Origin of the sequence: Rhodococcus opacus B4 (assembly GCF_000010805.1) — a bacterium.
GTDB lineage: Bacteria > Actinomycetota > Actinomycetes > Mycobacteriales > Mycobacteriaceae > Rhodococcus_F > Rhodococcus_F opacus_C.
This window is the reverse complement of the sequence record NC_012522.1, coordinates 2,225,580-3,148,325: the sequence shown is the minus strand read 5'-3', so window position 1 is coordinate 3,148,325 and position 922,746 is coordinate 2,225,580. Positions and strand designations below refer to the sequence as shown.

Sequence of the window (922,746 nt, the reverse complement as noted above, 5' to 3'; positions counted from 1 at the left end):
CGTACGAGCAGGCCCTGCAGCTGGCGCCGACCGACGCCGAGCGTCGCTACCTGACCGGCCGCCTGCGCGAGCTCTGACAAATCTCGAGATTCTTCGCAATAGGTGTCGATCGCGGACGGCATCTTTCGTCGGTTGGTTGAAAGCCCACCTGGATGAAAAGGAGACCTGTTGTGAACACCGACACGACCCCACCGGCACCATCCGTCACCGACCAGGCCACCTACCAGGCCGAACTGGACGCGTTGCGGGTGCGGGAGAAGGCGCACACCCATGAAGGCGACGCGATCGCGGCGGCCCGGCGGCGACTGCCGATGGTCGAGGTAGACCCCACCATCACCCTCGTCGGCGCGGACGGGCCGGTCCCGCTGCTCGATGTGTTCGAAGGCCGCAGCCAACTGATCGCGTATTTCCACATGTGGCACGCCGACCAGCCCGTGGCGGAACAGTGCGAGGGGTGCACGTTCTTCAACGGCCAGGTGCGCGAGCTGTCGTACCTGCACTCCCGCGACGTCACGTACGCCACGCTGTGCCAGGGACCGTACGACGTGAGCGTCCGCTACCGCGACTTCATGGGCTGGGACATCCCCTGGTACTCCGCGCAGGACGCGGCGGATGCCCTGCTCGGCGACCGTCAACGGTCCCCGGCGCCGCTGGTCTGCTATCTGCGGCAGGACCGCAGAGTGTTCGAGACGTTCTGGACCAGTGGCCGTGGCCTGGAACCGATGGCTCCGACGTACGGGCTCCTCGATATGACCGCGTACGGCCGGCAGGAATCGTGGGAAGACTCGCCCGCCGGGTGGCCGCAGCGGTGGGAGCGCCGCACCAGGGACATCATGCGCACCGACGGACGGCCCACCGCGCAGTGGTCCAGGCTGCACCCGTGAGTACTTATCAACCGCCCGACGTTAATAAGTACTCACGGGCTGGAGGCACACCGGAAGGCTATGGACCCCATAGATGTTCATGTCGGTCTTGAGTTTCACCTCGCCCGCCGGGACGGCGAGCTCGAGGGCCGGGAAGCGGCGCAGCAGTCCCGCGAAGCCGGCGCGCATCTCGAGGCGGGCCAGTTGCTGGCCCAGGCACAGGTGGACGCCGTGACCGAAGGACAGGTGACCGCGGGCCTTGCGGTGGAGGTCGAGGGTGTCGGGGTTGTCGAAATGCCGGGGGTCGCGGTTGGCGGCCAGCAAGGAGACGACGACGGTCGATCCCTGCCCGATCGTTTCGCCGCCGAGTTCGATGTCTTCCGTGGCGTAGCGATAGAAGATGTCGGCGACGGCCAGGTAGCGCATGAGTTCCTCGACGGCATTGGGCATCAGCTCGGGGTCGGCGCGGAGCTCGGCCAGCTGCTCGGGGTGCTCCAGGAGCGCGAAGGCACCCAGTGCCAGCATGTTGGCGGTCGTCTCGTGGCCCGCGAGCAGCAGCAGGAACGCGATGCCGATCAATTCCTCGATGGTGAGGTCGTCGTCGCGGGCCAGGTCGGACAGGATGTCCTCGCCGGGCGTGACGCGTTTGAGCGCGACCAGTTCGGCCAGGTACGTGGTCAGTGCGCCGTACGCGGCCATCTTCTCGTCGAGCGCCTGGTCCTTGACCAGGAACTTGGCTGTGTTGACCTGGAAAGTGTCCCGGTCCGCGTAGGGGACGCCGAGCAGTTCGCAGATCACCAGTGACGGCACCGGCAGCGCGAACTCCTGGACCAGGTCGACCGGCGGAGTCAGGCGCGCCATCTCGTCCAGTTGCCGCTCGACGATGTCGGCGATGTGCTCTTCGAGTTGCTTCATGCGTCGCACGGTGAAGGCGCCGGTGAGCTTGCGCCGCAACCGGGTGTGGTCCGGCGGGTCCATCGCGATGAACAGCCCCGGCACCTGCGGGGACGGCTCGGTGGCGGCGGGCATGCCGGGCGTCTCGTACGGCACGTGGACAATGCCGAGATCCGAGCGGGAGCTGAACCGGGTGTCGGCGAGGAGCTGGCGGACCGCGTCGTAGCCGGTGACGAGCCAGCCCTCGTGACCGTCCGGGAAGATCAGGGGACTGACAGGTCGAGCGTCGCGCAGCCGGGTGATGTCGCCGGGCGGGTCGAACGGGCCCGCATCGCGCTCCATGGGGAGGCCGTGCGGGACGGAAACGGTGTGGGTTTGCTTGACGGTCACAGGTTTTCCCTTTCTCCAGAGCCGGAAGTGGATCAGGAACGGCGGATCGTGATGCCGCCGAACGAGGTGTGCGCGCGCACCTCGGCGGTCCTGTCGGACGCGGCGGGCCGGGCGATGTCGTCCAGCAGGTTGTGCACCCGCCCGAACTTGGACTTCACGTCCAGCCGTGCGGCGGTGCCCTCGGCGATGCCGATTTCCAGGTCGCCCATCGCGGTCCCGACGTCGACCGAGCCGTGGGCCACCTCGGCGATGCGGATGCTGCCGTTGGCCGTCCTCGCCTCGACATCTGCGCCGGCGCGGTCGACGGAGATGGCGCCGTTCGCCGAGCGCACCCGGACGTCCCCGGCGACCGCGTCGATCGTGGTGTCGCCGTTGGAGTTCTTGACGACCACGGAGCCCGCGGACTCGCCGATGCGGATCTCCCCGGAGCCTGTGCGGATCTCGGCATCGCCCGCGACGCCGTCCGCGGAGACGTCACCGGCCGCGGTCTTCACGCGCAGGGGGCCGGTCCGCTCGAGCCGGACGTTGCCGGCGGCGGTCCTGAACGTGCACTCCCCGAGCCGGCCCGTGCCGCTGACGTCTCCTACCTGCAATGAACCGGATAGTCGTGAACCGCTGGGCAATTCGATGGACACGTTCACCGAACTGGTCTTGCGGGAGAAGTCGAAGGCGCGCGCTTTCGGTCCCGTGACCTGAAGAACGCCGTCCGCGTAATTGACGTGGACCTGTCGGGCGGCCCGGACGTCCGAGTCGTCGGATGTGTCGCTCGGGTGCACGTCGACGACGGTGTCGGTCCGGTCGCTCGCGGTGATCCACAAATTCCCGACGCCGAGGCCGATCGTAACGGAAATCGGTTCGGGTGTATCGAAATTGGGCATGGCGGTCCCTTCGTCGTGGGTAGGTGACACGTCCCGCAGATCAGGGACGTGGCGGAGAGGGATGCACGGCGTCGGCCGCGCTCGGCTCAGCAGGCGGTGCGGTCGCGATGTCTCACATACGAGATCAAGTGCATGGCACCACTATGGCACCACGATGGCACCAGCGCAAGACCGGGATGGCTCACGCTGGGTGTGGAGCGGCACCACGGAGTGGATTGGCTGCCGGATCGCGACCCCGCGCGATCATTCGCCGAACAACGCCCTCTCGTCCGCGACGTCGTACTCGGCTACCGACGCCGCGAGCATCGCCGCGCCCTGCTCGTCGCTGGGACCGCTGCTGCGGAACGCGTCGACCGCGGCCTGCGACTCCCAGCGCTCGAAGATGTTGATGCGGCCGGGGTCGATCAGGTCGGCCGAGATGGCGAAGTCGAGGCAGCCGTCCGCGCCGCGCGCCTGTTCGACGACGCTCACGCAGCCCGCGAGGTAGGACTCGCGCTGCTGCGGTTCGACGGTGATGTGCCCTGCGACGATGACCATGGGTTCGCGCTCCTCGTTCGTGGTCGGACGCGTGTTCCGGAATTCGGGCGGTCGCCGGGGGCGCGGAATATCTCCGAGGACGGTACTGTTGAACGCGTCGACGGTGTCGGACATACCCCGGGTACCACATTAAAATTGTCGCCGAGAGCGACCACTTGCCGAGAGGCGATATGACGGCACCGTCGCAGAAGCCGCCGGCACCTTCGGGTGCCGGCGGTTTTCGTTGTGCGGTGGACCCTACTGGTCCTTCTTGTCCTTCCCGAGGCGCGCGGCGAGCATCGCCTTGCCCAGATCGCCGCCCTTCCGGCTCACGGCCTGGGCGCGGCGGAAGAAGTCGGCCAACTCGGCGTCGCCGTCCATGTCGGCGTCGGAGATGTAGCCCTCGAGACGCAGAGCGTTGCTCAGTGACGCTTCGACGAACCAGATCAGGTTGTAGTCCTTGTCCCGTAGTCCCGTCACCGAACCGGCTTCTTGTTCACTCATCAGTGCGTCCTTCCCGAGAAACGGCCGACTGTCTTGTGGTTTCTGCCTACCCGTGAGGTTCATCGTAAACGTGAGGCGCGCCGGGCTCAGGCGAATGCCCAGTTCATCAGGACGACGTACAGGCCGGTCCCGACGACGATGGAGAGCACCGCGTTCTTGCGCCACAGGTGCACCGCGGCCGTCGCCGCCACCGCGATCAGCTCGGGGATCCCGTGCGACGGGGCGGTGACGGAGACGTTCTTCAGCGAGTACGCCACCAGGATCAGCATGATCCCGGCGGGCATGTACACACCCAGGTAGCCGATGAGCGCGGACGACCGCAGCGGCATGACGATCGCGAACGGGACCGCCCGCAGGGCGAAGGTGACCACCGCCATGATCGCGACGGCGGCGACGATGTAACCGGCGTCAGGCATCGGTGGGCACCTTTCTCCGGGTGACGTGGTATCGGACGACGAGCAGGCTCACGAATGCGCCCATCGCGATCGGCAGCATGTGCTCGGCGTCGACGAGTCGCGCGATCAGGGCGCACGACACGGCGATCGCGGGAACCGCGAAACCGCTCTGCGCCCGGACCGCCTCGATGGACAGCACGACGAACAGTGCGGTCAGTGCGAAGTCGAGTCCGACGATGTTCTCCGGGATCCACTGCGCTGCAGTCGCTCCGAGGATCGCCCCACCGATCCAGTAGGCGTGGAGATACAACTGCGAGTACACCATGACCCGGCCGGTCATCGACCTCCGGTCGCCGGTCACCGACATGGCGTACGCCTCGTCGGTCAGCGCGAACATGCTGTAGAACCGGGCGAGCCGGCCCTTGACCCTGTCGAGGGGAAAGCTCAAGGCGTAGAACACGTGCCGGAAGTTCACCAGCAGCGCGGTCAGCGCGATGTAGGGGAGCGGAGTCAGGGTGGCCACCATGCCGACCGCGATGAATTCGAGGGAACCGGCGTAGATCAGTGACGTGAAGACCATCGCCCACCAGGGGTTGAGGCCCTGCTGGACCACGAGCACCCCGAGGGCGATCCCCAGCGGTACCAGCCCGATTCCGACGGGCAGGGACGCCTGCAGGGCTCGACGCCATTCCGGGCTGTGCCGGCGGTCGTGGTCGACGACGGCGGTCGTCGAAAAGGAGGCTGGATCGATCACCACGCAAATCTATAGCAACTCGACCGGTGCGCGATTGCGGTCGAATGCCCACAACTTGCCCTGTGCGCAATAATATTGCGATGGACGACATCGATCACGCAATTCTGGACCACCTGCGCAATGACTCCAGTCTGACCAACACCGAGTTGGCGGATCTCGTGGGTCTGACTCCCTCCCCGTGCCTGCGCAGGGTCAAGAAGCTGGAGGCGGACGGGGTCATCACCGGCTACCGCGCCATCGTCAGCGACGAAGCGCTCGATCGGGGATTCCAGGTGATCGTCACCGCCGAGATCGGCGTCAACGACCAGGCGACCATCGAGCAGTTCGAGTCCCGGGTCGCCGCCTTCGACGAGGTGATCGAATGCCGGAGGCTGTTCGGGATTCCCGACTACTTCATCCGGGTCGCGGTCCGCGACCTTGCGACGTACGAGAACTTCATGGCCACCAAGCTCAGCGGACTGCCGGCGGTGTCGCGGGTGACGTCGCTGATCACGATGAAGACCATCAAGAGCGCCGACTGACCGGAGGCGAATCGGGTGTGCGCCACGCCCGGTCCCTTATTCTGGCGATATGCCCGACGACCTGCTGATCGCGCGGAATCCGGAAGTTGGCTCGACGCTTCCCTATCTGGTGCGGGTTCCGCTGGGCCCGGGCGGCATCGTGGTCAAGGCGAGGCAGCCCTGGCCCCGCGAATCCAAGGTGTACTGCCACCGGGCCGACGAGTGGCCCGCCGACGCCGAGATCCTCGAGCGGCTCCAGGTTCGGTCGTGCACCCGGCGAGGCCCCGCGATCGACCTGGTGCTCACCCGCGCCCGGGAGAACCGCTCTCAGCTGGTCATGACCCGTGCGCGGGGCCGGGAGATGATCTTCTGGCAGTCGCCGCGCACTGCCAAGCAGGCGCGGCCCGCCGTCACGGTGCCGACGGCACGGGCTCACGGCCGCGTACTCGACATCGTCGTCGACACCGCCGAAAAGTACCCGTACACATTCGGGAAGCAGCAGGCGAGCACGGTGCGGCGACGGCTGTCCGCGGGAGACTACGCGGTCGAGGTCGGCGACGAGATCGTGGCGGTGGTGGAACGCAAGACGCTCGAGGATCTTGCGGCGAGCCTGCTGTCCGGGCGGATGACGTACGCGGCGGCCGAGTTGAGCGCACTGCCCCGGGCGGCCGTGGTGGTCGAGGACCGGTACAGCCGACTGTTCAAGCTCGAACACGTCAGCGGCGCCAAGGTCGCGGAGGCGCTCGCCGAATTGCAGGCCCGGTTTCCGGCGCTGCCGGTGACGTTCTGCGAGACGCGGCAATTGGGGCAGGAATGGACGTATCGATGGCTGGGTGCCTGCCTGCACGAGTGGGAATCCGCGCGGGCGACGACTGATCTCGAAACGACGTTCGCGACGGCGCCTCCCGTGGTGCCCGCGGACGTGGACGCGCCGCGCCCCGGGGTCGTCCGAGCCTGGGCGCGGGCTCAGGGTATCGAGGTGTCGGAGAAGGGGCGGATCCCGGCATCGGTGATGCGGGCGTTCTCGGCAGCCCACGCGGTGTGAGACCGCGCACCCGTCTCCCGCAAAGGTAAAGAGTCCTTTACTATGGGTGGCTCATCCCCCTCCTGCAGAGAGAGCCATGACCAGCGCTTCGCGCCCCCGAAGACCCAGCCCGCCCCAGCGTGACCCCCGCAGCACAGAACGCACGGCGCGGGTGAACGCACGATGACCCTCCTGAGCATCTTCCTCGGCGCGGCCGTCGTAATACTGATCACCGCCCTGACCGGCTATTTCGTCGCGCAGGAATTCGCGTACATGTCGGTCGACCGCTCGCGGCTCAAAGCGCGGGCAGAGGCGGGAGACGTCGGAGCGGCCCGCGCCCTCGCCGTCACCCGCCGCACGTCGTTCATGCTGTCCGGCGCCCAACTCGGCATCACCGTCACCGGCCTGCTCGTCGGATATGTCGCCGAACCCCTGATCGGGCGCGGCCTCGGCGAGCTTCTCGGCGGCGTCGGCATCCCGACCGCGGTCGGGATCGGTGTCGGTGCCGTCCTCGCCGTCCTGTTCTCCACCTTCGTCCAGATGCTGTTCGGTGAGCTCTTCCCGAAGAACCTGGCGATCGCGCGCCCCGAACCGGTGGCAAGGTGGCTCGCGCTGTCGACCACCGTCTACCTGAAGCTCTTCGGCTGGTTGATCTGGTTGTTCGACCAGTCGTCGAACCTGCTGCTCCGCGCGCTGCGGATCGAGCCGGTGCACGACGTCGAACACTCGGCGACCGCGCGGGACCTCGAGCACATCGTCGCCGAGTCCCGCGACGCCGGTGAGCTGCCGCGGGAACTGTCGACCCTCCTCGACCGGATCCTCGACTTCCCCACCCGCACTGCCGGGCACGCCATGATTCCCCGCGCCCACGTCGACACCGTCCGGGCCGACGAACCCCTGAGCAGCGTTCTCGAGAAGATGGGCGCCGGCCACACCCGCTATCCCGTCGTCGGGACCTCCTCCGACGACCTGCGCGGCGTCATCCACCTCCACGACCTTCTCGGCGAAGGGCCCGACGGGGCGGCCGCGTCCCGGGCCCGGACGGCCGTCGTCGTGCCGACGTCGCTGCCGCTGCCCGACGTGCTGGACCAGCTGACGGCGGCCGGGGACGAGATGGCCCTCGTCGTCGACGAGTACGGCGGTTTCGCCGGCGTCGTCACGATCGAGGATCTCGCGGAGGAACTCGTCGGTGAGATCGCCGACGAACATGATCCCGACGGTGACGCGTCGGTGACGGGCTCGGAGTCGGAGGGCTGGACGATGCCCGGCGAACTGCACCTCGACGAGGTGGAGCGGGTGCTCGGGCACGACCTCCCATCCGGTGACGTCGAAACGCTCGCGGGCGCCGTCGTCGCGGAGTTCGGTGGTCTCCCCGTCGTCGGGGACGTCGTCGCGATCCGGTTGAACCCGGATCCGGCCGACCTGATCACCGACGCCGGCCCACCCGTCCGCAGCCTCGTCGCCGAGGTGCGGGCGGTCGACAAGCACGTTCCGTCCTCGCTGTTCGTGAGGCTCCGCGTCCTGGAAAGTGACACGACCGATGAGTAATCCCTGGGTCGTCGTGGTGGTCACCGTCGGGTTGATCGCGGCGAGCGCGTTCTTCGTGGCGATCGAGTTCGCGCTGATCGCCGCCCGCCGCCACCGGCTCGAGGACGCCGCCCCCACCAGCCGGGCGGCGCGGGCCGCCCTGCGCAGCGCGTCCGAGCTGTCGGTGTTGCTGGCCGGATCCCAGCTGGGCATCACCGTGTGCACGCTCGCGCTCGGTGCCGTCACGAAACCGGCCGTGCATCACTGGCTCACCCCGGCGTTCGAGGGGTGGGGTGCCCCGCTGTGGCTGGCGGACGTCCTCGGATTCGTCCTCGCCCTGATCATCGTCACGTTCCTGCACCTCGTCGTCGGCGAGATGGCACCGAAGTCGTGGGCGATCGCGCACCCGGAGAAGTCGGCGACCCTGCTGGCGATCCCGATGCGCGGGTTCATGTGGGCCACCCGCCCGCTGCTGCTGGTGCTGAACCAGATGGCGAACCGCTGCCTGCGACTGTTCGGCGTCGAACCGGTCGACCAGGTCGGGACGGGCCAGGACCCCGATGCGCTGCGTCACCTCGTCGAGCACTCCGCGACCGTCGGCACGCTCGACGAGCGGTACCACGGCCGGCTGACCGGTGCCCTGGAACTCGAATCGCTCGCCGTGCGGGACATGGTGCGGCCGAACACCTCCCCGAGCAGTGTCGCGCCGGACGCGACGGTGTCGGAGATCAAGGCGGCCGCGGATCGTAGCGGTCACCTGCGCCTGCTCGTGCGCGACGAGGACGGGATCCGCGGTGTGGTGCACGCGCGGGACAGCCTCCGGGCCGGCGCCGCGGTGACGGCCGCCGACCTGATGCGCCCGGTGCTGACCCTCGACGCGGACGCCGCCGTGTACGCGGCGTTGCACACGATGCGCGAGACCCGCAGCCATCTCGCGATCGTCACCGACGACGGGCAGCTGATCGGGGTCGTCACGCTGACGGACGTCCTCGCGCGCCTGCGTCCGGCGGCGGGGGCGCCCGCCTGACCGGTGGTGGACGCCCGCGCCCGGCCTTCGTGCCGGGCGCCGGAGGCGGTACCCTCGCGGGGTGAATTCACGGATGGATGTGGTCGCGCAGGTGCGCGGCTCCGTCGTGGGTTCACTGTCCGGCGCGGTCAGCGTCGCCGCGCACGGCGTCGCCGGCGGCGGAATGCCTCCGAGCGACGGTTCGGTGGTGCTGCTTCTCGCGGCGTGCGCCGCGGTCGGCGCGTCGGTCGCCGCCGTCCGGGTGGCCAGCCGCGAATGGTTGTTCGTGCTGTCGGTGCTCGCAGCGGGCCAGCTGATCGGTCACACCACGCTGGCATTGGCGGCCGATCATGCGCACGGCCTGGGACTGTCCACTCCGATGATCGCCGCGCACATCGCTGCCATTGCGGTGGCCGCGGTGCTGGTCCGGTCGGCCGAACGCGCCTGTCTGCGGGCCCTGGCGGCGTTGTCGCGCATCGTTCTCGCCGTCCTGGCCCCGTTGCAGGTCGATACCGGCACCTGGTCGGCGACCCCGGTGTACCGCGCGAAGCTGTCCTTGTGGCTGCTGGTCGCCGCGGGCGCCGGCACCCGCGGACCACCCGCGCTCGTCTAGTCGACCCCTTTCTTCACCGCCGTCCCCGGCACGCGCACCTCAGTCGTGTGAGTCGCCTGGTCCGGCGTGTCCCCACTCGGCGTCGGACGGCTCCCACGCGAGCCGCGGTGCCGACCCCTCCCGAGTCGGTGCGTCCCCGACGTGTCACCTCGAGTTGCCGGCGCACGCTTCCCGTGCGCCGCCTCGAGGGCGCTGGGTGCCCCGCCTCACCCGAACTCGAATCGAGATCTTCGTGTCCGTCCCTGAGCTCGAACGCGACAAACCGGTCGCGCCCGCCCCGTCCTCCCCGGCGTCGAAAGACTCCTCGCCGCCGCGCAGTTTCCGGCCACTGATCCTTCGCCTGCACTTCTACGCGGGGATTCTGGTGGCACCGTTCCTGGTGATCGCTGCCGTCAGCGGCGGCCTCTACGCCCTCGCGCCGTCCGTCGAGCAGCTCGTCTACCGCGACTACCTGCACGTCGACTCGACCGGCCCCGACCTTCCGATGTCCGAACAGGTGCGAGCCGCGCAGCAGGTTCGACCCGATCTCGCCGTTGCGGCGGTGCGCCCCGCGACGGAACCGGGTCAGACGACGCAGGTGCTGTTCACCGACCCCGGGCTGGGCGAATCCGAACGCCTCGCGGTCTTCGTCGATCCGGCCACCGCGCAGTCGAAGGGCGAACTGGTGGTGTACGGCAGCAGCGGGGCGCTGCCGATGCGGACCTGGATTTCGCAGTTGCACCGGCACCTGCACCTCGGTGAGCCCGGACGTATCTACAGTGAGCTCGCCGCGTCGTGGCTGTGGGTCATCGCGCTCGGCGGCGTGTACCTGTGGGTCCAGCGGTACCGCACGATCCGGGCCCGGAACGCGGAGGCCGCCAGGCTGTGGACGCTCGACCGGTCGAGCCGGGGCCGCAATCGCACCCTGAGCTGGCACGGAGTGGTCGGCATCTGGATCGCGGCCGGTCTGGTGTTCCTCTCGGCGACGGGCCTGACCTGGTCGCGGTACGCGGGGGAGAACGTCGGCGAACTCCGCTCCGCCCTGAGCTGGACCACTCCCAAGATCGACAAGACACTGGACTCGGCGCCGAACACCGGCGCGGCAGCATCGGGCGGTCACGACGGGCACGGCGCGGGGCACACCCCCACGTCGGATCCGGGAATCCTCGACAGCAACGTCGGCGAACTCGACACCGTCCTCGACGTGGCCCGGCGCAGCGGCGTCACCGGTGCCGTCGAGGCAACCGTTCCCGCAGACGCCGGCACCGCGTTCACGGTCACCCAGACCCGCCAACCGTGGCAGTTCTCGACCGACTCGATCGCCGTCGACGGGGCCACGGGCACGGTGACGGACGTGTCGCGTTTCGCCGACTGGCCGCTCGCCGCGAAGCTGACGTCCTGGGGCATCGCGCTGCACATGGGTCTGCTGTTCGGACTGCTCAACCAGCTGATCCTGGCAGCTCTCGCGGTGGCGTTGCTCGCCGTGATCGTCCGCGGCTACGTTCTCTGGTGGCGGCGCAGGCCCACCCGCGGCACCGCCCGGGCGGTGGGCAGGCCGCCGGCGCGGGGCACCTGGCGTCGAATCCACCCGGTCGCGGCCGTGACCGGAGTCGCGTGCGCCGTCCTCGTCGGCTGGTTCGTCCCGCTGCTCGGGGTCAGCCTGCTCGCGTTCCTGCTCGTCGACGTCGCGGCCGGTGCCGTCGGCCGTACCCGGGCCGGGTGATCGAAGGGGGCACCCGCGCGGTCACGGCTTGGGAACCGGGTGCCCCTCCGACGCCTGCACGACGACGATGCCGTTTCCGGTGAGGCACAACTGGTACGCCTCACCGGATCCGCGGCCGATCGCGGCGGCCATCTTCGCGGTCTTGCGGATGGTCGACTGCAGGCCGGTCGACCACAGCACCGCGCTCTGCATGTCGACGTAGGTGGGGGTGTCGACGTTCAGGACGACGGGAGTGCCGTAGACGGTGACGGCGAGAACACCCCGCCCGGTGAACGTCGTGTTGAACAGCCCGCCGCTGAGCATCGACGCGCCCTCGGCGCGGTTGATGTCCCAACTCAGGGAACTGTCGAACGCGAGGACGTTGGAACCGTTGACGGTCACCGACTCGTCCTCGAGTTCGAGCAGGAAGATCTCGTCGGCGTCGCGGGCGAGGAACACGTCGCCGCTGCCGGACACCTTCATCAGCGACATTCCCTCACCGGTGAGCGCCTTCTTGAAGAACTTCCCGACGCCGCCGCTGCCCTGGTAGGCGAAGTCGACGTCACCCTGGTACGCGACCATCGCTCCTTGCCGGGCGAAGAAGTGGCCACCGGTTCCGGCCAAGTCCACCTTGAGCATTCGCGGGTTCTGCAACACGAAGGTGCCCGGCTCGCCGTTGCGTTCGGCGTTCTTCATCAGGTCGCTGCGCATGACGAAATCCTATCGGCTCCGTCAACGAACCCATTCCGGCCCGGGCCCGCTGGCTTCCTCGAAAATCAGCCACGTCTTGGTTGCCTGCACACCCTCGAGGCTCTGCAACCGCTCGAGGACGACATGACGCAGTGCGCTGTTGTCCGGTGCGCGGACGAGGACGAGAACGTCGAAATCGCCGCCCAGTAACGAGAAGTGCTCGACGAACGGCAGCGTCCGCAGCTGGGTGGAGATTCCCCGCCACGAGTCCTGCCTGATCGACAGGGCGATGAACGCGGACGAGCCCAGCCCCGCCTTCGAGTGCGAGATGCGGGTGGTGAAACCCTCGATGATCCCGGCTTCCTGCAACCGCTCGATGCGGACGTACGCGTGGGCGCGGGAGATGTGGGCCTTCTCCGCCAGCGCCCGCATCGAGATGCGGCTGTCGGCGACGAGTTCCTTGATGATGCGTCGGTCGATCGCGTCGAGTTCGTACGTGCCCTCGGCCATCTGTCCATCCCTGCTGTGGTCGCTCACACTCCGGTGAGACATTCTGCCCCCGATGAGCCGATCTTAGGCCATTTGTCTCTGATTCCTGCCATTCGTTGTCGATAGGTCACTCAGTTGCGAGCATTGACGGACACAATGCATCTGGAGGTAGACGTGACGCTCGTAGAGCCGCCCCTGGCGAGGCCGTATCGGAAGTTTCTTCCCGCCGAGAGTGCGGTGCAGTATCTGGACTCGGCGGGCGGGCTCACGGAGAGCGAGGCCCGGTACCCGAGGCCGAGCGACGACCGCCTGGTGGAGATGCACCGGAACATGGTGCTGGGCAGGCGCTTCGATCAACAGGCGACGGCCCTGACCAAGCAGGGCCGGCTCGCGGTGTATCCGTCCTCACGTGGCCAGGAGGCCTGCCAGATCGCGGCGGCGATGAGCCTGCGCCCCGGCGACTGGATGTTCCCGACTTATCGCGACTCGGTGGCGCTCGCCGCCCGCGGCATCGACCCGGTCGAGATCCTGAGCATGCTCTCCGGCGACTGGCACTGCGGCTACGACCCCGCCGCCCATCGCAGCGCACCCCAGTGCACCCCGCTCGCCACCCAGTTGCTGCACGCGACCGGTGTGGCGTACGGCGAACATCGCCGGGGCCGGGACACGATCGCGCTGGCGTTCTGCGGCGACGGCGCGACCAGCGAGGGCGACTTCCACGAGGCCCTGAACTTCGCCGCCGTGTTCAAGGCACCGGTGGTGTTTCTGGTACAGAACAACGGCTTCGCGATCAGCGTGCCGCTGGCCCGGCAGAGCGCCGCACCGACGTTGGCGCACAAGGGTGTCGGCTACGGCATCGGGTCAGAGCAGGTCGACGGCAACGACCCCGTCGCCATGCTCGCGGTGATGGACGAGGCCGCGAGATTCGTCCGTGCCGGTAACGGCCCGGTCATCGTCGAGGCCCACACCTACCGGATCGATGCGCACACCAACGCCGACGACGCCACCCGCTACCGCGATTCGTCCGAGGTCGAGCAGTGGCTCGGCCGCGACCCGCTGGCGCGGCTGGAGAAGTACCTGCGGGGCAGGGGACTTCTCGACGACGCGTCCGCGGCCGCCCTCACGGCGGAGGCGGAGAGTGCCGCGGCCGAACTGCGGGCGGGTATGAACGTCGACCGCGTCGCCGACCCGATGGATCTGTTCCGGTACGTCTTCGCCGAGCAGACACCGCAACTTCGAGAGCAGCAAGCGCAGGCGGAAGCCGAACTGGCCGCCGAGTCCGAGGAGAACTGACACCGTGCCCACGATCACCATGGCCCAGGCCCTGAACACCGCACTGCGCGATGCGCTCGCCGCGGACGAGAACGTCGTCGTCTTCGGCGAGGACGTCGGCACCCTCGGCGGCGTCTTCCGCGTCACCGACGGACTCACCCGCGACTTCGGCGACGACCGGTGCTTCGACACCCCGCTCGCCGAATCCGGCATCATCGGCTTCGCGATCGGCATGGCGATGGCCGGGTTCAAGCCGGTCGTCGAAATGCAGTTCGACGCATTCGCCTACCCGGCGTTCGAGCAGATCGTCTCCCACGTCGCGAAGATCCGGAACCGCACCAAGGGTGCGCTGTCGGTGCCGATCGTCATCCGGATCCCGTTCGCCGGCGGCATCGGCGGCGTCGAGCATCACTGCGACTCCAGCGAAGGCTATTACGCCCACACTCCGGGCCTGAAGGTAGTGGCCCCGTCCACCGTCGAGGATGCCTACACTTTGCTGCGCGCGGCGATCGACGACCCGGACCCGGTGATCTTCCTGGAGCCGAAACGGCTGTACTTCTCCCGCGCCGACGTCGACCTCGCGGTGGGAGCGCCGCTCGGGCGGGCCGCGGTTCGCCGTGCCGGCCGGGACGCGACCCTCGTCGCCTACGGGCCGTCGGTGAGCGTCGCGCTCGAATCGGCCGAGGCCGCCGCGGCGGAGGGCCACGACCTCGAGGTGATCGACCTGCGGTCGATCGTGCCGTTCGACGACGAGACCGTCATGGCGTCGGTCCGCAAGACCGGCCGGTGCATCGTCATTCAGGAGGCGCAGGGATTCGCCGGCGTCGGCGCCGAGATCGCCGCCCGTGTTCAGGAACGCTGCTTCCATCACCTGCATGCGCCGGTGCTGCGGGTCAGCGGGTTCGACATTCCGTATCCGGCACCGAAACTCGAACGCCTCCACCTGCCGAGCGTCGACCGCGTCCTCGACAGCGTCGATCGGTTGCAGTGGAACGATTCCGCCGACACCCGTTGGGCGGTGACCGCATGAGCAACCAGGTCTTCCTGCTCCCCGACCTCGGCGAGGGACTGACCGAGGCCGACATCGCCGAATGGCGAGTGAAGGTCGGCGACACCGTCACCATCGACCAGGTGGTCGTCGAGGTCGAGACCGCGAAGGCCGCGGTCGAGGTGCCGATCCCCTTCGAGGGCAAGGTGATCTCCCTGCACGGCGACGAAGGCTCGACGCTGCAGGTGGGCACCCCGCTGATCACCGTCAGCGGAACTCCCGCCGCGCACGAGCAGTACCGCGAGGAAGAACGAGCCGGCTCGGGCAATGTCCTCATCGGCTACGGCACCAGCGAGGACACCCGGCAGCGGCGTCGGCGTGTGCAGCGTCCCGAGGTCACGCCGACACCGAGGTCCACGGGCGGCGTGCGCGTGATCTCGCCGATCGTGCGGAACCTGGCTCTGGACAACGCCATAGACCTGACCACGCTGACAGCCACTGGACCGGGCGAGGTGATCACCCGTGCCGACGTCGAGCGGGCACTCACCACCACACCCGGTGGCAAGACCGGTGACGCGCAGCGGATTCCGATCAAGGGCCTGCGGAAGGCGGTCGCCGACAAGCTGTCGACGAGCCGCCGCGAAATTCCGGACGCGACGACGTGGGTGGATGTCGACGCCACCGATCTTCTCGCCGCCCGCCGCGCGATCAACGCCGCACTGCCCGAAGACGACAAGGTCGGTCTGATGGCACTGCTCGCGCGCCTGGCCCTCGCCGCGCTGAAGCAGTACCCGGAACTGAACTCGACCGTCGACACCGCACGCAACGAGATCGTCCGGTACGGTCACGTCCATCTCGGCATCGCGGCGCAAACCCCACGTGGGCTGGTGGTACCGGTGATCGAGAACGCCGACGCGCTCACGACCGTCGAACTCGCGAGGCAGCTACATGATACGACGTCACTCGCGAGAGAGGGCACGCTTCCGCCGCCGCGGCTGAGCGGGGGCACGTTCACCCTCAACAACTACGGCGTGTTCGGTGTCGACGGCTCGACCCCGATCATCAACCATCCCGAGGCCGCGATCCTCGGTGTCGGTCGTATCGTCGACAAACCGTGGGTCGTGGACGGGCAGTTGGCTGTCCGGAAGGTCACCCAGGTGTCGCTGAGTTTCGATCACCGGGTGTGCGACGGCGGCGTCGCGGGCGGATTCCTGCGATCGTTCGCCGACTACATCGAGACACCGATCACCGTGCTGGGGAGGCTCTGATGACCGAGACGCACAGCGACGTCCTGATCCTGGGCGGTGGTTCCGGCGGCTACGCCTGCGCCTTCCGGGCCGCGCAACTCGGGCTGTCGGTCACGCTGATCGAGGCCGACAAGGTCGGCGGCACCTGCCTCCACCGGGGCTGCATCCCCACCAAGGCGCTGTTGCATTCCGCGGAGGTCGCCGACACCGCCCGCACGGGTGCGGCTTTCGGTGTGCGCATGACGTTCGACGGCATCGACCTCGGCGCGGTACACCAGTACAAGAACGACACGGTCGACCGGCTGTACCGGGGGCTGCAGGGGCTCGTCGCGCAACACAGGATCTCGCTCGTGCCCGGGCACGGAAGGTATGTCGGAGACCGGACGATCGAGGTGGACGGTGTCCGCCACACCGGGACGTCGTCGGTGGTGCTGGCCACCGGGTCGTACGTCCGGACGGTGCCGTCCCTCGAACTCGGTGAGCGCATTGTCACCAGCGACGACGCACTGAACCTCGGGTTCGTCCCGAAGAAGGCCGTCGTCCTCGGCGGCGGGGTGATCGGTGTGGAATTCGCTAGCGTCTGGGCGTCGTTCGGCGCCGAGGTGACCGTGGTCGAGGCGTTGCCCCGCCTGGTCGCGGCCGAGGATCCGTGGTGCTCGAAGCACCTCGAGCGCGCGTTCCGCAAGCGCGGCATCACTGCCCGCACGGGCGCGAGGGTCGAGTCGGCGAAGGAATCCGCGGACGGGGTTCTCGTCGAACTCTCGGGCGGTGAGACCCTCGACGCCGATGTCCTGCTCATTGCCGTGGGGCGCGGACCGCGCACCGCCGACAGCGGATTCGCCGAGAACGGCATCACCCTCGACCGCGGGTTCGTCGTCACCGACGAGCGGCTGCGCACCCACGTCGACGGCGTGTATGCCGTCGGCGACATCGTGGACGGACTTCAGTTGGCGCACCGCGGTTTCCAGCACGGTGTCTTCGTTGCCGAGGAGATCGCCGGTCTCGCACCCGTTCCCGTGGCGGAGCATCTCGTACCGCGGGTGACGTACTCGCACCCGGAGGTCGCGTCCGTCGGCCTCACCGAGGACGCGGCCCGGGAACGGTACGGCGACGCGACGTCCGCCGTGTACGACCTCGCCGGCAACGGCAAGAGCCAGATCCTGCGAACGTCGGGCGGGATCAAGGTCGTGCGGGCCGGGGACACCGGGCCGGTGGTGGGGGTGCACATGGTCGGCGACCGCGTCGGCGAACTCATCGGCGAAGCGCAACTGACCGTCGCGTGGGAGGCGCTGCCCACCGACGTCGCGCCGTTCGTCCACGCGCACCCCACACAGAACGAGGCACTGGGCGAGGCGATGCTCGCATTGTCGGGGAAGCCGCTGCATACGCACGGGTGAGCGCGCGGGAAGATCGCGCCCTGCCCCACGGTTGATATCGGTTGATACCGGAAACGACACAGGAGTACGCAATGACTCTTTCAGCGTCCGCGATCACAGAATCCGTCGCCGAGCGCCTGGCCCGCGAAACCGTCGTGTGGTTGACGACCGTCGGTCGCACCGGCGCGCCGGTTCCCACCCCGGTGTGGTTCGAGTGGTCGGGCACCGAGTTCCTGATCTTCAGCCAACCGGCCACCGCCAAGCTTGCGAATATCGAGAAGAATCCGCAGGTCGCGCTCAATTTCAACAGCAGCGCGCACGGTGGTGAGGTGTCGGTGTTCACTGGGAAGGCGCACGTCGACCCGGACGGTCCCACGGCAGAGGAGTGGGCGGCATACGTCGAGAAGTACCGCGGGGACATGGCCGGTCTGGACTACACGCCCGAGAGGTTCCGGCAGGACTACGCGACGCTCATCCGCGTCGCCCCGGACCGGTTGCGCGGCTGGTAGCCACTTCGGCTGAAATGTCCAGCAGTGTCCCGGCCCGGGATCTTCGTCAATCGACGGTTCCGTTGTCTTGGCGTACTGCGAATCCGACTGCACTGGAGTGTGTTCCGAGACATCAGCTTCCAGCAGCGTGTTCGAGTGCGCGTGGCCCACCCTGCTGACGCGCCGCCCGGGCGAGAGTGCTGCCACGGCGCGCGCATGCGCGCTCGTCCGGGTTCTCGCTGAGTGCGCGGCGCACCATCGTCATCGCGCTGACGCCGTCCGCGACGGCGTGGTGGATTTTGGTGTAGGTCGCGTACCGTCCGTCGCGCAATCCCTCGATCAGGTGGATCTCCCACAGCGGTCGGCTGCGATCGAGCGGGGTGCTGTGCAGACGAGAGCACAGGGCCAGCAATTGCGCTTCCTCTCCGGGCTCGGCCAGGGCGTCGTGGCGGACGTGATGCCCGAGGTCGATGCGCGTGTCCGATTCCCAGCCCCACTGACCCAGCGAGCCCACGATCGCCTGGCCCGTCTACCCAGTCTCGAGGCCACGTCCTGATCGGTGTCGGTGAGCGCGGCGTCGAGCAGCGCTCGCATATCCCGCGCATCGGCCCCCTCCGAGGCTGGAAATCTGCACGCCCACCTACATGCATCGGATGCTCACGAGACTCTCCGAGCAGAAACATCGAATCCAGCGGCGACATGGGAAGCAACATGCGATGACCTTTCGGACCTCGAGCCGAAGACCGATCAGGGTCCAATCGTGCTGGAAAACAGTTGGGGTAGTGCGTTTCTCGCACCACATCAGGGTGCGTCTTCCGTGCCGCCGACGGCCACCGTCCGATGAATTCTTCGCGATATCCATACGTATGAGCGGTTCCGGGCCGACCCCGCGGCCGCTCGTCATGCGCGCAGGCGCGGACCTCGGTGCGCCGCGTCGATGCGGCACGCGACCTCGGATTCGCATCGAGTTTTGACACGCCGGCGGCGGTGGACGGCGGCGCAGATCACAGACGGGCTGAGCGGCTCTCCCGGGAGCACTTCTCGTCCGCAGCAGTCACCCGCGTGCGTTGCCGGGCGGTGGCGGGCCGGGCGGTGCGGGTATTGATGTAGCGGATCATCAATGCGGCCCCGATGAACGATCCCAGGAGCAGGACTGTGATCAGGAGATCACCCATGACAAAGACTTCCCTTCAGGCGATGTCGTGAAACTGACCAGATCAGCGTCGACCGCCGGCGGGCGCGTGAGAAGAGGCCTGTCGCATTCTTCGCGAGATCCATATGCGCCCGCGATGAAGCGCGGACCCCTTCGCGACCTGAAGCGGCACAGGGCGGCTTTCGTCGACTACCAAGGTGATCGATAGTCGCGGTATGCAGTTCTCCGTTGTCCTGCAGTTGGCGGGCCTTATCGCGTTGAGTGCGTTCGGAACCATGCTCCTCGCGGTGGGGGCCTTCGGTTCGGGAGGACTGTGTCTGGCTGGGGCGACGTGGTGGTTCTGGCGTCTCTACCGGACGAGCGACTGATGGACCGCCGGCGGGGCAGGGCTCTGCCTCGATGATTTCTTCGTCCTGATCTTGACGTTTTCATGCCGCGGTACTCCGCAAGACTGACGCCACGTTTGCTCCGCTCGGTGGTGGAATGAGGTGTGCCCTCGGCGCAAGCAATAGTTGCCGCCCGCAGTCAGGGATGTGGTTGACATGACGATCGTTGACAACGCCGTGTACGTCGACGGGAGGCGTACCTGGATCGGGCTGTATCGGCCCGACCTCGTGGTGACCATCCGCCACGCTGAATTCCCTGACCTCAGCCGCGTGCACCACCGGCTCGAACGATCTCCACACCTGCTGAAACTGGGTCCGGAGGCGGTTCTGTACGCGATCTTGGACCAGTTCGTCGATGAATACCTGCCGGTCGCCGCGGGGCTGGAAAACGACCTCGACGAGATCGAAGACCAACTGCTCACCGGCAAGGAAGCGGTCGCCCGCAGAATTTACGAACTCTCCCGAGAGGTGATCGCGTTCCAACGTGCCACACATCCGCTCGTCGACATCCTCGAAGCCCTTCAACGCGGATCCGACAAATACAACGTCGACCTGGAACTTCAACGCCACCTGCATGACGTACTCGACCATTCCCTGCGCCTGGTCGAGAAGGCCGATTGGTTCCGAGCGCACCTCGAAACCGCTCTCACCGTTCACGCGACCCTGGTCGGGCAACAACAGAGCGAGGAACGGGACGAACTTCGACCACATGCCCGAACTCCACTGGACCGTCGGCTACCCGCTTGCCCTGGTATTGATGCTTGCCACCTCGGTGACCCTGTTCCGTGTCTTCAAGCGCCAGCACTGGCTGTAACCGAAGAATCCACATCATCCGCGGGATCGCCGACGGTTTCTCGGCGGATCAACGGCAGCGACGCCATCGATGCGCCACCATCTGATGCGGAGCAATCTTGCTCCTCGCCTAAACGGAGGAACTCGCATCATGGACTGGACACTCGAAGTGGTCGTTCTGCCCGTCAGTGACATCGATCGATCGGTCGCGTTCTACCGCGACAAGCTCGGCTTCCATCTCGATCACGACACCGCCAACGAGCACATGCACGTCGTTCAGCTGACCCCCACCGGTTCGGGCTGTTCGATCGTGATCGGTGATCTCCCATCGCAGACGGAGATGGCGCCGGGGTCGATGAGGGGACTGCAGTTGGTGGTCGCCGACGCCGCCGCAGCCCGCCAGGAGTTGCTCGATCGAGGTGTCGAGGTCAGCGAGATCACCGTGTTCGATGAGCGTGACGGGGGAACCTTTTTCGGATTCGCCGATCCCGACGGTAATACGTGGGCGGTCCAGCAGATCAAGGCGCGGGCGGAGAAGCCGCTGATTCCGGTCGAGGCCCGCGGGCGGTTCGGGGAGAACGCCTGAGGGTTCGCACGGCTCACGTCAGGGGGCAGGCGTTCCGGGTGTCGTCGACGAGTTGTTCGGCCAGGGTGACGGCGGCGGTCAGTTCGTCGGGCGTCGTTCCGAGCCGGCCGAGAACGGCGTGAGCGCGAGCGGTGAAGTCGGTGGGTGCGTTCGGCAGGGCACCGGCGGCGGTCACAGCCCCCTTCTCGTTGATCACCCAGCGCCGGGCATGCGCGTGGAGCGCGTGCGCGCACAGGCACACCGCGCGGAACAGGCACCCCGCCACATACGTCGCATCGGCCCGCGGGATCGCCTTGCGGGCCAGCATGGTGACGAAGTCCGCCTCCCACAGTCGCCGCACCAGGGCTTCGCGCAGGGGGTCCGGGTAGTGCTGCATGTCGGCGTGAAGAGCAGCGATGCGTCCGGACGGATCGGCGAGGATCACCGCCGACGCGAGTTCGCCCGCGTAGGCGAAGTCCGCGAACCCGAACGGGTGACCGGTCTGGGCGTGAAACCCGTACACACCCTGCTGGGTGTCCTGCCACACCGCGGTCACCCGGTCGAGGTCGCGGTACAGCCAGTCGACCGCCCGGCCGTCGATGGACAGCCACGCCCCGCCGTCGACCCACGGTCCCCACTCACCCGTCCGCGTCGCAGATGCCCCGGCGCCGGCGCATTCCTGCGCGAGGTGGGTCAGCCCGTCGGTGTCGAGGGCACCGCGGTAGTAGACCCCGAGGTCGTAGTCGGATTCCGCCGTGTGTGTCCCTCGGGCGCGGCTGCCGCCGAGGGTGACGCCGACGACGCCGTAGATGCCGCACAAGCGTTCGGCCAGGGGACGCAACACCGGGTCGTCGAATTCCACACCCCACATCGTCCCCCCCCCGGCCCGGCGCAGCGGATAAATTCGGTTCATGCTCATCTTGGGAACGACCGTGATCGGTGCACGCGACATCGGGCGTGCAACCAGGTTCTGGACCGAGGCACTCGGATTGACTGCGCTCCCGCCCGTCGGCGACAACGACTTCACCAACCTGACGCTGCCCGACGGCCGGCCACTGCTGGCGATCCAGCAGAGCGAACACGACGCGGAACCCGAACCTCGGCTGCACCTCGACCTGCACGCCCGCGACAGCGCGGATCAGGCCGCGGAGATCGAACGACTCGTCGGTCTCGGTGCGCGGCGTGTGCCGTGGGACCGGTACCCCGAGGACTCGGACTTCGTGGTGCTGGAGGATACCGAGGGAAACCGGTTCTGCGTCATCGACAACTCTCGCGCGCCGGAACAGTGCCGGCTCGAGATGCCCTGAGGTCGCCGCGACCGACCACTCGGGCCCTTTCGGCAGATCGCCCCAGAGCCGGGAGAGCCGAACAGCCGGCCCGGTTCACAGTCGCCCGGGGTGGTGGCACGATGCGAACATGACGGCGCGCGTTCGAGGAAACCTGCCGACCGAGGTCACGAGCTTCGTCGGCCGCCGCCGGGAGCTTGCCGAAGCCGGAAAACTCCTGAGGTCGGCCCGCTTGCTGACCTTGACCGGACCGGGCGGAGTCGGCAAGACCCGCATGGCCCGGCAGATCGCTGCCGAGGTTCGTCGGTCTTTTTCCGACGGCGTGTGGCTGGTGGAGTTGGCCGATCTTGCCACGTGAGATGGCGCCGTCGGTCATGGCTTCCACGCTCGGGCTCTTCCACACCACCACTGACCCGGTCATCGACCTCGTCGATCACTTCCAGGGCAAGCAGCTGCTGCTGGTCGTCGACAACTGCGAGCACATAATCGAGCCGGTCGCCGCGTTGCTGAGCAAGCTCCTCACGGCAGCGCCGACTCTCCGGGTCCTGGCCACGAGCCGACAGGTGCTTGGCGTCGAGGGTGAACTGGTCCTCCCGGTTCGGCCCCTGCCCACACCCGTGCCCGGGCGGCCGCTTGCTGCGGGTTCCGATGCCGTGGCCCTGTTCGCGGAGCGGGCTGCCGCGGCGCTTCCAGGCTTTGCGATCGACGAGGGTAACCGGGAGCTCGTGACGAGCATCTGCCAGCGCCTCGACGGCGTTCCGCTGGCGATCGAACTCGCCGCCGCCCGGTTGCGGGCCTACTCGCTGGAGGACATCCTCACGCGGCTCGACGATTCTTTCCACGTGCTGGTGAGTGCGTTGCGCACCACCCCGGAGCGGCATCGGACACTGGAATCGACGGTCGACTGGAGTTACCGACTGTGCTCAGCTGCCGAACAGGACCTGTGGGCGCGGCTTTCCGTGTTCGCGGACGGCTTCACGGTGGGCGCCGCCGAGGAGGTGTGCGCCGGCGATGCCGTTCCCCGAAAAGAGGTCTTCGAACTGATCGCCGGACTCGTGGACAAGTCGATCGTGACGAGAGACGGCGAGGCGCACGGGCGTGCGGCCCGACTTCAAATGCTCGGGCTTCTCCGCGAGTTCGGTGCCGAGCGGTTGCGTGAGTCCGGTGAGGAGCGAGTCGTACGGTTGCGTCACCGCGATTACTTCCGTGCTCTCGCGCTCCGGGGCAGCACGGATTACTTCAGCCCGCGTGAACTCGAGTGGTCGCGCAGTGCGCGGAGGGAACACGCGAATATCCGTGCTGCCGTGGAGTTCTGCCTGACCGAGTTGCAGGATTTCACGGCGGTTCTGGAGATCGTCTCCCCACTACAACTCTATCGGGTGGGGGCGAGTTTCGTCGTCGAGGAGTACCGGTGGCTGAGCACTGCACTGGATCTCGACCTCGAACCGAGCGAGATCAGGGCTCGCGCCTCGGCGGCGTGCAGCTATGCCGCATCACTCATGGGCGACGGCGACGAAGGGGAGCGGCGGGCAATCGAGTCCGAAGCTCTGGCAAAGCAGTTGGGCCTTCAGCAGGTCCTTGCCGACGCTGCCTGCAGCATCGCGAGAGCCAGTTTCTTCCGGGGCGACAGTGCTCGAACGCTCGAACTCGCACGGGAAGCCGCAGCTATCTGCCGGGAGGTGGGCAACGCTGCCGGGGCCTGTGAGGCCCTGTATCGGGCGGCCGTCACAGCGTTCGGCATGGGCGATCGTCGAGCATCCGAGTTTGCAGAGGACTCGCTCGCACTGGCCATAGAGCACGGTTCTCCTTTCCGCACCGCAAGTGGCCTGTGGATCGCTGGGCTCCAGGATTGGCGCAAAGGGGAGCAGGAACGAGCGACTGTACGGCTGCGTGAGGCCCTGACCCTCTTTCACTCGGTCGGTTTCGTCGCCGGAATTGCGATGTGTTGTGAGGCTTTGGCCGCTGTGGCCGCATCCGAGGGGGACTTCGAGCGGGCCGCGTGTCTGTGGGGAGCGGCCGATGCGAGATGGCGCGGTTCCGCGGCCATCTTCGCGAAGGCCGTGGTCCGCAGCCTCGACACGGAACTCGTCGACCAGGCAATCCGCCAGGCGTTGAGCGAAGCTAGTTACCACGCTGCGTTCAGTCGCGGTGCCGGATTCTCTGTCGAAGAGACACTCGAGTACGCGGTCGGTGGCCCGAGCCAACCACCCGCGGCGCGTCCCCCCTCCGAGCCTGTCCGGCTCACCCCTCGAGAGACTGAGGTCGCCGAGCTCGTCGCCGGCGGCATGAGTAACCGCGACATCGCCGGCAAGCTGGTGATCGCCCAGCGAACGGCCGAAGGCCATGTCGAACGGATCCTCACCAAGCTCGGCTTCCGCTCGCGTGCCCAGATCGCGGTGTGGGTAGCCGAACGTAGCCAGACGCGGGAGTAAGCGGAACCGCGTACAGGTATGGATACAGGTATTTACCCCCGAGTGATCGGCGTCTCGTCAACGCACGATGGTGCTCATGAGTTTCCGACAACAGGGTCAGTGTGACCAGCAGGAACATTTCCCCTCACACACCCCCGCCGAGGGCCTGCCTCAGGTAGGACGTAGGGCAGAACTGAACATCGCCGACTACCTCCTGCCCGGCGACACCGTGGTGATCGGTCAGGCAGCGGCGGAACCTCCGGAACTCGTCGCCCGGCTCATCGAGGCGGCGGGTGAGTGTGAGCGACTGACGGCGGTGTGCGGCTATTCGCTCAGCGATGCGTGGGGGAGGGTCACCGCCGGTCGGCCGCGGGTTGTCGGATATGCAGCGCACGGCCCTTTGCGGCCGCTGGCGGCCAACGGGCTGATGGACGTCATGCCATGCCACTACAGCCAGCTCGAACAGCACGTGGTCAGCGGTCGAATCCCGGCCTCTGTCGTCCTGCTGCAGCTGCCGCCTGCCGACGCGGACGGGTATCACAGTGTGGGCGCCTCCGTGGACTATGTGGCTCTCGCAGCGCAGTCGGCCCGGGTGGTTCTCGCGGAGATCAATGAGAACCTGCCGTCGACGCGTGGGCAATGGCGGCTGCATCGCTCGCAGATCACGGCATCGATAGCCACCGACCGTCCCGTCGTGGGCACTCCGTCCCGGCCGCCGTCTACGGCCGAGCGGATTCTGTCCCGCAACGTCGCGTCCATGATCCCCGACGGTGCAACGATCCAGCTCGGGATCGGCACGTTGGCAGACGCGATCGCGACCGAACTCCTTGCCCACCAACGACTGCGGGTGCACTCGGGCCTGGTCGGCAACTGGCTGCTCGACCTGCACGACGCTGGTGCCCTGGACACCGCGGAAGGGGCCTGCGTGACAGGGATGGCTCTGGGAGACCCAGCGCTGTATTCGTTCGTCCACGACTCCGACGCGATCCAGTTCGTGCCGATAAGCAAGCTTCTGTCGGCGACGGCAGTGGCAGAGTGCAACCCCTATGTCGCGGTCAACTCGGCGCTGGAGGTCGATCTCCTCGGCCAGGTCAACTCCGAGGTGATCAAGGGGCGCTACGTCGGTGCCGTGGGCAGCCAGGTGGATACCTTTCGCGCCACCCGTCTTGCAAAGTCCGGTCTCGCCATCGTCGCGATGGCGGCCACTAGTCCGTCCGGGGACACCAGCCAGGTCGTCGGCAGACTCAGTGGGCCGGTGACCTCGCTGCAGAGCGACATCGATCTCGTCGTAACGGAATTCGGCATCGCCGATCTCCGTGCGACAACTCTCCGTGAGCGCGCGGAACGCCTCATCGCGGTTGCTGCACCGGAACATCGCGCTACGTTGAGATCGACTCTCCCATCCTGAATCCGGCATCCAACCGCCGCGGCCATCCGGCCGGCGGTGGCCCGATCTCGAAAGGTAAACACAATGAAGGAACATGAATTGGCGGGCAAAGCGGCCCTCATCAGCGGGGGTACCGGCGGCGTGGGGCTGGAGGCCGGCATCCGGCTGGCGCGCGCGGGTGCAAGCGTCACCGTGACCGGTCGCACCCCCGAACGTGGAGAGGATGCGCTCGCTCGTCTGAAGGCGGTATCCGACGACGTCCACTTCGAGGCCGCCGACTCCGGAGACGCCGGCAGTATCGGCGCGGCCGTCGACCGGGCCGCCGCGCGGAGCGGTGGCGCTCTCGACATCGTCATCAGTGCCGGGGCCGAGGGGCAGCCCGGCGCGAAACCGTTCGCGGAGATGACCCCGGACGAGATCCAGGCGGCGTTCAACTCGCGCCTGTACCCACGGCTCTTCCCGGTCCACGCCGCGATTCCGGCACTGCGCGCCCGGGGTGGCTCGATCGTCATGCTCTCGACCGACGCCGCACGACACCCGACGCCGGGGGAATCTGTGATGGGCGCGGCAGGTGCCGCATACATCCTGATGACCAAAGTATTCGCCAGGGAGTTTGCCCGCTGGCAGATCCGGGTGAACAGCGTCGCCATGACACTCACGTCCGGCACGCCGTCCTGGGATCGCATCTTCTCGAACAAGAACTTTCAGCAGAAGCTGTTCGCCAAGGCAGCCGAACGGTTCCCGCAGGGGAGGCCTCCGACCGTCGACGAGGTCGCCGACGTTGTCGCATTCCTGGTCTCCGACGAAGCCGGGCAGATCAATGGGCAGACGGTAAGTGTCAACGGCGGGTTGTCCTTCGGCGGCTGGTGAGGACCGACCGCCACTGTGAATCCAGCCCGGGACCGACCTGAGACCGCGGTTCCTGCAACCGAACCACTTCACGACAAGGAGCACGCAATGTCGAAGAACAACGACCGGGCGAACGGCCTGGCCGACGCCGGTGACGTCCTCCCGTTGACGGGTGTACGGGTTGTCGACCTGTCTCAGGTCGGGGCCGGTCCCTACGGCACTTCACTTCTCGGCGACCTCGGCGCCGATGTCATCAAGGTCGAGCCGCTGGAGGGCGACAGCTTTCGGTATGTCGACAGCGCTTTCGGTGAGGGTGAGAGCGCGTACTTCTTCGGGGTCAATCGCAGCAAGCGATCTATGCATTGGACCTGAAGAGCGAGCGGGGCTACGAAGTGCTGACCCGGTTGGTCCGCGACGCCGACGTCTTCGTCGTCGCGTTCCGGCCGGACGCCGTCGAGCGAATGGGCATCGACTACGACACCTTGCGTGGACTCAGCAACCGCCTGATCTACTGCTCTATCACCGCTTTCGGGGAAACAGGTCCCCGCGCCCACCAGCCGGGTATGGACATCCTGGCGCAGGCGCTGAGCGGGTTGATGGGCGTCACCGGGGAGGTCGGTGGTGGTCCGGTGAAGGTCGGGGTTCCGATCGCCGACTTCGTCGGATCCTTCCTCCTCGGCTTCGGCGTGTGCGCGGCGCTGCGGCTGCGTGACCGAACTGGTCACGGCGACAAGATCAGCATCAATCTGCTCGACGGTCAAGTGGCGACGTTCGCGAACTACATCACGGTGTACGACAAGACGAGGGTCCCGTTCCGCCCACAGGGTGGTGGGCATCCGCAGCTCGTGCCGTACCAGCCGTTTCTCGGTTCGGATCAGAAGTACTTCGTCCTAGCCTGCCTCAGCGACAAGTTCTGGCAGAAGCTGTTGCCGATGCTCGACGAGTACGGCGACTTCCGCGACCCGAGATACCGGACCAACACCGGGCGAATCGAGCACCGCGGAGAGTTGTGCGAGCGCCTGCAGACCATCTTCGGCAAACGCCCAGCAGATTCCTGGTTGATCGACCTCGAAGCCGCCGGGGTGCCGTGCGGCCCGATCCACCGCCTCGAGGACGCACTCGAGGATCCCCAGGTCATCGCCAACGACGCGGTGATCAGCCTGACCCACCCGACACACGGTAGCTATCGCGCGCCGAACAACCCCATCCGATTCGCGGCGGCCGACACCGGCCCACGCGGCTATGCGCCCGACCTCGGCGAGCACACCGACGAGGTCCTGCACGAAGCCGGCTACAGCGACGACGATGTACGCGCACTGCACGCGAGTCGGGTCGTCCACCGCGCACCCGCCCAAATCACCAGCATCTCTCGAGTTTTGCGTCCGACCCACGGTCGCGACGAAGAACGAACGAAAGGAACACCATGTCACCCATTTTGAGGACGCCGCTCTGTGACCTGCTGGGCATCGATGTGCCGATCATGCAGGCCGGGATGGGGAACGTCGCCTATGGGCGTATCGCCGCGGCCGTGTCGAATGCCGGCGGTCTGGGATCGATCGGCGGAATCGACATCACGCCAGCGGAACTCGACGAGGAAATCAAGTTGTTCCGCACCCTCAGTGATCGGCCGTTGTGCGTCGATCTCGGCTTTCCCGCGAACGCGCCCAAGGGCCTGGACGACGTACAGATCCCGGAGCTGCCCGGCCCGCTCCAGACACTGAAGAAGGAACTGGGGGAGAACGGGATCGAGGTCGTGCCGACGACCGACCAGGCGATCAGCCTCGCCGACAACAAGAAGAAGCTCGAGCTGTCCCTCGATCACGGTGTCGAGATCATCGCCTGCGCGCTCGGCACTCCCACGTGGGTAGTCGAGGCCTGCCACGCCAAGGGCGCGAAGGTGATGAGCATCGTCGGTCAGGCCAAGCACGCACGCAGCGCCATCCGCAGCGGCACCGACCTCATCATCGTGCAGGGCACCGAGGGCGGCGGTCACACCGGCGATGTCGGCCTGATCACCCTGCTGGCTGAAGTGCTCGAGTTCTCCACGGTGCCCGTCGTGGCGGCCGGTGGGCTGGTGAAGGGCGCGCAGATCGCCGCGTGCCTGACCCTCGGAGCACAGGGAGTGTGGGTCGGTACCCGGTTCCTCGCCACCAAGGAATCCGGATCGGAAGACGAGTTCAAGGAGGCCGTAGTCGAGGCCGGATACGACTCGACGCTGCGCTCGCTGCTGTTCGACGGGCTGCACGTGCGGATGCTGCGCAACCGCTTCACCGAGGTGTGGGAGGGCCACGAGAACGAGCTGTCCCCCTACCCGGTCCAGCGGGTGCTGACGATGCCCTTCAAGTACGCCGCCATGCGCGCTCACCTGAAGTCCCACATGAGCCTGCCGTCGGGAGCAGGCGCCGGAATGATCAACGACCTACCCGGAGCCGCCGAGGTGCTCGACCGGCTCGTCGAGGAGACCGTCGATGCACTGCGCGTCGTCGGCAAGACCGTGGAGTACAACTGACATGGGACCGCTGAACGGGATGAAGGTCGTCGAGATCGGATCAATCGGTCCCGGCCCCTGGTGCGCGATGATGCTGAGCGACATGGGCGCGGAGGTCCTGCGCATCGACCGTGCCGACCACGTCGGTGCGCAGCCCGACGGTGCGCGTGCGATCGACTTCGTCAACCGGCGCGGGCGGCGCTCGATCGCCGTCGACCTGAAGAACCCGGACGGGGCCGAAGTCGTTCTTCGGCTGGTCGAACAGGCCGACGCCCTGATCGAGGGCAGCCGGCCCGGGGTCGCCGAACGCCTGGGCATCGGCCCCGAGGAGTGCCTGGCCCGGAATCCGCGCCTGGTGTACGGGCGGATGACCGGGTGGGGTCAGGAGGGCCCGCTGGCCCAGGTACCCGGACACGACATCAACTACCTCGCTCTGAGCGGAATGCTGCACGCCATCGGCCCGGAGGGCCGTCCGGTCCCGCCACTCAACCTCGTCGGCGACTTCGGCGGCGGCGGGATGCTGCTGGCGTTCGGGATCGTCGCGGGCGTGCTCGAGGCCTCCCGCTCGGGGAAGGGTCAGGTCGTCGACGCGGCCATGGTGGACGGCGCCTCGCTGCTGGGGTCGATGTTCCACGGGCTGCGGCAGATCGATGCGTGGCACGACCGCCGCGAGTCCAACCGGCTCGACGGGGGCGCGCCGTTCTACGGCACCTACGAGACCTCGGACGGCCTGTGGGTGGCGGTGGCCGGAAACGAGCCGAAGTTCTACGCGGTGCTGGTCGAGGCCCTCGGCCTGTCCCTGGACGAACTGCCGGATCAGATGGATCAGAGCGGTTGGGCGGACACCCGCAAGCGGTTCGCCGAGATTTTCCGGACCCGGACCCGCCAGGAATGGGTGACGAGGCTGCAGGCGCTGGAGACTTGTTTCTCCCCGGTCCTGACCCTCGACGAGGCACTCGAACACGAGCACGCCGTCGCTCGCTCGGCATTCGTCCCGCTAGACGGCGTGCTGCAGGCGGCGCCGGCGCCGCGCTTCGGGCGCACCCCAGGACAGGTCACCCTCCCGGCAGCACGGCCCGGGGAGCACACCGACGAGGCCCTGCGCGACTGGGGATTCGACGCGAACGAGATCGCGAATCTGGCGACGAAGAACGCGATCGAGCAGTTACGGGGTTCGCAATGACTCAGCACCCGAAAGGAATCGAATCGATGCCGCAGCCAGGAGACGCTCCCGGACAGGCGATACCGCCAACACCCATGAAGAGAATCGGCCCGGCCGTCGTGATCGGCACCGCGCTGGAGTGGTTCGACTTCTTCCTCTATTCGTCCATGGCAGCGCTGGTTTTCGGGCAGGTGTTCTTCCCATCGGGCAACTCCGCCGGGAGCACCTTGGCTGCATTCGCCACGTTCGCCGTCGGGTTCTTGGCCCGTCCGCTCGGTGGGGTCGTATTCGGCATCATGGGCGACAAGATCGGTCGCAAGACTGTGCTCTCGCTCAGCCTCTTGATCATGGGAGGAGCCTCGGGTCTGATCGGGTTGTTGCCCTCCTACGCAACGATCGGAGTCGCCGCACCGGTCCTCTTGGTGATTCTTCGGGTGATTCAAGGATTCGGTGCGGGCGCCGAGTTCGGGAGCGCCATCGCCGTGTCCTACGAGCATGCCGGTGCGAAGACTCGGGGCCGCTACACCTCGCTTCCTGCGCTCGGTGTCCAGATCGGACTGCTGGCCGCCTCATTGTCGGTTACCGCAGTCACCAGCTTCGGCGACGAGTTCCTGTACAGCTGGGGCTGGCGAATCCCTTTCATTGCCAGCTTCGTGCTCGTCGGAGTCGGTTATTGGATACGTCGTAACATGCCGGAGACCCCGGAATTCGAGCGTGTTGCAGCAGCTCGACCCCAACGTAGGAGCCGCAAAATCTTCGGTGATCTACTGCGATCCGATTGGCGTGGGCTGTTGGTTGTTGCGGCAGTGTATGCGGGCTACGCGGCGATTTCCTACACGTTCAAGACGTTCTCGCTCTCCTACCTCAGTGAGTTCCAGGATGTGCCGGCGAACGTGGGGTCGTTCGGCGTCGCATTGGCCAGCGCGGTGGCAATTGCCGTGGTGCCCCTGGTGGGCAGGCTGTGTGACCGGGTCGATATCCGGCGGATCATGCTGTTCGCTGCTGTCAGCGTTCTGTTGATTGCATTCCCGATGTTCTGGGTGCTCGATACCGGAAAGCCGGTATTCGTCTGGGCTATTTTGATTCTCGGCACCGGAATCCTGGCCCCGATCATGATCGTGGCGTCGAGTCCTTTCATGGCGCAGCAATTCCCCACCGACGTGCGAGCCTCGGGTCTCGGGGCCGGACGCGAGGTCAGTGGTGCCATCGCGGGCGGTCTCGCCCCGCTGGCGGCCTTGACGATCGTCACCCTCTCCCCCGGACACGCCACCTGGGGTGTCTCCCTCCTCCTGATGGGATGTGCGCTCCTCGTCGTTGTCGGTGTCCTGTTCGACCAGAAGAACCGCGTGCTGCTGCGAAGCAGTGGTACGAACTCGAGCCCTGAGAGCTCCACCGAAACGGCCAGTGAACGGGTTTGACCCCATGGTCGTGAAAACACTGTTACCGCAACACATAGTGCGCAACTCGCGCATTACGCACTGACACCGGCAGCAGCGATGCTGCCGAAATTGAAAGGACTTCCCATGCCCGGTCTGTACTTTGAAGAGCTCGAGCCGGGTTTGGTCATCGACCACCCGACCCGCCGCACCGTGACTGAGACGGACAACGTCTTGTTCAGCACGATGACGTTGAACCTGGCGCCGCTGCATCTGGACGCGGAATACAGTAAGGGTTCGATCTACGGGCAGCGTCTGGTCAACAGCCTGTTCATCCTCGGCCTGGTGTCGGGTATCTCGGTGCCCGAGACCACGCAGGGCACCACGTTGGGCAACCTCGGCTACGAGGACGTCAAGTTCCCCAAGCCGGTGTTCCACGGCGACACCATCCGGGTGCGCACCGAGATCCTCGAGAAGCGGGAGTCGAAGAGCCGTAACGATTCCGGCATCGTTCAGTTCCGTCATTACGGCATCAACCAACGTGACGAGGTCGTGTGTGAGTGCCGCCGCGCCGGGTTGATGCTCAAGCGCACCGCGACCGAATCGGTTACCGCCTAACCGGTTGCAGGCGTTTCGAGAAGGAGCGGGTATGACCAAGAGTCAGCAGGATGACACCGCACGGTACGCGTGGGTGCCGAACCAGTCGGTAGTCGAGCGCAGCCGGTTGCTGGCGGCGATGGGGCGCTGGGGTCACGAGAGCGTCGAGGAGTTGAACCGGTCGGCGGTTGCCGACCCGGAGCGCTTCTGGCGCGCCGTCGTCGACGATCTGGAGATCACCTTCGACGCACCGTTCGAGAAGGTCCGTGACGAATCCGACGGCAAACCCTTCCCGCGGTGGTTCACCGGTGGGCACCTCAACATCGCGAACCTGTGCGCACACCGGCACGCTGTCGGCCAACTCGTGGACAAGACGGCGGTGGTCTACGAGGGGGATAACGGGCAACGGCGCACGTTGACCTACGCCGAACTCGATCGTGAGGTGCGACGGTTCGCGGCGAACCTGACCCAGCTCGGCGTCACGCGCGGGGATCGGGTGGTGCTGTTCATCCCCGCGGTCCCCGAGGCTGTGGTCGCGTTCCTGGCGATCGCGATGATCGGAGCCATCTCGGTGCCGACCTTCACCGGATACGCACCGGACGCGCTGGCCACCCGGCTGCAGGACTCCGAGGCGGTCATGCTGATCACCGCGGACGGCACAACCCGCCGCGGCAAACACGTACCGATGAAAGACACCGCCGATCAGGCGCTGGAGTCGGCGCCGTCGGTGCGCACCGTGGTCGTCCTCCGCCACATCGGCACGGATGTGGCGATGGCCGCAGGCCGCGATGTCTACTTCGACGACCTGGACCCGGATCCGGCCCCGGTGGAGACGGCGGCGACCGAGGCGAACGACCCGCTCACCATCGTCTACACGTCCGGGACGACGGGTCGCCCGAAGGGGATTGTGCACTCGCACGCGGGTTTCGGGGTGAAGGCCGCGGTGGACTTCGCCTACGGGTTCGATGTCCACGCCGACGACGTCGTTTCCTGGATCACCGACCTCGGCTGGCTGGTCGGTCCACTGTTGATGACCGGGCCTTTGCAACTCGGCGCCACCATCGTCATGATCGAGGGCCTGCCCACCTACCCGACCGCAGACCGGATGTGGGAGATCGTCGAACGCAACGGTGTCACCGTTCAGGGTATCGCCCCGACGGCGGCCCGCGCGTTGATGGCGGGCGGGGGCGGGGCGGTGCGTGAGATGCCCACGCTGCGCTCGTTCGTTTCCACCGGCGAGGCGTGGGACGAGCCCACGTGGTGGTGGCTGTTCCAGGAGGTCGGGCGGTCTCGCCGGCCGATCATCAATTACAGCGGTGGCACCGAGGTCGGCGGCGGCATCGTGATCGGGTACCCGTTCCTGCCCACTGCTGCTGCCGCGTTCAACGGGGCGCTGCCGGGTGTCGATGCTGTCGTGCTCGGGGAGGACGGTGCGCCGATCGTCGGCGAGGTGGGGGAGCTCGCCGTGCGGAACACGTTCCCGGGCATGACCCATGGATTCTGGCAGGACCGTGACCGGTACCTCGAAACGTATTGGAAGCGGTGGGACGAGGTGTGGGTGCATGGTGACCTCGCCAGCGTCGACGCGGCCGGGGTGTGGCGGATCCACGGGCGGTCCGATGACACGATCAAACTGTCGGGTCGTCGGGTGGGTCCGGCGGAGATCGAGGCGGCGCTGCTGCGGGATCCGCGGATCGGAGAGGTCGCGGTCATCGGGGTACCCGACGAGCTGCGTGGTCAGCGTGCCGTCGCGTTCGCCGTGGTGCGCGAGGGTGGTGTCGATCTCGACGATCTGCAGGCCACAGCGCTGCGGAACGCCGGTAAGTCCTTTGCGCCGACCGTCCACACGGTGGCGACGCTGCCGAAGACGAAGAACGGCAAGATCATGCGCCGCGCCATCCGGTCGCGGTTCCTCGGGGAACCGGTGGGGGACATGTCGTCACTCGACCCGGCGACACCGCTCGAAGACATCCCGTTGCACAACATGAGCGAGAAGAGTGTCGAGGTAGTGCAGTGAAGACGTATGACGAGTTCCCGACGTTGGCGATCGATCGTCCGTCGGATGGGTTGCTGCGGATCGTGCTCGATGGGCCGGATCTGCATGCGGTCGGTGCGGACATGCACCGCGAGCTGGCGGACGTGTGGGCGGCGATCGCCCGGGACGAGTCGGTGCGTGCGGTGCTGATACGCGGTGCCGGCGACCGCGCGTTCTCCGCGGGCGGCAGCTTCGACCTCATCGACGCGATGGTCAAGGACTGGGACACCCGCACCCGCGTCATGAACGAGGCCCGCGATCTGGTCCGCAACATCATCGAATGCCCGGCCCCGATCGTCTCCGCGATCAACGGCCCCGCCGTCGGGGCCGGACTGGTCGCCGCCCTGCTAGCGGATGTGTCGGTGGCCGGTCGGCGGGCGAAGATCGTCGACGGGCACGTGCGGATCGGGGTGGCCGCCGGCGATCACGCCGCGATCTGCTGGCCGCTGCTGTGCGGGATGGCCAAGGCGAAATATCATCTGCTCACCAACGAGGTCCTCACCGGCGAGGAGGCCGAACGGATCGGGATGGTCTCGGTCTGCGTGGACGACGACGCCGTGCAGACACGTGCCCTGCAGATCGCCGAGAACCTCGCACGCGGATCCCGCAGCGCACTGCGGTTCACCAAGCACGCCCTGAACAACTGGTACCGGCAGGCGATGCCGCTCTTCGACGCCTCCCTCGGCCTCGAGTTCTATGGCTTCGGCGGCCCGGACGTGACCGAAGGTATTGCCTCGCACCGCGACAAACGTGAGCCGAGGTTCACATGAGCGGGCCCCTGGACGGGATCACCGTCCTCGGGCTCGAGCAGGCCATCGCCGCACCGCTGTGCACCCGGCACCTGGCCGATCTGGGTGCCCGCGTGATCAAGATCGAGCAACCCGGGGTCGGGGACTCGACCCGGCACTACGACCAGGCGGTGCGCGGGTTGGCAGCCCATTTCGTGTGGCTCAACCACGGCAAGGAATCGGCGGCGCTGGACCTGACGGCGCCCGCCGATCACGACGTGCTGCACGAGTTGCTCGAACGGGCCGACGTGATCGTCAGCAACCTCGCCCCCGGTGCGCTCGGCCGGCTCGGTCTCGGGGTGGACGCACTGGCCCGGCGGTACCCACGATTGATCATCGTCGACATTTCTGGGTACGGGCGCGGCGGACCACTGGACCACAAGCGGGCCTACGACCTGCTCATCCAGGCCGAGGCCGGGTCCTGCACCATCACCGGCCTGCCCGGGCAACCGGCCAAACCGGGGATTCCGATCGCCGACATCGGCACCGCACTGTATGCGTACTCGGCCATCCTGGCCGCGCTGTACGAGCGGGAGCGGACCGGGCGCGGCGCGGTCATCCCGATCGCGATGCTCGACGTGGTCGCCGAGATGATGGGTTTCGCCCTCAACCAGGTGATCCACGGCGGTGCCGAACCCGAGCCGGTCGGCATGGGCTCGCCGATGGTCGCCCCCTACGGGGCCTATCCGACCGCCGACGGGCGGACCGTGGTGCTCGGCACCACCAGCGACCGGGAATGGCGGCGCTTGGCGGCGGATCTTCTGGGCCGCCCGGATCTGGCCGAGGATCCGCGGTACGCCCGCAACGACGACCGGGTCCGGGAGCGCACCGCACTCGACGCGATCGTCGCCGCCTGGTGCGCGCAGCGCACCCTGGCCGAGATCCAGCAGGCCGCCGATGCGGCCGGGATCGGCAACGCCCGACTCAACGGGGTCCGCGGCCTCGCCGAGCACCCGCAACTGTCTGTCCGCGGCCGGTGGCGCAACGTCGACACCCCGGCCGGCCCGGTCCCTGCCCTGGTGCCGCCCGCCCTCGCACAGGGGTGGACGGTGTCAGCGGGCCGGGTCCCGGCGTTGGGCGCCGACACCGACGCCATCCGAATGGAATTACTACACAAGAAACTGGAGAAGACACCATGAGACCGCTTCGTTCGTTGTTGTTCGTGCCCGGGCATCGGGAGGGGTGGGCCGAGAAGGCCATTGCCGCCGGTGCCGACGGCCTGATCCTCGACCTCGAGGACTCTGTACCCGAGCACCTGAAGGACCAGGGACGCGCCACGGCCGCTCGGACCATCGCGCAACTACGGGACACCGGGGCGGATGTCGGACTGTACGTGCGGCTGAACGCACTGGACACCGGGATCACCGGCGACGACATCGCCGCCGTCGCCGTCCCCGGACTCGATGGCTTCGTGCTGCCGAAAACCTATGGGCCCGAAGACATCGTCCGGTTCGACGCCCTCGTCACCCATTTCGAACGGGCCAACGGCGTCGACGCCGGCAAACTCGAATTCATCTGCTGCCTCGAGACCGCGGAGGCGTATGCGAACTGCGAAAAGATCGCCGTCGCCTCGCCTCGGGTGGCGACCCTGTTCGCCGGGACCGCCCGCGACGCGGACGTCTCCAGATCGATCGGGTTCCAGTTCACCCCGTCCGGCGAGGAGACCCTGTATCTGCGCAGCCGGGCCCTGCTCGCCGCGCGTGCCAACGGTCTCGAATTCCCGTTGGTCGGGGTGTGGCAGGACCTCACCGACCACGACGGGGCGCGGAACTTCTCCGAACGCAACCGCGAACTCGGCTTCCGCGGCCAGGTATTGATCCACCCCTCGCACATCGCCCTCGCCAACGAGGTGTTCAGCCCGTCCGACGCCGAGATCGCGTTCTACTCGGGCATGATCGAGGCCTTCGAGGACGCCGAAGCCCAAGGACTCGCCGCCGTCCGCTACGAAGACATGCACGTCGACTACGCCCACATCAAAACCGCCCGAGAGATCCTGAGCCGGGCTGCCCACTGATCTAAGCCTGGATGCACCGATACGGATGAGTCCGTGGGTGGGTCGTAACGGCGAAATGCCCTGTCGTAGTGAAAGAATTGAACTTCTCACAGAAACAATTCGGCCACGACGAAGGGCATCTCGTAGGTGGTGCGACACGAGGTCGCATGCGTCAAGTGGCGCGTTGATTGGAGGTCGGCGGTGTTGTCGATGACGTAGCCCGGGTTTGTGTTCGATGGCCCGTCCCCACCTTGACGTGCGTCGCTGGTAACGGCGGGGTGCGAAGCTCAGGGGTAGAAGCCGAAGCTGTCCTGGATCCATCCCGGGGCGGCAGGTGAGGGGAAGGCCGGACGGGTGAACGTGAGTGAACCGCCGAAACGTCTCGTCAAGATGAGCCTCGGATAGATGGAAGCTTGGGCCGGGGTATAGGGCTGGCCGTTGAGAAGCGGCAGACGGCGACCGGGGGCATCTGACCGGTCGTATGAACACCGTCGCCCCGGGATCGAGGCGGCACCCACCCCGGCCGGGTCTTGCGCATGTGGAACGTGGAAACCCCGCTCTGGTCCGGACTGGTGGTTCGGTGGGCCGACCGTGAGGAAGGCTGAACGCCTGGGCGGGAACAGGATGGCCCAAGAAGCTAATGCCGGTGGCCGAAAGGCGACAGGAAACCGACCCGATTTGATGTCGTCTCCTCCGACGGCGGGGTTCGGATAACTGGCCGGATACGAGTGAACACTCGAACCCGTGGAGGGTGCTGACGTGGGCCAGGTGAGCCTTTGAAAGGGACGACGATGACAGCGCCAGAACTTGCGGACAAGTTGGACACCACTTCGGTGAACGGACCACAAGACGTCATGACGAACTGGGATGCGATCTCGTGGCGCTCGGTGGAGCAGGACGTACGGCGGCTGCGGCGGAGGATTTTCAAGGCGTCGCAAGAAGGGGATCTCAAACGGGTCCGCAACTTGCAGAAACTGATGCTGCGAAGCCAGTCGAACACGCTCCACAGTGTGCGGCGGGTGACGCAGCGCAACGCTGGACGCAGGACCGCGGGCATCGATGGAGAAGTCGTTTTGACTTCTTCTGCCAGGGCTGAGTTGGCGGTGGATCTGCACCGGCATACTGCGCTGTGGCAGGCCCGACCGGTCAAGCGTGTCTACATTCCGAAGGCGAATGGAAAGCAGCGTCCACTGGGGATTCCCGTGCTTCGTGACCGGGTGCAACAAGCTCGTGTCGCGAATGCGTTGGAGCCGGAGTGGGAAGCGCGGTTCGAACCACGCTCGTATGGGTTCCGGCCCGGGCGTGGCTGTCACGACGCGATCGAAGCGATCTACTGGACGCTCAAAGGACGCAGATCCAAGCGCCAGTGGGTGCTCGACGCGGACCTGTCGGCAGCGTTCGACCGCATCGATCATGAGCGGCTGCTGGCACATCTGGGAACCTTCCCCGCACGGGGGCTTGTCGCCGGATGGCTGGCTGCAGGAGTGATCGAGCAGGGCCGGTTCACCTCCACCGACGAAGGAACCCCTCAAGGTGGGGTGATCAGCCCGATGCTGCTCAACATTGCGCTGCACGGGATGGAGGAAGCCGCTGGAGTTCGCTACACACGTAGCGACCCCCATGGGGCGCACGTGGCAAGAGGAGCTCCGGTGCTGGTGAGATACGCCGACGACTTCGTCATCATGTGTCACACCAAGGGCCAAGCCGAACAGGCCCGGCACCGGTTGGGTGAGTGGTTGACGCCACGGGGCCTCGAATTCAACGAAGACAAGACACGAATTGTCCACGTCGACGCAGGATTCGACTTCCTGGGGTTCAACGTCCGTCGATACGACGGCAAACTGCTCATCAAACCCAGCGCAGCGGCAGTGAAGCGGATCCGGCATCGGCTCGCCGACGAGGTGCGTTCCCTACGGGGAACCAACTCCGAAGCGGTGATCCGCCAACTGACCCCGATCATTCGGGGTTGGGCTGGCTACTACCGGAGCGTGGTCTCCAAAGAGGTGTTCTCCGCCGTGGATCACTATCTGTGGCAACACCTCTACGGGTGGGCGCTGCGCGCCCACCCGAGAAAGTCGAGGAACTGGGTCGTGGATCGATACTTCGGCACGTTCAACCCATCCAGAACAGACCGATGGGTGTTCGGCGACCGCGACAGCGGGAAGTACCTACGCCAGTTCGCCTGGACGAAGATCGTCCGCCACAACATGGTCATGGGCACCGCGTCACCTGACGATCCTGCCCTGGACCAGTATTGGGCACGTCGGCGACGAAAGGCATACGCGCAACTCGGTGGTCTCACAGCCTCGCTGCTGCTCCAGCAGCGCGGGCTATGCCCCGTGTGCGGGACATTCCTTCTGCACGCCGACCACGCTCCACAAAGCCCACAAGAGTGGGAACAGTGGATCAAGGCCATGACGAGAGCGCTACGCGCTACTGCCCTCGTCTTGGGTAACGCCCATGGCGGCGATCGGGCCACACGCCTCACGCATGCCCACTGCCGACAACTCGAGCGACAGGGCAGTGGGTCCAGCGGAATCAGGGGACAGACGCCCGTGGGGCTTGCTTGAGCCGGATGCGGTGAAAGTCGCACGTCCGGTTCTGAGGGGGCCTCGGCGCCGCAAGGCGTCGGGGCTACCCGACCAACTATCTCACACCAGACCCGTCGCGGCGGCAAGGTTCGACGACCCCAATCTGATATCGACCGCGGGCATGGTCCCGGTGATGGCGTTGGCGCAGGCCAGCGGCCTGCTCACCCTCACCGATCAGCAGCTGAGCGTCCCGACCGACAAAGGCGCCAACCCCGGCCGCAAGGTCGGGTCCCTGGTCGGTGGGATGGTCGCCGGCGCCGACAGCATCGCCGACCTGGCGATCCTGCGGCACGGGGCGATGGGGACCGTTTTCGACCGACCCTATGCACCGTCGACGCTGGGATCGTTCCTCCGCCAGTTCACCTTCGGGCACGTCCGGCAACTCGACGCCGTCGCCTCGCGGTTCCTGAGCAACCTCGCCGCGAAGACCCCGCTGGTGTCGGGGATCGACACCGGGCGGGTCCTGGTCGATATCGACGATTCGATCATCGAGGTCCACGGCCACGGCAAACAGGGGTCCGGGTACGGGTACTCCGGTGTGCGCGGGCTGAACGCACTGCTCGCCACCGTCACCACCGACACCGCTGCACCGGTGATCCTCGGTCAACGCCTGCGCCGAGGAGCCTGCGGCTCCCCGCGCGGGGCCGCCCGGATGGTCGCCGACGCCCTGACCGCCGTCGACCGGCTGCGCACCCAGGCCGGCGGAGCGAGCGGGGACGGGGTGTCGAAAGTCCTGGTCCGTGGCGACTCCGCCTTCTACGGCCATCCCACCATCGGTGCCGCGACCCGTGCCGGCGCCGACGTCTCGGTCACCGTGCGCCTGACCTCCACCATCAAACAGGCGATCGCCTCCATCGACGACGACGAGTCCGCGTGGACGCCGATCCAGTACACCGACGCCGTCTACGACGAGGACACCGACACCTGGATCTCGCGCGCCGAGGTCGCGGAGATCGAAGTTCACCGCGTTCACCTCCCAGCGCAAGGCCCACCAGATACCCGGGCGGCTGGTGGTGCGCCGCATCCCCGACCTGCGACCGCCCAAGGACCAGGGACAGGGCACGTTGTTCGACATCTGGCGGTTCCACGCGTTCTTCACCACCACCGACCCCGACGACCTCGATACCGTCGACGCCGACAAAACTCACCGTCAGCACGCCATCATCGAGCAGGTGCATGCGGACCTGAAGAACTCCGCTCTCGCGCATCTCCCGTCGAACTCGTTTTCGGCGAACGCCGCCTGGCTCGCCTGCGCGGTGATGGCGTTCAATCTCACCCGTGCCGCCGGCACCCTCACCAGCGATCCGAAGCTGACGAAAGCGACCACCGGCACCCTCCGGCGCACCCTCGTCTCGGTCCCCGCGCGCATCGCGTATTCGGCCCGACGGTTGACGCTGCACCTGCCAGCCGACTGGCCGTGGGAAACACCGTGGAACACGCTGTTCGACAAAGCGTTCGGCCGCAATCACCCGATCATCGTCTAACATCCGCAACACCTGCCCACCCTCGACGCGAAAACCCCAGTGGAACAACCCGACACGAGAAGTCGGACGCTCAACCACGCCCACATGCCGCCCAATGCTGCACACCGAAACTCACCCCGACCGGATCAGCGAATCGGTGCATTCGGGCTAAGGCCCATCGGACACCGGAAAGATGCCGCCGACGATGCTCGATCACACAGCCTCCGCGCTCCAGCAACTGCCCGACGAAGTGGCCTCCTATGTACGGAAGATGATTCTTGCCGGGACGGTGCGACCAGGAGAGTTCGTACGCATCGAACGGATCGCGGAGGCTGTCGGAGTAAGCACTACTCCCGTCCGCGAGGGACTTCTGAAACTGTGCGGTGAGGGGTTCGTAGATACGGTCCCTCGCCGGGGCTACGTCGTTGCTCCGTTTACCAAACAGGATGTGCGAGACCTCTTCTGGGCTCATGCGCTGCTGGCCGGTGAACTCGCCTCGCGAGCTGCCGAGAATGTCGGCCCTACCGACCTCGACGAGCTCGCCACCATTCTCCGAGACCACGAGAAGGCGATCGCCCACGGTGACGCCGACGATGTCGCCGCACTCGGGCTCGCCTTCCATAGCAGGGTCAACGCCGCCGCCGGCTCTCCTCGGCTTGTCCGTCTCCTGGATTCGGTCACTGCGAACCTGCCGAACCTCTACGACGCCCAACTCTCGACCCCACAGGAGGCGCGCCTGCTTGCCGCTCTGCGCAAGCGCGCCGCCAGGTCGGCCAAGACGCTCGTGGAATCACACATCCTGGCCGGAGCGGACCACATGATCGCGGAACTCGATCGACGTGGTTTGTGGAGCGACATCTCGGACGCGGTCAGTCCCTGTACGAGACGGGCACCCCCGCCGAGTTACGCGGCGCCCGCGTAGTGGGCGGGACGCGGCAGCATCGGGCGGCAGACGGCGCGCGGGATGCCGCACACTTCGAAGAAGTCGATGACGATCGACCGGACCTGCGCCGAGACGACCGCCGAGGAGAACCCGGCCGAGATCTCCTGCTGCGGCAGTGAGCGCGCGAAGCGCTCGAGTTCGTCGCTGATCTGGATTTCGTTGGGCCTCTTCGCCGAGGTTGCGAGAATCATCTGACGCATCCGGTCCGCGATGTCGGCGAGTTCGGTGACAGCGTCAGCCAACTGCGGGTCCACCTGCTCGCCGTCGTACGTGGCGATCAGCGCCCGCCGCACCAGAACCCGGGTGTTGCGTGCGGCGTTGTCGATCGGGTCCGCGATCGACGCGAGCCGGCCGATGCGGCGACGTCCCCGCCAGTGGATCGGCGACATCCGTGCCACCTCGGATCCGGAGCGGAGTTCGACGCGCATGCTGTCGATCGTCGACTGCGTCGAACGGGCAAGCGCAAGAGCGTCCTCCAGTGCGGAGACATCCCCGGCTGCCAGGCCCTTCGACGTCTGCCGGAGGGCCGCGGCCACGCTGTCCAGCACCGCGGCGGCGCACCGACGCGTCCGCCGGACGGGATCGGTCGGCAACACGGACAGCGCCACCAGGCTGAGCGCACCCCCGATCAACGCATCGACGACCCGGTCGAACGGGTGCGCTGCGGTCGCGGATGCCATCGCCGCGACCAACGCTGCCGACGAACCCGACTGCAGCACGATCACCGAACCACCGTCGAGCAGCACCGCCAGCGACATGGCCACCGCCACCACGAGGCAGATCTGCCACGGGCCGTTGCCGATGTACCGCACGACGACGTCCGACACGATCGTTCCGATGGTGACGCCGGCGATGAGTTCGGCGGCGCGACGGCTGCGGGCGCCGCGCGCGACGCTCAGGCACACGACCGCGGCCAGCGGGGCCAGCAACGGCTGCTCGTGACCGGCCACCTCGACCGACACCCACCACGCCGCCCCCGCGGTGACCGCCGTCTGCGCGATCGGCATCAGGTATCCCGCGAAGCGAAGCAACGCGGTGCGCAGCGACGGCCATGCGGTGGCGCCGGCACGTCGGAGGAGGCCGAGTATCGAGATGAGCTGGAGCACAGTGGTACAGCTTTCTGGACGATCACACGCGGGCAGGAGCACATTCACCAGCGCCTGCCGAACCGACTGTCGTCGGTGGGCAAGCCTCCGCAAATCCTCTCCTGAAATTCTTACGCGCGTGTAAAAGTGGCCCCTTTCATTGCACAGATCACGTTCTGCCACCGGTTTCGGGCGATGCAGGTCACAGCTGGTGAACACGGTTTTGAATCTTCGTGATTCAAAGCACTCGCCGGGGAAGTGGGCAACCGTACGATTCCCCCACATATGCGGGGAAATCCTGTCTCCGTCAGTGAAGGGAATTACGCGCGTGCCCGAAGTGGGAAATAACGTAACCGGTGGTGTCGACGGCGAGCAGCAGATCCCGTCGGGCGCGCGGGGGTACGACGGATTCGGCGGACACATCGGCCGGACGAGCGCGGAGTCGACGCCGTGGTGGAATCCGGAGGCGAAGGCCCCGGCCGGCGCGCCGAACATCGTGGTGATCCTCATCGACGACATGGGCTACTCCGACATCGGGCCGTTCGGCTCCGAGATCGACACCCCCAACCTGAACCGGCTCGCCGACAGCGGCTACCGGCTGTCGAACTACCACACCACCTCGGTCTGCTCACCGGCCCGCGCCGCGCTGCTCACCGGCCTGAACCCGCACCGCGCCGGCTACGGCAGCGTCGCCAACTTCGACCCCGGCTTCCCCGGGCTGCGAATGGAACTCGCCGACGACGCGCTCAGCCTTGCGGAGATTCTGCGCGCGAACGGCTATGCCACGCACGCGGTGGGCAAATGGCATCTCGCGCGCGATACAAACCTCGCGCCGGGTCGCACCCGCGATTCCTGGCCCCTGCAGCGTGGATTCGACAGCTACTACGGCTCGCTCGAAGGGTTGAATTCGTTCTACTACCCGAACGAGCTGATCTCCGACAACTCCGTGGTCGACGTCGAGGAGTATCCGTCGGACTACTACGTCACCGACGACATCACCGACAAGGCCGTCGCCCGCATCAAGAGCCTGCGCGCCCATGACGCCGACAAGCCGTTCTTCCTCTACTTCTCGCACATCGCGATGCACGGCCCGCACCAGGCCAAGCCCGAAGACCTCGCCAAGTACCGCGGGCGCTACACCGAGGGCTGGGACGCGGTGCGGCGCAGCCGCTTCGACGCGCAGCTCGAGGCGGGGTTCTTTCCGCCCGGAACCCAGATGGCCGAACGCAACACCGAACCCGGCTACGACGCCCCGCCGTGGGACGAGCTCACCGAAGAGGAGCAGCTGCGGTTCGCCCGGTACCAGGAGGTCTACGCCGCGATGGTCGACAGCATCGACCAGAGCGTGGGCCGGGTGCTCGACACCCTCGACGAACTCGGCGAGACCGACAACACGATCATCGTGTTCACGTCCGACAACGGGGGCACCGCCGAGGGTGGTGCGGCGGGAACCCGTTCGTACTTCAGTCAATTCGTGCACGGACCGGTTCCGGCCGACTGGGTGCGCGACGTCCCGCACGACGACGAGCTGATCGGTTCGGAGAAGATCGGCGTCCACTACCCGCGCGGCTGGGGGCAGGCGTCGAACACCCCGTTCCGGTTCTACAAGGGGCAGACGTTCGCCGGTGGTGTCCGGGTGCCGTTCCTGCTGTCCTGGCCGGCCGGACTCGGTCGCGCCGACGGCGATACCGGACTGCGCAAGCACTACTCGTACGTCACCGACATCACCCCGACCCTCCTGGACCTCGCCGGACTGGAGACGCCGACCCACCGGAACGGACTGCCCGCGCAGGAGCGGGACGGAGTCAGCATCGCCGACGTCCTTCGGGACGCCGCGCAGCCCACCCCGCACACGGAGCAGTACGCAGAGTTCGGCGGTCACCGCGGGTTCTACCGGGACGGCTGGAAACTGCTGTCGCTGCACACGGATCCGACCCGGGTCGACGATCCGCAGTGGCAACTGTTCGACGTCGAATCCGACCCCGCCGAGACCGCGGACGTCGCCCACCTCTTCCCCGGGAAGGTGCGGGAACTCGCCGAGGCGTGGGATCGCGCGGCCTGGCACAACACCGTGTTCCCGATCCTCAACGACCGCAAGGCAGTGCAGCGCCGGCCCGACGAACGCCGGCTCGCGGAACCGGTGAAGATCCTCGCGGGCACACCGACGCTGGAACGCTATCGGTCCAGTGTGCTGATCCAGTACCGCGATTTCACCATCGACGTCGCCGCGCACGAGATCGCCGCAGGCGACGAAGGTGTGCTCGTCGCCCACGGCGATCCGCACGGCGGTTACGTGCTCTACGTCGAGGACGGCCGAATCGTGTTCGCGGTCAACAGCTACGGCCGCGTCGCGCACACTTCCGCGCCCCTCGGCGAGGGCGTGGTCGGTGTGCAGGTGCGGGCCGAGGCCACCGAATCCGTCCGGTGGAATTTCACCGTCGCGCTCACCGATGCGGCCGGGGCGACCACCGACGTCGCCACCCTCGACGACCAGTTCCAGCTCGTCGGCATGGCGCCGTGGACCGGCATCTCGGTGGGCGTCGACGCCCGCGGGCCGGTGCTGTGGGATCTGCGGGAACGGCGCGGGACGTTCCGGTTCACCGGCCGGCTGCGGTCGGTCACCTACACGCCCGGACCGGTGCGGGTGCCCGAACCGGTCATCCAGGAGGTCGAGGAACTGGCGGAGACGATGGCCGACTAGTCGGAACCGTTCGGGCCGTCGGAGTCCTTCTTGCCGTCGGAATCGCTCTTGCCGTCGGAATCGCTCTTGCCGTCGGAATTGCGGCGCCAGTGGGTGAACCGTTCCTTGATGTCGGCCGCGACGTCGCCGACACCGCTGCCGACAGCGTCGACGGTGGTGCCCAGTCCGCTGCCGATCTCACGAAGCATGCGGATCAGTGGGTCGTTGGAGGCGTCGAAATTCTGCTTGTACGTCTTCGCGGCCTTGCGGAATTCTTCGCTGATCTTGGCGTCGTCGTCCTCGTGGCGGCGCGGGTATTCCCCGCGCAGGATTGCCGCGTAGGCACCGCTGTCCACCCACTTCTTCAACTCGGCGGCCCGCAGCACCGAGAACGGGTGGGCGAGCAGTTCGATGTTGAGGAGCTTGAGGACGCCGTCGCGGAGGTCGCCGCTGGCGTCGTACTCGGCGGCCTGCGCCAGGAAGGCGTCGGTGTCGATCTCGCTGACCCGGGAACCGCCGGCCAGCTTCAGCTGCACGCGCAGGGCGGTGTGGACGTCCTGCCCGCACAGCAATCCGGCGCGGTCGCCGGACAGTTCGGACTTGCGCTGCCATTCCATGAGTGCGGCGATGATCGCTCGCAACGCCCACCCGCCGATGGGCATCCAGCCGATGGTCCCGGCCAGCCGCATCAGGTGCATGAGGATCGTGCGATACACCGCGTGCCCGGACAGCGCGTGACCGAGTTCGTGACCGATGACGAATCGCTGCTCTTCGTAGTTCATCACGTCGAGCAATCCGGTGGTGACGACGATGAACGGTCGGTCCATGCCGATGGTGAAGGCATTCACCACCGGGGTCTGCAGCACGAACAGCTCGGGTGTCTCGTCGGCGCCCAGGATCCGCACGCAGTCGCTGCGGAGGTCGTGGAGATCGCTGAACTGCCGTTCGTCGACGCGTACCGACGTGGCCAGGTACATCAGCCGGTGCTGGCGCTCCTGCAGCAGACCCGAGATGGTCCGGAAGACGGTGTCGAATCCCTTCAGTGTGCGCAGGGTGACGAGCGCCGCCCGGTCCGCGGGGTGCTCCCACGCCCGCGAGCTGATCTCCGGGAACGCCGTGCGAACGCGGTCTGGTGTGGTGGTCAAAACGATCCCCCTGGGTCGGTGTGCGCGGTGCAGAGCCCTCCCGGTCAGGGTAGCGCCGGCCGGTACCGGCGGCGGTCGTGCTGGGCAGTTTGCCAACCGTCGACCGCGGCGACGGCTCCGTGGATGCGCAGGATGCTCGAGTCCGGTCACTGGTATTGCTCATAGTGCGTTCCGATGTTCGACTGTTGCGAGAGATCTGCACACGAGAACTCGAAGATGCGATGAGGTCGGTTCCCACAGGTCCGGCTGCCCGTCACCGCCGATCCGCCTCGCTCACGAACTGGGCCGAGGAAGATCGGATTCGGTGCCAGGAACTCACAGGCAAGGACGACACAATGAACGACGCCCGCACGACGCAGCTCGCCCCGCGCTCGATCACTCCGGAAGCACTCGTGGAGATCGAGAAGCGTGTGTTGTGGTTGTCGACGTCGATGATCCACCACGCCAACCGGGTTCGGCCCAACCCCACCGGGCTCAAGGTCGGTGGCCATCAGGCGTCGTGCGCGTCGATCGCGACCATCATGACCTCGCTGTGGTTCGAGCAGCTCCGCCCCGGCGACCGGGTGTCGGTGAAACCGCACGCCTCCCCGATCCTGCACGGCATCAACTACCTGCTCGGCGAGCTGGACGAGAAGTACCTGACCACGCTGCGCGAATTCGGCGGCCTGCAGTCCTACCCGTCCCGGATCAAGGACCCGGACCCGGTGGACTACTCGACCGGCTCGGTCGGGATCGGCGCGACGGCCCCGATCTGGGGTGCCATCGCCCGCCGCTACGTGAACACCCAGATCGGTTCGGCGGGCACGGGACGGCAGTACTCCCTCGTCGGCGACGCCGAACTGGACGAGGGCGCGGTGTGGGAGGCGATCCTCGACCACTCGGTCGCCGAACTCGGGGAGATCGTGTGGATCGTCGACCTGAACCGGCAGTCCCTGGACCGGGTGGTCCCCAACATCGCCGCCGGCCGGCTCGAGGCGATGTTCGGCGCCGCCGGCTGGCAGGTGCTCACCGTCAAGTTCGGGACGCTGCTCGAGTCGCTGTTCACCCGTTCGGGCGGTCCGGCGCTGCGGACCCGGATTCTGGACATGCCCAACCCCGAATACCAGCGGCTGCTGCGCTGCGACGCCGCGCAGGTCCGGGACCGGTTGCCCGGGGACGGCCCCGACGCCCCGGGCATCGCGTCGCTGATCGCCGAGTTGGACGACGACACCCTGCTGCGCGCCATTCGCAACCTCGGCGGCCACGACCTCGACGCCCTCCGGCAGGCGTACGCGCAGATCGACGACACCCGTCCGACGGTGATCATCGCCTACACCATCAAGGGCCGCGGCCTGCCCACCCAGGGGCATCCGCAGAACCACTCGTCGCTGCTCACTGTCGAACAGTACGAACAGCTCGCCGCCGAACTCGGGATGGACCCGGCGCACCCGTGGGCCCGATTCGCCCCGGACAGTACCGAGGGCCGGGTCTGCGCCGCCTCCGCCGACTGGCTCCGCCGGGACCCGGTCGAGCTGGCCACCCCGCCCGCCGTCCCGGCCGATATCGGCCGCACCCCGTCCGGGACGTCGACCACCCAGGCCGCGCTGGGGCGGGCGTTGCTGGACCTGTCCCGCCAGGCCCCCGACGCCGCCAAACGGGTGGTCACCGTCTCCCCGGATGTGTCGTCGACGACGAACCTGGCCGGGTGGCTGAACAAGGTCGGGGTGTGGTCACCGAACGAGCGCCGCAACTGGTTCGACGACGACGCCGAAACGATCATGCACTGGCGGGAAAAGCCCACCGGGCAGCACATGGAACTGGGCATCGCCGAAACCAACCTGGTCGGGTTGATGGGGGAGCTCGGTGCCACCTGGAGTCGGTGGGGACAACCCTTGTTCCCGATCGGGGTGATGTACGACCCGTTCGTCGAACGCGCCCTGGAACCGTGGTCGTACGGCATCTATGCGGGCGGGCAGTCGATCCTGGTGGGCACCCCCTCCGGGGTGACGCTGGCCGCGGAGGGTGGGGCGCATCAGTCGATCAAGACCCCGTCGATCGGCCTCGAACAACCCGGGTGTGTGAGCTTCGAGCCGGCGTTCGCGATCGACACCGAGTGGACGCTGCTCGACAGCATCTCCCGATTGGGCCGGCCGGACGGGTCGTCGTCGTATCTGCGGCTCTCGACCCGCCCGGTCGACCAAACTTTGGCCGCGGTGCCGTCGGATCCGGCGGCGCGGGAGCGTCGCCGCCGGCAGGTCGTCGCCGGGGCGTACACGTTGCGGCACGCGGACAACCCGGCGGTGACGTTGGTGGGGATGGGCGCGATGATCCCGGAAACCCTCACCGCCGCGGACCGGTTGGCCGAGCAGGGCATCACCGCGGACGTCGTGTGCGTGACCAGCCCCGGACTCTTGTTCGAGGCGGCCCAGGCCCGCCGCGGCCTGACCGACGGCCCGTCCTGGATTCTCGATCAGGTGTTCCCCGCCGACCGGGCGGCGCCGATGGTCACCGTCCTCGACGGGCACCCACACACCCTGGCGTTCCTCACCGGCATCAACCACGTCCCCGGCGCCGCGCTCGGCGTCAGCAAGTTCGGGCAGGTCGGGTCCCTCGACGACGTCTACCGCTACCACGGCATCGACACCGACAGCATCGTCCGCGCCGCACTCGACCTCACCGACTGAAAGCTGTCGTATCCGTCATGAATTCACGGTGCGCGTGGGACGACGACCCGGTCGTGGCGGCATGGGAAGGGTTGCCGCGGTTGGAATCACGCGTGACCGCGGATGCGTGCGTCGTCGGGCTCGGCGGTTCCGGTCTCGCCGCCGTCGAGGAACTGACCGCCCGGGGGCTCACGGTCGTCGGCCTCGATTCCGGTCGCGTTGCCTCGGGCGCGGCGGGACGGAACGGCGGATTCCTGCTGGGCGGTCCGGCATCCTTCCTGCATTCGGCGGTCGCCGAGTGGGGTGCGGCGTCGGTGGATCTGTATCGGGCGACGCTCGCCGAACTCGACCACCTCGTGGACGTCCTGGGCGTCGACGTGATCGGGCGGACCGGGTCGATCCGGCTGGCCGGACTTCCCGGCGATCCCGTCGACGACGCCGAGGCCGCCGAGCGGGCGGCCGAACTGGAGGATTGCGACAAGCTCGCACAGGCGCTGCGGGACAATGCCATAGCCGTCGACACCTACGTCGGGGAACTGGGGCAGGGGATATTCCTTCCCGACGACGCGGCGACGAATCCGTCCCGCCGAGCATTGGGACTCGCCTCGATGCTGCGGAATTCGGCGAACCTGTACGAGAATTCGCCGGTGACCTCGCTCGAGCCCGGAGTCGTGCACACCGGGCACGGCACGGTGAGCGCACCGGTGATTCTGGTGGCCGTGGACGGGAGACTCGAGCAGGTACTTCCGGAGCTGCGTGAGCGAGTCCGCACCGCGCGACTGCAGATGCTCGGCACCGCTCCCGGACTGCCCCCGCGGTTGCCGTGCCCGGTGTACGGGCGGTGGGGATACGACTACGCCCAGCAATCCGCCGACGGCCGACTGCTGGCCGGCGGTGGCCGCGACCTGTTCGCCGACGCCGAGTGGACGACCGACACGGAGCCGACCCGACCAGTGCAGTCTCACATCGAGAGGGTGGCCGAGCGGATGGCCGGGCGACCGGTGTCGGTGACACGCAGATGGGCGGCGTCCGTCGGTTTCACTCCCGACGGTCGCCCATTGTGCTGCGAGGTACGGCCCGGCGTCTTCGCGGTCGGAGGGTACAACGGAACCGGCAACCTGGTCGGGCCCGTCGCCGCCCGAGCCGCGGTTGCACTGGCGCTGGACGAAATCTCGCCGCCGTGCTATCTGGTTGCGTCGGTAGCCAACTGAACCCGGCGCTTCCGCCCCTGCCGTGCGAATCCGGCGACGGTGACGGCGATGTTGCTTGCCGCTATGAGGCCGATTCCGGTCAACTGGTGCGCGGACAGCATCTGATGCAAAATCAGCCAGCCGGCGAGCGCTGCCCATACCGGGTTCAGGCTGGTGAGTGTGCCGAACAGCCCTGCGGGCAGTCGGCGCAGTGTGATGAGGTCGGCGGCGAAAGGTATGGCGGAAGCCAGAATTCCGCACGCCACCGCGAAAAGCAGCGACTCGACGGTCGGTGGGTGGTGGATGAACCAGACGACCGTCAACGGTATCCACGCTATCGCGGAGAGGGCGCCGGCGGCAGCCGATCCCTGCACACCGGGAAGACGTTGGCCCAGAGTCCGATTGAGCAGAATGTACCCCGCCCACGCCGCCGCGGCCGTCAGGGCCGACGCGATCCCGAGGTAATCGGTGGTCGGGCCGGGATCGGTGAGTACCAGGACGCCGATGCCGGCCACGATCGCGCAGGCGACATCGATGACGCGCCGCGAGGTGAGCACCGCCACGGCCAGCGGGCCGAGGAACTCCAACGTCACAGCCAATCCGAGACCGATGCGCTCGACGGCACTGTAGAGACTCAGGTTCATGACGCTGAAGACCACTGCGAGCCCGAGGACCGGCCGGAACTGCGCACCGGTCATCGACCGGAATCGAGGCCGCACCGCAGCGCCGAGGACCATCGCGGTGACGAGTTGGCGCACCGCGACAACCCCTACCGGTCCGATGACCGGGAATGCCAGTGCGCCGATCGCGGCCCCGGCCTGGTTGCTGACGGAACTTCCGACCATCGTCGCGATACCGGACGTCAGCTGACGGGACGCCGTCGTTCCCGCGGCCGGGCGCGGACCTGGCCGGCCCGCCAGCTGGACATTCGATCGTGGCTCCGTCACGACACATACGGTAGGTCCGGTGCTCGGATACGTAAAATGCATTCCCCGTAATGGATATACGATTTGGTTATGGATTGGACCCTGCGGGAACTGCGGTACTTCGTCACTGCCTGTGATGTCGGATCGTTCACCGACGCCGCTGCCGAACTCGGCGTATCCCAGGCCGCCGTCTCGCGCACCATCGCGAACCTGGAGAACCGGCTGGGTGAGCGCCTCGTCCGCCGGACGCCGCGTGGTTGTGAACCCGCAGCGCTCGGGCAGCACGTGATGCCGCAGGTCCGGCGGGTTCTCGCGGAGGTCGCCAAGCTCGACGAGGTGGTCCGCACGCGGCAGGCCATACTTCGGGTGGGGTACGCGTGGGCCGCCGTCGGCCGTCACACCACGCCGTTGCTGCGCACGTGGCCGAAGGCGCACCCCGACATCGACCTGCAACTGGTTCGGCACAACTCCCACACGGCGGGGTTGGCGGAAGGTGTCTGCGATGCGGCGATCGTGCGCATGCCCGTCGATTCGCGCAGATTCGATTCCGTCGTCATCGGCCTCGAGCGACGCATGGTCGCGTTCGCGTCCGACGACCCGGACTGGCGCCGCCGGCGGCAGGTGACGATGTCGGAGATCGCCACGCGCACAATCGTGATCGATCCCCGAACCGGCACGACCTCCAGCGAGTTGTGGACCGCAGGAACGGGTCCGGAACACTTCGTCGAATCCACCGATGTGGAGGAGTGGCTCGATGCCATCGCCGCGGGCCGGGGTGTCGGAACCACCGCGGAAGCGACGGCCTCGCACCATCCTCGCGACGGCGTCACCTACCGCCCCATCAGCGACGGCCCGCGGGTTCCGGTGCACCTGGCCTGGTGGCGCCACGACCCGCCCCCCGGACTCGCCGCGCTGATCGACACCCTCACCGGGATCTACACCGACGCGTCGCGCTAGCGGTGCGCGACGGTGACCCTCGTTGCGTCGGGTGAGATGCCGGCCCGAATTCCGATCGCACCGGCCTCGCCGCGGTTGGTGACGTCGAGTTTCTGCAGCACGCTGGCGACGTGGAACTTGACCGTGCTTTCGCTGATGCCCAGTTCGGAGGCGATGGCCTTGTTCCGTTTGCCGACCGTCAGATGTGCGAGGACCTCGAGTTCCCGGGGATTGAGGGTGGACAAAGGTGCTCGTCCGGGCGAGCGGCCGACGGCGTCGCTCGAGTCGAACGCGCCGGTCCTCCTGGCCCTGCTGGGTTTCTGGTACGCGAACTTCTTCGACGCCGAGACCCGGGCGGTCCTGCCCTACGCCAACGACCTCCTGCCCTGCCCGCGTACCTGCAGCAACTCGCGATGGAATCGAACGGCAAGTCCGTGCAGCTGAACGGCACCCCGGCCGACGTCTCCACCGGGGCGGTCTGGTGGGGTGAGCCCGGCACCAATGGGCAGCACGCCTTCTACCAGCTCCTGCACCAGGGCACCCACCTGGTCCCGGTCGACTTCCTGGGATTCGCCGAACCGGCCGCCGATCTACCGCTGAGCGACGGCACCGGCAGCATGCACGACGTCCTGGTCAGCAACCTGCTCGCTCAGCGCAGAGTGCTCGCATTCGGCCGGACCGCCGCGGATCTCGCCGCCGACGGGGTCCGGGGCGACCTGATTCCCCACAAGGTGATGGCGGGGAACCGTCCGTCGACCACGATTCTCGCCCCGAACTGAGTCCCGGCGTGCTCGGCCAGCTGATCGCGCTCTACGAGCACCAGGTGTTCACCGAAGGTGTGCTGTCGAACATCAATTCGTTCGACCAGTGGGGCGTCGAACTCGGCAAGACTCAGGCCCTGCAACTGTACCGGGCAGTCGGTGGGCACGGGATCGTCGAGGGAGTGGACGGTTCCACCGAATCGATCGTGCAGTGGTATCGGGCAATCCGCGACGGCCTTCCACGAACGTGATCGACGGCGTTGGATGTCAGCGCATCATTTCGCCACGGATGGCGTCCTGGACCTTCGCATGCGCCGAAGCGATGTTGCCCGCTGCGTCGGCGAGATCTGCGCTTCGGTTGAGCGAGTCGATCTGTTGCGACAGCTCCTCGAGGTGTCGCAACACGTCCGGGCCGGCGACGACCTTCGCCTGGCTGAGCAGGCCGTGCAATTCGTCGGTGCCGATCTCCTCCAACTCGGTAGCCGGATTCGGCGCCCCCGCGTGTGCTTGTGCCGCGAGGTGAGCCGTCCCTTTCAGCAACTCGGCGTAGATGGCGATCCGCAGCTTCATGAGCTGGTCTTTCCGCGCATTCTTGCTGCGTAATCGTTCCGCGATCCAGGGTGAGACGGCCGTGCCGATTATTCCGGCGATGCCCATCCACATAATCGGATTCACGCCCGCCCCTTTCTGCGCATCTGTCGTGCAGGGCATCCGTCGTGCCGAAATTCGGAACGCTCCCGCTCAGTTCTCGTTGTCGCCGAAGATGGCCTTGGCTTCGAGGTACTCGGCGAGGCCGAATTTGCCGAACTCGCGACCGTTGCCTGATTGTTTATAGCCCCCGAAGGGCGCATCGAAGGCCAGCGGAGCCCCGTTGAGGTGGACCATCCCGGTCCGCAGTTTCCGGGCGACGTTCCGTGCGCGCTGTGGGTCGCGTGAGGAGACCATTCCGGAGAGCCCGTAGGTGGTGTCGTTCGCGATGCGGATTGCGTCGGCCTCGTCCTCGTAGCCGATCAGCATCATGACGGGGCCGAAGATTTCCTCTCGTGCGATGGTCATACCGTTCGTGACGTTCGCAAAGACGGTGGGCCGGACGAAATATCCGGCGGAGAGTCCGTCCGGACGGCCGACGCCACCGGCGACGAGTGTGCCGCCCTCGTCGATGCCGGTCTGGATCAGACGCTGAACCTTGTCGAACTGCGCTTGTGACACGAGGGGACCCACGGTCGTTCCGTCGGCGTCGGGAAGTCCGACCACGATCTTCTCGGCAGCGGCCTTCGCGATCGCGCACGCTTCGTCCATGCGGTCGGACGGAACGAGGATTCGAGAGCCCGCGTTACAGGACTGGCCCGCGTTGACGACGACGCCCATCACGTCGCGGGTGATGACCTCGTCGAAGTCCGCGTCGACCAGCACGATGTTCGCCGACTTGCCGCCGAGTTCCTGCGCAACGCGTTTCACGGTCGGCGCAGCATTCCGGGCGACCTCGACACCGGCACGGGTCGATCCGGTGAACGACACCATGTCGACGTCCGGGTGCCTCGACAGGGCTGCTCCGACGGTGGGTCCGTCGCCGTGAACGAGGTTGAACACCCCGGCAGGCACACCCGCTTCGTGAAGTATCTCGGCGAGGATGATCGCGTTGAGCGGCGCGATCTCGGACGGCTTCAGCACCATCGTGCAGCCGGCGGCCAGCGCGGGCGCTACCTTCGCGGCGATCTGGTTGACGGGCCAATTCCACGGTGTGATGAACGCGCACACGCCGACCGGTTCGTGCACGACCGTCGTGGTGCCGATCATTTCCTCGAACTCGAATCCGCGGAGCGCGTCGAGGGCGGCGGCGAGGTGTGCCATGCCGCACGGTGCCTGAGCGGTCGCGGCGAGCCCGGCGGGTGCGCCCATTTCCTGGGTGATCGTCGTCGCGAGGTCGTTCATCCGCCGCCCGTAGACCTCGATGACTCTGCTCAGCAACTCGATTCGGTCGGCGCGGGTCGTCGATGCGTAGCTGTCGAAGGCTGTTCGTGCGGCCGTGACGGCCCGGTCGACGTCCTTCTCGTCGCCCAGCGCGATGGTGGCGATGGCCGTCTCTGTCGCGGGGTTGACGACGTCGAGCGTGTCGGTGCCGATCGGCTCGACCCACTCGCCGTCGATGTAGAACTTCCGGGTGTTCTGCATGGTGCTCCCTCGTTGTCTGCCGTCCGGGTGTGTGCGGCATGTGACAACAATGGCGTCTCGACGCTCGGACGTCTGTCCGCCGACGGGGCCTTCTCCGGGGTGAATGAGTTGTCCCCCGATCGGGGGAGGGGCGTAGTGGTCGATACCGTTTCGGTATTGAAAGATCCCAAACAAGTGTTGGACTTGAATTGAAGGCGCTCCTAGTCTTGGAGGCACAGCGCACCGACAGTGACGCGATTGCGAACGAGGAGAACGAAACCCATGATCACTGCATCGCCCCAGGAGATCGCCCACAAGCTCGGCTCCGGTCTGTTGTCGTTCCCGGTCACCCATTTCACGGACGACCACTCGTTCGACGAGGCCGCGTACCGTGAGAACATCGGCTGGCTCGGGCAGTTCGACGCCTCCGGGCTATTCGCCGCCGGTGGCACGGGCGAGTTCTTCTCGCTAACCCCGCCCGAGGTGGAGCAGGTGGTCCGGGCGGCCGTGCAGGAGGCGCCCGACGGGCTCCCGGTCATCGCGCCCGCCGGCTACGGCACCGCCACCGCCGTGCAGATGGCCCGCTCGGCCGAGAGCGCCGGCGCGCACGGCATCCTGCTGCTTCCCCCGTATCTCACGGAGGCGAGCCAGGACGGCCTCGTCGCTCACGTCAAAGAGGTTTGTGCCGCAACCACTCTCGGTGTGACGATCTACAGTCGCGCCAACGCCGTCTACACCGAGGCCGCCGTCGCGGAGCTCGCGGACAGCTGCCCGAACCTGGTCGGTTTCAAGGACGGTGTCGGCAACATCGAGCAGATGACGCGCATCTACGCGAGTCTCGGCGACCGGCTGACCTACGTCGGCGGACTGCCCACCGCCGAAATGTTCGCACTGCCGTATCTCGCGCTGGGCGTCACCACGTACTCCTCCGCGATCTACAACTTCGTCCCGCAGTTCGCCCTCGACTTCTACAACGCCCTCCGCAGCGGAGACAACGCATTCGTCGTCAATGCCCTCAACGACTTCGTGATCCCGTACTGCAACCTGCGCAACAAGAAGCAGGGATACGCCGTCAGCATCATCAAGGCCGGCATGAAGGTGATCGACCGGCCCGCCGGCCCCGTCCGTCCGCCGTTGACCGACCTCGATGCCGTCGAACTGGCCGAGCTCGCCGACCTGATCAAGAAGGTGAGCTGAGCCGCATCGTCCGCGATCTATCACCGGAGAACGCCATGACACTCACCGCAACACGTGCGCAACTCGCCCTCGATCTCGCTCGGCGCCATGCCGCGACATTCGACGCCGCTGTCGCCGTCAGCGTGGTCGACGACGCCGGAAATCTGATGTGCTGCTCCCGGACCGACGGTGCCGCCTCGGAACTGCTCGAATCCGCGACCCGTACTGCGCTCGGCGCCGCCCGGCGAATGTCGGGCACGCCTGACGGGCGCGGGGTAGAGCCGGCGCCCGGCGTGACGGTCGATTGCGGCGTGGTCCCCGCCTGGACACCCCACCCGGCCGACAAACCCGGTGCGGTCGGCGTACTCGCGGTCGCGACCTCCGTCAGTGGTGCCGGGCCACGCATCGTCGAGACCGTCATCGACGAGATCCGCCGGTTCGACGAGCGACACCGCCACAACATTTCGTGACACCGGTCCCGGCAGCGACCGTTGCCCCGCTGGAAAGGTCAACTGTGACTATCTCGACGCTCGCGATCCCCTACGGACTTGCCCGGTCATGGCTCCTCGCACCGGCGGTGGACGACGAACGGCTTCGCGCAGCACACAACTCGGACGCCGACGTGGTCATCATCGATATCGAAGACGGCGTGCCGGAGCGGAACAAGGAGCAGGCCCGCCTCATAACCAGACGCTGGCTCGAGGACGACAACGGCTGGGTTCGCATCAACGACGCCACGACTACGCACTGGAACGAGGACGTCAGCGCGTTGCAACACAGCAGCGGGCTTGCCGGCATCATCCTCGCCAAGACCGAGTCGCCCGAACAGGTGACCCGTACCGCCGCCGGACTCGGCGGCAACGTACCCATCGTTGCGCTCATAGAATCCGCGGCGGGGATCGAGGCCGCTCGGTCCATCGCCGCGGAGCGGTCAGTCGTCCGGCTCGCCTTCGGAACGGGTGACTTCCGTCGTGACACCGGAATGTCCGACACTCCTACTGCCCTGGCTTTCCCTCGATCACAGCTGGTGATCGCGAGCCGAGTCGCGGGGATAGCGGCACCGATCGACGGGCCCACCCTCGGCGAGAACAGCGCCGACGTCATTGCCGGCGTTGGCGCTGCGACAGAGATGGGTATGACCGGAAAGCTCTGTCTCGCAGAGAGTCACGCGGCGACGATCAATGCCGCATTGAGCCCGGGCCGGGACGAGATCAGCTGGGCACTCGCCATCATCGAACGTCTGGGCTCCGACGGCCGGAACATCGGCGACGGCAGTGATCTGCCCAGGCTCGCCCGCGCGCAGCGGATCGTAGAGCGCAGCCGCGCGTTCGACGCCGTGCGGTAACGCAGTGGGCTCCTCCGTGTGCCCGGCGGTCAGCCGAGGCTGAACGGCTGTCCCCACAGGGTGACGGTGCCGTCGACCGAGTCGGTCGAGACCGTAACGGTCGCATAGGAGCGTGCCTGCGCGTAGCCGGCGCAACCGGAGACGCCGAACGTCTCGTCGGAGTAGGTGAAGCCACCGCTGTTGCCTTCGAAATCGAAGTCGCTGGTATGCGCCTCGGCACCATAGTTGTCCGTGTACTCGACGTCGAGGATCGGCACGTTGGTGGCCTGGCCGGGGCCGAGGGTGATGCCGCTGCCGGCACCACCCTCGGCCGGAATCGCGGCGGCAGCGCCGCCGGTGGCCGCACCGATGAGGTCGGACGGCGCCATGCTCGCGCCGGCCTCGGCGTCGACGGAGCCACCGAAGTTGAGCTGGCACGCCACGATGTACCCGGCGTCGATGTTGCCACCCTCCGCGGTCCCGCCGTCGATGGAGACGTCGATGGTGCCCGATGCCCACACGTTGCGGTGCAGCGGGGTCGAACCCATCGACGGGCTGATGTTCGCGGTGTTGCCGGTCTGGCGCACGGTCACCACGGTGCCGTCGAGCAGCGTCTGGGTGATCGTGCCGTCCTGCAACGGAACGAAGGTGTCGGCGTTGGCCGCACCGGTGGAGAAGAGGCCGATCGCGACGGTGGCCGCGGCGACCACGCCGGCAGCCTTGGCGCCGTGGCGCAGGGTCTTGCTGTTCATTGTTCCCCTCTAGGGTGAATGTCGCTTATGCGAGAAGTCGTGAGTGGTGTCGGTGCGAGCAATCAGCCGATGCTGAACGGCTGCCCGTAGAGGGTGGCCTTGACGTAGTGGTTCCCCGGAATCTCGAGGACCGTGTACGCGCGGGCCTGGGCGTAGCCGCCGCAGCCCTGGAGCTCGATCTGCTGGTCGCGGTACTGAATCGCGGACACACCCGGCTTCAGGTCCGTCTTGGACTTCACCTTGGCGAACTTGACCTCACCGGCGCTGATCGGAATCGACAGCGAACCACCCAGGCCGAGCGAGTCGGGACCCAGGTCGGCACTCAGACCACCCTCGAGGCCGGTGATGTCGGCCTGGCAACCCACGATGTAACCGGTGGTCAGCGTTGCGCCTTCCTCCGGGATCTCGCCACCGAGTTCGGCGAACACGTCACCCGAGACCCATGCAACGCGGCCGGCACCGTTGGCGGCCAGCGACGGCGAAACCAGAGCGCTCTCCGCGTTGCGGGCGATCTTGGCCGTGACGCCTCCCGCGTTGACGACCTTTTCGCCACCCGGCAGCGGCACGAAGGTGTCGGCGTTGGCCGCACCGGTGGACATCAGGCCGAGGACTACAGCCGCAGCGGCACCGAGGCCGGCAACGCGGGCCCCACGGCGCAGCACTGACTTACGGATTGTGCTCATTCATTCCCTCATTCGTGATTGTGACAGCGAACCGTCAGCACGTCATCGCACGGGATCGGTGGCGATCCCGTGCGATGACGGAACATGTTGTCGATCAGGTGAATTTGCCCGCGGATTCGGGTCGACAGGTGGGCTGCCGGCGGACCGAGCGGGCTATCGCCGCAGTACCGCCTGGGCTGCCGAACGCCCGGTCCGGACTGCGCCCTCCATGTAGCCGGAGACCCAGTAGTCGGATCCGGCGACGAAGAACGGCGGTTCGTGCGCCGCGTGCAGCGGGCCGATGGCGGAGAGATCACCGGGAGCGTAATGCGCCATGTATCCCAATGAGTATGGCTTGATGGACCATTCCTCGGTGAACAGTGCCGTCGGGTGGGCGGCGGCCTCTCCGTACATCCGTGACAATGCCGTGCGGGCGTCCACGTCACGCGCAGCCTGATCTCCGGCGAGGTGAAACGACAACTGCGCCGGCGGCACGAGCGCGGACAGCACACCCGGCCCCTGCACCCAGGTGGACCCGAGAAGCCCATCGCCGTAGGCGGATCCGCTCTGACCCTGACTGCGCCAGAATGAAGTCTCGTACGCGGCGACCACTTTGGCCGTGAGCGAGTTGCGAATCCGGTGAAGCGATTCGAGGCGCTCGGACGACAGCCCGGTGATGGCGACCCGCCTGAGAGGAGCGACGGGAATCGCGCACACCACATTCGCGGCGACGACCGTGCGACCGCCGCGGAGCTCCACGGTGACTCGGTGGGGCTCGACGTGGAGAGCGGTGACGGCGCTCGACAGTTCGATTCGGTCTCCGAGCTCAGCAGCCATACGATGCGCGACCGTTGCGCTACCCTCCGCAACCGTCGACCGGGTCCACTGGTCGATGTCGTAATACCTCTCGAGGGCGGTCGCGCCGACCGAAGACATCTTGCGCAGCTCGGCCAGGAGCGACGTCCGGGCCGTGCCGTCCGCCGCCAGTCCCGCCTTGGCCAGCTCGAACATGCGACTCACCGCGGGTCGAGCCGCAACCTCGTCGAGCCACGTGGCGAAGGACAGGGAATCCAGCACGTTCGCGTCGGGATGTGCCCACGGATTCTCGGGCTGAACCTGCTTTGCGAGAGCGACCATCATCTGAGTCACACGCTCGTAGTCCGCAACATCTTCCTCGGTCATCCAGGCTGCCTGGTCACCACGGATGACCGTTCCATCGATATCCCACACCGTCCGGCCGGGTTCGGAGATGTAGCTGTCACGCAGCGACAATCCGAGTTCGTTTACCAGACCGATGTACGACGTGTGGGAACTCCCGACCAACTCGCCGCCGAGCTGAACGATCCGGCCGTCGTCGAGTCGGGTCTGTTTGACCCGGCCCCCGACGCGATCCCTGGCCTCGAGGACCCGGACATCGAGACCTCCATGCATGAGATCCCGCGCGGCTGAGAGGCCGGCGAGCCCGGCCCCGAGGACTATCACGTCCAGCATTGTTTCTCCGCTTCGTGAAAGTTCGAACCTCAGTGTGGTTCATGGTGTGTGAGGCCTCGACGCGACTGGAGGCCAGGAGTGCAGGAGTGCAGGAGTCGCCGCGCGAATGCCGGCGGCGCTGCTGCTCACCTGTCGATTTCGAGGACCGGCGCCGAATCACCACCCTTTCGGGTCGGCGCGGAGCAGCGCAGGTCGGAGATGAGAGCTGTCAGCCGGATATCATTCGCGTCTCGCCCCAGGAGCGAGAAGTTTCGAGGAATGAAATCGGCTTCCGCATGACGAGAACTGTATCTACCGGGGGTTATGGCCGTCAAGACCCGAATTCCCGCGAGGTGCGCACCGGTTTCCGGGTCGGGTGGACAGGGCCACGGTCGTACGCGACGCCGAGGAGGTTGTGTCCCGCTCGGCGGGGATGCCGTCCCAGCCCGGCCGGGGTGCTAGTAGCTTTGCGTGCATGTCCACTTCAGACGTGCGCGCGCAATCGGAAGCCTCGCCGAGCTCGGTCAAGACCCTCGCTCGCGGTCTGGAGATTCTGCAGCTCTTCTCGGAGGACGATCCGGAGTTGAGTCAGAGTGACATCGCGTCACGGTGTGGCCTGCCGATGCCGACCGTCCACCGATTGGTGGGAACGCTGGTCGGTCACGGGTTCCTCGAGCCGGTCGCGGGCGGTCGAAATCTGCGATTGGGCAGCACGCTGCTGCAGCTCGCGGGACCGCTGATCGCTCGCAGCGATCCGACCGTGGTGATACGTCCGAAGCTGCACGAGTTGTCGAACCAGTCGGGCGAAACCACGAACTTGGCCATGTTGCTCGGACCGTGGGTGGTCTACCTGGATGGGGTGACCGGATCGCGCATGCTCACGCCGCAGGCGACGATCGGTGCGCGGATCTCCGCGCACAACACGGCGCTGGGTAAGGCGTTGCTCGCCCAGTTGGACGACGCGGAGGTCAAGGAGCGGATCGGTGAAGGTCCGTATCATCGGACGACGAAGCGAACCGCAGCCGATTGGCCCGAGCTGAAGAAGCGGCTGGACGAGGTTCGCAAGACCGGGATCTCGATCTCGGACGAAGAGTACGAAATCGGCCTGACCTCTATCGCGATCGCGTTGCCGCCTCAGTCGGACGGGACCCTCCGCGGGATCAACATCTCGTTGCCGCTCAGTCGCGCGACCGAGGAATTCCGGGTTACGGCGATTGCCATGCTGCGCGACGTGGCAGCAGCGGTCTCGGCACGCTAACCGCTTCGACCTCGAGTCGTTCCAGGCCGCAACTGACTGTTGACGGCCAGTTCTTGCCGTCCGTACTGTTCTCGCTATGCGAAAGTCAATTTCTCTCCCTGAAAGTAACGGCGCAACGGGGAGGGCTGAGTCGGCCTTCTTGGTGACCCGTGAAGTGCGGCGCGAAGCCGACGGTATCTCGTCGTTTCGCTTCGAACGTGCTGACGGCGGCGCCTTGCAGGCCTGGGAACCGGGCGCCCATCTGGACTTCACCCTCCCGTCGGGTCTCACTCGCCAGTACTCGTTGTGCGGCGATCCCGCGGATGATCGCAGTTATCTGGTCGCGGTGCTCGACCAGCCCGAGGGGCGCGGTGGTTCCCGCGAGTTTCACTCCTCGATCGCCCCCGGAGCGACGATCGAGGTTCGCGGTCCGAGGAATCATTTCCCCCTCGTCGACGCCGAGTCGTACCTGTTCATCGCCGGCGGCATAGGCATCACGCCGATCCTCCCCATGGCCCGTGCCGTGGCGGCGGCGGGGAAGCGCTGGCGTGTTGTCTACGGCGGCAGGACGACCGAGTCGATGGCCTTCCTCGAAGAGCTTCGACAGCTGCGGGGTGACACGGACTTCGTGCCGGAATCCTCGCGCGGCCGGATCGATATCGCCGGCGCACTCGCTGACGCACCGGCCGGTACGCAGGTCTACTGCTGTGGTCCGGAACCGCTGCTGCGAGCAGTCGAGGAGTGCTGCGCGAATCGCGCAAATGTGGGCGCCGTGCATTTCGAACGCTTCGGAAGCGCTCGCCTTCCCGGCGACTCGACGCGCCGAACCGACGAGGCCGGCGCCCCGTCCGGGTTGGCGCGATTCGAGGTCGAGTTGGTCTCGACGGGGACGACGGTCGTGGTGGACGAGGGGGAGTCGATTCTCGATCGGGTGCTCGAGGTCGTCCCCGGCTGGCCGTGGGCATGTCGCGAAGGGTATTGCGGCAGTTGCGAAGCCCGTGTCGTCGAAGGTGAGCCGGAGCATCAGGACGATGTGCTCACGGACGAAGAGCGGGCTTTCAACGCCGTCATGATGATCTGCGTCGGGCGGTCCTGCTCGCCGCGCCTGGTCCTGGACATCTGACCTTCGCACGGGCGCCCAATTTTCATTGACACCCGCCAATCCGCGGAGCTATTCTCGTATAGCAAAAGTTACTTCCATACAGTGAAACCAAATGGAGTTGAGGCAAGCCTATGACTACGGCAGGCTTTGAGATCGCAAACCCCGCTCTCACGCTCGAGGACACGGCTGCAACGGCAGCCCGCTTGGCGCAGGAGTTTGCAGTCAGTGGCTGCGGAGTGCCGAGCAATCAGGGTTCACCTTCCGACGCCGACTCCCGCGAGGCATATGCGGCATACGGGAAGGCCGGGCTCATCGGGATGCACTGGCCGCAGCGTTACGGCGGCCGCGGGCTGGACGCACTGTTCACCTTCGCCGTCGAGGAGCAGCTCGGATACAACTGGCTGCCACTCTCGAGCTACCTCCTGTCGGTGAAAACGATTGGGAATGCACTCCTTCAGTTCGCCAGTGAGGAAATGTGCCAGATCTTCCTCCCGCAGATCGCGTCCGGCGACATGATCTTCTGCCAGGGGTTCTCCGAGCCCGAAGCGGGCACCGACCTCGCGTCACTTCGCACCACGGCGCGCCGCGACGGTGACCGGTACATCGTGAACGGCCGCAAGATCTGGACATCGAGCGCCGAACACGCCGACTGGGTTTACCTCGCGGTCCGTACCGGCTCCACCGAGGCACGTCACCGTGGACTTTCCGTCTTCCTCGTGGACATCACCACGCCGGGCATCGTCGTGGACGTACACAAGACGCTCGGCGGCGGAACTCTCGGCGAACTGACCCTGACGGACGTGTCCATCCCGGCCGATCAGATCGTCGGCGAAGAGAATGCGGGCTGGGAAATTCTCATGGGCACACTCGATTTCGAGAGGGTCACCAGTGAGAAGGTCGGCATCGTCCTGCGTCTTCTCGACGACATGGCCCCTCTGGTCACGTCGCCGAAGGATCGCGAGATTCTCGCAGGGCTCCGCGGCGACGCACAGATCGCGCGCCTGCACGGACGCCGGGCCACGGAGCGACTCGACGCACGACAGGACGCGAGCGCCGAGTCCTCGATGGCAAAACTGTCGATCGCCTTGCTGCTGCAGGAACTGGCAGACGCGGCCGTAGAGGTGCTCGGACCCCGCGCGCTGATCGAAAGCGGCCCGGGCGCAGTGCTCGACGGCAAACTCGCGGCACTTGCCCGCGCAGCGGCGGCGACCACCATCGCGGGTGGTGTTTCGGACATTCAACGCAAGAACATCTCCAGGCGAAGGGTGGGCGCAGCGTCATGACCGTACCGACCGCCAAGCCGCTCGCCGGGCTGCGTGTCCTCGACTACGCGCAGTACGTCGCGGGCCCGTTCGCGGCGATGATGCTGGCCGATCTCGGCGCCGAAGTCATCAAGGTGGAACCACCGAACGGTGACGCCTGGCGGCACTACGAGCCGTTGACTCCGGATGGCGGACGATGGTTCATCTCGCTGAATCGCAACAAGAAGTCAGTGGTCGCGGATCTGAAAACGGAACGGGGACAAGACTTCAGTCGTGCGCTGATCCGTACCGCGGATGTCGTGATCCACAACATGCCCCCGGAGCGGGCCTTGCGGTTCGGCTTGGATCGCGACACCGTCAAATCCGTCAACCCCGACGCGGTGTGGTGCTGTGTGTCGGCATTCGGCACCGACGGGCCCGAGTCGCAGACCCTGGGCTACGACTTGATCGCGCAGGCGGCGTCCGGACTCCTGCTCGCGGATGCGCGCAGTGGTGACCCGGTCCCACGTCGATCCGGTGGCATCGCCATGGCCGATCTGACCGCCGGCCTGCTCACCTTCGCGGCGGCGCTTGCCGGTCTCACCGACCGCTTCCGGCGACACGACGAGACCGGTGTGTCCAAAGGTTTCGAGGTGTCGCTGCTCGGGGCGTCGTTGGCGGTGCAGGTGCAGCGGTTCGTCTCGGTCGGTGACGGCGAGTTCGACGACGCGCCCGGAGTCTGCGACGAGACGAGACTCGAGCAATTGGCCGAAACGGTGACGGAGTCGGACGAACTGGAGCCGTACTACCGGTGCTACGCCGCGTCGGACGGATTCATTGCGCTGGCCTGTCTCAATCTGGCGCAGCGGCGGAAAGTCCAGGCGCTACTCGGTATCGACGACCCGTGGGCGGTCAACCCACAGGCAGTGCCCGCCGACCAGGGGGAACGGGAGATGCGAAGTTTGCTGAAACACCGATTCGCCGAGGTGATCAAGACCGATACCGTCTCTCATTGGATCGCGGCGTTCGAGGAACTCGGCGTTCCCGCCGGACCCGTTCGCGAGATCACGCAAGCGCACTCTCTACCGCAGGTGCGCGCCAACGGACTCGTGCAGACGATCGAACAGCCCGAGATAGGTCCCGTCAGCGTACTGGGATCGATCTTCAAGATCGACGGACATGCCCGACCCGACGCCGGTTCTGCACCGCGTCTCGGCGAACACACTCAGCAGCTGACCGAACTCGTCAGCGCAACACACACTTCGGAAGGGATCGCGACAGCGCGATGACTGAAAACGTAACGATGACGAAAGACGATGTTCGAGAGTTCGCGTCGTCGGTGAAGAATATTTGCAGTTCTTTCCCGACATCGGGATCCTGGGCGCCCGATCGTCCCTCGGACGATCGCGATGCCGCGGCGCGCGAGAACCTCTCGCGCGCAGGCTGGTTCGATCTCGCATCGGAACAGCAGGGAAGCGAGTTCCTCGGCGCCGGCGCAGTCGAACTCGGGCGGGCACTGGTCTCCGTCGACTGTATCGATGCGCTTCTCGGTCACGGCGTGGCCGTGGCATCGGGTGAGACCGGGGATGTCACCTTGGCGAGGTACTCACAGCCGGGTGACACCGTGTGGCTCTGTGGGCGCGGCGCGGCGCAGCTCGTCGAGGTGGTGGAAGCCACTCCCGTCAACTACATCGACGCACAGGGCGTCTCGATCGTGTCGACCACTCCGGTCACGCCGCAGGCCGTCCCGTCCGCGAGTGTGGACGCCTGGTACGCCGCGATGACGGGCTACACCGCTGGTCTGGCTGCGGGCGCGCTCGAGCTGGCACTGAACCATGCCGAGAACCGCATCGCCTTCGGAAAGCCGCTGTCCGCCCTGGATTCGGTCGCGAAAAAGCTCGCGGATGCGGCGACCGCGACGGAGGGGCTCCAGATGGCGGCAGAGGACCTGCCGAGTGAGTTCGTCGTGCGCCGTGCGGTCGGCACGGCAGCCGGTGTCGCTAAGGACTGCCATCAGATCCTCGGCGCACTGGGATTCACCCTCGAATTTCCCCTGCAGCGATACTCGCGGCGAATCAAGGCGCTGCGTTCCTGGACACCCCAGATCGTGGTGGCGCTGGAAGCAGCACGCGAGGGTGACCGATGACCCGGCACGATCCGCGCACCGTCGTCATCACCGGCGGAGCGAGTGGTATCGGATTCGGTATCGCTCGGCGGATGGTCGACGACGGTCACCACGTCGTCCTCGTCTCTCGTGACATCGACAAACTCCGTAGCGCTGCCGATCGGCTCGCGGACGCGCCGGGCACCTGTGCGGTCCACGCCGTCGATGTGCGGGATCACGACGGCGTCGCCGCTCTGTTCGAGTCGCTCCCCAGCGTGGATGCGCTGGTCAACAACGCGGCAGGCAACTTCACCGCGCCGACCGTGGATCTGTCGTTCGGTGGTTTCCGAGCAGTCGTCGAGATCTCCCTCTACGGCACGTTCAATGCTTCGCAAGCGTTCGCGAAGCGTCTGATCCGGGAGTCGCGGCCGGGGGTAATTCTCAACATCGTCGCGAGTTACGCGTGGACCGGAGCACCGCTGGTGGCCCACTCCGCCGCAGCGAAGGCCGGGATGATCGCCTTCACGAAGTCCGTGGCACGCGAGTGGGGGCCGAACGACATCCGCGTGAATGCACTCGCACCCGGCTTCGTCCCGACCGACAACGCGGTGGCCGGCATTCTCTCGACACCCGGGGCGAAGGAGCGAATGCTGGAACTGATCCCGATGGGCCGGTTCGGCACGCCGGAGGACATCGGCGACGTCGCGGCATTCCTGCTGGGTGACGAATCGCGTTACGTCACCGGGGCGGTTTTCGCGGCCGACGGTGGCCGATCGGTCGGAGTCTCCATGCACGACGGCGGGGACAGCTCCGCCGACACAGACCAAGCGGTACAAACCGCGGGAAGGGGTTGAATCATGACCGATACGGTTGCACCGGAGAGCTTCTCCGTGAGTACGGACGAGACGGCGCGAGTTGCAGAACACCTGGTGGAAGGGAAGACACTTCCCCTCGAGTGGTACACCTCTCCCGAGGTCGCCGAGGCGGAGAAGAAGGCGATCTTCGCTTCCAGCTGGCACTACGTCGGTCGCGCCGCAGATGTCGAAGAGACCGGGATGTTCGTCACCGCCGACATAGGTGACGTCCCCATCGTCATCGTTCGCGATCGGGACGGATCGCTGAATGCGTTCCACAACGTGTGCCGGCACCGCGCGGCCAAGGTCGTACTGGACGAGAAGGGCCAGCGCCGGACCCTGCAGTGTCACTACCACGCCTGGACGTACGGTCTGGACGGAAGTCTGAAGGGTGCACCGCGTTCGGCATCCGAGGAGTGCTTCCCACAACAGCAGTTGGGACTGCGCAAGGCGTCCGCGCAGACGTGGGGGCCCTTCCTGTTCGCGCATCTCGACGACTCCCCGGCCGATCTGTTCGACCAATTGGGTGAGGTGCCGGACCTGATCGCGGCTGCCGGGATCGACGTCGACGACCTGAGGTTTCACTTCCGGTCGGAGTACGACATCGCCTGCAACTGGAAGGTCGCGATGGAGAACTACCTGGAGTGCTATCACTGCCCGACCGCGCACCCCGGATTCAGCGACGTGCTGGACACCCAGATGGACGCCTATCAGCTCGAACTGGAGCACACCTTCGCGTGGCAGAACGGACCGCTGCGTCCGCTGCCCGTGAACGCGGTCCCTCGCACCGAGGGGTACACGGGACGAGACGGCGCGGTTCCGGAAGGTCGATACTTCGCCATCTTCCCCAACCTGAAGATCAACATCAATCCGGGTTTGCCGAACCTGTCGATCGGTCCGATGGTGCCGACGGGTCCCGACGACTGCCACGGGATCCTCGACTACTTCTTCAGCGCGGATGTCACCCAGCAGTGGATCGACGACATGCTGGTATTCGACGATCAGGTCGGCGTCGAGGATCGTGTGCTGGTGGAGTCGGTACAGCAAGGTATCCGTTCGGGGTCGCTGACCGAAGGGCGGATCATGCTCCAGTCCGAGGCGCTCATCGGCGGGTTCCAGAAGTGGGTGCTCGAGAAGTACTCGGAAGGGATCCGAGGCGCGTGACCTTCGAACTCGCGCCCGGTTCGGCCGCGGTTCGGTACGACTGCCTGTCCATCGGCGGACAATGGCGTCCGCCGGTGGACCCGGCGGTCGCCGAGGTGGTGAACCCGGCAACCGCCCGGGTCTGCGGCGAGGTCGCCATCGGCGGCGCAGCTGATGTCGATCTCGCCGTCGACGCCGCCCGAACTGCGGGGCTCCGATGGTCGCGCACGTCACCTCAGTTCAGAGCCCAGCTCCTCGAGGCGGTTGCGGAGCGCATTCGACTGCGACGTAACGAATTCGCCGAAGCGATCAGCCTGGAGATGGGCGCGCCGGCAGACAACGCACGCGACACGCAGACCGATCTCGCGATCGCCGTTTTCGAGTCCTACGCGACACTCGTGAACGAATTCGAGTGGGAGGAGACGCTGGGGAACTCGCTGATCGTCCACGAGCCGATCGGCGTCGTGGCGGCGATCACCCCCTGGAACTATCCGCTCTACCTCGCGTCGGTCAAGATCGCCGCGGCCCTCGCGAGCGGGTGCACGGTGGTCTTCAAACCGAGCATCGACGCACCGCTCGACGGGTACCTGCTGGTCGCCACGATCGAGGAAGTCGCACGGGAATGTGGTGCACCGGCCGGTCTGGTGAATCTCGTCCCCGGTCACGGGTCCGTGGTGGGCGCGGCGCTTGTCGCGCATCCGGACGTTGCCGCGGTCTCGCTCACCGGGTCCACGAACGCCGGCCGGCAGGTGTCGATCGCCGCCGCACACTCGATCAAACGAGTCGGGCTCGAACTCGGCGGCAAGTCCGCGGCGATCATCGTCGACGATGTCACGGACCTTGCCGGGGTGCTGTCCGGTGCCCTGGCCGATGTGTTCTTCAACTCGGGGCAGACGTGTACGTCGTGTGCCCGCATTCTCGTCCCTGCCGCCAGCTACGACGAAGCAGTGGAGTTGTCGGCCGAGATCGCGTCCCGTTGGACGATCGGCGATCCACGACTGGCAGGCAATCACATCGGGCCCGTCGCGACGCGTGCGCAATACGAATCCGTGATCGGTCATCTCGAATCCGGCCTCGCCGAGGGCGCACGTCTCGTGGTCGGCGGGGTATGCCCGCCGGACCGGATTCCGGCCGGGATGGAGAACGGATTCTGGATACTTCCGTCGGTCTTCTCCGAAATCGATCCAGAAATGACAATTGCAAAAGAAGAGATCTTCGGGCCGGTTGCCCTGCTGATTTCCTATGAAGACGACGACGACGCCGTGCGGATCGCCAACAGTTCGATATACGGGTTGAGCGGTGCGGTGTGGTCCGCTGACGACGATCGCGCACTGGCACTCGCACGCCGTCTCGAGACGGGTCGCGTAGTCGTCAACGGTGGACCGTTCAACGTGCTCGCGCCGACCGGCGGGTACAAGCAATCGGGTAACGGTCGAGAACTCGGAATGCACGGTCTCCGTGAATTTCTCGAGGTCAAAAACATTCAGCGCTGACTCCGGATTTCAGACGAAATTCTCGGTGTCGATTCCCTGTGAAGCCTTGTGGCGCCGGTCACTTCAGCGCTACTATGAATAACGAAAGCGGCTTTCATAGATTGAAAGTTTGCAGGCCGGGGTGGTGAGAACCTACCGACTCGAGGCCCTAGAAGGAGCGGATCCGTGAGTTTCGATGCAGTCAGTCGCCGAAAATTTCTCGCGCTCGGCGGCGTGGGCGCAGTAGCGCTCGCACTGGCGTCCTGTGGACGCACTACAGCCCCCGGCGCTCAGATGGTCGGACCCCCGTCCGGCATCCCGGGGGCACCGCCGGGCCCCGGCGATGTCGTGCACGGCCGCAGCGGTGGAAGTGTCGTCACCGCGTGGACCGCGGAGGGCAACTCCTACGACGCGCAACTCGGCTACGACCTGCACTCGTGGGAGGCCGTGACAAGCCTGCTCTATCTCCCGCTGTTCCGGTTCGAGGGACAGGCGGGAGGGCCCGCGCCCGCAGCGGCAGCCGCGCTCCCGGAGATTTCCGAAGACGGTACTCGGTACGTCATTCGACTGCGTCCCGACGTCAAGTTCCACAACGGACGTCCCGTCGTCGCCGACGACTACGTGTACGCCTGGCGGCGACTCCTCGATCCGGCGACAGAGTCTTGGGCGTCAGGCTATTTCGGCTCGATCGTGGGAAGTGAGGACTACCTCGCCGGCATCTCGACCGCGCTTCCCGGCGTCTATGCGCAGGATGATCTCACCCTGATCGTGGAGCTGTCGGCGCCGGACGTGACGTTCACGAGTTTGATGGCCCAGCCCTACGCGGCGGCCCTGCCGCGGGAGGAGGTCGAACGCCTCGGTGAGGAATTCGGCCGGACGCCCGTGGGCAACGGACCCTTCATGATCACGTCCTACGACACCAAGAACCGGCGGTCGGTGTTCGTCCGCAGCCCCTACTATCCGTGGCCCGGACTGCCGTTTCTGGACGAGGTCGTCTATCGATGGGGCATCGATCCCTCGATGCAGTTCCTGCAACTTCAGAACGGCGATGTCGACATCCTCGGCGAGGGGCTCACGCCGACCATCGCCGAGCGGGTGCAGGGTAATCCGGAACTGCGAGAGACGTACACGAAGTTCATCCCCGTTCTGGGGGCGGGCTGGGCGGCTCTCAACGTCGCGACCGACAAGCTCGCGGATCCGCGTGTCCGGCAGGCGCTCAATTGGGCCACCGACAAAGACCAGTTGGCCAAATACTCGCGCGGACTGCAGAAATCCTGGGGAGCGATAATTCCCGAGGACGAACCAGATTACCAACGAATTGTTCCGCCGTACTCGTACGATCCCACGCGTGCGAAGGCGCTCATGAAAGACGCCGGTGTCGATTCCCTCGAACTCGAATTCTTCTGCAATGACGACGACTATTGGAAATCCGCCAGCCTCGTATTGCAGCAGCAATGGGCAGAGATCAATGTAGACCTCAACATCACGTCGCTCAGTAACGCCGCATTCTGGACGGCTTTGGACAACGGCGAGGCGGATGTTTTCGGCAGGCAGTTCTACCAGGTTCAGCCGACGGGACTGGATATTCTCGCAAGCAATTTTGTGACAGGGGCGTCGTCGAATTTCCAGGGATATTCCAACCCCCGAGTCGACGACCTGGCGGGCCGTTCACTGGCGAGCCTGACCCGCGAAGAGAGCAACGCGCATCTTGCCCGCGCCGAAGCGATCGTGGCCGAGGACGCGCCGGGTGTGTTCATCGGCAGTCTGCAGTTCTACGCGATGCGGTCGCCGCGGGTCCAGAACTACCAAATGCGGGCCGAGACCGGCACCTACTACGACCGAATCTGGGTGTGATGTGAGTACCATTGTTGCGGCAGCCGTCCGGGACGAACACGTCGAAGTGCCGGCCGAACCGACCAAGACGGTTCGGCGAAGCAAGTTGCTCTACATCGGCCTTTCACTCCTCGGCCTTCTCATTCTCTTCGCAGTGGTCTCGCCGCTGTTCGGGTCTCCCTACGTACTCCACCGAGACGGCCTGACGGATCTGGGAAGCCCCCTGGGCATCCTGTCACCCGGCCACCTCGCGGGCACGGACTCGCTCGGCAGGGACCTGCTCGCCCGGAGCGCCTCGGGACTGCGGGCAACCCTCGTGATCGCCATCGCGGCCAACGTCACGTCGATGCTCGTCGGCACGGTGGTGGGCCTGATCGCAGGCTCGTTCGGACCTGTTGTGCAACAGGGACTCATGCGAATCGTCGACGTGTTCCTCTCGATTCCCATCGTGCTGTCCGGACTGGCACTGGCCAGCATCGTCGGCCGCGGAATGTGGGGCATCGTCGTCGTGGTGACGGCCCTCTACTGGGCGTGGACCGCGAGGCTCGTCTACGGCGAGGTACTGCGTTTGCGCGGTAGAGGATTCGTCGAAGCCGCCGCGGTCCACGGCGTCGGCAAGCTGACGATCCTGCGCCGGCACATCCTCCCGCACATCTCCACCGTTCTCCTCAACATCGCGGCACTCAACGGCGCGGCTGTCGTGGTGATCGGCGCCGGACTGTCCTACCTCGGCGCCGGCATCCAGCCGCCGCAGCCGGAACTGGGCAATCTTCTGGCCAGTGGGTCCACCGCGATCGACTACGCGCCACATCTGCTGCTGGTACCGCTTGTCCTGACCATCACCACGGTTCTGTCGTTCGTGCTCATCGCCGAGGGCATCAACCGTCGCAACTCTCTCTCGGAGCGGCAATCATGGCTCGATATCTGATCACACGGGTGCTCTATGGTGTGCTGACCATAGCGCTGGTGATTCTCCTGACCTTCATGATCCAGTACATGCTTCCCGGCGATCCCGCCCGCACGATTGCCGGGCCACGGGCAAGCGAGGAGGTACTCGCGGCTGTCCGGGAACGGCTGCATCTCAACGATCCACTAGTCGTGCAGCTCTGGCAGTACTATTCGTCGGTGTTCACCGGAGATCTGGGCGAATCCTACACACGACACCGCCCGGTACTCGACCTGATCCTGGAGAGACTGCCGGCCACCGCACTACTCGCGGTCACGGCACTGGCCGTGGAGATGATTCTCGGTGCGTCCCTCGGGCTCTGGGAGGCGCTGCGCCCCACCCGGAGCTGGGCCCTCGCGGCCACCAATGTCGCCCTGCTGTCGATTCCGCCGTTCGCGCTGGGATTCCTGCTTCTGCTCGCTTTCGGCTACCTCGTACCGATCTTCCCCGTGGACGGCGGCACCGGCTTCTCCCACCTGGTACTTCCGGCGCTCACCCTCGGGGTGCTCGGCGCCCCCTACTACGCGAACGTCGTCCGAGACGGCATGAAGGATGCGCTCGCCTCGTCGTTCACGCGAACGGCTGTCGCCAAGGGACTGTCGCGGCGCTACATCGTGTCCCGGCACGTCATCCGCAACGCACTGCCGCCGTCGATCACGATGCTCGGGATGGACGTCGCGATCATGTTCTCCGGAGTCGTCTTCGTCGAGGCCATCTTCGGCTGGCCGGGAATCGGCGCCCTGCAGACCGAGGCATTCGCCGACGTCGACCGCCCGGTGCTGACCGGCACGGTGATCGTGGCCGCCGTCCTCGTCGTTCTCGGAAATCTGGCTGCCGACGTCATCCGAGCATTTATCGATCCCCGAGCGAAAGTGGGCGCACTGTGAATGCAGCGTCGAGCGCTCCGAGCGCAACCGCGGGCGGCCCCGCCACGGCCGCAACGCGTGTCATCGGCAGTGATGTCGTCGTCAGCGATCTGTCGATCTCCTACGGCAGCTACTGTGCGGTCCGCGACGTCGGTTTCGAGATCAAAGCGGGCACCACGATGGCCCTCGTCGGCGAGTCGGGCTCCGGTAAGTCGACGATTGCGCTCGCCGCGAGCAGACTCCTGCCGCGCGGGACGACGATCGATTCCGGCTCGATCTGCGTGAACGGCAAGGACGTCGTGCGGATGCAGGGGAACGAACTGCGCGAGATGCGCGGCGACACGGTGGCCTATCTCGCCCAGGACGCGCTGGCGGCTCTCAATCCCGTGGTTCGCATCGGGCGGCAGGTGAGCGAGATCTACAGCGTTCGCGGTGGTGACAGGAAGGCCGTCGCGGAAGCGAAGGCGATCGCTGCCCTGGCCCAGGTGAACATCAACGATCCGGAGAGAGTGGTGCGGATGTATCCGCACCAACTGTCCGGGGGTATGCGCCAGCGGGTCATGATCGCCATGGCGCTGGCATTCGAGCCCGCACTGCTGATCGCCGACGAACCGACCACGGCGCTCGATGTCACGGTACAGGCCGAGATCCTCCAACTGATCGTCGATCTCCAGGCGCGAAATGGTCTGACGTGCCTCTGGATCACCCACGACATGTCGGTGGTCGCCGAGATGGCGGACTCGGTCACCGTGCTCTACGGCGGCCGGATGCTCGAATCGAGCGACGTGTACTCGATGTTCGACACTCCGCGGCAGCCCTACACGCGCAAACTGCTCGACTGTTTCGCCAGTGGGCGTTCCGCGAAGCCGAAAGAAGCGTTCAGCGCGATTCCCGGAAGCCCCTCCGCGCATTCGACCACGACCGGCTGCCCGTTCGCACCACGGTGCGACCGAGCAGACGGCGTCTGCGTCTCGGAGACGCCGCGGTCGGTGGAACTCGCCCCGGACCACTGGGTGGCCTGTCACCACCCACTCGACATCGGTACCGACGACGACGTCAAGACGCCGGCACTCGCCGCTAGCAGAGGTGGACAATCGTGAGTAACGTCGATACGCCCCTGGTCGAAGTCCGTTCGGTGTCCAAGAGTTTCGGCTCGGCCAAGGTGCTCGACGGGGTGTCCTTGCTAGTCGAGCGTGGCAAGACCACCAGCCTGGTCGGCGAATCCGGTTCGGGAAAATCCACCTTGGCGCGGATCGTCACCGGCCTGGAGACGTTCGATTCGGGAGAGCTGCTGTTCAGTGGCGCACCCCGGCCACGCCGGGGGAAGGCGGCACGCGAGTTCCGGCGCACCGTGGGGGTCGTCCTCCAGGACCCGTACGACTCGATCGATCCGAGATTCACGGTCGGTGAGGTCGTCGCAGAGCCGCTGCGCGCTCAGAAGCGTTACCGCGCAGGCGGAAAAGAACGGGTCCGCGAACTACTCGACCAATGCGGAATGTCGGAGGTCGGAACGGATGCTCACGTTCATCGGCTGTCCGGCGGACAGCGACAGCGAATCTGCATCGCCCGTGCGCTGGCGACAGATCCCGACTTCATCGTGTGCGACGAACCGACGTCGGCCCTCGATGTGTCCGTACAGGCCCAGATCCTGAATCTGCTTCTGCGGTTGCAGCGCGAACGGGGGCTCGCCTACCTCTTCATCACGCACGACATCGACGTGGTCCGGCGGATCAGCGACCGTGTCGCGGTGATGCACCGAGGCAGGATCGTCGAGAGCGGATCCGCGCACGACGTCACGCAGAATCCGCAAGACGCCTACACCCAGCGACTACTTTCCGCGGTCCTGGGTTCCTCACCGCACACACGGAAACTCTCGTATCCGTACTCGTCACACACCTCCTAGGACGGACATGTTCGAATTCACCGCAATCGATTCCTCGCTCGCGATGAGCGACGGGGTCCCGCTTGCGTTCACGTTGTATCTACCGGTCATCGACGGGCCGGTTCCGGTACTGCTCGAGGCGTTGCCCTACCGTAAGGACGATCTGCTCGAACGGGTGCACTACGAGCGATTCTGCACGGAGTTCGGATTCGCCGTCTGCCGGGTGGATGTGCGCGGTACCGGTTCGTCCGGCGGACTGGCCACCGACGAGTACCCGCTCAGCGAACTCGACGACATGGCGTCCCTGATCGAGTGGCTCGCCGGACAGGAGTGGTCGAACGGATCCGTCGGTATGTTCGGCTGGTCGTACAGTGGGTTCAATTCCCTGCAAGTGGCGGCCGCACGTCCGGCAGCGCTGAAGGCGATCGTGCCGATCTACTCCTCCGACGACCGCTTCAACGACGACGTGCACTACATGGGTGGCGCGATGCGTGCCCTCGACCTCGTCGACTACCCGTCGTTCATGATCGCGATGAACGCGATGCCACCGGTCCCGTCCCTGTGGGACGGCGACTGGCGCGAGGAGTGGCGCCACCGCATCGAGTCCAACGAGCCGTGGGTCTTCACGTGGCGAAGCGAGCAGCGCAGGCAGCCGTACTGGCAGGACGGATCGGTTCGACCCGACTACGCCCGCGTCACGTGCCCCACGATGATCGTGGCCGGATGGGCGGACGGGTACCGCAACAATACGTTTCGCACGGTAGAGGCCCTGGAGAATGCGGGGACCCCGTGGAAGCTGCTGATCGGCCCGTGGAGTCACATGGGCGCGGAGCTGTCCCTCCCCGGTCCCTGGATCGATCTGACCGCAGAGATGGCCAGGTGGTTCGATCGTTGGCTTCGTGACGAGCAGAACGGGATCGACGCCGAACCCCAGGTCACGATCTTTCACCGGCGCTCGTCTGCGCCGGAACCGGATCTTCGTGAGCTCAACGGGACGTGGCGGGATCACATCGGACTACCGCTCGCGGACACGAAGACACTCGACTTCGACCTCGGCACCGGTTGCGTCACCCATGCGGTGATCGGTGACGTCGGAACCGCTGCGTGGAACAGCTGCGCGGGATCGCTTCCCTGGGGCCAGCCGACGGACCAGAGGTACGACAATGCCGCGTCGATGACGTGGGATTGGCCCGCGGACGACCTTCATCTCTACGGTCACCCACGACTGCAGCTGCGAGTGCGCGCCGACCAGCCGGTCGCGTTCGTCTCCGCCAAGCTGTGTGACGTGACCCCGGACGGCACGTCGTCACTGATCACGCGCGGTGTGCTGAACCTCACCCACCGCGGCGGGTACGACAGCGACCCCGTGGCGCTGGAGCCCGGCGAGTGGGTCGATGTCGAGATCGAACTCGAAGCCACCGCATGGAGTCTCGACGAAGGCAGGCAACTCCGTCTCGCCGTCACCGGAAACGACTGGCCGAACGTGACGGCGCCGCCGCGGCCCGTGACTCTCGAGATCGACCGCGAGGCGTCGAACCTGCTGTTGTCGGTGATGGAGTCGATCGACGACCTTCCCGAGTCGACCCTGCCCCATGTGCATCCCGAGTCGTTGCAGACCGGCGACGGCGTGACCTGGAGAGTGGAGCGTGACGTGCTGGCGCGCACGACCACCTGCCGCACGGCACACGGTTCGCGGTGGACGAGCACCAAGGGCTTCGCCTGCAGCGAGGAGTACAGCGGAGAGGTCACGCTCGATCTCCGCACGTTCGATCAGCGCATCGAGGCGTTCGCCCGGTTCGAGGTCGACTATCCCGAGGGCCGGACGGCGACACAGTCGACGATGACCGTGACGACGTCGCCCACCCATTTCGACCTCGACGTTACGGTGGAGGCCTTCGACGACGGAGAACCGTTCGCGCAGAAGCATTGGCACCACACCGTTCGCCGGGACCTCGCGTGATCCCAGCCGACAACTCTCGACCGTCCCGATCGATTATCCCTTCCCGTTGGAGTGTTTGATGTCTTCTTTTCCTGTTTCCGGTGAGCTCGCTGTTCGCGCTGCCGAGGTCCTGGCGCGGCTCGGGGCCGACGCCCCGTCCAGTCCCGATGGTCCTGTGGTGTCGCGGAGTCCGATCACCGGTGAGGTGATCGGCCGGCTGGAGGCCAGTACCGCACGCGAGGTCGACGACGCGATCTCCTCGGCGGCGCGCACGTTCACCGACTGGCGGCTGGTGCCGGCACCGCGACGCGGGGCGGTCGTCGCCCGCCTCGGACAGCTGCTGACCGAACACAAGGACGACCTCGCATACCTGGTGACCGTCGAGGCCGGCAAGGTCACCTCCGAGGCGCTCGGTGAAGTGCAGGAAATGATCGACATCTGCCAATTCGCGGTCGGACTCTCGCGCCAGTTGTACGGCAAGACGATGGCCTCCGAACGGCCGGGACACCGACTGTCGGAGACCTGGCACCCGCTCGGGGTGGTCGGGGTGATCTCGGCATTCAACTTCCCCGTCGCGGTGTGGTCGTGGAACACCGCGATCGCCCTCGTCGCCGGCGACACCGTCGTGTGGAAGCCCTCGGAGATCACCCCGCTCACCGCGCTCGCCTGCGACGCACTGCTGCGCCGGGCCGCCGCCGACGTCGGCGCCCCCGCCGGCATCCATCACCTGATCCAGGGCCCGCGCGAGGTCGGGGAACGACTCGTCGACGATCCCCGCGTCGCCCTGCTCAGCGCCACCGGATCGGTGCGGATGGGCCGCGAGATCGGCCCCCGCGTCGCCGCCCGTTTCGGGCGGAGCCTGCTCGAACTCGGCGGCAACAACGGGGCCGTCATCACCGAACACGCCGACCTCGACCTCGCGGTCCGCGGCATCGTGTTCTCCGCCGCCGGCACCGCCGGGCAGCGGTGCACCAGCCTTCGCCGGCTCATCGTGCACTCCTCCGTCGCCGACGAACTCGTCGACCGCATCGGCAAAGCCTACGAGCAGCTTCCCATCGGCAGCCCCCTCGACGAGACCACCCTCGTCGGACCCCTCGTCCACCGGGCGGCGTTCACCGCCTTCGAAGACGCCCTCGCGAAAGCGAAAGCCGACGGCGGCGAGATCGTCACCGGCGGTGGAACCCGCTTCGCCGACCAGCTCGACGACGCCTACTACGTCGAACCGGCCCTCGTCCGGATGCCCGCGCAAACCTCGGTCGTGCACGAGGAAACGTTCGCCCCCATCCTCTACGTCCTGACCTACGACGACTTCGACGACGCGATCGCGTTGCACAACGAAGTACCCCAGGGACTGTCGTCGGCGATCTTCACCACCAACCAACGCGAAGCGGAACGGTTCCTGTCCGCCGACGGCTCCGACTGCGGCATCGCCAACGTCAACCTCGGCACCTCCGGCGCCGAGATCGGCGGAGCATTCGGCGGCGAGAAGGAAACCGGCGGCGGACGCGAATCCGGCTCCGACGCCTGGAAGACCTACATGAGACGTTCCACCAACACCGTCAACTACTCCACCGAACTCCCACTCGCCCAAGGCGTCAACTTCCTCTGACACCGGAACGTACCGAGCTGAACGATAGGGAATTGCGATGACGAATCTTCGATCCGACACCCAGTGGGACTCGGTGAGCGCCTGGGACGACGACCCGGTGGTCGCGTCGTGGAACGGTCTTCCGGTGTTGGAACAGAATGTCACGGCCGACGTGTGTGTCGTCGGCCTCGGGGGGTCGGGTCTCGCGGCGATCGGCGCCCTGGTCGAACGTGGGCTGCAGGTTGTCGGCGTCGACGCCGGGCGGGTCGCGGCCGGCGCGGCGGGGCGCAACGGCGGCTTCCTCCTGGGCGGCCCGGCGACGTTCCTCCACTCGTCCCTCACGACCTGGGGGCGGTCGTCGGTCGATCTCTATCGCGCAACTCTTCTCGAGTTGGACCGGCTTGCCGAGATGCTGGGTCCGGAGGTCATCGCACGGACGGGCTCCATTCGCCTCGCGGGATTGCCCGGCGAACCTGCCGACGACGCCGAGGCCAACGACCGGGTGGCGGAACTCGTGGATTGCACAGCACTGGCAAAGGTGCTGCGTGACAACGACATCGCTGTCGAAGAATACGACGACGAGCTCGGGCGCGGCCTGTTTCTGCCCGACGACGCGGCCATGAACCCCTCTCGCCGAGCTCTGGGGCTGGCGTCACTCCTTCGGGGCCGGGCCGGCCTGTACGAGTACTCGGCAGTCACCTCCGTGAAGAGTGGAAGGGTGACAACGGAACACGGTTCGGTCAGTGCACCTGTCGTCATTGTCGCGGTGGACGGCAAACTCGAACAGGTCCTCCCGGACTTGCAGGGGCGGGTCCGGACGGCACGCCTGCAGATGCTCGGGACGGCGCCGGGGCTGCCCGAGCGCCTGCCGTGTCCTGTGTACGGACGCTGGGGATACGACTACGCCCAGCAAGCGAAGGATGGGCGCCTGTTCGTCGGGGGCGGGCGAGACCGTTTCGTCGACACCGAGTGGACATTCGACACTTCACCAACTCCGGACGTCCAGGGCTACATCGAACGAGTAGCGGAACGTATGGCGGGCAAGCCCGTCGACGTCGTTCGGAGATGGGGTGCGTCCGTGAGTTACACCACCGACGGCCGTCCCCTCTGCTCCGAGGTTCTTCCCGGCGTCATCGCCATCGGTGCGTACAACGGGACGGGAAACCTGGTGGGTCCCGTCGCTGCGCGTGCGGCTGTGGCACTGGCACTGGATTCGACGGCACCCCCGGAGTACTTCTCCGCCTAACCGGCGAGGGGGAGGGCCGACGACCCTCCCCCTCGATTCGGAACCGCGCGAACACCGTACCGGTGTGTCACTCCGCGAATCGGTTGACGTCGAACAACTCCAAGGGGAACTCAGGGGTCGATCCGCGACTGAGATCGGCGGCGATCTCCCCGATCACCGGTGCAAATTTGAAACCGTGACCAGAGCACGCGGAAACGACCGTCACGTTCCTGTATGCGGGTGGATTTCCGATGACGAAATGCCCGTCGGGTGTGTTCGTGTACATACACACCGCGGCCCGCACGGGGCGCGAACCCAATCCAGGCAGGTAGCGACGAACGAGGTCCCGCAACGGAGCGGTGTCCTCGTCGTGGACCACACGATCCAACTCGTCAGGGTCGGTCTCGCGCCCGCCGAGATGGAGCGCGATCTTGACCGTCTCGCCGTCCATGCTGGGGAAGCCGTACCACCTCCCTTCCGGACTGTCCCTCAGAAATACCGGGAACCGGTCCGGCCCGAACTGCGTCGGATCGCCGGCCGGGAACCATGCGAGGATCTTGCGCTCCACGGTCAAGGGGAACTGGGCGGCAGGGAGAAGGCCCGGAATCCAGGCGCCGGCCGCGACCACGACGTGGTCGGCTCGAATGACCTCGTCGTCGAGCCGCACGAGCACCGTGTCACCGGGACCGTCCTCGATGCCCTGGACGCGGCTCCCGGTACGCACCGAGGCCCCCAGTTCGGACGCACGGCGCGCGGCCCCGGTGATCGCCAATTCCGGCCTTATCACGCCGGCGTCTTTCTCCCACAGGGCCGTATCTCCCTCCCGTAAACGCTGAGCAGGAAACCGGGTACCGAACTCGGCCGGGTCGAGAATCTCCTGGGTGAGGGCATGCACCTTGGCTGCTTCGAGGGAGCCACCCACGATCACGCCGGTCGAGGGGCCGATGCTGAGGCCCCCGGTCATCGTCAGAACGGGTTCGCCGATCTGCTCACCGAGTTCCCTCCACCCACGGAGTGCGGCTCGGAGCATAGGGACATACGCGGGATCTTCATGATATGCAGTCCGGAAGATGCGCGACTCGCCGTGCCCGGAGCCACGATCGTGCCCGGGAGTGAACTGCTCGAGACCCACGACAGGAACACCGCGCTCCGACAGCCTCCACATGATTGCGGAGCCCATGGTGCCGGTACCTATCACGGCGACACCGGTCCTCGTCGTGCTCATCGGGCACGCACCAGCGGGTATTCGCCGGCGGGGGAATTGGTCATGATCACAAGCCCTCTCGAATGTGCAGTGCGTCTGTCCCGGCAGGTAGTGGTGCCGTCGAGCGCATCCACTACCTGCCGACCAGATATGTTGCCATCCCGTGACTCCGCACCTGTGACGCCGAACGGCATGTGTTCGAACATTCGGTCAGACGTGAAGGAGTCGCCTCGCCACTAGCGGGAGTTGACACCCTGTTCAATTCCGAGCTGCGTCAGACTTTCTCGCAGCGAGGCGTCCTGCTGCGCGCGATACAGCGCCTCGGGGGTGTGCACTTCCCGTCCGAGAGCGCCTGCGAACCAGCCGATGGTGTAGTCGGCGCCGGTGTTCGTGCTGTCTTTCGTGCCGTTGCCGGACAGGTTCGACTGGAAGATCCCGGCCGCGCTGCGCGGAAGGAAGTCCTCGTACACGATCGGAGTGGCCACCAGCGTTCCCGACCGAACCAGTGCGGCCGGATCGCGATCCGCCACCCCGGAGGGGGAGTGCACGTCGCCCACGCGGTACGTGAAATACGCGAGCGCCTCCTCCTCGAGACCTGTTTCCGTGGTGGGGAAGTCGGAGGCGTCCCACACCGACCGGCCGGCGTCCTGCCACGACGAACCGTTGCGTGCGGCGGCATCCGTCTCCGCCATGAGCGCGTCGTACCGTTCCCGGCCGCGGGGAGTGAGCGCGATTCCGCGGGACTCGACCTCACCGAAGCGCACCCGCAGCGTGCCGTCGACGACCTCCCCGTTCGATTCACGGAACTTGCGGGGCTCCGCGAGGGCCCGGAACGAGGTTTGCCGGAGCAGAACGTCGGGGCCGGTCCATCTCGGCGGGCCCTGGATCTGGTCGATCATTTTCAGGCCCCGTCGCTGCATCCGGGTGTAGAGCTCGTCGATGTCCAGGACGCGCGGGGTCAGGTGATTGATGTGGGTTCGGGTGACTCCGCCGATGTCGGCGGCGACGGCCGAGACCTGCTCCAGTTCGGCGTACCACGCACGATCGGTCGGCTCGGACGACAACTCGAATGCGGAGGTCGCCAAGTGGACGAACGTATCGGCCTCGGCGGAGGGAAGACCGCGTTCGGCGATGGCACGCTCGGCCAGCGTGAGTAATTCCTCGCCGAACAGTGTGCGTCGGCCGAGGAACGTCTCGAGCCGGCTCTGCAGGTCTTCGGAGAAGAAGCGGCGATCGTCGACCGCGAGCATCGACGTGAACACCCGAAACGGGTTGCGTGCGAGCTCGTCGGCGTCGATCGGCCGGAAGGCCGTCGACACGACCGGAACTGCGCTCCGCGCTGCGTCGCGCAGGTCGTAGAACCCGACGGGGTGCATACCGAAACCGGCGAAGATCGTGCCGACCGCACGGAGTTCCCGGGGAGTGCCCACGCGGATCGCGCCGTGTCTCTCGGCCGTCACCCGGCCGATGTCGCCGAGCCGCTCCGCGTCGTCGCGGCCGGCGACGACGGCAGTGTTGATGTCTTCGCACACGTCGACGAGTGTGGCGTAGGCCGGTACCTCACGGCCGTACATCGAGGACAGAGCAGCCGCGAATCGCGCCCTCAGCTGCCAGGTGGGGATTACGGTCATACTTCTCATGCTCCGATCGGTGTCCCTGTTATGCGTTCGCGCGGATCTGGCCTCGCGCCACCATTGCGGCACGCACCCGCGACTGGGCGATGCGACGAGCGGCGTCGTGTGGCAGGGCGCCGTGCGCCGCGACCTCGTCGAGGACTTCGCTGGTGTTGGCCCGGAGGCGCTGGGAGACGAGGTCGAGTACGGCCTTCCCCTCCGGGCGGAACGGGGAGTAGCGGGCCTCCATGGCGACACCGGCCGCCACGATTCCTCCGGCGTTGGCGACGAAGTCCGGAACGACCAGTACGTCGTTGCGCGCAAACACCTTCAGTGCCTGCGGGCTGGCAGGCAGGTTGGCGCCTTCGACGACCAGCGTGGCCTTGACCTCGCGGGCCGACTGTTCGTCGATGACGTCCTGCAACGCGGCAGGGACCAGGACGTCGCAGTCGACGAAGATCTCACGCCCTGCGGGCAGGACGGTCGCGCCCGGGTAGTGCTCGACCAGGTGATCACCGAAATCAGCTTTCAGCTTCAGCAGCAGAGCGACGTCGAATCCATTCGGGTCGTGAAGGGCGCCCACCGACGTCGACACGGCCACGATCGTGGATCCGAACGCGGCGAAGCGTTCGGCCGCGGCGGAACCTACCGCGCCGAAGCCTTGGACGGAGATCCGTGCGTTCCCGAGGTCGACGCCCCGGCGTTCCGCGGCGACCTGAGCGGACTCGGCGACACCGAAGCCGGTCACACCGAGCTGATCGTAGGGAACGCCGCCGAGTTCGTGCGGGCTGCCGACCGCCGCGCCGCGGTCGCCGAGTTCGTCCTGAAAAATGGCCGCGTCGTTCTCGGTGAGTCCCATGTCGAGCCCGAGGACGTACTCGCGTGGTACTTCGTTGGAAAGCTTGCGGGCAAAGGCCCGGAGGATCTCTTCCTTGTTCGCTGCGTGCGGATCGCCGGCGATTCCCGCCTTCGCACCGCCGTGGAACATGTCGACGCCTGCCCATTTCCACGTCATCACCCGTGCGAGGCGTGCGATCTCGCCGACGGTGACGGTAGGGCTCATCCGCGTTCCGCCCTTACCGATTCCCCGGGCCGTGTTGTCGATGACGAGCACGCCCTTCATGCCCGAGCGGCGGTCGGAAACGACCACCACCTTCTCGGGGCCCCAGTCGTCGATCTGCGAGAGTAGGTCGGTCATGATCGGTGTGCTCCTGTGCTGCGTAGTGTTTGACCGTCGACCGGTTCCGGCCGACGGCGATATCGTGGACGTCTGTTCTCGACTCGAAGGATGACGCGACATGCTCAACCCAGTTCATCTGCGGACACTCGAAGTGGTGACCGAGACCGGATCGTTCGCGGCGGCGGCTCGCGAGCTCGGATACACGGCCTCGGCGGTGTCGCAGCAAATGGAGGCGCTCGAAAGAGTATCCGGTATGCGCCTTTTCGATCGTGAGGCACGTGGCGTCAAGATCACCGAGATGGCGAGAATGCTGACCGAGCGTGCTCGGGGAGTTCTGGCCGAGCTGTACGAACTCGACGCCGACGTGCGGGGGATCGCCACCGGGCGTACCGGTCGTCTCCGCGTCGGATGCTTCCCGACCGCGGGTGCACGCATTCTGCCGTCGGCGTTGTCGAACTTGCGTGAGACTCATCCGGCAGTGGAGGTGTCCCTTCGGATCGGGGAGCCGAAGGATACCGTGCCCATGATCGAATCCGGCGAACTCGACATCGCGTTCACCTACGAGTACGCGGCGCTGCAGCAGCGACGGTCCGATGTGGTAGTCGAAAAGCCGTTGATCGTAGAGGATCTGGTATTCCTGAGCCCCTCCGACGAGGGGATTCGTGAGGCGACGGACATCGAGCGTGCCAGCACGTTGCAGTGGATCTCGAGCGGCGCCGGGACTGCCGGTGAGCTGACGATGTACCGCATCTGTGCGGATATGGGATTCGTCCCCGAGCTGAATCTCAGAACCGAATACTACGATCTCGTCACGGAATTCGTCGGTGCCGGACTCGGAGTGGCAATCGTCCCCGCACTGGGAATCCTCGATCACCCGACTGTGTCCATCGTGCCGCTGCACTCTCCCTGGGCGCGTCGCACGGTCGCGTTGGTTCACCGTCGCAACCCCAGCAACCCGCTGATACCGGTGGTCGTCGACTCCTTCGTGGAAACGGTGACCACGCACGATTGGGGTCGGTACGTCACCGTGGCGGCGCTCTGACCGTCTCGAATTATCCACCGTGATCCCTTCCCGTAACTTGCGCGTGGTCACCGATGCATCAACCATGCACGACCGGGCGGGCGACTGACAGCGCTGGAGCGACCGACCTGGTGACCCTCAGGGCAAGTTCTGCTTAATGATGTAAAAGAGCAGGTCCGGGGATTGCCTGCCGCCTTCGGGGCCGGCCTGGGCACCCGCGGCCGCAGTATTCTTCGTGGTAACGGTCACGGCCCGGCGCGAGGAACAGTCGACCTTACGGTGAGGCATCGAGACTCTGATCCTGTGACTCTTGCCCGCTGATCGGCGCCACAGGATGATCTAGGAATGGCCGAACAGATCGACGATTACTTCACCTCTGTCGTGTCGGGGCTGGTCCCCGGGGAGAGCCGCCCCGGGGTCGGTCCGGAGGATCCGATCCAGCCGCCGTCCCCGTTGTCGGTGCAGGGCGCGCTGGACCTCTTCGACGCCCAGGTCGGCAGCAGGCATCTCGATCTGGCGGCCCGCTGGCTGCGGTCGCGAGGTCAGGGTTTCTACACGATCGGCTCTTCCGGGCACGAGAGCAATGCCGCCGTCGCGGCCGCGCTGCGACCCACCGATCCCGCTCTGCTGCACTACCGTTCCGGTGGTTTCTTCCTGGCGCGGGCGCAGCAGGTGGATGGCAGTGATCCACTGCGCGACATCCTCCTCGGGCTCGTGGCCGCGACGGAGGAACCGATATCGGGTGGCAGGCACAAGGTGTTCGGCCGGCACGACCTCAACATCATTCCCCAAACCTCCACCATCGCTTCGCATCTCCCACGCGCTGTCGGTGTCGCGTTCTCCATCGCCCGGGCCGCCAAGCTGCGCGTACCGTCGCCGTGGCCGGCCGACGCGGTCGCGGTGTGCAGTTTCGGGGATGCGTCGGCGAACCACTCGACGGCGGTCGGTGCGATCAACACCGCCGTCCAGTCGGCGTTCCAAGGGTTGCCGCTCCCGCTACTGCTGGTCTGCGAGGACAACGGGATCGGCATCAGCACGAAGACACCGCCGGGGTGGATCGCCGCGAATTTCGGGAACCGGGCGGGGCTCGCGTACTTCGAGGCGGACGGTTTCGACCTGCCGGCCACGTACGCCACGGCGACGCGTGCCGCCGACTGGGTCCGCAGGAACCGCAAGCCCGCGTTCCTGCACCTGCGCACCGTCCGGTTGATGGGTCATGCCGGATCCGATCTGGAGTCCGCGTACCGGACGTCCGCCGAGATCACCGACGACTTCGACCGCGACCCGGTGCTGTGTACCGCAAGACTTCTGATCGACCACGGCCACCTGAGCCCCACCGACGTCCTCGCGCGCTACGAGGACAAGCGCACCGAGGTCCTCCAACTCGCCCGGGAAGTTGCCGAGCTACCTCAACTGAACAGCCCCGCCGCGGTGATGAGGCCACTCACCGACAGTGCCGACCAGGCCGCCGCGGCCGTGCCGGAGCGTGTCGATCCGGTCCGGCGCGTGGAGTTTCTCGGATCCCCGCTGCCGGAGGAGGAAGGCCGGCTGACCCTCGCCCTGTCGATCAACCGTGCCCTGCTCGACGTGCTCGCCCGCTACCCCGAGGCGCTGGTGTTCGGTGAGGACGTGGCCCGCAAGGGCGGGGTCTACGGGGTGACCCGCGGCCTGATGAAGAAGGCCGGGTCGGCGCGCGTCTTCGACACCCTCCTCGACGAGCAGGCGATCCTCGGGCTCGCGCTGGGTGCGGGGGTCTCCGGCCTGTTGCCCATCCCGGAAATCCAGTACCTCGCGTATCTCCACAATGCGGCCGACCAGATCCGCGGGGAGGGCGCGACGTTGCAGTTTTTCTCCGACCGTCAGTACCGCAACCCGATGGTGGTGCGGATCGCCGGTTACGGGTATCAGAAGGGATTCGGCGGGCATTTCCACAACGACAACGCCGTCGCCGCACTGCGCGACATCCCCGGCGTGGTGGTGGCGTCGCCGTCCCGGCCCGACGACGCCGCGGCGATGATGCATACCTGTGCGGCGGCTGCCCGGACCGCCGGCACGGTGTGCGTATTCCTGGAACCTATTGCGCTGTACCACACCCGGGATCTGTACGAGGACGGAGACGGGCTGTGGTTGACCGCGTATCCGGATCCCGACATCCACGTGCCGATCGGCTCGGCCCGCACGTACGGTGAGGGCACCGACCTGACCATCGTCACGTTCGGTAACGGGGTGCGCATGAGCCTGCGCGTCGCACGCCGGCTCGAACAGGCGCACATCGCTGCGCGCGTAGTGGATATTCGCTGGCTCGCACCGCTGCCTGTGCACGACATCGTCCGGGAAGCGAACGCCACCGGCCGGGTCCTCGTCGTCGACGAGACCCGCCAGTCGGGGGGTGTGTCCGAAGGTGTGGTTGCCGCGTTGGTCGACGACGGTTTCACCGGGGCGCTCGCACGCGTGACGAGCGACGACAGCTTCATCCCCCTCGGCGACGCCGCACTCGAGGTCCTGCTCTCCGAGGAGACCATCGAGGCCGCGGCGGTCAAACTCGTGAGCCGGTAACACCGGCATCCCTCGCGCTTCGCTATGACGGCAACGTCAACCCGTATCCCCTCCGCCATTGCCAAGCCGTCGTTCCGTCGGGCATGTTCGAACTGCATCTCCCCACCGGCGGACAGGAACTTTTCATGAGTGGCGATCAGCTACCCCACATCGTGGTGATGGGGGTGACCGGCTGCGGGAAGACGACAGTCGCGCAGAAACTTTCCGCACTGACCGGGCACCTCTTCCTCGACGCCGACGATCTGCACCCGCCATCGAACGTCGCGAAAATGGCCGCCGGCATCCCACTGACCGACGACGACCGGGCGCCGTGGCTGGGACTCGTCCGGAACCGGCTGCAGGAGTTGTCCGGACAGGGACGGCGCGGTGTGGTGGCGTGTTCGGCGCTGCGGCGCGGCTATCGGATGATCCTCCGCGACCTCTCCGAGCCGGTGCTGTTCGTGCACCTCACGGGCGACCCGCAAGTGATCCGCGACCGGATGCACGCACGGAGCGGGCACTTCATGCCGCCTGCGCTGCTCGATTCCCAGTTCGCGCTCCTCGAGCCGCTCGACGCCGACGAGTTCGGTATCGCCCTGGATGTCGCTCCGGCGCCGGACCTGATCGCCCGGTCCGCTGTCGAATACCTGCACGAAGAACGAAAGGTCGTCACACAGTGAGTTCGCATCGGAGCTTCGACGTCGAGGGCAAGATTGCGCTCGTCACCGGGTCGAGCCGGGGAATCGGATTCGCACTCGCCAACGGACTCGCCGAGGCGGGCGCGGAGGTCGTGCTCAACGGACGCGACGCGGCAGCCCTGGCGCGCAGCCGCGACGAGATCGTCCGCGCCACCGGTGCGACAGTCCACACCTGCGCCTTCGACGTCACCGCTCCCGAGGAGGTCGCCGCGGCCGCGCAGCGGGTCGAGGACGAGATAGGTCCCGTCGAGATCGTCGTGAACAACACCGGCGTCCAGCACCGCAGCCCCCTGCTCGAGTTCGGCGACGACGACTTCCGGCGCGTTCTCGACACCAACCTGAGCAGCGCCTTCTTCGTCGGCCGCGAGTTCGCGCGGGCGATGGTCGAACGCGGGCACGGCAAGATCGTCAACATCTGCTCCGTGCAGAGTGAACTCGGCCGGGCGGGCATCGCCCCGTACGCCGCCAGCAAGGGCGGGCTGAAGATGCTCACCCGCGGAATGTGCGCCGACTGGGCACCATTGGGACTGCAGGCCAACGCCATCGCACCCGGCTACTTCGACACCCAGCTCACGGAAGCGCTCGTGAACGACGCCGAGTTCAGTGCGTGGCTCACGAAACGCACTCCGGCCGGACGGTGGGGCAGCACGGACGAACTCGTGGGTGCACTGCTCTTCCTCTCCTCGCCGGCGTCGGACTTCGTGAACGGCCAGATCCTGTATGTCGACGGCGGACTGACCGCCGTAGTCTGATCCTCACCCGACCGACACGAGCCCACCCGACCCGATGCGAAAGACGATGATGCCGAACACTGCAACGCCCCGTATCCACCTCGGACCGAACCCCGACGCCGCCCTGATGCGGGGGATCGAGAGGGGCGGTGGCATTCTCGCCCCGCTCGACGACGCCGAAGCCGTCGTCTGGGCGCAGGGCCCCGACACGTTCCCGGCGGAACTGCCGGACGCCGTGCGCTGGGTTCAGCTGCCCTCGGCGGGTGTGGAGCCCTGGATCTCCGCGGGAATCGTCGACACCGACCGGGCCTGGACGTCCGCGGCCGGTGCCTATGCCGGCAACGTCGCGGAACACGGAGTCCTACTGCTCCTGGCCGGGGTCCGTGCCCTCACCGAGCAGGTGCGCGCGACGTCGTGGCGCAAGGCCGAGTTCGACCCCCAGGTGGGCACGCTGCGCGGAGCGACGGTCGCCATCGTCGGCTGCGGCGGCATCGGCCGGGCGATGATCCCGCTGCTCGCCGCGTTCGGGGCCGACGTGCTGGCGGTGACTCGCTCGGGCACCCCGGTCCCGGGTGCGTCCGAGACGCTGCCGGCCGACCGGACGCCGGAAGTCTGGTCCAGAGCAGATCATTTCGTCATTGCCGCACCGGCGACGTCGGCCACTGCGCATCTCGTCGACGAGTCCGCGCTGGCCCAGATGAAATCGACGGCGTGGATCGTCAACGTGGCACGCGGTTCCCTCATCGACACCGAAGGTCTGGTCCGCGCACTGCGCGCCGGGTCGATCGGCGGCGCGGCACTCGACGTCACCGACCCGGAACCGCTGCCCGACGGGCATCCGCTCTGGACCCTCCCGAACGCGATCGTCACGCCGCACGTCGCGAATCCCGCGACCGGGCTGACCAGGTTGCTCGCCGACCACGTCGCGTCCAACGTCGAACGCTTCGCCGCGGGCGCGCCTCTGCTGGCCCCGATCGATCCGGCCCGGGGCTACTGAGGGCCGCGTTCGGCTTCCGAACTGGTCCTGATGTAGTTGGCCACGACACTGCGCAGCACCTCGCGCACGGCCTCCGCCGGCCCCGACAGCGGCTGGTTGGCGGGGGTCCCGAGGGAGACCTGGACTTCGATCGACGGTTCGATCCGGCGAAGTTCCAGGTTCTCCACATTCATGATCCGGCGTGCCACCGAGAACGGTAATACCGTCGCGCCCAGACCGTTTCGGACGGCCTGTGCCATCAGTGTCACCGATTCCACCTCGCCGACCACCCGTGCGTGCTCGAAGGCGTGCTCGTAGGCCTGCTCCACCACCTTGCGGATCGTGTGCATCGGGCCGGGCAGCAGCAGTGGCAGATCGACGAGGTCCTTGATGGCGACGGCCGTCCCGGAGTCGCCGGGCAGACCGGTGCCCGCCGGGGCGACGACCATCAATTCCTCGGTGAGCAGACGCTCGAAGTTGACTCCCTTGATCGGCCCGGCGTCGTACAGCAGCGCCATGTCCATCCGGCCCGTCATCATGGCCTCGCTCAGCACGCCGCCGAAGTTCTCGTTGATGTGCAGCAGGATGCTGGGGTAGCGCGACCGCACCGCGGTGAGGAGTGGCAGCGCGATCGAACTGACCGTGCTGTACGGCGCGAGTCCGACGGAGACACCGCCCGCCAGTTCCCGGCCGACGACGCTCACCTCGGCCTGAGCGCTCTCCACCTGCCGCAGGATCACCTGTGCGTGCCGGTACAGCGCACGCCCCGCGTCGGTGGGTTCCACTCCCTGCTTGCTGCGGATCAGCAGTTGCTGACCGAAGTGCGTTTCCAACGCCGTCATCTGCTGGCTGAGCGCCGGCTGCGCGATGTGCAGTATGTCCGCCGCCCGCGTGATGCTTCCGGCGTCGACTATGCGGACGAATGAGAACAAGCGTCGGGTATCCACGAGCGATCTGCCTTTCTGACGATGCGGCGACGCGAGCACGCCGCGGTTTCGACAAGGTTGCCGCGCGGAAACACCGCGGTAGCCAGATGCGAGACCCGATTCTGCCGTCTTTGCATCGTCGCTGTTCAAACACCATAGACGTTCGTTATCGCCTCACGTAAAACAGGTATTAACCGCCTGAACCGGAACCTGCGTAGCGTCCGTTTACATCGAAAGTTCACTGGAACGGCACCCGCGGTTCCACTGCAGGCCCCCCTTGGAGGCACCGTGACTGTCACGATCGATCTCGTCGCCGACCTCGGCGAGAGCTTCGGCGCTTGGACGATGGGCGACGACGACGCACTGCTCGACGTGCTGACGTCCGCCAACGTCGCGTGCGGCTTTCACGCCGGCGACCCCAGGACCATGGATGCGACGGTCCGAGGGTGCGTCGCCCGCGGAATCGGCATCGGCGCGCACCCCAGTTTCCCCGATCTCGCCGGGTTCGGTCGGCGCGCGATGGACCTCACCGCCGACGAGGTCCGCACGGACGTTCTGTACCAACTGGGCGCGCTGCACGCCTTCGCGACGGCCCACGGCACGTCGCTCTCACACCTCGCACCGCACGGTCGGCTGGGAAACCTCGTCGCGACCCGCGCCGACTACGCGTGCGCCGTCGTCGATGCGGTGGAGGCGTTCGACCCGCGGCTCATCGTCCTCGCCCAGGACGGAGAACTCGCTGATCACGCCCGTGCGCGGGGGCTCCGGGTGGCCATCGTCGCCATCGTCGACCGTGCCTACCGGGCGGACGGCACCCTGGTGCCGCGGTCCGAGGCCGGCGCCGTGATTTCCGACCGGGACGCACTGGTGTCGCGCACGGTGCAGATGGTGACCGAGGGGTTCGTCGACGCCGTCGACGGCACGCGCATCCCGATCGAAGCCGACACGGTGCTGCTGCACGGCGACGGCGCCGACGCGGTAGGCAACGCGCGCGCGATCCGGGAGGCCCTGATTCGCGCGGGCGTAGTCATCGCCCCCGTCACCGAGGTGCTCGAGGCCAGGGCCGAGAAGGAGTCCGCGTCGTGTCCGGTGTGACGAGCATCCGGCCGCACCGCGAGTTCGTCCTCGCGGATTGCGGGGACTCCGCGGTCCGCCTGACGTCGCTGTCCCCGGACGCCGAGGAGCGCTGGCAGGCGGTCCACGCGGTCGCCGCCGCGCTCGACGCCCGGGGCGACGACGTCGCGGTCACCGGCATCATCCCCACCTACGACTCGCTGCTGGTCGAATTCGATTGCGCTGCAACGACCCATGACGCCATCCGTGCGCTGGTCGAACGGCTGATCGAGCTTCCGGCGCAACCCTCGACCCGCGGTTCGCGACAGTTCGAGATCCCGGTCGTCTACGGGGGAGAATTCGGACCCGACCTCGACGACGTGGCGGCACACCTCGCACTCTCCCCGTCCGAGGTGATCCGACTGCACAGCGCCCGCCCGCTGACCATGCGCTGCTTCGGGTCCCCGGGCGGCGCCCCCATGCTCGACGGCCCCGCGTTCCCGCGGCCCGTTCCCCGCCGCACGATTCCGCGGCCGCACGTTCCGGCGGGCGCGGTGGCGGTCGCGGGCAGGCAGGCCGTCATCTCGGCGCGACCGGCGCCCGGCGGCTGGCCGGTGATCGGCCGGACGCCCCTGACCATCGTCGATCCGGCGACGGAACCGCTGTCCGACTTCCGTCCCGGCGACACGTTCCTCTTCGTGCCGATCACCGCGGCCGAGTGGTCGACGTACGAGGGGGTCCGGCATGGCTGAATCGATCACCGTCACGACCCCCGGGCTCACCTCGATCCAGGATCTCGGGCGCCTCCGGGGCTCCCGGTTCGGGCAGATGACCGGGGGAGCCTCGGACCAGTACAGCGCCGACGTGGCGAACGCGCTGGTCGGGAGTCACCGCACCGCGCCGCTGCTCGAAATCGTCGCCCTGGATTTCGGCGCCGTCGTGAGCGTCGACCTGCTCGTCGCCGTGACCGGCGCACCGGCGGAGGTACAGGTCGGCGGTGTCACCCGCCCCCAGTGGGAGCCGTTCGTGTGGACCGCAGGCGAAGAACTCACCGTCCGCGGGATCCACGACGGGCTCCGCGTCTACCTCGCCGTGCACGGATCGATCGCCGCGCCGTCCCTGCTCGGCAGCTGCGCCCCCGACTCGGTTCTCGGTTTCGGCCGGCAACTGACGGTCGGCGAGTCCGTCGCCATCGACGTCGACGGACCGCCGATCGACCACCCGTACTTCCGGGTCCCGCTGTTCCGGCTCGGCGCCGAGCCCGCATCCTTCACCGGACACTGGACCATCGACGTGACCGACGGTCCCGACGTGCACGAGTTCGGCGCGACAGCCGCCCGGCTGTACGACACCCCCTTCGTCATCGGGGACAACACGAACCACATCGGTCTCCGCCTGACGCCGGCCGATCCGGGGAGCGACGTTCCCCGGCGGGACCGATCGACGGAAGTGCTCTCCCGCGGGGTACCGATCGGCGCCGTCGAGGTTCCCGCGGGCAACGAGATCCTCGTCCTGCATCGGGGCCGGGGCGTGACGGCCGGATATCCGGTGCTCGCGGTCGTGACCGCCACCGCGCTGTCACGGCTCGGCCAGGCGCGCCCCGGCCAGGAGGTGCGGTTCAGAAAGGTTAGCGTCCCCGAAGCCGTGGACGGTTACCGGAGCCAACGACGCTCGATCGCGCTGCTGCGGTCCCGCGTGGCGAACGCCTTCGCCAGTCTTCGGATCCCCACTCACACAGACACGACATCCACCCAGCACCACTCTGTACCCCAGATGGAGTCAGCATGACCAACGCGATCTCACCCGACACGGCCGGGCACACGCCCCAACACGAGGTGCAACCCCGCCAGCTCCGCAAGGTCGTTCTCGCCGGCTGCGTGGGCATCTTCGTCGAGCTCTACGACAACGGCATCTTCGCCTTCATGGCGACCGCCCTGGCCATCGTCTTCTTCGACGTCTCCAAGTCGAGTGACGCGCTGATGCTCGTCTTCGCCGGTTACGCGATCTCGTTCTTCGTGCGACCTCTCGGCGCGGTCGTCTGCGGCATCCTGGGCGACAGGATCGGCAGGCAGAAGATGCTCGTCTTCGTCATCATGCTGATCAGCGTCGCCACCGCGGGAATCGGCATTCTCCCGACCTACGCCGCGATCGGCGTCGCCGCACCCGCGTTGCTGATCCTCCTGCGCATCCTGCAGGGATTCTCTGTGGGCGGCGAGGCGGCGGGAGCCATGACCTTCCTCGCCGAGCACTCACCGGAGGGCAAGCGCGGACTCATCACCAGCTACGCCCAGATCGCGTCCTTCCTGGCCCTGCTCACGGGCACCCTGGTGGCGTTCGCGATGTCGCCGTGGCTCAACGAGGCCGCCATCAACGGCGGCGGTCCGGCCAGCTGGGCCTGGCGTGTGCCGTTCCTCGTCGCGATCCCGATGGGCGTCATCGGCTGGTACATCCGGCGGGCGATCAGCGACACCCCGAACTTCGAGAAGCTCAAGGCGGAAGGCGGACTGTCCCGCAACCCGTTGAAGGAAGCGTTCGCGACCCCCGAGCATCGCAAAGCGATGCTGCTCGCGCTGTTCATCCCGCTGATGAACGGTTCCGGCTACTACGTGCTCTTCTCCTACATGCCGACGTTCCTCAAGGGCGAGAACATCGGCTTCTCCACCGGCACCGCCCTGCTCGTGACCGCGGCGAGTCTGGTGGCGATCTGCATCGCCATTCCCTTCATGGGTGCCCTCTCGGACCGCGTCGGCCGCAAGCGGGTCATCGCCGGTGCGGCGATCGCCATGGCCGTCGGCGCCATCCCCTGTTACGCCCTGATCGCGACCGGCAACTTCGCGCTCGCGGTGCTCGGAGCGTGCGTCATGGCCGTGATCTTCGCCGGCCACACCGCCGTCATCCACATCCTCATCGTCGAACTCTTCCCCACCCGGGTGCGGTACTCGGCGTACGGTCTGGGCTACAACATCTCCTCCGCAGTGTTCGGCGGCACCGCGCCGCTGCTGATGACCTGGCTGATCCCGCAGTTCGGGATCTACGTCCCCGCGGTCTACGCCGTCGTCACCGCACTGGGAACCCTCATCGCCGTCAGCACCGTCACCGACCGGGCGCACGTGCCGCTCCGTGACACGCTCTGACGGATCCAGACTCGGCCCGGTGGTCTCCTGACTACCCGAAGACCACCGGGCTGCACCAACTTTCACCACCAGCAAGGCAAGGGAGCGTCATGCCATTCAACGACTACCGGACCGCACTCGTCACCGGCGCCAACACCGGAATGGGCGCCGCGGTCACCGAGATCCTCACCAAGCGGGGTCTCACCGTCTACGGCGTCGCCCGCAACAAGGAGCGGCTCGACGAGGTGGCGGAGAAGACGGGCATGATCCCGTTGGCCGTCGACATCACCGACATCGACGCCCTGAGCGCCGCCGTCGAGGGGCGCGAGATCGACGTGCTGATCAACAACGCGGGGGTCTCGGCCACCGGCAACATCCTGGACGCGTCCGCCGACTCGGTCGACGCCATGGTCGACGTCAACCTCCGCGCGGTGCTGCACCTGTGCCGGCTGCTGATGCCGGGGATGGTCGAGCGGGACCTCGGCCACATCGTCAACATCAGCTCCATCGCGGGCCTGTACAACTTCTACGGCCACACCGCGTACCACGCCACGAAGGCTGCGGTGCACCAGATCTCGCGGCAACTCCGCAACGACACCATCGGCAAGCGCATCCGGGTGACCGAGATCTGCCCCGGCCGGGTCGAGACCGAGATCTTCGGACGCAATCTGGGCGGCTCCCCGGAGGCCATGAAGGAGGCGTGGGAGACGTATTACGAAGGCTTCGAATCCATCACGACGAAGGACATCGCCGACACGATCGAGTTCGCGATCGACGCCCCGCGCCACGTCAACCTCGGCCTGATCGAGATCATGCCCACCTTCCAGGTTCCGGGCGGACTCGACTTCGTCCGGCGCAACGATTGAGGCCCGCCGTGAGCACTTCGGTCCACGAATCCGGCGCAGCCCTTCCCGCCGAGACTCTCGGCGTCGTGGCGCACGCGGCCGGCGACCTGCGCATCGAATCGGTGCCCCTCCGGCGGCCCGAATCGTCCGAGGCGGTCGTCGAGATCGCCTACGGCGGGATCTGCGGATCCGACCTGCACTACTGGACACACGGCGCAGCCGGTGAGTCGATCCTGAAGGCCCCCATGCTGCTCGGCCACGAGGTGGTGGGAACGGTCGTGGAGGCCGCGGCGGACGGGACCGGCCCCGCCGCGGGCGACACGGTGGCCGTGCACCCCGCGACCCCCGGAGGTCGCGGCGCCAGGTTCCCCGAGGATCGCCCGAACCTCTCGCCGGGATGCACCTACCTCGGCAGCGCGGCGCAATTCCCGCACACCGAAGGGGCATTCGCGAAATACGCGGTACTGCCGTCACGGATGCTGCGGCGGCTGCCGGCGAACCTCCCTCTGCGCACCGCTGCCGTCGCGGAACCCGCCGCCGTCGCGTGGCACGCCGTGGCCCGCGCGGGCCGGGTGGAAGGCAAGAGCGCGCTCGTCGTGGGGTGCGGACCCATCGGCGCCCTCGTGGTGGCCGTACTCCGCCGGGCCGGTGCGCGCGAGATCACCGCGGTCGACGTGCACGAGTATCCCCGCACGGTCGCGCGGGCGCTCGGCGCGGACACGACCCTGGACGCCACCGACGCCGAGAGCATCGCGGCCGTCGACGCCGACATCGTCGTCGAGTGCTCCGGCAACCGCTTCGGACTCGAATCGGCCATCCGCGGCGCGACGCGCGGCGGCAGGATCGTCCTGCTCGGACTGCTCCCCACCGGTCTTCAGCCCGCGCCGCTGTCGCTCGTCATCACGCGGGAACTCGAACTCGCCGGTTCCTTCCGGTTCAACGACGAGATCGACGCGGTGCTCGCCGCGCTGGCGGACGGCAGCCTGAACGTCGGACCCGTGATCAGTCACGAGTTCGGAATCGCGGACGCGCTCGAGGCATTCGCCGTCGCGAAGGACGCGTCCACGTCCGCGAAGGTGTTGCTGGCTTTCTGATTCCAGCCATGCCGAATGGCTATCGCACGACAAGTTATCGGTCTTGTACAGGGGTGGTCCCCACCCGATAGCGTGGGTGTGAAGGTACCGCCCGATATCTCGGCCTCTTCCGTTCCCACGCCCTCTACCAGGAGGAACCATGTCCACCTTCGTTCCAGCAGCGCGAGTCGACCAGATGCGTGAGTCGCCGAGTGTGGCGGCTGCGCAACGGGTTCGCGAACTCCGGGCGTCGGGCCGGGAGATCCTCGACCTGACGGTCGGAGAGCCCGATTTCGACACCCCGGACCACATCAAGGCGGCGGCCGTCGCGGCGATGGAATCCGGACTCACCAAGTACACCCCCGTCAACGGCATTCCGGCACTGCGGAAAGCGATCTCGACGAGGATGCGGGTCCGCACCGGGGTCGAGTTCGCGGACAACGAGATCACCGTCGGCGGAGGCGCCAAGCAGGTCATCTTCCTCGCGCTGATGGCGACGGTGGAGGAGGGCACCGAGGTGATCGTGCCCGCGCCGTACTGGGTGTCGTACCCCGACATGGTGACCGTGCACGGCGGAACACCTGTCGTCGTCGACTGCCCGGAGGCCGACCGGTTCGTGCTCACCGCAGAGAAACTCGAAGCGGCCATCACCCCGGCGACCAAGTGGGTCATCCTCAACGCGCCGTCGAATCCGACGGGCGCCGTGTACAGCGAGCACGAACTGGCCGAGCTCGCGAAGGTCCTCGACCGCAACCCGCACGTGAACGTGCTCTGCGACGAGATCTACGACGAGATCGTCTTCACCGACTCGCCCGTTCCGAACCTGCTGTCGTCCGCGCCGCACCTGCGCGATCGGATCCTGGTCACCAACGGTGTGTCGAAGGCGTACGCGATGACCGGCTGGCGGCTGGGGTACGGCGTCGGGAACAAGAGCCTGATCGCCGCGATCAACAAGCTGCAGTCGCAGAGTTCGTCCTGCCCGTCGTCGATCAGTCAGGCCGCCGCCGCCGAAGCCCTCGCCGGCGATCAGAGTTTCGTCACCACATCCGTCGCGAGCTATCGCACCCGTCGGGACGTCACATTCGAATTGTTTTCCGGCATAGAAGGTCTGGAACCGGTGATGCCGCAGGGCGCGTTCTACCTGTTCGTCGGATGCTCCGGACTGGTCGGCCGGCGCACTCCCGACGGAACGCTACTCGAGAACGATCAGGACGTGGTGCTGTTCCTCCTCGACCATGCGTCGGTCGCCACGATTCAGGGGTCCGCGTACGGCGCCGAGTCCTATTTCCGCGTCTCGTTCGCCACGTCCGAGGACGTCCTGAGGAACGCGGCGGCCGCCGTCGAGAAGGCCGTCGCCTCCCTGTCCTGACCGACACCCCTTCCACGAAATACGGAGACACACCATGGTTCACGTCACCACCAAGATCGACCGGGCAGACAAGGCCGCGATCGCCCGGCTGGGCACCTTCTCGGCGGCCACCATCCACGAGGCGCAGGGCCGCAAGGGCGCGCTGGATTCGGGGATCAAGCCCATCGACCGCGACATGTCGTTCTGCGGATCCGCCTTCACCGTGGTGTGCCATCCGCGCGACAACATCATGCTCCAGGTCGCGATCAGCTACGCGCAACCCGGTGACGTGCTCATCGTGTCGTCCGGCGACCAGCCGGCGGGGCAGTTCGGCGACGTGCTGGCCAATGCCTGCGTGGCGCGGGGCATCAGCGCACTCGTCACCGACGGCGGCGTGCGGGACAGCCGGGAGATCCGCGAACTCGGGTTCCCCGTCTTCTCCAAGCACGTCTGCATCGAGGGAACGGTGAAGGAATCCCTCGGCCCCGTCAACCAGCCCTTGGTGTTCGGCGGCCAGATCATCTACCCCGGCGACGTGATCAAGGGCGACTGCGACGGGGTGGTCGTGGTCCGGCGCGACGAGGTCCAGTTCGCCATCGACGCATCCGGCGAGCGCGACGCCGCCGAGGCCGCCTACATCGAGCGGTACAAGAAAGGTGAAACCCCCATCCAGGTCAGCAATCTCGCTCAGGCACTCGCGGCGAAGGGGTTCACCGTCGACCAGTGAGCCGGCCGATCCCCGCCTCAGCTGTCCATCGGAGCCCGTTTCGGCGCCGGACCGCCTCGCCCACGGAGCGCTGGCGCACCGTGCTGCCCTGTCGCAGTTGCGCGACGCGACCGGCATCCTCGGTCTCGACGACGGCATGTAGCTGTTGGCGACGCCCCGGCGGGCGCTGACGGTGTCGGTGTCCCAGGCCGCTGACGGTCGGTGGGCGAACGGCCGCGCAGGCGCCACGACTCGCGGCGTCGTGCTCGCCGCATTCGACGCGATGCGGCACAGCCACCTGGATCCACTGGACGCACGGTCGAGGGGCGGGGATTCGGGAAGGCCGGTTCCGGAGCTGCGGGTTCTGTGCCGACGAGGGCTGCCGTGTCGTCGCGGTGTCGGACATCAGCGGAGGGTGCTACCGGGCCGGTGGACTCGACATCCCGGAACTCGAGGCGTGGGTCGCAGGGGACGAGCCGCTCGCGTCCTACCCGCGCGCGGAGGCCGTCACCAACCGAGACCTCCTCGGTCTCGACGTCCCCAACATTCTCGCGAACGCCGGGGGCGTGGTCGTGTCGTACCTCGAATGGGTCCAGAACCTGCAGGCATCCTCCTCGACCGGAAGCTCTGCGTGTTCATACAGAACGCCTCCCGCAGCGTATGGACCCTCACCGCTCACGTCGTCGGTGTCGGCCATGTCGCCGGAGCGCACGAGGCGCGGGGACTGTTTCCCTGAGGGCTGTCCGGCTACACCGTGGACACCCGCTCCGGGGTGACTTCGTCGAGATGATGTTCGTCCTCGCCGGGTGTGTCCGACCCTCCGGTCAGTTCGTCGAGGAGGATGTATCCCCCGTAGCCGAGGCCGGCGACGGCGAGGACAGCGGCGTACAGCCGGTCGAGCATCAGTTTCTCCGTATCGTTTTCGGAAACCCCCGAGCCGGCCAAGTATGCCGCGGAGCGGGCGGTCGGGACCCTACCCGTTCGGGTAGGTTTACGGGCAGGATTCGACTGACCGTACGGTAGGAAAACCGGCGGCTCCGCGTTCTCGGCAGCAGACCTACTTGACGGCGATGACGTCCACCGGACGGATGTCGGGGTCAGTGGCGAGTAGGTCGGGGGCGACGTTGCCCAGTGCGGTGGGGATGGCTCCGGTCAGGTGTGCCTGCCGACCGTCCTCGTTCGCGAAAGTGTCGAAGATGCCGTACGTGGTGTCGCTGACCTTGAACGCGTACCAGGTGACGGTGCCTTCCTCCGCCGCGGCCAGGGCGCGTCCCTGCTCCAGGAAGGCCGCCAGTTCTTCGCCCTTGCCCGGCTTCGCTTCGAGTAGTGCCAGAATCCCTCGGTCGATCGTCATGATGTGTCCTCCTCGTAGATCTCCGGCGTCGGTCACCTTTGACGCTACGAGCGTCGAGCCGCGGACCACCACCCCACTGAGGAAGTCACCTCGCACTGGCGCCGGACGGACGCGGGCGGCACGATCGATGGTGACGAACGGAGAGCAGCATCGTGAATCGAAACCAGCCGTTCGTGCGCGAGATGGCGATCCACATCGTCCACCTGCACCGAGCGGGGGAGACGGACAAGGCTCTGAACCTGCGCAAGCAGCCACAGGGCGTGACCGTCGATGACGAACAACTTCACCGCGCCCTCGCGCAGCTCTACGGTCTGCCCGACCAGTCGAACGAGGCGATGGAAGTGTGGGTTCGCTCGCAGTACCTGGCCGACGGTCGCGACAAGGGGTTAAGTTCGAGATCGAACGCCTCATGGGGGGCGCCGTGTCTCCTCACTGGTGAGGGCACCAGCGACGTTGAGAAGCAGATCATCAGCCGCGGGCTTACAACTGATGTGGTCGTGACCCGTCAAGTCGCAGGTCGAGGCTCCGGAAGCGTCGGCTTCCGGAGCCAAGCTTCGGTCGATCACGAGCGGCGGTATTGGTGGCGAGATAGTCGATATTCGTGACCTTCGTGTGATGGGGTTCGGTACTGAGAACATAGGTGCCGATAAGATCCGGATCGCTGCCAGGTGTCCTTATCTCAGGCATCGGGGACGGGCCGGCCAAGCGGGGGCACGCGCGGCCGGTTGGCGACTATACGCCAATCGACGGGTGAGGCCATCGCAGTGGCGACGCTTATGCATACGCCGGCATTCCGTCGTCTGAGCGGGTACTCGATCTCAACGCACGGATCGAAACTGCAACTGCCCTTCGAGCAGCAGGCGATGGGTACTGCTCGCGTTGCAGACCCGACTACACCAGGTCATTTGGGCGGCCGGTGCCTGGTAGCGGGATCTGAGTCGGATGGGGCTGACACAACATGGGGCTGAAGCGCGCGCTGTCACCACGACCACGTCGCCTCTTGCGAAGTCGACAACCCTGTCGGTGATTGGCCGGGTCCGGGTCGAATTTCCCGATACGGCGAACGCTGTTCGACGACCGCCGGAATCCGCACGTTACCCAGAGGAATAGACGAAACGTAGGCGATAAAGATCGGCGGAGTGCGTCTTGGGTTGATCAGATCACTTCAGCTCGGGATACAGCCCAGAGACCACGCAGTTCGAGTTCGGCGATCAAGTGATCGGCTCCGTCGAGGATGTGCGCTTCCATGAGAGCTCTGGCTTTGTTGGAGGCGCGTCTATTCAGGGCGTCGAGTAGAAGGGGGTGGTCGACCTCTGTGGTCGAAATGTGACCGTCGACAACGGCGTACAGGCGGTTTGGCAGGTTCGTGACTACTGAGTCCAACAGTTGGGCGAGCCGGGGTGAGTCCGCGGCGATGTTGATCTTGCGGTGAAACGCATGGCCTCGTGAGGCGATTTCGTCGCCGTCCCTCCGCATGATCGCTTTCTGATGTTCTTCGAGACTCATTCTCAGATCGTCGATCTGGTGACGGGTGATGCGTTTTGCGGCTCGCGACGCCAGTTCGCCGGCGAGCTGGGGCTGTACCCAGAAGAGATCGCGGACGTCTTGCCGGGTAAACGGAAGTACGAGGAACCCTCGTCGGGGGACCGTCTCGACGAATCCTTCGCTGCGGAGGGTGAGGAGTCCTTCTCGGACGGGCGTGGCGCTCACTCCGAAGGCGGCGGCCAGTGGTTCGATTCGGAGGAATTCACCGGCTCGTACTTGCAGAAATGATCATCTCGCGTACATGTGTGGCGACTTCCTCGGGGAGTTGCTGTCTTGTGGAGATGGGGGTCTGCAGCATCGTCGGTGGCGGCCTTTCCAGAGTCTTGGGCCGTGGGTCATCGCGGACGGGCCGAGGGCGCGTACAGCACACCGTCGCGAAGCAACTTGTCGATCGTCGGTCCGTCATACACCTCAGCGGCGACCGCACGCGTGTGTTCACCCACGCGAGGTGTGCAGCCGGTGCGGCTCGGGCGTGCACCGTCAAATCGCCATGGAGCGCGGAGCAGCGCCGGTCCCTCATCCTGCAGTTCGAGAAGTTCCAGGAAGTCGGTTTGCGGGTGCGTGGCGAAGTCGGACATGCCGAGTACGGGCGCATATGGGACATCGGCATCGGTGAGGATCTTTTCCCACTGGTCCGCGTTCCGCGTAAGGAACGCTCCCTGCACCACGTCAACCAGTTCCGCATAGTGCTGGACCCGATCTGGGTACCGCAAGAAACGTGGGTCATCGCGTAGGTCCGGTCGTTCTATGGCGTCGGTGAGGGAGCGCCAGAACTTTTGCGAGGACGACAGATGGATGGCGATTACACCGTCCGATGCGGTATGAAGGCAGAAATTCTGGGCCTGGGGATGGCGCGATTGCCGGTAAGGATCGGCGCCGTCGTCGTCGTACATCTGAGTGAGGGCGTCGACGGTCAGTGCACTCACTGCCTCGAGCATCGAAGTTTCGATTCGCGGCGCCGACCCGGTCTCCGCCCGGGTGACGAGCGCGGCGAGGATGCCGGTTGCGCCGACGAATCCGGTGATCAGATCGGCGATACAGGTACCCGAGAGTTGGGGTTCACCGGCGTCGCCCATGACGGTGTACATCCCTCCGAGGGCTTGCCCGATCGTATCGTAGGCGGCACGATCTCCCAGAGGGCCACCGTTGCCGAATCCCGTGACGGAGGTGTAGACGAGGTCGGGGTTGGCCTCACGACATGGGTCAGGGCCCAAACCGAGCGCAGCGAGTTTGCCGGGCCGGATGTTTTCGATCAGAACATCGAACTTCGGCAGGAGGGCCCGAACCAGTTCCACGCCCTCAGTCCGCTTGATGTCTACCGCGATACTCTTCTTCCCGGCGTTGTACTGGACGAAGTAGGGGCTGCGATGATCGAGGTCGCGCCGGAAGTCGTCACCTCCCTGCGGCTTCTCGACCTTCACGACCTCGGCACCCAATGCACACAGGATCGAAGTGCTGTACGGGGCGGAGATATAGCCACCGATCTCGAGGATTCGGATGTGTTGCAAAGGTTTCGGACTCATCGAGTACCTCGTTCTGGGAAGGATGCGCCATCCTGGGGGCCGCTGCATCGGCACGCCGTGAAAAGGAAGTTCAGATCATATATTACGCATCATAGTGCTTCTTGGCTAGGTCTACGAGTAGGTGTCCCGGCTTCGGGCAAAACTCGGAGTGCTTCGTTGCCCGGAAGAGGCCGCGTCGATATCGCATATCATGCGGGAAGTGGAGTAGTGTGCGGATGAACGAAGCGACCTGGTTGGGAGTTCAAGATGACGGTGGACGCACGGACGCATGGTGCGCGCAACGCCAATCGGCAGCAGGGTCTGCCCGAGCAGGTGGCCAGCTACGTGCGTGAACGTATTTTCTCGGGCGAGGTCAAGCCCGGTGAGTTTCTGCGCATGGAGCCAATTTGCGAAGCGGTCGGCGTCAGCAACACCCCCGTCCGGGAGGGTATGCAGCTGTTGCGGAGCGAGGGCTTTGTGCAGATGGTGCCTCGGCGTGGGTTCATCGTCGCGTCGTTCACCCGGCGAGACATTCGCGACCTGTTTTGGGCCCAGGCCCAGCTTGCCGGTGAGCTCGCGGCGCGGGCGGCCTCGAACATCAGCCCAGAGCAGTTGGCAAGGCTCGATCAGATCATGGCGGAGAACAAGGAGGCCGTCGCGGCCGGTGACAACCAGCGGATCACCGATCTGGGTCATGAATTTCATCGTCAGATCAACCTTGCCGCAGATTCGCACCGACTGGCGCTGTTGCTGGGGTCGGTGGTCAAGCACCTACCAAACCGTTTCTACGCCACGATCGAGCAGCAGGTCGACGCCACGGTGAATGAGCATCCGCAGCTGGTGGAAGCCTTACGGACCAGGAACACCCGCGCGGCCAGGTCGATGATGAAGAAACACATCGCCACCACTGCTGATCATCTGATCGCGAAGCTCGAGGAACAAGGCATGTGGAGCGCCGAAACCGCTAAGTAGCGGCGGAACATCGGGGGCGGGAACGCTTCGCCGATGGCGAACGCGAGGTGCAGCGAACGGCACGAGCCCCTTCCTGGGGGCGACGGCGACGAATACGCCGAGCACGGACGGAACGACATCGGTGACCGTCAAGGAAACGCCGGCTGGTGCCAGGGTGCAGCTGGCTATCGAGTGCGTCGGCCTGGTCGACAGCGCTGAATCTGTGCAATGCACGCAGTGCTCAAAGCCGGTGTCGGCGTGACTTGGCGCTTCTTTTCTCTGCTTCGTCGCCATGTCTGAGCGAGGGCGACAGTTTGCTCGCGATGACCGCTGTCCAGCGCCGTAAGTCGTCGCATCGCTGTAATTTGAGTCATAATGACCGGGCTGGTCAGGCTCACGATATTTCGGGGCTCACGCGGGCAGGCTCCTCGCCGACGCGGTGCGCGGCAATCCAGTTTCCATTCTTCGTATTTAGCAGTCCTTCGGTGGACGAGGGCTGAATGCAGCAAGTGCCTGGTCTGGGGTCGGAAAGTGTTACCCGATCGGATCACGTCCTGCGTATCTGCGGCTCGCGTCATCGGATGGCTGAAGCCGACCATCATCCGCTGAACCGGTAGGCGTCTACCCGCGTCCTGGGGCCACTGAATATTGCAGCCAACCATCATTGACACGCATCATATATTGTGTAACATGCGATATCAGTGAACTTGCACTGGCGGTCATACCGCCGAATCGAAAGGACTTCCCATGCCCGGTCTGTACTTTGAAGAACTCGAGCCGGGTGCTGTCATCGACCACCCGACCCGCCGAACCGTGACCGAGACGGACAACATCCTGTTCAGCACGATGACCTTGAACCTGGCACCGCTGCATCTGGACGCGGAATACAGCAAGGACTCGATCTACGGGCAACGTCTGGTCAACAGCCTGTTCATCCTCGGATTGGTCTCGGGCATCTCGGTGCCCGAGACCACCCAGGGCACCACCTTGGGCAACCTCGGCTACGAGGAAGTCAAGTTCCCCAAGCCGGTGTTCCACGGCGACACCATCCGTGTCCGCACCGAGATCCTTGAGAAGCGGGAATCGAAGAGCCGCAACGACTCCGGCGTGGTCCAGTTCCGGCACTACGGCATCAACCAACGCGACGAGATTGTGTGTGAGTGCCGCCGCGCCGGGTTGATGCTCAAGCGCACCGCGACCGAATCGGTCAACGCCTAACCGGTTGCAGGCGTTTCGAGAAGGAGCGGGTATGACCAAGAGTCAGCAGGATGACACCGCACGGTACGCGTGGGTGCCGAACCAGTCGGTAGTCGAGCGCAGCCGGTTGCTGGCGGCGATGGGGCGCTGGGGTCACGAGAGCGTCGAGGAGTTGAACCGGTCGGCGGTTGCCGACCCGGAGCGCTTCTGGCGCGCCGTCGTCGACGATCTGGAGATCACCTTCGACGCACCGTTCGAGAAGGTCCGTGACGAATCCGACGGCAAACCCTTCCCGCGGTGGTTCACCGGTGGGCACCTCAACATCGCGAACCTGTGCGCACACCGGCACGCTGTCGGCCAACTCGTGGACAAGACGGCGGTGGTCTACGAGGGGGATAACGGGCAACGGCGCACGTTGACCTACGCCGAACTCGATCGTGAGGTGCGACGGTTCGCGGCGAACCTGACCCAGCTCGGCGTCACGCGCGGGGATCGGGTGGTGCTGTTCATCCCCGCGGTCCCCGAGGCTGTGGTCGCGTTCCTGGCGATCGCGATGATCGGAGCCATCTCGGTGCCGACCTTCACCGGATACGCACCGGACGCGCTGGCCACCCGGCTGCAGGACTCCGAGGCGGTCATGCTGATCACCGCGGACGGCACAACCCGCCGCGGCAAACACGTACCGATGAAAGACACCGCCGATCAGGCGCTGGAGTCGGCGCCGTCGGTGCGCACCGTGGTCGTCCTCCGCCACATCGGCACGGATGTGGCGATGGCCGCAGGCCGCGATGTCTACTTCGACGACCTGGACCCGGATCCGGCCCCGGTGGAGACGGCGGCGACCGAGGCGAACGACCCGCTCACCATCGTCTACACGTCCGGGACGACGGGTCGCCCGAAGGGGATTGTGCACTCGCACGCGGGTTTCGGGGTGAAGGCCGCGGTGGACTTCGCCTACGGGTTCGATGTCCACGCCGACGACGTCGTTTCCTGGATCACCGACCTCGGCTGGCTGGTCGGCCCGCTGCTGATGACCGGGCCTTTGCAACTCGGCGCCACCATCGTCATGATCGAGGGCCTGCCCACCTACCCGACCGCAGACCGGATGTGGGAGATCGTCGAACGCAACGGTGTCACCGTTCAGGGTATCGCCCCGACGGCGGCCCGCGCGTTGATGGCGGGCGGGGGCGGGGCGGTGCGTGAGATGCCCACGCTGCGCTCGTTCGTTTCCACCGGCGAGGCGTGGGACGAGCCCACGTGGTGGTGGCTGTTCCAGCAGGTCGGGCGGTCTCGCCGGCCGATCATCAATTACAGCGGTGGCACCGAGGTCGGCGGCGGCATCGTCATCGGGTACCCGTTCCTGCCCACGGCCGCTGCCGCGTTCAACGGGGCGCTGCCGGGTGTCGATGCTGTCGTGCTCGGGGAGGACGGTGCGCCGATCGTCGGCGAGGTGGGGGAGCTCGCCGTGCGGAACACGTTCCCGGGCATGACCCATGGATTCTGGCAGGACCGTGACCGGTACCTCGAAACGTATTGGAAGCGGTGGGACGAGGTGTGGGTGCATGGTGACCTCGCCAGCGTCGACGCGGCCGGGGTGTGGCGGATCCACGGGCGGTCCGATGACACGATCAAACTGTCGGGTCGTCGGGTGGGTCCGGCGGAGATCGAGGCGGCGCTGCTGCGGGATCCGCGGATCGGAGAGGTCGCGGTCATCGGGGTACCCGACGAGCTGCGTGGTCAGCGTGCCGTCGCGTTCGCCGTGGTACGCGACAACGACGGCGTCGATCCCGACGATCTGCAGGCCACAGCGCTGCGGAACGCCGGCAAGTCCTTCGCGCCGACCGTCCACACGGTGGCGACGCTGCCGAAGACGAAGAACGGCAAGATCATGCGCCGCGCCATCCGGTCGCGGTTCCTCGGGGAACCGGTCGGGGACACGTCGTCACTCGACCCGGCCACCCCACTCGAAGACATCCCCGTATTCACGGGTTCATAGAAAGGGACAACCGATGAGTGAGACCGATGAGAGCAACGTCGAAGTCGTTCGCGAGGCGACCCGCGCGCTGGCCCGCAAGTTCGACAACAACTATTGGCTCGACAAGGACAACAAGCACGAGTACCCGTGGGAATTCGTGAAGGCCTTCGCCGCCGGAGGCTGGCTGGGCGCGATGATCCCGGAAGAGTACGGCGGCATCGGCCTGGGCCTCAAGGAGGCCGCCGTGATGATGGGCGAGATTTCCGCGTCGGGCGCCGGCATGAGCGGCGGGTCGGCGGTCCACTTCTACGTCTTTCCGCCGGCGCCGATCGTGCGCTACGGCTCGGAGGAGATGAAGCGTGAGTACCTGCCGAAGCTCGCCAGTGGCGAGATGCTCATGGCGTTCGGTGTCACCGAACCCACTGCCGGCGTCGATACCTCCCGCATCAAGACCAAGGCCACCAAGATCAACGGCGGCTGGGTGATCAACGGCCAGAAGGTATTCATCACCAACGCCAAGAACGCGCAGCGCATCCTTCTGCTCGCACGCACCTCGCCGCGACGCGACGACAAGCCGCTGCACGGCATGACCCTGTTCTTCGCCAACATGGACCCCGAACGGATCACGATCCGCGAGATCGACAAGCTCGGCCGCGCCGCGATCGACACCAACGAGCTGTTCATCGACAACCTCGAGGTCGCCGACCACGAGGTGGTCGGCGAGGTCGACAAGGGCTTCTACTATTTGCTCGACGGCTTGAATCCGGAGCGCATCTGCGTCGCGATGGAGGGCATCGGCCTGGGCCGCGCCGCCCTCGACCTGGCGACGAACTACGCCAACGAGCGCATCGTTTTCGACCGCCCGATCGGCAAGAACCAGGCCGTCGCACATCCCCTGGCCGATTCGTGGATCAGGCTCGAGGCCGCCGAAGGCATGGCCATGAAGGCGGCTGACCTGTTCGACGCCAAACAACCCTGCGGCGCCGAGGCGGCCGCGGCCAAGTACCTCGGTGCGGAGGCCGGCTTCGATGCCTGCGACCGGGCCTTCTCCACCTTCGGCGGCTACGCGTACGCGAAGGAGTACCACATCGAGCGCCTGTGGCGTGAGGTGCGGCTGCTGCGCAACGCCCCGTTCTCGCAGGAGATGGTCCGCAACTACGTCTCTCAGCAGGTGCTGGGGCTTCCCCGCTCGTACTGATATCCGACTCCCGAGGTCCTGCTGATCCGACAGGGGACCGCGGGCCCGGCCGCCGGCCGCGGCGAACGAAACCGCGGCCGGCGCCCTCCACGAGTACCACAGGAGGTGAGCGGACACTCCGCGGCACTCGGGTGCTGGTGCTGAATGGATCCGTGCTGTAAGTAGCGATGCCGGTGACTCAGCCCACGTTCGCCTCGGAGTCGGTCTCCCAAAGCCCGCGCTGGTCGAGTTCCTCGATCAGGTGGTCCGCACCGTCCAAGATGTGCGATTCCATGAGAGTCTTGGCCTTCTTGCCGCTGTGCTTCCGTAAGGCCTCGAGCAGGAGCGGGTGTTCCTTTTGCGTTGTGCCGAGGTGGCCCTCGATGGTGGCGTAGAAGCGGTTCGGAAGGTTCGCGACAATCGAGCCGAGAAGGCGGGCGAGGCGCGGAGAGTCCGCGGCCAGGTTGATCTTGCGGTGGAATGCGTGGCCCAATGAAGCGATACGTTCCGTGTCGCCCTGAGTGATCGCGTCCTGGTGGGCTTCGAGGATTGCCTCGAGCTCGGCGATCTGCTGGGGGGTGATGTTCTTCGCGGCCCGTGTGGCCAGTTCACCGGCCAGCTGGGCCTGTGCCCAAAAGAGGTCCTGTACGTCTTGCTTGGTGAACGGGGCAACTACAAACCCGCGTCGTGGGACCATCTCGACGAATCCCTCACTGCGCAGCGCGAGGAGCCCCTCGCGGACGGGCGTAGTGCTGACCCCGACGGCTTCGGCAATGCGCTCGATGCGGAGGAAATCGCCCGCCCGCACCTCTCCGGAGATGATCATCTCGCGAACGTGCGAGGCCACTTCTTCGGGAAGTTGCTGTCGTCTTGACCTGTCATTCAGAGGCATCGTCGGTCGCACCTTTCGGGTTCTGAAACTCGACATAATATACCATCGCTCATTTCGAGGTTCGGCACCCCATCGGCAAACTGGAGCGGTCACGGCTGTGAGTTCTCCGGGATAGCTCACGCATGTCATCGGTCGGCGCGATTGGTGGTCGACGCCTTCTTGTCGACGTGATCGCTTCTGTTGCAGCCCTTCCGGTATGTCGGAACACGCCGTCCACGGTATGCGGCGCGAAACCAAGACTGTCTTCACGCCGCACAATATATTGTGTAATATGCGTAACGAGACGTTCAATTGCCGGGAACCCCGCTGGTCCTCGGCCGATGCGCCGCAGCATCGTGTCAGCGATGCGATTGGCGGTATTTCCCCTCAAGCGAAAGAGTTGCGATATGAGCGGACCACTCGGCGGCGTCCGAGTTCTGGTGTTGTCCGGCATGGGCCCAGTGCCCTATGTGTCGATGTTGTTGGCCGACATGGGTGCACAGGTGGTGCGCGTGGTACGGCCTACTCATCGGGCGGCGCGGGCGCTTGCCCAGACCGATGGGCTGCGCGACGAGTACGACGTAGCCAACCGCGGCGTCGAGACGACAGCTCTGGACCTGAAGGACCCGCGCGGCGTGGAGGCGGCCCTGCGGTTGGCCGCGGCCGCCGATGTCTTCATCGAAGGCTACCGCCCAGGCGTGGCCGAGAGGCTGGGTCTGGCGCCCGAGGTGGTGCTCGGCCACAATCCGGCGATCGTCTACGCGCGGTTGACCGGCTATGGGCAGTCCGGCCCACGTGCTCAGGAAGCGGGGCACGACATCAACTATGTCGCCCAATCAGGTGCCTTGCACGCGTTGGCGCGGAGTGGGGAACGCCCTCGTCCCCCGATCAACCTGCTCGGCGACTACGCGGGTGGCGGAGCCATCGGGGCGTTCGGGATCGTCTGCGCGCTACTGGAGGCGACGAAGTCCGGGCACGGGCAGGTCGTCGACGTCGCCATGGTCGATGGTGTTGCTCTGCTGACCGCGAAGCTGCAGGGACTGCGGGCGGCGGGACTTTTCTCCGATGAGCCGGGCACGAACTGGATCGACTCCGGAGCACCGTTCTACGACACCTACCGGTGCGCGGACGGCCGCTACCTCGCGGTCGGTGCGCTCGAACCCGACTTCTACCGGGAGTTTCTCGCCGGCCTCGGTGTCGGGACCACCGACTGGCCCGACCAGAACGACCGCACGCGGTGGCCACACTTGCGGGAGTTCATCGCCACGGCCATCGCCGGGCGAACGCGGGACGAGTGGGAGTCCATCTATGCCGGCACCGACGCCTGCGTGAGCCCGGTGCTGACCTTCGACGAGGCCGCCGTCGACCCGCACAACGCCGAACGCGGCCTATACCAGCGAGTCGGTGGGGTACTGCAGCCAGCGCCGGCGCCCCGATTAGCCCGTACGCCCGCCCGCCGACCATCGGTGCCGCGAACCGAACAGGTCGCGGCTGTAGACCTGCTCGATTCCTGGGCTGCTCCTGACCTCCAGCCGAACAATCTCCTCGAGGAAGCAGGGGTACAGCAGTGAAGACGTATGACGAGTTCCCGACGTTGGCGATCGATCGTCCGTCGGATAGGTTGTTGCGGATCGTGCTCGATGGGCCGGATCTGCATGCGGTCGGTGCGGACATGCACCGCGAGCTGGCGGACGTATGGGCGGCGATCGCCCGGGACGAGTCGGTGCGTGCGGTGCTGATACGCGGTGCCGGCGACCGCGCGTTCTCCGCGGGCGGCAGCTTCGACCTCATCGACGCGATGGTCAAGGACTGGGACACCCGCACCCGGGTCATGAACGAGGCCCGCGATCTGGTCCGCAACATCATCGAATGCCCGGCCCCGATCGTCTCCGCGATCAACGGCCCCGCCGTCGGGGCCGGACTGGTCGCCGCCCTGCTGGCAGACGTGTCGGTGGCCGGACGGCGCGCGAAAATCGTCGACGGGCACGTCCGGATCGGGGTGGCCGCCGGCGATCACGCCGCCATCTGCTGGCCGCTGTTGTGCGGGATGGCCAAGGCCAAGTATCACCTGCTCACCAACGAGGTCCTCACCGGCGAGGAGGCCGAACGGATCGGGATGGTCTCCGTCTGCGTGGACGACGACGCCGTGCAGGACCGCGCCCTGCAGATCGCCGAGAACCTCGCACGCGGATCCCGCAGCGCGTTGCGGTTCACCAAGCACGCCCTGAACAACTGGTACCGGCAGGCGATGCCGCTCTTCGACGCCTCCCTCGGCCTCGAGTTCTATGGCTTCGGCGGCCCGGACGTGACCGAAGGTATTGCCTCGCACCGCGACAAACGTGAGCCGAGGTTCACATGAGCGGGCCCCTGGACGGGATCACCGTCCTGGGCCTCGAACAGGCCATCGCCGCACCGCTGTGCACCCGGCACCTGGCCGATCTGGGTGCCCGGGTCATCAAGATCGAGCAACCCGGGGTCGGGGACTCGACCCGGCACTACGACCAGGCGGTGCGCGGGTTGGCAGCCCATTTCGTGTGGCTCAACCACGGCAAAGAGTCGGCGGCGCTGGACCTGACGGCGCCCGCCGACCACGACGTGCTGCACGAGTTGCTCGAACGGGCCGACGTGATCGTCAGCAACCTCGCCCCCGGTGCGCTCGGCCGGCTCGGTCTCGGGGTGGACGCACTGGCCCGGCGGTACCCACGATTGATCATCGTCGACATTTCTGGGTACGGGCGCGGCGGACCACTGGACCACAAACGAGCCTACGACCTGCTCATCCAGGCCGAGGCCGGGTCCTGCACCATCACCGGCCAACCCGGGCAACCGGCCAAACCGGGGATTCCGATCGCCGACATCGGCACCGCACTGTATGCGTACTCGGCCATCCTGGCCGCACTGTACGACCGGGAGCGGACCGGGCGCGGCGCGGTCATCCCGATCGCGATGCTCGACGTGGTCGCCGAGATGATGGGTTTCGCCCTCAACCAGGTGATCCACGGCGGCACCGAACCCGAGCCGGTCGGCATGGGCTCGCCGATGGTCGCCCCCTACGGGGCCTACCCGACCGCCGACGGGCGGACCGCGGTGCTCGGCACCACCAGCGACCGGGAATGGCGGCGCCTGGCAGCCGACCTTCTGGGCCGCCCGGATCTGGCCGAGGATCCGCGGTACGCCCGCAACGACGACCGGGTCCGGGAGCGCACCGCACTCGACGCGATCGTCGCCGCCTGGTGCGCGCAGCGCACCCTGGCCGAGATCCAGCAGGCCGCCGATGCGGCCGGGATCGGCAACGCCCGACTCAACGGGGTCCGCGGCCTCGCCGAGCACCCGCAACTGTCTGTCCGCGGCCGGTGGCGCAACGTCGACACCCCGGCCGGCCCGGTCCCTGCCCTGGTGCCGCCCGCCCTCGCACAGGGGTGGATGGTGTCAGCCGGCCGGGTCCCGGCGTTGGGCGCCGACACTGACGCCATCCGGACGGAGTTCGCGGCTACTGCACCGAACGCCGCGGACATCGGTGTGCGGCCGTAATCGCAAGGTTTGACACCAGATTTCACACACGTTGGGAGAAGACACCATGAGACCGCTTCGTTCGTTGTTGTTCGTGCCCGGGCATCGGGAGGGGTGGGCCGAGAAGGCCATCGCCGCCGGTGCCGACGGCCTGATCCTCGACCTCGAGGACTCTGTACCCGAGCACCTGAAGGACCAGGGACGCGCCACGGCCGCTCGGACCATCGCGCAACTACGGGACACCGGGGCGGATGTCGGACTGTACGTGCGGCTGAACGCACTGGACACCGGGATCACCGGCGACGACATCGCCGCCGTCGCCGTCCCCGGACTCGACGGCTTCGTCCTGCCGAAAACCTACGGACCCGAAGACATCGTCCGGTTCGACGCCCTCGTCACCCATTTCGAACGGGCCAACGGCGTCGACGCCGGCAAACTCGAATTCATCTGCTGCCTCGAAACTGCGGAGGCGTATGCGAACTGCGAAAAGATCGCCGTCGCCTCGCCTCGGGTGGCGACCCTGTTCGCCGGGACCGCCCGCGACGCGGACGTCTCCAGATCGATCGGGTTCCAGTTCACCCCGTCCGGCGAGGAGACCCTGTATATGCGCAGCCGGGCCCTGCTCGCCGCCCGCGCGAACGGTCTCGAATTCCCGTTGGTCGGGGTGTGGCAGGACCTCACCGACCACGACGGGGCGCGGAACTTCTCCGAACGCAACCGCGAACTCGGCTTCCGCGGCCAGGTATTGATCCACCCCTCGCACATCGCCCTCGCCAACGAGGTGTTCAGCCCGTCCGACGCCGAGATCGCGTTCTACTCGGGCATGATCGAGGCCTTCGAGGACGCCGAAGCCCAAGGACTCGCCGCCGTCCGCTACGAAGACATGCACGTCGACTACGCCCACATCAAAACCGCCCGCGAGATCCTCGCATACGCATACAGCCTGAGCCGAGTGACCGACTGACCCGACGTGATATCCGAGCCGGGTGGTGCTGATATCCGGCTCGGCCTTGCCAGCCAGATTCGACGAATCTCGATCTTGGAGCAATCGCGGCCGTTATCCGATACTTCTGCTTTCGAGGGCCTCCGCATGCTGCGGGGGCCCTGGAAGTCGTCGCCAGGTGCGTCAGGCCGGGAGCTCCGCGGCATCGGAGGCTGAGACTCTCTCTATTTCCATTCCGGAAGGTCGGTATTGCGCCGATTCACCGCTTTGGCTGAATACTGCAAAAGCGATGCAGGTCAATCTGTTTCGATCCCATTGCAGGTGTGGTCGACGAAAGCGAAGAGAAGCTCATCTACGTTGACATCGCATCATATATAACGCATAGTGCTGTGAGTCACACGTTGCATGGAAGAGAAGAGGCTCGACGTGACCCAGTCACCAACACCACCCACCGCTGCCGGTACTCCGCCAGGTCGGAAGCCGAAGTCCGTCGGCCCCGCCGTGGTGGTCGGCACCGCTCTCGAATTTTTCGACTTCTACCTCTACGCATCGATGGCCGCATTGGTGTTCGGCCCGATCTTCTTCCCGTCGGAGAGTTCAGCGGTGAGCACGCTCGCCGCATTCTCCACGTTCGCGGTGGGATTCCTGGTTCGCCCCCTGGGCGGCATCGTATTCGGAATCCTCGGCGACAAGATCGGGCGGAAGGCGGTGCTGACGTTCACCCTCCTGCTCATGGGCGTCGCGACCGGCCTCATTGGGCTGATCCCGTCTTACGAGACGATCGGAATCGCTGCACCGGTCCTGCTGATCGTGTTCCGCCTCCTGCAGGGATTCGGTGCAGGTGCTGAGTTCGGTAGTGCAGTCGCCATGTCCTACGAGCACGCCGACAGCAAGTCGCGCGGTCGGCAGGGCGCATGGCCGGCGCTGGGGGTCAACATCGGTCTGTTGGCTTCCTCCCTGGCGGTGACGGCCGTGACGAGCCTCAGCGACGAGGCTCTGCACAGTTGGGGGTGGCGAGTACCGTTCCTGTTCAGCTTCATCCTGGTCGGCCTGGGCTACTGGATGCGCCGAAACCTGCCCGAAACCCCCGAATTCGAACTGCTTGCAGCCGACGCCCAGACGCGGAAGAAGGTACAACCATTCCGCAATCTGCTCAAGAATCATTGGCGCGGACTGACCGTCGTCGCGGTTTCCACGATCGGGCTCAACAGCATCAGCTACATCTTCAAGACATTCTCGCTGTCGTATCTCGCCGAGTTCCGCGATGTCGCCGCCAATGTCGGAGCGTTCGGCATCAGCCTGGCCAGCGCCGTCGCGATCGTCATCGTCCCGTTGGCGGGACGGTTCTGTGACGCCGCCGGTGCCCGCCGGGTCATGCTAATCGGCGCCGGTGGCATCGCCGTCCTCGCGTTCCCGTTCTTCTGGCTCCTCGACACCGATCGCCCGATCTACATCTGGGCCGCGCTGATCTTGACTGTCGGCATCGTCCAACCCACACTGCTGGCAGCGTCCGGTGCCTTTCTTGCCCAGCAGTTCCCGGCGGATGTCCGCACGTCCGGTCTAGGCGCCGGGCGAGAAGTCAGCGGCGCCTTCGCCGGCGGCCTCGCTCCGCTTGCGGCACTGACAATGGTCACCCTCTCGCCTACCCACTCCACGTGGGGAGTTTCCATCATCTTCGTCGCGGGCGCCGTCTTCATTGCCGGCTCTGCTCTCGGCGACCAGTACCGCAATGTCGCGACCCACGGCGACCGCATCGACGATCCACAGCAACGACAGCACGCAACCACCCCGTAGTAAGCAAACCGAGCGCAACGCCCCCACTGCCCGCTGCGGACCCGACCGGGTTCGCAGCGGGCACGAAGCCGCGCACGAAGGTGTCGAGCACGGTGTATGAATCTCGTCCGGCCGGGACAGCGGCGATCGCAATCGAACAGGTGTCAGCGTCGTAGACGGCCACGTGGCACCCGGCATTCGGTTCTCGAGTGGTGGGAGCTTGCTTGGTGCGAGGTCGGGCTGTCGCAAGTGAATCACGGGTGATTGTCCGCGATTCGGCTTACACCGTCCGATCCGTGGTTTCGCCGTCGGCACCGAGCTGCATCCTCGACATCGGACCTCGGGCGGCCCAGGCGCTACGAACGATCTATGTGGCTGGCATTTGTCGCCCGGTGCGCTCGTATATGCCGTCGGCGGCCTGGTGCGGTCGAGTGGTGAGCTGCACCTGCCGCGGCAGTATCGATACGGTGACGATCAACCCTGATGCGGCGAGTGCGATGCATACGAACACCGGGTGTAGGGCGGCGTCCAGCTGGGCCGGTGATTGCGGGTTACCGCCGTGTGCTGCGACGAGGGCGCCGCACCCGGCTGCGCCGACAGCTCCGCCGATCGAGCGGGCGAAAGTGGTGCAGGACGTGACAACTCCACGTTCGTGCCGTTCGACGCTTGCCTGCGCGGCGATGATGGTGGGGCTGGTGATGAATCCGAGTCCGGCGCCGATGACGAAGCACGCTGCGGCGATCTGCCATTCGGCCGTGCCCTCACCGAACAAAACCGTCAAACCGGCGCCGACGATGGTGATCGCCGTTCCCGCCAACGCTGTGCGGCGGAATCCGATTCGCAGGTAGAGCCGCCCGGACTGACTCGAGGCCAGCGGCCACGCCAACGTCAGCGGGGTGAGGAGGAAGCCGCCGGTGAGGGCGGTCGTTGCGAGGACACTCTGTGAAAACAGCGGGATGTAGGAAGTGAGCCCTGTGACCACCGCACCGATGATCGCCGAGGTGAGAACCGTGCCCAGAAGGTCCGCCGGCCGAGAATCCAGGGCGGCATGATCGGGTTGCGTACCCGCCACTCGACGACCCCGAACAGCAGAAGACAGACCGCTCCGATCATGACGATCGCGATCCACGTCGTAGACCCCCACGCCCAGCTCCGGCCGCCCTCCAGGATTCCCAGCACCAGAAGCCCGGCGCCGAGGGACAGCAGCGCTGCACCCAGCACGTCGGGTCGCCTGTACCTCTTCCGTGGTTCCGTATCCTCCTCGTGGAAGTTCCGGATGAGCAGCAGCGCCGCCACCGCGCAGATCGGAGCGTTGACGAAGAAGATCCCACGCCAGAAGCCGTACTCTGCGAACAATCCCCCGACGGCTGGACCCAGGACGGATGCGGCAGCCCACACACTGGCGATGTATCCCTGCGCTCGTGGCCGCTCGCGCAAGGTGTAGATGTCGCCGGCGACCGTCAGGACCGTGGGCTGGACGGCCCCCGCACCGAGGCCCTGGAGGGCACGGAACGCGATCAGCCCGGTCATGGACTGGGCGAACCCGCACAGCATCGAACCGAGGAAGAAGACACCGATCCCGAGCAGCATGACAGGCTTGCGGCCCACGGTGTCGGACAGTTTGCCGAAGAGCGGTGTCGTGACGGCGTGGGACAGCAGGTACGCGGAGAACAACAAGGGAAACTGCTCGAAACCTCCGAGGTCCTCGACTATCGCGGAGACCGCGGTCGCGATGACCGTCGTGTCCAAGGCGACGAGAGCATTGCCGAGCATCAACGCGGTAAGGACTCGCCGCCGCCGTGACCGCTCTTGCGTCTGTGGTTCGTTTCGTGTCGGGGTCACCGCTCGGTACGGTGTCCGCCGGTCAGTTCGGTACGCAGCTGGTCGCGGTGCGCCGGTGCTGCGACGGCGACCAGTCGCGCCGCGCGCTGGGCTGCCGTGGTCGCGCGCAGGTCCGCGACCCCGTACTCCGTGGCGATGATGTCGACGTCGCTTTGCAGTGACGTCGTCGGCCCAGTGAGCTGCGCGACGATGGAGCTCTTGTCGCCGGCCGGATTGGTGGCCGGTAGCGCGATGACCGACAGGCCGGATTTCGCCATCCGGGTGGCGCGAAACGAGTCGACCTGCCCGCCGACTGCACCGACGTAGAGATCACCGAGTGATTCCGCGTTCACCTGTCCGAGCAGATCGACCTGCAGAGCGGAGTTGACGACGACGAACGGGTCGCAGGATGCGAGTGTGGCCGGTGCCAGAAGTTCGTCCAGGTGCACGAAGTCGATACCGGTGTTGCTGTCGACGAAGTCATACAGTCGCCGGCTCCCGAGTGCCATACCGGTGGTGCACGACCCGGCCACGCTGATGTCGACGGCACCGGAGTCCACGAGATCGAAAATCCAGTCGCCGATCAGGTTGGACCGGATCCGCAATCCTGATCGTTCGCGAATCACCTTGGTGATCTCGGCGGGTATAGCACCGACGCCCAGCTGCAGACTGGCACCGTCGGGAATCAGGGTTGCCACATTTGCCGCGATGGTCCGGTCGACCTCGGTGGCCGGTCGGGTCGGGGAACCGGGGAGCGGGATGTCGGACGTGACGGTCGCGGTGATCTGGGACTGGTGGATGCGTCGGGAACTGTTGGTTCGGGGCATGTTCGGGTTGATCTCGGCGAGAACCACGCGTGCCGAGTCGAGTGCGTCGACGAGATAGCCCACAGTCCCTCCCAGGCTGTGGAAGCCTTCCGCGTCCGCGGGCGGCAACTGGAGGAGGACCACGTCGACCGGAAGGGTGCCGTTGCGAATGAACCGGACCAGACTCGAGAGATGGCACGGCAGGATCTGGAGTTGGCCGGTGGCCGCCAGCTTCCGCAGGGACCCGTGCGCGGCGTAGGACATCACGGTGGGGTGCCCGTCAGGCACGCTGTGCCAGATGTCGTCGAGAGCGTATCCGCACAGCGCCGTGAGGTCGTCGATGTCGCGGGCGGCGTCGAGGAAGCGTGCGACGAGGGTGCGCGGCTCGGCAGTGGCCTCGCCGATGGCGACGAGATCACCGGGACGGAGGAACTCGGAGATTGGAAAGTCGGGCATGAGTGGGGTTGTCCTTGTCTGGCTAGTTGCTCACGATAGGCCGGAATCGACGGCGCATGAAGTAGCGCGGAAAATCGCCGCAGACTACGCATCATATATCATCCATGTTACGGTATTGAGGTTCGCAATCCACGACGAGAGTGCTGGAGGTAGTGAGATGGGTGCCGGTTCGGAGACCGACTTGGATGGAAAGGTTGCACTGATCACCGGAGCCACCAGTGGCGTGGGGCTCGAGACCGCCGTGCGGCTGGCCAGGCGCGGTGCGACGGTAGTGGTGAACGGTCGGTCAGCTGAGCGTGGCAAGGACGCGATGGATCGCCTGCGTGAGGTCTCGGATCAGGTGCGGTTCGAGGCGGGTGACTGTGCTGACTACGACAGCATCGCCGAGGTAGCCGGTCGAGTGGTGCGTGACTTCGGGGCCATCGACATCGTGGTCAGCGCCGGCGCACAGGGGGAGTTCGGACCCACGCCCTTCGCGGAGATGACGGGCGAACAGCTCCAGCGCGCCTTCGTATCGCGCTTCTTCCCCCGGATCTACCCCGTGCACGCTGCGGTGCCAGGCCTGCGCGTCCGTGGTGGCGCCGTGGTCATGTTGACGACAGATGCGGCCCGAACGCCGACCTCCGGTGAATCCATCATGGGGGCCGCGGGCGCTGGGGTGATCCTGCTGACGAAAACGCTCGCGAAGGAACTTTCGCGTTGGCAGATTCGGGTCAACGGCGTTGCCATGACGATTACCTCGGGTACGCCGTCTTGGGACCGGATCTTCGCCACCGAGAGCTTCCAGCAGAAGCTTTTCGACAAGGCATTGAAGCGATTCCCGGCAGGCCGGCCGCCGGCGGTCGAGGAAGTGGCCGACGCAGTCACATTCCTCGCTTCCGACGCGGCTGGCCAGATCACGGGACAGACACTCTCGGTGAATGGGGGACTGTCCTTCGGAGGTTGGTGAACCCGGGATTTTCTATTGGGACGGACTCTCCTCCGACGGGATGCACTGCCGGGGCAGGTCCGGTGAGAGGGGGCGTGCGGACCACACTGTGACAATGACCTTTCGACGACCGTCGTTGTGGTTGACCGGGTCAGCGGACACCACGCAGGGAAGATGATCCATAAGACCTGACATGTGGGAACCGGAGTCGCGGGAGGATGTAGATGATGAGCACATCGGGCCACTACCTCTGAAGCGTGATCCACGCGATCCGCGTGTCAGTCCCCTCGAGCTGTTCTTCGACCTCGTCTACGTTTTCGGGATCGGGCAGCTGGTGCACCATCTGGTCGAACATCTCACCTGGACGGGACTGGCGCAGACGCTGGTGCTGTACGCCGCGGTGTTCCTCGCGTGGTCCTACACCTCGTGGGCCGGCTCACTGACCGACCCCGACAGGTCACAGGTTCGCATGATGCTGTTGGTGATCATGGTGCTCGGATTGTTCATGAACGTCGCGGCGCCGGAGGCATTCGGCGAGGCGGGGTGGTTGTTCGTCGCGACGTACCTCACGATCCAGATCGGACGAACGCTCTGGCTGCTGACCACCGGGCTCGACGACGTCATGCGCCGGCACTTCCAGCGTGCCCTCGTGTGGCTCGTGACAACCGCACCCCTGTGGATCACGGGCGCGGTAGTCGACGGTCCCGCGCGACTGATTCTGTGGGGTATCGCGACGGTGATCGACCTCCTCGGCCTCTTGGCTGCGCACCCCCTACCGGGTAAGCGATTCCACTCCGAACGTGTCGACTTCGCGGCCGAACATCAATTCGAGCGAGCCCGGCTCTTCTTCATCATTGCGCTGGGGGAAACGGTGCTGACGACCGGATCTGCCGTTGCCAGTGCACCCCTGGGACCGATGACGCTTTTTACTGGTGCAGTCGCAGTGATCGGCACCATTGCCGTGTGGTGGGTGTACTTCCGTCGTTCCGAACCCCGCGCGGTGAGTCAGGCCATTGTCGGCCGGGACCCGGTGCGGACCAGCCGCTATGCCATCAATACTCTCTTGGTGATGGTCGCCGGACTACTTGCGATCGCGGTCGGGGATGAATTGGTGATCGCGCATCCGATTGGTCACACCGATGCCGTGACCAATGCGTTTCTCTTCGGCGGCCCGTTCCTCTTCTTCGCCGCGCAGACCTGGTACATGCGGGCGGTGATGCGCGAGGTGCCGATATCGCGGCCGATAGCACTGGTCACGTTGGTCGTGCTGGCAGTGGCAACACTGCCGACCCCGCCCTACCTGGCGGGATGCGCCGCCCTGGCCGTGGTGCTCGGTGTGGCGATCGCCGACGGACGACGCGCGACGGCCGAGGAAGCGCACGCCGCTTCCCTCGGCATCGGGGAATGACCGGGGGGGGGGGTGGAGATCTCCGGCCCGCTCGGTCCTCCCTGCGCCATGAGGTTTTCCGAAGGCGCGGGCATGACGGTCGATCCGCGATCAGGCGTTCCACGTGATCCTGACGCCCCATCTGTACTGGGCGCTCCGTTTTCCATAAATTCTGCTAACTCGGGCGTCGGTCCGGGTGCCAAACGCTCAGCCGCGCGGGCCTGGCAGGGCGCCTGCTGCCCAGGGCGCGGAGTTACTTGAGCAGTCCTGAAGTCTATGTTGCGCACCAACTTTCAACGAAACCGGGCGGCGTGCGAACCGGCTGCGCCCCACTCAATCAGCACGCCTGTTGTGATGGTTGACACACCCACTGCGGCTTGTTAGCGTCAACGCATCATATTTGATCCATGATGCGACATAAGGCACCCTCGTTCGCCGAGTCGCCATCGATTCGGAGGCACCTCCATTGACATCAGACCCGTCACGCTCTGTACGGCCGGGCGACGCCGACTCCGTGTTGGCCCGCGGTGAGTGGCTGCCGTGGATCGACGGCCGCGCGAGCAGCCGGGACGGCCGGAAACTGCTGCCCGTCCTGGACCCCGCGACCGACAGGGAACTCGGCATCGTTCATCTCGCCGACGAAGACGACGTCGACGCCGCCGTGACCGCCGCGACCCGGGCATTCGAAACCTGGAGCGAGACCCCCGGGCGCGAGCGCAGTCACCTGCTGTGGGCGTGGGCCGAGCTGATCGACCGCCACGCGTACGAACTCGCCGCACTCGACGTGCTCGAGAACGGGATGCCGGCGCGACAATCGCTCGCCTACGTCCGCTGGGCAGCGGACACCATCCGTGAAACAGCGGGATGGGCAACCAAACTCACCGGTCTGACCAGTGATCAGGGCCCCGGTTTCTTCGCACACACCCTGCGGGTTCCGGTGGGTGTGGTCGGCACCATCTGCCCGTGGAACGCCCCCGCAGCCGGGTTCCTGCGCCAGGTCACGCCTGCCCTCACCGCCGGCTGCACGGTTGTCGGTAAGCCCTCGGAACTGACCCCGTTCACGGCGCTGCGGGTAGCGGAACTGGCCGCAGAGGCCGGCTTGCCGCCCGGAGTTCTCAATGTCGTTCCCGGTGTCGGCTCCGTGGCCGGTGAGCATCTCGCTCGCCATCACGGGGTCGCGCGCATCAACTTCACCGGGTCCACCGCCACCGGGCGCCGCATCGTCGAGGCCTCGGCCACGAACATGAAGCGGATGACGTTGGAACTGGGTGGAAAGTCCCCCGACATCATCTTCGACGACGCGGACCTGTCGGCCGCGGTTCCGGGTGCGGCGGCGGGCATCTTCACAAACGCCGGTCAGGTCTGTGTCGCCGGGTCGCGGTTGTTCGTCCAGGCCGGATGCTACGACGAGGTGGTGGATCGGTTGCAGCAGGAGGCGCGGCGGTTCACCGTCGGACCGGGATTCGAACCGGGCAGCGACATCGGACCCCTGATCTCGACCAGTCAGCGCCTGCGGGTCCAGGGACACGTCGACGGTGCCGTCGAGGACGGCGCCACCGTGGTTCTCGGGGGTAGGTCGGCGGACGCGGACTGGAACGCCAACGAGAACTTCTATCAGCCGACGATCATCGCCGACGTCACGCCGGAGATGCGTATTGCCCGCGACGAGGTGTTCGGCCCGGTGGTGAACGTCGTCCGGTTCCAGGACGAGGAGGAGGCACTCGCGCTCGCCAACGGCACGGAGTTCGGTCTCGCCGGCGGTCTCTGGACGGAGAATCTCAGCCGCGCGCACCGTTTCACCCGCCGCATCCGGGCCGGAATGTTGTGGGTCAACTGCTATGGCGCGTGGGCCACTTCCCTTCCGCACTCCGGGCAGAAGCAGAGCGGGTACGGCGCCAAGTACGGATTCCAGGCTGTCGCCGAACACACCGAAGAACGAACCGTCCTGATGAAGCTCTGAAAAATACTTCCCCACTGACTCTTTCGATACGGAGACATCCATGAAGACCAAAGCTGCGGTGCTGCTGGAAAACAGCACCGAGTTCGAGATCCGCGAACTCGACATCGACGAACCCGGAGTCGGCGAGGTGCAGATCAAATTCGTCGCCTCCGGACTCTGCCACTCCGACCTGCACCTGCTCGACGGCGACCTCACGCCTAGATATCCCATCGTTGCAGGTCACGAAGGTTCCGGCATCATCGAGAAGGTCGGCCCCGGGGTGACCAAGGTCGGACCCGGCGACCACGTCGTCTGTAGCTTCATCCCGTCCTGCGGAAGCTGCCGTTACTGCTCCACCGGCCGGCAAAGCCTGTGCGACCTCGGAGCCAACGCTGTCCTCGGCACCTTCCCCGACAGCGGAACCCGCTACCACGGAGGCGGCCTCGACTTCGGCAGCCTCTGCATGCTCGGCACCTTCTCCGAACGCGCGACGCTCTCACAGCACTCCGTCGTCAAGGTCGACGACTGGCTGCCGCTCGAGACGGCAGTCCTGGTCGGATGCGGTGTGCCGACCGGCTGGGGCACCGCGGTCTACGCAGGCGGCGTGCGCGTCGGGGACACCACGGTCATCTACGGAATCGGCGGAATCGGCATCAATGCCGTCCAGGGCGCGGTCAGTGCCGGCGCGAAGTACGTGGTCGCCGTCGACCCGGTGGCGTTCAAGCGAGAAACCGCCCTAAAGTTCGGCGCCACCCACGCGTTCGCGACGGCCGACGAGGCGGCCGAGAAGATCAACGAAATCACCTGGGGTCAGGGCGCAGATCAGGCGCTGGTCACCGTGGGTGTCGTCGACGAAGAGGTCGTGCAGAACGCGTTCGACGCCGTCGGCAGGGGCGGCGTCGTCGTGGTCACCGGACTGGCCGCACCGGAAAAGCTCACCATTCACGTGTCGGGTGCCGTGCTGACGAAGTTCGAAAAGACCATCAAGGGAACCATGTTCGGCTCCGGAAACCCGCACTACGACATCGTCCGGCTGCTCCGCCTCTACGACAAGGGCGACCTGAAACTCGACGAACTCGCCACCAAAAACTACCGACTCGAAGACATCAACCAGGGATTCCGGGACCTGAAGGACGGCAAGCTGATTCGCGGCGTCATCCTTCACGACCAATAGATCCGAGCGTTGTTGACCTACCAACGACGACTTCCTCACAACCACAACCCGAGAAAGGGAACACATGCCTTCCGACCACAAGCAATTCCAGGCCCGGCGCGTCGTGACCGGCGTCAACGGAAACGGAAAATCCACGATCGTACTGGACGAGAACACCACCACCCGTGCCGTCACCGACGGATTCACCGTCGCCGACGTCTGGCAGGCCGCCACCATTCCGGCGTCGGTCGATGCGAAGGACACCCTCGACGGCACCGTCGCTCTCGCACCTCCGGCCGAGGGTGTCGTCGTACGGCTCGCGACGTTCCCGCCGGACAGCGAGTGGGATGCGGCCGCGGGCTACGAGAGCGCCCTCGGCGACCTGCAAGCCGGGGACGCCTACACCGCCGACGACGCCATCAGCGGACTGCACGTCACCGAAACCATCGACATCGTCACCATCGTGACCGGCGAACTGTATGCCGTACTCGAGGACTCCGAGACGCTCCTGCGACCCGGGGACACATTCGTCCAACGCGGAACCAAGCACACCTGGAGCAACCGGAGTGACCGTTCCGCCACATTCGTCGCCACCATGATTCCCGCGACTCGCGATTGACCAGCGCGGCGGTGGGACCGTCGCGTCCCACCCGGCCCCACGCCAGCACTCATGGCACCGAAACATCGATACGACGAAGGAAGATCATGACGGTATCGCGTGACGCCGAGAGTGCGAGCGGCGCAGTCGGCAGCAGCTCGACAGGACGACACCGAAGTTCGAACGTCATCGTGGCGCTCTGCTTCGCCGCGCTGATCTGCGACGGGTACGACCTGGTCGTCTACGGAGCGACGGTGCCGTCGCTGCTGGGGTACGAACCGTGGGGTGTCACCGCGATGGAGGCCGGTGCCATCGGCAGTTTCACCCTCGTCGGGATGCTCATCGGCGCACTCGCGTCGGGGGCCGCCTCGGGTCGATTCGGGCCGCGACGGCTCTTTCTCGGTTCGATGGTCTGGTTCGCGACCGCGATGGGGTTGTGTGCGGTCGCGCCAAGCCCCGAGGTATTCGGGGTCCTCCGATTCATCGGGGGTCTCGGTCTGGGCGGGTTCGTTCCGGTGTCCGTTGCGCTGATCATCGAGTTCTCACCCGCCGGCCGGCGCCAATTCAACAACGCGCTGTCCTGTTGCGGGTACTGCCTCGGCGGGATCGCCGCTGCGGTCGCAGGGATCGTCCTGCTGCCCGACCTCGGGTTCCGATGGATGTACGCACTGTGCCTTCTGCCGCTCATCACAGTGTTTCCGCTGGCGCTGCGGTACCTCCCGGAGTCGCCGGCGTATCTCGCGAGCCGTGGCCGGGTGGAGGACGCCGACGCGGTCGCCCGCGACTTCGGTGTGGGGCGGACCGGCCCGGCGTCGAGTGAGTCATCCGACTCCGCGTCGATGCGCGCTCTCCTGAAACCCGCGCACCGGCGTGCAGCTGCACTGTTCACGGTCGCAGCCTTCTGCGGTCTGCTCATGACCTACGGCATCAGCACGTGGCTGCCCCAAATCATGAAGCAAGCGGGCTACTCGCTCGGGAGCTCACTGATGTTTCTCCTCGTGCTCAACGCGGGCGCCATGGTCGGAGTCCTCATCGCCTCGACCCTCGCCGATCGACTGGGGTCACGACAGGTCACGGCAACGGTGCTGCTGCTCGCCGCGGTATCGATCCTGATGCTCAGCTTCCGGATGCCACTGCCGATGCTGTACGTCTTCGTGGCAATCGCCGGCCTGGGTACGATCGGCACCCAGATCCTGATCATGGGCTATGTGGGCACGGTTTTCACGGGAACCTCGAGGGCTCCCGCAATCGGTCTCACTATTGGAATCGGTCGCGCAGGCGCAGTGGTCGGTCCGATCCTCGGCGGGTGGATCGCGGCCGCCACGCTCGGTTACCAATGGAACTTTTACGCGTTCTCGGTTTTCGCGGTGATCGGGATGGGGGCGATCCTGCTGGTGTCGGTAGGAACGTCGCGCCGCGGCAATCGCGACGCCCACGAATCAGTCCGCTCGGCGATAACGCCGAATTGAGTGGTGGATTCAGTATCTGGGTCTCCACACCCGGCGGACTATACGGAATCATGGACCACGGAGCCGCGCAGCGAGGTACGTCATGAACCGAGCGGTAACGGTCAGCCGTTTCGGTGGACCGGAAGTCATCGAAATAGCAGAGATTCCGATGCCCCACCCAGGACCCGGCGGAGCCCGGGTCAGGGTGGAGGCGGCCAGCGTGCACCCGGTCGATCTCGCGACCAGGGCCGGGCACTACGGCGAGACCCCCGAGCCGGCCGGACGATTGGTCTTGGGCTGGGACTATGCCGGTCGCATTGATGCAGTAGGACCCCACGTCGATACCGGAATCATCGGTATTACCGTAACCGGCTGGCGGTACTGGTTCGACACCCGCGAGGGGACGCAGGCGGACTTCGTCGTCGTTCCAATCGAATCGGTAACACCCTGCCCGTCATCGCTATCACCGGCCGCGTTGACGACTCTGCCACTCAACGGGAACACCGCATTCCAAGCACTCGACCTGCTAGGACTTCAGCGTGGCCACACCCTTGCAATCCTGGGCGCTGCAGGAAATCTCGGAGGCTTTGCCATGGATCTGGCGGTACACCGCGGCATCGCCGTTGCGGGTGTTGCCGGTGATGGCGACCGCGAGTTCGTGGAGGGGCGGGGCGGACGTTTCATCTCACGCACCTCGCGTGATGTTGGCGGCGACCTGCGGCGGGCACTGGGCGGCCCGGCCGACGCGCTCTTCGCGACCGCCCCGGTCGACCGGTCGGTTTTCGGCGGCCTGCAGCCCGGAGGTGTCGCTGTGAGCGCGGTCGGGGAGCGTCCGGCGAACAGCGGGCTCGACTGGCGGTTCTTGAACGCCCGCCCGAACACCGAGCAGACAGTGGAGCTGGTCCGGATGGCCGAGCGCGGCGAGATCGCTCTGCGCGTCGCGGGCACGATTCCGTTCGAGGATGCGGCAGAGGCACACCGCGCCGCCGCGAGACCGGGAATGCGCGGCCGATACGTATTGACATCCACAGAGAGAAGGTAATGATGGCCACGGTGGCGCACATGCCGCGAGTGGGAATCGTCGGGGCGCGAGGTTCCGTCGTTCCGGAGTCGGGCGAGTACATCCCGATCGAGAACCCGGCAACAGGTCAGGTGTGGGCGGAGGCGTTCGAGTCGTCGGCCGGCCACGTCGACGAGGTCGTCACGACCGCCGGGCAGGTCTTTCGCGAGACGTGGCGAGACATGGCCCCCGACGAACGGGGTCGGCTCGTCCGCCGCTGGGCCGAGTTGATCGCCGAACGGCGTGACGAACTCGCCGACCTCGAGACCGACGACGTCGGTCACCTGCGACGAGAGGCACTCGGCGACGTCGACGGCGGAGCCCGCTGGCTGACGTACTACGCGGGAATGGCCGACAAGATCGAGGGCCGATCGTTCGCGCAGTATCCGGACCGCGTCGCATATCAGGCGCGGGAACCGTACGGCGTCGTGGCCGGGGTCAACCCGTTCAACGGCAACCCGATGATGTTCGGCTGGAAGGCCGGGCCGGCGCTGATTGCAGGAAACTGCTTCGTACTCAAAGCGCCGGAAGTTGCGCCGATATCATCATTCCGAATGGCGGAACTCGCGCTCGAGGCAGGGATTCCGCCGGGCGTGGTCAATGTGGTCACCGGGCGGGGGGAGGTGACCGGTCGCGCGCTGACCGAGCACCCGGAGATCGGAATGCTCGTGTTCACGGGTAGCCCGGAGGCATCCCGGACGGTGATCGCACAGTCCGCCGCGACCATCACGCCGCTGAGCCTCGAACTCGGCGGTAAGAGCGCCGTAATTCTGCTCGAGGATGCCGATCTCGACACGGCGATTCCGTCGATCCTGCATTCGAACTTCGTCAAGAGCGGGCAGAGTTGCGCAGCGGGATCGCGCATTTTCGTGCCCGACGCGTTGTATGACGAGGCGGTGAACCGGATCGAATCGCTCGCCCGGTCGATCCGGGTAGGCCCGCCGCGCGATCCAGCGTCGCAGATGGGCGCCCTGATCAGCGGACGGCAACTCGAGCGGGTGGACTCGATCGTCACGTCCGCTGTCGGCCAGGGCGCGACCCGGCTGGCGGGCGGCTGTCGAGCGGACGAGGTGGCACTGGGTGAGGGGTACTTCTATCGCCCCACCGTCCTCATAGACGTCACTGATGACAACATCGTCGCCAGCACAGAGGTATTCGGCCCGGTCGCCAGCGTGCTGCGGTACTCCGACATCGACGAGGTTCTCGCTCGGGCGAACGGAGCAAGGCTGGGGCTCACTGCCCAGATCTGGGGCAACGACGCGCGCGCCATCCAATATCTGGCACGGAACCTGGAAGCGGGCACCGTGTGGGTGAACACCTACCGAGCCATCCATCCGACCATTCCATTCGGTGGGATGAAGGAAAGCGGATACGGCCGCGAGAACGGATTCGACGCGATCGACCTCTACACGCGATCCAAAGCCGTGGTGTGGGACCTGAATGAGGAACGAACCCTCCCGTACGGCGCGCGTTGACAGAAACTTCGACGGAAGGAAACGAGTGGCTCACACACAGGGGCGAGTGTCCGGCAAAGTGGCGCTCGTGACCGGAGCAGCGCGGGGACAGGGCCGCAGCCATTGCGTGCGGCTGGCGCAGGAAGGGGCAGACATCATCGCGATCGACGTCTGCCGGAACATCGACACGATCCCGTATGCACTCGGCACCGAGGCCGATCTCGCCGAAACCGTCGCGCTCGTGGAGGAAAGTGGCGGACGAATCTTGGCTCGTCACGCGGACGTCCGGGACCGAGAAGGATTGACCACGGTCGTGGACGAGGGAGTGGCACGTTTCGGCGCCCTGGACATCGTCAGTGCCAACGCGGGGGTGATGTCACCGGCCAAAACGCTGGAGTTGAGCTCCGATATGTGGCAGGACCTGCTCGACGTCAATCTGGTCGGTGTCTACAACACCTGCGCCACCGCGATCCCTCATCTCATCGCCGGCAAGGGTGGATCCATCGTGCTCACCAGTTCATGCTCCGGCCTCCGTGGCACCCCAAATTTGGCCCACTATTCGGCGGCCAAGCACGGCGTCGTGGGATTGATGCGCACGCTCGCCATCGAGCTCGCTCCCGAATTCATCCGGGTAAACACCATCCACACCACAATCGTCCCGACAGGAATGGGATTGAGCGATGCCGTCCTGGAACTGTTCCGACCGGACCTCCCCCGGCCGACGGTGGACGATGCGCGGGCCGGGTTCGCCCAGCAGAACTTGATCCCCGTGCCCTGGGTGGAACTCGACGACGTCTCGAACGCGCTGCTCTTCCTTGCCTCGGACGAGTCCCGGTACATCACCGGGGTGGCGCTGCCGGTCGATGCCGGCTCCATGGAGAAATGAGGAATGGTCAGGCCTTCAACCGATGCCTGGCGTCTCGCGCCCCGCGAGACATGTAGAACATCTGAATCAGCGATGCCGGGATGGGTGCTACCACGACGCCACCGGTCCCGGCAACATAGGAGTGAACTCCCGTGACCGATAACAAATCGAACGAAGTGATCGACGGCCTGGCAGACTTCTTCGCCACGTCGTACAGAACGCCGATCTTCCGGCGCCCCGACGAGGTCGGCCTGGACTACGAAGATGTCTTTTTTCCCTCCCTCGACGGCGTTCCCCTCGAGGGCTGGTTCATACCAGCGAAGACTGATCGCCTCGTCATCTGCAACCACTTCATGCCAGGGAATCGATACGGCTATCCGGGCCACCTGGAACCGTGGACGAACTTCGGCGGCTTCGAAGTCAGCTTTTTGCCGCAGTACAAGTCTCTCCACGACGCCGGCTACAACGTCCTAGCGTACGACCTGCGCAACCACGGGCTCAGCGGAGCAGGGAACGGCGGCACCGTCGGCATCGGTCTCCTCGAATACCGAGACGTGATCGGATCTCTGCGATACGCGAGATCACGCAAGGACACGTCGAATATGAAAACCTCGCTTCTCAGCGTATGCCTCGGTTGCGACTCGACGATCGTCGCCATCGACAAACATCCCGACGAGTTCAGTCACGTCAAGTCACTGATCGCACTGCAGCCGGTTTCTGCACGCCCATTCATCGAACGCGCATCGGAGGACGCCGGAATCGACAATGGATCCGAGTTGTTCGACGCGGCGATCCACAAACGCACCGGCTTTCATATCGACGAGCTGTCGCCGATCGAGCATGCGAAAGCGGTACAGCTACCCACTCTCGTAGTGCAAGTACACGAGGACTCCCTTACAAAGCCATCCGACGTGCAGACCATCTACGACAACATCGCGGCGCAGGACAAGAAGCTGTTCTGGATCGAGGACACCACCGAGCGGTTCCGCGGATACAACTACTTCGGTGAGCATCCCGAACTTATGCTCGAGTGGTTCGATTCGCACATCGACTAGGTCAATGAGACAATCGCCAGCGATGTCGACGAATGCAGTGCTGACGACCTCACTCGCGCCTCACCTTCGCATCACAGTCCTCGTGCGCGCGCCGACTTCCCAGATTGCTCTTGGTGGCCGGCGCGTGCGGCGATCGCGGCGTCAGGTGCGCGAAGGGTCGGCTTGGGGCCATAGGAACGCGAGCAAAGGCTCGAATGACGGGCTTCGTAACAACAGCTAGCAAGGCCCGTAAGGGTTTCGTCGGCCTAGTCATGCGTGCGGTCCACCACCCAGGCCGCGACCTGTGTCCGGGAGGTGATGCCCAGTTTGGTCAGGATGTGCTCCACGTGCCCTTGCGCGGTGCGGAAGGGATCACCAGGCGGGCAGCGATGGCCTGATTTGGTCAGCCCTTCGGCAATCAGGGCAGCAACCTGGCGTTCCCGCTTGGTCAGTCGCGTCGATGCGCCAATCGCTTGGTCAGAGGTGCTTGGTGGCTGCGCGTGAAAGGGACCTATGGACCGCCGCTTGGTCACCGCGAATGAGCGGTGTGTAGGTGCCTGTCTTCCCTACGGAACGAACGTCGGTCACCTCGCCTGTTCTGCGAGCTCGATCACGAGTGGAATACCGGTGTCGAACCAATAGCGGTGGAGGTCCTTGATCTTGGACCGGGAGGGGCGCCCGCGCAGATGAAGCCGGCATTCGCCGTAGTCGATGAGGTGCACGGTCTCGCAGATCGCTTCTCTGGCCTGCTGCAGCTCGAACGGGTCGCTGATCTCGCGCGCGACACCGGCAAAGGTGTGGCGTCGCAGTCGCACATATACGTTCGGGTTGCTTCGGATGTTCCACACCCAGGATGAAACGGCCAGAGGTCGCTCGAGTGCCAGGGCGGGCGGGCGTAGCATCACGACGTACACCTTGTCTTGACGCCGGATCGCGCGAACGTAGTTGCGACGTTGCTTGCCGCTCCTGCGTCCGGTCGTGGTGAGTACTCCGTGCCCGGGGGGTGTCGAAACAGCGAACACCCGGAGCATGACCGCGCTGAGGATGCGTCCATCCCTGGCCGATTCCAGCAGCCGCCCGTGCTTCGGTGCTTCGCTTCTGGCCGCGGCCCGGATGGCGGCGGCACGGACGGACACCGCGTTGTCCCCTGAGGTGGAGCCGTCGCTCGGGGTCTCTGCCATCATGACCCTTCTGGTGTCGTCCGCGGTCGCTTCTGCCCAGCATCACAGATCGTCCTTGCCTCCCGCAGCCAATGTCCGTACTGGCCACTGTGTGGCGATCTCCGATGGGACTAGAACCAAGAGTCTCGCGACCCTGAACCCGCTCGGATCTTCGACGCGGTCGAGACGCGCGGGATCCCGGTGCACAGAACCGGGGCGTGGGCGAGGCGGCTGTCATCAGCGGCGACGGCCAAATATGCCCAATAGGAAATGTGGTTTGGGCAAACTTTGCCAATGTCCGAGTGTGATCGCCCTCATAGCGTGGGCGGCGTGAGAGTTCCGATCGCCACCGGCTGATCTCGACTACCCCGCAAGCCCCATACAGAGGAGATGTCAATGCCCGAAGCTATCGAGGTCCGCAAGGTTCCCCTGCACAGCGTGTCCGACGCCGGCGAGCTGGCCAAGCTCATCGACGACGGTGTGCTCGAAGCGGACCGCGTCGTTGCAGTCATCGGCAAGACCGAGGGCAACGGCGGCGTCAACGACTACACGCGCATCATCGCCGACCGGGCCTTTCGCGAGGTCCTCTCCGCCAAGGGCAGCCGAAGCACGGACGAGGTGGCCCAGGTGCCCATCGTCTGGTCCGGCGGCACCGACGGTGTGATCAGCCCGCACGCAACGATCTTCGCGACGGTGCCGGCAGAAAAAGCGACGAAGACCGAAGAGCCGCGACTGACCGTCGGTGTCGCGATGAGTGAGCAGCTCCTTCCCGAGGACATCGGCCGCACCGCGATGATCACCAAGGTGGCCGCAGCGGTGAAGATGGCGATGGACAACGCCGGCATCACCGACCCCGCCGACGTGCACTACGTGCAGACGAAGACGCCGTTGCTGACGATCCACACCATCCGAGACGCCAAGAGCCGCGGCGAGACGGTGTGGACCGAGCACACGCACGAGTCGATGGACCTGTCGAACGGTGTCACGGCGCTGGGGATTGCCGTCGCTCTCGGTGAGATCGACATGCCTGACGATGCCGATGTCATGCACCGCCGCGACCTCTACTCGTCGGTCGCCTCCTGTTCCTCGGGTGTCGAGTTGGACAGGGCTCAGATCGTGGTTGTGGGCAACGCGCGCGGTATCGGCGGCCGCTACCGGATCGGGCACAGCGTGATGACGGATCCGCTCGATCAGGACGGCATCTGGTCGGCGATCCGGGATGCGGGACTCGAACTGCCCGAGCGGCCGCACACGAGCGACCTCGACGACCGGCTCGTCAACGTCTTCCTCAAGTGTGAGGCGAGTCAGGACGGGACGGTGCGCGGCCGTCGCAATGCGATGCTCGACGACTCGGACGTGCACTGGCACCGCCAGATCAAGTCGTGCGTCGGCGGTGTCGCGTCCTCGGTCACCGGTGACCCGGCGGTGTTCGTGTCCGTGTCGGCGGCACACCAGGGTCCGGAGGGCGGCGGACCCGTCGCCGCCATCGTCGACCTCGGTCAATAGTCCTCGGTCACAACGTGAATGAGGTTGCGCCGCGTCCGGAAACCGGTCCGCGGCGCAACCTCGACCACAAGTATTCGTTCCGCAACCGTGGAGAGGTTCACACGTGTCACACGCCATCGACCTTGTCAACGCAGACGACTCCGGCAAAACTTTCGACGACCTCGTCATGTGCGATGCGTTGACCCTCAGTAGCTTGATCAAGAGTCGCGAAGTGTCGTGCGTCGACGTCATGACAGCCTATCTCGACCACATCGAACTGCACAATCGCAGCGTCAACGCCATTGTCGCCCTGCGCGATCGGGGCGAGTTGCTGGCCGAGGCGCGCGAGCGGGACCAACAGCTCGCCGACGGGCACTACCTCGGCTGGATGCACGGGTTCCCGCACGCCGTCAAGGACCTCTCCGCCGCCAAGGGGCTTCCGTTCACCTCCGGATCACCCATTTTCGCCGATCGGATCGCCGATGCGGACGAGCTGTTCGTCACGCGGATCAAGGCCGCGGGCGCCATTGTCATCGGCAAGACCAACACCCCCGAGTTCGGGCTCGGGTCCCAAACGTACAACCCGGTGTGGGGGACGACGGCGACACCGTACGACACGTCACGCACCGCGGGTGGAAGCAGTGGCGGTGCCGCCGCGGCCCTGGCACTGCGGATGCTCCCGGTCGCCGACGGCAGCGACTACATGGGTTCGCTGCGAAACCCGCCCGCCTTCAACAATGTCGTGGGATTTCGGCCGTCGTGGGGGCGCATTCCGGAGCCAGGCTTCATCGCGCAGGGCGCGGTTGTCGGCCCGATGGGTCGGTCGGTGGCCGATGTGGCGCAGCTCTTGTCGACGATGGCGGGGCCCGCCGCCAACGCCCCGCTCGGCATCGACGAGGACCCCGGGGTATTCACACGGAACCTCGAGCGGGACTTCCGCGGAACGCGGATCGCCTGGGTGGGGGACTGGGACGGGTACCTGGCGACGGAACCCGGAGTTCTCGAACTCTGCGAGTCCTCGTTCGACGCGTTCCGGACCATCGGTTGCCGCGTCGAGGCAGCGCTCCCCGACTACCGGCCCGAAGACATCTGGCAGCTCTTTCTGCGATGGCGCTGGTGGGCCCAGCTCGGCTTGGTCGACCTCTACGACGACCCTCGGACACGTGCGCAGATGAAGCCCGAATTCGTGTGGGAGATGGAGCACGGAATCGCACTGTCCGCACTCGACGTCACCAAGGCAGCGGCAGCCCGCAACGACTGGCAGGCGGCCCTCACGAAGATGTTCGAAACATATGACTACATCCTCGCGCCCAGTGCTCAGGTATTTCCGTTCGACAAGTCCACGCACTGGCCCACCGAGATCGCCGGCAGACCCATGGATACGTATCACCGATGGATGGAGACCGTCGCGCCGTGGACGATGACGAGCCTCCCGGTTGCGGCGATGCCGGTCGGGTTCGATGTCCGCGGGCTCCCGATGGGAATTCAGATAATCGGACGGCACGGCACTGACCGGGACGTTCTCCAACTCGCCCACGCGTACGAGCAGATGACGAAGTGGACGGAGCGTGTGCTTCCGCCGGTATTCCGTTCGAGCTGAGGTGTACGGGTGGACGCGGTCGATCTGCCGGCACCTGCCGGCTACGCATTGACGATTCGAGAGCTGCTGACCCTGCCCAGCCTGGCCGGTTCCAAGCTCATCGCGGGGGCGGGTGGCCTCGAGCAGATGGTTCTGCGAGTCAACGTCATGGAGGTGCCGGACATCCTGCCGTGGGTCAAACCGAACGAACTGCTGATCACCACGGGGTTCCCTCTGCGACATGCAGATTCGGGTGAGCCGTTCGACACCGGCGCGCTGGTCGAACTCGTCGAGGGCCTCGCCCGGCGTGGCGTGGCCGCGCTCGGGGTCAAGGAGGGCCGGTACCTCGACGACCTCCCCGCGGCGATGATCGAGGCATCCGACCGACTCGACGTTCCGCTGTTTCTCATCCCGCGCGACATCGGTTTCGACGAGGTGATGTCCGAGGTGTTCACCCACCTCGTCGATCGTCAGGCGTTCGCGCTCGACGTTGCCGATCGCATGCACCGCGCCCTGACGAAGATCGTCCTCGAGGGCGGCGACCTGCCGCAGATAGCGGACGAGGTCGCCGCGCTGTTCGACGCTGCGGTGCTGATCTGCACGCCCGACGGTCGGGTCAACGCGACAGCGGGTGCGACGGTCAATCTGGAGGCGTTAGAGGGGTTGCCGCTGGTCGACCCGTCCGGCCGACTTCGCACCGAGCGCCTGCACCCCGGCCTGCAGTCCGTGCCGGGCACGGAGGCCGGCCAGATCGCCGTCGCGCCGGTTCTTGCCGGCGGCACCGACCACGGCGTCATAGTCGCCTTCGCGGGAGATGGCGGATTGGGCCCCGTGGCGGTGCAGGCGCTGGAGCGCGCCGCAACCGTCGTCGCGCTGGCGGTGACCAAGCAACTCGCCGTGTCGGCGGTCGAATCGAAATTCCACGGCGACTTCCTGCGCGATGTACTCAACGGGGACGCCGGCACGGTTGCCCAGATCGCGGAGCACTGCGCGCAGCTCGAATGGGACGTGAACCGCGCCATGGTGGTTGTGGTCGCGGAGCTCGACCCGGACCTCGCTCGCTCGACCGCGGGCCCTGCAGCACGGCCGCCGGTTGCCGGACGGATGCCGCAACAGAGACTCACCGATGCCTGGAAACAAGTGGTCCGGCGCAGGGATCGGCACGCACCGGTGGTCGGCTTCAGTTCCGAGGTGGTGGTGTTGATGCCGGTGGGTGGCAACGACACGAGGCCTGTCATCGACGATCTGATTGCGGCCGTCACCGGTGACCGAGGAGGCGGCAGGCATTCGTTCTGCACCGGCGTGAGCCGGGTCATCGACTCGGCTACCGACATTCCGCAAGCGTACGACCAGGCGCGTAAAGCAGTGACGGTCGGGCGGCGCATGCGCGGGAACGGCTCCGTCGCACACTTCGACAGCCTGGGCGTCCACCGACTGCTCTCCCTGGTCGACGACAGCGCCGAGCTCCGAGCGTTCGCCACCGAGATCCTCGGCTCGCTGGCCGGCGACACAGACGAGGCGATCGACCTCCGCCAGACGATGCAGGCGCTCCTGGACACCAACTGCAACGTCGCCGAGACTGCACGCATCCTGCATTTCCATTACAACACGCTGCGTTACCGGATCGGCAAGTTGGAGAGCATCGTCGGCCCGTTCACGACGGATCCCATTCTGCGCCTGGACGTCGCGCTTGCATTGCGGGTAGTGGAGATGGAGGGGTTGTGACCGACCACCACGATATCCAAGTGGGGCGGCAGAAGCATCGGCGATACTTGCTCGAGTGGTTCGGGATCTTGGTAGTTGTCTACCATCCCCGCACCCGGGCATCGGTGGAAGACTGAGCGCAGCTTGCAGGAACAGCGCCAATGCAACGTCCCGCGGATGAATTCGCCCTCACCGTCCACAGCTCTGTGATTGGACAGAAATGAACGCTCTGCTCTACCTCGGCATCGTCCTTCTCGTTGTCTCCAACATGCTGATCCCCCCGTCGATTCTGCGATTCTACACCGGGGCCGGCAGCCAGCTTCTGAGCTGGAACGTCATTCTGTCCTTGACCGGATCGGCGACGATGCTGGCGAGCGCGCTGACGTCGACGGATGCATCGATCGGGCAGCGTTGGGCCACAGCGCTTGCCGGACTTCTGTGCGGCGGCGTCCTGGCCGTGACGATTGCGGTGGTGATCAAGCCGCGATCCACCTGATCGAACCGCGGCTCCGCTATTCGGCGCGTTCCGCGACGAGTGCGGCGAGGCCGTCGAAGATCCGGGCCAGGCCGAATTCGAGCGCATCGTCCTGCCCGGACGAGGAGCCGGCGGAGGCGAAGGCCGCCGCCGCTTCGGGGTAGCGTTCGGCGTTGTCGGTGAGGATTCCCGACATGATTGCGTTCAGGGACTTCTCGGGTGTGTCGGTTTCGGCGCCGGGTGCCGTCGACTGCTGAGCGAGGCTGCGGACGTGGCCGGTGATCAGGACGACCGAATCCAGTCGTTCCCCGCCGGTGAGGCCGGTATCGCTCAGTGCCCCGAGACCTGTTTCGAGCCAGTCCAATTCGTTCGGCCCCATCACGCGGGGGCCGACGGCGACGTCCACGACCCACGGATGCCGTCGCAGACCCGCCCACATGCGCAGTGCCCACTCGTGGAGCGCTGCACGCCAGTCGTCGAGGTCGGACAGGTCGGGTGCGGGTCCGAGAGCGGCATCGAGCATGAGGGCGGTCAGTTCGGCCTTCCCGGGGGTGTAGCGGTAGAGGGACATCTTGGTGAACCCGAGATCCTCCGCGAGGCGCTGCATCGACAACGTGGCGAGGCCCTCCGCATCGGCCATCGAGATGGCGGTGGCGACGATCTGCTCGAGGCTCAGCGCCGGCTTCGGGCCGCGCTTCGGCCGGTCCGGCGATCCCCAGAGAAGCTCGGCGGTACGGGGCTGGGTGACCATCGTGCGCTCCTCCGGCCGACTCTTGATCCGGAATAGTGTCTACCATACACTGAACTGTGTCCATCAGACACAATTCATTCCGGAGGCTCACATGCCGCACGACACCGTCCTGATCTCAGGTGCCGGCATCGCCGGGCCGGCCCTGGCGTTCTGGCTTGCTCGCAGCGGATACGCCGTCACCGTCGTCGAGAAGGCGCCGGCCCTTCGGCTCGGCGGCCAGGCAGTCGACTTCAAGGGGGAGGTGCACCGGAAGGTGCTGGAAAAGATGGGGATTCTCGACGAGGTGCACCGCAGGCAGACCGGGAAGACCGACCTCCGGATCGTCGACGAACACGACAGGCACCTGGCGACCATGCCCGGTGAATTCATCGGCGGGGACGTCGAGATCCTGCGGGGCGACCTGACCGAGATCCTCTACGAGCGGACCGCGGATTCGTGCGAGTACCTCTTCGGTGATTCCGTCACCGCAATGACCGACACGGAGTCCGGTGTCGAGGTCACGTTCGAGAAGTCGCACGCACGCCGCTTCGACCTGGTGTTCGGCGCCGACGGCATCCACTCGGCCGTGCGCCGGCACCGGTTCGGACCGGAGGAGGACTTCGTCCGATTCCTCGGGTACTACTACGCCGTCGTCGGCACGACGGACGCGGTGGGTGCGGCGTCGTTCGACAGGGAACGCGCGACGGGTTTGATGTACAACGAACCCGGAAGGATGGTCGTCGTCGGTGGGCCGAAGGCCCCCGAGTTGCTCGTCTTCGCCTCCGACCCGATCGACTACGACCGCGGCGACGTCACCGAGCAGAAGCAACTGCTGGCCACCGCGTATGCAGGCGCGGGCTGGCGCGTGCCAGGGTTGCTCGCGCACCTGGACGACGCGCCCGACTTCTACCTCGACTCGATCGCACGGGTCGAGACCGATACCTACACCGCCGGACGCGTGGCCCTGCTCGGTGATGCCGCGTACGGAAACACGCTCGGCGGCTTCGGAACCGGGCTCGCCCTCGTCGGTGCGTATGTACTGGCGGGCGAACTCGCCGCCGCCGCCGGTGGCGACCACCGCGTGGCCTTCGGACGCTACGACGAGCAGATGCACCGGTACGCGAAGGTTGCCCGCACAGGCAGCGCCGGACCGTTTCTCGCGCCGAAGTCGCCCACTCGAATCACGCTGCGCAATTGGATGTTCAAGTCCAAGATCCTGTTCGGCGCGATGATGAAACTGACCGACTTCTTCGCCACCGGCATCGACCTGCAGGACTACCCGGCGCTGCGATCAGCCGGGCGTCCCGGCAATGTTGACCATCCATGAGATGCCGAATTGGTCGGTACAGGCGCCGAATTCGTCTCCCCACATCTGCTTCTCGAGGGGCACCGACACGGAGCCGCCGCCCGAGAGCTTGGCCCAGTAACCGCGGAGCAGGTCGCCGTCGTCGCCGCTCAGGCTCACCGCGATGTTGGTTCCCGGGTTGTGTTCCATGCCGGGCGGCGTGTCTGCGCCCATGAGGGTGAACCCGTTGTCGGATTCGAGCATGGCGTGCATGATCTTGTCGGCTCCCTCGGCGTCCGGGGCGCCGAACTCACCGAAGGTGCTCACCGCCAGGGTGCCACCGAAGACGTCCTTGTAGAACTCCATTGCCTGCCGCGCGTTGCCGTCGAAGCTGATGTAAGGGTTGAGACGAGAGGTCATGGGGCATGCTCCTTCTAGGTGCCGGAACCGACAGGAACGACGGTACAACGACCGACCGACACGATGTGGGGAACGGACGGCAGACCCGGATCAGTGCGCCGCGACGGTCGCGAACGCCGCCCACAGCACCGGGGAATGCTCGATCCTCCGTTCGTCCCGCCAGGCGGCGACCCGGTCGCGTTGCCACACGCAGAGCGCGCCGACCGCGTCTGGCAGATCGTGCGCCGCGTCGATCGAGCAGATGGCGTCCTGCAGCGGGCGCGCGTGTGGTGCGGCGCCGGCGATGCGCTGGAACGCGAGGTCCGTGGGAAGTGCCCAGCGGCTCGCGGTGACGAGTTCCGCTCCGCCGGCGATCATCGCCGAGACCAGTCCGAGGGCCTCGCTGAACCGCAGGTCGCCGCCGCTCTCGCAGGCGATGAGCGCAACCCTGCTCGGGATCGGCCACAGGTCGGCGCCGCGGACCGGTTCCTCGGTGAGGGTGTGTGTGCCCAGGAGGAGGTCCTTCGCCGACAGCGGCCGGTGCGCGCGCGTCGGCTCCGCGAACCCGACGGCGTCGGCGGAGCAGGCGAGGTGCAGTTCGGCGTGCTCGCTCTGACCGGTTTCGGGTGCCGCCGCCGTGACGTGCCCGACGTACACCAGCCGGCCCGCGCCCTCCCTCAGCGCCGCGCCGAGCCATTCACGGTCGGCGTCTTCGCGGCGGAAACAGTCCAGCGGCCCGTCAACCGCGGGGAGGAGCCGTCCCTCGGCTGCGTACGTCGCGACCCGCCGCGACAGCGGACTGTCCTCGGCCATCCGTCCCAGGACGGAACCGAGAACCGAATCGGCGCGGAAGCCCGGAACGCGGGGGTCGAGGACCGCGACGACGGGGAGCCGGTGGCCGTCCGTCCAGGTTCGGATCGGGCGACCGGGGGAGTGCACGATGCTGAGCGGGGCCAGCAGGCTGACGTCCGCGATGTCGACGAGACGCAGCCCGGCGTCGGGGGCGATCAGCTCCCAGGGCACCTGCGCGACCCGGGGTGACGGCTGGATCCGGAGGTGTGGGCGCACACCCCGGGTGAACAGTTCGTGCAACTGCCGGGCGAGGCCGAAGGGGAGAAATGTTCGCGAGAGGAGTTGAGCCAGGTCGTGTTCGGACTCGTAGGCGGCGAATGCGCCCGTGGCCAGCGACTGGTGCAGTCCCTGCGGGTCCGTGAGGTCGGGCAACGCCCGGGCCAGCGCGGCGACGGCCTCATCCACCTGCGCGGCGGGTGCGACGCCGACCCCGCCGGGGTGGGAGTCGTGGGTCCACCGCCACGACGTGTACAGGTCGCCGGCGTCGGCCATCCGCACGATCGCGGTGGGCTGCTCGTCCGAGGTCGGCGGGTGGGGCAGGTGAGTCGGCACCGCCCCAGCATTCCCTACCCCCCCGGGCGGTGGCGTGCGTGCCACGCGCCCGGGGGGGTAGGGAGGTCAGCCGAGGACGACCGAACTATCCGACCGTTGCGGCCGCGGACTCCTCCGCAGGCACACCGGTCCGGATGAGCCGATCGAATGCGCTCAGCGCCGCCGTCGCGCCGGCTCCGGCGGCGATCACGATCTGCTTGTACGGAACGGTGGTGCAGTCGCCGGCGGCGAACACCCCGGGGACCGACGTCTGGCCGCGGTCGTCGATCGCGATCTCGCCGCGATCGGACAGCTCGACGCTCCCCGCCAGCCACTCGGTGTTGGGCAGCAGTCCGATCTGGACGAAGACACCCTCCACGTCGAGCGTGTGCGCGGTGTCGGTCGTGCGGTCCTGGTACGCCAGGCCGGTGACCTTGCCGCCGTCTCCGACGACCTCCGTCGTGAGCGTGCTCAGGAGGATGTCCGCGTTGGGGAGGCTGCGGAGTTTGCGCTGCAGCACCTCGTCGGCGCGGAGCACCGAGTCGAACTCGATGAGCGTGACGTGCTCGACCAGTCCGGCGAGGTCGATCGCGGCCTCCACTCCGGAGTTGCCCCCACCGATCACGGCGACGCGCTTGCCCTTGAACAGCGGTCCGTCGCAGTGCGGGCAGTAGGTGACACCCTTGTTCCGGTACGCGTCCTCGCCGGGCACGTTCATCGAGCGCCACCGTGCACCCGTCGACAGGATCACCGTGCGCGCGAGAAGGGAAGCACCGCTTTCCAGTTCGATCTCGACGAGACCGTTCTCGGTGGCGGCGGGCACGAGCTTCGCGGCCTTCTGCGTGTTCATGATGTCGACGCCGTACTGGCGGACGTGATTTTCGAGTGCAGACCCGAACTGGGGGCCCTCCGTGTAGGGAACGGAGATGAAGTTCTCGATCGCCATGGTGTCGAGCACCTGGCCGCCGAAGCGTTCGGCGGCGATGCCGGTGCGAATTCCCTTGCGCGCGGCGTACACCGCGGCGGCGGCACCGGACGGGCCACCTCCGACCACGAGGACGTCGAACGGATCCTTCTGCGCGATCGCGGTGGCCGCGCGGTCGGCTGCGCCGACGTCGAGCTTGCCGATGATCTCCTCGAGGCTCATCCGGCCGGAGCCGAAGAGTTCGCCGTTGACGAAGACCGTCGGCACGGCCATGATCTGGCGGCCGTCGACCTCGTCCTGGAAGAGGGCGCCGTCGATCGCCACGTGGCTGATGCGCGGATTGAGCACGGCCATGAGGTTCAGGGCCTGCACCACGTCGGGGCAGTTCTGGCAGGACAGCGAGAAGTAGGTCTCGAAGTGGAAGTCGCCGTCGAGGTTGCGGACCTGCTCGAGCAGTTCGGGGGACTCCTTCGACGGGTAGCCGCCGACCTGGAGTAAAGCGAGTGCGAGCGACGTGAATTCGTGGCCGAGCGGGATTCCGGCGAAGCGGACCTCGATGTCGGTGCCACTGCGGCGGACGGCGAAGGACGGGCGCCGCGCGTCGTCGTCACGGCGTTCGTAGGTGACCTTGTCCGACATCGCCGCGATCTCGGTGAGCAGTTCGGCGAGTTCGGTGGACTTGGGACCGTCGTCGAGCGAGGAGACGAGCTCGATCGGCAGGGTCAGCCGTTCGAGGAGGGACTTGAGTTGGCCGGCGAGCGAGGCTTCGAGCATGCGGATCTACTCCATCGATCGGGAGGAAAGGGATCGGAAACCGGAAACCAGCTCTGGGCGGTCCGGAAAGTGTTGGTGCGACACCGATTGCCCCCCACGGGAGCGGAGCACCGGGAACCGCGCGCACGGGCTCAGAGGATCTGAGCCCGTGCCTACGGTCGACTGGGCTACGTCAGATCTTGCCGACGAGGTCGAGCGACGGAGCGAGGGTCTCTTCGCCCTCTTCCCACTTGGCCGGGCAGACCTCGCCCGGGTGCGAGCGGACGTACTGGGCGGCCTTGACCTTGCGGACCAGCTCGGCGGCGTTGCGGCCGATGCCTTCCGCGGTGACCTCGGTGAACTGGATGACACCGTCGGGGTCGACGAGGAAGGTGCCGCGATCGGCCAGACCCTCGTTCTCGCGGAGGATCTCGAAGTTCTTGCTGATCTCCTGGGTCGGGTCGCCGATCATGGCGTACTTGATCTTGCCGATGGTGTCGGAGGAACCGTGCCACGCCTTGTGCGTGAAGTGAGTGTCGGTGGACACCGAGAAGACCTCGACGCCGAGACGCTGCAGTTCTTCGTAGTGGTCGGCGAGGTCGCCGAGTTCCGTCGGGCAGACGAAGGTGAAGTCGGCCGGGTAGAAGAAGAAGATCGCCCACTTGCCCGCGACGTCGTCAGCGGACACGGTCGTGAACGCGCCGTCCTTGAAAGCGGACGCCGCGAAGGGCTTGATCTGCGTGTTGATCAGGGCCATTGGAACCTCTATTCGTAAGACTGGAAGCCGACAGCGACGAGATTATCCAGCAGATTGGAATAGGTCCAATCTATGAGACCTATTCCATAGATTGGATGGGGCTATCAATGACGGTCGAATCGGACGCCGTGCAGGTCAGCGCGGACATTCACCCACGAGGCCCGAAGTGGTCGCCGGACGTGCGGTGTGACCACCGTGACACCTTCGGCCCTGAATCTCCGCGCAGGGAACGGAAAGCGGCGTCACCGGGCCGGCACCACGCGGCTGTCGCGGACGGCGCGCCCGTACCGTTCCTCGGCTGCCGCGATCGAGGAGCCCAGCACGATCCGGCCGTCCGGCGTCACGGTGAGCCGCGGGGGAAGGGGCACCGGCAGGCCGGCGCCGGCCGCGACTCCGGCGAGTGCGGCACCGAGCAGGAAGGAGCCGTCGGTGTCGGTCGCGCCGGCCGGCGGAGGGTCGGGCAACTGCAGGGGCAGCCGTGGCGCGGTGTCGTGTCCGGCGCGGCCGAGGTCCACCGTCGTCCCCGCGCACTGTGTTTCGACGAGATCGGCCACCAGCCGGGCATCGCCGGAGGCGTAGGCGAGACGGAACGCCAATTGCATCGCGGGATCGGCGATCTCGCGGTTCCACTGTTCGCGCTGTCGGCCGTTTGGGAGGGTGTACCGCACGGCGTCGATGGCGATCGCCGCGGGTACGGCGAGTGCGGTGGCCCGTGCCCGCGCCGCATCGTCCGGTGTGCCGGAGGCGATCAGCGTGGACTCGAGGAGGGTGGCGTGCCAGAAGTCGACCTGCGCGCAGTGCAGGCCGAGCCCCAGCTCGTGGTACGTGGCGAACGCGGCGGCGAGAAGTCTTTCGCCCTCGCTCGATCGGCCCTCGGCGAAGGCGACGGTGGCGAGGCGCGTCTCGACGTCCGCGACGTCGAGCATCGCTCCGGAACTGCGGAAGTAGTCGAGGCCGAGCCGGTACAGCGTCGTCGCGCGTTCGGTGTCACCGCGGCCCTCGGCGAGAAACGCCAGCACCTTCGATCCTATTCCCGCCCGGTGGCCGATGCCGGCCCGTTCGAAATACGTCTGGCTCGACAGCAGCAGCGGTTCCGCCTCGTCGAGGCGCCCCGCGCGGACACGCATGATGCCCAGGTTCTGTTGTGTTTCGGCGACCGCATTGACATCGCCCGCCGTCTCGAAAGCGGCGAGCGCCTGCCCGGCGAAGTCGTCGGAGAGATCGAAGCGCCCGGTCTCGAAGTGGATGGCGGCGAGGTTCATCAGCGGATGGCCTGCCAGACCCGGGGCGAAACGCACTGCCGCATCGAGGGACTCCGTGGCCACGTCGGCCGCGTGCGCCCACTGCTGCCGGTGCATCGCGACCGCGGTCAGCGACGAGAGGCACGCGACCCGCAGGTCACCCTGGTCTTCGCCGCCGGCCGCGAGCAGTTCGCGCGCCTGCTCGAGCGCGTCCTGGGCGCCGTCGAGGTCACCGACGTGCTGCAGTGCCTGCGACAGGTTGACCAGCGCCGCCGGACGCATCCGGATCGCGTCGACAGGCATCACCTCTAGTGCCTCCCGGTACAGGTCGACGGCCCTCGAATGTTCGCCGAGTTCGTCGGACATGCTGGCCGCGTTGACGATCGCGCTCGTCCGGAGATCTCCGGTGGCCCCGGAGGCGACCCGCTCGAACGTCCTGAGCGCCTCGGCGACGTCTCCCCGCGAGTAGGCCGCGGCTCCCGCGGCGAGAAGGTCGCGGCCCGTCTGATCGTCCACGTCAGAAGTCCGAATCCGAGGCCGCCGCCTCTATCTCGGCGAGCAGTGGCGCGTCCGGTCCGTCGTCCGGAGCCGGCTCCGCCGCACGGCGCAACCGCAGGCGTGCCAGAGCCCGAACCCGCTCCCGAACGTCCGGACCTCCCACGTCCGCGGAACCGTTCACTCCGAATCCGGGCAGGTACACGTCCACGGATACGCCCGCCTCTGATCCGCTCGGTGCGGCCGCCTCGCCCGACCAGACGTCTCCCGACAGTTGCAGCGCGACGTCGACGGCGCCCGCTGTGGTTCCGACCGTCGCCTGCGGTCGCAGGTGGTCCGGAAGGGGTGCAGAGAGACCTGGTGCCGCAACGACACTCACCCGAACGGTGGTGGTCCCGGACGTGCGCACCACTTCCCACGACACCGCGCGCTCGGACGCGTCGACGAGTCCGGGTGGGTACCGGCGCCAATCGGAACCCGTGATGCCCCGCGCCAGGACGAGGGTGCCCGGCAGCGTCGCGGTCGCGGCGCCCGCGGCGAGTGCGTAGTCCTCGGCCCGCCCGGGACGGTCGGCGAGCGTGGGTCCGGTCGGTGCGAGCGCGTCGTCCCCATCGACGAGCAGATCGCACTCCTCGACGAGTGTCGCGATCTCGCGGTCCAACAGTCCCGCGTCGAGTGCCGGGATGCCGTCGACCGTCGAGGCCGGCCACCACCGCGCCGCCCAGTGCGCGAACGCAAGCCGGCGAGCGGCGGTAACCACCCGTGGTCGTGCCGGTTCGGCCGTGACCTCGCGCCCCGAACCGGCTGCCACGGCGAGCGCCACCTCCTCGCCGAACACCGCCCACAGCCAGGTCTGTGCCGAGTCGACGTCGTCGATCACCGCGACCGGGACGGTGTCTTCGGCGAACACACTCCACGACAGGTGCCCGCCGAGCACCTCCAGCACGGTCGCGTCGATGTCCGCTGCGTCGTCCAGGACGCTCGGTGTGTTCTCGGGGGCGATGGTCCACACCCCGTCGGGGGTGCGGACCATCCGCACGGTGCCGGTGGTCAACTCGCCCTCGACTCGGGAGCATCCGCCGCGTCAGTGAGCGGAATTACGCTGAGCGCCTGCTTGACCCGCATGCGGTGGTCGAGGATAACCGACCGCGCCACCCCGTCCAGGAGATCCCAGAGTTCACCCGGTTCGTGGACGGAGAGCTCGCGGACGTCGCGGCCGTGGAGGCGGACCCACAGCCGCCGGAGATAGGGCCGCCAGGGTTCGCGGAGTTCGGCGGCGATGGCCGCCAGCGGATTCGTGTCGGGCAGCGTCGCCGCGTCGGGGCTCACGGTCAGGCGGCGCGCCTGCAGGACGTACGCCTCGCGTTGCCAGCGACCGTTGATCGCCCGAACGGCGGTCGTGTCCGTGGCTGCCGGAGCGGGCGGCGCCCCGATCGGGTGGAGACGGGTCGCGAGTGCGGCACCCGTCGTCGCCGCGACCCGCAGGGACTCGTCGAGAAGCGCCCAGGGCGAGCAACTTCGGGCAATCTCGGTGGTGACCAGTTCGGGGATCGGCGGCAGCTCCGCCCGGTCGGTCGACGCGCGGAGCACCGTGAAGACGCGTTCGTGGACGGACCGGTCGAACGGGAGCCCGAGCGCCGAGGTGGACGCCGACGTCCCCAGACGCGGAGGTCCGGGCACGGGATGCGCCGTCAGGCCGAGGCCGCGGGCCGAGACCTCGGTCGTCCAGAGCGCAATGCCGTGGTGGGTGCCCGCGTGCCCGGCGATCAGGGCGTCGAGCGGCTGCCGTCCGTCGTCACCGTCCTGCTCGAGTCGCGCTCCGGGACAGGCCTCGAGGACCGCGGCCACAGCGTCGGCGTGGTCGCCGGTCGCGGCGCCCGACAGCGGTCGCCGTCCCCACGCGAGGTCGATGAGAGCGGTCAGTTCCCGCGCCCGCGCCGGGTCGGTGACGTGGGACTTCAAGGCCTGCGTGGTGCGGCCCGCGGCGAAGTCGTGCACGTCGCGCAGCGTGTCCTCGGCGGCGGACTCGTCGCGGAGCGGGTCGGGCAGGCCGGAGCTGGTGGCGAGTTCGAAGCACCGTTGGAAGTAGAGGTCCTGCGGGTTGCCGTCCGTGATGCGCAGCGCCCGGCGGACCCGCTTGAGCAGCGTGAACCAGGCCGCGGTGGCGCGCAGAATGTCGGCGGAGGCGTGCACCCGGGCGGCGAGCAGTTGCGCCCCGTCAGCGGTGACGATCGGACCGGCGCACAGCGGGTTCTGCACCGGGCGGATGACCAGCGGATCGAGGATGAGTTTCACCGTGCGGCTCAGGGGCCCGCCGTCCGGGCCACTGAGCGGTTCGACGCCGTCCAGCTCGCGCCACACCTCGTCGAGGACCATCGCGCGCGGTCGCCGAGCAGCCTCTGAGCCCCTCGGTCCCGTCCGCATTCGAGCAGGCTACCGCAGGGATGCCGCGTCGACGCAGCGAGAAATCTGGGATCGGTAGGGCGCGAGAAGTTCCTACCTTTCTCACATCGGCTCCGGACCGCGGGCCGAAGGAATCGACGACGGGCGCCGAGCGCCCCTCACGAAACGTGAAGGACGGATCATGAACAAGGTCATTCGGACTCGGAAGCGCATCTTCACCACCGGCATCGTCGCGGCGGCCGCCGTCGCGCTGCTCGCCTCGGGCTGCAGTGATACCAGCGACAGCAGTTCGGGCGGAAGCTCCGAGCAGTCCGCGGCCACGGCGGCTCCGGCAGGGGCGTCGGCGGCCGCGGTCGACGGCAAGGCGCTGGACGCGAACTTCGACGCGACCTGCGCGAAGCAGGGCGACACCCTGGCGCTCGCGCTGGCGGACACCGGCAACGCGACGTACGGCGACCTGGCGGTCTCCGCGACGATCACCGGAACCGACACCGTGCAGGCGGTCGGGATCGCCGGTAGCAAGGGCGGGTCGAACGGTCTCCCGTACGCCCTCGGCTTCGGGCAGGGCATGCCCGGCGGCTCCGCGAAGGTCGTCAAGGACGGCGACACCTACACGGTCACCGGCGAAGGCGTCGGGGCGCCCGACATGAGCAACCCGACCGCGCCGAGTTCAGCGAAGTTCGACATCACGTTCGCATGCTCGACCATCGTGGGCGGCTGAGCCCATCACCCGGGACGCGCGCGGACGCGGACGTCCGCGCGCGTCCCCCCAGTTCAGGAACGGAAAGGACACCTCGTGAAGAAGATCGTGCGTACCGCCGCCCTGGCGTTTCTCGTCGGCTCGGTCGGCTACTACCTCTGGTACGGACTCGGCGATCGGGGCCGGACGAACTACGGAATCGACGCGCTGTCGTGGGTCGGCCCGCAGATGATCTGGCCGATCGTCGCGGTCAGCGTCGTCGTGGTGTGTTTCGTCGTCACCGGCGACAGCGTGCTGGCCGCGTTCACGGGGCGCAACAGTGCCGCGTTCCGCAACGGAGCCGTCGGGATCGGAACGGTGCGGTCGGTGCACCAGACCGGAATGACACTCAACGACCAACCGGAAGTGCGGATCGACCTCGCCGTGGAGGGTGACGACGGCAAGATGTTCGAGTCGCACGCCGAAATGATCGTGCCGCTCACCGAGTTGGCGCTCCTGCGCCCCGGTGTCGTGCTCCCCGTCCGCTACCTTCCCGGCCGCACCGACAAGGTCGAGATCGACCGCTCGGGCGACGCGACGACAGCGCAGGAGGCGTTGAACCGATCCATGATTCGGCAGGGAGTCACCACGCCGGGCAAGCTCGACATCGCGGCCCGCGGCGTCCCCGCGCAGGCGGTGGTGCAGTCGCTCAGCGTGCCGGGGGAGATCCGCAACGGGAATTCGAAGGTGGAACTCGGGCTGGCGGTCACCCGGCCCGACGGCACGACGTTCACCACCCGCGTCGAGAAGTTTCTGCCGCCGCGCAGCGTCGGTCACGTCCAGGTCGGCCGGGTGGTGACGGTCCACTATCTGCCGGGGAACGAGCGGGAGGTCGTCATCGCGCTGCCCGCGAACGTGTGATCAGGTCCGGGGCGGAAGACCCAGTGACCGGACGAGGAGGAGGAGTTGCTCGCGCAGCGGCCCCACGTCGCCGACCGCGGCGGTGAGGGCCGCGTCCTCCTTCTCGAGGGTCAGCAGGTTCTGGTAGATCGCGCGACCCGACTCGGTGATCGCGACCCGCTTGCGGCGCTCGTCGCTCGGATCGGTCTCCCGGGTGACGTACCCGGCGCGTTCGAGGCGGTCGATGGTGCGGCTGATGGTCTGGTCCGTCACCCGCGACGCCTTCGCGATGTCCCGTTGCGAGGCGGGGTGTTCGGCGATCGTGTGCAGTGAGATGAGTCCCGCATGGGTCATGTTCTGCGACCGCAGAATGTCCTCCCACGAGTGCTCTACCAGCCGCGCAGCCGTGGACAGCAGCCGTCCGGTGGGCCACTGGTCCATGCCGTCGCTCGTCATGTCTTCGCCTCCATTTGCAATTTGCTCAGCTTGCTGAACAAAATAGGAACGTCGCAATCCGGACATCCAGTCGTCGAACCGTCCAGCATTGGAGAGCACGTGACCACAACTGCCCACCCACGCCCGGTTCGTCGACTGCGGTGGATTCTGCCAGCCGTGCTGGTCATCGTCTGGCTGGCCGTCGGCGGGTTCGGCGGTCCGTTCGCCGGCAAGCTCTCGACGGTCCAGCAGAACGACAGCACGTCGTTCCTGCCCGCGTCGGCCGAGGCCACCGAGGTGTCCCAGCTGCAGAAGGGCTTCTCCGACACGCAGTTCGTGCCGGCGATCGTCGTCGCCGAACGGACGTCGGGGATCACCGCCGCCGACACCGAATTCCTCGCCGGCACCGCGGCCTCGTTCGCCGGGGCGGAAGGATTCGGCGACGAGGTGTCACCGCCGATCCCGTCCGCCGACGGGCAGGCGTTGCAGATGTTCGTGCCCGTCGACAGCACCGGGGAGGTCGGCGACAGCGTCACGGAACTCCGCGACGCGCTCGGTGCCGCGCCGGACGGCCTCACCGTCCTCGTCACCGGACCCGCCGGTCAGGTGGCGGACCTGTCCGCCGCGTTCGCCGGCATCGACGGCCTGCTGCTCCTGGTGGCGGGTGTCGTGGTGATCCTCATCCTCATCGTCGTCTACCGCAGTCCGATCCTTCCGTTCGCCGTGATCACGTCCGCGGTCTTCGCGCTCGGACTGTCGAGCCTGCTCGTGTACGTGCTGGCCGATGCCGGCGTGATCGCGCTGAACGGCCAGAGTCAGGGGATCCTGTTCATCCTGGTGTTCGGCGCCGCCACCGACTACGCCCTGCTGCTCGTGTCCCGCTACCGCGAGGAACTGCGGATCGAGCAGGACAAGTACCGTGCCATGCGGACCGCCTGGCGGGCGACGCTCGAGCCGGTCGCCGCCTCCGCGGGCACCGTCATCGCCGGTGTGCTCTGCCTCCTGCTGTCCGATCTCAACTCCAATCGCGGTCTCGGACCGGTCGCGGCCATCGGCATCGCGGCGTCGTTCGTCGCGTCCATGACGTACCTCCCCGCGGTGCTCGTCCTCCTCGGCCGGGCGGCGTACTGGCCGAGCAGGCCCGCCTTCGACGCACGGCACGCCGAGAAGGACGAGGCCGCCGACCACAAGTTCTGGGCCGCGCTCGCCGCGCGGATCGGCGCACATCCGCGCCGATTCTGGGTGGCGTCCAGCCTCGTGCTGCTGCTCTTCGCGCTCCTTCTCCCTCAGTTCAAGGCCAGCGGTGTCGCGGAGTCCGAGACGTTCCTTCTCGACGTCGATTCCGTTGCGGGCCAGCAGATCCTCGGCGACCACTTCGACGCCGGATCCGGTTCACCGGCCGTGATCATCGCGAACGAGGGCGCCCTCGACGCGGTACTCGACGCCGGCCGGGTCGGCGGCGTCGGCGACCTCACCGTGCTGACCGCGCCCGGCAGCCAGGACCCACTGGTGGTGGACGGCCGGGTGGCGATCGAAGCCACCCTGACCGACCCGGCCGACTCCCTCGCGGCCGAGGACACCATCGTCCGACTGCGCGACGCCGTCCATCCGATCGACGGCGCCGACGCACTGGTCGGCGGCACCACCGCCACGGACCTCGATACCAAGACGACCTCGACGCGGGACCGCACCCTGATCATCCCCGTCTTGATTCTCGTGGTGTTCGCGATCCTGTGCCTGCTGCTGCGGTCGCTGCTCGCTCCGCTGCTGCTGATGGGTACGGTGGTGCTGTCCTTCGCTGCGACGCTGGGCATCTCGTCCCTGGTCTTCGAGCACATCTTCGGATTCCCGGGCGCCGACCCCGTCGTCCCGCTGTTCGCGTTCGTATTCCTCGTCGCCCTCGGAATCGACTACAACATCTTCCTCATGACCCGCGTCCGGGAAGAGGCCCGGCGCATCGGCACCCGCCGCGGAGCGCTGCGCGGACTGACCGTCACCGGGGGAGTGATCACGTCGGCGGGAGTGGTTCTGGCGGCGACGTTCTCGGCGCTGGCCGTCATCCCGCTGATCTTCCTCGCGCAGATCGCCTTCATCGTCGCGTTCGGTGTGCTCCTCGACGCACTCCTCGTGCGGTCACTCCTCGTACCCGCCCTCACCGTCGACATCGGCCAGAAGATCTGGTGGCCGAGCAAGCTCGCGTCGGCCCCGGAGCCGGACGAGACCGTCAGCCCCGAGCCGGAATTGGATTCCAGTCGTAGGTGATTGCTTCTTTCGCTGGTCTGAGGGCGTCGACTGGCAGCCCGGGTGGCCGGACGTTCCCCGCGGCATCCTCGACTGCATGCACGACGCCGCCTCCGCCGAGCACGATGGAGAGGGGCGTGCGCCCGGCCCATGCCGGCCGGTCCGTCCGCTCTTGCGCCCGGATGCATGCCACCTCGACGTCCTGCGTGAGTCCGATCGGCAGGAACGGGCGGATGGCGGTCCTCTCGACCTGCACGACGATCTGGCCGACGCTCGACTCCGGTCCTTATAGCGGACCGGGTTGGTTGCGAAACCAACCATCCCGTGCGTACAATTTTTTGTACGTAACCTGTGGGAGGTGCACTCATGCGAACCATGACCTATTCGGAATCGCGCGCGAGGTACGCCGAGGTCCTCAACGCCGTCGTCGATGATCGCGAAGAAATCGTGATCACGCGAGCGGGGCACGAACCGGTGGTGATGGTCTCCCTCGATGACTACGAGTCCCTGAAGGAAGCGGCCTATCTGCTCAGGAATCCGGAGAACGCACGTCGGCTGTTGGCATCGATCGATCGTCTGGAAGCCGGCGGGGGAACTGTCCGGGATCTAGCTGAATGAAACTTGTCTGGGACGAGTCCGCGTGGGAGGACTACGTCTGGTGGCAGGCGCAGGATCGCAAAATCGTCAAGCGGATCAACACGCTGGTCAAGGACATCGAACGCAACGGAAACGACGGAATCGGCAAACCTGAGCCCCTCAAACACGGCTTCCAGGGCTACTGGTCCCGACGCATCACTGACGAGCACCGGCTGGTGTACAAGATCGTCGACGACCAGATCCGCATTGCGGCCTGTCGTTACCACTATTGACACTGATCGAATTCACGACAGCGACGGACAATACGGGGCCGGCGCATCGGAGACACACTTGCCGAGGTCTACTCTCTCGCCGAGAGCGATGACGGCGACACCGATCGTGCCGCGCGAATCCTGGCTCGCCGCCGGATCGAGTCGGCTGACTCTGCTCTGTGCGAGCCCGGGTGGCGTCATAGTGGAACGTGAGGTGAACACGACGAAAGGAAGATCGTGGACCATAGTGCGCTGTTGACCGACGCTTTCGATCGCATTCAAGAGACCGTGCATTCCACGCTGGCCGATCTCCCTGCCGACGCCCTCACGTTTCGGGTGGACGCGAAGGCGAACACCATCGCCTGGCTGATCTGGCATCTGACGCGCGTGCAGGACGACCACGTCGCCGGTGTCGCGGGCACCGAGCAGGTGTGGACGTCCGGCGGGTGGGTGGAGCGTTTCGGCCTTCCGTTCCCGGTTGCCGCGATCGGGTATGGGCACTCCTCGGACGAGGTGGCCCGGGTGCAGTCCGGGGCCGGCCTCCTCCGGGAGTATCACGACGCCGTGCACGACCGCACCGTCGATTACGTCCAGTCGATCGGTGCGGACGACCTCGACCGCGTCGTCGACGAGAATTGGGATCCGCCGGTGACGCTCGGTGTCCGGTTGATCAGCGTGGTCTCCGACGACCTCCAGCACGCAGGACAGGCCGCGTTCGTTCGCGGCATCTACGAGCGCCACTGAGCCGCGGCTACTTCTCGTTCGCGGCGAGCCACGCCTCCACCCGACGCCGGGACCGCCGGCCGACGCGGTCCCGGACTGCCGGACTCAGCCGCGCCGCCCCGTGCATCGTCCCGTTCCCGGCCAGTGCCAGCGGCACGAACCAGGCGGGCACGATCGGCAACCCGAGTTCGCGCATGCCCTTCTTGCCCGAGAACAGCCGCTGAATGCTGAGCAGACGCTGGCGGTTGAGCCGCCGGCGCAGGGACTCCGCATACGGGTAGTGGAACGTGGCCCACGACTTCTGCAGCGAGTCGGCCAGCACCCGGGAGTTCTCGTCCGGGCCGGGTGCGAACATCCCGATCTGGCACATGTTGCGGCGGCCGGTGTTCTCGTCGTCGACCAGCCAGTGCTCGTCGATGCCCATCAGCCAGCCGATGTACCGCCACAGGTGCATGACGTCTCTGCCCTCGTCGGCCGAGACCCACACGCCGAGTGAGCGGAGTCCGACGAGGAACGTCGTCGAGAAGAGGGCGAGGGTGCCGGCCTGGTCCGACTGGTTGATCGGCATGCCCCAGTCGGAGACGTCCCAGTCCTCGTCCTGCAACAGGGTGAGATTGACGAAGGCGTGCATCAACCGGACGTGCACCGACAGTTGCCAGCCGCGGCGGTCGCGGTCCATGCCACCGGGCAGGACGCACTCGTACCACCACCGGACGGTCTCGGCGACTCGCTGACCGGCGCCGTCGCCGACGAGCCTGCCGGTGGCCACGAGTTGGCGGGACGTGGCCGCGCTGCGGTACCCGTTCATCAGCGAACCGGTCGCGAGGAGGTCGAGTCCCGTCATTCCGCTGCGCAGGCACACGGCGGCACCGCGTTCGAGCCGCCGGTCGTCGACCCACGACGGCCGGTGGTCGACGGCGTGGAAGAACGCGGTCAGTGGGGGTGCGGCGTCGGGCACGCTGCCGATGCCTGCGGACAGGGCCTGGGAGAACTGGGCCATCGTGACGGTCTCGTCGACGAGGATCGCCCGCGCCAGTGCGGCGCCGGTCTCGTCCTGGCTGACGACCGCTCTGGCGTGGAGTTCCCGTTCCGCCGCGGTGGGCGTCGGGTCGCCGTGCACGAACTTCGACAGCGTCCGCATCGAGCGGCGGCCCCACTCCGAGTCCAGGTCGAACCGCCGCGGCGGCGTGAAGTCGGAGAAGCCGGGCGCGAACTCGCGAGACTGCGTGTCTGTCATTGCCGATGCACTCGATTCGGTCGTCGAAAACTGCTGTGAGTTACAGTTCACTCCACCGAATTGGACGGGTACAAGTCGCATTGCGGAACGAATCGTGGAGGCTGAGCGAATGGCCACTGGCCAGCGGAAAAACCCTTCTCAGCAGCGTTCGCAGGAGACGGTCGCGCGCATCCTGTCGGCAACTGGTCAGGTTTTGCGGACCAAGGGATACACCGCCTGCAGCACGAACGCGATCGCGGAAGCCGCGGGCATTTCGAAGGGTTCGTTGTATCAGTACTTCGCGAACAAGGACGAGATCATCGAGGTGCTGATCGACCAGATCATGGAGGAGGCCACCGCCTCCCTCGGGGCCAATCTCGAGGAGGCCGTCGCGCAGGGGACGTTCCTGAAAGACGCCGCCCTGCAGGTCCAGCTTCTCGCGGTCCTCGACCGCTATCGCGACATCCTCGCGTCGTTGCTCAACGACGCCCCGCACCTGACGCTGTCGGCTCACCGTTCCGTCCGGATCGAAGAACGGTCCCGCGACCTCCTCCGTACGTATGTGACGGTGAACCCGTCCGCGATCGGACCGGGTGTGGACCTCGACGCGCTGCTGCTGGTGCTCACCGTCAGCTATCGCGAAGTGGGTCTCGAATACCTCCGCCGGGACCTCCGTGACCGGCGAAACGAGCTGGCCACCGTCCTCTACGACATGACGATGGGCGGCCTCGCCGGGGGCGCGGCAAATAGGGTGTAACGCGGAGGGGCTCTCGAGAGAAATACAGGTTGAGCCCATGGCGCTGTCGGACCCCGACCCGGCAGCGCCAGGGCCCTTTTTCTTTCTCACCCGATCGCTACCGGCGCCGCCTGGACGGCGAACCCGGCACCTCCAGCCACACCACCCGCTCGAGCGCGCGCAGGTCGCTCTCGATCCGCCGGAACAACTGGTACACGCCGATGAAGGCCAAGATGCCTCCCAAGCACAGCACGCGCACCGTCGCGTTGACGGCGTCGCCGGTGTTTCCGCCGACGAAGCTGAGCCCGGCGACGCCGATCAGCGGGACGGACGCCGCGACCGCGAGGTACCGGGGGAGGCTCCGGCCGAGGGCGCGAATGCGGTAGCCGTCGCTCTTGCGCAACTCTCCGTGCGACAACAGGATCGGGGACAGGCACCGCACGGCGTAGAAGGTGAGGATGAAGAACGGGTAGGCGAGGGCGACCGCCCCGCACACGGCGAGCGATGCGAGGAGTTGCGTGTACGCGCGGAACGGGATTCCGCCGGCGGTCAGCTGCAGCGCGACCGGGTAGGCGACGCCGGCGACCACCCACAGTCCGAAGCTGACCACGACCGCCCGGTCGCCGAGGCCGAGCGTCGCGGCCCGGGCCTTGCCCAGCACCACCGGACTGTACGAGCGGCCGTGACGGAGACCGCGCGGCACCGTGAACGCGAGGCGACACCAATACACGATCAGGACCGCGCCCAGCGGAAACGCGACACCACCGATCACCAGATGGACGAACTCGAGGTCCTGCTGCGCCTCGACCGGCAGCGTGGCGATGATCAGCACCTTGTTGTAGTAGTAGTTGTAACCGGCGGCCAGCAGGTTCGGGATGCCGACGGCGGCGATCACGATCGGCAGCGCCCACCGCCACATCGTGGACCGCAGGCTTCCCGGCGGAGGGTCGACGAGCTCGCGGGCGTGCGGATCGAGGCAGAGCGCGAACTGACGGGTCAGCTTCCGGCCGCTCGACCATCGGTCGTTCCGGTCCGGGGCCAGCGACTTCACGAGGACGCGTCGCAGCGCGGCCGGACAGTCTTCGGGCAACGGCGACCGCCCCGGGTCCACTCCCCGGCAACGCGATTCGAGTAGTGCCCTCGGCGACGGCGGCGACCCGGTTCCGTCGTCGTCGGGGAACGGCCGCGCCCCGGTCAGGAGTTCCCACAGCATGACTCCCAGCGCGAAGATGTCGCTGCGGGTGTCGAGGTCGGAGGCGGTCCGCGGGGAGCCCGGGTCGACCGCTTCCAGTTGCTCGGGCGACATGTAGGCGACGGAGCCGCCGATGAATCCGCCGGCGCCGGGCGTCTCGACGCTGTCGCTCGAACTGACGTTGAAATCGGCCAGCTTGGGGATGCCTTCGAGGCCCAGGAGCACGTTCGCCGGCTTGATGTCGCGGTGCAGGACACCGTGGTCGCGCGCGTACTCGAGTGCGTCGGCCAGCCGGAGCCCGATCCACGCGACCGTCTCCGGCCACGACAGGGCGGCGATGTCGTCCCGCACACTCGAGTACTCGGGCCGGATCTCGCCTCTCGCCTCGAGGATGCGGTCGATCGAATCGAGGAGCAGCTTCCCCGACCGCTGCTCGGGTGGGGTCTTGCGGACCAGCCGCACCACGTCGAGGAGGGTGCCGCCGGGCACGTATTCCATGAACAGCACCCGCAGCTGGCGGTCCTCCAGCAGGCGCTGGTCGAAGACGCGGACGATGTAGGGATGGTCGAGCTGGGCCAGCATCTGCGGCTCGTTGCCGATGTTGCGGGAGATCTTGAGCGCCACCCACCGCTGCATCGACCGCTGCCGGGCGAGGAATACCCGGGCGAACGCGCCGCGGCCCAGCTCCACCATGAGATCGAAATCGTCGAGACGCTTCCCGACGTCGAGGTCGTCCCGCGGTCCGAGTTCGGCGGCGGCGGTGCGGCGGTCCAGGGTGCGCCGGTCGTGTTCGAGGAGACTCTCGAACTGGGCCGCCTGCTGCGGGTATTCGGCGAGGTACTCGTCGGGTTCGACCTCGACGCCACTCAGGCGCCGAACCCGGTACTCGAGGTAGACGAGTTCCGGCGGCAACGGCGCGGCGAGCAGTTCCGGGAAGTCGAGGCAGTAGTCGGCGATGCGCTTCGGGCGGCCCGAGCGCAGCCACCGGTATTCGAGGTCCACCTTGATCAGCTCGATCAGCGCGGCACGCCTGATCGCGGCGGTGTCGGGCAGATACTCGGTGAGTGCGGCGGGCGAACCGGAGGATTCCCAATCCGCGACGAGGCGCTCGACGCCGCTCTCGACGACGAACACCGGTTCGGCGCCCGACGTCGTCGCCGACGGTGGCAGCTGAGTGTCCTGGCCCAGTTCGGTGGGCGGCCCAGAGGCGACCGTCGAATCACTCGGCGGGCGATCGTTCATGGCGGGTCGATTCCGGGCGGGCGGATTCCAGGTGTGAAGGGCATGCACTTGCCAGGGTATTCCTGACCGCGGGTCACGGGGTACGGAAAGGCCGCGCCGTCACGCGGTACGCGACGGGAGTCCGACGGTTCCGGTGCGGGTGGGTTCGTCACGACCGAGGAGGTTGCGTGGTCAACTCCGCCGGAGTCCATGCAGGCCAGGTGATTTTACCGGCTTCGTGTCCGTCGACGTACCGTGCGACGATCCGCGTCACGTCCGGAGCGGTGTTGTCGTACACGGTTGCGTGGTCGGAGCGGTCGATCGCTTCGGCCACCAGCGGCCACAGCCGCTTGAATCGTTCGCGGATCTTGTCCTCGGGCACCGAGTGCCCACCCTCGGCCACCCGTTCGACCACACGGGCTACCGACAACTCGACCGGGACGAGGATCACGTGGAGCACCACGACATACCCGGCACGTCGCGCCCGGTCGATCAGTTCGAGTTTCGATGGATGCGAGAAGACCGTCTCCGCGATGAACGACTCGCCACGCTCGATCAACGTGTCGCGGATGGTTGCCGCGATCCGCGCGGCCTCGTACGAGTGTTGTTCGGCGCTGCCCGGCCACCGGTCCGCGGCGATCAAATCGGCATTGACGAACGCACTTCCGGGTAGGAGCGGTGCAAGGCGTTGTTCGGCGAAGGTCGTCTTGCCGGCGCCGTTGGGCCCGACGATGAGATCGAGACGCCTCACAGAAGAATCTGCGTACCGTCAGGCAGGTACTTGACGACGCGGCCTTGCTCGTCGAGCGCGACCGTTGACAGCCCCCGACCTGCGCGTTCAGCAACGTGATTGCCGGTGGCCAACGATTCTTCGAGCGCCGCCGAGATCTCGGCGTTGAACACTACCCCTTCCTCGACGGACAGCTCGCTCAACGGCACTCGTCCGGTGAGAGCGGCCTCCACGCGGCGACGTGCCACGTGACGCTGATTCGACACTTCGCGGCCCACGCGGGCCCAGTGTTCGAGCTGCTGGCGAGCGGAGCGATTCTCCCGCTCACCTTCGGTCGACGCGGCATCGACGAGGTCCGACGAGAATCTGGTTACCTTGTCGGCAATTTTCTTCATAATTCCTCCTCGAGGCGCCGCACAACCACCGACGCCAAGTGTAGCAATTTGCTACAAGTCGCGGTATGTGCTGGTCACGCAGACTCGCGGTAGTCGAGCAGAGCGGCGTCGTCCGGTGCCGGCGGCTCGGTCGCGACCGATGTCAGAACCGGCCGAGTCTGCGTGCGCCGGGTGACCATCCGGATCGCCGCGGCGAGGACCGGGACGTACACGAGCACATAGATGTTCTGTAGAAGTACCGCGACCGGCCATGACGGTGGAAACAGGAACAGTCCGACGACGGCGAAGTCCGCGCTCCACCAGTATGGCCACGCCGCCGTCGACGCGAACAGCGCGGCCCACGCAAACCACCAGCGTCCGCTCCCCGAGACCGCGCGGTGCACGATGTACACCAGCAGCGGCACCAGCCACACCCAGTGATGGCTCCACGAATAGGGCGACACCACGGCGGCGGTGAGGCCACCGAGCACCACCGACAGCAGTCGCTCGCCGCGTTCGTACAGGCGCACCGACACGACCACGCTGACGATCGCGACGCCTCCGGCAAGCAGCAGCCACAACCATGGAGGCGATTGACCGTCCGTGAGTCGCGCGAGCACTCCGCGCAGCGATTGGTTGGACGGATGCGCGTCGTCGGCGATGCGGGTCGAGTCGAAGAATGTGGCAGTCCAGTACCGGCGCGAGTCGCCCGGCACCAGCACCCACGCGAGGGCGACGGTGCCCGCGAAGACGGACGTTGCGACCGCCGCGGCTCGCCAGTGCCGCAGCGCGAGGAGCGGGATCACGAAGTAGGCGGGCGTCAGCTTGATCCCGGCGCCCAGTCCGATGCCCACCCCGCGCAGGATGCTGCGCTCGGGACGGGAGAAGTCCCACAGCACCCACAGCATCAGCGCGAGATTGATCTGACCGTAGAAGAGCGTTGTCCGCACCGGTTCGAGGAACGTGCACGCCGCCGTCATCAGGAACGTGACCAGCACCAGGTGCGGCGTGGTCCGGTAACCGAGGATGCGCCAGCACAGGAGGATGCATCCCGCCAGCACACCCAGGTTGGCGACCATCCAGATGTTGTCGACGTACGCGCCCGGTATCCGTTCGAGCGGCACGAACGCGATCGCCGAGAATGGGGTGTACGTGTACAGCAAACCCAGCACGACGGGACCGCTGTAGAGCGGCATGCCGTGCAGGACGCGCCAGCCGCCGTCGCGGTAGACGTGCAGGTCGGCGCCGCCGGCGAGCAATCCGATCTCCGGTGTCCGCGGGTCGACGGTGCCGAGCACCAGAACGACGGCCGCCGTCGCGCACACCGCCAGCGCCACCACGATCGCCGGACGGCGAGGGAACGTCGGTGTGTCCATCCCGCCCCCTCCGCGCCCGAAGTGTCTCGACGGATTCGACGCTAACGACGCGCTGGAGACGTCCATCGCACCGACTGGCGGGTCGTCCGGATTCGTTACCGATCCGTACCGGCTCCGAGATGCCGTGGGTGTGAAGTCGAAAACCGTTGACGGAGTCGTGGGCGCATGCAACACTGAACTAGATGGTTCAGCATTCCGCATTCGACGCCACGTTCGCTGCGCTGGCAGACCCCACCCGGCGTGGGATTCTCGACCGGCTCGGCGAAGGCGCGTGCACGATCAGCGACCTCGCCGAACTCTTCGAGATGACGCTCACCGGCATCAAGAAACATGTGCGGCTGCTCGAAGGGGCGGGGATGGTCGTGACCGAGAAACGGGGCCGGGTGCGGTACTGCATGTTGGGGTCCAATTCCCTCGAGCATGAGGTGGCCTGGATCCGTGACTATCAGCGGTCGCTCGACGGGCGGCTGAATCGTCTGGACGAATTCCTCAATCGAACGGAAGGCACGTCATGAGCACCTCGCAGAGTCCCACGACCGCCACCCTCTCGACGCCCACGGACCGGGAAATCCACGTCGAACGCGTCTTCAACGCCCCGCGCGACCGGGTGTGGGCGGCGTTCACGAAACCGGAACTGTTGGCGCAGTGGTGGGGTCGCGGCAACCGCCTCGACGTCGAGCGCTGGGAATTCGAGCGCGGCGGGCACTGGCGCGTCGTCGAACACGCGGACGGCGACTCCCACGGATTCGAGGGGCGCTTCCGGGAGATCACCCCGGAGGAGCGTCTGGTGTACACCTTCGAGTGGGACGGCATGCCCGGCCACGTCATCATCGAGAACAACACGTACACCGACCTCGGGGACGGGCGCACCCAGCTGTCCGTGGTCAGCCAGTTCCACACCCCGGAAGAGCGCGACGGCATGCTGCAGTCCGGCATGGAAGGCGGCATGAACGAGAGCTACGGGGCGCTGGATGCCGTTCTGGCGCAGACCAGCTGGTAGCCGCCGACTATTCGACGAGCACGCAGCGCGCGCCGCTGAAGATGGTGGGCATGCATTTGTTGCAGTGGATGCACAGTGACTGGGTGCGGGGTTCGGACCGGATGCGGTTCACCAGGTCGGGTTCGCGCAGTAGTGCCCGGGCCATGGCGACGAATTCGAAGCCCTCGGCCATGGCGGTGTCCATGCCCGCCCGGTCGGTGACGCCGCCGAGCAGGACGAGCGGCAACGTCACCGCCGCACGGATCTGGCGGGCGTGCTCGAGCATGAACAGGTCGCGGTAGGGGTAGGTGTGGATCATCGACTTCCCGACCAGTTGGACGCCGAGGCGAACTGGCTGCGGCATGGCGGCCGCGAACTCCCGTACCGGTGCGTCACCCTTGAACAGATACATCGGGTTGAGAAGTGAACTGCCCATGGTGAGTTCGAGGGCATCGACGCTGCCGTCGCGCTCGAGCAGCCGGGCCACCTGGATGGCCTCGTCGAGCCAGAAGCCGCCGGGCACGCCGTCGTCCATGTTGAGTTTGGCGAGGATCGCGACCCGGCCGCCGACGGCGTCGCGCACGGTCCGGGCGACGTCGCGCACCACCCGGGCCCGGTTCTCCAGTGATCCGCCGTAGGAATCGGTGCGGCGGTTCAGCTTCGGGCTGAGAAACGCACTGGCGAAGTAGTTGTGGCCGAAGTGGATCTCGACGGCGTCGAAACCGGACTCGACCGCGATCCGCGCCGCGGTGCCGTGGGCGGTGGTGATCCTGGCGATGTCGGCGGCCGTGGCGCTGCGGATCATCCGCATGCTCAACGGGTTGAACGACCGGGACGGTGCGAGCGCGGGCAGTCCGGTGGACTTCTCGTTCGCGACGGGTCCGGCGTGACCGAGCTGCGCACTCGCGGCGGCACCCTCGGCGTGGATGGCGTCGGTGAGCCTGCGCAGCCCGGGCACCGCGTCGGGGCGCATCCACAACTGCCCGCGTTCGGTGCGACCCTCGGGTGCCACGGCGCAATAGGCCACCGTCGACATCCCCACACCACCCGCAGCGGGTCGGCGGTGGAACTCGATCAGTTCGTCCGTGACGAGTGCGTCGGGCGTGCGCCCCTCGAACGTGGCGGATTTGATGATCCGGTTGCGCAACGTGAGGGGACCCAGGGTGGCCGGAGCGAAAACGTCTGGTGGTGTGGTCATTCCCGGCCCCTTCGTTCTGTGCGGTCGACGGTAGGGCAGCAGGTCATGCGACGATCGGAAAGTGTCCGCTGAGCGGGAGACCGCGCTGTCTCACGGACGACCCCTCGACGTCCGTGAGACCGCGGCGGCGTCCGGTCAGCCGACGGTCTCGGGTGTCTTCTCCGGTGTGCCGTCGGCGGCCGCGGCGCGCTGCCGACGCCCGAGCACCCAGCAGGCCAGGGTGATCGCGCAGGTGAACGTGAGCGTCGCGAACAGCTGGTTGCGTGCGGCGTCGTCGAACAACGCCAGCACCGCGACCGCGGCGAGCAGCGCGAGGGCAACATACGACAGATACGGGAAGCACCACATTTTCAGTGGCAGATCCGTTCGCCCCGACTTCTCGGCGCGCCGCCGCAACACGATCTGCGACACCGTGACGAACGTCCACAACACCAGGATCGTCGACCCGACCGCGTTGAGCAGCAGCGGGAGAACGCGATCGGGGGCCAGGTAGTTGAGGACGACGGTGACGAACCCGAACGCCACCGACGCCAGCACCGCCACCCGGGGAACGCCGTTGCCCGACACCCGGCCGAACACCTTCGCGGCCGCGCCGCGCTCGGACAGCGAGTAGATCATCCGGGAACCACTGAACAGCATGGCGTTCAGCGACGACAGCAGTGCGATGACCACGACGACCGTCATCACGGCGCCGGCGCCGGGCACGTGCGCGGCGTTGAGGACCGCGACGAACGGGCCCGTCGCGAGTTCGTCCGCGGTCCACGGCAGCACCGTCACCATGATCAGGACCGAACCGACGTAGAACACCAGGATCCGCCACACGATGGACCGCACCGCCCGGCTCACGTTGCGCTTGGGCTCCGACGTCTCGGCGGCGGCGATCGCCATCACCTCGGTGCCACCGAACGCGAACACGACGATCAGCAGGCCGGCCGCGATGCCGGTGACACCGTTGGGGGCGAACCCGCCGTGGCCGGTGAGATTCGACAGTCCGGGTGCGTCGAAGCTCGGGATCCAGCCCAGGATCATCGCGCAGCCGACCGCCAGGAACGCGACGATGGCGACGATCTTCAGTGCGGCGAACCAGAATTCGAACTCACCGAAGCGGGAGACACCCGCCAGGTTCACCGCGGTCAGCACGCTCATGTACGCCAGGGCCGCCACCCATTGGGGAACGGCGGGTATCGACGCGGCGGTGATCGCGGCCGCCGCGGTCGCTTCTGCGGCCACGACGATGACGACTTGCACCCAGTAGAGCCAGCCGATGGTCCGGCCGGCGATCGGGCCCATCGCGTTCTCGGCGTGGACGGAGAACGCGCCGCTGTCGGGGTCGGCGGCCACCATCTCGCCCATCATCCGCATCACGAGGACGACGAGGAATCCGGCGATGAGGAAGGAGACGAGCACGGCGGGCCCGGCGACGGCGATGCCCGCGCCGGAGCCGACGAACAGTCCGGCGCCGATCGCGCCGCCCAGACTCATCATCACCAACTGGCGCGGTTTCATCGCCTGCTGAAGGCGCGTGGTGGAGGCCGGTGGGTCGTGCACTGTGTTCATGGGTTCTCCCGGTCCGTCAGACGAGCTGATCGAGTGCGATCTCGAACGCGGTACCGGCGATTCCGGTCGGTTGCGGGGAACGGGCGAAGCAGCGCTCGAGCGCCGTCGCGATCGTGGCGGAGACGTCACCGAAGATCGCCTCGTCCGACACCTCGACGTCACCCTCCATCAGCAGCGCGAACGCGCGGGCCATGCCGCAGTTGGCGATGAAGTCGGGGACGACGGCGACGCTCTTGTCGGCGTACTCGTAGGTGGGGCCGTAGAAGATCTCGTCGTCCGCGAACGGCACGTTGGCGCCGCTCGCCACCACCTCGAGGCCGCCGGCGATCAGCCTGTCGACCTGCTCGCGGGTCACCAGACGTGAAGCGGCGCAGGGCAGGAACACCTCGGCGCCGGAACTCCAGATCGTCTCGTTGATCTCCTCGAACGGCACCGTGCCGGAGGCGCGCAGTTCGTTGCCCTCCTTCGCGAGGAACAGTGCGCGGATCTGCTCGAAGTCGTAGCCGTCGGTGTTCGACAGCCCGCCGTTGCGGTCGAGGATGCCGACGATCCGGGCACCGGACTGCGCGAGGTAGTACGCGGCGGCGGCGCCGACGTTGCCCCAGCCCTGCATGATCACCCGCTTGCCGGCCAGGTCGCCGCCGTAGACCCGGTAGTAGTGCCGCACCGATTCGGCGACACCCCAGCCGGTGATCAGATCGGACACCGTGTACTTCGCCTGCGGATCGGGGGTGAACCGCGCATCCTCGACGACCTTCGCGACGCCGAGTCGCAGCTGCCCGACCCGCTGCACCCGCTCCCGATCGCTGGCCGCGAAGTGCCCGTTGACGACGCCTTCCTGCGGATGCCACAGCCCGTAGCTCTCGGTGATCGGCACGACCTCGGCCATCTCGTCGACGTTCAGGTCGCCGCCGGTGCCGTAGTACGACTTGAGCAGCGGGGTCACGGTCTTGAACCAGCGTCGCAGCACCTCGTCCTTGCGTGGATCGGTCGGGTCGAAGTCGATGCCCGACTTCGCGCCGCCGATCGCCGGACCCGAGACGGTGAACTTCACTTCCATGGTCTTCGCGAGCGACTCCACCTCGCGGCGGTCGAGGCCGCGGCGCATCCGGGTTCCGCCGCCGGCCGCGCCGCCGCGCAGCGAGTTGATCACCGTCCACCCGCGTGCGGAGGTCTCCGTGTCGTGCCACTCGAAGACGATCTCGGGGGCCTTCTCTTCGAATCGGGTGAGCAGATTCTTCATCGCTTCTCTCGGTTTCTCGGCTGCCGGGATGGTGCTTCCCGCTGTTACGGCGATCACTGTGGTGGGCGCCACTCGTGCGTCGCAACCGAGCGGCCGACAGGTAGTCGCGGTGAACACCACCGAGAAAGAAGTTCCGGAATCTTCTATTCAGTTTGTGCAGCAGAACCGGTGATCGTGGTGCTAATCCGGATCCGCGGTCGCTGTGCGGTAGGCCGGAGCCTTCGCCGAGCGCGGTCGGTCCAGCGTCCGCAGCAGGGGCATCGACCGGTAGGGGACGATCACCGACAGCACCATCACGCTGGTGGATCGGGCGACGACGCTCGACTTGTTCAGATCGATCAGGGTCTGCTGCAGCCCGAGGTGCGAGCCGGCGGCGATGCGGCACAGGATGTCGCCGGAACCGGTGGTCGCGAAGGCCTCGAGCACCCCGGGGATCGATTCGAGTTCCGAAGTCACGGAGTCGAGTGCGCCCTGCGCTGTCTCCAGCGTGACGAAGGCCTGCACGTCGAACCCGGCGGCGGCGAGGTCGAGGCGCGGCTCGTATCCGGCGATCACGCCCGACTCCTCGAGTTTGCGCACCCGCGCCTGGACGGTGGCCCGCGCGACCTTGAGTCGGCGGGACAGTTCGAGTACGCCCGCCTTCGGGTCGTCGTGCATGGCGTCGAGGAGGGCGAAATCGAGTTCGTCCAACTGCACAGCGTCCTTCATGGCAGGGCCTCTCCGAAGCGATTCAACTAGTCCGACTGTATATGAAATGCCCCTCGCAGGTCGTCGAAGGTGGCACTGCGGCTAGCTGCTGCTGGCTCGGTTGCCTATGTGGGCGACGTGGGTTTTCGTAGTGACCCAGGCAACAGCCACACTCCGTCCCTCGAACCAGGAAGACAGCGATGACGATCGAGCAGACCCTCACCGACAAGGAACGCCTGGCAGGTCTCGACCTCGGCCAGCTCGAGCAACTGGTCGGGCTCGTCGAATACGACGGCACCCGCGACCCGTTCCCGGTCAGCGGCTGGGACGCCGTCGTCTGGGTGGTCGGCAACGCCACCCAGACCGCCCACTACTTCCAGTCCGCGTTCGGGATGACCCTCGTCGCCTACTCCGGGCCCACCACCGGCAACCGCGACCACCACAGCTTCGTCCTCGAATCCGGCGCCGTCCGCTTCGTCATCCAGGGCGCCGTCGACCCCCAGAGCCCGCTGATCGAGCACCACCGCGCCCACGGCGACGGCGTCGTCGACATCGCGTTGTCGGTGCCCGACGTCGACAAGTGCATCGCCCACGCCCGCGCCCAGGGCGCCGTCGTCCTCGACGAACCCCACGACATGACCGACGAGCACGGCACCGTCCGGCTCGCCGCGATCGCCACCTACGGCGACACCCGGCACACCCTCGTCGACCGCACCCACTACACCGGCCCCTACCTGCCCGGCTACATCGCACGCACCTCCACGCACACCAAGCGCGACGGCGCCCCCAAACGCCTGTTCCAGGCCCTCGACCACGTCGTCGGCAACGTCGAACTCGGCCGGATGGACCACTGGGTCGACTTCTACAACCGGGTCATGGGCTTTACGAACATGGCCGAGTTCGTCGGCGAGGACATCGCCACCGACTACTCCGCACTGATGTCCAAGGTCGTCTCCAACGGCAACCACCGGGTGAAGTTCCCGCTCAATGAACCCGCGATCGCGAAGAAGCGTTCGCAGATCGACGAGTACCTGGACTTCTACCAAGGTCCCGGCGCGCAGCACCTGGCGCTGGCCACCAACGACATCCTCACCGCCGTGGACCGGCTCACCGCCGAGGGCGTCGAATTCCTGGCCACCCCCGACTCCTACTACCAGGACCCGGAACTGCGGGCGCGGATCGGTAACGTCCGCGCCCCGATCGAGGAGTTGCAGAAACGCGGCATCCTCGTCGACCGCGACGAGGACGGCTACCTGCTGCAGATCTTCACCAAACCCCTCGTCGACCGGCCCACCGTGTTCTTCGAACTCATCGAACGCCACGGCTCCCTCGGCTTCGGCATCGGCAACTTCAAGGCCCTCTTCGAAGCCATCGAACGCGAACAGGCCGCCCGCGGAAACTTCTGAGCGAGAGCCGATGTGCGACGACTTTCCCGCGGGATCGGTGCCGTCGCGAATACGATGACGCCATGAGCCCTACCGAGGCAGTGGTGGCCGGGGCCGGGCCGACCGGTCTCACGCTCGCTCTGGAACTGGCGCGGCGTGGCGTCGAAGTGCGGATCCTCGACAAGTCGCCCGAGCCGTTCCCGGGTTCGCGCGGAAAGGGGTTGACCGCGCGCAGCCAGGAGGTGATGGACGATCTCGGCATCGTCGACGAGATCGTCGACGCCGGATTCCGTCACCTTCCCAGCCGGGTCGCGGTGCGCGGGCAGGTGGTGAGCGACGGCGACCCGCACGCGGACCTGAGCCCCACGCCCGATCGGCCCTACGACAGCGGTCTGATGATCCCGCAGTGGCAGACCGAGCGGATTCTGCGAGAAAGGCTCTCGGAGTTCGGAATCGACGTGGAGCGTGGCGTCGAGGTCGTCGGATTCGAGCAGACCACCGACAAGGTGACGGTCCGGCTCGCCGGCGGCGGGACCATCATGGCGCGCTACCTCGTCGGCTGCGACGGCGGGCGCAGCGCGGTGCGCAAGGCGCTCGGAGTGTCGTTCGAGGGCACGGGCGGCATCGAGGGCATGCTCCTCGGCGATGTGGCCGTCGACGGTCTGGTTCCCGATCGCTGGTACCAGTGGACGCACCCGGAGAAGGGATTCGTCGCGTTGTGCCCGTTCCGCGGAATCAATTCCTGGCAGTTCCAGGGAGTGCCGTTCGCGGACTTCGACGAGGAGGGCAACCTGCCCGCGCCGTCGCTGGAGTACTTCCAGCGGGTTCTGGACGACGTCGCCTGCGATCCCGGGGTGCGACTGTCCGAACCGACGTGGCTGTCCACCTGGCATGTGAACGTGCGCATGGTGGACCGCTTCCGCGACGGTCGGGTGTTCCTCGCCGGGGACGCCGCACACGTTCACCCGCCGGCCGGTGGGCTCGGGATGAACACCGGAATCCAGGACGCCTACAACCTCGGCTGGAAACTCGCGCTGGTCCTGGCCGGGTCGGCGGATCCGTCGCTTCTCGACACGTATCAGGAGGAGCGGTTGCCGCTCGCGCGCTGGACGCTCGGGGTGAGCAGCGAGGGGCTGCAGAAGGTGGCCGCGAGCCTCGGTCGGGAAGATTCGCAGGGCCTGGGGGTCGCGGTCACCGAGGACGGCCAGCAACTCGGTTTCGGCTATCAGTGGAGTTCGCTGTCGAGGGACGGGGACGTGACGACGGGCGTCCGCGCGGGGGACCGCGCACCCGACGCGCCGTGCCTGAGCCCGGACGGCACCCCGCTGCGGCTGTTCGACGTCTTCCGCGGCACGCACTTCACCATTCTCGGGTTCGGCGGCGGGTCCCGGCACACCCTGCAGATCCTGGCCGAGGACGCACCCGACGACGTGAAATACGTGGTGGTGGGCGATTCCCGCGGGCCCGGCATCGACGTCGTCGACGACCGCGGCCTCGCGCGCAGCGCGTACGGGGCACATGGTGGCACGCTGGTGGTGGTACGCCCCGACGGTTACGTGGCACTCACCGCCGCGGCCACCGCCACCGACGACGTCCTCGACTATCTCGGTCGTCTGGTGGGGAGATCGTCGTGACGGAAGGCTGAACGATGCGGCACCAGGACGAGGAACGCGACTACGACGAGGCCGACCTCCACGTCGAACCCCCGAAGGACCACGCGGCCGGGCCGACCGCGGTCGCGGTGTCGATGAAACGCGCGCTCGAGCACATGGGTGTGGTCCGGACGGCTGAGACGCTGCTGCGGCTGAACCAGGCCGAGGGATTCGACTGCATGAGCTGCGCGTGGCCCGATCCCGACCCGGGTCACCGTCATGCCGCGGAGTTCTGCGAGAACGGCGCCAAGGCCGTGGCGGAAGAGGCGACGCGGGACCGGGCGACACCCGAATTCTTCGCCCGGCACAGCATCGCCGACCTCGACTGCCACAGCGAGCACTGGCTCGGGCAGCAGGGTCGGATCACCCACCCGATGGTGAAACGGCCCGGCGGCACCCACTACGAACCCATCGACTGGGACGAGGCGTTCGCGCTGATCGGCGACCAGCTGAACGCCCTGGACAGTCCGGACGAGGCGATCTTCTACACGTCCGGCCGGGCGTCGAACGAGGCCGCGTTCGCGTACCAGTTGTTCGTCCGCGCTTTCGGGACCAACAACCTGCCCGACTGTTCCAACATGTGCCACGAATCGACCAGCATCGCGCTGCAGGAGTCGATCGGCATCGGCAAGGCCAGCGTCACGATGGACGACGTCTATCATGCGAAACTGATTGTCCTGCAAGGTCAGAATCCGGGCACCAATCATCCGCGGATGTTGTCGGCACTGGAGAAGGCCAAGCAGAACGGCGCGAAGATCCTGTCGATCAATCCACTGCGCGAGGCGGGTCTGGTCAACTTCAAGAATCCGCAGACGCCCCGCGGCATGGTCGGTCCGGGTACCGACCTGTCCGACCTGCATCTGCCGATCGCGCTCAACGGCGACCTCGCGCTGCTGCAGGCGTTCGGCTCCCTGCTCGTCGGATGGGACGCCCTCGACCACGAGTTCATCGAACAGCACACCATCGGGTTCGAGCTGTGGAAGCAGCACGTCACCGACATCGACTGGGACGTCGTCACCCGCACGACCGGACTGTCGCGGGAACAGATCACCGACGCGGCCCGGCTCCTGCGCGATTCCGACGCCACCGTGTTCTGTTGGGCGATGGGGCTCACCCAGCACCACAACTCGGTGGCGATCATCAAGGAAGTCACCAATCTCGCACTCGCCCAGGGAAACATCGGGAAGCCCGGTGCCGGGCTCTTCCCGGTGCGCGGACATTCGAACGTGCAGGGCGACCGCACGATGGGCATCTGGGAGCGTCCGCCGCGGCATTTCCTCGACGCCCTCGCGAAGGAATTCGACTTCGACCCTCCCCGCGAGAACGGCTATGACACCGTCGATTCCATCCGGGCGATGCGTGATGACAAGGCGCATTTCTTCCTCGGGCTCGGCGGGAACTTCGTCCAGGCGGCCCCGGACACCGACGTCACCGCCGCCGCGCTGCGCAGGACCCGGATGACCGTCCACATCTCCACGAAGATCAACCGCTCGCATCTCGTGTGCGGCGACACAGCCCTCATCCTGCCGACCCGCGGGCGCACCGAGCAGGACGTCCAGGCCGGCGGTCCCCAGTTCATCTCGGTCGAGGACTCGACGTGTTCCGTTCACGCGTCCCGGGGACCGCTGAAACCGGCCAGTCCGCATCTCGATTCGGAGGTGGGCATCGTCACCCGCATCGCCGAGGCCACGATCGGCGACCGGTACGGCATCGAGTGGAAGAAGATGCGGGACGACTACGCGAACATCCGCCTGCACATCTCGCGGGTCGTTCCCGGCTGCGAGGGGTACGAGGTGAATGTCCGGCGGCCCGGCGGGTTCGTGCTGCCGCACCCGCCGCGCGATTCCCGGACGTTTCCCACCCACTCCGGCCGGGCCGAATTCGCGGTGTCCCCGATCGAGGTGCTGCAGGTGCCGCCGGGGCACGTGATCCTGCAGACGATCCGCAGCCACGACCAGTTCAACACCACGATCTACGGGCTCAGCGACCGCTACCGCGGGATCGAGGGCGGACGCCGCGTGATCTTCCTGCACCACGACGACATCGCGGCCCTCGGATTCGACGACGGCGACATGGTCGACCTCTTCACCCACTGGGCCGAGGACGACCGGGTCCGCTGCGCCCACGACTTCCGGATCGTCGAATACGACATCCCCCGCGGGTCGGCCGCCGCCTACTACCCGGAGACCAACCCGCTCGTTCCCCTCGACTCCACGGCGGCGGGCAGCAACTGTCCCACCTCGAAGTCCGTCGTCGTGTCCCTCGAACACGCCGGCCGGTACAACGCCGACTGCCCGCCGGGATCGAGTCAGGACGAGGTCGGCGCGGACTGGGCCCACAAGTCGCACCCCCAGCCGAAGCACCTCTCCTGACGTGAGTGGCAAAGTGTGCCCCGGCACGCTTTGCCACTCACCTGCGCAGGTGAGTGGGAATGTGTGCGGGGGTGCGCATCGGCGCTCACGTCACCGGGCGGGGCTGCTCAGCCTCTGTCCCGGTCGCGCAGATAGTCGGCCAGCGGGGCGTGCCGCTGTATCCGTGACACCGCGATCCGCCGCGCCATCACCCACATGATCGCGGAGATGAGCACGGCGAGAACGACACACAGCGCGAAGTCGGCGGTGCCGATCCGGGAGTGCACGTCCGCCGGACGCACGAGGTGCCACAGCACGGCTGGGACGATGAAGATCGCCAGCGAGAACGCCGGGAACACGCCGTACGGGACCACCAGCAGGATCAGCCACCGGACCACGACGGTGCGCCACCGGGCACGGTGGTCCCACCGCCACCCCAGGGAACGCTGGTGGTACGGGAAGAACACCCCGACCAGACTCGTCCCGGCCAGCGCGCCGAACGGGCACAACGCCACCGCGACCACCACCACCGCGGTGTACAACCAGTCCTGCTCGACGAAACCCACGAGGATCGCGATGGTCGCGCACAGCGGGGCGATCAGCATCCACAACGCCACGGCCTTGGCTCCCAGTAACGCGCCCAGCGTGTCGCGGTCGTCGAGTGCGGCGAGAACACGCTCACGATCCGGTGCCAGCACATTGGTGGCGGTGACGTCGGCGTACATCCAGCCGGCGAGGGCCAGGGCGAAACCCGACGGTCCGGTCCACTCGAACAACCAGTTCCGAGGCAGGAGAAACCAGGCACCGATCATCAGGACGGCGTTGAACGCCACGGTCGCGAGCGTGTCTGCCGGGTTGCGCCAGATCCTGATCCACTCCGCACGAAGAGCGGCCATGCCGTTCAGCGTAAAGCGTCGGGCAGGCTCGAGGAGTCGGTCGGCAGGATCCCGGACCATCGGGACGCCGGTCCCTTCCCCCTGGGACACCGGGTCGGACACAGTGGTGCGATCCGAGAGAAAGGCCGGTCGTGACCATCGACGACGAGGAGACAGCCGGGTCGGCGACTCTGATGGACACCCTCCCCGCCCGCCACCGGACGGTCCTGCGACTCCGAATAGTGCACCGACTACCGGTCGTCGAGGTGGCGCGTCTCCTCGGCACGAACGTCGAGGCCGTCCTCCTCCTCCAGCACGCGGCCCTCGACCTCCTCAGGCGGCAGCTCGCCGCGGGTGCGGTGTTAGACGGCGACAATCCGGCGAACCGGCGGTACTGATCGCTGGCGGCGGGATCCTGCGGTGCAGCCTCTTACAGGTCGTCTCGACCGCGTGCCGCCGCATTCGTGGAGTTTGCCGCCCCACGGGTCCATTCTGAGAAGGGCCGGAAAGGAGAGCCAGAATGATGACAATCATCACGAGAGTTGTGCTTCGCGAGGAGGGCGCCGAGCAATGGGACCGCGCAATGCATGAGCGGGTTGCTGTGGCGCGCGACAAGCCAGGCTGGGTATCGGCGCAGCTTCTGAAAGGAGTCGATCAGCCACTCGAACGGGCCATTGTCGGCGTCTGGGAAACGAGAGAAGACTGGTCGGCCTGGCATCATGACGAAGCCTTCCGCTCGACTCGTGAAGAGCTCGCGGGACTTGAAGCCGGCCAGATGGATTCCACGTGGTTCGAGGTGGTCCAGAACACTGCGACCGAAGAAGGCTGATCGGGCTGTCGGCAGCCACCGGCTGGAATGGAGCACGTGTGGTCCGGGCGTGCTGATCGAGCCGCGCCCGGACCACCCAGGGGTCCGGTTGTGCCGGATTCCCGGTGCGGCGGTGCAGATCCGGATTCGTCGAAGCATGCCCCTTTGAATGCTCGACGAAGTGAAATGAGTTCCGTGCCTATCGAACTCGTATCCGGAATGTTACGCTGCAGCGCCGTTGTCCATGTGTTGGCATGCTCGAGGACACGGACGGCAATAGGTGCTCATATCGTCGACTGTCCGCCGCGCAGGTACACCGTGGTGGTGTGGGTGAAGAATTCGCGCGCCGAGCGGCCCTGCTCCTTCGGACCGTATCCGCTCTTCTTCGCGCCACCGAACGGGACGTGGGGGTCGGCGCCGGCGGATTCGGAGTTGACGTGCAGGATGCCGACGTCGATGTCGTCGATGGCGTCCAGTGCGCGGGTGAGATCCTGGGTGAAGACGGCGGCGGAGAGTCCGAACTCGCTGTCGTTCGCGAGGGCGAAGGCGTCGTCGACGCTTCCTGCTCGCCGGACCGCCAGAACGGGACCGAACAGTTCTTCACGCCAGGCATCGGGAGCTTGCGAGGGCAACTCGAGTATGGTCGGCGGAACGAAATACCCTGTTGCCAAGGCGCCCTCGGAGTACTCGTAGCCGCCGGCGACCCGCCGCGCCCCCTGCTTGATAGCACGCTCGATCCCGGCTCGTATCGAGGTGCGGGCGGCGGCGTTCACCACCGGTCCCATCTCGGTGCCGTCGTCGACGGGGTTGCCGACGTTCAGTGCGTCGGCGCGTTTGCCGAGTTCGGCGAGGAAGTCGTCGGCGATGTCGTCGGTGACGATCAACCGGGAGGTGGCGGTGCATTTCTGCCCGGTCGAGCGGAAGGCACCGAACATCACCTGTTCGGCGGCCAGCTCGAGGTCGGCGTCGCCGAGGACGACGGCGGCGTTCTTTCCGCCCATCTCGGCCTGCACCGGGACGCCGCGGGCGGCGCCGGACGCGGCGATCTTGCGGCCGACACCGGTGGAGCCGGTGAAGGTGATCGCGTCGATGCCGGGATGTTCGACGATGCCGTTGCCGACGGCGCCGTTCCCGATCACCAGGTTCAGCACCCCGTTCGGCAGTCCCGCGTCGGTGAGGGCCTGCGCCAGGCGCATCGCCAGGAGTGGCACGGTGCTGGCCGGTTTCCAGACCACGGTGTTGCCGTAGGTCAGGGCCGGTGCGATCTTCCAGGCCGGGATGGCGATCGGGAAGTTGAAGGGGGTGATGACACCGACCACGCCAATGGGTTTGCGGGTGACCAGGATGCGTTCACCCCGTCGCGGGGAGGAGAATACCTCGCCTGCGTCTCGGTCGGCGTCGTTGCCGTAGTAGCGCAGGATCTGGGCGGCGCGCAGGACTTCGCCGATGCCTTCGGGCTTGGTTTTGCCTTCTTCGCGGGCGAGTTCGGTGCCCCACTCGGAGGCTGCGTTCTCCACGATCGCCGCGGCACGGACCAGGATCGCCCCACGCTCGTGCGCGGGGGTGCGCGTCCACTCGCGCTTGACCCGTTGAGCTGCGGCGACGGCCCTGTCGAGTGCCGCGGTGTCTGCCAGTCGTCCCTGGGCGACGACGACGTCCGGCTGGGCCGGGCTGGCGCTGACGACGGTATCGCCGACGCCGGCGAGCCATTGTCCGTCGACGAGATGGAGCAGGTGCGCGGGTGTGGTCATGAGGGGGTCGTCCTTCTTCGGGGGCAGGGTATTACAGAGCGGCGAACGCGTTCCGGAGGACCGAGAAGCCTTCGAGGAGGAGTTCGTCCGAGATCGACAGTGGGGGAAGGAACCGCAGGACGTTGCCGAAGGTGCCCGCGGTCAGGGTGAGCAGGCCGTGCGTCAGGCAGTAGCGGTTTACCGCGGCGACGGCCTCGCGGTTGGGGGTCTTGGTGCCGGGTTGGACGAGTTCGATCGCCACCATGGCCCCGCGGCCGCGGATGTCTCCGATGAGGTCGGTGGTGGCGGCGATGTCGCGCAGTTCACGGAACATGAGGTCGCCGATTGTCTGTGCCCGCTCGAGCAGGCCGTCTTCCTCGATGGTCTCGAACACTCCGAGCGCTGCTTCGCAGGCGGCGGGGTTGCCGCTGTAGGTGCCACCGATCCCGCCGGCGTGCGCGGTGTCCATGATGTCGGCGCGACCGGTGACCGCCGCGAGCGGCATCCCGCCGGCCAGGCCCTTCGCGGTCACGACCAGGTCGGGCACGACGCCCTCGTGCTCGGAGGCGAACCAGGTCCCGGTGCGGGCGATGCCGGCCTGCACCTCGTCCGCGACGAACAGGATCCCGCGGTCCCGGCAGAAGTCCGCGATCTGCCGCAGGAAGCCCTCGGCAGGGACGATGAATCCGCCCTCGCCCTGGATCGGTTCGACCACGACGCAGGCAACCGCGTCGGCGCCGATCTGGGAATCGACCAGCATCTCGAACTGGGCGAACGCCTCGTCGGCCGCATTCTCGGCGCCGCTCGGCCACCGGTACGGGTAGGCCATCGGCGCACGGTACACCTCGGGGGCGAAGGGACCGAAGGTGCTCTTGTAGGGCTGGTTCTTCGCCGTCATCGTCATCGTCATCAGGGTCCGCCCGTGGAAGGCGTGATCGAACGTGACCACCGCGGGTCGTCCGGTCGCGGCCCGCGCGTACTTGACGGCGTTCTCCACCGCCTCACTGCCGGTGTTGAACAGCGCCGTCCGCTTCTCGTGATCACCGGGGGTGAGCCGGTTGAGCGCCTCGGCGACCGCGATGTACGGCTCGTACGGGGTGGCGAGGAAACAGGTGTGCGTGTATTTCGCCAGCTGCCGGGTTGCTCGCTCGACGACTCGCGGGGCGGCGTTGCCGACGGTGGTCACGGCGATACCGCTACCGAAGTCGATGAACGAGTTGTCGTCGACGTCGACGAGGACTCCGCCACCGGCGGCCGCGGTGTAGATGCCCGCGCCGCTGGTCAACCCCGCCGGCAGTGCGGCGGATCGGCGGGCGGCAAGTTCCTGGGATCGGGGTCCGGGTACCTCGGTGACGATGCGGCGTACCTGCTCGAGCTGCGGTCCGCCGACGGGTGTGTGCACAGCAGTCATGTCGTGTCCTCCAGTCGGGTCATCGAGGACTGTATGAGCTTCGGATCGCCACATATATGGCACTGAGGCACAAGAGACGACGAATCTATGGCCGGTTCGTCTAACTCGTTCCTTCCCGGTTCCGCGCACACTTACTGACAAGGACCACTCGGGAGGAAGCTGCGATGGGCAAGGGCGCCGCACCGGCAGACCACATGTCATCACCACTAGCTACGGACGTGGACGACGCCGTGATTCGGTTGGTCCACGCCAACGCACACGACGAAGACGTCCCGCGCATGAACTTTCTGTCCGGAACGACGAGCGACCGTGTCGAGGCTGCAATCCTCTGGCCGGGGACGAGCCCGCTGCTGGCCGACATCGCGATGGTGTTCGAGCACTTCGGATTGCGTGTCGCTGACCGGGACACGATTCCGCTTCCCGAAGATCTTTCCGCCCGAGGGACATTGCACAAGTTCACTTTTCAGGCGCCACCAGAGTGGCTCAGTCCATCGGTGATCCTGGTGTCGGAGGCGTTCGAAGCGCATGCGCTGCATGGTTTCGAGATCGACGGTTATGCGAAGCTGATTCTCTCCGGTGGGCTGTCCTGGCGCGACATCGTTCTCGTCCGAGCGGCGAGCCGGTTCGTCCGTCAGGCCGGGCTCGGGCTATCCGAGAGCTACGTCATCGACACCCTCCTGCGGCACAGCGAGTTCGCCGAGTCTCTCGTGCGCTACTTCGGTGCGCGGTTCGATCCCGCACTCGACGACCGGGGTACGGCTGTCGCGGAGGCCGTTTCGACCATGCGTGACCACCTGGATGCCGCGACGACCTTGGACGAAGACCGGATCATGCGGTCGCTGGAGTCGTTCGTCACCGCATGCGTTCGCACGAACTGGTACCAACTCGACGCCACCGGCGCACCGAAGCGCCACGTCTCGTTCAAACTCGACTCGAGCAAACTCTCACTCACCGGACCCGTTGTTCCCCATCGCGAGATCTACGTCTATTCCAACGACGTCGAGGGCATCCATCTGCGCAGCGGGGCCGTCGCGCGGGGTGGGTTGCGGTTCTCCGATCGCCCGGAGGACTACCGCACCGAGGTCCTGGGGCTGATGAAGACCCAGACGGTCAAGAACTCCCCGATCGTCCCGGTAGGCGCCAAGGGCGCCTTCGTCCGGAAGAACCCGGACATCACTCCTGCAGATGCGTATTCGACGTTCATCCGGGGTCTGCTGGACGTCACCGACAACATCGTCGACGGTCGCACCGTCGCTCCTGAAGAGACGGTCACGTACGACGGCCCGGACACCTACCTGGTCGTGGCCGCAGACAAGGGGACGGCGTCGTTCTCGGACCTGGCGAACACGATAGCCCTCGACGCCGGGTACTGGCTCGGCGACGCGTTCGCCTCGGGTGGCTCGAGCGGATACGACCACAAAGCCATGGGCATCACCGCCCGCGGCGCGTGGGTCTCGGTGCGCCGGCACTTCGACGAACTCGGAGTCGACGTCGACGCCGAGCCGTTCACCGTCGCCGGCATCGGCGACATGTCCGGGGACGTATTCGGCAACGGGATGCTGTTGTCCGAGTCGATCAAGCTGGTCGCAGCGTTCGACCATCGGCACATCTTCATCGATCCCGACCCCGATCCGGGCCTGTCGTTCGCCGAACGCGTACGCCTGTCCACGCTTCCGGGATCCACCTGGGATCACTACGACCGCACCACCCTGTCCGCCGGGGGCGGAATCTGGCCGCGCACCGCCAAGAGGATCGCACTCTCCACCGAGGTCCAGGAACTGCTCGGCGTGCGGCAGGATCTGATCTCACCTAACGAGCTGATCAAGGCGATCCTGACCGCCCGCGTCGACCTGCTGTGGAACGGTGGGGTCGGTACGTATGTCAAGGCATCGACCGAAACCCACGCCGACGCCGCCGATCCGGCCAACGATTCGGTGCGAGTGGATGCAGCGCAGCTGCAGTGCTCGGTGGTTGGGGAGGGCGGCAACCTCGGGCTGACCCAGCGGGCGCGCATCGACTACGCGCTGGGTGGCGGTCGGATCAATGCCGACTTCATCGACAACGCCGCCGGCGTCGCCACGTCGGACCTCGAGGTCAACCTCAAGGTCGCGCTCGATGTCGCCGTGCAGGCCGGACGGATCGGCCAGGACGAACGCAACACCCTCCTGGCCGCCTCTCGTCCGGATGTCGCCGACGCGGTGCTCCGCAACGGCGAAAGCCAAACGCTCGCAATCAGCCTCGCATCTTCCCAGGCTCCGAGATTGCTGAACCGTCACGAGCGACTCATCGACAACCTCGAACACAACAACGGAATCAACCGGACCACCGAGGTGCTGCCGACCAAGAAGGAATTGGTATCGCGAATGCAGGCCGGTCTCGGTCTCACCCGCCCCGAGATCGCGGTCCTTCTCGCCCAATCGAAGAACGTCGTGCAACAGGATCTGCTCGAATCCGCTGTTCCCGACGAACCGGTCTTCGCTTCCGCCTTGACCAATTACTTCCCGTCGCGGATCCGCCGGCTTCTCCACGAGGAGATCCGGCACCACCGCCTGGCACGGGAAATCGTGGCAACGAAGATCGCCGACGACCTGATCAACCATGTCGGTCCCGGACTGATCTATCAACTCGAGGAACGTCTCGGCGTCAAGACGCCGGCGGTTGCACGAGCCTATGCCGTGGTCCGGGCGGTCTTCGACATCGACGAGTTGTGGACGGACGCCGAGCGGCGCACCGACGTCACTCCAGTCGAGCGTTGGAACCTCCTGCACACCCTCCAGCACTTCATCGAGCGCGCCGCGTCGTGGATTTTGTGCCACCGGCCGGCGCCACTCGACGTCATCGAGGAGATTGCTCGGTACCGTCCCGGCGTCCGCGAATTGGTCGCCGGTCGTCCCCGCCCGGCGACGATCGTGCAGACCACGGAGCAACTTCGGTTCCTCGCCGAGGCGTTCGCCCTGATCGAGACCGCCCAAAGGCGGCATTGCCCGGTCGAGACCGCCGCGGCCGTTCACTCCCGCGTCGAGACCATGCTGGAACTGAACTGGGTGACCGGCCGTCTCGATGACCACGTCACCACGAACTGGTGGGACGCCATGGCCGCCGCGACCGTGCGCGACGATCTGGCCGAGCGGCATCATGCGCTGGTCGGGGCGATCCTCGATCTCGACAGCGACGACGAGGACCACGTCCGCGCGTGGGAGGACCGCGTCGCCGACGCCATCCACCGCTTCACCCGCATGATCGGCGAACTCCGCCGTGACGGCGTGGTCGATGTCGCCCGCGCCTGCACCGCTGGCGCCGAACTGAGACTACTCGTGAAAAGTACCCGGGAAGACACGCAGTCCGGCTGAATGTACGCACCGCGGCCCGCGGACGTGCGTCGATGCCAGGTCGACCTACCTCACCTGACAAAGAATCGGTTGCGATTGTCAGTCCTCGTCACAAGTCGGGAGGGCGACCTTTGGGCACAGTACTTGGGGAGGACGATTGAAGGAGGAGATGAGCGCAGTGAAGCTTCCCCCGTTACAGTATGTGGCCCCGCGTTCCCTTGCGCAGGCATGTGATCTGCTGGCCGCCGACGAGGATGCGAAGGTCTTGGCAGGGGGACAGAGTTTGATGCCGCTGCTGGCGATCAGGCTTTCCTCGCCGTCGACCCTGATCGATCTAGCGCACGTACCGGACCTGGTGGGCGTGGACGAGGCCGGCTCGTACGTTCACATCCGGGCGATGACCACTCATCAACAGGTCATCGCTTCACCGATCGTCCGTGAGTACCTGCCGTTCATGGCTGAGGCGGGTGCGCACATCGCGCACGCGCAGATACGGTCGCGAGGAACATTGGGCGGATCGATCGCCCACGGCGATGGGGCTGCGGAGTGGCCCTTGACGGTGCTCACGCTCGACGCGATGGTCGAGGTCGAGGGTGTCCGTGGTCGGCGCACCATCGAGTCCGACGACCTCTTCGTCGGCCCGTACATGACGTCGATCGCACCCGACGAGATCGTCACCGACGTCTGGATCCCGAAGAAGACCGAGGGCTGGAGTTTCCAGGAGATCGCGCGCCGAGCCGGCGACTACGGTTTGGCGCTGGTGGGTGTGTCGACGGAAACCGGTCCCGACGGAACGTGCACCTCGGCCCGCATCACGGTGGGTGCGGCAGCCGGAACAGTGCAGCGCGTGCCGGCCGCCGAAGACTCGGTGGTCGGGAATGTCCTGGACGAGCGCACCGCGCGCCGTGCGGGAGAAGCGGCGCGGGAGTCGTTGAGTTTCATCTCCGACATCCACGGCTCGAGCAACTACCGGGGACACCTGGTTCAAACACTTCTCACACGCGCACTCATCGAGGCAGGAGCTCGCCGATGACATCGAACCGACAACCGAGTGACGTCGTCACCGTCTCCATGACGGTCAACGGCCGATCGACCGAGGGGCAGGCGAAGGCCCGTGAGACACTCGCGGACTATCTTCGTGACGAACTCGGTTTGACGGGAACGAAACTCGGCTGCGAGCACGGGGTGTGTGGCGCGTGCACGATCTTGGTGGACGACAAACCTGCGCGGGCCTGTTTGATGCTCGCAGGGCAAGGCGACGGACGCGAGGTGCGAACCGTCGAGGGACTCGCCGTCGGCACCCGCCTGAACGAGCTGCAACAGTCGTTCCGCAAACACCACGGGCTTCAGTGTGGTTTCTGTACCGCGGGCTTCCTGATGTCGGCGACCGCCCTGCTGGCGGCGAATCCGAATCCGTCCGAGCACGAGGTCGTCGATGCTCTGTCGGGAAACATCTGCCGCTGCACCGGCTATCAGACGATCGTGCAAGCCGTTCTCGAAGTCGCCGGCAACACGCCCAAGGAAGAGTCATGAAGTTCCAGCACCACGAGTCGCCGCCGATCACCCGGAAACTGATCGGGCAGCGAGTACTGCGCAGTGAGGACGTTCGGCTCGTGACCGGCCGGGGCCACTATCTGGCCGACATCTCGCTTCCCGGCCAACTCCACGCCGCATTTGTCCGGTCCCCGGCAGCGCACGCGCGTATCGCCGCTATCGATCTGAGCGAAGCGGTGGCGGTGCCGGGTGTGCATCTGGTGTGGACCGGCCACGACGTCGAGGAATTCTGTTCCGGTATCGAGGCTCAGTTCACAGCCGAGGGCTGTGAACTGATCACGATGCCCCTGATGGCGCGCGATGTGGTCCGCTACGTCGGCGAGCCGATCGCCGTCGTGATCGCAGACTCGCGGGCGATAGCAGAAGATGCCTGTGATCTGGTATCCATCGACTTCGACGATCTCGAGGTCGTTCTGGACCCTCGCGTGTCCATCGAGGGCGGACCCGTCGCGAACGGGGAGCGCCCGGACAACGTCGGCCTCCGCGGGAGAGCAAGCTTCGGTGACGTCGACGCGGCGTTCGACACTGCGGAGCACGTCGTATCGGCGCTGTTCCACCCGGGCCGGGTCTCGGCGTCGCCCATGGAGACGCGCGGCTGTCTGGCCTCCTTCGACTGGTCGACGCAGAAGGTGAAGCTGTGGACCTCGACCCAGATGCCGCACTACGTGAAGCTGTGCCTCGGGCTCTATCTCGGTTTCTCGGAGGCCCGGTGCGAGGTTCTCTCACCCGACACGGGCGGCGGGTTCGGGCAGAAAGCGCATATCTACCCTGAAGAACTCATCATGCCCCTCGTGTCCCGAGAACTCGGTACTCCGGTCAAGTGGGTCGAGGATCGCCGCGAGAACCTGCTCGCGGGTGCACACGCCCACGAGCAGTACGTCACCATCTCCTATGCCCTCGATGCCAACGGTCGCATCTCTGCCGTGCGAACCCACGCGCTGGTCGACGGCGGGGCCTACCATGCACCGCCACAGACGATGGCGGTCGAGGCCTGGTGCACGGCAGCCGTGACACCGACAGGCGTGTACGACATTCCCGCCGCCGAGTACGTCTACGAAGGGGCAGTGACGAACAAATGCCCGGTGGGGGCCTACCGCGGCGTCGGGTACATGGCGGGAACACTGGCGCGCGAATGCTTGATCGATGAGGCCGCACGCACACTGGGACTGTCCCCGTTCGAGATTCGTCGCCGCAACGTCGTTCGCGACTTCCCCTGGGTCAACCCGCAAGGTATCGCCTACGAGGAAGGGTCCTGGGCGCGCTGCATCGACAAGCTCGAGGAGATGGTGGACTACCCGGCTTTCCTCGAGCGGCAGGCGAAAGCGCGCGACAGGGGGGTGTACCTGGGTCTCGGAATCAGTGTGTTCGTCGAGAGCAGCGGTGAAAGCACCGGGATGATTCAGGCGCACGGCATGAACGAGACCTATCACGACACGGCGACCGTCAAGATGGATCCGACCGGCTCGGTCCTGGTGACGACGGGAATCAATTCTCAAGGGCAGGGACAGGAAACGACCATCGCGCAGATCGCATCAGATGTATTGGGTGTCCCGTTCGAGGCGATCACCGTAGATGCAGGCACCTCCACGAAAGGTGCTTACGGCAGTGGCACTGTCGGAAGCCGCGGCGCGGTCATCGCCGGCGGCTGCGTGAATCGGGCTGCCGCCGAGGTGCGAGAACAATTGATCGCTGTCGCAGCGCAGATGCTGGGCGTCGCCAAGGAAGATATCGAGTTGTCCGATGGTCAGGTCACGAGCAAGAGCGATCCAGAGGCCAAGATGGAGATCGCTGATGTGGCGATGGCTGCGCACTACGACTCCAACGCGTGGCCGGACGGGTTCGACACTCGCCTCGAAGCGACCCGGGCATGGGACACGTCTCGCCCCATGTTCTCCAACGGCGGTCACGCGATGATCGTCGAACTCGACCCCGAAACCGGCATCGTCGATGTCGAACGCGTGTACTCCGTCGAAGATTGCGGAGTCATGATCAACCCCATGATCGTCGAGGGGCAGATCCGTGGCGGCGTAGTCCAGGGCATCGGCCTGAGTCTTCTGGAACAGCTGGTGTACGACAACGCCGGTAACCTCACCACGACATCGTTCCTCGACTATCAGGTACCGACGATGGATGTCTCACCACCCTTTGAAATCCAGCACCTCGAAACTCCGTCCGCGATCTCGGCCGCGGGTATCAAGGGAATGGGAGAGTCGGGGTTGATCGCTGCCCCTGCCGCCGTACTCAACGCGGTGAACGACGCTCTGGCCGCGTTCGGTGCCACACTTCACGACCTCCCGGCGACTCCGGAGCGGGTCTTCAACGCAATCCAGGGCATCTCCACACCCGAGAAACCCCAACCGTGGCAGCAACTGTGGGATCGGGCAGGCGTCGCCGCCGCGGACCCTGGTGACGCCACCGTCGTGTAATCGATTCGGGACGAAACCTTCGGGTGATCGCAGGGATCCCCGTCGGGCGAGGCTGTGGATCCACTGCGACCCCACTCGCCCTGTCGCACGTCATGTGCACGGCTGTGCACACTACTCCACTGAGGATGCCACATGGAAAACCCTGAAACTCAGATCAAGTCGCGCGCCGAAGACCTGCCGGCATCTATTTCCTCCGGCACACCGGACGGCGACCTCGATCGAGGGCATCTGTCCGGACTGCGGGCCGGCGGATTGGCCATCGCAACATTCGGACCCGGAGTCGGGATCGTCACCGTCCCTGCGTTCACCTGGATGGTGGCCGGATCCGGCTCGTGGCTCTCGGTCCTGCTCGCCGTCCTGGGCACCAGCCTCGTCGGAATCTCGATTGTGCTGTTCGCCCGCCGCTCCGTGGGCACCGGGTCGCTGTATTCGTACATAGGCGAGAGCTTCACACCCTGGGCAAGAATCGTGACGGCGTCGGGAGTGGTTGTCGGATACGTCTTCGCGGTCGCGGGCCTTCTCGCGGGGACCGGAACCTATCTGGTCAGCTTCCTCGTGTCGGAAGGAGTTGTCGGCGACGCCGGCGACGGCGTGTACATCGCCACATACGTCGTCAGCGCAGCCATCGCAGCGGTGTTCGCCATCCGGGGACTGGATGCGTCGGTTCGCGTGAGCGTCAGTCTCGCACTGGTCTCGGTTCCGGTCGCCGTCGTCGTGCTGGTAGGGGCGATCCGGAACAATGGAATCGACCTCACGTCGCAGCTTTCCCTCAGCGGCTCCAGCTTCGGAGGAGTCACACAGGGTGTCGCGACTGCGGCGGCCTTTCTCGTCATGTTCGAGAGCAGCGCCGCGCTCGCCGCCGAGACACGCTCACCGCGAAAGACCATTCCGCGGGTGGTCATGGCAGTACCGATCGGTCTCGGCACGATCTTTGCGCTGGCCACCGTCGTTCAGTATGCGGCACTGAACGCCCTGCCCGCAGATGCGCTCGTGAATGCCTCTCCTCCCGCCGCACTCGCACGGGCGGCGGGGTTCGACTTTCTCGCGGAAGTCGCCGACCCCGTTGTCGCTCTAGGCCTCTTCGTTGCAATCGTGGGCTTCTTCAACTACGCACCACGCGTGGCAATGACCATAGCCAACGAGGGGCTTCTGCCTCGCGGTCTTGCCGCCGTCCATCCACGATTTCGGACTCCTGCGCGCGCGATCGGCGCCTTGGCCGTGGTTTCGGCCGCGCTTCCGTCGGCCTTCCTCGCCGCGAGTGACGAATCGGCATTGACGGTGAATGTGGTCGTCACAACGATGGTCACCTACTTCTGGGTGGTGCCGTATCTCCTGATCAGCCTGGCCGGCGCCCGGCTCGTCATACGTGAGCGACGCCTTCGTTGGCTGCTGCTGCCTGCGATCGCGCTCGGCGCGGTGATCATCGTGTGGATTCTGGTGGCGGGGATCGCCAACACGAGACCAGACATTCTGGGGATGTCGGTGTGGATTGCGGTCGGCATCTACATTGCCGTCGCCGTCGGGTTCTACATAGCTTCTCGTCGAAACCCGTTGTTCTCCAACGGTGAAAGCGCGGGCCTGCACGAGACACACGACGCGTAGTTCACAGAGAGGGAGGCGAGGATGACACGCGACGTCATCGTCGTAGGGGCGGGACTTTCCGGGCTCCGTGCGGCTCGTGATCTTCGAGCCGCCGGGAGATCGGTCTTGGTGATCGAAGGTGGCAGCCGTCTGGGCGGCCGGCTGTATCGGCGGCCGTCGGTGGTCGATCCGGCGGTAGATGTCGAAGTCGGGGGTGCATACTTTGCACCACACCACCACAAACGAATGACCGAGGAAATCGCTCGGCACGGCCTGTCGACTCGACCGGCAGCGCTGAGCGATCGGCGCCGAGGGCTGTCGGTTCCCGAGCACGAGAAGACCGCAACGAGAGCCGCTCTGCACACCGTGCTCCGGGACGCGCACCGCATCACCGTCGGGGTGGGACTGGAGTATCAAGGGCTCGACGATCTCGACATCCCGGCCCAGGACTATCTCGACGCCCTGAAGCTCATGCCGACAACGAAACAGTGGGTGAAGGCGTGGTGCAGCACGATCGTCGGCAGTGAACTGAGCACCGTGTCGGCGTTGGGACTCCTCATGCCGATCGCGGCGCACCAGCACCGTGTGTCCGGAGCAGCGCTGTCGCACAGTGCGGAGATCGCGACCGGCACGTCGTCCCTCGTGCGCGCCCTGGCCGGTGACGTGGACGAGATCCGGTTCAATGGCGTGATCACAGCCCTGCACCAACGCCACGACGGCGTCGAAGTGTGTGTGGGCGACGGCGAGGTGATGACCGCCCGGCACGTCGTGTTGGCGACGCCGTTGAACAGTTGGCGCGGTATCGACTTCGACCCTGTGCTTCCTGCGCGTCGCGCGCAAGTGGTGATGGACAGTCGGGGGTGCCGGTGCGTACAACTTCACATCCATGCCCGAAATGTTCCGGTCGGTCTGTTCCGTTTCGGTGACGGTGCTATTCCTGTCCTTTTCGATACCGGTGCGGACTCCGGAGGCGGACGAATCCTCACCGGATACACCGATGGCACGGCCATCGACCCGAAGGATCCGGAGCACGTGCACGCCGCAGTGCGGTCCTATCTGCCGGACGCGGAGATCATGGGCGTGGACTATCACGACTGGTCGGCCGATCCGTTGCACCGCGGCGCGGGTATTCATGCTCGGGTCGGCCGGCCGACCATCATGCACGAGCGCCTCGGTGCTGATCACGGCCGCATCCATTTCGCAGGATCTGATGTTGCCCTGAACTATCCGGGCTATATGGAAGGCGCGCTGGAAGCAGCCGAGCGCGCCGTGGAGGCCGTTCTCGCGTCCGACCGATGACGGCCGGCCGCGTCAGAGGTAGCCGGCGGCCGGGGCGCGCTACCCGTCGTTGGACTCGGATGTCTCGGTGTCGGTCGAGTCTCGAGTGTGCAAGGCGCGGTCGACGGCTTCGACGATCTGCTGGTAGCCCGTGCACCGGCAGATGTTGCCGGAGATCGCCTCGCGGATCTCCGTCGCGTTCATCTCGATTCCGCTGTCGTAGAGCGGTTTGAGTGACATCAGGAACCCCGAGGTGCAGAACCCGCACTGCAGTCCGTGGCACGCCGAAAACGACTCCTGCAGGGGATGCATGTGTTCGGTGTTCTCGCCCAGCCCCTCGACCGTGTCGACGACCTCGCCGTCGGTCTGCACCGCGAGAGTCAGGCAGGCACGAACAGGCTCACCGGAAAGCAGTACCGTACACGAACCGCAGACGCCGTGCTCACACCCCACGCGCGTGCCACGGAGCCCGAGGTGGTGACGCAGGAAATCGGACAACAGAAGTCGCGCATCGACTTCGCGGGTGTGTGTCTCACCATTGACTTCGACAGTGACGCGGTGTGTGCTCACGAGTTACTCCTTGCGCGTCGCGCGGCCTCGGTGACCGTACGCGAAACCATGGTGGCGATGACTTGTCGGCGATAGTTCGAGTCGCCGTGCAGGTTGGGCATCGGGGTCAACCCCGTGATTGCCGCAAGCGCCGTTTCGGCGATGATCGGGTCTTCGACTACTTCGCCGGTGACGAGAGCCTCTGCCTCGTGGCACCGGAGAGCGGTGGCGCCGCCACCGAGGACGGTGATCCGAGCGCGCCTGCACACGCCACCTTCGTCGAGGGTGAGGACCGCGGCCGCGCCGCCGATGGCGTAATCGCCGTGGCGGCGCGCGAATTCCGCGAACGCCATGCCCGTGCCCGCAGGCAGTCGCGGCACGTGAATCTCGGTGATCATCTCGTCGGGTGCGAGTGAGCTGACGAAATGTCCGACGACGAGATCCGGGATCGTCAGGGTGCGCTCGCCCCGAAGCGATCGCACGAGTACCTCGGCGTCGAGGGCCATCAGCGCAACAGGGAGTTCCGCCGAGGCGTCGGAATGAGCGAGTGATCCGCCCATCGTCCCGCGGGTACGGATCTGTGGGTGTGCGATCCAGCCGGCGGCCTCGCGCAGGAGGGGCAACTGCTCGGCGACGGTAGGGGAGGTTTCGAGCTTGTGGTGGCGCACCAGCGCCCCGAACGTGATCCGGTCGGTCCCAACGGTGATGTCGGCCAACCGGGGGATGCGGTTGATGTCGATCAGGAGGGTCGGGCGGGCGAGCCGATAGTTCATCAGCGGCATGAGGCTTTGCCCACCGGCGATCAGCTTGGCGTCGTCACCGCCGTCACGGAGCCGGGTCAAGGCATCGTCGATGCTCTCGGCTACTTCGTAGTCGAATGGAGGCGGCTTCATCGCGAACAGGCCCCGACGTGAAGAGGAATCATTGACTCACTATCTCTCCCCGGGGGCCCTCTGCGCTGCGCAGCGATCGACAATTGAGGTGGCGGAGATTGTCAGACTGCCACAACTCGCGCTCAGGGACTGCGGGGGAGGTCGGTGAGCGCGTTCGCAGCGGTGATGGCGCGGAGGGCAGCGTGCAAGCGCAGTGCAACCACCAGTTCGTCACGTTTGTCCAGAACACTGATTCCCAGTTGGTCCTCGACCGAACGCAGACGGTAGGACACGGTGCGTTCGTGGACGGCCAGTTCGCCCGCTGCGCGCACCGCATTGCACCCTGCCGCGAAGTAGGCGCGAAGCGTCTCGAACAGCACATCCGTGCGAGGGTCGGCGGGATCGAGCGCTCCGAGCTGCTGGGTGACGAAATCGCGGGCCGCCTGGATGTCTTTCATGAACAACGACTCCAAGGCGATATCGGCGTACCAGGTCACCGGGGTGCTCGACCAGCGGCCGACCCGGTAGGCGCGCCAGGCCTGCTGGTGACTGGTACGGAATCCAGCGATCCCACGCCCGGGGTTGCCGAAGGCGTAGAACGCCCCTTCATGCCGATCGAGTTCGGCTTTGAGGCGATGCACGTCCTCGTCGGGGTTGCGCAGTGAATACCACACCAGCACGGTGCCCGATGTGCCCGCCAAATGCACCCTCTTGGCAGAACCGAGTATCTCCGCAACCTGATCGACCAAGTGGTCACGGCGGTCTCCCCACACGACCGCGGCGAGGTGATTCTGCGCGAAGGGGTAATCGATCGGCGGAGGATTATCTGTTCGTCCCGCGATCAGTTCGCGCAGGCTCGTCCGCAACTGACGGTCCCGGGAGTGGAAGAAGAACGAGTACTGCGCGTCTTGGTATGCCCGGATCACCGCTTCCAGGACAGCGTCGTTCCAGTCGAACTGGAAGCGGGAGATCTGTTGCTGAATCGCTAGTTGAATCTCAGGATCGTCGATGAGGTCGGTTGTCTCGGACAGTAAGACATCCAGCATCGCCGCTTGTGCGACCCGATATGTCCGAATGAGTAGGTTCAGGTCGATCCCGGCTTGTGCGACCGCCCGCGCCTCCGCAGTCGCTTCGTCCAACGGAGCGCTACTCGGCTCCGCCGCGCCCTCCAGTCCGTCGATGATCGATCGTAGTGCGGCCGCGATTCGCTCGGTCTCGCTGACCGCAAGCGCCGGGTCGACGTCCGCGGTGAACTCCGGGACATCGGATCGCAGGCGCCGGCGAACCAGATCCGTCAGTTCCCCGATCCGGCTCCGCAGCGAGTGGGTTACCCCCTCGAGTGCCATCCTGTCGACCACGAGGAAAACTGTAGATGACCGATTCGGTGCTGTCTGGCCCGGTAGCATGGCGTGGTGTTCATCGAGCAGGGTCTGCGGCAGCTCACGGATGCCACACGCGAGAGAATCCCTGAAATCTATGAAGAGATTCGGCGCAGGCTGCGTGCGGAGGCACATGCGGAAGGCGCCCCGGACAACCCGCAGCTGTCCTCGGCCGAGTCCGATACGATCCTTGCCTCGCTGAACGATGTCCTCACCCACATCTCTGACCCGAACAGCCCCCTCACCAGGGCGTCGAATGAGGCACTCCGCGAGGTACGGGTTTCCGTCCAGGCGGGAGTGGGGTTGCACGATCTGCTCCACGCGTCCCGAATCGGTCAGTCGGTGACGTGGTCGTTTCTCCTCGACGAGGCATATCGGAGCATTCCGGATACGCAGGAGAGAGCGGCCGTGCTCAGGCATGCAAGCGCACGTCAGTTCGCATGGAACGATGCGGTCTCCACGGCGATCGTCGAGGCGTTTCAGCAGCAAAGCGCCGCGTATGCGCTGCAGAGCCACGAGCGCCGGAAAATGGCGACCCTGAACTCGCTTCTTGCCGGGCTCCCTGTCGATACCGCGGTTCTCGACTACTCCCTGCGCGGTCAGCACCTGGCGGCGATAGTGTCGGGAGCGACCCCTGAATCGGTCGCTCGCACCATCGGTCAGCACATGAAGATGTCGTTGAGACCGCTTGTGGCGTCGACGCCGAACGGGATGGGTTTCCTGTGGATTCCGTGGCCCCGCAGATCCGGGCAGCCCAAGGACGAACTAGGGGGCATGTCCGTACTCGACGGTGCTCACCTCGCCTTCGGAACCGTCAACGAGGGACTGGAGGGTTTCCGGGTCAGCCACCGCCAAGCGAATGAGGCTCACAATGTCGGGAAGGCCCTCGGGCTCCCCGTAACCTGGTACGAGGACACTTCGCTCGAGGCTTTGGCGTTGCATGACACTGCCGCGGCCCGTGCTTTCGTTCACGAAGAACTCGAGCCCCTCGGCGATATCGACGACCCGAGCAATGTTCTGATCGAGACGTTGCGCGTGTACTTCACCAACGGGGAGAACGCGGTGCTCACCGCACAGAAACTGGATGTACATCCGCGCACGGTTGCCTACCGGCTGAGGTCGGCCGAGTCGAAGCTGGGTGCCGAGCGCCTCCGCCGCGGAGAGTTCGCCGTGGCACTTCGGCTCGGCCGACTCGTCTCGGCCCTGCCGAGTGAGGACGCCGGTCCGGAGACCAACCCAGGACTTCCCACACCGGCGCTGTGACAGGCCTCGGGGCCGGCCATCTCGGTGACAGCCGGCCCCGTACTTCGTGCATCGTCAGTCGACCAAGAACCACACCTCTTTGAAGGTGCTGTGGAATGTCCAGTGCGAGGTGTGCCCCTTGGGGAGAAACGCCAGATCACCGGTGCGGATCAGGACTGGTTCGGTGTCGTCGAGCGCAATGCTGACCGACCCCTCCAGGACGTAGATGATCTCGTTCGAGGTCAGCTCGTACGACGTCCGTGACGGCTCGCAGGTAAAGACACCCGTCCCGAATGCGCCCCGGGAGTCGCCTTCGGTCAGGGTGAACCCGTGGCCGTCCGGGTCACCCTGATGGACAGTGACTCCCTCCGGCTGCCATTTCTCCATCGGAGCGGAAGTCGCTGAGACAACCTTGATCTCACCCATCTGCGTGCTCCTTCGCCGGTGAATCGTCAGGGGTGACCAGATGGTCTGCAAGCCAGTCCGCCATCTGGAACCGGGGCCGCGGACCAAGATTGTGACAGCAGTGGTCGCCTTCGTCCTCGACCACGATCGTCAGCGGGGCATTGACGGCGTGCTGACGCAGGGTCTCGAGAAAAGCGGAAGGAATCTCGTCGAGCATCCCGTGAAGCACATAGGTCGGACACGTCAACTGCTCGAGGACGTCTCGAGTCTCCAAAGCCTGGTGGACGTGCACGTGCGCCTCGTCGAGGGTCTTCACCTTGCTGACGTAGCGCCAACTCTCCATTGTCATGGGAGTCTCGGTGTCCCACGAATCCATGTCCGCGAACCCACCCCAGCACACGCATGCGGCGACACGCTCGTCACACGCAGCGGACTTGAGCGCATAGTTTCCGCCCAAGCTGCGCCCGAGGACACCGACCGCGTCGGATTGCAGGTCGTCTCGCGAGACGAGGTAGTCGATCACGGTGGAGGTGTAGCGCTCGAAATCACCGGAAAGCTCTCGGTGTACGAACATTTCACCCTGCCCGGGGCCGTCGAACGTGGCGGTTGCCATTCCGCGTGAGAGGAGGAGGTCTTCCATCAAACGGCTCTCCTCCTTGGTGCTCTCGAGGCCGCCCAGCAACACCACCACCGGGTGCGGACCGGCGCCGTCCGGCACGCGGAGAAACACCGGCATCGGCGTCCCGTCCACCGACAATTCGACCAGCTCGGCCGCCGGCTTCAGGTACGGTGCCGCTTTCCGGTAGAGCTCGACCTTCCGCCGTTGGCCGTGCGCGCGCTTGTCGTCGAACCACAAGAATTGCGCGTACTGCACGCAGATGGCAGCGAGGTAGAAGTATTCGCCCGCAGAGAGGGTGTGCGCTGCGCTTACGCACTCGTCGCCGAGGCTCTCGTAGTCGTCCGCCCGTGACATCCAGTATTCGAACCAGCCCTGGTCCGATGGTCGGTCGCGAGCACCGACGATGTCGGCATAGGGGACACCATCCAGGATCAGACGGCCCCAGTTCAGCATCTCGTGTTCCGGCGTCAAGACCGGAGGCTGCGAGGACAAAGTTTCCTCCTCATAATCAAATGTCGTCGATTCGCGCATCAGCGCTCGATCAGTAATTGTCGGCGTCCATCGGCCACAAGTCGTGTGCATGAGAGACCGATCAGAGACGCAGATTTGTCCATTTCGGTAGATCGAAACCCCCCGACCCCTGCGCGATACTGAAGCTCACGCGCGACCAAGGAAGAGTGATGACGAACCTAACTGAGCCCGCGGTGTCAACTCGCAACAAGAGCTGGATCGGTGAATCCATCCGGCGCCGCGAGGACGAGCGCCTGCTCACCGGCAAGGCGCTGTTCGCAGCGGATATCGATCTCCCACACCAGCTGCATCTACGTATCGTGCGGTCGACCTACGCCCACGCACGCGTCCTCGCGGTCGATGTCGCGGACGCGAAGAGGCATCCGGGAGTGCGGCTCGTGCTCACCGGCGACGATCTCGCGCATCTCGGCACCATCCCACTCCAGGACCTGGGCTACCACGAGGACTATCCCCAAATCGAGACCTTCACCCAGCCTCCCCTGGCAACAGATCGAGTGCTGTACGTGGGCCAGCCGGTAGCCGCGGTGCTGGCGGAGGATCCCTACGTCGCCGAAGACGCTGCCGAACTCGTCACCGTCGACTACGAGGTTCTCCCCGCTGTGCTCGACCCGGTGGAGGCGCTCGCGACCGACATCGAACTCTATCCGGGGGTAGGGAACGAGGGAGTTCGGATCGAGAAAGGATACGGTGATGTCGACGCCGCCTTCCAGAAGGCGGCACACATCGTCTCTCATGAGTACCGCACCGGCCGGCACTCGGGGGCGCCGATGGAAACCCGCAACTGTGTGGTGCAGCCCGACCCTGGTCGCGACGTGCTGTTCGTATCGGGGATCGTGCATGTGCACGACTCCCAAAAAGTTCTCGCCCGGATTCTGGGTATGCCCGACACCAGCGTGCGGATGCGGCACAGCGAGATCGGCGGGAACTTCGGTGTCAAAGGTGACATCTTCCCGGAGTATGTCGTAGCGGCGTGGGCGGCGCGGCACCTCGGAAGACCTGTGAAATGGGTCGAGGACCGATCCGAGCATATGGTGGCGACGTCTCACGCACGCGAGCAAGTCCACCGCCTCGAGGCCGCACTCGATGCGGACGGCCGCATCCTGGGACTGCGGGACGAGATCTTCCACAACCACGGTGCGTACTTCCGCCAGGCCGAACCGCTGGTCAGTGATATCACCTCCGTCATCGTCGTCGGACCGTATCGGATCCCCTCGTACTCGGTGACACTGCACGCAGTGCTGACGAACAAGACACCGGTCGCGGCGTATCGCGGCCCCGGACGGTATGAATCGACGTTCGCGCGTGAACGCCTACTCGATCTCGCGTCGCAGACCGTGGGAATCAGCACCATCGAGATCCGGCGTCGCAACCTTCTCACCGCGTCCGACTTACCGTGGAATCCCGGCATCGAGATGGTGCACGAGCCATACCACTTCGTCTCGGGTGACCCCGCCGAGCATTTGGAGAAGGCGCTGACGCATATCGATTGGGATTCCTGGGTGACCGAGACCGAGCAACTTCGCAGTAAGGGGAAGAGCGTCGGCATCGGAGTCGGAGTCCTGATGGACAAGGCCGGCCTCGGACTGTACGAAACCGGTGCCGTGGAAGTCAGCGCAGTGGGACGCGTTCGCGTCCTGACCGGCGCGTCGTCGGTGGGTCAGGGTATCGAAACCGTGCTCTCTCAAATCGCCGCCGAAAACTTGCAGATCGATCCGGAACGAATTGACGTCGTACACAGCGACACCGACCTGGTGCCGGACGGCGTCGGGTCCTGGTCGAGCCGGTCGACCGTGCTCGCCGGCGGCGCAGTGCGTGAAGCCGCCCTCGCTGTCGTCGCGAAAGCCAAACGCCTCGCGAGCACGATGCTCGACGTCCCTGAAGAACGGCTCCGGCTCGTCGAGGGTGCCATCGCCGATTCGGAGTCCGAGGCATCGATCAGTCTCTACGAGATCGCGGGCCGACGAGACCCGTATACGGCGCGTCTCGAGGATGACGAACCCGGGCTCGCCGCCCACGCGGTCTATCGCAACAACGAGATGAACTATCCGTACGGGGTCACCATCGTCCAGATCGAGGTCGATCCGGCGACCGGCGGTCATACTTTCCGGCGATTCTTCACCACCACCGAGGCCGGTCGAATGATCAACCCGATGACGACGCGCGGGCAGATCATCGGCGCCGCCGTCCAAGGCATCGGTGGAGCGCTGTACGAGGAGTTCGCGTACGAGGAAGACGGAACGCCTATCGCGACCTCGTTCATGGATTATCTCCTGCCCGCCGCTCAGGAGATGCCGGACGTCGACATTTTCGTCACCGAGGACGCGCCTTCGCCCGATAACCCCCTGCGAGCCAAAGGATTGGGCGAGGTCGGCATCATCGCGGTCGGCGCGGCAGTTGCGGCAGCACTCGATGACGCAATCGGCGACGGGCTCCACACCGATCGGATCCCGGTGACCCCGCAGCGGATCTTCGAACGCTGTCGGTCGAGGAACAAAACTGCCGACTGAATTGTGTCTGAACACAATAGGAACCACCACGGAGAAACACGAGACTGAGAACACACCCCGCAGACGGCAGCCATGAAAGCGCAGCCTCGCCGGGACCGTTCAACGAAAGGACACCCATGTCGCAGGTTCGTCACGTGTTTCTCTGGCGTGTAGCCGAGGGAAGCTCCCAGCAGGAAATCGTCGAGATCCTGAACACCCTTTCCGAACGGCTCCCGTTCATCGAGTACTGGAGCCTCGGCAGCCATCAGGGTGATCCGGGAGAGAACGGAGCACCGTGGGACGGTGCCCTGATCACCGACTTCGCCACCTGGGAAGCCCTGGAGAAGTACTCCACCGATCCCTACCACCTCGAGGTGGTGGCCACCTTGATGCCGATGTTCTCGGAGCGTGCGGTCGTCGACTTCGAAGTCGAGGGCAAGTAGATGAGCCAGGACATCGACACCAAACCGTCCACCAGGGCAGGAATTACGGTCGGCACCAGCCCGTGGGGTCCGGACGACCAGCTGGGTGCACTGAACTACCTCAAAGAGGACGTGCGGGTGGACATGCTCGCGCGGGCGGACGCCTCCACCCTCTACGATCTCAGCGTCGACTACTTCGTCGGAATGCCCAGCTTCCAAGGCGCCGGCGATCCCGGCTACCAGATCTTCCTCAGCCACACCCCGCAGGGAACCCTGGTCGACAACCTCAATGGCGCCGGCGACGCGGTCAACCGCCACGTCTGCTACTCCGGTGATGTGGTCTTCATGTACACCCACACCGGAACGCACATCGATGCCCTGAATCACTTCGGTGTCGATGGCGAGATCTACAACAATTTCGGTGTCGAGGAGAACCTGGGCAGCCGCTCCTGGACCAAGGGCGGCGCTGAGCAGATCCCGCCGATCATCACCCGTGGAGTCCTCATCGACGTGGCGAAACTGCATGGTGTCGAATGCCTCCCGGACTCCTATCCCATCACCGTCGACGATCTGCAAGGAGCGCTCGGCGCGGCCGGCCTCCAGCTGAACGAGGGCGACGTGCCGTTCGTCCGCACCGGACGCATGCGGTATTGGCCGGATGGAGCGAAGACGCTGGGGAATCCGCCCGGGCTCAGCCTCGACGCGGCACGGTGGCTGACCGATCAGAAGATCGCGGCCGTCGGTTCCGACCAGGAATGCGTCGAGGTCGGGCCCTCCGAGCACGAGGACAATTGGTTGCCCGGACACTGCCACTTCCTGGCCGAAACCGGTGTGCCCATGATCGAGTTGCTCAACCTCGAGGAACTGTCCGCGGACGGGGTCGACGAATTCTGTCTGATGGCGGCGCCTATCCGGCTACGCGGAGCGAGCGGCGCACCGATGCGTCCCATCGCTATGGCCCTGCGAGACTGAGGAGTCAAGGTGGAGATCTCGCGTATTGCCGTCGTCGGCGGCTCGATCGGCGGATTGACAACCGCACTGCTGTTGCGGGACGCAGGATTCGAGGTAGACGTCTACGAACGCTCGACGAAGCCGTTGTCCGGATTCGGAACGGGCATCGTCGTGCAACCCGAACTCGTCAAGTACCTCGTCGAGCGGACCGACACGGAACTCGACGCCATCAGCGTGCCTTCCTCCACGATGCGCTACACCGACGCCCACACCGGCGATGAGCTCGGGACCATCGACGCCGCCTGGCGATTCACCAGCTACGACGGGATCTACCGCCGACTCCACGAGGTCTTCGGGAGCGAGCGATACCACCTGGGCAAGACCGTGGTGGGTATCGGTCAATCCGCCGACCACGTGGATCTGCGTTTCGCAGACGGTACCGATGCCGGCGCGGATTTCGTCGTCGCCGCTGACGGTGGAAGCTCCGTCATTCGGCAGCGACTCATCGGACGAAAATCCGACTACGCCGGGTACGTGACATGGCGAGGCCTCGTCTCACCCGGGGCGATCGACCAGTCGAGCTGGGACTACTTCGACGATGCCTTCACCTACGGGCTGCTGTCGGACGGGCACCTGATCGCCTACCCGATTCCTCCCCGAGATGGCGAGGAGGGGAGGCGCCTGAACTTTCAGTGGTACTGGAATGTGCCCGACGGTGCGCAGCTCGACGAACTCATGACGGACTGCAACGGCATCCGCCTCCCCACCTCCGTGCATGCGCACCAGTTGTGTGTGCGGCAGCGCAAGACTCTCGACACCCGCGCCGACGAGCTGGCGCAGCCGTTCGCCGAGCTTGTCCACGCCGCGGAGAACGCGTTCGTGACGATTGTGAGCGACGCAGACGTCGAGGCCACGGTGTACGGCAGGATCGCCCTGCTCGGCGACGCCGCCATCACTCCTCGGCCGCATGCCGCAGCCGGTGCCGCCAAGGCAGCCAACGACGCGTGGACATTGGCGGACGCTCTGTCCTCGGAACCGGGACAGCGGGTCGAGTCGCTCGCCGTGTGGGAGCGAGCCCAGCTCGCCGTCGGACGCGCATATCTGGCGAAGGTTCGACAGATGGCTGGACGGCTGCAGACCGGTGGCGATTTTCCGCCCGGGGAACCCGCATTCCGGTTCGGGCTCCCGAAGATCGGCGAACCTGTTTCAGCAGGCCAGCCATAAAATTGATTCGTTATCCATACCCCTGCGAATAGGTAGTCTGATGCAGATCTCCAATGAATTCATCGTCCCCCTGCCCCCCGACGAAGCGTGGCCGGTTCTCCTCGATCTCGAACGTGTGGCTCCATGCCTCCCGGGGGCCACGATCACCGCCATCGACGGTGACGACTTCGAAGGGAAGGCCAAGATCAAGGTCGGCCCCATCACCGCGGAGTACAAGGGAGCTGCCCGATTCGTCGAACGCGACGAGGCGGGACACCGCGCTACGCTGCGGGCCACCGGTAAGGACGCTCGTGGCCAGGGGAACGTGTCCGCGAACATCGGACTCCGCCTCGTCGCACACGAGGGCGGCTCGCGGGTCCTCGTCGACACGGAGATGGATATTTCCGGGAAGATCGCACAGTTCGGTCGCGGTGTCATCAACGATGCTGCCGCAGCCTTGCTGGGGGTGTTCGCGGAGCGTCTGAGCGAACTCATGATCGGCGGCGAGGCAGCCGCCGAAGCCACCGCCACCACAGGTGGAGCAGCCACCAACGGCGCCGCGCCACGGACCGCCGGTCGCGGTACACCCGCACACCAGGACGAAGCACTCGACCTCGTGAAGCTGGCACGCGAATCACGAGCAGGAAGCACACCGGCCGCCGGATTCGTGCAGCCGGCCTGGATCCCGGCGATCATCTCCGGCATCGCTGCGATTGTCAGCGTGTTCGCGGCCGGATACGCGGCGGGGAAGAACAAGAGCAAGTGAGCGTCTCCCGCCCCGACCCCGGACACGATTCGCTCGACGTCGTCGCGATCCAACTCGAGTACGACCGCTCCGAGCCGTACAGCTCACGCATCCGCCGCGTCGACGACCTCATCGACGATGCGGCGGGCGCAGACCTGGTTGTGCTGCCGGAACTGTGGGCGCACGGTGGGTTCGACTACGACACCTGGACCGATCGGGCCGAACCACTCGACGGCACATTCCTCGAGACGATGTCGCGCGCCGCGAAACGCAACAGCATCTGGCTCCACGCCGGCTCGATCATCGAGCGGGAGAACGACACTGCGAGTGCTCGGTTGTGGAATACGTCGGTAGTTTTCGATCCGGACGGGGAGATCCGCGCGACGTATCGGAAGATCCACCGGTTCGGCTTCAGCGACGGAGAGCCACGACTGCTCACGGCCGGAACCGAACCCGTCAGCACGGGGCTCGCAACCGCAGCGGGAGCGGAGACAGTCGTGGGGTTGTCGACGTGTTACGACCTCCGTTTTCCCGAGCTCTACCGTGAACTCGTCGGAGCAGGCACCGAGGTGCTCGTGATTCCCGCCGCCTGGCCGAGAGCACGAGTCGAACACTGGACAGCACTCGGTCGTGCACGTGCGATCGAGAACCAGACGTATGTCGTCCAGTGCAACGTGGCGGGTGTCGACGGCGATGTCGCGCTCGGCGGCCACAGCCAGATCGTGGCCCCCGATGGAACGGTGGTCGCCGCCGCCGGAGATTCGGCGGACATGATCAGCGCAACACTGGAATTGGGAAGTCTACGAGAGTTGCGGCGCACCTTCCCGGTGCTCGCCGACCGGCGGCTGGGATAAGGGAACAATTCGCGACCACGACCGCCACAGTGCCGGGAGCCGTCGAGACAGGAGAAACGAGAATGCGGGACATCCTCGACGACATCGTGCGCGTGTGGCGCACCGGTCAACCCGTTGGTCTGGCAACCGTGATATCCACGTTTAGTTCCGCGCCGAGACTTCCCGGCAGTGCAATGCTCACGACGGCGCAGGGTCAGGCCGTCGGTTCGGTCTCCGGGGGCTGCATCGACGGCGCCGTCTACGACTACTGCATCGACGCGATGGAGACGCGTCGTCCGGGCCTTGCCGAGTTCGGGGTCAGCGACGACTCGGCATTCGCCGTCGGCCTGACCTGCGGTGGGACCATCGAAATCTTCGTAGAGGCCATCTCGCAACACACCTTCCCGGAATTCGCGGGATTCTACGACGACGTCCGTGCCGGAACTTCGGTCGCCGTCGCAACCACGATCAGTCACCCAGACGCGCATGCGGTCGGGAAGAAGCTCGTTGTACGCGACGCTTGGACGGAGGGCGGACTCGGATCCGAACAGCTCGATCATGCGGTCGCCCGCGACGCCCGCGCCCTACTGGCATCAGGGCGCAACTCCGCGCTCGAGTTCGGCGTCGACGGTTCGTGCGACGCACACGATGTCCGGGTTTTCGTTTCCGTCTTTGCCCCCGCACCACGGATGGTCATATTCGGTGCCAATGCCTTTGCGTCCGCGCTGACCGATCAGGCTCGACTGCTCGGGTACTCCGTCACGCTCTGCGACGCCCGGCCGCTGTTCGCCACGGCAGAACGGTATCCGACCGCCGACGAGGTCGTCGTCGACTGGCCGCACCGTTATCTCGACGGCGAGATCCGCGCAGGGAGAATCGACGGCCGCACCGCTCTCTGCGTTCTCACCCACGATCCGAAATTCGACATCCCGCTTCTCGGGCGGGCACTTCGCGACTGTCCTGCCGGCTACATCGGCGCGATGGGATCACGCCGAACCCACGAGCAGCGGGTGGTGAGTTTGACGGAAACAGGATTGACCGACGAGGAGGTGAGCAGGCTCGCGAGCCCCATCGGACTCGACCTCGGAGCGAGTACCCCGGAGGAAACCGCTGTGTCGATCATGGCCGAGCTCATCCAACTGACGCGTGGTGGATCCGGAAGTCGATTAGCTCTGACAAGCAACAGAATTCACCCCGCGCAACCGGTCCGAATGTGAGATGGATGTCCGCGAACACAGGTAGTGGCCACGGAAACGAACGGGTGAGGCAATGACACCGGTGCGTGTAGGGGAGATCGACCGGCTGGTCGGTATCGCGGTCCATCGGCTCGGGGTGCGGGAGGTCCGCTTCACCGGCGGCGAACCTCTCATGCGTCGCGATCTCGAGCAGAAAAGTATGGGAGCCATCGGTGGGTGAAGATTGCGACCCGTATCCGCAGATCTCAGCCCGCAACGAACTCGATTCCATTGATCATGAGAGGAAGGGCGAATACCTATGCATCTGAACAGTTTCCCGACTGCCGCCAGCCAGTCTTCTCCCTGGCTGTCGGAAACCCTGGCCACCGATACGTCCCTCAGTTCACCGCTGATGTCGGCGACCACCGCTGACGTCTGCATCGTGGGTGGTGGGTACACCGGGCTATGGACCGCAATCGAACTCAAAAACCGCGACCCCTCCCTCGACGTCGTACTTCTCGAAGCCCGTGTGTGTGGCAGTGGCGCAAGCGGAACGAACGCGGGTTTCCTCATGAATCTGTGGCCGAAATTCCCGGCACTGGTCGCGCACGTCGGCAGAGCCGAGGCCATCCGCATCGCGCAGGCCACCTCCGACGCGATCGAACACATCATTGCCTTCTGCTCGGAACATCACATCGACGCGAAGATCAGCCGCAACGGATGGTTGTGGACGTCCACAACCGAGGATCAAGACGGCGCCTGGAACGATACGCTCGACGCAATCGCGGACGCCGAGGGCAACCCGCTGCGAACAGTCGATCGAGACGCGGCAACCGAACTGTCAGGGCAGGCAACACGGGGAGGCGTGCTCGATCCCACGGCTGCGACGCTGCAGCCCGCGGCTCTGGCACGAGGACTGCGGCGTGTCGCGATCGAAATGGGTGTCCGGGTTTTCGAGAACACGCCCGTGACGGGAATCGACAGCAGTGACCAAGTCTCCATCGAGACAATCGAGGGGAAGGTCACCTCCCGATCCGCAGTACTTGCCATCAACGCCTGGGCAAGCGCGATCCCCGAGATCCGTCGGCGACTAGTGCTCACCGCCAGTGACAACCTCGTCACGACACCACTCGCAGAAGCGCAACTGGGCGCCCTCGGAACCGATGGGGTCGGCACGTCCGACTCTCGAAGACTGCTGAACTACTGGCGTTCCACGAGCAACGGAGCCGCCCTCTTCGGGAAGGGCGGAGTCGGATTAGGTTACGGCCATCGCGGTGCCAGCGCACTCTACGGAGCAGCGCCGAGACCGCGTGACCTCGAACGTCAGTTTCGTGCGACTTTCCCCGACCTAGCCGATGTACCGATTGCCGCTACCTGGCGGGCCCCTGTCGAATACTCGATCAACTCCTTGCCCTTTTTCGTCCCGGTTTCTGGTCAACCGCGAGTTTTCGTGGGCAGCGGATACTCGGGAGACGGTGTCGGCCCCGCCTGCCTGGGCGGCAGGATCCTGGCCAGCTTGGCGCTCGGAACCGACGACGAGTGGAGCCGATCGGGATTGACCCGACTCCCGCGCGGGTGGCTTCCGCCCGAACCGATCCGATTCGTCTGCGGACAATTGGTCCGCGCGGCCTTGACCCGCGCAGACAACGCCAGATCATCGGGTAAGCAGGTCGACCTCGTAACTGCAGCCATCACCAAACTGGACCCGACATCATGGGTGTGAAGACACTCGAGGTACTTCGGCGCGCTGCGGTCGGACGCAATATCCACCGGATAGGGCAGCCGGCAGAATCGTTCGGATCAATAGAAGTCGTGACGGATTCGCTCCACGGGCAGACGACACCGCACACCCCGAACGCAATCCTTGTCTCAACCCTCGACGAGGCTCGTGCACGGTGGCTCGGCCAACGGATTCCGACGTCGTCAGGACGATTCATTCCAACCCGACTCGAAATCGACTACCGGACGGCGATACAGCCCGACGATCGTCGGTTTCGAGTGCGCTTCATCGTACTTCGGGCAGACCGCACCGGCGCCGTACTGCGTGAGATCGTGCAGGACAGCAATACCCAGCGAGTGATCGCCGAGGCAGTCTCCGAAGTGGAGCTGTGGGACGCGAGTATGTCCGGTCGGCTGAAGATGAGCGACGAGCAGCTCGCGGCCGTACGTCGACTGTCGGAATAGGCAAACGCGAAGTCTGCCTTTGTTGCGATCGGCATATCCGAGTCCAGCCGCAGCGGACCAAGATCATGACGCGGCTCACAGCACGTGGCCGCCGTCGTGCTGGACACGACAGCCACGGGCGCCGGTCGCCCAACACCGAGATGTGCCCCAACAACGGAAGTACGTGATCAGATGACGCCCACGAAGGCGAAAACAACGTTGCCCACCCCTGCCGGGGATCTCCGAGGAACACTCACCACCCCCAAGATCACCGTTATGGTGGTGGCTGCAGCGGCTCCGATCTCCTGCATCGCCGGCATCATCCCTCTCAGCTTCGCGATCGGCAGCGGCGCGTCCACGCCCGCTGCGTTCGTCATCGCGGGCGTGGTGCTGCTCCTCTTCTCGGTCGGCTACGCGGCGATGAGCAGGAGGATGAGCAGCGCAGGCGGCTTCTACCAGTACATCGCCCGCGGGCTGGGCAAGCCACCGGCGGTCGCGGCGTCGTTCGTCGCGATCGTCGCGTACAACGCCGTCGCCCTGACCTGTGTGGCCGGGATCGGCTACTTCGGAAGCGTCCTTCTGGACTCGACCTTCGGGTGGACGGTCAACTGGGCGGTCCTCTCCGTGGTCGCGGTGGTCCTGGTCGGGTTCCTCGGCTACCGCGAAATCGACATCGCCGCACGCGTCCTGGTGTTCCTGCTGGCCGCGGAGGTCGCGATGGTGGTCATCCTCGACGTCGCGATTGTGTTCGAGAAGGGTGCCGATGCGTTCCCGCTGTCGATCTTCTCGCCCGCCAACGTGGTCAACACCGGCTCCCTCGGCCTCGGGCTCATGTTCGCCCTGCTGTCCTTCATCGGTTTCGAGTCCGCCGCTCTGTACGGCGAGGAGACCCGGGACCCCAGGAAGACGGTGCCGCGCGCGACGTACCTCTCCGTCACCGTCATCTCGGTCTTCTACTTCCTGTCGTCCTGGATCGCCGTCGGCGCCATCGGGCCGGACCACGTCCAGGCGGTCGCGTCGGAGCAATTGGTGACCACGTTCTTCAACCTCAGCGACGCCTACGCATCCTCGATGCTCACGACCGTCTTGGAGTTCACCTACCTGACGAGCCTGTTGGCGTCGCTCCTCGCCCTCCACAATGCGTCCAACCGGTATCTGTTCGTGGCCGGCCGCGAGGGTCTGCTTCCGCGCTGGATCGGCACCGTGCACCCTGCCCACGGGACACCGTCCCGCGCCAGCTTGGTGCAGACGACGGTCAACCTGATCGCCGTGATCGTCGCGGTGAGCGGCGGGCTGGATCCCTACCTCGATGTGGTCACGGCGATGACCGGGCTCGGCACCCTGGGCGTCGTGCTGCTGCAGCTCGCAGCATCGGCGGCCATCGGTGCCTACTTCGTGCGTCGTGGGGAGCGACTGGTCGGCACCCTCGCTGCGACGGCCGCTGCGTTTGTGAGCCTGTCGCTGCTGGTGGTGCTGATCGTCAAGAACTTCGACACCCTCACCGGCGTCTCCTCGCCACTCATCGACGCGCTGCCCTGGGTCCTGGTCGGCATCGCGTTCATCGGTGTGATCTACGGGGTCTGGCTCAAGGTGAACCGGCCGCAGGTGTACGCCGGAATCGCGACCGACGCCGACAACGAGGAGGACCAGTGACCGAGGACGCAGGCGTCGGGTCGCTGAAGGGCACGGTCGCAGTCGTGACCGGGGGAGCCTCCCCTCACGGGATCGGGCGTGCCACCGCCCGGCTTCTCGTCGCCCGGGGTGCCCATGTAGTGGTGGGGGACGTCCAGGACGACGCCGGACAGGCGCTCGAGGCGGAGCTCGGTCACAGCCTCATCTATCGGCACCTCGACGTCAGCAGCGAAGCCGACTGGGCGTCCCTGATGGATGCGGTCATCGATCGGTTCGGCAACGTGACCGCCCTGGTCTCCTGCGCTGGGATCGCGCTTGATGGAACCATCGAGTCCACGCCGATGGCCGACCACGACCGGGTGATCGCCATCGACCAGACCGGCGTCTGGCTGGGGATCCGCGCCGTCGCACCCTCGATGCGGTCTGCCGGTGGTGGTTCGATCGTCAACATCTCCTCCGTGGCGGGCGCCGTGGGGCAGCCATGCCTGGGGTCGTACAGCGCGGCCAAGTGGGCCGTGCGGGGCATTACCCGACAGGCCGCGAGCGAGCTCGCCGACAGCGGCATCCGGGTGAACACCGTCCTGCCCGGGTTCATCGACACGATGATGGGCGGTCAGGGCGCGGATCAGCGAGAGAGCCTCCGGCTCAACAAGGGGCATTCGGGCGCCACGGTGCCGATGGGCAGGATCGGAGAACCGGAAGAGGTCGCGCGGCTGGTGGCCTTCCTCGTGTCCGCCGAGAGCAGCTACTGCACCGGCGCGGACTTCGTCATCGACGGCGGCCTGCTGGCGGGCCCGCTCGCCGAGGCTGCGGACTGGGGCTAGGTCGCGGCGCAGATCGACCTGGTGACGGGTTCGGCGCGAGGCAGCACCGCGATCGCGGTGCTGCCTCGCGCGTTCTACGATTTCGATCCACTCGGAGATCGCCGGTGTCCACATCGGCTGTCGAACCGTTGTCCAGCGCGCGCTCGAAACGACTCTGCAACTCACGGGACCGGACGGGTCTCTCCCCATTGCGCACGGCACGAGAAGTTGCCCGTCCAACGCAGTCCCCACCTCTACCTCGCCGATCATGCGCCCCGACAAGGGCGAGCGCATCGCGGGCGTGCGGTCAGGTCGTCTCCCGGGATCGAGGTCGGTCGTGCAGATGACAGGCGAAGCACGGTGAAGGTAGCACGAGAAGCCGGTGTCAGTGAGGGTGAATCATCAAGAGCGGAGCGGGGGTTGGTCCTTCTGGTGCGTCGGGCTCGCAGTGACACACTCGATGCCTGCAGTGCCGACGGTGTTCTGTTGCCGGGCGTCGAACGGCCGTAGCGACGTGCTCGACCCGTCCGGTTCTGAACCACGGCAACAGAACTGTCGCGCTTCCTGTACTACCGCACTCAGCTTGCCCGCTCGAAGCCGGCGCCGCGTCGCGCGGATCCACTACTCTTTCGCCCCGCCCGTGTCCGACGGAACACGACCATCCCTCCGAGCACGATGAGGATCGAGATCGGAGCCGCCCACGTCATGTAGTTCGCCACTCCGGACTGTGGATGGATGATCGCGTTCACGTACACCCACGTGAAACCTGCCGCTCCGACTGCCGCTGAAACGATGACTCCGACGGTCAATTCCTTGGTTCTCGCCAGGAAGATGGTGCCGCCGACGGCGATCAAGATGTACGGGAGGACCCACATGTAGGGGAAGAGTGTGGCTACCGCGGTATAGATCTGAAGTGTGCTTCCCCCGGTGACAGCTGCCAGGATCGCGGGGAACAGGAAGGTCAGGACCGCGATGGCGACGATCGCCGTCACGGGCGTGTGCGTGCGGGGACTCACCTTGCCGAGGGTGCTGGGAAGAAGACCGTCAGCTGCCATGGTCGCGAGCACGCGTGGCGCATAGTTCATGAAGCCGATGAGGACAGCCAGGCAGGTCAACACCAGCGCGAGGTCGGCGATGCCTCCGAGGAAACTGAGCCCTGCATGATCGGCCAGTGCCGCGATCGGTGACTCGCCGGCCGTCATCGCACTCTGAACCTCATCGGTTGCCAACGCCGGAACCGAAAGAATCGTCGCAATGAGGCCGATTCCACCCACGATCAGCGGAACAGCGATGATGACCCGGGGAACGGTCCGCTTGGGATCAGCAGTTTCGGCTGCGGTCGCGGCGCTCGCCTCGATACCTACCAGGAAGGTCGCGGTGAGAACCACACCCATCGCGAAGCCGGTGAAGGTGAAATCGTCGAACGAGAATTGACTCTTCACATCGAAGTCCCCGCTGAAGAGGTTCGCCAGCAGGATCAACGCGACGACAGGTGCGGTGATGGCCATCAGGCCGATGCTGAGGCGCGCGGAGGTGTCCAGTCCCCGGTAGGCGAGAACTGCCGCTCCGAGAAGAGCCACCGCGAAGATCACGATCTGTCCGGGCAGTTCATTCGCTGCGGAGATTCCGAATGTCGTGCTGAGCAAGCTACCGGTGTACAACGCGAGCGCACCCAGTGCAGCCATCATTCCGACGACATAGCCCACCGCGAGCGAGGCGCCCGAGACGAGTTTCGGGAAGGGGCCGAGCGCGTGCCCGATGTACGAGTAGAGGGCACCGGATACGACGAACCGGGATGCGAACGGCGCGATAGTCACAGAAACACACGCCATGATCACTGCACCGACCAGGACCGAGAGCCACGCAGACGAGCCTGACACGCTCATCACGAACGCCCCCACAGTCGCAGCAGTCAAAACCGGACTGAAAACAACTACTGCGAGCCCGAGAGCTTTTCTTCCGCTCAGGGTTCCCTCTTCAAGTCCTGTCACTTCATGGACTGGGTGGTCTCCGGGAATCATCTCGGTCATTTGTTCTCCCGTTCGGGGTAGCTGGGGTGGGTGGTCCAACTATCGGCCTCGGCGGGACGTTGCACCATATACATCAGTTGAGAAAGCGCTCGCGATTCTTGTCTCTCGGTGAACAATTCGACGTGGCCACGTGCTTCGGCATCCCGGGCAGGCCTATCGCCGCGACTCGGCCCGGCTATCCATGCCTGATGCTGTGGAACGCGTCGGCACACCGATCCTGCGGGCTCTTCACCGTCGCGGTGGTGTGCGATGAAACCTCGAGCGGCAACGTGTGCGTGAGTTCGCTGTCGTATGCGTCGGCGTCCCAACCGAGTATTCGTTGCTCACGAATGAACGGAAGAGGAATCGCGGGGTTGCTGGTGTCGATCTCGCGTGCAAGCCGGTGGCCGTCGAAGACGGATTCCGCGATTACGCGGGGCTCGAGGCAGTCACCGATTCGCAGAACACGCGTGATTCCGTTCTCTTCGAGCAGCTCCGGACTTCGGGTCAGTTCATCGTAAAGCGATGAGCGGGACAGGCGTTGGGTGACCAGGACGACGCTGTCTACGGGCCATTCGCTCACCTTGCCCGAGTGGTAGCTGTTGTGCCCCCGCACCAGTCCACGTTCGATCGACGTGACGACGTGGCTCGGAACCAATTCGACATCCAACTTCAGGAGGTTGTGGTGGACGTGGCCACCTTCATCGGTGAAGAACAGGTAGCTGCCGATTTGGTCACTAGGCGAGACCAGCGTGACCGTCTTTCCCTCGGAAGCAAGTTTCTCCGCAATGCTCGATCCCATGAAATAGCCGTCGCAGTCGTAGACCAGAACACGGTCACCCGGTACCTCGATGCCGTCAAGCATGATCTGCTCAGGTGTGTAGACGAAGTCGGCGTCGGCTCCAGGAATCGGTGCGTGTGTGATTGGGTTCGCGCCGCTCGGATCCCACTCGGCGCCGGTCGCCACGATCACCGTTGATGCGCCGTAGTCGAGAACATCGTCGGCTGACAGATTCTGTCCGGTCAGCACTGCCACGTTCGTGAGCTTGTGAAGCTGGGACTCGCGGTACTCGACCACGCGTCTCCACGTGCGCAGTCCTGGGAGCTCGGAAATCCAGCTGACGTGTCCGCCGATGTGGTCGTCACGTTCGACCAAGTGGACATTCGCGAACCCTCGCTCGCCGAGGACCCGGGCACATTCCATTCCAGCCGGCCCGGCGCCGATGATCAGGATCGGCTCCTCCGTCATCTCGGATTCGTTGAATTGTTCGGGATGCCAACCTCGCCGGTATTCCTCACCGACGGTTGCGTTCTGAGTGCAGACGATCCGACCCCCGCCATTGTTGAATCGCGACACGCAGATATTGCATCCAATGCATTCGCGAATATCGTCACCATGACCTTCGAAGATCTTTGTCGGGATGAAGGGATCGGCAATCGCCGGCCGCGCGGCCCCGATGATGTCGATGACACCGTCCTTGATCGCCCGAGCCATCAGTTCAGGATCCGTGAAGCGTCCGACCGCAGCGATTGGCTTCTTCGCGTACGGCCTGACCTGCTCGATGTATGACCGCTGCCAAAACGGCTCGAAGAATCGTGACGAGCTGACGTCGTCCTCGAGGTGCCCCACCTGCATATCCCAGAGGTCCACCATATCGTCGAGAAGCTCGACGACGGCAATGCCGTCATCGCTTACCTTGAATGCGCGGTCGGACTCGTCGTTGAATGAATCGAGACAGAATCCGGCGACGATTGCGCAATTGTCGCCGACTGCTTCGCGCACCTGCTCGATCGTTTCACGCCAGAATCGGGTGCGGTTCTCGATCGAACCACCATATTCGTCTGTTCTGTGATTCCAGTACTTCCACAGAAATTGCAAGGGGAGTGAGAAACCTTCACGAGCTGCGATCTGCACGAGATCGAAACCGATATCACGTGCCCGGATTGCTGCCTCGACATAGGATCGCTGAATCCGCCGAATGTCCTGTTTGTCCAATGCGTAACACGAATGTCCAGACATTGAGCTGGTGACCTGTGATGGGCCACCAGCAGGAAGTCGCGTGACGAAGCCGGTGTGGTCGGCTCCCATGTAGACCAGCTGAACACCCGCGAGTGCATCGAACTGATGTACCCGCTCGACCATGAGCCTGAGATTGGCCTGGTCGCGCTGGTCGATCAGTCTCGCCTGCACCCAGGGGGCGTCGTCGCTCTCCGCGTCGACGGCGCAGTATTCGGTGTTGACCGCGGCCCAACCTCCCTCGGCTCGCATTCCCCGCAAGTAGGCCTGTGCGCCGGGGTACTCGACCCCGAGACCTGAGCAATGGGGCGCGACGTAGAAACGATTGCGGAATATTTTGTTGCCGACACGGATGGGCTCGAAGAGCGGGGCATGTCGTGGATCGGGAGCCATAGGGCCAAACATAGGAGCTCATGGAGGCGTAGTGGTCTACGCACAGCACCAAAGCTGAGCGTCGAACTTGTGCTCCAGGGCTAATGCCACGATGCGGGTGGTTCGTCCAAGCTCGGTGTGTCGGGTGAAACGGTCGTCCGCAGAGCTCGGGACCGCTCGTCTGCCGACCTCCTCGGTGATACTTCGGAATATTCGAAAGGACTTCATGCGCCTGATGAGAATTGGTGCGAGCGGGCAGGAACGTCCGGTTGTGCGCACCGACGAAGAACATTACGTCGACGTCTCTGACGTCTTCGAGGACTTCAACGAAGCATTTTTCGCAGACGACGGACTCGCCAAGCTTCGCGCGCTCGTCGACGATCGCGGCGGCCGACTCACCCGCTTTGCGGGGGAACGCATCGGTCCGCCAATTGCCCGACCTCATCAAATCCTCTGCATCGGCCTGAATTACCGTGACCACGCAGCCGAGGCCGGCAATGCGGTGCCGTCGGAACCTGTTCTGTTCACCAAGGCCCCGAATACCCTCGTTGGTCCTTGCGACCACGTCCGGGCTCCTCGCGGGTCATCCAAGCTGGATTGGGAAGTCGAACTCGGCGTCGTAATCGGAAAACGCACCAGCTATCTGGATTCGATCGACGACGCGCATGACGCGATTGCCGGCTATGTGCTGGTCAACGATGTCAGCGAACGGGGCTTCCAGATGGATCGGGGAGGCCAATGGAGTAAAGGAAAGTCTGCTGAAACCTTCAACCCCGCGGGCCCCTGGTTGGTGACACCGGATGAGATCCCCGACGTGAGAAACCTGGATATGTGGCTGGATGTCAACAATACTCGTCGTCAGCGTGGGTCCACCTCGAGAATGGTGTTCGACCCATGCCACATCGTTCACCATCTGAGCCAATTCATGGTGCTCGAGCCCGGCGACCTGATCAATACGGGTACGCCCGCCGGGGTGGGTATGGGATTCACCCCGCCGATCTGGTTACAGCCGGGCGACGTAATGGAACTGGGTATGACCCACCTGGGTGAACAGCGTCAAACCGTGTTATCACCGCGATAAAAAGGCTACAGGTCCTGACGCTGCTCACACTGCCGGCATCGCGAATCAGTTAGGGGAGATGGAAATGCGTTACTCAGTTCTGGGTACAGGCCTCATGGGAACGGCGGTCGCACACGCGCTGGCGAAGTCCGGCCGTGATACGGCCGTGTGGAATCGAACGATTTCCCGTGCAGAGCCACTCGCGAAGGTTGGTGTGTCGGTCCACGCCGACGTCGGCTCGGTATTCGACGCTGCCGACGCCGTGGTCCTCACGGTTTTGGATCTCGACTCCGCCCTGGAGACCCTCGATGGACACTTCGCCGCCCTCGAGGACAAAGCGGTCATCAATCTGATGTCGGGTACGCCCGCGCTCGCCCGGGAGATGGCCCAGCGTCTCGAGAAGGTCGGTGCTCGCTACCTCGACGGCACCATCCAGTGCTACCCGTCCGATATCGGCGCTGCCGAAGCGCTGATCAACCTCTCAGGAGACCGCGCGGTATGGGACGCCCACAGGGATGCTCTCGTGGCAGTTGCGGGCCGGAGTACCTATGTCGGAGAGGACCCGGGAGCGGCAAGCATTCTGGACGCCGCACTCGCCGGCACGTTCTACACCGCCGGACTGGGGGCGTTCTGTGAAGCGCTCGCCTTCCTTCGGGACAGCAACATCGACCCCACACGCCCCGAGGTCGCGCTCGACTACTGGTTCGACCTCTTCAGGGCGCAAGCGATGCAACTCGCGGACTGTGTTGCCAAGGAAGACTTCGCCACGTCGGAGGCGACACTTGCCGTGTACCTTGCCGCAGTACGACAGTGGCGAGACACCATGCTGGCCGCTGGTCAGCGCGGCAGCATCATGGCTGCGGCGCAGCAGAACCTGGAGACCGCCGATGCTGCCGGGTACGGGAGTTCCAGCTTCGCCGCGCAGGTGCTGACGATGTCGTCCCGGCCAGAGTGAGCGACACGAACGAACCAGCGCGGAAGCTTTTCGCGCTTTGACCTTCTCGATTAGATGTGTGAATTCCCATGAACTCTCGTGAGTATCGCCAATTTCGGCAGCGACGTCACGCTGCTCGGCGCCACGCCCACCGAGACCGCGTCCATCCCGACACCGAGGCGGAGCACCTCATCGAGTTCGCCAGTATGTGGGTGCCATTCGGGGGCGCTACCGAAGAGGACATCCTCGTGCGCTTCGGAATGTCGAGGCGCCGGTTCATCGAGCGGTTGTGGCAGGTCCTCGCGGAGTCGAACTGTGGGCAAGACGAGATACGCAATTTGGCGAGCGCATACCGAACCGGCGGTCCGGGCGGCTGACGGCGGAACGGATCCGCACTCGGCAGAAATGCCGGGCGAGTGGATTGCCGAATCCCATGGCGCTCCCAGCGAACCTGAGGCCAGCGCATGCGCGGGCGCAGGTGCGTCGGTGTGCGGTCGCGCTCGATGACGATCCCTGCTCCGGGCCTGGCCAACATCCACGTGCCGACGACAATCACCGTTCCGGCTCGCCGGATCTGGCTGCAGCGAAGGGCCGCCGCTCGAGCGCGGCCTCCTATTCTGCAACTGTGAGGGGGCGGGCATCCACGTGAGATGCGTCGGCTTCGCCGGCGCGGGTGACGCGCACGAGGGCGACTGCCACGCGGGCCGCGAGTAGGAGGGGCACGATGACCGCCAGGTACATTGCGCGCGGCGTCATCGCGCTGAGCGCGTATCCCGCGACGATGGGCGAGAGGATCGCTCCAGCACGCCCGATACCCATCATCGCGCCGTACCCCTTGGCCCGCGCGAGCACCGGGTACACCGCAGTCGAGGTGGAGGTGTAGCCCGAAAGGCCCGCGAAGATGCCACCGCCGAGCAGTGCGGCCGCAGACCGAACGCGCCGAAGAGGCTTGCTCCAACAACCGAACCGACGCCGACCATGATGCTTGCCAAGGCGCCACTGCCGGCGTCCCCGCTGGTCGCCTTGATGAGCTGCGGTCTCCAGGTGCTCACGAAGTAGTACCCGGCGGTGAGCATCGAGCAGTCGAAGACCAGTAGGAGCGTGCGCGCTCGCAGATTCCGGCCGAGGAGGCGGATCGGGCCTCGGGCTCAGCCACCACGTGGTCACCTGCCCGAGGTGCATTCTCACGTGCAAGGAATTCGGGGGATTCGCGGAGAAAGGCGACGGTCACGATCAACGACACAATCCCCAGCCCGGCGCCGATCCAGAACATGCCTTGCCAAGCCCCGTCCGCCAGGGCCGAAACACTCAACGGCCGGCCGTGGTCTCGGCGAGCCGCCTGGCCTGGGCGAATTGCGTGGCGGCTAGACTCGACCGGTGGACATCCGGGACGCCGAGTACCTCGTCGCCGTGGCGGATCATGGCAGTGTCACGAAGGCGGCGCGGGCGCTGTTCATCGCACAGCCTTCGCTGTCGCAGGCGATTCGCACGCTCGAGCGTGATCTGGGTGTCGAACTCTTCGAACGCACGGGGCGGGAGTTGCGCATCACCGCGGCGGGTGTGTCGTTCGCGGAGGCGGCGCGCCGGGTGCTCGCCGATGTCGAACGGGCCCGGGCGGTCGTCGACGACGTCACCGGCTTGCGGTCCGGCACCCTCACCATCTCGGTCCTCAATTCACTGGCTGCCGAGCCTCTTCCGCTACTCGCCGGTGAGTTTCATCGCCGCTTCCCGCACGTGGTGCTGTCCGCGGTGTCGGCGGATTTTCCCGACGGCGTGGGCAGGGCGGTCCGGTCGGGGGAGTGTGATATCGGGCTCACCGCATTGCCCGTCGACGAGCAGGGGCTGGAGTCGCGGGTGCTGGGGGAGCAGGAGATCGTACTCGCGCTGCACCCCGACCTCGCTATCGAACTCCCCGACCCGGTGCCGGTCGATCTGCTCGGTGATATTCCGATGATCGTCGAGATCGGCTTGCGTCCACTGTTGTCGGTGAACAACATCGCGGTCGAATGCGCGCACCGGCAGGCGGTCTGGGCGCTGGTGGTGCAGGGCGCCGGGGCGACCCTGCTCCCGCGGGGTGTCGCCGAGCGTGAACTTCCGGGGGTGGTGGTCCGCTCGCTCGTGCCTGCGGTGGTCCGCGAGATCGGGATCGTGCGGCGGCCGGATCCGCTGCCTCCCGCGGCGGCGGCGTTCGTCACCGTGCTCGACGCTCTTCAGGTCGTGAGTGTGTCGAGGAATGCGCGCCCGGCCGGCGACAACCGGGCGTCGTCGTAGATCACGCCGTACTCCACCGTGATCGGCGGTTCGAGGGGCGAGATCCGGGCCCCGCCGAGCGCCGCCCGCTCGGCGAGGGTGCGCTCGAGGAACGACATGCCGACACCCTCGACCACGAACGAGCCGACCGCTTCCCGCTGCTCGACGACGGCGGAGATGACGGTACGACTCCCCGACGCCTGCAGCGCCTTCTCGATCGCCGTGCGCGACGACGACTCCTTGGGCAAACCCACGACGGGCAGATCGGGAAGGTCGTTCAGCGGGAACGGGTTCCGCCAGGAGACGTCGGAGCCCGGCGGGACGGCCAGCCAGTATTCGTGGCGACCGACTGCCCGGGTCGTCAATCCGGGTGCGACGACCGGGAAATGGCTGAAGGCGATCTCGCAGTGCCCGTCCCGGATGAGGGATGCGACGACGTCGGAGGAACGCAGGTCGGCGATCCGGACGATCACACCGGGATTCTGTTTGCGAAACGCACCGATCTTTTCGGTGACCTGACCTTCCGCGACCTGCGCGGACGCACAGATGTCGAGTCGTCCGCGCGGTAGACCGGAAATGTCGACGAACGAACCCTCGGCGGCCACCAGGTCGCGCACGATCTGCCGGGCCGGACCGACGAACGCCTTGCCCGCCGCGCTGAGCACCAGGCCGCGGCCCACCCGGTGGAACAGTTCGACGCCGAGGTCACGCTCGAGATTGCGCAGCCCCTTCGACAACGACGGCTTGGTGACGCCCAGGGCCTCGGCCGCGAGCGCGAGGCCGTCGTTGTCGACGGTGGCGAGAAAATACTCGACGTGTCGCGACTCCACCAGTGCAGACTACTGCCTCAGATGTGACGCCCGCCGGTGACTTCGAGGACGGTGCCCGTCATGTAGCTGGACATGTCCGACGCGAGGAACAGCGCGACGTTCGCGATCTCCTCGGGCTCGGCTCCGCGGCCCATCGGGACCTCTTTGAGCTTCGCCTCGATGATGTCGGCGCGCAGGGCACGAATCATGTCGGTGTTCACCACGCCGGGCTGGATCGCGTTGACCCGGACCCCGAGGTGGGCGACCTCCTTCGCGGCCGCCTTCGTGAGGCCCACCATGCCGGCCTTCGCGGCGCTGTAGTTGGTCTGCCCGACCATGCCGACCTTGCCCGAGATCGACGAGATGTTCACGATCGAACCCTTGCCTGCCTCCCGCATCGCGATCGACGCGATCTGGGTGCCCAGCCACGCGCCCTGCAGGTGCACGTCGATGACGGAGCGGAAATCGGCGAGGGACATCTTGCGCAGCGTCGCGTCGCGGGTGATGCCGGCGTTGTTGACCCACACGTCCATGGCGCCGAAACTGTCGAGCGCCGTCTTCCCCAGGTTCTGCATCTGGTCCGCATCGGTCACGTCGCAGGCAACGCCGACGGCCTGGAAGCCGTCGGCCTCGAGTTTCGCCGCGGCGGTCTTGACGTTCTCGGCGTGCATGTCGCCGAGCACGACGGACGCGCCCTCACTCGCGAACTTCCGGGCCATCTCCAAACCGATGCCCTGGGCTGCGCCCGTGACGACGGCGACCCGTCCCTCGAGAAGTGTCATGAATTCTTCCTTCCTCAGTTGTCCGAAACGCGTCAGTTGTACGACCGCAGCACTCCGCGGCTGATGATCTGCTTCTGAATGTCGCTGGTGCCCTCACCGATGAGGAGGAACGGGGCCTCCCGCATCAGGCGTTCGATCTCGTATTCCTTGGAATAGCCGTAACCGCCGTGGATCCGGAAGCTGTCCTGCGTCACCTCCGAGCAGAACTCACTCGCGAGGTACTTGGCCATCCCGGCCGCGACGTCGTTGCGTTCCCCGGAGTCCTTGAGCCGCGCGGCATTCACCATCATCAGGTGTGCGGCCTCCACCTTGGTGGCCATCTCCGCGATCCGGAACGCGATGGCCTGGTGTTCGGCGATCGGCGAGCCGAACGTCTCCCGCGCCTTCGCGTACTTCACGCCGAGTTCGAACGCGCGCTGCGCGATCCCGCACGCGCGGGCGGCGACGTTGACGCGACCGACCTCGACGCCGTCCATCATCTGCCGGAAACCGCGGCCCGGGGCGCCGCCGAGAATCGTGTCGGCCGCGGCCCGATAGCCGTCGAACACCATCTCGGTGGTGTCGATGCCCTTGTAGCCCATCTTCTCGATCTTCCCGGGGATCGTGAGCCCGGGCAGGACCTCGCCGAAGCCGGCGGGCTTCTCGATGAGGAACGCGGTGAGATTGTCGTGGGCCTTCGGGGCACCCTCCTCGGTGCGGACCAGCACGGCCACCAGCGTCGACGACCCGCCGTTGGTCAGCCACATTTTCTGGCCGTCGATCACGTAGTCGCCGTCCGCGGCCCGGGTGGCCTTGGTCCGGATGGCGGCGACATCGGATCCCAGTCCGGGTTCGGACATCGAGAACGCGCCGCGCAGTTCACCCGTCGCCATGCGCGGCAGGTAGTGGGCCTTCTGCTCGGGTGTGCCGTGATGCGCGATCATGTGCGCCACGATGAAATGGGTGTTGATCACCCCGGACACACTCATCCAGCCCCGTGCGAGCTCCTCGACGCACAGCGCGTAGGTGAGCAGGGATTCCCCGATGCCGCCGAACTCCTCCGGGATGGTGAGCCCGAACAGGCCCATCTCCTTCATCTGCTCGACGATGGCCGTCGGGTAGCTGTCCGAGTGTTCGAGCTCCTGCGCCTGCGGAATGACGGCCTTGTCCACGAACTCTCGTACCGCCGACACGATCTCGTCCTGCGTGTCCGTGAGTCCTGCGGTCTGCGCCAGTCGTGTCATCGTTCCACCCGTCCCATGTTCATCATTTCTCCGTACTCTGTTCGGGGTGCGCCTCGTTCAGACGGTCGCGCAACGCGGACCGTAGGACCGTGCCCCGCGGGGACAGCGGCAACTCGTCGACGAAGACCACTTCGCGCACCTTCTTGTACGGCGGCACCGCGGCCGCCACGAACGCGATCAGTTCCTCGGCCGTGACGGACTCTGCCGCGTCTGCCACCACGAAGGCGACCGGCATCTCTCCGACCCCGAGGACGGAGCGGCCGACCACCACCGCATCGAGGATCCCCCGCCGGGACAGCAGCAACTGTTCGAGTTCCTGCGGATCGACGGTGTAGCCCTTGTAGAGGAGTGCGTCCTCGGGTCTGCCAACCATGTCGAATATCGAGTTCCATCTCGCCGGGAAATTTCATTGTTCGTGAATATGCCCGGACAATTCCTCCGGACACTGACACCTATTGAAGTGCCTCGGACCGCCGGGGTCAAAGACGCTGTAGGAAACCGACAGTTTCCCTCTTCCTATGGGTCATAAATGCCGTCTGTGCTGCGCGTTCTCGTTCGCGGGGCTCGCTTGACAGCGAGGCTGGGTTGCTGGATATTCACCTTCATGGCTGAACGCGAAGTGAGTGACGAAGACTTCAAGGACATTCTCGCGCAGACGAGAGTCTTTATTCAGAAGGAAGTAATTCCGAGGGAAAATGAAATCGCGGAAAAGGATCTGATTCCGGACGACATTCGCCGCAAGGCGGCGGAGATGGGTCTGTTCGGGTACGCCATCCCGCAGCAGTGGGGCGGGCTCGGACTCGACCTCACGCAGGACGTGGAACTGGCCATGGAGTTCGGGTACACGAGCCTGGCGTTGCGGTCGATGTTCGGCACCAACAACGGGATCGCCGGCCAGGTGCTGGTGAATTTCGGTACGGACGAACAGAAGTCGGAATGGCTCGAGCGCATCGCGTCCGGTGACGTGGTCGCGTCGTTCGCGCTGACCGAGCCGGAGGCCGGGTCGAACCCGGCGGGCCTGACCACCCGCGCCGTCCTGAAGGACGGCAAGTGGACGATCAACGGCACCAAGCGGTTCATCACCAACGCACCGTTGGCCGATCTGTTCGTGGTGTTCGCCCGCACCCGTCCCGCCGACGAGACCGGCACCGGCATCGCGGTGTTCCTCGTTCCCGCCGACACCGCCGGTGTCGTGGTCGGTCCGAAGGACAAGAAGATGGGCCAGGAGGGCGCCTGGACGGCGGAGGTCGCGTTCGACGACGTCACCGTCCCCGGATCCGCCCTGGTCGGCGGCAGTGAAGAGGCCGGCTACCGCGCCGCCATGACGTCGCTCGCCCGGGGCCGCGTGCACATCGCCGCCCTCGCCGTCGGCAGCGCGCAGCGTGCGCTCGACGAGTCCGTCGCCTTCGCGGCGGTCACGAAGCAGGGCGGCACCCCGATCGGTGACTTCCAGCTGGTGCAGGCCATGCTCGCCGATCAGCAGGTGGGCGTGTCCGCGGGCCGCGCGCTGGTGCGGGACGCGGCGCAGAAGTACGTCAGCGGTGAGGACCGCCGGATCGCCCCGTCCGTGGCGAAGCTGTACTGCACGGAGATGGCCGGCAAGGTCGCCGACCTCGCGGTGCAGGTGCACGGCGGCACCGGATACATGAGAGACGTTCCGGTGGAACGGATCTACCGCGAGGTCCGCCTGCTGCGTCTGTACGAGGGGACCAGCGAGATCCAGCGTCTGATCATCGGCGGCGGCCTCGTCCGCGAAGCCAAGAAAGCGCTCTGAACCCATGTACGAAGCAGTGATCTGTGAACCCGTCCGCACCCCCGTCGGGGGATTCGGCGGCATGTACCGCGACGTCCCTGTCACCACCCTCGCGTCGACGGTGTTGAAAGGTCTGATCGAACGAACGTCGCTCACGTCCGACGACATCGACGACGTCATCTTCGGTCAGGGCTACGCCAACGGCGAGGCGGCGGCCATCGGCCGGATCGCTGCGCTCGACGCCGGCCTCGACGTCACCGTGCCCGGCATCCAGCTCGACCGCCGCTGCGGCTCCGGGCTCCAAGCGGTGATCTACGCGGCTATGCAGGTGCAGACCGGGATGAGCGATCTGGTGATCGCGGGCGGCGCCGAGTCGATGAGCCAGACCGAGTTCTACAGCACCGGTATGCGCTGGGGCGTCAAGGGCGCCTCGGTGGAGTTCCACGACCGCTTGGCCAAGCCCCGCACCAACTCCGGTGGCGTGAACTTCCCCGTCGAGGGCGGCATGATCGAGACCGCGGAGAACCTGCGCCGGGAGTATTCGATCAGCCGCGAGGAGCAGGACGCGTACGCCGCCGAATCGCATGCGCGTGCCATCCGGGCCCAGGACGGCGGCCTGTTCGACGCCGAGACGATCCCGGTGACCGTGCCGGGCAAGCGCGGCAAGGACCCCGTCGTCCACACCACCGACGAGCACCCGCGCCGCGACGTGACGGCCGAGTCGCTGGCGGCGCTGCGGCCCATCCGCTCCCGCGTCGACCCGGACGCCACCGTGACCGCGGGCAACGCGTGTGGCCAGAACGACGCCGCCGCCGCCGCGATCGTCACCACCCCCGACAACGCGGAACGTCTGGGCCTGCGCCCGTTCGCCCGGCTCGTCAGCTGGGGCGTTGCCGGAGTGGAGCCGAACCGGATGGGCATCGGCCCGGTCCCGGCCGTGGACAAGGCCCTGAGCCGGGCAAAGCTCACCCTCAACGACGTAGACCTCCTCGAGATCAACGAGGCGTTCGCCGCACAGGTGCTGGCGTGCGCGAGAGAGTGGAAGTTCGACGAGTCCGACATGCGGGACCGGTTCAACGTCAACGGCTCCGGAATCTCGCTCGGACATCCGGTCGGCGCCACCGGCGGTCGCATCCTGGCCAACCTGCTCCGCGAACTGGACCGCCGCCAGGCCCGCTACGGCATCGAGACGATGTGCATCGGCGGCGGGCAGGGCATCGCGGCCGTGTTCGAGAACGTCAACCTCTAGCCGTTTCCACTTCGCCCGGTACCGGGCCGACCCGAAAAGAGTGTCATGCGCGTATTCCAGGGGATCGACGACGTCGAATCCGCAGTCGGCGAACATCTCGGCCACAGCGACTGGCTCGAGATCACGCAGGACCGCGTGAATCTGTTCGCCGACGCCACCGGCGACCATCAGTGGATCCACGTCGATCCCGAGCGGGCCGCCCAGGGTCCGTTCGGCGCCCCCATCGCCCACGGCTACCTCACGCTGTCGCTGTTGCCGAAACTCGGCGCCGAGCTCATGCGTGTCGACGGTGTAAATCTGGTGATCAACTACGGCCTCAACAAGGTTCGCTTCCCCCAGCCGGTGAAGGTCGGGGCGAAGGTGCGGGTCGGTGGCGAGATCGTATCGGTCGAACACACGAAGCAGGGCGCCCAGGTAGTCGTCAAGTACACCATCGAGATCGAGGGTGCGGACAAGCCGGCGTGTGTCGCCGAGACCGTCCGCGTCCTGGTCTCCTGAGAACGAGGAACAACATGCGTAGAGCAGCACTGGTCGCCCCCGTCCGCACAGCCGTCGGCCGCTTCGGCGGCGGACTGCGCGACGTGCCCGCCGAGATCCTGGCGGCGGCGGTCATCAAGGAGACCGTCGCGCGGTCGGGCATCGACCCCGAACTCATCGAGGACGTCGCGATGGGGCAGTCGTACGCCAACTCCGAGGCCCCCTGCATCGGACGGTGGGCGGCACTCGAGGCGGGACTTCCGATCTCGGTCGCCGGACTGCAGACCGACCGCCGCTGCGGCACCGGGCTTCAGGCCCTCGTGACGGCGTCGATGATGGTGCAGACCGGTGCGGCCGACGTCGTGCTCGCCGGCGGCGTCGAGTCGATGAGCAACATCGAGCACTACACCACCGGGGCCCGGTGGGGCACCCGCGCCGGATCGCTCAACCTCTACGACCGTCTCGACCGCGGCCGTGAGCGCTCCCAGCCGGAATGGCGGTTCGGGAAGATCAGCGGAATGATCGAGACCGCGGAAAACGTCGCGGCGCGGTGCGGAATCAGCCGCGAAGAATCCGACGCGTTCGCCGCCGACAGTCACGCCAAGGCCCATGCGGCCTGGGAGGCAGGCAAGTTCGACGACGAGGTGATCGAGGTCAAGATCACCGACCGCAAAGGCAACGTCTCCGTCGTGGCGCGGGACGAGGGCATCCGTCCCGATACCACCGCCGAGTCGCTGGCGCGGCTGCGCAGTGTCGTCAAGGACGGAGTCGTCACGGCCGGTAACGCGTCTCAGCAGAATGATGCGGCGTCGTCGATGCTCGTCGTCGCCGAGGACAGGCTGGACGAACTCGGGCTGGAGCCGATGGGCTTCCTCACCGGGTGGGCCGCCGCCGGCTGCGAGCCGGGACTGATGGGGCTCGGCCCGGTCGCGGCCACGTCCAAGCTGTTCAGCAGGACGGGTGCGAGCTTCGACGACTTCACGCTGGTCGAGCTGAACGAGGCATTCGCGTGCCAGGTGCTCGGCGTCTTGAAGGAATGGGGATTCGACGACCGGGACCGCCTGAACGTCAACGGTTCCGGGATCTCGCTCGGACACCCGATCGGCGCGACCGGCGCCCGAATGACGACCACCGCGCTGCATGAATTGCGGCGACGTGGCGGCGGCAAGGCGCTTCTCACGATGTGCATCGGTGGCGGGCAGGGAATGGCCGCCATCGTCGAAGGTGCCTAGCCCCGACTGATACGCGCGTCCGCCGGCTCCGACATCGGGTCGGCGGACGCGACTTCACGGTTCGATCTGACCGGTCGGCCATCTCTACGCAGACCCGCCATTGTTCGAGCGCCGAGGCAGGGTGGGCGAGTCCTACCGCCGACGCTCACCGCAGTTCCCGCGCGATCGCTCGGGCCGCGCGGCGAGCCTGCTTCGCCGCGAACCCGATCTGCGACGGCCTGGGCACGAACCCGATGAAACGCAACCTCTCGGCGGCCGGCTTTTCACCGGTGGCGTGCGGCCAACCTCGCTCGTCCAGTACGCCGAGGTGCCCGACCAGCTTGTCGAGTTGCTGGCGGAACCCTGTCGCGCAGACCATCGCCTCCGGGTCGATTCGCACACCGTCCACCAGCCACACGCCGTCCGCGTCGAGTGACTCGATTCCGCGAACGACCTCGATGGACCTGTCTCGGATCGCGGCGATGAGCTCCTTGTCGACGATCGCCGGTGCCACGCCGAGGCGGGCGCTGCGGGCGAAGATCCCCTCGTCGGGGATCGGCAATCCGAACTCGCGCAGGTCGCCGATGCTCCTCTCCCGGCCGAACCGAGCGATTGCGTCCGCGAGAGGGACCGGGGCATGGTAGAGCGGCGTCGCGATGAAGTCTCCCGGTATGCCACCAGGTCCCTGGCGGAGCATGATGTTCGGCGGTGTGCGAGCCGAAAGCCAGACCTTTGCCGCGCCTCCGGTGGCGAGGTCGTAGGCAATTTCCATGCCCGAGCAGCCCGCTCCCACCACGAGGACCCGTTTCCCGTTGTACTGCGAGGGATTCCGGTACTGCGAGGAATGAACCAGTGCACCCCGCCAGTCCCCGCGTCCGGGCCAGTCCGGGACGAAGGGCTCATGATCGAAGCCGGTCGCGACCACCACCTCGGCAGCGTCGAACGAACCGGCAGCGGTGGTCAACCGCCAGTGCCCGTCCGTCAGGTCGAGCCGTTCCACCGGGCAGCCCAGGCGCAGCTCGATCCCGTCCGCACGTGCGTGCCGCTCGAGATGCTCGATCACCTGTTCCCGCGTGGGAAAGGTCGGTGTGCCCTTGGGGTAGGGGCGGTTCGGCAGGTGGGAGAACTGCCTGCCGGTGTTCAGTCGCAGCCGGTCATAACGAGAGCGCCACGACGAACCGACTTGGTCGGCTCGGTCGATCAGCAACGGGTTGATGCCACGGTCGGCGAGGGCCACCGCCGCCGCGACCCCGGAGGTGCCGGCACCGACGATTGCGACTTGATGCTCGCTCATCGTGTGCTCCTTGGGTGTTGTCTTGTTTCATGCGGTTTCGGCGACAATGACGTTCATCGGGCCGGTGAGCGCGCGATGGTCGCGGTAGCGCCAGCCAGTGTCCTGCAGCCAGGCGATGCCTTCTCCGACGCTGTAGACGTCGCCGTGTTCGAGGTGGACCGCGAATTCGCCCGCCATCAGGGCGGCCGCGACCGGCTGGGTGTGGGTGGGGTCGGTCCAGAAGTCGGCAATCAGCAGTGTGGCGCCGGGTGCGGCGACGTCGCGAATATGTTGTAGCAGAGCACGATTCTGCTCCGGCGACCAGTAATGCACCAGATTCGCGACCAGGAAGGCGTCGTATCCGGCGGGCAGCGGGTCAGCCATCGCGTCGCCGGCGCATACGTCGACTCGCCCCTGAAGCCCGACCGACGCGATGCGGTCCTGCGCGGTCTGGGCAACCGCCGGCAGCTCGAACACGGTCGCGCTCAATTGCGGGCAGTGGCGCGCCACCGCGATGGACCAGGAGCCGGTGCCGCCGCCGATGTCGAGGAGTCGATGACTGCCGGACAGATCGACAGTGTCCGGCAGGGCGAGCGAGGGGCCGGCCGAGAACGCCTCGATACCGATCGAGGCGATGGGTTGCAGGGCGGCGTCGAGGTCGAAGATCTGGCGTTTCGGCCCGCGGGCGAGTGCGCCGGCCAGGTCTTCCCACGCCGGGAAGCTGATCTTGTCCCAGAACCGCAGCAGCGGACGCAGGTCGGCGGGCGATCCGCCGGCGAGGTACGCGGCCGCCGTCTCGGTATTGACATACTGTTCGCCTCGGCGTTCGAGCATACCCAGCGCGACCATGGCGTCGGCGCTGATCCGGGTGGCTCGGGCCGTAAGCCCGGTGCGGGCGGCCAGGCCGTGCAGGTCGGTGGGGCCCTCGCCCAACGCCTCGAACAAACCGAGTTCGCTGGCGGCGAAGAGGTGTTTGGCGGCCATGAACCCGGACGCCAGCTGCATGATCGGCTCCGGGTTAGGCAGGTCGTGGTCGGTTTCGGCGGAGGTATGGGCTGTCATCGTCATGAAACCAGCGTCGTCGTTGTCGGTTCTGCGTCATATCCCTGAATCCTGGGGAATTCACCCAGATTTCTGGGGTAGGCAGCCCTGACCTGCTGCGATACACTTCGGACATGGCGGAGAGCCTTCGCGTCCGCGATCAAATCTCGCGTGCCGCCGCCGACCAGCTGGACTGGGTGGGGTACAGCGCGCGAATGAGCGAGGCCCTGCGCACGGTGATTCCACATGACCGCTGCTGCTGGCACACCGTCGACCCGGGCACCATCCTGTTCACCGGCAGCGTCAACCGGAACGTGGGGTGTTCCGGATCCTGGTTGGCGCATTACGAATACGAGGTCGAGGATGTCGACAAGTGGGCGTTTCTTGCGCACAGTGGCCGCCTGGCGGGTGCACTCAGTCTGGATACCCACGGAGATTTGTCCCGCAGTGCACGGCACCGTTCGCACGAGGCGTACGGAATCGGCGACGAGCTGCGGGTCTCCCTGGTGTCGGACGGGGTCTATTGGGGTGCAGCGGCCTTCCTGCGCGATGCGGGCGCGCCGTGGTACACCGCCGAGCACGTCCGCGCGATCGCCGCGCTGGCGCCCGCGCTCGCGACCGGTCTGCGACGTTCGATGCTCCACGAGGTCGAGGCCGCCGTGACGACCGTGGACTACGGCCCCGGTGTGGTGGTCTTCGACGCCGCGGGCAACCCGGAATCGGTCTCACCCGCCGCGGAACGCTGGATCGACGAAATTGTCGAGGTCCCGGCGCCGTCGACGCCGTTCGAATCGAAGGTCGTGCAGGCCATTGCGGCCCGGGCGCGGGCGATCGAACCGGGCACCGATCCGCTGGAACTTGCCGCGCGCTCGCGGGTACGCACGCGATCCGGCGCCTGGCTGTTGCTGTACGGGACCAGGCTTTCCGGCGTCGAAGACGGACGCACCGCCGTCATCATCCAACCCGCGACGCCACATGAGATCGCGCCCGTCATTGCCATGGCCTACGGACTGTCCCAACGCGAATGCCATCTCACTGCGCTGTGCGTCCAAGGGCGATCGACAAGGGAGATGGCGCAGGCAATGTCGTTATCCGTCTACACGATTCAAGACCACATGAAGTCGATCTTCGACAAGACCGGGGTGCGCAGCCGCGGGGAACTTGTGGGGCAGATATTCCTCGAGCACTATGCGCCACGCTGGGAGCTTGCGGCATCCCCGCCATCCGGATGGTGGGCGAAGGGCATCAACTGAATTCGCCGAACTCTCTGCGGTGCGTATCTGCTTCACGGCCAGCGAACGGAGGTGGCCCCGATTCCCTCCGTTCGTCGCTCCGGCGACGGTAGGCGGGACTTCACGTAGTTGACGAGTAATGCGGCGAAGACGATCGCGCATCCGATGGCACCCACGGCGAGAGCGAGCCTGATCCCGCTTTCGGTGGGAAGTAGGTCCGGTGCCAGATTCGCCGCGAGCACCGCACCCGCGAGGGCGCTGCCGAACGAACCACCGACAGTGCGCAGCACCTGGTTGAAGCTCACTGCGCTACCGAGTTCGGTGTCGGCGACGCTTCGGGCGATCAGGGCCGGCATCGCCGCATATGTCATGCCCATTCCTGCCCCGAACCCCAGCATTCCGATCAGGATTTCCCACAGCGCGTTGTGGGCGACCCAGAGCAGCGCGCTCGAGGCCGTCACGAGGCCCGCGCCGATGAGCAGCAGAGTCCTCATGCGGATCCGGTGCGAGACCGCGCGGACGAGTCGGTTCGCGCCGAAACTGGCCACCGACAGGGGAAGCATCACGAATCCGGCCCAGAACAGGGGCAGCGCGATGCCGTATCCGGTGGAGGCGGGCGCCTGGGCGATGAGGCTGCCGATCGAGAGTCCGATGTACATCGCGGCGCCGAGGCCGATCGCGGTGCTGTTCGCGACCAGCACGTCACCGTTGCGCAGTACCCGCAGGTTGATCAGTGGGTACGGGGTGCGCAGTTCGACGAGTGACCACGCCGTCAGCAGTGTGGCCGCCCCGGCGAAGAATCCGATGGTCCACGGTGAGCCCCAGCCCCACCGGGAGCCTTCGCTGACGGCGACGAGTAGGGACGCGAGTCCGGTGCCGACCAGCAGTGCGCCCGGGACGTCGAGTGTGTTGCGCGGTGCCTGCTCGTCGGGACCTGCGGGAACGACACGCCAGACGACGAGGATGGTGGTGATCAGGAACAGCGCCGCGAACCAGAAGGCGAATCGGAACCCGAGAAGGTCGGCGAGGATGCCGGTCAGCGGGTATCCGAGTCCCAGGCCCGTCGTCACCGTCACCGACAGGCTGGAAATGCCGATCCGGGCCTGGTTCTCGGGGAGATAGCGGCGGGCCAGGGCGATCGTCACCGGAACGATTCCGTAGGTGAGTCCCTGCAACGCGCGGCCGATCAGGAAGACGGTGAAGTTGGGAGCGGCGGCGGCGACGATCGAACCGACGAGGATCGTGGTCAGGGAGCACAGGAGCAGGCGCTTCTTGTGGGGGCCGTCGCTCAGCCGGCCCATGATCGGTGTTGCGACCGCCCCGACCAGGAGGTTGACGGTGAGCATCCACTGGCCGGTGCTCACCTCGACGTGCATGTCGTGGGAGATCGTGGGCACCAGCAGCATGCCGAGTGAACTGACGATCGCGGTCGTCAGGGCGGCATACGCCAGGGCCGGCAGTAACCGGGGTCGCGTGGTGGACTCAGTCGACTGGGGCATCGTCCACCAACTTGTGCAGAATCGGGACGACGGAGTCGAGAGTCTTCTTCTCCTCGGCCGTCAGCCGCTCCGCGATGGCCTGTTCCAGCCAGTCCAGGCCTTTCGACCGCTCCTGCGCCAGCCTCTCCCGGCCGGCATCGGTGAGCTCGATCCAGATCCGGCGTCGATCCTGCTCATCGGGTGTCCGCGCAACCAAGCCGAGACTTTCGAGTTCGCGCACCGCGTTGGCGATCGCCTGGGGACTGATCTTCTCGGCCGTCGCGAGGGTCGAAGCGGACGTAGGGCCGTGCTTCGACAGGTACGCGAGCACGCCTATTTTGCCGACGGAGATCGTCCTGCCTGCGGTGAGCTGTCGCCAGATCGGGCGCAGCGCTTCCCGCAGGACCTGCGCGGTGGCCTGTTCGGTGATCATGCGCAAAGCGTACAACCAAATTGATCAATCTAATTGACTAAATGGGGAGGCTCACACCGGCTGGGACAAGGATCGCCCGCACCGATCACCGACAGCGATATCCTCGAGAAGACGCCGTCGAGAGGTGAGTCCACGGTTGTATCCGCGCTGGTCGCGCCGTCGGGACCAATGCGCCGGAACCACGAGCCGACGGGGTGAGTAGACCGTCCGATGGGTGAAGGTGATCCGCTCGACACTCAGCGGTACCCGCCGTCCCCGGCTGCCGAACTCGGTGGATCTGGTTTCGCTGACGTTCAGGAGATCGGACGCGGCGGTTTCGGTGTCGTCTACCGCTGCACCCAGTCGGAACTGGATCGCACGGTGGCGGTGAAGGTGCTCACCGTCGACCTCGACGAGGAGAACCGGGCCCGATTCTTCCGGGAGCAGCAGGCGATGGGGCGGCTGACCGGGCACCCGAACATCGTCAACATTTTGCAGGTCGGCGCCACCGACAGCGGCCTTCCGTACATCGTGATGCCGTATCACCCGCAGGATTCGTTGGAGGCCCGGGTCCGGGAGGGTGGTCCGCTCGCGCTGGAGCAGGTTCTGCGGGTGGGGGTGAAGATGGCCGGTGCGGTGGAATCGGCGCATCGGCTCGGGATTTTGCACCGGGACGTCAAACCGGCGAATATTCTGCTTTCCGAGTACGGGGAGCCGGAGTTGGCGGATTTCGGTATCGCGCACATCGCCGGGGGTTTCGAGACGGCCACCGGTGCGGTCACCGGGTCGCCGGCGTATACCGCGCCGGAGGTGCTCGGCGGTGATCCGCCGAGTCCAGCCGCGGACGTCTACGGCCTGGGCGCGACCCTGTTCAGTGCGTTGACCGGGCATGCCGCGTTCGAGCGTCGTAGCGGTGAGCAGGTGGTGGCGCAGTTTCTGCGGATCACCACGCAGGAGGTGCCCGATCTGCGTGAGCACGGGATCCCGGACGATGTGTCCGACGCGATTGCGCGGGCGATGTCCCGCGAGCCCGGTGCGCGCCCGGTCACCGCCGCCGACTTCGGGGAACAGCTGCGAGGTCTGCAACGCGACCACGGCTTTCCGGTCGACGAGATGGCGCTCCGTGCCGAACCCGATGTGCAGGTGAACCGAAAGCCATCGACCTCGCGCAGCGGACGAGGCTCGCCGGCGCACTCCACGCTGGGCGCGACGGGAAGTCTCCCTCTGGAATTGACCAGTTTCGTCGGCCGCCGACACGAGCTCACCGAGGCGAAGAACCTGCTGGCCGGGTCGAGGCTGGTGACGTTGACCGGGATCGGCGGTGTCGGGAAGACGCGGCTGGCGATGCGGGTCGCGTCCGCCGTGCAGCGCGAATACGCCGACGGTGTGCGGCTGGTCGAGTTGGGCGAACTGCGTGACGCGTCGTCACTGGTCGATGCGGTGGCCGGCGCCGTGGGGGTGCGGGATCACTCGGCGAGGCCGCTGCGGGAGGTCCTGATCGAGTTCCTCACCCCGCGTGAGGTGTTGATGGTGCTCGACAACTGCGAGCAGGTGGTGGACGCGGTCGCGGAACTCGTCGGCCCCTTGCTGCGGGTGTGTCCGCGGTTGCGGATTCTGGCCACCAGCCGCGAACCTCTGGTCATCGGCGGGGAGGCGGTGCTGCGGGTCCCGCCACTGGCTGCCCCCGATCCGGAACGGCGGCCCTCCCTGCGCGGGTTACCCAAATACGATGCGGTGACGTTGTTTACCGAACGCGCCAATGCTGCCGTTCCGGGGTTCGCGCTCACCGACGACAACGCGGCGACGGTGGTGGGGATCTGCCACCGGCTCGACGGGTTGCCGCTGCCGATCGAGTTGGCGGCGGCGCGGTTGCGGGCGATGTCACCCGAGCAGATCCTCGGTCGCCTCACCGACCGCTACACCCTGCTGACCCGCGGCAGCCGGGGTGCGCCGACGCGGCAACAGACGCTGCGGCTGTGTATCGACTGGAGTTTCGAATTGTGCTCCGCCGGTGAACAACTGGTGTGGGGGCGGGTGGCGGTGTTCGCGGGAAGCTTCGAACTCGACGCCGCGGAGCGGGTGTGCGGCGAGGGCCTCGACCCGGACGAGTTGTTGGACACGCTGACGTCCCTGGTGGAGAAATCGATCCTGATCCGCGAGGAGCGCGGGTCGGTGGTGCGGTTCCGGATGCTCGAGACTCTCCGCGAATACGGCTACGAGAAACTCGAGCAGACCGGTGAGGCTGTGGCGTTTCGGCGCCGGCACCGGGACTGGTACGAGGCGTTGGCGCTGGATGCGGAAGTCGAGTGGATCAGCGCCCGCCAACTCGACTGGATCGCCCGGCTGAAGCGGGAACAGCCGAATCTGCGGGAGGCCCTCGAATTCAGCGCCGAGGACGATCCCGCCGCCGGCCTGCGCACCGCGGCCGCGCTGTTCTTGTTCTGGAGCTCCCAGGGTCTCTACAACGAGGGGCGGCGCTGGCTCGACCAACTGCTCGCCCGCCGCAGTGGCCCACCCACCTTGGATTCGATCAAGGCGATCTACGGCTGCAGCGTGATGACCTTCGCTCAGGGCGACCTCGAGGCCGGAACAGCGCTCGTCGAGGAGGCGCGGACCCTCACCGCGCACACGAGCGACCCCGTGATGCGTGCTTACGTCGACTGTTCCGACGGCATGCTGGCCCTCTACAGAGGGGATCTCGCGCGAGCATGCTCGCAACTGGAAACCGCACTCGCGGAGTTCACCGCACGCAAGGATCGCACACTCGAAGTCAGCATCCTGTACCCGTTGGGTGTGGCCTACGGACTGTCCGGCCTGACGGACCAGGCGATCGAATGCCACGAACGTGCACTCTCGATCACGGAACGATACGGCGAGAAAATGTATCGGTCCCACTCGCTGTGGGCTCTGGGCATCGCCATGTGGCGACAGGGGGATGCCGATCGTTCGGTCCGGCTCCTCGAACAATCCCTGGAGCTGACGCGGCAGGTGCGCAGTCCCCGCGTCGTCGCGGCCGGACTCGAGGCGCTGGCCTGGATCGCCTCCGAGCGGCGCGACCCGACTCGGGCCGCAGTGCTGATGGGAGCCGCGGAAGGGCTGGCGCGGTCGGTGGGCAGCGCTGTGATCATACATTCCAATCTGCTTGTCTACCATCAGGACTGCGAAAATGAATCCCGGAAGGAGATCGGGGACAAAGCATTCGGAGCGGCCCACCGCAAAGGTGAACAGCTCGGCTTCGACGCGGCAATCGCCTACGCCCTCCACGAGCAACAGTCCGGCACCACCACACGAGACGCCGACGCGTCGACGCGACTGACCAAGCGGGAACGCCAGGTCGCCGATCTGATCGCCGAAGGCCTGACCAATCAGGCCATCGCCGACCGCCTGGTGATATCACCGCGCACCGCATAAGGTCATGTGGAGCACATCCTGGCGAAACTGGGTTTCACCTCCCGGACCCAGGTCGCGGCCTGGGTTGTGGAGCGGGCACACGATTAGGGCTGGGGCGGCGACGCCCGGTCACCGTAGTGCCGCTGCCGCGGTGGTGATGGTGACCGCGACGAGGAGGAGCACATAGCTGACCGCGTGGACACGGTCGGGCAGGCACGGTGGGCGCCGCCGCAGGACGACGATCACGGGAAGCGCGCCGAGAAGCAGTGCGAGCGCCGCGGCCACGTCGACCGATCCGACGAGTGCGGTCCCAGACGTCGACTCGGGTCCGCCGGCGGCGAGGAAGGTGAGGGCCGCCGGGAGGCTGATCGCGAGGGTCAGCGGGTTCGCGAGGGTCGTGGCCACACCCATTCCCTCGCCGGCGCGGCGCGGGAGTGGCACCGTCATGACGCTGCCGCCGACTCCGAGGAACGCCGCGGTCGCGCCGATCGGCAGTCCGAGCGGGGTCGGGATCGCGAACTGCTGCTGCGGATGCGTCGTCGGCGGCGCTTTCGGACGGACGAATCCCGGTCGCAGCAGGACGTCGACGATCGTCGCGACCAGGTAGATCACGAACCCCCACTGGATGACGGCACCCGGCACGTCGCGCGCGAGTAGTGCGCCCGCAATACCCCCGAGTCCGAGAAGCAAGGGGAGTCCGCGCGACCGCTGTAACCGCCGGAGCACCGTGCGGGGTGTCGCAGCGGTGGCGACGGCGGCGTTGATCAGCATGACCGCGGCGGACGTGGCGACTGCGACCTGCGCCGCCGTGTCACCCAGCCCTGCCTCGGCCCAGAGGATGACGGGGACCGTCACGAACCCGCCACCGAAACCGAACAGCACGGTGGTCACCCCGGTGACGAGGCCGATGAGAAGCAGGACGAACAGACTCACACCGTCCAGTCCACCGCAGGGAAGCCGGGACAACAATCGAATGCTGGTCGGGTTCTTTCGAGAGTCAGCCGGTAGGTTCGGATATGTGAGGAATGTTCCGCTCAGCGAGGTCGACGGTGTCGAGCGGGATGTGCTGGCGATCGCGACCGACTACTCGCCCGGATTCCTGCTGGACTGGCACGAGCACCGCCGGGCACAGTTCCTGTACGGCGCTACCGGAACGATGATCGTCGACACGGGCGACGGCACCTGGACGGTGCCCACCGCTCAGGGGGTGATGATTCCGCCCGCCACTCGGCATCGGGTGCGGATGCTCGACGCGACCACATCCAGCCTGTACATCGAGCCGGTCGCGGTGCCGTGGTGGCCCCCGTCGTGCGTGGTGGTCGAGGTGTCGTCGTTGCTCCGCGAATTGCTGCTCGTCGCGGCGGATCTGCCCGCCGCGTACGACCGCGCAGGCCGCGACGGCGCCGTCGCGTCGCTGTTGCTGTTGCTGTCGACCCTCGGAACATTGCCGCTGCATCTGACACTGCCGGCGTCGGCCGACCTGGTCGCGCTGTGCAGGGACTACCTCGACACACCAGAGGCCGGCGTGACGAACGCCGACTGGGCCGGCCGGGTGGCGATGAGCGAACGTGCCTTCACGCGAAGATTCGTCCGCGAGGTGGGTATCAGTCCCGCAGCGTGGCGGCTGCGGGCCCGTTTGCTGGCCTCGATCCCGATGTTGCGCTCGCAACCGGTGACCCGGGTCGCATCGACCCTCGGGTACGCGTCGCCGGCTGCGTTCTCGTACGCGTTCAGCCACGAATTCGGCATGTCGCCGTCCGCCGTGCGCCGCGACGGCATGTCTCGACATCAGTGAATTGCTTTGTCATGAAACGCTTTCCAGAGCACCTCAGCACCGCCGTCGGAAGTCGGTGAGGATGCGGTCCCGCAGCGCCGGGTCGAGTTCCTCGATCGACAGTTCGCCGAGGGTGTGCACCGTCTGCTTCATCTGGTCGACGTAATTGGCGCATCCGCCGCACTCACCCACGTGCGTTTCGAACCGGGCCTTGGACTGCGCCGCGAACGCATCCTCGAGGTAGACGGTGACGAGTTCGACGAGTTCCTGACAGTCCATCGTGGGTATCGGTTTCTTCAAAAGAGAGCGCCTCCTGCAGTCCCGCCGACCCAGCGTCTGCGGCTATTGCCACAGTGTCCGGAAGTGCCCGGATCGTTACACCGCATGGATCGGCGTGCGGATGCGGGGTGGTGACAGACGGCGTGGGCGTACGGTCGAGACCATGACCGAGGACAACCAGGTTGCGCCGTGGGACGACATCTACCGAGGCGACGCGAAGGAATTCGCGGGGCCGGTGCCGTGGAACATCGGTGAGCCGCAGCCCGAGATCGCCGCACTGATCGCGGAAGGCAAGTTCCGCAGCGACGTGCTGGACGCGGGCTGCGGACACGCCGAGACGTCCCTGCGGTTGGCGGCGCAGGGATACACCGTGGTCGGTCTGGACCTGTCGCCGACGGCCATCGCGGCAGCTCAGGCGGCCGCGGCCGATCGCGGTCTGACGACGGCGACGTATCAGGTGGCGGACATCAGTACGTTCACGGGCTTCGACGGCCGCTTCGCCACGATCGTCGACAGCACCCTCTTTCATTCGCTGCCCGTGGACCGGCGGCGCGACTACCTGCAGGCCGTCGCCCGGGCAGCCGCGCCGGGCGCGTCCTACTACATCCTGGTGTTCGCGAAGGGCGCCTTTCCCGAGGGGCAGGGACCGAATCCGGTGACCGACGAGGAGCTACGGGAGGCCGTCGCCGAATACTGGATCATCGACGACCTTCGCCCGGCGTTCATTCACGCGCTGCTCGGGCCGGAGGAGGCCGCGAACTGGCAGCGCGACGACAAGGGCCGGGCCATGCTGCCGGCGTGGCTGCTGTCGGCTCACCGCGACTGAGGCATCGAGCGGGAACGCATAGTGATGTGGGAAGGGTGAGCGCGTTCAGCCTTCCGATGGATGGCGTTGTCATTCCGGAACTTTCAGGACGATCTTGCCGATGTGCCGACCGCTCTCCATCATCCGGTGGGCGTCCGCAGCTCGCGCCAAGGGGAACACGTCGTGGATGATCGGACGGCAGCGGCCTGCGGCGAGCGCAGGCCACACCTTCGCCTGCAAGTCGGTCGCGATTACCGCCTTCTCGTGCGCGGTTCGTGACCGCATCGTCGAGCCGGTCAGGGTCGCGCGCTTGAGCGCGATGGTGAGCAGGTTCACCTGGGGCGCCACCTCACCGCCGAGGAAGCCGATCGACAGTAATCGCCCGTCCGTTGCCAACGATGCGATGTTGCGTTCGAGGTAGGCACCGCCCACGATGTCGAGGATGAGGTCGATGCCCCGGCCGTCGGTCAGGTCGAGGACGGCTTCGGCGAAGTCTTGTTCGCGGAAGTCGATGGCGAACTCGGCGCCGAGTTCTAGTATCGCCTTGCACTTTTCGGGGCCGTCGTCGGTGGCGATGGTCCGGATCCCGAATTCCGTGGCGAGCATGAGTGCGGTCGATCCGATGCCGCTGGTGCCGCCGTGGACGAGAAGCGTGTCGCCGGCTGCCGCTCGACCGATGTGGAAAACGTTGGCCCAGACGGTGAAGAAGGTCTCCGGAATGGCCGCCGCCTCGCTCGCCGTCATGCCATGAGGTACCGGGAGGGTCTGCGATGCCGATAGGAGGCAGTACTCGGCGTACCCGCCGCCTTCGGTGAGCCCACACACGGTATCTCCCACCGCGAAGCGGGTGACGCTGCTGCCCACGGCGACTATCTCGCCGGCGATCTCGAGACCAGGCGTCTGATTGACCACGGGCGGCATCGGATACTCGCCCCTGCGCTGCATGACGTCAGGCCTGTTGACCCCCGCGGCCTTCACGCGCACGAGTACCTCGTCGCCATGAGGAGTGGGGACCGGGGCCCGCCGTGGCTGTAGCACGTCGGGTCCTCCGGGCTCGGTGATCACTACTTCGGTCATGTGCCCGGGAATCAGTGGGTTGCTCACGGTTGCTCCAGTTCTGGTGAAAGGCGGGCCGCCCAGCGCGTCCGAGCGGCCCACCTGCGATCGAGGGGTCGGGTGGTGCAGGTCAGGCATTGCTGTCGGCGTCGATCGCGACGTCCTTCGTCTCCTTCAGGAGCAGCAGACAGGCTGTGCTGACCACGCCGAGGGCGGAGAGGAAGTAGGCCACGCCCATTCCTCCGTGGGCCTTGATCAACGGATCGGCGACAACGAGCGGGAGAGCACCGCCGAGGATGCCGGCCAGGTTGTAGCTCATTCCGGCGCCGGTGTAGCGGTATCGGGTTTTGAAGAGTTCGGGGAGATAGGCGGCGGCAGGGCCGTAGGGAATACCGAGCGCCAGCATCAGCAGGCTCATCGCGAGGAAGAAGGAGACTGTGCCTCCGGGCTCCATGACGGCGAAGGCGAGCGGGCCTGCGGCAATTCCGAAAACGGTTCCCGTGAGCAGCACTCGCCGCCTGCCGATCCGGTCGGACCAGATCGCAGAGCCGATGACAGCTGCGGAGAGGATTCCGGCGGCGAGGATGTCGACGACGAGAACTGTCTCCCGCGACAGACCGAGCACACCGGCCTCGCCCTGGCCGGCGTAGCTGGTGAGGAAGACAATCGCGATGTAGAAGGAGCCGAACGTCATCGACAGCATGCCGCCACCCAAGAGGATCTGGCGCCATTGGTCGTGCAGCGCGTCCGCGAAGGGCAGCTTGGCTTGCTCCTCGGCGGCGATGGTCTTCGCGAACGCGGGGGTCTCCGCAATGTTCAACCGCACCCAGAGGCCGACCGCGACGAGTACGGCGCTGGCCAGGAACGGGACGCGCCAGCCCCAGTCGGTGAAGCTCTCGGGGCTCATCCCCAGCCCGGTAACCAGGAAGGTTCCGCTGGAGAGTGCCATGCCGAGGCCCGGCCCGAGCTGTGGGTACATGCTGTAGCGGCCTCGCTTGCCGTGGTCGGCGTATTCCGACGTCAGGAGCGCGGCGCCCGCCCACTCGCCACCGAGAGCCAGCCCCTGTAGCGCCCTGAGCACCACCAACAAGATCGGGGCTGCCGCCCCGATCGCGTCGGCGGTCGGCATGAGGCCGATCGCGAAGGTAGAGCCTCCCATGATCAGGAGCGTGGTCACGAGAGTCTTCTTGCGTCCGAGACGATCGCCGTAGTGGCCGAACAGGGTTGCACCGAGGGGGCGGACTACGAATGCCACGCCGAACGTGGCGATGGCTGCCAGTGTGGCTGCGCCCGCACCGAGGGATGGGAAGAAGAGCGGGCCGAAGACGAGCGCCGCTGCGGTCCCGTAGATCAAGAAGTCGTAGAACTCGATGGTCGTCCCCACGAGCGATGCGGTAGCGATCCTGAACATCGATCGAGGCTGATTCTCTGAGGTGCTGCGCTCGGGCACAGGAAGTTTCGTGGTCATTGGGCCTCACGGTTGGGAGCTTCGCCGAGGAATCTGGCGATGTGGGGTGTGGCACGGACTGCGGGCTCGCCGCATCCGTTCCGTCTGCCCCTCGACTATCCCTGCATGTGACGGCCAACACACGATGACCGCCCCACAACATATTGGGTGGAGCCCTGTTGTTCGATCACAACCCTCGCTGGATTGGTGGGTTCGCTGCGAGTTCTCGCAGCGCGTCACGCACTGTGCGGGCGTACAAACGGGTCTGTGACCAATTCCCTGGTGATGCGGAAGGTCTGTTCCTACAGTTCGTTTCATGGTCAATTCATCGGGGCAGCCGCAACCGATTGCTCCAGACCGTGTTGTGCAAGGAAATGTCCACCCAACTCGGTCTGGCCGACTACCTCGGAATCGATCGCACGGTCCTCCCGTACGTGATCGATGCACCGGTGGACACGGGTCTCGTCGAGCGAGTGCAGCGTCCGGTCGACCGTCGCGCCCGGAAGATCGTTCCGAGGGTCTCGGAACTGCGCACTACACAGTTCTCGAACGGAATGTGCGCGTCGCCGAAGCGTCGGTTCTCCGCGTGCTCGACGGCAATGAGCGCGTTGTATTCCGCTCGCTACTCAGCAGAGTTGCACGTGGTTCCCGCGACGACCTGACCTGACACCGAACAACTCACGACACGAAGAGGTAGAGTGCACATGGCTACTCGTTCGAAGGTTCTCGTCATCGTCACCAGCATCGGCGAGTACGAGAAAGTTGGTTACCGAACCGGTTTGTGGCTCGGCGAACTTACGCATTTCTGGGATGTGGCCGAGGAGGCAGGGCTGGATTTGAGAATCGCCAGCATTGCGGGTGGCCGCGTTCCCATCGATCCGGAGAGTTTGTCTCACGACTTCCTGGGTGATCTCGGAACCGGGAAACGGTACGCGGATCGCGATTTCATGGACCTTCTCGAAGAGACTGTGTCCGTCGCGGACATAGATGCGGCGGACTTCGACGCGATCTACCTGACCGGTGGACACGGCGTGATGTTCGACTTCCCGCAGAGCCGTACGCTCGCCGAGCTGATCGCCCAGTTCTACGAGACGGGGAAGATCGTGTCCGCGGTGTGCCATGGTCCCACCGGGTTGCTCGAGGTCAAGCTCGGCGACGGCGAATACCTCGTGAAGGATCGCTCGGTTACCGGATTCACCTGGAAGGAGGAGGAACTCGCGCAGCGCAGCGACGCGGTCCCGTTCAGCCTGGAAGACGAACTTCGACACCGGGGAGCACGCTTCACCCTCGCACCGAACCCGTTCGATCCGTTCGTCGTCGAGGACGGCCGACTGATCACCGGGCAGAATCCGAGCAGTGCGCGCAAGGTCGGCGAGGCCGTGGTCCGGCAGCTCGGTTGAGTGCGACAGCCGGCCGGGAGTCCACGGGGCTCCCGGCCGATCGTGGGAACTACCGGGAACGATGTCTGAGCAGGTACGTTGACCACACCGAGTCTCGACGAACCGGGAGGCGCTCCGTTTCCGGCACTTCGATAGGGGTGACACCCGTGGTCGACCGACCGCACTCCGATGCACAGAATCTCACGCGAGAGCTTGCACGCCACGTCGAGGACGCCGTGCATGATGTGGCCGCACTGGCCGCAACCCGGATCTGCCAGCAGGTACCGAGCTATCGGAACAATTCGGATCCCGGTCTGCGTGAGGACGTTGCCGCTCACTGCCGAGATGTCTTCGACACATTCGCGCACAGCCTGGCGCGGGACGAGTTTCCTTCGCGCGACGACTACCGGGTCACCGGAAACCACGCCCTGCGCAGAGTGACGCAGTCGATTCCTCTCGCCGACTTCCTCCAGGCGTTCCGGATCAGCCAGTTGACTCTTTGGGAGAGCGTCCTCGACATTGCACGGAAGCACCCCGACCTTCAAGCCGCGGCGACCGACTCCGTCAGATTCATCATGGGGGTGATCGAAGCGGGCAGCACGATCGCCGCCGAAGGGTATCTGGAAGCACAGCAGTTCCTGCTCGCGGACGCTGCCAGGGCGGCCCGGGACCTCGTCGACGATCTGCTTGCCGGCAGAACTCCCACGGTGGCGTCGCGGCAAGCGACCCTACGGACAGCTGGACTCGACCTCGGCTCGAAGGTTGTCGTCGCGTCCGGTTTCGCCACCCAGGACGGCGGCAGCCGGCAAGCAATCGTTCGCGCGTTGGGAGCGGCGGGCGCGGACCACACGCGCGCCCGGGGCCTGATCGCCTTCCGGCACGGAGAATTCATCGGCATCTTCCCCGCAGAGGAGGGCAACAGCGAAGCAGTCACACGCAGTTTGACGCATGCCTTCGATACCCTTCGCGCAGAGCGAATCGAGCTCACGATCGGGATCAGCACGGTGCACCTCGGTCTCGAGGCGGTACCGCTGGCCTACTCCGAAGCCGTCACCGCTCGCGAGCAGTTGTCCGATCAACCGGGGGTCAAGCCGTTGAGCGACCTGACGACGTTCGAATACCTCCTCACCAAGCGGGACGAGACCGCGCGCCGGCTCATCGATCCCGCGGTCCGGCGTTTCGTGGAGGACGACCTCGCCGCGGATCGGGTGTATATCGACACGCTGGAGGCATACGCCAAGGCCAACCTCAACGCGAAGGCGGCTGCCGAGACGCTGTATGTCCACGGCAACACCGCCTACCACCGGCTGGACCGTATCGCGGAGCGAACCGGAAAGGATCTCCGGCGCTTCGACGACGTCCTGGATCTCCTCGTCGCCGTCAAGTTGCTCACCCCGCACGCACAGCGGCACCCGTCGGCGTAGATGATGCTCACGGACCGGATCCGTAGGGCCCGTGTGTTTCACCGAGGGGCAAAGGAGTATCTCGATGACCAGCATCCCGATCACCACCACGTCGCCCAGTTCGGGCGGAGACGGTACTCAGGACAGCTGTGATGCCGCCGCGCTCGGCGACCCGGTGGGCGAATCTCTGCGATCGCACCACGCACATTTCGCCAGCCGGCACGGCCGGGCCGCCACCTACCCGCCGGAGGTGGCGACCTTCTCCGCGGTCGCCGCCGGTCCGGGACCGCAGGGGTAGGCCGACCCGGCGCGGTTGCTCGGTGGGGGCGAGCTGGCCGACATGTTCAGCTGCGCGGCGACGCCGCCACCGGACTGGGAGCCGGTGTTCGCTCTGGAGGGGCGCCAGATGATCTGGGCCGGGACCACGCCGGTCGATATTTCGGAAGCCGAAGCAGGTGTCGTCGACCTCGGCGCGGACAGTGGGCCCGCGATGCGCGACTTGGTCGCGCGGACCCGACCGGGACCGTTCTGGCCACGCACTCATGAACTCGGTTGTCATCTCGGAATCCGGGAGAACGGCAGGCTGGTGGCGATGGCGGGCGAGCGGCTCCGGCCACCGGGATGGACCGAGATCAGCGCCGTCTGCACCGCACCCGAGGCACGCGGGCGAGGCCATTCCGCCCTCCTCATCCGTGCGCTGGCAGCGCGGATTATCGGTCGGGGCGAACGCCCGTTCCTGCACGTGGCCGAGACGAACACCGGCGCGATCGCCCTGTACGAGCGGCTCGGTTTCCGCACCCGCACGCAGGTGACCTTCCGCGGATTCCGGACCCCATGACCCGTCCGGGAGGGGGCATCACGACCTCGCACGTTTAGTGTTGCTACATGACGTGGGCGGTGCAGGACGGCGGCGAGGACGAGTTCGCGTACGTGTTCACCGGCGAACTCGCGCAGCGCGTGGTGGACGAGGTAAGCCCCCGGCTGGACTACAACATCAATCTGATGGATCGCAACGGCCGCATCATCGGTTCGGTCGACAGGACCCGTATCGGCACCGTGCACGCCGGTGCGCTCCACGCCATCAGGGACGGCCGGCGGGTTCTCGTGGACGCCGACGAACAGTCTGCGGATGTCCGAGCCGGGATCAATATTCCGCTGACGCTCGACGGGCGGATCGTCGGTGCCGTGGGGATCACGGGCGATCCGGCGGAGGTCGAATCGGTGTGCAGCGTCCTCGCGCTCACCGTGGAACTGTTGTTGCGGAATGAACAGCACCGGGACAGTTCGCGATGGCGGGAAGCGGCGGTGCGCGAACTGCTCCTCGGACTGGTGAACGGAACCGTCGGCGAGAACGGCCTGCTGGAAGCGTTACGCCACATCGGTTCACCGATGACCCCGCCGTGGAACATCACTGCGGCCGTTCCCGCATCGGGCAGCGGATCGTGGTCCCTTCCCTCCTCCACGTCCGTGGCGCTGCTTCGACGGATCCAGGGGGAGCCCGGCGTCGTCGCGGCCGAATTGCAGGGTGCGGTGTGGGTTTTGAGCAGTTCGGTGACAGACCGCACACTTGCCGCGACCTGGCGGCGGCTGCGCACCGGCGACGTCCGTCTCGTCACGGGCAGGCACGCCGCCTCGTCGCGTGAATTGTCCGTGGACGCCGCCAGGCTGGGCATGCTCCTGACCCGGGCGGCCCTGCTGCCGACGGGGGAGGTGACAGAACTCTCTGCACTGGTGCCCGAAATAGCTGTCGCACAGCAGTCCCGGGACATTTCACACGACACCGTGGAGCGGGTCCTCACGCCGCTGTCGACGACTCTGCGCGAGACCGCTCGCGCATTCCTCGAACACAATCTGTCGATCGCGTCGACGGCGACTGCTCTCCAGGTGCACCGCAATACGCTGGTTCAGCGCCTCGACCGGATCGAGCACGTGACCGGATTGAACCTGCGCACGTTCGACCACGCCGTCGCCATGCGTCTGACGCTCCTCGCGGCCGCGGCGCTCGAGGATCCATATCGCGGCGAGTAACGCTGCCGATTACGCCACGACCCGCCGGCAGGAGCAAACTGCACATAATTTTAAGCAAGAAACCGGCGATAATCTGTGCAGAACGCACATATGACGCCGGCCGTAGGTGGCCTACGCTCAGTTCATGCGAAAGCGCACACCTACCGTTGTCCTCGCTCCCGACTCGTTCAAGGGGAGCCTCTCCGCCGTCGACGTCGCAGCCGCGATGGCCGCCGGTGTCCGGTCAGCGCTCGGCGCCGACGTCCGGATCGTGCAGTGCCCACTCGCGGACGGCGGCGAGGGCACGTTGCAGACGTTCCTCTCAGCGGGTAATGCGGCACCCCGGCTGATCCGCGCTCACGACGCCCTCGGACGTCCGCGGAGCGCCCGCTACGGGCTGTCGAACGACGGCACGGTCGCGATCATCGAGGCTGCGGAGGCGAATGGTCTGCCGCACGTGGCGGACGTTCCACCGTCACCGTTGCGGGCGGACACCTTCGGCGTCGGCGAAATCGCGGCGAGCGCACTGGAAGACGGCGTCGACGAAATTCTTCTGTGCATCGGAGGCAGCGCCACCACAGACGGGGGCACCGGGATGCTCCGCGCGCTCGGAGTCCGATTCCTCGACGAAGACGGGCACGACGTGGAACCCGGCGGTGCGGGGCTCGGTGACATCGTTGCCATCGACGAGTCGCATCTGCATCCGCGGGCACGGTCGGTGCGCTGGCGCGTCGCGACCGATGTCGACAATCCCCTCTGCGGGGAGAACGGGGCGGCCGCGGTCTTCGGGCCACAGAAGGGCGCGACCGCCGACCAGGTCCGTGAATTGGATTCCGGACTCGAACAATTGGCGATCACTCTCCGCGATGCGTACGGGACCGACGTCCTGACACTGCGCGGAGCAGGCGCGGCCGGCGGCATGCCCGCCTGCCTGAGCGCACTCCTCGCCGCGGAACTCGTGCCCGGGAGCGACCTCGTCTCGGAAACGGTGGGACTGCGGTCCCTGTGCGCCGATGCAGACCTGGTGATCACAGGCGAAGGGGCTTTCGACGCGCAGTCGCTGCAGGGGAAGGTGGTGCAGGGCGTCGTTCGTCAGACACCGGCGGACTGCCCCGTGGTCGTGATTGCCGGTACGGTCCGCTTGTCCGCGGCCGAGATTCGCGCCGCCCGGATCGCGGCGGCGTTCTCCATCGCCCGTGGCCCGGCGGAACTCCACGAATTGCTCGACAACACCGCCGAACTCCTTCAGGAGGCAACCGCTCAGGTCGTCGGACTGATCGACAGTCAATGGAGCCGCCCCGCGTCGATGCCGACGCACCTGCGGGCGAGCTCGGACTGCGCGTCGTGACGAACATGTCGCGTCACACAACCACTCTCAACTCAGCCGCGAGGAGTCACATGCCCACCATCGATATCGAACGGTCCGCAGCACACACCGCACAGCCCGGTCTGCTCAGCACGTCCCGGCGCACGAAGATCGTATGCACACTTGGACCTGCTACCGCCACCGGTGACCGTATTCGCGAGCTCGTCGAGAGCGGTATGGATGTGGCGCGGCTGAATTTCAGCCACGGCGAGCACGCCGATCACGAGGAGAACTACAAACGTGTGAGGGCGGCCTCGGACGCGACGGGTAAGGCGGTCGGTGTCCTGGCCGACCTGCAGGGGCCGAAGATCCGGTTGGGCCGGTTCGCGGAGGGGCGCACCACGTGGGCGAACGGTGAGGAGGTGCGGATCACCGTCGAGGAGTGTGAGGGCACCCACGACCGGGTCTCGACCACGTACAAGCAGCTGGCCGAGGACGCCAAGCCGGGGGACCGGTTGCTGGTGGACGACGGCAAGGTCGGTCTGGTGGTCTCCGGGGTGGAGGGCAATGACGTGATCTGCCGGGTCACCGAGGGCGGCCCGGTGTCGAACAACAAGGGTGTGTCGCTGCCGGGGATGAATGTGTCGGTTCCGGCGCTGTCGGAGAAGGACATCGCGGATCTGGAGTTCGCGCTCGGGTTGGGTGTCGATTTCATCGCGTTGTCGTTCGTGCGGTCGCCGGCGGATGTGGAGTTGGTGCATGCGGTGATGGACCGGGTGGGTCGGCGGATTCCGGTGATCGCGAAGTTGGAGAAGCCGGAGGCGATCGACAATCTCGAGGCGATCGTGCTGGCGTTCGATGCGGTGATGGTGGCGCGGGGTGATCTGGGTGTGGAGTTGCCGCTCGAGCAGGTGCCGTTGGTGCAGAAGCGGGCGATTCAGATTGCGCGGGAGAACGCGAAGCCGGTGATCGTGGCGACGCAGATGCTGGAGTCGATGATCGAGAACTCGCGGCCGACCCGGGCGGAGGCCTCGGATGTGGCGAACGCGGTCCTCGACGGGGCGGATGCGGTGATGCTGTCCGGGGAGACGTCGGTGGGTAAGTACGTGATGGAGACGGTGCGCACGATGGCGCGGATCGTGGAGGCGGTGGAGAACGAGTCCACGCAGGTGCCGCCGCTGACGCATGTGCCGCGGACCAAGCGGGGGGTGATCTCGTACGCGGCCCGCGACATCGGGGAGCGCCTGGATGCGAAGGCGTTGGTGGCGTTCACGCAGTCGGGGGACACGGTGCGCCGGTTGGCGCGGTTGCATACGCCGTTGCCGTTGCTGGCGTTCACGCCGTTGCCGGAGGTGCGCAGCCAGTTGTCGTTGACGTGGGGGACGGAGACGTTCACCGTCGACCCGGTCGACAGCACGGATGCGATGGTGCGGCAGGTCGACAACGCGCTGCTCGGGTTGGGCCGGTACCAGAAGGGTGAACTCGTGGTGATCGTGGCGGGGTCGCCGCCGGGCACCGTAGGCTCGACCAACCTGATCCACGTCCACAGAATCGGCGAAGAAGACCACTAGGCGTCGGAAACGACTATCCCATGCCATCTTTGACGCTCACCGTTCGTCTGCTGACTCCCCACTCCGATCTCTGGGACTGGCAGACCCGCGCGCTGTGCCGAACCACCCGGTCGGATCTCTTCTTCGGGCCGGACAGCGAAAGCAGAGCAACGCGAATTCGCCGGGAGAGGCAGGCGCAGGAACTCTGCCAGGGTTGCCCGGTCCGACACGAATGCCAACGCCACGCACTCGAGGTCGGCGAACCCTACGGCGTCTGGGGCGGGCTGACCGAATCGGATCGGCGCTTCGGGCACGATCGGGCCCGACAGCACCTACCGGCGAACAGCAAGCCGAACAAGCGACTTCGCATCTCACCCCGACACCCCCGCCCCGGACGGCAGTGACGGGCTGAGTACGTCGGGCGCCCGCTCGGGCCATACCGGCCGAGTTGCGGCGCCTTGACGGCATGTATCTGGATATTTAGTATCTAGGTTATGCGGATGTCGCGAGGTGTCGAGTGGGCGATGCACGTTGTGCTGTCGCTGGCGTGGGTGGATGATGATCGTCCGGTGTCGACTGCTGCGCTCGCGCGCAGTTACGATCTGCCTGCGCCGTATCTGAACAAACAGTTGCAGGCGCTCGTGCGTGCAGGGATCTTGACCTCCGTTCCTGGTGCCGCGGGAGGGTTCGTGTTGACCCGCTCGGCCAAGCACATCAGCGTCCTGGACGTCGTCACCGCTATCGAGGGTGCCGAGGAGGCGTTTCGGTGCACCGAGATCCGCGCCCAGGGCGTCGGCGCAGACATGCCCGCCGGCCAGTTGTCGATGCCGTGCGCGGTGTCGATGGCGATGCGGAAGGCAGATTTGGCGTGGCGGCGGGAGTTGGCCGGTCAGAGCGTCGACGACGTCCGGATCGAGGCTGAACGACATGCGCCGGGACTCGCCGACCGGATGCGCCAGGCGTACGACCGGGGCTGATCGCAGGCGACACCCGTAGTTCTCAATCGTCCGTCCGAGGTTGGCTGCTCACGCGTAAGGAGAATCTAGATGTCAAATGTCCTGATTATTGGAGGCGGTTTCGCAGGGGTCTGGGCGGCGGCCAGCGCCGCGCGGCTGCGGCGCGATGCGGGCGTGCCGCGGACCGACCTCACGATCACACTGGTCGATGCCGGTGACGACCACGTCCTCCGGCCCCGCCTCTACGAGCGGGAGCCGGAGAACAAACGCTGCTCCCTCGACGGGCTGCTCGGCCCCATCGGAGTGGAGCGGGTCGCGGCCACGATCACCGCCATCGATACCACCACCAATCAGGCTCACGGGATCACCCGGACCGGTGATGCCACGTCGCTGAGCTACGACCGTCTGGTGCTGGCCACGGGGAGCCAACTCGTCACCCCCACCATTCCCGGTGCCCAGCATCTCTTCGACATCGACACGCTCGGTTCCGCCACCTACCTCGACGGGCACCTGCGCAGTCTGCCCGCGCGCCCGGACTCGGAGGGCCGGTACACGGTGGTCGTGATCGGGGCAGGATTCACCGGACTCGAGATCGCAACCGAACTCACCGATCGACTCCGCGAGATCGCCGGGGATGCGCCGATCCGGGTGATCCTGCTCGATCGCGGTGACGTCGTCGGATCCGGGCTCGGTGAGGGACCGCGTCCGGCGATCCTCGAAGCACTCGACACGCTCGGCGTCGAAGTCCTTCTCGGCGTGGACGTGACCTCGATTGACGAGCACGGAGTGCAGCTCGCCGACGGCACCCGAATCGCCGCGAACACCGTGATCTGGACGGCGGGCATGCAGGCCAGCCCGCTGACAGCGCACATCCCCGGCGAACGAGATCGCCTCGGCCGCCTCACCGTCGACGCGCATTTGAAGGTGGCAGGTCTTGCGGACGTGTTCGCCGCGGGAGATACCGCCGCCGCGTATGCCGAACCCGGCCACGTCGTAATGCAGAGCTGCCAGCACGCGCTACCGCAGGGAAAGTTCGTCGGGCACAACGCCGTCGCCGATCTGCTCGGCCGCGATCTCGTGCCGTTCGCTCCCGCCTCCTACGTCACGTGCCTGGCACTCGGACCGGCCGGGGCGGTCTTCGCCTCCGGGTGGGACCGAGAGGTGCAGATGACAGGCGAGGAGGGCGCGGTGGTGAAGAAGTCGATCAACACCGTGGCGATCTATCCGCCGGTCGGTGATCCGGAGGCCCTGCTGTCGCTGGCGGTCCCGGACGGTACCTGGCGCTCGGCCGAACTTGCGGCTCTCACCTGAGAATTGTCCAGGCGCTCGAGAGTACTCGCCGTGCTCGTGCGTCACAGTCCGACGGCGGTTTCGAGGAGGTCGAGTTCGGCGTCGAGTTGGTCGAGCATGGGGTGCAGATCCGGGACGGTGCGGCGGCAGCCGGTGAGGCCGAAGACGATCTGGTCGTCGCTGCTGGTGCAGGTGATGTTGAGTGCCTGCCCGGTGGTGGGGATCGAGAGCGGGTAGAGGGATTCGAGGCGGGCGCCGTTCCAGTACAACGGGGTTCGGGGTCCGGCGACGTTGGAGATGACGACGTTGAACGGCGGACGCAGCGGTCCCCGCCGGCCGAGGAACATCTCGACTCCGAGTGGAGCCGCGCCGAGAGCGCTCATCGCGAGCACCTGGGCGGGGCTCATCGCCTGCAATGCGGCCTTGCCCTCGTTCATGCAGTTGCGCACGGTCTCGAGGCGGTGCGCGGGGTCGGGAAGGTGGGTGGCCAGGTTGCACATGAGCACCCCGACCCGGTTGCCTCCGGGCGCGCGGTCACCGGTTCCGGTCTCCGGCGCGCGCAGGGACACCGGGACCATTGCGATCAGGGGGTTGTCCGGCAACGCGTCGCGGGTGTGCAGGTAGGCCCGCAGGGTGCCCGCGCACATCGTCAGCACGATGTCGTTGATGGTGGCGTCGGCGTGCTTGGCCAGCAGCCGGATCCGTTCGATCGGGAACGAGCGGGCGGCGACGTGACGGGCCCCGCTGATCGGCACGTTGAACAGGGTGTGCGGTGCGGTGAGCGACAACGCACCACCCTTGCCGTGCAGGGCACGGTCCACGGTGCCCAGCGCCGCGGGCAGCAGTCCGGCCACCTCGCCCGCCGCGGAGCGGGCCGCATCCCATGCCATGGCCGGAAGCGCGGACCCGGGACCCGGCGTGACGGCCACGCCCGCATCCGGCACGGCCGACAGCGGGTTGCGGGGCTGCCAGGGTGTGGGCATGTTCCGTCGGTGCGGGTCCTCGCTCATGCTGTCGCGGAGCAGTCGCATCGCGGACGCACCGTCGGCGAGGGCGTGGTGGATCTTGGTGTAGACGGCATACCGGCCGTCGGCGAGCCCCTCGATCAGGTGCATTTCCCACAGCGGACGGCTGCGGTCGAGCAAGGTGCCGTGCAACCGCGACACCAGGGTCATCAGCTCAGCCATTCCGCCCGGCTGGGGCAGCGCGTCACGGCGGACGTGATGTTCCAGATCGACCTCGTCGTCCCGGAGGGTGTCCCAGCCCCACTGGCCGAGCGAGGTCACCGAGCGGCGAGCCCGTTTACGGAAGGGCGCCGCCACCCGGTCGCCGACCAGCGCCGCATCGAACATCGCGCGCACGTCGGCCGCGGACGATCCCTCGGCCGGGGTGAACACCGCGAGGCCGCCGACGTGCATCGGATGCTCGCGGGACTCGCCGAGCAGAAACAGTGAATCGGTCGGCGCCATCGGGAACAGCATGTGGTGTCCTTACCGTTCCCGAAACGGATCTGCCTGCGCGGATCCGTTCCCCCCGGAACTGTTGTCCATATCAATGTTGCCGTGTGTAAAAGTAACGTTTAGGTGTGGTTCATGTCACAAACCGGTCTCGCTGTTTTAGTTGTACAGCACAGCCACCGTTTCCGCCACACACACAAAAAGGACATCCGCGATCAGACGCCGGTGTACACGGTCTTCCCCCAGGTGTAGAAGTCCACGGCGCTGCGGCCCTGCTCCCGGAACGTATTCGTGGACGAGTCCTTCACCCCGCCGAACGGCACGTTCAGGTCCAACCCGGCCGTCGGGCGGTTGATCTTGACGACGCCGGCCTGCGCCCGGGCGGCGAAGTCTGTCGAGCGCGTCAAGCTGTCGGTGCAGATGCCCGCGGTGAGTCCGTAACGGGAATCGTTGACGGCGGCGAGCCCGGCCTCGTAATCGGCGACCTCCAGGACCGCGACGACCGGCCCGAAGATCTCGTCCGTGACCGCCGGGTCGTCGAGCGGAAGATCGGTGAGCACGGTGGCCGGGAAGAAGAACCCGGCGGACGTGTCTCCGGCGTAGTCGCCATGCCGCAATGTGGCGCCCCGGAGAACGGCCGAACGCACTGCCTCCTGATCCTGCTCGAACTGCGCGCGGCTCACCACCGCGCCCATGCGGGTCGTGTCTGCCGAACCGTCGCCAGGAACGTACCGTGCGGCCTCCTCGACCAGCGCCTCGAGGAACGCATCGCGGATGCCCGGGGTGACGTACACGCGGGACGTCGCCGTGCAGGCCTGCCCGGTGAGCCCGAACGCGCCCGCGGCCACCACCTGTGCGGCGTTCCGGGCGTCGTCGAGCACCAGCACGGCGTTCTTGCCGCCCATCTCCAGTTGGACCCGGGCCCGGCGGGAGTTCAGGATGTCCTGCAGCCCCAACCCGACGGTGGTGGAGCCGGTGAAGGACAGCCCGGCGACGCGGGGGTCGCGGGCCAGGGCGTCGCCGACCACCCGTCCCTTGCCGTGGACCACGTTGAAGACCCCGGCGGGGAGACCGGCGTCCTGGAGGGCGCGGGCGAGGTGGGTGGCCGACAGGGGCGTCAGTTCGGCGGGCTTGAGAACCACGGTGTTGCCCGAGATCAGTGCGGGTGCGGTCTTCCACGCCGGGATGGCGATGGGAAAGTTCCACGGCGTGATGAGGGCGAAGACGCCCAGGGGCTCGCGGCGAGTCGTGATGCTGGTCCCGGGCAGCCCGCTGGGGAGCACCTCGCCGGTGGCCGCCCATCCCAGGGACCCGAAGAACCGCAGTACGTCCACGGCGCGCGTGACTTCGCCCCGGGCCTCGGCCAGGGTCTTGCCTTCTTCCCGGACGAGGTCCGCCGCCACCGCGGATCCCCGTTCCTGCAACAGGTTTGCCGCCTTGATCAGGATGGCGCCGCGGGCCGGTGCGGGGAGCGCGGCCCAGGCCGGCTGCGCCGCGGCGGCCGCCGCGACGGCGGCGTCCACCTCGGCGGTACCACCACTCGGTGAGTAGGCGGCGAGTTCGTTCGGGCGGGCCGGGTTCCAGCGCGCGGTGTCCGCTTCGCCCAGCCATTCGCCGTTCACGAGGTGCTGCGCGGTCGGGACTTCGTTCCGGATGTGTGAGCCGGTGGGCTCGGTGACGGTCGTGGTCATGGTGTCTCCTGGAGAGGTGGAGGGCTGAGCCCTAGAGGCTGCGGATCAGGCCGCCGTCGCAGCGGAGTGCGACGCCGGTGATGTACGACGCCGGGGCGCTGCACAGGAACGCGGCGGCGGCGCCGAATTCGTCGGGGGCGCCGTACCGGCGGGCCGGGATCGTCTTGCGCGATTCGATTTCGATGTCGGTGACGGTGACACCGCGGCGCTTGGCGGCGGCCGCATCCAACTCGGCCACCCGGTCGGTGGCGATCCGCCCCGGCAGCAACAGGTTGACGGTGACGCAGTCGAGGGCGACCTCGGCGGCGAGGGTCTTGAGGTACCCCGCCAGAGCCGCGCGGCCCGTGTTGGACATCGCCAGATTGGGCAGGGGCGCGGCAACTCCGGAGGATCCGATGGCCAGAATCCGGCCCCAGCGACGTTCCCGCATGCCGGGGAGGACGGTCGAGACGAGTGCGTGGTGCGGGCGGAGCAGGATGTCGAAGGCGGCCGCGAGATCGTCCGAGCCCAGGGTCGCCGCCGCGCCAGGTCTGGGCCCGGGACCGTTGAGGACCACGATGTCGACCGGCCCGAGTTCCGCTTCGGTGCGCTCGACGGCGGTCGCCGTGCCTTCCGGGGTGCTGAGGTCGGCCTCGATCGCGATGGCACCGCCCAGCGACGACGCGATCTGCTCGGCGCGCTCGCGCCGCCGTCCGGTGATCGCCACGCGTGCGCCCTCGGCCGCGAGGGCCCGGGCGACGGCGAGGCCGAGGCCGCCGGTGGATGCGGCGACGAGCGCCGTCTTGCCGCCGATTCCGAGATCCATCAGATCCTCCCGGCGGTGAGTGCGTCGAAGGCCTGCGCGGCCTCGGCCAGATGCGTTGTCAGACTGTCGCGGAGCACCTCCGGGAACGGTGCGGCCGGGGCACGCACCGCCGAGTCCCGGATCAGTCCGCGCTGTAGCAGCAGCTCCTTGCGGACGGAGAGGGCGATCCTGGCCTGCTGCTCGAAGTTGACGAGGGGCAGGAACGGTTGCAGCACTTCGCGTGCGGCCTCGTATCCGCCCGACTGCCAGGCCCGGACACAGGCCACCAGCGCTTCGGGGTAGGAGAATCCGGTCATGGCGCCTGCGGCGCCGGAGTTCAGTTCGTCCAGGAGGCCCTGCCCGCCGAGTCCGCCGAACACCGAGACCTCAACGGCAGCGGTGAGTTCGGCGATGGCCACGGACGTCGGTGGCGCCTCCGCCTTGACCGCCGCCACGAACTCGCAACGCCGCACGACGGCGGCCAGCGAGGCCGGGCGGATGGCGACCCCGCTGGCGGCGGGGTAGTCCTGCACCACGATCGGGGCGCCGGTCACGCGGTGCACGGCCTGCAGATGGTCGGTGACGACGTCGGCGTCGGCCGAGTTGGCCTGCACCATGAACGCCCGGATCCGCTCGCCGGCCGCGGCCCGGGCGGCACGGATCTCGTCGACGACGGGGCGGGTGGCAAGAGCGGTGACACCCACCACCAGCGGGAGATCGGAAGCCTCGGTGACCGTTTCGAGCACGAGGGCTCGCTCATCCGTGGACAGTGCCGCGGCTTCACCGAACACCCCGAGCACCGTCAATCCGATGGCGCCGATCCGCTCGTAGTGTTCTGCCAGATTCGCGAGGCTGTCGGTGTCGACATCCTGGGTGCTGCCGATGAACGGTGTGGCGACGACGCCCCACACCCCGTGTTCCAATGATTCGCGCATGATTCTTCCTTTCCGTTCGAGCTACGCGCCGGACCACACGGGCGCGCGCTTTTCCTGGAACGCCAGCACGCCTTCGGCGGAGTCCTTGCTGTCCAAGGCGGCCATGAGTGCCGGAAGTCGCAGTCCCCGAGCCTCGGCGGCGGTGAGATGGGCGGTACGCGTGACCATCTGCTTGACCGCCCGCAGCGAGGTGGGCGCGCACGCCCGGATCTGGTCGAGCCAGCGATCCACGGCGGCGTCCAGCTCCCCGGCCGGGACCACCTCGTTGACGAGACCCATGGCCTGCATCTCGGCGGCGTCGGCCTTGCGTCCGGTCAGGAGCATCCCCATCGCCTGGGTGTGGGGAACCCGGCGCACCAGTTGATGGATGCCGCCGTCGAGCGCCAGTCGACCGACACGCGGCTCCGTCAGACCGAACCGGGCGCTGTCGGCGGCTACCACGATGTCCGCGCCCAGAACGATTTCCATGCCACCGCCCAGTGCGTAGCCGTTCACCTTGGCGATCACCGGCACGTCCAGGGTGGTGCGCAGACTCAGTCCGCCGAAGCCGTTGGCGTCCAGTTCGGCCCAGTACTCCAGCCCGGTCCTGTTCACCGCGGAGGCCGTCATGTCGGCCCCGGTGCAGAAGGCCTTCGGCCCGGCGCCGGTGACGACGACCGCACGAATGCGGTTGTCCCGCTCCAACTGTTCCCAGATGTCGTTCAGGCGCGCCGTGGTGGGACCGTCGACGGCGTTCAGCACGTGCGGACGGTTGATCGTCACGGTGGCCACACCGTCGTCGATGGTGAGGATGACGCCGTCACCGTTCGTGGTCATGCGAGGACTCCCAGCGCCACGAGACGCGCGATCACGTCGTCGTCGAAGCCGTGTTCCCGCAACACCTCGGTATTGTGTTCGCCGAGGCGAGGTGCGCTGTGCCGGATCGACGGCGGGGTCGCCGAGAGCCGGATGGGGGCGTTCAGCATCTTCACCGTGCCGACAGAGGGATGTTCGGCTTCCACGATCATGCCGTTGATGCGGGTCTGCTCGTCGGCCAGCGTCTGCTCGAGCGTGTTCACCGGGGCGTTCAGCAGACCCTCCTCCTCGAGTCTTGCCGTCCAGTATTCCGTGGTGTTGGTCGCGAACCGTTCCCGGAAGATCGCCTGCAGTGCGGGCTTGTTGTCGAACTGGAGTTCCTTCGTGGAGAACTCCGGCCGGAGCGTGAGGTCCTCGTCCAGGCCCAGAGCGCGCGAGATGTGCAGGAGCGGGTCGGCCGTGAATCCGCCGACCATGCAGACGGCACCGTCCGTCGTCGGGAAGACTCCGGTGAAAGGCATTGCGCCCCAATTGACCTCGTAGCCCCGGTTGAGCTGCATGCACGCCTCCTGCATCTGCATGTGCAGCATGGAGTCGTACATGGTCACCTCCACCTTCTGGCCGGTGCCGTACTGTTCCCGGGCCCGGAGCGCCAGCAGGATCCCCTGCATCAGGTGCATGCCGGTGGTGTAGTCGCACAGTGTGGTCGGGTAGACGACGGGGGGCGCATCGTCCGACTCCCGCCGCCACATCACGCCGGAGTAGGCCTGCGCGATGGCGTCCTGGCCGCCCTTGTGGGAGTACGGACCTTCGGTGCCGAAACCGGTGCCGGACGCCCAGATGATCCCGGGGTTGTCCTTCTTCAGCTCGTCGTATCCGAAGCCCATGCGTTCCATGACGCCGGCCCGGAAGTTACTGACCACCACGTCCGCGTCGCTCATGAGCGTGCGCAGCACGGCCCGGCCGTCCTCGGTGCGCGTGTCCACGCTGATGCTGCGCTTGTTGCGGTTGATGGCCAGGAAGATCGGATTGTCCTGCCCGTCCGGATCCGGGAACGAGTTCCGGGCGATGTCACCGGCACCGGGGCGTTCGACCTTGATGATGTCCGCGCCGTAGTCGCCCAGCATCTGTGTGGCGCTCGGGCCCATGTAGACCTGGGTGAAGTCGACGATCTTGACGCCGGTCAGCGGAAGTTTCGGGCCGGCCGGGGCCGGGTCGTCGGCGAACGTCCGCGTCGAATGGTCTGCGCTGGTGACGTTCAGTTCTTCGGTGGTAATGCTCATGCCGGGACCGTCGCTTCCTGGTCGAGGGTGGCGTTGGCGGAGGGAATGTCGCCGGGATCTGCGCCGTGGCTGCGCATGCCTGCCTGGATGTCGACGGCGGCCACGCTGCGGACGGTCACGTCGTCCCGGACCGCGATGGCCGCCGCGACGCCGACCGCCTGGCCCATGGCCATGCAGGGCGGGATCTCGCGGGACATCTTCTGGGCGTCCGGTGTCGCCGAGTAGTGGCGGCCGGCAACGAGGAGCTGGTCGACGTCCTTGGGGAGCAGTGAGCGGTACGGGTAGTAGTAGTCGCGTCCGCGGGCGACGGAGTCGGCGAAGTGCCGTCGCGTGGTCACGTCTTCCTTGGTCATGACGTACTCGCCCTCGAGGAGGCGCGTCTGCCGGACCCCGAGCTGGGATGCGACGTCCACGATGTAGCAGTCGGCGAATCCGGGGAGGTGCTCCTTGACGTACTCCACCGCCTCGGTGATCCGGTCGCGGGCGGCGAACTCGGCGGCCGTGAGGTCGCCCGGGTCCGTGCCGTCGAAACCGCTCATGTGCGGGGCGTTGCACCAGACGACGCCGTCGAGCGGGGTCTTGAGCCACCACAGCTCCCAGGCGCCGCCGAGCAGGCGCTTGATCTTGCGGTTGACGGCCCGTGCCTCCTTGGGGTTCTCCTGTTCGAAGCGCTCGGCCGCGGCCGTGTCGACGCCGCCCAACCGGAAGACGAGGGTGGTGATGTAGCTGTCCTTGACATGGGCGGCACCGGCACGGGAAGCGACGTCGATGTCTCCGGTCGTGTCGATGACCACGTCCGCCAGGAACGCCTGCGGACCGGACTTGGTTTCGCACACCACGCCTTTGACGACGCCGTCGTCGACGATGGGCCGCGAGAACCAGGTGTGCAGCCGGAGGGTGACGCCGGCCTCGCGGACGAGGTCGTTGGAGACGCGCTTCCAGCCGTCGGGATCGAATGCGGCGGCGTAGCAGATGGGTTTCGGGTTGGTGTGGGAGTGGAAGTCGAAGGTCCCGTAGCGTCCCCATTTGTTCCACAGTTCCGTGGAGGCCGTGCGGTCTTCCCGGGGCGGGACGACGGCGAGGCCCAGGGCCTGGAGCCGCTCCACGTATTCGGAGACGATTCCGGTGACGGTGATGTCCTGGCCGTTGATCATGTCGTCGAGGACCAGCACCATGCCGCCGGACGCCAGGCCTCCGAGCGACGAGTAGCGTTCCAGCAGGGTGACATCGGCCCCGGAACGGGCCGCGGTGACCGCGGCGGCCACACCGGCGGGTCCACCGCCGACCACGAGGACCTGGGAGCGGTTGACGACGGGCGCCGCGAGGTCACGGCTGGTGACGCGCAGATCGAGAGTGGTCATGGGAGTCCTTATTTTCCGACGAAGATGCCGTTGACGCGGCGGGCAAGTAGGTAGAAGACGATGCTGAGGACGGAGAGAACGGCCACGTAGACCGGGAAGATCCAGTTGGCGTTCACGGATTGGAACCAGACGAGCAGGTAGGAGGCGGTGCCGCCGAAGAGCGCCACGCCGACCCCGTACCCCAGTGACACTCCGGCGCCACGGCAGTTCTTGGGCATGAGCGACGTGCTGACCACGTTGTACAGCGTCATGTTCAGCACCAGGACGATCGAGCCGCCCAGCAGCACGACCGCGAAGCCGCCGATCCCGGGTTGCACGTACATCAGCATCAGGAAGACTGCCGGGACGGCGAGGGCGCGGGTCCAGAGGAACCAGCGTGACATGGACTTGCCGTCCGTCAGCTTGCCGATCACCCAGCTCCCGATGACGAGGACGACACCGAGTGCCGTCGTCAGGGCGAACACGGCGGTGGGATCTTCCTTGAAGTTGCTGCGCGCGGCGGCGGGCAGTCCGACGTTCCACGCGTAGTTGTAGGCCTGGGCGGCGCCGACCACGAAGATGATGGCGAGGACGCTGAGCCAATGCTTGCGGACCCCGGTCCAGACTGTGCGGGTCGTGTTGTCCGACAGTTCTTCCGGACGCATGGTCTCGGGCAGTGCACGTCGCAGGTACACGACGACGATGCCGAAGACGGCGCCGATGACGAAGGGGATCCGCCAGCCCCACTCACCCATGGCGGCCCCGCCGATGACCAGACTGCACAGGAAGCTGACGAGGGATGCCAGGAGCACACCGAGGTTGACGTAGAACGACATGACGCCGGCGACGAGGCCTTCTCGTCCGGCGGGGACGAGTTCGACCGCGTGGGCGGTGGAGAGCGGCGCCTCGATACCGGTGGAGACGCCCTGCACGATGCGGCAGGCGACGAGGATGACACCTGCCCACGCCCCGATATGAGCGTAGCCAGGGGTGATCGCGATGATCAGGGTGGTCACGGCCATCGTGCTGATGGAGATCAACATGACCCGGCGGCGGCCGATCCGGTCCGCGAGCGTTCCGAGCATGACGCCGCCGAGCGGCCGGAAGGCGAAGCCGACGGCGAAGACGGCCAGGGTGTTCAGCGTCGCGCTGAGGGGGTCGGTGGAGGGGAAGAAATTCGGGCCGATGAACGCCGACAGGAGGCCGAAGACCATCCAGTCGTACCATTCGAGGGCGTTGCCGAGGCCGAGGCCGAGGAGGCCTTTGCGGACCTCGGGGGTAAGTTGTCGACGCGTATTCGGTGCTGTCACAGTGGTGTCTAGCAATGGACTTGTCCTTACGCTGGCACCCGGGGGTGCAAGAGGGTATGACGCATCATGAGAACGAGACGCGTTGTGTCCGGCCGGGGAGGCGGCCTGACGGTAAGGAGGTTGGGTTGACGGCAGGCGGTGGTCGCCGGGGTCACCACGGTGTGGTGTGTCAACCCAATTCGCTACGCATACCTCTTCGTAGCTGTCTGGTACCGGTGCGGGTGTGCGCCGCGGTCACCACGCGTGTGGTGCGTTGACCCAGATCGCTACGCATACCTCTTCGTAGCTGTTCTTGTACCAGTGCGGAATGTCCGAGGAGAAGGTGATCGAGTCACCTGCTTCCAGGGAATGGCATTCCCCGTCCAGATAGATGTCCTTGCGGCCGGAGATGATGATGCCGAACTCTTCGCCGCTGTGCCGGAACGGGGTGGCGCTGGTGTCGTGCCCGGGCGGGGTCTCGATCCATTGCGCTTCCAGGGCACCGCCGCCCTGTTCGGGGGTGAGCAGTTCGTAGACGGCTTCCCCCATCGACTTCTTGGTGACGCCGACGAGATTGCGCCGCTCGTGTTTTCGCACGACGGGCGACGTGGTGTCCGGTTGGCCGATGAAGAACCTGCCGACCGGGATGTCCAGCCCATGGGCCAGCTGGGCGAGTGTGGTGAAGGACGGATTGGCCAGACCGCGCTCGATCTGGCTGACGATCGCCGGGCTGAGTCCGGTGATGTCCGAAAGCTGCGCGAGGGTCAGGCCCTTCTCCTTGCGCATGGTGCGAATCTTGTTGCCGACGGTCGTCAACAGGGCACTCGTGGCGGGGGGAGTGGGTGTGGCACTCTCGGCCGTCATTGGCTTTTTCCTCCCGCTGGGTGACCTGACTCACAGAACTATAGTGAAGATCTTCAGCGAGTCAATGGCTCTTCTTAAATATTCTGAAAAACTTCACCGAATCCGCGATTTTCCAGGTCGACGCAGGGGTTCTCCCGACCGCGGGCGGTCAGAGTTCGAGGTACAGGAAGTTGTCGGCCCAGTTCGTCTCGCCGGCCGTCGTGGCGAAGTAGAAGATGCGCTCGGAGAATCCGCAGTCGAAGTACTGGGCGATCTTCGAGTCGCCGGGGGCGAGCGTGCCGAGGTGCGTGCTCGGATAGACGAGCGGAGTATGGACTGTCACGCCGGGGGCGGTGCCGTCGCCCTCGTTGGTGACGCGCACGGCGCACGCACTGACGCCTGAGATATTTGCCTGCGTGATCACGAGATCGGGTCCGTCTCCCAGAGAGCCGAACGGGGCGGCCGACGCCGTCGCGGTTCCGGCGGTCAGCAGTCCCGCGATCATGGCCCCCGCCACTGCGGTACGTCGAAGGTTGCGCATGTTGTGCCCTTTCCTCGGTGGTCCGGTCGATACTCGGCAACTCAGTAGACGTTGATCTCCGTGGCGCTGGCGAGGTGCGGGCGGTCGGTGGTCAGTGTGACCTCGACGCGACCGGATCCCGTCTCGAGGTGTGTCCACGGCTCCGCCGGGAAGTCGAGCACGCCGCCACTGACGTCGGCGGACCACGATCCCTCAGCGCCGGTACCCAGGTTGCGCCAGTGCAGTGTCGCGAATACCGAGCACAGCACTCCCGGCGTCGTCGACACACCGACGAACGTCGCGTTCAGCCGAACGTAGACCAGGCCGGGCAGCGCGTCGGTGGACACGGTGACCCCTCCGATTCGGCCGCCACAGGCAACGCCGTGCGCGACCGTCACGGTGTCCGGAATGTTCACCCACCTGTCCCTGGTTTGATCCGCCGCGGCCGGGGCGGCGGCACCGAGCAATCCAGCCAGCGCCAGTCCGGTCAACGCGATCGACTTGCCGAGCGTGAGAAGAGACATGGTGCTCCAGATCGCCGACGGTCAGTGGTCCCGACGGTACCTCGGAAAACGGCCTGCATCTCGTGGTTTGATCGAGTCATGACCGAGGAGAACGGGATTCCCACCGTCGTCACCGCCAGCCGCGTCATCGCTGCCCCTGCACGGGTGATCTTCGAATTGATCGCAGACCCGGCGCAACAGCCGCGCTGGGACGGCAACGGCAACCTGGCCGAGGCCGCCCCGGGGCAGCGCGTGCGCGCCGTGGGTGACGTGTTCACCATGACGCTGACCAACGCAGGCATCCGCGACAACCACGTGGTGGAATTCGAAGAGGGGAGTCTGATCGCCTGGACGCCGTCGGAGCAGGGCCATCCACCGCCGGGGCATCTGTGGCGCTGGGAGCTGGACCCACTCGACGAGAACCACGTCCGGGTCACGCATACCTATGATTGGTCGCGCCTGACCGACCCGAAACGCCTCCAGCGTGCCCGCGTCACCACGTCCGACTGGCTGCTGGCTTCGGCGGACCGGCTTGCCGAACTCGCCGAAGCGACCGACGGGCCTCCCGCCTGACACTCGACGACTGTCGGCGGCGGGCACTGTGCGCCACGCCGCCGACGACTCCGAGTTACCGCCCGGGTACGACGGAGATCGTTCCCTGGCACACGGCGTTCTGCGAATTGACGAACCACCATCCCGCGCCGGTCTGGACGGTGACGGTGAACGACACCGTTCCGGTTCCCGTCCAGGTCCGGTTGATCGGGATTCCCGGCTTCTGCTGCCACGCCGCCTCATCGCTGACGCTGTGGCCGGTCGCGCCCGTGGTCGTGTTGTGCCAGTCGACCGACACCCGCGTGCCGTACCAGTTGACTCCGATGCTCGGAATCAGACCGCCGGGCGGCGTGGGCAGTTCGTTTCCGCCGCTGAGCAGGATCGCCGGCTCCAGCGCCGACCCACCCGGCCGGAGCGACTCCCCGGACGAGGCATTGACGGTCCACGTGAACGGCGGCGCCCAGACCAGGGGATTCGCACTCGAGCACGTCATTGTCGTCGACGTCGGTGGTGCGGGCTGAGCATGTGCGACCGCACCCCCTCCTACCGCCACAGCGGTTCCCAACCCGACAGCAGTGAGTGCCGCAGCGCATGCGCGGCGCCCCAACTGGTTGCTCATGAGCCCTCCCATTTTCTTCATCCCCGAGACTCGAGACGTACCTCGCCCCCTGGAATTTCGGCAGCAGAGAAGAATTCGTTACAGATCGTGCGAGTGGGAGGTCCCGTCACCGTGGGCTTCCGGTTCAGTCAGTTGGATGCTGATGCAAGATCGTTCGCTGTCAGCGCGAGGATGTCGTCGGCGTGGCTGACGGCGATGAAATGACCACCACCGCTGATCGGGTGCCAGACGGCGCCCGGAGTCCTGTCGGCCACCGTCTTGTTGATGACCTCGGGGACCAGCGTGTCTGCGCTGCCCTGCCAGAAATGCACCGGGCGTGTCACTTTGGTCATATCGAACGGCCAGGCCTCGTAGAGCATCGTGGCGTCGACGACGAGTCCGTCTGCGCCGTGGTGAAAACACTCTCGCCCTGCCGCCAGGAACGCTGTGAGGACGTCTTCGTCGGCCAGTACCTCCTGGTCTGCCGCACACGCCGACTTCTTGATCGCCTGCCCGTAACGATCCTCGAAATGTGTGGCACTCATGCCGAGTAGCTCGTACATGAGCGTGAAACCGGGGTGGAAGTGAAGTGCCAGGCGACCGCCCAGTGCGTCCACACTGCTGAGATACTTCGCGGCCCAGTTCGGGCCGAATGTTCCGTAGTTGCCGCCGGCAATGCACACGACGTTGACGAGGCGCATCGGGTCCAGATACGCGGCCGCCGCCAGTGCCCACGGTCCGCCCTCGGACCATCCGGTCACCGCGAACTTGTCGGCGTCGAACGAGTCGGCCAGAAGCAGGAGGTCGTCGGTCCAGCTCTCGAAGGTGCGGCCCGGTTGCAGGTCGGACCCGCCGATGCCCGGCCGATCCGCGCAGACGAACCGCAATCCGTTGGCCTTCGCGTACGGATCGAACAGCTCGGCTTCCAATCGGCTCGACGGTCCGCCGTGGTTGTGCAGCACGAGCGGTCCATTCGGGTCGCCGGCTTCGAGATACGTGATGGTCCGGCTGCCGATCCGGATGCTTCCCTCGCTCGTCACGTGGACTCCTCACAGTGTTGGCCGGACGCCGAAACGCGGTTGGCGGCGTCGAGGTCCGCCGATCACCGGCGAGTGTCGAAACTGCAGGTACTCGGATCGCCTCCATATTAGGCTTGCGGGGTCGCTCGTCTGTCCGGTTCGGGCGATCGCCAAGCGCTTTCGAGCGGTGAGGGGTGTCCAGCGTGGTGCAGTCACGGGAGCGGCGCGATGTGCGCAGGCGCGGCGGTCGCAGATCTCTCGCCTTCCTCTCGATCGTCCTGGCCGGGGTCCTGCTCGCGGCCGGGTGTGGGCAGCAGGACACCGAGTCCGGCGGCGAATCGCAGCAGGACCAGACGACGTCGGAGACGAACCTGTTGCCCGAGGGCGTGGTGGTCGCGTTGGACGGGGTGCAGACCTACTTTCCGGAGATCGAGCGGCAGACCGCGACGAGTGAGAACTCCACCGCGGCCGGTGCCCCCGACGCGACGAGGATGGTCATCTACGAAGGCGGCGACGGGCGACGGGTCACGATCTCCGTCGATCGGTATCCCAGCCCCGACGCGGCGTCCGCCGCATTCGAGCAGGCGATCGACAAGAGTGAAGTCGTGCCGGGATTCGTGGCGCTGCCTGCGCCGGCCGGTGTCGGCGACAAGGCGTTCGCCGGTTCCGTCACGCAGGGCGTGGACACACACATCGGGTACGGCGCACTCGCCGGCGCATACGTCGTCGGGGTGACCTCGGCCGGTTATCCGGCAACCCCCGAGAATGCCGACAAGCTGGCCGGTCTCACCCGGGATGCGGTCGAGAAGGCCACCGCGGCATAGGGCTCGCGCCAACACCGCGTCAGGATTGCGGTCGCCGGAGTCAGATCGGCGTCAAGACCGGTCGAAGCCCCGCGCGACGGGAGTAGATCTGGAACTGAGATCCCCTAGTCGGCCCACCCACGGCCGTCGACGGATCCAGGAGGTTCCGATGACGCTTCATCTTCCCCACCTGTTCCCTCACGAGGAGCCGCGGCAGAACACGCTGCTCGACCTGTCGGCGCTCGGCGCGGACGGTTCGGGCCTAGAGGACGCGCTGCGTGCGGTGATGGACCAGCCGCAACTGCGGCTGGTCGGTATCCGGTGCCCCGCCGGCCCGGGGGTCGTCTACGACGCGATCGGGCTGATGGAACGAGTCCGCCGCGACTACGGGGTGATCCTGACGGAGCTGGTTGTGGCGGACGCGGACCGGGTCGATCTGCGCGAAGCAGTCGACGAGGCCCTGGACGAGGCCTGCGCCCGGAACCGGTTCCCTCGCCCGAGCGTCGTGTTCACCGGTCGCCCGGCTGTTTCCGCCTTGATGAAATCTTGACACCCGCACCTCTTGCGCCCGGTTGAACGCGCGTTTAGCGTATTAAACATGCGTTCAACCAGTGCAGCTTCCGGGGTCCCGCAACCCGACATGACCACCCGCGCCCGCGTGCGCGACGCGGCCATCACGGTGTTCGGCAACCACGGGTTCGGAACCGGAGTGCGCGCGATCGCCACCGCTGCCGGGGTGTCACCCGGCCTGGTGATCCACCACTTCGGTTCGAAGGACGGTCTGCGCGCCGAATGCGACGAGCACGTCCTACGGATCATCCGGGAGCAGAAGGCGGAGGCCATATCCACGCCCGGGCCGGCGGGAGCAATGCAGGCCCTCGCCGACATCGAGCAGTACGCCCCGCTCGTCGCGTACATCGTGCGGAGTTTCCAGGCGGGCGGAGGTCTCGGCGAATCCCTCTTCGAGCACATGGTGGAAGACACCGAGCAGTATCTCGCGCTCGGAGTGGCAGCCGGACGTGTCCGGCCCAGCCGCAACCCGAAGGCGCGGGCGCGCTACCTCACCCTCTACAACGTGGGCGCGATGCTGCTCTACCTGCAGATGCGCGCCGACAAGGAAGCTCCGCTCGACTACGCCACGGCCATCCGCGACCTCGCCACCGATGTCACGCTGCCCGCCCTCGAGATGTACACCGAGGGCCTGCTGCCGGATTCGTCGACGCTCGAGGCATATCTGGCCACCGAAGACGGCGCCGCGCAGGCGGGCGCGGCTCCCGCAGAACATACCGACTCCCCGGACTAGGAGCAGCTATGAGTGCGATCATCGAAGTGCGCAACCTGGTGAAGACGTTCGGACGAACCCGGGCGTTGGACGGACTCGATCTCGAGGTCGGCGAGGGGGAGGTGCACGGGTTCCTCGGGCCGAACGGCGCAGGCAAATCCACCACCATCCGCGTCCTCCTCGGCAGCCTGCACTCCGACAGCGGTGAGGCCACCGTGTTCGGCCGCGATCCCTGGCGCGACGCCGTGGCCCTGCATCTCGACATGGCGTACGTCCCCGGCGACGTGACGCTGTGGCCGTCGCTGTCCGGCGGCGAGACCATCGACCTCCTCGCGCGGATGCGCGGCGGACTGGACGAGACCCGCAAGCAGGATCTGATCGGGCGCTTCGACCTCGACCCGCGGAAGAAGGGGCGGGCGTATTCGAAGGGCAATCGTCAGAAGGTGGCCCTGGTGTCGGCGTTCTCGTCCGAGGCTCGCCTGCTGTTGCTCGACGAACCGACATCGGGCCTGGATCCGTTGATGGAACAGGTTTTCCGTGAATGCGTCGCCGAGGCCCGCGAGCGGGGTGTGACGGTGCTGCTGTCCAGTCACATCCTGTCCGAGGTGGAGGCGCTGTGCGAGCGGGTCACCATCATTCGGTCGGGACGCACGGTCGAATCCGGGACACTGGCGTCGATGCGGCATCTCAGTCGTACGTCGATCACCGCCGAACTGCTCGGCGATCCCGGTGATCTGAGCCGCATCGACGGCGTGGCAGACATCCAGTTCGACGGGTCGACGCTGCACTGCCAAGTCGACAGCGAACATCTCGGCGAGCTCATCCGGGTGCTCGGCGACACCGGGGTTCGCAGCCTCGTCAGCAAGCCCCCGACCCTCGAAGAACTCTTCCTGCGGCACTACGAGATCGACGACGGAACGACGACGTCGTCCGACACGGTGGAGAAGGTGCGGGCATGAGTACCGCAACGGTGTCCCGGTACCGGCCCGTGGAGCCGGCGCCGGTATCATCCTCGGATTTCAAGGGGACGCTGCACTTTCTGCGGTTGTTCCTGCGCCGGGATCGGATCGCGCTGCCACTGTGGATCCTGATCTTCGCGTTCGCGCCGGCGCTGTACGTCGCGAGCATCGCCGACATCTACACCTCCGACGCCCAGCTGGCGGAGTTCGCGGCCACCACGGCGGCCAGCCCCGCGCAGATCGCCATGTACGGGCCGATCTTCAACTCCAGCCTCGGCTCGGTGGGTGTCTGGAAGGCCGGCATCTACTACACGCTGATCGGGCTGGTGGTGATCCTGACGGTCATCCGGCACACCCGAGCCGAGGAGGAGACCGGCCGGGCGGAGCTTCTCGACTCCACCTCCGTCGGACGGTATTCGGGCCTGACCGCGGCGCTGCTCCTCGCCGGCGGCGCCTCCGTCGTCACCGGAATTCTCTGTGCGGCAGCGCTGCTCGCCCGCAACCTTCCGGTGGGTGGATCGGTCGCGTTCGGGACGTCGCTGGCCTGCTCCGGCCTGGTGTTCACGGCGGTCGCGGCCGTTGCGGCGCAGGTGAGTACCGGCGCCCGCGTCGCGCGCGGGGTCGCGTTGACGGTGCTCGGTGTGGCATTCGCGGTGCGCGCGGTCGGTGATGCCGGGTCCGGCACCCTGTCGTGGTTCTCACCGCTCGGCTGGGACCTGCAGATCCGTCCGTATGCCGACGAACGCTGGTGGGTCGTCGTTCCCAGCCTCGTCACGGCAGTCGTCCTCACCTGGGCGGCATACGCTCTCCTGCGCCGACGCGATGTGGGTGCCGGTCTGATCGCCGAACGCCCCGGCCCCACCGACGCGTCGCCGGCGCTCGCCGGAACTCTGGGACTGGCGTGGCGGATGCACCGCGGCACGCTCGCGGCCTGGACCGCCGGGCTCGGACTCTACGGCCTGCTCATCGGAAGCGCCGCAAAGGGAATCGGTGGCCAGGTCGGCGACAGCGAGACGATCCGGGACATCATCACGCGGATGGGCGGGTCGCAGTCGCTGGAGGAATCGTTCATCGGCTACGCGTTCACCATGCTCGCGATCGCCGCCGCGGCCTACGCGATCTCCGCGTCGCTGCGGCTGTACTCCGAGGAGAACGCCCAGCGTCTCGAACCCGTGACGGCCGGTTCCGTCGGCCGCGTCCGGTGGGCGTCGAGCCACATCCTGTTCGCGTTGCTCGGACCTGCGGTCGCGATGATTGTGGCCGGAGTGGCCGCCGGACTCACGTACGGTGCATCCATCGGCGACGTGGGGGGAGCCCTGCCCGACGTGATCGGGACGGCGCTCGTGCAGCTTCCCGCGATCTGGATGCTCGCCGGAGTGACGGTTCTCCTGTTCGGTACCGTCCCGAGGTTCACGCCGGTGGCGTGGGGCGTGCTCGTCGCGTTCCTCCTGATCTTCATGGTCGGGTCGATCGCGCAGTTCCCGCAGACGGTGCTCGATCTCGAGCCGTTCAGCCACGCGCCGAAGCTGCCGGGCGGCCAGTTCGCGGCCACCCCGATCCTGTGGCTGCTGCTCATTACGGCCGCGCTGATCGTGGTGGGTGTGGCGGCGTTCCGGCGGCGCGACCTGCGCTGAGCGTCGGCCGGTGTGCACACTGAAGAGATGGCACGTGTGCACACCGGCGAGTCCGTCCTGGCCCGAGCGGTGCGGATAGTCGAATCGTTCCGCTCGGACGATTCGCTGCTCACCGTGTCCGAGATCGCCCGGCGGTCCGGGCTCCACATCTCCACGACGTCCCGGCTGATCGACGAATTGGTGGGATGCGGCTGGCTCGAGCGGGAGAACCGGCAGGTGCGGATCGGGGTGCGCCTGTGGGAGGTCGCGTCGCGGGCGTCCCCGACCCTCGGGCTCAGGGAAGCGGCGATGCCGTTCATGGAGGACCTGCACGCCGTCGTCGGGCAGCACACTCAGCTCGGTGTCCTCGAAGGTGACGAGGTGTTGTTCGTCGAGCGACTCACCGCGCCGGGTGCGGTGGTCAACTACACGCGCATCGCAGGCCGGATGCCGCTGCACGTCTCTTCGTCCGGGCTGATCCTGCTCGCGCACGGGCCGTCGGAGCTGCAGGAGCGGATCCTGGGGGAGCCGTTGAAGGTTTTCACCGACAAGACGATTCGCACCCCGCGACAGTTGCGCGGGGTGCTGGCCGACGTGCGCAGGAACGGGTACATCCTCTGCGCCGGTCACCTGTACCCGGACACCACGGGCGTCGCGGTTCCGGTGCGGGACGGCACCGGCAGGGTGATCGCCGCGCTGTCGGTGGTCGTGCCGAACGACGAGAAGGCGTACGCGCAGATCCCCGTGCTGCAGGCGGCCGCGAAGGGCATCACCCGCGTCATGGCCGCGGCGTCGAAGTAGCGGTGGACTATCCGACCCGCCCGTGCCACGGTGGAATCGGAACCCCTTCTCCCGGAAAGCGCAGCGCCATGGAAAGCACCGCACAACCAGCCCCCTGGAATGCCCGGACTGCCACGCCCTCACCGCGGATCTCGAGGCCCACAAACACTGGCACTCCCGACTCGTGCACGACATCGCCACCGCGGTCGACAAGGATATCAGCCGACGGGCACACACCTCCTGACTCAGCCGGCCGTCACGGTGAGCACGACCTTTCCGCGTGCCTGCCCGTCGACGAGGCGACGGAGGGCCGTGCCGGCCTCGGCCAGCGGGTACGTCCGGTCGATGACCGGTGCGATGTCGCCGGACTCGACGAGGTCGCGGAGCACGCGAATGTCTTCGCCTTTCTCCTTCGAGATGAACACGCACAGTGTCTGACTCACGAAGGGGGACAGTGCGAGTGCGCGCAGTTGGCGATCGGTGCCGCCGAGCCACCGGCCGTCCGTTTCGCCGCCGACGATGACGAGTCGCCCGCGGGGAGCGAGGGCGTTACGTAGGCGCGTCAGGGACGCGTTGCCGCCGATGTCGAGGATGACGTCGTATCGCCGCCCGAGCCGGGCGAAGTCTTCGCGCGTGTAGTCGACCACATTGTCGGCACGGATCGAGCGCACCAGGTCGACCTTCGCCGTGCTGCACACCCCGGTGACCTCCGCGCCGTTCGCCTTGGCGATCTGAACGGCGAACGTGCCCACGCCACCGGACGCCCCGATGATCAACACCGACTGTCCCGGCTCGACGCGCCCGTGGTCGCGCACACTCTGCAACGCCGGGAGCCCCGAGATCGCGACCGCGGCGGCCTCCTCGAACGTCAGACCGGCCGGCTTGTGCGCGAGCTTGCCCGCCGGTGCGCACGCGTACTCCGCGAACGTTCCGGTGCCGATGCCGAAGACTTCGTCGCCCGGACGGAATCCGGTGACGCCGCGGCCGACCGCCTCGACGCGGCCGGCCAGGTCGGTCCCGGGGACGGCGCCCTTGGGTCGCCGGATCCCGTAGCCCGCGAGACGCACCGGGTACGGCAGGCCGGTCACGAGGTGCCAGACGCCGCGATCGACACCGGCGGCGTGCACCCGGACCAGCACCTCGTCGTCGGCGGGGACCGGTGTGGCGACGTCTCGCAGTTCGAGGATCTCGGGCGGGCCGTAGACGTCGTGAGCGATGGCCTTCATGGTGTCTCCACGCTCGGACTCCGTTTCTGGAAGGTCGACCTGATTACGTTGTAAGCTTACGCTGTAAGTAAAGCCTTACAACGTAAGCTGCGCGAGTGGAGACTGTGCGATGACAGCTGAGACCGATCCGGCGGAAGGCCGTCGAATGCCCCTGAGTAGGGAGCGTGTCCTGCGTGCCGCCGTCACCCTCGCCGACGACGGCGGTGTCCAGGCGCTCACCATGCGGCGGGTCGCGGAAACGCTCGGGGTGGAGGCGATGTCGCTGTATCGCCACGTGGCGAACAAGGACGACCTCCTCGACGGCCTGGTGGACATCGTCTTCGGTGAGATCGACCTGCCCTCGGACGGTTCAGACTGGAAATCCGCCATGCGCCGACGGGCCATCTCGGCGCGGGACGTGCTCACGCGTCATCGCTGGGCGACCACTCTGATGGAATCGCGGGCGACTCCAGGCCCCGCGACGCTGCGACACCATGACGCGGTGCTGGGGATTCTGAGGGCGGCCGGATTCTCCATCGAGTCTGCCGCCCATGCATTCTCGGTTCTGGACAGCTACATCTACGGCTTCGCGCTGCAGGAGACGAGCCTGCCGTTCGGCTCCACCGACGAACTCACCGAGGTGGCGGAATCCATCCTGGGCAGGGTGCGGCCGGACGAGTACCCGCACCTCACCGAGTTCGTTGCGCAACACGCCATGAAGCCCGGCTACGACTTCGGCGACGAATACGCGTACGGACTCGACCTGATCCTGGACGGGCTCGAGCGTGTGACGTCGCTCGGCATTCATCCAGCTGAGTGACCCCGATAACAGCATTACTTTCAACTATTGAAAATGGTCTGGTGACTCGTCTCCTGCTCGGACGATCCTCGAACAAACGCGAGATCGAGGAGTCGAGATGTCACAGAACCCGGTTTCTTCCGGCACGCCGGCGGACGCTGCCTTGCGGGTGGACGCCAAAGTGGTTGTCGCGGAGGGTGTTGTCGCGCTCACGCTGCGTCACCCGACGGGGCGGCGCCTGCCGGACTGGGCGCCCGGAGCGCACATCGACCTGGTGCTCCCCAACGGGCTGACACGTCAGTATTCGCTGTGCGGTGACCGATGGGACGCGCACAGCTACCGAGTTGGGGTGCTGCGCGAACCGTCCGGCCGTGGCGGGTCGGCGTACGTTCACGACGAACTCGCGGTGGGCGATCTCGTCGGGGTCGGCGGTCCGCGCAACAACTTTCCCCTCGTCCCGTCGCAGAAGTATCTGTTCGTCGCGGGTGGTATCGGGATCACCCCGCTGCTGCCGATGATCCGGCAGGCGGAACTGATCGGGGCCGACTGGCGGCTCGTGTACGGCGGCCGCACCCGCACGTCGATGGCGTTCCGAGAGGAACTCGCGGCGTACGGCGACCGCGTCGTCTTTCTGCCCCGGGATGAACGCGGCCTTCCTGACCTACCCGCGTATCTCGCCGAGGCCACGGATGCCAAGGTGTACGTCTGCGGACCCGGTGCGCTGCTCGCTGCCGTCGAAAAGTGTTGCGCGGACTGGGCTGTCGGGAGATTGCGGACCGAGCGCTTCGTGCCGAAGGATCGTGGTGCACCGCTGCGTAACGAACCGTTCGAGGTGGAACTCGCACGTTCCGGCCTCGCGGTGACCGTGAACCCTGGCGCCACCGTCCTCGACGCAGTGCAGGCGGCGGGGGTGAACGTCCTGTCCTCGTGCCGCGGGGGCACGTGTGGGACATGTGAGACCACCGTCCTTGCCGGCGCCCCCGACCACCGCGATTCCGTCCTCGACGACGACGAGCGGTCCGCCGGCGACTGCATGCTCATCTGCGTCTCACGGTCTTGCTCCGACCGTCTTGTGCTCGACCTCTGACACTCACCCCGAAGGGATCTCCCGTGACGATGTTCGCCCCCGCTCCGACCCTGCCCGTCAGCGACGCCGACCCGTTCGCCCTCGACGTCCTGCAAGACCCGCTGCAATTCCAGGCCGCCCTGCGGGACGCCGGTCCCGTCGTGTACCTGCGGCGGTACGACGTGTTCGCGCTAAGCCGCTACGAACAGGTTCATGCCGCGCTGACCGACTGGCAGTCGTTCCAATCGGCCGCCGGAGTGGGGCTGAGCAACTTCCGGTACGAGACGCCGTGGCGTCCGCCGAGCATCCTGCTCGAGGCGGACCCGCCGCACCACGACGCTCCGCGGGCGGTGCTGAGCAAGATTCTGGGCCCCCGCGCGCTGCAGAAGCTCCGGGCATCGTGGGTTCTGGACGCAGATGTCCTCGTCGACCAGTTGCTTTCGAACACAACCGAATTCGATGCGGTCACCGCCCTCACCGCCGCGTTTCCGCTGCGCGTCTTTCCCGACGCCGTCGGCATCCCCGACGCCGGACGCGAGAACCTGCTGCCGTACGGGGATCACGCATTCAACGCGTTCGGTCCGGCCAACAGTCTGGTGGAGAAGGGGGCGCCGCGGGTGGCCGAGCTGTCCGGGTGGGTCAACGAACAGTGCGCGCGCGAGGTCCTCACCGGTGACGGCTTCGGCGCGCAGATCTGGGCGGCCGCCGACCGCGGCGACATCACGCACGAGCAGGCCCCGCTGGTGGTTCGCTCGCTGTTGACGGCCGGTGTGGACACGACCGTCAACGGGCTCGCGGCCGTGCTGTACGCGTTCGCGCGGTATCCGGAGCAGTGGGCGCGGCTGCGGGAGAACCGCACGCTGGCCCGGACCGCGTTCGACGAGGCGGTCCGATGGGAGTCGCCGGTGCAGACGTTCTTCCGCACCGCCACCCGCGACACCGAGATCGGCGGGACCGTGATCCCAGACGGCAAGAAGATCCTGATGTTCCTCGGCGCCGCGAACCGCGACCCCCGCCGGTGGGAGAATCCGGACGTCTTCGATCTCGGCCGCAACCCCTCCGGGCACGTGGGATACGGAATGGGAATCCACCAGTGCGTCGGCCAGCACGTCGCCCGCCTCGAATCGGAGGCACTGCTCACAGCCCTGGCGTCGAGGGTGGAGTCCTTGGAAATCGCCGGGCCGGTGCGTCGCCACCTCAACAACACCCTGCGGTCGTGGGAATCCGTGCCGGTGAGGGTCCAGTTGTCGTAGCCGCATCACCATACGTACGTATGTATGGACTCAAAGAGGGGGTGTGAAGTGCGGAGTCAGGCTGGCAGGGGTAGTCACTGCTTCGGCTTCGACTCCGACCAGTCGCTGTCACGGGTGACGAGCAACTCCGCGGCCCGCACGGCGAGCCAGAGTTCGGACAGTGAATTCGTGTCTGCCAGATCGCGCGACGTGAGCGCCTCGACCTTCCGGATCCGGTACATGACCGTCTGCCGGTGAATGTGCATCGCCTGCGCGGTCTGCTGCCACGACCGCTGGTTCTGCAGGAACGCGTCGAGCGTGTCGACGAGCCTCGAATTGTGCTGCTCGTCGTAGTCGAGAACCGGGCGCAGGATCCGGTCGACCAGGGTTTGAGCGTCCGCCACGCTCGACAGCCCGACCCACGGGACGGCACTGCCGTAGCGCGAGACGATCGACCCCCGTCGTTCGGCGATCGACAGCGCCCAGGCGGCCTCCCTGGCGGCATCCTGAAACCGTGCCAGGGAACCGATGTGCCTGCTGATGCCGATGCGTGCGGTCGGGCCCAGCGCGCGGGACAGCACCGCGTCGGTCTCCGGGCCGTCCGGAACCATGACGTGTGCCGTGCCCATCCGCAGCAGACACAGATAGGGCATGGCGTGCCGCCACAGCGAGTTGTGGAGTTCGAGCATCCTGTCCGGCTCTTCGCTGCGTGCCGCGACCAGCACGGCGCACTCGGGTTTCAGTCCGAGTTCCGCCAGCTGAGCAGTGACCCCGGCGATGTCCATCCGGCCCTCGAGCATCTGGGTGAGAAGCCCTGAACCGTAACGCCGTTCGTGTTCGAGCATGAGCTGTGTCTGGGACAGTTCGATCGCGACGACGGTGGCGGCGTGCTGGAGCTGGATCGGATCGACGCCGACCTTCGGGTCGCTGAGCGTGACCAGCGCGGCGCCGGAGTGGCGGGGGATGTCGGTGAGCATCGCGGCCCGGTCGCCGACGGACGGAAGTCCGTACGCGCCGCCGGCCACGTTCTTCGACGCCTCTGACAACGCGACCACCGCCTCGCTGATCGTCGGATCCAGGGGCGGGGTGCCGGGAAACCAGGGTTCACCGGTGGCGCGATCGCACACTTGGATCTCGCAGCCCAGTTCGCGGGCCAACGCCGACAGCAGCTCGGCGGGCGCGGCGCCGCGCGCAGTGTGCCGGCGGATCAGGTCGTAGATCCGGACGGTGCGGCCGAGGCGTTGCGACTGATCGACGAGCGTGGCCTCGGCCACCGACCGGGAGATGGCGACGAAGGGGAGTGGATACCGGATCCACAGGACCGGAAATCCCAGCTCGTCGCTGGTGCGGGTGAATGCCGCCGTCAGCCGCGGGCAGTACATGTTCTCGCCGATGCCCAGCCCCGCTACCCCGGAGTCGGCGAGATGCCGCACCAGATCTGCCTGGTCTTTCGCCGACTTCGGGAACGACATGCCGTTGGTCATCAGGAACTCGCCGCCGGTGACCCAACGCCACGGTTCGGGGAGGTCGGACGTGTGGGTCCACGTGACCTCACGGCCGAGACCGGACGCCCCGGAGTACACGTCGAGACGCAGATGCGGAATCTCGACGAGCTCACCGACGGTGATTGTCACGGGCCCTCCTTCTGCGCCAAAGCCACATCCACTTTGTGCGATCGAATAAAGCGTAGCCACCGGTTTTGCGCATTGGCTACTCGTGTTCCGGCCGAATGAGCAGGCAGTCTGTGTTGGACGTCACAACCGGCAACACCCGTACTTGATCCAGTCCAGGAGCCCCAATGACTAGTTCCGGTCATCTCATAGACGATGCGCCGCTGACCTCCTTCCACAAGAAACTGACAGCGTTCTCCTCCGGCGGGCCGTTCATCGACGGCTTCGCGTTGTCGATCATCGGCGTCGCCCTGATCACCCTCGAACCGGCCATGGACCTCAGCGCCACCGAGATCGGTCTCATCGGCGCGGCCAGTCTGATCGGCATCTTCGTCGGGGGCGGTGTGTTCGGGTACGTGACCGACAAGATCGGCCGGCACTTCATGTACATCGCAGACCTCGTCGCGCTCGCGGTGTTCTCGGTCCTCTCCGCCTTCTGCGGGGAGGCCTGGCAGGTGATCCTGCTGCGCTTCCTGCTCGGCGTGGCCATCGGCGCCGACTACCCGATCGCCACGTCACTGCTCGCCGAATTCCTCCCGAAACGGCAGCGCGGACGACTGCTCGGAGCCATGTTCGTGGTGTGGGCCGTCGGCGCCGCCGCGGCGTATGTGGTCGGGTTCCTCGCACGGGGTCTCGGTCCCGACGCGTGGCGTTTCCTGCTCGCGAGCCCCGCGATCTTCGCGGTCGTCACGTTGCTGGCCCGGATGGGCACCCCGGAATCTCCGCGCTGGCTGATGAGCAAGGGGCGCATGGAGGAGGCCGACGCGTCCATCAAACTCGTGTACGGCGAGCAGTACGGTGTCGCGGACCTTCCGGAGGAACCCGTCGTCACCACCTCCTTCCTCCGGGTGTTCCAGAAGCCCTACCTGCGGCGCACCATCTTCGTGGCGATCTTCTGGACGGCCCAGGTGATCCCGCTGTTCGCGGTGTACACGTTCGCCCCCGACCTCCTCGAATCCTTCGGCCTGTACGGCGACGCCAACCTCTACGGCGGTTCGCTGCTCATCGCGGTCCTGTTCGTGGTCGGCGGCATACCCGGACTGTGGCTGGTCGAGAAGATCGGCCGGCGGAAGCTGCTGATCTGGTCGTTCGCGATCATCGTCGTCGCCCTGGCCGTGCCCGCGCTGATTCCCGACGTCTCGGCGAAGATCTTCTTCCTGGCCCTCGCGGTGTTCGCGATCGCCTCCGGTGCGTCGAGCTTCCTCGAAGTCGTCTACCCGAACGAACTCTTTCCCACCGAGGTGCGTGCCACCGCGGTCGGCGTGGGCACCGCGATCAGCCGGATCGGTTCTGCCGCAGGCACGTACCTGATGCCGGTGGCGCTGGTGTCGTTCGGCGCCGGCGGTGCCCTCATGATCGGCGCGGCGGTCACCCTGGTCGGACTCGTCGCGTCCCTCTTCCTCGCACCGGAGACACGCGGCGTGTCGCTGGCCGCCACGGCCTCGAAAAGCGAACCGGAGCAGGAGAAGTCCCCCGACCCCGTCACACACCTCTGACGCAACGTCACCCCACCCTTCCCGAGTGCAGGAGATACACGACATGCCACAACCCCGCGAAACCCTCGTCGGCGCACTGCCCGCAACCCAGGTTCCCCGTTATGCCGGCAAGGGCACCTTCGCCCGCATCGCCGACATCCACGAGGTCGACGACTACGACATCGCGATCCTCGGTGTCCCTTTCGACGGCGGTACCTCGTACCGTCCCGGTGCCCGCTTCGGTCCGATGGCGGTCCGGCAGGCCGCGCGCGCACTCCGGCCCGGCTACCACGTCGAACTCGGCGTCGCACCGCTCGAAGAGGTGCAGGTGGTCGACGCCGGAGACGTGACGGTGACGCCGTACGACATTGGCGAGGCCTGCCGGCAGATCGAGGCGCACGCATCCGAGATCCTCGGCGGCCGCGACCGGAAGATCGTCTCCATCGGCGGCGACCACACGATCGCCCTGCCGAATCTGCGCGCACTGCACGCCAAACACGGACCGATTGCCCTGGTGCACTTCGACGCCCACCTCGACACGTGGGACACGTACTTCAGCCAGCCCGTCACCCACGGGACCATCTTCCGCCGCGCGTTCGAGGAAGGCCTGCTGGTGGAGGACCACTCCATTCACGTCGGAATCCGCGGTCCGATCTACGACCAGGCCGACCTGAACGACGACGCCCGGATGGGATTCCGGATTATCCGCGCGGGCGATCTGGACGTGATGGGCATCGAGGCGGCCGTCGACGTGGTCCGCCGGCGCGTCGGGGACGTCCCGGTGTACGTGTCGATCGACATCGACGTCCTCGACCCCGCGTTCGCCCCCGGGACCGGCACCCCGGAAGCGGGTGGTCTGACGTCCCGGGAACTGCTGCGGATGCTGCGCCAACTCACCGGGCTCAACGTGGTGGGCGCCGACGTCGTCGAAGTGGCACCGGCCTACGACCACGCCGAGATCACCTGCGTCGCAGCGGCTACCGTGGTATTCGACCTCGTCTCACTCATGGTCGCGGGTGCGCAGCGCGACACCGTCGCCGCGGCCGCCGAATCCATCGGCACCTCGGCTCTCAGATACTGAACACCCGGACCGAGCGGTGCCCCGGCGACGGGGCACCGCCTTCTGTGCTCAGCTGTGCCGGTCGTGTCTCGAGCGGTCGGCTTCTTCCGTCGAGTAGGCGCATCGGCCTCGGCTCCCGGGTACCGAAGCGTGGCGCTATCCGCGTCGGCGATCGCCTGCTATCTCCTCGAGGAGCTCGGTGACGGGTTCGCCGCCGTCGGCGAGTAGGCGGGGCAGACCGCACTGTGCGCAGGTCGCCGCGACGGGGATGAGGACCTGCTTCGCGACGGTGGTCCTGCCCGCGGCGGCGAGGCACCGGGCGTACAGCACACTGGCCTCGAGGAGGGCCCGCGGTCGCCGGGCGGTTTCGAGTGTCCGTACCACCGCCTCCATCCGGGCACAGGCACTGTCATAGGAGCCGGCGGACAAGAGTAGCCGGATGTGGGAGTCTTCGTCGGTTTCGGTTGTGCGAGTGCGGATGCCGTCCGGTTGCTGTTCAGATTCCGATCGCTGCTGGAACCGGGCGCGGAAGTCGATGCCCGGGTCCAATCCGCAGCGAATCCGCTCGTTGTCGATCCTTGCCGCCAGCCGTGGCAGTGACAACGTCCGGGCCGTGGCGGCGCCCTCGTCCAACCGCTGCACGGCCGCGGACATGTCTCCGCGCAGCGCCTTGATCCGGGCCCCGGTGCCGTAACTGGCGAGCATGAAATCCACGACGCCGCCCTCGGCGCCGAGGCGGTAACTGGCGTCGAGCAGGCGCTCGGCCTCATCGATCATGCCCTGCTGATACAGCAGGTCGCCGAGCAGAGCCCCGGACAGTTGCGCCGCGTACGAGTGGACGCCGACGGAGGCGACAGCGAGGTCCCAGGCAGCCCGGAAGTGGTTCTCGGCGGCGGTGATGTCGAGGAGTTCGTGGGCGGCGATACCGGCGAAACAGTGCCCGATCATCCCGAAGTGCGGGCCGTGGGTCTGCTGGTAGAGAACCCGTGCCCAGTCCTGCTGTCGCCGGGCGGCATCGAAGTCGAAGGCGCAGATGTCGGCGAAGGAGGTGACGTCCGCTGCGCCGACGACGACGAATGGCGGAAGCGTGTCGGGACGTCTGAGGCATTCGCGGACCTCCTCGCCGACTTCGTCGATGGCATCGGCGTGGCACCGGGCGACATCGGCGACGACTGCCGCCTCAACTCGTAGATCGACCGTCTGCGCCTCGGTCAGGGTGTGCTCGTCGAGGGCGGCCTCGACGAGCACCAAGGCGCCCCGCATCGGCTCGAGCCGGTGCAGCAGGACGTTGGCCCACGCGACGATCAGCTGGAGCCGGGCGCGGCTCTGCGCGAGCGGTGCGGGAAGTTTCGCGACCAGCGCGAGAACCGTTCCCATCTTCGAACTTTCGATCAGACGCATCGCGTGCGACTCGACCAGGTCGACGGCACGGTCGTCATCGCCGGCGGCCAGGGCATGATCGACCGCCTCACCGAGCGCGTTGTGGTCGGCGAACCAGTCCGACGCTCTCCGGTGCAACCGTGCGAGCCGCTCGGGTGCGTCGCGCTCCAGTCGGCGTCGGAGAAAATCGGCGAACAGATGGTGATAGCGGAACCAGTCCCGGTCGTCGTCGAGGCTGCGCAGGAACAGATCCCGCTCTTCGACCTCCTCGAGCAGGGCCTGCCCGCGCGGCGTGTCCGCGAGGACTCCCGCGAGGTCGCCGCAGATTCGTTCCGGAATCGAGGTGGCCATCAGGAAGTCGAGAAGGTCGGGTTCGAGTGCGCTCAGCACATTCTCGGCGAGGAACTCACCGATGGCGTGATGTCGCCCCGACAGGTGGGCGATCAATTCTCCTGCATCGGGTCGATCGCGGAGCGACAGGGACGCGAGCTGCAGAGCGGCGACCCACCCGTCCGTGGACCGTGTCAGCGACGCAAGTTCGGATTCGGCCAGCGCGAGTCCGTTCACGTCGACGAGGAAGCGGGTGGACTCGTCGAGGTCGAAACGCAGGTCCGTGTCGGTGACCTCGACCAGTTCGTCGCGAACCTTCATCCGGCCGAGCGGCAGTCCTGATCGAGTCCGGCTGGTGACGATGAGCTGAAGGTGATGGCAGCCGTTGTCGAGCAGGTAGCTCAGGGCGGCGACGGTCGCGGAATCGGTGACCCGGTGCCAGTCGTCGATCACGACCGCCACCGGCAGCCCGCGGTCGTGGACCTCGTCGACCAGTGAAGTCAGCACGTAACGGTCGGCGTCGGCGCCGCGGTCCTCGAGTACCTGACCGAGATCGTGGCCCAGAGCGGGCTCGGCACGCCGGATCGCCTCGATCAGATGCGCGAGAAACCACACGAGATTGTTGTCGTCGTTGTCGACGGACAGCCACGCCACCGCCGTGCCTCCGGCGAGGAGCACGTCACGCCACTGGGCGGCGAGGGTGGACTTGCCGTACCCGGCGGGCGCGTGAATGAGCACCAGACGGCGCCGTCGCGCGGCCCGCAGAGTCTCGAGCAGCCGAGCCCGGCGCACCAGGGACTTCGGTGCAGTGGGTGGCCGGAACTTCGTCGCGGGAGTCGGCGGTGCACGTCGGCGACGTGGCGTGCCGACGGGTGTGTCCGCTGGCATGAGCACCGATTCCGGCGCGGGCCGGGTCAATGCGCCCCGCAGTTCGGCCTCGAGCTCCGCCGCTGTGCCCGGCCGGGCCGTGGGTTCGGCAGCCATGGCGTGTCCGATCACCGCGCTCACCGCACCGGGAATGGCCGGATCCCGCAGATCCGGCACCGGCTGCGTGGTGATCCGCACGAACTGGGCGACGAGGTCTTCGCCGCTGCGGCGCTCGAACGCGGCGTGCCCCGTCAGTGCGCAGAACAGGCTCGCGCCCAGGCTGTAGATGTCCGACGCCGGGGTGGGGCTCTGCCCTGCCAGCACCTCGGGGGCGGTGAACGCGGGCGAACCGGTGATGACGCCGGTACCGGTCTCGAAGCCCCCGGAAATCCGGGCGATCCCGAAATCGGCCAGCTGCGGGTCGCCATACTCGGTGAGCAGGATGTTCGCGGGCTTGACGTCGCGGTGCACGATTCCGGCCTGGTGGGCGGTCTCGAGCGCCCCGGCCAGCGCAACCCCCAGATGCAGCGTGTCGGCCCAGCTGAGGGGGCCGGTGCGGCGGATCGCGGCGTCGAGCGAGCCGTGCCGGTGATACGGCATCACGAGGTACGGTCGGCCCGCGGGGGTGGTGCCGACCTGCAGAATGGTGACGATGTGAGGGTGCCCGGACAGCCGGCCCATTGCCCGCTGCTCGCGCAGGAATCGTTCCAGGTCCTCGGCGGCCGGGTCCGCGGCGAGGACCTTGACCGCGACCGTGCGATCCAACTGCGGCTGACGGCAGCGATAGACGACCCCGAAGCCGCCACGCCCGATCTCTCGGATATCGGAGAAGCCGTCGGCTTCCAACTCCGCGGTGATGTTCCCGGCGTTGTCACGCTGGGTGGCCAACGGATCGAATTCGGCCATCGCACATCCCATCCCGGCCATTTCACCACGCCGATGGCCGGTTCGAGTCATCCCGCTCTTGGAGGGTTGTGATCCCAGAGTATCCCGCGGCTGATACCGGTGACGGGGAGTTGAATCGTGCACAGGCCCGATCACCGTGGCAGGGGTGTTTCACATCGGAACACAGACCGTTCGGCACCCGCTTTTATCTTTGACTCGACCACCGTGGCGGTCATCACATTGCGCAGGGGCGGCGACAAGGACCACAACGTGGACACTCGCCGGCCGGTCCGAATTCAGCCAACGCCGGCGGGGAAGAACAGCACATTGAAGACCAGAGCGGCCGCGGCCCCGTACACGAAGAAGTCGTAGTACTCCAGAGCCTGCCGAGGAGCGCGGCCGTCGCGGCGCGACCGGGCGTCATCGCGGGCGGCGACGATGTTGCAGTTGTCATGGGTTTCTCCTGAAACAGGCTCAGTGGTAGCAGGAACTATGTTGCGGCCGAGCCGCCGAGCGGCTTCACCTCGCGCAGCCGTGCCGGCCGCCGATCGCGGGGAGGCGGGGACGGTCACGTTCGCCTATGCCGGTGCATCGACCCGCGTAGTCGTGGGGGTGCTCGCTCGGGAGGTCAGGATGGCTCTCCCGGGGATTGAATTTCTGCTCTACAGTCAGGATTTCGCGCTCCCGGCCCTCGCCTGGGTTCTCGGGGGTGAGGTCGATGTGAGCCGGGCCGGCCCTGAGGGTGCAGGGGAGGGGTCACGCATCGATGTGGCCCACATCCCCGATCGCCTCGCGCAGTACGCGGGTAACCGTCTGCACCGCGGGTGACGGATTGGAGTCCTGCCAGGCCATGGCGATGGGGAGGGTGGGGACGTCGCCCGCGATGGGGCGGTATTCCACACCGTCCATCGTGAGGTGCGCCGTCGAATCCACGACCACAGCCACTCCGACCCCGGCGCCGACCATCGCGAGGAGGCTGTACGGGTCGGGCGCCTCGTGCGCGACGACGGGGGCGAATCCTGCTGCTGCACAGAGTGCGAGCGTGGCATCGCGAACCACCGAGCCGTGTTCGGCGGGATAGATGACGAACCGTTCGCTCGCCAGTTCCTGCGGTGCCACCGCACCGGCGTCCGCGAGGCGGTGCCCGGCGGGGACGGCGAGCATCAGTGCCTCTTCGCGGACGGTGTGGGTGGCGAAGCCTCGCGGGACCGGCAGTCCTACGATGCCCATGTCCAGGGTCCCGCGGGCGAGGGCGTCGAGCACCTCCCCGGAGTACATCTGGGGGCGCAGTCCCAGTTCGATTCCGGGGTAGGTGTCGGCGAGGGACCGGGCGAGGACCGAGAGCACCGTGTAGCCGCCGGCGCCGCCGAAGCCGACGGTGACGCGTCCGGTCTCCCCGGCGGACGCCGCCTGCGCGATGCCGCGCACGATCCCGAGCTGTGCCTCGATGACCCTGGCCGGGGCCACCAGCGCCTCGCCCGCGGCCGTGAGCCGCACCGAACGGGTGGTGCGGACGAACAGGTCGGTGCCCAGCTCCCGTTCGAGCGCTCGCACCGTCTGGCTGAGCGGCGACTGCGCGACGTGGAGACGCTCGGCGGCCCGTCCGAAGTGCAGTTCCTCGGCCACCGCGAGGAAGGCGTGCAGGTGACGGAGTTCCATGACGCTCCTCGGGGACTATGTGTCTGGATCACCTAAACAAGCTGAATTAAGTCTTGGACTCTACACGGAATCCGGACCATAGTGATGCACACCACCTCTACCTCGGTGTGACGAGCACGAAAGTCAGGGAGAACCGTGAATCCGAATCCCGGCCGCGACGCGGCACCGCCCGAATACAGCACCCGGCAGGCCCGTAAGGCGGGGGTCACCGCCTTCGTCGGCACGACCATCGAATGGTTCGACTTCTACATCTACGGCACCGCGTCGGCACTCGTGCTGGGCCGACTGTTCTTCCCCGACGCCTCGCCCGCCGTGGGCACCCTCGCCGCGTTCGCGACGTTCGCGATCGGGTTCGTGGCCCGTCCGCTCGGCGGGATCGTGTTCGGTCACTTCGGCGACAAGTTCGGCCGCAAGAACGCCGTGATCATCACGCTGATCCTGATGGGAATCGGAACGGTCGGCGTCGGCTGTCTCCCCACCTACTCGCAGATCGGGATCTGGGCGCCCATCCTCCTCGTCGCGCTCCGGGTGGTCCAGGGCGTCGCCATGGGCGGCGAATGGGGCGGCGCCGTACTCATCGCCACCGAATTCGCGCCACCGAACAAGAAGGTGCTGTACGGCGCGTTCGCGCAGCAGGGTTCGCCGGTCGGCAACCTGCTGGCGACCCTGGCATTCCTCGCGCTGACGTTGTTGTCGGACAGCGTGTTCGAGTCCTGGGGCTGGCGTCTGCCGTTCCTCGCGTCCGCCGCACTCGTCGTCGTCGCGCTGTACATCCGGCTGCGCATCTCGGAGACCCCGGAGATGAAGAAGGCCGTCGTCGCGCAGGAACGCACCCGGATGCCGCTCGTCGAGGTGCTGCGTTCGCACCCCGTCGAACTCGTCCTCGGCGTGGGTGCGGTGGTCGCGGGTGTCGCCATCACCTACGTGAAGACCACGTTCGCGCTCGCCTGGGCCACCGCAGATCTCGGCTTCGACCGCGGCGACTTCCTGTTCGTGATCACCATCGCGCTCGTCGCGCAGGTACTCGTCCAGCCGTTCGGCGCAGTACTGGCCACGAAGATCGATCCGTCGCGGGCGATCCGGTGGATGTTACTGCCCGAACTCGCGTTGCTGCCGTTGATGTTCCTCCTCGTCCAGACCGGTTCGGTGCCGCTGGCCGTGCTCGGCATGGTGCTGGCCACCGCGCCGCACGCGATGTACTACGCGGCGCTCGCCGGCATCCTCGCCCAGGTCTTTCCCACCGCCGTCCGCTACACCGGAATCTCGCTGTCGTACCAGCTGTCCACGGCGATCTTCGCCGGAACCGCCCCGATGCTCTGCCAGTTCCTGCTCACCCGCACCGACTCGATCTGGCCGGTGGTCGCCCTCGGACTCGGCTACGTCGTGCTGTCCCTCGCCTGCATGACGCTGCTGCTCCGCAGGGGCGAAGCCCGGCGAAACTCGGAAACCGGGCCTCTCCCCGTCCACACCTCGACCCGGAAAGATGCTGCTCACTCATGAATTTCGCTCACACCGATCCCGCCCTGCGCGCCGTCGTCGACCGCTGGACCGCGGCGTCGGAGCGCGACAAGCTGAACGCCCTGCTCGGCCGGCTTGGCGCCGACGCCGCCGGACGGCTCGACGCCCTCGCCGCCACCGCCGACAAGAACCCGCCCGTGCTCGAGCAGTTCGACCGGGACGGTGACCGCATCGACCGGATCTCGTACCACCCGGCCTACCAGGAGCTGTGCCGCGCCGCGTACAGCGAATACGGACTGTCGGCGCTCTCGCACCGCCGGGGCCTGCACGGCTGGGACGCGGTCCCGCCGCACCTGGTGAAGTACCTCGCGTCGTACGTCTTCGTGCAGGCCGAGTTCGGGCTCGCGTGCCCGGTGTCGATGACGGACGCCGCCGCCCGCACGCTGCGCATGTTCGGTAACCCCGACGTGTTCGGGCCGTGGATCGACGCGCTGACCTCCACGGAACCCGAGGGTGCGATGACCGGCGCGATGTTCATGACCGAACCGCAGGCCGGCACGGACATCGCGCGCACGGAGACCGTCGCGGAGCGCGACGGCGACGGGTGGCGGCTGACCGGGAAGAAGTGGTTCGCGTCCAATCCCGACGCCGACGTCGTCATCACGCTGGCCCGGTTCCCCGGCGGCGAAAACCACACGACGCGCGGCGTCGGAATGTTCATGGTGCCCAAGGTTCTGCCGAACGGTGAGCGCAACAGCTACACGATCGACCGGCTGAAGGACAAGCTCGGCACCCGGTCGATGCCCAGCGGTGAGGTGTCGCTGATCGGTGCGTACGCCCTGCAGGTGGGCGAACTCGACCGCGGGTTCCGGCAGATGGCCGAAATGGTGAACACGTCGCGGCTGTCGAACGCGATGCGGTCGAGCGCGCTCATGCGCCGGGCCGTGCGCGACGCCGTCGACCACACCCGGCAGCGAGAAGTGTTCGGCAAGAAGCTGTTCGATCAGCCCCTCATGCGCGCCACCCTGCTGCCGCTCGCCCTCGACGCCGAGGCGGCGCTCGCCCTCGTGGCGTACAGCGCGCAGTGTCTGCAGGCAGCAGACGCCGACGACGACTCCGCGCGCGGGTTGATCCGGGTCCTCACCCCGCTCGCGAAGCACTACATCTGCAAGCGGGCGCGGGTGGTCACCGGCGAGTCCATGGAGGTTCGGGGCGGCAACGGTTACATCGAGGAATGGGCGCACGCCCGCCTGGTCCGCGACGCCCACCTGGGCTCGATCTGGGAGGGGTCGAGCAACGTCATCGCCCTGGACGTGCTGCGGTGCATGCGCAAATTCGGTGCGCACCGCCAACTCGCGGACACGATGCGCGCCATCCTCGCCGGGCTCGGACCCGACTGCGCCGCCGGTGTCGAGATGCTCGTCCGGCGGTGGGACGACCTGGTCGAGGAAGGCGACGTGCTCGTCGCCGGCGACGACGACACCGCGCAGGCCGGATGCGCACGCTACGCGAACGAACTGGCCCGCGCGGCGATGTCGACCCTGCTCTACGACCTCGCCGACTTCGCGATCACCTCGGGCAGCGGCTACCGGTCGCTGCTCGTCGCCAACGCCTATCTCTCCGACGACGTCCCGGTGGCAGCCCTCCGCCACCTCGCGGCCGTCGTCGACGGCACCGACGTCAACGCGGCCGCCGCGCGGGTTGCCGCACCCCGATCCGACTCTGCGACAGGAGCTCTCCTGTGAACACCACCCAAGCCGGACCGGCGCCCCTCGCGGGTGTCCGGGTGCTGGACCTGTCCAAGATCCTCGCCGGACCGTACGCCACCATGTCGCTCGCGGATCTCGGCGCCGACGTCACCAAGGTCGAGCACCCCGACGGCGGCGACCCGACCCGGTCGTGGGGTCCGCCGTTCGTCGGCCCCGACGCCACGTACTACCTCGCGATCAACCGGGGCAAGAAGTCGGTGACGGTCGACCTCAAATCGGAAGAGGGACGAGACGTCATCCACCGGATTCTGGAGGAGACCGACGTCGTCGTCGAGAACTTCAAGCCCGGCAGTGGATTACAGCGGATCTTCGACTACCGGACGCTGTCCGAGCGGTACCCGCATCTGGTCGTGCTGCACATCTCCGCGTTCGGGGAGCAGGGTCCGCTGCGCGACGAACCGGGCTACGACATGATCGCGCAGGCCGCAGGCGGACTGATGTCACTCACCGGTGAGCCGGGCGGGGCGCCGATGAAGGCCGGATTCGCGATGGGCGACCTGGGGGCCGCGCTGTTCGGACTGATCGGCGTGCTCGCGGCTCTCGTGGAGCGGTCGCGGACCGGCCGGGGGCAGTACGTGACGACGTCCCTGTTCGAATGTCAGCTCGCGCTGCACGTGAACTGGGCGACCAACTACTTCGCGACCGGGGAGCGTCCCGGTGCGCTGGGATCCGGACATCCGAATCTCGCTCCGTATCAAGCGTTTCCCGCGAGCGACGGGTACTTCGTCGTCGCCGTGGGCAACGACACCCAGTGGGGGAGCCTGTGCGCGGCGATCGCGCGGGAACACCTGGCGACCGATCCGCGGTTCGTGCGCAACCGGGACAGGGTGGCGAACCGCGGTGATCTGGAACGAGAACTGTCCGCGGCGTTCGCATCGGGCACCGTCGAGCAGTGGTGCGACACGCTTACCGCGCACGCCGTGCCCGTGTCACCGATCCGGCACCTCGACGAGATCTACGCCGATCCGCACACCGCGGCGCTCGGAATGATCGGCACGGTCGACCACCCGACACTCGGCAGCCTGCAGCAGATCGCGTTCCCGGTCAGCTTCGCCGGCGAACGCCCGCACCTGACGTCCGCGCCACCCGTGCTCGGCGCCGATACCGACGCAGTCCTCGGTGCCCACCGGCCGCAGTCGGTGGTCGGCGGGTAACCCCGTTACCCGCCCTCGCGCAGCAGCGCGACGTCGGACACCATCCGGATGTGGTCGGCCATCGCCCGGGAAGCGCCCGCGGAGTCCTGGTCTCGAATCGCCGTCGCAATGCGCCGGTGCCCTTCGAGCGAGGCCCGCGGGCGTTCGGCTTGAGAGAGCGACTCGATGCGAGTCTCCCGGATCAGCCCCGAGATCTCGTGCATCAGCTTGGCCAGCAGCGACGAGTGCGCGGCGACGGTGATGGCCTCGTGGAACTGCTCGTCGCCGACGACGCCGCGATCACCCGCGGCGATCTCGGACTCCATCGTCGCCAGCGCGGAATCGATGGCCGCCATCTCCGCGTCGGTGCGGCGCTCGGCGGCGAGCCCGGCGAGTTTGACCTCGAGTGCCTCGCGGGCCTCGATGACCTCGGGGAGCCGGTCGGCGTGTTCCCGCAGCGCCTTGACCGCGCGTTCCTCGATGGGTTGCCGGACGAGTACGGCGCCGTCACCGTGCCGCACCGACACCACGCCCTGCACCTCGAGGGCGACGAGCGCCTGACTCAGGGACGCGCGGCTCACACCGAGCTGAGCTGCGAGTTCGCGCTCGGCGGGGAGGCGGTCTCCCGGCGTCATCCCGTGGTCGGCGATATGGGCGCACAGCTGCTCGACGATTACCTCGTACAGCCGCGGTCGCGCTACCGGACGCAGTTGCTCAGCCACTGGGCCACCCACTCTCCATTCCACTGAAACTACTCCACGGTATCTCGCACAGTCATGTAACCGCACCCACACTTCCGGTTGACAGTGATCCACAACACTGATTCGATGAAGTGGCTAGGCCAATCTGCCACTGAGTCAATTCGCTCGTCGGCGCCGGCCGAGACCAGTTGCCACTGCCACAGAACCGGAGACGTTCATGTCGACCGAGTTGATTCCCATAATCGCGCTTGCCGTCATGTTCCTGGCGGCGACCGTGCTGCCCGTGAACATGGGCGCCCTCGGCTTCGTTGCCGCCTTCTTCGTCGGAACCCTGTCGCTGCACATGAGCAGCGACGACATCATCGCCGGATTCCCCAGCAGCCTGTTCCTGACGCTGGTCGGCATCACCTACCTCTTCGCGATCGCCCAGAACAACGGCACCGTCGACCTCATGGTCCGCGGGGCGGTCCGGCTGGTCCGCGGTCGTGTCGCGCTGATCCCCTGGGTGATGTTCGGGATCACCGCGGTGCTCACCGCGATCGGTGCGCTCGGTCCCGCCGCGGTGGCGATTGTCGCGCCGATCGCTCTCGGCTTCGCCGCGCGCTACAAGATCAACGCTCTCCTGATGGGCATGATGGTCGTGCACGGGGCCCAGGCCGGCGGATTCTCGCCGATCAGCATCTACGGCGTCACGGTCAACGACATCGCGTCCAAGGCGGGATTGACCAACAGCCCGCTCACCCTCTTCCTCGGAAGCCTCCTGTTCAACGCCGCGATCGGGGTGCTCCTTTTCGTCTTCCTCGGCGGACGGGACCTCATCGGGCGCAGCGTGCACGACGACGGCCCCGAGGAAACTGCAGAAGCCGGTGGCGGCGCGTCGGGTGGAGGAGTGCCCGCAACCGGAGGCGCGCCGGGTTCGGGAGGCGCCACCGCGACCAAGGTGCGCCCGACGCAGACCGTCCCGGACGCACCGGCGCGATCCGGTGTCACGTTCGACCAGGCCCTCACTCTCGTCGGCCTCGCGGCGCTCGCCGTGTTCTCGCTGATCCTCGACCTGGACGTCGGATTCATCTCGATGACGGTGGCGGTCGTCCTGGCGCTCGCCTCGCCGAAGGCGCAGAAGGGCGCGATCGCGCAGATCAGCTGGTCGACGGTTCTGCTCATCGGCGGCGTCCTCACGTTCGTCGGAGTGCTGCAGGAGGCGGGCACCGTCGAGTACGTCGGCAACGCGGTGGCAAGCCTGGGCATGCCTCTCCTCGTCGCCCTGCTCCTCTGCTACATCGGGGCCATCGTGTCCGCCTTCGCCTCGTCGACGGCGATCCTCGGAGCGACGATTCCGCTCGCGGTGCCGTTCCTGCTCGCCGGTGAGGTGGGGGCGGTGGGCGTCATCGTCGCCCTCGCCATCTCCTCGACCATCGTGGACGTCAGCCCGTTCTCGACGAACGGAGCGCTGGTCCTCGCGAACGCCCAGAACGTCGATCGAGACCGCTTCTACAAGCAGATCCTGAAGTACAGCGCCCTCGTCGTGGCCATCGGGCCACTCGCGGCCTGGGCGATTCTCGTGGTGCCCGGCTGGCTCTGACCGCTGTCGGGTAGACCCCCGTCGACTTTTCATCCTTGACATCGGCGGGATCAGATGTTTCATTTAATTGGCTAGTCCACTAGGTCACTGAACCAACAATCCAGATATCGCGGCTCTCGCCAGGAAGTAACGGTGGTTGCACATGTCCTCGAAAACGATGGAGCGAACCGGTCCGCTGCAAGGCGTGGTCGTCGTCGATCTGACCCGCGCACTCGCCGGCCCGCACGCGGCGATGATGCTCGGTGACCTCGGCGCGGACGTCATCAAGGTCGAAACCCCGCACGGCGGCGACGACACCCGCGGGTGGGGCCCGCCCTTCGTGGACCCGGCCGACGGCGAGCGGGAATCCACCTACTTCCTGTCCGCGAACCGGAACAAGAAGTCGATCACCCTCGACCTCAAGGCGGACGACGGACGGGCCACCCTCGAGGCCCTCGTCCGGCGCGCCGACGTCCTCATGGAGAACTTCCGCACCGGTGTCCTCGACCGGCTGGGATTCACCACCGAACGCCTCGCCGAACTGAACCCGCGCCTGGTGGTCCTGTCCATCAGCGGTTTCGGTCACGACGGACCCGAAGGCGGACGCGCCGGCTACGACCAGATCGCGCAGGGCGAGGCCGGGCTGATGTCACTGACCGGACCGAATCCCGACGACGTCCAGCGCGTCGGCGTGCCCATCGCGGATCTGCTCGCCGGCATGTACGGGGCGTTCGGTGTCGTCGCCGCGCTGCAGGAACGCGAACGCACCGGACGGGGCCGCGTCGTGCGAACGTCGTTGCTGGCCAGCGTCGTCGGCGTGCACGCCTTCCAGGGGACGAAGTGGACCGTCGCCGGCGAGGTCGGCGAGGCGCAGGGCAACCACCATCCGTCGATCTCGCCGTACGGGTTGTTCCGCACCGCCGACGGCGCCGTGCAGATCTCGGTCGGCAGTGAGGGACTGTGGAAGCGATTCTGCGCGGGCTTCCACCTCGACCCCGACGCCCCCGGCATGGCCACCAATCCCGAACGCGTCGAGAACCACAAGCAGGTCCTGGAAATGGTCGAGGACGCGTTCGGCGCATACACGAGCGACGAACTCCTCATCGAACTCGACCGGATCGGGGTGCCTGCCGGACGCGTCCGGACCATCTCCGAGGTCTACGAATGGGAGCAGACCAGGTCTCAGGGACTGCTCGTCGACGTCGACCACCGCACGCTCGGCAACATCACGCTGCCCGGCCCGCCGCTGCGGTTCTTCGAGCCGGACGGCACCGAGGTCACCGAGACCCGGCACACCGCACCGCCGGTCCTCGGCGCGGACAACGACACCGTGATGTCGTGGCTGAAGGAGTGCATCTGATGGCCCGCCTGACCGCTCCCGAACTGCTCGACCTCGTGGTCGACGCCGGCACCTGGGAGTCCTGGGACACCGCGCCGATACCGGTCGCGGCGGACTCCGAGTACGCGGACGAGCTTCTCCGCGCGCAGGAGAAGACCGGCCTCGACGAGGCGGTGCTGACCGGCCTCGCCACCATCCGCGGCCGCCGAACCGCAATCCTCGTCTGCGAGTTCGGCTTTCTCGGCGGCTCCATCGGCGTGGCGGCGGGGGAGCGTCTGGTCGCCGCGATCCGCCGCGCCACCCACGAGCGGCTTCCGCTGCTGGCCCTCCCCACATCGGGCGGGACACGCATGCAGGAAGGGACGACCGCGTTCCTGCAGATGGTCAAGATCACGGCGGCGGTGATCAAGCACAAGGAGGCGCACCTGCCGTATCTCGTCTACCTCCGGAGCCCCACTACCGGCGGGGTGTTCGCGTCCTGGGGATCACTGGGCCACGTCACCATCGCGGAACCGGGAGCGCTCGTCGGGTTCCTCGGGCCGCGCGTGTACGAGGCGCTGTACGACGCGCCGTTCCCCAGCGGTGTCCAGACCGCCGAGAACCTGCACGCGCACGGTCTCATCGACGCGGTGCGACCGCCGGACCAGCTCGCCGAGATCGTCGACCGCGCGCTGCGCATCATCACCTCCAGCCGTGGTGGCCGGCCGGCGCCCGCCGAACCCGCCGTGCGCGAGAGTCTGCGGGACGTTCCCGCGTGGGAGTCGGTGCTCGCATCGCGACGCGAGGACCGGCCCGGAGTGCGCGACGTGATGTTCCATTCCGCCTCGGATGTCCTTCCGCTCAACGGAACCGGTCAGGGGGAGATCGACCCGGGTCTGATCCTCGCCCTCGTCCGGTTCGGTGACATGCCCTGCGTCCTGCTCGGGCAGGACCGTCGCGGGCAGACCACGCGGTCGCCGCTCGGCCCGGCCGCCCTGCGGGAAGCACGCAGGGGAATGCGGCTGGCGGCGGAACTGAACCTGCCGCTGGTGACCGTCATCGACACCGCGGGAGCGGCATTGTCGAAGGAGGCCGAGGAGGGCGGGCTCGCAGGCGAGATCGCGCGCTGCATCGCCGACATGGTGTCGCTCGACGTTCCCACGATCTCGCTTCTACTCGGGCAGGGCACCGGCGGCGGCGCGCTCGCGCTGATTCCGGCCGACCGGGTGCTCGCGGCCGAACACGGCTGGCTGTCGCCCCTCCCGCCCGAGGGCGCGAGCGCGATCCTGCACCACGACATCGAGCACGCGCCGGACATGGCCGCCAGGCAGGGGATCCGGTCTTCCGATCTCCTCATGAGCGGCATCGTGGACGAGGTGATCCCCGAATTCCCGGACGCAGCGGAGGAATCCACGGCATTCTGTACCCGGGTCGGTGCGGTGCTCCACCGCGAGCTGGCGCTCCTCGATGCGGCGGACACCACCCAGCGACTCTCCGAACGTGCGGCGCGATTCGACCGGATCGGTCTCTTGCAACCCGCACCTGCATGACCACGGTGCCGGGGATCCCGATCGGATCCCCGGCACCGTGTCCGTGCACCGATTGTGCGTCAGCATTCGACGAGGTTCACCGACACGTTCACGGCGAGACCGCCGGTGGACGTCTCCTTGTACTTCGAGCTCATGTCGGCGCCGGTGGCCCGCATCGTCTCGATCACCTGATCGAGGCTGACGCGGTGGGTGCCGTCGCCGCGCAGCGCCATCCGGGCGGCGTTGATCGCCTTGCCCGCCGAGATGGCGTTCCGCTCGATGCACGGGATCTGCACCAGGCCCCCGATGGGATCGCACGTCAGACCCAGACTGTGTTCCATCGCGATCTCCGCCGAGTTCTCCACCTGCGCGGGGCTGCCGTCGAGGATCTCGGCGAGACCGGCGGCGGCCATCGACGCGGCGGAGCCGACCTCGCCCTGGCAGCCCACCTCGGCCCCGGAGATCGAGGCCCGCTCCTTGTACAGGGATCCGATTGCGCCTGCCGCCAACAGGAATCGCACCGAGGTGCCGTCCGGATCCGCCTTCCCCGCCGGGGTGTAGTGCAGCGCGTAGTGCAGCACCGCCGGGATGATGCCGGCCGCGCCGTTGGTGGGGGCGGTGACGATCCGCCCACCGGACGCGTTCTCCTCGTTGACGGCGAGAGCCACCAGGTTCACCCAGTCCTCGGCGAACGCGGGATCACGGTCGGGGTCTTCGACGTTCAACCGCTCGTACCAGCCGCGAGCGCGTCGGCGCACCCGCAGAGTGCCGGGCAGATACCCGTCCCGGCCGATTCCGCGTCGCTGGCACTCGACCATCACGTCCCGGATGTGCAGGAGTCGCGCCCGGACCTCTGACTCGGGACGGAGAGCCCGCTCGTGTTCGAGCATCACCTCGCTGATCGTGAGCCCGTAGTGTTCGGTGAGGTCCAGCAACTCGCGCGCCGACCCGAACGACAGCGAGTTCGCGACGGTGCCGACGGCCACGTCCGGCTCGTCGCCGGTGACGACGAACCCGCCGCCGATCGAATAGTACGTCTGCGCGTGCAGTTCTGGTCCGTCCGCGCCGATTGCGGTGAGGGTCATGGCATTCGGGTGGAAGTCGAGGACGGTCAGCGGATGCAGCACCATCTCGTCCTCCGCGAGCGCGATGCTCACCTCGCCGCCGAGGCGAATCCGCCTGCTTGCCCGCACCGCGTCCAGCCGCGTTTCCATCTCCTCGGTGGCGATGGTCTCCGGCCGGTACCCCTCGAGGCCGAGGAGGATCGCGGACATGGTCCCGTGCCCGGCGCCGGTCGCCGCGAGCGAACCGAACAGGTCGACGCGGACACCCGCGACGTCGCGGAGAACGCCCAGTGCGGCGAGGTCGTCGACGAACGCGCCCGCCGCCCGCATCGGCCCGACCGTGTGCGAACTGGACGGGCCGATGCCGACGGAGAACAGGTCGAACACACTGATTGTCATTACAGTGCGGGGTAGAGGGGGTATTTGTCGGCGAGGGCGCGGACCTGGGCTGCCAGTCCGGTCGTGTCCGCGTCGGCGGGGGCGACGAGAGCCTGGGCGATCAGGTCGGCGACCGTCACGAAGTCGTCCCGGCCGAAGCCGCGCGCGGCGAGTGCCGGCGTGCCGATCCGCAGGCCGGACGTCACCATCGGCGGCCGCGGGTCGAACGGGACGGCGTTGCGGTTGACGGTGATGCCGATCGCGTCGAGGCGGTCCTCGGCCTGCTGTCCGTCGATGTCGGCGTCGCGGAGGTCGACGAGGACGAGGTGCACGTCTGTGCCGCCGGTGAGGACGCTGATTCCGGCTTCCTTGACGTCGGGGCGGCTGAGGCGCTCGGCGAGAACCTTCGCGCCCTCGAGGCAGCGTTCCTGACGTTCCGCGAAGTCGGGTTCGGCGGCCATCTTGAATGCCGTTGCCTTGCCCGCGATCACATGCTCGAGCGGCCCGCCCTGCTGGCCGGGGAAGACCGCCGAGTTGATCTTCTTCGCGATGGCCGCGTCGTTGGTCAGGATGATCCCGCCGCGGGGCCCGCCGAGCGTCTTGTGCGTCGTCGATGTGACGACGTGCGCGTGCGGGACCGGGGACGGGTGGAATCCGGTGGCCACGAGGCCGGCGAAGTGGGCCATGTCGACCATCAGGTAGGCGCCGACCTCGTCCGCGATCTCCCGGAACCGGGCGAAGTCCAGCTGGCGCGGGTAGGCCGACCAGCCGGCGATGATCAGTTGCGGCCGGTGTTCGCGGGCCGCCTTCGCGACCTCGTCCATGTCGATGAGGTAGTCCTGCTCGGACACCCCGTACGCCGCCACGTTGTAGAGCTTGCCGGAGAAGTTCAGCCGCATGCCGTGGGTGAGGTGGCCGCCGTCGGCGAGGGAGAGACCGAGGATGGTGTCGCCCGGCTTGATCAGCGCGTGCATCACCGACGCGTTCGCGGTGGCGCCGGAATGCGGTTGCACGTTGGCGTATTCCGCGGCGAACAGGGCCTTGACGCGGTCGAGGGCGAGCTGCTCGATGGAGTCGACGTGCTCGCAGCCACCGTAGTAGCGGCGGCCCGGATACCCCTCGGCGTATTTGTTGGTCAGCACCGAGCCCTGCGCCTGCATCACGGCGAGCGGCGCGTGGTTCTCCGACGCGATCATCTCCAGGCCGGTGCGCTGACGCTCGAGTTCCTTGCCGATCAGTGCGGCGACGTCCGGATCGAAATCCGCGAGGTCACGGTTCAGGACGCTCATGCGTTCACTCCGTTCTTCTCGGCGTACTCGGCGGCGGTGAGGAGCTCCCCGGCGCCGGACGGCTGGACGGCGAACAGCCAGCCCTCGCCGAACGGGTCGGAGGTGACCAGTCCCGGGTCGTCGACGGCGGCGGAGTTGACGAGGGTCACCCGGCCGCTCACCGGCGGGTACAGCTCGGAGACGGTCTTCGTGGACTCGACCTCGCCGCACGCCTCACCGGCGACGATGGTCGTCCCGACCTCGGGCAGATCGACGAAGACGAGTTCGCCGAGCGAGTCGACGGCGAGGGAGGTGATGCCGACGCGGACGGGCTCGTCGGGTAGAGCGGCGCCCGGCGCGATCAGGACCCACTCGTGGTCGTCGGTGTAGCTGCGGTCGTCGGGGAAGGCTGCTGGAGACATGGCTGTACCTTTTCGGGGCCGAAGGGAGTGGGAGGGTTCAGGAACGGCGGTAGAACGGCGACGGGGTGACGACGAACGGTTCCTTCTTGCCGCGGATGTCGACGGTCAGCTCGGTGCCGGGTTCACGGAACGCGATGTCGACGAACGCCAGCGCGATCGGATGCCCGAGCGTCGGGGACAGGGCGCCGGACGTGATCGTGCCGACGGCCGTTCCGCTGGTCGTGTCGTGGACGGTGTAGTCGGCGCGGGCGGCCCGGCGTCCGGTGCCCGCGAGACCGACGAGGACCCGCTGCGGGGCCTGCTCCGACAACGCCTGCAGCGCATCGCGTCCGACGAACTCCTTGTTCAGCCGGACCACCTTGCCGAGACCGGCCTCGTACGGGTCCGTGTCGAGGGTCAGCTCGTGCCCGTACAGCGCCATCCCGGCCTCGAGGCGCAGGGTGTCGCGGCAGGCGAGACCCGCGGGGACGCCGTCATGGGCCGTGGTGGCGTCGAGGAGCGCGCGCCACAACTGCACGGCCTGTGCGTTCGGCACGTACAACTCGAAGCCGTCCTCACCGGTGTAGCCGGTGCGGGCCAGGAGGACGTCGATGCCGGCGACGGCCGCGCGGGTGACCGCGTAGTACTTCAGTTCCGCGACGGTCTCCACCTGCGGGGCGGGGACGAGGGACCGCACGATGTCCTGGGCGGCCGGTCCCTGTACCGCGATCAGCGCGGTCTCCGCGGACTGGTCGTCGACGGTTGCCGAGAAACCTTCGGCGCGTGCCGCGAGTTCGCGGTACACGGCCGGGGCGTTCGAGGCGTTGGCGACCACGAGGAAGTGCTCGTTGGCGAGACGGTAGACGACGAGATCGTCGATCACGCCGCCGTCGGCGTTGCAGAGCAGCGAGTACTTGGCCCGGCCGACGCCGATCTTCGACAACTCGCCTGCCAGTGCGTAGTCGAGCAGTGCGCCGGATTCAGTTCCGGTAACGGCGATCTCACCCATGTGCGAGAGGTCGAAGAGTCCGGCGGTCTTGCGAACGGCGTGGTGTTCGGCGAGTTCGCTGTCGTATTTCAGCGGCATCTGCCAGCCGGCGAAGTCGGTGAAATGGGCGCCGAGCGCGGTGTGTTCGCCGAGCAGCGGGGACGCGGGTGTCGTGGTGACGGTCATGCGAAAGCCTCCTCGGGGGTCTCGGCAAGCGCCGAGGAATTTGCTCCTGCGGTCTTGATTGGCGGTTCGATATCGGTGGTGTTCTCGAAGGCTTCGGGCGCGGGGCACGAGCACACGAGGTTGCGGTCGCCGTGCACGCCGTCGATGCGGCGCACCGGAGGCCAGTACTTGCCGGCCCGCAGCGACGCGACCGGGAAGGCGGCCAGGTGCCGCGGGTAGGGCAGATCCCAGGTGTCCGCGGTGACCTGATCCGCGGTGTGCGGGGCCTGACGCAGCGGGCTGCGTTCGAGCGGCCACACGCCGTCGCCGACCAGATCGATTTCGCGGCGGATCGAGATCATTGCCTCGATGAAGCGGTCGAGTTCGGCCAGATCCTCGGACTCGGTGGGCTCGACCATCAGGGTGCCGCTGACGGGGAACGACAGGGTGGGAGCGTGGAAACCGTAGTCGATCAACCGCTTTGCCACGTCCTCGGCGGTCACGCCGGTCGCCTTCGTGACCGGTCGCAGGTCCAGGATGCACTCGTGCGCCACCAGACCCGAGGGCCCGGTGTACAGGACGGGGAAGTGCGCGTCGAGCGATTTCGCGACGTAGTTGGCGGCGAGCACCGCGGACTTGGTGGCGTCCGTCAGCCCGTCCGGGCCCATCAGGGCGATGTACGCCCACGTGATCGGCAGGATCCCGGCGGAGCCGTAGTTCGCCGCCGACACAGGAGTGCCGAGTTGGTCGCCGCCGAGCGGGTTGCCGGGCAGGAACGGGGCCAGGTGCTTGCGCACAGCGACCGGTCCGACACCGGGGCCGCCGCCGCCGTGCGGGATGCAGAACGTCTTGTGCAGGTTCAGGTGTGACACGTCGCCGCCGAACTTGCCTGGCTGGGCCAGGCCGACGAGCGCGTTGAGGTTGGCGCCGTCGACGTACACCTGACCGCCGGCCTCGTGCACCAGGTCGCACACCGTCCGCACGTCGGTCTCGTACACACCGTGGGTGGACGGGTAGGTCAGCATGATCGCGGCGATCGTGCCCTCGTGCGCCGCGATCTTCGCGCGCAGGTCGTCCAAGTCGATGTTGCCGTTCGACGCCGTCGCGACCACCACCACCCGCATGCCGGCCAGCACCGCGGAGGCGGCGTTGGTGCCGTGCGCAGACTGCGGGATGAGGCAGATGTCGCGTCCGTGGTCGCCGCGGGACTCGTGGTAGCCGTTGATGGCCAGCAGCCCGGCGAGTTCGCCCTGCGATCCGGCGTTGGGCTGCAACGACACCCGGTCGTATCCGGTGATCTCACCGAGCCACCGCTCGAGCCCGCGGATGAGCTGCAGGTAGCCGCTGGTCTGTTCGACCGGGGCGTACGGGTGGATGGACGCGAACCCGGGCCAGCTGATCGGCTCCATCTCCACTGCGGAGTTGAGCTTCATCGTGCACGAGCCGAGCGGGATCATGGTGCGGTCCAGCGCGAGGTCCTTGTCCGACAGCGCGCGCAGGAAGCGGAGCATCGACGTCTCGGACCGGTGCTCGTGGAACACGGGGTGCCGCAGGTAGTTCGACGTGCGCAGCAGCGACGGCGGCAGTTGCGAGACCGTGCCCGCCTGGACTCCGGCGCCGAACGCGGACAGGACCCGGTCCACGATCTCGTCGGTGGTGCATTCGTCGCAGGCGATCGCCACGTGGTCCGCGTCGACCAGTCGCAGGTTGATGCCGGCGCGGTCGGCGCGGTCGACGATGCCGCGGGCCCCGGCCGGAACGTGCACCAGCACGGTGTCGAAGAAGCTGTCGTGGACCACCGAGTGTCCGGCCGTGCGGAGGCTGCCCGCGACGGCGGAGGCGTACCCGTGCACCCGAGTGGCGATGGCACGCAACCCTTCCGGTCCGTGGTACGCGGCGTACATGGCGGCGACGTTGGCGAGGAGCGCCTGCGCCGTACAGATGTTGCTGGTCGCCTTGTCGCGGCGGATGTGCTGCTCGCGGGTCTGCAGTGCCAGCCGGTAGGCGGTCTTCCCGTCGACGTCGACGGACACCCCGACGAGGCGGCCGGGCAGCATGCGCTCGAGCCCACTGCGCACGGCCATGTAACCGGCGTGCGGTCCACCGAAGAACAGCGGAACACCGAAACGCTGCGCGGATCCCACCGCGATGTCGGCGCCCTGCTCACCGGGCGGGGTGAGGAGCGTCAGCGACAGCAGGTCGGCGGCGACCGTGGTCAGTGCGCCCCGCTCCTGGGCGGCGGCGATGAGCGGAGCCAGATCGCGCACGTGCCCGCTGGCCCCCGGCGCCTGGAACACGACGCCGAACAGGTCACCGTCCGGGAGTCCGCCGGTCAGGTCGGCGACCTCGACGTCGATGCCCACCGACCTGGCCCGGCCGCACACCACCGCGAGGGTCTGCGGCAGGCAGTCGGCGTCGACGACCACGCGGGGCGTCCCCGACTTCGCCTTGTTCGCGCGCCGCATCAGCAGCACCGCCTCCATCACCGCGGTCGCCTCGTCCAGCAGGGAGGCACCGGCGAGGGGGAGGGCCGTCAGGTCCTCGATGACCGTCTGGAACGTCAGCAGCGCCTCGAGCCTGCCCTGGGAGATCTCCGGCTGATACGGCGTGTAGGCGGTGTACCAGGCCGGCGACTCCAGCATGTTGCGGCGCAGTACCGCGGGGGTGATGGTGTCGGAATAGCCGAGGCCGATCATCTGCACACGGGTCTCGTTGCGCTCCGACAGCGTCCGCAGGTCGGACAGCACCTGCTGCTCGGACCGCGCCGCAGGCAGGTCCAGAGGTTCCGAGCTGCGGATCTGGTCGGGTACGGCGGCATCGATGAGCTGATCGAGCGTGTCGTACCCGAGGGCGCCGAGCATGCGCTCGGTGGCGGAAGCGTCGGGACCGATGTGGCGTGACGGAAAATCGCTGGCAGGCGGGGTGACGCGAGGTATCTCAGACAAGAGGTGACTCCGGTTTCGTTGAGTCCGGACCGCACCGGACATCGACAAGGGGGCACCTCCCCGCTCTGTCCTGAAACCTGAGAGTTTGGGCGCACCGCATGCGCGGCGTGCTCTTCACCTTCGGTAAGTACCGGCCGTGCGGCCGATTCTTTCTCCAGAGTTGCCTCTGCGCTGCGGTACTGGGGCCTGAGAGATTCCCGGGGAGGAAGTTGCTCCTACGGCGCCTCCGACAAGGAGGTTCTCCCGCTGCGCGTCAACGGCGTATTCAGTTGTGGTCGGCCAAACAGTACACAGACGGGGCGGGTTTGTCTCCCCAGGCTCCTTCGCGGTCGCCGAGCGGCGACGATCCCTGTTGCCTCGAGTCAAGATGCGCGCGAAGTCTGATTCGTTGACTCATGTGAGAGTGCGCGCGTGGAGGGGCGGGGTTTGGCCGGCCCGGCCTTGCTGGTGGTGATCGTGAGCAGTTCGGTGGTCAGTGCCTGGATCCGGCGCTGGAGGGCTGCAGGGTTCAGCTGGGCGTAGGTGTCGGCAAGGATCTCCTTGTCTTGTTTCCCGACCGCTTCGTGGTGTTCGGCGCGGCGGTGTGGGGTGGTCGCCGTGTCGTACTTCTTGGCGACCTTCGCGCCGCTGCGGACCTTCGAGACGAGTTTCTGCTGCGGGCAGAAGTAGTTCGCCAGCTGCGACTGCAGCACCCAGATCTTGCCCCGCAACACCAGTTCTGCTTCGGTGTCGTAGCGGTGGTAGCCGACGACGGTGCGCACGATCGCCCAGTTCTTCTGCTCCACGTGGCAGCCGTCGTTGGAGTTGCCGGGCCGCGACCGGGTGAAGGTGATCTTCCGTTTCTCGCACCACGCCAGGAGGTGATGATTGATGAATTCCGAACCGTTGTCGCTGTCCACGCCCAGGATCTTCGAATGGCATGATCTTCGCGATCTCGTCCAGGGCGGCGATCACCCATTTGCGGGCCTTGTTGCGCACGCTGCGGTTCTCGGTCCACCCGGTGGCAATGTCGGTCACCGTCAGCGTGTAGGCATGCTCACCTTCGGCGTTGCCGCCTTCGTGGCCGACCAGGTCGATCTCGGGCGTTCCCCGGTTTCGCGTCGTCCCAGTCCGCCCATGTGCGGATCGGGATCTGCGACTTGAGCAGCGACCCCGGCTTGGTGTGGGCTGCGGCCCCTCAGCTCGTGCTTTTTCCGTTCGGTGGCCAGGCGCCTGTCGATGGTGGCCGCCGACATCCCCATCAGCAACGCTGCGGTAGCGTCGTCGATGTCGAGTTCGTCGAAGCGGCGCAGCACTCCCACCAGCTCGGGCAGGATCGGGGCCAGACGCTTCCCGGCGGGCATACGCAGCACTGCCCAGCAGAAGATCAGCGCCGCCACCACTTTCGGCCCGTACTTCGGCGGCCGCGGGACGCGCGGCCTGACGATCCGCGGTGTGCACGCCTGGGCGAGTGCCTTACGGGCATGATTGCGATGCCACCCGGTCGTGGCGCACAGCTCGTCGAGGATCCGGCCCTTCCCGGACTTGTCGGCCCGCCGATAACGCGTCGCGACCGCCTTCGTCACAGCCTTGCGTTGACTCATCGTCAGTCCCATCGTCCGGGCCTATCCGACAATCCATCCTCGGGCCGGGTAGGCGCGCCGCACGCGCGCATTCCTCGATGAGGCAACCAACAGGGTTACGCGCGCATTTTCGATGAGTCAACGCGCGATCTTGCCAAAACGCCTCGTCATTTGGCATCCTCGACTGATCCTCGCTCGGACGTGACCGCACACGCCGATCGATGAGAGCCCAGATAGCCGTAATTGCAACGGTTGTCGTCGTGCGCTCGCCTTCCCCTCACTTTCCTCGTCGAGCGGTGCCGCCCGCGCGCCGCCCGACATTCCATACCGATCGGTCTCAGTCGATCGAAGGAGCTCCCCATGACCACATCTCCGCTCGCCCCGGCCACCCGCCGCCTGCTCCGTCTCGAAGTCCGCAATGCCCAGACCCCGGTCGAACGCAAACCGTCGTGGATGAAGGTACAGATGCGGACCGGCCTCGAATACCGGGACCTCGCCGCCCTCGTCGAACGCGAGAACCTGAACACCGTGTGTCAGGAAGCCGGATGTCCCAACATCTTCGAATGCTGGGAGGACCGGGAGGCCACGTTCCTCATCGGCGGGAGCCAATGCACCCGGCGGTGCGACTTCTGCCAGATCGACACCGGTAAGCCGGCCGACCTGGATCGGGGAGAACCCCGGCGGGTCGCGGAATCGGTGCAGACCATGGGCCTCCGGTACGCCACCGTCACCGGAGTGGCACGCGACGACCTGCCCGACGGCGGCGCCTGGCTGTACGCCGAGACGGTCCGGCAGATTCACGAACTGTGCCCGGGCACCGGCGTCGAACTGCTGATCCCCGACTTCAATGCCGACGCCGCGCAGCTACGCGAAGTGTTCGACACTCGCCCCGAAGTACTGGCGCACAATGTGGAGACCGTTCCCCGGATCTTCCGTCGTATCCGGCCTGCCTTCACCTACGAGCGGTCCCTCGAGGTGATCACGCGCGCCCGGCAGGACGGTCTGATCACCAAGTCGAACCTGATCCTCGGGATGGGGGAGACCACGGACGAGGTGATCCAGGCCCTCCGGGACCTCCACACCGCCGGCTGCCAGCTGATCACGATCACGCAGTATCTGCGGCCCTCGGCCCGGCACCATCCGGTGGAGCGGTGGGCGAAACCCGCGGAGTTCGTGATGCTCGACGGGATCGCCCGCGAGATCGGATTCCTCGGTGTCCTGTCCGGTCCGCTCGTGCGTTCCTCCTATCGGGCGGGCCGCCTGCACGCCGAAGCCGTCGCCGCGACCTCCGCGCACTGATGTCGATTCCCTTTCCGTTCCAGCAAGGAGTTCCCATGTCCCACCGAACTGCAGATGTCGTCATCCTCGGCGGCGGTTCCGGCGGCTATGCGGCCGCGATCCGCTCGGCCGAACTGGGCCGATCGGTCATTCTGATCGAAGAGAACGAACTCGGCGGCACGTGCCTGCACCAGGGGTGCATTCCGACCAAGGCGCTGCTGCATTCCGCCGAGGTCGCCGACAGCGCCCGCACGGCTTCGCAGTTCGGTGTCGACGTCACGTTCGGCGGGGTCGACCTCGAGAAAGTGCTGAGCTACCAGAACACGATCATCACCCGGCTGCACAAGGGGCTGCAGGGCCTCGTCGACTCGTACGGCATCACCGTCGTCAACGGCCGTGGACGGCTGGTCGGGCCCAACGGTGTCGAGGTGGACGGCGAGCTGATCACCGGCGCCGCCGTCGTCCTGGCGACGGGCTCGTCACCGAAGACGCTGCCGGGCATCAGCATCGGCGGCAGGGTCGTCACCAGTGACGAGGCGTTGGTGCTGCCGTCGGTCCCGAAGAAGGCGATCATCCTCGGCGGGGGCGTCATCGGCGTCGAATTCGCCAGTGTGTGGGCGTCGTTCGGTACGTCGGTCACGATCGTCGAGGCGATGTCCAGGCTGGTGCCGAACGAGGACGAGACGGTGTCCAAGTATCTCGAGCGGGCGTTCCGTCGTCGCAAGATCGCCGCGAAGACAGGCGTGCGGGTGACCGACGTGACGCAGGACGACAACTCGGTGTCCGTCACCCTCGACTCCGGCGACGTGCTCGATGCCGACGTCGTACTGGTCGCGGTCGGTCGTGGTCCGAACACCTCCTCGATGGGTTACGAGGAGACCGGAGTGGTCCTCGATCGGGGATTCGTGGTCACCAGCGACCGACTGCGCACCACGGTGCCGAACGTCTACGCGGTCGGCGACATCGTGCCCGGCCTCCAGCTCGCGCACCGCGGCTTCCAGCAGGGCATCTTCGTGGCGGAGGAAATCGCTGGGCTCCGTCCGGACGTCATCGACGAGACCGGCATCCCCCGCGTCACGTACTCCCACCCGGAGGTCGCGTCGGTCGGGTTGACCGAGACCGCGGCGCGGGAGAAGTTCGGCGACGAGATCCGGACGGTCGTCCACGATCTCGCCGGCAACGGCAAGAGTCAGATCCTCAAGACGTCGGGGGCGGTCAAGCTGGTGGTCGCGCCGGACGGTGTCGTGGTCGGTGTGCACATGGTCGGCGACCGCGTCGGCGAGCTGATCGGTGAGGCGCAGCTGCTGTACAACTTCGAGGTCGACGCCGCCCAGGCGGCGAAATACGTGCACGCCCACCCCACCCAGGGCGAGGCACTCGGGGAGGCGCTGATGGCGGTGGCCGGCAAACCGCTCCACGTCCACGGCTGACCCCCATGTGAGTGGCAAAGTGTGCTTGCGCACGCTTTGCCACTCACATGAGGTGTTCGGCATGCGAACGCGCAGTATGGGATTCATCAACTGACTGTGTTTACACTTCGGAACGGTTCGGTCATCGTTTCGTAACACGTCTGCGGAACAGTACGTCCCGAGTCAGTTCGATTCGGAACCATCTCGATGGTTTCTCCCTATGAACCTGGCTGGAGAGTTCCGGGACCGCGTCCCGGGCGCCGAAGGAGCAAGTACCCACAAACTCTCAGGCACCAGGACAGTCAGGGTCGGGAACTCTGGAGAGCAGCGTGTCGCCTGTAACGGCACGCTCACCGACGGGGCACGATGACCACTCGCACGAGTGTGTCTCCAAACTCTCAGGTTACGGAACAGAGCGGGTGTCAGCCGAGGCGATCCACCGGATCACCCTCACATCGCTCGAGCAATCGGCTCACCGGTTGCTCACTCTCCCTGGGAGATCCATGAATGTGACTGCTAGTGGGACATCCACGAACATCATGGCTGTCGCCAACTCGCCTGTTCTCTGGGTGGCCGTTGCCGGCATCTTCGTCGTCATCGTCGTGCAGTCGGCGATCTACATGACCGCGGTTCGCAAGGTGGCACCCGTCGCGGACATGTCGCCGGAAGACATGAAGGTGTCGTTCCGCTCCGGGGCCGTGTCGGCGATCGGACCGTCCCTGGCGGTCTGTCTCGTCGCGATCGCCCTCCTCGCCCTCTTCGGCACGCCCGCCGTTCTGGCCCGCATCGGTTTGATCGGCTCCGCCGCGTACGACGTGTCCGCGGCCAGCATCGCCGCCGAGTCGATGGGTGCGAAACTCGGCGCCGACACCTACACACAGAACGTGTTCGTCGTCGCCTTCTTCGCCATGAGCATCGGCGGCGTGATGTGGATGCTGTCCGCGCTCATCCTCACTCCACTGCTCAAGCGGGGCGACGCGAAGATCCGCACGGTGAATCCGGCGTTGATGGCGGTCGTCCCCTCAGCCGCTCTGATCGGCGCGTTCGCCTCGCTGGGCTTTCAGGAACTGACGAAATCCAGCTACCACATCGTCGCGTTCGCCGCCTCCGCCGTCGCGATGGGGATCTGCCTCTTCGTCGCCCGCACGTTCGGCAAGAGCTGGCTCCGCGAATGGGGACTGGGCATTTCGATCCTCGTCGCACTCACCGTCACCTACCTGGTCACCTCCTGATTCACGACTCGCACGGAAAGGACTTTCGATGACTACCGACGAAGCCGTAACAGTGTCCGGCACGCGTGAACTCGCCGAATTCGACAAGACCACGTCCCGCTGGGGTCGCCTCACGATGATCGTCGGGTTGCTCCTGTCGATCGGTGCGCCTCTGTACCTGGTGTTCTCGGGTGAGGTGGACGTCACGGCGGGCCAGTTGTGGACCGCGTTCGCAGCGGTCGCCGGGACCTTCTTCATCATCTGGCTGGTCGAACCCCTGACCTATTTTCCCATCCTCGGGCCGGCCGCGATGTACCAGGCGTTCATGATCGGCAACATCGCGAACAAGCTGTTGCCGGCCGCGCTGATCGCGCAGACGAACATCGGCGCGAAGCCGGGAACCAAGCGGGCCGAACTGGCTGCGGTCCTGGCTATCTGCGGTGCCGCGATGGTGCACCTCGTGTCGCTGGCGGTGTTCGTCGGGCTGCTCGGCACGTGGCTGATCAGTGTGATTCCCGCCGATATCGTGACCGTCACCCGTTCCTACATCCTTCCCTCGGTCCTGGGGGCGGTCCTCGTGCAGGCGATCGTGTCGATGAAGCAGCCCCGGGCCACTGTGGTCGCGCTGCTGGTGGCCGCGATCATCACGTTCGTCGTGGTTCCGGCGATGCCGAGCCTCGCGCTGTCGTCCACCGCCATCGCGGTGATCGTGACGGCGGTCCTCGCCTGGTTCCTCAGGAACAAGAACGACCAGAGCCCTGCCGGTCTCGCGACCATCGAGTAAGAATCGATGCGCGGAAATACCTCACCTTCACCTGATTCGAAAGTAGGCTCCATGACCGACCTGCCGATCGCGCTCACCGACGAGCTGCGGACGAAGATGCACGACCTCTACCGCCACCTGCATGCGAACCCGGAACTGTCGATGCAGGAACACAAGACCGCCGAGCTGATCCAGAGTTCCCTCGTCGCCCTGGGGATCGACACGTTCGTCTGCGGCGGCACCGGAGTGGTCGGTGTCCTGACCAACGGCGAGGGCCCCACGGTGGCGTTCCGCGCCGATTCGGATGGGCTGCCGATCGCGGAGGACACCGGCGTCGACTACTCCAGCACCGCCACCGGACACCTCGACGACGGCACCGAGGTGCCCGTGATGCACGGCTGCGGCCACGACACGCACGTCGCCACCCTGCTCACCGTCGCCGAATTGCTGGCCGGCGCGCGTGAGGCCTGGGCCGGAACGATCGTGTTCCTCTTCCAACCGGGCGAGGAAACGGCTGCAGGCGCCAGGGCGATGATCGAGGATGGCCTGTGGGATCGGGCACCCAAGCCGGAAATCGTCTTCGGGCAGCACGTCGGACCGATGCTGGCCGGCACCGTGCACGTCACGAGTGGCGATGCGATGGCCATGGCCGATTCGTTGAAGGTCACCGTCTACGGTCAGGGCTCACACGGCTCCCAGCCTCAGGATTCGATCGACCCGATCATCCAGGGCGTCAACATGATCAACCGCATCCAGACCATCGTGTCCCGCGAGGTGCACCCTCTGAAGCCGGCGGTCGTCACGGTCGCGACGTTCCATGCGGGACTGAAGGAGAACATCATCGCGGACCGGGCCGAGTTCACGATTAACGTGCGCACCCTCGACCCCGGGGTCCGTGAGAAGGTCAACGCCGCGCTGCGCCGCATCATCTACGCCGAGGCCGACGCGTCCGGGGCACCGAAGCCCCTGATCGAGGAGCTGTACACGTTCCCGCGCAACTACAACGATCCCGACGCCACCGCCGATCTCGTCGCCGAGCTGCGGAAGGTGTTGGGCGAGAACAACGTCACACTGTCGTCGCCGATGATGGGTTCGGAAGACTTCGGCCTGCTCGCCGAGGTGATCGGCGTGCCGTCGGTGTTCTGGATGTTCGGCGGTCACACCACCGACACGCTCGAGAGCGGAAAGCCTGTGCCGGTGAACCACTCACCGTTCTTCGCGCCGGTCGCGGAGCCCACCCTGTCCACCGGCGTCCGGGCGGCGATGACGGCAATCCTGTCGAAGGTCGGGATCTAGGCCCTCCGGGCCCGTGAGTGGTTGACGAGTCTCTGCACTCGTCAACCACTCACGGGCGGCGGAGCCGCCTCAGTGGGTGGTCAGCGGTGCGTCCGCGGTGGCGTCCACGGCGGTCTTCTCGAACCGCAACCGCGACACGGCGAGTCCGGCGAGGGCGAAGGAGGCGGCGACCAGGATGTACAGCTGCGTGGGCGACCAGTCCCGGTCGAGGAGGGCGCCCGCGACGATCGGGGACGCGATGGCGCCGACGCGACCGATGCCGATGCCCCAGCCGACTCCGGTGGCCCGGACTGCCGGGGAGTAGACCGACGGCGTGATCGCGTACAGCCCGGCGATGCAGCCGTTGGCGAACACGCCGATCAGGGCACCGAGCCCGAACGCGATGACGATCGATGCGGTGGCGGGGACGAAGACGACGAGCAGCACCCCCGCGATTGCCAGGTAGGCGATGAGCACCCGCTTCAGGGCGAACCGTGCCGACAGTGCGCCGAGCAGGGTGGCGCCGAAGATGCCGCCGAGGTTGAGGAGGACACCGCCGGTGACGCCCTGGTTCGCGGACATGCCCGCCTCGACCAGCAGTTTCGGCGTCCAACTGGTGACGAAGTAGAAGCCGAACATCGCCATGAAGAACGCGAACCACACCAGGAGGGTGCTGCGGCGCCGCTCCGGGGAGAGGAGCACGCGCACGGCGAATCCGGCGTCCGCTGTTGCGGCGGTGCGCGGTGCGGGCAGTTCGTCGAGGGGCGGCTGACCGGCCCGCTGCGCGAACGCGTTGATCCGGGCGAGGGCGTTGGCCGGGCGACGGACGAGCAGGAAGTCGATCGACTCGGGGAGCCGCGCGTAGACGACGGGGATGATCACGGCCGTGCACAGGCCACCGAACAGGAACACCGATCGCCAGCCGAGCGAGTTCTGCAGCACGACGGCGATGATGCCGCCGAGGGTGGCGCCGACGGCGTACCCGGTGGAATTGAGGCTCACGGCCAGCCCGCGCCAGCGGTTCGACGCGTACTCACTGGCAATCACGTTGCTGCTGGCGAGGATTCCGCCGATCCCGACCCCGGTGAGAGCGCGGAGCAGGCCGAGTTGCATCGCGTTCTGGCTGACCGCCGACAGCAGCATTCCCGACGACGCCAGCGCCAGGCACAGCAGGATCATGGCGCGGCGACCGATGGTGTCTGCCCACGGCGCCAGGAACAGCGACCCCGCGGCCATGCCGAACAGTCCGGCGCTGAGAAGGAGGCCGACGACGGAACCGGACAGGTCCCACTCCTGCGACACCGACTGCGCGGTGAATGCCATGACGAGGACGTCGAAGCCGTCGAGCACGTTGAGTAGACCGCAGATGGCGATGGCGCCCCATTGGTAGCGCGTCATCGGACTGTTGTCGATGCGTTCGCGTAGGTCTAATTGCATGCGCGGAACCTGCTCTTCCTCGGAGGTGGGCTGTGATGTGGCTCACGACTTCACCTACCGTGGCGGACAGGCCGCCCGTTTCCAACTCCGATTCCGAATGTCGGAATGGCTCCGCCCCGTGAGTACTTGTTAACCGCCGGCGGTTAACAAGTACTCACGGGTGCGAAGCGCATAGCGTCGTCGACGACCTTGCCGTGCCGCAGTGCCACCAGGTCGCGGAAGTAGTTCATCCGCAGGCGCCACGGTGCTTTCGACCCCTGCTTGGGGAACGACTCCACCGACCGCAGCACGTAGCCGGCGGCGAAGTCGAGGAACGGCTCCTCCTCGACCGCGCTGTCCCGCTCCGGGGCGCACTGCGCGAATCCGTTTGCGTCCATGTGCGCGAGCAGGCGGCAGACGTATTCGCACACCAGGTCGGCCTTGAGCGTCCAGGATGCGTTGGTGTAGCCGAGGACGAACGCGAAGTTGGGCACCCCGCTGAGCATCATCCCCTTGTACGCCATGGTCTCGGTGAGGTCGATGTCGTGGCCGTCGACGGCGAGTGTCATCCCGCCGAACGCGAGCAGGTTCAAACCCGTTGCGGTGACGACGACGTCGGCACGTAACTCGTCGCCGGACTTCAGCGTGATCCCGGTGTCGGTGAACGTGTCGATGTGATCGGTCACGATCGAGACCTCGTCGTTGCGGATGGAGCGGAACAGATCCCCGTTGGGCACGAGGCACAGTCGCTGATCCCACGGGTTGTACCGGGGCGTGAAGTGGGTGTCGATGTCGTAGCCCTTCGGCAGCCACTTCTCCTGCAGTTGCCGGATACGCCCCTTCATGAACTCCGGGTACCGCCGGCACAGTTGGTAGATCGCCGTCGCCACCGACGCGTTCTTCAACCGTGTCAGCGCGTAGGCGAGCCGCGTGGGCAGGTGGCGTCGCAGTTTGTTGGCCAGCTTGTCCTTGGCCGGCATCGAGATGATGTACGTGGGCGAGCGCTGCAGCATGGTCACGTGCGCGGCCTCGGCGGCCATCGACGGTGCCAGCGTCACGGCGGTGGCCCCGCTCCCGATGATGACGACGCGCTTGCCCGCGTAGTCGAGGTCCTCGGGCCACTTCTGCGGGTGCACGACCTGCCCGGCGAACCGGTCGATGCCCGGGAACTCGGGGGTGTAGCCCTCGTCGTAGCGGTAGTAGCCGCTGCAGGACATCAGGAAGTTCGCGGTGAACCGGACGGTCGCGCCGGTGTCGGTGCGCTCGGCGTCGACCGTCCACCGCGCGTCGGCGGTGGACCATTCGGCGCGAATCACCCGATGCCGGAACCGGACGTTCCGATCGATGCCGTGGTCGGCCGCCGTGTCCTTGACGTACTCGAGGATCGAGGGACCGTCGGCGATCGACTTGTCGTTCTCCCACGGCCGGAACCGGTAGCCGAGGGTGTACATGTCGGAGTCGGACCGAATGCCGGGGTAGCGGAACAGGTCCCACGTTCCGCCGATCGACTCGCGGCTCTCCAGGATCGCGTACGTCCGGCCGGGGAATCTGTCCTGCAGGTGGTACGCGGCCCCGATCCCGGACAGTCCGGCACCGATGATCAGCATGTCGAGATGTTCGACGGGAGCCTTCGCGCCGGCGGTGTCGGCGGGGATATCGGTCTGTGACATGAACACTCTCTCCCTGGGTGGGGCGGGGGCTATTTCGGGTCTACGGCGACGTCGTCGAGAGCGACATTACGTGCGCTGGTGGAGCGTCCGAGTTTCGCGACCTCCTCGTCCATCCGCGGCAGGATCTCCGGGACGTGTGGCAGCAGGCTGCGATCCCCGATTGGCGACGTCACCACCGCTTTCAGCCAGCTGACGAGCTCGACCCACCGCGGCACGTAGACGCGGCGCTTACGCCCGGCAAGGGCGTCGACGAACGCGTCGACGCATGCGTCCACCGACGTCGTCTTGCCGAGCGGTCCCGGCAGGACGGCGAGAAGTTGGTTGAATGCGGTGAGGTCGGCTTTTGCATCCTGAACGAGCGGTGTGTCGATCCACGACATGTGGGCCGAGCCCACGGCGACGCCGTGGTGCGCGACTTCGAGACGAAGGGTGTTGGCGAAATGCTCGATGCCGGCCTTGCTCGTGTTGTACGCGGCCAGTCCGGGTGCGGGCGCGAATGCGGCGAGCGACGAGACGACCAGGATGTAGCCCTTGCGCTCGATCACGGACGGTAGCGCGGCTCGGACGGTGTGGAAGACGCCGAGGATGTTGATGTCGATGACCCGCTTGAACGTGGCCGGATCGACCTGCATCACCGAGCCGTAACTGGCGATGCCGGCGTTCGCGACAACGAGGTCGATGCCGCCGAACTTCGCGACTCCGGCGTCGACGGCCTTCTGCACGGCGGCCAGGTCGCAGACGTCGGCGGCCACGTCGAGCGCGACGTCGGCACCGAGTTCGGCGGCGAGGGCCTTCAGCGGTCCGGCGTCCAGATCGATCAGGATCAGTTTGACGCCCTTGCGGGCGAGTGCGCGGGACGTTGCGGCTCCGATGCCCCGCGCGGCGCCGGTGACGAGTGCGACTTTGTTCCTGAGCGTGGGCATGGGATCTCCTGGCGTGTGATCTGGCACCGGACAGTGTCAGTTTGTATCTGGAACTGTGCGGTGTCAATATTGGGGAGTGAGTTCGCCCAGGCTCGACGAGACGGGCCGCACCTACCGCGGTGCGGGCCCTCGCCAGCGTCAGGAAGAACGGCGCGCGCGCCTCGTCGACGCCGCCGTCGAGGTGTTCGGGACCAGCGGATACCGGTCCGCGACGGTCGGGAAGATCTGCGCGACCGCCGGGCTCACCAAGCGCTATTTCTACGAGTCGTTCGACGACAGTGAGGCCCTGCTGCTGGCGGCGTACGCGAGCGTGACCGACAGTCTCCGGGACAGCGTCCTGCGCGGCGCGGTGGAGGGGGGCGCCGATCTGGACGCCCGGGTCCGTGGGGCGCTGACCGCGTTCTTTCGGTCCGTCGCGGACGACCCGCGGATTTCACGGATTGCGTTCCAGGAGGTCCTCGGCGTCGGCCCGGAGGTCGACAACGCCTACCGCCGCGTCACGCGGTCGTTCGTGGACGCCGTGCTCGTCGTCATCGGTCCGGCCGTCGACCGTGCCGCGTTCCCTGACTTCCACCTCCGCACCCTCGCGACCGGCCTGGTCGGAGCGGTGTTGATGATCGCCCAGCAATGGGTGCTGTCGGAGAACCCTCAGCCGATCGAGACGGTCATCGCCAGCGCGCACATCATCCTCTCTGCCGTCCTGGGTGAACTCGGCCCCACGTGAGTGGCGTTGCGTGCCGGGGGACTCTTCAGCACTCACGTGGGGGTGAATCTCGGCAAACCCCTGACGTGAGTCGCATTGCGTGCCGGGGGACTCTTCAGCACTCACGTGGGGGTGAATCTCGGCAAACCCCGGACACAATCACATATATGTTGTTAAATACCTGACATGCCCGGTGCTGTGCACTGCCAATCACCTTGGGTCCGCAACACGACGATCCGCGGGGTGCTCGTCGCGTTGCTCGGGGTCCTCGCGTTGGCCGGTCCGGCACCGAACGTCGCGCACGCAGACGGCTACGCGGACCTCCTCGACCTCACGCCCGCGAATGCCGCGGCGGAGTCGATCGGCGGTCTCGACCCCCGGCTGCCCACCGACTCGGCCCCGCTCGGTGCCGCGCTGGCCGCCGCCCGCTCCGACGGCGTCGCGCCGACCAGGTACTCCGCTCTGCTGCAACAGTATTGGCTGGCTCGAGGATCCGAGGCGTCGGGCATCGACCTCGCTGGGTGGGATCCGAACGCCGGGCTGATCGCCAACGCGGCGGTGGTCGACCGGGTGTACGAGAACTACGGCCGCTATCAACTCCAGCGCGCCGAGCTCTACTGGTCGGGCATGGCGGGGCTGGCGGGAGGCTCGTTCGCCGCGGGTTTCTGGGACCTCGACCTCGGCCGGACGGTGCTCGGCGTGGACGCCGTCCACACGCTCGGCACCGCCGTCGCGTCCGCGGCCGGCGGGTTGCCCGGCGAGGCGATGACGCTCCTGCCCTCGGACCCGAGAATGCTCGCCACCCTCGGCCCGGCGATGACCGCCGAAGACCTGGACTGGTATCAGAAACGCCTGCTGATGATGCAGAAGCACATCTACTTCGACATGGTGCCCATGCACGAGGCGTACCTGAACGAGGGCAGGGCCGCAATCGAGGAGATGGCCGCCGCGGGACTGCTCGACGAAAATGCCGAGATCGCCTGGAACGGCATCTTCGCCGGCACGCCCGGGGGATACGTCGATGCCCTGTTCCGGATGGCGTCGCGGGAACAGAATCAGATCATCGCCGACCAGTGGGACGTCACCGCGGCGGCGCGCCACGGCATCGGCCGGGCGCTCACGTACGCCACCACCGTCGCGGCACAGCCCTCAGTTCCCGGCTCGCGCGCGCCGGGCAGGGTGACGCCGATGTCGGTGACGGGTGACGTGAACGGCGCGGACTACCGTCTCCGGACACCGCTGCCCGGCTTCAACTGGGCCGATCGGGAGCCGCGCTGGCAGTACATCGTCAGCGACATCGCCTCGTCCTACCAGCGCCTCGCCGAGGGCCGCCCGGGCGAATTGCGCGCTCTGCTCGCGATCCCGTTCCGCGACTTCGTCGAGAGTCAGCGGGTGCTGCGTCGGGTGCCCGACCTCGCCCGGGACATGAGCACCGGCTGGGAGCTGTCGCCGGCGTAGCCGTAGGCGCTGCCGGTGCCTGGACGAACGGGACGCTCGTTCGATCTGACGCTACGAGCGTCCCGTTCGTCCGAGAGGGGCGGAGCACCGCCGGCTTTCCAATGGATGGATGTGACGTTGCGCACGCGTACCGGCGGTTGGCACGTTGAGTTCCACCACGCCAGGCCCGATCGCAGGAGAGCCGATGAACGTATCCGCCGTGACGCACGAAAGTCCGACGTCCGAGACGCCCCCCACCGCCGTCGCGAAGACGCCGAAGAAGGCGGCGCTCGCGTCGTTCCTCGGCAGCGCGCTCGAGTATTACGACTTCTTCATCTACGGATCCGCCGCGGCCCTGGTCTTCGGGCACACGTTCTTCCCGGCCGGCAACGACGCGATCGGCACGGTCGCCGCGCTCGCGACGTTCGGCGTCGGTTACGTGGCCCGGCCGGTCGGCGGAATCGTGCTGGGCCATTTCGGAGACAAGCTGGGCCGTAAGAAGATTCTGTTGCTGACGCTGCTCATCATGGGCCTGTCGAGTCTCGCGATCGGCTTCCTGCCCACGTACGAGCAGATCGGCATCGCCGCCCCGATCCTGCTCGTCCTGTGCCGCCTCGCGCAGGGATTCTCGGCGGGCGGCGAGGCGGCGGGCGCCAGCACGCTCACGCTCGAGCACTCACCCGAGGGGCGGCGGGCCTTCTTCACCAGCTTCACCATGACGGGTTACGCCGCCGGGATGGTGCTCGCGACCCTCGTCTTCATCCCCGTGGCCGCGCTGCCGAAGGACCAGCTCGACAGCTGGGGATGGCGAATCCCGTTCTGGTGCAGCGCCGTGATGCTCGTGGTCGCCTACTTCGTGCGCACCAAGCTCGACGAGACCCCGGTGTTCGAGGAGTCGCGTGAGCACGCGGAAGTGCAGAAGCTGCCCGTCGTCACCGTCGTGACCACCCAGTGGCGGGACGTTCTGCGGATCGCCCTGTGCTCGCTGTTCGCCGTCGGGCAGACGGTGTTCACCGTCTTCGGGCTCGCCTACGCCACCGGACCCGACGTCGGCATCGACCGGACCACGATGCTGTGGGCGTCGTCGGCGTCGATCGCGGGTTCCATCGTCGCGATACCGCTGCTCGCCAAGTTGTCGGACCGCGTCGGGCGCCGCCCCGTGTGGATCACCGGCGCTCTCGGGTGCGGCGTGACGATCTTCGGGTACTTCTGGGCCATCTCGGTCGGCTCCGTTCCGCTGATCTTCCTCGCTGCTCTGCTCACGATGACGTTGTTCTACTCGATGGTGAACGGCCTGTGGCCGAGCTTCTTCACCGAGATGTTCGCTGCGCCCGTGCGATATTCCGGGTTCGCCGTCGGCACGCAGATCGGTTTCCTCATCGCCGGTTTCGCCCCGGCGATCGGCTGGGCGCTGCTGGGGACCGGGGTGAACGCGTGGGTGCCGGTCGCCGTCTTCACGGCGCTCTGCATGCTGATCTCGTCCGTGGCCGCCTTCACCGCCCGCGAGACGTACCGGGTGCCGCTGGCCGAACTCGGGCGTCCGTCGACCTCGCGGGAGTAGCCGGAGGACAATGGGGCGATGTCACGGACACCGACAGGAGAATCGGTCACTGCCCGCGTCGTGAGGGTCTTGTCCTCCTTCGACGCGGACACACCGTCCCTGTCGGTGTCCGACATCGCGCGCCGGTCCGACCTCCCCGTCGCGACGGCGCACCGCATCGTCGGCGAACTCGTGAAGTACCGCCTCCTCGAACGCAACGACACCCGCATCAGCATCGGGGTGCGGATGTGGGAGCTGGGCTCCCGCGGCTCGCACACCCTCAGCCTGCGCGAGGCCGCGATGCCGTTCATGGAAGACGTGAACGCCGCGATCAAACAGCACACTCAGCTGGGCGTCCTCGACGGCAACGAGGTGCTGTTCGTCGAACGGCTCTCCACCCGCGGCTCCGTCGTCAACGTCACCAAGATCGCCGGACGACTGCCGGTGCACGCCTGCTCGTCCGGTCTGGTCCTGATGGCCCACGCCTCCCGCGACGTGCAGGACGAGTTGCTGTCGGAGCCGCTCGAACGGTACACCGACGCCACCGTCACCGATCCCGAGCAGATGCGGCGTCTCCTCGCCGAGGTGCGCCATCAGCATTTCGCGGTGGCCGCCGGTCTCATCACCCCCGGCGCGACGGGAGTCGCTGTGCCCGTGCGGGACAGCGACGGAGGACGGGTGATCGCCGCGCTGTCTGTCGTCATCCCGCACGACCAGGCGAACCCGCAGTCGGTGGTGGCGGCGCTGACGACGGCGTCGCGCGGCATCACCCGCGCGATAACGCGCGGATCGCGGCACTGACAGAAACCTTTCCATCCATTGGAGTCAGGCTGTGACGCCAGTCTCGGCTCGGCCACAGTGGGTGGCACGAACACACCGTCACCGGTCACGAAGGTTCAGTCGAAAGTGACTGCACACCAGACCTTTCAAACGTTCCGATCGAGTGGCGACTCTCCAGGGAAGGTCCACGTATGAGCTCGAAAACTGTCAAATGCGACCTGTTGGTCATCGGTTCCGGGGCCGCCGGCATGGCTGCCGCGCTCAAGGCTGCGAGCGAGGGCCACAGTGTCGTCGTCGCCGAGAAGTCGCAGTGGCTCGGCGGCACCACCGCCATCTCGGGCGGCTGGGCGTGGGTGCCGGGTAACAAGCAGGGCGTCGCGCAGGGCGACACCCGTCAGGAGATCGAAACCTACATCCGGGCTCTCGCCAAGGATTGCTACAAGGCCGAGATGGTTGACACCTTCCTCGACGAGGTCCCCGAGGCGATCGACTGGCTCGAGCGTGACACCGACGTCGAATTCGTCTATCCGGAAATGGCTCCCGACTATCAGATGGACGCACCGGGCGCGAAGCCGTCGGGACGCGCGATCTCCGGCAAGGTCGTCGACGCGCGCACCTTGGGCGAGAATCGGCTCCGGTTGCGTCCCTACCTCGACACGTACACCGTTTTCGGGTACATGCCCGAGGTCGGACCCGACATCGCGCAGTTCCTGCACGCCAACCAGTCGTGGAAATCGCTTGCCTACGTGTCGAAGAAGCTCCTCAAGACGTGGGTCGAGACGGTGCTCTGCCGCCGCTCGTTCGACCGGACCAACGGCAATTCGCTCATGGTGCGGATGGTCTCGTCCGCCGCGAAGCTCGGCATCCGGATGTGGACCGGGACGCCCGTGACGAAGATCCTGCAGTCGGAGAATGGCGTCGTCACCGGCGCGGTACTCGGGGGCGTGCACGCGGGAACGGTGGAGGCGCGACTCGGTGTCGTCATCGCGGCCGGCGGCTACTCCTCGGATGCGGCCCTGCGCGCCGAGTACTGGGGTCATGATCCGCACGGCGACAACCACTTCACCCCGACCGTCGGGCACGACGGCGACAACGTGCGCCTGGCCGCACCGCTCGGCGGGCACGTCGACACCGACGTCCACGAACCGGCCGCCTGGGCGCCGGTCACGGTGTTCACCGGCCTGCGCGGACAGCAACGGATCTTCCCGCACCTGCGGGCGTTCGGGCTCCCGGGACTGATCGCCGTGAACCGCAAGGGTGAACGGTTCGCCAACGAGTCGAGTTCGTACCACGACTTCGGCATGGCGATGATCCAGGAGAACGCCGGTCAGGACGAGACGTTCGGCTACATCATCGCCGACTCGAAAGCCATGAACAAGTATGGAATCGGCTACGCGAAGCCGTGGCCCATCCCGCAGGGGTACTTCAAGAAGACCGGATTCCTCCACAAGGCCGGCACGGTCGAGGAACTCGCCCGCAAGATCGGGGTCGACGCCGCCGGGCTGAAGAAGACCCTGGCCGAGTTCAACGCGGGAGCCGCGAAGGGGGAGGACCCGAAGTTCAACCGCGGATCCAACTGGTTCCACCACTTCAAGGGCGACATGGAGCACCAGCCCAACCCGAACCTCGAGCCGCTCGACAAGGGACCGTACTACGCGGCGAAGATCGAGATGGGCGACCTCGGCGCCTATTCCGGCCTCGCCGTCGACCGGCACAGCCAGGTCCTCGACGACGACAACCAGCCGATCCCGGGACTCTTCGCGGCCGGTTCCGCGGCGGTCAGCATCTTCGGCGGCGGATACCCGGGCTACGGCGCCAACATCGGGCCCGCCCTCGTCTTCGGATACACCATCGGCCGGGACGCCGAGATCCTCGCGTCGCTGCGCAGCGAATCCGCCACACCGACGGTCCTGGAAGAGGTCTGACGTGCCGTTCTACCTCGTCCGCTACGCCTACACCGGCGACCCGGCCGGCCGGGACGCGCACCGACCCGAACACAAGACCTACCTGGCGGCGGCCGCGGATCGCGGACTGATCCTCGGGTCCGGACCGTTCGCGGCCGGAGAAGACCCCGGCGCGGCCATGATCTACGACGCCGCGGACCGGCAGGACGTCGTCGACGTCGTCGAGGGTGATCCGTTCCGAAAACACGGGTACGTCGCGTCGTACGACATCACCGAGTGGATTCCGATTGTCGGCCCGTGGGCCGTCGCAGCAGTGGGAGGTAAGTCATGACGGGTCGAGTGGCAGGGAAGGTCGCCGTCGTCACGGGGGCGAACGGCGACCTCGGCGGCGCGACCGCCCGGATGCTCGCGAGGGAGGGGGCGAAGGTCGCGGCGCTCGACCTGAAACTTCCGGATGCGCCGTGGGATTCGAAGGCGATCACGCCGCTCGCCGTCGACGTCACCGTCGAGGCGAGTGTCGCCGACGCCGTCGCAGCGATCGTCGAGACCCTCGGCGTCCCCGACGTTCTGGTCAACTGCGCGGGCATCATCGGCAGGCCCGCCCCGTCGCACGAGGCATCGGTTGCCGAGTTCGACCAGATCTTCGACGTCAACGTCAAGGGTGTGTGGCTGATGACGAAACACGTGGTGCCGCACATGATCGAGCGGAAGAAGGGCAGCATCGTGAACTTCTCGTCGATCCACGGGCTGACCGGAGGCTCCAACGTCCCGCTGTATCACGCGTCGAAAGGTGCTGTGCGACTGCTGAGCAAGTCGGACGCCGTCACATACGGGCCCGACGGAATTCGGGTCAACTCGATCCACCCCGGGTCGATGCGCACGGCGATGAGCCGGCGGTCGGCGGAGGGCAGCGCGCTCGGGCCGGAGGAGTACTACCGCCAACTCGTCTCGGGCAACCCGCTCCCGCGGCAGGGTGAACCCGACGAGATCGCGTACGGGGTGCTCTACCTCGCCTCGGATGAGTCCGGCTTCACCACCGGCACCGAACTCGTCGTCGACGGTGGTTACACGGCACACTGACGCTGTGCACGCTCGGTCGCTGCGCCCGATGTCACAGTGGTTCAGTCGAACTGCACCGGTGCGACATTGGGCGCGACAGCCAACCGAAGCGCCTCTCCTACATTTCCAGCGGAATGTGCTCGGTGGCGGTGCCGTCGGGATTGAGTAGCTGCCCCATGCGTTTGACGGTGCGCAGCGTCACGGTGCGTGCGGTGATGCTCACGCCCGGGATCCGCTCCCCGAAGTGGCCCTCGAGCCGGGCGATCTCCTCGGCCGAACGTGACCACACCGAAACCAGGAGGTTGCAGTTGCCGGTCACCGCGGCACACAAGCGCACGTCGGGGAGGGCGGAAAGCTCGCGGGCAGTCTCGTCGAGGCGGTCGGCCGGTACGTTCATCCGGTAGGTGGCGATCAGCCGCCAGCCCGCGAGCTGCTGGGCGAAGTCACAACGGAAGAGGATCTCGCCCTGGCGGATCATCCGCTGCACCCGGCGCCGCGCAGTCGGCTCGGCGATGCCGGTAACAGCGGCGAGTTCGGCGTAACTGCGGCGGCCGTCGCCACCCAGTGCCCGGAGCAGGACGCGGTCCGGACTCGCGGACGCATCCGCGTGCGTCCAGGCCGGCTGCGGGCCGAGCTGAGCGCGTTGGTCCCTGTCCAATGCGCGCACGCGCCAGCTGCTGCCCTCCCGGTACCCGCGCAGAGACACCCGGGTGTTCACCGACAGCAACCCGTCGTGAGCGCCGAGGTCGTGGCTCAGGAAGCGTGCGAGCTCAGCAGGTCCGCGCATCGCGACACTGAGGAACAGATCGAAGTCGCCCGCCACCTGCTCGAGACTGAAGACCCGCGGATCGGCGACGAGCCGGTCGATCAGCTGCTCGATCGTGCCCGGTGCGCAGCGAACTTCCACGTAGGCGACGCAGTGGTCGTCCGACGGCGTCGGGTACGCGGTGACCCAGGACAAGCCGTTTTCCGTCAGGCGCTGCCAGCGGCGTGCCGCGGTAGTCGCCCCGATGCCCAACGCCGTGCCGATCTGGGACCAGGCAGCCCGTGGACTGGTCTGCAGGGCGTCGATCAGGGCCAGATCCAGCTCGTCGAACGGTGGTCGCCCACCCGTCGTGGGTGCCTCGCGCTCGCCGCGGCTGTCGGTTTCTGTCATCTCTGACGAGGTGATGACGGAATCCTGCGTTTTCGATCTGTCGACCCTCATGGTTCCTAGTCTTCACCCAGTGCGGGCACCGTGTCGGAGGCGGTGTCCCAGCATTGCCGGAACTGGCACAGCGAAGCCTGTGTCGAGGCGTCGACTTCGGTGCGTCGGTGGCTCACCGACCCTGTCATCTGGGAGAAACCGTGAAACAACCACCAGACGTGCGCCGCGCCCCCGAGCGCGGCACCCCCGATCGGACCTCACTGGACCGCGCCGCGCGGATCACGGTGATTCTTCTGTTCGCCGCGTGGGTCGTCGACTACATCGACCGCCTCGCGATCAACCTCGCGCTGCCCTCGATCGGTGCGGAATTCGATCTCGGCCACACAGAGCAGGGCATGGTCATTTCCGCGTTCTTCCTCTCCTATGCACTGTGCCAGATCCCCGGCGGACTGCTCGCCGACCGATTCGGTTCCCGGCGGGTGGTCTGCTGGTCGCTGCTGATCTGGTCCCTGTTCACTGCCCTGACCGGGACTGCCTGGGCGTTCGTCGTGCTGTTGGCGATCCGGTTCGTGTTCGGAGTGGGGCAGGGAGTGTTTCCCGCGGCGGCAATGAAGGCGGTTGCCGAGCGCACGGTGCCGCACCAGCGAATGACCGCGACCGGCTGGGCGCAGAGTTCCAACGCCTTCGGCGCGGTGCTCGCCCCGCTCATCGCGGCGCCGATCATCGCCCTGTGGGGCTGGCGAATGTCGTTCTTCGCGGTGGCCGGACTCGGAGTTCTGGTGTGGGCCGCGATCCAATTGTGGCTGCCCGCGGCGTTGCCGCAATCGGCCGACACGTCACCCCGCCCGGATGGATCGGACGCACAGGGGGGATTACGCACCGTTCTCGCTTCGTGGGTCATGTGGCGGTTCACGCTGATGTTCTTCGGCTACGGCATCATCGTGTGGGGCCTGAATTCCTGGATCCCCTCCTATCTCCAGACCGTGCGTGGCATCTCGCTCACGGGTTCGGGGCTGCTGTCCGCGATCCCCGCCCTGGTCGGTGGCGGCGCGATCATCGCCGGAGGCAAGCTCATCGACCGTCTCGGCGGCCGGCATCGGTTGATCGTTTTCCCCGCGATGACGGTCTGCGCGGTGTGCATCCTCTTCCTGAACCGGGTGACGTCGCTGGCCGAGTTCGTCGCGCTCCTGTCGCTGGCCACCGCGTCCGCCACACTGTGCTACATGCCGATCTTCGCGATACCCCTGCGTACCCTGCCAGGAGCGCTGGTCGGGACCGGCTCGGGGATGATCAACCTCGGCGGTCAGGCGGCCGGGTTCATCACGCCGATGGTGATGGGCGCATTGGTCGATCGCTATTCCTACACCGCGGCGTTCGCCTTCCTCGTCGTCGGTGCGGTCGTCGCGGGAGCCTTCGCACTGGGAACTCCGCAGCGTTCCGGCACTTTCAGTGCAGCCCTCTCCCGCCGCGGGCCGCAGCGGCAGCCGGATCCGGCACCGACCGCGAGCACCGAGATCAGGTGACGTCCGTTCCGAGCGGACCCATCGAGCCACGACAACGTAAGGACACCATCGTGACCCAGTTTTCCCAGACCGTCGTTCTCCCTCCCGGTACGTCCGCCGAGATCGGACTGGCGACACTGCTGCCCGAACTCGCCGATCTCTACCGAGACCTGCACGCACACCCCGAATTGTCCATGCAGGAGGCCAGGACCGCGGACATCGTCGCGAGGGTGCTGCGCGCGCAGGGCTGGGAGGTCACCGAGGGTGTCGGCCGTACCGGTGTCGTCGGTGTGCTCGCCAACGGTGAAGGTCCCGTGGTGCTGCTGCGCGCCGACATGGACGGACTGCCGGTCCGCGAGGACACCGGCCTCGGTTACGCCTCGACCGACACCGGGATCGATCCCGACGGGGTCACCGTGCCGCTCATGCACGCATGCGGTCACGACGTGCACGTCACCTGCCTTCTCGGTGCCGCCGCGATCTACGCCGCCGACCGCTCCCTGTGGCGCGGCACTCTCGTGGTCGTCTTCCAGCCCGGCGAGGAGACCGCACAGGGCGCTCGGGCGATGATCGACGACGGCTTCGTCGAGCGCTTCCCCCGACCGGACGTGTGCCTGGGCCAGCACGTTGGACCGTTTCCGGCCGGTGTGATCGTCACCCGCCCTGGAACATTGATGGCTGCCGCGGACAGTTTCCGGATCAGGCTCTTCGGCCGCGGAGGGCACGGATCAGCACCGGAGCACACCGTCGATCCCATCGTCATGGGCTCCGCCGTGGTGGGACGGCTCCAGGCAGTCGTGTCCCGTGAGGTTGCTGCGGGTGATGCTGCGGTGGTCACCGTGGGTTCCTTCCACAGCGGCCACAAGGAAAACATCATTCCCGACGAAGCGGAACTGAAGGTCAACGTTCGCACCTTCGATCCGGATGTCCGTGACCGGGTGCTGCCCGCGATCCGCCGCGTCGTGAATGCCGAGGCAGCGGCTTCCGGGGCGCCGAAGGATCCGGAATTCAGCCCGCTCAACGACTTTCCGTTAACGGTCAACGACGCGGCTGCCACCGAACGGGTCGTCGCGGCACTGGCCGGCGCCTTCGGTTCGGACCGCGTGTTGCCGATGCCACGTCCACTGGCCGGTAGCGAGGACTTCGGTGTGTTCGGCACCGCCGCCGGATGTCCCTCCGTTTTCTGGCATTTCGGCGGTTCCGACCCCGAGGCGTTCGCTCACCTGGACCTCACCGCCTCGACGTCCCTGGCAGTGCCGGAAGGGGTGCCGACCAACCACTCGCCACAGTTCGCCCCGATCATCGATCCAACCCTGGAGACCGGCGTCCGGGCACTGCTCGCCGCGGCGGCAGACTGGAATGCGGCGAGTTGACGAGTACTTTCGCCGCGCCCGATGTCACACCGGTTCAGTCGAACTGCACCGGTGCGACATTGGGCGAGGGGCTGTCAGCCGAAGTGCCGTGCCAGGCGCCGGTGCCGGTGCCCGAAGAACGCGCCCAGGACGCGGGCGAGCACCGGTGTCAGTGGCACCAGTGGGAGCCTCGGCTCGAACGTGATCCGGTCGTGGACGCCGGTGCTGCCGTCGTCGAACGGCCTGAGCGTGCGTTCGTGCTCCCACCGGCGCATGCTGAGCATCGTCGATTTCTCGTGGAACCGCAGGCCCGGTTCGAGTTCGGCGATGGTCAGATCGTCGTAGTCGAACGGGACCAGCCCGAACAGTCGCAGCCACGCACGCCCGAGCGGTTCACCGACCGCGACCGAGTCGATCGTGACCGACGCCTGACCGCGCGGGATGCTCATCGTCATCCACGGCCGCATCTCGTCGTTGATCCCCTCCGGGTCGACGACCCTCGCCCACACCTGCCCGATCGGCGCGCCGACGACGGAACTGCGTTCGATGATCACCGCCCCATCATCGTCGCGTCACGTGACGGGGTGCAACGGGTTCGCCGCGGGATGCGACTATTCGGCGGAGATCCGCGAGCCCACGGTGTGGACGACCGTGAGGCGGGGGTGCCAGGGCACGATCGCGTCGACGGAATCCTCGAGCGTGCTGATCGGGGGCAGCTCGGCAGGTCCGAGGACGGCGACGGAGGCGGTATGGCCCTGCCAGGACACGTCGGTCACTTGCGCTCCGGGTACGTCCTCTAGCCAGTGCTGCGCCGCTGTCGCGATCTGCCCGGCCCATAGCGATGCCAGTGAGTTGACCACCATCGGGATGGCCACGGCCACCAGGGCTGCCGCGAGCACCGTGTACGCCCGGCCGCGGTTGCTGCCCGTCGTCGTCTCGGCCCCGGCCGCATATCCCGCGGCGACGAACACGACACTGGCGGTGATGATCATCGCCAGAACGTTCGACGCGAACAGCACCGCCGCGCCCGCCGCGAGGGCCGGTGCCCCGGAACCCAGGCAGACCCCGACCACCGCCAGCGGCGGGACCAGGGAAATCGCGATGGCAACGCCGGGCAATACGTCGCCGACGTCCCGGCGTGCCGCCGCAATGGCGCCGACCAGCCCCGTCGCGAGCGCGGCCGTCAGATCCATCAACGTCGGTGACGTCCGCCCGAGCACCTGCGAGTTGGTGAGCACGTCGGTGGGATTGGGCACGATCTGGACGACCACGGCCCCGAGGACGACGACGAGCACCGCGCCGAGCGTGACCATGAGGACACTTCTCCCGATCAGGGAGGCCCGCCCGGTCGTGATTCCCAGCCCGACACCGAGGATCGGCGTCGAGAGCGGCGCGACGATCATGGCACCGATGACCGTCGCGGTGGAGTCCGCGACGACGCCGGACACCGCGATGAGCGCCGACAGGGTCAACATCACCCAGAACGCCGACCGTTTGGCTTCGCGATCACCGGTGAACATGTTGAAACGGTCATCGAGCTCAGCCGATGTTCGACGTTGCGTTTCCGGAATCAACATCTCGGATCCACTCCTGTCGGTAGCCGCCCTGCATGCCGGCTATTTCCGATCCTGGCGGTCACCGACCGCCCGTGGCCTCACCCGACGCGGATGAAGTGGTCGCGGCGCGGCCGTGATCCTCACCGTGGCTACGAGTGCAGCATCCCGGCGACGGAGACCCCGGCCCCCAGAACGGCGGTGAATCCCACGACCGACGCGGTGCGCAGCAGCGTGGGCCAGGTGTCGTTGCTCGCGCTCTCCCGCGCGGCGCCCTTCGGGAAATGGCGGATGCCGAGGTAGCCGACGATCGCACTGTCGATCAGGGCGACGAGCGTGAGGAGCGGTGCCCCGAGCCGGTACGCGGAAAATCCGATCGCCGCGGACGCCACCAGTACCGACAGGCCCGTGCGTTGCCACGCCAAGGCAGTGCGCTGCGGTTGGAGTCCCGGGTCGTGCGTCATCGCGAGTTGAGGGCGGCGACGACCGCGAACGCGGCCAAACCCGTCGACAGCAGGATCAGTCCCCCCGCCAGCCAGGCAAGGGGGACCGGCGCGGGGAGAGGCTTCTGGAGTCGCAGCGCGCGCTCGTTGCGCCGCCACGACCACAGCGCGACCCCGGCCAGAATGCCGCCGGTGCAGCACGCGATGATCGCGACCAGGTGGACCACCAGGTCGGCGTCGGTCACCGAGGCCAGGCTGGTCAGGGTGACGCCGCCGGCGACCAGCGCCAAGGCCGTCCGCACCCATGCGAGCGCGGTGCGTTCGTTGGCCAGCGAGAAGCGGACATCCGGTTCCTCGCCCACGGCGTAGACGGCGACCGGTCGCCGCCGGGGAAGGTCTACGTCACTGTTCATGAGGGTTCCCTGTGTCGATGAGATAATGATTCTGACACCTGATAGTTCTGATACAGAAGTAGGTTAGCGGATGGACGACAGTCGAGAAATTCCTCGCTCCACCGGAGCGGCAGGGAGCGGGGAGGGATGGGCTCTGACCGCTGTCATCACCCGGCTGCGGCGGGCGTTGCGGTCGAGTGTCCGAGAGGAGTTCGCCTGGGAGTCGTTGCCGATGGCTCAGGTCGAGTTCCTTCAGCGACTCTCCGGCGAGTCCGGCCTGCGGATCGTCGAATTGGCACGCAAGCATCGCATGGCCACCAACACGGTCAGCACTCTGGTGCAGCAGATGGTCGAGACCGGTCTGGTTGTGCGCGTACCCGATCCGAGTGACCGCCGGGCGGTGCGAGTGGAACTGACCGACGCCGGTCGCGAACGCCTGGATGCGTGGATGCGAGCGAACGAGCGGCGCATCTCCGCTGCGTTCGAGCGCCTCGATGTGGAGCACCGCACGGCGATCGGCGCCGCCCTTCCGGCTCTGGCGGCGCTGGCCGAACTTCTCGACAGCGAGTGAACCTCCGTCGCCGACGAAATGCCACCGGCAGGCTCGCGAGCGTGACCTGCGGATATAGGCAGATCCGTACGGTCCGACCGCGTTCTGCCGGTTGATCGGCACCGGGTGGGCCGATCTGATGGAGGCATGCACCTGTGGTTCCAATCACTACTGGTGGTGCCCCTCAATCAGCCGAGACATTCCCGGAGGTCGTCATGGTGACTACGCAGTCCCGCGAACACGAGCTCGGGCGACGCCCCAGGGGCGCTGTCGATCGGCGCTCCTGGGGCATCGTCCTGTTCCTGTTCCTCTTCTTCACCCTGAATTTCGCCGACAAGGCGGCAGTGGGCTTGGCCAGCAAACCGATTCGTGAGAGTCTCGGCATTTCGGCCGGCCAGTACGGGCTTCTCAGCAGTGCCTTCTTCTGGCTCTTCGCCATCGGTGCGGTCACGCTGTCGGCGGTCCTGCGGAAGATCTCGTATACCTGGGGCGCTGCCCTGTTGATGGTGACGTGGGTCGCGAGCATGGCGCCGCTGACGATTCCGACCTCGTTCGGAGTGCTCGTCGCATGCCGAATTACGTTGGGGTTCTTCGAAGGACCGGCTCATGCGCTTTGTCAGTCGATCGTCGCCGAGCGCTTCGCACCGGACAAGCGGGCGATCGCCGGAGCCGTCGTCAACGCCGGTTCCTCGGTCGGCCCACTGATCGCCGCGCCTACCCTGACGTGGGTGATCCTGACGTGGTCGTGGCACGCCGCCTTCGTCGTTCTCGTCGTGACCGGTGTGGCGTGGGTGATCGGTTGGCTCTGGTATGCGGACCGGTTGCCGTTCCGCAGGCCCGAGCCGGGCGTCGGCGACGACGCGCAGGCCGCTGCCGACCCCAACGGTGACATCGTGGTGCCCTTCCACCGTCTGCTGATGCTGCGAAGCTTCTGGGGTCTGGTGTTGCTGTCGTTTGCCGGGTACCTGATCTCCTCGCTCAAGGTCTCCTGGCTGCCCGCGTACATGAACGAGGGGCTCGGATACTCCGCGAGCACGGTGGGAACGCTCGTGACGATTCCGTACGTCGCCGCCGTCGTCGTCCTGCTGAGCGCGGGCATGCTGTCGGGCCGGATGCTGCGCGCGGGCCGCTCGTCGCGGGTGGCCCGGGGCTACCTCACGGGCGCGCTTCTCCTGTGCGGCGGCCTGTCGATGATCATCTTCAGCCAACTCGATCCCGGGCCGCTGCAGCTGGTGTTCGTGATCAGCGCGTTCGCGGTCAACAGCGTGGCCTTCTCCGTTGCCTTCGCCGGTGCGTCGGACTTTCTCCCCGCACATCAGCGGGTGGCATTCTTCGGTTGCATCATCGCTGCATACAGCGTCGCGGGCATCGTCGCACCCTATGCGCTCGGGCTCATCGTCGAACGTGCGGCGACAGCCGCGGCGGGGTATTCGACCGGCTTCATGTTCGTCGGCGCCGTGGTGGGTGTCCTCGGCATCGTCGGTGGCGTGATGCTCAACCCGGAGAGGGCCCGATCCCAACTGGTGAACCTGACGGCCGAGTATGCACGCAGGGAAGGGCGGTGAGTGCGATGGGTGGACCGCTCTCGGGCATTCGGGTCCTCGACTTCGGCCAGTACATCGCCGGTCCCAGCGCCGCGCAGACCCTCGCGGATCTCGGTGCGGACGTGATCAAGGTCGAAAGCCTCGGCGGCGATCAGGCCCGCGGTATCGGAACATTCGGCGAGGCGATGGTGCGGGCCTACAACCGGGACAAGCGCAGCATCGGGCTCGATCTCGCGCGGCCCGAGGGGAAAGCGATTCTGGATCGGATGCTGGCGAAGACCGACGTGCTGGTGCAGAACTTCCGCACCGGTTCCGCCGACCGACTCGGACTCGGCCCCGACGAACTGCGGAGCCGGTATCCGCGCCTGATCTACGCCAACGTGACCGGATTCGGATCCCGCGGGCCGTCCCGGCACCGCCCGGGACTCGACATTGCCGCGCAAGCGGAGTTCGGCTTGATGCACGTGACAGGCGAGATCGACGGCGAGCCACAGCGTCTCGGGTTGCCGGCCGCGGACGTCACCGCAGCCAATGCACTCGCGGCCGGGATTCTCGCGGCGCTCTACGAGCGGAAGTCGACCGGCCGGGGCGCGCACGTGGAGACCTCACTGATGGAGGCCGTGCTGTCGATGCAGGCCGCTACCTGGGGCGAGTACACCCTCACCGGTCGCGCACCCCGGCGCAAGGGCAACGGCCAGGCGCACGCCGCCCCTGCGGCGGATGTCATCCGGGTGACCGACGGAATGATCGTGCTCTCCGCCTACACGGCCGAAAAATGGTCCGCACTCTGCCATCTCGTGAACAGACCTGACCTGATCGACGACCCACGGTTCGTCGACAATCCCGCGCGGGTGGCGCACCGGGCCGAGATGCTGGTCGCTCTCGCCGAGGCGCTGGGAAGCCTGACCCGACACGAGGCCGTCGGCCTGTTGCAGTCCGCGCACATCGTGTGCGGCGCGATCCGTTCCTTCGACGAGATTGCCGAGGACGAGGACGTCCGGGCCTCCGAGATCCTCGTCGACGTAACCGGTCCCGACGGCGGCTCGTACACCAGCCCCGGCCTGGCGTTCAGCCTCGACGGCCGCCGCCGTACCGCCTCCACCTCCGCGCCCGAGGCCGGGCAGGACACCGTCTCGGTGCTGCGCGACCTCGACTTCACGGACGGCGAGATCGCCGCACTGGTCGACAGCCGCGTCGTCGCCGCACGCCACACGACACTCACCCTGGAAGGGGCTTCCTCATGATCGACCCGGACATCTTCGACTACGACTTCCCGACCTACCTGAAGACGATTGCCGAGTTCACCACGAACGAACTCGTCCCGACGGAGATCGAGATGGTCGAGGCCGGTGAGGTCCCCACTCGCCTCGTCGAACGCATGGCGGCGCTCGGACTCTTCGGCATCTCGATCCCGCGCGCCTACGGGGGCCTGGAGTGGACGATGGAGCAGCAGGTGCAGCTCACGTTCGAGTTCACGCGCGCATCCTGCGTCTACCGGTCGCGCTTTTCGACGGTGATCGGCCTGTGCTCGCAGGCGATCCTGGACCACGGCACCGAGGAGCAGCGCCGGCGGATGCTGCCGGCCATGGCGGCGGGCGAACTGGTCACCGCGTTCGCGCTCACCGAGGAACACGCCGGATCGGACGCCGCCCATCTGAGGACCACGGCCGAGCGACGCGGTGACGTCTTCGTGCTGAACGGGAGCAAGCGGTACATCACGAATGCGGCCTGGGCAGACGCGTTCCTCGTCTTCGCTCGCACCGACGCGTCGGACCCGGGCGCGGGTGGGGTCTCGGCGCTCATCGTGGACGCGGCGTCGCCCGGTGTGCGTACGGTCTTGCCTACGATCATGAACGGGCACGCGGAGGCACCGGTCGGAGAAATCTACTTCGACGACGTGGAGGTGCCCGCGGAAAATCTGCTCGGCGGCGTCGAGGGCCAGGGCCTGACGATGGCGCTGCGCGGCATCAACCATGCGCGCCTGCACGTCGCCGCGACCTGCGTCGGGCAGGCGACCCGGATGCTCGAAGAGACGACTGCACACGTCAACGGCCGCAAGCAGTTCGGTGCCCCGCTGGCCGAACTCGGCGCGGTGCAGGCGACGCTCGGTGAAAGCTTCGCGGAACTCGAGGCTGGGCGCGCCCTCGCCATCGACAGCGCCCGGTCCTTCGACGGCGGCGAGATCCCCCGGCACCGCATCGCCGCGGCCAAGCTGTACAACTCCGAGATGGCGAGCCGGGTAGCCGACCGCTGTGTCCAACTGCTCGGCGGCGAGGGCATCGTCGGCCCGCACCCGGTTCCCCGGATGTGGCGTGACGTGCGAGCCCTGCGCATCTACGAGGGATCGTCGCCCGTGCACCAGCGAAACCTCGCAAAGGCGATGATCCGGCAGGTCAGCGAAACGGGCACGCTTCCCAACTCGTATCGAGTCTGACTTCCCGGCGGGGAATGATGGGACCATGGACATCCGCCAACTCGAATACTTTCTCGCCGTCGTCGAGCATGGCGGAGTGAACCGTGCGGCCAGTCATCTCCACGTGGCGCAGGCATCGCTGTCGCAAGGCATCCGTCAGCTCGAACGGGAACTGAAGTTGACCCTGTTCCACCGGACGGGCCGCAACCTGGTCCTCAATCCGGCCGGGCAACTGCTGCTCGAGCCTGCCCGCAAGGTCCTCGACGACCTTCTGGCGGCGCAAGACATCATGCGCGGCGCCCGCGAGCTCCAGGTCGGGTCGATCACCATCGGAACGATGCCCGAGATGTCCAGCGAGGCCGTGGCCGCGTGGAGCGGATCGTTCACCCGTCTTCATCCCGACATCCGCATCGATTTGTCGGAGTACGCGAGTACCGCGGATTTGTGCGACGAGGTGCTCGCCGGTCAGTGCGAACTGGGATTCACGACCTTCCCGGTGCCGACCGACAATCTCGAGACGGTCCAACTCGGTGTCCAGCGACTGCTGCTGGTGCGGCCGCCGGGAACGGGTTCGGGCAACGCGACGGCACCGTTCGACCTGGCGCGTCTCGAGCAGGTCCCGCTGGTGACGAGCAGTTCGGCGCTGCGGGAGAACGACATCGTCGCAACCGCACTGCGCCGCGAATCCGTGGTTCCCCGGATCAGCGCCCGGGTACCGAACCGGCACGCGCAGATGACGCTGGTCCTCAACGGTGCGGCCAGCGCGTTCCTCCCGTTGCGGATGGCCACGGCCGCACACCGCCTGGGCGCCCACGTCTCGGAAACCAGGCCGGCGATACGTACTCCGTTCGGCATCGTGCACCGTCCCGGTGCCCTGAACCCGGCCGCGAAGAGCTTCGTCATACAAAGTCACGCAGACCTGGCTCGGTGGAACCGGCTGATCGCCGAGCATCGGCAAGCCGGCGCCCCGCTCCTCGAGGCAGCACTGCTCGCCGACGACGAAATCCACGCGCGCTGGGTGAGAGCCGATTCGACCGATTGATCCCCGGTGCGGCGACAACCATCATGGACCTGTCGTCGCCCCGCGGTCACAGAGTGGCCAACGGATCGGCCGAACCTATTGCTGCCATCGCAAATGGAACCTTCCACGGTGAGCATCCACCCAGGACGATCAGGAGGAGCGGATTCCACCCGGGACCGCGGCAGTCCGTAGTGAGGAGACACGCAGCATGGAGATCCGCCCGACGCGGCACGCGACCCAGGGAGGGCACCCCCTCGAGGGCATCAAGGTGATCGACTTCGGTCAGTACATCGCCGCACCGGCTGCGACAGCCGTGCTCGCCGAACTGGGTGCCGAGGTCGTCAAAGTCGAACCGCTGCACGGCGACCAAGCCCGCCGGATCGGGGCGTTCGGTGATGCGATGATCCGCGCGTACAACCGAGGCAAGAGGTCCCTCGCCATCGACCTGCGCGACGAACGCGGGCGGAAACTTGCGCTGCAGTTGGTGGCAGATGCCGACGTGGTGGTCCAGAACATGCGACCGGGTGCGATGGAGCGGCTGGGTCTCGGGCCGGAGGCGGTGCGCGAAGTGAACCCGCGGGCGATCTATGCGTCGGTCACCGGGTTCGGCATGCATGGCCCGTCCCGCAATCGGGCGGGACTGGACATCGCGGCTCAGGCGGAAAGCGGGATAATGTCGGTGACCGGCGAAGCGGACGGCGATCCCCTTCGGGTGGGGCTGCCCGTCGTGGATGCCTCGACGGCAAGTTCGCTGGCCCAGGCCATTCTGGCCGCGTTGTTCCGTCGCGAACGCACCGGGGAAGGCGCCGAGATCGACATCTCGCTGCTGGAGGTGGCGATTCACCTTCAGGCAGCCAACTGGGAAGAATACTTCGGCACCGGTCGCGAACCGAGGCGGAGGGGCAACGGCCAGCCGACGGTCGCACCGGCGGCCGACGTGATCCGAACGGTCGACGGGCACATCGTGCTGTCCGCGTACACGGATGAGCACTGGGGCATCCTCTGTCGCCTCATCGACCGCACCGATCTGCTCACCGATCCACGCTTCGACACGAATCCGTCCCGGGTCCGGAACCGTTCGGCGCTGCTGCAGATTCTCTCCGGCGCACTGTCCGCGATGAGCACCGAGAACTGCGTGAACTGGCTGTCGGACAACGGCATCGTCGTGGGTGCAGTCCGCGGGTACGAGCAGGTTCTCGAATCCGGCGACGTTCACGCGAGTGGCATCTTCCGCACGGATGTCCGCGCCGACGGCGGCGGGAAATACGTTGGCCTGCCGTATCGCATCGAAGGGCTGCCGCCCTCGGTGCCGGATCCCGCGCCGGAACTGGGCGAGCATTCCGGTTCCGTGCTGAGGGACGCCGGCGTGGACAGTGCCGAGATCGACGCGCTGATCGAGGCCGGGATCGTCGCGCAACCGGATGCCGTCCGGGCAGCCACAGTCTGACGTGTCCGTCCGCGGCCCTGTGACAGGCCGTGGGAGTACCCATAGCCCCATCCAATCGCACCGTTCGCATTCGCGTCTTTGTGCGCGATGCCGCGCGCTGATTGATTTGAGTGTGAAGTGAACCGAGGCGCGAAGGAGCCACAAATGCGGGATGCAGTCATCGTCGATGCGGTACGAACTCCGGTCGGCAGACGCAACGGATCCTTGGCGGAGATTCACCCGGCGGACCTGTCGGCGCATGTGCTGAAGGCGCTGGCCGAACGGACCGGTATCGATCCGGCCGTGGTCGACGACGTCGTCTGGGGTTGTGTGGGCCAGGTCGGGGATCAGGCGAACAACATCGGCCGCAGCGGCGTGCTCGCCGCGGGCTGGCCGACGTCGGTGCCGGCGACGACCGTGGATAGGCAGTGCGGGTCGAGCCAGCAGGCACTGCACTTCGCGGCCGCCGGGGTCATTGCCGGCCAGTACGACGTGGCGGTGGCAGGCGGCGTCGAGTCGATGTCGCGTGTGCCGATGGGCTCGAGTCGGCAATCCGGGCAACCGTTCGGACGCACCGTGCTGGACCGCTTCGGTGTCGAGACGTTCAATCAGGGCGTCGGAGCGGAGATGATCGCCGAGAAGTGGGCCTTCTCCCGCCGCCAACTCGACGAATTTGCCGTCCGCTCCCACGAGAAGGCAGCTTCCGCCGTCGATTCGGGTGCGTTGACCGCCCAGATCGCGTCGCTGCCCGGCGTGCTGGACACGGACGAGGGCATTCGGCGCGGGACCAGCGTCGACACGCTCGCCGGGCTGAAGACGTCCTTCCGGGAAGACGGTGTCATTCACGCCGGTAACGCCTCACAGATCTCCGACGGTGCGGGCGCGCTGCTGGTGACCACTAGTGAGAAGGCCCGCCACCTCGGTCTGACACCGATCGCCAGGATCCACACCGCCGTGACGGCCGGCGACGATCCGGTGATCATGCTGACCGGGCCCATCCCGGCGACCGCGAAGGCGCTCGAGCGTTCCGGTCTCTCGATCTCCGACATCGGCGCGTTCGAGGTCAACGAGGCGTTCGCCTCGGTCCCACTGGCCTGGCTCGCCGAGACCGGAGCCGATCCGGCACTGGTGAATCCCCTGGGCGGCGCGATCGCGGTCGGTCATCCGCTCGGCGGTTCCGGTGCAGTGCTCATGACGCGGCTCGTGCACCACATGCGGGACAACGGGATTCGATATGGGTTGCAGACGATGTGTGAGGGCGGCGGGATGGCCAACGCCACGATCCTCGAACTGCTCTGAACGATTTACCGAACAGAAGGATATTTCGATATGAAGCGAACAGTGTTCAACGAGGACCACGAGACCTTCCGCAAGGTCGTCCGTGAGTTCCTGGCCCGGGACGTCGAACCCCACTACGAGGCGTGGGCCGAGGCCGGTGTCGTGGACAAGACGGTGTTCCACCGGGCCGGCGAGATCGGCATCACCGGCCTGCAGATACCCGAAGAGTACGGTGGCGGAGGCATCGAGAGTTTCAAGTTCAACGCGGTTGTCACGGAGGAACTCGTTCGCTCCGGCGCGAGCCTCGGTGGACTGATGCTGCACACGAACGTTCTGCTCCCGTACTTCCTGGAGTATGCGACCGAGGAACAGCGTCAGCGGTGGTTCCCGGGAATAGTATCCGGTCACATCGTCGGGTCCATTGCGATGACCGAGCCCGGTACCGGTTCGGACCTGGCGGGTATGGCGACCACTGCGGTGCGTGACGGCGACGTCTATGTTCTCAACGGCGCCAAGACATTCATCACCGGTGGTATCAACTGCGATCTCGTCGTGGTGGTCGCACGCACCAGCAAGGGCGAGGACCGTCGGGAGGGGCTGTCCCTGTTGGTCGTCGAGGACGGAATGCCGGGCTTCGAGCGCGGCCGCAATCTGAAGAAGCTCGGTCTGAAAGCGCAGGACACGGCAGAATTGTCGTTCACCGACGTTCGGGTTCCGGTGACGAACCTGCTCGGTGTAGAGGGCGCGGCGTTCGGCTACCTGGGGTTCAACCTCCCGCAGGAACGGTTGGCCACCGCGATCAACGCGCAGGCCAGCGCCGAGGCGGCGCTGGCGATGACCGTCGAATACGTCAAGGAACGAAAGGCCTTCGGTACGACGATCAGCAGCTTCCAGAACACCAAGTTCGAATTGGCCTCGTGCGCAATCGAGATCGAGGCCGGGCGCACGATGGTGGACCGCGCGCTCGAGGAGCTCGACGAGGGTACGCTCACCGCCGCGGACGCGGCGAAGGTCAAGGTGTACACCACCGAATTGCAGGCCCGAGTGATCGACCGCTGCCTGCAGTTGCACGGCGGCTACGGCTTCATGATGGAGTATCCGATCGCGAGAATGTACGCAGATGCCCGTGTCACCCGGATCTTCGCGGGTACCACCGAGGTGTGCAAGTCGATTGTCAGCAAGTCCCTGGGCCTGTAGGAGAAATGATGCTGAAGACACGTTTCACCGAACTGTTCGGGATCACGCACCCCGTCGTGCAGGGCGGAATGCAGTGGGTCGGACGGGCCGAGCTCGTTGCTGCGGTTGCGAATTCGGGTGCTCTCGGGTTCATCACCGCGTTGACGCAGCCGAGCCCCGACGCGCTGGCGGTGGAGATCGCGCGCTGCCGTGAGATGACGGACAAGCCGTTCGGCGTCAACCTCACCACCCTGCCGTCGATCAATCCGCCGCCCTACGCCGAATATCGCGATGCGATCATCGAGTCGGGTGTGAAGATCGTCGAGACGGCAGGGAACAACCCGGAGCCGCACATGCCGGCCTTCCGTGCCGCGGGCGTGAAGGTATTGCACAAGTGCACCAGCGTCCGGCACGCGGTGAAAGCGGAGGCGCTGGGCGTCGACGCGCTGAGCATCGACGGCTTCGAATGCGCTGGACATCCCGGTGAGGACGACGTTCCGGGTCTCATCCTGATCCCCGCGGCGGCACGGGTACTGAAGACTCCGTTCATCGCCTCCGGCGGATTCGCGGACGGACGCGGGCTGGCCGCAGCGTTGGCACTGGGCGCCGAGGGCGTCAACATGGGCACGCGATTCATGTGCACGGCCGAGTCGCCGATCCACCAGACGGTCAAACAGCAGATCGTCGACGGGTCCGAACTCGACACCGAGTTGATCTTCCGGCAGCTGCGCAACACGTCGCGCGTCGCCAGCAATTCCGTCAGTCGGGAGGTGGTCAGCGTGCTTGCCGAGGGTGGGGTGTTCGACGATGTCCGCGATCTGGTTGCCGGTGCGCGTGGCAGGAAGGTGTACGAACTCGGCGACCCTGAGGCCGGTATCTGGTCGGCGGGCATGTCGCAGGGCCTGATTCACGACATCCCCACGGTGACCGAGCTGGTCGAGCGGATCGTCGCGGAGGCCGCAGATCTGATCCAGGGCCGCCTTGCCGGTCTGTGTGTGGAGAGGGAGGCCGTCCTCGCCGGGCCGTGATCGAGGGCCACTTCGCACGACGCTGCCGGGAGGAGCCATGCTGCTCCCGGCAGCGTCAGTGCGGGTTGGTCACCTGCCACCACGATTACCTGAGGAACGCATTGTGCCTTCGTCGTTGTCCCGGCCGAGCAGCGAGGCGATGATCGAACACGACCACAGGCCCTGGGCCGACGGCGCAGCAGGCACCGACCTGGAAGGAATTCTATGAGCGCATCATCTCCATTGGAGGGCACCGTCTGCCTGGCGGAGGAGATAGGAGGTCGTTGTGACCAACCGTGATGACGACGTCGTACTCGTCCGACGCCACGAGAGTGGGCGCATGGACATCGTATTGAACCGGCCGGAGCGGAAGAATGCCCTGACGATCCCGATGGTGACACAGCTCGCGAGTGCTCTCGGCAACGCACAGGAGGACGACACGGTCACGGCGGTGCTCCTGCACGGCGCAGGCGGATGCTTCAGCTCCGGGTTGGATCTCGCCGAGGTCCGCCCGGGCGAGCCTGCGATCTCCGCGGCGATCGCCGAGCTTCACGCCCGCCTGGCGGCATTCGGGAAGCCTCTGGTCGGGGCACTGGAAAGGGCCGCGGTCAACGGGGCTGCGGCGATCGCGCTGGCCTGCGACGTGCTGGTGGTGGGGGAGAAGTCCTTCCTCCTGGTCGGTGAGGCGGAGATGGGTGTCGCGGCTCCGAACAACGTGCGATGGTTGCTTGCGAAGTACGACGTGAACCAGGCCCTGCATCTGACGTTGGCGTGTGAGCGTCAGTACGGCCCCGACCTATTGCACCGCGGATTCGCATACGCCATGGAGCCGGACGAGAAGGTTCTCGCCAGGGCGACGGAACTCGCGGAGAAGATGGCGTCCTACCCCGACGGCGGTGGAATCGCCATGAAACAAGCGATTCTCGCGCACGACCGCCTGAACGTGTGAGTACTACACCGGCGCACTCCACCACCCCACACCAGAGCCGGCCCCCGTGCCGCACGACACGAAGGTACACATGACTATTCGAATCGAGACCGTTCACGAGGGTGTCCGGTTGCTGACGATGGACCGCCCGCAACGCCGCAATGCGCTCGATGCCGCCGACTACGAGGCGCTCGCGACAGCAATCGCCGATGCCGACGAGGACCCCGAGGTGCGCGTATCGGTCGTCACCGGGGCCGCTGGCGTCTTCACGAGTGGAAACGACATCGCGAACTTCCAGGAGTACCGGACCGAGGGAGCCGGCGCGGGAATGGTACTGCTCCGCGCACTGGTGTGCGCGCGGAAGCCGATCATCGCCGCGGTCGAGGGATTCGCGATCGGCATCGGGACGACGATGCTGCTGCACTGCGATTTCGCCTTCGCCGGCCGGGCCACCCGCTTCCGGGTCCCCTTCGTTCCGTTGGGACTGTGCCCCGAGGGCGGGTCGAGCTACCTGCTTCCGCAGGTGGCGGGACTGAAACGTGCTACCGAGTTGCTGATGCTGGGCGACCAGTTCGACGCCGACGACGCGGCGGAAGCGGGGCTGATCAACCGTGTCGTTCCGGACGGCGACGCCCTCGAGGTCGCGCTCGAGAGGGCGTCCCGACTCGCCGCGGCCCCCGCCGAATCGGTGGAGGTGACGAAGATGCTGCTGCGTCGTCCGATCCGTGATGCGGTGCTCGAAACTTTGGACGTCGAAGCCGTACACTTCGGGAGGCGGCGGCAATCCGAGGAAGCGCAGGCGGCTTTCGCCGGATTTTTGCGAAAGTGAATGCCGACGAGGGTGGTTGGCGTCGACGAAAGGTGGCCAGAAAGTGAATGGTGCACAGTCGGTGATCCGCACCCTCGTCGACTCCGGCGTGGAGGTGTGTTTCGGCAACCCGGGCACCTCCGAGATGCATTTCGTGGCCGCACTCGATTCGGTTCCCGCGATGCGCGGCATCCTGGGGCTATTCGAAGGCGCCGTGACGGGCGCCGCGGACGGTTATGCGCGCATCGCGGGCAAGCCCGCGGCGACGCTGCTGCACCTCGGGCCCGGCATGGCCAACGGGCTGGCGAACCTGCACAACGCGCGGCGCGCACACACGCCCGTGGTGAACGTCGTCGGCGACCACGCCACGTACCACCATCGGCTCGACGCTCCCCTCGAATCCGACATCGACGCACTCGCAGGCTGGCTCGAAGGCTGGTCGCGCCGGGTGGTCGACACCGCATCTGCGGGCAAGGACGCGGCAGATGCCGTTGCCGCGTCGATGGATTCACCGGGGCGTTGTGCGACGCTGATCCTGCCCGCCGACGTGTCGTGGGGAGAGGGTGGTGTACCGGCCCCGCCGGGGACGCCTGTTGCGCGTTCGACTGTCGCGCCCGAGACGGTGCGCGCAGTAGCGGCGGACGTCGGTGCGGACGGGCACACCACGATTCTGCTCGGTGGCGAGGCGTGCCGCGCGCGTGGGCTACGGGCCGCCGCCAGGATCGCGGATGCAACAGGCGCGCAGATCTTGGTCGAGACGTTCCCGGCCCGACTCGAGCGAGGGGCCGGACTGCCGGCGTTCGACAGGCTGGGATACCTCGCCGAGCAGGCCACATTGCAACTCCAGGGCGCTGCCCGCCTGATCCTGGCCGGCGCCGTGTCCCCGGTCTCGTTCTTCGCATATCCGGGCCGGGCGGGTGACCTGGTACCTGACGGTGTCGCGGTCACGACCCTCGCGGAGATCGGGGACGACGTGACGGCTGCGCTGGAGGCGGTTGCCGATGTGGTTGCGCCGGGAGTGGAGCCGACCGTGTGTCCGCCGCTTCGCCCGCCGCTGCCGAGTGGTCCGCTGACCGTCCGGAACTGGGCTGACGTGATCGGCGCGCTGCTCCCGGACCACGCGATCATCTCGGATGAATCGAACACCTCCGGTGTCGGCCTCGCGGCGGCACTGTCCGGTGCACCACGACACGACGTGCTGATGCTGACCGGCGGCGCGATCGGGCAGGGAATCCCCGTGGCCACCGGTGCCGCGGTCGCGGCACCGCACCGTCCGGTGGTCGATCTGCAGGCCGACGGAAGCGCGATGTACACGATCAGCGCATTGTGGACGCAGGCACGCGAGCAACTCGACGTCACCACGGTCCTGCTGAACAATCGCGCGTACGCCATCCTGCGGATGGAGCTGGAACGGGTCGGAGCGGAAGGCGCAGGCGCCGCCGCGAATTCGATGCTCGATCTGTCTGCTCCGAACATGGACTACGTCAAGATCGCCGAAGGTCTCGGCGTTCCGGCCTCGCGTGCCACCACCGCAGGGGAATTGGCGGAGCAATTCGCTGCCGCGCTCGCCGCGCCGGGACCGCACCTCATCGAGGCCGTGATTCCACCGCTGCTCTGATCGCTCGGCTCTCCGGGCGGAATCTCCAGGGTCCCATCGTCGCGGCCTATTCCAGCGTACGACAAGGCGTCTTGGACAGTACTCGGTCGACTCCTCTTGAATTGGTGGACTATCTCACCACTTCCGTCGTCACAGGAGTACAGATGCGTGCATGGCAGATCACCCGGCTGGGGCAACCCGAGGACGCCCTCGAACTCGTCGAGTCACCCGACCGGGTGCCCGCGCCCGGTGAGGTCGCGGTTCGGGTCAGTGCTGCCGCGTTGGGATTTCCCGACCTGTTGCTGTGCCGCGGCGATTACCACGACAAACCGGAGTTGCCCTTCACCATCGGTGGTGAAGCGGCGGGTACCGTCGTCGAGATCGGTCCGGATGTGGACGGTGTCGACGTGGGCGACCGCGTGATCGTCACGGCCGGGGCGACCGTCGGCGGCACGCTGGCCGACCGGCTCGTGGTTCCGGTGGATCGGATACTCCCGGCGCCGGACGGGATGCCGCTCGAGCAGGCAGCGGCATTCTTCGTCGCCTACCAGACTTCGTACATGGCGCTGTTCCGTCGAGCCGGGCTGCGCAGCGGCGAGACGTTGCTGGTCCACGGAGCGTCGGGTGGGATCGGCAGCGCCGCTGTGCAGTTGGGTAAGGCGGTCGGGGCGCGGGTGATCGCCGTCGCGGGCGGCCGCGCCAAGGCCGAGGTGTGCCGCAGGCTCGGCGCGGACGAGGTCATCGACCACCGGGAGGAAGATTTCGTCGCTGCCGTGAAGACCCTGACCGGCGGACGGGGTGCCGACGTGATCTACGACTCGGTGGGTGGAGACGTGTTCGACCGATCCCGCCGGTGCATCGCCGTCGAGGGCAGGCTCCTCGTGGTCGGCTTCGCCGGCGGCACCATTCCCCAGTTCTCGGTCAATCATGCTTTGCTGAAGAACTATTCGGTGGTCGGATTCCGCACCCGTCCCTTCCGGGACGATCCGGTCTACGTCCGCGAAGTACACGATGCGCTGTGCGATTTCCATTCGCGCGGACTGGTGTCCCCGCTGGTGGACACGGTCGACTTCGACGCTGTCCCGAAAGCGGTTCGCGAACTCGGGGACCGAACGGTGGTCGGGCGACTGGTCGTACAGATTCCCGAAGCGTGAAGATGCTGCGCTACAACGAAAACTGCAAGGAGAAGACGATATGGGATTGACCACTACTGCGGAACATCGCGCGCTCCGCGATGCGATTCGGGAGTTTCTCACCGAGACCAGTGAACCCGCCGAGGTGCTGGCCGTCCAGGAGACCGAACTCGGATACCGGCCCGAGATGTGGGCGACGATGGCGGAGCAGCTCGAACTGCAAGGCATGCTTGTCGACGAGGAGTTCGGAGGTTCGGGCGCGGGCATCGGCGATCTCGTTGTCGTGGCCGAGGAATTCGGGCGTTTCGCGGCGTGCAGTCCCTTCTTCTCCAGTTCCGTACTGGCCACGCTGGCAATCGCGGACTGCGCCCAGGAGCAGTGGCGCAGTGAGCTTCTGCCCGGCCTCGCCTCGGGTGCTCGGGTCGGCTGCCTGGCGTTCGCGGACGCCGACGGGTGGTGGACCGAGGGCTCGGAGCCGGTGCGGGCTCACCGGGATGGCGCCGGTTGGCGTGTGGACGGTCGAGCCCACCATGTGCTCTTCGGCCATTGCGCGGACACCGTCGTGGTGGCGGCACGGACCGAGGACGGGATCGGCGTCTTCCTGGTGGATCCTGCGGATCCGGGCGTCCGGCGGGAACGACAGCCGGTCCTGGATCTGACCCGCCCGCTCACGACCATCACGTTCGACGGCGCCGAGGCGCACCGGATCAGCAGTGCCACCGACGCATCGGTGGCGCTGTCCGCGGCACTCGACAAGGCGCTGGTCGTGCAGGCCGCCGAGAGGGTCGGCGGAGCGCGCCGGTGCATCCAGCTGACCACCGACTATGCGAAGACGCGTAGCCAGTTCGGCCGTCTGATCGGCGCGAACCAAGCGGTCAAACACGGACTGGCCGACCTGATCCGTGCGCTCGAACCGATTGCCGCTGCGGTCGATGTCGCCGCGCACGCCGCCGATACTCAGGCGCCCGAGTTGCCGGCGCTCGTGAGCCTGCTGTCCGTCGCGGGGAGTGAGCGCTACCTGCAGGTCGCCGGAGAATCCATTCAACTGCACGGCGCGATCGGCTTCACCTGGGAACACGAGGCGCACCTGCATCTCAAACGCGCGAAGACGGATCAACTCATGTTCGGGCCGTCGACCTGGCACCGCGAGCGTCTGCTCGACGGAGTCCTGGCGGCGATCCGCTCCGGGGCCGAGGCGCCGGCCCGTACCGACGAGCCCGCACCACTCGCGGAGTTGCGGGCCGAGGTTCGGGCCTGGCTCGCCGAGCATCACGCCGAGGGAATGCCTCTCGAATACGCCCAGGAACCGTTCGGCCACCAGGATTCCGATGCGGAGAAGCGCTGGATCGATCTGTCGCGCGAAGGCCGTTGGCTGTGCCTGTCGTGGCCGGTGGAGTACGGCGGCCGGGGCCTGGGGCCGGTCGAGAACCTGGTCGTGGAGGAGGAGTTCGCCCGCGCGCGCCTCCGGCGCCCGCATCTCGGGATGGGTGAGAGCCTGCTCGCGCCCGCGTTGCTGGAGCACGGAACAGAGGATCAGAAGCGGCGGTTCCTGCCGCGCATTCTGTCGGGGCAGGACACCTGGTGCCAGGGATTCTCCGAACCCGAATGTGGATCCGACCTGGCCTCGCTCCGCACCGCCGGAACCGTGGTCGGCGACGAGCTGAGGATCACCGGCGAGAAGATCTGGACCAGCTACGGCGACCAGGCAAACATGATGTTCCTGCTGTGTCGCACCGATCGGGAGGCGCCGAGGCACCGGGGCATCTCCTACGTACTCGTTCCCATGACGGACAACGGCATCGACGTGGATCCCATCAGACGGCCGTCGGGCGACAGCGGGTTCGCGCAGGAACGGATCGCCGACGCCCGCGCCCCGCTGAACAATGTCGTGGGCGGCCTGGGCAACGGCTGGAAGGTTGCGATGACGACACTGGGCGCCGAACGGGCGGGCCAGGCGGCGACGCAGTACGTCGGATATCGCCACGAACTCGGCGTGCTGGTGGAGAGACTCGAGAAAGGTGGTCGGCTGGACGATGCGGTCGTCCGGCAGAGGCTGGCGGAACTGGCGATCGAAGTCGAGCTGATGCGCGCGGTCGGTTCCGTGATCGGTGCCCGAGTCGCGGCGGGGCAATCTGTGGACGAATTGCTGGCGATCGACAAGATCAACTGGTCGGAGTATCACTGCATCTTCGGTTCGGCGGCCCTCGAACTCCTCGGAGCGTCCGCGCTGATCCGTCCCGACGGCGACGGCTACCGGCTCGATGCGCTGCAGCGTGTCTTCGTCGAGAGCCGGGGGCGCCGGATTGCCCGCGGTTCGAACCAGATTCAACGAAATATCATCGGCGAGCGCGTCCTGGGGTTGCCCCGGTAGCCGGTCACCCGGCATGTGCGTCCAGCCGCAGATCCATGCGTATCCCGTCCGCCGCACAGCGGGCACAATGGACGACATCGATGGGAGAGCAGGTGCGAGGCGATGAGCTGGTACGACGACAGGCCGCGGTTGACGCACGACGACCGCGTGACGGTCCGGCGGCGAATAAACCCGTGGGACGCCTATTAGTTGAGATGCATTGACAAGCAGACTGTTTCGCTGGGTATCCGGCATGCTGCCAGGCATATGATCTGTCGATTGTCGGAATAGGGGGCCAGTCTTTGCTCTCTGTGACGCATGCCATTTGAATTGACTCTCATGAGCGCAATCACACCCGCTGAGATGGAGATCTCCTCATGACTGTCACCAACGGCCCGAATCGCGCGGGCAAATCCGAGGTTGAAATGACCGAGGCAACCCATCCGGTGGAAGCCCGAACGGCACGCACCGCGTGGAGCATCACGTTCCTGGTGATGATCCTGCAAGCGGTGAACTTCGCCGACAAGGCGGTGCTCGGCATCGTCGCCCGCCCGCTGTCGGAGGACCTGGGCCTGTCGAACGCCGACATCGGGTTGCTCGGCAGCCTCTTCTACGTTCTGTTCGTCGTGACCGGTCTACTGGGAGGGTTCATCGCCGATCGGGTGAAGATCGTCTGGGTGCTCCTGGCGATGGCTCTGCTCTGGTCGCTGGTGCAGATCCCGATTCTGCTGGTCGGTACGTTCGGGGCGCTGATCATCAGCCGGGTCCTGCTGGGTGCCGCGGAAGGGCCGGCTTCGTCGCTCACGAACGTGGCGGTGTTCGGGTGGTTCCCGAAGAGCAAACGCGGACTGCCCTCGGCCGTGGTCACCTCCGGCTCGTCGCTGGCCAAGATCCTCATGGCTCCCGCGCTCACGCTTGTCGTCGCGGCGTACGGCTGGAAGTCGGGGTTCTTCACGATGATGGTCGTCGGCGTGGTCTGGGCGGCGGTATGGCTGGTGGTCGGCAAGGACGGCCCCTACTCGGTGAACACGGCCCGCGAGCGGGCGAAGGCGAGCAACGCCGACACGGTGAAGCGGGTGAGCATCCTCCGGATCGCGGCGCTGCCCACCTTCTGGGGCGGCGTGCTCGGCATGTTCGCCATCTACGGCATGGTCGCCGTGATCCTCACCTGGCTTCCGTCGTATTTCGAGCAGGGGCTCGGTTACAGCAGAGTCAACTCCGGGCTTCTCTTCGCGCTGCCCAGCGTCACGAGTATGGCAGCGATGCTGTTGAGCTCTTACGTCACCGACCGTCTGGCAGGGCGCGGTACGACGGTGCGTGTCTCGCGCGGTCTGGTGTCCGCCGGCGCGTTGCTCGTGTGCGGTGGCTGCCTGGCCGTGATCCCCTACACGACCAGTTCCTGGATCGCCGTGGTTCTGGTCGTCACGGGCTACGGCGTCGGCGTGGCGACCTTCCCCCTGATGTTCGTCGCCGTCAGTCACATCAGCCCGGAGCGTCAGGTTGCGTCGACCCTGGGCGTGTTCGTCGCGCTGTTCCAGACCTCCGGAATACTGGCGCCCTGGCTGACCGGCTACCTCGTGGACGCGGCATCCAATCCCGTCGACGGGTATACGACGGCCTTCCAGATCTTCGGTGTCGTGGCGATCGTGGGCGCGGTGGTGATGTTCCTGACCGTCGACCCCGAACGGGACCGTGCGCGGGTAGCGGCGATCGATCCGTTGACCAATGCCGACGGCGCCGCCGAGGACGCCGAAATGTATGCGGCGCCGCGCAGCGAGGACCCCGGACGCGCACCCGGAGCACAGTGAGCCCGACCTTCACCGCCGTCGATCGACGGATTCACGTCGAGCCGACGGCTCGGCTCGATTCACCCGTTCACCTCGAAAGGTACATCGATGTCCACGCAGTACAGCGTCGCCGGTAGCGTCGCGATCATCCGCCTCGACAATCCGCCGGTCAACGGTCTCGGGCTGTCGACCCGACAGGGGATTCTCCGGGACCTCTCCCGCGCCCTGAATTCGCCCGAGGTCGAGTCGATCGTGTTGACCGGCGACGGCAAGTTCTTCTCCGCCGGCGCCGACATCACCGAATTCGGCACACCCAGGTCCTCGGAGGAGCCGTCGCTACGGACCGTGATCGCAGCGCTCGAGGACTCGGCCAAGCCGGTTGTCGCGGCTCTGGAGGGGACGTGTTTCGGCGGCGGCCTCGAACTCGCACTCGGCGCGCACTACCGGGTTGCGGCGAAGACCGCGACGGTCGGCCTGCCGGAGGTGACGCTGGGGTTGGTGCCCGGCGCCGGCGGCACGCAGCGACTGCCCCGGGTGTTGACCGTGCGGTCCGCGGCCGAGATGATCACCGGTGGTTCGCCGCGTCGGGCGGGTGTGCTGGCCGCCGATCCGGGGCAGCGATTGTTCGATCGAGTGGTCGATTCCGATACCATCACCGCTGCAATACAATTCGCCGGAGAGATGGCCGTGTCGGGTAAGTGTCCACGGATCCGGGACCTGGAGGTGATCGGGGACGAGGACCTCGGACCGTTGCGTGCGCAACTGACCAAGCGCAGCCGCGGGTTCGAAGCCCCACTGGTGGCCCTCGACCTCGTCGAGCGGGCGCGCTCCGTCCCGTTCGCCGAGGGCCTCGACGCCGAGCGCGCCGCGTTCCTCGAATTGGTGGGCGGCGATCAGTCGGCGGCGCTGCGGCATGCGTTCTTCGCGGAACGGACGGCCCGGAAGATTCCGGGCCTGGACCCCGACACGACGGTGCGGCCGGTGCGAGAGGTGGCGGTGGTCGGCGCCGGCACCATGGGCGGCGGCATCGCCATGAACTTCCTCAACGCGGGCATCCCGGTCATCGTGCTCGAGACCTCGCAGGAACCTCTCGCCCGCGGTCTCGCCACGATTCGCCGCAACTATCAGGCGCAGGTGGACAAGGGGAAACTGACTCCCGAGGCCATGGAGCAGCGCATGGGGTTGCTCCGCCCCACCGTCGACTACGCCGATCTCGCGGACTGCGACCTTGCGATCGAGGCCGTGTTCGAGGACATGGACGTCAAGCGTGCGGTATTCACCGAGCTGGACGAGGTGATGAAGCCCGGTGCGATCCTCGCGTCCAACACCTCGACGCTCGATGTCGACACCATCGCCGCGTTCACCCGCCGGCCTGCCGACGTGGTCGGGATGCACTTCTTCAGTCCTGCGAATGTGATGACGCTGCTCGAGATCGTGCGCGCGGACAAGACGGCCGACGATGTTCTCGCGACCGTGTCGGCCGTCGGACAGCGGATCGGGAAGGTCACGGTCGTGTCCGGAGTGTGCGACGGGTTCATCGGCAATCGGATGCTGGCCCGGTATCGAGGGGCAGCCAACGCTCTTCTCGAGGCAGGGGCGTCGCCGGAGAGGATCGACTCCGCCATAGAGGATTTCGGATATGCGATGGGACCGTACCGGGTCGGCGATCTGGCGGGCGGCGACATCGGGTGGGCGATCCGCAAGCGCCGTTACGCAGAGAACCCGGACCTGCCGCGAGACGAGATCTCGGACCGGCTGTGCGAGATGGGCCGATTCGGGCAGAAGACGGGTGCAGGCTGGTACGACTACGAGCCCGGTCGTCGTGACGCCATCCCGAGCCCCGTCGTGGCGGAACTGCTCGAGTCCTACCACCGGGAGAAGCGCACCCGGCGGCAGGACTTTACTCCCGAGGAGATCGTGCAGAGACTGGTCTTCGCTCTCGTGGACGAGGGTGCGCGGATTCTGGACGAAGGAATCGCGTTGCGCGCGTCCGATATCGACGTGGTCTATCTGGCGGGATACGGCTTTCCCCGGCATCGTGGCGGGCCGATGTTCTACGCCGGCACCGTCGGGCTGGCCACGGTCGAGCAAGCCCTGCGGACGTTCGACGCAGGCGCCGAACCGGCACCTCTGCTGACGCGATTGGCGAAGGAAGGCAAGACCTTCAGCTGACACCGGCGTACGGCGGGCTCAGGCCTGCCGGTCACGCCACCGTAAAGCCGTCTCGAGGAGTGCGCGTGCAGCCGGCGACAGCACGCCCGGGCGATGCATGATCGCCAGGTCGACGAGCACCGGTGGCTCCATTGCGCGGGGGACCACACCGGACTCCCCGGAGTTGGCGACGACGGCGGCGGTGGTCCAGGCCATGCCGGCACCGGCGGCGACCAGCGGAACCACCGCCTGCCGGTGTGCCGTGACCACGCCCAGTTTCGTGCGCCGTGAAGCCCGTCGCAACGCGGCCTCGATGGTGACTCGACCGAGTGCACCGCTGGTGACGGCGATGACCGGCAGCTCGGGAAGATACTCGAAGGGCAGGGGATCGGGCAAGGCGTCGGCGGTCTCCTGGCGGAGCGCGACACACAGTTCGTCCGTTTGCAATTGGTGCGACTCGAGGCGAAATGCGGTGTTGGTGTCGGCGGTGTCGAGATAGCCGAAACCCAGTTCGACGCTGCCGTCGCGGACTGCGCGCGCGACATCCGACTCGGATTCGAACTCGCTGAGGCGGACGCTCACGGTGGGGTAGGCGAGCCGGAGTTCGCCGATCAGTTCGGGAAGCGGCGATTCGGACGGGCCCGCGGTGGCGCCGAGGTCCACGTGTCCGCCGTGAAGCCCGGAGAGTTCGGCAACGGAGGCTTGCGCGGTGGCCACATCCCTGAGGAGTTGCCGAGCCGGATCTACCAGCGCAGCGCCGACAGGTGTCGGGACCAACCCGCGGCCGACCCGGTGGAAAAGGGGCGTACCCATTTCGCGTTCGAGGACACGGATGGACTGTGACAGTGACGGCTGCGCGAGGTGGAGGGCGGCGGCGGCGCGGACGACACCACCGTGCTCGACGACGGCGAGAAAGTGCTCGGCCTGCCGGAACTCCATGCCCACCTCGTCGCTGCCGTGGCCCGCACCCGGACGGTCGACCGCTCCGGACGCGAAGCGTGTGTGCTTCTCGCGTGCACAGCTTATCCTCCGGACACATTGGCTACCCTCGGGCAGTGGACTCACGTCAGCTTCGGTATTTTCTCGCAGTGGTCGAGCACGGCAGCGTCACCAGGGCCGCCGAGGTACTCTTCGTCGCCCAGCCGGCCTTGTCGCAGTCGCTGCGGGGTCTGGAGAGCGAGCTGGGTGTCGAACTGTTCCGGCGCGTCCCGCGCGGAATGGAGTTGACCGACGCCGGTGTGGCGCTTCTGGGTCCGGCCCGGCAGGTGATGCAATCGTCGCAGCACGCGGATGAGGTCGTGCGGGGAATCGCCACGTTGGAACAGGGCTGGCTCGACGTGGCGAGCCCGCCGGGCCTCGCGGTCGAACCGCTCGTCTCACTCGTCGCGCACTTTCGGGCGCGCTATCCGGGGGTGTGGGTGAACCTGCTCGATCCGGGACCGAACGCCGACGTCGAGAGCCTCCTGCGGAACGCCCGATGCGAGGTGGGTGTCGACTACCTCCCCGCCGACGACGACAAGCTGTCGACGCACGGGCTCGGCCGACGCCGGCTCCTGTTGGGTCTGCCTGCAAAATCGTCCCACGCCCAGTCGGTGCCCTTCCCGATCGACGGTCTCGCCGATCTGCCGTTGGTGGCAGGACCGAGGGGCACCGCTGTCCGTGACGAGGTCGAACGCGTCTGTGCCGAACGCGGATTTGCCCCGCGGGTAGCAGTGGAGGTCGAGCACGAGCACAACGTGTATCTTCTGGTTGCCGCCGGTGCCGGTGCCGCGTTCCTCACGGAGTCCGAAGCCCGGCGCTCCGAGAGTCGCGGGGTTCGGGTGGTGCGGACCGAGCCGGAGCTGGGCCACGACTTCGGTCTCGTCTTCCGGTCGGGTCCGCTGTCACCGGCCGCCCGTGCTTTCGTCGAGCTCGCGGCCGCAGGCAACGAAGGGTGAAGGGCCCGTCGAGCATCCGTAAGTGACATCGCTGCGCTTCCCTCGGCTTGCGCCGCGCAACTCACGCCCTCCGCCAATTGGTCTGGGAGGCAACGGAGTTTTGACCGGAGGCGCCGCACGGACCGTGGGACATTCGAGCATCTGATGGACGCGCACGTCACGGAATTCCGCGGAGTGCGGGCGCAGGGCTCGAGCTGCGACGCCTACGAGGGCATCACGTCATTCCTGGAGCGCAACGGCGCAGAATGCTCGCGCCGCCTGCGACGACGAGGATTCCGGCCATTGCTTCCGCATCGTGTGGGAGAACCGAGAAGCCGGTGACCCCGCCGCAGCAGGCGACGGCGACATTCGGCCGGCCGTCACGAGGGGTTCAGCCCGAGTTCGGTGAGCACTTCCTCGGTGTGCTCGCCGAGACGGGGTGCGCCGAGACGAGTCGGTTGCCAGGGCTCCGTACCGACGCGGACGTGCGGCGCGGGTTCACGCACGATGCCCAGTCCCGGTCGCTCGACCTCGCGGATGACCTCGTTCGCCCGCACCTGCGGGTCGGTGAGCATCTCCTCGACGGTGTTGAGCGGCCCGCAGGGAATGTCGGCGCCGGAAAACAGTGTCAGCACCTGGTCGCGGGTCGCGCCCTGGAACATCGCGGTCAGCTGGTCGTTGATCGAGTTGCGTGCGGCGCGGCGATCGGCCAGTTCGGGGAACTCCTCGATCCACTCCGGCCGCTCGATCGTCCGGCAGAGCTGCCGCCACTGCGCATTGGTGGTGGCCGTGCAGATCAGCCACTTGCCGTCGCCGGCGCGCAGAATCTGCGCCACCCGAGTGTTTCGGTCGACCTTTCCCGTAGGGGGCGCGTCGACGAATGTGTCGGCCTGCATCATGTCCGGCCAGAGAAAGGAGATTGCGGTGTCCAGCATGGTGACCTCGACGTGGTCGCCCCGGCCGGTGCGGCCGCGCTGGACGAGGGCCGCGAGGATGCCCTGGGTCAGCGACATCGACGTCAGCTTGTCGGGGAGAACATTCGTCACCAATTGGGGAGTGTCTTCGTCCTGGGTGGCGGCCATCGACGACACACCCTGAATGATCGGGTCGTACACACGTTGTCCGGCATAGGGACCCGTCGCCCCGAAACCGCGCACCGACGCCGTGATCAGCGCCGGATGTCGGGCGCGGAGGTCGCCGAGTCCGAGCCCCAGCCGTTCGGCGACACCCGGGCGCCAATTCTCCATCACCACATCGGCCTTCGCGATCAGTGCATGAACGGCCCGGCTTCCCTCGTCCGACTTCAGGTCGAGCACGATTCCGCGTTTGCCGCGATTGGCGTTGTAGTACATCGCCGACATCCCACGGTGCATCGGAGCATTGCCACGAAGCTGGTCGCCGTCGCGGCTCTCGACCTTGATCACGTCGGCTCCGAGTTCGGCGAGCATGGTTGCCGCGTAGGGGACGGACAGCACGCCGCCGAGATCGAGTACGTTGACTCCGTCGAGCGGGCCCATGGTTCCTCCTGCGAATGGTCCGTGACGCGCGGGTGGCACGTGCTTACACATTCGGTGATCGCGGGGCTTTCGTCCAAGACCAAATTCCTCCCCGAGCGATCGGCCGGAGTGATGGGACGCGAATGGGGAGGTGAGGACGGTGATCGGCCCGGGACGAATCGAAGAACGATCCGCGCAGGCAGTCGTCTATCTCACACTCGCACAAGTTAAATATTCAACTTTAGGTGTGTGAAGATTGAGCGACGCGGAGGTTGCGAGTGGAGTGGCCCCGGAATTCTCAGGGGAGGGCGATCATGTCCGTCGACGAAGAACGACGCCAGATCGAGTTGGTCGTCGACCGGCTTGCCGTGGAGCACACCACCGTGTCACACGACATGGTCGAGCAGATCGTGCACGAGGTGCACGCGACATTCGACGGGGGAGTGGTGCGCGATTTCGTTCCGCTGCTGGTCGAGCGGTCCGCGAAGCGAAAGATCGCTGCGCTCATCAGTTTCTGACGCACGGTCACCTGCACGATCTCCGGAGTGAGTAGCTGGTGAACAGTTGCCGAACTCCCGGAGTTCGGCACGTGGGTGAGTTTCACCCGGACGCAGGCATGGGTAGTCGCGGTAGCGGCGCACGTTGCGCCGATTCGATGCCGTCACATGCCGAAGGGGCGAAAATTCGCATGAGCACATCTGACACGATGACCTTGCTGGCGCAGTTGCGCACAGTCCTCGACCTGACCCACACCGAGATCCAGCTCGCCGTAACCCGCACCGTCCAGGCCCGGACCGAGGCCGTGCGCCGCGAGCTGTCGGAGAATGCAGACAATGCCCGCGCCCGCGCCGAGGCCATCGAGGCCGCCATCCGCGAACTCGGCGGCGTCCCGGAGTTGATCGGCCCGTTCCTCGGGCGCGCGGGCGCCGCAGTGAAGGCGGTGGTCGAGCAGGCCCAGCCGTTCGACGAGGCCTTGCTCGGGGATCTCGCGCTCGAGCATCAACTCCTGGACCGTGCCCGCTACATCAAGGCACTCGCCGTCGCGGCGCAGAAGAAGGACGTCGAGAATTTGGCGTTCCGGCTGATCGCCGCCCATTCGGCAACCGTGGACTGGCTGACCACCGTCCTCGCCGAGGAGGCGTTGGGCGGGCCCGCGGCGCTGCGCCGCACCCCGTTGCAGGCGGCCGCCGGGACAGCGGTGCGGCTGGTCAACGCGCCGGTCGCCTGGTCGGCCCGCGGCCTGGACCGAGCCCTCGACACCGTCCGCGCAACCCCGCCGGCGCTCAGCGAGTTGCTGAGCAGGGGCGCTCACGCCGGCGACGTCGCTGTCACCACGCTGGCCGCATCCCGCGACGCAGCCCTCGAGACCGCGGAGCAGGTCACCCGCCGCGAAGGCGCCGATGGGGTCGCGGACGTGCTGCATTCCGCCCGCACCGCGGCGGGAGTCCTCGAACCCGGTGAACTGCCCATCGACGGGTATGACACCCTCAACGTCTCGGAGGCGGTCGCCGCGGTCAAGGAGCTGACCGCACCGGCGGATGTGCGCGCCATCGTGGCGTACGAGGAAGCGCACAAGAACCGGCACGGTGTCGTCTCGGCCGCGCAGACCCGCTTGGCCGCGATCGCTCAGGATGTCGCCGGCCTCAGCTGACCGGGCTCCCGTCGTCGCCGGTCTCCACGGTGAACACACACCGCGAGATCGGCGACGCACCGGCACTGTCACGAGTGCAGCGGCGCCTGCAGTACGGCAGTGTCGTCGCCGGGTGCGCTGACGCCGAGCAGGGTGGCGTCGGACATCGGCAGTGCCACGGCGAGGTTCATCGACATCCTCCGGTCGCCGCCGGCGATGAAACTGCCTGCGTTCATGCGACTTCCGTCGGGTCGCTGCAGCCAGACGTTGTAGGTGCTGCCCTGGGGGAGTCCGGCGACGTCGAGGCTGATACCGGTTCCCCAGGCCCGGTTCTCCACCCGAGCGGACGCCTCCACGCCCGCGGCGGGCGCGGTGAAGGCCACCGGTTGTCCGGGCGGGCTGCTCGGGACGAGGGTGCGGAGGAAGAATCCGCCGGTGAGCAGGCCGAGGGCGGTGACGGCGGCCGCGGCGACGACCGCGATCCGGCGATGACGCTGCCGGCTGCGTTCGTGGCCGAGCGTCGCGAGAATCGTGTCGGGTAGTGCGAAGGACGGCGCAGGCGGCGGCTCGTGTAGTCGGTCGGGGTCCGCGTGCCCCAGAACCGAGGCCACCGGGGTCAGCTCGATCAACTCGGCCCGGCAGTCCGGGCATCCGTCGAGATGGGCGCGCAACGCCACGGATTCGTGGTCGTCGAGGCGCCCGAGCGCGTACATGCCCAGCAAGGTGTGCATTTGTCGGCAGCGATCACTGGTCACCGTGCCACCCCATTTCTTCCAGTACGAGTTTGAGCGCCTTCAGCCCGTAGTACACCCGACTGCGGACGGTGCCCACGGGGATGCCGAGTTCCGCCGCGACCTCGCCGGCAGGCCGGTCGCGCAGATGAATCTCGACGAGTACGACGCGATGCTGCTCGGACAGGCGCCGCAATGCCTCCTCGACCTGCAATCCCACCAGCAGCTGTTCCAGCGGGCGCTCGGGCACCGGAACGTCGGGTGGCTCGGTGTCGGCGAGCTGGGGCCGGGAGGCCCGCGCCCGGCTCGCGTCGATCACCACGTTGCGGCAGATGGCATACAGCCAGGTCCGGACGGTGGAACGCCGCGGGTCGTACCGGTCCGCTCCCCGCCAGGCGCGGAGGAACGTCTCCTGCACCACTTCCTCCGCGCGTCCCCGATCGCCGAGCGAGCGATAGGCGAGGGCGAACAGTTCGCCGGCGTGATCGTCGTAAACGGTCCGCAACACCGCACTGTCGGCCAAATTCCCGACCGCCTCGTCCGCCCGCCTCCGCGACATGCGTAGCCGCACGACCTCACCTCCTGCAACACCGGAAATGTCGTCGGCCCGCCCGACGTCCGCCAGGGTGTACGGGCGTCGGTGCCGCGGCGTTCACCGTCGATTCTCACACCGGCGTGTTCGTGAAGTTCTCGGCCGCCGTGAACGCGGCCGGCCGGCGGCCCGTACTCCCCGGCGTCGTCCGCGATCGGCGGGCGGTTCAGCGAGAGAACGGAGATCTGATGATCGCGAAGCGCACGATTGTCGCGGTGGCCTGCGCGGGTGCTGCGGTTGCCGTGATGTCGGGCTGCAGCCAGGCGCCCGAGGCCCCGGCGGCTGCCCCCGATGCGGCGGCGACCGGCGCGTCCGGCACCGCGCCGACGCTCGGCACGCGGGAGACCGCGCTGGGCACCGTGCTGACCGACGGCGACGGCTTCACGCTCTACCGTTTCGACGAGGACACCGCAGACCTGGTGCGGTGCGTGGGCCAGTGCGCCGAGATCTGGCCGCCGACGCCCGGCGCGCCGTTGCCCCACCCGGACGCCGTCCTGCCGGGCACGGTCGGCACCACGACGCGTCCCGACGGCGTCGAGCAGGCCACCTATGACGGTCACCCTCTCTATCGGTTCGCGAAGGACACTGCCCCGGGGCTGACGAGCGGCGACGGGGTCAAGGGCACGTGGCACGTGGTGACGGTCGATGCCGCGCACGGGTGACGGCCACGAACCCTCCGTCGGTGGCCGTTCGGGCACGACGGTCACCCGGCGCGGCGCCCTCCTCGGTCTGGCGGCGGTCGGTGCGATCGCCGCGGCGGACGTCGGTGGGTTCCTGTTCGCCGGCGGCCGGCTGACCCCGGACACCGTCACCCCGTCGCGGTTCGTCGATCGATTCGAGCAGGTTTTCGGCCGGCACGAGGGGTTCCGGCGCAACCATGCGAAAGGGGTGAGTGTCACGGGGTGGTTCACCGCGACCGGTGCGGGGTCCGCCGTGTCCACGGCGAGCGTCTTCCGGGCCGGCAGCCGCCACCCCGTCACCGGACGGTTCTCGTTGTCGGGCGGGCAGCCCGACGCCGCCGACGCGGTGGACACCGTGCGCGGTCTGGGGTTGATGTTCCGGTTGCCCGGGGGAGAGCAGTGGCGGACCGCGATGATCGACAGTCCGGTGTTCCCCGACCGCACGCCGGACGGTTTCCGTGCTCGGCTGCTCGCCTCGAAGAAGGTCCCGGACACCGGCAAACCCGATCCGGCCGCGATGGCGGCGTTCCTGGCATGCCATCCCGAGACGGCGGCGGCGATGGACATCATCCGGCGTCAGCATCGCACTTCCGGTTTCGGAGACAGCACATTTCACGGGCTCAATGCCTTCCGATGTACCGACCGATCCGGGGCCTCCGTTCCGGTGCGCTGGCGGTTGGTGCCGGAGCAAGCCGTCCGGCAACCCGGTGCCGAGGAGGGTTCCGGCCGCGACTACCTGTTCGACGCTCTCGTCCGGGAGGTCACACGAGGACCGCTGCGCTGGCGGATGATCCTCACGATCGGGGAGGCGGGGGACCCGACCGACGATGCCACCAGGCCGTGGCCGGCCGACAGGACGTCGCTCGACGTCGGCACGCTGACCGTCGATGCGATCGACACCGAAGGCCCGGGCAACGCGCGGGACGTCAACTTCGATCCTCTCGTCCTGCCGAACGGTATTGCGCCGTCCGATGATCCACTGCTCAGCGCGCGGTCCGCGGTGTACGCGGAATCGTTCGACCGGCGGTCCGGTGAGCCGAAAGCGCCGAGCCGAGTCACCGTTGCGGAGGTGCCCGATGAGCGATAGCCGGACACGGTACGCGTTCACGTCGCGGCTGCTGCACTGGGCGATGGCGATCCTCGTGGTCGCCCAGCTCTTCCTCGGAGTCGCGATGGTGGCGTCGTTGGACGCCTACCACCTGTTGCGGACGGTGCATCAGCCGCTGGGGTTCGCGATCCTCGTCCTCGCGGTGGTACGCATCGGCAACCGGATCGTCCACCGGCCGCCGCCGTCCTCCGGGATGCGGCCCGCCGAGCGGATGGTCGCGACCGGGTCGGAATACCTCCTCTACGGACTCCTGGTGCTGCAACCGGTCACCGGGTGGGCGATGCTGTCGGCGGGCGGGTTCCCGATCGCGCTCACCGCGCAGCTGAGTCTGCCCGCGATCGCTCCCCGCGATCCGGACCTGTATGCCGTGTTGCGGCAGTCCCACACCGTGCTCGGGTACCTGCTGTTCGCCGCGTTCACCGCGCACCTGTGCGCCATCCTGTTCCACACGTTCGTCCTGCGTGACCGGATTCTCGGCCGGATGACGCTGTCGCGCCGACCCCGGCCCGCCCCGCCGCCGCAACGGCGAGATCCAGAGTTCAGGGTTTCCTGAATACAGGATTCTCTGTATCCTCGGGGCATGGAGACGTTGATCCACCGCGATGCGCTGGCCCGGTTCGGATACGCGCTGTCGGACACGACGCGCACGCAGATTCTGCTGAGCCTGCAGTCGGGTCCCGGGTATCCGTCCGAGCTGGCCGAACAGATCGGGGTGTCGCGTCAGATCTTGTCGAATCACCTGGCCTGCCTGCGTGGGTGCGGCCTCGTCGTCGCGGCGCCGGAGGGGCGGCGCACCCGGTACGAACTGGCGGATCCGCGGATCGGGCGCGCGCTCGACGACCTGATCGGCCTGGTGCTGGCCGTCGATCCGACCTGTTGCCCGGACGCCGAGTCCGACGGATGCTGCTGATGGCGTCGGAACTCGGAATGCCCTCTCCGCGTTCGGCTCTCACCGCGCACCGACGGCAGGTCCTGGGGCGGCGGATCCGGTGGTTCGTGGCCGCGACGATCAGCTACAACGTGCTCGAGGCGATCATCGCGCTGAGCGAGGGCGCCAGGGTGTCGTCGACCGCGCTGATCGGTTTCGGCCTCGACTCGGTCATCGAGGTGTCCTCCGCGGCAGCAGTGGCCTGGCAGTTCGCCGGCAAGGACCCGGAATCGCGGGAGCGGGTGACGCTGCGGATCATCGCGTTCTCGTTCTTCGCGTTGGCCGGGTATGTCACGGTCGACGCGATCCGATCCCTCTTCGGCATCGGCGAGGCGGAGCACTCGATCGTCGGGATCACGCTGGCGGCCGTCAGTCTCGCGGTCATGCCGGTGCTGTCGTGGGCGCAGCGGCGCGCGGGCCGCGAACTCGGGTCTCTCTCGGCGGTCGCCGATTCCAAACAGACCCTGCTGTGCACCTATCTGTCCGCCGTCCTGCTGGTCGGCCTGCTGCTCAACTCCCTGTTCGGGTGGTCCTGGGCCGACCCGATCGCCGCCCTGGTCATCGCCGCGATCGCGGTCAAGGAAGGCGTCAACGCCTGGCAGGGCGACACCTGTTGCCCGGCGCCGGTCACCACGTCCGGAACCGGCGGCGGCTGCGACTGCTGCGACGACTGAAAGGACCGACGGTTCATTTCCCCCCGACGATGCCGCTGTCGAGGAGTTTGGCGACGTCGGAGTCGGAGCTGCCGAGGAGGTCGCGGAGCACGCTGCCGGTGTCGTCGCCGACGGCGGAGGCGGGTGCCACGGTGGCGTGGTGTCCGTCGAACGACGCCGGGTGGCCGGAGGCGAGGTAGGTGCCGATCCGAGGCTGCTCGAGGGGGGTGAACATCGGGTTGTTCTCGAGTTCGCCGGATTCCACGAGTTCCTCGAACGTGCGGTAGCGCTCGGCGAGGACGGACGTCGTCGAGAGTGCTTCGGCGACTTCGGCTGCGGTGTGTTCACGGAACCAGCGCGTGAACAGTGCGGTGAGGACGTCGCGGTGGGTGAAGCGGTCGGCTTCGCGCGCGAAGTCGGCGTCGAGCGCCGTGGCGAGTGCGTCGACCGCGGCGGTGGTTCCGGTGACGGTGACGAGGTCGCGGAAGTGCCGCGGGGTGAGTGCCACGATCATGAATCGGGCGCCGTCGCTGGTGGTGAAATCCGTTCCGTACGTGCCGTAGACGGAGTTGCCGGTCCCTTGCCGTCCGGTGCCGTTGATCTGGACCTCGGTGAGGTACCCGAGGGTGCCGGCGGTGGCGAGCGCGACGTCCTCGAGTGGCAGGGAGATGCGGGTGCCCTCGCCGGTGGCGTCGCGGTGGCGGGCGGCGGCGGCGACGGCGAGTGCGGCGTACAGCCCGCACGCCACGTCCCACGCCGGGAGGACGTGGTTGACGACGCCGGCATGATCGGCGGGTCCGGTGATGGACGGGAAGCCGAGCCCGGCGTTGACCGTGTAGTCGACGCCGGGGGAACCGTCACGGCCACCGAGGATTTCGAGGGTGATGACGTCGGAGCGGAGTGCGGCCAGCGTGTCGTGGGAGAGCCAGTCCCGACCTCCCGCGTTGGTGACGAGAATTCCGCCACCCGTGCCGGGGGCCGCGACCAGTTGCTGGACGAGCCGCTGCCCCTCGGGGTTGCGCATGTCGACGGCCACGGACCGCTTGCCGCGGTTGAGTCCGGTCCAGTAGATGCTCTCGCCGTCGCCGGTGACCGGCCAGCGGTTGTAGTCGGCGGCGCCGCCGATGGGGTCGACCCGGATGACCTCGGCCCCCAGCTGGGACAGGGTCAGTCCGCACAGGGGGGACGCGATGAAGCTGGAGACCTCGACGATCCGAAGTCCGGCAAGGGGAGTGTGGGCGGTCACGAGTTCTGCTCCTTGATGGTGAAGGTCAGGCCATGAGGGCGGTGAAGCGCCAGTCGAGGACGGGGACGTCGGACGCTGTGGCGTTGTGCGCGAATACCAGTGAACGCAGATGCAGTACTCCGCCGCCACCGGGCAGCTCCTCGGCGCTCTCGATCTCGAGTTCGCTGGTGACGGTGTCGCCTTCGTGGACGGGCCCGGTGTGGTCGCAGGACTTCCAGCCCAGGACCGTGACGAGGTTCGGCAGGGCGCGGGTGGCCTGCCCGAGCGCGATGCCGATGGTGTGCCCGCCGTAGACGAGTCGTCCGTCGGCGCCGACCCGTTCGTCGTGGTGGGTGGCCGCGATGTTGAGGGTGAGGCGCGCCAGTTCGGGGGCGCTCGAGACCACGTCGCCGCTGCTCCGCAGCACGGACCCGGCGAGGCCGGCCGAGAAGTGCTGTCCGGGAACCTTGTCGCGGTACACGGAGAGATCCCACCCCGCGGGGGCGGCGAACGACTGCTCCGACTGCGGACCGATCGCGGACAGGTCGTCGGACTTGCGGACGCGGTCCTCGTCGGGGTTCTCGCTGAGCGGGAGCATCGCGCAGCGGTAGAAGTCGAGGACGGTGCGGCCGTCCTGATCGGTGGACGTCATCCGCAGCGCGGCCAGGCCGGTGGGTTTGCGTCCCGGTTTCGCCGAATTCTCCCGCAGTCCCACCACTTCGGTCCGCGTGTAGAGCGTGTCGCCGAGAAACGGGAAGTGATGGAAACGGAGGCCGCGGTAGAACAGGTTGGCCTTCACGTGGTGAGTGGCCAGCGTGGACTGCCCGATGGCGACGTCGCAGACGAGGCCGGGGTTCGCGACGGCGTCGGCGGATCCGGTGACGGCCCGGGACAGGTGCGCGTCGAGGGGCAGCCGCAGGCGGTCGCCGAGGATGGCCTGATGGGCGGCGGCGAGGCCGCTGGTCAGGGTGACGGCGGGGGCGGTGTCGAACACCTGGCCCACCTCGAGTTCGTCGAAGTACGGGCCACCGACGTAGGTCTGCGTGATCGTCACTGCGCACCTACCTGGGCGAGAACGCGTCGCGCCGCGACGGCGACTGCCTCGTCGAGCATCTGCCCGTCGAGTTGCGCGGCCCCGCTGCCCGCGGCCTCGGCGGCGGCGAGTGCGTCGATCACGCGTCGCGCGTCCTCGACCGCGGTGTCGGTGGGGGTGAAGGCCGCGGCGGCGGACTCCACCTGGGCGGGATGGATGACCCATTTTCCGTCGAACCCGAGCGCGCTGGTCCACGCGGCCGAGTGCCGGAAGGCGTCGTCGTCGGCGATGCCGAGGAACGGGCCGTCGATCGCCTGGATGCCCGCGGCGCGGACGGCGACGAGGACGGCGTCCTGGATCGCGATCCAGTGCTCGGGGAGGGCGGAGCGGGACCGGCCGAGGGCCGCCCCGAGGTCGGCGTAGCCGATGACGACGGATTCCAGCCGGGCGACGGCGCGGGTGATGTCGGCGATGTTCTGCACGCCGGCCGGGGTTTCGACGAGAGCCTGCAACCCGATGGCGGTGCCGGCGACAGCCTGATCGGCGCGGACCAGATCCTGCGCCGCTTCCACCTTGGGAACCACGATGCTCGTGAGCGCGGCGCCGAGGGACGCGCACAGGGCGAGATCGTCCTCCGCCCACGGCGTGGTCAGCGCGTTGATGCGAACCGTGACGGCGCGGGAGCCGTCCGATTCGAGCACGAGGCGGCGCACGAGGTCGCGGGCCTCGGCCTTCTTCGCGGACGCGACGGCGTCCTCGAGGTCGAGGACCACCTCGTCGGCGGTCGACCGGAGCGCCTTGACGGCCTTGCGTTCGTCGGATCCGGGGGCCACCAGAACGGCGCGCCTGCGGGTGAGGTTCTGCACGATGCTTCATTCCTAGCGTCCGGGAGCCCGGGTCGGGCTGATATGTACGGCCAGCCCGATAGGGCTGCGCTGCTGATGCTGGCAGCGGCGCAGCCATCATGTCAAGACCGATCGTTGACTTTAGGCAGACATTATCGGATTATGGCCGTACAAATGTTGTGCGAGTGCGAGGTGGAGTGATGGGCAAGCTGAACGAGGAAGAGGCGTACCTGGTCGAGACGGTGCGCGCCTTCATCGACCGCGACGTGAAGCCGACGGTGCAGGCGGTGGAGCACGCCAACGAGTACCCCGAGAAGTGGATCGAGCAGATGAAGCAGATCGGGATCTACGGTCTGGCGGTCCCGGAGGAGTTCGGCGGATCGCCGGTGTCGATGCCCTGCTACGCGCAGGTGACGCAGGAGCTGGCCCGCGGGTGGATGAGCCTGGCCGGGGCGATGGGTGGGCACACCGTCGTCGCGAAGCTGCTGTCGCTGTACGGCACGCAGGAGCAGAAGCAGCAGTACCTGCCGAAGATGGCGACCGGTGAGATCCGGGCGACGATGGCGTTGACCGAGCCCGGGGGCGGTTCGGACCTGCAGGCGATGTCGACGACCGCGAAGGCGGACGGTGACGATCTGGTGATCTCGGGGTCGAAGACGTGGATCTCCAACGCGCGCCGGTCCGGGTTGATCGCGTTGCTGTGCAAGACCGACCCGCAGGCGTCCCCGAAGCATCGGGGGATCTCGATCGTGCTGGTCGAGCACGGTCCGGGTCTGACGGTGTCGCGGGATCTGCCCAAGCTCGGCTACAAGGGGGTGGAGACGTGTGAGCTGTCGTTCGACAACTACCGCATTGCGGCGTCGGCGATTCTGGGCGGCACCCCGGGCAAGGGGTTCGGTCAGATGATGAAGGGCCTCGAGACCGGCCGCATCCAGGTGGCCTGCCGGGCGCTGGGGGTGGCGACGGCGGCGCTCGAGGATTCCCTGGCGTACGCGCAGCAGCGGGAGAGTTTCGGTCAGCCGATCTGGAAGCATCAGTCGATCGGCAACTACCTCGCCGACATGGCGACGAAGCTGACCGCGGCCCGGCAGCTGACCTGGCATGCGGCGGAGCAGTACGACAGCGGTGACCGGTGCGACATGGAGGCGGGCATGGCGAAGCTGTACGCGTCCGAGGTGGCGATGGACATCGCCCTCAACGCCGTTCGGATCCACGGTGGTTACGGCTATTCCACCGAATACGACGTGGAGCGGTACTTCCGGGACGCGCCGCTGATGATCGTCGGCGAGGGCACGAACGAGATCCAGCGCAACGTCATCGTCTCGCAGCTGGTGTCGCGAGGCGGTCTGTAGACCAGCGACCTGCACGTAGGATCGGTGCGCGATGAACGGTAGAGAACGAGAGACGGAACCGGCGTATCAGCTGGTGTCGAGGCAGCTCCGCGAGCACATTGCGGCGGGCAAGTACCGCGGCGGGATCAAGCTGCCCACCGAATTCGAGCTCGCAGAGCAGCACGGCGTCAGCCGGCAGACCGTTCGTCGCGCATTCCAGGACCTGGTGGCCGAGGGCATCGTCTACCGGGTGCCGGGCCGGGGAACGTTCGCCGCCGAGTCCGACGGCCGATACCTGCGGCAGCTGGGGTCGATCGAGGATCTGATGAATCTGTCCACGGACACCACCATGGAGGTGGTCTCGCCGTTGCGCCGCCGGGTCGACATCGAGGCCGCCAGCAGGCTCCGCCTGGACACCGACCTCGTCCACACGGTCGCGTTCCGGCGACGCCACGACGACACCCCGTTCGTGCTGACCACCGTCTACCTGCCCGACGAGATCGCCCGGCTCGTCGCCGACGCGCCCGAGATGTCCGAGGGCGCCGTCAGCTCGCACACGATCATCGGCCTGCTGGAGCCGCACCTGCGGAGCCCCATCGTCGAGGCCGCGCAGTCGATCACGGTCGCGGGCGCCCCGGCGGACGTGGCCCGCGCACTCGGCTGCCCCGAGGGGCATTCGATGCTGCGGGTGGACCGGCTCTATTCGGACTCGGACGGGCGGACCGTCGAATTGGCGGTCAGCTACTTCCTGCCCGAGCACTACACCTATCGCGTGACCCTCCGCCGCGGCGGACGCTGAGCGGGTTACGTATCGGCCGGTGCGGCGGCCGCACCCCAGGCTCCGAACTGCTCCACCACGCCCCACAGTGGGTCGGTGGGACCGACGTCGTACGTGCACTCGGCGGGCCGGGGGTCCGGCACGAACGCCCACAGGAGCGCCCCGGCCGCGCCCGCGTCCTTCTGCCCCTGAATCTTGGTGCCGATGTGCGTCGCCCGGTCCGCGATGGCGGCGCACGATCCGGCGAGTTCGCCGATCTCGCCCACCAGGAGCGGCTTGCCGAGTGCCGCAGCCTGTTCGAGGCGTCGCGCGAGCCCGTTCCACTGATCGCCGGGCAGCGGGACCCCGTCGGCCCCATAGTCGTGGTACTGCACGATGTCGACATACGGTGACGCCGAGACGAATTGGTACTCGTCGCCCTGGGTTCCGCACTGGCCGCCGCCGGTGAATCCCGCCGTGATCAGCGTGCGCGGATCACGGGCCCGCACCTCGGCGCCGGCGGCGTCGAAGAAATTCCGCAGCACCTGCGCCGCACCGGGCTCGCACGACCGGGTCCACCACGCGCAGTCGGCGTCGGTGCACGTGCTCGTCTCCGGCTCCCCGACGAGTTCCCACGCCGCGAGTGACGGCGAACCCCGGAATCGGTCGACGGCCGTCCGCGTCCAGTCCCGAAAGCTCATCAGCGTGCGGGGCGCACCCGGCGTCATCGTCGTCCAGCCGTCCGCGTACCACTGCCTGCCCTTGAACACCCCGTCCTCGCACGCCCCGTCCTGGGGTGCGAGTACGGGGATCAGCATCTGGTCGTGCGCCTCGGCCGCCGCGAACACGGCGTCCATCGGCCCGAAGTCCAGTTGTCCGGTGAAGCGGTTGATCGCCAGCGCCTGGAAGAGGTTGAAACGGGTCAGCGAGTGCGGCGGCAGCGCGTCGAAGTAGGAGTCGAGGTCGACCATCGCGCCGCAACCCCAATTGACCGACCAGTTCGTGGCCAGCTGGTAGGCGTTGAACCCGGTCGGCCACCACGGTTGCCCGTCGAGCGCGAACCCGTCGGACGAGACGGTGACCCGGGCCCCCGGCGCGGGAGCGGCAGCCGACACGTAGCCACCTCCCAGCGCCGTCAGTGCGACGGTCGCGATCACCGCGGCCAGCTTCGTGATGCGCGTCACCGTCATTGGATGAATAGTAGAGACCAGTCGGTACCAATGCAGGTCCGATCGGCTCCTCGAGCGACCGTCCAGTCCCCCTGACAGGGGACGACGCCTCGAACTTCACCCCCTCGACCCGATAGTGTGCACGGCGGGGGCAAGCGCACGTGATCACCGAGAATTCGCAGAGGTTTACATTGTCGAGTCCCGAAAACGACGCCGAGCTCGCAGGCCGCGTCCAGCGCCTGCTGCAGTTCCTGCGTGAGATCGTCCGGGCTCGCACCAAGCCGGTTCTCCGCGTCGACCAGCACGAACAGGTCGAATGGCTGCATCATGACGGCCGGACGATCCAACTCGATTCCGACGCCGCGCAGGGCGACATCGTCCTGCGTGTGCCCCTCATCGGAGTCGAGGATCCGCCGGACCTGCCCACCGTCCTGGCCGGCTGGGTGGACCAGTCGGCCCGCGCCGACAGTTCACGGTCCGACCTCGAGCTGAACCCGTCCGACGCGTACGCCGAGGACGCGGACGAGGAATACGACGTGCGCCGCGCATACGACGTCCGGCAGGCTTTCGACGCCTACGTGCCGCGCTGGCAGGCGTGGGCGAAGGCGGATCGGGAGCGCCGCCCGCACGCCGATCTGTACCAGTCGCTGCAGCGGATGCTGCAGGAACTGAACGCCCGACCCGAGTCGATCGAACTCGTTCTCGCGTCCGGACTGCTGACCCTGGCGGGCGCCGGTCCGGACGGCGGCGTCCAGACCCACCTGGTCACCCAGTCCGCGAGCATTCACCGTGATCCCCGGACCGGCGACCTGCTGGTGCGGCTGATCGCGGGCTCCCAGCCCCGGCTCGAAGATTCCCAGTTGTTCACCGGACTGGACGTCTACGACAGCGCGCACGCGATGCCGCTGCAGAAGCAACTGCAGGACACCGCCCTGTCGCCGCTGAGCGACGGCGTCGGCGCACTGCTCGCGGACTGGGCGCCGAAATCGCTGACGGCGTACGTCGCCGTCCACGACGACGCCCGGCCACCCTCCGGCGACGCGAACGGCACCATCACGCTGTCGCCGGCGCTGGTGCTGCGCAAGCGCAGCGCGTTCGCCCTGGTCGAGTATTACGAGCAGATGATCTCCCACCTCGACCGCGACGGCGCGACCGTCCCGCTCGGGCTCGCCCAACTGGTCGAGGCGATCGAACCGGCGGACCGGCTGTCGTGGCTCGAGCGCACGGGCGCCGCCACTTCGTCGACGCTCGCCGAGGACCCGCTCTTCCCGCTTCCGGCCAACGCCGAGCAGTCGCAGATCATCGAGCGGCTCGGCGGCGACAGCGGAGTGGTGGTCGAAGGCCCGCCCGGGACGGGCAAGACCCACACGATCGCCAACCTGGTGTCGGCGCTGCTCGCGCGCGGCCAGCGGGTGCTCGTCACGAGCGAGAAGGCGCAGGCGCTCCGCGTCCTGAGGGACAAGCTCCCGCCCGAGATGCAGGAACTGTGCGTCTCGATCACCGATCTGTCCCGCGGCGGCTCGGACGAGCTCACCCGCAGTGTGGCGACCATCGCCGAACGGAAGTCGTCGTTCAACCCGCACAGCGAGGGCCAGAAGATCGCCGACCTCCGCGCCCAGCGGGACGAGGCCGTGCAGAAGCGGGCCGTCGTGCTCGAGCAGGTGAAGGCTCTACGCGAGTCCGAGACGTACCAGCACGACGCCGTCGCCGACGGCTACGAGGGCACCGCCGCCGCCATCGTCCGCAAGGTCATGGGCCTGCAGGACGCGTTCGAGTGGCTTCCCGGACCGCTGCTGAGCGAGCAACCGCCGCTCACCGGCACCGAGGTCGAGACCCTGCGCCGGCTGTGCGTGACGGCGTCCCCGGAGCGCGCGCAGCGAGCACGCCAGACGCTTCCCGCGCTGGACTCCCTGCTGCCGAACCGGGCCGAACTCGAACGGCTCTGCTCGCGGGCGTCGACCAGCATCCCCATCGACACCCCGCAGTCGGCGCACCTGCTCGAGGTCCTCGGCGGCGTCGATCCCGAGACCGCGTTCTCCATTCGCCGGCACTGCAAGGAACTGCAGGCGCGCGCCCACGACGTCCTCGACCTCGACGGTCAATTCCAGAGCCTCGCCGACACCGTCCTGTCCGGCCGGGCCACCCACCTGTGGGGTCGCCTGGACGCGCTGCCCGCGATCGTCGAGGCGGCCGCCGCCGCCGACCGGTACATCGGTGCGCAGGACGTCCAGTGCGCCGTCATGACCAGACCCGCCCTGCAGGCGGTGGGCGCGCTCGCCGTGGCCATGGAGTCCGGCACCGTCGAGTGGAAGGCCCGCTTCCGCCGCAGTGAGGAGCAGAAGGCCGTCGAGGAACTCGGCCTCGACGCCACCGTCGACGGCGTCCCCGCCACGACCGCCGCCGCGGTGCGACTGGTGACCGAGCACCTGCGCGCCCACGACGCCGCGCAGACCGCCGCCACCCTGCTGGCCGATCTGCGGATTCCGGTGGACATGAACGGGTCCCGTGCCGTGCAGGTCGACAGCCTCAACATGATCGTCGGCCGGGTGGCCCGCGTGCGCGCCCTCCTCGTCGCCCGCGACGCGCTGGCCCGTGAACTGTTCGCGCTGTCGCCGAACGCGCCGCGGATCCGCAACCTCGCGGACGCCACCGCGGTGGCCGGGGCCGCCGAGGCCATCACCACCCGCGCCGACGTGGACAGTGCGCGTGCGGAACTCGACACCATCGTCACGGCCGTCTCCACCGAGGTCGACGCCGGACCGTCGCCGGAAGGCACCGCCCTGGTGGCGGCGCTCGATCAGGCCGACAACGCCGCCCTCTCGGAGGCCCTCACCCGCTACGCGATCGCCCGCGTCGAACAGCAGGATCAGCGGACCTTCGACGAGCTGTCCGACCGGCTCTCACCCGTCGCCCCGGCACTGTACGACCTGGTGCGCAGGACGGCGGCACTCACCGAGTGGGACGAGATGAGCTGGCAGATGTCGGAGGCCTGGGCGTGGCGCCGCGCCCGCCAATGGGTCACCGACCAGCACCGGGCCGGCCGTGAGCAGGAACTCGAAGCCGAACTCAACGCCGTCGACGCCGATCTCGCGCACCTCACCGCGCGGCTCGCGGCGGCCACCGCCTGGCGCGACTGCCTCGAACACCTCACGGCCGACCAGGTGCGGGCGCTGCAGACGTACCGCGAGCACATCTCGAGCATCGGCGCCGGCGCCGGAAAGTACGCCGAGAAGTACCGCAGCGCAGCACGATCCGCGATGGGGGAGGCGCAGGGCGCCGTGCCCGCGTGGGTGATGCCGCTGCAGCAGGTCCTCGCGTCCATCCCGCCCGTGCCGGGCAGCTTCGACGTCGTCATCGTCGACGAGGCGAGTCAGGCCGACATCACCAACCTGTTCCTGCTGTGGCTGGCGCCGCGGGTCATCGTCGTCGGCGACGACAAGCAATGCGCCCCCGCCGACATCCCCACCAGCGGCACCCTCGACGACGTGTTCACCCGACTGGACGCGTACCTGCCCGACCTCCCCGAGTACGTCCAGGCGACGCTCACGCCGCGGTCGAGTTTGTTCTCGATCCTGCGCACCAGCTTCGGGCAGGTCGTCCGGCTCCGCGAGCACTTCCGCTCGATGCCCGAGATCATCAACTGGTCCAGCACCCAGTTCTACGGCGAACTGCCGCTGGTCCCGGTGCGGCAGTTCGGCGCGGACCGGCTTCCGCCGCTGAAACATACGTACGTATCCGAGGCCTTCGTGTCGGGGAAGGACTCGACGCTCACCAACCAGGTCGAGGCCGCCGCCCTCGTCGATCAGCTCATCGAATGCCTCGTCGATCCCCGCTACGACGGCAAGACGTTCGGAATCGTCGTGTTGCAGGGGCAGTCCCAGGTCGACGCGATCCGCACCGAACTCGTCAAGCGGATCGGCATCGAACAGTGGGAGCAGCGGCGACTGCGCGTCGGGACGCCGCCGGACTTCCAGGGCGACGAACGGAGCGTCGTCTTCCTGTCGATGGTCGTGGGACCCGAGCAGAACTTCGCACCGCTGACCGCGAACCAGTACAAGCGGCGGTTCAACGTCGCGGCGACCCGCGCGCAGGATCAGCTGTGGCTGTTCCACTCCGTGACCGTCGACGAACTGAAGCGGGCCGACCTGCGCAACTCCCTGCTCAGCTACATGATGTCGACGTCGCCGGCCCCGGCCGACCCCATGCCGCAGGACGTCGACCGCGACGTGCGGATCCCACCGTTCGACAATCTCCTCGAACAGCGGGTGTTCAACGACATCGCCGAACGCGGCTACCACGTCAATTCCCAAGTCGAGGTGAACAATCGGCGCATCGACCTCGTCGTCACCGGCGGCACCATGAGGCTCGCCGTCGAATGCGACGCCGACGCGTTCTCCACCACCCCGGAACAGCGGATCGCGGACCTCGAACGCGAGCAGGAACTGAAACGGTGCGGCTGGACGTTCTGGCGCGTCCGCGAATCGGAGTACTACCTCGACCCGAAGGCCGCGCTGTCGAGCCTGTGGGACACGCTCGACAACCTGGGCATCGCCCCGCACGCGGTCGATCACGCGATGGCCATCGAGGCCGCCGCCGCCGAGCGCGCTGCCCGCGACGCCGCCGCCGCGACCGAGCGGGGCAAGCACGCCGCTCATGCCTAAGGCCCGTGAGTACTTATTAACGTCGGGCGGTTGACAAGTACTCACGGGCCGTAGGCAACGCGCCCGATTTCCAGGGCAACCCAGACCGCACCGTCCGGTCCGGCGACGATGCCGTGCGGTTCCGAAGACGGTGTCGGCAGGTCATATTCGGTGATGGCACCGTCCAACCCGATGTGCCCGATCCGGTTTGCGCCCCATTCGGTGAACCAGCAACCGTCGTCGAGATCAGCGACGATGGCGTGAGGTCGCGCCGAGCGGTCCGGTAGCGGAAACTCGTCGATCCGGCCGTCGACAGAGATCCGGCCGATCTGCCCGGCGCCGATCTCGACGAACCACAGCGCGTCGTCGGTTCCGCGGGTGATCCCCACGGGCCCGGCGGCGGAACCGGGCAGAGCATGCACCGCGACGTTGCCGTCGACGTCGATACGGCCGATCGCGTTCGCCTGGTTGAGGGTGAACCACAGCGCATCGTCCGGACCTGCCGTGATCGCCGACGGGAACCCACCGTCCGTGGGCAGCGGAAACTCAGTGATCTGCCCGTCCATGGAGATCCGCCCGATCCGGTCGGTATTCATCTCGGTGAACCACAAGGCACCGTCCGGGCCGGTGACGATTCCGAACGGGCCGCTGCCCGCTGTCGGAGTCGGGAAGGACTCGGTCATACCGTCGAGCGTCATCCGCCCGATCCGATGGTCACGGAATCGTGTGAACCACAGGGCGCCGTCGGGGCCCGGTGTGATTATCGTGGGCCCACAATCGGCGGTGTCGAGCGGATAAGTGGCGACCTCGCCGTGGACGGTGAGGCGCGCGATCCGACCGGCGTGGACGAGCGTCAGCCACAGGGCTTGGTCAGGTCCGGCCGTGATTGCATACGGCCCCGACCACTCGTCGGCGACAGCGAACTCCAGAATCATATGCCTCCGGCCTGTGAGTACTTCTTGACGTCGGGCGGTTAACAAGTACTCACGGGTGCGGAGCGCATCGCCCGGACTCGCTGCACCAAGAGGCCGATCAATACGCGCGGGAGGCGCGGCGCAACCTCGACGAGTAACCACCGATACGCGAGAATTCGCTGTTGGCGGGGGGTGCGCTCGAGAATGCGCTGCAGAGCGGCTTCCAGTTCGGCGTCGTGGATCCCGCGGGCGCGCATCGCCTCGAGGTTCTCCGTCGCGAAGGGGAAAGCCCCCGACCTGACGTGCATGCGGTTCATTCTCTCGATCGGGATCGTATGGGGAAGTGTCTCGCAGCGTTCCAGCCCCCCGGCGATGTAAAGGTTGATCATGGTGCGGATGCATTTTTCGCATTTCCCGCAGTTGTATTCGCTGTCCGAGGCCAAATTGCAGACACGCAGGTGACGCATCGCCAGATCGCTGTCCTTGATCGCCTCGGCCTTGTCGACCCGGCCGGCTTCCGTGCCGTCCTGAACGATCTCGACGCTTCCGCTCGACCACAGCGGATCGAGGTCCGGATGACTCCCGTGCGGGTCCAGAGTGCCCGTGTCGTATGACCCGGACGCGGCGACAATCACCTTTCGCAGGTGGGGTGACAGCAGGAGCGCCACATGTGCGAGCGCGGCGCCATGTGCGGTGCTCGCCCAGTTGTTTCCGTGTTTCGTGTGGAGAAACTGGAGATCGGTGCGGATCTCGATCAGCTCTACGCCCATCTCGGCGGCAACGTCGCGCGCGCCTGCCGATATGCGCTCGTACGGTTTCGGGCGTCGTGGATCGATGTCGAAGCCGTGTACGAGGATGAGATGCGTGATCTCGGCTCGATTCTTCAAGACGGAGTAGAACGCGTCGAGGCCTCCACTGAAGAAGCATCCGACGCCGCCGCCCTCACGTGCGGCCGGTGACGTCACGGGTGCGACGACGCTCGAGGTGCCGAGCTGGGGATACCACGAGCGCAGGAGGTCACGGGCCTGTTCGGCACCCGACAGCGCGGCGGGATCGACGGGCGTGTCGAGCACCAGGTCCTGTTCGGTCGTCATCGCCACGACGACGCCCGGGGGGAGCCATGGCGTCCCGGTCCGATCGAGGGGAACGTTGGCCGACGTTTCCACGGTGAATTGCTTGCCATCGATGGAGAACACCGACTTGCTGACGTTCACCCCGACCGGGTCGATGGTCGCTTGCACTGCCATGCCTTGATCCCTCTCTCCGCGGTGGTGATGCCTCGCACACGCGTGCCCGGCCGTGGCACCACCGAATCCCGATTCCACTCTCTGTCGTCGAAGTCTGCCGTAGTGGCCCGATTCTCCGGGACGTGACCCGAAAAGTAGCCCCGGCCCGGCTGTAATTTCTACCCTCTGGCGTCCTCGGGTCATCGGTGTCGGCGCTCGGAAACGTCGCCTGTCGCCACGCCCGGCAGGTGAGGTCACGATCGTTCTCCGGGTTGACCACGACAGCAGTGGTTTTGAGTGACGCGTTCGCGGCACCGACCGTCCGCACGATCCCAGCGGGTGGTCACACCGGCGTGTCGTCCATGCGCAGCGAGGAAGTGCCAGATCAACGGGGGCATATGCCTCGGGTCGGCGGGTTGATCACCGTGGTGCTCTTGGCGACCTCAGCCCGGCGTAGGGCACCAACCTGTGGGTGTGGGTCCGGATTCGCGGGAACAGTACGAAGTTTCGGTGTGTCGAGAGGCTAGGGAACCGACCAAAAGTAAAGCAGTTCCGTGGATTACCGCATCCATCCCGGCGATCTGTCCGTGGACGGTCGATGGGATGGCAAGTCTTCTCTCGATGCTCGGTATGGTGAGTCAGCTCGAATCAGTAACTGTGCCAACTCCCGAGGGATGATCGAACAGGAAAATAGGCGTACAGCGGTGTATTTCGCGGCATGACATGCCGCCACTGCACCTCGCCCGACCGAAGGACCGCTCCACCATGCCCGTTGAACGTAAGTCCAGTTTTGTTCTCCTTGCCGATCGCCGGTTGCATTACTGCTCCGCCGGAGATGGGCCGGTGTCGGTGTTCTTCGAGGCTGGGATGGGGAAGAGCCGATCGACGTGGTCGCTGGTGCAGCCACTGGTTGCAGAATTCGCTCACACCATCGTGTACGACCGCGCAGGGCACGGACTCAGTGACCCCGATGAGAGCGGACGCGATTTCGATCGGATACTCGACGACCATCTGGCCGTCCTGGACGCCACCGTCGACCGTCCCTGCGTCGTCGTGGGACACAGCTACGGCGGCCCGGTGGTGCGCGTGGCGGCGAACCGTCGACCGGACACGATCATGGCCGTCGCTCTGGTCGACGAAGTGTCGGAGATCTGCAAACCCGAGCGGATGATGGCTGCCATGCGGGGCGCCTCGGTGCTGTACGGAGCGCAGGTGGTTCTGGCGCGGTTGAAGCTTCTTCGCCCGCTGCTGGGCAAGTCCTACTACCGCTACCTGCAGGGGGAGGCGCTGCGGGAAGCAGTCGAGGAGGGCTCGACGATGAACTCCGTCCGCGCGGCGTGGTCCGAATGGCGAGCCTTCGGTGAAAGCTTTACCGCGCTCCACGACAGTGGCCCCCACATACCCGAGGTATCGCTCACCACGATCTCGTCGAACAGGATCCGATCCGAGAAGGATCGCGGTCGCGATTTCCTCGGCGCCGCGCACCGCCGAACAGCGGAACTCGCCCCGTCCGGGCGGCACGTCTACGCAGAGCACCGCAATCACTACATTCCGCTGGTCGAACCCCACCTCGTCGCGCGAGAGATTCGGGACTTGGTCGGGCAGGTCGGTGCTGCTTCGGGGTCCGGACCTCGGTGAGGCAGGCTCCCCTGGTCCCCGACCCCACTCGCGTGGTTCCTCGGAGGCCGACACGGTGCGGTAGCTTGCGTGAGTCACGCAGAGCTGAGCGAGAGACTCGAATTCTTACCTACCTCGAGGAGCGGCAATGGAACTGAAAGCTTCGGTGTCGGTTGACGACACGTACCGCTCGACGGCGGATCTGGTGATCGATGGCGAATCGTTCACCGTGTGGACCGAGTCCGACGTGCCCGTCGACGTCACCGGCACCCCGTGGCTGCCCACGCTTCGTGTGACGGCGATGCGCAAGGGTTTGCAGCTCGCAATCACCCCGGCCGTCGACAACACCGCGCTGGAGGGCAGTCTGGCTGCCCAGGACGTGCTCCTCGGTTGGTTCCCCGACAAGCTTCAGCGCACCTCGACACAGGCCGAGACCGCGGCACCGGTCCCGCTGGAGGAGGACGGGAGAGGGGTCGGGTGCTTCTTCTCCGGTGGCGTGGACTCCTTCTACACGGCACTGAAGCATCTCGACGAGATCACACATTTGATCATCATCCACGGATTGGATATCAGCCTCGACAACCATGTGCTGTGGGAGGAGGCGGTCGATCGGGCCCGGACGATGGCGGCCGAACTCGGAAAGGAACTGATCGAGGTCCGATCCAACGTACGCCTGCTCCACGCCAAGCACGGACCGCACTGGCAGAGTCAGGCACACGGCGCTTTCCTCGCCCACGTTTCGCTGCTGTTGTCCCCGCACCTGCGCAAGGTCTATATTCCGGCGTCCGACGACGAATCGAGGCTCGCCCCGCTCGGCACGCATCCCGATCTCGACCCACTCTGGTCGAGCAGTGATGTCGAGATCGTGCACGACGGCATCGAAGCGGATCGTGTTACCAAACTCGCCAGTATCAAGCAGTCCCAGGTCGCCATGAATCATCTCCGGGTGTGCTGGTGGAATCTGGCGAGCAAATACAACTGTGGCACATGCGAGAAATGCCTGCGAACGATGATCGGACTCCACATCGTGGGCGCATCCGGACAGTGCACGAGCCTGCCTCGGGAGATCCCATCGAGGGCGGTCCGCCGCATGTACCTGAACGCCGCCGGGGAGGGCGGCGAGCTGTTCGCTCGCGAGAACCTCGAGCGGCTGGCAGAACTCGGCGAAACCGACACCGAACTCGTCCGATCGCTGAACTACGCGGTCAACCGCAACAAGTTTCAGGAGTTCCTCGTGACCGCTCATTTCTACGTCATCGACGTGGGATTGGGGCTGGTGCGGTATCAGGCACGAAAACTCTTCGGGAGCGCTTCGCGCTCGTGAGTACTTATTGACGTCCCGCGGTTAATAAGTACTCACGGGCGCGGCAGCGCACGACTGTCACCGCGGAATTCGGCGATGACGTCGTCGCCGCGCCGGACGGTGACGTCGTAGAGGCCGTTGCGCCCGTAGCGGGCCCGCTCGACCGCCTCGGCGACGAGGGTGTCGCCGAGGCGGGTGGACGCCAGGAACCGGATGTCGGCGCGGGCGGCGACGGCGGGCAGGTCGTACCCGTTGCACGCCATCGCAAAGGCGGTGTCGGCGAGGGTGAAGACGAAGCCGCCGTGGGTGATGCCGTGACCGTTGACCATGGTCTCGCTCACGACCATCGACGCGACCGCGTGGCCGGGGTCGAGTTCGAGGATCTGGATGCCCAGCGCCTGCGATGCGGTGTCGGCCTCGAACATCTCCCGTGCGATTCGGCACTCCGCGGATGCGTCGACAGTCATGGTGCTCCTACTGGTTGTAGACGGATTCTTCTTCTTGGACGTACATGGTGACGCCGCCGGTGGCGAAGTTGCGCACGTCCTTGCCGGCCTGCTTCATCTCCTCGGACTGCAACCCGGACTTCATGCTGTCGGCGTCGGGGAAGACGAGGCTGGCGATCGCGTAGTACGGCGGCTTCCCGCCGTCGAGGGCGCTGCACTTGCCCCAGGTGAAGTCGGACAGGCCGGGGATCTTGCGCGCCAGCGGCATGTGGGTGTCGCGGTAGTAGGCGTCGAATGCCTCGGTGTCCTCGGGTTGGCCGTAACAGACGGCGACCTTGAAACTCATGCGTTGTCTCCTTTGGCGACGAGGGTGAGAACGTCGTACGTTGCGACGGGGTCGCCGTCCTGGTTGACCACGACTGCGTCCCAGCGCACCTCACCGTAGTCGGCGCTGCTGCGCGGGGTGATGAGCTTGGCGGTGAGGGTGACGGTGAGGCTGTCGTCGGCCTTGACGGGGGTGAGGAACCGGAGACTGTCGACGCCGAAGTTGGCGAGCACCGGACCCGGGGCGGGGTGGACGAACAGGCCGGCGGCGAGGGAGACCACCAGGTACCCGTGCGCGACGATGCCGCCGAAGAGCGGGTTGGCGGCGGCGGCCTCGGGGTCGGTGTGGGCGTAGAACGTGTCGCCGGTGAACTCGGCGAAGTGGTCGATGTCTTTGAGGGTGACCTGGCGGGGGCCGCCGACGATGGTGTCGCCGATCCGCAACTGCGCGAGGTTCTTCCGGAACGGGTGGACGCCGTCGTCGTGACGCTGCGAACCGCTGACCCACTTGTTCCCGACCGCGGTCAGGATGTCGGGGGTGGCCTGGACCGCGGTGCGCTGCATGTGGTGCAGGATGCCGCGGATGCCGCCGAGTTCCTCACCGCCGCCTGCGCGTCCGGGGCCGCCGTGCACGAGGACGGGCAGCGGCGAGCCGTGGCCGGTGGATTCCTTGGCGTCGTCGCGGTTGAGGACGAGGACGCGGCCGTGGAACGGGGCGAGGCCGAGCACGATGTCGCGGGCGAGGGCGGCATCGCGCGTGACGAGGGACGCGACGAGGCTGCCCTTGCCGCGGGCGGCGAGTGCGATGACCTCGTCGGTGCCGTCGTAGCCGATGACGGTGCTGACCGGGCCGAACGCCTCGATGTCGTGGGGTTCGGTGGCGTCCTTGTCGTCGGAGCGCAGCAGGATCGGCGGCAGGAACGCGCCCTTGGCCTTGTCTGCGCCGACGACCTCGAAGTTGTCGGGGTCCCCGACGACGATCTGCGCCGACTTGGTGAGTCCGCGAAGCGATTTCAGGACCTCGTCGCGCTGCTCGAGGCTGGCGAGCGCACCCATGGTGACGCCCTCGGCGTCGGGGGCGCCGACGACGACGCGCGAGAGCCGGGTTTCGACCGCGGCGATGACGTCGTCCATCAGGGCGGTCGGGACGAAGGCACGGCGGATGGCGGTGCACTTCTGGCCGGCCTTCACCGTCATCTCGGTGACGAGTTGCTTGACGTAGAGGTCGAATTCCTCGCTGCCCGGCTCGACGTCGGCGCCGAGGATGGACGCGTTGAGCGAGTCGGCCTCGGCGTTGAAGTGCACACCCTCGCCGACGACGTTCGGGTGCGCGCGCAGGGTGGCGGCGGTGTCGGCGGATCCGGTGAACGCGACGGAATCCTGCCCGCCCAGGTGGTCGAGCAGCCCGCGGGCGCTTCCCGACAGCAGCTGAACGGACCCCTCGGGGAGCAGTCCGGACTCGATGATGCGACGGAACACGAGTTCGGTGAGGTACGCCGACTGGCTCGCGGGCTTCACGATCGACGGGACGCCGGCGATGAATGCGGGTGCGAGCTTTTCGAGGAAGCCCCACACGGGGAAGTTGAACGCGTTGATCTGGACCGCGACACCGCGACGGGACGTGTAGACGTGCTGGCCGAGGAACGTGCCCTTCTTACCCAGCTGCTCGACCGCGCCGTCGAGGTAGACGGTGTCGTTGGGGAGCTCGCGGCGCGCCTTGCTCGCGTAGCTGAGGAGGGTGCCGAAGCCGCCGTCGATGTCGACGCCGGAATCGCGCTTGGTGGCGCCGGTCGAGGTGGAGAGGGCGTAGAACTCGTCCTTGCCCGCCATGAGGGCCAGCGCCAGCGCCTTGAGTGCGGCGGCGCGCTCGTGGAAGGTCAGCTTCGCCAGCGCCGGTCCGCCGACCTCGCGGGCGTGGGTCACCATCTCGCCGAGGTCGAGACCGGTCGCGGAGATGCGCGCCACCTCGGAGCCGTCGACGGCGCTCAGCAGCGGCGTTCCCTCGTCGGGCGCGGTGTACCAGCGTCCGGCAGCGTAGCTTTCCAGTAACTTGCTCACGACAACTCCATTTCACCGTACGTTCGGTCGGTTAACAGAATCGTCGGAGGAGGTGCTGGTTGTCAAGGACGGATCGCAAAGACGGCCCGCCACCTGCTCTTGCGCACCGACCGAAGATTCGGTTATTAATAGACGGCACCCCCGTGAAGGAGAAGACTGTGGCCGAAGTGTTTCTGGTGGACGGAGCCCGTACCCCGCAGGGTCGGTACGGCGGAGCGCTCGCAGGAGTGCGCCCCGACGATCTTGCCGGTCTCGTCGTGGCCGAGGCCGCCCGCCGGGCCGGGATTCCGGGCGAGGCCGTCGACGAGGTGATCCTCGGTGCCGCCAACCAGGCCGGCGAGGACAACCGCGACGTCGCGCGGATGGCCGTGCTGCTCGCGGGTCTGCCCGACAGCGTGCCCGGCTACACGGTGAACCGGCTGTGCGCGAGCGGTCTGACCGCGGTCGCGTCGGCCGCGCACACCATCCGCAGCGGCGAGGCCGACGTCGTGATCGCCGGTGGCGTCGAGTCGATGACCCGCGCGCCCTGGGTGATGGCCAAGCCGGGCACCCCGTGGGCACGCCCGGGAGAGGTGGCGGACACCTCGCTGGGCTGGCGTTTCACGAACCCGCGGTTCATCGCCGCCGACCGCGACGTTCCGGCCGGGGCCGGACCGGACGTCCGCAAGGTGACGCTGTCGATGGGCGAGACGGCCGAGGAGGTCGCCGCGCTCGAGGGCATCACCCGCGCGGAGAGCGACGCGTTCGCGCTGCGCAGCCAGGAGCGGGCGATCGCGGCGGTCGACGCCGGCCGCTTCGATCGGGAGATCGTCGCCGTGCCGCTGAAGGACGGCGAACTGACCGCCGACGAGACCCCGCGGCGGGGAACCACCCTGGAGAAGCTGGGTTCGCTGAAACCGGTGTTCCGCAAGGACGGCATCGTGACCGCCGGCTCGTCGTCGTCGCTCTCGGACGGCGCCGCGGCCCTGGTCGTCGCGAGCGAGGCGGCGGTGGAGAAGTACGGCCTGACCGTCCGCGGCCGCATCGTCACCAGCGCCAGCGCGGGCATCGCGCCCAACGTCATGGGTCTGGGCCCGGTCCCGGCCACCCGGAAGGCGCTGGCCCGCGCCAACTGGTCGATCTCCGACCTCGGCGCCGCGGAACTCAACGAGGCCTTCGCGGCCCAGTCGCTGGGGGTGATCCGGCAGTTGAAGCTGGACGAGTCGATCGTCAACGCCGACGGCGGCGCCATCGCGCTCGGCCATCCGCTGGGTTGCTCGGGTGCGCGGATCCTGCTGACTCTGCTCGGCCGGATGGAACGCGAAGGTGCCCGCCGCGGGCTCGCCACGCTGTGCGTGGGCGTCGGCCAGGGTGTCGCGATGCTGATCGAGGCGCCGTGAACACACTGAAGATCGAGGACCGTGACGACCGCATGGTCGTCATCCTGCACCGTCCCGCGCAGCGCAACGCCATCAACGCGGAGATGATCGGCGAACTGCATCAGGTGTGCGCGGCGCTGGAGGCCACGCCCAAGCCGATGCTGCTGACCGGTGAGGGCGACCACTTCGCCGGCGGCGCCGACATCGCCGAACTGCGCGAGCGCGGCCGCGACGAGGCCTTCGCCGGGATCAACCGCAACCTGTTCGACCGCATCGCGAAGCTGCCGCTGCCCACCGTCGCCGCGGTGAGCGGGTACGCGCTCGGCGGCGGCGCCGAACTGTCCTACGCCTGCGACCTCCGCGTCGCCGCCGAGACCGCGGTCTTCGGCAACCCGGAGCCGGGACTGGGCATCATGGCCGCGGCCGGCGCCAGCTACCGGCTGCCGGAACTGGTGGGCACGTCCGTCGCCAAGCAGGTCCTGCTCGGCGGCCGGAACCTCGACGCCGCCACGGCACTGCGCTGCGGGCTCGTGATGGACGTCGTCGCCCCCGGCGAGCATCTCGAGGCCGCGCACAAGGTGATCGACCGCATCACCCGGTCGGCGCCGCTGGCGCTCAAGCTCACGAAGGTGATCGTCGACGCCCCCGGCTCGCACCCGTTCGCCGACGACATCGCGCAGGCGGTGCTGTTCGAGAGCCGCGACAAACACGACCGCATGACTGCCTTTCTGGAGAAGAAGAAATGACGAGCACAGCACCGAAGAACGTCGGCGTCGTCGGCGGCGGCCGGATGGGCGCGGGCATCGCGCAGGTCTTCGCCACCCTCGGCTCCACTGTCACCATCGCCGAGAGCGGCGATCGGGAGGCAGCCCGCACGCGGGTGTCCGACGGGCTCGACCGGGCGCACGAGCGCGGCAAGCTCGGCGGCGCCGACCCCGCGGTCGTCCTGGGCCGGGTGTCGACGGTGGCCGCGCCCGACGCGCTGCCGGCGGACCTCGACCTCGTCGTCGAGGCCGTCCCGGAACTGGTCGACCTGAAGCTCGCGGTGCTGTCGGTGGTCGAGAAGACCGTGTCCCCGGCCACCGTGATCGCGACCAACACCAGTTCGATCTCCATCGCCGAACTCGGTGCCGCCCTGAACGATTCGGCCCGGCTGATCGGGATGCACTTCTTCAACCCGGTCCCGGCGTCGACGCTCGTCGAGATCGTGCGGGCCCCGGCCACCGACGCCGGGGTGGTCGAGAAGGTGCGCGAATGGGTGTCCCTGCTCGGCAAGACCGAGGTGCTGGTCAACGATTCCCCGGGCTTCGCGACCAGCCGGCTCGGCGTGTGCCTCGGGCTCGAGGCCATCCGGATGCTCGAGGAGGGCGTCGCCGACGCCGAATCCATCGACCGGGCCATGGAACTGGGCTACCGCCACCCGATGGGCCCGCTGCGGTCCACCGACCTGGTCGGCCTCGACGTCCGGCTCGCGATCGCCGAGCACCTCGCGAAGACGCTCGGCGACCGGTTCACGCCGCCCGCGCTGCTGCGGGACAAGGTCGCGCGAGGCGAACTCGGCCGCAAGAGCGGTCAAGGCTTCTACACCTGGTCCTGAGCGGCCACCCACCACAACCAGCAGGAGGCACATTCTCATGAGCACTGACGACGTGATCGGACTTTCCGTGGACGCGGGGCTGGCCACCATCACCCTGCGCCGGGCGGGCGCGTCCAACGCGCTCGACCGCGCGGTCAAGGAACAGTTGCTCGCCGCGGTCGAGAAGGTGGCCGCCGACGACAGCGTGCGTGCCCTGCTGCTGGCGGCGGAGGGGAAGAACTTCTGCGTCGGCCAGGATCTGGCCGAGCACGTGGCCGGGCTCGAGGCCGACCCCGCGCACGCGATGGACACCGTCGCCGAGCACTACAACCCCTTGCTTGCTGCCCTGGCCGGGGTCCGGGTGCCGGTGATCGTCGCGATCAACGGGGCGTGCGTCGGGGCGGGGCTGGGCATCGCGCTGGCCGGCGACATCCGGATCGCGGGGGAGGGCGCCAAGTTCGCGACCGCGTTCACCGGCATCGCCCTGGCCGGCGATTCGGGGCTGAGTCACACGCTGGTCGAGGCGCTGGGTCCGAGCCGCGCGACGGGCCTGATGATGCTCGGCGACCGGTTCACGGCCGCGCAGGCGCTCGACTGGGGCCTGGTGCACCGGGTGGTGCCCGACGCCGAACTCGGGGAGGCGGCCGCCGCGCTGGGACGACAGCTCGCGGACGGACCCACCGCCGCCTACGCGCAGGTCAAGGGGCTGGTCTCGGCCGCGTCCGCCGGGCTGTCCGACGCGCTCGAGCGGGAGCGGGTGGCGGCGGAGGAGCTGGGGCAGTCGCGCGACCACCGCGCCGCGGTCGACGCGTTCCTGGCCAAGCGCACGCCCACCTTCGAAGGGCGCTGATCCGCTCTCCGCACTTGTGCCGCGTGCCACAACCATGCATACTTGCACCAACCGATCATTCGGTAATAGAGGTAGGACATATGACCACGTCACACGCTTCCGATGAGCTGCAAACGCTCTTCGATGACACCATTGCCGCCGACCGGAGGGTCGAGCCGAGGGACTGGATGCCCGACGGCTACCGCAAGACGCTGATCCGGCAGATCGCGCAGCACGCGCACTCGGAGATCATCGGCATGCAGCCGGAAGGCAACTGGCTCACCCGCGCGCCGTCGCTGCGTCGCAAGGCGATCCTCATGGCGAAGGTCCAGGACGAGGCCGGGCACGGCCTGTATCTGTACTCTGCCGCCGAGACGCTCGGCGCCGACCGCGCCGACCTCACCGAGAAGCTGATCGAGGGCAAGCAGAAGTACTCCTCGATCTTCAACTACCCGACGCTCACCTACGCCGACGTCGGCGTGATCGGCTGGCTCGTCGACGGCGCCGCGATCTGCAACCAGGTCCCGTTGTGCCGCAGCTCCTTCGGGCCGTACGCCCGGGCGATGATCCGGGTGTGCAAGGAGGAGTCGTTCCACCAGCGCCAGGGGTTCGAACTGCTGATGACGATGATGCGCGGCAGCGACGCCCAGCGCGAGATGGTGCAGGAGTCGGTAAACCGCTGGTGGTGGCCGGCGCTGATGATGTTCGGACCGCCGGACGACCAGTCGCCGAACTCCGAGCAGTCGATGAAGTGGCGGATCAAGCGGCACACCAACGACGAACTCCGTCAGCGGTTCGTGGACATGTCCATCCCGCAGGCCGAGGTCCTGGGCGTGACGTTCCCGGATCCGGACCTGAAGTGGAACGCCGAGCGCGGCGCTCACGACTTCGGCGAGCCCGACTGGAGCGAGTTCATGCAGGTGATCAAGGGCAACGGCGCGTCGAGCGTCGAGCGCGTCGCCAACCGGCGCGCGGCACACGAGAACGGGGCGTGGGTGCGGGAGGCCGCGACGGCCTTCGCCCGCCGCGAGAGCAACAAGGAGAACGCACGATGAGCACGGACGACACCGCGGTGCGCGCGGACTGGCCCCTGTATGAGGTGTTCCTGCGGGGCAAGCGCGGACTCAACCACGTCCACGTCGGATCCCTGCACGCCGCCGACGACGAGATGGCCGTCCGGCACGCCCGGGACGTCTACACCCGCCGCAACGAGGGTGTGAGCATCTGGGTGGTGCGGTCCTCCGCGATCGTGGCGTCGAGCCCGTCGGAGAAGGACCCGTACTTCGCGCCCAGCGGCGACAAGGTGTACCGGCACCCCACGTTCTACGAGATCCCCGACAACGTTCCCCACATGTGATCCGGCCCTGACCTTTTCGCAGGCCGACGAGACTTCCGAGGATGTACCGATGACCGACCACGACAACGCCTACGACGGCCTCGTCGACGAAGACAGCCACGGCCAGTGGGCGTTCGGCACCAGCTTCGACGACCCCCTGGCCGGCGTCGACACCACCGTTCCGGACGACGTCGACCTCGCCGCCCTCGCGCACTACTGCCTGATGCTCGGCGACGACGCGCTGATCAGCTCGCAGCGTCTCGCCGAATGGAGCACCCGCGCACCGGAACTCGAGGAAGAGGTGGCGCTCGCCAACGTCGGACTCGACCTGCTCGGGCAGGCGCGGCTGCTGCTCGCCCGCGCCGCGGCCGCCGACGCGTCCGTCGTGCCGTTCATCTCGGAGACGAGCCCGATTCCCGCCGAGGACTCGCTCGCGTTCTTCCGCGACGAGAACCAGTTCCGCAACACCCGTCTCACCGAACTCGGCAACGGCGACTTCGCGCAGACCGTCACCAGGCTGCTGGTGTTCGCCACGTGGCGCCTCGCCCTGTTCGACCGCCTGCGCACCTCCCGTGACCCGGTGCTCGCGGCCGTCGCGGTGAAGGGCGTCAAGGAACTGACGTACCACCGCGACTACGCCGCCCGGTGGGTGGTGACCCTCGGGTGCGGAACCGCGGAGTCGAAGTCCCGGATGGAGACGGCGCTGGCGCACGTGTGGCCGTACGTGGAAGAACTCTTCACCCCGACCACCGAGGAACTCGCCCTCGCCGGCGTGGGCGTCGGCGTCGACCCGCGGGACCTCCGCGAGGAGTTCGATTCCGTGCTCGAGCAGGTGCTGAAGGCGGCGGAGCTCACCGCCCCCACGGGCCGGACCGTCGGCACCGTCGGTGGCCGCGCCGGACGTCAGGGGCTGCACACCGAGACACTCGGACTGCTGCTCGCCGAGATGCAGAGCGTGGCCCGGGCCCATCCGGAAGGAGTGTGGTGACATGACCATGGCAGTGCGCAGCGACGCCCGCCGCCTCGCCGAGTCCGTGCTGGACCCGGAGATGCCGATGCTCACGCTCGCGGACCTGGGGGTGCTGCGCGACGTCGAGGAACTCGCCGACGGATCGGTGGTCGTGACGATCACCCCCACCTACTCCGGGTGCCCCGCGATGGCCACGATGCGGGACGACATCGAGCACACCCTGCAGGACGCCGGATACGGCAGCGTCGAGGTCCGGACCGTCCTCACGCCGCCGTGGAGCACCGACTGGATCAGCGAGAACGGCCTCCGCAAGCTGAAGGAGAACGGCTACTCGACGCCGGGGCCCGCGCCGCGACGCACGTCCGGTCCCGTGCCGTTGACGCTGACCGTCAAGCCGCGGGCCGTCACCTGCCCGGTGTGCCATTCGGCGAACACCCGTCTCGACTCGGAATTCGGGGCGACCCTCTGCAAGGCGCTGTACCGGTGCCTCGACTGCCTCGAACCGTTCGATCACGTGAAGGAAATCTGATCATGACCACAGCGGTCTCCCCGAAACCCGGTGCGGCGTTGCGCAACAGGGCGTTCCACACCCTCACCGTCGCCGACGTCGAATCCCTGTGCGACGACGCGGTCGCGGTCACGTTCGACGTTCCGGCCGAGCTCGCCGACGAGTTCGCGTTCGGCCCCGGACAGTCGCTCACGCTGCGGCGCACGATCGACGGCGTCGAACACCGGCGCTCGTACTCGATCTGCGCGCCGGCCGGATCCGCGCCGCGCGTCGGTGTGCGCGAGGTGTCCGACGGCCTGTTCTCCACCTGGCTGGTGAACCAGGTGCGCCCCGGCGACCGGATCGAGGTGCAGGGGCCGAGCGGAACGTTCGTCGCCGACCCCGCCGCCGGCGGCCGCCACGTACTGATCGCCGCCGGGTCCGGCATCACGCCGATGCTGTCGATCGCCGCATCGGTACTCGCCAACCCCGACGCCGAAGTCGTTCTGCTGTACGGCAACCGGCGAACCCGGTCGGTGATGTTCGCCGAGGAGATCGCCGACCTCAAGGACATGTACGGGTCGCGTTTCGACGTCATTCACGTCCTGTCCCGCGAGCCGCGGGAGGTCGAATTGTTCACCGGCCGCCTCGACGCCGACCGGTTGCGGGCCATTTTCACGTCCATCGTGCCGCTCGCCGACATCGACCACTTCTGGCTGTGCGGCCCGTTCGGGATGGTCACCGACGCCGAAACGGTGCTCGGTGAACTGCAGATCGACAAGAAGCGCGTGCACCACGAACTGTTCTTCGTCGACGACGTGCCGCCGCCGATGGAAACCCACCGCGAACCCGGCGTCACCGGGCCGAGCAGCGAGGTCACCCTCGTCCTGGACGGCCGCTCGACCACCGCGACGCTGCCGCGGGACGAGTCGATCCTCGACGCCGCCGAGAAGTACCGCTCGGATCTTCCGTTCGCCTGCAAGGGCGGCGTCTGCGGAACGTGCCGCGCCAAGATCACGTGCGGTGACGTGGACATGCGCCGCAACTACGCGCTCGAGGACTACGAGGTCGACTCCGGCTTCGTGCTGACCTGCCAGACCTTCCCGGTCAGCGACACCGTGACCGTCGATTTCGACGCCTGACCTTACCCAGCCCGCCCACCCCGGAGACTAGAATGACCAGTATCGCCACCCCCTCGCAGGACATCGAGTTCGCCACGCGCGACCGGATCTCGACGCTGCAACTCGAACGTCTGCAGTGGTCACTTCTCCACGCGTACACCAACGTTCCGCATTACCGGAAGGCGTTCGACGACGCCGGTGTGCACCCGAGTGACCTGAAGGACCTGTCGGATCTGGCGAAGTTCCCGTTCACCGCGAAGGCGGACCTGCGGGCCAACTACCCGTTCGGGATGTTCGCGGTGCCGCAGGAGAAGGTCTCACGCATCCACGCGTCTTCGGGCACGACGGGCCGGCCGACGGTGGTCGGGTACACCAGCGGCGACCTGGACAACTGGGCGGATCTGGTGGCCCGGAGCCTGCGTGCGGGTGGGGTGAAGCCGTCGGACAAGGTGCACGTCGCGTACGGGTACGGCCTGTTCACCGGGGGGCTCGGTGCGCATTACGGTGCGGAACGGCTGGGCTGCACGGTGATCCCGATGTCCGGGGGCATGACCGACCGGCAGATCCAGCTGATCGAGGACTTCGAGCCGGACGCGATCATGGTGACGCCGTCGTACATGCTCACGATCGTCGACGCGATGATCAAGAAGGGCATCGACCCGGCGAAGACGTCGCTGCGCACCGGTGTGTTCGGCGCGGAGCCGTGGACCGAGGAGATGCGGTGTGAGCTCGAGAAGCAGTTGAACATGGACGCCGTGGACATCTACGGACTGTCCGAGGTGATGGGCCCGGGTGTGGCGATGGAATGCGTCGAGACCAAGGACGGCCTGCACATCTGGGAGGACCACTTCTACCCGGAGATCATCGACCCGGTCACCGGTGCCGTGCTGCCCGACGGCGAGGAGGGCGAACTCGTCTTCACCTCGCTGACCAAGGAGGCCATGCCGATCATCCGGTACCGCACCCGCGACCTCACCCGGCTGTTGCCGGGCACGGCGCGGTCGGTGCGGCGGATGCAGAAGGTCACCGGACGCACCGACGACATGATCATCCTGCGCGGAGTGAATCTGTTCCCCACCCAGATCGAGGAACTGATCCTCACCGTCTCCGCATTGGCTCCGCAGTTCCAGTGCATCCTCGACCGCCCCGGTAGGATGGACGAACTGACCGTGCGAGTCGAAGCCCGCCCCGACGCGTCCGCCACCGATCATCCCCGTTCCGCCGCCGAACTCCAGAAGCTGGTCAAGAACCGCATCGGAGTGAGCGTGAAGGTGGATGTGGTGGCCGCCGGCGCACTGGAGCGTTCGATCGGCAAGGCACGGCGACTGATCGACAACCGCTCTGCTCTGTGAGGTGATCGAAGGTGCGTCTCGGTGGTGAACACGCGCGTCCGGGCGACGGCCAGTTCGAACACTGGCGGCAGGCCGTCTCCACGGCGTTCGTCCCGCTCGCCGTCGTGTCCACCGCCGAGGACGGCGAGGCGAGGTTCACCGGCACCCTGCGCACCACCGCGCTCGGCGGATTGCAGCTCAGCGAGGTCGGGGGACGGGCGGTGGACGTCCGGCGCACCCGCACGTCCATCAAGAGGTCGGACCCCGGCCTGGTGAAGGTGGGCCTGCAACTGTCGGGCCGCGGCGTCATCGTCCAGGACGATCGCGAGGCCGTCCTCGGTCCCGGCGACTTCGCCGTCTACGACACCAGCAAGCCGTACGACCTGCACTTCGCAGACGACTTCAGCATGTTCGTGCTGATGTTTCCCCGTGAACTGCTGCGCATCGCCTCACGCGAACTGGGTACCGTGTCGGCGCGCCGCATCCCCGGCAGCACCGGCATGGGTGCGCTGGTCTCGCCGTTCCTGAAGAATCTCCACCACTCCGTTGTCACCGGCACGATGCCGACGACCCCCCTCGTCGAGGACGCGGTGGTCGACCTGCTCAGCGCGGCAGTGCAATCGGAGGCGCCCGCCGACGCCGCAACGCCCGGTGCGACGATGCTGCTCCGCGTGAAGTCGTTCATCGACGCGCACCTGCACGATCCGGCCCTCGACACCACCACCGTGGCGTCCCACCACCACGTGTCGACGCGGCATCTGCAGAAGATGTTCGAGGCCGACGGGCACACGGTCGCCGGGTGGATCCGGCACCGCAGGCTCGAACTGTGCCGACGGGACCTGCGGGACGACCGATTCCGGGGCGACAGCATCGGAACCATCTGTGCCCGGCACGGTCTCGTCAACTCTTCGCACTTCTCGCGGTTGTTCAAGGACACCTACAGGGTCTCGCCGCGCGCCTTCCGCGACCAGGAACCGCTGTCCCCCACGTGAGTGGCAAAGTGTGCTCCGGCACGCTTTCCCACTCACGTACCCGCTGTTCCCTCAGGTGAGTGGGAAAGTGTGTGCCGGCACGTTTTGCCGCTCACGTGCAGGGGGTCAGAGCACGGATTCCAGCCACACGGCCGTTTCGAACAGACGTTGTTCGGCGCCGGGACGTCCGATCAGTTGCAGTCCCAGCGGCAGGCCTGCGCTGTCGCGCTTCCCGGGAATCGTGACCACCGGCAGGCCCATGGCCTGCCAGGGTCGGCTCAGCACGGGCGTGCCCGTTGCGTCGTGGCCGCGGGGAGCGGCGCCGAGCGCGGCAGGTCCGAGGATGGCCTCGTCCTCGTCCAGCGCCGACAGCAGGCGCTGCCGCATCTCGCGGATTCCGGCAAGGGCGCCGGCGTAATCCGCCTCGGACGTCTGGGCTCCCGCACCGAACAGTTCGGCGAGGGGTGCGCTGATCTTTTCCGGCCGGGCGGCCTCGGCACTGCGTTCCCGGGCCGCCTCGTACGCCATCACGCTGTGGTGGTGTTCCGTCAGCGCGACGACGGTCGCGGCGGCATCGACTTCCCGGCACGAGACGCCGGACGCCTCGGCGGTGGCGGCGGTCTTCCTGAGCGCCGCCGTCATCTCGGTGGACACCTCGCCGAGTTCGAACCCGCTCCACAGGCGAAGCCGCCGCGGAGCAGAAGGCTCGAGCGTGGGCGCAGGGGCGCCGTCGCGCAGGGCGGTCCACGCGAAATGGAGGTCGGACACGGTGCGCGCCAGCAGGCCCAGCGAGTCGAGGCTGGGGCTCAGTCCGGTGATGCCGTCCGTCGAGAAGCTGCCGTGGGCGGTGACGAAACCCGCGACTCCGCAGAACGACGCCGGACGCGTCAACGACCCCGCGGTCTGCGTGCCGAACGCCAGCGGCACCATGCCCGCGGCCACCGCCGCCGCCGATCCGCTCGACGACCCACCGGGGGTGTGGTCCACGGCGCGCGGATTGCGGGTCGGACCGGGCTTGAAGTAGCCGAACTCGGTGGTCACGGTCTTGCCGGCCGGGAGCGCACCGAGTGCGCGTACCCGCGCCACACAGTCGGCGTCCGCCGCCGCGGGTTCCGCACTCGTCAGCTCACTGCCGCAGCGCGTCGGCATACAGGCGACGTCGATCAGATCCTTGACACCGACGGGAACACCCCACAGCACGCCGCCTGCTCCGCGATCCTGGATCCGGGCGGCCGCAGACCGCACCGCGTCGGGATCGAGGTGGGCCCACGCCCGGATCCTCGGATCGAGTTCCGCGATCCGCGCGAGGGCCGCCTCGGCCACCTCGGTCGGCGTCGTCGAACCCGCCGCCAGCTGCTCGACCAGGTCCCGAAGGGGAGAGCGTAGTTCCGTCTTCATCGGGTCGCCGCCAGCGTGTCGTCGTTCTTCGCCTCGGCCTGTCCGGTGAGCGCGCGGGTGCGCATGACCGAGAAGAGGCGGTCCGCGCGTTCCTTCGTCTCACCGGCGGGCGCGGTCAGCAGCGCGACGATGACGGACACCGCCAGCGACAACGGTGCCACGGCGAGCGCCGGATTGGAGAATCCCAGAACGGAATCCGGTCCCTGCACCACCGGGCTGAGGAGGATGACGGTGACCGACAGGGCCAGCCCGACCACGATGCCGGAGATGACCGCCCGTGCCGTCATCCGCTTCCAGTACATCGTCAGCAGCAGCGCCGGCAGGTTCGCGCACGCGGCGATGGACATCCCCAGCGACGCAAGGAACGCGACGTTCTGCTTCTGGGCCGCGAAGGCGATCGCGACACCGATGACGCAGGTCGCGACGGTCGCGACCCGGGCCGCGCGGTGCTGCGCCTTCGCCGACACCGACCCGTTCCGGATCACCTGCCCGTACAGGTCGTGTGCGATCGCACCGGACGTCGCGATCACCAGGCCGGACAGTGCGGCCAGAATGGTCACGAACGCCACGGCCGCGACGAACGCGAGCAGCACGCCGCCGCCGACGGTTTCGGCGAGCTGCGCGACCGCGAGGTTGCCTCCGCGATTCTCGGACTTGATCACCTCGATGCCGACGAGTTTGGCGGCGCCGTACCCGAGCACGGGAACCAGCAGGTAGAACGCGAAGAAGATCCAGATGGCCGTGTACGCGGACGTTCTCGCCTGCTTCGCGTCCGGGACAGTGAGGAACCGGATCATGACGTGCGGAAGGCCGAGCACGCCGAGGACGAGTCCGACGGTCTGCGACAACTGGTCGAACGACGCTGCACCGGATGTGCGCTGCGGCGCGACGAACGACTGACCGAACTCGGCGAGCGCGGTGCTGAACGGGCCGAACGGGTTGAAATCGAAACGCACCAGCACGAGCACGAACAGCACGACGGCACAGACCATGAGCAGACCGGTCTTGATGATCTGGATCCAGCTGGTGGCGAGCATCCCACCGACGAGCGTGTATGCGGTGGTGAGGGTTCCGATGATCAGCACCGCCACGGCATAGTCGAGGTCGAACAGCAGCGACACGAGCAGTGCGGCGCCGACCAACTGCGACACGAGGTAGACCACGCTGATCACCACCGTGCTGAGCGCCATCATCGAGCGCACGTCCTTGCCGGGGAAACGGGTGGCGAGGACATCCGCCAGCGTGAAGCGGCCGAGGTTGCGCAGTGGTTCGGCGATCAGCAGCATCGCGAGTACGAACGCGACGGGCACGAAGACCGCGAGATAGAACCCGTTGAAACCGGTCAGGGCGATCGCGCCGGTGACACCGAGAAACGATGCGGCAGAAATGAAGTCGCCGGCAATCGCGACACCGTTCTGTCGACCGGTGAGGCTGCCGCCCGCGACATAGTGATCGGCGGCGGACTTGTTCCGCCGGGAAGCCCACGCGGTGATCATCAGCGTGACGGCGACGAGCGCCGCGAAGAGTGACGCAGAGACGAGGTTCATGGCGCGTTATCCTTTCGCCCGGGATGCGGTTCGGACGTCGAGTTCGGCCGCGCGCGTCATGTAGTACCGGGCCACGACGATGGCGACGACGAATTGCGCGACAGCGTAGAGCCACGCCACGGTGACACCGCTGAACACGACGCCGTCCAGCAGCGAGGTGAACCCGCCGAGGATCGGCAGGGGCAGGAACAGTGCGAGGACCAGGGCGCTGAGCCGAAAGGTCAGGGCGGCACGGGTATCTGCGAGCTCCTGCAGGTCGGAGTCCTGCGGGAGGCGTTCGGGTGGTGACGAGATGTCCATGGCTATCTACCTCCGGCTGCGGCGGGAACGAGGGCGGGCGTCACGGTGATCGGATCGGACCATTCGTCGTAGAACAACCAGTCGGGAGACTCGACCGGGACCGACAACCGGTGGAATTTGCGTTGGAAGTAGACGAGGCTGTCGCCCTGTTCGCGCGTCTGGACGCGGTCGAGTTCGATGAGCATCACCGAATGCGACCCGACGGTCTTGCTGTCCGCGATCCGGCCGGCGAGAACCACATGGGCGGCGCGCAGGATCGGAACCCCGTCGCCGGTGTCTTCTTCCCAGATGTCCCATTGGAAGCGATCCGCCATCGCCACCTTCGTCGCCCCCGCGAAGTGCATGGCGAGTTCTTCGTCGTCGCCGGAGAGCACGTTGATGCCGACCCGGCCGTTCTCCCGGAATACGTTGTGCATCGCACTGTTCTGATTCACGCACACGAGTGCCGTGGGAGGGGAGTCGGTCACCGAGCAGACGGCGGTGACGGTCATCCCGCAGCGCCCGGCGGGGCCGTCGGTCGTCACGATGTTGACCGCGGCGGGTAGATTCGCCATGGCGGTGCGGAAGTTCAGTTGCATGGTAGTGAGTTCGGGCATTTCAGCCTCCAGACGTCGGAACAGGAAGTCGTGTCACCACGTGGCGCCGGCGATCCTGAAAAGAAGGATATGACGCGCTCGTGCGCTGGAACATTGGCGGCGACGCTACTTTCTCGCAGTAAGTCGCGTATGCGGGTAGGGGATTTCTTCAGTTGCCTATCGCTTCCGTTACGGTCGGTGTTGACTGGACGGGCAAGCAAGCCATCTGTGCGAGGCAGGATTCGATGGAGCAGCAGGAAACACGGGTTTATATCGTCGACGACGATCGAGAGTTGTGCGCATCGCTTGCGTGGCTGCTCGATTCGGTCAACATCACGTCGGAGTACTACTTCTCGGTGCAGTCGTTCCTCGAGGGCTACCGCCGCGACATTCCGGCCTGCCTCGTCCTGGACGTCCGGATGCCGGAGGTCGGGGGATTCCAGCTCCAGGAGACTCTCCTCGCCGACGAATCCCCGATTCCGATCATCTTCGTGTCGGCCCACGGCGACATCAAGATGTCGGTGCGGGCACTGCAGCGGGGTGCGCTGACGTTCATCGAGAAGCCCTACGATCCGCAGCACATGCTCGACGTCATCCAGGACGCGCTCCGGGTAGCGAGGCAACGATTCGGCGAGCGCCGCAACCGAACGGAATTGCAGGGGCGGATCGACGCGCTGACGGTGCGGGAACGGGAAATTCTCGCACTCGTGCTCGACGGGTTGCCGAGCAAGAACATCGCCAAAGAGCTGGGTATCAGCGTGAAGACGGTCGACGTGCATCGCACGCGTATCAAGGAAAAGACCGGAGCAGACAGCATCGCGGTTCTCGTGCGCGACATCCTGCAGGCCGGAATTGCGGTGACCTAGAAAGATTCAGGGAAGTTCGACGACGAGCCTCCCGGATCGAGCGCGCGACACGCACGCGGCGATTCTGTCTCCCGACTTCTTCTCACTCTTGGTGAGGCAATTGTCTCGGTGGTCGGGCTCGCCTTCGAGGACGTCCAGGACGCACGTGCCGCAGATGCCTTCCCGGCAGGAGGTGTCGATCTCGATGTCGTTCTCCTCGAGCACGTCGGCGATCGACTTTCCGGCCGGCACGTCGAACACCTCGCCCGTGTCGAGTTCCAGTTCGAACGCCGTGTCCTCCACGGTGGACACCGGCGCGGTGGCCTCGAAATGCTCGAAGTGCACCGAGTCCTCGCCGACCGCCGGTTCGGCAAGTCCGCGCACCCGATCCATGAAACCTTCGGGCCCGCACGTGTAGACGTGGGTGGCGGCCGACGCGTCCGCCAGGATCTTCTCGAGCGCCGAGTACTGTTCGTCCCTCGTGAGGCCGAAGTGCTGGTGCACGTCCTGCCGGAAATCCGAACTCTCCAGCAGGTCGACGAACGCGGCCTGCGCCCTCGTCCGTGCGAAGTAGTGCAGGTCGAACCGCTGCCCCTGCCGATGCAACGCGAACGCCAGACTCAGCATCGGTGTGAGGCCGATGCCCGCCGCGACGAGTATGTGCCGATCGGCGCCCTCGGCGAGCGCGAGCAGTGTCCGCGGCCCGCTGATCCGCAACTCGCTGCCGGACGTCACGTGATCGTGCAGTGCGGCCGAGCCACCGCGCGGACCGGCCTCGCGTTTGACGGCGACGACATAGGATTCGGGCTCGTGCGGCGGGCTGCACAGCGAGTACTGGGTGAGGACGTCGGTGGGGCCGAGGATGTCGATGTGGGCGCCCGCAGGGTACGGCTCGAACGGTGAGCCGTCCGTGCGGACCAGCCGGAACGACTTGATGTCCGGCGTTTCGTCGACTATCTCCGCCACTGTGACCGTGAACAAACTCATGATGATCCTTCTCGTCGCGCGGACGGGTTACCGCATGTACAGGCCGCCGTTGACGTCCCAGCAGGCTCCGGTCACCGACGCGGCGGCCGGGGATGCGAGGAGGGCGACCGTCTCGGCGATGAATTCGGGCGACCCCAGGGTGCCCACCGGAATGGTGGTGAGAATGGCCGCCAGCTTGTCCGCGGGCACCGTCTCGCGCACCACCGGCAGGTCCAGCGGTCCGGGGGAGACCGCGTTGACGGTGACACCCGACGGTGCGAGTTCCCGGGCGAAGACCTTGGTCAGCGTGCCGACGCCACCCTTCGCCGCCGCGTAGTGGGCCCCGGTCGCTGTGCCGCCGTTCTGGCCGGCCAGCGAGGCGATGTTGACTATGCGGCCGTAGCCGCGTTCGGCGAAGTGAGAGCCGAACACCTGGCAGCCGAGGAACGCCCCGTTGAGGTTGATCTCGACGATGTCGGAGAATTCCTCCGGCGCAATGTCCATCAGCGTCCCGGTCTGGGACCGGCCCGCGTTGTTCACGAGAACGTCCGCGCCACCCCAGCGCGCGACGGCCAGGTCGCGCACGGACTCGAAGTCGGACTTCTTCCGGACGTCGAGGACCGCGGCGACGGCGGTGTTCCCGGAGGAATCCAGTTTCACCGCAGTCTCTTTCGCGGCGGCCTCGTCGATGTCCGCGACCAGTACGCGATAGCCGCGGTCGTGCAACAGGCGGGCGATGGCGGCACCGAGTCCGCGCCCGCCGCCCGTGACTACTGCGACGTGATCCATGTCGAACTCCTTGTCGGGAAATACTGTCGGGAAATATTGTCGGGAAATAAGGGGAAGGTCAGAGGAGGTAGCCGGAGGCGTTGACCGCACCCTGCGAGTTGACGAGCCGGATCACCTTCAGATCCAGTCGCGGACCGGACTCGGTGTAGCGGATGCGGTGGGTGACGTCGGCGGCGAGCGTCTGCTGTTCGTCGCGTTTGAAACCGACCAGGATCTGCGCGGACTTCAGCGTGATCGAGTCCTCGGTCCGGTCCTCGACCGTGAAGCGGGACAGGGTGCGGACGGTCCGGGCCGCGGCCAGCGCCGACATGGAGTACCCGGACGTCAATCGTTCGATGCGCATGCGGCGCATCCGGGTGTCGTCGTTGACCATGTTCAGGGAACCGTCGAAGTCGTCGGTGTCCGGATCGATGGGAATGACGTACCGGCCGCCGTCGGTCCAGAGAGAGTCCCAGGTCTGGTAGTCCTTGGCGTCCAGCAGGGCCGCTTCGTGCCAGACGAGTTCGATCGCCTGCAGCACCCGCGTGTCGGACAACTGGGCGGTCATGAGATCAGTGCTCATCGGTCATCATCCTCTTCCACATTGCGTAGGCCTCGCGCATTCCGGTTTCGTCGGTGACGTGCGACGTGCGGTGTCCGTTGCTGTCGAGTGCTTCGCGGTTCAGGCCGCGGTTCACCATGATCGGCATTCCGGGGGCGCCACGGGAGCCGCGCTGGACCCGGTCCCAGGCCTCGGAATCGTCGGGGCTGCCGAACCCGAACGGGCCCTGGAAGTGTTCGTGGATCCGGAGGCGTTCCCGGTTGACGATCTCCGGCCCGCCGTCCATACCGAGGGCGATGTGCCGGATCTCGGTCTCGTCGACCGCGATGGGCCGCAGGACGCGGAAGAACGACATCGACATCGCGACGTTGGGGAAGATGTTGAGGTTGAACCCGGCACCGTGCATCGAGCGGACGATGCGGCGGACCTGGTCGGCGGGCATCGTCTTCGACAGTTCCTCGACGATGTGGTCGAAACGCGCCTGAATCTTCTCGCTGCCGTCGTCGTGGTCGAGATCGACGTGCTCGGGGACCATGATGGCGACGCTGTGACCGTTGCCGAGAGCGTGCGTGACGGCGTTGTCGTCGGTCATGAAGGAGAGCATGTCGGCGGTTTCGGCGTCGACGGACGACATCCAGGAGCGGTGCACGATCGGGAAGTGGTAGCCGTCGGTGGTGTTCTCCAACTGGATCTTCCAGTTCCCGCGGAACCGGAAGCAGTGTTCGCCCTGGGTCTTGATGGGGTAGCCGGCGCCCTGCTTCATGAACAGGTCGATCCACACCTTCGCGTCGCCGAGGAAGTCGTCGAGAGGTTCGACGTCGGGGTTGAAGCTGGCGAAGATCATCCCGGCGTACGACTCGACTCGCAGGCTCTGCAGGGGCAGGTCCTTCTTGTCGAGATCCTCGTCGTAGCCGTCGGGGTAGGGGATTCCGCGCAGACGTCCGTCGAGGGCGTACGACCAGCTGTGATACGGGCAGGTGAAGCCGTTCGCCTTGCCCTTGGGCACCTCGCACACGCTGGCCCCGCGGTGGCGGCACCGGTTCAGCAGGACATTGAAGTTTCCCTTGCGATCGCGGTTGACGATCACCGGCTGCCTGCCGATGGTCGCCATCTTGTAGCTGCCGGCTTCGGGGATCTCGCTCTCGTGGGCAACCCATACCCAGGTGCGGTAGAAGATCTTCTCGAGCTCGGCCTCGAACATGTCGGGGTCGGTGTACAGCGATCCGGCCACGCAGTCGTCGGTGGCGAGGTCCGCGAAGTCGGTTTTCGTGAAACTGGTGTCCGTGGGATCCAGCGAAGTGGTCATCACGTTCTCTTTCCATTCGATTCGAGCAGTCGCGCTGCCTCGTCGAGGCGGCTGGCGAACAGCTTCTCGGTCGTGAAGTGGCTGATGCGGGCGGTGCCGTTCCGGATTTCGCACTCGGCGGTGATGCGGGCGACGAGCAGTTCGGCCGAGTCGTCCTCGTACCGCGACAGCTGCTGCATCACCCACCGCCCGTGCGCGGCGGGTCCGTCCACGTCGATCTGCTCGTTGCCGAGCAGGTGCGCATTTGCCCGGAAATGGGAGCTCGGTGGAAGGTACGCGGTGAGCATTCCGACGATCTCCTCGCGCCCCTGCCGCCTGCCGAACTTGTGCGCGTAGTCGCTGCCGACGCCTTCCCACACCGCGTCGGGGGTGAACAGCGAGCCGAGTTCCAGGGCCGAGAAGCGCACGGCCGGAACGTCACACAGCTCCATGTAGCGGCACATCACCCGGTGCACGGCCTCGCGCTTCTCGATGTGCTCGGTCGCGCCCGCACGGTGCATCTCGCTCACACGCCGAGGTCGACGTCTTCGCGGACGGTGAGCGCGCGGCCGATGCGGGCCTCGATCTTCGCGTATCGCCACAGCGTGTACTCGCCGACCGTGGTGGTGCGGAAGAGGTTGCAGACGGCCTTGACGGTCTCCTGGGTGTCGACGTCGGCGAGGATGTAGCAGGTCCACGGCCAGCCGTCCGACGGTCCGACCATGTGGCTGTCGTCGTCGATGTCCCCGATCACCCGGACGCCGGGGGTTTGGGCCAGCGCGTCCATCATCCCGGAGAACGCCTTCCACACCAGCCCGCCCTGGCCGGTGGGAAGGTCGAAGAAGTTCTGGTTGATGCCGATGCAGAACAGAACCCGCAACGGTGTGGTCTCGGTGTCGCTCACGATCGTCTCCTCGAGTCGAAAAGGGTGGTCAGATGAAGCCGGGGAACGGCGGGATGTCCATGAGCACCGCGCCGGCGCTGTCGTAGATGCCGTCGCCGAGGAAAGCGTGCTGCGGGGTGACCAGCGACTCGCGCATGTACCGCTGCATCGCGTTGCCGTCGTAGATGGCACCGGTTCCCGACAACTGGAATGCGGTGTGCACCGCGGACGCTCCCGCCTTCGCGACGTGTGTCGAGGACAGACGGAGAAGTGCCGCAAGCTTTTCCGGGACGGGATCGCCGGCGACCACCGTGGCATACGCCTCGTCCGTGACCTCGTAGAAGAAGGCGCGTGCGGATCGCAGCGTGGCCTCCGCCTTGGCCAGGTCGATGCGGTAGTAGGCGCGGTCGGCGAGCTTGGGCGCCCCGGTGATTCCGGTGCGTCCCGCGCCGACCTCGAGCGCGTGGTCGAGCGCGGCGCGGCCCACTCCGAGATTGACGACGGCCAGCACCTGCGCGGCGTACGCGATGGACGGATAGCGGTAGAGGGGTTCGTCGAGGGTCGGGGTGCCGCCCCGGATGAATGTCCAGTCCTCAGGCACGACGACGCCGTCGACCTTCAGTTCGTGACTACCGGTTCCCGACAGCCCGAGCACGTCCCAGTTCTCGACGATCTCGACGTCCTCCGGCCACAGCAGGGCGGTGCGCGGCTTCCCCGATGTGGAGTCGCCGCCCCGGATGCCCACGCCGAGGATGTCGGCGCCCTTGCATCCGCTGGCGAATTTCCACTGCCCGCTGATCTTCAGACCTCCGGGCACCTGTTCGACGGGTTGCACGGGGAACAGGCCGCCGGCGAAGACGAGGTCGGGGCTGTCTTTGTACAACTCCGCTTGAGTCGCGAGGGGCAGCGCGGCCAGATAGACGAGGGCGGAGCCGAAACTCGCGACCCAGCCCGCCGACGCGTCCACGGCGGAGATTCGTTCGATCATCCGCAGAAACTCGCTCGGGGGCAGTGCGTCGCCGCCGAACCGGCGTGGGGTCGCGGCGCGGTAGATGCCGACCTGCTTGAACTCGTCGATCATGTCGCGAGGCACGAACTTCTGTGTGGCGAACTCTTCCCGCCGCAATGCGACGTGCTCGAGAACATCCTCGAACGACAGTGTCCCGTTCGCGGCGGAGTCCGTCGTGCCGAGGGTCGGTGCGGTGGTGGTCATCAAATGCTCCGATCGACGCGAAGTAGAAGGGGTGTGGCGTGTTTCGTGTCGAATTCACGCTATTGCGGTGGCGGGCATCACTCAATCGGTGCTTCCTCCCGCGCACGTGCAGAGATGTCGCCTCGGAGTAAAGGAATTCCCTATCGTGTCCGCGGTCGGGCCGCTCAGTAGACTCGAGACGAGCCCAAGGAGGCCGCATTGTCCGATCTCGCGCCGTCCGACTACGAACAACTCGTTCAGTCGCTCCGCTACTGCGTGCTGGTCCACGATGCGGCGACCAAGGACATCCTCTGGGCGAACAGGGCGGCGTCGGAACTGCTCGAGTTCACGGTCGAGGAGCTCAAACCGCTCAAGGCCCCCGATATGAGTTCCCCGGCGAAGCGCTACCGGCGGTCGGTGGGACGACGATGGCTGCAGGAGGCCGTCGACAACGGGGCTGCGGTCACCGAATGGGCGTATCGCGCGAAGAGCGGACGAGAGGTCCTGACGGAGGCGATCGCGATTCGGGTCGAGCTGAGCGCCCGGACCGTGGTGATGGTGCAGTTCCGCGACATCGAGCAGGAAACGTCGATGCGCCGCGACCTCACGCGCACCGAGGCCGATCTCAGCCGCACCGAGGCCCGCCTGGCCGCGTTCCTGCGGAACATGGCCGAAGGCATCCTGGTTCTCGACGACGACAGCCGCATTACGTATGCGAGCGAGGCGGCGTCGGAACTCCTGAAGGTCCCGGTGGCATCGCTTGTCGGCGAACGCTTCACGGAGTTCTGCCGGGCGGGGCAGTCACGGGAGAGCGTGCGCCGGGCTCTGGCCCTGACCACCGCTGACGGGGGATCCCAGAGTCTGCGTTACGAGGTGGAACTGACGTCCGAGGAGCGCCGGTGGCATGCGGGGAGTTGCCAGCACATCGCGATCGAGAACGATCTGAGTGGGCACCTGCTGCTCTTCCACGACGTCACCGAGCACGTCCGCACCGAACAGGAGCACGAACGGGACTCGCAGTACCTCAACTACCTGGCCCGCTACAACGCGATGGGCGACATGGCCATGGCCATCGCACACGAGCTGGCCCAGCCGCTCGCGGCCGCCACCAACTTCATCGCCGGAACGCAGAGCCGCCTCGGTGACGGGCAGAGCGGACGCGACGAAGTGAGCTGGGGCCTCGGGGAGGCGCGCAAGCAGATCGACCGGGCCAATCAGATCGTCCGGAGCCTGCGCGAATACGTGACGCAACTCGAGGAGTCCCAGCAGATCGTCGACCTCAACGACATCGTGGACGAGTGCGCGTATTTCATCGACATTCGAGCGCGGCAGAAAGGTGTTCGCGTCGAATACCTTCGCGCGCCCGGGACGGTCGCCGTCGTGTGTGAGCGTGTGCTGACCGGGCAGGTCATCCTGAACCTGTGTTTCAACGCCATCGACGAGATGGCGGAGTGGCCGGCGGACGACCGCGTCGTGACGGTCCGCACCGAGGCGACGGAGGCGGAGGGCGTCGTGAGTGTCGAGGACCACGGCAAGGGTCTCTCGCACATTCCGGACGGCCGCATCTTCGACGGCGCGTTCACCTCGAAGTCGACGGGACACGGAATCGGACTCGCGCTGAGCCACCGCATCATCACCCGTCAGGGCGGCACACTCGAGGCGCGGGAGAACGATCCGCACGGCGCGGTGTTCACGTTCACGCTGCCGGCAGAGCGGTATCACTGAGCAGGCTCGCGTAAAGGTTTCTTGGATTCCGCCCGGCACGATCAGGTTCTAGCGTTGTGGGAAAACCACCGCGGCCCCGGAGGTACCTCGTGGACTATTCGCATCACCATCGCACGTTCCTGACCTGCTACGCCGACACCCACCGCTACGGCTGGCATCACGTCGACCTCTTCGTGCACGACGAACACGGCAACGAAGTGAACTGGGTGCACTGGCAGGTGCGGGAGGACGGTCCGGACGGCGCCGACGTGGCCACCGCGCGCATCGAGCCGAACCTGCGGCGGACCACCGATTGGCAACGCGGAATCAGCGCCGACGGCAGCGAGTACTGGATCGCCGAGGCCGCCTGGGCGCAGTGACGCGCTCGCACGGCGAACGGCCGGTTCACCCAGGGAAATGGTGAACCGGCCGTTCGAATCTCGTCTTTCTGCGGCCTACGCGACACTCTCGGTGACGCGCTCGAACACGACCTTCCCGCCCAGCACGGTGGTGACGACCTGCATCGCCGGAATGTCGTGCGGGTCGACGGTCTCGAGGTCGCCGTCGAGGATGCACAGGTCGGCCACCTTGCCGGGCTCGAGGGATCCCTTCCAGTCCTCGGCGAAGTCCTGCCAGGCGGCGTTGATCGTGTAGGTCCGGACGGCGTCGGCGAGCCCGATGGTCTGGTCGGGTCCGCTCACCGCGCCGCTGGCCTTGCTCTCCCGCAGGATCATCGTCGAGATGCCCTGGCGCCAGTCGGGCGGGGTGACCGGTGCATCGGAACTGCTCATCAGGTGCACTCCGGATTCGACGGCGCTGCGATACGGCCACTCGTAGGCGGCGCGTTCGGTCCCGACCACCCCGACCTCGAGGTCGGCGATCGTCCACTTGATCGTCGGGTTCATGTTGACGCCGATGTCGTTGTCGGCGAGCCGCTTCAGGGTGGCCTCGCTGATGAAGTCGCCGTGGATCAGGTAGTGCCGGGCATCGTCGCGGGGGTGCGCGTTCTGTGCGGCGATGATCGCCTCGGCGACGGTGTCGATGGCGCGGTCGCCGGTGACGTGCACACCGATCTGGTAGCCGGCCTCGTGGCCGATGCGCACCATCTCGGTCACCTCGTACACCTGGCGCTCGTCGGTGTCGCCGCCGACGCAGAGGGAGCCGCAGCCGCCGCCGACGTACTCCTCGTGCATCCACGCGGTCTTGCTCGGCGGGATGCCGTCGGCGAACACCTTCACCCCGAGAACCCGGAACATCCGGGGGTCCACCGTGTCCGGGACCTCGATGCCGGTGAGGTTACGCCCGAAGTCCTCGGCCGATCCGGACATTCCGGTGGGCAGGAGGAGCAGGTTCACGCGGGCGCCGAGTTCTCCGCGGCGGGCGAGGTCGGCATACACCGCCAGGCCCTCCGCTCCCATCGCGCCGCCGGCGAGGGCCTCCCCGCCGGGTCCGATGGCGGGGTCGGTGAAGCTGGTGATGCCCTCGCTCTGCAGGATCGAGATCGCCGAACGCAGTGCCTCTTCCCGGCGTTCCCGGGTGAGGGCGGGCAGCACCCGCTGCACGAGGGCCTGCGCACCCTCCATGACGATTCCGGTCAGCAGGCCGTCCTCACCGGTGGGCATGAGGCTGCCGGGCGGCAGCGGGGTGGTCTCGTCGACCCCGGCGAGGGTAAGTGCCGCGCTGTTCACCCACGACGTGTGCCGGGAGAAGTCCTGCAGGAACACGGGATTGTTCGGGGACACGTCGTCGAGGTCCCAGCGGGTCGGTGTCCGCCCCTCCTCGGCGAGGCATTCGTCGAGATAGCCGTCGTCCCATCCTGTTCCGATGATCCAGGCGCCGTCCTCGGCGGCCGAGGCGGCCTCCCGCACGAGTTCGCGGACGTCGGCGATCGACCGGACCGCCGGGAACGAGACGTCGAGCGACAGCGGCGGGGTGTCGAGTCCGTACGCGATGGCGTGCAGGTGCGAATCGTTGATTCCCGGGAGGACCGTCCTCCCCCCGAGGTCCGTGACCACGGTGTCCGGTCCGATCAGGGTGTCGATCTCGGTGTCACTGCCCACCGCCTGGACGAGTCCGTCACGCACGGCCAGGGCCGTGGCGATCGTGAAGTTCTCGTCGACGGTGAAGACCTTGCCGTGGGTGTAGACGGCATCGGCGTAACTCATCGGTTCCTCCAGGTTGCTGTCGGTGGAAGGCCGATCACACGGCCATGGGTGCCATGCCCAGGATCATCAGTGCGGATCCCGCGGCCGCGGTCCTGACACCGGAGCGGCGTTCGCGGGGTGGGGTGGAGCGAAAGAGGTGCAGTGCCACCAGGGCCCAGCAGACGAGGATGACGACAGGAAGCCAGCCCGTCGAGACTCCGGCGCCGCCGTGATGATGACCCTGGGGCACCGATGCCGAGGCTGTCGGCATCGGTGCCGCCGTCGGAGCGAGCAGGAGCAGCACTCCCATGGCCGTGAGATCCACCGCGCACGGGATGGCGGTCCGGCGGTGCATCGTCTCGCCGGTGACGAACAGCGCGAGCACGACGAGAACTGCGCCCTCGAGCAGATGAATCCACGCAGGCACACCGGGAATCATCATGGCCACCATGGACGCAGCCATCGCGCCGTGCGCGATCCGGACCCGGCAGTCCGTGCCGTGGGACCGCCACAACGGCATGACGGCCCCGACGGCGCCGACGCACATCGCCGCGTGCACGGCAGGGATCTCGAACATCGTCGGACTCAGATCGTGGGGGTGAGTTCGTGATGTTGCCCGACGTCCGCCCGGCTCTGCCGGGTGACCCGGGCGACGACGAGTCCGGCCACGAAGAACAGGGCGATGACGACCAGCAGGATGTCGGCGAGCAGTTCCGAACCGCCGATCAGCGTGGTGAAGTTGTCGAGGACCAACCCGGTGACGGCCACCAGGCCCACGCATCCGAGCACCGGAGCGATGCGGGTGTGCCAGAGCCGGGTGTCCAGCCGGGTGCGGGCGAAGAACGCGATGATCGCGACGCTGGTGAGCACCATCAGCACCAGGATGCTGACGGTGGCCAGACCGGCCATCCAGGTGAACAGTTCCAGCACCGGATCCGCGCCGACGAGTGCGAACACCCCCACGACCACCGTCGCGGAGATCGTCTGGGCGATCGAGCCGACGTGCGGGGAACCGTGCTTGGCGTGGGTGCGGGACAGTGCCCGCGGGGCCGCACCCTTGCGCGCCAGGGCGAACACGTACCGGGAGATGGCGTTGTGGAAGGCCAGGAGCGCGGCGAACAGGCTCGTGACGAGCATGATCGCCATGACGTCGGCGGCGGGACCGCCGAGGAAGTGCGCGGCGGCGGCGAACGTCAGCCCGGCAGGGTCCTCGGCGGCGGCCGCGGAGACGTTGTCGCTGCCGAATGCGAGCACCACGGCCCAGCTCGCCAGTGCGTACACCAGGCCGATGACGATGACGGCCGCGTACGTGGCGATCGGAATGGTGCGGCGCGGGTTGCGTGCCTCCTCGCCGTAGATCGCGGTGGCCTCGAATCCGATGAACGACGCGATCGCGAACATCAACGCGACACCGGGGGATCCGCTGAAGAACGAGGTCGGGGTGAACGATGCGAAGTCGATGCCGGCGGCGCCGCCCTTCACCAGCACGCCGAACGACAGCGCGAGGATGATGCCGATCTCGAGTACCAGGAGTACCCCGAGGACTTTGGCGCCGAGGTCGATGCTGCGGTAGCCGAGCACGGCCACGAGTGCGATGAGGACCAGCGCCCAGAACCACCACGGCAGGTCGGGTCCGCCGTACTGGACCACCAGGCCCTGGATCGTCGCGGCTGCGAGCCCGTAGACGGCGGCCTGGATCGCGGTGTAGGTCAGCAGTGCGAGGCCGGCGGCGCCGAGCCCGCACGATTCGCCCAGGCCCTTGGCGACGTACGCGTAGAAGGCGCCGGTGTCGACCATGTAGCTGCTCATCGCCGCGTACCCGACGCTGAAGACGAGCAGGACCAGTGCCGCGATGAGATAGGCGGTCGGGGCGCCTGCGCCGTTGCCGATCGCGATCATGACCGGCAGTGCGCCGCCGATCGCGGTCAGCGGTGCGGCGGCGGCGATGACGAGGAAGACGATCCCGACGACGCCGATGGATCCGCGTAACTTACCGGCCCCGCCGGTGGTGGTGTCAGACATCGGTGCCCCCGTCCGAGTGGCAGCTGCCGCCTCCGGTCGAGCAATGCTTCGACGTCGTGCGGGGCACGTCCAGGGAGGGGTTGCGGTCGAAGAAACCGTTGGGCTTCAACGTGAATCCGGTGTAGTCGACAGGCATGATCGGCCAGTCCTCCGGGCGCGGGAAGTGCGTGAGGCCGAACGTGTGCCACACGACGAGATCCTCGTTCTCGAGATCGCGGTCGCCGGCGACGAAGCTCGGCAGTCCGGCGCCACCGGAATGCTGGTTCACGAAATCGCCTGCCGCGTACCGTTCCTTCTCGTCGAACTGCGTCACCCACAGGTGCTTGGTGGCGAATGTCGCGCGCGCCGCGATCGACGAGTCGTCGTCGGCCAGCAGGATCGGCTGCCCCTCCGGGTGCAGTGCGTACGCCACCGGCTTGCCCAGCCGGTTCAACTTGTTCGGGTTGCTGATGTGCCACACCCGTCCGACGCTGTTGTCCGCGAGGCGCTGCGCCTCCGACTCCTTCGTCAGCGGGGTGCGCTCGAGGGTGAACGCATTGCCGTGCAGGTTGCCCGGGCCCATCTTCACCCGCTTGGTCTGCACCTCCTCGACGGAGTTGCGGTCGCCGTCGATCATCATGTCGAGTCGGGCGCTGAACAGGTGCTGGTGGTACGGCGCGCCGAGGCCGGGGGCGATCTCCGAGGCGTACGGGTAGTCGCCGCCCGGGTGACCCGAGGTGAAGACGATTCCGGTGGCCTTGACCTCGAACTCGATGGTGCCGTCGAGGTAGAGGTACCAGAAGAAGCCGTAGTCGTAGTTGCCGATCGTGGTGAAGAAGGAGACGACCAGGCGGCGCTGGCGGCGCGTCTCGGCGGAACCGGCCCACAGGTCGGTGTGCTTCCACAGCACGCCGAAGTCCTCCTCGTGCATGCACACCGCGTTCTTCAGCGTCTTGGGGCTGCCGAACTCGTCGGCGATGACGGCGTCGAAGTAGGTGATGTCGCCGACGCAGTCGCAGCCGAGTTCGAGCGCGTTCGCGTAGCGGCCCACCATGTACTCGCCGGTGTCGAAGTAGTTCTGCCACGACCGCACCGGGGAGGGGTCGCCGTAGGGCACCACCATCTCGGCGATCGACGCGCGGTGGATGATCGGGCGGACCCGGTCGCCGTCGGCGAATCCGAGCTGATGGAGAACCAGTCCCTCGCGGGCGTCGAAGCCGACGCGGAACGACCACTTCTCCCAGTCGACGCGGTTGCCGTCGACGGCGAAGCTGGGGCCCTCGGGCTGGGTGATCTCGATGGGCTTCTGGGTGGTGCGCAGCGGCCCGGTGACGGCGAGGTCGTCGAAGTTGCCCGACTCCTCGGGGACCGGGACGGCGCCGAGGTCGAGAACGTCGGTGACGGTCCGGTTCATGACGTCGACGAAGCCGACGAGCCCGTCGATCGGGTGGGCCCAGGCGTGGTCCTTCGGGTGGTCCTGGCGGAACGCGAGCCCGCGGAGGATCCGCTTGCCCGTCTCGCCGGGGTAGTCGAAGACACCGGCCGAGAGGGGCGCGACCCGGACGTCGGCGACGTCGAGTCCGCGGGCGGCGAGTGCGGTGAGCCAGCGTTCGTCGGTGGACAGTACCTGCTCGACGAGCTCGAATTCCTCGTCCAGGACCGGCATCTGGCCGTCGCGGGTGGCGTCGAGGGTTACCGAGCTGATCACCGACCGCTGGGTCACCGACACCACGACGTCCACCGCGTTCGGCGACGAGATGTCGTGCAGCAGAACGCGGAATCGGCGATCGGTCTCGTTCGTCTCGGCCGGGTACAGCGTCGACTTGTCCGGTTCCTCGAGGCCGACGTAGACGAATCGCGTCTGCTCGGTCAGCGCGTCGGCGGCCTCGAGGATCTCGCGGAGCGATGCGATCTCTTCGACGGTCGGCAGCGACAGCGGGTGGTCGATACGCGCAGGGGAAAGGGTGGGCATGTCGCGATCCTTTGGTTCTACGGGTGTTGAATAAAAAGCTTAGTGATGTACGTTACAGCCGAGGTGCCCTCGTGTAAACAGTGAGTTTCCGAGTGCGGAAACTGACCGTTCGGTCAATGAAGGCTGTTTGTCAGGTTCTGGGACAACGATTTTGGACGAGCGTACAAAAATTCAGAGTGCGGCGAGGAACTGCTCGAGCATCTCGAGCTGACGCTCCGACGACGTCTCGCCCGGCGTGAGGACGCCGAGAATCTGCATCCCCATCATCATGTTGAGCAGTTGCTCGACCACGATGGTGACGTCGATGTCGCCGACGGCGCCCTCGTCGCGAGCCTGCTCGAGGAAGATCGCCATCTGCTCGCGCCAGCGGTCCATCGTCCGCCGGTTGGTCGCGGCCATCTGCTCGTCGTACATGGCCCGCGGCCACAGGGAGGCGGCGATCCGGGCCTCGAGGAGTTGCTCCTCGTTGATCGGCATCACTTCGCGGCACAGGATGCGCAGGGCGTCGAGACCGGTCGCGTCGCCGAGCGCCTCGGTGATCCGGCGATCGGTGGCCTCGGAGATGTGCTCGTACGACGTGCGGAGGATCTCGTCCTTGCCGGCGAAGTAATGGCTCAGGGCGCCGTTGGTGTACCCGGCCTCGGTGGCGATGTCGCGCATGTTCGCAGCTTCGATCCCGCGGGCGGCGATCAGCCGCCAGGCGGCGGCGGTGATGCTTCGCCGACGTTCGTCGTGATCCACGAGCTTAGGCACGACGCGTACCTGCCCCACCAGCGATCATGCGACCACGGTATCAATGCGCTCCGTCGAGATTGAGAACGACCACGCCCGACACGACGAGACCCAGGCCGAACACCTTCGTCGCGGTCAGCGGCTCGCCGAGGAAGGCGGCCCCGATCGCGGCAAGCAGGAACACGTACGGCATGGGGACAGGGAACCATGTCGGGAGCGGGGAGGCGTGCAGCGCCCCACCGCTCCCGACGGAGTCGCACTACGAGTACATGATGACGCCGCGGACGTTCTCGGCCTTCCGCATGGCCTCGTAGCCGTCGTTGATCTGGTCGAGTGTGTATGTCCTCGTGATCATCTCGTCCAGCTTCAGCTGACCCTCCATGTACAGGCGGAGCAGATGGGGGATGTCGAACCGGATGTTCGCGTTGCCGAACCACGCACCCTTGAGGGTCTTGCGCATCGCCGTCAGATCGAACAGGTTCAGGTCGACGTCGTTCTGCGTGACGTCGCCGACCGACACGTGGACGCACGTGCCGCCCTTCGCCACCAGGCTCATCGCCGGGGCGATGATGCGGCCGCTCGCGTTCGCGACGGTGATGAGCACCTTGTCTGCGAGTTGACCCCACGTCAGGTCCTGGAGGAGGGGGAGCGCCTCGTCGATGCTCGCCGCGGTGTGGGTCGCGCCGAAGATCTTGGCCTGCTCCCGCTTGAACTCCGACGGGTCGACGACCACGACGTGCCGGGCACCGGCGAGCGCCGCGCCCTGCACCGCCCCGCACCCGACGCCGCCCATGCCGATCACCACGACGGTCTCGCCGGCCTGGACGCCCGCGGCGTACACCGACGATCCCCAGCCGGTCGTGACGCCGCAACCGACCAGGGCGGCCTTGTCGAGCGGAATGTCCTTCGTGATCTTGACGCACGACGCCTCGTTGACCACCGTGTACGGCGAGAACGTCCCGATCAGGCACTGGATGGCGGCGTCCTTGCCGCGCACGTGATGCCGCGCCGTGCCGTCGGAGATCTGCCAGCCCTCGAGCAGGTGGGCCCCCAGGTCGCAGATACTGGACTGCCCCGTCGCGCACTGCCGGCACCGCCCGCACGCGGGGATGAATCCGAGAGCGACGTGATCGCCCTTCTCCACACTGGTGACCCCGGGCCCGACCTGGAGGACGACTCCGGCGCCCTCGTGGCCGCCGATGAACGGGTAGTACTCGAGCGGCAGGCTGCCGTCCCGGACATGCTCGTCCGAATGGCACATCCCCGACGCCGCCAACTGCAGCAGCACCTCTCCGTGCTTCGGTGGGTCGAGTTCCAGTTCTTCGATCTGCCAGGGTTGACGGGGCTCCCACAGCACTGCGGCCTGAGTCTTCATGTCTTCTGCTCCTGTCCGATGATGTCTGGGGCGCTCAGAGGACGATCGTGACGACCTTCTCCTCGGTGTTGGCTTCGATTCCGGCCCAGCCGAGTTCGCGTCCGGTGCCGCTGGTCTTCATGCCGCCCCAGGGCAGGGCTGGGTCGATGGGAGCCCATCCGTTCACGCCGACCGCTCCGGCCCGGACCTTCCCGGCGAGAAGGTGGGCGTGGGAGACGTCGCGCGTCCAGATGGTGGCGGCCAGGCCGTAGTCGGTGGCGTTGGCGATGGCGATCGCCTCGTCGGTGGTGTCGAACGGGATGACGGTGCCGACGGGTCCGAAGATCTCTTCCCGCGCGATCTTCATGTCGTTGTTCGCGTCGGCGAAGATGGTCGGCTGGACGAAGAATCCGTCCCCGTCCGGGCGGCCACCGCCGGCGACGACCCGTGCGCCCTCGCTGCGTCCGGCCGCGATGTAGTCGAGGACGGTGTCGCGCTGCTTCGCGTTGACCAGGGCGCCCATCGTGGTGGCCGGGTCGAACGGGTCGCCGAGGACCTGGGCGGACGCGGCGGCGGCGAGACCGTCGACGACCTGCGAGTACAGCGACCGGTGCACCAGGATGCGGGTGCCCGCCGCGCAGACCTCGCCCTGGTTGAAGAACAGTCCCATCGCGGTGCCATTGATGGCGGCCTCGAGGTCTGCGTCGGGGAGGATGATCTGCGGCGACTTGCCGCCCAGTTCGAGGGTGGTGCGCTTGAACGTGTCCGCGGCACGCTTGGCGATGATCCGGCCGACGCGGGGGCTGCCGGTGAAGCTGATCTTGTCGACGCCGGGGTGGGCGGCGAGCGCGTCACCGGTGACCTCGCCGAGGCCGGGCACGATGTTGACGGTGCCTGCGGGCAGTCCGGCCTCCTCCAGCAGCGTCGCGAGGTGCAGGATCGACAGCGGTGCGTCCTCCGGCGGCTTGACCACCAGAGTGTTCCCGGCGGCGAGGGCGGGGGCGATCTTCCACGCCGAGATCATCAGCGGGGTGTTCCACGGGACGATCGCGCCGATCACGCCGACCGGTTCACGGACGGTGTACGAGTGGGTGGGCTGGCCGAAGTAGCCGGCGGTCGGGACGGACTGGCCGGTGATCTTGTCGGCCCAGCCGGCGAAGTGCCGGAACGTGCCCGCGGCCATCGGGATGTCGAGCATGGTGGGCTGGCCGACGGGCTTGCCGACGTCGAGGGCCTCGAGCCGGGCGAGGATCTCGCCGTCGCGCTCGATGAGGTCGGCGATCTTGTTGAGGATCCGTCCGCGGGCTGCGCCGGGCAGTGAACCCCATTCACCGTTGAGCTGCGCCCGCGCCGCGGCGACGGCGTCGTCGATGTCCTGCGCTGTTCCGGCGGCCACGTCGACGAGGGGACGGCCGGTGGCCGGGTTCAGATCCGTGAACGTTCCGCCGTCCGAGGCCGGACGCCACTGCCCGCCGATGAACAGCTGCGTGGCGGCTCCATCAGGAAGCCCTGTGGCACTGACGTTCTCGTGTACTGCGGTCATGGCGTCAACTCTCCCGGTGGTGTTGTGATGGCTGTCACAAGCATGGGGGCGTAGGGGTGGTGCCGTCTTGCACGCACGCGCATGGTTGTTGCTCGTATGCGCACCGATTCGCCGTCCGGGCCGACGAGTCACGGTTTCCTGACAGTAAACAGCGCTGTTACGATGCGGACGTGACGACTCGACCCGAGACCGAGGTCCATCGCGACACGGGAGACCCCGCGCCCGTCGAGCGGGAGGTGCCGTCCGACACGCCGACCGGGCCCGATCTCGAGAAGGTGATCGCCAGGCAGGTTCGGGCGCTCCGCAAGGCCAGCGGACTGTCCGTCGGGGACATGGCGGCGAAGGTCGGGATATCGAAGGCCATGCTGTCGAAGATCGAGAACTCGCAGACCTCGTGCAGTCTGTCGACGCTGGCGCGTCTCGCTGCCGGACTCGACGTGCCCGTGACCTCCCTGTTCCGGGGTGCCGACACCGCCCGCGACGCCGTGTACGTCGAGGCGGGACACGGCGCGGTCATCGTCGGGCGCGGCACCCGGGTGGGGCACCACTACGAACTCCTCGGCGCCCTGCGCGGGCAGCACAAGCGACTCGAACCGGTGCTGGTCACACTCACCGACGCCAGCGAGACATTCCCGCTGTTCCAGCACGCGGGCACCGAACTGCTGTACATGCTCGAGGGCGTCATGGTCTACGGGCACGGCGAGGCCGAGTACACGCTCCGGCCGGGCGACTCGCTGCTCCTCGACGGCGAAGGTCTGCACGGTCCCAACGACCTCGTGCGGTTGCCCATCCGCTTCCTCGCCGTCACCGCGTACCCGGACCATCACGAGGAGTGACCCCGCCGACCGCGAATCCTTCCTTCCTCCGCGCCCTGTGCCGGGCGTAGAGTGGCGGGTGGTTCGAAAGGTCGTGGTAGCAATGTTGGCGACAGTTCAGATAGCGTCCGGCGGAAAAGCGGCGCTGCCCTTCGATCCCGTCGAGTCGGTGCACCTGGCCACCGCGGGCGCGATCGGGCTCTACTATTTCGATTACGGCACCGATGCGCGGATGAACACGGACGATCTCGGCGATTTCTACGTCGTTCAGATCCCGCTGTCGGGCACGGCCCGGATCACCTCTGGCGCAGAGGAGTTCGACTCGACCATGACGGTCGCGTCCATTCTGTCGCCGGGGCTCCCGGCGAGCATGGAGTGGCACGAGGGGCAGTCTCAGCTGATCATCCGACTGGCGCGCCGCACCCTCGAGGAACAGTTGCAGGAAATGCTCGGGAGTCCACTCGGCCAGCCCCTGCGATTCGAGCCGCAGATGGAACTCGAAAGCCCCGCTGTGCGCGGGTGGCGTGAGGCGGTGGAACTGCTCGAACACGAAGTCGCGAATCATGCGGCGATCACCGCAGATTCGGCAGCGATGGCGGAATTCGATCGAATCGTGCTGAGCCAGTTCCTGTCCGCCCAGCCGAACAACTACAGCGACACGCTTCGGGGTCTGGCTCAGAGCCTGACGTAATCGGCGACGCCCCCGCCTGCGGAGTCCGCGGGCGAGGGCGTCGATGTCGCTTGGCGCTCAGGCCTTCGCGGGGTCTCCCACCGCCTCCGCGGTGATGGCCTCCGCGCCGAGCACCGCGTCGGAGCCGTGCTTGGAAGCGCCGGTGAGGCCGACGGCGTCGAGCACGTACGCCGTCTCGCCGTGGACGGACACGTCGAGACCGTCGTATTCGCTTTCCTGGTCGGCCCGGATGCCCACGAACTTCTTCAGTGCGAGAACGATCACCAGGGTGACGACGAAGCAGTAAACGAGAACGGCTGCCACAGCGACACATTGGCGCCACAGTACGTCGAATCCGCCGCCGTAGAAGAGTCCCGCTGCGCCGTTGGGAGCCGCCGGATCCGCGAGGAATCCGATGAGCACGGTGCCGAGGATGCCGCCGACCAGGTGCACGCCGACGACGTCGAGCGCGTCGTCGTAGCCGAGCCGGTACTTCCAGGAGACCGCGAAGCAGCAGACCGCGCCGGCGGCGGCGCCGACCGCCAACGCACCGAGGGGCGAGACGGCGCCGCAGGCGGGCGTGATGGCGACCAGGGCGGCGATCAGCCCGGATGCCGCGCCGAGCGACGTGGCCCGGCCTTCTCGCAGCTTCTCGACGGCCAGCCACGCGCAGATGCCTGCGCACGCCGCGGCGACGGTGTTGAGGATGACGACAGACGCGCTGTTTCCGGCGGACAGTGCCGAGCCGCCGTTGAACCCGAACCAGCCGAAGAGCAGGATGCCGGCGCCGAGCATCGTCAGGGGAAGGCTGTGCGGGCGCGGCGAGACGGGGAACGTCTTGCGGGCACCGAGCACCAGGACGACGGCGAGGGCGGCGACGCCGGCGTTGATGTGCACCGCCGTGCCGCCGGCGAAGTCGATGGCACCGAGGGTGTTGGCGATCCAGCCGCCGATCACCGATCCGTCCTCGGAGTCGAACGCGAACACCCAGTGTGCGACGGGGAAGTAGACGAATGTGGCCCACAATCCGGCGAACAGCATCCAGGCGCCGAATTTCATCCGGTCGGCCAGCGCACCCGAGATGAGTGCCACGGTGATGCCGGCGAACAACAGCTGAAATCCGGAGACCAGCGCGGGCGGAAGTCCCGGTTCGGCCGGCGCCTCCAGCAGCGAACTGGAGCCGAAGAACTCGAGCGGGTCGCCCAGGAGGCCGAGGCCGCCGAGGGAGTTGCCCAGGACGGCCGAGTAGCCGAACACGATCCACAGCACGCCGACGACGGCGAACGCGCCGAACGTCATCATGGCCATGTTGAGCGTGTTGCGCACGCTGACCATCCCGCCGTAGAACATGGCCAGGCCCGGCACCATCAGGCTCACCGCCGTGAAGGCCGCCAGAATCCAGGCGGTGTCGGCCGCAGCGACTGCTTCGTTCATAGTCGTCCACCTTGATCGAGGATGGCGGGACGCTCGCAGCGTCCGCCGTTGGGAATCAATGTCTAGCGTCAGTGAACCAAAGTGCAGATTGCGGAAATAGTGCGCCGCGTGACGAATGGGTAACGGATTTGATCCTGAGGCCGTGCCCGCATTTGTTAGACAACGTATCGTGACAGTGGACAGCGTCGGTGAGGAGAATGTGTGAATACAGTGCGCGAGGCCCGCATCATCCGTCGTGCAGATCGCCGGATCACGCCGTGGGCCAACGGTGCGGGAACCACCGCGGAGATTGCCACCGGTGTCGCGTCCCGGTGGCGTCTCAGCGTCGCGACCCTCGGCGGAAGTTCGACGTTCTCGCCGTTCCCCGAGGTGGACCGCATTTTCACGGTGATCGGCGACCATCCGGTCTCGCTCGACTTCGGCGACACCCCGACCACGATTCAGCGTCTGCGCCCGACGCCCTTCGCCGGCGAGAACGGCCCCGTCTGTGCGGCCGCCGGGCCGACCGAGGCGTTCAACGTCATGATCCACCGGTCCACGACCGCTGCCTCGGTGAACATCGTCGACATCGGGATCGCCCACGAGGTGGGCGCCCACGATCGGGTGGCCGTCGCGGTCCTGGTCCTGGAAGGGCAACTGAGGACAGACCTCGGTCCCGTCGAACCCGGCGACTGCCTGCTCGTCGAGCGGGGATCCGTACCCCTGTCCGGACCCGCGTCGGTCGTGATCGCCGAGATCCTCCCCAGGTGAGCGGCAAAGCGTGCCGGGGCACACTTCGCCACTCACCTGGGGGGCAACGCATCAGGTGATGCACCGTGCATCACCACCCGTTCGTTCGCAGATTGTCGATCAGACTGTCGAGGCCAGGGTCGCGTTGTAGTACGCGAGCATCCGCTCGACGAGCACAAGACCAATCGTGCTCTGGAGAGACACGGAATCATCGCTGTTGACGGTGAGAGCGGGATGGATGGTGCAGGAGGGATCGGTGGTGAGCATCCAGGCGAACCGGTCGCGATCACGGTCATCTCGGTGATGACGGTAAGTCGGCTCAGCACTCGACCGGAGATTCGGGCGCGCGGCACTAATCGGGGGCGAGCGGTCCCGGCCAGGTCCCGGCACAGGGTCTCGGTGACGGCTGCCTCGGGTGAGTCGCCGAGATAGGTGTAGGCGTAATCATCGGTGAGGCTGTCGAATCGGGCACCGCCGGGGATGGTGGGCGATGTCGCGGATCCGATCGTCTTGCCCGCCCTGCGCGGCGAGGTCGGCGGGCGATTGCCCGTCGGAGAGCCACCCGGATGGGCTTGTCCACCACGAACTCACTCCCCAAGGGTCGTGCTTGGCGTTCAGGAGTTGGTTGATCTCGGCGACCACAGGCCGGACCTTCGCGGTCGCGGAGTCGAATTGGAAGCTGGGGTAGAGGTAGCGGCCGCCGATCTCGTATCCGACGATGTCTCCGCGTTCGCGCAACCGACTGGCGGGGCTGCGTCGGTTTCTGTCGCGAAAACGCAGGACATCGGCGACATCGCTCGCTTCGAGAAGCGGATGCTCGAAGATCGCCTGTCGGGCCGTGGTCTCGATCCGTGCCCGCGCGATCGACTCTGTCACCGCGTGCGCGGGCACCGCCGAGGCGATTGAAGCGCTGAGGGTGGGGCCGGAGGCGACCAGCGAGAGAAGGCCGTTGCGCACCGAACTCATACGTAATCGTCGCTTCTGTCGCATCCATCGTAGATTTCCCTATCGTGCGGTCGACAGGATCCGGCGCAGGCGCTCGATGGCCCGCTCGGTGGCGGGACGATCCTTCGCGACGAGCTGGTGCATGATGAATCCTTCGATCGCCGAGTACACCAGGAGCGTCAGGTCCTCGTCGGCGGTGATGCCCAGGCGGGTCAGCGCCTGGGACGTCGCCTCGATGTACGTGGCATACAGCAGTTTCACGTGCGGATCGAGGCGCGGCGTCCGCCGGGATTCGAGCATCAGCTCGTACTGGAAGACCTGAAGGTCGGGGTCGCGGGCGACGAGGTCCGTGAGGTGCTCGACGAAGTGGTCGAGTGAAGCACCGTCGGCGAGGTCGGCGAAGACACCCGCGCTCTTGTCCAGCGCGTAGCGGAGCGCGGCGTCGACGAGGGCGTCCGTCGACCCGACGCTGCGCAGGACGCCCTCGATCGAGACACCGGCCTCCCGGGCGACAGCCTGGGTCGTCAGCCCGCGCAGGCCGTCGCGGGCGATCACGGAGACCGTGGCGAGAACGAGGTCGAGATCCTGATCTCCCCGGTTCGCCGCACGTTGCGGGCGTCTCCCGGCCAGCGTCACGGCTCGACGCTCCCGTGGGCGGCGAGCCATCTCATCCCGGGCTCCCGGGTGCGGCTGATGCCCTTGTACTCGGCCATGTCCACCGGCAGGTCCTCGAGGACCCTGTACAGTCGTGCACCCCACTCCGGGACAGACGCGACGTCCCGGAACGGGAGCAGATACGTCCGGATCAGGAACATGACGGCGCCGGAGTGCGCGAGCCGGATCAGGTGCTGCACTTCGGTTCTCAGGAACAGGCGGTCGCCGACCGCGTCGAGCGGTCCGTCGGCCAGGGTGCGCCGATCCTTGCCCCACTCGGGGTACGTTTCGGTCGACGTGTCGAGTTTCCCGTCGACGGTCAGCGTCCAGTTGGTGCGCCGGTAGCTCTGACCGGGTTCGAGCCGCATCAGGAAGTTGTGGGCGCGGGTGATGATCTTCTCGCTGTGCACACGCGGGACGGGGCCGTGGATCTCGAGGAAGCTCATGCCCACGTCGAATCCGAAGGACCAGTCCGCCGCGAATGTCACCAGCCCGGCGTCGCCCCACAGCTGCCCCTCACGCTGATCGAGCAGTACGACGTCTTCCTGGATCTGGCCGCAGATGTACACCAGTGGCGGCGCCGGCAACGTGGCGAAGTCGCCGAACGTGAAGCTGTGCTCGATGCCGAGGAGGTCGTTCCGCCAGAACCAGGTGGCCCCGCGACGTTCGAGAGCCATGGAGTCGGGGTATTCGGCAGCGAGGGTGCGCATCAGGGTGAGCATCGCGTCCCACGCGGCGGGGACCATGTGGGGCAGGCACTGATGCCGCGACGGGTCCGCGGTGAGGATTCGTTCGCGCTCGGCGAGTTCCCGGTGGTAGTGGTCGTCGATGGCGATGCGGGTGCCGCCCCAGCTGCCGGCCACGGTGTCGGTGGGATTCCCGGCGGGCTCGACGTTGGTGCTGTAGCGGTATTGATCGCGGGGGAAGGGAAAGGGAAAACGCGCGATGTGCTCGGCGCGGAAGTCGGTCGATGTCACAATTCCAGCTCCAATCGGTCTCCTACGGCCCGCGACACGCAGGGCATGATCGAATCTCCGGACGCCTTCTCCTCGTCGGTGAGGAACATGTCGCGGTGCTCGACCTCGCCTCCGCGGACCGACAGCCGGCACTCGCCGCACACTCCTTGCCGGCACAGGTTCGGGACGGTGATTCCCTTGTCCAGTAAGGCTTCGAGAAGGCTGGTTCCCGACGGGACGGGGACGATCATCCCGGTGCGTCCGAGTTTGGCGGCGAACGGGTTTCCCTCGGGCAGTGAACCGGCGCCGAACGCCTCCGAGTGCACGCGGCCCGGAGGCCAGCCGCAGTCGCGGGCCCACTCCGCGACCGCGGCGATCATCTGTGCGGGTCCACACGTGTAGACGTGAGCTCCGAGTGGTTGGTCCGCCAGCGCGGGAACCAGGATCTCGCGTAGTTCGTCGGGCGACGACACTGTGACGAGCCGGTTGCCGCACAGCGCCGCCAGCTCGTCGGCATGCGCCCCCTGACGGTCGCGGAAGGAATAGATCACCTCGAACGACCGACCCCATTCGAGGGCGGCCCGCACGTGCGACAGGATGGGGGTCACACCGATCCCGCCCGCGACCAGGATGTGGTGCCGGGCGTTGAGGATCGGCGCGAACGCGCTGCGCGGACGGCTCACCCGGACGGTCTGCCCCGGCTGGAGGTCGTGGACCCAGCGCGAACCGCCGTGGCCGCTCTCGTCGAGCCGGACCGAGATCGCGTAGTGGTCCGGCTCGATCGACGGCCCCGTCAGTGAATACGAGTTGTGCCGGCCCTCGGCCCAGTTCACCGCGACATGGCTGCCCGGGGTGAACGTCGGCAGCGCGCGGCCGCCCGGGGCCGCGAGGACGACGTGCCGGACGCCCGGGCACAGTAGTCGGGCCTCGCGCACTGTCAAGGCGAGCGTGCCGGTAACTCCCTCGCCCGCAACCGTTTCGAGCGTCATCGTCATGGCAGTTCCTCCGCGTCGGCTCGGTATCCCAGGTACGCGCTGTGGCGTCGGGAGAAGTGGTAGTAGACGGTCAGCTGCTCGGAACACCCCGCACACCGCGTCGCCCCGCCGACGGCGATCGCGACATTCGGAGACGTCGTGTGGCAATGCGCGCAGAACACGTCACGCACCGGTGTGTCGGGGGTGCTGATCACGGCGGCAATCTCCGCGGGCAGTGCGCCCACGGAGATCACGCGGGAGCGCACTGTGGCCACCGTCCGTTCGGAACCAGCGACGACGAAACGCCAGCCGACGCGCGCCTCGGACAGCAGGTCGTCGAGCCCGGATCCGTCTACGTCGCCGACGACCAACGCGCGAGTCGGCACCGGGGCGACCCGCTCGGACAGTTCGCGCAGCACTCGATCGCTGACCGAACCGTCCGAGACGAGCGCATAGCAGGTGACGAGAGCGCCGGCCGCCAGGTCGTCGACGGCCGAGTAATCGGATCGCCACCGTGGGACGCTCGTCGACCTCATCGAGACCGCCATCGCGGATCAGGGCGCGAAGGAACGGTGGCCGACGAAATAGGCCAGCGCGCGGTCGGGGGTGGTGAAGCGGATTCGCGAGCCCTTGGGGAAGAAGATCGCATCCTTCGCCTTCGCCACCTCGACCTGGCCGGTGTCGAGATTCTCGAGGGTGAACTCCCCTTCGAGGACGACCTTCATCTCGTCGTACGCGTAGTAATAGTCGAGCGGGGCGTCGGTGCGCTGGAGTTCGAAGTAGCCGGCGGACATCTCGGAGCCGTCCGGGTTGGCGAAGACGTCATCGATGTAGCCCCTGGTGCCCGGGTACTCCGAGACCGGCATCTGCGGCAGGTTCTCGTGGAATCCGGCGGTGACACGGAACGCGGTGGCGGTGGGCTTGTCGGTCGTGGACATGGGTTCTCCCTGCAGATGTTGGGGACTACCGAGGTGTTACTTGCTGTGCCCTCACGTTGTGAAACGTGAAGTAGCAACAGGAAACCACACCGCATATTTCCTCGACGTAAATCAATTGTCCGATTCCGTAGAGACGCAGGTCATCGTTGCAATCGTGAGGGAAAGACCCAGGTTGCGGCGTGGATTGGTGATCCATCAACAACATTGCCGTAACGCGTTCGACATAGTAGAACTGTTTCATAGTGAACAACAGCGATTCATGAGGTGAAACGAACCGCTATCAAGCCCCGTGCCCGACCCTCCGGCCGAATGAAGGAAGCAACGTGACAGAGACAGCAAAGTTCGTGATCGTCGGTGGGGGACTCGAGGGTCTCGCCATCGCGTGGTCGCTCGCGGACCGCGGAGAGACCGACGTCCTGGTCCTCGAGCGCGGCACTTTGTGCTCGGGGATGACCGGCAAGTCGTCCGGCGTGGTCCGGTGCCACTACGGCACACCGTCGCTGGCAGCGATGTCGTGGTACGGCGTCGACATCTTCACCCGGGCCACCGAGATCTTCGGCGACGACATGGCGTTCCGGCAGTGCGGTTACGTCGTCGGCGTCGGTGAGAACAACATCGACCCGCTGAAGGCGAACGTCGCGATGATGCAGGGCCTCGGCATCGACGTCGACTACATCGGCCACGACAAGATGGCCGAGCTGTGGCCGGGACTGCACCTCGACGACTTCGCCGCCTTCGCCTACGAGCCCCTCGGCGGCCGCGGTGAGGCGTACATGGCCGGTATGGCCTTCGGCGCGTCCGCCCGCAAACTGGGCGTCAAGATCCGCCAGAGCACGCCGGTGGCGTCGATGCTGCAGAACGCCGACGGCCGCGTCTACGGGGTGACCCTGAGTAACGGCGACGAGGTGCACGCCGAGCACGTGATCCTCGCGACCGGTCCGTGGGCGCCCGAGCTGGGTGCCGGGGTCGGCGTCGACATCCCGGTGAAAGCGCAACGCGCGCAACTCGTCCTGATCGACCAGGGTGTGCCCACGCCGGAGGTGCCGGTGCTGTCGGATCTCGCCGGACTGCAGTACATCTGCCGCGAACCCAACGGCGAACTGCTCGTCGGGAACAGTGACCATGCCGCGCCGCAGTACATCGATCCCGACAACTACAGCAACCGCGCCGACGATTCCACCATCGAGAAGAACATCATGAAGCTGGGCAACCGGCTGCCGGACATGCCCGACCCGCGGATCACCTCGAGCTACGTCGGCGCGTACGACGTCACCCCCGACTACAACCCCATCATCGGGCCCGCCCCGGTCGACGGACTGTTCCTGGCCACCGGGTTCTCCGGTCACGGTTTCAAGATCTCCCCGGCGGTCGGGCGTCTCGTCGCCGACATGCTGCTCGACGACGGCACGACCACCCTTCCGAATGTCGAGCCGTCGGACTTCCGCTACTCGCGCTTCGAGGAGGGCGACCTCCTCTTCAGTCTGCACCCCTACGAGGGCGCCGGCGAAATGCGCTGACCCACACCCCACCTCACCCGCAGACCACCAGTTCAGGAGTTCACCATGGCTGTCGACACAGCTGACGCGTTCACCGCGCAGAACATCGTGACATCCCCACCGCAGACCTTGTCCGAGGTGGCCCGGGCCACCGAGACCACCTTCATCCTCGCCCTGTTCGTGACGCTGTCGGGCAAGCCGTGCGCGAAACTCGTCCCGATCGAGGCCGTCGAGCAGCTGCAGGACGACGGCGTGGGCTTCGCCGGCTACGCGGCGGGGCACATGGGACAGGAGCCCAAGGACTCCGATCTCGTTGCCGTGCCGGATGTCTCGTCGTTCACCCCGATCCCGTTCGTGAAGCCTGGACTCGCGATCGTGCACTGTGATCCGCACGTGGAGGGCAAACCCTGGCCGTACGCGCCGAGGGTGATCCTGAAGGAGACGCTGAAGAAGGCGTCCGATCTCGGCCTGTCCGTCAACGTCGGCGCGGAGATCGAGTACTTCCTGGTCAACCGCACCGGAGACGGCGCCCTCACCACCGCGGACACCGCCGACGTCAGTCGTCAGCCATGTTACGACGCTCGCGACGTCACCCGGATGTACGACCACCTGACCGAGGTGTCCCAGGCCATGAACACGCTCGGGTGGGGCAACTACGCCAACGACCACGAGGACGGCAACGGTCAGTTCGAGCAGAACTTCGACTACGCCGACGCGATGACCACCGCCGACCGGGTGATCACGGCCCGGTACCTGCTGTCCGTGATCGCCGAGAAGCGCGGGATGAAGGCCACGTTCATGCCCAAGCCGTTCTCCGACCGCACCGGGTCCGGCATGCACCTGCACCTGTCGCTGTGGAACGACGCCGGTTCGGTGTTCCCAGACGGTGACGACCCCAAGGGGCTGGGATTGTCGAAGACCGCGTACGCGTTCATCGCCGGCATCCTCGAGCACGCATGCGCTCTGCAGGGTGTGATCGCCCCGACCGTCAACTCCTACAAGCGAACCGGTGCCACCTCGACCAGCAGCGGCGCAACCTGGTCGCCGCGGTACGCCACCTACGGCGGCAACGACCGCACCCACTACCTCCGGGTGCCCGACAAGAACCGGGTGGAACTGCGCGGCGGTGACGGCTCCGCCAATCCCTACCTCGCCGCCGCCACCGCCATCGCCGCCGGACTGGACGGCATCGCCCGGGATCTCGACCCCGGCACACCCGGATCCGGCGACAGCCCCAGCGACATGCTGCCGATGACGCTGCTGCACGCGATGGACGCACTGGAATCCGATCCGATCGTGACGGGCGCCCTGGACGTCGCAGGCCCCGGCGTCGCCGAGTACTTCGCGAAACTCAAGCGCGAGGAGTTCTTCGCCTGGCACAACACCGTCTCCCCCTGGGAACTCGACCACTACCTGACAGCGTTCTGACAGACCTCCCGAAAGGAGACATCCATGTGTGGAATCGTCGGACTTCACTTGCGTGAGCCGTCCCTCTACCCACAACTCGGCGCCCTGCTCACCGACATGCTCGGGCAGATGTGCGACCGCGGACCCGATTCCGCCGGGATGGCAATCTACGGCGACCGAACCTGGTCACCGGAAGGTGAGTCCACGGTCTCGCTGCTCGACTGCCCCATCCCCGCAGGAGAACTCGCCGCAACGCTGTCGGCATCGCTCGACACCACTGTCACCGGAATCGACCTGACCCCGACGACGATCCTGCACGGCGTCGTCGGCGCGGAAGACCTCGCGGCGGCCGTCCGCAGTGTGGTGCCGTCGGCCCGAATCATCGGCTTCGGCGACGACCTGACCGTCCTCAAGGGTGTCGGCAATCCCATCGACCTGGCGCACCGGTTCGGGCTGCCGTCCGCCAGCGGCTGGCAGGGGGTCGCGCACACCCGGATGGCCACCGAATCCGCCGTCACCGCCGAGGGTTCGCACCCGTTTTCCGTCGGCCCCGACGAATGCCTGGTGCACAACGGGTCGTTCTCGAACCACATGAGCATCAAGCATCAGCTCGAGCGCGACGGCGTCGTGTTCGACAGTGCCAACGACACCGAGGTCGGGGCGCGGTTCGTCGCCAAGCAGCTCGCCGAGGGCGTAGACCTGGAGAAGGCGCTGCTGATGCTCAACGAGACGTTCGACGGCTTCTACACCCTGCTCGTCTCGACCGCCGACTCGTTCGCCGTGGTCCGGGACGCCATCTCCTGCAAACCCGCCGTCATCGCCGAGACCGACCAGTGGGTCGCGATGGCCTCCGAATACCGCGCCCTGGCGAACCTGCCCGGCGTCGACAACGCCCGAATCTTCGAGCCCGAACCGGAAGAGGTGTACGTATGGCACCGGTAGCCACCACCGAAGCAACTGTCCTTGACCTCGCGACGTCGAGCACCCGGGCCGTCAACGAGCGGCTCACCTCGCCCGAGGCGCCGAAGACGGTCACCGTCACCGGCCCCCAGGGCGCGCATGCGCTCGCCTGCGGCCTCGACTCCGACATCGACGTCACCATCGAGGGCCACGTCGGCTACTACTGCGCCGGCATGAACCAGCACGCTACCGTGACGGTGACCGGCAACGCCGGCGTTGGGGTCGCGGAGAACATGATGTCGGGGACGGTGCGTATCAAGGGCGATGCGTCCCAGTCCGCGGGCGCCACCGCGCACGGCGGACTGCTCGTGATCGACGGCAACGCCGCTGCCCGCTGCGGGATTTCGATGAAGGGCGTCGACATCGTCGTCGGCGGCAACATCGGGCACATGTCCGCGTTCATGGGCCAGGCCGGACGTCTCGTCGTCCTCGGCGACGCCGGCGAGGCGCTCGGCGACTCGCTGTACGAGGCCCGGATCTACGTCCGCGGCACCGTCGCCTCCCTCGGCGCCGACTGCATCAAGAAGGAGATGCGCGAGGAGCACCTGACCGAACTGCGGGAGTTGCTCGACGCCGCCGGGTTCGACGCCGACCCGTCCGAGTTCACCCGTTACGGCTCCGCCCGCCAGCTCTACAACTTCCACGTCGACAACGCCAGCGCGTACTAGGAGAACCGTCATGAACACCCCGAACCCGGCCCTGCGCGAATCGGCGACGTTCGACCGCGGCGTCATCTCCGAGATCCAGCGGGCCGCAGAGACCGGCATCTACGACATCCGCGGCTGGGGCGCCAAGCGCAAGCTGCCCCACTTCGACGACCTGCTGTTCCTCGGTGCCTCGATGTCGCGGTACCCGCTCGAGGGGTACCGGGAGAAGTGCGACACCGACGTCGTGCTCGGCGACCGGAACGCCAAGTTCCCACTGCACCTGGACATCCCGATCACCATCGCAGGGATGAGCTTCGGGGCGCTGTCCGGGCAGGCGAAGGAGGCCCTCGGGCGCGGCGCCAGCGAGGTGGGCACGTCCACCACCACCGGTGACGGCGGCATGACCCCGGAGGAGCGCGGGCAGTCGAAGAACCTCGTCTACCAGTACCTGCCGTCGCGGTACGGGATGAACCCGGACGATCTGCGCAAGGCCGACGCCATCGAGATCGTCCTCGGCCAGGGCGCCAAGCCCGGCGGCGGCGGAATGTTGCTGGGGCAGAAGATCACCGAACGCGTCGCTGGGATGCGCACCCTGCCGATGGGCGTCGACCAGCGGTCCGCGTGCAGGCACCCCGACTGGACCGGCCCCGACGACCTCGCCATCAAGATCATCGAACTGCGCGAGATCACCAACTGGGAGAAGCCGATCTACATCAAGGTCGGCGCCACCCGCACCTACTACGACGTCAAGCTCGCCGTGAAGGCCGGTGCCGACGTCGTGGTGGTCGACGGCATGCAGGGTGGCACCGCCGCCACCCAGGACGTGTTCATCGAGCACGTCGGCATTCCCACTCTCGCCGCGATCCCGCAGGCGGTCCAGGCGCTGCAGGAACTCGGGGTGCATAGGAAGGTACAGCTCATCGTGTCGGGGGGAATCCGCAGTGGTGCCGACGTCGCGAAGGCCATGGCCCTCGGCGCGGACGCCGTCGCGATCGGCACCGCCGCCCTGATCGCGCTGGGCGACAACAGCCCCCGCTACGCGAAGCACTACGAGGAACTGGGCTCGGCCGCCGGCTTCTACGACGACTTCCAGGCCGGGCAGGACCCCGCCGGGATCACCACGCAGGACCCGGAACTGTCGAAGAACCTCGACCCCGTCGAAGGCGGCCGACGGCTCGCCAACTACCTGCGGGTGCTCACCATGGAGGCGCAGACCCTCGCCCGCGCCTGCGGCAAGTCGCACCTGCGCAACCTCGAACCCGAGGACCTCGTCGCCCTCACCGTCGAGGCGTCGGCGATGGCCCGCGTGCCCCTCGCCGGAACCACCTGGATCCCCGGCGCCCTGTAGGCGGCTCCGCCGCCCGTGCGCCTTTTTGGTAGCTGGAACAACCAGAAAGGCGCACGGGCGCGAAGCGCCTGTCAGCCGAACTATGAGTAGAGGACCGAGAACATGACTTCCTTCGATTCGCTGTGGGCGAGCATCCTCGATGTGGGACAGCACAAGTCGACACGGGGGTACCGCCGATTCGCGTGGAACGACGCCGACCTGACGCTGCGCGAATGGTTCGGCGACTGCGCCCGGCAGCGGGGGATGAGCGTCGAGGAAGACCGCAACGGCAACCTGTGGGCCTGGTGGATGCCTGCAGGCTGGGAGGGTGATCCCCGCGACAGTTTCGTCACCGGATCGCACCTCGATTCGGTACCCGACGGCGGTGCCTACGACGGACCGCTGGGGGTGGTGTCCGCGTTCGCGGCGATCGACCTCGTCCGCGAGCGGGGGATCGTGCCGACGCGTCCGGTGGCGGTGACGGCATTCTCCGACGAGGAGGGCGCCCGGTTCGGTGTGGCGTGTGTCGGCTCGCAACTCTCCACCGGCGCGGTGGCACCCGCGCGTGCGCTGGCGCTGCGGGACAACGACGGCATCAGCCTCGGCGAGGCCCTGATCTCAGCGGGCCGAGACCCGAAGCATCTCGGCGAGGACCCCGACCTTGTCGACCGCGTCGGCGTGTACGTCGAACTGCACGTCGAGCAGGGACGCGCCCTCGATCTGATCGACAGTCCCATCGCCGTCGCGTCGTCGATCTGGCCGCACGGACGGTGGCAGTTCGTGTTCTCCGGTGAGGCCAACCACGCGGGCGCCACCCGGCTCGTCGATCGCCGCGACCCGATGCTCGCATACGCGTCCTCGGTCCACACCGCCCGGTCCGCCGCGACGCTGCACGAGGCGGTCGCGACGTTCGGCAAGGTACGGGTACTTCCCAACGGTGCCAACGCGATTCCGTCGGAGGTGCGGGCGTGGCTCGACGCCCGCGCCGCGGACGAAGAGACGCTGACGAAACTGGTGCAGCAGATCACCGTCGAGGCGCAGGCCTACGCGGCCGCCGACGGTATCGGCCTCGAGGTCGACGCCGAATCGGTGACGCCGATCGTCGAGTTCCCGCACGACACCCGCGAACGGCTTCGCCGCTCCCTCGCCCACCTCGGCGACATCCCCGTCCTCCCCACTGCGGCCGGGCACGACGCCGGCATCCTGTCGGCGAAGGTGCCCACCGCGATGATGTTCGTCCGCAACCCCACCGGCGTGTCCCACTCGCCCGACGAGTTCGCCGAATCGGACGATTGCAACCGCGGCGCCGAGGCGCTGGCGGACGTGATGGCGGACTGGGCCACTGCCAGGTGAGCGGCAAAGCGTGTCGGGGGACGCTTTGCCACTCACGTGCGGAAGACACTAAGGCTATACATAGTGTATGGATGCCTTGTACGATGCTGCCATGACCAATGACAAGCCTGCGCGCGCTCGCCGCGCCCTGTACGACGACGAACACGAAGCCTTCCGCGACAGCTTCCGGTCGTTCCTGGAATCGAGGGTGGTGCCGCAGTACGCCCAGTGGGAGCGCGACGGCATCGTGCCTCGCAAGGTGTTCCGTGAGGCCGGCGACCTCGGCTTTCTGGGCATGGAGATCCCGGAGGAGTTCGGCGGCGGCGGGGTCTCGGACTTCCGCTTCAACGCGGTGATCGCGGAGGAGATCGCTCGCACCGGGACGGTCTCGGTCGGCATCAACTTGCACAACGACATCTGCGTCCCGTACTTTCTCGCCTACGCCAACGACGACCAGCGGAAACGGTGGCTCCCCGGACTGGCGTCGGGCGAGCTGATCGCGGCGATCGCGATGACCGAGCCCGGTACCGGCTCGGACCTCGCGGGCATCGGCACCACGGCGACCCTCGACGGTGACCACTACGTGCTGAACGGCAGCAAGACGTTCATCTCCAATGGGCACAACGCCGATCTGGTGATCGTGGCGGCCCGCACAGACCGGGACGCGGATCGTCACGGCGGCCTGTCGCTGATCGTGGTCGAGCGGGACACTCCCGGGTTCGAGCGGGGCCGCAATCTCGAGAAGATCGGCATGCACGCGCAGGACACCGCGGAGTTGTTCTTCGACAATGCCCGGGTTCCCGCGGCGAACGTGCTCGGGAAGGCGGGCAGCGGTTTCCGCTCGCTCGTGTCGAATCTGGCTCAGGAGCGGATGACGATCGCCGTGGCAAGCGTGGCGTCCGCCGCGCAGGCGCTGGACTGGGCGGTCGGGTACGTGAAGGAACGACGCGTATTCGGGCGCAGCGTAGGCAGTTACCAGAACACCCGATTCGTGCTGGCGAGCATCAAGACCGAGGTGGAGGTAATGCAGGCCTTCGTCGACGGCTGCGTGAGAGAACTCGTCGCCGGCACGTTGACGCCGGAACGGGCCGCGATGGCCAAGCTCGCGGCCTCCGAGCTGCAGGGCACCGCCACCGACCGTTGCCTGCAGCTGTTCGGTGGCTACGGCTACATGACCGAGTACCCGATCGCGCGGGCCTACGTCGACGCACGCATCGGGCGGATCTACGGTGGCACGAGCGAGGTCATGCGCGAAATCATCGGCCGATCGATGGGCCTGTGACCATGAAGCGCACCATTTTCGAACCCGAACACGAACAGTTCCGCGAGGCGGTTCGCGCCTTCCTGATCAAAGAAGCAGTGCCCCACTCCGACGAGTGGGAAGAGGCGGGGATGGTCGACCGCGACTTCTGGCGCCGCGCCGCGGCGCAGGGTCTCGTCGGCTTCGCCGCGCCGGAAGAATTCGGCGGTGGCGGCCTGCGCGACTTCCGGTTCAATGCGGTACTGAACGAGGAGGTCGTGCGGACGGGGACTGTCGGTGACGGTTTCTCCCTCACCAACGACATCGTGCTCCCGTACTTCCTCGATATCGCAGACGAGGCACAGCAGAAACGCTGGCTGCCCGACATCGTGAGCGGTGAGCGCACCATTGCTGTCTCGATGTCCGAGCCGGGGACCGGATCGGACCTGCGCGCGATCAAGACGACCGCGCGCCGGGAGGGATCCGGCTGGCGGATCACGGGGTCGAAGACGTTCGTAACCAGCGGCATGCAGGCCGACCTCGTGATCGTCGCTGCACGGATCCCCGACGAGGACGGCGGCGGCTTCGGGCTTTTCGTCGTCGAGGACGGGCAACCGGGCTTCGAACGCGGTCGTAAGCTGTCGAAGATCGGTCGCAAAGCTCAGGACACGGCCGAACTGTTCTTTCAGAACGTGGAGGTGCAGCCCGAGAACGTACTCGGCGAAGCGGGCAAGGGTTTGCGCTACCTGATGGCGAACCTCGCGCAGGAACGGCTGTCGATGGCCGTGGTTGCCGTAGCGAGCGCCGAGTACGCCCTCGAACTCGCGTTGTCGTACGCGAAGGAGCGGCGTGCGTTCGGGAGCCCGATCGGCAGTTTCCAGGCGAACCGGTTCACCCTGGCCGAACTGTCGACCAAGGTCCAGATCGCGCGGATCTATCTCGACCGCTGCCTCGACGCCCACGGGAACGGTGAGCTCACCGCGGCCGATGCGGCCGGAGCCAAGTTCTGGACCACCGAGCTCGAATTCGAGGCCCTGGACACGTGTCTGCAGTTGCACGGCGGGTACGGCTACATGGAGGAGTACGAGGTGGCCCGGCGCTGGCGGGACTCGCGGGTGCAGCAGATCTACGGCGGCACCAACCAGATCATGCGGGAGATTGTGGGACGCTCCCTGGGACTGTGAGAACACCACACGAGGGCGGGCCGGGGAAGAATGCCCGGCCCGCCCTCATGTGGTTGCGAAAACTATTCTGCAGCAGCGCCGCTGGAGACTAACTCCTCGATCTCGGCGGCGTCGTATCCGGCGTCGACGAGGATCTGGCGCGTGTCGGCACCGGGCTTGCGCGGCGGCCCCGGCTTGGTGGCCGGTGCGCCGTCGAACCGGGGAGCCGGTGCGGCTTGCACGATTCCGTCGACCTCGATGAACGTTCCGCGCGCCACGTGATGCGGGTGTGCGGCCGCGTCGGCAAGTGTCAGGACGGGGGCGTAGCACGTATTGCGTCCCAGGAGCAGTGCGTCGAGTTCGGCCCGGTCGAACGTGGCGATACGCCGGCCGAGGACGTCCCGGAACTCGTTCCAGCGGGTGGTGTCGAACTGGTTGTGGCGCAGGTCCTCCGGGAGTTCCAGTGCGTCGCAGAGGTCCTGCCAGAACTGATCCTCGATGGCGCCGATGCTGACCCACTGGTCGTCCCGGGTGCGGTACACGTCGTAGAAGAACGCGCCCGCGTCGAGCAGGTGGGTGCCGCGATTCTCGGTGAACGTCCCCTCTCCGCGGAGACCGTGGAACATTGCCATCAGGGCCGACGCGCCGTCGATCATCGCGGCGTCGACGACGCGCCCTACGCCGGTGGTCCGCGCGGACATGATCCCGGCCAGCATGCCGACCGTGAGAAGCATTCCGCCGCCGCCGAAGTCGCCCACGAGGTTCAGCGGCGGGACCGGCGCTTCGCCGCGACGTCCGATCGCGTGCAGTGCGCCTGTGAGTGCGATGTAGTTGATGTCGTGCCCGGGCATCGATGCGAGGGGTCCGTCCTGACCCCAGCCGGTCATCCTGCCGTAGACGAGGGCGGGGTTGACCGCCATACAGTCGGCGGGCCCGACGCCGAGGCGCTCGGCTACACCGGGGCGGAACGTCTCGACGATGCCGTCCGCGTTCTCGCAGAGCCGGCGCACGATCTCGGCGCCGCGGGACGACTTGAGGTCGACCGCGATCGAACGGCGACTGCGGAACATGACCCCGTGTCCGCTGGCGGCCCAGGGGTTTCCGCCGGGGCGTTCGACGCAGATCACCTCCGCGCCGAGGTCGGCGAGCATCATTCCCGTGAACGGTCCCGGACCGATTCCGGCGAGCTCGACGATTCGGACACCTGCGAGGGGAGCGTTGGTCGTCTCTGCCACGTCAGCCCGCCTTCGCGACGACGGGCATGCCGCCCTTGTTGGCCGCGGCGTCGGCCCCGACCTCTTCGGGGTTCGCGACTGCCTTCGCCTTCTCCGACTCGGGGACCGCGATGGCGGCGTTGAACTGCTTCAGGATTCGGAAGGTGGCCGCCTCGTCGTCGTGTGGGAGGATGCGGCCGACTCGGTTGGACAGGGTCAGCAGCGGCTTGACCGCGGGGAGCACGAAACGCCACGGCGTGGGCTCGACGTGCAGGTCTTTGATGACGCTCGCCGGCAGCCAGGTCGACAACATGCCGTAGGCGAGCTTGAGCCTGCGGTCGGTGGTCATGAACTTGGCGACGGGTGCGGGCAGCACCTCCACGTCGCCGGGGGGATTCTCGACGCTGAACTTGATGACGGAATGGACGACGTCACGGCACAGGTCGTCGGCGGGCTGCTCGATGAGGGTGTGGAAGTCCGTCTTCTTCCGGGCGTCGTCGTAGCCGGTGTGCAGGATGTCCTCGGGAACCCCGATCACCCATCCCACGTAGCGGCTGAGGGCGAAGATGTCCTCGATCTCCCGGTCTGTGAAGCGGATTCCCGAGCTGTGCACCGCATCGATGAACTTCACGCCGAACTGGCCGGCCTGGGTCACCATGCCGTCGAGATTGTTGATCGGGATGCCCCAATTGGCCCAGTCCCAGGCATCCGACCGGCTCAGGCCGTGGCGGACTGCGGCGTGGATCATCCGGACCTTCGCGGTGAGCCGGAATCCCTCCTCGAAACGGCCCATGCCGCCGGGCGTGTACGCGGCGACGACGTAGCGGAAGCTCTCGACGAGGCGGGTGCCCACGTGGTCGGCCTTGCGCATCCGGCCACTGAACAGGACCGGGCGGGTGGCGCTGTACATCGAGAAACCGCCGGCGATGGTGGCCCAGGCCAGGATGGGCGGGACGATCGGCCCGGCCCGCCAGAAGGCGACGGCACCGCGGTAGAGCTGATCGAAATCCACCCAGTCGGGGATGCGGTCGAGCTGACGGAACAACTCCACCATGCCGGCCGGCGGGTCGTCCAGGGCATCGATGCCGTGTTCGAGCGCGATGTCGAACGTGCGCCAGTTGGCGCCCGTGGACTTGTCGCGAAAGTCGCGCATGGCCAGGTACGCGGGATCGTCCGCGAGAAGCGCGTGATCGGTCAGCTTCTCGGCAAATTCGCGGCCGTACATGGCGATTGCTCTGTCCCGGTTATTGATCCGGCCGAGATCGATGCCGCGTGGCAACCCCTCCGGTACGTCGAGTGCGCCCTCGCGTCGTGGTGTCTCGGTGGTGGCAGTCATCCCTACTCCTCACGTCTGAGCCGTGTATTGGGCCGAACAGGTGGGCATGCAGTTCCGCGCCGACCCACCGCTGTGACCTCCGTTACAAGCAGCGTAGGGCAAACTGAACACATTGTCTACACGCACTGTATGGTGCTGTTATCCAGTAGTCCTGCGAACTCGGAGCCGAGCTCGTTCGCAGGTGGTCATCACAACCCGAGAAACGAGGCGCACAGCAATGACACGACATCTGCTCGACCCCGCCACCGCTGGTCACGAAGCCCTGCACACCCTCATGGCGAGTCGATGGAGTTGCCGCGGCTATCGGCCCGAGCCCGTTCCGAGAGAGGTGATCGCGGCGATCCTCGATACCGCGCGGCGTGCGCCCTCGTGGTGCAATACCCAGCCGTGGCACCTCCACATCGCGGAGGCGGACGCGACGAATCGCTTCCGCGCAGCACTGGCCGAACACGTCGGGCAGGCGCCCGCCGAGAACCCGGACATCCCCTTTCCGGAGGCGTACGAGGGCGTCTATCAGGAACGCAGGCGCGCGAGCGGATGGCAACTGTACGAGAGTGTGGGCATCGCCAAGGGAGATCGGGTCGCGTCCGCGCGGCAGATGATGCGCAACTTCGAGTTGTTCGACGCGCCTCACGTCGCCATCGTCACCACCGAGGCAAAGCTCGGGACGTACGGCGCCGTCGACTGTGGGGTCTTCGTGAACAGCTTCCTGCTGGCCGCGCACAGTCACGGTGTCGGCACGATTCCTCAGGCCGCGCTCGCCAGCCAGGCACCCTTCATCCGCGAGTTTTTCGACATCCCGGAAGGTCGTCAGGTGCTCCTGGGGATTTCCTTCGGATACCCGGACGTGGACCATCCGATCAATTCGTATCGGACGGAGCGTCAGTCGAGCGACGAAGTCGTGACCTGGCTGGAGAGCTGAACCGGTCAGAAGATCCGCCGGGCCTTCATCTCGGGAAAGACGTCGGCGATGCGCACGACGTCACCCGTGGTGGGGGCGTGGATCATCTGACCGTTGCCGATGTAGATGGCGACGTGCCCGGGACCGCCGGACTGCCAGTTACCGAACAGCAGGTCGCCGGGTCTCGCCTGATCCATCGGAATCTCCTGCCCGACGTTCCACTGGGTCTCTGATGTCCGTGGTAGGGCGATGCCCGCGGCGGCATGGACCGCGAATGACGTCAGCCCCGAGCAGTCGAATCCGCCGCCGGAGGGGCCGTCGATGTTGCCGCCGCCCCACACGTAGGGCAGACCGAGGTAACGGACGGCTGATTCGACCACCCGCCCACCTGCGCCGTCGCCCAGCGGAATCCCGATGAGCGGCGCGAGCAGCTGCGCGAACGACGGTTCACTGCCCCGGATCTTCGCGACATACGGTTTGGTCTGGTTCTCGTAGTCGGGGCTGCCGGAGGGCATCCCCCCGGATCGCAGGACGGCACCCGATCCGGCGTTGTATGCCGCAATGGTGAGATCGAGGGTGTCCCCGGATACACGGCCCTGACGCTTCCATGCGTCGATCTGTTCGTGCATGTCGCACAGCAGATTTCCCGACGCCATCACGGGGTCGGCGATGCCGAGCACGTCGGCTTTTCCGTCCTCGTCGGCGTCCTTGCCGTAGATCGCCCAGGTGCCGGGCATGAACTGTCCGGGTCCGAGCGCGCCCGACGGGGACACCGGTGCGGTGGCACCGTACCGGAATCCGTTCTCGGCGGCATACAGCGCCGCGATGGTCGCCGGTGTGATTCCGTCGCAGATGGCTCCGGCCTTGCGCAGCCACGGTGCGAACAGTGCGATCGCACCGACCGGGGCGAGGGAGGCACGCGGAAAGGCGGCCGGAACCGGTTGCAGCACAGACCCCGTGCCTGTTGTTGCATCGCCCTCGTCGGCAGGCGGGCTCGACAGGAACACCGGTGCCGGTGACGCCGATTCCGGCACCGACGATGGTGCAACCGGCTGCGGGGACGGCGCGGGCTCGGTTGCCGGCGGCGGGGTGAGAGCGCCGGCCGGCAGATGCGGTTCGAGTGCGGCAGCTGCGGCGGCGGTGGCGTCGTCCACCGCCTGCTGCGCGGGTGCGCGCACCGGCTCGGGCAGCGCCGCGATCACGTCCGACACCTGCTGGTCGGCGCTCGGCGCCGAGTACGACTCGAGGGTCTGCGTCGCCTGATCCTTGATCTCCGGCGGCGCATCGGTGCCCTGGATGAACGCACCGGCGGCCGCGACCACGGCGACGATCAGGGTCGACGGATCAACGGACATCGACCGCACCTTCGAGCGACGCGGTGTTGTCGTCGTAGAACCAGCCGTCGGAAGTCTGGTCGAGACTGTCCTGGATGGCGAACTGGGCGCTCTCGGGCAGAGTGTGCATGATGCGGCGGACGCGTTCCTGGCGGCGGGCGACCGCCTGGCGGAACGGCATGCCCGGGGTGGCCTTCATCTGCGGGACGATGCCCTCGACGTCGTCGACACCGCCGGCGTGGTGGCCGGCGTCGACCATGGCCTGTTCGGCGGCCATGGTGGCTTCGTCCTTCTCCTCGGACATGCCGATCGGGCCGATCATGGTGCCGCCCAGGAACTGCTTGACCACCGGTTCGTCCGAGGTGAGTAGCACTTCGCGGGGTCCGAACATCACCAGTTTCCGGCGGAAGAGCATGCCGATGTTGTCGGGAACGGTGCGGGCGAGGTTGATGTTGTGCGAGACGATCAGGATGGTCGCGTCGATCTCGGCGTTGATGTCGATCAGTGTCTGGGAGATGTAGGTGGTGCGGACGGGGTCGAGTCCGGAGTCGGGTTCGTCGACGAGGATGATCTGTGGGTCGAGCACCAGGGCGCGGGCGAGGCCGGCGCGTTTGCGCATACCTCCGGAGATCTCGCCGGGCAGTTTGTCCTCGGCCCCGAGCAGGCCGACGAGTTCCATCTTCTCCATCACGATCGTGCGGATCTCGGATTCGGATTTCTTGGTGTGCTCCCGCAGCGGGAACGCGACGTTGTCGTACAGGTTCATCGACCCGAACAGGGCGCCGTCCTGGAACAGCACCCCGAACAGCTTGCGGATCTCGTACAGCTCCTTCGAGGAGCACTCGAGAATGTTGGTGCCGTCGATCACGATCGACCCCTGCTCCGGACGGAGCAGACCGATCAGCGATTTCAGGAACACCGACTTACCCGTGCCCGACGGCCCGAGCAACGCACTGACCTCACCGGCCGGAAGAGTCAACGAGACGTCCTGCCAGATCTTCTGCGAGCCGAACGACTTGGTCAGTCCTTCGACGGATACCTCGACACCCACGACAACCTCCACTGATTGGGGATCGGCCCGAATCGTTCGGACCGGTAATGACTGAGCGAGGAGTGCGCACGCAGACGGAGGCGGCGCCATGAGACTCGCATGGGGCTCGTCCGCTGCGGCGAATGCCCAGCGTTGATCGACTATCGAGATATACCACCACACAGCGTCTCGGCGTAAGGACCATTTGTCGAATTGCGTATCCGGTTGCGTCGAAAGCGCTCTCGTCGCGAAGGCTGGTTCGCCGACTTTTCGGCTACCATTCCAAACGGGTATAGACAATGCATATGAACACGATGTATGGTCGCGATGTGCTGCGACGAAGCAGCCATTCAGCGAGAACAAGGAGTCTTTCGATGCCGGCCACTGAAGCGCTGATCTTCGACGCGATCCGGACGCCACGGGGTAAGGGAAAGCCGGGCGGCGCTCTGCACACCGTCAAACCGATCGATCTGACAGTCGGGTTGATCGGTGATCTCCTTGATCGCAATCCCAGCCTGGATTCGAATCGTGTCGACGACCTCGTTCTCGGCGTCGTCTCCCCGGTCGGCGAGCAGGGTGGAAACGTTGCTCGCACAGCGAGTATCGCTGCCGGGCTGCCGGACACGGTCGCCGGGGTGCAGATCAACCGCTTCTGCGCATCGGGGCTCGAGGCGGTGAACATCGCAGCGCAGAAAGTGCGTTCGGGGTTCGAGGACCTGGTATTCGCAGGTGGCGTCGAGTCGATGTCCCGGGTGCCCATGGGGTCCGACGGCGGCGCGTGGATGGACGATCCGGCCACCAACCTCGCGAGCCACTTCGTTCCCCAGGGTGTGGGCGCCGACCTGATCGCAACGATCGAGGGCTTCACCCGTGAGGACGTCGACGCCTACGCCGTGCGTTCACACCAGCGCGCGAGCCACGCTCAAAAGGAGGGCCGGTTCGACCATTCGACCGTCCCCGTCCGAGACCTGAACGGCCGGGTAGTGCTCGACACCAACGAGATGATCAGGCCGGGTACGACGGTCGAATCGCTGAGCGGGCTGCGGCCGTCGTTCGCCGCACTGGGCGAGACCGCAGGATTCGATGCGGTTGCGCTGCAGAAGTTTTACACGGTCGAGCGTATCGACCATGTCCATCACGCGGGCAACAGCTCTGGAATCGTCGACGGCGCATCCCTGTTGGCGATCGGAAGCGAAGAAGTCGGACGCGAACTCGGGCTTACACCGCGGGGACGTATCGTGGCGACCGCGGTGTCCGGCGCCGATCCCACCATCATGCTCACCGGGCCCGCCCCTGCCTCGTGGAAGGCACTGGCAAAGGCTGGACTGACGCCCGCCGACCTCGACCTGGTCGAGATCAACGAGGCATTCGCCTCGGTCGTCCTACGGTTCGTCCGCGATCTCGACCTCGATCTCGACAAGGTGAACGTCAACGGCGGCGCCATCGCGATGGGGCACCCGCTCGGCGCCACCGGAGGCATGATCGTGTCCACCCTCCTCGACGAACTGCACCGCACCGGCGGGCGTTACGGCCTCGTCACCCTCTGCGTGGGCGGTGGCATCGGCATCGCCACCGTGATCGAAGCACTCCAGGCAAGCTGAAACCGGAAGGACCGCACAGGCTATGAGCCACAACCCGATCATCCGCTGGGAACGTGACGACGACGGAATCGTCGTGCTCACGATCGACGACCCGACTCAGCGCGTCAACACGATGAATGCCGGCTTCGTCGACGCGCTCGAGGCAGCCCTCGACCGCATCGAGACCGAACGCGACACCATCACCGGCGTCGTCGTCACGTCCGGCAAGGACACCTTCTTCGCCGGCGGAGATCTCAACGATCTCCGGGATGCATCGAAGGACCGCATCGACGAGTTCGCGACGTTCGTCGACCGGAACAGTGCGCTGCTGCGCCGCCTCGAGACAATCGGACGGCCCGTCGTCGCGGCAGTCAACGGTTCGGCGCTCGGCGGCGGACTCGAACTCGCGCTGGCCACCCACCATCGCGTCGCACTGGACGGTCCGCGGAACTACGTCGGACTGCCCGAAGTGACCCTCGGCCTGCTGCCCGGCGCCGGCGGCGTCGTGCGCTCGGTGCGGATGCTCGGCGTGGAACGTGCGCTCTCGGAACTCCTTCTGCAGGGGCAACGTCGCACCGTCCGGTCGGCACGTGAACTCGGGATCATCGACGAGCTCGTCGAGTCGCGGTCGGAACTGGTTGCCGTGTCGAAGAAATGGATTATCGCGAACCCGGACGCTGCTCAGCCGTGGGACGTGAAGGGCTACCGCATTCCCGGCGGAACACCCGGCGACCGGAACGAACAACTGCACTCCCGCCTCCCGGCAATACCCGCTCTACTGCGCAAACAGTCGAAGGGAGCGAACTACCCGGCCCCGCAGAACATCGTGGCGGCAGCGGTGGAGAGTACCCAGATCGATTTCGACAACGCGCTGCGGGTGGAGGCCCGTTACTTCCTCGACCTCGCGACTGGGCAGGTCGCCAAGAACATGATCCAGGCCTTCTTCTTCGACATCCAATCGGTGAACGGCGCCCGCGGGCGCAGCGCCGATCGCACGCCCTGGCGCGCACGAAAGGTCGTTGTCCTCGGGGCGGGCATGATGGGCGCCGGAATCGCATACGAGTGCGCCCGCGCCGGCATCGACGTCGTCCTGAAGGACGTGACACTCGAGGCCGCCGAACGAGGCAAGGGATACTCGCACAAGCTGGTCGACAAGCAGGTCGCTGCGGGGAGGACCTCGAAGGACAAGGGCGAGGCACTTCTCGCCCGCATCACGCCCACCGACCGCGCGGAAATGGCCGACGGCGCCGATCTGGTGATCGAGGCAGTGTTCGAGGATCCCGCCGTCAAAGCCCAGGTGCTCGCCGAGATCGAACCGTACCTCGCCGACGGCGCCCTCATCGGATCGAACACGTCCACCCTGCCCATCACGGGGCTGGCCGAGAACGTCCCCCGACCTGAAGACTTCATCGGACTCCACTTCTTCAGCCCCGTCGATCGCATGCCGCTGCTGGAGATCATCAAGGGGGAGAAGACCTCCGCCGACACGCTGTCGCGGGCACTGGACCTGGCGAAGCAGATCGCGAAGACCCCGATTGTCGTCAACGACAGCCGGGGATTCTTCACGAGCCGCGTGATCGGTACGTTCATCAACGAGGCCCTGGCGTTGCTCGGCGAGGGTGTCCCGGCGACGACGATCGAACAGGCCAGTTCGCAGGCCGGATACCCGGCTCCCGTGCTGCAGCTGACCGACGAACTGAACCTCGAGCTGCTGCGTCGGGTTCGTGACGCGAGCATGCAGGCCGCGCAAGACGCCGGTCAGGCCTGGATCGGTCACCCCGCCGAGGCCGTGCTCGACCGCATGCTGTCCGAGTTCGGGCGGGCAGGCCGGCTGGCCGGAGCCGGATTCTACGAATACGACGAGAATCGCAAACGTACTCGGCTCTGGACCGGTCTGTCGGATGCTTTCGGCGGTGCGAATGCCGACATCCCGTTCGACGATGTGGTCGAGCGGCTGTTGTTCGCCGAGGTCATCGAGACCGTGAAGTGCCTTGACGAGGGAGTCCTCGAAGCGGTTCCCGACGCCAACGTCGGCTCGATCCTCGGTATCGGGTTCCCCGGATGGACGGGCGGAGTCCTGCAGTTCGTCGACGGATACGAGGGCGGTGTCGCGGGCTTCGTCGCCCGAGCCCGATACCTCGCCGAGACCTACAGCGACCGCTTCACGCCGCCCGAATCACTTCTCCAGTTGACGGAATCGGGCACGACGCTCGCACGGTTCCGATCCGCCGAATTGGTCGGCACCCCCTAGACGGCCAGGCGGACGGGAGCCGATTCGGCCCCGTCCGCCGGGCATTCCACGTCGCCCGGCCGTGTGGTCGCGGAGCACGAAGAGGAGAGAAATGAGTTCGACGTTGGTGGAGGTCGAGCCCGGCGTCCGGGTCAAGGTACTCGAACTGGGCGTCGGCGACCCGGTGCTGTTGATCCACGGCTGGAGCCTGAGTTCCGCGGTGTGGGACCGCCAGATCCGAGTGCTCGCCGAAGCCGGGCATCGTGTCCTCGCGATGGACCTGCGCGGACACGGCGAGTCCGATGCGCCTTTGAGTCGGTACGACATCGACCGGCTCGCCGACGACGGCGCAGCAGTTCTGGATGCATTCGATGCGCGCGGCGCCACGGTCGTCGGCTGGTCGCTGGGCGGTATGACCGCTCTGCGCATGGCTCACCGATTTCCAGGTTCGGTCGATCGCCTCGTGCTCGTCGCCTCCAACGGAGTGGCCGGGGCGCGGCAGCCCGACTACCCGTTCGGTGTGCCGGCAGACGCGGTCGAGGGCGGCATGCACGCGGCCGAGCACACCGGACGGCTGGACTACCGGAGGCGGGCGGTGGGTGACCCGTTCGGCACACCGCCGGACGGGCAGACCCTCGACTGGCTGCAGCGCATCTCCCTGCAGACGCCGAGCTGGGCGGCGAACGCGTGCATGACGACGCTCCTGCGGACGGCGCAGGCGTTCGCTCTGGACGGCCTCGATATCCCGGTCACCCAGATCATCGGCACGGCGGATCCGGCGCTGTCCGTCCGCGGCGCGCGCTGGGTGCAGGAGCGGATCGGAAGCACCCTGGTGGAACTCGACTGCGGGCACTATCCGATGCTGGAGCGACCGGACCTGTTCGACGAGGCGCTGCTCCGCGCGGTGCGCAAGCCGAAGGAACCGACGGTGCGGCGGGTCGAGGCACCGTCCAGTCACAGTGTCCAGACATAGGGTATTGTTCGAATCGTGAGTACACGGCCGGTAGTGCGACAACGACCCCGCGCCCATGACGGGCAGCGTGGCGCCGAGGTGGCGGTGTTCGAGGCGACGGAGCAGTTGCTGCAGGAAACCTCGATGCAGGATCTCACCGTCGCGCAGATTATCAAGCGCGCCGGCCTGTCGCGAGCGAACTTCTATCACTATTTCGCGTCCAAGTACGACGTTCTCGTCGCGATGATCGCGCGACTCTTCGACGACGCATACGCGGAGGCCGGCCCCTGGCAGGCGCCTCCCGGTAAGACCCGGGCCAAGTCGATGGACGCCAGCATGCGCGGGACCATCGACATGTGGTCCGGGCACGGTGAGGTGATCTGTGCGGCGGTCGAGCAGATGCACAGCGTGCCCGCCGTCGCGGCCGCGTGGAAGGTCATGCTCGAGCAGTTCGTCGGGGCCGTCGCCGAGCAGATCACCCACGAGCGCGCGAACGGTGCCGCCCCGGATGGTGCGCCCCCGGAGATGATCGCCACCATGCTGGTCGGGGGCGTCGAGCGAACGTTCTACGTCGGTTCCAAGGAACTCGACGAGCGACTGCCGTCCGCAGAGAGCGCCGTCGAGTCGATCCTGGCGCTCACCTTCGCCGCGATCTACGGCAGCCAGCGGCCGGTCAAACGAGCGAAGCGCAAGAAGTCGACAGCCGAGAGTCCGCAGGCGGTGGCCACGACAGCGGCAGCGCCGGCTGTAGGGGAGGGAACGGCGAGAACCGACACCGCAGCCACCATCCTGCAGGCGGTCAACGACTTGCTCCAGGAGCAGACCCTGGACGAACTCAGCGTCGCCCAGATCCTCGAACGCGCCGACGCGTCCCGTGGGACCTTCTACTTCTATTACGGAAGCAAGGACGACGCATTCGTGGCGTTGTTCAAGGAATTCGCCGAGCGAATCGCGAGTGGATTCGAACTGCTGGTGCAGGTGGATCGCAACGACCCGGCCCGGATCCGGGATCTGGTGGCCGATTGGCTCGATCTGGACGAGGCCACCCTCGCGGTTGCCCGCAACGCCGTCCACGAATGGCCCCGACGCCCGGAACTGCGGCGGCACTATCTCGACACGATGACCCGGATGACGTCGGCCCTCCAAACCATGATCGAGGCCGACCGTGCGGCCGGAATCGCCGTCGACGGCCCTCCCGCAGCGGAATTCGCGGCCGTGTGCATGTGGACCATCGAGCGAACCGTCGCCGGCTCGATGGCGAAGGAAGAGCACCTCGAAGACCTCGGCGCCGTGACGAAACTGCTCGGCGAATTGCTCGTCTCCGCCATTTACGGTCTCTGACCCGTGAGTACTTGTTAACCGCCGGCGGTTAACAAGTACTCACGGGCCGCAAGGCACGCCTCCTCGCGAGGCGTGCCTTTTTGCGTTTTCGGGGGCGGTCGGCGGCACCTCCGAATTCATTGACATCGCGTCTGAACACTCTGTATTGTTGGTGACATGACTCACATTCTCACCTCTCCCGTGGCCGGCGGCGGGTTGCCGACTCCGCTCGTCCGTACCATCGAAGAACTGACCCCCGAGTGGATGACCGCCGCACTTGCCAAGGCGCGGCCCGGAATCCGGGTGAGGGGGGTGGACATCGATCGCGTCATCTGGGGCTCGGCCACAAAGGCGTTCGCGAAGCTCGCGTTCGACGGCGAATCGCAGGGAGTCCCCGAAAGAGTCTGCATCAAGGGTGGATTCGACGATCGAAGCCGGGCATTCGGACTCGGCGCCGCCTACGAACTCGAGGGGTGCTTCTATCGCGACCTCGCGCCGAATCTTCAAGCGGAGGTTCCCGCCTGTTACTACGCGGAGGCCGAACCCGAGCAGGGCATCGTCATCCTCGAGGATCTCACCACGCGTGGAGCCGAATTCGGCGAGGCGACGAACCTGTGGTCCGTCGACAGCGTTGCCGAAACGCTCGAGGTGCAGGCCAGCTGGCACGGACCCCTGTGGGGCAGCACGAAAGGGCAGTACGAGTGGTTACCTGTCGGCGTCGAAGCGGCCCGGCAGGCGTTCCAGGTCATGCTCAGCCCCGAACAGTTCCACCCGCTGATCAGCCGGGACGAGGTTCCCGAGCTGTCGGCCGGACTGCAGGACGACGAGCGGGTTCGCCGCGCCTTCCGTGCACTGTGGGAGCACGACGACAGCGCGGTGCACACCATCAACCACGGCGACGCACACTTCGCGCAGCTGTACCGGATTCCGGGCCGGGCACCGGCGTTCCTCGACTGGCAGACGGCGTGTCTGGCGCCGTGGTCGCACGACGTCACCTACTTCATCGGCTCGGCACTCAGTATCGAGGATCGTCGGACCCATGAACGAGATCTCCTTGCGCACTACCTCGACGCACTGGAAGCCTATGGCGGTCCACGTATTTCGCGGGACGGCGCCTGGGCAGACTATCGGCGGCACACGCTGCACGGCTTCGCGTGGATGTGCGTTCCCACTGTCATGCAGCCCTCGGAAACCGTTGCCGCCATGGCGCATCGATACGCGGCTGCTATCGAGGACCACGACCCGTTCGCCCTGCTCTTCGGGAACTGACGCTCCCGAGGCCGGCCAACGGCTGCATCCTTCTCGACGGGGATGAGCCGAGAGAACTCTTCATCGCCATGCGTTTCGGCACTCTCTCTGGCTCGTCCCCTTTTTCGTGTCCAGAACTGCCCAGCCTCTAGTGATTGACATCACGTATGAACACTTTGTATGGTCACTCTATGCAGCAGACCACGACGTCGGGACCGGCGCCCGATTTCTTCACTGACCAAGATCTCCGCGACGCACTGGCGGTGGCGAATCTGCCCACCCTGCTCGCGGCCCTGGCGCACCTGACCGGCGAGGACCGCTGGATCGACGAGCCGTTCGTCCCGACACCGCCCATGGACCTCGGCGACCACGACTCCGGCGGATTCGCCGAGGACGTCCAAAATCGAATTCGTCTGGAAGCCTTCGAGGTTCTGCGCCGGTACCGCGACGGTGAACTCCCACCCGCGCCGGAACCCGACCCCACCCGGCTCGTCCAGCTCCTCAGCGTGTCGCTGGGCGAACAGTTGCCTCACGACTACGGCGAACTCCTCGGCGAGGAGCTCGGAATCTACCCCCGAGCCTCGGCTCCCGCGGCGGCCTTGGAGGGTGAGGTTCCACTGCGAGTCGCCATCATCGGCGCCGGACTGTCGGGGCTGTGCCTCGCCATCCGACTCGAACAGGCGAACATCCCGTACGTCATCATCGAGAAGAATGACGACGTCGGCGGCACATGGCACGAAAACGTCTACCCCGGTTGCGGTGTGGACACCCCGAGCAACCTGTACTCCCTGTCGTTCGCACTGAACCCGGACTGGACCCGGTACTTCGCGGGCCGCGACGAACTCGCCGAGTACTGGCGTTCGCTCGCGGACCGGTGGAACATCCGCCGGAACATCCTGTTCTCGACCGAAGCGGTGTCGGCCGACTACGACGAGGACCAAGCGCTCTGGAAGATCGTGACGCGCGGCGCGGACGGACTCGAGGACGAACTCGACGCCGGTATCCTCGTCAGCGCGGTGGGCCTGCTGAACCGCCCCAGCACCCCCGCCATCCGCGGACTCGACACCTTCGACGGGCCCTGCCTGCACACCGCGCGCTGGGACCGCGACATCGACATCACCGGTAAGCGCGTCGCGGTGATCGGCACCGGGGCGAGCGCCATGCAGTTCGTCCCTGCCGCCGCCGGAGTCGCGAGCAACGTGCGCGTTTTCCAGCGTTCCCCGCAATGGGCCATGCCGCACCCCAACTACCGCCGGGACATCCCCGAGGGCATCGCGTTCCTGAACCGCCATGTTCCGAACTACCAGGGCTGGTACCGCCTCCGGCTGTTCTGGCGGATGGGGGACAAACTGCACGGGCTCCTGCAGATCGATCCCGAGTACCCGCACGCCGACCGCGCGATCAACCGCAGCAACGACAAACTCCGCAAGATCCTCACCGCGCACATCGAGAGCGAACTCGACGGTCGACCCGACCTTCTCGAGAAGAGCCTGCCGTCCTACCCGCCCTACGGCAAGCGTCTGCTCATCGACAACGGCTGGTTCCGCACGATCCGCCGCGACGACGTCGACCTGGTGACCGAGAACATCGAGAAAGTCACCCCCCGCGGCGTGCGCACCGCGGACGGTGTCGAACACGATGCCGACATCATCGTTCTGGCAACCGGATTCGACGCCGTCCAAGTCCTCGGTTCGGTCGACATCCGCGGTCGGGGCGGACAATCGCTGCGTGACTACTGGGGACACGACGACGGCCGCGCCTATCTCGGCATCACCGTTCCCGGATTCCCCAACTTCTTCTGCCTCTACGGTCCGAACACCAACACCGGCCACGGCGGCACCGTCGTCGCGGGCACCGAGATCCAGGTCCAGTACGTCACACGTGTCCTCGCCGAGATGATCGACGAGGGCCTCGCGAGTGTCGAAGTCCGGCAGGACACCTTCGACATGTACGACGACGAACTCGGAGAGGCACTCTCGCGCACCATCTGGACCCATCCCGGCATGACCACCTACTACCGCAACAGCCGGGGACGTGTGGTGACCAACAGTCCCTGGCAGTACATCGAGTACTGGCGCCGCACGCACCAGCCGAACATGGACGACTTCGACGTGGAATCAGCGCTGTCACCGGCAGCCCGGACGGATGGAAGCTTCGCATGAGCACCGCAACTCGCAAGGCCGCCCCTGCACCGGCACCGATCGCCGCCACCATGGATGCCTCGGCGCAGGTCGCTATGCTGCGCAAGACATTCCGCAGCGGACGCACCCGCTCGCTCACCTGGCGTCGCGCCCAGCTCGAGGGGCTCTCCCGGCTGTTGTCCGAGCGGGAGACGCATCTCGCCGCCGCGGTCGAACAGGATCTGGGACGCTCGGCGATCGAGACCTTCATGGGTGACCTCGCCCCGGTCCGCGCCGAGATCCGGCACACACTGAAGAACCTGGAGCGGTGGTCACGGCCGCAGCGTGCAGCGCTGCCCGTGACGCAGCAGCCGGGAAAGGCATGGACCGTGGCGGAACCGAAGGGCGTGGTCCTGGTGATCGGTGCCTGGAACTTCCCTCTCCTGCTCACCCTCCAACCCCTCGTGAGCGCCCTGGCGGCAGGCAACGTCGTGCTCGTCAAGCCGTCGGAGTTGGCCCCGCGCACCGCGCAGGTGCTGGCCGAGTTGCTACCGAAGTACCTCGACCCGTCCGCGGTCGTCGTCGCCAACGGAGGCGCCGAGATGAGCACCGCGCTCCTGAAGGAGAAGTTCGACCATGTGTTCTTCACCGGATCAGCGCGTGTCAGCCGCCTGGTCGCGACCGCGGCCGCCGAGCACCTCACCCCCGTGACGCTCGAACTCGGCGGCAAGAGCCCGGTGATCGTGGCGGCCGACGCCGACCTCGATGTCGCGGCGCGGCGGATCGCGTGGGCGAAATGCGTCAACAGCGGACAGGCCTGCATCGCACCCGATTACGTTCTCGTCGAGGACTCGGTGCGGTCGGCGTTCGTCGAACGGCTCCTGAGGGAGCTCGACAACGCCTGGCGAGCGGAACCCACCCGGATCGTCAATGAGAACCACTTCGATCGCCTCGCCGCACTCCTGGACGGACACGGCGGCGACACGACCGGTGGGCAACGCGACCGCGGCACCCTCCGATTCGGCGCCACGGTCGTCACCGACCCCGATCTCGACTCGCCGCTCATGACCGAGGAGATCTTCGGGCCGATTCTGCCGGTGGTGACGGTGACGTCCGTCGACGACGCCGTCGAGATGGTGAACAGCCGGCCGAAGCCTCTCGCGCTGTATCTGTTCACAGAGAACGACGACACCGTGCAGACCGTCCTGGGCAACACCTCCTCGGGCTCGGTCGGTGTCAATCACCTCCTCTACCAGCTACTCGTCCCCGACCTCCCGTTCGGCGGCGTCGGTGCCTCCGGGACCGGCGACTACCACGGCGAGCACGGGTTCGCGACCTTCAGCCATCGAAAGGCCGTGTTGCGCAAGCCGACGAATCCGGATCCGTCGTTCGCCTACCCGCCCTACGGAGCCTTCGCAACCCGGCTGCTCCGCCGCCTCATGGGATAGCTGCCGGCGCCGAATCGCCCGGCCCCTCTTCGCAGTAAAGGAACCAGAGCGTTGTCATCTCGAGTATCCCGCTGTGCCTGCACAGCTCCGCATCCAGAGAAGGGCGTGTCATGAGTGTGCCTGTGCGCGAGTCCGCGACCGCGAAAATTGCGTCCGGCGTCGGCACGGGGCTGCGCGCCGTCGGAGGCTTCTTCGAGTTGTGCGGCGAGACGTTCCGGGCCATGGCGAAGCGTCCCTTCCAGTGGCGCGAACTGGTCCTGCAGTCGTGGTTCATCGTGCGTGTCGCGCTGCTGCCGACGCTCCTGGTCGCATTGCCGTTCACCGTGCTCGTGGTGTTCACCCTCAACATCCTGCTCGTGGAGTTCGGCGCGGCCGACCTGTCCGGCGCCGGTGCCGGACTCGGCGCGGTCACACAGATCGGCCCACTGGTCACCGTGCTCATCGTGGCGGGAGCGGGTGCCACGGCGATCTGCGCCGATCTGGGTGCCCGCACCATCCGGGAGGAGATCGACGCAATCCGGGTGCTCGGAATCGACCCGATCCAACGACTCGTCGTGCCACGCGTGCTGGCGTCGATGTTCGTGGCGGTCCTGCTCAACGGCCTCGTCATCACGATCGGGCTCACCGGCGGGTTCCTGTTCTCCGTCTACATTCAGAACGTCACCCCCGGTGCATATGTGTCTTCGCTGACGTTCGTGACCGGGCTGCCGGAGGTGATCATCTCGGAAGTCAAGGCCACACTGTTCGGACTGATCGCCGGCCTGGTGGCATGTCACCGCGGGCTCACCGTGAAGGGCGGCCCGAAGAGTGTCGGCGACGCGGTGAACGAGACCGTCGTCTACGCCTTCATGGCGTTGTTCGCGGTCAACGTCGTGGTCACCGCTATCGGCGTCAAATTCGGAACAGGAGCCTGACCACCATGGCAGTGCACAAGACCGTTGCCGGAAGCCGGCACCCGAAACTGGCTGATGCGGCCGGGGTCCCGGTCCGCATCCTCAAAGCGATCGGGCATCAAGCAGACTTCTTCGGCAAGACCATCCGGCTCGCCCCGCACGCAATCTCCAGCTACAAGAAGGAGACCGTGCGACTGATCGCCGAGATCGGTATGGGCTCGGGCGCGATGGCGATCATCGGCGGTACCGTCGTCATCGTCGGATTCATGACACTCTCCGGCGGAACACTTCTCGCGATCCAGGGATTCAGCTCGCTCGGCAACATCGGTGTCGAGGCTCTGACCGGATTCTTCGCGGCGTTTATCAACGTCCGCATCGTCGCCCCGGTGATCTCGGGCATCGCTCTCGCCGCCACGATCGGCGCGGGCGCCACCGCCCAGTTGGGCGCCATGCGCATCAGCGAGGAGATCGACGCCCTCGAAGTCATGGGCATCCGCTCCATGTCCTATCTCGTGTCGACGCGTCTGATCGCCGGCATGATCTCGATCGTCCCGCTCTACTCGATGGCCGTGATCATGTCATTCGTCGCCTCCCAGTTCACCACCACATACGTGTACGGGCAGTCCTCCGGTGTGTACGACCACTACTTCACCACCTTCCTGCGGCCCACCGACCTGTTCTGGTCCTTCCTGCAAGCGGTGGTCATGGCGCTGGTCGTGATGCTCATCCACTGCTACTACGGCTACCACGCACGCGGTGGACCCGCCGGTGTGGGAGAAGCGGTGGGACGTGCGGTCCGGACGTCGCTGATCGCGGTCGTCTCGGTGACCCTCATTGCATCCCTGGCGATCTACGGAGCGTCCGGCAACTTCAATCTTGCGGGCTAGGGGTAAGGATCATGATCTCGAGAAGAAGTGCCAAGTCGCACTATCACCCGCCGCCGCTGAAAACGAAGGGCGCAGCGCTCGTCCTCGGACTCGCGGCGATTCTGTTCGGCTGCCTGCTGTCCTTCAAAGGCGCGTTCACCAGCACGGTTCCCCTGACCGTCGTGTCGGACCGATCCGGCCTCGTGATGGATCAGGGAGCCAAGGTGCAGCTGAACGGAGTCCAGATCGGCAAGGTCCGTGACATCGACCACGTGGCCGACGGCGCGAGCCTGCAACTCGACATCGACGAGCAGTGGTTCGGCCTCCTCACCGCCGATACGGTCGCGGAGATCAAAGCCACCACCGCGTTCGGGTCGAAATACGTGGCCCTCGAGGTTCCGGACGGATCGTCGGGCGAGCCGCTCGCGGCAGGACACAAAGTGCGTTCACGCAACGTCACGACCGAGATCAACACGGTGTTCGAGAATTTGACGTCTGTCACCGAGCACGTCGACGCGGCAAAGCTGAACGCGACACTCGGCGCGGTCGCTACCGGTCTGCGCGGCCGCGGTGATCAACTCGGCACTACGTTCACCGACGCCAACACCTTCCTGGCAGCGGTCAATCCGACCCTGCCCACCCTCGCGAACGACTGGCGCGACACCGCCATCACGGCAGATACCTACACACAGGCGGTGCCCGACTTCATGGCATTGCTCGGCAACGCCAGCGTCACCTCGGACACCCTGGTAGCCGAGGAGAAGCCGCTCGAGTCCACCCTCCAGGCCTTCCGGACGATGGGCGACGAGGGATTCGGTATCGCATCCGAGAACGAAAAGAACTTCCTCGACACCATGAGACTGTTCGTACCCACGACGGCGCTGCTGGCCGAATACAGCCCCGAGTACGCCTGCCTCTTCCAGCAGGCCGCAACGACCGCGGAGGCCGAGCAGCGCTTCGGTGCCGGAAATACCGGTTACTCACTCGAACTGGATGCGGGAATCATGCCCGGTGACGACAACTACACGTATCCCGAGAATCTTCCGATCGTCCAGGGGCGGGGCGGCCCCGGTGGCGCTCCCGGCTGCTATCCGGAGATCACCAAGGACATGTTCCCGACCCCGCACCTGGTGGTCGACGGCGGCGCGAACATCGCGAACGCGACCGCGCCCCGCGCGGGATCGCCGAGCTTCGTGGAGTACCTCTTCGGCACGGCCGTGGGAGGGGTGGCCCCGCGATGAAGATTTCAGCAACCGCAACGAAACTCGCGATCTTCTCCATCGTGATGGTGCTCTTCACCGCAGCGGTCGTCATCGTCTTCGGTCAGTTCCGCTTCGGCAGCGAAAGACAGTACAGCGCCGTGTTCGACGACGTGTCCGGGCTCCGGGACAACGAATTCGTCCGGGTTGCGGGCGTCGAGGTCGGCAAGGTGACATCGGTCGACGTGCGGGAGGACTCCACGGCGATGGTGACCTTCACGCTGACGAAGAACGTGCCCCTCACCGAATCGACCCGTGCGGCGGTGAAGTTCAGCAACCTCATCGGTGATCACTACCTCGAACTCGTCGAAGGGTCCGGCCCGCTCACACCGCTGGGCGAAGGCGACACCATCCCCGTCGAACGCACGGTCCCGGCACTGGATCTCGACGCGCTGATCAACGGATTCCGGCCACTGTTCAAGGCGCTCGACCCCGAACAGGTCAACGCGTTGTCCGGCTCCCTCGTCGACGTCTTTCAGGGACAGGGCGGCACCATCGACCACTTCCTGCAGCAAGCCGGACAGCTGACGTCGGTCCTCGCCGACCGCGACCAGCTGATCGGTGCCGTGATCGGCAACCTCAACACCCTGCTCGGCACCGTCGACCGACGGAACGCCGAGTTCAACCAGGGCATTGATCAACTCCAGCAACTCGTCTCCCGGCTGGGGGAGCAGTCGGACCCCCTGGGCGACGCCCTCGTCCACATCGACGACGCGTCGAGTTCGATGGCCGCGCTCCTCGAATCGACGCGTCCGGACATCAAGGAAGACATCACCCAGGCCGGCCGGCTGTCCGACCAGGTGGTCGCCGACCAGGACTACATCAACTGGGCGTTCAATTCCCTTCCCGCGGCCTACAACAAACTGTCGAGGCTCGGCCTGTTCGGCGACTTCTTCACGTTCTACCTCTGCGATGTGCAGCTGAAGGTGAACGGTCCGAACGGAGATCCCGTGTACATACCGATCGTCGGCCAGCGGGCCGGGAGGTGCACTCCAAAATGATTCGCTCCAAGACCGCACGAATGGGCCTGATCGGTATTGCGATCACCCTCATCGTCGTGCTCACCTCCATGAACTTCGAGAAGTTGCAGTACCTGACCACGTCCTCCCGCTATTCGGCGTACTTCGGTGACACCGGCGGCCTGCTCAGCGGCGACAAGGTCATGATCGCCGGCGTCGAGGTCGGCAAGGTCCACTCCGTCGAACTCGACGGGGACAAGGTCCTCATCGAGTTCACGGCGGACGGAGTCCGCCTCGGCAGCAAGACGGAACTGTCGATCAAGACGCGGACGGTGCTCGGGAACAAGTACCTCCAGGTCACACCGCGCGGCGGCGACGACCTCCTCGCCACGGACGACGTCATCCCGCTCGCCCAGACCACCACGCCGTACCTGCTCACGGACGCGCTCGGCGACCTCACCACGACGATCAGTGGACTCGACACCGACAAACTGACCGGCGCCCTGCAGACGCTGGGCGACACGCTCGATCAGACTCAACCGAACCTCAGCGCGGCACTGGACGGAATGTCCCGCTTCTCGGACACGGTGAGCTCCCGGGACCAACTGATTCAGGATCTGTCCCGCAACGCCGAATCGGTCACGGGTGTGCTGTCCGAGAGGAGCAATCAGATCGACAGGCTGCTTGTCGACGGCAACACCCTGTTCGCTTCGCTCGAGCAGCGCCGCCACGCAATCGACACTTTGCTCGGCAATGTCACGGCGGTGACGGCGCAGGTGAATGGTCTCGTCGACGACAACGAAGCACAACTGCGGCCGGTGCTCGACCAGCTGAACACGACGACCAGCCTGCTGAACCAGCAGAAGGACAATCTCGCGGCGTCACTGAAGCCGTTGTCGCAGTATGCGACGTCCCTCGGTGAGTCCGTGGCCTCCGGTCCGTTCTTCAAGGCCTACATCATGAATTTGCTGCCGGGCCAGTACCTGCAGCCGTTCATCGACGCCGCGTTCGCGGAGCAGGGCATAGGCCCCGGCACCCTGAACGGGCAGAACACCTTCCCGGTGACCTGTGGCGACAACAGCGCACCGGGCGCCGTTCCCCCCGGGAGCACGACCCCATTGCCGAACCCGAGCAACTGCCCCGTGCAGCCCGGTGAGCTACCGGTCGCGAACTCGACGCAGGCCCCCGCGGCACCCGCCCTGCCGGCGTTGCCGCAGATCTCGATTCCCGGCCTGCCCCCACTGCCCGGATTGGGTGGATAGGAAATGTCGACCATGTTGAACGCACTCCGACGCTCACGCCGCGTCTGGATCGCCGCGCTCGTCGTGGTGGCCGTCGCCGTCGTCGCTGCCACCGGGTGGAGTCTCTACCGCACGAGTTCCACGACGACGGTGACGGCGTACTTCGCGAACACCAACGGAATCTACGTCGGCGACCAGGTGAAGATCCTCGGCGTCGACGTCGGAAAGATCGACGAGATCGAGCCCGACGGTGAACGGATGAAGGTCACCTTCCATTATGACTCGCAGTATCAGGTTCCCCAGGATGCCAAGGCTGCAATCCTCTCACCGAGCCTCGTCACCTCACGGGCGATCCAGCTGACCCCCGCCTACACCGGAGGGCCCGCGCTCGCCGATCGGGACGAGATTCCCCTCGAACGCACCGCGGTGCCGATCGAGTGGGACGACTTCCGCGCCCAGCTCCAGCACCTCTCCGAGTCACTCGGCCCCACCGAGCAGAGCGCCAACGGCCCGCTCGGCCAATTCGTCAACGATGCCGCGGATTCACTCAGCGGCAAGGGAACCGACATCCACACCACCCTGACCAAGCTGTCCGAGGCGATGTCGACACTGTCCGACGGGCGGGACGACGTGTTCGCCACAGTGCGCAATCTGCAGGTGTTCGTCTCCGCGCTCGCCGCGAGCGACCAGCAGATCGTCCAGCTCAATCACAATCTGGCGTCGGTTTCCGGCGTCCTCACCAACTCCGACCAGGAGCTCGCGACTTCACTCGACAGCGTGGACGCCCTCGTTCACCGCATCGGTCAGTTCATCGGCGACAACCGGGAAGGTCTCGGCAAGTCCGTCGACGACCTTGCCGCGGTGACGACGATGCTGAACGAATCACGTCCCGACATCGAGCAGCTTCTCCACGTCCTGCCGAACACATTGCAGAACTTCTACAACATCTACCAGCCGGCGCAGGGCTCGATGACCGGTGCGCTGGCGGTGACGCAGATGCAGAACCCCATCCAATTCATCTGCGGCGCAATTCAGGCCGCGAGCCAGAAGGGGGCTGCAGAATCGGCGAAACTCTGCGTCCAGCATCTCGCCCCGGTGCTCAACCTGATTCAGATGAACTACCCCCCTGCAGGCGCCAACCCGATCACCAGCGTCCAGGTGCGCCCCGACCAGATCGACTACAGCCAGGACTCGCTGCGCGGCACAGTGCCGACGGCACCGGTGCGCACGATCGACGCCCGCGGCGGCATCCCGGGCCTGCTCGGGCTGGCCACACCGACGACGAGTGGAGGCCGATGATGTTCCGGCACAAACCCCTACGACGGTCGATCGGTCTCGCGTTGACCGGGCTGTCCGCGGCACTGCTCACCAGCTGCGGCTGGGAAGGCGCGAACTCACTGCCGCTCCCCGGAACCGAGGGATCGGGAGAGGGCTCGTACACCGTGACCATCCAGATGCCGAACGTCACGTCGATCCAGCGCAACAGCCGCGTCCGGGTACACGACGTGACCGTCGGGAACGTCACCGACGTGCAATTGCAGGACTGGCACGCCCTGGTCACCGTGCGGCTCGACGGCGGTGTCGCCCTGCCGAAGAACGCCACCGCGAAGATCGGGCAGACCAGCCTGCTCGGCTCGCTCCACGTCGAGCTCGCCGAGCCGCTCGACGAGGCCCCGAGCGGCTCCCTCGGGGACGGCGACACCATCCCGCTCGATCATGCGGATCAATACCCCACCACCGAACAGACCCTGGCGGCCGTGTCGGTGGTACTCAACGGTGGCGGTCTCGGCCAGCTGCAGGAGATCGACACCCAGCTCAACGCCGCCCTCGGCGGCCGCGAATCGGACGTGCGCACCTTCCTGACTCAACTCGACACGTTCACCAGCGCACTCAACACCCAGAAGGACGACATCCTGACGGCGCTGGAGGGACTCGATCGGCTCGCGCTCACCGCGAACGAGCAGACGCAGACCCTCGAGAGCGCTCTCGAACGGATACCTCCGGCCATCGAGACCCTCAACCGGCAGAAGGACAACTTGACCGGGTCCGTGACATCGGTCGGCAATTTCGCCGACGTCGCCAACCGAACGGTGACAGCCGGCTCGGAGGACATTCAGCAGAACCTGCGGGATCTCGCGCCGACCCTGCGCGAGTTGGCGAACGCCGGACCGGGCCTCGCCGGTTCACTGGGCATGCTTCCCACCTTTCCGTGGCCGCTGGCCGGTCTCCCGAAATACATTCAGGGCGACGCGGGCAATCTCTCCGCCACCCTCGACCTCACTCTGGGCCGCATCGATGCGAACTTCCTCCAGGGCACGCCGCTCGCCGGCACCCTCTACAACGCGGAAACCGCCCTGGGCCGCACCGTCGGCCGGATGCCGACCGCGGACAAGAACCCGTTGACCGCTCCGCTCGAGTCGGTCGTGATCCGAGGTGGACAGTGATACTCACGCGTTTCGTCCGCATCCAGTTGACCATCTTCAGCATCCTCACGGTGGTGGCGCTGACGGTGATGGGTCTGCACTACATGCGCCTTCCCGCGCTCGCCGGAATCGGCCAGTACACACTCACCGTCGACCTGCCCACGAGCGGTGGCCTCTACGGCACCGCCAACGTCACCTACCGCGGTGCCACGATCGGTACGGTCACCGATGTCGTACCGACGGCCTCGGGCGCCCGGGCCACCCTGCGAGTCGACAGTTCCACGAAGATTCCCGCCGACGCCCGCGCCGAGGTGCACAGCCGATCGGCGATCGGCGAGCAGTACGTCGATCTTGTCCCGTCCGGGATCGACGGCCCGTACCTGCAGGACGGCGATGTCATCCCCGTCGACCGGACATCGGTTCCGCAGGACATCGCCCCGATGTTCGACACCGTCAACAAGGGTCTCGAGGCCATCCCCGAGGACAAGCTCGCCACCCTCATCGACGAAAGCTACAACGCCTTCAACGGAACCGGCGAAGACATTCAACGACTGCTCGAATCGTCGAGCGCGGTGGCGGCCACCGCCGCCGACACCGCCGATCCCACCTCCCGCCTCATCGAAGACGCAGCACCGTTCCTCCGATCCCAGGTGGACAGCGGTCCGGCCCTGCAGGAATGGGTACGACACCTGCGCGAGGTCAGCGCGCAGGCGGCCGGACGTGACGCGCAGGTGCGCAGCATCTTCCAGACCGCACCGGCGGCGTCGACTGAGCTGACGGAACTGTTCCGGCGACTGCGCCCGACGACGCCGATCCTGCTGGCCAATCTCACCCGCCTCGGCCAGGTCGCAGTCACCTACAACCGGTCTCTCGAGCAGGCTTTGGTGCTGGTGCCCCCGAGCGTCGGCCTGATGAAGACGATGACCGTCCCGAACGAGGACTCGACGGGTGCGGCGTTGATGGACTTCAACCTCAACCTCAACACCTCCCCACCCTGCACCACAGGATTCCTCCCGGCGTCCGAGCGGCGCGACGGTTCGGCGGTCGACTCGCCGGTCCGGACGTCCGACCCGATCTACTGCGCCGTTCCTCAGGACGCCGACGTCGCTTCGCGCGGTGCCCGGAACATGCCGTGCATGGACAAGCCGGGCAAACGGGCACCCACCGTCGAAATCTGTAAGAGCGATGAAGAATACGTGCCGAAGGGCACCAACCCCTGGGTGGGCAATCCCACCCCGACCACAGACAACCCGCTCGCGGCGGAGGGCAACGCCGCATTCGACGCGATCGGTGTCCCGCAACCTGCCGCCGCGCCGGCGTCGGTGGGAACTGCGGGTTACAACCCCTCCACCGGTGAGTACCGGGGCGCCGACGGACAGGTCTACCGCCAGTCCAACCTGGCACCGGGCGGGGTGCCCACTCTCGAAAATCTGCTGACCCAAGGACGCTGATCATGGTGCGACGCGCAACTTCCCGACCCGCAGCCACCGCGGCAGATGCCGCGGCTCACGCCTCTCGAGCCGCCGCCGAAGCGGAAAAGGCGGCGCGCGAGGCCGAGGCGGCGCTCGCCCGGGCGCTGGCCGAGGATGAGTCCCACGCCGCGGACGACGATTCAGGGGAAGCCGAGGTCTCCGTCCGGCGGGCCCGGAAGCGTCCACGGCGTGTCCTCGCCGGTGCCGTCGTCTCGGCCGTTGCCGTGGTCGCCCTCACGCCGACGTCCTTCGGGCTGTCCCACTCCCATGCCGCCCGTCAAGCCGCCGCCGACCACGACCTCGAGCTTCTCCAAGGAACCCGGCAGGTGGTGATCAACCTCATCACCCCGAGCGCTGCCGACCCGGCGGGGAGCGCGCAACGCATTCTCGACGGTGCCACGGGGGAGTGGAAGACCGAATTCGAAAGCACGAAAACCGAGTTCATCGACACCATCGCGCAGTCGAAGACCGAATCGACCGGCGAAATCCTCGGAGCGGGAGTCGAGCGCGCCAACGACGACGGCACGACCTCGGTGATGGTCGCTGCCGTGACCAAGGTGTCCAACGCCGCGGGAGCCAAGGACGAACCCCGAACCTGGCGACTACGCGTGCAGGTCGGCAAGGACGGGGATCTCTACAAACTCGCGAAGATCGAGGTAGTGCCATGACCGTGAACCAGACACTCGAATGCGTCACCGACACGAACGACGACACCGGACCCGCCGAGCCGACGCGGCGATGGCGCTCGTTGCGGGCACTGATCGTCCCGGCGGCGGTCACGCTGATACTCCTGGGCTACAGCGCGATCATGCAGTTCTCGATCGGCGCTCAGGACCGCAGCCTCGAACAGGTGCGGACCGGTGCCGCCGAGGAGATCGGAGAGCTGACCGCCTCGATCCTCAGCTACTCACCCGACACCGTCGAGACCGACGTGGAAGCGGCGAAATCCCATCTCACCGGGGATTTTCTGACCGAGTTCAGCGACCTCGGCGCCAGCGACGTGGTGCCCCGAGCCAAGCAGGACACGATCGGCGCGCAGTGGGTCGTGACCGGTACGTCGCTGGTCACGGCAGAAGCCGACACCGCCACCGTGCTGGTGTTTCTGCACGGCACGGTGACGAGTGGCGCGACACCCCAACCCGAGGAACTGTCGAGCAGCGTGCGAGTACGCGCCGAACGAACCGGCCAATCCTGGTCGATCTCCGACCTCGAGCCCCTGTGAAGGCAGTAGATCATGAGAAGGAGTCGAGCAGACATGGTGTTCGGACGGCGAAAGCGACGCACGGAATGCCCCGGTGGCCTCGAAGAACTGCGGGAACAGGTGCAGCGCGCCCGAGCGGCGGCGGATTCGGCCGCAGCAGCCGCCCGAGCGGCCGCGGACGAAGCCGAGACTGAACGAGGCGACGACGGCTCGAGCGAGCTGTCGGAGACCCCGCCGACGGCACGCTATCGGGTGGCGGTCGCCGCGGCCGCCGTAGCCTGTCTCGGCGCCGGCGCGGTGGCAGTACAGACCACCCTCGATCACCTGGCGACCCAGCGCAGCGTCGACGCCGATGCACGAGTCCTCGCCTTTACCGGGGAAGCGGTGGCACGGTTGCTCTCGACCGACACCGACAACGCCGAGGCCTACGTCGAGCGAGTGCTCGCGGACTCGACCGGTGACTGGCGCAGCGAATTCGAACAACGGAAGACGGCAACGATCGACACGATGCGGCAAGCCGGAAACCGGACCGCAGGCCGGACACTCGCAGCGGGAATCGAAGGACGAGAGAACTCGACCACGACGGTCCTCGTCTCCGCGACGGCGCAGACCACCCCCGCGACCACAGATCCGGCCGCCGCAGCTCCGGAACCGCAGATTCAGCAGTACCAGATCCGAGTAGGAGTCACCATGGTCGACGACCAGCCCAAACTCTCGAGCGTGGGGTTCGTTCAATGAGCACCGCAGTGGATGTGAAGCGCGACGACGTCGACGTCGACAGCTCCCCGAACGAGGGTGCGGGCTCCGTCGGCAGGCGGGTGGCTGCGGTCGCGGTCGACGTGCTCCCCGCACTCGTTGTCGGTGTCGCCGGTCTCGCGCTGGCGGCGGTGTCGAACTTCGCGGCCTGGGGTATCGCGGCCGCCGTGGTCGCGATCGGCGGCGCAGTTCTGTACGTCGGGTGGAACAGTGTGGTCCGTCGCCGGCGCGCCGGATTCACCGCCGGGCGAACAGTCCTCGGGAGCGCGTTGGACGGAACGATCAGCCGGGCGGAACGTCTGGCGCTGTGTGTGGCGCCGGTCGTCGCGGTCGGTGCTCTCGTCGCCGTACAGATCGGGATACAGCGCGCGGACGACGTGAGCATCTCGGACGCCCGCGCGGCAACGGTCCAATTGGCCTCGGACGGCGCCGCCGCGCTCCTGTCGTACACCCCCGAGACGGTGGACGAGGATCTGGACCGGGCGTCGGCACTGCTGACCGGTGACCTCCTGAACTCGTATCGGCAGCTCGCCGGCGACGTCGTCGGTCCCACCGCGAAGGACAAGGGCGTCACGATGCAGGCGGTGCCGGTCGGTGCCGCGGTGGAGTCGGTGACCACCGACACCGCGCGTGTGCTCGTGTACGTGAACCAGACGACCACGATGGCCGACACCCCCGAACCGTCGCAGACCCAGAATGTCGTCCGCGTGACGCTGAGCCACGTCGACGGCAACTGGTTGATCTCCGGCTTCGATCCGCTCTTCTGACCCATCGACCCCCACTGCTGAAGGAAGAACTCCCATGGTTCTCATCGATCTCGTCGACCCCGTTCAGAATCTCGTCACCGCGATCGCGTGGCTCCTGCTGCGCGGACATCTGCCGCCGGTCTGAACCTCACGGCTACCGACGAATTGTCCATTCATAGAGTACGAACACACTGTATAGTCAGGAATCATGACGACCTCAGCAGCACCGTCGGCATCGCCGACCGCACCCGGCGTTGATGCGGCAACCCTTTGCGCCGCTTTCCAATACACCGTGACGAAGAACCCGGAATCGGCGGCACTCCGCGCCCACGGCGACGCGACCTCACTGACACGCCGCGGATACGCCGACGCGGTGGAGGCCATCGCAGGCGGCCTCGCGGGACTCGGGGTCGGGCGTGGCGACACCGTCGGCCTGATGATGACAAACCGGCCGGAGTTCCACCTCGTCGACACCGCGGCACTCCACCTCGGCGCGATACCGTTCTCGATCTACAACACCTCGGCGCCGGACCAGATCGAATACCTGCTCGGGCACGCCGAGAATCGGGTCATGATCTGCGAGCGAGCGTTTCTCGATCGGATCCGTGCGGCGGCGACACCGCATCTCGAACACATCGTGGTCATCGACCCCGCAGCAGTGGACACGGATGTGCTCTCCCTCGACGACCTGCGGACCGGACGTCCCGACGGCTTCGACTTCGAGGCTTCCTGGCGCGCCGTCCAACCCGACGACATCGCGACCCTCATCTACACCTCCGGGACCACCGGCCCGCCCAAGGGTGTCGAGCTCACGCACGCCAATCTGACGTTCGTTCTCCGAACGTGCCACGAGCGCTTTCCGTTTCCCGCTCAGGGACAGTGCATCTCCTACCTGCCCACCGCGCACATGGCCGACCGCGTGTTCTCGCACTACCTCCAGATGGTCACCGGCTGGACCATTACCACCGTGCAGAACCCGGCGCAGCTGTTCGCTGCGGTAGCGGAGACCCATCCCACCTGGTTCCTCGGGGTTCCTCGCATCTGGGAGAAGCTGCGGTCGGCGCTGCTCGCACGATTCCAGGCAGGTGCGTCCGAACAACGCGCCGCGATCGAGACCGCACTCGACGCCGGGCTGCAGAAGGTCCGAGCCGAACAGTCCGGAGAGCCGGTACCCGAAGACGTCGCCGCCGCCTACGCAGGTGCGGATGCCGCCGTTTTCGCGCCCCTGCGTGCGCAACTCGGCCTCGACGACGTCGTTCTCCTCATGACCGGGGCCGCTCCTATTCCCGCCGTCGTCCACGAGTTCTTCCTGGCAATCGGGCTGCCGTTGGCAGAGGGATTCGGCATGTCCGAGACCGGGGCCCTGGGTATGACCAACCTCCCCGGCGACATCCGGCTCGGCAGCGTCGGCAAAGCGATGCCCGGGACCGAGGCGCGCACCGCCGACGACGGCGAACTCCTGCTCCGCGGAGCGCATGTCATGCGCGGATACCGGAAGGACCCGGTCAAGACCGCGGAGGCCATCGACGACGACGGCTGGCTGCACACCGGCGACATCGCGACGATCGACGACGACGGCTTCGTCCGGATCGTGGATCGCAAGAAGGAGCTGATCATCAATGCGGCAGGAAAGAACATGTCGCCCGTCAACATCGAAAGCACGCTGAAGGGTGCGTCTCCGCTCATCGGGCAGGCGTGCTGCGTCGGTGACGGGCGACCCTACAACGTCGCACTGCTCGTGCTCGACCCCGACGCCGCAGCGGCATTCGCGTCCGAACACGGACTGCCCGACCCGTCGGCTCACGCAGTCGCGCAGGATCCCCGAGTGCGGGCTGCGGTGGCGAGGGCCGTCGAGAATGCGAACGGTCAGCTGTCCCGCGTCGAGCAGATCAAACGGTACGAACTCCTCGACGAAGAATGGTTGCCGGACGGTGCGGAACTCACCCCGACGATGAAGCTCAAGCGCCGGTCGATCGTGGGCAAGTACACCGATGTGATCGAGGGCCTGTACGGCTGAGGGCACTTCACGAGGCGGGCCGCCATTCCTCGAGCTGCTCGACGGCCGCGTTTGCGACAGCGACGGCCTCGTCGCGGTCGACTCGCGACAGTAGGAGGGCGCTGACGGACAGTGATGTCAGGAGCCGGGCCCGGTGCTGCAGGGTGGCGGTCGAGGCGTCGGGGTCGTGGGCCCGGAGGGCGTGGACGAGGGCTCCGGACAGTTCGCGCTGGTAGCCCTCGACGACGGACCGTTGCGCGTCGTCGTGTGCGGCGAAACCGGCGGCACTGTTGAGGAGCAGGCATCCGCGGCCGTGGGCGTCGTCGGGGAGGGCGGCGAGGGCGCCCGCGAGGCTGCGGTAGTAGCGTGCGGCGGCGTCGGGGCGGGTCGGCTCGTCGGTGAGGATGCGGAGCCGGGGGCGCACCACCCGGTCGAGGTAGTCGTGGACGGCGGCGTCGAAGAGCCCGCGTTTGCTGGTGAATGCGTTGTACAGGCTCGACCGATTCAAACCCGTGACCCGCTCGAGATCGGGTATCGACGTGGCTTCGAAGCCCTTGTCCCAGAACATGTCTCGGGCCCGGCCGACTACTTCGGCCGTGTCGAAGTCCTGCGTGCGCGGCATGACGATCCTCACTCCTGGTTGTGAAACGACCATTTCAGTATATATTGAAATGGTCAGTTCAGAACGAGGAGGAGTTTCGTATGGTCGCCGCGGGTCTTGTTCTTGCCGCACTCGCCAGTGCGCTGCACGTCTACATCTTCGTGCTCGAATCCGTCCTCTGGACCGCTCCGCGCACCCGCGCGACGTTCGGGACCAGCCCCGAAGAAGCCGCCGCCACCAGGGAGCTTGCCTTCAATCAGGGCTTTTACAACCTCTTCCTGGCGATCGTGACGGCGGTCGGCATCGTCGCCGTCGTCATCGGCGCGACCGCGGTCGGATCGGCCCTGATCTTCGCCGGCGCGGGCTCCATGCTGCTCGCGGCGCTCGTGCTCCTGCTGTCGTCGCCCGACAAGGCGCGCGCGGCGATCACCCAGGGAACGCTGCCGCTACTCGCCGTGCTCCTCCTCGCGCTCGGACTGGCGCTGTGACCTCAGAAGTATCGAAAGGAACACCCGTGACCTCCAGCACCCAGATCCAGCTGATCAACCGGCCGGTGGGCTGGCCCACCCAGGACGATTTCCGCACCGTCACCGTCGAATTGCCCGACCTCGGACCCGATCAGGTGCGCGTGGCCAACGAGTTCACCTCGGTCGACCCCTACATGCGCGGCCGGATGAACGACGTGAAGTCGTACATCCCGCCGTTCGTGCTGGGCGAGACGATGACCGGCGGCGCCGTCGGTCGGGTCGTCGAATCCACCGCCGCCACCCACCCGATCGGCTCGGTCGTCGTGCACGACCTCGGGTGGCGCGACGTCGCGCAGGGCGACGCCTCGGCGTTCCGGGTCGTCGACGAGATTCCGGGAGTCCCGATCTCGGCCTACCTGGGGATTCTCGGCCTGACCGGGCTCACCGCCTACGTCGGACTCGTGCACATCGCCCACCTGAAGCCCGGCGACTCCGTGTTCATCTCCGGAGCCGCGGGTGCGGTCGGGACCGCCGCCGGGCAGATCGCGCGACTCGAGGGCGCGTCCCGCGTCATCGGATCCGCCGGATCCGCGGAGAAGGTCGCGCTGCTGACCGACCGTTACGGATACGACGCCGCATTCGACTACAAGCAGGCACCCGTGCGCGAGCAACTGCGCGGACTGGCCGGCGACGGCATCGACGTCTACTTCGACAACGTCGGTGGCGACCACCTCGAGGCCGCACTCGACGTCATGCGTCCTGGTGGCCGGGCCGCACTGTGCGGCGCGATCGCGGCGTACAACGCCACCGAGCGCACACCGGGCCCCGACAACCTGGTGAACATCATCAGCCGGGGGCTCACCCTCGAGGGCTTCACGCTCGGCAACTACACACACGTGTTCCCCGAGTTCGCCGCCAAGATGGGACCGTGGCTCGCGTCCGGCGACGTGGTGCACGACGAGACCGTCGTAGACGGCATCGAGAACTCGGTCGACGCGTTCCTGCAGCTCATGCGCGGCGCGAACGTCGGGAAGATGCTGGTGAAGGTGGCGTAGCCACCCGTGCGCCTTTCTGGTCGCTGGAGCAACCACAAAGGCGCACAGGCGCGTCAGCGCCTCTCAGAGGCGTACCGCTCGCGGACTTCGGGTGCCGGGTCGGCCTCGAAGCACCGGGTGGACGTCTGGGGCCACTGCGGCGGCCCCGGGGTCCCGGCCAGTGTCCACGCCGCCTGACGGCACGCCCCGATCGCGACGTATTCCGCAGGCTGCGGGACCAGGACCGGGGCACCGAAGATCGCGGGCGCGAGTTCGCACAGTGCCTGTGAGCGGGCGCCGCCGCCGACGAGAAGGATGCGCCGCACCGTGACGCCCTGGGCGACCAGGTGGTCGATGCCGTCGGCCAGGCCGCACAGCAGCCCCTCGACGGCCGCGCGGGCGAAGTGGGCGGGCGTCGAATTAGCCAGTCGCAAACCGGAAACGGAGCCGGTGGCGTCGGGACGGTTGGGGGTGCGTTCGCCCTCGAAGTACGGCACCATCACCAGTCCGCCGCTGCCGGACGGCGCCGACAACGCCAGCCGCGACAGCTCGTCGTGATCGACGCCCAGCAGCGAGGCGGTCGCGTCGAGCACGCGGGCGGCGTTGAGCGTGCACACGAGCGGCAGCTGACGTCCGGTGGCGTCGGCGAAGCCGGCGACGAACCCGCCCGGGTCGTTCGCGGGGGTCGCGGACACCGCGGACACGACCCCCGACGTTCCCACGGACACGACGACGTCGCCTTCCTGCGCGTCGAGAGCCAGTGCGGCAGCGGCATTGTCGCCGGTGCCGGGACCGACGGCGGCACCCCACCGGGTCTCACCGATCCGCTCGGCCGGTCCGGCCACGCGCGGCACGGCGGGGGCGCGTCCCCGCAGCGCCAGCGACAGCAGGTCGGGGCGGTACGAATCGGTGGCGGCGGAGAAGTATCCGGTGCCGCTGGCGTCGCCGCGGTCGGTGGCGAGAATGCCCAGATCGGATCCGCCGGTGAGTTGCCAGCCGAGCCAGTCGTGGGGCAGGCACACCGCCGACGTGCGATCGGCGTTCGCCGGTTCGGCATCGGCCAGCCAGCGCAGCTTGCTGACGGTAATCGCGGCGAGCGGCACGACACCGACGGCGTCCGCCCACGCGTCCGGACCGCCGAGGTCCTCCACCAACTGTGCGGCGGCGCCCGCCGAGCGAGTGTCGTTCCACAGCAACGCGGGACGCACCACGGACCCGGTGTCGTCGAGACACACCATGCCGTGCTGCTGCGCCCCGACCGATACCGCCGCGACGTCGTCCAGACCGCCGGCCGCGGCGATCGCGGCGTCGAGGGCGGTCACCCACGCCCGCGGGTCGACCTCGGTGCCGTCCGGGTGCGACGCCCGGCCCTCACGGACGAGTTCGCCGGTGGCGGCGTCGCAGACGATCACCTTGCACGCCTGCGTCGACGAGTCGATTCCGGCGACGAGTGTCATTGCCGGACCCCCGCGGCGCGGTCGAGCGTTGCGCGGGTGGGAAGGTCGGCGCCGGGACGCGCGACTGTGAGACCCGAAGTGAGCACGGCGTTGTCGAGCACGTTCCGCAGCTCGCTCGGCTCGATCCTGTGGAGCGCAGCCCGGCTCTCCGCACCGAGGAACCCGTGCGACCAGAACCCGTCGAGGAGTCCGGCCATGAACGCGTCACCCGCGCCGACGGTGTCGACGACCTCCACGGCCCGGGCCGCGACCTCGACGAGTCCGGCGGCGCAGACCGCGAACGCACCTTCGGCGCCCTTCGTCACCGCGACCACGGCCGGTCCGCGGGACAGCCAGTCGCGGGCGATGTCGACGGGATCTCGGTCGGGGTCGTACCAGCGGAGGTCCTCGTCGCTGACCTTGACGATGTCCGAGATCGTGACCAGGTGTTCGATCCGCTGCCGGGCGCGTGCCTTGTCTTTGATCAGCACGGGTCGCACGTTGGGGTCGTAGCTGACGGTCGCCGCGGAGCGTCGCCGGGCGAGCATGTCGGCCACCACGTCGCACCCGGGTTCCATCACGGCGGCAATGGAACCCGTGTGGACGAGCGGCGGGGCCGACGCGCCGCTGGGGGAGGGGAGATCCCACTCGATGTCGAACTCGTAGGTGGCGGATCCGGCGGAATCGAGGGTGGCGTGCGCCGTCGCGGTGCGCTGCGCCGTGACGCTGCCGGGCGCGAGGCTCACCCCCGACTGCTCGAGGTGCCGGACGATTGCAGCGCCTCGCGTGTCGTCGCCGATCCGGGTGACGAACTCGACCCGGCGGCCGAGCCGGCCGAGCCCGACCGCGACGTTGAGGGGGCTGCCGCCGACGTACTCGGTGGTGATGCCGTCGCCCGCCGTGACGATGTCGATGAGGGCTTCACCGATGATCAGACTCATGACTGCACCTTCTCACGCAGAGCCTCGAGGGTTTTCCGAGCGCCGATTTCGTGCAGTGAGTCGAGCGCCCAGAGGTATGCGGTGACGAAGCGAGGGTTCTCGGCGAGATCGCCGAACACCGACTGGTTCTCGATGAACGCCGTGCGGTTCTCGTGCTGACTGCGCGCGATCGGCACGAGGGAGTCCTTCAACTGGTCGACGACGTCGATGGGTTCGCCCGCCTCGTCGACCCCTTCGGCATACCGGGCCCAGCTCGCCACGATCGCGGCAGACAGTCGAATGGGCCGGTCCGCCACCAGATTCTCGCGGATCACCGGCAGCAGCCACTTCGGGATGCGATCGGACGATTCGGCGCACAACCGGGCCACCGTGTCGCGGATCTCGGGATTGGAGAAGCGTTCGATGAGCGTGCGCTTGTATTCGTCGAGGTCGACCCCGGGCACCGGCGCCAGGGTGGGGGTGGCCTCGTCGTCCATGTACGCCAGCAGGAATTCGGCGAACAGTGGATCCTGCGCGACGTCGTGCACGAGCCGGTACCCCGACAGGTAGCCGAAGTAGCAGAGGCCCTGGTGACTCGCGTTGAGCAGGCGCAGCTTCATCAGCTCGTACGGTTCGACGTCGTCGACCACCTGGACGCCGACGTCCTCGAATGCGGGACGGCCGAGCGGGAAAGCGTCCTCGAGCACCCACGACGTGAACGGCTCGGCCGCGACGGGCCACCGGTCGTCGACGCCGAACCGCGAAGACAGCGCCTCCGTCACCTCGGGGGTGGTGACGGGGGTGATGCGGTCGACCATCGAGTTGGGGAACGACGTCTCCTCCCGCATCCACGCCGCCAGGTCGGGATCCTTCAACTCGGCGTACGCCAGGAACATCCGGCGCGCCACGTCGCCGTTGCCCTGAATGTTGTCGCAGGACATGATGGTCGGCGACGGCAGCCCGCGCGCGCGGCGCCGGGCCAGTGCCTCGACGACGAGTCCGAACGTGGTCCGGGGAGCGGCGCCGTCGGTGAGATCGTGTACGACGTCCGGGTTCCCGGCATCGAATTCGCCCGTGTCGTGGGTGAAGTTGTAGCCGCCCTCCGTGATCGTCAGCGAGACGATCTTCGTGGACTCGGCGGCGATCTTCTCGATTACGGCCTCAGGGTCGTCGGGAGCGAACAGGTAGTCGACGATGGAACCGATGACGCTCACCTCCCAGGTGCCGTCCGGGTGGCGCAGGGCGAGCGTGTACAGACCGTCCTGCGCGTCGAGGACGTCCTTCATGCGCCGGTCGCCGGGCAGGACCCCGACCCCGCAGATGCCCCACTCGCGGGCCTCCCCGCGCCGCAGCAACCGGTCGACGTACATCGCTTGATGCGCGCGGTGGAACCCGCCGACACCGAAATGCACTATTCCCACCGTGATGTCGCGTCGGGCGTAGTTCGGCACCTGGACGGTGTCGTCGAGTTGCGGCAGTGCCTGCGCGCTCAGTTGCATCGGTCTCTCCTCATTCCTGGACGCGCACGACGGCCTTGAGGCTGCCCGGCGTCCGGTCTGCGTTCAGTGCGTGCTCCGCTTCGGCGAGCGGAAATCTTCCGGTGACCATCGAATCGAGGTCGACGCGACCCGACCGTGCGAGGGCGATGGCCGTCGGCCAGGTGTTGGCGTAGCGGAACACGCCGGTCAGCACCAGCTCTCGGTTCTGGATGGTCTGGACGGGCAGTGTCATCTCGGGGGCGCCCATGCCCACCAGCACCACCGATCCCGCGGGCCGGACGGCCTGGATCCCGGCCAGTACCGCGGCGGGTGCGCCGGACGCGTCGACGAACGCGTCCACGTGGAGACCCGCGACGTCCTGCTCGCGCGGGTCGAGCACCGCGGTGGCACCGAATTTCGTTGCGACGTCGCGTCGCTGCGGGTCGAGGTCCGAGACGAAGACCTCGGTGGCACCGAACGCGAGGGCGGTCTGCACGGTCGCGATTCCGATCGGTCCCGCGCCCGCGATCAGAACGCGGGAACCCGCCGTCACACCGGCCTTGCGGGTGGTCGCGATCGCCACGGACAGCGGCTCGCACAGTGCGGCGGCGTCCTCCGACATCCCGTCGGGAATCGGATGCGCGAATGCCGCGCCGATGGTCACGTACTCGGCCAGCGCTCCGTCGATGGGCGGGGTGGCATAGAACTGCATGTGCGGGCATAGGTTGTAGAGACCGCGCCGTGATTCCTCGGTGTCCGGGTCGGGCCGCTGCGGTTCGATGGAGACGCGCTGCCCGATCCGGTCCGCGTCGACCCCCGCGCCGACGCCGACGACGGTGCCCGACGCCTCGTGGCCCAGCACGATCGGCTGATCGACTACGAACTCGCCGATCCGGCCCTCGCGGTAGTAGTGGGCGTCCGATCCGCAGACGCCCACCGAGGCCACGCGGATCAGGACGTCGCCGGGGGCGGGAGTGGGCACGGGGCGTTCCCGGATCTCGATCACGCCCGGCTCGACGAGCACGCTTACACGCATCGTCCTGGGGGTATCCGAAGGGAGTGTTGTGTGGGTCACACTTCGATGCTAGCGTATTGAGCAGATCAACGCATAGTGATCATTTGCTCACGGTTTCTCGAGGCTCCGGAGACACGCTCGACGGGCTCGGGATCATGGCGAGGAGAACCAGTGACGTCCCCCAACTCGACAGCCCCGACGCCGTCTCCTATCGCGGCGCCGCCTCCGTCCACGACGGAGGATCTGCGCCTGGCGTTGCGTGCTGCGACGCTGTACTACCTCGACGGAATGACGCAGGCCGAGGTCGCGACACGCCTCGGGGTCTCCCGACCGACGGCGGGAAGGCTGGTGGCGCGAGCCCGCGCCCAGGGCCTGGTGCGCATCGAGGTGCAGGCTCCCGCGCATCTGCGCGATGCCCTGCGCTCGGACGAGGAGCGCGCGCTCGAGGAGAAGTACGGACTCGTCGAGGCCGTGGTGGTTGCCGATTCCGTCGACGCCACCGGATCGATCGACGACCACAACAGCTTCGCCGGGGTCGGGCGGGCCGCCGCATCCCTGCTGGTGCGCCGGATCCGGGAAGGCGACACCCTCGGATTCACGTGGGGTCCGGAGACGGTCGCCGTCGCGCAGGGCCTGCCGTCCGGGGCGGCCACGTGCGCGTCCGTCGTCCAGCTCGACGGTTCGGTGAGTGCGATCAACTACCAGACCGGAACTGAATACGTTCTCGGACGATGCGCAGAGCAACTGCAGGCCAACACTGTTCGGCTCCCTGTTCCCCTGTACGCGGACGCATCGACCGTGGTATCCATGCGGGGCGACTCCGTCATCTCCAAGGCCCTCGAGGCCGGCCGGACCGCGGAGATGATGATGTTCGGCACGGGCGCAGTCTCCACGTCGACCACCCTGTTCGAGGGCAGCTTCATCGACACGGACATGCTGTCGGTGCTCACCGACCTCGGAGCGGTCGGCGAGGTCGGTGGACGCTTCTACCGGCTCGACGGAACCGAGGTCGCCGGCCCACTGGACGAACGGGCGATGTCCGTTCCTCTCGACGACATCCGCGCGTGCGGGGGATCGATCCTCGTCACGGGTGGCGTCGCCAAACATCAAGCGGCACTGGGTGCCCTCCACGGCGGACTGGCCAAGATGCTGGTCTGCGACATCGAATGCGCGCGTTGGCTGCTCGATCAGTAGCACCACGCAAGAGAGGTGAAGATCGGTGAAGAAACACAGGAAACCGGCGACGATGCTGGTAGCCGGGGCGGGGGCTCTCTGCCTCACGCTCAGCGGATGTGCGGGCGCCGGATCGCTGGGCGCCTCGGATCAGACCATCACCATCGCGATGGTTTCCAACTCGCAGATGCAGGATGCCCAGAAACTCGCCTCGCAGTTCGAGGAGGAGAACCCCGACATCGACCTGAAGTTCGTCACGCTGTCGGAGAACCAGGCGCGCGCGAAGATCACGGCGTCCACCGCGACCGGCGGCGGGGAGTTCGACGTCGTGATGATCAGCAACTACGAGACCCCGCAGTGGGCACAGTACGGCTGGCTGAAGAATCTGTCGGAGTACGCCCAGGCGACGGAGGGCTACGACGAGGCCGACTTCATCCCTACCCTGCGCGAGTCGCTGTCCTACGACGGGAGCATGTACTCGGTGCCGTTCTACGGCGAGTCCTCGTTCCTGATGTACCGCAAGGACCTGTTCGAGCAGGCCGGTATCACCCTGTCGGAGAAGCCGACCTGGACCGAGGTCGCCGCGGCGGCAAAGCAACTCGACTCCGACGACATGGCCGGAATCTGCCTGCGCGGCAAGCCGGGGTGGGGTGAACTGCTCGCACCCCTCGACACCGTCATCAACACGTTCGGTGGCCGCTGGTTCGACGAGGACTGGAACGCGCAGCTGACCAGCCCGGAGGTGGAGCGGGCGGTGCAGTTCTACGTCGACCTGGTGCGCGAGTACGGCGAGCCCGGCGCCGCGACGAGCGGCTTCGGCGAGTGCGCCACACAACTCGCGCAGGGGCAGGTGGCGATGTGGTACGACTCGACCTCCGCCGTCTCCACGCTCGAGGATCCGACGTCGAGCGCCGTCGTCGGCAAGATCGGGTACGCACCCGCGCCGATCGAGGTCAAGGACAACTCAGGCTGGCTGTACAGCTGGGCGCTCGGAATCCCTGAGAGCAGCGAGAACCCCGATGCGGCCTGGAAGTTCATTTCATGGATGACCGACAAGCAATACATACGCACGGTCGGTGAAGATCTCGGCTGGGAGCGGGTGCCTCCGGGCAGCAGGCTCTCGACCTACGAGATTCCCGAATACAAGGAGGCCTCGGCGGCGTACGGACCGCTGACCCTCGAGGCGATCGAAAACGCGACCCCGGAAGCTCCGACCGTGCAGCCGGTTCCGTACACGGGCGTGCAGTTCCTGGCGATCCCCGAATTCCAGGATCTCGGGACCCGCGTCAGCCAGCAGATCAGCGCGGCGATCGCAGGCCAGCAGACCGTGCCCGAGGCGCTCGCCCAGGCACAGCAGTACGCCGAGGTGGTCGGCGCGACGTATCGGGAGGAACGATGACAACCATCGCCGAGAAACCCACCTCGGGCGGCACCGCCGACCGGGTGCGGGAACTGCGGGAGGCCAAGGACGACAGCGTCTCCCGGGCCGAGGGATGGCGGCGCCGGGGACCACTGCTGCCCGCCCTGATCTTCATGATCGTGGTGACCCAGATCCCGTTCCTGTTCACGCTGTACTACTCGACGCAGTCCTGGAACCTGGTGCGACCGGGGTCCCGGTCCTTCGTCGGACTGCAGAACTACGTGGACGTGTTCCAGGACAGCCAGTTCCGTGAGGTCGCGGTCAATACGGTGATCCTGATCGTCGGGACCGTGCTGATCTCGGTTGTGCTGGGCCTGCTGCTCGCGTTGCTGCTGGATCGCGCGTTCCTCGGCCGCGGCATCGTGCGTACCCTGCTCATCACGCCGTTCCTGGTGACCCCCGTCGCCGGTGCGCTGCTGTGGAAGACGACGATGTTCGACCCGGTGTTCGGCATCGTCAACTTCGTGCTCTCCCCGTTCGGGGTGGGGCAGGTCGACTGGGTCAGCAAGTTTCCGCTGGCCTCGGTGATGGTGAGCCTGGTCTGGCAGTGGACGCCGTTCATGATGCTGCTGATCCTGGCCGGACTGCAGTCCATGCCGCGCGACATCCTCGAGGCGGCACGGGTGGACGGGGCCAAACCGTTCGCGATGTTCCGCGAACTGACGCTTCCGCACCTGCGCCGGTTCATCGAACTCGGCGCGGTGCTCGGCGCGATCTACCTGATCAACACGTTCGACGCCATCTACATGATGACCCAGGGCGGTCCGGGCACCGCCAGTGCCAACCTGCCCTTCTACATCTACCAGCGCGCATTCCTCGGTTTCGACATCGGGCAGGCCGCAGCGATGGGCGTCATCGTCGTGATCGCGACGATCGTCGTCGCGACCCTGGCGTTGCGCCTGATCTTCAAGAGCTTTACCGGTAACGAGGAGGCAGCGTGATGAGTACCGACACTGCGGCGGCGCCGGTGGAGTCCGCTCCCGCCGCCCCGGAGACGAAGCGGGCACGTAAGCACCGCAAGTTCAGTCCGTGGAGTGTGGTCGCGTGGATCGTGGCCCTCGGGTTCTTCTTCCCGGTGGCGTGGATGGTGCTCACCGCGTTCAAGCAGGAGGGTGACGCTTACACGACTCCGCCGAAGCTGTTCTTCACGCCCACGCTGGACCAGTTCAAGGCGGTCCTCGACAGCGGCATCGGCACGGCACTGCTGAATTCGGCGTTCGCGACCGCCGTCTCGACGATCGTCGTACTGGTGCTCGGCGTCCCGGCGGCATTCGCGCTGTCACTGCGGCCGGTCCGCAAGACGAAGGACGCCCTGTTCTTCTTCATCAGCACCAAGATGCTCCCGATCGTCGCCGCGATCATTCCGCTGTACGTGATCGTCAACGACATCGGCCTGCTCGACAACATCTGGGCGCTGATCATCCTGTACACGGCGATGAACCTGCCGATCGCGGTGTGGATGATGCGCTCGTTCTTCCTCGAGGTCCCGGGCGAGATCCTGGAGGCCGCGAGCATGGACGGGGCGAGCCTGTGGACGTCGGTGCGCGAGGTGATCCTTCCGCTCGTCTCTCCCGGTATCGCGGCCACCGCGCTGATCTGCGTGATCTTCTCGTGGAACGAATTCTTCTTCGCGGTCAACCTCACCGCCGTCCAGGCGCAGACCATTCCGGTGTTCCTCGTCGGGTTCATCACCGGTGAGGGCCTGTACTGGGCCCGGCTGTCGGCGGCCGCGACGCTGGCGGCGCTCCCGGTCATCCTGGCCGGCTGGGTCGCGCAGAACAAACTGGTTCGCGGCCTGTCCTTCGGCGCGATCAAATGATCACCCCGGCAACCACTTCCCCCGACTTCGGTACCCACCAGAGGAGCAATCATGGCTGACATCGCGTACAAGGGCGCATCCTGCATCTACGAGAACGCCGACACGCTGGCGGTCGATACGCTCGACCTCGAGATCGAAGACGGCGAGTTCATCGTCCTCGTCGGACCGTCCGGTTCCGGCAAGAGCACGGCGCTGCGGATGCTCGCCGGCCTCGAGGACATCGACGAGGGCACCATCACCATCAACGGCAAGGACATGGTGGGAGTGCCGTCGAAGGACCGCGACATCGCGATGGTGTTCCAGAACTACGCCCTGTACCCCAACAAGACCGTCGGCGAGAACATGGGATTCGCGCTGAAGATGCGCGGGGTCGGGGTGGAGGAACGCAAGAAGAAGGTGGCCGAGGCGGCCAAACTCCTCGACCTCACCGAGTACCTCGACCGCAAGCCCGGCAAGTTGTCCGGCGGTCAGCGCCAGCGTGTCGCGATGGGCCGTGCGATCGTGCGTGAGCCGCAGGTCTTCTGCATGGACGAACCCCTGTCGAACCTCGACGCCAAGCTGCGCGTCCAGACCCGTACCCAGATCGCGGCACTGCAGCGCCGCCTCGGCACCACCACCGTCTACGTCACCCACGACCAGGTCGAGGCCATGACCATGGGCGACCGGGTGGCCGTCCTGAAGAACGGCAAACTGCAACAGTTCTCGGCACCGACCGAGCTGTACGACAAGCCGACCAACGCGTTCGTGGCCGGATTCATCGGCTCGCCCGCCATGAATCTGCTGACCATGCCGATCGTCAGCGACGGCGTGCGCCTCGGGAACTCGACGCTCCCGTTGGAACGCGACCAGCTGTCGGCGCTGAGCGCCGCCGGCCTGGAAAGGGTGACGGTCGGCGTGCGTCCCGAGCAGCTGGAATTGTCGACGGGGGAGGGCGGCATCGAGGTGATCGTCGACCTCGTCGAGGAACTGGGAAGCGAGTCGTACGTGCACACCCACATAGCCGGGGACGGCACCCAACTCGTCGCCCGGTCACTGACCCGCACCCCGGCGCGACTCGCCGACACCGTCTCACTGCGCAAGCGGGACGGCGCGGTGCACCTGTTCCACCCGGAGACGGGGGATCGGATCGGGGACTGAGGGATGGGCGCGGGCGGTTCCGAGAGCATGTCCGCGCCCATGCTGAAGTTGCTTCCGGCGCGCGGCGCCGCTACGAGGACGACCGTGACGCAGTAGTGCGTTTGATCCGGGTGAGTTCCAGACGCGAAATCCGCCACTCCCCGTCTTCCCGGACATAGTCTTCGAGGTAGTGACCGTACCCGGTCAGCATCGGAAAGTCGCTGCCTGATGGTGGTTCGACGAGATCGAACATCGCCCAGATCCCCGAGGCGCGATCGGCGTCGATGATCGTGATCTCTGGTGTGTGGCCCTGGTGGACGGTCACCGCATTGTCGAGATGTGCTCGGACCGATGCAACGAACGAGTCGCGGTCCTTGGGGCAACTGGTCGACTCTGTGATTTCGACGACCAGCGTGCTGCTGAACAGTTCAGCGAAGTCGTCCCACTTGTGCTGATCCAGCAGCCTGAAGTATCGGGCTTTCAGTTGCTTGATGTCCTCGATAGCGGTGAGGCGCTCCAGCATCGTCAATTCCTCGGTCACGAGTCTGTCCTCTTCTCTGGATCAGGTGGAATGGGCACCGAATGTTCATCAAAGTACTCTTGTATTCGAGTATCGGAAGATGAACTATCAGAGTTACGTTCGGTTGTTCGTCGCACGGGGAGAGTTGGGATGCGCCTCACGCTTTGTGTCGGAGTTCATCGCCTCGTCGCGGACATTCGGTCCACGGTACGTGCGAGGCGCGCTGTGCGCGGGTTGTTCTGCGGCTACTGTGGGCGCGACTTGTTCTGTTCCGCGAGGATCGGCAACACCTACTGTTCCGAGGAGTGCGCTAACCGTGACTGGGCTCGCCGGACCATGACCGTCTGCCTCGGAATGTACTGAGATCCGAAGTGGAGTGGTCCGTGCATCACCGGCAATGCGTGCAGCACGGACCACCACTTCTGCGGAGGCGGATCAGCGTCCGATCGTCACGGTTCCTGCCGCTCCGTCGACTGTGATCACCGTGCCGTTGATGATTCGCCGGGTGGCGTCCGTGCAGGACACCACGCACGGGATTCCGAGCTCACGGCTGACGATGGCTGCGTGGCTCATCGGCGCACCGACATCCACGACGACGGCTGCCGATGACACGAACAACGGGGTCCACGAGGGGTCGGTGCCGGGGGCGACGAGAATTTCGCCCGGTTCCAGCTCGTCGGCCTGGCTCGGATCATGGATCACGCGGGCGGGCCCGGTGGCTGTGCCCGCGCAGGCGGAGACGCCCTGCAGCACGGTGCCGTCGGTGGCGACGGCTCGCTCGCGCGAATCGCGCCGTTCCCAGGTGTTCGTGGCGGGCGGTTCCCCGACGACGATGAACGGCGGAACCAGCGCCGCCATCTCGTCCATGCGTGCTCGACGGTCTCGGATCGTCTGTGTGTAGGAACCCGGGTTCTTGACGAAGTCTTCGAATTCTTGCCGGGTGACGAGGGCGAAGTCTTCCGGACGGTCGAGGTATCCATCCTTGGCGAGTCGTAGTCCGAGCTCGCGGAAGGGCACCTTCACCTCTCCGATCATGCGAACGAGGGAGGTCTTGCTCCGTTCACGCGCGGGAAGGAAGACCTCGGCGGCATGCAGGAGGGCCTGGAACTGCGCCGCCGCAGCCTCGTCGCTTGCAATCTTGCTCCGCACGGTGTCAATGGCTTTCATCCGGTCTTCGGCCATGCGTGTGAGGTTCGCGCGTGGTGCCTTGCTCTCGTCGGCGATACGCATACGGTCGATCGCACCGAGGGCGATATCCGGGTGGGTCTGCCACGTGGGGGTATTCATCTCCCACTCGTTGACACCACGGGACCCGAACTCGTAGAGGAAGTCGTCGAACTGCTTGACGAAGGCGGCGACGTCTGTGTCGGTGGACATGCGAAGTCTGGTGTCCAGGCCTGTGATGCCCTCGTCGAAGAGTGCTCGAAGGGCGTCCGAGGACCTCGCGACTCTGCCGAGGTCCCACATCGCCAACGACGGCGCAGCCGAGTCGACGTCTCCGAATCCGCTGATCAGGGGTGTCAGTAGTTCCGGGACGCCCAGTTCGGCGGTCATCGCGGCGAGGCCGCCCACCGGGATCGACGCGACGTAGATGAGGAAGAAATGATCGCTCACCCAGGGGAGGAACAGGGATTCCTGGATGCCCAGGGCACGCTCGGCGAGCTGCTCGTTGGTCAAGGCGCCGAGGTCGGGTCGATCGCGGCGCAGCTCAGCGGCTCGGGCGCGATATTCCTCGAGCTCGGGAAGCCCGTCAGCGGTCATCGCCCAGTTGATGATCTCGCCCATCCGTGCGGTGAGCGCCGGATTGACGTCCTCCGGGCGCGCATCGTACGGCGGGACGCCGGGCTGGCTGCCGAAGTAGGACTGGTCGACGAGGTCGGGGTTGCTGCCCGGCATGCGCACGCCCATGACCCGGGAAACCGAAACGTTGAGGTAGCCGTACCCACCGAAGATGCCGATCATTTCGTCGTGTTCGCTGTCGAACTCGTCTTTGTCGAACGCTCCGAAGCGAATCAGCCCGTTGCGCCATCCATGTTCGGCGCCGCGCCACACCTCGCCGGTGGCGGCCAGAGGTGTGACGACGTCCGGGAATACTTCGGAGATGTTGGACCTGGTGTAGATGGGGAATCGCTTGCTCGGAGGCGTGTCGGCCAACCAAGGCTCGTCGAGGGTGCTCATGATGCTCCTATTGCGTAAGGGAAGCGACGTCCACATGCGCCTGATGGGTGTGGACCACGTCACAGGAGATAGTCTGCCAATAGACTATTGAGAACACAACCGTTGGGAAGGTGGACTTCGTGCGTGGCCAATGATTTACTCTACTATTAGAACATCGAGTAATAGATGGTATGCCGGTGTGTCTGGGCGACGGTCGCCGACGCGCCTGAATCAACGTCGAGAAGGAGAATGCGGTGGAGCTGGTACTCGTCCGCCACGCTGAACCAGATCGGGAGGCGGAGGGGCCGGCACGGGCGAACCCGCGTCTGAGCGATCGAGGGCGTGAACAGGCCGCCCGAGTCGCGGACTACCTGGCCGCCGAGGAGTTCGCCGCGATCTATACCTCCCCGCTCATCCGTGCGGCCGACACAGCGGCCGTCATCGGAACGGCGTTGGGCCTGAGGCCCATTGTCAGGTCGGATCTGGCAGAGTTCGACCGCGACGCCACCGAATATCTGCATTTCGAGGATCTTCGGATCAACAATGATCCCCGCTACGAGGCGTTTCTCCGCGACGATCTGAGCGCCTGGGGAACCGACGTACCCACCTTCAGAAGACGGGTCACCGCGGAATTCGATCGGATCATCGATGCCCACGCCGGCGGACGGGTCCTTGTCGTGTCGCACGGCGGCGTCGCAAACGCCTTCGTCGGTGGGCTGATCGGTGCAAGCAAACTGACGATCCACGAACCGGGTTATACCGGCTTCGCCCGCATTCGCGCCGGCCGTACTCGTCGCACTCTCGTCAGTTTGAACGAAACCCCGCACCTGCGGGGTTTCGACCTCGGTATACGTGCAGTTCGAGCGCAAGGAGCATGACAGTGTCCGAATCGGATTTCGACGTCGTCGTCATCGGCGCCGGCGCGGCGGGTCTCGCCGCAGCGCTTTCCGCGGTGGAGCAGGGTTGCACACGGGTGCTGATCAGCGAGGCGACATCGGTCGTCGGCGGCTCGTCGCGACTGGCCGGCGGTGTCGTCATGGGAAGCGGCAGTCGACTCCAACAGAAGGCGGGCATCGACGACGACCCGTCGGATCTGTTCAAGGAGTACATGTCCCTCAACCACTGGGATGTGGCAGCGGGCCCGGTCAAGCGGCTGACCGCGCGGAGCGGCGAGACGATCGACTGGTTGGCCGACAGGGGAGTAAAGTTCTTCGATCGGCTGATCTTCGGCGGCGACGAACGCAAGCCGCGTTCGCACTGCGTCGACGGAGGAGGGCAATCCCTCGTCAATGCACTATCGGCGGCATGCCGGAGCGCGGGAGTCGATATCGCGTTGGGGCACCGGGTCGACCAACTGCTCACGGACGGCGACAAGGTAACCGGAGTGATCGCCGAAGGCGAGACGATCACCGCGGACGCAGTCGTCATCGCGACGGGCGGCTTCGGTGCCAACCCGGAATTGCTCCAGAAATACTTTCCGTCCTCCTGGACGGCGGACTGGACGTGGTACATCGGTGCCGACGGATCGCGTGGTGATGCGATCGGCTTCGCCGAACAACTCGGCGCGCAGCTCACCGGCTTCGACCGCGGGCTCCGCACACTCGACCCCCACTTCGCCAAGCTCAACGAGGCCTTCCTGCCCGGGTGGACGATCCTTCTGGATTCGTCTGGCCGCCGGTTCTGTGACGAGACCGCGCCGTACGGAATTCTCGACACTTTGGTGCGTGCGAGGGGCAACCGCGCGTTCGTCGTCTTCGACGACGCAGCCCTGCGCCCGCCGGCGGAGTCGGCGGACCGTTACCGGGATTGCTACAAGCAGGTGTGGCCGAACCATCCGCCCTTTCGCCCGAAGAACTACACGGCAGATCTCGTCGACGAGAACGTCGCGACAGGTAGGGCGAAGTCGGCTCGCGATCTGCCCGCGCTCGCGGAGGCAATCGGGGTGCCCGCCGAAACGCTCGAAGGTGAAGTGCACCGGTACAACACGCTTGCCGCGAACGGCGAGGACACGGACTTCGGCAAGGCGGGAAAGTTCCTGCTGCCACTGAGCACAGCGCCCTTCTACGCCGTCGAGGTGCGTCCGGCCACCGTCAACATGACCTCGTGCGGCCTCCGGATCGACGAGAAGGCCCGGGTGCTGCGGCACGATGGTGCGGCCATCGACGGGCTGTTCGCCGCCGGTGAATGCACGGGCGGAATTCTCGGCGAAACGTATATGGGCAGCGGTAATTCGCTGGCGAACGCGTGCGGATTCGGTCGAATCGCGGGCGAAGAAGCCGCGCACGCGGCCCGATCGGGAGCAGCATCATGATGCTGCCGATTGGGGTGCAGGCCTTCCTCGACGCAGTGCACCAGCGAGATGCCACCGCTGTCGCCGAGTGCTTCACACCCGACGGCGAATACCATTTCGCGGTTCCCCAGGAACCCGCGCGCGGTCGTGCGGCCATCGCGGATACTTTCGCGAAGATCCTCGGTGCCTCCGACAAGGTGCACTGGGACATCGTGACCGCCACCGTCGATAGTCGCCGCGTGTGGCTCGAGCGAGTGGACCGGTTCTGGTTTTCGGGACGTGAGGTACCCATCGAGTGCGTAGGTGTCGTCGAACTGGACGCGGACGGTTCCATCGCGGTGGTCCGCGACTACTGCGACATGGCGGTGTGGCGGGCACGCCGCGAAGCAGCGGCTGAACCCGTCGGCTAGAAGATAGTGGCGCCGGCGTGCGGGAGCCGTCGGCGCCGCTCCAGAGAGTCGTGGGGCGATCCTCCACGATACCCGCCCTCTGGGTGGGGCCCGGTTTCGACCATTGGCCGGGTGGCGCATAGCTTCTCCCCTACGTGCGGAACGTCGTAGGGGAGAAGCTGCGCAATTCCGTTATGGATACATCGATTCGATGATCTCGGCATACCGCTGAAGGACTTGGGCGCGACGGATTTTTCCGGTTGCGGTCATCAGAACAGTATCCGGCGTCCAGTCGGTCTCTCCGCCGGGAAGTAACGCGAAGGACTTGATCCGCTCCGCCCCGGGCAGACCGGTGTTGATGTTGTCGATATGACAGCTGATTGCCGGTCGCAATGCCGAATCCGTCGTCAGGGTCTCCGGAGAGCGTTCCGCCCACCCACGGTCGGCTGCCCACTTGGCGACCGCCTCCGAATCGAGGACGAGCAGGGCCGTGATGAAGGGTTTGCCGCTGCCGCAGAGCACCGCGTGGCTCACCAGTGGGATCTGCAGCAACCGGGCCTCGATCGGAGCGGGACTGACATTGTGCCCGGAGGTCGGCACCAGGAGGTCGTCCACGCGGCCTCGCACCGTGAGATTGCCGTTCGGGTCGAGAGATCCCAGGTCGCTCGAGTGAAACCAGCCGTCGAAGTCGAGGACCATCCGGGTGCGTGCTGGATCGCGGTAGTAGCCGGCGAACACGGCCTCACTGCGAACCAGGATCTCGCCGAGATCGGAGATCGCGACCTCCACGCCGTCGAATGGCTTGCCGCAGGTTCCGAGAACGAGGTCTTGCGGATCCCAGGTTCCGACGCCGCATGTTTCGCTCTGGCCGTAGCAATCGGCCAGGGGAATCGCTGCGGAGCGCCAGAACTCCTGGATGTGTCGGGGAAGTGGCGCCGAGCCCACGATCGCGATATCGATGTGTCCGAGGCCGATCGTCTCGAGGTGACAGTGCAAGGGTACGTCGGGCGCAGCGGCAACGAGGTCCTGAACCCGGGTGTAGAGCTTCTCCCACATCCGCGGTGCGCCGAACAGCATGTGGGGCTCCGTCCGAGCCAGCACCTCGGGGAAGGATTCGAGGTTCGCGCAGCACGTCACCTCACTGCCCTCGAACATATGCACGTAGTGGGTCGCCAGTCGCTCTCCGATATGAGCCATCGGCAGGTACGAGAGCTGGCGACGGCCGCGCAGACTGATGCCCATCCGCTTCGTCAACGTCCGGGCGGCGAACAGCAGATTCCGGTGGGTCAACGGTACGCCCTTCGGGTCGCCGGTCGTACCGGAGGTATAGAGCATCGTGGCGGTGTCGCCGGCTCGAGCGTGACCGGCCAATTCGGCGAGGTCGGTGGGCGACGTCGCCGCCAGGTCGGCGAGCATGACGAGGTCGTCGCGGGGCGTTACCTCCTCGATCGCGACCAGACGCGGGTGGTGACCACTCTCCGCTGCGGCCGCCCGAGCACGTTCGAGCTGTACATCGTCCTCGACGATGACCGCTACCGGACCGCAGTGCGTGAAGATGTAGCTGAGCCGCTCGATCGAGGGGGAGTTGTACACCGACACCGGGATGCCCCGTATCAGCATCAGTGCGGTGTCTACCAGGTAGAACTCGGCCCGGTTGCTCAGCATCAGGACGACGTGATCGCCGGCGCAGATACCCATCGACGTGAATCCATCGGCGAGGGCGGCGGCCTCGTGCCCGTACTCCGCCCACGTCACAGACCGCCCGCTGGCGGCGCACTTCAACGCGACGTCTTGCGAGCACGTCTCCACAGTGTGGCGGAACACTTCGGTGAGAGTGGCGGCGTCCTGCACCGCGTGCTCGCGCTGACTGACATCGACCGGCGACATCAGCCGCGCTGACTGGAGTAGTGCTCGCGCAGGCGCTGCAGGATAGGTGCGGCTGCGTCCCCGTGGTTGCCGTCGCGGGACCATTGGGACGTGGCACTCGACACGTCGACGACCACTCGTTCGTACTGTGCGTGCCGCGCCTCGAGTTCGGCGAAGGGCTCGTGGCGCAACGATTCATACGACGACGCGAGGAGCTCGGCGATCTGTGTCCGCTGCGCGGCGAAGGCAGCCGAGCGGGTCTCGTCGGCATCGGACCACGCGCTCCAGTCCTGGAGCAACGCGTCCACTGCGTCGGTGTCACGTCCCAGCTTGATCGCCGCATCGTTCCAATCAACCTGCGCAAGAACAGATCTGATTTCTCGAAGCCGATTGAGTGCGTGCTCGTCCGCCAGTTGCGGTTCGATGGTGTCTTTCAAGATCCGCGAGATTCCGGAGATGATCTCCTGTGGGGTGGGGCGCATCGTTCAGCCTTTCTCCGCAGCGAGTACCTGATCGACGACCTTCGCGATCAGTGAATCGACGGGCGCCGCTGGTCGGTCCGATCCCAGGTCGCAGAAATTGCGAACCCCGTTGAGCGCGATGACCGCGAGCCGGAACGTTGACAGGACCTGCCAGAAGACCAGTGCCTTCGGCGCGACCTCGATGCCGGTGGCAGCGGTGTATCGCGCGAGGAAGTCCTCCTGCGCCCACTGCCCGGGAACGAAGTGCTCGCCTCGGTACAGCGGGGTTGTGTACCACCCGAGATCGTCCAACGGATCCCCGAGTCGGGCGAGCTCCCAGTCGAGGAGCACTCCGAATTTCCCGTCGTCTACCAGCACGTTGGCCGGACGGAAGTCGCCGTGGACGAGGACGAGTCGGTCGGGTGACGCGGGAAGGTTGTCCCTCAGCCATTCGGCGCACAGGTGCAGACCCGGCTGTGGTTCGAGTTCGTTGCCGGTGAGTTCACCGATCCATCGTTCGAGTTCGTGCTCCCCCGGCGAGCAATCCGGTACCGGCAGGATGTCCCGCAACCCCAGCGCGTCGATGTCCACCGAGTGGAGTCGCCCCAGCACGTCGCACATGTCGTGGGCGAGCGCGAGCCGCTGCTCGGACGACAGTCGCAGGGGATTCTTGTCGCGCAGGACTGCGCGGTGTGCGGTGCCGTCATAGCGGTCGCCGATCATGGTCGGTCGCGCCAGGTCGGTGCCCTCGTCGTCGAGCCAGCGAACCCGCGGTGCGGGAATCGGTGTCGCTTCGAGTGCCAGGAGAAGGTGGAACTCCGCGCTTCTGGCTGTGTCGACCACCGCGCTTTGCGGATCTCGCCGCATCAGGAGCCGGTGCGTCGATCGTTCACCGGATTCGAGCCACGTCGCATCGAAGGGCCAGTTTTCGCGTGAGCTGCCGGTCCCGGCCCGGTACAGTGCTTCGATCTCGGGTTCCGCATCGAGAGGAAGATTCCGGCCGAGGAACGCGCGCAATGCGTCGGTCAGCTCGGCCGTCGTCAGCTCCCGGCTGGACACGGCGCTACTCATCGCGTGCCTTCGCCTTCGCGGGCTTCGGGGGGATGGCCTCCGGATAGCGCCCATAGCCGGGGAGCACCATGTACTCCATGACTCCGTATCCGACCTGGCCGTTGTGCCGGACCTCCACGAGATGGTCGCTGCCCGCCTTCGCGTAGCGGTAGAAATTGTCTCTGTCGTTCAGGTCCCAGACGTCGTGTTCGAGGCTGTTCTCACCCTTCCAGTGGCCCTGGTACCAGCCGTTCCAGCCTTCGTAGCCGCCGCCGCGGAGATGTGCCCGGCCGGGATGTGCCGTCAGATCGAAGTCGAGCTTCTCACCGCTGTCCAGTGTGAGGGTGATGCGACCGCCGGCGAGCGTGGCAGCCGGTGCCCCCTCCACCCAGTGCAGATCGTGGTCGACGCCGACGATGAGATCCTCCGACTCGCCTTCCGGAGCGCCGATCGGCTTGGAGAATGCAGCCGAAAGATGCACGGGCCGTCCCGGTTCCGCCTCGTAGTAGTAGAAGTGGAGACCGAAGTCGGGTAGCTGGAGTGGACAGAACATCAGCATCTTCCACTCGGGGCGTTCCCCGGGAGGCGCACCCTGCGCCCGGGGAAGCGGCCGAGTTCCCCACGAATGATCGCGCTCACCCCACCACGTTTCCGGTGTCAGGGTAGCCGCGTAGTTCGGTGCGGTCAGGGTGCCGGCGGCGCGGCCCACCTGCACGTAGCGGACGGCGTCGTATGTGACCTTCGACCGGCTGACCTGAAAATGCCGGCCTTCGAGGGTTGGCTCCATACGTCCGGACCACGTGATGTCGAACTCGATGCCGGACGGATTCGGCTCCAGCGTGAGTCGCAACTCCTCGAGCGGCTCGACCACCTCGATGGTCAGCGGGCCCACCTTCATGATGTGACTGTCGGGGGCAAGCGCCCTCGACAGCCGGAGATTGTGCTGCTTGCCCTCGCAGGACAGAGCCACGAATGCCTCTTGGACGTCCTGGTTCGGGTACTGCCCGATTCCGATGCTGAGAACGACGTCCTTGTTCTCGACGTCCTGGATGCTGATCCAGTACCGTTCGCGCCAGCTCGGGTCGCTGGAGCCCACCATCGCATGGGGGTAGGAGACCTGATGGTTGAAGTATTCGTCGGGCGGTGTCAGACGGACCACGGTGATTCAGCCTCGCTCGTCGTTGTCGGTCGGGAACTGGGCGACGAGGGTCTTCTTGTCGACTTTCTCGCCGGCCAGCGTGGGAAGGGAGACGTCTCGGAACTGCCAGCGCGTCGGAATCGCGAAGTACGCCAGCGTGCCGGTGAGGAATTCGCGTAGTTCGCCGGGGGTGGGTGGGGTGATACCCGCCCGGAAGACGACGACGGCGGCCAGCTCTTCTCCGAGATCGGCGTGCGGGAGTCCGATCGCCGCGACTTCGGTGACGTCGGGATGGGCGGCCAGTGCGGCCTCGACGTGGGCGCAGGCGATGTTCTCGCCACCACGGATGACGATGTCCTTGCTGCGGCCGTCGAGGAAGAGGTAGCCCTGCTCGTTGATGTGCCCGAGGTCGCCGGTATGCAGCCAGCCCTCGGAATCGACTGTGTCGTCGTCGATTCCGATGTAACCGAGCATCACCGTGGGCGAGCGGACGAGAATTTCGCCGATTCCTCGCTCGTCGGGACCGAGAATCTGCAGTTCCACAACGGAATAGGGGCGCCCGACGGTCCCGGGGTACCGTTCGAGATCCCGATTGCCTGCGACGGTGAGGAATCCGCCCGATTCGGTCATGCCCCAGGTGTTTCCGAGTCCGCGCTCGCGAAGCTGGGGGAGCTTTCGCTGCATCCGCTCGAGGAGTCCGGGGGTGACCGGGGCGCCGCCCAGCGGCCAGGACCGCAAGCTCGACAGATCGAACGAGTCGAAGTCGGGGTGCTCGAGGACCCGGCTGGCCATGGTCGGAACACCGCCCCAGCTCTGGACCTGCTCCTGTTCGATCAGCGTGAGCACCTGCTGTGGGTCGAACTTGCCGTCGTTGAGGACGATCTTTCCACCGTTGACCAACTGTGTGACGAGGTTGGATATCCCGCCGATATGGAATAGGGGAGTGCAGACGAGCGTGGATGCCTGCGGGGCGTCGGCGGGGACCTGCTGGGGCAGGCGCCGGGAGCGCAGCAGCAGGTTGTGCTGGTTGGCGACGACGGAACGCAGTGACAGTTCGACGGCCTTGGGCATGCCCGAACTGCCGGACGTGAAGAGGATGAGTGCCGCTGCATCTTCGTCTCCCTGCGGCGCCGCATCGTCCTGCCGACGGGCGGCCGGTTCCGGAAGGTCGGTGTCGAAGAATCGACGGAGATCGTTCACGGATACCGTGGGGACGGTGACCGTTTCCGGTAGCTGCGGGATGTCGGTGACGACACACCTCGGGGTCGCCACGTCGACGGCGTTCTCGATCTCATGGGGGCTCCACCACCGGTTGCCGAGCACCGGGACCGCGCCGATCATCCACAGCGACCACAATGCGAGGACCCAGTCGGGGCTGTTGTAGGCGAGGAGCATGACGCGATCGCCTTCATGGATGCCGCAGTCGTGGAAGTACTCACAGGCCAGTGGTATCGATCGGGAGAATCGTTCGAAGGTGATGCGGCGTTCGCCCTGTACCAGATACGTCCGGTCGTTCCACCGCTCTGTGCTGAGTAGAAGTTCCGCGAACGACCGCGGATGCGGCTCGTAGAGCAGTCCGGGGTGGCCGGCATACTCGGAGGGGCGCACGTCGGTGCCCCACACCTGCTCGAGCGATGTGCGCTCGGTGCTGTCGATTCCCGTCATCGTCCCTGCCATGATCCTGGCCTCTTTTCCTTGAAGGCGCTCACTGCTTCACGCAGATCCTCGGTGGACGCGCTGATGGCTTCGAGGTAGAAGGCGGTGTCGAAGACCTCGTCGATGCGCGCGTGCATACCCTTGTTGAGAGCCCGCTTCGTGAGTTGAACCGCAGCCGGGGGTAGAGCGGCGACCTTCGCGGCGAGCGCTCGAGCCAGCGGGGCCACCTCCTCGGGATCGTCGACGAGTTCGGTGACCATGCCCAGCTTGTACGCGTCCTCGGCGAGGAGCGGTTCGCCCCAGAGCAGGTGCCGCTTCGCGCGGACCATGGGCAGGTTGGCCGGCCACGTCACGCAGCCCCCGTCCCCAGGTACGAGCCCGAGGTGGACGTGGGGATCCGACAGCTGAACCGACGGGGTGGACACGATGGCGTCGGCGGTCAGGACCAGGCTGGTCGCCACACCGAACACGTGTCCGTGCAGAGCAACGACAAGGGGCTTCGGGAAGTCGGCGAATGTCCGGAACAGCCGACGTCCGTCGTCGACCTGCTCCATCAGAACCCGCAGATCGTCGTTGGCGGCGAGCATCGCCTCGGTGTCGCCCCCGGCGGAGAAGTGTCGTCCGGTCGACGTGAGTACTACGGCGCGAACGTCGCGATCCCGGCCGAGTTCGCTCAGTGCCTCGCCCAGTTCGTCGAGCAGGGCGCCGTCGAAGCGATTGAGTACGTCGGGGCGGCACAGCTGAAGTTCGCCCACGTGACCGTCTCTCGACAGTTTCACAGTTTTGTAGTCCGTCATTTCGGCCTTTCGACTCGACGAAGATTCGGTCATCGGTGACCTCTCACGCGGTAAATGCGCGAGCCGTGACGTCGATGACTGTCGTGTGCACTCGGACTCGGTGCGATTCGATCGTAGCCTACTACGTTGCTTCCTCGATAGTTGTTTATTAGAGTAAGTGTGGGCCCCGCGCCGGTGTCTGTTCCCGGCGTGGCGCCGTTCCCAACGGTTTGGCAAAAGGAGTGCGCTGATGACGTTTGCTTCGCGCGATGCGGAGGATGGTGGGGCACAGTCGGCTCTGCGCTGCGACGACACCGAGGTGACGTGGGAGGAGGCCGATGCGGTTCTACGGCGGATAGCGAACGGTCTGAACGCACTCGATCTCGGCGCACTGCGGCGGGTGGCGGTCTTCGGCGGGAACTCCACCGAAGCGGTTCTGGCGTACGGAGGAATTACCCTCGCAGGCGCCTCCGCCGTGCCGGTCAATTTCCATCTGACCGCCGACGAAGCGGCCTACATCTTCGAGGACTCGGGCGCCTCTGTTGCGTTCGTCGACGCCAACACACTCGATCGTGGTCGTGCCGCGGCCGCGGCATCCGGAGTATCGACGATTGTCGTGTGGGGCGACGCCGGGGAATCGGCCGACCCGGCCGTCCATCGATGGGACGACTGGCTGGGCGCCGCGTCGGACGCCCAGCCGAGGACCGACCTGGCGCCCCTGCCCTCCCTCGTGTACACCTCGGGCACGACCGGTCGGCCGAAAGGGACCGAACTGCCCCCGACGGCATTCGCCGGTGGTGCCGACATCGCCGAACACCTCGACCGTCTCCGCGAGAACTCACTGGTCAAACAGGGACGTCACCTGGTTGTCGGTCCGCTCTATCACAGCGGCCCTTTGGTCGGGACCAGGCTGTTCCTGGCCGGCGTGCCGGTGACGGTACTGGCCAAATTCGACCCGGAGAGCGTGCTAGAGGCGATCGAGAGGGACCGGATCGGTTCCTCGATCATGGTGCCGACGCATTTCCAGCGAATTCTCGCGCTTCCGGAGGATGTGCGGGCGAAGTACGACCTGGATTCGCTGCGTTTCGTCCAGCAGGTCGGGGCGAAATGCCCGACCGACGTCAAGGCGGCGATCATCGACTGGTGGGGTCCGGTCGTGTGGGAAAGCTACGGTGCCAGTGAGGTCGGAACCGTGTGCCGTATCAGCGCCGGCGAATGGCTGGAGCACCGGGGATCCGTCGGAAGGCCCGTTTCACCGTTCGAGGCGATGGTCGTCGACGCCGACGGAAAGCCGGTGCCCGCAGGGGTTACCGGCCGGCTGTACTTTCGCGATGCCACAGGCCGCGGGGTCGTCTACCACAACGCATCGAATGCGGACGCGCACCTCGAGCCGGGTCTGTTCACGCTGGGAGAGATCGGCTATCAGGATGCGGACGGGTACGTCTACATCACGGACCGCTTCTCGGACATGGTGGTCTCGGGTGGGGTGAACATCTATCCCGCAGAATCCGAGCAAGTGCTGGCAACGCACGCCGGGGTCGTCGAAGTAGCGTGCATCGGTATCCCGGACGAGCAGATGGGGGAGCAACTCCTCGCGCTCGTCGTGCGCCGCGGTCCCTCCGTCACCGAGAACGACATCCTCGACTACTGCCGTGAGCGACTGTCCCACTACAAGTGCCCTCGATCCGTCGAGTTCGTCGAGACGCTGCACCGCAGCGCGGTGGGAAAGATCAACAAGCGCGCGCTGCGTGCACCGTACTGGGACCGAGACGACGAATCCGCCCCCGCCGGGCGCTGAGTCCCCGGGTCGAGCCTGCCGGCTCCGGTCGGGCCACCAGAGCTCGGCCGGAGCAGGTCGGCCGATGCTCCCATGCCGCAGCAGCGCGCGTCAGTGCGCGCGGTCGAGGTCGCCGGCGGCCTTCCGGATCGGAGCCACGATCGCCACCAGTGCCTCCGCCTGGTCCGAAGTCAGACCGGGAAGGCCGAAATCCGCCTTGCTCAGCGCGGCGGTGGCCTCGTCCACCAGTGTGCGGCCCTCGTTCGTGATGGTCACAAGGGTCGCGCGCCGGTCGTTGGGGTGTGCCTGCCTGGTCAGGAGCCCGCGGGCCTCCAGGCGGTCCGTCGCGATCGTCACGGTCGTCGCATGAACCAAGAGGTGCCAGGCCACCCGGCTGAGCAGGCGGGTACCGGTGTCGCTGAGCTGCAGAGTCTTGAGCATGAGGTAGTCCGTCAGGCTCATCTCGAAGCCCTTCTTCAGCTCCTGTTCCAGTACTGACGTCATGAGCTGGTGGAGACGCAGGACCGAACTCATCGCCAGGAACGGATAGGGGTCGTCGTCGACCTGCTGCTGCCAGTAGAACTTGATCCACTGCATGGGATCGAGCTTCTCGGCTTCTGTCAGTTCGGCGTTGCGTGCAGTCTTCCCCGCAACTTTCTGTGCCACCGTGGTTCTCCGTTCTTCGCAACCGTCCAGGCCGCGCACTAATGCTCAGATCAGATAAATTCGACTTTTAGAGTATCTAGGTTAACAGCTGGTGCGCCGGACGGCGGAAAATCGTGACGTGGATGCACCGGCGTTACCGCAGACACTCGTCTTGTCAATGTTCTACTATTAGAGTAATCTGCGGAGCGTACGTAGTCACGCACAGGACTGCAGGCCCCTTCCGCTGATCTTCCGCAAGGTGGTGTAACTATGGTTTTCAAACTTCGGCACCCGCTGAACGGTCACGTCTATTCCGCACTTCCCGACGCGCGAGTCGAGGTGGACAAAGGCGGTAAGACAGGCATTTTCGACCGCCACGGCGTCTGGATCTCGGGCGAGATCCGGACCGCGGATCCGGAGATGTGCCGATGGGTCGGCACACATGAGAAGGCAGTGGTCTCCCGACACGCCTCTGGTTTCGGGAGAAGCCATGCATCCACCCCGACCCCGCCTGCAGAAAAGGTGTGAACAAGACGATGACCGATGTCGAACCGCGGACCCGCACAGATCGCTCGCCGGGCGTGAGCTACCACGACCTCCTCGCCGCGGACACCCAGCATGTTCCCGACTTCCTGAAGATGGAGTCCCCGCACGATCTGGGGACCGCGGACATTCCGGCGTACTTCTACTTCTCACCGGAGATTCACGAACTGGAGAAGGAGAAGATCTGGCGCAAGACGTGGCAGTTCGCCTGCCGTGAGGAGCTCATTCCCCACGTCGGAGACACCGAGATCTACGATATTGCCGGCATCTCGATTCTCCTGGTGCGCACCGGTCCCCGTGAGATCAAGGGATACTACAACGCCTGCCTTCATCGGGGACGACAGCTTCGCGAGGAGCCCGGCACCGTCCGCGAACTCCGCTGCCAGTTCCACGGCTTTTGCTGGGCACTGGACGGCAAGCTCGCACACGTCCCCGCGCAATGGGACTTTCCGCAGATCGAACCGGAGAAGTTCGGGCTGCCCGAGGTCCGGGTCGACACCTGGGGCGGATTCGTATTCATCAACATGGATCCGGACGCCGAACCGCTCCTGGACTACCTCGGTGAGCTACCGGCGCAGTTCGAGCGCTGGGATTTCGAGAATCGCTACACACAGGCGCACGTCGAGAAGGTTCTCCCGTGCAACTGGAAGGTGGCACAGGAAGCCTTCATGGAGTCGTTTCACGTCGTCACCACCCACCCGCAGCTGCTGCAGGGCATCGGCGATGCGAACTCCCAATACGATTACTGGAACAACGTCAGTCGCGCGATCACGCCCCGAGGTACGCCGAGTCCGCACCTCACCGTGCAACCGACGGAGCAGGAAATCTTCGACTCGATGATGGGCCTCGGCCTCGAGGACGCACCGATCAAGACCCTGCCCGATGACGTGCGCGCACGCACCGTGATTGCCGACGCCACCCGCAAGGCCATGAGTGACATGCTCGGCGACAAGGCGCAAAGTCTGTCGGATTCCGAATGCGTCGATACGTTCTTCTACACGGTGTTCCCGAACTTCCACCCGTGGGGTGCATACAACCGGACGTGCTACCGCTTCAAGCCCAATGGTGACGACCCCGAGACCTGCATCATGGAGTGCCTGGTCCTGTCGCCCTTCCAGGGGGAGCGTCCGGCGCCGGCCAAGGTCCGCCGGATGGGGTTGGACGAGACCTTCGTCGACGCAGACGAGTTGGGGACGCTGGCGAGGGTGTTCTTCCAGGACGAATACAACGTCGGATGGGTCCAGAAGGGCCTGCACACCCTCGTGGAGAACAAACCGGGAGTGACGTTCGGCGCTTATCAGGAAACCAAGATCCGACACTTCTACGACCTGTACCGCAAGCGGATCGGGAGGTAGGCGTGATCACACACGACGGAGAGGTCGACATGTCAGAACAGACGCTGTCGCACACGACGACCACAGACGCCGGATCGATCCCGGACACCGATGTGCTCGAACAGATGTATCGGTTGATGGTCACCACGACCCTGGCCGACAACCGTTCGACGCAGGAGGCGAAGGCAGGCAGGCTCCAGGCCGCCTTCTACCCCGTGCGGGGAATGGAGGCGGTGTGCGCGGCGCTCGGTGCGGTGCTCACTCCCCAGGACCGCTTGGTCTCGACGTACCGAAATCTCGGTGACGCACTCGCCAAGGGCGTCACGTTGCGGTCGATCATGGCCGAGCTGTACGGCCGCATCGACGGCACGTCGAAGGGCAAGGGAGGGCCGATGCACCTCCACGACACGGCGGTCGGCTTCATGGCAACCACGGGCATCGTCGGTTCCGGACTGCCGATCGCGGTAGGTCTCGCCCTCGCGAACCAGCTCGACGGAGGTGGCGCGGCCACCGTCGTCACATTCGGGGACGCCGCCACGTCCATCGGCGCCTACCACGAGGCCATGAACTTCGCCGCGCTGTGGAAGCTCCCGATCGTCTTCATCTGCCAGAACAACCAGTGGGGCGAGCACACTCCGATCGCCGAGTACGCGCCGTCCGTCGAGCTGGCGAAACGCGCATCGGCGTATTCGATGCCCGCCGAGCGCGTCGACGGCTTCGACGCACTCGCGACAATGCACGCCATCGAGACCGCAGTGGAACGTGCCCGACGCAACGATGGCCCCACCTTCCTCGAATGCGTGACCTACCGACTGACAGGTCACAGTGGTACGGCCGACTTCTCCTACGTCCCCCGTGACGAACTGGGGGCGGCCATGCAGCGTGATCCTGCGCCGACCTTCCGATCCTGGCTGATCGACCGGGGGCTCACCACTGCCGAGCGCATCGAGGCACTGGACCGCGAAGCGGAAGCCTACGTCCTCGACGCCTTCCAGTTCGCGGAGAACAGCCCGCTGCCCCACGAGGACGAGCTGTTCACCGACGTATTTGCCGACGACACCTGGGTACGGAGTGTGAAGTGACTACCACCGAACGCAGCACGGAAACCGCCGTCATGACGTCCGCGGCGGCGATGAACTCCGCCCTCGACGTGGCCATGGCCGCCGACGACAAGATCATTCTCCTCGGCGAGGACATCGCCGAACCCACCGGCGGAGTGTTCAAAGTAAGCAAAGGGCTCTCGACGAAGTACGGCGTCGAACGGGTGCGCTCGACGCCTATCGCGGAGCAGGCGATCGTGGGAACCGCGGTCGGACTCGCACTCGGCGGATACCGCGCCGTCGCCGAGATCATGTTCTTCGACTTCATCGCGGTGTGCATGGACCAGGTGGTCAACCACGCCGCGAAGTTCCGGTACATGACCGGCGGCGCCACCCCGACGCCGATCACCGTCCGGACCGTCGTGGGCAGCAGCCGATTCGGCGCTCAGCACGCCCAGTCTCTCGAGGCGTGGTTCATGCACACCCCCGGAATCAATGTGGTGATGCCGTCGTCGCCCGCAGACGCGAAAGGCCTGCTCGCCGCGTGTCTCGAGTCGGAGGACCCCTGCCTGTACATCGAGCACATCTCGCTTGCCTACAGCAAGAAGGAAGAAGTGCCGACGGGGCACTACAGCATCCCTCTGGGACAGGCGAACGTACTGCGTCCCGGGCGAGACGTGACACTCGTTACCTACGGACCCCAGGTTCCCGTCGTCGAGCAGGCAGCGGAGGAACTGGCCGCGAAGGGAATCGAGGCGGAGGTGATCGACCTGCGTACCCTCGTCCCCCTCGACTTCGACACCGTTCTTTCTTCGGTGGAACGGACACGACGTGCGGTCATCGTCCACGAGGCCACCCAGTTCTGTGGGCCGGGTGCCGAAATCAGCTCCCGCATCCACGAGGAACTCTTCAACGAACTGATCGCGCCGGTGCAACGGGTGGGTAGCGACTACTCTCCCGTACCCTTCTCGTCCGCGCTCTCCGGCTACCCGACGGTGGCCAAGATCGTGAGCAGCGTCGAGGAATTGATGTGAGCGCGATGCAGACGATCGAGCCGAACGGCACCGCGGACGCCGACACCACGATCCCCACCCTCGACGAGTTCCGTGCGGCGGCGAAGGAGTTTCTCGACCGCACCGCGGAGCCGCGGCGACCGCGAACCGCGGAATCGTGGGGGGAGGGCGACGACACCTTCAGTCTCTTCCGCGGTGCAACCTCGGAGGACGCGAAGGTCGCATGTGATTGGCGGAGGACGGTCTTCGACGCCGGCTTCGGATGGATCCGGGGGCCCCGCGAATGGGGTGGTCGCGGACTGCCGTCGAAGTACGAGAAGGCCTACCTTCAGATCGAGCGAAACTACGAGACCCCCTCCCGTTCGCCGCTCGGGGTCAGTCTCGGAATGGTGGGGCCGACCCTCGACCAGTTCGGATCCGACACCGCGAAGAAGCGATGGCTGAAGGCGCTCTACCGCGGCGACGTCGTGGGATGCCAGCTCTTCAGCGAACCTGCCGCCGGTTCGGACCTGGCCGCCGTCAAGACCAGGGCGACCCGGGTCGAGGACCACTGGGTGATCAGCGGCCAGAAGGTGTGGACCTCCGGCGCGCACTACTCCGACGTCGGACTTCTTCTTGCCAGGACGTCTGCCTCTCCCCGCCACAAGAACCTCACAGCATTCGTGATCGACATGCATGCACCCGGCGTCGAGGTGCGTCCCCTCCGGCAGATGACCGGCGGCGCCGATTTCAACGAGGTCTTCCTCGAGGGTGTTCGCGTCGAGGACGAATTCCGGCTCGGTGAAGTCGACGAAGGCTGGCAGGTCGCTCTCGCGACGCTCATGCACGAACGTGGCGCCATCGGAGGATCGGCGGGCGGCGGAAGCGGTCTGTTCGACATGAATCGGCTGGCGGGCATGCTCGTCCAATTGGACGCGCAGTTCGATCCGGCGATTCGCCAGGAATATGCCAAGGTGTATGCGGGCGTTGCCGCGGCGAAGGCGATGAGAGCGCGCGCCGAGGCAGCTGCCAAAGCAGGCCACCTCCCCGGACCGGAGATGTCGCTGTCGAAGTTGGCGCTGACGCGAAACCTGGCCGCCCTTTCACACCTGGTGAGTCAGACGCTGGGTCCCAAGTTGCTCGCGGACACCGGGGAGTGGGGTACCTACTCCTGGTCCGAGTTCGTGCTCGGTGTACCTGGATTCCGGCTCGGTGGCGGGACCGACGAGATCCAGCGCAACATCATTTCCGAGCGAGTCCTGGGGTTGCCGAAGGAACCGGTTACCCCGGCTCCGAGCGCATCGACCAAGGGCTGACAGCCCGATCGACGCTGTGGTCCGCCTCCTGGGTGACTGCAGCCATTCACACGCATTCGAGTAGGAGTTTCACATGGGAAGCTTGGACAACGCCGTCGCGATCGTGACGGGCGCAGGCCGGGGAATCGGCCGTGAACACGCACTGCTGCTGGCAGCGGAGGGCGCCAAGGTCGTCGTCAACGACCTCGGTGGTGGTCAGGACGGTACCGGTGCTGCGTCGAGTCCCGCAGAGGAGGTCGCAGCCGAGATCCGCGCGAACGGTGGCGAGGCCGTGGCGAACGGTGACGATGTCGCGGATTCGGCCGGCGCCCAGCGCATCGTCGACACCGCCCTCGAGACGTTCGGACGCCTCGACGTCGTCATCAACAACGCAGGAATTCTGCGCGACCGTGTTCTCGTCAACATCGAGGACGAGGATTGGGACCTCGTGGTCCGCGTCAACATGCGGGGCACCTTCCTGGTCACCCGAGCGGCGGCGCGATACTGGCGCGAGGAGAGCAAGGCGGGGCGGCCGGTCAACGCTTCGGTCGTGAACACCTCGAGCGAATCCGGGGTCTTCGGCAACCCCGGCCAGGCGAACTACGCCGCAGCCAAGGCCGCGATCGCATCGCTGACCCAGGTCAGCGCGAAGGAACTCGAACGATACGGCGTGCGCGTCAATGCCATTCTCCCGCAGGCACGTACGCGCTTGACCGTCAGCGCCTTCGGCGACGCCCTGTCGTCCGACGAAGGCAAGTTCGATCGGTGGGACCCGGCGAACGTGTCTCCGTTCGTCGTATTCCTGGCCTCACCCGAATCCGAACTCAGCGGAGAGGTCTTCCTCGTCGGCGGCAGCCGGGTGCAGAGGATCAAGCCGTGGGAGAAGGATCCCGAGTGGAAGCTGCAGACCGAGGGACGCTGGTCGGTGTCCGACCTGGCGAAGGCAGTCCAGGACGCCGGTATCCCGGCCGGCCAGAAGTGGACCGCGAACCCGAACGCAGGCAAGAAGTGACCGCCGGCGCCATCCAGTCTGCACCGGAAACGGAGGAGGCTCGGATGCCCGAAGCGGTCATCGACGACGCGATGATCGCCTCGATGGAGTCGAAGATCGGTGCCCAGTTGCGGATCGATCACTCGGTCAACAATGAGGAAGCCACTCGAATTGCGGTGGCCAAGTTCGCGGGCGGAATCGGCGACATCAACCCGCTGTGGACCGACGCCGAGCACGGCAGGCGTTCCGACTACGGCGGGCCCGTCGCCCCGCCCTCGTTCTCGATCGGCTGCTTCTCCGGAATCCAGTTCGGCTGGCCCGGACTCGGTGCCTTCCACTGTGCAACCCAGATGGATCTCCTCGCTCCGATCTATTGGAACGACAAGATCAGCTCCGGGTGCCGCTACGACGGATTCACCGGTCCGCGGCCCAGCAACTTCGCCGGCAAGATGGTCACCGACACGTTCACCAACACCTACGTGAACCAGTTGGGCCAGGACGTCGCCGAAATCCGTTGGCAGGTCGTCAACTACGAGCGTGGTGCCGCAAAGAGTAAGAGTAAGAGCAATAAGCGGGATATTCAGGTACCGCACCGGTGGACCGTCGAGGAGATCGAGGAGGTCGAGCGGAAGGTCCTGGCAGAGAAGCCGCGCGGCGAGAATCCCCTGTGGTGGGAAGATGTTGCCGTCGGCGATGCAGCCTCGACCCTGACGAAGGGCCCGATCGGGCTGACCGACGAGGTGGCCTTCGTGGCCGGCGGTGGCGCCCCCATTCCCCGGCTGAAGGCGAACGCATCCGCCGCGCTCGACTACGCCGCCCACCCCGCCTGGGCGTTCCGTGATCCGGTAACGAAGGCACGTGAGCCGATCTATTCGGTGCACTACAACCAGGCGGCGGCGAACGCGATGGGCGTCGCCTACCAGTACGACGTCGGATTCCAGCGCCAGTGCTGGCAGATCCTCGCGTTGACGCACTGGTGCGGGGACAACGCCTGGGTCAAGCACGTGACAGCGGAATACCGGGGATTCGTGTACCTCGGAGACGTCATCGAGCTCGGCGGGACCGTGACCGGCAAGCGGGTCGACGAGGACGGCGAGCACGTCGTGGAACTCGAAACGTACGCGCGAAACCAACGTGGCGACAACGTGATGCCCGGAACCGCCGTGGTGGCACTGCCGAGCTGCGGGGCGCCGCAGTCGCCCGTGGCGATCCGGGCCCGCGCAGCCGAAAGCATCCGCTCCCATGTCTGACGTCATGGTCGAGGAGCGCGACCAGCTGCGATCGGCGGTTCGCAGCGTCATCACACGGCATGGTGACGTTCGAGCGTGGCTGGAGTCGACGGTCGACACCGGTGACGACTGCGACCTGAGCTTGTGGCGGACACTCGCAGAGGAGGTCGGCGTCGCCGGACTGCTCGTCGCCGAGGACCTCGGGGGCGCCGGCGCACAGGTGGCCGACGCGGCCGCAGTGTTCGAAGAAACCGGACGCGCACTGTCGCCGGTACCGCTCTTCTCCACGGTGGGCCTGGCCTCGGCGATACTCCTGGGGTGCGGTGACGCACCCGAGGCGGGGCGACTGCTGCAGAAGATCGCGGAGGGCGCGGTCGTCGCGACGGCGGCGTTCCACGAGACCGAGACCGGCTGGTTTCTCCCTCCGACGTCGACTGCTGCCACCGAGACCGACGGACGATGGCATGTCACGGGGAAGAAGGGCTTCGTCGTCGATGCCGCCGCCGCAGACATCGTGCTCGTCACCGCGTCCACTCCCCACGGCACGGGACTGTTTGCCGTGGAAGCCGGCGCGGCGGGACTCCAGAGGCGAATGCTCGACTCACTCGACCTCGTGCGTGCTCTCGGTACCGTCGAATTCGCGAATACCCCGGCAACGCTGCTGGCGACCGGAGAGGCCGCGTCGGCGGCCGTGGCCAGTGGCCTCGATCTGGCCGTCACGCTGCTCTCGGCCGAGTTGGTCGGCGCCGGGCAACAGTGCCTCGACGAGGCTGTCGCCTACGTGAAGCAGAGGGTGCAATTCGACCGCAAGATCGGCAGCTTCCAAGCCATCAAGCACACCCTCGTGGACGTGCTGCTCGAACTGGAAATGGCGCGGTCGGCCGCTGACGCCGCCGTGGCGGCGGCGGAGAAGTGGCTGCGTAACCCCGATCCGGGGACTGCGACCGCGTTGGCGATCGCCGCGAGCGTTTCCAAATCGGTGTGCGCCGATGCCTTCATGCACATCGCCGAGGAAACGCTGCACGTTTTCGGCGGGATCGGGTTCACCTGGGAGCACGACGCGCACCTGTACTACCGCCGAGCGAAATTCGGCGAACTGTACCTCGGAACCGCCAGCGAGCACCGCGAACGGGTAGCGCAGCTGTCCGGGTTGGGGGAAAGGCGTGTCTGAGGTCCTGACCACCCGCTCGGAGGGTGTCGTGACGGTCACGCTCAACCGGCCGCACCGCAAGAACGCGCTGACCGGTGAACTCGTGGAGGGGGCGATCGCCGCATTGGAGGAGATCGCCCGCACTCCCGACGACCGTGCCGTCGTGATCACCGGGGCCGGCGGCGCATTCTGCTCGGGCATGGATCTCGGCGCCCCGTTGGAACCGGACGAGCTGACATTCATGCGCCGAGTGGGCCAGTTGTGCACTCTTCTCCACGACCTCCCGCGGCCGACCATCGCGAAGGTCGAGGGACCCGCCGTCGGATTCGGATGCAACTTCGCGCTGTGCTGCGACCTCGTAGTCGCTGCCGAGGATGCCGTTTTCGGAGAGACGTTCGCCAACTTGGGAATTTCAGTCGACGGTGGTGCATCCTGGTCCCTCCCTCGACTCATCGGTGTGGCGAAGACGAAGGAGATCCTGTTCTTCGGCCGGCAGCTGACGGGCAAAGAGGCCGCGGAGATGGGGATCGCCAATCGCGCGGTTCCCTCCGGCGAACTCGACCGGTTCGTCGAGGAGTGGGCTCAGACTCTGGCGGACGGGCCGACGTCCGCGTTGGCGATGATGAAGAGCCTCGTCAACGTGTCCACGGAGTCTTCTTTCCACCAGGCGATCGACCGGGAGGCGCTCGGCCAGTCGGTCAGCTTCAAAGGCCAGGAGGCGCGAATCGCCGGCCGCGCGCGGATGAAGAAACAAATCCCTAATTTCCGGAATCCGTGATCCCGGACCAGAACCAGGAGCCGTAGCGACGATGTCGGGTGCGACAAGCCCCAGGGCAATTCAGCTGAATGGATGCTTCAACTTTCGGGACCTCGGTGGACTTCCTGCCGGTTCGGAGACCTCGATCCGCGAGCGCGTGCTGTTCAGGTCGGATGCACTCGGCCGGCTCGACCGCCGCGATCAGCGAGTCCTTGCCGACATCGGACTGCGGACCGTCATCGACCTGAGGACGTCCAAGGAGGTCGAGCAACACGGACTGTGCGCGTGGTACGAGCGATCACCGGAGCTGCATGCTCTGCCGCTCGTGGCGTGGGAGTCGCTGCCGACGAAGTCCCAGTCACAGGGGTGGTGCACGCCCGCGCCGTTGATCGACGCCTACCACCAGATGCTCGGGGAGGGCCGGCAGACGATTGCGGCAGCACTGACCGTGCTCGCCGGCGCCGGTGCACTGCCCGCTGTCGTGCACTGCACGTCCGGGCGGGACCGGACAGCGATCGTCGTCGCGGTCCTGCTGGGGATCCTCGGCGTTCCCGACCATCAGATCGCCGAGGACTACGCGCTCAGTGCGGCCGGTATGGCGCGCAGCCTCGCATGGATGCGCGAACACGATCCGGTGGCGATGGCGCTGATCGTCAACGATGAGGCCTCGATGGTGTACACCCCGCCGGAGGTGATGCTCGGGTTCCTCGATGCCTTCCGGCGCGAGTACGGATCCTTCGAGCGCTACGTCGATTCGATCGACCGGCGCGCCGAGGTCGGCCGCCTCCGCCGGTTACTGACGGTGGGCGGCTGACCTCGGCGTCTATCGCCGAGGGCCGGTGAAGGCGTCCTGCTGCCAGCGTTGTTCGCGCTCGAGCTGGTGACGCATGTACTCACGCGCGGCTTGCCGGCTCGGGTGCGATTCATCAGGTGTCGCGTCGATGATCGAGACCAGCGCAGCACGGAGGCTAACAGCGTCACGGTGGAGGTCTGCCAGGTCGGGGTATCGCGGCGCCGGTGCATCGTCTATCGCCGCCGCGATGGATGTGCGGACCTCGGCTGGGTGGTCCGCGCGGTGGAGGGCCGCCGTGAGGACGCCGCGTAATTCATCGTTGCCGGCATGCAGCGCCGAGATTTCGTCGGTCGTGCGTGCCCGGACCGAGCGCAGCATCTGCGCGACGGTCTTACACAAACTCGCTGCGTGGTCGTCCTGGACGTGGGGAGCGATGTCGGTCTCGACTGCATCGATGATCGACGTGAGAACGACATCTGTCGTGGGATAGATCATTGTGAGGACCTCACTTTTCCGGGTGCGGCGCCGAAGAGGCCTGCCAGGCGTACTTCGCTGTGGAATCCGATTTCGGCGGCGTTCCACACGAACCGCAACGGTGGATGGTCCTGATCGCGCACCTGCGCCGCCGCATGATGGGTGTACAGGAATTGCAGCAGTCCATAGAGCGCTCGGTAGAAGTCGATCCGCTCGACCGTGACCTCGATGCCGGTGCGGTCGTAGTAGTAGGACAGCGCTTCGGGAAGGCCCCAGAGGCGCCGCCCGCCACGCTCGATCTCGGGAATCATTTCCTGAATCTGTGCGAAGTCGTAGGCCGGATCACCGAGTGCGGCGAGTTCCCAGTCGGACATCGCCACGATGCGCCCACCGGACCAGACCTCCTCGCCGTGTCCGTTGGTCCCCTTGCACAGAGTGATCTGCGGGCAGTCCCGGGGAGCCGACTGCAGCAGGCGCGACACGCCCTCGCTGAGTATGGGATTCGGTTCGAACTGAAACCGTTCGAGCTGTGCCACATTTGCGCGAACCAGATTCGCGGCGCAGTCCGCCGGGGAATCCGGCACTGCGAAGATGTCAGCGAATCCCAGACTTTTCCAGTCCGCGGTGTGCACCAGTGCGAGCTTGTCGAGGTGTTCCTTCGAGGCCGCGATGCGCATCTCGTCGTGCGCTTCATCGGTGCTGCTGATGAAGGGAAGCTTCCAGTCACCGGCGACATGGGTGCGCACGTATGCCGGCCGAGAGTCCGGGCACCAGTCGTGGTTGTCCTCGAACCACAGCGCCTTCGAGGTGGGAATCGCGGAGTCGCGCAGGAACCGATAGACGTCGTACTCGGTCTGCAGCGAGGTCGGAATGATGCTCCCGCTGGCGTGGTCACGGCGGACGACGAACTGCTGCGGCGCCCAGGTTCCGTGGACCAGGACGGTCGCGGTCACCGACCACGTCTCCCGCGACACTCCTCGCGAGAGACGCTCGGCTGCGGCGATCCGAACGTCGGTAGCCTCTGGGTCGATGTCGCCGAGCCGCTCGCGGAACCACCGCTCGACGAACGCGACGTCTCCGAGTTCCGCCATCACTGCAGACCGTAGGGAGCGAAGGGGCCGTCGAGGAACAGCTCGGTATGGCCGGCACCATCCCAGCGTCGGCCATCGGGCGCCAGGGTGGTGACCCGGGAGAGATACTCCTTGCCGTGCAGATTGCGGTGAACCGTGCCGTCATACATCGTGTGGTCGAACGGTTGCTCGGCGAAATCGAACTCGTCCCATTCGACGCTCACACCCGGTCCGTGGTAGGTCCGCATCGAACCGCCATCCTTCCAACTCCCGGCCTGATAACCGATGGTGGCGGTGACCCACGGCGGAGCGACCGGTTCGACGTGCTGCACCCATTTTCCCCCGTCGGCATCGAGAAGGGTGACGGTCGCCGCGCGCAGCAAGCGCGTACCCGGCACGAGTTCGAGCTCGTGCGACCCGCCCACCAGGTCGATGGTTTCCGTGTCCCATCCCAGGTGCAGCCTGCCCTCGAAGGGCGTACCGAACGTGTCGTTCATCGGCACCTGTTTGCCGTCGGGTGATTCATGGATGGCGTAGAACCCCGACAGTTCACCGGCACCGAACAGCGTCCAGAATCGCAGGGCGCGAGGCACCCCCTCCGCTGCTCGCGGGGGTAGGAATCGTGGATTCGGTGCGAGCGGCGGCCGTTCGTGGTAGAGCCCCCACGAGTGATCTCGGCTGCCGTACCACTGGGTGGGCTCTACATCGATGCGTTCACCATCGATCTCGATCCAGCCGAGCGCTGTTCCGGCCTGGGAGTACCTCGTCTGGTCGGTGGTCGGACGACCACGATTCGTTGCAAGATGGTGCGCTTCTTCGTATGCCGGGGAGGAGCCCATCCAGTTCAGCTCGAATCGGAGACCCGAGGGATTGTCATCGAGTGTCAGACGGATGTCGCGATACGGCTCGACGACCTGGATGCGATAGGGGCCTACGACGGTGTCGCACAGTTCACGCCAGGTCCGGCTGAACCGGACGGTCCTCTGGATGCCGTCGCGACTGAAGCCGACGTACCCACCGACGATGTCGGTGTTGGGGTTGATGCGCAGACCCTGGAAGCAAACGATCCGGTGGTCCGCGGAGAAGACACTGAAGAAGTAGCCGTCGTCGAACCCGGGGTCGGTGTTCGTCACCACCGACAGGGGGTAGGAAGTTTGATGGACGGGAAGTTCGTCGTACGGACTCAGCATGGAGATTCCTTTCAGGCGGATGCGCCGTTCGGCTATCGTCACGAACTTGTTCATCCAAAGATCTAATGTCCGACTATCGTACCTTAGTGTGAACTCGGTCACCATGGGGAGTCGGGGGCTCGGTGATCGGCGAGGCTCACATGCGGTCGACCGGTCCGAGATGGTCGAGCTCGCCGGCGTCCAGTCGCCTCACGATGCGAGGAGCTTCACCGGCATACATGTCCTCCCCCATGATGAGGCCATCCGGGCTGATCGGCCAGACGATCAGCGCCTGGTACTCCACCAGGAACCATGCCGACGAGTCGTCCTGCAGGCCGCCGTAACCACGGGTGGTCAGCACGGCGCCGGAATAGGCATGGCGGAAAACGCCTTCGGTGACGACGGCGTCATGGTCCACCACGACGCGTCCGATCTCGAACTCGAGTCGATTCTTGCCGATCCGGATGGCGGCCCGATAGAATTCCGCCACTTCGTCGTATCCCTGCGGTCCCACACTCGTAGAGGCGCCCCATACCTGATATCGCGGTTCCGGGACGAGAGTCGCCATCAAGGCGGGAATGTCGCCGCGCACTTCTGCCTCGACGTGTCGTGCGACGACCTCCATGTTCGCGCGCAGTCGAGGGTCCCGCTCTGCTGCGGCACGATCTGCGAGGAGTTGCCAGGTCTTGGCGGCTACGGGGCTCAACGGGGTGATCATCTGGTTGCCTCGCTCGTGTAGGTAGGGCCTGCCGACGCCCATCGATGCTGTGAACCGTCGGCCGTGTCCCCCGCAGCCATTGCCTCGGGGAGTGGGGAGTGTCAGACTGACGGAAGCGCGATAGTCGCGTAGTTCATTATCTAATAATAGACTGTTGTCGCGGACGAATGTCCCGGCGATCCGAATATTTTCTGTGGAGAGGTGTGGCGAGTGAGTACAGCGTTGGTCACGGGTGCGGGACAAGGCATCGGACGTGCGATCGCGCGACGGCTGGCGAAGGACGGATTCTCCGTCGTCGCCGTCGATCTGGATGCGGAGAAGGCGAAAGCGGTGGCAGAGGAAGTCGGCGGCCGGGCGGTGGCCTGCGATGTCTCGGACGTGGATGCGGTACGCGAACTCTCGCAATCCGTGGACGACCTCGACATACTGGTGAACAATGCCGGAATCTTCCCGGCGGCGTCGTTGGCCGATGTCGACGTCACGCAGTTCCGCCGCGTGATGGACGTCAACGTCGTTGCGCCGTTGCTGCTCACCCAGCAACTGCTGCCGCAGCTGACAGCCTCTGGCGGATCGGTAGTCAACATCGCCTCGATGGCGGCGAAGGTGCCGACACCGGGGACCGGGGCGTACTCACCCTCGAAGGCGGCAGTCGTGTCACTGACGAAACTCTGTGCCGTGGAATTCGCGCAGACCGGTGTGCGGTTCAACGCGGTCGCTCCCGGCGGAGTGGCCACCGAAGGGACGGCCGCCGCGATGGCTGATCCCGCCCGGGAGGAGCGGTTCAACTCGCTGGTCCCGCTGGGCCGCAGGGCCGCGCCCGAAGACATCGCGGATGTCGTGTCGTTCTTCGGTTCGAACGACGCCCGCTACGTCACGGGGCAGGTGCTGTACGTCGACGGCGGTCTCTCGGAAGCGACGGTGCGATTCCTCCAAGCCGCGCAGCGTGGCTGACGAACACTCACCTACACCATGGACCGCAGTGTCCGGCCCCGCATCGATGGCGATCCGGGCCGCGGTACCAAGTTTGACGCAAAGCGAGAGGCGAGTAGCCGAGGTCTGTCTGGAGCGGCCGAGGGACGTCGCGTGGGGCTCGGTGGCCGATCTCGCCGCTCAGTCACGCGCGTCGTCCGCGACGGTCGTTCGCGCCTGCCGACGTCTCGGCTACGCCGGTTTCCGGCATCTCCGTGGAGCGCTTCTGGAAGAACTCGGCGCTTCGGCACGCGAATTCTCGCCACGCCGTCAGTGTGATCCGGCATCTGCTGCCGACGCCTTACGCTCCACGTTTGCCGACTTGTCGGAAGGACTCCGGGAAACGCTCGATGCGTTGGATCCGGTTGCAGTCGACGGGGGGTGCGACTGCTCGCCGGAGCCGACGTAGTTCTCGTCCTCGGAAACGGACGATCAGCGACCTTGGCGGCCGCATCCGCTGCACTATTCCTGGAGGCGGGTCGGCGGGCGCAGGCGCCGGCAGATGCACTCGTTCAGAACGTGATGGCGGGTCGACTTCAGCGCCCGAACGTAGTCCTCGCCGTGAGCTGTAGTGGACAGAATCCGATCACCCTCGAAGCAGTGCAGGCCGCTCGCGCCACAGGAACGGCGTCGGTCGTGGGGGCGTCCGGTCGTGCGGAGTCAACCCTGATCGAAACGTCCGATATCGGGATTGTGGTCCCGCCGGCGAGATTGTGGTCCCCGCCGGCGAAACGGTGAGTGTGCTTGCAACGCTGATGAGTCTGCAGATCGCATCCTCCTCGATGATCGCAGCATCGTCGAACGGGTAGCGAATCAGCCGCCGGGACGAGGGTGGAGAAAACACCACGCCCCGGCGACCCTTCTCCGGTGGACTGCCTACTTGATTGCGTTCAGCTCCTCGATCTCGGCGACCGCAATGGCGCCGCCTGTCGTCTGGCCGATGACGAGTTTTCCGGTCGCTGCAGCGACCGAATCGATATCACACGGTCCGGAGCCCGGCCGGGGAAGAGGGAAATAGTCGATGTGGTGAGTTGTGGTGTCGAAGCGTCCGATCGTGCTTCCTCCGGTGAAGCCGCCGTTCGCGGACCACAGGTTGCCGTCCGACCCCAGAACGAGCGGGCCCATCGAGGGAACGGGCACCTCCGGCGTTGCGATCGGGTATTCGGTGATGTCGCCGGATATGGGATCGATCCGGCCGATCTTCGCGCCCAGCGTCTCACTGAACCAGATCGCGCCGTCGGCGCCGAGCGTCAGTCCCTGCGGTACCGCGCCGGGCGTCGGCACGTCATGGTGCGTAAACTCGCCGGTCGCGGTGTCGTACTCGACGATCCTGTTGGCAAGGGCTGCGGAGAACATCATCTTGGCGCCGGCACCCGGCATGATGATCGTGGTGGGAACGTTCAGGCCCCCGCCTGGAATCGGCACCTCGGTGATCTGGTGTGTCGTCAGGTCGATTCGTCCCAAATTCTGGGCGATCGATTCGGTGAAGTACATGGCATTATCCGGCCCAGGCCAGATGTCCGTCGGAGTCGAGTTCGGGCTCGGGGTGGGGAATGCATTGAACAGCCTGGTGTCGGGATCGAGGAACGCGACACCACTGGAAGCGCCGAAATACGTGAACCAGAGCTTTCCGTCCGGCCCGAACGCCGCCCCGCCGGCGGTCGTTCCCGGAACGGGAAGTGGATAGCGCGCGATCTCTCCGGTCACGGGATCGAGGACGCCGAGACTTCCGATGTTTCCGTTCGATCCTGGATTGACGATTTCCTCGACGTAGATCTGGTCGCTCGGGGCGTGGTAGATCCCTTCGCACGGCGCATGCAGTGGATCGGGGTACTCGGCGAATCCGCCCAATGGATCTGCGGCAGAAACAGTCATCGAGAGGGTCCATGCAGTTGCGGTGGCAGCGAGGACGGCGATCGAGGCGCGGGTCCTCGAATACAGGTTGTGGCGTGATGACACTGTCGATCCCCTTCATGGTGATGAGGTACAGGTGAGTGCGGCGTCGAAGTCTACTTACAAATAGTCGATGTAGCGACTATGGTGGTGACTGGCGTCACATTGGACGCTTGTCGATCGGCGGCTGACGATGCAGCGCATCCGCGCCGAACATGACCCGCCCGCAGTCGGATTCCACTCAGGTGCCGGCGGCGCGGTCTCGATCGCTCATCACACCCACAATGAGGAGTTCTGCATGTCAATTCGCAGGTCATCGATAGTGCTGTTGGTGGTCGGACTAGCGCTGATCGTAGCGGCCGGCGTGATCAGATTCGTTGCTTTGCCGTCACTGACGAAGCTTCCCGCCGACCTGAGTCAGGGCCAGAAGTACGAGGGAACGATGAGTGCGCTGAACCCTCAGGCGTTTGCGGCGAACGACCTTGCGAACCTCATCACGCCGGAAATGCCGATCACGGCCGACCGGTCACTGACCGTCGACGCAACCGATGGCGACACGGCGATCGTCACCAGCAATACCGCAATCACTCTGCCGGATGGATCAACGCAGAAGGACGTGCACAGATACGCAGTCAGTCGCGTGGACTTCGCACCCGTGCAGCTTACCGATGAGCAGAAGCAGACGCTGATACCCGCCGCGGACAAGGCCACGTTCGAGGATCACGAGGGCATTGCGTTCAGCTTCCCGATGGGACCCTCCGAGGACGGCAATCTGCTGTACGACGCAGTGACCCGGTCCGGGCAGGCAGCGACGTACGTCGATTCGGGAACCCTCGAGGGGCGAGAGGTGAACAACTACGAGGTCAACGCCTCCGGTCCCATCGAGAGCCCGACGGTGCTGGCGCAGTTCAAGGACTTCCCGTCGCAGCTTCCCAAGGCTGTCGTCGCGGGCCTCCTGCAGGCGGGCATCGTCCCCGAGGCTTCGCGAGCGACTCTGCAGGCCGATCTCGCGACGCTCCCCGACGTTCTGGACCTGGGGTTCGGAAGCGTCAACGTGGCAAAACTGGCGGTGGACAAGCAATTCGGCGCACCTCTGAACGTCGACCAGACGCAGAGTATGTACGTCACCGTTCCGGTGAACGGTGAGAATGTGCCCGTGCTTCCGCTCTCGACCGTCAAGCTGCACACCGCGCCGAGCGAAATCACCGGCCTGGCAGGGGACCTGTCGAAGAACGGCATGCTGCTGTCCGTCGCGGGTGTGTGGGTGCCGCTCGGGTTGGTCGTCGTGGGGCTGCTCTTCGTCGCGATCGCAGCGGTGCGCTGGCGCAAACCCGTCTCGGTCACACCGGAGCGGAAGGCCGAAGCGGCGCACGTCTGATACTCGACGAACGGAACGGGATGGGCTCGCACGAGTGCAGTGCGAGCCCACCCCGTTCAGGTGTCTTCCAATCGGTTTGTCAGTGTGGGATCGGGGTGCCGTTCCAATCGACCAGGGTCCATCCGGTGTCCGGGCGACCGGTGATGACGACATATCCGGTGTTGCGGAGGGGGTTGGTTTTCAGCAGGCTCACGTCGGGGTTGTCGACGTTCATGAGTGTCCAGATCATGATCGAGCCACCGTGTGCGAACGCGATGGGGTGCGTGTCTCCGCTGTCGGATATCTGCTCGACGGCATCGTCGAAGCGCTGGTCGAATTCGTTGCCGTCGATGGAGCCGGGGATTCGCGCGTCACGCTGCCCCTGGAGCCAGCTGGTGGGCGCCGCCAGGTAGGTGCTCTGCGCAGTGGCCTCCGGTTGACCTTCGTACTGTCCGGCTTCGATTTCCCGTAGACCAGGCAGCACCTCGACCGGCTCGTCCACAGCGCGGGCCATGAATTCGGCCGTTTCCTGCGTGCGAACCATCGTGGAGGCGTACACGCCGTCGAAGTCGTGGCCGGCGAACCTGTCGGCCGCAGCGCGCGCCTCGTGCCGGCCCTTGTCCGTGATGTTCGGGCCGGGTGTGGACGTGTCGATGAGCCCGGACGCGTTGCCCGCGGATTCGGCGTGGCGCATCAGGGTGATGGTGATCGGCTCTGCGTCACTTCGAGTTGGTGGTGCCGAGCTCGGCCCGGATGCGGTCGTGGTCCCGGCGCACGCCGTCAAGGAAACGACGGTGGCGACGGTGGTACTTGCGGTGGCAAGGATGGAACATCGCCGATTCATGGTGGTCCTTCCAGAGGCTGTGCGGGCACGTCGACCGGTGGGCTCGTCGATCGAATGGTGTCACGTGTCCCGTCCGAGGTAGCCCTCTTGCATGATGCTCGCCACCAGCGCACCCGAGCGGTTGTAGATGCGGCCCGCTGCGAGTCCGCGACCTCCGGTTCCGTTCGGGGAGTGCTGGTCGTAGAGCAGCCAGTCCGCAAAGTTCGCGGGCCGGTGGAACCAGATCGCGTGGTCGAGAGAGGCGACGATACCGGGGCCACGCGAAGTCTTGCGCGCCTGAAGCATCACCGAGTCGAGGAGTGTCAGATCGCTGACAAAGGTGATCAGGCAGCTGTTGAGCATCGGGTCGTCCGGGATGTCACCGTCGGGTCGCAGCCAGAGCCGGCTCCGCGGTGGTGGCGCGATGTCACGGTCCAACGCGACGCGGGGCGGTGCGTTGAAATAGCGCATGTCGAACGGGCGTGGGCGGACCCACCATCCGTCGTATTCGTCGGCGTACGGAGCGAGCTGTTCCTCGATTCGAATGAGGCTGTCCGGCTCCGGAACCGCGGGCATCTGCTGTTGATAGTCGATACCGGAAACCGGCGCGTTGAGGGAGATCATTGCCTCGAAGATGACGATCCCGTTCTGAGTGGCAGCCACTTTCCGGGTGGAGAACGATCCGCCGTCCCGGAGGGACTCCACCGTATAGACAAGAGGAACGGTAGGGTCACCAGGCCGGAGAAAGTAGCCGTGGAGACTGTGTGGCAGTCGCCCCGGTGCAGTCCTGCCGGCCGCCATCAAGGCCTGCGCCGCAACCTGGCCGCCGAAGACGCGTTGTCGGTCCTCGACAGGTTGTGCTCCCAGGAAGGTTCGTGGGCTGATCTCGGCGAGCGAGAGGAGGTCGAGAACCTCGGCTACGGTCGACGTCACAGCGAGGCAAGCACTGGCATGTCGCCGCGCTTGACCCCTGCACCGAGCTCGGTGCGCAGGCCGGCAGCAGTTCCCAGCAGCTGTTCCAGTATCAAGCCGCGTCGGAGGTAGCGATGGAAGCTGTGCTCCCAGGTGAATCCCATCCCGCCGAGCAGTTGCTGGCAGTTTTCGGCAGCGCTGCGGAAGAACCTGCCCGACAAGGTTTTCGCGAGGATCGGTGCCTCGGCCGCACTGGTTTCCCAGGCGGCATCTGCGGCAAGTTCTGCGCATTCCTGCCACACTCGGGCGTCTGCGAGTGCATGTTTCACAGCCTGGAAGCTGCCGAGTTCGCGGCCGAACTGCTTGCGCGACGTGACGTGGTCGACGGTGGCGGTGAGCATTTCGCGCCCGATCGCGTTCAGCTCGTACGCCAGGGCGCGGTTCGCCGCCGCTCGAATGTCCCGCCAGAGATCGGCGGCTTCGTCACCCGTCGACAGCACGGTTCCCTCGACGGTGCCCGCGACACGCGTCCACCTTGACTCCGGTTCAATTCCCGCAGGTTCGAACGTCAGGTTCTGTTCGTCGAGCGGAGTCTGAACAAGGATCAGATCGTCCCCGAGGCGTGCGGGGACGAGTAGCGACGCGGTAGCCCGGGGGTCCAGCGAGACGATTCCGGAGACAGCGACGGTGCAGTGGTCCGCGCCGGGGGTTGCAGGGTTCTCGACGACGCTCCCGACACGGGCCGAGCCGAGTGGGGGGAAGACGATGCGTGTGACCGGTGCGTTCGGCTCGCGTTGCCATTCGCTCCGACCTGTAGCGGCTAGCGCCACGTCGTCGACGAAAGAGGCGTGCGGGAGGAGACGTCCCTCCAGGTCCGACAGGATGCTGACGGCGGTTTCGGCGTCTTCCTCGAGCAACTCGTGCCAGCCGAACTCCGCGACGGCGTCGGGCCAACCGTCCGGACCCGCTGCGGCGGTCACATGCTCGAGGCTCGTACGAAAGAGGTCTTTCTCGTCTGTGTCCATCATTTCTCCCGTGGAAGGCCGAGGATTCGTTCGGCGATGACGTTGCGCTGAATCTCTTTCGCGCCGCCGTAGATCGAGGACGCGCGTGAATAGAGATAATCGGTTCGCCAGTCCTTCGACTCGCGATCGTTTCCGAAGAGGATCGTCTCCGGCATCGCTTCCAAAGCGGAGTCGAATAGGAACTTCTCGGCGGTCGACATCAGGTACTTGTCGAACGAGGGGAGTACGCCGAGATCCTTGCCGGCGGACAGCGAGCGCAGCGTGCGGCGTGAGAGAAGACGTAGCGCCGAGATCAGTTCGAATGCTTCGCCGGTGCGGGCGTCGGTGAGGCCCGGGGCGTCCGCAACCAGTCGGTCCAGTCGCCACCGCATCCATGCCTGCCGCTGCCACGCGGCGGCGCCTCGTTCGCAGCTGAGGATGAACATCGCGATTGCCCAGCCGCCGTCGACGTCGCCGAGGGTACGCGCTTTCGGAACCTTCACGTTGTCGAAGTGGAGGCTGGAGAAGTCTGCCTCACCCGTGATGGCGACGAGCGGGCTGACGGTGATGCCCGGGGTGTCCATATCGACGAACAGTGCCGTGATCCCTCGATGTGCTGAGTCGGGGGCTCCGGTACGGGTCAGGACGATGCAGCGGTCGGCGAACTGCGCCCAGCTCGTCCAGATCTTCTCGCCGTTGACCACCCAATGGTCGCCGGCGTCGACCGCCTTGGTGCGCAGCGAGGCGAGATCGCTTCCGGCGCCGGGCTCGGAGAAGCCCTGGCACCAGCTTTCTTCCCCACGTAACAACCGAGGAAGAACCTCGTTCGCGAGATCGGTGGGGGCATAACGCGCGATGGCGGGTCCGAGGACTTCCTGGGTCGCGAACGAGAACGGTGGGGGGTATCCGGCGGCTGCGAGTTCTTCGCTGACAACCGCGCGTAACGCGGTCACGCCGCCGAGGCCGCCGAGTTCGACGGGCCAGCCCAATCTGATCCAGCCGGCCTCGTAGAGCTCACGCTGCATCTTCGACAGGGTCGAGAAGATGCCGTCGACGTCGGTCGGAAGCTCGCGGAACTGCTCGAGCGCGTCGGCCCGCTCGGTGAGCCAGCTGCGGAAAGTGGTCCGGAGCTCGTCGATCGACATGTCACTGCGAAGTGCCGACTGGATCGTGGTCATCAGCGCACCCCTGCCTCGAGGATGTGAACGGCGCACGCCGACGCGAGTCCGATGACGTGTGTGAGTCCGACCTTGGCCCCCGTGATCTGGCGATCGCCCGCCTCGCCGCGCAGGTGAGTCGCCACCTCGTAGATGTTCGCGATGCCCGTGGCGCCCAGGGGATGGCCCTTCGAGAGCAGGCCGCCCGACACATTGACGGGGGTCTTCCCGTCGCGCCACGGCGCACCTGAGTCGAGGAAGTCCCCGGCGCCGCCCGGTTCGCACAGCCCGAGGTTGTCGTAGTGAATCAACTCGGCCGTCGCGAAGCAGTCGTGCAGTTCGACCAGGTCGAGATCCTCGGGGCCGACACCGGCCTGCTCATAGGCGGCGGTGGCCGCGTTCCGGGTGAGGGTGCTGACGTCGGGCTGAACCTGACCGCCCTCGACCCAGGGATCGGACGTCAGAACGGACGCGGAGATCTTGACAGCGCGCCGGCGAACATCCGGATCCATAGTCTTCAACTTCGCGTCGGAGACCACGACGACGCTGGCGGCGCCATCGGTATTGGGGCAGCACATCGGCAGTGTGTTGGGGAACGCGATGACGTCGGCGTTCAGGATGTCGTCGAGGCTGAATTCCTTGCGATAGTGCGCCAGGGGATTGAGCACCGAGTGCGCGTGGTTCTTCTGGGCGACCTTGGCGAAATGGGTCGCGGTGACGCCGTGAGCGAGGGCGTACTCGGTCCCGGCCTGGGCGAAGACTCCCGGCATGATTCCGGTGCCGAGGATACCCTCGGTCTTGAGCACGGAGCCGTACCGACCATTCGGGCTGTACACCTTCCGGGCGTCGCGCTTCTTGGCTGCGCCGCCGATCAGTCCGCCCTTGCCCATCTTCTCGACACCGACGGCGAGGCCGATGTCGGATTCGCCGGCCTTGATCGACAGGAGGGCGACCCGCAGTGCCGTGGCGCCGGTCGCGCAGGCGTTCACGACGTTGTAGACGGGGATGCCCGTCTGGCCGATCTGCTTCTGCAGTCGCTGGCCGTTGTGCGAGTTGGCCTCGTACACGTTGCCCATGGTGAGAATGTCGATGTCCTCGATGGTGACGTCTGCGTCGCCGAGGGCATCGAGCGCCGACTCGGCGGCGATGTCGATGAGATCCTTGTCGTCGTGACGGCCGAACGGCGTCATGGACGCGCCGATGATCCAGATGTCGCCGCTACTCATCCCTGCTCCTTCACGGGCTTGTATCCGAAGGCGATCGCCTCGGTGCCGTCGTCGTCGACGCCGGCGACGAACGTTGTCATGGTGACGGTCAGGCCCGGGGTGATGTCGTCGAGTTGGGCATCGATCAGGTTCGCCTTGACGACGCCGCCTCCATCGAGTTCGACGATCGCGGAGATGTAGGGCACCGGAACGGAGGGAGCTGCTCGGTGGACCTGGGTGTAGCCCCGCAGCTGTCCGGTGCTGGCCAGAGCCTTCCACGTGAAGTCTCGCCTACCGCAGTGCGCGCAGGCATTGCGCCGGTCGAAGTAGAGGGCATCGCATTGCGCGCACATCCGCGCTTGAAGGTGGGGTGGGTCGCCGAGCACCAGGTAGTCGACGACCGGAATCTGTCCCGGCATGGTGATCCGTCCGATCTGCGTATCGCGTAAGGGTCCGAGCAGCTACACAAAGCTCGACATGAAAATAGTATATGAGTAGAGTTTCCCGGCAAGCAACCGTGCTCGGCATCGGGTTGCGGAATCACACGTCTCTCGCAGCAAGGACACGACAAGATGACTCAGGCATGGATAGTCGACGGCGTTCGAACACCGCGGGGCAAGGGAAAGCCGACCGGCGCACTGCACGGGGTCCACCCGCAAGAGTTGCTCGCTCAGCTCCTCGCAGCGCTGGCTGAGCGCAACGACCTTGCGACGGCCGACGTCGACGACGTCATCATCGGAAACGGCGATCAACGAGACGACCACGGCGACGACATCGGGCGGCTGGCCGTGCTGGCGGCGGGCTGGCCGGTGACCGTTCCCGGCGTGACGCTGAACAGGTTCTGCGGTTCGGGGCAGCAGGCGGTGATGTTCGGTGCCGCGGGGATCGCGGCCGGCTGGCAGAAGCTCGTCGTCGCCGGCGGCGTCGAATCGATGTCGCGGTATCAGCCTCGACGCACCAGTGGCCGCCTGGACGGGGGAAATGCCGCGATCCTCGCACAACATGCTCTGGTCCCGCAGGGAATCTCGGCCGACCTGATCGCCTCGGTGGAGGGATTCACACGCGAGGAAGTCGACCGGTTTGCGCTGCAGAGCCAACAGAAGGCTGCCGAAGCGATCGCCGACGGGCGGTTCGCACGAAGTCTCGTTCCGGTGCGTGATGACGCGGGGACGATTCTTCTCGCTGCCGACGAGCATCCGCGCCCGCAGACCACCGCGGAATCGCTGGCCGCGCTGGAGCCCTCGTTCGCGCGGAGCGGTTCCAAAGTGCGTGAGCCGGAGGGCATCTCCTTCGACCAGATGGCCGTCAATGCCTACCCGCAGATCGGTGCGGTCAAACATGTGCACCATGCCGGCAATTCGTCGGGTGTCGTCGACGGCGCCGGTGCTCTCCTGCTCGCTGCTCCCGACTACGCGCGGGCTCATGGTCTGACGGCGCGGGCATCCATCCGAGCCGCGGCAGTCACAGCGGCGGACCCGATCATCATGTTGACCGCCCCGGGCCCGGCGTCCGAGCGTTGTCTCGAGCAGGCCGGCATGTCCGTGCAAGACATCGATCTGTGGGAGATCAACGAAGCGTTCGGAGCCGTGCCGCTCAAGGTGATGCGAGACCTGAAGATCGATCCGGATCGCGTCAACGTCAACGGCGGAGCCATCGCGCTGGGCCATCCGATCGGGGGAACCGGACCGATGCTGTTCCAGACCGTCCTCGACGAGTTGGAACGCCGCGACCTCGCAACCGGCCTCGTCACGATGTGTACCGGGGGTGGCATGGCGACCGCCACGATCATCGAGCGGATCTGACGACGTTGACCAAAAGCTCTATTATTAGATAATCTGACACGCGAATATCAATCGCGCAGCCACACCGATTCGACGGAGTTGATCACGAGTGCCCCAGCAAGCGCATACGTCGGACCAGCCCGCGCCCGCCACCGGGCCACTGACGGGGCTGAAAGTCCTGGAACTCGGCGGGATCGGGCCGGGACCCTTCGCGGCGATGTTGTTGTCCGACATGGGTGCAGATGTGGTCCGGGTGGATCGTCCGGGACCGGACAGCCAACTCGGGGCGACCGACGTGCTCCAGCGGGGCCGCCGTTCGCTCGTACTCGACCTGCGGCGGGAGGAATCGGTCGCGGTGCTCCTGGACCTGGTCGAGCAGGCGGACATCGTCATCGAGGGTTATCGGCCGGGCGTCGCTGAACGACTCGGCGTCGGGCCCGAGGATTGCCTCGCCCGAAACCCGCGGATCGTCTACGGCCGGATGACCGGGTGGGGCCAGTCGGGCCCCTGGGCGCAGATGGCCGGGCACGACATCAACTATGTAGCCCTGACGGGTGCCCTCCACGCCGTGGGCCGTGCAGGCGAACCGCCTGCGGTCCCGGTCAACCTGCTGGGCGATTTCGGTGCGGGGTCGACCTACCTCGTCATGGGCGTGCTCGCCGCACTGTGGGAGTCGAGACAGTCCGGTCGCGGGCAGGTCGTGGACGCCGCAATCGTCGACGGCGCGGCGTCACTCACGACCATGCTGCACGGCATGCTCCACGCCGGAAGCTGGAAAGACGAGCGCGGTGTGAACCTTCTCGACACCGGTCGCCCCTGGTACGACGTGTACGAGACGTCAGACGGTGGATGGATGACGGTGGGCGCCCTCGAATCGAAGTTCTATGCACAATTCGTCGAGCTACTCGAACTTCCCGCGCAATTCACGCGCCGTCCGAAGGAGGACGGGTGGCCGGAGCTTCGCAAACATATCGCCGATCGATTCCAGAGCAAGACCCGCGCCGAATGGACTGCGATCTTCGAGCACACCGACGCGTGCGTTGCTCCGGTTCTCACTCTCGGTGAAGCCGCCGATCACCCGCAGTTGCGCGATCGTCAGACGTTCGTCGACATCGCAGGCGTCCGGCAGCCGGCGCCCGCTCCGCGCTTCGATCGAACTCCCAGCGCGGTCCAACGCCCCCCGGCCAGGCTGGGTGAGCACACTCTCGAGGTATTGACCGACTGGGGATTGACGAGCGCGGAGGCATTGATCGCCGACGGCATCGCCGGGAACACCTATCAGCCTGCAACGACCTCGTAACCTTCTCCGCCCCCGGGCGTACGGCACAGACAGGAATCAACTCATGTCGATCACCCCAGCAGCTATCGGTGCAGTGACGGAACCGAAACGCGTTTCGTGGACCGACCGCGACACCCTTCTCTACGCGCTCGGTGTGGGAGCGGGAACGCAGGATCTGTCGTTCACCACCGAGAACAGCAACGGTGTGGAGCAGCAGGTGTTGCCCACCTACGCCGTCATCGCGTGCGCCGGATTCGGCGCATTGTCGAAGGTAGGAAAAATCAACTGGGGAAAACTCCTTCACGGATCTCAGGAGATCCGATTGTTCGCACCACTTCCTGCCGCGGGGAGTCTCGACGTGGTGTCGGAGGTGGCCGACATCCAGGACAAGGGTGAAGGGAAGAACGCTGTCATCGTCCTGCTGGCCCGGGGCACCGACCCGGACACCGGTTCGGCGGTCGTGGAGACCCGCACGACCCTGATCATCCGTGGCGCCGGTGGGTTCGGCGGCCGGCCGGGGACCCGTGCCGATGCCGTCGTGATCCCCGACCGTCTGCCGGACGCACGAGTCAGCCTGCCGACCCGCGAAGATCAGGCCTTGCTCTACCGGCTCTCCGGTGACCGCAATCCCCTGCACAGCGACCCCTGGTTCGCCACGGAGAAGGCGGGTTTTCCGCGTCCGATTCTGCACGGACTGTGCACGTACGGTGTCGCCGGGCGCGCTCTTGTCGCCGAGCTGGGTCACGGAAAAGCGCAGAGCATCACGGCGATCGCCGCGAGATTCACCTCGCCTGTATTCCCCGGTGAGACGTTGACGACGTCGGTGTGGACCACTGAACCGGGGGTGGCGGTGTTCCGCACCGAGGCAGTTGCACCCGACGGAACGAACGCACGAGTGGTCCTCGACGACGGCCGTGCCGAGTACGTCGGCTGACCACCGTTACCCCGATTGCCCGAGACAATCCCAGGAGGAAGCATGTTCACCACCGATTTCACCACCACCTTCGGGATCGAGCACCCGATAGTCTGCGGTGGGATGACGGCAGTAGGTCGAGCCGAGTTGATCTCGGCCGTTGCGAACGCCGGCGCGCTCGGATTCCTCACGGCGTTGACGCAGCCCACACCGGACGACCTGGCGAAGGAGATCGCGCGCTGCAAGGAGATGACGGATCGCCCTTTCGGTGTCAATCTGACGATTCTGCCGACCATCGATCCGGTTCCGTACGACGACTATCGTGACGTCATCATCGACTGTGGTATCAAGATCGTCGAGACCGCCGGCAGCAATCCGGCCCCGCACCTGCCGGCGTTCAAGGCGGCAGGCGTGAAGGTCATCCACAAGGCGGTCGCGGTGCGGCACGCGGTGAAGGCGCAGGCTCTCGGCGTCGACGCGGTGAGCATCGACGGCTTCGAGTGCGCGGGTCATCCGGGCGACGACGACATTCCGGGGCTCGTGTTGATTCCGGCGGCCGCACGCGCTCTGTCCATTCCCATCATTGCCAGCGGTGGGTTCGCGACCGGTGCCGGGCTCGTTGCGGCGCTTGCCCTGGGCGCTTCAGCTGTCAACATGGGCACGCGTTTCGTTGCGACCGACGAGGCGCCTGTGCACGAGAACGTGAAGCAGCAGATCGTAGCCAATGACGAGCGATCGACGGTGGTGGTGTTCCGGGAATTCCGGAACACCGCGCGCGTCGCGCGTAACGCGATCTCCGAACAGATCGTGGAGATATCGGGCAAACCCGGCGCCACGTTCGAGGACGTCGCACACCTCGCCTCCGGTAAGCGAGGTCGAACCCAGGTTCTCGAACACGGACTCGTCGACGACGGTATGTGGTGGGCAGGGCAAGCCCAGGGGCTGATCCACGAGATCGCGCCCTGCGCGGAGGTGATAGACCAGATCATCGCCGATGCCACCGAGGTGCTCGCGCACCGTCTCCAATCGATGTCGATGTAGTTATTGCGTGCGTGATCCGGTACGGATCGTCATCAGGAGGCGGCAGCAGTGGACGACAATCTCGAGGTTGCGGTAAAGGAAGTGGTGTCGGCAGCCCCGGCGCAACCCGAGACCGTCGACTGGTTGACCTTCGCGAGAGACCATCGCGACGACGGAAACACAACCATGTTCATGGCGATGCGGTCGGTCATGCGGTTGCAGCAACACATGACCTCGGTTCTCGAACGTGAGTTGAAAGAGCACTTCGGGATGAACCTGACTGACTTCCTCATGCTCAAGACACTCCAGATGAGCGATGACGGGACCCGATTGTTGAGCCGCGTCGCGTGGCACCTGCTCGTGCACGCAACGACCGTGACGATCGCGACGGACCGTCTGGAGGCCCGGGGGTTGCTGTACCGCCACACGCACCCTCGTGACCGCCGAGCGAGGTGCGTCACCATTACCGAGGAGGGGCGTGCAGTAGTCGATTCGGCGACCGAGAAGGTCAGTGGCTGTGGTTTCGGTATGCCGGGTCTCGATGCCGGGACTGCCCGGACGCTCGTGGAGTTACTGGCACCCGTGCGGCGTTCGGCAGGCGACCTCGATCGGTCTCACTGAGGCCGCCTCGAAGCTGTGGGCGGAGGTAATTCTGAAACAGCCCGTCAGTAGCTGACGAGGTTGTGGGAGCGCACGTGATCGATCTCGTTCACAGTGTGCATGGCCCACCGTCCGTCGCCATGGAAGGCGCGGGTAACCGAGGTGTGCGCTGCGTAGAAGAACATGTCTTCGCGGATCTCGAATGCTGCTGCCAGGAACGCGCTGATGACGCCGCCATGGGCGACGACAGCGAATCGCTCGCCGTCATGGTGAAGTGCCAGTTGCTCGATCTCGCGATACACGCGGGCACGGAAGTCGTCGCTGCGTTCGCTGTGAGGAAATGCCTCCCAGCGTCGTGTCCGGAGGAACTCGTCGCTTGCGGCCGAGAGCTCGTCCGCGGTGGGATCCGGGTGGGCGTCGTCGCCGAAACCGAAGACATCGATCTCGCGCAACCCGCCGAGTACCACCGGGTCCAGTGAGGACTGGTGTGCTCGCGCGACACGCATGGCGGTCTCTCGGGCACGCTCGAGATCGCTGCAGTAGATCGCAGAGAACTGTTCACCCGAGAGGTGCGCCGCTACCGCATCGGCCTGCTCGAGTCCGACATCGGAGAGTGGTGGATCCAAATGCACTGAGCGAGGCTCGGTCCCGGAGGGCGACACCTGTTGAGCGTGCCGAATGAGAACAACCTCTGTGCGCGGTCCCTCGATGAGTAGCGCCCGGTGGATCCGGTTACGCGTCGATGGCGTCGAATCGGGTGCGGGGACCTCCATGGGATGCGACGACGAACTCATGCGAGATCGGCCTCCGGCCACCAGCGTGACAACATTCCGACGACAGAATCGTCGTCCCGGGCCGGGAGACGACCCATGTAGCTGAGGTCGGAGCGATCACGCCGTGACCGCGCGAATCCGCGTGGCTGCTCCGCCTCCGAGAGCATCGGCTGACGGAGGCGCCATTCGCGGACCACGATGCGATGCGCGATCCTCCATCCTGCCCCCGGTCGGTTCTCGAAGCGGTCGATGTAACGGCAGCCGAAGACATCCATGATCAACTCGTCGCTGTCGGTCGGCCGCACGTGGTGGGCCACGCAGTAGCTCTCGGCACGCGCAGTGTCGCCGTCGACGTCGATCAGGGTGTTCTGCAGCGTATGCATCGTGCTCCCGAAATGAAGGAGGTGTTCCATCACCCACTCCACATACGCGTCAGGTCCACCCAGGAACGCTCCGCCGTGGTCATCGATCGCGTCGTCGTGATAGACGGATCGCACGAGTTCGCCATCCCGCCGGTCGATTCCCCGGCAGTACAGCTTCAATGCCCGATCGATGTCACGTTCCGCTGCGAGAAGTTCCAATGTTGCTGCGATGTCAGGCAACGGTGTCTCCAAACTGGTGGTCGATGTAGTGCCGGTGCAGCCGCGGTCGGCTGGCTGTACTCGGCCGCTTCATGCCAGCAAATCACTCTTGTCATCAATAATCAACAGTTAGATAGTATGGGGAAATGGGGCGTCGATGCTCGATCGCCACAGTTCTCGGCCTGTGCGGCGAGGACCGGTCGGCAGAGACGATTGCGCGCCCCTCGGCGATGGTCTCGAATAGGAGTGGTAGCACATGACGGTCCCCATCAGTGATCACGGTTCGATCGGCGTCGGCATCGTGGGGCTCAGCGCGTCGGGTGGTTGGGCGGCCGGTGCCCATGTGCCCGCCCTGACGAGGCTTGTCGGCTTCGAGTTGCGTGGATTGGTCGCCAGCAGCAGCGCTACGGCAAAGGCGGCGGGCGACAAGTTCGGTGTCGACCTGGCGTACGACAATGTGCGAGAACTCGCAGGCAGGGATGAGATCGACCTCGTCGTCATCACAGTGAAAGTGCCCGAACACCGTGAGCTCGTCATGACGGCTCTCGATTGCGGAAAGGCTGTTCTCTGCGAATGGCCGCTCGGCAACGGACTCGCGGAGACCGAGCAACTCGCGGAGGCGGCGCGCACGCGGGGTCTCCCAGCATTCGTCGGACTCCAGGCACGGTCGGCTCCGACCATCCGATACATGCGCGATCTGATCGCCGACGGCTATATCGGAGAGGTCCTGTCGACCAGCCTCATCGGATCGGGAGGTACCTGGGGGGCGGCCGTCGACGCCCGGAACGCGTACACCCTCGATCGTGCGAACGGCGCGACAATGCTCACCATTCCGTTCGGTCACACCATCGACGCTCTCACCATGGTGCTGGGAGAGTTCGATGACATCGCCGTCACCACGGCGACACGACGACGGCAGGTCGTCGACGGGGAGTCCAACAGGGAGATCCCGATGACCGCCGAAGACCAAATCGCGGTGAGCGGCGTTCTCGACGGCGGTGCGATCGCGTCCGTGCACTTCCGAGGTGGAATGTCCGCCGGCACGAACCTCCTCTGGGAGATCAACGGCACCGCCGGCGACCTCGTGCTGGCAGGGAACTCCGGGCATCTCCAATTGGCGGACATCGAGCTGCGCGGCTCGCGTGCCGGCAGCGACATGGCGGTGATGACGCCGCCGCGGCGCTACGAACTCGCACCGCGGGACGCGTTCGCCGACGCTCCCCGCGCCTACAACGTGGCGAACGCCTACGCGCAGATCCGGGACGACCTCGCCTCCGGGACCACGCTCGCGCCCACGTTCGCGCATGCCGTGCATCGCCATCGTCTGCTCGATCGTATCGGTGCGAGCGCCTCGAGCCGGTCGGGGTCGCGATGACAGCGCCAAGCGCTCGGATGGGCGGGGGGACTGCGACCTCCCCGAGTTGTCGATCTCGGGCGCCGGCGCGCCCGGGAGGCACCCCGTCTGTTGATCACATTGTCCTGACCGACGATTCGCTGATCACCCGCGATAACCGGCGCGGTCGCAGTGGCGGATTGGCGAGATCAATCCTCCACCACCGAGATCGTCGCTTCCGCAGCACCGGTCCGACGACAACGCGCATGTCCTTGCTCCTTCTCCGATGACTGGGCCTTCTCTGCAAGATTTCGAGCCCTCGGGTGGTCGTTTCGGGTGGGCCGATGTGATCGTTGGTAGTGATCTGTTGCACAGTGCTGTACGATCGGTTTTACTCTAAAGATCGACAATAAATCTGTCGAGTAAGAACGCACACCGAGCACGAAGGCAGAATCGATGAGCACCGGAAGTTCGCACCACGAGGACACTTCGCAGGAACTGAGCCTGCTGCAGACCCTTCGCCTCAAGGGGCGCGCGACACAGGACGCGCTCGCGTCCGCTGCTGGGATCGACGACGCAACGGTCGAACGTCTCGTCGACCGCGCTGTCGAGGCTGAACGCTGCACTCGAACGGGCCAGTTCGTGAAGCTCTCGGCATCGGGAAAGGAGCGACTCGCGGAACTGACTGCCGCTGAGCGAGCGTCGGTCGACCACGCAGGCCTGGAGAGCCTGTACGAGCAGTTCGACTCTTACAACAACGACCTCAAGGCCCTCGTCACCGACTGGCAGATGAAGGATGGGGCCACACCCAACGATCACGCAGATGCGGCATACGACGAGGAGATCGTGCGTCGGCTGTCCGAACTGCATGAGTCCTTCCTGCCGTGGCTGGGAAAGCTCGCGGTGCTGAACAAGCGCCTGGCTCACTACACAGCCCGATTCGACACCGCTGTCGACAAGGTCAACAGCGGCGACCACAGCTTTATCGCGCGACCGATTGCCGACAGCTACCACACCGTGTGGTTCGAGCTGCACGAAGAATTGATCGGCCTGCTCGGCAGAGATCGCGCATCCGAGGCCGCAGCCGGCCGAGCGGTCTGATCACCGTCACCATTCATGGACTGATATTGGTTAGGAAGGACAAAAGATGACGGTCTTGCGCCTGGGGCAGTGCCCGGATGCGGAGCGCGAGCTCATCGGAGGAAAGGCGTTCAGCATCAATTCGATGCTCACCCTCGGACTCCCGGTGCCCCCCGCGTTCGTTCTGGGAACCGATGAATGCGCACGGTACTACGCTTCCGACCGGAAGCTCGCCGATGATGTGCTGACAGAATTGCGACGGGGGATCGAATCTCTCGAAAGCACACTCGGGCGTACGTTCGGAGCTGCGCAAAAGCCGCTGCTCGTCTCCGTTCGATCCGGTGCGCCCCGCAGCATGCCGGGGATGATGGACACCGTTCTGAACCTCGGCATCAACGACGCCGTCGAGGCGGCTCTTCGCGACGAAACCGCCGACTCGGATTATGCAGCGGACACCCATCGCCGCTTCAAGGAGCAGTTCCGAAAGGTTGTCGGGAGTGACCCGTCGCCGGAGCCCTGGGAGCAGCTCGAAGCCGCCGTCGCGGCCGTATTCAATTCCTGGCACTCGCCTCGCGCGGTGGCCTACCGCCGCCACCACGGGATCTCCGACGACGGGGGAACCGCGGTCACGGTGCAGGCCATGGTCTTCGGCAATCTGGACGATCATTCAGGGACGGGCGTGCTGTTCACCCGCGACCCCGTCACTGCGCAGTCCGCGCCTTTCGGCGAATGGCTCCCCAAGGGGCAGGGCGAGGATGTCGTCTCCGGACGCTGCACGCCGCTCACTCTCGGCCACCTCGCCGAGTCCATGCCTGAAGTTCACAAGCAACTGATGGAGTCCGCGGACCTTCTCGAACGCACATTCCGTGACGTCCAGGACATCGAGTTCACCGTCGAGTCGGGGCATCTGTGGTTGCTCCAGACGCGTTCCGCGAAGCGCTCGGCGAGCGCCGCAGTGCACCATGCCGTCACGTTCGAAAAGGAAGGCATCGTCACGCCCGAGGGCGCACTGTCGATGATCAGCCCCGAGCAGTTGAGCGCGTTTCTCCGCCCTCATCTCGCGCCGACGGCCCGCATCGGTGCCACGCTACTGGCGCGGGGGGAAGTCGCGTGTCCAGGCGTGGTCACCGGTCTGGTGGTCGGCACGGCAGACGAGGCGGAGGAGATGGCCGAACAAGGCATCGATGTCATCCTCGCTCGCCCGACGACCGATCCGGACGACGTCCACGGAATTCTCGCCGCCAAGGCGATCATTACCGAGATCGGAGGGGCCACCTCGCATGCGGCGGTGGTCAGTCGCGAATTCAACCGGGCATGCGTCGTCGGCTGTGGAGAGGGCTCGCTCATGAGTCTGGTCGGCAAGAACGTCACGGTCGACGCATCGGCGGGTGAGATATTCGACGGCGTCCTGGAAGTGGAGATTCCCTCGAAGGACACGCATCCCGATCTCCGCGTCGTCACCGAGTGGCTTGCGGCGAGTGCAACGGGGTGCGACAACCCGCTCAACAAGATTCTCGCGGCTGCGCATTAGACACGAATCAGCGCAACGCAAATTGGTGAGACATGGTGCCGGGTGTGGCCCCTCAGTGAGTCCGCTGAGGGGCCATACCTTTTCGAGACTTTCGCGACGTTCGGGCTATCTCTGCGGACCGCCGAACCTTCACACATCGACAGGGAAGGATGCGCGAAATGACCACAGGTCACGACGGCGGTTGCTTCGGTTGCGGCAGCGACAACCCGATCGGCCTCAAACTCCGGTGTACCGCTGGCCCGGGGTTGTCGCTGCGCGCGTCGGTGGTACCGGCAGCAACGAATCTACGATGCATCGGCCCCGTACCGTTCGGGATCATCTCAGCGATTCTGGAGGAGTCGATGGGATTGCTGGGTGGGCTGGTACCGACATCGATGCATGTCGAGCACCTGTCGATCGATTGCGACCATTTCCCGCATGCTGAGCAGGAACTCACCGTCGAGGCCGCGATCGATGAGATCGTCGGCGACCGCATCTGCACCAGCGCGGTTGCACGATCTGTAGGTGGCCGCCTCGTCGCGACTGCCACAGGAACCTACGTGGCGGAGGGCGCTTTGCGCCCCGTGCGCCTTTTTGGTAGCTGCAACAACCAGAAAGGCGCACGGGCGGCGGAGCCGCCTACCGCGGCGCCATGCGCAGAGCGCCGTCCATACGAATGGTCTCACCGTTGAGGTAGTCGTGTTCGACGATCATCTGTGCGAGTTGCGCGTACTCGGCGGGCTGCCCGAGGCGCGAGGGGAACGGGACCCCGGCCTCGAGGCCCTGGCGGTATTCGTCGGTGACGCCGGCGAGCATCGGGGTGTCGATGATGCCGGGGGCGATGGTGTTCACGCGGATGCCGAACTGCGCGAGGTCGCGGGCAGCGGGGACGGTCATGCCGTGCACACCGCCCTTGGACGCGGAGTAGGCGATCTGGCCGATCTGGCCCTCGAATGCGGCGACGGAGGCGGTGTTGATGACGACGCCGCGCTGACCGGACTCGTCGACGGTGTCCGTCTTGGCGATGGCGTCCGCGGTGAGGCGCATGACGTTGAACGTGCCGAGCAGGTTGACGGTGATGACGGTGCGGAACAGTTCGAGGTCGTGCGGGCCCTTCTTCGACAGGATGCGGCCGGCCCAGCCCACGCCGGCGCAGTTGACGACGATGCGCAGCGGCAGCCCCGACTCGACGATCTTGTCGATCGCGGCCTGGACCTCGTCGCCGCTGGTGACGTCGGTGGCGAGGAGGGTCACGCCGTCGGGGACGTTGTCGCCGGCGCGCTCGATGGACTGCTGCAGGTCCAGTCCGAACACGGTGGCTCCCGCGTCGGCGAGACGCTTGGCGGTGGCGGCGCCGAGGCCGGAGGCGGCCCCGGTGACCAGTGCGGCGGTGCGTTCGATGTCCATGCGGTGTCCATCCTTGAAGTAGGGCCGATCGGTCGCAATACACTTATGATCGATAATCTATGTATAGAGTAGTGGCGCGGGGTCGCGGGTCAAGTCGGTGGCCGAAGAATGGAGCGAAACACATGTCTTACCCAGGTACTTTCGCGGAATCACAACCTGATCGCCCCGCAATGGTCATGGCCGGTTCCGGTGTACGGATCAGCTACCGCGAACTGGATCAAAGGTCGCGTTCTCTCGCGAAAGTATTCCGAAGCAGGGGGCTGGAGGCCGGTGACACCGTCGCAGTCGTCAGCGAGTATCGTGTCGAATGGGCCGAGGTCATCTGGGCGACCGCGCGCGCAGGGTTTGATATCGCGCCCGTCAACCGGCATCTGGGCGGCGACGAACTCTCTACGGTCCTGGGCGCGTGCGACGCCCGTGTCGTCGTCGCTTCCCAGGGTTGTATGGACGCTGTCCAGGCGGCGATCAGCGGCCTGCCCCGGATTGGCACGGTGTTGGTAATAGGCGGCGAGTCCGACGCGACAAATGGATCGGGCAACTTCGTAAACTACGAAGAAGCACTGTCCTCGGTTGGTACCGACACGGAGTTGATGAACGAGCAACTCGGTGGTCGAGTGATGTTCAGTGCGGGAACTACAGGCATACCGAAAGCGATACGCCATCCTGCCCCTGCGGTCCATCCCGCGGATGCCCCGCTTCACCTCGGGAAATATACGGAGTTGTTCGACTTCGACATCGACACCGTGTATTTGTCACCTGCGCCGCTCTATCACACCGCTCCGTTCCGATTCGTATTGGCGATCACACAGCTCGGCGGGACTGTTGTGTGCATGGAACGATTCGACCCGGTTCAGGCGCTGCAGGCAATCAGCGAGTACAGGGTCACCCATGCGCAATTCGTTCCCACGATGTTGGTTCGCATGGATCGGCTCCCCGAAGCGGTTAAGAGTTCCGCCGATCTATCCAGCCTGAAGGTGGCCATAACGGGGGCTGCCCCGTGCCCGCCGGAGCTCAAGCGTCGGATCATGAGCTGGTGGGGACCCGTGCTCCACGAGCTCTACGGTGCATCTGAGAGTTACGGCAACTGCCATATCGGACCGGCTGAATGTCTCGCTCGCCCCGGCTCGGTCGGCCGAGCACTCGTCGGCACTATTCACATCACCGACGACGAGGGAAACGAGCGCCCAGTCGGCCAGGACGGCGTCGTGTGGTTTGAAGGTACTTCGAAGTTCGCGTACACCGACGCGGGGGAAGGGCGTTGCGACAACGGTGAGCAATGGCCAGGTGAGAGGGGATGGCAGACCGTGGGAGACATCGGCTACCTCGACAGCGACGGCTATCTCTATTTGACCGGGCGGAGGAATCAGCTGATCATCTCGGGAGGAGTCAACATTTATCCGCAGGAGATCGAGGATCTTTTGCTGCTGCACCCCGCTGTGTCCGACGTCGCGGTAGTCGGTCTTCCGCACAGTGAATACGGTGAGGTCGTCGCGGCGTATGTCGTGCCGCGCGAACAACTTCTGAACGAGGTGCAGGTCGAGTCGATCCTGACCGCCTACTGCCGGTCGAAGCTTGCCGGCTACAAGTGCCCGCGAAGGTTCGTCGTCGTCGACAACCTCCCGCGAGGGGACAACGGAAAGCTGTACAAGAGATTCATCGAGACCTCACTGCAAAACTGAGCGAAAACCAGGATCACGTGCCGGTCTCCAGTACCGAATCGCGTGATCCTGGCTTATCGAACGAGGCCGGCCGGCCACCGCAGGATGCTCTGGGCGGGAGTGTTCTTATCGTCGTGTCTCGACCGCGTCCTCCGGGGAGTCTTGGGAAGGAATGTAATTCGGCCGGAACGGTGGCCGCCCGAGCACTGACTCGAGGATGAACGCGAACACGGCAACCCCCAAGGCGATAGTCACCATTCCGAGCAGCTGTGTCGGCAGCCAGGGGTAGTTGCCATTGACTGCGATCCAGGACGGCATTGCGATGAAACCGTAGACGGCTGTCACGGACAGGGGAGTGATCACCAGCATCGACACCGACCGCCAACCGCGAAGGCGCTCGCGGTACCGGTAGGCAATTGCGGCGGCCAGGAACACACCGACCGAATTGCACGGGATCCACCACCACGGCAGCTGTGTGAGGATGATGAGCGGCTGATTCCCGTAATAGTGGTAGACGCCCATATTCAACAAGATCTCCTCGAATATCACCGAACTCGCCGCGGCGCCCGCCCACATCCACCAGATGGTCTTCGTGCGCGGATTGCTCTCGAGAAGTTTGTAGATGAAGATCATGAAGGCCCCATAACCGAACCAGCCGGCCACGATCCACCACGGCATCTCCCGGCCGAGGATCGTGAACGCATGGTTCGACTCACTCCAGGGGAAGTAGACCGCGCCGATCACGTCGTAGAAGACCTCGGGGATGCAGATCATCGCCCCACTGAGCGCGAGCATCAAAGGTAGGAAGGAACGAGTCTTCCTGAGTTCGTGGATGCCGAGTCCGACCCCCACGAGCCCGGCCAGGGTCATGAAGGCCGTCGCAATGATGTTGTTCAACGACATGTACGGCGTAGATTGCGGCGGAACGGGAATCTTGAAGACCGGATCGAACGTGAAGTCTGCGCTTCCGAGAACAGGGCCCTGCCGAAGCGCCGTGATGACGAGAGCCGCGACGATGGCAAACGCAACGGTAACGGCGATGACGATTTTCCCTCTTGGCGTGATCCCCTCCATCGAGGATTGCCCGGGGTTGGTCGGAGCGGCTCGCTGCGGGGAGCTCTCTCTTGGCGACGTGGAAACCATGTCTGCGCCTCTCTTCGGCGACGGCGAATGTGGACTTTGCCTGTGAAGTGGCAACTCTCGAGCGGGAATGACTGCATAACCGTCGTCCCCTGCTCAACTCTATGACGTAGGCCACAGAAAAGTCGATAGTTAGATGTTCGCAATCAAGAGTGTCGCTCGATCGAGGGTTAAGCAGTCGCTCTCGGGGGCGGTCGATGTGTCGGCGGATCGACTCGCCATGACGTAAGTCGATCATCAAACGGTCGCATATTAGACAATATCCGTGGAACGTGACTAGCTCACACTCGGTCAGTGAAGCGATGCAACGAAGGAGATCGAATGACAATCTGGAAGTTGGGCGACTTTGCCACGCGCCCGGTGGTGGGTGCCTTCGAGCCGGAGCCCGACGACATGGACCTGCTGTCGGACAAGCACGGACTCGGTCTCCAGAAGTCGTGGCTCTACGGCTTCTTCCACGACTCCGACGGCCTGGCCTACGGCCTCGAGCGCAACTTCGTCGGTTCCAACACCTCGGGCCTGTTCCTGATGACCCAGGACGGCGACCACACCCGCGAACTCAACGTCCACCCCGACTCGGGGCGTAGCGCGCGAGGCGAAGTTCGACGCACGCTCGAGGGCAAGACGCGGCGGTGGTCCGACCCGGTCTTCCAGAAGCTTCCCCCGGGGTGCTTCCCGGAGGGTGAGCAGCCGATGGACCTCGAGTTCAGCCGCGACAAGCTGGTCTACAACGAGGGCGACATCGTGGCGATGGAGGGCCCGTAGGCCGGGCTGGGCATGCAGTTCTATATCCCGTCCCTCGAACGGCCGCTGCTCTACACCAGCACGTGCTTCTGGATGGAGGGCACGATCGGTGAATCGCAGGTCGCCGGGCCCATCTGGTTCGACAACGCGTTCTGGAAGCATGGCCTGGAGTGGAAGGAGTACGGCTACTTCCTCGACAAGAAGATCATGTGGCACGTGTTCTGCACCAAGTTCGACGACGGCTCCTTCGAGTGGGGTCACCTGGTCTCCGGGCGCGACGGCTTCTCCCCCGGCGTGGTGATCCAGAGCACCGGCGAGGTCGAGCTGACCTCGGACACCGACGCCTGGATCGGGCTCGACGAGGACCGCTGGCCGACCGACCTGACCTTCCAAGTCGGTGACGCGACGTACCGCATGGACGGCCCGAGGACCGAACGGATGACGGAGTTCTCCGAGTCACGCTGGGCCGGCTACCGTGCTCAGTTCGTCAATCCCGGCGCGAAGGCGACACGCGCACCCTCGTTGACGGCCTGACCTGGAACGAGGGCTTCCCGGTAGACCGGGTCGGCCCCGACGGCAAGCCCGCATGAGGCTCTCATGTCGATGAACGCTCTCACCCCCGACGCGGCGGAATTGTCCGACCCTGTTCACGGGTGGTCGGAGCCGGACCGTTTCTGGACCCTGGCCAACACCAGCGAGGTCACCCCCGGGATTCTCACGACGCTCGACTGGAGCGTGTGGGACAACTTCGAGTTGGCCGTCCGGGCCGCGTGGTGCCAGATGGGGATCATGCGGCCCAAGGATGTGCATCTACCCTCAGATCCGAATCTCCGCCAGACCTAGGTCTTCTACGGACGCCACGCTCTCAACGTGGACTACGTCCGAGATTTCATGGGGGCCGTACCCGGCGCGTCGCCGAATGACTTCGAGCGCGACGTGTGTGGCACCCTACGTCCGGACATGCAGGACGGTAAGGGCTCACTCCGGCGCGTTCCGGCCATGTCGGTCAAATTGCCACGAGTATTCCGTCGCCATTCGGGTGAGCTCCAGCGCTCTTATACGGAGATGGTGGATTGGTGGCGGCGGGACGTCCTGTGCGGGGTCGGCAGTGACGACCCCTTGCCGACCTGACCGACGCGGCAGGCCGGTTCCGCGATACGATGACCTTGCACATTCGTACCCGAACGTTCCTGCAGGGCGTCCAGGGCGCTCTCGTCGGCATGGCCGAGAAGGCGGGGCGTGCGGACTTGTCGCTGACAGTCTTCTCGGCCTACGGCGACGTCAGCGAGTCTGCGCTTGCCGATGACATGTGGGCACTGGGCCGTGAGCAGCTCACCATGGCCGAATTCCTCGAACGGCACGGCTATTACGGCCCTGACGAGGGCATGGTCTGGACGTCGTCATGGCGCGAGGATCAGACGCCGTTGCTCGGTCTGGCCCGGTCGATGGCCGCTCGTCCCGCTCATGAGCTGGGCAGCCGCGCTGACTCCGCACGCGAGGCTCGCCTCGACGCAGAGGCGCAGCTGATGGCAACGATGGGTCCTCTGAGGCGGAAACTTGCTCGGTTCCTCTTCGCGCAAGCGGGCCAGCAGGTTCGGAATCTGGAGTTGGGCAAGGCGAGCTACCACATTGCGCTCGACGGTTGCCGGGCCGCGGCCCGGCGCGTCGGCGCCGATTTGGCCGCCCGCGGATGTGTGGACGACCCGGAGGACGTGTTCTTCCTGACGCTCGAGGAACTCGCGGCGCCACCGGCGCACGTCCGTGAGCTCGTCGAGTTCCGGCGGGCCCGCCGCTTGGAATATCACTCCACCGGAAACGGTACGCGCGCGATTCGCACCGGGGACCGCATCCGTGTCGACGGTACAGCCGGCATTGTCACGATCGTGGAGAGGTTCGCCGGTACGGCTGACCGAACCGATCTCTGACGCACCGATGATGGCGAGGCGTCGCATCCGCACATCCGGCGGATGCGGCGCCTCTGCGCTGGGAAGATCGAGCGCGACCTCTGCGCCGGACCGTGGTTCGTGCGGTCGAACCGCCGCACAGTAGAGCGCAAACACTCTATTGCCACATAGTAGATTGATGGAGTTTAATTGTGGTGTCCGTCACTTTCGGTAGCAGATCGCGCAGCGTCACGGTGCCGGACGGCCTCGGCTCGATGACCGTACCGGCCCGTGTAGGGGCCGCCAGACTGCGCTCACGATGAGGAGAAATTCTTTGTACACCAACGTCACCGATCCGATTCGCGGGACTTCCGAACCTGACCGGTACTGGACCAGCACCAACCTGGGCGAAGCATGCCCCGAGGTGATGTCACCGATGTGCTGGAGCGTCTGGGAGCAATCGGCGGAGCTTGGCTGGCTCTACTCGATGTACGCCTTCGGCGTGCTTCCGAAGAGGAAGGTCGTCGTCTCTCCCGACGTGAACGATCGCGGATTGTCATGCTTCTTCGGTAGGCAGGCACTCAATGTCGACGCCATCAAGGAGATCATGTCGGCACTACCGGGAATCGACGCCGACGACTTCGAGCGCGACCTGATGGGCAGTGTGCGACCGGACGCGCCACGCTTCGAGGCAACCTACGCACGCGTTCCTGTACTCATGTTCAAGGCGCCATACGCGCTTCTGCGGACCGGATCCCGGTTGCGATCCTTGCACGACGAAATGTACGACTACTGGACCTCGGCAGTGTTCTCCCGAACGGTGTCGAAGTGCGAGCCGATCGAGGACCTCGTAAAGGCGCGCGAGCGGTTCCAGCGTATCTTCTCGGTTCACTGTGTGCAGCGATTCATGTTTCAGGGTGCTCAGAGCGCGGTGGCCCAGGCTGCTGCGAAGGCAGGGGATGCAGCGCTCGCGGATCAACTGCTGTCGGGCGTCGGTGATGTCAACGAGACGAAGATGGCGGACGATCTGTGGCGGCTGGGCCAGGGCGAGCTCACGGAGACCGAGTTTCTCTCGAAGTGGGGCTACCACGGACCGAACGAGGGAAATCCGTACACGTCGGTGTGGCGGGAGAATCCGGGCCCGGTCCGCGCACTCGCGGCGTCCTACGCTCAGCGAGCGGAGCGGCCTGCCGAGCGTGCCGCACGCGCACAGGCATCTGGCGCCGAGGCCGAACGCCGCCTTCTTGCCGCCACGCCGTCGGCGCGACGTCCGGTGACGCGCTGGTTGCTGCATCGCATGCGAAACATCATCCGGACCCTGCAGATCGGCAAGGCTGCTTATCTCATGGCGATTGACGCGGCCCGGGCGGCGGCCCGGACGTTCGGCGCTCAGCAAGTGGAACGCGGCGTACTGGACCAGATCGATGACGTCTTCTTCTTCACGATCGAAGAATGCGAGGAGCTTGCCGCCGGCCGGCTGCCGAATCCGCGAGAGATCGTCGACGTTCGACGCGCGACGCGGGCCGACTACAAAGCAATGGTGCTTCCGGTCGCCTTCCGGGGCATGCCGGAGCCGCTCGAAGTCGACGATCGGATCGACGGTGCCACTCCCACCGAGTTGTCCGGCGCCGCCAGTGGCGGCGGAACCGTGGAGGGTCGGGCGCGGGTGGTGGTCGACCCGGACCAGGAGGTCGAACTGGACGCGGGCGATGTCTTGGTCTGTCGGTTCACCGACCCCAGTTGGGCTCCACTGATGGCACTGGCCGACGCGCTTGTGATCGACATCGGTGGTTCGGCAAGTCACGGTGCAGTGGTCGCACGAGAACTCGGAATTCCGTTCGTGATTGGAACCGAGAACGGAACACGAGTGATCCGGGACGGGGACCGGATTCGAGTCGATGGGCCGGCGAACCTGGTGAGTGTGCTCGCGACGGCACACCGCCCGGAAGCCACGCCGGCATGAACAGACGAGCCACCGCCAGCGCCTGACGCTCCCCGGTGAAAGCCGATCCGCTCGGTCACGTGCTCAATCACGGTGACCGGGCGGACTGCTGTCAATCATTAAGAATGCGATAGTACGAACTCCGCACGGGGTTCGTACTATCGCATTCTTGTCGTGGCAGACTCTTGCGGCGGTCCGTCAGGAAGGGGCGGGCGAGAAGGTGATCGGCAGCGATTCGATGCCGTGCAACACGAAACTGCGGTGGAAGATCACGTCCTGGTCGGGATCGGCCAAAGCGATGCTGTGGCATCGTTCCAGGAGCACCGTCAGCGCGGCCTTGGATTCCATCTTCGCCAGATTCATGCCCAGGCACGAATGTTCGCCGCGGCCGAATGTCAGGTGCCGTGCCTTCGATTCGTCCAGGTCGAGGTCGTCGGGCTGGGTGTAAACTGCGGGGTCACGGTTCGCGGAGCCTGTGACGAGGTAGATGAGGCTGTCCGCGGGAATGTGCGTGCCTGCGATTTCCACGTCTTCGACCGCGACCCTCCAGATGCCCTGCACAGGCGGTTCCAGGCGAAGTACCTCGTCGAGGAAGTTCGTGAGCTTGGAGGGGTCCTCACGCAGAGCGTCCTGCAGCTGGGGATTCTTGGCCAGAGTCCACACGGCGCTGGTCAGAAGGTTCGTGGTCGTCTCGTTTCCGGCGACCAGGAACTGGACCAGCATCTGGAGTAGTTCGGGCAGAGTCAGCGGTGCTTCACCGTCGAGCCGTGCGGCCAGGAGGTCGCTCAAGAGATCGTCGACGGGGTGCTCGCGCCGTCGATCGAGTTCCTCGGTGAAGTAGTCGTAGAAGGCATCCACCTGGTCGAAAATCTCGATGATGGCATCGACGTCGTGGGAGAGTGCACCAACTCCCCGAGTGAAGGCGTTCGACCAATCCTTGAAAGTCTTCATGTGTGACGGCGGAACTCCGAGGAGTGTGGCAATCACCGTCATCGGGATCGGCATGCTGAAGGCTTCGACGATGTCGGTCTCGTCGGCGGCGAAGTTGTCGACGAGTTGGTTGCTCAACTCCTTCACCGCACCATCGAGTTCCGCTACCCGGCGAGGAGTGAATGCCGCGTTCACCAGCGAGCGCTGGCGCTTGTGCAATGGCGGGTCCGAAAACAGTAGAACGCGTGATTTGCTGAGTTCGATCCTTCGGGCCGCCTGTCGACGGGTGCGCTCGGGAATCTGGTCGTTCTCCCGGATCTGCTGGGCGATGCTGGACACCGAACTCGGGCCGCTGGCCATTCGATTGGAGAATCGAGTGGCATCGCGCAGCACATCCAGGACATCTTCGTGCCGCGTGACGACCCAGGCGCCGAGCTGCTCGTTGTGGGTAACCGGTTCACTGTCCCGTTGCGCCGCGTACGCCCCGTAAGGGCACCGTACGACGTCGGGGCGTAGCGCCAGCAGGTCGTCAAGTGTGGCGACTGGGCAGGTTGGGGACTCCACTCGTTCTGTCACCGCAAACTCCTCATGCACGATTGATAGAATGTTGAGCATTAGAGTATCTGACGACGTGGCGACCTGTCTACCGTGCGGACATGCCACGTCAGAGATCGAGGACGAGCTTTCGTCCTTTGCAACGACTCACGCAAATCATCATCACGTCGCTCGATTCCTGCTCGTCGGGAGTCAGGTAGTCATCGCGGTGGTCGGGTTCACCCTCGAGTACCCTGGTCTCGCACTCCCCGCAATAGCCTTCCTCGCACGAGAAGGGTTGATCGGGGAGCACGTTGCGTACCTCGTCGAGAATATTGACACCCTCCGGAACGGTGAACGTGACCCCGGTCCGGCGTAACTCCACTTCGAACGAATCTCCGCTGGTGTCCACCGGCCCACTCGCGGAGAACCGTTCGAAGTGCAGGCCACCCAGGTGGCCATGGGCGGAAAACTCCTTCGCGACGGCATCGATCATGGGGCCGGGGCCACATGTGTAGACAACGGTCCCAGCGGGTGCACCAGCGAGAATGGTGGGCAGATCGGGATATCCGCGCTCTTCCTCGATCCACAGGTCTACCCGGTCTCCGAAAGAGATGAGCTTGTCGCGATACGCCATCGAGCTGGCACGGCGCCCACCGTAGACGAGCGACCACGTGGCGCCGGCTTTGCGGGCCTGTTCGATCATGGGAATGAGCGGTGTGATGCCGATTCCTCCGCCGACGAAGACGTACGACTCCGCCTCGACCAGGGGAAAGTTGTTTCTCGGGAGGCGGATGCTCAGCTCGACGCCGGTCTGTGCGGCCTCGTGGAGTTCCTTCGATCCGCCTCGGCCGTTCTCCTCACGCAGCACGGCGATCGTGTACTTCGCCCGGTCATCTGTGTCGCCGCAGAGGGAATACTGGCGTGACAGGCCGGAAGGCAGATGCACTTCGATGTGCGCTCCCGGCTCCCAGGGCGGTAAGGGATCTCCGTCCGGATGCGCGAACGACACTTCGATGACGTCGTCGGCGGCGACCGTCACGCTGATCACGCGGAGGGTCAGGCGTTCGATTGTGGTGATCATTGCGATCATCCCTTCGCTGCGTCAACAAGCGGCTCGAGCTTGCTGAGAACGTCGAGCCAGGCTGCTGATGTGGTGATTTCGGAACAGAAATTTGTCTCGACGATGACTCCGTCGAGGTCGGCGGCGACGCACTCCGCGACTCGGGTGGTCATCTCCTCGACGGACATCCTCTTGCCCGCGGTGGACTGCTGGGCGAGTCGGTAGATAGCCCCCACCGGTGCCTTGCCGGCGGGGCGCACGCTGTTGATGTCGTCGAGGAGGGCCACTACATTGCTGATCGGTATCGAGCCGGGGTTCCACAGGTCGAAGTCACGGGCCGTTCGAGCGAGGCCGGCTTTCGAGTACATACCCGACATGAATCGCGGAATCCGGGTGGGCTTCGGCTGCATGATTGCCGGTCCGATGTCGAAGAAGGTGCCGTGATACTCCACCGGGTCGTCGCCCCAGCATGCGCGAAGTGCAGGCACGAATTCGTCCATGCGCTTTCCGCGTGTCCGGGGGTCGACTCCGACCGCGCGGTGTTCCTCCTCGGACCACCCGACACTCAGGCCGACCACGGACAGCCGACCGTTGCTGATTCGGTCGATGGTGGCCAAGCGGTTGGCGAGTTGAGCGGGCCAGTGATTTCCGCCGACGAGAATACTGCTTCCCAGCTGTAGCCGTTCCGTCCAGGTGGCGACGGCGGCGAGCATCTCGGTCGGAGCCCACACGGAGCGGTAGACGTCGGGTTGGCTGGCGGCGCTACCGCCGTAGTCACCCGACTGGTCAAGCGAGTACAGGAAGTGATCCTGTACCCAGAGACTGTCGAAGCCCATCTCATCGGCTTGTTGCACGAAGTCGCGAACCAGCGATGCCGACACGACTGTTCCCAGCTGAGGCAGAGTGAGGCCGATTGTGGTCACGACGAGACTCCCTGCTTCGGGAGTTCGTGACGCTCGATCCGAGTCAATCGACTGCGGCAGATGCGCCACCGTCCGTCGTCGCACCGGCGGTAGGTCTCGGTGTAGTGCCCCCACCCTTCATGGGACACATATCCGCTGTCGCTGGGAGATTCGACCCGGTCGTACATCGGCCAGATGGCGGTAGCCGTCGAATCGTCGGTGACGTCGATCTCGGGAACGTGGCCGTGATGCACCGAGTATCCCGTTTGGAAGTGCCGGGCCACGCTGGCGAGAAACTCTTGCTTTCCTCGGGGTGAGGACGTCGACTCCGCGAAATCGACCTGTAGGTCCTCCGTGAACAGGTCGGCGAACTCGTCCCAGAGTCGGAAATCGACGCAGCGGAAGTAACGGGCCTTGAGTTGGCGGATGTCTTCAATGGCTACGAGCCGGCGAACGGCCTGCTCGAGGGGTTCAACTGTCATTGTGCCGCTCCTGTCCGACAGTGTTCAGTGGTGGTGCCGCGGGAATCGCTCCCGGATCGGGGAGTCCGCGTTGTAGTCGGCGTAGCGAGCGATCTTTCCGTCCTCGACCACGAACGTACCCATGATCGGGATTTCGATCGCCACGCTGCCGTCGGCGGTGTGCACGCGGTCGATCCGCTCCGTCAGCACGGTGTTGCCCCGGGATGCGATGTTGAGAAGTTCCGCGGTGCAATACTCCATGTCGAGGGTGTCGTGCAGGGTTGTCAGGAAGTCCATGGCAGCGTGCTTGCCCTTGGTGGCGGGTGACCCGGTGTTCTCCCACGAGACATCATCGGTCATCCACCGGTCGTAGCAATCACGCATGTGAGGCCACCCGCCGGGTCCCCAGTCATCGAGGAAGCCGACGACAGCCCTCTCGGCATCGTTTTGCGGTTCTGCGCCCGGGTGGATGATCACTCGACCCTCCTTGGTTTATGGTCCTTGTCACACCAGATACTCGCATGACAAACTATTGATCGTCAACGTAACTATCGTCGGTCGCGCGGGAGGCACAGTGAGTCTGGATTCGGTTGTCATTGCCGGAGGAGGCATCGCGGGCCTGCTGTCCGCCGCCGCCGTCAGCCCCCACGCACAGCGGGTCACGATCCTCGAAAAGGACGACTTCCCTTCCGAACCAGCGCACCGACGCGGGGTGCCGCAGGGCAGGCAGGTCCACGCCCTGCTGGGTGCGGGTCAAGACGCGATGTCGGAACTGCTGCCCGGCGTTGTGGATGATTTCGAGGCCGCAGGCGCCCGCATGGTCGACTCGCCGGCAGATCTTGCGGTCTTCGGTCGATTCGGCTGGGCCGGACGAGTGCGCAGTGGCACCAAGACGGTGATGATGCGCCGGCCGGTCCTGGAGCATGTGGTGCGTGCGAGGGTGCTGTCGCTCCCGAATGTCACGGTGCGCAAGTCGGCGGCGACGGGCCTGTCGATGACCGGTGACCGGACGCGAGTACTCGGATTTCGGCTGCACGACGACACAACCGTCGACGGTGATCTCGTCGTCGACGCCACCGGACGGGTATCGAAGTCGGTCGACTGGCTTGCCGATTTCGGATATGAAGCCCCGGAAGAGAAGGAAATGCGTTCGCACATCGGCTATGCCACCGTCGAGGTGCGCCTGCCGGATGATGCCTTCGACGACGGTGTCGTGGGAGTGCTGGCGCATCCGCACCCGGGGAACTGTCGTGGTGCCGCAGTGGTACCCGCCGACAACGGCATCTATCTGATCGCCGGCCTCGGAATGATGAATCAGGATCCACCCCGAGATCTCGACGGCTTCATGGCACACCTCGACGCCGCTCCGAGTCCGATCGTGGGGGAGATGGCGCGGAAGGCGGAGTTTCTCACCGACATCGTGACGTATCGGGTCCGCGGTAGCCGGCGCCGGATGTGGGAGGACCTGGAGCGGCGGCCGGACGGGTACCTGCTGATCGGCGATGCCGTAATGGCGTTCAACCCGCTGTACGGCCAGGGTATGTCGGTCGCCGCGTGTGAGGCAGTTGCTCTGTCGCGCAGCGTGTCTGCGAACTCATCGGCCTCCGGCCTGTCGCATCGCGCGCAGGCGGCGATGAAGGACGTCATCGACACCGTCTTCGCTATGGCGGTGTCCACCGACGGAGCCTACGAGGACGCTGAGCTCATCGGCGTGGCGAGGCCGAACCCGGAGGACATGAAAGCGGGTGCCCTCCTGTCTCAGGTCGCGACCGAGGACCCGGAGGTGGCCCTCGCTGTCAAGCGGTACGCCCACTACTTCGATCGTGCCGGTCTGCACAAGCCCTCGATCGCTGAAGCGGTGCAGACCTGGAACGCTGGTCGCCGCGAAGTCGTCCACAACAACCCACTGGTCATTCCCGGCATCATCGGCTGATGTCTGTCGCGCAGGATGTTTGGCGACCGAGTCGGAAATTCGATCTGTTACCCACGTCACGCTTTTGATAGTCTTTCCATGGAATATCTACTACACGATAGTTGGAGGAACTGGAATGGTGTCGCCCAGCAATGACAAGGAACAATTCGTTCTCGACTTCTTCAAGGGAATGGGACCTGACCTGGAGTCGTTCAAGAAGACGTATCGCGAGAGCCTTGCCGAAGATGTCGAGTGGGAGAGCGTGGGGTTCGACCACCACCCCAACCTGGAGGACTCCCTGAAGTACCTCGACACGCTCGCCGAGCAGACGGGGATGGCCTACTGCGACATCAATGTGATCAACATCGGTTCGGCGGGAGACTTGGTCTTCACCGAGCGCGTCGACACGATGTACCGGAGCGACGGATCGAAGATCATGGACTTCCGGGTTGCGGGTGTTCTCGAGGTGCGAGATGGCAAGATTCATCGCTACACCGACTACCTCGACAGTCTGGGCACCGCGACCCAGCTACAGTCGCTGGCTCAGGAGATGGGTCACGGAGCCGTCGGCGCCTGATTCGATCGCGGCGTGGGGTCTACAAGACCGGGCCCCACGCCGTGCAACATACTCGCTCGGCGGAAACCGTCGGGAGGCGGATCAATCTCCAGGGGGCAGCTTCATGATCACTAGACCGTTTCGGATGGACGGTGAAGTCGCGGTTGTCACCGGTGGCACTGCGGGGATAGGTTTCGAGACAGCCAGGGTGCTACTGAGCGCCGGGGCCAGGGTGGTCGTCTGTGGCCGCAATCCTGAGCGTGGGCGCCACGCAGTCGAGCAGCTCAGGACGGTGGGCGACGTACTTTTCATCCCCGCCGATGTCAGCGATGAGAATTCGGTTTCCGGTTTGTTCGCCGAGGTCAGGTCGCGCTGCGGACCGGTGAGCGTCCTCGTCAACAACGCCGGCCCGACGGACCTGCTGCATTCGCGCGACGTCGATGGCCCGCTGGGTGCGGTACGTCCGACTGCGTTCGCGACCTTGATGGAAAGAACGGTCACGTCGAGTTACCTGCCGACACGCGAAGCTCTGACCGACATGCTCGGTGCGCGTGCCGGCAGCATCGTCATGATCTCGTCGATGGCTGCGGCTCAGGCGATGCCGGGCTTCGACACCTATGCCACCGGCAAGGGGGCCATCGAGTCGATGACGCGTGCGATCGCGGGCAGCTACGGGCATCTCAACATACGTTGCAACGCAATCCGTGTCGGCCGCATCGCGGTAGATCACGGCGGAGGCCTGCGTGCCGCCGCCGACCCGGTCGAGGAGGATCACGAGGCCTGGCGGGGTCCCGTACTTCCCAAAGCGGGTGCGCCCGAGGATGTCGCACATGCTGTGCTGTATCTCAGCTCCGCGGCCGGACGCTACGTCAACGGGGTGGTTCTCCCGGTGGACGGGGGCGTCGGAAGTCGCTCGCTCATGCCGTGGCAGACGCCCCGGCCGGAGATGCTCGATGGGCGCGTGGCTGCACTGCGCGGCGATTGATCCGGTCCCGCGACGAGGGTGGCCGGTGCCGCTGGAGTGCCGGGCACCGGCCACCCGGCATGTCACGCGTAGAGGCCGCGCCGAGGGAGCGTCCCGCGCGTCATCACGGCACAGTAACCAGTCGACTTGACACCGTTTACCGTCATCCGGGCGAGCTGCTCGCGATGTCCGGTCGGGGTCGGTCGACCGTCGAGCAGCACCTGCTCCCGACCCGCGTGCACATAGACGTCGTATTCGGCCACCTCGCCGCGCCACGCACCGAGGCCGCGCCCGTCGCGGTATCCGCCGTCGTACCCGGTCCCTGCGTACGCCCACGCATGGATCAGCGGTGTAGCGCTGACCAGCAACTCCTTCCCGTCGCCGACGACCAGTCGGAGCGTCACCTCGTCGTACTGTCGGGTTCCGGGGTGAAAGTCCACGTCAAAGGTGGCAATGCCCACCGGAAGACGCACACCGTCTCGGGTCATGGCCACGACGTCAGTGAACGTGATCCGCCCTTCGCCGTCTTCGCGCTGTTGGAGCGACACCCAGAGGTCGTCGTGCTCGACGACCAGGGCGATGTGCAGCATCGACGAGGCGGGCGATGTCGGCGAGGCCGCCTTCGCGGATTGCGGATCCGCAACCGACCGGTCGAACCCACCTACGCCGGGCCGCACACCCCACGAGTGGTCACGCGTACCCCACCAGTTGTCGACGTCTACCGTTTCGCCGGGGTACTGGATCGACCCCGTCCAGCGGCCGGGCTGGTGGTACCGAGTGATTTCCTGTCCGACACGTCCGCCGCGTGAATCGACATAGTGCGCCTCGCAGGCCGGCTCGTGAGTGCTGGTGAACGTGAGGTCTGCAGAGAGCGGGGTGTCGGAGTCGGCCAGTCGAACGCGGAGTTGTCGAAATGGCTCGACGACGTCCACGGTCAAACCGCCGACGCCCGTGGTGAGAACGTCGTCACCGAGTGCCCGGGAGAACCGCGCGTTGTGCTGTCGGTCGCCTTCGAGAATGCAGAGGAAGCCGTCGCACACTCCCATGTTCTTGTACATGGCCAGTCCAGAGACGAATCCGAACTTCCCGGAGGGGTCGACGCCGGCAAACCAGTACCGATCGAAGAATCGGTGGTCGCTGGTCGCGGTGTACAGGAAAGGCCATGGCGCCTGGTGGAGCAAGGTCTCGTCCGCGGGATGGAGAGTGCGTTCGTCGATCACTGGTCACCTCTGGGTCCGGGTCAGATATTCGAATTGCCGATAGTCTAACTCTAGATGTTCTTCGTCATCGGTGCTACCGTGCGGGAGTGAGACATTCGGTAACGTCCCAGGTAGCCCGCGTACTTCAAGCCGAATTGGCCCTTGTCGATACCGACCCGAGTAGGGTGGTCGACTTGCTGACCGTGGGGCGCGCTTTGCTACGACGAGCAGAACTCGACGACGACCTCGGCCGCAGGCGCGCGGCAACGCCTGCACCGCAGCGCGTCGAAGAACTCCTCGCGGTCGAACTCCCGGCGGTCGGTGAAGAACTCGACGGAGCAGTCGTCCCGATCGACTACGGAACGTCGACGGAATTGACTGTCACTGCCCCGGATCTCTTTGCGGCGCTGAGTCGTCATCCGAGAGCGGGACGCATCGTGGCATCAGTCGGGGATGTCCGACGGCTGTCCGGCGGTTTCTCGAAGGAAATGCTGATGGCGCGAGCTACCTACTCCGACGGCTCCGGCGAACGATTCGTCGTCCGTAAGGTGGCGCCCGGACGGCGGGCAGATGGCCTTCGCGCCGAATACGACGTCCTGTCGTCGGCGTTCCACAGTGGCTGCCCCGTGCCGGAGCCGTGGTGGTATGACAGCGAGGCCCTCGGAACTCCGGCGATCGCAACCTCGGCACTCTCCGGTACGCCCGCCGGCGACCCGAACGGATGGGTTGCACCTCCCTCCTCGGCGGTGCTGGCGTCGGTTGCGCGAGCGGCCGCGCAGCAGCATCAGGTCGAGCTGGCGGCGTTCGATGCGAATCCATTGCCCCCATTGATCTCTGCGGAGGACCGAAGGGAGGCTCTCTCGGAGCGAAGAGCGGTGCTCGACGGCCTGTGGGCCGAGGGTGACGATGCCTGGGCGCCGGCATTCAATCTGGTGCTGAACTGGCTCGAGTCCGCGATCCCCGAACCGGCCGATCCACCGGTATTGGTCCACGGCGACTTCGGGCCCCACAACTTCCTGATCGAGGGTGACGAACTCTCGGGGATCCTGGACTGGGAACGTAGTCACGCCGGACTTGCCGTGGAAGATCTCGCTTACCTCAGACCCACCCTCGACGACGAGTCGTGGACCGCATTCATGCGCGAGTACGTTGCAGCGGGCGGCCGGGAACCATCGGACGACGCCTTGGTCTGGTACATCGTCTGGCAGGACTTCTGGCGTGCAGTGTCCGCCTATCGGATGCGCAGCCTCTTCCTGCAGAGTCCCGACCAGGTCCTCTACGGAATCTCCGGTCTTCTTCTTGCGCCACGTTTTCTCACGAGCGCGGTGCGTTCGGTGTCTTCGGCGCACGCGGTCGCGGGGGCACGCGCATGCTGACGCCACTCGACGAGAGTTTGTTTCACCAGACTACGGACCCGTTCGCCGTGGTGGCGACGCCGGATCATCGCTTCTTCGATCGTTATTGGTTCTCGGGTCTGGCCCCCGATGGGGCGGTTGCCTTCTTCGCCGGAACGGGCAGGTACCCCAACATGTCGACGCGCGACGCCTTCATCAACGTGCTGGTCGGTTCGCGTCAGCACAACCTGCGGGTGTCGACCGAGATCGACGTGCTCGCCGATGCCGCCACCGTCAACAAGGCTCAGGTCGGCGGATTCGCGATCGAGGTGGAGGACCCTTTCCGGCGGGTACGCCTCACGATCGACGAAGCGTCGGAGTCCGTGCGGGCGGAACTCTTGTTCACCACTGCGCGGCCGCCTCATCTGGAGGCCAAGCATCGTGAGATGGCGGGGCATCGACTCATTCAGGAGCAGACTCGATATGACCAGGTCGGTTCCTGGAACGGCTGGGTGGAGGTCGAGGGGCGACGATTCGACGTCAAAGACTGGTGGGGGGATCGCGACCACTCCTGGGGTGTCCGCGTCGACGTCGGTGGCCTGGAGCCGCCACCATTGGCGCGACGTGTGAGCAGCTTGACTATCTGGTGCAACTTCTCGACCCCCACCCGGTGCGGACTCGTGCAGCTTCGCGAGTACGCCGACGGTCGGCCTCCCTACGTCGACGGGCGGGTGTATGCGAATGACGGTTCCTCGCTGAGTGTTACGGCAGTGGATCACAACGTGGAGCGATCGCCTGCCGGTTGGAGCAAGGCGCGTCTCCGGCTCAGGCTCGAAGACGGAGTCGAGATGTCAATCGACGCAAAACCGCACCCGGACAGGGCGTGGGCGAGTCGCGGCGGTGGATACAACCGCGGATTCGGTGACGGGCTCGGTTTCGGCGCCCGTCGTGGTGATGTGATCGAGTACGACGTCTTCGACCTTGCGGACTCGGGTGAGGTGTACTGCGATGGGCTGCCGGTCGAACCGGGTCATCGGGAGAACTTGGCGGCGGTCACCGTCGACGGTGAAGCGGGGTTCGCGCACTTGCCGATCATGTGGCGAAGCGGAAACATGCAGCGTCAGAACTCGGCAAAATAAGTCTAGGTTCCGATAGTCGAGTCGACTACTATCTTGTGTGAGCGACGCCACTCGGAGTCGCCGGAAGGAGAATCATGGGCGACATCACACGTCCCTGGGTAGTTGACAACGAGTTGAGCACGCGGTGGCCGGTTTACACCCGCGGAAACGTCGGTGAAGTGTCTTCTACCGTTGCAACACCGCTCTTCTGGAGCATGATCGGTGGTCCGCCTTCCGAGCGTGAGTGGCAGCAGGCACTCGCAGAGTTCGGTGCATTCGACACCGACGAGTTCCGCGACGGCGTCATCGACATCCAAGGTCTGGTACATGGGTACGTGTACCTGAATCTGTCGAACATGCGAACGTTCGGTGCCCGGATGCCCGGTGCCACACCGGATTTGATGGACCGAACCTACCTAGGTGACCGTGAAGCGCCGGCCTACGTGCCGCATCCCGACGACCAGAGGCCCGAGTACACCGACCGAATTCTGGCGACGGTCCAGCGCGTCATGAGTGAAACCGGCCGACCCGACATCGAGGAACATCGGAAAACCGCCGAGAAGCTGCGCAGCGCCCGCCCCGACTACTCGTCCATGAGCGAGGCCGACCTCGTCGCGTATCAACGCCTCGTGATGCGCGAGTACTATCCGATGTTCACTCGGACGCACCTGCGCATGGTCTACGAGGGTTCCATCGTCACCGGGGCATTGGAAGACGCAGTGGCCCCGTTCGCCGACCCCGGACTCGCTGTCCGGCTCACCGCGGGTCTCGGCAACATCGCGTCGGCCGCTCCGAATCACGCGATGTGGGCACTCGGCCGAACGGTCAGACAGAGTCCGAGTCTCACCGCACTCTTCGAGCAGGGAGTGGCCTCGCTCGACGAGCGTCTCCGGGCCGCAACCGTTCCCGAGATCACCGACTTCGTTTCCGCGTTCGACGAGTTCCTCTACGAGTTCGGTTCCCGCTCCACACAGGAATGGGAGGCCAATGCACGCACCTGGGAAGCATTCCCGTCCATTCCGCTGGGCATGATCGACCGGATGCGGCTCCAGGACGAGGACAAGAACCCGGTCCAGCAGAGCAAGAGGCTGCGGGAGGAGCGAGAGCTCTGTGTCGCCCAGATGCGCGACACACTCGCCGACCAACCCGAACAACTGGCCAAGCTCGAGGCCGCGCTTCAGTCGGTGTCCGTGTATTCACCGGCACGCGAACAGAGCAAGACCAACACGATCAGAGTCCTGCACGAAGCCAGGCTGCCCATGGCCGAACTCGGGCGACGGTACGCCGACCTGGGAATCTTTGACCGTCCCGACGACATCGTCATGGTGCGCGAGGACGAACTGGATGCGTTGGTCGCCGATCCGCGCTCCTTCCACAACATCATCGTGGAGCGCTGGGCGTGGTTCGATCAGCTCTCCGAACTCGAGCCGCCGTTCATCGTCGAGGCCGGAAAGGTTCCGCCGGTCACCGAGTGGCCGAAGAAGACGGACCCGGGTGCCGAGACCGCCGTGTCGGGGGACGTGTTGACGGGGCTGCCGGCCTGTACGGGTGTCGCGACCGGCGTCGCTCGTGTCATCACCGATCCCGAGGACGCCCCCGATCTGGAACCGGGCGAGATCCTCGTTGCGCCGCTCACCGATCCGGGCTGGACGCCGATCTTCACCTCGGCTGCCGCAGTTGTGGTGAACGTGGGTTCCTCCATGAGTCACGCGGCCATCGTCAGCCGCGAACTCGGCATTCCCTGCGTTCTCGGCGTTCGGCAGGCGACAAAGCGAATCACGGACGGCATGGTGCTGACCGTGGACGGCGGCGCCGGAACGGTCGCGGTCCACTGACCGCAGGGGTGGCGGTGTGGCGGCGGTCGGACGAGTGAATTCTCGTCCGCCCGCCCAACACCGTCATTCCGTGAAACGGTCTTTCCAGAGCTGGATCGACTCGTCGGTGGCGCCACGCGACTGAATCCACCCATGGACTCCGCCGGAGTGCGAGTCCCACTCCGACAGAACGCCGTCGAGGGCGTCGGGGACGGCGCCCCGCAGGTCGCGGTCGTGGGGATGCGTGCGGCCGAGTTCGGGAGCAAACCGGGTGATGCGCGCCAGGACGGCGGGCATGTGCTCGTTGGTCGACACGTAGTCGGCGAGGATGTCCCGGGGGTCGACGCCGGAGATACGCAGCAGGAGTGCGACGGCGATGCCAGTGCGATCCTTGCCCGCCGCGCAGTGCAGCAATATCGGTCCGGGGGCGGTGGCGGCGATCTGCAGGAGGGCTACGAGCTTGTCGCCCGCGTTGACGAGAATGCCCTGGTAGACGTCGGCGAGGCGCGTGCCCTGGCTGGGTGCGGTGACCTCGGCGTCGGTCAGCAGAGAGACCTGATGCACGGTTGTGTCGTCGGACTGCAGCGGGTGTGCGCGGGTGGCGAACTCGCGCGGGCTGCGGAGGTCGATCACGGTTCGTGCAGGCCACTCGGCGACGGCCGTGGGACGGGCGTCGCCGGGGGCGGGGAGTGCGCTGCGGTACAGCACCTCGGTTCGCGTTCGCCGGCCGTCGTTGGTCGGGAGCCCGCCGAGATCGCGGAGGTTGGGGAGAACGTCGATGTCGGTCACTGTCATAGAAGCTTCTTTCTGAGATAGGAGGCGACGCGGTCGAGGGTCACCACGACCACCAGCACGACCAGGACGATCGTGAGGACGTTTCCGTACTCGAAGAGCCGGAGTTGCTGGGTGAGTTCCATGCCGATGCCACCAGCACCGACAATGCCGAGGAGTGACGCGGCGCGCACGTTCCCGTCGAGCACGAGGAGGGTGTAACTGGCGACGGTCGGCACACTCTGTGGCAGCAGGACCCAGCTGACGCGCTGGGATCGGGTGGCGCCTGCCGCGGCGGCCGCTTCCCAAGCCCGCATGTCCATCGTCTCGAAGATGTCGGCGAACAGGCGGGCCATGCCTGCCGCCGACCCGACGACGATGGCGAGGGTGCCGGCGAGCGGACCCAACCCGACCGCGGAGACGAACAGCAACGCCCACATCAGTTCCGGGATGGCCCGGGTGACGTTGATCGATGTTCGTGCGGCGTGGTGCAACCACGCCTGCTCGAAGACCGAACGCGCGCCGAGCAGCGCCCACGGCAGCGCGAGGACGACGCCGATCGCGGTGCCGATGACCGCGATCGCGAGGGTCTCGCCCATCAACGAGATCGCGGTGGGGAGGATGGACAGGTCGGGCGGGAACATGCGGCCGATGAAATCGGTGATGTTCGGGATCCCGTCGAGCAGTGCGGCGACGGAGAACTCGGTGGCCTGCGCCGACCAGAGGATCACGACGGCGGCGACGAGGACGCCGGCGCCAGTTTGCCAGGACGGGCGTCGCAGCGTGGCGAGGTCGGCCGTCGACGGAACGCGTTCGGTGTCGAGAGTCATCCCTGCACCCCCGCCAGCGCACGGTCGGTGGCGTAGAGCAGGTCGAGGTCGGCGGCCGTGACGGTCGTGGTGGGACGGTCGAAGACGAGGCGCCCGGCGCGCAGGCCCACCAGCCGGTCCGCGACGTGTCGCGCCAGGTCCACGTCGTGCAAATTCAAGACCGCAGTGAGTCCTTCGACGCGAGCGAGTCGCACGATGTCGTCGACGACGCCGCGGGCGACGACCGGATCGAGGTTGGCGACGGGTTCGTCGGCGAGGAGCATATCGGGTTGCTGCACGAGCGCGCGGGCGATGGCCACGCGTTGACGTTGCCCACCGGACAGGGCGTCGGCACGCTTGCGTAGCTGGTCGTCGAGTCCGAGTCGGCGGACGGCCTCGACGGCGATCTCCCGATCGCGGCGTCGGACGAAGTGCACGAGGCTGGGCAGCAGCGGCTGGTAGGCGAGCCTGCCGATGAGCGCGTTCGAGAGCACCGTCGCCCGCTCGACGAGCTGAAACTCCTGGAACACCAACCCCACCCGGGCCTGCGCACGCCGCCGGGCGCGGCCGCGCAATCCGCCGCGATCGCTCCCGTCGTGCAGCACCCGCCCCGAGGTCGGTTCATCGAGGCCCGCGAGGCATCGCATGAGTGTGGATTTTCCGGCACCGCTGCGGCCGAGCACCGCGACGATCTCGCCGGGGGCCACCCGCACCGACACCTCGTGCAGCGCTGCCGTGCCGTCCGGATACGTGTAGCTCACCGTGTCGGCCTCCACGCGGGGCACGCCGTTCTGTGTGGACGTCATTTCCGCGACAGCTCCTCGAGGTTCACGCCGAGTTCTGTTGCGGCGTCCCGGAAGATGGCGAAGTCTTCCTCGTTCGCCTGCTCGAAGCTGGTTGCTTTGACGACACCGAGGGCGGCGGTGTTGTCGCCATCCACGAAGGCGTCGACGATGCCCTGCTCGAGGGTGGGGTCGAGATCCTTGCGTGCGATGATCACCAGGGAGACCGGGATGGGGTCGGACTCGGCGACGATCTTCTGGGTGGCGCCGTCGATGACACCCTTGTCGACCATCGTCTGGTAAGAGGAGCGGGCGTCGGCGGCGCAGTCGGCCGAGCCCTGCTCAACCGCGAGTTGGGCGGTGTCGTGGCCACCGGCGTAGGTGCCCTCGATGTCGGTATCGGGGTCGATGCCGGCCCGCTTCAGCAGGAGCTTGGGAATGTAGTTGCCGCTGGTGGAGCCGGCGTCGACGAACGCGATCTTGCGCCCGCGGAGGTCGTCGATCGAATCGATGCCGGTGTCCGTGCGGCACACGAACACCGAACTGTAGGCGGCGCCCTTGGCCACCACGAGGGGCTCGACACCGGCGACGGCCTCGGCGAGAGGCGTCGGGAAGGGGCTGAACACCGCGACGTCGATGAGGCCCGACCGCATGGCCTCGACGATCGAGAGGTAATCGCTTGTCGGCTTCACTTCCACCGACTTGCCCGTCCCGTCCTCGATCAGCGAGGTGATCGGTGCGAACTTCGCCTGCAGGTCCGCGTTGGCCTCCGCGGGAGGCAACCCCACCTTCAGTACATCGGGTGCGCCGTCCTGGGCGGAGGAGTCGCCGCAGGCGGCGGCACCGCACAGCGTGATCGCGCAGGCAGCGGCGGCCAGGGTGCGGCGCAGGGTCGGGTGGATGTTCACGGGCGGGGCCTTTCCGAGGAATTTTCGACGTTGATGCCCGAATATTCATCTAGATAAGTAGCGTAGTCGATCCTCGCCGGTGTCTTGCAAATGAATGCAATCTGAACAGGTCAGATGCGGTCTGCGCGAATGACGGGAACATCGGCAGTCCTCTAGACTTGCCGCATGCCGAGCAAAACGTCGCCGGGCCGGGTGCCGCTCTACCGACAGGTGCAGGACGTCCTGCTGCAGCGACTCGACAGTGGGAGGCTGCAACCGGGAGACCGGCTGCCACCCGAGACCGACCTGGCCGCCGAACTCCGGGTCAACCGGCTGACGGTCCGCCAGGCCATCGGTGAATTGACCCGTGCGGGCCGGCTGGTGACGCGGCAGGGGTCGGGCACCTTCGTGGCTCCGCCGCCCCGGCATTTTCCCATCGAACTCGTCGCCAGCTACATCGACGGTCCCGACGGCCTCGGCGGGGCCTTCGCATCAGTCGGCCGCACGTTGAGCGAGACACTGGTGGGCAGTGAGGTCGTGCTCGGTGGCAGTGCGCCCCAGGCGGAAGAGTATCTGCCGGCCCGCCGGCTGCGCCGCGTCGATTCGGTGCTCGAGGTCGACGGCGAACCCTGGTTCGCGAACTCGGTGTGGATGGACGATCGCCGGTTCGCCGGGATCGACCGGCACCTGCAGGACGGCGTCCCGATGTACACGGTGTGGCGTGACGTCTATGGCGTGCGCCTGAAGGCGGCGTGGCGGTCGTTCGCCGCGGCTGCGGCCTCGCCGCGCGTGGCGGAACTGCTCGGTGTGCCCGCCGGCGCACCCGTACTGCTGCGCGACGGCCTGAACCTCGACGAGGACGGCCTTCCCGCCGTCTACATCAACCGGTCGTGCCGCAGCGACCGCGTGCGGTTCGTCGCGAACTACCTGCAGGTGGACTGAGCCACCCCGATTCCGGGTCACCCGATGTGACGTACGACATAGGTACCTACGTAGGTAGTTCGACGAATGGTTTCCCGTGTCGCGGTCCTCCAAGCTGGAGAAGACAAGGAGGTCAGAGAATGAACACAGCGGAGTTGGGCGTACTCGAGCAGGTGGCAGTGAGCGAGTTGGTGGCGTACTCGCATCGGTGGGACGAATCCGGGCCGACGGCGAAATCGATCGGCCGCGCCGATGAGCCTGCTTCCGACCGCCAGGCGCTCGGGCGACTGGAGAAGTTGGGCCTCGTCGCGCGCGGGGCGCACTCGCGAAGCGGCGGACGCGTCATGATCACCTCGGCCGGCATCGAAGCGCTCGCGTACATCACCGCGACGAGCTGAGCGGAGGGTGGTCAGTCGGGTTGCTCGGCTGTATCCAACCATCGCACGATCTGGGTTCGTGAGCGGAAACCCAGCTTGGTGAGGATGTGCTCGACGTGGGCGTCGACGGTCCGCTGGGAGATCACCAGCTTGGTGGCGATCTCTCTGTTCGTGAGACCGTCGGCGACCAGGGCGGCGATCTGCTGCTCACGGCGGGTCAGGCCGGCGCGAGTACCAGATTCTTTACCCTTCGGTTTTCGATCCGTCTCGGACCCGAGGGCAAGTGCCACCGATTCGTCGAAGGAAAGTGCTTCACCCTTGGCGTACATCTGCTCGAAGGTGGGGTTCCCGAGGTTCTGACGGAGTTCCCGTTCGACAATGCTCGTGACTTGCTGCACTGCGGCCTGAGCAAGTCTCATCTGGCTGTATTGCCAGATCGATTTTGCCGCGCCCAATAGCATGGCGGCGTGATCCGGTCGGCTCGCGGCAGCCGACCACGCGAGCCCCTCGATACAGACAGCGACCATGCCCGGATGCTCGAACATCTGATACAGGCGTATCGCCTCGGACATGAGGGCTGTGGCGGAAGCGACGTCTCCCTTCCGCCACCGCACGGCTCCGAGCGGATACAGGGCGATGGCTTTGAGCAGGTGCGCCCCGTGGCGCTCCGTGAACTGCACGAAACGCCCCGCAATGTATTCCGCGTCCTCATGCTCCGTGATGAATGCGTACAGGGCGGACAGGGCCATCGCTTCGGCTACGAGACCTGGATTCTCCCGGTCGATTCCCAGCTCTACAGCCAGCTCAGCTTCGTCGAATGCTTTGTGAATGTCATCGTCCGCGGACGCTTCCAGAGCCGATGCGAACAGGGCGGTCACGGTCAACTCGTCCCACGGCTGTTGCGTGGTCAGTTCGCGGTATTCGCGAAGTAGTGTGCGGGCGTCTTCTGTCTGCTCGACGAGGAACGCGAGGATGCTTGCGGCGACGAGACCCGTTGCCCGCTCGAGCGACGGGTCGGTGACTCGATCGAGGATGCGTCGCAGCCACTGATACCCCTCCAGAACGGATCCGGATTGCTCCCAAAAGGGACGCAGAGCCGTCGCCATCTCGAGTGCGACCAGCGGCTCGCCGGGGTCGGACAAACTGAATGCGAGCGCTTCGCGGATATTGGCTTGGTCTGTTTGTGTCGTCGCGTACCACTCGACGTCTCTGCTGCTGCAGTAGTCGGACATTCCACGCTGGGCGAGACGGAAGAAGTAATCCCGGTGACGATGTCGCACGGCCGACGCGTCCGGGGACGACGCCAACCTCTCCATGGCGTATTGGCGCACCGGCTCGAGCATTCGATACCGGCCCTGCGTTCCGTGAGGGCCGTTGATGCGGACGATGATCGATTTGTCGACGAGCCCGATCAACGCGCCGAGAACACTGGATCCGGGTTCGGAGGGTAGGCATACTCCGTCCGCGGTCTCGACCGTGAACCCTCCGGAAAAGACTGCGAGTTGCTCCCACACATGACGTTCGTGTGGTGTGCACAGGCGGTAGCTCCAGTCCACGGCAGCGTCCAGCGTCCGATGACGTGGCGGTCGCGTCGGTTCGGTGGCTGTCAGGACCTCGCTGTCCTGGAGCCGCACTGCGATCTCTGCCGGGCTGAATGTTCGTACGTTGGCTGCTGCCAGTTCGACCGCCAGGGGAAGACCCTCCAGCGCTCGGGAGATTTGCGCGACGGCCTCGCGATTGTCGTCGGTGATGCGGAAACGCGGGTCCGCTGCCGATGCGCGCTCCTCGAACAGCAACATCGCTTCACTGAGTCCGGTCACGGACTCGTGTGCGAGAGGTGGCACGGGAAAAACTTGCTCGCCCTCGACTCCCAGGATGTGTCGGCTCGTGGCGAGAACCTTCAGGGTCGGCGCGGAGCGAAGGAGTCCGGAGATCAACTCCGCGCACGCCTCGGTGAGGTGTTCGCAATTGTCGAGAACCAGGAGGAGCCGCCGATCCCGGAGGTGCTCGGTCAAAAAGCCGACAGGGTCATTCGACTCGTCCCGAATGCCCAGGACACTGCTGATCGTCGGGGCCAACAAGCCACCCTGCCGGAGATCTGCCAGTTCGACCAGCCAGGAACCGTCGGCGAAGTTGCGCCGGATCTCGCCGGCGAGCCTGAGGGCGAATCGCGTCTTTCCGACTCCACCCATGCCGGTCAGGGTCAGCAGCCGCGTAGAGGCGAGAAGATTCTTCGCTTGCGTGAGGTCCTCTCGCCGGCCGACGAAACTGGTCATCTCCACCGGCAGGTTGCCGACCGCACGCACACTCATCCGGTAAAGATCTCACCTCGGCCGGTGGAGTACCAGGCCGACTCTCCGTGGTGAGCTGCGATCATGCCCGCTCAGTCTGCCGGGTCGACGTCGCCCGCAGCGGAGCGCAGTGCCGTGAGCGCGGCCAGGAGCTTGCGCTGCTGCACAGGCGTGCTGCCCACCAGACCGAAGTTGATCTCCTTGAGGGTGTTGGTCACCGTCAGGATGAACTCGCGCCCTTCGTCGGTGATCGTCGCGTACGTCGCGCGCCGGTCCGTAGGGTGCGCGTCCCGCGATACGAGGCCTTTGTTTTCCAGACGGTCGGTCGACAGGGTGATCGTCGTGGCGTGCACGAGCAAGCTCTTGGCCAGCCTGGACAGCAGCCGTGTGCCGTTTTCGCTCAGCTCGAGCGTCATCAGCAGCAGGTAGTCCGTCAGGTTGAGCCCGTGGGTCTTCAGTTCGACTTCGAGCGCGTCGGTCACGATCCGATGGAACCGGAGCATCGAGCTCATGGCGAGGAAGGCTTCACGGTCTGCGCCGAGGTCGTTCTTCTCCCAGAAGTAGCTCGCCCAATCCACTGGATCGCTCCGCTTGACAGCCTTCTTCTTTGCGACTGTCGCGGCGTTCTTCCGTGGCGGCACGGCGTTCCTCCTTGTAGTCCATGCGCAGATGAACGCACCCCTGCGCCCGGTGACCGAGTGTATCTGGGTGATGGCCTTGCCGAGAGCAGCGCAACGGCATAGGAACCAGGACACTCCGTGCTGCGCGTACGCCGCGTCGATTTCGGCACCGATTTCGGGAGGCCTGGCCGCACCTCGACGCTGTAGACGCCGGTGGTGTGGGTGCGCGGGTGTCGAGGGTGCCGACTGTCGGGCACCGCCACACGCGCGATTACGAGCGACCTCCGACCAGCTTTCCGAGCGCGAGGCCGACGTGCAACTCCAGGCGGTCCTGGCCGATCGACAGGTCCAGTGTGGTGAGTTCCTGAATGCGACGCAGCCTGTAGTACAGCGTCTGCCGATGAATGCTCAGTGCACCGGTCGTCGCGGCAATGTCGCCGGCGTTGTCGAAGAATGCCTCCGCGGTGGAGAGAAGGTCGCGGTTCCGGTGCTCGAACAGTGCCCTGACCGCAGGGGTGACGACCGCTTCGGCGATGAGCTCCGCGGATGCGATTGCAGCCAGCCGATACACGCCGAGTCGATCCCAGTACGCCACCGGCCCCCTCGACGGCTCGAGTGCGATGACGTCGAGGCACAGTCTTGCCTGCCGCCAGCTCTTCCTGGCATCCCGAAGGTCCGAGTAGGTTCCCCCGACTCCGACGACACTGCCCTCTCCGGAGTAGCTGTCGATCGCGGAGCGAAGCGCGGAAGACGATGAATGACGTTGCGCTACAAAGACCGCCGTGAGTCTTCCCATCGGCACGGCGGTGACGCCCGATCGTCGATCGATCGAGGCGTGGTCCGTCGCGAGCATCGTGAATTCGGCGTCGTTCACGTCGTCCGCCGCCCTGAGGTGCTCGGCGGCAGCCGACGACCTGTCCGGATCGCCTTCCAGCAGGTCCGCGAACGCGCCTGCCAGGCGCCCGTTCCCCGACGTGTCGGCGGCGAGCAGCGCACCCGCCTGGGCCGCCAGCGGCATCAATTCCTCGAGTTCACGGTCGGAGATCGATGCGTTTTCTCCCGGCAGTACGAACAAGAACCCGTAGGTTTTTCCTCCGTGCCGGACGGGGAGGCAGATGCGCGCCCTCGAACCGGTATTCCCGTTCGCCGGTGTTCGAACCGGCCTCGTGGCGTAGGCGATTCCGCAATCGACGATCCAGTTGCGGGAATCCACATCGGTCGCTTGCCTGACAGCAGACTGTGCGTGGTCTTCGGGCACTTCGATCGACTCGGCACCGTACGCGACCAACTCGAAATCACGGTCCAGTAGTACGACGGACGCTCCCAGGTGCTGACGCGTGCGTGCCATGAAGTCATCGACGCTGGCAACGGCAACCGGCCGGCCGATCTGATTCATAACTAATATATTAACATGCGGCCAGTCTGACGATTATCCATATGTCTGACGTACACCTGGTTACTTCTGGCATCTGTCGATAGTCGCGGGGGACCGGTTCGGTATTAGATGGATCACATCCAGACACGGGACTTGATCACCACCAGGGCGGGTGCGTCGCTACCGCTGGTTCTGATCGGAGTCGCTGGGCGAGTTGAAGTCTCGCTCGGCGGATGCGGCCAGTTCGGTTCGCATCCACGTGTATCGAATCGATCGTGAGAGCTGCCGATGTCTGATTTGGATAAGAACCCGACCACCACACTGCAGAAGAGCCTGAAGCAACGTCACTTGACGATGATCGCGATCGGCGGAGTTATCGGCGCCGGACTGTTCGTCGGTTCCAGCGCGCTGCTGAACTCCTCGGGCCCTGCCGCAATCTTTTCCTACGCGATCACCGGTTTCGTAGTCATTCTCGTCATGCGAATGCTCGGCGAAATGGCCGTGGCAGACCCATCGACAGGGTCCTTTGCCGGATACGCGCGCAAAGCGTTCGGAAACCGCGCGGGTTTCACCACGGGGTGGCTGTACTGGTTCTTCTGGGTGGTCGTCGCCGGGGCCGAGGCCGTGATCGGCGGAAAACTCCTGCAGCGGTGGATAGATCTTCCCTCGTGGCCCATGGCGGCGGCGTTGCTTCTCGCCATGGTTGCCACCAACCTTCGGTCGGTTCGCAATTTCGGTGAGTTCGAGTACTGGTTCGCCGGCATCAAGGTCGCCGCGATCATCGCGTTCCTCGCGATCGGGGCGTGCTTCGTGGTGGGCCTGTGGCCGGGGCACAGCGCCGACGTCTCCAACCTGACCGCTCACGGGGGATTCGCGCCGAACGGATGGACCGTCGTTCTCTCCGGCGTCGTCGTCGCGGTCTTCTCCATGGTCGGCCCCGAGATCGCCACGATCGCGGCGGCTGAGTCCGAGGAACCCGAGAAGTCGGTTGCCAAGGCGGCGAACTCCGTGATCGGCCGTGTCGGAGTGTTCTATCTCGGCTCCGTCCTTCTCCTGGCGATCATCGTCCCGTGGTCCTCCATCAAGGTCGGCCAGTCGCCCTTCGTCGATGCCCTGAACGTCATGGGGATCCCGGGCGGCCCGGACATCATGAATGCGGTGGTCCTGGTTGCCGTCCTGTCGTGCCTGAATTCGAGTCTCTACACCGCCTCACGCATGATGTTCGTGCTGGCCAATCAGGGCGACGCTCCCCGTTCGGTCGCTCGGGTGGACAAGAACGGAGTTCCCCGCGGGGCGCTGCTGGCCGCGTTGTGCGTCGGGCTGGGCTGCGTTGCGCTCGACTACTTCTCACCGACGACGGCGTTCGCGTTCATCGTCAACGCGTCGGGCGCCACGATCCTGATGGTCTACTTGATGATCGCGCTCTCCCAGATCAAGCTCCGGTCGTTGCTCGGCCGGGAGAAGGCCCGCGAACTCCGCTTCAGGATGTGGCTCTTCCCGTACCTCTCGATCCTCGGGGTCGTCGGAATCCTCGCGGTCTTGATCTCGATGTTCTTCGTCGAATCGACGCGGTCGCAGATCTCCCTCAGTCTCGGCGCCCTCGCCGTCACCCTGATCGCCTATCAGGCACGACGCAGGTTCGGCTCCGCGCACACGTCGAACGGTTCCGTCGAAGGCCGAAACATCTACAGGGAACGAGACTTCGGCACCGAGGTTTCGTACGCGGTGCCCGCGGACGTGTCGCCGAGCGACCGCTAGCCGCTCCGCAGAGTCTGATCTGCAGCGTCGCCGCACGCCTCCCGCCGTCCGGGTCTCGGATGGCGGGAGGAAACGGTCAGACGCTGTGCGGTGCTTCTGGTTACGGTTCGCGCCGCGGGCGGCTGCTGCGGCTTGCGGTCGGTAGAGAATCGACGGTCGGCCTCGGTGGCGCCGCCCCAGATCCCGTACGGCTCACGAACGGTCTGGGCGTGAGTGCGGCACTCGGTCACGACCGGGCAGGAGTGGCAGATCTGGGTGGCGAAGTCTTCGCGGTAGCGCCGGGCCTGCCGTGTTTCGCCCTCGGGCGAGAAGAACAGGTCGGTGTCCATGTTCCGGCAGCGGGCACGCAACTGCCAGTCCCACATCTCCGTCGAGGGTGCATAGGGGTGCGCTGTCAGAGACGTGCTCATGACTTCTCCGCTTCTATCCGGTCTTTCACGCCATCGGTGACCGTAGTCGGGATCACACCCACCGTCAATAGATTCGATCTGTGATCACAAAAGATGCTAAGGTGAATGTCACCGTCGGTGACCTCTCGCCGGCGATCTCGCCACAACTCGGAGGTCCTCGTGGGCAGGCCGAACACTCTCGTCCTACGGGAGATGAAAACGACTCCACTGCAGGGTTCTTCGTCGAGCTTGCTGGCGGACCGGGTGTACGACACCCTGCGCGGTCACATCGCGCAGGGTCATTGGGCGCCGGGGACGCAGCTACGGATCCGGGAGGTCGCCGCGCTGGTGGGCACCAGCGTGATGCCGGTCCGGGAAGCGCTCCGGCGGCTCGAGCAGGCCGGTCTGATCGTCACGGAACCCTACCGGGGGGCGTCGGTACGGGAATTGAGTATCGACGAACTCGAATACGTGTACGACGTGCGCATCATGCTCGAACCCGATGCCGCGCGCCGGGGCGCCGTCCTGGCCGACGACGCGGCCGTCGAGACGATGAGGCAGCACTGGCGCCTGCTGGAGCACGCGGCCGCGCACGGCGACATCGCCGGAGCCGTCGCTCAGGACGAACTGCTGCTGTCGGCGTTGTTCTCGGCCGGAAACAACCCGGTTCTCACCGGACTGATCCAGGGGATGTGGGACACCTGCCGTCCCTACAAGAACCTCTGGGTGCGCGACGCCGTCGGGCACGGACTGTCCCGGTGGAACTATCTCGCCGACCTCGTCGCTGCGGTCGAAACCCGCGACGGCGACAGCGCGTTCCACATTCTCGAACACGTGTGCCGCAGTTCTCGCTCCACCGTGCGGGGAATTCTCGATCCGCTGTCCACCTGAGCGTCCGAGCACATCGACAGACCACCAGTAGATTTCACAGCCGGAACCTGGATCCGGGACGAACGTGCCGCCCACACGGATGACCGTGTGGGCGGCACGGCAGGACTCCCTCGGAACCGTCGACGTCGGTTCGTGGTGCCGATTGAGTCAGCGACTGTGGTTGTGCATCACGTGCTTGGTGCGGGAGTAGTCGTCGAGGGCGTAGATCGACAGGTCGCGTCCGTAGCCGGAACCCTTGAATCCACCCCAGGGGACCTCGTTGGCCAGCACCAGGTGTGAATTGACCCAGACGGTACCGGAATCGAGCCGCGCGGCGATGTCGTGACTGCGGCGCGCGTTCTCCGTCCAGACCGAAGCGGACAGTCCGACGGGGACGTCGTTGGCGCGGCGGACCGCCTCGTCCTCGTCGGTGAAGGTCTCGACGGTGACGACGGGTCCGAAGATCTCCTCGCGGGAGCACTCGGCGCCGTCCGGGACGTCGACGAGCACCGTCGGTGCCACGAAGTAACCGGTGCCGGCGAGTGCCGTTCCGCCGATGGCGACCCGGATGCCCTGCTCGGCGGCGCGATCGAGGTATCCGACGACGCGATCGAAATGGGCCTTGGAGACCAGGGGCCCGATCTCGATGTCGTCCCCGCAGCCGGGTTCGCCGATGGCGAGTTCACGGACCTGCGCGACGAAGAGTTCGACGAACTTGTCGGCGACCGACTCGTGGACCAGGACCCGGCACGCCGCGCCGCACTCCTGCCCGGAATTCCAGAAGCTCGCGACCCGCAGCGATTCTGCTGCCGCCTCGAGGTCGGCGTCGGCGAAGATCACGACCGGCGCCTTGCCGCCGAGTTCGAGGTGGACCCGCTTGAGGGTCTCGGCGGCGCCGCGGGCGACGGCGCGGCCGCTGCCCACCGACCCGGTGAGCGCGATCATGTCGACGTCCGGGTGCTCGGCGAGCCGGGCACCGACGACCGAGCCGCGGCCGGTGACGACGTTCAGCACTCCGGCGGGCAGCAGATCGGCGACGAGTTCGGCGAACTTCAGGGTGGTCAGCGGGGTCTGCTCCGACGGTTTGATCACGAGGGTGTTGCCGGCGGCGAGGATGGGCGCGATCTTCCAGGCGGCCATCAGCAGGGGGTAGTTCCACGGGGTGACCACTCCGACCACTCCGAGGGGTTCGCGCAGGATTACCGACAGGTGGTTCTCGACGTAGTCGCCGGCGGCCATGGACGTGGTCGCGCGCAGGGCGCCTGCCATGAAGCGGAAGGTGTCGATGGTGCCGTCGACGTCGTCACGGGAGACTGCCAGGGGCTTTCCGGCGTTCGCCGATTCGAGCCGGGCGAGCAGGTCGGCGTTGGCGGCGAGCCGGTCGGCGATCTTGTGCAGCACCTCCGACCGCTCCTTGGGTACCACGCGTGCCCAGGCTTCCGCGGCCGCTGCGGCGGCGCTCACCGCGCGGTCGACTTCCTCGGTGGTGCCCTGCGGGATCTGTGCGATGACGTTCTCCGTGCAGGGGTCGATCACGTCGAACACGTCGCCGGGAGCAGATGCGTCGAAGGCGCCGTCGACGAAGTGCGAGGTCGGGGGAAGATCGGCCGCCGTGATCAGCGGCGCCGAGCCGGTTGCGCGGCGTACCGTCACGTCCTCGACGGGAGTTGAGATGGACATCAGAGGTACCTCCATGATTGTGGAACTCGAGCTGCCGGTCTGGTCCGTGCGACGTCGGCGTCCCAGCAAGCCTAAAATGTAATCACAGATCACACAAGGGTGGACGGTGTCCCGCGAGATGGAGTCGCTGGCCGCGGGGGGAAATCCGATCGCCGGTTAATATGTGATCTGTGGTCATGTCCAAGCGCGCCGAGCCGACACTTCTGACCGATCAGGTCTACTCGATGATTCACGAGTCGATCATGAACGGTGATCTGCCTGCCGGTGCCCGCCTGCGGGTGCGCGATCTCGCCGAGCAGGTGGGAACCAGCGTGATGCCGGTGCGCGAGGCGATCCGCCGACTCGAGGAAGCCGGTCTGGCCGAACGCGTGCCCCACCGGGGGGCGGTGGTCAAGGGTCTGACCCTCGCCGAGTTGGTGCACGTCTACGACGTGCGGCGGTTGCTCGAGGTCGAGGCTGCGCGGCTCGGGGCGCAGCGGATCAGTGCCGAGGACTGCGACAGGATGCAGGCCGAGTTCGCGCTGATGCGCACCGCCGTCGACGAGGGACGCGTGGTCGCCGTCCTCGACCACGACGAGGCCCTGTTGTCGATCCTGTACGAAGCCGCCGTGAATCCTGTTCTTCTGCAGACGATCCGCAACCTGTGGAACCACTGCCGGGCCTACAAGATCGTCGGCGCGCAGGGAAGTCTGGATTCCGGTGGAGACGACCCGCTCTGGCGATTCCAGGAGCGCCTCGTTGCTGCTGCCCGGGACCGTTCGGGTGAATCCGCTGCAGCGGTCAACGAGGAATCACTCCTCGACGCGACCGACCGCATCAAGGCACTCCTGGCGACCGAGCAGGCTGCGTCGGCAGACGCCGGATAGCACGAGACGCACCACAGCACCGTCGGCACGAATCGCCGTCGAGCGTTGCACCCTCGGGCCGGTGTGACCCCCGAGCGGCTACAGCCGGAAGATCCCGGCCCCGAAGATGGCGAGCCAGCGGCCGGTCGAGCGGTAGAGGTTCCTCCCTGCATCCTCGGTGTGGAATCACATCCGGGGGGTTGTGTGATCTGTGATTACATATTAATGTTCTGTGACGAGACGCACATCACACAGTGCGGAACCTAGCGAACGAAGCCGGCTCGCATCGCCGGCACGGCCCCGGGTCGCGAATCTTGTGTTCTCGAATCACTGTGTGTCTCAACAGGAATTGAATCAACATCCGACCACCTCGATCTCCACCGAGGAACGCCGCATCAGGTCCGGGTCGGCAAAGAATGTCAACAAGGAGTCCGAGATGACGACCAATCCGTTGGACGACGCGCCACTGTCCACCTTTCATAAGAAGTTAGCGGTGTTCTCCTCGGGAGGGCCGTTCCTCGACGGTTACGCCCTCTCGATCATCGGTGTCGCGATGGTGCAGATCTCGGGCCAGTGGAACCTGTCGTCGGCCGAACAAGGCCTGATCGCCGCGTCCACGCTGATCGGCATCCTGCTCGGTGCCTTCGCCGGCGGTTGGCTGACCGACCGCTTCGGCCGGGAGGTCCTGTTCACCCTCGATCTGGTGGCGATCATCGCCTGCTCGGTGGCGCAGTTCTTCGTAGAAGGCGTCGTCTGGTTGATCGTCCTGAGGCTGCTCCTGGGCATGGCCGTGGGTGCGGACTACCCGATCGCCACGTCACTGATGACGGAGTTTGCGCCGCGCAAATACCGTGGTCCGTTGCTGGGTGCCTTCGTCACCATGTGGTTCGTCGGCGCCGCGGCAGCGTACGTCGTCGGCGAGGTCCTGGCACGAACCGCCGGAGACGACGCGTGGCGTTGGATGCTGGCCAGTGCCGCATTCCCTGCAGTGTTGATCGTCGTGGCCCGGGTCGGCACACCGGAGTCGCCCCGGTGGCTGGTCAGCAAGGGAAAGATCGACAAGGCCAACGAGGTGCTGCTGAAGGTCTACGGTCCCGGTGTCACCGTCGCCGACCTTCCCGAGGAAGAAGAGAGCAATGTCGGCGTCAAGGAGCTCCTCCGCTCCGGCTACGGCAAGCGGATGGCCTTCATCACCCTCTTCTGGACCTGCTCGGTGATTCCGCTGTTCGCCGTCTATGCCTTCGCCCCGGCCATCCTCGGTGCTCTCAAACTCGAAGGCGACGCCGCACACATCGGATCCGCCGTCATCACCATCTTGTTCATGGTCGGCTGTGTCGTCGCCCTGTTCCTGGTCAACCGGATGGGCCGGCGCCCGCTGCTGATCCACAGCTTCGTGTGGTCGGGTCTCGCCCTGCTGTTGCTCGGAATCTTCCCCGGAGCGCCGAGCGCGATCATCATGGTTCTCTTCGCCGCCTACGCGGTCCTCATCGGCGGCTCCCAGATCCTGCAGTGGGTGTACCCGAACGAGCTGTTCCCCACCGAAGTCCGGGGCTCCGCAGTCGGATTGGCGTCCTCGCTCAGCCGCATCGGCGCTGCGATCGGCACGTTCCTGGTGCCGCTGTCCCTCAGTAGCCTCGGTATCGGCGTCACCATGCTGATCGCTGCAGGTATCACCCTCTTCGGTGCCGTCATCTCCCAGATGTGGGCACCCGAGACCCGGGGGCTGTCCCTCTCCGAGAGCGCGGGCCTCGGCCAGGCCGCCAAGTCGCCCGCCCCCGCGGAGGCGATCTCCGTGTAACAGAATCCAGGCACCGACCGAGCACCGTGTCCTTCACTCCGAAGGACACGGTTCTCGTGCGCTGTCAGCGGGTCTCGACCGCGCCGGCCTCGTGCTTGCGCCGGCGAATTGCCAGCGCGCTCGGGCCGCGCGACGAGTGCCGTCTGCCGCCGGCGCGCACCGACACACGATCGTGCGGTCGTTCGCCCGTGACGGTGCTGTCGGGCGCCGCCGCTGCGGACGGGCGTATTTCGGCGGCCTTCTTCGGTTCGCGCGTTGCGACCCAGCACACCGTTGCGCCCACGCACACGATGGCGGTGCCGACCCAGAAGGTGACTCCGAGCGCGGTAGCCAACATCAGCGAGGAGAACGCAGCGGACAGTACCGGGGTGAAATAGGAAGCGGCGGCGAGCAGGGTCATGTTTCCGTGAAGAATGCCCACGTTCCACAGGGCATAGCCGAAGCCGATTGCACACGCCGCTACCAGTGTGGCTACCACCCCGGTCAACGTCAGATGGATGGGTTCGGTGTCACCGGTCAGGTACAAGACCCAGAACGACGCCGCGGTGAGCATGAAGAACGGAGTAATCCCGTTGTTCCCCTTGGCAAACAGCTTTGTCACGGTGCAGTATGCGGACCAAATCGCGGCACCCAGGAGTGCGAGGGCATAACTCAGGGGGTTCGTGCGAATGTTCTCGATGGTCCCGGGCAGGTCGAGTCCGGCGTCACCGCCGAGGACCAGCGCGATCCCGGCAATCGACAATCCGATGCCGGGGATGAACAGGATCGAGGATCTCTGGCCGGTGAACAGGATGGCGAACAGGACGGTCAGGCACGGCCACAGGTAGTTCACGATGCCGACCTCGATCGCCTGGCGCGCGTCGGTTGCCAGTCCGATCGCGAGGGCGAAGCACACTTCGTATCCGGCGAACATCAGCGCGCCGGTCAGCAGATAGACGCGGTTGAACTCGCGAAGCTTGGGCCATCCGACCGTAAGGAACAACAACACGGAGCAGCACGTATAGATCATGGCCGCGCCGCCGATTGCACCGAGACTTTCGGTGACCAGTCGGATCATGCCGACCATGGTGCTCCACAACACAATCGCTGCCAGGCCGGCCAAGGTTGCGTTCCGGCCAGTCATCGCCACTCTTGCCAAGATGATCCTCCTTCGTGCTGAGCTCAGGGATTTACGAACCCGACCACCGTGGTCGGCAGATCCCGACTGCTTCGTCGGACGGGCCAACCGCGGCTGCGTGACGTGCAGGCGAGGTGGGAGTTCGTCCCGCGGCACACCTGAGAGGTCCTTGGATCGAGTTGTCGTGGGCATCACGAATCGGCGCACGTCGGCGAGGGAACCCGACTGTTACGCGATTCTTACGAGAATGTAATCTGTGATCACAAAGTTGGCAAGTGATGTGCGCCGCAGTGAGCGGTGTGAGCGCCTATTACAGCGGGTAGTGCGTCAGCACGCCCATCGGGTCGTGCCGCTGCCGTAGTTCTCGCAGTCGCCGGAGGTTTCCGCCGTAGGCCGCGTCGATCTCGGTGGCCGTCTCGGGGAATCCGGGCCGGACCTCGACGCTGTAGACGCCGGTGGTGTGGGGTGCGAGCGCATCGAGGGTGCCACCCGCCCACGACAGGCAGGCGGCGCCGTCGTAGGGGTCGGACCATATCGCGTTGAGCGGGATGTTCCATTCGCCGCCCCGGCCCCAGAACGCGGTGTCCGTGTCGGCCACGTCGGCGAGCGCACCACCGGTGTGCTGGAAGTCGATTCGGCATTCCCGCGTCGGCGCCCCGCGGATCTGCGTGGCGAGGGCTTCCGCGAGTTGGGAATCGAGGGTCGGCCCGGTGAAGACGGCCTTTCCGAAGAACGACCCCCGGCGTTCGCCCGGTTCGGGCAGCCGGATCGGGTCCGGTTCTTCGCCGTCGGATCCGGGTGGCGCGAATTCGGGTAGCCCGGAGAAGTAGTCGCCGGAGGTCTCGGACCGGTACAGCACGCTGCCCGACACGGCGGCGACCGACGTGGCGGCAGCCCGGGCGCGGTCGATGTCGGACGCGTCCCCGCTCGCACATGCGGTGTACACGAACAGGACGGGCTCGTCGGCGGACAGTGCGCTGTAGCCGAGCACCGCGCCCATCGTCGTGCTCCGCGGAAGCGCCGGTGCGACACGGAAATAGGTGGCCAGCGCTTCGAGTCCGAGCACCATGCGATCGACCCACACCGGACCCTGCGGATGCGTGCGCAGCACCGCCGACGTGACCACGCCGAAGCACGGTGCGCAACCCCGGACCGCCCACCACAGATCGGCCTCGTCGCCCGTGCTGGCATCGGACAGGTGGACCACTTCGCCCGAGGGCAGCACGAGTTCGACCTCCAGCAGTTGATCGAGGGTCAGCCCGAGACTGCGCGTGAGGTATCCGACGCCGCCGCGGGTGACGAGTCCGAAGCCTGCATGTCCGACGATCCCGACCGGGACCACCCGGCCGGTGGGGGCGAGGGCGTCCAGCATGGTTCCCACGGTGGCGCCGCCGGCGACGACCACTCGATCGTCCTCGGGTCGCGCCGTGTTCATCCGGGCGGACAGGTCGAGCATGACGGCGTCGTCGGCGACACAGTTGGAACTCAGCCCGCCGCCGCGGACGGTGACGGTGCCGCCCGTTCGGTGCACAACCCGCATGACGGTGGAGACGTCCTCCACGGACTCCGGTTCGACGACGCAGGACGGACGGCGTCTCGCGGCGTCGGGAAAGAACACCCTGCCCAGTGCCGTGCGGTAGTCGTCGGTGTCCGGCAGGTGAACCCGGTGCGGGAGCACCGCCTTCAGCTGCGCGACACATTCCGCGGATGGTGAACTCACGAGCGCCTCCTATCCCGTTGCGTTACCTGCCTGCCACTCGGCCCACGGGACCTCCCAGTCCCCGTATGTGTCCCACACGGGCAGGATCGGTCCGCCCGAATTGGTGATCTCGACGACGTCGCCGATACCGAAGTGGTCGAACATCCACTGGGCGTTGGCCGGAGCCAGGTTCACGCAGCCGTGGGAGACGTTGCTGTTGCCCTGATCGCCCACCGACCACGGCGCCGAGTGGACGAACTCGCCGTCGTTGGAGATGCGGAGGTTCAGGTCGACCTTCTCGCGGTAGTAGTCGGGGTCGCCGGCGCAGACACCGTACGTGCAGGAGTCCATGATGATGCTCTGCTGTTTGTCGGAGACCACGTGCGGGCCCTCGTGGGAGGGATGGTCGGGGGATCCGAGACTCATCGGCATCGAGTTTTCCTGAACACCGTTGTGGAATACGGTGAGCACCTCGCCGGCCCCGTCCGCCTTGGCGACCCACGAGTCGTGCACGGTGTAGTCGGCGGAATTGTTCTCGGCGCCGAAGACGCCGTCGCCCAGGTCGACGCCGTACACGTCCGCCTCGATGTGGATCTTGGTTCCCGGCGCCCAATAGTTCGCGGCGCGATAGTGCGCGTTCTGGTCGTCGGTCCAGTACCAGGCCCCGGGCTGCGGCGGCGTCGTGGTCACGTGCAGTCGCTGCTGTACCTCGGCCTTGTTCACGACCGGCGAGGTGAACTGGAACACCATGGGCTGGCCGACGCCGATGCCCGTGTCGGCGACGACCTCGGGTGCCGGCACGACGTTGGCGTAGGCCGTCGAGCCCGGAGTCATCGTCGTCACCGTGAACGTCTGCTCGACGGGGGCGCCGTCCGGGTTCACCGCGTCTGCGACGACCGTGTACGTGGACTCGTAGCCGAGGGGTGCGCTGCTCGTCCAACTCGTGCCGTCGGGGGCGAGGGCGCCGGCGACCGGTGTGCCGGCGCCCGCGGGATTCGTGACGGTGACGGTGGTGAGCCGGCCGCCGGTGGCGGAGACCACGATCGGGGTGGTCGGGTTGATCGGCGCACCGTCGGCCGCGGGAACGGCGATCGAGGCGGGCGCGGCCTGGGTGGTGGTCGGGGGTTCCGAGGTGCCGGTGTCTCCGATGGTGCATGCCGTGGCCAGGAACGTCATGGCCACCACCGCAACGATGCCGGCTGTTCGTGTGCGGAGAGTCACGACCACCTTCTTTCGATCTCGATCAGCGTTCGCCGTTCCTCATACTGCCAGCGATCGGCTCGGAGTTTCCTGTGAGACGCCCGCGCGCCCCGCCCGACCTGCGGGAATCCGATCACCGTCGCCATATTAGACAGTCTTGCTGGTGAAGTTTAAGGATTGAATCAGGGATTCAGCCCGGAAATACGTGATTGATTATCGAAAATAAAACAGCTAGACTGGCTAATGAATTTGACGGGCGATCGAGAGGTGAAGACATGGACGAGAAGGTCGAGCGGCTCCGTGAGGACGTCGTCATGTTCACCCGGCGTATCCGGGCCCAGCGGTCCGGGCACCTGCTCACGCCCTCGCAGCTGCAGGCCCTCGCGCATCTCGACAGGGAAGGTCCGATGAGCGCCCGCGCCCTCGCCGATCTCGAGCAGGTGGCGCCGCAGTCCATCGCGCGGACCGTCTCGATCCTCGAGGACGCCGGCATGGTCTCCCGCACGGTGGACCCCCAGGACGCACGGGCGAGCATCGTCGCGATCACCGCGCCGGGGCTGCAGACCCTCACCGCCGACCGGTCGCGGCGGAGCGAATGGCTCGCGGCGGCACTCGCCACCGAGTGCACCGACGCCGAACGCGACCTCCTCTTCATCGCCGGACGGCTACTCCGCCGACTCGCCGCCACCCCCGAGTCGGCGCCGCAGCGGGAGTCACTGATGAACTCGTGAGCGCGACCGTCGCCGATACCGAGGTCGCGCAGAAGTCGCCGTCCGTACCGTTCCGGGTCAGCGGATCCGTCGCCACCGGGAGCATCCTCCAACCCCTGAACTCGTCGATGATCGCGGTGGCGATCGTCGGCATCGCCGCCCAGTTCGGCTCGTCGTCCGGCATCACCTGGGTGATCTCCGCGCTCTACATCGCCACCGCCGTCACCGCGCCGATGGCGGGGAAGCTCGGCGCCCTCCTCGGCGCGCGGAGGGTGTACCTCGGGGGCCTCGCCCTCGTGGCGCTGGGCTCCGTGGCCGGACTGCTCGCACCCACGGTCGGCTGGCTGATCTTCTCCCGCATCCTCGTCGGAATCGGAACCGCCACCCAGTATCCCAACGCGATGACGATGATTCGCGGCTACGCGGAACGGCACGGTGCGCAACCGCGCACCGCGATCACGACCCTCGCGATCTGCAGCCAGGCTGTCGTGGCACTCGGACCGACGCTCGGCGGACTACTGGTGGGTGCGTTCGGCTGGCAGTCGATCATGTGGATCAACCTCCCGATCGTCGCGTTCAGCGCCGTGGCGGTCACGAAGTTCGCGAACGTCGGCTTCGTCGGCGGCATGTCGGTCGGCCGGCGGCAACTGGTGCACGCGCTCGACGTCGTGGGCGTGCTGCTGTTCCTCGCGCTCATCTCGTCCACGATGCTGTTCCTGCTGTCGGTCACCACCGACCCGGTGTGGTGGCTGGTCCCCGTGTGGGCGCTCGTGCTCGCACTGTTCGTCCAGTGGGAACGGCGGGCGGACGAACCGTTCATCGACGTTCGGGCACTTGCCCGGAACCGCGCGCTCAGTGCGACGCTCGCGCGGACCCTCCTCACCTACACGGCCTTCTACTGCGTCTTCTTCGGAATCCCGCAGTGGCTGCAGTACTCCCGGGGGATGGGCGCCACCGAGGCAGGCCTGACGATGCTCCCTGTCGCGGTCGTCGGTATCGGCTCCACACTGCTCGCGTCCCGGACGTACCGGCGGCACGGCGTGCGCCGAACGCTCACAGTCGGGACGTGCGCGCTGCTGGTCGGCGGGGTGCTCCTGGCCTCGGTGGAAAGCAGCACCGCCCCGATCGTCGTGCTGCTCATGGTGGCGGCGGTGCTGGGAATCCCCAACGGATTCAACAATATCGGCAACCAGAATCTGATCAGCTCGGTCACGTCCGTCGAGGAAGTGGGCACGGCCATCGGGATGTACCGCACCGTGCAGTACATCGGGGCGAACCTGTCGGCCGTCGTGCTGCAGACCACGGCCGGTCACGTCATCGGCGACGACGGACTGCATCGCACGGGATGGTTCATCGCCGTCGCGGGTGTTCTCCTCCTCGCGGGGGTGCTGATGTCGCGGAACATGGGCGACCGACGGTCGGCGGCGTAGGAGCCGCATCAGGAGGGAACCGTTCCTCCGGCCGCCCGCCAGATCAGTGCGGCGGTCCGGGCAGGCCAGTCCGCGGGGGGACGATCGCCGGCCAGGGCGCGGCCGTACCAACTGCCGGTGGTCTCGGCAGCACCCCCCGGACAGCGGCACCGCTTCGCCTCGACCACGATTCTCGCCGCCGACGACGCGGGCCTGCCGCCCGACCCACAATTCCGCTCCGCCTTCATGGCATACGTCGAGTGGGGGACCAGGCTGCGCTCTGCAGAATTCGAGTCCCGGAGCCGAGGTGGTCGAGCACGCACCCGTTGGGGTTGCTCCGCCCTACCACGGCTGACCGGGCGGGGCGCCGGACCGGCGTCCTACAGGTTCCCGCCGGTGATCGGACAACCCGACGCCGCTGCGGGCGCCGGGAGAAAGTTGGGGCGGATGGTCGTGTCGGGGGCGTCGTAGAGCCGGTGGAACGTCGGTGTGAGCGCCGCCGACATCGGTGGGTTGATCCACGACCAGTCGGTGGGGCACTTGCGGCCCAATGATTCCTCGCGTTCGACGTGACTGATGAACTGTTTCGCGACGGTGTGGTGGTCGACCATGTGCACCCCGGCCTGCCGGTAACTGTGGATCACGGCGCGGTTCAGTTCGACCAGCGCGCGGTCACGCCACAACGTCCGCTCCGACGACGTGTCCAGGCCCAGCTTTTCGGCGATGGCGGGCAGCATGTCGTACCGGTCCGTGTCGCTGAGGTTGCGGGCCCCGACCTCCGTGCTCACGTACCACCCGCTGAACGGGGCGAGAGGATACTCGAGCCCACCCACCGACAGGCTCATGTTCGACACGGCGGGAACCGCGTGCCAGCGGAGGCCGAGATCGGCGAACCAGGTGTAGTCGGGATGCTCGATGTCGACCTCGAGGACGAGGTCCGGGGGCACGTCGAACCAGCGCAGTGGCTCGTCGGGAGTGCTGATCAGCAGGGGCAGCACGTCGAATCGTGTTCCCGCGCCGCGCCACCCCATCTTCGTCACCGCCTCGGTGATGCCGACCTGCGCGGGATCCCCGGTCACCGTCCCGTCCGCGTTGCGGTAGCCCGCGTACCGGATCAGTTGCGGGCTGACGATCTTGTACTCGCGCCCGTCCGCCAGCGGCCGGGGACCGATCGTGATGACCGAGCGCAGCGCGCCGCCGTTGGTCGCGACCCGCAGGTGCTCCCAGCACGCCTCCGCGATCCCGTCCGCGGTGGTGACGTGCCGGGCGTCGATCAGCTTCAGCGTGCGCCAGTGCTTGCGGCCCACACACCGGGCATGATTGCGCCACGCCAGCTGCGAGCCGACTTCCAGCTCCTCCACGGTGTGCTCGTAGCTGCCCGTCTCCGCCAGCGACTCCAGTGCGTCCGCGAGGCGGGCCGTGGGCAGGTGCGCCAGCTCGGGCTCGCTGAAGAACTCCGCGCACTCCCGCATCTGCGCAGCGGACCGCGACGTGACGTCCAGCGAGTACGACATAGTCCCCGTGCTGCTCACCATTGACCTCCCGGCGATCGTGGATCCTGCGGCGGTCAGTATGTCAGCGACGCGGGCGCACTCACCCACCGAGTGCGGACGGGGTGAGGAAATACCGTCGGCGGGACCACGGTTCTCCCCGGGGTGAAGCTGTCGATTCTGGATCGGTCCCGCACACGCCGCGGCGTGCCCGATGCCGCTGCGCTGACCGGGACGATCGAGCGGGCGATCCACGCCGAGCGGCTCGGATTCGACCGGTTCTGGGTGGCCGAGCATCACGCGGTGCCGGGCATCGCGAGTGGGTCGCCGCCCGTGCTGCTCGCCGCCCTCGGCGCCCGCACCAGCCGGATCCGGTTGGGGTCGGGTGGCGTGATGCTGCCGAACCACCAGCCGTTGGTGGTGGCCGAACAGTTCCTGATGCTCGAGGCCATGTACCCGGGCCGGATCGACCTGGGCGTCGGACGGTCGCTGGGATTCACGAAGCCGGTTCGGGAAGCACTGCGACGCGACCGCAACGCCCCCGACACGTTCGCGGACGACCTCGACGAGGTGCGGAGCTACCTCGAGGGCAAGGGCGGCGTGACCGCCCGGCCGCGGGTGGCGAGTCCGCCGCCGATGTTCGTTCTCGCCACTCGCCGCGGGCTCGACTTCGCCGCGAAAGCGGGGCTACCGGTGGTGGTCGGCGGTCCGATCCTCCACGCGTCGGGCGCCGGCGTCCCGGAACTCGACCGGTACCGCGACAGCTTCGTCCAGTCCGCGGCCCACCGGTCGCCGTACGTGGTGATCTCCCTCGAGGTCATGATCGCCGAGAACGAGGACCGGGCCCGCGAACTGCTGCTCCCGGAGGCGTGGGCGCTGGCCCAATCGAGCCGGACCGGCGAGTTCCCGCCGCTCGAATCGGTCGCGGACATACGCCGTCAGCCCTGGACCCCGCGGCTGCGCGAACAGGTCGACGCCTCGATCGCGTCGTCGATTCACGGCACCCCGGAGCAGGTGAGGGTCGCGCTCGACGGGCTGGCCGAACGCGCCGGCGCGGACGAACTCCTGGCCTCGACGTCCACGTTCGACCGGGACGCATTGTTCGAATCCGATCGGCAGTTGTCGCTTCTGTACCCCTGATCGGTGCGGTGACAACCTGTGTCTGCAAGCCTTGCGCAACTTCTTGACAAGCTTGCGCAAGCTGTGGATAGTGTGTGTTGTCAATCACAACGAACAGCGAGGCGGTAGCACCGTGGCACCCACCTTGACCGAGGTCGCACAACGCGCTGGGGTCTCCCTGTCCACCGCATCGCGGGCGTTCAGTGCCCCGGACCGGATCGGACCGGACACCCTCGCGAGGATCATCGCGGTCGCCGACGAGATCGGCTACCGGGCGGCGTCACCGACGCGAACCGATGCCGTGCGACCGACCGCAACCACCGTCGCTGTCGTGGTGCCCGACATCGGGCACACCGTGTTCGCGAGCTTCGTGAAGGCAGCGCAGGCTCAGGGCTGGCACCGGCGCCAGACCGTGCTCCTCACCGACACGGACGGCAGCGCCGATCGCGAGCGTGAGGTTCTCGGCGAGTTGCAGGGCCGGGTCGACGCGCTCGTCGTCTGCGCCCCCCGACTGCCCGCGTCCGACATCGTGCAACTCGCCGGCGACACCCCGCTGGTGCTCGTCAACCGGTCGTCGCCCGAATGCGATTGCATCGTGGCAGATTCCGAGGACGGACTTCGCCAGACCATCGACTACCTCGTCGCGCTCGGGCACGAACACCTCGCGTACGTCCAGGGCTCGCCGCAGTCCTGGTCGAACCAGCGTCGCGTCGCCGCGGTCGAGGACTTCTGCAAGTCCCGCGACGTGCGGCTGAGCCTGCTCGGCTGGCAGCAGGAGACCCTCGCGGGTGGTCATGCCGCGGCCGCCAGTGTGATCGCGACCGGTGCGAGCGCCGTGATCACACACAACGATCCGATGGCGATCGGTGTGATGAACGGCGTCCGTGCGATGGGCTTCTCGGTCCCGGACGACCTGAGCGTCACCGGCATCGACGACTCACCGCTGGCCGAGCTTGCCAACCCCGCGCTCACGAGCGTCAACGTGCCCATGGCGCGAGCCGGCGTGCTGAGTCTCGACCTGGTGTACCAGCGTGCGAGCGAACCGGACTCCGACGTCCGCGAAATCCATCTCCCCACCCAACTCGTCGTCCGCGCATCGGCCGGGCCGGCGCACGATCGAGTGTTTCGCCCCGGAAAAGAGAGCCGCTAGATGAAAATCGTTGTTGCCGACCGCAACCTGATTCCGCACCGATCCCGGCTCGAGGCCACGGTTCCGTCCGATTCGCGGCTGTCCTGGCACGACGGCTTCGACGAAGCGGCCCTGGCCGAGGATCTTCGCGACGCCGACGTCTACGTCGGGGGAAAGTTCACATCATCCCTGGCGTCGTCAGCAGAGCGGCTGCGCCTCGTCCATGTCGCCGGTGCAGGAACGGACAACATCGCCTTCGACGCCCTGGCGCCGGATGTGCTGGTGGCGAACACCTTCCACCACGAGAAGTCGATCGCCGAGTACGTCGTGGCGACCGCGGTGATGCTCCGGCGCGGTTTCGTGGCTCAGGACAAGGCGCTCCGGCAGGGGATCTGGGCGACCTCGGTCTACGACGACCGTCTCACACAGTCGAATTCGCTGCAGGACGCGAAAGTGGGTTTCGTGGGGTTCGGCCACATCGGCCACGCCACGTGGAATCTGTTCCGAGCATTCGGCGCGACGGGAGCGGCCGTGACCGGCCGTGGCAACGTCGACGCGCCGAGTGCGGGATTGGACTGGGCGGCGGACGTTTCCCAGCTCGGGCGTCTCCTCGTCGAATCCGATGTCGTCGTCGTGTCCGCACCGCTCGACGACCGGACGCGGGGCATGATCGGCGCAGAAGAACTGCGCGCACTCGGCAGCGACGGTGTGCTGGTCAATGTGGGCCGCGGACCTCTCGTCCAGGAGCAGGCACTGTTCGACGCACTGTCCTCGTCGACCATCGCGGCTGCGGCCATCGACGTCTGGTACGACTATCCCGGACCCGACGGTCGCGGGACGCCCAGCGCTCTGCCGTTCTCCGAACTCCCCAACATCCTGATGACACCGCACTCTTCCGGGGTATCACGACAGACGTTTCTCGGCCGCGTCGACGACATCGCCGACAACATCACTCGACTCGCTCGCGGCGAGCAACTGCGCAACGTCGTCGCTCCCGCCGTCGGCTCGAAAGGATCACGAGCATGACCGACAAGATCATTTCCGCGGACGTACTGGTCTGCAGCCCCACCCGCAACTTCGTCACCCTGAAGATCACCACGGCCGACGGCGTCGTCGGTTACGGTGACGCCACGCTCAACGGCCGTGAACTGTCCGTCGCGTCGTACCTCCGGGACCATGTCGCTCCCTTGCTGATCGGACGCGACCCGGCGCGGATCGAGGACACCTGGCAATACCTCTACCGCGGCGTGTACTGGCGGCGCGGGCCGGTCACGATGGCCGCGATCGGCGCCGTCGACGTCGCCCTCTGGGACATCAAGGGCAAGACCCTCGGCCAGCCCGTCTACCAGTTGCTCGGCGGTGCCGTTCGCGACCGGGTGCTCTCCTACACCCACGCGACCGGGTGGGACGCGCCCGCGCTGCTCGACTCCGTCGACGCGAAGCGTGAGAAGGGCTTTCAGGCGATTCGAGTGCAGTCCGGGGTTCCTGGCCTGGATTCGGTGTACGGCGTTCACCAGGGCGCCGCCGGATACGAGCCCGCGAGCCGCGGCGCCCTCCCGGTCGAAGAAGTGTGGGACACGGACGCGTATCTCAACCATGCCCCCCGGATCCTCGAGGCCGTTCGCGAACACGTCGGTCCCGAACTCAAACTGCTGCACGACGCCCACCATCGGCTCACCCCGCAGCAGGCCGCGCGGCTGGGGAAGTCGGTCGAGCACGTGGACCTGTTCTGGCTCGAGGATGTCACGCCGGCCGAGAACCAGGATGCGCTGCGTCTGGTGCGCAACCACACCACGACACCCCTGGCGATCGGCGAGGTCTTCAACACGATCTGGGACTGCCAGCACCTGATCACCGAGCAGTTGATCGACTTCATCCGCGTGGCCATCGTCCACGCAGGCGGAATCAGCCACGTCCGCAAGATCTTCGCGCTCGCCGAGGTGTACCAGGTTCGCGGCGGACCGCACGGCCCGTCGGACGTCTCACCGATCTCCCTGGGCGCGAGCCTGCACCTCGGGCTCGCGACACCGAACTTCGGAATCCAGGAGTACATGGGTTACGACCCGCTCGTCAGCGAGGTCTTCCCCCACGCGTGGTCGTTCTCGGACGGTCACCTCACCCCCGGCGACGTTCCGGGTATCGGAGTGAACATGAACGAGGAACTCGCGGAAAAGTATCCGTACGAGCAGGCGTATCTCCCGGTTGCCCGGCGCCGCGACGGCTCCATGACGGATTGGTGACGGGCATGTCCGAACCGACACTCTCTCGCCGACACGTTCCTTCTGCGGCATTGATCCATCGGCGGGTGCCGGAAGGCACCGGGATCGTGCACCTGGGCCTGGGCAACTTCCACCGCGCGCACCAGGCGGTGTACACCGCGCTCGCGATGGAACGCGAACCCGGACCCTGGGGAATTCTCGGCGTGGCGAGCCGTTCGCGCGCCGTGGCCGATGCGATGAACGCGCAGGACCTCCTGTACAGCGTCGTCGAGATCTCGCCGGAGGGTTCTCGTGTGAGCGTCCCGGGTTCGCACACCGGAACCCTGGTGGCCGAACAGGACCCGGAGTCCGTCATCCGCGCCATCGCGGACCCGGCGACGAAAATCGTCACGATCACGGTGACCGAACACGGGTACACGGTCTCACCCGAGACCGGTTCCCTCGACCTCGACTCCGACGCCGTGCGCCGCGACCTCGCCGAGGTGCGGACGCCCCGCACCACGATCGGGCAGATCGCCCGCGGACTGGCCCTGCGGGCGAGCACACACGCCGCCCCGATCACGATCCTCAGCTGCGACAACCTGCTGTCCAACGGGCGTCAGACCGAGAGGCTCGTACGCGAGTTCGTCGGCACCTTCGCGCCGCCGCTCCGCGACGACATGCTGTCCTGGATGACCTCGTCCGTGACGTTCCCCAACTCGATGGTGGACCGGATCGTGCCGTCCGGTGCGGACCGCTACAACGAGGCGGCACTGGCACACCTCGGCGTGCGGGACACGATCGCCGTCCCCGCCGAGCCGTTCACGATGTGGGTCATGGAGGAGCGGTTCGCCGCCGGCCGTCCCGTCTGGGAGCACGGCGGCGCGCTGTTCACCGACGACGTCGAGCCCTACGAGCTGATGAAGGTCCGACTGCTCAACGGAACGCATTCGCTCATCGCCTACCTCGGCGCTCTCGACGGGCGCGCCACCATCCCCGAGTCTGTGGCGCAACCGTTCGTCGAGGCCGCCGCGCGGCGGATCCTGTGCGACGAGTACCTGCCGACGGTCACCGTTCCCGAATCGGTGGACACGGTCGACTACATCCGGCAACTGTTCTCACGCTGGTCCAATACCGCTCTGGGGCACCGTACCTCGCAGGTCGGCTCCGACGGATCGGTCAAGCTGGCGCAGCGCATCCCGATCCCCGCACTCGAACATCTCGGCCGCGGTACCGTCCCGCAGTACCTGTCTCTCACGGTCGCGGCATACCTCTGCTGCATTGCCCCGCTGCCCGGGTTCGATCCCGGCCCCCACGCACGATCCATGACCGACCCCGCTCGACCGCGCCTGGCAGGAATGGCCGACAACGCCGCTTCCACTACGGAATTCGTTCGCTCCGTCTTCGTCGACGGAGGTCTGTTTCCCAGCACTCTCGCTTCGCACACCGAGTTCGTCTCGCGGATCGCCGACTTCGTCGACATCATCGTCCGCCACGGGCCGGCAGTCGCCGCCGCCGAAGCATCCGACCCGGACCTCGGGACGATCACGTCGCTGCAGTCCAGAGCGACCATCTGACTCCCTCACCCCTGCCCGGACAAGTCCGGGAACCACCAATGGAGGAATCCATGGACACTACACTCGACCCCACGGTGAACCCGCAATCTCCCGGCCGCGCAGGCGGCACACCCCAGGCAGACCCGTCCGCGGTCCGCCGGGCGGCGTGGGCGGGACTTATCGGCACCACGCTCGAACAGTACGACTTCGTCATCTACGGCACCGCCTCGGCGCTGATCTTCAACACACTGTTCTTTCCGAACATCTCGCCCGCGGCGGGCATCCTCGCGAGCTTCAGCGCCTACGCCGTCGGGTTTCTCGCCCGGCCGCTCGGCGGCTTGTTCTTCTCGCGTTACGGAGAACGTCTCGGCCGCAAGTGGGTGCTCGTCGCGACGCTGATGCTGATGGGCGGCGCAACATTGGGTATCGGCCTGCTGCCCACCTACAGTCAGGTCGGGCTGCTCGCACCCGCTCTCCTCGTCGCCTGCCGGTTCTTCCAGGGTTTCGGCGCGGGAGCCGAACAGTCCGGCGGTGCAACCCTTCTGACGGAGACGGCGCAGATAGGCAGGCGAGGTCGGCTCGCAGCTCTGGTGATGACCGGGGCCGCGCTGGGTACTGCTCTCGGCGCAGTCGCGTGGATCGCCGCGCAGCTCCTGCCGGAAGAGCAGCTCATGTCCTGGGGTTGGCGTCTGGTCTTCATCAGCAGTCTGCTCGTCACCGTCGCCGCGTTCGTCATCCGCCGCAAGCTGACCGAGAGCCCGGTGTTCCAGGAACTCAAGGAGCAGCACCAGGTTCCGAAGACACCCGTCAAGGAGATCTTCGCGAACGGCAAGAAGCCGCTGTTCATCGTCATGTTCATGACGATCGGCATCAGCGCGCAGTCGTACATCTACCAGGTGTTCATGGCGTCGTACCTCAAGAACGACGTGCACGTCGACCCCACCTTCATTCCCAAGGTGCTCCTGGTCGGCGCCATCTGCGGCGGCATTGCCGCCTACGGGTTCGGCCGTCTCTCCGACCGGGTGGGCCGCAAGCCGGTGTACATCTCGATCGTGATCGCTCTCATCATCCTGCCCGTCCCGACCTTCCTGGCCCTGAACACCGGCTCACACCTGCTGATCACGATGGCGATGATCGTCGGCTTCATCCTGGCCTGCCAGGGCGCCGTCGGCGTCACCATGAGCTACTTCCCGGAGATCTTCGGCTCCCGCTACCGCTACGCCGGCGTCACTCTCGGCCGTGAATTCGCCTCGATCTTCGGGGGCGGTGTCGCACCGCTGATCTGTGCGGCCCTCGTCACGGCCTTCTCCGGCTCGTGGATCCCCGTGGCCGTCTACATGATCGTGATGGCCGTGACCGTTCTGATCGCCTCGGCGATGGCACCGGAAACCCGGGACCGCGACCTCACGCTGGCCGCCAATGCCACCGACCGTGAGGTGACGGCGGCATGACCTCCTCCGTCATCGCGGTGCTGCGCGCCGCGCACGCCGACCGGTACGCCCCCGTCGTCAACGTCCTCGCCGAGAACGGCGTGCGCGCCGTCGAGCTGACGATGAGCACGCCGGGCACCCTCGAGTCCCTGAGCAGCATCCGGCGCGACGCACCCGACGGCGTCGAGATCGGGGTCGGGACGGTCACCACCGTCGACCAGGCCCGCGCCGCCCTCGATGTGGGAGCCGACTTCCTCGTGACGCCGACGACCGACCTCGAGGTCATCGCCACGGCCGTCCGTGCCGGAATCCCCATCTATCCGGGCGGATTCACCCCGACCGAACTGTGGAACGGATGGAACGGCGGTGCGACTGCCGTGAAACTGTTCCCGGCATCGGTAGTCGGTCCGGAGTACATCGGGCACCTGCGCGGACCCTTCCCCGACATCCAGGTCGTCCCTTCGGGTGGGGTGAGCATCGAGGACGTCCCCGCGTGGGTCGCCGCCGGCGCGGCGGCGGTCAGCCTCGGCGGCCCGCTGATCGGCGACGCACTCCGCGGCGGCGACCTCGGGCAGCTCGCCGAACGCTGCCGGCGCCTCGGCGACGTCGTTGCCGGGCTGGCGGTCGCGTGATGACGGTGCTGACCTTCGGCGAGACGATGGCTCTCACCCGGGCGGTGGACACCGGGGCGCTCGCCCACACATCGACGCTCCACCTGGGAATCGGCGGCGCCGAATCGAACTTCGCGATCGCCTTGCGGCGACTCGGCGTCGACGTCACCTGGATCGGTCGCGTCGGCCGGGACAGCCTGGGCGACCTGATCGAACGGGAACTCCGGGCCGAGGGAATCACCGCCGACGTCATCCGGGACCCGGATGCTCCGACCGGACTGATGGTGAAGGAGCGGCGAACCGCCACTGCCACCCGCGTCTGGTACTACCGGACCGGCAGCGCGGGGTCGCGGCTGACGACGTCGGACATCGCGGACGCCCGCCTCGAGTCGGCGTCCCTGCTGCACGTCACCGGCATCACCCCAGCCTTGTCCGACTCTGCCAGGAAGACCACCCTGCATTGCGTCGAACAGGCACGCGCACTGGGTATTCCGGTGTCGTTCGACCTCAACTACCGCCGCGCGCTGTGGTCGCCGGACGAAGCGGGCCCCGTCTTCCGTGAGCTGATCGCGTTGTCGGACATCGTCTTCGCAGGTGAGGACGAGGCCGCGATCGCGGTGGGCGAGGGCACCCCCGCCGAACTCGTCGCCCGTGTCCGCGACCTCGGACCACGCGAGAGCATCCTGAAGCTGGGCGACCAGGGATGCCTGGCGATGGTCGACGGAGAGACGTACTCCCTCCCCGCGGTGCCGGTGAGCGTGGTCGACTCCGTCGGGGCGGGAGACGGTTTCGTCGCCGGCTACCTAGCGGAACGCCTCGCCGGGAAGGCACCCGCCGACCGACTGAAAACCGCTGTGACGGTCGGGGCATTCGCATGCACCGTGTCCGGCGACTGGGAGGGCATGCCGCGTCGGGACGAACTCGGACTCCTCACCACCACGGAACCCGTCACCCGATGACGAGCTCCGACCTCCGACAGAACTGGATTTCACCGATGAACACCAGCCCGACCACCGCCTCCGAAGCCATCGAGGTTCCGACGCACGCGCAGGCGGTCGTCGCCCACGGCGCGAACGACCTGCGCGTCGAAGACGTGCCGATCGCGGCACCGAAACCGGACGAAGCGGTGATCCGGATCGCCTACGGCGGAATCTGCGGATCCGATCTGCACTACTGGCAGCACGGCGCGGCGGGGGAGTCGATTCTCCGCGCGCCGATGCGGCTCGGGCACGAGGCGTCCGGCACCGTTCTGATCGGTGCGACGGACGGAAGCGGACCGGCCGTCGGCACTCCCGTCACCATCCATCCGGCGACACCCGGCGGCGATACCAGCAAGTACCCGGCGGATCGCCCCAACATTTCCCCCGGCTGCACATATCTGGGCAGCGCGGCGCACTTTCCGCACGCGGACGGGTTGTTCGTCAGCCACGTCGCCGTCCCGACGCGCATGCTCCGGGTTCTTCCCGACGGCCTCGACCTTCGTCTCGCCTCACTGGCCGAGCCGGCGAGCGTCGCGTGGCACGCGGTCGCGCGAGCAGGGGACGTGAAGGGCAGGTCGGTCCTCGTCATCGGTGCCGGACCGATCGGCGCGCTCGTGGTGGCGGTACTGAAGCGAGCGGGCGCCGGGAAGATCACGGCGGTGGACATGCACGAGTACCCGCTGAGGATCGCGCGCGCCGTGGGTGCGGACGAGACCCTCACCGCAACCGATGCCGACGCAGTCGCGGCCGTGGAAGCGGACGTCACCATCGAATGCTCGGGTAACCATCGCGGTCTGGCATCGGCGATACACGGAACGGCCCGCGGCGGCCGGGTCGTGATGGTCGGATTGCTTCCGTCCGGTGATCAGCCGGTACCCGTGTCGATTGCAATCACCCGGGAACTGGACCTGGTCGGTTCGTTCCGGTTCAACGACGAGATCGACGAGGTGGTGGCCGCCCTCGCCGACGGTTCGCTGGTGGTCGATCCGATCGTAACGGCCGAGTACGACGTCGCCGATGCGCTCACCGCCTTCGCGGCGGCCAGGGATGCGTCGTCGTCGAGCAAGGTGCTCCTCAGGTTCTGATCCGGGGAACTTCGCCCCGGCCTCGTCTGCGGGGCACGGCTGTCGCATGATGGTCTCGACGCACCCCCGAGGTCAGGAGAGCAAGCTGATGAAGGAATTCACCGCCTGGATCGCTCGCGAGAACGAGGGTGCCATCGGCCTCTCCCAGGAGACGGTCGGCGAGTCGTTCCTCCCGCAGGGCGAGGTGACGATCCAGGTCGAGTACTCCAGCGTGAACTTCAAGGACGCGCTGGCGCTCACGCCGAAGGGTGGAGTGGTCCGCGAGTACCCCATCGTGCCCGGCATCGATGTGGCAGGCACCGTCGTCGAATCGCAGTCCCCGGAGTTCTCCGTCGGCGACACGGTCGTCGCGCACGGCTACGACATCGGCACCGCCCGGCACGGCGGGTACGCGCAGTTCGCCCGTGTTCCGGCCGACTGGGTGGTGAAACTCGACGGCATGTCCACCCGCACCGCTGCCGCGATCGGGACGGCCGGTTTCACGGCCGCGATGAGCGTGGAGGCACTGCAGTCCCGCGGCGTCGAGCCGGGCAACGGCCCGGTCCTGGTGACCGGTGCGAGCGGTGGCGTCGGCACCGTCGCCGTCGACCTGCTGTCGGCGGCCGGCTTCGAGGTGGTCGCGTCGAGCGGAAAGCCGGAGAAGGCGGAACTGCTCACCCAGCTGGGCGCGAGCAAGGTGATCGGACGACTCCCCGAACCCGACACGAAACCGCGTCCGCTCGGCAAGGCCCAGTGGGCTGCCGCGGTCGACTGCGTCGGCGGCGCCACCCTCGCCCACGTGCTCAGCACCATCGAATACGGCGGTGCCGTGGCGGCGAGCGGCCTGACCGGCGGACCGAAGCTCGAGACCACGGTCCTGCCGTTCATCCTGCGTGGTGTCAGCCTGCTCGGGATCGATTCGGTGCAGTACCCGATCGACCAGCGGCGCCGGCTGTGGGGCCGTCTCGCGTCCGACCTCGCGCCGTCCCGGCTCGAGTCGATCACCCATGACGTTCCGATTGCGGACGTCGTCTCGGTGATCGACCAGGTGCGAGCCGGCACCTACTCGGGCCGGGCCGTTGTGGCTGTCGCCCCGTGAGTACTTATTAACGTCCCGCGGTTAACAAGTACTCACGGGCGCCGGAGGCGCACGATCCAGGCACGGGAGTCGGCCGGGTCGATCACGTCGTCGAGTTCGAAGATCGTCGCCGCGTTGAGGGCCTTCCCGTGCTGGTAGGCGGCGTCGACGAGGTGCGCGAACGCGGTGTCGCGCTCGGCGGGGTCGTCGAGGGCCTCGAGTTCCTTCCGGAACCCGAGCCGCACCGCGCCTTCCAGTCCCATGGCCCCGATCTCGCCGGTCGGCCACGCGACCGTGAACTCGGACGCGTGGAAGGAGCCGCCCGCCATGGCCATCGCGCCGAGGCCGTACCCCTTGCGCAGGATGACGGTCCCGTACGGCACCGTCATCCGCGCGCCCGCGACGAACAGTTTCCCGAACCGGCGAACCGTGGCCTCCTTCTCCGAGTCGGGTCCGACCATGAATCCCGGTGTGTCACACAGTGAGACGACTGGCAGACCGAACGATTCGCACAGCTCCAGGAAGCGGGCCATCTTGTCCGCCGCGACCGCGTCGATCGCGCCTCCGAGGTGGTGGCTGCTGTTCGCGACGAGACCGTACGGGGCTCCCTCGACCCGGATCAGCGCGGTGACGATGCCGACGCCGTGGTCGCGGCGTAGTTCGAGGACCGAGCCGACGTCGGCGATGGATTCCACGGCACTGCGCACGTCGTAGGCGCGCAACCGGTTCTCCGGGACGACGTGGCGTGCCAGCCGCTCGTCGGGGGCTTCCCAGTCGGGGAGCACCCCCTGGAAGTACGAGAGGTACGTCTTCGCGAGTTCGACGGCGTGCGCCTCGTCGCGGGCGAGCAGGTCGATGACGCCGTTGCGCCGCTGCACGTCGACCGGACCGATGTCCTCCGGCCGGTACACACCGAGTCCGCCGCCCCCGACCATCGCCGGACCGCCCATGCCGATGTTCGCGTCGGGGGTGGCGATCAGGACGTCGCAGACCCCGGCCAGGGCGGCATTGCCCGCAAAGCAGCGACCGGACACGATCGACACCAGCGGCACCTTCCCGTTCAGCGCCGCCAGCGACCGGAAGGTGTTCAGGTCCAGGCCGGCTGCCGGTCCGGCGTCGGTGTCGCCGGGCCGTCCGCCGCCACCCTCGGCGAACAGGACGACCGGAACCTGCTTGCGGCCGGCGAGTTCGATCACCCGGTCCGTCTTCGCGTGGTTGCGCATGCCCTGGGTACCGGCGAGCACCGTGTAGTCGTACGACAGCACCACCGCCTGCGAATCCTGCGGGCCGAACACGTCCCCGTTGACGGTGGCGAGTCCGGCGACGAGACCGTCTGCGGGGGTGTTCTCGATCAGATCCTGCTCGGAGCGGCGGCTGCGCTGCGCGGCCAGGACCAAGGGTCCGTACTCGACGAAGCTGCCGGGGTCGACCAGATCGTCGATGTTGGCGCGTGCGCTTCGCCTCCCGAGCTTCGCCCGCTTCGCGATCGCAGCGGGCCGGGCGGCGTCGAGCGTGTATTCGTGGCGCTCCCGGATCTCCGCCAGATCGGCACGCTCACGATCGAGATCGATTGCGCTGTCAGCCACGCCACTCGTCTCCGCCGCGGTGCGGCGGATCACGACCAACGGGTCGCCGGCGCTGACGGTCTGCCCGGGCGACACCAGATTCCGCTCGACCACCGCGCCCGCGGGGGCGGCGATCACGTGCTGCATCTTCATGGCCTCGAGCACGACGAGTTGGGCACCCGACTCCACGGTCGCCCCTTCTCCGGTCGACTCCACGACCGTCCCGGCCATGTGGGCGCGCAACACGTCCTCGCCGGCCCGCAACTCGAGTGCCTCCGACGCCACCTCCGCCGGCTGGTGCACGTGCGCGGCGTCGACGAGCGCACTCATCCGCTCGGCGAGATGGTCGGTGCCGACGACGCCGTCGGCGAAGCCGGGATCGGCCAGAATCGCCCGGAGGAAGCCGATATTGGTGGGGACGCCCTCGACGACGAACTCGGCGAGCGCCGCATCGGCCTTCCGCACCGCGGCGGAGAACGACTGCCCGCGCGAATGGACGATCACCTTCGCGAGGAGCGAGTCGTACCGCGGGCTCGGCGACAGTCCCGGCCGGCCGTAGGTGTCCACGCGCACACCCGGTCCCGTCGGCGGGGAGAAGACGGAGAGCGTTCCCGCGGCGGGAACGGCCTGACCGTCGGGGCGCATCGTCTCCATGTTCACCCGGGACTGGACGGCGATTCCGCGTGCGACAGCGAGTGTGCCCGACGTGTCGAGTCCGGTGGCGCCGATCCCGTCCGGCAGCGACAGGTCGTCGAAGTCCGCTCCCCGCGCGATGTCGATCTGCACGGCGACGAGGTCGATCCCCGTCACCTCTTCGGTGACCGTGTGTTCCACCTGGATCCGAGGATTGACCTCCAGGAACACGAATCCGTCTGGCGACACCAGGAATTCGACGGTGGCCAGGCCCCGGTAGCCGACACTGGCACACAGGCGCGCCGCGGCCTCGTGGAGTTCGCCGCGCAGTCCGGGATCGAGTCCCTGCGCGGGTGCGATCTCGACGAGTTTCTGGTGGCGGCGCTGCACGCTGCAGTCGCGGTCACCGACGGCGAGTGCCCGCGTCACGCCCGCCTGCGGTGCCGCAACGACCTGCACCTCGATGTGCCGGGCGCCGTCGAGCAGTGCCTCGGCGAACAGTGCGGGGTTGCCGAATCCGAGTTGCGCCTCGGACGCGCAGAGCCGGTAGGCCTCGTCGATCCGGTCTGCGCTGCGGACGGCACGGATGCCGCGACCGCCGCCGCCCGCGAGCGCCTTGATCATGATGCCGCCCGGGTGTTCCGCGAAGAACATGCGGACGCCGTCGAGATCGGTGGGACCGGTGGTCGCGGCGAGCACCGGTACCTTCGCGGCGACCGCGGCCTCGCGTGCGGACGACTTGTCGCCGAAGATGTCGAGCACCTCGGGGCTCGGTCCCACGAAGGTCAGCCCGGCCTCGGCGCATGCACGTGCGAAGTCGGCGTTCTCGCTGAGGAAGCCGTACCCGGGATGCACTGCCGTGGCACCGAACTCCGCGGCCGCGTCGAGGATGGCCCGAGTGTCCAGGTAGGCGGACGGGCCGGAACCGTGGAGTGCGACTGCTTCGGTCGCGGCGCGCACGTGGGGGCTGTCCGCGTCGTCCTCCGCGTAGACGGCGACGGTGTCGACAGACATCTCCTCGGCGGTGCGGATGATGCGGAGCGCGATCTCGCCACGATTGGCGACCAGCAGGGTCACTTGTACTCCTCGGCCAGAGCGAACAGGTCGGCCTTGCGGACCTTCCCGGTCGCCGTCATGGGTAGGGCGTCGAGCACCTCGACGGTGGGGACCTTGTAGGTGGCCATGTTCCGGGCCGCCCACTCCCGCAGTTCCTCTGCGGAAACCTGGCGGTCGGGCAGGAGCTGGACGAAGGCGAACGGCACCTGACCCTTGCCCGGATCGGGCTTCGGGACGACCGCGGCCGACTGGATGTCGGGATGCAGCAGGAGCAGTGCCTCCACCTCGGAGGGGAACACGCTCATTCCGTTGGTCTTGATCATTTCCTTGTTGCGCGCCAGATAGTGCAGTGCGCCTTTGCCGTTCAGCTTGCCGACATCGCCGGTCTGGAGCCAGCCGTCGCGGAGCGCGGCGGCGGTGGCATCGGGTTTGCCGTAGTAACCGGTGAGCAGCGACGGACTGCGGACGATGATCTGTCCGGGTTGCCCCACCGGCACGGGCGCACCGGCCTCGTCGACGATCAGCACGTCGGTGCCCGGAACCGGGAGTCCGCAGAACACGGGTTGGCTGAGCAGGTCTTCGTCGCCGGTCTGGAAACCGAGCGTGATGGTGTCGGCGGTGTGCGTCTCCGTCATACCGTAACTGGCCTCCCGGAGCACGTGCCCGGTGGCGTCGCGCCAGCGCCCGCGAATCGCGGGGTCGAGTTTGAGCACGAACGACACGGCCATCGCGTTGTCGAGGGTGGAGAAGTCTCTGTCGCGGAAGCCGGGCAGGTCCATCAGTTCCACAAAGTTGTCGACCGTCCCCACCATCGACGTCACCCCACGACTTTCGACGAGCGTCGCCGCGGCGTCCGGGTCCCAGCGGTTGAGGAGCACGACGGTGCCGCCGTTGATCAGCGGATACAGGATGCCGAAGTCCTCGCCGGCGATCCAGAAGATGGGCAGGAATCCGAGGACCACCGGGGGAGCCTCGCCCACCTGCTTCCCGCCTGCCAGCGTCGCGGTGGCGGCGGTGTAGACCATGTGCGCCTGCGTGTGTTCGCAGCCCTTCGGCATCCCGGTGGTGCCCCCGGTGTAGTTCAGTGCCGCCAGCGCGTCGGGATACATCGGAATCGGCTCTGCGCGTTGAGTGTTCATGATCTCCGCCCAGTCGGTGACTGCGGAGGCGTGGGGGAACGGTGGTGCCACGCTGGGTTCGTCCGGCAGCATGTCCGACAGCGCCGTGACCGCGACGTGCCGCAGCGCCGTCTGGTCGCGCACGGATTCGACCATGTCCGCGAAAGAATCCTGGGTCAGCAGGATCTCCACACCGGCGTCCACGAGTTCGTATGCGAGTTCGTGCTCCCGGAACAACGGGTTGATCGGGACGTGGACGGCGCCGATCTTCAGGATCCCGAGCATGGCGACATGGAACTGCGGACAGTTGGTGAGATGGACGCCGACGCGGTCGCCGGCGGCCGCGCCCCGCTTCCGGAGCCAGCCGGCGAAGCGGTCGGACAGTTCGTCGAGTTCGGTGTACGTGATGGCACGACCGTAGAAGTCGATCGCGACGGTCTGCGGTCGCTCCGATGCCCAGTGCCGCAGGTAGTCGATGACGGTGCGGCCCTCGATCGGGTACTCGACGAACCGCGGTACCTGCGGCGGCCACGCGGCGTCCTGGAGTTCTCTGATCTCGGCGAGGGCCGATTCCAGTGCCGTGGGGTTGCTCGAAGGCGAAGTGGGCATACCGAACTCCCGATTCTGTGCGGATTGTCGTTGCTAGGCGAAGCCGATGAGTCTTTCGGAGATGGCGGTCAGGTCGGCGGTGTACCGGCGTTGTTCACGGGCCGTCGCGTCCACCAGCCGGGCGGCGCCCGCGAGCTGGGCGTCGGCGAGGGTCTGCGCGATGCGGGCGGGCGGCGCGCACGGTGTGACGTCGCACGAGGCGTTGATGCGCTCGATGAACCGGGTGTAGCGGCGGATGAGCCGGGTCTGCACGGTGGTCCAGCTTCGGCCGACCTCGGGGTCGAGCCGGGCGCGGTGCCGGATCAGTTCGAGGACGCGCCCGTTGGTGTATACGGCTTCCACGAACGCTTTCGTGGTGGTGCGCAGCACCTCTCGCAGGTCCTCGCTGGCCGGTCCTTCCACGTGCTGGGCCTCGAGGAACTCCTCGCACACGTCGGCGGCGACGGCGTGGAACACCTCGTCCTTCGACGAGAAGTAGGCGTAGAACGTTGCCCGCGACACTTCGGCCCGGGTGGTGATCACTTCGACGGTCGTCCGGTCGTAGCCGAGTTCGGCGAAGCAGGCGCTCGCGGCGCGGAGGAGTTCGCGGCGGCGGGGACCGTCGTTGTCTTTCCGCGCCGACCGCGCCCGCTCCTGAGCCTCGCTTGTGGTCACGGTCACAGTATGTGTTGATGTTGACGTCAATGTCAATCAGGGCGTGTCGCCTGCCCGATCCGGAGCGGGAGCGCGCTGTGACGGCGCACGAGCAGGCTGGGGAGCCACCGTGACTCGGCGTCGTCGGCGAGGGAGAACTGCTCGGTGCGCGCGAGCAGTGTGGTGGTGGCGGTGAGTGCCTCCATGCGGGCGAGCGCCGATCCGACGCAGAAGTGGACGCCCTTGCCGAACGCGAGGTGGGAGCGGATGTGTGGACGGTCCAGCACGATCTCGCCCGGCCGGTCGAACGCGGCCGGATCTCGGTTGGCCGCGCCCCACAGCAGGAGCAGATGGCTACCCGCGGGCAGGTCGACGCCCCCGAGGGTGGTGTCGGCGACCACGTGCCGGTGATGCCCGCGGAACGGCGATTCGAGACGCAGCGCCTCGTCGAGGAACGCGTCGACGAGTGCGGGTTCCTGCCGGAGTCGTGTCTGCACGTCGGGATGGGTGGACAGGAGGCGGGCGGCGTTCGCGATCAGGCCCGCGGTCGATTCGCCGCCGGCGCCGACCAACTGGAGGAGGACGAGTACCGCCACGTCCTCGAGGAGTTCCCCGGCATTGCACGCATGTGCGAGCACTCCCAGGAGATCCTCCGAGGGACCCGACCGTGCCCGCACGAGTTCGGCCCGCAGATACGCGGCCAGTTCGGTCACGGAGGCGACGAGCGGGCCGAGGCGATTCGCGTCGACGATCCCTCCCAGCATCTCCGTGCTGTCGTAGGCCCAGGCGAGTAGCTGGGGAACGTCCTCCTCGGGCAGCCCGATGAGATGCGCCACCATCGTCAGGGGTAGTCGGTCGGCCATCTCGGCCGCCCAGTCGATCCGCCCGTCCCGCACCCCCTCGTCCCACAGGGTGTCGACGAGCGACTGCACCGTGGGGGTCAGCGCCCGGATGCGGCGCCCGAGCGTGGGCAGCACGAGTTTGCGATGGTGCAGGTGGGTCGGGTCGTCGGCGGTGGCCAGCACGTGGATCGCCCGGCCGCCGCCGTCCATGTCGAACGTCGTGGGCGGTCCCTCCGGCTGCTGCACCAGCACCCCGGTGAGGTGCGAGGAGAAGTCTTCGGTGCGGTTGGCCGCCTCGGTCACGAGATCCCACGTGGACACGAGGAAGAAGTCGGTGCCTGCGACGCGATGGACGGGGGAGTGCTCGCGGAGTATCCGGTACAGCTCGTTCGGTTCGTCGAGGTGGGCCGGATCGAAGATGTCGATCCGGTGGGTCGGCGAGTGGGTCATCGAGCACTCCTTGCGGGCGAGAACCTGTTATCGATCAACACAGTTCGCGTCGAACCCGAGTGCTGTCAAGGGTGGGGAGCAGGGTGAGATTCTGCTGTTCGGATGGCTTTCGCCGGTGTCTCACGACGCGGCTGTGAGGTCTCGTCCCCGCTGATCACGGCGACGGGGTGGACGTCGACCGGGTCGCCGCGCGTGCCGGGTGCTCGCGCGCCACGCTCTACCGGTATGTCGGGGGCAAGCGGGCGCTCGTCGAGGCCGTGATGTCCCGGGCTGCGGACGCCGTAGCGGAACGCATCGAGGCCGCGTTGCAACCGTTCGAGAACGCGGAGCGGATCGTCGAGGCGATCCTTGCCGCGTTGGTGGAGATCCGTGCGGAGCCCACCCTGGTCCGGTGGCTGGCCGGGGCGCATCCGCGGAGCACGGACGAGTATCTGGCCCGCGCGCCCGAACTCGGGCGGGTGGCGATCTCGCTCACCCGCATCGCGCCCGACGAGGAGGCCGCCGGATGGATGGTGCGTGTCGTCCTGGCACTGTTGACCTGGCCGTTGCCGGACCCGGCCGCCGAGCGTCACATCGTCGAACGCTTCGTGGAGCCGGTCTTCAGGATTCGCGCGTTGTCGTAGCCGTCCGGGTGGGTTCCAGGACGAACAGCCGGAACTCGCGTCCCCCGGACCGCCGGTGCTCCATGCGGTATCCGGGCCAGTAGTCGACGACGAATTTCCACAGGTTTTCGCGTTCGTCGCCGGTGACCATGCGGACGCGCATCCGGGACTCACGTGCCCCGGCCTTCACGAGCGCTTCGTCTGCCGCGCGAAGATTCGCCGACCAGGCCGGGTGCTCGGGCCGTCCCCAGTTGGAACCGGTGACGATGTATCCGTCGCCGTACGGAATGCAGAGCAGTGCGGTCGTCCGCGGGGTGCCGCTTTTGCGTCCCGGGACCGTCACCTGCAGGGACTGCAGGCCGGCGATTCCGAGGAGGCTCACGCGGTTCCCGGTCCACGCGCGCAGGTGTGACTCCAGCCAGATGATGACCGGCGCCATTCGCATCACCCATTCCTGGGTGCCCAGCCACCGCGCAAGGACGCGGAGCGGGTTGGGGAGCGCGCGCGATCGGCCGGGGGGTGTGGGGACGGCGTTCATAGTGGCCATCTTCCCTCAGGTTGCCGGTTCGGGCTGATCGCGATGAGTTTTCCGCACCGCGCGGGTCTAATGGTCAGGTCCCACCGAAACGACCTCGATTTCACGCCTTGACCCGAACAATGGTTGAGGTTGCACGATCGGTCAGTAGCAATTCGAGCCACTCGACAGGGAGTACAGATCATGTCCGACACCGGAGCCACGATTTCTGCAACCACGACCTCACGGATCAATCCGGCGACCCTCGAACTGAGCCGGCCCTGGGCGGTCGCCGCGACCGTCATCGGAGCGCTCGTCCCGAACCTGGTCATCTGGCTGCTGGGGCTCGCCGCCGGCGGGTCGTTCGAGATGACGGACGCCGGCACGACCAGCAGTGTCGCCCCCGGAGGCGTCGTCATCCTGACGGTGGTTCCGACGCTGATCGGGATGACACTGGCCGCGCTCATCTCACTCAAATGGGTGGCAGTCATCCGGCCCGCCGAGGTGATCGGCGCGCTGCTGCCGCTGGCGACGATCGCACTCACGGTGCAAGCGGACTTCGACACTGCCAGCACCATCGCCCTTGCTGTCATGCACGTGGTGATCGCCGTGGTGATCGTCGTCGGTCTCGAAGCGATGCGGCGACCGCTGGTCCGCGTCTAGGGCGTGCTGTTCACCGGCACGTGCGCCTCGATGGTGAGTGCGATGTGCTCGACGATCCGCTTCTGCGAGATCTTCGGGCTGCCGGTGAGCCAGCGCTGATACAGAAAGGCGATCGCCCCGAACAGGGCGATCGCGTTCAGCTGGGTGTTGACGGCGTCGCGGGGTGCGCCGTCGGCACCCAGCATTTTCAGTGCCGCCGCCATGGGAGTGGTGAACTCGGCGACGAGTTGTTCTCCGCGCTGTGCCAGTTCCGGCACGGACTGCGACTCGACGAACATGATGCGTCCCCGCCGCCGGTCCTCGGCGATGTAGCCGGTGAACGCCTTCACGACGTGGCGGACGAGTCGGCCCGGATCGTCTGGCGCCGTCTCGAGCGCCCCGAGCAGGGTGTCCCTCGCTCCCAGGACGACGTGGTCGAGGAGGGTGACGAGTAGCGCCTCCCGGTTGTCGAAACTCTCGTAGAAGTAGCGCTCGGTGAGACCTGCCTGACGGCAGGTCGCCCGCATCGTCGTGGCCGCCGTTCCCTCGGTTCCCATGATCTGCAGGCCGGCCTCGATCAGTGCGGCACGTCTCGCCGCACGGCGGTCGTCGGGCTCTTGGCCACGCCATTTGCGCGGCGCTCCACGAGGGTTCTCGCTGTCGCTCATCCCGTCATCGTCCCACCGATTCCGGTGTGCCGAACGGGGAGCGCTCGCGTCCCGACTGTTGACATCATGTGATGTCAACAGTCATCCTGAATGCATCACGTCCCCGATCGAACCGCATCAGGAGATCGCCATGACCACCACCGAGCTTCCGTCCCAACGCCGTTCGGCTCTGCCGCCACTCGGGCCGGAGTCGCTGACGTGGCACCGGTTCGGCGACTGGCGAACCGCGCTGCTCATCTCGTGGTCGGGCACGCTGCAGGTGATGCACCCCGTCATCGACGCCGCGCTCGTGCAGCACTCGACCGTCTTCGACAACGAGTTGGCCCGGCTGGCCCGTTCCGCGGGACCGATCATCCGTGCGCTCTACGATCCGACGGGTGCGGAGGCCCAGACGATCCGCGACATGCACAAGGACATCAAGGGCACCACGGACGACGGCCGGCGGTATCACGCCCTGAACCCCGGCCCGTATTTCTGGGCGCATGCCACGTTCCTGGCCACCCAGTACGTGGTCGCCGAGTACTTCGGAGAACCGCTGAGTCAGGCCGAGAAGGAGCTGCTGTACCAGGAGTCGAAGCAGTGGTACGCGCTCTACGGGGTGTCGGCCACGAATCTGCCCGAGACGTATGCGGATTTCGTCGACTACTGGAACGAGATGGTCGGCACCGTTCTCGCGAAGACCGACACGGTGCGCCGGTCGAAGTTGCTGGGCGGGCTGCCGACCCCTCGCCCCGACGATCGCATCCCCGCGATCGTGTGGCGTCTCGTCGGTCCCGTGATCGGACGGCTGCTCGTGTGGATCGCCCGGGGAACGCTGCCTCCCGTCGCCCGCGACACGCTCGGCTGGGAGTGGTCCGCCGCCGACGAGCGCAGGCTCCGCCGATTCGGCGCCGCCGTGCGGATCGGTTTCCGGATCCTGCCCGAGCGGTGGCGGCTGACTCCGATTGCGCGCAAGGCGTGCGAGGTAAAGGGATCAGGAGTGTGAGCCGCCCGGGCGGGACGACAGTTCTGCTTGGCTGATGGCGTCTGACGCGTCGAGGTTTCCGAGGACGGGTGTCCAGTGCAGAATGCGTTGGTCAGGCACGAGTCCGTGGACGGCGAAGGGATCGTCGGCGAAGAGTGCTCGGACCGTCTCGGTGGTGTCTGCGTTGACGATGATGAAGGCGCCTGCGTCGTTGCCGTAGGGGCCGCAGGTGATGACGGTGCCGGTGTCGACGAGGTCGGCGAGCCAGGCCCGGTGCGCGGCTCGGTGGGTGTCACGGCCGGCGGTGGTCTCGGCGGTGTAGCTGTATTCGACGACGAAGTAGGGCATGCTCTCACTTCCCAGTGGGACAAAGAATTTCAGGATTCGGTGGTCCGGGCGCGGTTGCCGCAGTCGTACGACGACCGGGACGGGGTCTGCGGGCAATGGTCAGGGTGCGACGGGTCGGCGCGCCGACCCGGTGACGCAACCGGTCGTGTCCGGCGTGCGGCTTGGTTTGGCTCAGCCGAGCAGTTCGTAGATCAACAGGCCGGACAGGGACAGGATGGACACGAAGCCGAGGGCGCCGACGACGTTCTTCCACCAGGTGTTGCGCAGGTTGCCCATCAGCGCGGTGTTGTTGCTCATCACGAAGAGCAGGAACCCGAGGAACGGCGCGATGAGCACGGTCAGGGCTTGAGCGACGATGATCAGCTGCACCGGGGATTTCGTGAACAGAAGGGTGATCACGAGGCCGAAGGTGAGGATGGCGGCGCTGGTGCGCTTGGCGGTCGGGGTGCTCGGGGAGGCGCCTTTGCCGAGGCCGTCGGAGAACATGGTGCCGCCGGCGGTGGCGTTGGCGACCATCGCGGAGAATGCGGCGCCGGACAACCCGAGCGCGAAAATGGTTGATCCGATGGGCCCGGCGATGGGTTCGAAGATCTTGGCCAAGCCCGCGAGGGTGGTGGCTTCGGCGTTCTGCCGGCCGAGGACGGCGGCGGCGACGATGATGACCAGGGAGGTCATGATGCCCGGTGCCACGATCCCGGGGATGGTGTCGGCGATGGTGGTCTGCCGGTACTCGGCTTCGGTGCGCTTGCGTTCGTGGGTGCCGTAGGAGGTGAAGAACGCGGCGTTGAGGGAGAAATTGGTGCCGACCAAGGCTACGACGAGCAGCTGTCCGCCGGGCGGGATGGAGGGGACGAGTCCGTTCACGGCCTGGAACCAGTCGGGTTGGGCGATGACGGCACTGAAGATGAAGGTGGCGGCCAACAGCGCGACGATGACCAGCAGGATGCGTTCGACGGTGCGGTAGACGTTGCGGAACAGCAGGATCAGGCCGACGAAGACGGTGCAGACCGCGGACCAGATGAGCGGGGAGCCGCCGAAGACCATGGACAGGCCGAGGCCGGAGCCGACGGCGTTGCCGACCGAGAAACACAGCGTGATGATGAAGACGCCGATTCCGGCGGCGGTTCCGACGCGTCGGCCGAGGATGTCCTTGACCGAGCTGATCATGGACACCGGGGTGCGGATGCCCAGTCGCACGCTCATGTCGGCGTAGACCAGCATGAAGATCGTCGACAGGGCGATCACCCAGATCAGGGAGTAGCTGAATTCGCTGCCGGCCTGGACGGCGCTGGCGAGGTTGCCGGGTCCGAACTGCCATGCACCTGCGATGAAGGCCGGGCCTGCCATCGCGAGGGTGCGCATCCAGGTTCGCTGCGACCGTCGGGGTTCCGCCGGCGGCCGGGGCGTGCCTGAGACCACTGATTCGCCTCCGGCCGATTCGGCTGCTGTACGAGATTGCTGACTCATCGATGAGCCTACTTTCTGGTGTTCGAGCCGCCGATGCGGACAGTGGCGCCGAAAGTGGGCGGCGCCGGCTCGAAGGGGGGAAGTTCGGCGACCACGGCCGCGGCGGGCCGGAAGTGGCCCGGGACTACTCGGGGGGGTGCCGCCCGGCGCCGGAGGTGTCCGGGCCGGGCGGCAGAACCGGCACGCAGTGCGGGGTGCGCCGCGGGCGGCGGACTCGTGTGCCGAATCCGGGAAACTGAGTCCAGCAGGGGTGGGGCTGGGCTCAGGCGGGGACGGTGACCGAGGACAGTCCGGCCGACTGCAAAGCGGCGGCGATCTCGGCGCCCGCGCCCTCGGCCAGCGGCAGCAACGGCGGGCGGACGGTGGCGTGCTCGAGGATGCCGCGGGCGACCAGACCCTCCTTCAGGGCGACGGTGCCTTCCATGTGCGAGCCGCGGTGGTAGACGTTGGCCGTCACCGGCAGCAGGCGGTCATGGATGGCGCGAGCTGCGGGGTAGTCCTTGGCCTTGCCGGCTGCGATGAGCTCGACCAGCGGCTCGGGAGCGAGTCCGCCGTAGCCGACCAGCAGGCCGTCGACGTCGAACACCGTGTGCAGCAGGTACTCGTCATGGCAGCTCAGGATCTGCAGGTCGGGGTTCTCGCGACGCAGCACCGGGATCTCCCGGTCCCAGCGGCGCATGTTCCGCACCCCGTTCTTGGTGGCGAACACGCCGGGCTGGGCGGCGATCTCGAGCTGGGTGTCCAGGTTGTAGGTGGCCTTGGTGGCGTCCGGGTACTGGAACAGGATCAGCGGCAGGCCGGAGCCTTCGTAAATGGCCTTGTAGCGATCCTGCGGGGCACCGTCCTGGTAGCCGAACCGCAGCCACCCGTGCGACGGGTACACCAGACCGGCGGAGGCGCCGGCGTCCACGGCGCGCTGGGCTTCTTCCACCGAGACGGCGGTGCCCTCGCCGGTGATGCCGGCGATGATCGGCAGCCGGCCGTCGACGGAGTCCTTGAACGCGGCGATGACGCGGACCTGCTCGTCCTGGGTGAGGAAGGTGCCCTCGCCGGCGTGGCCGAGGACGACCAGGCCCTTGACGCCGTCGACACTGCCGAGCCACGAGCCGAGGCGCGAGATGGCGTCGTAGTCGACGGCGCCGTCCCGGGTGAACGGGGTCACCGGCGCCGGGGTCAGGCCGCGGAGGTCGAGTGTGCTCATGGGGTGCTCTTTCCCTCGAAGAAGTATTGCAAACGTTCCCGGGAACGTTCCCGTGAACGATTTCATCGTGCAGTAGAATCGGTCACTGTGTCAAGCGTCACGTGCCAAATCGGGTGTGATCAGGGCGGCCCGGCGGGCGTTTGGGGGTGCCGGGACGGTAGAGAAGGAAATCGATGGAATCGAACACGAGCGCGCAGCAGCAACCGCGGGACAACAGAAGCCGGGTGGTCACGCTCCGGGAGGTCGCGGAGGCAGCCGGGGTCAGCACCTCGACGGTGAGCCGGGTGCTCGACGACCGGGTTCCACCGTCCCGGTCGGCTACCGCCGAGCGGGTGCGGGCGGTCGCCGACCAGCTCGGCTACCGGCGCAACACCTTCGCTTCCAGCCTCCGGCGCGGGCAGACCGCCACCATCGGTGTCCTCGTCCCGCGACTCAGCGACACCGTCATGGCCCTGATGTTCGAGGCGATCGGCCGAGCTGCGCATCGGCTCGGGTACTTCACCGTGGTCGCGACGACCGGCGACGACCCCACCGACGAAGGCGAAGCTGCGCGCACCCTCCTCGCCCGCAATGTCGACGGTCTGATCATCGCCTCCAGTCGACGCGACGACCCCCTCCCTCGTCAGCTGCGGGACCAGGATGTGCCGCACGCTCTGGTCCTGCGCACCGACGGCATCAGTCCCTCGTCGGTCGGCGACGACGAAGCCGGTGGCTACCTCGCGACCCGGCATCTGATCGACCTCGGACACACCGATATTGCGGTCCTGTCCGGCCCGTTGTTCACCTCCACCGCCACCGGCCGCCTCGCCGGTGCAACGAAGGCCCTCGACGAGGCCGGGATCACGATCAACCCGGACTGGATCATCGAGTCCGGCTTCGGGATCGAAAGCGGCGAGGAAGCCGGACGCCGCCTGTTCGCGTCCTCGACCCGACCGACGGCGGTCTTCGCCGCGAACGACAATTTGGCCCTCGGCGTGATGGCCGCCGCACACCAGCGATCGCTGTCGGTCGGCGAAGACTTGGCCCTGGTCGGCTACAACGACATCCCACTGTCGCAGCGACTTCCGGTTCCCCTGACCTCGGTCAGGACTCCGTTCGACCAGATCGCTGCCACCGCACTCGATTTGATGTTCGCCGCCACCCCGCTCGGCGATCCGATCCGGCGGGCCCTGCCCACGCTGATCCCGAGACGCTCGTCAGGACCGCACAAGGCCTCGATGCACGCTCCACGCTGACCCGACGCCGTCCCGGCTCGCCGGCCTGGCGCGTCAGGCGCGGCGCAGCCCGTCGAACGTCAGCTCGACGACGGCGTCGGCGAGGTCGGCGACCGTCCCGCCGGTGCGGGGGCGGTACCACTCGATCAGCGAGTTGACCGTGCCGAACACGAGCCGGCTGGTGAGTGCGGGATCGATTCCGGGCCGCAGGTCGCCCTCTTCCGCCGCCGCGACGACGAGGTCGCTGACGAAGGCGTCGAACTCGCGGCGGCGGGCGAGGGCCCGACGCTCCACCGCGGTGTTGCCGCGGACTCGCAGCAGGAGCGTGACGTAGGGGAGTTCGGCGGCGAGTACCTCGACACTGCGGCGGACGAGGTATTCGAGGCGGTCGATGTAGCGGCCGCTCGTCGCCTTCTCCTCGGTGGTGACGGCGAAGAGGGCGTTGAGCGCGCGGGAGAGCGCAAGTTCGAGGAGCTCCGACTTCCCGGACACGTGGTGATAGATCGACGACTTCGTGATTCCCAGGCGCTGGGCCAGCACCTCCATGCTGGTGCCGTCGTAGCCCTTGTCGTTGAAGACCTTGACGGCGACAGCGAGCAGCGAGTCGAGGTCGTAGCCGGGCCGTCCGGGCGATCCGGTCTTCCGTGCGGGGCGTGCCGTAGTCATGCGCGCAATCCTTTCAGGTGCAGAACTCCACCGCATCGGTGCGCCGTCGTCCACGGGGGCCGACCGAAGGTTCGGTTCAGCCGAGAATACCGTGACGAACCCGGCGGCGGTGAACCACGTGCCGGCCCGCGAACGGGCAGATTCTCTACGCGAACGGCGGCGTGATCCGACTCAGCGGCCCAGCGCCTGCGCCCGGCCTTCCTTCCGAGCCTTCGCGAGGCCGCGACGGGCCAGGAATCCGTTGGCCAGGAGCATGATCGTCTTGTTCGGCGGCGCAGAGAAGCCGGACTCGGTGTGCGGTGCGTACAGGGCATCGGAGCCCGTCACCTCGAGCCAGCCGGTGTTCTGACGGGACTCGAGTCCGATGAGCTTGGCGCGGTAGGAATGGGCGAGTAGGCCGGCGCGACGGCCGCCCTGCGGAACTCCGACGGGAACCCTCAGGCGCACGCCGTCGCTGCTCGCCGAGTTCACGTGGACCGGCGCGACGGCCGGATAACCGTCCGCCTCGCGGTAGGCGAGCAGCACGTGCGGCAGCTTGCCCGCGCGCTCACCGGTCTTGGTCGCGTCCACCCGTGGGCCGGTGCCCTTCTTCGGTGGCTCCTGCGGCGGCGCCTCGACGCTGGGGAGCGGGGCGCCGAAGACCTCGGCCCTGCCTTTCATGCGCAGATCGGGCCAGGCGACGACCCGTGTCACCGTGACCGTCACCAAAACCCGGTCGGCGTAGTAGGCGCTGAGCCAGCGGTCCCAGAATGCGCCGCGCCGCGGTACTCCCGTGTAGGGGACCGAGCGCTCGCCGATGGCGTCGAGGATGTCCCGGTCGGGGCTGGGATCGAACGTCGCGTCACCTTGCACGAGCACATAGCGCCGGTTGGTGCCGCTGCCGATTCCGTGCTCGCGGGCATGGAAGGCGAGTGCCACCCGGGGTTCCGCCTTGATGCGCTCGAGCTTGCGGCCGAAACCCAGCGAGGTGGTGAATGCGACGGTGCCCTGCTCGCGGTCGCGCATGCCGACGGGTGCCACGGCGGCCACCACCGCGCCTCCCGCGGGTGTGATGTACGCGAACCCGCTGGTGAGGTCATCGCGGATGACCTCGTCGACGTCGTCCGACCAGGTGACCGGCATGTCCCGAGCCTACCCAGGCGACGTGGCACCAGGCCAGCACTTCGTACTCGCGAAGGGTTGACGGCTTCTCCGAAATGAATAATGCTTCATTTGCTGTGAGCAATCGCTCATACTTGATGATCAACCATTCATTGCGGCACCGAGGAGCATTCCATGGACCTGACACTGACCGAGGAGCAGAAGGAGTTCCGGCAGCTGGCCCGCGACTTCCTGAACAAGGAGGTCGTCCCGCACCGCGCCGAGTGGGACCGCGGCGAATCGGTGGACACCGCGATCGTCCCGAAACTCGCCGACATCGGCTTCTTCGGCATGACCATCCCGGAGGAGTACGGCGGGCTCGGGGGCGACTACATCACGTACTGCCTCGGCATGGAGGAACTCGGCCGGGCGGACTCGGCGGTCCGGGGCATCGTGTCGGTGTCGATGGGGCTGGTGGGAAAGGTGATCCTCTCGCACGGCACCGAGGAGCAGAAGCACGAGTGGCTGCCCCGCATCGCGTCCGGTGAGGCGCTCGCCTGTTTCGGGCTCACCGAGCCCGACAACGGTTCCGATCCCGGCAACCTGAAGACCAAGGCCGTGCGCAGCGGCGACGAGTACGTCATCAACGGCTCCAAGATCTTCATCACCAACGGCACATGGGCCAAGCTGTGCCTGGTGTTCGCGCGCACCGGAGGTCCGGGGCCCAAGGGTGTTTCGGCCTTCCTGGTCCCGACGGACACGCCCGGTTTCGAATCACGCGAGATCCACGGCAAGCTCGGGCTCCGCGGGCAGGCGACCGCCGAGTTGTCGTTCACCGACGTGCGGGTGCCGGCGAGTTGCCTCCTCGGATCGGAGGGGCAGGGCTTCTCGATCGCGATGCACTCGCTGGACAAGGGGCGCGTCTCGGTCGGCGCCGGATGCGTGGGGATCATCCAGGGCTGCCTCGAGGCGGCCGTCGACTACGCCCGCGAGCGCACGCAGTTCGACCGTCCGCTCGCGTCGTTCCAACTCGTGCAGGACCTGATCGCCGACATGTCCGTCGACACCGACGCCGGGCGGTTGCTCACCTGGCGGGCGGCCGACCTGATCGAGCGCGGGGAGCCGTTCGGGACGGCCGCGTCGAAGGCGAAGTACTTCTGCAGTGAGGCGGCGGTTCGTGCCGCCAACAACGCAATTCAGCTGTTCGGCGGGTACGGCTACGTCGACGAATACCCCGTCGCCAAGTACATGCGCGATGCGCGGGTCATGACGCTGTACGAGGGCACGAGCCAGATTCAGAAGTTGCTGATCGGCCGGGCCGAGACCGGGATCAGCGCCTTTCTGTAGGGCGGGTGACCCTTGACACACTCCGCGTGTGAATGTACGTTCATTTCCATCGAATACTGGTTCATACTTCTTGAATCACATCTCATCGCAGGCTCTCCCAGGAAGGAATCACCGTGACCGATTACGAAGACATCACCTACGAGGTCGACGGCGCTGCCGCGGTCGTCACGATCAACCGTCCGGCGCGCTACAACGCATTTCGCGGAAAGACCGTCGAGGAACTGATCAAGGCGTTCCGTTCGGCATGGGCCGACGACGCGGTGCAGGCGATCATTCTCACCGGGGCGGGGGAGAAAGCCTTCTGCACCGGCGGCGACGTGAAGCAGCGCGCCGAAACCGGCGACTACGGGCCCACCGAGAGCGGTATGTTCGAGATCGGCAATCTGCACAAGCTGATTCGCGACGTCCCCAAGCCCGTCATCGCGGCCGTGAACGGCATCGCTGTCGGCGGCGGCCACGTGCTGCACGTTCTCTGCGACCTCACCATCGCGTCCGAGACCGCGAAGTTCGGCCAGGCGGGACCGCGGGTGGGCTCGTTCGACGCCGGCTTCGGGTCGGCCTTCCTGGCGCGCGTCGTCGGTGAGAAGCGGGCCCGCGAGATCTGGTACCTCTGCCGTCAGTACGACGCGGCCACCGCCGAACGCTGGGGTCTGGTCAACTGGGTCGTCCCCGCAGACCGCCTGCTCGACGAGGCGAAGGCCGTCGCCGCCGAGATCGCCGAGAAGAGCCCCACCGCCCTGCGATTCCTGAAGCAGTCGTTCAACGCCGACACCGATCACCAGGCCGGCCTGAGCAACCTCGCGATGTCTGCGCTCGACCTGTTCACACATTCACCCGAGGGACTCGAGGGCGCGGCGGCATTCGCGGAGAAGCGCAAGCCCGAGTTCGACAAGTACGTGAACGCCTGAGTCCGGAACAGCCGGGAAGGGGAAACAGTATGAGTAACAACATCGCAGTGGTCACCGGCGCAGGATCCGGCATCGGCCGGGCCATCGCGCTCGCACTCGCCGAGCAGGGCGACCGGGTGGTCGTCGCCGACCTCGACCTGCAGGCCGCGGAGAAGACCGCGGCCGAGCGGCCCGACCGGCTCTTTCCGATGACCGTCGACGTCGCCGACCGGGCCCAGGTCGACGCCCTCCGCGACCGGGTGACGGCCGAGGTGGGGGTCGCGAACATCCTCGTCAACGCGGCGGGATGGGACCGCACCGACCAGTTCCTCAACGCCACCACCGAATTCGCCGAGAAGGTCGTCGCGATCAACTACCTCGGGCCCGTGCACATGTGCAGTGCCTTCCTCCCCGGCATGGTGGAGGCGGGTACCGGTGGGCGCGTCGTCAACCTCGCGAGCGATGCCGGCCGTGTCGGCAGCGCGGGGGAGAGCATCTATGCCGGTGCGAAGGGCGGCGTGATCGCGCTGTCGAAGTCGCTGGCGCGGGAGATGGCCCGGCACGGGATCAACGTCAACTGCGTCTGCCCCGGCCCGACCGACACGCCGCTGTTCCAGGCGCAGGCGGAGAAGCTGAAAGAGGCTCTGGTCAAGGCTATTCCGTTCCGTCGACTCGCCCGGCCGGAAGAGGTTGCGGCGCCGGTCGTGTTCCTCGCGTCCGAATCCGCATCGTTCATCACCGGCCAGGTGATCAGCGTCAGCGGTGGCCTCACCATGGCCGGCTGACCGGCACCGGGACGGGAGACTCATCATGACGTACGCATACGATGCCCACGCCTATCGTCAGTACTTCGAGCACGACTTCACCTATTTGAACGGCTTCCGGCGCAACACGCACCGCTACGCCGATCGACTCGCGATGCAGTCCCCGTCGACCGGCGAGAGCTGGACGTACGCCGAACTCGGCGACCGGGTCGACCGGCTCGCCACCGGCCTCGCCCGCGCCGGCGTCACACCGGGCGGCGTCGTGGCCTACCAGTTGTTCAACGGCCCCGAGTTCGCCCAGCTGTACCTGGCCGGGCAGGCCTGCGGGGCAGTCGGATCGCCGATGAACTTCCGGCTCGCGTCCGGCGAGACGGCATACATTCTCGACGCGAACCGTCCCGCGGTGTTCGTCTACGACACCGAGATCGGCGACATGGTGCGGGATGCGCTGGCACGGTCGACGCACAAACCCGCCCTGGTCGTGGCCGTCGGTCCGGGAGAACCCCTGCCGGGAGACGGCTTCGAGGTGATCCGGTTCGACGACCTCGTCGCCGAGTCGGCGTCCCCACCGGAGGTGACGCGCACGGTGTGGGACGAGACCACCCGGCTGTTCACGTCGGGTACCACGGGCATGCCGAAGGGCGTCCCGCTCAACAGCATGATCGAGATCTTCAGCGCCCACGACGTGATCATGCATTTCCCGCTGACGGCGGAAGACAAGACGTTGAACATGACGCCGTGGTTCCACCGCGGCGGACTGTACTGCGCCGGACCGAATCCCACGTTCTATCTCGGCGCGTCGCTGGTGCCGATGCGCAGCTTCGACGCCGAGACCACCCTCGACCACGTCGAGGAGCACGGACTGACGTTCCTGATCGGCGCCCCGACCAACCTGGCGATGCTCGCTCGTGCCCAGGAGGAGAAGCCCCGCGATCTGTCCACCCTCAAAGGCATCGTCACGATGGGTGCGCCCCTCGAACGGGAGGCGGCACTGCACTACCAGAAGGTGCTGAATCCGCGCATCTTCAACGGCTACGGCAGCACGGAGGGTTTCTGGAACACCTTCCTGAGGCCCACCGATCTGCCCGACATGGCTGGGACCGCGGGGCGGGCCTGCATCGACGACGACGTCGCCGTGGTCAAGTTGTTCGACGACCGCCTCGCCGACGCGCACGAGACGGTCGCGAGGGACGGAACCGAGATCGGCGAGGTCATCGTCCGCTCCCCGAAGGGGGCCAACGCCTACTTCGATGCCCCGGAGCAGGAGAAGCAGAAGTTCCGGAACGGCTGGCTGCACATCGGCGATCTCGCCACCTGGGACGAGAAGGAGTTCGTGACCATTGTCGGACGCAAGGACGACATGCTCCTGTCCGGCGGCGAGAACGTTCACCCGGTGCAGATCGAGGAGGCGCTGAACGAGCACGCGTCGGTGACGGATTCGCTCGTCGTCGGTGTTCCGGACGACAAGTGGGGCCAGGTCGTCGTGGCGTACGTCGTCACAACCGCACCGGTCCCGTCCGCCGACGAACTGGACGACTTCTGTCGCAGGCACCCGATGCTGTCGCAGTTCAAGCGGCCCCGCGCCTACCGCTTCGTCGAATCGCTCCCCGTGTCGGCGACCGGAAAGAAGCTGCACTACAAGGCAACCGACACCGCGCGCAGGGAGTTCGAGAGCGGGGCGTTCGTCGTCCCCGGCGCCCGCGGAACCCAGACCCTCGGCTCGTAAAGGACACAGTCATGACCACCCATGCACAACCACGGCCGTTCAGTGCCGTCGACCCGCTCGACATCGACTCGATGTACTCGGACGACGAACTCGCTGTCCGCGACACCGTCCGGAAATTCTGCGCCGAACACGTCACCCCGCACGTCGCCGACTGGTTCGAGGCCGGGGATCTGCCCGGAGCCCGGGAACTGGCGAAGGAGTTCGGCAAGCTCGGGGTCCTCGGCATGCACCTCGAAGGCTACGGATGCGGCGGATCCTCGGCCGTCCACTACGGATTGGCGTGCCTCGAACTCGAGGCCTGCGACTCCGGCATCCGGTCCCTGGTCTCGGTGCAGGGCTCCCTGGCGATGTTCTCGATCTGGAACAACGGTTCGGAGGAGCAGAAGAACCAGTGGCTGCCCGGCATGGCGGCGGGCGAGATCATCGGCTGCTTCGGTCTCACCGAACCGGACGTGGGCTCCGACCCGGCCTCGATGTCGACCCGCGCCAAGCGGGACGGCTCGGACTGGATCCTCAACGGCCGCAAGATGTGGATCACCAACGGCAGCATCGCCGACGTCGCAGTGGTGTGGGCGGCCACCGACGACGGGATCCGCGGATTCATCGTCCCGACCGACACACCCGGCTTCAGTGCGCCCCTGATCAAGCACAAGATGTCGCTGCGCGCCTCGGTCACCAGCGAACTCGTGCTCGACAATGTGCGGTTGCCCGAATCGGCGATGCTCCCCGACGCACGCGGCGTACGCGCCCCGCTCAGCAGCCTGTCCGAGGCGCGCTACGGCATCGTGTGGGGCGCGATGGGAGCGGCGCGGTCCGCGTGGGAGGCTGCCCTGCAGTACTCGAAGGACCGCGCCCAGTTCGGGCGGCCCATCGGCGGATTCCAGCTCACCCAGGCAAAACTGGCCGACATGGCGGTGGAACTCCACAAGGGGCAGTTGCTGTCGCTGCACCTCGGCCGGCTCAAGGACACGGCCGGGCTGCGGCCGGACCAGGTCAGCTTCGGCAAACTCAACAACACCCGTGAGGCCATCGAGATCTGCCGCACGGCGCGCACCATCCTGGGCGGCAACGGAATCTCGTTGGAGTTCCCCGTCATCCGGCACATGGTGAACCTCGAATCGGTCCTGACCTACGAGGGGACCCCCGAAATGCACCAGCTGGTTCTCGGGCAGGCCTTCACCGGCGAGAACGCGTTCCGCGGATAGGAGAGCATCATGACCATCGACTACGAATCCGAGCACCAGCAGTTCCGGGACAGTGTCCGCAGCTTCGTGCGCGAGCGGATCGTTCCGCACCACGAGCAGTGGGAGAACGAGAGCTGCCTCGACCCGGCGCTGTTCACCGAAGCCGGCAAACAGGGATTGCTCGGCTTCCCGGTTCCCGAGGAGTACGGCGGCCCCGGAGTCGAGGACTTCCGGTACCACGCGATCGTCGTCGACGAGGTCAACCGGGCGGGTGCCGCCGCCGCGGGTATCGCGTTCTCCCTCCAGAACGACGTGGTGCTGCCGTACCTGACGGACATGACGACGCCGGAGCAGAAGGCGCGGTGGCTGCCCGGAACCGTCACCGGGGAGACGATCCTCGGCATCGCGATGACGGAACCGGGCACCGGCAGCGACCTCACCGGCATTCGCACCACGGCGGTGCGCGACGGCGACCACTACGTGGTGAACGGCGGCAAGACGTTCATTTCCAACGGCCAGAACGGCACGCTCTTCGTCGTCGCCGTGCGCACGGCGCCCGACAAGCACAAGGGGTTGTCCCTGCTCGTCGTCGAGTCGGACACGCCGGGGTTCTCCCGCGGCCGCAACCTGGAGAAGATCGGGCTGCATGCCCAGGACACGAGCGAGCTGACGTTCACCGACATGCGCGTTCCGGTGGCGAACCTGCTCGGCGAGGAGGGGCAGGGTTTCTATCAACTCGTCCACAACCTGCCGCAGGAGCGGCTGTCCCTGTCCGTCGGCGCCGTCGCCGCCGCCGAAGGCGTGCTCGAACAGACCCTGGCGTACGTGAAGGAGCGCAACGCGTTCGGCCAGCCGATCGCGGGATTCCAGAACACGCAGTTCGTACTTGCGGAACTGGCCACGGAACTCGACCTGGCCCGTACCTACCTCGACGACTGCATCCGGCAGCACGTCCGCGGTGAGCCGACTGCGGCTCGTGCCGCGCGGCTCAAGTGGTGGACCACCGAACTGCAGGTCCGCGTCGCCGACCGGTGCCTGCAACTGCACGGCGGATACGGCTACATGCGCGAGTACGCGGTGGCACGCGCGTTCGTCGACGCGCGGATCCAGACCATCTACGGCGGCACCACCGAGATCATGAAGACGATCGTCGCGAAGGATCTCGGTATCTGACGCGGCCCGGACTGCCGGACCGGGGCAGGGCGAGATACTGTGAATACCCATTCACCGCAGATTTGCCGGCAAGGAGAGGTCAGCTGTCATGGCGAAGGACACTTCCGCCCTTCCACTCGACGAGGCGGTCCGTGCCGTCCGCGTCAGCTCGCGTCGACGTCAGGTACTCGACGCCGCCGTCACGGTGATGCAGCGGACCGGGTTCCACCAGATGTCCATGCAGGCGCTCGCCGACGAGGCGCAGGTGAGCGTGGGGCTGATCTACAAGTACTTCGGCGGCAAGGAGGAGATTCTCCTCGCCACGATCGTCGACATCCTCGACGCCTTCCGCGATCAGCTCGAGCCCGCGATGGACGCCGCGGGAGCCGACCCCGTCGAGCGGCTGGCCGCCGGCTTCCGTCGGTTCGTCGAGATCGTCGACGAGAATCTGGACGCCGTCGTGCTGACGTACCGGGAGAGCCGGACCCTCGACCAGGAGGGGCGTGAGCGGATCAAGGAACTCGAGGTGGCGACGTCCAAGCCGCTGCACGACGCCCTCGAGGCGGCGATCGCCTCCGGTCTCGCCGGCGACCTCGACGTCGACCTGACGACGTTCGACATGATGATGCTCGCGCACGGGTGGGCGCTCAAGCACTGGCATTTCGCGTCCCGCTACACCGTCGATCAATACATCACGGCGCAAACACGATTCATTCTCCGCACCGTCCTGTCGGATCGGAGCGCCGCCGAGTACCGGCACCTGACCGGATGACCCGTTGGCGTTTCGACGGGGAGATCACCGGCCTGGGCACCGGGTCGGGCGTCCGCATCGTCGTCGGCCACTGGTCACGGTCGCCGCTCGGGGAGTTCACCGACGTGATGATCGAATGCGCCGACGGTCTCCGCGTGCTCCTCGCGCCGTCGGACGCCGTCCGCGATTTCGTCACCGCGACATACACCTTCGACCGGACGGTGATCACACCCGTCGACTACACGCGGTCCGGCGACAGTCGGACCGTCCGGGCCGGCGACCTGCACGTGCGGTTCGAGGTCGGGGCCCGCACCGCACTCGGACGGCTGCTGAACCTGGTGCCGCGGACCGTCGCGGGGGCTCCGTGGTTCTGTGCGGTCAGCGACCCGATCGCCCGCGTCGCTCTCCGCGGTGTTCGCACCCGGGGCACCGCGGGCAACGGGCGTCGCGAGTTCTACGGCGCCGTCGACCAGCGGCGGCTGGCCGGAATGTCCGCCACGTGGTGCGGCGAGAACCTCGGCGCGCTGACGCCGGTCGATCCGCCGGTGCGGTTCGGATTCGGTTCGACCCCGCGGACCCCGGCGGTCACGTCGATCGTCACGACGATCGTCGACTAGTCGAACAGGGTGGGTGCCTCTCCGGGCTGATCGCGCGCGGGCGGCTCGACCTCGCCCGCCGGGCTCGTCGCCTTGTGCACCACGGACAGCGTCGTCGTCCGGACCGACAGCCGATGTCCGTCGGGATGCTGCAGCGACGCCATGCCCTTGCTGACCTCGACGACCAGCCAGGGGCCGGCGTGACCGGACGCCTGCACCAGATCACCCACCTGTATCTGTACGGCTACCACCGCGTCCTCCCAAGGTCTACTGCATCGGCCTGTGCCCAGCGTAGCGACATCGGCCGGTGTCAGCCGACTGACGGGAGCAAGGCGTCGAGACGGGGCGGGTCGCCTCGATATGATGCACATCGAGGTCTGTCCGAGAACTCCACGACTGATCCGAGCAAGCACGATGACGCGACAGTGGTCACGGCGGTCAATCGGAGCGCTGTCGCGGCGCGACGCGGCGTCCCCGTTCGGGGCTTTCGATGCGGACGCGCGAGAGATGCCTGCGCGTGTGATAGCGCTCCTGGTGCGCCCGACCACCCCTCCGCTGTGGCTGGGCATCGTCGTCGCCGCTTCCGTGATCACCGTGGAAACCGTAGTGGTGCGCCAGCTCGACAAGGTCGCGCCGCAGAACGCCTTCGGTGCGGTGTTCCTGCTCGGAGTTCTGGTGGTCTCGGCGCGCTGGGGATTCGTGCTGTCGGTGCTGACGACGTTGGTCAGCGCAGTCGTCTACGGCTACTTCCACCTCCAGGTGTCGGGAACCCTGCTTCCGACGAAACCCGGCGACTGGGTGGCCATCCTGGTCTTCCTACCCGTCGCGCTGGTGGCCAACCTGATGGCCGGTCAGGCCCGATTGCGGACCGCCGAGGCGGTCCAGCGCCGGCGCGAGGCCGAGGCCAGCCGCGACGAACTCGGAATCCTCGCCTCGCACCAGGCCGCACTGCGCCGAGTGGCAACACTGGCGGCGCGTGGGGTGAGCCCACCGGAAGTGTTCACAGCGGTGGCCGAGGAACTCGCGCTCTGGCTGCACGTGGTCAACGCCGTGCTCCTTCGCGACGACGGGGACGGTACGGGGACGTTGGTCGCCGTTCGATACGAGCCGGGGATCACCGGGATGTCCGTCACCGGAGACAGAATCCCGATGGAGGGCGACGACGTCGGGGCGATCGTTCTCCGCACCGGCCGCGCCGCCAGGATCGACAACCACGAACACGTCGGCGGGGAAGTCGCGACCCGCATTCGCGAGGGGGGCTTCGGATCGATCGTGGGAGTGCCGATCTTCGTGGACTCCCGGGTGTGGGGTGCGGCGATCGTCGGATCGCGGCGCGCCGAACCGCTGCCACCGGACACCGAGGCGCGACTCGGCGATTTCGCCGACCTCGTCGCGACCGCGATCGCGAATGCTGTGACCCGCGCCGAACTGCTCGCCTCCCGCGCGAGGATCGTCGCGGCCTCGGACGAGGCCCGGCGTCGCCTGGAACGCGATCTGCACGACGGGGCTCAGCAGCGACTGGTGTCGCTGGGGCTCGAGGTGCGGATGACGGAGGCATCGGTGCCTGCCGAGTGGGTGGATGTGAGGGAGCAGTTGTCGGCGGTCGCCTCGGGGCTGAAGGGGGTGTCGGAGGATCTGCGCGAACTCTCCCACGGCATCCACCCGGCGATCCTGTCGAAGGGCGGGCTGGGATCGGCGGTGCGGACGCTGGCACGTCGCTCGGCGGTTCCCGTTTCCCTCGACGTCGCCGTCGAAGGCCGTTTCGCGGAATCGGTGGAGGTAGCCGCCTACTACGTGGTCGCCGAGGCTCTCACCAACGCCGCCAAGCACGCGCGAGCCTCCGAGGTGTCCGTGTCGCTGGGAACGGAGGACGGCGCCCTTCGCCTCGTGGTCCGGGACGACGGCGTCGGCGGCGCCTCGTCCGCCGCGGGCTCCGGGCTCCTCGGATTGCAGGACCGCGTCGAGGCTCTCGGCGGCCACCTGCAGATCACGAGTCCGCCGGGCCACGGGACCACGCTCGACATCACCATCCCGGTCGCCGGCGAGTGAACGACGGGCACCCGCGGTGTTTACCCGCTAGCGGGAATGCGTACCGGGAGGATCGGGTCGACCATGAAGGCATGGTGTTTCAGCTCGGTCATCCACGATGCCTGATCGTCGATGACAGCCCTTGTTTCCTGGACGCCGCTCGGCGACTGCTCGAGCAGCAGGGCATCCCGGTGGTCGGCACGGTGTCGAACACTGTCGACGCGGTGCGGACGGCCGCGGAACTGCACCCCGACGTCATCCTGGTCGACGTCGAACTCGGCACGGAGAGCGGATTCGATCTCGCGCAGCGACTCGACGAGTCGTTCGCCGCGGCGGTGATCCTGATTTCCACGCACGCCGAGCAAGACCTGGCCGACCTGGTCTCCGCGAGCCCCGCGGTGGGATTCGTGTCGAAGCCGGAGCTGTCGTCCGATGCGATCCGGGATCTGCTCCGCGCCGAACGAGATCGCGCGGCCCCGGTCAGCGAGCCTCGAGAAAGGTGACGACCGCGAGAACCCGTCGGTGATCGTCGCCGGTTTCCGGGAGGTTCAGCTTGGTCAGGATGCTGCGCACATGCTTCTCGACGGTTCCCTCGGTGACCCACAGTCGGCGGGCGATGCCGGCGTTGGAACGTCCTTCCGCCATGAGGGCCAGAACCTCCCGCTCCCGCGCACTGAGCACCGCGAGCGGGTCGTTGCGCCGGCGGGCGGAGACCAATTCCTGCACCAGCGCGGGGTCGACGACGGACGCGCCCGCGGCGATGCGCTGCAGGGTGTCGATGAAATCGTCCACATCGGTGATGCGGCTCTTGAGCAGGTAGCCGATTCCCCGGCCGCTGGCCAGAAGTTCCATCGCGTGCTCGACATCGGCGTGCGCCGACAGCACCAGGATGCCGACTTCCGGGAACTCGTCGCGGATCACCCGGGCCGCGTCGAGGCCTTCGGTGGTGTGGGTCGGTGGCATCCGGATATCGACCACCACCAGGTCGGGCGTTTGCGTGCGAACCAGTTCGAGGAGGGTGGTTGCGTCGCCGACCTGTTCCCGGACATCGAAGCCGGAGCGGGTGAGCAGGCTCGCCACGCCTTCGCGGAGCAGGACGTCGTCTTCGGCCAGAATCACCCGCACTCGTGTCGTCACCGGGTTGCTCCGTCGTCCGTGAGAAAGCGCCCGATCACCGTCGAAGTGATCGATTTCGAGAGTACGTCATCGGCACCCGCCGACACGCTACAACGCCGTCATACACAAGCAGGCCAACGATGGAATTGCAGCTACCTGGAAGACCGGAATTGCGGCTGGTAGCACCCGTAACCACCTGCTGGCAGTGGCGACTCCGGACCGTGTTCGAACCAGAATTTACATCAATGATCGTTCGATCATCTACCCGATCACAGCCCCAGAAAACGAAAGGCGAGAACAATGTACAAGTTCGCAATCCGCGCGGCGGTCGCCGCAGCCGCAATGGCACCTCTGGTCGTTCTAGGAGCCGGAACTGCCACCGCGGCAACAGTATCCGACAGCGTTGCGACGCCCGTCGCCCGGGTCGTGCCGGATGCGGGGCCGGTGACCGACGTGCCGCAGTCGGGCTTCCCGTGGGGCTGGCCGGGGACGTACGGGCCCCAGCGACCGGAGGCAGGCCCGTTCCTCGGTGGTTTCGGCGGTTTCGGCCACTTCGGTGGTCACGGCTTCTTCTAGCTCGCGGGTCGTTCCCCGGGACACCGGTCGTTCCGGGAAACGGCGATGCACTCGCTACCGTGGAACCGATTGACCGATGATTCCGGCGTTCGCGGGCAGTCTTCATTCTTGTCAGCCGCCCCAACCTGGAGGTCGCAGTGCGTAATGCCCTCACCCGCGCCACCCTGTGGTCTGCCGCCGCAACCGAACGCGCCGCTTTGGCCGATGACCTCGCTGGTCTTCACGAAGCGCAGTGGGCGCAGCAGTCGCTGTGCGGGCGCTGGGTGGTCGAGGAGGTCGTTGCGCACCTCACGGCGGCGGCGAGCATTGGCGCGGTTCGCTGGTTCGGCAGTGTCCTGGGCGCACGGTTCGACTTCGACCTGCACAACGACCGGCGCCTGGCCGAGTACCGAGGCGCGACCCCCACCGAGACACTCGAGTGGTTCCGGCGGATTGTCACCAGTACGACCTCGGCCCCGGGACCCACCGCGGCGTGGCTCGGTGAGGTCGTGGTGCATGCCCAGGACATTCGGCGGCCGCTCGGGCTCGCGCGTACGCCCGCCGTCGAGACGGTCACCGAGGTTGCCGGCTTCTACGCCCGGCGGGACTTCACCGTCGCCGGCCGCAGCGCCATCGAAGGCCTTCGCCTCGAGGCGACCGACGGGCCCTTCACGACGGGAACCGGCCCGATGGTCAGCGGCACGACCCTCGCGCTCACGATGGCCATGGCCGGTCGAAGTGCCTACTGCGACGACCTCACCGGACCGGGCGTGCCGACCCTGCGGAACCGCTGCACCACCTGACTACGAAATCACTGCGACGTGCCAGTGCGCCGAGGCGCGTGGGCCCGCTTCGGGATCAGGTGCATGATCAGGACGACGATCGCGCCGACGACGAGACCGACGAGAGCGGACACCACGGTCCCTGCCGTCCAGGACAGAGTGCCGCCGAAGCCGCCGTGCACGAGATCGCCGAACCAGTGTTCGAGGTCGTGGAGGCGATCGGCCGGCCAGTGGAATCCTGCCTCGCCGACGTTGACGATCAGAATGTGGCCACCGACCCACAGCATCGCGGCGATCCCGACCACGGTGAGCACCGCCATCACCTTCGGCATCGCGGCAACGAGCCCCCGGCCGATTCGCTGACTGAACGAGGACTCGCGCCCGGCGAGCGACAGTCCCACGTCGTCCATCTTCACGATCAGCGCGACCACGCCGTACACCAGGACGGTGATCAGTATCGCGACGACGATGAGCACCAACAGTCGTGTGACGAAGGGTTCGCTCTCGACCGCCGACAGGGAGATCACCATGATCTCGGCGGACAGGATCAGGTCGGTGCGGATCGCGCCGCTGACCATCGTCTTCTCGAGCTCGGCTCGGCTCTGCCCCTCGGCCGCGCCCTCGTCCTCGTGGTGACCGCCGGTGAGTGCTTCGTAGACCTTCTCGGCTCCCTCGAAGCACAGGAACAGACCACCGGCGATCAGCAGGTACGGCAGTGCCTGGGGCAGGAACTCGCTCAGGATCATCGCCACCGGCAGGATGATCAGCAGTTTGTTGCGGATCGACCCGATCGCGATCTTGCGGATGATGGGCAATTCGCGATCAGGGGTGAACCCGTGCACGTAACGGGGGGTGACGGCGGCGTCGTCGACGACCACACCCGCTGCCTTGACGCTGGCCTTACCTGCCGCAGCTCCGATGTCGTCGACAGACGCCGCGGCCACCTTCGCGATCGCCGCGACGTCGTCCAACAGGGCGACGAGACCACCAGCCACGGGAACCTCCCACATTTCGGATGTGCAGTGCCGATCGAGCGACACGCGGGCGCGGGTCGACACCGAACGGTACCGAATCGGCACACTGACACAACAATGATGGGGGTCTCGCCAGTGTGCCGTCGGGTGATTATGTGGACAACCGCTGTACGTCAAGCCGCGACCGGATCCGCGGCGCTCTTGCCGGAGTCGATCCGAAGAAGTAGCCGGCACCTCTGAGCCCGCGTGAGCTCGTCAGCGGCGCTGGAGGTCCGGCTCGTAGCCGAGCAGCGCCTGCAACCCCGGGCGCTCGGTGGTGGTCCCGGCTTTCTTGTCCACGTAGATGTTCGCCGAGTCGATCCCCGCCTTCCCGCGGCGGCGATGTCATCGTGGTGCACACCCTCGACCGGCTCGGCCGCACCGTCCGCGACGCGGTCACCTCGGACTCGCTCAGCGGACGCGGCAGATGGGGCACAACAGGTCCGAATCCACGCGCTGCCGACGGGCACCGGATCGCCGGCCCGGCGGCCGATGCCCTGCTGCACGATGCCGGCGCCAACAACCGCCCACGGTCCGACGGCCGCCGGGCCCAGTCGCTGGGCGGGTCTGTGCGCCGGACGAACACCACGCCCCGGCCAAATCACCGGGCTTCCTCTTACCCTCTGGTAATCACCGGCGCACTCGTCGACTGTTTCGGGCGCGTGCCATCATGGTTCGGCGGGTTCAGGTTCCCCCAGGGTGGGAGTGTCAGGTTTTCGGTGGCTCTAGCTCTGGCACATCGGTTTAGGCCTTATTCGGACAATTCGGCCGTCGAACGTGATTGCAAACGCGTTGAGAACCAGCTTCCGCCTCGGTCACATCGTCCATGTCCCCAGCGCTCGGGTTGAGTTCGTTGCGTTTTGTTGGCTTCTTTCTCTGCCCGCCCGCGGTATACCACCGTCTACGCTTAACCGACGTTCACATCGATGCGTGAAGAGGTGCTCATGCCCACTGACCTGTCAACGGTCCGGCGACGTCCGAAGGACCGCAAGGAGCAGATCCTCGAGGCGGCGCGTGCGCTGATCGTCGAGGTCGGGTACCGAAACGTGTCGATGGCGATGATCGCGGACCGTGTCGGGATCACTGCCGGTGCGCTGTACCGGCATTTTGCCAACAAGTCGGTATTGCTCGGTGCGGTGATCGAGCAGAGTTTCGACGAGGTGACACCGACGTTCGGGTCGCGGGCGAGGTTGGCCGATGCGCTGGCTGAGAGTTGTGAGCGTGCGGTTTCCCACCAGGATGTGGGTGCGTTGTGGTGGCGGGAGGCGCGCAATCTCCCGGACGAGAAGCTGGAGGAGCTGCGGGAACGGCTTCGCGTGATCAACAAGCAGTACGCCGATCTGGTCGCCGCCGAGCGCCCGACACTTCCGGAGGAGCAGGCGGAGGAATTGGCGTGGGGTGTCCAATCGATTCTGGCCAGCCCCAGCTCGCACACGTCGCGGATTCCCGAACCGGAATTCGCGGCACTGCTCACCGCGGTCTGCGCGGGGTTGTGTGAGACGCGACTGCCCGCCCCGTCGCCTGCGGTGGAACAGACGGTGTCGCGGTTGGAGCCGGTGTCGAAGAGGGAGGCACTGCTCGGGCACGCCATCGTGTTGTTCGGCGAGAAGGGTTACGAGGCCACCGGGCTCGACGAGATCGGCGCGGCTGCCGGGGTGTCCGGCCCGAATCTGTACAGCTATTTCGACAGCAAGGCCGATCTGTTGCAGGCGGCCGTCGAGCGCGGTACGAGCGCGCTGTGGTTGCTGCTGCACACGGTCCTGCGGGAGAACTCCGCCCCGAAGGACGCGCTGGGAGCCCTGGTGTCCGGTTACGTCGAACTGGCCTCGAACAAAACGATTTTGACATCGTTGCTGCAGGCAGAGCAGTCGACGCTGTCCGATGAGGCGCGGGTCCGGCAACGCGAGTACGTCGCCGAGTGGACGGCGTTGTTGCGTGCGTGCCGACCGCAGCTGGACCAGGCGACGGCGCGGGTGTTGGTGCACACCGGCCTCGGCGTGGTCCACACCCTTGCCCGGATCGAGCACCTGCGGGCGAACGCCACCCTGCGCGCCGATCTCGCGGCGATGACGCTGGCGGTGCTCTTCTCCGGGTGAACACCGGAACCCAAGCGGCCGCCGCGCCGTGAGCCGGACGCCCTCTCGCTGAACTGAAATTCACATCCGCGGCAGATACCCCTTCCCAAGGAAGTAAATTGCCGTTAAGGTGACTGTCATCACTCGAGAGTTGAGAGGATGGCAATGACCACCGATGTTCACGTAGCAGGTGTGGGGATGATTCCCTTCACGAAGCCGGGAAGAAGTGCTAGTTATTCGGATATGGGCGAGGCGGCGGCACGTGCCGCCCTCGCTGATGCGGGACTCGATTACGCGGCGGTGCAACAGGCGTTCGTCGGCTATGTATATGGAGATTCAACATCGGGTCAGGCGGCCCTGTACGGGTTGGGCCAGACCGGGATCCCGATCGTCAACGTCAACAACAACTGCTCCACGGGGTCGACGGCGCTGTGGCTGGCACGCCAGGCGGTGGCGAGCGGGACCGTCGACTGCGCGCTGGCGCTCGGGTTCGAGCAGATGGTGCCCGGGGCTCTGGGCTCGGTTTTCTCCGATCGGCCCGGACCGATGGCGCGGCAGGAGGCGGCCCGCGACGAACTGCAGGGTGTCGATCCGCAGGCCCCGATGGCGGCGCAGTTCTTCGGCGGCGCCGGCCAGGCCTATGTCGACGAGTTCGGCATCGACCCGGCCATTTTCGCGGAGATCTCGGTGAAGGCGCGCAAGCACGCCGCGAACAACCCGAATGCGGTGTTCCGTGCCCTGGTCACGGCCGAGGAGGTGCTCGCGTCGCCGAAGATCTACGGGCCGCTGACCCGGTTGCAGTGCTGCCCGCCGACCTGTGGTGCGGCCGCGGCGGTGGTGTGCAGCCCCGAGTTTGCCCGCAAGCACGGATTGGCGGCTGACGTGGTGATCCGGGCGCAGTCCCTGACCACCGACACCCCGAGCACGTTCGAGTCCAAGGACATGCGGCAGGTCATCGGCTACGACATGGCGGCCGCGGCCGCCCGCAACGTCTACGAGGCGGCCGGTATCGGCCCGGAGGACATCCGCGTCGTCGAGCTCCACGACTGCTTCACCACCAACGAGTTCCTCACCTACGAGTCTCTCGGCCTCACCCCGGCCGGGACGGCGGAGAAGTTCATCCGCGACGGCGACAACACCTACGGCGGACGAGTCGTCACCAACCCGTCGGGTGGGCTGCTGTCCAAGGGGCACCCCCTCGGCGCGACGGGCCTGGCCCAGTGCGCGGAACTGGTCTGGCAGCTGCGTGGCCAGGCCGGAGCCCGGCAGGTCGAGGGCGTGAATCTCGCGCTGCAGCACAACCTCGGTCTCGGCGGCGCCTGCGTCGTCACGCTCTACCAGAAGGTGGACGAACGATGAGCCTCGACCGCTCCGTCATCGGCCGCGAATTCCCCGCGGTGTACCTGCTGATCACGCGCAGCCGGCTGCAGAACTTCGCGAAGGCCACCGGGCAGCACGACCCCGTCTACCTCGACCCCGACGCCGCCAAGCAGGCCGGTCACCGCGACCTGCCGGTGCCGCCAACGTTCGTGTTCGGCATCGAACTCGAGGCCCCGAACCCCTTCGCGTTCCTCGAGGACCTGGACGTCGATCTGCGCACCGTCCTCCACGGCGAGCAGCAGTTCGACTACCACCGGATGGCCTACGCCGGCGACGAATTGACCGCCGCGAGCCGGATCACCGACATCTACGAGAAGAAAGGTGGCCTGCTGGAATTCATCGTCCGCGAGACCACCGTGACCAACCAGGACGGTGCCCGCGTCGCGGTGATGCGCGGCGTCACCGTCGTGCAGAACCGGCCCGGAAAGGACGCGTCATGACCGTCTTCACACCCGAGGTCGGCGCCGGCGTGCAGCCTCTGCGCATCGACCCGATCTCCCGCACGACGCTCGCCCTGTTCGCCGGTGCGTCGGGTGACCACAACCCGATTCACATCGACCTCGACGTGGCGAAGAGCGCCGGGCTCGACGACGTCTTCGCGCACGGCATGCTGTCGATGGCGTATCTCGGCCGCCTGCTCACCGATCTCGTTCCGCAGCAGCAGCTTCGCTCCTACAAGGTGCGCTTCGCGTCCATCACCCCGGTGCACGGTCAGCCCACCTGCGCCGGCACCGTCACCTCGATCGACGAGGTCGGCGGCGAACGCCTCGCCACCGTCGAACTGAAGGTCGCGCTCGCCGACGGCACCGTCACCCTCCTCGGCGACGCCGTCATCGCACTCGACTGACCACACGAACACACCACTCTCGAAAAGGAACACCGAATCATCATGGGAAAGCTCGAAGGAAAGACCGCCATCGTCAGCGGATCCGGACGCGGCATCGGACGCTCCATCGCTCTCACCCTCGCGCGTGAAGGCGCCAACGTCGTCGTCAACGACCTCGACACCGCGCCCGCACAGGCGGTCGTCGACGAGATCACCGCCGCCGGTGGCAACGCCGTCATCTGCGCGGGCAACGTCACCGCCCCCGACTTCGGCGAGCGCTTCGTCGGCACCGCCACCGGCGAGTTCGGCGGACTCGACATCATCATCAACAACGCCGGCTACACCTGGGACACGGTCATCCAGAAGATGGGCGACGACCAATGGGACGCCATCCTCGACGTGCACCTCAAGGCGCCGTTCCGGATCCTGCGGGCCGCGCAGCCGGTGATCAGCAAGGCAGCCAAGGCGGAGAAGGAAGCCGGGACCCCGGTGCACCGCAAGGTCGTCAACATCTCCTCCATCGCCGGCCTCTACGGCAACGCCGGCCAGGTCAACTACTCGTCGGCGAAGTCCGGGATCATCGGCATGACCCGCACCCTGGCCAAGGAGTGGGGCCGCTACAACGTGAACGTCAACGCGGTCGCGTTCGGTTTCATCGAGACCAGGCTCACCGAGGTCGCCGCCGACGGCGACGCGACCATCGACATCGAGGGCCGTGAGATCAAGGTCGGGGTCAACCCGCATCTGCTCACGGCGATGAAGGCGATGATTCCGCTCGGCCGCCCCGGCACCCCCGACGAGGCCGCGGGCTCCGTCGTGATGCTGACCTACCCCGAGTCCGACTACGTCAGCGGCCAGATCATGGTCACCGGCGGCGGATACGAAGGATAGGACGACGCGGATGCCCTCCACCACCTACACCTCGTCCTGGCGCGACTCCGACACCACCGCGCTCGGCGAGCTTGCCGACAAGTTCTTCGCGAGAGAGCTCACACCCCACCGCGACAAGTTCGAGCAGCAGCACTACGTCGACCGTGACGTCTGGACCAAGGCCGGCGAACTCGGGCTGCTGTGCTGCTCCATCCCCGAGGAATACGGGGGTGGTGGAGGGACGTTCGCCCACGACCTCGCCGTCGTAGAGGCTCAGGCCCGCGCCCTGGACACCGGCTTCGGCAACACCGTCCACAGCGGTATCGTCGCGCATTACATCCTCGCGTACGGCACCGAGGAACAGCGTCGCCGCTGGCTTCCCGGCATGGCAACCGGGCAGACCATCACCGCGGTCGCCATGACCGAGCCGGGTGCCGGTTCGGACCTGAAGAACATCAAGACGACGGCCCTCCGCGACGGGGATCACTACGTGATCAACGGCGCGAAGACGTTCATCTCCAACGGATCACAGGCGGATCTGATCGTGGTGGTCGCCAAGACCGATCCCGCGGCAGGCGCGAAGGGGGTGTCGCTGATCGTCGTCGAGACCGCTGAGGCCCCCGGTTTCACCCGCGGACGCATCCTCGACAAGGTCGGTCAGCACGGCGCGGACACATCGGAGCTGTCGTTCGAGGACGTCCGGGTGCCCGTGGCGAATCTGCTCGGTGGCGAGGAGGGGCGCGGGTTCGGCCAGTTGATGACCCAGCTGGCGCAGGAGCGCCTGCTCATCGGGGTCACCGCGGTGGCCACCATGGAGGCCGCGGTGACCGAAACCGTGGAATACACCAAATCACGGAGTGCGTTCGGGCAGAGCATCTTCGATTTCCAGAACACCAAATTCGTGCTCGCCGAATGCCAGACCGTGGCCCATGCCGCCCGGGTGTTCATCGATTCCTGCATCGAACGACACCTGCGCGGAAACCTCGACACGACCACGGCCGCGATGGCCAAGTGGTGGCTCACCGAACAGCAGTGCCAGGTCATCGACCGGTGCGTGCAACTCTTCGGCGGTTACGGCTACATGCGCGAATACCCGATCGCCCGCATGTACGCCGACGCCCGGGTCCAGAAGATCTACGGCGGATCCAACGAAATCATGAAAGACCTCATCGCGCGCTCACTCTGAGCCGAAACACCCCCAACGGAGGCAAGAATGAGTTCGTCCCCGGTCATCAGGTGCGGGACGGCGGTCCGCACACACGCCGACGTGAGAACCCGGGCCGCGCGGCTCGCGACCGTGCTCGCCACGATGGGCGTCGAGCACGGCGACCGCTACGCGATCGTTCTGCGCAACGACATCGCGTTCGTCGAGGCCACCCTCGCTGGCGCGGCGATCGGGGCCGTCCCGGTCCCGGTCAACTGGCACTGGACCGGGGACGACCTCGAATACCTGCTCGCCGACAGCGGCAGCAAGGTGGTCCTGGTCCACACCGATCTCCTACCCGCCGTCGAAGCGGTACTCCCGGCCGGGGCCGCGGTGATCGAGGTGGCCGTCCCCGACGACGTCGCCGCCGCGCACGGCTTCACCCGCCCGGAGTTGACCGGCCGGCATCCCGACATGGACACCCTGATCGGCGCCCACGCCCCGGTCACCGCCCCGGTCACCGATCCGCCACTCGGGGTCATCTACACCTCGGGCACCACCGGAAGACCCAAAGGCATCCTGCGGCAGCCCGTTCCGGCCGAGCATGCCCGCCGGCTCGCGGAGCTGGTCGTCGAGGGATTCGCCTTCGGGTCGGCGACCTCGACGCTGATCCCGGCCCCGCTCTATCACACCGCCCCTAACACGCACGCGGTGTTCGCCCTCGCTCTCGGACTCGACCTCGACATCCCACCCCGCTTCGACGCCGAGGGCCTGCTCGCTCTGATACAGGAGCGGCGGATCGAACACCTTCAGATGGTGCCGACGATGTTCGTGCGATGGCTGAAACTGCCCGAGGACGTTCGCGCCCGATACGACCTGTCGTCGCTGAAGTCGATCGTCCATGCGGCGGCTCCGTGCCCGCAGGAGGTCAAACGCGCGATCATCGACTGGCTGGGCCCGATCGTGCACGAGTACTACGGCGGCTCGGAGACCGGTGCCGCGGTCAACTGCACCAGCGAGCAATGGCTCGAACACCCCGGCACCGTCGGCCGCCCCTTCGCCGACGTCGAAGTGAAAATCCTCGACGACGACGGAACCGAACTGCCACCGGGCCAGGCGGGGGAGATCTACATCAAACCGTTCTCCGTCTGGCCGGACTTCACCTACCTCGGCAACGACGCCAAGCGGCGAGAGATCGAACGCGACGGATTCCTGTCGGTCGGCGACATCGGCTACCTCGATACCGACGGATACCTGTATCTCAGCGATCGCCGCAACGACATGGTGATCTCCGGCGGAGTCAACATCTACCCCGCCGAAATCGAGGCCTGCATCATCACCGTGCCCGGGGTGCGCGATGTCGCGGTGTTCGGCATCCCCGATCCCGACTTCGGGGAGGCCCTGGCCGCGCACATCGAACTCGAACCCGACGCGAGGGTCGGCGCCGAGGACATCCGCACCCACGTCACCGGCCACCTCGCGAAGTACAAGGTCCCCGAGGTCGTCGCCTTCGACGACACCCTGCCCCGCGAAGACACCGGAAAGTTGTTCAAACGCAAGCTCAATTAGCCCTACTGGCAGGTGCGGATCGATGCCTGAGCCCACAGCGGCCGGGCACGTGCGCACACAGGTGCGCACCGACGGCGTCGGAATTCTCACCCTCGACCGGCCGGACAAGCTCAATGCGCTCACCGGGACGATGTTCGCCGATCTGGAACGGGCACTACGCGAACTCGGCAACACCCCGGGATGCCGGGTGGTGGTGCTGTGCGGGGCAGGCCGGGCCTTCTGCGCGGGGATGGACCTGCGCGTCGGCCTGGTCCAGGACACCGGAGACCCGATGGCGGCGACCTACGCGGCCATGCGCCGAGCAGTGTCCGCGGTGACCGCGATACGGGAGATACCTCAACCCGTCATCGCCGCGGTCCAGGGACACGCAGTCGGGGCCGGGTTCGCGCTCGCTGCCGCGGCCGACATCCGGCTCGCCGCCGCCGACGCCCGCTTCGACGCCGTGTTCGTCAAACTCGGGATGAGCGCCGGCGACCTCGGGCTGTCGTGGCTGCTGCCGCGGCTCATCGGCCCCGGCCACGCCGCCGCACTCTTCTACACCGGCGGCGCCCTGACCGCACCGCGCGCCGAACACCTCGGCCTCGTTCAGGCCGTCGTGCCCGACCCCCTCACAGAGGCACTCACCCTCGCGGCGACCATCGCGTCGATGCCGCCGATGGGGGTGCAACTGACCAAGGAACTGCTCGACGCGAGCAACTCATCCAGCGGTTTCCGCGAACACCTGGAACTCGAGTTGCGCTCGCAGGTCATCGGCCTCAACACGGTCGACCACACCGACGCCGTCGCCGGATTTTCTGCCGACCGACGCCCCGCCCCCACCGTCTGATCCCACCCCTGTCGTCACTCGAGCCCGAGGACCACTGATGCATCTGACCCAACCACTGCACCGCAACCGGCAACAACGCCCCGACACGGTCGCCACCATCTGCGGTGACCGCAGCCTCACCCACACCGAAACCTACGACCGAGTCGCGGCCCTCGCCGGGGGACTGCGCGGCCTCGGCACCGACACCGACGACCGGATCGCCCTTCTCGCCCTGAACTCCGACCGCTACCTCCAGATCATCCTCGCCGTCGCATGGGCGGATGCGGTCATCGTGCCGGTCAACACCCGGTGGTCGGTCAAGGAGATCGCGTACTCGCTCGACGAGGCCGGTGTCCGGGTGCTCTTCCTCGACGACGCATTCGTCGCCCTCGCCGCCGAACTGCAGGCATTGTGCCCGCATCTGACGACCGTGATCCATTGCGGGGAAGGACCCACGCCCGACGGCATGCTGGCGTTCGAGACGCTGGCGACCGAGTCGACCCCGGTGCCCGACGCCCGCCGCCGCGGCGACGCCCTCGCCGGGATCTTCTACACCGGTGGCACCACCGGCTTCCCGAAGGGGGTGATGCTCAGCCACCGCAACCTGTTCGCCTCCGCCACCGGATGCGCGGCCACCGGCGCCTGGTCCACCGCCGGGCGGGCCCTGCACGCCGCACCGATGTTCCACCTCGCCGACCTCGCCTCGGTGATCGGGCACATGCTGCTCGGCGGCACCCACGTGATGATTCCGGCGTTCGACCCGGTCACCACCCTGACCGCGATCGCCGACCACGGTGTCACCGACGCCCTCCTGGTCCCGACCATGATCCAGATGACCGTCGATCACCCCCGGCTCGCGGAGTTCGACCTGTCGAGTCTGCGCCACATCATGTACGGGGCGTCCCCGATCTCCGAGTCCCTCCTCGACCGCGCCCGCACCGCATTCCCGTCGGCGAAATTCCTCCAGGGTTACGGCATGACCGAACTGGCCCCGGTCGCGAGCCTGCTGCACGACGAAGACCACCACCACCCGATCCGGCGCCGCTCCGCCGGACGCGCCGCCCCCCACACTCTGATCAAGATCGTCGATCCGGACGGAAACGAAGTGCCGCGCGGTCACTTCGGCGAAATCATCGTCACCGGCGACCACGTGATGCTCGGCTATTGGAACAAACCCGACGAGACCGCGGCCGCCCTCCGGAACGGGTGGATGCACACCGGCGACGGCGGCACCATGGACGGCGACGGTTACGTCTTCGTCGCCGACCGGATCAAGGACATGATCATCTCCGGTGGAGAGAACGTGTACTCCATCGAGGTCGAGAACGTTCTCGCGAAACACCCCGCGGTCACCCAGTGCGCGGTGATCGCCGTGCCCGACGACCGGTGGGGTGAACGCGTCCATGCCGTCGTCACCCTCAAGCCCGGGACCACCTTGACCCTCGACGAACTGCGCGAGCACAGCAAACGGGAGATCGCCGGCTACAAGGTGCCCCGCAGCCTCGAAATCGTCGACAGCTTTCCGATGTCGGGTGCGGGCAAAATCCTCAAACGCGAACTCCGGAAGCAGTACGTGTGATGGCCGGCTTCATCCGGCGGGAAGACCCCGCCCCGGGAATCGCCCGAATCGTGCTGGCCCGCCCGGAAATGCGCAACGCCCAGAGCCCACAGCTGCTCTACGAACTCGACGCCGCCCTCGCCGCCGCCACCGACGACAACGAAGTCAAGGTCATCGTCCTGGCCGCGGACGGACCCGACTTTTCCTTCGGCCACGACCTCGAGGCCGGCTTCGCGATGCCCTGCACCCCGGTGGCCACGATGCAATCCGGGCTCGGCGCGTCCGGCATCGAGGGGCACTACGCCTTCGAATGCGAGGCATACCTGGGCCTGTGCAAGCGGTGGCGGAACATCCCGAAACCGACCATCGCCCAGGCCCAGGGCCGGACCATCGCCGGCGGACTGATGCTGCTCTGGCCGATGGACATCATCGTCGCCGCCGACGACGCCACCTTCTCCGACCCGGTCACCGCATTCGGCGTCAACGGTGTCGAATACTTCACCCACGCCTGGGAACTCGGCGCCCGCAAGGCCAAAGAGATCCTGTTCACCGGACGGGCGCTGACCGCAGCCGAGGCGCAGCAGGTCGGAATGATCAACCATCTCGTCCCCACCGCCGACCTCGACACCTTCACCCTGGACCTGGCCACCGCCATTGCCACCCGTCCCGCGTTCGGGTTGCGCCTGGCGAAGGAAAGCATCAACCGCAGCCTCGACGCCCAGGGACAGTCCACCGCCCTCGATGCGGCACTCGCGCTTCACAACCTCGGCCACGCCCACAACATCGCCCAGCACGGCCAGATCGTGCACCCCGCCGGCGCCGACGCCATCCGCGCGGCCGCCCGAGAGAAGGAACCCATCTCATGACCGGACCCCTGAACGGCCTACGCGTCGTCGAGCTCGCCGGCATCGGCCCCGGCCCGCACGCCTGCATGCTCCTGGCCGACCTCGGCGCCGAGGTCGTCCGGGTCGAACGCCGCACCCACACCGACGCGCCCGGCACCACCATCGACGCAGACGCCACCCTCCGCGGCCGCCACATCGTCGAGGCCGACCTGAAGAACACCGCGGACCGTGACCGGATCCTCGAGCTGATCGAGCACGCCGATGTCCTCGTCGAGGGCTTCCGCCCCGGTGTCACCGAACGGCTCGGCCTCGGACCCGACGACTGCCAGGCCGTCAATCCCCGGCTGATCTACGGCCGCATGACCGGCTGGGGGCAGAGCGGCCCGTTCGCCGACCGCGCCGGCCACGACATCAACTACATCTCCCTCACCGGGATCCTCGACAACATCGGCCGGGCAGGCGACCGGCCGGTACCACCGCTGAACCTGGTCGGCGACTTCGGCGGCGGTTCGATGTTCCTCGTCGTCGGCATCCTCGCGGCGCTGTTCGCACGCGAGTCCTCCGGTCGCGGGCAGGTCGTCGACGCCGCCATGGTCGACGGTGCCAGTGTGCTGGCGCAGATGATGTGGTCGCTGCGCAGCAACCGAACCTGGGCCACCGGCCGCGGTGAGAACCTGCTCGACGGCTCGCACCCCTTCTACGACACCTACGAGTGCGCGGACGGCAAACACGTGGCGGTCGGTGCGATCGAACCGCAGTTCTACGCCCAACTGCTCGACGGCCTGCAACTCGACGCCACCCGACTACCGGGGCAGTGGAATCGGCAAGGGTGGGCACACCTGCGGGCGGAGTTCGAGATCGCGTTCAAATCCCGTACTCGCGACGAGTGGGCCCAGGTCTTCGCGACCACCGACGCCTGTGTGACTCCGGTCCTGACCTACGACGAGGCGTTGCAGCACCCGCACATGGCCGCCCGCGGCACGTTCGCGACAGTCGCGGGAGTCGATCAGCCTGCGCCCGCGCCCCGCTTCTCGGACACCCCGACAACCACCCCCTCGCAACCGCGATCACTCGGCCTGCCCGAGCAGATCCGTCAGTGGGTCACCCCGCGATGATCCCCGTCTACGGTCGTGACCTGCGCATCGGTGACCGGTTCGGACTCGGCTCACACGCGGTCACCGAAACCGAGATCATCGACTTCGCGACCACGTGGGATCCGCAGACCTTCCACACCGATCGCCACGCCGCCGCCGAGGGCTACTTCGGAGGGATCATCGCCAGCGGAATCCACACCCTCGGGATCTTCCAACGCCTCGCGACGGTGCGGCATTTCACCCACTGGCGCATCATCGCCGGCCGCGGCGTTCGCGAACTCCGCTTCGTGCGGCCGGTACGCCCCGGCGACATCCTCACCGGATTCTTCGTGATCGAGAACATTCGGGCGGCGCGAGGAACCGGTGATGTGATCACCCTGGAAGGGACACTGGTGAACCAGACCCGGGACACGGTGTTCATCATGCGCACCGACATTCAGGTGCACCACCGACCCTCGGATGCTCACTGCGACGTCTTGTCGAAATCCGGTAACTGCCACGACCCGTCGAACGCCGGCGCGTCGGGGCCGTAGATGCGGAAGTAGACGAACCAGCCCTGCCCCGGGAGGGTCTGAATCCAGCGGCCGGCCTCCTCCGACGCCGGGGAGTCCGGACCGAAGTGCAACACGATCGGGGCCTGCGGGTCGAGGTCGGACAGTTCGAACAGCGACCGGAGCGCAGCCCGGTTCTGCTCGGTCCGGATCTCACTGCGGGTTTCGGCGTCGTAGACGGTGATCGACCAGAACAGTTTCGCCGGCACCGGCTGCGGCACCGTCAGGGTGGAGGTGTTCGAGCCGTTCAGGTAGGTACCGTCGGAGTCACGTAGTCCGAGCCAGTACAGCGATCCGGCGCCCGGGCTGCGGGCGAACATCGCGGGGGATTCGATCTGCGCCTGGTAGAACCACTTCTCCCGGGCGTACAGATCCACGTAGTTCGCCGTCTCGAATGTTCCGTTCTCCGGCCGGAGCACCGCCCATTCCCAGTGCCGTCCCTCCCACACCGTGCGGTCGGGACGCCGGTCGGCGAACGACTGCACACACAGCTGGGCGTGCCCCAGTTCGGCGGCCCGGGCCAGGATGATGCTCATCCGTTCGTCCGGCTCGAACGGGGCGCCCTTGGCGATACCGAGCGCGGCGAGCTCACCGTACTGACTCCGATACCCCTCGTACGCGGGTTCGGCGTCGATGATGTCGTGCAAAACCTGCCAGTACTGGAGATTGTCCTCCCACCGCACCGGGGTGAAATCGAGATCCGCCTGGCGGCTGAGATCGATCCAGGTCGGCTCAAGCCATTCAGCGACCGGTTCGTGCGGGTACACCTTCACCGACTTCATCAGCGTGATCGCACCGGCGACGTCCTTGCCCTGCGGCAATGCCCGCACCAGCACCAGCACCCGGTTGGTCGTCGACCGCCCCGAATAGACATCGTCGGGGACAACGCCGTCGTATCCCGGCGGGATTACCAGATGCTTGCCGCCCGCGGCCTTCGCCGGACCTGGGAGCCCGATATCCATCACCCACAGCTGATTCAGGTCGTTGACCGCGCCCATCAACGGTCCCGGGGGCAACTCCAGCACCATCGGGCCACCGCTCAAGTCCAGCGCCAGCCCGGTATATGGGGTGTCGGAGTTGGGGGTGAACACGAACTGCTGCGGGGTGCCCTCGAGCAGGGCGAAGACCTCGTTCGGCACCACCCCACCCGAGAGGTTGCCGCGCCAGGTCGCCTCGAGCGAGACGGTCGGATAGAAGAACCGGTAACACTGGATCGCCCGCACCAGATCCGCGTCTTCGTATGCCCGCCGAATCGTCTCCTCGGTGGGATACCCGCCCTCGAATCGAGTCCTGTCACCATCGAACATCGTCGACACCTCCGCCATCCGGCCGGCAACCCCTTCCGTTCATGCTTCGCATACCGCCAGGAGTGCGCCTTCACCCGAAGCGGGTGAAACGGGCTGAGCTCTCGCGCCTGATCACAAGAGACGCCCGACTCTCCGCCCTCCTCGCCCGCGACTAGGACAACTCTTCGCAGCAATGGTCTTCCCGACGAAATGGTCCGGTGTGGTTGAGCCGTCGTGGTGGTGACCTCGTGCGGGCACCGCCGTCGGCAGGCTCGACGGCGGGGCACCGGCATGCCCGACATCCGAATCCCCGATCGGTCGGAGGGGGCCCTGTGCCAGTTCCCGTAGCCTGATGTGCGTGGACACGGCCGGCACAGAGGATCGAACGTACGGCGGCCGGCCGGTCGCAGCGCGCAAGGCGGAACGGCGGTCCCGGTTCCTCGAGGCCGCGCTGACCGTCTTCGCCGAGAAGGGGTACGCGAAGAGCAGCGTCGCCGACATCTGCGCCGCGGCCGATCTCGCCCGCGGCCAGTTCTACGACGAGTTCCGCAGTCGCGAGGACCTCCTTCTCGCGGTGTACGACCAGGTTCAGTCCGACGCACGTGAGGCCATGGTCGCGGCGCTCGCGAAGGAGACCGGTACCGATCCACGCACACTGGCGGCCGTGGCGATGGCGGCCTTCGTTGAGTCGATCGGCCGAGATCCGCGGCGCACCAAGATCTCGTTTGTGGACATCGTCGGTGTCAGCCCTCGGGTCGAGCAGCACCGCATCGACCAGCGCGGGGTGTGGGTCTCGTTCTTCGAGTCGACAGTCGGGGGCGCGATGGGCGCCGACTTCGTTCCGCCCGGGGGGTACGACATGGCGTCGACGGCCTTCATCGGTGCGCTCGTCGCGTTGGTGCAGCAGTGGAGCACGGCCGACCCGCGGCCCCCGGTCGAGGGCCTCATCGAATTGATGACGCGTTTGCTGAGCGCCTTGATCCCCGACTGACCCCAACACCCATGGCGGGGGTCACTCCGATGCAGTGATTGTAATCTGCGCCACTACCCTCTACGCTCATGCCACCAAAGTTAGACACCACTATCTAACTTGTCGGGTCATGCGGTTGTGACCACACATGTGAGGGGCTGCTTGTGTTCGTGTTCATACGCCGGGGAATCGCGTCCTCGCTCGGTGCGATCGTCCTCGCCGCGGCAGGCGGCCTGTCGGCGCCGGCGGTAGCGCAGCCCGCACCACCGCCGGTGCAGTGGTTGTGCACCCCCGAGATGGCCTCGGATCCCTGCGATCTTGGATCCGACACCACCGACCTCGGCACCGGGGTGGTCTCGGCCGCGGACCAGGTCGACGAGTCGGACAAGCCCGTCGACTGCTTCTACGTGTACCCCACCGTCAGCGACCAACTCGCCCTCAACGCCGACCTGACGCCGCAACCGGAAGTGCAGTCCATCGCGAGCTATCAGGCCGCGCGGTTTTCCAGCCAGTGCCGGGTCTTCGCGCCGATCTACCGGCAGATGACTCTCACCCCCGGTATCGAGGCCGCGCTCGTGGGTGCCCCCCTGGCCCAGACCGCGTACGGCGACGTCCTCGGCGCCTGGAACGAATACCTCGCTCATGAGAACAACGGGCGCGGTGTGATCCTCATCGGTCATTCGCAGGGCACCATGATGTTGCGCAAGCTCATTCGTGACCAGATCGACCCGAACCCCGAACTTCGCAAGAAACTGGTCGGTGCCTTCCTGATGGGCGGCAACGTCACCACCGCCCGCGGAAGCACCGTCGGCGGCGACTTCCAGAACATCCCGGTGTGCACCGAGCAGGGTGAATCCGGCTGCGTCGTCGCCTATTCCACCGCGGTCGCCGATCCGACCGTGTCGCTGTTCGGCAACAGCTCCTTCGATGCCCTCTCACCGGTGATGGGTTTGCCGAGCGGTCCCGGCTATCAGATCGCGTGCACCGACCCCGCCGTGCTGAGCGGGAACACCGACCCGGTGGGCCTGACGATCCCCAGTTCCCCCTTCGCCTTCGGCATCATCTCCGTGCTGCTCGGATACACCTCGTTCCCGCACGGTGCACCCACCTCGGCGTCCTCGTGGACCACCATCGCCGAACGCACGGTCGGCGGATGCACCGACACGAACGGGTACCGCTTCTACCAGTTCCATCTCACCGATCCCACCGGACAGCCGGTCAACGAGCTGCCCCTGTTCAACACCCACCTCGTCGATGTGAACCTCGGCTACGACCGTCTCATCTCGATCGCCGAACAACAGACCGAGAACTGGCAGGCATCGGCATAGCGACTCGAGGGCATCGTGTCGCCCAGCTCGGTGTGGGTGTGCACGGCGGCCGATCGCGCGACGTGCTTCTCGAGCCATCCCCCGGCAGCGGTGGCCAATCTCGTCGCCTCTGGTCCGTCACCACGCACACAGGTCGGTACCGGCGATGGGGCGGGGTCCTCGACTCGAAGCCACGGGCGGGGAGTCACAGGCTGGGCGCAGGCACCCGCGCGCCCCCTCACTTGACCGCCCGCAGCACGACAAGCTCCTCGCTGCGCTGTCCCATAGCGATCACTCCACGCTGTGTGAGCATGTTCCGTCGGGCCGCGAGCACCGGCCCGAAGGGGACCTCGACCCGCGACACGACATCCACGCACAGGCCCTGTTCCTCAAGCATCGTCCCGGACTTCTCGATCCCACTCAACGCGGACTGCACGAACAGCAGCACCCCGCCGGCCTCGAGAACATCGGGTCCGTGCAGGCAGATCCAGTCGAGTACCGCGCGACCGTCCTTACCCGCATCCCAGGATCGTGCGATCCCGCTGACTGGCACCCGATCATTTTCGGCGGGGACGTAAGGGAGGATTGGACACCACCAGATCGAAACGCTCGCCCCGAACCGGCTCGGTGAGGTCACCGCGCACCACTCGCGCCGAACGACGGTGCGGCCGGGTGTTCATCCACGCAGTCGCCACCGCACGCCGCGAGACGTCGACCGCCGTCACCCGCGCACCTTGCTCGGCAGCGCAGACACTCAAAATCCCGGACCCGGCGCACAGATCGAGCACCCGGGAATCGGGCCCGAGAGCCTCCCGCCAGTTCCCTTAGCCTGATGTGCGTGGACACGGCCGGCGCCGAGGATCGAACGTACGGCGGCCGGCACGGCGGGCACCGGCATGCCCGACATCCGAATCCCCGCAGGACCTGCTCCCACAGGTACGGGGCCCCAGCCCGCCCGGAAGCCAAATGGCCACCGACCAACGCGTCGTGACCCACACCGTCAACTCCGACTTGTCAGCCGAAGCGGCCTCACCCCGTTGCGAGCTACCGGCATCACCGAACACCATGTTCCACATCTTGGAAATGAGACGGTCGCCCACTCACTGATGCACCCCGCAAAGCGCCTGGTCAGAACATCTCAAAAGTCAGTCCCAAAAGAGCATGTCATAAGTCCCGTACAAACCTGACTTTCGGTACGATCAGGGTATGGAGTTGGGGTATGCCCGGGTGTCCACGAGCAAGCAGGACCTCGCTCGTCAGATCGACGCTCTCACCAATGCTGGGATCGACTCGGCGAACATTTACGTGGACAGGAAGTCCGGGACCACTACCGACCGTCCCGGGCTGCAGGCCCTGCTCGGCTACGCCCGCGGCGGCGATGTCATCGTGGTGCACACCCTCGACCGGCTCGGCCGCACCGTCCGCGACACCCTGAACCTGATCCACGACCTGCACCAGCGGAGCATCGGCTTCCGGAACCTGGCCGACCCGATCCGCATCGACTCGACGAACCCGGACGACCCGATGGGACAGCTGGCGGTGGTGCTGTTGGCGCTGTTCGGGCAGATGGAACGCACCTACGCGGTCGACCGCGCCGCCCATGCCCGCACGGTGGCCACCGACAAGGGCCGCCGCACCGGCCGGCCCAGCGTGGTCACCGACGCCCAACTCGCCTACGCCACCCAACTCCGGGACGGCGGCGCCACCATCGCTGAGATCACCGGCAAGACCGGGCTGACCCGCTCCACCCTCTACCGGCATCTCCCGCCCCGGCCGGCGCAGACGCTCACCGCCGACGCCGCGGCTGAGCAGAAGCCGTCACCGTCAACAGTTTCGGTGTCGCGACCACCACGGGCGCCCAACCGCTCGCATGTCCCACCTGTGGACATCAGCCCACCACGCGTAAAGACCTCGTCCCGCACCGCGCCGACCTCGCCACCGTCTGGCTACACCTCGACGAGCTCGGCCACCTGCGCGAGACGCGGCACTGCGCCCGCTGTCAGCCACATGGACATGTCCTGGTGATCAGCTGCTCCCGGTGCGGCGACGGCCCGCTGATCACCGGAACAGATCCCGGCACCGACGAGGTCCCGGTGCCGGTGCGGGACTGGCTCGCACACCACGATTGGTCGGTGGATTCGGACCTGTTGTGCCCCAACCATTCCTGAACATCATTGGGCCTCGCCGTCGTCGAGGTCATCGAGCAAGTGCTGCAGACGTCGGCACGTGGCTTCGTGCCGTTCGACTTCCCGATCCCAGCCGCGGGAGCGGGCGTCGTCGATCAGTACTTGCTCGGTCGCCAGGCGCGCCCTAATCCGCGGCGCATACTCGCTGGTGGTGAGGAACTTCGGGCAGGTCAGCATCAGGTCGCATTCGCACGGCCCCTCGGCGGGCAGCCGCAGGCAGTGCCCCAGTTCGAGTTCGGTCTCGAGGAAATTCGTCTTCAGCCAGTCCACGGTGGCGTCGTCGAGGGCATCGTGCAGCAGGGCATCGGCCGCCGGGCCGGCGATCCGGTGCCCGTCGGCGAGCGCCGTCTCGTATTGACGGCGGATCTCGGGATCGGAGATGCGGCTGTAAATCATGGACATGGTCGCGCTGCGATGGCCGAGTACCGCCATGATCGTCTGGATGCGGGCGCCGCCTTCGGCGAGTTGGGTGCCGAGGGTGTGCCGCAACCGGTGTGCGCTCACGGTCGGGGATCCGCGGTCATCGACCAGACCCGTAGCGCCGCAGACGGTCCGGAACGCCTCGTCGAAGAGGGTCTTGACCGAGAGCAGCTTGCCGCGGCGGACGAAGACGTAATCGACTCGCCGGCCGGTGACCTCGTCGATCCGGGCGATCGAACGTTGGGCCCGGGCCAGGCCGATGGCATTCTCGAGGGCGGCGGCCGCGTCCGGGTGCAGCGGGACGATCCGTTCGGTGTGCCCTTTGCCGACCGGGATCCGCAGCCGCGGATGTCCGCCCGGATAGGTATCGAGGCAGTCCCATGTCAGGCGGCGGATCTCGTCGCGGCGGGCCCCGGACCAGCGCAGCAACAACAGTGCGGCACGTTGCAGCGGGTCGGTCAGGTCCTCGATCGCGGTCATGATTGCGTCGAGTTCGTGTTGAGGGAGGTAGCGGTGAATCGACTCCGGGCGCCGAGGCGTGTCGCGGGAAGTCAGCAATGGTCGGCCGGGGACCTCGGCCCACTCCCAGACCGCGGTGTCGCGGCAGAACCCGGCGATCGCGTTGAGTTCGTGCTTGACCGTGGTCGTCGTCAGCGGCTGGCCGGTGTGTTGGCTCGGACAGCTCGGCAGCCACCGCATGTATTCCTCGATGGTGGCGCGGTCGAGCTGGGCGAGGCTGGTGACTTCGGGGTGATGGGCGCCGAGCCAGTTGACGAGCCGGCGCAGTGCCTGCCGGGCGTGGTGCACCGTCTGCGGTCGATCGAGTTTGGCGTCGAGGCGCAGTTGGAGGTACCGCTCGATGACCTCCCGGATCTTGGGCGGGCACGGTTCGGGCAGCAGGTGGTCGGTCCAGTCCTCGATCGTTCGCGTGCCGATGCGCGGCGCCACCGTGACCTGGCCGACGTTGTACAGCAGCACATGGGTGGCGTGGAGATTGGCGAGCTGGGCCCGGAAAAATCCACGGTTGGCGTCGGGACCATCGAGGAATTGGCCGTTCGGGAACAGCGCCCGCCGTAGCGCATTGAAATCCTCGCGGGCGGCGAATGCGCGGATCGCCGACCCGAACTCGAACAGGTCCGCGACGGTGATCGAGGTCAGGTCGGGGTCGCCGCGATAAAGCATCAGCCGGCATGGGCACCGACCCATGCCTGGTATTCGCCTTCGTCGACGTGCCGCCGCGGGTGCGGGATGGGTACCGGCCGGGCAGTCGCGGGCCCGGTCATCGGCGATCCCGTAGCGCCGCTGCGTACTCGTCCCGGACCTGTATGTCGGACACTCGGGTGTAGATCCGAGTCGATTCCGGCGAGGCGTGCCCGAGGCGTCGCTGCAGTGCCAACTCCCGCATCCCCGCCTCCCACATCACCGTCGCGTGGGTATGCCGCAAGGCGTGGGGAGTTTTGTCGACGGTGCGTAACCCGAGTGCCTCCAGTCGTCGGGCGAACATCCGCACGAGCGCGGCATACGAGAGCGGCACGCAACGACGACCGCCCCGGCCGCCGACCAGGAACACGAACGGATTCGGCGCGTCCACTGGACGTTCATGCAGCACATACCGATTCACCGCATCCAAGGTGCGAGGATCGAGCAGGTCGACGACCCGTTCGTGCCGGGACTTCCCCCGTACACCCCGCGGATGGTCGTCGCGTTTGCGGATCGTGACCCGCCGTCGCCCGTAGGCGATATCACCGAGCTGGAGACCGAGCACCTCTCCCGGCCGCAGCCCGCCGTCGAGCATCAACAGCACCATCGCCAGATCCCGCAAACAGGTCATGCTCTCCAGCACCGCGGTCACCTCGGACTCGCTCAGCGGCCGCGGCAGACGGCGCGGAATCCGGACCCGGATGTCCCGGCTGACCGGCTGTTGTCTGCTCGCATGTCCCGCAAACGGGCGGTGCCGTTCGGCGACCATCGCCAACGCGATATCGCGGCGGCGGCGCATCGGATTCTGGTCGGAGACGAGTTCGGCGACGATTGCCCAGTCGTAGAAGCTCGAGACCGCCGCCAACACCCGGGCCACACTCGCCGGCGCCAACAACCGCCCGCGGGGTCCGACGGCCGCCAGGCCCAGTCGCTGGGCGGGTCTGCGCGCCGGACGACGGCGCAACCATCCCAGCAACTCCAGGGCGTGCGCCGGCCGGAACCGACGCCAATCGATGTTGTGTTCGGCGAAGAACTCGAACACCAGGCGCAGGTCGTAGCCGTACGCCAGTGCGGTGTTCGGGCTCCTGCCGGAATCGAGCACGTACCGCAGGAACCGGGTCACCGGCAGTACTGGCTCACCATCGGACCCGACCAGGACCACCGAGGACACGATTCCGTCGGTCTTCACGGTCTGCACGTGCATGACACCAGCCCACCACCAGTTGATCCGATCCAGGTTGCGGCTCGCCGTGAGATGTCCACATAAGAAAGAACCCGGCCGAGGTGACGGCTCGTTCCAGTCTCCCGCGCGTCTACAGCCGATGGTAGTTCGCCGAACTCCGGCAGCCGAACGGATTCGTAGGGCGATGTCTCCGGGCCGAGTGGAGGAACGGGCGCTCAGGCCCGGTGCGTGAGGTGTCGTATGTCGCAGCACTGCAGTCGATTACGGGTTCGTGATGCGCGTCTCGGCGGGACGTGAGCGGGGTAGTCGGGCGATCGCGGTGGCGACAATGGCCACCGCTGCGGCGACCATCGCGGCGATGGCGGCCGGCGGCGAGGTGAATCCATCGCCGGTGGTCCGTGCGACGGCAATCCAGGCGAGTCCCCACACGATGGCGGCGGTGACGGTGAAGCGTCCGTGACCGGCGACGGCGAGGACGACGGCGACCAGGGCAACTGCGGTGAGGACGAGCACGGCCCAGGTATCGGCCCCGAGTCCGAAGGGATCGATGTCGGAGGCGGCCAGAGCGGCGGCGATGTTGGCGACCACCGCGACGCAGACCCAGCCGAGATAGACGAATGCGGTGGCGTCGACGACCATCGCCTCGACACGGCTGGACGGCGTCGTGGTGGTCAGGATGGCGAACACGACAATCAGCACTGCGAGCAACACGAGGATGGTCAGGACGCTGAGCCACAGTTGGTCGAACTGCACGCAGACTATCCATGCCGCGTTCAGGAGCATCGCTGCGGCGAGCCACCACCCGGCGCGGCGTTGTCGAGGATCGGTGCGGTGGGCGGGCAACGCCTGCCAGATCGCGAGCGCGACGAACCCGAGGTAGATCAGTGTCCAGATGGAGAAGGCGGGCCCGCCGGGGGCCACTGCGGTGGCGTCGGCGGCGAGGGCGCCGTCGGCGACCTGGGAGATCGGGGTTCCGACCAGGGCCCCCGAGCCGATGAACGAGCTCACGATCGCCACCGCCGCGGAGAAGGTCACGACGAGCGCGCGGGCACCGTCGTGAGGGGATGATGCGATCGATCCGCTCATGGTCACTCCTTCGCGGGGACACGCCCATTGTCGAGGATCGGAACTCGATAAGCGCGGTGCGCCGGTTGGCGGCGACGAGTTCGGGTGTGGCGGGCGCGTTCGTTGGCGGACATGCCGCCCCAGATGCCGTAGGCCTCGCTGGCGGCGAGGGCGTGGGCGCGGCACTGTGCGAGCACGGGGCAGTCCTGGCAGATCTGTTTGGCGGCACGCTCACGCTGGGCGCGGACGCTGCCGCGTTCACCGTCGGGGGAGAAGAACATCTCGGTGTCGGCCCCGCGGCAGGAGGCGCGGTGCTGCCAGTCCGGGTTGATGTGGTGATGTGAATGATCAGGCATAGGCACTGCGGAAGAGGTCGCTTTCGAGAGTCGAACGTGTCACGATCCGCTGGCAATGCGGTCCGCGTGGGTTCGGCACGCGGGCATGGGTCGGTTGCCGTCGGGTCGTGCAAGGTGGATCGAGGGGGCGGTGGGCTTGGCCTCCTTTGCGGGGGCGGAGTCGGGCGGCTGCAGGATTCGTTGTTCGGAAAATGTTGTGCGACACGACCCCTCGACGCATCGCAGTTTCGCTCGTGGTGACCAGCCGGAAGCGAGGGCCGGTCCGCGAGCGCATCCGTGAAACCCGGCGTCCGCAGACGGGAACGGGTGTGTGAGTGTGTTGATGCCTGGGCTCGACATCGATGGGTCCGGGAGGCTCCCGGACCTGACCCCTCACCGACTTCAAAGAGTGAGTGAAGGCTGTGCTGGTAATGGTATCGATGCACCGATGCGGAATGAATCGATTCGCTCGAAAGTAACTGGCGTCACATTCGCCGTCCCGCCGCGAGCGCGCGTCGAATCGTCGTCGGTGCCCCGGGCGAGCGGGCCGCCGGAGATGCGTCGGCACTGCGGGTGTAACGCCAGCGCGTGTGAAACAGATCACATGTATGCGTGGTTGGCGGAACAGCTGCGCGGCCCCGCAGCGGCACACACCCATCACGATGAAGGCAGACATTCTCATGGCGAGACCTCAGACCCCGTCGATCTCCGTTTCCACTCCGCGCATGCCGCGCCGGCCCGGCGGGATGAGCACCGCCGAGATCAAGGCGAGGATCGAAGCCATGTATGCCGACGACCGCCGACGCGACACCCCGACTGCGCGCTGAGCCCCGCCGCTCGGATTCGGAGGTGCCGCTCCAGACATTGTCGGAGTTCGGGTGCTTCTCAGATTCGGGGTCGACGGTTCCAGCGCCGGGCCTTGAGGGCGAGGTGCAATTCGAGCCGGGTGGCACCGTTGAGGGCGTCGACGCCGAGGATGTCGCGGATCTTGTTGAGCCGGTAGTAGAGGCTGGTGCGGTGCAGATGGAGGGTGTCGGCGACAGCTTTCACACTGTCGCCCTGGTCGTAGAACACCTCGAGAGTGTCGAGGAGATCGCCGGTCGAGTCGCCGCGGATGAGGGTGGCGAGCAGTTCGGACACGACGCCGTCGTCGGTGAGCACCCGCGTGGCGATCACCCGGTAGGGGCCGATCGTTTCCCAGGACGCGATGGTTCCCGATTCGGGTTCGACAGCGGCGGTCTGCGCGGCGATCACCGCACGCCGGTATGCCTCCGGTAGTTCGTCGGCGGCGGCGATGTTCTCCGTGACACCGGTGAAGAGGCGTTCGGTGTGCGTGTCGCCGGGTTGCCCGACTCCGGAGGCGGCGGCGAGTCGTTGGTGCAGGCGCAGGGCGGCGTTGGCCTCGTTGTCGGGGCGGAGCAGCACCACGGAATGGGTGTCCTGGACCGATCCGGCGACGACGCTCGGGTACCGGGACACGGTCTGCTGGCTGGCGAGGCGCACCTGCGCGGCCCTCGCCTCGGACACCTCGGTGACATTCGGACCGGAGGTGAAGAGTGAGACCGCCAACCGCAGCGAGGATGCCGACCGGACCGCAGGCCAGCTTTCCACCGACCTCAGCGCCCCGGCATCGCCTTGGCAGGCGGCGAAGAACTCGACCTCGCGTTGGTGTCGCTCGTCCAGGTGCGGGGACGCCATCTCGTAGAGGACGGTTGCGAGGAGTTCGACCTGCGGGGCGATGACGTCGACGGTCTTGGCGACGCGGTCCGGGTTTTCCGGGACGAGGGGATCGATGACGTAGAGCAGCCCGGTGCGCACCCCTCGATGAATCAGCGGCACGCAGATGCGCGCCTCCATCTTCAGGTCCGGATTGGCCTGCACGATGAGCGGTTCGACGGCGGTCTGTGTGCCGTGGCTCGCCTCCCACGCCCGGATGTCCTCGGGGACTTCTCGATTGAGCAATGCGCGCACCCGGGCGTCGTCGGCGTGGCCGTGCTGGACGCTGTAGGCGACGAGGCGGCCGGTGAGGTCGTCGAGGGAGGCACCGGTGCCCAGTGCGTTGGCGATCTCGTCGATCGCGGGCTGGATCTCTCGTTCGCTCACAGTCTCATCATCCGCTCCGTACGTAACTTTCGGACGGATCGCGCAGCGGTCGGACCGGGTACCGATCCGGACACTGTCGTGCGGTCGTCGGGGTGGTTCGCGGTCAGCATTCGGGGACGTTGACGGCGAGCCCGCCGGTGGAGGTTTCCTTGTATTCGGAGAGCATGTCCATCCCGGTCTGACGCATCGTTTCGATGGCCTGGTCGAGGGAGGCGCGGTGGGTGCCGTCGCCGTGCAGGGCCATCTTCGCGGCGTTGACGGCCTTGACCGAGGCGATGGCGTTGCGTTCGATGCACGGGATCTGCACCAGCCCGCCGATCGGGTCGCAGGTGAGGCCGAGGTTGTGCTCGATTCCGATCTCGGCGGCGTTCTCGACCTGGGCGGGGGTGGCGCCGAGGAGTTCGGCGAGGGCGCCGGCGGCCATGGAGCAGGCGGAACCGACCTCGCCCTGGCAGCCGACCTCGGCGCCGGAGATCGAGGCACGTTCCTTGTAGAGCACGGCGATCGCGGCGGCGGCGAGCAAATATTGGACGACCGCGTTGTCGCGTGCCTGTGGGCTCGGGAGTGTAGGCAGGTAGCGCAACGCCCAGAACAGCACCGCCGGGACGATGCCCGCGGCACCGTTGGTGGGGGCGGTGACGATCCGGCCCCCGCCGGCGTTCTCCTCGTTGACGGCCATCGCGGCGACGTTGAGCCAGTCCATCGAGTCCGCATGGTCGATGCCGCGTTCGGGGTCGGTGAGGCGGCGGTAGAACTCCGGTGCGCGGCGTTTGACCCGCAGGCTTCCCGGCAGATATCCGTCGGCGGTGAAACCGTTGTGGATCGACTCGGCCATCACCTGCCAGATCTCGAGCAACCCGGCACGGACCTGTTCGGGCCGGCGGGCCGCGATCTCGTTGCGCCACATGACGTCGCTGATCGACAGGTTCTCGCGTGCACAGATGTCGAGGAGTTCGGTACCGGTGTGGAACGGGAGCGGGATCGGCACGGTCGTGGAGTTGGCGCCCTGCCCGTGGGGCTCGACGAAGCCACCGCCGACCGAGTAGTACACCGCCTCGTGCGCGGGCGTCGCGGCGGCGAGTTGCTCGGGGGAGTAGCCGGCCGCGGCCGGGTCGGTGTGGACGGCGAACCGGATGGTGTTGGTGTGGCGGTCCTTGATGGTCAGCGGGTGCATGCCGATCGCGTGGGTGCTGAACGGGAGCCGGTTCGCCGATCCGAACTCGAGTCGCTGCTCGGTGTCGATCGTGGTGACCCGATCACGGGCATAGTCGGGGTCGATCGTTTCCGGGGCGTTGCCTTCCAGCCCGAGCAGGGTTGCACCGAGGGTGCCGTGCCCGCGTCCGGTCGCGGCGAGGGACCCGTAGAGATCGACTTCGAGCCGGGTGATCGACCGCAGGTCGAGGAGGTTCTTGACCTCGTCGACGAACAGGGCGCCCGCTCGCATGGGTCCGACGGTGTGCGAGCTGGACGGTCCGATGCCGACGGAGAAGAGGTCGAAGACGCTGATCGCCATCAGACCACGCTCCATTCTTCCGGAGAGGGCGCAGTCGCGGGGCGACCCCACAGGTCGGTGGTGACACGGTGGCGGAGCAGGCGGGTGTCCTGGGCGAGGGGGTGTTCGGTGGAGGTGGTCAACGATCGGTAGATCAGGTCGGCGAGATCGGTGACTGTGTCGAAGCCGGCGCCGCGGCGGATGAACTCCTGTACGCCCAGGCGCACGCCTTCCGGTGAGCTTCCCGGGGTCTGCCAGGGCAGCCGGCAGGCGCCGGTGTAGATGCCGGCGGCCTCGAGACGGCGGACTGCGACGGGTGCGCCGCCGAGCCGTTGAGCGTCGATGACGATCTGGTGGCTGCGGGTGTAGCCCAGCCGGCGGCCGACGACGATGAGTCCGTGTGCGTTGAGGTTGGCGGCCAGCTCGCCGGCGTACTCGATGGTGGCCGCGGCCCACGCCGGGGCCTGCTCGATCGCCTCGCGGGCGGCGATTGCGAGGGGGCCGAGCCGGGCCGGGTCGTAGTTCGAGAGCATCGTCGGATACGCGGCCTCGGCGAGGCGTTCGGCGTATTCGGCGGAGTGGGTGACGGCGGCGCCGCCCGCGGGACCGGCGTAGGTCTTGTACGTCGAGAAGGTCACCACATCGGCGCCCTCGGCGAGCGGGTCCTGGTAGTAGCCGGCCGCGATCAGGCCCGCGGTGTGGGAGGCGTCGTAGACCAGGACGGCACCGACCCGGTCGGCGGCCTCGCGGATCGGGTCGAGGTTGTGCGGAAACAGGGTGACGCTGCCACCGACCACGATCAGGCGCGGCCGAACCCGGTAGACGAAGTCGCTGATCTCGCCGGCGTCGATGTCGAGGGCACTGGGCGAATACGGTAGGTGTTCGACGGTCAGCCCGCGGATGCCGGCGGTGCCGAGGCTCTGCTGATGGCTGGCGTGACCCCCGGATTCCGGGGACAGCACGGCGATGGTGTCGCCGGGTTCGGTGAACGCGATGTAGGCGGCGAGGTTCGCCATGGTCGCGGTGAGGTACCGGACCTCGGCGTAGGTGCCTCGCATCGAGGCGGCGACCTGGCGGGCGGCGATTACCTCGAGGTGTTCGATCTCCTGGACCGCGGTCTGCACCTTCTCCCCGGGCCACCCCAGCGCGGGCCGGGTGGACAGGGCGGTGTCGTGCAGGGCGGTGACGTTCGGGGACAGGACGTTGGTGCCGGCGTAGAGGACGATGCCGTCGTCGATGCGGGCGTGATACTCGGTCAGGGCCCGGTGCACGGACTCGACGACCTGGGCTGCGCTGTCTTCGGTGTGCAGGTGCTCGAGGGCCGACAGACGCTCCTGAGCGATCGGTGATGCCCACGGGGCAATGGTCGAACGGGGTTTCATGCGTCTGTCTCCTCGGTGATGGTGGACGGCGAGCAGGCCGCACCCGGGTTTCTGGGTGCGGCCGACTCGGTTGTCAGGGATGCAATGCGGGATGGTCGTTGTCCGGGGACCGGTTCGGGGTCGGCGCGATGTCTACTGTCCGGCGGGTGGACAGGTAGTAGCCGGCAAGGAGCACGACGGCCCAGATCGGCAGGGCATAGAGGGCGATCCGCTGACCCTCGTCGAACGCGAGCAGGACGGTGACCGCGGTGAGGAAGGCGAGGGTGGCCCAGCACAACGGCTTGGCGAGCGGCAGCCGGAAGGCACTGGCGGGCAGGTCGCCGCGTTCGACGCGGCGCCGGTAGACGAGGTGGCAGGCGACGATGACGCCCCAGGACCAGATGGCGCCGAGGGTGGCGACCGAGGAGATGTAGGAGAACGCCTTCTCCGGGACGATCGCGTTGATCGCGACACCGACCAGCATCAGCGAGCCCGACGCGATGATCGCCGCCGCCGGGACGTGCCCGCGGTTGGTCTTCTCGAACATTTTCGGGGCCACCCCGTCGGAGGCGAGCTTCTTGAGCAGGCGGCCGTTGCTGAACAGGCCTGCGCTGCACGACGACAGTGCCGAGGCGAGGACGACGAAGTTCATGATGCTGGCGGCGGCGGGGAGCCCGATCTGAGTGAAGCCCTTCACGAACGGGCTCGAGTCGGCGTTGAACTGGTCCCACGGGAACAGGGAGAGCAGCACGACCAGGGTGCCGACGTAGAAGATGCCGATCCGCCAGGGGATGGAATTGATCGCCTTGGGCAGGACGGTGGCCCGGTCCTTCGTCTCGGCGGCAGTCATGCCGATCAATTCGACGCCCTGGTAGGAAAAGACCACGATCTGGAAGGCGAGCAGCACAGCCAGCAGACCGTGCGGGGCGATACCGCCGTGATCCCACAGGTTGGCGATACCGCCCTCCTGACCTGCCTTACCCACATTGAAGACGAGAGCGAAGATTCCGCCTGCAATGAGGGCGACGATGGTGATGACCTTGATGGAGGCGAACCAGAATTCGGCCTCACCGAAAAAGCCGACCTTCGCCAAGTTCAGACAGACGAGGGCGATCAGCGCGATGAGGGCGGTCAGATACTGCGGCATCGAGGGAAACCAGAACTTGACGAAGATGCCCGCGGCGGTGAGCTCGGCCATGCCGATGATCGTCCAGGTGATCCAATACCCCCAGCCGGTGATGAAACCGTAAGCAGGACCGAGGAACTCGCGGGCGTACTCTGCGAAACTGCCGGTGACGGGCCGGTACATCAGCAGCTCCCCGAGGGCGCGCATGATGATGAAGATGAACACGCCGGTGATCGCGTAGACACCGATCAGGGCCGGTCCGGCGTAGGAGATTCCCTTGCCGGAGCCGAGGAACAGGCCCACTCCGATGGCGCCGCCGATGGCGATCATCCGGATGTGTCGTTTGTTCAGGCCTTGTGCGAGGCCGTCCTCGTTCAACTGTTCGTGCGAACTGTCGACTGTCATGGTGTGTCCTTGTGTCCAGGGTCGGCGAGGACGACCGTGGCACGCAGGGGTGCCGGGCGTCGCTCGGTTGCTCTAGCTGGGGTTCGGATCGACTGCGGGAGAGGCGCAAGTCCGAGGACGCCCGAGGGGCTCCCGGCGCCGCCACAGCGGCGCCGGGAGAGGCGGGGATCAGACCGCGATGGTGATGTTCTTGACCTGGGTGAAGCTTTCGAGTGCCCCGTCGACGGAGTACTCGCGGCCGAGGCCGGACTGCTTGATGCCGCCGTAGGACATACCGGGAAGCTGACCGCCGCCGCGGTTGATCTGCACCCAGCCGACCTCGAGGGCATTGGCGGTGCGGATCGCCTTGGTGATGTCCTTGGTCCACACGTAGCCGGCCAGACCGTAGGTGCTGTCATTGGCCGCGGCCAGGACCTCGTCCTCGTCCTTCCACGGGATGACCACGAGGACGGGGCCGAAGACCTCTTCGCGGGTGATGTCCCAGTCGGCGTCGGCGCCGGTGATCACCGTCGGGGCGACGAAGAAGCCCTCGCCGTCGAGCGGGCGTCCGGGGCCGCCGGTGATGACGGTGCCGCCCTGCTCGATGCCGGAGTTGATGTAGCGGCAGACGGTGTCGAACTGCTTCTCGCTGACGATGGCCCCGATGTCGGTGGCCTCATCCAGCGGGTCGCCGATCGTGAAGCCGGCCAGCTTGTTTTTCAGCTTCTCGAGGAACGAGTCGAAGATGTCCTCGTGCAGGTAGAGCCGCGAGCCTGCGGTGCAGGACTGACCCTGGCGGGTGAACCGCATTCCGGCGATGACGCCGTCGACGGTGGCGTCGTCGTCCGAGTCCGGGAACACGATCGCCGGCGATTTGCCGCCGAGTTCGAGGGTGACCGGCACGATCCGGTCCGCTGCCGCGGCGAGGATGTCCTTGCCGACTCCGGTGGACCCGGTGAAGGTCAGCTTCGCGACGTCGGGGTGCTTCGACAGCGGCACACCGACCCTCTGTCCCGACCCGGTCAGCACGTTGAGCACCCCGGCGGGGAGGATTTCCGCGGCCCATTCGGCGAGCTGGAGCACTGCCAGTGGGGCGAGTTCGGCGGTCTTGAGGACCAGAGTGTTGCCCATCGCCAGTGCCATGGCGATTTTCAGCGACGACAGGGTGACCGGGGCGTTCCACGGGACGATGCCGCCTACGACTCCGAGCGGTTCGCGCACGGTGTAGCTGACGAGGTTGTCACCGAACGGCAGGGTTTCGCCCTTCTGCTCGGAGGCGATCTGGCCGTAGAAGCGGAAGATGTCGGCGCCGCTCGCCGCCTCACCGCGTGCCTGGGTGCGCAGGGCGTTGCCGGTCTCCGAGGCGATGATCCGGGCGAGTTGTTCCTGGTTTTCGGCGATCTTGTCGCCGATCTTGATCAGCAGTGCACCACGGTCGCGGGCAGGCAGTGCCTTCCACGGTCCGAATGCGGTCTTGGCGGCGGCGACGGCGCGGTTGACGTCGGATTCGCCGGAGTTCGGAATGAGGGCCAGAACCTCACGGCGGGCAGGGTTTTCGACCTCGATCCAGTCACCGGAATCTGCTGGGCCCCATTCGCCGCCGATGAGCTGGCTGACCTTGGTGGCGGTGGTCATGGTGGAGGTGCTCACTGGTGGTTTCCCTTCGTCTGCAGGCGAATGCCGGTGAAGTCTTCGTAGAACTCGACGACGCTGGTGAAGTCCTTGCCGCCGCGGCCGTCGCGCTGGCCGATGCTGAACAGGTCGCGCACCAAGCTGGTGATCGGGGTGGGGAGTTCGGACTTGCCGGCGGCGTCGAGGAACAGCCCGAGATCCTTGTGCATGAAGTCGAGCGCGAACCCGGTGGGTCGCTCCTCGGTGAACAGGGTCTTGGGGAAGTAGTTGCTCAGCACGTTGCTGTTGGCCGAGCTCTTGGTCAGCACCGCGACGGCGGTGTCGAGGTCGACGCCGGCGGCGACGGCACTGCTCAGGCCTTCACCGAGGGCGACGATGTTCGCGGCGGTGACCTGGTTGTTGGCGAGCTTGATCGCCTGGCCGCTTCCGGAGGGTCCGACGTGGAAGATGTTGCCCGCGTAGGTTTCGATGAGCGGGATCACCTTCTTCACCGAGGCTTCGTCGCCGCCGAGCATCACCGCGAGGGTGCCGGCCTCGGCGCCCTGGACGCCGCCGCTGACGGGTGCGTCGAGGAAGCTGGCACCGGCGGCCTGCGCGTCCTGGGCGAGACGACGGGTGGTGTCCGGGTCGATCGTGCTGTGATCGACGATGACCAGGCCCTGATTGCGCTGCTGCAGAACCTCTGCGACAACGCCTTCGACGATCGCCGGGGTGGGCAGGCTCAGGAACAGCGCCTCGGCCTTGGTCGCTGCCTCGGCCGGAGAGGCCACCGAGCGGGCACCGAGGGCGACCGCTGCGTCGACGGACGCCGTGTTCAGGTCGTACACCGCGACGTCGTGACCCGCCTTGACCAGGTGTGCAACTACCCGGCCACCGATGTTTCCGAGGCCCACAAAGCCAACGGTGGTTGTCATCAGTTGCTCCTATCGAAGATGTGTTTCTGCTGATCCGTGAGGATCCGACGTTTGGTACGCCGTCAACACTAGGAACGCGTGAGCTGGGTCACGACCGGCAAATGATGAGAGGTTTTCGCGATCTGCCCTACATTTGTCGAGTCGCCGGGGTCAGAGCGTCGACCAGCGGCTTCGGCAGCGCCCGGTTACGGCATTTCGCGCGGGGGACATGTGGTCCCCGTCGCAGCGATGTCGTCACCAGGATCGGCGGGCCCGGGTACAGCGACATCCGGAACTGGAGCAGGCCTGGGTCCTCCCTTTTTCCACCGCCGGCGCAGCCGCAGTTCGGAGATGCAGGTCGTGAAGTACACGAACAGGAACACCGCCGGAGGCGTTGATGAGGAACAGAAACACCGTGTCCGGGAACAAGGCCGCGAGCATCACGCATCCGGAGTTGAACACCGACAGCACCACAACCAGGATGACGAGGTTGAGCAGGTTCGCCGTACCCGGAATGCCGATTCGATCCAGGGCGGCGACGAAGCACCCGCCGACCGGCACGGCATCTGGTTGAGCTCCGCGTGGTGCGCGTCGCGGCGGCTACGTGCTTTCCTCCCGTAGCCGCATCGAGTGTCCTGGGCCGAGGATTCCGCCCGAGGAGGGTTGCCCTTCGGCGTCGTGTTCGCGGTGATGGCCGCGATTGTGCGGGGACGTGGACTGGATGGTCGAGGACACCGAGCGGTGGGTCTGGCGTGGAACGGAACGCTACTTAACCCTAAAAGGGCCAAAAACACTAAAGAAAGCCAAAAACACTAAAGAAAGCTAAAGAGGCTGGTGGTGTCCTCCCCATGGGGAACCCGTTCACCCCGTCGTTCGGTGCGCCCCCCGGCTCTGGTGGGTCGCGCCGATCTCGTCGCAGACTTCGGGGACGCCCTCGACGACGGTCCCGGTGTCCCGGTCGCGCGACGATCTGCACCGGGGCGCGCGTGCCGACCGCCATTCCCTGAGGGCGGTGCCCCTAGACGAGGTGGCACGGGCGATTCGTGAGCCGATCGAGGGAACCGGGCGCGCGATCGCCGACGCCGACTGCCGCACCGCGGCAGAGGCGACGAATGGCTAACCGTTTCTGATTCAGTTTGTCGGATAACATATTTGGAGTCAGAACCGGACCGCGGCCGTCGTCTCCTCAGACGATGTCACCGTCGGTGTTGCCGCGGCACGTCGCCGGATCGGCTCGCTGGTCCTCGAGCCCAGCCTCGCGGGAATCTCCGATGTCGATCGCAGGTTCCTCGTCGCGATGTCACACGATGACGGCCCGAGCCGGATCGGCCAGATTGCCGTCAGACTCGGTGTCGACGGAACCTACGCCAGCCAGTACCGCCTGCGCCTGATCGACGCCGAGCTGATCGCTTCGGTCGGTCACGGGAGCCGATTCGGCGGCCGCGATCGTGACGACCTCTACTCCGGTCATGGAGAAGATGACCACCACCACGCCGACGAACAAGGTGGCCAACCCGTTCGGCAATCGTCACGGAGAGTCCGGAACCGGTCAGCGGCGCTCGCCGGAGCGGGTTCGGCGAGCGTGGCGCCGGCGGTCGGCCTCGGTCATCCCTCCCCAGATTCCGTACGGTTCGTCCGCTGCCAGGGCGTGGTCGCGGCACTGGGCGAGGACCGGGCAGTCCTCGCAGATCTGCTGGGCGTTCGCCTCGCGACGGGCCCGGGCCTGACCGCGTTCGCCGTCGGGGGAGAAGAACACCGACGATGCGACTCCGCGGCACGCGGCGACCTCGCGCCACCCCTCGTGATGGGGTGCGGCCGCGGGGGCCCGTATTCCTGACGTTTCTGCCAACAGCACTGCGGTCCTTCCGTTCCCGGCCCGTGGCAGATCCACGTGCCGGGAAACCGATGTCGATGTTCTGTGTGTGAGTGTCGGTATCGGTTACGGCCGTTGCCGGATAACAAACCGTACGACCCGTTTCAAGGGTATACCGGATGGGCTTCCGCGTGTGCCACCAGGTCGGGTATCCGCAGTGCCGTGCCTGCCCGCCCGCCGGTCACAAAAGGGCGGTGACGACCAGCGAGGCCATCGCGTTCAGCCCCTCGTGGGTGGGGTGCAGGGGCATCGTGAACGACTGGGGGACGAGGCCCTCGAACCAGCGCCGATCGGGGCCGGCGCACGCATCGTGCCCCGTCGCCGCGGCGGCCACGTCGACGAACCGGGCGCCGTTGGTGCGCGCTGCATCGGCGAGAACGTTGTTCATTCGCACGAAGAACTGCACCACGAAGGCGGCGTCGGCGTCGCTCGCCGGGACGAAGGGCCAGCAGCCGCGGTCACCGAAGATGCCCCCGTGCCCCACCAGGAGCACTGTTGCGGCCGGAGCCTTCGCGGCGATTGCGGCCAGGGTGGTGGAGACCTTCGGGCCGAGCACCGCGAGAGCGTCGTTCATGCGCCGCGCCGTGATGGCGTCGCCACGACACTTCGCGTCCAACCCCGGGGCGGGCGTGTAGCAGGGCTCGACCAACGACGACCACGCGATGTCGTTTCCGCCGATGCTGACGGTGACGAGCGTCGTGTCCGGCCGGAGGGCCCCGATCTGCGGAGGCTGCGGCCCGGTGACGGTGAATTGCGGTGTTGTCGTAATATTTTCGGTCTTCGCGCCCGCGCACGCCCGGCTGACGTACGATGCCGGGCTCAGGGTGTCGGCGACGATCTGGGGGTACGCGTCGGATGTGCGGAAGCACCCGTCTCGAATCGACAGCAGATCCTGAGGTGACCCGGTGGCGCGCGAGTCACCCAATGCGACGTACCGGACGGGGGAGTCCGGTGCGGCGTCCGCCGCGGCCGGCTGAGTCCACGGGAGCGCGAGCGCCACCACGCACGCGGCGAGGACCGGGGGCAGTCCCGGCTTCACGGGACCGCTTCGAGGGCGACCGGATGGTGCGGGCCCGGCGGGTTTTTCGTCATCACTCATCTTATTTCCGTCCGCCGGATATCGCCTGACTTCGACGGACCGGCGCGTGAATACTCGGAGAAAATTCGGGCCACGGTCGACGTGACGTCAGGCCATCAGCGGGGCGAGCCGTTCCGCGTGCTCCCGCAGTGACGGGACGTGGCGCAACATGAGGTGTTCGTGATCGACGTGCCCCGACAGGGCCAGGCTGCCCACGAGCGTCCCCGATCCGGACCGGACGGGGACGGCGACACACGCCGACGCGTCCCGCAGCTCCGCGAGTTGGGTGGCGAACCCCCGGCTGCGGATCAGGTCCAGATTCGCGATCAGTTCGCTCCGCGCGACGAGGGTGCGGGCCGTCAGCGCCCGGGGCTCCCAACGGGGGATCACGGATTCGAGTTCCGACTTCTCCGCGAGGAGAAGCTTGCCGACCGCACACGCGTACAGGTGCTGGTTGAGAAACGACTCGTCCTCCGGCGGCGGATATTCGGGGTCGGCGTCGGCGGTGCGGACGGCGACGTTGGTGTAGTAGAAGAGGTGGACCCCGAAGCGCACCGACAGTCGAAGCTCGGCGAGGACCTCCCGCGCCGCCGCACACACGGTGGGCACGACGGCGGCGTCGACGAGGACCCCGATCTTCTGGCCCAGGGCGAACCCCGACAGGTCGGGGAGCCGCACCACATAGCCTTCGCCGACGAGGATGTTGAGCAGCCGGTACGTGGTCGCCGACGGCATCGACAGGCGGGCGGCGATGTCTTTCGCCGTGACACCCGAGCCGGCGCGGGCCACCTCCTCGAGCACCCGCAGTGCGCTGGTGACGGCCTTCGGCTGCCGACCCGACAGGGCCCTGTCGTCGGGGCTCACCGGCGGACCTCCCACGGGCGGTAGCGGCCCAGCAGGTCGTCGGCCACGGCCTCGTCGTACACACCCATCCGTTCTCCGATTCCGGGGGATCGCCTCGCGCGGATCGCGAACACCGCGGCGCCGAGGAGCATGAGAAGCACGTAGACGGCGGTCGCCGCACCCGCGACGTACGTTCGCGAGAACGCCGCCCACCCGACCAGTGCCACCATCGCCGTCGCCGCCAGCGCGCCGATGACCAGGGGGAGCCGGGTCAGTTCGCCGATCCGCCGGAGGAACGCCGGCGTCGCGACGCACAGCAGCACGTACGCGAGGACGTAGCCGTGCGCGGACACCGCGAGCAGCCCGATCAGGACGTCGCGGCTCGAACCGCTGACGAACAGGTAGACGACGGGGACGGCGACGATCACCGGCATCGCGGCCGCCAGCGCCACGTGCGGGGTGTGGAACCGGTGGTGCGTCCGGCCGAACACGGTCGGAACCACTCCTTCGCGGCCCATCGCGAACAGGGTTCGCGACAGTGCGGTCGTCGAACCGAGGACGCAGGCGAACCAGGAGGCGGTGATGCCGAGTTCCATCACGACCGACAGCGCCGACGACCCGGCGCCGGACGTGTCGGGCAACGTGAGGACGATCGGCAGCGAGTCGACTCCCTCTCGCACCGGCTCCGGCAGTTGCAGGGCGGCCGCGAACACGTACAGAACGCCCAGGGCGATCGGGGTCCACCGGATGGCGCGCGGAACGGTGACGAACGGGTTGCGGGCTTCCCGCGCCACCGTGCCCGCGCTCTCGAATCCGACGAACGACGTGATCGCGAGCAGCACGGCGAACCCGACCGCGGACCCCGATTTCGCGCCGCCCGCCGACGCGGTCGCGCCCTCCCGGACCGATTGGACGAACGCGACGACGAGGGCGGCCGAGGCGGCGACGATGGCGAAGACCTCGATGGCGAGCATGATCCGCGCCGACAACTTCACCCCCCGGATCATCAGCAGCAGGGCGAGCAGCCCGACGATCGCCGCGAGGACCGCGATGAGCGTTGACCCCGTCGGAAGTCCGACCCGGCCGAGTAGCGCCGCGAGGTAACTCGCGGCGCCGAGCGTGCTCGCCATGGCGGCGGCGGCGTAACCGACGAGCAGCGACCAGCCGCCGGCGAAACCGGGGACCGCCCCGAGACCCTTCACGATGTAGCTGTAGAGACCGCTGACGGCCACCATCCGCGTGGCGAACTGTCCGACGCAGTAGCCGACCGCGGTCATCAGGATCGCCGCGGCGGCGAACACTGCGAGGGTCGCCCGGCCGGCGTCGGGGATGACGAGAGCGGGCAGCGTGACCATCACCGCCGACGGTGCGACCGCGGACACGGACTGCCCGAGCACCTGGACGAAGCTCAGGCGCGCGCGCTCGAGACCGGCGACCGGTGATCTACTTCTGATTCTCGGTGTACCGGACACCACGCACCTGCTCTCCACACTTTCGCGCCTGCCCGCACGTGATCGACCCCGGGCTGCATGAGTTGCACGCTAGCGCAGGAGTCGAGCGTGATGCGCCGATCGGAATTAATTTTCGATCACCTCGAATGAGAATGGCCGGAGAATGCGTTCCCCATTCCGCACCCGGGTTCGGCGCGTAGGGCAGATCAACTGGGCCGACCCGGAAAAGTCGAATGAGAATCGACGCCGCCGCGGCCGGAAATGTCGAATGAGAATGCCGCAACCGCGGATTCCCATCCGGATTCAGTAGTGACCGGCGACACATCCGGGGTTTATCGTGGGTTCAGGCCGCAGCACGACGAGGCGAAAATTACCGCCAAAAGTGTTCTGCAGAAGCCGGATTCAATCATAGATTCATTCACTCCCATCGAAGAGGACATGATGACTGCAGTCGTTCACTCCCCAGCAGCCCTCGACCCCCGAGTCGTCGACTTCGTGTCGTCGCCGAAGCGCATGTTCGTCGACGGCCGCTGGGTGGACTCGGCGTCGGGCCGCACGTTCGAGACGGTCGATCCCGCCACCGGACAGGTGATCACGACGGTCCCGCACGCCGGCGTCGAGGACGTGGACCGCACGGTGGCAGTGGCCCGGCGGGCCTTCGAGTCCGGGCCGTGGCGCTCGATCACCCCCGCCGAACGTCAGCGGATCCTCTGGAAGATCGGCGAGGGAATCCTCGCCCGGGCCGATCAGTTCGCGCAGCTCGAATCCATCGACAACGGCAAGTCCGTGGCGGTCGCGAAGGCCGTCGACGTGACGTGGGCGGCGGAGATCTTCTTCTACTACGCCGGCTGGGCCACCAAGATCGAGGGCCGCACCATCCCCGTGTCCGTGCCGTGGGCGCCCGGGGCACGATTCCATGCGTTCACCACCCGCGAACCGATCGGCGTCTGCGCGCAGATCATCCCCTGGAACTTCCCGCTGGTGATGGCCGCGTTCAAGGTGGCCCCGGCGCTGACCTGCGCGAACACCATGATCCTCAAGCCTGCGGAGCAGACCCCGCTCACTGCGCTGCTCCTCGCCGAGGTGATCGCCGAGGCCGGCGTCCCCGACGGCGTGTTCAACGTGCTCACCGGTTACGGCGACATCGGCGCGGCGCTGTCGAGTCACGACGACGTCGACAAGGTCGCGTTCACCGGATCCACCGAGGTGGGAAAGAAGATCGTGAACGCCGCGTCGGGAAACCTGAAGAAGGTATCCCTCGAACTCGGCGGCAAGAGCCCACAGGTGATCTTCTCCGACGCCGACCTCGAGGCCGCGATCCCGGGCGTCGCCAGCGGGTTCCTGTTCAACCACGGTCAGGCCTGCACGGCCGGAACGCGTCTGCTCGTCGAGGATCGGATCTTCGACGAATTCACGTCCGGGGTTGCCGATTTCGCGAAGTCGCAGAAGATCGGGCCGGGCCTCGACCCCACCAACGACATCGGACCGCTGATCTCGCAGGAGCAGTTGGGCAAGGTCACCGGATACATCGACGCCGGGCTCGCCGCCGGTGCCCGCGCCCTCGCCGGTGGCGGGCGGCACGGCGACACCGGCTACTACGTCGAGCCGACCCTGCTGGTCGACGTGAACCGCGACTTCAGCGTGTACCAGGAGGAGATCTTCGGACCGGTCGCGGTCGCGGTGCCGTTCAACCGTGACGAAGGGGTCCGCGCCGCGGCCAACGACACGCCCTACGGCCTCGCCGCCAGCGTGTGGACCCGGGACGTCTCCCGCGCCCACGAGGTGGCGGCCGAGATCAAGGCGGGCACGGTGTGGGTGAACTGCCACAACGCGTTCGACACCGCACTTCCGTTCGGCGGCTACAAGCAGTCCGGATGGGGACGCGAACTCGGTGAGGGCGCCATCGGTGAATACACCCAGAGCAAGTCCGTGAACATCGCGCTCTAGATTCCCGGCCGCCCCCACACCTCGCCTCGTGAAAGTCGAAGGAAGCCATGACAACCAACGCCTCAACGCACTCGAGTGCAGTCAGCGACGGCGCGTCTCGCAAACTGGCAGGCACCCTCGGTCCGGGTGCCATCGTGTTCATGGTCGTCGCGGCGGCGGCCCCGTTGACCGTGATCGCCGGCACCGTCCCGCTGGGGATCTCGGCGGGTAACGGCGCCGCCTATCCCGCGTCGTACGTCGTCTGCACGGTGGTGTTGCTGTTCTTCGCCGTCGGATTCACCGCGATGGCCAAGCACCTCCCCGGCGCCGGCGCGTTCTACACCTACGTCACGCAGGGCCTGGGCAGGCACGCCGGTCTCGGCTCCGCGTTCCTCGCGCTGCTGTCGTACACCGCCGTCCAGGGCGCGGTCTACGGATACATCGGGGCCGCCGTCAACGATTTCGTCACCGCGCACGGCGGTCCCGAACTTCCCTGGTACGTGTGGGCTCTGGCCGTGACCGCGGTGGTCGCGGTCCTCGGCTACCGGCACATCGACCTGTCCGGCAAGGTGCTCGGCGTGCTGCTCGTCTGCGAGGTCGGGATCGTCCTCGTCATCGATGCCGCCGTCATCCTCCGCGGCGGTGGAGACGAGGGGTTCTCGACGGCGGCGTTCCACCCCGGCGAGTTCTTCTCGGGGGCACCCGGCATCGCCCTGATCTTCGCCATCGCCGGGTACATCGGATTCGAGGCCACCGCCGTCTTCCGCGACGAGGCCCGCGACCCGGGTCGCACCATCCCCCGGGCCACCTACCTGGCGCTGCTCGTCATCGGCGGCTTCTACGCACTGTCGAGCTGGGCGATGGTCAGCGCATGGGGCGACGAGGGCGCCGTCGCCATCGCGACGGAGAACCCGGAAGGCATGATCACCGAGACCGCCACCCGCTACGTCGGCGCGATCGCGGGCGACCTCGTTCAGATCTTCCTGATCACGAGCCTGTTCGCCGCGCTGCTGTCCTTCCACAACGTGCTGTCCCGGTACATCTTCTCCCTCGGGAACAGCGCGGCCCTGCCCGCCGGCTGCGGCCGTTCGCATGACAGGCACGCGTCGCCGTACATCGCGTCGGTCGTGCAGACGGCGTCCGCGCTCGTTCTGATCGTCGCGTCCGCCGTCGCCGGGCTCGACCCGGTGACCGAGGTGTTCGCCTGGTTCGCCGGGGTGTCGTCGGTCGGCATCGTCGCACTGATGACCCTGACGTCCGTGGCCGTCCTCGTCTACTTCGGCCGGACCCGGGTGGACCGGCGACTGTGGAACACGGTGATCGCACCCCTGCTCGGGCTCGTCGGCCTGGCCGGGCTGCTGATCATGACCGTCGCCAACCTCCCGCTTCTCGTGGGCGGGTCCAGCACACTCGCCGCCGTCATCGGGGTTCTGCTCGTCGGAACCTTCGCCGGGGGAGCCGCAGTCGCCGTGCTCAGGCCCCACGCCGCACGACACATCGATACCGCTGCGCCGCAGCACCACACGAACGACACCGTCCTCGACAAGGAGATCGCACGATGAGTACCGCCACCACCGAGACCCCGGCCACCGTCGGTTCCGCCGCCCCGGATCATCCGCTCACCCCGTTGTCCGCGGACGAGATCCGTTCGGCGAAAGCACTCCTCACCGACGAGGGCCTGGTCGGCGAGAACGTGCGCTTCGTGTTCGTCGCACTCGCCGAGCCGCACAAGTCGACGGTCCTCGCGTTCACCCCGGGCGATCCGATCGAGCGCCGCGCCCGGATCCTGCTGCTCGACCGGTCCACCGGCATCGGCACCGACCTCGTCGTGTCGGTGACGGAGAACCGTGTGATCAGCTCCACCACGGTCGATTCCGCCACCGACGGTCACGTCCCGATTCTCGACGAGGAGTTCGAGGACATCGAGGCGTTCCTGCTCGGCAGCTCCGACTGGCTCGCAGCGATGGCGAAGCGGGACATCGAACCGTCGAAGGTCCGGGCGGTTCCCCTGTCGGCCGGGGTGTTCGGCCACGAGGACGAGGTCGGGCACCGCATCGTCCGCGTACTCGCCTTCCACCAGGAGGACAAGGCGGACCTGCCGTGGGCGCACCCCATCGACGGGGTGGTGGCCTACGTGGACCTCACCGAGCGCCGCGTCGTGAAGGTGGTCGACGAAATCGAGCTACCGGTGCCCGCCGAGCGTGGTGAATGGGACGCCGAACCGCACGCGAGGCCCACCCGTACCGATCTCAAGCCGATCGAGATCACGCAGCCCGAGGGTGCCAGCTTCTCCGTCGACGGCAACGAGATCACCTGGGCCGACTGGAAGTTCCGCTTCGGTTTCGACGTGCGGGAAGGACTGACACTGCACCAGCTGTCGTTCGACGACGGGGGAGTCGAGCGTCCCGTGATCTACCGGGCGTCGATCGCGGAGATGGTGGTCCCGTACGCCGATCCGTCCCCGGTTCGATACTGGCAGAACTACTTCGACCAGGGGGAGTACCTGTTCGGCCGGTACACGAACTCGCTCGAACTCGGCTGCGACTGCCTCGGTGAGATCCAGTACTTCGACGTCACCATCGCCGACGAGGCCGGCGACCCGCGGGTGATGAAGAACGCGATCTGCCTCCACGAGGAGGACTACGGCGTCCTGTGGAAGCACACCGACATGTTCAACGGCATGACCGAGACCCGCCGCTCGCGTCGCCTCGTCATCTCGTTCTTCCTCACCATCGGCAACTACGACTACGGGTTCTACTGGTACCTCTACCTGGACGGCACCATCGAACTCGAGGCGAAGGCCACCGGAATCGTGTTCACCTCCGCCTACCGCGGTCCGGAGGGATTCTCCACTCAGATGGCACCCGGGCTCGGTGCCCCGTTCCACCAGCACCTCTTCTCGGCCCGCCTCGACATGGCCGTCGACGGGACCGTGAACACTGTCGAGGAAGTGGATGCCGTGCCCGTCCCGATGGGGCCGGAGAACCCGTGGGGCAACGCGTTCCGCTGCCAGAAGACGAAGCTGACCACCGAATCCGAGGGGCAGCGCACCGCCGACAACCTCAAGGCCCGGGTCTGGCACATCACCAATCCCACCAAGCAGAACCGGCTCGGCCAGGACGTCGGGTACGCCCTGCACCCCGAGGGGCAGCCGGTGCTCCTGGCCGACCCGTCGAGTTCGATCGCCGCCCGCGCCGCGTTCGCGACGAAGCACCTGTGGGTGACGCAGTACGACGAGTCCGAGCGCTATCCCGCAGGCGACTTCGTCAACCAGCATCCGGGCCAGGCCGGTCTCCCGGCGTTCGTCGCGGGCAATCGCGACATCGAAGGCGAAGACCTGGTGCTGTGGCACACGTTCGGGCTGACGCACTTCCCCCGGCCCGAGGACTGGCCGGTCATGCCCGTCGACTACGCCGGGTTCAAGCTCAAGCCCGTCGGGTTCTTCGACCGCAATCCCGCGCTCGACCTGCCGGCGAGCACCGCGAAGCACTGCTGCGAAGGCTGAACGTCGTGTCTACCGTCTTCACTCCGGCCGCCCGCCGCACCAGCCACTGGTGGCGGCGGGCGGCCGCGGGCCTCGCGGTCGCCACGGCGGGGCTGCACGCCGGGACACTCGGTGAGCATGCGGCGTCTTCGCCGATGGTCGGGGTGGTGACCCTCGCGATGATCCTCGGATGCCTGTACTGCGCGGGGCACCTGTGGACGCGGGGTTCGAACCGGGACTGGGGACTGGTCGCGATGATGAACGTCGGGATGATCGCACTGCACCTGACCGTGATGAGTCCCGGTTCCGGAGGTGGCAGCCACCACGGGCACGCGATGCATGCGGCGGCGACGGCTCCGATGACCCATGTGATGTCACCCGCCATGTCGGCGGCACTCGCGACGGCCGCGCTCGAAGCGGTGGTCGCCGTGACGGTGCTGTTCTACCGCAGCCGGCTCGACCAACCCCCCACGTGAGCGGCAACGCGTGCCCCGGCACACTTTGCCGCTCACCTGGGGGCGTTGCCGCTCACGTGGGGGTGGCGCGATGGGCGAGCACCGAATGCAGGACCTCACCGGCCCGGACCGCGACATTGGACAACAGCGACGACGTGATCCCGTGCGTGGTTTCGGTTCCACCCTGGAGGTAGATGCCCGCTCGCAGGCACGGGTCGGTCCGCAGGCGATAGTCGCGGGACACCTCCCGCGACGACTCGGTCGAGGGCAGGAAGTCGCCGAACAGCGGGCGCAGCGGCGCCGGGGTGTATCCCGTTGCCAGCACGACGGCGTCACACGTCAACGTCTCGACGCTTCCGTCCAGCAGATTCCGGATCGAGACCTCGAGCCCGCGGTCCGTCTCGACGGTGTCGGCGATCGTGGAGGCCCGGCGCATGAACAGGCGGCGCTCGCCCCGGACCCGTTCCTGATACTCCGTGGCGTAGAGGGCGTCGATGAGTTCGGAGTCGACCGCCGAATAGTTGGTGCCACGGTGCAATCGCAGAAGCCGGTCGCGCTCCTGCGGGGGTGCACGATGCAATTCGTCGACGGTGCCGGGGTCGAAGATCCGGTTGGCGTAGGGACTGTCGTCGGCCGGGCTGTAGCCGAATCGGGCGAACACGCTGTGGATCTCGGCGTCTCGATAGGTGGCGTGGAGGTACTGGACGACCTCTGCCGCGCTCTGTCCGGCGCCGAGCACGACGAACCGCCCGTGTACCGGCTCGGGTAGTTCCGCCATCCGGGTGAGGAAATCCTTGTTGTGGAAGCAGCGAGCCGACGGGGTCACCCAGTCCGGAATCCGGGGCGCCAGACCGGTACCCAGCACCACGTTTCGGGTCCGGACCTGTGTTCCATCGGCCGTCTCGACCAGGAACTGGTCGGCGACGCCCCGGTCGTCGAAGAGCGGGCGCACTCGCTGCACGGACGACTCGTAACGGACGTCCGCATCGACCTGCTCGGCCGCCCACCGCAGGTAGTCCTGGAACTCGTACCGTGACGGGAAGAAGGTCTGGTGATTGACGAAATCGACCAGGCGGCCGCGAACGAACAGGTAATTCAGGAACGTGTACCGGCTCGTCGGGTTCCGCAGTGTCACCAGGTCTTTCGGGAAAGCGACCTGCATCGTCGCGCCGTCCAGCAGCATCCCCGGATGCCACGAGAATCTGTCCTGGCTCTCGAAGAACAGGGCGCCGATTCGCTCTCCCGGTGGGCAGGCGGAGTTGTGTTCCGCGACCGCGATCGCGAGGGACAGGTTGGACGGACCGAATCCGACGCCGACGATGTCGAGAACGACTGGGTCGCCGGGTATCCCCCTGGACTGCCCGGTCATGGTCCCGGCCGTCCCGGCGCCGGCAGTGGAACGCTGTCTTCCTCGTCCAGTTCGGCGCCGAATATCTCCGCCAGGTCGGGCACCACCGGCGGAAGCGGGTAGGACACCGTCGTCGTGTTCAGGAAGTGGCGGAAGGTGATGTTCACCGACCGGCTGCAACCACCCCAGCTTCCGCTGGACACGGTCGACGTGAACGCGACACCGTTGTCGAAACTTCCGGCGTTCCCCATCGTGGACTGGTTCACCATCACCCGGCAGACGTCCGTCGCGGCGGCCAATTGCGCGACCCGGTCCCGGGCGACCTCGTCGTCACCGGTGTAGATGCCGCAGCTGTGTCCCGCCCCGCTGTGAGCGAGGATGCGCCCGAGTTGCTCTACCGCCGAGCCGAAGTCGGAATACGGGGCGACGGTGACGAGCGGCGTCAGCTTCTCGGTGAAGAGCGGGTGGCCGGGTTCGGGCCGCGGACGCTGGACGATCAGACCCGCCACCGCGTGGTGCGCCGGTGGCTCGAAGCCGCAACGGTCGGCGATCACCCTGGCCGGGCGGCCGACGAGCGTCCGGTCGTGCACCCCGTCGCGCCAGAGTGTGCGCTGCACGAGGGCGGCCTGCTCCTCCGTGCACAACCATCCGCCGCACGACACCAGCGCGCGGACGAGTGGTTCGAGCCGGCTCCGGTCCACTAGGACGTTGCTCTCCGACGAGCACGAGGTCCCGTTGTTGAACGCCGCGCCCGCGATGATCTTCGACGCGGCGTCGCCGATGTCGGCCAGGTCGTCGACGATCACGGTCGCGTTGCCGGATCCGCCGCTGACCGCGGGCGTCCCGCTGCGGTACGCCCGCTGCACGGTGTTCCGCCCGCCCGTCGCGACCACGAAGTCTGCGGCCGCCATCAGGGCGGACGTGAGTTCGCGGTCGGGGGCGTCCAGTAGTTGCACCAGATCCGGGTCGGCGCCGGTGCGCCGCAGACCGGTCCGGATCTGTTCGACCGCGACCGCCACGGCGGCCGCAGCCACCGGGTGGGAACCGATCACGACCGCGTTGCGGGTCTTGAGCGCCGACAGCACATTGGTCGCGACGGCCGTGCACGGCGCTGTCGCCGGCACGACGACCGCGATCACGCCCAGCGGTTTGGCCCACGTCACTGTGCCGCGGGCGGCATCGCGCGCGACCTCCCCGACGGTGCGCTGCCCGTGCATGTCCCGCAGAGTGCCGAGGACCCTCTTCCGGTGCAGTGTGAACAGGTCGACGACGTCGCCCATCCGGGTCGCGTCGACGGCCAGCCGGGCGAGCAGGGAAGCGTTTTCGGCCCGAAAGCATTCCCAGCCGACGGCCCGGACGACGTCGTCGGTGCGCGATTGGTCCCATTCGCTGGTGGTGGCGCGGGCCGCCCGGGCCCGCCGGACTGTTCCCTCTGCCGCTGTCTCTGCCTGCATAGCTACCCTTCGTGGGTGTGTTTCGCCGTCTCTGTTCCGGTGCACCGGGGCCGATCACTCTCGCGCAGGAACGAGATAGGGCGCGATGCTGGCGAACTTCTCGCAGGTCTCCTCGAACTCTCGGTCCGGCGACGACTGTGCAATCACGCCGGCACCGGCCCGCAGCCACGTCCGGCCGTTCTCGGCGTACACGGCCCGCAGGACGAGGGCCGCCTCGAGCGATCGCCGATGTGAGACACGCACGACCGCACCGGAATACAATCCGCGCGCGGCTTCGTCGAGGCGGAAGATGGCGTCGACGGCAACGGCCTTCGGCACGCCGGAGACCGTCACGGACGGGAACAGCGCTTCGAGCGCCTCCCAGTTGGTGCGGCCCCGCGCCAATCGCCCCTGGACGGTGGAAGCCAGATGCTGGACGCTGCCGCGCTGGCGGACCGACATGAAATCCGAGACGCAGGGGCTTCCCGGCTCGGCGATCGAGGCGACGTCGGCGAACGAGGCACGAACCGAGACCGCGTGCTCGGTGATCTCCTTCGGGTCCGTCTCCAGCTGGGTGCGGGCGAGGAGATCGAGATCCGCGCCGCGGCCGAATGCGCGGGTGCCGGCGAGCGGTTCGGTGGTGACGAGGCCGGCGGCGTCGACCGCGCCGACCAACTCCGGGCTGAAGCCGGTGGCCGCGAGCCCACCGAGCCGGAGGAGGAACGACCGGGCGGGGGAGTTGTGGGTGCGTCCCCGGACATAGGTGGCGGGGAGGTCGACCGCGAACGGGACCGTGATCTCCCGCGAGATAATAACCTTCTGGTAAGCGCCGCAGCGGATCTCCTCGACGGCCTTGGCGACGCGGTCGCGATAGGACGTCGGGTCGGTTCGCACGTCGACCGCGCCGGTGGCGGGAGGCGGGTCCACCGTGGGCGTGAGGAGGAGTTCGCGGACCCGGGCGCGCGTGGCGTCGTCGCCGCCGTCGATCCGGGCTCCCGACTCGGTGACGCGAACTTCGATGTGTGGGACGAGAAGCCGGGCCAGCTTGGTCGGCGCCTGCAGGCGCGCCGCGGACCGCAGGTGATACGCGCAGAATTCGAAGCCGATCCAGCCGTAGACGCTCTGCCCGTCGACGGGAAGTGAACTCAACGCGTCGTCGAGGGCCCGGGCGGGCAGCCCGGACCACGCCGACACGCGGTCCTGTCGGTCCCACCGGACGCGCAACGAGTCGGAGTCGAGTTCGATCGCCCCGCGGGTCCCGCCGGCGAAGGTCCACTCTCCCGGACGCTCGTAGACCACGTAGTCGTCGAATCCGCCCGCCGATGCGAGGCGGGCGACCGCCGCCACGGGATCTCCGTTCCTCGCGACCCACAGGGGGTCCTCGCCGCCGGTCACCGCACTCATCCGATGTCCGCGGCAACCGCACGTTTGTCGATCTTCCCGACTGCCGTGACCGGCAGGTGCTCGACGACGTGGAGCAGGTCGGGGTGCTTGAACGGTGCCAGACCGCGTCCGGTCAGAAAGTCCTTGAGCTGCGCGAGGGTGGGCAGGGTGTCGTCGACGACCATTGCTGCACAGACTCGTTCACCCAGATCGTCGTCGGGCAGGCCGATCACCGCGACCTGGACCACGGCCGGATGCGCGAGCAGGTGCTCCTCCACTTCGCCGGCGGACACGCTCTCGCCGCCCCGGTTGATGACGTCCTTGATGCGGCCGGTGACGACCAGGTGACCGGACGGCAGTCGGCGGACCAGGTCGCCACTGCGGTAGAAGCCGTCGGCGGTGAAGGCGCGGGCGTTGTGCTCGGCGGCGCGGTAGTACCCCCGGATCGTGTAGGGACCGCGTGTGAGCAACTCGCCCTCCGTTCCGGCGGGGACGTCGTTGCCGGCGTCGTCGACGATCCGGACCTCGTCCAGTTCGGACAGCGGCCGGCCCTGGCTGGTCGCGACCAGATCGTCGGGGTCGTCGAGCCGCGTGTAGTTCAGCAGCCCCTCGGCCATCCCGAACACCTGTTGCAGCGCGGCACCCAGCCGCGGCCGGACCTCACGGGCCGCGTTCTCGGCCAGCTTCGCACCGCCGACCTGCAGCAGCCGCAGCGAACCCGGATCGGCGGATTCCCATTCGGTGGCGGTGCACCACAGTTGCGCGAGCGGCGGCACCACGGCGGTGACGGTGGCGCGGTGTCGTTCGATGGCGGCGAATGCGGACTCGGGGCTCGGGTCGGCGAGGAACGTCACGGCGCCGCCGACACCGAACGTGCCGAGGATGCCGGGGCAGGCGAGTGGGAAGTTGTGTGCGGCAGGCAATGCGACGAGGTAGACGTCGTCTCCGGTCAGGGCGCACACCTCTGCGCTCGCCCGCGCGTTGTACGCGTAGTCGTCGTGTGTGCGGGCGATGAGTTTGGGAACACCGGTCGTCCCCCCGGAGATCAGCAGCACCGCGACGTCGGCCGGATCGACGGTGGGGAGCTCGCGAACAGTGGCGGGAACCGACGCCAGCGAGGTGAATTCCCTGGCGTCGCCGTGCACGAGGACGTGTTCGACGGACGGCGCGGCGGCGCGCACGGCCCGTGCCAGCTCGCGGTAGTCGTACCCGCCGACGCGGTCGGCGACCACATAACCGATCGCACCCGACAGTGCGGCGAGGTGTCCGATCTCCCGTTCGCGGTGTGCGGGCAGGCACAGCACGGGGATGGCGGCGGCCCGGAGCAGCCCGAAGAACACCACTGCGAATTCGGGAACGTTGGGGAGCTGGACGACGACCCGGTCGCCGGGGGCGAAGCCCATCCGCATCAATCCCGAGGCCATCCGGTCGGCCGCCGAATCGAGTTGCGCGTAGGTGGTCGTGTCGTCGGCCAGGATGGCCGGGCGTTGCGGCCAGCGGTGCGCGGCACGCCGCAGGATGTCACCGAGTGGTTCGCCCCGCCAGTATCCGCACGCCCGGTATCGGTCGGAGTCGGCGTCGGGGAACGGAACGAAACCGACTCGGTGGTCTGTATTTTCGCTCATGTGCGCGCTGTCGGGACGAACTCGGGCGCCCGGACGGTGGCGTACAGGGCGCGACGCCGATTCGCGGTCTCGTGTTCGCCGAGAAACGTCGCTCCCACCGACTCGAGCGCCCGGCGTGCGGACGCGTTGCGGTGGTCCGGGTCGTACATGATCCGATTGCACTGCGGGTCATCCCGGAAGACCGCGAGGACGCCGGGTGCGAACGCGGCGGGCCCCAGTCCACGGCCGGTGTTGTCGTCGTCCGCGATGGCGATGTGCACGCCGATGTCGTGCGGATCGGCGTAGTAGCACCGGGCGATGCTGTCCTGGGCGGCCCGGTAGAGCTCGACATAGGCGGAGCCGACGCCGAGCTGGGTGTAGATCAGGGGCACCGAGTAGCTACCCGCGAGCTGGGCCCGGAGATAGTCGCGCCACCGTGGCACCGGCCAGGCCGAATCCCAGGCTTCGACCAGGTGGGGGCGCTGCATCCAGTCGGCGATCACCTCCGGATCGGGTCCGTCGGGGTCGGGTATGCGCACTTCGTAGGGGTCGCCGAGCTGGGGTACGGGCGGGGCGGGGACCGCCAGCACGTCGGCTGGTAGCCCGGTACGTATCTGGCGATACAGCAGGTCGGTCGATTCGAATCCGGTCATCGGGGTCCCGCCTCTCTCGGTTGCCGGCTGAGGCGGTCGAAATTGCTGTTCGCCGGAAATCTCGGAGTGGTTTCATTTAGGCTAGGCTCACCCATTCTAGGGAAGGCAACCCTGATTGCCTACCCGAATCGGCAAAAGCCATCGGAACGTGGGAAGGACCCTCCGACGGTGTCACCCAGCGATGTCGACCCGAATCTGGCCGCGCAGGAGCGGCGACGGACTCTGTTGCGCCGCAAGCTCACCGAGCGTAATCTCACCGCCGATACCGTCCGTGCGCACGCCGTCCGGAAGCGAGATCCGCGATCCCGGTTCCCGCTGTCCGAGGGCCAGCGACGCATGTGGTTCGTCCACGACCTCGACCCCACCCACGCCGCACTGAACATCGGTGTCGGTGTCGAACTCGAGGGCGCGCTCGACACCGACCGCCTGTTCCGCTCGGTGCAGACGGTGACGGCCCGCCACGACCTCCTGCGCACGACATACCACACCGACGCCGACGGGACCCCGTTCCAGGTGGTGGCCGAACGGGGAACACCCGCGTGGACCGTGCACGACGTGTCCGGTCTGGCGGTCGGGGAACGCGACGAGCAGATCGGGCGCCTGGCCGCCGAGGAATTCGCCCGGCCGTTCGACCTCACGACCGACCCCCCGTTGCGCACGACGGTGATTCGCACCGCTCCGAATCGGCACGTGCTGCTGCTCGTCGCGCACCACATCGCGTGGGACGACGATTCCTGGGGGCTCTTCTTCGCCGACCTCGGCGAGGCCTACGAGAGCACCGCCCCGGTCGACGCCCTCCGGATTCGCGACGATACCGCCCAGTATCTCGACGTGGAGGTGCTCGACCGTCCCGACACCTCCGACGCCGATCGCGAAGACGTCGCGTACTGGCGGTCGGTGTACGCGCAACCGCCGGAGGCACTGGAACTGCCCGGCGAACACGGACGGCCGTCCGCCGTCCCGGCAGTGTCCGCGGCCCTCGGGGGGCGCGTGCCCGACGAGGTGGCCGAGCGGGTGCGCGCTCTCGCACACAAGACCGGTGCCACGCCGTTCATGGTCCTTCTCGCCGCCTTCGTCGCGGTGGTGCACCGCTATACCGGGTCGGCCGATCTCCTCACCGCCACACCGGTCGTCAACCGGCCCGCGGCAGCCGGACGCGCTCTCGGCTATTTCGGCAACACGGTCGTCCTGCGGAACCGGGTCGACCCGCGCGGATCGTTCCGCAGCCTGGTCGAGCACACCCGGGACGTCGCCGTCGGCGCCTTCACCCATCAGGGGGCCGGACTCGACCGCGTGGTCCGCGAGGTGAACCCCGGCCGCGGCGGGGGACTCGACGCGCTGCCGCGACTGGGATTCGGAGTCCGCTCCGGCATCGGCACCGGTTTCCGGCCGCCCGGAATTACCTGCGCCCGGACAGACCTGCACGGCGCCGTCGCCCAGGTGCCGCTCGGCGTCATGGCGGAATTCGACGACGGCATCACGCTCGAACTCGAATACCAGACCGAGGTTCTCGACGAGAATCTCGCTGCTCAGTTGCTGCGCCACTTCGTGCAGTTCCTCTCGGCCGCGTCCGAGGAGCCGGACCGCCCGATCGACGTCATCGACCTCCTCGGCGCCGACCGGGCACGCGTGTCGGACTGGTCGCGGGGCGCGCGGGCACCGGCGGCCACCCGGACTCTGCCCGACCTCGTGCAGGCCCGGATCGCCGAGACCCCGGACGCGGTGGCACTGGTACTCGACGACCTCCGGATCAGCTACGCCGAACTCGGAGCCCGGGCCAACCGCCTCGCCCACTGGCTGATCGCGCAGTCGATCGGCCCGGAGGATCTCGTGGCACTGCCGTTCGGGCGGTCCGTCGAGATGGTCGTCGCCGCCCTGGCGGTGGTGCAGACGGGCGCCGCGTACCTGCCGATCGACCCCACCTACCCGGCCGACCGGATCGAATACCTGCTCACCGACGCGCGCCCGACCTCGACCCTGGACGATCTGGACGCCGCGGAGGCGGCGGCCCAGGACTTTCCCGCGACACCGCCGACCGACGCGGACCGCGTCCGCCCGCTGCGAACCGCAAACCTGGCCTACGTCATCTACACGTCCGGGTCCACCGGGCTCCCGAAAGGGGTGGCCATCTCCCATGCCGCCATCGTCGAGCACTTCGAGTGGATGGAACGCGAGTACGTCGCCTACTCGGATGACGCGCTGCTGCAGGTCGCCTCGACGAGCTTCGACGTCTCGGTCGGGGAGATCTTCGGAACCCTGTTCGGCGGTGCCCGGCTCGTCATTCCGAAGCCGGACGGCCTGACCGACATCCCGTACCTGACGACTCTGCTGCGGACCGAACACGTGACCGCCATGCATTTCGTGCCGTCGCTGCTCGGGTTGTTCCTCATGCTGCCGGGAGCGGAGGAGTGGACGAGTCTGCGCCGGGTCCCGATCGGCGGGGAGGCGCTGCCGGGTGAACTCGCCGACAAGTTCACCGCGACGTTCGACGCCATGCTGCACAACTTCTACGGGCCCACCGAGACCACACTCGCCGCCACCCGGTTCAAGGTCGAGGGCGCGCAGGGAACGAGGACCGTTCCGATCGGGACGCCGAAGGCCAACACCGAGGTATATGTGCTCGACCCGGTGCTCGGCCTGGTGCCGCCGGGCGTCGTGGGCGAGGTCTACATCGGCGGTTCACAGCTGGCCCGGGGCTACCTCGGTCGCCCGGCGCTGACCGCCGAGCGTTTCGTGGCCGACCCGCACACCCCCTGCGGAAGGCTCTATCGCACCGGGGATCTCGCCCGCTGGAATTCCGACGGCGACCTCGAGTTCGTCGGACGCGCCGACGACCAGGTCAAGATCCGCGGGTACCGGATCGAACTCGGCGAGGTGGAGGCCGCCGTCACCGCGCATCCGGCGGTGGCCGCGGCGGTGGTGATCGCGCACGAGTCGGAGGCCGCCGGGAAGTCACTGGCCGCGTACGTCGTCGCGGCATCGCCCGATGCGCTCGACACCGCCGACGTGCGCGCACGGGTCGCCGACGCGCTCCCCGAGCACATGGTCCCGGCGACGGTCACCGTCGTCCGCGAGATCCCGATCACCGCGAACGGCAAGCTGGACCGCGGTGCGCTGCCGGCACCGGAACCGCAGGCGCCGGCCCCGTCCCGGGAACCGTCGACGCCGACCGAGGCCCGGCTGTGCGCGATCTTCGCCGACGCACTCGGGCGCGACCGGGTCGGCGTCGACGAGTCCTTCTTCGACCTCGGTGGGCACTCGTTGCTCGCGACGCGACTGGTGTCGCGGCTGCGGGCCGAGTTCGGCGCCGACGTCTCCATCCGCGACGCCTTCGAAGTCCCCACCGTCGCGGGCCTCGCCGCACTGGTCGACGCGCGGGGCGAGGCGGCCGGTGCGTCGCCGCGCCCCGGGTTGCGGCGCGCCGAGCGGCCGCCGCGAATTCCCCTGTCGTACGCGCAGTTGCGGCTGTGGTTTCTGTACCGGCTCGAAGGGCCGAACCCTACGTACGACATCCCGTTCGCGGCCCGCATCGACGGCCCCCTCGACGCCGGCGCGCTGGCCGAGGCGATCGGCGACGTCGTCGCGCGGCACGAGATCCTGCGCACCACCTATCCGGACCACGAGGGGAAGCCGTACCAACTGGTGCACGATCCGTCGCCGATCGATGTGCCGCTGGTGGACCTCGGCGCGCACGGCGACCGGGAATCCCGGCTCGCCGCGGAACTCGCCGAGGCCGCCGCACACAGTTTCGTTCTCGAATCGGAACTTCCGATCCGCGCCCGGATCCTGCGCCTCGCACCCGGGGAACATGTCGTCTCGCTCGTGATCCATCACATCGCCGGCGACGAGTGGTCGGCCCCGATACTGTTCGGCGACCTCGCCGTCGCCTACGCCGCGCGCCTCGGGGGCACCGCACCGGCCTGGCCCGAACTGCCGCTGCAGTATGCGGATTACGCACTGTGGCAACGCGAGATGCTCGACGACGACACTTCCACCGACACGGTGGGTGGCCGGCAGATCGCCTACTGGCGGTCGGTGCTGGCCGACCTTCCGGAGGACACCACGGTTCTCCGCGACCGCCCGCGCCCGCCGATCGCCTCGAGCCGCGGCGACACCGTCACGTTCGCGGTCCCGGACCGCGTGCACGCCGGGCTCACCGAACTCGCCCGCACGTGCGGTGCGAGCGAGTTCATGATCCTGCAGACGGCGGTCGCGGTGCTTCTCGCCAAACTGGGTGCGGGCGAGGACATCCCGCTGGGCACCCCGGTCGCGGGCCGCGCCGAACACGACCTCCGTGAGATCGTCGGATTCTTCGTCAACACGCTGGTGCTGCGTAACGATCTGTCGGGAAACCCCACCCTGCGCACCGCGGTCCTCCGGGCCCGCGAGACGGCGCTCGGGGCGTTCTCCCACCAGGATCTGCCGTTCGAGCGACTCGTCGACGTGCTCGGGCCCGACCGCTCGCTGTCCCGGCATCCGTTGTTCCAGGTGCTGGTGCACCTCCGTGAGTCGGGTGCGCACAGCGAGGTGCGGGCGGTCGGGGTCGGCCGCGACGTTCGACTGACGACGATCGTGCCCGAATCCGGCACGGCCAAGTTCGATCTCACCGTCGACTTCCACGTCACCGACGGTGAACTCCGCGGCGGGCTGAACTACCGCACGGACCTCTACGATCGCCGCACCGTCGAACGCCTCGCCACGTGGCTCGGCCGCGTCCTCGCCGAGTTCGCCGACCACCCCGACCGGCACCTCCGCGACGTCGACGTCAGCGCACCTGCCGACCGGGAACGACTGCTCGGCTGGTCGCGCGGCGACGCGCCCGATCCCGCGGCGCCAGCGTCGGTGCCCGAACTACTCGAGCCGAGCCGCGCATTCGGCCCCGACGTGATCGCCGTCGAATGCGGCGACGACACGGTCACGTATCCGCGGCTGCACGTTCTCAGCGACCGGCTCGCCGCCCTGCTGCGTCGGCGGGGCGCGGGGCCCGGCACCTTCGTCGCCCTCGCGGTTCCCCGGTCGATCGACATGGTGGTCGCACTCGTCGCGGTGATGAAATCGGGCGCGGCGTTCCTTCCCCTCGACCTCCGGTATCCCGCGGAGCGGCTTGCGTTCATGATCGCCGACGCCGCCCCGGTCTGCGTCGTCACGACGGGCGCGGTCGGTGGAACGCTGCCGCCGGTGCCGGGGGTGGACCTGCTGGTCCTGGACGATCCCGCAACAATCCACGACCTCGCCGGAGTCGCAGTGGAGACCTTGCCGTTCCCGCGGGGCGATGAGGCCGCGTACTTCCTCTTCACGTCGGGATCCACCGGACGTCCGAAGGGGGTCGTCGGAACGCACCGGGCGATGGCGAACCGCCTCGCCTGGCAGCCCCGGCTGTTCCCGGTGCACCCGCCGGCAGATGCGCCCGACGCGGGTGACGTGCGGCTCGCGCAGGGATCGCTCAGCTTCCTCGACGGCGGCCTCGAGTTGCTCGCGGGCATTGCCGCCGGCGCGCGGCTGATCCTCGCCGACGACGCGGAGGCGCGCGACCTCGAAGCCCTGGCCCGGCTCCTCGGCCGCCATCCGATCGGCCAGGTCACCGCCGTGGCCAGCGCGGTGTCCGTGCTCGTCGACACCGCGCCCGATGTCGTGCGCCGGGTCCCCCGCTGGGTGTGCAGCGGCGAACCGCTCACACCGTCGCTGCTCGCCGCGCTCGCAGGCACCGCACCGGACAGTGACATCGTGAACGCCTACGGCACCACCGAAACCGCGGGCTCCATCGTCCGCGGCCTGATGGAACCGGGAGTCCTGCGGGTGGGCCGGCCGGTGCCCGGCGTGCGCCTGCTCGTCCTCGACGACGCCCTGAAACCGGTGCCGCAGGGGGTGGTCGGTGAGATCTATGTGGCCGGCGCGCAATTGGCGCGGGGGTACTGGAACCGCCCGGGGCTCACGGCGGCACGCTTCGTCGCGCACCCGTCCCCGGATCGAGCGGGCGAGCGTCTGTACCGCACCGGCGACCGTGGGTCGTGGAACCCGGACGGCCATCTGTGCTTCGCCGGGCGCACCGATCACCAGGTCAAGGTGCGTGGGTACCGGATCGAGCTGGGCGAGGTGGAGAACGCGTTGCGGTCCGCGCCCGGGGTTGCGACGGCGGCGGCGCGGACGTACGGCCGGGACGGTGCGACGTCGCTGGCCGGGTACGTGGTTCCGCGCGACACGGGGCCTGATCGGGACGAGGGCCAGTTCCTGGCCGCCGTGCGCGCCCACCTGGACCGGACGCTGCCCGGGTACATGCTGCCCGCGACGGTCACGGCGCTCGAAACCATGCCCACGACGGGCTCCGGCAAACTCGATCGACTGTCCCTGCCCGTCCCGCAGGTGGCGACCGCCGGCCACTTCGAGCCCCCGGTCACCGCGACCGAGCGGGCGCTGGCCGCCCTGTTCGAGGAGATCCTCGGGGTGACGGAGGTGGGCCGGAGCGACGGGTTCTTCACCCTCGGCGGCGACAGTATCGTCTCCATCCAGTTGGCGGGCCGCGCGCGGTCCGCGGGTCTGGTGCTGACGCCGCAACTGGTATTCGAGTATTCGACGCTCGCCGAGCTGGCCGAGGCGTGCGACCGCGCCGCCGCGCAGGCGGAGCCGGAGCCGGAGCCCGCCGAGCCGAGTGCACCGATGAGTGTGTCCGGACTGGACCCGGACCAGTTGGCGGCGCTGCGAAAGTCGTGGGACGCGCGGGGTTGACCGCGACGGGTCAGCCCTGCGCGGCGCCCGCCAGGGCCGGTTCGAGCGCGTCGAGGACGTAGGGGATGGACAGCGGCGACGGGACGTTGAGGCCCGTCCCCGTGGCGAGGTCGAGGAAGGCGACCCCGTTCTTCCGGACCGCGGGGAGGTCGTCCCAGCCCGGTAGCGACGTCGCGCTGCTCTGAAATCCTTCCTGGCCGGTCATGACCAGCAGGTCGACGTTCAGCTCGTTCACCCGTTCCGGCGAGAGCGGAATCCGCCCGCCGGCACCTGCCTGGTCGACGAGGTTCTGCGGAAGGGCCAGGCCGAGGTCCGCGAACAGGTCGGCGGCGCCGTCGTCGGGGTCGGCGAGCACCATCAGTTGCGTGGGGCCGTGCAGATAGGTCGTGGCGAAGGTCTTGCCTGCCAGCCCAGGATTGCGGGCGGCGACCTCGCCGATCCGGGCGTGCACGTCGTCGGTGACCGAGCGGGCCTGATCCTCCTTGTCCAGGATTCGGCCCATGATCTCGACCTGGCTCTCCCACGACTCGATCTGGGACGTGCTGATGCTGGGAAGCGTGGGCGCGAGCCGGCTCAGCCGGTCGTACGACTGCTGGTCCGTGGCGAATCCGGGCGCGAGGACGAGGTCGGGGTTCAGCGCCGCGACCTGTTCGACGATATCGCCGCGGGCGTCGATCGCCGTCGAGTTCGCCAGCTCGGCCGGTTCCCACGGCCCCGGAGTGCCACCCGTGGTGAGTGCGACGTTGTCGATGTAGCCGACCGGTGTGACGCCCAGAACCTGGGTCGCATCGAGCCATTGCGTGCCCAGAGCCACGATCCGTTCGGGAATCCCGTCGATCGTCGTCGAGCCCATCGTGTGGTCGATGGTGACGGTGTGTCCCGATTCCGGTTCGGCGGGCGTCGCTTCACCGCAGGCCGCCGCGGACGCGAAGGCCAGCGCACCGGTCACGAGGGTGGCAGCGATTCGCCGGATGCGACCGCGCGCCACGGACGGCCGGTGAGTTCGGTGAGGCGAGGGTGGAACCTGCTTCGGACTCCGCATGAAAGGAATCGTTCCAGCCTGAGCCGAATTAGAAAAGGCTATGCTAACAACTCGTTGGTCGAGCACGTGTCCCTCAGCGAGGACGAGATGCGATCACAAGAGAAATCCGGTTCGATGTCCGTGGTCACCGTGGCGGTCGCCGCGGGAGTGTCCGCTGTCGTCTCCGCGATCGTCGTCTCGATCGGCGTCGTCGGGATGGTTCTGCTGGACAGGGGGAACACTGCGCCGCCGCAGACCATCGTCGCAGCATTTCCCAGTCAGGCGCCGGCCGCTCCCACGTCTGCTGCCCCGAGCGCACGGCCGGGGGCGGCCGCTCCGCCTGCCGCGGTGCAGTCGGCTCCGCCGGTCGCGCCTCCGCCCGCTGCCGCCCCCGCACCCGCAGTGCCACCACCGCCCGCGGTGGCGGAGGAACCGCCGGCAGCCGAAGAGACCGTCGCCCCACAGGCCCCGCCGGTCCTGTCGGAGGGGCAGTTGGCCGGCAAGCTTCAACTCCTCCTCGACCCCGGCACCGCGCCGGAGATCAAGGCGGGCGAACTCGAGGCGGGCGAAGCCGGTCTGGGCATGATCGGACCGGTCGCCGACGCGCTCGCACTCGCCGGTCCCGCATACAGCTGGACCGTCGTCGGTCCGGTGTCGGTCGACGGCGACCTGCTCACCGCTCAACTGAAGACGTCGCTCGTGGGCTTCGGTGACCGATTCCAGCCGATCACGTGGATATGGCTCGACGGGAACTGGAAGCTGACCAACGAGAGCGGATGCGCGCTGGCGGCGATGGCGATGGTGCCATGCCCGGCCTGACGTAGGTTGCGACACGGTTGGCGCGAGCGGGCGGCGAAGGAGCAGCGATGGGAAGCGCGCGGATATCCACGGACGACATCCGCGAGGTGGTCTCGCAACAACTCGGAATCCCGGCCGAACGCATCGAACCTGGCTCCGACCTGATCGGGCTGGGCCTGGACTCCATCCGGATGATGAAACTCGCGGGCGGGTGGCGCAAACGCGGATTCGACGTGAACTTCGCCGAACTCGCCGCGCATCCGTCGGTCGAGCAGTGGTGCGAACTCCTCGGTCGACGAGCGCCGCGCGAACCGGCCGCCCGCCCCGACGGTAGCGCACCGATCGCCGCAGGTGAGGCTTTCCCATTGGCGCCCATGCAGCACGCGTACTGGGTGGGGCGCTCGGAAGGCCAGGAACTCGGTGGCGTCGCCGCCCACCTCTACGTCGAATTCGACGGCCCGGCCCTCGATCCCGTCGCGTTGGCGGGCGCCGTCGACGCGCTCGTGGCGCATCACCCGATGCTGCGCGCCCAGTTCCTCCCCGACGGAACCCAGCGGATACTCGCACTGCCGGGCAGACCGGTGTTCACCGTGGTGGATCTCCGCGACCGCAGCGACGACGACGTGTCGACGCGGCTCGACGGAGTTCGCGACATGAAGACGCATCAGCGCCTGGCGGTCGAGGACGGGCAGGTACTCGACATTACGCTCAGCCGGTTGCCGGGAGGCCGCGCCCGGTTGCACCTCGACGTGGACATGCTGGCCGCCGACGCGATGAGCTACCGCATCCTCGTAGACGACCTCGCCCGGCTCTACGGTGGCGGCGAGCTCCCGGCGACGGACTACAGTTTCCGGTACTACCTGGAAAGGTCTGTCGCGCATACTGTTCCGAAACGCGACCGTGACTGGTGGCGGAGCCGACTCGCCGACCTTCCTGCCGCCCCGGCACTCCCCGTCGTCCCCGAGGCGGAGCGGGTCGATCCGTGCCTTACCGTCCGCTACCACCACTGGCTGGACGCCTCCGCGAAGAGCCGGTTGCTGGCCGAATCCCATCGCCGGGGCGTCACCCCCGCGATGGCGCTCGCCTCGGTCTTCGCCGAGGTGATCGGTCGCTGGTCCACCGAACCGCGGTTCCTGCTGAACCTTCCGCTGTTCCACCGCGAGGACACCCACCCCGACGTGGAACGTCTCGTCGGCGACTTCACGTCGTCCGTGCTGCTCGAGGTCGACCTGCGCGACACCGCGTCGGTGTCGGAGCGGGCGGAGGCTCTGCAACGGGCGATGCACGCCGCGGGCGCGCACGCCGCCTACACGGGACTCGACGTACTCCGCGACCTCGGGCGATCCCGCGGCGAGCCGGTACTCGCCCCCGTCGTCTACACGTCGGCCCTGAATCTGGGAGAGCTGTTCTCCGAGGGCGCCACCGACATCTTCGGCGAACCGGTGTGGATCATCTCGCAGGGACCGCAGGTGCTGCTCGACGCCCAGGTGACCGAGGTCAGCGGCGGGCTGCTCCTCAACTGGGACGTACGGACATCCGCGTTCCGGCCGGGCGTGATCGACGCGATGTTCGCCCGGTACACGGCGGCCGTCGACCGACTCGCCGATGCCGGATTCTGGACCGCCCGTGCGGCACCGGCGCTCCCCGCGGACCAGCGCGAGACCCGGACCCGGGTGAACGCGACCACCGTCGCCGTTCCGCGGAACACCCTGCACGAGGGGTTCTTCGGGCACGCGGCAGTCGACCCCGGCCACCCGGCGGTGCTGTGGGGCGCCGACGGGTGCTCGACGTACGGCGAGTTGGCCGACCGGGCGTTGCGTGTCGGCGCGGCACTCACAGACGCCGGAGTCGGAGCGGGGGACGCCGTCGCCGTCCAGCTTCCCCAGGGGCCGGTGCAGATCGTCGCGGTCCTCGGAGTCTTGGCCGCGGGTGGTGTGTACGTACCCGTCGGATTCCATCAGCCGGAGGCACGCCGGGCGCGCATCCTCGCCACGGCCGGCGTGGTCGCGGCGATCACGACCGACCCCGCCACCTTCGACGGGACCGGCATTCCGGCGCTGGCGGTCGAGGCCGCGGCCACCCATCCGAGTCCCCTTCCGGACCCGGCCCGGCCCGATCCGGAGGAACTGGCGTACGTGCTCTTCACGTCCGGTTCGACGGGCACGCCGAAGGGCGTCGAGGTTCCGCATCGTGCGGCGATGAACACGATCGCAGACCTGAACGCGCGCTTCGAGATCGGTGCGGCGGATCGCTGTCTCGCCGTGTCGGCGCTGGAATTCGACCTCTCGGTGTACGACCTCTTCGGGCTCCTGTCCGCGGGCGGCACCGTCGTGGCCGTCGACGACGCGAACCGGCAGTCGCCCGACGGCTGGGTCGACGCCGTTCGCCGGCACGGGGTGACCGTGCTGAACTGCGTGCCGAGCATCCTCGACATGATGCTGTCCGTCGGCGGTGACGCGCTCGCGGGATCGCTGCGCGTCGTCATCGTCGGTGGCGACGTGGTGGGGGTCGACCTTCCCCGGCGGGTCGCGGCACAACTCCCGGGGTGCCGGTTCGCCGGCCTCGGCGGCACGACGGAAACCGCCATCCACTCGACGATCTGCGAGGTGGTGGAGCCACCGGATTTCTGGCGGTCCGTGCCCTACGGCACCCCGCTCGGGAACGTGCAGTGCCGGGTCGTGAACACAGCCGGACTCGACTGCCCCGAGTGGGTGGCCGGTGAGTTGTGGATCGGCGGAGACGGAGTGGCCCGCGGATATCGCGGCGACCCGGAACGGAGCGCGGACCGATTCGTCGCCGTCGGCGGGCAGCGCTGGTACCGGACCGGTGATCTCGCCCGGTACTGGCCGGACGGCACTCTCGAATTCCTCGGGCGCGCCGACCATCAGGTCCAGATCCGTGGATACCGGATCGAGCTGGGGGAGGTGGAGGCAGCGTTGCGGTCGCTGCCGCCCGTCCACCTTGCCGTGGCCGCCATCGTCGGAACCACGACACCTAAACTCGCTGCCGCGGTGACCATCTCGACGACACCGGCCTCCGATCTCGCCGGGCAACTCGCTGCCCTCCTGCCCGCGCAGATGATCCCCGAACGGATCGTGACTCTGGAGACTTTCCCGCTGACCCCGAACGGCAAGCTGGACCGCCGTGCCTTGTGGGCCGTCCTCGACGACGACGGCGCCGCAACCCCTGCGTTCGTGGCACCTCGGACCAGTCTGGAGGCCGCGCTCGCCGACGTCGTCGGCACCGTACTCGAACGCCGGGAGGTCGGGGCATCGGACGACTTCTTCGCCCTCGGCGGCGATTCCGTCCTCGCAACGACGGCGATCGCCCGGATACGCGACTGGCTGGACGCACCGCACGCGACCGTCGCCGACATCTTCGCGGCCCGCACCGTGGCCGAGCTCGCGCATCGGCTGGACGCGAACGACGCTGTGCCCGGACGCCTGGAACGGGTGGCCGAGGTGTACCTCGAGGTCGCGGGCATGGACGACGAGGAGATCGCCACACGAGAGGCAGCAGACCGACGATGACCGCGACCGACAACCCCGCACCGGAGATCGAGGACGTCCTCGTACTCAGCCCGCTGCAGGAGGGATTGTTCACCCTCGCCCGCACCATCACCGACGGCGTCGACCCCTACACGATCCAGTTCGTCGCCGACATCGACGGTCCCGTCGACGTTCCGCTGTTGCGGCGGAGCATCGACGCGGTACTCGGCCGACACCCGAACCTTCGAGTGTCCTTCTGGGACCGGGACCTTCCGCACCCGGTGCAGATCGTTCCGGCCCGGGTGACGGTGCCGTGGCGGGAGGTCGACGCCGCGGCCGGTGAACTGGCCGCACTCGCCGACGCCGAACGTCGCAGGCCGTTCGACCTCGCGAACGGTCCGGCCCTGCGGTTCGTGCTTGCCCGGCGGGCCCCCGCATCGTTCCGGTTGATCTGCACCGCCCACCACATCGTCATGGACGGCTGGTCGGTGCCGATCTTCGTGCAGGAACTCGTCGGCGCCTATCTCGCGGACGGGTCCCTCGACCTCCTGCTCGCCCCGCGCCTGTACCGCGACTACATCGCGTGGCTGGCAGCGCAGGACAAGGTCGCGGCCCTCACGGCGTGGCGTGATCACCTCGCGGACATCGACGGCCCGACGATGCTCGCTGAGGGTCGTTTCCGCCGGACCTCCGCCGGGGTCGACACCCTTCCCGGTAAGGCGGAGCTGACTCTCGGCGCCCGGGACACCGACGCCCTGCTGCAGTGGACCCGTGCGCACGGGCTGACCGTCAACACCGCAACGCAATTCGCGTGGGCGCTGCTGCTGGGTCGGCTGACGGACCGCACGAGCGTCGTGTTCGGCGCGACGACCGCGGGCCGCCCCGACAGCCTCGCCGGGGTCGAGACGATGATCGGCTTGTTCATCAACACCCTCCCCGTGCATGTCCGGCTGGACGATGCGACGACGGTGCTCGAGCAGTGCACGGCCCTGCAACAGGAGTTCGCCCGGTTGCGGACGCACGGGTACGTCGGGCTGTCCGAGGTGCAGCGGCTGGCAGGCACGGGTGACCTGTTCGACTCTTTGATGGTGTTCCAGAACGCGCCCCGCGGCAGTGTCGCGGACCCCGTGACCGCGCCCGACGGGGTGACGTTCACGCCGGTCGAGATGGACAGTCTCACCCACTACCCGCTGACCCTCGTCCCCTACCTGGACGGCGGAACGCTCGGGCTCGTCGTCGAACATCGCCCCGACCTCCTCCCGCACCTCGGCGCGCACGAGGTCGGGGAGCGGTTGCTGCACGTGCTTCGCCAACTTCCTCGTGCGGGCGACGCACGGCCGGGCGTCATCGATATCCTCGTCCCCGGCGAACGCGAACGGATTCTCGCAGCCGCCGTGACCCCCGAAATACTTTGCGGCGAACTGCCGCCCGCCGCCACCGTCCACGGACTCCTCGCGCATCACGCCGCCGTCACCCCGGACGCCGCGGCGATCACCACGTCCGAGATCACGCTCACCCACCGGGACGTCGACGCTGCCGCCAACCGGCTGGCGCGAGAACTCCTGGACCGCGGAATCCGGCCCGAGGAGGCGGTCGCCGTGGTGCTGCCCCGGTCTCCGGAGTTCCTGATCTCAATGTTTGCGGTCGCGAAGGCCGGGGGCACGGCCGTGCCCCTCGCCGTCGACGGTCCTGCGGCGCGACGGGATTCGATCCTCACCCAGACCGGGGCCCGGATAGCGCTGACCACCCCCGAATTCGCGATCGCCGGGCTCGACGCCGTCGACGTCCCCACGGTCCTCGCTGGTGCGGGTCCGGCGCCGAGCCCGGGAGTCGACGTCGATCCCGCGCAGAGTCTGTACGTCATCTTCACGTCCGGATCCACCGGGGAGCCCAAGGGTGTCGTCGCGACGCATCGCGGGATCGTCAGGCTCCTCGCCGACCATCGCCGGCGCGTGTACCGCCCGGCTGCGCAGCGACTGGGTCGGCCGCTCACCGTCGGTCACGCCTGGTCCCTGACATTCGACGCATCCTGGCAGCCGCTGCTCGCCCTGCTCGACGGTCACGCCGTCGCGCTGTTCGATTCCGACGCGATGCGTGACCCGGACCTGCTGGTCCGCGGCATCGTCGCGCGCGGGGTCGACATGCTCGAGACGTCCCCGGCGATGTTCACCCAGCTCGCGCCGGCGGGCCTGCTGTTCGAGGACGGTGGTGAGACCCGGTGCCGGCTCGCGGTGCTGGGGCTCGGCGGCGAGGCGGTCGGGGAGGCGGCGTGGGCGCGGTGCCGGGCACTTCCGGGCACCGACGTCTTCAATTTCTACGGTCCCACGGAGACGACCGTCGACGCCCTCGTCGCGGGGTTCGCAGACACCCCGGCGCCGTCGGTGGGGCGCCCGCTGGCGGGGATGGGCGCGTACGTTCTCGACTCGGCCCTGCGCCTCGTGCCGGACGGCGTGGCGGGGGAACTGTACCTGTCGGGGGACCAGGTGACCCGCGGCTATCTCGACCGTCCCGGGAGCACGTCCGAGCGCTTCGTCGCGCACCCCTTCGCCCTCGGCGAACGTCTCTACCGCACCGGCGATCTCGTACGCCGCACGCCGACAGGCACATTCGACTACCTCGGCCGCGGCGACGACCAGATTCAGATCCGCGGTCACCGCGTCGAACTCGCGGAGATCGAGGCGGCACTGCAGGCGCTGCCCGAGGTCACGTCGGCGGCCGTGCTGACCGCGGAACGCCCGACGGGCCCCGGACTGACCGCGTTCGTGGTCTCGTCCGGGGACATCGACCCGTCCGCCCTGCGCACCGCGCTCGCGGACACGTTGCCGCCGTACATGATTCCGTCGCGCTTCACCGGGGTGACGGAGCTGCCGCGGACGCCGAACGGAAAGCTCGACGCGCGGGCGCTCCTCGCCGTCGAGGCCCGGCGCGAGGACGACGGAGACGCTGAAGCGGAAACCCCGACCGAGGCCCTGCTGCTGAGGCTGCTCGCGGAACTGGTCGGCACCGACAGCATCGGTGCGACGACGGACTTCTTCGATCTCGGTGTCGACAGCATCGCCGCCATCTCGTTCGTGAACAAGGTCCGAGCGCACGGCCTCGCGATCACCCCGCGGCTCGTGGCGACACATCCCACCGTCCGCGATCTCGCGGCCGCGGCGGACCGTGCCGCGGCGACCACGGCGGTGCGCGGTCCCGCGGAGGTCGGGGAGGTGCCACCGCTGCCGGTGGTGTCGTGGTTGTTCGAGTGCGACGGGTTCCGCCGATTCACCCAGACGCAGCTGATCCGGCTCCCCGCGGACGTGACCGAGCGCCGGCTGGCCGGCACCCTGCAGACGGTGATCGATGCGCACGCTGTGCTGCGCGCAATTCTCACGCGCACCGGCCGGGGATATCGCGTCGTCACGCGCGAGGCGGGGACGGTGCCGGCCGCCTCGCTGCTGCAGGCGGTGGAGGTGACCGGCGCCCTCGGCGATCACCTCGCGGCCGAGGCGCGCGCGGCCATCGACCGGATCGACCCCGAACACGGCGTGCCGCTGCAGGCGGTGCTGTTCCGGCCGCAGCCCGGTGTCGCCCAGCAGCAGCGTGCGCCCGTGCTTCTGCTCACGATCCACCACCTCGCCGTCGACGCGGTCTCGTGGGCCGTGCTGCTCGCCGATCTCGCCGCGGCGTGGGAGGGCACGGCGCTCCCGCCGGAGGCGACGTCGTACCGGCGGTTCTCCGAACTCATGGCCGAACGCGCGGAAACACCGGAAGTCGTGGCGCAGCGTGACTTCTGGGTGCGGCAGTGCGCGGGTCCCGACCCGGTGCTGGGTTCGCGGCGTCTCGATCCGGCGGTGGATCGCGCGTCGTCCCTCGCGGTCACCACGACGGTCACGTCACCGCAGGTCACCGCGTCAGTAGTGGCTCGTGCGGCCGGAGTCCGGGAGATCCTGCTCGCAGCACTCGCGGCGACGGTCGCGCAGTGGCGGCGACTGCGCGGCGACGACCCGGCCGCGGGCACACTCGTCGCGCTCGAAGGGCACGGCCGCGCCGACCACCTGGTGTCCGATTTCGGAACCGACACGACCCGCACGGTGGGATGGTTCACCACGGTCTTCCCCGTGCGGCTCGGCGCCGGCGCCGGGTGGGCGCACACGCTCGACCCGGACGTCCCGGACCGGGGATTGCGGGACCGCGGGGTGCTCGACCGAATCCTCGCCGACATCTCTGCGGACGTCGGGGCGGTCCCGAACGCGGGCACCGACTTCGGGCTGCTGCGGTGGACGGCCGAAGACCCGCAGTTGGCCGTCGACCCGCAGATCGAGTTCAACTATCTGGGCCGCTTCGACTTCGGGCCGGAGACGGTGGGGGACTGGTCGCCGATCACGGACCGGGATCTCCACGCACGCCTCCCGCTCGCTCCGGAACCGGATCTCCCTCTGCGATACGAGCTGGAGGTGATCGCCGCGGTCGGGTCGAACTCGCGCGGCCCCGAAATCGTCACCAGCTGGAGGTGGAGCCGAGACGTGTTCACACAGGAGGAGATCGACCGCGTCACGTGCCTGTGGAACGACGCCCTCGCGGCGTTCGCCGAGGCGCTGCGACCCCCAGGCACGTGAGTGGCAAAGTGTGCCCCGGCACGCTTTGCCACTCACGTGGGGGTGGGGCGGGGGGGCGCGACGGGGCACGGTGGTGGGCGTCTAGCTCGCGTCCTGCTGCGCGAGCTGCACCTTGATCCGTGCGGTCGCGTCCAGAAGCGAGTCGTTGTTGACCGCGGCGGCCGCGGCGTCGTCGTGCTCCCGGGCGGCGTCGACGAGACGCTGCTGGTACGTCCACAGCGAGTCGTCCTCGGTCGTGTCGATGGTGCCCTCCGCGCCGACGATCTTGTAGGCCCGGCATCGCTGCCACAGCGTGCGGATCGTGTCGACCAGCACGGGGTTCTCGGCGGCCTCGTACAGAATGGCCAGCAGCGCCTCGTCGTGGTCGAGATAGGCCACCACGCGCCGCTCGTCGAGGGCGGTGCGCATGAGCGCGAGCTCGTCCTGCATCCGGGCACTGTCCGCCGCGCTGATCCGCTGGGCGCCCTGCCGGGCGGCCTCCACCTCGAGCAACCGGCGCACGTCGTAGACGTGCACCAGTTCGGCGAGGGTCAGGCCCTTGACCACGGCCCCCTTGTGCGGTGATCGCTCGGCCAGCCCGGCTTCCTCGAGTCTCCGGATCGCCTCGCGCACCGGCATCACGCTGGTTCCCACCTGTTCGGCGAGATCGCGCACACGCAGGCGGGCGCCCGCGGGCAGATCACCGTTCATGATCGACTCGTGGATCATGTCGTAGACCTGATCGGTCAGCAGTGACGTTTCGGCGCGCTTGGACATTGCCACGACTCAAATATAAACGGCGCGGTCCGGGCCCATACCGGTGTCGCGACACACCGGCGACCTGAGTTGGTCACACGTCCAGAGCGTTTACGCTCTTCGAAGGTTCTCCGGACGGCGTGACGGATGGCGGGTGGGCTGTGAATCGCAGGGTGGGCAGATCGACGCTGACGATGGTGGTGGCCGCGGCCGCTGTCCTGGCACCGATCGTGGCGGCCGCTCCGGCGACCGCCGACGCGGGCGGGTTCACCAAGACGACGCTCCATTTCCAGGTCTTCGTCGGACCGAACCGTGACGTGCCGTGCGACGTGATCGGCGACGTGTACAAACCGGACGGGGCGTCGGCGTCGAATCGCGTCCCCGCCGTTCTCACCACCAACGGCTTCGGCGGTTCCAAGAACGATCAGGCCGGTATCGGCTCGTTCCTCGCCTCGCGGGGCTACGCGGTGCTCGCCTATTCAGGGCTGGGCTTCGGCGGTTCGGGCTGCAAGATCCACATGGACAACCCCGAGTACGACGGACGCGCCGCGAGTGAACTGGTGAGCTTCCTCGGCGGCCGCGACGGGACGGCGTTCGTCGATCCCGCCCACACCGTCCCCGTTCCGGGTCTCGACTACGTCGTGCAGGACGCCACGGCTCACCACGGCAGGGCCGAGGCGCACGATCCGCGCGTCGGGATGGTCGGCGGTTCGTACGGCGGAGCGGTGCAGTTCGCGGCGGCGTCGGTGGACCCACGGATCGACACGATCATCCCGATGATCACCTGGAACGACCTCAGCTACTCGCTCGCGCCCAACAGCATCGGCCAGACGTCCGGGGTCAGCACGACTGTTCCCGGTGCGGCGAAGGTGGTGTGGTCGCTGATGTTCGGGGCCGTCGGCGTCACCAACCCCCGCGCGGAGGGCTACGCCCAGGACCCGGTGCGGGCCCTGGGGTGCCCGAACTTCGCCGATCCCGCGTGCCCCGCACTGGCACAATCCGCGGTGCAGGGTTTCCCGGACCCGGGGTCCGTCGACTTCCTGCGGCAGTCGTCCGTGGTGTCGTACGCCGATCGCGTGAAGATCCCGGTGCTGCTGATGCAGGGCCAGCAGGACACCCTGTTCGACCTCAACGAATCGGCGGCCACCTTCGAGACGCTGCGGACGCAGGGCAACGACGTGAAGATGATCTGGCACAGCTGGGGGCATTCCAACCTGACACCCGCCGAGGGCGAGATCGACATGAAGAACCCGAACCCTGACACCCAGTACGAGACGGGCCGGATCATCGACTGGTTCGACCACTACCTGCGGGACAGCGGGGCCGACACCGGACCGGTATTCAGCTACTTCCGCAACTGGGTCGACTACACCGGCAACGCCGCACCCGCGTACGCCGAATCCTCGGACGTCTCGGTGGGGCAGGACTATTCGCTCTACCTCTCCGGTGACGGTGCGCTGATCGACCGCCGGGACCGCATCGTTGCCGGCGCTCAGACCCTGAACACGCTGCCCGGAGGACTTCCCACCGACCGCGAGGCGCCGGACACCAGGCCGAACGCCCCGGTCCCGCAGAGCGTGCAGCCCGGAACCGAGGCCGAGTGGTCGTCGCGGATCCTCGATGTCCCGCTGGACGTGGTCGGAGCGCCCGTGCTCGACGTCCGTGTCACCGCCGCACCCGCGGTCACCGGTGTCGAGGACTCGGTGGTGGTCTTCGCCAAGCTGTACGACGTGGCTCCCGACGGCACCGAAACACTGATCAACGGGCAGGTCGCCCCGGTGCGGATGGTGGCACCCGGTGAGCCCGTGCAGGTCACGATGCCGGGGATCGTCCATCGCTTCGGCGAGGGGCACCGCGTTCGCCTCGTGGTGGCCGGCGGCGACCCGAGTTTCCGCGGCGGGCTGGTGCCACATCAGGTCACCATCACGGCGGGCGACCCGGGCCAGGTGCTGGTGTTGCCGGTGACCGGCAGCTGAGACCCGGTTCGCGCGGCGGTCACACGCGCTTCCTGGGTCGGCAGCTCGGTCCGCTGTCCGTCCACGCCAACCGCTCCGGTCGGCCCTGCTCCAGGACCGGCCGGAGGTGTCACGGCATGAGCACGACGGCACCGGTCGTCTGCCGGCTTTCGAGGTCACGATGTGCGTCGGCGGCGCGCTCGAGCGGATACTGCGCGCCGACAAGGACATTCAGCGTACCGTCCGCGACCGCCGCGAACACCTCTCCTGCCCGCCATGTCAGTTCCTCTCGGGTGCGGACGTAGTGCGCGAGGGTGGGACGGGTGAGGAACAGTGAACCCGCGGGATTGAGCCGCTGCGGGTCGAACGGCGGCACCAGGCCGCTCGCGGCGCCGAAAAGGGCGAGGGTGCCACGGATCCGAACGGAGGCGAGGCTCGCCTCGAAAGTGGCCGCGCCCACGCCGTCATAGGCGGCGGCGACGCCCTCCCCGTCGGTGAGCGCGCGCACCCGGGCGGCGATGTCGTCGTCGTAGCGCAGCACCTCGGCGGCGCCTGCCTCCCGCGACAACTTCTCCTTCTCGTCCGACGAGACGGTGGTGACCACTCGCGCCCCGAGCTTCGTCGCCAGTTGGGTCAGGAGCAGCCCCACCCCGCCGGCCCCGGCGTGGACGAGCACGGTGTCGCCGGACTGCACCGGGTACGTCGAATACGCCAGGTAGTGGGCGGTCAGGCCCTGCGCCAGTGCCGACGCCGCCACCGGGGCGGGCACGCCGTCCGGCACCGTGATCGCGACCGCGGCAGGCACCACCACCCTCTCGGCGTAGTTACCGGTCGCCCCGCACCAGGCGACGCGGTCGCCGGGGGCGAAGTCGCGGACGTCGGCACCGACGGCCTCCACCACGCCGGAGCCCTCGTCACCGGGAACGTACGGCAGCGGGTGCGGGTACACCCCGGTCCGGAAGTAGGTGTCGATGAAATTGACGCCGATCGCTTCGGTCCGGACTAGAAGATCGGCTGGACCGGGCTGGGGATCGGGAATCTCGGTGAGTTCGAGGACGCCGGGATCACCGAGGCGGGAGACCTGAATTGCGCGCATGAACTCCAGTTGTACACGTCTATCCACAAATTGAACATACCGACCACAAAATGAATGCACGTGCATACGGCTCAGTGGACGGTGCCCCGTAGATCCACCGACCCGTCGCCTCTCGTTAGGCGTCCATGCAGGATTGAATTGCCCCCAGGTGCGCAGCCGTGTGCACACACCAGACGCCTTGACGGAGTGTGATTCATGCCGCACTATTGGCACCATAACTGAACTATTCGTTCACTAAATGAACACCGCAGGGGCGCTGTCCCCAGCGCACATCGGTCTAGTCGAAGGAGGGCAGCGTTGCGTATCGCTGAGGTTCACGTGTACCAGATGGATCTTCCGTTCGCCGGCAACAAGGTCTACACAATGTCCGAAGGGTCCTACACCGCCATGGACTCGACGATCGTGCAGATCGTGTCCGACACCGGCATCTCCGGATGGGGTGAGACGTGCCCGGTGGGCCCGACCTACGCACCCGAGCATGCCCTGGGTGCGCGGGCGGCGCTGAACCAGATGTCGGCCAGTCTGATTGGCAGAACAGTGACCGGCCCGGTCGAGCTGCGCCGCACGCTGGACCGGGCCCTCAACGGTCACAACTACGCCAAGGCTGCAATCGACATCGCGATCCACGACCTGATCGGCAAGGCGCACGGAATCCGGGTGTGCGACATGCTCGGCGGCGCCACCACCGACAGCGTGGACTCCTACTATGCGTTGTCGATCGGGGAACCGGACGACGTCGCCGCGATCGCCGCCGAGAAGATCGCCGAGGGATATCCACGTCTACAGCTCAAGGTGGGCGGACGCCCCGTCGAGATCGACATCGAGACCATCCGCACGGTGTGGGAAGCGACCGGGTGCACCCGCCTCTCCCTCGATGCCAACCGGGGACTGTACGCCCGCGACGTTCTCCGGATCGACCGAGAGTGCGCCGACGTTCCGTTCGTCTTCGAACAGCCCTGCAACACGATGGAAGAGATCGTCGCGATCCGCGGGCAACTGCACCACGCGGTCTACCTCGATGAGAACACCGAAGACCTGGGCGATGTGCTGCGCGCGATCTCCCTGGGAGTATGCGACGGATTCGGACTCAAAGTCACGCGACTGGGCGGACTCGGCACCCTCGCGACTGTGCGGGATCTCTGCGAGGCACGCTCGATGCCCCACACCCGTGACGATTCCTGGGGAGGCGACCTCATCGCGGCCGCCTGCGCCCACGTCGGCGCCACCGTGCAACCGCGCCTGCTCGAAGGCGTCTGGATCGCCGAGCCCTACATGGACATCCACTACGACTCGGACAATCCCGTCCGGGTCGAGAATGGCCGGATTCAGGTACCGACCGGTCCCGGTCTCGGTGTCGTTCCCGACGAGGGCGTCTTCGGCAAGCCGGTCGCATCCTTCGCGTAGGCGGCGGACGCTCTTCGCCGTGATCGCACCTTCTCTGAGTTCTCGGCAGGGTCAAGCCATCTTGCGGCCGACATCGCGACAGCAGCCAAGTGATTGACATCACACCGCCATGGGATCAGACTCGAGGTCTCAATTGAATCCGATGTCAAAATCAATATGACGTTCGGCTGGTGGAGAGGAACCGCAGGTGACCGAGCTCGGAGGAGTGTGCGACCAGCGCTTCGCGGCGTTGCAGGATGCGCTGAAGGACAATCTCGACTCCGGTGAGGAGCTCGGCGCGTCGATCGTCGTGACCCTCGACGGGCAGCCGGTGGTCGACATGTGGGGCGGATGGTCCGACCCCGACCACACCACCGAATGGGGGCGCGACACCCTCACCAACGTGTGGTCGTGCACCAAGACGGTGACCGCTCTCGCCGCGCTGATGCTCGTCGACCGCGGTCTGCTGGACGTGTACGCGCCCGTCGCGAAGTACTGGCCCGAGTTCGCGGCCGCCGGCAAGGAGCGCGTCGAGGTCCGGCATCTCCTCTCGCACACCTCGGGGGTGTCTGGGTGGGATCAGCCGATCACGGTCGAGGACACGTTCGACCTCGCCGAATCGACGAAACGACTTGCCGCCCAGGCTCCGTGGTGGGAGCCGGGCACGGCGTCCGGATATCACGCGCTGAACTACGGCCACCTCATCGGCGAGGTCATTCGACGGGTCGACGGCCGCACCCTGGGACGTTTCGTGGCCGAGGAGATCGCCGGACCGCTGGGGGCCGACTTCCACATCGGATTGGACCCGTCGCAGTTCGGCCGGGTGTCGAACGTGGTTCCGCCGCCTCCGCTGCCGATCGACCTGGCATCCCTCGACCCCGCCAGCGTCATCGTCAGGACGTTCACCGGGCCCGGGCCGGACGCGTCCGCGTCCTGGTCCGACGCGTGGCGCAGGGCGGAGAACGGCGCCGCCGGTGGTCAGGGCAACGCCCGGTCACTCGCCCGGATCCAGTCGGTGGTGGCCTGCGGCGGCGAACTCGACGGCGTCCGTCTGCTGTCGCCGGACACCATCTCCCTGATCTTCGAGGAGCAGTCGAACGGCGTGGATCTGGCACTGGGGCAGCCGATCCGGTTCGGCATCGGCTACGGATTGCCGACACCGGTGTCGGTGCCGTTCGTCCCCGAGGGGCGGATCTGCTTCTGGGGTGGCTGGGGCGGTTCGCAGGTCGTCGTCGACACCGAACGCCGGATGACCATGACGTACGTGATGAACAAGATGGGTCCGGGACTACTCGGCTCCGACCGCACCGCACAGTACGCGACCGCGACGTTCGACGCACTGGGCTGACGCGGGGCTGCGTCGGACCGCCGGGGCGCTCAGGACGCCAGGCCCTTGTCCTGCAACCATTCCCGGGCGATGTCGCCCATGTCCTCGAGGTCGGCCACCCGCTCGTTCATCGCGATGAGATCCTCGGTCGTCAACGCCGCCGACACGTCCGCCAGTACGGCGCGGACGTCGTCGCCGGCCTTGTTCTCGTTGATGATCGGGGTGATGTTCTCCGCCAGGAAGAGGTGCTTGGTGTCCTCGAGGGCCACGAGGTTCTCCGAACGCATCGCCGGGTCGGTGCTGAACACGTCCGCGACCTCGATCTGACCGCTGAGCAGGGCGTTGAGGGTGAGCGGTCCGCCGGCGTCCAGCGCCAGGAACTCCTTGAACGTCAGCCCGTACCTGTCCTTCAGGCCGGCGACGCCGTTCTCGCGGGTCTTCCATTCGGGCGGGCCGCCGAGGGTCAGTTCGCCGGCGTGGGGCACGAGGTCCTCGATCGTCTCGAGCGAGTACTCGTCCGCGGTCTCCTGTCGCACCGCGAGAACGTCCTTGTCCTCGGCAGGGGAGGGCTCCAGCGCGATGAGCCCGGCGGGGAGCTTCGCCTTTATTTCCTCGGTCACCTCGTCCGACGCCGTCGCGGTGGTGGCGCTGTCGAGATACTGCAGCAACGCACCCGAGTATTCGGGCAGCAGGTCGATGGAACCGTCCCGGATCGCCGGGACATACACTTCCCTGCTCCCGATGTTCAGCTTCTCCGTCACGTCGATGCCGTTCGCCCGCAACGCCTCCGCGTAGATGGTGGCGATCAGCTGGCTCTCGGGGAAGTCCGCGGAACCGACGACGATGGCGCCCTCGCTGCTCCCGCCGCCGCCGTCGGCGGCGAGGGGGTCCTTGCCGATCCCGCAGGCCGTCAACGACACCAGGGTGGCGCCTGCCAGCGCGACGATCAATGCCTTCATCATGGTGATGTCCTTCAGATCAGCGAGGGCTCGGGTGCGGACGCGGGACGGGCCGCGACCGCGGGGTCTTCGGAAGCGGTGCGCGTGCTGCTGCGCACCCGCCGGGTGAGTCCGGGCGAGACGACCCGCACCGTGAGGAATCCGATCGCGAGATCGAAGGCCAGGGCGAGGAGCGACACGAGGACCGCCCCCGCCGCCATCTGCGCGTAGTCGCTCTGCGCCTTGCCGTCGATGAGGAGTCGTCCCAGGCCGCCGAGCGAGATGTAGGCGGCGACGGTCGCCGTCGAGACGATCTGCAGCACGGCGCTCCGGACGCCGGACAGCATCAAGGGCAGCGCGCAGGGCAACTCGACCTCGGTGAGGATCCGCATCGACCGGAACCCCATGCCCCGGGCCGCGTCCACCGCGGCCGGGTCGACGGAGCGGATGCCCGCGTACGTGTTGGTGAGGATCGGCGGGATGGCCAGCAGCACCAGCACGATCAGGCTCGGTATCAGGTAGGCCAGCTTGCTCGAGAACGACGGCGCAATGACGAGCACCAGCAGGATCAGCAAACCGATCGTGGGGAGGGCGCGCAGCGAGTTGGCCAGACCGGCGACGACGACGGACCCGCGCCCCGTGTGCCCGATGTACAGGCCGAGAGGGACGGCGACCAGCGCGGCGGCGAACAGGGCGAGGAACGTGTAGATCAGGTGCTGGAGGAGCAGGGCCGGAATGCCTTCGGGCCCTGTCCAATGAGCGCCGTCCAGCAGAAAGTCGATCATGAGGTGACCACCTTCGGGGTCCACGGGGTGAGTATCCGGTTCGCGAGCACGATGAGGAGGTCGAGAACCAGTGCCAGCAGCAGACTGAGCGCGATGCCGGCGATGATGGGTGTGTAGAAACGCAGCTGGAAGCCCTGGGTGAACAGTGAACCGATCTGCGGGATCCCGAGCAGGGCGGCGAGCGAGACCAGGCTGACGTTCGACACGACGGCCACCCGCAGTCCCGCGCAGATGACGGGAACACCCACCGGGAGCTGAACTTTGAGCAGCGTCTGATACGGACGGTAGCCCATCGCCGTCGCGGCGAGCACGGTTTCCTGGGGCACCGAATCGAGGGCGTCGGCGACGACGCGAACCAGCATGGCGACGGTGTATATCGTCAGGGCGACGATGATGTTCATCGGATCGAGGATCTTCGTCCCGAGGATCGGCGGCAGCAGGACGAACAAGGCGAGCGACGGGATCGTGTAGAGCAGGCCGGCGGTCCCCACCACGTACGGGTTGATCCGCCGATTGCGGTGTGCGAGCCACCCGATGGGCAACGCGATGATCACGCCGACGACGATCGGCACGAGGGAGAGCAGGATGTGCCAGCCGACGAGTTCGGCGATGCGGTCGGATTGGCGGCCCAGCCATTCGACGTTCATCAGGCCACCGCCTCCGTGCTCACAGGATCCGCCGACTCGATCGCCGCCACAGCCGCGTGTGCAGTCACGGTGCCCACGAGCACCCCGTCGCGGTCGACGACCACACCCCGCTTGCTGGGCGCGGACAGGGCGGCGTCGAGCAGCGCCCGCATCGTCCCGTGCGCGTCGGCGACGGTGCCGCTGAGGTTCAGGTCGTCCGGGCGAATGCTGCCGACGACGTTCGCGGGCTGCACCCACCCGATCGGCTTGTTCGCCGGGTCGACGACGAGAAGCCAGTCGTCGGACGTGCGCGCGAGGGCCTCACCCGCCGAATCACCGAGACGAGCAACGGGTTCGGCGACCGTCTCGACGCGACCGTCGAGGTTCGCGAAACCCAGCGACCGGTAGCCGCGATCGCGTCCGACGAAATCGGCGACGAACTCGTCGGCGGGCTCGGTCAGCAACTCCAGGGGAGTGGCTGCCTGCGCCAGGACTCCGCCGGTCCGCAGCACGACCACCTGGTCGCCGAGTTTGAGGGCTTCGTCGATGTCATGGGTGACGATGATGATCGTCTTGCCGATCTCCTTCTGGAGTCGGAGGAATTCGTCCTGCAGCTGGCTCCGGACCACCGGGTCGACGGCGCTGAACGGCTCGTCCATCAGCATGAACGCCGGATCCGCGGCCAGAGCGCGCGCGACCCCGACTCGCTGCTGCTGCCCACCCGAGAGCTGCCACGGATACCGGTCCGCGAAGTGCGCGGCGAGACCGACCGTCTCGAGCAGCTCCATCGCCCGGATCCGTGCCTCCTTCTTCGTCTTCCCCAGCAGTTTCGGCATCGTCGCGACGTTGTCCACGATCGTGCGGTGCGGGAACAGTCCGGCGTGCTGGATCACGTACCCGATCCGCCGGCGCAACAGTGCCGGGTCCATGTCCGCCGTGGATTCACCGTCGAGGGAGATGGTTCCGGAGGTCGGTTCGATCAACCTGTTGATCATGCGGAGCGAGGTCGTCTTGCCGCATCCCGACGGACCGACGAGCGCCGTGATCTTGCCGCTCGGGCACTCGAGGTCCAGTTCGTTCACCGCTGTCGTGCCGTCCGGGTACGCCTTGGTGACTTTGTCGAATGTGATCATCCGCGTGCTACTTTCGTGTGATCCGGGCAGTGAGGTGCCCGGAAGTTCGGTGTCGTTCGGGACTGCTCTACCGAGCTGTGTCTTTCTCCGGATTCGGCATCTGTTCCAGAAACTTCACCGCTGCTTTCAGGTCGTCGCTCAGGGGACGGTCGGTCGTCCGGGGGTCCAGGCAGGTGCGCGCGCGGTGCAGGTACGCGCCGAGTTCGGTGCCGGTGTCGAGATCGCGGTGCTGCTGTCCGAGGGCACGCGCAGCCGAGATCAGTTCGCATGCAAGGACGATGCGGGACTGCGCGAGGATGTCGGTGAGCTGGGTAGCGGCCTGGGAAGCGAAACTCGCGTGGTCCTCCGTGCCGCGGGAGATGACCGTGTGCCCGAGAGAACCCGGCGCGGCGGCCATCCGGATCTCCGCGATCGCCGCGGACGTCGTGTACTCCAGCAGCATGGTGCCGCTGCTGCCTGCCGGACCGTCGGCCAGGAACGGCCGCAGGCCGGTGACCGCCGGATCCGACAGGTTGGCCAGCCGGCACTGCGATAGCAACGCCGCGCTCGACAGCGCGAGTTTCGCCTCGTCCACGGCGAGGGCAATGGGCATCCCGTGGAAGTTCCCGTTGTGGAACACGGCGTCGTCCTCGACGGAGATGAGGGGGTTCTCGGACGACGAGTTCATCTCGATCGCGAGGGTTCCCCGCAGCCGTTGCAGCGCCTGCCACGTGGCACCGAGGATCTGGGGGAGGGCGCGGAACCCGTACGAGTCCTGCACGCGGGCAGCCCGTACGTGCTGGCCTACGAGAAGTTCCCGGACCCGGCCGGCCACTTCCTCCTGGCCGAGGTGCCTGCGGGCCGCCTGCACTCGTGCCGCGAACGGTTCGACGGAACTGCGCGTCGCCAGCAGTGACAGCACGCCCACGATCAGTGCGTGCTCGAGCCAGTTCGCCACGCTGTCGGTGGCCGTTGCGGCGAGCGCGACGGTCATCGCGTTCGTCGAGATCAGGGGGAGTGCATCACCCTGGTGCGGCGTCCACCGGGGCGCGATCCGGCCGTCCCGGAGCGGTGTGTCGCCCATCAGCCCGAGCGCGATCTCCGAGAACGCGCTGAGGTCGCCGGTGCCGATCGCCCCGCGAGCGTGCACGGCGGGCAGTTCGTCCGCGGCGACGGCATCGATCAGCGCCGTCACGATGTCGGGGTGCAGACCGGATCCGCCGTTGAGGATCTGGTTGACGCGGATGATCATGGCGGCGCGCACGACGTGGTCGGGCAGCGAGGGACCCGAACCCGTCGCGTGACTGCGGAGCAGGCGGAGATCCTGTTCGATGCCGTCGGAGACGGAGGTGTCGCGGTTTCCCCCGACGCCGGTGGTTCGGCCGTAGATGGGCTGTCGCGCGGCGATCCGCACCGCGGTCTCCCAGGAACGGCGTGCGTGGTCGAGCGCGGCGGGGTCGGGCGCGACCGCGACGGGCTCCTTGGCCAGAGTCGTCAGCTGATCGACCGTGAGCTGGGAGCCGTCGAGCAGCACCGGAAGCGGGTGCGGTTCCTCGGTCGGGCGGGGATCTTTCCGGGTCATCGGAACTCCGTGATCGGTGTGGTGTGCCTCACTCTTCGAGATGTATAGTCCTGTATATACCGCACCGTGTCAACCGTGAGATTCCGGCAGGGAGCGGGATCGTGGGGCAACCGTGAGTCGCTCGCAATCCGGCTAGGTCGGCCTCTCACTTCGATCAGTCCCCCGGGGCCCATCCGAAACGTAGGGTCTCGGGAGAGGTGCATATATAGCCATGCATCGATCCCGCTCCGACTGATCGACCGAAGGAATGAATCCCATGCCGCAGCAGGTACGAGGCGTCATCGCCCCATCCAAGGGTGCCCCCGTGGAGATCGCGACCATCACCATTCCGGATCCCGGTCCGGGCGAAGTGGTCGTCGACATCGCGGCCTGCGGGGTGTGCCACACCGACCTGACCTACCGCGACGGCGGGATCAACGACGAGTTCCCGTTCCTGCTCGGCCACGAGGCGTCCGGGATCGTGGAGAGTGTCGGCGAGGGCGTCACCTCCGTTGCCGTCGGCGACTTCGTCGTCCTCAACTGGCGCGCCGTGTGCGGGCAGTGCCGCGCCTGTAAGCGGGGTCGTCCGCAGTACTGTTTCGACACCCACAATGCGGCGCAGAAGATGACGCTCGAGGACGGCACCGAGTTGACCCCGGCGCTGGGGATCGGGGCGTTCGCCGACAAGACCTTGGTCCATGCGGGGCAGTGCACGAAGGTGGATCCGTCCGCCGACCCTGCGGTGGTCGGGTTGCTGGGCTGCGGGGTGATGGCCGGTCTCGGTGCCGCCGTGAACACCGGCAACGTCGGTCGCGGTGACTCGGTGGCCGTCATCGGCTGCGGTGGTGTCGGAGATGCGGCGATCATGGGTGCCCGGCTGGCCGGGGCGAACAAGATCATCGCGATCGACCGGGACGACAAGAAACTCGAGTGGGCGAAGGACCTGGGGGCGACGCACACGGTCAACGGCGGGAACGTCGACGCGGTCGAGGCGGTGCAGGAGCTGACCGGCGGTTTCGGTGCCGACGTCGTGATCGACGCGGTCGGCCGCCCGGAGACGTGGAAGCAGGCGTTCTATGCCCGCGACCTGGCCGGCACCGTGGTGCTGGTGGGTGTCCCGACCCCCGACATGAAGCTGGAGATGCCGCTCATCGACTTCTTCTCCCGCGGTGGGTCGTTGAAGTCGTCGTGGTACGGCGACTGCCTGCCCGAGCGTGACTTCCCGATGCTCGTCGACCTGTACCGGCAGGGCCGGTTGCCGCTGGAGAAGTTCGTCACCGAGCGCATCAAGATCGACGAGGTCGAGGACGCGTTCCATCGGATGCATGCCGGTGAGGTGCTGCGCTCGGTGGTCGTGCTGTGAGCGGGCAGTTGCGGATCGAGCGGGTCGTCACCGAGGGCACCTTCGCCCTCGACGGCGGCGAATGGAACGTCGACAACAACATCTGGCTGATCGGTGACGACACCGACGTGGTGATCGTCGACGCCGCCCATGCTGCGCAGCCGATCATCGACGCGGTCGGCGGCCGGCACGTGAACGCGGTGATCTGCACGCACGGCCACAACGATCACGTCACCGTCGCCCCGGAACTCGCCGAACGGTTGCACGCGCCGGTGCTGCTGCACCCCGGGGACGACGTGCTGTGGAAGATGAGTCACCCGGACGACAAGTACTGGAACCTCGAGGACGGGCAGCGGATCGCGATCGCCGGCACCGAGATCCAGGTGATCTCCACCCCGGGTCACTCGCCGGGCTCGGTGTGCCTCTACCTCCCCGAGGCCGGGGCACTGTTCTCCGGAGATACCCTCTTCTCGGGTGGCCCCGGCGCCACCGGCCGCTCGTACTCGGATTTCCCGACCATCATCGGGTCGATCCGCGACCGGCTGTTCGCCCTTCCCGAGGAAACGCTCGTCCACACCGGTCACGGTGACGGAACCACGATCGGCACCGAGGCCCCGCACCTCGCCGAATGGATTGCACGAGGAAACTGACTCCATGACCGACACCACCGACAGGTACACCTTCGACGAAGAAGACGTCGTCGTCACGCACGAGAAGTCCTATGCGGCAGGTGTTCCTGCGGTGTTGGTGTCGCTCAAGCGTGGTATGGAGCAGATGGGTGCGGTGCGCACTGCCCGCACGTTCTTCCGGTTGAATCAGCGGCAGGGGTTCGACTGCCCGGGCTGTGCGTGGCCGGAAACCCCGGGCCACCGCAAGCACGCGGAGTTCTGTGAGAACGGGGCGAAGGCGGTCGCGGAGGAGGCCACCACCCGCACCGTGACGCCGGAGTTCTTCGCGGAGCATTCGGTGGCCGAGTTGCTGGGGCGCACCGAGTTCTGGCTGGGCCAGCAGGGCCGGTTGACGCATCCGATGGTGCTGCTGCCCGGGGCCACGCATTACGAGCCGATCGGGTGGGACGCGGCGTTCGGGTTGATCGCCGGCGAACTGAGGGCTTTGGGGTCGCCGGATGAGGCGGTGTTCTACACCTCCGGCCGCACCAGTAATGAGGCGGCGTTCGTGTATCAGCTGATGATCCGGGCGTTCGGGACCAACAACCTGCCGGACTGCTCGAACATGTGCCACGAATCCTCCGGTAGTGCGTTGACGGAGACGATCGGCATCGGGAAGGGGTCGGTGTCGGTTCCCGACATCGAGAACGCGGACCTGATCCTGATCGCCGGCCAGAACCCGGGCACCAACCACCCCCGCATGCTGTCGACCCTGGAGAAGGCCAAAGGCAACGGGGCGAAGGTCATCGCGATCAACCCGCTGCCGGAGGCCGGGTTGCTGCGGTTCAAGGACCCGCAGAAGGTGCACGGGGTGGTCGGCGACGGTGTGCAGATCGCGGACGAGTTCCTGCAGATCCGGATCGGCGGCGATCAGGCGTTGTTCCAAGGGTTGGCGAAACTGCTCCTCGACGCCGAGGACGCCGCGCCGGGCACCGTGCTGGACCATGACTTCCTTCGGGAACACTGCGCGGGGTGGGACGAGTACGCCGCCCACATCCGCGACACCGTGGACCTGGACACCGTCGTGGAGGCGACGGGGCTGACGCGGGCCCGGATCGAAGACACCGCGCGGGCGTTGATTGCCTCGGACAAGACGATCATCTGCTGGGCGATGGGGCTGACCCAGCAGACCCACGGGGTCGCCACCATCCAGGACGCCGTCGCCCTGTTGTTGATGCGGGGGATGATCGGCAAACCGGGTGCCGGGGTGTGCCCGGTGCGCGGACACTCCAACGTCCAGGGTGACCGGACGATGGGCATCTGGGAGAAGATGCCCGAATCGTTCCTGACCGCTCTGGATGCCGAGTTCGGGATCCGCTCACCGCGCAGGCACGGATTCGATGCCGTCGATTCGATCCGGGCGATGCGGGACGGGAAGGCGTCGGTGTTCGTCGGGATGGGCGGCAACTTCGTCTCCGCGACCCCGGACACCGACACCACCGAGGCGGCGCTGCGGAACTGTGCGCTGACGGTCCAGGTGTCGACGAAACTGAACCGCTCCCACCTGGTGACCGGGCAGACCGCGCTGATCCTGCCCTCGCTGGGGCGCACCGACAAGGACGTCCAGGCCGGTCGCAAACAGCAGGTCAGTGTCGAGGATTCGATGTCGATGGTGCACCTGTCGCGGGGGAGTCTGCCGCCGGCCAGTGATCAGTTGCGCAGTGAGGTCGCGATCGTGTGTGGGATCGCGCAGGCGTTGTTCGGGCCCGGCCATTCGGTGCCGTGGGCGGAGTTCACCGCCGATTACGACCTGATCCGCGACAGCATTGCCCGGGTGATCCCCGGGTTCGAGGACTTCAACACCAAGGTCCGGGCGCCGGACGGGTTCGGCCTGCCGCACCCGCCGCGGGACGAACGCCGGTTCGTCACCGGCTCGGGGAAGGCGAATTTCGTCGTCAACGAGTTGTCGTGGGTGCCGGTGCCGGCGGGGAAGCTGATTCTGCAGACCATGCGGTCGCATGATCAGTACAACACCACCATCTACGGTCTCGACGACCGCTACCGCGGCGTGAAGGGCGGACGGCGGGTGCTGTTCATCGCCGCCGAGGACCTGGAGTCGTTCGGGTACGCGGCGGGGGATCGGGTGGACCTGATTTCGGAATGGACCACTCCGGACGGCAGCGTGGAGGAACGCCGCGCGGAAGACTTCCGCCTGGTGCCGTACCCGACGCCGGTCGGGAATGTGGCGGCCTATTATCCGGAGACGAATCCGCTGATCCCGCTCGATCACGTCGCGAAGAAGTCGAACACGCCGGTGTCGAAGGCGGTCCTGATCCGCCTCGAGAAGCGGGGCTGACCGGTGGGGCGGGTGACGACCCGGACCCCGGTCACCCGGATCACCGACACCAGGCAGTCGACCCGCCCGGACACGGTGGTGGTGGAGGAGCCCCTGGAGATCCGGGTGAACGGCACACCGCTGGCGGTGACGATGCGGACCCCCGGTTCGGATGTGGAACTGGCGCAGGGGTTTCTGCTGACCGAGGGCATCATCGCCGGGCGCGCCGATATTGCGTCGATCCGGTATTGCAACAGCGTCGACGAGCACGGCGTCAACACCTACAACGTGCTGGACGTGGATCTGGCGCCCGGGGTGTTCCTGCCCGACATGGGGATCGAACGCAACTTCTACACCACGTCCTCGTGCGGGGTGTGCGGGAAGGCGTCGCTCGACGCGATCCGGCAGCGCACCAAGTATTCCCCGGCGACGGACACGGTGCGGGTGCCGGCCGCGACGATCGCGGAGTTGCCGGACCGGTTGCGGGCGGCGCAGAAAGTGTTCGACACCACCGGGGGTCTGCATGCGGCGGGGTTGTTCACCCGCACCGGGGAACTGCTCACCATCAAGGAGGACGTCGGCAGGCACAACGCGGTCGACAAGCTGATCGGGTGGGCCACCGAGCAGGACCGGGTCCCGCTGCGCGGCACCGTCCTGCTCGTCAGCGGCCGGGCGTCGTTCGAGTTGGCGCAGAAAGCGGTGATGGCCGGCATCCCGATCCTCGCCGCCGTGTCCGCCCCGTCATCGCTGGCGATCGACCTCGCCCACGACACCGGACTGACCCTCATCGGATTCCTCCGCGGCACCACCATGAACCTCTACACCCACCCCGACCGCATCACGTGAGCGGCAAAGCGTGCTCCCGCACGCTTTGCCGCTCACCTGGGGTCAGGGCCTGCCGGTCGTGTCGGCGCGGATGCCGGCCTCGAGGGCGATCGCGCCGGCCTCGCCGCGGGACGCCACACCGAGTTTCTTCAGGACTCCCGCGACGTGGAACTTGACCGTGCTCTCGCTGATGCCGAGGCTGTCGGCGATCGCCTTGTTCCTCTTGCCCGTGGCGAGGTGGCCCAGCACCTCGAGTTCGCGGGGGTTGAGGTCGCCGAACTGCTGTTCGTCCGGTCGGGCCGCGGGCAGGTCGAGGGGAATCGCCACCGCCACCCGGGACCCCCACCCGTCGACCGACTCGACGTCGATCCGGCCGCCGAGCGTGTGCACCCGGCCGGAGAGCTGCCGCACCAGGGCGTCGGTGTCGAGTCCGCCGTCGCCGTCGTCGCGGACCTCGACGAGGAGGTTGGAGCCGTCGCAGTCCCAGGCGATGCGGATGCGCTCCAGGGTGGACTGGGTCGCGAACGCCAGGACGGCGCTGCGCACGACGGCCCGCGCGGCGCTCGCCACCTCACCGGGCAGCGCGCGACCGTCCACCGGTGGATCCACGTAGTCGACCCGCACGGGCCGGTGCTGGAGCAGTGGCCGCAGTTCGCCCTGCAACCGGGCGAACGCCGTGGTGACCGCTTCCTCCGCCAGGATGCGGTCGGACTCGCCCGCGGACCGCAGGGTGATCAGCGCCGTCGATGCCGTCTCACTCGCCGTGATCCGCGACCGCCGGTCGTCGAGGTCCTTGGACCGCAGCGTCGACAGGATGGACTCGAGCGTCGCGGCGTGCAGGTCCGTCAGCTCCACGATGGTCCTGGCCCGCTCGCTCGACGCGGCCCGCGACTCCGCCAGGTACGCCGGGCTCGCCTGCGCGACCTGATGCCGGATCGACACTGCGACGACACCGAAGGCGCCCGCCACCAGCGGGACCTCACGGATATGTTGCCGCGACTTCGGCACGACGAGGAGAAGGGTCCCGGTCGCGTCGAGCAGTGCCCAGACCCTGCGCTTCGAGCCGGCCACCAGGGTCTGGTCGTCGAACGGCGTGCCTTCCGACATCCGGGTGCGCAACGAGTCCAGTTCTGCGATGGTGACGCGTTCGACCACCGCGGGGTCGCCGCTGACCTTCCGGGGCCGCCCCGTGCATTCCCGGGTGAAGATCACCAGCGCGGTGTGCGGCCAGATGTCGGCGAGGAACTTGGAGAAGCGGACGGCGATGTCGGGCAGGGGACCGTCGATGACGTCCCGCATGGAACCGAGAACATCTGCCGGTGACACCGAAGTCGCGCGGGGAAGTACCACGTGTCGAGCCTATCCGCGTAGGCCGCGAACACCGATCCTGGGCCGTCCGCTCACCGTGCCGGCTCCGCCCGTGCGGCGTCGACGACGTCGGACCGGACGAGCCCCAGCGATTCGAGGGCCCGCGCCGCGGTGCCGTGCGTCACGGTGGCAACGGCCGCGACGATGTCGGCGCCGACGATCGGCCTGCGTCCCGATTTCGCGAGAGCCGCCGCGTTGCGGAACGCTCCCTGGGCCGGTTCGGTCAGCCGCAGCGGGCCGGTGCGGGGACGGCTCAGCGCACTGGTGGCAACGCCCGCGTCGGTCATACCTGCCGCCGCGAGGGCCTCGCCGTGCACGTGAATGATCGCCTCGCGCAGCGCGTCCCGGTTCGAACCGAGCCGGTCGAACACTCGGACCGTCGTTCCGTCGGGGAGCGCGAACGACGCGAGGAGCAGGTGCTCGAGGCCGGGCTCGCGGTCGCCGAGCCGGTCGGCCTCGGCCTCCGTTTCGGAGAACAGGGTCTTCATCGTGCGCATGTCGCGCCAAGCCCGGGTGAATTTCATCGTGGTCCCCTCGTCTTCTTGTCGGCGGATCGTCCGGGACCGAGGCGTTTGTGCGCTGCCTGACCCGAGACGCCGAGCGCCTGACCGATGTCCGCCCAGGTCCAGCCGGCGGACAGGGCGTGGGCGACGGCGTCACGCTCGAGCTGATCGGCCTGTCGCCGCAGCGCGACGACGGCAGCGAACGCGGTGGCCGGGCTCGGATCGTCACTCACGGCTATCAACTTAAGTTGATGAGTCGGGGCTCGTCAACCTTTATTGATGGGCGGTCTGGTTCTACAGTGCGGCGTTCTTGTCGAACTCGGTACCGAGTTCCTTCGCGACGCGCTTGAGCAGCGGAACGATGTGGTCGGCCGACTCGAGGGTGACGCGGGCCGCGGGTCCGGAGACGGAGATGGCGGTGGGCGTCGGAGCGTTCGGCACCGGCACCGAGAAGCAGCGGACGCCGATCTCCTGTTCGCCTTCGTCGATGGCGAATCCGCGGTTCCTGCTCAGTTCGAGATCGGCGATGAGCAGGTCGGGGTCCGTCAGGGAGTTCTCGGTGTACGTGGTCATCCCGGTCCGGCCGACCAGTGAGCGCACGGCGTCGTTCGACAGTTGCATGAGGATGGCCTTGCCGACACCGGTGCAGTGCGGGTAGACGCGGCGGCCGACTTCGGTGAACATGCGCATCGCGTGTTCGGACGGCACCTGTGCGACGTAGACGGCCATGGTGCCGTCGAGGACGGCCATGTTCGCGGTCTCGCCGGTGCCGCGCACCAGTTCGGACAGGTGCGGCCGCGACCACGCGCCGATCAGTTGCGTGGCGCTCTCGCCGAGTCGAATGAGCTTGGGGCCGAGCGCGTACCGGCGGGTGGGGAGCTGCCGGACGTATCCGCGGTTCATCAGTGTGCGGATGAGCCGGTGGATCGTCGGGAGGGGGAGTCCGGCCAGTTCGGCGAGTTCGCTGACGCCGATGGATCCGCCGGCGCTGGCCATGATCTCGAGTATGTCGAATGCGCGCTCGACCGACTGCACGCCGCCGGCCGCGCTCTGACCGTTCGTCATGTCTGGCTCCATCCTCTGACTACCTCGGGGTTCCTCCCCCAGGAGCCCCCATTCTTTCCGTCAGGCGGAAAGGGCGCTCCGTATGACGATAGCGCGCTTGCGGCGGATCGCGACGATTCCTTCCCTGCATCGGTTGACAAAACACTGTGTGACGGCGTTCACTATATCGAGATACGAAATACAACTTCCATAATATGGAAAACACCAAGCCCCGAGGGAGGGCCCCGTGTCTGAAGTCGAAATCGCTGCAAAACCCAAGAAGCAGCGTTGGTACAGATCGCTGTTCGTCCAGGTCCTGATCGGAATCGCCCTGGGCATCGCCACCGGCATCCTGTTCCCCGAGTTTTCGCACCACCTGGCGCCGCTGGGCGAGGGCTTCATCAAGCTCATCAAAATGGTGGTCGCCCCACTGATCTTCCTGGTGATCGTCACCGGCATCGCGAAGGTCGGCAGCATGAAGGCGCTCGGCAAGATCGGCGGCAAGGCCCTGCTCTGGTTCACGGCCGCCACGACCTTCGCGCTCGGCCTCGGCCTGCTCGTCGGAAACCTCGTTCATCCAGGTAGCGGGCTGAACATCGACCCGGCAACGCTGGACACCAGCGCGCTGGACGAGAAGACGCAGGGCGGGCACCTGCCCGGCGGTGTCGAGTTCGTCATGCACATCATCCCGACCAGCGTGTTCGATGCGTTCGCGCAGAACAACCTGCTGCAGGTCCTGCTGTTCTCGATCCTGTTCGGTGTCGCGCTGGCGTCGTTCAGCGAGTCGGCTCCGCCGGTCCTGATGGACGTGATCGACCAGGCGCTGCACGTCATCTTCCGCATCGTCGGCTACATCATGTACCTGGCGCCCATCGGCGCGTTCGGTGCAATGGCCTTCACCGTCGGCAATTACGGCGCCGGCTCCCTCAAATCCTTCGGCATGCTCATCCTGGCGTGCTACGGAGCGGCACTCGTCTTCATCGTCGTGCTGTCGATCGTCGTCAAGCTGATCACCGGCGTGAACGCGTGGAAGTTCATCAAGTACTGCCGCGAGGAGTTCATGCTCGCCCTGGGCACCGGATCCTCCGAGGCCGTCATGCCCCGCATCATCAAGAAGCTGGACAACGCGGGCTGCGACCGCGCCGTCGTCGGCCTGGTGATCCCCACCGGCTACTCGTTCAACCTCGACGGTGCCGCGATCTACCTGTCACTGGCGATGATGTTCCTCGCGCAGGCCGTCGGCGTCGATCTCAGCTTCGGCGAGCAGATCGCGATCATGGGCATTCTGATCCTCAGTTCCAAGGGGATGGCGGGCGTGCCGGGATCGGCCTTCGTCGCGCTGTCCGCCACCGCCGCCGCGATCGGTGCATTCCCGGTCGCCGCCGTCGCGCTGCTGCTCGGCGCCGACCGGCTCATGGATTCCATGCGGGTCTTCACGAACCTGCTCGGCAACTGCATGGCCACGTTCGTGGTCGCGAACTGGGAAGGACTGCTGGACAAGGAGAAGATGCGCGCGGTTCTCGACGGAAAGGTGACACCCGACGACCCGGACGACGTCACCGTCCACCCCCACCCCGGGCACGAACATCACGACAACCCGCCGGTGATCCCGGCAGTCGAGAGGCCCGAACTGCTGGCCGCGAACAAGGCCGCGGAAGGAACGGTGAACCACCATGCCTGACACCCAGCCCACCGTGGGGTTGCTCGGCACCTGGGGTTACCACGGACTCCTCGACGACGCCGAGCAGGTCGACATCGACACCCCGTACGGGCCGACGTCGGACAGCATCGTCCTCGGGTCGTCCGGGGGCCGCCGGCTCGCCTACCTGACCCGCACCGGGCGGCACCGCAACATCCCCCCCCACCGGATCAACGCCCGCGCGAACATCTGGGCGCTGCACAGCCTGGGCGTGCGGACGATTCTCGCTCCCACCCCGTCCGGCTCGCTGCGACCGGCGATCGGTGTCGGCTCGGTCGTCGTGCCCGACCAGCTGGTCGACCGCACGGGCCGCACCGACGACACGTTCCACGACGACGACGTCCACATCTCGTTCGCGGACCCGTTCTGCGCCCACGGCCGCCGGGCGGTGGTCTCGACGCTCCGCAGAAGCGGCTGGGTGGTCAACGACGGTGGCGTGATGGTCGCGATCCGAGGACCGCGGTTCTCGACCCGCGCCGAATCCCGCTGGTACGCGGCCCAGGGCTGGGACCTGATCAGCATGACCCCGTATCCCGAAGCTGCGCTGGCGCGGGAACTCGGCATGTCCTACACCTGCATCGCCCTGGTCACCGATCACGACGTCATCAGCGACACTCCGTGGCCGGTCACCCAGGACCTGGTGCGCGAAGGACTCGACGCAAACACCAAGCGACTACGCGAAGCGCTGCTTCAGGTCGCGATCGAATTGGCAGACACGCCCGAAACGGCGGCGACTGCCCACGGAAGAAGGAGCTGACAAGATGGCCGAACTGTTCTGCAACGGTGGAGCGATGCGAGGCGGAAACCTCCATCACAACGTATCCGCACACACCTTCCTCGGTACGGTCCGGACCGCGCCGAACTACCGATTCTTCTCCGTGCGCGACGAATTCCCGGCCCTCCTCCTGGCGGAGAGCGGTGGAGCCTCGATCGAGGGCGAACTCTACGACGTCCCGATCGGCGACATCCGCACCGACTTCCTCCCCGAGGAGCCCGAGGAGCTCGAGCTCACCGTGATCGAACTGTCGGACGGCCGTTCGGTTCTCGCGGTGGGGCTGCGTCCGGGCCTTCTCGAGAGCAGGGCCGGTGAGCTCACCGAGATCACCGATCACGGCGGCTGGCGACGCTACCGCGGCCTGCCCGAGCCCGACAGCACCACCGTCTCCTGAACACCCCGAGAGCGAAAGAACAGCCGATGGACACCTTTGCCTACACCCTGAACTGCTCGATCCTGCTCACCGACGTGCCGCTCCTGCAGCGTCCGCAGGCCGCCCGGGACGCCGGATTCGACGCCGTCGAATTCTGGTGGCCGTTCGACACCGCCGTACCGACGGACGGCGACGTCGACGCATTCGTGGCCGCGATCGATAACGCCGGAGTACAGCTCACCGGACTGAACTTCGCGGCGGGCAACATGCCGGCGGGGGATCGCGGACTGCTGTCCGACCCGGCGCAGGTGTCGGCGTTCCGTGACAACATCGACATCACCGTCGGAATCGGGGAACGGCTGGGCACCAAAGCTTTCAACGCCCTGTATGGTAATCGTATCGACGGCGCGGATCCGAAGATCCAGGACGCCACAGCCACCGAGAACCTCGCCCAGGCGGGCAAGGCGGCCGATCGCATCGGTGCGGTCGTGCTCGTCGAACCGGTCAGCGGCACACCGGCGTACCCGCTGAAGACCGCGGCCGAGGCGATCGCCGTGATCGACCGGGTGAAGGCCGAGCACGGTGTCGATTCGCTCCGGCTCCTCGCAGACCTCTACCACCTCGAGGTCAACGGCGACGACGTCGGCGCGGCGATCGACACCTACGCCGACCGGATCGGGCACGTGCAGATCGCGGACGCGCCGGGACGCGGCGAACCCGGCACCGGAACCCTCGACATCGACGGCTACCTGAAGCGGCTCGCCGGGCACGGTTACCGCGGCTACGTCGGACTCGAGTACAAGGCGACGCGGCCGGACACGTTCGACTGGCTGCCCCGCGAGCAGCGCGCGACCCGCGCCGGCCGCTGACACCCACCACCACTTCGACGGAATCGAGGACACTCGTGAGCACTATCGCATTCATCGGACTCGGAATCATGGGCAGCCCCATGGCCGTTCATCTCACCAAGGCCGGCCACCAGGTGGTCGGATACAACCGCTCGCCCGAGCGCACCGCGGCACTCGTCGAGGCCGGCGGCACCGCGGCCGACTCCATCGCCAAGGCCGTCGCCGGCGCCGACGTCGTGGCCGTGATGGTCCCCGACTCGCCGGACGTCCAGGCCGTACTCGCCGGTGACGACGGTGTGTTCGCGCACGCCCCGGCCGGCGCCCTGATCATCGACTTCTCCAGCATCCGGCCCGACGTGACCACCGCACTCGCCGCGCAGGCGTCCGAGCGTGGCTTCCGGCTGATCGACGCCCCGGTCTCGGGCGGCGAGGCAGGCGCGAAGAACGCGGCCCTGTCGATCATGGTCGGCGGCACCGACGAGGACTTCGCCGCGGCGAAGCCGATCCTCGACGTCGTCGGGAAGACCGTCGTCCACGTGGGCCCGAACGGCTCCGGGCAGACGGTGAAGGCCGCGAACCAGTTGATCGTCGCCGGCAACATCCAACTCCTCGCCGAGGCGATCATCTTCCTCGAGGCCTACGGCGTCGACACCGCGGCCGCCGTGGAGGTGCTCGGCGGCGGACTGGCCGGATCGGCCGTCCTCAACCAGAAGGCGCAGAAGATGCTGGACCGGTCGTTCGAACCCGGATTCCGCATCGATCTGCACCACAAGGACCTCGGCATCGTGACCAGCGCCGCCCGTGAGGCCGGTGTCGTGACCCCGCTCGGCGCGGTCGTCGCCCAGCTGATGGCCTCCGCCCGTGCGAACGGTGATGGCGGCCTGGACCATTCGGGACTGCTGCGCGGTGTGGAGCGGCTGTCCGGCCGCCCCTCCCAGTGACCCGTTTCAACTCGTAATCCTCGATGGAGAAGTGATATGCCTCGTATGCGCGCCGCTGACGCAGCGGTCAAGATTCTGGAACTCGAAGGCGCCACTCAGGCGTTCGGCCTCCCCGGTGCGGCGATCAACCCGTTCTACTCCGCCATGCGGAATCACGGCGGGATCAAGCACGTCCTCGCCCGCCACGTCGAGGGTGCCTCGCACATGGCCGAGGGATTCACCCGCGCCAAGGCCGGGAACATCGGGGTCTGCATCGGCACCTCCGGGCCTGCCGGCACCGACATGATCACCGGCCTGTACTCGGCGATGGCGGACTCGATCCCGATCCTCGCGATCACCGGGCAGGCCCCGGTCGCGCGCCTGCACAAGGAAGACTTCCAGGCCGTCGACATCGCCTCGATCGCAGGCCCGGTCACGAAGATGGCGATGACGGTGCTCGAGCCGGCGCAGGTTCCGGGAGCGTTCGCGCAGGCATTTCACCTGATGCGGTCCGGTCGGCCGGGCCCGGTGCTCATCGACCTGCCGATCGACGTGCAGTTGGCGGAAATCGAGTTCGACCCGGACACGTACCAGTCGCTGCCCGTGTACAAGCCGGCCGCGTCCCGCGCGCAGGCGGAGAAGGCCCTCGACATGCTGGGCGCCGCCGACCGCCCGCTGATCGTCGCGGGCGGCGGCATCGTCAACGCCGACGCCGCGGACCTGCTCGTCGAACTGGCCGAACTGCTGGACGTTCCGGTGGTCCCGACGCTGATGGGCTGGGGCACCATCCCGGACGACCACCGGCTCGCCGCCGGCATGGTCGGACTGCAGACCGCCCACCGGTACGGCAACGCCACCATGCTGGCGTCCGATTTCGTCCTCGGCATCGGCAACCGCTGGGCCAACCGGCACACCGGCGGCCTCGACACGTACCGCAAGGGCCGCAAGTTCGTTCACGTCGACATCGAGCCCACCCAGATCGGGCGCGTGTTCGCGCCCGACTACGGGATCGTCTCCGACGCCAAGGCGGCGCTCGAACTGTTCGTCGCCGTCGCGAAGGAGCGCAAGGCCGCCGGAACGCTGGCGGACCGCAGCACCTGGGTGGAGGACTGCGCCACCCGGAAGCGGACCATGCAGCGCAAGACCCACTTCGACGACGTGCCGGTCAAACCGCAGCGCGTGTACGAGGAGATGAACCGCGTCTTCGGGCGCGACACACGGTACGTCAGCACGATCGGGCTCTCGCAGATCGCAGGCGGACAGTTCCTGCACGTGTACAAGGACCGCAACTGGATCAACTGCGGGCAGGCCGGACCGCTCGGCTGGACGATCCCCGCCGCACTCGGAGTGGTTGCCGCGGAATCGGAGACCCCGGTGGTGGCGCTGTCGGGCGACTACGACTTCCAGTTCATGATCGAGGAACTGGCGGTGGGTGCGCAGTTCAACCTGCCCTACATCCATGTCGTGGTGAACAACTCCTACCTGGGCCTGATCCGTCAGGCGCAGCGCGCGTTCGACATGGACTTCTGCGTGCAACTGGGCTTCGACAACATCAACACCCAGGAGCGCAGCGAGCACGAGACGCTGCCCGCGGTGCCGAAGGGGTACGGCGTCGACCACGTCAAGGTCGCCGAGGGACTGGGCTGCAAGGCGCTGCGGGTCACCGAGCCGGGCGAGATCGCCGGCGCCCTCGAGAAGGCCCGTGAACTCGCCCGCGAGCACAAGGTGCCGGTGGTGGTCGAGGTCTTCCTCGAGCGTGTCACCAACATCGCGATGGGCACCGAACTCGACAACGTCGCGGAGTTCGAGGACCTGGCGGAGAGCTGGGAGCACGCCCCCACAGCCCTCATGCTGCTGGACTAGGGGACACCGTGGCACGTGTACTGGTCGCACCCGACAAGTTCAAGGGATCCCTCACCGCGGCGGAAGTCGCGGACGCGCTCGCCGACGGGCTGCTCGCCGGTGATCCGTCCTGGGTGATCGATCGGGTTCCGGGGGCAGCGCGTCAACCGACGGCGGTGCCGGCTTGTTGCAGGCTCTCGGCGTGCGAATTCTCGACGCCGACGGCAACGACGTCGCACCGGGCGGGGCGGCGCTGCGCCACGCCGCCCGGGTCGACCTCACCGACCTGCACCCGGCGGCGCGGGCGGCGCACTTCCGGCTCGCCTGCGACGTCGACAACCCGCTTCTCGGCCCGAGCGGCGCCACCTCCGTGTACGCGGGACAGAAAGGCGCGGCCGCAGAGCAATTGGTCGTACTCGAAGACGCGATGACCCGCTGGGCGCAGGTCGTGCGCGCCGCGACGGGCCGCGACGACAGCCGGGTCGCGGGGGCCGGCGCCGCGGGCGGGGCGGCGTTCGGCGCGATCTCGGTTCTGGGGGCGGACATCCGGCCCGGGATCGACACGGTCCTCGGCCTCGTCGACTTCCGCGGGCGCCTGGCCGCCGCCGACCTCGTCGTCACCGGCAAAGGGTCGCTGGACGCGCAGAGCCTGCACGGCAAGGCCCCGATCGGGGTCGCGGCCGACGCACGCAGGGCCGGCATCCCCGTCCTCGCCGTGTGCGGCCGAAACCTGCTCAGGGACATCCGATTGCACAGCGCCGGAATCTCCGCGGCCTACGCGCTCGCGGATCTGGAACCGGACCTCCATCGATCGATCCGACATGCGGCGGAGCTACTGCGCCGGATCGGCTGCACCATCGCCGCATCGTCCGACGAACTCACCACACTCAGCACACGAGGAGAATCATGACTTCTGATTTCACTGCCCTGCCCGACCTCGCCTCCCGAGCCCTCGGCGGGAGCGTGTCCGCTGCCAACGACGAACTGTTCGCCCAGCGGGAGAATCTCATCAAGGCGGAGGCCCCGTTCTTCGACCCCGCGGACTTCGGGCACAAGGGCAAGGTCTACGACGGCTGGGAGACCCGCCGCCGCCGCGACGACGGCCACGACTACGCGATCGTCCGTCTCGGCGCGGCCGGCGTCATCCACGGGATCGTCGTGGACACCGCGCACTTCAAGGGCAACTACCCGCCCTTCATTTCCGTCGAGGCAGCGTCGATCGAGGGCTACCCGTCCATCGAAGAGGTCATGAAGGCGGATTGGCAGACCATCGTCGAGAAGTCGCCGGCCGAGGGACACAAGGAGAACACCTACACGGTCGCCGACCGGCACCGGTGGACACACGTACGGCTGTCGATCTACCCCGACGGCGGCGTCGCGCGTCTGCGCGTACACGGTGAGGTCGTACCCGACCCCCGATTCCTGGACGGGACCGTGGACCTGCTGGCCGCGGAGAACGGCGGACGCCTCGTCGGCTGCTCCGACGCGTTCTACGCGTCGCCCGCGAACATCATCCTGCCCGGACGGGCCCGCAACATGGGGGAGGGCTGGGAGAACTCCCGGCGCCGCGGTGGCGGCAACGACTTCGCCGTGTTCTCGCTCGCCGCAGCCGGCGTCCCCCGGCACGTCGAGATCGACACCAGCTACTACGTGGGGAACGCGCCCGGCTGGGTGCGGCTGAGCACCGCCGACGCGCGCACCGCCGACATCGCCGACGAGGGCGCGTGGACGGAACTGCTGTCGCGCACGGCCGTGCAACCCGACACCCGGCACCGGTTTGTCCTGGACGGCGCCGCCGCGGCCACCCACCTGCGGCTCGACGTCTACCCCGACGGCGGCCTGTCCCGGCTGCGGCTGTTCGGCGATCTCGACGAGACGGCACTGGCGGACACGCGACGCACCTGGTGGGACGCCCTTCCGCAGACCCATCAGGTGCTCGTCGCCGACCAGGCGCCCCGATAGCCGAGTACCGCACGCTCACCCCCTACCTGACGAACCCGAGGAAAGACGTAATGCCTAATCCCAGTCCCGGTTACTCCATCACCGTTCGCGTCACGGCTCCGGTCGGCGCGGGCACCACGTCGACCCTCGCCGGGGCGGTGGCCTCCGTGAAGGGAGCCATGACCGCGCTCGACGTGGTCGAGAGCCACCCCGACCACATGGTCATCGACGTCACGTGCGACGCGTCCGACGTCGAGCACGCCGAGCAGATCGCGTCGGCGATCGCGGACGTGCCCGGCGTCGTGGTGGGCAAGGTCAGCGACCGCACGTTCCTGCTTCATCTCGGCGGGAAACTCGAAGTGGTGCCGAAGGTTCCGCTCAAGCACCGGGACGACCTGTCCCGCGCGTACACGCCCGGCGTCGCCCGGGTCTGCACCGCGATCGCCGAGAACCCCGAGGACGTACGACGGCTGACGATCAAACGCAACACCGTCGCGGTCGTCACCGACGGCTCGGCGGTGCTGGGGCTGGGCAACATCGGTGCCGCCGCATCGATTCCCGTAATGGAGGGCAAGGCGGCGCTGTTCAAGCAGTTCGCGGACGTCGACGCGTGGCCGGTCTGCCTGGACACTCAGGACACGGACGCGATCGTCGAGATCGTCCGGGCCCTCGCCCCGGTGTACGGCGGAATCAACCTGGAGGACATCTCCGCCCCGCGGTGCTTCGAGATCGAGGCCCGGCTCCGCGACATGCTGGACATCCCGGTGTTCCACGACGACCAGCACGGCACGGCCATCGTGGTTCTCGCGGCGCTGACCAATGCCCTGCGGGTGGTCGAGAAGAGCCTCGACACGGTGAAGATCGTGGTCTCGGGTGTCGGCGCCGCCGGGCACGCGATCATCCGCCTGCTGGTCGCGCAGGGGGCGACGAACATCGTGGCGTGCGGGCGGAACGGAATCCTCTCGCCCGACGACACTTCCGACTCGTTCCGTTCCTGGATCGCGAACAACACCAATCCCGAAGCGCGGTCCGGTTCGCTGCGGGACGCACTGGCCGGCGCCGACGTGTTCATCGGTGTGTCGGCTCCGGACATTCTCACCGGCGACGACATCGCGACGATGGCGGAACGGTCGGTCGTGTTCGCGCTCGCCAACCCGGTGCCCGAGGTCGATCCCGTCGCGGCAGGCAAACACGCCGCCGTCGTCGCGACCGGACGGTCCGACTTCCCGAACCAGATCAACAACGTGCTCGCATTCCCGGGTGTGTTCCGGGGTCTGCTCGACGCCCACGCCGTCGAGATCACCGACGACATGCTCATCGCCGCCGCCCGGGCGATCTCCGATTCGGTGTCCCCGTCGGAGCTCAATCCGACGTACATCGTGCCGAGCGTGTTCGACGCGGCGGTCGCCCCGGCCGTGGCGGCAGCGGTGCGCGGCGTCGCGGGCGCAGGTCGTGATGACGATGACTGACCCACTCGACCTGCTGTTCCGTGCGCCGCGGGTGATCACCGCGGCGGGGGAGGTCGCTCGCTGTGTGGGTGTTCGGGACGGCCGGATCGTCGTCATCGAACCGTTCGGCGCCCAACTCGACGCCGAGGTCGTCGTCGAACTGGGCGACGACGAGGTGCTGATCCCCGGTCTCGTCGACACCCACGTGCACGTCAACGAGCCGGGCCGCACCGAGTGGGAGGGGTTTGCGAGCGCGACCCGCGCGGCCGCGGCCGGCGGCGTGACCACGATCGTCGACATGCCGCTCAACAGCATCCCGCCGACCGTCGACGCCGCGGCGCTGGACGTCAAACGCCGGGTCGCGTCCGATCAGGCGTACGTCGACGTCGGGTTCTGGGGCGGCGCTGTGCCGGGCAACGTCCCGGACCTGCGGGCCCTGCACGACGCGGGCGTATTCGGGTTCAAATGCTTCCTGTTGCACTCCGGCGTCGACGAGTTTCCGCCGTTGGATCCGGCGGAGCTCGAACTGGCGCTGAAGGAGATCGCCAGTTTCGGCGCGATGATGATCGTGCACGCGGAGGACGCCCACGCCATCGACCGCGCGACGTCACCGGGCGGCGAGAACTATTCCGACTTCCTCGACTCGCGGCCACGGGGCGCCGAGAATCTCGCCATCGCCGAGGTCATCGAGCTGGCCCGGTGGACCGGGTGCCGGGTGCACATCCTGCACCTGTCGAGCTCCGACGCGCTGCCGATGATCGCGTCGGCCCGCAAGGACGGTGTGAAGCTCACGGTGGAGACGTGCCCGCACTACCTGTCGTTCGTCTCGGAAGAAATACCCTCGGGAGCAACGCAATTCAAGTGTTGCCCGCCGATCCGTGAGGCCGGGAACCGCGAACTGCTGTGGCGGGGCCTCGCGGACGGCGTGATCGACTGCGTCGTCACCGACCACTCCCCGTGCACGGTCGACCTCAAGCGGTTCGACATCGGCGACTTCGGGGTCGCGTGGGGCGGCATCGCGTCGCTGCAGGTGTCGCTGTCCGCGGTGTGGTCGGAGGCCAAACGGCGTGGACACAGCCTGAACGACGTGGTCCGGTGGATGGCGGAGAACCCCGCCGAACAGGTCGGGCTCAACACGAAGGGGCACATTGCGCTGGGGTACGCGGCGGACTTCGCCGTGTTCGCGCCCGAGGAGGCCTTCGTCGTCGACGTGGCCGAGCTGCAGCACAAGAATCCCGTCTCGGCCTACGACCGGCGTGCTCTCGCCGGCGTCGTGCGCAGTACCTGGCTGGCCGGAAAACGGATCGACCTCGACGAGGCGCCTCGCGGACGGCTCCTCAGACGCGGGCTGGCCTGACCCGGTCTCGACCCTGCCCGCTGTCGCACAGGCTACGAAAGCTCCAGTGCGGCAGCGGGTTTGGCGTGTGTAAAGGGGTGCGCCACCAAGATATATCCTGCGGAAATCATTGACCGCCCACTGTTGCCTGGCTCACACTTGGAGGGACCAATGGAACAAGCTTTCCGTGATACGGAAGTTAGTTCGCCGCCACGCAAGGACAGGCACATGCTCATAGACGACACAGTCTCGCGGCACACCACCACCGTCGACCACACTGCCGCCGCCGGCCGTCACACGACGACGAGTCCGAAACTCTACAACGCGGACCTGGCACCGACGAAGGCCGCAGGCCGTCGCTGGGGTTCCTACAGCATCTTCACGCTCTGGACCAACGACGTCCACAATATCGCCAACTACTCGTTCGCCATCGGCCTGTTCGCGCTCGGTCTCGGCGGCGGCCACATGATCCTGTCGCTCATGATCGGCGCGGTCATCGTCTGCGTCGCCATGACCTACGCCGGATTCATGGGGCAGAAGACGGGCGTGCCCTTTCCCGTGATGAGCCGGATCAGCTTCGGCATCCGTGGCGCCCAGATCCCCGCGGTCGTCCGCGCGATTATCGCGATCGTCTGGTTCGGTATCCAGACCTACCTCGCGTCGATCGTCTTCCGGATCTTCCTCGTCGCCGTCGCGCCGTCCCTCGACCGCTTCGACCAGAACTCGATTCTCGGACTGTCCAGCCTCGGATGGATCTGCTTCATCGGGATCTGGGCGATCCAGATCGTCGTCCTCGTCTACGGGATGGAGGCCGTGCGCAAATTCGAAAGCCTGGCCGGCCCGCTGATCCTGGTCACCGTCGGCTCCCTGGCGTTGTGGATGCTGTTCCGTACCGACTTCTCCGTCGCCTGGACGTCCGACCAGCCCGCGTCGGGCGGGGAGATGTGGCGGCAGGTGTTCGCAGGCGCAGCCCTGTGGATGTCGATCTACGGCACCCTGATCCTCAACTTCTGCGACTTCTCGCGGCGCTCCCCGTCGAAGACCGCCGTCGTGCGCGGCAACTTCTGGGGCCTGTTCGTCAACGTCCTCGCGTTCGCCGTCATCGCGTTCATCCTGTGCGGCGCCCAGTTCCGGATCGACGGGACGATCATCGACAGCCCCACCGACATCGTCGCCGCGATCCCGCACACCCTGTTCCTGTCGCTGGCCTGCCTCGCCCTCGTCATCGTCACGATGGCCGTCAACGTCATGGCGAATTTCGTCGCACCGTCCTACGTACTGTCGAACCTCGCCCCCGAGAAGATCAGCTTCCGCAAGGCCGGCATCATCAGCGCCTGCATCGGCGTGGTCCTGCTGCCCTGGAATCTCTACGACAGCCCGGTGGTGATCAACTACTTCCTCGGAGGCCTCGGCGCCGTCCTCGGACCCCTGTTCGGCATCATCTTCGTCGACTACTGGTTCATCCGCCGCACCAAGGTCGACGTTCCCGCCCTCTACTCGGACAGCCCGAACGGAACCTACTACTACCGCAAGGGATTCAACCTTCGGGCGGTGTACGCCCTCGTCCCCGCCGCGGTGGTCAGCACCCTGTTTGCGATCGTCCCCGCCTTCCATCTCGTCGCCCCCTTCTCGTGGTTCATCGGAGCAGGCCTTGCGGCAGCCGTCTACGCCGTCGTCGGCGACCGGACCCGGCAGTACGTGGACGTCTCCGGCGAGTCGATCGCCGTGGACAGCGGCCACGGCGAACACTGACAGGAGATTTCGATGCGTATTCTCGTCGTCAACGTCAACACCACCACATCCATCACGGACGCGATCGCCAAACAGGCCGAGGCCGCGGCAGCACCCGGAACCGAGATCGTCGGGCTCACACCGGAGATCGGTGCCGAATCCGTCGAAGGGAACTTCGAGAGCTACCTCGCCGCGATCGCGGTGATGGACCGGGTGCGGTCGTACACCGAACCCTACGACGCGGTGATCCAGGCCGGATACGGCGAACACGGCCGGGAAGGGCTGCAGGAACTACTCGACGTTCCCGTCGTCGACATCACCGAGGCCTCCGCGAGCATTGCGATGATGCTGGGGCACAAGTACTCCGTGGTCACCACCCTCGATCGCACCGTGCCGCTCATCGAAGACCGGCTCCGCCTCGCCGGCCTCGACGCCAAGTGTGCAAGTGTGCGCGCCAGCGGTCTGCCCGTCCTCGCACTGGAAACCGACCCCGAGGCCACGATCGAGGCGATCGTCGACGAGGCGGAAGCTGCCGTGCGCGAGGACAAGGCCGAGGTGATCTGCCTCGGCTGCGGCGGAATGGCCGGCCTCGACGACCGAATCCGCGAGCGCACCGGCGTGCCGGTGGTCGACGGCGTCAGTGCCGCTGTGAAATTAGCGGAATCTCTTGTAGGGTTGGGACTCTCGACCTCGAAGGTGCGCACGTACGCGCCCCCGCGTCCCAAGCGGATCACGGGATGGCCGCTCGCGAAACCCTAGTCATGTCCACCGCCCAAACCCCGGGCGGACACCCAGGCGCCCGACCCCGCGCCCGCAACGATGGAGTATCCCTTGCTCGAACAGTCCACCACCTCCGCCGATCGTCCCCGTGCGGGCTCCCGCGTCATCCGTGAGGGTGTTGCGTCGTATCTGCCGGATATCGATCCGGATGAGACGACGGAGTGGTTGGAGTCGTTCGATGGTTTGTTGGACCGTTCGGGTCCGACTCGTGCCCGGTATCTGATGTTGCGGATGCTCGAGCGGGCCGGGGAGAAGCACGTCGCTCTGCCGGCGTTGACGTCGACCGATTATGTGAACACCATCCCGACGGAGAACGAGCCGTGGTTCCCGGGTGATGAGGAGGTCGAGCGCCGGTATCGGGCGTTCATCCGGTGGAACGCGGCGGTGATGGTGACCCGCGCGCAACGCCCCGGCGTCGGGGTCGGCGGCCACATCTCCACCTACGCCTCCTCGGCCGCCCTGTACGAGGTGGGGTTCAACCACTTCTTCCGCGGCAAGGATCATCCCGGGGGTGGGGATCAGATCTTCATCCAGGGCCACGCCTCCCCCGGCATCTATGCCCGCGCGTTTTTGGAGGGGCGGATCCCGGCGGAGCGGATGGACGGGTTCCGGCAGGAACACTCGCACACCGATTCCGGTGGCGGGTTGCCGTCGTACCCGCACCCGCGGCTGCTCCCCGATTTCTGGGAATTCCCGACCGTGTCGATGGGCCTGGGCCCGATGAACGCGATCTACCAAGCGCGGTTCAACCACTACCTGCACGACCGCGGCATCAAGGACACCGCCGACCAGCACGTGTGGGCGTTTTTGGGGGACGGGGAGATGGACGAACCCGAATCCCGCGGCCTCGCGCACGTCGCCGCCACCGAAGGCCTGGACAACCTGACGTTTGTGGTGAACTGCAACCTGCAGCGCCTCGACGGCCCGGTCCGCGGCAACGGCAAGATCATCCAGGAGTTGGAGTCGTTCTTCCGCGGCGCCGGCTGGAACGTGATCAAGGTGGTCTGGGGCCGGGAGTGGGACGCGTTGCTGCACGCGGACCGGGACGGCGCCCTGGTCAACCTGATGAACGTCACCCCGGACGGCGACTACCAGACGTACAAGGCCAACGACGGCGGGTATGTGCGGGAGCACTTCTTCGGCCGCGACCCGCGGACCAAGGAACTGGTCGCGAACCTGTCCGATCGGGACATCTGGAACCTCAAACGCGGCGGGCATGATTACCGCAAGATCTACGCGGCGTACGCGGCGGCGATGGCGCACAAGGGCCAGCCCACGGTCATCCTGGCGCACACCATCAAGGGCTACACCCTCGGCAAGCACTTCGAGGGCCGCAACGCCACCCACCAGATGAAGAAGCTGACCCTCGACGATCTGAAGAATTTCCGGGATCTGCAGCGGATCCCGATCTCCGACGCAGAGTTGGAGCGGGACCCGAAGATGCCGCCGTACTACCACCCCGGCCCCGACGCCCCGGAGATCCGGTACATGCTCGACCGGCGTAAGGCGTTGGGTGGGTTCCTGCCCGAGCGGCGGACCTCCCCGCAGCCGTTGCCGCAGCCGGCGGACTCGACCTACGACGTGGTCCGCAAGGGCTCCGGCAAGCAGCAGGTCGCGACCACCATGGCGTTGGTGCGGATCATGAAGGAGTTGCTGCGGGACAAGGAGATCGGGAAGCGGATCGTGCCGATCATCCCGGACGAGGCCCGCACCTTCGGGATGGACTCCTGGTTCCCGTCCTTGAAGATCTACAACCGCAACGGGCAGCTGTACACGGCGGTCGATGCGGAGCTGATGCTGGCGTACAAGGAGTCCGAGATCGGGCAGATCCTGCACGAGGGCATCAACGAGGCCGGCTCGACGGCCTCGTTCACCGCGGTCGGCACCTCCTATGCCACGCACGGGGAGCCGATGATCCCGCTGTACATCTTCTACTCGATGTTCGGGTTCCAGCGCACCGGCGACGGCCTGTGGGCCGCGGCCGATCAGATGGCCCGCGGCTTCGTCCTCGGCGCCACCGCCGGCCGGACCACCCTCACCGGGGAAGGGTTGCAGCACGCCGACGGGCATTCGCTGCTGCTGGCCTCCACCAACCCGGCGGCCGTGGCCTACGATCCGTCGTTCTCCTACGAACTCGCGCACATCGTCAAGGACGGGCTGCGCCGGATGTACGGCGGCACCGACGGCGTCGACGGGTTCGGTGGCGAGGACATCTTCTACTACATCACCCTCTACAACGAGCCCTACACCCAACCCGCCGAACCCGAGAACCTGAACGTTCAGGGCCTGCTCAAGGGCATGTACCTGTTCAGAAAGTCCGAGGCATCGGGCAGCTCCGTGCAGTCCGACGGGCATTCCGCAGGCTCCACGCCCAGGGCGCAGATCCTGGTCTCCGGGGTCACCATGCCCGAGGGGCTGCGGGCGCAGCAGATGCTCGCCGACGAGTGGGGTGTGGCCGCCGACGTGTGGTCGGTCACCTCCTGGGGTGAACTGCGCCGCGACGGCATCGAATCCGAACGCCAGGCCCTGCGCGACCCCGGCACCGACGCCCCGCTGCCCTACGTCACCCAGGCCCTCTCGGATGCGGCCGGCCCGTTCGTCGCCGCCTCCGACTGGATGCGCGCCGTCGCCGACCAGATCCGGCAGTGGGTGCCCGGCTCGTACACCACCCTCGGCACCGACGGATTCGGATTCTCCGACACCCGCCCCGCCGCCCGCCGGTACTTCAACGTCGACGCCGAATCCATCGTCGTCGCCGTCCTGTCCGCCCTCGCCGGCGAAGGCACCCTCGACCGCTCCAAGGCCGTCGACGCCGCCACGAAGTACCGCATCGACGACGTCCGCGCCGCCGCCGTCTCCTACACGGACACCGGAAGCGCGTAGCGGACCCCCGATCGGATGTGACGTTGTAACCGTACGGCCGTCCGCTATTGACAGAACTCGATGAACACGGTTTTCTCTATGTCAAGATACGAAACTGTGTTTTCGCATCGTGGAAGTTTTGCCAAGTGCGGAAGGTGAGTCATTTCATGACTGAGCGTGTTGAGGTCGGCGGTCTGCAGGTCGCGAAGGTGCTCTACGACTTCGTGAACGAGGAGGCGTTGCCGGGGACCGGGATCGACGTCGACGGTTTCTGGTCGGGTGCGGTGAAGGTGATCGAGGACCTGGCCCCGAGGAACCGGTCGCTGCTCGCGGTGCGCGACGATCTGCAGGCGCGGATCGACACCTGGCACCGCGACCACACCGGCACCCCCGATCCGGCGGAGTACCGGCAGTTCCTGACCTCGATCGGGTATTTGGTGCCGGAGCCGGGCCCGTTCGCGGTGTCCACGGCGAACGTGGATGCGGAGATCACCTCCACCGCCGGCCCGCAGCTGGTGGTCCCGGTCCTCAACGCCCGCTTCGCGCTGAACGCCGCCAACGCCCGCTGGGGGTCGCTGTACGACGCCCTGTACGGCACCAACGCCATCGGCGTGGACGGCGGCGCCGAGCCGGGCGACTCCTACAACCGGGTCCGCGGCGACAGGGTCATCGCCTGGGCCCGCAATTTCCTCGACACCGCCGCCCCCCTGCGGTCGGGTTCGCACGCCGACGCCGCCCGCTACACCGTCGACGGCGGCGCCCTGGCCGTGGCACTGGCCGACGGCACCGTCACCGGACTGGCCGACCCGGGTAAGTTCGTCGGCTACCTCGGCGACCCGGCCGCCCCGTCGTCGGTGCTGCTGCGCAACCACGGGTTGCACGCCGAAATCCAGATCGACCCGACCTCCCCGATCGGTCAGACGGATGCGGCCGGCGTCCAGGATGTGGTGCTCGAGTCCGCGGTCACCACCATCATGGACTTCGAGGACTCCGTCGCCGCCGTCGACGCCGACGACAAGGTGATCGGCTACCGCAACTGGCTCGGGTTGAACCGCGGTGATCTGACCGAGGAGCTGACCAAGGGCGGGCAGGCGTTCACCCGCCGCCTCAACCCGGACCGCACCTACACCGCCCCCGACGGGGGCGAGCTCACCCTGCACGGGCGGTCGCTGCTGTTCGTCCGCAACGTCGGGCACCTGATGAGCACCCCGGCGATCCTGCACCCGGACGGCACCGAAATCCCGGAGGGCATCCTCGACGCCCTCCTCACCTCGCTGTGCGCGATCCACGGGCTGTCCCGGTCCGAGCAGACCGGGCCGTTGGACAACTCCCGCACCGGGTCGATCTACATCGTCAAACCCAAACAGCACGGCCCCGACGAGGTCGCGTTCACCACCGACCTGTTCGGTCGCGTCGAGCAGGTCCTGAACCTGCCCGCGAACACGATCAAGGTCGGGATCATGGACGAGGAACGGCGCACCACCGTCAACCTCGCCGCCTGCATCCACGAAGCCAGGGAGCGGGTGGTGTTCATCAACACCGGGTTCCTCGACCGCACCGGCGACGAGATCCACACCTCGATGGAGGCCGGGCCGATGATCCGCAAGGCCGAGATGAAACAGCAGACCTGGATCAGCGCCTACGAGGACTGGAACGTCGATGTCGGCCTGGCCTGCGGGCTGCAGGGGCGGGCGCAGATCGGCAAGGGCATGTGGGCGATGACCGAACTGATGGCCGAGATGCTCGAGCAGAAGATCGGCCACCCCAAGGCCGGCGCGAACACCGCCTGGGTGCCGTCCCCGACCGGGGCCACCCTGCACGCCACCCACTACCACCAGGTCGACGTGTTCGCCGTCCAGGACGAACTGAAGGGCACCCGGCGGGCCGGTCTCGACCAAATTTTGACGATCCCCCTGGCCCCGGACACCGACTGGACCGAGGAACAGAAGCAGGAGGAACTCGACAACAACTGCCAGTCCATCCTCGGGTACGTGGTCCGGTGGATCGACGCCGGTGTCGGCTGCTCGAAGGTCCCCGACATCCACGACGTCGCGCTGATGGAGGACCGGGCGACCCTGCGGATCTCCTCGCAGTTGCTGGCGAACTGGATCCGGCACGGGGTGGTCACCGCCGAGCAGGTCGTGGCCTCGCTGCAGCGGATGGCGCCGGTGGTGGACCGGCAGAACCAGGGCGACCCCACCTATCGGCCGCTGGCCCCGGACTTCGACACCAACATCGCGTTCCAGGCCGCGAAGGAACTGATCCTCGACGGCACCACACAGCCCTCGGGTTACACCGAGCCGATCCTGCACCGCCGCCGCCGCGAATACAAAGCCGCCAACGCCTGACCCCCACGTGAGTGGCGAAGCGTCCCCCGGGACACTTCGCCACTCACGTGTCAGGTGAGGTTCACCGTCGCGAAGATGTCGCCGGTGGGCTGGGTGGAACCGCCGGGCGGTTCCACACTGAATCCGAGAGCTGTGGACTGGTCGATGTCGTTCACGACCGCGGTCGTGGACGGTGCCACGTCGTCGGCCTCCATGATCCCGGCGGACACCGGCTCGTGCGACGGCCCGAGCAGCCACATCTGATAGACCGAACCGGGCTCGGGCGGGGGGACGTCGTTCATCACGAGGACCCCGGCGTCGACGTCCTTGGAGAACACGACGGTCGCCGAACCGCCACCGGCGATCGGTGCCACCGCCGTCCGGACGTCGTCGGCGGCGAGGATCTGCGCGGGAACCGGTTGGGTTTCGTCGCTCTGCAACTGCTGGGCGACGGTGATGCCCCCGACCGCGAGGACGACCACCGCGGCCGCCGCACTCAGCGCAGCCACGAGACGCCTGCGCCTGCGCGCACGAACGTCGTCCAGCGCCACCGGTGCGGGAGCCGCGGCCGTGCCGGGCAGGGCATCGAGGATGCGTCCGAGCAGATAGTCGGGTGGTTCGACCGCGGTCGACGCGGACTGGGCGGCCATCGTCTCCTGTACCCCGCGCACCGCGTTGTCGAATTCGAGGCGAACGTGGGGCGGTGCACTCTCGATCGCGGTGTCGATCTCGTGACGCTGCTGATCGTCGACGGCGTCGAGTGCATACACCTGGGCGAGGTCGAGGATGTCGTGCTGGGACTCATCCATCGAACTGCACCCCCAGACATTGCTTGAGCCTGATCAACCCGTCTCGAATTCGTGATTTCACCGTGGGAAGCCCCACGGACAACCGCTCCGACACTTCCCGATACGTCAGGCCCCCGTAATAGGCGAGGACCACCGTCCGCTGCTGAACTTCGGTGAGCGTGCCGAGGCAGTCGACGACGTCGCTGGTGTCACCTCTGCGGGTCACTTCCTCCGACACCGCATCGAACGGTCCGTACCAACTCGAGGCGCCGTAGGCGGCTTCGCGTTCGGATCCGGATTGCTCGGACCGCACCCGGTCGACGGCGCGGCGGTGGGCGAGGGTGATCAGCCACGACAGCGGCGACCCCTGCTTCGGGTCGAATTTCGCCGCGTTGCTCCAGACCTGCAGGTACACCTCCTGCGTGGTTTCCTCGCTGTATCCGGGATCGCGCAGCACCCGCAGCACCATGCCGTACACCCGCGCGCTGGTGCGTTCGTAGAAGTCGCTGAACGCATCCCGCTCGCCGCGCGAGATACGCGCCAGCAACGCCGTCAGCGTCACGTTCTCCGTGTCCCTGTCGACGCCGGTCATCGGCCCATTCCGTTCATCGATCCACAGCCTAATGGCAGGCTGCGGCCGGTGTGACCAGGACAGGGCCCGGGGAGGGGCGAGCGATGCCGGCACGGTGCTCACCGCTTCGGCGGCAGGGGAAGGAAGTAACTGGTTCGCTGCTGGTATTCGGGGTAGCCGGGGCGCTGCGACATCGACTTCTCGAGCAGCCTCGCCCCCGTCGCGAACACCAGGAAATACGTCATGACGACGGGGGACAGCACGGTGACGGCGCCGGGCCACACGCTCGCCGCGATCAGCCACAGCCCCCACCACACGCAGGCGTCGCCGAAATAATTCGGGTGTCGCGTCCACGCCCACAGGCCGACGTCCATGATCTCGCCCTTGTTGGCCGGGTCGGCCTTGAACTTCTTCAACTGGTGGTCACCGACCGATTCGAAGACGACACCCACCACCCACAGGACGACGCCGAGCACCGCCACGACCATGGCGAAACCGGACGCGGGACCGACGACCGCCGACACCTGCAGGGGCAGCGAGACGAACCACTGCGCGAGGCCCTGGGTGAGGAAGATCTTCCTGACGACGACGCCGGGTGAGTCGCCGCCGGCCCGGTCGAGCATCTCCTCGTACCGCGGGTCCTCACCCTTGCCCGCGGACTTGACGTACATGTGCCAGGTCAGCCGCAGGCCCCACACCGCGACGAGCACGAGCGCCAGCCACCGACGGAGCGCGTCGCCGTCGCCGACCACGGCGGCCACGAGCGCTACCAGCACGAATCCGAGCCCCCAGGTCACGTCGACGACGTTGTAGCGTCCGATCCGCCGGCCGACGAGGAGCGTCGCGGCCTGCAGAACGGCGAGCACGAGCAGGCTCGCCCCGGTGACGGCGCCGAAATCCGACCAGCCGAAGCCGTTCATCGGAACACGCCGGACTTTGTTGACTCGACCCGCACCGCAGGCATCAGCGACTGGCCCGCCGCGGTCGGCTTCACCGCCAGGATCTGATCGACACCCATGCGGCCCTGCGCGAAGCTCATCCCGCCGCCGACGAGGTACAACCGCCACACCCGGGCCATCTCGAGCCCGACCATCGCGACGACGTCGTCCCAGCGTGACTCGAACTGCGCCAGCCACGCATCGACGGTCCAGACGTAGTGCTCGCGAAGACCATGCACGTCGCGTACCTCGAGCCCGGCTCGTTCGAGGTACGCGACGCTCTCGCCGACCGGACGCATGGTCATGTCGGGAGCTATGAACGACTCGATGAACGGGCCGCCGCCGGGATGGCGTCCGGTGCGCGACATCTGCTGGATCAGCACCCGCGCACCGGGCTTCGCGTTGTCGTGGAGGGCCTTCGCGTACCGGGCGTAGTTCTTCTCGCCCACGTGCTCGCCCATCTCGAGGGAGGCGACGGCGTCGAACGGCCCGTCGGGGACCTCCCGGTAGTCCTGCAGTCGGATCTCGACTCGGTCCTGCAACCCGCGTTCGGCGATCCGCTCGTCGATGAAGGCCTTCTGCTCACGGGAGATCGTGACCCCGACGACCCGGGCGCCGTACGCGGATGCCGCGTGGAGGCTCAGCGACCCCCAGCCGCAGCCGACGTCGAGCAACCGCATGCCGGGTTCGAGCCCGATCTTGCGGCACACCAGGTCCAGCTTGTCCCGCTGGGCGTCCTCGAGCCGGTACTCCGGATCGGCCGGCGTTCCCGGCGCATTCCGGGTGAAGTACGCGCAGGAGTAGGCCATCTGCGGGTCCAGGATCAGCGAGTAGAAGTCGTTGGAGAGGTCGTAATGGTGGCTGATCGCGGCGCGGTCCCGGAGCAGGCTGTGCAGCCGGCCGCGGATGTTCGCCTGCGTGGCGGGTGCGGGGAGCGGGCCGCCCACGACGCCCAGTTTCGCCGCGACGCGCAGCACCTTCGCGACCGTCGACGGGCTCGGCCGGACTCCGCTGACCCCTCGCTCGCGGGCCACCGCCCACACGTGTGCCAGGGCCTCGCCGAGGTCGCCCTCGACGTCGATCTCACCCGTCACGTAGGCCTGCGCGGCCCCGAGTTCGCCTGGGCTCCACAGTAATCGGCGCAGCGCGTCCGGGCTGCGCAGCACCACCTTCGGCGCCGTCGCCGGGCCTGCGGTGCTGCCGTCCCACGCGGTCAGATGCACGGGCAGTTCGCCGCGGACGAGCGGACGCAACGCCTTGTCGAGTTCGGCGGCCACGGTCACGGTCGTGCTCCCGTCTTGTCGAGGACGAGCTGCTGCACGTCGATGTATCCGGAGCGGAACCCGGCCTCCGAGTAGCAGAGGTAGAAATGCCACATCCGGCGGAACGTCTCGTCGAATCCGAGTTCCTCCGCCTGCGAGCTGTGCGCGGCGAACCGCTCCTTCCACAGCCGCAACGTCTCCGCGTAGTGCTGCCCCATGCTCAGCCGCTCCCGCACCCGCAGCGCTGTGTGTTCGGCGGTGATCGACTCGATCGCCTCGGTCGACGGCAGGAATCCGCCGGGGAAGATGTACTTGTGCACCCAGGTGTAGGTGTTGCGGGTCTGCAGCATCCGATCGTGCGGCATGGTGATCGCCTGCAGCGCAACCCTTCCGCCCGGGGCGAGGAGCCTGTCGAGCACCCGGAAGTAGGTGGCCCAGTACTGGTGGCCGACGGCTTCGATCATCTCGACGGACACGATGGCGTCGTACTCGCCGTCGACGTTGCGGTAGTCGAGCAGGTCGATCTGCACGGCGTCCGAGTGTCCGGCCTCGGCGACGCGCCGTCGGGCGAGGCTCTGCTGTTCGCTCGACAGCGTCACGGAGCGGACCACGGCGCCGCGTTCCGCGGCCCGGATGCACAACTCTCCCCAGCCGGTCCCGATCTCGAGCAACCGGGTGCCCGCCCCGACACCGGCCTCGTCGAGCAGTCGATCGATCTTGCGGCGCTGCGCGTCCACGAAGTCGTCCCACTTCGGGGCGACCTGCGGGACAGGCGCCCGCAGGACCGTCACGTCCCGGACCTGCCCCACGCGGGCCGGCGTCGACGAGAACAGCGCGCTCGAGTACGTCAGCGTCTCGTCGAGGAACGTCTCGAACATCTCGTTGGACAGGTCGTAGTGCCGGGAGATGTTGGATCGGGTGTTCTGCTCGGTGTTGCGTTCCTGCGCGGGGTGTTTGGCGACGTACAGTGCACGTAACCGCTGCAGCGGGCGGGGAATGAGCGTCGCCATCCGGGAGGCGAACACGCTGAGCACCGCGGCGAGATCCGGCGACGTCCAGTCGCCTGCCATGTACGACTCGCCGAAGCCGATCAGGCCGCCCGTCCCGACCCGCCGGGCGAACGCGTCGGGATTGCGGATGATCATGCGGGGCAGGATCTCCTGCTCGCGGCGTGCGCCGACCAGGGTGCCGTCGGGATACTCGATGCGGACGTCGAGGTCGGCGGCCGCGCGGCGGAACAGGCGGTCGGCGACCTTCGCCGACGCCGCGGCACGCACACCGGTCGGCACGTCGGCCAGTCCGGGCCAGATCCGGTTGTCGATCCGGGGGTCCTCGTCGGCGAATTCCAGGCCGGCCGTGCTCACGGCGGGCGACGCGTCCGTGCCGGTGTCCTTGTTCCTTCTCACTGAACTGTCTCCTTCTGACGGCCGTCGGGCCGGGCCATGACGGGGAGTCCACGGGCCCACAACGTGATTCCCTGGATGCGAATACGAGCCGACACCACGAGAGGTGCCAGGGGAGTGCGTAGTTGAGCCCGCAGGACGGTGCCGGGGGTGGCCGGCTGCCGCGTCCCGCGGACCGTCGCGGTGAACGGGCCGTGCCCGTCCCGGTGGAGGACCACGTTCAGGGACAGCGCGTCGCCGGGCTCGGGGAACCGCATGTCGTAACGGCCGCTGACGTCGTTGAACGGTGAGACGTAGAACTGCTTGTCCACCTCGGCGCGGTCGTCGCCGTCGGGGCGGATCAGGTAGCTGTGCCGCTGGCCGTACGTGTTGTGCACCTCGGCGATCACGCACCGCAGGCCGCCGTCGACGTCGTGGCACCAGTACACGCTGAGCGGGTTGAACACGTAGCCGAGCACCCGTGCGTTGAGAAGGGCCGTCACCCGGCCGCCGCGGAGTTCGACTCCGTGGGTGGCGAGGAAGGCATCCACCCTGCTGCGGAGTGTGTCCTCGGCGGCAGCCGGATCCGGTGCGAGGTGGTCCGCGGCGCGGAAGCGGGCGAACGGTCCGAGCCACCGGGGGAGGCGCGGAAGGGCGTCCACGTCGACGTACCAGCTGTAGCTCGTGTACTCGAAGCTGTTGCGGACCGGTTCGGTGCGCGCGTGCCGGATCCGCGTCGAGTAGATCGCGGGCGCGGTCACGACACCGTCTCCCGTTCGTGAGGTCGCGTGGTCTGCGCATCCCAGGAGCCGCCGATGCGTTCGGCGGCGCGCAGCCCCGAGAGCGCCCCGTCCTCGTGGAATCCCCAGCCGTGATAGGCGCCAGCGAAAGCGAAAGTGGCGGAACCGAGTTCGTGCAGCCTCGACTGTGCCGCGACGGAATCGGGGGTGTAGACGGGATGTTCGTACGTCATCTCGGCGACGACCGTCGACGGGTCGACGAGATGCTTCCCGCCGAGCGTGACGAGGAACCGCCGGTCGGGCACCGTGTCGAGGCGCATGAGCCGGGTCATGTCGTAGGTGACGATGACGCCGGCCGCGTCCGTGCCGTCGGCGGGAGTCAGGTAGTTCCAGGAGGCCCGGGCGTGCTCGGCGCGGGGGAGCAGCGTTTCGTCGGTATGCAACTGCGCGTGGTTCACCGAATAGGGCATGGCGCCCAGGATCTCCGCCTCCAGATCCGAGGCGTCGCCGAGCATGGCGAGCACCCGGCGCGGGTGGACGGCCACCACGACCGCGTCGAAATACCGGACGTCGCCGCGGCCGTCGACGACACACGCCCCGCCGTCCGGGGTGCGCTCCACCTGCTGCACCGGGGTTTCGAGAAGAATCTCGTCGACGTGTGCGGCCACCTTCTCGACGTAGCGGGCGGACCCGCCGGTCACGGTGCGCCAGGTGGGTGATCCGAAGACGGTGAGCATCCCGTGGTGGTCGAGGAAGGTGAACAGGTAGCGGGCCGGGTAGTGCGCGGCGGTCGCGGGATCGCACGACCACACCGCCGCGACGAGCGGGGTCATGAAGTGCTCGACGAAATACGAGCTGAAACCGTTGCGGCCCAGGAATTCGCCCAGCGGTTCCTGCGCACCGGACTCGCCGGCCGGAGTGTCGAGCAGGGTACGGGCGGCGCGGTGGAACCGGAGGACCTCGCCGAGCATGCGCCAGTAGCGCGGCCGGGCCAGATTGCGTGCGGTCGGGAACAGCCCGCGGAGGCCCTTCGCGCCCGCGTACTCGAGCCCGCTCGCATCGGACCGGATGGACATCGACATGTCCGAATCCTGGGTCGCCACATCGAGTTCGGCGAACAGGCGCAGCAGGGTGGGGTAGGTGCGGTCGTTGTGCACGATGAAGCCGGTGTCGACGTCCACCTCGGTACCCGAGTCGAGCGTCAGGTGGTGGGTGTGGGCGTGGCCGCCGAGACGGTCGTCGGACTCGTAGAGAGTGACGCGGTCGCGGCGGGACAGAACGTAGGCGGCGGTCAACCCCGCGACGCCGCTGCCGATCACGGCGACGTTCCTGCGTGCGGGCTTCTGCGAATCATGCATGGCGACCTGCTTTCCGGTCTGTCGGTGGGGCGACGACGCCTTCCGCGGCGAACGCGTCGAGAACGAAATCGGCGGTGATGCGATGCCACCACCACGGCCGGGTGAGCATGAAGTGTCCGGCCCCCGTCAGCGGATTCCAGGAGGCGTTCACTCCGCGCACCAGTGCCTGTTCGGTCTGGACCCGGGAGGCGACGGGGTCCGTCCAGCGGTCGGCGGTTCCGTGCGCCACCATCAGGCTGCGGTCGGCGGGCACCAGATCGCCGTCGGACTCGGGCCACCAGGGTGCGAGCGCGGCGATCGCCCGGACGTTGTCGAGAGCAGCGAGGTGAGCGGCGACGCGGCCGCCCATCGAATGCCCGACGACCGCGACGGGGACGTCCCCGAACCGCAGTCGGGCCCGCTCGAGGGCCATCCGGGCGTCGCGCACCGGGCTGGCCTCGGGGGCGTTCCATCCCCGCACCCGGTACTGCAGTCGCTGCACGGCGATGCCGTGGGGTCCGAGCGTCGACCTCAGCGACCGGGCCATCCAGATCATGCGCAGGTTCGACAGGTGCCAGCAACGTGACGGGTCCTGACTGCGGGGTTTGCCGCCGGGCAGCACGAGCACGTAGGCCGGGGCGGTGGGTGAGCCTCTGTCCATATCAGCTATTCGGAGCTGACCTTGCCTCGGATGGGCGACCCCCGCACCCGCCCGTGAGTGGGAAAGCGTGCCGGATCACGCTTTCCCACTCACGTGGGGTAGCCCGGCGGCATCGTGTGGGACCGATGCCGCCGGGCGGGGTGAAACCGTGAGACGCCGGTGCCTACTGGGGCATCAGGACGGAGTCGATCAGGTACACCGTGGCGTTGGCGGTCTGGACGCCGCCGCAGATGACGCCCGCGTCGTTGACCTTCAGGTCGTCACCCGAACCGGTGACGGTGACCATCCCGCCCTCGACGGTCGCGTGCTCACCGGCGATGTCACTCGGCGCGATCTGGCCGGGAACGACGTGGTACGTCAGGACCTTGGTGAGCAGGGCCGGGTCGGTCTTGAGGGTCTCGATCGTGGCCGGGTCGACCTTCGCGAACGCGGCATCCACCGGCGCGAAGACCGTGAACTGCCCGCTGTTCAGCGTGTCGACGAGGTTGACCTGCGGATTGAGCTGACCCGACACCGCGGCGGTGAGGGTGGTGAGCATGGGGTTGTTGGACGCGGCCGTTGCGACCGGATCCTGCGCCATCCCGCTGACCGAACCCGGACCCTCCGGCACCGTCTCCGCGTACTCGGCGCAGCCCGGACCGACCAGGTTGGCGGCGGGATCGGCCATCGCGGACGCGGTCGTCGAACCGGGCGACATCGACTCGGACGTCATGGCCTCCGAGCTGCTGCTGGACGAGTCGCTGTCGTCCGACGAACACGCTGCACCCAGCAGGACCAGGGACGTGCTCGCGGCGACTGCCAGGACTCGTGTGGTGATCTTCATCAGAAATTGCCTCTCTCCGGTGTGGGTGCGGGGGAGCACCATCGACAGGCATTCGGAGCAGTCTCCGAAGCGGATGGGTCGGAAGATTTTCCGGGATCGACCCATCCGATCGGAGAGCGGTATCGAATGCCCTGAAAGGGCACGAACGAGTGAGGGGCAGAGATGACATTCTCCAAGGCACGTGGATTCGCCGTAGGACTGTTCGCCGCCGCCGCGGCCGTATTGCTGGCGGGAAGTCCGGCACAGGCTCAGCCCGGTGCGCTCGCACCCGTTCCGTCCCTCGACGTCCAGCGGTACCTGGGCACGTGGTATCAGTTGGCCGCTGTGCCACAGCCGTTCAACCTCGACTGTGCGCGGGACACGAGGGCGACGTACGGACTGCTCGACCCGTCGAATGTCAGCGTCGCCAACAGGTGCACCACGTGGGCGGGTGGGACGAACGGGATCATGGGCAATGCGCGCGTCAACGATCCGGTCACCAACGCGCAGCTCCACGTCAGTTTCCCGGACGTGCCGTTCCAGAGTGCGGCGGACGGTCCCACCAATTATGTGGTCACCTACATCGCCGACGACTATTCGTGGGCGCTGGTGGGTGACCCGGCACGGGTCTCGGGTTTCGTCCTCTCCCGCACCCCGGCGGTCGACGACGCGGGGTGGAAGCAGATCCGGCAGGTGGTGGAGTCGCGCGGCTACAACTCGTGTCTGTTGCTGACGTCCCCGACCACCGGTGGCAGAGAGGGGATTCAGCCGCTCTGCACGGTCTGACGGGCTGCCGAGCCGGTGATGTTCTCCATCATGCCTTTGAAGATGATTCCGTGGAACGGCAGGATCGAGTACCAGTACAGTCGGCCGGCCAGTCCTTTGGGGAAGAAGATCGCCCGCTGATCGAGCCGGGACCGGGCGGGATCCACACTGTGGACGGTCCATTCGAGCCACGCCCCGCCCGGCGCCCGCATCTCGGCGCGCAACCGCAGCAGTGATCCCCGGTCGATGCGTTCGACCCGCCAGAAGTCCAGGGGATCACCGGTGTTGAGCTGCTTGGCGTTCCGGCGTCCACGCGTGAGCCCGACCCCGCCGACGACGCGGTCGAGCCAGCCGCGCACCGACCAGGCGAGGGGGAACGAATACCAGCCGTTCTCGCCGCCGATGCTCTCGACGACGGTCCACAGCGTTGCGGCGTCGGCGTCGCAGTCCTTGGTGCGTTCGTCGGTGTAGACGACCTCACCCGCCCAGTCGGGATCGGACGGCAACGGATCGGAGGGGGCGCCGACAGGCGACGCGCTGGCCCACGTCGTCTCCACTTCGCCGTTGTCGATGCGCCGCAACGCCAATCGGACGGCGTCCCGGTAGCTGGTCAGGCCCGCCTTCGGCGGCGGGATCACGTCGTCGATGTCGTGTTCGCCGGCGACGGCGTCGTTGTGGAGCGATTCGATCAGCGCCCGCCCGAGCGAGCGGGGGATCGGGGTGACCAGACCGATCCACAGGCCTGCGAGTTTGGGGGTCAGCACCGGCAGGACGAGGATGCGGCGCTGACGCAGACCGGCGACCTCGGCGTACGTCTGCATCATCTCGCCGTAGCGGAGGACGTCGGGGCCGCCGATGTCGAACGTGCGGCTGTGCGGTAACGGCGCCTCGGCCGCGGCGACGAGGTAGTGCAATACGTCGCGGACCGCGATCGGCTGGATCTTGTTGTTGACCCACCGCGGGGTGGTCATGACCGGGAGCCGGTTGGTGAGGTGGCGGATCATCTCGAACGACGCCGAGCCGGAGCCGATGACGACCCCGGCCTGCAGAACCATTGTGGGGACACCGGAGTCGACGAGGATTCGTCCCACCTGGGTGCGGGAGCGCAGGTGCGGTGACAGATCCGCCGAATCGGGGTGCAGTCCGCCGAGGTAGACGATCCGGCCGACGCCGGCCGCGCGGGCCGCCGTGGCCACGTTCTCCGCGCTGATCCGTTCGGCCTTCTCGAACTCGTCCGACCCGCCCATCGAGTGCACGAGGTAGTAGACGACGTCCATGTCCGCGAATGCGGCAGAAAGGGATTCGGGGTCACTCAGATCGCCGCGCGCGATCTCGACGTCGGACGCCCACGGAACGTCGGTCAGTTTCTCCGGTGAACGCACCAACACCCGCACCCGGTGACCGGCTTCCGCGAGCCGGGGAGCGAGGCGTCCGCCGATGTATCCGGTGGCGCCGGTGACCAGTACCCGTAACTGCGTCATTCCCACACGCTACCCGTCGTTGTCGCCGCCTCGCGGCCTGTCGCGGCTAAGGTCGGGTCATGGGCATCGTGCATTCGAGCGTGGTCGAGGCCTCGCGGGACGAGTTGTTCGCCTGGCACACGAGGGCCGGGGCCTTCACCCGGCTCTCCCCGCCGTGGCAGCCGCTCAGTCTCGCGAAGGAATCCGAGTCTCTGGAATCGGGTCGCGCCGAACTGCGCCTGCCCGGCGGCCTGACGTGGATCGCGCAGCACGACGCGAAGGAATACGACCCCCCGCACCGGTTCGTCGACTATTCGGCCGCCCTGCCGCTGCGCCTGCTGGTGCCGTGGCGGCACACGCACACGTTCGACGTCGTGTCCGAGGGCCGGACCCGGGTGACGGATCGGGTCGACACCATCGTGCCCGGTCAGTTCCTCCGGTCGACGTTCGTCTACCGGCACCGCCAACTCGCCGACGATCTGGACCGTCACCACTGGGCGTCCACGCTCCTGCCCGGTCCCCTCACGATCGCGGTGACGGGGAGTTCGGGGCTCGTCGGCTCCGCCCTGACCGCGTTCCTGAGCACGGGCGGGCACCGGGTGATCCGTCTCGTGCGCCGCGCTCCGAGCACCCCCGACGAGCGGCGCTGGAACCCGGATGCACCTGCCGCGGATCTGCTCGACGGCGTCGACGCGGTGATCCACCTGGCGGGCGCGTCCATCGCGGGCCGGTTCACCGACGGTCATCGCCGGGCGATCCGGGACAGTCGCATCGAACCCACCCGGCGGCTCGCGGAGGTCGCTGCCGCGTCCGGGCAGGGCCCGAAGACGTTCGTCAGCGCGTCGGCGATCGGGTACTACGGGCCCGACCGCGGAGACGAGGTGCTGCACGAGCAGGATGCGCGGGGCGACGGCTTCCTCGCCGACGTCGTCGCGGACTGGGAGGACGCGGCGAAGCCGGCAGCGGACGCCGGACTGCGGGTGGTTCACGTCCGCACGGGGATCGTCCAGTCCCCGAGCGGCGGTGTGCTGCGCCTGCAGCGGCCGCTGTTCGAAGTCGGACTCGGGGGCCGCCTGGGCGCCGGAACCCAATGGCTGTCGTGGATCGACATCGATGATCTGATCGACGTGTATCACCGCGCCGTCGTCGACTCGGAGTTGAGCGGCCCGGTCAACGCGGTGGCGCCGAACCCGGTGCGGAACGAGGAATACACCGCCGTGCTGGCGACGGTGCTGCACCGCCCGGCCTTCCTCCCGGTGCCTGACTTCGGCCCGAAGTTGCTGCTCGGGGAACAGGGAGCACGTGAACTCGCGCTGGCCGATCAGCGGGTCACCCCCGGCAAGCTCGCGGGCCGCGGTCACCGGTTCCGGCGACCCGACCTCGACACGGCGCTGCGCCACCAACTCGGCCGGTTCAAGACGGACGAGGGGTAGCGCGGCCCGCGTCGTACGCGGCCACGACCCGCTTCGGGGCGGTGAGCCGCCACGCCTCCTCGACGAGTTCGGCCAGTTCCTCGGAGTCGACACGGTCCAGGACGACGTCGATCCAGCCCCACCGTCCGAAGAACGGTGCGACCAGGAATACGTCGGGATCTTCCTGCAGCAGCGCGGCCTGCGTTTCCTTCGTCGCCTTGAGGCACACGGTGGGGGCGCCGTAGCCGACGAGGCCGAACATCTTCTTGCGCACCCGGAACGTCGGCTGGTCGCCCCAGTTGGCGATCACCACCTCGTGCGCCTCCGGCAATGCCAGCATCATCGCGCGAACGTCGTGTTCGGTGGGCATCACAAGCTCCTGGGCCGGCGGACGGTGGTTCGCAGACCTTTATAGTCCCGATCACCGACGGCCCGGACCGCGGCACGGTCAGACGAAGGCGAACTCGTCCCCCGCGTGGAACTTGGCGAGCGATTCGGACACCGAACGGCGTGACGGCGGGTGGAAGGCGAATGCGTGGACTGCGGCGGCGAGGTAGCCGATGTCGGAGGACTTGATGAACGCCATCCCGCCGAGCGATTCGACGGCCGCCGAGGACGCGCGGACCAGTGCGTCGCGTATCGCGATGCGTGAGAAGAGGAGTCGGACCGAGATGTCCTGTCCGCGTTCGCCCTCGTCCACCGCGCGGGCGATGTTCTCGATCGCGCCCATGGAGTTCTCGATGTCGGCGGCGGCGCGCACGTAACCCTCGTAGTCGTCCTTGCCCGCGGCGAGCAGTCGTTCGAGCAGCGCGCTCGCCGCACCCAGGTAGTTGGCGGTGACGAGCATCCCGAACCACAGGTATCCGGTCATCTCGTGTTGCCCGTCCGGATCGTCGGCGCCGTTGAGCAGGACGAGGTCGGCCGGTACCTCCACGTTCTCGAGGTGCACCTCGTCGCTTTCGGCGCCGGCGATGATCCAGCTCTCCCAGAACGGCCGCACGGAGATGCCCGGTGTGTTGGCGGGGATCAGGGCGATCGCTCGCTCGCCGGTGTCGACCTCGACACTCGCGGTGAGCAGGTCCATCGACCCCGACAGACTGCACGGCTTCTTGCTGCCGTTGACGATGTAGCTCGAGCCTTTCTTCGTGGCGGTCATCGTGGGTATGAACACGCTGCCGCCGGTGACGCCCTCGGAGAAGCCCGAGGCGACGACGGCGCGTTGCTCCACGAGACTCGTGATCAGGGCGCGGTCGTCGTCCGTGGCCTCCTGCGCGAATTCGTTGAGGGTGGCGAGCGACAGGTGGTGCATCGTGGTGGCGGCACCGAGCGAGGGCGATCGGCTGCCGATGGCCCGCTGGACCCGCACGGAATCCAGCGCGGAGGCGCCCAGCCCGCCGGATTCCTTCGGGATGGTCAGAGCGGTACCTCCCGCTTCGCGGAAGCGTCCGATCGCCCCGCTGTCTCTGCCTTCCAGGGTGAGCAGTGGCGTCTCGTCCAGGTAGGCGGCGAGGTCGGGCAGGTAGGACGTCAGCGCTGCGTGTTCGCGGGCCATCAATGCGGTCATGACACTCCTCGACTGTGTTCGCGGAAATTCCGGATTCCCAGGGATATCCACAGTCATATTCGGAGCGAGGTGTGGTCGTGGTTTGGTCGGTGTCACCAAACCGCATCGGCCACCGCTCCGAATCAACGGAGTAATCCCGATCATGCACAACCACGAGGAGTTGGTATCGATGGCTGCGAACAGATTGATCGAGAGACTGGGTGGCGACGACCGGGTGGATCTACTCCGCGCAGTGCGCGAGTCCGACGTGAGTCCGTATTTCCGGGTGATGGAGTCCGCCACCGCACCCGTCGTTCAGGTGGAAGGCGAAGACCGGATCATGCTCGGTTCCAACAACTATCTCGGCCTCGCCGACCATCCCGCCATTCGCCGAGGAGCGCAGGACGCCCTCGACACGTTCGGCGGCGCGATCACCGGAAGCCGGCTCCTGAACGGCACCATGGACCTGCACCTCGACCTCGAGGCGGAGATCGCCGAATGGCACGGCACCGAGGACGCGATGGTCTTCACCACCGGCTACCAAACGAATCTCGGCACCATCAGCGCGGTTGTCGGCGCGGGCGACGTCGTCGCCGTCGACGCCGCCGCCCACGCGTCGATTCGCGACGGCTGTGCGCTGTCCGGTGCCACGGTCCGCAAGTTCCGTCACAACGACGTCGCCGACCTGGAGACCATTCTCGGCGAAACGGCCGACGGCGACGGCGCCTTGCTGGTGATCGTGGACGGGTTGTATTCGATGGAGGGTGATCTCGCCCCACTCGGCGCCGTCTCCGAACTCTGCCACCGGTACGGCGCGGCGCTGATGGTGGACGAGGCGCACAGCCTCGGCATCTTCGGAGAGCAGAGGACCGGCGCCGCCGAACTGCTCGGCATCGACGGCCACACCGACATCCGGATGGCGTCGCTGTCCAAGAGTCCCAGCTCCACAGGAGGTTTCATCGCGGGGTCCCGCGATCTCCTCGACTCGTTGCGGGTGAACGCCCGCGCCTTCCTCTTCACGACGTCCGGCGTTCCCGCCGCAGTGGGAGCGTCCCTCGCCGCGGTCCGGCTGATCCGCAGCGAGGAGGGCGAACAGCGCGCGCGGCGGGCGCTGGACAACGCAGCCGTTCTCCGTACCGGACTGGCGGACAACGGGCTCGACGTGGGCGCGCTGTCGCCGCTTCCCGGCGGCGGTGAGACGGTGACGCCCATCGTGTCCGTCCATGTCGGCGACGACCTGGAGGCGATGGGCCTGTGGCGCACCCTGTTCGACCGGGGCGTGTTCACCAGTGCCGCAATCTATCCCGCCGTCCCGCGGTCGGGTGCGATGCTCCGGCTGTGCGTCATGGCCACCCACACCGACGCCCAGTTGCGGCGGGCGGTGGACGTGATCTCCGAGACCGTCACGGAAGCCGCGGCCTGATGAAGGTGGCGGTCACCGGGGCGACGAGCGACTTCGGCGCCGCGATCCTGCCCGTCCTGCTGGCCGATCCGGACATCGACACGGTGATCGGGCTCGGCAGGCGGGAATTGTCCCTCGAACATCCGAAACTCGAGGCGGTTCGGATGGACATCCGCGACCCGGGCATCGAGGACGTGTTCCGCGGTTGCGAGGCCGTCGTTCACCTGGCGTTCGTGGTGGAGGAGATTCGGGACAAGGCGGTCACCCACGACATCAACCTGAGGGGTTCCCGCAACGTCGTCGACTCCGCCTACCGGGCCGGGGTGCTCCGCGTCGTGATCGCGTCGAGCATCAACGCGTACGGCCCGGAGCTTCGCCCGAAGCCGGTGAACGAAGACGTCTTTCCCGCAGGAGATCCCGACCGGTACTACTTCCACGACAAGGCGGAGGTCGAGCATTACGCCGAGTGGTGGCTGCGACGCCACCCGGGGGAGATGGCGATAGCGATGCTGCGCCCCGCCTACATCATCGGACCCGACTTCTCCAACGACGGGATCGACCAGCTCACCGGCCCGATCGGCGCGTTCCCGCGCGCCGACGAGGCCGCGTATCAGTTCCTGCACCAGCGGGACATGGCCGACGCGTTCCACCGCGCCGTGAAGCAGGATCTGATGGGACCGTTCAACCTCGGTCCGAAGGACTGGGTGGGTGTCCGCGAACTCGCGGCGATGCAGGGACAGCGGATGTTCGACGTGCCGGAACGACCGGCAGTCGTGGCCGCGAATGTTCTGTTCCGGCTCGGGCTCACCGCGTTCTCCGGTCAGTGGGTGACCGCGGGCGAGACCGTCGTCGATTCGACGCGGCTCGCCGAGGCGACGGGCTGGGCGCCGTCGCTGACGGCCCGCGAGTCGGCGGCCGTCATGATCCTGCTGCAGGGGAAACCCTTGTTGCGCAGAGAGGATGCCCTGGAACGCCGCATCGCCTGCGAGGCGGCGCTGGAGCCGGCGTCGGAATTCGTCGGCGTCGACGGCCGCGGGCTCGAACACGTCCAGATTCCCGCGGCGACCGGAGCCGTGCACGCCGAGATCCACGCCGCGCGGCCGGGTGGCGCCGCCACCGTGGGATCGGGTGGCGCCGCCACCGTGGGATCGGGTGGCGCCGCCACCGTGGTGCTGCCCGCACCGCCCGGACTCCACGCGCGGTATCTCACGCCCCTCGCCGCGGAGTTGGCGGAGAACGGCATCGACGTCGTCGTCGTGGACCTCCCCGGGCACGGGCTGAGCACCGGCAAGCGTGGTCTCGCGACGGCGGCCGGGGTGCACGACGCCCTGGCGGTCGCCCTCGGCTACGCACGGATCCGGTTCGGCGGTACTCCGCTCGTGGTCCGGGTGGGCGACGGCACCGCGCCCGTGTCACGGCCGGGACGGTGGCGGTCGTGGGCCGCCGGGTCGCGGACCCGCGTGACCGTCAACCCCGCCGACGGACTGCTCCCGCGCAGACTGCGGTACGAGGGCGGGCTCGGGCATCTTCCGCACGCGCACTCCGCCCGCGACGTCCTCGCGCTCGTACGCACCGGTCGGGTCGCCTCGTAGAGTTGTCGCCGAGAGGTCGGAGGCAGCGAACAGGAGTTTGACCATGAGCAGTGAAGTACCCGGCACACGGAGCCCAGCCGTCGAGGCGGGACTGACGGTGCGGCGCGAGGTGATGGGTCCCGACTTCGTCGAGCGGGCACTGACCCGGACGGCGGGGACCGACAGCGAGCAGTTGCAGGAATTCGTCACCGAGCACGTCTGGGACGCCGTGTGGAACCGGCCGGGACTGGACCGGCGCAGCCGCAGCCTCCTCAACCTCGGCATGCTCATCGCGCTGCGGGCGCATGGTGAGCTGAAGGGCCACGTGCGGGGTGCGCTGCGGAACGGTCTGACTCGCACCGAGATCGTCGAAGCGGTGATCCACGCGAGCGCCTACTGCGGTGCTCCCGCCGGACTGTCGGCGATGGCGGTGGTGCAGGAGGCGCTCGACGCGGAACTGGGACCGCTCGAATCCCAGGACTGACGGCCCGGGCTCAGCCCGTCACGCCGGTGATCTCGTTCGGAGTCTCCGGCAGGTCGGCCTGCCCGGACACGGCCCACGTGTCGAGGTCGATCGTGTGGATCCTCTTGTTCGCGGGATCGGTGACGTAGGCCGTGTGGTCCTGCACGAACAGCGCGGGACGCGGCGACTGCCACTGGTCCGGCTCGGTCCACGGGTCGAGGACGTCCACGGTCCGGCTCACGGTCTTGGTGTTCGGGTCGATCACGTGCAGGGCGCCGTCGGTGCCGAGGACGAGCGCCTCACCGTGCGGGGCGCGTCCGAGCGACCGGAACGTGTAGCTGGTACCGAGATCGACGAGGGTGAGCTGCCCCGTCGCGGTGTCGGTGAGGGAAACCCGTTCGGGACGTTCGAGTTCGGCGTCGGGGTCGGTCTTGTAGTCGCCCAGCAGGATCGGGGAGTTCTCGTCGCCCGCCTGGTTGCCGATGCGCCCGTACGGGTCGGGGCTCGTCACCTTCGTGATGACGCCGTCCCGGTAGATCAGCAGGCCGTTCTGGCATCCCACGACCACCGTCTCGTCGGCGGCCACGGCCTCCCCGTGCACGCCGGGGCAGTCCTCGTTGCGTGCGATCTCCTTGCGGTCGCGGTCGAGCACGACGATGCCGGTGCGCTCGTCCTCGTTGCCGACCGTGGTGAGCAGGCTGCCGTCGGAGAGTTCGACGGCCACACCGTGATGCGCCTCCGGGGTCGTGAACTCGGTGGTCTCCGGGGTGCCGCCGGACAGTCCGGCGGGGTCGAACACGCGCACCTGGCCGGTGCCGTCGTCGAACAGCACGGTCTTGCCGTCGTGCCGGACCACGTGCCCGGGTGTCTTCGCTTCGAACGCGACGTCGGTGAGTGCGGGTGCGGCGCTGTAGTGGCTGCCGCCGTCGGTCCAGGTTCCGGTGTCGAGTGCGGTGAAGCTGTTGCCGGTGCTGATCAGCACGTGCCGGCCGTCGCCCGCGGGATTGAGGCGGGTGAAGCCGTCCACCTCCGCCGAGCCGACCACGTCGAGGCTCTGCGCGTCGAGGACGAGCACCCCGCCGTCGTAGCTCAGTGCCAGGCGCGGTGTGGCGGCTTCGGTGGTGGCTGCTTCGGCCGCGCCGGAGTCGGTGGAGCAGGACGAGAGGAGTGCCGCCGAGAGTGCCACGGCGGCAACGGCGGTCGGTCGGGGTCTACGCATGAGGGTCACCCATGAGAAGTACCCCGTTTTGCAAACGGTTGTCAAAGTCGTAAGTGTGCATGTGGCGATGCATCGGCTACGTCAGCCCCTGCGCGATCGCCACGGAATTCGAATCCATCATCTCGATGTACGTGCCCGCGCCCGAGCCTTCCTCACCCAGCGATTCCGTGAACAGGGAGACGACGTCGACAGGAACCCGTGCCTCCGACGCCAGCACCTGGGCGAGCCGATCGGGTTGGGAGGAGTCGACGAAGATCGCAGGCACCCTCGCCGCCGTGACGGTCGCGGCAAGGTCCGACAGGTCCGACGCGCTGGGCGATGCCAGCGTCGTTCCACTGGGAATCACAGCCCCGATCGTGTCGAAGTCGAAACGGTCTGCCAGATACCCGAACACGTGATGGTTGGTCACCAGCTTGCGCCGATCGGGCGGGACGGTCGCGAATCGGTCCGTCATCCGGGCGGTGAGTTCCTCGAGTTCCCGGGCGTAGCTGTCGGCGTTCGCGCGGACGGCATCGTCGTCGATCTCCGGCACGTGTTCGAGCACCGCATCGCGGATCAGCGCGACCGCGTCCCGCATGCGATCAGGATCGGTCCACACGTGCGGGTCCATGGTGCCCGAGGACTTTCCGGAGCGATACTCGATCGGCCGCACGGCCTCGCCGACCTGCAGGATCGGGACGCCCTCCGAACGGGCGGTGTCGACGGTCTTGCCGATTCCCTCCTCGAGGCCGAGTCCGTTCGCCACGAGGAGGTCGGCGCGTTCCACGCGCGCGGCGTCCGAGGCGGAAATCTCGAACGAATGGGGATCGGCGCCCCTCGGCATCAGCACCGTCACGTCGGCCCGGTCGCCGACGACGTTCTGCACCACGTCACCCAGAATGTTCGTGGTCACCACGACGACGGGCCCGTCGGACGAGCCCGGGGTGCACGCGGTCAGCGGCAGTGCCGCGAGTGCGGTCAGGAGGGTCAGCGACAGCAGGCGCCGCATCCTCGTCACAGCCCGACCACGCCGAGGGTGGACGCGGACACTCCGACGTCGAGGGTGCGCGCGACCCGGGCGTTGTCCCGGAAGTCGATCTCGGCCACCGTCTTCGACGCGGGATCCGACACATAGGCGCGGGTGCCGCCGACGGCGATCGCCGGCGGGGGCGCGGACTCGTCGTTCGTGTCGTAGGGGCTTGCCAGCACGCGGGACGAGGCGGTCTCGGCCCCGGATGTTGCGTCGTACACGCGGAAGGTGCCGTCGGCGAGGACGGCGAACACCGAGCGTCCGTCGCCCGCGAGCGCGACGTCCAGCGCTCGATCCGCGGTCCGGACGTGTGTCCACCCGCGGGTGCGCGCATCGAAGACCAGCAGTCCGTCGTTGGTGGCGGCCGGTCCCGCGGTGGCGACGGTGAGCGGCAGGCCGTCGTGTCCGCGGAGCGCGGTGGGACGGGTGGCGGCACCGATGCCCGCGGGGTACGCAATCTTGTCCGACGTCCAGGTGTCGTCGGCGGTGGTCGCGAGGAACAGTCCGTCCTCGCACGCGGCCAGCGCGTGGGTGTCGGACACAGCCGCGCCGTTCAGGTTCGGACAGGCGGGGTCGAAGCTCTGCTGAACTGCACTGTCTGCGGCGTGGAGTTCGAGCGGGCCGGCCGAGCGCGAGACCACGAATCCGTCGGCGATCGGCAGGGCGGCACCGTGGTGCGGGGCGTCGGCCCGGACCACCGTGTCCACGTCGATGCTGTCCTTGCGGAGCGCGGCGAAGTCGACCACGCGGGCGACGCCGTCGCCGTCGAAGAACGTCGCGACCTTGTCGTCGCCCTCGATCACGCGCCCGGGGCCCGTGCCCTCGAGAACGCCGAGTTCGACCGGATCCTTGGTGTACGAGTGGGTGTGGTCGCCGTGGTCGATGGTCCAGGTGCCGACGTCCACGACGTGCACGGCGCCACCGGCAGCGTCGACGGCGAACGCGTAGCGACCCTTCACCGTCGTCACGCGTGCCGGGTTGCCGAACTCGAACGAATGGAGGGTCTCGGCGGTCGCGAGGTCGAGCACGTTCACGCGGCCGGAGTCGGCGTCCGACACGACGAGCCGGGGTTCGGGCCCCTCCACCTCGGTGGATCCGGCCTCGGCGGCGAGGTCGCTACCCGGTTGGCTCCGGCCGCCGGGGGAGGCGGGCTCCTCCGGTGGGGACGCGCAGGCGCCGACGGTCAGTGCGGCGACCGCGGCAATCGCTGCGCGGGTGAGGGTGGTAGTCGGCATTCGGGCTCTCCATCTATCGAACGGGTATCGGAGTGGGTGACACGGCGGGGCGGAGTCGTCGTGAAGCCGACCGGGTGACGGCCGCGACGAAGAATTGGAGGACGGCGAGCCCGGCGATCGTGGCGCCCGCGGCGGTGTCCGCGTTCCACGACACGATCAGTCCCGCGAACGTCGCGGACCAGCCGAGGAGGACGGCAATGGCCATCGTGGCGCCGATCGACCTGCCGAACAGCGCCGCGGTGGCCGACGGCGCGACGAGGAGTCCGAACACGAGCAGGGTGCCGACGATGCGGAACGACGCGACCACCGCGAGCACCACGAGCGCGAGCAGGGCGAGGTGCGCCCACCGCGGCCGCAGACCCAGGGTGTGGGCCTTGCGTTCGTCGAAGACGAGGGCGACGAACGGGCGGTACGCGATCACCGAGACGATCCCGGCGACGGCGGCCGCCGCGGCGAGCCAGATCAGGTCGCCTGCTGTCGCGGACAGCACGTCACCGAACAGGAAGGCGGTGAGATCGACCGCGAACGACCGTGCGCGCGAGACGATCACGACACCCAGCGCGAGCATGCCGACGAACAGCAGGCCGATCCCGGTGTCCTCGGACAGTCGCGAGTTCTTCGACACCCACGCGACGCCGAGGATCATGACGACCGCGCTGGCGGCCGCGCCGACGAGGAGATTGGCGCCCGCGAGATAGGCGACGGCCACGCCGGGCAGCATGCCGTGCGAGATGGCCTCGCTCATGAACGCCATGCCCCGCAACACGACCCAGGTGCCGACGAGTCCGCAGAGGACGGACACCAGCATGCCCGCGAACAGGGCGCGCTGGACGAAGGACACCGTCAGGGGGTCGAGTAGCCATTCCACTCTGCTAATCTAACGATAATGATTGTCGTAAGCGAAATCGCGGTCCGTTATGGTTCGACCCGGGCGTTGGACGGTGTGAGTGTGTGCCTCACGCCGGGCACCGTCACGGCCGTCGTGGGGCACAACGGTTCGGGGAAGTCGACGCTCCTGCAGTGCCTCGCCGGCATCGCGCGTGTCACGTCGGGGCGGATCGACGGCACGGGTGGGCTGCGCACGGCGTATGTGCCGCAACGAAATGCGGTGAGCGAACAGCTACCGCTGACCGTGCGTGAGGTGGTGGCCATGGGGGCCTGGCAACGGCGCGGACTGTGGCGGCGGCTCACCCCCGGCGACCGCGACGCCGTCGACGGGGCGCTGAACAGGCTGGGGCTCGCGGATCTCGGCGCGCGGCGGATCGGCGCGCTGTCGGGTGGGCAGCGTCAACGTGCCCTGCTCGCGCAGGCGCTCGTGCAGCGCGGCGACCTGCTGCTCCTCGACGAGCCCACGACCGGGCTGGACGCGCACGCCCGCACGGTGATCGGCGACGTCGTCGCCGAAGAGGCCGCGCGGGGTGCCACCGTCGTCGTGGCTACGCACGTATCTCGCGACGCCGACCGCGCCGACCAGGTGCTGGCCCTGGCCGCCGGGGCGGCGCTCAGCCCACTTCGACGATGACGAGTTTGTTGCCGTCCGGATCGCGGAAGTAGAACATCGGCGGCACGTAGTCGCCCATCCGCAGGACCTCCGCATCCACGTCGACGCCGTTCGCGGACAGGGTCGCATGGTCGGCGTCGGCGTCCGAGGTGGTGAGCCGGATACCGGTCTCGACGCCCACCGGGGCACCGTCGCGGGTCGGCACGAGCGCGATCGACGTGGCCGAACCCGGCGGCGCCACCTCGACCCAGCGCTGGCCGGGGCTGAACTCCGCATCCATACGACGCTCGAAACCGAGTGCGCCCACGTAGAATTCGAGTGCCCGATCCTGATCGGTCACGGGAACCGCCACCGTGTGCACCCCGTTGATGTGGGTCTTGTCTGCTCCGGTCATGCCGTCCACACCTCCCCGTCGGCAGGCGTCACGCCTGCTCGGCTGCCTTCTCGAGTGCGGCGACGTCGAGTTTCCGCATCTTCAACATCGCCTGCATGGCACGCTGCGCCTTCGCGTCGTCGGGGTCGCGCATGAGTTCGTACAGCCGCTCCGGGACCACCTGCCAGGACACCCCGAAACGGTCCTTGACCCAACCGCATTGGCTTTCCTCGCCGCCGTCGGTGAAGGCGTCCCAGTACCGGTCCACTTCCTCCTGATCCGCACACAGGATCTCGAAGGAGATGGCCTCGTCGAACGTGAACTGCGGGCCGCCGTTGAGCGCGATGAACGGTTGTCCGTTGATCTCGAAGGACACGGTCAGCACCTGTCCCTCCGGGCCGGGAGTGTTCGGACCGTAGTGGGTGACCTCGGTGATCCGCGAGTTCGGGAACAGGGACGTGTAGAACCTCGCGGCCTCTTCGCCCTGGGTGTCGAACCAGAGACAGGGGGTGATGGGTTTCATGGCGCAGTTCCTCTCGCAGGTCGCTCGTCGGTTCATCCTCGCCGATATAGACCGCGCCTGCGCCCGAAACTCATCGGACCGCCCTCAGGAGTTCAGCGCACCGTCCGGGTGGACGAGATGGCGATTGCTCCGAGCAGCCCGACCAGGGCGAATGCGTAGAACCCCCAGGGCACGGCGTAGCCGGCGCCCAGCAGGACGCCGCCGAGGATGGGGCCGCAGATCGCGCCGACCCGGCCGACCCCGGCCGACCAGCCGAGGGCGGTCGCGCGGATCTGCGGCGGGTGGTTGGCACTCGTGAACGCGTAGACGAGAACCTGTGCGCTGAACACGAAGCAGCCGGCGAGGAACACCAGGGCGTAGATGCCGAACGACACCTTGACGCTGAGCAGGGCGAGGAACACCGCCGCGCCCGCGAACCAGATGATGGCCGCGGTGCGCGGACCGATCTTGTTGGCGACGCCGCCGGCGATGAGCAGTCCGACCACCGCACCGGCGTTGAGGATCAGCAGGAACGTCAGCGACGCGCCGAGGTCGTAGCCGGCCTCGCGCATGATCGTCGGCAGCCAGGTGTTGAGGCCGTAGACGAGCAGCAGTCCCATGAACGACGTGACCCAGATGGCGATGCTGTTGCGCAGGAACGGGCGCGAGAACAGGGCACGCACCGGGTTGGCCGCGGTCGCGACGTGTGCGTCTTCGGCGGGCGCGGATTCCAGTTCCAGGCCGTACTGCTTCGCGACGGCCTCGGCCTCGGCGCGCTTGCCGTGCGCCAGCAGATACGAGGGCGACTCGGGGAGGTAGCGCAGCATCAGCGGAATCAGGATCACGGCGGGCAGGGCGCCGACGACGAACATCGAACGCCAGCCGAACGGTTCGATCAGGACGATCGCCAGCGCCGCCGTCGCGACCGCACCCACGTGGTACCCGGTCATCAGCAGCGTCGATGCGGAGCCGCCGCCCTGCTTCTTCGAGAATTCGTTGACCAGGGCCAGTGCTGTCGGCAGTGCGCCGCCGAGTCCGACTCCCGCGAGGAAACGGAACAGCCCGAACAGGAACGGGTTGGGTGCGACCGCGCAGAGGAGCGTGAGGAGCGAGAACGCGGCGACGGCGTACAGCAGGGCGCGCCGGCGTCCGATCACGTCGGTGAGCGTGCCGATGACCAGGGCGCCGATGGTCATGCCGACCAGGCCGAACGTCGAGATGAATGTGATCGTCCCCGTCGACAGATTCCAGTCGCCGTATTCGCGGAGCGAGGGGATGACGGCACCGAGGACAACCAGGTCGAAGCCGTCGAGCAGCACGGCCACCCAGCAGAGGGGCGCGACCCAGAGGGCGGTGGAGGCGCGGGCGGCGCTTCGTTGGGAAGTGGTCATGATGTCCTCGACTCGAGCGGTGTTCGCGATGCGAACCCTGGTTCTATAAGCGCACTCATTGTGTGGCGCGCCATAGTTGCGTGTCAAACATCGGCTGTTCCACACAGGGGCGGTCTGCGTGTCCTGGGCGTCCGCCCAATGTCACACCGGTGCCGTCCGAGTAGACCGATGCGACATTCGGCGCCGCTCGGGTTGGTCAAGGCTTGGTAAACCCCGTGTGGATAATCGACCGGGTACCGAGTCGATGAGCCAGGACGGACTGTGAGAACCAACCCTCAGGTGGCTACGAGCCGTCCGCGTCACGCTGCCGTGCCGCCGTCGAGCGGCTACCGGTACGACCTCGACGGGCTGCGCGGGATCGCGATCGCGCTGGTCGTCGTCTATCACGTGTGGTTCGGACGGGTGTCCGGCGGCGTCGACATCTTGCTGGTGCTCTCCGGCTTCTTCTTCACCGGCATGCTCTTGCGACGCGTGGGCGCGAACTCCGGTCCGTCGGTCCCGGCCGTCCTGCGGCGCACCGCCCGGCGTCTGCTGCCCGCACTGGTGGTGGTGTCGGCCGCGACCGCGGTCGCGGCCGTGATCCAGCGACCGTTCACACAGTGGTCCGGGATCGCCGATCAACTCCTCGCGTCGCTGCTGTACGCGCAGAACTGGCAGCTGGCCCGGACGGCGTCCGACTACGCCGCCGCCGACGCCTCGGTCAGCCCGCTGCAACACCTGTGGTCGATGTCCGTGCAGGGGCAGTTCTACGTCCTCGCGCTCGCCGTGGTCGCGGGTGTGGCCTGGGCGTGCCGGCGCCGGATCGGTCTCGTGCGACCCGTGCTGGGCGGCGTGCTCGGCGCGGGGTTCCTGGTGTCGTTCGGCTATGCCGCGGCGCTGTCCGAGGACCGGCAGTCGTGGGCGTACTTCGACACGTTCGCGCGACTGTGGGAACTGCTCGCGGGTGCGCTGCTCGCGCTCGTCGTGCACCGAGTCGACCTGCCGCGTGGGTGGCGGGTGGTTCTCGCGGTGTCGGGATTCGCCGTGGTCCTCGGGTGCGGGTTCCTGATCGACGGCGCCGCGCTGTTCCCCGGCCCGGCCGCCCTGATCCCGGTCGGTGCGGCGGTGGCGCTGATCCTCGCCGGAACCGGCCCGTCCGATCAGCCGGGGGTCGTGACGATGCTGGCGTCCCGGCCGTTCGTCGAACTCGGTGGCCTGGCCTATTCGCTGTACCTGTGGCACTGGCCGATCCTCATCTTCTACCTCGCGTGGCGGGAGCGGCCCGCGGTCGGAGCGCTCGGCGGGCTCGCGGTCATCCTCGTGTCGCTGGTGCTGGCCTGGCTCACGCAGCGGCTGATCGAATCGCGGTTCCAGGGCGGGGCGCGTCCGGGACGCGCGCTCACCGCTCTGGTCGCGGTCCTCGGCGTCGCCGTCGTCGGCTCGGCGTCCGGGTGGCACGCGTACCTCGTCCGCAACCCCGAGACGACCGCCCGGGTCGGCGAGCTGGACCCGTGGCTGTACCCCGGTGCGGCGTCGCTGACGGACGGTCTGTTCGCGCCGCGCGCGGACATGCGGCCCACCCTGCTCGAGGCGTCCGGCGACCTGCCGCAGCCGACCCTCGACGGCTGCATCTCCGATCTGAGCACCCGCGACGTCGTCACCTGCGTGTACGGCGACGCGTCCGCGGACCGGACGATCGCGGTCGTGGGCAGCTCCCACGCCGAGCACTGGGTGCCGGCGCTCGACCGCATCGGACAGCAGCGCGGTGTCCGCGTCGAGACGTACCTGAAGATGGGGTGCCCGCTCACGGTCGCGGACGTCCCGCTGCTCGCCGGCGAGCCGTATCCCGATTGCGGCGACTGGTCCCGCGACGTCCTGGACCGCCTGCGTGATCACCGACCGGACTGGGTGTTCTCGACGTCGACGCGACCCAACGAGGAGGGGGCCGGTGACGTCACCCCCGACGACTACGTGGGCCTGTGGGAGCGGCTCGCCGATTTCGGGCTCCCGTTCCTCGGCATCCGCGACACCCCGTGGCTGCACCACGACGGGGTGCCGTATTCGGCCGTCGACTGTCTGGCCGACGGCGGCGACGCCGACAGTTGCGGACTGCCACGCGACGAAGTCCTCGCCCCGGACAATCCGACGGTCGAGGCGGCCCGCGACCTGCCGTCGGTACATCCGCTCGACCTCACCGACGCCGTGTGCGACGTGGCGATCTGCCGTGCGGTGCAAGGGAACATCCTCGTCTACCACGATTCGCATCACCTCTCGGCGACGTACGTCCGGAGCCTCGTCCCGGAACTGGACCGGCAGATCGGCGTGGCCACCCGCTGGTGGTGACCGGGATACTGGCGGCATGCCCGAAGACGACCGCAGCATGCTGGGACGTGCCTTCCTGGTGCTGGGGTCGTTCACGTCGGAGCGGCCGCGTCTGTCGCAGTCGGAGCTGAGCCGCCGCACCGGGCTGCCGCTGCCCACCGTCCACCGGTTGTGCCGCCAGCTGGTCGGCAACGGCGCGCTCGAACGCGTCGACGACGGGCAGTACGAGATCGGGGTGCGACTGTGGGAGTTGGGTGCGCTCGCGCCCCGCGCCCACGGACTGCGGCAGGTGGCGTTGCCGTACCTCGAGGACCTGTACGAGGCGACGCGCGAGAACGTCCAGCTCGTGGTCCGGGAGGATCTGGAGGCGCTCTACCTCGAGCGGTTGTCGGCGCGCGGTGCCGTCACCGTCGTCGGCAGGGCCGGTGGCCGGCTACCGCTGCACGCGTCGAGCGGCGGCCTCGTGCTGCTGGCGTTCGGGGGCAAGGACCTGCTCGACGACGTACTTGCCGCGGGCCTCGAACGCTTCACCCCGTCGACCATCACCACCGAACATCGCCTGCGCAGCACCCTCGACGACATCCGCCGGACCGGGTGGGTCACGTGCCGCGAACACCTCAACGTCGGAACCCTCGCCGTGGCCGCACCCGTGTCGCGGACCACGGGGGAGGTGGTGGCGGCGGTGTCCGTCGTCGTTCCGGCGGACAAGGATCCCGCGCCCCTGATCCCGGCTGTCCGGGCGGCGGCGCGAGGCATCTCCCGCGGCGTCGCCTAGCTTGTCTTTCACTCAGTGAAAGTGGGGGTGTTGCCGGCCGCTTCTGCGCAGCACAGTGACTGGTGTCACGAACTACGCGAGGAGTCTGCTCATGAACACACCGGTCGGGATCGTCGGCGGGGGTCCCGCAGGACTGATGCTGTCCCATCTCCTGCACCTGAAGGGCATCGATTCCGTCGTGCTCGAAAGCCGCACCCGCGAGGAGGTGGAAGGCACCATCCGCGCCGGTGTGCTGGAGCAGAACACCGTCGACCTGATGGTCGACACCGGACTCGGCGACCGCATCAAGCGTGAGGGACTCACCCACCACGGCATCGAACTCCGGTTCGGCGGCCGCGGCCACCGCATCGACTTCGACGAACTGACGAACGGCCGCGCCGTCACCGTCTACCCGCAGCACGAAGTCCTCAAGGACCTCATCGCCCGGCGCCTCGAGGACGGCGGCGACATCCGCTTCGGCGTCTCCGACGTACAGGTCCTGGGCCACACGTCCGACACCCCGAAGATCACGTACGTCGACGCCGACGGAAACGAACAGACGCTCACCTGCGCGCTCGTCGCCGGCTGCGACGGGTCGCGAACCTCCACCCGCGGACTCATCCCCGAGACCACCGTGCGCACCGACCACTTCCGCCAGTACCCGTTCGCCTGGTTCGGCATCCTCGCCGAGGCCCCGCCGTCGTCCGAGGAACTGATCTACGCCAACCACCCGCGCGGCTTCGCCCTCATCAGCACCCGCACCCCCGACGTCCAGCGGCACTACCTGCAGGTCGATCCGGACGACTCCGTCGACAACTGGTCCGACGACCGCATCTGGTCGGAACTGCACGCCCGCGTCGACGGCGAAGGCGCGGAGATCAAGGACGGCAAGATCTTCCAGAAGTCGATCCTGCAGTTCCGCAGCTTCGTGTGCGAACCCATGCAGCACGGCAACCTCTTCCTCGCCGGCGACGCCGCCCACACCGTGCCGCCCACCGGCGCCAAGGGCATGAACCTCGCGATCGCCGACGTCTACTTCCTGTCCGAGGCGATGGGCGAATTCTTCGCCACCCGCAGCCGGGCCGGACTCGAGGGCTACACCGACAGCGTCCTCCCACGCGTGTGGCGGACCCAGCACTTCTCCTGGTGGATGTCCTCGATGCTGCACCGCCTCCCCGACGACACCGGATTCGGCCACAAGCGGCAGGTCGCCGAACTCGACATGGTCACCCGCTCCGTCGCCGGCCGCACCCTCATCGCGGAGAACTATGTCGGCACCCCTTTGCGCTGACGCGCCCGTGAGTACTTATTAACGTCGGGCGGTTAATAAGTACTCACGAGGGGTGGAGCCCCCGAACACGCAAATCCTCTTGCTGCTGAAGCCAATCGGTGCGCTCGGGAGGTGGGACGGAGGAACGTGGTCAATGCGAACGGCACATCAGTTCGAATCGAATGTACGTCGAGTGCGATGTAGATGTCGTCACACTCGCGCGGATGAAAGGTACCGTGAAAGCGAGCGTCGGCAGCGGAAGGACGTCGACATGGCTGCACCTACGCCCCACAGCGAACGGCTGCGAGCGGTCCTGACCGCACATCGCGACGAAGTGCGACGGGTCTTCACGAAGTACGGTGCATTCGATGTCCAGTTGTTCGGGTCGGTCGCCCGAGGCGACGCGGGGGCTGACAGTGATATCGATTTGTTGGTCAGTATCGATGCTCCGGACTACGAGCAGGTTGTGTCGATGCTGGGCCTGGCCGACGAACTGTCCGAATTGCTGGGGACAAAGGTGGACGTCGTTGCACCTTCTTTAATAAGTACTCACGGGCGCCGAAGGCGCAAAAACGGCGCGAAGAGCCGGGCCGTGTTCGCCGACGCGGTCGCGGTGTCTTCCGGTGGGTTGGCGATGAAACTCAACGCAAGCCGGACGATGGCGTGCGCGAGGATGTCCGCGTCTTCGGGGGAGGCGTTCACCCACGACCGCTGCAATGTCTCGGCGAGCCGTTCGGCCGCGGGGCGGATGATGATGTCGCTGTCCGTGGTGATCAAGCGCAGCAGGTCCTCGGGCGCCTGCCCCTGGTGCAGCGACAGCACCAGGGGATCGGCGCCGCTGAGTTCGAAGAACGTCGCATAGCCTTGCCGCAGAGCGGTTGTCACGTCGCCAGGGTTGTCGTACAACGCGGACTCGATGACGGTGACGAGGCTGTCGGTCAGCCGAAGGGCGTATCCCTCCGCCAGGCCGCGCCGCGACCGGAACTCCTTGTAGATCGTCTGCCTGCTCATGCCGGCGGCGACCGCGACGTCGGTCATGGTGATCGTCGGCCACGGACGTTCGAGGAGCAGTTCCCGCAGCGCATCGAGGGTCGTCTCCCGCATCAGCGACGTCGCGGCGAGCCGGTACCGGCTCTGACGCTCGGCGCGGTCGTGTGCGGACATGACGTCGATGCTAGCGGGCGGGCGTTACCAACCCTTTCCGCTCGCCGGCGGGCACGTCTGTGAGCGCGACCGACTCGTCAGCCAACGCGGTGCGGTCGACCGTCCCGCCTTGGGCGATCATCGTGCGCACGGTCCGGAGGTCTTTCGGACGGCCCACGGCGATGGCTCCGACCGGTGTGTTGTCGCGTACCGCGATCGCCGTGAAATCGCGATCCGCGATCGAACCGCGGACCACGTAGTCGTCGTCGAAGCGGGTTGCGCCGGCGAACTGCACGGTGTGGCCGTACTGCGTGGACCACCCCCACGGGACGTCCTTGAACGGTACGGGATTGCCGAGGATGGAGTGCGCGGCGGCAATCCCTTGTGCCTGAGCGCCGTTCCAGTGCTCGGAGCGATACCGTTCGCCGTTACGCGCCCCGGGAATGTCGGCGGCGTCGCCGGCGGCGAAGACGCCGTCGGCCGACGTGCGAAAATGCCCGTCGACGGTGATGCCGTTGTCGACGCGCAGTCCCGCCGCGACGGCAAGTGTCACCTCGGGGACGGTGCCGACCGAGACGAGGACGGTCCCGGCACTCCAGGTGCGGCCATCGGCCGCCGTGGCCACGGCGGATCCGTCGCCGCTCATATGGAGCGACACGAGCGCGACGTTCGTGCAGACGTCGACGTCGTTGTCGGAATGCAGTGCGGCGATCATCGTCGAGACGTCCGGGGGCACGATGCGACTGAGGAGCGACGGATCCCGTTCGAGAACGGTGACCTCCGCGCCCAGCGACCGTGCCGTCGCGGCGACCTCACACCCGATCAAGCCCCCACCGATCACGAGGAGGGAACCGGTCCGCTGAATCGACGCCCGAAGCGGATCGGCATCGGCCATCGAGCGCAGTGTGAAGACGTCCGCACCGGAGACGCCGTCGAGTCGGCGGGCGCGGCCGCCGGTCGCGAGCAGCAGAGCACTGAAATGCAGTGTTTCCCCGGAGGACAACGTCAGCGTCTTCTGTCGTGCGTCGAGTTCGACTGCCGTTGCACCGGCGATCAATTCGATGTCCTGCTCGTCCCAGAACGAGTCCGGCTTCAGCGCAGCCTTCTCCGCGGCGATGGCACCGGACAGGAGGTCTTTCGACACCGTCGGGCGGCGATACGGCGGCGAGGGTTCGTCGCCGATCAGGACGACGCGCCCGCGGAAACCTTCCGAGCGGAGCGTCTGCGCGGCGCTCGCCCCCGCGATGCCCGACCCGACGATCACGACCGTCGACAGTGCGGTGGACGGATTCGGCACGGTACTCACGCCCGGCTGACCTCGACCATGTCGAAATCGGCCTTGGCTGCCCCGCAGTCGGGGCACGACCAGTCGTCGGGAATGTCGTCCCACCTGGTGCCCGGCTCGATGCCGTCCTCCGGCCAGCCTTCGGCCTCGTCGTACTCGAATCCGCATTGGGCACAGCGGAAAAGCTTGAAATCGGTACTCATGTCACGCCACCTTCGTTTCGAAATCGATCTTCTCGCGGACCCCGCAGTCGGGACACGGCCAATCTTCGGGAACATCGGCCCACGGGGTGCCTGCGGGGAATCCTTCACGGGGTGCGCCGGACGCTTCGTCGTAGACATAGTCGCAGACCGGGCACTGGTAGGCGGCCATCACCGAACTCCGCCGTCGTACTTGGCCAGAACCTTCTCGCGCTTACCGGGTTGGATGTTCACGCGGGTGATGTCGCCGTCGTAGTGGTCGAGCACCCGGTGGTCCATCACCTTGCGCCACAGCGGCGGGACGTACGCGAGCGTGATCATGCTGGCGTATCCGCTGGGCAGATTGGGGGCGCCGTCCATGCTCCGCAGCGTCTGGTACCGCCGCGTCGGGTTCGCGTGATGGTCGCTGTGGCGCTGCAGGTGGTACAGGAAGATGTTGGTCACGATGTGGTCGGAGTTCCAGCTGTGTGCGGGCGCGCAACGCTCGTATCGGCCGCTGGCGGTCTTCTGACGCATCAGGCCGTAGTGCTCGAGGTAGTTGACCGTTTCGAGGAGCGAGAAACCGTAGACGGCCTGGATGACCAGGAACGGGATGACGACCGGACCGAATATCGCGATGAGCGCGCCGAACAGCACCACCGACATGAGCCACGCGTTGAGCACGTCGTTGTGAATGCTCCACGTGCTCTTGCCGAGTCGCTGCATCCGGGATTTCTCGAGCTCCCACGACGACTTCAGGCTGCCCCACACGCTGCGGGGGAGGAACGTCCAGAAGCTTTCTCCGAAACGTGAACTCGCCGGGTCCTCGGGTGTCGCGACCCGGACGTGGTGGCCGCGGTTGTGCTCGATGTAGAAGTGGCCGTAAAAGGTCTGCGCGAGAGTGATCTTGGCCAGCCAGCGTTCGAGGTCGGTCTTCTTGTGACCCATCTCGTGGGCGGTGTTGATGCCGATGCCGCCCATGACGGCGACGCTGAACGCGACACCGATCTTCGACACCAGTCCGAGGCCGCCGTCGATGCCGAGCCAGGACAGGCTGTCCGCCGACCAGAGGTAGCACGCGAACACCAGGCTCGCCAGCTGGAACGGAATGAATATGTAGGTGCAGTACCGGTAGTACCTGTCGTTCTCGAGCTGTTCCATCACTTCCTCGGGCGGATTCTGGCCGTCGGGTCCGAAGAACCTGTCGAGGATCGGGAGCACGATGAACAGCAACAGGGCGCCGATCCACCACCACACCGGAGCCACCGCCGACCATCCGAGTTGGTTGAAGGCCCACACCAGCCCCGCGGCGAGGAACAGCGCGGTCGGGGGTATCAACCCCATCAGCCACAGGTAGCGCTTGCGGTCGCGCCAGGCTTCCGGTGGTGCTTCCTCTGTCGTTCTGCCGATATCCGACGTCGTCACGGTCCGAACCTCCTCGTCCAGTAGCTGTCGCGGTATGAACCAGCTCACTCTGGAATGGACAGTACACGCACTTAGATCCAAGGTCTAGACAAAAGTAGAGATTTGTAAATCTGACGCGACGCTCTAACGGCGGAGGCATGCCGGCCGATGGACAGTGCGACACCGTTTCACCGTGTGAAGGAGCCCCCGATGTTCCGTGACCCCGGACTGCCCGACTGGCTCGAATTCGTTCTCGGCCTGCTCGGGTACCGCTGGTAGTCCTCTACTCCGGTGTGTGTGAGCGAGCCGCGAACGTCGCCGTCGCCACGACGGCGAAGGCCAACCCCCACCACGGGTGACCGGCGGATGCAACGAGTACGCCGGTCGCCGCGAACAGAGCGGTCTGGGCGACCAGTCGTGCGGGGTTGGGTAGTCGTCGGCTCGATTTCGGTGCCATGGCGACACCCCAGATCGTGGCAGCTGCCACCGGGAGGAGCGACGCGAGTACCACCTGAACGACCGTCGAGTTCGCGAGCGACCACCCCGCGACAGCGAGCAGGACCAGCATCGCGATCTCACAGGCGAAGGCCACGACGTCGAGAGCACCCACTCGTTGCGGGTCGGCTTCGCTCATCGACCCAGCTTAGGGCGCTCCGCACCCGTGAGTACTTATTAACCGCCCGTGGTTGACAAGTACTCACGACCGGAGCACTAGAACCTGTTACATTCGCGGGAGGGGTACTACTTCTGGACAGGGAGAGAACTCATGAGCTATCGCGTCGTCGAATGGTCCACCGGTACGGTCGGGCGTCACGCCATCGCAGGCATCGACGCCCGCGACGACCTCGAACTGGTCGGCGTGTGGGTGTCCGACCCGGAGAAGGCCGGGAAGGATGCCGGTGAGCTGGCGGGCCTCGGACGGGATCTCGGGGTGACGGCAACCGACGACAAGGCGGCGCTTCTCGCCCTGAAACCCGACTGCATCGTGCACACCGCGATGACGGACGACCGCATCTTCGACGCCATCGAGGACCTGATCTCGTTCCTCGAGGCCGGCATCAACGTCGTGTCCTCGGGTCCGGTTCTGTTGCAGTACCCGATCGGCGTGGTCCCCGATGAACTCGTCGACCGCATCCGCGGCGCCGGCGAGCGGGGAGGCGCGAGTCTCCACGTGAACGGTATCGACCCCGGGTTCGCGAACGACGTTCTCCCGCTGGCCATGACGAGCCTGTCGCAGCGGATCGACGAGGTGCGCTGCTCCGAGATCGCCGACTACTCCACCTACTACCAGCCGGTGGTGATGAGCGAGATCTTCGGCTTCGGCAAACCCGTCGAGGAGACGCCGATGCTGTTCCAGCCTGGGGTGCTGTCGTTGGCGTGGGGAAGCGTCGTCCGCCAGATCGCCGCGGGACTGGACGTCACCCTGGACGAACCGCTTGTCGAGAAGTTCGAACGCGTCCCCGCCGAGGAAGACCTGGACATACTGTCGTGCCACATCGCGAAGGGGACGGCGGCGGCGGTGCGGTTCGAAGTCATCGGTTCGGTCGACGGGGTGCCCCGTGTGGTCCTCGAGCACGTCACCCGCACGCACCCCGACCAGCAACCGGACTGGCCGAAACCCACCCGCGGCGACGGGTGCTACCGCATCGACATCACCGGCGAACCGATGATGACCGTCGAGTTCAATCACCACGGCGAGAACGGCGACCACAACGTGTCGGGGATGATCGTCACCGCGATGCGCCTGGTGAATTCGGTGCGGGCGGTGGTCGAGGCGAAGCCCGGCCTGGTGACCGCACTCGACCTGCCGCTCGTCACGGGTCGCGGTTTGCTGCGCTCGTGAGTACTTGTTAACCGCGGGACGTCAACAAGTACTCACAGGCCGAAGGCACTCAACGCAGTTCGCAGGCCGTCCGGACGTTCCGCGAGGGGGACGGGGTCGACGAGGGCGAAGGCGCAGCCCACCTTCCGCGCGGCGCCGTCGGCTTCCTCGCTGTCGCCGATCATCAGGGTGCGTCCGGGCTCGGAGCCGAGCGCGGCGAGGGCGTGCTCGAAGATCTTCGGGTCTGGTTTGACCGCACCCACCTCGAACGACAGCACGAACTCGTCGACGAGGTGTTCCACACCCAGATCCACGAACGCGGGCCGGATGTCGAACGCGATGTTGCTCAGCACGGCGACCTTGATTCCACGGTCCTTCAGTGCCGCAAGCACTTCCGCCGTGTCGGGGTACGCGCTCCAGCACCCCGGGTCGATCAGCCGCTCGTACAGCCCGACCGCCTGGTCCTCGTGCGCGACCCCGGACTTGCGCAGCACGTCGAGGTACGCCTGCCGGTGGAAGCGGGGGTCGAGGTCGCGGTTGGTCCATGCGTGGTGTTCGGCGGCGTCCATCTCGACGGTCTGGCCGACCGGCGCCGTCATGCGCCGCATCAACTCGGCCTGCTGGTGGAGGTCGAACGGTTCACCGTCGTGGTCGGTGAGGTCGGACATCCAACTGTCGTCCTCCTCCAGCCGGAACAGCGTGCCGGAGAAGTCGAAGATCACTGCGTCGAAGTCGGTGAGATCGGAAGCCACGATTCCAGGCTAACGCGCCGTGCTCGCGGCTTCAGGGTGAAGCCGGACGGGGTCAGTCCACTTCGAGTTCACCCATCAGGGGCCACTCGGTGGCGTCGATCGTGGTGTTGATGATCCGCGGCGTCTGGGCGAGGGCCGGCTTCAAGGTGGCCAGCGCGTTCCGGAAATGGTCGCTCTGCACGTGGGCGGCGGCGTCGTCGCGGAACGCTTCGACGAGGACGTACAGGTTCGGATCCTCCACCGCGCGCGACCAGTAGAACCACAGGTTGCCCGGTTCGTTCCGAGTCGCGTCGGTGAACGCGCGCGGCGTGATCCAGGGCGCGCGAGAAGCAGCGCGCCCTGGGTCGAGGGTCAGTGCGCCTCGGCGAGTTCCGCGCCGATTCCGGTTTCGGCGCGCACCAGCATCTCGGCGAACTTCTCGTCCCGATCGGCCGAACGTCCGTGACGGCGTTCGCCGGCGAGCGAACCGAAGACGGCGGCGGCCAACCCGAGCGGCATGGTGATGATCACCGGCAACTGGATGGTCAGCGGCGCCGGGCCACTACCCAGCCAGAGCGCCTCCGTGAACATCAGGCTGACCACGGTGGATGCGAGTCCCACCGAGATGCCCCACACGGCGCCGGTGCTGTTGAACCGCCGCCAGCCCAGGCTGAGCAGCAGGCTCGGCAGGTGCGCGCTGCCGGCGACCATGAACGCCATTCCCATGAAGTACGTGATGTTCGTGGTGTCGCCGATCGCCATCGTCAGCGCGATCGCAATGACGCTGAACCCCACGGCCGCAAACCGGGCGACCTTGGCCTCGCGAGCGTCGGACGTCTCCGTGTCGGGCTCGGCTGCCCTCCTGCGGGTGAGGGTCGGCCACACGTCGTGCGCGAACGTTCCCGCCGCCGAGATCACCACACCGGCGACGACGGCGACGATGCTCGCGAACGCGACGGCCGCCACCATGGCCAGCGCGATCGATCCGCCGACGGTGCCGACGCCCCCGCCGAGTTCCGTGACGAGCGTGGGTGCCGCGAGATTGCCGCCTGCGCCGACGCGATCCGCGCCTTCCGGGCCGAGGAGCGCTGCGGTGCCGAAGCCCATCACGATGACGATCAGGTAGAACACGCTGCACAGCGCGACGGTCCAGCCGAGCGACTTCCGCGCCGTCGCGGCCTCGGGGACGGTGAAGAAGCGGATCAGGATGTGTGCCATGCCTGCCGTGCCGAGGGCGAATGCGAGGGAGTACGAGATCAGGTTGATCGCACCGGTCTGCCCGAAGATCAGTCCCGGCGAGAGGATGGCGTCTCCGGCCTTCGCATTCGATGTTGCCGCCCCGAGCATGCCGGGGAGGCTGAAGCCGAACTTCGCGAGGATTCCGAGGCACACCACGACCGCCAGGATCGACAGGATGGACGACTTGATCACCTGAACCCACGTGGTCGCCAGCATTCCGCCGACGAAGACGTAGATCCCCATCAGCGATCCGGCGACCACGACGGAGAGGCCGAACGGGATCCCCGACACCGACTCGAGGAGGACGCCCGCCGCGACGAGCTGGGCGAGCAGCACGAACGTGCCGGTGACGATGGTGCTGAGCGCAACCACCACCCGGACGCGTCGTGCACCGGTCCGGAACACCAGAACATCGGCGAGAGTGAACTTTCCGACGTTCCGCATCTTCTCGGCGAGGAGGAACAGGACGGGCAGGAAGGAGACCACCGACGTGCACAGGATGACGGCGCCGTCGACGCCCTTGTAGAAGATCAGGCCCGTAGTACCCAGGAAACTGCCCGCGGAGATGAACTCACCGGCGATCGCGAACCCGTTCTGCCACCCGGTGATCGAGCGGCCCGCGGCGAAGAATCCGGTGGCACTGCGACTTCGGCGGGAAGCGGCGAACGTCACCCACAACGTGAGGGAGATGACGGCGGCACAGATGCCGATGGCGAGGAAATCGGCGTCGCCGGTCATGATGCAAGCTCCTGATCACGGTGTGCGATGGCCAGGACGGCGGCATCGGCGGCGGGCTGGATGAACGTGCGGGAGAGCCGGAAGTACGCGAATACCAGCACCCAGGTGCCGGCGAACTGGGAGAAGACCACCCACAGTGACAGTGGAATCCCGAACACGCTGTTGTCGCCGAGGAATTCGGGGAAGTAGGCGAATCCGACGAGGAACGCCGAGAAGAGTGCGATCGCAATCAGGCCGAGAGCGGTGGTGACGGCCCGGCGGCGGCGCCGCAATTCGACGAACTCCGGCAGCGCGAGAATCGGCGACCACACGAGCGCGGCCGGCGCGGTGGTGGGCGACTCGGTGGTCATGCGTTCACCGCCGCGCGGCGTGCCGTGTCGAGGGCGAACTGGTTCTCGTCCCAGCCCTCGGCCAGCGGCCCGAAGTAGTGGAAACGTACCTGCTTGACCCGGTACAGCCAGCGACCCGCGACCTTGACGGCTTCGTCGGTGTAGCGGCCGGCGGCGATGGAGGCGGCGCCGTCGGACACGCACGGCTGCCACAGAAACGAGCGGACGGTCGCGCGGTCGCCGTCGAGGTCGATCTCCAGATTGGTGATGAAGTGCCAGAACGCGGTGAGCCCACCGGCGGCGAGGCCGGCGAAGAACTCCCGCATCTCGCTCTTGCCTTTCGGGTTCGACAGTCCGTCGAATTCGCCGTCCTCGGTGAACAAGTCCATCAGCGCGTCCCAGTTGCCGTCGTCGAGATGGCGGCAGTACTGCGCGTCGAGGTAGCGGATGGCTTCCAGGTCTTCCAGGCGGCGGATTCGTTCTTCGAGGGTGCTCAAGGTGGCATACCTCCACGGTGCGGTGTGCGGAATGTGGGAATCGGTTATTAACAACCGTTCATGTGATGGGGACCATAACGGACATGCTGTTCTCGGTCAACACGTACCGCCGTTCGCTGTTCAGGGGCGGTTGAGCTGCATCTTCCGGAGGCTTCCTTGCTCACACCGCGTGCTGCACCTACCCTCCGAGGGATGAACACTCGGTCAAGCAGTGCGGTGATTCCTACCGTCAGGCAGCGGATTCTGGACGCGGCGCTGGACGAGTTCTACACCGCCGGTTTTCATGCCGCGACCATGCGCACCATCGCCAAACGCGCCGGATGCAGCGCCGCCAACGTCTACAACCACTTCGACAACAAGGACGAACTCCTCGTCGAGATCCTGCGCGCGGCCAGCGACGAGCAGTTCACCGCCACCCGGAACGCCCTGCGTAAGGCGGGTCCCGCACCCGCGGAGCAGTGGACGGCCGCAGTGGTCGCGCACTCGCTGTACACCGCGCGCAACCAGCGCGCGTGCCTGGTGGCCAACACTGAACTGCGCTATCTCGACGAGGTGGATCGCAAGCGGGTCGTGGGTTCGCGCGACGCTCAGGAGCACCTGTTCGTCACCATCGCGGAAGCGGGTGTGGCCAGCGGAGACTTCGACGTTCCGCACGTCCACCAGGCGGTGACCGCCGTGCTGACCATGTGTGCGGGTATTGCCCTCTGGTACCGGCCGGACGGGCCGCTCACTGCACAGGCGGTGGCGGACTCGTACGGCGTCTACGCGCTCAATCTTGTCGGATTCCGTCCCGCCTGAATTGGGGGATCGGACGTTGACGTTCGACCGCGTCCGTGTTGTACTGGGTGAACAAGCGTTAATGTGATCCGAGTGTGGAACTTCGAGTTCTCCCGTTTCGCGCGCCCCGTAGTTCGAGTGGATGAGGAGTGTCCATGACTCACCGGCCGTCGCAGCCGCGTACAGACTCACCGCGGTATCTCACCGAGGACCGCCTGGCGATCCGGGACCTGGCTCGCGATTTCGCGATGAAGCAGGTGCTCCCGATCGCGAACGAACTCGATCCGGTGCAGGGCACCATCCCGGACACGCTCAAGAAGGCGATGGCCGAGGTCGGGTTCTTCGGGATCATGATCCCGGAGGAGCACGGCGGACTCGGTCTGGGGGTGTTCGAGTACTGCCTCGTCGCCGAGGAGTTGTCGCGGGCGTGGATGAGTGTGTCCGGGCTGCTGGCCCGCGGCAACGGGATGGGCGGCGGATTCACCCCCGAGCAGGAGGCGGCGCTGCTGCCGAAGGTCGCGGCGGGTGAATACCTCGGCGCGTACGCCCTGTCGGAGGCCGAGGCCGGATCCGATGTGGCGAACATTTCCTGCCGCGCCACCCGCGACGGCGACGACTGGGTGGTCAACGGCACGAAGATGTGGTGCACGTACGCCGACGAGGCCGACTACCTGGTGCTGTTCGCGCGCACCGATCCGCACAAGGATCCGGCGAAGCCGCACCGCGGGATCAGCGCGTTCCTGATCGATAAGCAGCGCGGCGGGTTCCCGGAGGGGATCAGCGGGACGAAGATCCGCAAGATCGGGTACTTCGGGTGGAGCACGTGGGAGCTGTCGTTCGACAACTTCCGGGTGCCGGCGACGGCGATGCTCGGTGAGGAGGGCAAGGGCTTCTATCTTGCGGTGAGTGGTCTGGAGGTGGGGCGGGCGCACACCGCGGCTCGGGCGATCGGGTTGGCCCGCGGTGCGCTGGAGGATTCGATTGCGTATCTGCACACCCGTCGTCAGTTCGGGCACGAACTGGCCGACTTCCAGCACCTGCGGTTCAAGGTCGCGAAGATGGCCGCCGATATCGAGGCGGCGCGGCAGTTGATGTATTCGGTGGCGACGGATATCGATACCGGGCGGCGGTGTTCGTTGGAGGCGTCGATGTGCAAGCTGGTGGCGACGGAGATGGCGGAGCGGGTGACCAGTGAGGCGGTGCAGATTCACGGCGGTGCCGGGTACACCACCGACTTCCAGGTGGAACGGCACTGGCGGGATGCGCGGCTGACGAAGATCTTCGAGGGCACCAGCGAGATCCAGATGCGCATCATCTCCGATGAATTGCTGGGGAGGACGGGCGAATGAGCACACTCACCACAAGCATCGCTGTCGGCGATCGCACTGTGAGCGAACCAAGGCGAGTCTCCGAATTCGGACCGTCCCTGCCGGAACCGTCGTTGACGGGAATCGTTCTCGCGGGAATGCTCACTCCCCGACCGACCGCCGAAGCCACCCGCACCGGGCTGCAATGGAATGCGGAGTGCGCGGTGACAGGTCCCGACGTCGTCCACGTCGAGTCCGTTGTCACGCGGGTCGAGCAGTCAGCGGACGGGACCATCATCGATCGTCACGTGCGGCTGGTCGACCACGGTGGGTCGGTGCGCGAGCAGGGGATCGAGACGTGGCTTCTGCGCGAATCATCCGACGTCCGATACGATCCGGCGGTCGACTTCTGCACCCCCGCGTGGGGTGAGATCCTCCGCGAATCCCTGTCCGCCGACCCCGACTTTGCGTCCTCGCTGTCGACGTGGGACGGCACGGTCGGCCTGCGCTGCACCGACGCCTCGGGCGGGGCCCGTGAGGTGCACCTGCGGATCTACCGCGGCCGGATCATCGACGTGGCGCGACGTGTCCCGGGTGGGGCGACGTTCACGCTCGTCGCGCCCGCCGAGACGTGGGTCGACCTGATGTTCGCCGACCACAACGATTTCATGCGCCGCGCCATCCGCGGTGAATTCTCCTCCAGCGGTGACGGGTACGAGTACCTGCGACTCACCAAGCCGCTCGACATCGTCATCGCCCATGCCCGCACCGCCGCACGTGAGTGGCAAAGCGTGGCGGGGCACACTTTGCCACTCACGTGCGGAAGGGAGGCTCGGTCATGATCGAGGCCCGGTACCTGGAGATCGACGGGGCGCTCGGCTTCGTCGAGATCGTCACTCCCGAGAACTACTCGGACACCGTGATGCCCACCGTTCTGTGCCTGCACACCGCGGGGCAGAGCGGAGTCCAGTGGCGCCACGTCGCGTCCGCCCTGGCCGACCGCGGCTACCGGGTGATCGTCCCCGACCTTCCGGGGCACGGTCGTTCCGAGCCCGCGGTCGACGGCCCCGTCACCAGCATTGTGACGTTCGGCGACTGGCTCGGGAAGGTCCTCGACGCCCTCGCCGTCGAACGGCCTTTCGTCATGGGATGTTCCATCGGGGGCAAGCTGACCCTCGAATTGGCCACCAGGCCGACCCGACCGCTGGCCGGGGCGATCGCGATGGAAGCCGAGGCCGGTCCCGGCCGCGTCAACGTCGGCGGACTGCGCCGCGAACTCGAGGACGTCGCCGGACCCAGCCGTTCCGACCGCACGTACCTGGGCACCCTGGCGTCCATCGGGCGGACCGTGCCCGAGGTGCAGGCCCGTCTGATCGCCACGATGCACAAGCGTGAGGACCCGGAGATCTCGTCCTCCGACCTCATCGCCTGGGGAACACACGACGTGCGGGACCGTCTCGCCGACATCACCTGCCCCATCCGGCTCGTCGCCGGAGCGCAGGACCCGTGGATCCAGACCGGTCTCGTCGAGCAGGCCGCGTCGCGCATCGACGCCGCCCGCCCGGGACTTACGACGTTCACCCTGCTGGACGACATCGGCCACTACCCCATGGAGGAGATCGACGATTTCGCCGTGGTGGCGGACGGCTGGTTGACAGAACTGCGTGCGGCGGCGGTGCTCTCGTGACGGCCCACGGCACGGCGACACGCCGTGACACTCTCGCGTCACTGCTCGACGAACTCGTCACGGCCGATCCGGAGGCCGCCGCGACCCTCGACGTCGTCGACGGTGAGCCGATCGTCACGAACCGGGCCGAACTCCGCGCGCGCGTCGAGGCACTGAGGTCGGAACTCGTCAAGGTCGGTGTGCGCCGCGGCCAGTGTGTGGCCGTGCTGTTGCCGAACTGGTCGGACGCCATCGTCTGGCAGTTGGCCTCGTCCGCCGTCGGCGCACACGTCATCGGGGTCAACACCCGGTACAACACGCACGAGATCGCGCACATCCTCACGTCGGCGCGCCCCGCGGTGGTGGCCGTGGCCGATCGATTCCATGGCCTCGACCTGTTCGCGCGACTCGGTGAGGCCCAGTACTCCGTCGATCTCCCGGCCCCGGCGGTCGCGGTGGTGCGCCGTCCCGGGACCACGAGCGAAATTCCGGACCCGACGCGCTTCGACCTCGGCGGCGGAGCCTGGACGGCGGAAAGCGCCGACACCGGCGGTGTTCAGGTGCCGGCGACCCCCGACACGGCGACCACGACCGTTGCAGGTGAGCGGGCGGCCGTCGACGATCCGCTCGCGGTCGCCTTCACCACGTCTGGATCCACCGGCGTCCCGAAGCTCGCGGCCCATCGCGAATCCGCGGTGGTCCGGCACGCGCGGGCCGACGCCGCCGTCCTCGGCGTCGAACCCGGCGACGTCACCCTGTGCGTGCTGCCGGTGTCCGGGGTGTTCGGATTCAGCACCGCCCTGGCGACCCTCGCCGGTGGCGGCGCCCTGCTCATGGAACCCGTCTTCGACGCCGCGGTCACACTGAGGCGCATGCAGTCACTGAAGGTGACGCACGTGGTCGGCGGCGACGACCTCTTCACCCGACTCCACGACACGTGGCACGGGGGTGAACGCGCCGACCTGTCGTCGTTGAAACGGCTCGGGATCGCCGATTTCCTCGGGCGTTCGCACGAGGTGGCCGCGTGGGTCCGCGACGAATTCGATGCCGTCACCACGGGAGTCTTCGGGTCTTCCGAGGTGTTCGCGCTGATGCTGCTGTGGGACGTCACCGATCCGGAATCGGTGCGCTGGAACGGCGGCGGACGTCCGGTGGAACCCGCCATCGAGATTCGGATCGCCGACCCGCTCGACGACTCGGCTCTTCCGGACGGTGAGCAGGGTGAGCTACAGGTCCGCGGACCGAACGTCGTCGACGCGTACCTCGGTAATCCCGAGGCTGCCGCGCGCGCGTTCACGTCGGACGGGTGGTTCCGCAGCGGTGACCTCGCGGTCGCCACCGGCGACGGCGGCTATACGTATGTATGCCGGATGGGCGACGTGCTCCGGCTACGCGGCTTCCTGGTGGATCCCGCCGAGATCGAGCACCGGCTCGCCGAACACGACGCCGTCCATCTCACGAAGGTCGTCGGCATCACCGGCCGGGGCGGATACACCGAGGCCGTCGCGTTCGTCGTCCCGACCGAGGGGACCCGCGCGGACGCCGCCGAGCTCAAGGCCTGGTGCGCAGAGTCGTTGGCGGCCTTCAAGGTTCCCGCCGCCGTACACATGATCGAGGAGATGCCGACCACCGTAGGCGGCAACGGAGCCAAGATCCGAGCGGTCGAACTGCGCGAATGGGCGCAGCAGTGGACCGATCACGAAAGGGATTTCCGCAGTGCCTGAGAATTCGAACGCCCAGGGCAGCGATGTCGTCGTCTGCGAGCCTCTCCGCACCGCCGTCGGACGATACGGCGGACAGTTCACGGACGTTCCCGCCGCCGACCTCGGCGCGCGGGTGGTATCCGAACTCCTCGCCCGCACCAAGGTGGATCCGGGCAGCATCGACGACGTGATCTTCGGCCAGTGCTACCCGAACGGCGAGGCGCCCGCCATCGGCCGCGTCGTGGCACTCGACGCGGGCCTGCCGGTGACGGTTCCCGGTCAGCAACTCGACCGCCGCTGCGGATCGGGCCTGCAGGCCGTGCTCGATGCGGCGATGCGCGTGCAGACGGGAGTCGCGGAACTGGTGATCGCCGGTGGCGTCGAATCGATGAGCCGCGCCGAGTACTACACGGAGTCGATGCGCTGGGGAGCGAAGGGCGCCCCGGCAGCGCTCCACGACCGGCTCGCCCGCGGCCGCGTCACCGCCGGCGGACGCCGCTACCCGGTACCCGGCGGCATGCTGGAGACCGCGGAGAACCTGCGCCGCAAGTACAGCATCAGTCGTCGGGAGCAGGACGAACTCGCGGTCAGCTCCCATCGGCGGGCGGTGGCCGCGATCGATTCGGGGAAGTTCGCCGAGGAGATCGTTCCGGTGGAAGTGCCGGTCCGTAAGGGCGATCCGCAGGTCGTGGACCGGGACGAGCACCCCCGCGCCGACACGACGACCGAATCGCTGGCACGCCTGCGGCCCATCATGGGCAGCACCGACCCCGACGCCACCGTCACCGCCGGCAACGCCAGCGGACAGAACGACGGTGCGGCGGCCTGTCTTGTCACCACCCGGGCGGAGGCGGAGCGCCTCGGTCTCCGCCCGCTCGCCCGGCTGGTCACCTGGGCGGTCGCGGGTGTGGAGCCGTCCGAGATGGGCATCGGGCCGGTGCCGTCCACCGAGCGGGCCCTGAAGCGTGCCGGGCTGACACTCGCGGACATCGACCTGATCGAACTGAACGAGGCCTTCGCGGCGCAGGCGCTCGCGGTCACCCGCGAATGGAATTTCGGCGCACAGGATTTCGCCCGCACCAACGTCAACGGTTCGGGAATCTCGCTCGGGCACCCGGTCGGGGCGACAGGCGTCCGGATCCTCACGACCCTGCTGCGGGAGATGGAGCGTCGCGACGCCCGCTACGGTCTCGAGACGATGTGCATCGGCGGCGGCCAGGGGCTGACCGCGATCTTCGAGAGGATCTGACCACTCAGCTGTCGAGAGCCCGAATCCAGTCGGTGAGCGCCCGCACAACGTGTGCGGGCGCTTCCGGCATGAGCGCGTGGCTCGCGTTCGGGACGACGGACACGGTGACCACATCCCCGAACCGGTCCCGCAATTCGTTCGCCGTGTCGCGGGGACGGAACGGGTCGAGAGCGGCCTGCAGGTCGAGGATCGGCTGGTGCGCGACCTCCCACCACTCCTCCTTGGGGGTGGCGGCCGAGGCGGCGAGCTGACGCCGCGACACCTCCGGATACCAGCCGGTGAGCCACTCCGCCGGATCGTTGCCGGGGGCGAAGAATCCGGTCTGCAGGTAGCCGATCCGCTCCTCGTCGGGCAGCGAGGAATCCGCGCACTTCACCGCCAGTGCGGTCAGCGTGGCAGGGTAGTTGCGGGCACCGGCCGCGGCCACCACGACGCCGCGTACCAGGTCTGGCCGGTCGGCGGCCAGCATCCGCGCGACGTAGTGCCCGAACGCGTGCCCGACCACGACGGCCGCACCGCTGCCCTGCGCCTCGATCACCGCTCCGACGTCGGCGGCCAGGTCGTGCAACGTGATGTTCTCCAGTGGTCCTGTGCTCCGTCCGATTCCGCGGGGTTGGGGGCGGGAAACCCGGAAACCGTTCCGCGCGAGACCGTCCGCGACCCCGTCGTAGTCGTACGACTCCCGGCCGAGCGACGGCAGCAGGACCACCGTCGGTCCGCTACCTTCGACGACGACCTCGATCACCGCGGTCGCGGTGTGCACGAACTCCGTCGTCCGCGCCTGTGTGCTCGACATGATGCTTCCTCCGGAAACGTCGGAAACCCTGGGCGACGCGATGTCTCGCGTCGCCCAGGGTAATGGTCGGTATCTCAGTCCACGGCGGGATCGAGCGCGAAGTCGTAGGTCACGACCTTACGCCCGGCGTCGTCGAGTTGTGGATCGAGGAGGAGTTCGGGTTTCGTCGCGGTGGCGACGTCGTCGTCGATCCAGTCGCCGCCCGCGAAGTACAGCTGGGTGATGATCGGCTGCTTGCCCGGTGAGGTCACCCGCAGATGCAGGTGCGCCGGACGCCACGGGTGCCAGCCCGCCGCCTCGATGAACTGACCCGTCGGGCCGTCCGTCGGAATCTGATACGGCGCAGGCTGGATGGTGGTGATCTCGTACCGGCCCTCCGAGTCGGTGACGACGGTTCCACGCAGGTTCCATTCGGGCAGGTGCGGGGCGAACTGCGAGTAGTAGCCCTCGTCGTCGGCGTGCCAGAGTTCGATCAGCGCGCCTCCGAGTCCGCCGCCGTCCAGATCGGTCACCTCGCCCTGAAGGACGAGTGCGGTGTGGACGCGGTCCTCGTCACGCATGGGAAGAGTGCACTGCGCGGGGAGTTCCGGAGCTCCGGGGACGTAGTACGGACCCTCGATGCTGCCTTTGGTGCCCTGGAAGTTGCGGGAATTCACTTCCTCGATCTCGTGCTCGACGAAGACGTCGAGGAGCAGCGGCCACTCGCCGCCCTCACCCACGTCGATGAGCCACTGCTTGAGGACGCGATACTCGGGATAGGTGACGGCGTGCTTCTGGATCAGCGCGCTCAACCCCGCGAGCGCCTCGGTGGCGATGGCGGACAGGCGCTCCGGAGACGTGTCGGCCGTGAATCTCGCGCCCTTGAACTTGTCGGTCGCGGCATTACCGGAACCGACCGCGGTGGGACTTTCGATGGTGGTCATGGATTCTCCTGGTCTGAAAACTAGCTGCGGCCGAAGTAGGAGACGTCGTCGTTGCCGATCAGGTCGGGCACCGTCCAGCCGTCGAGGTCGTATTCGGCGAGGCACTGCTCGGCCAGGCCCTTCATGGACGCGACGTCACCCCGGTTTTCGGCGAACATCAGCAGTTCGGCCTTGACGTTTTCGTGGTTGCCGGCATAGTTGCGCTCGTAGAGTTCGTGGCGGCCACCGAACTCGCTGCCGACCGAATCCCACAGGGCCTTCATGATCTTCACGCGTTCGACGGCGGGCATGCCCTCGGAGCCGCGGACGTACTTGTCGAGGTACGGGCGCACGTCGGGACTCTTGAAGTCGGCGGCCGACGACGGCAGGTAGATCAGACCGGACGCGACGTCCTGCTCGATGATCTCCTTGATCCGCGGGTAGCCCTGCTGCATGAACATCCGGTACGTGAGACCGTATTCGAGCTTGGGGATGACGGTATCGCCCACCCACGGCTCGGGGTCGCGGACCATCGATTCGGTGAGCGACCAGAACAGATTTCGCCAGCCGATGACCTCACCGACGCGGGTCTGCACACCGCGGAAACCGCCCGCCCCGGTGGCGTCGAGCGCCTTCATCAGCAGGCCGGCGATGAAGTCCAGTTTCACCGCCAACCGGGTGCAGCCCTGCAGGGTGAACCGGGGCAGGAACCCGGACTGCGGGAAGAACGCGTTGATCTTGTCCACGTCGCCGTACATGAAGACGTTCTCCCACGGCACCAGCACCTTGTCGAAGACGAAGATGGTGTCGTTCTCGTCCATCCGCGAGGACAGGGGGTAGTCGAACGGGCTGCCCATCACCGCGGCCTGCTGGGTGTAGGACGTGCGGCAGATCAGTTTCACGCCCGGCGCGTCCATCGGAACGGTGCAGATGAGGGCGAACTGCTTCTTCTTGATCGGCAGCCCGTAGTGGGCGACGAAGTTGTAGTTGGTGATCGCCGATCCGGTCGCCACCACCTTGGCGCCGGAGACGATCAAGCCGGCGTCCGTTTCCTTCTCGACCTTCATGAACACGTCGCCGACCTCGTCCGGCGGCAGCTGCCGGTCGACGGGCGGATTGATGATCGCGTGATTCCAGTACAGGACCTTCTCCTGCGACTCCTTGTACCAGCGCTCGGCGTTGGCCTGGAACGGCGAGTACAGCTCCTTGTTCGCATGCAGGGTGCCCAGGAAGGACGCCTTGTAGTCGGGGGAGCGGCCCATCCAGCCATACGTCATGCGCGCCCAGGTGGCGATGGCGTCGCGGTCCTTCAGCAGATCGTCCGAGTTCTTCGATGCCCGGAAGAACGGCATCGTCACGCCGCCGTTGCCGGTGTCGGTGGGCGTCGTCAGCGTGTCGACATGCTCGCCGGTGTGCATGGCGTCGTAGAGACGGGCCGTCATCCGGACCGGGTTTCGGAACGCCGGATGCGTGGTGACGTCCTTCACGCGCTCACCGTGCAGCCAGATCTCGCGATCGTCGCGCAGCGACTCGATGTACTCGTCGCCGGTCATCGGGCGGGTGGCGAAGTTGGCGGTGCGGTTGGCGTCGCAGTCGGCGGCGGGGTTGACCTTCGTGCGGTCGACGGTCTCGGGGGCAGCTTCGGTGGTGGTCATGGTGTTCCCTTCGATGAGGATTACGAGGCAGCCTGGGCAAGCTGCAGGTGGAGCGGAGTGAACGATGCGGCGGCGTCGAACCATCCGCTGTGGGGGTCGTCGAGGCAGCCGTTCCACGCCGTGCTGCCCGAGGCGGCACCGAGATCGTGGAACGTGCTGCGGTAGAACAGCAGTGGGTCCTTGGTGGGGTCGACGGACGCGTCGACGATCTCGCCGATGAAGATGACGTGGTCGCCGCCGTCGTAGGACGCCCACGGCGAGCACGTCAGCGTCGCCGCATTGCCGGACAGGGCGGGAGCGATGCCGGCGGAATCCCACGCCGGTTCGGTCCGTTGAGGTTTGCCTGCGAAGTGCATGGCCGTGTCGAGCTGATCGGCGGCCAGGATGTTCACGGCGAAGGGTGCACGGTCCAGGTAGCTGCACGCCTTCGACTTCCGGGTCAACGTCACCTGGCAGAGCCGAGGTTCGATCGACACGGCCGTGAAAGCCGTGACCGTCGCTCCGTGCGGCTCGCCGTCGGCATTGGCGCACGTGATGACGGTGACGCCACTGGCGAACTGGCCGAAAATGTTACGCAGAGTGCGCTGGTCCATTTCTCCTGACCGCCTTTCTGCACGATTCGTGCGATAACCCCCTGCGATGGGGACCTGCACAACGTATGACGGCCGTCACAGTTCGTCGATCCGCATTGCGAAGCCGCGATCCGGAACGCGAAACGGGTTTGCCGGACGGGGAGGGCCGGCGCTTGCAGTGACGTGAGTCACAGGCGATGCTAGGGTCGGGAGTTGCCCATGCGCGGTCGTGGCGCGAGGTGAGAGGTCTGTACGACGCATGCGAGGACAGCTGGAAGGTCCCGGGTTCACCGACTGGGACGAGGTTCACGAGGTGGTCGCGGACGCGTACTTCCCGCACGAGTTGCGTCCGCTGTCCCGAGACACGGCGGCGCGCTCATCGCTCGAGTCTTCCCAGGTGGGTGCGTCTCGGCTCGCCCGGATCGGATTCGGGGCGCCCGTGTCCATCGAGTCCGACCACCCCGGTGCGTACGGCATCAACATCCCGCTGGCCGGGCGCATCGTGTCCGTCACCGGCGGCACCGAAGTGACCTCGACACCGGGGCTGGCGACCATCTGCCCGCCCGACACCCGGACGGTGATCACGAACTGGAGCAGTTCGTGCGAGATCATCGGCTTCAAGGTGGACCGCGACTACCTGCAGCGGGAAATGGACCGCGTCCTCGGCCGGCCGGGGCGAGTGCTGCCGCGGCAACTCGATCTGCGGTCCGGCTCCGGTGCGGAGTGGCTCCGGTTCGTGCGTTCCATCGCCGACCAGGCGTTGCACGACAGCATTCTCCTGCGCAGTGACCAGGTGTCGCAGCAACTGTGCGGTGCTCTGACGACCGCTCTCGTGCTCACTGCGATGCCGGAGGACGACACGAGCTCGCCGGGTATCCGCCCGCGCATCGTCAAACGGGTCATCGACGCCATTCACGAAGACCCGGCGCGCCCCTGGACCGCGGGAGAGATGGCCGAACTCGTCGGCGTCAGCGTCCGGCGCATGCAGCAGGGGTTCCGCGAATACGTGGGCATGACGCCGACGGAGTACCTCGTCGACGTGCGACTCGAGCGCGTCCACGCCGACCTGACCGGAAGCAGTTCCTGTGCAACCGTTTCCGAGGTGGCAACCCGCTGGGGAATCATGCACACCGGCAGATTCGCCGCCGCCTACCGTCGCAAGTACGGTGTGACCCCGTCCGAGTCACTGCGCGACCGCGGGCTCTGAAACCTGTCGAACCCCCGCGATAGTCTTCGCGCATGAGTTCGACTGGGGGGTCCTGATCGCGGCGGATGCGGGTTGCACCCGGCCCGGGTGCGGCGCGCCGGCGAGTCTGTGTGCGGTGCACCACGTCACGGGCGGGCACAAGGGTGGGCGCACCGACATCGACGGCCTGGCCCTGGTGTGCGACGCCTGCCATGCCCAGGTCCACGACGGCCCCACCGGGTGGGCGACACGGTCCGCGCCCGGCCATTCCGCGCACCCGGGCCGGACAGAATGGATCCCGCCACCACACATCGACCCCACCCGAAGACCACGCATCAACCACCGGCACCACCCCGGGGAGTTGATCGACCGTGCGCGGAGGGGCAGGTCAGCCCCCGTCACCCACAGTCCACCAACAGGTGCCGCGGACCGCGCAGCACCGGGTTGGGCCGGTAGGGCGGCGGGTCCTCCACGAGACGCGGATTCGGGAGGCGGCGGATGAGTTCGGTGAGCGCCATCTGCCCTTCGAGGCGGGCGAGGGGAGCGCCGAAGCAACTATGGATGCCGCTGCCGAGACCGACGTGCTGGTTGTCCTCGCGGTCGGGGACGAACCGGTCCGCATCGACGAAGCGTTCGGGATCGCGATTGGCCGACGCCAACGCCAGGACGAGAGGCGACCCCTTGGGTACCGTGACGCCGTCGATTTCGATGTCGACGATCGGCGTTCGCTGGCCCAGCAGGTGTACGGGCGGTTCGAAGCGGAGCAATTCCTCCACAGCCGCCGGCATCAACTCGGGCTCCGCGCGAAGCCGTTCGAGAACGTCGGGATTGCGAAGCAGGGTCAGCATGCCGTTGGTGATCAGGTTGACGGTGGTCTCGTGTCCGGCGATGAACAGCAGGATGGAGTTGGTGACCAACTCGACCGTGTTCAACTGGCCGTCGGGCCCCGAATCGTTGGCCAGCCCCGACAGCATGTCGTCACCGGGATTGTGGCGGCGGTCCTCGATGAGACCGGCCATGAACATGGCCATTTCCATCTGGGCCTGCTGCGCCGCCTTCACCTGCTCGTTGTCGGCGCTGGAACGCCGCGGGTCGATGGCCGCCACCAACGCGTCGGCCCAGGCGTGGAACCGGGGTTCCTCCTCGTGAGGCACGCCGAGCAGACGGCAGATGACGGTGACGGGGAACGGGTATGCGAAGTCGTCGACGATGTCGATGCGACCCTTCCCGTCGAGCCCGTCGACGAGATCAGTGACGAGGGTCGCGAGTTCGCCGCGCATCGAGTCGATCCGGTCGGGGCTGTGCGGCGGGCCGAACTGCCGGGTCGTCAGTCGGCGCAACCGATCGTGCTCGGGCGGATCCAGCTTGAGGAAGGACTCCGGCCCGTCGCCCGCGCGATCCGCTCCGGGAAGCCCCGGCCCCCGGTTGTGCAGGTCGGAGCTGATCCTCGGATCGTGGAGAAGCGCCATCACGTCGTAATACCGGCCGACGAGAAAGGACCCGTTGTCCTGCGGCGCCACCCGCGTCTCACGAAGTTCCTCGTACAGCGGATACGGATTCGGCCGGTTCGCCTGGTCGGTGATCCGCTCGAACAGCTGCGCACGCGACATGGACACTCTCCCTGTTACTTCGGTAGCGAGACGAACTCGACACGACGTTCGGTGGGCAGGTGACCGGTCACCGCGACGGTCGGGCCGTGGCTGAGAACTGCCGGGTCGGGCAACTCCGACGCCCGCACCTCGAACGGCTCTGCCCGGTCCATGACGTCGAAGTCCGGGGGGAACGCCGCCGCCGACTCGATCAGCCCCCGATAGAAGTCGAGCCACTTTCCCTGGTTGAACGCGACCGCCGCGGTGACGCGACCACGGAAGCCGTACGCCGCCACGAATCGCCGGTCGGCGACCGAACCCTGTGTGATCACCACCTGATCGGAGTAGGTGGGAATGCCCACGGACTTGATGTTGACGCCGAACTGGCTGGACCAGAACGCCGGAATCTCCAGGTGAGGTCGCCGTCGGAGGCCGTCGTGGATCATGTTGTGCGCCGCCACCTCGGCCTGGCCTATCGCGTTGCCCCAGTGCTCCAGTGCCAGCAACTGATAGTCGTAGAGCGGATGCGGTTGCCGCGCAACGTCACCGGCGACAAAAACGTTGTCGGTGACGATGCCGTTGATGTCGAACGCACGGCAGCCCGCGTCGCACGTGACTCCCCGGGGGCCCGCGGCGAGGCCGGAGCCGGCCAGCCAGTCGGTGTTGCGGATGCTGCCCTGCGCGACGATCGCGACGTCGACGTCGAGTGCGGTCCCGTCCGAGAGGTGCGCGCGGCACAGCCGCCCATCGCTGTCGCCGTCGAGCCCGGTCACCGTGACCCCGGTGCGCAGGTCGACGCCGTGGTCGCGTTGCATGTCGGCGGCAACCGCCGCCACCACCCCGCCGAGCGCACCGACCAGTGGTGCCGGGCCGCGCTCGGTGACCGTCACCGACAGCCCGCGCTCCCGGCACACCGACGCGATCTCGGAGCCGGTGAAACCGGCGCCGATCACGAGGACGTGCCGCGGTCCGGCGGACAGCCGTTCGTTCAGACGCCGGGAGTCGTCGCAGGTGCGGACGGTGAAGACGCCGTCGAGTGCCGCCTCGGACGAGTTCGACCACGGCCGGGCGCGGACGCCGGTCGCGATCAGTACCTTGTCGAACTCGACGGTGTCGCCGTCGCTCAGCACCACCCGGTTGTTCTCCAGGTCGAGGGTGGTGGCCCGCACGCCGAGTCGCCACTTCGCGTCGAGGTCGGAACGGTAGGGGAGTGCCGCGTGTTCGGGCGGCATGATCCCGAGGAGCACGGCCTTCGACAGCGGGGGCCGGTCGTACGGTTCGTAGGGTTCGTCGCCGATCAGGGTCAGGGAACCGTCGAAGCCCTGCCCCCGTAGCGCCTCCGCGGCGCGCACCCCGGCGAGCGACGCACCGACGATGACGATCCGCACGTCACTCCCCATGGTGGTGATCGGGGAGGTCCGTGGTGATGGCATGCACCGGGCAGGCGGCGGCAGCCTGCGACACGTGGTCGCGTTCTCCGTCGGCGGGGCCCGCGTCGTAGAGCAGGGCCTCTTCTCCGTGCAGAGTGAAGACGTCGGGTGCGAGGAACACGCACTGCGCGTAACCCTGGCACCGATTGAGGTCGACGACGAGTTTCACGTCAATCATCCCGATTCTGAACAGTTCTGGTCACACGTATCCACAAGGGCTGCGCGGCGCACGGCCGTCCGATCGCGGCGGGGCGAGAACTCCTCCCCTGGAACCCAGTATTACGGAGCGGGCGGTCTGTGCGGTTTCGATCCGCTGTTCTGGAGCCGTTCAGAAATGTGATGCCGCGGGCTACCTACTGCCGGGTAGAACTTCGCGGTAGTAACGGAAGTTACAAGTATCTCTCCGGAGTTCGTATCCGCCTGTCGAGAAACAACTTTCGGACACGGTCACGATTCGGTGGCACAGACGTCCGGTTCGTGATGTGATGTGGCTTACAAGTGACCGGCAACGCCCAGTGGCGACACCTCAGAGGCGGAATATTGACGATCGAAGCTCACCGCGACACCCGCGCGACACGGCACCTGTCCGCATTGGACGCTGCAATTCAGTTCCTGACCACCGCGCGCGGAAGCTCGTACAGTGCGGACCAGGCCTTCGACGAACTACTCGACTCCTCCATGCGGCATCAGGTAGATGTCGGTGATCTGGCGGAAGCACTCGCCGACCTCGCCGACGGAATCCGTCCCGAGACCGACGACCATCGCCGGGCGCGCGCGGTGGCCGCCCGGGAGTGGGGAGCACTGCTTCCCTAGCCGGCGCAATCGATACAGGTCTGGGCGGCCGGGAGCGCGTCGAGCCGGACCTCGGCGATCGGCAGGCCGCACCGGACGCAGACGCCGTACGTCCCGACGTCGAGTCGCTGCTGCGCCGCCACCAGATCCTCCACCTCGCGGCGGGCGTCGGCCAGCAGTGCCGAGACCTGGGCCCGCTCGAAGGCGATGGTCGAGCCCTCGGGGTCGTGTTCGTCGTCGTCCGTGGTGAATTCCGACCCCTCCACGATCGCGGTGAAACGCCCCGTCAGCGACGCAATTCGACGCTCGGCGTCGGCGCGCTCCTCGGCAATTCGGACGCGATGCTCCGGGACGGTCATGTCCCCTTCAACGTCGCTGCTTCCCCGGGTAATCCGCTCGATCGATCCGGAAATTTCTGTCAGGCTTCCCGGCATGGCGCGAACATTCGAGGAGTTGGTGGCCGAGGCGGAATCCGTGTCGGTGGACGGCTGGGATTTCTCCTGGCTCGACGGCCGGGCCACCGAACAGCGGCCGTCGTGGGGGTACCAGCGCCTGATGGGTGAACGGCTCGCCCGTGCGCAAGCGGCTCTGGACATCCAGACCGGCGGCGGGGAGGTCCTTGCCGGCGCGGCGACGATGCCGCCCGTGATGGTGGCCACGGAATCCTGGCCACCGAACATCGCAAAGGCCACGGCCCTGCTGCATCCGCTCGGGGCGGTGGTGGTGGCCGACTCCGACGAACCGCCCCTGCCGTTCGCCGACGGCGCCTTCGACCTGGTGACCAGCAGGCATCCCGCCACGGTGTGGTGGGACGAGATCGCTCGCGTCCTGCACCCCGGAGGCACGTACTTCTCCCAGCACGTCGGGCACGTGAGCGTGTTCGAACTCGTCGAGTACTTCCTGGGTCCGCAACCCGAGCGGGTGCGACGCGGACGCCATTACGAGGACGAAAGTGCCGACGCGGAGGCCGCCGGTCTCGAGGTCGTCGACCTCCGTTTCGAATCCCTGCGGATGGAGTTCTTCGACATCGGCGCCGTCATCTACTTCCTGCGCAAGGTCATCTGGATGGTGCCCGGCTTCACCGTCCCGCAGTACCGGGAGCGTCTGCGGGAGCTCCACGACCTGATCGAGGCGGAAGGTCCGTTCGTCGCTCACTCGAGCCGGTTCCTGATCGAAGCCCGCCGACGGGACTGACTCAGCCCATCGACTTCGACCCGTCGAGGGCTTCGCGGATGATGTCGGCGTGCCCGGCGTGCTGAGCGGTCTCACCGATGATGTGGAGCAGGACGCGACGCGCGGACCAGCGCGATCCCGGTTCGAACCACGGCGCCTTCGGCAGCGGATGCGAAATGTCGAGGTCGGGCAGCGCGGCGACGATCTCGTCGGTCCGGTGCGCCACCTGCGCGTAGCGGTCGAGGACGCCGGCCAGTGTCTCGTCGTCGCGGAGGGTGAACTCCTTCTCGCGGTTGCCGGTGCCGGTGCCGTCCACGGGACCGCCCCGCACCGCATCGGTGCCGCGCACGATGAAGTCGGCCCACACCCGCTCGGTGTCCGACACGTGCTTGACGAGCCCGCCGAGGCACAGCACGCTCGCCGTCGTGCGCTGCGCGGCCTGTTCGTCGGTGAGATTGCGCACGGTGTAGCGGAGGAAGTAGCGGTGTTTCGCCAGCGTTTCCAGCAAGTCGGCACGCTCGCCGGTCGTCGATGTTTTCGCAGTAGAGGTTACGGTGATCACCTGCTCCAGCCGGTCCGATGGTGGCGAGTTCGACCGTAGCGGTCAGTCGCCGTGTGCCGTGACGAAACCGGTCGCGCGGCCGTGGGTGTCGAGTTCCCACCCCATCCGCTTCCGGGATCGGAGAGTCACCGAGGAGTCGATGATCTCCAGGCTGGGGGCGCGGGTCTCCAGCCACTCCTGCACCCGCAGCAGGTCGGGAAGCGAGGACACCCACATGCTGACGAGGAAGTTCGCGGGTCCGGTCATCGACATGCACAGTCTCAGTTCGGGGCGGGTGTTGACGATCTCCACGACGTCGCGGTGCGCGCGCACGGGCAGGCGGCACCACCACGTGACGGTGATGGGCCACCGCGTCGCGTCCTGGGCGACGTCGCAGCGCAGTACCACCGCGCGGGAGCGCAGCAGTCCCGCGAGTTGCCTGCGCACCGAGGACGCGGGCCGGTCGATCACCGCGGCGATCTCGCGCGCCGACGCCCGGCCGTTCCGCGTGAGTTCGCGGACGAGCGCGCGGGCGACCTCGTCCGTCAGGCTCTCCGGCCGGCTCGATCCGGACTGCGGAGGGACGTTCTCCAGCGCCGCGATCGCGGCGGACTGCGCGGTGTCCAGGGAATCGAGGCGCCACCGGCTGCCCTCGGCGTGGAGTGCGGTGCACGTGTGCGTCCGGGTCGAATTGACGCTCGGGTGACGGGGCAGCTCCTCGAGCACCAGGTCCGACAATTCGTGCAACGACCCCGTCTGCACGGTCAGGATGAGGTCCCGGCCGCGCGCCGCGTGCTCGATCGACGACACCCGCGGGTCCCGGGTGAGCGCCTCGACCAGCGCCTTCGTGCCGGCGAGGTCGCACGTCACCTCGATCATGGCGGTGAACGCGCCCGCACCCGTCATCGGGGCGGGGTAGGCGGTGATCCAGGCCAGTCCGCGCTCGGTGACCGACTCCCACCGCCGTGTGAGGGTCGCGGGCGTCGTCCGCAGGATCGGGGCCAGCTCGGCCCACGTCGCCCGCGGGCGGATCTGCAGCGCATGAATGAGCGAAAGCTCGGATTCAGTCAGCATTTCAGTCATATACGACCTCTCAGGTCGGTTCAAATGATCGTTTTCGACGTTCTCGACGGTCCGCCGGTCCGTGGATCACAGCATATGACCACCGACGCATTCGGTCCCCAAAGTGACCACCGACATAAGGGAGAGCAATGGATCTCTTGGACGACGCCCGCGCTCTACAGGGCGACCTCGTGCAGTTGCGGCGCGTACTGCACCGCGAACCGGAGGTCGGGCTGGACCTGCCGCGCACACAGGAGACGGTCCTGGCGGCGCTGGACGGACTGCCGCTCGAGATCTCGACGGGAACCCGCACGACATCCGTCACCGCGGTGCTCCGGGGCGGCCGACGCTCGGCCGCCGACGCACAGACGGTGCTGCTGCGCGCCGACATGGACGGGCTCCCGGTCACCGAACAGACCGGACTCGACTACGCGGCGCAGAACGGCGCCATGCACGGGTGCGGGCACGACCTGCACACCGCGGCGCTCGTCGGAGCCGCGCAACTGCTCAGCCGTCACCGCGACAGGTTGGCGGGCGACGTCGTCCTGATGTTCCAGCCCGGGGAGGAAGGGTGGGACGGCGCGAAGGTGATGGTCGACGAGGGTGTCCTCGACGCGTCCGGTCGCCGCGCCGACACCGCGTACGGCATGCACGTCTTCTCCTGCCAGAAGCCGCAGGGACGGTTCTTCTCCAAGGCGGGCACCCTGCTCGCGGCGTCGTACAAGCTGACCGTCACGGTGCGCGGGGCGGGCGGACACGGTTCCTCCCCGTCGACCGCGCGCGATCCGATCACCGCGATGGCGGAGATGATCACGTCGCTGCAGACCATGGTGACCCGCACATTCGACGTCTTCGACCCGGTCGTCGTCACGGTCGCGAACGTGCAGGCCGGTTCGCGGCACAACATCATCCCGGACGACGCGCGGTTCGAGGCGACGGTCCGGTGCTATTCGCCCGCCACCTACGAGAAGGTGCCCGCGGCGCTGCGACGGGTGCTCGAAGGGGTGGCGTCCGCGCAACGCGTCGACGTCGACGTCGCCGTGGACCCCGAGTTCCCGATGACCGTCAACGACGGTAAAGAGGTCGCGTTCGGTGCCGAGGTGGTCAGCGACCTCATGGGCGAGGACCGGTACGAGACGGTGACGCACCCGATGTCGGGGTCCGAGGACTTCTCCTACGTGCTGCAGGAAGTGCCCGGCGCCTTCATCGGACTGGGAGCGTGCATGCCGGGCGCCGACCCCGAGGCCGCCCCCATGAACCATTCGCCCCGAGCGCAATTCGACGACGCGGTGCTCGCCGACGCCGCCACCATCTACGCCGGTCTCGCCGTTCGACGGTTGGACAAGGCCCGTCTCGACACAGCCGCAGCAGCGGCGGGAAGCGACGCACGATGACCGGGATCGCCACCGAGAGCGGGTCCGTGAACGCAGGCACGCCCACTGTCCGTCCGCGGTCCGAGCGTTGGGAGAAGGCGCGCGCGATCGTCGGCGTCGGCACGGGCAACGGGATCGAGTACTTCGACTGGACCGTCTACGCCACGTTCGCCGCGTTCTTCGCCCCGCAGTTCTTCCACACCGGATCTGCCGTCTCCGACCTGCTCGCGTCGTTCGGCGTCTTCGCCGTCGGATTCGTCGCCCGGCCGTTCGGCGGTCTGCTGTTCGGCTGGCTGTCGGACCGCCGGGGACGCAAGCTGTCCATGACGCTCGCCGTCGGACTGGCGGCCGTCGGCAGCCTCGTCATCGGGCTGACCCCGACCCATCAGACGATCGGCATCGCAGCGGCGGTGGTGCTCGTCGTGGCGCGGCTCGCGCAGGGCGTCGCCCACGGCGGCGAGTTGCCGTCCGCGCAGACGTACATCGTGGAATTCGCGCCGACGGCGCGGCGCGGGCTGTGGTCCAGCCTCATCTACATCTCCAACACCACCGGAGTTGTCGTGGGCACGCTGCTCGGCGCACTGCTCACGACGACGCTGAGTTCGGAGCAGATGGCCGACTGGGGCTGGCGGGTGCCGTTCCTGCTGGGGGGTGTGCTCGGCCTGTTCGTGCTGTGGATGCGGTCCCGGATGAGCGAGACCGAGGTCTACGAGGAGTCGGGTGACGACACCGCGAAGCAGTCGATGTGGCAGCTGTTCGTGGCGCACCGGAGGCAGGTGTTCCAGATCCTGTTCTTCACGGTCGGTGGCACCGTCGTCTACTACGTGTGGGCGGTGTCGGCGCCGGCGTACGCGATCGCGGTCCGGGGCATCGACCCGTCGGGTGCTCTGTGGGCCGGGGTCGGGGCGAACCTCGTTCTGATTGCGTCGCTGCCCTTCTGGGGCGCCGTGTCGGATCGGATCGGGCGCAAACCGGTGCTGTACATCGGCAACCTCGGCATCGCCGCCCTGCTGTTTCCACTCAATGCCATGATCGGCCACAGCGCAATCACCCTGTTCTTCGCGATGGCGATCGCACTGTTCGTGATGGGCGCGATCCTGGCGGTCATGCCGGCAATGATGGCCGAACTGTTCCCCACCGGGTTGCGTGCCGCCGGTGTCGGGGTGCCGTACTCGATCGGGGTCGCGGCGTTCGGTGGGACGGCGGCGTACGTCCAGACGTTCTTCGCCGACCGCGGCACGCCGGAGCTGTTCGAGTGGTACGCACTCGCGCTGATCGCCGTCTCGATCGCCGCGCTGGTCACGATCCCGGAGACCCGGGGACGGGATCTCGCGGCCCAGCAGTAGGGGCACGTGAGTGGCAAAGCGTGCTCCGGTACGCATTGCCGCTCACCTGGGGGCTCTCATCTGTTGCCAATGTATCTAATACTCTCTGTCAGTTTCTGGCCCTGTCTGTCACCGCGGATTGGCGTCTGCGGAGTTCGTGGGCTGTCGGTCGTCGGGTGCGCAAGGGCGCCGACGGAGGCCCGGGTGCCGTCTCGGCGCGCGGGTTCGGGTCCCCAACTCTGTGGCCTCGCGGACCCGGGGCGCCGATCTGGGCAGAACTGTATCGGGGTGTGCGGGAGCGACTCCCGGGAGGGCGGAGGTATCTATTGGGGAGGATCGCGGTTCGTGTCCCGGGGAGCAGCGGGCGGGGCGCGGGCGGGGCGCGGGCGGATGCTCGACGACGCGGCCTGTGGGCCGGCCCACGGTGGTGCGGTGCGGCGGGATCGACTCGCTTAGTTCATAGGTGGCGCGGATCGAGCGGTTCTTGAGTTCCTAACGGAGGTCAAGCCACCTGACGGCTCGTAGGCTGGGTTTCGGCGGGCTGGGATGTTGGAGCGCATCGCGACTCCTGGGACTCCTGGCCCGCCGCCTGCTTGCGGCGCTCACGCATCCTCTTGTGTCGGACGTTGTCGCGTCGTCGTGGGTTGGGTTTGTATCGCGCCGTGACGATCGCGCGGCCCTCGGCCTCGGAGGTCGGCGTTACAGTCGAGGCCCTGCGAGAGGTGGGGTGGCAGAGGGCGGGAAAGGGGGGTGATCGATGAGCTTGTCGGGCGGCGGCGGCTCTTCTCGGAAGAGAAGATCGGCCTGGGCTAGTTCGGGTTGTTCCTGGCGCCGGGTCGGCCGGCATGACCGGGCCGGGATCGACTGCGCCGCGGCAGTTCGCGTTCACCACCCGCGCCCACGTGGCGGTCGACGACATCACCGGCGAGCCGATCGGTCTCGACGACGTCGACACCCGGGTGGGGTGGTTGCTCGACCTGATCGCCGCGGCCGGCGCCGAGTTGACGGCACGGCTGTGGCAGCCGGTCACCTTCGACGTCCTCGCGGCCGGACGGGACCACCAGGACCGAAGGCTGCCCGCACAGGGGCACGTCGCCGCGGCCCGCCTCGGCTGGAACCCGCACTACCCGGACGGGGTGTACGTGCCCTCACGCGTGACCCGGGTGGTGACCGCGCAGGTGATGGCCACCCTGCGGATCCTCGCTTACCGGGACACCGCGATCACATCGCTCTCTCAGCGGTTCGACCCGGCCACGGGCGCTCTGGCGCCGCCGACCGAACCGGGCGACTGGGTGCCATTGGGTTTCGCCCGGGGCGTGCGGCGCCAGCTGATTGCCCGCGCCCGCCGCGAGGGCGGGGCACTGGCCGGTCGGTTGCGGATCACCGACATGCAGGGCCCGCCTCAGGTCGCGGCGATGGCCCGGCTGTCGGCCGCGGATCGACAACTCGCACACATCGCCGTCTCAGATGCCGTCATGACGTTGACGGTGAAGCTGCCGACCTGCCCGGTCCCGGCGGGGCGGGCGCAGTGGCGGCGGGTTCGGCTGACCGCCGCCATCCCCGGGCACCTGGACGGCCGGGCGGTCAGCGGCTGGCATCTGCCGACCCTGGTCCTCGACCAAAGGGGTCTGTTGTTGCGGTGCGCGGCGACCGAACTCGTCCCCGCCGCCGATCTGATGGCCGGCACGGTCGCGGTGGGGGTGGATTGGTCCCCGTCTACTCTCGGTGCCGCCGCCATCACCACCGAGAACCCGGACGGGTTGTCCTCGGACTTTCGGGGTTGGACGTACGACGACCGCGGCCTCGGGACCAAACTGGCCCGCCTGCAATCGGAGGGGCAGATGTTGCACCGCAAGGCCGCTCGGCTGACGCAACTGGCCACCAACGCCGAACCCGAGGTCCGCACCAGGCTGGAGGCGAAGATCGCCGTCCTCAACGACCACCGCACCGCGGTGGGCGTCAAACGGAGCAAGATCAACCGGGAATTGGGATTCCACTTCGCCCGCCAGGTCACCGACTACGCCGCCTCGGCGGGGGCGCGGGTGATCGCGGTGGAGGATTTGACCACCCTCGAGTCCCGCGGGCACGGTCGGGTCAACAACAATCGGGCCGCGCAGTCCGCCCGCCGAAAGGCGGTGATCGCCCTCGCGCACACCGCCGCAGAGGTCGGCATCACGGTGGTCTCGGTGCCGGCCCGCGGCTCCTCCGCGCAATGTCCGGGCTGCGACGCACCCCTTGCGCGTCCCGGCGGCTACCACACCGCATGGTGTTCACACTGCCGGGTCAGTGGCAACCGCGACCATATCGCCGGAGTGAACCTGGCCAAACGCGCACTCCTCGGCAAAGGCAAGGTCACCCGGCGGCGGGGGCAGCTGCCCGCGGTCCGGGTCGCCGAGCACGCGCCGGTCCGCAAGTCCCGGGACAAGACCAGTCCGACCCCGAGCAGGCCGCGGCACCGCCGGGTCCGCCACAGCCTGCCCACCGTGACAGCGCGGGCGGGGGTGACTAAGAAGCAGCATGTTCCTGCACTCGAAGCGTCGGTGTGGGACACGGTCCAACCCGCACCACCTCACGGTGACACGGGTAGCCGTGACACACGTCCATCTCCGACACACGCCACGCAAGTGGCAGACAGTATGAGATCTACGTAGACGCTCTATCTTGAGACTGTGAAGACACGACTGGCACGGGCCGCGGTTACCGTCGCGATCGCCTCCCTGACGGTCGGCGGCACCTGCCTCGCCGCCCCGGCCGCGTTCGCCGACGAGCCCGACCGGGCGCCGGGTAGCGTCGTCGAGGTCGAACCGCTGCCCGCGGACCTCTGGATTCCCGGCACCGCCGACGCGCAGCGGATCACCTACTGGTCCATCGGGTCCGACGGAAACGCCGCACTCAGCAGCGGCGCGGTGTACGTCCCACCGGGGGAGGCGCCGGACGGGGGCTGGCCGGTGGTCGCGTGGGCGCACGGCACGTCCGGACTCGCGGACGACTGCGCACCCTCGCGCGTCGGCCCCGCCCTTCCCGAGCGGGACTATCCGTACCTCGGACGCTGGCTCGAGCAGGGCTACGCCGTCGTCTCCACCGACTATGTCGGTCTCGGCACCCCCGGTGTGATGCCGTACCTCGACGGAAAGGTCGAGGCGCACAGCGTCGTCGACTCGGTGAAGGCCGCCCGCACCGTCGACGGGTCGCTGTCGAACAAGTGGGTGGTGGTCGGACAGTCACAGGGTGGCGGCGCCGCGATCACCACCGCCCGCTACGCCACCGAGTTCGGCGGGGAGACGCTGGACTACCGCGGGGCCGTGGGAACGGGGGCCCCCGCGAACATCGAACTGGCACTGCTGCCGCTCGGCCCGGGGGTGCCGCCCACCGCGATCCCCGCAGGCCTCACGTCGTACCTGTTCTACATCCTCGCGGGACTGCGGTCGGCGCACCCCGAGATCGACCTCGACTCGTATCTCACCCCGTTGGGCGCGCACTACGTGGACGCCGCGGAACAGCTGTGCGTCAACGAACTTCACGACGCCGCGGAAGGCGTGGTGGTCGGCGACCTGTTCAGCAGGCCGCTGAACCAGATCCCGAACTTCCACGGCCTGCTCGTGGACTACATGGGCGTCCCGACGAGTGGGTACGACCGTCCCCTGTTCATCGGGCAGGGGCTCACCGACATCGACGTGCCCGCCCCGTCCGCGCTCTCGCTGGTCGCCGCGCTCACCGCGAACGGCGAGCCGGTCACGTTCAAGGCCTATCCCACCGACCACAGCGGCACGCTCGTCGATTCGCAGGCCGACACCATCCCGTTCGTGCGAGGCCTGTTCGGCTGACCGATCGGGGCACTGTCCAGAATCCGGACAGTTGCTCGCCGCGGCTCACGGGCACTATGGCGTGGGTCACACTGTGTGGGTACGTTCGGATGTGAGTCGTGCACCTCTGCACGACCGGATCCGCGCGCGGCAAGGAGTCGAGGTTGGAGTTTGGCGGCACGACCGGGCACGCGGCGATGCGGCCGGAGATCGCATTGTCCTGGAAGCGTTCGGCGCTCAACGGGCTGGAACCGACGTCGACGCCGACCGGTGATCCCTGCCCCGACCTGGACAAGTCCAGCCGGCTGCTGCAGGCGGCCCGGCCCGTCCTCGACGAGATGGAACAGCAGATCCAGGGCACCGGTTTCTGCGTCCTGCTCGCCGACCGCGACTGCCGCATCGTCGCCCGGCTCTTCGACGGCCGCAAACTCGAGCGCCTGATCGACTCCGCCGGGGCGGTGCTGGGGTCGAGATTCGGCGAGGACCACGTCGGGACCACCGCGCTGGGGACGCCGCTGGAGGTCCGGCGCGGTGTCGTGATCCACGGCGAGGAGCACTACCTCGAGCGGTTCAAGGACCTCAGCTGTTACGGACACCCGATCGTGCATCCGGTGACGCGCCGCGTGGAGGGCATCCTCGACATGACGGGCGTCGCGTCGCGGGCCAACCCGCTGTTCGCCCCGTTCCTGGCGCGCGCGGCCGGCGACATCGAACGACGGTTGCTCGAGGGGTCCCGGGTGTCGCAGCAGCGGCTCGTGGACGCGTTCCAGCGGGTGTCGCCGCAGAACCAGATGGCGGTCACCGCGATCGGGGAGGACATCCTCCTCAGCAACCGGGTCGCGCTCGACCTGCTCCAGGTGTCCGATCACGCGACCCTGCGGGGGCTTGCGGCGAACCTGCGTCCGGAGCAGTCGAAGACGGTGCGGATCCAATTGTCCTCGGGCGAACCGGCGTTGGTCCGGGCCGACCACGTGGCGGGCACCGACGGCGGTGCGGTGTTCGTCGTCCGCCCGGACCGCCGGACGAGCACCCCCATCCGTCGCGGCAAGTCGCCGTCGAGTTCCGTCGTCGAACGCAGCAGGTCGGAGTTGTCGCGGCTGCGCGAGACCCGGGATCCCGTGGTGATCAGCGGCGAACCGGGAACCGGCAGGACCACCGCGGTCCGTGATCTGGCGGGGGACCGGTCGCTCGTATGTATGGACGCTGCCGCGATCGCCCTCGACGGCGTCGACGCCTGGATCGACCGGCTGCTCGCCCTGGCGGCCGGACCCTCCGCGGTCCTGGCGATCGAAGAGGTGCAGTTGCTGCCCGAATCGATGCTGCCGCTGGTCGTGAAGATGCTGGCGGCCGACGCGGGGCCCCGGATCGTGATGACCAGTTCGCCCCTCGCGGACCTGCCGCCGGGCGCGGCGGGTCTGGTCGGCCGGTGCCCCGGACAGGTGGTGCTGCCGCCGCTGCGGCAACGGACCCGCGAATTCGCGGACATCGCGCAGGCGGTCCTCGATTCCGTCGAGCCGGGCCTTCGGCTGTCCGCGAGCGCGCTCGACGCTCTGATCGCTCGCGACTGGCCGGGCAACATCGCGGAACTGTCGGTCGTGCTGCAGGCGGCCGCGCGCGGGCGCACCAGTGCGCACCTCGCCGTCGCGGATCTGCCCGAGATCTACCGGACCCCGACGCGGGTGTCGCGGCTCGCGGGCCGTGAGCGCGCCGAACGCCAGGCCATCGTCGACGCATTGCAGGAAAGCGGCGGCAACAAGGTGCACGCCGCGGCCGCACTGGGCATCAGCCGAAGCACGCTGTACGTCCGGATGCGGGCCCTCGACATCACCGTCTAGCAGCGGGTTTCCCCACAGAAGAGCGACCGTCCGGAGGTGTCCGAAGTCAGGACAGTTAGTGATATGGCAATCAGTGCACTATGAGCCACGTCACATTCACAACTTCGGAGGTTTTGATGACAGCGACGATCGAACCCAGCCAAGCGGAACTCTTGCCGTCGGTACGGAACTTTCTGTCCGGCACCAAGCGATTCCTCGTCGGCGGGCAGTGGGTGGAATCGGCGAGCGGCGAGACGTTCGAGACCATCGACCCCGCCAACGGGCAGGTGCTGACCACCGTCGCACGCGGTGGCGCCGAGGACGTCGACCGCGCAGTCCGCGCCGCACGCACCGCATTCGACGAGGGCCCGTGGTCCACCATGAAGCCCAACGAGCGTGAACGCCTGATCTGGCGGGTCGGCGACATCCTCTCCGAGCGCGCCGAGGAATTCGGACAGCTCGAGGCGCTGGACAACGGCAAGTCGGCAGGCATCGCTGCCGCCGTCGACGTCGCGTGGTCGGCCGACATCTTCCGCTACTTCGCGGGCTGGGCCACCAAGATCGAGGGCAGCACGGTCAACGTGAGCATGCCGTTCGTTCCCGGCGGCCAGTTCCACGCGTACACGCTGCGTGAACCCGTCGGTGTCTGCGGACTGATCGTTCCCTGGAACTTCCCGCTGCTGATGGCCGCATTCAAGCTGGCCCCCGCGCTCGCGGCGGGCAACACGGTGATCCTCAAGCCCGCGGAGCAGACGCCGCTCACCGCGCTCCTGCTCGGCGAGGTGTTCGAGGAGGCCGGATTCCCGCCCGGCGTCGTCAACATCGTCACCGGCTACGGCGACGCCGGTGCCGCGCTCTCCGCTCACGACGACGTCGACAAGATCGCGTTCACCGGATCCACCGAGGTCGGCAAGAAGATCGTCGACGCCGCCCGCGGCAACCTGAAGAAGGTGTCGCTCGAACTAGGCGGCAAGAGCGCCAACGTCGTGTTCGCGGACGCGGACTTCGACGCCGCCGTCACCGGATCGCTCAACGCCTGGCTGTTCAACCACGGCCAGTGCTGCGTCGCCGGCACCCGGATGTTCGTCGAGGACAGCATCTTCGACGACTTCACCGCCGCGGTCGCCGAGGCCGCGAGCCAGGTGAAGATCGGCCCCGGACTCGACCCTGCCACCCAGCTCGGACCGCTCGTGTCGCAGGAGCAGTTCGACAAGGTCACCGGCTACCTGGCTGCCGGACTCGCCGACGGCGCCCGTGCCCTCACCGGCGGAAAGCGCTGGGGAGACACCGGCTTCTACGTCGAGCCGACGGTGTTCGTGGACGTGAAGCCCGAATTCAGCATCGTCGAGGAAGAGATCTTCGGCCCGGTCGTCGCGGCGCTGCCCTTCAACGCGGAGGAGGGAGTCGCGAAGGCGGCGAACAGCAGTATCTACGGTCTCGCCGCCGGAATCTGGACCAAGGACCTGTCCAAGGCGCACCTCACCGCCCGCCAGCTCAAGGCCGGATCGGTGTGGATCAACCAGTACAACGGGTTCGACACCGCCATGCCGTTCGGTGGATACAAGCAGTCCGGGTGGGGGCGTGAACTCGGGGCCACCGCCATCGACCTCTACACCCAGACCAAAGCCGTCAACATCGCACTCTGACCGTCACTCGGCATCGTCACTCGAAGAGGAGAAGTGAAGACATGAAGACCAAAGCAGCGGTTCTGCTCGAAGCCGGCAAGCCGTTCGAGATCATGGAACTCGAACTGGACGGTCCGGGACCCGGCGAAGTGCTCATCAAGTACGTCGCGGCAGGCCTGTGCCACTCGGACCTGCACCTCACCGACGGCGATCTGCCGCCGCGTTATCCCATCGTCGGCGGGCACGAGGGGTCGGGCATCATCGAGGAAGTCGGCCCCGGTGTCACCAAGGTGAAGCCCGGCGACCACGTGGTCTGCAGCTTCATCCCGAACTGCGGGACGTGTCGCTACTGCGCCACCGGTCGCCAGAACCTGTGCGACATGGGTGCCACCATTCTCGAGGGTTCGATGCCCGACGGCTCCTTCCGGTTCCACTCGGGCAAGGACGATTTCGGTGCCATGTGCATGCTCGGCACGTTCTCGGAGCGGGCCACTATCTCGCAGCACTCGGTGGTGAAGGTGGATGACTGGCTGCCGCTGGAGACGGCCGTCCTCGTCGGCTGCGGTGTGCCGTCCGGTTGGGGCACCGCGGTGTACGCGGGCGGAGTCCGCGCCGGTGACACCGTCGTCATCTACGGCATCGGCGGACTCGGCATCAACGCCGTGCAGGGCGCCGTCAGCGCCGGCGCCAAGTACGTCGTGGTCGTGGACCCGGTGGCGATGAAGCGGGAGGCCGCTCTGAAGTTCGGTGCCACCCACGCGTTCGCCGATGCCGCCGAGGCTGCCGCGAAGGTCAACGAACTGACCTGGGGACAGGGCGCCGACCAGGCCCTCATCCTGGTCGGGACCGTCGACGAAGAGGTGGTGCAGAACGCGACCGCCGTCATCGGCAAGGGCGGCACCGTCGTCATCACCGGTCTCGCCGACCCCGCCAAGCTGACCGTGCACGTGTCGGGCACCGACCTCACCCTGAACCAGAAGACGATCAAGGGCACGCTGTTCGGTTCGGCCAACCCGCAATACGACATCGTCCGCCTGCTGCGGCTGTACGACGCGGGTCAGCTCAAGCTCGACGAGCTGATCACCACCAAGTACACGCTCGAGCAGGTCAACGAGGGCTACCAGGATCTGCGGGACGGCAAGAACCTGCGCGGTGTGATCGTCCACGCGTAGGCGGCTTCGCCACCCGTGCGCCTTTTTGGTTGTGCTAGCTACCAGAAAGGCGCACGGGTGCGGAGTGCCACACGTCGGCGAGCAGGTCGTACGTCTTCAGCCAGGACTCGGTGTTCTCGGCGTGGGACGCGACGATCAGCTCGTCGGCCTGTGCGTGCTCGGCGAACTCGTCGAGGTACGTCTTGACCTCGGTGGGTGTGCCGACGGCGGAGTAGCGCACCATCTGCGCGACCTGCTGACCCGCCGGGGACGTCATGATGAGGTCGACCTCCTCGGGGGTGAACGTCCGCCCGCGTCCGACCATCTGCACCACCCGCCGCCGCAGCGAGGCCTCGAACTGCCGGTGCGCGTCCTCGGTGGTGTCGGCGGCAATGGCGTTGACGCCGGCGATCACGTACGGCTCGGACAGCTCCCCGGACGGTTCGAACCGCTCCCGGTACAGCGTGACGGCGTCGACGAGGGAGTCGGGGGAGAAGTGGGACGCGTTGGCGTAGGGCAGGCCGAGCTTCGCGGCGAGCTGCGCGCCGAACAGCGACGATCCGAGGATGTACAGCGGAACGTCGGTGCCCTTGCCGGGGATCGCGTCGACGCCGGGAACCCGTGACACGCCTTTGAGGTACGCCTGGAGTTCCAGCACGTCCTGCGGGAACCGGTCCGCGGACGCGGCGTCGCGGCGCAGCGCGTACATCGTCTTCTGGTCGCTGCCGGGGGCGCGGCCGAGACCGAGGTCGATGCGGCCGGGGTGCAGGGTCGCGAGGGTTCCGAACTGCTCGGCGATCGTCAGCGGCGCGTGGTTGGGCAGCATGATGCCGCCCGCGCCGAGCCGGATGCTGTCGGTGTGCGCGGCGACGTGCGCGATGAGGACACTCGTGGCCGAGGAACCGATCGACGGCATGTTGTGGTGCTCGGCGTACCAGATGCGGCGGTACCCGCGGGTCTCCGCGAGCTGCGCGAGTTTCACGCTCGCGTCGAAACTGTCCCGCGCAGTGTCGCCCTCGCGGATGTAGGCCAGATCCAGAATCGACAGGACAGCACTCACGGGCTTCTTCACCTTTCGTCACCGAGGTGCGAGAGGTTAGCCTCGCGCACTACCTCCGGGTACAACCGCGGAGGTAGTGCGCGTATTCCTGGCCGGTGTCAGGCGTCGACGAGTGGCCGCAACGTGTGCCCGGTGAGTTCGACGATGCCGGGTTCGTGCCCATTGGCGACGAGATTGAGGACGACGCCGTCGATTCCCACGTCGAGGACCCGGGTCTTCAACTGCTCCGCCACCTCGTCCGGGGGCGCCGCAGAACTGCCGGTCGGTGGCGGCGGCGCGTTCCTCCTCCGACGCCTTCGACAGGTCGACGCCGCGCTCGAGCAGGAACTCGTGCTGGAGTTGCCGGGCGCGGTCGCCGTCCTCGTCGATGATGACGAACGCCAGATAGCTGGTTTCCAGCGTGGACCGGTCGCGGCCGATCTCCGAACACCGCGCGTCGAGGGCCTCGAGCTTGCGCGGCAACTCGCTCGTGTTGCAGATGATGTTGAGGTGATCGGCGAACCGGGCGGCGAGACCGAACGTCTTCTTCTCCCCGCCGCCACCGAGCATGATCGGCAGGTCGTCGCGGATCCGCGGCTCGTTGATCGCGTTCTCGACGTGATACCACTTGCCGTCGAACGTCGGCCGCTGTCCGTGCAGCATCGGCGCGATGATCTGCAGCGCCTCGTCGAGCCGTTCGAACCGGTCGGTGAACGTGCCGAACTCGTAGCCGTACTGCTGGTGCTCGAGTTCGAACCAGCCGGCGCCGATTCCCAGGACGGCGCGTCCGCCGCTGGCGACGTCGAGGGTGGTCACCGCCTTCGCGAGCATGGGCGGGTTGCGGTACGTGTTGCCGGTGACGAGGGCGGACAACTGAATGTTCTCGGTGGCCGTGGCGAGGGCGCCGAGTGCGGTGTACGCCTCGAGCATCGGTTCGTCGGGCGCACCGAGACCCGGCAGCTGATAGAAGTGATCCATCACGAATGCGGTGTCGAAGCCCGCGGATTCGGCCTCACGGGCCTGCGCGATGACAGTCGGGAACAGGTCCGCGACGGGGGTGGAGTAACTGAAATTCGGCATCTGGTATCCAAGGCGAATAGTCACCCGTTCGACGCTACTCGCCTCGCGGGATCGTCGCCTCGTGATAAATATGGCTGATGAGGGGCGTGCGGAAATCGATTGTGGTGTCACTGGTCGGCGTCGTGCTCCTCGCGCCGGCCGCGTGCTCCGACCGGTCCGGCACGGCGGTGAGCGAGCCGCCGGCAACGACGACCGTCTCCGCCGCGGATCCGACGGGGGATGAGGCGACCACGTCCGCGAGCCTGCCGTACACGGAGACCGAACTGCAGGTCACCGGTTCCACCGGCCGCGTCACCTACGACGTGCTCATCCCGCAGATCGAGGGCGGCGATCCGGCGGTCACCGCCGAGTTCAACGAATCGATGCGGGCCGCGCTCCAGGACCAGATCGACGGCTGGGGCACCGACGCGTTCACGCTGAGCAGCCAGGAACACAGCGTGGCGCACATCGGTGAGCACGTGGTCAGCGGGCTGCTGGTGACGTCGTGGAACGCCGATCCGCCCGGGGCGCATCCCACGCCGATCGTCGCGACGGTGGTGGTGAATGCCGATACGGCCGCACCGATCACGCTCGACGACCTCTTCCCCGACCTGCCGGCCGGGCTGCAGGCGCTGTCGGACAGTTCCGCGCGCCTGCTCCCCGAGACGGTCGCCGGACCGGACTTCGAGCGATCGGGCATCGAGCCGACCGAGGCGAACTTCGCCAACTGGCTGGCCACCCCGGCGGGCATGGAGATCCACTTCAACGACTACCAGGTGGGGCCGCACGCCATCGGACTCGTCACGATCACCGTGCCCTGGGACGACCTGGCCGACGTGATCGACCCGGAACTGGCTCCCGTCGTGTCGAGTTAGCCGCTGCCCGACCGCTCACCGGGAACGAACCTGTGGTTGCCCGGGTGCTCCGACCTACCGTCCCAGACAGGCCTTTGCTGCCGAAATGTGTCTGTCGAATGGGAGAGGAGCGCGCCCGTGAGTGCACGCACCGAAGTTGATGCTCGGGCGAATCGGATCGGCGACGTGGACGCGGTCGTCGTCGGCGCGGGATTCGCGGGTCTGTACGCCGTCCACAAACTACGGAGCCTGGGTCTGACGGTCCAGGGGGTGGAGGCGGCCGCCGGCGTCGGCGGAACGTGGTTCTGGAACCGCTATCCCGGCGCCCGGTGCGACGTGGAAAGCGTCGACTACTCGTACTCGTTCTCACGGGAACTCGAGCAGGAGTGGGACTGGAGCGAGAAGTACGCCACCCAGCCCGAGATCCTGGCGTACATCGAACACGTCGCCGACCGGTTCGACCTCCGCGACCGCTTCCTGTTCGGCACCCGCGTGACGTCCGCGGAACTGGACGAGGACACGCTGCGGTGGGAGGTGCGCACCGACCGCGGCGACGTCCTGTCCGCCCGGTACTGCATCTTCGCGACCGGTGCGCTGTCCACCGCGAACATGCCGAACATCCCGGGACGCGAATCCTTCACGGGCGACACGCATCACACCGGTCACTGGCCGCACGAGGGTGTCGATTTCACCGGCCGGCGGGTCGGGATCATCGGTACCGGCTCCTCGGGTATCCAGTCGATTCCCGTCATCGCCGAGCAGGCCGACCACCTGTACGTGTTTCAGCGGAGCGCCAACTACAGCGTCCCGGCCGGGAACGAGACGTGGGACGACGAGATGCGGCGCGCGATCAAGGCGGGGTACGACGAGCGCCGGCGCCTGTCCCGGGAGAGCGGTGGCGGCTCGCCGTACAACGCGCACCCGAAGTCGGCGCTCGAGGTGTCCGACGAGGAGCGCCGCGACGCGTACGAGACGCGATGGAAGCTCGGCGGGGTGCTGTTCGCGAAAACCTTTCCGGACCAGACGAAGACCGAGGCCGCGAACGCGACCGCGCGGGAGTTCGCGGAGGAGAAGATCCGCCGCCTCGTCGACGACCCCGCGGTCGCGGACACGCTGATCCCGAACGATCACCCCATCGGCACCAAACGGATCGTCACCGACACGAACTACTTCGAAACGTACAACCGGCCGAACGTCACCCTCGTCGACCTCAAGGCGGCGCCGATCGAGTCGATCACCCCGTCGGGGATCACCACCACCGACGCCGATTACGGCCTCGACACGCTCGTGTTCGCCACCGGATTCGACGCCATGACCGGCGCCCTCGACCGCATGCGGATCGTCGGCCGGGGCGGGGCGTCCCTCGCCGAGTACTGGAGTGAGGGGCCGAAAACCTATCTGGGTCTCGGTGTTCCGGGGTTCCCGAACCTGTTCGTCGTGACGGGTCCGGGCAGCCCGTCGGTGCTGGCGAACATGGTGCTCGGCGCCGAGCAGCACGTCGACTGGATCGCGGACTGCATCGAGCACCTGTGGGAAAAGGACTACGACGCGGTCGAGGCGTCGGTCCCGGCCACCGAGCAGTGGGTGGAGCACTGCCGCGAACTCGCCGCGCAGACCCTGTTCCCGCTGGCGAACTCCTGGTACATGGGCGCCAACATTCCGGGCAAACCTCGGGTGTTCATGCCGTACATCGGCGGCTTCGGCGCGTACGGGCGGATCTGCGCCGACGTCGCGGAGGAGGGATTCCGCGGGTTCGAGTTCAGCCGGTCCCGCACCAGGCTCGCCGACCCGGTGGGATAGTTTCCCGGACATTGGTCAGCCGCGCAGGCAATTGCCTGCGCGGCTGACCAATTCGTGGGCGAAGAGCGCTCAGTCGGGCAGTGCGTACGTGGCCCAGGCCCGGGCGAGCATGTCACCGTCGACCGCGCACGTGACGGTGACATCGGTCATGCGCACGCCGTCCCGGACGTACGTCTGCTGCAGTGACGACGTGAATTCCGCCTCGGACGGCACCGCCAGGCGGATGCGGGTGCGGAACCTGCGGAGGTCACCGGGGAACTGTCCGGCGCAGTGGCGCTCGAGCAGGTCCGCCGATCGATCCTCGGGGGCGGCCGTGCCGGGGAAGCTGTTCGTCCAGAACTCGTAGACCAATTGCTCGTCGCGGTTGCGGAACTGCACGAGGAGGTCGTGGTCGCCGACCCTGCGGACCACCGGCGACAGGTCGGCGGTCGTGGGCCGCAGCAGGAGGAGGTCCTGCTCGACGGCCGCTCCCGGTTCGGGTGCGACGACCACCCCGGCCGGGACGGCGTCGGCGCACAGCCGGCGGATCTCCGCTGTGCACGGCTGCGAAGAGATGAGTGCGGCCATCGTTCCTCCCAAATCACGGGTCTGTAGTCCGGACGGTAGTCGCCGCAGCCCGGAAACGGGGGGCGTGGTCCCTGTGATCGGGACGTCGAAAATCCGCCGCGACGGCCGGATACGAAAGCCTCTCGCTGAGTGGGAGAGTCGGGTACCGCAGCGCGCCGCGTGCGCCGACTATGAGCTACACCACACCCCGAGGGTGTTCTTGACGTACAGCGAGGCGGAGGTAGACATGGCGCGCAACAGTGCCGTTGACGGCGACGAAGTCCGGATGATCGAAGTGGGATCGGCACCAACGCGTTTCGCGCGCGGGTGGCACTGCCTGGGTCTGGCGAAGACCTTCAGGGACGGCGCCCCGCATCAGATCGACGCGTTCGGCACGTCGCTGGTGGTGTTCGAGACGTCCGACGGGACGCTCAGCGTCCTCGACGCCTACTGCCGCCACATGGGTGGCAACCTGGCGCATGGCACCGTGAAGGGCGACTCCATCGCCTGCCCGTTCCACGACTGGCGCTGGGGCGGCAACGGCAAGTGCACCGGAATCCCGTACGCGCGACGCGTCCCGCCGCTCGCCCGGACCCGGGCCTGGACGACCATCGAGCGCAACGGCCAGCTGTACGTCTGGAACGACCCGCAGGGCAACCCGCCGCCCGCCGACGTGACGATTCCCGAGATCGAGGGATTCGGCTCCCCGGAATGGACCGACTGGACCTGGAATTCGCTGCTCGTCGAGGGTTCGCACTGCCGCGAGATCGTCGACAACGTGGTCGACATGGCGCACTTCTACTACGTCCACTTCTCGTTCCCGCGCTACTTCAAGAACGTCTTCGAAGGGCACGTGGCCACCCAATACATGCAGTCGACGCCGCGCCACGACATCTCGGTCGGCACCAGCTACGACGACCCCAACTCCACGCTGCGCTCGGACGCGTCGTACTTCGGCCCGTCCTACATGATCGACAAGCTGTGGAGCGAAGCGAACGGCATGATGATCGAGACGGTGCTGATCAACTGCCACTACCCGGTCAGCGCCGACTCGTTCGTCCTGCAGTGGGGCGCCATGGTCAAGAAGCCCGAGGGGCTGTCGGACGAGGTCGCGAACGGCATGGCGGCGCAGTTCGCCGAGGGCGTCGAGCTCGGATTCAAGCAGGACGTCGACATCTGGCTGAACAAGTCGCGGATCGACAACCCGCTGCTGTCGGAGGAGGACGGTCCCGTCTACCAGCTGCGCCGCTGGTACCAGCAGTTCTACGTGGACGTCGAGGACATCACCGAAGACATGACCAAGCGTTTCGAATTCGAGATCGACACCACCAGGGCGGTGCAGAGCTGGGAAGCGGAGGTTGCCGACAACCTCGCCAACGGCGTCGTGCCGCTCGACACCAACGCCTGAGCCCGCTCGCAGAAGAAGGACACCACAGATGACCCACGAGGTTCTCGACAACATCATGGCGATCGCGGATCAACTCCGCGATCAGGCTCCCGAGGCCGAGCGGATCGGCCGGCTGCCCGACGACACGGCGAAGAAGCTCCGCGAGGCCGGGCCGATCAAGCTGCTGCAGCCCGGAAAGTACGGCGGCTTCGAGGCGCACCCGCGTGAATTCGCGGAGACGGTGATGGCCGCGGCGTCGCTCGACCCGGCCACCGGTTGGGTGTGCGGCATCGTCGGCGTGCATCCCTGGCAGCTGGCGTTCGCCGACCCGAAGGTGCAGGACGAGGTGTGGGGGTCCGACACCGACACCTGGATGGCCTCGCCGTACGCACCCACCGGGATCGCGACCCCCGTCGACGGCGGCTACCTCTTCAACGGCCGCTGGCAGTTCTCCTCGGGTACCGATCACTGCGACTGGATCTTCCTCGGGGCGATGCTCGGCGACAAGGACGGCGCCATGGCGCTGCCGCCGAAGATGCTGCACATGATCCTGCCGCGCAGCGACTACGAGATCGTCGAGGACTCGTGGAACGTCGTCGGGCTCAAGGGCACCGGGTCCAAGGACATCATCGTCCGGAACGCCTTCGTCCCCGACTACCGGGTGATGGACGCCGACGAGGTCATGAACGGCACCGCGGTGCAGAAGTTCGGCCGCACCGAGACGCTGTACAACATGCCGTGGTCGACGATGTTCCCCCTCGGCATCTCCTCCGCCGTCGTGGGAATCGCGGAGGGCGCCCTGGCCGCTCACCTCGACTACCAGCGCGACCGCGTCGGCGCGCAGGGCACTGCGATCAAGGACGACCCGTACGTGCTGTTCGCCGTGGGCGAGGCCGCGGCCGACATCAACGCCGCCCGCCAGGAACTGCTCGCCAACGTCGACAAGATCTGGGATCTCGTCGAGTCGGGCAAGGAAGTCACGTTCGAGGACCGCGCGGCCGGACGTCGCACCCAGGTGCGGGCCGCGTGGCGTGCGGTCACCGCCGTCGACCAGATCTTCGCACGGTCGGGCGGCAACGCGCTGCGCATGGACAAGCCCCTGCAGCGGTACTGGCGTGACGCGCACGCCGGCCTGGCGCACGCGATCCACGTGCCGAGCACCGTGTACCACGCCTCGGCGCTCAGCTCGCTCGGCCTGGACCCGGCCGACAACCTCAAGTCGATGATCTGACCGGCGTCAGACCTCGAAAACAGTAGAAGGACAACACATGACAGACATCAAGGGACTGGGCTACGTCAAGATCCAGACCAACGACCTCGAGCGCTGGCGCACCTTCGCCTTCGACGTCCTCGGATTCGCCGAGGGCAGCGGGCCCGACGAGAACGCTCTCTACCTCCGCATGGACGAGCGGGCGGCGCGGATCGTGATCGTGCCGGGCGAGACGGACGAGGTCGTCACCATCGGGTGGGAGGTCCGCGATCACGCGGGCCTGGTCCGTGTCCAGGAGGCGGTCGAGGGAGCCGGTATCGCCGTCAAGCCGCTGTCGGTGGAGGAGGCCGACGCACGGCGCGTCGAGGAGGTCATCACGTTCCAGGACCCGACCGGCGCGACGATCGAGATCTTCCACGGCGCCGTCCTCGACCACAGCCCGGTGGTCACCCCGTTCGGAGCGAAGTTCGTGACCGGGGCGCAGGGCCTCGGCCACGTTGTGCTGCCGGTGATGGACTTCAGCGGAGCCTTCGACTTCTACACCGAGGTGCTGGGCTTCCTGCCCCGCGGCGCCTTCCGCATCCCGGCGCCGCCGGAGTTCGGTCCGATGCGGGTGCGCTTCATGGGTGTCAACGAACGTCACCACAGCCTGGCGCTGTGCCCCGCGCCGCACGGGGGTGCGCCCGGGCTGGTGCACATCATGGTGGAGGTCGACACGCTCGACGCCGTCGGCCAGGCGCTCGACCGCGTCGTGAAGGACGGGTTCTCCGTCTCCTCGACGCTCGGTCGCCACACCAACGACAAGATGGTGTCGTTCTACGTCCGGGCGCCGGGCGGCTGGGACATCGAGTTCGGCACCGACGGCATGAAGGTGGACGAGAAGTACTACTCCGCGGAGGAGATCACCGCCGACAGCTACTGGGGTCACGACTGGTCGGGGAGTGAGCCGCTGGCGGCGATGTAAAGCGACGCCGGGGCCCGGTGCGCGTATCTGCCGATGCGCGCGCCGGGCCTTTTGCCTGTTCGGGGACGTGGGCGACGCACTATTGCAAATAGGCATATGCCTATTTATAGTAAGTGTCGCCAGTCACACACCGCGTCGCCGCATCGAGCTGCGCCGCTACGGAGGTCCCCATGACTACGTCACTCAGCCCCACGCCCACCGCCGGACTCGATCGCGCCGCACTGCTCCTCGACGCGTTCGACGGTCCGGGCAGGCTCACGCTCGCGCAGATCGTGCGCCGCACGGGGCTTCCGCGATCCTCCGCGCACCGGATGCTCGAACGTCTCGTCCAGCTGCGGTGGCTCCGCCGGGAAGGCAGGGACTACGAACTCGGTATGCGGCTGTTCGAACTCGGGTCACTGGCCGTCCACCAGGACCGCCTGCACCGGGCCGCGCTGCCCTTCCTGCACGAACTGCACCGCCTCACCGGGCACGCCGTGCACCTCGCGGTGCTGGAGGGAATCGACGTGGTCTACCTGGAGAAGATCGCCGGACGATTCGGCGTCGGGCTGCCGTCCCGCGTCGGCGGCCGCCAGCCCGCGCACTGCACGAGCGTCGGCAAGGTGCTGCTGGCCCACTCGCCCGAATCCGTGGTCGACCGTGTCGTCGAGGCCGGCCTGCCCCGCAGCACGCGATTCAGCATCGACTCGCCGACCGCGTTCCGCGCCGAACTGCAGAAGACCCGCGAACGCGGAGCGGCATACGACCGCGAGGAGGATCTCGTCGGCGTCAGCTGTGTCGCCGTGCCCGTGGGCACCGAGGACAACGTCGTCGCGGCCATCTCCGTGTGCGGTCCGAGCAGCCAGATCAAGCTCGATCACCGTCTGACCGCGCCGATTCGCATGTCCGCCAAGGGCACCTGGCGCAACTACATGTCGACCGCGACACCGGCCGGCGGCCGCACCGACCGATACTCCGCCTGAGAGACCGAGGAGCACAGATGCCGCTCGACGAGCAGGCCGCGACCATTCTCCGGGGCCTGAACGAGAACTTTCCCCGGGTCGAGACGATGACGGGCGCCGAGGCCCGCGCGGCGACGAAGGCGGGACGCAAGGCCGCCGCGGACCCCGAACCGGTCGGCAGCGTGCTGGACCGCGACATTCCCGGCGGGGCCGGGCCGATCGCGGTGCGGATCTACACACCGACGACGCATTCTGCGGAGCTGCTGCCCGTCGTCGTCTTCTTCCATGGCGGCGGGTTCGTGATCTGCGACCTCGACAGCCACGACGGGTTCTGCCGCGCTATGTGCAACGGGATCGGCGCCGTCGTCGTCTCCGTCGACTACCGTCTGGCCCCGGAATCGCAGTGGCCGGCCGCGGCGGACGACGCCTACGCCGCGACGTGCTGGGTCGCCCAGCACGCCCGCGAACTCGGCGCCGACCCGGCCAGGCTCCTCGTCGCCGGCGACAGCAGCGGCGGCAACCTCGCGGCCGTCGCCGCGCTGATGGCCCGCGACCGGGCAGCGCCGTCCGTCCTCGGGCAGTTGCTGATGTACCCCGTCATCGAACCGGTCTTCGACACCGAAACGTACGAGGAGTTCGCGGAGGGCCACTTCCTCACCCGCTCTGCGATGCAATGGTATTGGGATCAGTACCTGCCCACCCACCGCGACGGCGCACCCGCCTACGCGGCCCCGGTGCGCGCCGAGGATCTCGGCGGACTCCCGCCCGCGATCGTGATCACCGCCGAACGCGATCCACTCCGGTCCGAGGGGGAGAAGTACGCCGCGGCGCTGGCCGACGCCGGTGTGCCCGTGCAGTGCAGGCGGGCCGCGGGAATGTTCCACGGATTCTTGACGATCGACGCGATGACCGCGGCGCAGAGCGAGCGGCGGGAACTGTGGCCTCGGCTCCGGGACCTGGTCGCCGAACCGGTCCGCACCCCGTCCGGCTAGTCCTCGCTCTCGGCCTCGTAGTCCACGTCCCGCGCCGCCTTCATCGCGGCCTGGTACTCCTGCTGTGCCTCACGGGAGCGCCGGATCGAATGCGATTCGGTCGGTTTCGGCACACCGGGATGCTCCGGTGTGCCCTCGCCGCGCATCCGCAGGGCGGCCTCGTCGATGTCGGCGAGCATCTGCTTCGCGAGTTCGCTCTCTGCGGCGTAATAGCGCTCGGACCACTTGTTGACCATGTGCGCGAATGCCCACGTGGGTTCGACGTCGGAATCGCGGGCGTCGAGCGCGGCCTGCCTGCTCATCCCTTCCGCATACGAGATGTGCTCCTCGAGAGCTTCTTTGAGCTGTTCGGGCTCCGTGAGGTGGCCGAGCCACATTCGCAGCATCACCCCGTGCTTGAGGACCGGGGGATCGATCGGCGCCTCCCGTGCCCAACTGCGGATGACGGCCATCCCGGAGTCCGTGATCTTGTACAGGCGCTTGGGTTTCACCCGCGCCGCATCGTCGACGACCGTCCTCGACGTCACGTACCCCGCGTCCTCGAGCTTCTTCAGCTCCGAGTACACCTGGCTGAACGACGGGCTCCAGTAGAAGAACCGCACACTGTACGAGGCCCACTTCTTCAGGTCGTAACCCGACATCTCCTCGCCGAACGACAGGATGCCGAGCACCGGCCAGCTCGTGGAGCGGAGGCCGGCGAACCCGGAACTCTGTGTGGGATCGGACGAAGGCATTTCCCGAGCCTATCAACCGGATGTTCGGGCGTAGGCACGCGAAAGGCTGCCGCTGGGTGGGACGGGGCGTTCCGCGGGGCTGCCGCCGCGGCGAGGCTGATCGCAACCCGTCGATCCGAGGAGACACGATGACCCGTACCGAAGAACCCGCGTCGCCGGTGGTGCGCCGCTTCGCCCCCGCCGACCTCAAGTCGGTGCTCGGGCACTTCTGCACCGGCGTCACGGTGATCACCGCGCACGACGGCAAGAGTCCGCACGGCTTCACGTGCCAGTCGTTCGTGTCGCTGTCGCTGGACCCGCCGTACGTGTCGTTCAGCCCCGCACGCACGTCGACCAGCTGGCCCCGGCTGCGGGCGAGCGAACACGTCTGCGTCAACGTGCTCGCGCACGACCAGCGGGACGTGTGCGGGACCTTCGCGACGAGCGGCGCCGACAAGTTCGCCGGCGTGGGGTGGTCGCACGCCGGCAACGGCGCCCCGGCGCTGGACGGCGTGCTCGCCCAGGTGGAGGCGACCGTCGAGTTCGAGCACGACGCCGGCGACCACACCATCGTCGTCGCGCGCGTGACCGGACTGGACGTGCTGCGGGACGTGCCCCCGCTCCTGGTGTACCGCGGCGGGCTCGGCATCTTCACCGCGGCGACGTAATCGCGTCGTCTCCCGCTCCGCGGAGGTGCTGTTGTCTCCCGCTCCGCGGGAGGTGCTGTGGGAAAGAGCAATTGACACCGGCAAGGTGTGATCGAGACCACTTCGGAAGGTGTGCACGATGAGCGTAGACGAGCAGAACTGGGACCGGGAGGTCGATCTCCTGGTGATCGGCAGCGGTGCGGGTGGCATGACCGCCGGCCTCGCCGGGGCCGAGCGGGGACTCGACACCCTCGTCGTCGAAAAGTCCGGCGTGTACGGCGGTTCGACGGCGTTGTCGGGTGGCGCCCTGTGGATTCCCAACTCGCCGATCCTCGTCCGTGAAGGCCGCGCCGACGACCCCGGCGACGTCCGGAAGTACCTGGAGTCGATTGTCGGCGACAGCGTGCCCGCCGAACGCCTCGACGCGTACATCGAGCAGGGGCCGGCGATGATGCAGTTCTTCGAACAGCACTGCCCGCACCTCCGGTTCTCCTGGTGCGAGGACTATTCCGACTACCACCCCGAGAACGTGGGCGGACGGCCGAAGGGGCGGACGGTCGAACCGCTGCCGTTCGACATGAACCGGCTCGGCGCCGACCGCGAACTGCAGCGCCCGAACTCCCTGGCGATGCCGGGCGGGCTCTACATGACCTCCACCGAGTTCCGGCACCTCAACATGTTCTTCCGTACCTGGGCCGGTCGGCGAACCGCGCTGGGCGTCGGCTGGCGTTCGGTGGTGGCGATGGTGCGGCGCAGGCGGATGGAAACCCTGGGGCAGGCTCTCGTCGGCCGGCTCCGGCTCAGTCTCCAGGAGGCGGGCGTCCCACTGTGGCTGAACTCCCCGCTGAAGAGCCTGATCACGGACGATTCCGGGGCCGTCACGGGCGCGGTCGTCGGATCCGGGACGCGCGAACTGCGGATCCGCGCCCGTGACGGCGTCATGGTGGCCACCGGCGGATTCGAGCAGAGCGAGGAGATGCGCAAGCGGTACCTCCGGGAGGGCGGCAAGGACAACTACAGCGCCGGGTCACCCGACAACACCGGTGACGGCATTGTGGCCGGCGAGCAGGTCGGCGCCGCCGTCGACCTGATGGACGACGCCTGGTGGATGCCGTCGTTCCGGCGTCCGGACGGCATCATGCACGTCCTCGTGTCGGAGCGGTCGATCCCGCCGTCGCTGATCGTCGACCAGAACGGCAAGCGGTTCACCAACGAGGCGTCCCCGTACGTGTCGTTCGTGCACGACCAGATCGCCGGCGGACACGACCCGGTGTGGTTCGTGTTCGACTCGAAGGCCAAGAGCCGCTACCAGTTCGGCGGTGTGATGCCCGGACAGAAGTTCCCGGCGGAATGGTTCGAGACGGGGCTGATGCTCCGCGCCGCGACGCTCGGCGAACTTGCGCAGAAGATGAGCGTTCCGGCCGAGGCGCTGTCCGCGGAGGTCGCCCGGTTCAATGGGTTCGCCCGCGCGGGGGTCGACGCCGACTTCGGTCGCGGCGACAGCGCGTACGACCGCTACTACGGCGACCCGCGGCTGCCCAACCCGACCCTGGACGAGGTGGACAAGGCCCCGTACTACGCGGTGCGGATGGAGGCCGGCGACCTCGGCACCAAGGGCGGTCTCGTGTGCAACGAGCACAGCCAGGTGCTCAGCGGCACCGGCGAACCGATCCCCGGGCTCTACGCCACAGGCAACACGTCGGCGTCCGTGATGGGCAACGACTATGCCGGCGCCGGCGCGACGATCGGCCCCGCGATGGTGTTCGGCTGGGTCGGTGCGCGCCATGCAGCCGGGGCGGTGAGCTGAGTGCTCCCCGTCGAATGTCGGCGCTGCGGCAACGCGGTGCTGGTGGAGAAATACAGCGAGGCGCACACCAGCGTGCAGTGGCTGGACGACGCCGAGCGGACGTGCCCGGAGTTCGCGTCGCGCGCCGAGGCGGGGGAGCACTCGATGTTCGTTCCCACCTGCGGCGCGCTGCGCGGATCGATCGACGATGCGGTGGAGGACGGGCGGGTGGGGCTGTCCCTGCGCAGCTACCCGACTCCCGGCCGCCTGGACTAGAGGAGACAACCGATGTCACGGATGGCAGGCAAGGTCGCCTTCATCACCGGTGCCGGAAACGGCATGGGACGCAGTCACGCGGTCCGGCTCGCGGAGGAGGGCGCCGACGTCGTCGCCGTCGATCTGCCGTCGGCCGAGGCCGATCTCGCCGAGACCCGCAGGCTGGTCGGCGAACTCGGCCGCCGGGCGGTCGTCGCGCACGCCGATGTGCGGGATCCGTCCGCGTTGCGTGCGGCGGTCGCCGCGGGGGTGGAGGAGCTGGGTGCCCTCGACGTCGTCGTCGCGAACGCGGGTGTCTGCGACAACCCCGGCCCGGCGTGGACGATCGACGACGACATCTGGCACCGATCGCTCGACGTCAACCTCACAGGCGTCTGGAACACGGCGACCGCCGCGGTCCCGGCGATGCGCGACGGTGGCGGTTCCGTCGTGATCGTCAGTTCGACCGCCGGCATCAAGTCGGTGGCCGGGGCCGCCCACTATTCGGTTTCCAAGACCGCCGTGGTGGGGTTGGCCCGGACCCTCGCCAACGAACTCGGACCGCTGTTCATCCGGGTGAACGTATTGCACCCCGGCGCCGTCGGCACCGGCATGACCCTGAACCCGGCGACGATGGCGCGGCTGCGGCCGGACCTCGACAACCCGGCCGCCGAGGACATCGTTCCCGTCCTCTCGGCGAACCACATGCTGCCCATTCCGTGGCTGGACTCGCGGGACGTCAGCAATGCGCTGCTGTTCCTCGCCTCGGACGAATCGCGATACATCACCGGCACACAACTCGTGGTCGACGCCGGACTGACCCAGAAGGTGTAGAGATGACAGGTCGAGTGAACGGAAGAGTCGTCCTGGTGACCGGTGCCGCACGCGGGATCGGCCGGGCGCAGGCGTTGCGGTTCGCACAGGAGGGCGCCGACGTCGTGGCCGTCGACCTGTGCGGTCCGGTCGGTACGGTGGTGACGCCGCCGGCGAGTCCGGAGGACCTGGAGCAGACCGCGAAACTGGTCCGGGACACGGGACGGCGGATCGTGACGGCGCAGGTGGACGTGCGCGACGGTGCTGCTCTGGCCGAGGCGGTCACCGCGGCGGCGGAGGACCTGGGCGGACTGGACTTCGTGTGCGCCACGGCGGGCATCACGTCGTCGGGCGCCGCACTGGAACTCGACTCCGAGACCTGGCAGACGATGCTCGACGTCAATCTGACGGGGGTGTGGCAGACGTGCAAGGCGGCGGCCCCGCATCTGATCGAGCGGGGCGGCGGGGCGATGATCCTGACGAGTTCCATCGCCGGTCTGCGCGGACTCGTCGGCGTCGCGCACTACACCGCGGCCAAGCACGGGGTGGTGGGGCTGATGCGGTCGCTGGCGAAGGAACTCGCGCCGCACCGGGTGCGGGTCAACAGCGTGCATCCCACCAACGTCGACACGGACATGATCCAGAACGACATGGTGCGGCGGGCGTTCCGGCCCGATCTCGAGCACCCCACCCGGGAGGAGTTCGCGGCGGCCGCGGTGACGATGAACATGCTGCCGATCCCGTGGATCGAACCGGTCGACGTGGCGAACGCCGCGCTGTTCCTGGCCTCGGACGAGGCGCGGTACATCACGTCCGTCGCTCTGCCGGTCGATGCGGGCAGCGTCAGTAGATAATCCCGAGTCGGTCCGCTGGAAGCGCCGCCCGTGGTATGTAGAACAGGTGTCAGTTTCCGATCTCGAGGCCGTCGCGGCGATCAGCCGGCTCAAGTACGCGTACCTACGCGCGCTCGACACGAAGAGCTGGGACGAGTTCGCCGACACTCTGCTGCCGGACGCCACGGCGAACTACGGTGAGCGCCTCACGTTCGACTCACGCGACGCGCTCGTCGAGTACATGAAGTCGAAACTCGGGGCGAACACCATCACCGAGCACCACTGCGGCCACCCGGAGATCGACGTGGACGCCGACACGGCGACGGGACGGTGGTATCTCTCCGACACCGTGCTGGTCCCCGAACACGGCATGTTGCTGCGCGGGGCGGCGTTCTACTCCGACCGCTACCGGCGGGGCACCGACGGTCGGTGGCGGATCGCGCACACGGGGTACGAGCGCACGTACGAAGCGGTGGTGTCGCTGGCCGACATCCCGAGTTTCCATCTCACGGCCAACCGATGGGCGGACACCTGATGGGCACGCTGGACGGCAAGGTTGCGCTGATCACCGGCGCCGGTCAGGGCGTGGGGGCCGGGATGGCGTTCGCGCTGGCCAAGGAGGGTGCGCGGATCGCGGTGGTCGGGCGGACGGAGGCGAAACTCGTCGACACGTGCGCCGCGATCGCCGACTTCGGCGGCGTCGCCGAGCCGATCGTGTGCGACGTCAGCAAACGCGATCTGCTGGGTCCGATGGTCGACCGCGTCGTCGAGGTGTTCGGCGGGCTCGACATCCTGATCAACAACGCCAACGCGAGCGCGCTCGGACCGCTCCTCGAGATCACTCCGAAGCTTCTCGACCGCGCGATGGCCGTCGGTCCGGTGGCCACCCTGTTCCTCATGCAGCTGTGCTACCCGCACCTGAAGGCGCGTGGCGGCGGCTCGATCGTCAACCTCGTCAGCTCCTCGGCCGTGCGCTGGGACACGAGCGGCTACGGGCTGTACGCGGCCACCAAGGAGGCGATGCGTTCGCTCACCCGGACCGCGGCCAGCGAATGGGGCCCGGACGGCATCCGCGTCAACGCGATTGCGCCGCACGCACTGTCCCCGGGGCTGAAGTGGTGGACGGAGACCAATCCGGAGGAGGCCGCCGAGTTCGTGAAGTCGATCCCGCTCGGCCGGATCGGGGATTGCGAACGCGACATCGGGCGCGCCGTCGTCTTCCTCGTGGGCCCCGACGCCGGATACCTGTCGGGGGCCACCATCCCACTCGACGGCGGGCAGGCGCGCTGGAGCTGATCGCGCGATTGCCCCGAGCTTGCTCATTTCCCTCCCTTCCGGTAGGAATTGGGTCGTGCATACGACTCACCTGGTGCGACGCCTCGCCGTCGACCTGTGCCGTACGTGCGCCAACATGTGTTGTTGCTGACGGTCCGGCGCGCGTAACGCGTGCTGTCCTCTCCTCGTAGCCATCGGCCGTTCGGTAATTCCTCGCGCGTTCTCCGCGTTCGCAGGTCCGGGCCGACCCTCGACAACTTCGCGAAAGAAATCATGAGCACTGCATTCGAGACCAGAGCGGCGTCGCTGACGCTCGACAAGTTCGGCCCGTCGTTCGGCGCCGAGATCCTCGGCCTGGACGTCGCGTCCGCCACCGACGACGAGGTGACCGCGATCCGGTCGGCGCTGACCGAACACAAGGTTCTGGTCCTGCGGGGCCAGTCGCTCGACGACTGGGGCCACATCGAGTTCGGTCGCCGGCTCGGTCGGCTGACCGCGGGTCACCCCGTCCACGACAGCGGAAACGTGGCCCGGGAGGTGTACGCGCTCGACAGCAAGGACAACGGTTTCGCCGACGTGTGGCACACCGACGTGACATTCATGAAGCGGCCACCGCTCGGGTCGATCCTCCGTCCCGTCGTCCTTCCGCCGCACGGCGGCGACACCAACTGGGCCGACAGCCAGCTGGCGTACGAATCGCTGTCGCTGCCGATCCGGCAGATGATCGACCAGCTGACCGCGGTCCACGACGGCAACCGCGAATTCGGGTACTACCTCGCGCAGAAGCGCGGCGGCAAGGGAAACATCTGGGACGGTGAGGAAGTCACCGCACTCGCGCCCGTCGAGCATCCCGTCGTGCGGGTTCACCCGGAAACGGGGCGCAAGGGCATCTTCGTGAACCCGGGCTTCACGTCCCACATCGCCGGGGTGTCCGAGGCGGAGAGCCGGGGAATTCTCGACTTCCTGTACGCCCACCTCACCAAACCGGAGCACGTCGTGCGGCACCGCTGGCGTCTCGGCGACCTCGTGCTGTGGGACAACCGCAGCACCGCGCACTACGCCAACCGCGACTACGGGACCCAGCACCGCGTCATGCACCGCATCACGCTGGAAGGCGATGTGCCGGTGGGCCCGCAGTAGGGCAACGTGCGCATTCACCGGGCGGGCGGCGTCCGCAGCGACTAGCGTCACGATCCGTGACCCCGGCATCGGACATCTCACGACGCAAGTTCCTCGCCTCCGCCGCAGCGGCCGGCGGCGCCGCATTCCTCAGTTCGTGGGCGGGCCCGGTGATCGACAGGGCGTACGCGCAGGATCCGGGTGGCAGCGGGTCGCTGAACGACATCGAGCACTTCGTATACCTCATGCAGGAGAACCGCTCGTTCGACCACTACTACGGCACGCTGTCCGGGGTGCGCGGATTCGACGACCCGTCACCGGCGTGGCAGCAGTACGGCTGGACGCCCGGCGCCGGGCCGACCCCGACCGGGTTTCTCGAGCCGTTCCGTCTCGACACCACGCAGGGCACGCACCTCGACGGCGAATGCATCAACGACCCCACCCATTCCTGGGGTCCGCAGCACGACGCGTGGAACGGCGGCGCGATGGACCGGTGGATGCCGGTGCACATCGCGCACGAAGGGCCGCTCAACGGTCCCGCCACGATGGGCTACTACACGCGGGCCGACATCCCCGTGCACTACGACCTCGCCGACGCCTTCACGATCTGCGACCACTACTTCTGCTCGGTGCTCGGGCCGACGGACCCGAACCGGCTCTACTGGATGACGGGAACCATCGACCCGGACGGGCTGGCGGGCGGTCCGCTCGTCGAGACGCCGACGGTGATCCCGAGGTTCGCCTACTCCTGGCGCACCTATCCGGAGAACCTGCAGGAGGCCGGGGTCGGCTGGAAGGTGTACGCCAACAAGGACCTCGGTCCGGTGTCGAGTGTCGCGCTCGACGGGATGCTCGGCTGCTTCAAGCAATACAGCGACCCGAATTCGGAACTCGCCCGCCGCGGCCTCGATCCGACGTACCCGAACGACTTCCGGGCCGACGTCGCGAACGGCACCCTGCCCGCGGTGTCCTGGATCGTCCCCAACATCTTCACGTGCGAGCACCCGGCGCTGCCCCCGGCCGCGGGTGCGGTCGGGATCGTCGAGGTGCTCGACATCCTCACCTCCAACCCGGCGATCTGGGAGAAGACGGCGCTGATCATCAGTTACGACGAGAACGGCGGCTTCTTCGACCACGTCACCCCGCCCACACCGCCGCCGGGCACCCCGGGCGAATACCTGACGGTTCCGTTGAACACGGTGGCCGAGAGCGAGAACAATCCGGGACCGATCGGGCTCGGATTCCGGGTCCCGTCTCTGATCATCTCGCCGTACAGTCGCGGCGGCCTCGTCGCGTCCGACACGTTCGACCACACGTCGCAACTGCGACTGCTCGAGCAGCGGTTCGGTGTTCCCGTCCCCAATCTCACCGAGTGGCGTCGCGGCGCCGTCGGCGACATGACGTCCGCGTTCGACTTCTCGTCGGCGCCGAACGCCGGCGTTCCCGCGATGACGGACCCGGGGCCACGTCTGCAGGCGGCGATCGCCCAGTGCGGGCCGAATGTGGCCGCGGGGACGCTCAACGCCGGTGCGCCCTACCCCGTCCCGCCGAATTCGATGCCCGTGCAGGAACCGTCGCCGCTGCGGCGTCGGCCCAGCGGGCTGATCATGTAGCGACCCGGACCGCCCGGCCCTCCTCGATCGACCGCAGGATCGCCAGCGCGGCGGTCACCGACCGCAGTCCGTCGAGCCCGGTCGCCACCGGTTCACCGACCCCGCGGACGGCGTCGACGAAGGCCCGGATCCCCGGCGCGTACAGGTTGTCGACGGTTTCGAGCGGGACGGTGGTGCCGTCTCCGTCCCGGATCATGCGCAGCGTTCCGGTGGGGTCGGGGCGCATGCAGTCTTCGGCGGCGAGAGTGCCTGCCGTTCCGTGGATTTCGAATCCGGTCACGGCGCCGGGGACCGTGTACGCGTCGTGCAGCGAGAACAGGGTGCCGGAGCCGAGGATGCCGCTCGTCATCACGGCGTCCGCCGGACCGTCACTGAGTCCCTGGCACACGCCCACCGCCGTGACCGTGGCCGGTTCCATCCCGGTGACGAAGCGGAGAGTGTCGATGTCGTGCACCGCGAGGTCGAGGACGACTCCGCCGCCGACGCCGTCGAGACGCCATCCGCGCAGGGCCTGGCGCAGCATGATGGCATTGCCGACGCGCACCGACAGAATGTCGCCGATCGCGCCCTCGGCCAGCAACTTTCGGGCTGCGCGGTGGACAGGGTGATTGCGGAGGTGATGGTTCGTCGCGAACACCACCCCCGCGGCTGCGGCCGCGTCGACCATCTTCTGCGCCTGAGCGATGTCGAACGAGAGAGGCTTCTCGCACAGCACGTGCAGGCCCGCGTCGATCGCGGCCATGGCGTGCTCGAAGTGCTTGTCGTTGGTGGAGGAGATGTACGCGGCCCGGACGTCGCCGCCCACCGCCTCGCGCAGGTCGCCGGTGGCGGACTCGATGCCGTGGGTCCTCCGGTAGTCCTCCGCGCGCGACGGATCACCGCTGAGCACCACCGCCGCCGTCTGCCCGCACTCGCGCAACGCGGGCAGCACGCGGGTGGCCGCGACATTGCTCGCGCCGAGAATCGCCCATCTCATGAGCTTCGGTCCTTCCCCGGGCCGGTGGGTCCGGCCTTCCGAGGCGGGACTGTACGCCGAGTTCCGAGAGCGGACTAGTGTTCACTATGCGAACAACGCTCAGGGGCGGAGGGCGTCGACCGTTTCCTCGCCGGAGGTCGTGGGATCCGGCGTCTCCTCGGTGGCGCCGCGCGTGCGCTGGCGGTAGATCCCGATTCCGACCACCACGACGGCGAGCCCCATCGAGACGTACATCTGGCTCCTGGTCTCCGGAAGCACGAGCATGCCGACGCAGAGCGCGATGATGGCGGCGATCGTGCACCACGTCAGGTATGGGAACAGCCACATCTTCAGCGTCAGGTCCTTCCCCTCCGCCTCGAGGCGCCGGCGCATGCGCAGCTGCGACACCGAGATCGCCAGCCACACGAACAGGGCGATCGCGCCCGACGAGTTGACGAGGAACAGGAACACGGTGTCCGGGTACAGGTAGTTCAGGCCCACGGTGAGGAATCCCACGACCGTCGAGACGAGCACGGCCTGACGCGGGACGCCGGACGAACCGACCTTCGACAGCGAGGCCGGGGCGTCGCCGCGGCGGGAGAGGGAGAAGATCATCCGGCTCGCCGTGTACAGGCCGGAGTTCAGGCAGGACAGCACGGACGTGAGCACGACGACGTCCATGATGTTGCCGGCCGCCGGAATGCCGAACGAATCCATGACCGCGACGTATGGGCTCAGCGCGACGGAGGCGTCGTCCCAGGGGAGCAGCGTCACGACGATGGCGATGGATCCGATGTAGAAGATCAGGATCCGCCACACGACGGACCGCACGGCGTTGCGCACGGCGGCGACGGGGTTCGCGGATTCACCGGCCGCGATGGTCGCGATCTCGGCGCCGAAGAACGAGAACACGACGACGAGCACTGCCGCGAACACGGCACCGGCCCCGTTGGGGAAGAACCCGCCGTGACCGGTGAGGTTGGTGAGTCCGGGTGCTTCGACGCCGGGGAGGGCTCCGCAGATCGCGAGGACGCCGAGCCCGAGGAAGATGACGATCGCCGCGACCTTGATCGATGCGAACCAGAATTCGAACTCGCCGAACGACTTCACGGACGCGATGTTCGTCAGTGTCAGCAGCACCATCAGGATCAGTGCCCAACTCCACTGCGGGACGTCGGGGATCCAGCGGTTCATGATGACGGCGCCCGCGGTCGCCTCGATGCCGAGGACGATGATCCAGAACCACGCGTAGAGCCAGCCGATGCTGAATCCCGCCCATCGGCCGATCGCCTGGTCCGCGTACGCGGAGAACGACCCGGTCTCGGGGTTGGCGGTCGACATCTCGCCGAGCATGCGCATCACGAGGATGACGACGATGCCGGCGAGTGCGTAGGCGACCAGAACGCCGGGGCCCGTCTCGCGGATCGCGACCCCGGAGCCCACGAAGAGGCCTGCTCCGATCACCCCCGCGATAGCGATCATCGAGAGGTGCCGCTTCTTCAGCGTGTGCTGAAGCTGCGGATCGGTGGTTCCTGACATGGAGAAATCCCTTCGGCGCTACTCCGGATGTGATGTGCGTCGCTGATTCGAGAAAGTGTGGACGAGTCGCGGGTGCGGCGGAACCGCCGATTCGGTGAATTTCCGCCGGCCGGGATAGACGAAACGGCAGTACCACGCATCTGGACCCGCCTTGACAACACGGAAACGCTATGGCTACCGTCACATTATTCGATCAGCGGACATGCGTTCGCAATGCGAACATCACACTAGACGGGACATCGGAATGAGCGATCACGCCTTCACCCCGGCGGCCGAGAAGCAGGCGCGCAGAGCAGCGCTGAGCAGCTTCGTCGGCGCGGTCATCGATTGGTACGACTTCCTGCTCTACGGACTGGTCGCGGCACTGGTCTTCAACTCGGAGTTCTTCCCGAACGTCAGCCCGGCGATCGGAACGCTCGCCGCGTTCGCGACGTTCGGCGTCGGATTCCTGTTCCGGCCGCTCGGTGGCGTCGTGTTCGGCCACTACGGCGACCGCATCGGACGCAAGCGGATGCTGATCCTCACCGTGCTGATCATGGGCACGAGCACCGCTCTGATCGGGCTGCTGCCGTCGTTCGCGTCGATCGGCTGGTGGGCGCCGGTGCTGCTCGTCACGCTGCGCGCCATCCAGGGCTTCGCGGTCGGCGGCGAGTGGGGTGGGGCCGCACTGATGGCCGTCGAGAGTGCGCCGCCGAAGAAGAAGGCGTTCTACAGCAGTGGCGTCCAGGTCGGGTACTCGGTCGGACTCATCCTCGCCACCGGATTCGTCATGCTCATGAGCAACCTGACCACCGAGACCGCGTTCAGCCAGTGGGGTTGGCGTGTTCCGTTCATCGCCAGCGTCGTCCTGGTCGGAATCGGTCTGTGGATCCGCGCCGGAGTCCAGGAGAGTCCCGAATTCGTCGAGAAGGTCGAAAAGGTCGAGGACACCCCGCAGGAGAAGAAGCGGATCCCTCTCGTCGAGGCACTGCGCAACCATCCGAAGGCGTTCCTTCAGATCATCGGCCTGCGTTTCGCCGAACTGTTCTCGATGTACATCGTGACCACGTTCGCGCTCAGCTACTCCACGCAGGAACTGGGGATGGAGCGCAACTTCATGCTCAACGTCGGTCTGCTCGTCGGCGCCGTCGGCATCGGCACCATCCCGCTGTTCGCCTGGCTGTCCGACAAGCACGGCCGTCGCCGCGTCTACATCCTCGGCGCGCTGATCGGCGCGGTGTGCGCGTTCCCGTTCTTCATCTTCCTCGAGCACGGATCGATGATCGGCACCGTCATCCTCGCCGTGCTCCTGGTCAACATCTCCCACGACATGGTCGTCAGCGTGCAGCAGCCGCTGTTCACCGAGATGTTCGGGGCGGAGTACCGGTACAGCGGTGCGGGCGTCGGATACCAGGTGGCCAGCGCGATCGGCGGCGGTTTCACCCCGTTCATCGCGGCGGCTCTGGTCACCGCCAGCGGCGGGTCCTGGCACCTCGTGGCCGTGTACCTGGCAGGCGGCTGCGTCGTCAGCGCCCTGATCGCGTGGCGACTGCAGCCCGATTCGACTGCCGACGCCGCGGGCGCCACCACGTCCGCGAAGCTCGAGAACGCGCACTGAGCCGGTAGACGGGGAGGCGACGGTCATGGCTGCACAGTCGGTGCTCTGCGGACTCATCGGAGACGGGATCGACGGTTCGTTCTCGCCCGCGCTGCACGAGGCCGAAGGGCACGCACAGGACATGAACTACGTGTACCGCCTCCTCGACCTCGAGCGTCTGCACGGGGCGGCGGCCACCGTCGAGGGCATCGTCGACCTCGCGCGGCAGTGGGGGTTCGACGGACTCAACGTCACCCACCCCTACAAGCAGCAGGTGATGGCGTACCTCGACGAGTTGTCGCCGGACGCCGCCAGGCTGGAGGCCGTCAACACCGTGGTCTTCACGGGAGGCAGGGCCGTCGGACACAACACGGACTGGACCGGGTTCGGCAGCAGCCTCGGCCGGGAGTTGCCGGGTGCGAGCCTCGACCGGGTGGTGCAGATCGGGGCGGGCGGCGCCGGAGTCGCCGTCGCCTACTCGGCGCTCACCCGGGGCGCCGGGCACCTCACCGTGACCGATGTCGACCTCGCCCGTGCCGAACACTGCCGGGACACGATGCGACAATTGTTTCCCGGCAGCGTCGTCGACGCGGTCCCGGTCTCGGAGATCGCGGGCCCGCTCACGGCGGCGTCCGGTCTGATCAACGCCACACCCATCGGCATGGTCGGATTCCCCGGCACTCCCGTGCCCGTCGAACTGCTGCGCCCCGACCTGTGGGTCGCCGACGTGATCTACCGGCCGATCGAGACGCCGTTGATCCGGGCGGCCCGCGCGCTCGGCGCGCCCACCCTCGGCGGCGCCGGCATGAACGTCTTCCAGGCCGCCGACGCGTTCGAGCTGTTCACCGGTGTCACACCGGATTTCGAGCGCATGTACGCGCACGTGCTGACGCTCGTCGCGCAGCAGTCCCGGCGCGCCGCGTAGGCGGTCAGCCGAGCGACAGGTCGGAACCGATCCGCTCCGCCGTCGCGACGAGTTTCGGCACCACCGTCGCCTCGACGTCGCCGCGGGTGTACTGGGTGCCCTGCAGCGAGGAGTTCAGGGCGGCGACCACGGCGCCCGTCCGATCGCGGATGGGAACGGCCGCGCCGCGGATGCCGATCTCGAGTTCGTTCTCCGACATCGACCAGCCGTCCGCGGCGACCTGCCCCACCGCGGTGCGCAGTTGGTCGACGTCCGAGATCGTCTGCGGGGTGAACGACTGGAACGTGGTGGTCTTCAGGTAGTCGTCGAGGGCGTCGGCCGAAAGTCCCGCCAGCAGAACCCGCCCCGTCGATGTCGCGTAGGCGGGAAATCGCATGCCCACCGTGATGGAGATGCGGATGATCCGGGGTGAGCGGACCCGCGCCACGTACACCACGTCGGGACCGTCGAGGATGGTGACGGAGATGGTCTCGCCCAGTTCCTTCGCGAGCGCCTCGATGTGCGGATCGGCGACCTGCGGCAGTCCCAGCGCGGCGAGATACGAGAAACCGAACCGCAGCACCCGGGGTGTGAGCGAGAAGTTGCGTCCGTCGAGACGCAGGAAACCCTTGTCCACCAAGGTGAGCAGAATGCGGCGCGCCGTGGATCGGGTGATCCCGACGCTCTGCGCCACCTCGCTCAGAGTGCGCTCGCGGTGCTGCTCGTCGAAGCATTCGAGAACGCTCAGGCCGCGGTCCAGGGACTCGAGGAAGTACCGTTCCTCGGCCACCTCAGCAGCCACCTGATTCGCACACGCCGTCATGGTACCGGTCTAGAGACCGGTCTCCGCGGGAAGCCGCCCCGCCTTCACCGCCGCCCGCAGCGCGTCGTAATCCTTCTCCGACTGGTCCGCATACAGGCGGGCCCAGGCGGTGATCGCCAGGTCGAAGGTGTCCCCGTTGCCGAGATACCCGGCGACGAACGCCGATCCGGGGCTCTGGCTGTGCGCGCGAGCGAGCATCGTGCCACACAACGCCGCGTACCTCACCGACTGCGCCGGTTCCAGGGCCTGCAGGTCGACGGACCCCTTCATGTCGCGGAACTGCCGCAGGTAGAAGTCGCGCCTTCGCCCGTCGTCGCCCTCGACGTCGCGCACCCACCCCAGAAACGGGTCCGACTGTGCCTGCAGGATGCGCTGCGCGCCGACGACGCGGGAGCCCTGACCGTTCTCCGCGACCGCGCGAATGATCGAGTCCGGTGCGGCCGCGACCTTCCCGTGCGTCTCCAGCACCGACCGGGGCGCCTCCTTGGCCTGCAGGAAGAGCGGCTCTCCGGCCGGTCCCTGCAGCAGCAACAGCCAGCAGCGGGTTCCGACGCTGCCCACACCCACGATGCGCATCGCGTAATCGACCACCTCGTACTGCGTCAGCAACAGTCGAATGTCGGCACGCAGGGTGTCGAGATACAGGAGGTACAGCTCGGTGATGCGGCCCAGGTCGTATTTCGTCGAATGCCGGATGACGGGGAACTGGTCGACGATGTACGGCCTGCCGTCCGCCTCCATCGTGGTCAGCTTCCGGAGGACCTGTTCGGACGTCCGTTTGCGTGCCTTCTCGGTGACCGCCCGGATCTGCTGTCGTTGCGCGCCCGGGTCGTGCTCGATGACGTCCGTCTCCTCCTGGAAGTAGTACCGCTCCGTGGCGGTCAGCCGGAACAGTGTCCTCAGGGTGTTGCGGTACGAGCGGACGGCGGCGCCGGTGGAGTCGGCGCACTGCGCCTCGGTGTACGAGTTGGCGCGCCCGTGGATCCACACGCTCGCGGCGAGCCGGCGCACATCCCACTCCCACGGTGCCGGATAGGCCTCGTCGAAGTCGTTGAGGTCGAACAGCATCCGCCGTTCCGGTGAGGCGAACAGCCCGAAGTTCGCGAGGTGCGCGTCGCCGGAGGCGATGACCTGGCACCCGGTGACCGGTGAGTCGGCGAGGTCGTGCGCCATCATCGCGGCCGATCCGCGGTACAGCGCGAACGGTGAATCGAGCATGCGCCCGACCCGGATCGGCACCAGGGACTGCAGCCGGGTGGTGTTCTGCGCTTCGATCACCGCCACCGGGTCGCGCTCCGGAAGGGCGAACACGCCCTGCGCCTTGCGGGAAAGCGATTCGCGTGCGGCCTTCCCGGCCGAACGTCGCGCATCGATCACCGTGGACCTGCCGGCTCGGGAAGACGTGGCCATGGTTCGAGTCTAGGCACCCGCACCCCCAGGTGAGTGGCAATGCGTGCGCGAGGACGCATTGCCACTCACCTGGGGGAGGATGGACAGCGTGCGGTCGCGCGACGGGAGGACATCCATGGGACAGCGACTTTTCGCGGCCACGGCGGCGCTGGTGGTCGTCGCGTGCGCGGCCTGCCAGTCCGAGGGCAGTTCGGCGCAGGTGTCGACGGCCACCGCGGCGGCCGCGCCGTCCGCGGGCGAGCCGGCGGTCATCGCGGCCGACCTGGACGTGCCGTGGGGGATAGCGTTTCTGCCGGACGGGACGGCGGTCGTCGCGGAACGGGACAGCGGCGCGATCCGGCACCTGCGGTCGGACGGGCGCGCCGCCGTGATCGGCGAGGTGCCCGGCGTGACGGCGCAGGGCGAATCGGGGCTGCTGGGCCTGGCCGTCTCGCCGAACTACGCCACCGATCGGACGATCTACGCGTACCTGACCACCGGCGACGACAACCGGGTGGTCTCCCTGCGTTTCGACGGCACCAGCCTCGGCGAGCCGGCCCCGATCCTCACGGGCATCCCCGCCGGATCGATCCACGACGGCGGCCGGATCGCGTTCGGCCCGGACGGCAAGCTGTACGTCACCACCGGTGAAGCCGGCGACCGGCCGCTCGCCCAGGACCCGTCCTCGCTCGGCGGGAAGATCCTGCGCATCGACCCGGACGGGTCTGTGCCCGCCGACAATCCGACCCCCGGGTCGCCGGTGTGGTCGCTCGGGCACCGCAACGTGCAGGGCCTCGCGTGGGACGGCGCAGGCAGGCTGTGGGCCACCGAGTTCGGGGCGAACACCTGGGACGAGCTGAACCTGATCGAACCCGGCGGCAACTACGGATGGCCGGAGGTCGAGGGACGGGCCGGCGAGGCGGGCTTCGTCGACCCGGCGATCCAATGGTCCACCGGGGAGGCGTCCCCGTCGGGTCTCGCCTTCCACGACGGCGCGCTGTGGGTCGCGGCGCTGCGCGGCGAACGGCTGTGGCGGATACCGGTGGGCGGGGACGGTGCGCTCGGTGATCCGCAGTCGCTGTTCGAGGGCGAATTCGGGCGACTGCGGACCGTCGTCGCGACACCGGACGGCGCCCTCTGGTTCAGCACCAGCAACCGCGACGGCCGCGGCGATCCGGGCGAGTCCGACGATCGGATCGTCCGGGTGCCGTGAGTACTTGTCAACCGCCCGACGTTAATAAGTACTCACAGGCGGCGGAGCGCAAGACCATCCAGCACGAGGGCGAGTTTGTCCTGCATCCAGCCGCGCCCCTGCCATGTCGAGTCGTCGCCGAGCGCCTGCGCCAGCACCGGCGAGTCGCGCCAGCTGTCCTGATACGCCTCCCGGGCGGTGCGCGGATCGGTCGGGCTGACGGTGTCGTCGAGACCGCCCATCATCGAGAACTGCGTCATGGTCAGTTCGGCGACGAAGTCGACGACCAGCAGCGCGTCCCGTGTGGAGAATCCCTGCCGGTGCAGCGACAGCACGAGCGTTTCGATGCCATCCACCACCCCGGACGGAGTGCCGGGAACGGTCAACTCCACCTGCGCGAGCCCCGGGTACTGTTCGAAGCTCGCCCACAGCCGGTCCGCGAACGTGAGAAGCAGTTCACGCCAGTCCAACTCGGGGTCGGGCCAGTCCATCGACCGGGCCACGTGATCGACGCACGCCCGCAGCAGCGCCTCGCGGTCGGGAAAGTAGCGGTAGATCGTGGAGTGGCTGACCCCCAGCCGGCGCGCCACCGCGGGCATCGTCAGGGTGCTGAGGTCGTCGGCGAGGGCCGCCTGCACGATGTCGTCCTCGGACAGCGATCGGGGGCGCCCGGTGCGTTTTCCCGCCCGGGCGCCGCCGACCGAATCCGAGGTGCTCACACCTCTAGCCTGCCATCAACCTCCACCCGGCAGCCCGGCTGCGCTGATTCCAGAAGTCGCAGTAGCGGCCACCACGGGACAGCAACTCGGTGTGGGTGCCCACCTCGGCGACCGACCCGCGGTCGTCGAGCACGACGATCTGGTCGGCGGCAGTGACCGTCGACAGTTTGTGCGCGATCACCAGCAGCGCGGAGTCCTCGGCGAGCGCGTGCATCGCCTGCTGGACGTGCGCCTCGTTCTCCGTGTCGAGGGCCGCGGTCGCCTCGTCGAACAGCACGATCGGCGCGTCCTTGATCAGCGCGCGGGCAATCGACACCCGCTGACGTTCGCCGCCCGACAGCGCGGTGCCGCCCTCGCCGACCCGTGTCTGCCAGCCGTGGGGAAGGCGTTCGACGATCTCCGCCACCCCGGCGATGCGGGCGGCCTCGCGCACCTCGTTGTCGGACGCGCCGGGGCGCCCGAGCCGGATGTTGGCGAGCAACGTGTCGTCGAACAGGTACACGTCCTGGAACACCAGCGACAGCTGACCCATCAGGTCGGCCGTCGTCTGGTCGCGGACGTCGACTCCGCCGAACCGCACCACACCTGTGTCGACGTCGTAGAAGCGGGCGATCAGCCGGGTGATGGTGGTCTTGCCGGAACCCGAGGGACCGACCAGGGCGGTCATGGAGCGTCGTGGCGCGGTGAACGAGATATTTTGCAGCACAGATTCTTTCGTATCGGAGTAGTCGAACGTCACCGCGGCGAACTCGACGGCAGGCGCATCGGCGGCGGCCGCGCCGCTGGTCTCCGGTTCCGGCAACGGCTCGACGGACAGGACGTCGGCCATCCTGCGGATCTCGTTGCGTGCCATGCGAATGGCGCCGCCGAACTCACCCACCTCGCCCAAGCGCTCACTCGACGCCCGGGCTCGCGCCTCGGCGTCGCCGGGTGGCGTGCTCGCAGGCCTGCCGGTGTCCTGATCGGGTGGGGCTACATCCGCAATCGTGGTCGAAGTCATGGGCCCGCTCTCTCGGAGAGGAATTAGTGACAGTGTGTCTGCATTAGGGTAGCCATACCTTTATTCGACGACAAGGCCGTGCCCACCGCGACGAACGGGACGACCGTTGCGTTGGATCCAACGGGCGTCCCGTTCGTCCGAGAAGGGGGGGAAGGGGGGAGGGGGAGAGGTGTCCGGCGGTCAGGTCCAGGGCTGGACGGGCGGCTTCACCCACATGATCTTCTCGTCGCGGTGCGCGGGGGTGGCGGCGGGATGCTCGGGGTGGCGCTGCGCCCACGCCGACTTCTGTTCGAGCAGTTCGACGACGGTCAGCCACGTCTCCATGGTGCTCGGCGGGTTCGACCCGGCCGCCCGGGCGAGCTTGCGCAGTGTGGCGTCGGTCAGGTCGAGCAGTTCCTGACCGCTGATCCCGCGATCCCACACGTACCGCGCGAGTCCCATCGCCTTCTCGCGTCGCCGCTTCGCCGCGCCCTCGGTGTGCGCGAAGTCGACTTCCTGAGGTTCCATCGTCTTCCCTTCTCGTGCGCATCTCCACGGTAGGTCACCGGTGTGTGGTCCCGGTATCGTGGGAGGACGATTCTCGCAGCAGACGCGAGTGGACGGCGCGAGCAGTAGGGAAGACGGACGATGGGCAGGCAGCGCGGCGGTCGGGCTGCCCGGACATCCGACGGGGGTCCCGTCGCCGGGGTGTATCCGATCGACACGGGGATGTGCGAACTCGCGGAGGATCACCTCAACCCGCACGGCTGGGTGCTGAAGGTGAACGGGGTCGAGAGTTCCCACATCGACCTGTCCGATCCCACCCACCTGGATTTCGAGTACATGCGGTGGATCGCCGAACTGGTCGCCTCGCACTGGGGCACGGACCGGCGGGTGCGGGCTCTGCACCTCGGGGGCGGCGCCTGCTCGCTGGCCCGGCATCTCGCCGCCCGGTATCCCGACGCCCGGCAGGTGGTGGTCGAACTGGACGGCAGACTCGCCGAGTTGGTCCGCGACTGGTTCGACCTGCCGCGGGCCCCACTGCTGCGACTGCGGGTGGGGGAGGCGCGGGCGGTGACCGAGACGTTGACGGAGTCGAGCCGCGACCTGATCGTGCGCGACGTGTTCGCCGGCAACACCACTCCGGCGCCGCTGACGACGGCGGAATTCACCGGGCACGCGCGGCGGGTGCTGGCGCCCGGCGGGATCTACGTGGTGAACTGCGGCGACACCCGCGACCTCGTCCTGGCGCGCCGGGAAGCGGCGACCATCGGCAGCGTGTTCCCGCACACGACCGTGATCGCCGATCCCGCCATGCTGAAGGGGCGCCGCTACGGCAACATCGTGATCGCGGGCAGCGACGTGCCGATCGGGGAGGACCCGGCGCTCGTCCGCACGCTGCTGGGCGGTGGTGTGCCGGCCCATGTCTGGGACGACCGGCAGGTGCGGACGTTCGCCGGCGCCGCGCGGGTGCTGCGCGACGCGGAGTCCGGCAGCTAGATCAGCACCCAGATCAGCGAGGCCATCGCGAAGCCGACGATCGAGAGGATGGTCTCGAGCACCGTCCACGTTTTCAGGGTGTCTTTCACCGACATGTTGAAATACCGTGACACGATCCAGAATCCGCCGTCGTTGACGTGGCTCGCGATGATGGATCCGGCCGAGACGGCGATGACGATCAGGGCGATCTGCGCGGCCGAGTAGTTCCCCGCGGCGATGGACGGTTCGATGACGCCCGCGGTGGTGACGATCGCGACGGTCGCCGAGCCCTGGGCGATGCGGAGCGCGCAGCTGATCAGGTACGCGGACAGGATGACCGGAAGCCCGAGGGCGTCCATCGAATCGGCGAGCGCCTGCCCGACTCCGGTGGCGCGCAGGACCGCGCCGAAGAACGCGCCGGCGCCGACGACGAGCAGGATCATGCCGACCGGTTTCAGGGCGGCCGCGGACATGCCACCGATCTCCTGCGCCGTGATTCCGCGGCGGATGCCGAGCAGGTACAGCGCGAGCAGGACGGCGATGGTCAGCGCGATCGTGGGTGTGCCGAGGAAGATCAGGACCGACAACAGGGTCGAGCCTTCTTCGAGGACCACGTTGCCGACCGTCGCGCCGAGGATCAGCACCATCGGCACGAGGATGATGAACGAGATCAGCCAGAGCGGCGGCGGGTTCTTGTCGGCTTCCTTCTCCTCCGGGATGAACTCGTCCGGGACCTCGATGATCACGCGCTTGCCGATCCAGGTACCCCAGACGACGCCACTGACGAACCAGGCGGGGATACCGCACGCGAGACCCATGATGATGATCCAGCCCATGTCGACGTGCAGCAGACCGGCGGCGGCGACGGGGCCGGGGTGCGGGGGCAGGAACGCGTGGGTCATGGACAGGCCGGCGAGCATCGGCATCGCGTACATCACCAGCGACTTGCCGCCGCGCTTGGCCGCCACGTAGACGAGCGGAGCGAGGATGAAGATGCCGATGTCGAAGAAGACGGGGATGCCGAGCACGAGGCCGGTGACGCCCATTGCCAACGGTGCGCCCTTGGGCCCGAACAACTTCAGCAGTCGCTCCGTCAGCACGTCGGCGCCGCCCGAGCGCTCCATCATCGCGCCGAGGACGGTGCCCAGACCGATGATCGGGGTGATGTGCCCCAGGATCCCGCCGAAGCCCTTCTCCAATATGGAGTCGGCTGCCGACGTCGGGGTGCCGACCAGTTCGACCACCGACACTCCCGCGATGAGCGCGACGCCGACGCCGACGACGATCAGCGCGATGAACGGCTCGAGCTTCAGCTTGATGATGAGGATCAACAGCACGGCGATGGATACCGCTGCGAGAGTGAGTAGTCCGGCTGTGTCGTGCTGCAGCCAGTCGACGAACGACGTCATTGCGTCTCCAGGGAGAAGGGGGAAGGGGTGCTCAGGCCGAGAGCGCGGTGACGAACGCGCGGGCGCGGTCGGTGATGTCGGTCCAGTTGCCTGCCGCGACGCTGGACGGTGGGACGACGCTGGTGCCCGCGCACACGGCGAGCGCGCCGGCGTCGAGGAACTCGCGGGCGTTGGAATCGTTGATCCCGCCCGACGGCAGGAGTTCCACACCGGGATACGGGCCGTGCAGGTCGGACAGGTAGCCGGGGCCGAGTCGCTTGGCGGGGAAGATCTTCACCGCGGCCGATCCGAGGTCGACGGCCATCGCGACCTCCGTGGGGGTGAACGCGCCGAGGAAGACGGGAATCGACCGTCCCGTCGCGACTTTCGCGACGTCCGGACGGATGCCCGGGGTGACGAGGAACCGGGCGCCGGCGTCGATGGCGGCCGCGGCCTGGTCCCCGGTCATCACGGTGCCGACACCGAGGATGCTGCCCGCCGCGGCTGCGGTGTCGGCGGCACGGCCCAGATGATGGAGCACGTCGGGGGTGGTGAACGTCAACTCGACCGTCCGGATGCCGCCCTCGGCCAGCGCGTGGCACAGGTCGGCGGCGTCGGGGATGGTCTCCGCGCGCACCACGGTCAGTACCCGGTCGGCCCGCAGAATGTCGATCTCGGTCATCGGACTGCTCCTCCTTCTCGACGGCGCAACGACCTTCCGGCGGTCGCGCCGGTGAGGCGGCCGTCCTCGAGGGCGAGGCGGCCGCGGACGAATACGTGGGAGATACCGGCCGCCGCCTGGCGGGGCCGGGCATAGGTCGCGGTGTCGGTGACCGTGTCCGGATCGAAGAGGACGAGGTCGGCGGCGTATCCGCGGCGGACGAATCCGCGGTCGACGAGCCGCAACCGGGTCGCGGCGCGGCCGCTGAGGTGACCGACGCATTCCTCGAGGGACATCAGGCCGAGGTCGCGGCTGTAGTGCCCGAGGTAGCGCGCGAACGTTCCCCACCCGCGCGGGTGCGGTTTCGCGCCGACCAGCAGGCCGTCGCTGCCTCCGGTGTGCCGGGGGTGCTGCATGATCGCGCGCACGTTCTCCTCGTGTCCGACGTGCTGCAGGATGCCGCTGCCGAGTTGGTCGCGGATCAGGATGTCGATGCACACGTCGAAGGGGTCGCGGTTCTCGTCGGCGGCGATGTCGGCGATGGTCTTCCCGACGTAGGCGTCGAGTTCCGCGTTCTGCACACCACTGATCTCGAGGGTGTGCCACTCGGCGATCACCCCGTGGCAGCCGTCGGAGCCGGTGACCTCGAGATGCTCCCGGATACGTTCGAGGGCAACCGGATCCCGGAGCCGGTCGAGGGTCTGCTCCATGCTGCCCGCCGACGCCCAGCTCGGCAGGATCGCCGACAGCGTGGTGGCGCCGGGAAGGTAGGGGTAGGTGTCGAGGCTGATGTCCGCCCCGGCGGATTCGGCGCGGTCGAGCAGGGCCAGCAGTTCCGGGGCACGGCCCTTGTTGGGTCCGAAGTTCAGCGTGGCATGCGCGAGATGCAGTGCGCACCCGGCCCGCGACGTCAGGTCCACCATTTCGGCGTAGGCCTCCAGGGCGCCGGCGCCGTACGACCGGTGGTGCGGGGAGAAGTAGCCGCCGTACTCGGCGACGGTCCGGCACAGTGCCAGCAACTCCTCGTTGTCCGCGTACATTCCCGGCGTATAGGTCAGCCCCGCGGACAACCCGACGGCGCCCTCCGCCATCGCCTGCGCCACGATCCGCTGCATCTCCTCGATCTCCGACGGCGTCGCCGGCCGATCGTCCCAACCGACCACCAGCGCCCGGACCACCCCGTGCGGGACGAGATACGCGACGTTGGTGGCGATGCCGCGATCCAGCCGGTCGAGGTATTCGCCGACGCTCCGCCACGAGAAGTCGAAGTCCTCGGGGTCGGTGTTCCAGCCCGCGATCTTGCGCCGGACCACGGCGAGCACGTCGTCGGTGACGGGCGCGTAGGACAGCCCGTCCTGGCCGAGTACCTCGGTGGTGACCCCCTGCGTGATCCGCGACGGGTGCTCGGGGTTCAGCAGGATCTGCAGGTCCGAGTGGGCGTGCATGTCGATGAATCCGGGCGCGAGCACCAGGCCGTCGGCGTCGATCACGCGGTCCGCGGCGGGGCGTTCGCTTCCGGAGTGGTCTGTCTCGGGCCGGATTTCGGCGATCCGGTCACCGTCGACGAGCACGTCGGCGCGGTACCTCGGCGCCTCCGAGCCGTCGACGACGGTGGCGGAGCGGATCAGAGTGGTCATGGTGTGAGGTTCCTCGGCCGGGATCAGAAGAAGGTGCGGATCAGGTCGACGACGACGGGATCGTCGGAGTCGTCACCGACGACGGGTATCCACCGCCACTTGTCGAACGCGGTGCACGGGTGCGACAGGCCGAGCCGGACGACATCCCCGACGTGCAGATCGTGTTCGGGCCGTGAAGGATCGAGTCGCAGGAAGGCATGCTGATCGTTGACGGCGGTCACTTCGGTGCCGACGAGGGGGCGGGGCGCCGACCCGAGTTGGTCGGCGACGACCTGCGCGGTGGGGAGTCCCTCGTCGAACGGGACGTCGCGCTTGCCGGCGTCGAGCAGGGCCAGCCCCGGTTCGGGGCGGGACACCACCCGGGCCCATGTGTGCATCGCGGACGTGAGACGACGCGCCTGCCTGTCCTCGTCGCGGCCGAACGGTGAGATCCCGGTGTAGAAGCCGTCGTCGTGGATGATGTACGCGCCCGCGCGGACCACCACTTTGGTTCTGCCACCGGCCAGTTCGGCGAGCACCTCGGCGACCACGTCGAAATAGGCGCTGCCGCCCGCGGTCACGTACACGTCCTGGTCCTGCGGGTAGCGGCCCTCGGTCTCGAGCCGGCGGTGCAGTTCGGCCATCGACCGGAGGTATGTGCGGACACGGGCGAGGGACTCCTCGGAGGCGTCGTGGGCGAGGGCTCCCTCGTAACCGGAGACGCCGGCCACCCGCAGTGCGGGGCTTTCCCCGATGCGTTCGGCCACCGTCACCGCCTCGGCCACGGATCGGGCGCCGGTGCGCCCTCCCTCTCCGCCGAGTTCGACGAGCACCGGCAGCGGACGGACCACCGTGACGTCCGCCAGTGCCGCGGTCATCGCGTCGACGGTCTGCGGGGAGTCGGCCCACATCAGGACCTCGAGGTCCGGGTTCGCGTCCATCTGCTCGGCCAGCCACCGCAGGGCGGTCGGGTCGACGAGCGAGTTCGCGATCTGCACCCGGCGCGCGCCGAATCGCACCGCCACCCGCAGCTGGCCGAAGTTGGCCAGGGTGATGCCCCACGCGCCGCTGCGGATCTGCCGGTCCCACAGCACCGGGGACATGGTCGTCTTGCCGTGTGGAGCGAGGTCGACACCGTGCGCCGCGCACCACGCCGCCATGGTGTCGAGATTGCCGGCGATGGCCGTCTCGTCGAGGACCATCACCGGCGTGCTGAAGGCGGACAGCCTCGGCTGCGTGCCGAGGAACTCGGTCTTGGTGAGGCCGTGCGCGGCGGAGGGGAGGGCCTTGTCCACGTCGGACAAGCGCTGCTCGTCGAGCTCCGCCAAGGCGCCGGAGTCGAGGGTGTCCGGTCCGCTGATCGTCATCGTCGATCCTGTCGTTCGGGTTTGTGGGGCAGACGCCTTCGGTCGAAGAAGGGGCCGTGAAGTGCTACGTTGCGCTGTATGCAACGCTGATTGCATTTTTGTGTCACCTATGTCTAGCATTGGCCTGGGTCATCGTCAACGGTCCGGTGTGGCTTGCATCGCCGGGCGAGGGTCCCTGAGAAGCCATCCCGTGCCGGTCCGAACAGTCGCAGAGGTAACAAGTGCAGGAATCGACCCCCACCCCCGAGTCCGGTGTCGCGTGCCTCGGTGAGGCGATGGTCCTGGTGGCCCCGGACTCGACCCTCCACCTGGCCGGCGCCGAGGCGAACGTTGCCGCCGGACTCGCCGCGCTCGGCGTCCCCGCCGCCTGGGTCGGACGCCTCGGCGACGACGAGTTCGGCACCCTCATCCGTACCGAACTGCAGGCGCGGGGTGTCGACGTCCGCGCGATCGACGTCGATCCCGGGCGGCCCACCGGGCACTACTCGAAGACCACCGCCCTCGACGAGCACGGCGAGCCGCGGACCGACAGCCTGTACTCCCGGGCCGGTTCGGCGGCGTCGGCGATGGACCCCGCATTCCTCGATCGGCCCGAGGTCGCGGAGGTGTTCGGCCGCGCCGGCGTCGTCCACTGCAGCGGAATCACACCGGCCCTGTCCGATTCGTGCCTCGCCCTGATGCGGAGGCTGCTCCGGGACCGGCCGGCGATCTCCGGCGTGGTCAGCTTCGACGTCAACTGGCGTGAGCAACTGTGGCCGGACGGCGATCCGCGGATGGTCGTGGAACTGGCGAATCTCGCCGATCTCGTGCTCGTCGGCGCGGATGAGGCCCAGCGCGTGCTGGGCACCGCGGACCCGCACGAATTGCGGCTCATCCTGCCCGCCCCGGCCACCGTCGTCGTCAAGGACGGCGCGCACCGGGCGCTGGCCGTCGACCGGGGTGGCCGCAGCGTCGCCGTTCCCGCGCTCCGCGTCGACGTCGTCGAACCCGTCGGTGCGGGCGACGCCTTCGCCGCCGGATATCTCAGCGGTGTGGTGCGCGGCGAGGATCAGGCGCGCTGCCTGCGCCGCGGGCACATCGGTGCCGCCGCCACCCTGACCGTCGCCGCCGACTCGGCGCCCCCGCCGCCCGCCGCACTGCTCGATGCGCTGCTCGCCTGCGCCGAATCGGACTGGGCGGCAACGAGCGTCACCGCAGACGGTTTCGCCCTCCGAGGAAGTGGAGTGATCGGATGAGTCAGAGTGTCTCCCGCGCCCTGCATCTGCTGGTGCAGCTGGGCAACGGCCCCGCCAATCTCGACCAGCTGGCCGAATCGACGGGAGTCCACAAGACCACCGTGCTGCGGCTGCTGCGAACGCTGTCCGAAGAGCGGTTCACGTTCCGCGACAACAGCAACCAGTACCATCTCGGGTCCCGCATCTTCGAACTGGCCGCACAGGCCACCGATCAGCGGGAAGTGCGGCGCATCGCGTCGCCGCACCTCGTCGCGTTCAACCGCGAATACGGGCGCACCACGCACCTCGCGGCGATGGAGGGCGGCGACGTGGTGTACATCGACAAACTCGAATCGCACGACCAGATCCGGATGTATTCGCGAATCGGGCTGCGCGCCAATCTCAATTCGACCGCCGTCGCGAAGGTCATCCTCGCCGACCTGCCGGATTCGGAACTGCGGCCCATCGTGGATGCGATGGACTTCTCCTCCCGCACCGCCAACACGATCACGACACCGGAACGCTATCTCGACGAGATCCGCCAGGTCCGCGAGCAGGGCTGGGCGCACGATCAGGAGGAGAACGAGCCGTCCGTCAACTGCATCGGAGTGCCCATTCGCGGCGCGTCCGGTCGCGTCGTCGCCGCCGTCTCGGTGTCGGTGCCCGACGTCGTGCTCAGCTACGAACGCGTCCTCGACCTGCTCGAACCCCTTCAGGCCGTGGGGGCGCGGATCTCCCGCGACTGCGGATACCGCGCCCAGCCCTGACCGTCCCCCGTCCACCCGAAAAATAACGACCCACAGGAGAATCGATATGTCCGACACCACCGTCATCCGCACCGAAGCCGCCCCCGCCCCCGCACACACGTTCAGCCAGGGCATCAAGAAGGGCAACCTGCTCCAGGTGTCGGGGCAGGGCCCGATGGACCCCGTCACGAACACGTACGTCGCCGAGGGTGACGTGCGCGAGCAGACCCGCCGCACCCTCGAGAACGTCAAGGCGATCCTCGAAGCCGGCGGTGCGAGTGTCGAGGACGTGCTGATGTTCCGGGTCTACCTCACCACCCGGGACGACTTCGCGGCGATGAACGACGTGTACGGCGAGTTCATCGCGGAGAACGTCCCGAGCGGTCAGCTGCCGTGCCGCACCACGGTTTTCGTCGACCTCCCGCACGAGGTCATGCTCGTCGAGATCGACGCGCTGGCCGTGACCGGCTAGGCCGCTACGCCGTGACGAGGTGGCGGCAGCTCATCCGCGGCGACACGGGCAGCTCCGTGAAGACGGGCTCGGACGTGTCCGGGGCCGCCACCTCCAGGTAGAGGTGGCTGCCGTCCGCCACGACGCCCTGCGGGTGCAGGCCGATCAGCTCGGCCACCACGTACGTGGCGCTGAGGCTGGTGACGTCGCGGATGATCCCGAGCCGCAGCAGCGACCGCGTCTCCGCGATCGCCTCCTGCTCACCGGCCCGCAGAACCAGGCGCAGTCCGGGGGAGAGGGCCTGCGCTGCCACGGACACGGCGATATTGTCGAGGTCGTCGGATCCGACGGCGGCCAGTGCCAGGGCGCGGCGCACGCCCAGTCGTTCGAGGAGTTCGCGGTCGCCACCGTGCCCGACGACGGTCGGGATGTTCATCGCCCGCACGAGCCGCAAGTTCTTGGCGTGGGGGTCGCGTTCGACGCCCACCACCGCGACACCGAGAGCCTGCAGTTCCCGGCACAGCCGGAGCCCGACCTGACCGAGACCGACGACGATGACGTGGCCGGAGCGGGGCAGAACCCGGCTGCCCACCAGACCGACGAGTCGGGGGCCGAGCAGGCGCTCGATGATCCCGGCGGTGAACATGGCCGTGAACACCACGGTGAAGAGCATCGCCACCGACGCGAACACGGCGTAGGCGGGGCTGCCGTGGGTGTCGGTTCCCGGGCCCACTGTGGTCACCACCCGCACCGCCTCGTTGAACGCGTCGAGCGGCGCCACGTGCTGACCGAGGATCAGCCACAGCCAGTCGGCGAAGAGGACGGCGAGGAGTCCGGCGAGCCCACCGAGCAGGATGCGCGTTCCGATGTCGTGGGACCGCAGCAGACCCGTCGCCCCGGTCGCCACCGTGCGCCACCAGTTCCGCCGGGGCAGGTCGACGTGCGCGCGCTCGGGGTGGCCGTCGATCATCCGGACCGTCAGCATGTGCTCGCCCGCGTGCCGGGCCGCGACGAGTTCGGGGTCCAGGCACGGGCCGGCGAGCGTCGGTGCGGCGAGGTCTGCCGGCGACGTCACCTTGCACTGCGGGAGCAGGTGGGACAGCTGGTCCGCGACCGTGCGGTCGAAGATCGTCACCACCAACGGGATCGACGCCGAGATGTGCGCGGCGGCCAGGGCGTACCGCAGGGCGACGACGTCGTCGCGCACCAGGACCGCCATCCCGCAAGGTTCGTCCGCCATTGCCAGGCGGAGTTCGTCGTCGTCGGGGGCGACGAGATGGCGTACGTGAAAGTCCCTTTCGCGGAGGGATGCACAGACCCGTCGGGCCACGGTGGTTTCGCCGATGACGAGATATGAGTCGTTCACGTGTGGTCCTTCCGGCTCGGGGTCACGAGAGCGTACCCGAGAAGAACCGCGGATCCCACACGGGAAAGGCCTACCGATGAGTAGTCGGAACGCGTTATCGGCCAATGTTTTCCGTCGCGATCGCCCTACTCGTCGGTAGGGGCGCCCCGGATCGCCAGGAGGAGTCCGATCACACCGATCCAGACCAGGCCGCCCAGGGCGGCGGTCAACGGTAACCAGGTGTGCAGCAGGGCGAGCACTCCGAGGATCGCGCCGACCACCGTCCAGCGCGGCAGTACCTCGGTCCGCCACGCGACGAGAGAGGTCGCGAAGATCATCACCGCAGTGCCCACCTGGCAGTAGTGGTAGAACCACGACGCGATCGTCAGCAGGAGCGGTGCGATCTGATCGTCGAAGGGCAGTTCGTCGAAACGGATCAGGGTCGCGGGATACGCCACTTCCGCGGTGAACCCCGCGGCGGTCAGCGCGGCGAACACGATTCCACCCGCCAGCGCGGTGCCCGCGAGGCCCGTCCGGTCGCCGTCCGCGCGTCGCAGCACCCCGGCGAGCGTGCCGAGGAAGAACAGGAAGAACAGCACGTGCAGAATCGGAATCACGCCGTTGGCGGTGACGAAGCCCGAATACGACGAGTAGTACCGCTCGGCCTCGGCCGTGTCGATCGGACGATCCGGGGTCCCTACGACATACGCCGGGATCATCACGAGAGCGGAGAGCACCCCCAACGCCCCACCGATGCGCACCGTCGTCGTGTCCATGGCTTCCACCTCGCGAGTTCCGGTTCCTCATCCGAGGTTAACGAGCCGCGCACCTCCCGCGCGGAAGAACGGGAACACCTCTCCGGTGTTCGTGGTTGGGTGAGGCATGAGCCTCGATGCGAAGGACGACCGGCGTCCACTTCTCGACCTTGTCGCCACACACAACCGGGCCGTCCTCGCGACGGTCAAACGCGACGGACGACCGCAATTGTCGAACGTGATCTACGCCTGGGATCCGGACACGCGGACGGCGCGGGTGTCGGTGACCGCGGATCGGGCCAAGACCCGGAACGCCGGGCGCGACCCCCGGGTGTCGCTCCACGTCAGCGCGACAGACTTCTGGAGTTACGCGGTCGTGGAGGGCGACGCGGAACTGAGCGCGGTCGTGGCGGACCCGCACGACGCGGCGGCGGACGAACTCGTCGAGGTGTTCCGGCAGGCGGCGGGGAAAGAGCACGACGACTGGGAAGATTTTCGCCGCGCGATGGTGTCCGAGCGCAGGCAGGTGCTCCGGGTCCGGGCGACGAACGTGTACGGCATGGCCCAGCTTCCCTGAGCGTGCGAAACGTAGCTGTGGCAGCCGATCGGAGCCGGTGGGACGATTGAGTCATGCGCAGGAGGCGGTGGCCGGCGGCACCACCGCCCGCCACGGAGGGAATCGTGGTGCACGGGCCGGTCGAGCTCGTGACGAGCCGCGATGTGACCCTGCGCCTGTCGGAGGTCGTCGCTCACCCGAAGGGCATGCTGCTGCGCATCGAGTTGACGGCGAGAGGCAGATCCGCTGATCTGGCGCGCCACGAGACGCGTCCGCTCGACGATCCCGACGACCCCTCGGCGCGGTGGTCGTATCTCGCGGTGAACGTCCGGGTCGACGACCTCGAGGGCGTCGCCGACGCCCGTCACCCGCATTCGACGTCGACGGCCGTCGCAGCGGAGACGTCCGAATATCACTCGGCACCGCACTACTGGATCAGCGACTACCCGGAATCGGGAACGATCACGCTGACCGCGGGGTGGAAGGAGATCGGGCTGGTGCCGCGAACCCGGACGATCACCCTCGGCCCGAATCCGAGTATGCGGCCCACCCGGTAGCGATACGCCCGGTAGAAATACGAACGTGCCCTTCGGCGCCGTGGGAGCGTCGAAGGGCACATTCGCCCTGCGAGGGGAACGCAGATCAGGGGAGGGGAACCCAGGTGCCGAAGAACCAGAATCCGTGCGGGCTCGGCGCGGGAGCCTGCTGCTGCGGAGCGTGCTGCTGCTGCGGCTGAGGCTGCGGTGCCTGCTGCTGCTGGGCGGGGGCGGGGTTGTGGTTCACCGGGTCGGCGCCGGCAACGCCTGCCCCGATGCCGAGGGCTGCGAGGGCGATACCACCGGTTGCGACGGCCTTGGTCACGACGGACTTCATGCGGTTCCTCCTGGAACGTATCGGATGCTGTGTCAGAACTTCCTGACACAGATCAGATTGCCCCCCGTCCCTGCCACAACTCTTAGCTCAGCCTGGCAATCTCCTGCACGTCAGCGAGGCTGCTCCGCCAGCTTGGCGGCGATCACCCCGTTGAGCCGCTGCAGACCGCTCGGCGTGATCCCGTGGATCTGGCCCTCGATGCTGCGCACGACATGGGTGTCGCTGAGGACCTTCTCGCTGGACTGGATCAGAACCGTTCCGGCGCCGGTGAAGTCGAACTGCCGTTCCTCCCCGGAGTTGATGCCCATCATGTGGGCGCCGGCGGCGAGGAAGTTGCTGATCCACCCCTGGTCGTAATGGTGACTGGGGGACGGGCAGTCGGCCCACCCGACGAGCGCCTCGGGGTCGATCCGCAGCGGCGGCTCGGCGAACATCACCGGGCCGTTGGACGACGCCAGGAACTTGCCCGTCCCGATGAGTGTCAGGAAGCCGGGCACGATGGACTGGTTCAGCGACAGACCCGGTTCGAACGCAAGGAGATTCGACGCCCGGATCGTGAGGTTGCCGTCGTCGAGGTCGTACGAGTTGATGTCGTACCCGCGGTCGCCGATGATCAGCTTCCCGAATCCCTCGGCCACCGCGTAGTCGCCCATGTACAGCGGCGCCGAGAATTGGTTGGCGACCATGTGCAGTGCAGCGCCGTGCAATCCGTGGGTCAGTGCCTGAAACTGCATCTGCCCGTAATAGGCGATCATCGCGCCCTTGCGGATGAACCAGGGCGCGGTGAGGTCGATGCAGAACGCGTAGCTGTTGTCGGGAATGTTGTCGCTGGCGCCGAGAGTCGACGGATTGTGGATGGCGGTCACAGTTTCTCCTCCGAAGCCTGAACGTAGACGATGCCCTGGCCGGTGCACTGCAATTGCATCGCTTCCCCGACACCGCGGCCCATGGCCTCGCGCCAGCCGACGGCGGATTTCAGTTCCACCTGGACGCTCCCGTACGTGCCGACGAACGCGTCGGGGTCGACGAACACCGGATTCGGTCCGCCCACAGGCAGTTCGATGAAGCCGCCATGTGCGAGAAGGACCGCCGACCCGTACCCGGACAGCTGCGTCGTGAACATTCCGGTACCGGACAGGGCTCCTGCCGCCGCGCCGCGCAGCGCGCCGAGCATGCCGCGGCCGCCGCCACCGCCGCCCTGACTCACCACCGAGACCACCGAACTCTGCAGTCCCGCGTTGTGCGCGAGCAGCCGGGACGCCTCGACGCAGAGCGCGCCGCCCTGCGACATGTCGACGACGTGCACCTCGAGTCCGGCGTGACCGTAGTGCACCTCGCCCTGCCCCTGCGCGAGCATCGTGCGTTCGTGCTCGCCCTGCATCATGCGTCCGGCCATCCGGGTGAATCCACCCATGCCCGCCATCGACTGGGAACCCGGCACCTGATGCGGCGAGAACTGGACCTGGCCTGTGTAGAACAGCATCGCACCCGTGCGCGCCACCACGCCGCCGGCGGCGCCGACGTCGACCTTGACGACCTTCGAGTTCACTTTCGAGAAGACCATGAGGCTCACCGCTCTGCCGGTTGAATGGAGACGACGCCGTGACCGTCCCATTTGAGGGAGAATGCCTCGCCGTTGCCCTGGCCGACGGCGTTACGCCACGACACGTCGGTCACGAACGACTGCGTGACCTGACCGCGCGCCGAGACGAATGCGTCGGGGTCGACCACCAGCGGGTACTGCGGCGACACCTCGAGGTGAATGAGTGGCCCGCCCGCCGACAGCAGTGCCACCTGCCCCTGGCCGGAGACGGTCGTGGTGAACAGGCCCTGACCGCCGACCCCGCCGCGCAGTCCGGTGAACGTGACGTTGGTGTTCAGGTTGCCGCTCAAGGCGAGCAGCTGCTGCGACTCCACCTGCAGGGTCTCGTTCGCCAGGTCGACGACGGAGACGTACTGACCGCCCACCGCGAGGTACACGACACCGTGACCGGAGCATTCCATCAACGACAGCGCCTCGCCGGTGGCACGCCGCTTCATGCCGGCGAGCACACCGTCACCGCCGCCGAAACCCGCCGACTTGAAGTTGACGTTGCCCTCGTAAGCGATCATCGAACCCTGTATCGCCCGGATGGTGGTTCCGGCGAGTTGCGCCTCCACCACCCTCGTGGACTTCTCGAGCAGCCGCCCCATGGGTGCCCTTTCCAGTGTCGAGCGGCAGTGCCCGTGACCGAGTCACGAGCACTGCCGCTGGATGTGAGTACAGGCAGAACCTAGCCGACGGACACCGGGTTCTGCTCGTCCACGTCGTCTTCCGCTTTGCCGGCCGCCGCGACGGCCTTGCGGTTGCGGACGATGCTGGAGATGAAGGCGGCACCGATGAGGGCGACGCCGACGAGTCCGGTGACGTTCTCGTTGACGTGGTAGCCGATGGAGACCAGCAGGATCACGGCCAGTGCGCCGATGGCCCAGTGGGCGCCGTGCTCGAGGTACACGTAGTCCGACAGGGTGCCCTTGCGGACCAGGAACACCGTGATGGAACGGACGAACATCGCGCCGACGAAGCCGAGGCCGAGGGCGATGATGATCGGGTCGGACGTGATCGCGAACGCGCCGATCACACCGTCGAAGGAGAACGACGCGTCGAGGACCTCGAGGTAGAGGAACAGGAAGAACCCGGCCTTACCGGTGGCCTTGGCCAGCTCGGTCGGTCCGCCCGTGGACCCTGCGACCGGTTCGCCGTCTTCGTCTTCCTCGGGAGTGTTGAACAGCTCACCGAGACCGTTGACGGCGATATAGGTGACCATGCCGAGGACGCCGGCGATCATCACCGTGGACACCGTGTCCTCGGGGGCGATGTACGCGGCGGTGATCAGCAGCAGCACGCCGGCGACGACGACCGCCAGCTGGTCGAGCTTGCCGGCGCGGGCGAGGGGCTTCTCCAGCCAGGACAGCCAGGTGATCTCGCGCTCTTCCAGGATGAAGCCGAGGAACAGCATGAGCAGGAACATGCCGCCGAACGCCGCGATCTGCGGGTGCGCGTCGGTGAGCAGGGTTTCGTAGCTGGCGCTGCCGTCGGGGAAGTACGCGGCGCCGTCGGCGGGCGGGTTCAGGGCCAGGTCGAGGGCGGCGACGGGGCCGAGGCCGGAGGCCAGCCACACGATGACGAGGGGGAAGACCAGGCGCATGCCGAACACCGCGATGACGATGCCGACGGTGAGGAAGATCTTCTGCCAGAACTCGCTCATCCGTCGCAGGACGGTGGCGTTGATGACGGCGTTGTCGAAGGACAGGGAGATCTCGAGGATCGAGAGGATCACCACGAGGAGGACGGCCTGGGGGCCTCCGTAGAGCGCCGCGATGATGATGGAGATCACCGTCACGGCGAAGGAGAGACCGAATATTCGCAGAACCACGAAGCGTGGCCTTTCTCTAGTGGGCATGCAGGGTGGTTACTGCAGGGGGACGAACACCGGGGGAGGGTTCCACGTCGTTGCCGTGAAACCCTCCCCAGGCTGGAGAACGAAACGACCGTCAGACGTTGACGCCGTAGTCGCGGGCGATACCGGCCAGCCCGGACGCGTAGCCCTGGCCGATGGCGCGGAACTTCCACTCCGCACCGTTGCGGTACAGCTCGCCGAAGACCATAGCGGTCTCGGTCGACGCATCCTCGGACAGGTCGTAGCGGGCGAGCTCGTTGCCGTTGGCCTGGTCGACGACGCGGATGTAGGCGTTGCGCACCTGACCGAACGACTGCGAACGCGTCTCCGCATCGTAGATCGAGACGGGGAACAGGATGCTCTCGATGTTCGCGGGGACCGCCGCCAGGTTGACGTTGATCACCTCGTCGTCGCCCTCGCCCGCACCGGTGGTGTTGTCGCCGATGTGCTCGATCGAGCCGTCGGGGGAACGCAGGTTGTTGAAGAACACGAAGTGCTGGTCCGACACGACCTTCTTGTCGGCACCCGCACCGATGGCGCTGGCGTCGAGGTCGAAGTCGGTGCCGGTGGTCGAGCGGGCATCCCATCCGAGTCCGACAGCCACCGCGGTCAGGTTCGGCGCCTCCTTCGTGAGAGAAACAATGCCGCCCTTGGTCAAGCTGACGCCCATTCAGGGGTCCTTTCGAGAGGAGGTGGGTGGACCCTCGACAGCTGTCGAAGTTCCGGGTTCGTCGTGCAACACCACGATAATGAATTTGTCCGACTTGTCCCATCCCGCGAACTGTCCACAGGTTTGTGCACAGGCAATTCCGGACCACTCGGTGTTGTCGGCCCGACCAGTACGATTCAGGACGTGACGAGCGGATGGGCGGGACGCTTCCGAGGAAGAGCCCGGGGCGACGACTCGGCTCGTCGCGCCCACGACACGATGGTCGCAGCGTTTCTCGATATGGACAACCGGCAGAGCATCGCCGCCGCGGCCGTGGACGCCTCGGACCAGCTGACTCCGGAACGCGGAATCCGGCGGGCCTGGGAACCGGTTCGCGACGGGTGCTACCAGGCCGCGACGGCGTATCTGGCGGCGGAAGACCAGTTCGAGAACGTGCAGTCACCCGCGGCGGCCGCCGCGTACGAGCAGGTGACGCGGCAGTTGGTGGCGGCGACGCAGTCCCTCGACGAGTTCTATCGCACACATCGGGGCCATCTCGAGGAGTCGACCGCGATGCTGGCGGCCGTGCCCCAGCTCGCCCAGCAGGCGCTTCAGGTCGCCTCCGCGGCGCAGCAGCGGGTGCAGACCGAGGGCGCCGCGTACGCCGGCTACCCGTCGGTGCGCAACCGGGGAGCGGCACTCGACGCCGCGGTCGTGGCGCTGCAGGGCGCCCGCGGCGCCAACCCGGTCCGCGAAGCGGCAGCGCGTGTGCGGGAGGAGTCGGCGGCGCTCGAGAAGGCACTGGCCGCGGCCCCGTCCAAGGAACTGGACGCCGCTCACGCCGTGTCGTCGGTGACGACGAGGATCGCCGCGGTGCAGACGCGGGCGGAACGGCTCGCGCCCGCCTACTCCGCCCTGCTGCGCGAGTTCAACGCGGCCAGTTCGGCGGATCTCGTCCACAACGACCGCGAGAGCCGCAGGCACATCGAGCAGGCGCAGACCGATCTGCAGCAGGCGCAGAACGCTCTGACCGCGGGAAATCCGGAGGGGGCGCTGGAGCTGACCGCCGCCGCGCGGACCCATCTGGTCGACGCCGAGGCGAACGTCGACGGCGTCACCGATCGCCTGCTGTTGCTGCGGGAGGTCCGCGAGAACCCACGGGCCAAGGAGAACGAGATCAGATTTCGCCTCCGCGACGCCCAGATGTTGGCTGTCAATCGTGGGCTCGTGCGGGAATGGGGGTCGGTCCTGGACGCTCAGCTCGAGCGAATAGACCGAATTGCAGGGACACTGACCGGGCGGCATCCCGACTACTGGGCGTACGTCACCCAGCTCGACGCCGTGTCGGCGTTCATTGCCGAGGTGGTTCAGAAGATGAGAGGACACACGGGACAGCGATGACACGGGGGAACGATGAGCATCAGCGATGAGGTCGTGACGACGGCGGTGCCGTCAGATGTGACGACGGCGGTGCAGCGGGTGCGGCACTTTCACCACCTCGATCACGAGACGCACGACAGGCTGTTCCTGCACGCTCCGCAGGCGCTCGGGCCGGACGAGGACCGAACGGTCCTGGCCGTTGCGCTGGGCGCGACGCTGTACGTGCCCGCGACGAGGTCCGACCTCGCGGACACCATCCTGCGCCGGTCGGCCGACGGTGTCTGCTCGATGGTCCTGGACCTCGAGGACGCCGTGGCGGACGACCAGGTGGAATCGGCGTTGCTCAACGCGGTCGACGCGCTGGATCTGCTGGCGACCCGGGGCGGCCCGCGGATGCAGCTGTTCGTGCGGGTGCGGGCCGCCGAGGACCTTCGGCGGATCGCGGGCCTGCTGACGACCGGCGTCGAGGTGCTGTCCGGGTTCGTGTTCCCCAAGTTCGGAAGCGCGACGGGCGGTGCGTTCCTCGACGAGCTGGCCGCGGCGTCGAAGCGGCTCGGCAAGCAGCTGTACGCGATGCCGGTGCTCGAATCGCCTGCTCTGGTGCACCGCGAGTCCCGCGACGACGAACTCGCGAGGATCGGCGCGCTGCTGGTCGAACACCGCGAGCGGATCCTCGCCGTGCGCATCGGTGCCACCGACATGTGTGCCACGTTCGGCATCCGCCGCGACCGCGACCTGACGATCTACGACGTGCGGGTGGTCGCGGACGCGATCGCCGCCATCGTGAACTTCCTCGGCCGCGCCGACGAGACCGGGCACGTCATCACCGGTCCGGTGTGGGAGTACTTCGCCGATCACGAGCGGATGTTCCGGCCGACCCTGCGTGCCACACCGTTCGAGGAACACGACGAGGTGCGGTTCCGTCAGCAGCTGGTCAGCCGGGACCTGGACGGTCTCCTCCGGGAGATCGCCCTCGACCGCGCCAACGGCATCCAGGGCAAGACTGTCATCCACCCGACGCACGTCGCGGCCGTGCACGCCCTGTCCGCAGTGACGCACGAGGAGTACCACGACGCGCTGGACATTCTCGGAGCCGAGGGCGTCGGCGGCGTCCAGGCGTCGGGGTACCGCAACAAGATGAACGAAATGCGCCCGCACCGCAGCTGGGCCGAGAAGACACTCGTCCGGGCGAAGGTGTTCGGCGTGACCAACGAAGGAATCACGTTCGTGGATCTACTGACCGCACTGGCCGTCCGATGAGTTCACCCACCGCGGTCCGCGCGGTGCCCTGGGCCACGGAACATCTGGGGCTGACGCTCGCCCACGTGGATTCGAGTTCGGGGCTGACGATCCCCGAACTCGTCGAGCCGGGCCTGCGGCGCAACCCGCGACGCGCCCACCTGCTCGTCTCGACGGTCCTCGGCAAGCACGTGCCCACCGACCCGCGTGCGGTGATCGGCGCCGGCGACCGCCTCGGTGATCTGGTCGCCGATGTGCTCGGACCGGATGCGGACCCCGTCGTGCTCGGATTCGCGGAGACCGCAACAGGTCTGGGCCATTGCGTCGCCGCGCGGCTGCGCGCCCGGTGCTACCTGCACTCCACGCGCCGGGACGTCCCCGAGATCGGGATGTCCGCCGGGTTCGAGGAGGGGCACTCGCACGCGACCAGCCACCAGCTGCAGCCGACGTCCGTCGAGTTGTTCGCGGGCGATCGCCCCCTCGTCCTCGTCGACGACGAGATCTCCACCGGCGCAACCGCGGTCGACGCGATCCGCGCGCTGCACCGGCAGAACCCGCGCAGCCGGTACGTCGTGGCTTCGCTCGTCGACATGCGCGACCAGGGCCACCGGGAGGCCGTCGACGCCGCGGCCACCGAACTCGGTGTGCAGATCGACAGCGTGAGTCTGGCGTCGGGGCGCACCGAGCTTCCGGGCGGACTGATCGACTCGGTCGGTGCCCTTCCCGAACCGGTGCTCAACCTCGTCGGTGAGCGGACCGGGACCGTCGAGCGCGCCGACATACCCTGGCCCGCAACGGTTCCGGAAGGTGGTCGGCACGGGTTCCTGCGGGAAGACGCCGAGGAGTTCGATGCGGCCGTCACGTCGGCGGCCGCGGTGCTCCTCGACCGACTCGACCCGCAGCGCCCGGTGATCGTCGTCGGACACGAAGAGCTGATGTACCTCCCGTTGCGGATCGCGGACACGCTCGCCGCATCCGGTTTCCGGGTGCGCTTCCAGACGACGTCGCGGTCGCCCGCCTACGTACTAGACCAGCCGGGATACCCGCTGCGCCGCGGATTCCGCTTCACCGCCCCCGAGGTCGGGGAGGAGCAGCCGCGGTTCGTCTACAACGCGCAGTGGCCGGACGAGGACGCCGTCGTGGTCGCGGTGATCGACTCCGCCGCCGACACGGACCGGCTCACCGCAGGCGGCGGCCTCCTCGACGTCCTCACGGCGGCGGGAACGGATGTGCTGCTGGCCGTCGTTTCCGGCGCCGACCCGCGGTCGCTGCGGGCCGCCCGCGCGGGAGCCTCGTCGTGACGGCACCGCTGACCGGCCCGGGGTTCGGTTCGTACGCCGCCGACGAGGTGACATGGCTGCTGAAGGACCTGTCGCACGTCGACCTCGAAGCGGATGTCGCCGAGCGGGAGCGCCGCATCCAGTCGGGCGAGGCCCACTACGCGGAGACGCTGCCCATCGAGTACCAGCCCGACGCGGAGTATCGCGAGCTGTTCGAGAAGGTGCTGCAGGACAGCTCCATCCGGCTGGCACGCGCCGTGGGGACGGTCACCGACCTCGTGCTGGCCGAGCGGGGCCGCGACGTCACCCTCGTGTCCCTGGCGCGCGCCGGAACCCCGGTGGGCGTGCTCATGCGCCGCTGGGCGCGAGACGTCCACGGCCTGACGCTGCCGCACTACGCGGTCTCGATCGTCCGGGACCGCGGAATCGACGCCGTCGCGCTCGACTACCTCGCGCGTCATCACGATCCGGAGAACGTGGTCTTCGTCGACGGCTGGACGGGCAAGGGCGCCATCGCCCGCGAGTTGTCGCAGGCACTCGCGGACTACCGCGACGCCGGGGGCGCCGAGTTCGACGACGACCTCGCCGTCCTCGCGGATCCCGGGCACTGCGTCCGCACGTTCGGCACCCGCGACGACTTCCTGATCGCGTCGGCGTGCCTGAACTCCACCGTGTCGGGCCTGGTGTCGCGGACCGTCCTCAACGACACGCTGATCGGCGCCGGCGACTTCCACGGCGCCAAGTTCTACGCGCATCTCGCCGGCGAGGACGTGTCCAATCACCTCCTCGACTCCGTCGGCGCGTCCTTCGCGGATGTGCGCGGGCACGTAGCGGGCGACGTCGAGGAATTGCTGCGGTCGGACCGCACACCGACGTGGGACGGCTGGAAGTCCGTCGAGGCGGTCCGGGAGCAGTACGGGATCTCGACCGTGAACTTCGTGAAGCCCGGCGTCGGCGAAACCACCCGGGTGCTGCTGCGCCGGGTGCCGTGGCGGGTGCTCGTCCGCGATCTCGAAGCCCCCGAGCACGCGCACATCCGGCTCCTCGCGGCCGCGCGGTCGGTTCCCGTCGAAGAGGTTCCCGGCCTGGCGTATTCGTGCATGGGCCTGATCAAGGATGTGACATGACCGCACTGATCGCGACCGATCTCGACCGGACCATGATCTACTCGCGCGCGGCGATGGAACTCGCCGTGACCGAGAGCGACGTGGCCGAGCGGCCCGGCGACGAGGACCTGCTGTGCGTCGAGGTGTACGACGGCAAACCGCTGTCCTACGTCACGTCGGCCGCCGAGGCCATGCTGCGCACGCTCACCGCGTCCGCGGTGGTCGTGCCTGCCACCACTCGCACCGTCGCCCAGTTCCAGCGCATCGACCTGCCCGGGGCGCCGTGGCGGTACGCGATCACGACCAACGGCGCGAACATCCTCGTCGACGGGGTGCCCGATGCGGGCTGGCGGTCGGGCGTCGACATCGCCATCGCAGACGGCGGTGCGTCGCTCGTGGAGGTCGGGGCGGAGTTGAGTCGCCGGATCGACGACAGCTGGGTTCGGTCGTCCCGGGTGGCCGACGAGTTGTTCTCCTACCTCGTCGTGGACCTCGGCGCGATGCCCGCGGACTTCGTCGAGGAGTGGAACGACTGGTGCGTGGACCGGGGCTGGGGTGCGTCCCGTCAGGGCCGCAAGATCTACACGATGCCCGACGCGGTGTGCAAGAGCCGTGCGGTCGCCGAAGTCCGTGCCCGGCTCGTCGACGACGGCGTGCTCGCGCCGGACGCGCCCGTGCTGGCGGCGGGGGACGGGGCGCTCGACGCCAACATGCTCAGTGCCGCCGACGCCGCCATCCGCCCCCGGCACGGCGAACTCGAGACGCTCGACTGGCAGCATCCGACCCTGTCCGTGACCGGAAGCAGCGGGATCGCCGCCGGTGAGGAGATCCTGCGCTGGTTCGCGGACCACGTCGGGCGGGGTGCGGCGACGACGGCCGCGGGCGCTCTTTTGTAGGTTGTAGGCAAACAGGCCAAACGGGACAAACCCGACGCTCCCACAGTGAAGGAACCACCGCAGTGTCCACTCCGCTAGCCAAGGGTCAGAACGGCCCACTGAGCGTCGCCGACGTCATCGTCTCACTCGAGCTGACGGCCGCCGCCGATCTGTCCGCACTGCTCGTCACGGACTCGGGCAAGGTCCGCTCGGACGCCGACTTCGTCTTCTTCAACCAGCCGTCCGGTCCCGGTGTGCAACTCGTGCCCGGGGCCACCGGACAGGCGGCGTCGCTGAAGGTGTCCCTCGGTGCGGTGCCCGCCGACATCGCCCAGGTGCGCGCGGTCATCACCCTCGACGACGCCACCAGCAATTTCGGCCGTTCCGCGCCGCCGACGGCACGGGTCGCCGACGGCGCTGGAAACGCGCTGTACGAGTACAAGATCGAAGGGCTGAACTCCGAGTCGATCGTCATCGCGCTCGAGTTGTACCGCCGCCAGGGCGCCTGGAAGGTGCGGGCCGTCGGGCAGGGCTACGCCGGTGGTTTCGCCGCACTCGTCACCGATCACGGTGTGTCCGTCGACGACGCCCCCGCGCCCGCCCCGGTGGCTCCCGCTGCGCCTCCGGTTCCCGCTGCGCCTCCGGCTCCCGCTGCGCCTCCGGCTCCCGCTGCGCCTCCCGCTCCCGCCGCGCCCGCGGCTCCGGCCGAGGTCAGTCTCACCAAGTCGCGGCCGGTCAGCCTGACCAAGGGGCAGAAGGTCACGCTCCGCAAGGACGGCGGCGTCGCGCTGACGTACATCCAGATGGGGCTCGGCTGGGATCCGATCGAGAAGCGCGGCATGTTCGGAAACCGTTCCGCCAACGTCGACCTCGACGCGTCGGCGGTCCTGTTCGCGGACAACAACATGGTCGACGTCGCCTACTACGGCCAGCTGGCGTCGAAGGACGGGTCGATCCGGCACCAGGGCGACAACCTCACCGGGGAGGGCGCCGGCGACGACGAGGTGATCCTCGTGGATCTCACCCGCATCCCGCCGCACATCTCGACCATCGTGTTCATCGTGACGTCGTACCGCGGGCACACGTTCGAGCAGGTGAAGAACGCCTTCTGCCGCCTGGTCGACACCACGTCGAACGCCGAACTCGCCCGGTTCACGCTGCAGGGCGGGATGCCGTTCACCGGAATGGTGATGGCCAAGGTGTACCGGGTCGGCGGCGAGTGGAAGCTGCAGGCCATCGGTGAGGGCATTCAGGCCAAGCACGCGGGTGAGGCCGCGCCTCAACTCGGCCGCTTCCTCGGCGTCTAGGGGCGGTTGGTGACGGTCCACCTCGTTCCGGGGCAGAACGCCCCGCTGCCGTCGCGCGTACTGCGTTTCCGCGCAGTCGACGCGACGCCGGTCGACGTCTCGGCGTTGATCGTGGACGGCGATCTCCGGGCGCTGTCCTCGGATCATTTCGTGTTCTACAACCAGCGGCGTGCCGCCGGCGTGGAACTCGACGCGGACGGCACGGTCCGGCTGCGACTGGACGAGGTGGATGCCGCCGCGGCGGGCGTGCTCTGCGTGGTCAGTGTCGATCCGGCCTCGCCGAGCGGTCCGGCGACGCTGGCTCGCGCGGGCCTGTCTGCCACGCTCGCCGACGAAAGTGACCGTACCGTGGTCGTTTTCGACGTCCCGCTCGCCGGTTCCGAGGCGGCCGCGATCTGCCTGGAGATCTACCGCCGCGGCACCGACTGGAAGGTGCGCGCCGTCGGGCAGGGGTACGACGGCGGCCTGGCCGAACTGATCACCCGGCACGGCGTCGAGGTCGACGAACCCGCCGCAGACGTTCCGCCGGTGCCCGGTCCCGCGCAGATCCCGCTCGATCCGGCCCACTCGTTCGAGCGAGCGTGGATGATATTCGAGGACGCCGCCCGGTCGGCGGCCTCGTTCCGATCGTCCCGCGACTACGCGCAGACGCGGCTGGACGACGAACTGTCCGCGTCCGTGGCCGACCCATTTACGCGCAACAGTCCGGCCGTCGCGCAGTCGCAGGCCCGGGCGCAGGAGCGGTCCGATGCCCTCGTCGCCGAGGCGCAACGCAAATTCGACGGCGAGACTTCGCAACTCGCCGAAGAACTCCGCGTCATCGACCCGCTGTTGCCGCGGTCGCTGGCCACGTTCGAGTCGGCTGCCTGGACGAGCCCGGTCACGAGTAGCGCGGTGACCGACGGTCTGAGGCTCGGCGAGTTGTCCGCACCGGACCTCGGCGAGCTGCGGGTCCCGTTCTGCGTTCACTACCCCTTGGGGCGTCCCCTCTGGATCGTCGGCGATCCGGCCGAAGCCGCACCGGTGGTCGCGGCGCTGGCGGCGCGCATGCTGGTGGCATCCCCCACGTCGGCGCAACGGCTGGAGGTCGTCGACCTCAGCGGCTCGCTGCGCACGTTCACCGAACCCCTCGGTGCGCTGCTGGCGTCGCCCGTCGTGTCCGCGGCCTCCGACATCACCGCCCGGCTCACCGCGCTGTCCGAGAGCGTCGACCTCGCAGAAATGGCGGCCCGCAGCGGAATCCGCGACAACCTGCCGGAACCGCGTCTGGTGATCCTCGGCGACTTCCCGCACGGGTACGGCGCCGAGGACGCGGCACGGATCGTGCACCTCGCCGACCACGGCCCCGCGGTCGGGACTTCGCTGATCATCGTCGGCGACAGCGCCGGTGCCGCTTCGGATCCGGGAGTCGCGGTGCTCGAACGCATCGCCCAACAGGTTCCGACGTCGGGGATCCTCACCGTCTCCGACCCGTGGACGGGCAACGACTGGATCCTCACCCCGGACCGGCTCCCCGACCACCCGCTCCACCGGGCATCGGTGCTGGACTCGCTGACCGGGCATGGAAAGTGAGCGCACAGTGACACGTCTTTCCCGCGGCGAGAACGCCGAGATCGCCTGTGTGCGGACGAGCATCGGGGTTGCCGGCGCCCGCCGGGGCGAGGTCGACCTGATGGTATTCCAGCTCGGCACGAACGGACGGGTGCGGTCCGACGACGACTTCGTCTTCTTCAACAACCCCCGCTCGCCCGAGGGGGCCGTGCAACTGGTGGCGGCAGACGGCGTCGACATCGATCTCGCGGCAGTGCCTCCAGACGTCGACAAGCTCAGCATCGCCGTCGCGCTCGACGACTCAGTGCCCGGCAGTCTCGCCGATCGCGTCGGACTGGGCGTGGTGATCGAGAACTCCGGGGTGTCGCTGGGGGCGGACGCGTCAGGGCTGAGCACCGAGCGTGCTGCCGTGCTCGTCGAGGTATATCGGCGTGGTTCCGGGTGGAAGGTGCGGAACGTCTCGGCAGGATGGGACGGCGGACTCGCCGTCCTCGTCACCGAACACGGCGTGGACGTCGCGGATTCCGACTCCGACTCCGAAGTTGCGGTGCGGACCGTCCCGGACGAGCTCGGGCTGACGTTCGAGAAGCGGCAGAAGCTCGACATGCGCAAGCGTGAAGTCGCGAAGGTGTTGCTGCACAAGGGTGCAGGTGAGGCGCGCGCCCGGGTCGTTCTGGTGATCGACAAGACGGGCAGCATGCGACGCCAGTACTCGACCCGGGCGATCAACCGAGTGGTCGAGCGGATGGTGCCCGTGGCCACGCAAATCGACGACGACGGTCGCCTCGAACCGTATCTCTACGCCAAGAACTTCGCTCGCCTGCCCGACATCGCGGTGCACGAGGTCGACACGTGGTGCGAGACGTTCCTTCATCTCGGCGGTGTCCACGGCGGAATCGACTACAAGGCGATCGGCGGCTACAACGACGAACTGCCGATCATGACCGACATCGTCTCCGGTCTGCCGCCGCGGGGCGGGACACCCACCCTCGTGCTGTTCTTCACCGACGGCGGATTCCAGCAGCGAGCCAAGATCAGCGAACTCATGCGCCGGGCGTCGAGCCGGAGTCACTCGTCCGGCAGTTCCACCCCGAGTTCGCGCGCCTTCGCGGCGACGGCGTCCGGGAAGACGTTGCGGAACAGGAACAGGTCCTGTCCGATCACCCAGCCGGGCGCGAGTTCGGTGGCGTACCGCTCGAAGTAGCCGAGTTGCTTTCCGAACAGGACGAGCTCCTCAGGGCTCGCGACACCCCATTTCTTGCCGATGCCGACCAGGGCCATGATCAGTTCGCTGAGCCGCAGTTCGCCGAGGTCCCGGCCCAGCAGGGGTGCGAGGGCGGCGGCCACCTGGAGGCCGATCTCGTCGTCGGAGGCGTCGTTGTCCTGCGCGTAGCCGAGGCTGCGGATGCCGCGAGCCATGCGGGAGAAGTCGCCGTCGATCAGGGTCGCGTAGAACATGTCGCGCAGGATCTGCCGCCACGAGTCGGGTAGCTCGCCGACGATGCCGAAGTCGAGCATCGCGATGCGGCCGTCGTCGAGGACCCACAGGTTGCCGGCGTGCACGTCGCCGTGGAACGGGCCGTGCAGGATGACGGACTCGATCCACACCTTGACGCCGCGGCGGATCAGCATGCGGGTGTCCATGTGGACGAGGTCGGGGAACCGGTCGAGCGGCAGCCCGTACATGCGTTCCATGCAGATGACGTGCGGACCGCAGTAGTCCCAGTACACCTCCGGGGTGGTGACGCCCTTGTTGTCGCCGAACGCCCCGATGTTCGTCCTGAACCGGGACTGTCGGTCGGCCTCCACCGCGCTGTTGAGTTCGGTCATCGTCGCCGCGTGGAGATCACGGATGATCGCGGTGGCGTTGGCGATGCGGAAGAACTCGAAGAGTTTCTCGAGGATCCGCGCACCCCAGTACGCGGTGCGCAGGTCCACCACCATGCGGCGGAAGATGTCGGGGCGTTGGACCTTGATGACGGCCTCCCGGCCGTCGGGGAGCACGCAGCCGTGCACCTGGGCAACGGAAGCGGCGGCGAGGGGCGCGTCGTCGAACGACGCGAACAGCGCGTCGACGGGATGGCCCAGATCTGCCTCGATCACCCGGCGGGCCTCGTGCGCGGGCACCGGCGGTACGTCGTCGAGACACCGCAGGCAGGCGTTGGCCAGCGGGGCGGGGAACACGCCGGAAGACGACGCCATCAGCTGCCCGACCTTGACGAATGTCGGGCCGAGTACCTCGAAACCGTTGACCAGGCCCTCCGACGCCGCATCCGCAAGGGTGCGGCCGCGACGCCGGACGGGCCAGGTGACCAGCGCGAGCAGCGTGTAGGCGACGACAACCACGCCGATGACCAGCGCCCGCCACAACTCAGCCGCGCGGAAACGGTCGAGTGTCGCGGAATGCACGGTCAGGGCTGCAGGTGGCGGCCCCGAAGCGTATGGGCCGACCGGACGTGGCGTTGGCTCGTGCACAGTTCCTACCTTGCGTTCAGTCCTGCCTGCCGTTCAGAAGGGGACCATACCCCGACCGTTTCGGCGACCCCCTTTCAGTATGCGGTACCCGCCATCACACCATTTCGTTAGCGGAGCTCAGAGTCCTAGCGCGCCTGCGAGTTCCCGCAGGGCAGGCACCGGATCGTCGCCGGCGGGGAGCACCTGAATGGCGACGTGATCGGCGCCCGCGTCCAGATGCTCGCGGAGGCGGCCGGCGATGTAGGGGGCGTCGCCGTGGGCGGCGAGGGCGTCGATCAGGTCGTCGCTGCCGCCGTTCTCGATCTGCTCGTCGGTGTACCCGAGCCGCTTCAGGTTGTTGACGTAATTGCGCAGGTGCAGGTACGGATTCTCGACGGCCGCACGTCCGATCGGACGCGCACGTTCCGCGTCGGTGTCCAGCACGACCTTCTGCTCCGGTGCGATCACCGGTCCGGGGCCGAGCAGCTCACGGGCTTCCTTGGTGTGCTGTGGTGTGGTCAGGTACGGGTGGGCGCCTGCGGCGCGGGCCGCGGACAGTTCGAGAACCTTCGGGCCGAGCGCGGCGAGGACGCGTCGTCCCGCCGGGACCCCGGCAGCGTCGAGGATGTCGAGATACTCCACGAGCGCGGCGTACGGCTTGCTGTAGTTCAGGCCGGGCTGCTCGGGATGGCCGACACCGATGCCGAGGAGGAAGCGCCCCGGATGGCGGTCCTCGAGCCGGTGGAACGAGGTCGCGATGTCCTCGGCGGGTGCGGTCCAGATGTTCACGATGCCGGTCGCGACGGTGATCGTGGAGGTCGCGTCCAGCAGGCGTTCGGCGACGTCGAGGTCGGCCGGCGGCGAGCCGCCGATCCAGATCGCACCGTAACCTGCCGATTCGATCGCCGCACCCACTTCGGGTGCCAATCCGCCGGCGTGACGCCAGACGCCGAACTGTCCGAGCTGTGGTGTTTCTGCTGTGGTCTCCGTCATGAGGCGTGCAACCTTCGCTCGCGGGCATTCATTCCGTCATTTCAGATCTGATGCAGCCACGACCGGAACAGCAGTGCCCCCGCGACGGCGAGGACGAGTGCGACGGGAACAGCCCATGCGGGACCGCCATTGCCGAGCAGGCGCCGGGTGAGTCCGATCTGAAGTACGGCGATGCCCCGCAGGATCCACACGGCGACCGGCACGAGAAGCAGACCGAGCACAAGGTGCACCAGCCAGGCGCCCACGAGCGTCGGACCACCCCAGCTGTGCTGGTAGGAACCGTCGGTGATCAGCCCATAGAACAGTCCGCGGAACGCGGCGATCACGCTCAGGGCCACGACAAACCATGCGACCGTCCCGACCAGGAGCGACAGCACGGAATGCGTGAGCACGCGCACCGGCGACGATGGACGCGACTGGTCGGGCCGCTGGTCGGCGGCTTCGAGCTGCCACCGTATTGCCCACCGGTGCTGCCCGGTCGCGGCCGCGCCGAGTGCGACGAGGCCGGCGGGAAACGCCCTCAGTGCGAAAAGGGCACTGCGCGCGGAGTCGGTGGTGTCGATCAGCTGCCGGGCGCCCGGTACTCGGCGTCGCGGCGTACCGCGTCGTCCACCTGCTCCGGTGTCAGCAGCGCCACCGATTCCGACCGTGCCGCCCCGGAGGCGGTGGTGCGGATGCCGAGAGCGGCGGCGGCCACGTCGTCGGGCACGTCACCGATCACGAACAGATCCCGGCCACCCAGTGCGAAGTAGCAGGATTCGACTGTGCCCCCGACGCTTTCGACCATCTGGGTGATCGCGTCGCGTCGTGCGGTGCCGCCGTCGGTGAGCAGTCCTTTCGCGCCTTCGGGTGAGTACGTGACCTGCCAGAGATATCTCGGCATCGGTGCCTCCTCGATTGTGGGGTCTTCCCATGGTTCTCCCGGGACGGGCCACATGCAATAGGTTCCGGCGCTAGGGTCGGGAGATGGCGCAGGCCCGAGTCGGCATCTCCGGCTGGACGTATCCCGGGTGGCGCGGCGACTTCTACCCGGAAGGCCTGGCGCATCGCAGGGAGTTGGCCTACGCCGCGGGGCGTTTGACGTCGATCGAGATCAACGGATCCTTCTACGCGTTGCAGCGGCCGAAAAGTTATGCGAAGTGGCGTGACGAGACACCGGAGGGTTTCGTGTTCGCCGTCAAGGGCGGTCGCTACATCACGCACATGAAGCGGCTGATCGGTGTCGAGGCGGCGCTGGCGAATTTCTTCGCCTCCGGCGTGCTCGCGTTGGGCGCCAAGCTCGGACCGCTGCTGTGGCAACTGCCCCCGACACTCGCGTTCGATTCGACGAGTCTCGCAGCGTTCCTGGAGCTGTTGCCGCGGACGACCTCCGAGGCCGCGACGCTCGCAGCGCAGCACGACGACAAGCTCACCGAAGACCGGGCGTGGACCGACACCGACGCCGACCGCCCCGTCCGTCACGCGCTCGAGGTTCGCCACCACAGCTTCGAGGCGGAGGAGGCGAAGGAGTTGCTCCGCGCGCACGACGTCGCGTTCGTCGTCGCCGACACGGCGGGCCGGTACCCATTCGTGGAGGCGGTCACGAGCGATTTCGTCTACCTCCGGTTGCACGGGGACAAGGAACTGTATGCGAGCGGTTACACCGACGATGCCCTCGACGAGTGGGCGCGCAAGATCGAGCGCCTGCTCGGGCAGGGCCTCGACTGCTTCGCCTACTTCGACAACGACATGAAGGGGTACGCGCCGTTCGACGCGCTGCGGCTGATCGAGCGGCTGCGATGACTGTCGGTGGGCCGTGATTCAGTAGCCTCGGTTCGACGGATACGAGAAGAGGATCTACCGGATGTGGCCCACTCACTGGCCTGCAGTTGCGCGTGACATCGCCGAAGCGCTGGACGTCGCCATCGTCGCGGCGCGGGCGTCGGATGCGGCGGCGCTGACCGAGGCGACCGAGGACCTGGCCGCCCTGCCCGCGGGGCAGGTCGGCGCGGTGCTGGCGGGGATGATCCGGGAACTCCTCGAGACGCTGCACCCGGACGGACTGACCGGGGAGGACGTGCAGGACGTGCTCACTCGATGCGTGCGGGCGTCGGCGGTGTGGTTCCCGGCCGTGGACGTCGACTCGCTGGTCACCGTGCTGACCGGCGCGCTCGGTGTGGCGGACGTCGAGGAGAACCCGCGCAGGCCCGAGTGTGCCGTGGATGCCGCGATCCTGGTAATCGCCGATCTCCTGAATGCGGCGGAGGTGCCCGCCGACGGCTACGTCCGCCGGGCGCTCGACGAGATCGCGCGAGCGGAAACCGTGGAGATGCCCTGATTCAGAGTTCGGTGCGGATGTGGTCGGCGAGCCGATCGATCTGCTCCTCGTTGCGGCGGTAGTGGGTCCACTGGCCGATCCGATGACTGGTGACGAGGCCGGCGCTCTGCAGGGCTGCCATGTATTGCGACGCGGTCGACTGGGAGACCTCGGCCCGTGCCTGAATGTGCTTCAGGCATACGCCCACTTCTTCTGCGGGTTCGAGTTGTGGGGGGAAGCTGCCGGGGTCCTTCAGCCATTGCAGGATGCGCACGCGGGTGGGGTTCGACAGTGCCTTGAAGACCAGGGCGAGGTTGTTCGGGTCCGGATGTTCACTCACGGAATCCAGCATACCGCCATATCGCGATTTTCCGATATGTGTGCTTCACTCAAGGTATCGTAATTTCGCGATATACCGATAGGAGTGAGTGATGGCGAAGCGAAGAGTGGCAGTGGTCGTCGGTGCGCGTGGTGTGATCGGCGGCAATCTGATCGACCATCTCGAGGCCACCGGGGAGTGGGATGTCATCGGACTGTCCCGTCGGGGCGGGACCGACACCGACCGGGTGCGGCACATCGCAGTCGACCTGCTCGACGAGCGCGACGCCGCGGGGAAGCTGGGCGAACTGCGCGAAGTGACGCACATCTTCTACGCCGCCTACCAGGACCGACCGTCGTGGGCGGAGCTCGTCGCTCCCAACGTCGCGATGCTCGTCAATACCGTGAATGCGCTCGAACCGGTGGCGGCCGGACTCGAGCACATCAGCCTGATGCAGGGATACAAGGTCTACGGCGCCCACCTCGGACCGTTCAAGACGCCGGCGCGCGAGACCGATCCGCCCCACATGCCGCCCGAGTTCAACGTGGACCAGCAGCAGTTCCTCGAGGACCGTCAGCGCGGCAAGCGCTGGACCTGGTCCGCGATCCGACCCTCGGTCGTGTGCGGATTCGCGCTCGGGAACCCGATGAACCTCGCGCTCGTGATCGCCGTCTACGCCACGATGTCGAAGGAACTCGGAGTGCCGCTTCGCTTTCCGGGCAAGCCCGGTGCCTACACGAGTCTGCTCGAGATGACCGACGCGGGACTGCTGGCCGAGGCGACGGTCTGGGCCGCCACCACTCCCGAGTGCGCCAACCGGGCGTTCAACATCAACAACGGGGATCTGTTCCGGTGGGACGAGATGCTGCCGAAGATCGCCGAGTTCTTCGAACTGGACGTCGCACCGCCGCTGCCGATGTCGATGGACGTCGTCATGGCGGACAAGGAACCGGTGTGGAACGACCTGGTAGCCAAACACGGACTGGCACCGACGCCGTACTCGGACGTCTCGTCGTGGGCATTCGGCGACTTCGTCTTCGGCTGGGACTACGACGTCATCGCGGACGGATCGAAGGCGCGGAGGTTCGGTTTCCACCGCCACGTCGAGACCGAGCGGATGTTCCTCGACATCTTCCGCGACCTTCGGGCGCGGAAGATCATTCCCTGAGGCGGACTACGGGCGACGTCCGGATTCGACGTTTGCGGCGATCCGCCGGAGCAATCCGGCCAGCACCGCGCATTCGTCCTCGTTCAGTCCCTCGAGAAATTGACGATCGCGTTCGACGCGCTGCGGGAACTCGGTGTCGACGAGTGTCCGTCCGGCCTCGGTCAGATGGAGCAGCACGACGCGGCCATCTCGTTCGAAGGGCAGTCGTTCCACCAGTCCCAGCCTGCCCAGGCGATCGACGTGCTTGGTGGTGGAGGCGCCGCTGAGCATGGTCACGGCGGTGACCTCGCTGGCTCGCAGCGGCCGATCGCTGCGGGCGAGCACGCACAGGACGTCGAACTCGGCGCGCGAGACCCCGCTTGCGTCCAGCGCGCGGTCGAGTTGCTGCAGGGCCTGGGATCCGATCCGGGTGATGCGGCCCATCACTTCGATCGGTGACGTGTCCACTTCGGGATGGGTCTCCGCCCATTCGCGTCGTACGCGATCGGTGAAGTCCTCATCCGGACGTGGGGCAGGGCTCATGAAAACCATCGTAGCGACCAACTTCACACTATTTCATAACTATTTTACTAGTGAAGTATACGGTACGCTCAGGTCATGCAGGCTTCCCCTCGATACGCACCCGACCTCAGCCGGCTCCAGCACTCCCGTGAGGCGCTGGCCCATTCCGTGGCGCCGTCGACGTGGCGCCGTGCCTTCGAGGTCCGCACGGCGGATGCCACCATCGCTCCCGCCCTTCGGGTGGGTGCGGCAACGGCGCTGGTGCTGGTGATCGGCGGCCTGCTCGGCCACGGCAACCTCGCGGGTTTCGCGGCGCTCGGTGCGCTGACCGCCGCGTTCGGCCGATACGAGCCGTATCCCCGGCTCGCCCGCAAGACGGGTCTCGTCGGCCTCGCGCTCGTCGTCTTCGTCGCCGGCGGGGCGCTGCTCGGTGCCGCGGGGCTGTCGCTCTGGTGGCAGATCGCGGTCATGGCCGTGGCGTCGGGGATCGCCGCGTGGCTGCTGGCGGCGTTCCGGATCGCCGGCCCCGGGCCCGTCATCCTGATCTTCGCGGCCACTGCCGCAGTGGGACACGCGACCACGCTCGCGGACCTCGCACCGGCCGTGGTGGCCGTGGCCATCGGCGTCGTCGTGGGCTGGCTCGCCGCCATGACGCCCGGTCTGTTCGTGCCCCTCGGTCCGGCCCGGCTGGCCGTGGCGCGGGCACTCGCCGCCGTCGCGGAACTCGGGCGTGTACACGACGACGCTGCAATCGCGGCCGCACGCAAGGCGATCGACAACGCGCGAGACGTGATCGCACACAGCGGCCGGGCCCGGGACGGGCACTCCCACCAGTTGTTCGCGCTGCTCGCCGAAGCGGACACGGTGGTCGATCGGTGGGCGCGCGAACGCGACCACGACACCCTGCGTGCCCTGGTCGATCACGAGTCGGAACTCCGTAAGGTCAAGCGCCGCAGCGACCTTTCCGCTTTCGGCGCGGAAACCGTGGCACTGCCGAATCCGGCAGGATTTCTTGCGGAGGGGCTCCGGGGGTTGCGGTCACGAGAGGGGATCGTCAACGCGGCCCGCATCGCAGCGGCCGCCGCGCTGGCCGGATGGATCTGTATGGCAGTGGGATTGGAACATCCGCTGTGGGCGTCGATGGGCGCGATGGCTGCGATGCAGGGGTTCAACTTCAGCCAGACCGTGCAGCGGGGGATTCAACGCGTCGTCGGCAACGTGGCGGGCGCCGTTCTCGCCGCGGGGCTGATCGCCGCGGCGATGGGGTACTGGCAGACCGTCGTGGTGATCGTGGTGCTGCAGACCGTGACCGAGCTGGTGGTCATCAAGAACTACGCGTTCGCGTCCGTCGCCATCACGCCCATGGCGCTGCTGTTGACGGGTCTCGGCTCGGCGGTGGCGCCGGACATCGCGGTGAGCCGTGTCGTCGACACGCTCGTCGGGGTGGTGGTCGGCGTGATCGTCTCGGCGGTCGCGATCAGCCGGACCGACCGGCATCACATGTCCTGAGGAAGCTCAGATTCCGGTCGCGGAGACGTACCCGGCGAACCCGATCGCGCACGCGCCCACGCAGAGGATCGCCGTGCCGCACGCCACCGGCCACGCCACGGTGCGGCGCGAGAGGCGTGCGATCGTGACCACACCGCCCACGGCGGTGACCAGCGCGGCGACCGCGAGTGCAACACAGACCGAGATCCACGCGTTCTCGGCGCTGCAGGTCTCGGGCGGGCAGTAGTCCAGGAACAGCAGCCAGAACAAGCCCGCCACCGCCGAGATGCTGGCGACCGTCACCGCGAGGACGAGCGCGGCGGCCGAGATCGCGACGTCCCATCCGTTCGGTCGATCGCCCCCCGCTCGCGGGTGATTCCATGGCTGTGGCAGAGGCCCCCCTGGCTGCATTCCCGTCACAGTACAGCGGTCTCCGGGAAGATCGGCGGCGGCAGCGGGACCCCGTCCGGGCGCAATCCGGCGAGGAACACCGCGATCAGCCGCGGAACCAGATTGGCCGTCGTGTCCTCGAACATCAGCACGTGCGGCCTGGTCAGCATCGCGATTCCCATGATGATCTCGAGCGGCACGATGTCTTCGCGGAGGAGCCCGAGCGCCTGGAGCCGGTGAATGAGCTCGGTGACCGTCGACTTCGTCTGCTCCCGCGTCTCGCGCACGTCGGGCGGCAGTTCGTCGAGGCTGTTGACCAGCGCGGGCACCAGTGCGCCCATCCGCAGTTCGACCACCGCCTCGATGAACCGTCGCCACGCCGCCTCGGGTTCGTCCCCGCACTCGTCCAGAGCCCGGACTGCAAGTTCGCGGACCTCGGCCAGGGTCGTCCGGGCGACGGCGTGGGCAAGGTCGTCCCGGCTCGGGAAATTCCGGTACAGGGTGGCGATCCCGACGCCGGCCTGCGCGGCGATGGCGTCGAGCGGGGCGTCGTGCCCGCGGTCGGCGAACACCGCACGGGCCGCCTTGATCAGGGTGTTGCGGCGTTCCAGGGCGTCGGCTCGCATCGGTAGTCCTTTCGCGTTTGACAACCCAGCATAACCGGAGGAATATTCTCCACAAGTACTGGAGGAATTTCCTCCACTTAGTTGAAGGGGAGTCCGATGAGCACTGCGGATACCGGGACGCTCGACCCGCGCGTCGAACCCGCCGGGCAGTCGAGCAATGGCCCGTCCGATCCTGTGAAGATGATCGCCGTCGTGCTGGGACTCACCGCCGTGATCGCCGTGATGCTGCTGGCGTTCGCGTTGCCGGCCGTCCACAGCGGCCCGCACGACCTGCGCCTGGGCGTCGCCGGACCCGACGCGGCGGTCACCCGGATCGACGCCGCGCTCGACGCAGGCCGCCCGGGGGCGTTCGCCACCGAGCGGTTCGCCGACGCCGAGGCGGTCCGGACGGCGATCGAGCACCGGGAGGTGGTCGGCGGAATCGTCGCGACACCGGAGGGCATGAAGGTCCTGTCCGCCGGCGCGGGCGGCGCGCCCATCGCACAGACGATGAACGGTCTCGCGGCGGGGATGAGCACGATTGCGGGACAGCCTGTTCCGGTCGAGGACGTCGTGCCACTGACGGCCGACGACCCCGCCGGAGCAGGCCTCGGCGGTTTGGCGCTTCCGCTGGTCTTCGGCGGCATGATCCCCGCGCTCGTGCTGGTGCGACTGTTCCCGCACAGCGTCAAGGGCAGAGTGGCGGGTGCGGTGCTCTTCGCCGTGAGCGCCGGACTGGTGTTGACGGCAATTCTGCAGTTCGGACTCGGAAGCGTCGACGGCGACTACTGGACGACGTCCGGTGCCGTCGTCCTGGGAATCGCGGCCATCTCCCTGACCGTCCTCGGGCTCGAATCGGTCCTGGGTATAGCGGGGTTCGCGCTCGGAGCGGTGACGATGATGTTCCTCGCCAACCCGCTGTCGGGACTGGCGACCTCCGCGGCGTGGCTGCCCTCGGGGTGGGGCGCGTTCGGTCAGCTCCTGCCGCCCGGGGCGGCGGGAACCGTGGTGCGCTCGACGGCGTTCTTCGACGGACACGGAGCCGGTGCGGGCCTGCTCGTGCTGACCTGCTGGATCCTGTTCGGGCTCGGCCTGTGCATCCTGTCCGGACTGCGTGCGCGGCGCGCCGCTCGAGAACCGGCCCACGTCTGACGCTGTGGTTTGATGGCGGCATGGGGGAAAGACGGATCGTCCGCCGGCTGGTCGGCATCGGAGCGGGCCTCGGCGCGCTCGCGGTCCTCGTCGTCGCGGCCTCGACGGTGTGGATCTCACGTGAGGCGTCGGGCCACGTCTACGACGTCGAGGACGCACCCGAAGCGCCCGTGGTCATCGTTCTCGGTGCGCAGGTGCGGGATGGTAAACCCCAGGAGTATCTGGCCGGGCGCCTCGACGTCGCCGTCCGGCTCGTTCGGGACGGGCGGGCGCGGGCGGTGCTCGTCTCCGGCGACGGCAACGGCAGATCCGGTGACGAGATCGCGGCGATGACGGACTACCTGGTGGAAAACGGCATCGACCGCAGCAAGATCGTCGGCGACCGGTACGGGCTCGACACCTACGACACGTGCGCGCGGGCCGTCCAGACATACGGAGTGACCAAGGCGCTGATCGTCACTCAGGGTTTCCACGTCCCCCGCGCGGTCGCACTGTGCCGCGGCGCCGGGATCGACGTCGCCGGAGTCAATGCCCGCTGCGAATGCCGCCCGATCACGATGGCCAGGAACACCGTGCGCGAATCGCTCGCCCGGCCGAAGGCAGTCCTCGACCTGCTGTCCGGGCGTGATCCGGTGGTGGTCTCCGAACCGGAGGATTCGCTCGGCAAGGCCCTTGCCGCGGGGGACTGACGTCGAACCGCCGCGGTGGGGAGGGGCCCGTCGGTAGGCTTCTCTCCGTCGATCGGGAGGCTGACGATGGTTGGTGCACGACCGGATCCCGGTCCGCGTGAAGTCCGGAAATGGCGCCGCTACCTCGCCGACGAACGCGCCGAGGCGGCCGTCTACCGTGATCTCGCGAGACGCCGGACCGGTGAGGAACGCGAGATTCTGCTGGCGCTCGCCGACGCGGAAGGGCGGCACGAGGCGCACTGGCGCGCACTGCTGGGTGAGCACGTCGGTAAGCCGGTGCGCGGCGACATCCGCACGCGCATCCTCGGGGTGCTGGCCCGGCGCTTCGGATCGGTGTTCGTGCTCGCCCTCGCGCAGCGCGCGGAGACCCGGTCGCCGTACCCGACGGACGTCGACGCCACCGAAGCGATGGGCGCGGACGAGCGGATCCACGAAGAGGTGGTGCGGGCGCTGGCGGCGCGCGGGCGAAATCGCCTGTCCGGCACTTTCCGGGCCGCCGTCTTCGGTGCCAACGACGGTCTGGTCAGCAATCTCGCCCTCGTGCTCGGCATCAGCGGAAGCGGCGTCGACAATTCCATCGTCCTGCTGACCGGGCTCGCCGGTCTGCTCGCGGGCGCGCTGTCGATGGGCGCGGGCGAGTACGTCTCCGTGCGGTCGCAGCGCGAACTGCTCGAGGCGTCGGCGCCGGGGGCGGGGGCCCGCGAGGCGGTGCCGCTCCTCGACGTCGATGCGAACGAACTCGCACTCGTGTACCGGGCGCGGGGCATGCCCGCGGACGACGCCGAGAAACGCGCGGCCGACGTGCTGCGGAGAGCCGCTGCGCCCGAGCCTGTTTCGGGTAGGGAGGCCGTCGACGAGCACGAGGCCATCGGCACCGGACTCGGCGCGGCCGCCGCGAGCTTCTGCTTCTTCGCGTCCGGCGCGGTGATCCCCGTGCTGCCCTACCTTTTCGGCATGGAAGGCACCGCCGCGCTCGTGGTCGCGGCCGTCCTCGTCGGCATCGCACTGCTCGGGACCGGCCTGGTGGTGGGGCTGCTGTCGGGCGGGCCGCCGGTGAAACGGGCGTTACGCCAGTTGGCAATCGGGTACGGCGCCGCCGCTGCCACCTATCTGCTGGGCATGCTGTTCGGGACGGGCTGAGCGGCCACGCACGGGCGCGAAGCGCCAATCGGGACGCAAATGTTACCGCCAGGTATGGCGTGTGGTAACCGGCGACCGCCGACGAGCGATGTTATGTTCCCCTCGCCGGGTGTGGCCGGATTTGACGGAGGGGTCGGGGATGTCGAAGAGGTGGGTCGCGTCGGTTGCGGCCGTGGCGATCGGTTCGGGCATGATCGCCTACTCCAACCAGAACGCCGCCGTCGCGGAACCCGAACCGGTATCCAACGGACTCCCCGGCAGCGGACCCTGCGCGAGCGAGGTGTCGAACGAGACGCACTCGCTCATCCCGGACAAACTCGAGCTCCCGATCCCGTATCCCAAGATCACGACGGTGCCGTACCCCGCCCCGGTCACCGACCCCGTCCGTGTGTCGCAGGCGTTGCCCGCCGACACGTGCACCGATCCGTGCCCCGATCTCACCGACGAGACCGACCACGCCCCGGGAAATTTGTCGAGTGAGCTGAACATTCCGGACATCAGCGTGAAGTTCACGCCCTTCCACTTCGGCATTCCCGTCCCCGGCGCCGACATCCAGTTGCCCCCGCCGCCACCCCTCGTGCACCCCGCGACCGAGGAGGCGCCGCGAAGCCCGGCGCCGGCCACGCCGAAGATCGGCGACGTGACCCGCGTCGCCAAGGTGACCGGGGCCGGCTCCGTCAGCCGCACCGACAAGCGCTACCAGGTCAACGGCACCGACCTCGGCATCATGTGGGAGAGCGCCCCCGACCAGGTCGCCGTCGCGTTCGGTGACACCGTCGGCAAGGGATTCCAGCCGCCCGGCGGCCAGGGCGAAGACTGGCGCAGCAACGTCCTCGGTTTCAGCTCGGACCGCAACCTGTCCGACGGCATGAGCCTCGACAGCATGGTCCAGGACAGCCGGTGTCACGCGGCGGAACTGCTCGACAGCCGCAAACTCGACAACATCGAGATCACCACCATCCCGACGTCGGGATTCGCCGTGGGGAATCGGCAGTACATGAGCTACATGTCGATCCGCACCTGGAACAGCATCCCCGCCACGTGGTGGACGAACTACGGCGGCATCGCCTACTCGGACGACGGTGGATCGACGTGGACCAAGGACCCGTACGCGAAGTGGGACAACATCTTCGGGGTCACCAAGTTCCAGGTCGCGTCGATGGTCCCGGCCGGCGACTTCGTGTACATGTTCGGCACCCCCAACACACGGCTCGGCGCCATCGGTCTGGCGCGCGTCCCGGCCGCCGACGTGCTGAACACGTCCGCGTACCAGTACTGGCAGAACGGCAACTGGACGCCGGTCGGCGGGTACACGGAGGCGACACCGATCGTGGACGCCCCCGCCGCCGAACTGTCCGTGCGTTACGAGCAGGCCACCGGCAAGTGGCAGATGGCCTACCTCGACACGTCCAAGGCGGCCATCGTGCTCCGTGAGTCCGACTCACCGCAGGGCGTCTGGTCCGGCGGGGCGCCGATGGTCAGCGCCGCCGAATACCCGGAACTGTACGGCGGCTTCATCCACCCGTGGTCCAGCGGCGACGAATTGTACTTCACCATGTCGACGTGGTCGGACTACAACGTCTTCCTGATGAAGGCGGAAACAGGCTAGCGCCCGTGCGCCTTTCTGGTTGTTCCAGCAACCAGAAAGGCGCACGGGCCCGGAGGGCCTACAGCAGGCCGTGCCGGGGCGGGACGGTGCCCGACAGCGTCCACCGGCCGATGTGCTGAATCTTCCACCGCGTGGGGTCGTGCAGGGTGTGGGTGCGGGCGTCGCGCCAGTACCGCGACAGGTTGGACGATTCCGACGCACTGCGGGTGCCGCCGAGTTCGAAGAGCACGCTCGACGCCTCGAGGGATGCGCGGGCGGCGGCGACCTTGGCCGCGGCGGCGTCGATCGAGGCGACCGCGGCGCTCAGGTCGGTGAGGTCACGCCGCGCTGCGTCGATGCTGCGCGCACCCTCCCGGAGAAGGGCGGTGGCGGACCGGACGCCCACCGCCGCCTCACCGGCCAGCTGGATCAGCAGGGGGTCGTCGACGGCGTCGGTGACATCGGCCTCGAAATAGGGCCTCGCCCGGCGTGCCTGCCGCACGCCCTCGTTCAGGGCTGCCTCGGCGATCCCGGCGTCGAGGGCGGCGTGCAGGATCTGGGCCTGCGAACCATAGGTGGTGGGTGCGTCGAAGATGGGGGAGAACGGCACGACGTGGAACGCGGGTACTCGGACGGCGTCGAGGGTGACGGTTCCGCTCGCGGTGGTCTTCTGCCCCATGCCGTCCCAGTCGTCGACGATCGACAGCCCGTCGGCCGTCCGGGGTAGGTAGGCGACGGCCTTGGCGGGTTTCCCCGCCGGCGTGGTCGTCCCCGGTAGGGTGGCCCGCACCGCGATCCAGTCGGCGAACAGGGCGCCCGTGCTGTAGAACTTGCGACCGTCGACGACGAAGTCTTCGCCCTCCTGCACCAGGGTCGTGTCGTCGATGTCGATCGTCTTCGTTCCGCGCTCGCTCTGGGCGTTGGCGAACTGCCGGCCCGCCAGCACCTCGGAGTAGAAGAACTCCTGCTGCGCCCGGGTGCCCTGCCGGCGCAGCACTTCCAGGAATGTGTAGTGGCTGTGCGGAATCTGCGCGATGCTCGGATCGCCCGCGGCGAGAAGCCGGAACACCTCGGCGAGGGTCTCGGTGCGCGCGTCGATGCCGCCGTACTCGACGGGAACGCCGAGCGTGAGGAGCCCGGATGCGGCGAGCGCGCGGACCTGCTCGTACGGCAGGTGCCGCCCGGAGTCACGAGCGGCTGCCTCCTCGGCGAACTGCGTGGCGAGATCGGCGGCGACGGCGAGGGCCTCGGCCTCGTCGCTGATGCGGTGGGCGTTCTGGACGGCAGTCATGGTTCTCCGGAGGTCGGTGATGCGGACGCACCGAATCCGGCCACCGTCGACGGCGGCCGGACTCGGGTTTCGGAATCTCTAGGTGTACCAGGTGGGTTCGGGGAGTTCGCCGGTCAGCAGGTGACCGCCCACCTCGCGACGCTTGTACGCGACGGGATCGTGCAGGGTGTGCGTCCGCACGTTCCGCCAGAAGATGTCGAGGCCGACCGTGTTGGACGTGGCACGCGCACCGGTCAGTTCGAACACCTTGGTGCCGATCTCGAGGGCGACGTCGGCGGCCCGGATCTTGGCCGCGGCGATGCGCACCGCGAGATCGCCGCGTGCCTGTTCGGTGAGGTTCTCCCGCGCGTCGTGGAGCACCCCGTTCGCCTCGAGGTTCACCTGATCGACGAATGCTTCGGCCGCCCACAGTTTCGACTGCAGGTCGCCGTAGCCCTCGCGCAGGTACCACTCGTCGGTCGCGAGTTCCTTGTCGTCGCCGCCGTACGGCCACGGACGGGTCCGGGTGCGGGTGTACTCGGCAGCGGTGTCGAGTGCGCCGCGGGCGATGCCGACGTAGAAGTTGGCGAACACGATCTCGAGCGCCGGGAAGTTCAGCGTGTTGTAGACGAGGGGCTGGAACTCCTTGTCCACGAATCCGGCTGCCCCGGACCAGTCCACCTCGACGTCGTTGATCTCGACCGACCCGGAGTCGGTGAGGCGTTGCCCGAGATTGTCCCAGTCACCGCGGAACACGATGCCGTCCTGCGCCGTCGGCACGATCGCGAACACGTGCGTCGCGGTGCCCTCGATGATGCCCTCGAGCACGGTGAGATCGGTGGCGCGACCACCCGTCGAGAACGATTTCACCCCGTTGTAGACGAGAGTGTCGCCGCGGTCGACGATCGTGAGGTCGGTGTCGCGCGGGTTGACCGCCCCACCGAACAGGAAGCGGTTGCTCGTGTACAACTCCTCGACGGCGCCGATCTGCGGTTCGGTGCCCACGAGTCGCACGGCCCACGCCCACAGGTAGTGGTAGCCGAGCAACTGTCCGATGGATCCGTCGCCGCGCGCGATCTCGCGGACCACCTGGTAGGCGGTCTCCCACCGCTGTCCGGCGCCGCCGAATTCGGTCGGTCCGAGCAGGGTGACGAGTCCGCTGTCCTTGAGGAGCCGGACCTCCTCGAACGGTGCGCCGCCGGCGCGGTCGCGTGCGACGGCGTCGCGAGCGAGAATTGCGCTCACCTCACGCGCACGCGTGATCCAGCCGTCGGCGGTGGCCGGGGCGTCCGACCAGATCTTCTCTTCGGTGATGACGGTCATGCCTTGTCTCCCTCTGCGCTCGGTGCGGTGCCGATGGCCCACACGTAGACGGGTTCGGTTCCGTTGATCTCGAAGTCGCCGACCACCTTGGCCTTGAACACCACAGGGTTGTGGCTGGCGACCGTGCGTGCATTTCTCCAGAAGCGGTCGAGGTCCCAGTCGCGGCTCACCCCGGACGCGCCGAGCGCGTCGAAGATCTTGGCGGTGGCGGGGACGACGATTGCGGTGGCGGAGATCTGGCCCTGGGCCGATGCGATCTCGGCCGCGATGTTGGCGGACTTCTCCTCGTCCGGACTGCCGGTGAAGGCGGCCTCGTAGGCCCACTGCACGGGCTCGGCCGCGTGCAGTGCGATCGCCTCGGCGGCGTGCGCGGCGGCCGACACCTCGCCGACCACCTGCTGGATCTGCGCGTCCTGCGCGTAGGTGGGGGCGTTGCCGTGGCTGAACGTGCGGGTGCGGGCCGCGACCCGGCGGGCGATCGCGTCCGTCGCGGCCCGCGCGATTCCGGCAAGGGTGGCGAGGTGGAACAACTGGTAGAACGCGGTCTGATACTTGAATCGGGTGGAGAAGTCGAAGATGTTCTCCGGCGAGACGATTGCATTCTCGTACGTCGACGTGCCGGAGCCGGTGGTCTGCTGGCCGAAACCGTTCCAGTCGTCGCTGTGGGTGACGGCCGGCTGACGCGCCTCGACCGCGGCGATCACGAAGGCGCCGGTGTCGGTGCGCTGCGAGTACAGGTCGATCCAGTCGGCGAAGATCGACCCGGTGCTGTAGTACTTCGTGCCGTTCGCGACAAAGTGGGTCTCGCCGGGGACGGGGGACACCTTGGTGTTCGCCTCACCGAGCGGGACGTCGCCGATCTCGGTCCACGCGTTGCCGACGAGCTGACCGTCCGCGAATCTTCGAAGCCAAGTGTCGCGGTCGGGGCCGTCCGCGGCCACCAGCCGGTCCTCGACGAACGCGAAATGTCCGCGCAGTGCCTGCGTGATGTTGGAATCCGCCGCGGACAGTTCGACGAGCAGCCGGAACAGCTGGGGGATGCTCGCGCCCGACCCGCCGTGCGATCTCGGCACCCGCACCGCCCCGAAACCGGCCCGTTTCAGGGCGTCGATCTGCTCGTAGGGGAGGACGTGGTCGCGTTCGCGTTCCACCACACCCTGGGCGATGTCGGCGAAGATCGGACGGAACTTGGTGGCGAGCGCGTCGTAGTCGGTTTCGCTCGCGATGGGCTGTGCAACTCTTCGTTCCTGTACGGCTGTCATGCCGTCGAACCTCACACCGTCCCGCGAGCCGGGTGAAGGGTTGGACGCGCGCTGATTGGAAGGGTGGGCGGCTGCGGGGCGAACGGGTTCCATGCTCGGTATGTCAACCGAACACATCGCTGAGCAGATCAAGTTCGCCTACTGGGTGCCCAACGTCAGTGGCGGGCTGGTCACGTCCGACATCGAACAGCGGACCAGCTGGGATTACGAGTACAACAAGAAGCTCGCCCAGACCGCGGAGAACAACGGTTTCGAGTACGCGCTCAGCCAGGTCCGGTACGAGGCCAGCTACGGGGCCGAGTTCCAGCACGAATCGACCAGCTTCAGCCTCGCACTGCTGCTGGCCACCGAACGGCTGAAGGTGATTGCCGCGGTCCACCCGGGACTGTGGCAGCCCGCGGTGCTGGCGAAGCTGGGCGCCACCGCCGACCACCTCTCGAACGGCCGGTTCGCCGTCAACGTCGTGAGCGGCTGGTTCAAGGACGAATTCACCCACCTCGGGGAGCCGTGGCTCGAGCACGACGAGCGGTACCGGCGCAGCGCCGAGTTCCTGCAGGTGCTCCGCAAGATCTGGACCGAGGACGACGTCGACTTCCGCGGCGACTTCTACCGCATCCATGACTTCACGCTCGAGCCGAAGCCGCTGAACACGCCCGACCGTCCGAACCCCGAACTGTTCCAGGGCGGCAATTCCGCCGCCGCACGGCGGAACGCGGGCCGGTACTCCGACTGGTACTTCAGCAACGGCAAGGACTACGACGGCGTCACGGAACAGATCGTCGACGTGCGACAGGTGGCGCGTGAGCACAACCGGGAGGTGAAGTTCGGGCTCAACGGATTCATCATTGCCCGCGACACCGAGAAGGAAGCGCGCGACACCCTCCGCGAAATCATCGAGAAGGCGAACAAGCCTGCGGTCGAGGGATTCAGGTCCGCCGTCCAGCAGGCCGGGGCGTCCACCGCCGACAAGTCGGGGATGTGGGCGGACTCCACGTTCGAGGATCTCGTCCAGTACAACGACGGATTCCGTTCCCAGTTGATCGGGACGCCGGAGCAGATCGCCGAGCGCATCGTCGAATACCGGCGTCGCGGAGTCGACCTCATCCTGGGCGGGTTCCTGCACTTCCAGGAGGAGATCGAGTACTTCGGCGCCAACGTCCTGCCGCTGGTCCGCGAACTCGAGGCGTCGGGGTCGGGCGACCGGACTCTCGTCGAGGTGTAGGCGCTCCGCGCCCGTGCGCCTTTTTGGTACCTGCCACAACCAAAAAGGCGCACGGGCGGCGGAGGCGCCTACCGGGCCAGCGCGCGACCTGCGGCCCGGCCGGAGAAGATGCAACCGCCGAGGAAGGTGCCCTCGAGTGCGCTGTACCCGTGGACGCCGCCGCCGCCGAATCCGGCGACCTCACCGGCGGCGTAGAGACCCTCGAACGGGGTGCCGTCGGGCCGGATCACCTGCGAGTCGAGGTTGGTTTCGAGGCCGCCGAGGGTCTTGCGGGTGAGCAGGTGCAGCCGGACCGCGATGAGGGGCCCGTTCTTGGGGTCCAGCAGTTCGTGGGGGCTCACGACGCGGGTGATCTTGTCGGCCAGCAGGTTCCGGGCGTTGCGGATCGCCATGATCTGGAAGTCCTTGGTGTAGCTGTTCTTCACCTCCCGGTCGCGGGCCACGATTTCGCGTTCGAGGTCCTCGTATTTCAGTGGTGCGTCGGGCGTGAGGGCGTTCATGCCGTCGACGAGGTCGCGGAGATTGTCGCGGACGACGAAGTCGGCGCCGTGCTGTTTGAACGCCTCGACGGGCCCGGGGGCGCCCTTCCTGAGTCGTTCGGCGAGCAGTTTGAAATCGCGGCCGGTGATGTCGGGGTTCTGCTCGGAACCCGACAGCGCGAACTCCTTCTCGATGATCTTCTGGTCGAGGACGAACCACGTGTGGTGGTGGCCGCTGTTCATGATGTGGTCGAGGGTGCCCATGGTGTCGAACCCGGGGAAGTTGGGGCTGGGGAGCCGTTTTCCGTTGCCGTCGAACCACATCGACGACGGGCCGGGGATGATGCGGATGCCGTGGTTGGGCCAGATCGGGTCCCAGTTCTGGATGCCCTCGGTGTAGTGCCACATGCGGTCGCGGTTCACGATGTTGCCGCCGGCGTTCTCGGTGATCTCGAGCATGCGGCCGTCGACGTGCGCGGGGACCCCGGCGAGCATGTTCTCGGGGGCCTTGCCGAGGCGGGCGGGCCAGTTCTTCTTGACGAGTTCGGGGTTGCCGCCGATGCCGCCGGACGTGACGACCACCGCCTGCGCGGAGAATTCGAACTCCCCGACCGCGGTGCGCGAACTCTTCACGCCGCGTGCCTCGGTGGACGGTTCGAGGACGGTGCCGCGCACACCGGTGGCGGCGCCGTCGGTGACGACGATCTCGTCGACCTGGTGACGGTGTTTGAACGTGACGAGTCCCCGCTTCGACGCGGCGATCACGCGGGTGAGGAAGACCTCGACCACGCCCGGGCCGGTACCCCAGGTGATGTGGAAGCGTGGAACTGAATTACCTTGTCCGAGAGCGGATCCGCGTCCACGTTCGGCCCACCCGACGTTCGGCATCAGACGCAGTCCGAGGTCGTGGAGGTACTGCCGCTTCTCGCCGGCCGCGAATTCGACGTATGCCTGCGCCCACAGTCGCGGCCACTGGTCTTCGCGGGCGCGGTCGAAGGCGGCGGTGCCCATCCAGTCCTGGATCGCCAGTTCGTACGAGTCCTTGATGCCGAGGCGCCGCTGTTCGGGGCTGTCGACGAGGAACAGTCCGCCGAGCGACCAGAAGGCCTGCCCGCCGAGGTTCGCCGAGCTCTCCTGGTCGACGACGAGGACCTTGCGGCCCGCCTTGACCATCTCGTACGTGGCGACGAGTCCGGCCAGTCCGGCGCCGACGACGATCACATCAGCCTGTTCGGTCACGAGGACCCCTCTTTCCGGTGTGTGTGGGTGTGGGTGGTGTCGGGTTCGGTGTAGGCGGTCACGACGCGGGTGAACAGTTCGACGCGCAGTTCCCGGGCGGCCGCGTCCTCGTCTTCGATGAGGCACTGGACGCTGGTGCCGTCGTGCAGGGCCACGAGCGCGCGGCCGAGCACCCGGGGATCGCCGATGATGCGGCGCCCGAGTCGGTGGAGGGCTGTCTCGAGGATCGGCACGATGGTGTCGAGAATGGTGTCCTCGCGGGCCGCGAGGGACTTCTTCAGCGACGGGTTGCGCAGGGCGTGGGCGGTGAATTCCGCGTTGATCCGATACCACTGGTCGTCGACGGGGACGACTGCGAGCACTAGTTCGGTACCGGCACGCAGCTTTTCGGCAGGTGTGAGCCCGGTGAGGTCGATGCTCGACGAGTCGGCGGCCAGCCGGATATGCGCGAGCATCGCGCTGGATCTCTGTTCCCACATGGCGAAGAACATCTCGTCCAGCGACGCGAAGTTGGAGTAGAAGGCGCCGCGCGTGTAGCCGCCGCGTTCGCAGATCTGCTCGACCGTCGACCGTCCGAAACCGTTTTCGGCGAACACCTCGACGGCGGCGTCGAGCAGTCGCCGCCGAGTCTGGCCGCGTCGTTTCGTCACCCTCCGGGGTGCGCCGGTGACAGGCTCGGAGGGGCGGGCCGGTGACGTCGGCATGGCCTCTCCTCCGATCGGGTCGACAGCAACGGTCGATACATTAGCGTATCGGATACACCGGTGTATCGAACTCGGCTGAGGCATCCCGTTCGGCCAGGTTCGTGGTCCTTACAGGTAGAGGTCCTGCTTCCGGATCAGGGCGGTCGCCACCACGCTGACGACCGAGGTCGCGACGAGGTACCCGCAGGCCAGCCAGGGGGTGCCGCCCCCGGCGGCGATCAGAGCGGTGAGGATCATCGGCGTGATTCCCGAAGCGTAGATTCCGGAGAACTGGTACACGACGGACAGTCCGGTGTAGCGGATCTCGGTGGGGTACAGGCTCGCGTACAGCGTGCCCTGCGCACCGTAGAAGAGGGCGTGGACGACGCCGAACACGAGCACCATTGCGACGCCGAACAGGACGAGATTCTCCGTACCGAACAGGGCGAACGCGGGGAAGACCGCGAGTCCGTAAGCCCCGATCCCGATGAGGTAGATCCGTTTGGCCCCGTACCGGTCGACGAGCAGGCCGGAGAACGGCAGGAGTACCGCCATGACCGTCGCGGCGACGGTGACGACGAGGAGAACCGGAATCTTCGCGAACTCCAGATCCTTGGTGGCATACGTGATCGCGAAGACGCCCCACGTGTTGAACGCGGCGCCCTCACCCCACCGGGAGAGCAGGCCGAGGATGCTGCCCCGGCGCACTCGGCCGCGGAACACGTCCTTCAGTGGGGCGGTGGAGCGCTTTTCGAGGTCGTGCACCTCCTGGAACGCCGGAGTCTCCTCGACCTTCAATCGGACCACGAACCCGACGAACACGAGAATCAGGCTCAGCAGGAACGCGATTCGCCAGCCGTACGTGAGGAACTGGGCGTCGTCGAAGATGACCTGCAGCGCGGCGAAGACGCCGGTGCCCAGCGCCAGCCCCAGTGCCAGACCGATCTGGGGGATGCTGCCGAAGATGCCGCGCCTCTTCGCGGGACTGTGTTCGACGGCGAGGAGCACGGCCCCCGCCCATTCACCGCCCAGCGCGAAACCCTGCAGGATGCGCAGCAGGAGCAGCAGCACCGGCGCGATCACCCCGACCTGCGCGGCGGTCGGCAGCACCCCCATCAGGGCGGTGGCGATGCCCATGATGAACATGGTGAGCGCGAGCGTCTTCTTGCGTCCGATGCGGTCGCCGATGTGACCGAAGACGACTCCGCCGATCGGCCGGACCACGAAACCGACCGCGAACGTGGCGAACGCCAGCATGGTGCCGACGAACGAACTCTGGTCGGGGAAGAACAGCTGGTTGAAGACCAGGCTGGCGGCCGTGGCGTAGAGGAAGAAGTCGTACCACTCCACCGTGGTGCCCAGGAGGCTGGCGGCGACGACCGTGCGGAGCCGCTTGCGCCGCTCGAGGTCGGATTCGGGTGAGGACTTGGACGGGGCGTCGGACAGCGTAGTCATAGCGGCGCGACGCTAACGCCGTTCGCGGCGGCGCCGCACCACTCCGAATCACGGTGATCGAAACCCTCGCGGCCGGGCTTCGTCATTGATGAACTGGCCTGCGCTGCCCGTCTGTCGTCGACAAGAGGATCGCGCGTGACTCTTCATTTCCACTGGTTCCTTCCCACCTACGGTGATTCCCGCAACCTGATGGCAGGCGGTCACGGGAGTTCCATGGCGGGGGACCGGCCGGCGACGCTGCGGTACCTCAACCAGATCGGCGCGGCGGCGGAGTCGAGCGGGTTCGAATCGGTCCTGACGCCCACCGGTGCGTGGTGCGAGGACGCCTGGCTCACCACGGCCATGATGCTGGAGACCACCGAGACGCTGAAGTTCCTGGTCGCGCTGCGGCCCGGCCTGCTCAGCCCCACCCTGGCGGCGCAGATGGCGGCGACGTTCCAATGGCAGTCGCAGGGACGGCTCCTGCTGAACGTCGTGACCGGCGGTGAGGACCACGAACAGCGCACCTACGGCGACTACCTCGACAAGAACGAGCGCTATGCCCGCTGCGGCGAATTCCTCGACGTCATCCGACAGCTGTGGGCGGGAACCGGACCGGTCGACTACGCGGGCGAATACATCCGCGTGGAAAACGCCCAGTTGCAGCGCATCCCGGACCCGGTGCCGCCGATCTTCTTCGGCGGGTCGTCGCCGGCGGCGGGCACCGTGGCGTCCCAGTTCGCCGACACCTACCTCACGTGGGGCGAGCCGCCCAGCGCCGTCGCCGGGAAGGTCGCCTGGATCCGCGACCTCGCAGACGTCCAGGGCCGCACCCTCGACTACGGCATCCGGCTCCACGTGATCAGCCGCGACACGTCCGAGGAGGCGTGGGCCGAGGCCGATCGCCTGCTGTCCGCCCTCGACCCGGCGACGGTCGAGCAGGCGCAGCAGGCCCTGGCCCGGTCCGGTTCGGAAGGCCAGCGCCGCATGCTCGAACTGCACGGCGGGGGTAGCGCGTATTCGAAGGAGGCCGGGGCGCGCGCCCTCGAGGTGGCCCCCAATCTGTGGTCCGGGGTGGGACTGGTCCGCGGCGGTGCGGGCACCGCGCTGGTCGGCTCCCACGAGGAGGTCGCCGACCGCGTCGCCGAGTACGCGGCGCTCGGACTCGACCACTTCGTCCTCTCCGGCTACCCGCACCTCGAAGAGGCGTACAACTTCGGCGAAGGTGTGCGGCCGATCCTCGAACGCCGCGGGCTGGTGCAATCGCGTACCCACCGTCCCGGGGATCTGTCGGGGTCGACGGCGTTCCTGTCCTCGAGTCGGTAGCCGCTGCCAGACTGGGGGCATGGCGACGGTCGGGCGAGTCCCCGAGGAACTACTCCCACACCTGCGCCGTGCCCGCGACCTCGCCGACCGGAACTACGCCTCGCCGCTGGATCTGTCGGAACTCGCGGCGACTGCGGGGGTGTCGAAGTTTCACTTCCTCCGGTGCTTCGCGACTGTCTACGGCCGGACTCCGGGTGTGTATCTCGCGGAGCGGCGCGTAGAGCGCGCCCAGGACCTGCTGAGGGCGACGAACCTGACGGTCACCGAGATCTGCCACCTCGTCGGGTACACCAGCCTCGGGTCGTTCAGTGCCAAATTCCGTCAGCTGGTCGGCACGTCGCCGTCGGTGTATCAGGCGAAGTTCGCGGAGCACGGGGCGCCGCGTGTCCCCGGTTGCTACGTGTTCATGCACGGGCTGAGCGACCGCCGGTAGATGCCGCAATTTCGGAGAAGCGCCGGCGACCGCGCCGGGAATAGGTTGGTCGCATGATCACCAACGTTTCTCTCGTCACCCTGTGGGTCACCGACCAGGACGACGCGAAGAAGTTCTACATCGACACGCTGGGTTTCGTCGAGGGCACCGACGTCACGATGGGTGACGGATTCAGGTGGGTGACGATCCTGCACCCCGACCACCCGGAGCTAGAGGTCACGCTGATGCGGCCGGGGCCGCCGCTGGACGCCGACATGGCGGAGGCGATCCGCCGGTCGCTCGCGAGCGGGACGATGGGCGGATTCGGGCTGACCACCACCGACTGTCACGAGACGTACCGGGACCTGGTTGCCAAGGGCGTCGAATTCACGCAGCCGCCGGCCGAACGGCCGTACGGCATCGAGGCGGTGATGCGCGACAACTCCGGCAACTGGCTGGTGCTGGTGGAGAAGCGGGAGTACACGGGGGAAGATTTCGCTCACTGAGCCACACCCTGTGTCAGCGCGCCCGGTGGCGTCGTACGGCGTCCCGGTTCGCGCACTTGGGCGAGCAGTACCGCTGGCGGCCGTTGCGTGAGGTGTCGGCGTAGATGGCGGTGCATTCCTCGAGTGCGCAGCGGCCGAGCCGGTGCATGCCGCGGCCGACGAGGTGCAGTGCGGTGCCGACGGAGAACAGCGCCTCGAGCACGCCGGCGAGCGACTGCTGGTCGTCGCGGTAGTGGAGGTGCCAGCCGTCGCCGGCGTGGTTGGTCAGTCGCGGGTAGGCGGACGCCTTGGTGAGCAGGAGGTTCACCTGTTCGGCCCGGGATTCGTCGCTCGTGGCGTCGGCAATCGCCGTCCATCGGTCGAGCATGTCGAGGACGTCGGCGAGGTCGTCGTCGGTGACGGGGAAGTCGACGACGATGCCGGCGTCGACGCATCGGCCGACGAGTTCGGCGGTCGAACCCGGCGGGTGATTGGCGAGGTCGGCGGCGAGCGTGACCGCATACTCCCCGTAAGGGTTGAGATGCACAATGCCATTACATCACGCTGGGTGCATGAGCGAACATCACGAACACGACTGGCAGGAAGTATCCCGGCATCGGACGAGCACGGGCGTGGTCACCTACCTCGGCTGTGGGTGCGGTCGGTGGCGGTTGTCGCTGGTCGAGGCGTCGATAGGGGAATCTAGCCATATCTACGTCCGATCGCAGATCTGAATAGATTTGTATACGGACCGCCGGTTTCCGGGTCGGGGGTCTGGCATTTTCGGCACGAGACGCACATAATCACCACGTGAGCCAAGTTACTGTTACTCCGAGTTCACTCATTCTTGCCCAGTCGGGCGGAGAGGGTGGCGGTGCGGCATTCGACCAGATCATCGGAATCACGGTGGCGACGGCGATCATCACCGTGGGCCTACTGTGGATCGCATACCTGCATCGCACACGCAAGATCACGTGGCTGCAGACGATCGCCGACGCGGCGTCGCGCGCACTCGACCGTCCACCGTGGGTGGCCCTGCCCCTGGTGACCTTCGTCGGGACCATCCTGACGGCGTTCTTCGGCTTCATCTGGGACGTCAGCCTGCACATCGGGCGCGGCCGCGACGACGGTCCGCTCGCGAACCCCGCGCACTATTTCATCCTCGTCGGACTGTTCCTGCTGTTCATCACCGGAATGCTGGCGATGATCCTGCCGCGCGACGAGAAACCCGGTCCGGCGGCGATCAAGATCACCCGGACGTGGTACGTCCCGGTCGGCGGCATCCTCGTGGCCGGAGCGGGTCTGTACGCCCTCATCGGGTTCCCGCTCGACGACGTCTGGCACCGCATCTTCGGTCAGGACGTCACGCTGTGGGGGCCGACGCACCTGATGCTGATCGGCGGTGCGGGACTGTCGCTGATCGGCGTGCTGCTCCTGGATTACGAGGGCCGGATGGCGATGCCCGGCGAGGTGAAGCCGGACAGCAGGCTCATCTGGTTCCTGCGGTGCGGCACGTTCGGCGGCCTGCTCATCGGCCTGTCCGTCTTCCAGATCGAATACGACTTCGGCGTCGAACAATTCCGCCTCGTTCTGCAACCGATGATGATCGCCGGAGCGGCCGCGTTCACCCTGGTGGCGGCGCGCATCGTTCTCGGACCGTTCGCGGCGATAGTCGCCGTGGCGGTGGCAGGTGTCGTGCGCGCGATCACGGCGCTGGTCGTCGGTCCGGTTCTCGGTGCCCCCACCAACGTGTTCGAGCTGTGCCTCGGCGCCGCGGTGCTGATCGAACTGCTCGCCCTGACACCGCTGATCAAGAATCGGGTGGCCTTCGGTGCCGTCGGCGGACTCCTCGTCGCGACGGTCGGGCTGTGGCTCGAGTCGCTGTGGATCGATGCCGTGTACATCTACCCCTGGCCCACCAGCATGTGGCCGGAGGCGCTGGCGATGGCCGTGCCGGTGGGCATCGCGGCCGGTGCCTGCGGAGCCCTGCTCGGGCGGGTGCTCCGATCCGAGGGACTTCCGAGCCCCGCGATCAGCCGCACCATCGTCGTCGCCACCGTCGTGGTGATCGCCGGCGCCACGGCCAACGGCCTCGTCGCCACGGTCCCGGACAACGCCACCGCGACGATCGCACTCATGGAGGCCGCCCCGGACGGCGGCCGCATGGTCGACGCCGAGGTGCACATCGACCCACCCGGCCTCGCCGGTGAGAACCCCGAATGGGTGTCCATCCTGTCCTGGCAGGGTGGCCCCGGACTGGGCAACGGTTTCACGGTCGACCGGCTCGAACGCACGGGGCCCGGCACCTACCGGACGCACGAACCGGTCCCGGTTCACGGAACGTGGAAGACGTTGCTGCGCGTGCAGGACGGGCGCACGATGACGGCCGTCCCGATCTACCTGCCCAGCGATCCGGGCATCGGCGCCGAGGAACTTCCGGCCGTCGCGTCCTCGACCCGAGACTTCGTCCCGGAGATCACCATCCTGCAGCGGGAGCGGAATTTCGATCACCCGTCCTGGCTGTTCGGCGCCGCATCGCTGGTGGTGCTCGTGTGCACCCTGGCGTTGATCACCGCCCTGGCGTGGGGAGCGGGCCGGATCAGCAAGTACACGCAGGGGCGGGCGGCCGCCGGCACCCGCGAGGACGTGACGGTGACATGAACCCGGTGCACGATCCGGACGTCGTGTACCTCGCCGATCATTCGGTGCTGCTGGCGATTCCGGCGTTCGTCCCCGCGTTCCTGGTGGCCGGACTGGTCATCTACCTGGCGGTCCGGGACCGCAAGGCGGAAGCCGCCGAGAATGCCGAGAACGCGCAACACGGCCCGAGTGAGAAAGACGAGGAGAACTAGGTGATCAGGCGGTTGGCCGGACTTGTCGTGGTACCCGCTGTCGTCGCCGCCCTGGTGTCGGGCTGCGGAGGCGAAGACGACACCCCGGCGACGGAGGACGGCGTCGTGATCGACGTCGTGATCGAGAACGGCACGGTCACACCCGGCAACGAGCGCATCGAGGCCACGGTGGGGGAGACCGTCACAGTGCGGATCGACAGCGACGCCGACGACGAGTTGCACGTGCACGCCGTTCCGGAGCACTCGTTCGAGATTCACCCCGGAACACAGGAAACCCAGTTCTCCGTTGACGTTCCGGGTCAGGTGGCAGTGGAGTTGCACGACACGGGTAAGACGGTGGCCACCCTGCTCGTGCGGCCGTGACCGCTGTTCTCGCGCACGGCCTCGGAGGATCCACCGACCTTCCCATCCCGTTCACGTATGCGCTGATCGGGGCGAGTTGGGCGCTCACCGTCTCCTTCGTGGTACTGGCGTTCGCGTGGCGCACCCCGAAGCTTGATCCGGACAACCCGGGGCGCAGGCTCCCCGACTGGGTGACGCGGTTCGCCGACGCGCCGCCCACGCGAAACGTGCTGGCCGCGGTCGGTGTGGTCTTCGCGGTCTGGGTTGCTCTCGCCGCGTTCTCCGGACCCTCGGCATCGTCGGAGAACGCACTGCCGGGCGTGTTCTACGTGCTGCTCTGGGTCGGGCTGGTCGCGGCGTCGCTGGTGTTCGGGCCGGTCTGGCGGGTACTGTCCCCGGTCCGTACCGTGCACCGGTCGGTGTGCGCTGCGATCGGCCGCTCGCCGACGGAAAATGATGCGCGGTACCGCAACTCGTGGGGCTACTGGCCCGCGGTCGCGGGACTGTTCGCCTTCGTCTGGCTGGAACTGGCCTCCGGCGACCCGGGTTCCGTGGCCGCGGTCCGCACGTGGCTGCTCGGGTACGTCGTGGTCACGACCGCGGGGGCGTTCGTGTGCGGCGAGCGCTGGTGCGAGCGGGGCGATCCGTTCGAGGTGTACAGCACGCTGGCGTCGCGGCTGTCTCCGCTGAGCCGGGACCGGCCGAGCGGACGGATCGTGCTGCGCAACCCGCTGGACCACCTGGGGTCGATGCCCGTCCGCGCCGGCTCGGTCGCGTTGATGGCAACCCTGCTGGGGTCCACGGCCTTCGACAGTTTCTCCGCGTTCCCCTGGTGGTCTCGGGTGGTGGACGGGATCGGATCCCCGATCGGGGCCACCCTCGCGCGCACGGCCGGACTCCTGGTCTTCGTCGGCTTCGTCGGGGTGTCGTTCTGGTTGGCCTCGCGAGCCGCCGGGGGACTGCGGCCCGAGCAGCGCGCCGCTCTCCCGGGGCAGCTGTCGCATTCGCTGATCCCCATCATCATCGGCTACGTCTTCGCGCACTATCTGACGTATCTGGTGGAGAAGGGGCAGGCGACGGTGATCCTGCTGGCCGACCCGATGGGGCGGGGATGGAATCCGCTGGGGCTCGGCGACGCCGAGGTCTGGTACGTACTGTCCGAGCACCCGGCCGCCGCGGCGTCGATCAAGGTGCTGTTCGTCCTCGCCGGACATGTACTGGGAGTGATTGCAGCACATGACAAATCCGTGCGGATCCTGCCGCGGGGCCATCAGCTGACCGGGCAGCTGGCACTGCTGCTCACCATGGTCACGTACACGTTCGGTGGGCTGTACCTGCTGTTCGGTGGCTGACGGCCCCGGTATGCGTCAGCGTGCGAGGACGACTGCCGCCTCGGCGGTGAGCGAGGCGAACGTGAACGTCTCCTCGAGGTAGAGCGTGACGTCGTCGGCGGTGTGGCTGTCGTAGCCGATCGACAGATCCGTGCCGAGGGTCAGTTGGTTGTCGCCACCACGCGTCGACAGCACGTACCCGCCGCTGATGGCGGGTGCCCAGATGATGTCGCCGGTGATCAGATCGCGCAGGTGGTGGAACACCGGATGGCCTTCGTCGCGGGTTTCGCTGACCGCGGTGTACGCGTCGGCGTCCAGGACCACCGAATACGGTCCCTCGACTCCGGCGAGTCGCAGCGCCGACAACGCGGAGGCGACGGCGTCGGGGATCAGCAGCGGGTCCTCCGGCAAACTGAGAACCGGGTTGTCGCTGGACGGTCCGAGACCGCGGATGCCCGCCTCGTCGAAACCCTGGAAGATCGACTGGTCCTCCGCGAATGCGACGGCCTTGGCGGCGTCCTTGACGGGCTGCCAGTCGGAGTCGAGGGAACCGCGGGCGACGTCGTCGACCTCGGCGCGGCTCAGGGTGAACGGGAACCGGAGTTCGACGAGCGGATCGACCTGCCGCTGCTGGGCGCGGATCCTGCTGTCGGAAGCCTTGATCGGGTTGACCCGGCCGAGGTTGTGGGCCGAGTACGAGTATCCGAACGGTCCCGCCACGTCGACGACACGTCGACCCGCGACGTGGCGCTTGAACGTGCGGGTGGCCTCTTCACCGATCTGCTGCCACGCCGCCTCCGTGACCGGCGCCAGATTGCGGTGCAGATTGCTCGAATCACTCATTGCGATACTCCTTTGAGACCACCGATTTTCAGGGACAATTCATACGGGCTCGCCCCGGCCGGGGCCGGGTCTTCGGGCGCCGGCTCCGCGGCGGCAGGCGCGTCGCCCAGCGATTCGAGCACGTCCCGGCTCGGCACGAAGAACAACGTGCCGGTGGCCGCGGTCGAGAAGTCGAGGATGCGGTCGTAATTCCCGGGCGGCTCGCCGAGAAACATTCTCCGCAACATCAACTCGGTGACCGCGGGATCCTTGGCGTACCCGATGAAGTAGGTGCCGTACTCGGCCTCGCCGAGACTGCCGAATGCCATGTTGTCGCGCAGGATCTCGTGCTCGACGCCGTCTTCGTCGACGATGCTGTTGAGGGTGACGTGCGAATTGCTCGGCTGGGCGGCGTCGTCGAGTTCGATGTTGTCGAGCTTGGTGCGCCCGATGACTCGTTCCTGCTCCTCGGTGCTCAGCGTGCCCCACCCGCCCATGTCGTGCAGGTACTTCTGCACGATCACGTAACTGCCGCCGCGGAAGTCGGGGTCCTCGTCGCCGATCAGTGCGGCGTCCGACGCGTCGTCTTCGGTGGGATTCTCGGTGCCGTCGACGAATCCGAGGAGGTCGCGGGAATCGAAGTAGCGGAAGCCGTGGACCTCGTCGACGACGGTGGCGGCGGATCCCAGCGCGGAGACGATCTGGCGGCCCAGTTCGAAGCACAGGTCCTTGCGGGCGGCCTTGATGTGGAACAGGACGTCACCGGGTGTGGAGGGCGCGCTGTGGGCCGGTCCGGACAGCGGGACGAACGGGTGCAGGTGCGCCGGCCTCGACGATGCGCTCACGCGGTCCCAGAACTCCGCACCGACACCGACCACGCAGGACAGGGAGCCGGTGAGTTCGCGGAATCCCACGGCCTTGAGCGGTCCGTCGATGCCCGAGATCACCTCGCACACCGTCGCGCGGTCTTCGTCGGAGGGGCCGGCGACGAGCACCAGGAACAGGGAGGCGGGGCTGGGCGGAGTGAGGACCGCTTGGGGTGCCAATCTCGCGACTGGGCCTGGCATCTGTGTCTCCGTTCACCTCGACGTACGACGCTGCACTGTCCGGAACCTCAGGTCCCATCTAACCGTTTCGGACCGCCAGGTTCCATTCGATCGGCCCGCGTGCCGCCGCGGAGCGCCGAATGTGTCGGTGGACGCTCCTATCGTCGGGGTCATGTCATTGTCTGTGTCCGAGCGCGAACAGTTCCTGTCCGAGCCGCACATCGCGGCGCTGTCGGTTTCCGCTGGTGAGAGCCGCGGACCTCTGACGGTCCCGATCTGGTATCAATACGCCCCGGGAGGTGATCTGTGGGTACTGACCGGCGCCGGTTCGGAGAAGGCGCGCCTGATCGAGGCGGCCGGGCGATTCACGATGATGGTCGAACGGGTCGACCCCACCGTCCGGTACGTCTCCGTCGAGGGCGCGGTGACGCGGACGGTCCCGGGAACCGACGCCCAGTTACGGGAGATCACCGAGCGTTACCTCGCGCCGGAGAAGGTCGACGCGTACCTCGACTTCGCCAGGGCCGAACTCGGCGAGCAGGTCGCCATCTACCTCCGCCCCGAGCGCTGGCTGTCGGCGGACATGGGTTCCGTCTGACAGCGGGACCGGCCCCGTCGACCCGTAGGAGAGTAAGCGGTATCTGACAGGGTCCGATCCGTATAGGTCGAGGATATAGCTGTGAACTGTGAAAACGGGAATACTGCCGTCACGTTGAGAAAGCGTTTACAAATCCGGTGACGTGCGTCATAGTAGTCGGGTTCCGGCAGTTCCCCTTCACAGTCAGGAGTTCTCGATGGGCATGACCGAACTCGGCACCGAGCGGTCGACCGCGGTGCCGCACGGGTCGGCGGGGCAGCAACGCCGCCGGGTGATCAAGGCGAGCGCGGCGGGAACCGTGATCGAGTGGTACGACTTCACGCTCTACGGTCTCGCGGCCGCCCTCGTCTTCGGGCCCCTCTACTTCCCCGGGGCGGGATCCCTCGCCGGCACGATGGCCGCCTTCGGGACGTTCGCCGTCGGCCTCGGCGCCCGCCCGATCGGCGGGCTGGTCTTCGCGCACTTCGGCGACCGGCTCGGCCGCAAACCGATGCTCCTGATGACCCTGCTCGTGATGGGCGCCTCGACGACGCTGATCGGGGCTCTGCCCACCGCGGACTCGATCGGCATCTGGGCGCCGATTCTGCTGATCGTCCTCCGCCTGTTCCAGGGTGCAGGCGCGGGCGCGGAGTTCGCCGGGGCGATCACGATGGTCACCGAATCCACCGACAGTTCCCGGCGGGCTCTCTCCAGTGCCTACCCGGGGGCCGCGATCTACGTCGGAACCGGCGGTGCCACCGCGATCTTCGCGTTGCTCACGCTGATGCCCGACGACCTCTTCCTGTCCTGGGGGTGGCGCATTCCGTTCCTGGCCAGCGCCGTCATCGTTCTCGTTGCCGGCTACCTGCGGCTGAAGGTGAACGAGACGGCGGTGTTCGAGGAGGCCGCCCAGCACGGTGAGGTCGACCGTGCACCCCTGGTCGACGCGGTCCGCAACCACTGGCGGCAGATCCTGTGCGGACTCGCGCTGTTCAGCTTCGTGATTCCGTGGGCCTACGTCATGCAGGTCTTCGCGCTGTCGTTCGTGACCAAGACCCTCGGGGTCGATTCCACCCAGGCCCTGATCGGGTTGATCGTCGCCGAGTTCTGCGCCATCCCCGTCATCATCGGCTTCGGCCGGCTGGCCGACCGGATCGGCCGCAAGCCGGTCCTGTTGTCCGGTGCGATCTTCGGCATCGTCTTCCCGTTCCCGATGTTCATGATGCTGGACACCCGGTCGCCGTGGATGGTCGGGCTGGCACTGATCCTCGGCATCTGCCTCGTCCAGGGCACGACGTCCGGACCGGGCGGCGCGCTGCTCTCCGAACTGTTCCCCACCAAGATCCGGTGGAGCGGCATCGCGATCTCCCGGGAGATCCCGGCCGCGGTGGTCGGCGGCACCATCCCGCTGGTCGCCACCGCCCTCGTCGCGGTTGCCGGCGGAACGCCCTGGCTGGTCGCGAGCTATCTCATGGGGCTGAGCGTGGTCGGTCTGATCGGCATCGCCCTGCTCCCCGAGACTCTCGGGCGGAGCGTGGGTGCACGCACCCCCGTCGAGGCGGCATCGTGACCCGTCGTGTCGTGGTGGTCGGCGCCGGTCTCGCGAGCGCCGCGCACCTCACGGCCCTGCGGGCGGTCGGCGCCGACGTGGTCGGTGTGGTGACCCGCGACGAGAAGCGGGCGGCCGCCGCCCACAGGCTGGCGCCGCAGGCGCGGATCCTCCCGGGTCTCGACGCGGCAGCGGCCCTGGATGCCGACACGGCGGTGGTGGTCACGCCGCCGTCGAGTCACCTCACGGTCGCGTCGGCGCTGGCCGAACGTGGCCTGGACCTGGTGATCGACAAACCGCTGGCGGCCTCGTTGCCCGATGCGCAGGCGATCGTGGAGATGGCGGAGCGAACCGGTGTGCGGGCCGCGGTCACGCTGCAACACCGCTACAAGGAGGCGGCGCGCCGCGCCCGGCAACTTCTCGCGGACGGCGCGATCGGCACCCTCCGATCGGCGACCGTCACCGCCGCGCTGTGGCGGCCGGACTCCTACTACGGCGAAGCCGGGCGCGGCACCTGGGACCGCGACGGCGGCGGAGTGCTGATCACCCAGGCCATCCACACCCTCGACCTCTACCTGTCGCTGACCGGACCGGCGCGCAGGGTCGTGGCCGCGGCCTCCACCAGCCGTGGGCGACTCGAGGCCGAGGACACGATCCACCTGCTGATCGACCAGGGTTCACATGCGGCGTCGGTGACGGCGAGCACGGCGGCCTGGCCGGGCGGCGCCGAGACGATCCACCTCTTCGGCGACGCGGGACAGCTTCGGCTGGTGGGTGATTCGCTCATCCGGATCGGCGACGGCGAACACATGCTCGTCGGCGGGTCCGTCGACGCGTCCGGACCGGACCCGCTGTCGATGACGGCGTGGTTCCGGTCGCTGTACGAGGACGTCTTCACCAGCTGGGCCGCGGGCACGGCGCCCCTGTGCGACGCCGGGTCCGGATTGCCCGTGCAGTCGGTGATCGACGCCGCCTACCGGTCCGCCACGGCCGGCACGATGCCGGAAATCGTCTCCGAGGAAAGGGAAAACGCATGTCAGTCTTGAGTATCCGGGTCGACGGTCCGAACGAGTATCGCCTCGACCACTGTGACGTACCGGCCCCCGGTGCGGGGGAGGTGCTCGTCGCTCTCGACTCGGCCGGGATCTGCGGCGGCGACCTGTCGCATCTGCGGGGCCGGAACGCCGTTGCCGCGTACCCCACGGTGCTGGGCCACGAATGCGCCGGACGCGTGTCGCGAGTGGGCCCGGGCACGAGTCTCACGGTCGGGCAGCCGGTGATGGTCTACCCGACCACGGGGTGCGGCCGATGCCGCGCCTGCCGCGACGGCAGGATCAACAACTGCCCGAGTATCCGGGTGTTCGGGTTGTCCGATCCGCGCGGGTGTTTCAGTGAGGAGTTCGTCATTCCCGAGACGCAGTGCGTGCCCGTCAGCGACGCGGTGCTGGACCGTTTCGGGGCGCTCGTCGAACCGCTCGCCGTCGGGGTGCACGTGGTCCGCCGCGGCGGCGTGTCGGCGGGGGACACCGCACTGGTCGTCGGGACCGGTGCGATCGGTCTCGCGACCACGCTGGTGGCGCGGAGCCGGGGCGTCCGGGTGTTCGGCGTCGACCTCTACCCCGAACGGGAGCGGCCCGCCGTCGCGTGCGGGATGAGCGGCTTCACGACCGAATCGGCGGACGCGCTCGAGGGCTGGCTCCGGGACCGGACGGAATCGGTCGACCTGGTCTACGACACGGTGTGCTCCCCGGAATCCTCCCGGCTGGCGCTGCGGGTCCTCGCGCCGGGCGGCCGCTACGTGGCGATCGCGTCCGCGAAACCCGGGCACGAACTGACCCTCGACTACAGCGCGCTCTACGCCCGCGAACTGTCCGTCGTGGCCTGCCGGAACTATGTGCGGCAGGACTTCGCCGACGCAGCCGGACTGCTCGAGTCGGGGAGCGTGGACGCGTCGCCGCTGCACACCGCGACGTTTCCGCTGGACGAGTTCGGCCGCGCGGTCGAGGAGCTCGAATCGAACGGCAACAGGCACGTCAAGGTGCTGCTGACGTCGCGGAAACTGCTCGGAACGCGTCCGTTGTTGCACGGAGAGTGAGTGTCCGCGTGATCCGGGCCTGCCTTCGCGCTACGCTGTAAGCGTTTCCACCCTTCACGGGGTGGACGGTGGCAATGGCGACGAGAGATGCAGAGGCAGCGATGGCTGATCAGACCCGAGTGCCCGCAAGTCGTCGCGTCACGATAAACACCGTAGCGAAGGCCGCCGGCGTCTCGATCGCCACCGTCTCCCGCGTCATGAGCGGCAGCACGTCGGTGACCCCGGACCTCGCGGCACGAGTCCTCGAGGTTGCCGACGAGCTGTCCTACCGGCCCAGTACTGCCGCCCGCGGACTCGTCCTCGGGTCGCTGCGAAACATGGGCGTGATCCTGCCCGACCTGGCGAACGCGTACTTCTTCGACGTCGTCAAGCAGATGCACCACGGGGCCACCGCCGACGGATATCGCATGCTCGTCGCCGACTACTCCGGTGACGCGGCCGACGAACTCGCCACCGCGCTCGACCTGCTCGGCCAGGTCGACGGCCTCGTGCTGCTCTCGTCGAGGATTCCGACGAGCGGACTGAAGGAACTCGCCAGGCAGGCGACTCCGGTCCTGCTCGTCAACCGGGTGGAGCTGGGGGTCGATCTCCCCATGGTCGCGGTCGACAACTTCACGCCGATGATGGAGCTGTGCGGGCACCTCGCGAAGCTCGGCCACCGCCGGATCGTCTACGTCAAGGGCTCGGATCTGGCCTGGCAGAACCGTGAGCGGTGGCGGGCCATCGAAATGGCGAAGGTGCTCGGGATCGAGGCGACCGCGGTGCCGTCGGACGGAACCATCGAGGGTGGCTACGACGTGGTGGAAGAGGCGCTCACACACGAGCCGACCGCCCTCGTCTGCTTCAACGACCTGACGGCGCTCGGCGTCATCTCCAAACTGCGGGAGCGGGGACTCCGTGTCCCCGAGGACATTTCGGTCACCGGATTCGACGACATCGACATGGCACGGCACCTGGCGCCGCGCCTGACCACGGTGGTGAGCCCGAAGATCGACCTGGGCGACCAGGCGTGGTCGCTGATGCGCGCCGCCCTGAACAACGAGACCACCACGTCTCCGCCGCTGATCTCCGCGGAGGTCGTCATTCGCGAGTCGACGGGGCCCGCGCCGGGCTGAGCCGGCTTTCCGCACGCCACCGTTCATCCTTGCCGCCCCGACGCAGAGTACTGCGTCGGGGCGGTGTCGCATGCCGACGCAACAGTCGTCGGCGAATCATGCCCGTCCGGTAATCGGAGCGATCTCGGAAAGTTTCTGTAATCGCTTTCTTGATGTTGCTCAGCTCACAATATAGTGTGGCAATAACCGAGGTACATGGCATTCATGGACCGATTGGCCGAATGTAAGCATTTACAGGAGCGGATATGACACATCCCGGACCGGGTGCCGCGGCGAGGCGCTGGACACCGACCACCGCGACACGAGCCGTGAGCGGCATTGCGCCAGGATCGACGATCGCCCTCACCGGTTCGGGCGGCGGAATCCTCGAAGCGGACACCGTGCTGAAGGCGCTGGAGGAGTGCTTTCTCGCGACCGGATCGCCGAGGGGCCTCACGATCGTCCACGCTCTCGGCATCGGTGACCGGGTGCGCCGCGGCACCAACCACCTCGCACACAAGGGCATGGTCACGCGGGTCATCGGCGGGCACTGGACGTGGTCGCCGGCGATGATCGAACTCGTCCGCAACGACGAGATCGAGGCGTACGCCTGGCCCGGCGGCGCGATCAGCCAGCTGCTGCGGGAGATCGGCGCGCGCCGGCCCGGACTCGTCACGGCCACCGGCCTCGACACGTTCGTCGACCCGCGCCACGGCGGGGGCAAGTTCACGCCTTCCGCCACCGAGGACCTCGTCGAGGTCCTCACGCTGGACGGCCGTGAGTACCTGCGCTACAAGCCGTTTCCCGTCGACGTGGCCATCGTCCGCGGCGATTCCGTCGACCCGTCCGGCAACGTCACGTGCTCAGGGGAGGCCGCCCAGCTCGACGCCCTGGCCGTCGCCCAGGCGGCGAAGGCCTGCGGCGGCCGGGTCATCGTCCAGGTGAAGAATCTGCTGGACCGGCCGATCGATCCGCGGCTCGTGCACATCCCGGCGGTCCTGGTGGACGACATCGTCCATGCGCCGGACCAATGGCAGACGTACGCAGGCGAATTCGATCCGGAACTCTCCGGCGACGCGGCGAACTCCGGGCTCGGCGCCACGAATCACGACCCGATCCGCATGCTGATCGCCCGGCGGGCCGCCGCCGAGGTCCGGGACGGCGACGTCCTGAACGTCGGCTTCGGGGTGTCCGCCCTCGTCGTCGACGCGCTCGCCGAACAGGACCGCCTGGACGACGTCACGCTCGCCATCGAGCAGGGACTGATCGACGGCATCCCCGTCTCGGGCGACCTGTTCGGGGCCGCACGGGGACCGAAGGTCGTGCACTCGTCGACCACCCAGTTCGACCTGTTCTCGGGCGGAATGCTCGACGTCAGCTGCCTGGGCATGGCCGAGGTCGACTTCACGGGGGCCGTCAACGTCAGCAAGATCGGCGGCGGAATCGTCGGACCGGGCGGGTTCATCGACATCTCCCAGAACTCGCCGCGCGCCGTCTTCTGCGGAACCTTCACCGCTCGCGGACTGGACGTCGAGATCGTCGGGGGAGAACTGGTGATCCGGCGGGAAGGGTCGGTGCCGAAGTTCGTCGACCGCGTCGATCAGGTCACCTACTCCGGCGCTCTCGCGGTCCGTGAGGGGCGCGAGGCGGTGTACGTCACCGAACGCGCCGTCTTCGTGCTCACCGGGGACGGCCTCGAACTCGTCGAGATCGCTCCCGGTATCGATATCGATCGGGACATTCTGCCGCACATGGGATTCCGTCCGATCATCAAGAACCCACGGCTGATGGACGCGGGGCTGTTCGCCCCCGTCGCCGTACACATCTGAGGAGAGAACCACATGCCAACCGGAAACAGTGTCATTCCGTCGTCCGTGCTCGGCGCCGACGAACGCAAGCTCGTCGCGGAGTTCGTCGACGAACGGATCCGGCCGGTCGCCACCGAACTGGACGAAACCGAACGATTCCCCGAAGAGATCTACCGCGAGATGGGCAAGATCGGGCTCTTCGGCATCACCGTGCCCGAGAAGTTCGGCGGATTCGGCGGCACCGCCCTCGACTACCTGTTCGTCATGGAGTCGCTGTCCTACGGGTACGCGTCGGTGGCCGACCAGTGCGGACTCGTCGAGATCCTCGGCAGCCTGCTCGGCAATTACGGCACACCCGAGCAGCAGGAGCAGTACCTGCGGCCGATGCTCTCCGCCGAGAAGCGCTGCGCCTACGCGCTCACCGAGCCGGGTTCCGGATCCGACCTCGGGTCGATCACCACGCGCGCGGTGCGCAGCGGCGACGGCTGGGTGCTCAGCGGCGAGAAGATCTACATCCACAATGCCCCCGTCGCGGACTTCGCTGTCGTCCTCGCCGTCACCGATCCCGAACTGGGGAAGCGCGGGGGCATCTCGGTGTTCCTGGTCGACGTCGACCAGCCCGGCGTCAGCCGGGCCTACCACGAACACAAGATGGGGCAGCGGGCCTCCCAGGTCGGCGGACTGGTGTTCGACTCGGTCCGGCTGCCGTCCGACGCCCTCCTCGGCGAGGAAGGCAAGGCGTTCGGCTACATGATGAAGGTGCTGGCCAAGGGCCGTCTCGGGATCTCGGGACTGAGTCTCGGCATCAGTCGCGCCGCACTGGACGCCGCAACCCGGCAGTCGCTCGACCGCAGCCAGTTCGGCAAGCCGATCTCCGCCAACCAGGGCATCTCGTTCTCCCTCGCCACGGTCGCCACCGAACTGCGGGCCGGCACCGCACTGTCGGTCGAGGCGGCGCGGGCCCTCGACACGGGAGCAGCGGACGCCGAGACGCTCTGCTCGATGGCGAAGCTGTACGCGTCCGAGGGATGCGTGCGCCACGCCGACGCGGCCGTCCAGGTGTTCGGCGGCAACGGCTTCATCCGCGGGTACGAGGTGGAACGCCTCTACCGCGACGCCCGCATCACGAAAATCTACGAAGGCACCAGCGAAATGCAGCGGCTCATCATCAGCCGGGCAGTGCTGAAGGGCGCCGCCGGCACAGGCTCGGTCGAACGATGACACCGACGCGACGATCGGTCAGGGCGGCGGCCCGGGCCGTCGGCGTAGCCGTTGCGGTCTCCGTGATGGCGAGTTCCGCCGTCGCCTGCTCGGCGGGATCGGAACGGGTCGAGCGGGACGGGGCCGCCGTCGACCGGGGCGAGATGGTGATGGTCTCCGAGGTCCGGTCGCTGACCAACCCGTACGAGGCCGCATGGGTGCAGGGCAGCCGCGCGTACGCCGAATCGCTGGGGATCGAACTGAAGGTGATCGTCTACGGCGGCGACTCGCAGAACGCGCTGTCGCAACTGCAGTCGGTGCTCGCCGCGGGAAAGACCGTCCTGCTCAACATCAACCCCAACACGAGCGCCGACACCCCCGCGATCGTGCGTGCCGTGCAGAACAGCGGCGGATGCGCGGTCACCCAGTGGAGCAAGCCCGCGGACCTGCATCCCTGGGACGTCGGGAACGGGTGGGCGTCCTACGTCTCCTACGACGGCGTGCAGCAGGGAGCCGACACGGGCAAGGCCCTCGTCGATTCGCTCGGCGGCACCGGCGGCGTGATCGCGCTGCAGGGATTGCTCGCCAACGACATCAGCCAGACCCGGTTCCAGGGCTTCCAGCAGGCGATGGCCGGACAGTCCGGCGTCACCCTGCTCGATGACCAGCCCGCCGACTTCGACCGCAACAAGGCGTACACCACCACGCAGACCCTGCTCAACAAATACGGCGATCAGGTGAACGGCATCTGGGCCGCAACGGATTCGATGGCACTCGGCGCTCTACAGGCGGTGCGTGAGGCGGGCCGCGCGGGGGAGATCAAGATCGCCAGCGCCGCGGACGCCACCCCGGAAGGACTGGGCGCCATCGCCGACGGCGAACTGCTCTCCACGTATACGACCGACCCCTATTTCAACGGCGCGATGGGACTCGCCATCTGCTACCAGGCCATGACCGGCGCAATCGACGTCGAGTCGCTGCCCCGCGAGAACCGCGAATTCTACGTCGACCAGTCGCTGATCACCGCGAGCAACGTCGACCGGTTCCGCACCGTGCCGAGTGACGAGGAGATCGTGCGATCCGTCCAGGATCCCTTCTCCCGCATCACCGGCCCCGTCGCCCGGTAACCCCCCGCATACCACCGAACTTCCGAAGGAGTGACCATGTCGACGACAGAAGTGACCGGGGAGGTGACGACCTCCGCCGAACCTCGCCCGCCCGTGCGCGGCACCGGACCCGGCGTGCGCCGGGTGCTCTCCACCGCCGGCCCCCTCGCCGCCCTGCTGGGACTGTGCGCCGTGTTCGCCGCGCTGGCTCCCGGATTCGCGACGGCGAGCAACGCGGCAGCGATCGTCGAGCAGGCCGCGATTCCCGTGGTCCTCGCGATGGGCGCGACCCTGGTGGTCCTGGTGGGTGGCGTGGACCTGTCGATCGAGGGCGTGATGGCGGCCAGCGGGCTGACCTTCGTTCTGCTCGCAGCGAACAGCGTCAACGGCAACGACCTCGGACTCCTCGCGGTTCTGATCGCGCTGGGGGTCGGTCTGGTCTTCGGAGTGGTCAACGGCGTGCTGCACGTCGTCGCCCGGGTGCCGTCCTTCCTCGTCACACTGGGTACCTGGTTCGTCGGGCTCGGTGTCGCCACCGTGCTGTTCGGCACCACCACCCCTCAGCTCACGGACCCGTCGCTCGGCGCCTGGGCAGGCGGGCACTGGTTCGGACTTCCGGTCGTCGTGGTGTTCGCGCTCGCCGCCGTGGCCGTGACAGTGCTGCTGTGCAAGGGAACCCGGCTCGGCATGCACACCTACGCGATCGGCGGCGACGAAGCGACCAGCCGACTGGCGGGTGTCCCGGTCGGGCGCACCAAGATCATCCTGTTCGCCGTGGCCGGACTGCTGTCCGGGCTCGGGGGAGTGCTGGCCACCATCCGGCTCGGTGTCGGCGACGTGAGCGTCGGATCGGGAAGCCTGTTCCTCACCCTGTCCGCGGTGGTCGTCGGCGGCACCCTGCTGTCCGGCGGTCGCGGTGGACCCCTGCACTCCCTGGTGGGTGTGCTGCTCCTCGTCGTCCTCGGCAACGGGCTTCTCCTCTCGGGCGCCAGCCCGTACCTCCAGCAGGGCGCGCAGGGACTCATCATCGTGGTCGCGGTGATCGCCACCGGGTGGCCCGCCCGCAGTCGACTGAGGGTCGTGAAATGACATCTCTCCTGGAACTCCGCAACGTCACGAAGAAATTCGGACCCAACACCGTGCTCGACGACGTGAGCCTGTCCGTCGCTCCGAACGAGGTCGTGGGGCTGATCGGCGAGAACGGCGCCGGCAAGTCCACGCTGCTCAAGATCCTCGCCGGAGTGCACCGGCAGGACGGCGGCTCGATGCTGCTCGGCGGGCGCGAGGTGAGCTTCTCGAGCCCGTCCGACGCCGCCGGCCACGGCGTCGGGGTGGTGCACCAGGAGCAGTCGCTGCTGCCGAACCTCACCGTCGCCCAGAACCTGATCCTCGGACACGAGGGCGGCACCGCCCCTGCCGGTTTCCTCCGCCGGCGCCGGATCCGGGCCCGCGCCCAGGACATGCTGTCGGTGGTGGAGTCGACGGTCGACCCGGGTGCACTCACCGAAACGCTCGGTTTCGCGCAGCGTCAGATGGTGGAGGTGGCGCGGGCCGTCGGCGGCAGGCAGGTGGAACACCCGCCGCTGCTCATCCTCGACGAGCCGACGTCGGTGCTCGAACCCGAGGACGTCGAGGTGCTCCACCGCCGGGTCACCGCCCTCAAGGAGCGCGGTTCCGTCATCTTCGTCTCCCACCGTCTCGACGAGGTGCTCCGCTTCTCCGACCGCGTGTACGTGCTGCGCGACGGCAAGGTGGTCGGCGAACGGATCTCCTCGGCGGCAACAGAATCCGAGCTGTATCAGCTCATGATCGGGAAGGGCGCAGCCGAGGAGATCTACTCGTCGGAGCGCAAGCGCGCTGTCTCCCGCACCGGCATGCCGACGCTGTCGGTCCGCAACCTCACGTGTGGCGGCAAGGCGAGGGACGTCTCGCTCGACGTCCACGCCGGCGAGATCGTCTCGGTGGTGGGGGTGGTCGACTCCGGCCGCGAGGAGGTGGCCCGCGCCGTGTTCGGTGCCGTGCCCATCGATTCCGGAACCGTCGAGATCGACGGGCAGCGTTCGGCGCCCCGATCGCCCGCGGACGCCGTGCGGTCCGGTGTCGCGTACGTTCCCGCCGAGCGTCGCGTCGAGGGCATGATCGCGGGAGCTACCGTCGCGCAGAACATCGCGACCGTGCATCCGGTGAAGGCCGGTGGTGGCCGGATCTCGTCCGGCGCCCGGGTGCAGGAGACCGCGCGCACCTGGATCGACAAACTCGGCATCCGGCCGGCCGACCCCGACGCCGACATCGCGCGACTGTCGGGCGGCAACCAGCAGAAGGCCGTGGTCGCCAAATGGATCCTGGGCGACGGCCTGAAAGTGCTGGTGCTCGACCACCCCACCCGCGGTCTCGACATCGGCGCGAAGGAAGACCTGTACGCCCTGTTCCGCGACCTGTCCGAGCGGGGAGTAGCGATTCTGGTGCTCGCCGACACCCTGGACGAGGCGATCGGCCTCGGCCACCGCGTGATCGTGATGCGGGACGGCGAGATCACCGCCGCATTCGATTCGCCGCCCGGAAATCCGCCCAGCAAACTCCAACTCCTCGAGAAGATGATGTGATCGCCGTGGCAACAAGAACTTCCACCGAGAGGCCCACGACCGAGACGCGCGCACCCGGGGGTGCGGCGGCCGCGGTGCCCCGGGCGACGCGGGACCGGTTGCGCCTGGCCGGACCGTCGGTCGTGCTGGTCGCGCTCGTCCTCCTCGTCGCGCTCGCCGAACCGAACTTCCTGTCGATGAACGCCCTCGCGGTGGTTTCGGCGCAGGCGGTCCCGATCCTGCTGCTCGGGCTGGGCCAGATGTTCGTCATCTTGACCGGGGGCATCGACCTGTCGGTGGCGGCGCTCGCGTCGCTCGCCACGGTGATCCTGGCGACGGCGATCGGGTCGCTCGGTCCGCTCGCCGTCGTCGTCACCCTGGTGGCGCTCACCCTGATCGGTGCGCTGACCGGCCTGCTGATCGTGTTCGGGCAGGTCCCGTCGTTCGTGGTCTCGCTGGGGGCGCTGGGGTTCTGGGGTGCGGTCGCGCTCGTCGCCTCGGGGTCGACCACCATCTACATCAGCGAAGGCTACGACGCGATCTTCTGGCTCAGTTCGTGGACCGCCCTCGGGCTCCCGATGGCAGTGTGGGCGGGTGTGGCTGCGGTGGCCGCTGTGTTCTGCGCGATGCGGTTCTCACCGCGGGGCAACGTCTTCCACCTCGTCGGGCTGGGGGAGACGGCGGCAATGATGAGCGGCGTCCGGACCCGGGTCGTCCGGGTCGGAGCCTTCGCCCTGTCCGGCTTCTTCGCGGGAGCCGCGGGTATCGTGTTGTCGGCCCAGCAGCAGAGCGCCGCACCGCAACTCGCGGATTCACTGCTGCTGCCCGCGATCGCGGCGGTGCTGGTCGGCGGTTGCGCCATCACAGGTGGAATCGGCGGCGCGTGGCGGGTGCTCGTCGGCGCCCTGGTGGTCACCGTCCTCCGGGTGGGCGGCTCGGTGGCCGGCATCGACCCCAGCTTCCAGCAGATCGTGTACGGCGTGGTCGTCATCGTCGCGGTCGCCGTGACACTCGACCGCAGCCGGCTCTCGATCATCAAGTAAGACTCTGTGTCAGTGTGAGATTCGAAGGAGAACGATGAGTACGACGGCACGCGGTGCGGTGATTTCCGACGTGGGCGGCAAGTGGGAGGTCGACGATCTGATCCTCGCCGAGCCCGGTCCCGGGGAGGTGCGGATCAAGGTGATGGCGTCCGGGTTGTGCCACTCCGACGATCACCTCGTCACCGGTGACATCCCCAACACGCTGCCGCTGGTCGGCGGTCACGAGGGCGCCGGTGTGATCGACGCGGTCGGTCCCGGGGTCACCCGGCTCGCCGTCGGTGATCACGTCGCCACCGCCTACCTCCCCGCCTGCGGAACTTGCGCCTGGTGCGCGCAGGGGATGCAATATATCTGCGATACGGGGGCCGGTATGGAGGCTGGTTTCATGCTCGACGGAACGGCGCGGTTCGCCACGCGGTCGGGGCGGCCGATCGGCGCCATGCAACGCCTCGGGACGTTCGCGAACTACCTCGTCACGTCCCAGGCGCAGGCCGTGAAGATCGACGAGGACATCCCGTTCGACGTGGCCTGCCTGGTGTCGTGCGGGGTCGCGACCGGCTGGGGCTCGGCCGTGAACGGCGCGGGCGTCCGCCCCCGCGACACGACGATGGTGGTCGGGGTCGGCGGTGTGGGCATCAACGCCGTGCAGGGCGCCCACCACGCGGGTGCCGCACACGTCGTCGCCGTCGACCCGGTCGCGTTCAAACGGGAACGCGCCCTCGAACTCGGGGCCACTCACGCGTACGCGTCGATCGACGAGGCGATGCCGTTCGTCCGCTCGGTGACCAACGGTCAGGGCGCCGACAGCGCCGTCGTCACCGTCGGGGTGGTCGACGGACAGCTGATCGCCGACGCCTTCCGGGCCGTCCGCAAGGAGGGCACTGTCGCGGTCGTGTCGATCGGCCAGAACGAACCCGGAATCCCGATCAGCCCACTCGAACTGGTGGTCTACGCGAAGCATCTGCGCGGGGTCCTGTTCGGCAACTGCAACCCCACCCGGGACATCCCGGCGCTGCTGGACTACTACAAGTCGGGGCGGCTGAAACTGGACGAACTGGTCACCCGGCGCTACACGCTGGACCAGGTGAACGACGCATACGTGGACATGCACGCGGGCCTCAACCTGCGTGGTGTCCTGATCCACGAACACTGACGAGGAACTGCCACACATGTCGACAATCGAAGCAACACAGATCCGTAGCTATGGACACTTCATCGGCGGGCGCAGTGTGCCCCCGTCGGACACCGTCGTCGAGCGGGTCGGCCCGGCCGACGGACGCGTGGTCGCCACGTTCACCGCGGGCACCCGCGCCGACGCCGTCGACGCCATCGCGGTCGCGCGGGAGGCCTTCGACGAGGGCGAATGGCCGCGATGGACCGCGATGGACCGGGGCCGGGCACTGCTGCGCTGCGCCGGGCTGATGCGCCGGGACGAGGAACGTCTCGCCCGGATCGACGCGGAAGAGTCCGGCAAGCCGATCACCCTGGCCCGCGGCGACGTCGGGGCGAGCATCGAACTGTTCGAGTACGCCGCCGCGCTGGCCATGACGATGCACGGCGAGGCCCACACCGCGCTCGGCGAGAATTGCACCGCGATGGTGGTCCGCGAACCCGCCGGTGTGGTCGGCATGATCATCCCGTGGAACTTCCCGCTGCTGCTGCTCGCGCAGAAGCTGCCGTTCGCACTCGGCGCGGGCTGCACGGCGGTGGTCAAGCCCGCCGAGGTTACATCCGGCACCGCCGTCGAGCTGGCCCGGTTGCTCACCGAGGCCGGGGTCCCCGACGGGGTGGTCAACGTGGTCACCGGTGCCGGTTCGGTGGTCGGTGCACCCCTCGCGGAGAGCAGCCTGGTCGACATCCTGTCGTTCACCGGGAGCACGGAGACCGGCAAGCGGATCGTCGAGGCGTCGGCGGGCAGCGTCAAGCGGCTGTCGATGGAACTGGGCGGCAAGGCGGCCAGCGTCGTGTTCGACGACGCCGACCTCGACGACGCACTCGACGGCGTCCTGTTCGGTGTGTTCTTCAATCAGGGCGAGTGCTGCGTGTCGGGGGCCCGGCTCCTGGTCCAGGATTCGATCGCGGACGCGTTCGTCGCGCGCCTCGTCGAGGCCGCGGGCCGCATCACCGTGGGCGGGCCGCTCGACGAGGCGAGCGAGCTGGGCCCGATGATCGACGCCGGTCACCTCGAGAAGGTACTCGGGCACATCGACGCGGCGCGGCGGGACGGCGCGACCGTCCTCACCGGCGGCGCCCGGCTCGAGGGAGAGAACTGGGGGAGAGGGCATTTCGTCGCCCCGACGATCCTCGACGGCGTGGCCGCAGAGTCCGCCGCCTTCCAGGAGGAGATCTTCGGTCCCGTCCTCACCGTCACCCGCTTCAGCGACGTCGACCACGCCATCCGGCTCGCCAACGCCACGGAATACGGTCTGGCCGGGTCGATCTGGACCAAGAACATCGACAAGGCGCTGCGGGTGGCGAAGGAGATGCGGAGCGGCCGGGTATGGGTGAACACCACCATCGACGGCGCCCCGCAACTGCCCGCCGGCGGAATGAAGCAGAGCGGGTTCGGCCGCGAGATGGGGCAGGCCGGATTCGACGAATTCACCGACGTCAAGACCATTCAGATCCGCACCGGACCGCGCACGCGCGTGTTCCCGAACTGGACCGGAGGCACCCGATGAGCGCCACCTACGACTATGTCATCGCGGGCGGCGGCACCGCCGGCTGCGTGCTGGCCGGACGGCTGACCGAGGACCCGAACGTCCGAGTTCTCCTGCTCGAGGCGGGCGGCAACGACCGCCATCCGTTCATCCACGTGCCCGCGGGCTTCGCGAAACTCACTGCGAGCAAATACGACTGGGGATTCTCGAGTGTCCCGCAGAAGCACTGCAACGACCGGGTCATTCCCCTCGCGCAGGGCAAGGTCATCGGCGGTGGCGGGTCGATCAACGCCCAGGTGTTCACCCGCGGCGCGCACGAGGACTACGACGAGTGGGCGCTGAAGTACGGCTGCGCGGGATGGTCGTTCGACGAGATCCAGAAGTACTTCCTCCGGTCCGAGGACAACGAACGGCTGTCGGCGCCGTACCACGGGACCGACGGCCCACTCGGGGTCTCCGACCCGATCAACCCCCATCCGCTGTCGAAGTCGTTCGTCCAGGCGGGGCAGGAATTCGGGCTGCCCTTCAACGGCGACTTCAACGGCGATCGCCAGCACGGTGTCGGCCTCTACCAGACGACCACCAAGAACGCCCGCCGGTGCAGCGCCGCGGGCGCCTACCTCGCACCCGCCAGGAAGCGGCCCAACCTGACGGTGCGGGAGAACGTCGCCGTGTCGCGGGTGCTGCTCGACGGCGGACGCGCCACCGGGATCGAGGTGCTCACCCCGCACGGCGTGGAGACGTTCCGCGCGTCGCGCGAGGTGCTCGTCGCCGCGGGCGCGTTCGGATCGCCCAAGATCCTGCAGTTGTCGGGAATCGGTCATCCCGACGACCTCCGGGACGCGAACGTCGAGGTGGCCCATGCACTTCCCGGGGTCGGCCGGAACCTGCACGACCACTGCGACCTCGACGTCATCTACGAACTCCGCGAATACCAGAGTCTCGACCGGTTGAACCTGATCCGTCCCGCCACGGCCAAGGCGGGTCTCGAGTACGCCGCCTTCCGGCGGGGCCCGCTGGCGTCGACGGTCGTCGAGGCAGGCGGATTCAGTTTCGGGCACGCGGGGGAGTCGATCCCGGACCTGCAGTTCCACTTCCTGCCCGCCGCCGGCGTCGAGGCCGGTGTGGCGGCGGTCCGTCCCGGCTACGGCTGCACCCTGAACTCGTACGCGCTGCGGCCGGAGAGCCGCGGTTCGGTGAAGATCAGGTCGAACGATCCCACCGCCGCGCCGCTGATCGACCCGAACTTCCTCGCCACCGACTTCGACCTCGAGTCGAGCATCGAGGGGCTGCGGCAGAGCCGCGAGATCATGGCGCAGTCGTCGATGGCCCGGCACATCAAGGCCGAGCACCTCGCCGGCGGACTGTCGGTGAACACCAAGGACGACTACGTGAAATTCGTCCGCGCATACGGTCGTACCTCGTACCACCCGGTCGGCACGTGCGCGATGGGCGTCGGCGACGAGGCCGTGGTCTCACCGGAACTGAAGGTGCAGGGCATCGAGGGGCTGCGGGTGGTCGACTCGTCCGTCATGCCGCGGATCGTCAGTTCCAACACGCAGGCGCCCACGGTGATGATCGCCGAGAAGGCCGTCGACCTGATCCGTGGGGAAGGATGACCGCATGACCAATTTTTCCGGACTGACCGAGTCCGTCGCCAGGGAAGCCGTCGAACTCGCCCTGCCGTCGATCGAGAACCTCTCCCACGGATCTGCAGGGCACCTCGTCGTGCTCCGGCCGGGCGTCGCACCGTCCGCCGATGTGGAGTTGCCCGTCGTCTACCGCCGCAGCTGGGGTGAGAAGAAGGACTGGCGCGGGCCGTACGATGCGATCGCCGAGTCGAAGGCGCGGATCAGCTGGACCACCGGGCTGCCGTCGCACGCCGTGCAGCAGTTGCACCCGTACCTCTACCAGCAGGGGTGGACCAAATGGGGTGGCAGTGCCGTGGGCGAGGGCGGGCTCGTCGTGGCGTACAGCGGCGACAAGTGGTTCCACGACCAGTTCTATTCGGAGCTCGTCGTCTCGGCGATCAAGCTCGTGTGCCTTCGGGAGATGGACGCGGTGCTGCGCGACCCGGGCACCCTGTTCCTCGGTGACGGAGGCGAGAAACCGTGAAGGTGAACGACATTCGGACGTTCGGGCGCGCCGGCTTCGACGTGACCCTGCTCGGCTACGGCGGTGCGCCGATCGGCAACATCTTCCGGCCGATCGCCGAGGCGGACGCCCGGCGCAGATCGCCGAGGCCTGGGACATGGGTGTGCGGTCGTTCGACACCGCGCCCATGTACGGGCACGGGCTGTCCGAGCACCGGGTCGGCCATGCACTGCTGACGAGGGACCGCGGCGACTACGTGCTGTCCACGAAGGTCGGGCGCACGCTGACACCCGCGCCCCGTGGGTCGTTCGACACCGGAATCTGGGTGGACACACCGCCGTTCCGGGCGGACTTCGACTACTCGTACGACGCGGTGCTGCGGCAGGTGGAGGACAGTCTGCAGCGCATGTGCCAGGACAGGTTCGACATCCTCTACGTGCACGACGTCGACCGGTACACGCACGGCGACGCCCAGCCCGCGCGGTTCGCGGAGGCGCTCGAGGGCGCGTTTCCCGCGCTGATCCGGTTGCGGGACGAGGGTGTGGTCCGGGCGATCGGTATCGGGGTCAACGAGGCCGACGTCTGCGTCACTGCCCTCGAACGCGTCGATCTCGACTGCGTCCTCCTCGCGGGGAGATACACACTGCTCGAGCAGGATCCGGTGACGGACCTGCTGCCGCTCGCGGTGGAGCGCGACGTCGCGATCGTGCTCGGCGGTGTGTTCAACTCGGGTGTCCTGGCCACCGGCGCGGTGCCCGGAGCGAAGTTCAACTACCAGCCGGCGCCGGAAGATGTGCTGAGCCGGGTTCGCGACATCGAGAAGTTCTGCGCGCGCCACGGGGTTCCGTTGGCGGCCGCGTCGATTCAGTTCGCGGCCGCGCATCCGGCGGTGCGGGAGCTTCTGCTGGGCGCCCGGAACTGCGACCAGTTGCGGCAGAACGCGGCCTGGCTCGAACACCCGATCCCGGCCGAATTCTGGCAGGACCTGCGCGCCGCGGGACTGATCCTGGAGGAGGCGCCCACCCCGTCCTGACCGCCGGTCACATGGTGTACGGAGACGTCGAGTTCTGCAGCTCCTCCAGAAAGTCGGAGGGGACCGTCGGCCGGCCGGCGGGCCACTCGCCGGCCAGTTGATCCGCGCGGAGATCGGCGATCAGGGCGACGACGGAGGGCCCGCCGTCGGGAAGTATCCGGAGCAGTCCCCGCGCCGCGCAGATCGAGGCGATGGATGCGAGTGCCTGCTTCGCCTCGTCTTCGCGGCCCGCCGCGGCGAGGCAGGCCACCCGCAGCCGCTCCGCCAGCAGGTGGGCCCGGTTGCGGCCCGTACCTGCCAGCCGGTCGGTCCACTCCTGCGCCCAGGCGTACGCCGACTCGATATTCGCGGGCGATCCGGTGGCGAGCAGCATCCGAACCGCGGTGGCCTCCTCGACCTGCGCGACTATCTCGTCGATACCCTCGACCGGGCGCCGCCGCTTCTCGAACCGGACCGGATCGGGTGCACCGAGGGTCGGATGCGGGGTGATGCCGAGCCGTCGGCGTTCGTTCTCGACGCGGGCCCGAAGGCGGGCGAGGGAGTAGGTCTCGGCCACTTCGAGTCCGGTGTGCAGGCGTTTTCTCGCTTCCTCCCGGTCGCCGCGCAGCGCCTTGACGTGCGCCCCGGTGACGAAGCGGGCGACCTTGAAATCGACACCGCCGGTTTCGATCGCCAGGGTGTATCCGTCGTCGAGGAGTCGCTCGGCTTCCTCGATGTCCCCGCGTTCGTAGAGCACCTCACCGAGCAGTGATCCCGCGAGCCGAGCGGACGGCGCTCGCGGCCCGCCCAGTTTCCGGCCGGCTCGGCGGGCGCGCCGGAAACGGTCCACGGCATCGTCGATGTCGAGTTGCTCACACGATGCGACACCCAGATAGCTCTGGCCGTGAACGACGTTGTGCGGTCCCTTGTTCCGCTCGTAGAAGGGTCGCGCGACCTCCTGGATCCGGCGGACTTCCGCGAAGTCGAAGCGGTACACCGCGGCGAACGTGGTGACGTTGAATGCGGCGCACACCACCCACGGGTGCAGAGACTCCGGCTGCGCGAGCACGTCGGCGACGAGGTCGTCGATGCGCTCGATCCGGTCGGCGCGGAGTTCGATCACGGCGCGGACAGCGCCGACCTCGGCGCGCAGGGCGGCGGCGTCGCGGATTTCGGTTTGCTCGAGTGCCCATTCAGCCCGTTCGAGTGCCCGTTCGGCCGTCGACATCCGGTGCGACATCGCGTTCGCCCACGCGGTCGTGACCTGCAGCCGGGCGCTCGCGGCGACGAGACCCGGCGGCAGCATGTCGACCACCGCGGACAGCGTCGCCGACTGCGACTGCTCGAGCAGCAACAGCCCGTCGGCCTCGACGAGTTCCACGGCGCGGTGCTCTTCGCCGCCGGCGAGGGCGTGCTCGACGGCCTCGCGGAGCAGGCTGTGGTCGCAGAACCAGCGGGACGCGGCGCGGTGCAGTTCCCGGACGCGGTCGGGCTGATCGCGTTCGAGCCTGCGGCGCAGGAACTCGGCGAACAGGGTGTGGTAGCGGAACCACGTTCGCTCGTCGTCGATGTGGCGCAGGAACAGGTCCCGGTCCTCGGCTGCCTCGAGCATCGCCTGCCCGCGGGCGGTGCCCGCGAGGGCGCCCGCGAGACTGCCGCACGTGCGTTCGGTGATCGAGGTGGCGAGCAGGAAGTCGAGCATCTCGGGTTCGAGGGTGTCGAGGACGTTCTCGGCGAGGAATTCGCCGATCGCGTGGTGGCGCCCGGACAGTCCGGCGATCAGCTCCGACGGGTCGGCCCGTCCGCGCAGCGACAGCGACGCCAGTTGCAGTGCCGCCACCCAGCCGTCCGTCGAGTCGCGGAGTTCGGTGACGTCCTCGCTGTCGAGGGGCAGCCCGCCGAGGTCGACGAGGAACGACCGGGCTTCGGAATCGTCGAAACGCAGTTCCGAATAGTCGATTTCGACGAGTTCGTCCTTGACCCGCATCCGGCTCATCGGCAACCCGGCCCTGGTCCGGCTCGTCACCACGACCTGCAGGTGGTGGCACCCGTTGTCGAGGAGGAATTCCAGGGCGGCGATCGTCGCGGGCTCGGACACCCGCTGCCAGTCGTCGATGATCAGGGCGATCCGTTCGCCGCTCTCGTGGATCTGGTTGACGAGAGAGGTGAGCACGTACCGTTCGGCCTCGTCGTCGTGCTCCTCGAGGACCTGGCCGAGTTCCTTCGCCAGGTTGGGGCGCACGCGCCGGATCGCCTCGATGAGGTGGGCGACGAACCAGACCACGTTGTCGTCGTCGCTGTCGACGGTCAGCCACGCGACCGCGACACCCTCGTCGGCGAGGACGTTCCGCCACTGGGTGGCGAGGGTGCTCTTGCCGAATCCGGTGGGACCGTGGATCACGGTCAGCAGGCGACGGCGGCCGGCCCGCAGCAGGTCGATCAGCCGGTCCCGTTCCACGAGTTGCCGGGTCGCGGCGGGCGGCCGGAACCGGGTGGCCGGAGCGGGCGGCGGCGTCGACGAATACTTCGCCCGTCCCGTCGTGGAGGTCCGGAACGGCCCGGAGACGGTCGAGACCGTGCCGTGCGAGGTGTCCTCGCTGTGATGGACACCGGGGTCGACGGGCATCGCCATCTCGTCCACTGCCAGGCCGTGGTGGCGTTCGACCTCGCGCAGTTCGTCCCCGAAGGCGGCGGCGGACGCGGGGCGATCGTCCGGTTTCCCGGCCATCGCCCGCTGGATCACGGCGCTGAGGTCCTCCGGGAATCCCTCGCTGCGCAGGTCCGGGACGGGCTGGGTGGTGATGCGCAGGAACTGCGCGATCACCTCCTCGCCGTTGTGCCGTTCGAACGCGGCGTGCCCGGTGATCGCGCTGAACAGGGTCGCGCCCAGGCTGTACACGTCGGACGCGGCGGTCGGGGTCCGTCCCGACAGCACCTCCGGCGCGGTGAACGCGGGGGACCCGGTGACGGTGCCCGCCGTCGTCTCGAACGCCCCCGACATCCGGGCGATCCCGAAATCGGTGAGCTGTGGTTCGCCGTACTCCGTGAGCAGGATGTTTCCCGGTTTGACGTCCCGGTGGAGGATACCGACCCGGTGCGCCGTTTCGAGTGCACCCGCGAGTTTCACCCCGACCCGCAGGGCGTCGCTCCAGGGAATGGGCCCGCGCCGCCGGATCTGCGCGTCCAGCGAATCGTGGGGGTGGTACTGCATCACGATGTACGGCCTGCCGGTGTCGGTGGTGCCGACCTGCATGATGTTGACGATGTGCGGGTGGCCGCTCAGCCGGCCCATGGCGCGCTGCTCCCGCAGGAAGCGTTCGAGGTTCTCGGGGTCGAGCGCCGCGGTGAGGACCTTGACTGCCACCGTCCGGTCGAGTTCCGGTTGCGCGCACCGGTATACGACCCCGAACCCACCGTGCCCGATCTCTTTGGCGTCCTCCAGCCCGACCGCGGACAGCTCGGCCGTGAAGGTCGCAGACACCGACTCACGCTGGGTGGCGAGCGGGTCGAAATCGGTCATGCCACCACCTCTTCGCTCGTGATCGAGCATATCGCGGTACGGGTGACGCCGAGGCCGGTCACAATCGTCCGATGGCACAAGTTCGAAGAATCGTGGATCTGTCGCACACGATCGGGCCGGGGATGCAGGTGTATCCCGGCGACCCGGTGCCCGCCCTGATCAGGCACTGCACTCTCGAACGCGACGGCTACAACGTCCTGGACGTCCGGATCGGTTCGCAGTCCGGGACACACGTCGACGCCCCGGCGCACCTGAAGGCGGGTGCGGTGACGATCGACCGGCTGGCACCGGAGCTGTTCGTCGGTCGCGGCGTCGTGTTCGACGTGCGCGGGCTCGGTGCGCGGCAGCGGATTACCCCGGACGTGATCGGGTCCCGCGCGGACGACGTCCGGCCGGGTGACATCGCCGTGTTCCATACCGGATGGTCTCGGTTCTACGGAACGGAGGCCTATTACACGCATCCGTTCCTCGACCCCTCGGTGTGCGCACTGCTGCTCGACCGGGGAGTGCGGACGTTCTGCCTGGACGCCCCGAGCGTCGACGAGACACCGGGCGAGGACGCCGATGGCGGATATCCGGTTCACCATCTGATCGCCGACGCCGGCGGCGTGATCGGCGAGAACCTGTGCCGGCTCGACCGGATCGATTTCCCGGATCCGCTCGTCAGCCTGCTGCCGATCTCCCTCGAGGGCGGCGACGGCGCCCCCACCCGGGCAGTGGCGATGCACCTGGCCGACTAGCGGGCTCACCCACCGGCGACGGACTGCAGGATCTGCAGTTCCTGCCCGGGGGCCACCGCGGTGCCGACGCCGCCGAGGAGCCGCACGTCCTCGCCGTCCACGTAGACGTTGACGTACCGCCGCAGGGCGCCGGTCTCGTCCCGGATCCGGCGGCCGAGGACCGGGAACTCTCCCGCGAGGACGTCGAGCACGTGGGACACCGTCGAGGCGGTGTCGAGGGGCACGTGCACGGAGCGCTCCCCGCCGACGATCGACGCCAGAGCCCGCGGAACCCGAACGGTGACGCCCCCGCTCATGATTCGATCACCGCGGCCCGCACACACAACACGTCGGGCAGGTGCGCCGCGACCGTCTCGAACGTTGCGCCCTCGTCGGCGCTTCCGTAGACCTCGCCGCCGCGTGTGCCGAAATACACGCCGACCGGGTCGGCGGTGTCCACCGCGGCGGCATCGCGGAGCACCACGTTGTAGTCGCGGTCCGGCAGCCCGCTGTCGAGGCGCGTCCAGCTGTTCCCGGCGTCCCCGCTCCGGTAGACGGCCAGCCGGCCGTCCGGCGGGATGCGTTCACCGTCCGCCTTGATCGGTACCACCCACACCGTTCCCTCGCGGCGGGGGTGGGTGAGCATCACGAACCCGAAGTCCGTCGGCAGCCCGTCCGCGATCGACTTCCACGTGTCGCCGCTGTCGTCGGAGCGGTAGACCCCGTGGTGATTCTGGGCGTACAGCCGGTCGGGGACGACGCCGTCGCGGGCGATCTTGTGGACGCACTGGCCGAACTCCGGGTTCGGGTCGGGCAGGAAGTAGGCCGTGATCCCGGTGTTGCGCGGCTCCCAGGACGCGCCCCCGTCTGTAGTGCGGTACACGCCTCCGGTGCTCATCGCGACGTGCACGGTGTTCTCGTCCCGTGGATGCGGGACGACGGAATGCGCTGCGGCGCCGCCGTATCCGGCTCCCCACTCCGGCCGGTGCGGATGGTCCCACAGTCCGCGTTCGAGGTCGAAATGCTCCCCGCCGTCGACCGACCGCCACACCGAGATGGGCTCACACCCCGCCCACACGACACCAGGCCGGTCGTCCGTGTCGGGGCGGATCTGCCACACCCGCTCGAGTGCGGCGCCGTCGCCGTCGGCGAAGCGGATGGCGCCGTGGTCCGGTTCCGTCCAGGTGGCACCCAGGTCGTCGGAGTGCGCGACGGTCGGACCCCAGTGTTCGGACCGGACCCCGACCAGGATGCGGGTGCGCCCACCGCGCGTGTCGATCCCGATACTCGGAATCTCGTTCATCAGGAAGTGCGGGCCCGACAGCGACCAGGTGGCGCGGTCGCGGCTGGTGGCAAGCCACAGGCCCTTCTTCGTTCCGATCGCGAGCAGGACGGTGTCGGCTGCGCTCATGACTCCATCGGACCATTCGGCCCGGCGAATGGCAACGGTGGAACGGGAACCCTCAGCGGGCCGGTCCGTGCCCGATCCGTGCCCTCAGGTGGTTCAGCGCCCGGTGCTGCGCAACGCGGACGGCGCCCGGTGTGGTGTCCAGGACTCGTGCGGTCTGTTCGGCTGACATTCCCACGATGACGCGCATGAAGAGGATCTGCTGGTGCCGGACCGGGAGGGTCTCGACGAGCAGTCCCATCTCGCCGCGCAGTTCGTCGCGCAGGACGTGATGCTCGGGGCCGTCCTCGACGTCCACCACGTGATGCGCGGCGGCGGCGCGCGCGGTCTGCGGTACGGACAGCCGGGTGGCGCGTCGCCGCGCGTCGGACACCTTGTGCGCGGCGATGCCGAAGATGAACGACAGCAACGATTTTCCCTGGTTCCGGTACGTCCGCAGGGCGCTCATCAACGCGAGGCACACGTCCTGGGTGACGTCGTCGGCGGTCGTGTGCGGGTGATCCACCGATTCGAGCCGGGTCGTGCAGTAGCGGTGCACGAGCGGGTGCGCAATCCGGAGAACCTCTTCGACGGCGTCTTCGTCGCCCGCCGCTGCGTACGGCGCGAGTCGTTCCAACTCGGCTCTGGCGTCCAATTCGATCATGGTGTTCTCCCTGTTCCTGCGGCTGCATCCAGCCTCGGTCGAACGCGCGATCGTCGATAGGCACCGAAGGGTGCGGAAGCACCCACCCCGGGCCTCCCGGCGGGACTTCATAGCGGGATCTAGGACACGCGCTAGATGAGCGCAGATTCGGCAACAGAGGTTGTTACCTTCGTGGCCATGGACCCTGTCCGTAACCCGTACGCCCCCGGCGCAGGCCAACGCCCTCCGGAGCTCGCGGGACGAACGAGGCAGCTCGACGCGTTCGACGTGGTGCTCGAGCGGATCGCGCGCGGCCGTCCGGAGCGCAGTGTGATGCTGACGGGTCTGCGCGGGGTCGGGAAGACGGTCCTGCTGAACCACCTGCGGTCGGCGGCCATCTCGCGGCGGTGGGGAACCGGGAAGATCGAGGCCCGCCCGGATCAGGATCTGCGGCGGCCGCTGTCCTCGGCGTTGCACATGGCGATTCGGGAGATCGCCGGCTCGCACCGCGACCCCGACCGGGTGGAGGAGTTCCTCGGCGTCCTGAAGTCGTTCGCCCTGCGCGCGACGGCAGACAAGGGCATGCGGGAGCGGTGGCAGCCGGGGATCGACGCGCCCGCGGTGAAGGGGCGCGCCGATTCCGGGGACATCGAGATCGACCTGGTGGAACTGCTGCTCGACGCGTCGTCCCTGGCCCGCGACGTCGGCGTCGGGATCGCGCTGTTCATCGACGAGATGCAGGACCTCGGCGCCGCGGACGTCTCCGCCGTGTGCGGGGCCTGCCACGAACTCAGCCAGGACGCGGCCCCGCTGATCGTGGTCGGTGCCGGACTGCCGCACCTGCCCGCGGTGCTGTCGGCGTCCAAGAGCTACTCGGAACGGTTGTTCAGCTACCACCGCATCGACCGGCTGGACCGGGTGTCCGCGGACCGGGCGCTGATCGCGCCCGCCGAACGCGAGGACGTGAAGTTCACGGACGAGGCACTCGACGCGTTGTACGCCGCGGCCGACGGCTACCCCTACTTCGTCCAGGCGTACGGCAAGGCGACGTGGGACGTGGCCGCGGCGAGCCCCATCACGGAGGAGGACGTGCGGGTAGCCGAGCCGACCGCGGAGGAGGAACTGGCGGTCGGGTTCTTCGGTTCGCGATACGAGCGGGCGACACCGGCCGAGCGGGAGTACATGCGCGCGATGGCCGATCTCTCCGGGGACGACGGCCCGGTCTCGACGGCGGCGATCGCGTCCGAACTCGGCCGCAAGCCCGCGTCGCTGTCACCGGCGCGGGACGGGCTGATCAAGAAGGGGTTGATCTACTCGGCCGAGCGCGGGTCGATCGGATTCACCGTTCCGCACTTCGGGAAGTATCTGCGCGCGCAGCACGACTAGCAAAATCTAGCGCTCTCTACCGATTGTCGTAGAGAGCCGAAGATTCTCCTGTCGAGTGCCTGGACGTGTTCCGGGCGCTGGCCCTCGCGGTGGCTCCGGCGCATCCTGGAGGTACGACGAAGGGATCAGCGATGTCGGACACTGTCGCCCGCAAGGTCATCGGTGCGCACCTCCTCGACGGCCGGATGGAACCGGGGGAGGAGATCTCGATCCGGATCGACCAGACCCTCACCCAGGACGCCACCGGAACCCTGGTAATGCAGGAACTCGAGGCGCTCCACCTCGACCGCATCAAGACCGAGTTGAGTGCGCAATACGTCGACCACAATCTGCTGCAGACCGACGAGAAGAACGCCGAGGACCACGAGTTCCTCCGCACCGCCGCGCTGCGGTACGGGCTGTGGTTCTCGAAGCCGGGCAACGGCGTGTCGCACCCCACCCACATGCAGCGCTTCGGTGTTCCCGGCAAGACCATGGTCGGTTCCGACTCGCACACCCCGGCAGCGGGGTCGCTGGGCATGCTGGCCATCGGTGTCGGTGGGCTGGAGGTCGCCCTGGCGATCGCGGGTCAGCCCCTGCACCTGCGGATGCCCCGGATCTGGGGAGTGGAGCTGACCGGCAGGCTTCCCGACTGGAGTTCGGCGAAGGACGTCATCCTCGAGATGCTCCGCCGCCACGGGGTCAAGGGCGGGCTCGACAGAATCATCGAATACCACGGTGAAGGACTCGCGACGTTGACGGCGATGGATCGTCATGTGATCGCGAACATGGGCGCCGAACTGGGCGCCACCACGTCCATCTTTCCCGCCGACGACGCCGTCCGCGAATTCCTGCGCGCCGAGGGCAGGGAGGACGACTTCGTGGAACTGCTCGCCGACGCGGGCGCGGAGTACGACGTGCACGAACACCTCGACCTGTCGACGATCGAACCGCTGATCGCGACACCGTCGTCGCCGGGAAACGTGGTGCCCGTCCGGGAGGTCGCCGGTGCGGACGTCAGCCAGGTGGTGATCGGGTCGTCCGCCAATCCCGGGCTGCGCGACTTCGCGATCGTTGCGGCCATGGTCTCGGGGAGACAGACCGACCCGAGCGTGAGCTTCGACGTCAATCCGAGTTCGCGGGAGATCCTGGCGGACCTGACCCGGATGGGTGCCACGCTCGAACTCGTCGTGGCCGGCGCCCGAATTCATCAATCCGGGTGCATGGGCTGTATCGGGATGGGCCAGGCGCCGGCGACCGGCCGGAATTCGCTCCGGACGATGCCCCGCAATTTCCCGGGGCGCTCGGGCACCCGGGAGGACTCCGTGTGGCTGTGTTCACCTGAAACGGCGGCCGCGTCGGCTCTCACCGGCGTGATCACCGATCCACGGGACTGGGCGGAGCACGTGGGGATGCCGTACCCCGAGCTCACGCTTCCGGAGACGGCCACCGTCAACACCGCCATGCTGGTGGCTCCGCTGCCGGAGGAGGAGGCGCGGCACGTCGAACTCGTGAAGGGGCCCAACATCTCGTCCCTGCCCGAGTTTCCGCCGCTGCCCGACCGGATCGAGGCTCCGGTACTTCTGAAGGTCGGTGACAACATCTCCACCAACGAGATCTCGCCGGCCGGGGCGCGGGCCCTGCCGTTCCGTTCCAACATTCCCAAGCTGTCCCGGTTCACGTTCACCCAGGTCGACGAGACCTATCCGGCGCGCGCGGAGGAGACGGCGAAGACCACCGGACATTTCATCGTCGGCGGCGACAACTACGGGCAGGGGTCCTCGCGCGAGCACGCCGCGATCACCCCGCGGTACCTCGGGTTGCACGCGGTGATCGCGACCTCGTTCGCCCGTATCCACTGGCAGAACCTCGCCAACTTCGGTGTGCTCGCGCTCGAATTCGAGAACCCGGACGATTACGACACGATCCGGCAGGACGACGTGCTGATCCTCGACGGGGTCCGGGAGGCCATTCGGTCCGGCCCTCGTCTGACCCTGTTCGACTCGACCCGTGACGTGGAGATCCCGGTGCGACATCGGCTGTCTCCGCGTCAGGTCGACGACGTGCTCGCGGGCGGATTGATCCCACAGCTGGCGCGCAGGGAGTGATCGGCCGGTCGCCGTACACTCGGCGCCGATGAATGGAATGCACTCGTTGTGGGAGCGCGTGAGCGCCGTCAGCCCCGCGCCGGCTCCCTGGATCGTTCAGATCACGGCCGTGGTGGCGGTGATACTCGTTCTCGAACCGCACGCCTGGCGAATCACCCGCAACGTGGTGACCATCGTGCACGAGGGCGCGCATCTGGTGGTCGCCCTGCTGTTCGGCCGCACGCTGAAGGGGGTGCGGCTGCACTCGGACACGTCGGGTGTCGCCATCTCGTCCGGTAAGCCGACCGGACTCGGCGTGGTCCTCATGACGTTCGCCGGCTACGTGGGTCCCGCCCTCCTGGGGCTCGGCGCGGCCTGGGTGCTGGGCACCCAGCACGCGGTCGCGGTGCTGTGGATCGGTGTCGTGGCACTCGCGGCCATGCTGATCCTCGTCCGGAACCTCTACGGATTGTTCTCCCTCACGGTGGTCGGGGCGCTGCTGTTCGGGCTCGTCTGGTTCGGCACGCAGGACCAGCAGGTCGGGGCGGCCTATCTGATCACGCTGTTCATGCTCGTGGCCGCCCCGCGGCCGGTCCTGGAACTGCAGCGTCAACGCTCCCGAGGCGCGGCACCGCACTCGGACGCGGACCAGCTGGCGCGGCTCACCCGGGTTCCCGGCATCGTGTGGGTGGGATTGTCCCTACTCGTCACGCTGGGCTGTCTCGCGCTGGGTGGCTGGTGGATTCTCCGTCCCGTCGGCGGCTGAGGCGCCGTCGAGGTAGCCGGCGAGGATCGGTCCGATGACGGCCAGCGCCTCCGGGTCGGTCATCTGCGCATGCGGACGGTCGATGGTGTGCGCGAACACCTCCCCGCCGATCCACGGCCGCCACGTCGCGCACGCTGCGGGGGGACCGGCCGCGCCGAAGAACAGCAGGCTGCCGTCGAAGCGTTCCGGCACGAAGTCCGCGGCGGCGTCGACGACGTCGACGTAGTCCTCGTACAACCGGGCCAGCTGCTCCGGACCCAGCTGCTCGGCCGCCGCGCCGTCGAATTCCGCGAGCAGTTCCGGCAGCGTCGGTACCGGGGTGTCCCGTTCCGCCGAGGCGTAGCTGTCGATCATCGCGAGCACACCGACCTCCTCGCCGCACGACCGCAACTCGACCGCCATCGCGTGCGCGATCACGCCGCCTGCCGAGTATCCGAGCAGGTGGTACGGCCCCCGCGGCTGCACGCGCCGGATCTCCTGAACGTAGCGTGCGGCGCGCTCGGTGATCGTCGTGAACCGCTCGCCGCCGGCAGTCACGGCGGGCGATTGCACACCCCAGACCGCGCGGTCGGGGCGAAGATACGCACTCAATCCCGAATAGCACCAGGCCAGCCCGACGGCCGGATGGATGCAGAACAGTGGCTCCCGCTCGCCGTCCGGCCGCAGCGGCAGCAGCACCTCGAGAGCGGCGGAGGTGTCGGAGGCAGCAGCGAAACTCGACGAGATCCGCGCGGCGATGCTCTCCGCGGTCGCGTCGGTGAAGAACCAGTCGAGGCGGACCTCGACGTTCGTCGTGGCGTGCAGCCGCGACGCGGCCCTGGTCGCGGACAACGAGTTGCCGCCCAGCTCGAAGAAGTTGTCGTCCAGCCCCACCAGGCCGGTGCCGAGCACGTCCGCGTACACCGCCGTGACCAGTTTCTCGGTGCGGGTCGTCGGCGGGCGGAACCGCTGCGCCCGGGGCACACCCGGATCGGGGAGCGCGCGCCGATCCAGCTTGCCGTGGGGCGTCGACGGCAGTGCGCCCAGCACCACGATCTGGTTGGGCACCATGTACCGGGGCAGTCGTTGCGCCAGTTCCGCCGACACGGCACGAGTGTCCACGTCTCCGCCCGGACGTGGCACGACGTAGCCGACCAGCCGAAAACCCGTGGCAGGGGAGTCATAGACGGCCGCCGCTGAGTGCGCGACGGCGGTGTTGCGCCGCAATGCCGTCTCGATCTCCTCCAGTTCGACGCGCTGACCGCGGATCTTCACCTGAAGGTCCCGCCGGCCGAGGTAGTCGAGCGTGCCGTCCCTGCGCCGGCGCACCACGTCGCCCGTCCGGTACATCCGGGTGCCGGGCGGTCCCCAGGGATTCGCCGGGAAGCGGGAGGCCGTCGTCCCCGGCTGCCCGAGATAGCCGCGGGCCAACTGCGCTCCCGAGAGGTAGAGCTCACCGGGAACTCCGGCAGGCACCGGATGCAGCCGCGAATCCAGCACGAGCGCACCGACATCGCGCTGCGGCACGCCGATCGGGACGGTCGCGTCTACCGCTCCGACGACGGTGCGGGTCACGGCGACGGCCGTCTCGGTCGGACCGTACTCGTTGTAGAGGACCGTGCCCGGGCACCGGGCGTGAAAACTGTGGGCGGTACCCGGCGGCAGAACCTCGCCGCCGCAGGACACCTGCCGCAGCGACGTGAGATCCGCGTCGGGGATCGCGAGGATCTCGGCCAGCATCAGCGGAAGGAAGTACCCGGCGGTCACCCGGTGCCGTTCGATCAGATCGGCGAGATGCCGAGGGTCGCGGTGGCCGTCGGGTCGGGCGATCACCAGCCGCGCACCGGCGATCAGCGGCCACCAGAATTCGCGAACGGACGCGTCGAACGTGTACTGCAACTTGAGCATCACCGTGTCACCCGCGCCGAGCGGGTCCGTGTCCTGCCGCCAGGTCAGGAAGCTCACGACGGCCGCATGGGTCACGACGACGCCCTTGGGGGTGCCCGTCGATCCCGACGTGTGGATCACATACGCGGGGTTCTGTGCCCGCAGGGGAGCAGTCCGGTCGACGTCGGAGACCGGCGACGGATCGAACCCCGACAGGTCGACCCGGTCGACGACGACGAGCAGCGTCTCCGCGGGCAGGACATCGGCGAGGTCGAACCGATCGCGTTCGGTGGTAAGGACGATCCGCGTGTCCGAGGCCCGGATGATCTGGGCGTTGCGCTGCGCGGGCTGGTCGGGATCGATCGGCACGTACGCCGCGCCCGCCTTCGCGACGGCATACATTCCGACGAGGAGGTCGACGGAGCGGCGAATCGCCAATCCCACCAGAGACTCCGGGCCCGCGCCTGCGCCGATCAGGTGGCGGGCGAGTCGATTGACCTGCCGGTCGAGTTCACCGTAGGTGAGCACGCGGTCACCCGCGACGACCGCGTCGGCGTCCGGTGTCATGTCGACGTGCCGCTCGAACAGATCGACGAGGGTCTGAGCGGAGGACGGCGCCGAAGCGGGGACATCCGGGTCCGGATCGACCAGGGCGAGGTCGCCGACAGCGCGATGCGGTTGCGCGACGGCCTCGCTCAGCGTCCGGAGAAAGCGTTCGCCGATCTCCATGACCGTGTGATGGTCGAACAGGTCGGTGGCGTAGGTGAAGACGGCCGCCCGCCGGGGGTGTTCCGTCGACGGATCCGGATCGGCGGTCACGGTGAGTTGCAGGTCGAATCGGGCCGACCGGGTGGGGGGCGTCGTCGCCGAGACCCGCAGTCCGGGCAGGGTGAGCGGGGTGTGGTCGAGGTTCTGGAACGCCAGGGCCACCTGGAACAGCGGATTGCGGGCGCGTGACCGGGTGGGGTCGAGCGCCTCGACCACGGTCTCGAACGGGACGGTCGAGTGCGCGAACGCGTCCAGGTCGTCCTCCCGCACCCGGCCGAGCAGGTCCGCGAAGCCTTCCGCGGGACGCACCTCGGTGCGCAGAACCAGGTTGTTGACGAACATGCCCACCAGTTCGTCGAGTGCCTGATCCCCGCGTCCCGCGACGGGCGTGCCGATCACGATGTCCGCGGAGCCGCTCAGCTTCGCGAGCAGCACGGCGAACACGGCGTGCACCACCATGAACGGCGTGACGGCACACGTCGACGCGGTGTGCTCGACCGCGCGGTACAGGGCATCGTCGAGCGCGAATTCGACGGTGCCGCCGCGGTGCGACGCGATGGCCGGATGCGGCCGGTCGGTGGGCAGCGACAACTGCTCCGGCGCACCGGACAACGCATCCTTCCAGTACGACAGTTCCCGCGCCGCGACGGACTGCGGATCGTCGCGGTCCCCCAGCAGTTCGTGCTGCCACAGGGTGTAATCCGTGTACTGGACCGGCAGTTCGGCCCACCGCGGCGCCGCTCCCGCGACCCGTGCCTCGTAGGCAGTCATCAGATCGCGGACGAGCAGCGGCACCGAGAATCCGTCCGCGCTGATGTGATGGACCATGACGGCGAGCACCCACTCGTCGGCGGCGAGGGCGAACAGCCGGGCACGGATCGGTGGTTCGGCGCCCAGGGTGAAACCCTGCGACGCGAACGTCGCGACCCGCGCGGCGACGTCGCCCCGGGCCACGGGTATCGGCCGGAGGGACGGGGTGGCCCGCGACGCCGGGATCAACTGCTGGTAGGCGGCGCCGTCACTGTCCGGGTACAGGGTGCGCAGCGGTTCGTGCCGGCCCACCACATCGGCCACGGCCGCGGCGAGGGCGGCGACGTCGAGTGTTCCGTCGAGCCGCAGCGCCATCGGAATGTTGTACTCGGGGGAGCCGGGCGCCAGGCGGGCGAGGAACCACAGTCGTTGCTGCGCAGGCGACAGCGGGACGCGGGGTGGGCGCGGGCGCACGGTCAGGGCGACGTGTGCCGCCCCGTCGGTCTGCTCGGTGACGGCCGCCGCGAGTCCGGAGACGGTCGGGGAGTCGAACACCGCGCGCACCGGCACCGACGTCGCCAGCGCGGCGCCGATCCGGGACACCGCGCGCGTCGCGGACAGCGACGTGCCACCGAGGGCGAAGAAGTTCGCGTCGCGTCCCACGAGGTCGAGTCCGAGCACCTCGGCGAACACCGTCGCCACCACCCGCTCGGCGGGGGTGTGCGGGGCCTCGAAGTCGGTGGCCGCCGGCACGGGGTCGGGGAGCGCCGAGCGGTCGAGTTTCCCGTTGACGGTGAGCGGCATCGCGTCCAGGACGACCACGATCGCGGGTACCAGCGGTGCGGGCAGGCGCGTCGACGCATAACGGATCAGCTGATCCGGATCGACCGTCTGGTCCCGCTCCGGGACGATGTACGAGACGAGTGCGTCGACACCGTCGCGGAGTTCACGCACGTCCGTCGCCGCGAACCGCACCCCCGGATGCGTGCGGAGAGTCCCGTCGATCTCACCGAGTTCGATTCGCACACCCCGCAGTTCGACCTGCGCGTCGTTGCGGTACAGGTACTCGATCGACCCGTCGCGGCGCCACCGGCCCACGTCGCCCGTCCGGTACAGCCGTTCCCCGGCGCTGCCGGACGGGCAGGCGACGAACCGTGCGGCGGTCAGCGCGGGCCTGCGATGGTAGCCGCGCGCAACGCCCGGACCGCGGATGTAGAGTTCGCCGGCCACTCCCGTCGGAACCGGGTGCAGACGCGCATCGAGCAGGAATACCGCGGCGCCGCGGACGGGGTGGCCGATGGTGACCGGCCGATCGGCCACCATCGGGTCGCTGATGGTGGTCATCACCGACGTCTCGGTCGGGCCGTATCCGTTGAGCAGCGACACGTGCCTGTGCGGCGCCCAGACTTTCACGAGTTCCGGCGGGCACGGTTCGCCGCCCACCACGACCACCCGAAGGTCGTGCAGGCCGCGGGGGTCGACCGTCGCCAGCACTGTCGGCGTGGTGAACACGTGGCTGACCCGCTCCCCGGCCAGCACGTCCGTGAGCGGATCGTCGCCCTGCACCGTCGGAGGTGTGAGCACCATGCAGGCGCTCGCACCGATTGCGAGCAGAATCTCGAGGATCGCGCCGTCGAAGCCGGGGGACGAACTGTGCAGGGTGCGGGAGGCCGCCGTCACCGCATACCGGTCCCGCTGTTCCGCAGTGAAATCGGCGAGTCCGGTGTGGGTCACCGCCACACCCTTGGGTTTTCCCGTCGAACCGGACGTGTAGATCACGTACGCCGGGTGGCGCAGGTCCAGCGGCCGCGTGCGTTCGGCATCGGTGATCGGGGCCGGAGAGTAACCGCGACATTCGGTTCGGAAGTCCGGGGCGTCGAGCAGCAGCCAGTCGGTTCCGTCCGGCACGGCCGTGCGGTCCGGGGCGGTGGTCAGTCCGAGCGCGGCGCCGGAGTCGTCGAGCAGGTACTCGATCCGCGTGGCGGGGTAGTGCGGGTCGACGGGGACGAACGCGGCACCGGTCTTCGCGACGGCCCACACGGACACGACGGACAGCGCAGAGCGCGGCAGGGCGAGAGCGACGATCGTCTCGGGTCCCGCCCCGCGCCGCATCAGCGCGCGGGCGAGACGGTTCGACGCTTCGTCGAGTTCGCGATACGTCATCGACCGGCCGTCGGCCGTCAACGCCGGACCCTCCGGATTCCGTTCGGCGGCCGCGGACAACAGGTCGGGCAGTGTCCGCCGCGGCAACGACGGCGCACCTGCGTGCCTTGCCGACTTCTCCTCGGCGGTGCGGAGGTCGATGTCGCCGACCACGACGCGCGGATGTGCGAGTGCGGTGTGGAGCACCCTGCGGAACCGGTCCGCGAACTCGGCGACGGTGGTCTCGTCGAACAGGTCGGTGGCGTAGGTGAAGACGCACGAGAGGGGTCCGGGGCCGCCCTCGTCGTCGAGCGATTCGGAGACGGTGAGCTGGAGGTCGAATTTCGCGGTGTGTGTGTCGATCTCGACGACGGCGGCGGAGACCTCCGGCAGGTCGATCACGACGGGTGCGGTGTTGTGATAGGCCAGCGCCAGCTGGAACAGCGGATTGCGACCGCGCGACCGCTCGGGTGCGACCGCCTCCACGATCTCCTCGAACGAGACGTCCGAGTGGGAGTAGGCGCCGAGGTCGACGTCCCGCACCCGGGTGAGAGTGCCGGCGAACGTGTCGTGGAGTGCGAGGTTCGTCCGCAACACCAGTGTGTTGACGAACATCCCGACGAGGTCGTCCAGCGCGCGCGGCCCGCGCCCCGCGATCGGAGTGCCGAGAACGAGGTCCGAGGTGCCTGCGAGTCTGGCCGCGAGGACGGCCAGCGCCGTGTGCACGACCATGAACGGAGTGGCGTCGTGGGTGCGCGCGAGTGCCCGAATCCGCCGGTGCGTCTGCGCGTCGAGGGTGAACGCGACATCGGCGCCGCGGTGCGTCGCGACGGGCGGGCGGGCGCGGTCGAACGGCAGGGGGAGGAGTTCGGGCATCCCGGACAGGGTCTGCCTCCAGTACGCCAGGCCCGGTTGCCGGTCCCGCAGTTCACGCTGCCAGAGGGTGTAGTCGGCGTAGCGGACGGGCAGTGGCGCCCACACCGGCGCGTGACCCTGTGCCCGCGCGCGGTACGCCGCCATCACGTCCCGGGCGAGCGGCCCGAGCGAGAACCCGTCGGCGCTGATGTGGTGGACGACGAGGGCGAGCACCCACTCGCAGGTGCCGACCGCGAGAAGTTCGGCGCGGACCGGGGGTTCGGCGGTGAGGTCGAATCCCGCCGACAGCAGTTCCCGCACTCGGCCGGCCGGGTCCGCGGTCTCCCGCACCGTGCACGGCGGCACGGCGGTCGCGGGGAGAACGTGCTGGCACGGGATCCCGTCGTGCTCGGGGTAGACGGTGCGCAGGGGTTCGTGGCGTTCGATCACGTCACCCACCGCCGCACACAAGGCTGATTCGTCGAGCGTGCCGGTGAGGCGGAGCACGACGGGAATGCTGTCGGTGGCCGAGCGTCCGTCGAGCCGGTTCAGGAACCACAGGCGTTGCTGGGCGAGCGACAGCGGCACGTGGGCGGCCGGGGCGCGGGCGACCAGGGGCGCCTGCGCGGTCTCGTGGCCGCAGTCCGCAAGATACGCCGACAGGTCCGCGACCGTGGGGTGGTCGAACAATTCGCGGAGGTCGACGGTGGTTGCGAGCGCCGCTCCGATGCGGGCGACGGCCTGCGCAGCGGTCAGCGAGTTCCCGCCGGCGGCGAAGAAGTTGTCGCCCCGCCCGACGGACGCGGTCCCGGTGACCTCCGCGAACACGAACGCGATCACGTCCTCGGCGGGGGTGGCGGGCGGATCGGACGGTGACCTCGCGGGCCCCGGTTCCGGCAGGGCGGCGCGATCCAGCTTTCCGCTGGTGGTGACGGGCAGCGCCGGAAGCGGGACGAGGGCGGACGGAATCATGTAGGCCGGGAGCAGGGTCGCGAGTCGCTGGGTGATCCGGGCCTCGTCCGGCCGTGCACCCTCCGCGGCCACGACGTAGGCGATCAGCCGATCTCCGGCATCGGGGTAACGCTGCACGGCGACCGCGGCGTGCCTCACCGCCGGATCCGACGTCAGTGCCGCCTCGATCTCGCCGGGTTCGATGCGCTGGCCGCGGAGCTTGATCTGGAAGTCGGTGCGCCCGAGGTACTCGAGCCGGCCGGTTGCGTTCCACCGCACCAGGTCGCCGGTGCGGTACATCCGACTGCCCGGGTCGTCGAACGGATCGGCGACGAAGCGGTCGGCGGTCAGGTCGGGGCGTCCGGTGTAACCGCGCGCCAGGTACGCACCCGCAAGGTACAACTCGCCCGTCGTCCCGGCCGGCACCGGTCGCAGCCGACGGTCGAGCACGTACGTACGTATGTTGTGGACGGGACGGCCGAGGGGGACCGCCGCGCCGATCCCGTTGCCGTCGAACGACTCCGACGTCGCCACCGCCGCCTCGCACGGGCCGTACCAGTTGTACAGCGCAGCGGCACTGCGCTGCGCGAATGTTGCCGCAGTGGCCGCGGACAGCGACTCGCCCGCCGAATACACGCGACGCACAGCCGGGGGAACCTGCGGCCCGCACTGCTCCAGGAAGGCGTCGAGCATCGACGGGACGACATGGAGCGTCGTGATCGACTGCTGCGCGACGGTCCGCGCCAGATAGCGGGGGTCGGCGTGACCGCCGGGTTCGGCGATCACCACCCGTGCGCCGGTATGCAACGGCCAGAGCAATTCCCACGCCGAGATGTCGAACGTGAGCGGAGTCTTGTGCAGCACCGCATCGGTACCGTCGAGCGGCGTCAGCGTCTGCGCCCAGCGGAACTGGTTGACCATCATCTCGTGGGTCACCGTGACGCCCTTGGGTCGTCCCGTGGAACCGGACGTGTAGATGACGTACGCGGCATTCGCCGGGCGCAGCGGTGAATGCCGCGCGGAATCGGTCACGGGCGCAGGGTCGTATCCGGACACGTCGAGCAGGTCGAGATCGACGACGGTCACCCCGGCCGGGGCAATGTGATTCCCGGAGGTGAGCAGCAGTGCGGGTGCGGCCGAGTCGAGTACGAGAGCGGTGCGTCCGAGCGGGTGCCCGGGATCCACGGGCAAGTAGGCGCCGCCGGTCTTCAGCACCGCGTGCAGCGCGACGAGAAGCCGGATCGAACGGGGAACCGCCACCCCGACGACGCTTTCCGGTCCGACGCCCCTCGCTACCAGATACCGCGCCAATTGATTCGCCTGCGCGTCGAACTCGGCGTACGTCAACCGTTCCGCGCCGAACACCACCGCCACGGCACCGGGCGAGCGCTCGACCTGCGCGTCGAACAGGTCCACCAATGTGGCCGTGGGTACCGGTGCGTCCGTCGCGTTCCAGGTGCGCAGCACCCGCTCCCGCTCCGCCGCGCCGAGAAGGTCGAGGCCGCCGACGGCGACGTGCGGATCCCGGCCGATGCCGTCGAGCACGCGGCCGACCCGCGTGAGCAGCGCCGCGGCGTCGTACCGCTGTGACCGGCACTTCGCCGTCAGCCGCAGGGCCGGGTGCGCCGTCACCGCGAGCGTCACGGCGTAGTGCGAGGCATCGTGTGCGCGAACCCCGTCCAGCGTGAGTCCGTCCGCGGCCTCCGGCAGCGCGGTGCGGTCCATCGGGTACGACTCGAACGCGACCAACGTGTCGAACAGCGGCGCCACCCCGGCCGCTCGCTGGATGTCGGTGAGGCCCAGCCAGTGATGTTCGAGTAGCCGAACGTGCTCGGCCTGCAAGCGGGTGAGGAACGTGGAAACGTCGATGCCGGGCTCGAGTGGAATCCGCACGGGGACGGTGTTGACGAACAATCCCACGGCGCTCTCGACGCCGGCGAGTTCCGGGGGCCTGCCCGAGACGGCCTCGCCGATCACGACGTCGTCGCGGCCGGTTGCCTGTCCGAGGACGATTCCCCAGGCTGCCTGGACGATGGTGCTCAGCGTGACTCCCAGTTCGGTCGCGCGAGCCGTCAGCGTGAGGGTGTCCTCCTCGCTCAGTTCCAGCACCGACTCGGACGTGGTGCGGGTGTCCTCCGCCGCGGCCGCTGGCTCGGTGATGCCGTCGAGTGCTGACGCCCACGCCCGCGCCGAGGCGTCGGTGTCCCTCTTCGCCAGCCACTCGAGGAAGTCGCGGTACGGGCTCGCATCCGGTGACTCGGTGCGGGCGTCACCGCGCCGATAGGCGCCGAAGAGTTCGCGTACCAGCAACGGCATCGACCAGCCGTCGAGCACCATGTGGTGGGCGGTGATCGCCAGTTCGGCACGGTCCGGACCCCGCGTCAGCAGGGTGAACCGAATCAGCGGTGGGGCCGACACGTCGAAGCGGGCGGTGCGGTCGTCGAGCAGGATTTCCTCGGGATTGTCCGGGAGGTCGATGTGCCGCCACCGCACCGGCACGTCGTCGAGTACGAGTTGCACCGGGGCGCCGCGACCGTCGCGCACGAACGCGGTGCGCAGATTCGCGTGCCCCGCGAGGACGGCGCCGCACGCGAACCGGAGTCGGTCCCTGTCGAGGGGGCCGCGCAGACTCAGGATCACCTGCATCGCATACGGATCGGGATCCGCGACTACGAATTCCGCGTGGAACAGTAAACCCGACTGCAACGGCGTCAGCGGCCACACGTCGAGCAGACCCGGACGGTCGCGTTCCCACCCCTCGATGTCTTCGCGGTCCACGGCGACGAGCGGCAGATCGGACGGAGCGAGCCCACGCGTGTGAGGAGAGCGCGCCACCGCGCAGAGCGCTGCCAGCGCCTGCTCCCACAGATCGGCCAGAGCCTGCACGTCTTCTGCCGCAATCGCACCCGTCGGGAACGCGAACGTGGCGTCGAGGATACCGTCGGTGGTGAACGCGGTGATGTCGATCAGCGCGGTGACCGGCATCGAGGGTTCGGCGGCCGAGAACACCGCGGCGCCGTCCCGCACGGGCCGCCAATCATGCTCCGAGCCAGCGTTGTCGAGCCGTCCGAGGTAGTTGAACGCGATCTGACCGAGATCGTCCCGCGGACGCCGCAGCAGTCCGTAGCCGATGCCCTTGTCGGGCACCGCACGCAACTGCTCCTTGACCACCATGATCGCGGTATCCGCGGAGCGGCCGCCCGCGAACGCATCGTCCAGGTCGAGGTCCTCCAGGTCGAGACGGACCGGAAAGATACTGGTGAACCACCCGACGGTGCGGGACAGATCGGCGCCGGGCAGCACCGCCTCCTCGCGGCCGTGACCCTCGAGCCGGATCATCGGCGGCGTGGCCGGGCGTCCACGGCGGCGTTGCCACAGCGCGAGAGCGAGGGCAAGGGCGGTGAGCAACGCGTCGTTGACCTCGCAGCGGAAGGCGGCCGGAAGGTCGGTGAGCAACGGGTGCGTTGCAGATGTTCTCGTGTGAATCCGGTCCACCGTCGAATTCACGTCACGCCGAGCGTCGAGCGGCCGGGTGCCGAGTGGCGGATCCTCGGCGCCGGTCACGTCGCGCCAGAAGGTCAGCTCCGACGTCCGCGCGGGTCGCTGCGCCTGCTCGGCCAGTCCGTGCGACCACCGGCGCAGGGACGTGCCGACCGGTGGAAGGGTGGGCGACACCCCCGCCTCGAGGTGCGCCCACGCCGCGGCGAGGTCGCCGATCAGGATCCGCCACGACACCCCGTCGATCACCAGGTGATGCGCGACGAGAAGCAGTCGCCCTCCACGGTCCGATCCGGGATCGAGCCAGACGCATTGCATCATCACGCCCGCAACCGGATTCAACCTCCGGACCGCGGTCTCGTGCTCGTCCTGCGTGCGTTGCTCCGGGTCGGCGTCGGCGGGCAGCGCGACCCGGGTGATCGTGTTCTCCGGCAGCGACCCGCCGGCCGGCCGCACCGTGAGGAACGCCGTCCCGTCGGAGCGGCGCCCGAGGCGCGCCCGCAGCGCGTCGTGCCGGTCGACGACGGCACCGATCACCGCGTGCAGTTTCTCCGCGTTCACACCTCGTGGCACTTCCACCGCCACAGCCTGCGCGTACCGGTCGACGACGGAGACCCGGTCGAACAGGAACCGGGCAGCCGGCGTGAGCGGCATCTCGCCGACCCCGCCACCGGGGAGCTCCTCGAGGGACGGTCCGCGCCGGTCGACATCGCTTCCGGCGACTTGGCAGAGTCGGGCGATCGTCCGCCGCTCGAACACATCGCGCGGGGTGAACGAGATTCCCGCACTTCGTGCTCGGGACGCCAATTGGATCGCCATGATGCTGTCGCCACCGAGTGCGAAGAACGACTCGTCCACCCCGAAATCGGAGGTTCCGAGGATCTCGGCGTAGATGCCGTGGAGCGTCCGCTCCCGATCGTCCTCGGGAGCGACCCTGGTCGACGGCCGGACGTGGGGTTCGGGAAGCGCAGCGCGATCCAGCTTGCCGGACGGGGTCAGCGGAAGGTGCGGGAGCACGACGACGCCGGCAGGCACGAGATGCGCGGGCAGTGCGGCGGTGAGGAACGACAGCAACTCCCGCTCGGTCACCGCCTCGGTGCCGGTGTCCACGTACGACACGAGCTGATCGCCGGTAACCTGCGAGCGAATCACGGTGACGACGAACCGAACCGCCGGATGACGACGGAGCGTGGCGTCGATCTCCCCGGGTTCGACGCGCACGCCGCGGAGGTTCACCTGCTCGTCCCTGCGGCCGAGGTACTCGAGTTCGTGGCCGCGGGTCCACCGGACCGTGTCGCCGGTGCGGTACATGGGGGTACCCGGCGGTCCGTACGGATCGGCGACGAACCGTTCCGACGTCTGCCGGGCCCGGCGGAAATACCCGCGGGCCAGGGCGGCCCCCGCGACGTACAGTTCGCCGGCCACACCGACGGGGACCGGGCGGAGCCGATGGTCGAGGACCACCGCCCTCACGCCGTCGATCGGCCGGCCGATGGTGACCGGACCGGCTCCGGACAGGGGATCGCTGACAGTCGCCATCACGGTGGTCTCCGCCGGGCCGTACGCGTCGATCATCCGGCATCGGGACGTCCACCGCGACAACAGCTCCGGTGGGCACGCCTCACCGGCGACGACCAGGGTTCGCAGACCTCCGACTTCGCCGGGCTCCACTGATGCCGCCACCGACGGGGTGAGCACTGCGTGGGTGATGCCCTCGGCCGTCATCAGTTGCGCCAGAGGAAATCCGCCGTAGACCGTGGGCGGGGCGACAACGAGTGTGGCGGCGGAACCGAAGGCCATCAGCATCTCGAAGATCGACGCGTCGAAACTCGGCGACGCGACGTGCAGAACCCGGGCTGAGCCGTCGAGGTCGAGGTGCGTTCGTTGTGCGGAGACGAGGTTGGCGATCCCGCGGTGGGTGACCGCCACGCCCTTGGGTACACCGGTCGATCCGGACGTGTAGATGAGATACGCGACGTCGTCGAGTCGTGTTGCCGGTGTTCGTGACTCGGGTGCGGCGGAACCGTCCGCGTCCTCGATCAGAAGCCACTCGGTCGTCGCCGGCAATATCGGCGCGTACTCCGCGGAGGTCAACCCGATCGCCGGGCGGGAGTCGTCGAGCATGTGCCGCACCCGCGTGACCGGATAGTTCGGATCGACCGGCAGGAACGCGGCCCCCGTCTTCGCGACTGACCAGACCGCGCACACGTAGTCGGCGGACCGTGGGAACGCCGCCGCCACGACGTCGCCGGGCCCGACGCCGAGCCGTGCCAGCGTCGCCGCGATCCGGCCCGACCGCTCGTCGAGTTCCCGGTAGGCGATCTCACCGCCGGAGCAGACGACGGCGGTCGCGTCCGGATCGCGGGCGGCAGCAGCGTGGAACACGTCGGCGAGCGTGGCGGGCGCACTGTCGGAAGGTCCGGAGGAGGGGACCAGCGCAGCCGTTTCGTCGTCGGTGAGGACGGGGAGATCGCCTATCGGCTGCGCGGTTTCGGCTTCGAGGAGCTGCCGAAAGTACCGCAGGAATCGCGTGTGGTGGCCGTCCAGATCCTCCTGCGAATACAGCTGCGGATTCGCCTTGAAGTCGAGGTGCAGTTGTCCTCGGGGGCCGTACCGGTAGAGATTGACGAGGAGGTCCTCGATCGGACCTGAAGACAGCACATGCAAGTGGCCCGTCAGCGAGCCGAGCTCGATCTCCTCCGGAAACAACATGATGTTGACGGCGGGGCCGAACAGTCGCGGCCCGGTCAGTGTGTCTCCCAGATCGGCGCGAATGTCCTCGTGCCGGTACCGCTGATGCCGCAGTGCGCCGGACATCGCGAGACGCGTGCGGGACACCAGATCGCCGACGGTCGCCGTCCCCGCGCCCGTGATCCGCAGCGGCACCACATTCGACACCATGCCGCCGGACCGGAGTAGCGCCGCCGTCGTCCGGGCCGACACCGGCAGGCTGAGCGTGACGTCGTCCTCACCGGTCGTGCGCGCCAGATAGCCGGCGACCGCGGAGACCGTGAGCGTCGCAGGGTTGACCCCGTGCGCCGCCGAGCATTTCTCCAGCCGGTCGACCATCTCGGTGGTCAACGTTCCGCCCACGTCCCGGGAACCGGCGGCCGCGGGTGCGTAGCTGTGCGCCAGCGAACTCACATGCGTGACGCCGCGCATCGTCTCGGTCCAGTACTCCCGGTCGGCGTCCCGGCGCGCGGAGCCGACGTAGTCGATCTCCAAGTCGTGGACGCGTCGCACACCGAGCGCCCTGCTCGCGGGCGGCGGCACTCCACGCACCGCGGCGGAGTAGAGCGCGGCAATGCGATAGACCATCGTGACGGAGCCGTAACCGTCCAGGGCGATGTGGTGGGCGCGGGAATACCAGAAATAGCGGTTCGTCCCGACATGGAGAAGGAACGAGACCGTCAAACGGTCACGCAGGACATCGATCGGCGCCGCGGTCTCGGTGCGCATCCACCCGTGAGCCGCCGCCGGGGGATCCGGCGCACTGCGGAAGTCGACGTAGCCCACGGTCGCACTCAGACTCGAGTCCATCCACTGCACGGGCACCCCGTCGGCCTCGGAAAATCTCAGGAAGAACGATTCGAACTCGGCCGCCGCCCGCACACACGCCGCACTCAGGGCGTCACGATTCAGCTCACCGCGGATGTCGACATATTGCGCGACCGACACGGGAACCGTGGGATCGACGTGCTGAGCGAGCCACATCCCCATCTGCGCGGGAGACAGCGGGAAGGCGTGCGCAGACGAGTCTCCGGGACCAACCGAGGTCGGTGAACTCATCGCTGACTTCTCTCACGCATCCGTCCCCGCACGACGCTGCTCGCTGAGGTACCTCCACTCAGGAGTCTGCCCCAGATTTCTAGGAGATTGCTTAGAAACCTCTAGATAGTGCTACTGCCGGTTGCAGTCGTGCGGTCACGCCACCTCGTGCTCTCCGCCGGCCGCGACCTTCCGCAGGCCTCGGTAGGCGCCTTCCGGCGTCTGCCGCCCCGCGACCACAGCTTCGACCTCCGCGGCGATGGGCATGTCCACGTTGTAATCGCGAGCCAACTCCATCACCGTGGGGGCAGTCTTGACGCCCTCGGCCACCTGCCCCAGCTTGGCGACAGCCTCTTCGACGGTCATGCCGCGGGCGATGAACTCGCCCACCCGCCGGTTGCGGGAACTCGGGCTCATACACGTGGCGATCAGGTCGCCGACCCCGGTGAGCCCGGCGAACGTCCGTGGGTTCGCGCCCATCGCCTCACCCAGCCGGGTCATCTCCGCCAGCCCGCGCGCCAGGACCATCGCGCGCGTGTTGTCGCCGACGTCCAGTCCGTCGGCCATCCCCGAGGCGATGGCGACGATGTTCTTCAGCACACCGCCGAGTTCGCAGCCCAGCACATCGGTGTTCCGGTACACCCGGAACACCGCGGACGCGAACAACGGCTGCAACGCCGTCGCCACGCGGACGTCCTGTGTGGCGACGACGGACGCCGCAGCAAGTCCGTCGACGATCTCCCGCGCAATGTTGGGGCCCGCGAGAAGTCCGACCGGATGGCCGGGCAGGCATTCGGCGATCACCTCGGTGGGACGCAACCGGGTTCCCGGTTCGAGTCCCTTCGCCAGCGACAGCACCGGCACCCATGCCCGGACCTCGTTCGTGATCTGGGCAAGCGTGCTGCGGACCGCGTGCGAGGGGACCCCCACCACCAGAACGTCGGCTTCCTGCGCGGCCTCCACCAGGTCGGCCGTGGACCTCATGGAATCGGGCAGTGGGCGGTCTCCGAGGTAGCGGGAGTTGCGGTGCTCGGAGTTGATCTCGTCCGCGGTGTCCGAGTTCCGCGCCCACAGCAGGGTCGGCGTGTTGTGGGCGGCGAGACCCGCCACCGTCGTTCCCCACGAACCGGCGCCGAGCACGACGACGCGTACCGGCCGGGCCATTACCGATCACCCATCGGGTTGATGCTGTCCATGACATCCAGCGTCGCACTTGCCGGACGTTCACGAAGCTGATTCGGCAAGTCCCCACCTGCACCCCCACCCTCATGACGCACGCGGCGGTGCGATCGGGACCGCCTCGACCGCCGACTGTCGTGCCGCGGCCGGCAATGGCGGCGCGGTGGAGTTGTAGTGGTGGCCCGTCGGGGTGCCGAGATCGATCAGATGCCGGCCGCCCGGACGGGTGACCGGGCGAGCCACCCACCCCGGCGCCTCCTTCGCGTAGTTGCACGCTGCACACAGCCCGGCCCCGTTGTGCGCCGACGTCGGACCCGAATCGTCGTGCGAGCGGATGTGGTCGTGATGACGGATCGGCGCGTCACACCAGGGCGTGCGGCACGTCCGATCACGCAGATCGATCAGCTTGGCAAGCCCTTTCGGGAACGTGCGCGCCTGGGATTCCATCGCCGTCAACGCCCCCGACCGCGGGCAGGAATACACCCGCTGCAACAGCACGTCGGTATCCGTGCTCACCGCATCGGCCAGCAGTTGCCGCGCAATCCCCGCCGGCACCGGCCCGTATCCCGGCAACTCCGCGGCCTCGTGCCCACCGGCCAGCAACGTCTCGTCCGACAGCACCAAGTCCACGGCCACCGGCACACCGCCGGCCACCGACGCCCCCGTGCCACGCTCGAACAACAAGTCCACCATCAGCTGATTGCGGGTCCGACCGCCGCTGTCCCCGGTGGCGATCAGGCCCGCGTCACCGACCCCGTCGAGAGTCGATGGATCCGAACACAATCGGCGGTCGATGGTTCCTCGATCCTCGGCCGACAGGCACGCCGTTTCCCGCACGAGCAGCGTGGCCCGCCATTCGTTCAACCTGCCGGTCTGCAACATGGCCAGGGTGTGCGGCATCTCGTGCACCATCGCCCGGGCGAACCCGAGATGCCGGCCACCACGGTTGGGGGATTCCCTGCGCGCCAACCCGATCTGCGACGCGATACCGCGATCCCACTCCGACTGCGGCAACCGACGTGCCTTGCGATCCGCCCGGATAGTGGCGGCGACGTCGCCGGTGTCCCCCACGACCAGCCTCCCCCGAGGTCATTCGAAACTTTGTTCGATTCTAGCGAACAAGCCACCAGTCGGCAATACCCGAATCACCCACTGCCGCTGCCGCACCGGGTCGAGCTCGCTACCACTTCCTCGCGGTGAGCAGGAGGTACTCCCAGTTCATGACGGTGCTGCCGGTGCCGTGGTCGAAACGCCGTGCAAGATCGGCGAGTTCGCGGTCCAGTGCGGCCACCCGGGCGGGATCGTCGGCGATGTGCCGGTACACCGCGATGGTCGGACCGTAGTTGCTCTTGAAGTAGTCGCGGAAGTCTTCCGGCGTCCGGAATTGATCGATGCGGACGGTGGACCGGGTTGCCACGACGTCGGTCACCCGGTGGCCGAACAACGCCCGGACGTGGTCCTCGCGACCCCACAGCGGCGGCGGCTGCGCGCCGGGAGGGGGCGGGGGTGCGTACGGTTTCATGGTCGCGAACATTTGGCCGATGAACCCCTCGGGGGTCCAGCTGAGCAGTCCGATCGTCCCGCCCGGCCGGCAGACGCGGACGAGTTCGTCGGCGCTCGCCTGATGGTGCGGGGCGAACATGACACCGACGCATGACATCACGACGTCGAATTCGTTGTCGGCGAACGGCATGGCCTCGGCGTCGGCTTCGCGCCACTCGACCTCGGCGCCGAGTTCGGCGGCCCGGCGGCGTCCGGCGTCGAACAGTTCCGGGGTGAGGTCACCGGCGACGACGCTCGCACCGGACAGCGCCGCGGGGATGGCGGCGTTGCCGGAGCCGGCCGCGACGTCGAGGACACGGTCGCCGGGCCTGACCCGGCTCGCCCGGACCAGGGCGGGACCGAGGTCCGCGATGATGTCGGTGGCCACGGCGGGATAGTCGCCGAGCGCCCACATGGCGCGGTGTTTGGTCTTCAGTTCGTGATCGGCTCGTACGGCGTCGATCGTGTCATCCATCTCGGTACTCCGGTGGGTCGGCTGCATCGGTCGAGATCCAGCCTGGCCTGACGGCGGCGCCCCGAACAGGCACCCTCGGGGTGGGTTCCTCCCACCCCGAGCGTCACTCCTGGTCGCGGAACTGCGCCGCGAGTTCGCTGCGTGAGCGGATGCCGAGCTTCGCGTAGACGCGGGTCAGGTGGTACTGCACGGTCTTGACGGACAGGAACAGCTCGCCCGCCGCCTCCTTGTTGCTGGCTCCGCCCGCGACGAGTTCGGTCACTGCCCGTTCCTGCGGGGTCAGTTCCTCGAGCGTGAACCGGCTGCGTTTGACGTTGAGGCCACCGGCCTTCAGTTCGCGGTCGCACCGCTGCACGTAGGAAGTGGCGCCGAGCGCGGAATACCCTTCCCGGGCGGCCTGCATGACGGCGTCTGCTTCGCGTCGTTTGCCTGCCCGGCGCAAAGTCTGGCCGTATGCGAAGTTCACCCGGGCGCGGTCGTAGGGGAGGGGCAGGGTGTCGAGCTGTGTCAGCGCATTCTCGAATACATCCCTGGCGGTGTCGATGTCGCCGCGCGCACCGGCGATGCGACCGCGGGCGTAGCCGAGACGCGCCATCGCGGACCGGTGCCCGCGCTCTGCGGCGCGTTCCTCGTGCGGGGTGAGGAAGGCGTCCGCGTCGTCGACGTGCCCGGCCATCACGAGCGCGTTCGCGTAGACGTCGGGCCACTGCCAGAAGCCGGGCTCGTCGACGCCCTCCCGAGGTTCCAGACGGGTGAGCGGCTCCAGCGCCCTGATGACGGCGGCGTAGTCGGCCTCCACTTCCGCGCACTGCGCGCGTGCGAGGGAGGACGGGATGAACATCATCGGGTAGTCGTGCGAACTCGCGGCGGCGAGGCGGAGGTGCTCGTGTGCCGCGGGCCAGTTCCCACGCAGCGCGTGCGTCTGCGCGCCGGTCCAGTGGACGAGGGGCCGGAGGAGGTCGAGCGTGGCGTCCTCGAGTTGGTGCGCGGCGCGGTCGACTGTGGCGATGGCACCGTTCCAGTCGCCGAGGGCGAATTGTGTTCGCGCCAGCCATGCTTGCGCCCACAGCGAGATGCGGGTGGAGCCCATCCGGAATGCCGTCGGCACGGCGCTCTCGAGTTCCTGGCGTGCCGATTCGGGATCGTCCAGTGCCAGGTCGAGCCAGCCCCGGGCCATGTCGAAGCGCTGGGACTGGGCGCCGAGGGCGATCTTCGCGGACAGCGTGTCGTAGGCCGCCCGCGCCTCCGCGATCCGGCCGGTGGCCGCGAGTCCTAGCCCCATGATCGCCGCGGATTCGACGGCCGACGGATCGGCCGAATCGACGAGAGCAACTGCCCGGCGGCCCCACTCGACGAGGTCCGGGCCGTGCCAGCGAGCCAGCGAGTCGAGGACGCGCCGCTGGCAGATCAGTGCCGCGGTGGCCGGATCGGTCTCCGGGTCGCAGGCGGTCCAGGACTGGGTGAGCAGCGCATCCGCCTCGGCGGGACGTCCCCGCTGGATCGCGAGGTAGCCGAGCACCGCATCGCGCAGCGGGCTCTCCGGGAAGCTTTCGATCTCCGGAGCGAAAGCCAGTGCCTGGGACAGATTTCCGGTGCCGAGGAGGGCGTCGACGGCGCGAATCAACCGGTGCTCGCGTTCTCCCCGGTCCGCGGTGAGGCGGCTCGATTTGATCAGTGCGTCCGCGACCGCCGACCACGCCCCGACCGTCGCCCTGCTCGCGGAATAGCTGTCGAGTTCGTCCGCGAGTGCCGGATCGGCGAACGGGGCGGCAGCGGCGCGATGGTCCAGGCGCCTGCCCTCGTCCTCGACGATCCGCGCGGCGTGATCGTGCAGGTCGCGCAATCGGATCGGCCCGAGGCTGCGGTAGACGGCGGCGCGGGTGAGCGGCGACGGAAAGGTCAGCACGGTCACGCCGCGGTGCTCACCGGCGGTGAGGAGGCCGGCCCGGTGCAGTTCGTCGAGCGCCTCCACCGGGTGTTCGATGCCGGCGAGCGCGGCGGCGTCGGCGAACCTCGGATCCCCGGCCAGTATTGCGGCCGCTTCGACGAGCGCGCGGGACTGCGGTGAGGATTCGCACAGCAGCGACCGCACTTTCGCCGCGAACGTGTGCGGCACCGGGAGCACGGCCTGCCAGTGTCCCCACGCGACCGGATCGACTTCCTGGAGGAGTTGCGTGAGGTGCCGCGGGTTCCCGGCCGTGTGCTGGACCAGCTGGTGCGCGACCGGGGTGGGAAGGTCGACGTGCGCGAGGCTGCTCGCGAGGGCGCGAGCGTCGGATACGTCGAGCGGGCGGACGCGAATCCGATGGCGGCTGTGCCGCTCGAGAAGGTCGAGGACGTCCGCGCGAACACCGTCGGGCGGCTCCGGATTCGTGACGAGGACGATCACGGCCGGGCGGCCCAGCAGCTGTACGGCGGAGGTCAGCGACTGCAGCGACGCCAGGTCTGCCCAGTGTGCGTCGTCGACAACGACGACGAACGGCGAGTCACCGGCGCGCGGACCCACCGCCGTGACGAATTCACGGGCGACGTCGAGGGGGTCCGGCGACGTGACGGCCGCACCCAGCAGTTGCTCGGCGACTCCGAAAAGACGGCTCGACGCCCACGGGGCGCACACCGCGGAGAACGCGGGCAGGTCGGGATGCGCGGCGAGGAAGTGTTCCACCAGAGTGGTCTTGCCGATTCCCGGCACTCCTTCGACGACCACGACGACGGGCACGTTGCCGTACATCTCGTGCAGGGCCGACTCGAGGTCGGCGAGCTCGCGGGAACGTCCGACGAACTCGATCTTCCCAGGGTCACTCACACCACTCACCGTATCGCGGCGTCCTATTTCGGCGTCTTCCTGGCGAAAATTGGGAACGCTTGTACGGTGAGGTTAGAAGCTGCTGGTCAGAGCGAACACGAGTCGAAGGATTCGGTGCATTCATGACGGAGGCGAACTCCACGAAGCTGGAGCGGGTGGCGATCCGCTTTGCCGGGGACTCGGGCGACGGTATGCAGTTGACCGGTGACCGGTTCACGTCGGAGGCGGCGGCGTTCGGAAACGACCTCGCCACCCAGCCCAACTTCCCCGCCGAGATCCGGGCGCCGCAGGGCACCCTGCCCGGTGTGTCGTCGTTCCAGATCCAGATCGCGGACTACGACATTCTCACGGCCGGGGACCGCCCGGACGTCCTGGTCGCGATGAACCCGGCGGCGTTGAAGGCGAACGTGGCGGACCTCCCGCGCGGCGGCATGATCATCGTGAACACGGACGAGTTCACCAAGCGGAATCTCGCGAAGGTCGGGTACGCGGCCAGCCCCCTCGACGACGACTCCCTCGAGGACTACGTGGTGCATCCGGTGGCGATGTCGACGCTGACGGCGGGCGCGGTGGAACCCGCCGGGCTGAGCCGGAAGGACGGCGAGCGGGCGAAGAACATGTTCGCGCTGGGGCTGTTGTCGTGGATGTACAACCGCCCCACCCACGGCATCGAGCGGTTCCTGCAGGTCAAGTTCGCGGAGAAGCCGCAGATCGCGGAGGGCAACCTGCTCGCGTTCAAGGCCGGGTGGAACTACGGGGAGACGACGGAGAGCTTCGCGACCACCTACGAGGTGTCGGCGGCGACGCTGCCGCCCGCGACGTACCGTCAGGTCACCGGAAACACCGCACTGGCCTACGGGGTGGTGACGGCGGGCCGGCTGGCGTCGCGGGACGTGTTCCTCGGGACCTATCCGATCACCCCGGCGTCGGACATCCTGCACGAGCTGAGCAGGCACCGGAATCTCGGTGTCACCACGTTCCAGGCGGAGGACGAGATCGCCGGGATCGGCGCGGCGCTGGGCGCATCGATCGGGGGTGCGCTCGGGGTGACGAGCACGTCCGGGCCCGGCCTGGCACTCAAAAGCGAGGCGATCGGGCTGGCGGTGATGACGGAGGTGCCGCTGCTCGTCATCGACGTCCAGCGCGGCGGGCCGTCGACCGGGCTGCCGACGAAGACGGAGCAGTCCGACCTGTTGCAGGCGATGTACGGACGCAACGGCGAATCACCGGTTGCCGTGATCGCGCCGTGCTCACCCGCGGACTGTTTCGACGCGGCCGTCGAGGCGGCGCGGATCGCGTTCACGTACCGCACCCCGGTGCTGTTGCTGTCGGACGGCGCCATCGCGAACGGCAGCGAACCCTGGGCGATCCCCGACGTCGCGCGGATGGTCCCGATCGATCCCGGCCACACCACGGCCCCATCCGAGGACAGCGCATTTCAGCCGTACGTCCGCGACCGGGAGACCCTCGCCCGGGCGATGGCGATACCGGGAACCCCCGGGCTCGAACACCGCATCGGCGGTCTCGAGAAGGCCGACGGCAGCGGCGACATCTCCTACGACCCCGCCAACCACGACCTGATGGTCCGGTTGCGTCAGGCCAAGATCGACGGAATCACCGTTCCCGACGCCGTCGTCGACGACCCCTCGGGGAAGGCCGACCTGCTGCTCGTCGGGTGGGGCAGTTCGTACGGGCCCATCGGTGAGGCGTGCCGGCGTGCCCGCCGTGAGGGCAAGAAGGTCGCCCACGTGCACGTGCGCAACCTGAACCCGCTCCCCGCGAATCTCGGTGCGGTACTTCGCGGTTACGGGACCGTCGTCGCCCCGGAGATGAATCTGGGGCAACTCGCGATGATCCTGCGTTCGAGGTTCCTCGTCGACGTGCAGTCGGTGACGAAGGTGCAGGGCCTCGCGTTCCTCGGCGACGAACTGCACGAGGTGATCGACTCCGCGCTGGCCGGAACGTTGCGGGAGCACGAGCTCGCGAAGACCTCCGACGCGCTCGCGTCGGCAACCTATCGATCGACCGGACCCCGGCAGGAGGAATCGGTGTGACCCGGATGATCAGTCGTGTCGGTGCGGATCTGGGATTGAGCGCCACCGCGCACGTGCCCAGGACCGACGAACCGCAGAAGGCCAAGGACTTCACGTCGGACCAGGAGGTCCGCTGGTGTCCGGGGTGCGGTGACTACGTCATTCTCGCGACCATCCGAAGTTTTCTGCCCGAGTTGGGGCTTCGGCGCGAGAATCTGATGTTCGTCTCCGGCATCGGATGCTCGAGCCGGTTCCCGTACTACCTCGACACCTACGGCCTGCACTCGATCCACGGCCGCGCCCCGGCCATCGCGACCGGGCTGGCGGTGACGCGCCCCGACCTGTCGGTGTGGGTGGTGACCGGCGACGGCGACGCGTTGTCGATCGGTGGCAACCACCTCATCCACGCCCTGCGCAGGAACGTCAACCTGACGATCCTGCTGTTCAACAACAGGATCTACGGGCTGACCAAGGGGCAGTACTCTCCGACGTCGGAGGTCGGGAAGGTCACCAAGTCGACGCCGCTGGGGTCGGTGGATCACCCGTTCAACACCCTGTCCCTCGCGTTGGGAGCCGAGGCGACGTTCGCGGCCCGCGCGATGGACTCGGACCGCAAGGGGCTGACGGAGGTGCTGCGGCAGGCGGCGGCCCACCGCGGCACGTCGTTCGTGGAGATCTACCAGGACTGCCCGATCTTCAACGACGGCTCCTTCGACGTCCTGCGTAAGGACGGTTCGGAGCAGCGCCTGATCCCGCTGACCCACGGGGAGCCGATCGTGTTCGGCGGATCAGGCGAATACTGCGTCATCCGATCGGGTTTCGGCCTGAAGGTCGCCGCGACCACCCACGTCGACCGGGACGAGATCGTGGTGCACGACGCCCACACCGACGACCCCGACTACGCGTATGCCTTGTCGAGGCTGTCGGATCAGGACCTCACCCACACCGTCACCGGCGTGTTCCGCAGCGTCGCGCGGGACACGTACGACGACATGGTTCGCCTGCAGAACGAGATCGCGCGGGAGACGGACCCCGTCGACGACGGTTCGCTGCAGCGGTTGCTGACCGGTCACGACACCTGGACGGTGGAGTAGGCGGTCGCCGCCTCGGGACGGATGGCCCGTGCGCGCGGAACGAAGAACGTCACGATCCCGCCGAGTACCGCGATGCCCGCGAAGACGTAGAACGCCACCTGGCTGCTGATGCCTGCGCTGATCAGGGCGCCGCCGATCAGCGGGCCGAAGATGCCGCCCAGCCGGCCGAACCCGGCGCACCAGGCCACCCCGGCGCCGCGGGCGGACGTGGAGTAGTAGTTGGAGACGAATCCGTAGATCAGCACCTGGGTGCCGATGGTGCCGACGCCGGCGACGGCGACGGACGCGAGAAGCACCGGAAGCGGGAAGCCGAGCGTCAGCAGGATCAGGGCCAGCGCGGCGAGACCGAACGTGGTGGCGACGACGCGTTGCGGTCCGATGCCGTCGGCGATCTTGGACGCGATCAGACCGCCGAGAATGGCGCCGCCGTTGAGGACGAGCAGGAACGACAGCGAGCCTTTCGCGTTGAAACCGGCGTCCTCCATGATCTTCGGCAGCCAGGTGTTGAGCCCGTACGTGAGCAGCAGTCCGGAGAAGCTCATCAGTCCGAGAAGCGCAGTGCCCCAGGCATAATGGCGGGTCGCGAGTGCGGCGAAGCCGACCTTCTCGACCGACGCCCGCTCCGCGGCGATCTCCTGGGCGTCGGGCATCGGGATTCCGGTGCGGTCGGCGATACGGCGGGCCTCGTCCTCGCGTCCGCGGGCGACGAGCCACTTCGGTGATTCCGGCAGTTTCACGAGTGCCAGCGGAAGCAGGATCACGATGGGCAGGGCGCCGATCCAGAAGAGGCCGCGCCACCCGATCGTGTCGCGCAGGACGATCGCGAGGATGGAGGCGAGCACTCCGCCTGCGGGGACGCCGCTGTAGACGATGGCGTTGTACAGGTTCCGCTTGCCGGGAGGGGCGAATTCCGCCACCATCGCGCCCGCGGTCGCGACGAGGCCCCCGACCCCGATGCCGGTGAAGAATCGCAGCAGACCGAACATGGTGACGCTGGTGGACATCGCGGCGAGTCCCATACCGATGGAGAACCACACGATGTTGACGAGCATCATCCGCCGCCGGCCGAGGTAGTCGCCGATCGCGCCCGCGGTGAGTGCGCCCACCATGACGCCGATCAGGGCGTACGAGCCCAGCGCACCGGCCTGCTGCGCGGAGATCTCGCCGAGTTGGCCGGGATCGTTCATCAACGTCGGGAGAATGGTGCCGTACACGACGAGGTCGTAGCCGTCGAAGATGATCGCGATCGTGGCGATCGCGACGATCCAGGTGACGGCGCTGCGGTGTCTCGGACTCGCCCAGGTGTCGGGGGTGGATGGATTCATGGTGATCTCCGCTCGGTGGGGTGTGCTAGCCCAGGTCACCGCCGGCGACGGGCAGTACCGTCCCGGTGATGTAGGTGGCCTCTTCGGAGGCGAGGAAGACGATCGCGGCGGCCTGCTCGTCGAGCGTGCCGTACCGCTTCATCAGCGAAGAGTCGACGGTCTGGTCGACGATCTGCTGGTACCAGGCCTTTTCCTGATCGGTGTCCGCGCCGGGACCGCGGGGAACGCGTCGCGCGGGTGCCTCGGTGCCCCCGGGGGCGGTGGCCACCACACGGATTCCGTACCGCGCCGCTTCGAGCGCGAGGGACGCGGTGAGCGCGTTGACTCCGCCCTTCGACGCCGCATACGGCACGCGGTTGACGCCCCGGGTGGCCACCGACGACACGTTGACGATGGTGCCCGACTGCTGCGCGATGAGGTGGGGGAGAACGGCGCGGCACGTCCACAGCGTCGGGAAGAGTGAGCGCTGCACCTCCGCCTGGATCTGCTCGGCGGTGTAGTGCTCGTACGGCTTGGCCCAGATGGTGCCGCCGACGTTGTTGATCAGCACGTCGAGCCGGCCGTGCTGCTGGCGCGCCTCGTCGATCGCCGCCTCGGCGTCGGCGAACTGCTCCAGGTCGGCGGTGATGCTGTGTGCCTCGGTGCCGTTCTCCCGCAACCCCTTCGCCACGTCGTGGACGAGTTCGGCCCGGTCGATGAGGATCAGCGACGCGCCCTCGGCCGCAAGGCGGGTCGCGACCGTCAGGCCGATGCCCTGCGCTGCGCCGGTGACGGCGACGACCTTGCCGTCGAACCGGTGCGGCGTGACGAATCCACTCATGCGACGGCACTCCTCTCGATGGCGCGGCACATGGTGGCCTTCGCGTGCGCGCTGTGGCTGACGATCAGGTCGTGGGCAGCCGCCCGGTCACCCTTCTCGAACGCGGTGACGATGTCGAGGTGGTCGTGCTGGATGTGCTCGTCCACCCAGTCCGCGGTGCGGAGCACCTTCGTCATCAGCTGCGTGACCTCGAGGCGGTTGTACGCCTCCAGCAGTACGTCGTTGGCGGTGCACCGGAACAGGAACTCATGGAACGAGGCGTTGGTGTCGGTGAACGCGCCCGCGTCCGTGAAGTGGTCGTTCTCGATCGATTCGCACGAGGTCTCGGCGAGGATCCGGTACTCGGACAGCTGTTCCCGCGTCATCCGGCCGATGGTCAGTTCCATCGCACCCAGCTCGAGCGCCATGCGGGCGTCGAACTGCGCGTCCGACTCGGACAGCGGCTGGTGCTCCTCGCCGATCTCGTACACGGGAGCGGCGTCGACCAGTTCGGCCACCTCTGCTTCCGGCGCTGCGGCCGCCGCCGATCCACCCGGTGTCGCCGCGTTGTTGAACTTCTCGAAGTAGAAGTTCGCCGGTGTGATGCCCTCCGACTTCAGGTGGTCGCGGACGGCCTCGACCATCGGCGGGGGACCGCACAGGTACACGTCCACGTCGCCGTCGTTCAGGTGGGCGGGCTCGAACAGGCCGGTCACGTACCCCTTGTTCGGTGCGCTGCTCGCCGGGTCGGACACGCAGTAGTCGAACGTGAACTGCGGCAGCGACTTCGTGTATTCCTCGAGCTTGTCGAGTTCCACCAGGTCCGCGTCGGACGACACTCCGTAGATCAGGTGCACGGGGTGCTCGGCGGCGTCGGCGCGCATCTTGTCGAGGATCGACAGCAGCGGGGCCAGACCGGTGCCGCCGGCGAGCAGCAGGGCGCGGCGCTTCTGCTCACGCAGGAAGAAGCTCCCCATCGGGCCGGTGAACTCGAGGGTGTCGCCGACCTGGGCGCGGTCGCGGAGGTATTCCGACATCAGGCCGCCGTCGGTGATCTTGACCAGGAACGATAGTTCCTTCGACGTGGGTCCGGTGCTGAACGAGTACGAGCGTGTCGCCTCGGTCCCGGGAACGGTGATGTTGACGTACTGGCCGGGCAGGAAGACGAGGTCGTCCCGGTTCGCGATCTCGATCGTGAACCCGATGGTGGTGTCGGAGAACTTCCGGATCTCCGTGATCGTCGACGTGAACGTGCCCGCGGCAGTCTTGGCGACATCCGACGTCGTCGGGATCTGCAGCACCAGATCGCTTTCCGGCATCATCTGGCACGGAAGGCAGTAGCCCTGCTCCGCCTCGTCGTCGGTGAGTGCTTCCTCGATGTAGTCGCCGCCGTCGTACGTGCCGGATTCGCAGAGCGACTTACAGGTGCCGCACGCCCCGTCTCGGCAGTCGAGAGGAATGTTGATGCGTGCGCGGTAGGACGCGTCGGCGACCGTCTCGTCGCCGTCACACTTGATGAAGCGGGTGATCCCGTCCTCGAAACTCAGTGCAACTTGGAAAGTCATGGAAAACAGCTCGATTCGCGAAGAATGGAAAGAGATCAGATGTGATAGATGTCGACCACGTGGTGGATGTAGTCGTTCTTGAGCACGACCTTCTTCTTCATGATCAGAGGCTGCTCACCGGAGAAATCGATGGTGTAGAACGAGTTCCCGAAGTACGTGTCGACCGTGTTGTACCGGAAGTACAGCGTGAACCAGTTGAACCGGACGTCGACGACGTCGCCGCGACGATCGACGACCTCGACGTTCGAGATGTTGTGCCCGGTGCGCGGTTCCGGAAGGCTCGTGGCGCTCGACCGGTCGGTCTTGATGCGGAACACCCGGTCCTCGATACCGCCGCGGTTGGCGTAGTAGATCAGGGAGATCTCGGTCATCGGGTCGGTGGTCAGTTCACCGTCGTCGGCCCACGCCGGCATCCAGAATTCGGAGTCGGGGTGATAGCACTCGATCCACTTCTCGAACTCGCGGTCGTCGAGGTAGCGGGCCTCACGGTAGAGGAACTGCTCGATGTCGTGCTGGGTGACGGTGCTTTCGGCTACTGCAGTCATGGTGATCGTCTCCCTCAGCGGTTGGTCGCGGCAACGTCGGCGTCGAGTGCCTTGGTGAGCGCCTGCACCCAGTAGCCGTGCTGGATCGGGTAGAGGCCCTCGTCCTCGGTCTTCACGCCGCTGGAGATCGGGTTGATGCCGATCTTCTTGGCGTCCTCGTCGGGGCCCTGGAGTTGGTGGGTGACACCGCGGCTGAGGTCGTTGAACGGTGCGGCCCCGGCCTGGTACGTCTTCTGGCAGGAGCGGAACTCCTCGAGATCGTCCGGGGTGGCCATGCCGGTGGCGTTGAAGAAGTCCTCGTACTGGCGGATGCGGGCGGCGCGTGCCGTCCGGCTCTCACCCTTCGGGGCGATGCAGTAGATGGTGACCTCGGTCTTGTCGACGGAGATCGGACGGAAATGCCGGATCTGCGAACCGAACTGGTCCATCAGGTACACGTTCGGGTACAGGCACAGGTTGCGCGACACCCCGATCATCCAGTCGGCGCGGTCCTCGCCGTACTCGGCGACCAGTTCGTCGCGACGCTCGTTCAGCGGGCGGTTGGCAGGGTCGGCCCACTTCGTCCACAGCAGCAGATGGCCGTTGTCGAACGAGTAGTAGCCGCCCTGCTGCTTCGACCACTTGCCGGCGTCCATCGCCTTCGTGGCGTTGGTGGACTCACCGGATTCGCGCCGCGATGTGGTCGCGGCGTAGTTCCAGTGGGTGGCGGACACGTGGTAGCCGTCGGCGCCGTTCTCGGTCTGCAGCTTCCAGTTGCCGTCGTAGGTGTAGGTGGACGCCCCGCGCAGCACCTCGAGACCGTCGGGCGACTGGTCGACGATCATGTCGATGATCTTCGTGGTGTCACCGAGGTGTTCCTCGAGCGGCGGGACGTCGGCGTTCAGGCTGCCGAACAGGAATCCGCGGTAGTTCTCGAATCGCGCGACCTTGGTGAGGTCGTGGGAGCCGTCCTTGTTGAACTGTTCCGGGTACCCGGCCTCGCGCGGGTCCTTGACCTTGAGGAGCTTGCCGGAGTTGTTGAACGTCCAGCCGTGGAACGGGCAGGTGAACGTGGTCCGGTTGTCCGTCTTGCGCCGGCAGAGCATCGCGCCCCGGTGGCTGCACGCATTCACCAGGGCGTTGAGTTCGCCCTCCTTGTTGCGGGAGATCACGATCGGCTGGCGGCCCATGTACGTGGTGAAGTAGTCGCCGACGTTCGGGATCTGGCTCTCGTGGGCCAGGTAGATCCAGTTGCCCTCGAAGATGTGCTTCATCTCGAGTTCGAACAGGTCCTCGTCGGTGAATACGCTCCGGCGCACCTGGTAGCGGCCGGTTTCCGCGTCCTCGATGAGCGCGTCGGCCAGCTTGGCGCGCACGTCCTCGGACGGCGCTGTGTATTCGGACGGCGCTGTATACAGGGTTTCAGTCATGGGATCCTCCAAGATCTCCGGGGGCTTGCGCCCTGCGAGGGCGCCCGGGTCCGGCAATGGATTCCACTCTTGCAGCCTGTGCGCTGCATCACACTAGGCATTTACCGAGTACTGACTAGGACGTGTTCGGCATCCGCACACCGGGGTCCCGAGGGCCCCGGTGTGCGTCGGAGCCGTGATCAGACGGCGGACGTGAACTTCTCCCGGAAAATCCGCCGCGGAGCCATCCGCCTGCGCTTGAACGCCTTGATGCCGGCGTCGACCATCGCGGGCGGCCCGCACAGGTACCCGGAGTGGCCGCGACAGGTGTCGAAATCCTCCACGAACGCATCGGTGACGTAACCGGACCGCCCGGACCACGTCTCGTCGCTCAGGCACGGAACGTATCGGAAACCCGGGTGCTCTCGCTCCCATTCCCGCAGCAGGTCGACGTCGTACAGGTCGGCTTCCCCGCGCACGCCGTGGTACAGGTGGACCACGCGGTCCGGCTCCGACGTGAGTGCCTGGCGAGCTATCGATTTCAGCGGGGCGAGTCCGGTTCCGCCGCCGAGCAGGATCATCGGACTTTCGTCCTCCGGATCGAGCCGGAAGTCGCCGAGCGGGCCCACCATGTCCACGCGCTCACCGACGGACATCGAGCCGAACACCCAGCCGTCCGTCGCCGCGCCACCCGGCTGCCTTCGGATGTGGAACTCGAGCAGTTTCGACTCGCCCGGCGTGTTCGCCATCGAGTACTGGCGACCACGGCCGGTGCCGGGTATCCGAAGTTCGACGTACTGGCCCGCCGAGAATTCGAGCGGGCCGTCGAGCGTGACGAGAACGCGCCTCGTGTCGCGGGCGATGTCGTCGATCGCGCTCACGGTGCCGACGAGGTCCCGCAGTGCGTGGATGTCGCCCGCGGGCGCCGCGTCCAGGCGTTCGACCACCGCGTCGCTGCACGGGGTCGCCTGGCAGGCCAGCGCGAACCCCTGCTCGCGCTCGGCCGGGGTCAGGGTGTTCTCGGGCGACGGTCCGTGGTCGACGGTCCCCGACACCACCCGCAGCTTGCACGTCCCGCACGTGCCCTGATTGCACGAGTTGGGCATCCACACGCTGCCGCGGAGGAATGCGTCCAGTATCGGCTGGTCGGGTCGGCACTCCACGCTGTCGGTGCCGACCGAGACGGTGAAGGTCACGGCTACACCTCCCACGTGGTCCGCAGTGCGGTCGGACCGCGGAAACCCCAGCCCCAGAACTCGACGTCCGCACCGGCGTCGCGTTCGAGGTTCGGGATCGCCTCGAACAGCTCCTCCAGGCCGATCCGGCACACGTGGTTGGCGAAGTAGATGCCCGCACACGCGTGGTTGCCGGAACCGAACGCCAGGTGGGGGAGCGGGGGACGCGTCATGTCGTAGTCGGTGGGGGCGTCGTAGACGGCGGTGTCGTGGTTGGCCGAACCGTAGGACAGCAGCACGACGGATCCCTCGGGCAGGAACACGTCCCCGAGCGTGACGTCCCGGGTGCTGATGCGGGCGGTGGCGGACCATATCGGGGAGGTCCAGCGCATTCCCTCGGAGATCGCCCGCGGAATCAGGGCGGGTTCGTCGACGACGGCCTCCAACTGCTCGGGGCGGGTGAACAGACCCACGAGCGTCGACGCCATGCCGTGTCCGGGTTCCTGCATCGCGCCCAGCAGGTAGACGAACAGGGTGGGGTAGATGTACTCGCGGTCGCGGACCTGCCCCTCGGGCATGCCGTCGTGCAGCCAGTGCGAGATGGCGCTGTCGTCGGGGTCGACGATCCACTTGTCGATGAGCGGATCGACGACCGCGCGGATCTCGGCCTTCGCCTCGTCGCCCTGCACGAACCCTTCCGGGTTCGTGAATTCTCCGTTCGCGTCGACGCCCGCGTTGGTGAAGGAGTTGGACAGCCGGTGGAACCAGTCGCGCAACGTGTCCGAGCTGACGTCGTTCAGGCCCAGCAGATCACCGAGCGCGCGCACACTGACCGGCTCGCAGTACTGCGACACCAGATCGGCCTTTCCGTCGTTCTCGAACTGTTCCACGTAGCGTCGCGCGATGGGCCGGACGAGTCCGTCGACCCACCGATCCACCTCCGACGGTTGCAGCGCGGGGTCGACCATCGACCGGAGGTCGCGATGGATCTCACCGTTGACCCCGATCACCGCCGGGTGGCCGAACGTGCGTCCGCCGGCCTTCGTGATGATCCCCTCGAAGTCGGGGCTGTTGGCTATGGTGCGGCACAGGTCGGCGGTGGTCGCGACGAACGAACCGAGGACCGGGACGTACGCCAGCGGTGCCTCGGCGCGCAGCCGTTCGTAGACCGGGTACGGGTTGCGCTCGAGTTCCGTCATCGTGATCTCGTCGATCCAGGACAGCGTGGCGGTCATGTCAATTCTCCTCTTCCGAAACAGCTTTCGTGGCCGTGGCGTGTGGGGGAGAACGTATTGCGCAGGCCGGCGGGCCGTCTAGCCGATCTGCGCGGGGTCTGGACGATGTGCGCGACAAGTTGTGACCGGCATCTCAGTTATCCTCGACTCGGAGTCCCGGCGCAGCTTGAATGGGTCGGAAGAGATTCTTCAGCGAGGCAGGTGCATGACGATGGCATCGACGATCACCGAGACCCGGGACTGGGATGCGGCGTCGAGAGCGGTGGCCGGTGCGTATTTTCCGCATACGCTGACCGACCTGTCGTCGGGCGGTGCGATGACCTTGTCGATGCGGACCGTCGACTTCGGTCCCGTCACCCTCGGCAGGCTCGGCTGGGGCGCGGACGTGTCGATCGAATGCGACTATCCGGGCGCGTACGAGGTCAACATCCCGCTGTCCGGTTCGCTGGAGTCCTGTTCGCCGGGCGGCACGGTGGTGTCGCGTCCGGGGCAGGCGACCGTCTTCCGGGCGGACGAGCCGACCCTGATCACCCGGTGGAGCGGCGATTGCTCGGTGCTCGGCGTGAAGTTCGACGGCGATTACCTCGAGCAGGAGGCCGACCGGATCCTCGGCTCCGACTTGCGGCCCGGGTTGTCTCTCCCGGCGCAGCTCGATCTCACCGGTGCTGCGGAAAACAGCTGGTTCCGCCTGGTGCGCTCACTGACCGCGCAACTGCGGGAGCCGGCCGACCTCCTCGCGAACCCGGTGGTCGGCCCGCAACTCGCCGGCGCGATCACGTCGGCGTTCGTCCTCGCCGTCACCCCGGACGGCGAGACCTGCCCGAGCGCCCCGCGACCGCGGATCGTCAAACGGGTCCTCGACGGACTCCACGACGACCCGGCCCGTGCCTGGACCGCGGCCGACATGGCCGAGTTGGCGGGTACCAGTGTCCGCCGGTTGCAGGAGGGGTTCCGTCAGTATGTCGGGCGCAGCCCGTCCGAGTGCCTCCTCGACATCCGGCTGAGTCGCGCCCATGACGACCTGAAGGCGCGGGGTTCGAGTGTCACCGTCTCCGAAGTCGCTGCGCGGTGGGGTTTCACGCACGCGGGCCGGTTCTCCGCGGCCTACCGCCGGAGGTACGGCAAATCCCCGTCAGAGCTGATTCGCTTCTGACGGGGAGTGCGCGTATGTGACTACTTGTTACCGAAGTACGAGACGTCGTCGTTGCCGACCAGGTCGGGCACCGTCCAGCCGTCGAGGTCGTACTCGGACAGGCACTGCTCGGCGAAGCCCTTCATGGAGGCGACGTCGCCACGGTTCTCGGCGGCGAACAGCAGTTCGGCCTTGACGTTTTCGTGGTTGCCGGAGTAGTTGCGCTCGTACAGTTCGTGGCGGCCACCGAACTCGCTGCCGATCGAATCCCACAGCGCCTTCATGATCTTGACGCGTTCGACGGCGGTCATGCCGTCGGAGCCGCGGACGTACTTGTCGAGGTACGGGCGCACGTCGGGGCTCTTGAAGTCGCGGGCGCTCGAGGGCAGGTAGATCAGTCCGGACGCGACGTCCTGTTCGATGATCTCCTTGATCCGCGGGTAGCCCTGGATCATGAACATGCGGTACGTGAGACCGTATTCGAGCTTGGGGATGACGGTGTCGCCGATCCACGGTTCGGGGTTGCGTGCCATGGATTCGGTGAGTGACCAGAACAGGTTTCGCCAGCCGATCACTTCACCGACGCGGGTCTGCACACCGCGGAAACCGCCCGCCCCGGTGGCGTCGAGCGCCTTCATCAGCATGCCGGCGATGAAGTCGAGCTTCACCGCGAGACGGGTGCAGCCCTGGAACGTGAAGCGGGGCAGGAAACCCGACTGCGGGAAGAAGCCGTTGATCTTGTCCACGTCGCCGTACATGAAGACGTTCTCCCACGGCACGAGCACCTTGTCGAAGATGAAGATGGTGTCGTTCTCGTCCATCCGGCTCGACAGGGGGTAGTCGAACGGGGTGCCCATGACGGCCGCGTTCTGGGTGAATGAAGACCGGCAGATCAGTTTCACGCCCGGCGCGTCCATCGGGACGGTGCAGATGAGGGCGAATTCCTTCTTCTTGATCGGCAGCCCGTAGTGCGCGATGAAGTTGTAGTTGGTGATCGCCGATCCGGTGGCGACGACCTTGGCGCCGGAGACGATGAGGCCGGCGTCGGTTTCCTTCTCCACCTTCATGAACACGTCGCCGACCTCGTCCGGCGGCAGCTGGCGGTCGACGGGCGGGTTGATGATCGCGTGGTTCCAGTACAGGACCTTCTCCTGCGATTCCTTGTACCAGCGTTCGGCGTTGTCCTGGAACGGCGAGTACAGCTCCTTGTTCGCGTGCAGGGTGCCGAGGAAGGACGCCTTGTAGTCGGGGCTGCGGCCCATCCAGCCATACGTCATCCGCGCCCAGGTGGCGATGGCGTCGCGTTCCTTCAGCAGGTCGTCGGAGGACTTCGGTGCCTTGAAGAACGGCATCGTCACGCCGCCGTTGCCGGTGTCGGTGGAGGTGGTGACCTTCTCGACGTGCTCACCGGTGTGCATCGAGTCGTAGAGGCGGGCGGTCATCCGGATCGGGTTGCGGAACGCCGGATGCGTGGTGACGTCCTCGACACGCTCGCCGTGCAACCAGATCTCGCGGTCGTCGCGCAGCGACTCGATGTACTCGTCGCCGGTCATCGGGCGGGTGGCGAAGTTCGCGGTGCGGTTGGCCTCACAGTCCGCGGCGGGGTTGACCTTCGTCGGGTCGAGCGCGGTCTCGGGTGCGCTTTCGGTGGTGGTCATGTCGGAAGTCCTTTCGGATCAGTGGGTGGGCTGGAGGTGGAACGGGGTGAAGGAGGTGCTGGAGTCGAACCACCCGTTGTGCGGATCGTCCATCGATCCGTTCCACGCGGCCGACGCGGACGGCGAGCCGAGAGCGTGGAAGGTGCTCCGGTAGAACAGCAGCGGATCCTTGCCGCTGGATTCGGCGGCGACGATCTCACCGATGAAGATGATGTGGTCGCCGCCGTCGTACTCCGCCCACGGCTCGCAGGACAGCGTGGCGGCGGCGCCGCAGATGATCGGGGCGGTCGGTCCGTCGGCCCACACGGGTTCGGGATTCTGCGGGCGCCCGGCGAAATGCATCGCGGTGTCCACCTGGTCCGCGGCGAGGATGTTGACGGCGAACGGCGACTTGCTCAAGTAGTTGCAGGCCTTCGACTTTCGGGTCAGGGTGACCTGGCACAGTCTCGGCTCGATCGAGACGGCGGTGAAGGCGGTGACCGTCGCCCCGTGCGGCAGGCCCTCGGAGTTGGCGCACGTGATGACCGTGACTCCGCTGGCAAACTGCCCGAAAATGTTCCGGAGTTCGCGCTGCTCCATGTTCGGAGCCTCCCTTCCTGTCCGGGCGCTGTTGAGGTACGGACGAACGTACGACCGGGGGAACGGGGCGTCGATCCGCTGAGCGCGGAGGTGATCCGCTTTGCGCGGCGAGTTGGGGCGGGGGCCTCGATTGCATTGCGGAGTGTGCGCGGTCACACTGGTGCCATGTCGGCCACGTCGAAGATTTCCCGCCCCGAGGATTGGGACGAGGCATCGCACGTCGTGTCGGACGTGTACTTCCCGCACACCCTCACGCCGCTGAGCAGGTCGAAGGCGACCAATACGGTCGCGGAGGCCGTGGAGCTGGGCCCGGTGAAGATCACGCACATCGGCTGGGGTGCGGACGTGTCGATCCGGTCCGACCACCCCGGCGCGTACGCCGTCAACGTCCCGCTGTCGGGGCACCTGGAGTCGGTGACCGGCAGGAACGAGGTGCTCTCGGCGCCGGGTTCCGGGACGATCTGCCCGCCCGACACGTCGACGCTCATCACCAACTGGAGCGAGGAGTGCTCCATCATCGGGGTCCGCGTCGACCGGGACCACCTGCACCGGGAAATGTCGCGGATCCTCGCCCGGCCCGACATCCGGCTCCCCCCGCAGATCGATGTGACCACGGAGAACGGCGCGAGTTGGCTCGCTCTGGTGCGGTCGCTGCTGAACCAGATGCTGGAGTCGGACGGGGTGCTGAACAACGCGCTCGTCGCGGAGCAGTTGTCGGGTGCGGTCACCACCGCGCTCGTGCTCGCCGCGGTCCCGGACGACGGGGCCGGAGTGGGGTGCGCGCGTCCGCGGATCGTGAAGCGGGTGGTCGACGAGATCCACGCCGACCCGTCCCGCGCCTGGACTGCGGCCGACATGGCCGAGGTCGCCGGGGTCAGCGTGCGCCGGCTGCAGGAAGGGTTCCGCGACTATGTCGGGGTGAGCCCCCGCGACTACCTGCTGGACGTGCGACTCGAACGCGTGCACGACGACCTGCTGCGGGCAGACAGCCAGGTCACCGTCGCCGACGTGGCGATGCGGTGGGGATTCACCCACACGGGCCGGTTCGCCGCGGCGTTCCGCAAGAAGTACGGGACGGCGCCGTCCGAGGTCCTGCGGGGCTGACGGCTCGGGCTCAGTCGACGTAGGAGAAGATGGTCGCCATCCCGGCGGCAAGGTGATAGTCGTTGTGGCAGTGCGTGATCCACTGCCCCGGGTTGGTCGTGTCGATGTCGGCGGCGACGGTCTGGCCGGGGAGCACGATCACGGTGTCCTTCCGCGGCCCGGAACCGTCCATCCGGGCCACCGCGAACGTGTGCCCGTGCAGGTGCATGGGGTGCCACATCATCGTCGTGTTCGTGTAGACCAGCCGAACCCGCTGATCGGAGTGCACCGTCAGGGGTGTGTGGTCGGGATACGCCTGGCCGTTCACCGTCCACGTGTATTTCTTCATGTCGCCGCCGAGCGACGCCTCCAGGGTGACGGCCGGGTCGAGAACCGGTAGTCGGGCAGCCTCGGTGGCACTCAGGTCGGCCACGGTGAGCGGCGGTGCCGCGAGCTCGGCGGGGAGCACCGAAGCATCGGGGGCCACGCCGCCCCCGGTGCGGACCACCGCGAATCCCTGCGCGCCCTTCGCGTCGGCGACCGCGACCAGTGGGAACACCCCGTCCCGCAGGGTGACGACGGCGTCGTACCGTTCGCCCATCCCGATGAGGACCGAGTCGGTGACGACCGGTTCGACCGGGAACCCGTCCGTGTCCGTGACGGTCAGCCGGTGGCCACCCAGCGCGACCCGGAACGCCGTGTCGTCGCC

At 67.3% G+C, this 922,746-nt stretch carries 817 protein-coding genes, 19 pseudogenes and 3 riboswitches (2 of these 839 running past the window's edge); of the genes and pseudogenes, 487 read left to right on the top strand and 349 right to left on the bottom strand.

Going from position 1 to position 922,746, the window contains the following annotated elements; all coding sequences use genetic code 11:
• On the top strand, positions 1-77 hold the 3' portion of the coding sequence (locus ROP_RS14495) for an RNA polymerase sigma factor (protein WP_012690131.1). Its footprint begins 1,144 nt before the window's first position; 77 of the gene's 1,221 nt are visible here — the last part of the coding sequence; the start codon falls outside the window, past its left edge; its stop codon occupies positions 75-77.
• Positions 78-170: 93 nt separating this feature from the next.
• Complete coding sequence (locus ROP_RS14490) at positions 171-884, top strand: DUF899 family protein (RefSeq protein ID WP_012690130.1); 714 nt, start codon at positions 171-173, stop codon at positions 882-884.
• A 21-nt stretch (positions 885-905) separates the two neighbouring features.
• On the opposite strand, the gene ROP_RS14485 is transcribed toward ROP_RS14490, so the two are convergent.
• From ROP_RS14485 to ROP_RS14460, 6 genes are all read right to left on the bottom strand, one after another.
• Positions 906-2,099 carry a cytochrome P450 gene (locus ROP_RS14485; protein WP_050785207.1) on the bottom strand — a complete coding sequence of 398 codons (1,194 nt, stop codon included), beginning with the start codon at positions 2,097-2,099 and terminating at the stop codon, positions 906-908.
• A gap of 80 nt (positions 2,100-2,179) precedes the next feature.
• Complete coding sequence (locus ROP_RS14480; protein ID WP_012690128.1) at positions 2,180-3,025, bottom strand: DUF4097 family beta strand repeat-containing protein; 846 nt, start codon at positions 3,023-3,025, stop codon at positions 2,180-2,182.
• Between the two features lie 243 nt (positions 3,026-3,268).
• Positions 3,269-3,562, bottom strand: coding sequence for a putative quinol monooxygenase (locus ROP_RS14475; protein WP_012690127.1), 294 nt, complete (start codon positions 3,560-3,562; stop codon positions 3,269-3,271).
• A 237-nt stretch (positions 3,563-3,799) separates the two neighbouring features.
• Complete coding sequence (locus ROP_RS14470; RefSeq protein WP_043824761.1) at positions 3,800-4,045, bottom strand: hypothetical protein; 246 nt, start codon at positions 4,043-4,045, stop codon at positions 3,800-3,802.
• Between the two features lie 86 nt (positions 4,046-4,131).
• Entirely contained in the window at positions 4,132-4,461 is a 330-nt protein-coding gene (locus ROP_RS14465; protein WP_012690125.1) for a branched-chain amino acid transporter permease, read from the bottom strand.
• Positions 4,454-5,197 (bottom strand): AzlC family ABC transporter permease, encoded by a 744-nt coding sequence (locus ROP_RS14460; RefSeq protein WP_012690124.1) that lies wholly within the window; start codon positions 5,195-5,197, stop codon positions 4,454-4,456. The genes ROP_RS14465 and ROP_RS14460 overlap by 8 nt, the downstream gene beginning before the upstream one ends.
• A gap of 77 nt (positions 5,198-5,274) precedes the next feature.
• Between ROP_RS14460 and ROP_RS14455 the strand changes: the two genes are divergently transcribed.
• The 6 genes from ROP_RS14455 (at position 5,275) to ROP_RS14430 (ending at position 11,566) form a co-directional block, all read left to right on the top strand.
• Complete coding sequence (locus ROP_RS14455) at positions 5,275-5,715, top strand: Lrp/AsnC family transcriptional regulator (protein WP_012690123.1); 441 nt, start codon at positions 5,275-5,277, stop codon at positions 5,713-5,715.
• A gap of 49 nt (positions 5,716-5,764) precedes the next feature.
• Complete coding sequence (locus ROP_RS14450; protein ID WP_012690122.1) at positions 5,765-6,739, top strand: ERCC4 domain-containing protein; 975 nt, start codon at positions 5,765-5,767, stop codon at positions 6,737-6,739.
• Between the two features lie 162 nt (positions 6,740-6,901).
• Positions 6,902-8,266, top strand: coding sequence for a hemolysin family protein (locus ROP_RS14445; RefSeq protein ID WP_012690121.1), 1,365 nt, complete (start codon positions 6,902-6,904; stop codon positions 8,264-8,266).
• Positions 8,259-9,272 carry a hemolysin family protein gene (locus ROP_RS14440; RefSeq protein WP_012690120.1) on the top strand — a complete coding sequence of 338 codons (1,014 nt, stop codon included), beginning with the start codon at positions 8,259-8,261 and terminating at the stop codon, positions 9,270-9,272. Before ROP_RS14445 ends, ROP_RS14440 begins: the two co-directional genes overlap by 8 nt.
• Before the next feature lie 73 nt (positions 9,273-9,345).
• Positions 9,346-9,864 (top strand): hypothetical protein, encoded by a 519-nt coding sequence (locus ROP_RS14435; protein WP_043824758.1) that lies wholly within the window; start codon positions 9,346-9,348, stop codon positions 9,862-9,864.
• 232 nt (positions 9,865-10,096) lie between these two features.
• Positions 10,097-11,566 carry a PepSY-associated TM helix domain-containing protein gene (locus ROP_RS14430; RefSeq protein ID WP_012690118.1) on the top strand — a complete coding sequence of 490 codons (1,470 nt, stop codon included), beginning with the start codon at positions 10,097-10,099 and terminating at the stop codon, positions 11,564-11,566.
• A 21-nt stretch (positions 11,567-11,587) separates the two neighbouring features.
• Here the strand turns inward: ROP_RS14430 and ROP_RS14425 are convergent, their stop codons facing one another.
• Together ROP_RS14425 and ROP_RS14420 are read right to left on the bottom strand one after the other, a co-directional pair.
• Positions 11,588-12,256: an AIM24 family protein gene (locus ROP_RS14425; RefSeq protein WP_012690117.1), complete on the bottom strand. Its 669-nt coding sequence runs from the start codon at positions 12,254-12,256 to the stop codon at positions 11,588-11,590.
• A gap of 21 nt (positions 12,257-12,277) precedes the next feature.
• Positions 12,278-12,745 (bottom strand): Lrp/AsnC family transcriptional regulator, encoded by a 468-nt coding sequence (locus ROP_RS14420; protein WP_012690116.1) that lies wholly within the window; start codon positions 12,743-12,745, stop codon positions 12,278-12,280.
• A gap of 135 nt (positions 12,746-12,880) precedes the next feature.
• Here ROP_RS14420 and pdhA point away from each other — a divergent pair, with 135 nt between their 5' ends.
• From pdhA to ROP_RS14395, 5 genes are all read left to right on the top strand, one after another.
• Positions 12,881-14,017 (top strand): pyruvate dehydrogenase (acetyl-transferring) E1 component subunit alpha, encoded by a 1,137-nt coding sequence (gene pdhA, locus ROP_RS14415; protein ID WP_043824756.1) that lies wholly within the window; start codon positions 12,881-12,883, stop codon positions 14,015-14,017.
• 4 nt (positions 14,018-14,021) lie between these two features.
• Positions 14,022-15,026 carry an alpha-ketoacid dehydrogenase subunit beta gene (locus ROP_RS14410; RefSeq protein WP_012690114.1) on the top strand — a complete coding sequence of 335 codons (1,005 nt, stop codon included), beginning with the start codon at positions 14,022-14,024 and terminating at the stop codon, positions 15,024-15,026.
• Positions 15,023-16,252 carry a dihydrolipoamide acetyltransferase family protein gene (locus ROP_RS14405; RefSeq protein WP_012690113.1) on the top strand — a complete coding sequence of 410 codons (1,230 nt, stop codon included), beginning with the start codon at positions 15,023-15,025 and terminating at the stop codon, positions 16,250-16,252. The genes ROP_RS14410 and ROP_RS14405 overlap by 4 nt, the downstream gene beginning before the upstream one ends.
• Positions 16,252-17,628, top strand: coding sequence for a dihydrolipoyl dehydrogenase (lpdA, locus tag ROP_RS14400; protein WP_012690112.1), 1,377 nt, complete (start codon positions 16,252-16,254; stop codon positions 17,626-17,628). Before ROP_RS14405 ends, lpdA (ROP_RS14400) begins: the two co-directional genes overlap by 1 nt.
• Before the next feature lie 71 nt (positions 17,629-17,699).
• Positions 17,700-18,116: a TIGR03667 family PPOX class F420-dependent oxidoreductase gene (locus ROP_RS14395; protein ID WP_012690111.1), complete on the top strand. Its 417-nt coding sequence runs from the start codon at positions 17,700-17,702 to the stop codon at positions 18,114-18,116.
• A gap of 167 nt (positions 18,117-18,283) precedes the next feature.
• Here ROP_RS14395 and ROP_RS40705 read toward each other — a convergent pair.
• A pseudogene (locus ROP_RS40705) lies at positions 18,284-18,808 on the bottom strand (wax ester/triacylglycerol synthase domain-containing protein); the annotation flags it as partial.
• A gap of 291 nt (positions 18,809-19,099) precedes the next feature.
• Entirely contained in the window at positions 19,100-19,270 is a 171-nt protein-coding gene (locus tag ROP_RS43190; RefSeq protein WP_012690109.1) for a hypothetical protein, read from the bottom strand.
• Positions 19,271-19,463: 193 nt separating this feature from the next.
• On the opposite strand from ROP_RS43190, the gene ROP_RS43505 reads away from it, so the two are divergent.
• From ROP_RS43505 to ROP_RS14375, 3 genes and pseudogenes are all read left to right on the top strand, one after another.
• The gene (locus ROP_RS43505; RefSeq protein ID WP_012690108.1) at positions 19,464-19,616 is read left to right on the top strand and encodes a hypothetical protein; all 153 of its coding nucleotides are present in this window, start codon (positions 19,464-19,466) and stop codon (positions 19,614-19,616) included.
• Between the two features lie 237 nt (positions 19,617-19,853).
• Positions 19,854-20,448: pseudogene (locus ROP_RS41155) on the top strand (CorA family divalent cation transporter); the annotation flags it as partial.
• 129 nt (positions 20,449-20,577) lie between these two features.
• On the top strand, positions 20,578-21,012 hold the full coding sequence (locus tag ROP_RS14375; RefSeq protein ID WP_012690106.1) for a VOC family protein: 435 nt from the start codon (positions 20,578-20,580) through the stop codon (positions 21,010-21,012).
• 13 nt (positions 21,013-21,025) lie between these two features.
• On the opposite strand, the gene ROP_RS14370 is transcribed toward ROP_RS14375, so the two are convergent.
• Positions 21,026-21,862 carry a nucleotidyltransferase family protein gene (locus ROP_RS14370; RefSeq protein WP_012690105.1) on the bottom strand — a complete coding sequence of 279 codons (837 nt, stop codon included), beginning with the start codon at positions 21,860-21,862 and terminating at the stop codon, positions 21,026-21,028.
• A gap of 40 nt (positions 21,863-21,902) precedes the next feature.
• On the opposite strand from ROP_RS14370, the gene ROP_RS14365 reads away from it, so the two are divergent.
• The 17 genes and pseudogenes from ROP_RS14365 to ROP_RS14290 all read left to right on the top strand — a co-directional run bounded on the left by ROP_RS14365 (position 21,903) and on the right by ROP_RS14290 (position 42,339).
• Positions 21,903-22,298 (top strand): VOC family protein, encoded by a 396-nt coding sequence (locus ROP_RS14365; protein ID WP_043824754.1) that lies wholly within the window; start codon positions 21,903-21,905, stop codon positions 22,296-22,298.
• Positions 22,299-22,407: 109 nt separating this feature from the next.
• On the top strand, positions 22,408-22,635 hold the full coding sequence (locus ROP_RS41150; protein WP_012690103.1) for an AAA family ATPase: 228 nt from the start codon (positions 22,408-22,410) through the stop codon (positions 22,633-22,635).
• A gap of 16 nt (positions 22,636-22,651) precedes the next feature.
• Positions 22,652-24,709 carry an ATP-binding protein gene (locus tag ROP_RS14360; RefSeq protein ID WP_148222468.1) on the top strand — a complete coding sequence of 686 codons (2,058 nt, stop codon included), beginning with the start codon at positions 22,652-22,654 and terminating at the stop codon, positions 24,707-24,709.
• 76 nt (positions 24,710-24,785) lie between these two features.
• Positions 24,786-26,096: an acetyl-CoA hydrolase/transferase family protein gene (locus ROP_RS14355; RefSeq protein WP_012690101.1), complete on the top strand. Its 1,311-nt coding sequence runs from the start codon at positions 24,786-24,788 to the stop codon at positions 26,094-26,096.
• A gap of 63 nt (positions 26,097-26,159) precedes the next feature.
• A complete protein-coding gene (locus ROP_RS14350) occupies positions 26,160-26,945 on the top strand; it encodes an SDR family NAD(P)-dependent oxidoreductase (protein WP_012690100.1) in 786 nt (261 codons plus the stop codon).
• Positions 26,946-27,032: 87 nt separating this feature from the next.
• Positions 27,033-28,363, top strand: a pseudogene (locus ROP_RS14345) (CaiB/BaiF CoA transferase family protein).
• A complete protein-coding gene (locus tag ROP_RS14340) occupies positions 28,348-29,433 on the top strand; it encodes an NAD(P)H-dependent flavin oxidoreductase (RefSeq protein ID WP_043824753.1) in 1,086 nt (361 codons plus the stop codon). Before ROP_RS14345 ends, ROP_RS14340 begins: the two are co-directional and overlap by 16 nt.
• Position 29,434: 1 nt before the next feature.
• Positions 29,435-30,595, top strand: a complete 1,161-nt coding sequence (locus ROP_RS14335) for a CaiB/BaiF CoA transferase family protein (protein WP_012690096.1) — start codon at positions 29,435-29,437, stop codon at positions 30,593-30,595.
• 26 nt (positions 30,596-30,621) lie between these two features.
• Positions 30,622-31,992 carry an MFS transporter gene (locus ROP_RS14330; RefSeq protein WP_012690095.1) on the top strand — a complete coding sequence of 457 codons (1,371 nt, stop codon included), beginning with the start codon at positions 30,622-30,624 and terminating at the stop codon, positions 31,990-31,992.
• 105 nt (positions 31,993-32,097) lie between these two features.
• Positions 32,098-32,568 carry a MaoC family dehydratase gene (locus ROP_RS14325; RefSeq protein WP_012690094.1) on the top strand — a complete coding sequence of 157 codons (471 nt, stop codon included), beginning with the start codon at positions 32,098-32,100 and terminating at the stop codon, positions 32,566-32,568.
• A gap of 31 nt (positions 32,569-32,599) precedes the next feature.
• A complete protein-coding gene (locus ROP_RS14320; RefSeq protein ID WP_012690093.1) occupies positions 32,600-34,564 on the top strand; it encodes an AMP-binding protein in 1,965 nt (654 codons plus the stop codon).
• Positions 34,561-35,352 carry an enoyl-CoA hydratase/isomerase family protein gene (locus ROP_RS14315; protein ID WP_012690092.1) on the top strand — a complete coding sequence of 264 codons (792 nt, stop codon included), beginning with the start codon at positions 34,561-34,563 and terminating at the stop codon, positions 35,350-35,352. Before ROP_RS14320 ends, ROP_RS14315 begins: the two co-directional genes overlap by 4 nt.
• Complete coding sequence (locus ROP_RS14310) at positions 35,349-36,509, top strand: CaiB/BaiF CoA transferase family protein (protein ID WP_012690091.1); 1,161 nt, start codon at positions 35,349-35,351, stop codon at positions 36,507-36,509. The genes ROP_RS14315 and ROP_RS14310 overlap by 4 nt, the downstream gene beginning before the upstream one ends.
• Positions 36,506-37,384, top strand: a complete 879-nt coding sequence (locus ROP_RS14305) for an HpcH/HpaI aldolase/citrate lyase family protein (RefSeq protein ID WP_012690090.1) — start codon at positions 36,506-36,508, stop codon at positions 37,382-37,384. Before ROP_RS14310 ends, ROP_RS14305 begins: the two co-directional genes overlap by 4 nt.
• A gap of 770 nt (positions 37,385-38,154) precedes the next feature.
• Positions 38,155-39,933, top strand: a complete 1,779-nt coding sequence (gene ltrA / locus ROP_RS14300; protein WP_012690089.1) for a group II intron reverse transcriptase/maturase — start codon at positions 38,155-38,157, stop codon at positions 39,931-39,933.
• Positions 39,934-39,943: 10 nt separating this feature from the next.
• Positions 39,944-41,438 (top strand): annotated as a pseudogene (locus tag ROP_RS14295) (IS1380 family transposase).
• A 184-nt stretch (positions 41,439-41,622) separates the two neighbouring features.
• Complete coding sequence (locus ROP_RS14290) at positions 41,623-42,339, top strand: GntR family transcriptional regulator (RefSeq protein ID WP_148222467.1); 717 nt, start codon at positions 41,623-41,625, stop codon at positions 42,337-42,339.
• Here ROP_RS14290 and ROP_RS14285 read toward each other — a convergent pair.
• Positions 42,321-43,466, bottom strand: a complete 1,146-nt coding sequence (locus ROP_RS14285) for an FUSC family protein (protein WP_012690085.1) — start codon at positions 43,464-43,466, stop codon at positions 42,321-42,323. The two genes, ROP_RS14290 and ROP_RS14285, sit on opposite strands and share 19 nt — an antisense overlap.
• Before the next feature lie 316 nt (positions 43,467-43,782).
• On the opposite strand from ROP_RS14285, the gene ROP_RS14280 reads away from it, so the two are divergent.
• Complete coding sequence (locus ROP_RS14280) at positions 43,783-46,146, top strand: arylsulfatase (protein ID WP_012690084.1); 2,364 nt, start codon at positions 43,783-43,785, stop codon at positions 46,144-46,146.
• Here ROP_RS14280 and ROP_RS14275 read toward each other — a convergent pair.
• Positions 46,143-47,270: a M48 family metallopeptidase gene (locus ROP_RS14275; protein ID WP_012690083.1), complete on the bottom strand. Its 1,128-nt coding sequence runs from the start codon at positions 47,268-47,270 to the stop codon at positions 46,143-46,145. The genes ROP_RS14280 and ROP_RS14275 overlap by 4 nt on opposite strands.
• 221 nt (positions 47,271-47,491) lie before the next feature.
• Between ROP_RS14275 and ROP_RS14270 the strand changes: the two genes are divergently transcribed.
• Positions 47,492-49,933: a transketolase-like TK C-terminal-containing protein gene (locus ROP_RS14270; RefSeq protein WP_043824750.1), complete on the top strand. Its 2,442-nt coding sequence runs from the start codon at positions 47,492-47,494 to the stop codon at positions 49,931-49,933.
• A gap of 17 nt (positions 49,934-49,950) precedes the next feature.
• Positions 49,951-51,123, top strand: a complete 1,173-nt coding sequence (locus ROP_RS14265; protein WP_012690081.1) for an NAD(P)/FAD-dependent oxidoreductase — start codon at positions 49,951-49,953, stop codon at positions 51,121-51,123.
• On the opposite strand, the gene ROP_RS14260 is transcribed toward ROP_RS14265, so the two are convergent.
• On the bottom strand, positions 51,096-52,049 hold the full coding sequence (locus ROP_RS14260; RefSeq protein ID WP_231868913.1) for an EamA family transporter: 954 nt from the start codon (positions 52,047-52,049) through the stop codon (positions 51,096-51,098). The two genes, ROP_RS14265 and ROP_RS14260, sit on opposite strands and share 28 nt — an antisense overlap.
• Positions 52,050-52,118: 69 nt before the next feature.
• On the opposite strand from ROP_RS14260, the gene ROP_RS14255 reads away from it, so the two are divergent.
• On the top strand, positions 52,119-52,985 hold the full coding sequence (locus ROP_RS14255; protein WP_012690079.1) for a LysR family transcriptional regulator: 867 nt from the start codon (positions 52,119-52,121) through the stop codon (positions 52,983-52,985).
• On the opposite strand, the pseudogene ROP_RS42550 reads toward ROP_RS14255, so the two are convergent.
• Positions 52,982-53,238 (bottom strand): annotated as a pseudogene (locus tag ROP_RS42550) (response regulator transcription factor); the annotation flags it as partial. The gene ROP_RS14255 and the pseudogene ROP_RS42550 sit on opposite strands and share 4 nt — an antisense overlap.
• Here ROP_RS42550 and ROP_RS41140 point away from each other — a divergent pair.
• Positions 53,235-53,976 (top strand): annotated as a pseudogene (locus ROP_RS41140) (glucose-6-phosphate isomerase); the annotation flags it as partial. The pseudogenes ROP_RS42550 and ROP_RS41140 sit on opposite strands and share 4 nt — an antisense overlap.
• Positions 53,977-53,992: 16 nt before the next feature.
• Here ROP_RS41140 and ROP_RS14240 read toward each other — a convergent pair.
• The gene (locus ROP_RS14240) at positions 53,993-54,382 is read right to left on the bottom strand and encodes a hypothetical protein (RefSeq protein ID WP_231868912.1); all 390 of its coding nucleotides are present in this window, start codon (positions 54,380-54,382) and stop codon (positions 53,993-53,995) included.
• 84 nt (positions 54,383-54,466) lie between these two features.
• The gene (locus tag ROP_RS14235; protein ID WP_012690073.1) at positions 54,467-55,897 is read right to left on the bottom strand and encodes an aldehyde dehydrogenase family protein; all 1,431 of its coding nucleotides are present in this window, start codon (positions 55,895-55,897) and stop codon (positions 54,467-54,469) included.
• A 261-nt stretch (positions 55,898-56,158) separates the two neighbouring features.
• Here ROP_RS14235 and kdgD point away from each other — a divergent pair, with 261 nt between their 5' ends.
• Genes kdgD through ROP_RS14220 form a run of 3 tightly spaced genes read left to right on the top strand, consistent with a single transcriptional unit; the run spans position 56,159 to position 58,397 of the window.
• Positions 56,159-57,073 carry a 5-dehydro-4-deoxyglucarate dehydratase gene (gene kdgD, locus ROP_RS14230; RefSeq protein ID WP_012690072.1) on the top strand — a complete coding sequence of 305 codons (915 nt, stop codon included), beginning with the start codon at positions 56,159-56,161 and terminating at the stop codon, positions 57,071-57,073.
• A gap of 35 nt (positions 57,074-57,108) precedes the next feature.
• On the top strand, positions 57,109-57,522 hold the full coding sequence (locus tag ROP_RS14225; protein WP_012690071.1) for a heme-binding protein: 414 nt from the start codon (positions 57,109-57,111) through the stop codon (positions 57,520-57,522).
• Between the two features lie 44 nt (positions 57,523-57,566).
• Positions 57,567-58,397, top strand: a complete 831-nt coding sequence (locus tag ROP_RS14220; protein ID WP_012690070.1) for an HpcH/HpaI aldolase/citrate lyase family protein — start codon at positions 57,567-57,569, stop codon at positions 58,395-58,397.
• Between the two features lie 29 nt (positions 58,398-58,426).
• Here ROP_RS14220 and ROP_RS14215 read toward each other — a convergent pair whose 3' ends face one another.
• The 3 genes from ROP_RS14215 to ROP_RS14205 all read right to left on the bottom strand — a co-directional run bounded on the left by ROP_RS14215 (position 58,427) and on the right by ROP_RS14205 (position 61,281).
• Positions 58,427-59,128 carry an MspA family porin gene (locus ROP_RS14215; protein ID WP_012690069.1) on the bottom strand — a complete coding sequence of 234 codons (702 nt, stop codon included), beginning with the start codon at positions 59,126-59,128 and terminating at the stop codon, positions 58,427-58,429.
• Positions 59,129-59,190: 62 nt separating this feature from the next.
• Positions 59,191-59,811, bottom strand: a complete 621-nt coding sequence (locus tag ROP_RS14210) for an MspA family porin (protein ID WP_012690068.1) — start codon at positions 59,809-59,811, stop codon at positions 59,191-59,193.
• 153 nt (positions 59,812-59,964) lie between these two features.
• Complete coding sequence (locus ROP_RS14205; protein ID WP_012690067.1) at positions 59,965-61,281, bottom strand: flavin monoamine oxidase family protein; 1,317 nt, start codon at positions 61,279-61,281, stop codon at positions 59,965-59,967.
• Positions 61,282-61,675: 394 nt separating this feature from the next.
• On the opposite strand from ROP_RS14205, the gene ROP_RS14200 reads away from it, so the two are divergent.
• The 16 genes from ROP_RS14200 to ROP_RS14125 all read left to right on the top strand — a co-directional run bounded on the left by ROP_RS14200 (position 61,676) and on the right by ROP_RS14125 (position 80,713).
• Positions 61,676-62,518: an IclR family transcriptional regulator gene (locus tag ROP_RS14200; protein ID WP_148222466.1), complete on the top strand. Its 843-nt coding sequence runs from the start codon at positions 61,676-61,678 to the stop codon at positions 62,516-62,518.
• A 142-nt stretch (positions 62,519-62,660) separates the two neighbouring features.
• Positions 62,661-63,620, top strand: coding sequence for a PDR/VanB family oxidoreductase (locus ROP_RS14195; protein ID WP_012690065.1), 960 nt, complete (start codon positions 62,661-62,663; stop codon positions 63,618-63,620).
• Positions 63,621-63,835: 215 nt separating this feature from the next.
• A complete protein-coding gene (locus ROP_RS14190; protein WP_197535753.1) occupies positions 63,836-64,882 on the top strand; it encodes an acyl-CoA dehydrogenase family protein in 1,047 nt (348 codons plus the stop codon).
• Positions 64,879-66,129 carry a CaiB/BaiF CoA transferase family protein gene (locus tag ROP_RS14185; RefSeq protein ID WP_012690063.1) on the top strand — a complete coding sequence of 417 codons (1,251 nt, stop codon included), beginning with the start codon at positions 64,879-64,881 and terminating at the stop codon, positions 66,127-66,129. The genes ROP_RS14190 and ROP_RS14185 overlap by 4 nt, the downstream gene beginning before the upstream one ends.
• Positions 66,130-66,143: 14 nt before the next feature.
• Positions 66,144-66,986, top strand: a complete 843-nt coding sequence (locus ROP_RS14180; RefSeq protein WP_012690062.1) for an acyl-CoA dehydrogenase family protein — start codon at positions 66,144-66,146, stop codon at positions 66,984-66,986.
• On the top strand, positions 66,983-67,798 hold the full coding sequence (locus tag ROP_RS14175; RefSeq protein WP_012690061.1) for an SDR family oxidoreductase: 816 nt from the start codon (positions 66,983-66,985) through the stop codon (positions 67,796-67,798). Before ROP_RS14180 ends, ROP_RS14175 begins: the two co-directional genes overlap by 4 nt.
• A 3-nt stretch (positions 67,799-67,801) precedes the next feature.
• Positions 67,802-68,962: an aromatic ring-hydroxylating oxygenase subunit alpha gene (locus ROP_RS14170; RefSeq protein ID WP_012690060.1), complete on the top strand. Its 1,161-nt coding sequence runs from the start codon at positions 67,802-67,804 to the stop codon at positions 68,960-68,962.
• On the top strand, positions 68,959-70,434 hold the full coding sequence (locus tag ROP_RS14165) for an aldehyde dehydrogenase family protein (protein WP_012690059.1): 1,476 nt from the start codon (positions 68,959-68,961) through the stop codon (positions 70,432-70,434). The genes ROP_RS14170 and ROP_RS14165 overlap by 4 nt, the downstream gene beginning before the upstream one ends.
• A 165-nt stretch (positions 70,435-70,599) precedes the next feature.
• A complete protein-coding gene (locus tag ROP_RS14160) occupies positions 70,600-72,267 on the top strand; it encodes an ABC transporter substrate-binding protein (RefSeq protein WP_012690058.1) in 1,668 nt (555 codons plus the stop codon).
• 1 nt (position 72,268) lies between these two features.
• Positions 72,269-73,174, top strand: a complete 906-nt coding sequence (locus ROP_RS14155; protein WP_012690057.1) for an ABC transporter permease — start codon at positions 72,269-72,271, stop codon at positions 73,172-73,174.
• Positions 73,159-74,079 carry an ABC transporter permease gene (locus tag ROP_RS14150; protein WP_012690056.1) on the top strand — a complete coding sequence of 307 codons (921 nt, stop codon included), beginning with the start codon at positions 73,159-73,161 and terminating at the stop codon, positions 74,077-74,079. The genes ROP_RS14155 and ROP_RS14150 overlap by 16 nt, the downstream gene beginning before the upstream one ends.
• On the top strand, positions 74,076-75,158 hold the full coding sequence (locus tag ROP_RS14145; RefSeq protein WP_012690055.1) for an ABC transporter ATP-binding protein: 1,083 nt from the start codon (positions 74,076-74,078) through the stop codon (positions 75,156-75,158). Before ROP_RS14150 ends, ROP_RS14145 begins: the two co-directional genes overlap by 4 nt.
• The gene (locus ROP_RS14140; protein ID WP_012690054.1) at positions 75,155-75,961 is read left to right on the top strand and encodes an ABC transporter ATP-binding protein; all 807 of its coding nucleotides are present in this window, start codon (positions 75,155-75,157) and stop codon (positions 75,959-75,961) included. The genes ROP_RS14145 and ROP_RS14140 overlap by 4 nt, the downstream gene beginning before the upstream one ends.
• Before the next feature lie 7 nt (positions 75,962-75,968).
• Complete coding sequence (locus tag ROP_RS14135) at positions 75,969-77,900, top strand: CocE/NonD family hydrolase (protein ID WP_012690053.1); 1,932 nt, start codon at positions 75,969-75,971, stop codon at positions 77,898-77,900.
• Between the two features lie 58 nt (positions 77,901-77,958).
• Positions 77,959-79,488 (top strand): L-piperidine-6-carboxylate dehydrogenase, encoded by a 1,530-nt coding sequence (locus ROP_RS14130; protein WP_012690052.1) that lies wholly within the window; start codon positions 77,959-77,961, stop codon positions 79,486-79,488.
• Between the two features lie 37 nt (positions 79,489-79,525).
• The gene (locus tag ROP_RS14125) at positions 79,526-80,713 is read left to right on the top strand and encodes an NAD(P)/FAD-dependent oxidoreductase (RefSeq protein ID WP_012690051.1); all 1,188 of its coding nucleotides are present in this window, start codon (positions 79,526-79,528) and stop codon (positions 80,711-80,713) included.
• 67 nt (positions 80,714-80,780) lie between these two features.
• Here the strand turns inward: ROP_RS14125 and solA are convergent, their stop codons facing one another.
• From solA to ROP_RS14110, 3 genes are all read right to left on the bottom strand, one after another.
• Entirely contained in the window at positions 80,781-81,917 is a 1,137-nt protein-coding gene (gene solA / locus ROP_RS14120) for an N-methyl-L-tryptophan oxidase (protein WP_012690050.1), read from the bottom strand.
• A 215-nt stretch (positions 81,918-82,132) separates the two neighbouring features.
• Entirely contained in the window at positions 82,133-83,527 is a 1,395-nt protein-coding gene (locus ROP_RS14115; protein ID WP_043824746.1) for a 2-oxoadipate dioxygenase/decarboxylase, read from the bottom strand.
• Positions 83,528-83,555: 28 nt separating this feature from the next.
• Complete coding sequence (locus ROP_RS14110; protein ID WP_012690048.1) at positions 83,556-84,707, bottom strand: Glu/Leu/Phe/Val family dehydrogenase; 1,152 nt, start codon at positions 84,705-84,707, stop codon at positions 83,556-83,558.
• A gap of 100 nt (positions 84,708-84,807) precedes the next feature.
• On the opposite strand from ROP_RS14110, the gene ROP_RS14105 reads away from it, so the two are divergent.
• The 5 genes from ROP_RS14105 to ROP_RS14085 all read left to right on the top strand — a co-directional run bounded on the left by ROP_RS14105 (position 84,808) and on the right by ROP_RS14085 (position 90,671).
• Positions 84,808-85,731, top strand: coding sequence for a LysR family transcriptional regulator (locus ROP_RS14105; RefSeq protein ID WP_012690047.1), 924 nt, complete (start codon positions 84,808-84,810; stop codon positions 85,729-85,731).
• 324 nt (positions 85,732-86,055) lie between these two features.
• Positions 86,056-88,266, top strand: coding sequence for a thiamine pyrophosphate-dependent enzyme (locus ROP_RS14100; RefSeq protein ID WP_012690046.1), 2,211 nt, complete (start codon positions 86,056-86,058; stop codon positions 88,264-88,266).
• Between the two features lie 125 nt (positions 88,267-88,391).
• On the top strand, positions 88,392-88,925 hold the full coding sequence (locus ROP_RS14095) for a gluconokinase (protein WP_012690045.1): 534 nt from the start codon (positions 88,392-88,394) through the stop codon (positions 88,923-88,925).
• Positions 88,922-89,695 (top strand): SDR family oxidoreductase, encoded by a 774-nt coding sequence (locus ROP_RS14090; RefSeq protein WP_012690044.1) that lies wholly within the window; start codon positions 88,922-88,924, stop codon positions 89,693-89,695. The genes ROP_RS14095 and ROP_RS14090 overlap by 4 nt, the downstream gene beginning before the upstream one ends.
• 46 nt (positions 89,696-89,741) lie before the next feature.
• Complete coding sequence (locus tag ROP_RS14085; protein ID WP_080512567.1) at positions 89,742-90,671, top strand: D-isomer specific 2-hydroxyacid dehydrogenase family protein; 930 nt, start codon at positions 89,742-89,744, stop codon at positions 90,669-90,671.
• Here ROP_RS14085 and nac read toward each other — a convergent pair.
• Positions 90,665-91,582 (bottom strand): nitrogen assimilation transcriptional regulator NAC, encoded by a 918-nt coding sequence (gene nac, locus ROP_RS14080; RefSeq protein WP_043824744.1) that lies wholly within the window; start codon positions 91,580-91,582, stop codon positions 90,665-90,667. The genes ROP_RS14085 and nac overlap by 7 nt on opposite strands.
• A 282-nt stretch (positions 91,583-91,864) precedes the next feature.
• Between nac and ROP_RS14075 the strand changes: the two genes are divergently transcribed.
• The 10 genes and pseudogenes from ROP_RS14075 to ROP_RS44090 all read left to right on the top strand — a co-directional run bounded on the left by ROP_RS14075 (position 91,865) and on the right by ROP_RS44090 (position 100,450).
• A complete protein-coding gene (locus ROP_RS14075) occupies positions 91,865-92,671 on the top strand; it encodes a LamB/YcsF family protein (RefSeq protein WP_012690041.1) in 807 nt (268 codons plus the stop codon).
• Positions 92,659-93,381 carry a 5-oxoprolinase subunit B family protein gene (locus ROP_RS14070; protein ID WP_043824742.1) on the top strand — a complete coding sequence of 241 codons (723 nt, stop codon included), beginning with the start codon at positions 92,659-92,661 and terminating at the stop codon, positions 93,379-93,381. Before ROP_RS14075 ends, ROP_RS14070 begins: the two co-directional genes overlap by 13 nt.
• Entirely contained in the window at positions 93,374-94,417 is a 1,044-nt protein-coding gene (locus ROP_RS14065) for a biotin-dependent carboxyltransferase family protein (RefSeq protein WP_012690039.1), read from the top strand. The genes ROP_RS14070 and ROP_RS14065 overlap by 8 nt, the downstream gene beginning before the upstream one ends.
• Positions 94,414-95,763: an MFS transporter gene (locus ROP_RS14060; RefSeq protein WP_012690038.1), complete on the top strand. Its 1,350-nt coding sequence runs from the start codon at positions 94,414-94,416 to the stop codon at positions 95,761-95,763. Before ROP_RS14065 ends, ROP_RS14060 begins: the two co-directional genes overlap by 4 nt.
• An 89-nt stretch (positions 95,764-95,852) precedes the next feature.
• Positions 95,853-96,608 (top strand): SDR family oxidoreductase, encoded by a 756-nt coding sequence (locus tag ROP_RS14055; protein WP_012690037.1) that lies wholly within the window; start codon positions 95,853-95,855, stop codon positions 96,606-96,608.
• Between the two features lie 8 nt (positions 96,609-96,616).
• Entirely contained in the window at positions 96,617-97,681 is a 1,065-nt protein-coding gene (locus ROP_RS14050) for an L-idonate 5-dehydrogenase (RefSeq protein WP_012690036.1), read from the top strand.
• 139 nt (positions 97,682-97,820) lie between these two features.
• Positions 97,821-99,029: an aspartate transaminase gene (locus ROP_RS14045; RefSeq protein WP_012690035.1), complete on the top strand. Its 1,209-nt coding sequence runs from the start codon at positions 97,821-97,823 to the stop codon at positions 99,027-99,029.
• Between the two features lie 34 nt (positions 99,030-99,063).
• Positions 99,064-99,735 carry a 4-carboxy-4-hydroxy-2-oxoadipate aldolase/oxaloacetate decarboxylase gene (locus ROP_RS14040; RefSeq protein WP_012690034.1) on the top strand — a complete coding sequence of 224 codons (672 nt, stop codon included), beginning with the start codon at positions 99,064-99,066 and terminating at the stop codon, positions 99,733-99,735.
• A gap of 374 nt (positions 99,736-100,109) precedes the next feature.
• Positions 100,110-100,292 (top strand): annotated as a pseudogene (locus ROP_RS45075) (hypothetical protein); the annotation flags it as partial.
• Between the two features lie 8 nt (positions 100,293-100,300).
• A complete protein-coding gene (locus ROP_RS44090; protein WP_231869089.1) occupies positions 100,301-100,450 on the top strand; it encodes a hypothetical protein in 150 nt (49 codons plus the stop codon).
• An 11-nt stretch (positions 100,451-100,461) separates the two neighbouring features.
• Here the strand turns inward: ROP_RS44090 and ROP_RS43500 are convergent, their stop codons facing one another.
• Both ROP_RS43500 and ROP_RS14030 read right to left on the bottom strand, forming a co-directional pair.
• Entirely contained in the window at positions 100,462-100,617 is a 156-nt protein-coding gene (locus ROP_RS43500; RefSeq protein WP_167315959.1) for a hypothetical protein, read from the bottom strand.
• 154 nt (positions 100,618-100,771) lie between these two features.
• Positions 100,772-101,068 (bottom strand): putative quinol monooxygenase, encoded by a 297-nt coding sequence (locus ROP_RS14030; RefSeq protein WP_012690031.1) that lies wholly within the window; start codon positions 101,066-101,068, stop codon positions 100,772-100,774.
• 152 nt (positions 101,069-101,220) lie between these two features.
• On the opposite strand from ROP_RS14030, the gene ROP_RS44085 reads away from it, so the two are divergent.
• Positions 101,221-101,673, top strand: a complete 453-nt coding sequence (locus ROP_RS44085; RefSeq protein WP_012690030.1) for a hypothetical protein — start codon at positions 101,221-101,223, stop codon at positions 101,671-101,673.
• A 550-nt stretch (positions 101,674-102,223) separates the two neighbouring features.
• Here ROP_RS44085 and ROP_RS14020 read toward each other — a convergent pair.
• Together ROP_RS14020 and ROP_RS14015 are read right to left on the bottom strand one after the other, a co-directional pair.
• Positions 102,224-102,778, bottom strand: a complete 555-nt coding sequence (locus ROP_RS14020; RefSeq protein WP_012690029.1) for a GntR family transcriptional regulator — start codon at positions 102,776-102,778, stop codon at positions 102,224-102,226.
• Between the two features lie 170 nt (positions 102,779-102,948).
• Positions 102,949-104,136 carry a CaiB/BaiF CoA transferase family protein gene (locus tag ROP_RS14015; protein ID WP_012690028.1) on the bottom strand — a complete coding sequence of 396 codons (1,188 nt, stop codon included), beginning with the start codon at positions 104,134-104,136 and terminating at the stop codon, positions 102,949-102,951.
• A gap of 246 nt (positions 104,137-104,382) precedes the next feature.
• On the opposite strand from ROP_RS14015, the gene ROP_RS14010 reads away from it, so the two are divergent.
• The 4 genes from ROP_RS14010 (at position 104,383) to ROP_RS13995 (ending at position 109,436) form a co-directional block, all read left to right on the top strand.
• Positions 104,383-105,087 (top strand): GntR family transcriptional regulator, encoded by a 705-nt coding sequence (locus ROP_RS14010; RefSeq protein WP_012690027.1) that lies wholly within the window; start codon positions 104,383-104,385, stop codon positions 105,085-105,087.
• 726 nt (positions 105,088-105,813) lie between these two features.
• Positions 105,814-106,284, top strand: a complete 471-nt coding sequence (locus ROP_RS14005; RefSeq protein ID WP_012690026.1) for a MaoC family dehydratase — start codon at positions 105,814-105,816, stop codon at positions 106,282-106,284.
• A gap of 31 nt (positions 106,285-106,315) precedes the next feature.
• Positions 106,316-108,259, top strand: a complete 1,944-nt coding sequence (locus ROP_RS14000) for an AMP-binding protein (protein WP_012690025.1) — start codon at positions 106,316-106,318, stop codon at positions 108,257-108,259.
• Between the two features lie 13 nt (positions 108,260-108,272).
• Positions 108,273-109,436, top strand: a complete 1,164-nt coding sequence (locus ROP_RS13995; RefSeq protein WP_012690024.1) for an acyl-CoA dehydrogenase family protein — start codon at positions 108,273-108,275, stop codon at positions 109,434-109,436.
• 178 nt (positions 109,437-109,614) lie between these two features.
• On the opposite strand, the gene ROP_RS13990 is transcribed toward ROP_RS13995, so the two are convergent.
• Entirely contained in the window at positions 109,615-110,307 is a 693-nt protein-coding gene (locus ROP_RS13990; RefSeq protein WP_012690023.1) for a GntR family transcriptional regulator, read from the bottom strand.
• A gap of 386 nt (positions 110,308-110,693) precedes the next feature.
• On the opposite strand from ROP_RS13990, the gene ROP_RS13985 reads away from it, so the two are divergent.
• From ROP_RS13985 to ROP_RS13965, 5 genes are all read left to right on the top strand, one after another.
• Entirely contained in the window at positions 110,694-111,857 is a 1,164-nt protein-coding gene (locus ROP_RS13985) for a CaiB/BaiF CoA transferase family protein (RefSeq protein WP_012690022.1), read from the top strand.
• Entirely contained in the window at positions 111,854-112,645 is a 792-nt protein-coding gene (locus ROP_RS13980; RefSeq protein ID WP_012690021.1) for an enoyl-CoA hydratase/isomerase family protein, read from the top strand. The genes ROP_RS13985 and ROP_RS13980 overlap by 4 nt, the downstream gene beginning before the upstream one ends.
• A complete protein-coding gene (locus tag ROP_RS13975; protein ID WP_012690020.1) occupies positions 112,642-113,817 on the top strand; it encodes a CaiB/BaiF CoA transferase family protein in 1,176 nt (391 codons plus the stop codon). Before ROP_RS13980 ends, ROP_RS13975 begins: the two co-directional genes overlap by 4 nt.
• Positions 113,818-113,863: 46 nt before the next feature.
• Positions 113,864-114,760 carry an HpcH/HpaI aldolase/citrate lyase family protein gene (locus ROP_RS13970; protein ID WP_043824734.1) on the top strand — a complete coding sequence of 299 codons (897 nt, stop codon included), beginning with the start codon at positions 113,864-113,866 and terminating at the stop codon, positions 114,758-114,760.
• A gap of 384 nt (positions 114,761-115,144) precedes the next feature.
• Entirely contained in the window at positions 115,145-116,533 is a 1,389-nt protein-coding gene (locus ROP_RS13965) for an MFS transporter (RefSeq protein ID WP_012690018.1), read from the top strand.
• 346 nt (positions 116,534-116,879) lie between these two features.
• On the opposite strand, the gene ROP_RS45070 is transcribed toward ROP_RS13965, so the two are convergent.
• From ROP_RS45070 to ROP_RS13955, 3 genes are read right to left on the bottom strand one after another with little or no spacing between them, the layout of a single operon-like run.
• A complete protein-coding gene (locus ROP_RS45070; protein WP_331457974.1) occupies positions 116,880-117,494 on the bottom strand; it encodes an MFS transporter in 615 nt (204 codons plus the stop codon).
• A complete protein-coding gene (locus ROP_RS45065; protein WP_012690016.1) occupies positions 117,401-118,354 on the bottom strand; it encodes an MFS transporter in 954 nt (317 codons plus the stop codon). Before ROP_RS45065 ends, ROP_RS45070 begins: the two co-directional genes overlap by 94 nt.
• Positions 118,351-119,595 (bottom strand): acetyl-CoA hydrolase/transferase family protein, encoded by a 1,245-nt coding sequence (locus tag ROP_RS13955; RefSeq protein WP_012690015.1) that lies wholly within the window; start codon positions 119,593-119,595, stop codon positions 118,351-118,353. The genes ROP_RS45065 and ROP_RS13955 overlap by 4 nt, the downstream gene beginning before the upstream one ends.
• 157 nt (positions 119,596-119,752) lie before the next feature.
• Between ROP_RS13955 and ROP_RS13950 the strand changes: the two genes are divergently transcribed.
• The 10 genes from ROP_RS13950 (at position 119,753) to ROP_RS13905 (ending at position 131,482) form a co-directional block, all read left to right on the top strand.
• Positions 119,753-120,544, top strand: coding sequence for an SDR family NAD(P)-dependent oxidoreductase (locus tag ROP_RS13950; RefSeq protein WP_012690014.1), 792 nt, complete (start codon positions 119,753-119,755; stop codon positions 120,542-120,544).
• A gap of 172 nt (positions 120,545-120,716) precedes the next feature.
• Positions 120,717-121,931, top strand: coding sequence for a low temperature requirement protein A (locus ROP_RS13945; protein ID WP_012690013.1), 1,215 nt, complete (start codon positions 120,717-120,719; stop codon positions 121,929-121,931).
• A gap of 493 nt (positions 121,932-122,424) precedes the next feature.
• Positions 122,425-123,870, top strand: coding sequence for an aldehyde dehydrogenase family protein (locus tag ROP_RS13940; protein ID WP_167315958.1), 1,446 nt, complete (start codon positions 122,425-122,427; stop codon positions 123,868-123,870).
• Between the two features lie 40 nt (positions 123,871-123,910).
• A complete protein-coding gene (locus ROP_RS13935) occupies positions 123,911-125,023 on the top strand; it encodes an NDMA-dependent alcohol dehydrogenase (protein ID WP_012690011.1) in 1,113 nt (370 codons plus the stop codon).
• A gap of 64 nt (positions 125,024-125,087) precedes the next feature.
• Positions 125,088-125,621, top strand: a complete 534-nt coding sequence (locus ROP_RS13930) for a cupin domain-containing protein (protein ID WP_012690010.1) — start codon at positions 125,088-125,090, stop codon at positions 125,619-125,621.
• Between the two features lie 86 nt (positions 125,622-125,707).
• A complete protein-coding gene (locus ROP_RS13925) occupies positions 125,708-127,069 on the top strand; it encodes an MFS transporter (RefSeq protein WP_012690009.1) in 1,362 nt (453 codons plus the stop codon).
• A gap of 82 nt (positions 127,070-127,151) precedes the next feature.
• On the top strand, positions 127,152-128,090 hold the full coding sequence (locus tag ROP_RS13920) for an NADP-dependent oxidoreductase (protein ID WP_012690008.1): 939 nt from the start codon (positions 127,152-127,154) through the stop codon (positions 128,088-128,090).
• 20 nt (positions 128,091-128,110) lie between these two features.
• The gene (locus ROP_RS13915) at positions 128,111-129,583 is read left to right on the top strand and encodes an aldehyde dehydrogenase family protein (protein ID WP_231868910.1); all 1,473 of its coding nucleotides are present in this window, start codon (positions 128,111-128,113) and stop codon (positions 129,581-129,583) included.
• 25 nt (positions 129,584-129,608) lie between these two features.
• The gene (locus tag ROP_RS13910) at positions 129,609-130,448 is read left to right on the top strand and encodes a mycofactocin-coupled SDR family oxidoreductase (protein WP_012690006.1); all 840 of its coding nucleotides are present in this window, start codon (positions 129,609-129,611) and stop codon (positions 130,446-130,448) included.
• Between the two features lie 131 nt (positions 130,449-130,579).
• On the top strand, positions 130,580-131,482 hold the full coding sequence (locus tag ROP_RS13905) for an alpha/beta hydrolase (RefSeq protein ID WP_012690005.1): 903 nt from the start codon (positions 130,580-130,582) through the stop codon (positions 131,480-131,482).
• Positions 131,483-131,727: 245 nt separating this feature from the next.
• Here the strand turns inward: ROP_RS13905 and ROP_RS13900 are convergent.
• Positions 131,728-131,925, bottom strand: a pseudogene (locus tag ROP_RS13900) (response regulator transcription factor); the annotation flags it as partial.
• Between the two features lie 120 nt (positions 131,926-132,045).
• The gene (locus tag ROP_RS41125) at positions 132,046-132,642 is read right to left on the bottom strand and encodes a nitroreductase family deazaflavin-dependent oxidoreductase (protein ID WP_193384856.1); all 597 of its coding nucleotides are present in this window, start codon (positions 132,640-132,642) and stop codon (positions 132,046-132,048) included.
• A gap of 375 nt (positions 132,643-133,017) precedes the next feature.
• Between ROP_RS41125 and ROP_RS13890 the strand changes: the two genes are divergently transcribed.
• The 4 genes from ROP_RS13890 to ROP_RS13875 all read left to right on the top strand — a co-directional run bounded on the left by ROP_RS13890 (position 133,018) and on the right by ROP_RS13875 (position 137,885).
• Positions 133,018-134,127, top strand: a complete 1,110-nt coding sequence (locus tag ROP_RS13890) for a ring-opening amidohydrolase (RefSeq protein WP_012690002.1) — start codon at positions 133,018-133,020, stop codon at positions 134,125-134,127.
• A gap of 103 nt (positions 134,128-134,230) precedes the next feature.
• Complete coding sequence (locus ROP_RS13885; RefSeq protein WP_012690001.1) at positions 134,231-135,706, top strand: amidase; 1,476 nt, start codon at positions 134,231-134,233, stop codon at positions 135,704-135,706.
• Between the two features lie 9 nt (positions 135,707-135,715).
• On the top strand, positions 135,716-137,410 hold the full coding sequence (locus ROP_RS13880; RefSeq protein ID WP_012690000.1) for a PucR family transcriptional regulator: 1,695 nt from the start codon (positions 135,716-135,718) through the stop codon (positions 137,408-137,410).
• 199 nt (positions 137,411-137,609) lie between these two features.
• Positions 137,610-137,885 carry a hypothetical protein gene (locus ROP_RS13875; RefSeq protein WP_012689999.1) on the top strand — a complete coding sequence of 92 codons (276 nt, stop codon included), beginning with the start codon at positions 137,610-137,612 and terminating at the stop codon, positions 137,883-137,885.
• 16 nt (positions 137,886-137,901) lie between these two features.
• Here the strand turns inward: ROP_RS13875 and ROP_RS13870 are convergent, their stop codons facing one another.
• Positions 137,902-138,615, bottom strand: coding sequence for a TetR/AcrR family transcriptional regulator (locus ROP_RS13870; RefSeq protein ID WP_012689998.1), 714 nt, complete (start codon positions 138,613-138,615; stop codon positions 137,902-137,904).
• A 91-nt stretch (positions 138,616-138,706) separates the two neighbouring features.
• Here ROP_RS13870 and ROP_RS13865 point away from each other — a divergent pair, with 91 nt between their 5' ends.
• Entirely contained in the window at positions 138,707-139,921 is a 1,215-nt protein-coding gene (locus ROP_RS13865) for an FAD-dependent monooxygenase (RefSeq protein WP_012689997.1), read from the top strand.
• Here ROP_RS13865 and ROP_RS13860 read toward each other — a convergent pair.
• The 7 genes from ROP_RS13860 to ROP_RS13830 all read right to left on the bottom strand — a co-directional run bounded on the left by ROP_RS13860 (position 139,886) and on the right by ROP_RS13830 (position 148,208).
• The gene (locus ROP_RS13860) at positions 139,886-140,299 is read right to left on the bottom strand and encodes a VOC family protein (protein ID WP_012689996.1); all 414 of its coding nucleotides are present in this window, start codon (positions 140,297-140,299) and stop codon (positions 139,886-139,888) included. The two genes, ROP_RS13865 and ROP_RS13860, sit on opposite strands and share 36 nt — an antisense overlap.
• A 90-nt stretch (positions 140,300-140,389) precedes the next feature.
• Positions 140,390-141,682: a CHAT domain-containing protein gene (locus ROP_RS13855; RefSeq protein ID WP_012689995.1), complete on the bottom strand. Its 1,293-nt coding sequence runs from the start codon at positions 141,680-141,682 to the stop codon at positions 140,390-140,392.
• 85 nt (positions 141,683-141,767) lie between these two features.
• Positions 141,768-143,360, bottom strand: a complete 1,593-nt coding sequence (gene ahpF / locus ROP_RS13850; protein WP_012689994.1) for an alkyl hydroperoxide reductase subunit F — start codon at positions 143,358-143,360, stop codon at positions 141,768-141,770.
• Between the two features lie 172 nt (positions 143,361-143,532).
• Positions 143,533-144,096 (bottom strand): alkyl hydroperoxide reductase subunit C, encoded by a 564-nt coding sequence (gene ahpC, locus ROP_RS13845; protein ID WP_012689993.1) that lies wholly within the window; start codon positions 144,094-144,096, stop codon positions 143,533-143,535.
• 242 nt (positions 144,097-144,338) lie between these two features.
• Positions 144,339-145,853: a tetratricopeptide repeat protein gene (locus tag ROP_RS13840; RefSeq protein ID WP_012689992.1), complete on the bottom strand. Its 1,515-nt coding sequence runs from the start codon at positions 145,851-145,853 to the stop codon at positions 144,339-144,341.
• 1 nt (position 145,854) lies between these two features.
• Positions 145,855-146,886 carry a hypothetical protein gene (locus tag ROP_RS13835; RefSeq protein ID WP_012689991.1) on the bottom strand — a complete coding sequence of 344 codons (1,032 nt, stop codon included), beginning with the start codon at positions 146,884-146,886 and terminating at the stop codon, positions 145,855-145,857.
• A complete protein-coding gene (locus ROP_RS13830) occupies positions 146,883-148,208 on the bottom strand; it encodes a hypothetical protein (protein ID WP_043824732.1) in 1,326 nt (441 codons plus the stop codon). The genes ROP_RS13835 and ROP_RS13830 overlap by 4 nt, the downstream gene beginning before the upstream one ends.
• A 208-nt stretch (positions 148,209-148,416) precedes the next feature.
• Here ROP_RS13830 and ROP_RS13825 point away from each other — a divergent pair, with 208 nt between their 5' ends.
• Together ROP_RS13825 and ROP_RS13820 are read left to right on the top strand one after the other, a co-directional pair.
• Complete coding sequence (locus tag ROP_RS13825; RefSeq protein WP_012689989.1) at positions 148,417-148,956, top strand: lipoprotein LpqH; 540 nt, start codon at positions 148,417-148,419, stop codon at positions 148,954-148,956.
• Between the two features lie 75 nt (positions 148,957-149,031).
• Positions 149,032-149,835, top strand: a complete 804-nt coding sequence (locus tag ROP_RS13820) for a hypothetical protein (protein WP_012689988.1) — start codon at positions 149,032-149,034, stop codon at positions 149,833-149,835.
• On the opposite strand, the gene ROP_RS13815 is transcribed toward ROP_RS13820, so the two are convergent.
• Positions 149,836-150,270: a MarR family winged helix-turn-helix transcriptional regulator gene (locus ROP_RS13815; protein ID WP_012689987.1), complete on the bottom strand. Its 435-nt coding sequence runs from the start codon at positions 150,268-150,270 to the stop codon at positions 149,836-149,838.
• A 99-nt stretch (positions 150,271-150,369) separates the two neighbouring features.
• Here ROP_RS13815 and ROP_RS13810 point away from each other — a divergent pair, with 99 nt between their 5' ends.
• From ROP_RS13810 to ROP_RS13790, 4 genes are all read left to right on the top strand, one after another.
• Positions 150,370-152,511 (top strand): MMPL family transporter, encoded by a 2,142-nt coding sequence (locus ROP_RS13810; protein WP_012689986.1) that lies wholly within the window; start codon positions 150,370-150,372, stop codon positions 152,509-152,511.
• A gap of 345 nt (positions 152,512-152,856) precedes the next feature.
• Positions 152,857-153,108, top strand: coding sequence for a type II toxin-antitoxin system Phd/YefM family antitoxin (locus ROP_RS13800; RefSeq protein WP_012689984.1), 252 nt, complete (start codon positions 152,857-152,859; stop codon positions 153,106-153,108).
• Positions 153,105-153,359, top strand: a complete 255-nt coding sequence (locus tag ROP_RS13795) for a Txe/YoeB family addiction module toxin (protein ID WP_012689983.1) — start codon at positions 153,105-153,107, stop codon at positions 153,357-153,359. Before ROP_RS13800 ends, ROP_RS13795 begins: the two co-directional genes overlap by 4 nt.
• Before the next feature lie 216 nt (positions 153,360-153,575).
• Positions 153,576-154,082: a mycothiol transferase gene (locus tag ROP_RS13790; RefSeq protein WP_012689982.1), complete on the top strand. Its 507-nt coding sequence runs from the start codon at positions 153,576-153,578 to the stop codon at positions 154,080-154,082.
• A 7-nt stretch (positions 154,083-154,089) separates the two neighbouring features.
• On the opposite strand, the gene ROP_RS13785 is transcribed toward ROP_RS13790, so the two are convergent.
• Positions 154,090-155,298, bottom strand: coding sequence for an oxygenase MpaB family protein (locus ROP_RS13785; RefSeq protein WP_043824729.1), 1,209 nt, complete (start codon positions 155,296-155,298; stop codon positions 154,090-154,092).
• Positions 155,299-155,407: 109 nt separating this feature from the next.
• Here ROP_RS13785 and ROP_RS13780 point away from each other — a divergent pair, with 109 nt between their 5' ends.
• Complete coding sequence (locus ROP_RS13780; RefSeq protein ID WP_012689980.1) at positions 155,408-156,034, top strand: TetR/AcrR family transcriptional regulator; 627 nt, start codon at positions 155,408-155,410, stop codon at positions 156,032-156,034.
• 97 nt (positions 156,035-156,131) lie between these two features.
• Here ROP_RS13780 and ROP_RS13775 read toward each other — a convergent pair whose 3' ends face one another.
• The 4 genes from ROP_RS13775 to ROP_RS13760 all read right to left on the bottom strand — a co-directional run bounded on the left by ROP_RS13775 (position 156,132) and on the right by ROP_RS13760 (position 160,906).
• A complete protein-coding gene (locus ROP_RS13775; RefSeq protein ID WP_012689979.1) occupies positions 156,132-158,447 on the bottom strand; it encodes a serine/threonine-protein kinase in 2,316 nt (771 codons plus the stop codon).
• A gap of 148 nt (positions 158,448-158,595) precedes the next feature.
• Positions 158,596-159,177, bottom strand: a complete 582-nt coding sequence (locus ROP_RS13770; protein ID WP_012689978.1) for a zeta toxin family protein — start codon at positions 159,175-159,177, stop codon at positions 158,596-158,598.
• A complete protein-coding gene (locus ROP_RS13765; protein ID WP_012689977.1) occupies positions 159,174-159,551 on the bottom strand; it encodes a TA system antitoxin ParD family protein in 378 nt (125 codons plus the stop codon). The genes ROP_RS13770 and ROP_RS13765 overlap by 4 nt, the downstream gene beginning before the upstream one ends.
• Before the next feature lie 74 nt (positions 159,552-159,625).
• Positions 159,626-160,906: a glycosyltransferase 87 family protein gene (locus tag ROP_RS13760; protein WP_012689976.1), complete on the bottom strand. Its 1,281-nt coding sequence runs from the start codon at positions 160,904-160,906 to the stop codon at positions 159,626-159,628.
• A 182-nt stretch (positions 160,907-161,088) separates the two neighbouring features.
• On the opposite strand from ROP_RS13760, the gene ROP_RS13755 reads away from it, so the two are divergent.
• Positions 161,089-161,421, top strand: coding sequence for an ArsR/SmtB family transcription factor (locus tag ROP_RS13755; RefSeq protein WP_012689975.1), 333 nt, complete (start codon positions 161,089-161,091; stop codon positions 161,419-161,421).
• Positions 161,418-161,906, top strand: coding sequence for an SRPBCC family protein (locus tag ROP_RS13750; RefSeq protein ID WP_012689974.1), 489 nt, complete (start codon positions 161,418-161,420; stop codon positions 161,904-161,906). The genes ROP_RS13755 and ROP_RS13750 overlap by 4 nt, the downstream gene beginning before the upstream one ends.
• A 7-nt stretch (positions 161,907-161,913) precedes the next feature.
• Here ROP_RS13750 and ROP_RS13745 read toward each other — a convergent pair whose 3' ends face one another.
• The 4 genes from ROP_RS13745 to ROP_RS13730 all read right to left on the bottom strand — a co-directional run bounded on the left by ROP_RS13745 (position 161,914) and on the right by ROP_RS13730 (position 166,591).
• The gene (locus ROP_RS13745; protein ID WP_012689973.1) at positions 161,914-163,083 is read right to left on the bottom strand and encodes an NADH:flavin oxidoreductase; all 1,170 of its coding nucleotides are present in this window, start codon (positions 163,081-163,083) and stop codon (positions 161,914-161,916) included.
• Between the two features lie 135 nt (positions 163,084-163,218).
• A complete protein-coding gene (locus ROP_RS13740; RefSeq protein ID WP_043824727.1) occupies positions 163,219-164,640 on the bottom strand; it encodes an amino acid permease in 1,422 nt (473 codons plus the stop codon).
• 16 nt (positions 164,641-164,656) lie between these two features.
• Positions 164,657-165,883: a Glu/Leu/Phe/Val dehydrogenase dimerization domain-containing protein gene (locus ROP_RS13735; RefSeq protein WP_012689971.1), complete on the bottom strand. Its 1,227-nt coding sequence runs from the start codon at positions 165,881-165,883 to the stop codon at positions 164,657-164,659.
• Between the two features lie 180 nt (positions 165,884-166,063).
• Positions 166,064-166,591 carry an Lrp/AsnC family transcriptional regulator gene (locus ROP_RS13730; RefSeq protein ID WP_012689970.1) on the bottom strand — a complete coding sequence of 176 codons (528 nt, stop codon included), beginning with the start codon at positions 166,589-166,591 and terminating at the stop codon, positions 166,064-166,066.
• Positions 166,592-166,770: 179 nt separating this feature from the next.
• Here ROP_RS13730 and hppD point away from each other — a divergent pair, with 179 nt between their 5' ends.
• From hppD to ROP_RS13715, 3 genes are all read left to right on the top strand, one after another.
• On the top strand, positions 166,771-167,976 hold the full coding sequence (gene hppD / locus ROP_RS13725) for a 4-hydroxyphenylpyruvate dioxygenase (RefSeq protein ID WP_012689969.1): 1,206 nt from the start codon (positions 166,771-166,773) through the stop codon (positions 167,974-167,976).
• A 62-nt stretch (positions 167,977-168,038) separates the two neighbouring features.
• Complete coding sequence (locus ROP_RS13720; protein ID WP_012689968.1) at positions 168,039-169,589, top strand: FAD-dependent oxidoreductase; 1,551 nt, start codon at positions 168,039-168,041, stop codon at positions 169,587-169,589.
• A 14-nt stretch (positions 169,590-169,603) separates the two neighbouring features.
• Positions 169,604-171,979, top strand: coding sequence for an FdhF/YdeP family oxidoreductase (locus ROP_RS13715; protein ID WP_012689967.1), 2,376 nt, complete (start codon positions 169,604-169,606; stop codon positions 171,977-171,979).
• A 107-nt stretch (positions 171,980-172,086) separates the two neighbouring features.
• On the opposite strand, the gene ROP_RS13710 is transcribed toward ROP_RS13715, so the two are convergent.
• Positions 172,087-172,854, bottom strand: a complete 768-nt coding sequence (locus ROP_RS13710) for a hypothetical protein (protein WP_043824725.1) — start codon at positions 172,852-172,854, stop codon at positions 172,087-172,089.
• A 131-nt stretch (positions 172,855-172,985) separates the two neighbouring features.
• Between ROP_RS13710 and ROP_RS13705 the strand changes: the two genes are divergently transcribed.
• Positions 172,986-173,231 carry a sigma factor-like helix-turn-helix DNA-binding protein gene (locus ROP_RS13705; RefSeq protein WP_012689965.1) on the top strand — a complete coding sequence of 82 codons (246 nt, stop codon included), beginning with the start codon at positions 172,986-172,988 and terminating at the stop codon, positions 173,229-173,231.
• Between the two features lie 122 nt (positions 173,232-173,353).
• The gene (locus ROP_RS13700) at positions 173,354-173,662 is read left to right on the top strand and encodes an antibiotic biosynthesis monooxygenase family protein (protein WP_012689964.1); all 309 of its coding nucleotides are present in this window, start codon (positions 173,354-173,356) and stop codon (positions 173,660-173,662) included.
• A gap of 263 nt (positions 173,663-173,925) precedes the next feature.
• On the opposite strand, the gene ROP_RS13695 is transcribed toward ROP_RS13700, so the two are convergent.
• Positions 173,926-175,392, bottom strand: a complete 1,467-nt coding sequence (locus ROP_RS13695; protein WP_012689963.1) for an aldehyde dehydrogenase family protein — start codon at positions 175,390-175,392, stop codon at positions 173,926-173,928.
• Positions 175,393-175,423: 31 nt separating this feature from the next.
• A complete protein-coding gene (gene gabT, locus ROP_RS13690; protein WP_043824722.1) occupies positions 175,424-176,782 on the bottom strand; it encodes a 4-aminobutyrate--2-oxoglutarate transaminase in 1,359 nt (452 codons plus the stop codon).
• Positions 176,783-176,946: 164 nt separating this feature from the next.
• On the opposite strand from gabT, the gene ROP_RS13685 reads away from it, so the two are divergent.
• The 6 genes from ROP_RS13685 (at position 176,947) to ROP_RS13660 (ending at position 186,971) form a co-directional block, all read left to right on the top strand.
• Complete coding sequence (locus ROP_RS13685) at positions 176,947-180,132, top strand: NAD-glutamate dehydrogenase domain-containing protein (protein ID WP_148222462.1); 3,186 nt, start codon at positions 176,947-176,949, stop codon at positions 180,130-180,132.
• 148 nt (positions 180,133-180,280) lie between these two features.
• Complete coding sequence (locus ROP_RS13680; RefSeq protein WP_231868909.1) at positions 180,281-181,144, top strand: FAD binding domain-containing protein; 864 nt, start codon at positions 180,281-180,283, stop codon at positions 181,142-181,144.
• On the top strand, positions 181,141-181,644 hold the full coding sequence (locus tag ROP_RS13675; RefSeq protein ID WP_012689959.1) for a (2Fe-2S)-binding protein: 504 nt from the start codon (positions 181,141-181,143) through the stop codon (positions 181,642-181,644). Before ROP_RS13680 ends, ROP_RS13675 begins: the two co-directional genes overlap by 4 nt.
• The gene (locus ROP_RS13670) at positions 181,641-184,091 is read left to right on the top strand and encodes a xanthine dehydrogenase family protein molybdopterin-binding subunit (protein ID WP_012689958.1); all 2,451 of its coding nucleotides are present in this window, start codon (positions 181,641-181,643) and stop codon (positions 184,089-184,091) included. Before ROP_RS13675 ends, ROP_RS13670 begins: the two co-directional genes overlap by 4 nt.
• 132 nt (positions 184,092-184,223) lie before the next feature.
• Entirely contained in the window at positions 184,224-185,693 is a 1,470-nt protein-coding gene (locus tag ROP_RS13665; RefSeq protein WP_012689957.1) for an APC family permease, read from the top strand.
• 21 nt (positions 185,694-185,714) lie between these two features.
• Positions 185,715-186,971 carry a flavin monoamine oxidase family protein gene (locus tag ROP_RS13660; protein WP_012689956.1) on the top strand — a complete coding sequence of 419 codons (1,257 nt, stop codon included), beginning with the start codon at positions 185,715-185,717 and terminating at the stop codon, positions 186,969-186,971.
• 39 nt (positions 186,972-187,010) lie between these two features.
• Here ROP_RS13660 and ROP_RS13655 read toward each other — a convergent pair whose 3' ends face one another.
• The 3 genes from ROP_RS13655 to ROP_RS13645 all read right to left on the bottom strand — a co-directional run bounded on the left by ROP_RS13655 (position 187,011) and on the right by ROP_RS13645 (position 189,729).
• Positions 187,011-187,520 (bottom strand): (2Fe-2S)-binding protein, encoded by a 510-nt coding sequence (locus ROP_RS13655; protein WP_012689955.1) that lies wholly within the window; start codon positions 187,518-187,520, stop codon positions 187,011-187,013.
• Positions 187,517-188,392 carry an FAD binding domain-containing protein gene (locus ROP_RS13650; RefSeq protein WP_012689954.1) on the bottom strand — a complete coding sequence of 292 codons (876 nt, stop codon included), beginning with the start codon at positions 188,390-188,392 and terminating at the stop codon, positions 187,517-187,519. Before ROP_RS13650 ends, ROP_RS13655 begins: the two co-directional genes overlap by 4 nt.
• 122 nt (positions 188,393-188,514) lie before the next feature.
• Complete coding sequence (locus ROP_RS13645) at positions 188,515-189,729, bottom strand: PucR family transcriptional regulator (protein ID WP_231868908.1); 1,215 nt, start codon at positions 189,727-189,729, stop codon at positions 188,515-188,517.
• A 54-nt stretch (positions 189,730-189,783) separates the two neighbouring features.
• On the opposite strand from ROP_RS13645, the gene ROP_RS13640 reads away from it, so the two are divergent.
• The gene (locus ROP_RS13640) at positions 189,784-191,013 is read left to right on the top strand and encodes a PucR family transcriptional regulator (protein ID WP_043826533.1); all 1,230 of its coding nucleotides are present in this window, start codon (positions 189,784-189,786) and stop codon (positions 191,011-191,013) included.
• 54 nt (positions 191,014-191,067) lie between these two features.
• On the opposite strand, the gene ROP_RS13635 is transcribed toward ROP_RS13640, so the two are convergent.
• Entirely contained in the window at positions 191,068-191,418 is a 351-nt protein-coding gene (locus tag ROP_RS13635) for a cupin domain-containing protein (protein ID WP_012689951.1), read from the bottom strand.
• A complete protein-coding gene (locus ROP_RS13630; RefSeq protein WP_193384855.1) occupies positions 191,411-192,547 on the bottom strand; it encodes an alpha/beta hydrolase family protein in 1,137 nt (378 codons plus the stop codon). Before ROP_RS13630 ends, ROP_RS13635 begins: the two co-directional genes overlap by 8 nt.
• Positions 192,548-192,696: 149 nt before the next feature.
• Here ROP_RS13630 and ROP_RS13625 point away from each other — a divergent pair, with 149 nt between their 5' ends.
• The 12 genes and pseudogenes from ROP_RS13625 to ROP_RS13575 all read left to right on the top strand — a co-directional run bounded on the left by ROP_RS13625 (position 192,697) and on the right by ROP_RS13575 (position 204,981).
• Positions 192,697-195,054, top strand: a complete 2,358-nt coding sequence (locus tag ROP_RS13625) for a xanthine dehydrogenase family protein molybdopterin-binding subunit (protein ID WP_063721417.1) — start codon at positions 192,697-192,699, stop codon at positions 195,052-195,054.
• Positions 195,055-195,170: 116 nt separating this feature from the next.
• Positions 195,171-195,476, top strand: coding sequence for a Dabb family protein (locus tag ROP_RS13620; protein ID WP_012689948.1), 306 nt, complete (start codon positions 195,171-195,173; stop codon positions 195,474-195,476).
• On the top strand, positions 195,477-196,427 hold the full coding sequence (locus ROP_RS13615; RefSeq protein ID WP_012689947.1) for a cyclase family protein: 951 nt from the start codon (positions 195,477-195,479) through the stop codon (positions 196,425-196,427). It begins immediately after the preceding gene.
• A 9-nt stretch (positions 196,428-196,436) separates the two neighbouring features.
• Positions 196,437-197,630 (top strand): FAD binding domain-containing protein, encoded by a 1,194-nt coding sequence (locus tag ROP_RS13610; RefSeq protein ID WP_012689946.1) that lies wholly within the window; start codon positions 196,437-196,439, stop codon positions 197,628-197,630.
• 40 nt (positions 197,631-197,670) lie between these two features.
• On the top strand, positions 197,671-198,375 hold the full coding sequence (locus tag ROP_RS13605; RefSeq protein WP_012689945.1) for an SRPBCC family protein: 705 nt from the start codon (positions 197,671-197,673) through the stop codon (positions 198,373-198,375).
• Positions 198,372-199,208: a carbon-nitrogen family hydrolase gene (locus ROP_RS13600; RefSeq protein WP_012689944.1), complete on the top strand. Its 837-nt coding sequence runs from the start codon at positions 198,372-198,374 to the stop codon at positions 199,206-199,208. Before ROP_RS13605 ends, ROP_RS13600 begins: the two co-directional genes overlap by 4 nt.
• Before the next feature lie 62 nt (positions 199,209-199,270).
• Positions 199,271-200,404, top strand: coding sequence for an XdhC family protein (locus ROP_RS13595; protein WP_012689943.1), 1,134 nt, complete (start codon positions 199,271-199,273; stop codon positions 200,402-200,404).
• A 73-nt stretch (positions 200,405-200,477) separates the two neighbouring features.
• Positions 200,478-200,588 (top strand): annotated as a pseudogene (locus tag ROP_RS42540) (cyclic pyranopterin phosphate synthase); the annotation flags it as partial.
• Positions 200,589-200,681: 93 nt separating this feature from the next.
• The gene (locus tag ROP_RS13590; protein WP_012689941.1) at positions 200,682-202,085 is read left to right on the top strand and encodes an NAD(P)/FAD-dependent oxidoreductase; all 1,404 of its coding nucleotides are present in this window, start codon (positions 200,682-200,684) and stop codon (positions 202,083-202,085) included.
• Complete coding sequence (locus ROP_RS13585) at positions 202,082-202,546, top strand: hypothetical protein (protein ID WP_148222460.1); 465 nt, start codon at positions 202,082-202,084, stop codon at positions 202,544-202,546. The genes ROP_RS13590 and ROP_RS13585 overlap by 4 nt, the downstream gene beginning before the upstream one ends.
• 171 nt (positions 202,547-202,717) lie before the next feature.
• Positions 202,718-204,178 carry an APC family permease gene (locus ROP_RS13580; RefSeq protein WP_012689939.1) on the top strand — a complete coding sequence of 487 codons (1,461 nt, stop codon included), beginning with the start codon at positions 202,718-202,720 and terminating at the stop codon, positions 204,176-204,178.
• The gene (locus tag ROP_RS13575) at positions 204,175-204,981 is read left to right on the top strand and encodes an SDR family oxidoreductase (RefSeq protein ID WP_012689938.1); all 807 of its coding nucleotides are present in this window, start codon (positions 204,175-204,177) and stop codon (positions 204,979-204,981) included. The genes ROP_RS13580 and ROP_RS13575 overlap by 4 nt, the downstream gene beginning before the upstream one ends.
• A 557-nt stretch (positions 204,982-205,538) precedes the next feature.
• Here the strand turns inward: ROP_RS13575 and ROP_RS13570 are convergent.
• Both ROP_RS13570 and ROP_RS13565 read right to left on the bottom strand, forming a co-directional pair.
• Positions 205,539-206,981, bottom strand: a complete 1,443-nt coding sequence (locus ROP_RS13570; protein ID WP_148222582.1) for an APC family permease — start codon at positions 206,979-206,981, stop codon at positions 205,539-205,541.
• Between the two features lie 184 nt (positions 206,982-207,165).
• On the bottom strand, positions 207,166-209,379 hold the full coding sequence (locus ROP_RS13565; RefSeq protein ID WP_012689936.1) for an NAD(P)-binding protein: 2,214 nt from the start codon (positions 209,377-209,379) through the stop codon (positions 207,166-207,168).
• A 250-nt stretch (positions 209,380-209,629) separates the two neighbouring features.
• Between ROP_RS13565 and ROP_RS13560 the strand changes: the two genes are divergently transcribed.
• The 4 genes from ROP_RS13560 (at position 209,630) to ROP_RS13540 (ending at position 213,623) form a co-directional block, all read left to right on the top strand.
• The gene (locus tag ROP_RS13560) at positions 209,630-210,439 is read left to right on the top strand and encodes a fumarylacetoacetate hydrolase family protein (protein WP_231868906.1); all 810 of its coding nucleotides are present in this window, start codon (positions 209,630-209,632) and stop codon (positions 210,437-210,439) included.
• Positions 210,405-211,373 carry an NAD(P)-dependent oxidoreductase gene (locus ROP_RS13555; protein WP_231868905.1) on the top strand — a complete coding sequence of 323 codons (969 nt, stop codon included), beginning with the start codon at positions 210,405-210,407 and terminating at the stop codon, positions 211,371-211,373. Before ROP_RS13560 ends, ROP_RS13555 begins: the two co-directional genes overlap by 35 nt.
• A gap of 703 nt (positions 211,374-212,076) precedes the next feature.
• Positions 212,077-212,235, top strand: coding sequence for a hypothetical protein (locus tag ROP_RS43185; RefSeq protein ID WP_158306507.1), 159 nt, complete (start codon positions 212,077-212,079; stop codon positions 212,233-212,235).
• A 494-nt stretch (positions 212,236-212,729) separates the two neighbouring features.
• Positions 212,730-213,623, top strand: a complete 894-nt coding sequence (locus tag ROP_RS13540) for a LysR family transcriptional regulator (RefSeq protein ID WP_012689930.1) — start codon at positions 212,730-212,732, stop codon at positions 213,621-213,623.
• Here the strand turns inward: ROP_RS13540 and ROP_RS13535 are convergent.
• The 4 genes from ROP_RS13535 to ROP_RS13520 are packed head-to-tail and all read right to left on the bottom strand — an operon-like array spanning position 213,563 to position 216,789.
• Positions 213,563-214,432 carry a LysR family transcriptional regulator gene (locus tag ROP_RS13535; RefSeq protein ID WP_012689929.1) on the bottom strand — a complete coding sequence of 290 codons (870 nt, stop codon included), beginning with the start codon at positions 214,430-214,432 and terminating at the stop codon, positions 213,563-213,565. The two genes, ROP_RS13540 and ROP_RS13535, sit on opposite strands and share 61 nt — an antisense overlap.
• Positions 214,433-214,449: 17 nt before the next feature.
• Entirely contained in the window at positions 214,450-215,193 is a 744-nt protein-coding gene (gene fabG, locus ROP_RS13530) for a 3-oxoacyl-ACP reductase FabG (RefSeq protein ID WP_012689928.1), read from the bottom strand.
• 32 nt (positions 215,194-215,225) lie between these two features.
• On the bottom strand, positions 215,226-216,416 hold the full coding sequence (locus ROP_RS13525; RefSeq protein ID WP_012689927.1) for an acyl-CoA dehydrogenase family protein: 1,191 nt from the start codon (positions 216,414-216,416) through the stop codon (positions 215,226-215,228).
• Between the two features lie 22 nt (positions 216,417-216,438).
• On the bottom strand, positions 216,439-216,789 hold the full coding sequence (locus ROP_RS13520) for an AMP-binding enzyme (RefSeq protein WP_012689926.1): 351 nt from the start codon (positions 216,787-216,789) through the stop codon (positions 216,439-216,441).
• Between the two features lie 231 nt (positions 216,790-217,020).
• Here ROP_RS13520 and ROP_RS13515 point away from each other — a divergent pair, with 231 nt between their 5' ends.
• The 4 genes from ROP_RS13515 to ROP_RS13500 are packed head-to-tail and all read left to right on the top strand — an operon-like array spanning position 217,021 to position 221,127.
• On the top strand, positions 217,021-218,190 hold the full coding sequence (locus ROP_RS13515) for an acyl-CoA dehydrogenase family protein (protein ID WP_012689925.1): 1,170 nt from the start codon (positions 217,021-217,023) through the stop codon (positions 218,188-218,190).
• Between the two features lie 4 nt (positions 218,191-218,194).
• Positions 218,195-219,418 (top strand): acetyl-CoA C-acetyltransferase, encoded by a 1,224-nt coding sequence (locus ROP_RS13510; RefSeq protein WP_012689924.1) that lies wholly within the window; start codon positions 218,195-218,197, stop codon positions 219,416-219,418.
• A 45-nt stretch (positions 219,419-219,463) separates the two neighbouring features.
• Complete coding sequence (locus ROP_RS13505; protein WP_012689923.1) at positions 219,464-219,916, top strand: MaoC family dehydratase; 453 nt, start codon at positions 219,464-219,466, stop codon at positions 219,914-219,916.
• 14 nt (positions 219,917-219,930) lie between these two features.
• Positions 219,931-221,127 carry an acetyl-CoA C-acetyltransferase gene (locus ROP_RS13500; protein ID WP_012689922.1) on the top strand — a complete coding sequence of 399 codons (1,197 nt, stop codon included), beginning with the start codon at positions 219,931-219,933 and terminating at the stop codon, positions 221,125-221,127.
• 145 nt (positions 221,128-221,272) lie between these two features.
• Here the strand turns inward: ROP_RS13500 and ROP_RS13495 are convergent, their stop codons facing one another.
• Both ROP_RS13495 and ROP_RS13490 read right to left on the bottom strand, forming a co-directional pair.
• Entirely contained in the window at positions 221,273-222,400 is a 1,128-nt protein-coding gene (locus tag ROP_RS13495; protein ID WP_012689921.1) for a flavin-containing monooxygenase, read from the bottom strand.
• Between the two features lie 27 nt (positions 222,401-222,427).
• Entirely contained in the window at positions 222,428-223,447 is a 1,020-nt protein-coding gene (locus tag ROP_RS13490) for a methyltransferase (RefSeq protein ID WP_012689920.1), read from the bottom strand.
• Positions 223,448-223,554: 107 nt separating this feature from the next.
• On the opposite strand from ROP_RS13490, the gene ROP_RS13485 reads away from it, so the two are divergent.
• Positions 223,555-224,673, top strand: coding sequence for a helix-turn-helix transcriptional regulator (locus tag ROP_RS13485; RefSeq protein WP_012689919.1), 1,119 nt, complete (start codon positions 223,555-223,557; stop codon positions 224,671-224,673).
• 32 nt (positions 224,674-224,705) lie between these two features.
• On the opposite strand, the gene ROP_RS13480 is transcribed toward ROP_RS13485, so the two are convergent.
• Both ROP_RS13480 and ROP_RS13475 read right to left on the bottom strand, forming a co-directional pair.
• The gene (locus ROP_RS13480) at positions 224,706-226,151 is read right to left on the bottom strand and encodes an MFS transporter (RefSeq protein ID WP_012689918.1); all 1,446 of its coding nucleotides are present in this window, start codon (positions 226,149-226,151) and stop codon (positions 224,706-224,708) included.
• Positions 226,135-226,563 (bottom strand): MarR family winged helix-turn-helix transcriptional regulator, encoded by a 429-nt coding sequence (locus ROP_RS13475; protein ID WP_012689917.1) that lies wholly within the window; start codon positions 226,561-226,563, stop codon positions 226,135-226,137. The genes ROP_RS13480 and ROP_RS13475 overlap by 17 nt, the downstream gene beginning before the upstream one ends.
• 210 nt (positions 226,564-226,773) lie before the next feature.
• Between ROP_RS13475 and ROP_RS13470 the strand changes: the two are divergent.
• Positions 226,774-230,040: pseudogene (locus tag ROP_RS13470) on the top strand (protein kinase domain-containing protein).
• Positions 230,041-230,061: 21 nt separating this feature from the next.
• Here the strand turns inward: ROP_RS13470 and ROP_RS13465 are convergent.
• A complete protein-coding gene (locus ROP_RS13465) occupies positions 230,062-230,859 on the bottom strand; it encodes a sulfite exporter TauE/SafE family protein (RefSeq protein WP_043826530.1) in 798 nt (265 codons plus the stop codon).
• Positions 230,860-230,950: 91 nt separating this feature from the next.
• Between ROP_RS13465 and ROP_RS13460 the strand changes: the two genes are divergently transcribed.
• Positions 230,951-231,727, top strand: a complete 777-nt coding sequence (locus ROP_RS13460) for an AraC family transcriptional regulator (protein ID WP_043824709.1) — start codon at positions 230,951-230,953, stop codon at positions 231,725-231,727.
• Between the two features lie 33 nt (positions 231,728-231,760).
• Here the strand turns inward: ROP_RS13460 and ROP_RS13455 are convergent, their stop codons facing one another.
• Positions 231,761-231,985, bottom strand: a complete 225-nt coding sequence (locus ROP_RS13455; RefSeq protein WP_043824708.1) for an anti-sigma factor family protein — start codon at positions 231,983-231,985, stop codon at positions 231,761-231,763.
• Positions 231,986-232,148: 163 nt separating this feature from the next.
• Between ROP_RS13455 and ROP_RS13450 the strand changes: the two genes are divergently transcribed.
• Complete coding sequence (locus tag ROP_RS13450; RefSeq protein ID WP_012689912.1) at positions 232,149-232,811, top strand: class I SAM-dependent methyltransferase; 663 nt, start codon at positions 232,149-232,151, stop codon at positions 232,809-232,811.
• A 69-nt stretch (positions 232,812-232,880) separates the two neighbouring features.
• On the opposite strand, the gene ROP_RS13445 is transcribed toward ROP_RS13450, so the two are convergent.
• A complete protein-coding gene (locus ROP_RS13445; protein WP_012689911.1) occupies positions 232,881-233,894 on the bottom strand; it encodes an NAD(P)H-quinone oxidoreductase in 1,014 nt (337 codons plus the stop codon).
• Positions 233,895-233,976: 82 nt separating this feature from the next.
• On the bottom strand, positions 233,977-235,257 hold the full coding sequence (locus tag ROP_RS13440) for an MFS transporter (protein ID WP_148222459.1): 1,281 nt from the start codon (positions 235,255-235,257) through the stop codon (positions 233,977-233,979).
• A gap of 410 nt (positions 235,258-235,667) precedes the next feature.
• On the opposite strand from ROP_RS13440, the gene ROP_RS40370 reads away from it, so the two are divergent.
• The 11 genes from ROP_RS40370 (at position 235,668) to ROP_RS13395 (ending at position 245,205) form a co-directional block, all read left to right on the top strand.
• Positions 235,668-235,955 (top strand): hypothetical protein, encoded by a 288-nt coding sequence (locus ROP_RS40370; protein WP_050785069.1) that lies wholly within the window; start codon positions 235,668-235,670, stop codon positions 235,953-235,955.
• Between the two features lie 42 nt (positions 235,956-235,997).
• Positions 235,998-236,693 carry a type 1 glutamine amidotransferase domain-containing protein gene (locus ROP_RS13430; RefSeq protein ID WP_012689908.1) on the top strand — a complete coding sequence of 232 codons (696 nt, stop codon included), beginning with the start codon at positions 235,998-236,000 and terminating at the stop codon, positions 236,691-236,693.
• Between the two features lie 146 nt (positions 236,694-236,839).
• Positions 236,840-238,096: a PucR family transcriptional regulator gene (locus ROP_RS13425; RefSeq protein WP_012689907.1), complete on the top strand. Its 1,257-nt coding sequence runs from the start codon at positions 236,840-236,842 to the stop codon at positions 238,094-238,096.
• A 64-nt stretch (positions 238,097-238,160) separates the two neighbouring features.
• Positions 238,161-238,373 (top strand): hypothetical protein, encoded by a 213-nt coding sequence (locus ROP_RS44080; RefSeq protein WP_012689906.1) that lies wholly within the window; start codon positions 238,161-238,163, stop codon positions 238,371-238,373.
• Positions 238,374-238,415: 42 nt separating this feature from the next.
• A complete protein-coding gene (locus ROP_RS13420) occupies positions 238,416-238,913 on the top strand; it encodes a GNAT family N-acetyltransferase (RefSeq protein ID WP_231868904.1) in 498 nt (165 codons plus the stop codon).
• 47 nt (positions 238,914-238,960) lie between these two features.
• Complete coding sequence (locus ROP_RS13415) at positions 238,961-240,103, top strand: CdaR family transcriptional regulator (RefSeq protein ID WP_012689904.1); 1,143 nt, start codon at positions 238,961-238,963, stop codon at positions 240,101-240,103.
• Positions 240,104-240,227: 124 nt separating this feature from the next.
• Positions 240,228-241,430: a glycerate kinase gene (locus tag ROP_RS13410; protein ID WP_012689903.1), complete on the top strand. Its 1,203-nt coding sequence runs from the start codon at positions 240,228-240,230 to the stop codon at positions 241,428-241,430.
• Positions 241,431-241,480: 50 nt separating this feature from the next.
• Complete coding sequence (gene pyk, locus ROP_RS13405) at positions 241,481-242,959, top strand: pyruvate kinase (RefSeq protein WP_012689902.1); 1,479 nt, start codon at positions 241,481-241,483, stop codon at positions 242,957-242,959.
• A 20-nt stretch (positions 242,960-242,979) separates the two neighbouring features.
• Positions 242,980-243,342 (top strand): WhiB family transcriptional regulator, encoded by a 363-nt coding sequence (locus ROP_RS41120; RefSeq protein ID WP_012689901.1) that lies wholly within the window; start codon positions 242,980-242,982, stop codon positions 243,340-243,342.
• A gap of 90 nt (positions 243,343-243,432) precedes the next feature.
• Positions 243,433-243,915 (top strand): RrF2 family transcriptional regulator, encoded by a 483-nt coding sequence (locus ROP_RS13400; protein ID WP_012689900.1) that lies wholly within the window; start codon positions 243,433-243,435, stop codon positions 243,913-243,915.
• Between the two features lie 69 nt (positions 243,916-243,984).
• Entirely contained in the window at positions 243,985-245,205 is a 1,221-nt protein-coding gene (locus tag ROP_RS13395; protein ID WP_012689899.1) for an NAD(P)/FAD-dependent oxidoreductase, read from the top strand.
• Positions 245,206-245,246: 41 nt separating this feature from the next.
• Here ROP_RS13395 and ROP_RS13390 read toward each other — a convergent pair whose 3' ends face one another.
• The 11 genes from ROP_RS13390 to ROP_RS13340 form a co-directional block, all read right to left on the bottom strand.
• Complete coding sequence (locus tag ROP_RS13390) at positions 245,247-246,665, bottom strand: WS/DGAT/MGAT family O-acyltransferase (protein WP_043824705.1); 1,419 nt, start codon at positions 246,663-246,665, stop codon at positions 245,247-245,249.
• A gap of 191 nt (positions 246,666-246,856) precedes the next feature.
• Positions 246,857-248,332 (bottom strand): aldehyde dehydrogenase family protein, encoded by a 1,476-nt coding sequence (locus ROP_RS13385; protein WP_012689897.1) that lies wholly within the window; start codon positions 248,330-248,332, stop codon positions 246,857-246,859.
• Positions 248,333-248,363: 31 nt separating this feature from the next.
• A complete protein-coding gene (locus ROP_RS13380; RefSeq protein WP_012689896.1) occupies positions 248,364-249,137 on the bottom strand; it encodes an SDR family oxidoreductase in 774 nt (257 codons plus the stop codon).
• Entirely contained in the window at positions 249,137-250,051 is a 915-nt protein-coding gene (locus tag ROP_RS13375; protein ID WP_012689895.1) for a dihydrodipicolinate synthase family protein, read from the bottom strand. The genes ROP_RS13380 and ROP_RS13375 overlap by 1 nt, the downstream gene beginning before the upstream one ends.
• Positions 250,052-250,072: 21 nt before the next feature.
• A complete protein-coding gene (locus ROP_RS13370; protein ID WP_012689894.1) occupies positions 250,073-250,867 on the bottom strand; it encodes an enoyl-CoA hydratase-related protein in 795 nt (264 codons plus the stop codon).
• Positions 250,864-252,129, bottom strand: coding sequence for a CaiB/BaiF CoA transferase family protein (locus ROP_RS13365; protein ID WP_012689893.1), 1,266 nt, complete (start codon positions 252,127-252,129; stop codon positions 250,864-250,866). The genes ROP_RS13370 and ROP_RS13365 overlap by 4 nt, the downstream gene beginning before the upstream one ends.
• The gene (locus ROP_RS13360; RefSeq protein ID WP_012689892.1) at positions 252,126-253,490 is read right to left on the bottom strand and encodes an FAD-dependent oxidoreductase; all 1,365 of its coding nucleotides are present in this window, start codon (positions 253,488-253,490) and stop codon (positions 252,126-252,128) included. The genes ROP_RS13365 and ROP_RS13360 overlap by 4 nt, the downstream gene beginning before the upstream one ends.
• An 8-nt stretch (positions 253,491-253,498) precedes the next feature.
• Positions 253,499-254,779, bottom strand: a complete 1,281-nt coding sequence (locus ROP_RS13355) for an MFS transporter (RefSeq protein WP_012689891.1) — start codon at positions 254,777-254,779, stop codon at positions 253,499-253,501.
• Between the two features lie 234 nt (positions 254,780-255,013).
• On the bottom strand, positions 255,014-255,622 hold the full coding sequence (locus ROP_RS13350) for a helix-turn-helix domain-containing protein (RefSeq protein ID WP_043824701.1): 609 nt from the start codon (positions 255,620-255,622) through the stop codon (positions 255,014-255,016).
• Positions 255,623-255,770: 148 nt separating this feature from the next.
• Entirely contained in the window at positions 255,771-256,142 is a 372-nt protein-coding gene (locus ROP_RS13345; RefSeq protein ID WP_012689889.1) for a hypothetical protein, read from the bottom strand.
• A gap of 41 nt (positions 256,143-256,183) precedes the next feature.
• Complete coding sequence (locus tag ROP_RS13340) at positions 256,184-256,645, bottom strand: hypothetical protein (RefSeq protein ID WP_012689888.1); 462 nt, start codon at positions 256,643-256,645, stop codon at positions 256,184-256,186.
• A gap of 78 nt (positions 256,646-256,723) precedes the next feature.
• Here ROP_RS13340 and ROP_RS13335 point away from each other — a divergent pair, with 78 nt between their 5' ends.
• The gene (locus ROP_RS13335) at positions 256,724-257,197 is read left to right on the top strand and encodes an SRPBCC family protein (protein WP_012689887.1); all 474 of its coding nucleotides are present in this window, start codon (positions 256,724-256,726) and stop codon (positions 257,195-257,197) included.
• 55 nt (positions 257,198-257,252) lie between these two features.
• Here ROP_RS13335 and ROP_RS13330 read toward each other — a convergent pair whose 3' ends face one another.
• Both ROP_RS13330 and ROP_RS13325 read right to left on the bottom strand, forming a co-directional pair.
• The gene (locus ROP_RS13330) at positions 257,253-257,795 is read right to left on the bottom strand and encodes a hypothetical protein (RefSeq protein WP_043824699.1); all 543 of its coding nucleotides are present in this window, start codon (positions 257,793-257,795) and stop codon (positions 257,253-257,255) included.
• A 128-nt stretch (positions 257,796-257,923) separates the two neighbouring features.
• Complete coding sequence (locus ROP_RS13325) at positions 257,924-258,814, bottom strand: alpha/beta fold hydrolase (RefSeq protein ID WP_012689885.1); 891 nt, start codon at positions 258,812-258,814, stop codon at positions 257,924-257,926.
• 182 nt (positions 258,815-258,996) lie between these two features.
• Here ROP_RS13325 and ROP_RS13320 point away from each other — a divergent pair, with 182 nt between their 5' ends.
• The 6 genes from ROP_RS13320 to ROP_RS13295 all read left to right on the top strand — a co-directional run bounded on the left by ROP_RS13320 (position 258,997) and on the right by ROP_RS13295 (position 264,251).
• The gene (locus tag ROP_RS13320; protein WP_043826521.1) at positions 258,997-259,617 is read left to right on the top strand and encodes a hypothetical protein; all 621 of its coding nucleotides are present in this window, start codon (positions 258,997-258,999) and stop codon (positions 259,615-259,617) included.
• Positions 259,618-259,765: 148 nt separating this feature from the next.
• Positions 259,766-260,146, top strand: coding sequence for a hypothetical protein (locus tag ROP_RS13315; RefSeq protein WP_012689883.1), 381 nt, complete (start codon positions 259,766-259,768; stop codon positions 260,144-260,146).
• Between the two features lie 48 nt (positions 260,147-260,194).
• Entirely contained in the window at positions 260,195-260,899 is a 705-nt protein-coding gene (locus ROP_RS13310; protein ID WP_012689882.1) for a TetR/AcrR family transcriptional regulator, read from the top strand.
• 8 nt (positions 260,900-260,907) lie between these two features.
• The gene (locus ROP_RS13305) at positions 260,908-261,837 is read left to right on the top strand and encodes an ABC transporter ATP-binding protein (RefSeq protein WP_012689881.1); all 930 of its coding nucleotides are present in this window, start codon (positions 260,908-260,910) and stop codon (positions 261,835-261,837) included.
• Positions 261,834-263,471 (top strand): ABC transporter permease, encoded by a 1,638-nt coding sequence (locus ROP_RS13300; protein ID WP_012689880.1) that lies wholly within the window; start codon positions 261,834-261,836, stop codon positions 263,469-263,471. The genes ROP_RS13305 and ROP_RS13300 overlap by 4 nt, the downstream gene beginning before the upstream one ends.
• Before the next feature lie 27 nt (positions 263,472-263,498).
• Entirely contained in the window at positions 263,499-264,251 is a 753-nt protein-coding gene (locus ROP_RS13295; RefSeq protein WP_043824697.1) for an IclR family transcriptional regulator, read from the top strand.
• A 224-nt stretch (positions 264,252-264,475) separates the two neighbouring features.
• On the opposite strand, the gene ROP_RS13290 is transcribed toward ROP_RS13295, so the two are convergent.
• The gene (locus tag ROP_RS13290) at positions 264,476-265,456 is read right to left on the bottom strand and encodes an NAD(P)-dependent alcohol dehydrogenase (RefSeq protein WP_012689877.1); all 981 of its coding nucleotides are present in this window, start codon (positions 265,454-265,456) and stop codon (positions 264,476-264,478) included.
• Positions 265,457-265,565: 109 nt separating this feature from the next.
• Here ROP_RS13290 and ROP_RS13285 point away from each other — a divergent pair, with 109 nt between their 5' ends.
• The 3 genes from ROP_RS13285 (at position 265,566) to ROP_RS13275 (ending at position 268,553) form a co-directional block, all read left to right on the top strand.
• Positions 265,566-266,255 carry a TetR/AcrR family transcriptional regulator gene (locus tag ROP_RS13285; protein ID WP_012689876.1) on the top strand — a complete coding sequence of 230 codons (690 nt, stop codon included), beginning with the start codon at positions 265,566-265,568 and terminating at the stop codon, positions 266,253-266,255.
• Between the two features lie 97 nt (positions 266,256-266,352).
• The gene (locus ROP_RS13280) at positions 266,353-267,321 is read left to right on the top strand and encodes a PDR/VanB family oxidoreductase (protein WP_012689875.1); all 969 of its coding nucleotides are present in this window, start codon (positions 266,353-266,355) and stop codon (positions 267,319-267,321) included.
• Positions 267,322-267,350: 29 nt separating this feature from the next.
• A complete protein-coding gene (locus ROP_RS13275) occupies positions 267,351-268,553 on the top strand; it encodes a cytochrome P450 (RefSeq protein ID WP_043826520.1) in 1,203 nt (400 codons plus the stop codon).
• A gap of 74 nt (positions 268,554-268,627) precedes the next feature.
• Here the strand turns inward: ROP_RS13275 and ROP_RS13270 are convergent, their stop codons facing one another.
• Positions 268,628-270,166, bottom strand: a complete 1,539-nt coding sequence (locus tag ROP_RS13270) for a PucR family transcriptional regulator (protein WP_012689873.1) — start codon at positions 270,164-270,166, stop codon at positions 268,628-268,630.
• A gap of 164 nt (positions 270,167-270,330) precedes the next feature.
• On the opposite strand from ROP_RS13270, the gene ROP_RS13265 reads away from it, so the two are divergent.
• Both ROP_RS13265 and speB read left to right on the top strand, forming a co-directional pair.
• Positions 270,331-271,698 (top strand): MFS transporter, encoded by a 1,368-nt coding sequence (locus ROP_RS13265; protein ID WP_012689872.1) that lies wholly within the window; start codon positions 270,331-270,333, stop codon positions 271,696-271,698.
• Between the two features lie 43 nt (positions 271,699-271,741).
• Positions 271,742-272,758 (top strand): agmatinase, encoded by a 1,017-nt coding sequence (gene speB, locus ROP_RS13260; RefSeq protein WP_012689871.1) that lies wholly within the window; start codon positions 271,742-271,744, stop codon positions 272,756-272,758.
• A gap of 135 nt (positions 272,759-272,893) precedes the next feature.
• Here the strand turns inward: speB and ROP_RS13255 are convergent, their stop codons facing one another.
• From ROP_RS13255 to ROP_RS13250, 3 genes and pseudogenes are all read right to left on the bottom strand, one after another.
• On the bottom strand, positions 272,894-276,220 hold the full coding sequence (locus ROP_RS13255) for a serine/threonine-protein kinase (RefSeq protein ID WP_012689870.1): 3,327 nt from the start codon (positions 276,218-276,220) through the stop codon (positions 272,894-272,896).
• Positions 276,221-276,504: 284 nt separating this feature from the next.
• A pseudogene (locus ROP_RS45060) lies at positions 276,505-276,653 on the bottom strand (MFS transporter); the annotation flags it as partial.
• A 302-nt stretch (positions 276,654-276,955) separates the two neighbouring features.
• The gene (locus ROP_RS13250) at positions 276,956-277,858 is read right to left on the bottom strand and encodes a LysR substrate-binding domain-containing protein (protein ID WP_012689869.1); all 903 of its coding nucleotides are present in this window, start codon (positions 277,856-277,858) and stop codon (positions 276,956-276,958) included.
• A 135-nt stretch (positions 277,859-277,993) separates the two neighbouring features.
• Between ROP_RS13250 and ROP_RS13245 the strand changes: the two genes are divergently transcribed.
• Genes ROP_RS13245 through ROP_RS13235 form a run of 3 tightly spaced genes read left to right on the top strand, consistent with a single transcriptional unit; the run spans position 277,994 to position 282,239 of the window.
• On the top strand, positions 277,994-279,358 hold the full coding sequence (locus tag ROP_RS13245; protein WP_012689868.1) for an MFS transporter: 1,365 nt from the start codon (positions 277,994-277,996) through the stop codon (positions 279,356-279,358).
• A complete protein-coding gene (locus ROP_RS13240) occupies positions 279,355-281,061 on the top strand; it encodes an acyl-CoA dehydrogenase family protein (RefSeq protein ID WP_012689867.1) in 1,707 nt (568 codons plus the stop codon). The genes ROP_RS13245 and ROP_RS13240 overlap by 4 nt, the downstream gene beginning before the upstream one ends.
• The gene (locus ROP_RS13235; protein WP_012689866.1) at positions 281,058-282,239 is read left to right on the top strand and encodes a CaiB/BaiF CoA transferase family protein; all 1,182 of its coding nucleotides are present in this window, start codon (positions 281,058-281,060) and stop codon (positions 282,237-282,239) included. The genes ROP_RS13240 and ROP_RS13235 overlap by 4 nt, the downstream gene beginning before the upstream one ends.
• A gap of 5 nt (positions 282,240-282,244) precedes the next feature.
• On the opposite strand, the gene ROP_RS13230 is transcribed toward ROP_RS13235, so the two are convergent.
• A complete protein-coding gene (locus ROP_RS13230) occupies positions 282,245-282,940 on the bottom strand; it encodes a FadR/GntR family transcriptional regulator (protein WP_012689865.1) in 696 nt (231 codons plus the stop codon).
• 196 nt (positions 282,941-283,136) lie between these two features.
• Here ROP_RS13230 and ROP_RS13225 point away from each other — a divergent pair, with 196 nt between their 5' ends.
• From ROP_RS13225 to ROP_RS13215, 3 genes are all read left to right on the top strand, one after another.
• Positions 283,137-284,501: an SLC13 family permease gene (locus ROP_RS13225; RefSeq protein WP_012689864.1), complete on the top strand. Its 1,365-nt coding sequence runs from the start codon at positions 283,137-283,139 to the stop codon at positions 284,499-284,501.
• Positions 284,502-284,643: 142 nt separating this feature from the next.
• Complete coding sequence (locus ROP_RS13220; RefSeq protein WP_012689863.1) at positions 284,644-285,840, top strand: CaiB/BaiF CoA transferase family protein; 1,197 nt, start codon at positions 284,644-284,646, stop codon at positions 285,838-285,840.
• Positions 285,840-287,348 carry a carboxyl transferase domain-containing protein gene (locus ROP_RS13215; protein ID WP_012689862.1) on the top strand — a complete coding sequence of 503 codons (1,509 nt, stop codon included), beginning with the start codon at positions 285,840-285,842 and terminating at the stop codon, positions 287,346-287,348. Before ROP_RS13220 ends, ROP_RS13215 begins: the two co-directional genes overlap by 1 nt.
• A gap of 59 nt (positions 287,349-287,407) precedes the next feature.
• Here ROP_RS13215 and ROP_RS13210 read toward each other — a convergent pair whose 3' ends face one another.
• From ROP_RS13210 to ROP_RS44805, 6 genes and pseudogenes are all read right to left on the bottom strand, one after another.
• Positions 287,408-288,790 (bottom strand): L-serine ammonia-lyase, encoded by a 1,383-nt coding sequence (locus tag ROP_RS13210; protein ID WP_012689861.1) that lies wholly within the window; start codon positions 288,788-288,790, stop codon positions 287,408-287,410.
• The gene (gene glyA, locus ROP_RS13205) at positions 288,790-290,058 is read right to left on the bottom strand and encodes a serine hydroxymethyltransferase (protein WP_012689860.1); all 1,269 of its coding nucleotides are present in this window, start codon (positions 290,056-290,058) and stop codon (positions 288,790-288,792) included. The genes ROP_RS13210 and glyA overlap by 1 nt, the downstream gene beginning before the upstream one ends.
• Positions 290,055-290,459, bottom strand: coding sequence for a glycine cleavage system protein GcvH (gene gcvH / locus ROP_RS13200; protein WP_012689859.1), 405 nt, complete (start codon positions 290,457-290,459; stop codon positions 290,055-290,057). Before gcvH ends, glyA begins: the two co-directional genes overlap by 4 nt.
• 37 nt (positions 290,460-290,496) lie before the next feature.
• Positions 290,497-291,612: a glycine cleavage system aminomethyltransferase GcvT gene (gene gcvT, locus ROP_RS13195; RefSeq protein ID WP_012689858.1), complete on the bottom strand. Its 1,116-nt coding sequence runs from the start codon at positions 291,610-291,612 to the stop codon at positions 290,497-290,499.
• A complete protein-coding gene (gcvP, locus tag ROP_RS13190; protein ID WP_043824695.1) occupies positions 291,609-294,578 on the bottom strand; it encodes an aminomethyl-transferring glycine dehydrogenase in 2,970 nt (989 codons plus the stop codon). The genes gcvT and gcvP overlap by 4 nt, the downstream gene beginning before the upstream one ends.
• A gap of 122 nt (positions 294,579-294,700) precedes the next feature.
• A riboswitch (glycine riboswitch) is annotated at positions 294,701-294,792 on the bottom strand.
• Between the two features lie 106 nt (positions 294,793-294,898).
• Positions 294,899-296,131 (bottom strand): annotated as a pseudogene (locus tag ROP_RS44805) (integrase catalytic domain-containing protein).
• 327 nt (positions 296,132-296,458) lie between these two features.
• Here ROP_RS44805 and lipA point away from each other — a divergent pair.
• The 5 genes from lipA (at position 296,459) to ROP_RS13155 (ending at position 302,055) form a co-directional block, all read left to right on the top strand.
• Positions 296,459-297,397, top strand: coding sequence for a lipoyl synthase (gene lipA / locus ROP_RS13175; protein ID WP_012689853.1), 939 nt, complete (start codon positions 296,459-296,461; stop codon positions 297,395-297,397).
• 35 nt (positions 297,398-297,432) lie between these two features.
• Complete coding sequence (lpdA, locus tag ROP_RS13170) at positions 297,433-298,806, top strand: dihydrolipoyl dehydrogenase (RefSeq protein WP_012689852.1); 1,374 nt, start codon at positions 297,433-297,435, stop codon at positions 298,804-298,806.
• Positions 298,807-299,005: 199 nt separating this feature from the next.
• Positions 299,006-299,097: riboswitch (glycine riboswitch) on the top strand.
• Between the two features lie 3 nt (positions 299,098-299,100).
• A riboswitch (glycine riboswitch) is annotated at positions 299,101-299,201 on the top strand.
• A 123-nt stretch (positions 299,202-299,324) separates the two neighbouring features.
• Positions 299,325-300,017, top strand: coding sequence for a DUF5058 family protein (locus ROP_RS13165; protein WP_231868901.1), 693 nt, complete (start codon positions 299,325-299,327; stop codon positions 300,015-300,017).
• A 28-nt stretch (positions 300,018-300,045) separates the two neighbouring features.
• Entirely contained in the window at positions 300,046-300,780 is a 735-nt protein-coding gene (locus ROP_RS13160; RefSeq protein WP_012689850.1) for a hypothetical protein, read from the top strand.
• A gap of 51 nt (positions 300,781-300,831) precedes the next feature.
• Positions 300,832-302,055, top strand: coding sequence for an amidohydrolase (locus ROP_RS13155; RefSeq protein WP_012689849.1), 1,224 nt, complete (start codon positions 300,832-300,834; stop codon positions 302,053-302,055).
• Positions 302,056-302,124: 69 nt separating this feature from the next.
• On the opposite strand, the gene ROP_RS13150 is transcribed toward ROP_RS13155, so the two are convergent.
• The 3 genes from ROP_RS13150 to ROP_RS13140 form a co-directional block, all read right to left on the bottom strand.
• Positions 302,125-303,471: an MFS transporter gene (locus ROP_RS13150; RefSeq protein WP_012689848.1), complete on the bottom strand. Its 1,347-nt coding sequence runs from the start codon at positions 303,469-303,471 to the stop codon at positions 302,125-302,127.
• A 143-nt stretch (positions 303,472-303,614) separates the two neighbouring features.
• Positions 303,615-305,120, bottom strand: a complete 1,506-nt coding sequence (locus tag ROP_RS13145; RefSeq protein WP_012689847.1) for a flavin-containing monooxygenase — start codon at positions 305,118-305,120, stop codon at positions 303,615-303,617.
• A 29-nt stretch (positions 305,121-305,149) separates the two neighbouring features.
• Entirely contained in the window at positions 305,150-306,043 is an 894-nt protein-coding gene (locus ROP_RS13140; RefSeq protein ID WP_012689846.1) for an SDR family oxidoreductase, read from the bottom strand.
• Between the two features lie 76 nt (positions 306,044-306,119).
• On the opposite strand from ROP_RS13140, the gene ROP_RS13135 reads away from it, so the two are divergent.
• From ROP_RS13135 to ROP_RS13105, 7 genes are all read left to right on the top strand, one after another.
• Positions 306,120-306,767 carry a TetR/AcrR family transcriptional regulator gene (locus tag ROP_RS13135; protein ID WP_012689845.1) on the top strand — a complete coding sequence of 216 codons (648 nt, stop codon included), beginning with the start codon at positions 306,120-306,122 and terminating at the stop codon, positions 306,765-306,767.
• 165 nt (positions 306,768-306,932) lie between these two features.
• A complete protein-coding gene (locus ROP_RS13130) occupies positions 306,933-308,204 on the top strand; it encodes a hypothetical protein (protein ID WP_012689844.1) in 1,272 nt (423 codons plus the stop codon).
• 184 nt (positions 308,205-308,388) lie between these two features.
• Positions 308,389-309,744 carry an MFS transporter gene (locus ROP_RS13125; protein ID WP_012689843.1) on the top strand — a complete coding sequence of 452 codons (1,356 nt, stop codon included), beginning with the start codon at positions 308,389-308,391 and terminating at the stop codon, positions 309,742-309,744.
• An 18-nt stretch (positions 309,745-309,762) separates the two neighbouring features.
• Positions 309,763-310,524 carry an IclR family transcriptional regulator gene (locus ROP_RS13120; protein ID WP_012689842.1) on the top strand — a complete coding sequence of 254 codons (762 nt, stop codon included), beginning with the start codon at positions 309,763-309,765 and terminating at the stop codon, positions 310,522-310,524.
• A 170-nt stretch (positions 310,525-310,694) separates the two neighbouring features.
• Positions 310,695-312,428, top strand: a complete 1,734-nt coding sequence (locus ROP_RS13115; RefSeq protein ID WP_012689841.1) for an FAD-dependent oxidoreductase — start codon at positions 310,695-310,697, stop codon at positions 312,426-312,428.
• Position 312,429: 1 nt separating this feature from the next.
• Positions 312,430-312,738 carry a YciI family protein gene (locus ROP_RS13110; protein WP_012689840.1) on the top strand — a complete coding sequence of 103 codons (309 nt, stop codon included), beginning with the start codon at positions 312,430-312,432 and terminating at the stop codon, positions 312,736-312,738.
• On the top strand, positions 312,735-313,487 hold the full coding sequence (locus ROP_RS13105) for an SDR family NAD(P)-dependent oxidoreductase (RefSeq protein WP_012689839.1): 753 nt from the start codon (positions 312,735-312,737) through the stop codon (positions 313,485-313,487). The genes ROP_RS13110 and ROP_RS13105 overlap by 4 nt, the downstream gene beginning before the upstream one ends.
• A gap of 97 nt (positions 313,488-313,584) precedes the next feature.
• Here the strand turns inward: ROP_RS13105 and ROP_RS13100 are convergent, their stop codons facing one another.
• Positions 313,585-314,622, bottom strand: coding sequence for an Lrp/AsnC family transcriptional regulator (locus ROP_RS13100; protein WP_012689838.1), 1,038 nt, complete (start codon positions 314,620-314,622; stop codon positions 313,585-313,587).
• A gap of 191 nt (positions 314,623-314,813) precedes the next feature.
• On the opposite strand from ROP_RS13100, the gene ROP_RS13095 reads away from it, so the two are divergent.
• Both ROP_RS13095 and ROP_RS13090 read left to right on the top strand, forming a co-directional pair.
• Entirely contained in the window at positions 314,814-316,136 is a 1,323-nt protein-coding gene (locus ROP_RS13095; RefSeq protein ID WP_012689837.1) for an MFS transporter, read from the top strand.
• Positions 316,137-316,186: 50 nt separating this feature from the next.
• The gene (locus tag ROP_RS13090) at positions 316,187-317,488 is read left to right on the top strand and encodes an amidohydrolase (protein ID WP_012689836.1); all 1,302 of its coding nucleotides are present in this window, start codon (positions 316,187-316,189) and stop codon (positions 317,486-317,488) included.
• A 74-nt stretch (positions 317,489-317,562) separates the two neighbouring features.
• Here the strand turns inward: ROP_RS13090 and ROP_RS13085 are convergent, their stop codons facing one another.
• The 4 genes from ROP_RS13085 to ROP_RS13070 form a co-directional block, all read right to left on the bottom strand.
• On the bottom strand, positions 317,563-318,021 hold the full coding sequence (locus ROP_RS13085) for a hypothetical protein (protein WP_012689835.1): 459 nt from the start codon (positions 318,019-318,021) through the stop codon (positions 317,563-317,565).
• Between the two features lie 57 nt (positions 318,022-318,078).
• Positions 318,079-318,987, bottom strand: a complete 909-nt coding sequence (locus ROP_RS13080) for a DUF389 domain-containing protein (RefSeq protein WP_012689834.1) — start codon at positions 318,985-318,987, stop codon at positions 318,079-318,081.
• Between the two features lie 185 nt (positions 318,988-319,172).
• Positions 319,173-319,484, bottom strand: coding sequence for a DUF202 domain-containing protein (locus ROP_RS13075; protein ID WP_012689833.1), 312 nt, complete (start codon positions 319,482-319,484; stop codon positions 319,173-319,175).
• Complete coding sequence (locus ROP_RS13070) at positions 319,481-319,876, bottom strand: YidH family protein (RefSeq protein ID WP_012689832.1); 396 nt, start codon at positions 319,874-319,876, stop codon at positions 319,481-319,483. Before ROP_RS13070 ends, ROP_RS13075 begins: the two co-directional genes overlap by 4 nt.
• Before the next feature lie 70 nt (positions 319,877-319,946).
• Between ROP_RS13070 and ROP_RS13065 the strand changes: the two genes are divergently transcribed.
• From ROP_RS13065 to ROP_RS12990, 16 genes are all read left to right on the top strand, one after another.
• Positions 319,947-320,426, top strand: coding sequence for a MarR family winged helix-turn-helix transcriptional regulator (locus ROP_RS13065; protein ID WP_080512466.1), 480 nt, complete (start codon positions 319,947-319,949; stop codon positions 320,424-320,426).
• A gap of 194 nt (positions 320,427-320,620) precedes the next feature.
• Complete coding sequence (locus tag ROP_RS13060; RefSeq protein ID WP_012689830.1) at positions 320,621-321,970, top strand: MFS transporter; 1,350 nt, start codon at positions 320,621-320,623, stop codon at positions 321,968-321,970.
• Complete coding sequence (locus ROP_RS13055) at positions 321,967-323,193, top strand: CaiB/BaiF CoA transferase family protein (RefSeq protein ID WP_012689829.1); 1,227 nt, start codon at positions 321,967-321,969, stop codon at positions 323,191-323,193. The genes ROP_RS13060 and ROP_RS13055 overlap by 4 nt, the downstream gene beginning before the upstream one ends.
• Positions 323,190-324,383, top strand: a complete 1,194-nt coding sequence (locus ROP_RS13050) for an acyl-CoA dehydrogenase family protein (protein WP_012689828.1) — start codon at positions 323,190-323,192, stop codon at positions 324,381-324,383. The genes ROP_RS13055 and ROP_RS13050 overlap by 4 nt, the downstream gene beginning before the upstream one ends.
• A gap of 25 nt (positions 324,384-324,408) precedes the next feature.
• Positions 324,409-325,404 (top strand): LysR family transcriptional regulator, encoded by a 996-nt coding sequence (locus ROP_RS13045; protein ID WP_012689827.1) that lies wholly within the window; start codon positions 324,409-324,411, stop codon positions 325,402-325,404.
• Between the two features lie 187 nt (positions 325,405-325,591).
• Positions 325,592-326,830, top strand: a complete 1,239-nt coding sequence (locus tag ROP_RS13040) for a CaiB/BaiF CoA transferase family protein (RefSeq protein WP_012689826.1) — start codon at positions 325,592-325,594, stop codon at positions 326,828-326,830.
• Positions 326,831-326,974: 144 nt separating this feature from the next.
• The gene (locus tag ROP_RS13035) at positions 326,975-328,108 is read left to right on the top strand and encodes a thiolase family protein (protein WP_012689825.1); all 1,134 of its coding nucleotides are present in this window, start codon (positions 326,975-326,977) and stop codon (positions 328,106-328,108) included.
• Between the two features lie 30 nt (positions 328,109-328,138).
• On the top strand, positions 328,139-329,284 hold the full coding sequence (locus ROP_RS13030) for an acyl-CoA dehydrogenase family protein (protein ID WP_012689824.1): 1,146 nt from the start codon (positions 328,139-328,141) through the stop codon (positions 329,282-329,284).
• A gap of 5 nt (positions 329,285-329,289) precedes the next feature.
• Positions 329,290-330,291, top strand: a complete 1,002-nt coding sequence (locus ROP_RS13025; protein ID WP_012689823.1) for an NAD(P)H-dependent flavin oxidoreductase — start codon at positions 329,290-329,292, stop codon at positions 330,289-330,291.
• A gap of 319 nt (positions 330,292-330,610) precedes the next feature.
• Positions 330,611-331,219, top strand: coding sequence for an enoyl-CoA hydratase/isomerase family protein (locus ROP_RS13020; protein WP_231868900.1), 609 nt, complete (start codon positions 330,611-330,613; stop codon positions 331,217-331,219).
• A 70-nt stretch (positions 331,220-331,289) separates the two neighbouring features.
• Positions 331,290-332,027 (top strand): enoyl-CoA hydratase-related protein, encoded by a 738-nt coding sequence (locus tag ROP_RS13015; RefSeq protein WP_043824690.1) that lies wholly within the window; start codon positions 331,290-331,292, stop codon positions 332,025-332,027.
• A gap of 43 nt (positions 332,028-332,070) precedes the next feature.
• A complete protein-coding gene (locus ROP_RS13010; protein WP_012689820.1) occupies positions 332,071-333,624 on the top strand; it encodes an acetolactate synthase large subunit in 1,554 nt (517 codons plus the stop codon).
• Between the two features lie 143 nt (positions 333,625-333,767).
• Positions 333,768-334,757 (top strand): NADPH:quinone oxidoreductase family protein, encoded by a 990-nt coding sequence (locus tag ROP_RS13005; RefSeq protein ID WP_043826510.1) that lies wholly within the window; start codon positions 333,768-333,770, stop codon positions 334,755-334,757.
• Positions 334,758-334,797: 40 nt separating this feature from the next.
• Positions 334,798-337,107 (top strand): acyl-CoA dehydrogenase, encoded by a 2,310-nt coding sequence (locus tag ROP_RS13000; protein ID WP_012689818.1) that lies wholly within the window; start codon positions 334,798-334,800, stop codon positions 337,105-337,107.
• Positions 337,108-337,463: 356 nt separating this feature from the next.
• Entirely contained in the window at positions 337,464-338,894 is a 1,431-nt protein-coding gene (locus ROP_RS12995) for an MFS transporter (protein WP_012689817.1), read from the top strand.
• Positions 338,895-338,981: 87 nt separating this feature from the next.
• The gene (locus ROP_RS12990; RefSeq protein WP_012689816.1) at positions 338,982-341,045 is read left to right on the top strand and encodes a 3-hydroxyacyl-CoA dehydrogenase NAD-binding domain-containing protein; all 2,064 of its coding nucleotides are present in this window, start codon (positions 338,982-338,984) and stop codon (positions 341,043-341,045) included.
• Between the two features lie 18 nt (positions 341,046-341,063).
• Here ROP_RS12990 and ROP_RS12985 read toward each other — a convergent pair whose 3' ends face one another.
• On the bottom strand, positions 341,064-341,963 hold the full coding sequence (locus ROP_RS12985; protein ID WP_043824689.1) for a LysR family transcriptional regulator: 900 nt from the start codon (positions 341,961-341,963) through the stop codon (positions 341,064-341,066).
• Positions 341,964-342,079: 116 nt separating this feature from the next.
• Between ROP_RS12985 and ROP_RS12980 the strand changes: the two genes are divergently transcribed.
• On the top strand, positions 342,080-342,961 hold the full coding sequence (locus tag ROP_RS12980; RefSeq protein WP_012689814.1) for a LysR family transcriptional regulator: 882 nt from the start codon (positions 342,080-342,082) through the stop codon (positions 342,959-342,961).
• Between the two features lie 359 nt (positions 342,962-343,320).
• Here the strand turns inward: ROP_RS12980 and ROP_RS12975 are convergent, their stop codons facing one another.
• Entirely contained in the window at positions 343,321-344,457 is a 1,137-nt protein-coding gene (locus tag ROP_RS12975) for a CaiB/BaiF CoA transferase family protein (RefSeq protein WP_012689813.1), read from the bottom strand.
• A gap of 293 nt (positions 344,458-344,750) precedes the next feature.
• Between ROP_RS12975 and ROP_RS12970 the strand changes: the two genes are divergently transcribed.
• Both ROP_RS12970 and ROP_RS12965 read left to right on the top strand, forming a co-directional pair.
• Positions 344,751-344,954 carry a three-helix bundle dimerization domain-containing protein gene (locus ROP_RS12970; RefSeq protein WP_043824688.1) on the top strand — a complete coding sequence of 68 codons (204 nt, stop codon included), beginning with the start codon at positions 344,751-344,753 and terminating at the stop codon, positions 344,952-344,954.
• A gap of 170 nt (positions 344,955-345,124) precedes the next feature.
• A complete protein-coding gene (locus ROP_RS12965) occupies positions 345,125-346,087 on the top strand; it encodes a hypothetical protein (protein ID WP_012689811.1) in 963 nt (320 codons plus the stop codon).
• A 68-nt stretch (positions 346,088-346,155) separates the two neighbouring features.
• Here ROP_RS12965 and ROP_RS12960 read toward each other — a convergent pair whose 3' ends face one another.
• Complete coding sequence (locus tag ROP_RS12960) at positions 346,156-346,797, bottom strand: zf-HC2 domain-containing protein (RefSeq protein ID WP_012689810.1); 642 nt, start codon at positions 346,795-346,797, stop codon at positions 346,156-346,158.
• 13 nt (positions 346,798-346,810) lie between these two features.
• Positions 346,811-347,368 (bottom strand): sigma-70 family RNA polymerase sigma factor, encoded by a 558-nt coding sequence (locus tag ROP_RS12955; RefSeq protein ID WP_043824687.1) that lies wholly within the window; start codon positions 347,366-347,368, stop codon positions 346,811-346,813.
• A 110-nt stretch (positions 347,369-347,478) separates the two neighbouring features.
• Here ROP_RS12955 and ROP_RS12950 point away from each other — a divergent pair, with 110 nt between their 5' ends.
• From ROP_RS12950 to ROP_RS12930, 5 genes are read left to right on the top strand one after another with little or no spacing between them, the layout of a single operon-like run.
• A complete protein-coding gene (locus tag ROP_RS12950; RefSeq protein WP_231868899.1) occupies positions 347,479-348,051 on the top strand; it encodes a COG4315 family predicted lipoprotein in 573 nt (190 codons plus the stop codon).
• Entirely contained in the window at positions 348,035-349,156 is a 1,122-nt protein-coding gene (locus ROP_RS12945) for a catalase family peroxidase (protein ID WP_012689807.1), read from the top strand. The genes ROP_RS12950 and ROP_RS12945 overlap by 17 nt, the downstream gene beginning before the upstream one ends.
• A complete protein-coding gene (locus tag ROP_RS12940) occupies positions 349,146-349,730 on the top strand; it encodes a cytochrome b (RefSeq protein WP_012689806.1) in 585 nt (194 codons plus the stop codon). Before ROP_RS12945 ends, ROP_RS12940 begins: the two co-directional genes overlap by 11 nt.
• A 27-nt stretch (positions 349,731-349,757) precedes the next feature.
• Positions 349,758-350,087, top strand: a complete 330-nt coding sequence (locus tag ROP_RS12935) for an ArsR/SmtB family transcription factor (RefSeq protein WP_012689805.1) — start codon at positions 349,758-349,760, stop codon at positions 350,085-350,087.
• Positions 350,087-350,779 carry a cation transporter gene (locus ROP_RS12930; RefSeq protein WP_063721445.1) on the top strand — a complete coding sequence of 231 codons (693 nt, stop codon included), beginning with the start codon at positions 350,087-350,089 and terminating at the stop codon, positions 350,777-350,779. Before ROP_RS12935 ends, ROP_RS12930 begins: the two co-directional genes overlap by 1 nt.
• Before the next feature lie 13 nt (positions 350,780-350,792).
• Here ROP_RS12930 and ROP_RS12925 read toward each other — a convergent pair whose 3' ends face one another.
• From ROP_RS12925 to ROP_RS12915, 3 genes are read right to left on the bottom strand one after another with little or no spacing between them, the layout of a single operon-like run.
• Positions 350,793-352,004, bottom strand: a complete 1,212-nt coding sequence (locus tag ROP_RS12925) for a CoA transferase (protein ID WP_012689803.1) — start codon at positions 352,002-352,004, stop codon at positions 350,793-350,795.
• Between the two features lie 25 nt (positions 352,005-352,029).
• On the bottom strand, positions 352,030-353,037 hold the full coding sequence (locus ROP_RS12920) for a MaoC family dehydratase (protein ID WP_012689802.1): 1,008 nt from the start codon (positions 353,035-353,037) through the stop codon (positions 352,030-352,032).
• Positions 353,034-353,882, bottom strand: coding sequence for an HpcH/HpaI aldolase/citrate lyase family protein (locus ROP_RS12915; RefSeq protein WP_012689801.1), 849 nt, complete (start codon positions 353,880-353,882; stop codon positions 353,034-353,036). The genes ROP_RS12920 and ROP_RS12915 overlap by 4 nt, the downstream gene beginning before the upstream one ends.
• 179 nt (positions 353,883-354,061) lie before the next feature.
• Here ROP_RS12915 and ROP_RS12910 point away from each other — a divergent pair, with 179 nt between their 5' ends.
• Both ROP_RS12910 and ROP_RS12905 read left to right on the top strand, forming a co-directional pair.
• A complete protein-coding gene (locus tag ROP_RS12910) occupies positions 354,062-355,213 on the top strand; it encodes an acyl-CoA dehydrogenase family protein (protein ID WP_043824686.1) in 1,152 nt (383 codons plus the stop codon).
• Between the two features lie 31 nt (positions 355,214-355,244).
• Entirely contained in the window at positions 355,245-355,991 is a 747-nt protein-coding gene (locus ROP_RS12905; RefSeq protein ID WP_012689799.1) for a GntR family transcriptional regulator, read from the top strand.
• Positions 355,992-355,996: 5 nt separating this feature from the next.
• Here ROP_RS12905 and ROP_RS12900 read toward each other — a convergent pair whose 3' ends face one another.
• Positions 355,997-357,139 carry a mannan endo-1,4-beta-mannosidase gene (locus tag ROP_RS12900; protein WP_012689798.1) on the bottom strand — a complete coding sequence of 381 codons (1,143 nt, stop codon included), beginning with the start codon at positions 357,137-357,139 and terminating at the stop codon, positions 355,997-355,999.
• Between the two features lie 170 nt (positions 357,140-357,309).
• On the opposite strand from ROP_RS12900, the gene ROP_RS12895 reads away from it, so the two are divergent.
• The gene (locus ROP_RS12895; protein ID WP_043826504.1) at positions 357,310-361,779 is read left to right on the top strand and encodes an AAA domain-containing protein; all 4,470 of its coding nucleotides are present in this window, start codon (positions 357,310-357,312) and stop codon (positions 361,777-361,779) included.
• A 41-nt stretch (positions 361,780-361,820) separates the two neighbouring features.
• Here the strand turns inward: ROP_RS12895 and ROP_RS12890 are convergent, their stop codons facing one another.
• Positions 361,821-362,693 (bottom strand): Vgb family protein, encoded by an 873-nt coding sequence (locus ROP_RS12890; protein ID WP_012689796.1) that lies wholly within the window; start codon positions 362,691-362,693, stop codon positions 361,821-361,823.
• A 38-nt stretch (positions 362,694-362,731) separates the two neighbouring features.
• On the bottom strand, positions 362,732-363,919 hold the full coding sequence (locus ROP_RS12885; protein WP_012689795.1) for a hypothetical protein: 1,188 nt from the start codon (positions 363,917-363,919) through the stop codon (positions 362,732-362,734).
• Between the two features lie 744 nt (positions 363,920-364,663).
• Here ROP_RS12885 and ROP_RS12880 point away from each other — a divergent pair.
• On the top strand, positions 364,664-365,536 hold the full coding sequence (locus ROP_RS12880; RefSeq protein ID WP_080512462.1) for an alpha/beta fold hydrolase: 873 nt from the start codon (positions 364,664-364,666) through the stop codon (positions 365,534-365,536).
• Between the two features lie 127 nt (positions 365,537-365,663).
• Positions 365,664-366,839 carry a hypothetical protein gene (locus tag ROP_RS12875; protein ID WP_012689793.1) on the top strand — a complete coding sequence of 392 codons (1,176 nt, stop codon included), beginning with the start codon at positions 365,664-365,666 and terminating at the stop codon, positions 366,837-366,839.
• Between the two features lie 32 nt (positions 366,840-366,871).
• Here ROP_RS12875 and paaI read toward each other — a convergent pair whose 3' ends face one another.
• The 3 genes from paaI to paaZ are packed head-to-tail and all read right to left on the bottom strand — an operon-like array spanning position 366,872 to position 369,646.
• A complete protein-coding gene (gene paaI / locus ROP_RS12870) occupies positions 366,872-367,285 on the bottom strand; it encodes a hydroxyphenylacetyl-CoA thioesterase PaaI (protein WP_012689792.1) in 414 nt (137 codons plus the stop codon).
• Between the two features lie 7 nt (positions 367,286-367,292).
• Complete coding sequence (locus ROP_RS12865) at positions 367,293-367,610, bottom strand: EthD family reductase (protein ID WP_012689791.1); 318 nt, start codon at positions 367,608-367,610, stop codon at positions 367,293-367,295.
• Positions 367,607-369,646: a phenylacetic acid degradation bifunctional protein PaaZ gene (gene paaZ, locus ROP_RS12860; protein ID WP_012689790.1), complete on the bottom strand. Its 2,040-nt coding sequence runs from the start codon at positions 369,644-369,646 to the stop codon at positions 367,607-367,609. The genes ROP_RS12865 and paaZ overlap by 4 nt, the downstream gene beginning before the upstream one ends.
• 158 nt (positions 369,647-369,804) lie before the next feature.
• On the opposite strand from paaZ, the gene ROP_RS12855 reads away from it, so the two are divergent.
• The 11 genes from ROP_RS12855 (at position 369,805) to ROP_RS12805 (ending at position 379,646) form a co-directional block, all read left to right on the top strand.
• Positions 369,805-371,025, top strand: coding sequence for a thiolase family protein (locus ROP_RS12855; protein ID WP_012689789.1), 1,221 nt, complete (start codon positions 369,805-369,807; stop codon positions 371,023-371,025).
• Positions 371,022-371,750 carry an enoyl-CoA hydratase/isomerase family protein gene (locus ROP_RS12850; RefSeq protein WP_012689788.1) on the top strand — a complete coding sequence of 243 codons (729 nt, stop codon included), beginning with the start codon at positions 371,022-371,024 and terminating at the stop codon, positions 371,748-371,750. The genes ROP_RS12855 and ROP_RS12850 overlap by 4 nt, the downstream gene beginning before the upstream one ends.
• Positions 371,747-372,601 (top strand): 3-hydroxyacyl-CoA dehydrogenase family protein, encoded by an 855-nt coding sequence (locus ROP_RS12845; protein WP_012689787.1) that lies wholly within the window; start codon positions 371,747-371,749, stop codon positions 372,599-372,601. The genes ROP_RS12850 and ROP_RS12845 overlap by 4 nt, the downstream gene beginning before the upstream one ends.
• 37 nt (positions 372,602-372,638) lie before the next feature.
• Positions 372,639-373,430: an enoyl-CoA hydratase-related protein gene (locus ROP_RS12840; RefSeq protein ID WP_012689786.1), complete on the top strand. Its 792-nt coding sequence runs from the start codon at positions 372,639-372,641 to the stop codon at positions 373,428-373,430.
• Positions 373,431-373,510: 80 nt separating this feature from the next.
• A complete protein-coding gene (gene paaA, locus ROP_RS12835) occupies positions 373,511-374,464 on the top strand; it encodes a 1,2-phenylacetyl-CoA epoxidase subunit PaaA (RefSeq protein ID WP_043824685.1) in 954 nt (317 codons plus the stop codon).
• A complete protein-coding gene (gene paaB, locus ROP_RS12830; RefSeq protein WP_012689784.1) occupies positions 374,461-374,766 on the top strand; it encodes a 1,2-phenylacetyl-CoA epoxidase subunit PaaB in 306 nt (101 codons plus the stop codon). The genes paaA and paaB overlap by 4 nt, the downstream gene beginning before the upstream one ends.
• A 49-nt stretch (positions 374,767-374,815) precedes the next feature.
• Positions 374,816-375,733 carry a 1,2-phenylacetyl-CoA epoxidase subunit PaaC gene (gene paaC / locus ROP_RS12825; RefSeq protein ID WP_012689783.1) on the top strand — a complete coding sequence of 306 codons (918 nt, stop codon included), beginning with the start codon at positions 374,816-374,818 and terminating at the stop codon, positions 375,731-375,733.
• A gap of 1 nt (position 375,734) precedes the next feature.
• The gene (gene paaD / locus ROP_RS12820) at positions 375,735-376,244 is read left to right on the top strand and encodes a 1,2-phenylacetyl-CoA epoxidase subunit PaaD (RefSeq protein ID WP_012689782.1); all 510 of its coding nucleotides are present in this window, start codon (positions 375,735-375,737) and stop codon (positions 376,242-376,244) included.
• 2 nt (positions 376,245-376,246) lie between these two features.
• Positions 376,247-377,344, top strand: a complete 1,098-nt coding sequence (gene paaE, locus ROP_RS12815; protein WP_012689781.1) for a 1,2-phenylacetyl-CoA epoxidase subunit PaaE — start codon at positions 376,247-376,249, stop codon at positions 377,342-377,344.
• Between the two features lie 32 nt (positions 377,345-377,376).
• Positions 377,377-378,675 carry a phenylacetate--CoA ligase PaaK gene (gene paaK / locus ROP_RS12810; RefSeq protein ID WP_012689780.1) on the top strand — a complete coding sequence of 433 codons (1,299 nt, stop codon included), beginning with the start codon at positions 377,377-377,379 and terminating at the stop codon, positions 378,673-378,675.
• An 11-nt stretch (positions 378,676-378,686) separates the two neighbouring features.
• Positions 378,687-379,646: a helix-turn-helix domain-containing protein gene (locus ROP_RS12805; protein WP_012689779.1), complete on the top strand. Its 960-nt coding sequence runs from the start codon at positions 378,687-378,689 to the stop codon at positions 379,644-379,646.
• A 105-nt stretch (positions 379,647-379,751) separates the two neighbouring features.
• Here the strand turns inward: ROP_RS12805 and ROP_RS12800 are convergent, their stop codons facing one another.
• The 4 genes from ROP_RS12800 to hpaC are packed head-to-tail and all read right to left on the bottom strand — an operon-like array spanning position 379,752 to position 383,466.
• Positions 379,752-381,023: an amidase gene (locus ROP_RS12800; protein ID WP_012689778.1), complete on the bottom strand. Its 1,272-nt coding sequence runs from the start codon at positions 381,021-381,023 to the stop codon at positions 379,752-379,754.
• Positions 381,020-382,570 (bottom strand): solute symporter family protein, encoded by a 1,551-nt coding sequence (locus ROP_RS12795; protein WP_012689777.1) that lies wholly within the window; start codon positions 382,568-382,570, stop codon positions 381,020-381,022. Before ROP_RS12795 ends, ROP_RS12800 begins: the two co-directional genes overlap by 4 nt.
• A 6-nt stretch (positions 382,571-382,576) precedes the next feature.
• Positions 382,577-382,870 carry a DUF485 domain-containing protein gene (locus ROP_RS12790; protein ID WP_012689776.1) on the bottom strand — a complete coding sequence of 98 codons (294 nt, stop codon included), beginning with the start codon at positions 382,868-382,870 and terminating at the stop codon, positions 382,577-382,579.
• A gap of 2 nt (positions 382,871-382,872) precedes the next feature.
• On the bottom strand, positions 382,873-383,466 hold the full coding sequence (gene hpaC / locus ROP_RS12785; protein WP_012689775.1) for a 4-hydroxyphenylacetate 3-monooxygenase, reductase component: 594 nt from the start codon (positions 383,464-383,466) through the stop codon (positions 382,873-382,875).
• A gap of 224 nt (positions 383,467-383,690) precedes the next feature.
• Between hpaC and ROP_RS12780 the strand changes: the two genes are divergently transcribed.
• Entirely contained in the window at positions 383,691-384,311 is a 621-nt protein-coding gene (locus tag ROP_RS12780; RefSeq protein WP_012689774.1) for a response regulator transcription factor, read from the top strand.
• Positions 384,312-384,317: 6 nt separating this feature from the next.
• Here ROP_RS12780 and ROP_RS12775 read toward each other — a convergent pair whose 3' ends face one another.
• The 7 genes from ROP_RS12775 to ROP_RS12745 are packed head-to-tail and all read right to left on the bottom strand — an operon-like array spanning position 384,318 to position 389,967.
• On the bottom strand, positions 384,318-385,277 hold the full coding sequence (locus ROP_RS12775; RefSeq protein ID WP_012689773.1) for a PDR/VanB family oxidoreductase: 960 nt from the start codon (positions 385,275-385,277) through the stop codon (positions 384,318-384,320).
• A 27-nt stretch (positions 385,278-385,304) separates the two neighbouring features.
• Positions 385,305-386,045, bottom strand: a complete 741-nt coding sequence (locus ROP_RS12770) for an SDR family NAD(P)-dependent oxidoreductase (protein ID WP_012689772.1) — start codon at positions 386,043-386,045, stop codon at positions 385,305-385,307.
• Between the two features lie 58 nt (positions 386,046-386,103).
• Positions 386,104-386,607, bottom strand: coding sequence for an aromatic-ring-hydroxylating dioxygenase subunit beta (locus tag ROP_RS12765; RefSeq protein ID WP_043824683.1), 504 nt, complete (start codon positions 386,605-386,607; stop codon positions 386,104-386,106).
• Positions 386,597-387,892: an aromatic ring-hydroxylating oxygenase subunit alpha gene (locus ROP_RS12760; protein ID WP_043824681.1), complete on the bottom strand. Its 1,296-nt coding sequence runs from the start codon at positions 387,890-387,892 to the stop codon at positions 386,597-386,599. The genes ROP_RS12765 and ROP_RS12760 overlap by 11 nt, the downstream gene beginning before the upstream one ends.
• Complete coding sequence (locus tag ROP_RS12755; RefSeq protein WP_043826501.1) at positions 387,892-388,392, bottom strand: nuclear transport factor 2 family protein; 501 nt, start codon at positions 388,390-388,392, stop codon at positions 387,892-387,894. Before ROP_RS12755 ends, ROP_RS12760 begins: the two co-directional genes overlap by 1 nt.
• Positions 388,393-388,397: 5 nt before the next feature.
• Entirely contained in the window at positions 388,398-388,775 is a 378-nt protein-coding gene (locus tag ROP_RS12750) for a hypothetical protein (protein ID WP_012689768.1), read from the bottom strand.
• Between the two features lie 28 nt (positions 388,776-388,803).
• A complete protein-coding gene (locus ROP_RS12745) occupies positions 388,804-389,967 on the bottom strand; it encodes an acyl-CoA dehydrogenase family protein (protein ID WP_012689767.1) in 1,164 nt (387 codons plus the stop codon).
• A gap of 198 nt (positions 389,968-390,165) precedes the next feature.
• Here ROP_RS12745 and ROP_RS12740 point away from each other — a divergent pair, with 198 nt between their 5' ends.
• Together ROP_RS12740 and ROP_RS12735 are read left to right on the top strand one after the other, a co-directional pair.
• Positions 390,166-391,671, top strand: a complete 1,506-nt coding sequence (locus ROP_RS12740) for a PAS domain-containing sensor histidine kinase (protein ID WP_012689766.1) — start codon at positions 390,166-390,168, stop codon at positions 391,669-391,671.
• An 89-nt stretch (positions 391,672-391,760) separates the two neighbouring features.
• Complete coding sequence (locus ROP_RS12735) at positions 391,761-392,030, top strand: hypothetical protein (RefSeq protein ID WP_012689765.1); 270 nt, start codon at positions 391,761-391,763, stop codon at positions 392,028-392,030.
• A 75-nt stretch (positions 392,031-392,105) separates the two neighbouring features.
• On the opposite strand, the gene ROP_RS12730 is transcribed toward ROP_RS12735, so the two are convergent.
• The 8 genes from ROP_RS12730 to styD all read right to left on the bottom strand — a co-directional run bounded on the left by ROP_RS12730 (position 392,106) and on the right by styD (position 401,396).
• Positions 392,106-393,815: an amidohydrolase gene (locus tag ROP_RS12730; protein ID WP_012689764.1), complete on the bottom strand. Its 1,710-nt coding sequence runs from the start codon at positions 393,813-393,815 to the stop codon at positions 392,106-392,108.
• A 34-nt stretch (positions 393,816-393,849) separates the two neighbouring features.
• Positions 393,850-394,371: a DUF5134 domain-containing protein gene (locus ROP_RS12725; protein ID WP_012689763.1), complete on the bottom strand. Its 522-nt coding sequence runs from the start codon at positions 394,369-394,371 to the stop codon at positions 393,850-393,852.
• Between the two features lie 8 nt (positions 394,372-394,379).
• Positions 394,380-395,816 (bottom strand): APC family permease, encoded by a 1,437-nt coding sequence (locus ROP_RS12720; protein WP_012689762.1) that lies wholly within the window; start codon positions 395,814-395,816, stop codon positions 394,380-394,382.
• The gene (locus tag ROP_RS12715; protein WP_012689761.1) at positions 395,809-397,767 is read right to left on the bottom strand and encodes a primary-amine oxidase; all 1,959 of its coding nucleotides are present in this window, start codon (positions 397,765-397,767) and stop codon (positions 395,809-395,811) included. Before ROP_RS12715 ends, ROP_RS12720 begins: the two co-directional genes overlap by 8 nt.
• 171 nt (positions 397,768-397,938) lie before the next feature.
• Complete coding sequence (locus tag ROP_RS12710; RefSeq protein WP_043824678.1) at positions 397,939-398,508, bottom strand: TetR/AcrR family transcriptional regulator; 570 nt, start codon at positions 398,506-398,508, stop codon at positions 397,939-397,941.
• 52 nt (positions 398,509-398,560) lie between these two features.
• Positions 398,561-398,692: a hypothetical protein gene (locus ROP_RS44800; RefSeq protein WP_269454442.1), complete on the bottom strand. Its 132-nt coding sequence runs from the start codon at positions 398,690-398,692 to the stop codon at positions 398,561-398,563.
• Positions 398,693-398,758: 66 nt separating this feature from the next.
• Entirely contained in the window at positions 398,759-399,874 is a 1,116-nt protein-coding gene (locus ROP_RS12700; RefSeq protein ID WP_012689759.1) for an NDMA-dependent alcohol dehydrogenase, read from the bottom strand.
• 34 nt (positions 399,875-399,908) lie between these two features.
• Positions 399,909-401,396: a phenylacetaldehyde dehydrogenase StyD gene (gene styD / locus ROP_RS12695; RefSeq protein WP_012689758.1), complete on the bottom strand. Its 1,488-nt coding sequence runs from the start codon at positions 401,394-401,396 to the stop codon at positions 399,909-399,911.
• 170 nt (positions 401,397-401,566) lie between these two features.
• Between styD and ROP_RS12690 the strand changes: the two genes are divergently transcribed.
• Positions 401,567-402,232, top strand: coding sequence for a helix-turn-helix domain-containing protein (locus ROP_RS12690; protein WP_012689757.1), 666 nt, complete (start codon positions 401,567-401,569; stop codon positions 402,230-402,232).
• A gap of 82 nt (positions 402,233-402,314) precedes the next feature.
• On the top strand, positions 402,315-402,902 hold the full coding sequence (locus ROP_RS12685) for a cupin domain-containing protein (RefSeq protein WP_043824676.1): 588 nt from the start codon (positions 402,315-402,317) through the stop codon (positions 402,900-402,902).
• A 57-nt stretch (positions 402,903-402,959) separates the two neighbouring features.
• Here the strand turns inward: ROP_RS12685 and ROP_RS12680 are convergent, their stop codons facing one another.
• Positions 402,960-404,315 (bottom strand): ammonium transporter, encoded by a 1,356-nt coding sequence (locus ROP_RS12680; protein WP_012689755.1) that lies wholly within the window; start codon positions 404,313-404,315, stop codon positions 402,960-402,962.
• Between the two features lie 201 nt (positions 404,316-404,516).
• Here ROP_RS12680 and ROP_RS12675 point away from each other — a divergent pair, with 201 nt between their 5' ends.
• Entirely contained in the window at positions 404,517-405,065 is a 549-nt protein-coding gene (locus tag ROP_RS12675; RefSeq protein ID WP_012689754.1) for a HutD/Ves family protein, read from the top strand.
• 99 nt (positions 405,066-405,164) lie between these two features.
• Here the strand turns inward: ROP_RS12675 and ROP_RS43180 are convergent, their stop codons facing one another.
• The 7 genes from ROP_RS43180 to ROP_RS12645 all read right to left on the bottom strand — a co-directional run bounded on the left by ROP_RS43180 (position 405,165) and on the right by ROP_RS12645 (position 409,511).
• Positions 405,165-405,311, bottom strand: a complete 147-nt coding sequence (locus tag ROP_RS43180) for a hypothetical protein (protein ID WP_158306506.1) — start codon at positions 405,309-405,311, stop codon at positions 405,165-405,167.
• Positions 405,312-405,488: 177 nt separating this feature from the next.
• A complete protein-coding gene (locus ROP_RS12670) occupies positions 405,489-406,010 on the bottom strand; it encodes a hypothetical protein (RefSeq protein ID WP_193384853.1) in 522 nt (173 codons plus the stop codon).
• 39 nt (positions 406,011-406,049) lie between these two features.
• Positions 406,050-406,625 (bottom strand): TetR/AcrR family transcriptional regulator, encoded by a 576-nt coding sequence (locus ROP_RS12665; protein ID WP_012689752.1) that lies wholly within the window; start codon positions 406,623-406,625, stop codon positions 406,050-406,052.
• On the bottom strand, positions 406,622-407,620 hold the full coding sequence (locus tag ROP_RS12660; protein WP_012689751.1) for a heme-dependent oxidative N-demethylase family protein: 999 nt from the start codon (positions 407,618-407,620) through the stop codon (positions 406,622-406,624). The genes ROP_RS12665 and ROP_RS12660 overlap by 4 nt, the downstream gene beginning before the upstream one ends.
• A complete protein-coding gene (locus ROP_RS12655) occupies positions 407,617-408,594 on the bottom strand; it encodes a PDR/VanB family oxidoreductase (protein ID WP_012689750.1) in 978 nt (325 codons plus the stop codon). The genes ROP_RS12660 and ROP_RS12655 overlap by 4 nt, the downstream gene beginning before the upstream one ends.
• Positions 408,591-409,109, bottom strand: a complete 519-nt coding sequence (locus ROP_RS12650) for a dimethylamine monooxygenase subunit DmmA family protein (protein WP_012689749.1) — start codon at positions 409,107-409,109, stop codon at positions 408,591-408,593. The genes ROP_RS12655 and ROP_RS12650 overlap by 4 nt, the downstream gene beginning before the upstream one ends.
• 18 nt (positions 409,110-409,127) lie before the next feature.
• On the bottom strand, positions 409,128-409,511 hold the full coding sequence (locus ROP_RS12645; protein ID WP_012689748.1) for a cupin domain-containing protein: 384 nt from the start codon (positions 409,509-409,511) through the stop codon (positions 409,128-409,130).
• Positions 409,512-409,834: 323 nt separating this feature from the next.
• Here ROP_RS12645 and ROP_RS12640 point away from each other — a divergent pair, with 323 nt between their 5' ends.
• From ROP_RS12640 to ROP_RS12605, 8 genes are all read left to right on the top strand, one after another.
• On the top strand, positions 409,835-411,028 hold the full coding sequence (locus tag ROP_RS12640) for an NAD(P)/FAD-dependent oxidoreductase (protein WP_012689747.1): 1,194 nt from the start codon (positions 409,835-409,837) through the stop codon (positions 411,026-411,028).
• Between the two features lie 45 nt (positions 411,029-411,073).
• Positions 411,074-412,435, top strand: a complete 1,362-nt coding sequence (glnT, locus tag ROP_RS12635; protein ID WP_012689746.1) for a type III glutamate--ammonia ligase — start codon at positions 411,074-411,076, stop codon at positions 412,433-412,435.
• A gap of 24 nt (positions 412,436-412,459) precedes the next feature.
• Complete coding sequence (locus ROP_RS12630; protein ID WP_012689745.1) at positions 412,460-413,356, top strand: class II glutamine amidotransferase; 897 nt, start codon at positions 412,460-412,462, stop codon at positions 413,354-413,356.
• The gene (locus tag ROP_RS12625) at positions 413,344-414,042 is read left to right on the top strand and encodes a protein glxC (protein ID WP_012689744.1); all 699 of its coding nucleotides are present in this window, start codon (positions 413,344-413,346) and stop codon (positions 414,040-414,042) included. The genes ROP_RS12630 and ROP_RS12625 overlap by 13 nt, the downstream gene beginning before the upstream one ends.
• A 10-nt stretch (positions 414,043-414,052) precedes the next feature.
• Positions 414,053-415,369, top strand: coding sequence for an FMN-binding glutamate synthase family protein (locus tag ROP_RS12620; protein ID WP_012689743.1), 1,317 nt, complete (start codon positions 414,053-414,055; stop codon positions 415,367-415,369).
• Between the two features lie 102 nt (positions 415,370-415,471).
• Positions 415,472-416,701 carry an allantoate amidohydrolase gene (locus ROP_RS12615; RefSeq protein ID WP_012689742.1) on the top strand — a complete coding sequence of 410 codons (1,230 nt, stop codon included), beginning with the start codon at positions 415,472-415,474 and terminating at the stop codon, positions 416,699-416,701.
• Between the two features lie 91 nt (positions 416,702-416,792).
• Entirely contained in the window at positions 416,793-417,962 is a 1,170-nt protein-coding gene (locus ROP_RS12610; RefSeq protein ID WP_012689741.1) for an acyl-CoA dehydrogenase family protein, read from the top strand.
• Between the two features lie 2 nt (positions 417,963-417,964).
• On the top strand, positions 417,965-419,104 hold the full coding sequence (locus ROP_RS12605) for an acyl-CoA dehydrogenase family protein (RefSeq protein ID WP_043824672.1): 1,140 nt from the start codon (positions 417,965-417,967) through the stop codon (positions 419,102-419,104).
• Between the two features lie 62 nt (positions 419,105-419,166).
• On the opposite strand, the gene ROP_RS12600 is transcribed toward ROP_RS12605, so the two are convergent.
• A complete protein-coding gene (locus ROP_RS12600) occupies positions 419,167-420,318 on the bottom strand; it encodes a CaiB/BaiF CoA transferase family protein (RefSeq protein WP_012689739.1) in 1,152 nt (383 codons plus the stop codon).
• A gap of 1 nt (position 420,319) precedes the next feature.
• On the bottom strand, positions 420,320-421,633 hold the full coding sequence (locus ROP_RS12595; RefSeq protein ID WP_043824671.1) for an oxygenase MpaB family protein: 1,314 nt from the start codon (positions 421,631-421,633) through the stop codon (positions 420,320-420,322).
• Between the two features lie 217 nt (positions 421,634-421,850).
• Here ROP_RS12595 and ROP_RS12590 point away from each other — a divergent pair, with 217 nt between their 5' ends.
• Positions 421,851-422,555, top strand: coding sequence for a nitroreductase (locus ROP_RS12590; RefSeq protein ID WP_012689737.1), 705 nt, complete (start codon positions 421,851-421,853; stop codon positions 422,553-422,555).
• A 5-nt stretch (positions 422,556-422,560) separates the two neighbouring features.
• Here the strand turns inward: ROP_RS12590 and ROP_RS12585 are convergent, their stop codons facing one another.
• Positions 422,561-423,889, bottom strand: a complete 1,329-nt coding sequence (locus ROP_RS12585; RefSeq protein ID WP_012689736.1) for an NlpC/P60 family protein — start codon at positions 423,887-423,889, stop codon at positions 422,561-422,563.
• A complete protein-coding gene (locus ROP_RS12580; protein WP_043824669.1) occupies positions 423,879-424,919 on the bottom strand; it encodes an ABC transporter ATP-binding protein in 1,041 nt (346 codons plus the stop codon). Before ROP_RS12580 ends, ROP_RS12585 begins: the two co-directional genes overlap by 11 nt.
• A gap of 353 nt (positions 424,920-425,272) precedes the next feature.
• Between ROP_RS12580 and ROP_RS12575 the strand changes: the two genes are divergently transcribed.
• The 20 genes from ROP_RS12575 to ROP_RS12480 all read left to right on the top strand — a co-directional run bounded on the left by ROP_RS12575 (position 425,273) and on the right by ROP_RS12480 (position 449,629).
• On the top strand, positions 425,273-426,499 hold the full coding sequence (locus ROP_RS12575) for an acetyl-CoA C-acetyltransferase (protein WP_012689734.1): 1,227 nt from the start codon (positions 425,273-425,275) through the stop codon (positions 426,497-426,499).
• 22 nt (positions 426,500-426,521) lie between these two features.
• Positions 426,522-428,729: a 3-hydroxyacyl-CoA dehydrogenase NAD-binding domain-containing protein gene (locus ROP_RS12570; protein WP_012689733.1), complete on the top strand. Its 2,208-nt coding sequence runs from the start codon at positions 426,522-426,524 to the stop codon at positions 428,727-428,729.
• 91 nt (positions 428,730-428,820) lie between these two features.
• A complete protein-coding gene (locus tag ROP_RS12565) occupies positions 428,821-429,681 on the top strand; it encodes an alpha/beta fold hydrolase (protein WP_012689732.1) in 861 nt (286 codons plus the stop codon).
• A gap of 15 nt (positions 429,682-429,696) precedes the next feature.
• Complete coding sequence (locus tag ROP_RS12560; RefSeq protein WP_231868898.1) at positions 429,697-431,001, top strand: TetR/AcrR family transcriptional regulator; 1,305 nt, start codon at positions 429,697-429,699, stop codon at positions 430,999-431,001.
• 156 nt (positions 431,002-431,157) lie between these two features.
• Positions 431,158-432,249, top strand: coding sequence for a phosphotransferase (locus ROP_RS12555; protein WP_050785066.1), 1,092 nt, complete (start codon positions 431,158-431,160; stop codon positions 432,247-432,249).
• Positions 432,250-432,419: 170 nt separating this feature from the next.
• Positions 432,420-434,390 (top strand): flavin-containing monooxygenase, encoded by a 1,971-nt coding sequence (locus tag ROP_RS12550; protein WP_050785065.1) that lies wholly within the window; start codon positions 432,420-432,422, stop codon positions 434,388-434,390.
• A complete protein-coding gene (locus ROP_RS12545; protein WP_012689728.1) occupies positions 434,387-435,796 on the top strand; it encodes an aldehyde dehydrogenase family protein in 1,410 nt (469 codons plus the stop codon). The genes ROP_RS12550 and ROP_RS12545 overlap by 4 nt, the downstream gene beginning before the upstream one ends.
• A 110-nt stretch (positions 435,797-435,906) precedes the next feature.
• The gene (locus ROP_RS12540; protein WP_012689727.1) at positions 435,907-436,710 is read left to right on the top strand and encodes an MlaE family ABC transporter permease; all 804 of its coding nucleotides are present in this window, start codon (positions 435,907-435,909) and stop codon (positions 436,708-436,710) included.
• Positions 436,711-436,715: 5 nt separating this feature from the next.
• Positions 436,716-437,576, top strand: coding sequence for an MlaE family ABC transporter permease (locus ROP_RS12535; RefSeq protein WP_012689726.1), 861 nt, complete (start codon positions 436,716-436,718; stop codon positions 437,574-437,576).
• 11 nt (positions 437,577-437,587) lie between these two features.
• Positions 437,588-438,796 (top strand): MCE family protein, encoded by a 1,209-nt coding sequence (locus tag ROP_RS12530; RefSeq protein WP_012689725.1) that lies wholly within the window; start codon positions 437,588-437,590, stop codon positions 438,794-438,796.
• Positions 438,793-439,815, top strand: coding sequence for an MCE family protein (locus ROP_RS12525; RefSeq protein WP_012689724.1), 1,023 nt, complete (start codon positions 438,793-438,795; stop codon positions 439,813-439,815). Before ROP_RS12530 ends, ROP_RS12525 begins: the two co-directional genes overlap by 4 nt.
• Positions 439,812-441,035: an MCE family protein gene (locus ROP_RS12520; protein WP_012689723.1), complete on the top strand. Its 1,224-nt coding sequence runs from the start codon at positions 439,812-439,814 to the stop codon at positions 441,033-441,035. Before ROP_RS12525 ends, ROP_RS12520 begins: the two co-directional genes overlap by 4 nt.
• 3 nt (positions 441,036-441,038) lie before the next feature.
• Entirely contained in the window at positions 441,039-442,313 is a 1,275-nt protein-coding gene (locus ROP_RS12515) for an MCE family protein (protein WP_012689722.1), read from the top strand.
• On the top strand, positions 442,310-443,458 hold the full coding sequence (locus ROP_RS12510) for an MCE family protein (RefSeq protein ID WP_012689721.1): 1,149 nt from the start codon (positions 442,310-442,312) through the stop codon (positions 443,456-443,458). The genes ROP_RS12515 and ROP_RS12510 overlap by 4 nt, the downstream gene beginning before the upstream one ends.
• Positions 443,455-444,888 carry an MCE family protein gene (locus tag ROP_RS12505; protein ID WP_012689720.1) on the top strand — a complete coding sequence of 478 codons (1,434 nt, stop codon included), beginning with the start codon at positions 443,455-443,457 and terminating at the stop codon, positions 444,886-444,888. Before ROP_RS12510 ends, ROP_RS12505 begins: the two co-directional genes overlap by 4 nt.
• 2 nt (positions 444,889-444,890) lie before the next feature.
• Entirely contained in the window at positions 444,891-445,577 is a 687-nt protein-coding gene (locus ROP_RS12500; RefSeq protein ID WP_012689719.1) for a hypothetical protein, read from the top strand.
• The gene (locus ROP_RS12495) at positions 445,574-446,131 is read left to right on the top strand and encodes a hypothetical protein (RefSeq protein WP_012689718.1); all 558 of its coding nucleotides are present in this window, start codon (positions 445,574-445,576) and stop codon (positions 446,129-446,131) included. The genes ROP_RS12500 and ROP_RS12495 overlap by 4 nt, the downstream gene beginning before the upstream one ends.
• A gap of 33 nt (positions 446,132-446,164) precedes the next feature.
• Positions 446,165-446,848, top strand: coding sequence for a hypothetical protein (locus ROP_RS40365; RefSeq protein ID WP_012689717.1), 684 nt, complete (start codon positions 446,165-446,167; stop codon positions 446,846-446,848).
• The gene (locus ROP_RS41100; RefSeq protein WP_050785064.1) at positions 446,845-447,633 is read left to right on the top strand and encodes a hypothetical protein; all 789 of its coding nucleotides are present in this window, start codon (positions 446,845-446,847) and stop codon (positions 447,631-447,633) included. The genes ROP_RS40365 and ROP_RS41100 overlap by 4 nt, the downstream gene beginning before the upstream one ends.
• 187 nt (positions 447,634-447,820) lie before the next feature.
• A complete protein-coding gene (locus ROP_RS12480) occupies positions 447,821-449,629 on the top strand; it encodes an AMP-dependent synthetase/ligase (RefSeq protein ID WP_012689715.1) in 1,809 nt (602 codons plus the stop codon).
• Between the two features lie 7 nt (positions 449,630-449,636).
• Here the strand turns inward: ROP_RS12480 and ROP_RS12475 are convergent, their stop codons facing one another.
• A complete protein-coding gene (locus tag ROP_RS12475; RefSeq protein ID WP_012689714.1) occupies positions 449,637-450,230 on the bottom strand; it encodes a TetR/AcrR family transcriptional regulator in 594 nt (197 codons plus the stop codon).
• A gap of 80 nt (positions 450,231-450,310) precedes the next feature.
• Between ROP_RS12475 and ROP_RS12470 the strand changes: the two genes are divergently transcribed.
• Together ROP_RS12470 and ROP_RS12465 are read left to right on the top strand one after the other, a co-directional pair.
• The gene (locus tag ROP_RS12470) at positions 450,311-450,697 is read left to right on the top strand and encodes a DUF1304 domain-containing protein (RefSeq protein ID WP_012689713.1); all 387 of its coding nucleotides are present in this window, start codon (positions 450,311-450,313) and stop codon (positions 450,695-450,697) included.
• Positions 450,698-450,723: 26 nt separating this feature from the next.
• Positions 450,724-451,731, top strand: a complete 1,008-nt coding sequence (locus ROP_RS12465; protein ID WP_012689712.1) for an NADP-dependent oxidoreductase — start codon at positions 450,724-450,726, stop codon at positions 451,729-451,731.
• Positions 451,732-451,784: 53 nt separating this feature from the next.
• Here the strand turns inward: ROP_RS12465 and ROP_RS12460 are convergent, their stop codons facing one another.
• Genes ROP_RS12460 through ROP_RS12445 form a run of 4 tightly spaced genes read right to left on the bottom strand, consistent with a single transcriptional unit; the run spans position 451,785 to position 456,580 of the window.
• Positions 451,785-453,167: an FGGY-family carbohydrate kinase gene (locus tag ROP_RS12460; RefSeq protein WP_012689711.1), complete on the bottom strand. Its 1,383-nt coding sequence runs from the start codon at positions 453,165-453,167 to the stop codon at positions 451,785-451,787.
• A complete protein-coding gene (locus tag ROP_RS12455) occupies positions 453,164-454,087 on the bottom strand; it encodes a carbohydrate kinase family protein (protein WP_012689710.1) in 924 nt (307 codons plus the stop codon). Before ROP_RS12455 ends, ROP_RS12460 begins: the two co-directional genes overlap by 4 nt.
• Positions 454,084-455,565 carry a mannitol dehydrogenase family protein gene (locus ROP_RS12450; RefSeq protein ID WP_012689709.1) on the bottom strand — a complete coding sequence of 494 codons (1,482 nt, stop codon included), beginning with the start codon at positions 455,563-455,565 and terminating at the stop codon, positions 454,084-454,086. Before ROP_RS12450 ends, ROP_RS12455 begins: the two co-directional genes overlap by 4 nt.
• Before the next feature lie 10 nt (positions 455,566-455,575).
• Positions 455,576-456,580 (bottom strand): NAD(P)-dependent alcohol dehydrogenase, encoded by a 1,005-nt coding sequence (locus tag ROP_RS12445; protein ID WP_043824664.1) that lies wholly within the window; start codon positions 456,578-456,580, stop codon positions 455,576-455,578.
• A gap of 150 nt (positions 456,581-456,730) precedes the next feature.
• Here ROP_RS12445 and ROP_RS12440 point away from each other — a divergent pair, with 150 nt between their 5' ends.
• Genes ROP_RS12440 through ROP_RS12420 form a run of 5 tightly spaced genes read left to right on the top strand, consistent with a single transcriptional unit; the run spans position 456,731 to position 462,108 of the window.
• Positions 456,731-457,753, top strand: a complete 1,023-nt coding sequence (locus ROP_RS12440; RefSeq protein ID WP_043824662.1) for a sugar-binding transcriptional regulator — start codon at positions 456,731-456,733, stop codon at positions 457,751-457,753.
• A 52-nt stretch (positions 457,754-457,805) separates the two neighbouring features.
• On the top strand, positions 457,806-459,131 hold the full coding sequence (locus ROP_RS12435) for an ABC transporter substrate-binding protein (RefSeq protein WP_043824660.1): 1,326 nt from the start codon (positions 457,806-457,808) through the stop codon (positions 459,129-459,131).
• Complete coding sequence (locus tag ROP_RS12430; protein WP_012689705.1) at positions 459,128-460,093, top strand: carbohydrate ABC transporter permease; 966 nt, start codon at positions 459,128-459,130, stop codon at positions 460,091-460,093. The genes ROP_RS12435 and ROP_RS12430 overlap by 4 nt, the downstream gene beginning before the upstream one ends.
• Positions 460,093-460,971 carry a carbohydrate ABC transporter permease gene (locus tag ROP_RS12425; RefSeq protein ID WP_043824658.1) on the top strand — a complete coding sequence of 293 codons (879 nt, stop codon included), beginning with the start codon at positions 460,093-460,095 and terminating at the stop codon, positions 460,969-460,971. Before ROP_RS12430 ends, ROP_RS12425 begins: the two co-directional genes overlap by 1 nt.
• A gap of 51 nt (positions 460,972-461,022) precedes the next feature.
• Positions 461,023-462,108: an ABC transporter ATP-binding protein gene (locus ROP_RS12420; RefSeq protein ID WP_012689703.1), complete on the top strand. Its 1,086-nt coding sequence runs from the start codon at positions 461,023-461,025 to the stop codon at positions 462,106-462,108.
• 70 nt (positions 462,109-462,178) lie between these two features.
• Here the strand turns inward: ROP_RS12420 and ROP_RS12415 are convergent, their stop codons facing one another.
• Entirely contained in the window at positions 462,179-462,628 is a 450-nt protein-coding gene (locus ROP_RS12415; RefSeq protein ID WP_012689702.1) for a nuclear transport factor 2 family protein, read from the bottom strand.
• A 414-nt stretch (positions 462,629-463,042) separates the two neighbouring features.
• Positions 463,043-464,785 (bottom strand): PEP-utilizing enzyme, encoded by a 1,743-nt coding sequence (locus ROP_RS12410; protein WP_012689701.1) that lies wholly within the window; start codon positions 464,783-464,785, stop codon positions 463,043-463,045.
• Between the two features lie 233 nt (positions 464,786-465,018).
• Between ROP_RS12410 and ROP_RS12405 the strand changes: the two genes are divergently transcribed.
• Genes ROP_RS12405 through ROP_RS12395 form a run of 3 tightly spaced genes read left to right on the top strand, consistent with a single transcriptional unit; the run spans position 465,019 to position 467,464 of the window.
• Positions 465,019-465,642, top strand: coding sequence for a histidine phosphatase family protein (locus ROP_RS12405; protein WP_012689700.1), 624 nt, complete (start codon positions 465,019-465,021; stop codon positions 465,640-465,642).
• Complete coding sequence (locus ROP_RS12400) at positions 465,639-467,075, top strand: FAD-dependent oxidoreductase (RefSeq protein ID WP_012689699.1); 1,437 nt, start codon at positions 465,639-465,641, stop codon at positions 467,073-467,075. The genes ROP_RS12405 and ROP_RS12400 overlap by 4 nt, the downstream gene beginning before the upstream one ends.
• Positions 467,072-467,464, top strand: coding sequence for a nuclear transport factor 2 family protein (locus ROP_RS12395; protein ID WP_012689698.1), 393 nt, complete (start codon positions 467,072-467,074; stop codon positions 467,462-467,464). The genes ROP_RS12400 and ROP_RS12395 overlap by 4 nt, the downstream gene beginning before the upstream one ends.
• Positions 467,465-467,635: 171 nt before the next feature.
• On the opposite strand, the gene ROP_RS12390 is transcribed toward ROP_RS12395, so the two are convergent.
• Genes ROP_RS12390 through ROP_RS12365 form a run of 6 tightly spaced genes read right to left on the bottom strand, consistent with a single transcriptional unit; the run spans position 467,636 to position 474,369 of the window.
• Entirely contained in the window at positions 467,636-469,330 is a 1,695-nt protein-coding gene (locus tag ROP_RS12390) for an AMP-dependent synthetase/ligase (RefSeq protein ID WP_012689697.1), read from the bottom strand.
• Positions 469,330-469,791 carry a hypothetical protein gene (locus ROP_RS12385; protein ID WP_012689696.1) on the bottom strand — a complete coding sequence of 154 codons (462 nt, stop codon included), beginning with the start codon at positions 469,789-469,791 and terminating at the stop codon, positions 469,330-469,332. Before ROP_RS12385 ends, ROP_RS12390 begins: the two co-directional genes overlap by 1 nt.
• Before the next feature lie 3 nt (positions 469,792-469,794).
• Entirely contained in the window at positions 469,795-470,841 is a 1,047-nt protein-coding gene (locus tag ROP_RS12380; RefSeq protein ID WP_231868896.1) for a phosphotransferase family protein, read from the bottom strand.
• Positions 470,834-471,979 (bottom strand): hypothetical protein, encoded by a 1,146-nt coding sequence (locus ROP_RS12375; protein ID WP_012689694.1) that lies wholly within the window; start codon positions 471,977-471,979, stop codon positions 470,834-470,836. Before ROP_RS12375 ends, ROP_RS12380 begins: the two co-directional genes overlap by 8 nt.
• A gap of 6 nt (positions 471,980-471,985) precedes the next feature.
• Positions 471,986-473,635 (bottom strand): class I adenylate-forming enzyme family protein, encoded by a 1,650-nt coding sequence (locus ROP_RS12370; RefSeq protein WP_231868895.1) that lies wholly within the window; start codon positions 473,633-473,635, stop codon positions 471,986-471,988.
• A complete protein-coding gene (locus ROP_RS12365; protein WP_231868894.1) occupies positions 473,620-474,369 on the bottom strand; it encodes an enoyl-CoA hydratase/isomerase family protein in 750 nt (249 codons plus the stop codon). Before ROP_RS12365 ends, ROP_RS12370 begins: the two co-directional genes overlap by 16 nt.
• A 271-nt stretch (positions 474,370-474,640) precedes the next feature.
• Between ROP_RS12365 and ROP_RS12360 the strand changes: the two genes are divergently transcribed.
• Positions 474,641-476,188, top strand: coding sequence for an AMP-binding protein (locus ROP_RS12360; RefSeq protein ID WP_012689691.1), 1,548 nt, complete (start codon positions 474,641-474,643; stop codon positions 476,186-476,188).
• A gap of 90 nt (positions 476,189-476,278) precedes the next feature.
• Here the strand turns inward: ROP_RS12360 and ROP_RS12355 are convergent, their stop codons facing one another.
• Positions 476,279-476,833, bottom strand: a complete 555-nt coding sequence (locus tag ROP_RS12355; protein WP_012689690.1) for a MarR family winged helix-turn-helix transcriptional regulator — start codon at positions 476,831-476,833, stop codon at positions 476,279-476,281.
• Between the two features lie 515 nt (positions 476,834-477,348).
• Here ROP_RS12355 and ROP_RS12350 point away from each other — a divergent pair.
• The 9 genes from ROP_RS12350 (at position 477,349) to ROP_RS12310 (ending at position 486,957) form a co-directional block, all read left to right on the top strand.
• Complete coding sequence (locus tag ROP_RS12350; RefSeq protein WP_050785201.1) at positions 477,349-478,710, top strand: aromatic ring-hydroxylating oxygenase subunit alpha; 1,362 nt, start codon at positions 477,349-477,351, stop codon at positions 478,708-478,710.
• 29 nt (positions 478,711-478,739) lie between these two features.
• A complete protein-coding gene (locus ROP_RS12345) occupies positions 478,740-479,771 on the top strand; it encodes a thiamine pyrophosphate-dependent dehydrogenase E1 component subunit alpha (protein ID WP_063721444.1) in 1,032 nt (343 codons plus the stop codon).
• A complete protein-coding gene (locus ROP_RS12340) occupies positions 479,768-480,763 on the top strand; it encodes an alpha-ketoacid dehydrogenase subunit beta (protein WP_012689686.1) in 996 nt (331 codons plus the stop codon). Before ROP_RS12345 ends, ROP_RS12340 begins: the two co-directional genes overlap by 4 nt.
• A 5-nt stretch (positions 480,764-480,768) precedes the next feature.
• The gene (locus ROP_RS12335) at positions 480,769-482,037 is read left to right on the top strand and encodes an acyl-CoA dehydrogenase family protein (RefSeq protein WP_050785200.1); all 1,269 of its coding nucleotides are present in this window, start codon (positions 480,769-480,771) and stop codon (positions 482,035-482,037) included.
• 73 nt (positions 482,038-482,110) lie between these two features.
• Positions 482,111-483,028 carry an SDR family oxidoreductase gene (locus ROP_RS12330; RefSeq protein WP_012689684.1) on the top strand — a complete coding sequence of 306 codons (918 nt, stop codon included), beginning with the start codon at positions 482,111-482,113 and terminating at the stop codon, positions 483,026-483,028.
• A gap of 44 nt (positions 483,029-483,072) precedes the next feature.
• The gene (locus tag ROP_RS12325) at positions 483,073-484,257 is read left to right on the top strand and encodes an FAS1-like dehydratase domain-containing protein (RefSeq protein ID WP_167315957.1); all 1,185 of its coding nucleotides are present in this window, start codon (positions 483,073-483,075) and stop codon (positions 484,255-484,257) included.
• Positions 484,250-485,407 (top strand): acyl-CoA dehydrogenase family protein, encoded by a 1,158-nt coding sequence (locus ROP_RS12320; protein ID WP_012689682.1) that lies wholly within the window; start codon positions 484,250-484,252, stop codon positions 485,405-485,407. Before ROP_RS12325 ends, ROP_RS12320 begins: the two co-directional genes overlap by 8 nt.
• Positions 485,400-486,164, top strand: a complete 765-nt coding sequence (locus ROP_RS12315) for an enoyl-CoA hydratase/isomerase family protein (protein WP_012689681.1) — start codon at positions 485,400-485,402, stop codon at positions 486,162-486,164. Before ROP_RS12320 ends, ROP_RS12315 begins: the two co-directional genes overlap by 8 nt.
• 31 nt (positions 486,165-486,195) lie before the next feature.
• Complete coding sequence (locus tag ROP_RS12310; protein ID WP_012689680.1) at positions 486,196-486,957, top strand: tyrosine-protein phosphatase; 762 nt, start codon at positions 486,196-486,198, stop codon at positions 486,955-486,957.
• Between the two features lie 9 nt (positions 486,958-486,966).
• Here ROP_RS12310 and ROP_RS12305 read toward each other — a convergent pair whose 3' ends face one another.
• From ROP_RS12305 to ROP_RS12290, 4 genes are read right to left on the bottom strand one after another with little or no spacing between them, the layout of a single operon-like run.
• On the bottom strand, positions 486,967-487,431 hold the full coding sequence (locus ROP_RS12305; RefSeq protein WP_012689679.1) for a hypothetical protein: 465 nt from the start codon (positions 487,429-487,431) through the stop codon (positions 486,967-486,969).
• Positions 487,428-488,501 (bottom strand): phosphotransferase, encoded by a 1,074-nt coding sequence (locus ROP_RS12300; protein ID WP_043824650.1) that lies wholly within the window; start codon positions 488,499-488,501, stop codon positions 487,428-487,430. Before ROP_RS12300 ends, ROP_RS12305 begins: the two co-directional genes overlap by 4 nt.
• On the bottom strand, positions 488,501-489,772 hold the full coding sequence (locus tag ROP_RS12295; RefSeq protein WP_231868893.1) for a hypothetical protein: 1,272 nt from the start codon (positions 489,770-489,772) through the stop codon (positions 488,501-488,503). Before ROP_RS12295 ends, ROP_RS12300 begins: the two co-directional genes overlap by 1 nt.
• Positions 489,773-489,806: 34 nt before the next feature.
• The gene (locus ROP_RS12290; protein WP_231868892.1) at positions 489,807-490,274 is read right to left on the bottom strand and encodes a nuclear transport factor 2 family protein; all 468 of its coding nucleotides are present in this window, start codon (positions 490,272-490,274) and stop codon (positions 489,807-489,809) included.
• Positions 490,275-490,577: 303 nt separating this feature from the next.
• Between ROP_RS12290 and ROP_RS12285 the strand changes: the two genes are divergently transcribed.
• From ROP_RS12285 to ROP_RS45240, 3 genes are read left to right on the top strand one after another with little or no spacing between them, the layout of a single operon-like run.
• Positions 490,578-491,318 (top strand): SDR family NAD(P)-dependent oxidoreductase, encoded by a 741-nt coding sequence (locus tag ROP_RS12285; protein WP_148222456.1) that lies wholly within the window; start codon positions 490,578-490,580, stop codon positions 491,316-491,318.
• A complete protein-coding gene (locus tag ROP_RS45245) occupies positions 491,200-491,745 on the top strand; it encodes a MurR/RpiR family transcriptional regulator (protein WP_148222455.1) in 546 nt (181 codons plus the stop codon). The genes ROP_RS12285 and ROP_RS45245 overlap by 119 nt, the downstream gene beginning before the upstream one ends.
• The gene (locus ROP_RS45240) at positions 491,718-492,074 is read left to right on the top strand and encodes an SIS domain-containing protein (protein ID WP_012689673.1); all 357 of its coding nucleotides are present in this window, start codon (positions 491,718-491,720) and stop codon (positions 492,072-492,074) included. Before ROP_RS45245 ends, ROP_RS45240 begins: the two co-directional genes overlap by 28 nt.
• Positions 492,075-492,212: 138 nt before the next feature.
• On the opposite strand, the gene ROP_RS12280 is transcribed toward ROP_RS45240, so the two are convergent.
• Positions 492,213-493,211, bottom strand: a complete 999-nt coding sequence (locus tag ROP_RS12280) for a Vgb family protein (RefSeq protein WP_231868891.1) — start codon at positions 493,209-493,211, stop codon at positions 492,213-492,215.
• A 316-nt stretch (positions 493,212-493,527) separates the two neighbouring features.
• On the opposite strand from ROP_RS12280, the gene ROP_RS12275 reads away from it, so the two are divergent.
• A complete protein-coding gene (locus ROP_RS12275; protein WP_043826476.1) occupies positions 493,528-494,607 on the top strand; it encodes a porin PorA family protein in 1,080 nt (359 codons plus the stop codon).
• Between the two features lie 79 nt (positions 494,608-494,686).
• On the opposite strand, the gene ROP_RS12270 is transcribed toward ROP_RS12275, so the two are convergent.
• The 6 genes from ROP_RS12270 to ROP_RS12245 are packed head-to-tail and all read right to left on the bottom strand — an operon-like array spanning position 494,687 to position 500,106.
• Entirely contained in the window at positions 494,687-495,430 is a 744-nt protein-coding gene (locus tag ROP_RS12270) for a histidine phosphatase family protein (protein WP_012689670.1), read from the bottom strand.
• Positions 495,431-495,490: 60 nt separating this feature from the next.
• Positions 495,491-496,342: an acyl-CoA thioesterase gene (locus ROP_RS12265; protein ID WP_012689669.1), complete on the bottom strand. Its 852-nt coding sequence runs from the start codon at positions 496,340-496,342 to the stop codon at positions 495,491-495,493.
• Entirely contained in the window at positions 496,339-497,301 is a 963-nt protein-coding gene (locus ROP_RS12260; RefSeq protein ID WP_012689668.1) for an acyl-CoA dehydrogenase family protein, read from the bottom strand. The genes ROP_RS12265 and ROP_RS12260 overlap by 4 nt, the downstream gene beginning before the upstream one ends.
• A 44-nt stretch (positions 497,302-497,345) precedes the next feature.
• Entirely contained in the window at positions 497,346-498,503 is a 1,158-nt protein-coding gene (locus tag ROP_RS12255; RefSeq protein WP_012689667.1) for an acyl-CoA dehydrogenase family protein, read from the bottom strand.
• Positions 498,503-499,708: a thiolase family protein gene (locus tag ROP_RS12250; RefSeq protein WP_012689666.1), complete on the bottom strand. Its 1,206-nt coding sequence runs from the start codon at positions 499,706-499,708 to the stop codon at positions 498,503-498,505. Before ROP_RS12250 ends, ROP_RS12255 begins: the two co-directional genes overlap by 1 nt.
• Positions 499,705-500,106 (bottom strand): Zn-ribbon domain-containing OB-fold protein, encoded by a 402-nt coding sequence (locus ROP_RS12245; protein ID WP_012689665.1) that lies wholly within the window; start codon positions 500,104-500,106, stop codon positions 499,705-499,707. The genes ROP_RS12250 and ROP_RS12245 overlap by 4 nt, the downstream gene beginning before the upstream one ends.
• A gap of 153 nt (positions 500,107-500,259) precedes the next feature.
• Here ROP_RS12245 and ROP_RS12240 point away from each other — a divergent pair, with 153 nt between their 5' ends.
• The 5 genes from ROP_RS12240 to ROP_RS12220 all read left to right on the top strand — a co-directional run bounded on the left by ROP_RS12240 (position 500,260) and on the right by ROP_RS12220 (position 505,301).
• A complete protein-coding gene (locus ROP_RS12240) occupies positions 500,260-501,489 on the top strand; it encodes an acetyl-CoA C-acetyltransferase (RefSeq protein ID WP_012689664.1) in 1,230 nt (409 codons plus the stop codon).
• Between the two features lie 88 nt (positions 501,490-501,577).
• Positions 501,578-502,768, top strand: a complete 1,191-nt coding sequence (locus ROP_RS12235) for a CaiB/BaiF CoA transferase family protein (protein ID WP_012689663.1) — start codon at positions 501,578-501,580, stop codon at positions 502,766-502,768.
• Positions 502,769-502,811: 43 nt separating this feature from the next.
• On the top strand, positions 502,812-503,681 hold the full coding sequence (locus tag ROP_RS12230) for a MaoC/PaaZ C-terminal domain-containing protein (protein WP_012689662.1): 870 nt from the start codon (positions 502,812-502,814) through the stop codon (positions 503,679-503,681).
• A 42-nt stretch (positions 503,682-503,723) separates the two neighbouring features.
• Positions 503,724-504,701 carry an NAD(P)H-dependent flavin oxidoreductase gene (locus ROP_RS12225; protein ID WP_012689661.1) on the top strand — a complete coding sequence of 326 codons (978 nt, stop codon included), beginning with the start codon at positions 503,724-503,726 and terminating at the stop codon, positions 504,699-504,701.
• Positions 504,702-504,749: 48 nt separating this feature from the next.
• Complete coding sequence (locus tag ROP_RS12220; protein WP_012689660.1) at positions 504,750-505,301, top strand: MarR family winged helix-turn-helix transcriptional regulator; 552 nt, start codon at positions 504,750-504,752, stop codon at positions 505,299-505,301.
• Positions 505,302-505,345: 44 nt separating this feature from the next.
• Here the strand turns inward: ROP_RS12220 and ROP_RS12215 are convergent, their stop codons facing one another.
• Both ROP_RS12215 and ROP_RS12210 read right to left on the bottom strand, forming a co-directional pair.
• Entirely contained in the window at positions 505,346-506,053 is a 708-nt protein-coding gene (locus ROP_RS12215) for a histidine phosphatase family protein (protein ID WP_012689659.1), read from the bottom strand.
• Between the two features lie 17 nt (positions 506,054-506,070).
• The gene (locus ROP_RS12210; RefSeq protein ID WP_231868889.1) at positions 506,071-506,655 is read right to left on the bottom strand and encodes a nuclear transport factor 2 family protein; all 585 of its coding nucleotides are present in this window, start codon (positions 506,653-506,655) and stop codon (positions 506,071-506,073) included.
• A gap of 235 nt (positions 506,656-506,890) precedes the next feature.
• Between ROP_RS12210 and ROP_RS12205 the strand changes: the two genes are divergently transcribed.
• The 4 genes from ROP_RS12205 to ROP_RS41080 all read left to right on the top strand — a co-directional run bounded on the left by ROP_RS12205 (position 506,891) and on the right by ROP_RS41080 (position 511,249).
• Positions 506,891-508,009, top strand: coding sequence for a Gfo/Idh/MocA family protein (locus ROP_RS12205; protein ID WP_012689657.1), 1,119 nt, complete (start codon positions 506,891-506,893; stop codon positions 508,007-508,009).
• Positions 508,010-508,423: 414 nt separating this feature from the next.
• Positions 508,424-509,068, top strand: a complete 645-nt coding sequence (locus ROP_RS12200) for a hypothetical protein (RefSeq protein WP_012689656.1) — start codon at positions 508,424-508,426, stop codon at positions 509,066-509,068.
• 46 nt (positions 509,069-509,114) lie between these two features.
• Positions 509,115-510,578, top strand: a complete 1,464-nt coding sequence (locus ROP_RS12195; protein ID WP_012689655.1) for a pyruvate, phosphate dikinase — start codon at positions 509,115-509,117, stop codon at positions 510,576-510,578.
• A gap of 158 nt (positions 510,579-510,736) precedes the next feature.
• A complete protein-coding gene (locus ROP_RS41080; protein WP_012689654.1) occupies positions 510,737-511,249 on the top strand; it encodes a hypothetical protein in 513 nt (170 codons plus the stop codon).
• Here ROP_RS41080 and ROP_RS12190 read toward each other — a convergent pair.
• Positions 511,197-511,964, bottom strand: a complete 768-nt coding sequence (locus tag ROP_RS12190) for an SDR family NAD(P)-dependent oxidoreductase (RefSeq protein WP_012689653.1) — start codon at positions 511,962-511,964, stop codon at positions 511,197-511,199. The genes ROP_RS41080 and ROP_RS12190 overlap by 53 nt on opposite strands.
• 122 nt (positions 511,965-512,086) lie before the next feature.
• Here ROP_RS12190 and ROP_RS12185 point away from each other — a divergent pair, with 122 nt between their 5' ends.
• A complete protein-coding gene (locus tag ROP_RS12185) occupies positions 512,087-513,643 on the top strand; it encodes an AMP-binding protein (protein ID WP_012689652.1) in 1,557 nt (518 codons plus the stop codon).
• Between the two features lie 105 nt (positions 513,644-513,748).
• Here ROP_RS12185 and ROP_RS12180 read toward each other — a convergent pair whose 3' ends face one another.
• A complete protein-coding gene (locus ROP_RS12180; protein WP_012689651.1) occupies positions 513,749-514,696 on the bottom strand; it encodes a hypothetical protein in 948 nt (315 codons plus the stop codon).
• A 387-nt stretch (positions 514,697-515,083) separates the two neighbouring features.
• Here ROP_RS12180 and ROP_RS43825 point away from each other — a divergent pair, with 387 nt between their 5' ends.
• From ROP_RS43825 to ROP_RS12155, 5 genes are all read left to right on the top strand, one after another.
• Positions 515,084-515,527: a hypothetical protein gene (locus tag ROP_RS43825; protein ID WP_012689650.1), complete on the top strand. Its 444-nt coding sequence runs from the start codon at positions 515,084-515,086 to the stop codon at positions 515,525-515,527.
• A gap of 12 nt (positions 515,528-515,539) precedes the next feature.
• Positions 515,540-516,040 (top strand): hypothetical protein, encoded by a 501-nt coding sequence (locus tag ROP_RS43820; RefSeq protein WP_012689649.1) that lies wholly within the window; start codon positions 515,540-515,542, stop codon positions 516,038-516,040.
• A gap of 63 nt (positions 516,041-516,103) precedes the next feature.
• Positions 516,104-516,349, top strand: a complete 246-nt coding sequence (locus ROP_RS12170) for a hypothetical protein (RefSeq protein WP_012689648.1) — start codon at positions 516,104-516,106, stop codon at positions 516,347-516,349.
• Between the two features lie 377 nt (positions 516,350-516,726).
• Positions 516,727-517,431 (top strand): hypothetical protein, encoded by a 705-nt coding sequence (locus tag ROP_RS12160; RefSeq protein WP_148222450.1) that lies wholly within the window; start codon positions 516,727-516,729, stop codon positions 517,429-517,431.
• A gap of 292 nt (positions 517,432-517,723) precedes the next feature.
• Positions 517,724-519,352, top strand: coding sequence for a PEP-utilizing enzyme (locus tag ROP_RS12155; protein WP_148222449.1), 1,629 nt, complete (start codon positions 517,724-517,726; stop codon positions 519,350-519,352).
• A 177-nt stretch (positions 519,353-519,529) separates the two neighbouring features.
• Here ROP_RS12155 and ROP_RS12150 read toward each other — a convergent pair whose 3' ends face one another.
• The 5 genes from ROP_RS12150 to ROP_RS12130 all read right to left on the bottom strand — a co-directional run bounded on the left by ROP_RS12150 (position 519,530) and on the right by ROP_RS12130 (position 523,581).
• Complete coding sequence (locus tag ROP_RS12150) at positions 519,530-520,837, bottom strand: cytochrome P450 (RefSeq protein ID WP_148222448.1); 1,308 nt, start codon at positions 520,835-520,837, stop codon at positions 519,530-519,532.
• 88 nt (positions 520,838-520,925) lie between these two features.
• Positions 520,926-521,879, bottom strand: a complete 954-nt coding sequence (locus tag ROP_RS12145) for a PDR/VanB family oxidoreductase (protein ID WP_012689644.1) — start codon at positions 521,877-521,879, stop codon at positions 520,926-520,928.
• A 5-nt stretch (positions 521,880-521,884) separates the two neighbouring features.
• Positions 521,885-522,781, bottom strand: a complete 897-nt coding sequence (locus ROP_RS12140) for a TIGR03619 family F420-dependent LLM class oxidoreductase (RefSeq protein ID WP_012689643.1) — start codon at positions 522,779-522,781, stop codon at positions 521,885-521,887.
• Entirely contained in the window at positions 522,778-523,242 is a 465-nt protein-coding gene (locus ROP_RS12135; protein WP_012689642.1) for a nuclear transport factor 2 family protein, read from the bottom strand. Before ROP_RS12135 ends, ROP_RS12140 begins: the two co-directional genes overlap by 4 nt.
• Positions 523,243-523,266: 24 nt before the next feature.
• Entirely contained in the window at positions 523,267-523,581 is a 315-nt protein-coding gene (locus ROP_RS12130) for a limonene-1,2-epoxide hydrolase family protein (RefSeq protein ID WP_419789295.1), read from the bottom strand.
• Positions 523,582-523,795: 214 nt separating this feature from the next.
• Between ROP_RS12130 and ROP_RS12125 the strand changes: the two genes are divergently transcribed.
• The 3 genes from ROP_RS12125 (at position 523,796) to ROP_RS12115 (ending at position 526,674) form a co-directional block, all read left to right on the top strand.
• Positions 523,796-525,154, top strand: coding sequence for an FAD-dependent oxidoreductase (locus ROP_RS12125; protein ID WP_012689640.1), 1,359 nt, complete (start codon positions 523,796-523,798; stop codon positions 525,152-525,154).
• Positions 525,155-525,269: 115 nt separating this feature from the next.
• Positions 525,270-525,710 carry a limonene-1,2-epoxide hydrolase family protein gene (locus tag ROP_RS12120; protein WP_012689639.1) on the top strand — a complete coding sequence of 147 codons (441 nt, stop codon included), beginning with the start codon at positions 525,270-525,272 and terminating at the stop codon, positions 525,708-525,710.
• Positions 525,711-525,834: 124 nt separating this feature from the next.
• Positions 525,835-526,674 (top strand): SDR family NAD(P)-dependent oxidoreductase, encoded by an 840-nt coding sequence (locus ROP_RS12115; RefSeq protein ID WP_197535752.1) that lies wholly within the window; start codon positions 525,835-525,837, stop codon positions 526,672-526,674.
• A 62-nt stretch (positions 526,675-526,736) separates the two neighbouring features.
• On the opposite strand, the gene ROP_RS12110 is transcribed toward ROP_RS12115, so the two are convergent.
• A complete protein-coding gene (locus ROP_RS12110) occupies positions 526,737-527,873 on the bottom strand; it encodes a hypothetical protein (RefSeq protein ID WP_012689637.1) in 1,137 nt (378 codons plus the stop codon).
• 164 nt (positions 527,874-528,037) lie between these two features.
• Between ROP_RS12110 and ROP_RS12105 the strand changes: the two genes are divergently transcribed.
• From ROP_RS12105 to ROP_RS12095, 3 genes are all read left to right on the top strand, one after another.
• Positions 528,038-529,228: a phosphotransferase family protein gene (locus ROP_RS12105; protein ID WP_063721416.1), complete on the top strand. Its 1,191-nt coding sequence runs from the start codon at positions 528,038-528,040 to the stop codon at positions 529,226-529,228.
• Complete coding sequence (locus ROP_RS12100; RefSeq protein ID WP_012689635.1) at positions 529,222-530,325, top strand: DUF7065 domain-containing protein; 1,104 nt, start codon at positions 529,222-529,224, stop codon at positions 530,323-530,325. The genes ROP_RS12105 and ROP_RS12100 overlap by 7 nt, the downstream gene beginning before the upstream one ends.
• Positions 530,326-530,483: 158 nt before the next feature.
• The gene (locus ROP_RS12095; protein WP_231868888.1) at positions 530,484-532,139 is read left to right on the top strand and encodes a PEP-utilizing enzyme; all 1,656 of its coding nucleotides are present in this window, start codon (positions 530,484-530,486) and stop codon (positions 532,137-532,139) included.
• A 63-nt stretch (positions 532,140-532,202) separates the two neighbouring features.
• On the opposite strand, the gene ROP_RS12090 is transcribed toward ROP_RS12095, so the two are convergent.
• Genes ROP_RS12090 through ROP_RS12075 form a run of 4 tightly spaced genes read right to left on the bottom strand, consistent with a single transcriptional unit; the run spans position 532,203 to position 535,388 of the window.
• Complete coding sequence (locus ROP_RS12090; protein WP_012689633.1) at positions 532,203-532,913, bottom strand: tyrosine-protein phosphatase; 711 nt, start codon at positions 532,911-532,913, stop codon at positions 532,203-532,205.
• Entirely contained in the window at positions 532,910-533,719 is an 810-nt protein-coding gene (gene phnE / locus ROP_RS12085) for a phosphonate ABC transporter, permease protein PhnE (RefSeq protein ID WP_012689632.1), read from the bottom strand. Before phnE ends, ROP_RS12090 begins: the two co-directional genes overlap by 4 nt.
• Complete coding sequence (gene phnC / locus ROP_RS12080) at positions 533,716-534,504, bottom strand: phosphonate ABC transporter ATP-binding protein (protein WP_012689631.1); 789 nt, start codon at positions 534,502-534,504, stop codon at positions 533,716-533,718. The genes phnE and phnC overlap by 4 nt, the downstream gene beginning before the upstream one ends.
• On the bottom strand, positions 534,501-535,388 hold the full coding sequence (locus tag ROP_RS12075; protein ID WP_012689630.1) for a phosphate/phosphite/phosphonate ABC transporter substrate-binding protein: 888 nt from the start codon (positions 535,386-535,388) through the stop codon (positions 534,501-534,503). The genes phnC and ROP_RS12075 overlap by 4 nt, the downstream gene beginning before the upstream one ends.
• Before the next feature lie 165 nt (positions 535,389-535,553).
• Here ROP_RS12075 and ROP_RS12070 point away from each other — a divergent pair, with 165 nt between their 5' ends.
• Both ROP_RS12070 and ROP_RS12065 read left to right on the top strand, forming a co-directional pair.
• The gene (locus tag ROP_RS12070; RefSeq protein ID WP_012689629.1) at positions 535,554-536,309 is read left to right on the top strand and encodes a GntR family transcriptional regulator; all 756 of its coding nucleotides are present in this window, start codon (positions 535,554-535,556) and stop codon (positions 536,307-536,309) included.
• Between the two features lie 119 nt (positions 536,310-536,428).
• Positions 536,429-536,686 (top strand): hypothetical protein, encoded by a 258-nt coding sequence (locus ROP_RS12065; RefSeq protein ID WP_012689628.1) that lies wholly within the window; start codon positions 536,429-536,431, stop codon positions 536,684-536,686.
• Positions 536,687-536,697: 11 nt separating this feature from the next.
• Here the strand turns inward: ROP_RS12065 and ROP_RS44060 are convergent, their stop codons facing one another.
• The 4 genes and pseudogenes from ROP_RS44060 to ROP_RS12050 form a co-directional block, all read right to left on the bottom strand.
• Positions 536,698-538,080 (bottom strand): LuxR C-terminal-related transcriptional regulator, encoded by a 1,383-nt coding sequence (locus tag ROP_RS44060; RefSeq protein ID WP_231869045.1) that lies wholly within the window; start codon positions 538,078-538,080, stop codon positions 536,698-536,700.
• A 306-nt stretch (positions 538,081-538,386) separates the two neighbouring features.
• Positions 538,387-538,857 (bottom strand): annotated as a pseudogene (locus ROP_RS44055) (LuxR family transcriptional regulator); the annotation flags it as partial.
• Positions 538,858-539,048: 191 nt separating this feature from the next.
• Positions 539,049-539,597: a MarR family winged helix-turn-helix transcriptional regulator gene (locus tag ROP_RS12055; protein ID WP_012689626.1), complete on the bottom strand. Its 549-nt coding sequence runs from the start codon at positions 539,595-539,597 to the stop codon at positions 539,049-539,051.
• A 250-nt stretch (positions 539,598-539,847) separates the two neighbouring features.
• Positions 539,848-540,972, bottom strand: coding sequence for a PucR family transcriptional regulator (locus ROP_RS12050; protein ID WP_012689625.1), 1,125 nt, complete (start codon positions 540,970-540,972; stop codon positions 539,848-539,850).
• A 267-nt stretch (positions 540,973-541,239) separates the two neighbouring features.
• Here ROP_RS12050 and ROP_RS12045 point away from each other — a divergent pair, with 267 nt between their 5' ends.
• The gene (locus ROP_RS12045) at positions 541,240-542,709 is read left to right on the top strand and encodes an amino acid permease (RefSeq protein ID WP_012689624.1); all 1,470 of its coding nucleotides are present in this window, start codon (positions 541,240-541,242) and stop codon (positions 542,707-542,709) included.
• Here the strand turns inward: ROP_RS12045 and ROP_RS12040 are convergent.
• A complete protein-coding gene (locus ROP_RS12040; RefSeq protein WP_012689623.1) occupies positions 542,706-543,119 on the bottom strand; it encodes a WhiB family transcriptional regulator in 414 nt (137 codons plus the stop codon). The two genes, ROP_RS12045 and ROP_RS12040, sit on opposite strands and share 4 nt — an antisense overlap.
• 192 nt (positions 543,120-543,311) lie before the next feature.
• Between ROP_RS12040 and ROP_RS12035 the strand changes: the two genes are divergently transcribed.
• Positions 543,312-543,989, top strand: a complete 678-nt coding sequence (locus ROP_RS12035; RefSeq protein ID WP_158306505.1) for a GntR family transcriptional regulator — start codon at positions 543,312-543,314, stop codon at positions 543,987-543,989.
• Positions 543,990-544,136: 147 nt separating this feature from the next.
• Here the strand turns inward: ROP_RS12035 and ROP_RS12030 are convergent, their stop codons facing one another.
• Positions 544,137-545,648, bottom strand: a complete 1,512-nt coding sequence (locus tag ROP_RS12030) for an aminobutyraldehyde dehydrogenase (protein WP_043824637.1) — start codon at positions 545,646-545,648, stop codon at positions 544,137-544,139.
• A gap of 176 nt (positions 545,649-545,824) precedes the next feature.
• Between ROP_RS12030 and ROP_RS12025 the strand changes: the two genes are divergently transcribed.
• Together ROP_RS12025 and ROP_RS12020 are read left to right on the top strand one after the other, a co-directional pair.
• Positions 545,825-546,514, top strand: a complete 690-nt coding sequence (locus ROP_RS12025; RefSeq protein WP_043826471.1) for a GntR family transcriptional regulator — start codon at positions 545,825-545,827, stop codon at positions 546,512-546,514.
• A 415-nt stretch (positions 546,515-546,929) separates the two neighbouring features.
• Entirely contained in the window at positions 546,930-548,291 is a 1,362-nt protein-coding gene (locus ROP_RS12020; protein ID WP_012689619.1) for an MFS transporter, read from the top strand.
• Positions 548,292-548,355: 64 nt separating this feature from the next.
• On the opposite strand, the gene yddG is transcribed toward ROP_RS12020, so the two are convergent.
• The 3 genes from yddG to ROP_RS12005 all read right to left on the bottom strand — a co-directional run bounded on the left by yddG (position 548,356) and on the right by ROP_RS12005 (position 552,334).
• A complete protein-coding gene (gene yddG, locus ROP_RS12015) occupies positions 548,356-549,564 on the bottom strand; it encodes an aromatic amino acid DMT transporter YddG (RefSeq protein WP_269454441.1) in 1,209 nt (402 codons plus the stop codon).
• A gap of 154 nt (positions 549,565-549,718) precedes the next feature.
• Positions 549,719-551,128, bottom strand: coding sequence for an FAD-binding oxidoreductase (locus tag ROP_RS12010; RefSeq protein ID WP_012689617.1), 1,410 nt, complete (start codon positions 551,126-551,128; stop codon positions 549,719-549,721).
• A gap of 9 nt (positions 551,129-551,137) precedes the next feature.
• Positions 551,138-552,334, bottom strand: coding sequence for a L,D-transpeptidase (locus tag ROP_RS12005; RefSeq protein ID WP_043824635.1), 1,197 nt, complete (start codon positions 552,332-552,334; stop codon positions 551,138-551,140).
• Positions 552,335-552,582: 248 nt separating this feature from the next.
• Between ROP_RS12005 and ROP_RS12000 the strand changes: the two genes are divergently transcribed.
• Positions 552,583-553,038, top strand: coding sequence for a MarR family winged helix-turn-helix transcriptional regulator (locus ROP_RS12000; RefSeq protein WP_012689615.1), 456 nt, complete (start codon positions 552,583-552,585; stop codon positions 553,036-553,038).
• Complete coding sequence (locus ROP_RS11995) at positions 553,035-554,447, top strand: MFS transporter (RefSeq protein ID WP_012689614.1); 1,413 nt, start codon at positions 553,035-553,037, stop codon at positions 554,445-554,447. Before ROP_RS12000 ends, ROP_RS11995 begins: the two co-directional genes overlap by 4 nt.
• Positions 554,448-554,806: 359 nt before the next feature.
• Here ROP_RS11995 and ROP_RS11990 read toward each other — a convergent pair whose 3' ends face one another.
• Positions 554,807-555,940, bottom strand: a complete 1,134-nt coding sequence (locus ROP_RS11990) for a nitric oxide synthase oxygenase (protein WP_043824633.1) — start codon at positions 555,938-555,940, stop codon at positions 554,807-554,809.
• A gap of 141 nt (positions 555,941-556,081) precedes the next feature.
• Here ROP_RS11990 and ROP_RS11985 point away from each other — a divergent pair, with 141 nt between their 5' ends.
• The 10 genes from ROP_RS11985 to ROP_RS11940 all read left to right on the top strand — a co-directional run bounded on the left by ROP_RS11985 (position 556,082) and on the right by ROP_RS11940 (position 567,102).
• Positions 556,082-557,056 carry an LLM class flavin-dependent oxidoreductase gene (locus ROP_RS11985; RefSeq protein ID WP_012689612.1) on the top strand — a complete coding sequence of 325 codons (975 nt, stop codon included), beginning with the start codon at positions 556,082-556,084 and terminating at the stop codon, positions 557,054-557,056.
• A gap of 112 nt (positions 557,057-557,168) precedes the next feature.
• On the top strand, positions 557,169-558,185 hold the full coding sequence (locus tag ROP_RS11980; RefSeq protein ID WP_012689611.1) for a LacI family DNA-binding transcriptional regulator: 1,017 nt from the start codon (positions 557,169-557,171) through the stop codon (positions 558,183-558,185).
• A complete protein-coding gene (locus ROP_RS11975) occupies positions 558,186-559,190 on the top strand; it encodes a 2-hydroxyacid dehydrogenase (protein WP_012689610.1) in 1,005 nt (334 codons plus the stop codon).
• A complete protein-coding gene (gene manD, locus ROP_RS11970; RefSeq protein WP_012689609.1) occupies positions 559,187-560,404 on the top strand; it encodes a D-mannonate dehydratase ManD in 1,218 nt (405 codons plus the stop codon). Before ROP_RS11975 ends, manD begins: the two co-directional genes overlap by 4 nt.
• A gap of 5 nt (positions 560,405-560,409) precedes the next feature.
• Positions 560,410-561,939, top strand: a complete 1,530-nt coding sequence (locus ROP_RS11965) for a mannitol dehydrogenase family protein (RefSeq protein ID WP_012689608.1) — start codon at positions 560,410-560,412, stop codon at positions 561,937-561,939.
• Between the two features lie 50 nt (positions 561,940-561,989).
• On the top strand, positions 561,990-563,369 hold the full coding sequence (locus ROP_RS11960) for an MFS transporter (RefSeq protein WP_043824630.1): 1,380 nt from the start codon (positions 561,990-561,992) through the stop codon (positions 563,367-563,369).
• Entirely contained in the window at positions 563,366-563,980 is a 615-nt protein-coding gene (locus ROP_RS11955; RefSeq protein WP_012689606.1) for a bifunctional 4-hydroxy-2-oxoglutarate aldolase/2-dehydro-3-deoxy-phosphogluconate aldolase, read from the top strand. Before ROP_RS11960 ends, ROP_RS11955 begins: the two co-directional genes overlap by 4 nt.
• Positions 563,980-564,918, top strand: coding sequence for a sugar kinase (locus ROP_RS11950; RefSeq protein WP_012689605.1), 939 nt, complete (start codon positions 563,980-563,982; stop codon positions 564,916-564,918). Before ROP_RS11955 ends, ROP_RS11950 begins: the two co-directional genes overlap by 1 nt.
• Positions 564,919-564,953: 35 nt before the next feature.
• On the top strand, positions 564,954-566,024 hold the full coding sequence (locus ROP_RS11945; protein ID WP_012689604.1) for an L-idonate 5-dehydrogenase: 1,071 nt from the start codon (positions 564,954-564,956) through the stop codon (positions 566,022-566,024).
• Between the two features lie 88 nt (positions 566,025-566,112).
• A complete protein-coding gene (locus ROP_RS11940) occupies positions 566,113-567,102 on the top strand; it encodes an MDR family oxidoreductase (protein WP_012689603.1) in 990 nt (329 codons plus the stop codon).
• A 32-nt stretch (positions 567,103-567,134) separates the two neighbouring features.
• On the opposite strand, the gene ROP_RS11935 is transcribed toward ROP_RS11940, so the two are convergent.
• The 4 genes from ROP_RS11935 to ROP_RS11920 are packed head-to-tail and all read right to left on the bottom strand — an operon-like array spanning position 567,135 to position 573,987.
• A complete protein-coding gene (locus tag ROP_RS11935) occupies positions 567,135-570,356 on the bottom strand; it encodes an acetyl-CoA carboxylase family protein (protein ID WP_012689602.1) in 3,222 nt (1,073 codons plus the stop codon).
• On the bottom strand, positions 570,353-572,062 hold the full coding sequence (locus tag ROP_RS11930) for an AMP-binding protein (RefSeq protein ID WP_012689601.1): 1,710 nt from the start codon (positions 572,060-572,062) through the stop codon (positions 570,353-570,355). The genes ROP_RS11935 and ROP_RS11930 overlap by 4 nt, the downstream gene beginning before the upstream one ends.
• A gap of 33 nt (positions 572,063-572,095) precedes the next feature.
• The gene (locus ROP_RS11925; protein WP_012689600.1) at positions 572,096-572,722 is read right to left on the bottom strand and encodes a TetR/AcrR family transcriptional regulator; all 627 of its coding nucleotides are present in this window, start codon (positions 572,720-572,722) and stop codon (positions 572,096-572,098) included.
• Between the two features lie 26 nt (positions 572,723-572,748).
• Complete coding sequence (locus tag ROP_RS11920) at positions 572,749-573,987, bottom strand: cytochrome P450 (protein WP_012689599.1); 1,239 nt, start codon at positions 573,985-573,987, stop codon at positions 572,749-572,751.
• Between the two features lie 167 nt (positions 573,988-574,154).
• On the opposite strand from ROP_RS11920, the gene ROP_RS11915 reads away from it, so the two are divergent.
• Positions 574,155-574,610: a TetR/AcrR family transcriptional regulator gene (locus ROP_RS11915; RefSeq protein WP_012689598.1), complete on the top strand. Its 456-nt coding sequence runs from the start codon at positions 574,155-574,157 to the stop codon at positions 574,608-574,610.
• Here ROP_RS11915 and ROP_RS11910 read toward each other — a convergent pair.
• Positions 574,588-575,127: a nitroreductase family deazaflavin-dependent oxidoreductase gene (locus tag ROP_RS11910; RefSeq protein WP_080512457.1), complete on the bottom strand. Its 540-nt coding sequence runs from the start codon at positions 575,125-575,127 to the stop codon at positions 574,588-574,590. The genes ROP_RS11915 and ROP_RS11910 overlap by 23 nt on opposite strands.
• Before the next feature lie 180 nt (positions 575,128-575,307).
• On the opposite strand from ROP_RS11910, the gene ROP_RS11905 reads away from it, so the two are divergent.
• On the top strand, positions 575,308-575,766 hold the full coding sequence (locus tag ROP_RS11905; RefSeq protein WP_012689596.1) for a DUF6069 family protein: 459 nt from the start codon (positions 575,308-575,310) through the stop codon (positions 575,764-575,766).
• On the opposite strand, the gene ROP_RS11900 is transcribed toward ROP_RS11905, so the two are convergent.
• Positions 575,763-576,413, bottom strand: coding sequence for a TetR/AcrR family transcriptional regulator (locus ROP_RS11900; protein ID WP_012689595.1), 651 nt, complete (start codon positions 576,411-576,413; stop codon positions 575,763-575,765). The two genes, ROP_RS11905 and ROP_RS11900, sit on opposite strands and share 4 nt — an antisense overlap.
• 130 nt (positions 576,414-576,543) lie before the next feature.
• Between ROP_RS11900 and ROP_RS11895 the strand changes: the two genes are divergently transcribed.
• Positions 576,544-577,398, top strand: a complete 855-nt coding sequence (locus ROP_RS11895) for an oxygenase MpaB family protein (protein WP_012689594.1) — start codon at positions 576,544-576,546, stop codon at positions 577,396-577,398.
• Here the strand turns inward: ROP_RS11895 and ROP_RS11890 are convergent.
• The 3 genes from ROP_RS11890 to ROP_RS11880 form a co-directional block, all read right to left on the bottom strand.
• Complete coding sequence (locus ROP_RS11890; RefSeq protein WP_012689593.1) at positions 577,387-577,725, bottom strand: YciI family protein; 339 nt, start codon at positions 577,723-577,725, stop codon at positions 577,387-577,389. The two genes, ROP_RS11895 and ROP_RS11890, sit on opposite strands and share 12 nt — an antisense overlap.
• A gap of 171 nt (positions 577,726-577,896) precedes the next feature.
• Positions 577,897-579,087 (bottom strand): Nramp family divalent metal transporter, encoded by a 1,191-nt coding sequence (locus ROP_RS11885; protein ID WP_012689592.1) that lies wholly within the window; start codon positions 579,085-579,087, stop codon positions 577,897-577,899.
• Between the two features lie 367 nt (positions 579,088-579,454).
• Positions 579,455-580,393 carry a dihydrodipicolinate synthase family protein gene (locus tag ROP_RS11880; RefSeq protein ID WP_012689591.1) on the bottom strand — a complete coding sequence of 313 codons (939 nt, stop codon included), beginning with the start codon at positions 580,391-580,393 and terminating at the stop codon, positions 579,455-579,457.
• 173 nt (positions 580,394-580,566) lie between these two features.
• On the opposite strand from ROP_RS11880, the gene ROP_RS11875 reads away from it, so the two are divergent.
• On the top strand, positions 580,567-581,628 hold the full coding sequence (locus ROP_RS11875) for a LacI family DNA-binding transcriptional regulator (protein WP_012689590.1): 1,062 nt from the start codon (positions 580,567-580,569) through the stop codon (positions 581,626-581,628).
• 33 nt (positions 581,629-581,661) lie between these two features.
• Here the strand turns inward: ROP_RS11875 and ROP_RS11870 are convergent, their stop codons facing one another.
• Entirely contained in the window at positions 581,662-582,273 is a 612-nt protein-coding gene (locus ROP_RS11870) for a TetR/AcrR family transcriptional regulator (RefSeq protein WP_012689589.1), read from the bottom strand.
• Positions 582,274-582,444: 171 nt separating this feature from the next.
• Positions 582,445-583,395: a pyridoxamine 5'-phosphate oxidase family protein gene (locus ROP_RS11865; protein ID WP_012689588.1), complete on the bottom strand. Its 951-nt coding sequence runs from the start codon at positions 583,393-583,395 to the stop codon at positions 582,445-582,447.
• 153 nt (positions 583,396-583,548) lie between these two features.
• Between ROP_RS11865 and ROP_RS11860 the strand changes: the two genes are divergently transcribed.
• From ROP_RS11860 to ROP_RS11825, 8 genes are all read left to right on the top strand, one after another.
• Positions 583,549-584,700: an acyl-CoA dehydrogenase family protein gene (locus ROP_RS11860; RefSeq protein ID WP_012689587.1), complete on the top strand. Its 1,152-nt coding sequence runs from the start codon at positions 583,549-583,551 to the stop codon at positions 584,698-584,700.
• Between the two features lie 113 nt (positions 584,701-584,813).
• Positions 584,814-585,608, top strand: coding sequence for an enoyl-CoA hydratase-related protein (locus ROP_RS11855; protein ID WP_012689586.1), 795 nt, complete (start codon positions 584,814-584,816; stop codon positions 585,606-585,608).
• A gap of 29 nt (positions 585,609-585,637) precedes the next feature.
• Positions 585,638-586,372: an SDR family NAD(P)-dependent oxidoreductase gene (locus ROP_RS11850; protein WP_012689585.1), complete on the top strand. Its 735-nt coding sequence runs from the start codon at positions 585,638-585,640 to the stop codon at positions 586,370-586,372.
• A gap of 25 nt (positions 586,373-586,397) precedes the next feature.
• The gene (locus ROP_RS11845; RefSeq protein ID WP_012689584.1) at positions 586,398-588,077 is read left to right on the top strand and encodes a class I adenylate-forming enzyme family protein; all 1,680 of its coding nucleotides are present in this window, start codon (positions 586,398-586,400) and stop codon (positions 588,075-588,077) included.
• Positions 588,078-588,088: 11 nt separating this feature from the next.
• Positions 588,089-589,282, top strand: coding sequence for an acyl-CoA dehydrogenase (locus ROP_RS11840; RefSeq protein ID WP_012689583.1), 1,194 nt, complete (start codon positions 588,089-588,091; stop codon positions 589,280-589,282).
• Between the two features lie 9 nt (positions 589,283-589,291).
• Complete coding sequence (locus tag ROP_RS11835) at positions 589,292-590,434, top strand: acyl-CoA dehydrogenase family protein (RefSeq protein WP_012689582.1); 1,143 nt, start codon at positions 589,292-589,294, stop codon at positions 590,432-590,434.
• 88 nt (positions 590,435-590,522) lie between these two features.
• Positions 590,523-591,185, top strand: coding sequence for a TetR/AcrR family transcriptional regulator (locus ROP_RS11830; RefSeq protein WP_012689581.1), 663 nt, complete (start codon positions 590,523-590,525; stop codon positions 591,183-591,185).
• Positions 591,182-591,781: a hypothetical protein gene (locus ROP_RS11825; protein WP_012689580.1), complete on the top strand. Its 600-nt coding sequence runs from the start codon at positions 591,182-591,184 to the stop codon at positions 591,779-591,781. The genes ROP_RS11830 and ROP_RS11825 overlap by 4 nt, the downstream gene beginning before the upstream one ends.
• Here the strand turns inward: ROP_RS11825 and ROP_RS11820 are convergent.
• Complete coding sequence (locus ROP_RS11820; protein ID WP_043824622.1) at positions 591,778-592,011, bottom strand: hypothetical protein; 234 nt, start codon at positions 592,009-592,011, stop codon at positions 591,778-591,780. The two genes, ROP_RS11825 and ROP_RS11820, sit on opposite strands and share 4 nt — an antisense overlap.
• Before the next feature lie 256 nt (positions 592,012-592,267).
• On the opposite strand from ROP_RS11820, the gene ROP_RS11815 reads away from it, so the two are divergent.
• Complete coding sequence (locus ROP_RS11815; protein WP_012689578.1) at positions 592,268-593,809, top strand: GAF domain-containing sensor histidine kinase; 1,542 nt, start codon at positions 592,268-592,270, stop codon at positions 593,807-593,809.
• Between the two features lie 71 nt (positions 593,810-593,880).
• Positions 593,881-594,291: a response regulator transcription factor gene (locus ROP_RS11810; RefSeq protein WP_012689577.1), complete on the top strand. Its 411-nt coding sequence runs from the start codon at positions 593,881-593,883 to the stop codon at positions 594,289-594,291.
• On the opposite strand, the gene ROP_RS11805 is transcribed toward ROP_RS11810, so the two are convergent.
• On the bottom strand, positions 594,269-594,925 hold the full coding sequence (locus ROP_RS11805; protein WP_012689576.1) for a response regulator: 657 nt from the start codon (positions 594,923-594,925) through the stop codon (positions 594,269-594,271). The genes ROP_RS11810 and ROP_RS11805 overlap by 23 nt on opposite strands.
• A gap of 279 nt (positions 594,926-595,204) precedes the next feature.
• On the opposite strand from ROP_RS11805, the gene ROP_RS11800 reads away from it, so the two are divergent.
• Positions 595,205-595,480, top strand: a complete 276-nt coding sequence (locus ROP_RS11800) for a hypothetical protein (protein WP_043824621.1) — start codon at positions 595,205-595,207, stop codon at positions 595,478-595,480.
• A gap of 137 nt (positions 595,481-595,617) precedes the next feature.
• The gene (locus tag ROP_RS11795; protein WP_012689575.1) at positions 595,618-596,262 is read left to right on the top strand and encodes a maleylpyruvate isomerase family mycothiol-dependent enzyme; all 645 of its coding nucleotides are present in this window, start codon (positions 595,618-595,620) and stop codon (positions 596,260-596,262) included.
• An 8-nt stretch (positions 596,263-596,270) separates the two neighbouring features.
• Here the strand turns inward: ROP_RS11795 and ROP_RS11790 are convergent, their stop codons facing one another.
• A complete protein-coding gene (locus ROP_RS11790; protein WP_012689574.1) occupies positions 596,271-597,236 on the bottom strand; it encodes a DUF808 domain-containing protein in 966 nt (321 codons plus the stop codon).
• Between the two features lie 962 nt (positions 597,237-598,198).
• Between ROP_RS11790 and ROP_RS11785 the strand changes: the two genes are divergently transcribed.
• From ROP_RS11785 to ROP_RS11730, 12 genes are all read left to right on the top strand, one after another.
• Positions 598,199-599,350, top strand: coding sequence for a TetR/AcrR family transcriptional regulator (locus tag ROP_RS11785; protein WP_043826460.1), 1,152 nt, complete (start codon positions 598,199-598,201; stop codon positions 599,348-599,350).
• 144 nt (positions 599,351-599,494) lie between these two features.
• On the top strand, positions 599,495-600,688 hold the full coding sequence (locus tag ROP_RS11780) for a lipid-transfer protein (RefSeq protein WP_043824619.1): 1,194 nt from the start codon (positions 599,495-599,497) through the stop codon (positions 600,686-600,688).
• Positions 600,685-601,149 carry a MaoC family dehydratase N-terminal domain-containing protein gene (locus tag ROP_RS11775; RefSeq protein WP_012689571.1) on the top strand — a complete coding sequence of 155 codons (465 nt, stop codon included), beginning with the start codon at positions 600,685-600,687 and terminating at the stop codon, positions 601,147-601,149. Before ROP_RS11780 ends, ROP_RS11775 begins: the two co-directional genes overlap by 4 nt.
• The gene (locus ROP_RS11770; protein ID WP_012689570.1) at positions 601,146-601,556 is read left to right on the top strand and encodes a MaoC/PaaZ C-terminal domain-containing protein; all 411 of its coding nucleotides are present in this window, start codon (positions 601,146-601,148) and stop codon (positions 601,554-601,556) included. Before ROP_RS11775 ends, ROP_RS11770 begins: the two co-directional genes overlap by 4 nt.
• A gap of 42 nt (positions 601,557-601,598) precedes the next feature.
• Entirely contained in the window at positions 601,599-602,426 is an 828-nt protein-coding gene (locus tag ROP_RS11765) for an SDR family NAD(P)-dependent oxidoreductase (RefSeq protein ID WP_012689569.1), read from the top strand.
• 10 nt (positions 602,427-602,436) lie between these two features.
• Complete coding sequence (locus ROP_RS11760) at positions 602,437-603,591, top strand: acyl-CoA dehydrogenase family protein (RefSeq protein WP_012689568.1); 1,155 nt, start codon at positions 602,437-602,439, stop codon at positions 603,589-603,591.
• A 27-nt stretch (positions 603,592-603,618) separates the two neighbouring features.
• Positions 603,619-605,118, top strand: coding sequence for an AMP-binding protein (locus tag ROP_RS11755; protein WP_012689567.1), 1,500 nt, complete (start codon positions 603,619-603,621; stop codon positions 605,116-605,118).
• A 22-nt stretch (positions 605,119-605,140) separates the two neighbouring features.
• On the top strand, positions 605,141-605,944 hold the full coding sequence (locus ROP_RS11750; protein ID WP_012689566.1) for an enoyl-CoA hydratase/isomerase family protein: 804 nt from the start codon (positions 605,141-605,143) through the stop codon (positions 605,942-605,944).
• A 37-nt stretch (positions 605,945-605,981) separates the two neighbouring features.
• Entirely contained in the window at positions 605,982-607,502 is a 1,521-nt protein-coding gene (locus ROP_RS11745) for an acyl-CoA synthetase (RefSeq protein ID WP_012689565.1), read from the top strand.
• On the top strand, positions 607,502-608,347 hold the full coding sequence (locus ROP_RS11740; RefSeq protein ID WP_043824615.1) for an enoyl-CoA hydratase: 846 nt from the start codon (positions 607,502-607,504) through the stop codon (positions 608,345-608,347). The genes ROP_RS11745 and ROP_RS11740 overlap by 1 nt, the downstream gene beginning before the upstream one ends.
• Entirely contained in the window at positions 608,344-609,441 is a 1,098-nt protein-coding gene (locus ROP_RS11735) for a CaiB/BaiF CoA transferase family protein (RefSeq protein WP_012689563.1), read from the top strand. The genes ROP_RS11740 and ROP_RS11735 overlap by 4 nt, the downstream gene beginning before the upstream one ends.
• A complete protein-coding gene (locus ROP_RS11730; protein ID WP_231868886.1) occupies positions 609,423-609,953 on the top strand; it encodes a MaoC/PaaZ C-terminal domain-containing protein in 531 nt (176 codons plus the stop codon). The genes ROP_RS11735 and ROP_RS11730 overlap by 19 nt, the downstream gene beginning before the upstream one ends.
• On the opposite strand, the gene ROP_RS11725 is transcribed toward ROP_RS11730, so the two are convergent.
• Positions 609,884-611,278 (bottom strand): DUF1254 domain-containing protein, encoded by a 1,395-nt coding sequence (locus ROP_RS11725; protein WP_197535751.1) that lies wholly within the window; start codon positions 611,276-611,278, stop codon positions 609,884-609,886. The two genes, ROP_RS11730 and ROP_RS11725, sit on opposite strands and share 70 nt — an antisense overlap.
• A gap of 331 nt (positions 611,279-611,609) precedes the next feature.
• Between ROP_RS11725 and ROP_RS11720 the strand changes: the two genes are divergently transcribed.
• Both ROP_RS11720 and ROP_RS11715 read left to right on the top strand, forming a co-directional pair.
• Complete coding sequence (locus ROP_RS11720) at positions 611,610-612,248, top strand: TetR/AcrR family transcriptional regulator (RefSeq protein ID WP_012689560.1); 639 nt, start codon at positions 611,610-611,612, stop codon at positions 612,246-612,248.
• A gap of 143 nt (positions 612,249-612,391) precedes the next feature.
• Positions 612,392-613,555, top strand: a complete 1,164-nt coding sequence (locus ROP_RS11715; RefSeq protein ID WP_012689559.1) for a DUF3089 domain-containing protein — start codon at positions 612,392-612,394, stop codon at positions 613,553-613,555.
• A gap of 217 nt (positions 613,556-613,772) precedes the next feature.
• On the opposite strand, the gene ROP_RS45235 is transcribed toward ROP_RS11715, so the two are convergent.
• Together ROP_RS45235 and ROP_RS45230 are read right to left on the bottom strand one after the other, a co-directional pair.
• Positions 613,773-614,087, bottom strand: coding sequence for a hypothetical protein (locus tag ROP_RS45235; protein ID WP_012689558.1), 315 nt, complete (start codon positions 614,085-614,087; stop codon positions 613,773-613,775).
• 4 nt (positions 614,088-614,091) lie between these two features.
• On the bottom strand, positions 614,092-614,322 hold the full coding sequence (locus ROP_RS45230) for a methyltransferase (RefSeq protein WP_012689557.1): 231 nt from the start codon (positions 614,320-614,322) through the stop codon (positions 614,092-614,094).
• A gap of 418 nt (positions 614,323-614,740) precedes the next feature.
• On the opposite strand from ROP_RS45230, the gene ROP_RS11705 reads away from it, so the two are divergent.
• Together ROP_RS11705 and ROP_RS44040 are read left to right on the top strand one after the other, a co-directional pair.
• A complete protein-coding gene (locus ROP_RS11705) occupies positions 614,741-615,559 on the top strand; it encodes a recombinase family protein (RefSeq protein WP_012689556.1) in 819 nt (272 codons plus the stop codon).
• The gene (locus ROP_RS44040; RefSeq protein ID WP_231868885.1) at positions 615,556-615,702 is read left to right on the top strand and encodes a hypothetical protein; all 147 of its coding nucleotides are present in this window, start codon (positions 615,556-615,558) and stop codon (positions 615,700-615,702) included. Before ROP_RS11705 ends, ROP_RS44040 begins: the two co-directional genes overlap by 4 nt.
• A 3-nt stretch (positions 615,703-615,705) precedes the next feature.
• On the opposite strand, the gene ROP_RS41060 is transcribed toward ROP_RS44040, so the two are convergent.
• The 4 genes from ROP_RS41060 to ROP_RS11685 all read right to left on the bottom strand — a co-directional run bounded on the left by ROP_RS41060 (position 615,706) and on the right by ROP_RS11685 (position 619,944).
• Positions 615,706-617,322 (bottom strand): tyrosine-type recombinase/integrase, encoded by a 1,617-nt coding sequence (locus ROP_RS41060; RefSeq protein ID WP_012689555.1) that lies wholly within the window; start codon positions 617,320-617,322, stop codon positions 615,706-615,708.
• A gap of 97 nt (positions 617,323-617,419) precedes the next feature.
• Entirely contained in the window at positions 617,420-618,544 is a 1,125-nt protein-coding gene (locus ROP_RS11695; protein ID WP_012689554.1) for a tyrosine-type recombinase/integrase, read from the bottom strand.
• A 240-nt stretch (positions 618,545-618,784) separates the two neighbouring features.
• Complete coding sequence (locus ROP_RS11690) at positions 618,785-619,609, bottom strand: tryptophan-rich sensory protein (protein WP_012689553.1); 825 nt, start codon at positions 619,607-619,609, stop codon at positions 618,785-618,787.
• Positions 619,610-619,611: 2 nt separating this feature from the next.
• Positions 619,612-619,944 (bottom strand): WhiB family transcriptional regulator, encoded by a 333-nt coding sequence (locus ROP_RS11685; RefSeq protein WP_043824613.1) that lies wholly within the window; start codon positions 619,942-619,944, stop codon positions 619,612-619,614.
• Between the two features lie 659 nt (positions 619,945-620,603).
• Here ROP_RS11685 and ROP_RS43495 point away from each other — a divergent pair.
• Positions 620,604-620,750, top strand: a complete 147-nt coding sequence (locus ROP_RS43495) for a hypothetical protein (RefSeq protein ID WP_167315956.1) — start codon at positions 620,604-620,606, stop codon at positions 620,748-620,750.
• Between the two features lie 58 nt (positions 620,751-620,808).
• On the opposite strand, the gene ROP_RS11680 is transcribed toward ROP_RS43495, so the two are convergent.
• From ROP_RS11680 to ROP_RS11625, 12 genes are all read right to left on the bottom strand, one after another.
• Positions 620,809-622,026 (bottom strand): PucR family transcriptional regulator, encoded by a 1,218-nt coding sequence (locus tag ROP_RS11680; RefSeq protein WP_012689551.1) that lies wholly within the window; start codon positions 622,024-622,026, stop codon positions 620,809-620,811.
• Between the two features lie 103 nt (positions 622,027-622,129).
• Positions 622,130-623,539 (bottom strand): L-serine ammonia-lyase, encoded by a 1,410-nt coding sequence (locus tag ROP_RS11675; protein WP_012689550.1) that lies wholly within the window; start codon positions 623,537-623,539, stop codon positions 622,130-622,132.
• The gene (locus tag ROP_RS11670) at positions 623,539-624,900 is read right to left on the bottom strand and encodes a DegT/DnrJ/EryC1/StrS family aminotransferase (RefSeq protein ID WP_012689549.1); all 1,362 of its coding nucleotides are present in this window, start codon (positions 624,898-624,900) and stop codon (positions 623,539-623,541) included. Before ROP_RS11670 ends, ROP_RS11675 begins: the two co-directional genes overlap by 1 nt.
• A 73-nt stretch (positions 624,901-624,973) precedes the next feature.
• The gene (locus ROP_RS11665; protein WP_012689548.1) at positions 624,974-626,410 is read right to left on the bottom strand and encodes an amino acid permease; all 1,437 of its coding nucleotides are present in this window, start codon (positions 626,408-626,410) and stop codon (positions 624,974-624,976) included.
• Positions 626,411-626,578: 168 nt separating this feature from the next.
• Positions 626,579-628,039, bottom strand: a complete 1,461-nt coding sequence (locus tag ROP_RS11660; RefSeq protein ID WP_012689547.1) for an aldehyde dehydrogenase family protein — start codon at positions 628,037-628,039, stop codon at positions 626,579-626,581.
• Positions 628,036-628,935, bottom strand: a complete 900-nt coding sequence (locus ROP_RS11655) for an NAD(P)-dependent oxidoreductase (protein ID WP_012689546.1) — start codon at positions 628,933-628,935, stop codon at positions 628,036-628,038. The genes ROP_RS11660 and ROP_RS11655 overlap by 4 nt, the downstream gene beginning before the upstream one ends.
• A 234-nt stretch (positions 628,936-629,169) precedes the next feature.
• Positions 629,170-629,475 (bottom strand): hypothetical protein, encoded by a 306-nt coding sequence (locus tag ROP_RS11650; RefSeq protein ID WP_012689545.1) that lies wholly within the window; start codon positions 629,473-629,475, stop codon positions 629,170-629,172.
• 739 nt (positions 629,476-630,214) lie between these two features.
• Positions 630,215-630,418 (bottom strand): hypothetical protein, encoded by a 204-nt coding sequence (locus ROP_RS40355; RefSeq protein WP_162471087.1) that lies wholly within the window; start codon positions 630,416-630,418, stop codon positions 630,215-630,217.
• Between the two features lie 45 nt (positions 630,419-630,463).
• Positions 630,464-630,769: a WhiB family transcriptional regulator gene (locus tag ROP_RS11640; protein ID WP_012689543.1), complete on the bottom strand. Its 306-nt coding sequence runs from the start codon at positions 630,767-630,769 to the stop codon at positions 630,464-630,466.
• A 199-nt stretch (positions 630,770-630,968) separates the two neighbouring features.
• Positions 630,969-631,886 (bottom strand): SGNH/GDSL hydrolase family protein, encoded by a 918-nt coding sequence (locus ROP_RS11635; protein ID WP_148222447.1) that lies wholly within the window; start codon positions 631,884-631,886, stop codon positions 630,969-630,971.
• An 87-nt stretch (positions 631,887-631,973) separates the two neighbouring features.
• Entirely contained in the window at positions 631,974-632,729 is a 756-nt protein-coding gene (locus ROP_RS11630; protein WP_012689541.1) for an IclR family transcriptional regulator, read from the bottom strand.
• Positions 632,726-634,180: an APC family permease gene (locus ROP_RS11625; protein ID WP_193384886.1), complete on the bottom strand. Its 1,455-nt coding sequence runs from the start codon at positions 634,178-634,180 to the stop codon at positions 632,726-632,728. The genes ROP_RS11630 and ROP_RS11625 overlap by 4 nt, the downstream gene beginning before the upstream one ends.
• 420 nt (positions 634,181-634,600) lie before the next feature.
• Between ROP_RS11625 and ROP_RS11620 the strand changes: the two genes are divergently transcribed.
• The 4 genes from ROP_RS11620 to ROP_RS11605 are packed head-to-tail and all read left to right on the top strand — an operon-like array spanning position 634,601 to position 640,045.
• Positions 634,601-636,106 carry an aldehyde dehydrogenase family protein gene (locus ROP_RS11620; protein WP_012689539.1) on the top strand — a complete coding sequence of 502 codons (1,506 nt, stop codon included), beginning with the start codon at positions 634,601-634,603 and terminating at the stop codon, positions 636,104-636,106.
• Positions 636,107-636,153: 47 nt separating this feature from the next.
• The gene (locus tag ROP_RS11615; RefSeq protein WP_012689538.1) at positions 636,154-637,647 is read left to right on the top strand and encodes an APC family permease; all 1,494 of its coding nucleotides are present in this window, start codon (positions 636,154-636,156) and stop codon (positions 637,645-637,647) included.
• Entirely contained in the window at positions 637,644-639,590 is a 1,947-nt protein-coding gene (locus ROP_RS11610) for a primary-amine oxidase (protein WP_012689537.1), read from the top strand. Before ROP_RS11615 ends, ROP_RS11610 begins: the two co-directional genes overlap by 4 nt.
• A 5-nt stretch (positions 639,591-639,595) precedes the next feature.
• The gene (locus tag ROP_RS11605) at positions 639,596-640,045 is read left to right on the top strand and encodes a hypothetical protein (protein WP_012689536.1); all 450 of its coding nucleotides are present in this window, start codon (positions 639,596-639,598) and stop codon (positions 640,043-640,045) included.
• A gap of 52 nt (positions 640,046-640,097) precedes the next feature.
• On the opposite strand, the gene ROP_RS11600 is transcribed toward ROP_RS11605, so the two are convergent.
• From ROP_RS11600 to ROP_RS11580, 5 genes are read right to left on the bottom strand one after another with little or no spacing between them, the layout of a single operon-like run.
• Positions 640,098-641,393, bottom strand: coding sequence for a lysine N(6)-hydroxylase/L-ornithine N(5)-oxygenase family protein (locus ROP_RS11600; protein ID WP_012689535.1), 1,296 nt, complete (start codon positions 641,391-641,393; stop codon positions 640,098-640,100).
• Positions 641,390-642,826, bottom strand: a complete 1,437-nt coding sequence (locus ROP_RS11595) for an aldehyde dehydrogenase family protein (RefSeq protein ID WP_012689534.1) — start codon at positions 642,824-642,826, stop codon at positions 641,390-641,392. Before ROP_RS11595 ends, ROP_RS11600 begins: the two co-directional genes overlap by 4 nt.
• Positions 642,827-642,880: 54 nt before the next feature.
• Positions 642,881-644,209, bottom strand: a complete 1,329-nt coding sequence (locus ROP_RS11590; RefSeq protein WP_012689533.1) for a salicylate synthase — start codon at positions 644,207-644,209, stop codon at positions 642,881-642,883.
• Entirely contained in the window at positions 644,206-645,813 is a 1,608-nt protein-coding gene (locus ROP_RS11585) for a (2,3-dihydroxybenzoyl)adenylate synthase (RefSeq protein ID WP_012689532.1), read from the bottom strand. The genes ROP_RS11590 and ROP_RS11585 overlap by 4 nt, the downstream gene beginning before the upstream one ends.
• Positions 645,810-646,445 (bottom strand): GNAT family N-acetyltransferase, encoded by a 636-nt coding sequence (locus ROP_RS11580; RefSeq protein ID WP_012689531.1) that lies wholly within the window; start codon positions 646,443-646,445, stop codon positions 645,810-645,812. Before ROP_RS11580 ends, ROP_RS11585 begins: the two co-directional genes overlap by 4 nt.
• A gap of 168 nt (positions 646,446-646,613) precedes the next feature.
• Here ROP_RS11580 and ROP_RS11575 point away from each other — a divergent pair, with 168 nt between their 5' ends.
• On the top strand, positions 646,614-653,168 hold the full coding sequence (locus tag ROP_RS11575) for a non-ribosomal peptide synthetase (RefSeq protein WP_167315955.1): 6,555 nt from the start codon (positions 646,614-646,616) through the stop codon (positions 653,166-653,168).
• A gap of 10 nt (positions 653,169-653,178) precedes the next feature.
• On the opposite strand, the gene ROP_RS11570 is transcribed toward ROP_RS11575, so the two are convergent.
• On the bottom strand, positions 653,179-654,156 hold the full coding sequence (locus ROP_RS11570; protein WP_012689529.1) for an ABC transporter substrate-binding protein: 978 nt from the start codon (positions 654,154-654,156) through the stop codon (positions 653,179-653,181).
• Positions 654,157-654,297: 141 nt separating this feature from the next.
• Between ROP_RS11570 and ROP_RS11565 the strand changes: the two genes are divergently transcribed.
• Genes ROP_RS11565 through ROP_RS11555 form a run of 3 tightly spaced genes read left to right on the top strand, consistent with a single transcriptional unit; the run spans position 654,298 to position 663,073 of the window.
• Entirely contained in the window at positions 654,298-655,008 is a 711-nt protein-coding gene (locus ROP_RS11565; RefSeq protein WP_043826447.1) for a hypothetical protein, read from the top strand.
• Positions 655,009-655,055: 47 nt separating this feature from the next.
• Positions 655,056-658,517: a non-ribosomal peptide synthetase gene (locus ROP_RS11560; protein ID WP_012689527.1), complete on the top strand. Its 3,462-nt coding sequence runs from the start codon at positions 655,056-655,058 to the stop codon at positions 658,515-658,517.
• Positions 658,514-663,073 (top strand): non-ribosomal peptide synthetase, encoded by a 4,560-nt coding sequence (locus tag ROP_RS11555; protein ID WP_012689526.1) that lies wholly within the window; start codon positions 658,514-658,516, stop codon positions 663,071-663,073. Before ROP_RS11560 ends, ROP_RS11555 begins: the two co-directional genes overlap by 4 nt.
• An 81-nt stretch (positions 663,074-663,154) precedes the next feature.
• Here the strand turns inward: ROP_RS11555 and ROP_RS11550 are convergent, their stop codons facing one another.
• Positions 663,155-663,829: a GntR family transcriptional regulator gene (locus tag ROP_RS11550; protein ID WP_043824610.1), complete on the bottom strand. Its 675-nt coding sequence runs from the start codon at positions 663,827-663,829 to the stop codon at positions 663,155-663,157.
• A gap of 173 nt (positions 663,830-664,002) precedes the next feature.
• Between ROP_RS11550 and ROP_RS11545 the strand changes: the two genes are divergently transcribed.
• Entirely contained in the window at positions 664,003-665,784 is a 1,782-nt protein-coding gene (locus ROP_RS11545; RefSeq protein ID WP_050785059.1) for a CocE/NonD family hydrolase, read from the top strand.
• Positions 665,785-665,893: 109 nt separating this feature from the next.
• Here the strand turns inward: ROP_RS11545 and ROP_RS11540 are convergent, their stop codons facing one another.
• Positions 665,894-666,859 (bottom strand): quinone oxidoreductase family protein, encoded by a 966-nt coding sequence (locus ROP_RS11540; protein WP_012689523.1) that lies wholly within the window; start codon positions 666,857-666,859, stop codon positions 665,894-665,896.
• Between the two features lie 297 nt (positions 666,860-667,156).
• On the opposite strand from ROP_RS11540, the gene ROP_RS11535 reads away from it, so the two are divergent.
• Positions 667,157-668,263: a mandelate racemase/muconate lactonizing enzyme family protein gene (locus ROP_RS11535; RefSeq protein WP_012689522.1), complete on the top strand. Its 1,107-nt coding sequence runs from the start codon at positions 667,157-667,159 to the stop codon at positions 668,261-668,263.
• A gap of 187 nt (positions 668,264-668,450) precedes the next feature.
• Positions 668,451-669,590: an EstA family serine hydrolase gene (locus ROP_RS11530; protein ID WP_012689521.1), complete on the top strand. Its 1,140-nt coding sequence runs from the start codon at positions 668,451-668,453 to the stop codon at positions 669,588-669,590.
• Positions 669,591-669,619: 29 nt separating this feature from the next.
• Here ROP_RS11530 and ROP_RS11525 read toward each other — a convergent pair whose 3' ends face one another.
• The 5 genes from ROP_RS11525 to ROP_RS11505 all read right to left on the bottom strand — a co-directional run bounded on the left by ROP_RS11525 (position 669,620) and on the right by ROP_RS11505 (position 674,612).
• Positions 669,620-670,531, bottom strand: a complete 912-nt coding sequence (locus ROP_RS11525; RefSeq protein WP_012689520.1) for an ABC transporter substrate-binding protein — start codon at positions 670,529-670,531, stop codon at positions 669,620-669,622.
• A gap of 11 nt (positions 670,532-670,542) precedes the next feature.
• Positions 670,543-671,292, bottom strand: coding sequence for an ABC transporter permease (locus tag ROP_RS11520; protein WP_012689519.1), 750 nt, complete (start codon positions 671,290-671,292; stop codon positions 670,543-670,545).
• On the bottom strand, positions 671,289-671,939 hold the full coding sequence (locus tag ROP_RS11515) for an ABC transporter permease (protein WP_012689518.1): 651 nt from the start codon (positions 671,937-671,939) through the stop codon (positions 671,289-671,291). Before ROP_RS11515 ends, ROP_RS11520 begins: the two co-directional genes overlap by 4 nt.
• The gene (locus ROP_RS11510; protein WP_012689517.1) at positions 671,939-673,051 is read right to left on the bottom strand and encodes an ABC transporter ATP-binding protein; all 1,113 of its coding nucleotides are present in this window, start codon (positions 673,049-673,051) and stop codon (positions 671,939-671,941) included. Before ROP_RS11510 ends, ROP_RS11515 begins: the two co-directional genes overlap by 1 nt.
• A gap of 67 nt (positions 673,052-673,118) precedes the next feature.
• Positions 673,119-674,612, bottom strand: coding sequence for an aromatic amino acid ammonia-lyase (locus ROP_RS11505; protein ID WP_012689516.1), 1,494 nt, complete (start codon positions 674,610-674,612; stop codon positions 673,119-673,121).
• Between the two features lie 256 nt (positions 674,613-674,868).
• On the opposite strand from ROP_RS11505, the gene ROP_RS11500 reads away from it, so the two are divergent.
• The 4 genes from ROP_RS11500 to fdhD are packed head-to-tail and all read left to right on the top strand — an operon-like array spanning position 674,869 to position 679,722.
• Positions 674,869-675,954, top strand: coding sequence for an S-(hydroxymethyl)mycothiol dehydrogenase (locus ROP_RS11500; RefSeq protein WP_012689515.1), 1,086 nt, complete (start codon positions 674,869-674,871; stop codon positions 675,952-675,954).
• Entirely contained in the window at positions 675,951-676,583 is a 633-nt protein-coding gene (locus ROP_RS11495) for an MBL fold metallo-hydrolase (protein ID WP_012689514.1), read from the top strand. The genes ROP_RS11500 and ROP_RS11495 overlap by 4 nt, the downstream gene beginning before the upstream one ends.
• A 4-nt stretch (positions 676,584-676,587) precedes the next feature.
• Complete coding sequence (locus ROP_RS11490; RefSeq protein WP_012689513.1) at positions 676,588-678,897, top strand: FdhF/YdeP family oxidoreductase; 2,310 nt, start codon at positions 676,588-676,590, stop codon at positions 678,895-678,897.
• Between the two features lie 3 nt (positions 678,898-678,900).
• Positions 678,901-679,722 (top strand): formate dehydrogenase accessory sulfurtransferase FdhD, encoded by an 822-nt coding sequence (fdhD, locus tag ROP_RS11485; RefSeq protein WP_012689512.1) that lies wholly within the window; start codon positions 678,901-678,903, stop codon positions 679,720-679,722.
• 42 nt (positions 679,723-679,764) lie between these two features.
• On the opposite strand, the gene ROP_RS11480 is transcribed toward fdhD, so the two are convergent.
• The 4 genes from ROP_RS11480 to ROP_RS11465 all read right to left on the bottom strand — a co-directional run bounded on the left by ROP_RS11480 (position 679,765) and on the right by ROP_RS11465 (position 682,637).
• Positions 679,765-681,000: a helix-turn-helix transcriptional regulator gene (locus ROP_RS11480; protein ID WP_012689511.1), complete on the bottom strand. Its 1,236-nt coding sequence runs from the start codon at positions 680,998-681,000 to the stop codon at positions 679,765-679,767.
• A 101-nt stretch (positions 681,001-681,101) separates the two neighbouring features.
• Complete coding sequence (locus ROP_RS11475) at positions 681,102-681,593, bottom strand: Clp protease N-terminal domain-containing protein (protein ID WP_012689510.1); 492 nt, start codon at positions 681,591-681,593, stop codon at positions 681,102-681,104.
• On the bottom strand, positions 681,590-681,805 hold the full coding sequence (locus tag ROP_RS11470; protein WP_043824605.1) for a hypothetical protein: 216 nt from the start codon (positions 681,803-681,805) through the stop codon (positions 681,590-681,592). The genes ROP_RS11475 and ROP_RS11470 overlap by 4 nt, the downstream gene beginning before the upstream one ends.
• Before the next feature lie 61 nt (positions 681,806-681,866).
• Positions 681,867-682,637, bottom strand: a complete 771-nt coding sequence (locus ROP_RS11465; protein WP_043824603.1) for an IclR family transcriptional regulator — start codon at positions 682,635-682,637, stop codon at positions 681,867-681,869.
• Positions 682,638-682,863: 226 nt separating this feature from the next.
• Here ROP_RS11465 and dctA point away from each other — a divergent pair, with 226 nt between their 5' ends.
• The 15 genes and pseudogenes from dctA (at position 682,864) to ROP_RS11395 (ending at position 701,519) form a co-directional block, all read left to right on the top strand.
• Positions 682,864-684,297: a C4-dicarboxylate transporter DctA gene (gene dctA / locus ROP_RS11460; RefSeq protein WP_012689507.1), complete on the top strand. Its 1,434-nt coding sequence runs from the start codon at positions 682,864-682,866 to the stop codon at positions 684,295-684,297.
• A complete protein-coding gene (locus ROP_RS11455) occupies positions 684,290-685,072 on the top strand; it encodes an MTAP family purine nucleoside phosphorylase (RefSeq protein WP_012689506.1) in 783 nt (260 codons plus the stop codon). The genes dctA and ROP_RS11455 overlap by 8 nt, the downstream gene beginning before the upstream one ends.
• Positions 685,073-685,076: 4 nt before the next feature.
• Positions 685,077-685,484 (top strand): allophanate hydrolase-related protein, encoded by a 408-nt coding sequence (locus tag ROP_RS11450; RefSeq protein WP_012689505.1) that lies wholly within the window; start codon positions 685,077-685,079, stop codon positions 685,482-685,484.
• A 26-nt stretch (positions 685,485-685,510) separates the two neighbouring features.
• Positions 685,511-686,332, top strand: coding sequence for a hydroxypyruvate isomerase family protein (locus tag ROP_RS11445; RefSeq protein ID WP_012689504.1), 822 nt, complete (start codon positions 685,511-685,513; stop codon positions 686,330-686,332).
• A 35-nt stretch (positions 686,333-686,367) separates the two neighbouring features.
• Positions 686,368-687,252 (top strand): 2-hydroxy-3-oxopropionate reductase, encoded by an 885-nt coding sequence (locus tag ROP_RS11440; protein ID WP_012689503.1) that lies wholly within the window; start codon positions 686,368-686,370, stop codon positions 687,250-687,252.
• A 36-nt stretch (positions 687,253-687,288) separates the two neighbouring features.
• Complete coding sequence (gcl, locus tag ROP_RS11435) at positions 687,289-689,094, top strand: glyoxylate carboligase (RefSeq protein WP_012689502.1); 1,806 nt, start codon at positions 687,289-687,291, stop codon at positions 689,092-689,094.
• Between the two features lie 8 nt (positions 689,095-689,102).
• A pseudogene (locus ROP_RS44035) lies at positions 689,103-689,171 on the top strand (hypothetical protein); the annotation flags it as partial.
• 104 nt (positions 689,172-689,275) lie between these two features.
• Positions 689,276-689,983, top strand: coding sequence for a glycerate kinase family protein (locus ROP_RS11430; RefSeq protein ID WP_231868884.1), 708 nt, complete (start codon positions 689,276-689,278; stop codon positions 689,981-689,983).
• A complete protein-coding gene (gene alc / locus ROP_RS11425) occupies positions 689,980-691,035 on the top strand; it encodes an allantoicase (RefSeq protein ID WP_012689500.1) in 1,056 nt (351 codons plus the stop codon). The genes ROP_RS11430 and alc overlap by 4 nt, the downstream gene beginning before the upstream one ends.
• Before the next feature lie 50 nt (positions 691,036-691,085).
• On the top strand, positions 691,086-692,483 hold the full coding sequence (locus ROP_RS11420) for an NAD-dependent malic enzyme (protein WP_012689499.1): 1,398 nt from the start codon (positions 691,086-691,088) through the stop codon (positions 692,481-692,483).
• Positions 692,476-693,819: an allantoinase AllB gene (gene allB / locus ROP_RS11415; protein ID WP_043824601.1), complete on the top strand. Its 1,344-nt coding sequence runs from the start codon at positions 692,476-692,478 to the stop codon at positions 693,817-693,819. The genes ROP_RS11420 and allB overlap by 8 nt, the downstream gene beginning before the upstream one ends.
• A gap of 207 nt (positions 693,820-694,026) precedes the next feature.
• Positions 694,027-695,550 carry an NCS1 family nucleobase:cation symporter-1 gene (locus ROP_RS11410; RefSeq protein WP_012689497.1) on the top strand — a complete coding sequence of 508 codons (1,524 nt, stop codon included), beginning with the start codon at positions 694,027-694,029 and terminating at the stop codon, positions 695,548-695,550.
• Positions 695,551-695,562: 12 nt separating this feature from the next.
• Entirely contained in the window at positions 695,563-696,288 is a 726-nt protein-coding gene (locus tag ROP_RS11405) for an aspartate/glutamate racemase family protein (protein WP_012689496.1), read from the top strand.
• 60 nt (positions 696,289-696,348) lie between these two features.
• A complete protein-coding gene (gene aceE, locus ROP_RS11400; RefSeq protein ID WP_012689495.1) occupies positions 696,349-699,192 on the top strand; it encodes a pyruvate dehydrogenase (acetyl-transferring), homodimeric type in 2,844 nt (947 codons plus the stop codon).
• A 146-nt stretch (positions 699,193-699,338) separates the two neighbouring features.
• Positions 699,339-701,519: a malate synthase G gene (locus tag ROP_RS11395; protein WP_012689494.1), complete on the top strand. Its 2,181-nt coding sequence runs from the start codon at positions 699,339-699,341 to the stop codon at positions 701,517-701,519.
• A gap of 50 nt (positions 701,520-701,569) precedes the next feature.
• On the opposite strand, the gene ROP_RS11390 is transcribed toward ROP_RS11395, so the two are convergent.
• The 9 genes from ROP_RS11390 to ROP_RS11350 all read right to left on the bottom strand — a co-directional run bounded on the left by ROP_RS11390 (position 701,570) and on the right by ROP_RS11350 (position 710,000).
• A complete protein-coding gene (locus tag ROP_RS11390; RefSeq protein ID WP_012689493.1) occupies positions 701,570-702,307 on the bottom strand; it encodes an anti-sigma factor in 738 nt (245 codons plus the stop codon).
• Entirely contained in the window at positions 702,300-702,878 is a 579-nt protein-coding gene (locus ROP_RS11385; protein WP_012689492.1) for a sigma-70 family RNA polymerase sigma factor, read from the bottom strand. Before ROP_RS11385 ends, ROP_RS11390 begins: the two co-directional genes overlap by 8 nt.
• Before the next feature lie 98 nt (positions 702,879-702,976).
• Complete coding sequence (locus tag ROP_RS11380) at positions 702,977-703,777, bottom strand: DUF1295 domain-containing protein (protein WP_012689491.1); 801 nt, start codon at positions 703,775-703,777, stop codon at positions 702,977-702,979.
• Positions 703,774-705,078, bottom strand: coding sequence for an SAM-dependent methyltransferase (locus ROP_RS11375; protein WP_012689490.1), 1,305 nt, complete (start codon positions 705,076-705,078; stop codon positions 703,774-703,776). Before ROP_RS11375 ends, ROP_RS11380 begins: the two co-directional genes overlap by 4 nt.
• Entirely contained in the window at positions 705,075-706,463 is a 1,389-nt protein-coding gene (locus ROP_RS11370) for a class I SAM-dependent methyltransferase (RefSeq protein ID WP_012689489.1), read from the bottom strand. Before ROP_RS11370 ends, ROP_RS11375 begins: the two co-directional genes overlap by 4 nt.
• Positions 706,460-707,200 carry a DUF1365 domain-containing protein gene (locus tag ROP_RS11365; RefSeq protein ID WP_012689488.1) on the bottom strand — a complete coding sequence of 247 codons (741 nt, stop codon included), beginning with the start codon at positions 707,198-707,200 and terminating at the stop codon, positions 706,460-706,462. The genes ROP_RS11370 and ROP_RS11365 overlap by 4 nt, the downstream gene beginning before the upstream one ends.
• Complete coding sequence (locus tag ROP_RS11360) at positions 707,197-708,537, bottom strand: NAD(P)/FAD-dependent oxidoreductase (protein ID WP_012689487.1); 1,341 nt, start codon at positions 708,535-708,537, stop codon at positions 707,197-707,199. The genes ROP_RS11365 and ROP_RS11360 overlap by 4 nt, the downstream gene beginning before the upstream one ends.
• The gene (locus ROP_RS11355) at positions 708,530-709,177 is read right to left on the bottom strand and encodes an alpha/beta fold hydrolase (protein ID WP_012689486.1); all 648 of its coding nucleotides are present in this window, start codon (positions 709,175-709,177) and stop codon (positions 708,530-708,532) included. Before ROP_RS11355 ends, ROP_RS11360 begins: the two co-directional genes overlap by 8 nt.
• 163 nt (positions 709,178-709,340) lie before the next feature.
• A complete protein-coding gene (locus ROP_RS11350; RefSeq protein ID WP_012689485.1) occupies positions 709,341-710,000 on the bottom strand; it encodes a fasciclin domain-containing protein in 660 nt (219 codons plus the stop codon).
• A 162-nt stretch (positions 710,001-710,162) separates the two neighbouring features.
• Between ROP_RS11350 and ROP_RS11345 the strand changes: the two genes are divergently transcribed.
• Positions 710,163-710,765: a lipocalin family protein gene (locus ROP_RS11345; protein WP_012689484.1), complete on the top strand. Its 603-nt coding sequence runs from the start codon at positions 710,163-710,165 to the stop codon at positions 710,763-710,765.
• Here the strand turns inward: ROP_RS11345 and ROP_RS11340 are convergent.
• Positions 710,744-712,225 carry an SDR family oxidoreductase gene (locus ROP_RS11340; protein ID WP_012689483.1) on the bottom strand — a complete coding sequence of 494 codons (1,482 nt, stop codon included), beginning with the start codon at positions 712,223-712,225 and terminating at the stop codon, positions 710,744-710,746. The two genes, ROP_RS11345 and ROP_RS11340, sit on opposite strands and share 22 nt — an antisense overlap.
• Before the next feature lie 59 nt (positions 712,226-712,284).
• Here ROP_RS11340 and ROP_RS11335 point away from each other — a divergent pair, with 59 nt between their 5' ends.
• On the top strand, positions 712,285-713,637 hold the full coding sequence (locus ROP_RS11335; RefSeq protein WP_012689482.1) for a TIGR01777 family oxidoreductase: 1,353 nt from the start codon (positions 712,285-712,287) through the stop codon (positions 713,635-713,637).
• Here ROP_RS11335 and ROP_RS11330 read toward each other — a convergent pair.
• Entirely contained in the window at positions 713,618-713,986 is a 369-nt protein-coding gene (locus tag ROP_RS11330; RefSeq protein ID WP_043824596.1) for an MmcQ/YjbR family DNA-binding protein, read from the bottom strand. The genes ROP_RS11335 and ROP_RS11330 overlap by 20 nt on opposite strands.
• 78 nt (positions 713,987-714,064) lie before the next feature.
• The gene (locus ROP_RS11325) at positions 714,065-715,180 is read right to left on the bottom strand and encodes an acyl-CoA dehydrogenase family protein (RefSeq protein WP_012689480.1); all 1,116 of its coding nucleotides are present in this window, start codon (positions 715,178-715,180) and stop codon (positions 714,065-714,067) included.
• A 169-nt stretch (positions 715,181-715,349) separates the two neighbouring features.
• Here ROP_RS11325 and ROP_RS11320 point away from each other — a divergent pair, with 169 nt between their 5' ends.
• Genes ROP_RS11320 through ROP_RS11310 form a run of 3 tightly spaced genes read left to right on the top strand, consistent with a single transcriptional unit; the run spans position 715,350 to position 718,616 of the window.
• Positions 715,350-716,582: an aminotransferase class I/II-fold pyridoxal phosphate-dependent enzyme gene (locus ROP_RS11320; RefSeq protein ID WP_012689479.1), complete on the top strand. Its 1,233-nt coding sequence runs from the start codon at positions 715,350-715,352 to the stop codon at positions 716,580-716,582.
• On the top strand, positions 716,582-718,153 hold the full coding sequence (locus ROP_RS11315; RefSeq protein WP_012689478.1) for an NAD-dependent epimerase/dehydratase family protein: 1,572 nt from the start codon (positions 716,582-716,584) through the stop codon (positions 718,151-718,153). Before ROP_RS11320 ends, ROP_RS11315 begins: the two co-directional genes overlap by 1 nt.
• Before the next feature lie 43 nt (positions 718,154-718,196).
• Entirely contained in the window at positions 718,197-718,616 is a 420-nt protein-coding gene (locus ROP_RS11310) for a carboxymuconolactone decarboxylase family protein (RefSeq protein ID WP_012689477.1), read from the top strand.
• Between the two features lie 10 nt (positions 718,617-718,626).
• Here the strand turns inward: ROP_RS11310 and aztD are convergent, their stop codons facing one another.
• The 4 genes from aztD to aztB form a co-directional block, all read right to left on the bottom strand.
• A complete protein-coding gene (gene aztD, locus ROP_RS11305) occupies positions 718,627-719,814 on the bottom strand; it encodes a zinc metallochaperone AztD (protein ID WP_012689476.1) in 1,188 nt (395 codons plus the stop codon).
• Positions 719,815-719,890: 76 nt separating this feature from the next.
• Positions 719,891-720,802: a zinc ABC transporter substrate-binding protein AztC gene (gene aztC, locus ROP_RS11300; RefSeq protein WP_043824594.1), complete on the bottom strand. Its 912-nt coding sequence runs from the start codon at positions 720,800-720,802 to the stop codon at positions 719,891-719,893.
• Positions 720,803-720,807: 5 nt separating this feature from the next.
• Positions 720,808-722,058: a hypothetical protein gene (locus ROP_RS11295; RefSeq protein WP_012689474.1), complete on the bottom strand. Its 1,251-nt coding sequence runs from the start codon at positions 722,056-722,058 to the stop codon at positions 720,808-720,810.
• Between the two features lie 13 nt (positions 722,059-722,071).
• Entirely contained in the window at positions 722,072-722,926 is an 855-nt protein-coding gene (gene aztB / locus ROP_RS11290) for a zinc ABC transporter permease AztB (protein ID WP_012689473.1), read from the bottom strand.
• A gap of 18 nt (positions 722,927-722,944) precedes the next feature.
• On the opposite strand from aztB, the gene aztA reads away from it, so the two are divergent.
• Positions 722,945-723,580: a zinc ABC transporter ATP-binding protein AztA gene (gene aztA, locus ROP_RS11285; RefSeq protein WP_012689472.1), complete on the top strand. Its 636-nt coding sequence runs from the start codon at positions 722,945-722,947 to the stop codon at positions 723,578-723,580.
• Here the strand turns inward: aztA and ROP_RS11280 are convergent.
• The 3 genes from ROP_RS11280 to ROP_RS11270 form a co-directional block, all read right to left on the bottom strand.
• On the bottom strand, positions 723,561-723,953 hold the full coding sequence (locus ROP_RS11280; RefSeq protein ID WP_012689471.1) for a VOC family protein: 393 nt from the start codon (positions 723,951-723,953) through the stop codon (positions 723,561-723,563). The two genes, aztA and ROP_RS11280, sit on opposite strands and share 20 nt — an antisense overlap.
• A 28-nt stretch (positions 723,954-723,981) precedes the next feature.
• Positions 723,982-724,455: a VOC family protein gene (locus ROP_RS11275; RefSeq protein WP_012689470.1), complete on the bottom strand. Its 474-nt coding sequence runs from the start codon at positions 724,453-724,455 to the stop codon at positions 723,982-723,984.
• 92 nt (positions 724,456-724,547) lie between these two features.
• Positions 724,548-725,825: an MFS transporter gene (locus ROP_RS11270; RefSeq protein ID WP_012689469.1), complete on the bottom strand. Its 1,278-nt coding sequence runs from the start codon at positions 725,823-725,825 to the stop codon at positions 724,548-724,550.
• Positions 725,826-726,104: 279 nt separating this feature from the next.
• Here ROP_RS11270 and ROP_RS11265 point away from each other — a divergent pair, with 279 nt between their 5' ends.
• The 4 genes and pseudogenes from ROP_RS11265 to ROP_RS45225 form a co-directional block, all read left to right on the top strand.
• Positions 726,105-728,147 (top strand): acyltransferase family protein, encoded by a 2,043-nt coding sequence (locus ROP_RS11265; RefSeq protein WP_012689468.1) that lies wholly within the window; start codon positions 726,105-726,107, stop codon positions 728,145-728,147.
• Positions 728,148-728,163: 16 nt separating this feature from the next.
• Positions 728,164-728,901, top strand: a complete 738-nt coding sequence (locus ROP_RS11260; protein ID WP_012689467.1) for an IclR family transcriptional regulator — start codon at positions 728,164-728,166, stop codon at positions 728,899-728,901.
• A gap of 91 nt (positions 728,902-728,992) precedes the next feature.
• Positions 728,993-730,171 (top strand): 4-hydroxybenzoate 3-monooxygenase, encoded by a 1,179-nt coding sequence (locus ROP_RS11255; protein WP_012689466.1) that lies wholly within the window; start codon positions 728,993-728,995, stop codon positions 730,169-730,171.
• A gap of 133 nt (positions 730,172-730,304) precedes the next feature.
• Positions 730,305-730,670, top strand: a pseudogene (locus tag ROP_RS45225) (nucleotidyltransferase family protein); the annotation flags it as partial.
• A 29-nt stretch (positions 730,671-730,699) separates the two neighbouring features.
• Here ROP_RS45225 and ROP_RS44030 read toward each other — a convergent pair.
• From ROP_RS44030 to ROP_RS11225, 6 genes are all read right to left on the bottom strand, one after another.
• Positions 730,700-731,314 (bottom strand): TetR family transcriptional regulator, encoded by a 615-nt coding sequence (locus ROP_RS44030; protein ID WP_012689464.1) that lies wholly within the window; start codon positions 731,312-731,314, stop codon positions 730,700-730,702.
• A 10-nt stretch (positions 731,315-731,324) separates the two neighbouring features.
• The gene (locus ROP_RS11245) at positions 731,325-732,590 is read right to left on the bottom strand and encodes an NAD(P)/FAD-dependent oxidoreductase (RefSeq protein ID WP_419789312.1); all 1,266 of its coding nucleotides are present in this window, start codon (positions 732,588-732,590) and stop codon (positions 731,325-731,327) included.
• A gap of 5 nt (positions 732,591-732,595) precedes the next feature.
• Positions 732,596-732,781 carry a rubredoxin gene (locus ROP_RS11240; RefSeq protein ID WP_012689462.1) on the bottom strand — a complete coding sequence of 62 codons (186 nt, stop codon included), beginning with the start codon at positions 732,779-732,781 and terminating at the stop codon, positions 732,596-732,598.
• Between the two features lies 1 nt (position 732,782).
• The gene (locus ROP_RS11235; protein WP_012689461.1) at positions 732,783-732,950 is read right to left on the bottom strand and encodes a rubredoxin; all 168 of its coding nucleotides are present in this window, start codon (positions 732,948-732,950) and stop codon (positions 732,783-732,785) included.
• Positions 732,950-734,182 carry an alkane 1-monooxygenase gene (locus tag ROP_RS11230; protein ID WP_012689460.1) on the bottom strand — a complete coding sequence of 411 codons (1,233 nt, stop codon included), beginning with the start codon at positions 734,180-734,182 and terminating at the stop codon, positions 732,950-732,952. Before ROP_RS11230 ends, ROP_RS11235 begins: the two co-directional genes overlap by 1 nt.
• A 262-nt stretch (positions 734,183-734,444) precedes the next feature.
• Positions 734,445-734,795 (bottom strand): YrdB family protein, encoded by a 351-nt coding sequence (locus tag ROP_RS11225; protein ID WP_012689459.1) that lies wholly within the window; start codon positions 734,793-734,795, stop codon positions 734,445-734,447.
• 132 nt (positions 734,796-734,927) lie between these two features.
• On the opposite strand from ROP_RS11225, the gene ROP_RS11220 reads away from it, so the two are divergent.
• Complete coding sequence (locus tag ROP_RS11220) at positions 734,928-736,004, top strand: NAD(P)H-dependent amine dehydrogenase family protein (protein ID WP_012689458.1); 1,077 nt, start codon at positions 734,928-734,930, stop codon at positions 736,002-736,004.
• 32 nt (positions 736,005-736,036) lie between these two features.
• On the opposite strand, the gene ROP_RS11215 is transcribed toward ROP_RS11220, so the two are convergent.
• From ROP_RS11215 to ROP_RS11195, 5 genes are read right to left on the bottom strand one after another with little or no spacing between them, the layout of a single operon-like run.
• Positions 736,037-736,735 (bottom strand): HAD family hydrolase, encoded by a 699-nt coding sequence (locus tag ROP_RS11215; RefSeq protein WP_012689457.1) that lies wholly within the window; start codon positions 736,733-736,735, stop codon positions 736,037-736,039.
• Between the two features lie 52 nt (positions 736,736-736,787).
• Complete coding sequence (locus ROP_RS11210) at positions 736,788-737,090, bottom strand: putative quinol monooxygenase (RefSeq protein WP_050785057.1); 303 nt, start codon at positions 737,088-737,090, stop codon at positions 736,788-736,790.
• Positions 737,087-738,691 carry a solute symporter family protein gene (locus ROP_RS11205; protein WP_012689455.1) on the bottom strand — a complete coding sequence of 535 codons (1,605 nt, stop codon included), beginning with the start codon at positions 738,689-738,691 and terminating at the stop codon, positions 737,087-737,089. Before ROP_RS11205 ends, ROP_RS11210 begins: the two co-directional genes overlap by 4 nt.
• The gene (locus ROP_RS11200; RefSeq protein ID WP_012689454.1) at positions 738,688-739,041 is read right to left on the bottom strand and encodes a DUF485 domain-containing protein; all 354 of its coding nucleotides are present in this window, start codon (positions 739,039-739,041) and stop codon (positions 738,688-738,690) included. Before ROP_RS11200 ends, ROP_RS11205 begins: the two co-directional genes overlap by 4 nt.
• On the bottom strand, positions 739,038-739,517 hold the full coding sequence (locus ROP_RS11195; protein WP_043824589.1) for a nuclear transport factor 2 family protein: 480 nt from the start codon (positions 739,515-739,517) through the stop codon (positions 739,038-739,040). The genes ROP_RS11200 and ROP_RS11195 overlap by 4 nt, the downstream gene beginning before the upstream one ends.
• A 192-nt stretch (positions 739,518-739,709) precedes the next feature.
• Here ROP_RS11195 and ROP_RS11190 point away from each other — a divergent pair, with 192 nt between their 5' ends.
• From ROP_RS11190 to ROP_RS11165, 6 genes are all read left to right on the top strand, one after another.
• Positions 739,710-740,315 carry a TetR/AcrR family transcriptional regulator gene (locus ROP_RS11190; protein ID WP_050785056.1) on the top strand — a complete coding sequence of 202 codons (606 nt, stop codon included), beginning with the start codon at positions 739,710-739,712 and terminating at the stop codon, positions 740,313-740,315.
• Positions 740,316-740,449: 134 nt separating this feature from the next.
• Positions 740,450-741,643: an acyl-CoA dehydrogenase family protein gene (locus tag ROP_RS11185; RefSeq protein WP_012689451.1), complete on the top strand. Its 1,194-nt coding sequence runs from the start codon at positions 740,450-740,452 to the stop codon at positions 741,641-741,643.
• Entirely contained in the window at positions 741,640-742,443 is an 804-nt protein-coding gene (locus ROP_RS11180; RefSeq protein ID WP_012689450.1) for a hypothetical protein, read from the top strand. The genes ROP_RS11185 and ROP_RS11180 overlap by 4 nt, the downstream gene beginning before the upstream one ends.
• A complete protein-coding gene (locus ROP_RS11175) occupies positions 742,440-743,288 on the top strand; it encodes an alpha/beta fold hydrolase (RefSeq protein ID WP_012689449.1) in 849 nt (282 codons plus the stop codon). Before ROP_RS11180 ends, ROP_RS11175 begins: the two co-directional genes overlap by 4 nt.
• A complete protein-coding gene (locus tag ROP_RS11170) occupies positions 743,285-744,991 on the top strand; it encodes an AMP-binding protein (RefSeq protein WP_012689448.1) in 1,707 nt (568 codons plus the stop codon). Before ROP_RS11175 ends, ROP_RS11170 begins: the two co-directional genes overlap by 4 nt.
• Positions 744,984-746,219, top strand: a complete 1,236-nt coding sequence (locus tag ROP_RS11165) for an acetyl-CoA C-acetyltransferase (RefSeq protein WP_012689447.1) — start codon at positions 744,984-744,986, stop codon at positions 746,217-746,219. Before ROP_RS11170 ends, ROP_RS11165 begins: the two co-directional genes overlap by 8 nt.
• A gap of 4 nt (positions 746,220-746,223) precedes the next feature.
• Here the strand turns inward: ROP_RS11165 and ROP_RS11160 are convergent, their stop codons facing one another.
• The 4 genes from ROP_RS11160 to ROP_RS11145 all read right to left on the bottom strand — a co-directional run bounded on the left by ROP_RS11160 (position 746,224) and on the right by ROP_RS11145 (position 750,165).
• Complete coding sequence (locus ROP_RS11160) at positions 746,224-747,015, bottom strand: alpha/beta fold hydrolase (protein ID WP_012689446.1); 792 nt, start codon at positions 747,013-747,015, stop codon at positions 746,224-746,226.
• A 74-nt stretch (positions 747,016-747,089) separates the two neighbouring features.
• A complete protein-coding gene (gene catA / locus ROP_RS11155; protein ID WP_012689445.1) occupies positions 747,090-747,938 on the bottom strand; it encodes a catechol 1,2-dioxygenase in 849 nt (282 codons plus the stop codon).
• A 20-nt stretch (positions 747,939-747,958) separates the two neighbouring features.
• Positions 747,959-749,572 carry a 4-hydroxyphenylacetate 3-hydroxylase family protein gene (locus tag ROP_RS11150; protein WP_012689444.1) on the bottom strand — a complete coding sequence of 538 codons (1,614 nt, stop codon included), beginning with the start codon at positions 749,570-749,572 and terminating at the stop codon, positions 747,959-747,961.
• 20 nt (positions 749,573-749,592) lie between these two features.
• On the bottom strand, positions 749,593-750,165 hold the full coding sequence (locus tag ROP_RS11145) for a flavin reductase family protein (RefSeq protein ID WP_012689443.1): 573 nt from the start codon (positions 750,163-750,165) through the stop codon (positions 749,593-749,595).
• Positions 750,166-750,403: 238 nt separating this feature from the next.
• Between ROP_RS11145 and ROP_RS11140 the strand changes: the two genes are divergently transcribed.
• Both ROP_RS11140 and ROP_RS41050 read left to right on the top strand, forming a co-directional pair.
• Entirely contained in the window at positions 750,404-751,351 is a 948-nt protein-coding gene (locus ROP_RS11140) for an AraC family transcriptional regulator (protein ID WP_012689442.1), read from the top strand.
• A 115-nt stretch (positions 751,352-751,466) separates the two neighbouring features.
• Positions 751,467-751,832, top strand: coding sequence for an HNH endonuclease (locus tag ROP_RS41050; protein ID WP_012689441.1), 366 nt, complete (start codon positions 751,467-751,469; stop codon positions 751,830-751,832).
• Here ROP_RS41050 and ROP_RS11135 read toward each other — a convergent pair.
• Genes ROP_RS11135 through ROP_RS11125 form a run of 3 tightly spaced genes read right to left on the bottom strand, consistent with a single transcriptional unit; the run spans position 751,729 to position 754,527 of the window.
• On the bottom strand, positions 751,729-752,940 hold the full coding sequence (locus ROP_RS11135; protein ID WP_012689440.1) for a cytochrome P450: 1,212 nt from the start codon (positions 752,938-752,940) through the stop codon (positions 751,729-751,731). The two genes, ROP_RS41050 and ROP_RS11135, sit on opposite strands and share 104 nt — an antisense overlap.
• A gap of 14 nt (positions 752,941-752,954) precedes the next feature.
• Positions 752,955-754,319 (bottom strand): NAD(P)/FAD-dependent oxidoreductase, encoded by a 1,365-nt coding sequence (locus ROP_RS11130; protein WP_043824585.1) that lies wholly within the window; start codon positions 754,317-754,319, stop codon positions 752,955-752,957.
• Positions 754,309-754,527: a ferredoxin gene (locus ROP_RS11125; RefSeq protein WP_080512453.1), complete on the bottom strand. Its 219-nt coding sequence runs from the start codon at positions 754,525-754,527 to the stop codon at positions 754,309-754,311. Before ROP_RS11125 ends, ROP_RS11130 begins: the two co-directional genes overlap by 11 nt.
• A gap of 362 nt (positions 754,528-754,889) precedes the next feature.
• Between ROP_RS11125 and ROP_RS11120 the strand changes: the two genes are divergently transcribed.
• Positions 754,890-755,162, top strand: a complete 273-nt coding sequence (locus ROP_RS11120) for an ANTAR domain-containing protein (protein ID WP_043824583.1) — start codon at positions 754,890-754,892, stop codon at positions 755,160-755,162.
• On the opposite strand, the gene ROP_RS11115 is transcribed toward ROP_RS11120, so the two are convergent.
• Entirely contained in the window at positions 755,159-755,500 is a 342-nt protein-coding gene (locus ROP_RS11115; protein WP_012689436.1) for a TraR/DksA family transcriptional regulator, read from the bottom strand. The genes ROP_RS11120 and ROP_RS11115 overlap by 4 nt on opposite strands.
• A 73-nt stretch (positions 755,501-755,573) precedes the next feature.
• Here ROP_RS11115 and ROP_RS11110 point away from each other — a divergent pair, with 73 nt between their 5' ends.
• The gene (locus tag ROP_RS11110; protein WP_012689435.1) at positions 755,574-756,335 is read left to right on the top strand and encodes a class I SAM-dependent methyltransferase; all 762 of its coding nucleotides are present in this window, start codon (positions 755,574-755,576) and stop codon (positions 756,333-756,335) included.
• 1 nt (position 756,336) lies between these two features.
• Here ROP_RS11110 and ROP_RS11105 read toward each other — a convergent pair whose 3' ends face one another.
• Positions 756,337-756,876: a DinB family protein gene (locus ROP_RS11105; protein ID WP_012689434.1), complete on the bottom strand. Its 540-nt coding sequence runs from the start codon at positions 756,874-756,876 to the stop codon at positions 756,337-756,339.
• Positions 756,877-756,918: 42 nt separating this feature from the next.
• Positions 756,919-757,938, bottom strand: coding sequence for an Lrp/AsnC family transcriptional regulator (locus ROP_RS11100; RefSeq protein WP_012689433.1), 1,020 nt, complete (start codon positions 757,936-757,938; stop codon positions 756,919-756,921).
• A 128-nt stretch (positions 757,939-758,066) separates the two neighbouring features.
• Between ROP_RS11100 and ROP_RS11095 the strand changes: the two genes are divergently transcribed.
• From ROP_RS11095 to ROP_RS11065, 7 genes are all read left to right on the top strand, one after another.
• Positions 758,067-759,311: a M20 metallopeptidase family protein gene (locus tag ROP_RS11095; RefSeq protein WP_012689432.1), complete on the top strand. Its 1,245-nt coding sequence runs from the start codon at positions 758,067-758,069 to the stop codon at positions 759,309-759,311.
• Positions 759,308-760,636 carry an MFS transporter gene (locus ROP_RS11090; RefSeq protein ID WP_012689431.1) on the top strand — a complete coding sequence of 443 codons (1,329 nt, stop codon included), beginning with the start codon at positions 759,308-759,310 and terminating at the stop codon, positions 760,634-760,636. Before ROP_RS11095 ends, ROP_RS11090 begins: the two co-directional genes overlap by 4 nt.
• An 824-nt stretch (positions 760,637-761,460) precedes the next feature.
• Complete coding sequence (locus tag ROP_RS11085) at positions 761,461-763,266, top strand: zinc ribbon domain-containing protein (RefSeq protein WP_012689430.1); 1,806 nt, start codon at positions 761,461-761,463, stop codon at positions 763,264-763,266.
• Positions 763,267-763,296: 30 nt separating this feature from the next.
• Complete coding sequence (locus ROP_RS11080; protein ID WP_050785197.1) at positions 763,297-764,439, top strand: alpha/beta hydrolase; 1,143 nt, start codon at positions 763,297-763,299, stop codon at positions 764,437-764,439.
• A 176-nt stretch (positions 764,440-764,615) separates the two neighbouring features.
• Complete coding sequence (locus ROP_RS11075; protein WP_043826442.1) at positions 764,616-766,253, top strand: sigma-54-dependent Fis family transcriptional regulator; 1,638 nt, start codon at positions 764,616-764,618, stop codon at positions 766,251-766,253.
• 116 nt (positions 766,254-766,369) lie between these two features.
• Positions 766,370-767,878 (top strand): aldehyde dehydrogenase family protein, encoded by a 1,509-nt coding sequence (locus ROP_RS11070; RefSeq protein WP_012689427.1) that lies wholly within the window; start codon positions 766,370-766,372, stop codon positions 767,876-767,878.
• Between the two features lie 41 nt (positions 767,879-767,919).
• Positions 767,920-769,029 (top strand): NDMA-dependent alcohol dehydrogenase, encoded by a 1,110-nt coding sequence (locus tag ROP_RS11065; RefSeq protein WP_012689426.1) that lies wholly within the window; start codon positions 767,920-767,922, stop codon positions 769,027-769,029.
• 34 nt (positions 769,030-769,063) lie between these two features.
• Here ROP_RS11065 and ROP_RS11060 read toward each other — a convergent pair whose 3' ends face one another.
• Together ROP_RS11060 and ROP_RS11055 are read right to left on the bottom strand one after the other, a co-directional pair.
• Entirely contained in the window at positions 769,064-770,068 is a 1,005-nt protein-coding gene (locus ROP_RS11060) for an LLM class flavin-dependent oxidoreductase (RefSeq protein WP_012689425.1), read from the bottom strand.
• Positions 770,069-770,166: 98 nt separating this feature from the next.
• Positions 770,167-771,151, bottom strand: a pseudogene (locus tag ROP_RS11055) (LLM class F420-dependent oxidoreductase).
• A 53-nt stretch (positions 771,152-771,204) separates the two neighbouring features.
• Here ROP_RS11055 and ROP_RS11050 point away from each other — a divergent pair.
• Both ROP_RS11050 and ROP_RS11045 read left to right on the top strand, forming a co-directional pair.
• On the top strand, positions 771,205-771,981 hold the full coding sequence (locus ROP_RS11050) for an RsiV family protein (protein ID WP_012689423.1): 777 nt from the start codon (positions 771,205-771,207) through the stop codon (positions 771,979-771,981).
• A 156-nt stretch (positions 771,982-772,137) separates the two neighbouring features.
• Positions 772,138-773,760 (top strand): flavin-containing monooxygenase, encoded by a 1,623-nt coding sequence (locus ROP_RS11045; RefSeq protein WP_043826441.1) that lies wholly within the window; start codon positions 772,138-772,140, stop codon positions 773,758-773,760.
• 69 nt (positions 773,761-773,829) lie between these two features.
• Here the strand turns inward: ROP_RS11045 and ROP_RS11040 are convergent, their stop codons facing one another.
• Positions 773,830-774,327, bottom strand: a complete 498-nt coding sequence (locus ROP_RS11040; protein ID WP_012689421.1) for a hypothetical protein — start codon at positions 774,325-774,327, stop codon at positions 773,830-773,832.
• Positions 774,328-774,553: 226 nt separating this feature from the next.
• Between ROP_RS11040 and ROP_RS11035 the strand changes: the two genes are divergently transcribed.
• From ROP_RS11035 to ROP_RS11015, 5 genes are all read left to right on the top strand, one after another.
• Positions 774,554-775,714, top strand: a complete 1,161-nt coding sequence (locus ROP_RS11035) for a Rieske 2Fe-2S domain-containing protein (RefSeq protein ID WP_043826440.1) — start codon at positions 774,554-774,556, stop codon at positions 775,712-775,714.
• A gap of 28 nt (positions 775,715-775,742) precedes the next feature.
• Positions 775,743-776,924, top strand: a complete 1,182-nt coding sequence (locus ROP_RS11030; RefSeq protein ID WP_012689419.1) for an acyl-CoA dehydrogenase family protein — start codon at positions 775,743-775,745, stop codon at positions 776,922-776,924.
• Positions 776,925-776,961: 37 nt separating this feature from the next.
• On the top strand, positions 776,962-777,867 hold the full coding sequence (bphC, locus tag ROP_RS11025; protein ID WP_012689418.1) for a biphenyl-2,3-diol 1,2-dioxygenase: 906 nt from the start codon (positions 776,962-776,964) through the stop codon (positions 777,865-777,867).
• Positions 777,868-778,037: 170 nt separating this feature from the next.
• The gene (locus ROP_RS11020) at positions 778,038-778,829 is read left to right on the top strand and encodes an IclR family transcriptional regulator (RefSeq protein WP_012689417.1); all 792 of its coding nucleotides are present in this window, start codon (positions 778,038-778,040) and stop codon (positions 778,827-778,829) included.
• 17 nt (positions 778,830-778,846) lie between these two features.
• Positions 778,847-779,800, top strand: a complete 954-nt coding sequence (locus tag ROP_RS11015) for an alpha/beta hydrolase (RefSeq protein WP_012689416.1) — start codon at positions 778,847-778,849, stop codon at positions 779,798-779,800.
• Here the strand turns inward: ROP_RS11015 and ROP_RS11010 are convergent.
• Positions 779,797-780,534: a PadR family transcriptional regulator gene (locus ROP_RS11010; protein WP_012689415.1), complete on the bottom strand. Its 738-nt coding sequence runs from the start codon at positions 780,532-780,534 to the stop codon at positions 779,797-779,799. The genes ROP_RS11015 and ROP_RS11010 overlap by 4 nt on opposite strands.
• Positions 780,535-780,662: 128 nt before the next feature.
• Between ROP_RS11010 and ROP_RS11005 the strand changes: the two genes are divergently transcribed.
• The 9 genes from ROP_RS11005 to ROP_RS10965 all read left to right on the top strand — a co-directional run bounded on the left by ROP_RS11005 (position 780,663) and on the right by ROP_RS10965 (position 788,854).
• Positions 780,663-781,181 carry a flavin reductase family protein gene (locus ROP_RS11005; protein ID WP_012689414.1) on the top strand — a complete coding sequence of 173 codons (519 nt, stop codon included), beginning with the start codon at positions 780,663-780,665 and terminating at the stop codon, positions 781,179-781,181.
• Between the two features lie 118 nt (positions 781,182-781,299).
• Entirely contained in the window at positions 781,300-782,967 is a 1,668-nt protein-coding gene (locus tag ROP_RS11000; protein ID WP_012689413.1) for an FAD-binding protein, read from the top strand.
• Positions 782,968-783,222, top strand: coding sequence for a hypothetical protein (locus ROP_RS10995; protein ID WP_012689412.1), 255 nt, complete (start codon positions 782,968-782,970; stop codon positions 783,220-783,222).
• 12 nt (positions 783,223-783,234) lie between these two features.
• Positions 783,235-784,035 (top strand): mycofactocin-coupled SDR family oxidoreductase, encoded by an 801-nt coding sequence (locus ROP_RS10990; protein ID WP_012689411.1) that lies wholly within the window; start codon positions 783,235-783,237, stop codon positions 784,033-784,035.
• 2 nt (positions 784,036-784,037) lie between these two features.
• Positions 784,038-784,868 (top strand): mycofactocin-coupled SDR family oxidoreductase, encoded by an 831-nt coding sequence (locus ROP_RS10985; RefSeq protein ID WP_012689410.1) that lies wholly within the window; start codon positions 784,038-784,040, stop codon positions 784,866-784,868.
• 46 nt (positions 784,869-784,914) lie between these two features.
• Positions 784,915-785,382 carry a nuclear transport factor 2 family protein gene (locus ROP_RS10980; RefSeq protein ID WP_012689409.1) on the top strand — a complete coding sequence of 156 codons (468 nt, stop codon included), beginning with the start codon at positions 784,915-784,917 and terminating at the stop codon, positions 785,380-785,382.
• Positions 785,382-786,143, top strand: coding sequence for an SDR family NAD(P)-dependent oxidoreductase (locus ROP_RS10975; RefSeq protein WP_012689408.1), 762 nt, complete (start codon positions 785,382-785,384; stop codon positions 786,141-786,143). The genes ROP_RS10980 and ROP_RS10975 overlap by 1 nt, the downstream gene beginning before the upstream one ends.
• Positions 786,144-786,395: 252 nt before the next feature.
• Positions 786,396-787,262 (top strand): TauD/TfdA dioxygenase family protein, encoded by an 867-nt coding sequence (locus ROP_RS10970; RefSeq protein WP_012689407.1) that lies wholly within the window; start codon positions 786,396-786,398, stop codon positions 787,260-787,262.
• Between the two features lie 56 nt (positions 787,263-787,318).
• Complete coding sequence (locus ROP_RS10965) at positions 787,319-788,854, top strand: phospholipase C (protein WP_012689406.1); 1,536 nt, start codon at positions 787,319-787,321, stop codon at positions 788,852-788,854.
• Here the strand turns inward: ROP_RS10965 and ROP_RS10960 are convergent.
• Together ROP_RS10960 and ROP_RS10955 are read right to left on the bottom strand one after the other, a co-directional pair.
• The gene (locus ROP_RS10960) at positions 788,847-789,830 is read right to left on the bottom strand and encodes a Gfo/Idh/MocA family protein (RefSeq protein ID WP_012689405.1); all 984 of its coding nucleotides are present in this window, start codon (positions 789,828-789,830) and stop codon (positions 788,847-788,849) included. The two genes, ROP_RS10965 and ROP_RS10960, sit on opposite strands and share 8 nt — an antisense overlap.
• A 99-nt stretch (positions 789,831-789,929) precedes the next feature.
• Positions 789,930-791,348 carry an amino acid permease gene (locus ROP_RS10955; RefSeq protein ID WP_012689404.1) on the bottom strand — a complete coding sequence of 473 codons (1,419 nt, stop codon included), beginning with the start codon at positions 791,346-791,348 and terminating at the stop codon, positions 789,930-789,932.
• Between the two features lie 244 nt (positions 791,349-791,592).
• On the opposite strand from ROP_RS10955, the gene shiA reads away from it, so the two are divergent.
• Together shiA and ROP_RS10945 are read left to right on the top strand one after the other, a co-directional pair.
• On the top strand, positions 791,593-792,945 hold the full coding sequence (gene shiA, locus ROP_RS10950; protein ID WP_012689403.1) for a shikimate transporter: 1,353 nt from the start codon (positions 791,593-791,595) through the stop codon (positions 792,943-792,945).
• 25 nt (positions 792,946-792,970) lie between these two features.
• Complete coding sequence (locus tag ROP_RS10945; protein WP_012689402.1) at positions 792,971-793,849, top strand: shikimate dehydrogenase; 879 nt, start codon at positions 792,971-792,973, stop codon at positions 793,847-793,849.
• A gap of 4 nt (positions 793,850-793,853) precedes the next feature.
• On the opposite strand, the gene ROP_RS10940 is transcribed toward ROP_RS10945, so the two are convergent.
• Both ROP_RS10940 and ROP_RS10935 read right to left on the bottom strand, forming a co-directional pair.
• Positions 793,854-794,651 carry an IclR family transcriptional regulator domain-containing protein gene (locus tag ROP_RS10940; protein ID WP_012689401.1) on the bottom strand — a complete coding sequence of 266 codons (798 nt, stop codon included), beginning with the start codon at positions 794,649-794,651 and terminating at the stop codon, positions 793,854-793,856.
• Positions 794,652-794,660: 9 nt separating this feature from the next.
• Positions 794,661-796,061, bottom strand: a complete 1,401-nt coding sequence (locus ROP_RS10935) for a DUF2252 domain-containing protein (protein ID WP_050785055.1) — start codon at positions 796,059-796,061, stop codon at positions 794,661-794,663.
• A gap of 115 nt (positions 796,062-796,176) precedes the next feature.
• Between ROP_RS10935 and ROP_RS10930 the strand changes: the two genes are divergently transcribed.
• Positions 796,177-797,253: a PQQ-dependent sugar dehydrogenase gene (locus tag ROP_RS10930; protein WP_043824578.1), complete on the top strand. Its 1,077-nt coding sequence runs from the start codon at positions 796,177-796,179 to the stop codon at positions 797,251-797,253.
• A 32-nt stretch (positions 797,254-797,285) separates the two neighbouring features.
• Here the strand turns inward: ROP_RS10930 and ROP_RS10925 are convergent, their stop codons facing one another.
• From ROP_RS10925 to ROP_RS10915, 3 genes and pseudogenes are all read right to left on the bottom strand, one after another.
• Positions 797,286-797,951: a TetR/AcrR family transcriptional regulator gene (locus ROP_RS10925; protein ID WP_012689398.1), complete on the bottom strand. Its 666-nt coding sequence runs from the start codon at positions 797,949-797,951 to the stop codon at positions 797,286-797,288.
• A gap of 4 nt (positions 797,952-797,955) precedes the next feature.
• Positions 797,956-798,840, bottom strand: a pseudogene (locus ROP_RS10920) (ABC transporter ATP-binding protein); the annotation flags it as partial.
• Between the two features lie 291 nt (positions 798,841-799,131).
• On the bottom strand, positions 799,132-799,458 hold the full coding sequence (locus ROP_RS10915; RefSeq protein WP_012689396.1) for a hypothetical protein: 327 nt from the start codon (positions 799,456-799,458) through the stop codon (positions 799,132-799,134).
• Between the two features lie 120 nt (positions 799,459-799,578).
• On the opposite strand from ROP_RS10915, the gene ROP_RS10910 reads away from it, so the two are divergent.
• Positions 799,579-800,430 (top strand): spermidine synthase, encoded by an 852-nt coding sequence (locus ROP_RS10910; protein ID WP_012689395.1) that lies wholly within the window; start codon positions 799,579-799,581, stop codon positions 800,428-800,430.
• Here ROP_RS10910 and ROP_RS10905 read toward each other — a convergent pair.
• From ROP_RS10905 to ROP_RS10890, 4 genes are read right to left on the bottom strand one after another with little or no spacing between them, the layout of a single operon-like run.
• Complete coding sequence (locus ROP_RS10905) at positions 800,427-801,818, bottom strand: GntP family permease (protein ID WP_012689394.1); 1,392 nt, start codon at positions 801,816-801,818, stop codon at positions 800,427-800,429. The genes ROP_RS10910 and ROP_RS10905 overlap by 4 nt on opposite strands.
• A 31-nt stretch (positions 801,819-801,849) precedes the next feature.
• Positions 801,850-802,479 (bottom strand): bifunctional 4-hydroxy-2-oxoglutarate aldolase/2-dehydro-3-deoxy-phosphogluconate aldolase, encoded by a 630-nt coding sequence (locus ROP_RS10900; RefSeq protein WP_012689393.1) that lies wholly within the window; start codon positions 802,477-802,479, stop codon positions 801,850-801,852.
• On the bottom strand, positions 802,476-804,095 hold the full coding sequence (locus ROP_RS10895; protein WP_012689392.1) for an N-acyl-D-amino-acid deacylase family protein: 1,620 nt from the start codon (positions 804,093-804,095) through the stop codon (positions 802,476-802,478). Before ROP_RS10895 ends, ROP_RS10900 begins: the two co-directional genes overlap by 4 nt.
• A gap of 23 nt (positions 804,096-804,118) precedes the next feature.
• On the bottom strand, positions 804,119-805,441 hold the full coding sequence (locus ROP_RS10890; RefSeq protein WP_012689391.1) for an amino acid deaminase: 1,323 nt from the start codon (positions 805,439-805,441) through the stop codon (positions 804,119-804,121).
• Between the two features lie 221 nt (positions 805,442-805,662).
• On the opposite strand from ROP_RS10890, the gene ROP_RS10885 reads away from it, so the two are divergent.
• The 3 genes from ROP_RS10885 to ROP_RS10875 are packed head-to-tail and all read left to right on the top strand — an operon-like array spanning position 805,663 to position 807,873.
• On the top strand, positions 805,663-806,676 hold the full coding sequence (locus ROP_RS10885; RefSeq protein ID WP_012689390.1) for a sugar kinase: 1,014 nt from the start codon (positions 805,663-805,665) through the stop codon (positions 806,674-806,676).
• The gene (locus tag ROP_RS10880) at positions 806,673-807,422 is read left to right on the top strand and encodes an IclR family transcriptional regulator (protein ID WP_012689389.1); all 750 of its coding nucleotides are present in this window, start codon (positions 806,673-806,675) and stop codon (positions 807,420-807,422) included. Before ROP_RS10885 ends, ROP_RS10880 begins: the two co-directional genes overlap by 4 nt.
• 46 nt (positions 807,423-807,468) lie before the next feature.
• Entirely contained in the window at positions 807,469-807,873 is a 405-nt protein-coding gene (locus ROP_RS10875) for a RidA family protein (RefSeq protein WP_012689388.1), read from the top strand.
• Positions 807,874-807,877: 4 nt separating this feature from the next.
• Here ROP_RS10875 and ROP_RS10870 read toward each other — a convergent pair whose 3' ends face one another.
• Positions 807,878-809,218: a potassium channel family protein gene (locus ROP_RS10870; protein WP_012689387.1), complete on the bottom strand. Its 1,341-nt coding sequence runs from the start codon at positions 809,216-809,218 to the stop codon at positions 807,878-807,880.
• Between the two features lie 125 nt (positions 809,219-809,343).
• Entirely contained in the window at positions 809,344-809,973 is a 630-nt protein-coding gene (locus tag ROP_RS10865; protein ID WP_012689386.1) for a hypothetical protein, read from the bottom strand.
• Between the two features lie 106 nt (positions 809,974-810,079).
• On the opposite strand from ROP_RS10865, the gene ROP_RS10860 reads away from it, so the two are divergent.
• Positions 810,080-810,529 carry a PPOX class F420-dependent oxidoreductase gene (locus tag ROP_RS10860; protein ID WP_012689385.1) on the top strand — a complete coding sequence of 150 codons (450 nt, stop codon included), beginning with the start codon at positions 810,080-810,082 and terminating at the stop codon, positions 810,527-810,529.
• Positions 810,530-810,582: 53 nt separating this feature from the next.
• Positions 810,583-811,065: a hypothetical protein gene (locus tag ROP_RS10855; RefSeq protein ID WP_012689384.1), complete on the top strand. Its 483-nt coding sequence runs from the start codon at positions 810,583-810,585 to the stop codon at positions 811,063-811,065.
• Positions 811,066-811,150: 85 nt separating this feature from the next.
• Here the strand turns inward: ROP_RS10855 and ROP_RS10850 are convergent, their stop codons facing one another.
• The 6 genes from ROP_RS10850 to ROP_RS10825 all read right to left on the bottom strand — a co-directional run bounded on the left by ROP_RS10850 (position 811,151) and on the right by ROP_RS10825 (position 815,491).
• Positions 811,151-811,381: a hypothetical protein gene (locus tag ROP_RS10850; protein ID WP_012689383.1), complete on the bottom strand. Its 231-nt coding sequence runs from the start codon at positions 811,379-811,381 to the stop codon at positions 811,151-811,153.
• Positions 811,382-811,491: 110 nt separating this feature from the next.
• Complete coding sequence (locus ROP_RS10845) at positions 811,492-812,247, bottom strand: AIM24 family protein (RefSeq protein ID WP_012689382.1); 756 nt, start codon at positions 812,245-812,247, stop codon at positions 811,492-811,494.
• Positions 812,244-812,945: an AIM24 family protein gene (locus ROP_RS10840; RefSeq protein ID WP_043824572.1), complete on the bottom strand. Its 702-nt coding sequence runs from the start codon at positions 812,943-812,945 to the stop codon at positions 812,244-812,246. The genes ROP_RS10845 and ROP_RS10840 overlap by 4 nt, the downstream gene beginning before the upstream one ends.
• A 5-nt stretch (positions 812,946-812,950) precedes the next feature.
• Positions 812,951-813,574, bottom strand: a complete 624-nt coding sequence (locus ROP_RS10835) for an AIM24 family protein (protein WP_012689380.1) — start codon at positions 813,572-813,574, stop codon at positions 812,951-812,953.
• An 80-nt stretch (positions 813,575-813,654) separates the two neighbouring features.
• Positions 813,655-814,797 (bottom strand): DUF475 domain-containing protein, encoded by a 1,143-nt coding sequence (locus ROP_RS10830; protein ID WP_043824570.1) that lies wholly within the window; start codon positions 814,795-814,797, stop codon positions 813,655-813,657.
• Between the two features lie 118 nt (positions 814,798-814,915).
• Positions 814,916-815,491 carry a TerD family protein gene (locus ROP_RS10825; protein ID WP_012689378.1) on the bottom strand — a complete coding sequence of 192 codons (576 nt, stop codon included), beginning with the start codon at positions 815,489-815,491 and terminating at the stop codon, positions 814,916-814,918.
• Between the two features lie 258 nt (positions 815,492-815,749).
• On the opposite strand from ROP_RS10825, the gene ROP_RS10820 reads away from it, so the two are divergent.
• The 8 genes and pseudogenes from ROP_RS10820 to ROP_RS41040 all read left to right on the top strand — a co-directional run.
• Complete coding sequence (locus tag ROP_RS10820; protein WP_043824568.1) at positions 815,750-816,871, top strand: hypothetical protein; 1,122 nt, start codon at positions 815,750-815,752, stop codon at positions 816,869-816,871.
• A gap of 12 nt (positions 816,872-816,883) precedes the next feature.
• Entirely contained in the window at positions 816,884-818,110 is a 1,227-nt protein-coding gene (locus ROP_RS10815; RefSeq protein ID WP_012689376.1) for an HpcH/HpaI aldolase/citrate lyase family protein, read from the top strand.
• A complete protein-coding gene (locus ROP_RS10810; RefSeq protein ID WP_012689375.1) occupies positions 818,107-819,390 on the top strand; it encodes a phosphoribosyltransferase family protein in 1,284 nt (427 codons plus the stop codon). Before ROP_RS10815 ends, ROP_RS10810 begins: the two co-directional genes overlap by 4 nt.
• A complete protein-coding gene (locus ROP_RS10805) occupies positions 819,387-820,496 on the top strand; it encodes a cysteine protease StiP family protein (protein ID WP_012689374.1) in 1,110 nt (369 codons plus the stop codon). The genes ROP_RS10810 and ROP_RS10805 overlap by 4 nt, the downstream gene beginning before the upstream one ends.
• Positions 820,493-821,371, top strand: coding sequence for a hypothetical protein (locus ROP_RS10800; protein ID WP_012689373.1), 879 nt, complete (start codon positions 820,493-820,495; stop codon positions 821,369-821,371). Before ROP_RS10805 ends, ROP_RS10800 begins: the two co-directional genes overlap by 4 nt.
• 62 nt (positions 821,372-821,433) lie before the next feature.
• Positions 821,434-822,657: a TerD family protein gene (locus ROP_RS10795; protein WP_012689372.1), complete on the top strand. Its 1,224-nt coding sequence runs from the start codon at positions 821,434-821,436 to the stop codon at positions 822,655-822,657.
• 9 nt (positions 822,658-822,666) lie between these two features.
• The gene (locus ROP_RS10790) at positions 822,667-824,229 is read left to right on the top strand and encodes a TerD family protein (RefSeq protein WP_012689371.1); all 1,563 of its coding nucleotides are present in this window, start codon (positions 822,667-822,669) and stop codon (positions 824,227-824,229) included.
• Positions 824,219-825,262: pseudogene (locus tag ROP_RS41040) on the top strand (VWA domain-containing protein); the annotation flags it as partial. The gene ROP_RS10790 and the pseudogene ROP_RS41040, both read left to right, overlap by 11 nt.
• Before the next feature lie 14 nt (positions 825,263-825,276).
• On the opposite strand, the gene ROP_RS10780 reads toward ROP_RS41040, so the two are convergent.
• From ROP_RS10780 to ROP_RS10765, 4 genes are all read right to left on the bottom strand, one after another.
• Positions 825,277-826,683, bottom strand: a complete 1,407-nt coding sequence (locus tag ROP_RS10780) for an ABC1 kinase family protein (protein WP_012689369.1) — start codon at positions 826,681-826,683, stop codon at positions 825,277-825,279.
• Between the two features lie 117 nt (positions 826,684-826,800).
• On the bottom strand, positions 826,801-827,655 hold the full coding sequence (locus ROP_RS10775; RefSeq protein ID WP_012689368.1) for an LLM class F420-dependent oxidoreductase: 855 nt from the start codon (positions 827,653-827,655) through the stop codon (positions 826,801-826,803).
• A gap of 41 nt (positions 827,656-827,696) precedes the next feature.
• Positions 827,697-828,047, bottom strand: a complete 351-nt coding sequence (locus tag ROP_RS10770) for a hypothetical protein (protein ID WP_231868882.1) — start codon at positions 828,045-828,047, stop codon at positions 827,697-827,699.
• A 170-nt stretch (positions 828,048-828,217) separates the two neighbouring features.
• Entirely contained in the window at positions 828,218-828,538 is a 321-nt protein-coding gene (locus tag ROP_RS10765; protein WP_012689366.1) for a GYD domain-containing protein, read from the bottom strand.
• A gap of 83 nt (positions 828,539-828,621) precedes the next feature.
• On the opposite strand from ROP_RS10765, the gene ROP_RS10760 reads away from it, so the two are divergent.
• A complete protein-coding gene (locus ROP_RS10760; protein WP_012689365.1) occupies positions 828,622-829,437 on the top strand; it encodes a DUF72 domain-containing protein in 816 nt (271 codons plus the stop codon).
• 61 nt (positions 829,438-829,498) lie between these two features.
• Positions 829,499-829,972 (top strand): hypothetical protein, encoded by a 474-nt coding sequence (locus ROP_RS10755; RefSeq protein WP_012689364.1) that lies wholly within the window; start codon positions 829,499-829,501, stop codon positions 829,970-829,972.
• A 1-nt stretch (position 829,973) separates the two neighbouring features.
• Here ROP_RS10755 and ROP_RS10750 read toward each other — a convergent pair whose 3' ends face one another.
• Complete coding sequence (locus tag ROP_RS10750) at positions 829,974-830,291, bottom strand: ArsR/SmtB family transcription factor (protein ID WP_043826435.1); 318 nt, start codon at positions 830,289-830,291, stop codon at positions 829,974-829,976.
• A gap of 91 nt (positions 830,292-830,382) precedes the next feature.
• Between ROP_RS10750 and ROP_RS10745 the strand changes: the two genes are divergently transcribed.
• On the top strand, positions 830,383-831,438 hold the full coding sequence (locus tag ROP_RS10745; protein WP_419789294.1) for an SDR family oxidoreductase: 1,056 nt from the start codon (positions 830,383-830,385) through the stop codon (positions 831,436-831,438).
• Between the two features lie 6 nt (positions 831,439-831,444).
• Here the strand turns inward: ROP_RS10745 and ROP_RS10740 are convergent, their stop codons facing one another.
• On the bottom strand, positions 831,445-831,969 hold the full coding sequence (locus ROP_RS10740) for a MarR family winged helix-turn-helix transcriptional regulator (protein ID WP_043824563.1): 525 nt from the start codon (positions 831,967-831,969) through the stop codon (positions 831,445-831,447).
• Between the two features lie 66 nt (positions 831,970-832,035).
• On the opposite strand from ROP_RS10740, the gene ROP_RS10735 reads away from it, so the two are divergent.
• The gene (locus ROP_RS10735) at positions 832,036-833,448 is read left to right on the top strand and encodes an FUSC family protein (RefSeq protein ID WP_012689360.1); all 1,413 of its coding nucleotides are present in this window, start codon (positions 832,036-832,038) and stop codon (positions 833,446-833,448) included.
• 6 nt (positions 833,449-833,454) lie between these two features.
• Here ROP_RS10735 and ROP_RS10730 read toward each other — a convergent pair whose 3' ends face one another.
• Positions 833,455-833,730: a hypothetical protein gene (locus ROP_RS10730; protein ID WP_231868881.1), complete on the bottom strand. Its 276-nt coding sequence runs from the start codon at positions 833,728-833,730 to the stop codon at positions 833,455-833,457.
• A 113-nt stretch (positions 833,731-833,843) separates the two neighbouring features.
• Entirely contained in the window at positions 833,844-834,443 is a 600-nt protein-coding gene (locus tag ROP_RS10725) for a TetR/AcrR family transcriptional regulator (RefSeq protein WP_012689358.1), read from the bottom strand.
• Positions 834,444-834,539: 96 nt separating this feature from the next.
• Between ROP_RS10725 and ROP_RS10720 the strand changes: the two genes are divergently transcribed.
• From ROP_RS10720 to ROP_RS10705, 4 genes are all read left to right on the top strand, one after another.
• A complete protein-coding gene (locus tag ROP_RS10720) occupies positions 834,540-835,574 on the top strand; it encodes a hypothetical protein (RefSeq protein WP_012689357.1) in 1,035 nt (344 codons plus the stop codon).
• A 20-nt stretch (positions 835,575-835,594) separates the two neighbouring features.
• Positions 835,595-836,263: a SanA/YdcF family protein gene (locus tag ROP_RS10715; protein WP_012689356.1), complete on the top strand. Its 669-nt coding sequence runs from the start codon at positions 835,595-835,597 to the stop codon at positions 836,261-836,263.
• Positions 836,264-836,329: 66 nt separating this feature from the next.
• Entirely contained in the window at positions 836,330-837,403 is a 1,074-nt protein-coding gene (locus ROP_RS10710; RefSeq protein ID WP_012689355.1) for a VIT1/CCC1 transporter family protein, read from the top strand.
• Positions 837,404-837,542: 139 nt separating this feature from the next.
• The gene (locus tag ROP_RS10705) at positions 837,543-839,012 is read left to right on the top strand and encodes a DUF4185 domain-containing protein (RefSeq protein WP_012689354.1); all 1,470 of its coding nucleotides are present in this window, start codon (positions 837,543-837,545) and stop codon (positions 839,010-839,012) included.
• Between the two features lie 58 nt (positions 839,013-839,070).
• Here ROP_RS10705 and ROP_RS10700 read toward each other — a convergent pair whose 3' ends face one another.
• The 3 genes from ROP_RS10700 to ROP_RS10690 form a co-directional block, all read right to left on the bottom strand.
• Positions 839,071-840,282, bottom strand: coding sequence for an SfnB family sulfur acquisition oxidoreductase (locus ROP_RS10700; protein WP_012689353.1), 1,212 nt, complete (start codon positions 840,280-840,282; stop codon positions 839,071-839,073).
• 78 nt (positions 840,283-840,360) lie between these two features.
• Positions 840,361-841,584 (bottom strand): acyl-CoA dehydrogenase family protein, encoded by a 1,224-nt coding sequence (locus tag ROP_RS10695; RefSeq protein ID WP_012689352.1) that lies wholly within the window; start codon positions 841,582-841,584, stop codon positions 840,361-840,363.
• Positions 841,581-842,846 carry an acyl-CoA dehydrogenase family protein gene (locus ROP_RS10690; RefSeq protein ID WP_012689351.1) on the bottom strand — a complete coding sequence of 422 codons (1,266 nt, stop codon included), beginning with the start codon at positions 842,844-842,846 and terminating at the stop codon, positions 841,581-841,583. Before ROP_RS10690 ends, ROP_RS10695 begins: the two co-directional genes overlap by 4 nt.
• Before the next feature lie 100 nt (positions 842,847-842,946).
• Here ROP_RS10690 and sfnG point away from each other — a divergent pair, with 100 nt between their 5' ends.
• Positions 842,947-844,068, top strand: coding sequence for a dimethylsulfone monooxygenase SfnG (gene sfnG / locus ROP_RS10685; protein WP_012689350.1), 1,122 nt, complete (start codon positions 842,947-842,949; stop codon positions 844,066-844,068).
• Positions 844,069-844,136: 68 nt separating this feature from the next.
• Here sfnG and ROP_RS10680 read toward each other — a convergent pair whose 3' ends face one another.
• The 3 genes from ROP_RS10680 to ROP_RS10670 form a co-directional block, all read right to left on the bottom strand.
• Positions 844,137-845,786, bottom strand: coding sequence for an FAD-binding dehydrogenase (locus ROP_RS10680; protein ID WP_012689349.1), 1,650 nt, complete (start codon positions 845,784-845,786; stop codon positions 844,137-844,139).
• Positions 845,783-846,490 carry a TetR/AcrR family transcriptional regulator gene (locus tag ROP_RS10675; protein WP_043824558.1) on the bottom strand — a complete coding sequence of 236 codons (708 nt, stop codon included), beginning with the start codon at positions 846,488-846,490 and terminating at the stop codon, positions 845,783-845,785. Before ROP_RS10675 ends, ROP_RS10680 begins: the two co-directional genes overlap by 4 nt.
• A 108-nt stretch (positions 846,491-846,598) precedes the next feature.
• Complete coding sequence (locus tag ROP_RS10670; protein ID WP_012689347.1) at positions 846,599-847,924, bottom strand: MFS transporter; 1,326 nt, start codon at positions 847,922-847,924, stop codon at positions 846,599-846,601.
• A gap of 135 nt (positions 847,925-848,059) precedes the next feature.
• Here ROP_RS10670 and ROP_RS10665 point away from each other — a divergent pair, with 135 nt between their 5' ends.
• From ROP_RS10665 to ROP_RS10655, 3 genes and pseudogenes are all read left to right on the top strand, one after another.
• Positions 848,060-849,229 carry an LLM class flavin-dependent oxidoreductase gene (locus tag ROP_RS10665; RefSeq protein WP_012689346.1) on the top strand — a complete coding sequence of 390 codons (1,170 nt, stop codon included), beginning with the start codon at positions 848,060-848,062 and terminating at the stop codon, positions 849,227-849,229.
• A 19-nt stretch (positions 849,230-849,248) separates the two neighbouring features.
• A pseudogene (locus tag ROP_RS10660) lies at positions 849,249-849,706 on the top strand (helix-turn-helix domain-containing protein).
• Between the two features lie 9 nt (positions 849,707-849,715).
• Complete coding sequence (locus tag ROP_RS10655) at positions 849,716-850,147, top strand: VOC family protein (protein ID WP_012689344.1); 432 nt, start codon at positions 849,716-849,718, stop codon at positions 850,145-850,147.
• 13 nt (positions 850,148-850,160) lie between these two features.
• On the opposite strand, the gene ROP_RS10650 is transcribed toward ROP_RS10655, so the two are convergent.
• Positions 850,161-850,673, bottom strand: a complete 513-nt coding sequence (locus tag ROP_RS10650) for a CGNR zinc finger domain-containing protein (protein WP_012689343.1) — start codon at positions 850,671-850,673, stop codon at positions 850,161-850,163.
• Positions 850,674-850,936: 263 nt separating this feature from the next.
• On the opposite strand from ROP_RS10650, the gene ROP_RS10645 reads away from it, so the two are divergent.
• Genes ROP_RS10645 through ROP_RS10630 form a run of 4 tightly spaced genes read left to right on the top strand, consistent with a single transcriptional unit; the run spans position 850,937 to position 854,672 of the window.
• On the top strand, positions 850,937-852,787 hold the full coding sequence (locus tag ROP_RS10645; protein ID WP_012689342.1) for a hypothetical protein: 1,851 nt from the start codon (positions 850,937-850,939) through the stop codon (positions 852,785-852,787).
• Positions 852,784-852,978 (top strand): hypothetical protein, encoded by a 195-nt coding sequence (locus ROP_RS10640; RefSeq protein ID WP_043824555.1) that lies wholly within the window; start codon positions 852,784-852,786, stop codon positions 852,976-852,978. Before ROP_RS10645 ends, ROP_RS10640 begins: the two co-directional genes overlap by 4 nt.
• Positions 852,979-853,341, top strand: coding sequence for a hypothetical protein (locus ROP_RS10635; protein ID WP_012689340.1), 363 nt, complete (start codon positions 852,979-852,981; stop codon positions 853,339-853,341). It abuts the gene before it with no gap.
• Positions 853,338-854,672 carry a hypothetical protein gene (locus ROP_RS10630; RefSeq protein ID WP_012689339.1) on the top strand — a complete coding sequence of 445 codons (1,335 nt, stop codon included), beginning with the start codon at positions 853,338-853,340 and terminating at the stop codon, positions 854,670-854,672. The genes ROP_RS10635 and ROP_RS10630 overlap by 4 nt, the downstream gene beginning before the upstream one ends.
• 15 nt (positions 854,673-854,687) lie before the next feature.
• Here ROP_RS10630 and ROP_RS10625 read toward each other — a convergent pair whose 3' ends face one another.
• Both ROP_RS10625 and ROP_RS10620 read right to left on the bottom strand, forming a co-directional pair.
• Positions 854,688-855,494 carry a family 1 encapsulin nanocompartment shell protein gene (locus ROP_RS10625; RefSeq protein ID WP_012689338.1) on the bottom strand — a complete coding sequence of 269 codons (807 nt, stop codon included), beginning with the start codon at positions 855,492-855,494 and terminating at the stop codon, positions 854,688-854,690.
• Complete coding sequence (locus ROP_RS10620; protein ID WP_012689337.1) at positions 855,491-856,540, bottom strand: Dyp-type peroxidase; 1,050 nt, start codon at positions 856,538-856,540, stop codon at positions 855,491-855,493. Before ROP_RS10620 ends, ROP_RS10625 begins: the two co-directional genes overlap by 4 nt.
• A gap of 151 nt (positions 856,541-856,691) precedes the next feature.
• Here ROP_RS10620 and ROP_RS10615 point away from each other — a divergent pair, with 151 nt between their 5' ends.
• The 16 genes from ROP_RS10615 (at position 856,692) to ROP_RS10540 (ending at position 875,360) form a co-directional block, all read left to right on the top strand.
• Positions 856,692-857,117, top strand: coding sequence for a pyridoxamine 5'-phosphate oxidase family protein (locus ROP_RS10615; RefSeq protein WP_043826430.1), 426 nt, complete (start codon positions 856,692-856,694; stop codon positions 857,115-857,117).
• Positions 857,118-857,313: 196 nt separating this feature from the next.
• On the top strand, positions 857,314-858,666 hold the full coding sequence (locus tag ROP_RS10610) for an MFS transporter (protein ID WP_012689335.1): 1,353 nt from the start codon (positions 857,314-857,316) through the stop codon (positions 858,664-858,666).
• Positions 858,663-859,691 carry a Gfo/Idh/MocA family protein gene (locus tag ROP_RS10605; protein ID WP_012689334.1) on the top strand — a complete coding sequence of 343 codons (1,029 nt, stop codon included), beginning with the start codon at positions 858,663-858,665 and terminating at the stop codon, positions 859,689-859,691. The genes ROP_RS10610 and ROP_RS10605 overlap by 4 nt, the downstream gene beginning before the upstream one ends.
• On the top strand, positions 859,688-860,740 hold the full coding sequence (locus ROP_RS10600; RefSeq protein ID WP_012689333.1) for a zinc-binding alcohol dehydrogenase family protein: 1,053 nt from the start codon (positions 859,688-859,690) through the stop codon (positions 860,738-860,740). The genes ROP_RS10605 and ROP_RS10600 overlap by 4 nt, the downstream gene beginning before the upstream one ends.
• A gap of 101 nt (positions 860,741-860,841) precedes the next feature.
• Positions 860,842-861,855, top strand: a complete 1,014-nt coding sequence (locus ROP_RS10595) for a LacI family DNA-binding transcriptional regulator (protein ID WP_043824552.1) — start codon at positions 860,842-860,844, stop codon at positions 861,853-861,855.
• A gap of 245 nt (positions 861,856-862,100) precedes the next feature.
• Positions 862,101-863,663, top strand: a complete 1,563-nt coding sequence (locus ROP_RS10590; protein ID WP_012689331.1) for an acyl CoA:acetate/3-ketoacid CoA transferase — start codon at positions 862,101-862,103, stop codon at positions 863,661-863,663.
• A gap of 12 nt (positions 863,664-863,675) precedes the next feature.
• Entirely contained in the window at positions 863,676-864,863 is a 1,188-nt protein-coding gene (locus tag ROP_RS10585) for an acyl-CoA dehydrogenase family protein (protein WP_012689330.1), read from the top strand.
• Between the two features lie 65 nt (positions 864,864-864,928).
• A complete protein-coding gene (locus ROP_RS10580) occupies positions 864,929-865,969 on the top strand; it encodes a sugar ABC transporter substrate-binding protein (RefSeq protein ID WP_043826428.1) in 1,041 nt (346 codons plus the stop codon).
• A gap of 36 nt (positions 865,970-866,005) precedes the next feature.
• Positions 866,006-867,037 carry an ABC transporter permease gene (locus tag ROP_RS10575; RefSeq protein ID WP_050785054.1) on the top strand — a complete coding sequence of 344 codons (1,032 nt, stop codon included), beginning with the start codon at positions 866,006-866,008 and terminating at the stop codon, positions 867,035-867,037.
• Complete coding sequence (locus ROP_RS10570) at positions 867,034-868,551, top strand: sugar ABC transporter ATP-binding protein (protein ID WP_012689327.1); 1,518 nt, start codon at positions 867,034-867,036, stop codon at positions 868,549-868,551. Before ROP_RS10575 ends, ROP_RS10570 begins: the two co-directional genes overlap by 4 nt.
• Complete coding sequence (locus tag ROP_RS10565) at positions 868,548-869,573, top strand: ABC transporter permease (protein WP_080512450.1); 1,026 nt, start codon at positions 868,548-868,550, stop codon at positions 869,571-869,573. Before ROP_RS10570 ends, ROP_RS10565 begins: the two co-directional genes overlap by 4 nt.
• A gap of 34 nt (positions 869,574-869,607) precedes the next feature.
• Complete coding sequence (locus ROP_RS10560) at positions 869,608-870,726, top strand: Zn-dependent alcohol dehydrogenase (RefSeq protein WP_012689325.1); 1,119 nt, start codon at positions 869,608-869,610, stop codon at positions 870,724-870,726.
• A gap of 16 nt (positions 870,727-870,742) precedes the next feature.
• Positions 870,743-872,254 (top strand): aldehyde dehydrogenase family protein, encoded by a 1,512-nt coding sequence (locus tag ROP_RS10555; RefSeq protein ID WP_012689324.1) that lies wholly within the window; start codon positions 870,743-870,745, stop codon positions 872,252-872,254.
• Positions 872,251-873,852: a GMC family oxidoreductase gene (locus tag ROP_RS10550; protein ID WP_012689323.1), complete on the top strand. Its 1,602-nt coding sequence runs from the start codon at positions 872,251-872,253 to the stop codon at positions 873,850-873,852. Before ROP_RS10555 ends, ROP_RS10550 begins: the two co-directional genes overlap by 4 nt.
• Before the next feature lie 4 nt (positions 873,853-873,856).
• The gene (locus tag ROP_RS10545) at positions 873,857-874,348 is read left to right on the top strand and encodes a hypothetical protein (RefSeq protein WP_012689322.1); all 492 of its coding nucleotides are present in this window, start codon (positions 873,857-873,859) and stop codon (positions 874,346-874,348) included.
• Positions 874,349-874,484: 136 nt separating this feature from the next.
• On the top strand, positions 874,485-875,360 hold the full coding sequence (locus tag ROP_RS10540) for an aldo/keto reductase (RefSeq protein ID WP_231868879.1): 876 nt from the start codon (positions 874,485-874,487) through the stop codon (positions 875,358-875,360).
• 7 nt (positions 875,361-875,367) lie between these two features.
• Here ROP_RS10540 and ROP_RS10535 read toward each other — a convergent pair whose 3' ends face one another.
• On the bottom strand, positions 875,368-878,859 hold the full coding sequence (locus ROP_RS10535; RefSeq protein ID WP_012689320.1) for a serine/threonine-protein kinase: 3,492 nt from the start codon (positions 878,857-878,859) through the stop codon (positions 875,368-875,370).
• Between the two features lie 71 nt (positions 878,860-878,930).
• On the opposite strand from ROP_RS10535, the gene ROP_RS10530 reads away from it, so the two are divergent.
• A complete protein-coding gene (locus tag ROP_RS10530; RefSeq protein ID WP_012689319.1) occupies positions 878,931-879,599 on the top strand; it encodes a cyclase family protein in 669 nt (222 codons plus the stop codon).
• A 5-nt stretch (positions 879,600-879,604) separates the two neighbouring features.
• Here the strand turns inward: ROP_RS10530 and ROP_RS10525 are convergent, their stop codons facing one another.
• From ROP_RS10525 to ROP_RS10515, 3 genes are read right to left on the bottom strand one after another with little or no spacing between them, the layout of a single operon-like run.
• Positions 879,605-879,895 carry a MoaD/ThiS family protein gene (locus ROP_RS10525; RefSeq protein ID WP_012689318.1) on the bottom strand — a complete coding sequence of 97 codons (291 nt, stop codon included), beginning with the start codon at positions 879,893-879,895 and terminating at the stop codon, positions 879,605-879,607.
• Complete coding sequence (locus ROP_RS10520; protein ID WP_012689317.1) at positions 879,892-880,989, bottom strand: WD40/YVTN/BNR-like repeat-containing protein; 1,098 nt, start codon at positions 880,987-880,989, stop codon at positions 879,892-879,894. Before ROP_RS10520 ends, ROP_RS10525 begins: the two co-directional genes overlap by 4 nt.
• A 52-nt stretch (positions 880,990-881,041) precedes the next feature.
• The gene (locus ROP_RS10515; protein ID WP_012689316.1) at positions 881,042-881,629 is read right to left on the bottom strand and encodes a sigma-70 family RNA polymerase sigma factor; all 588 of its coding nucleotides are present in this window, start codon (positions 881,627-881,629) and stop codon (positions 881,042-881,044) included.
• A gap of 177 nt (positions 881,630-881,806) precedes the next feature.
• On the opposite strand from ROP_RS10515, the gene ROP_RS10510 reads away from it, so the two are divergent.
• The 3 genes from ROP_RS10510 (at position 881,807) to ROP_RS10500 (ending at position 885,826) form a co-directional block, all read left to right on the top strand.
• Positions 881,807-882,994: an AAA family ATPase gene (locus ROP_RS10510; protein ID WP_012689315.1), complete on the top strand. Its 1,188-nt coding sequence runs from the start codon at positions 881,807-881,809 to the stop codon at positions 882,992-882,994.
• Positions 882,995-883,125: 131 nt separating this feature from the next.
• Positions 883,126-885,081, top strand: a complete 1,956-nt coding sequence (locus ROP_RS10505; protein ID WP_012689314.1) for an aconitate hydratase — start codon at positions 883,126-883,128, stop codon at positions 885,079-885,081.
• 28 nt (positions 885,082-885,109) lie between these two features.
• Positions 885,110-885,826: a M50 family metallopeptidase gene (locus ROP_RS10500; RefSeq protein ID WP_012689313.1), complete on the top strand. Its 717-nt coding sequence runs from the start codon at positions 885,110-885,112 to the stop codon at positions 885,824-885,826.
• Here the strand turns inward: ROP_RS10500 and ROP_RS10495 are convergent.
• The 5 genes from ROP_RS10495 to ROP_RS10475 form a co-directional block, all read right to left on the bottom strand.
• Entirely contained in the window at positions 885,761-900,445 is a 14,685-nt protein-coding gene (locus tag ROP_RS10495; protein ID WP_012689312.1) for a non-ribosomal peptide synthetase, read from the bottom strand. The two genes, ROP_RS10500 and ROP_RS10495, sit on opposite strands and share 66 nt — an antisense overlap.
• Before the next feature lie 135 nt (positions 900,446-900,580).
• Positions 900,581-901,588, bottom strand: coding sequence for an NAD(P)H-dependent glycerol-3-phosphate dehydrogenase (locus ROP_RS10490; RefSeq protein WP_012689311.1), 1,008 nt, complete (start codon positions 901,586-901,588; stop codon positions 900,581-900,583).
• A gap of 102 nt (positions 901,589-901,690) precedes the next feature.
• Positions 901,691-902,674: an HNH endonuclease signature motif containing protein gene (locus ROP_RS10485; protein WP_012689310.1), complete on the bottom strand. Its 984-nt coding sequence runs from the start codon at positions 902,672-902,674 to the stop codon at positions 901,691-901,693.
• A gap of 109 nt (positions 902,675-902,783) precedes the next feature.
• A complete protein-coding gene (locus ROP_RS10480; protein ID WP_012689309.1) occupies positions 902,784-903,620 on the bottom strand; it encodes a class I SAM-dependent methyltransferase in 837 nt (278 codons plus the stop codon).
• Positions 903,621-903,723: 103 nt separating this feature from the next.
• Entirely contained in the window at positions 903,724-906,426 is a 2,703-nt protein-coding gene (locus ROP_RS10475; RefSeq protein WP_043824546.1) for a helix-turn-helix transcriptional regulator, read from the bottom strand.
• A gap of 122 nt (positions 906,427-906,548) precedes the next feature.
• Between ROP_RS10475 and ROP_RS10470 the strand changes: the two genes are divergently transcribed.
• Together ROP_RS10470 and ROP_RS10465 are read left to right on the top strand one after the other, a co-directional pair.
• Complete coding sequence (locus ROP_RS10470) at positions 906,549-908,480, top strand: 2-oxoacid:acceptor oxidoreductase subunit alpha (protein WP_043824544.1); 1,932 nt, start codon at positions 906,549-906,551, stop codon at positions 908,478-908,480.
• Between the two features lie 5 nt (positions 908,481-908,485).
• Positions 908,486-909,553, top strand: coding sequence for a 2-oxoacid:ferredoxin oxidoreductase subunit beta (locus tag ROP_RS10465; protein WP_050785195.1), 1,068 nt, complete (start codon positions 908,486-908,488; stop codon positions 909,551-909,553).
• Here ROP_RS10465 and ROP_RS10460 read toward each other — a convergent pair.
• The 7 genes from ROP_RS10460 to ROP_RS10430 form a co-directional block, all read right to left on the bottom strand.
• Positions 909,529-910,878: an MFS transporter gene (locus tag ROP_RS10460; RefSeq protein WP_012689305.1), complete on the bottom strand. Its 1,350-nt coding sequence runs from the start codon at positions 910,876-910,878 to the stop codon at positions 909,529-909,531. The genes ROP_RS10465 and ROP_RS10460 overlap by 25 nt on opposite strands.
• 25 nt (positions 910,879-910,903) lie before the next feature.
• Positions 910,904-911,698, bottom strand: a complete 795-nt coding sequence (locus ROP_RS10455) for a 1,6-dihydroxycyclohexa-2,4-diene-1-carboxylate dehydrogenase (RefSeq protein WP_012689304.1) — start codon at positions 911,696-911,698, stop codon at positions 910,904-910,906.
• Positions 911,695-913,242: a benzoate 1,2-dioxygenase electron transfer component BenC gene (gene benC / locus ROP_RS10450; protein WP_012689303.1), complete on the bottom strand. Its 1,548-nt coding sequence runs from the start codon at positions 913,240-913,242 to the stop codon at positions 911,695-911,697. Before benC ends, ROP_RS10455 begins: the two co-directional genes overlap by 4 nt.
• Before the next feature lie 35 nt (positions 913,243-913,277).
• Positions 913,278-913,787: a benzoate 1,2-dioxygenase small subunit gene (benB, locus tag ROP_RS10445; RefSeq protein WP_012689302.1), complete on the bottom strand. Its 510-nt coding sequence runs from the start codon at positions 913,785-913,787 to the stop codon at positions 913,278-913,280.
• Between the two features lie 14 nt (positions 913,788-913,801).
• A complete protein-coding gene (gene benA, locus ROP_RS10440) occupies positions 913,802-915,196 on the bottom strand; it encodes a benzoate 1,2-dioxygenase large subunit (RefSeq protein ID WP_012689301.1) in 1,395 nt (464 codons plus the stop codon).
• A gap of 179 nt (positions 915,197-915,375) precedes the next feature.
• Positions 915,376-916,371: a 2Fe-2S iron-sulfur cluster-binding protein gene (locus ROP_RS10435; protein WP_012689300.1), complete on the bottom strand. Its 996-nt coding sequence runs from the start codon at positions 916,369-916,371 to the stop codon at positions 915,376-915,378.
• 2 nt (positions 916,372-916,373) lie between these two features.
• Positions 916,374-917,585 carry a cytochrome P450 gene (locus ROP_RS10430; protein WP_012689299.1) on the bottom strand — a complete coding sequence of 404 codons (1,212 nt, stop codon included), beginning with the start codon at positions 917,583-917,585 and terminating at the stop codon, positions 916,374-916,376.
• Positions 917,586-917,790: 205 nt separating this feature from the next.
• Here ROP_RS10430 and ROP_RS10425 point away from each other — a divergent pair, with 205 nt between their 5' ends.
• Positions 917,791-918,738 (top strand): AraC family transcriptional regulator, encoded by a 948-nt coding sequence (locus ROP_RS10425; protein WP_012689298.1) that lies wholly within the window; start codon positions 917,791-917,793, stop codon positions 918,736-918,738.
• A 20-nt stretch (positions 918,739-918,758) separates the two neighbouring features.
• On the opposite strand, the gene ROP_RS10420 is transcribed toward ROP_RS10425, so the two are convergent.
• Both ROP_RS10420 and ROP_RS10415 read right to left on the bottom strand, forming a co-directional pair.
• Positions 918,759-920,375 carry a 4-hydroxyphenylacetate 3-hydroxylase family protein gene (locus ROP_RS10420; protein WP_012689297.1) on the bottom strand — a complete coding sequence of 539 codons (1,617 nt, stop codon included), beginning with the start codon at positions 920,373-920,375 and terminating at the stop codon, positions 918,759-918,761.
• Between the two features lie 18 nt (positions 920,376-920,393).
• Complete coding sequence (locus ROP_RS10415; protein WP_012689296.1) at positions 920,394-920,954, bottom strand: flavin reductase family protein; 561 nt, start codon at positions 920,952-920,954, stop codon at positions 920,394-920,396.
• Between the two features lie 165 nt (positions 920,955-921,119).
• Between ROP_RS10415 and ROP_RS10410 the strand changes: the two genes are divergently transcribed.
• On the top strand, positions 921,120-922,058 hold the full coding sequence (locus ROP_RS10410) for an AraC family transcriptional regulator (RefSeq protein WP_043824542.1): 939 nt from the start codon (positions 921,120-921,122) through the stop codon (positions 922,056-922,058).
• A 10-nt stretch (positions 922,059-922,068) separates the two neighbouring features.
• Here the strand turns inward: ROP_RS10410 and ROP_RS10405 are convergent, their stop codons facing one another.
• On the bottom strand, positions 922,069-922,746 hold the 3' portion of the coding sequence (locus ROP_RS10405) for a multicopper oxidase family protein (protein ID WP_012689294.1). It continues 810 nt past the right edge of the window; 678 of the gene's 1,488 nt are visible here — the last part of the coding sequence; the start codon falls outside the window, past its right edge — the gene reads right to left on this strand; it ends in the stop codon at positions 922,069-922,071.

Bases quoted from the DNA above. Each gene is read 5' to 3' on its own strand.
- aztC (WP_043824594.1), bottom strand. From the start codon at position 720,802: ATGCGGCGCCTGCTGTCGCTGACCCTCCTGACCGCACTCGCGGCACTG.
- ROP_RS14110 (WP_012690048.1), bottom strand. From the start codon at position 84,707: ATGACCGACCTACTCTCGCAGATCGACGACTGGGGCCCCGAGAAGGTG.
- ROP_RS13700 (WP_012689964.1), top strand. From the start codon at position 173,354: ATGATGACAATCATCACGAGAGTTGTGCTTCGCGAGGAGGGCGCCGAG.
- ROP_RS13330 (WP_043824699.1), bottom strand. From the start codon at position 257,795: ATGAGCAACCAGTTGGGGCGCCGCGCATGCGCTGCGGCACTCACTGCT.
- ROP_RS12225 (WP_012689661.1), top strand. From the start codon at position 503,724: ATGTTCACCACCGATTTCACCACCACCTTCGGGATCGAGCACCCGATA.
- ROP_RS11190 (WP_050785056.1), top strand. From the start codon at position 739,710: ATGAACACTCGGTCAAGCAGTGCGGTGATTCCTACCGTCAGGCAGCGG.
- ROP_RS10755 (WP_012689364.1), top strand. From the start codon at position 829,499: ATGTGGCCCACTCACTGGCCTGCAGTTGCGCGTGACATCGCCGAAGCG.
- ROP_RS10515 (WP_012689316.1), bottom strand. From the start codon at position 881,629: ATGATCGAATTGGACGCCAGAGCCGAGTTGGAACGACTCGCGCCGTAC.
- ROP_RS14085 (WP_080512567.1), top strand. From the start codon at position 89,742: ATGATGCCGAACACTGCAACGCCCCGTATCCACCTCGGACCGAACCCC.
- ROP_RS14485 (WP_050785207.1), bottom strand. From the start codon at position 2,099: ATGGAGCGCGATGCGGGCCCGTTCGACCCGCCCGGCGACATCACCCGG.
- ROP_RS14395 (WP_012690111.1), top strand. From the start codon at position 17,700: ATGACTCTTTCAGCGTCCGCGATCACAGAATCCGTCGCCGAGCGCCTG.
- ROP_RS11455 (WP_012689506.1), top strand. From the start codon at position 684,290: ATGCCTGACACCCAGCCCACCGTGGGGTTGCTCGGCACCTGGGGTTAC.
- ROP_RS14255 (WP_012690079.1), top strand. From the start codon at position 52,119: ATGGATTGGACCCTGCGGGAACTGCGGTACTTCGTCACTGCCTGTGAT.
- ROP_RS10590 (WP_012689331.1), top strand. From the start codon at position 862,101: ATGACACATCCCGGACCGGGTGCCGCGGCGAGGCGCTGGACACCGACC.
- ROP_RS12725 (WP_012689763.1), bottom strand. From the start codon at position 394,371: ATGTTCGAGATCCCTGCCGTGCACGCGGCGATGTGCGTCGGCGCCGTC.
- ROP_RS12280 (WP_231868891.1), bottom strand. From the start codon at position 493,211: ATGACTGTTTCTGCCGCAGATCCATTGGGCGGATTCGCCGAGTACCCC.
- ROP_RS13975 (WP_012690020.1), top strand. From the start codon at position 112,642: ATGAGCGGGCCCCTGGACGGGATCACCGTCCTGGGCCTCGAACAGGCC.
- ROP_RS10575 (WP_050785054.1), top strand. From the start codon at position 866,006: ATGTCGACGACAGAAGTGACCGGGGAGGTGACGACCTCCGCCGAACCT.
- ROP_RS12995 (WP_012689817.1), top strand. From the start codon at position 337,464: ATGACTGTCACCAACGGCCCGAATCGCGCGGGCAAATCCGAGGTTGAA.
- ROP_RS13160 (WP_012689850.1), top strand. From the start codon at position 300,046: ATGACTACCGACGAAGCCGTAACAGTGTCCGGCACGCGTGAACTCGCC.
- ROP_RS13400 (WP_012689900.1), top strand. From the start codon at position 243,433: ATGCGGATGTCGCGAGGTGTCGAGTGGGCGATGCACGTTGTGCTGTCG.
- ROP_RS12115 (WP_197535752.1), top strand. From the start codon at position 525,835: ATGGACGGTGAAGTCGCGGTTGTCACCGGTGGCACTGCGGGGATAGGT.
- ROP_RS13520 (WP_012689926.1), bottom strand. From the start codon at position 216,789: ATGGTTGGCAGACCCGAGGACGCACTCCTCTACAAGGGCTACACCGTC.
- ROP_RS14170 (WP_012690060.1), top strand. From the start codon at position 67,802: ATGACCGATACGGTTGCACCGGAGAGCTTCTCCGTGAGTACGGACGAG.
- ROP_RS14420 (WP_012690116.1), bottom strand. From the start codon at position 12,745: ATGGCCGAGGGCACGTACGAACTCGACGCGATCGACCGACGCATCATC.
- ROP_RS14010 (WP_012690027.1), top strand. From the start codon at position 104,383: ATGACGGTGGACGCACGGACGCATGGTGCGCGCAACGCCAATCGGCAG.
- ROP_RS14445 (WP_012690121.1), top strand. From the start codon at position 6,902: ATGACCCTCCTGAGCATCTTCCTCGGCGCGGCCGTCGTAATACTGATC.
- sfnG (WP_012689350.1), top strand. From the start codon at position 842,947: ATGTCAACCGAACACATCGCTGAGCAGATCAAGTTCGCCTACTGGGTG.
- ROP_RS10535 (WP_012689320.1), bottom strand. From the start codon at position 878,859: ATGACCGATTTCGACCCGCTCGCCACCCAGCGTGAGTCGGTGTCTGCG.
- ROP_RS43190 (WP_012690109.1), bottom strand. From the start codon at position 19,270: ATGGGTGATCTCCTGATCACAGTCCTGCTCCTGGGATCGTTCATCGGG.
- ROP_RS10570 (WP_012689327.1), top strand. From the start codon at position 867,034: ATGACATCTCTCCTGGAACTCCGCAACGTCACGAAGAAATTCGGACCC.
- ROP_RS11005 (WP_012689414.1), top strand. From the start codon at position 780,663: ATGACCCGTACCGAAGAACCCGCGTCGCCGGTGGTGCGCCGCTTCGCC.
- ROP_RS11620 (WP_012689539.1), top strand. From the start codon at position 634,601: ATGACTGCAGTCGTTCACTCCCCAGCAGCCCTCGACCCCCGAGTCGTC.
- ROP_RS11760 (WP_012689568.1), top strand. From the start codon at position 602,437: ATGCCCTCCACCACCTACACCTCGTCCTGGCGCGACTCCGACACCACC.
- ROP_RS12475 (WP_012689714.1), bottom strand. From the start codon at position 450,230: ATGCCGCGCACGCAGGACTTCGACACGGCCGAAGTAGTCGGCCGGGCC.
- ROP_RS11720 (WP_012689560.1), top strand. From the start codon at position 611,610: ATGTGCGTGGACACGGCCGGCACAGAGGATCGAACGTACGGCGGCCGG.
- ROP_RS13800 (WP_012689984.1), top strand. From the start codon at position 152,857: ATGCGAACCATGACCTATTCGGAATCGCGCGCGAGGTACGCCGAGGTC.
- ROP_RS43185 (WP_158306507.1), top strand. From the start codon at position 212,077: ATGACCGCCAGGTACATTGCGCGCGGCGTCATCGCGCTGAGCGCGTAT.
- ROP_RS11725 (WP_197535751.1), bottom strand. From the start codon at position 611,278: ATGTTCGATGGTGACAGGACTCGATTCGAGGGCGGGTATCCCACCGAG.
- ROP_RS11880 (WP_012689591.1), bottom strand. From the start codon at position 580,393: ATGAGCACACTCGACCTCCGCGGCCTGACCCCGGCGCCGGTGACCCCG.
- ROP_RS44090 (WP_231869089.1), top strand. From the start codon at position 100,301: ATGGGTCCAGAACCTGCAGGCATCCTCCTCGACCGGAAGCTCTGCGTG.
- ROP_RS10540 (WP_231868879.1), top strand. From the start codon at position 874,485: ATGGGTGTGCGGTCGTTCGACACCGCGCCCATGTACGGGCACGGGCTG.
- ROP_RS11390 (WP_012689493.1), bottom strand. From the start codon at position 702,307: ATGGATGAGTCCCAGCACGACATCCTCGACCTCGCCCAGGTGTATGCA.
- ROP_RS13815 (WP_012689987.1), bottom strand. From the start codon at position 150,270: ATGACGAGCGACGGCATGGACCAGTGGCCCACCGGACGGCTGCTGTCC.
- glyA (WP_012689860.1), bottom strand. From the start codon at position 290,058: ATGAGCGTCCTGAACCGTGACCTCGCGGATTTCGATCCGGACGTCGCC.
- paaB (WP_012689784.1), top strand. From the start codon at position 374,461: ATGAGCACGGACGACACCGCGGTGCGCGCGGACTGGCCCCTGTATGAG.
- ROP_RS10775 (WP_012689368.1), bottom strand. From the start codon at position 827,655: ATGACGGAGACCACAGCAGAAACACCACAGCTCGGACAGTTCGGCGTC.
- ROP_RS10910 (WP_012689395.1), top strand. From the start codon at position 799,579: ATGGGCAGGCAGCGCGGCGGTCGGGCTGCCCGGACATCCGACGGGGGT.
- ROP_RS11670 (WP_012689549.1), bottom strand. From the start codon at position 624,900: ATGAAACCCCGTTCGACCATTGCCCCGTGGGCATCACCGATCGCTCAG.
- ROP_RS10725 (WP_012689358.1), bottom strand. From the start codon at position 834,443: ATGCGAGCCGACGCCCTGGAACGCCGCAACACCCTGATCAAGGCGGCC.
- ROP_RS11010 (WP_012689415.1), bottom strand. From the start codon at position 780,534: ATGCCTTCGTCCGATCCCACACAGAGTTCCGGGTTCGCCGGCCTCCGC.
- ROP_RS11525 (WP_012689520.1), bottom strand. From the start codon at position 670,531: ATGATGAAGGCATTGATCGTCGCGCTGGCAGGCGCCACCCTGGTGTCG.
- ROP_RS13315 (WP_012689883.1), top strand. From the start codon at position 259,766: ATGACGCTTCATCTTCCCCACCTGTTCCCTCACGAGGAGCCGCGGCAG.
- ROP_RS12330 (WP_012689684.1), top strand. From the start codon at position 482,111: ATGGGAAGCTTGGACAACGCCGTCGCGATCGTGACGGGCGCAGGCCGG.
- ahpC (WP_012689993.1), bottom strand. From the start codon at position 144,096: ATGGCCCTGATCAACACGCAGATCAAGCCCTTCGCGGCGTCCGCTTTC.
- ROP_RS10765 (WP_012689366.1), bottom strand. From the start codon at position 828,538: ATGCCGAGATATCTCTGGCAGGTCACGTACTCACCCGAAGGCGCGAAA.
- ROP_RS12985 (WP_043824689.1), bottom strand. From the start codon at position 341,963: ATGGAGTTCCGGCAGGCCGAGCACTTTCTCGCCGTCGTCGAGCACGGT.
- ROP_RS12680 (WP_012689755.1), bottom strand. From the start codon at position 404,315: ATGAACGAAGCAGTCGCTGCGGCCGACACCGCCTGGATTCTGGCGGCC.
- ROP_RS13060 (WP_012689830.1), top strand. From the start codon at position 320,621: ATGGTGACTACGCAGTCCCGCGAACACGAGCTCGGGCGACGCCCCAGG.
- ROP_RS11420 (WP_012689499.1), top strand. From the start codon at position 691,086: ATGCCTAATCCCAGTCCCGGTTACTCCATCACCGTTCGCGTCACGGCT.
- ROP_RS13210 (WP_012689861.1), bottom strand. From the start codon at position 288,790: ATGACAATCAGTGTGTTCGACCTGTTCTCCGTCGGCATCGGCCCGTCC.
- pdhA (WP_043824756.1), top strand. From the start codon at position 12,881: ATGCATCTGGAGGTAGACGTGACGCTCGTAGAGCCGCCCCTGGCGAGG.
- ROP_RS12170 (WP_012689648.1), top strand. From the start codon at position 516,104: ATGTCGATGAACGCTCTCACCCCCGACGCGGCGGAATTGTCCGACCCT.
- ROP_RS12120 (WP_012689639.1), top strand. From the start codon at position 525,270: ATGGTGTCGCCCAGCAATGACAAGGAACAATTCGTTCTCGACTTCTTC.
- ROP_RS11260 (WP_012689467.1), top strand. From the start codon at position 728,164: ATGCCCGAAGACGACCGCAGCATGCTGGGACGTGCCTTCCTGGTGCTG.
- ROP_RS11615 (WP_012689538.1), top strand. From the start codon at position 636,154: ATGACAACCAACGCCTCAACGCACTCGAGTGCAGTCAGCGACGGCGCG.
- ROP_RS12145 (WP_012689644.1), bottom strand. From the start codon at position 521,879: ATGATCACCACAATCGAACGCCTGACCCTCCGCGTGATCAGCGTGACG.
- pyk (WP_012689902.1), top strand. From the start codon at position 241,481: ATGCCCACCATCGATATCGAACGGTCCGCAGCACACACCGCACAGCCC.
- ROP_RS11845 (WP_012689584.1), top strand. From the start codon at position 586,398: ATGACGTACGCATACGATGCCCACGCCTATCGTCAGTACTTCGAGCAC.
- ROP_RS11930 (WP_012689601.1), bottom strand. From the start codon at position 572,062: ATGCCCACTTCGCCTTCGAGCAACCCCACGGCACTGGAATCGGCCCTC.
- ROP_RS13580 (WP_012689939.1), top strand. From the start codon at position 202,718: ATGACGCCCACGAAGGCGAAAACAACGTTGCCCACCCCTGCCGGGGAT.
- ROP_RS11825 (WP_012689580.1), top strand. From the start codon at position 591,182: ATGACCCGTTGGCGTTTCGACGGGGAGATCACCGGCCTGGGCACCGGG.
- ROP_RS12565 (WP_012689732.1), top strand. From the start codon at position 428,821: ATGAGTTCGACGTTGGTGGAGGTCGAGCCCGGCGTCCGGGTCAAGGTA.
- ROP_RS12310 (WP_012689680.1), top strand. From the start codon at position 486,196: ATGTCGGGTGCGACAAGCCCCAGGGCAATTCAGCTGAATGGATGCTTC.
- ROP_RS11510 (WP_012689517.1), bottom strand. From the start codon at position 673,051: ATGATCACATTCGACAAAGTCACCAAGGCGTACCCGGACGGCACGACA.
- ROP_RS10555 (WP_012689324.1), top strand. From the start codon at position 870,743: ATGTCGACAATCGAAGCAACACAGATCCGTAGCTATGGACACTTCATC.
- ROP_RS14125 (WP_012690051.1), top strand. From the start codon at position 79,526: ATGACGAATCTTCGATCCGACACCCAGTGGGACTCGGTGAGCGCCTGG.
- ROP_RS11205 (WP_012689455.1), bottom strand. From the start codon at position 738,691: ATGACCGGCGACGCCGATTTCCTCGCCATCGGCATCTGTGCCGCCGTC.
- ROP_RS11035 (WP_043826440.1), top strand. From the start codon at position 774,554: ATGGCGCGCAACAGTGCCGTTGACGGCGACGAAGTCCGGATGATCGAA.
- ROP_RS11810 (WP_012689577.1), top strand. From the start codon at position 593,881: ATGGTGTTTCAGCTCGGTCATCCACGATGCCTGATCGTCGATGACAGC.
- ROP_RS12195 (WP_012689655.1), top strand. From the start codon at position 509,115: ATGACGGTCTTGCGCCTGGGGCAGTGCCCGGATGCGGAGCGCGAGCTC.
- ROP_RS13455 (WP_043824708.1), bottom strand. From the start codon at position 231,985: ATGGACTGTCAGGAACTCGTCGAACTCGTCACCGTCTACCTCGAGGAT.
- ROP_RS13720 (WP_012689968.1), top strand. From the start codon at position 168,039: ATGAGCCCTACCGAGGCAGTGGTGGCCGGGGCCGGGCCGACCGGTCTC.
- ROP_RS13695 (WP_012689963.1), bottom strand. From the start codon at position 175,392: ATGACCACACCCGCGCACCTGCTCCATCTCGTCGACGGACAATGGCTC.
- ROP_RS13120 (WP_012689842.1), top strand. From the start codon at position 309,763: ATGTCACGGACACCGACAGGAGAATCGGTCACTGCCCGCGTCGTGAGG.
- ROP_RS13240 (WP_012689867.1), top strand. From the start codon at position 279,355: ATGAATTTCGCTCACACCGATCCCGCCCTGCGCGCCGTCGTCGACCGC.
- ROP_RS13475 (WP_012689917.1), bottom strand. From the start codon at position 226,563: ATGATCACCGAACAGGCCACCGCGCAGGTCCTGCGGGAAGCGCTGCGC.
- ROP_RS11595 (WP_012689534.1), bottom strand. From the start codon at position 642,826: ATGCAGGCAGAGACAGCGGCAGAGGGAACAGTCCGGCGGGCCCGGGCG.
- aztD (WP_012689476.1), bottom strand. From the start codon at position 719,814: ATGCGTAGACCCCGACCGACCGCCGTTGCCGCCGTGGCACTCTCGGCG.
- ROP_RS10495 (WP_012689312.1), bottom strand. From the start codon at position 900,445: ATGAGTTCACCGACCTCGGTTGGTCCCGGAGACTCGTCTGCGCACGCC.
- ROP_RS10610 (WP_012689335.1), top strand. From the start codon at position 857,314: ATGGGCATGACCGAACTCGGCACCGAGCGGTCGACCGCGGTGCCGCAC.
- ROP_RS13415 (WP_012689904.1), top strand. From the start codon at position 238,961: ATGACGTGGGCGGTGCAGGACGGCGGCGAGGACGAGTTCGCGTACGTG.
- ROP_RS11480 (WP_012689511.1), bottom strand. From the start codon at position 681,000: ATGCGGGACGTCATCGACGGTCCCCTGCCCGACATCGCCGTCCGCTTC.
- ROP_RS12430 (WP_012689705.1), top strand. From the start codon at position 459,128: ATGACAACCATCGCCGAGAAACCCACCTCGGGCGGCACCGCCGACCGG.
- ROP_RS10940 (WP_012689401.1), bottom strand. From the start codon at position 794,651: ATGACGGCGTGTGCGAATCAGGTGGCTGCTGAGGTGGCCGAGGAACGG.
- ROP_RS11885 (WP_012689592.1), bottom strand. From the start codon at position 579,087: ATGCGCACCCTCGCGATGGCAGGCCCGGCCTTCATCGCAGGTGCATGG.
- ROP_RS13620 (WP_012689948.1), top strand. From the start codon at position 195,171: ATGTCGCAGGTTCGTCACGTGTTTCTCTGGCGTGTAGCCGAGGGAAGC.
- bphC (WP_012689418.1), top strand. From the start codon at position 776,962: ATGACAGACATCAAGGGACTGGGCTACGTCAAGATCCAGACCAACGAC.
- ROP_RS41150 (WP_012690103.1), top strand. From the start codon at position 22,408: ATGACGGCGCGCGTTCGAGGAAACCTGCCGACCGAGGTCACGAGCTTC.
- ROP_RS12435 (WP_043824660.1), top strand. From the start codon at position 457,806: ATGCTGGTAGCCGGGGCGGGGGCTCTCTGCCTCACGCTCAGCGGATGT.
- ROP_RS11965 (WP_012689608.1), top strand. From the start codon at position 560,410: ATGTCCGAACCGACACTCTCTCGCCGACACGTTCCTTCTGCGGCATTG.
- ROP_RS12795 (WP_012689777.1), bottom strand. From the start codon at position 382,570: ATGAACCTCGTCTCTGCGTCACTCTTCGCGGCGCTCGTCGCCGTCACG.
- ROP_RS11890 (WP_012689593.1), bottom strand. From the start codon at position 577,725: ATGCCCTACTTCGTCGTCGAATACAGCTACACCGCCGAGACCACCGCC.
- ROP_RS13660 (WP_012689956.1), top strand. From the start codon at position 185,715: ATGACACGCGACGTCATCGTCGTAGGGGCGGGACTTTCCGGGCTCCGT.
- ROP_RS12255 (WP_012689667.1), bottom strand. From the start codon at position 498,503: ATGACCACGATCCAGTCGGCACTTCGCAGTGACATGTCGATCGACGAG.
- ROP_RS14185 (WP_012690063.1), top strand. From the start codon at position 64,879: ATGACCGTACCGACCGCCAAGCCGCTCGCCGGGCTGCGTGTCCTCGAC.
- ROP_RS10860 (WP_012689385.1), top strand. From the start codon at position 810,080: ATGAGCCTCGATGCGAAGGACGACCGGCGTCCACTTCTCGACCTTGTC.
- ROP_RS11355 (WP_012689486.1), bottom strand. From the start codon at position 709,177: ATGGACAGAGGCTCACCCACCGCCCCGGCCTACGTGCTCGTGCTGCCC.
- ROP_RS12450 (WP_012689709.1), bottom strand. From the start codon at position 455,565: ATGCAACTGAGCGCGCAGGCACTGCCGCAACTCGACGACACCGTCCAG.
- ROP_RS13255 (WP_012689870.1), bottom strand. From the start codon at position 276,220: ATGGCCGAATTCGATCCGTTGGCCACCCAGCGTGACAACGCCGGGAAC.
- ROP_RS12865 (WP_012689791.1), bottom strand. From the start codon at position 367,610: ATGAGTTTCAAGGTCGCCGTCTGTTACGGCCAACCCGAGGACACCGAG.
- ROP_RS13750 (WP_012689974.1), top strand. From the start codon at position 161,418: ATGAGCACCTCGCAGAGTCCCACGACCGCCACCCTCTCGACGCCCACG.
- ROP_RS13130 (WP_012689844.1), top strand. From the start codon at position 306,933: ATGCCCGGTGCTGTGCACTGCCAATCACCTTGGGTCCGCAACACGACG.
- ROP_RS13570 (WP_148222582.1), bottom strand. From the start codon at position 206,981: ATGATTCCCGGAGACCACCCAGTCCATGAAGTGACAGGACTTGAAGAG.
- gcl (WP_012689502.1), top strand. From the start codon at position 687,289: ATGCCTCGTATGCGCGCCGCTGACGCAGCGGTCAAGATTCTGGAACTC.
- ROP_RS11385 (WP_012689492.1), bottom strand. From the start codon at position 702,878: ATGACCGGCGTCGACAGGGACACGGAGAACGTGACGCTGACGGCGTTG.
- ROP_RS10815 (WP_012689376.1), top strand. From the start codon at position 816,884: ATGAGCATCAGCGATGAGGTCGTGACGACGGCGGTGCCGTCAGATGTG.
- ROP_RS11960 (WP_043824630.1), top strand. From the start codon at position 561,990: ATGGACACTACACTCGACCCCACGGTGAACCCGCAATCTCCCGGCCGC.
- lpdA (WP_012690112.1), top strand. From the start codon at position 16,252: ATGACCGAGACGCACAGCGACGTCCTGATCCTGGGCGGTGGTTCCGGC.
- ROP_RS10850 (WP_012689383.1), bottom strand. From the start codon at position 811,381: ATGAAGTCCGTCGTGACCAAGGCCGTCGCAACCGGTGGTATCGCCCTC.
- ROP_RS13250 (WP_012689869.1), bottom strand. From the start codon at position 277,858: ATGGAACTCCGTCACCTGCACGCCTTCCTCGCGGTGGCCGAGGAACTG.
- ROP_RS11320 (WP_012689479.1), top strand. From the start codon at position 715,350: ATGGCTGCGAACAGATTGATCGAGAGACTGGGTGGCGACGACCGGGTG.
- ROP_RS11585 (WP_012689532.1), bottom strand. From the start codon at position 645,813: ATGAGCGAAAATACAGACCACCGAGTCGGTTTCGTTCCGTTCCCCGAC.
- ROP_RS13370 (WP_012689894.1), bottom strand. From the start codon at position 250,867: ATGACCACGAACGGTGACGGCGTCATCCTCACCATCGACGACGGTGTG.
- ROP_RS13430 (WP_012689908.1), top strand. From the start codon at position 235,998: ATGGCTACTCGTTCGAAGGTTCTCGTCATCGTCACCAGCATCGGCGAG.
- ROP_RS12410 (WP_012689701.1), bottom strand. From the start codon at position 464,785: ATGAGCACCCTCGACGAGCCTTGGTTGGCCGACACGCCTCCGAGCAAG.
- ROP_RS10670 (WP_012689347.1), bottom strand. From the start codon at position 847,924: ATGACTACGCTGTCCGACGCCCCGTCCAAGTCCTCACCCGAATCCGAC.
- ROP_RS13295 (WP_043824697.1), top strand. From the start codon at position 263,499: ATGGCACGTGTGCACACCGGCGAGTCCGTCCTGGCCCGAGCGGTGCGG.
- ROP_RS13995 (WP_012690024.1), top strand. From the start codon at position 108,273: ATGAGTGAGACCGATGAGAGCAACGTCGAAGTCGTTCGCGAGGCGACC.
- ROP_RS12190 (WP_012689653.1), bottom strand. From the start codon at position 511,964: ATGGACATCGAACGCACCGCCGCACTGGTCACCGGGGCCGCCTCCGGC.
- ROP_RS10620 (WP_012689337.1), bottom strand. From the start codon at position 856,540: ATGCCAGGCCCAGTCGCGAGATTGGCACCCCAAGCGGTCCTCACTCCG.
- ROP_RS14215 (WP_012690069.1), bottom strand. From the start codon at position 59,128: ATGAACAGCAAGACCCTGCGCCACGGCGCCAAGGCTGCCGGCGTGGTC.
- ROP_RS11125 (WP_080512453.1), bottom strand. From the start codon at position 754,527: ATGATTGACGTGAAACTCGTCGTCGACCTCAATCGGTGCCAGGGTTAC.
- ROP_RS12325 (WP_167315957.1), top strand. From the start codon at position 483,073: ATGCCCGAAGCGGTCATCGACGACGCGATGATCGCCTCGATGGAGTCG.
- ROP_RS12625 (WP_012689744.1), top strand. From the start codon at position 413,344: ATGGCACCGGTAGCCACCACCGAAGCAACTGTCCTTGACCTCGCGACG.
- ROP_RS13215 (WP_012689862.1), top strand. From the start codon at position 285,840: ATGGCCCGCCTGACCGCTCCCGAACTGCTCGACCTCGTGGTCGACGCC.
- ROP_RS13125 (WP_012689843.1), top strand. From the start codon at position 308,389: ATGAACGTATCCGCCGTGACGCACGAAAGTCCGACGTCCGAGACGCCC.
- ROP_RS12945 (WP_012689807.1), top strand. From the start codon at position 348,035: ATGCCGCGCACGGGTGACGGCCACGAACCCTCCGTCGGTGGCCGTTCG.
- ROP_RS13310 (WP_012689882.1), top strand. From the start codon at position 260,195: ATGCGTTCAACCAGTGCAGCTTCCGGGGTCCCGCAACCCGACATGACC.
- ROP_RS12180 (WP_012689651.1), bottom strand. From the start codon at position 514,696: ATGGAGGGGATCACGCCAAGAGGGAAAATCGTCATCGCCGTTACCGTT.
- ROP_RS13305 (WP_012689881.1), top strand. From the start codon at position 260,908: ATGAGTGCGATCATCGAAGTGCGCAACCTGGTGAAGACGTTCGGACGA.
- ROP_RS11405 (WP_012689496.1), top strand. From the start codon at position 695,563: ATGCGTATTCTCGTCGTCAACGTCAACACCACCACATCCATCACGGAC.
- ROP_RS14060 (WP_012690038.1), top strand. From the start codon at position 94,414: ATGACCAACGCGATCTCACCCGACACGGCCGGGCACACGCCCCAACAC.
- ROP_RS10855 (WP_012689384.1), top strand. From the start codon at position 810,583: ATGCGCAGGAGGCGGTGGCCGGCGGCACCACCGCCCGCCACGGAGGGA.
- ROP_RS13360 (WP_012689892.1), bottom strand. From the start codon at position 253,490: ATGACCACTCTCGATCTGCGCGTCACCAGCCGTGACCTCGCGGCGCCC.
- ROP_RS13680 (WP_231868909.1), top strand. From the start codon at position 180,281: ATGAGCGCAGTGAAGCTTCCCCCGTTACAGTATGTGGCCCCGCGTTCC.
- ROP_RS14355 (WP_012690101.1), top strand. From the start codon at position 24,786: ATGAGTTTCCGACAACAGGGTCAGTGTGACCAGCAGGAACATTTCCCC.
- ROP_RS13155 (WP_012689849.1), top strand. From the start codon at position 300,832: ATGACCGACCTGCCGATCGCGCTCACCGACGAGCTGCGGACGAAGATG.
- ROP_RS11310 (WP_012689477.1), top strand. From the start codon at position 718,197: ATGAGCAGTGAAGTACCCGGCACACGGAGCCCAGCCGTCGAGGCGGGA.
- ROP_RS11065 (WP_012689426.1), top strand. From the start codon at position 767,920: ATGAAGACCAAAGCAGCGGTTCTGCTCGAAGCCGGCAAGCCGTTCGAG.
- ROP_RS11280 (WP_012689471.1), bottom strand. From the start codon at position 723,953: ATGACCGGAGCAGACAAGACCCACATCAACGGGGTGCACACGGTGGCG.
- ROP_RS11565 (WP_043826447.1), top strand. From the start codon at position 654,298: ATGCGATCACAAGAGAAATCCGGTTCGATGTCCGTGGTCACCGTGGCG.
- ROP_RS14135 (WP_012690053.1), top strand. From the start codon at position 75,969: ATGTTCGAATTCACCGCAATCGATTCCTCGCTCGCGATGAGCGACGGG.
- ROP_RS12775 (WP_012689773.1), bottom strand. From the start codon at position 385,277: ATGAGTTTGTTCACGGTCACAGTGGCGGAGATAGTCGACGAAACGCCG.
- ROP_RS11735 (WP_012689563.1), top strand. From the start codon at position 608,344: ATGACCGGACCCCTGAACGGCCTACGCGTCGTCGAGCTCGCCGGCATC.
- ROP_RS14335 (WP_012690096.1), top strand. From the start codon at position 29,435: ATGGGACCGCTGAACGGGATGAAGGTCGTCGAGATCGGATCAATCGGT.
- ROP_RS13005 (WP_043826510.1), top strand. From the start codon at position 333,768: ATGCGTGCATGGCAGATCACCCGGCTGGGGCAACCCGAGGACGCCCTC.
- ROP_RS13040 (WP_012689826.1), top strand. From the start codon at position 325,592: ATGGAGATCCGCCCGACGCGGCACGCGACCCAGGGAGGGCACCCCCTC.
- ROP_RS11780 (WP_043824619.1), top strand. From the start codon at position 599,495: ATGACCACCGATGTTCACGTAGCAGGTGTGGGGATGATTCCCTTCACG.
- ROP_RS11860 (WP_012689587.1), top strand. From the start codon at position 583,549: ATGGACCTGACACTGACCGAGGAGCAGAAGGAGTTCCGGCAGCTGGCC.
- ROP_RS12595 (WP_043824671.1), bottom strand. From the start codon at position 421,633: ATGACTGCCACCACCGAGACACCACGACGCGAGGGCGCACTCGACGTA.
- ROP_RS13870 (WP_012689998.1), bottom strand. From the start codon at position 138,615: ATGGTCACCCAGCCCCGTACCGCCGAGCTTCTCTGGGGATCGCCGGAC.
- ROP_RS13965 (WP_012690018.1), top strand. From the start codon at position 115,145: ATGGAAGAGAAGAGGCTCGACGTGACCCAGTCACCAACACCACCCACC.
- ROP_RS12305 (WP_012689679.1), bottom strand. From the start codon at position 487,431: ATGATCTATCCCACGACAGATGTCGTTCTCACGTCGATCATCGATGCA.
- ROP_RS14480 (WP_012690128.1), bottom strand. From the start codon at position 3,025: ATGCCCAATTTCGATACACCCGAACCGATTTCCGTTACGATCGGCCTC.
- ROP_RS13735 (WP_012689971.1), bottom strand. From the start codon at position 165,883: ATGAAGAATCTGCTCACCCGATTCGAAGAGAAGGCCCCCGAGATCGTC.
- solA (WP_012690050.1), bottom strand. From the start codon at position 81,917: ATGAGCACGACGAGGACCGGTGTCGCCGTGATAGGTACCGGCACCATG.
- ROP_RS10490 (WP_012689311.1), bottom strand. From the start codon at position 901,588: ATGGCCCGGCCGGTACGCGTCGTCGTGCTCGGCGCCGGTTCGTGGGGA.
- ROP_RS41100 (WP_050785064.1), top strand. From the start codon at position 446,845: ATGAGCACCGCAGTGGATGTGAAGCGCGACGACGTCGACGTCGACAGC.
- ROP_RS11945 (WP_012689604.1), top strand. From the start codon at position 564,954: ATGAACACCAGCCCGACCACCGCCTCCGAAGCCATCGAGGTTCCGACG.
- ROP_RS11830 (WP_012689581.1), top strand. From the start codon at position 590,523: ATGGCGAAGGACACTTCCGCCCTTCCACTCGACGAGGCGGTCCGTGCC.
- ROP_RS14005 (WP_012690026.1), top strand. From the start codon at position 105,814: ATGCCCGGTCTGTACTTTGAAGAACTCGAGCCGGGTGCTGTCATCGAC.
- ROP_RS11015 (WP_012689416.1), top strand. From the start codon at position 778,847: ATGCCGCTCGACGAGCAGGCCGCGACCATTCTCCGGGGCCTGAACGAG.
- ROP_RS10875 (WP_012689388.1), top strand. From the start codon at position 807,469: ATGTCCGACACCACCGTCATCCGCACCGAAGCCGCCCCCGCCCCCGCA.
- ROP_RS14205 (WP_012690067.1), bottom strand. From the start codon at position 61,281: ATGCTGGACGTGATAGTCCTCGGGGCCGGGCTCGCCGGCCTCTCAGCC.
- allB (WP_043824601.1), top strand. From the start codon at position 692,476: ATGACTGACCCACTCGACCTGCTGTTCCGTGCGCCGCGGGTGATCACC.
- ROP_RS11850 (WP_012689585.1), top strand. From the start codon at position 585,638: ATGAGTAACAACATCGCAGTGGTCACCGGCGCAGGATCCGGCATCGGC.
- ROP_RS13825 (WP_012689989.1), top strand. From the start codon at position 148,417: ATGAACAAGGTCATTCGGACTCGGAAGCGCATCTTCACCACCGGCATC.
- ROP_RS14015 (WP_012690028.1), bottom strand. From the start codon at position 104,136: ATGAGTCCGAAACCTTTGCAACACATCCGAATCCTCGAGATCGGTGGC.
- gcvH (WP_012689859.1), bottom strand. From the start codon at position 290,459: ATGTCTCCAGCAGCCTTCCCCGACGACCGCAGCTACACCGACGACCAC.
- ROP_RS12395 (WP_012689698.1), top strand. From the start codon at position 467,072: ATGATGCTGCCGATTGGGGTGCAGGCCTTCCTCGACGCAGTGCACCAG.
- ROP_RS10585 (WP_012689330.1), top strand. From the start codon at position 863,676: ATGCCAACCGGAAACAGTGTCATTCCGTCGTCCGTGCTCGGCGCCGAC.
- ROP_RS11655 (WP_012689546.1), bottom strand. From the start codon at position 628,935: ATGACAACCACCGTTGGCTTTGTGGGCCTCGGAAACATCGGTGGCCGG.
- aceE (WP_012689495.1), top strand. From the start codon at position 696,349: ATGGAGTATCCCTTGCTCGAACAGTCCACCACCTCCGCCGATCGTCCC.
- ROP_RS13510 (WP_012689924.1), top strand. From the start codon at position 218,195: ATGTACGAAGCAGTGATCTGTGAACCCGTCCGCACCCCCGTCGGGGGA.
- ROP_RS11325 (WP_012689480.1), bottom strand. From the start codon at position 715,180: ATGACCGCATTGATGGCCCGCGAACACGCAGCGCTGACGTCCTACCTG.
- ROP_RS10930 (WP_043824578.1), top strand. From the start codon at position 796,177: ATGGGACAGCGACTTTTCGCGGCCACGGCGGCGCTGGTGGTCGTCGCG.
- ROP_RS14240 (WP_231868912.1), bottom strand. From the start codon at position 54,382: ATGGGCATCGCCGGAATAATCGGCACGGCCGTCTCACCCTGGATCGCG.
- ROP_RS43495 (WP_167315956.1), top strand. From the start codon at position 620,604: ATGGCGAGACCTCAGACCCCGTCGATCTCCGTTTCCACTCCGCGCATG.
- ROP_RS13605 (WP_012689945.1), top strand. From the start codon at position 197,671: ATGCAGATCTCCAATGAATTCATCGTCCCCCTGCCCCCCGACGAAGCG.
- ROP_RS12545 (WP_012689728.1), top strand. From the start codon at position 434,387: ATGAGCACCGCAACTCGCAAGGCCGCCCCTGCACCGGCACCGATCGCC.
- ROP_RS13565 (WP_012689936.1), bottom strand. From the start codon at position 209,379: ATGGCTCCCGATCCACGACATGCCCCGCTCTTCGAGCCCATCCGTGTC.
- gabT (WP_043824722.1), bottom strand. From the start codon at position 176,782: ATGACTGCTGTGCACACACCCGTCGGCGGACCGCAGCTCGAGCAGGTA.
- ROP_RS12765 (WP_043824683.1), bottom strand. From the start codon at position 386,607: ATGAGCACTGATCTCATGACCGCCCAGTTGTCCGACACGCGGGTGCTG.
- ROP_RS13780 (WP_012689980.1), top strand. From the start codon at position 155,408: ATGGCCACTGGCCAGCGGAAAAACCCTTCTCAGCAGCGTTCGCAGGAG.
- ROP_RS14175 (WP_012690061.1), top strand. From the start codon at position 66,983: ATGACCCGGCACGATCCGCGCACCGTCGTCATCACCGGCGGAGCGAGT.
- ROP_RS11865 (WP_012689588.1), bottom strand. From the start codon at position 583,395: ATGCCGGTCACCTGGTCGGACGACGTCGACGAGGTCATCCGCGATGAC.
- ROP_RS11610 (WP_012689537.1), top strand. From the start codon at position 637,644: ATGAGTACCGCCACCACCGAGACCCCGGCCACCGTCGGTTCCGCCGCC.
- ROP_RS12910 (WP_043824686.1), top strand. From the start codon at position 354,062: ATGGGCAAGCTGAACGAGGAAGAGGCGTACCTGGTCGAGACGGTGCGC.
- ROP_RS10480 (WP_012689309.1), bottom strand. From the start codon at position 903,620: ATGGATGACACGATCGACGCCGTACGAGCCGATCACGAACTGAAGACC.
- benB (WP_012689302.1), bottom strand. From the start codon at position 913,787: ATGACTGCAGTAGCCGAAAGCACCGTCACCCAGCACGACATCGAGCAG.
- ROP_RS12215 (WP_012689659.1), bottom strand. From the start codon at position 506,053: ATGGAGGTCCCCGCACCCGATTCGACGCCATCGACGCGTAACCGGATC.
- ROP_RS12885 (WP_012689795.1), bottom strand. From the start codon at position 363,919: ATGGCAGTGCAAGCGACCATCGACCCGGTCGGGGTGAACGTCAGCAAG.
- alc (WP_012689500.1), top strand. From the start codon at position 689,980: ATGACTTCTGATTTCACTGCCCTGCCCGACCTCGCCTCCCGAGCCCTC.
- ROP_RS13480 (WP_012689918.1), bottom strand. From the start codon at position 226,151: ATGCCCCAGTCGACTGAGTCCACCACGCGACCCCGGTTACTGCCGGCC.
- ROP_RS14330 (WP_012690095.1), top strand. From the start codon at position 30,622: ATGCCGCAGCCAGGAGACGCTCCCGGACAGGCGATACCGCCAACACCC.
- ROP_RS11875 (WP_012689590.1), top strand. From the start codon at position 580,567: ATGGAATCGAACACGAGCGCGCAGCAGCAACCGCGGGACAACAGAAGC.
- ROP_RS14440 (WP_012690120.1), top strand. From the start codon at position 8,259: ATGAGTAATCCCTGGGTCGTCGTGGTGGTCACCGTCGGGTTGATCGCG.
- ROP_RS11075 (WP_043826442.1), top strand. From the start codon at position 764,616: ATGCGGCCGGAGATCGCATTGTCCTGGAAGCGTTCGGCGCTCAACGGG.
- ROP_RS11920 (WP_012689599.1), bottom strand. From the start codon at position 573,987: ATGACCCACTCGCCGACCCACCGGATCGACATCTTCGATCCGGCCCAC.
- ROP_RS12345 (WP_063721444.1), top strand. From the start codon at position 478,740: ATGTCAGAACAGACGCTGTCGCACACGACGACCACAGACGCCGGATCG.
- ROP_RS14265 (WP_012690081.1), top strand. From the start codon at position 49,951: ATGAATTCACGGTGCGCGTGGGACGACGACCCGGTCGTGGCGGCATGG.
- ROP_RS12880 (WP_080512462.1), top strand. From the start codon at position 364,664: ATGCCCGTTGAACGTAAGTCCAGTTTTGTTCTCCTTGCCGATCGCCGG.
- ROP_RS11100 (WP_012689433.1), bottom strand. From the start codon at position 757,938: ATGACTGAAATGCTGACTGAATCCGAGCTTTCGCTCATTCATGCGCTG.
- ahpF (WP_012689994.1), bottom strand. From the start codon at position 143,360: ATGCTCGAAGCCTCGCTCGCCGGCCAACTCAAGTCCCTCCTCGAACGG.
- ROP_RS10700 (WP_012689353.1), bottom strand. From the start codon at position 840,282: ATGACTGCCGTCCAGAACGCCCACCGCATCAGCGACGAGGCCGAGGCC.
- ROP_RS13595 (WP_012689943.1), top strand. From the start codon at position 199,271: ATGCGGGACATCCTCGACGACATCGTGCGCGTGTGGCGCACCGGTCAA.
- ROP_RS11350 (WP_012689485.1), bottom strand. From the start codon at position 710,000: ATGAAGATCACCACACGAGTCCTGGCAGTCGCCGCGAGCACGTCCCTG.
- ROP_RS11555 (WP_012689526.1), top strand. From the start codon at position 658,514: ATGACCGCGACCGACAACCCCGCACCGGAGATCGAGGACGTCCTCGTA.
- ROP_RS12555 (WP_050785066.1), top strand. From the start codon at position 431,158: ATGACTCACATTCTCACCTCTCCCGTGGCCGGCGGCGGGTTGCCGACT.
- ROP_RS13950 (WP_012690014.1), top strand. From the start codon at position 119,753: ATGGGTGCCGGTTCGGAGACCGACTTGGATGGAAAGGTTGCACTGATC.
- ROP_RS11775 (WP_012689571.1), top strand. From the start codon at position 600,685: ATGAGCCTCGACCGCTCCGTCATCGGCCGCGAATTCCCCGCGGTGTAC.
- ROP_RS12335 (WP_050785200.1), top strand. From the start codon at position 480,769: ATGCAGACGATCGAGCCGAACGGCACCGCGGACGCCGACACCACGATC.
- ROP_RS13765 (WP_012689977.1), bottom strand. From the start codon at position 159,551: ATGAAGAAAATTGCCGACAAGGTAACCAGATTCTCGTCGGACCTCGTC.
- ROP_RS12020 (WP_012689619.1), top strand. From the start codon at position 546,930: ATGACGACCAATCCGTTGGACGACGCGCCACTGTCCACCTTTCATAAG.
- ROP_RS11815 (WP_012689578.1), top strand. From the start codon at position 592,268: ATGCCTGCGCGTGTGATAGCGCTCCTGGTGCGCCCGACCACCCCTCCG.
- ROP_RS11975 (WP_012689610.1), top strand. From the start codon at position 558,186: ATGAAAATCGTTGTTGCCGACCGCAACCTGATTCCGCACCGATCCCGG.
- ROP_RS10525 (WP_012689318.1), bottom strand. From the start codon at position 879,895: ATGAGCGGGGGCGTCACCGTTCGGGTTCCGCGGGCTCTGGCGTCGATC.
- ROP_RS14210 (WP_012690068.1), bottom strand. From the start codon at position 59,811: ATGAGCACAATCCGTAAGTCAGTGCTGCGCCGTGGGGCCCGCGTTGCC.
- speB (WP_012689871.1), top strand. From the start codon at position 271,742: ATGCCACAACCCCGCGAAACCCTCGTCGGCGCACTGCCCGCAACCCAG.
- ROP_RS12385 (WP_012689696.1), bottom strand. From the start codon at position 469,791: ATGCGCCCCACCCCACAGGAGATCATCTCCGGAATCTCGCGGATCTTG.
- ROP_RS13280 (WP_012689875.1), top strand. From the start codon at position 266,353: ATGTCACAGAACCCGGTTTCTTCCGGCACGCCGGCGGACGCTGCCTTG.
- ROP_RS12205 (WP_012689657.1), top strand. From the start codon at position 506,891: ATGACGGTCCCCATCAGTGATCACGGTTCGATCGGCGTCGGCATCGTG.
- ROP_RS11135 (WP_012689440.1), bottom strand. From the start codon at position 752,940: ATGTCGCGTGCGCAGCTGTTCGAGCGGATCACCGACCAGGCGAACCGG.
- ROP_RS12045 (WP_012689624.1), top strand. From the start codon at position 541,240: ATGTCTGATTTGGATAAGAACCCGACCACCACACTGCAGAAGAGCCTG.
- ROP_RS12650 (WP_012689749.1), bottom strand. From the start codon at position 409,109: ATGAGGTCGACGAGCGTCCCACGGTGGCGATCCGATTACTCGGCCGTC.
- ROP_RS10455 (WP_012689304.1), bottom strand. From the start codon at position 911,698: ATGAGTGGATTCGTCACGCCGCACCGGTTCGACGGCAAGGTCGTCGCC.
- ROP_RS10900 (WP_012689393.1), bottom strand. From the start codon at position 802,479: ATGACCGAGATCGACATTCTGCGGGCCGACCGGGTACTGACCGTGGTG.
- ROP_RS10560 (WP_012689325.1), top strand. From the start codon at position 869,608: ATGAGTACGACGGCACGCGGTGCGGTGATTTCCGACGTGGGCGGCAAG.
- ROP_RS11685 (WP_043824613.1), bottom strand. From the start codon at position 619,944: ATGCCTGATCATTCACATCACCACATCAACCCGGACTGGCAGCACCGC.
- ROP_RS12470 (WP_012689713.1), top strand. From the start codon at position 450,311: ATGGTCGCCGCGGGTCTTGTTCTTGCCGCACTCGCCAGTGCGCTGCAC.
- ROP_RS12700 (WP_012689759.1), bottom strand. From the start codon at position 399,874: ATGAAGACTCAGGCCGCAGTGCTGTGGGAGCCCCGTCAACCCTGGCAG.
- ROP_RS12930 (WP_063721445.1), top strand. From the start codon at position 350,087: ATGGCGTCGGAACTCGGAATGCCCTCTCCGCGTTCGGCTCTCACCGCG.
- ROP_RS12350 (WP_050785201.1), top strand. From the start codon at position 477,349: ATGACCGATGTCGAACCGCGGACCCGCACAGATCGCTCGCCGGGCGTG.
- ROP_RS14045 (WP_012690035.1), top strand. From the start codon at position 97,821: ATGTCCACCTTCGTTCCAGCAGCGCGAGTCGACCAGATGCGTGAGTCG.
- ROP_RS12050 (WP_012689625.1), bottom strand. From the start codon at position 540,972: ATGAATCAGATCGGCCGGCCGGTTGCCGTTGCCAGCGTCGATGACTTC.
- ROP_RS10530 (WP_012689319.1), top strand. From the start codon at position 878,931: ATGGCACAAGTTCGAAGAATCGTGGATCTGTCGCACACGATCGGGCCG.
- ltrA (WP_012690089.1), top strand. From the start codon at position 38,155: ATGACAGCGCCAGAACTTGCGGACAAGTTGGACACCACTTCGGTGAAC.
- ROP_RS12200 (WP_012689656.1), top strand. From the start codon at position 508,424: ATGAGCACCGGAAGTTCGCACCACGAGGACACTTCGCAGGAACTGAGC.
- ROP_RS10695 (WP_012689352.1), bottom strand. From the start codon at position 841,584: ATGACCGTCATCACCGAAGAGAAGATCTGGTCGGACGCCCCGGCCACC.
- ROP_RS13730 (WP_012689970.1), bottom strand. From the start codon at position 166,591: ATGAAGGACGCTGTGCAGTTGGACGAACTCGATTTCGCCCTCCTCGAC.
- ROP_RS14225 (WP_012690071.1), top strand. From the start codon at position 57,109: ATGACACTCACCGCAACACGTGCGCAACTCGCCCTCGATCTCGCTCGG.
- paaE (WP_012689781.1), top strand. From the start codon at position 376,247: ATGACCACAGCGGTCTCCCCGAAACCCGGTGCGGCGTTGCGCAACAGG.
- ROP_RS14065 (WP_012690039.1), top strand. From the start codon at position 93,374: ATGGCTGAATCGATCACCGTCACGACCCCCGGGCTCACCTCGATCCAG.
- ROP_RS11690 (WP_012689553.1), bottom strand. From the start codon at position 619,609: ATGAGCGGATCGATCGCATCATCCCCTCACGACGGTGCCCGCGCGCTC.
- ROP_RS14235 (WP_012690073.1), bottom strand. From the start codon at position 55,897: ATGCAGAACACCCGGAAGTTCTACATCGACGGCGAGTGGGTCGAGCCG.
- ROP_RS13925 (WP_012690009.1), top strand. From the start codon at position 125,708: ATGACGGTATCGCGTGACGCCGAGAGTGCGAGCGGCGCAGTCGGCAGC.
- ROP_RS12685 (WP_043824676.1), top strand. From the start codon at position 402,315: ATGTTGGCGACAGTTCAGATAGCGTCCGGCGGAAAAGCGGCGCTGCCC.
- ROP_RS13020 (WP_231868900.1), top strand. From the start codon at position 330,611: ATGGACATCGTATTGAACCGGCCGGAGCGGAAGAATGCCCTGACGATC.
- ROP_RS10825 (WP_012689378.1), bottom strand. From the start codon at position 815,491: ATGGGCGTCAGCTTGACCAAGGGCGGCATTGTTTCTCTCACGAAGGAG.
- ROP_RS13225 (WP_012689864.1), top strand. From the start codon at position 283,137: ATGTCGACCGAGTTGATTCCCATAATCGCGCTTGCCGTCATGTTCCTG.
- ROP_RS11095 (WP_012689432.1), top strand. From the start codon at position 758,067: ATGGATCTCTTGGACGACGCCCGCGCTCTACAGGGCGACCTCGTGCAG.
- lipA (WP_012689853.1), top strand. From the start codon at position 296,459: ATGACCACATCTCCGCTCGCCCCGGCCACCCGCCGCCTGCTCCGTCTC.
- ROP_RS10915 (WP_012689396.1), bottom strand. From the start codon at position 799,458: ATGGAACCTCAGGAAGTCGACTTCGCGCACACCGAGGGCGCGGCGAAG.
- ROP_RS14350 (WP_012690100.1), top strand. From the start codon at position 26,160: ATGAAGGAACATGAATTGGCGGGCAAAGCGGCCCTCATCAGCGGGGGT.
- ROP_RS11160 (WP_012689446.1), bottom strand. From the start codon at position 747,015: ATGTCGAGCACACAGGCGCGGACGACGGAGTTCGTGCACACCGCGACC.
- ROP_RS11380 (WP_012689491.1), bottom strand. From the start codon at position 703,777: ATGAACGGCTTCGGCTGGTCGGATTTCGGCGCCGTCACCGGGGCGAGC.
- ROP_RS10545 (WP_012689322.1), top strand. From the start codon at position 873,857: ATGACCAATTTTTCCGGACTGACCGAGTCCGTCGCCAGGGAAGCCGTC.
- benC (WP_012689303.1), bottom strand. From the start codon at position 913,242: ATGACTTTCCAAGTTGCACTGAGTTTCGAGGACGGGATCACCCGCTTC.
- ROP_RS12025 (WP_043826471.1), top strand. From the start codon at position 545,825: ATGTCCAAGCGCGCCGAGCCGACACTTCTGACCGATCAGGTCTACTCG.
- ROP_RS11840 (WP_012689583.1), top strand. From the start codon at position 588,089: ATGACCACCCATGCACAACCACGGCCGTTCAGTGCCGTCGACCCGCTC.
- gcvT (WP_012689858.1), bottom strand. From the start codon at position 291,612: ATGACCGTCACCACGACACCCGCGTCCCCGCTGCTCGGCGAACACACC.
- ROP_RS11770 (WP_012689570.1), top strand. From the start codon at position 601,146: ATGACCGTCTTCACACCCGAGGTCGGCGCCGGCGTGCAGCCTCTGCGC.
- ROP_RS13490 (WP_012689920.1), bottom strand. From the start codon at position 223,447: ATGACGATGACAGCCCATACCTCCGCCGAAACCGACCACGACCTGCCT.
- ROP_RS13890 (WP_012690002.1), top strand. From the start codon at position 133,018: ATGCCCGAAGCTATCGAGGTCCGCAAGGTTCCCCTGCACAGCGTGTCC.
- ROP_RS13420 (WP_231868904.1), top strand. From the start codon at position 238,416: ATGTTCAGCTGCGCGGCGACGCCGCCACCGGACTGGGAGCCGGTGTTC.
- ROP_RS12030 (WP_043824637.1), bottom strand. From the start codon at position 545,648: ATGTCCATCTCAACTCCCGTCGAGGACGTGACGGTACGCCGCGCAACC.
- ROP_RS11590 (WP_012689533.1), bottom strand. From the start codon at position 644,209: ATGAGTGCGGTGACCGGCGGCGAGGACCCCCTGTGGGTCGCGAGGAAC.
- ROP_RS10425 (WP_012689298.1), top strand. From the start codon at position 917,791: ATGACGATGGCATCGACGATCACCGAGACCCGGGACTGGGATGCGGCG.
- ROP_RS11255 (WP_012689466.1), top strand. From the start codon at position 728,993: ATGAACACACCGGTCGGGATCGTCGGCGGGGGTCCCGCAGGACTGATG.
- ROP_RS11950 (WP_012689605.1), top strand. From the start codon at position 563,980: ATGACGGTGCTGACCTTCGGCGAGACGATGGCTCTCACCCGGGCGGTG.
- ROP_RS11800 (WP_043824621.1), top strand. From the start codon at position 595,205: ATGTACAAGTTCGCAATCCGCGCGGCGGTCGCCGCAGCCGCAATGGCA.
- ROP_RS13505 (WP_012689923.1), top strand. From the start codon at position 219,464: ATGCGCGTATTCCAGGGGATCGACGACGTCGAATCCGCAGTCGGCGAA.
- ROP_RS11635 (WP_148222447.1), bottom strand. From the start codon at position 631,886: ATGAGTGATGACGAAAAACCCGCCGGGCCCGCACCATCCGGTCGCCCT.
- ROP_RS12745 (WP_012689767.1), bottom strand. From the start codon at position 389,967: ATGACCACCACCGCACCGACCCTCGGCACGACGGACTCCGCCGCGAAC.
- ROP_RS11550 (WP_043824610.1), bottom strand. From the start codon at position 663,829: ATGTCCAAGCGCGCCGAAACGTCACTGCTGACCGATCAGGTCTACGAC.
- ROP_RS10890 (WP_012689391.1), bottom strand. From the start codon at position 805,441: ATGACGATCAGCGGACCGGACACCCTCGACTCCGGCGCCTTGGCGGAG.
- ROP_RS11990 (WP_043824633.1), bottom strand. From the start codon at position 555,940: ATGTCGTACTCGCTGGACGTCACGTCGCGGTCCGCTGCGCAGATGCGG.
- ROP_RS12570 (WP_012689733.1), top strand. From the start codon at position 426,522: ATGAGCCACAACCCGATCATCCGCTGGGAACGTGACGACGACGGAATC.
- ROP_RS13650 (WP_012689954.1), bottom strand. From the start codon at position 188,392: ATGAAGCCGCCTCCATTCGACTACGAAGTAGCCGAGAGCATCGACGAT.
- ROP_RS11905 (WP_012689596.1), top strand. From the start codon at position 575,308: ATGTCCGACACCGGAGCCACGATTTCTGCAACCACGACCTCACGGATC.
- ROP_RS11360 (WP_012689487.1), bottom strand. From the start codon at position 708,537: ATGCATGATTCGCAGAAGCCCGCACGCAGGAACGTCGCCGTGATCGGC.
- ROP_RS12530 (WP_012689725.1), top strand. From the start codon at position 437,588: ATGATCTCGAGAAGAAGTGCCAAGTCGCACTATCACCCGCCGCCGCTG.
- paaC (WP_012689783.1), top strand. From the start codon at position 374,816: ATGACCGACCACGACAACGCCTACGACGGCCTCGTCGACGAAGACAGC.
- ROP_RS14040 (WP_012690034.1), top strand. From the start codon at position 99,064: ATGGTTCACGTCACCACCAAGATCGACCGGGCAGACAAGGCCGCGATC.
- ROP_RS14115 (WP_043824746.1), bottom strand. From the start codon at position 83,527: ATGACCGTAATCCCCACCTGGCAGCTGAGGGCGCGATTCGCGGCTGCT.
- ROP_RS14305 (WP_012690090.1), top strand. From the start codon at position 36,506: ATGAGACCGCTTCGTTCGTTGTTGTTCGTGCCCGGGCATCGGGAGGGG.
- ROP_RS14455 (WP_012690123.1), top strand. From the start codon at position 5,275: ATGGACGACATCGATCACGCAATTCTGGACCACCTGCGCAATGACTCC.
- ROP_RS13675 (WP_012689959.1), top strand. From the start codon at position 181,141: ATGACATCGAACCGACAACCGAGTGACGTCGTCACCGTCTCCATGACG.
- ROP_RS13140 (WP_012689846.1), bottom strand. From the start codon at position 306,043: ATGCCCACGCTCAGGAACAAAGTCGCACTCGTCACCGGCGCCGCGCGG.
- ROP_RS13290 (WP_012689877.1), bottom strand. From the start codon at position 265,456: ATGAAGGCCATCGCTCACGACGTCTACGGCCCGCCCGAGATCCTCGAA.
- ROP_RS10505 (WP_012689314.1), top strand. From the start codon at position 883,126: ATGTCGGACACTGTCGCCCGCAAGGTCATCGGTGCGCACCTCCTCGAC.
- ROP_RS13145 (WP_012689847.1), bottom strand. From the start codon at position 305,120: ATGTCACAGACCGATATCCCCGCCGACACCGCCGGCGCGAAGGCTCCC.
- ROP_RS11500 (WP_012689515.1), top strand. From the start codon at position 674,869: ATGCCGCAGCAGGTACGAGGCGTCATCGCCCCATCCAAGGGTGCCCCC.
- ROP_RS10625 (WP_012689338.1), bottom strand. From the start codon at position 855,494: ATGAGTGATTCGAGCAATCTGCACCGCAATCTGGCGCCGGTCACGGAG.
- ROP_RS11270 (WP_012689469.1), bottom strand. From the start codon at position 725,825: ATGACCACTTCCCAACGAAGCGCCGCCCGCGCCTCCACCGCCCTCTGG.
- ROP_RS10640 (WP_043824555.1), top strand. From the start codon at position 852,784: ATGAACCCGGTGCACGATCCGGACGTCGTGTACCTCGCCGATCATTCG.
- ROP_RS13625 (WP_063721417.1), top strand. From the start codon at position 192,697: ATGACGAACCTAACTGAGCCCGCGGTGTCAACTCGCAACAAGAGCTGG.
- ROP_RS13385 (WP_012689897.1), bottom strand. From the start codon at position 248,332: ATGACCACGACCGTCACCGAGCCCACCGGCTCACACATCCGGAACGAA.
- ROP_RS12975 (WP_012689813.1), bottom strand. From the start codon at position 344,457: ATGGGCCCGCTCGACGGAGTCAACGTACTCGATCTCGGCGGCGTGCTG.
- ROP_RS11315 (WP_012689478.1), top strand. From the start codon at position 716,582: ATGAAGGTGGCGGTCACCGGGGCGACGAGCGACTTCGGCGCCGCGATC.
- ROP_RS10690 (WP_012689351.1), bottom strand. From the start codon at position 842,846: ATGACAGCCGTACAGGAACGAAGAGTTGCACAGCCCATCGCGAGCGAA.
- ROP_RS11835 (WP_012689582.1), top strand. From the start codon at position 589,292: ATGACCATCGACTACGAATCCGAGCACCAGCAGTTCCGGGACAGTGTC.
- ROP_RS41080 (WP_012689654.1), top strand. From the start codon at position 510,737: ATGACCACAGGTCACGACGGCGGTTGCTTCGGTTGCGGCAGCGACAAC.
- ROP_RS12935 (WP_012689805.1), top strand. From the start codon at position 349,758: ATGGAGACGTTGATCCACCGCGATGCGCTGGCCCGGTTCGGATACGCG.
- ROP_RS14310 (WP_012690091.1), top strand. From the start codon at position 35,349: ATGAGCGGGCCCCTGGACGGGATCACCGTCCTCGGGCTCGAGCAGGCC.
- ROP_RS13345 (WP_012689889.1), bottom strand. From the start codon at position 256,142: ATGCGCAACCTTCGACGTACCGCAGTGGCGGGGGCCATGATCGCGGGA.
- ROP_RS13495 (WP_012689921.1), bottom strand. From the start codon at position 222,400: ATGAGCGAGCATCAAGTCGCAATCGTCGGTGCCGGCACCTCCGGGGTC.
- ROP_RS12730 (WP_012689764.1), bottom strand. From the start codon at position 393,815: ATGAGTTACGCCGATGCCGTCTACACCCACGGCAAGGTCTTCACCGTC.
- ROP_RS14450 (WP_012690122.1), top strand. From the start codon at position 5,765: ATGCCCGACGACCTGCTGATCGCGCGGAATCCGGAAGTTGGCTCGACG.
- ROP_RS12480 (WP_012689715.1), top strand. From the start codon at position 447,821: ATGACGACCTCAGCAGCACCGTCGGCATCGCCGACCGCACCCGGCGTT.
- ROP_RS11140 (WP_012689442.1), top strand. From the start codon at position 750,404: ATGCGAGGACAGCTGGAAGGTCCCGGGTTCACCGACTGGGACGAGGTT.
- ROP_RS41120 (WP_012689901.1), top strand. From the start codon at position 242,980: ATGCCATCTTTGACGCTCACCGTTCGTCTGCTGACTCCCCACTCCGAT.
- ROP_RS13985 (WP_012690022.1), top strand. From the start codon at position 110,694: ATGAGCGGACCACTCGGCGGCGTCCGAGTTCTGGTGTTGTCCGGCATG.
- ROP_RS10945 (WP_012689402.1), top strand. From the start codon at position 792,971: ATGGCTGCACAGTCGGTGCTCTGCGGACTCATCGGAGACGGGATCGAC.
- ROP_RS11520 (WP_012689519.1), bottom strand. From the start codon at position 671,292: ATGATCGACTTTCTGCTGGACGGCGCTCATTGGACAGGGCCCGAAGGC.
- ROP_RS10935 (WP_050785055.1), bottom strand. From the start codon at position 796,061: ATGGCCACGTCTTCCCGAGCCGGCAGGTCCACGGTGATCGATGCGCGA.
- ROP_RS13045 (WP_012689827.1), top strand. From the start codon at position 324,409: ATGGACATCCGCCAACTCGAATACTTTCTCGCCGTCGTCGAGCATGGC.
- ROP_RS11295 (WP_012689474.1), bottom strand. From the start codon at position 722,058: ATGCCGACTACCACCCTCACCCGCGCAGCGATTGCCGCGGTCGCCGCA.
- ROP_RS12185 (WP_012689652.1), top strand. From the start codon at position 512,087: ATGTCTTACCCAGGTACTTTCGCGGAATCACAACCTGATCGCCCCGCA.
- ROP_RS11465 (WP_043824603.1), bottom strand. From the start codon at position 682,637: ATGACGAACGGTCAGAGCGCGGCCGGCGGCGTGCAGTCGGTCGAGCGC.
- ROP_RS13515 (WP_012689925.1), top strand. From the start codon at position 217,021: ATGGCTGAACGCGAAGTGAGTGACGAAGACTTCAAGGACATTCTCGCG.
- ROP_RS11665 (WP_012689548.1), bottom strand. From the start codon at position 626,410: ATGACAGTCGACAGTTCGCACGAACAGTTGAACGAGGACGGCCTCGCA.
- ROP_RS13035 (WP_012689825.1), top strand. From the start codon at position 326,975: ATGCGGGATGCAGTCATCGTCGATGCGGTACGAACTCCGGTCGGCAGA.
- ROP_RS13335 (WP_012689887.1), top strand. From the start codon at position 256,724: ATGACCGAGGAGAACGGGATTCCCACCGTCGTCACCGCCAGCCGCGTC.
- ROP_RS13150 (WP_012689848.1), bottom strand. From the start codon at position 303,471: ATGCAATTAGACCTACGCGAACGCATCGACAACAGTCCGATGACGCGC.
- ROP_RS11335 (WP_012689482.1), top strand. From the start codon at position 712,285: ATGGGCATCGTGCATTCGAGCGTGGTCGAGGCCTCGCGGGACGAGTTG.
- ROP_RS12360 (WP_012689691.1), top strand. From the start codon at position 474,641: ATGACGTTTGCTTCGCGCGATGCGGAGGATGGTGGGGCACAGTCGGCT.
- ROP_RS12965 (WP_012689811.1), top strand. From the start codon at position 345,125: ATGAGCACATCTGACACGATGACCTTGCTGGCGCAGTTGCGCACAGTC.
- ROP_RS12720 (WP_012689762.1), bottom strand. From the start codon at position 395,816: ATGTCTGACACCACCACCGGCGGGGCCGGTAAGTTACGCGGATCCATC.
- ROP_RS10800 (WP_012689373.1), top strand. From the start codon at position 820,493: ATGACCGCACTGATCGCGACCGATCTCGACCGGACCATGATCTACTCG.
- ROP_RS12370 (WP_231868895.1), bottom strand. From the start codon at position 473,635: ATGGCAGGGACGATGACGGGAATCGACAGCACCGAGCGCACATCGCTC.
- ROP_RS13105 (WP_012689839.1), top strand. From the start codon at position 312,735: ATGACGGGTCGAGTGGCAGGGAAGGTCGCCGTCGTCACGGGGGCGAAC.
- ROP_RS10865 (WP_012689386.1), bottom strand. From the start codon at position 809,973: ATGGACACGACGACGGTGCGCATCGGTGGGGCGTTGGGGGTGCTCTCC.
- ROP_RS12770 (WP_012689772.1), bottom strand. From the start codon at position 386,045: ATGGATCACGTCGCAGTAGTCACGGGCGGCGGGCGCGGACTCGGTGCC.
- ROP_RS11235 (WP_012689461.1), bottom strand. From the start codon at position 732,950: ATGGCCGCCTACCAGTGCCCGGTCTGCGACTATGTCTACGACGAAGCG.
- ROP_RS11340 (WP_012689483.1), bottom strand. From the start codon at position 712,225: ATGACGCAGTTACGGGTACTGGTCACCGGCGCCACCGGATACATCGGC.
- ROP_RS13390 (WP_043824705.1), bottom strand. From the start codon at position 246,665: ATGCTGTTCCCGATGGCGCCGACCGATTCACTGTTTCTGCTCGGCGAG.
- ROP_RS11090 (WP_012689431.1), top strand. From the start codon at position 759,308: ATGACCGGGATCGCCACCGAGAGCGGGTCCGTGAACGCAGGCACGCCC.
- ROP_RS11910 (WP_080512457.1), bottom strand. From the start codon at position 575,127: ATGAACGCCGTCCCCACACCCCCCGGCCGATCGCGCGCGCTCCCCAAC.
- ROP_RS13380 (WP_012689896.1), bottom strand. From the start codon at position 249,137: ATGGATCTCGGAATCGGCGGCAAGACGGCGCTCGTCGCCGCATCCACC.
- ROP_RS10410 (WP_043824542.1), top strand. From the start codon at position 921,120: ATGTCGGCCACGTCGAAGATTTCCCGCCCCGAGGATTGGGACGAGGCA.
- ROP_RS13395 (WP_012689899.1), top strand. From the start codon at position 243,985: ATGTCAAATGTCCTGATTATTGGAGGCGGTTTCGCAGGGGTCTGGGCG.
- ROP_RS12390 (WP_012689697.1), bottom strand. From the start codon at position 469,330: ATGTCGCCGGTCGATGTCAGTCAGCGCGAGCACGCGGTGCAGGACGCC.
- ROP_RS13365 (WP_012689893.1), bottom strand. From the start codon at position 252,129: ATGAGCATTACCACCGAAGAACTGAACGTCACCAGCGCAGACCATTCG.
- ROP_RS10840 (WP_043824572.1), bottom strand. From the start codon at position 812,945: ATGGTCTTCTCGAAAGTGAACTCGAAGGTCGTCAAGGTCGACGTCGGC.
- ROP_RS11130 (WP_043824585.1), bottom strand. From the start codon at position 754,319: ATGGGGAGTGACGTGCGGATCGTCATCGTCGGTGCGTCGCTCGCCGGG.
- ROP_RS11085 (WP_012689430.1), top strand. From the start codon at position 761,461: ATGACCGGGCCGGGATCGACTGCGCCGCGGCAGTTCGCGTTCACCACC.
- ROP_RS11560 (WP_012689527.1), top strand. From the start codon at position 655,056: ATGGGAAGCGCGCGGATATCCACGGACGACATCCGCGAGGTGGTCTCG.
- ROP_RS13485 (WP_012689919.1), top strand. From the start codon at position 223,555: ATGGCGGAGAGCCTTCGCGTCCGCGATCAAATCTCGCGTGCCGCCGCC.
- ROP_RS11040 (WP_012689421.1), bottom strand. From the start codon at position 774,327: ATGGCCGCACTCATCTCTTCGCAGCCGTGCACAGCGGAGATCCGCCGG.
- ROP_RS12425 (WP_043824658.1), top strand. From the start codon at position 460,093: ATGAGTACCGACACTGCGGCGGCGCCGGTGGAGTCCGCTCCCGCCGCC.
- ROP_RS12790 (WP_012689776.1), bottom strand. From the start codon at position 382,870: ATGGACATCTCGTCACCACCCGAACGCCTCCCGCAGGACTCCGACCTG.
- ROP_RS12135 (WP_012689642.1), bottom strand. From the start codon at position 523,242: ATGACAGTTGAACCCCTCGAGCAGGCCGTTCGCCGGCTCGTAGCCATT.
- ROP_RS14340 (WP_043824753.1), top strand. From the start codon at position 28,348: ATGTCACCCATTTTGAGGACGCCGCTCTGTGACCTGCTGGGCATCGAT.
- ROP_RS12420 (WP_012689703.1), top strand. From the start codon at position 461,023: ATGGCTGACATCGCGTACAAGGGCGCATCCTGCATCTACGAGAACGCC.
- ROP_RS13875 (WP_012689999.1), top strand. From the start codon at position 137,610: ATGAACGCTCTGCTCTACCTCGGCATCGTCCTTCTCGTTGTCTCCAAC.
- ROP_RS11955 (WP_012689606.1), top strand. From the start codon at position 563,366: ATGACCTCCTCCGTCATCGCGGTGCTGCGCGCCGCGCACGCCGACCGG.
- ROP_RS10430 (WP_012689299.1), bottom strand. From the start codon at position 917,585: ATGACCGCCACGCTGTCCTGGATCGACGAGATCACGATGACGGAACTC.
- ROP_RS11395 (WP_012689494.1), top strand. From the start codon at position 699,339: ATGACTGAGCGTGTTGAGGTCGGCGGTCTGCAGGTCGCGAAGGTGCTC.
- ROP_RS10735 (WP_012689360.1), top strand. From the start codon at position 832,036: ATGCAGGCTTCCCCTCGATACGCACCCGACCTCAGCCGGCTCCAGCAC.
- ROP_RS10675 (WP_043824558.1), bottom strand. From the start codon at position 846,490: ATGCCGACGTCACCGGCCCGCCCCTCCGAGCCTGTCACCGGCGCACCC.
- ROP_RS43505 (WP_012690108.1), top strand. From the start codon at position 19,464: ATGCAGTTCTCCGTTGTCCTGCAGTTGGCGGGCCTTATCGCGTTGAGT.
- ROP_RS12275 (WP_043826476.1), top strand. From the start codon at position 493,528: ATGTCAATTCGCAGGTCATCGATAGTGCTGTTGGTGGTCGGACTAGCG.
- ROP_RS14470 (WP_043824761.1), bottom strand. From the start codon at position 4,045: ATGAGTGAACAAGAAGCCGGTTCGGTGACGGGACTACGGGACAAGGAC.
- ROP_RS12270 (WP_012689670.1), bottom strand. From the start codon at position 495,430: ATGAATCGGCGATGTTCCATCCTTGCCACCGCAAGTACCACCGTCGCC.
- ROP_RS13165 (WP_231868901.1), top strand. From the start codon at position 299,325: ATGGCTGTCGCCAACTCGCCTGTTCTCTGGGTGGCCGTTGCCGGCATC.
- ROP_RS10580 (WP_043826428.1), top strand. From the start codon at position 864,929: ATGGCGAGTTCCGCCGTCGCCTGCTCGGCGGGATCGGAACGGGTCGAG.
- ROP_RS12890 (WP_012689796.1), bottom strand. From the start codon at position 362,693: ATGATTCTGGAGTTCGCTGTCGCCGACGAGTGGTCGGGGCCGTATGCA.
- ROP_RS13915 (WP_231868910.1), top strand. From the start codon at position 128,111: ATGCCGCGAGTGGGAATCGTCGGGGCGCGAGGTTCCGTCGTTCCGGAG.
- ROP_RS12605 (WP_043824672.1), top strand. From the start codon at position 417,965: ATGAAGCGCACCATTTTCGAACCCGAACACGAACAGTTCCGCGAGGCG.
- ROP_RS12300 (WP_043824650.1), bottom strand. From the start codon at position 488,501: ATGGCGGAACTCGGAGACGTCGCGTTCGTCGAGCGGTGGTTCCGCGAG.
- ROP_RS12905 (WP_012689799.1), top strand. From the start codon at position 355,245: ATGAACGGTAGAGAACGAGAGACGGAACCGGCGTATCAGCTGGTGTCG.
- ROP_RS14095 (WP_012690045.1), top strand. From the start codon at position 88,392: ATGAGTGGCGATCAGCTACCCCACATCGTGGTGATGGGGGTGACCGGC.
- ROP_RS44800 (WP_269454442.1), bottom strand. From the start codon at position 398,692: ATGCCGTACGTGTTCCTGCTTGCCGCGATCGGGGCCGCCTTCCTCGGC.
- ROP_RS10955 (WP_012689404.1), bottom strand. From the start codon at position 791,348: ATGTCAGGAACCACCGATCCGCAGCTTCAGCACACGCTGAAGAAGCGG.
- ROP_RS10510 (WP_012689315.1), top strand. From the start codon at position 881,807: ATGGACCCTGTCCGTAACCCGTACGCCCCCGGCGCAGGCCAACGCCCT.
- ROP_RS13745 (WP_012689973.1), bottom strand. From the start codon at position 163,083: ATGACCACACCACCAGACGTTTTCGCTCCGGCCACCCTGGGTCCCCTC.
- ROP_RS10760 (WP_012689365.1), top strand. From the start codon at position 828,622: ATGGCGCAGGCCCGAGTCGGCATCTCCGGCTGGACGTATCCCGGGTGG.
- ROP_RS14425 (WP_012690117.1), bottom strand. From the start codon at position 12,256: ATGCGCAGCGACCTGATGAAGAACGCCGAACGCAACGGCGAGCCGGGC.
- ROP_RS12780 (WP_012689774.1), top strand. From the start codon at position 383,691: ATGGAGCAGCAGGAAACACGGGTTTATATCGTCGACGACGATCGAGAG.
- ROP_RS14375 (WP_012690106.1), top strand. From the start codon at position 20,578: ATGGACTGGACACTCGAAGTGGTCGTTCTGCCCGTCAGTGACATCGAT.
- phnE (WP_012689632.1), bottom strand. From the start codon at position 533,719: ATGACTCTCGACACCGAACGCGTTCCGTCGACGGCCGACCTCGCCACG.
- ROP_RS10655 (WP_012689344.1), top strand. From the start codon at position 849,716: ATGATCACCAACGTTTCTCTCGTCACCCTGTGGGTCACCGACCAGGAC.
- ROP_RS11870 (WP_012689589.1), bottom strand. From the start codon at position 582,273: ATGACTACGGCACGCCCCGCACGGAAGACCGGATCGCCCGGACGGCCC.
- ROP_RS11150 (WP_012689444.1), bottom strand. From the start codon at position 749,572: ATGACCACCACCGAAGCTGCCCCCGAGACCGTCGACCGCACGAAGGTC.
- ROP_RS11600 (WP_012689535.1), bottom strand. From the start codon at position 641,393: ATGACCGGGCAGTCCAGGGGGATACCCGGCGACCCAGTCGTTCTCGAC.
- ROP_RS12960 (WP_012689810.1), bottom strand. From the start codon at position 346,797: ATGCACACCTTGCTGGGCATGTACGCGCTCGGGCGCCTCGACGACCAC.
- ROP_RS10500 (WP_012689313.1), top strand. From the start codon at position 885,110: ATGAATGGAATGCACTCGTTGTGGGAGCGCGTGAGCGCCGTCAGCCCC.
- lpdA (WP_012689852.1), top strand. From the start codon at position 297,433: ATGTCCCACCGAACTGCAGATGTCGTCATCCTCGGCGGCGGTTCCGGC.
- ROP_RS44080 (WP_012689906.1), top strand. From the start codon at position 238,161: ATGACCAGCATCCCGATCACCACCACGTCGCCCAGTTCGGGCGGAGAC.
- ROP_RS13670 (WP_012689958.1), top strand. From the start codon at position 181,641: ATGAAGTTCCAGCACCACGAGTCGCCGCCGATCACCCGGAAACTGATC.
- ROP_RS10895 (WP_012689392.1), bottom strand. From the start codon at position 804,095: ATGACCACTCTGATCCGCTCCGCCACCGTCGTCGACGGCTCGGAGGCG.
- ROP_RS13715 (WP_012689967.1), top strand. From the start codon at position 169,604: ATGCGGCACCAGGACGAGGAACGCGACTACGACGAGGCCGACCTCCAC.
- ROP_RS13935 (WP_012690011.1), top strand. From the start codon at position 123,911: ATGAAGACCAAAGCTGCGGTGCTGCTGGAAAACAGCACCGAGTTCGAG.
- ROP_RS13795 (WP_012689983.1), top strand. From the start codon at position 153,105: ATGAAACTTGTCTGGGACGAGTCCGCGTGGGAGGACTACGTCTGGTGG.
- ROP_RS12620 (WP_012689743.1), top strand. From the start codon at position 414,053: ATGAACACCCCGAACCCGGCCCTGCGCGAATCGGCGACGTTCGACCGC.
- ROP_RS10905 (WP_012689394.1), bottom strand. From the start codon at position 801,818: ATGACGTCGTTCGTCGACTGGCTGCAGCACGACACAGCCGGACTACTC.
- ROP_RS13030 (WP_012689824.1), top strand. From the start codon at position 328,139: ATGAAGCGAACAGTGTTCAACGAGGACCACGAGACCTTCCGCAAGGTC.
- ROP_RS13945 (WP_012690013.1), top strand. From the start codon at position 120,717: ATGTGGGAACCGGAGTCGCGGGAGGATGTAGATGATGAGCACATCGGG.
- ROP_RS11490 (WP_012689513.1), top strand. From the start codon at position 676,588: ATGACCGACACCACCGACAGGTACACCTTCGACGAAGAAGACGTCGTC.
- ROP_RS11200 (WP_012689454.1), bottom strand. From the start codon at position 739,041: ATGACCACCGAGTCGCCCACCACCGCGCCGGCCGCGCTCGTGTGGTCG.
- ROP_RS10820 (WP_043824568.1), top strand. From the start codon at position 815,750: ATGGTCGCAGCGTTTCTCGATATGGACAACCGGCAGAGCATCGCCGCC.
- ROP_RS45245 (WP_148222455.1), top strand. From the start codon at position 491,200: ATGTCGTGTCGTTCTTCGGTTCGAACGACGCCCGCTACGTCACGGGGC.
- ROP_RS13450 (WP_012689912.1), top strand. From the start codon at position 232,149: ATGACCGAGGACAACCAGGTTGCGCCGTGGGACGACATCTACCGAGGC.
- ROP_RS13300 (WP_012689880.1), top strand. From the start codon at position 261,834: ATGAGTACCGCAACGGTGTCCCGGTACCGGCCCGTGGAGCCGGCGCCG.
- ROP_RS10720 (WP_012689357.1), top strand. From the start codon at position 834,540: ATGAGCACTGCGGATACCGGGACGCTCGACCCGCGCGTCGAACCCGCC.
- ROP_RS13100 (WP_012689838.1), bottom strand. From the start codon at position 314,622: ATGACAGAAACCGACAGCCGCGGCGAGCGCGAGGCACCCACGACGGGT.
- ROP_RS14130 (WP_012690052.1), top strand. From the start codon at position 77,959: ATGTCTTCTTTTCCTGTTTCCGGTGAGCTCGCTGTTCGCGCTGCCGAG.
- ROP_RS12590 (WP_012689737.1), top strand. From the start codon at position 421,851: ATGACACGACATCTGCTCGACCCCGCCACCGCTGGTCACGAAGCCCTG.
- ROP_RS13000 (WP_012689818.1), top strand. From the start codon at position 334,798: ATGGGATTGACCACTACTGCGGAACATCGCGCGCTCCGCGATGCGATT.
- ROP_RS12575 (WP_012689734.1), top strand. From the start codon at position 425,273: ATGCCGGCCACTGAAGCGCTGATCTTCGACGCGATCCGGACGCCACGG.
- ROP_RS10615 (WP_043826430.1), top strand. From the start codon at position 856,692: ATGTCATTGTCTGTGTCCGAGCGCGAACAGTTCCTGTCCGAGCCGCAC.
- ROP_RS10465 (WP_050785195.1), top strand. From the start codon at position 908,486: ATGATCAGTCGTGTCGGTGCGGATCTGGGATTGAGCGCCACCGCGCAC.
- ROP_RS10520 (WP_012689317.1), bottom strand. From the start codon at position 880,989: ATGAGCGCAGCCGACACCGTCCTGCTCGCGATCGGAACGAAGAAGGGC.
- ROP_RS12610 (WP_012689741.1), top strand. From the start codon at position 416,793: ATGACCAATGACAAGCCTGCGCGCGCTCGCCGCGCCCTGTACGACGAC.
- ROP_RS14475 (WP_012690127.1), bottom strand. From the start codon at position 3,562: ATGGTCATCGTCGCAGGGCACATCACCGTCGAACCGCAGCAGCGCGAG.
- ROP_RS13375 (WP_012689895.1), bottom strand. From the start codon at position 250,051: ATGCGCGAATCATTGGAACACGGGGTGTGGGGCGTCGTCGCCACACCG.
- ROP_RS14000 (WP_012690025.1), top strand. From the start codon at position 106,316: ATGACCAAGAGTCAGCAGGATGACACCGCACGGTACGCGTGGGTGCCG.
- ROP_RS12460 (WP_012689711.1), bottom strand. From the start codon at position 453,167: ATGACACTCGTCGCCGGAATCGACTCGTCGACGCAGGCGTGCAAGGTG.
- ROP_RS11220 (WP_012689458.1), top strand. From the start codon at position 734,928: ATGAGCTATCGCGTCGTCGAATGGTCCACCGGTACGGTCGGGCGTCAC.
- ROP_RS13275 (WP_043826520.1), top strand. From the start codon at position 267,351: ATGTTCGCCCCCGCTCCGACCCTGCCCGTCAGCGACGCCGACCCGTTC.
- ROP_RS13740 (WP_043824727.1), bottom strand. From the start codon at position 164,640: ATGAACACAGTGCACGACCCACCGGCCTCCACCACGCGCCTTCAGCAG.
- ROP_RS12900 (WP_012689798.1), bottom strand. From the start codon at position 357,139: ATGACGGTGACGCGCATCACGAAGCTGGCCGCGGTGATCGCGACCGTC.
- ROP_RS10420 (WP_012689297.1), bottom strand. From the start codon at position 920,375: ATGACCACCACCGAAAGCGCACCCGAGACCGCGCTCGACCCGACGAAG.
- ROP_RS11225 (WP_012689459.1), bottom strand. From the start codon at position 734,795: ATGAGCGAAGCCGACCCGCAACGAGTGGGTGCTCTCGACGTCGTGGCC.
- ROP_RS13665 (WP_012689957.1), top strand. From the start codon at position 184,224: ATGGAAAACCCTGAAACTCAGATCAAGTCGCGCGCCGAAGACCTGCCG.
- ROP_RS13025 (WP_012689823.1), top strand. From the start codon at position 329,290: ATGATGCTGAAGACACGTTTCACCGAACTGTTCGGGATCACGCACCCC.
- ROP_RS11755 (WP_012689567.1), top strand. From the start codon at position 603,619: ATGAGTTCGTCCCCGGTCATCAGGTGCGGGACGGCGGTCCGCACACAC.
- ROP_RS13685 (WP_148222462.1), top strand. From the start codon at position 176,947: ATGGGCAAGGGCGCCGCACCGGCAGACCACATGTCATCACCACTAGCT.
- ROP_RS13220 (WP_012689863.1), top strand. From the start codon at position 284,644: ATGTCCTCGAAAACGATGGAGCGAACCGGTCCGCTGCAAGGCGTGGTC.
- ROP_RS11580 (WP_012689531.1), bottom strand. From the start codon at position 646,445: ATGACCGGATTCGAATCGACCGACCTGCTGTATCGCCAGATACGTACC.
- ROP_RS11940 (WP_012689603.1), top strand. From the start codon at position 566,113: ATGAAGGAATTCACCGCCTGGATCGCTCGCGAGAACGAGGGTGCCATC.
- ROP_RS10990 (WP_012689411.1), top strand. From the start codon at position 783,235: ATGTCACGGATGGCAGGCAAGGTCGCCTTCATCACCGGTGCCGGAAAC.
- ROP_RS11030 (WP_012689419.1), top strand. From the start codon at position 775,743: ATGACCCACGAGGTTCTCGACAACATCATGGCGATCGCGGATCAACTC.
- hpaC (WP_012689775.1), bottom strand. From the start codon at position 383,466: ATGCCCGAACTCACTACCATGCAACTGAACTTCCGCACCGCCATGGCG.
- ROP_RS11275 (WP_012689470.1), bottom strand. From the start codon at position 724,455: ATGAAACCCATCACCCCCTGTCTCTGGTTCGACACCCAGGGCGAAGAG.
- ROP_RS12070 (WP_012689629.1), top strand. From the start codon at position 535,554: ATGCCGAGCAAAACGTCGCCGGGCCGGGTGCCGCTCTACCGACAGGTG.
- ROP_RS11475 (WP_012689510.1), bottom strand. From the start codon at position 681,593: ATGAAATTCACCCGGGCTTGGCGCGACATGCGCACGATGAAGACCCTG.
- ROP_RS13410 (WP_012689903.1), top strand. From the start codon at position 240,228: ATGCGAAAGCGCACACCTACCGTTGTCCTCGCTCCCGACTCGTTCAAG.
- ROP_RS10740 (WP_043824563.1), bottom strand. From the start codon at position 831,969: ATGGTTTTCATGAGCCCTGCCCCACGTCCGGATGAGGACTTCACCGAT.
- gcvP (WP_043824695.1), bottom strand. From the start codon at position 294,578: ATGTCCGGTGCGGTCCGGACTCAACGAAACCGGAGTCACCTCTTGTCT.
- ROP_RS12655 (WP_012689750.1), bottom strand. From the start codon at position 408,594: ATGACGATGACGCTCGAAACGGTTGCGGGCGAGGGAGTTACCGGCACG.
- ROP_RS14290 (WP_148222467.1), top strand. From the start codon at position 41,623: ATGCTCGATCACACAGCCTCCGCGCTCCAGCAACTGCCCGACGAAGTG.
- ROP_RS14405 (WP_012690113.1), top strand. From the start codon at position 15,023: ATGAGCAACCAGGTCTTCCTGCTCCCCGACCTCGGCGAGGGACTGACC.
- ROP_RS12100 (WP_012689635.1), top strand. From the start codon at position 529,222: ATGCTGACGCCACTCGACGAGAGTTTGTTTCACCAGACTACGGACCCG.
- styD (WP_012689758.1), bottom strand. From the start codon at position 401,396: ATGACCGCAGTACACGAGAACGTCAGTGCCACAGGGCTTCCTGATGGA.
- ROP_RS12445 (WP_043824664.1), bottom strand. From the start codon at position 456,580: ATGCGTGTAAGCGTGCTCGTCGAGCCGGGCGTGATCGAGATCCGGGAA.
- ROP_RS13440 (WP_148222459.1), bottom strand. From the start codon at position 235,257: ATGTTCAGGATCGCTACCGCATCGCTCGTGGGGACGACCATCGAGTTC.
- ROP_RS12645 (WP_012689748.1), bottom strand. From the start codon at position 409,511: ATGTCCACGACCGACAAGCCCACCGCCACCGCGTTCCGTGTCACCGCC.
- ROP_RS13070 (WP_012689832.1), bottom strand. From the start codon at position 319,876: ATGAACAGTGACGTAGACCTTCCCCGGCGGCGACCGGTCGCCGTCTAC.
- ROP_RS14370 (WP_012690105.1), bottom strand. From the start codon at position 21,862: ATGTGGGGTGTGGAATTCGACGACCCGGTGTTGCGTCCCCTGGCCGAA.
- ROP_RS13340 (WP_012689888.1), bottom strand. From the start codon at position 256,645: ATGTCTCTTCTCACGCTCGGCAAGTCGATCGCGTTGACCGGACTGGCG.
- ROP_RS11445 (WP_012689504.1), top strand. From the start codon at position 685,511: ATGGACACCTTTGCCTACACCCTGAACTGCTCGATCCTGCTCACCGAC.
- ROP_RS13830 (WP_043824732.1), bottom strand. From the start codon at position 148,208: ATGGTCCTCGACGAGGTGTGGCGCGAGCTGGACGGCGTCGAACCGCTC.
- ROP_RS11175 (WP_012689449.1), top strand. From the start codon at position 742,440: ATGATCGAGGCCCGGTACCTGGAGATCGACGGGGCGCTCGGCTTCGTC.
- ROP_RS13990 (WP_012690023.1), bottom strand. From the start codon at position 110,307: ATGCCTCTGAATGACAGGTCAAGACGACAGCAACTTCCCGAAGAAGTG.
- shiA (WP_012689403.1), top strand. From the start codon at position 791,593: ATGAGCGATCACGCCTTCACCCCGGCGGCCGAGAAGCAGGCGCGCAGA.
- manD (WP_012689609.1), top strand. From the start codon at position 559,187: ATGACCGACAAGATCATTTCCGCGGACGTACTGGTCTGCAGCCCCACC.
- ROP_RS11505 (WP_012689516.1), bottom strand. From the start codon at position 674,612: ATGACCCGGAAAGATCCCCGCCCGACCGAGGAACCGCACCCGCTTCCG.
- ROP_RS12755 (WP_043826501.1), bottom strand. From the start codon at position 388,392: ATGCACCGTGCGGGCGCGACCGAGCACATCGAGAAGCGCGAGGCCGTG.
- ROP_RS12455 (WP_012689710.1), bottom strand. From the start codon at position 454,087: ATGAGTCTGATCATCGGTGAAGCCCTCATCGACATCGTCACGGCGGGC.
- ROP_RS12500 (WP_012689719.1), top strand. From the start codon at position 444,891: ATGGTGCGACGCGCAACTTCCCGACCCGCAGCCACCGCGGCAGATGCC.
- ROP_RS12940 (WP_012689806.1), top strand. From the start codon at position 349,146: ATGAGCGATAGCCGGACACGGTACGCGTTCACGTCGCGGCTGCTGCAC.
- ROP_RS12845 (WP_012689787.1), top strand. From the start codon at position 371,747: ATGACGAGCACAGCACCGAAGAACGTCGGCGTCGTCGGCGGCGGCCGG.
- ROP_RS13710 (WP_043824725.1), bottom strand. From the start codon at position 172,854: ATGGCCGCTCTTCGTGCGGAGTGGATCAGGATCTGGCGCAACCCGGCA.
- ROP_RS14100 (WP_012690046.1), top strand. From the start codon at position 86,056: ATGGCCGAACAGATCGACGATTACTTCACCTCTGTCGTGTCGGGGCTG.
- ROP_RS13065 (WP_080512466.1), top strand. From the start codon at position 319,947: ATGGACGACAGTCGAGAAATTCCTCGCTCCACCGGAGCGGCAGGGAGC.
- ROP_RS12550 (WP_050785065.1), top strand. From the start codon at position 432,420: ATGCAGCAGACCACGACGTCGGGACCGGCGCCCGATTTCTTCACTGAC.
- ROP_RS10715 (WP_012689356.1), top strand. From the start codon at position 835,595: ATGGGGGAAAGACGGATCGTCCGCCGGCTGGTCGGCATCGGAGCGGGC.
- ROP_RS12290 (WP_231868892.1), bottom strand. From the start codon at position 490,274: ATGGAGGTCGTCGCACGACACGTCGAGGCAGAAGTGCGCGGCGACATT.
- hppD (WP_012689969.1), top strand. From the start codon at position 166,771: ATGACGATCGAGCAGACCCTCACCGACAAGGAACGCCTGGCAGGTCTC.
- ROP_RS14320 (WP_012690093.1), top strand. From the start codon at position 32,600: ATGACCAAGAGTCAGCAGGATGACACCGCACGGTACGCGTGGGTGCCG.
- ROP_RS10550 (WP_012689323.1), top strand. From the start codon at position 872,251: ATGAGCGCCACCTACGACTATGTCATCGCGGGCGGCGGCACCGCCGGC.
- ROP_RS13265 (WP_012689872.1), top strand. From the start codon at position 270,331: ATGACTAGTTCCGGTCATCTCATAGACGATGCGCCGCTGACCTCCTTC.
- ROP_RS11020 (WP_012689417.1), top strand. From the start codon at position 778,038: ATGACTACGTCACTCAGCCCCACGCCCACCGCCGGACTCGATCGCGCC.
- ROP_RS13285 (WP_012689876.1), top strand. From the start codon at position 265,566: ATGACAGCTGAGACCGATCCGGCGGAAGGCCGTCGAATGCCCCTGAGT.
- ROP_RS12585 (WP_012689736.1), bottom strand. From the start codon at position 423,889: ATGTCCGTTGATCCGTCGACCCTGATCGTCGCCGTGGTCGCGGCCGCC.
- aztA (WP_012689472.1), top strand. From the start codon at position 722,945: ATGATTGTCGTAAGCGAAATCGCGGTCCGTTATGGTTCGACCCGGGCG.
- ROP_RS12040 (WP_012689623.1), bottom strand. From the start codon at position 543,119: ATGAGCACGTCTCTGACAGCGCACCCCTATGCACCCTCGACGGAGATG.
- ROP_RS12875 (WP_012689793.1), top strand. From the start codon at position 365,664: ATGGAACTGAAAGCTTCGGTGTCGGTTGACGACACGTACCGCTCGACG.
- ROP_RS14365 (WP_043824754.1), top strand. From the start codon at position 21,903: ATGCTCATCTTGGGAACGACCGTGATCGGTGCACGCGACATCGGGCGT.
- ROP_RS12320 (WP_012689682.1), top strand. From the start codon at position 484,250: ATGTCTGACGTCATGGTCGAGGAGCGCGACCAGCTGCGATCGGCGGTT.
- ROP_RS11895 (WP_012689594.1), top strand. From the start codon at position 576,544: ATGACCACCACCGAGCTTCCGTCCCAACGCCGTTCGGCTCTGCCGCCA.
- fabG (WP_012689928.1), bottom strand. From the start codon at position 215,193: ATGACACTTCTCGAGGGACGGGTCGCCGTCGTCACGGGCGCAGCCCAG.
- ROP_RS43820 (WP_012689649.1), top strand. From the start codon at position 515,540: ATGCAGTTCTATATCCCGTCCCTCGAACGGCCGCTGCTCTACACCAGC.
- ROP_RS12230 (WP_012689662.1), top strand. From the start codon at position 502,812: ATGTCGATCACCCCAGCAGCTATCGGTGCAGTGACGGAACCGAAACGC.
- ROP_RS10975 (WP_012689408.1), top strand. From the start codon at position 785,382: ATGGGCACGCTGGACGGCAAGGTTGCGCTGATCACCGGCGCCGGTCAG.
- ROP_RS10960 (WP_012689405.1), bottom strand. From the start codon at position 789,830: ATGAGATGGGCGATTCTCGGCGCGAGCAATGTCGCGGCCACCCGCGTG.
- paaI (WP_012689792.1), bottom strand. From the start codon at position 367,285: ATGACTGTCGACGCATCCGCGGAGTGCCGAATCGCACGGGAGATGTTC.
- ROP_RS43180 (WP_158306506.1), bottom strand. From the start codon at position 405,311: ATGCTCACCACCGATCCCTCCTGCACCATCCATCCCGCTCTCACCGTC.
- ROP_RS10415 (WP_012689296.1), bottom strand. From the start codon at position 920,954: ATGGAGCAGCGCGAACTCCGGAACATTTTCGGGCAGTTTGCCAGCGGA.
- ROP_RS12615 (WP_012689742.1), top strand. From the start codon at position 415,472: ATGACTTCCTTCGATTCGCTGTGGGCGAGCATCCTCGATGTGGGACAG.
- benA (WP_012689301.1), bottom strand. From the start codon at position 915,196: ATGACTGAAACCCTGTATACAGCGCCGTCCGAATACACAGCGCCGTCC.
- ROP_RS14150 (WP_012690056.1), top strand. From the start codon at position 73,159: ATGGCTCGATATCTGATCACACGGGTGCTCTATGGTGTGCTGACCATA.
- ROP_RS10460 (WP_012689305.1), bottom strand. From the start codon at position 910,878: ATGAATCCATCCACCCCCGACACCTGGGCGAGTCCGAGACACCGCAGC.
- ROP_RS11145 (WP_012689443.1), bottom strand. From the start codon at position 750,165: ATGGACCAGCGCACTCTGCGTAACATTTTCGGCCAGTTCGCCAGTGGC.
- ROP_RS13860 (WP_012689996.1), bottom strand. From the start codon at position 140,299: ATGACCTCTCGTCTCAACCCTTACATCAGCTTCGACGGCAACGCGCGG.
- ROP_RS12800 (WP_012689778.1), bottom strand. From the start codon at position 381,023: ATGAAGACGGAACTACGCTCTCCCCTTCGGGACCTGGTCGAGCAGCTG.
- ROP_RS11705 (WP_012689556.1), top strand. From the start codon at position 614,741: ATGGAGTTGGGGTATGCCCGGGTGTCCACGAGCAAGCAGGACCTCGCT.
- ROP_RS10745 (WP_419789294.1), top strand. From the start codon at position 830,383: ATGGCGAAGCGAAGAGTGGCAGTGGTCGTCGGTGCGCGTGGTGTGATC.
- ROP_RS11745 (WP_012689565.1), top strand. From the start codon at position 605,982: ATGCATCTGACCCAACCACTGCACCGCAACCGGCAACAACGCCCCGAC.
- ROP_RS12970 (WP_043824688.1), top strand. From the start codon at position 344,751: ATGTCCGTCGACGAAGAACGACGCCAGATCGAGTTGGTCGTCGACCGG.
- ROP_RS12065 (WP_012689628.1), top strand. From the start codon at position 536,429: ATGAACACAGCGGAGTTGGGCGTACTCGAGCAGGTGGCAGTGAGCGAG.
- ROP_RS12670 (WP_193384853.1), bottom strand. From the start codon at position 406,010: ATGAGTTCGGTGCGCAACGGCCTTCTCTCGCTGGTCGCCTCCGGCCCC.
- ROP_RS10835 (WP_012689380.1), bottom strand. From the start codon at position 813,574: ATGGGGCGGCTGCTCGAGAAGTCCACGAGGGTGGTGGAGGCGCAACTC.
- ROP_RS12535 (WP_012689726.1), top strand. From the start codon at position 436,716: ATGGCAGTGCACAAGACCGTTGCCGGAAGCCGGCACCCGAAACTGGCT.
- ROP_RS11240 (WP_012689462.1), bottom strand. From the start codon at position 732,781: ATGAGTACCGATTTCAAGCTTTTCCGCTGTGCCCAATGCGGATTCGAG.
- ROP_RS10595 (WP_043824552.1), top strand. From the start codon at position 860,842: ATGGCTGATCAGACCCGAGTGCCCGCAAGTCGTCGCGTCACGATAAAC.
- ROP_RS13955 (WP_012690015.1), bottom strand. From the start codon at position 119,595: ATGCCCGACTTTCCAATCTCCGAGTTCCTCCGTCCCGGTGATCTCGTC.
- ROP_RS11750 (WP_012689566.1), top strand. From the start codon at position 605,141: ATGCCTGAGCCCACAGCGGCCGGGCACGTGCGCACACAGGTGCGCACC.
- ROP_RS12630 (WP_012689745.1), top strand. From the start codon at position 412,460: ATGTGTGGAATCGTCGGACTTCACTTGCGTGAGCCGTCCCTCTACCCA.
- ROP_RS13930 (WP_012690010.1), top strand. From the start codon at position 125,088: ATGCCTTCCGACCACAAGCAATTCCAGGCCCGGCGCGTCGTGACCGGC.
- ROP_RS13500 (WP_012689922.1), top strand. From the start codon at position 219,931: ATGCGTAGAGCAGCACTGGTCGCCCCCGTCCGCACAGCCGTCGGCCGC.
- ROP_RS13015 (WP_043824690.1), top strand. From the start codon at position 331,290: ATGACTATTCGAATCGAGACCGTTCACGAGGGTGTCCGGTTGCTGACG.
- ROP_RS10880 (WP_012689389.1), top strand. From the start codon at position 806,673: ATGAGTCAGAGTGTCTCCCGCGCCCTGCATCTGCTGGTGCAGCTGGGC.
- ROP_RS13350 (WP_043824701.1), bottom strand. From the start codon at position 255,622: ATGACGGCCGAGAGTGCCACACCCACTCCCCCCGCCACGAGTGCCCTG.
- ROP_RS11185 (WP_012689451.1), top strand. From the start codon at position 740,450: ATGACTCACCGGCCGTCGCAGCCGCGTACAGACTCACCGCGGTATCTC.
- ROP_RS12250 (WP_012689666.1), bottom strand. From the start codon at position 499,708: ATGAGTAGCGGCGACATCTGGATCATCGGCGCGTCCATGACGCCGTTC.
- ROP_RS14270 (WP_043824750.1), top strand. From the start codon at position 47,492: ATGAGGTCGGTTCCCACAGGTCCGGCTGCCCGTCACCGCCGATCCGCC.
- ROP_RS11695 (WP_012689554.1), bottom strand. From the start codon at position 618,544: ATGCACGTGCAGACCGTGAAGACCGACGGAATCGTGTCCTCGGTGGTC.
- ROP_RS12400 (WP_012689699.1), top strand. From the start codon at position 465,639: ATGACAGTGTCCGAATCGGATTTCGACGTCGTCGTCATCGGCGCCGGC.
- ROP_RS11330 (WP_043824596.1), bottom strand. From the start codon at position 713,986: ATGCCCACCGAACACGACGTTCGCGCGATGATGCTGGCATTGCCGGAG.
- ROP_RS11110 (WP_012689435.1), top strand. From the start codon at position 755,574: ATGGCGCGAACATTCGAGGAGTTGGTGGCCGAGGCGGAATCCGTGTCG.
- ROP_RS12380 (WP_231868896.1), bottom strand. From the start codon at position 470,841: ATGAGTAGCGCCGTGTCCAGCCGGGAGCTGACGACGGCCGAGCTGACC.
- ROP_RS10970 (WP_012689407.1), top strand. From the start codon at position 786,396: ATGAGCACTGCATTCGAGACCAGAGCGGCGTCGCTGACGCTCGACAAG.
- ROP_RS14180 (WP_012690062.1), top strand. From the start codon at position 66,144: ATGACGAAAGACGATGTTCGAGAGTTCGCGTCGTCGGTGAAGAATATT.
- ROP_RS10985 (WP_012689410.1), top strand. From the start codon at position 784,038: ATGACAGGTCGAGTGAACGGAAGAGTCGTCCTGGTGACCGGTGCCGCA.
- ROP_RS12525 (WP_012689724.1), top strand. From the start codon at position 438,793: ATGAAGATTTCAGCAACCGCAACGAAACTCGCGATCTTCTCCATCGTG.
- ROP_RS12540 (WP_012689727.1), top strand. From the start codon at position 435,907: ATGAGTGTGCCTGTGCGCGAGTCCGCGACCGCGAAAATTGCGTCCGGC.
- ROP_RS11050 (WP_012689423.1), top strand. From the start codon at position 771,205: ATGAGGGGCGTGCGGAAATCGATTGTGGTGTCACTGGTCGGCGTCGTG.
- ROP_RS14105 (WP_012690047.1), top strand. From the start codon at position 84,808: ATGCTCAACCCAGTTCATCTGCGGACACTCGAAGTGGTGACCGAGACC.
- ROP_RS13635 (WP_012689951.1), bottom strand. From the start codon at position 191,418: ATGGGTGAGATCAAGGTTGTCTCAGCGACTTCCGCTCCGATGGAGAAA.
- ROP_RS13970 (WP_043824734.1), top strand. From the start codon at position 113,864: ATGAGACCGCTTCGTTCGTTGTTGTTCGTGCCCGGGCATCGGGAGGGG.
- ROP_RS12160 (WP_148222450.1), top strand. From the start codon at position 516,727: ATGGCCGAGAAGGCGGGGCGTGCGGACTTGTCGCTGACAGTCTTCTCG.
- ROP_RS12090 (WP_012689633.1), bottom strand. From the start codon at position 532,913: ATGACAGTGACCGACATCGACGTTCTCCCCAACCTCCGCGATCTCGGC.
- glnT (WP_012689746.1), top strand. From the start codon at position 411,074: ATGGCTGTCGACACAGCTGACGCGTTCACCGCGCAGAACATCGTGACA.
- ROP_RS10810 (WP_012689375.1), top strand. From the start codon at position 818,107: ATGAGTTCACCCACCGCGGTCCGCGCGGTGCCCTGGGCCACGGAACAT.
- ROP_RS13920 (WP_012690008.1), top strand. From the start codon at position 127,152: ATGAACCGAGCGGTAACGGTCAGCCGTTTCGGTGGACCGGAAGTCATC.
- ROP_RS11345 (WP_012689484.1), top strand. From the start codon at position 710,163: ATGACATTCTCCAAGGCACGTGGATTCGCCGTAGGACTGTTCGCCGCC.
- ROP_RS13760 (WP_012689976.1), bottom strand. From the start codon at position 160,906: ATGGACACACCGACGTTCCCTCGCCGTCCGGCGATCGTGGTGGCGCTG.
- ROP_RS13615 (WP_012689947.1), top strand. From the start codon at position 195,477: ATGAGCCAGGACATCGACACCAAACCGTCCACCAGGGCAGGAATTACG.
- ROP_RS12495 (WP_012689718.1), top strand. From the start codon at position 445,574: ATGACCGTGAACCAGACACTCGAATGCGTCACCGACACGAACGACGAC.
- ROP_RS12245 (WP_012689665.1), bottom strand. From the start codon at position 500,106: ATGCCGGGACAGATTCCGGTCGTCGACTACCTGGTGCTCGGCGACCCA.
- ROP_RS41125 (WP_193384856.1), bottom strand. From the start codon at position 132,642: ATGGCAGAGACCCCGAGCGACGGCTCCACCTCAGGGGACAACGCGGTG.
- paaK (WP_012689780.1), top strand. From the start codon at position 377,377: ATGACCAGTATCGCCACCCCCTCGCAGGACATCGAGTTCGCCACGCGC.
- ROP_RS11000 (WP_012689413.1), top strand. From the start codon at position 781,300: ATGAGCGTAGACGAGCAGAACTGGGACCGGGAGGTCGATCTCCTGGTG.
- ROP_RS40365 (WP_012689717.1), top strand. From the start codon at position 446,165: ATGGTGTTCGGACGGCGAAAGCGACGCACGGAATGCCCCGGTGGCCTC.
- ROP_RS11765 (WP_012689569.1), top strand. From the start codon at position 601,599: ATGGGAAAGCTCGAAGGAAAGACCGCCATCGTCAGCGGATCCGGACGC.
- ROP_RS43500 (WP_167315959.1), bottom strand. From the start codon at position 100,617: ATGCTCGACCGGCTGTACGCCGCTGTCCTCGCCGTCGCCGGCCTCGGC.
- ROP_RS43825 (WP_012689650.1), top strand. From the start codon at position 515,084: ATGACAATCTGGAAGTTGGGCGACTTTGCCACGCGCCCGGTGGTGGGT.
- ROP_RS11450 (WP_012689505.1), top strand. From the start codon at position 685,077: ATGGCCGAACTGTTCTGCAACGGTGGAGCGATGCGAGGCGGAAACCTC.
- kdgD (WP_012690072.1), top strand. From the start codon at position 56,159: ATGATCACTGCATCGCCCCAGGAGATCGCCCACAAGCTCGGCTCCGGT.
- ROP_RS14030 (WP_012690031.1), bottom strand. From the start codon at position 101,068: ATGACGATCGACCGAGGGATTCTGGCACTACTCGAAGCGAAGCCGGGC.
- ROP_RS13785 (WP_043824729.1), bottom strand. From the start codon at position 155,298: ATGACAGACACGCAGTCTCGCGAGTTCGCGCCCGGCTTCTCCGACTTC.
- ROP_RS13630 (WP_193384855.1), bottom strand. From the start codon at position 192,547: ATGCGCGAATCGACGACATTTGATTATGAGGAGGAAACTTTGTCCTCG.
- ROP_RS11115 (WP_012689436.1), bottom strand. From the start codon at position 755,500: ATGACCGTCCCGGAGCATCGCGTCCGAATTGCCGAGGAGCGCGCCGAC.
- ROP_RS13115 (WP_012689841.1), top strand. From the start codon at position 310,695: ATGAGCTCGAAAACTGTCAAATGCGACCTGTTGGTCATCGGTTCCGGG.
- ROP_RS11740 (WP_043824615.1), top strand. From the start codon at position 607,502: ATGGCCGGCTTCATCCGGCGGGAAGACCCCGCCCCGGGAATCGCCCGA.
- ROP_RS10710 (WP_012689355.1), top strand. From the start codon at position 836,330: ATGGTTGGTGCACGACCGGATCCCGGTCCGCGTGAAGTCCGGAAATGG.
- ROP_RS10470 (WP_043824544.1), top strand. From the start codon at position 906,549: ATGACGGAGGCGAACTCCACGAAGCTGGAGCGGGTGGCGATCCGCTTT.
- ROP_RS40370 (WP_050785069.1), top strand. From the start codon at position 235,668: ATGTCCACCCAACTCGGTCTGGCCGACTACCTCGGAATCGATCGCACG.
- ROP_RS12990 (WP_012689816.1), top strand. From the start codon at position 338,982: ATGTCCACGCAGTACAGCGTCGCCGGTAGCGTCGCGATCATCCGCCTC.
- paaD (WP_012689782.1), top strand. From the start codon at position 375,735: ATGACCATGGCAGTGCGCAGCGACGCCCGCCGCCTCGCCGAGTCCGTG.
- catA (WP_012689445.1), bottom strand. From the start codon at position 747,938: ATGACCACCATCGAAAGTCCCACCGCGGTCGGTTCCGGTAATGCCGCG.
- ROP_RS13755 (WP_012689975.1), top strand. From the start codon at position 161,089: ATGGTTCAGCATTCCGCATTCGACGCCACGTTCGCTGCGCTGGCAGAC.
- ROP_RS13525 (WP_012689927.1), bottom strand. From the start codon at position 216,416: ATGACACGACTGGCGCAGACCGCAGGACTCACGGACACGCAGGACGAG.
- ROP_RS12760 (WP_043824681.1), bottom strand. From the start codon at position 387,892: ATGACCACTTCGCTGGATCCCACGGACACCAGTTTCACGAAAACCGAC.
- ROP_RS11410 (WP_012689497.1), top strand. From the start codon at position 694,027: ATGCTCATAGACGACACAGTCTCGCGGCACACCACCACCGTCGACCAC.
- ROP_RS12715 (WP_012689761.1), bottom strand. From the start codon at position 397,767: ATGCCCACCCTTTCCCCTGCGCGTATCGACCACCCGCTGTCGCTGCCG.
- ROP_RS11545 (WP_050785059.1), top strand. From the start codon at position 664,003: ATGGTGGTGGCCGCGGCCGCTGTCCTGGCACCGATCGTGGCGGCCGCT.
- ROP_RS12840 (WP_012689786.1), top strand. From the start codon at position 372,639: ATGAGCACTGACGACGTGATCGGACTTTCCGTGGACGCGGGGCTGGCC.
- ROP_RS11070 (WP_012689427.1), top strand. From the start codon at position 766,370: ATGACAGCGACGATCGAACCCAGCCAAGCGGAACTCTTGCCGTCGGTA.
- ROP_RS12035 (WP_158306505.1), top strand. From the start codon at position 543,312: ATGAAAACGACTCCACTGCAGGGTTCTTCGTCGAGCTTGCTGGCGGAC.
- ROP_RS11900 (WP_012689595.1), bottom strand. From the start codon at position 576,413: ATGAGCGACAGCGAGAACCCTCGTGGAGCGCCGCGCAAATGGCGTGGC.
- ROP_RS13080 (WP_012689834.1), bottom strand. From the start codon at position 318,987: ATGTTCACCGGTGATCGCGAAGCCAAACGGTCGGCGTTCTGGGTGATG.
- ROP_RS14325 (WP_012690094.1), top strand. From the start codon at position 32,098: ATGCCCGGTCTGTACTTTGAAGAGCTCGAGCCGGGTTTGGTCATCGAC.
- ROP_RS12240 (WP_012689664.1), top strand. From the start codon at position 500,260: ATGACTCAGGCATGGATAGTCGACGGCGTTCGAACACCGCGGGGCAAG.
- ROP_RS11515 (WP_012689518.1), bottom strand. From the start codon at position 671,939: ATGAACGTCGAATGGCTGGGCCGCCAATCCGACCGCATCGCCGAACTC.
- ROP_RS14465 (WP_012690125.1), bottom strand. From the start codon at position 4,461: ATGCCTGACGCCGGTTACATCGTCGCCGCCGTCGCGATCATGGCGGTG.
- ROP_RS11675 (WP_012689550.1), bottom strand. From the start codon at position 623,539: ATGGCGATCAGCGTCTTCGACCTCTTCTCCGTCGGCATCGGACCGTCC.
- ROP_RS12510 (WP_012689721.1), top strand. From the start codon at position 442,310: ATGATGTTCCGGCACAAACCCCTACGACGGTCGATCGGTCTCGCGTTG.
- phnC (WP_012689631.1), bottom strand. From the start codon at position 534,504: ATGACGTCCACACAGAACGGCGTGCCCCGCGTGGAGGCCGACACGGTG.
- ROP_RS12130 (WP_419789295.1), bottom strand. From the start codon at position 523,581: ATGACCGATGATGTCTCGTGGGAGAACACCGGGTCACCCGCCACCAAG.
- ROP_RS11540 (WP_012689523.1), bottom strand. From the start codon at position 666,859: ATGCGCGCAATTCAGGTCTCCCGCCTCGGTGATCCCGGCGTCCTCGAA.
- ROP_RS13075 (WP_012689833.1), bottom strand. From the start codon at position 319,484: ATGACGCACGACCCGGGACTCCAACCGCAGCGCACTGCCTTGGCGTGG.
- ROP_RS13590 (WP_012689941.1), top strand. From the start codon at position 200,682: ATGCATCTGAACAGTTTCCCGACTGCCGCCAGCCAGTCTTCTCCCTGG.
- ROP_RS12515 (WP_012689722.1), top strand. From the start codon at position 441,039: ATGTCGACCATGTTGAACGCACTCCGACGCTCACGCCGCGTCTGGATC.
- ROP_RS11180 (WP_012689450.1), top strand. From the start codon at position 741,640: ATGAGCACACTCACCACAAGCATCGCTGTCGGCGATCGCACTGTGAGC.
- ROP_RS13865 (WP_012689997.1), top strand. From the start codon at position 138,707: ATGCCGCACGACACCGTCCTGATCTCAGGTGCCGGCATCGCCGGGCCG.
- ROP_RS14360 (WP_148222468.1), top strand. From the start codon at position 22,652: ATGGCTTCCACGCTCGGGCTCTTCCACACCACCACTGACCCGGTCATC.
- ROP_RS11785 (WP_043826460.1), top strand. From the start codon at position 598,199: ATGCCCACTGACCTGTCAACGGTCCGGCGACGTCCGAAGGACCGCAAG.
- ROP_RS13050 (WP_012689828.1), top strand. From the start codon at position 323,190: ATGATCGACCCGGACATCTTCGACTACGACTTCCCGACCTACCTGAAG.
- ROP_RS44030 (WP_012689464.1), bottom strand. From the start codon at position 731,314: ATGTCCGCACACGACCGCGCCGAGCGTCAGAGCCGGTACCGGCTCGCC.
- ROP_RS13775 (WP_012689979.1), bottom strand. From the start codon at position 158,447: ATGAACGATCGCCCGCCGAGTGATTCGACGGTCGCCTCTGGGCCGCCC.
- ROP_RS12000 (WP_012689615.1), top strand. From the start codon at position 552,583: ATGGACGAGAAGGTCGAGCGGCTCCGTGAGGACGTCGTCATGTTCACC.
- ROP_RS14435 (WP_043824758.1), top strand. From the start codon at position 9,346: ATGGATGTGGTCGCGCAGGTGCGCGGCTCCGTCGTGGGTTCACTGTCC.
- paaA (WP_043824685.1), top strand. From the start codon at position 373,511: ATGACCACGTCACACGCTTCCGATGAGCTGCAAACGCTCTTCGATGAC.
- ROP_RS41060 (WP_012689555.1), bottom strand. From the start codon at position 617,322: ATGCTTTATCGCGGCGACCCCGACCTGACCTCGATCACCGTCGCGGAC.
- ROP_RS14055 (WP_012690037.1), top strand. From the start codon at position 95,853: ATGCCATTCAACGACTACCGGACCGCACTCGTCACCGGCGCCAACACC.
- ROP_RS12520 (WP_012689723.1), top strand. From the start codon at position 439,812: ATGATTCGCTCCAAGACCGCACGAATGGGCCTGATCGGTATTGCGATC.
- ROP_RS10705 (WP_012689354.1), top strand. From the start codon at position 837,543: ATGTCGAAGAGGTGGGTCGCGTCGGTTGCGGCCGTGGCGATCGGTTCG.